Annotated in this window: 790 protein-coding genes, 7 tRNA genes and 13 pseudogenes (1 of these 810 only partly in view); 329 read left to right on the top strand and 481 right to left on the bottom strand. The window is 69.2% G+C overall.

The window, feature by feature from the left end:
* Positions 1-5 precede the first annotated feature (5 nt).
* From rpmB to ACQY4O_RS04600, 3 genes are all read right to left on the bottom strand, one after another.
* Positions 6-311: a 50S ribosomal protein L28 gene (gene rpmB, locus ACQY4O_RS04610; protein ID WP_428375042.1), complete on the bottom strand. Its 306-nt coding sequence runs from the start codon at positions 309-311 to the stop codon at positions 6-8.
* 97 nt (positions 312-408) lie between these two features.
* The gene (locus tag ACQY4O_RS04605) at positions 409-711 is read right to left on the bottom strand and encodes a hypothetical protein (protein ID WP_428375041.1); all 303 of its coding nucleotides are present in this window, start codon (positions 709-711) and stop codon (positions 409-411) included.
* A gap of 30 nt (positions 712-741) precedes the next feature.
* Entirely contained in the window at positions 742-2,631 is a 1,890-nt protein-coding gene (locus tag ACQY4O_RS04600; RefSeq protein ID WP_428375040.1) for an ABCB family ABC transporter ATP-binding protein/permease, read from the bottom strand.
* Between the two features lie 55 nt (positions 2,632-2,686).
* Between ACQY4O_RS04600 and ACQY4O_RS04595 the strand changes: the two genes are divergently transcribed.
* Together ACQY4O_RS04595 and ACQY4O_RS04590 are read left to right on the top strand one after the other, a co-directional pair.
* Positions 2,687-3,532: an NUDIX domain-containing protein gene (locus tag ACQY4O_RS04595; protein WP_428375039.1), complete on the top strand. Its 846-nt coding sequence runs from the start codon at positions 2,687-2,689 to the stop codon at positions 3,530-3,532.
* Entirely contained in the window at positions 3,529-3,972 is a 444-nt protein-coding gene (locus ACQY4O_RS04590; protein ID WP_428375038.1) for a DUF3574 domain-containing protein, read from the top strand. The genes ACQY4O_RS04595 and ACQY4O_RS04590 overlap by 4 nt, the downstream gene beginning before the upstream one ends.
* A gap of 106 nt (positions 3,973-4,078) precedes the next feature.
* Here ACQY4O_RS04590 and ACQY4O_RS04585 read toward each other — a convergent pair.
* Positions 4,079-4,153 (bottom strand) — tRNA-Met (locus ACQY4O_RS04585).
* Between the two features lie 253 nt (positions 4,154-4,406).
* Between ACQY4O_RS04585 and ACQY4O_RS04580 the strand changes: the two genes are divergently transcribed.
* A complete protein-coding gene (locus ACQY4O_RS04580) occupies positions 4,407-5,567 on the top strand; it encodes a mechanosensitive ion channel family protein (RefSeq protein WP_428375037.1) in 1,161 nt (386 codons plus the stop codon).
* Between the two features lie 26 nt (positions 5,568-5,593).
* Here ACQY4O_RS04580 and ACQY4O_RS04575 read toward each other — a convergent pair whose 3' ends face one another.
* Entirely contained in the window at positions 5,594-6,538 is a 945-nt protein-coding gene (locus tag ACQY4O_RS04575) for a DUF4167 domain-containing protein (RefSeq protein WP_428375036.1), read from the bottom strand.
* A gap of 311 nt (positions 6,539-6,849) precedes the next feature.
* Positions 6,850-7,707: a peptide chain release factor N(5)-glutamine methyltransferase gene (gene prmC / locus ACQY4O_RS04570; protein ID WP_428375035.1), complete on the bottom strand. Its 858-nt coding sequence runs from the start codon at positions 7,705-7,707 to the stop codon at positions 6,850-6,852.
* Between the two features lie 21 nt (positions 7,708-7,728).
* Between prmC and ACQY4O_RS04565 the strand changes: the two genes are divergently transcribed.
* Positions 7,729-8,217: a hypothetical protein gene (locus ACQY4O_RS04565; protein WP_428375034.1), complete on the top strand. Its 489-nt coding sequence runs from the start codon at positions 7,729-7,731 to the stop codon at positions 8,215-8,217.
* On the opposite strand, the gene prfA is transcribed toward ACQY4O_RS04565, so the two are convergent.
* From prfA to msrA, 5 genes are all read right to left on the bottom strand, one after another.
* Positions 8,218-9,276, bottom strand: coding sequence for a peptide chain release factor 1 (gene prfA / locus ACQY4O_RS04560; RefSeq protein WP_428375033.1), 1,059 nt, complete (start codon positions 9,274-9,276; stop codon positions 8,218-8,220). It abuts the gene before it with no gap.
* Positions 9,273-10,520 carry a histidine--tRNA ligase gene (hisS, locus tag ACQY4O_RS04555; RefSeq protein ID WP_428375032.1) on the bottom strand — a complete coding sequence of 416 codons (1,248 nt, stop codon included), beginning with the start codon at positions 10,518-10,520 and terminating at the stop codon, positions 9,273-9,275. Before hisS ends, prfA begins: the two co-directional genes overlap by 4 nt.
* Before the next feature lie 18 nt (positions 10,521-10,538).
* Entirely contained in the window at positions 10,539-11,693 is a 1,155-nt protein-coding gene (gene ispG / locus ACQY4O_RS04550; RefSeq protein WP_428375031.1) for a flavodoxin-dependent (E)-4-hydroxy-3-methylbut-2-enyl-diphosphate synthase, read from the bottom strand.
* Positions 11,694-11,850: 157 nt separating this feature from the next.
* The gene (locus ACQY4O_RS04545; protein ID WP_428378106.1) at positions 11,851-12,882 is read right to left on the bottom strand and encodes a helix-turn-helix domain-containing protein; all 1,032 of its coding nucleotides are present in this window, start codon (positions 12,880-12,882) and stop codon (positions 11,851-11,853) included.
* Positions 12,883-12,958: 76 nt separating this feature from the next.
* Positions 12,959-13,498, bottom strand: a complete 540-nt coding sequence (gene msrA, locus ACQY4O_RS04540) for a peptide-methionine (S)-S-oxide reductase MsrA (protein WP_428375030.1) — start codon at positions 13,496-13,498, stop codon at positions 12,959-12,961.
* Between the two features lie 173 nt (positions 13,499-13,671).
* On the opposite strand from msrA, the gene ACQY4O_RS04535 reads away from it, so the two are divergent.
* Positions 13,672-14,100 carry a DUF2934 domain-containing protein gene (locus ACQY4O_RS04535; RefSeq protein WP_428375029.1) on the top strand — a complete coding sequence of 143 codons (429 nt, stop codon included), beginning with the start codon at positions 13,672-13,674 and terminating at the stop codon, positions 14,098-14,100.
* 13 nt (positions 14,101-14,113) lie between these two features.
* On the opposite strand, the gene ACQY4O_RS04530 is transcribed toward ACQY4O_RS04535, so the two are convergent.
* Together ACQY4O_RS04530 and ACQY4O_RS04525 are read right to left on the bottom strand one after the other, a co-directional pair.
* Entirely contained in the window at positions 14,114-14,368 is a 255-nt protein-coding gene (locus ACQY4O_RS04530; RefSeq protein WP_428375028.1) for a hypothetical protein, read from the bottom strand.
* An 80-nt stretch (positions 14,369-14,448) separates the two neighbouring features.
* Entirely contained in the window at positions 14,449-15,339 is an 891-nt protein-coding gene (locus tag ACQY4O_RS04525) for a glycosyltransferase family 2 protein (protein WP_428375027.1), read from the bottom strand.
* A 108-nt stretch (positions 15,340-15,447) separates the two neighbouring features.
* Here ACQY4O_RS04525 and ACQY4O_RS04520 point away from each other — a divergent pair, with 108 nt between their 5' ends.
* Positions 15,448-17,004: an amino acid permease gene (locus ACQY4O_RS04520; protein WP_428375026.1), complete on the top strand. Its 1,557-nt coding sequence runs from the start codon at positions 15,448-15,450 to the stop codon at positions 17,002-17,004.
* 29 nt (positions 17,005-17,033) lie between these two features.
* Here the strand turns inward: ACQY4O_RS04520 and ACQY4O_RS04515 are convergent, their stop codons facing one another.
* Positions 17,034-18,005, bottom strand: a complete 972-nt coding sequence (locus ACQY4O_RS04515) for an alpha/beta hydrolase (RefSeq protein WP_428375025.1) — start codon at positions 18,003-18,005, stop codon at positions 17,034-17,036.
* 167 nt (positions 18,006-18,172) lie between these two features.
* Here ACQY4O_RS04515 and amaB point away from each other — a divergent pair, with 167 nt between their 5' ends.
* On the top strand, positions 18,173-19,714 hold the full coding sequence (amaB, locus tag ACQY4O_RS04510) for an L-piperidine-6-carboxylate dehydrogenase (RefSeq protein WP_428375024.1): 1,542 nt from the start codon (positions 18,173-18,175) through the stop codon (positions 19,712-19,714).
* On the opposite strand, the gene hglS is transcribed toward amaB, so the two are convergent.
* Genes hglS through ACQY4O_RS04495 form a run of 3 tightly spaced genes read right to left on the bottom strand, consistent with a single transcriptional unit; the run spans position 19,715 to position 22,846 of the window.
* The gene (gene hglS / locus ACQY4O_RS04505; protein ID WP_428375023.1) at positions 19,715-20,992 is read right to left on the bottom strand and encodes a 2-oxoadipate dioxygenase/decarboxylase HglS; all 1,278 of its coding nucleotides are present in this window, start codon (positions 20,990-20,992) and stop codon (positions 19,715-19,717) included.
* A 4-nt stretch (positions 20,993-20,996) separates the two neighbouring features.
* Entirely contained in the window at positions 20,997-21,638 is a 642-nt protein-coding gene (locus ACQY4O_RS04500) for a CoA pyrophosphatase (protein ID WP_428375022.1), read from the bottom strand.
* Complete coding sequence (locus ACQY4O_RS04495) at positions 21,635-22,846, bottom strand: acyltransferase family protein (protein ID WP_428375021.1); 1,212 nt, start codon at positions 22,844-22,846, stop codon at positions 21,635-21,637. Before ACQY4O_RS04495 ends, ACQY4O_RS04500 begins: the two co-directional genes overlap by 4 nt.
* Positions 22,847-23,103: 257 nt before the next feature.
* Here ACQY4O_RS04495 and ACQY4O_RS04490 point away from each other — a divergent pair, with 257 nt between their 5' ends.
* From ACQY4O_RS04490 to ACQY4O_RS04480, 3 genes are all read left to right on the top strand, one after another.
* A complete protein-coding gene (locus tag ACQY4O_RS04490) occupies positions 23,104-23,733 on the top strand; it encodes an ankyrin repeat domain-containing protein (protein ID WP_428375020.1) in 630 nt (209 codons plus the stop codon).
* 206 nt (positions 23,734-23,939) lie between these two features.
* The gene (locus tag ACQY4O_RS04485; protein WP_428375019.1) at positions 23,940-24,827 is read left to right on the top strand and encodes an SPFH domain-containing protein; all 888 of its coding nucleotides are present in this window, start codon (positions 23,940-23,942) and stop codon (positions 24,825-24,827) included.
* Positions 24,824-25,843 carry an NADP-dependent oxidoreductase gene (locus tag ACQY4O_RS04480; protein WP_428375018.1) on the top strand — a complete coding sequence of 340 codons (1,020 nt, stop codon included), beginning with the start codon at positions 24,824-24,826 and terminating at the stop codon, positions 25,841-25,843. Before ACQY4O_RS04485 ends, ACQY4O_RS04480 begins: the two co-directional genes overlap by 4 nt.
* Positions 25,844-25,848: 5 nt before the next feature.
* Here the strand turns inward: ACQY4O_RS04480 and ACQY4O_RS04475 are convergent, their stop codons facing one another.
* Positions 25,849-26,157, bottom strand: a complete 309-nt coding sequence (locus tag ACQY4O_RS04475; protein WP_428375017.1) for a BolA family protein — start codon at positions 26,155-26,157, stop codon at positions 25,849-25,851.
* A 49-nt stretch (positions 26,158-26,206) separates the two neighbouring features.
* Here ACQY4O_RS04475 and ACQY4O_RS04470 point away from each other — a divergent pair, with 49 nt between their 5' ends.
* The 5 genes from ACQY4O_RS04470 (at position 26,207) to ACQY4O_RS04450 (ending at position 32,813) form a co-directional block, all read left to right on the top strand.
* A complete protein-coding gene (locus ACQY4O_RS04470; RefSeq protein ID WP_428378105.1) occupies positions 26,207-26,818 on the top strand; it encodes a J domain-containing protein in 612 nt (203 codons plus the stop codon).
* Positions 26,819-26,938: 120 nt separating this feature from the next.
* Positions 26,939-28,009, top strand: coding sequence for a cobaltochelatase subunit CobS (gene cobS / locus ACQY4O_RS04465; protein ID WP_428378104.1), 1,071 nt, complete (start codon positions 26,939-26,941; stop codon positions 28,007-28,009).
* A gap of 146 nt (positions 28,010-28,155) precedes the next feature.
* Positions 28,156-30,036 (top strand): cobaltochelatase subunit CobT, encoded by a 1,881-nt coding sequence (gene cobT, locus ACQY4O_RS04460; protein ID WP_428375016.1) that lies wholly within the window; start codon positions 28,156-28,158, stop codon positions 30,034-30,036.
* 3 nt (positions 30,037-30,039) lie between these two features.
* Positions 30,040-32,064 (top strand): OPT family oligopeptide transporter, encoded by a 2,025-nt coding sequence (locus tag ACQY4O_RS04455; RefSeq protein ID WP_428375015.1) that lies wholly within the window; start codon positions 30,040-30,042, stop codon positions 32,062-32,064.
* Positions 32,061-32,813: a COG4280 domain-containing protein gene (locus tag ACQY4O_RS04450; RefSeq protein WP_428375014.1), complete on the top strand. Its 753-nt coding sequence runs from the start codon at positions 32,061-32,063 to the stop codon at positions 32,811-32,813. Before ACQY4O_RS04455 ends, ACQY4O_RS04450 begins: the two co-directional genes overlap by 4 nt.
* 533 nt (positions 32,814-33,346) lie before the next feature.
* On the opposite strand, the gene ACQY4O_RS04445 is transcribed toward ACQY4O_RS04450, so the two are convergent.
* From ACQY4O_RS04445 to ACQY4O_RS04420, 6 genes are all read right to left on the bottom strand, one after another.
* Positions 33,347-34,795 carry a TonB-dependent receptor domain-containing protein gene (locus ACQY4O_RS04445; protein WP_428375013.1) on the bottom strand — a complete coding sequence of 483 codons (1,449 nt, stop codon included), beginning with the start codon at positions 34,793-34,795 and terminating at the stop codon, positions 33,347-33,349.
* An 84-nt stretch (positions 34,796-34,879) separates the two neighbouring features.
* On the bottom strand, positions 34,880-35,053 hold the full coding sequence (locus ACQY4O_RS04440) for a hypothetical protein (protein ID WP_428375012.1): 174 nt from the start codon (positions 35,051-35,053) through the stop codon (positions 34,880-34,882).
* A 225-nt stretch (positions 35,054-35,278) separates the two neighbouring features.
* Complete coding sequence (locus ACQY4O_RS04435) at positions 35,279-36,007, bottom strand: SDR family oxidoreductase (RefSeq protein ID WP_428375011.1); 729 nt, start codon at positions 36,005-36,007, stop codon at positions 35,279-35,281.
* A gap of 72 nt (positions 36,008-36,079) precedes the next feature.
* Positions 36,080-36,787, bottom strand: coding sequence for a hypothetical protein (locus ACQY4O_RS04430; protein WP_428375010.1), 708 nt, complete (start codon positions 36,785-36,787; stop codon positions 36,080-36,082).
* Positions 36,747-37,061, bottom strand: coding sequence for an alpha/beta fold hydrolase (locus ACQY4O_RS04425; RefSeq protein ID WP_428375009.1), 315 nt, complete (start codon positions 37,059-37,061; stop codon positions 36,747-36,749). Before ACQY4O_RS04425 ends, ACQY4O_RS04430 begins: the two co-directional genes overlap by 41 nt.
* A 195-nt stretch (positions 37,062-37,256) precedes the next feature.
* Positions 37,257-37,787: an NAD(P)H-dependent oxidoreductase gene (locus ACQY4O_RS04420; protein ID WP_428375008.1), complete on the bottom strand. Its 531-nt coding sequence runs from the start codon at positions 37,785-37,787 to the stop codon at positions 37,257-37,259.
* Between the two features lie 85 nt (positions 37,788-37,872).
* Between ACQY4O_RS04420 and ACQY4O_RS04415 the strand changes: the two genes are divergently transcribed.
* From ACQY4O_RS04415 to ACQY4O_RS04405, 3 genes and pseudogenes are all read left to right on the top strand, one after another.
* Positions 37,873-38,796 (top strand): LysR substrate-binding domain-containing protein, encoded by a 924-nt coding sequence (locus ACQY4O_RS04415; protein ID WP_428375007.1) that lies wholly within the window; start codon positions 37,873-37,875, stop codon positions 38,794-38,796.
* Between the two features lie 265 nt (positions 38,797-39,061).
* Positions 39,062-39,682: a recombinase family protein gene (locus ACQY4O_RS04410; protein ID WP_428375006.1), complete on the top strand. Its 621-nt coding sequence runs from the start codon at positions 39,062-39,064 to the stop codon at positions 39,680-39,682.
* Positions 39,664-42,668, top strand: a pseudogene (locus tag ACQY4O_RS04405) (Tn3 family transposase). The gene ACQY4O_RS04410 and the pseudogene ACQY4O_RS04405 overlap by 19 nt, the downstream one beginning before the upstream one ends.
* Here ACQY4O_RS04405 and ACQY4O_RS04400 read toward each other — a convergent pair.
* From ACQY4O_RS04400 to ACQY4O_RS04390, 3 genes are all read right to left on the bottom strand, one after another.
* On the bottom strand, positions 42,566-43,237 hold the full coding sequence (locus ACQY4O_RS04400) for a TonB-dependent receptor plug domain-containing protein (protein ID WP_428375005.1): 672 nt from the start codon (positions 43,235-43,237) through the stop codon (positions 42,566-42,568). The pseudogene ACQY4O_RS04405 and the gene ACQY4O_RS04400 overlap by 103 nt on opposite strands.
* A gap of 181 nt (positions 43,238-43,418) precedes the next feature.
* Complete coding sequence (locus ACQY4O_RS04395; RefSeq protein ID WP_428378103.1) at positions 43,419-44,447, bottom strand: sensor histidine kinase; 1,029 nt, start codon at positions 44,445-44,447, stop codon at positions 43,419-43,421.
* Positions 44,447-45,145, bottom strand: coding sequence for a response regulator transcription factor (locus tag ACQY4O_RS04390; RefSeq protein ID WP_428375004.1), 699 nt, complete (start codon positions 45,143-45,145; stop codon positions 44,447-44,449). Before ACQY4O_RS04390 ends, ACQY4O_RS04395 begins: the two co-directional genes overlap by 1 nt.
* A gap of 226 nt (positions 45,146-45,371) precedes the next feature.
* Between ACQY4O_RS04390 and ACQY4O_RS04385 the strand changes: the two genes are divergently transcribed.
* The gene (locus ACQY4O_RS04385; protein ID WP_428378102.1) at positions 45,372-48,170 is read left to right on the top strand and encodes a bifunctional YncE family protein/alkaline phosphatase family protein; all 2,799 of its coding nucleotides are present in this window, start codon (positions 45,372-45,374) and stop codon (positions 48,168-48,170) included.
* A gap of 9 nt (positions 48,171-48,179) precedes the next feature.
* Complete coding sequence (locus ACQY4O_RS04380; RefSeq protein WP_428378101.1) at positions 48,180-49,802, top strand: tetratricopeptide repeat-containing sulfotransferase family protein; 1,623 nt, start codon at positions 48,180-48,182, stop codon at positions 49,800-49,802.
* Here ACQY4O_RS04380 and ACQY4O_RS04375 read toward each other — a convergent pair.
* The 3 genes from ACQY4O_RS04375 to ACQY4O_RS04365 all read right to left on the bottom strand — a co-directional run bounded on the left by ACQY4O_RS04375 (position 49,795) and on the right by ACQY4O_RS04365 (position 53,906).
* Positions 49,795-52,056: a TonB-dependent receptor gene (locus ACQY4O_RS04375; RefSeq protein ID WP_428375003.1), complete on the bottom strand. Its 2,262-nt coding sequence runs from the start codon at positions 52,054-52,056 to the stop codon at positions 49,795-49,797. The two genes, ACQY4O_RS04380 and ACQY4O_RS04375, sit on opposite strands and share 8 nt — an antisense overlap.
* Positions 52,057-52,494: 438 nt before the next feature.
* Positions 52,495-53,550, bottom strand: a complete 1,056-nt coding sequence (locus ACQY4O_RS04370) for an alpha/beta hydrolase (protein WP_428375002.1) — start codon at positions 53,548-53,550, stop codon at positions 52,495-52,497.
* 83 nt (positions 53,551-53,633) lie between these two features.
* Positions 53,634-53,906: a transposase domain-containing protein gene (locus ACQY4O_RS04365; RefSeq protein ID WP_428375001.1), complete on the bottom strand. Its 273-nt coding sequence runs from the start codon at positions 53,904-53,906 to the stop codon at positions 53,634-53,636.
* 155 nt (positions 53,907-54,061) lie between these two features.
* On the opposite strand from ACQY4O_RS04365, the gene ACQY4O_RS04360 reads away from it, so the two are divergent.
* Positions 54,062-55,603, top strand: a complete 1,542-nt coding sequence (locus ACQY4O_RS04360) for an alpha/beta hydrolase domain-containing protein (protein ID WP_428375000.1) — start codon at positions 54,062-54,064, stop codon at positions 55,601-55,603.
* A gap of 120 nt (positions 55,604-55,723) precedes the next feature.
* On the opposite strand, the gene ACQY4O_RS04355 is transcribed toward ACQY4O_RS04360, so the two are convergent.
* The 4 genes from ACQY4O_RS04355 to ACQY4O_RS04340 form a co-directional block, all read right to left on the bottom strand.
* Entirely contained in the window at positions 55,724-56,983 is a 1,260-nt protein-coding gene (locus tag ACQY4O_RS04355) for a c-type cytochrome (protein ID WP_428374999.1), read from the bottom strand.
* A complete protein-coding gene (locus ACQY4O_RS04350; protein ID WP_428374998.1) occupies positions 56,980-59,157 on the bottom strand; it encodes a molybdopterin cofactor-binding domain-containing protein in 2,178 nt (725 codons plus the stop codon). Before ACQY4O_RS04350 ends, ACQY4O_RS04355 begins: the two co-directional genes overlap by 4 nt.
* A 10-nt stretch (positions 59,158-59,167) precedes the next feature.
* Positions 59,168-59,620 (bottom strand): (2Fe-2S)-binding protein, encoded by a 453-nt coding sequence (locus ACQY4O_RS04345; RefSeq protein ID WP_428374997.1) that lies wholly within the window; start codon positions 59,618-59,620, stop codon positions 59,168-59,170.
* Positions 59,621-59,756: 136 nt separating this feature from the next.
* Positions 59,757-61,244, bottom strand: coding sequence for a pyridoxal phosphate-dependent decarboxylase family protein (locus tag ACQY4O_RS04340; RefSeq protein WP_428374996.1), 1,488 nt, complete (start codon positions 61,242-61,244; stop codon positions 59,757-59,759).
* A gap of 113 nt (positions 61,245-61,357) precedes the next feature.
* On the opposite strand from ACQY4O_RS04340, the gene ACQY4O_RS04335 reads away from it, so the two are divergent.
* The 3 genes from ACQY4O_RS04335 (at position 61,358) to ACQY4O_RS04325 (ending at position 65,346) form a co-directional block, all read left to right on the top strand.
* Positions 61,358-62,218 carry an alpha/beta fold hydrolase gene (locus ACQY4O_RS04335; protein WP_428374995.1) on the top strand — a complete coding sequence of 287 codons (861 nt, stop codon included), beginning with the start codon at positions 61,358-61,360 and terminating at the stop codon, positions 62,216-62,218.
* Positions 62,219-62,267: 49 nt separating this feature from the next.
* The gene (locus ACQY4O_RS04330) at positions 62,268-63,062 is read left to right on the top strand and encodes an acid phosphatase (protein ID WP_428374994.1); all 795 of its coding nucleotides are present in this window, start codon (positions 62,268-62,270) and stop codon (positions 63,060-63,062) included.
* 139 nt (positions 63,063-63,201) lie between these two features.
* Positions 63,202-65,346, top strand: a complete 2,145-nt coding sequence (locus ACQY4O_RS04325) for a carbohydrate-binding domain-containing protein (RefSeq protein WP_428374993.1) — start codon at positions 63,202-63,204, stop codon at positions 65,344-65,346.
* 312 nt (positions 65,347-65,658) lie between these two features.
* On the opposite strand, the gene tkt is transcribed toward ACQY4O_RS04325, so the two are convergent.
* The 3 genes from tkt to ACQY4O_RS04310 form a co-directional block, all read right to left on the bottom strand.
* Positions 65,659-67,719: a transketolase gene (gene tkt, locus ACQY4O_RS04320; RefSeq protein ID WP_428374992.1), complete on the bottom strand. Its 2,061-nt coding sequence runs from the start codon at positions 67,717-67,719 to the stop codon at positions 65,659-65,661.
* 122 nt (positions 67,720-67,841) lie between these two features.
* On the bottom strand, positions 67,842-68,990 hold the full coding sequence (locus tag ACQY4O_RS04315) for a pyridoxal phosphate-dependent aminotransferase (protein WP_428378100.1): 1,149 nt from the start codon (positions 68,988-68,990) through the stop codon (positions 67,842-67,844).
* A 64-nt stretch (positions 68,991-69,054) separates the two neighbouring features.
* The gene (locus ACQY4O_RS04310; RefSeq protein WP_428374991.1) at positions 69,055-70,257 is read right to left on the bottom strand and encodes a pyridoxal phosphate-dependent aminotransferase; all 1,203 of its coding nucleotides are present in this window, start codon (positions 70,255-70,257) and stop codon (positions 69,055-69,057) included.
* Between the two features lie 110 nt (positions 70,258-70,367).
* Here ACQY4O_RS04310 and ACQY4O_RS04305 point away from each other — a divergent pair, with 110 nt between their 5' ends.
* The gene (locus tag ACQY4O_RS04305; RefSeq protein WP_428374990.1) at positions 70,368-71,633 is read left to right on the top strand and encodes an MFS transporter; all 1,266 of its coding nucleotides are present in this window, start codon (positions 70,368-70,370) and stop codon (positions 71,631-71,633) included.
* Here ACQY4O_RS04305 and ACQY4O_RS04300 read toward each other — a convergent pair.
* Together ACQY4O_RS04300 and gluQRS are read right to left on the bottom strand one after the other, a co-directional pair.
* Positions 71,609-73,129 carry an alpha-amylase family glycosyl hydrolase gene (locus tag ACQY4O_RS04300; RefSeq protein ID WP_428374989.1) on the bottom strand — a complete coding sequence of 507 codons (1,521 nt, stop codon included), beginning with the start codon at positions 73,127-73,129 and terminating at the stop codon, positions 71,609-71,611. The genes ACQY4O_RS04305 and ACQY4O_RS04300 overlap by 25 nt on opposite strands.
* 22 nt (positions 73,130-73,151) lie before the next feature.
* On the bottom strand, positions 73,152-74,033 hold the full coding sequence (gene gluQRS, locus ACQY4O_RS04295; protein WP_428378099.1) for a tRNA glutamyl-Q(34) synthetase GluQRS: 882 nt from the start codon (positions 74,031-74,033) through the stop codon (positions 73,152-73,154).
* A gap of 207 nt (positions 74,034-74,240) precedes the next feature.
* Between gluQRS and ACQY4O_RS04290 the strand changes: the two genes are divergently transcribed.
* Together ACQY4O_RS04290 and ACQY4O_RS04285 are read left to right on the top strand one after the other, a co-directional pair.
* Positions 74,241-74,801, top strand: coding sequence for an HNH endonuclease (locus ACQY4O_RS04290; protein ID WP_428374988.1), 561 nt, complete (start codon positions 74,241-74,243; stop codon positions 74,799-74,801).
* A gap of 57 nt (positions 74,802-74,858) precedes the next feature.
* The gene (locus ACQY4O_RS04285) at positions 74,859-75,386 is read left to right on the top strand and encodes a hypothetical protein (protein ID WP_428374987.1); all 528 of its coding nucleotides are present in this window, start codon (positions 74,859-74,861) and stop codon (positions 75,384-75,386) included.
* 42 nt (positions 75,387-75,428) lie between these two features.
* Here ACQY4O_RS04285 and ACQY4O_RS04280 read toward each other — a convergent pair whose 3' ends face one another.
* Positions 75,429-76,565, bottom strand: coding sequence for an HD-GYP domain-containing protein (locus ACQY4O_RS04280; RefSeq protein WP_428374986.1), 1,137 nt, complete (start codon positions 76,563-76,565; stop codon positions 75,429-75,431).
* Between the two features lie 120 nt (positions 76,566-76,685).
* Positions 76,686-78,167, bottom strand: a complete 1,482-nt coding sequence (locus ACQY4O_RS04275; RefSeq protein ID WP_428374985.1) for a mechanosensitive ion channel family protein — start codon at positions 78,165-78,167, stop codon at positions 76,686-76,688.
* An 88-nt stretch (positions 78,168-78,255) separates the two neighbouring features.
* Between ACQY4O_RS04275 and ACQY4O_RS04270 the strand changes: the two genes are divergently transcribed.
* Together ACQY4O_RS04270 and ACQY4O_RS04265 are read left to right on the top strand one after the other, a co-directional pair.
* A complete protein-coding gene (locus ACQY4O_RS04270) occupies positions 78,256-78,624 on the top strand; it encodes a DUF427 domain-containing protein (RefSeq protein ID WP_428374984.1) in 369 nt (122 codons plus the stop codon).
* A 42-nt stretch (positions 78,625-78,666) separates the two neighbouring features.
* On the top strand, positions 78,667-78,936 hold the full coding sequence (locus ACQY4O_RS04265; protein ID WP_428374983.1) for a hypothetical protein: 270 nt from the start codon (positions 78,667-78,669) through the stop codon (positions 78,934-78,936).
* Between the two features lie 15 nt (positions 78,937-78,951).
* Here the strand turns inward: ACQY4O_RS04265 and ACQY4O_RS04260 are convergent, their stop codons facing one another.
* Complete coding sequence (locus ACQY4O_RS04260) at positions 78,952-79,296, bottom strand: hypothetical protein (RefSeq protein ID WP_428374982.1); 345 nt, start codon at positions 79,294-79,296, stop codon at positions 78,952-78,954.
* A gap of 132 nt (positions 79,297-79,428) precedes the next feature.
* Here ACQY4O_RS04260 and ACQY4O_RS04255 point away from each other — a divergent pair, with 132 nt between their 5' ends.
* The 6 genes from ACQY4O_RS04255 (at position 79,429) to ACQY4O_RS04230 (ending at position 85,871) form a co-directional block, all read left to right on the top strand.
* Positions 79,429-80,190: a DUF3891 family protein gene (locus tag ACQY4O_RS04255; protein ID WP_428374981.1), complete on the top strand. Its 762-nt coding sequence runs from the start codon at positions 79,429-79,431 to the stop codon at positions 80,188-80,190.
* A 50-nt stretch (positions 80,191-80,240) separates the two neighbouring features.
* On the top strand, positions 80,241-81,263 hold the full coding sequence (locus ACQY4O_RS04250; protein WP_428374980.1) for a BMP family protein: 1,023 nt from the start codon (positions 80,241-80,243) through the stop codon (positions 81,261-81,263).
* A 32-nt stretch (positions 81,264-81,295) separates the two neighbouring features.
* Entirely contained in the window at positions 81,296-82,792 is a 1,497-nt protein-coding gene (locus ACQY4O_RS04245) for an ABC transporter ATP-binding protein (RefSeq protein WP_428374979.1), read from the top strand.
* The gene (locus ACQY4O_RS04240) at positions 82,789-83,811 is read left to right on the top strand and encodes an ABC transporter permease (RefSeq protein ID WP_428374978.1); all 1,023 of its coding nucleotides are present in this window, start codon (positions 82,789-82,791) and stop codon (positions 83,809-83,811) included. Before ACQY4O_RS04245 ends, ACQY4O_RS04240 begins: the two co-directional genes overlap by 4 nt.
* A 9-nt stretch (positions 83,812-83,820) precedes the next feature.
* Entirely contained in the window at positions 83,821-84,732 is a 912-nt protein-coding gene (locus tag ACQY4O_RS04235) for an ABC transporter permease (RefSeq protein WP_428374977.1), read from the top strand.
* A gap of 68 nt (positions 84,733-84,800) precedes the next feature.
* Entirely contained in the window at positions 84,801-85,871 is a 1,071-nt protein-coding gene (locus tag ACQY4O_RS04230; RefSeq protein ID WP_428374976.1) for a glycosyltransferase family 2 protein, read from the top strand.
* On the opposite strand, the gene ACQY4O_RS04225 is transcribed toward ACQY4O_RS04230, so the two are convergent.
* From ACQY4O_RS04225 to ACQY4O_RS04205, 5 genes and pseudogenes are all read right to left on the bottom strand, one after another.
* Positions 85,868-87,367: an oligosaccharide flippase family protein gene (locus ACQY4O_RS04225; RefSeq protein ID WP_428374975.1), complete on the bottom strand. Its 1,500-nt coding sequence runs from the start codon at positions 87,365-87,367 to the stop codon at positions 85,868-85,870. The genes ACQY4O_RS04230 and ACQY4O_RS04225 overlap by 4 nt on opposite strands.
* A gap of 44 nt (positions 87,368-87,411) precedes the next feature.
* Positions 87,412-88,827 (bottom strand): hypothetical protein, encoded by a 1,416-nt coding sequence (locus ACQY4O_RS04220; protein WP_428374974.1) that lies wholly within the window; start codon positions 88,825-88,827, stop codon positions 87,412-87,414.
* Between the two features lie 26 nt (positions 88,828-88,853).
* The gene (locus ACQY4O_RS04215; protein WP_428378250.1) at positions 88,854-89,294 is read right to left on the bottom strand and encodes a glycosyltransferase family 2 protein; all 441 of its coding nucleotides are present in this window, start codon (positions 89,292-89,294) and stop codon (positions 88,854-88,856) included.
* 153 nt (positions 89,295-89,447) lie between these two features.
* Positions 89,448-89,738: pseudogene (locus tag ACQY4O_RS04210) on the bottom strand (glycosyltransferase family 2 protein); the annotation flags it as partial.
* Positions 89,739-89,892: 154 nt separating this feature from the next.
* Positions 89,893-90,549: a sugar transferase gene (locus ACQY4O_RS04205; protein WP_428374973.1), complete on the bottom strand. Its 657-nt coding sequence runs from the start codon at positions 90,547-90,549 to the stop codon at positions 89,893-89,895.
* 581 nt (positions 90,550-91,130) lie between these two features.
* Between ACQY4O_RS04205 and ACQY4O_RS04200 the strand changes: the two genes are divergently transcribed.
* From ACQY4O_RS04200 to ACQY4O_RS04175, 6 genes are all read left to right on the top strand, one after another.
* A complete protein-coding gene (locus ACQY4O_RS04200) occupies positions 91,131-93,302 on the top strand; it encodes a GumC family protein (protein ID WP_428374972.1) in 2,172 nt (723 codons plus the stop codon).
* The gene (locus tag ACQY4O_RS04195) at positions 93,299-94,411 is read left to right on the top strand and encodes a glycosyltransferase family 4 protein (RefSeq protein ID WP_428374971.1); all 1,113 of its coding nucleotides are present in this window, start codon (positions 93,299-93,301) and stop codon (positions 94,409-94,411) included. The genes ACQY4O_RS04200 and ACQY4O_RS04195 overlap by 4 nt, the downstream gene beginning before the upstream one ends.
* Before the next feature lie 43 nt (positions 94,412-94,454).
* Positions 94,455-95,639 carry a glycosyltransferase gene (locus tag ACQY4O_RS04190; RefSeq protein WP_428374970.1) on the top strand — a complete coding sequence of 395 codons (1,185 nt, stop codon included), beginning with the start codon at positions 94,455-94,457 and terminating at the stop codon, positions 95,637-95,639.
* Positions 95,640-95,659: 20 nt separating this feature from the next.
* Positions 95,660-96,742: a glycosyltransferase family 2 protein gene (locus tag ACQY4O_RS04185; protein ID WP_428374969.1), complete on the top strand. Its 1,083-nt coding sequence runs from the start codon at positions 95,660-95,662 to the stop codon at positions 96,740-96,742.
* An 88-nt stretch (positions 96,743-96,830) separates the two neighbouring features.
* A complete protein-coding gene (locus tag ACQY4O_RS04180) occupies positions 96,831-97,688 on the top strand; it encodes a hypothetical protein (RefSeq protein WP_428374968.1) in 858 nt (285 codons plus the stop codon).
* An 18-nt stretch (positions 97,689-97,706) separates the two neighbouring features.
* Positions 97,707-98,774 carry a glycosyltransferase family 2 protein gene (locus ACQY4O_RS04175; protein ID WP_428374967.1) on the top strand — a complete coding sequence of 356 codons (1,068 nt, stop codon included), beginning with the start codon at positions 97,707-97,709 and terminating at the stop codon, positions 98,772-98,774.
* 171 nt (positions 98,775-98,945) lie between these two features.
* Here the strand turns inward: ACQY4O_RS04175 and ACQY4O_RS04170 are convergent, their stop codons facing one another.
* Both ACQY4O_RS04170 and ACQY4O_RS04165 read right to left on the bottom strand, forming a co-directional pair.
* Positions 98,946-100,022, bottom strand: a complete 1,077-nt coding sequence (locus ACQY4O_RS04170; RefSeq protein WP_428374966.1) for a glycosyltransferase family 4 protein — start codon at positions 100,020-100,022, stop codon at positions 98,946-98,948.
* Complete coding sequence (locus ACQY4O_RS04165; RefSeq protein WP_428374965.1) at positions 100,019-101,482, bottom strand: oligosaccharide flippase family protein; 1,464 nt, start codon at positions 101,480-101,482, stop codon at positions 100,019-100,021. The genes ACQY4O_RS04170 and ACQY4O_RS04165 overlap by 4 nt, the downstream gene beginning before the upstream one ends.
* A gap of 282 nt (positions 101,483-101,764) precedes the next feature.
* Between ACQY4O_RS04165 and ACQY4O_RS04160 the strand changes: the two are divergent.
* Together ACQY4O_RS04160 and ACQY4O_RS04155 are read left to right on the top strand one after the other, a co-directional pair.
* Positions 101,765-101,971: pseudogene (locus tag ACQY4O_RS04160) on the top strand (helix-turn-helix domain-containing protein); the annotation flags it as partial.
* Between the two features lie 106 nt (positions 101,972-102,077).
* Positions 102,078-102,950, top strand: coding sequence for an integrase core domain-containing protein (locus ACQY4O_RS04155; RefSeq protein ID WP_428374964.1), 873 nt, complete (start codon positions 102,078-102,080; stop codon positions 102,948-102,950).
* Positions 102,951-102,993: 43 nt separating this feature from the next.
* Here ACQY4O_RS04155 and ACQY4O_RS04150 read toward each other — a convergent pair.
* A tRNA-Ser gene (locus ACQY4O_RS04150) sits at positions 102,994-103,083 on the bottom strand.
* 206 nt (positions 103,084-103,289) lie between these two features.
* On the opposite strand from ACQY4O_RS04150, the gene ACQY4O_RS04145 reads away from it, so the two are divergent.
* On the top strand, positions 103,290-104,741 hold the full coding sequence (locus ACQY4O_RS04145) for a circularly permuted type 2 ATP-grasp protein (protein ID WP_428374963.1): 1,452 nt from the start codon (positions 103,290-103,292) through the stop codon (positions 104,739-104,741).
* Complete coding sequence (locus ACQY4O_RS04140; protein WP_428374962.1) at positions 104,738-105,973, top strand: alpha-E domain-containing protein; 1,236 nt, start codon at positions 104,738-104,740, stop codon at positions 105,971-105,973. Before ACQY4O_RS04145 ends, ACQY4O_RS04140 begins: the two co-directional genes overlap by 4 nt.
* Positions 105,974-106,043: 70 nt before the next feature.
* Here the strand turns inward: ACQY4O_RS04140 and ACQY4O_RS04135 are convergent, their stop codons facing one another.
* Both ACQY4O_RS04135 and ACQY4O_RS04130 read right to left on the bottom strand, forming a co-directional pair.
* Positions 106,044-106,268: a hypothetical protein gene (locus ACQY4O_RS04135; protein ID WP_428374961.1), complete on the bottom strand. Its 225-nt coding sequence runs from the start codon at positions 106,266-106,268 to the stop codon at positions 106,044-106,046.
* A gap of 74 nt (positions 106,269-106,342) precedes the next feature.
* The gene (locus ACQY4O_RS04130; RefSeq protein ID WP_428374960.1) at positions 106,343-107,386 is read right to left on the bottom strand and encodes a glycosyl transferase family protein; all 1,044 of its coding nucleotides are present in this window, start codon (positions 107,384-107,386) and stop codon (positions 106,343-106,345) included.
* A gap of 125 nt (positions 107,387-107,511) precedes the next feature.
* On the opposite strand from ACQY4O_RS04130, the gene ACQY4O_RS04125 reads away from it, so the two are divergent.
* A complete protein-coding gene (locus tag ACQY4O_RS04125; RefSeq protein WP_428374959.1) occupies positions 107,512-108,189 on the top strand; it encodes a DsbA family oxidoreductase in 678 nt (225 codons plus the stop codon).
* Here the strand turns inward: ACQY4O_RS04125 and ACQY4O_RS04120 are convergent.
* Complete coding sequence (locus ACQY4O_RS04120) at positions 108,174-109,160, bottom strand: bile acid:sodium symporter family protein (RefSeq protein ID WP_428374958.1); 987 nt, start codon at positions 109,158-109,160, stop codon at positions 108,174-108,176. The two genes, ACQY4O_RS04125 and ACQY4O_RS04120, sit on opposite strands and share 16 nt — an antisense overlap.
* A gap of 69 nt (positions 109,161-109,229) precedes the next feature.
* Here ACQY4O_RS04120 and ACQY4O_RS04115 point away from each other — a divergent pair, with 69 nt between their 5' ends.
* The gene (locus ACQY4O_RS04115; protein ID WP_428374957.1) at positions 109,230-110,249 is read left to right on the top strand and encodes a hypothetical protein; all 1,020 of its coding nucleotides are present in this window, start codon (positions 109,230-109,232) and stop codon (positions 110,247-110,249) included.
* Positions 110,250-110,337: 88 nt separating this feature from the next.
* Here the strand turns inward: ACQY4O_RS04115 and ACQY4O_RS04110 are convergent, their stop codons facing one another.
* On the bottom strand, positions 110,338-113,163 hold the full coding sequence (locus ACQY4O_RS04110) for a glycoside hydrolase family 3 C-terminal domain-containing protein (protein ID WP_428374956.1): 2,826 nt from the start codon (positions 113,161-113,163) through the stop codon (positions 110,338-110,340).
* Between the two features lie 676 nt (positions 113,164-113,839).
* On the opposite strand from ACQY4O_RS04110, the gene ACQY4O_RS04105 reads away from it, so the two are divergent.
* Positions 113,840-114,880: a hypothetical protein gene (locus ACQY4O_RS04105; RefSeq protein WP_428374955.1), complete on the top strand. Its 1,041-nt coding sequence runs from the start codon at positions 113,840-113,842 to the stop codon at positions 114,878-114,880.
* 114 nt (positions 114,881-114,994) lie between these two features.
* Here ACQY4O_RS04105 and mfd read toward each other — a convergent pair whose 3' ends face one another.
* Positions 114,995-118,444, bottom strand: a complete 3,450-nt coding sequence (gene mfd / locus ACQY4O_RS04100; protein WP_428378098.1) for a transcription-repair coupling factor — start codon at positions 118,442-118,444, stop codon at positions 114,995-114,997.
* 56 nt (positions 118,445-118,500) lie between these two features.
* On the bottom strand, positions 118,501-118,794 hold the full coding sequence (locus ACQY4O_RS04095; protein ID WP_428378097.1) for a succinate dehydrogenase assembly factor 2: 294 nt from the start codon (positions 118,792-118,794) through the stop codon (positions 118,501-118,503).
* Between the two features lie 212 nt (positions 118,795-119,006).
* On the opposite strand from ACQY4O_RS04095, the gene recG reads away from it, so the two are divergent.
* Both recG and ACQY4O_RS04085 read left to right on the top strand, forming a co-directional pair.
* Complete coding sequence (gene recG, locus ACQY4O_RS04090) at positions 119,007-121,133, top strand: ATP-dependent DNA helicase RecG (RefSeq protein ID WP_428378096.1); 2,127 nt, start codon at positions 119,007-119,009, stop codon at positions 121,131-121,133.
* 22 nt (positions 121,134-121,155) lie between these two features.
* On the top strand, positions 121,156-123,267 hold the full coding sequence (locus tag ACQY4O_RS04085; RefSeq protein ID WP_428374954.1) for a S9 family peptidase: 2,112 nt from the start codon (positions 121,156-121,158) through the stop codon (positions 123,265-123,267).
* Positions 123,268-123,278: 11 nt separating this feature from the next.
* Here ACQY4O_RS04085 and ACQY4O_RS04080 read toward each other — a convergent pair whose 3' ends face one another.
* From ACQY4O_RS04080 to ACQY4O_RS04070, 3 genes are all read right to left on the bottom strand, one after another.
* A complete protein-coding gene (locus tag ACQY4O_RS04080; RefSeq protein WP_428374953.1) occupies positions 123,279-123,713 on the bottom strand; it encodes a GFA family protein in 435 nt (144 codons plus the stop codon).
* Positions 123,714-123,787: 74 nt separating this feature from the next.
* Complete coding sequence (locus ACQY4O_RS04075; RefSeq protein ID WP_428378095.1) at positions 123,788-124,252, bottom strand: GFA family protein; 465 nt, start codon at positions 124,250-124,252, stop codon at positions 123,788-123,790.
* Between the two features lie 35 nt (positions 124,253-124,287).
* Positions 124,288-125,247: an acetamidase/formamidase family protein gene (locus tag ACQY4O_RS04070; protein ID WP_428374952.1), complete on the bottom strand. Its 960-nt coding sequence runs from the start codon at positions 125,245-125,247 to the stop codon at positions 124,288-124,290.
* Positions 125,248-125,601: 354 nt separating this feature from the next.
* Between ACQY4O_RS04070 and ACQY4O_RS04065 the strand changes: the two genes are divergently transcribed.
* Positions 125,602-126,699, top strand: coding sequence for an AI-2E family transporter (locus ACQY4O_RS04065; RefSeq protein WP_428374951.1), 1,098 nt, complete (start codon positions 125,602-125,604; stop codon positions 126,697-126,699).
* Positions 126,700-126,759: 60 nt separating this feature from the next.
* Here the strand turns inward: ACQY4O_RS04065 and ACQY4O_RS04060 are convergent, their stop codons facing one another.
* Positions 126,760-127,239 carry a DUF3429 domain-containing protein gene (locus ACQY4O_RS04060; RefSeq protein WP_428374950.1) on the bottom strand — a complete coding sequence of 160 codons (480 nt, stop codon included), beginning with the start codon at positions 127,237-127,239 and terminating at the stop codon, positions 126,760-126,762.
* Between the two features lie 129 nt (positions 127,240-127,368).
* On the opposite strand from ACQY4O_RS04060, the gene eno reads away from it, so the two are divergent.
* Positions 127,369-128,646 (top strand): phosphopyruvate hydratase, encoded by a 1,278-nt coding sequence (gene eno, locus ACQY4O_RS04055; RefSeq protein WP_428374949.1) that lies wholly within the window; start codon positions 127,369-127,371, stop codon positions 128,644-128,646.
* Positions 128,647-128,671: 25 nt separating this feature from the next.
* On the opposite strand, the gene ACQY4O_RS04050 is transcribed toward eno, so the two are convergent.
* On the bottom strand, positions 128,672-129,532 hold the full coding sequence (locus ACQY4O_RS04050) for a dimethylarginine dimethylaminohydrolase family protein (protein WP_428374948.1): 861 nt from the start codon (positions 129,530-129,532) through the stop codon (positions 128,672-128,674).
* Between the two features lie 173 nt (positions 129,533-129,705).
* Between ACQY4O_RS04050 and ACQY4O_RS04045 the strand changes: the two genes are divergently transcribed.
* Entirely contained in the window at positions 129,706-130,035 is a 330-nt protein-coding gene (locus ACQY4O_RS04045; protein ID WP_428374947.1) for an FtsB family cell division protein, read from the top strand.
* 41 nt (positions 130,036-130,076) lie between these two features.
* On the opposite strand, the gene rpmG is transcribed toward ACQY4O_RS04045, so the two are convergent.
* Positions 130,077-130,244 carry a 50S ribosomal protein L33 gene (gene rpmG / locus ACQY4O_RS04040; RefSeq protein WP_138324871.1) on the bottom strand — a complete coding sequence of 56 codons (168 nt, stop codon included), beginning with the start codon at positions 130,242-130,244 and terminating at the stop codon, positions 130,077-130,079.
* Between the two features lie 186 nt (positions 130,245-130,430).
* On the opposite strand from rpmG, the gene ACQY4O_RS04035 reads away from it, so the two are divergent.
* Both ACQY4O_RS04035 and lexA read left to right on the top strand, forming a co-directional pair.
* The gene (locus tag ACQY4O_RS04035; protein ID WP_428374946.1) at positions 130,431-131,633 is read left to right on the top strand and encodes a molybdopterin molybdotransferase MoeA; all 1,203 of its coding nucleotides are present in this window, start codon (positions 130,431-130,433) and stop codon (positions 131,631-131,633) included.
* 157 nt (positions 131,634-131,790) lie between these two features.
* Entirely contained in the window at positions 131,791-132,561 is a 771-nt protein-coding gene (gene lexA / locus ACQY4O_RS04030; protein WP_428374945.1) for a transcriptional repressor LexA, read from the top strand.
* A 443-nt stretch (positions 132,562-133,004) separates the two neighbouring features.
* On the opposite strand, the gene ACQY4O_RS04025 is transcribed toward lexA, so the two are convergent.
* The 14 genes from ACQY4O_RS04025 to ACQY4O_RS03960 form a co-directional block, all read right to left on the bottom strand.
* A complete protein-coding gene (locus ACQY4O_RS04025; RefSeq protein ID WP_428374944.1) occupies positions 133,005-133,322 on the bottom strand; it encodes a helix-turn-helix domain-containing protein in 318 nt (105 codons plus the stop codon).
* Complete coding sequence (locus ACQY4O_RS04020) at positions 133,319-133,654, bottom strand: type II toxin-antitoxin system RelE/ParE family toxin (protein WP_428374943.1); 336 nt, start codon at positions 133,652-133,654, stop codon at positions 133,319-133,321. Before ACQY4O_RS04020 ends, ACQY4O_RS04025 begins: the two co-directional genes overlap by 4 nt.
* A 278-nt stretch (positions 133,655-133,932) precedes the next feature.
* Positions 133,933-135,381 carry a dethiobiotin synthase gene (gene bioD / locus ACQY4O_RS04015; protein WP_428374942.1) on the bottom strand — a complete coding sequence of 483 codons (1,449 nt, stop codon included), beginning with the start codon at positions 135,379-135,381 and terminating at the stop codon, positions 133,933-133,935.
* The gene (locus ACQY4O_RS04010; RefSeq protein ID WP_428374941.1) at positions 135,378-136,016 is read right to left on the bottom strand and encodes an alpha/beta fold hydrolase; all 639 of its coding nucleotides are present in this window, start codon (positions 136,014-136,016) and stop codon (positions 135,378-135,380) included. Before ACQY4O_RS04010 ends, bioD begins: the two co-directional genes overlap by 4 nt.
* The gene (locus ACQY4O_RS04005) at positions 136,013-137,197 is read right to left on the bottom strand and encodes an aminotransferase class I/II-fold pyridoxal phosphate-dependent enzyme (RefSeq protein ID WP_428374940.1); all 1,185 of its coding nucleotides are present in this window, start codon (positions 137,195-137,197) and stop codon (positions 136,013-136,015) included. Before ACQY4O_RS04005 ends, ACQY4O_RS04010 begins: the two co-directional genes overlap by 4 nt.
* An 11-nt stretch (positions 137,198-137,208) precedes the next feature.
* Complete coding sequence (locus ACQY4O_RS04000; protein ID WP_428378094.1) at positions 137,209-137,661, bottom strand: molybdenum cofactor biosynthesis protein MoaE; 453 nt, start codon at positions 137,659-137,661, stop codon at positions 137,209-137,211.
* Entirely contained in the window at positions 137,658-137,930 is a 273-nt protein-coding gene (moaD, locus tag ACQY4O_RS03995; RefSeq protein WP_428374939.1) for a molybdopterin converting factor subunit 1, read from the bottom strand. Before moaD ends, ACQY4O_RS04000 begins: the two co-directional genes overlap by 4 nt.
* A gap of 26 nt (positions 137,931-137,956) precedes the next feature.
* Positions 137,957-138,604 (bottom strand): hypothetical protein, encoded by a 648-nt coding sequence (locus ACQY4O_RS03990; RefSeq protein WP_428374938.1) that lies wholly within the window; start codon positions 138,602-138,604, stop codon positions 137,957-137,959.
* Between the two features lie 95 nt (positions 138,605-138,699).
* Positions 138,700-139,269, bottom strand: coding sequence for a molybdopterin-guanine dinucleotide biosynthesis protein B (gene mobB, locus ACQY4O_RS03985; protein ID WP_428374937.1), 570 nt, complete (start codon positions 139,267-139,269; stop codon positions 138,700-138,702).
* A gap of 46 nt (positions 139,270-139,315) precedes the next feature.
* Positions 139,316-139,906 carry a CDP-diacylglycerol--glycerol-3-phosphate 3-phosphatidyltransferase gene (gene pgsA / locus ACQY4O_RS03980; protein WP_428374936.1) on the bottom strand — a complete coding sequence of 197 codons (591 nt, stop codon included), beginning with the start codon at positions 139,904-139,906 and terminating at the stop codon, positions 139,316-139,318.
* Between the two features lie 170 nt (positions 139,907-140,076).
* The gene (uvrC, locus tag ACQY4O_RS03975) at positions 140,077-141,954 is read right to left on the bottom strand and encodes an excinuclease ABC subunit UvrC (RefSeq protein ID WP_428378093.1); all 1,878 of its coding nucleotides are present in this window, start codon (positions 141,952-141,954) and stop codon (positions 140,077-140,079) included.
* A gap of 825 nt (positions 141,955-142,779) precedes the next feature.
* Complete coding sequence (locus ACQY4O_RS03970) at positions 142,780-144,039, bottom strand: glycosyltransferase family 4 protein (RefSeq protein ID WP_428374935.1); 1,260 nt, start codon at positions 144,037-144,039, stop codon at positions 142,780-142,782.
* A 26-nt stretch (positions 144,040-144,065) separates the two neighbouring features.
* Positions 144,066-145,019, bottom strand: coding sequence for a 2OG-Fe(II) oxygenase (locus ACQY4O_RS03965; RefSeq protein WP_428374934.1), 954 nt, complete (start codon positions 145,017-145,019; stop codon positions 144,066-144,068).
* Positions 145,020-145,292: 273 nt separating this feature from the next.
* Positions 145,293-146,375: a dipeptidase gene (locus ACQY4O_RS03960; protein WP_428374933.1), complete on the bottom strand. Its 1,083-nt coding sequence runs from the start codon at positions 146,373-146,375 to the stop codon at positions 145,293-145,295.
* Between the two features lie 77 nt (positions 146,376-146,452).
* Between ACQY4O_RS03960 and ACQY4O_RS03955 the strand changes: the two genes are divergently transcribed.
* Together ACQY4O_RS03955 and ACQY4O_RS03950 are read left to right on the top strand one after the other, a co-directional pair.
* Complete coding sequence (locus ACQY4O_RS03955; RefSeq protein WP_428374932.1) at positions 146,453-147,247, top strand: exodeoxyribonuclease III; 795 nt, start codon at positions 146,453-146,455, stop codon at positions 147,245-147,247.
* 22 nt (positions 147,248-147,269) lie between these two features.
* Complete coding sequence (locus ACQY4O_RS03950; protein WP_428374931.1) at positions 147,270-148,073, top strand: MOSC domain-containing protein; 804 nt, start codon at positions 147,270-147,272, stop codon at positions 148,071-148,073.
* Positions 148,074-148,093: 20 nt separating this feature from the next.
* Here ACQY4O_RS03950 and ACQY4O_RS03945 read toward each other — a convergent pair whose 3' ends face one another.
* Both ACQY4O_RS03945 and ACQY4O_RS03940 read right to left on the bottom strand, forming a co-directional pair.
* On the bottom strand, positions 148,094-148,822 hold the full coding sequence (locus tag ACQY4O_RS03945; protein WP_428374930.1) for an MgtC/SapB family protein: 729 nt from the start codon (positions 148,820-148,822) through the stop codon (positions 148,094-148,096).
* Positions 148,823-148,835: 13 nt separating this feature from the next.
* Complete coding sequence (locus ACQY4O_RS03940; protein WP_428374929.1) at positions 148,836-150,077, bottom strand: phospholipase D-like domain-containing protein; 1,242 nt, start codon at positions 150,075-150,077, stop codon at positions 148,836-148,838.
* A gap of 123 nt (positions 150,078-150,200) precedes the next feature.
* On the opposite strand from ACQY4O_RS03940, the gene lptF reads away from it, so the two are divergent.
* From lptF to ACQY4O_RS03910, 6 genes are all read left to right on the top strand, one after another.
* Positions 150,201-151,364 (top strand): LPS export ABC transporter permease LptF, encoded by a 1,164-nt coding sequence (lptF, locus tag ACQY4O_RS03935; protein WP_428374928.1) that lies wholly within the window; start codon positions 150,201-150,203, stop codon positions 151,362-151,364.
* A gap of 3 nt (positions 151,365-151,367) precedes the next feature.
* Positions 151,368-152,486, top strand: coding sequence for an LPS export ABC transporter permease LptG (gene lptG / locus ACQY4O_RS03930; RefSeq protein ID WP_428374927.1), 1,119 nt, complete (start codon positions 151,368-151,370; stop codon positions 152,484-152,486).
* Positions 152,486-154,810 (top strand): LPS-assembly protein LptD, encoded by a 2,325-nt coding sequence (locus ACQY4O_RS03925; protein ID WP_428374926.1) that lies wholly within the window; start codon positions 152,486-152,488, stop codon positions 154,808-154,810. Before lptG ends, ACQY4O_RS03925 begins: the two co-directional genes overlap by 1 nt.
* Before the next feature lie 34 nt (positions 154,811-154,844).
* Complete coding sequence (locus ACQY4O_RS03920; protein WP_428374925.1) at positions 154,845-156,188, top strand: peptidylprolyl isomerase; 1,344 nt, start codon at positions 154,845-154,847, stop codon at positions 156,186-156,188.
* Positions 156,189-156,440: 252 nt separating this feature from the next.
* Positions 156,441-157,205 (top strand): 16S rRNA (adenine(1518)-N(6)/adenine(1519)-N(6))-dimethyltransferase RsmA, encoded by a 765-nt coding sequence (gene rsmA, locus ACQY4O_RS03915; protein ID WP_428378092.1) that lies wholly within the window; start codon positions 156,441-156,443, stop codon positions 157,203-157,205.
* A 97-nt stretch (positions 157,206-157,302) separates the two neighbouring features.
* Complete coding sequence (locus ACQY4O_RS03910) at positions 157,303-157,659, top strand: hypothetical protein (protein ID WP_428374924.1); 357 nt, start codon at positions 157,303-157,305, stop codon at positions 157,657-157,659.
* A 14-nt stretch (positions 157,660-157,673) separates the two neighbouring features.
* Here the strand turns inward: ACQY4O_RS03910 and ACQY4O_RS03905 are convergent, their stop codons facing one another.
* The 3 genes from ACQY4O_RS03905 to ACQY4O_RS03895 are packed head-to-tail and all read right to left on the bottom strand — an operon-like array spanning position 157,674 to position 161,242.
* Positions 157,674-158,912: an MFS transporter gene (locus ACQY4O_RS03905; RefSeq protein WP_428374923.1), complete on the bottom strand. Its 1,239-nt coding sequence runs from the start codon at positions 158,910-158,912 to the stop codon at positions 157,674-157,676.
* 40 nt (positions 158,913-158,952) lie between these two features.
* Positions 158,953-160,011 (bottom strand): NAD(P)H-dependent flavin oxidoreductase, encoded by a 1,059-nt coding sequence (locus ACQY4O_RS03900; protein WP_428374922.1) that lies wholly within the window; start codon positions 160,009-160,011, stop codon positions 158,953-158,955.
* Positions 160,001-161,242: an aspartate kinase gene (locus ACQY4O_RS03895; protein WP_428374921.1), complete on the bottom strand. Its 1,242-nt coding sequence runs from the start codon at positions 161,240-161,242 to the stop codon at positions 160,001-160,003. The genes ACQY4O_RS03900 and ACQY4O_RS03895 overlap by 11 nt, the downstream gene beginning before the upstream one ends.
* A gap of 184 nt (positions 161,243-161,426) precedes the next feature.
* On the opposite strand from ACQY4O_RS03895, the gene ubiG reads away from it, so the two are divergent.
* Positions 161,427-162,200 carry a bifunctional 2-polyprenyl-6-hydroxyphenol methylase/3-demethylubiquinol 3-O-methyltransferase UbiG gene (ubiG, locus tag ACQY4O_RS03890; RefSeq protein ID WP_428374920.1) on the top strand — a complete coding sequence of 258 codons (774 nt, stop codon included), beginning with the start codon at positions 161,427-161,429 and terminating at the stop codon, positions 162,198-162,200.
* A gap of 7 nt (positions 162,201-162,207) precedes the next feature.
* Here ubiG and ACQY4O_RS03885 read toward each other — a convergent pair whose 3' ends face one another.
* The 4 genes from ACQY4O_RS03885 to ACQY4O_RS03870 all read right to left on the bottom strand — a co-directional run bounded on the left by ACQY4O_RS03885 (position 162,208) and on the right by ACQY4O_RS03870 (position 164,443).
* A complete protein-coding gene (locus ACQY4O_RS03885) occupies positions 162,208-162,654 on the bottom strand; it encodes a DUF2147 domain-containing protein (RefSeq protein ID WP_428374919.1) in 447 nt (148 codons plus the stop codon).
* Position 162,655: 1 nt separating this feature from the next.
* Positions 162,656-163,237, bottom strand: coding sequence for a DUF1178 family protein (locus tag ACQY4O_RS03880; RefSeq protein WP_428374918.1), 582 nt, complete (start codon positions 163,235-163,237; stop codon positions 162,656-162,658).
* 10 nt (positions 163,238-163,247) lie between these two features.
* Positions 163,248-163,508, bottom strand: coding sequence for a glutaredoxin 3 (gene grxC / locus ACQY4O_RS03875; RefSeq protein WP_428374917.1), 261 nt, complete (start codon positions 163,506-163,508; stop codon positions 163,248-163,250).
* A 188-nt stretch (positions 163,509-163,696) separates the two neighbouring features.
* Entirely contained in the window at positions 163,697-164,443 is a 747-nt protein-coding gene (locus tag ACQY4O_RS03870) for a ComF family protein (RefSeq protein WP_428374916.1), read from the bottom strand.
* Positions 164,444-164,570: 127 nt separating this feature from the next.
* On the opposite strand from ACQY4O_RS03870, the gene ACQY4O_RS03865 reads away from it, so the two are divergent.
* Positions 164,571-165,530: a methyltransferase domain-containing protein gene (locus ACQY4O_RS03865; RefSeq protein WP_428374915.1), complete on the top strand. Its 960-nt coding sequence runs from the start codon at positions 164,571-164,573 to the stop codon at positions 165,528-165,530.
* 32 nt (positions 165,531-165,562) lie between these two features.
* Entirely contained in the window at positions 165,563-165,712 is a 150-nt protein-coding gene (locus ACQY4O_RS03860; protein WP_428374914.1) for a hypothetical protein, read from the top strand.
* An 8-nt stretch (positions 165,713-165,720) separates the two neighbouring features.
* On the opposite strand, the gene moaA is transcribed toward ACQY4O_RS03860, so the two are convergent.
* Positions 165,721-166,764 carry a GTP 3',8-cyclase MoaA gene (gene moaA, locus ACQY4O_RS03855; RefSeq protein ID WP_428374913.1) on the bottom strand — a complete coding sequence of 348 codons (1,044 nt, stop codon included), beginning with the start codon at positions 166,762-166,764 and terminating at the stop codon, positions 165,721-165,723.
* 23 nt (positions 166,765-166,787) lie between these two features.
* Positions 166,788-166,982: a DUF3553 domain-containing protein gene (locus ACQY4O_RS03850; RefSeq protein WP_428374912.1), complete on the bottom strand. Its 195-nt coding sequence runs from the start codon at positions 166,980-166,982 to the stop codon at positions 166,788-166,790.
* Between the two features lie 98 nt (positions 166,983-167,080).
* Between ACQY4O_RS03850 and ACQY4O_RS03845 the strand changes: the two genes are divergently transcribed.
* From ACQY4O_RS03845 to ACQY4O_RS03825, 5 genes are read left to right on the top strand one after another with little or no spacing between them, the layout of a single operon-like run.
* Positions 167,081-169,693: a chemotaxis protein CheW gene (locus ACQY4O_RS03845; protein ID WP_428374911.1), complete on the top strand. Its 2,613-nt coding sequence runs from the start codon at positions 167,081-167,083 to the stop codon at positions 169,691-169,693.
* Between the two features lie 15 nt (positions 169,694-169,708).
* Positions 169,709-170,218 carry a chemotaxis protein CheW gene (locus ACQY4O_RS03840; RefSeq protein WP_428374910.1) on the top strand — a complete coding sequence of 170 codons (510 nt, stop codon included), beginning with the start codon at positions 169,709-169,711 and terminating at the stop codon, positions 170,216-170,218.
* A complete protein-coding gene (locus ACQY4O_RS03835; protein ID WP_428374909.1) occupies positions 170,218-170,646 on the top strand; it encodes a response regulator in 429 nt (142 codons plus the stop codon). The genes ACQY4O_RS03840 and ACQY4O_RS03835 overlap by 1 nt, the downstream gene beginning before the upstream one ends.
* Positions 170,643-171,773, top strand: a complete 1,131-nt coding sequence (locus ACQY4O_RS03830) for a protein-glutamate methylesterase/protein-glutamine glutaminase (RefSeq protein WP_428374908.1) — start codon at positions 170,643-170,645, stop codon at positions 171,771-171,773. Before ACQY4O_RS03835 ends, ACQY4O_RS03830 begins: the two co-directional genes overlap by 4 nt.
* A complete protein-coding gene (locus ACQY4O_RS03825; RefSeq protein ID WP_428374907.1) occupies positions 171,770-172,639 on the top strand; it encodes a CheR family methyltransferase in 870 nt (289 codons plus the stop codon). The genes ACQY4O_RS03830 and ACQY4O_RS03825 overlap by 4 nt, the downstream gene beginning before the upstream one ends.
* 23 nt (positions 172,640-172,662) lie before the next feature.
* Here the strand turns inward: ACQY4O_RS03825 and pgmG are convergent, their stop codons facing one another.
* The 4 genes from pgmG to ACQY4O_RS03805 form a co-directional block, all read right to left on the bottom strand.
* Complete coding sequence (pgmG, locus tag ACQY4O_RS03820; RefSeq protein WP_428374906.1) at positions 172,663-174,072, bottom strand: phosphoglucomutase/phosphomannomutase PgmG; 1,410 nt, start codon at positions 174,070-174,072, stop codon at positions 172,663-172,665.
* Entirely contained in the window at positions 174,072-174,950 is an 879-nt protein-coding gene (gene galU, locus ACQY4O_RS03815) for a UTP--glucose-1-phosphate uridylyltransferase GalU (RefSeq protein ID WP_428374905.1), read from the bottom strand. Before galU ends, pgmG begins: the two co-directional genes overlap by 1 nt.
* Positions 174,951-175,102: 152 nt before the next feature.
* The gene (locus ACQY4O_RS03810; RefSeq protein ID WP_428374904.1) at positions 175,103-177,379 is read right to left on the bottom strand and encodes an NADP-dependent malic enzyme; all 2,277 of its coding nucleotides are present in this window, start codon (positions 177,377-177,379) and stop codon (positions 175,103-175,105) included.
* A gap of 106 nt (positions 177,380-177,485) precedes the next feature.
* Positions 177,486-177,571 (bottom strand) — tRNA-Leu (locus tag ACQY4O_RS03805).
* Between the two features lie 74 nt (positions 177,572-177,645).
* On the opposite strand from ACQY4O_RS03805, the gene lipB reads away from it, so the two are divergent.
* Positions 177,646-178,371 carry a lipoyl(octanoyl) transferase LipB gene (gene lipB / locus ACQY4O_RS03800; RefSeq protein ID WP_428374903.1) on the top strand — a complete coding sequence of 242 codons (726 nt, stop codon included), beginning with the start codon at positions 177,646-177,648 and terminating at the stop codon, positions 178,369-178,371.
* On the opposite strand, the gene ACQY4O_RS03795 is transcribed toward lipB, so the two are convergent.
* Positions 178,364-178,945 carry a LolA family protein gene (locus ACQY4O_RS03795; protein WP_428374902.1) on the bottom strand — a complete coding sequence of 194 codons (582 nt, stop codon included), beginning with the start codon at positions 178,943-178,945 and terminating at the stop codon, positions 178,364-178,366. The genes lipB and ACQY4O_RS03795 overlap by 8 nt on opposite strands.
* Before the next feature lie 35 nt (positions 178,946-178,980).
* Positions 178,981-181,545 (bottom strand): glycosyltransferase family 2 protein, encoded by a 2,565-nt coding sequence (locus ACQY4O_RS03790; RefSeq protein ID WP_428374901.1) that lies wholly within the window; start codon positions 181,543-181,545, stop codon positions 178,981-178,983.
* Between the two features lie 111 nt (positions 181,546-181,656).
* Here ACQY4O_RS03790 and ACQY4O_RS03785 point away from each other — a divergent pair, with 111 nt between their 5' ends.
* A complete protein-coding gene (locus tag ACQY4O_RS03785; protein WP_428374900.1) occupies positions 181,657-182,001 on the top strand; it encodes a hypothetical protein in 345 nt (114 codons plus the stop codon).
* 462 nt (positions 182,002-182,463) lie between these two features.
* The gene (locus tag ACQY4O_RS03780; RefSeq protein ID WP_428374899.1) at positions 182,464-191,013 is read left to right on the top strand and encodes an Ig-like domain-containing protein; all 8,550 of its coding nucleotides are present in this window, start codon (positions 182,464-182,466) and stop codon (positions 191,011-191,013) included.
* An 88-nt stretch (positions 191,014-191,101) separates the two neighbouring features.
* On the opposite strand, the gene ACQY4O_RS03775 is transcribed toward ACQY4O_RS03780, so the two are convergent.
* From ACQY4O_RS03775 to mutM, 12 genes are all read right to left on the bottom strand, one after another.
* The gene (locus ACQY4O_RS03775) at positions 191,102-191,398 is read right to left on the bottom strand and encodes a type II toxin-antitoxin system RelE/ParE family toxin (RefSeq protein WP_428374898.1); all 297 of its coding nucleotides are present in this window, start codon (positions 191,396-191,398) and stop codon (positions 191,102-191,104) included.
* Entirely contained in the window at positions 191,388-191,645 is a 258-nt protein-coding gene (locus ACQY4O_RS03770; protein ID WP_428374897.1) for a type II toxin-antitoxin system ParD family antitoxin, read from the bottom strand. The genes ACQY4O_RS03775 and ACQY4O_RS03770 overlap by 11 nt, the downstream gene beginning before the upstream one ends.
* Positions 191,646-191,836: 191 nt before the next feature.
* Positions 191,837-193,093 carry an MFS transporter gene (locus ACQY4O_RS03765; protein ID WP_428374896.1) on the bottom strand — a complete coding sequence of 419 codons (1,257 nt, stop codon included), beginning with the start codon at positions 193,091-193,093 and terminating at the stop codon, positions 191,837-191,839.
* A 1-nt stretch (position 193,094) separates the two neighbouring features.
* Positions 193,095-193,550: a DMT family transporter gene (locus tag ACQY4O_RS03760; RefSeq protein ID WP_428374895.1), complete on the bottom strand. Its 456-nt coding sequence runs from the start codon at positions 193,548-193,550 to the stop codon at positions 193,095-193,097.
* A 21-nt stretch (positions 193,551-193,571) separates the two neighbouring features.
* Positions 193,572-194,840 (bottom strand): arsenic transporter, encoded by a 1,269-nt coding sequence (locus ACQY4O_RS03755; RefSeq protein WP_428374894.1) that lies wholly within the window; start codon positions 194,838-194,840, stop codon positions 193,572-193,574.
* Complete coding sequence (locus ACQY4O_RS03750; RefSeq protein ID WP_428374893.1) at positions 194,837-195,949, bottom strand: metallophosphoesterase family protein; 1,113 nt, start codon at positions 195,947-195,949, stop codon at positions 194,837-194,839. Before ACQY4O_RS03750 ends, ACQY4O_RS03755 begins: the two co-directional genes overlap by 4 nt.
* Positions 195,950-196,197: 248 nt before the next feature.
* Positions 196,198-198,630, bottom strand: coding sequence for a DNA topoisomerase (ATP-hydrolyzing) subunit B (gene gyrB / locus ACQY4O_RS03745; protein WP_428374892.1), 2,433 nt, complete (start codon positions 198,628-198,630; stop codon positions 196,198-196,200).
* A gap of 129 nt (positions 198,631-198,759) precedes the next feature.
* Complete coding sequence (gene recF / locus ACQY4O_RS03740; protein WP_428374891.1) at positions 198,760-199,968, bottom strand: DNA replication/repair protein RecF; 1,209 nt, start codon at positions 199,966-199,968, stop codon at positions 198,760-198,762.
* A 181-nt stretch (positions 199,969-200,149) separates the two neighbouring features.
* The gene (gene dnaN / locus ACQY4O_RS03735) at positions 200,150-201,298 is read right to left on the bottom strand and encodes a DNA polymerase III subunit beta (RefSeq protein WP_428374890.1); all 1,149 of its coding nucleotides are present in this window, start codon (positions 201,296-201,298) and stop codon (positions 200,150-200,152) included.
* Positions 201,299-201,417: 119 nt separating this feature from the next.
* Positions 201,418-203,016: a chromosomal replication initiator protein DnaA gene (gene dnaA, locus ACQY4O_RS03730; RefSeq protein ID WP_428374889.1), complete on the bottom strand. Its 1,599-nt coding sequence runs from the start codon at positions 203,014-203,016 to the stop codon at positions 201,418-201,420.
* A gap of 453 nt (positions 203,017-203,469) precedes the next feature.
* Positions 203,470-203,739: a 30S ribosomal protein S20 gene (gene rpsT, locus ACQY4O_RS03725; protein WP_428374888.1), complete on the bottom strand. Its 270-nt coding sequence runs from the start codon at positions 203,737-203,739 to the stop codon at positions 203,470-203,472.
* A gap of 121 nt (positions 203,740-203,860) precedes the next feature.
* The gene (mutM, locus tag ACQY4O_RS03720; protein WP_428374887.1) at positions 203,861-204,724 is read right to left on the bottom strand and encodes a bifunctional DNA-formamidopyrimidine glycosylase/DNA-(apurinic or apyrimidinic site) lyase; all 864 of its coding nucleotides are present in this window, start codon (positions 204,722-204,724) and stop codon (positions 203,861-203,863) included.
* Positions 204,725-204,753: 29 nt separating this feature from the next.
* Here mutM and ACQY4O_RS03715 point away from each other — a divergent pair, with 29 nt between their 5' ends.
* From ACQY4O_RS03715 to ACQY4O_RS03695, 5 genes are all read left to right on the top strand, one after another.
* Positions 204,754-205,524 carry a class I SAM-dependent methyltransferase gene (locus tag ACQY4O_RS03715; RefSeq protein WP_428374886.1) on the top strand — a complete coding sequence of 257 codons (771 nt, stop codon included), beginning with the start codon at positions 204,754-204,756 and terminating at the stop codon, positions 205,522-205,524.
* 2 nt (positions 205,525-205,526) lie between these two features.
* Entirely contained in the window at positions 205,527-206,783 is a 1,257-nt protein-coding gene (coaBC, locus tag ACQY4O_RS03710; RefSeq protein ID WP_428374885.1) for a bifunctional phosphopantothenoylcysteine decarboxylase/phosphopantothenate--cysteine ligase CoaBC, read from the top strand.
* Entirely contained in the window at positions 206,780-207,238 is a 459-nt protein-coding gene (gene dut / locus ACQY4O_RS03705) for a dUTP diphosphatase (RefSeq protein WP_428374884.1), read from the top strand. The genes coaBC and dut overlap by 4 nt, the downstream gene beginning before the upstream one ends.
* 180 nt (positions 207,239-207,418) lie before the next feature.
* Positions 207,419-209,143, top strand: a complete 1,725-nt coding sequence (locus ACQY4O_RS03700) for an ABC transporter permease (RefSeq protein ID WP_428374883.1) — start codon at positions 207,419-207,421, stop codon at positions 209,141-209,143.
* 50 nt (positions 209,144-209,193) lie between these two features.
* Positions 209,194-210,555, top strand: coding sequence for an AAA-associated domain-containing protein (locus ACQY4O_RS03695; protein ID WP_428374882.1), 1,362 nt, complete (start codon positions 209,194-209,196; stop codon positions 210,553-210,555).
* 673 nt (positions 210,556-211,228) lie between these two features.
* On the opposite strand, the pseudogene ACQY4O_RS03690 reads toward ACQY4O_RS03695, so the two are convergent.
* Positions 211,229-211,561: pseudogene (locus ACQY4O_RS03690) on the bottom strand (glycosyltransferase family 2 protein); the annotation flags it as partial.
* 592 nt (positions 211,562-212,153) lie between these two features.
* On the opposite strand from ACQY4O_RS03690, the gene ACQY4O_RS03685 reads away from it, so the two are divergent.
* A complete protein-coding gene (locus ACQY4O_RS03685; RefSeq protein ID WP_428374881.1) occupies positions 212,154-213,011 on the top strand; it encodes an oxidoreductase in 858 nt (285 codons plus the stop codon).
* A gap of 219 nt (positions 213,012-213,230) precedes the next feature.
* Here the strand turns inward: ACQY4O_RS03685 and ACQY4O_RS03680 are convergent, their stop codons facing one another.
* The 19 genes from ACQY4O_RS03680 to ACQY4O_RS03590 all read right to left on the bottom strand — a co-directional run bounded on the left by ACQY4O_RS03680 (position 213,231) and on the right by ACQY4O_RS03590 (position 235,862).
* Positions 213,231-213,935 (bottom strand): response regulator, encoded by a 705-nt coding sequence (locus ACQY4O_RS03680; protein WP_428374880.1) that lies wholly within the window; start codon positions 213,933-213,935, stop codon positions 213,231-213,233.
* A gap of 16 nt (positions 213,936-213,951) precedes the next feature.
* The gene (locus ACQY4O_RS03675; RefSeq protein ID WP_428374879.1) at positions 213,952-216,648 is read right to left on the bottom strand and encodes an ATP-binding protein; all 2,697 of its coding nucleotides are present in this window, start codon (positions 216,646-216,648) and stop codon (positions 213,952-213,954) included.
* A 27-nt stretch (positions 216,649-216,675) separates the two neighbouring features.
* Complete coding sequence (gene kdpC, locus ACQY4O_RS03670; RefSeq protein WP_428374878.1) at positions 216,676-217,317, bottom strand: K(+)-transporting ATPase subunit C; 642 nt, start codon at positions 217,315-217,317, stop codon at positions 216,676-216,678.
* A gap of 10 nt (positions 217,318-217,327) precedes the next feature.
* Positions 217,328-219,418: a potassium-transporting ATPase subunit KdpB gene (kdpB, locus tag ACQY4O_RS03665; RefSeq protein ID WP_428374877.1), complete on the bottom strand. Its 2,091-nt coding sequence runs from the start codon at positions 219,416-219,418 to the stop codon at positions 217,328-217,330.
* A gap of 11 nt (positions 219,419-219,429) precedes the next feature.
* Positions 219,430-221,139 carry a potassium-transporting ATPase subunit KdpA gene (gene kdpA, locus ACQY4O_RS03660; RefSeq protein ID WP_428374876.1) on the bottom strand — a complete coding sequence of 570 codons (1,710 nt, stop codon included), beginning with the start codon at positions 221,137-221,139 and terminating at the stop codon, positions 219,430-219,432.
* Between the two features lie 34 nt (positions 221,140-221,173).
* Positions 221,174-221,263, bottom strand: a complete 90-nt coding sequence (gene kdpF, locus ACQY4O_RS03655; protein WP_138324221.1) for a K(+)-transporting ATPase subunit F — start codon at positions 221,261-221,263, stop codon at positions 221,174-221,176.
* Between the two features lie 425 nt (positions 221,264-221,688).
* Positions 221,689-222,933, bottom strand: coding sequence for a class I SAM-dependent methyltransferase (locus ACQY4O_RS03650; RefSeq protein ID WP_428374875.1), 1,245 nt, complete (start codon positions 222,931-222,933; stop codon positions 221,689-221,691).
* A gap of 338 nt (positions 222,934-223,271) precedes the next feature.
* Positions 223,272-223,841 carry a 50S ribosomal protein L9 gene (gene rplI / locus ACQY4O_RS03645; protein ID WP_428374874.1) on the bottom strand — a complete coding sequence of 190 codons (570 nt, stop codon included), beginning with the start codon at positions 223,839-223,841 and terminating at the stop codon, positions 223,272-223,274.
* Between the two features lie 12 nt (positions 223,842-223,853).
* On the bottom strand, positions 223,854-224,129 hold the full coding sequence (gene rpsR, locus ACQY4O_RS03640; protein WP_428374873.1) for a 30S ribosomal protein S18: 276 nt from the start codon (positions 224,127-224,129) through the stop codon (positions 223,854-223,856).
* A gap of 5 nt (positions 224,130-224,134) precedes the next feature.
* Positions 224,135-224,623: a 30S ribosomal protein S6 gene (gene rpsF, locus ACQY4O_RS03635; RefSeq protein WP_428374872.1), complete on the bottom strand. Its 489-nt coding sequence runs from the start codon at positions 224,621-224,623 to the stop codon at positions 224,135-224,137.
* A 186-nt stretch (positions 224,624-224,809) separates the two neighbouring features.
* Positions 224,810-225,643 (bottom strand): sugar phosphate isomerase/epimerase family protein, encoded by an 834-nt coding sequence (locus ACQY4O_RS03630; RefSeq protein ID WP_428374871.1) that lies wholly within the window; start codon positions 225,641-225,643, stop codon positions 224,810-224,812.
* Positions 225,631-226,422 (bottom strand): hypothetical protein, encoded by a 792-nt coding sequence (locus ACQY4O_RS03625; RefSeq protein WP_428374870.1) that lies wholly within the window; start codon positions 226,420-226,422, stop codon positions 225,631-225,633. Before ACQY4O_RS03625 ends, ACQY4O_RS03630 begins: the two co-directional genes overlap by 13 nt.
* On the bottom strand, positions 226,412-227,539 hold the full coding sequence (locus ACQY4O_RS03620) for an FAD-dependent oxidoreductase (protein WP_428374869.1): 1,128 nt from the start codon (positions 227,537-227,539) through the stop codon (positions 226,412-226,414). Before ACQY4O_RS03620 ends, ACQY4O_RS03625 begins: the two co-directional genes overlap by 11 nt.
* Positions 227,540-227,574: 35 nt before the next feature.
* Entirely contained in the window at positions 227,575-229,626 is a 2,052-nt protein-coding gene (locus ACQY4O_RS03615) for a hypothetical protein (protein ID WP_428374868.1), read from the bottom strand.
* Between the two features lie 92 nt (positions 229,627-229,718).
* Positions 229,719-230,612, bottom strand: coding sequence for an energy transducer TonB (locus tag ACQY4O_RS03610; RefSeq protein WP_428374867.1), 894 nt, complete (start codon positions 230,610-230,612; stop codon positions 229,719-229,721).
* Between the two features lie 76 nt (positions 230,613-230,688).
* Positions 230,689-231,318, bottom strand: a complete 630-nt coding sequence (locus tag ACQY4O_RS03605; RefSeq protein ID WP_428374866.1) for a GNAT family N-acetyltransferase — start codon at positions 231,316-231,318, stop codon at positions 230,689-230,691.
* Between the two features lie 69 nt (positions 231,319-231,387).
* Complete coding sequence (gene rpoD, locus ACQY4O_RS03600) at positions 231,388-233,340, bottom strand: RNA polymerase sigma factor RpoD (protein ID WP_428374865.1); 1,953 nt, start codon at positions 233,338-233,340, stop codon at positions 231,388-231,390.
* Between the two features lie 98 nt (positions 233,341-233,438).
* Entirely contained in the window at positions 233,439-235,382 is a 1,944-nt protein-coding gene (gene dnaG / locus ACQY4O_RS03595) for a DNA primase (RefSeq protein ID WP_428374864.1), read from the bottom strand.
* Positions 235,383-235,406: 24 nt separating this feature from the next.
* Positions 235,407-235,862 carry a GatB/YqeY domain-containing protein gene (locus ACQY4O_RS03590; protein ID WP_428374863.1) on the bottom strand — a complete coding sequence of 152 codons (456 nt, stop codon included), beginning with the start codon at positions 235,860-235,862 and terminating at the stop codon, positions 235,407-235,409.
* Positions 235,863-236,022: 160 nt separating this feature from the next.
* On the opposite strand from ACQY4O_RS03590, the gene carA reads away from it, so the two are divergent.
* The 5 genes from carA to ACQY4O_RS03565 all read left to right on the top strand — a co-directional run bounded on the left by carA (position 236,023) and on the right by ACQY4O_RS03565 (position 243,700).
* On the top strand, positions 236,023-237,420 hold the full coding sequence (gene carA, locus ACQY4O_RS03585) for a glutamine-hydrolyzing carbamoyl-phosphate synthase small subunit (RefSeq protein WP_428374862.1): 1,398 nt from the start codon (positions 236,023-236,025) through the stop codon (positions 237,418-237,420).
* Between the two features lie 53 nt (positions 237,421-237,473).
* Positions 237,474-238,676, top strand: a complete 1,203-nt coding sequence (locus ACQY4O_RS03580) for an AAA family ATPase (RefSeq protein ID WP_428374861.1) — start codon at positions 237,474-237,476, stop codon at positions 238,674-238,676.
* Positions 238,677-238,688: 12 nt separating this feature from the next.
* Positions 238,689-241,946, top strand: coding sequence for a carbamoyl-phosphate synthase large subunit (gene carB / locus ACQY4O_RS03575; protein WP_428374860.1), 3,258 nt, complete (start codon positions 238,689-238,691; stop codon positions 241,944-241,946).
* An 84-nt stretch (positions 241,947-242,030) separates the two neighbouring features.
* The gene (gene greA / locus ACQY4O_RS03570; RefSeq protein WP_321985739.1) at positions 242,031-242,504 is read left to right on the top strand and encodes a transcription elongation factor GreA; all 474 of its coding nucleotides are present in this window, start codon (positions 242,031-242,033) and stop codon (positions 242,502-242,504) included.
* Entirely contained in the window at positions 242,504-243,700 is a 1,197-nt protein-coding gene (locus ACQY4O_RS03565; protein ID WP_428374859.1) for a threonine ammonia-lyase, read from the top strand. The genes greA and ACQY4O_RS03565 overlap by 1 nt, the downstream gene beginning before the upstream one ends.
* 195 nt (positions 243,701-243,895) lie before the next feature.
* Here ACQY4O_RS03565 and ACQY4O_RS03560 read toward each other — a convergent pair whose 3' ends face one another.
* The 3 genes from ACQY4O_RS03560 to msrB all read right to left on the bottom strand — a co-directional run bounded on the left by ACQY4O_RS03560 (position 243,896) and on the right by msrB (position 245,376).
* Entirely contained in the window at positions 243,896-244,126 is a 231-nt protein-coding gene (locus ACQY4O_RS03560) for a dodecin (RefSeq protein ID WP_428374858.1), read from the bottom strand.
* A 57-nt stretch (positions 244,127-244,183) separates the two neighbouring features.
* On the bottom strand, positions 244,184-244,834 hold the full coding sequence (gene upp / locus ACQY4O_RS03555) for a uracil phosphoribosyltransferase (protein ID WP_428374857.1): 651 nt from the start codon (positions 244,832-244,834) through the stop codon (positions 244,184-244,186).
* A gap of 128 nt (positions 244,835-244,962) precedes the next feature.
* Positions 244,963-245,376, bottom strand: a complete 414-nt coding sequence (gene msrB, locus ACQY4O_RS03550; RefSeq protein WP_428374856.1) for a peptide-methionine (R)-S-oxide reductase MsrB — start codon at positions 245,374-245,376, stop codon at positions 244,963-244,965.
* A 103-nt stretch (positions 245,377-245,479) separates the two neighbouring features.
* Between msrB and ACQY4O_RS03545 the strand changes: the two genes are divergently transcribed.
* From ACQY4O_RS03545 to ACQY4O_RS03520, 6 genes are all read left to right on the top strand, one after another.
* Positions 245,480-245,638: a hypothetical protein gene (locus ACQY4O_RS03545; protein ID WP_428374855.1), complete on the top strand. Its 159-nt coding sequence runs from the start codon at positions 245,480-245,482 to the stop codon at positions 245,636-245,638.
* A gap of 84 nt (positions 245,639-245,722) precedes the next feature.
* Positions 245,723-247,270 carry a 2,3-bisphosphoglycerate-independent phosphoglycerate mutase gene (gene gpmI / locus ACQY4O_RS03540; protein WP_428374854.1) on the top strand — a complete coding sequence of 516 codons (1,548 nt, stop codon included), beginning with the start codon at positions 245,723-245,725 and terminating at the stop codon, positions 247,268-247,270.
* Positions 247,271-247,476: 206 nt separating this feature from the next.
* Positions 247,477-248,577, top strand: coding sequence for a murein hydrolase activator EnvC family protein (locus tag ACQY4O_RS03535; RefSeq protein ID WP_428374853.1), 1,101 nt, complete (start codon positions 247,477-247,479; stop codon positions 248,575-248,577).
* Positions 248,578-248,859: 282 nt separating this feature from the next.
* Positions 248,860-250,290 carry a S41 family peptidase gene (locus ACQY4O_RS03530; protein WP_428374852.1) on the top strand — a complete coding sequence of 477 codons (1,431 nt, stop codon included), beginning with the start codon at positions 248,860-248,862 and terminating at the stop codon, positions 250,288-250,290.
* A 24-nt stretch (positions 250,291-250,314) separates the two neighbouring features.
* Entirely contained in the window at positions 250,315-251,430 is a 1,116-nt protein-coding gene (locus ACQY4O_RS03525) for a divergent polysaccharide deacetylase family protein (protein ID WP_428374851.1), read from the top strand.
* Positions 251,427-251,927 carry an RNA pyrophosphohydrolase gene (locus ACQY4O_RS03520; protein ID WP_428374850.1) on the top strand — a complete coding sequence of 167 codons (501 nt, stop codon included), beginning with the start codon at positions 251,427-251,429 and terminating at the stop codon, positions 251,925-251,927. The genes ACQY4O_RS03525 and ACQY4O_RS03520 overlap by 4 nt, the downstream gene beginning before the upstream one ends.
* Before the next feature lie 21 nt (positions 251,928-251,948).
* On the opposite strand, the gene mntR is transcribed toward ACQY4O_RS03520, so the two are convergent.
* Complete coding sequence (gene mntR / locus ACQY4O_RS03515) at positions 251,949-252,419, bottom strand: manganese-binding transcriptional regulator MntR (RefSeq protein WP_428374849.1); 471 nt, start codon at positions 252,417-252,419, stop codon at positions 251,949-251,951.
* A 226-nt stretch (positions 252,420-252,645) separates the two neighbouring features.
* Between mntR and ACQY4O_RS03510 the strand changes: the two genes are divergently transcribed.
* Positions 252,646-253,956: an Nramp family divalent metal transporter gene (locus ACQY4O_RS03510; RefSeq protein WP_428374848.1), complete on the top strand. Its 1,311-nt coding sequence runs from the start codon at positions 252,646-252,648 to the stop codon at positions 253,954-253,956.
* Between the two features lie 151 nt (positions 253,957-254,107).
* Here the strand turns inward: ACQY4O_RS03510 and ACQY4O_RS03505 are convergent, their stop codons facing one another.
* The 3 genes from ACQY4O_RS03505 to ACQY4O_RS03495 form a co-directional block, all read right to left on the bottom strand.
* Entirely contained in the window at positions 254,108-255,916 is a 1,809-nt protein-coding gene (locus ACQY4O_RS03505) for an ABC transporter ATP-binding protein (RefSeq protein ID WP_428374847.1), read from the bottom strand.
* Between the two features lie 596 nt (positions 255,917-256,512).
* Positions 256,513-257,538 (bottom strand): HD-GYP domain-containing protein, encoded by a 1,026-nt coding sequence (locus ACQY4O_RS03500; RefSeq protein WP_428374846.1) that lies wholly within the window; start codon positions 257,536-257,538, stop codon positions 256,513-256,515.
* 115 nt (positions 257,539-257,653) lie between these two features.
* Positions 257,654-258,214 (bottom strand): DUF2244 domain-containing protein, encoded by a 561-nt coding sequence (locus tag ACQY4O_RS03495; RefSeq protein WP_428374845.1) that lies wholly within the window; start codon positions 258,212-258,214, stop codon positions 257,654-257,656.
* 134 nt (positions 258,215-258,348) lie between these two features.
* On the opposite strand from ACQY4O_RS03495, the gene nth reads away from it, so the two are divergent.
* The gene (gene nth / locus ACQY4O_RS03490) at positions 258,349-259,026 is read left to right on the top strand and encodes an endonuclease III (RefSeq protein ID WP_428378091.1); all 678 of its coding nucleotides are present in this window, start codon (positions 258,349-258,351) and stop codon (positions 259,024-259,026) included.
* Positions 259,027-259,221: 195 nt separating this feature from the next.
* Here the strand turns inward: nth and ACQY4O_RS03485 are convergent, their stop codons facing one another.
* Complete coding sequence (locus ACQY4O_RS03485; RefSeq protein ID WP_428374844.1) at positions 259,222-261,453, bottom strand: ComEC/Rec2 family competence protein; 2,232 nt, start codon at positions 261,451-261,453, stop codon at positions 259,222-259,224.
* 169 nt (positions 261,454-261,622) lie between these two features.
* Between ACQY4O_RS03485 and gltX the strand changes: the two genes are divergently transcribed.
* The 9 genes from gltX to ACQY4O_RS03440 all read left to right on the top strand — a co-directional run bounded on the left by gltX (position 261,623) and on the right by ACQY4O_RS03440 (position 274,224).
* Entirely contained in the window at positions 261,623-263,044 is a 1,422-nt protein-coding gene (gene gltX / locus ACQY4O_RS03480) for a glutamate--tRNA ligase (protein WP_428374843.1), read from the top strand.
* The gene (locus ACQY4O_RS03475) at positions 263,037-264,002 is read left to right on the top strand and encodes an aspartate carbamoyltransferase catalytic subunit (protein ID WP_428374842.1); all 966 of its coding nucleotides are present in this window, start codon (positions 263,037-263,039) and stop codon (positions 264,000-264,002) included. Before gltX ends, ACQY4O_RS03475 begins: the two co-directional genes overlap by 8 nt.
* On the top strand, positions 264,002-265,282 hold the full coding sequence (locus ACQY4O_RS03470) for a dihydroorotase (RefSeq protein WP_428374841.1): 1,281 nt from the start codon (positions 264,002-264,004) through the stop codon (positions 265,280-265,282). Before ACQY4O_RS03475 ends, ACQY4O_RS03470 begins: the two co-directional genes overlap by 1 nt.
* Positions 265,279-265,893 (top strand): glycerol-3-phosphate 1-O-acyltransferase PlsY, encoded by a 615-nt coding sequence (plsY, locus tag ACQY4O_RS03465; protein WP_428374840.1) that lies wholly within the window; start codon positions 265,279-265,281, stop codon positions 265,891-265,893. Before ACQY4O_RS03470 ends, plsY begins: the two co-directional genes overlap by 4 nt.
* Complete coding sequence (gene dprA / locus ACQY4O_RS03460) at positions 265,890-267,035, top strand: DNA-processing protein DprA (protein WP_428374839.1); 1,146 nt, start codon at positions 265,890-265,892, stop codon at positions 267,033-267,035. Before plsY ends, dprA begins: the two co-directional genes overlap by 4 nt.
* An 87-nt stretch (positions 267,036-267,122) precedes the next feature.
* Positions 267,123-269,843: a type I DNA topoisomerase gene (gene topA / locus ACQY4O_RS03455; protein WP_428374838.1), complete on the top strand. Its 2,721-nt coding sequence runs from the start codon at positions 267,123-267,125 to the stop codon at positions 269,841-269,843.
* A gap of 18 nt (positions 269,844-269,861) precedes the next feature.
* Complete coding sequence (rnr, locus tag ACQY4O_RS03450) at positions 269,862-272,186, top strand: ribonuclease R (protein ID WP_428374837.1); 2,325 nt, start codon at positions 269,862-269,864, stop codon at positions 272,184-272,186.
* Positions 272,183-273,847 carry a S41 family peptidase gene (locus ACQY4O_RS03445; RefSeq protein WP_428374836.1) on the top strand — a complete coding sequence of 555 codons (1,665 nt, stop codon included), beginning with the start codon at positions 272,183-272,185 and terminating at the stop codon, positions 273,845-273,847. Before rnr ends, ACQY4O_RS03445 begins: the two co-directional genes overlap by 4 nt.
* 38 nt (positions 273,848-273,885) lie before the next feature.
* Entirely contained in the window at positions 273,886-274,224 is a 339-nt protein-coding gene (locus ACQY4O_RS03440; protein ID WP_428374835.1) for a DUF1491 family protein, read from the top strand.
* A gap of 4 nt (positions 274,225-274,228) precedes the next feature.
* On the opposite strand, the gene ACQY4O_RS03435 is transcribed toward ACQY4O_RS03440, so the two are convergent.
* Both ACQY4O_RS03435 and ACQY4O_RS03430 read right to left on the bottom strand, forming a co-directional pair.
* Positions 274,229-275,095: a DMT family transporter gene (locus ACQY4O_RS03435; RefSeq protein WP_428378090.1), complete on the bottom strand. Its 867-nt coding sequence runs from the start codon at positions 275,093-275,095 to the stop codon at positions 274,229-274,231.
* 65 nt (positions 275,096-275,160) lie between these two features.
* Positions 275,161-275,373 (bottom strand): hypothetical protein, encoded by a 213-nt coding sequence (locus tag ACQY4O_RS03430; RefSeq protein ID WP_428374834.1) that lies wholly within the window; start codon positions 275,371-275,373, stop codon positions 275,161-275,163.
* Between the two features lie 56 nt (positions 275,374-275,429).
* Here ACQY4O_RS03430 and ACQY4O_RS03425 point away from each other — a divergent pair, with 56 nt between their 5' ends.
* Positions 275,430-277,433, top strand: coding sequence for a tetratricopeptide repeat-containing sulfotransferase family protein (locus tag ACQY4O_RS03425; RefSeq protein ID WP_428374833.1), 2,004 nt, complete (start codon positions 275,430-275,432; stop codon positions 277,431-277,433).
* A 180-nt stretch (positions 277,434-277,613) separates the two neighbouring features.
* On the opposite strand, the gene ACQY4O_RS03420 is transcribed toward ACQY4O_RS03425, so the two are convergent.
* Positions 277,614-280,484 (bottom strand): TonB-dependent receptor domain-containing protein, encoded by a 2,871-nt coding sequence (locus tag ACQY4O_RS03420; RefSeq protein WP_428374832.1) that lies wholly within the window; start codon positions 280,482-280,484, stop codon positions 277,614-277,616.
* A 611-nt stretch (positions 280,485-281,095) separates the two neighbouring features.
* Between ACQY4O_RS03420 and ACQY4O_RS03415 the strand changes: the two genes are divergently transcribed.
* Positions 281,096-282,202: an OmpA family protein gene (locus tag ACQY4O_RS03415; RefSeq protein WP_428378089.1), complete on the top strand. Its 1,107-nt coding sequence runs from the start codon at positions 281,096-281,098 to the stop codon at positions 282,200-282,202.
* Positions 282,203-282,242: 40 nt separating this feature from the next.
* On the opposite strand, the gene cysK is transcribed toward ACQY4O_RS03415, so the two are convergent.
* Positions 282,243-283,343: a cysteine synthase A gene (cysK, locus tag ACQY4O_RS03410; RefSeq protein WP_428374831.1), complete on the bottom strand. Its 1,101-nt coding sequence runs from the start codon at positions 283,341-283,343 to the stop codon at positions 282,243-282,245.
* 167 nt (positions 283,344-283,510) lie between these two features.
* Here cysK and ACQY4O_RS03405 point away from each other — a divergent pair, with 167 nt between their 5' ends.
* The 3 genes from ACQY4O_RS03405 to ACQY4O_RS03395 all read left to right on the top strand — a co-directional run bounded on the left by ACQY4O_RS03405 (position 283,511) and on the right by ACQY4O_RS03395 (position 286,548).
* Positions 283,511-283,960 carry an RrF2 family transcriptional regulator gene (locus ACQY4O_RS03405; protein ID WP_428374830.1) on the top strand — a complete coding sequence of 150 codons (450 nt, stop codon included), beginning with the start codon at positions 283,511-283,513 and terminating at the stop codon, positions 283,958-283,960.
* Between the two features lie 146 nt (positions 283,961-284,106).
* Positions 284,107-284,742, top strand: a complete 636-nt coding sequence (locus tag ACQY4O_RS03400) for a peroxiredoxin (RefSeq protein WP_428374829.1) — start codon at positions 284,107-284,109, stop codon at positions 284,740-284,742.
* A 39-nt stretch (positions 284,743-284,781) separates the two neighbouring features.
* On the top strand, positions 284,782-286,548 hold the full coding sequence (locus tag ACQY4O_RS03395; protein ID WP_428374828.1) for an NADPH-dependent assimilatory sulfite reductase hemoprotein subunit: 1,767 nt from the start codon (positions 284,782-284,784) through the stop codon (positions 286,546-286,548).
* A 99-nt stretch (positions 286,549-286,647) separates the two neighbouring features.
* Here ACQY4O_RS03395 and ACQY4O_RS03390 read toward each other — a convergent pair whose 3' ends face one another.
* Positions 286,648-287,169 carry a hypothetical protein gene (locus ACQY4O_RS03390; RefSeq protein WP_428374827.1) on the bottom strand — a complete coding sequence of 174 codons (522 nt, stop codon included), beginning with the start codon at positions 287,167-287,169 and terminating at the stop codon, positions 286,648-286,650.
* A gap of 371 nt (positions 287,170-287,540) precedes the next feature.
* On the opposite strand from ACQY4O_RS03390, the gene ACQY4O_RS03385 reads away from it, so the two are divergent.
* The gene (locus ACQY4O_RS03385; RefSeq protein WP_428374826.1) at positions 287,541-288,110 is read left to right on the top strand and encodes a hypothetical protein; all 570 of its coding nucleotides are present in this window, start codon (positions 287,541-287,543) and stop codon (positions 288,108-288,110) included.
* Positions 288,111-288,119: 9 nt separating this feature from the next.
* Here the strand turns inward: ACQY4O_RS03385 and ACQY4O_RS03380 are convergent, their stop codons facing one another.
* From ACQY4O_RS03380 to ACQY4O_RS03360, 5 genes are all read right to left on the bottom strand, one after another.
* The gene (locus ACQY4O_RS03380; protein ID WP_428374825.1) at positions 288,120-288,998 is read right to left on the bottom strand and encodes a hypothetical protein; all 879 of its coding nucleotides are present in this window, start codon (positions 288,996-288,998) and stop codon (positions 288,120-288,122) included.
* A gap of 111 nt (positions 288,999-289,109) precedes the next feature.
* A complete protein-coding gene (locus tag ACQY4O_RS03375) occupies positions 289,110-290,393 on the bottom strand; it encodes an AAA family ATPase (RefSeq protein ID WP_428374824.1) in 1,284 nt (427 codons plus the stop codon).
* Positions 290,390-291,004, bottom strand: a complete 615-nt coding sequence (locus tag ACQY4O_RS03370) for a hypothetical protein (protein ID WP_428374823.1) — start codon at positions 291,002-291,004, stop codon at positions 290,390-290,392. The genes ACQY4O_RS03375 and ACQY4O_RS03370 overlap by 4 nt, the downstream gene beginning before the upstream one ends.
* Positions 291,005-291,128: 124 nt before the next feature.
* Complete coding sequence (locus ACQY4O_RS03365; RefSeq protein ID WP_428374822.1) at positions 291,129-292,376, bottom strand: efflux RND transporter periplasmic adaptor subunit; 1,248 nt, start codon at positions 292,374-292,376, stop codon at positions 291,129-291,131.
* Positions 292,376-295,582 (bottom strand): efflux RND transporter permease subunit, encoded by a 3,207-nt coding sequence (locus ACQY4O_RS03360; protein ID WP_428374821.1) that lies wholly within the window; start codon positions 295,580-295,582, stop codon positions 292,376-292,378. The genes ACQY4O_RS03365 and ACQY4O_RS03360 overlap by 1 nt, the downstream gene beginning before the upstream one ends.
* Positions 295,583-295,855: 273 nt before the next feature.
* On the opposite strand from ACQY4O_RS03360, the gene parE reads away from it, so the two are divergent.
* From parE to arsH, 10 genes are all read left to right on the top strand, one after another.
* Positions 295,856-297,973, top strand: a complete 2,118-nt coding sequence (gene parE, locus ACQY4O_RS03355) for a DNA topoisomerase IV subunit B (protein ID WP_428374820.1) — start codon at positions 295,856-295,858, stop codon at positions 297,971-297,973.
* A 116-nt stretch (positions 297,974-298,089) separates the two neighbouring features.
* Positions 298,090-298,944 (top strand): DUF3034 family protein, encoded by an 855-nt coding sequence (locus ACQY4O_RS03350; RefSeq protein ID WP_428374819.1) that lies wholly within the window; start codon positions 298,090-298,092, stop codon positions 298,942-298,944.
* Positions 298,944-299,369: a group I truncated hemoglobin gene (locus tag ACQY4O_RS03345; RefSeq protein WP_428374818.1), complete on the top strand. Its 426-nt coding sequence runs from the start codon at positions 298,944-298,946 to the stop codon at positions 299,367-299,369. Before ACQY4O_RS03350 ends, ACQY4O_RS03345 begins: the two co-directional genes overlap by 1 nt.
* Positions 299,350-299,742: a cupredoxin domain-containing protein gene (locus tag ACQY4O_RS03340; RefSeq protein WP_428374817.1), complete on the top strand. Its 393-nt coding sequence runs from the start codon at positions 299,350-299,352 to the stop codon at positions 299,740-299,742. The genes ACQY4O_RS03345 and ACQY4O_RS03340 overlap by 20 nt, the downstream gene beginning before the upstream one ends.
* Positions 299,743-302,226 carry a putative bifunctional diguanylate cyclase/phosphodiesterase gene (locus ACQY4O_RS03335; RefSeq protein ID WP_428374816.1) on the top strand — a complete coding sequence of 828 codons (2,484 nt, stop codon included), beginning with the start codon at positions 299,743-299,745 and terminating at the stop codon, positions 302,224-302,226. It abuts the gene before it with no gap.
* A 41-nt stretch (positions 302,227-302,267) separates the two neighbouring features.
* Positions 302,268-302,648, top strand: coding sequence for an ArsR/SmtB family transcription factor (locus ACQY4O_RS03330; RefSeq protein WP_428374815.1), 381 nt, complete (start codon positions 302,268-302,270; stop codon positions 302,646-302,648).
* Positions 302,614-303,039, top strand: coding sequence for an ArsI/CadI family heavy metal resistance metalloenzyme (locus ACQY4O_RS03325; protein ID WP_428374814.1), 426 nt, complete (start codon positions 302,614-302,616; stop codon positions 303,037-303,039). The genes ACQY4O_RS03330 and ACQY4O_RS03325 overlap by 35 nt, the downstream gene beginning before the upstream one ends.
* Positions 303,036-303,386 carry an arsenate reductase (glutaredoxin) gene (gene arsC, locus ACQY4O_RS03320; protein ID WP_428374813.1) on the top strand — a complete coding sequence of 117 codons (351 nt, stop codon included), beginning with the start codon at positions 303,036-303,038 and terminating at the stop codon, positions 303,384-303,386. The genes ACQY4O_RS03325 and arsC overlap by 4 nt, the downstream gene beginning before the upstream one ends.
* On the top strand, positions 303,383-304,456 hold the full coding sequence (gene arsB / locus ACQY4O_RS03315) for an ACR3 family arsenite efflux transporter (protein ID WP_428374812.1): 1,074 nt from the start codon (positions 303,383-303,385) through the stop codon (positions 304,454-304,456). Before arsC ends, arsB begins: the two co-directional genes overlap by 4 nt.
* Positions 304,453-305,157, top strand: coding sequence for an arsenical resistance protein ArsH (arsH, locus tag ACQY4O_RS03310; protein WP_428374811.1), 705 nt, complete (start codon positions 304,453-304,455; stop codon positions 305,155-305,157). Before arsB ends, arsH begins: the two co-directional genes overlap by 4 nt.
* Here the strand turns inward: arsH and ACQY4O_RS03305 are convergent.
* The 6 genes from ACQY4O_RS03305 to ACQY4O_RS03280 form a co-directional block, all read right to left on the bottom strand.
* The gene (locus tag ACQY4O_RS03305; protein WP_428374810.1) at positions 305,154-306,494 is read right to left on the bottom strand and encodes a deoxyguanosinetriphosphate triphosphohydrolase; all 1,341 of its coding nucleotides are present in this window, start codon (positions 306,492-306,494) and stop codon (positions 305,154-305,156) included. The genes arsH and ACQY4O_RS03305 overlap by 4 nt on opposite strands.
* An 83-nt stretch (positions 306,495-306,577) precedes the next feature.
* Positions 306,578-307,660, bottom strand: a complete 1,083-nt coding sequence (locus tag ACQY4O_RS03300) for an alkene reductase (protein WP_428374809.1) — start codon at positions 307,658-307,660, stop codon at positions 306,578-306,580.
* Between the two features lie 280 nt (positions 307,661-307,940).
* A complete protein-coding gene (locus ACQY4O_RS03295; RefSeq protein ID WP_428374808.1) occupies positions 307,941-309,299 on the bottom strand; it encodes a cytochrome P450 in 1,359 nt (452 codons plus the stop codon).
* 2 nt (positions 309,300-309,301) lie between these two features.
* Complete coding sequence (locus tag ACQY4O_RS03290; protein ID WP_428374807.1) at positions 309,302-310,825, bottom strand: complex I subunit 4 family protein; 1,524 nt, start codon at positions 310,823-310,825, stop codon at positions 309,302-309,304.
* A gap of 100 nt (positions 310,826-310,925) precedes the next feature.
* Positions 310,926-312,749 (bottom strand): DNA mismatch repair endonuclease MutL, encoded by a 1,824-nt coding sequence (gene mutL, locus ACQY4O_RS03285; protein WP_428374806.1) that lies wholly within the window; start codon positions 312,747-312,749, stop codon positions 310,926-310,928.
* A gap of 170 nt (positions 312,750-312,919) precedes the next feature.
* Positions 312,920-313,522 carry a DUF3035 domain-containing protein gene (locus ACQY4O_RS03280; protein WP_428374805.1) on the bottom strand — a complete coding sequence of 201 codons (603 nt, stop codon included), beginning with the start codon at positions 313,520-313,522 and terminating at the stop codon, positions 312,920-312,922.
* Positions 313,523-313,620: 98 nt separating this feature from the next.
* Between ACQY4O_RS03280 and ACQY4O_RS03275 the strand changes: the two genes are divergently transcribed.
* Entirely contained in the window at positions 313,621-314,265 is a 645-nt protein-coding gene (locus tag ACQY4O_RS03275; protein ID WP_428374804.1) for a cytochrome b561 domain-containing protein, read from the top strand.
* On the opposite strand, the gene ACQY4O_RS03270 is transcribed toward ACQY4O_RS03275, so the two are convergent.
* Positions 314,262-315,143: an aldo/keto reductase family oxidoreductase gene (locus ACQY4O_RS03270; protein ID WP_428374803.1), complete on the bottom strand. Its 882-nt coding sequence runs from the start codon at positions 315,141-315,143 to the stop codon at positions 314,262-314,264. The two genes, ACQY4O_RS03275 and ACQY4O_RS03270, sit on opposite strands and share 4 nt — an antisense overlap.
* Positions 315,144-315,510: 367 nt before the next feature.
* Between ACQY4O_RS03270 and ACQY4O_RS03265 the strand changes: the two genes are divergently transcribed.
* From ACQY4O_RS03265 to ACQY4O_RS03250, 4 genes are read left to right on the top strand one after another with little or no spacing between them, the layout of a single operon-like run.
* Positions 315,511-316,572: a ubiquinol oxidase subunit II gene (locus tag ACQY4O_RS03265; protein ID WP_428374802.1), complete on the top strand. Its 1,062-nt coding sequence runs from the start codon at positions 315,511-315,513 to the stop codon at positions 316,570-316,572.
* Positions 316,573-316,598: 26 nt separating this feature from the next.
* Positions 316,599-318,650 carry a cbb3-type cytochrome c oxidase subunit I gene (locus ACQY4O_RS03260; protein ID WP_428378088.1) on the top strand — a complete coding sequence of 684 codons (2,052 nt, stop codon included), beginning with the start codon at positions 316,599-316,601 and terminating at the stop codon, positions 318,648-318,650.
* Entirely contained in the window at positions 318,647-319,294 is a 648-nt protein-coding gene (locus ACQY4O_RS03255) for a cytochrome c oxidase subunit 3 (RefSeq protein WP_428374801.1), read from the top strand. The genes ACQY4O_RS03260 and ACQY4O_RS03255 overlap by 4 nt, the downstream gene beginning before the upstream one ends.
* A 5-nt stretch (positions 319,295-319,299) precedes the next feature.
* Positions 319,300-319,635: a cytochrome o ubiquinol oxidase subunit IV gene (locus ACQY4O_RS03250; protein WP_428374800.1), complete on the top strand. Its 336-nt coding sequence runs from the start codon at positions 319,300-319,302 to the stop codon at positions 319,633-319,635.
* Between the two features lie 72 nt (positions 319,636-319,707).
* Here ACQY4O_RS03250 and ACQY4O_RS03245 read toward each other — a convergent pair whose 3' ends face one another.
* From ACQY4O_RS03245 to ileS, 4 genes are all read right to left on the bottom strand, one after another.
* Positions 319,708-321,891, bottom strand: a complete 2,184-nt coding sequence (locus ACQY4O_RS03245; RefSeq protein ID WP_428374799.1) for an amylo-alpha-1,6-glucosidase — start codon at positions 321,889-321,891, stop codon at positions 319,708-319,710.
* 60 nt (positions 321,892-321,951) lie between these two features.
* A complete protein-coding gene (locus ACQY4O_RS03240) occupies positions 321,952-323,328 on the bottom strand; it encodes a sugar porter family MFS transporter (protein ID WP_428374798.1) in 1,377 nt (458 codons plus the stop codon).
* A gap of 133 nt (positions 323,329-323,461) precedes the next feature.
* Complete coding sequence (gene lspA / locus ACQY4O_RS03235) at positions 323,462-323,947, bottom strand: signal peptidase II (protein ID WP_428374797.1); 486 nt, start codon at positions 323,945-323,947, stop codon at positions 323,462-323,464.
* Entirely contained in the window at positions 323,944-326,775 is a 2,832-nt protein-coding gene (ileS, locus tag ACQY4O_RS03230; RefSeq protein ID WP_428374796.1) for an isoleucine--tRNA ligase, read from the bottom strand. Before ileS ends, lspA begins: the two co-directional genes overlap by 4 nt.
* A gap of 173 nt (positions 326,776-326,948) precedes the next feature.
* Here ileS and ACQY4O_RS03225 point away from each other — a divergent pair, with 173 nt between their 5' ends.
* Positions 326,949-327,266, top strand: a complete 318-nt coding sequence (locus ACQY4O_RS03225; protein ID WP_428374795.1) for a hypothetical protein — start codon at positions 326,949-326,951, stop codon at positions 327,264-327,266.
* Here ACQY4O_RS03225 and ACQY4O_RS03220 read toward each other — a convergent pair.
* The 8 genes and pseudogenes from ACQY4O_RS03220 to ACQY4O_RS03185 form a co-directional block, all read right to left on the bottom strand.
* The gene (locus ACQY4O_RS03220) at positions 327,233-328,177 is read right to left on the bottom strand and encodes a bifunctional riboflavin kinase/FAD synthetase (RefSeq protein ID WP_428374794.1); all 945 of its coding nucleotides are present in this window, start codon (positions 328,175-328,177) and stop codon (positions 327,233-327,235) included. The genes ACQY4O_RS03225 and ACQY4O_RS03220 overlap by 34 nt on opposite strands.
* On the bottom strand, positions 328,174-328,842 hold the full coding sequence (gene mtnC, locus ACQY4O_RS03215) for an acireductone synthase (protein ID WP_428374793.1): 669 nt from the start codon (positions 328,840-328,842) through the stop codon (positions 328,174-328,176). The genes ACQY4O_RS03220 and mtnC overlap by 4 nt, the downstream gene beginning before the upstream one ends.
* A gap of 28 nt (positions 328,843-328,870) precedes the next feature.
* Positions 328,871-329,410 carry a 1,2-dihydroxy-3-keto-5-methylthiopentene dioxygenase gene (locus tag ACQY4O_RS03210; RefSeq protein WP_428374792.1) on the bottom strand — a complete coding sequence of 180 codons (540 nt, stop codon included), beginning with the start codon at positions 329,408-329,410 and terminating at the stop codon, positions 328,871-328,873.
* The gene (locus ACQY4O_RS03205; protein ID WP_428374791.1) at positions 329,407-330,066 is read right to left on the bottom strand and encodes a methylthioribulose 1-phosphate dehydratase; all 660 of its coding nucleotides are present in this window, start codon (positions 330,064-330,066) and stop codon (positions 329,407-329,409) included. The genes ACQY4O_RS03210 and ACQY4O_RS03205 overlap by 4 nt, the downstream gene beginning before the upstream one ends.
* A gap of 6 nt (positions 330,067-330,072) precedes the next feature.
* A complete protein-coding gene (locus tag ACQY4O_RS03200) occupies positions 330,073-330,360 on the bottom strand; it encodes a twin-arginine translocase TatA/TatE family subunit (protein ID WP_428374790.1) in 288 nt (95 codons plus the stop codon).
* 137 nt (positions 330,361-330,497) lie between these two features.
* Positions 330,498-330,944, bottom strand: a pseudogene (locus ACQY4O_RS03195) (CHAP domain-containing protein); the annotation flags it as partial.
* A 2-nt stretch (positions 330,945-330,946) separates the two neighbouring features.
* Positions 330,947-331,669 carry a RecX family transcriptional regulator gene (locus ACQY4O_RS03190; protein ID WP_428374789.1) on the bottom strand — a complete coding sequence of 241 codons (723 nt, stop codon included), beginning with the start codon at positions 331,667-331,669 and terminating at the stop codon, positions 330,947-330,949.
* Complete coding sequence (locus ACQY4O_RS03185) at positions 331,644-331,943, bottom strand: DUF6481 family protein (protein WP_428378087.1); 300 nt, start codon at positions 331,941-331,943, stop codon at positions 331,644-331,646. The genes ACQY4O_RS03190 and ACQY4O_RS03185 overlap by 26 nt, the downstream gene beginning before the upstream one ends.
* A 371-nt stretch (positions 331,944-332,314) precedes the next feature.
* Between ACQY4O_RS03185 and ACQY4O_RS03180 the strand changes: the two genes are divergently transcribed.
* Positions 332,315-332,899, top strand: coding sequence for a CarD family transcriptional regulator (locus ACQY4O_RS03180; RefSeq protein ID WP_428374788.1), 585 nt, complete (start codon positions 332,315-332,317; stop codon positions 332,897-332,899).
* 109 nt (positions 332,900-333,008) lie between these two features.
* Here the strand turns inward: ACQY4O_RS03180 and ACQY4O_RS03175 are convergent, their stop codons facing one another.
* Positions 333,009-333,215 (bottom strand): hypothetical protein, encoded by a 207-nt coding sequence (locus tag ACQY4O_RS03175; protein ID WP_428374787.1) that lies wholly within the window; start codon positions 333,213-333,215, stop codon positions 333,009-333,011.
* Between the two features lie 319 nt (positions 333,216-333,534).
* Between ACQY4O_RS03175 and ACQY4O_RS03170 the strand changes: the two genes are divergently transcribed.
* From ACQY4O_RS03170 to ACQY4O_RS03150, 5 genes are all read left to right on the top strand, one after another.
* Positions 333,535-334,728: an aspartate aminotransferase family protein gene (locus ACQY4O_RS03170; RefSeq protein WP_428378086.1), complete on the top strand. Its 1,194-nt coding sequence runs from the start codon at positions 333,535-333,537 to the stop codon at positions 334,726-334,728.
* Between the two features lie 31 nt (positions 334,729-334,759).
* Positions 334,760-335,779 (top strand): ornithine carbamoyltransferase, encoded by a 1,020-nt coding sequence (argF, locus tag ACQY4O_RS03165; RefSeq protein WP_428374786.1) that lies wholly within the window; start codon positions 334,760-334,762, stop codon positions 335,777-335,779.
* Positions 335,776-336,114, top strand: coding sequence for a hypothetical protein (locus tag ACQY4O_RS03160; RefSeq protein WP_428374785.1), 339 nt, complete (start codon positions 335,776-335,778; stop codon positions 336,112-336,114). Before argF ends, ACQY4O_RS03160 begins: the two co-directional genes overlap by 4 nt.
* Before the next feature lie 189 nt (positions 336,115-336,303).
* Positions 336,304-337,359, top strand: coding sequence for an Hsp33 family molecular chaperone HslO (locus ACQY4O_RS03155; RefSeq protein WP_428374784.1), 1,056 nt, complete (start codon positions 336,304-336,306; stop codon positions 337,357-337,359).
* Between the two features lie 39 nt (positions 337,360-337,398).
* Positions 337,399-338,406 (top strand): hypothetical protein, encoded by a 1,008-nt coding sequence (locus tag ACQY4O_RS03150; protein WP_428374783.1) that lies wholly within the window; start codon positions 337,399-337,401, stop codon positions 338,404-338,406.
* 99 nt (positions 338,407-338,505) lie between these two features.
* Here the strand turns inward: ACQY4O_RS03150 and ACQY4O_RS03145 are convergent.
* Both ACQY4O_RS03145 and ACQY4O_RS03140 read right to left on the bottom strand, forming a co-directional pair.
* Positions 338,506-338,925 (bottom strand): annotated as a pseudogene (locus ACQY4O_RS03145) (transposase); the annotation flags it as partial.
* Complete coding sequence (locus ACQY4O_RS03140) at positions 338,859-339,275, bottom strand: transposase (RefSeq protein ID WP_428374508.1); 417 nt, start codon at positions 339,273-339,275, stop codon at positions 338,859-338,861. The gene ACQY4O_RS03140 and the pseudogene ACQY4O_RS03145, both read right to left, overlap by 67 nt.
* 252 nt (positions 339,276-339,527) lie before the next feature.
* Here ACQY4O_RS03140 and ACQY4O_RS03135 point away from each other — a divergent pair, with 252 nt between their 5' ends.
* Entirely contained in the window at positions 339,528-339,902 is a 375-nt protein-coding gene (locus ACQY4O_RS03135) for an XRE family transcriptional regulator (protein WP_428374782.1), read from the top strand.
* Positions 339,899-340,405, top strand: coding sequence for an RES family NAD+ phosphorylase (locus tag ACQY4O_RS03130; protein ID WP_428374781.1), 507 nt, complete (start codon positions 339,899-339,901; stop codon positions 340,403-340,405). The genes ACQY4O_RS03135 and ACQY4O_RS03130 overlap by 4 nt, the downstream gene beginning before the upstream one ends.
* 39 nt (positions 340,406-340,444) lie before the next feature.
* Here ACQY4O_RS03130 and ACQY4O_RS03125 read toward each other — a convergent pair whose 3' ends face one another.
* Positions 340,445-342,559, bottom strand: a complete 2,115-nt coding sequence (locus ACQY4O_RS03125) for a protein-disulfide reductase DsbD family protein (protein ID WP_428374780.1) — start codon at positions 342,557-342,559, stop codon at positions 340,445-340,447.
* A gap of 81 nt (positions 342,560-342,640) precedes the next feature.
* Here ACQY4O_RS03125 and hrpB point away from each other — a divergent pair, with 81 nt between their 5' ends.
* The 5 genes from hrpB (at position 342,641) to ACQY4O_RS03100 (ending at position 349,101) form a co-directional block, all read left to right on the top strand.
* Positions 342,641-345,196 (top strand): ATP-dependent helicase HrpB, encoded by a 2,556-nt coding sequence (hrpB, locus tag ACQY4O_RS03120; RefSeq protein WP_428378085.1) that lies wholly within the window; start codon positions 342,641-342,643, stop codon positions 345,194-345,196.
* 65 nt (positions 345,197-345,261) lie between these two features.
* Complete coding sequence (locus ACQY4O_RS03115; RefSeq protein WP_428374779.1) at positions 345,262-346,446, top strand: S1C family serine protease; 1,185 nt, start codon at positions 345,262-345,264, stop codon at positions 346,444-346,446.
* Positions 346,447-346,548: 102 nt separating this feature from the next.
* Positions 346,549-347,229, top strand: a complete 681-nt coding sequence (locus tag ACQY4O_RS03110) for a response regulator transcription factor (protein WP_428374778.1) — start codon at positions 346,549-346,551, stop codon at positions 347,227-347,229.
* A 34-nt stretch (positions 347,230-347,263) separates the two neighbouring features.
* Positions 347,264-348,751: a sensor histidine kinase gene (locus ACQY4O_RS03105; protein WP_428374777.1), complete on the top strand. Its 1,488-nt coding sequence runs from the start codon at positions 347,264-347,266 to the stop codon at positions 348,749-348,751.
* Between the two features lie 65 nt (positions 348,752-348,816).
* The gene (locus tag ACQY4O_RS03100) at positions 348,817-349,101 is read left to right on the top strand and encodes a hypothetical protein (protein WP_428374776.1); all 285 of its coding nucleotides are present in this window, start codon (positions 348,817-348,819) and stop codon (positions 349,099-349,101) included.
* A 33-nt stretch (positions 349,102-349,134) separates the two neighbouring features.
* Here ACQY4O_RS03100 and ACQY4O_RS03095 read toward each other — a convergent pair whose 3' ends face one another.
* The 7 genes from ACQY4O_RS03095 to ACQY4O_RS03065 all read right to left on the bottom strand — a co-directional run bounded on the left by ACQY4O_RS03095 (position 349,135) and on the right by ACQY4O_RS03065 (position 357,866).
* Positions 349,135-349,539, bottom strand: a complete 405-nt coding sequence (locus tag ACQY4O_RS03095; protein WP_428374775.1) for a DUF3293 domain-containing protein — start codon at positions 349,537-349,539, stop codon at positions 349,135-349,137.
* Between the two features lie 55 nt (positions 349,540-349,594).
* Positions 349,595-350,749, bottom strand: a complete 1,155-nt coding sequence (gene rodA / locus ACQY4O_RS03090) for a rod shape-determining protein RodA (protein WP_428374774.1) — start codon at positions 350,747-350,749, stop codon at positions 349,595-349,597.
* 119 nt (positions 350,750-350,868) lie between these two features.
* Positions 350,869-353,085, bottom strand: a complete 2,217-nt coding sequence (locus ACQY4O_RS03085) for a beta strand repeat-containing protein (RefSeq protein WP_428374773.1) — start codon at positions 353,083-353,085, stop codon at positions 350,869-350,871.
* Between the two features lie 71 nt (positions 353,086-353,156).
* Positions 353,157-355,022, bottom strand: a complete 1,866-nt coding sequence (mrdA, locus tag ACQY4O_RS03080; RefSeq protein WP_428374772.1) for a penicillin-binding protein 2 — start codon at positions 355,020-355,022, stop codon at positions 353,157-353,159.
* A 208-nt stretch (positions 355,023-355,230) separates the two neighbouring features.
* On the bottom strand, positions 355,231-355,794 hold the full coding sequence (locus ACQY4O_RS03075; protein ID WP_428374771.1) for a hypothetical protein: 564 nt from the start codon (positions 355,792-355,794) through the stop codon (positions 355,231-355,233).
* Positions 355,795-355,806: 12 nt separating this feature from the next.
* Positions 355,807-356,775: a rod shape-determining protein MreC gene (gene mreC, locus ACQY4O_RS03070; protein WP_428374770.1), complete on the bottom strand. Its 969-nt coding sequence runs from the start codon at positions 356,773-356,775 to the stop codon at positions 355,807-355,809.
* Between the two features lie 50 nt (positions 356,776-356,825).
* Positions 356,826-357,866, bottom strand: coding sequence for a rod shape-determining protein (locus ACQY4O_RS03065; RefSeq protein WP_428374769.1), 1,041 nt, complete (start codon positions 357,864-357,866; stop codon positions 356,826-356,828).
* A 268-nt stretch (positions 357,867-358,134) separates the two neighbouring features.
* Between ACQY4O_RS03065 and ACQY4O_RS03060 the strand changes: the two genes are divergently transcribed.
* Together ACQY4O_RS03060 and ACQY4O_RS03055 are read left to right on the top strand one after the other, a co-directional pair.
* On the top strand, positions 358,135-358,365 hold the full coding sequence (locus tag ACQY4O_RS03060) for a hypothetical protein (protein ID WP_428374768.1): 231 nt from the start codon (positions 358,135-358,137) through the stop codon (positions 358,363-358,365).
* Complete coding sequence (locus ACQY4O_RS03055; RefSeq protein ID WP_428374767.1) at positions 358,365-358,736, top strand: hypothetical protein; 372 nt, start codon at positions 358,365-358,367, stop codon at positions 358,734-358,736. Before ACQY4O_RS03060 ends, ACQY4O_RS03055 begins: the two co-directional genes overlap by 1 nt.
* Before the next feature lie 66 nt (positions 358,737-358,802).
* On the opposite strand, the gene ACQY4O_RS03050 is transcribed toward ACQY4O_RS03055, so the two are convergent.
* Entirely contained in the window at positions 358,803-360,377 is a 1,575-nt protein-coding gene (locus tag ACQY4O_RS03050; RefSeq protein WP_428374766.1) for a 2-isopropylmalate synthase, read from the bottom strand.
* 594 nt (positions 360,378-360,971) lie between these two features.
* On the opposite strand from ACQY4O_RS03050, the gene ACQY4O_RS03045 reads away from it, so the two are divergent.
* Complete coding sequence (locus tag ACQY4O_RS03045) at positions 360,972-361,598, top strand: glycine zipper family protein (RefSeq protein ID WP_428374765.1); 627 nt, start codon at positions 360,972-360,974, stop codon at positions 361,596-361,598.
* Positions 361,599-361,631: 33 nt separating this feature from the next.
* Here the strand turns inward: ACQY4O_RS03045 and ACQY4O_RS03040 are convergent, their stop codons facing one another.
* The gene (locus ACQY4O_RS03040) at positions 361,632-362,489 is read right to left on the bottom strand and encodes an N-acetylmuramoyl-L-alanine amidase family protein (protein ID WP_428378084.1); all 858 of its coding nucleotides are present in this window, start codon (positions 362,487-362,489) and stop codon (positions 361,632-361,634) included.
* A 676-nt stretch (positions 362,490-363,165) separates the two neighbouring features.
* Here ACQY4O_RS03040 and ACQY4O_RS03035 point away from each other — a divergent pair.
* The 4 genes from ACQY4O_RS03035 to ACQY4O_RS03020 all read left to right on the top strand — a co-directional run bounded on the left by ACQY4O_RS03035 (position 363,166) and on the right by ACQY4O_RS03020 (position 370,262).
* Positions 363,166-366,027 (top strand): Rne/Rng family ribonuclease, encoded by a 2,862-nt coding sequence (locus ACQY4O_RS03035; RefSeq protein WP_428374764.1) that lies wholly within the window; start codon positions 363,166-363,168, stop codon positions 366,025-366,027.
* 81 nt (positions 366,028-366,108) lie between these two features.
* Entirely contained in the window at positions 366,109-367,626 is a 1,518-nt protein-coding gene (locus ACQY4O_RS03030; RefSeq protein WP_428374763.1) for an adenosine deaminase family protein, read from the top strand.
* A 98-nt stretch (positions 367,627-367,724) separates the two neighbouring features.
* Positions 367,725-368,780 (top strand): IS110 family transposase, encoded by a 1,056-nt coding sequence (locus ACQY4O_RS03025; RefSeq protein ID WP_428374762.1) that lies wholly within the window; start codon positions 367,725-367,727, stop codon positions 368,778-368,780.
* Between the two features lie 342 nt (positions 368,781-369,122).
* Entirely contained in the window at positions 369,123-370,262 is a 1,140-nt protein-coding gene (locus tag ACQY4O_RS03020) for a sulfotransferase family protein (protein WP_428374761.1), read from the top strand.
* A gap of 3 nt (positions 370,263-370,265) precedes the next feature.
* On the opposite strand, the gene ACQY4O_RS03015 is transcribed toward ACQY4O_RS03020, so the two are convergent.
* Both ACQY4O_RS03015 and ACQY4O_RS03010 read right to left on the bottom strand, forming a co-directional pair.
* Complete coding sequence (locus ACQY4O_RS03015; RefSeq protein ID WP_428374760.1) at positions 370,266-373,541, bottom strand: Hint domain-containing protein; 3,276 nt, start codon at positions 373,539-373,541, stop codon at positions 370,266-370,268.
* Positions 373,542-373,757: 216 nt separating this feature from the next.
* Positions 373,758-374,990, bottom strand: a complete 1,233-nt coding sequence (locus tag ACQY4O_RS03010) for a TIGR03862 family flavoprotein (RefSeq protein WP_428374759.1) — start codon at positions 374,988-374,990, stop codon at positions 373,758-373,760.
* Positions 374,991-375,159: 169 nt separating this feature from the next.
* On the opposite strand from ACQY4O_RS03010, the gene ACQY4O_RS03005 reads away from it, so the two are divergent.
* On the top strand, positions 375,160-376,059 hold the full coding sequence (locus tag ACQY4O_RS03005) for an SDR family oxidoreductase (protein ID WP_428374758.1): 900 nt from the start codon (positions 375,160-375,162) through the stop codon (positions 376,057-376,059).
* A gap of 24 nt (positions 376,060-376,083) precedes the next feature.
* On the opposite strand, the gene ACQY4O_RS03000 is transcribed toward ACQY4O_RS03005, so the two are convergent.
* A complete protein-coding gene (locus ACQY4O_RS03000; RefSeq protein ID WP_428374757.1) occupies positions 376,084-377,256 on the bottom strand; it encodes a pyridoxal phosphate-dependent aminotransferase in 1,173 nt (390 codons plus the stop codon).
* 5 nt (positions 377,257-377,261) lie between these two features.
* On the bottom strand, positions 377,262-378,710 hold the full coding sequence (locus ACQY4O_RS02995; RefSeq protein ID WP_428374756.1) for a gamma-glutamyltransferase: 1,449 nt from the start codon (positions 378,708-378,710) through the stop codon (positions 377,262-377,264).
* Between the two features lie 158 nt (positions 378,711-378,868).
* On the opposite strand from ACQY4O_RS02995, the gene ACQY4O_RS02990 reads away from it, so the two are divergent.
* Positions 378,869-379,654, top strand: a complete 786-nt coding sequence (locus ACQY4O_RS02990; protein WP_428374755.1) for a DsbA family protein — start codon at positions 378,869-378,871, stop codon at positions 379,652-379,654.
* A gap of 189 nt (positions 379,655-379,843) precedes the next feature.
* Here ACQY4O_RS02990 and ACQY4O_RS02985 read toward each other — a convergent pair whose 3' ends face one another.
* On the bottom strand, positions 379,844-380,551 hold the full coding sequence (locus ACQY4O_RS02985; protein ID WP_428374754.1) for a response regulator transcription factor: 708 nt from the start codon (positions 380,549-380,551) through the stop codon (positions 379,844-379,846).
* 273 nt (positions 380,552-380,824) lie between these two features.
* Here ACQY4O_RS02985 and ACQY4O_RS02980 point away from each other — a divergent pair, with 273 nt between their 5' ends.
* Positions 380,825-381,316, top strand: a complete 492-nt coding sequence (locus ACQY4O_RS02980) for a L,D-transpeptidase family protein (RefSeq protein WP_428378083.1) — start codon at positions 380,825-380,827, stop codon at positions 381,314-381,316.
* Positions 381,317-381,365: 49 nt separating this feature from the next.
* Here ACQY4O_RS02980 and ACQY4O_RS02975 read toward each other — a convergent pair whose 3' ends face one another.
* The 3 genes from ACQY4O_RS02975 to guaB all read right to left on the bottom strand — a co-directional run bounded on the left by ACQY4O_RS02975 (position 381,366) and on the right by guaB (position 384,931).
* The gene (locus ACQY4O_RS02975; protein WP_428374753.1) at positions 381,366-381,854 is read right to left on the bottom strand and encodes a hypothetical protein; all 489 of its coding nucleotides are present in this window, start codon (positions 381,852-381,854) and stop codon (positions 381,366-381,368) included.
* A gap of 129 nt (positions 381,855-381,983) precedes the next feature.
* The gene (locus ACQY4O_RS02970; protein WP_428374752.1) at positions 381,984-383,261 is read right to left on the bottom strand and encodes an RsmB/NOP family class I SAM-dependent RNA methyltransferase; all 1,278 of its coding nucleotides are present in this window, start codon (positions 383,259-383,261) and stop codon (positions 381,984-381,986) included.
* A gap of 137 nt (positions 383,262-383,398) precedes the next feature.
* The gene (gene guaB / locus ACQY4O_RS02965; RefSeq protein WP_428374751.1) at positions 383,399-384,931 is read right to left on the bottom strand and encodes an IMP dehydrogenase; all 1,533 of its coding nucleotides are present in this window, start codon (positions 384,929-384,931) and stop codon (positions 383,399-383,401) included.
* Between the two features lie 170 nt (positions 384,932-385,101).
* On the opposite strand from guaB, the gene ACQY4O_RS02960 reads away from it, so the two are divergent.
* Complete coding sequence (locus ACQY4O_RS02960) at positions 385,102-386,421, top strand: NCS2 family permease (protein ID WP_428374750.1); 1,320 nt, start codon at positions 385,102-385,104, stop codon at positions 386,419-386,421.
* 3 nt (positions 386,422-386,424) lie between these two features.
* Here ACQY4O_RS02960 and ACQY4O_RS02955 read toward each other — a convergent pair whose 3' ends face one another.
* Together ACQY4O_RS02955 and ACQY4O_RS02950 are read right to left on the bottom strand one after the other, a co-directional pair.
* Positions 386,425-387,618, bottom strand: coding sequence for an ATP-binding protein (locus ACQY4O_RS02955; RefSeq protein WP_428374749.1), 1,194 nt, complete (start codon positions 387,616-387,618; stop codon positions 386,425-386,427).
* A gap of 75 nt (positions 387,619-387,693) precedes the next feature.
* Positions 387,694-389,523: an EAL domain-containing protein gene (locus ACQY4O_RS02950; protein WP_428374748.1), complete on the bottom strand. Its 1,830-nt coding sequence runs from the start codon at positions 389,521-389,523 to the stop codon at positions 387,694-387,696.
* 483 nt (positions 389,524-390,006) lie between these two features.
* Here ACQY4O_RS02950 and ACQY4O_RS02945 point away from each other — a divergent pair, with 483 nt between their 5' ends.
* Both ACQY4O_RS02945 and ACQY4O_RS02940 read left to right on the top strand, forming a co-directional pair.
* Positions 390,007-390,738, top strand: a complete 732-nt coding sequence (locus ACQY4O_RS02945; RefSeq protein ID WP_428374747.1) for an SDR family oxidoreductase — start codon at positions 390,007-390,009, stop codon at positions 390,736-390,738.
* 3 nt (positions 390,739-390,741) lie between these two features.
* On the top strand, positions 390,742-391,128 hold the full coding sequence (locus ACQY4O_RS02940; RefSeq protein WP_428374746.1) for a thiol-disulfide oxidoreductase DCC family protein: 387 nt from the start codon (positions 390,742-390,744) through the stop codon (positions 391,126-391,128).
* 55 nt (positions 391,129-391,183) lie between these two features.
* On the opposite strand, the gene ACQY4O_RS02935 is transcribed toward ACQY4O_RS02940, so the two are convergent.
* Positions 391,184-394,063 (bottom strand): EAL domain-containing protein, encoded by a 2,880-nt coding sequence (locus tag ACQY4O_RS02935; RefSeq protein WP_428374745.1) that lies wholly within the window; start codon positions 394,061-394,063, stop codon positions 391,184-391,186.
* A 146-nt stretch (positions 394,064-394,209) separates the two neighbouring features.
* Positions 394,210-395,568: an MFS transporter gene (locus ACQY4O_RS02930; RefSeq protein ID WP_428374744.1), complete on the bottom strand. Its 1,359-nt coding sequence runs from the start codon at positions 395,566-395,568 to the stop codon at positions 394,210-394,212.
* 154 nt (positions 395,569-395,722) lie between these two features.
* Between ACQY4O_RS02930 and ACQY4O_RS02925 the strand changes: the two genes are divergently transcribed.
* The gene (locus ACQY4O_RS02925) at positions 395,723-396,370 is read left to right on the top strand and encodes a flavin reductase family protein (RefSeq protein WP_428374743.1); all 648 of its coding nucleotides are present in this window, start codon (positions 395,723-395,725) and stop codon (positions 396,368-396,370) included.
* Between the two features lie 87 nt (positions 396,371-396,457).
* On the opposite strand, the gene ACQY4O_RS02920 is transcribed toward ACQY4O_RS02925, so the two are convergent.
* Positions 396,458-396,649, bottom strand: coding sequence for a hypothetical protein (locus ACQY4O_RS02920; protein ID WP_428374742.1), 192 nt, complete (start codon positions 396,647-396,649; stop codon positions 396,458-396,460).
* Between the two features lie 78 nt (positions 396,650-396,727).
* Here ACQY4O_RS02920 and ACQY4O_RS02915 point away from each other — a divergent pair, with 78 nt between their 5' ends.
* Positions 396,728-397,456 carry a RibD family protein gene (locus ACQY4O_RS02915; protein ID WP_428374741.1) on the top strand — a complete coding sequence of 243 codons (729 nt, stop codon included), beginning with the start codon at positions 396,728-396,730 and terminating at the stop codon, positions 397,454-397,456.
* On the opposite strand, the gene ACQY4O_RS02910 is transcribed toward ACQY4O_RS02915, so the two are convergent.
* The 3 genes from ACQY4O_RS02910 to ACQY4O_RS02900 are packed head-to-tail and all read right to left on the bottom strand — an operon-like array spanning position 397,388 to position 399,803.
* Positions 397,388-398,437, bottom strand: coding sequence for a glycosyltransferase family 4 protein (locus ACQY4O_RS02910; RefSeq protein ID WP_428374740.1), 1,050 nt, complete (start codon positions 398,435-398,437; stop codon positions 397,388-397,390). The genes ACQY4O_RS02915 and ACQY4O_RS02910 overlap by 69 nt on opposite strands.
* Positions 398,418-398,819: a gas vesicle protein GvpC gene (gene gvpC, locus ACQY4O_RS02905; protein WP_428374739.1), complete on the bottom strand. Its 402-nt coding sequence runs from the start codon at positions 398,817-398,819 to the stop codon at positions 398,418-398,420. Before gvpC ends, ACQY4O_RS02910 begins: the two co-directional genes overlap by 20 nt.
* Positions 398,820-398,825: 6 nt before the next feature.
* Positions 398,826-399,803: a zinc-dependent alcohol dehydrogenase gene (locus tag ACQY4O_RS02900; RefSeq protein WP_428374738.1), complete on the bottom strand. Its 978-nt coding sequence runs from the start codon at positions 399,801-399,803 to the stop codon at positions 398,826-398,828.
* A 49-nt stretch (positions 399,804-399,852) separates the two neighbouring features.
* On the opposite strand from ACQY4O_RS02900, the gene ACQY4O_RS02895 reads away from it, so the two are divergent.
* Positions 399,853-400,884: an alpha/beta fold hydrolase gene (locus ACQY4O_RS02895; RefSeq protein WP_428374737.1), complete on the top strand. Its 1,032-nt coding sequence runs from the start codon at positions 399,853-399,855 to the stop codon at positions 400,882-400,884.
* Here ACQY4O_RS02895 and ACQY4O_RS02890 read toward each other — a convergent pair.
* From ACQY4O_RS02890 to ACQY4O_RS02880, 3 genes are read right to left on the bottom strand one after another with little or no spacing between them, the layout of a single operon-like run.
* Positions 400,876-401,796 (bottom strand): ribokinase, encoded by a 921-nt coding sequence (locus ACQY4O_RS02890; RefSeq protein ID WP_428374736.1) that lies wholly within the window; start codon positions 401,794-401,796, stop codon positions 400,876-400,878. The two genes, ACQY4O_RS02895 and ACQY4O_RS02890, sit on opposite strands and share 9 nt — an antisense overlap.
* A 2-nt stretch (positions 401,797-401,798) precedes the next feature.
* Entirely contained in the window at positions 401,799-402,659 is an 861-nt protein-coding gene (locus ACQY4O_RS02885; RefSeq protein WP_428374735.1) for a MurR/RpiR family transcriptional regulator, read from the bottom strand.
* The gene (locus ACQY4O_RS02880; protein ID WP_428374734.1) at positions 402,652-403,569 is read right to left on the bottom strand and encodes a sugar phosphate isomerase/epimerase family protein; all 918 of its coding nucleotides are present in this window, start codon (positions 403,567-403,569) and stop codon (positions 402,652-402,654) included. The genes ACQY4O_RS02885 and ACQY4O_RS02880 overlap by 8 nt, the downstream gene beginning before the upstream one ends.
* A 319-nt stretch (positions 403,570-403,888) precedes the next feature.
* On the opposite strand from ACQY4O_RS02880, the gene mdoH reads away from it, so the two are divergent.
* A complete protein-coding gene (gene mdoH / locus ACQY4O_RS02875; RefSeq protein WP_428374733.1) occupies positions 403,889-405,604 on the top strand; it encodes a glucans biosynthesis glucosyltransferase MdoH in 1,716 nt (571 codons plus the stop codon).
* Between the two features lie 27 nt (positions 405,605-405,631).
* Here mdoH and ACQY4O_RS02870 read toward each other — a convergent pair whose 3' ends face one another.
* The 9 genes from ACQY4O_RS02870 to ACQY4O_RS02830 all read right to left on the bottom strand — a co-directional run bounded on the left by ACQY4O_RS02870 (position 405,632) and on the right by ACQY4O_RS02830 (position 415,591).
* Positions 405,632-406,120, bottom strand: coding sequence for a hypothetical protein (locus ACQY4O_RS02870; RefSeq protein ID WP_428374732.1), 489 nt, complete (start codon positions 406,118-406,120; stop codon positions 405,632-405,634).
* A 65-nt stretch (positions 406,121-406,185) separates the two neighbouring features.
* Complete coding sequence (locus ACQY4O_RS02865; protein ID WP_428374731.1) at positions 406,186-406,644, bottom strand: hypothetical protein; 459 nt, start codon at positions 406,642-406,644, stop codon at positions 406,186-406,188.
* A 64-nt stretch (positions 406,645-406,708) separates the two neighbouring features.
* Positions 406,709-407,623, bottom strand: a complete 915-nt coding sequence (locus ACQY4O_RS02860) for a ketopantoate reductase family protein (RefSeq protein WP_428374730.1) — start codon at positions 407,621-407,623, stop codon at positions 406,709-406,711.
* 20 nt (positions 407,624-407,643) lie between these two features.
* Positions 407,644-409,842 carry a malate synthase G gene (locus ACQY4O_RS02855; RefSeq protein ID WP_428374729.1) on the bottom strand — a complete coding sequence of 733 codons (2,199 nt, stop codon included), beginning with the start codon at positions 409,840-409,842 and terminating at the stop codon, positions 407,644-407,646.
* 45 nt (positions 409,843-409,887) lie between these two features.
* Positions 409,888-411,168: a glycolate oxidase subunit GlcF gene (gene glcF, locus ACQY4O_RS02850; protein WP_428374728.1), complete on the bottom strand. Its 1,281-nt coding sequence runs from the start codon at positions 411,166-411,168 to the stop codon at positions 409,888-409,890.
* 2 nt (positions 411,169-411,170) lie between these two features.
* A complete protein-coding gene (locus tag ACQY4O_RS02845; RefSeq protein WP_428374727.1) occupies positions 411,171-412,388 on the bottom strand; it encodes an FAD-binding protein in 1,218 nt (405 codons plus the stop codon).
* A 14-nt stretch (positions 412,389-412,402) separates the two neighbouring features.
* The gene (locus ACQY4O_RS02840) at positions 412,403-413,893 is read right to left on the bottom strand and encodes an FAD-linked oxidase C-terminal domain-containing protein (RefSeq protein ID WP_428374726.1); all 1,491 of its coding nucleotides are present in this window, start codon (positions 413,891-413,893) and stop codon (positions 412,403-412,405) included.
* Between the two features lie 23 nt (positions 413,894-413,916).
* Positions 413,917-414,231 carry a c-type cytochrome gene (locus tag ACQY4O_RS02835; protein ID WP_428374725.1) on the bottom strand — a complete coding sequence of 105 codons (315 nt, stop codon included), beginning with the start codon at positions 414,229-414,231 and terminating at the stop codon, positions 413,917-413,919.
* Positions 414,232-414,301: 70 nt separating this feature from the next.
* The gene (locus ACQY4O_RS02830; RefSeq protein ID WP_428374724.1) at positions 414,302-415,591 is read right to left on the bottom strand and encodes a PQQ-dependent sugar dehydrogenase; all 1,290 of its coding nucleotides are present in this window, start codon (positions 415,589-415,591) and stop codon (positions 414,302-414,304) included.
* Positions 415,592-415,740: 149 nt separating this feature from the next.
* Between ACQY4O_RS02830 and ACQY4O_RS02825 the strand changes: the two genes are divergently transcribed.
* Together ACQY4O_RS02825 and gcl are read left to right on the top strand one after the other, a co-directional pair.
* Positions 415,741-416,592: an IclR family transcriptional regulator domain-containing protein gene (locus tag ACQY4O_RS02825; RefSeq protein WP_428374723.1), complete on the top strand. Its 852-nt coding sequence runs from the start codon at positions 415,741-415,743 to the stop codon at positions 416,590-416,592.
* 94 nt (positions 416,593-416,686) lie between these two features.
* Entirely contained in the window at positions 416,687-418,447 is a 1,761-nt protein-coding gene (gene gcl / locus ACQY4O_RS02820) for a glyoxylate carboligase (RefSeq protein WP_428374722.1), read from the top strand.
* Between the two features lie 48 nt (positions 418,448-418,495).
* On the opposite strand, the gene maiA is transcribed toward gcl, so the two are convergent.
* The 4 genes from maiA to ACQY4O_RS02800 all read right to left on the bottom strand — a co-directional run bounded on the left by maiA (position 418,496) and on the right by ACQY4O_RS02800 (position 423,992).
* Positions 418,496-419,173 (bottom strand): maleylacetoacetate isomerase, encoded by a 678-nt coding sequence (gene maiA / locus ACQY4O_RS02815; RefSeq protein ID WP_428374721.1) that lies wholly within the window; start codon positions 419,171-419,173, stop codon positions 418,496-418,498.
* A gap of 63 nt (positions 419,174-419,236) precedes the next feature.
* Positions 419,237-420,526 (bottom strand): NRAMP family divalent metal transporter, encoded by a 1,290-nt coding sequence (locus tag ACQY4O_RS02810; protein ID WP_428374720.1) that lies wholly within the window; start codon positions 420,524-420,526, stop codon positions 419,237-419,239.
* The gene (locus ACQY4O_RS02805) at positions 420,519-423,203 is read right to left on the bottom strand and encodes an MGH1-like glycoside hydrolase domain-containing protein (RefSeq protein WP_428374719.1); all 2,685 of its coding nucleotides are present in this window, start codon (positions 423,201-423,203) and stop codon (positions 420,519-420,521) included. Before ACQY4O_RS02805 ends, ACQY4O_RS02810 begins: the two co-directional genes overlap by 8 nt.
* A gap of 42 nt (positions 423,204-423,245) precedes the next feature.
* On the bottom strand, positions 423,246-423,992 hold the full coding sequence (locus ACQY4O_RS02800) for an RlmE family RNA methyltransferase (RefSeq protein ID WP_428374718.1): 747 nt from the start codon (positions 423,990-423,992) through the stop codon (positions 423,246-423,248).
* 281 nt (positions 423,993-424,273) lie between these two features.
* Here ACQY4O_RS02800 and ACQY4O_RS02795 point away from each other — a divergent pair.
* Positions 424,274-424,347 (top strand) — tRNA-Gln (locus tag ACQY4O_RS02795).
* Positions 424,348-424,360: 13 nt separating this feature from the next.
* Here ACQY4O_RS02795 and ACQY4O_RS02790 read toward each other — a convergent pair.
* From ACQY4O_RS02790 to ACQY4O_RS02745, 10 genes and pseudogenes are all read right to left on the bottom strand, one after another.
* The gene (locus tag ACQY4O_RS02790; protein ID WP_428374717.1) at positions 424,361-424,807 is read right to left on the bottom strand and encodes a PIN domain-containing protein; all 447 of its coding nucleotides are present in this window, start codon (positions 424,805-424,807) and stop codon (positions 424,361-424,363) included.
* Positions 424,808-425,367: 560 nt separating this feature from the next.
* Positions 425,368-425,916 (bottom strand): annotated as a pseudogene (locus ACQY4O_RS02785) (SDR family NAD(P)-dependent oxidoreductase); the annotation flags it as partial.
* Positions 425,913-426,872, bottom strand: coding sequence for a sugar-binding transcriptional regulator (locus tag ACQY4O_RS02780; protein ID WP_428374716.1), 960 nt, complete (start codon positions 426,870-426,872; stop codon positions 425,913-425,915). The gene ACQY4O_RS02780 and the pseudogene ACQY4O_RS02785, both read right to left, overlap by 4 nt.
* 11 nt (positions 426,873-426,883) lie before the next feature.
* Positions 426,884-427,648, bottom strand: a complete 765-nt coding sequence (locus ACQY4O_RS02775) for an SDR family oxidoreductase (RefSeq protein ID WP_428374715.1) — start codon at positions 427,646-427,648, stop codon at positions 426,884-426,886.
* A gap of 173 nt (positions 427,649-427,821) precedes the next feature.
* Positions 427,822-429,336: a sugar ABC transporter ATP-binding protein gene (locus ACQY4O_RS02770; protein WP_428374714.1), complete on the bottom strand. Its 1,515-nt coding sequence runs from the start codon at positions 429,334-429,336 to the stop codon at positions 427,822-427,824.
* Positions 429,337-429,560: 224 nt separating this feature from the next.
* Positions 429,561-430,496, bottom strand: coding sequence for a sugar ABC transporter substrate-binding protein (locus tag ACQY4O_RS02765; RefSeq protein ID WP_428374713.1), 936 nt, complete (start codon positions 430,494-430,496; stop codon positions 429,561-429,563).
* Between the two features lie 69 nt (positions 430,497-430,565).
* On the bottom strand, positions 430,566-431,585 hold the full coding sequence (locus ACQY4O_RS02760) for an ABC transporter permease (RefSeq protein WP_428374712.1): 1,020 nt from the start codon (positions 431,583-431,585) through the stop codon (positions 430,566-430,568).
* Positions 431,582-433,099, bottom strand: a complete 1,518-nt coding sequence (locus ACQY4O_RS02755; RefSeq protein WP_428374711.1) for an FGGY-family carbohydrate kinase — start codon at positions 433,097-433,099, stop codon at positions 431,582-431,584. Before ACQY4O_RS02755 ends, ACQY4O_RS02760 begins: the two co-directional genes overlap by 4 nt.
* Before the next feature lie 8 nt (positions 433,100-433,107).
* Positions 433,108-434,067, bottom strand: coding sequence for a transketolase family protein (locus ACQY4O_RS02750; RefSeq protein ID WP_428374710.1), 960 nt, complete (start codon positions 434,065-434,067; stop codon positions 433,108-433,110).
* A complete protein-coding gene (locus tag ACQY4O_RS02745) occupies positions 434,064-434,915 on the bottom strand; it encodes a transketolase (protein WP_428374709.1) in 852 nt (283 codons plus the stop codon). The genes ACQY4O_RS02750 and ACQY4O_RS02745 overlap by 4 nt, the downstream gene beginning before the upstream one ends.
* Before the next feature lie 285 nt (positions 434,916-435,200).
* Here ACQY4O_RS02745 and ACQY4O_RS02740 point away from each other — a divergent pair, with 285 nt between their 5' ends.
* On the top strand, positions 435,201-437,459 hold the full coding sequence (locus ACQY4O_RS02740; RefSeq protein ID WP_428374708.1) for a putative bifunctional diguanylate cyclase/phosphodiesterase: 2,259 nt from the start codon (positions 435,201-435,203) through the stop codon (positions 437,457-437,459).
* 11 nt (positions 437,460-437,470) lie between these two features.
* Here ACQY4O_RS02740 and uraD read toward each other — a convergent pair whose 3' ends face one another.
* Together uraD and pucL are read right to left on the bottom strand one after the other, a co-directional pair.
* Complete coding sequence (gene uraD / locus ACQY4O_RS02735; protein WP_428374707.1) at positions 437,471-438,355, bottom strand: 2-oxo-4-hydroxy-4-carboxy-5-ureidoimidazoline decarboxylase; 885 nt, start codon at positions 438,353-438,355, stop codon at positions 437,471-437,473.
* Positions 438,356-438,392: 37 nt separating this feature from the next.
* Positions 438,393-439,232: a factor-independent urate hydroxylase gene (pucL, locus tag ACQY4O_RS02730; protein ID WP_428374706.1), complete on the bottom strand. Its 840-nt coding sequence runs from the start codon at positions 439,230-439,232 to the stop codon at positions 438,393-438,395.
* A gap of 164 nt (positions 439,233-439,396) precedes the next feature.
* On the opposite strand from pucL, the pseudogene ACQY4O_RS02725 reads away from it, so the two are divergent.
* The 3 genes and pseudogenes from ACQY4O_RS02725 to ACQY4O_RS02715 all read left to right on the top strand — a co-directional run.
* Positions 439,397-440,737, top strand: a pseudogene (locus tag ACQY4O_RS02725) (nucleobase:cation symporter-2 family protein); the annotation flags it as partial.
* On the top strand, positions 440,723-441,334 hold the full coding sequence (locus ACQY4O_RS02720) for a 2-oxo-4-hydroxy-4-carboxy-5-ureidoimidazoline decarboxylase (RefSeq protein WP_428378082.1): 612 nt from the start codon (positions 440,723-440,725) through the stop codon (positions 441,332-441,334). The pseudogene ACQY4O_RS02725 and the gene ACQY4O_RS02720, both read left to right, overlap by 15 nt.
* Entirely contained in the window at positions 441,334-442,740 is a 1,407-nt protein-coding gene (locus ACQY4O_RS02715) for an 8-oxoguanine deaminase (RefSeq protein ID WP_428374705.1), read from the top strand. The genes ACQY4O_RS02720 and ACQY4O_RS02715 overlap by 1 nt, the downstream gene beginning before the upstream one ends.
* 117 nt (positions 442,741-442,857) lie before the next feature.
* Here the strand turns inward: ACQY4O_RS02715 and cax are convergent, their stop codons facing one another.
* Genes cax through ACQY4O_RS02700 form a run of 3 tightly spaced genes read right to left on the bottom strand, consistent with a single transcriptional unit; the run spans position 442,858 to position 445,134 of the window.
* Positions 442,858-443,925 (bottom strand): calcium/proton exchanger, encoded by a 1,068-nt coding sequence (gene cax / locus ACQY4O_RS02710; protein ID WP_428374704.1) that lies wholly within the window; start codon positions 443,923-443,925, stop codon positions 442,858-442,860.
* Positions 443,926-443,962: 37 nt separating this feature from the next.
* Positions 443,963-444,388, bottom strand: a complete 426-nt coding sequence (locus tag ACQY4O_RS02705) for a hypothetical protein (protein WP_428374703.1) — start codon at positions 444,386-444,388, stop codon at positions 443,963-443,965.
* 11 nt (positions 444,389-444,399) lie between these two features.
* Positions 444,400-445,134, bottom strand: a complete 735-nt coding sequence (locus ACQY4O_RS02700) for a hypothetical protein (protein ID WP_428374702.1) — start codon at positions 445,132-445,134, stop codon at positions 444,400-444,402.
* A gap of 231 nt (positions 445,135-445,365) precedes the next feature.
* Here ACQY4O_RS02700 and ACQY4O_RS02695 point away from each other — a divergent pair, with 231 nt between their 5' ends.
* On the top strand, positions 445,366-446,499 hold the full coding sequence (locus tag ACQY4O_RS02695; RefSeq protein WP_428374701.1) for a hypothetical protein: 1,134 nt from the start codon (positions 445,366-445,368) through the stop codon (positions 446,497-446,499).
* A gap of 157 nt (positions 446,500-446,656) precedes the next feature.
* Here the strand turns inward: ACQY4O_RS02695 and ACQY4O_RS02690 are convergent, their stop codons facing one another.
* From ACQY4O_RS02690 to ACQY4O_RS02680, 3 genes are all read right to left on the bottom strand, one after another.
* Positions 446,657-448,435 (bottom strand): hypothetical protein, encoded by a 1,779-nt coding sequence (locus tag ACQY4O_RS02690; RefSeq protein WP_428374700.1) that lies wholly within the window; start codon positions 448,433-448,435, stop codon positions 446,657-446,659.
* Positions 448,436-448,666: 231 nt separating this feature from the next.
* Positions 448,667-450,433 (bottom strand): hypothetical protein, encoded by a 1,767-nt coding sequence (locus ACQY4O_RS02685; RefSeq protein WP_428374699.1) that lies wholly within the window; start codon positions 450,431-450,433, stop codon positions 448,667-448,669.
* Positions 450,433-450,855: a hypothetical protein gene (locus ACQY4O_RS02680; RefSeq protein ID WP_428374698.1), complete on the bottom strand. Its 423-nt coding sequence runs from the start codon at positions 450,853-450,855 to the stop codon at positions 450,433-450,435. The genes ACQY4O_RS02685 and ACQY4O_RS02680 overlap by 1 nt, the downstream gene beginning before the upstream one ends.
* Before the next feature lie 361 nt (positions 450,856-451,216).
* Here ACQY4O_RS02680 and ACQY4O_RS02675 point away from each other — a divergent pair, with 361 nt between their 5' ends.
* A complete protein-coding gene (locus ACQY4O_RS02675; RefSeq protein WP_428374697.1) occupies positions 451,217-451,501 on the top strand; it encodes a toxin-antitoxin system TumE family protein in 285 nt (94 codons plus the stop codon).
* Between the two features lie 2 nt (positions 451,502-451,503).
* Complete coding sequence (locus tag ACQY4O_RS02670) at positions 451,504-451,875, top strand: hypothetical protein (RefSeq protein ID WP_428374696.1); 372 nt, start codon at positions 451,504-451,506, stop codon at positions 451,873-451,875.
* Positions 451,876-451,949: 74 nt separating this feature from the next.
* On the opposite strand, the gene ACQY4O_RS02665 is transcribed toward ACQY4O_RS02670, so the two are convergent.
* Positions 451,950-452,129 carry a hypothetical protein gene (locus ACQY4O_RS02665; RefSeq protein ID WP_428374695.1) on the bottom strand — a complete coding sequence of 60 codons (180 nt, stop codon included), beginning with the start codon at positions 452,127-452,129 and terminating at the stop codon, positions 451,950-451,952.
* A gap of 36 nt (positions 452,130-452,165) precedes the next feature.
* On the bottom strand, positions 452,166-453,380 hold the full coding sequence (gene crcB / locus ACQY4O_RS02660) for a fluoride efflux transporter CrcB (protein WP_428374694.1): 1,215 nt from the start codon (positions 453,378-453,380) through the stop codon (positions 452,166-452,168).
* Positions 453,381-453,497: 117 nt separating this feature from the next.
* Between crcB and ACQY4O_RS02655 the strand changes: the two genes are divergently transcribed.
* From ACQY4O_RS02655 to ACQY4O_RS02630, 6 genes are all read left to right on the top strand, one after another.
* A complete protein-coding gene (locus ACQY4O_RS02655; protein WP_428374693.1) occupies positions 453,498-457,148 on the top strand; it encodes a hydantoinase B/oxoprolinase family protein in 3,651 nt (1,216 codons plus the stop codon).
* Complete coding sequence (gene arfB / locus ACQY4O_RS02650; protein ID WP_428374692.1) at positions 457,145-457,567, top strand: alternative ribosome rescue aminoacyl-tRNA hydrolase ArfB; 423 nt, start codon at positions 457,145-457,147, stop codon at positions 457,565-457,567. Before ACQY4O_RS02655 ends, arfB begins: the two co-directional genes overlap by 4 nt.
* Before the next feature lie 109 nt (positions 457,568-457,676).
* Positions 457,677-458,753 (top strand): HlyD family secretion protein, encoded by a 1,077-nt coding sequence (locus ACQY4O_RS02645; RefSeq protein ID WP_428374691.1) that lies wholly within the window; start codon positions 457,677-457,679, stop codon positions 458,751-458,753.
* A complete protein-coding gene (locus ACQY4O_RS02640; protein ID WP_428374690.1) occupies positions 458,750-459,808 on the top strand; it encodes an HlyD family secretion protein in 1,059 nt (352 codons plus the stop codon). The genes ACQY4O_RS02645 and ACQY4O_RS02640 overlap by 4 nt, the downstream gene beginning before the upstream one ends.
* Positions 459,805-461,349 carry an MFS transporter gene (locus ACQY4O_RS02635; RefSeq protein ID WP_428374689.1) on the top strand — a complete coding sequence of 515 codons (1,545 nt, stop codon included), beginning with the start codon at positions 459,805-459,807 and terminating at the stop codon, positions 461,347-461,349. The genes ACQY4O_RS02640 and ACQY4O_RS02635 overlap by 4 nt, the downstream gene beginning before the upstream one ends.
* Entirely contained in the window at positions 461,346-462,731 is a 1,386-nt protein-coding gene (locus ACQY4O_RS02630) for a TolC family protein (protein ID WP_428374688.1), read from the top strand. Before ACQY4O_RS02635 ends, ACQY4O_RS02630 begins: the two co-directional genes overlap by 4 nt.
* Positions 462,732-462,737: 6 nt before the next feature.
* Here the strand turns inward: ACQY4O_RS02630 and ACQY4O_RS02625 are convergent, their stop codons facing one another.
* The 4 genes from ACQY4O_RS02625 to ACQY4O_RS02610 all read right to left on the bottom strand — a co-directional run bounded on the left by ACQY4O_RS02625 (position 462,738) and on the right by ACQY4O_RS02610 (position 467,088).
* Positions 462,738-464,009, bottom strand: a complete 1,272-nt coding sequence (locus ACQY4O_RS02625; RefSeq protein WP_428374687.1) for a sugar ABC transporter permease — start codon at positions 464,007-464,009, stop codon at positions 462,738-462,740.
* Positions 464,006-464,824: an ATP-binding cassette domain-containing protein gene (locus tag ACQY4O_RS02620; RefSeq protein ID WP_428374686.1), complete on the bottom strand. Its 819-nt coding sequence runs from the start codon at positions 464,822-464,824 to the stop codon at positions 464,006-464,008. The genes ACQY4O_RS02625 and ACQY4O_RS02620 overlap by 4 nt, the downstream gene beginning before the upstream one ends.
* A gap of 61 nt (positions 464,825-464,885) precedes the next feature.
* Positions 464,886-465,995, bottom strand: a complete 1,110-nt coding sequence (locus ACQY4O_RS02615; protein ID WP_428374685.1) for an ABC transporter substrate-binding protein — start codon at positions 465,993-465,995, stop codon at positions 464,886-464,888.
* A 271-nt stretch (positions 465,996-466,266) separates the two neighbouring features.
* A complete protein-coding gene (locus ACQY4O_RS02610) occupies positions 466,267-467,088 on the bottom strand; it encodes a universal stress protein (protein WP_428374684.1) in 822 nt (273 codons plus the stop codon).
* A 160-nt stretch (positions 467,089-467,248) separates the two neighbouring features.
* On the opposite strand from ACQY4O_RS02610, the gene ACQY4O_RS02605 reads away from it, so the two are divergent.
* The 5 genes from ACQY4O_RS02605 to ACQY4O_RS02585 all read left to right on the top strand — a co-directional run bounded on the left by ACQY4O_RS02605 (position 467,249) and on the right by ACQY4O_RS02585 (position 474,914).
* The gene (locus tag ACQY4O_RS02605) at positions 467,249-469,354 is read left to right on the top strand and encodes an FUSC family protein (protein WP_428374683.1); all 2,106 of its coding nucleotides are present in this window, start codon (positions 467,249-467,251) and stop codon (positions 469,352-469,354) included.
* The gene (locus ACQY4O_RS02600; protein WP_428374682.1) at positions 469,348-469,542 is read left to right on the top strand and encodes a DUF1656 domain-containing protein; all 195 of its coding nucleotides are present in this window, start codon (positions 469,348-469,350) and stop codon (positions 469,540-469,542) included. The genes ACQY4O_RS02605 and ACQY4O_RS02600 overlap by 7 nt, the downstream gene beginning before the upstream one ends.
* Before the next feature lie 189 nt (positions 469,543-469,731).
* Positions 469,732-470,655: an efflux RND transporter periplasmic adaptor subunit gene (locus ACQY4O_RS02595; RefSeq protein ID WP_428374681.1), complete on the top strand. Its 924-nt coding sequence runs from the start codon at positions 469,732-469,734 to the stop codon at positions 470,653-470,655.
* A gap of 131 nt (positions 470,656-470,786) precedes the next feature.
* Positions 470,787-472,262, top strand: coding sequence for an efflux transporter outer membrane subunit (locus ACQY4O_RS02590; protein ID WP_428374680.1), 1,476 nt, complete (start codon positions 470,787-470,789; stop codon positions 472,260-472,262).
* 303 nt (positions 472,263-472,565) lie between these two features.
* A complete protein-coding gene (locus ACQY4O_RS02585; RefSeq protein WP_428374679.1) occupies positions 472,566-474,914 on the top strand; it encodes a TonB-dependent receptor in 2,349 nt (782 codons plus the stop codon).
* On the opposite strand, the gene ACQY4O_RS02580 is transcribed toward ACQY4O_RS02585, so the two are convergent.
* Positions 474,898-475,062 carry a DUF2256 domain-containing protein gene (locus ACQY4O_RS02580; RefSeq protein ID WP_428374678.1) on the bottom strand — a complete coding sequence of 55 codons (165 nt, stop codon included), beginning with the start codon at positions 475,060-475,062 and terminating at the stop codon, positions 474,898-474,900. The genes ACQY4O_RS02585 and ACQY4O_RS02580 overlap by 17 nt on opposite strands.
* A gap of 11 nt (positions 475,063-475,073) precedes the next feature.
* Positions 475,074-475,898 carry a phosphate/phosphite/phosphonate ABC transporter substrate-binding protein gene (locus tag ACQY4O_RS02575; RefSeq protein WP_428374677.1) on the bottom strand — a complete coding sequence of 275 codons (825 nt, stop codon included), beginning with the start codon at positions 475,896-475,898 and terminating at the stop codon, positions 475,074-475,076.
* A 106-nt stretch (positions 475,899-476,004) separates the two neighbouring features.
* Here ACQY4O_RS02575 and ACQY4O_RS02570 point away from each other — a divergent pair, with 106 nt between their 5' ends.
* Positions 476,005-476,946 (top strand): fatty acid desaturase, encoded by a 942-nt coding sequence (locus ACQY4O_RS02570; RefSeq protein ID WP_428374676.1) that lies wholly within the window; start codon positions 476,005-476,007, stop codon positions 476,944-476,946.
* A gap of 24 nt (positions 476,947-476,970) precedes the next feature.
* Here ACQY4O_RS02570 and ACQY4O_RS02565 read toward each other — a convergent pair whose 3' ends face one another.
* Positions 476,971-477,279, bottom strand: coding sequence for a putative quinol monooxygenase (locus tag ACQY4O_RS02565; RefSeq protein WP_428374675.1), 309 nt, complete (start codon positions 477,277-477,279; stop codon positions 476,971-476,973).
* A gap of 158 nt (positions 477,280-477,437) precedes the next feature.
* Here ACQY4O_RS02565 and ACQY4O_RS02560 point away from each other — a divergent pair, with 158 nt between their 5' ends.
* A complete protein-coding gene (locus ACQY4O_RS02560; RefSeq protein WP_428374674.1) occupies positions 477,438-478,274 on the top strand; it encodes a phosphatase PAP2 family protein in 837 nt (278 codons plus the stop codon).
* Positions 478,275-478,387: 113 nt separating this feature from the next.
* Positions 478,388-478,549 (top strand): DUF1674 domain-containing protein, encoded by a 162-nt coding sequence (locus tag ACQY4O_RS02555; protein WP_428374673.1) that lies wholly within the window; start codon positions 478,388-478,390, stop codon positions 478,547-478,549.
* 16 nt (positions 478,550-478,565) lie between these two features.
* On the opposite strand, the gene ACQY4O_RS02550 is transcribed toward ACQY4O_RS02555, so the two are convergent.
* The 3 genes from ACQY4O_RS02550 to cmk form a co-directional block, all read right to left on the bottom strand.
* Complete coding sequence (locus tag ACQY4O_RS02550) at positions 478,566-479,081, bottom strand: hypothetical protein (RefSeq protein WP_428374672.1); 516 nt, start codon at positions 479,079-479,081, stop codon at positions 478,566-478,568.
* 102 nt (positions 479,082-479,183) lie between these two features.
* Positions 479,184-480,905, bottom strand: a complete 1,722-nt coding sequence (gene rpsA / locus ACQY4O_RS02545) for a 30S ribosomal protein S1 (protein WP_428374671.1) — start codon at positions 480,903-480,905, stop codon at positions 479,184-479,186.
* Positions 480,906-481,068: 163 nt separating this feature from the next.
* Positions 481,069-481,815, bottom strand: coding sequence for a (d)CMP kinase (gene cmk / locus ACQY4O_RS02540; protein ID WP_428374670.1), 747 nt, complete (start codon positions 481,813-481,815; stop codon positions 481,069-481,071).
* Positions 481,816-481,951: 136 nt separating this feature from the next.
* Between cmk and ACQY4O_RS02535 the strand changes: the two genes are divergently transcribed.
* A complete protein-coding gene (locus ACQY4O_RS02535; RefSeq protein ID WP_428378081.1) occupies positions 481,952-482,287 on the top strand; it encodes a TIGR02300 family protein in 336 nt (111 codons plus the stop codon).
* 213 nt (positions 482,288-482,500) lie between these two features.
* Positions 482,501-482,959 (top strand): GFA family protein, encoded by a 459-nt coding sequence (locus tag ACQY4O_RS02530; RefSeq protein WP_428374669.1) that lies wholly within the window; start codon positions 482,501-482,503, stop codon positions 482,957-482,959.
* A 167-nt stretch (positions 482,960-483,126) separates the two neighbouring features.
* Here the strand turns inward: ACQY4O_RS02530 and glgX are convergent, their stop codons facing one another.
* A complete protein-coding gene (gene glgX / locus ACQY4O_RS02525) occupies positions 483,127-485,226 on the bottom strand; it encodes a glycogen debranching protein GlgX (RefSeq protein ID WP_428374668.1) in 2,100 nt (699 codons plus the stop codon).
* A gap of 209 nt (positions 485,227-485,435) precedes the next feature.
* Positions 485,436-488,651: an AsmA-like C-terminal region-containing protein gene (locus ACQY4O_RS02520; RefSeq protein ID WP_428374667.1), complete on the bottom strand. Its 3,216-nt coding sequence runs from the start codon at positions 488,649-488,651 to the stop codon at positions 485,436-485,438.
* 65 nt (positions 488,652-488,716) lie between these two features.
* Here ACQY4O_RS02520 and ACQY4O_RS02515 point away from each other — a divergent pair.
* Together ACQY4O_RS02515 and ACQY4O_RS02510 are read left to right on the top strand one after the other, a co-directional pair.
* Positions 488,717-491,584, top strand: a pseudogene (locus tag ACQY4O_RS02515) (bifunctional [glutamine synthetase] adenylyltransferase/[glutamine synthetase]-adenylyl-L-tyrosine phosphorylase); the annotation flags it as partial.
* A gap of 333 nt (positions 491,585-491,917) precedes the next feature.
* On the top strand, positions 491,918-492,442 hold the full coding sequence (locus ACQY4O_RS02510) for a peroxiredoxin (RefSeq protein ID WP_428378080.1): 525 nt from the start codon (positions 491,918-491,920) through the stop codon (positions 492,440-492,442).
* Between the two features lie 237 nt (positions 492,443-492,679).
* Here the strand turns inward: ACQY4O_RS02510 and ACQY4O_RS02505 are convergent, their stop codons facing one another.
* The 4 genes from ACQY4O_RS02505 to aat form a co-directional block, all read right to left on the bottom strand.
* Positions 492,680-492,997: a hypothetical protein gene (locus ACQY4O_RS02505; protein WP_428374666.1), complete on the bottom strand. Its 318-nt coding sequence runs from the start codon at positions 492,995-492,997 to the stop codon at positions 492,680-492,682.
* 187 nt (positions 492,998-493,184) lie between these two features.
* Positions 493,185-493,805 (bottom strand): hypothetical protein, encoded by a 621-nt coding sequence (locus ACQY4O_RS02500; RefSeq protein WP_428374665.1) that lies wholly within the window; start codon positions 493,803-493,805, stop codon positions 493,185-493,187.
* Positions 493,802-494,506, bottom strand: coding sequence for a DUF4412 domain-containing protein (locus ACQY4O_RS02495; protein ID WP_428374664.1), 705 nt, complete (start codon positions 494,504-494,506; stop codon positions 493,802-493,804). The genes ACQY4O_RS02500 and ACQY4O_RS02495 overlap by 4 nt, the downstream gene beginning before the upstream one ends.
* Before the next feature lie 74 nt (positions 494,507-494,580).
* Positions 494,581-495,282 (bottom strand): leucyl/phenylalanyl-tRNA--protein transferase, encoded by a 702-nt coding sequence (gene aat, locus ACQY4O_RS02490; protein WP_428374663.1) that lies wholly within the window; start codon positions 495,280-495,282, stop codon positions 494,581-494,583.
* Between the two features lie 121 nt (positions 495,283-495,403).
* On the opposite strand from aat, the gene ACQY4O_RS02485 reads away from it, so the two are divergent.
* The gene (locus tag ACQY4O_RS02485; RefSeq protein ID WP_428374662.1) at positions 495,404-495,577 is read left to right on the top strand and encodes a hypothetical protein; all 174 of its coding nucleotides are present in this window, start codon (positions 495,404-495,406) and stop codon (positions 495,575-495,577) included.
* A gap of 180 nt (positions 495,578-495,757) precedes the next feature.
* Here the strand turns inward: ACQY4O_RS02485 and ACQY4O_RS02480 are convergent, their stop codons facing one another.
* A complete protein-coding gene (locus tag ACQY4O_RS02480; protein WP_428374661.1) occupies positions 495,758-496,615 on the bottom strand; it encodes an EcsC family protein in 858 nt (285 codons plus the stop codon).
* A gap of 141 nt (positions 496,616-496,756) precedes the next feature.
* The gene (locus ACQY4O_RS02475) at positions 496,757-497,254 is read right to left on the bottom strand and encodes a helix-turn-helix domain-containing protein (protein ID WP_428374660.1); all 498 of its coding nucleotides are present in this window, start codon (positions 497,252-497,254) and stop codon (positions 496,757-496,759) included.
* A 310-nt stretch (positions 497,255-497,564) separates the two neighbouring features.
* Here ACQY4O_RS02475 and ACQY4O_RS02470 point away from each other — a divergent pair, with 310 nt between their 5' ends.
* Entirely contained in the window at positions 497,565-497,945 is a 381-nt protein-coding gene (locus ACQY4O_RS02470; protein WP_428374659.1) for a hypothetical protein, read from the top strand.
* A gap of 23 nt (positions 497,946-497,968) precedes the next feature.
* Here the strand turns inward: ACQY4O_RS02470 and ACQY4O_RS02465 are convergent, their stop codons facing one another.
* Both ACQY4O_RS02465 and ACQY4O_RS02460 read right to left on the bottom strand, forming a co-directional pair.
* Positions 497,969-498,382 carry an EVE domain-containing protein gene (locus tag ACQY4O_RS02465; protein WP_428378079.1) on the bottom strand — a complete coding sequence of 138 codons (414 nt, stop codon included), beginning with the start codon at positions 498,380-498,382 and terminating at the stop codon, positions 497,969-497,971.
* Positions 498,383-498,393: 11 nt separating this feature from the next.
* Complete coding sequence (locus ACQY4O_RS02460; RefSeq protein ID WP_428374658.1) at positions 498,394-498,687, bottom strand: YciI family protein; 294 nt, start codon at positions 498,685-498,687, stop codon at positions 498,394-498,396.
* A 261-nt stretch (positions 498,688-498,948) separates the two neighbouring features.
* On the opposite strand from ACQY4O_RS02460, the gene ACQY4O_RS02455 reads away from it, so the two are divergent.
* From ACQY4O_RS02455 to ccmI, 7 genes are all read left to right on the top strand, one after another.
* A complete protein-coding gene (locus tag ACQY4O_RS02455) occupies positions 498,949-499,713 on the top strand; it encodes a heme ABC transporter permease (protein WP_428378078.1) in 765 nt (254 codons plus the stop codon).
* Positions 499,710-499,871, top strand: a complete 162-nt coding sequence (locus ACQY4O_RS02450; RefSeq protein WP_428374657.1) for a hypothetical protein — start codon at positions 499,710-499,712, stop codon at positions 499,869-499,871. The genes ACQY4O_RS02455 and ACQY4O_RS02450 overlap by 4 nt, the downstream gene beginning before the upstream one ends.
* Positions 499,868-500,377 (top strand): cytochrome c maturation protein CcmE, encoded by a 510-nt coding sequence (gene ccmE, locus ACQY4O_RS02445; protein WP_428374656.1) that lies wholly within the window; start codon positions 499,868-499,870, stop codon positions 500,375-500,377. The genes ACQY4O_RS02450 and ccmE overlap by 4 nt, the downstream gene beginning before the upstream one ends.
* A gap of 7 nt (positions 500,378-500,384) precedes the next feature.
* Positions 500,385-502,379 (top strand): heme lyase CcmF/NrfE family subunit, encoded by a 1,995-nt coding sequence (locus tag ACQY4O_RS02440; protein ID WP_428378077.1) that lies wholly within the window; start codon positions 500,385-500,387, stop codon positions 502,377-502,379.
* 28 nt (positions 502,380-502,407) lie between these two features.
* The gene (locus ACQY4O_RS02435; protein WP_428378076.1) at positions 502,408-502,938 is read left to right on the top strand and encodes a redoxin domain-containing protein; all 531 of its coding nucleotides are present in this window, start codon (positions 502,408-502,410) and stop codon (positions 502,936-502,938) included.
* Positions 502,935-503,411, top strand: coding sequence for a cytochrome c-type biogenesis protein (locus tag ACQY4O_RS02430; RefSeq protein WP_428374655.1), 477 nt, complete (start codon positions 502,935-502,937; stop codon positions 503,409-503,411). Before ACQY4O_RS02435 ends, ACQY4O_RS02430 begins: the two co-directional genes overlap by 4 nt.
* A gap of 95 nt (positions 503,412-503,506) precedes the next feature.
* Positions 503,507-504,226, top strand: coding sequence for a c-type cytochrome biogenesis protein CcmI (ccmI, locus tag ACQY4O_RS02425; RefSeq protein WP_428374654.1), 720 nt, complete (start codon positions 503,507-503,509; stop codon positions 504,224-504,226).
* Positions 504,227-504,418: 192 nt separating this feature from the next.
* Here the strand turns inward: ccmI and ACQY4O_RS02420 are convergent, their stop codons facing one another.
* The 17 genes from ACQY4O_RS02420 to ACQY4O_RS02340 form a co-directional block, all read right to left on the bottom strand.
* Positions 504,419-504,862 (bottom strand): hypothetical protein, encoded by a 444-nt coding sequence (locus tag ACQY4O_RS02420; protein WP_428374653.1) that lies wholly within the window; start codon positions 504,860-504,862, stop codon positions 504,419-504,421.
* A 312-nt stretch (positions 504,863-505,174) separates the two neighbouring features.
* The gene (locus ACQY4O_RS02415) at positions 505,175-506,620 is read right to left on the bottom strand and encodes an NAD(P)(+) transhydrogenase (Re/Si-specific) subunit beta (RefSeq protein ID WP_428374652.1); all 1,446 of its coding nucleotides are present in this window, start codon (positions 506,618-506,620) and stop codon (positions 505,175-505,177) included.
* 9 nt (positions 506,621-506,629) lie between these two features.
* Entirely contained in the window at positions 506,630-508,204 is a 1,575-nt protein-coding gene (locus tag ACQY4O_RS02410) for a Re/Si-specific NAD(P)(+) transhydrogenase subunit alpha (RefSeq protein WP_428374651.1), read from the bottom strand.
* A 168-nt stretch (positions 508,205-508,372) separates the two neighbouring features.
* A complete protein-coding gene (locus ACQY4O_RS02405) occupies positions 508,373-509,323 on the bottom strand; it encodes an alpha/beta fold hydrolase (protein WP_428374650.1) in 951 nt (316 codons plus the stop codon).
* A 10-nt stretch (positions 509,324-509,333) separates the two neighbouring features.
* Entirely contained in the window at positions 509,334-509,537 is a 204-nt protein-coding gene (locus ACQY4O_RS02400) for a hypothetical protein (protein ID WP_428374649.1), read from the bottom strand.
* A gap of 191 nt (positions 509,538-509,728) precedes the next feature.
* On the bottom strand, positions 509,729-511,291 hold the full coding sequence (locus ACQY4O_RS02395; protein ID WP_428374648.1) for a c-type cytochrome: 1,563 nt from the start codon (positions 511,289-511,291) through the stop codon (positions 509,729-509,731).
* Positions 511,288-512,382 (bottom strand): photosynthetic reaction center cytochrome PufC, encoded by a 1,095-nt coding sequence (gene pufC / locus ACQY4O_RS02390; protein WP_428374647.1) that lies wholly within the window; start codon positions 512,380-512,382, stop codon positions 511,288-511,290. The genes ACQY4O_RS02395 and pufC overlap by 4 nt, the downstream gene beginning before the upstream one ends.
* Positions 512,382-513,383, bottom strand: coding sequence for a photosynthetic reaction center subunit M (gene pufM / locus ACQY4O_RS02385; RefSeq protein ID WP_428374646.1), 1,002 nt, complete (start codon positions 513,381-513,383; stop codon positions 512,382-512,384). Before pufM ends, pufC begins: the two co-directional genes overlap by 1 nt.
* A gap of 4 nt (positions 513,384-513,387) precedes the next feature.
* Positions 513,388-514,212 (bottom strand): photosynthetic reaction center subunit L, encoded by an 825-nt coding sequence (gene pufL, locus ACQY4O_RS02380; RefSeq protein WP_428374645.1) that lies wholly within the window; start codon positions 514,210-514,212, stop codon positions 513,388-513,390.
* Between the two features lie 66 nt (positions 514,213-514,278).
* Positions 514,279-514,479: a light-harvesting antenna LH1, alpha subunit gene (gene pufA, locus ACQY4O_RS02375; RefSeq protein ID WP_428374644.1), complete on the bottom strand. Its 201-nt coding sequence runs from the start codon at positions 514,477-514,479 to the stop codon at positions 514,279-514,281.
* A 12-nt stretch (positions 514,480-514,491) separates the two neighbouring features.
* Positions 514,492-514,752: a light-harvesting antenna LH1, beta subunit gene (gene pufB / locus ACQY4O_RS02370; RefSeq protein ID WP_428374643.1), complete on the bottom strand. Its 261-nt coding sequence runs from the start codon at positions 514,750-514,752 to the stop codon at positions 514,492-514,494.
* A 39-nt stretch (positions 514,753-514,791) separates the two neighbouring features.
* Positions 514,792-516,300, bottom strand: a complete 1,509-nt coding sequence (gene bchZ, locus ACQY4O_RS02365) for a chlorophyllide a reductase subunit Z (protein ID WP_428374642.1) — start codon at positions 516,298-516,300, stop codon at positions 514,792-514,794.
* Positions 516,301-516,302: 2 nt separating this feature from the next.
* On the bottom strand, positions 516,303-517,748 hold the full coding sequence (gene bchY, locus ACQY4O_RS02360; protein WP_428374641.1) for a chlorophyllide a reductase subunit Y: 1,446 nt from the start codon (positions 517,746-517,748) through the stop codon (positions 516,303-516,305).
* A 2-nt stretch (positions 517,749-517,750) separates the two neighbouring features.
* Positions 517,751-518,713: a chlorophyllide a reductase iron protein subunit X gene (locus tag ACQY4O_RS02355; protein ID WP_428374640.1), complete on the bottom strand. Its 963-nt coding sequence runs from the start codon at positions 518,711-518,713 to the stop codon at positions 517,751-517,753.
* The gene (gene bchC, locus ACQY4O_RS02350) at positions 518,710-519,642 is read right to left on the bottom strand and encodes a chlorophyll synthesis pathway protein BchC (protein WP_428374639.1); all 933 of its coding nucleotides are present in this window, start codon (positions 519,640-519,642) and stop codon (positions 518,710-518,712) included. The genes ACQY4O_RS02355 and bchC overlap by 4 nt, the downstream gene beginning before the upstream one ends.
* An 89-nt stretch (positions 519,643-519,731) precedes the next feature.
* Positions 519,732-520,823, bottom strand: coding sequence for a methyltransferase (locus ACQY4O_RS02345; RefSeq protein WP_428374638.1), 1,092 nt, complete (start codon positions 520,821-520,823; stop codon positions 519,732-519,734).
* A 26-nt stretch (positions 520,824-520,849) separates the two neighbouring features.
* Positions 520,850-521,725, bottom strand: a complete 876-nt coding sequence (locus ACQY4O_RS02340; protein WP_428374637.1) for a polyprenyl synthetase family protein — start codon at positions 521,723-521,725, stop codon at positions 520,850-520,852.
* Positions 521,726-521,825: 100 nt separating this feature from the next.
* Here ACQY4O_RS02340 and crtD point away from each other — a divergent pair, with 100 nt between their 5' ends.
* Together crtD and ACQY4O_RS02330 are read left to right on the top strand one after the other, a co-directional pair.
* Positions 521,826-523,406 carry a 1-hydroxycarotenoid 3,4-desaturase CrtD gene (gene crtD, locus ACQY4O_RS02335; RefSeq protein ID WP_428374636.1) on the top strand — a complete coding sequence of 527 codons (1,581 nt, stop codon included), beginning with the start codon at positions 521,826-521,828 and terminating at the stop codon, positions 523,404-523,406.
* A 1,556-nt stretch (positions 523,407-524,962) separates the two neighbouring features.
* Positions 524,963-525,409, top strand: a complete 447-nt coding sequence (locus ACQY4O_RS02330; protein ID WP_428374635.1) for a hypothetical protein — start codon at positions 524,963-524,965, stop codon at positions 525,407-525,409.
* 41 nt (positions 525,410-525,450) lie between these two features.
* On the opposite strand, the gene ACQY4O_RS02325 is transcribed toward ACQY4O_RS02330, so the two are convergent.
* From ACQY4O_RS02325 to bchF, 18 genes are read right to left on the bottom strand one after another with little or no spacing between them, the layout of a single operon-like run.
* Positions 525,451-525,753, bottom strand: a complete 303-nt coding sequence (locus ACQY4O_RS02325) for a hypothetical protein (RefSeq protein ID WP_428374634.1) — start codon at positions 525,751-525,753, stop codon at positions 525,451-525,453.
* Positions 525,747-526,643: an alpha/beta fold hydrolase BchO gene (bchO, locus tag ACQY4O_RS02320; RefSeq protein ID WP_428374633.1), complete on the bottom strand. Its 897-nt coding sequence runs from the start codon at positions 526,641-526,643 to the stop codon at positions 525,747-525,749. Before bchO ends, ACQY4O_RS02325 begins: the two co-directional genes overlap by 7 nt.
* 30 nt (positions 526,644-526,673) lie before the next feature.
* Positions 526,674-528,497, bottom strand: coding sequence for a VWA domain-containing protein (locus tag ACQY4O_RS02315; protein ID WP_428374632.1), 1,824 nt, complete (start codon positions 528,495-528,497; stop codon positions 526,674-526,676).
* Entirely contained in the window at positions 528,494-529,585 is a 1,092-nt protein-coding gene (gene bchI, locus ACQY4O_RS02310) for a magnesium chelatase ATPase subunit I (protein ID WP_428374631.1), read from the bottom strand. Before bchI ends, ACQY4O_RS02315 begins: the two co-directional genes overlap by 4 nt.
* Before the next feature lie 7 nt (positions 529,586-529,592).
* The gene (gene hemA / locus ACQY4O_RS02305; protein ID WP_428374630.1) at positions 529,593-530,828 is read right to left on the bottom strand and encodes a 5-aminolevulinate synthase; all 1,236 of its coding nucleotides are present in this window, start codon (positions 530,826-530,828) and stop codon (positions 529,593-529,595) included.
* A gap of 12 nt (positions 530,829-530,840) precedes the next feature.
* A complete protein-coding gene (gene puhE / locus ACQY4O_RS02300; RefSeq protein WP_428374629.1) occupies positions 530,841-532,685 on the bottom strand; it encodes a putative photosynthetic complex assembly protein PuhE in 1,845 nt (614 codons plus the stop codon).
* A gap of 11 nt (positions 532,686-532,696) precedes the next feature.
* A complete protein-coding gene (gene acsF / locus ACQY4O_RS02295) occupies positions 532,697-533,821 on the bottom strand; it encodes a magnesium-protoporphyrin IX monomethyl ester (oxidative) cyclase (protein ID WP_428374628.1) in 1,125 nt (374 codons plus the stop codon).
* A complete protein-coding gene (locus ACQY4O_RS02290; protein WP_428374627.1) occupies positions 533,818-534,123 on the bottom strand; it encodes a hypothetical protein in 306 nt (101 codons plus the stop codon). Before ACQY4O_RS02290 ends, acsF begins: the two co-directional genes overlap by 4 nt.
* Complete coding sequence (gene puhC, locus ACQY4O_RS02285) at positions 534,120-534,575, bottom strand: photosynthetic complex assembly protein PuhC (protein ID WP_428374626.1); 456 nt, start codon at positions 534,573-534,575, stop codon at positions 534,120-534,122. The genes ACQY4O_RS02290 and puhC overlap by 4 nt, the downstream gene beginning before the upstream one ends.
* Complete coding sequence (gene puhB / locus ACQY4O_RS02280) at positions 534,572-535,291, bottom strand: photosynthetic complex putative assembly protein PuhB (RefSeq protein WP_428374625.1); 720 nt, start codon at positions 535,289-535,291, stop codon at positions 534,572-534,574. The genes puhC and puhB overlap by 4 nt, the downstream gene beginning before the upstream one ends.
* Entirely contained in the window at positions 535,288-536,121 is an 834-nt protein-coding gene (puhA, locus tag ACQY4O_RS02275) for a photosynthetic reaction center subunit H (RefSeq protein ID WP_428374624.1), read from the bottom strand. Before puhA ends, puhB begins: the two co-directional genes overlap by 4 nt.
* Positions 536,115-537,548, bottom strand: a complete 1,434-nt coding sequence (locus ACQY4O_RS02270) for a BCD family MFS transporter (protein WP_428374623.1) — start codon at positions 537,546-537,548, stop codon at positions 536,115-536,117. The genes puhA and ACQY4O_RS02270 overlap by 7 nt, the downstream gene beginning before the upstream one ends.
* Complete coding sequence (bchM, locus tag ACQY4O_RS02265) at positions 537,545-538,240, bottom strand: magnesium protoporphyrin IX methyltransferase (protein ID WP_428374622.1); 696 nt, start codon at positions 538,238-538,240, stop codon at positions 537,545-537,547. Before bchM ends, ACQY4O_RS02270 begins: the two co-directional genes overlap by 4 nt.
* A gap of 17 nt (positions 538,241-538,257) precedes the next feature.
* Positions 538,258-539,202 (bottom strand): ferredoxin:protochlorophyllide reductase (ATP-dependent) iron-sulfur ATP-binding protein, encoded by a 945-nt coding sequence (gene bchL, locus ACQY4O_RS02260; RefSeq protein ID WP_428374621.1) that lies wholly within the window; start codon positions 539,200-539,202, stop codon positions 538,258-538,260.
* 2 nt (positions 539,203-539,204) lie between these two features.
* Positions 539,205-542,792: a magnesium chelatase subunit H gene (locus tag ACQY4O_RS02255; RefSeq protein WP_428374620.1), complete on the bottom strand. Its 3,588-nt coding sequence runs from the start codon at positions 542,790-542,792 to the stop codon at positions 539,205-539,207.
* Positions 542,793-542,826: 34 nt separating this feature from the next.
* The gene (bchB, locus tag ACQY4O_RS02250) at positions 542,827-544,380 is read right to left on the bottom strand and encodes a ferredoxin:protochlorophyllide reductase (ATP-dependent) subunit B (protein ID WP_428374619.1); all 1,554 of its coding nucleotides are present in this window, start codon (positions 544,378-544,380) and stop codon (positions 542,827-542,829) included.
* 23 nt (positions 544,381-544,403) lie between these two features.
* Positions 544,404-545,678: a ferredoxin:protochlorophyllide reductase (ATP-dependent) subunit N gene (locus ACQY4O_RS02245; protein WP_428374618.1), complete on the bottom strand. Its 1,275-nt coding sequence runs from the start codon at positions 545,676-545,678 to the stop codon at positions 544,404-544,406.
* Positions 545,675-546,208 carry a 2-vinyl bacteriochlorophyllide hydratase gene (gene bchF, locus ACQY4O_RS02240; RefSeq protein ID WP_428374617.1) on the bottom strand — a complete coding sequence of 178 codons (534 nt, stop codon included), beginning with the start codon at positions 546,206-546,208 and terminating at the stop codon, positions 545,675-545,677. The genes ACQY4O_RS02245 and bchF overlap by 4 nt, the downstream gene beginning before the upstream one ends.
* Positions 546,209-546,408: 200 nt before the next feature.
* Here bchF and ACQY4O_RS02235 point away from each other — a divergent pair, with 200 nt between their 5' ends.
* The 6 genes from ACQY4O_RS02235 to hemC all read left to right on the top strand — a co-directional run bounded on the left by ACQY4O_RS02235 (position 546,409) and on the right by hemC (position 552,763).
* Positions 546,409-547,422: a cobalamin-dependent protein gene (locus tag ACQY4O_RS02235; protein WP_428374616.1), complete on the top strand. Its 1,014-nt coding sequence runs from the start codon at positions 546,409-546,411 to the stop codon at positions 547,420-547,422.
* The gene (gene ppsR / locus ACQY4O_RS02230) at positions 547,410-548,846 is read left to right on the top strand and encodes a transcriptional regulator PpsR (protein WP_428374615.1); all 1,437 of its coding nucleotides are present in this window, start codon (positions 547,410-547,412) and stop codon (positions 548,844-548,846) included. Before ACQY4O_RS02235 ends, ppsR begins: the two co-directional genes overlap by 13 nt.
* A gap of 16 nt (positions 548,847-548,862) precedes the next feature.
* Complete coding sequence (gene chlG, locus ACQY4O_RS02225; protein ID WP_428374614.1) at positions 548,863-549,777, top strand: chlorophyll synthase ChlG; 915 nt, start codon at positions 548,863-548,865, stop codon at positions 549,775-549,777.
* A 202-nt stretch (positions 549,778-549,979) separates the two neighbouring features.
* Complete coding sequence (locus tag ACQY4O_RS02220; RefSeq protein WP_428374613.1) at positions 549,980-551,188, top strand: geranylgeranyl diphosphate reductase; 1,209 nt, start codon at positions 549,980-549,982, stop codon at positions 551,186-551,188.
* Positions 551,189-551,198: 10 nt separating this feature from the next.
* The gene (locus tag ACQY4O_RS02215; RefSeq protein WP_428374612.1) at positions 551,199-551,741 is read left to right on the top strand and encodes a TspO/MBR family protein; all 543 of its coding nucleotides are present in this window, start codon (positions 551,199-551,201) and stop codon (positions 551,739-551,741) included.
* A complete protein-coding gene (gene hemC / locus ACQY4O_RS02210) occupies positions 551,738-552,763 on the top strand; it encodes a hydroxymethylbilane synthase (RefSeq protein WP_428374611.1) in 1,026 nt (341 codons plus the stop codon). Before ACQY4O_RS02215 ends, hemC begins: the two co-directional genes overlap by 4 nt.
* A 120-nt stretch (positions 552,764-552,883) precedes the next feature.
* Here hemC and ACQY4O_RS02205 read toward each other — a convergent pair whose 3' ends face one another.
* From ACQY4O_RS02205 to ACQY4O_RS02190, 4 genes are all read right to left on the bottom strand, one after another.
* Positions 552,884-553,249 carry a hypothetical protein gene (locus tag ACQY4O_RS02205; RefSeq protein WP_428374610.1) on the bottom strand — a complete coding sequence of 122 codons (366 nt, stop codon included), beginning with the start codon at positions 553,247-553,249 and terminating at the stop codon, positions 552,884-552,886.
* Positions 553,250-553,582: 333 nt separating this feature from the next.
* A complete protein-coding gene (crtI, locus tag ACQY4O_RS02200) occupies positions 553,583-556,060 on the bottom strand; it encodes a phytoene desaturase family protein (RefSeq protein ID WP_428374609.1) in 2,478 nt (825 codons plus the stop codon).
* An 88-nt stretch (positions 556,061-556,148) separates the two neighbouring features.
* Entirely contained in the window at positions 556,149-556,373 is a 225-nt protein-coding gene (locus tag ACQY4O_RS02195; protein WP_428374608.1) for a hypothetical protein, read from the bottom strand.
* Positions 556,367-556,996 (bottom strand): formate/nitrite transporter family protein, encoded by a 630-nt coding sequence (locus tag ACQY4O_RS02190; RefSeq protein ID WP_428374607.1) that lies wholly within the window; start codon positions 556,994-556,996, stop codon positions 556,367-556,369. The genes ACQY4O_RS02195 and ACQY4O_RS02190 overlap by 7 nt, the downstream gene beginning before the upstream one ends.
* A gap of 112 nt (positions 556,997-557,108) precedes the next feature.
* Here ACQY4O_RS02190 and ACQY4O_RS02185 point away from each other — a divergent pair, with 112 nt between their 5' ends.
* Together ACQY4O_RS02185 and ACQY4O_RS02180 are read left to right on the top strand one after the other, a co-directional pair.
* Positions 557,109-558,092: an aldo/keto reductase gene (locus tag ACQY4O_RS02185; RefSeq protein WP_428374606.1), complete on the top strand. Its 984-nt coding sequence runs from the start codon at positions 557,109-557,111 to the stop codon at positions 558,090-558,092.
* Between the two features lie 96 nt (positions 558,093-558,188).
* Positions 558,189-558,896 (top strand): TetR/AcrR family transcriptional regulator, encoded by a 708-nt coding sequence (locus ACQY4O_RS02180; RefSeq protein ID WP_428374605.1) that lies wholly within the window; start codon positions 558,189-558,191, stop codon positions 558,894-558,896.
* On the opposite strand, the gene ACQY4O_RS02175 is transcribed toward ACQY4O_RS02180, so the two are convergent.
* On the bottom strand, positions 558,861-560,189 hold the full coding sequence (locus ACQY4O_RS02175) for an LLM class flavin-dependent oxidoreductase (protein ID WP_428374604.1): 1,329 nt from the start codon (positions 560,187-560,189) through the stop codon (positions 558,861-558,863). The two genes, ACQY4O_RS02180 and ACQY4O_RS02175, sit on opposite strands and share 36 nt — an antisense overlap.
* Before the next feature lie 125 nt (positions 560,190-560,314).
* Here ACQY4O_RS02175 and ACQY4O_RS02170 point away from each other — a divergent pair, with 125 nt between their 5' ends.
* Genes ACQY4O_RS02170 through ACQY4O_RS02160 form a run of 3 tightly spaced genes read left to right on the top strand, consistent with a single transcriptional unit; the run spans position 560,315 to position 562,184 of the window.
* On the top strand, positions 560,315-561,013 hold the full coding sequence (locus tag ACQY4O_RS02170) for a glutathione S-transferase N-terminal domain-containing protein (RefSeq protein ID WP_428374603.1): 699 nt from the start codon (positions 560,315-560,317) through the stop codon (positions 561,011-561,013).
* The gene (locus ACQY4O_RS02165; RefSeq protein ID WP_428374602.1) at positions 561,010-561,711 is read left to right on the top strand and encodes an SDR family NAD(P)-dependent oxidoreductase; all 702 of its coding nucleotides are present in this window, start codon (positions 561,010-561,012) and stop codon (positions 561,709-561,711) included. Before ACQY4O_RS02170 ends, ACQY4O_RS02165 begins: the two co-directional genes overlap by 4 nt.
* Complete coding sequence (locus tag ACQY4O_RS02160) at positions 561,711-562,184, top strand: DUF1348 family protein (protein ID WP_428374601.1); 474 nt, start codon at positions 561,711-561,713, stop codon at positions 562,182-562,184. Before ACQY4O_RS02165 ends, ACQY4O_RS02160 begins: the two co-directional genes overlap by 1 nt.
* Here ACQY4O_RS02160 and ACQY4O_RS02155 read toward each other — a convergent pair.
* From ACQY4O_RS02155 to putA, 7 genes are all read right to left on the bottom strand, one after another.
* On the bottom strand, positions 562,154-563,257 hold the full coding sequence (locus ACQY4O_RS02155; protein WP_428374600.1) for a CgeB family protein: 1,104 nt from the start codon (positions 563,255-563,257) through the stop codon (positions 562,154-562,156). The genes ACQY4O_RS02160 and ACQY4O_RS02155 overlap by 31 nt on opposite strands.
* The gene (locus tag ACQY4O_RS02150; protein ID WP_428374599.1) at positions 563,254-564,348 is read right to left on the bottom strand and encodes a CgeB family protein; all 1,095 of its coding nucleotides are present in this window, start codon (positions 564,346-564,348) and stop codon (positions 563,254-563,256) included. Before ACQY4O_RS02150 ends, ACQY4O_RS02155 begins: the two co-directional genes overlap by 4 nt.
* Entirely contained in the window at positions 564,345-565,475 is a 1,131-nt protein-coding gene (locus ACQY4O_RS02145; protein ID WP_428374598.1) for a CgeB family protein, read from the bottom strand. Before ACQY4O_RS02145 ends, ACQY4O_RS02150 begins: the two co-directional genes overlap by 4 nt.
* Position 565,476: 1 nt before the next feature.
* On the bottom strand, positions 565,477-566,586 hold the full coding sequence (locus ACQY4O_RS02140; protein WP_428374597.1) for a glycosyltransferase family 4 protein: 1,110 nt from the start codon (positions 566,584-566,586) through the stop codon (positions 565,477-565,479).
* A gap of 56 nt (positions 566,587-566,642) precedes the next feature.
* Entirely contained in the window at positions 566,643-568,688 is a 2,046-nt protein-coding gene (locus tag ACQY4O_RS02135) for an NAD-dependent epimerase/dehydratase family protein (RefSeq protein WP_428374596.1), read from the bottom strand.
* The gene (locus tag ACQY4O_RS02130) at positions 568,685-569,791 is read right to left on the bottom strand and encodes an NAD-dependent epimerase/dehydratase family protein (protein ID WP_428374595.1); all 1,107 of its coding nucleotides are present in this window, start codon (positions 569,789-569,791) and stop codon (positions 568,685-568,687) included. The genes ACQY4O_RS02135 and ACQY4O_RS02130 overlap by 4 nt, the downstream gene beginning before the upstream one ends.
* A gap of 310 nt (positions 569,792-570,101) precedes the next feature.
* On the bottom strand, positions 570,102-573,974 hold the full coding sequence (gene putA, locus ACQY4O_RS02125) for a trifunctional transcriptional regulator/proline dehydrogenase/L-glutamate gamma-semialdehyde dehydrogenase (RefSeq protein ID WP_428374594.1): 3,873 nt from the start codon (positions 573,972-573,974) through the stop codon (positions 570,102-570,104).
* Between the two features lie 167 nt (positions 573,975-574,141).
* Between putA and ACQY4O_RS02120 the strand changes: the two genes are divergently transcribed.
* Positions 574,142-575,524: an amino acid permease gene (locus tag ACQY4O_RS02120; protein WP_428374593.1), complete on the top strand. Its 1,383-nt coding sequence runs from the start codon at positions 574,142-574,144 to the stop codon at positions 575,522-575,524.
* Here the strand turns inward: ACQY4O_RS02120 and ACQY4O_RS02115 are convergent.
* From ACQY4O_RS02115 to ACQY4O_RS02060, 12 genes are all read right to left on the bottom strand, one after another.
* On the bottom strand, positions 575,514-577,388 hold the full coding sequence (locus tag ACQY4O_RS02115) for a hypothetical protein (RefSeq protein WP_428374592.1): 1,875 nt from the start codon (positions 577,386-577,388) through the stop codon (positions 575,514-575,516). The genes ACQY4O_RS02120 and ACQY4O_RS02115 overlap by 11 nt on opposite strands.
* Positions 577,385-578,686, bottom strand: coding sequence for an NAD(P)/FAD-dependent oxidoreductase (locus tag ACQY4O_RS02110; RefSeq protein ID WP_428374591.1), 1,302 nt, complete (start codon positions 578,684-578,686; stop codon positions 577,385-577,387). The genes ACQY4O_RS02115 and ACQY4O_RS02110 overlap by 4 nt, the downstream gene beginning before the upstream one ends.
* 1 nt (position 578,687) lies before the next feature.
* Positions 578,688-579,410 (bottom strand): 3-oxoacyl-ACP reductase FabG, encoded by a 723-nt coding sequence (gene fabG, locus ACQY4O_RS02105; RefSeq protein ID WP_428374590.1) that lies wholly within the window; start codon positions 579,408-579,410, stop codon positions 578,688-578,690.
* Positions 579,407-579,856: a phosphotransferase gene (locus tag ACQY4O_RS02100; protein WP_428374589.1), complete on the bottom strand. Its 450-nt coding sequence runs from the start codon at positions 579,854-579,856 to the stop codon at positions 579,407-579,409. The genes fabG and ACQY4O_RS02100 overlap by 4 nt, the downstream gene beginning before the upstream one ends.
* Positions 579,853-580,647 carry a beta-ketoacyl synthase chain length factor gene (locus tag ACQY4O_RS02095; protein WP_428374588.1) on the bottom strand — a complete coding sequence of 265 codons (795 nt, stop codon included), beginning with the start codon at positions 580,645-580,647 and terminating at the stop codon, positions 579,853-579,855. The genes ACQY4O_RS02100 and ACQY4O_RS02095 overlap by 4 nt, the downstream gene beginning before the upstream one ends.
* A gap of 8 nt (positions 580,648-580,655) precedes the next feature.
* On the bottom strand, positions 580,656-581,843 hold the full coding sequence (locus tag ACQY4O_RS02090) for a beta-ketoacyl-[acyl-carrier-protein] synthase family protein (protein ID WP_428374587.1): 1,188 nt from the start codon (positions 581,841-581,843) through the stop codon (positions 580,656-580,658).
* Positions 581,840-584,197 carry an MMPL family transporter gene (locus tag ACQY4O_RS02085; protein WP_428374586.1) on the bottom strand — a complete coding sequence of 786 codons (2,358 nt, stop codon included), beginning with the start codon at positions 584,195-584,197 and terminating at the stop codon, positions 581,840-581,842. Before ACQY4O_RS02085 ends, ACQY4O_RS02090 begins: the two co-directional genes overlap by 4 nt.
* On the bottom strand, positions 584,194-584,766 hold the full coding sequence (locus tag ACQY4O_RS02080) for a LolA family protein (RefSeq protein ID WP_428374585.1): 573 nt from the start codon (positions 584,764-584,766) through the stop codon (positions 584,194-584,196). Before ACQY4O_RS02080 ends, ACQY4O_RS02085 begins: the two co-directional genes overlap by 4 nt.
* A complete protein-coding gene (locus ACQY4O_RS02075; protein ID WP_428374584.1) occupies positions 584,759-585,679 on the bottom strand; it encodes an acyltransferase in 921 nt (306 codons plus the stop codon). The genes ACQY4O_RS02080 and ACQY4O_RS02075 overlap by 8 nt, the downstream gene beginning before the upstream one ends.
* Positions 585,676-585,993: a hypothetical protein gene (locus tag ACQY4O_RS02070; RefSeq protein ID WP_428374583.1), complete on the bottom strand. Its 318-nt coding sequence runs from the start codon at positions 585,991-585,993 to the stop codon at positions 585,676-585,678. Before ACQY4O_RS02070 ends, ACQY4O_RS02075 begins: the two co-directional genes overlap by 4 nt.
* Positions 585,986-587,263 (bottom strand): AMP-binding protein, encoded by a 1,278-nt coding sequence (locus ACQY4O_RS02065; RefSeq protein WP_428374582.1) that lies wholly within the window; start codon positions 587,261-587,263, stop codon positions 585,986-585,988. Before ACQY4O_RS02065 ends, ACQY4O_RS02070 begins: the two co-directional genes overlap by 8 nt.
* Before the next feature lie 235 nt (positions 587,264-587,498).
* The gene (locus tag ACQY4O_RS02060) at positions 587,499-587,822 is read right to left on the bottom strand and encodes a phosphopantetheine-binding protein (protein WP_428374581.1); all 324 of its coding nucleotides are present in this window, start codon (positions 587,820-587,822) and stop codon (positions 587,499-587,501) included.
* 100 nt (positions 587,823-587,922) lie between these two features.
* Here ACQY4O_RS02060 and ACQY4O_RS02055 point away from each other — a divergent pair, with 100 nt between their 5' ends.
* Positions 587,923-588,564 (top strand): hypothetical protein, encoded by a 642-nt coding sequence (locus ACQY4O_RS02055; RefSeq protein WP_428374580.1) that lies wholly within the window; start codon positions 587,923-587,925, stop codon positions 588,562-588,564.
* Positions 588,561-589,346, top strand: coding sequence for a polysaccharide deacetylase family protein (locus tag ACQY4O_RS02050; protein ID WP_428374579.1), 786 nt, complete (start codon positions 588,561-588,563; stop codon positions 589,344-589,346). Before ACQY4O_RS02055 ends, ACQY4O_RS02050 begins: the two co-directional genes overlap by 4 nt.
* On the opposite strand, the gene ACQY4O_RS02045 is transcribed toward ACQY4O_RS02050, so the two are convergent.
* Complete coding sequence (locus ACQY4O_RS02045; protein WP_428374578.1) at positions 589,338-590,198, bottom strand: glycosyltransferase family 2 protein; 861 nt, start codon at positions 590,196-590,198, stop codon at positions 589,338-589,340. The genes ACQY4O_RS02050 and ACQY4O_RS02045 overlap by 9 nt on opposite strands.
* A gap of 10 nt (positions 590,199-590,208) precedes the next feature.
* Positions 590,209-591,003: a lysophospholipid acyltransferase family protein gene (locus ACQY4O_RS02040; protein ID WP_428374577.1), complete on the bottom strand. Its 795-nt coding sequence runs from the start codon at positions 591,001-591,003 to the stop codon at positions 590,209-590,211.
* Positions 591,004-591,253: 250 nt separating this feature from the next.
* On the opposite strand from ACQY4O_RS02040, the gene ACQY4O_RS02035 reads away from it, so the two are divergent.
* The 5 genes from ACQY4O_RS02035 (at position 591,254) to ACQY4O_RS02015 (ending at position 595,351) form a co-directional block, all read left to right on the top strand.
* On the top strand, positions 591,254-592,060 hold the full coding sequence (locus tag ACQY4O_RS02035) for a class I SAM-dependent methyltransferase (protein ID WP_428374576.1): 807 nt from the start codon (positions 591,254-591,256) through the stop codon (positions 592,058-592,060).
* Complete coding sequence (locus ACQY4O_RS02030) at positions 592,060-592,731, top strand: MlaC/ttg2D family ABC transporter substrate-binding protein (protein WP_428374575.1); 672 nt, start codon at positions 592,060-592,062, stop codon at positions 592,729-592,731. The genes ACQY4O_RS02035 and ACQY4O_RS02030 overlap by 1 nt, the downstream gene beginning before the upstream one ends.
* A gap of 126 nt (positions 592,732-592,857) precedes the next feature.
* On the top strand, positions 592,858-593,805 hold the full coding sequence (locus tag ACQY4O_RS02025) for a hypothetical protein (protein WP_428374574.1): 948 nt from the start codon (positions 592,858-592,860) through the stop codon (positions 593,803-593,805).
* A 3-nt stretch (positions 593,806-593,808) separates the two neighbouring features.
* A complete protein-coding gene (locus tag ACQY4O_RS02020) occupies positions 593,809-594,870 on the top strand; it encodes an enoyl-CoA hydratase/isomerase family protein (RefSeq protein ID WP_428374573.1) in 1,062 nt (353 codons plus the stop codon).
* 100 nt (positions 594,871-594,970) lie between these two features.
* The gene (locus ACQY4O_RS02015; RefSeq protein WP_428374572.1) at positions 594,971-595,351 is read left to right on the top strand and encodes an SWIB/MDM2 domain-containing protein; all 381 of its coding nucleotides are present in this window, start codon (positions 594,971-594,973) and stop codon (positions 595,349-595,351) included.
* A gap of 171 nt (positions 595,352-595,522) precedes the next feature.
* Here ACQY4O_RS02015 and ACQY4O_RS02010 read toward each other — a convergent pair whose 3' ends face one another.
* The 3 genes from ACQY4O_RS02010 to ACQY4O_RS02000 form a co-directional block, all read right to left on the bottom strand.
* Positions 595,523-596,545: a site-specific DNA-methyltransferase gene (locus tag ACQY4O_RS02010; RefSeq protein ID WP_428378075.1), complete on the bottom strand. Its 1,023-nt coding sequence runs from the start codon at positions 596,543-596,545 to the stop codon at positions 595,523-595,525.
* 58 nt (positions 596,546-596,603) lie between these two features.
* Positions 596,604-597,239, bottom strand: coding sequence for a ribonuclease HII (locus ACQY4O_RS02005; protein WP_428374571.1), 636 nt, complete (start codon positions 597,237-597,239; stop codon positions 596,604-596,606).
* 132 nt (positions 597,240-597,371) lie between these two features.
* The gene (locus ACQY4O_RS02000; protein ID WP_428374570.1) at positions 597,372-597,656 is read right to left on the bottom strand and encodes a CsbD family protein; all 285 of its coding nucleotides are present in this window, start codon (positions 597,654-597,656) and stop codon (positions 597,372-597,374) included.
* Between the two features lie 195 nt (positions 597,657-597,851).
* Between ACQY4O_RS02000 and ACQY4O_RS01995 the strand changes: the two genes are divergently transcribed.
* On the top strand, positions 597,852-599,327 hold the full coding sequence (locus ACQY4O_RS01995) for an MFS transporter (RefSeq protein WP_428374569.1): 1,476 nt from the start codon (positions 597,852-597,854) through the stop codon (positions 599,325-599,327).
* A gap of 89 nt (positions 599,328-599,416) precedes the next feature.
* On the opposite strand, the gene ACQY4O_RS01990 is transcribed toward ACQY4O_RS01995, so the two are convergent.
* Positions 599,417-599,584, bottom strand: coding sequence for a hypothetical protein (locus ACQY4O_RS01990; RefSeq protein WP_428374568.1), 168 nt, complete (start codon positions 599,582-599,584; stop codon positions 599,417-599,419).
* A 404-nt stretch (positions 599,585-599,988) separates the two neighbouring features.
* Here ACQY4O_RS01990 and ACQY4O_RS01985 point away from each other — a divergent pair, with 404 nt between their 5' ends.
* The 4 genes from ACQY4O_RS01985 (at position 599,989) to ACQY4O_RS01970 (ending at position 609,803) form a co-directional block, all read left to right on the top strand.
* Positions 599,989-601,428 carry an efflux RND transporter periplasmic adaptor subunit gene (locus ACQY4O_RS01985; RefSeq protein WP_428374567.1) on the top strand — a complete coding sequence of 480 codons (1,440 nt, stop codon included), beginning with the start codon at positions 599,989-599,991 and terminating at the stop codon, positions 601,426-601,428.
* Between the two features lie 118 nt (positions 601,429-601,546).
* The gene (locus tag ACQY4O_RS01980) at positions 601,547-604,753 is read left to right on the top strand and encodes an efflux RND transporter permease subunit (RefSeq protein ID WP_428374566.1); all 3,207 of its coding nucleotides are present in this window, start codon (positions 601,547-601,549) and stop codon (positions 604,751-604,753) included.
* Positions 604,750-608,229 (top strand): efflux RND transporter permease subunit, encoded by a 3,480-nt coding sequence (locus tag ACQY4O_RS01975; protein ID WP_428374565.1) that lies wholly within the window; start codon positions 604,750-604,752, stop codon positions 608,227-608,229. The genes ACQY4O_RS01980 and ACQY4O_RS01975 overlap by 4 nt, the downstream gene beginning before the upstream one ends.
* Before the next feature lie 11 nt (positions 608,230-608,240).
* Positions 608,241-609,803, top strand: coding sequence for an efflux transporter outer membrane subunit (locus ACQY4O_RS01970; protein ID WP_428374564.1), 1,563 nt, complete (start codon positions 608,241-608,243; stop codon positions 609,801-609,803).
* Positions 609,804-609,814: 11 nt separating this feature from the next.
* Here the strand turns inward: ACQY4O_RS01970 and ACQY4O_RS01965 are convergent, their stop codons facing one another.
* From ACQY4O_RS01965 to ACQY4O_RS01955, 3 genes are all read right to left on the bottom strand, one after another.
* The gene (locus ACQY4O_RS01965) at positions 609,815-610,108 is read right to left on the bottom strand and encodes a type II toxin-antitoxin system RelE/ParE family toxin (RefSeq protein WP_428374563.1); all 294 of its coding nucleotides are present in this window, start codon (positions 610,106-610,108) and stop codon (positions 609,815-609,817) included.
* Positions 610,096-610,368: a CopG family ribbon-helix-helix protein gene (locus tag ACQY4O_RS01960; protein ID WP_428374562.1), complete on the bottom strand. Its 273-nt coding sequence runs from the start codon at positions 610,366-610,368 to the stop codon at positions 610,096-610,098. Before ACQY4O_RS01960 ends, ACQY4O_RS01965 begins: the two co-directional genes overlap by 13 nt.
* A 247-nt stretch (positions 610,369-610,615) precedes the next feature.
* Entirely contained in the window at positions 610,616-612,055 is a 1,440-nt protein-coding gene (locus ACQY4O_RS01955; RefSeq protein ID WP_428374561.1) for an undecaprenyl-phosphate glucose phosphotransferase, read from the bottom strand.
* Positions 612,056-612,241: 186 nt separating this feature from the next.
* Here ACQY4O_RS01955 and ACQY4O_RS01950 point away from each other — a divergent pair, with 186 nt between their 5' ends.
* Positions 612,242-612,550 carry an acyl carrier protein gene (locus ACQY4O_RS01950; protein ID WP_428374560.1) on the top strand — a complete coding sequence of 103 codons (309 nt, stop codon included), beginning with the start codon at positions 612,242-612,244 and terminating at the stop codon, positions 612,548-612,550.
* A gap of 32 nt (positions 612,551-612,582) precedes the next feature.
* On the opposite strand, the gene ACQY4O_RS01945 is transcribed toward ACQY4O_RS01950, so the two are convergent.
* The 3 genes from ACQY4O_RS01945 to ACQY4O_RS01935 form a co-directional block, all read right to left on the bottom strand.
* Positions 612,583-613,233 (bottom strand): SGNH/GDSL hydrolase family protein, encoded by a 651-nt coding sequence (locus tag ACQY4O_RS01945; RefSeq protein WP_428374559.1) that lies wholly within the window; start codon positions 613,231-613,233, stop codon positions 612,583-612,585.
* Positions 613,234-613,244: 11 nt separating this feature from the next.
* On the bottom strand, positions 613,245-614,183 hold the full coding sequence (locus ACQY4O_RS01940; RefSeq protein ID WP_428374558.1) for a 2-hydroxyacid dehydrogenase: 939 nt from the start codon (positions 614,181-614,183) through the stop codon (positions 613,245-613,247).
* Positions 614,184-614,371: 188 nt separating this feature from the next.
* Positions 614,372-615,145, bottom strand: a complete 774-nt coding sequence (locus tag ACQY4O_RS01935) for an SDR family oxidoreductase (protein WP_428378074.1) — start codon at positions 615,143-615,145, stop codon at positions 614,372-614,374.
* A gap of 173 nt (positions 615,146-615,318) precedes the next feature.
* On the opposite strand from ACQY4O_RS01935, the gene ACQY4O_RS01930 reads away from it, so the two are divergent.
* From ACQY4O_RS01930 to ACQY4O_RS01900, 7 genes are all read left to right on the top strand, one after another.
* A complete protein-coding gene (locus tag ACQY4O_RS01930; RefSeq protein WP_428374557.1) occupies positions 615,319-616,374 on the top strand; it encodes an L-idonate 5-dehydrogenase in 1,056 nt (351 codons plus the stop codon).
* Between the two features lie 25 nt (positions 616,375-616,399).
* Entirely contained in the window at positions 616,400-617,968 is a 1,569-nt protein-coding gene (locus ACQY4O_RS01925) for a sugar ABC transporter ATP-binding protein (protein WP_428374556.1), read from the top strand.
* A complete protein-coding gene (locus ACQY4O_RS01920; protein WP_428374555.1) occupies positions 617,965-619,005 on the top strand; it encodes an ABC transporter permease in 1,041 nt (346 codons plus the stop codon). Before ACQY4O_RS01925 ends, ACQY4O_RS01920 begins: the two co-directional genes overlap by 4 nt.
* An 80-nt stretch (positions 619,006-619,085) precedes the next feature.
* Positions 619,086-620,180: a substrate-binding domain-containing protein gene (locus tag ACQY4O_RS01915; protein WP_428374554.1), complete on the top strand. Its 1,095-nt coding sequence runs from the start codon at positions 619,086-619,088 to the stop codon at positions 620,178-620,180.
* A gap of 3 nt (positions 620,181-620,183) precedes the next feature.
* Positions 620,184-621,110 carry an SMP-30/gluconolactonase/LRE family protein gene (locus ACQY4O_RS01910; RefSeq protein ID WP_428374553.1) on the top strand — a complete coding sequence of 309 codons (927 nt, stop codon included), beginning with the start codon at positions 620,184-620,186 and terminating at the stop codon, positions 621,108-621,110.
* A 3-nt stretch (positions 621,111-621,113) separates the two neighbouring features.
* Positions 621,114-622,187 carry a LacI family DNA-binding transcriptional regulator gene (locus ACQY4O_RS01905; RefSeq protein ID WP_428374552.1) on the top strand — a complete coding sequence of 358 codons (1,074 nt, stop codon included), beginning with the start codon at positions 621,114-621,116 and terminating at the stop codon, positions 622,185-622,187.
* Positions 622,180-622,953: an SDR family oxidoreductase gene (locus tag ACQY4O_RS01900; protein WP_428374551.1), complete on the top strand. Its 774-nt coding sequence runs from the start codon at positions 622,180-622,182 to the stop codon at positions 622,951-622,953. The genes ACQY4O_RS01905 and ACQY4O_RS01900 overlap by 8 nt, the downstream gene beginning before the upstream one ends.
* Before the next feature lie 203 nt (positions 622,954-623,156).
* Here ACQY4O_RS01900 and ACQY4O_RS01895 read toward each other — a convergent pair whose 3' ends face one another.
* Positions 623,157-623,330 carry a DUF1328 domain-containing protein gene (locus tag ACQY4O_RS01895; RefSeq protein ID WP_321986381.1) on the bottom strand — a complete coding sequence of 58 codons (174 nt, stop codon included), beginning with the start codon at positions 623,328-623,330 and terminating at the stop codon, positions 623,157-623,159.
* A gap of 152 nt (positions 623,331-623,482) precedes the next feature.
* Positions 623,483-623,737, bottom strand: coding sequence for a CsbD family protein (locus ACQY4O_RS01890; protein ID WP_428374550.1), 255 nt, complete (start codon positions 623,735-623,737; stop codon positions 623,483-623,485).
* A 216-nt stretch (positions 623,738-623,953) separates the two neighbouring features.
* On the opposite strand from ACQY4O_RS01890, the gene ACQY4O_RS01885 reads away from it, so the two are divergent.
* The gene (locus ACQY4O_RS01885) at positions 623,954-625,051 is read left to right on the top strand and encodes a zinc-binding metallopeptidase family protein (RefSeq protein ID WP_428374549.1); all 1,098 of its coding nucleotides are present in this window, start codon (positions 623,954-623,956) and stop codon (positions 625,049-625,051) included.
* Here ACQY4O_RS01885 and ACQY4O_RS01880 read toward each other — a convergent pair whose 3' ends face one another.
* Entirely contained in the window at positions 625,052-628,609 is a 3,558-nt protein-coding gene (locus tag ACQY4O_RS01880) for a DUF2126 domain-containing protein (protein WP_428374548.1), read from the bottom strand. It lies immediately after the preceding gene.
* Positions 628,610-628,923: 314 nt separating this feature from the next.
* Between ACQY4O_RS01880 and ACQY4O_RS01875 the strand changes: the two genes are divergently transcribed.
* The 3 genes from ACQY4O_RS01875 to ACQY4O_RS01865 all read left to right on the top strand — a co-directional run bounded on the left by ACQY4O_RS01875 (position 628,924) and on the right by ACQY4O_RS01865 (position 632,700).
* Positions 628,924-629,097, top strand: coding sequence for a hypothetical protein (locus ACQY4O_RS01875; protein WP_428374547.1), 174 nt, complete (start codon positions 628,924-628,926; stop codon positions 629,095-629,097).
* Between the two features lie 211 nt (positions 629,098-629,308).
* A complete protein-coding gene (locus ACQY4O_RS01870; RefSeq protein WP_428374546.1) occupies positions 629,309-630,565 on the top strand; it encodes an HlyD family efflux transporter periplasmic adaptor subunit in 1,257 nt (418 codons plus the stop codon).
* Positions 630,562-632,700 (top strand): peptidase domain-containing ABC transporter, encoded by a 2,139-nt coding sequence (locus ACQY4O_RS01865; RefSeq protein ID WP_428374545.1) that lies wholly within the window; start codon positions 630,562-630,564, stop codon positions 632,698-632,700. Before ACQY4O_RS01870 ends, ACQY4O_RS01865 begins: the two co-directional genes overlap by 4 nt.
* Positions 632,701-632,765: 65 nt before the next feature.
* Here ACQY4O_RS01865 and rplQ read toward each other — a convergent pair whose 3' ends face one another.
* From rplQ to rplK, 36 genes are all read right to left on the bottom strand, one after another.
* Positions 632,766-633,194: a 50S ribosomal protein L17 gene (rplQ, locus tag ACQY4O_RS01860; protein ID WP_428374544.1), complete on the bottom strand. Its 429-nt coding sequence runs from the start codon at positions 633,192-633,194 to the stop codon at positions 632,766-632,768.
* A 197-nt stretch (positions 633,195-633,391) separates the two neighbouring features.
* Positions 633,392-634,411, bottom strand: a complete 1,020-nt coding sequence (locus ACQY4O_RS01855; RefSeq protein ID WP_428374543.1) for a DNA-directed RNA polymerase subunit alpha — start codon at positions 634,409-634,411, stop codon at positions 633,392-633,394.
* 120 nt (positions 634,412-634,531) lie between these two features.
* The gene (gene rpsK / locus ACQY4O_RS01850; protein WP_321986372.1) at positions 634,532-634,924 is read right to left on the bottom strand and encodes a 30S ribosomal protein S11; all 393 of its coding nucleotides are present in this window, start codon (positions 634,922-634,924) and stop codon (positions 634,532-634,534) included.
* Between the two features lie 140 nt (positions 634,925-635,064).
* Positions 635,065-635,442 (bottom strand): 30S ribosomal protein S13, encoded by a 378-nt coding sequence (gene rpsM, locus ACQY4O_RS01845; RefSeq protein WP_321986371.1) that lies wholly within the window; start codon positions 635,440-635,442, stop codon positions 635,065-635,067.
* Positions 635,443-635,678: 236 nt separating this feature from the next.
* Positions 635,679-636,341 (bottom strand): adenylate kinase, encoded by a 663-nt coding sequence (locus tag ACQY4O_RS01840; RefSeq protein WP_428374542.1) that lies wholly within the window; start codon positions 636,339-636,341, stop codon positions 635,679-635,681.
* Positions 636,338-637,687 (bottom strand): preprotein translocase subunit SecY, encoded by a 1,350-nt coding sequence (gene secY, locus ACQY4O_RS01835; protein WP_428374541.1) that lies wholly within the window; start codon positions 637,685-637,687, stop codon positions 636,338-636,340. Before secY ends, ACQY4O_RS01840 begins: the two co-directional genes overlap by 4 nt.
* Positions 637,688-637,855: 168 nt before the next feature.
* Positions 637,856-638,341 (bottom strand): 50S ribosomal protein L15, encoded by a 486-nt coding sequence (gene rplO, locus ACQY4O_RS01830; RefSeq protein WP_428374540.1) that lies wholly within the window; start codon positions 638,339-638,341, stop codon positions 637,856-637,858.
* Between the two features lie 3 nt (positions 638,342-638,344).
* Entirely contained in the window at positions 638,345-638,536 is a 192-nt protein-coding gene (rpmD, locus tag ACQY4O_RS01825) for a 50S ribosomal protein L30 (protein WP_428378073.1), read from the bottom strand.
* A 67-nt stretch (positions 638,537-638,603) separates the two neighbouring features.
* Positions 638,604-639,179 (bottom strand): 30S ribosomal protein S5, encoded by a 576-nt coding sequence (gene rpsE, locus ACQY4O_RS01820; protein WP_428374539.1) that lies wholly within the window; start codon positions 639,177-639,179, stop codon positions 638,604-638,606.
* 14 nt (positions 639,180-639,193) lie between these two features.
* A complete protein-coding gene (rplR, locus tag ACQY4O_RS01815) occupies positions 639,194-639,556 on the bottom strand; it encodes a 50S ribosomal protein L18 (protein ID WP_428374538.1) in 363 nt (120 codons plus the stop codon).
* Positions 639,556-640,089, bottom strand: coding sequence for a 50S ribosomal protein L6 (gene rplF / locus ACQY4O_RS01810; protein WP_428374537.1), 534 nt, complete (start codon positions 640,087-640,089; stop codon positions 639,556-639,558). Before rplF ends, rplR begins: the two co-directional genes overlap by 1 nt.
* A gap of 10 nt (positions 640,090-640,099) precedes the next feature.
* Positions 640,100-640,498: a 30S ribosomal protein S8 gene (rpsH, locus tag ACQY4O_RS01805; RefSeq protein WP_428374536.1), complete on the bottom strand. Its 399-nt coding sequence runs from the start codon at positions 640,496-640,498 to the stop codon at positions 640,100-640,102.
* Between the two features lie 12 nt (positions 640,499-640,510).
* A complete protein-coding gene (gene rpsN, locus ACQY4O_RS01800; protein ID WP_428374535.1) occupies positions 640,511-640,816 on the bottom strand; it encodes a 30S ribosomal protein S14 in 306 nt (101 codons plus the stop codon).
* Positions 640,817-640,913: 97 nt separating this feature from the next.
* Positions 640,914-641,480, bottom strand: a complete 567-nt coding sequence (rplE, locus tag ACQY4O_RS01795; protein ID WP_428374534.1) for a 50S ribosomal protein L5 — start codon at positions 641,478-641,480, stop codon at positions 640,914-640,916.
* Between the two features lie 10 nt (positions 641,481-641,490).
* Positions 641,491-641,811, bottom strand: coding sequence for a 50S ribosomal protein L24 (gene rplX / locus ACQY4O_RS01790; RefSeq protein WP_428374533.1), 321 nt, complete (start codon positions 641,809-641,811; stop codon positions 641,491-641,493).
* Positions 641,811-642,179, bottom strand: a complete 369-nt coding sequence (gene rplN, locus ACQY4O_RS01785) for a 50S ribosomal protein L14 (RefSeq protein WP_428374532.1) — start codon at positions 642,177-642,179, stop codon at positions 641,811-641,813. The genes rplX and rplN overlap by 1 nt, the downstream gene beginning before the upstream one ends.
* A 3-nt stretch (positions 642,180-642,182) precedes the next feature.
* Complete coding sequence (gene rpsQ, locus ACQY4O_RS01780; RefSeq protein WP_428374531.1) at positions 642,183-642,485, bottom strand: 30S ribosomal protein S17; 303 nt, start codon at positions 642,483-642,485, stop codon at positions 642,183-642,185.
* A 13-nt stretch (positions 642,486-642,498) separates the two neighbouring features.
* Entirely contained in the window at positions 642,499-642,729 is a 231-nt protein-coding gene (gene rpmC, locus ACQY4O_RS01775; RefSeq protein WP_428374530.1) for a 50S ribosomal protein L29, read from the bottom strand.
* A gap of 1 nt (position 642,730) precedes the next feature.
* A complete protein-coding gene (gene rplP / locus ACQY4O_RS01770) occupies positions 642,731-643,147 on the bottom strand; it encodes a 50S ribosomal protein L16 (RefSeq protein WP_428374529.1) in 417 nt (138 codons plus the stop codon).
* Between the two features lie 25 nt (positions 643,148-643,172).
* The gene (gene rpsC / locus ACQY4O_RS01765) at positions 643,173-643,850 is read right to left on the bottom strand and encodes a 30S ribosomal protein S3 (RefSeq protein WP_428374528.1); all 678 of its coding nucleotides are present in this window, start codon (positions 643,848-643,850) and stop codon (positions 643,173-643,175) included.
* A gap of 3 nt (positions 643,851-643,853) precedes the next feature.
* A complete protein-coding gene (gene rplV / locus ACQY4O_RS01760) occupies positions 643,854-644,303 on the bottom strand; it encodes a 50S ribosomal protein L22 (protein WP_428374527.1) in 450 nt (149 codons plus the stop codon).
* Position 644,304: 1 nt separating this feature from the next.
* A complete protein-coding gene (gene rpsS / locus ACQY4O_RS01755) occupies positions 644,305-644,583 on the bottom strand; it encodes a 30S ribosomal protein S19 (RefSeq protein ID WP_138324416.1) in 279 nt (92 codons plus the stop codon).
* Positions 644,584-644,595: 12 nt separating this feature from the next.
* Entirely contained in the window at positions 644,596-645,426 is an 831-nt protein-coding gene (rplB, locus tag ACQY4O_RS01750; RefSeq protein ID WP_428374526.1) for a 50S ribosomal protein L2, read from the bottom strand.
* Positions 645,427-645,443: 17 nt separating this feature from the next.
* A complete protein-coding gene (locus ACQY4O_RS01745) occupies positions 645,444-645,740 on the bottom strand; it encodes a 50S ribosomal protein L23 (protein WP_428378072.1) in 297 nt (98 codons plus the stop codon).
* 35 nt (positions 645,741-645,775) lie between these two features.
* Positions 645,776-646,435, bottom strand: a complete 660-nt coding sequence (gene rplD / locus ACQY4O_RS01740) for a 50S ribosomal protein L4 (RefSeq protein WP_428374525.1) — start codon at positions 646,433-646,435, stop codon at positions 645,776-645,778.
* An 11-nt stretch (positions 646,436-646,446) separates the two neighbouring features.
* Positions 646,447-647,148 carry a 50S ribosomal protein L3 gene (gene rplC, locus ACQY4O_RS01735; RefSeq protein WP_428374524.1) on the bottom strand — a complete coding sequence of 234 codons (702 nt, stop codon included), beginning with the start codon at positions 647,146-647,148 and terminating at the stop codon, positions 646,447-646,449.
* Positions 647,149-647,158: 10 nt separating this feature from the next.
* The gene (rpsJ, locus tag ACQY4O_RS01730) at positions 647,159-647,467 is read right to left on the bottom strand and encodes a 30S ribosomal protein S10 (protein WP_138324421.1); all 309 of its coding nucleotides are present in this window, start codon (positions 647,465-647,467) and stop codon (positions 647,159-647,161) included.
* 59 nt (positions 647,468-647,526) lie between these two features.
* The gene (tuf, locus tag ACQY4O_RS01725) at positions 647,527-648,717 is read right to left on the bottom strand and encodes an elongation factor Tu (RefSeq protein WP_428374523.1); all 1,191 of its coding nucleotides are present in this window, start codon (positions 648,715-648,717) and stop codon (positions 647,527-647,529) included.
* 76 nt (positions 648,718-648,793) lie between these two features.
* Positions 648,794-649,270, bottom strand: a complete 477-nt coding sequence (gene rpsG, locus ACQY4O_RS01720; RefSeq protein ID WP_138324423.1) for a 30S ribosomal protein S7 — start codon at positions 649,268-649,270, stop codon at positions 648,794-648,796.
* Between the two features lie 14 nt (positions 649,271-649,284).
* Entirely contained in the window at positions 649,285-649,656 is a 372-nt protein-coding gene (rpsL, locus tag ACQY4O_RS01715) for a 30S ribosomal protein S12 (RefSeq protein ID WP_003621118.1), read from the bottom strand.
* Positions 649,657-650,328: 672 nt separating this feature from the next.
* Positions 650,329-654,522 carry a DNA-directed RNA polymerase subunit beta' gene (rpoC, locus tag ACQY4O_RS01710; protein WP_428374522.1) on the bottom strand — a complete coding sequence of 1,398 codons (4,194 nt, stop codon included), beginning with the start codon at positions 654,520-654,522 and terminating at the stop codon, positions 650,329-650,331.
* A 225-nt stretch (positions 654,523-654,747) separates the two neighbouring features.
* On the bottom strand, positions 654,748-658,947 hold the full coding sequence (gene rpoB / locus ACQY4O_RS01705) for a DNA-directed RNA polymerase subunit beta (RefSeq protein ID WP_428374521.1): 4,200 nt from the start codon (positions 658,945-658,947) through the stop codon (positions 654,748-654,750).
* Between the two features lie 312 nt (positions 658,948-659,259).
* A complete protein-coding gene (gene rplL / locus ACQY4O_RS01700; protein WP_428374520.1) occupies positions 659,260-659,640 on the bottom strand; it encodes a 50S ribosomal protein L7/L12 in 381 nt (126 codons plus the stop codon).
* A gap of 100 nt (positions 659,641-659,740) precedes the next feature.
* On the bottom strand, positions 659,741-660,271 hold the full coding sequence (gene rplJ / locus ACQY4O_RS01695) for a 50S ribosomal protein L10 (RefSeq protein WP_428374519.1): 531 nt from the start codon (positions 660,269-660,271) through the stop codon (positions 659,741-659,743).
* Between the two features lie 355 nt (positions 660,272-660,626).
* Positions 660,627-661,319, bottom strand: a complete 693-nt coding sequence (rplA, locus tag ACQY4O_RS01690) for a 50S ribosomal protein L1 (protein ID WP_428374518.1) — start codon at positions 661,317-661,319, stop codon at positions 660,627-660,629.
* 4 nt (positions 661,320-661,323) lie between these two features.
* A complete protein-coding gene (gene rplK, locus ACQY4O_RS01685; RefSeq protein ID WP_428374517.1) occupies positions 661,324-661,758 on the bottom strand; it encodes a 50S ribosomal protein L11 in 435 nt (144 codons plus the stop codon).
* Positions 661,759-661,984: 226 nt separating this feature from the next.
* On the opposite strand from rplK, the gene ACQY4O_RS01680 reads away from it, so the two are divergent.
* On the top strand, positions 661,985-662,608 hold the full coding sequence (locus ACQY4O_RS01680) for a PadR family transcriptional regulator (RefSeq protein WP_428374516.1): 624 nt from the start codon (positions 661,985-661,987) through the stop codon (positions 662,606-662,608).
* A gap of 47 nt (positions 662,609-662,655) precedes the next feature.
* Here the strand turns inward: ACQY4O_RS01680 and ACQY4O_RS01675 are convergent, their stop codons facing one another.
* From ACQY4O_RS01675 to ACQY4O_RS01645, 7 genes are all read right to left on the bottom strand, one after another.
* Positions 662,656-663,990: a chloride channel protein gene (locus ACQY4O_RS01675; RefSeq protein ID WP_428374515.1), complete on the bottom strand. Its 1,335-nt coding sequence runs from the start codon at positions 663,988-663,990 to the stop codon at positions 662,656-662,658.
* Between the two features lie 422 nt (positions 663,991-664,412).
* Complete coding sequence (locus ACQY4O_RS01670; RefSeq protein ID WP_428374514.1) at positions 664,413-665,762, bottom strand: carbohydrate porin; 1,350 nt, start codon at positions 665,760-665,762, stop codon at positions 664,413-664,415.
* A 1,221-nt stretch (positions 665,763-666,983) separates the two neighbouring features.
* The gene (locus ACQY4O_RS01665; RefSeq protein WP_428374513.1) at positions 666,984-668,492 is read right to left on the bottom strand and encodes an efflux transporter outer membrane subunit; all 1,509 of its coding nucleotides are present in this window, start codon (positions 668,490-668,492) and stop codon (positions 666,984-666,986) included.
* Positions 668,493-668,497: 5 nt separating this feature from the next.
* Positions 668,498-669,820: an efflux RND transporter periplasmic adaptor subunit gene (locus ACQY4O_RS01660; protein WP_428374512.1), complete on the bottom strand. Its 1,323-nt coding sequence runs from the start codon at positions 669,818-669,820 to the stop codon at positions 668,498-668,500.
* On the bottom strand, positions 669,817-673,011 hold the full coding sequence (locus tag ACQY4O_RS01655) for an efflux RND transporter permease subunit (protein WP_428374511.1): 3,195 nt from the start codon (positions 673,009-673,011) through the stop codon (positions 669,817-669,819). Before ACQY4O_RS01655 ends, ACQY4O_RS01660 begins: the two co-directional genes overlap by 4 nt.
* Positions 673,012-673,354: 343 nt before the next feature.
* Positions 673,355-674,755 (bottom strand): sensor histidine kinase, encoded by a 1,401-nt coding sequence (locus ACQY4O_RS01650; protein WP_428374510.1) that lies wholly within the window; start codon positions 674,753-674,755, stop codon positions 673,355-673,357.
* 7 nt (positions 674,756-674,762) lie between these two features.
* On the bottom strand, positions 674,763-675,488 hold the full coding sequence (locus ACQY4O_RS01645) for a response regulator transcription factor (protein ID WP_428374509.1): 726 nt from the start codon (positions 675,486-675,488) through the stop codon (positions 674,763-674,765).
* A 184-nt stretch (positions 675,489-675,672) separates the two neighbouring features.
* Between ACQY4O_RS01645 and ACQY4O_RS01640 the strand changes: the two genes are divergently transcribed.
* Complete coding sequence (locus ACQY4O_RS01640) at positions 675,673-676,089, top strand: transposase (RefSeq protein WP_428374508.1); 417 nt, start codon at positions 675,673-675,675, stop codon at positions 676,087-676,089.
* Positions 676,023-676,442, top strand: a pseudogene (locus tag ACQY4O_RS01635) (transposase); the annotation flags it as partial. The gene ACQY4O_RS01640 and the pseudogene ACQY4O_RS01635, both read left to right, overlap by 67 nt.
* On the opposite strand, the gene ACQY4O_RS01630 reads toward ACQY4O_RS01635, so the two are convergent.
* Positions 676,439-676,600: a hypothetical protein gene (locus ACQY4O_RS01630; RefSeq protein ID WP_428374507.1), complete on the bottom strand. Its 162-nt coding sequence runs from the start codon at positions 676,598-676,600 to the stop codon at positions 676,439-676,441. The pseudogene ACQY4O_RS01635 and the gene ACQY4O_RS01630 sit on opposite strands and share 4 nt — an antisense overlap.
* 159 nt (positions 676,601-676,759) lie before the next feature.
* Here ACQY4O_RS01630 and ACQY4O_RS01625 point away from each other — a divergent pair, with 159 nt between their 5' ends.
* From ACQY4O_RS01625 to ACQY4O_RS01605, 5 genes are all read left to right on the top strand, one after another.
* Positions 676,760-679,144 (top strand): cache domain-containing protein, encoded by a 2,385-nt coding sequence (locus ACQY4O_RS01625; RefSeq protein ID WP_428374506.1) that lies wholly within the window; start codon positions 676,760-676,762, stop codon positions 679,142-679,144.
* Positions 679,145-679,210: 66 nt separating this feature from the next.
* Positions 679,211-680,092, top strand: a complete 882-nt coding sequence (locus ACQY4O_RS01620) for an MlaE family ABC transporter permease (RefSeq protein ID WP_428374505.1) — start codon at positions 679,211-679,213, stop codon at positions 680,090-680,092.
* A gap of 8 nt (positions 680,093-680,100) precedes the next feature.
* The gene (locus tag ACQY4O_RS01615) at positions 680,101-680,796 is read left to right on the top strand and encodes an ABC transporter ATP-binding protein (protein WP_428374504.1); all 696 of its coding nucleotides are present in this window, start codon (positions 680,101-680,103) and stop codon (positions 680,794-680,796) included.
* A gap of 48 nt (positions 680,797-680,844) precedes the next feature.
* Positions 680,845-681,807, top strand: coding sequence for an MlaD family protein (locus ACQY4O_RS01610; RefSeq protein WP_428374503.1), 963 nt, complete (start codon positions 680,845-680,847; stop codon positions 681,805-681,807).
* Between the two features lie 245 nt (positions 681,808-682,052).
* Positions 682,053-682,880, top strand: a complete 828-nt coding sequence (locus ACQY4O_RS01605; protein ID WP_428374502.1) for a hypothetical protein — start codon at positions 682,053-682,055, stop codon at positions 682,878-682,880.
* A gap of 4 nt (positions 682,881-682,884) precedes the next feature.
* On the opposite strand, the gene ACQY4O_RS01600 is transcribed toward ACQY4O_RS01605, so the two are convergent.
* The 3 genes from ACQY4O_RS01600 to ACQY4O_RS01590 all read right to left on the bottom strand — a co-directional run bounded on the left by ACQY4O_RS01600 (position 682,885) and on the right by ACQY4O_RS01590 (position 686,891).
* Complete coding sequence (locus tag ACQY4O_RS01600; RefSeq protein ID WP_428374501.1) at positions 682,885-683,196, bottom strand: hypothetical protein; 312 nt, start codon at positions 683,194-683,196, stop codon at positions 682,885-682,887.
* A gap of 13 nt (positions 683,197-683,209) precedes the next feature.
* The gene (locus ACQY4O_RS01595; protein ID WP_428374500.1) at positions 683,210-684,637 is read right to left on the bottom strand and encodes a carbohydrate porin; all 1,428 of its coding nucleotides are present in this window, start codon (positions 684,635-684,637) and stop codon (positions 683,210-683,212) included.
* A 187-nt stretch (positions 684,638-684,824) separates the two neighbouring features.
* Entirely contained in the window at positions 684,825-686,891 is a 2,067-nt protein-coding gene (locus tag ACQY4O_RS01590) for a M3 family metallopeptidase (RefSeq protein WP_428374499.1), read from the bottom strand.
* Between ACQY4O_RS01590 and ACQY4O_RS01585 the strand changes: the two genes are divergently transcribed.
* The 9 genes from ACQY4O_RS01585 to ACQY4O_RS01545 all read left to right on the top strand — a co-directional run bounded on the left by ACQY4O_RS01585 (position 686,890) and on the right by ACQY4O_RS01545 (position 698,282).
* Entirely contained in the window at positions 686,890-687,012 is a 123-nt protein-coding gene (locus ACQY4O_RS01585; protein ID WP_428374498.1) for a hypothetical protein, read from the top strand. The two genes, ACQY4O_RS01590 and ACQY4O_RS01585, sit on opposite strands and share 2 nt — an antisense overlap.
* A 126-nt stretch (positions 687,013-687,138) precedes the next feature.
* Positions 687,139-688,152 (top strand): substrate-binding domain-containing protein, encoded by a 1,014-nt coding sequence (locus ACQY4O_RS01580; protein ID WP_428374497.1) that lies wholly within the window; start codon positions 687,139-687,141, stop codon positions 688,150-688,152.
* Positions 688,149-689,720: an L-arabinose ABC transporter ATP-binding protein AraG gene (araG, locus tag ACQY4O_RS01575; RefSeq protein WP_428374496.1), complete on the top strand. Its 1,572-nt coding sequence runs from the start codon at positions 688,149-688,151 to the stop codon at positions 689,718-689,720. Before ACQY4O_RS01580 ends, araG begins: the two co-directional genes overlap by 4 nt.
* Before the next feature lie 58 nt (positions 689,721-689,778).
* The gene (araH, locus tag ACQY4O_RS01570; RefSeq protein ID WP_428374495.1) at positions 689,779-690,792 is read left to right on the top strand and encodes an L-arabinose ABC transporter permease AraH; all 1,014 of its coding nucleotides are present in this window, start codon (positions 689,779-689,781) and stop codon (positions 690,790-690,792) included.
* A gap of 198 nt (positions 690,793-690,990) precedes the next feature.
* A complete protein-coding gene (locus ACQY4O_RS01565; RefSeq protein ID WP_428374494.1) occupies positions 690,991-692,337 on the top strand; it encodes a hypothetical protein in 1,347 nt (448 codons plus the stop codon).
* 159 nt (positions 692,338-692,496) lie between these two features.
* A complete protein-coding gene (locus tag ACQY4O_RS01560; protein WP_428374493.1) occupies positions 692,497-693,012 on the top strand; it encodes an OmpA family protein in 516 nt (171 codons plus the stop codon).
* Between the two features lie 23 nt (positions 693,013-693,035).
* On the top strand, positions 693,036-693,914 hold the full coding sequence (locus tag ACQY4O_RS01555; protein ID WP_428374492.1) for a tetratricopeptide repeat protein: 879 nt from the start codon (positions 693,036-693,038) through the stop codon (positions 693,912-693,914).
* A 117-nt stretch (positions 693,915-694,031) separates the two neighbouring features.
* Positions 694,032-695,273 (top strand): ornithine--oxo-acid transaminase, encoded by a 1,242-nt coding sequence (rocD, locus tag ACQY4O_RS01550; RefSeq protein WP_428374491.1) that lies wholly within the window; start codon positions 694,032-694,034, stop codon positions 695,271-695,273.
* Positions 695,274-695,519: 246 nt separating this feature from the next.
* Positions 695,520-698,282 carry a patatin-like phospholipase family protein gene (locus ACQY4O_RS01545; protein ID WP_428374490.1) on the top strand — a complete coding sequence of 921 codons (2,763 nt, stop codon included), beginning with the start codon at positions 695,520-695,522 and terminating at the stop codon, positions 698,280-698,282.
* A gap of 152 nt (positions 698,283-698,434) precedes the next feature.
* On the opposite strand, the gene ACQY4O_RS01540 is transcribed toward ACQY4O_RS01545, so the two are convergent.
* Together ACQY4O_RS01540 and purB are read right to left on the bottom strand one after the other, a co-directional pair.
* Positions 698,435-698,797, bottom strand: coding sequence for a DOPA 4,5-dioxygenase family protein (locus ACQY4O_RS01540; RefSeq protein WP_428374489.1), 363 nt, complete (start codon positions 698,795-698,797; stop codon positions 698,435-698,437).
* Positions 698,794-700,203, bottom strand: a complete 1,410-nt coding sequence (gene purB, locus ACQY4O_RS01535) for an adenylosuccinate lyase (protein WP_428374488.1) — start codon at positions 700,201-700,203, stop codon at positions 698,794-698,796. Before purB ends, ACQY4O_RS01540 begins: the two co-directional genes overlap by 4 nt.
* A gap of 154 nt (positions 700,204-700,357) precedes the next feature.
* On the opposite strand from purB, the gene ACQY4O_RS01530 reads away from it, so the two are divergent.
* From ACQY4O_RS01530 to ACQY4O_RS01520, 3 genes are read left to right on the top strand one after another with little or no spacing between them, the layout of a single operon-like run.
* Complete coding sequence (locus ACQY4O_RS01530) at positions 700,358-700,627, top strand: hypothetical protein (protein WP_428374487.1); 270 nt, start codon at positions 700,358-700,360, stop codon at positions 700,625-700,627.
* Between the two features lie 60 nt (positions 700,628-700,687).
* Positions 700,688-701,623, top strand: a complete 936-nt coding sequence (locus ACQY4O_RS01525; protein WP_428374486.1) for a hypothetical protein — start codon at positions 700,688-700,690, stop codon at positions 701,621-701,623.
* Positions 701,624-701,679: 56 nt separating this feature from the next.
* Positions 701,680-702,555, top strand: a complete 876-nt coding sequence (locus ACQY4O_RS01520; RefSeq protein ID WP_428374485.1) for a dienelactone hydrolase family protein — start codon at positions 701,680-701,682, stop codon at positions 702,553-702,555.
* Positions 702,556-702,592: 37 nt separating this feature from the next.
* Here the strand turns inward: ACQY4O_RS01520 and ACQY4O_RS01515 are convergent, their stop codons facing one another.
* From ACQY4O_RS01515 to ACQY4O_RS01480, 8 genes are all read right to left on the bottom strand, one after another.
* Complete coding sequence (locus tag ACQY4O_RS01515; RefSeq protein ID WP_428374484.1) at positions 702,593-703,078, bottom strand: DUF2501 domain-containing protein; 486 nt, start codon at positions 703,076-703,078, stop codon at positions 702,593-702,595.
* 149 nt (positions 703,079-703,227) lie between these two features.
* On the bottom strand, positions 703,228-703,458 hold the full coding sequence (locus ACQY4O_RS01510; protein ID WP_428374483.1) for a hypothetical protein: 231 nt from the start codon (positions 703,456-703,458) through the stop codon (positions 703,228-703,230).
* Positions 703,459-703,609: 151 nt separating this feature from the next.
* Entirely contained in the window at positions 703,610-704,713 is a 1,104-nt protein-coding gene (gene nagA, locus ACQY4O_RS01505; RefSeq protein ID WP_428374482.1) for an N-acetylglucosamine-6-phosphate deacetylase, read from the bottom strand.
* A gap of 48 nt (positions 704,714-704,761) precedes the next feature.
* Positions 704,762-705,490 (bottom strand): glucosamine-6-phosphate deaminase, encoded by a 729-nt coding sequence (locus ACQY4O_RS01500; RefSeq protein ID WP_428374481.1) that lies wholly within the window; start codon positions 705,488-705,490, stop codon positions 704,762-704,764.
* Positions 705,491-705,697: 207 nt separating this feature from the next.
* The gene (locus ACQY4O_RS01495) at positions 705,698-705,934 is read right to left on the bottom strand and encodes a hypothetical protein (protein WP_428374480.1); all 237 of its coding nucleotides are present in this window, start codon (positions 705,932-705,934) and stop codon (positions 705,698-705,700) included.
* Positions 705,935-706,017: 83 nt separating this feature from the next.
* Positions 706,018-706,926, bottom strand: coding sequence for a methylisocitrate lyase (prpB, locus tag ACQY4O_RS01490; RefSeq protein WP_428374479.1), 909 nt, complete (start codon positions 706,924-706,926; stop codon positions 706,018-706,020).
* Between the two features lie 21 nt (positions 706,927-706,947).
* Positions 706,948-708,108 carry a bifunctional 2-methylcitrate synthase/citrate synthase gene (prpC, locus tag ACQY4O_RS01485; protein ID WP_428374478.1) on the bottom strand — a complete coding sequence of 387 codons (1,161 nt, stop codon included), beginning with the start codon at positions 708,106-708,108 and terminating at the stop codon, positions 706,948-706,950.
* A gap of 28 nt (positions 708,109-708,136) precedes the next feature.
* Complete coding sequence (locus tag ACQY4O_RS01480; RefSeq protein WP_428374477.1) at positions 708,137-709,657, bottom strand: MmgE/PrpD family protein; 1,521 nt, start codon at positions 709,655-709,657, stop codon at positions 708,137-708,139.
* A gap of 168 nt (positions 709,658-709,825) precedes the next feature.
* Here ACQY4O_RS01480 and ACQY4O_RS01475 point away from each other — a divergent pair, with 168 nt between their 5' ends.
* Complete coding sequence (locus ACQY4O_RS01475) at positions 709,826-710,254, top strand: CBS domain-containing protein (RefSeq protein ID WP_428374476.1); 429 nt, start codon at positions 709,826-709,828, stop codon at positions 710,252-710,254.
* Between the two features lie 166 nt (positions 710,255-710,420).
* Here the strand turns inward: ACQY4O_RS01475 and ACQY4O_RS01470 are convergent, their stop codons facing one another.
* The 10 genes from ACQY4O_RS01470 to ACQY4O_RS01425 all read right to left on the bottom strand — a co-directional run bounded on the left by ACQY4O_RS01470 (position 710,421) and on the right by ACQY4O_RS01425 (position 723,317).
* Positions 710,421-711,941 (bottom strand): flavin-containing monooxygenase, encoded by a 1,521-nt coding sequence (locus ACQY4O_RS01470; protein WP_428374475.1) that lies wholly within the window; start codon positions 711,939-711,941, stop codon positions 710,421-710,423.
* Positions 711,938-712,897, bottom strand: coding sequence for an alpha/beta fold hydrolase (locus ACQY4O_RS01465; protein WP_428374474.1), 960 nt, complete (start codon positions 712,895-712,897; stop codon positions 711,938-711,940). The genes ACQY4O_RS01470 and ACQY4O_RS01465 overlap by 4 nt, the downstream gene beginning before the upstream one ends.
* 9 nt (positions 712,898-712,906) lie before the next feature.
* Positions 712,907-713,770: an SDR family NAD(P)-dependent oxidoreductase gene (locus tag ACQY4O_RS01460; protein WP_428374473.1), complete on the bottom strand. Its 864-nt coding sequence runs from the start codon at positions 713,768-713,770 to the stop codon at positions 712,907-712,909.
* 4 nt (positions 713,771-713,774) lie between these two features.
* Complete coding sequence (locus tag ACQY4O_RS01455) at positions 713,775-714,902, bottom strand: acyl-CoA dehydrogenase family protein (protein WP_428374472.1); 1,128 nt, start codon at positions 714,900-714,902, stop codon at positions 713,775-713,777.
* 4 nt (positions 714,903-714,906) lie between these two features.
* Positions 714,907-716,106, bottom strand: a complete 1,200-nt coding sequence (locus ACQY4O_RS01450) for an acyl-CoA dehydrogenase family protein (protein WP_428374471.1) — start codon at positions 716,104-716,106, stop codon at positions 714,907-714,909.
* Between the two features lie 49 nt (positions 716,107-716,155).
* The gene (locus ACQY4O_RS01445) at positions 716,156-717,835 is read right to left on the bottom strand and encodes a long-chain-fatty-acid--CoA ligase (protein WP_428374470.1); all 1,680 of its coding nucleotides are present in this window, start codon (positions 717,833-717,835) and stop codon (positions 716,156-716,158) included.
* 160 nt (positions 717,836-717,995) lie between these two features.
* Positions 717,996-720,035, bottom strand: a complete 2,040-nt coding sequence (locus ACQY4O_RS01440) for a 3-hydroxyacyl-CoA dehydrogenase NAD-binding domain-containing protein (protein WP_428374469.1) — start codon at positions 720,033-720,035, stop codon at positions 717,996-717,998.
* Positions 720,036-720,216: 181 nt separating this feature from the next.
* Positions 720,217-720,996 (bottom strand): SDR family NAD(P)-dependent oxidoreductase, encoded by a 780-nt coding sequence (locus ACQY4O_RS01435; RefSeq protein ID WP_428378071.1) that lies wholly within the window; start codon positions 720,994-720,996, stop codon positions 720,217-720,219.
* Between the two features lie 123 nt (positions 720,997-721,119).
* Positions 721,120-722,061 carry a phosphotransferase family protein gene (locus ACQY4O_RS01430; RefSeq protein WP_428374468.1) on the bottom strand — a complete coding sequence of 314 codons (942 nt, stop codon included), beginning with the start codon at positions 722,059-722,061 and terminating at the stop codon, positions 721,120-721,122.
* Complete coding sequence (locus ACQY4O_RS01425; protein ID WP_428374467.1) at positions 722,058-723,317, bottom strand: acyl-CoA dehydrogenase family protein; 1,260 nt, start codon at positions 723,315-723,317, stop codon at positions 722,058-722,060. The genes ACQY4O_RS01430 and ACQY4O_RS01425 overlap by 4 nt, the downstream gene beginning before the upstream one ends.
* Positions 723,318-723,403: 86 nt before the next feature.
* On the opposite strand from ACQY4O_RS01425, the gene ACQY4O_RS01420 reads away from it, so the two are divergent.
* Positions 723,404-724,672: a TetR/AcrR family transcriptional regulator gene (locus ACQY4O_RS01420; protein WP_428374466.1), complete on the top strand. Its 1,269-nt coding sequence runs from the start codon at positions 723,404-723,406 to the stop codon at positions 724,670-724,672.
* Positions 724,673-724,819: 147 nt separating this feature from the next.
* On the opposite strand, the gene ACQY4O_RS01415 is transcribed toward ACQY4O_RS01420, so the two are convergent.
* Complete coding sequence (locus tag ACQY4O_RS01415; RefSeq protein WP_428374465.1) at positions 724,820-724,951, bottom strand: hypothetical protein; 132 nt, start codon at positions 724,949-724,951, stop codon at positions 724,820-724,822.
* A gap of 21 nt (positions 724,952-724,972) precedes the next feature.
* On the opposite strand from ACQY4O_RS01415, the gene ACQY4O_RS01410 reads away from it, so the two are divergent.
* Positions 724,973-725,998, top strand: a complete 1,026-nt coding sequence (locus ACQY4O_RS01410; RefSeq protein ID WP_428378070.1) for a SphA family protein — start codon at positions 724,973-724,975, stop codon at positions 725,996-725,998.
* Between the two features lie 8 nt (positions 725,999-726,006).
* On the opposite strand, the gene ACQY4O_RS01405 is transcribed toward ACQY4O_RS01410, so the two are convergent.
* The 13 genes from ACQY4O_RS01405 to rfaD all read right to left on the bottom strand — a co-directional run bounded on the left by ACQY4O_RS01405 (position 726,007) and on the right by rfaD (position 739,310).
* Complete coding sequence (locus tag ACQY4O_RS01405) at positions 726,007-726,252, bottom strand: hypothetical protein (protein WP_428374464.1); 246 nt, start codon at positions 726,250-726,252, stop codon at positions 726,007-726,009.
* An 85-nt stretch (positions 726,253-726,337) separates the two neighbouring features.
* Positions 726,338-727,216 carry an alpha/beta fold hydrolase gene (locus ACQY4O_RS01400; RefSeq protein ID WP_428374463.1) on the bottom strand — a complete coding sequence of 293 codons (879 nt, stop codon included), beginning with the start codon at positions 727,214-727,216 and terminating at the stop codon, positions 726,338-726,340.
* Between the two features lie 37 nt (positions 727,217-727,253).
* Positions 727,254-730,277 carry a diguanylate cyclase domain-containing protein gene (locus tag ACQY4O_RS01395; RefSeq protein ID WP_428374462.1) on the bottom strand — a complete coding sequence of 1,008 codons (3,024 nt, stop codon included), beginning with the start codon at positions 730,275-730,277 and terminating at the stop codon, positions 727,254-727,256.
* 258 nt (positions 730,278-730,535) lie between these two features.
* Positions 730,536-731,627, bottom strand: a complete 1,092-nt coding sequence (gene ychF, locus ACQY4O_RS01390; RefSeq protein ID WP_428374461.1) for a redox-regulated ATPase YchF — start codon at positions 731,625-731,627, stop codon at positions 730,536-730,538.
* Complete coding sequence (pth, locus tag ACQY4O_RS01385) at positions 731,627-732,268, bottom strand: aminoacyl-tRNA hydrolase (protein ID WP_428374460.1); 642 nt, start codon at positions 732,266-732,268, stop codon at positions 731,627-731,629. Before pth ends, ychF begins: the two co-directional genes overlap by 1 nt.
* Before the next feature lie 40 nt (positions 732,269-732,308).
* The gene (locus ACQY4O_RS01380; RefSeq protein ID WP_428374459.1) at positions 732,309-733,007 is read right to left on the bottom strand and encodes a 50S ribosomal protein L25/general stress protein Ctc; all 699 of its coding nucleotides are present in this window, start codon (positions 733,005-733,007) and stop codon (positions 732,309-732,311) included.
* A 118-nt stretch (positions 733,008-733,125) separates the two neighbouring features.
* On the bottom strand, positions 733,126-733,746 hold the full coding sequence (locus ACQY4O_RS01375; RefSeq protein ID WP_428374458.1) for a histidine phosphatase family protein: 621 nt from the start codon (positions 733,744-733,746) through the stop codon (positions 733,126-733,128).
* A gap of 13 nt (positions 733,747-733,759) precedes the next feature.
* The gene (locus tag ACQY4O_RS01370) at positions 733,760-734,692 is read right to left on the bottom strand and encodes a ribose-phosphate pyrophosphokinase (protein WP_428374457.1); all 933 of its coding nucleotides are present in this window, start codon (positions 734,690-734,692) and stop codon (positions 733,760-733,762) included.
* A gap of 49 nt (positions 734,693-734,741) precedes the next feature.
* Positions 734,742-735,671, bottom strand: coding sequence for a hypothetical protein (locus ACQY4O_RS01365; protein WP_428374456.1), 930 nt, complete (start codon positions 735,669-735,671; stop codon positions 734,742-734,744).
* Positions 735,668-736,456, bottom strand: coding sequence for a peptidoglycan editing factor PgeF (gene pgeF / locus ACQY4O_RS01360; protein ID WP_428374455.1), 789 nt, complete (start codon positions 736,454-736,456; stop codon positions 735,668-735,670). The genes ACQY4O_RS01365 and pgeF overlap by 4 nt, the downstream gene beginning before the upstream one ends.
* A gap of 22 nt (positions 736,457-736,478) precedes the next feature.
* Positions 736,479-737,447, bottom strand: a complete 969-nt coding sequence (locus ACQY4O_RS01355; protein WP_428378069.1) for a class I SAM-dependent methyltransferase — start codon at positions 737,445-737,447, stop codon at positions 736,479-736,481.
* Positions 737,448-737,479: 32 nt separating this feature from the next.
* On the bottom strand, positions 737,480-738,292 hold the full coding sequence (gene lgt / locus ACQY4O_RS01350; RefSeq protein WP_428374454.1) for a prolipoprotein diacylglyceryl transferase: 813 nt from the start codon (positions 738,290-738,292) through the stop codon (positions 737,480-737,482).
* Positions 738,293-738,329: 37 nt separating this feature from the next.
* Entirely contained in the window at positions 738,330-739,310 is a 981-nt protein-coding gene (gene rfaD / locus ACQY4O_RS01345) for an ADP-glyceromanno-heptose 6-epimerase (protein ID WP_428374453.1), read from the bottom strand.
* Between the two features lie 145 nt (positions 739,311-739,455).
* Between rfaD and ACQY4O_RS01340 the strand changes: the two genes are divergently transcribed.
* From ACQY4O_RS01340 to ACQY4O_RS01320, 5 genes are all read left to right on the top strand, one after another.
* Positions 739,456-739,863 carry an accessory factor UbiK family protein gene (locus ACQY4O_RS01340; RefSeq protein ID WP_428374452.1) on the top strand — a complete coding sequence of 136 codons (408 nt, stop codon included), beginning with the start codon at positions 739,456-739,458 and terminating at the stop codon, positions 739,861-739,863.
* A gap of 189 nt (positions 739,864-740,052) precedes the next feature.
* The gene (locus tag ACQY4O_RS01335; protein WP_428374451.1) at positions 740,053-740,556 is read left to right on the top strand and encodes a YbjN domain-containing protein; all 504 of its coding nucleotides are present in this window, start codon (positions 740,053-740,055) and stop codon (positions 740,554-740,556) included.
* 167 nt (positions 740,557-740,723) lie between these two features.
* Positions 740,724-741,521, top strand: coding sequence for a pyrroline-5-carboxylate reductase (gene proC / locus ACQY4O_RS01330; RefSeq protein WP_428374450.1), 798 nt, complete (start codon positions 740,724-740,726; stop codon positions 741,519-741,521).
* A 23-nt stretch (positions 741,522-741,544) separates the two neighbouring features.
* Entirely contained in the window at positions 741,545-742,195 is a 651-nt protein-coding gene (locus ACQY4O_RS01325) for a TetR family transcriptional regulator (RefSeq protein WP_428374449.1), read from the top strand.
* A 190-nt stretch (positions 742,196-742,385) separates the two neighbouring features.
* A tRNA-Gln gene (locus ACQY4O_RS01320) sits at positions 742,386-742,460 on the top strand.
* A 14-nt stretch (positions 742,461-742,474) separates the two neighbouring features.
* On the opposite strand, the gene ACQY4O_RS01315 is transcribed toward ACQY4O_RS01320, so the two are convergent.
* Positions 742,475-742,744 carry an HU family DNA-binding protein gene (locus ACQY4O_RS01315; RefSeq protein ID WP_428374448.1) on the bottom strand — a complete coding sequence of 90 codons (270 nt, stop codon included), beginning with the start codon at positions 742,742-742,744 and terminating at the stop codon, positions 742,475-742,477.
* 21 nt (positions 742,745-742,765) lie between these two features.
* On the opposite strand from ACQY4O_RS01315, the gene ACQY4O_RS01310 reads away from it, so the two are divergent.
* A complete protein-coding gene (locus ACQY4O_RS01310; RefSeq protein WP_428374447.1) occupies positions 742,766-742,924 on the top strand; it encodes a hypothetical protein in 159 nt (52 codons plus the stop codon).
* Between the two features lie 56 nt (positions 742,925-742,980).
* The gene (locus tag ACQY4O_RS01305; protein WP_428374446.1) at positions 742,981-743,892 is read left to right on the top strand and encodes a rhamnan synthesis F family protein; all 912 of its coding nucleotides are present in this window, start codon (positions 742,981-742,983) and stop codon (positions 743,890-743,892) included.
* Here ACQY4O_RS01305 and ACQY4O_RS01300 read toward each other — a convergent pair.
* Positions 743,805-746,534 (bottom strand): glycosyltransferase, encoded by a 2,730-nt coding sequence (locus tag ACQY4O_RS01300; RefSeq protein ID WP_428374445.1) that lies wholly within the window; start codon positions 746,532-746,534, stop codon positions 743,805-743,807. The genes ACQY4O_RS01305 and ACQY4O_RS01300 overlap by 88 nt on opposite strands.
* A 217-nt stretch (positions 746,535-746,751) precedes the next feature.
* Positions 746,752-748,110 (bottom strand): beta strand repeat-containing protein, encoded by a 1,359-nt coding sequence (locus ACQY4O_RS01295; RefSeq protein WP_428374444.1) that lies wholly within the window; start codon positions 748,108-748,110, stop codon positions 746,752-746,754.
* A gap of 287 nt (positions 748,111-748,397) precedes the next feature.
* On the opposite strand from ACQY4O_RS01295, the gene ACQY4O_RS01290 reads away from it, so the two are divergent.
* Complete coding sequence (locus ACQY4O_RS01290) at positions 748,398-751,736, top strand: glycosyltransferase (RefSeq protein ID WP_428374443.1); 3,339 nt, start codon at positions 748,398-748,400, stop codon at positions 751,734-751,736.
* Positions 751,733-752,653 (top strand): NAD-dependent epimerase/dehydratase family protein, encoded by a 921-nt coding sequence (locus tag ACQY4O_RS01285; protein WP_428374442.1) that lies wholly within the window; start codon positions 751,733-751,735, stop codon positions 752,651-752,653. The genes ACQY4O_RS01290 and ACQY4O_RS01285 overlap by 4 nt, the downstream gene beginning before the upstream one ends.
* Positions 752,654-752,657: 4 nt before the next feature.
* Here ACQY4O_RS01285 and ACQY4O_RS01280 read toward each other — a convergent pair whose 3' ends face one another.
* From ACQY4O_RS01280 to ACQY4O_RS01220, 13 genes are all read right to left on the bottom strand, one after another.
* A complete protein-coding gene (locus ACQY4O_RS01280) occupies positions 752,658-753,584 on the bottom strand; it encodes a sugar ABC transporter substrate-binding protein (RefSeq protein WP_428374441.1) in 927 nt (308 codons plus the stop codon).
* 193 nt (positions 753,585-753,777) lie between these two features.
* The gene (locus ACQY4O_RS01275) at positions 753,778-754,788 is read right to left on the bottom strand and encodes an ABC transporter permease (RefSeq protein ID WP_428374440.1); all 1,011 of its coding nucleotides are present in this window, start codon (positions 754,786-754,788) and stop codon (positions 753,778-753,780) included.
* 207 nt (positions 754,789-754,995) lie between these two features.
* A complete protein-coding gene (locus ACQY4O_RS01270; protein ID WP_428374439.1) occupies positions 754,996-756,513 on the bottom strand; it encodes a sugar ABC transporter ATP-binding protein in 1,518 nt (505 codons plus the stop codon).
* An 11-nt stretch (positions 756,514-756,524) separates the two neighbouring features.
* Entirely contained in the window at positions 756,525-757,343 is an 819-nt protein-coding gene (locus ACQY4O_RS01265; protein WP_428374438.1) for a TIM barrel protein, read from the bottom strand.
* A gap of 101 nt (positions 757,344-757,444) precedes the next feature.
* Positions 757,445-758,674 (bottom strand): adenosylmethionine--8-amino-7-oxononanoate transaminase, encoded by a 1,230-nt coding sequence (locus ACQY4O_RS01260; RefSeq protein WP_428378068.1) that lies wholly within the window; start codon positions 758,672-758,674, stop codon positions 757,445-757,447.
* Positions 758,675-758,750: 76 nt separating this feature from the next.
* Positions 758,751-759,992 carry a hypothetical protein gene (locus ACQY4O_RS01255; protein ID WP_428374437.1) on the bottom strand — a complete coding sequence of 414 codons (1,242 nt, stop codon included), beginning with the start codon at positions 759,990-759,992 and terminating at the stop codon, positions 758,751-758,753.
* A gap of 2 nt (positions 759,993-759,994) precedes the next feature.
* Positions 759,995-760,438 carry an ExbD/TolR family protein gene (locus ACQY4O_RS01250; protein WP_428374436.1) on the bottom strand — a complete coding sequence of 148 codons (444 nt, stop codon included), beginning with the start codon at positions 760,436-760,438 and terminating at the stop codon, positions 759,995-759,997.
* A gap of 6 nt (positions 760,439-760,444) precedes the next feature.
* Positions 760,445-760,879, bottom strand: coding sequence for an ExbD/TolR family protein (locus tag ACQY4O_RS01245; protein ID WP_428374435.1), 435 nt, complete (start codon positions 760,877-760,879; stop codon positions 760,445-760,447).
* 3 nt (positions 760,880-760,882) lie between these two features.
* Entirely contained in the window at positions 760,883-762,082 is a 1,200-nt protein-coding gene (locus ACQY4O_RS01240) for a MotA/TolQ/ExbB proton channel family protein (protein WP_428374434.1), read from the bottom strand.
* 84 nt (positions 762,083-762,166) lie between these two features.
* Positions 762,167-762,823: a TonB family protein gene (locus ACQY4O_RS01235; RefSeq protein WP_428374433.1), complete on the bottom strand. Its 657-nt coding sequence runs from the start codon at positions 762,821-762,823 to the stop codon at positions 762,167-762,169.
* 430 nt (positions 762,824-763,253) lie between these two features.
* Positions 763,254-763,877, bottom strand: coding sequence for a YceI family protein (locus ACQY4O_RS01230; RefSeq protein WP_428374432.1), 624 nt, complete (start codon positions 763,875-763,877; stop codon positions 763,254-763,256).
* Between the two features lies 1 nt (position 763,878).
* Positions 763,879-765,010 (bottom strand): peptide chain release factor 2 gene (prfB, locus tag ACQY4O_RS01225; protein WP_428374431.1). Its coding sequence is split into 2 segments (ribosomal slippage): positions 763,879-764,940 and positions 764,942-765,010, totalling 1,131 coding nucleotides; the frame shifts between segments, so codons are not numbered across the junction.
* Positions 765,011-765,211: 201 nt separating this feature from the next.
* Entirely contained in the window at positions 765,212-767,992 is a 2,781-nt protein-coding gene (locus tag ACQY4O_RS01220) for a penicillin-binding protein 1A (RefSeq protein ID WP_428374430.1), read from the bottom strand.
* Positions 767,993-768,075: 83 nt separating this feature from the next.
* Here ACQY4O_RS01220 and ACQY4O_RS01215 point away from each other — a divergent pair, with 83 nt between their 5' ends.
* Positions 768,076-768,873: a glucose 1-dehydrogenase gene (locus ACQY4O_RS01215; RefSeq protein WP_428374429.1), complete on the top strand. Its 798-nt coding sequence runs from the start codon at positions 768,076-768,078 to the stop codon at positions 768,871-768,873.
* Between the two features lie 160 nt (positions 768,874-769,033).
* On the opposite strand, the gene ACQY4O_RS01210 is transcribed toward ACQY4O_RS01215, so the two are convergent.
* Positions 769,034-769,255, bottom strand: coding sequence for a hypothetical protein (locus ACQY4O_RS01210; protein WP_428374428.1), 222 nt, complete (start codon positions 769,253-769,255; stop codon positions 769,034-769,036).
* 88 nt (positions 769,256-769,343) lie between these two features.
* On the opposite strand from ACQY4O_RS01210, the gene ACQY4O_RS01205 reads away from it, so the two are divergent.
* The 3 genes from ACQY4O_RS01205 (at position 769,344) to ACQY4O_RS01195 (ending at position 772,419) form a co-directional block, all read left to right on the top strand.
* Positions 769,344-770,438 (top strand): hypothetical protein, encoded by a 1,095-nt coding sequence (locus ACQY4O_RS01205; RefSeq protein ID WP_428374427.1) that lies wholly within the window; start codon positions 769,344-769,346, stop codon positions 770,436-770,438.
* 8 nt (positions 770,439-770,446) lie between these two features.
* The gene (locus ACQY4O_RS01200) at positions 770,447-771,241 is read left to right on the top strand and encodes an SDR family oxidoreductase (RefSeq protein ID WP_428374426.1); all 795 of its coding nucleotides are present in this window, start codon (positions 770,447-770,449) and stop codon (positions 771,239-771,241) included.
* A gap of 110 nt (positions 771,242-771,351) precedes the next feature.
* Positions 771,352-772,419 carry an alpha/beta hydrolase fold domain-containing protein gene (locus ACQY4O_RS01195; RefSeq protein ID WP_428374425.1) on the top strand — a complete coding sequence of 356 codons (1,068 nt, stop codon included), beginning with the start codon at positions 771,352-771,354 and terminating at the stop codon, positions 772,417-772,419.
* A gap of 18 nt (positions 772,420-772,437) precedes the next feature.
* On the opposite strand, the gene hrcA is transcribed toward ACQY4O_RS01195, so the two are convergent.
* Entirely contained in the window at positions 772,438-773,508 is a 1,071-nt protein-coding gene (gene hrcA / locus ACQY4O_RS01190; protein WP_428374424.1) for a heat-inducible transcriptional repressor HrcA, read from the bottom strand.
* Positions 773,509-773,653: 145 nt separating this feature from the next.
* Here hrcA and rph point away from each other — a divergent pair, with 145 nt between their 5' ends.
* Together rph and rdgB are read left to right on the top strand one after the other, a co-directional pair.
* On the top strand, positions 773,654-774,448 hold the full coding sequence (rph, locus tag ACQY4O_RS01185; protein WP_428374423.1) for a ribonuclease PH: 795 nt from the start codon (positions 773,654-773,656) through the stop codon (positions 774,446-774,448).
* On the top strand, positions 774,445-775,059 hold the full coding sequence (gene rdgB / locus ACQY4O_RS01180) for an RdgB/HAM1 family non-canonical purine NTP pyrophosphatase (protein WP_428374422.1): 615 nt from the start codon (positions 774,445-774,447) through the stop codon (positions 775,057-775,059). The genes rph and rdgB overlap by 4 nt, the downstream gene beginning before the upstream one ends.
* Here rdgB and ACQY4O_RS01175 read toward each other — a convergent pair.
* Complete coding sequence (locus tag ACQY4O_RS01175; protein WP_428374421.1) at positions 775,056-775,322, bottom strand: DUF3126 family protein; 267 nt, start codon at positions 775,320-775,322, stop codon at positions 775,056-775,058. The two genes, rdgB and ACQY4O_RS01175, sit on opposite strands and share 4 nt — an antisense overlap.
* A 154-nt stretch (positions 775,323-775,476) precedes the next feature.
* Between ACQY4O_RS01175 and ACQY4O_RS01170 the strand changes: the two genes are divergently transcribed.
* Entirely contained in the window at positions 775,477-775,773 is a 297-nt protein-coding gene (locus ACQY4O_RS01170; RefSeq protein WP_428374420.1) for a putative quinol monooxygenase, read from the top strand.
* Between the two features lie 12 nt (positions 775,774-775,785).
* Entirely contained in the window at positions 775,786-776,784 is a 999-nt protein-coding gene (locus ACQY4O_RS01165) for an asparaginase (protein WP_428374419.1), read from the top strand.
* A 229-nt stretch (positions 776,785-777,013) separates the two neighbouring features.
* Here the strand turns inward: ACQY4O_RS01165 and ACQY4O_RS01160 are convergent, their stop codons facing one another.
* The 5 genes from ACQY4O_RS01160 to truB all read right to left on the bottom strand — a co-directional run bounded on the left by ACQY4O_RS01160 (position 777,014) and on the right by truB (position 784,611).
* On the bottom strand, positions 777,014-779,182 hold the full coding sequence (locus tag ACQY4O_RS01160; RefSeq protein WP_428374418.1) for a TonB-dependent receptor: 2,169 nt from the start codon (positions 779,180-779,182) through the stop codon (positions 777,014-777,016).
* Between the two features lie 195 nt (positions 779,183-779,377).
* A complete protein-coding gene (locus ACQY4O_RS01155; protein ID WP_428374417.1) occupies positions 779,378-780,793 on the bottom strand; it encodes an NAD(P)H-dependent flavin oxidoreductase in 1,416 nt (471 codons plus the stop codon).
* Positions 780,794-781,000: 207 nt separating this feature from the next.
* Positions 781,001-783,151 (bottom strand): polyribonucleotide nucleotidyltransferase, encoded by a 2,151-nt coding sequence (gene pnp / locus ACQY4O_RS01150; RefSeq protein WP_428374416.1) that lies wholly within the window; start codon positions 783,149-783,151, stop codon positions 781,001-781,003.
* A gap of 232 nt (positions 783,152-783,383) precedes the next feature.
* Entirely contained in the window at positions 783,384-783,653 is a 270-nt protein-coding gene (rpsO, locus tag ACQY4O_RS01145; RefSeq protein WP_428374415.1) for a 30S ribosomal protein S15, read from the bottom strand.
* 37 nt (positions 783,654-783,690) lie between these two features.
* Positions 783,691-784,611: a tRNA pseudouridine(55) synthase TruB gene (gene truB / locus ACQY4O_RS01140; protein WP_428374414.1), complete on the bottom strand. Its 921-nt coding sequence runs from the start codon at positions 784,609-784,611 to the stop codon at positions 783,691-783,693.
* 153 nt (positions 784,612-784,764) lie between these two features.
* Between truB and ACQY4O_RS01135 the strand changes: the two genes are divergently transcribed.
* Positions 784,765-785,784 carry a dihydroxyacetone kinase subunit DhaK gene (locus ACQY4O_RS01135; RefSeq protein WP_428374413.1) on the top strand — a complete coding sequence of 340 codons (1,020 nt, stop codon included), beginning with the start codon at positions 784,765-784,767 and terminating at the stop codon, positions 785,782-785,784.
* Between the two features lie 4 nt (positions 785,785-785,788).
* Positions 785,789-786,454, top strand: a complete 666-nt coding sequence (gene dhaL / locus ACQY4O_RS01130; RefSeq protein ID WP_428374412.1) for a dihydroxyacetone kinase subunit DhaL — start codon at positions 785,789-785,791, stop codon at positions 786,452-786,454.
* A 65-nt stretch (positions 786,455-786,519) separates the two neighbouring features.
* On the opposite strand, the gene ACQY4O_RS01125 is transcribed toward dhaL, so the two are convergent.
* From ACQY4O_RS01125 to ACQY4O_RS01100, 6 genes are read right to left on the bottom strand one after another with little or no spacing between them, the layout of a single operon-like run.
* Complete coding sequence (locus ACQY4O_RS01125) at positions 786,520-786,843, bottom strand: YnfA family protein (RefSeq protein WP_428378067.1); 324 nt, start codon at positions 786,841-786,843, stop codon at positions 786,520-786,522.
* Between the two features lie 18 nt (positions 786,844-786,861).
* Positions 786,862-787,866: an L-histidine N(alpha)-methyltransferase gene (egtD, locus tag ACQY4O_RS01120; protein WP_428374411.1), complete on the bottom strand. Its 1,005-nt coding sequence runs from the start codon at positions 787,864-787,866 to the stop codon at positions 786,862-786,864.
* Between the two features lie 8 nt (positions 787,867-787,874).
* Positions 787,875-789,083 (bottom strand): ergothioneine biosynthesis protein EgtB, encoded by a 1,209-nt coding sequence (gene egtB / locus ACQY4O_RS01115; RefSeq protein WP_428374410.1) that lies wholly within the window; start codon positions 789,081-789,083, stop codon positions 787,875-787,877.
* A 32-nt stretch (positions 789,084-789,115) separates the two neighbouring features.
* Entirely contained in the window at positions 789,116-790,735 is a 1,620-nt protein-coding gene (locus tag ACQY4O_RS01110) for a cisplatin damage response ATP-dependent DNA ligase (RefSeq protein ID WP_428374409.1), read from the bottom strand.
* Positions 790,732-791,784, bottom strand: coding sequence for a ligase-associated DNA damage response exonuclease (locus ACQY4O_RS01105; RefSeq protein ID WP_428374408.1), 1,053 nt, complete (start codon positions 791,782-791,784; stop codon positions 790,732-790,734). Before ACQY4O_RS01105 ends, ACQY4O_RS01110 begins: the two co-directional genes overlap by 4 nt.
* Positions 791,785-791,819: 35 nt before the next feature.
* Entirely contained in the window at positions 791,820-792,800 is a 981-nt protein-coding gene (locus tag ACQY4O_RS01100) for a sterol desaturase family protein (RefSeq protein ID WP_428374407.1), read from the bottom strand.
* A gap of 126 nt (positions 792,801-792,926) precedes the next feature.
* On the opposite strand from ACQY4O_RS01100, the gene ACQY4O_RS01095 reads away from it, so the two are divergent.
* Both ACQY4O_RS01095 and ACQY4O_RS01090 read left to right on the top strand, forming a co-directional pair.
* Positions 792,927-793,289: a response regulator gene (locus tag ACQY4O_RS01095; protein ID WP_428374406.1), complete on the top strand. Its 363-nt coding sequence runs from the start codon at positions 792,927-792,929 to the stop codon at positions 793,287-793,289.
* A gap of 7 nt (positions 793,290-793,296) precedes the next feature.
* On the top strand, positions 793,297-794,988 hold the full coding sequence (locus ACQY4O_RS01090; RefSeq protein WP_428374405.1) for a tetratricopeptide repeat protein: 1,692 nt from the start codon (positions 793,297-793,299) through the stop codon (positions 794,986-794,988).
* A 129-nt stretch (positions 794,989-795,117) separates the two neighbouring features.
* On the opposite strand, the gene ACQY4O_RS01085 is transcribed toward ACQY4O_RS01090, so the two are convergent.
* The 3 genes from ACQY4O_RS01085 to mbfA form a co-directional block, all read right to left on the bottom strand.
* Positions 795,118-795,327 (bottom strand): hypothetical protein, encoded by a 210-nt coding sequence (locus ACQY4O_RS01085; RefSeq protein WP_428374404.1) that lies wholly within the window; start codon positions 795,325-795,327, stop codon positions 795,118-795,120.
* 238 nt (positions 795,328-795,565) lie between these two features.
* On the bottom strand, positions 795,566-796,660 hold the full coding sequence (locus ACQY4O_RS01080; RefSeq protein WP_428374403.1) for a catalase family protein: 1,095 nt from the start codon (positions 796,658-796,660) through the stop codon (positions 795,566-795,568).
* 44 nt (positions 796,661-796,704) lie between these two features.
* Positions 796,705-797,661 (bottom strand): iron exporter MbfA, encoded by a 957-nt coding sequence (gene mbfA / locus ACQY4O_RS01075; RefSeq protein WP_428374402.1) that lies wholly within the window; start codon positions 797,659-797,661, stop codon positions 796,705-796,707.
* A 170-nt stretch (positions 797,662-797,831) separates the two neighbouring features.
* On the opposite strand from mbfA, the gene ACQY4O_RS01070 reads away from it, so the two are divergent.
* From ACQY4O_RS01070 to ACQY4O_RS01060, 3 genes are read left to right on the top strand one after another with little or no spacing between them, the layout of a single operon-like run.
* Entirely contained in the window at positions 797,832-799,844 is a 2,013-nt protein-coding gene (locus ACQY4O_RS01070; protein WP_428374401.1) for a M1 family metallopeptidase, read from the top strand.
* 2 nt (positions 799,845-799,846) lie between these two features.
* Positions 799,847-800,608: a TIGR00266 family protein gene (locus ACQY4O_RS01065; RefSeq protein ID WP_428374400.1), complete on the top strand. Its 762-nt coding sequence runs from the start codon at positions 799,847-799,849 to the stop codon at positions 800,606-800,608.
* Positions 800,609-800,631: 23 nt separating this feature from the next.
* The gene (locus ACQY4O_RS01060; protein WP_428374399.1) at positions 800,632-801,081 is read left to right on the top strand and encodes a CreA family protein; all 450 of its coding nucleotides are present in this window, start codon (positions 800,632-800,634) and stop codon (positions 801,079-801,081) included.
* Between the two features lie 181 nt (positions 801,082-801,262).
* Here the strand turns inward: ACQY4O_RS01060 and ACQY4O_RS01055 are convergent, their stop codons facing one another.
* Positions 801,263-805,441: a translocation/assembly module TamB domain-containing protein gene (locus ACQY4O_RS01055; RefSeq protein WP_428374398.1), complete on the bottom strand. Its 4,179-nt coding sequence runs from the start codon at positions 805,439-805,441 to the stop codon at positions 801,263-801,265.
* Positions 805,441-807,285: an autotransporter assembly complex protein TamA gene (locus tag ACQY4O_RS01050; protein ID WP_428374397.1), complete on the bottom strand. Its 1,845-nt coding sequence runs from the start codon at positions 807,283-807,285 to the stop codon at positions 805,441-805,443. The genes ACQY4O_RS01055 and ACQY4O_RS01050 overlap by 1 nt, the downstream gene beginning before the upstream one ends.
* Positions 807,286-807,451: 166 nt before the next feature.
* Between ACQY4O_RS01050 and ACQY4O_RS01045 the strand changes: the two genes are divergently transcribed.
* From ACQY4O_RS01045 to ACQY4O_RS01015, 7 genes are all read left to right on the top strand, one after another.
* Positions 807,452-808,621 (top strand): lysophospholipid acyltransferase family protein, encoded by a 1,170-nt coding sequence (locus ACQY4O_RS01045; RefSeq protein ID WP_428374396.1) that lies wholly within the window; start codon positions 807,452-807,454, stop codon positions 808,619-808,621.
* A 200-nt stretch (positions 808,622-808,821) separates the two neighbouring features.
* Positions 808,822-810,213, top strand: coding sequence for a tRNA (N6-isopentenyl adenosine(37)-C2)-methylthiotransferase MiaB (gene miaB / locus ACQY4O_RS01040; protein ID WP_428374395.1), 1,392 nt, complete (start codon positions 808,822-808,824; stop codon positions 810,211-810,213).
* Positions 810,214-810,317: 104 nt separating this feature from the next.
* Positions 810,318-811,385, top strand: coding sequence for a PhoH family protein (locus ACQY4O_RS01035; RefSeq protein WP_428378066.1), 1,068 nt, complete (start codon positions 810,318-810,320; stop codon positions 811,383-811,385).
* A complete protein-coding gene (ybeY, locus tag ACQY4O_RS01030) occupies positions 811,369-811,893 on the top strand; it encodes an rRNA maturation RNase YbeY (protein ID WP_428374394.1) in 525 nt (174 codons plus the stop codon). Before ACQY4O_RS01035 ends, ybeY begins: the two co-directional genes overlap by 17 nt.
* Positions 811,894-811,898: 5 nt before the next feature.
* Positions 811,899-812,834: a hemolysin family protein gene (locus tag ACQY4O_RS01025; protein ID WP_428378065.1), complete on the top strand. Its 936-nt coding sequence runs from the start codon at positions 811,899-811,901 to the stop codon at positions 812,832-812,834.
* A gap of 94 nt (positions 812,835-812,928) precedes the next feature.
* Positions 812,929-814,479 carry a class I SAM-dependent methyltransferase gene (locus tag ACQY4O_RS01020; protein WP_428374393.1) on the top strand — a complete coding sequence of 517 codons (1,551 nt, stop codon included), beginning with the start codon at positions 812,929-812,931 and terminating at the stop codon, positions 814,477-814,479.
* Between the two features lie 60 nt (positions 814,480-814,539).
* Entirely contained in the window at positions 814,540-815,025 is a 486-nt protein-coding gene (locus ACQY4O_RS01015; RefSeq protein WP_428374392.1) for a hypothetical protein, read from the top strand.
* A gap of 294 nt (positions 815,026-815,319) precedes the next feature.
* On the opposite strand, the gene ACQY4O_RS01010 is transcribed toward ACQY4O_RS01015, so the two are convergent.
* Positions 815,320-815,787 carry a hypothetical protein gene (locus tag ACQY4O_RS01010; RefSeq protein ID WP_428374391.1) on the bottom strand — a complete coding sequence of 156 codons (468 nt, stop codon included), beginning with the start codon at positions 815,785-815,787 and terminating at the stop codon, positions 815,320-815,322.
* 141 nt (positions 815,788-815,928) lie between these two features.
* Between ACQY4O_RS01010 and ACQY4O_RS01005 the strand changes: the two genes are divergently transcribed.
* The 7 genes from ACQY4O_RS01005 (at position 815,929) to gltA (ending at position 824,027) form a co-directional block, all read left to right on the top strand.
* Positions 815,929-818,538: a ligase-associated DNA damage response DEXH box helicase gene (locus ACQY4O_RS01005; protein WP_428374390.1), complete on the top strand. Its 2,610-nt coding sequence runs from the start codon at positions 815,929-815,931 to the stop codon at positions 818,536-818,538.
* Positions 818,535-819,257 carry a ligase-associated DNA damage response endonuclease PdeM gene (gene pdeM, locus ACQY4O_RS01000; protein WP_428374389.1) on the top strand — a complete coding sequence of 241 codons (723 nt, stop codon included), beginning with the start codon at positions 818,535-818,537 and terminating at the stop codon, positions 819,255-819,257. Before ACQY4O_RS01005 ends, pdeM begins: the two co-directional genes overlap by 4 nt.
* A 46-nt stretch (positions 819,258-819,303) precedes the next feature.
* Positions 819,304-820,806, top strand: coding sequence for a cryptochrome/photolyase family protein (locus tag ACQY4O_RS00995; RefSeq protein WP_428374388.1), 1,503 nt, complete (start codon positions 819,304-819,306; stop codon positions 820,804-820,806).
* The gene (locus ACQY4O_RS00990; RefSeq protein ID WP_428374387.1) at positions 820,803-821,504 is read left to right on the top strand and encodes a metallophosphoesterase; all 702 of its coding nucleotides are present in this window, start codon (positions 820,803-820,805) and stop codon (positions 821,502-821,504) included. Before ACQY4O_RS00995 ends, ACQY4O_RS00990 begins: the two co-directional genes overlap by 4 nt.
* Positions 821,505-821,750: 246 nt before the next feature.
* On the top strand, positions 821,751-822,086 hold the full coding sequence (locus ACQY4O_RS00985) for a chorismate mutase (RefSeq protein WP_428374386.1): 336 nt from the start codon (positions 821,751-821,753) through the stop codon (positions 822,084-822,086).
* Positions 822,083-822,592, top strand: a complete 510-nt coding sequence (locus ACQY4O_RS00980) for a SixA phosphatase family protein (protein ID WP_428374385.1) — start codon at positions 822,083-822,085, stop codon at positions 822,590-822,592. The genes ACQY4O_RS00985 and ACQY4O_RS00980 overlap by 4 nt, the downstream gene beginning before the upstream one ends.
* A gap of 127 nt (positions 822,593-822,719) precedes the next feature.
* A complete protein-coding gene (gltA, locus tag ACQY4O_RS00975; RefSeq protein WP_428374384.1) occupies positions 822,720-824,027 on the top strand; it encodes a citrate synthase in 1,308 nt (435 codons plus the stop codon).
* A gap of 342 nt (positions 824,028-824,369) precedes the next feature.
* Here the strand turns inward: gltA and ACQY4O_RS00970 are convergent, their stop codons facing one another.
* Both ACQY4O_RS00970 and ACQY4O_RS00965 read right to left on the bottom strand, forming a co-directional pair.
* Positions 824,370-824,630, bottom strand: a complete 261-nt coding sequence (locus ACQY4O_RS00970) for a hypothetical protein (protein WP_428374383.1) — start codon at positions 824,628-824,630, stop codon at positions 824,370-824,372.
* 68 nt (positions 824,631-824,698) lie between these two features.
* Positions 824,699-825,649 carry an ELM1/GtrOC1 family putative glycosyltransferase gene (locus tag ACQY4O_RS00965; RefSeq protein ID WP_428374382.1) on the bottom strand — a complete coding sequence of 317 codons (951 nt, stop codon included), beginning with the start codon at positions 825,647-825,649 and terminating at the stop codon, positions 824,699-824,701.
* A 155-nt stretch (positions 825,650-825,804) separates the two neighbouring features.
* Here ACQY4O_RS00965 and ACQY4O_RS00960 point away from each other — a divergent pair, with 155 nt between their 5' ends.
* Positions 825,805-826,539, top strand: coding sequence for an orotate phosphoribosyltransferase (locus tag ACQY4O_RS00960; RefSeq protein WP_428378064.1), 735 nt, complete (start codon positions 825,805-825,807; stop codon positions 826,537-826,539).
* Between the two features lie 9 nt (positions 826,540-826,548).
* Positions 826,549-827,397, top strand: a complete 849-nt coding sequence (locus ACQY4O_RS00955) for a glutamate racemase (protein WP_428374381.1) — start codon at positions 826,549-826,551, stop codon at positions 827,395-827,397.
* Here the strand turns inward: ACQY4O_RS00955 and ACQY4O_RS00950 are convergent.
* Positions 827,373-828,326: a polyprenyl synthetase family protein gene (locus ACQY4O_RS00950; protein WP_428378063.1), complete on the bottom strand. Its 954-nt coding sequence runs from the start codon at positions 828,324-828,326 to the stop codon at positions 827,373-827,375. The two genes, ACQY4O_RS00955 and ACQY4O_RS00950, sit on opposite strands and share 25 nt — an antisense overlap.
* A 227-nt stretch (positions 828,327-828,553) precedes the next feature.
* Here ACQY4O_RS00950 and ACQY4O_RS00945 point away from each other — a divergent pair, with 227 nt between their 5' ends.
* Positions 828,554-829,336, top strand: coding sequence for a tRNA1(Val) (adenine(37)-N6)-methyltransferase (locus ACQY4O_RS00945; protein ID WP_428374380.1), 783 nt, complete (start codon positions 828,554-828,556; stop codon positions 829,334-829,336).
* Between the two features lie 226 nt (positions 829,337-829,562).
* On the opposite strand, the gene ACQY4O_RS00940 is transcribed toward ACQY4O_RS00945, so the two are convergent.
* The 3 genes from ACQY4O_RS00940 to ACQY4O_RS00930 form a co-directional block, all read right to left on the bottom strand.
* Positions 829,563-829,973 (bottom strand): hypothetical protein, encoded by a 411-nt coding sequence (locus ACQY4O_RS00940; RefSeq protein WP_428374379.1) that lies wholly within the window; start codon positions 829,971-829,973, stop codon positions 829,563-829,565.
* Positions 829,974-830,239: 266 nt separating this feature from the next.
* On the bottom strand, positions 830,240-831,280 hold the full coding sequence (locus ACQY4O_RS00935; RefSeq protein WP_428374378.1) for a ribonucleotide-diphosphate reductase subunit beta: 1,041 nt from the start codon (positions 831,278-831,280) through the stop codon (positions 830,240-830,242).
* A gap of 77 nt (positions 831,281-831,357) precedes the next feature.
* Positions 831,358-832,620 carry an MFS transporter gene (locus ACQY4O_RS00930; protein WP_428378062.1) on the bottom strand — a complete coding sequence of 421 codons (1,263 nt, stop codon included), beginning with the start codon at positions 832,618-832,620 and terminating at the stop codon, positions 831,358-831,360.
* A 157-nt stretch (positions 832,621-832,777) separates the two neighbouring features.
* Here ACQY4O_RS00930 and ACQY4O_RS00925 point away from each other — a divergent pair, with 157 nt between their 5' ends.
* Both ACQY4O_RS00925 and ACQY4O_RS00920 read left to right on the top strand, forming a co-directional pair.
* Positions 832,778-833,845: a sugar phosphate isomerase/epimerase family protein gene (locus tag ACQY4O_RS00925; protein ID WP_428374377.1), complete on the top strand. Its 1,068-nt coding sequence runs from the start codon at positions 832,778-832,780 to the stop codon at positions 833,843-833,845.
* Entirely contained in the window at positions 833,842-834,981 is a 1,140-nt protein-coding gene (locus tag ACQY4O_RS00920) for a Gfo/Idh/MocA family protein (RefSeq protein WP_428374376.1), read from the top strand. The genes ACQY4O_RS00925 and ACQY4O_RS00920 overlap by 4 nt, the downstream gene beginning before the upstream one ends.
* Positions 834,982-835,138: 157 nt before the next feature.
* Here the strand turns inward: ACQY4O_RS00920 and ACQY4O_RS00915 are convergent, their stop codons facing one another.
* From ACQY4O_RS00915 to ilvD, 3 genes are all read right to left on the bottom strand, one after another.
* Complete coding sequence (locus ACQY4O_RS00915; RefSeq protein WP_428374375.1) at positions 835,139-836,299, bottom strand: AAA family ATPase; 1,161 nt, start codon at positions 836,297-836,299, stop codon at positions 835,139-835,141.
* 42 nt (positions 836,300-836,341) lie between these two features.
* Positions 836,342-838,228: a ribonucleoside-diphosphate reductase subunit alpha gene (locus tag ACQY4O_RS00910; RefSeq protein WP_428378061.1), complete on the bottom strand. Its 1,887-nt coding sequence runs from the start codon at positions 838,226-838,228 to the stop codon at positions 836,342-836,344.
* 240 nt (positions 838,229-838,468) lie between these two features.
* The gene (gene ilvD / locus ACQY4O_RS00905; protein WP_428374374.1) at positions 838,469-840,334 is read right to left on the bottom strand and encodes a dihydroxy-acid dehydratase; all 1,866 of its coding nucleotides are present in this window, start codon (positions 840,332-840,334) and stop codon (positions 838,469-838,471) included.
* A gap of 270 nt (positions 840,335-840,604) precedes the next feature.
* Here ilvD and ACQY4O_RS00900 point away from each other — a divergent pair.
* Positions 840,605-842,044: pseudogene (locus ACQY4O_RS00900) on the top strand (TIGR02677 family protein).
* Positions 842,041-842,253: pseudogene (locus ACQY4O_RS00895) on the top strand (DUF2398 family protein); the annotation flags it as partial. The pseudogenes ACQY4O_RS00900 and ACQY4O_RS00895, both read left to right, overlap by 4 nt.
* Before the next feature lie 326 nt (positions 842,254-842,579).
* Here the strand turns inward: ACQY4O_RS00895 and ACQY4O_RS00890 are convergent.
* Together ACQY4O_RS00890 and ACQY4O_RS00885 are read right to left on the bottom strand one after the other, a co-directional pair.
* Positions 842,580-842,996 (bottom strand): helicase-related protein, encoded by a 417-nt coding sequence (locus ACQY4O_RS00890; RefSeq protein ID WP_428374373.1) that lies wholly within the window; start codon positions 842,994-842,996, stop codon positions 842,580-842,582.
* Positions 842,997-843,162: 166 nt separating this feature from the next.
* The gene (locus ACQY4O_RS00885; protein ID WP_428374372.1) at positions 843,163-844,068 is read right to left on the bottom strand and encodes a LysR family transcriptional regulator; all 906 of its coding nucleotides are present in this window, start codon (positions 844,066-844,068) and stop codon (positions 843,163-843,165) included.
* Between the two features lie 102 nt (positions 844,069-844,170).
* On the opposite strand from ACQY4O_RS00885, the gene kdgD reads away from it, so the two are divergent.
* The 7 genes from kdgD (at position 844,171) to ACQY4O_RS00850 (ending at position 853,054) form a co-directional block, all read left to right on the top strand.
* Positions 844,171-845,085 (top strand): 5-dehydro-4-deoxyglucarate dehydratase, encoded by a 915-nt coding sequence (kdgD, locus tag ACQY4O_RS00880; RefSeq protein WP_428374371.1) that lies wholly within the window; start codon positions 844,171-844,173, stop codon positions 845,083-845,085.
* A gap of 114 nt (positions 845,086-845,199) precedes the next feature.
* On the top strand, positions 845,200-846,543 hold the full coding sequence (locus tag ACQY4O_RS00875) for an MFS transporter (protein WP_428374370.1): 1,344 nt from the start codon (positions 845,200-845,202) through the stop codon (positions 846,541-846,543).
* Positions 846,543-848,090, top strand: coding sequence for a galactarate dehydratase (gene garD / locus ACQY4O_RS00870; protein WP_428374369.1), 1,548 nt, complete (start codon positions 846,543-846,545; stop codon positions 848,088-848,090). The genes ACQY4O_RS00875 and garD overlap by 1 nt, the downstream gene beginning before the upstream one ends.
* Positions 848,091-848,101: 11 nt before the next feature.
* A complete protein-coding gene (locus ACQY4O_RS00865) occupies positions 848,102-849,436 on the top strand; it encodes an enolase C-terminal domain-like protein (RefSeq protein ID WP_428374368.1) in 1,335 nt (444 codons plus the stop codon).
* A gap of 18 nt (positions 849,437-849,454) precedes the next feature.
* Positions 849,455-850,795 carry a glucarate dehydratase gene (gene gudD / locus ACQY4O_RS00860; protein WP_428374367.1) on the top strand — a complete coding sequence of 447 codons (1,341 nt, stop codon included), beginning with the start codon at positions 849,455-849,457 and terminating at the stop codon, positions 850,793-850,795.
* 70 nt (positions 850,796-850,865) lie between these two features.
* The gene (locus ACQY4O_RS00855) at positions 850,866-852,119 is read left to right on the top strand and encodes an MFS transporter (RefSeq protein WP_428374366.1); all 1,254 of its coding nucleotides are present in this window, start codon (positions 850,866-850,868) and stop codon (positions 852,117-852,119) included.
* The gene (locus ACQY4O_RS00850; protein ID WP_428374365.1) at positions 852,116-853,054 is read left to right on the top strand and encodes an SMP-30/gluconolactonase/LRE family protein; all 939 of its coding nucleotides are present in this window, start codon (positions 852,116-852,118) and stop codon (positions 853,052-853,054) included. The genes ACQY4O_RS00855 and ACQY4O_RS00850 overlap by 4 nt, the downstream gene beginning before the upstream one ends.
* A 162-nt stretch (positions 853,055-853,216) precedes the next feature.
* Here the strand turns inward: ACQY4O_RS00850 and ACQY4O_RS00845 are convergent, their stop codons facing one another.
* Both ACQY4O_RS00845 and ACQY4O_RS00840 read right to left on the bottom strand, forming a co-directional pair.
* On the bottom strand, positions 853,217-854,878 hold the full coding sequence (locus ACQY4O_RS00845; RefSeq protein WP_428374364.1) for a methyl-accepting chemotaxis protein: 1,662 nt from the start codon (positions 854,876-854,878) through the stop codon (positions 853,217-853,219).
* A gap of 209 nt (positions 854,879-855,087) precedes the next feature.
* Entirely contained in the window at positions 855,088-855,306 is a 219-nt protein-coding gene (locus tag ACQY4O_RS00840; RefSeq protein ID WP_428374363.1) for a hypothetical protein, read from the bottom strand.
* Positions 855,307-855,385: 79 nt separating this feature from the next.
* Between ACQY4O_RS00840 and ACQY4O_RS00835 the strand changes: the two are divergent.
* A pseudogene (locus ACQY4O_RS00835) lies at positions 855,386-855,550 on the top strand (ester cyclase); the annotation flags it as partial.
* A 78-nt stretch (positions 855,551-855,628) separates the two neighbouring features.
* A complete protein-coding gene (locus tag ACQY4O_RS00830) occupies positions 855,629-855,928 on the top strand; it encodes a DoxX family protein (protein WP_428374362.1) in 300 nt (99 codons plus the stop codon).
* Between the two features lie 540 nt (positions 855,929-856,468).
* Here ACQY4O_RS00830 and ACQY4O_RS00825 read toward each other — a convergent pair.
* A complete protein-coding gene (locus tag ACQY4O_RS00825) occupies positions 856,469-857,365 on the bottom strand; it encodes a LysR family transcriptional regulator (RefSeq protein ID WP_428374361.1) in 897 nt (298 codons plus the stop codon).
* Between the two features lie 81 nt (positions 857,366-857,446).
* Between ACQY4O_RS00825 and ACQY4O_RS00820 the strand changes: the two genes are divergently transcribed.
* The 3 genes from ACQY4O_RS00820 (at position 857,447) to ACQY4O_RS00810 (ending at position 859,178) form a co-directional block, all read left to right on the top strand.
* The gene (locus tag ACQY4O_RS00820) at positions 857,447-857,569 is read left to right on the top strand and encodes a hypothetical protein (RefSeq protein WP_428374360.1); all 123 of its coding nucleotides are present in this window, start codon (positions 857,447-857,449) and stop codon (positions 857,567-857,569) included.
* 71 nt (positions 857,570-857,640) lie between these two features.
* A complete protein-coding gene (locus ACQY4O_RS00815) occupies positions 857,641-858,375 on the top strand; it encodes an SDR family NAD(P)-dependent oxidoreductase (RefSeq protein WP_428374359.1) in 735 nt (244 codons plus the stop codon).
* A gap of 203 nt (positions 858,376-858,578) precedes the next feature.
* Entirely contained in the window at positions 858,579-859,178 is a 600-nt protein-coding gene (locus tag ACQY4O_RS00810) for an NADPH-dependent F420 reductase (RefSeq protein WP_428374358.1), read from the top strand.
* Positions 859,179-859,247: 69 nt separating this feature from the next.
* Here ACQY4O_RS00810 and guaA read toward each other — a convergent pair whose 3' ends face one another.
* The gene (gene guaA, locus ACQY4O_RS00805; protein ID WP_428374357.1) at positions 859,248-860,822 is read right to left on the bottom strand and encodes a glutamine-hydrolyzing GMP synthase; all 1,575 of its coding nucleotides are present in this window, start codon (positions 860,820-860,822) and stop codon (positions 859,248-859,250) included.
* 127 nt (positions 860,823-860,949) lie between these two features.
* Between guaA and ACQY4O_RS00800 the strand changes: the two genes are divergently transcribed.
* The 3 genes from ACQY4O_RS00800 (at position 860,950) to ACQY4O_RS00790 (ending at position 861,846) form a co-directional block, all read left to right on the top strand.
* Positions 860,950-861,357: a hypothetical protein gene (locus ACQY4O_RS00800; RefSeq protein ID WP_428374356.1), complete on the top strand. Its 408-nt coding sequence runs from the start codon at positions 860,950-860,952 to the stop codon at positions 861,355-861,357.
* Positions 861,358-861,411: 54 nt separating this feature from the next.
* Positions 861,412-861,488, top strand: a tRNA-Arg gene (locus tag ACQY4O_RS00795).
* A 127-nt stretch (positions 861,489-861,615) separates the two neighbouring features.
* Positions 861,616-861,846 carry a hypothetical protein gene (locus ACQY4O_RS00790; RefSeq protein ID WP_428374355.1) on the top strand — a complete coding sequence of 77 codons (231 nt, stop codon included), beginning with the start codon at positions 861,616-861,618 and terminating at the stop codon, positions 861,844-861,846.
* A gap of 520 nt (positions 861,847-862,366) precedes the next feature.
* On the opposite strand, the gene ACQY4O_RS00785 is transcribed toward ACQY4O_RS00790, so the two are convergent.
* From ACQY4O_RS00785 to ACQY4O_RS00770, 4 genes are read right to left on the bottom strand one after another with little or no spacing between them, the layout of a single operon-like run.
* Entirely contained in the window at positions 862,367-863,365 is a 999-nt protein-coding gene (locus ACQY4O_RS00785; RefSeq protein WP_428374354.1) for an ABC transporter permease, read from the bottom strand.
* On the bottom strand, positions 863,358-864,329 hold the full coding sequence (locus tag ACQY4O_RS00780) for an ABC transporter permease (protein ID WP_428374353.1): 972 nt from the start codon (positions 864,327-864,329) through the stop codon (positions 863,358-863,360). Before ACQY4O_RS00780 ends, ACQY4O_RS00785 begins: the two co-directional genes overlap by 8 nt.
* Positions 864,326-865,858 carry a sugar ABC transporter ATP-binding protein gene (locus ACQY4O_RS00775; protein WP_428374352.1) on the bottom strand — a complete coding sequence of 511 codons (1,533 nt, stop codon included), beginning with the start codon at positions 865,856-865,858 and terminating at the stop codon, positions 864,326-864,328. The genes ACQY4O_RS00780 and ACQY4O_RS00775 overlap by 4 nt, the downstream gene beginning before the upstream one ends.
* Positions 865,859-865,903: 45 nt before the next feature.
* On the bottom strand, positions 865,904-866,890 hold the full coding sequence (locus tag ACQY4O_RS00770; protein WP_428374351.1) for an ABC transporter substrate-binding protein: 987 nt from the start codon (positions 866,888-866,890) through the stop codon (positions 865,904-865,906).
* A gap of 169 nt (positions 866,891-867,059) precedes the next feature.
* Between ACQY4O_RS00770 and ACQY4O_RS00765 the strand changes: the two genes are divergently transcribed.
* Together ACQY4O_RS00765 and ACQY4O_RS00760 are read left to right on the top strand one after the other, a co-directional pair.
* On the top strand, positions 867,060-867,890 hold the full coding sequence (locus ACQY4O_RS00765) for a FadR/GntR family transcriptional regulator (protein WP_428374350.1): 831 nt from the start codon (positions 867,060-867,062) through the stop codon (positions 867,888-867,890).
* 14 nt (positions 867,891-867,904) lie between these two features.
* Positions 867,905-868,738 carry a phytanoyl-CoA dioxygenase family protein gene (locus tag ACQY4O_RS00760; protein ID WP_428374349.1) on the top strand — a complete coding sequence of 278 codons (834 nt, stop codon included), beginning with the start codon at positions 867,905-867,907 and terminating at the stop codon, positions 868,736-868,738.
* Between the two features lie 6 nt (positions 868,739-868,744).
* On the opposite strand, the gene selD is transcribed toward ACQY4O_RS00760, so the two are convergent.
* Positions 868,745-869,791: a selenide, water dikinase SelD gene (selD, locus tag ACQY4O_RS00755; RefSeq protein ID WP_428374348.1), complete on the bottom strand. Its 1,047-nt coding sequence runs from the start codon at positions 869,789-869,791 to the stop codon at positions 868,745-868,747.
* 34 nt (positions 869,792-869,825) lie between these two features.
* Between selD and selA the strand changes: the two genes are divergently transcribed.
* From selA to ACQY4O_RS00740, 3 genes are all read left to right on the top strand, one after another.
* On the top strand, positions 869,826-871,328 hold the full coding sequence (gene selA, locus ACQY4O_RS00750; protein ID WP_428378060.1) for an L-seryl-tRNA(Sec) selenium transferase: 1,503 nt from the start codon (positions 869,826-869,828) through the stop codon (positions 871,326-871,328).
* Entirely contained in the window at positions 871,325-873,232 is a 1,908-nt protein-coding gene (gene selB, locus ACQY4O_RS00745; RefSeq protein WP_428374347.1) for a selenocysteine-specific translation elongation factor, read from the top strand. The genes selA and selB overlap by 4 nt, the downstream gene beginning before the upstream one ends.
* Positions 873,233-873,244: 12 nt before the next feature.
* Positions 873,245-873,337: transfer RNA gene (locus ACQY4O_RS00740), tRNA-Sec, on the top strand.
* A gap of 6 nt (positions 873,338-873,343) precedes the next feature.
* On the opposite strand, the gene nrfD is transcribed toward ACQY4O_RS00740, so the two are convergent.
* From nrfD to ACQY4O_RS00725, 3 genes are read right to left on the bottom strand one after another with little or no spacing between them, the layout of a single operon-like run.
* Complete coding sequence (gene nrfD, locus ACQY4O_RS00735; protein WP_428374346.1) at positions 873,344-874,429, bottom strand: NrfD/PsrC family molybdoenzyme membrane anchor subunit; 1,086 nt, start codon at positions 874,427-874,429, stop codon at positions 873,344-873,346.
* Positions 874,429-875,370: a 4Fe-4S dicluster domain-containing protein gene (locus ACQY4O_RS00730; RefSeq protein ID WP_428378059.1), complete on the bottom strand. Its 942-nt coding sequence runs from the start codon at positions 875,368-875,370 to the stop codon at positions 874,429-874,431. The genes nrfD and ACQY4O_RS00730 overlap by 1 nt, the downstream gene beginning before the upstream one ends.
* A gap of 17 nt (positions 875,371-875,387) precedes the next feature.
* A complete protein-coding gene (locus ACQY4O_RS00725; protein ID WP_428374345.1) occupies positions 875,388-875,621 on the bottom strand; it encodes a hypothetical protein in 234 nt (77 codons plus the stop codon).
* Between the two features lie 93 nt (positions 875,622-875,714).
* On the opposite strand from ACQY4O_RS00725, the gene fdh reads away from it, so the two are divergent.
* The gene (gene fdh, locus ACQY4O_RS00720; RefSeq protein ID WP_428374344.1) at positions 875,715-878,915 is read left to right on the top strand and encodes a formate dehydrogenase; all 3,201 of its coding nucleotides are present in this window, start codon (positions 875,715-875,717) and stop codon (positions 878,913-878,915) included.
* Complete coding sequence (locus ACQY4O_RS00715) at positions 878,905-879,255, top strand: hypothetical protein (RefSeq protein WP_428374343.1); 351 nt, start codon at positions 878,905-878,907, stop codon at positions 879,253-879,255. The genes fdh and ACQY4O_RS00715 overlap by 11 nt, the downstream gene beginning before the upstream one ends.
* A gap of 63 nt (positions 879,256-879,318) precedes the next feature.
* On the opposite strand, the gene ACQY4O_RS00710 is transcribed toward ACQY4O_RS00715, so the two are convergent.
* Both ACQY4O_RS00710 and ACQY4O_RS00705 read right to left on the bottom strand, forming a co-directional pair.
* Positions 879,319-880,101, bottom strand: coding sequence for an ABC transporter permease (locus tag ACQY4O_RS00710; protein WP_428374342.1), 783 nt, complete (start codon positions 880,099-880,101; stop codon positions 879,319-879,321).
* Positions 880,098-880,892 (bottom strand): ABC transporter ATP-binding protein, encoded by a 795-nt coding sequence (locus tag ACQY4O_RS00705; protein ID WP_428374341.1) that lies wholly within the window; start codon positions 880,890-880,892, stop codon positions 880,098-880,100. The genes ACQY4O_RS00710 and ACQY4O_RS00705 overlap by 4 nt, the downstream gene beginning before the upstream one ends.
* 62 nt (positions 880,893-880,954) lie before the next feature.
* Here ACQY4O_RS00705 and ACQY4O_RS00700 point away from each other — a divergent pair, with 62 nt between their 5' ends.
* Complete coding sequence (locus ACQY4O_RS00700) at positions 880,955-882,256, top strand: cytosine deaminase (RefSeq protein WP_428374340.1); 1,302 nt, start codon at positions 880,955-880,957, stop codon at positions 882,254-882,256.
* Here ACQY4O_RS00700 and ACQY4O_RS00695 read toward each other — a convergent pair.
* From ACQY4O_RS00695 to ACQY4O_RS00660, 8 genes are read right to left on the bottom strand one after another with little or no spacing between them, the layout of a single operon-like run.
* Positions 882,241-882,735, bottom strand: a complete 495-nt coding sequence (locus ACQY4O_RS00695) for a DUF2165 family protein (RefSeq protein ID WP_428374339.1) — start codon at positions 882,733-882,735, stop codon at positions 882,241-882,243. The two genes, ACQY4O_RS00700 and ACQY4O_RS00695, sit on opposite strands and share 16 nt — an antisense overlap.
* Positions 882,732-883,499 carry a cysteine hydrolase family protein gene (locus ACQY4O_RS00690; RefSeq protein ID WP_428374338.1) on the bottom strand — a complete coding sequence of 256 codons (768 nt, stop codon included), beginning with the start codon at positions 883,497-883,499 and terminating at the stop codon, positions 882,732-882,734. Before ACQY4O_RS00690 ends, ACQY4O_RS00695 begins: the two co-directional genes overlap by 4 nt.
* Before the next feature lie 13 nt (positions 883,500-883,512).
* Positions 883,513-883,953, bottom strand: a complete 441-nt coding sequence (locus ACQY4O_RS00685; RefSeq protein WP_428374337.1) for a cupin domain-containing protein — start codon at positions 883,951-883,953, stop codon at positions 883,513-883,515.
* Positions 883,950-885,623 carry a CocE/NonD family hydrolase gene (locus ACQY4O_RS00680; protein WP_428374336.1) on the bottom strand — a complete coding sequence of 558 codons (1,674 nt, stop codon included), beginning with the start codon at positions 885,621-885,623 and terminating at the stop codon, positions 883,950-883,952. The genes ACQY4O_RS00685 and ACQY4O_RS00680 overlap by 4 nt, the downstream gene beginning before the upstream one ends.
* Entirely contained in the window at positions 885,620-887,020 is a 1,401-nt protein-coding gene (locus ACQY4O_RS00675; RefSeq protein WP_428374335.1) for an FAD-binding oxidoreductase, read from the bottom strand. Before ACQY4O_RS00675 ends, ACQY4O_RS00680 begins: the two co-directional genes overlap by 4 nt.
* The gene (locus tag ACQY4O_RS00670; protein WP_428374334.1) at positions 887,017-887,814 is read right to left on the bottom strand and encodes a creatininase family protein; all 798 of its coding nucleotides are present in this window, start codon (positions 887,812-887,814) and stop codon (positions 887,017-887,019) included. Before ACQY4O_RS00670 ends, ACQY4O_RS00675 begins: the two co-directional genes overlap by 4 nt.
* A gap of 47 nt (positions 887,815-887,861) precedes the next feature.
* Complete coding sequence (locus ACQY4O_RS00665) at positions 887,862-888,851, bottom strand: ABC transporter substrate-binding protein (protein WP_428374333.1); 990 nt, start codon at positions 888,849-888,851, stop codon at positions 887,862-887,864.
* 22 nt (positions 888,852-888,873) lie between these two features.
* The gene (locus ACQY4O_RS00660) at positions 888,874-890,748 is read right to left on the bottom strand and encodes an adenine deaminase (protein WP_428374332.1); all 1,875 of its coding nucleotides are present in this window, start codon (positions 890,746-890,748) and stop codon (positions 888,874-888,876) included.
* Between the two features lie 117 nt (positions 890,749-890,865).
* Here ACQY4O_RS00660 and ACQY4O_RS00655 point away from each other — a divergent pair, with 117 nt between their 5' ends.
* Complete coding sequence (locus ACQY4O_RS00655; protein WP_428374331.1) at positions 890,866-892,221, top strand: NCS2 family permease; 1,356 nt, start codon at positions 890,866-890,868, stop codon at positions 892,219-892,221.
* On the opposite strand, the gene ACQY4O_RS00650 is transcribed toward ACQY4O_RS00655, so the two are convergent.
* The 5 genes from ACQY4O_RS00650 to ACQY4O_RS00630 all read right to left on the bottom strand — a co-directional run bounded on the left by ACQY4O_RS00650 (position 892,196) and on the right by ACQY4O_RS00630 (position 898,410).
* A complete protein-coding gene (locus ACQY4O_RS00650; protein WP_428374330.1) occupies positions 892,196-894,004 on the bottom strand; it encodes an adenine deaminase in 1,809 nt (602 codons plus the stop codon). The two genes, ACQY4O_RS00655 and ACQY4O_RS00650, sit on opposite strands and share 26 nt — an antisense overlap.
* 144 nt (positions 894,005-894,148) lie before the next feature.
* Positions 894,149-894,619, bottom strand: coding sequence for a DUF1203 domain-containing protein (locus tag ACQY4O_RS00645; RefSeq protein ID WP_428374329.1), 471 nt, complete (start codon positions 894,617-894,619; stop codon positions 894,149-894,151).
* 222 nt (positions 894,620-894,841) lie between these two features.
* Positions 894,842-895,837, bottom strand: coding sequence for an ABC transporter permease (locus ACQY4O_RS00640; RefSeq protein WP_428374328.1), 996 nt, complete (start codon positions 895,835-895,837; stop codon positions 894,842-894,844).
* The gene (locus ACQY4O_RS00635) at positions 895,838-897,418 is read right to left on the bottom strand and encodes a sugar ABC transporter ATP-binding protein (protein ID WP_428374327.1); all 1,581 of its coding nucleotides are present in this window, start codon (positions 897,416-897,418) and stop codon (positions 895,838-895,840) included.
* Positions 897,419-897,432: 14 nt separating this feature from the next.
* Positions 897,433-898,410 (bottom strand): substrate-binding domain-containing protein, encoded by a 978-nt coding sequence (locus tag ACQY4O_RS00630; RefSeq protein WP_428374326.1) that lies wholly within the window; start codon positions 898,408-898,410, stop codon positions 897,433-897,435.
* Between the two features lie 209 nt (positions 898,411-898,619).
* Between ACQY4O_RS00630 and ACQY4O_RS00625 the strand changes: the two genes are divergently transcribed.
* The 5 genes from ACQY4O_RS00625 to ACQY4O_RS00605 all read left to right on the top strand — a co-directional run bounded on the left by ACQY4O_RS00625 (position 898,620) and on the right by ACQY4O_RS00605 (position 903,013).
* Entirely contained in the window at positions 898,620-899,225 is a 606-nt protein-coding gene (locus ACQY4O_RS00625) for a glucose-6-phosphate isomerase (RefSeq protein ID WP_428374325.1), read from the top strand.
* A complete protein-coding gene (locus ACQY4O_RS00620) occupies positions 899,225-900,187 on the top strand; it encodes a shikimate dehydrogenase family protein (protein WP_428374324.1) in 963 nt (320 codons plus the stop codon). Before ACQY4O_RS00625 ends, ACQY4O_RS00620 begins: the two co-directional genes overlap by 1 nt.
* Entirely contained in the window at positions 900,184-901,125 is a 942-nt protein-coding gene (locus ACQY4O_RS00615) for a phosphoglycerate dehydrogenase (RefSeq protein WP_428374323.1), read from the top strand. Before ACQY4O_RS00620 ends, ACQY4O_RS00615 begins: the two co-directional genes overlap by 4 nt.
* The gene (locus ACQY4O_RS00610; RefSeq protein ID WP_428374322.1) at positions 901,122-902,009 is read left to right on the top strand and encodes an MBL fold metallo-hydrolase; all 888 of its coding nucleotides are present in this window, start codon (positions 901,122-901,124) and stop codon (positions 902,007-902,009) included. Before ACQY4O_RS00615 ends, ACQY4O_RS00610 begins: the two co-directional genes overlap by 4 nt.
* Before the next feature lie 80 nt (positions 902,010-902,089).
* Complete coding sequence (locus ACQY4O_RS00605; RefSeq protein WP_428374321.1) at positions 902,090-903,013, top strand: SIS domain-containing protein; 924 nt, start codon at positions 902,090-902,092, stop codon at positions 903,011-903,013.
* On the opposite strand, the gene ACQY4O_RS00600 is transcribed toward ACQY4O_RS00605, so the two are convergent.
* Genes ACQY4O_RS00600 through ACQY4O_RS00585 form a run of 4 tightly spaced genes read right to left on the bottom strand, consistent with a single transcriptional unit; the run spans position 902,986 to position 907,158 of the window.
* Positions 902,986-904,476 (bottom strand): peptide MFS transporter, encoded by a 1,491-nt coding sequence (locus ACQY4O_RS00600; protein ID WP_428374320.1) that lies wholly within the window; start codon positions 904,474-904,476, stop codon positions 902,986-902,988. The two genes, ACQY4O_RS00605 and ACQY4O_RS00600, sit on opposite strands and share 28 nt — an antisense overlap.
* 53 nt (positions 904,477-904,529) lie before the next feature.
* Entirely contained in the window at positions 904,530-905,234 is a 705-nt protein-coding gene (locus ACQY4O_RS00595) for a GntR family transcriptional regulator (protein ID WP_428374319.1), read from the bottom strand.
* Complete coding sequence (locus tag ACQY4O_RS00590; protein ID WP_428374318.1) at positions 905,231-906,226, bottom strand: 4-hydroxyproline epimerase; 996 nt, start codon at positions 906,224-906,226, stop codon at positions 905,231-905,233. The genes ACQY4O_RS00595 and ACQY4O_RS00590 overlap by 4 nt, the downstream gene beginning before the upstream one ends.
* 32 nt (positions 906,227-906,258) lie before the next feature.
* Positions 906,259-907,158 (bottom strand): dihydrodipicolinate synthase family protein, encoded by a 900-nt coding sequence (locus ACQY4O_RS00585; protein WP_428374317.1) that lies wholly within the window; start codon positions 907,156-907,158, stop codon positions 906,259-906,261.
* Positions 907,159-907,265: 107 nt separating this feature from the next.
* On the opposite strand from ACQY4O_RS00585, the gene ACQY4O_RS00580 reads away from it, so the two are divergent.
* The 3 genes from ACQY4O_RS00580 to ACQY4O_RS00570 are packed head-to-tail and all read left to right on the top strand — an operon-like array spanning position 907,266 to position 912,837.
* The gene (locus ACQY4O_RS00580; RefSeq protein ID WP_428374316.1) at positions 907,266-908,675 is read left to right on the top strand and encodes an NAD(P)/FAD-dependent oxidoreductase; all 1,410 of its coding nucleotides are present in this window, start codon (positions 907,266-907,268) and stop codon (positions 908,673-908,675) included.
* 59 nt (positions 908,676-908,734) lie between these two features.
* A complete protein-coding gene (locus tag ACQY4O_RS00575) occupies positions 908,735-911,062 on the top strand; it encodes a glycoside hydrolase family 127 protein (RefSeq protein WP_428374315.1) in 2,328 nt (775 codons plus the stop codon).
* Entirely contained in the window at positions 911,062-912,837 is a 1,776-nt protein-coding gene (locus ACQY4O_RS00570; RefSeq protein WP_428374314.1) for an aminopeptidase P family protein, read from the top strand. Before ACQY4O_RS00575 ends, ACQY4O_RS00570 begins: the two co-directional genes overlap by 1 nt.
* 108 nt (positions 912,838-912,945) lie before the next feature.
* Here ACQY4O_RS00570 and ACQY4O_RS00565 read toward each other — a convergent pair whose 3' ends face one another.
* On the bottom strand, positions 912,946-913,366 hold the 3' end of the coding sequence (locus tag ACQY4O_RS00565) for a TauD/TfdA dioxygenase family protein (RefSeq protein ID WP_428374313.1). 443 nt of this gene lie beyond the right edge of the window; only the last 421 of its 864 coding nucleotides appear in the window; its start codon lies beyond the right edge, outside the window — the gene reads right to left on this strand; the stop codon is at positions 912,946-912,948.

Raw genomic sequence — 913,366 nt, 5'->3', positions numbered from 1 at the left:
GGCCGTCAGGCAGCCGGAGCGGCGGCCTTCTTGTCCTGGGCGCGCTTGATGCGGCGCTTGATCACCTGCGCCTCGACCGGCAGCCGCCGGTCCGGCGTCGATAGCAGGAAGGCATCCAGGCCGCCATTATGCTCGATGGTGCGCAGGCCGTTGGTGGTGACGCGCATCCGGATCGTGCCGCCGAGGATGTCGGACAACACCGACGTCTCCTGCAGGTTGGGCAGGAAGCGGCGACGGGTCTTGTTGTTGGCATGGCTGACGTTGTTGCCCGTCAGCACGCCCTTGCCGGTTATCTGGCAGCGGCGAGACATTCTCTTACCCTCGATACGACAGCGGCCGGGCAGGCATGGCGGCCCCGACATCGGCTTGCATTGGAGCGGCGGCTTATGGCCTCCGGACCGGCCTGCGTCAAGCGCCGCGCCCGGATTCCTGAGCCTCCGGTACTTCCGGCGCCCCATTTGCCTGCGGCGCTGGACGCAGCTCCCCTGCGCGCACGCTGCGGCTCGCATTGTCCAGCATGCGCAGCATGGCGCCCTCGTCCATCGTGCGCGCCAGCAGGGCCAGCGAGCCACCGAGCAGGGCGGACGCGATCGCCAGCGGCGGCAGCTCCTGGCCCAGCATGTACTCGATCGCCTTGTCCACCACCGCACCGGCATGGCTCAGCTCGGCCGGGACGGTGCCATCCTGTCCAATGGTCGGGTCGCTGCTCATCGCCACATCTCCATCAGATCCCTAGCTTTTTCAGCCGACAGCGATCGCCGACCGCTCCTCTTCGGCCTGCACCGCCCACATGCCGGCATAGAGGCCGCCCACCGCCAGCAGGCCACGATGCGTGCCGCGCTCGACGATATGGCCCTCGTCCAGCACCAGGATCTCGTCGGCATCGACCACCGTGGACAGCCGGTGCGCGATCACCAGCGTGGTGCGGTGCGCCGAGACCTGGCGCAGGGCCGTCTGGATCTCCTGCTCGGTATGGGTGTCGAGCGAGCTCGTTGCCTCGTCGAGCACCAGGATGCGCGGGTTCTTGAGAATAGTGCGGGCAATCGCCACCCGCTGCTTCTCACCGCCGGACAGCTTGAGGCCGCGCTCGCCGACCCTGGTGTCGTAGCCGTCCGGCAGCCTGATGACGAACTCATGCACCTGCGCCAGGCGGGCGGCATGCTCGATCTCGTCCTGGCTGGCGCCGATGCGGCCATAGGCGATGTTGTAGCGGATGGTGTCGTTGAACAGCACGGTGTCCTGCGGCACCACCCCGATCGCCGCCCGCAGGCTCGCCTGGGTGTACCCGCCGACATCGCGGCCATCGACCATCACGCTGCCGTCCCAGGCGTCGTAGAACCGAAACAGCAGCCGACTGATGGTGGACTTGCCGGCGCCGGTCGGGCCGACGATGGCGCTGCGGCCGCCGGCCGGCACCCAAAAGCTGATCCCGTGCAGGATCTCGCGGTCGTCACGGTAGCCGAACCGCACGTCGCGGAACTCGAGCGCCGCTGCCGGCGCGTCCTCGAGCCGCGCCGGGAGGCTGCGCGCGCCCGGACGGTCCGAGACATCCTGCGCCTGGCCCAGCAGGCGGAACATCTGCTCCAGGTCGACCACGCCCTGGCGCAGCGAGGCATAGACGAAGCCGAGGAAGTTCAGCGGCTGATAGAGCTGCATCAGATAGGTATTGACCAGCACGAACTTGCCGACCGTCAGCCGGCCGCTCGCCACCTCCCGCGCCGCCATGAGCATGATGATCGCCATCGCCACCGCGATGATCGTCGCCTGGCCGATATTGAGCACGTTCAGCGAGACCTGGGTGCGCACCGCGGCGCGCTCGTAGCGCGCCTGCGCCTCGTCGTAGCGCCCGGCCTCGTGGCCCTCGTTGCCGAAATACTTGACCGTCTCGTAGTTCAGCAGGCTGTCAAGCGCCTTGCCGCTGGCCTCGCTGTCGATGTCGTTCATCCGCCGCCGGATGCCGATCCGCCAGCTGGTGAACAGCACGGTGAAGCCGACATAGGTCACCACCGTCAGCAGGGTCGCCAGCGCGAACCGCCAGTCGAACAGGCGCCAGATGATCGCCGTCACCATCAGCGTCTCGAGCAGGGTCGGCACGATGTTGAACACGCCGAGCCGCAGGATCAGCTCGATGGCGACCGTGCCGCGCTCGATCGCGCGGGTGACCCCGCCGGTCTGCCGGTCGAGATGAAAGCGCAGCGACAGCGCGTGCAGATGCCGGAAGGTCTGCATCGCGACCACCCGGATCACCCGCTGCTTGACCGGTGCGAAGACCGCGTCGCGCAGCTCCCCGAAGCCGCCCGAGGCGATCCGCAGCAGCCCATAGGCCACGATCAGTGCCACCGGCACGACAATCATGTGCGCCGCGGGCCCCACGATCACGTGGCTGGGATCGTACCGGGAGAGCCGGTCGATGGCGCGGCTATAGACGATCGGCACATAGACCGTGGCGACCTTGGCTGCCACAAGCAGCAGCACCGCTCCGGCGACCAGCAGCCGGGTACGCACGTCGCCGCGCGGCCACAGATAGGGCAGCAGGCCGCTGATGGTGGTGAGTGCGGTCGGGCGGGCGGCCACCGGTCGTGCCGAGGCAGTCTTTTGGTCTGGAGAGGTCCCGGATGCCGACGAAATCATATGTGCCGATGTGGCACGCACCGGCAGGAATGCAAACGGACATCGGGCTCCGCAGATGAGCGAGGCCGCCGGACCGTTCCTGCGCCACCTGGCCGCCTGCAACAACACGACGTTGCCCGGCGGCCGCGCGCCGCTGCTGCTGGATGGCTTTCGGCAGCCGCTGGGCTGGATCGATGCCGCCATCGCCGGCGCGCTGCCCCGGCACGGGCTGCCGGCTGATCCGGCCGGGGCCTTTCGCATCGCCGACGTGGCGAGCCTCGCCCGGCTCGGCCGGGTGCTGGCGGATGCCGGGCTCTTTCGCACCCGGAACGAAGCCTTCGACGTCCGGATGACGCCGCGCGGGCCCAGCCTCGGCACCATCGATCGCGGCGCGCTGCCCGCCTTCGGCCTGATCGCGGCCGGCGTGCATGTGAACGGCATCGTCGAGCGTCCGCGGGGGGCTACCCTGTGGATCGGCCGGCGCGCGGCCGACAAGGCGCTGGACCCGGACAAGCTCGACCATTTGGTGGCCGGCGGCATCCCCGCCGGCTACGACGCCGCCGCCGCCCTGCGCAAGGAGGGCGAGGAGGAATGCAGCCTGCCCGCTGCACTCGCGGCCAACGCGGTGCCGGTCGGGCACATAACCTATGCCATGCAGCGGCCGGAAGGCCTGCGCCGCGACCTGCTCGACTGCTTCGACCTGGTGCTGCCGGCGGATTTCCAGCCGGTGCCCAATGACGACGAGGTGGCGGAGTTCCGGCTTCTGCCACTGGCCGAGGTCGTGGCACTGGTCCGCGATACCGACGAGTTCAAGTTCAACGTCAACCTGGTGCTGATCGACCTGTTCCTGCGGCGCGGCCTGATCGACAGCGCCAGCGCGGATGGCAAGGCGTTGCGGGACGGGCTGCGGTCACCGCTATGAGACCGAGGCTGCTCGCGCTGCTGGCGGTGACGCCGGCGCTGGCAGGATGTGCGGCAACCAAGCCGGCCGCTCCCGCGGCCGCGGCTCCCTTGCTGGCCGCCTGCCCCGCCGGCGAGACGGCGCAGGTCAGGACCGAGCTGTATTTCGGGTTGACGCGGCCGCATGGCCCAGCCATCGCCCGATCGGAGTGGCGCGAGTTCGTCTCGCGCGAGATCACGCCACGCTTCCCGGACGGCGTCACCGAAATCGAGGCCAACGGCCAATGGCGCGACCGGGTCAGCAACCGCATCGGCCGCGAGCCGTCGCGCATCCTGCTTGTGGTGGCGCCCGCGACACCCGACCTCGCGGCCCGCATCGCCGAGATCGGCGCGCTCTACCGACGCCTGTTCGACCAGCAGGCCGTCGGCGTCGTCAGCATGCCGGTCTGTGCCGACTTCTAGCAGGGGCGGACTGCTCCCAGGGAGTGCAGGCCAGAGGCTCTGCCCCCTCGATCCGGACCTCAGGATCGTCCCACAACCTCCTGAAACTCCAGCAATCCCGGCGCGATGGTAGCGGCGGACGGATTTGAACCGCCGACCAAGGGATTATGATTCCCCTGCTCTACCGCTGAGCTACGCCGCCTCAGGATCAGGGCCGGTCACGCGCAAGCCGGACCGGTCCACCGCGCCGGGAGGCGGTCAGATATCGTCCGGTCCTGGGCAAGTCAACCGTAACCGGGTTTGCCCTCATGCCCCCGGTTTGCGTTCATAACCAGAGCAGCATGCCGTGAGTTGGAATCGCTTCGCGATGCCAACTAACTCATAAAGCTGCTCTATTTCACTCTCAAGCGGAGCATGATGCATGCATCATGCTCTGCGGAGTGGTCCGATCCGCCATGCCTGACCAGCTGCTGATCTACATCGTCAACATGCGCGAGTGGCTGGACTGGGCGCCGGCGCCGCTCGCGTCGGCCATCGTGCTGATGCTGGTGGCGCTGCTGGCGCTCGTTGCCTCGCGCCTGGTCACCGACCTGCTGCTGCGCATCCCCGGCGAGCGTGGCGCGTTCGTGCGCTCCTTCACGCGGGCGATCCGACGGCCGATGCGCGGCTTCGTGGTGGTGGTGGCGGTCGGCTCCTCGCTGCCGGCGGCAGGGTTGCCCTACGAGTGGTTCGCCGCCATCGGCCAGGGGCTGCTGGTCGTGCTGGTGCTGCTGATCGGCTGGGGGGCGGCGATCGCCGTGCGCATCCTGTGCGACGTCTATCTCGCCCGCTTCAAGACCGGCGAGGAGGACAACCTCCTGGCGCGCAAGCACTTCACCCAGGTCGGCATCCTGCGGCGCGCCGGTGACATCCTGATCTTCATGGTCACGATCGCGGCGGCGCTGATGACCTTCGAGCCGGTGCGCCAGTACGGCGTCAGCCTGTTCGCCTCCGCCGGCGCCGCCTCGCTGGTGGTCGGCCTCGCCGCCCGCCCGCTGCTGACCAACCTGATCGCCGGCGTGCAGATCGCCATGACGCAGCCGATCCGGATGGAGGATGCGGTCATTGTCGAGGGCGAGTGGGGCTGGATCGAGGAGATCACCTCCACCTATGTCGTGGTGCGGCTCTGGGACTGGCGCCGGATGATCCTGCCGATCTCGTATTTCCTGGAGAAGCCGTTCCAGAACTGGACCCACCAATCCGCATCGTTGATCGGCTCGGTGTTCTTCTTCCTGGATTACCGGGTGCCGCTCGAAGCCCTCCGCGCCAGGCTGTTCGAGATCGTCAAGGAGAGCCCGCTCTGGGACGGCAAGGTGGTCAACATGCAGGTGAGCGACGTCACCGAGCACACCGTCCAGGTCCGCATGCTGATGAGTGCGCGCAATGCGCCGCAGACCTGGGATTTGCGGTGCGAAGTCCGCGAGAAGGTCCTGGTCTATCTCCAGCATGAGTGCCCGGACGCCTTGCCGCGCACCCGGATCGAGTTCGGCCCGCCCCCATTCGCGCAAAGTGGGGCGCCGCAAAGTGCGCCGCCGCAGCAGGGACCACAGCATGGGCCGCCACCGCAGGCGCCCTGAAGCGCCGCGGCGGCGGCCGGGCCCGGTCAGGCGTCGGAAAACTCGGCCTGCGAATTCGGCTCCTCGGGCTGCGGGCGCTCCGCCTTGGGCTGGCGTTCACGCCTGGGTTGCCGCTCTCGGCGCTCGCGGACCGGCACCGGCGCCAAGGGGTCGACGTCCACCTGGCCACCCGTCTCGCCATACACCTGCCCATGCGCTTCTGAGAGCGGGGCCGGTTGCTCGCCGGCGGTCCCGCCATAGCCCTCGATACCGGGCAGACGCGGCTCGGCCGGCGCGAAGTCGCGCCCACGCTGGGCCGGGCCTTCAGCGGCAGCATCGTTGGCCTGACCCTGGCGCTGCGTGTCCTGGCCGGCCTGGGACCGATCACCGAAGTAGCGCTCGCCCCGGCTCTCGTTGCGGTTGCCCTCGGCCTGATACCGCTCCGCGCGCTGCGGCTCGAACTGGCGTTCGCTCTGCCGATCCGGCTGCCGCTCCTGGTAGCGATCTTGATTACGCTCCTGGTTGCGCTCCTGGTTGCGCTCCTGGTTGCGCTCTGGGGGCTGCGGCGTCGAGCCGGTGATCAACGGATCCTCGCCACGATCGTCCTGGTCGGGATCCATCGTCTGGCGACGCTGCTGGTTCGGCTGGCCATACTGGCCGTTACCCGGGCCCGGCTGGCCTTGTCCCTGTCCCTGTCCCTGCTGGGCGGCCTGGGCGATGGCATTGAGAATACGGAAATAATGCTCGGCGTGCTGGAAGTAGCCTTCCGCCATGACACGGTCGCCGGAGCTGGTCGCATCGCGGCCAAGCTGCAGGTATTTCTCGAAAAGCTGCTGGGCGGTGCCGCGTATGCGCAGGTCCGGCCCGTTGCTGTCGAAGACATGGTTGCGGTTGAGCGGGATCTGGCCGTTATGATGACGGATCGGGCTGCCGCCGCCGCCCCCGCCACCACCGCCGCCCGGACGATGGTTGCGGCCTCGCATGCGTTTCATGTTCATCAGTCTGTCACAGCGCTTTCCTGATTGCCAAAGCCCGGCACGATCCGGCTGTCCCGGAAGCCACCTGCCCTGGATGTCGCCCGGTCGGGGCGCCATCATGTTCGGAGTTCCCGGCTACGAGCGACGGGCCAGCCCTCCGGTCAAGACCTGCTGCTGCCCAATCCGGGCGGCGCGACGATCAACATGGCCGGTTGCCGACTGTTTACGTGGAGGCGTACCTGTCTCAGGGCGACCACGACACAACACTATCTAGCCATCCAAGGCTGGTATGCCAAATAATTTCTGGCCGCCTCAGGTCAACCCGGTCAGGCCTGAGCCAGCGCCAGCGCGCGGGCGACGCCGCCGAGATCCTGCCGGACCTCCAGCAGCCTGAAGCCGGCCGCACTGCCCAGGGCGGTCACCGCCGCCGCCTGGCCCTGGCCGATCTCGAGCAGGACGATCCCTCCGGGCGCCAGCCGGCGACCGAGATCGCGCAGGATGGAACGGTAGGCCTCGAGCCCGTCCGGCCCGCCATCGAGCGCCAGATGCGGTTCGTGCCGGGCCACCTCGGGCATCAGCAGCGGGATCTCGCCGGTCGGGATGTAGGGAGGGTTGCTCAGGATGATATCGAAGCGCGGACCGGCGAGGGCATCGTGCCAGCGGCCGCAGACGAGCATGGCCCGCTCCGCCAGGCCGGTCCGCCGGGCGTTGCGGGCCGCCACGCGACATGCCGCCGGCGACAGGTCGACGCCGAGCCCTGTCGCCTGCCGGTATTCATGCAAGGCTGCCAGCAACAGGCAGCCGGTGCCGGTGCCCAGGTCGAGCACGCGCCAGGCCCGGCTCCGGTCGGGACGCAGCCGCAGCAGGCTCTCGATCACCGTCTCGCTGTCGCCGCGCGGGATCAGCGTATGGGCGCTCACGTCGAGATCGAGCGTCCAGAAGCCCTGGCTGCCGGTGATATAGGCGAACGGCTCATGCGCCGCGCGTCGCCGCAGTAGGCCCTCGAAGCGGAGGCGCGCGTCCGCGCCGATCCGATGCCGGCTCGGCAGCCCGTCGAGGGACACGCCGAGCGCATGCGCCAGCAGGCGCCGCGACTCGCGTCGCGCATCCTCGATGGATGCGGACAGCAACAGGCGCTGGCCGAGTACGAGCAGGGCAGACAAACTCTCGTCGTCCGGGTCCATCGCGTCCTATCCTGCCGCCACATGATCGAAGCGGTTCGCCTGCCGAGTTTCGCCCTGTCACTGGCCGTGCTGTCACTGGCCGTGCTGGTCGCCCTCGCGCCGGGTCCGGCGCGCGGCGCCACCTTCACCGTGCACGACAAGCGGGCTGATCGCGAACTCTCGGAGACCACCGAGCTCTATGTCGACGGCCAGCGCGTGGCGGCGTTCGCGCTCGATGCGGCCCACGACCAGATCAGCCTGCCGGTCACCGTCGCGCCGCTGCCCGGGCAGAGCCTGTCGAAGCGGCACAGCTACGTGCTCTGCGGCCTGGTCACCGTGCGCAGCGGCAACGGCGCTCCGGAGGTGCACGAGGTCAACGGCACCGGCGTGCTGCTCGATCCGGCGGGCCACAGCTTCGAGGCGCTGGCGGCGGACGACTTCACCCTGTTCTACCTGGCCGACCCGACCAATACCGGCGCCGCCACCCATGCCCCGTGGCGCTCCGGCCTGTGCCACGCGGCGGTGTCATGATCAGGCCTGGGTCTCCGCCAGCAGGGCCGCCTGCTCCTCGGAGGTCAGCGCGTCGATGAACTCGTCGAGGTCGCCCTGCATGACGCGGTCGATCTTGTAGAGCGTGAGGTTGATGCGGTGGTCCGACACGCGGCCCTGCGGAAAGTTGTAGGTGCGTATGCGCTCGCTGCGATCCCCGGTGCCAACCTGCGACTTGCGGTCGGCGGCCCGGGTCGCATGGCTCTGCGAGCGCTGCTGCTCGTAGAGCCGGGCGCGCAGGATTTTCATCGCCTTGGCGCGGTTCTTGTGCTGGCTGCGCTCCTCCTGCATCGCCACCACGATGCCGCTCGGCAGGTGGGTGATGCGCACCGCGCTCTCGGTCTTGTTGACATGCTGGCCGCCGGCGCCGGATGCCCGATAGACATCGATGCGCAGGTCGGTGTCGTTCACCACCACATCGACCGCCTCGGCCTCCGGCAGCACCGCCACCGTCACCGTCGAGGTATGGATGCGGCCCTGGCTCTCGGTGGCCGGCACGCGCTGCACCCGGTGCACGCCGCTCTCGAACTTCAGCCGGGCGAACACGTTGCGCCCGGTGACCTCGGCGATGCCCTCGCGCAAGCCGCCCAGCTCGCTCTCGCTGTATTCCAGCAGCTCGAACCGCCAGCCGCGCGCCTCGGCATATTTCCGGTAGGCCGCGAACAGCTCGGCGGCGAACAGCCCGGCCTCGTCGCCGCCCGCCGCCGGCCGCAGCTCCAGGATGGCGCTGCGCGCGTCGGCCTCGTCACGCGGCAGCATGGCGAGGCGGATTTCGTGCCGCAGCCCGGGCAGGCGCTCGTGCAGCGACTGCAACTCGGCCTGCGCCAGCTCGCGCATCTCCGGATCGACCAGCAAGGCGGCGGCGCTGCGCTCCTCGGCCTCGGCGTCGCGCAGTTCGCTGATGCGCGCCACGACGGCCTCGAGTTCGGCATACTCGCGCGACGCGCGATTGAACGCCTCGCCGCTCAGCGCGCCGGACAAGGCGTCGCGCAGTTCGTCGGACCGCGCCACGATGCGGTCCAGCCGCTGTTCGAAAGTCATCGCCGCGCGGCGATATGGGCGGCGATGCGATCGAGCGCCACCTCGTCCTGCGCGCCGGTGGCCAGCCGCTTCACCTGGGCAGCCCCTCGCGCCACCTCGTCCTCGCCCAGGATCACCGCCCAGCCGGCGCCGATCCGGTTGGCGCGCTCCATGCGGCGCTTGAGGGTGCCGCGCCAGGACTGCTCGGCCCGGAGGCCCGCGGCACGCAGGGACTGCAGCACGGTGATCGCCGCCTGCTGCGTCGCCTCGCCGGTCGGCAGCACCGCGACCGGCACCGGCGCGGCGGGCGCCGACGCCAGCAGCAGCGCCAGCCGCTCGATGCCGCCGGCCCAGCCGATCGCGGGCGTCGGCGGACCGCCCATCTCGGCCACCAGCCCGTCATAGCGGCCGCCGGCGAGCACGGTGCCCTGCGCGCCGAGGCTGTCGGTGGTAAATTCGAACGCGGTATGGCTGTAATAGTCCAGCCCGCGGACAATGCGCGGGTTCTCGCGGAACACCACGCCGAACTGGTCGAGCCCGCGCCGCAGCCCGTCCCAGAACACCTGCGCGGTGGGGCTGAGATGGCCGTCGATGCGCGGCGCATCCGCCAGCAGCGCCTGGTCGGACGGCGACTTGCTGTCGAGGATGCGCAGCGGATTGCGCTCCAGCCGGGCCTGGCTCTCGTCGGAGAGCCCGCTCGCCACGTCGCGGAAGTATCCGATCAGCGCGTCCCGCCAGGCGGCCCGGCTTTCGGCATCCCCGAGCGTGTTCAGCTCAAGCACGGTCGCCTCCGCGATGCCCAGCGCAGCCAGGATGTCGCGCCCTAGCGCGATCACCTCGGCGTCGGCCAGCGGCTCGGCCGCCCCGATCAGCTCGGCGCCGATCTGGTGGAACTGCCGGTAGCGCCCCTTCTGTGGCCGCTCGTAGCGGAACATCGGCCCGGCATAGAAGATCTTCTGCGGCAGCGACTGGGTCAGGCCGTTGCTGACCAGCGCGCGGCAGATCGCCGCCGTGCCCTCCGGACGCAGCGTGAGGCTGTCGCCGCCACGATCGGCGAAGCTGTACATCTCCTTGGTGACGACATCGGAGGTCTCGCCCAGCGTGCGCGAGAATACCCGGGTCTCCTCGAAGATCGGCGTCGCCCACTCGTCGAAGCCGTACAGGCCGCTCACCCGGCGCGCGGTCTCCACCACATGCGCGAACCGCCGCTGGTCCTCGCCGATCAGATCGCGGGTGCCGCGTACCGGCTGCAGTGCCTCTGCCACGGTTCCGGGGCGCCTGCCCTATTCCGCCGCGACAGCGGAAGTTTTTGCCGCAAGTTCGGCGGCTTTTGCCGTGTCCATCTCGGCCTGGATCAGCTTCGCCTTGGCTTCCACCAGGTCCACGATATGCTCGACCATCGCCTCGGCCGGCATGGTGTGGTCCTGCCTGCCCGCCGCATAGACCATGTGCCGGCCGGAGCCGCCGCCGGTGACGCCGATATCGGTCATCAGCGCCTCGCCGGGCCCGTTCACCACGCAGCCGATGATCGACAGCGAGAGCGGCGTCTCGATATGCGCCAGCCGCTCCTCCAGGGTCGCCACCGTCTGGATGACGTTGAAGCCCTGCCGCGCGCAGGACGGGCAGGAGATGATCTTCACGCCGCGATGCCGTAGGCCGAGCGACTTCAGGATGTCCCAGCCGACAAGCACCTCCTCTTCGGGCTCCGCCGAGAGCGACACTCGTACGGTATCGCCGATGCCGGCCCAGAGCAGCGAGCCGAGCCCGATTGCGGACTTCACGGTGCCGGCGCGCTTCCCGCCCGCCTCGGTGATGCCGATATGCAGCGGATGGTCGCAGGCGTCGGCGAGCTGCTGGTAGGCGGCGACGGCCAGGAACACGTCGGATGCCTTCACGCTGATCTTGAACTCGTGAAAGTCGTGGTCCTGCAGGATCTTGGCGTGCTCGAGCGCGCTCTCGACCAGTGCCTCGGGGTTCGGCTCGCCGTACTTCTCCAGCAGGTGGCGTTCCAGCGAGCCGGCATTGACCCCGATGCGTATCGAGCAGCCATGCTCGCGCGCCGCCCGCACCACTTCGCGCACCCGCTCCGGGCTGCCGATATTGCCGGGATTGATGCGCAGGCACGCGGCCCCCGCCTGCGCCGCCTCGATGGCGCGCTTGTAGTGGAAATGGATGTCGGCGACGATCGGCACATTCACCTCGCGCACGATCTCGGCCAGTGCCGCGGTGCTCGCCTCGTCCGGACACGACACGCGCACGATGTCGACGCCGGCGACCTCGGCCCGACGGATCTGCGCGATGGTCGCCTGGGCGTCGTGGGTCAGCGTGTTGGTCATGGTCTGCACGGTGACCGGCGCATCGCCACCCACGGGCACGCGGCCGACATGGATCTGGCGTGACTTGCGACGCTCGATCTGCTGGTACGGACGGTAGCTCATAGCGCGATGCTCCGGATGCGACGGAGACCGCCGGTCCTGACGACCAGCCCGGACTCCGGATGGGACCGCCCGGGAGAGGCCCGAGAGGCAAATGGTCCTGCGCGGCTTCCTGCCAGGAACCGCCTGCTTTGGCCAGGGGTGCGTGCGGCCGTCGCCGTCACGGCGCCGGCGTGTGGCCGGATGGCGACGCCGCGGCCGGTGTGCCGGAGCGGCCCGCATTCAGCGCCTGCACCGCAGCAGGATCGAGCGAGAGGTTGCGCCGCACCGCGCCCGAGCGTCCCAGCAACGGCCCGGTGGCGTCGCCCACGGCCAGCGCGAGGCCGCCCGCATTGCCGGTCGTCAGCACGAGCGGCGGCGTCGCCGCGGGCACCGTCCAGCTTTCGCCCGGAGCCAGCACATGGTCATAGACCACGCCTCCGTCGGGCCGGCGGACCTGCACCCAGGTTGCCGCCAGCGCCTTGAGCGTGACCGTACCGGCAGCAGCCGGTGCGACAGCGGGGCCGGCAGGAGCCGGTGGGACAGCGGGGGATGACGGTGCTGCGGGCACCGACGGCGCGCGGTCCGGCACCGCGGGCGCCAGAGCCGATGGCGTTGCCGATGGCGTTCGAGCCGCGGCTGCCGGCACCGGCACCGGCACCGGCGCTGGCGCTGGCAGGGCAGCCGGCCGCGGCGGCGCTGATGATGAAGCAGGCGGCGAAGGGGCGGGCGGCGACGGGGCGGCCGGCGACAGCATGGCGTCCGGCACCGGGGGCACCGCCGCTACGGTGACCGCATCGCGCGCGCTGAACACATACCAGCCGGCATAGGCGCCGATCAGCAGCACGACTCCCAGCAGGATCGCGGCCCCCGCCGGAACGCCGCGCTCGGGCACCGGCGACGGGAAGCTGAGGTCGGGATGGCCGAGATACCCACGGCTTTCCTGCCGGAACCGCTCGATCGCCGCCTGCGGATCCAGGCCCAGCGCCACCGCGTAGCTGCGCAGGAACCCGATCGTGTAGGTGCCGGTGGGCAGCCCGTCCGGCCGGCCGTCCTCGAGCGCCTGCAGGTAGGACCGCCGGATGCGCAGCCAATCCGCCACCTCGCCGAGGTCCCAGCCGAGCTGCTCACGCCGCTGGCGCAGGCTGTCGCCCACATGCGGCGGTTGCCCAGCGGGGGTCGGCGCGGACTGCTCCGCCTGCCGCCTGATCATTGCCAAGTCACCCCCGGTCAGGTCCGGCGATGATCCTAGTCCGGCGTCGCGCCACATGGGTATCGTCCGGCAAGGTTCAGGCCGCGCCCTGCTTCAGGCGGTCGTGGAAGGTGCTGCGGAACTTGGCGACCTTGGGCGCGATCACGACCCGGCAGTAGCCGGCGCCCGGATGCCGCGCGAAATAGTCGTGATGCTCTGGCTCGGCCGGATAGAAGGCCAGCAGTGGCGCGATCTCGGTCACGATCGGCGCATCCCACACGCTCGCCGCCGCGATCTCGTCGCGCACGGCGTTCGCGGTGCGGCGCTCCTCGTCCCCGTCCACAAAGATCACGGAGCGATACTGGGTGCCGACATCGTTGCCCTGCCGGTTCAGCGTGGTCGGGTCGTGGATCGTGAAGAAGATCCGCAACAGGTCGGCATAGCGCAACACCGACGGATCGTAGGTGACGCGCACGACCTCCGCATGGCCGGTGGTGCCGGTGCACACCGCCTCGTAGCTCGGAGTCTCGGTCCGGCCGCCGGCATAGCCCGACAGCACGGCGCTGACACCCTCGAGGTCCTTGTAAACCGCTTCGACGCACCAGAAGCAGCCGCCGCCCAATACCGCGATGGCCATGATGACCCCCTTCTTGTAACCGCGGCTCTACATGGCGATCCTGCAGGAGCGCGAAAAGTGCCCGACCGACGACGGAGGCGGTCCGGGACAGGCAGAGCGGGGTGCCTTCGCAGGCGGCGCCGGAACTGCCCGGATGGATCGGACGCTGAGGCGATATGACAGGAGACTGGACGATGGCCGCCAATCCACTTGAAGAAGACCACGAGCGCGATCACCGGATCCGCGAGCGCGCCTACCACCTGTGGGAGGCCGACGGCCGGCCGCACGGGCGAGAGGCGGACTACTGGGAGCGCGCGCGCGAACTCGATGGCATGCAATCCGCGGGCGAAACCGGCCAGTTGCCGAACCCGATCGCGACCGGCGCGGATCCGCGGCTCGAGGATCCGATCGAGGAGGCGTTCCTGCAGGACAATCTCGGCGAGTTCCCCGACCGCTTCGCCGATCAGGGCGAAAGCCACCCGGTCCCGAAAGGCCGGGCGCCCGGCCACAAGGCGAAGTCCGAGCCGGTCAAGGCACCCGAACCCAAAACCAAGAAGAAGGCCAAGCGTGCAACGGCCGAGCCCCCGGCGGCGGCGAAGAAGGCGAAGGGTAAGCCGAAGTAAAGCCCGCCCGCGTTCAGCGCGGGACCACCACGGTCCCGTCCTTGGTCGTCGTTTTCGGACGGATCACCGGCATGCTCTGCGCCGGCATCCTCGGCGCCGGGCGCGACATCTTCGGGTCGAGGTGACGCGGCGGCCGCAGCACGCCCGACCCTTGCGTGCCGTTCGGATTCGGCACCGTCTGCGCCGCCGCCGCATCCCAGCAGAGACTGGTGAGGGCATACGCTACCAGCATCCACACGGCGCATCGGCCCGGTTGTGAAGTCGCCATGACATCCTCCCGCCCTGGGCCTCCCGCGCTGACCTGAGCCTGTTTGCCAACGGCGCCCTGCTCCGGCGGTTGCTCTGGCTTCAATAGCTGCCGACGAAGCGGTGCGGCAGGCGCCACAGCTCGTCGCCGCTCAGATGCAGGTCGATGCGGAACAGCGCATCGCGGCGGCTCGCGGCACTCGCGATCACCAGCGCCAGCCAATGGCACAACGCCGCATCGTCTGGCGCCAGGGTCACGTCGCCGCGCTGCGGCAGGGCGGCGATGCTGCGCAGCATGCCGGTCCAGTCGGCATCGTCGACCCGCTGGTGCGAGCCCGCCTCCGGCCGGCTCCAGGCCTGTGCGCGGGTGCGCGCGAGCCGCGACAGCCCCGAGAGCATGTCCGCATAGCGCAGGTGGAACAGGAACAGCGAGCCGAACGCCGGTGCCGCGTCGATATTGTGGAACCCGGGCGCCCAGGCGACCGCGCGGCGGATCAGCACCGGCTTGCACATCGACGAGCTGAAGCGCAGCCATTGCCGCTGCAGGCTGAGCGGCCTGCTCCAGTCCAGCGCCGGTTCGTCGTCCGGCCGGTGCACCACATCCAGGCCGATCGCGGTGACCACGGCATCCGCGGCCAGATCGGCGGCGAACGCGCCCAGCGAGGCGTGCGAGGCCGGATCCGCCACCAGCAGCTCGTCCACGTCGACATAGATGACGCTGTCGTACCAGGTCAGCAGGGCGGCGCAGAGCCGCGAGATGAAGCCGGATCGACGGTCGTCATCCTGCGGCGAGCGCGGGATGCGCAGCAGGTTCAGGCCAGGGGGCAGCCGGTCCGCCGCCGTACTGCCGTCGTCGCTGCCGTGATCGACCACGTAGCACCGGCCGGGATCCGCCTGGGCGCAGTAATGCCGGAGCCAGACCGGCAGGAAGTCGGCCTCGTTATAGACCATGGTGACGATGGCGAGCGGCGCGCGAACCACATCCTCGATCATCGGCCGACCCTCACGCCGGGCCCCAGGCCGGACATGCGCCGCGATCCGACGGGCTGGCAGCCTTGACCCATATTGTCCGCCTGTTCATACGCTCTTAGCATGGGTCCCATGCAAAAGCTTCAGACCACCGACGTTGGCGGCGCGTCCCGGGGCGGCCGCATGATGCTGCGCAAGCCGACGGCGCATATCGAGGCCGAGATCGCCTCGCACGGCCTGAAGCGCACGCTGGGCCCGATCAACCTCACCATGCTCGGCGTCGGCTCCACCATCGGCGCCGGCATCTATGTCATGACCGGCAGTGCCGCCGCCAACTATGCCGGGCCCGCGGTGCTGATCTCGTTCCTGATCGCGGGGCTGGCCTGCGTGTTCACCGCCCTCTCCTACGGCGAGCTCGCCTCGGTGATGCCGGTCAGCGGCTCGGCGTACACCTATGCCTATGCCGCCGTCGGCGAGGTGTTCGCCTGGACCACCGGCTGGCTGCTGCTGCTCGAATACGGCATCTCGACCGCGGCGGTGGCGGCCGGGTTCTCCGGCTATGCCACCAGCCTGCTGCATGATTTCGGCCTCGACGTGCCGCCCTGGCTGCACACGCCGCTGCTGCTGACCAGCCATGACGGGCCGCTGACCACGCTGGTGATCGGCGGCGGGCTGGATCTGGTGGCCGCCTTCGCCAGCCTGCTGGTCACCGCGATCCTGGTGATCGGCGTCACTGAAAGCGCCACCGTCAACACCGTCATCGTGTTCATCAAGGTCTCGGTGCTGGTGATCTTCGTGGCGCTGGGCATCTCGGCGGTGCATCCATCCAACTGGGTGCCGTTCATCCCGCCCAGCCAGGGCGGCTTTCGCTTCGGCATTCCGGGCGTGTTCCGCGCCGCCTCGGTGATCTTCTTTGCCTATGTCGGCTTCGAGGCGGTGTCGTGCGCCGCCGCCGAGGCGCGCAACCCCAGGCGCGACGTGCCGATCGGCATCCTCACCTCGCTCGCCATCTGCACCGTCACCTATCTCTGTGTCGCCGCCGTGCTGACCGGCATCGTGCCGTACCGCCAGCTCGGCGTCGCGGACCCGCTGGCGATCGCGGTGGACGCCATGCACGAACCCTGGCTGGCGCTGCTGATCAAGGTCGGCGCCGTCACCGGGCTCTGCTCGGTGATGCTGGTGCTGCTCTACGGCCAGTCGCGCATCTTCTACACGATGTCGCGCGACGGCCTGCTGCCGCGCGCCTTCCACACCCTGCACCCGCGCTTCCGCACGCCCTGGATCGGCACCATCATCGTCGGCGTGGCGAGTGCCACCGCCGCCGCCACCCTGCCGATCGACATCATCAGCGACCTGGTGAGCCTCGGCACCACGGTCGCCTTCGGCATCGTCAGCTTCACCGTGATCTGGCAGCGCAACGCCCGCCCCGACCTGGTGCCGCCGTTCCGGGTGCCGCTCGGGGCGTTGCGGATACGCGGCGTATGGATCGGCATCGTGCCGTCCCTGGGCATCCTGTTCTGCGTGGTGATGGCAGCCCCGCTCCTGATCGACTTGGTGACCGAGCTCTTCACCGGCAACCCGGTGCCGGCCCTGCTGCTGTTCGGCTACGCCGCCCTTGGGGCGATCTGCTACCTCTGCTACGGCATGCGGCACTCGACGCTCGGACGCGAGCTCCGGCCCGGGCGCTGAAGGCAACCGGCTCGACACAAAAGAATCGCTCAGAAGCGGCTTGACCACGCCCTGACGATCGCCGCGGTTCCGGCCGGTGTCGTTGTGAGGCCGATATGTCCGACGCTCGGCACGATATCGACGCGTATGCCCGGCTTGCCGGCGGCCAGCGCGCCTTGCAGCTTGTCGGCCAGGAACAACTCGTCATCCGCGCCATCCATCGCCATGATCGGACGCGCGGTGCGGCGCAGGTCCCCCAGATAGTCGTCGTCCGGCTGGAAATTCATCAGCAACCGATACGAGTAGGTCGGGACGAGGTGATCGGGGTTGCCGGCCGGCAGGCCGAAGGCGAGCACCGGCAGGCCGTCGAAGGCGGTGACGCCGAGCCGGTTGACCAGCAAGAGCGCCACGATGCGCGGAACCGCCACCGAGACCCAGCCGCCCGAACCGGTCCCGACGCGGGCGTTGGGCGCGTCGTGGCGCAGGTAGGGTGCCAACAGGATGTAGCGACTGAAGCGCTGACCGAGGCGGCCGCCGGCGATCCGAAGCGCAAAGCCGCCGCCGGACGAAAAGCCGACGAGCGTCGTCTCGCGGGCCCGATGGGTCCGCTCGAGGCTGCTCATCAGGTCATCGAGATCGTCCTCCAGCTGGCCGATATACGCAATGTCGCCCTGCGGGCCCGACCGGCCGTGCCCGCGGACATCCGGGACGATGACAGTTGCTCCCGCCGCCGCCAGCGCCTTCGCCACGGCGTGCATGCTGCTGGCCGACCCCGCCGATCCGTGGATCAGAACGGCCACCCGATCCGGATTGCCTGCGTAGCGTCGATAGGCGAGGTCGGCGCCATCGCGGGCGGTGTCGTGCAGGAGCGGTGGCAGGTCCGAGAAATCGACCGCCTGGAAGGGCGCGCTGACGCTCGCCAGCGGCGGCGGTGGCTTCGGGCTGTCGAACGCGATCGTGCCCGCGATGGCGGCCACGGCAAGCAGCACGACCCCGGCGAAGATCCCGACCATGGTGCGCATGGAGCTTCCTCTCGGCCCGGCCTGCCTGAAACGGATCTCGCCGAAACTCCCAGCGCGAGCCGACCGGGTCAACCGGCGGCAGCATGGAAATGCTCGGGGGGAGTTGGCCGCCTTCCCCGCTGCACGGGCTCGGCCTATGCATCGGCCGCAACCTGACGAGAGCCGTGATGAGCGCTTCGACACTCGACCTGCCGTACGAGACCGGCGCCATCCTTGCCGCCCTGGACGTGCCGCGCGCGCGCATCGCCCGCGGCACGCACAAGGTGCGTTCGCCGCTGACCGGCGAAGTGATCGCGCATGTCGACCATCTCGATGCCGACGGCGTGCGCGCCGTGGTCGGAGAGGCGCACGCGGCCTTCCTGCACTGGCGGCGGGTGCCGGCGCCGCGCCGCGGCGAGCTGGTGCGGCTGTTCGGCGAGGAGCTGCGCGCGGCCAAGCCGGCACTCGGGCGGCTGGTTTCGATCGAGGCCGGCAAGATCCCGTCCGAAGGCGCCGGCGAGGTGCAGGAGATGATCGATATCTGCGACTTCGCGGTCGGTCTGTCGCGTCAGCTCTATGGCCTGACCATCACCAGCGAGCGCCCCGAGCACCGGATGATGGAGCAGTGGCACCCCGCGGGCGTCGTCGGCGTGATCTCGGCCTTCAACTTCCCGGTCGCGGTGTGGGCGTGGAACGCCGCCCTTGCCCTGGTCTGCGGCGACGCCGTGGTCTGGAAGCCCTCGGAGAAGACGCCGCTGGTCGCACTCGCCACCGTCGCGCTGTTCGAGCGCGCGGCGGCGCGGTTCGGCGAGACCCCGCTCGGCCTGTGCGGGCTGGTGCTCGGCGACGCCGAGGCCGGGAGCGCCCTGGTGGCGGATCGCCGGGTGCCGGTCGTGTCGGCGACCGGCTCCACCGCGATGGGCCGCGTCGTCGGCCGGGCGGTCGCCGAGCGCTTCGGCCGCGCCATCCTCGAGCTCGGCGGCAACAACGCCTCGATCGTCTGCCCGTCGGCGGACCAGGAGCTGGCGCTGCGCGCGGTCGCCTTCGCCGCCATGGGCACCGCGGGCCAGCGCTGCACGACGCTGCGCCGGCTGATCGTGCATGAGAGCATCCATGACGGCTTCGTCGCCCGGCTGCGGTCGGTGTACGACCAGGTCAGCGTCGGCAATCCGCTGGTGGACGAGGCGCTGGTCGGCCCGCTGATCGACCAGGCCGCCTACAAGGGCATGCAGGCGGCGCTGCAGCGGGCGCGCAAGGCGGGCGGCAGCGTGCATGGCGGCGAGCGCCATCCGGTCGAGGGCTGCGAGGACGCGTACTATGTGCGCCCGGCGCTGGTGCTGATGCCGGAGCAGGCCGGCCCGGTGGTCGAGGAGACCTTCGCGCCGATCCTCTATGTGTTGCAGTACAACGAGTTCGAGCAGGCGCTGGCGCTGCAGAACGGCGTGCCGCAGGGGCTGTCGTCCTCGATCTTCACCCGCGACCTGCGCGAGAGCGAGCTGTTCCTGTCCGCGGTGGGCTCGGATTGCGGCATCGCCAACGTCAATATGGGGCCGTCCGGGGCGGAGATCGGCGGCGCCTTCGGCGGCGAAAAGGAGACCGGCGGCGGCCGCGAGTCGGGCTCGGATTCGTGGAAGGCGTACATGCGACGCAGCACCAGCGCGATCAATTACGGCCTGACGATGCCGCTGGCGCAGGGGGTGAAGTTCGATATCGACGCCGGCGCGCCCTGATCAGCCAAGACACGCCGCCGCGGAGGCCTGGGACTGGTGGCGGTAGAGTGCCACCTCGTCGACGATCGCGCAGCCGAGCGCCGCTTCGAGCGCCTCGCGTCGCGGCGCTGGCTGGTCAGCTTCCCTGGCGCTGTCGCCCAGATTGGACCGGAAGATGCCGGCAGCGCTCACCGGCAGGAAATCCTCGTACAGGATCGGCTCGGCCGCCACGGCGCCGTGGGCCAGTGCGGTCTCGAGGTCTGCGCCCCGCGGCGCGGGTCGGCCCGTACGGCGGTAGCGATAGAAGGCCAGGTCCTGCTCACGCAGTGCGGCATGATTGTCCGGCAAGCTGCTCATAATGTGGCTCTTGTCTGATGCCAGCCACGAATCGTAGCGGGCTCGGCCGGCCTCGGTCAGCGCCACGCCGCGCTGCTCGATCTCCCCGAAGCGCGCCGTATGGGTGCCCACGCTGCCGCCGAAGCGCACCGGCTCGGACAGCGCCTTGAAGCTGGTCTGCCGCAGCAGCACCGGACAGCTTCGTGGCGGCGGCCCCTCGATCTGCTCCTTCGCCGGCAGCCCGCGCGCCAGCATGGCCGCCTGCGCCGCATCGATGTCGAGCACCCGTGGCGTCAGGTGGTTGATGTGCGGCCCGCCGAACCACACCACGTCGGCGAGCAGCGGATGCGCCTGGCGCAGCGCGTCGTAGGTCGCGGCATCGACGGTGGCGGTTGCGTGCCAGCGAAAGGTCTCCAGCGCCTCGCGGACGAACTCCTGGGACTCCGGCGCGTCCAGGCCACCTGCATGCTCGAACCGCTCGATGAGTGCCAGCGCCCGCGGGGTCACGATCCGGCGCCGCGCCAGGATTTCCTGCGCGGCCTGTCGCAGGGCCGCATCCGCGATCAGCTCCAGACGCAGCAGCGACGTGAACACCCGGAACGGGCTGGCTGCCAGCGACGACGGTTCGGTCGCGCGGAACGCCGTCGCGTGCACCGGCACCCCGGCCGCCGCAAGGTCATAATATCCCACCGGCACCATGCCGAGTACCGCAAACATTCGGCGCAGCAGGCCGAGCTCTTCCGGCGTGCCGACCCGGATCGCCCCGTGCCGCTCCTGGTCGAGCCGGGCGCGCTCCGCCTCGTCGAACGAGTCTGCGAGCGCGGGGTCGCCATCCAGCACCCGGCTGTTGATCGCCGAGACCAGCTCGATCAGGTCGCCGTAGCGCGGCACCTCGCGGCGGTACATCGCCGACATCGCCTGCGAGAATCGTTGACGCCTGAAGTCCGGATCCACCACCGCCATCTCCTCAGAACTCCCGCAGGATCCTGGCGAGCCTGAGCAGGATCGCCGCGGTGGCGCCCCAGATATCATGGTCGGGATGCGGCCACGACCAGGAGCCGTGCCGCAATCCGCCCTCGATCAGCCGCGGCGCGTCCGGGTCGAGCAACTGCTGCAACGGCATGCCGAAGATGATGTCGACCTCGGCGGGTGCTGCCAGCCAGCGTGCCTCGGCCGACAGCACGCCGACCACCGGCGTGATCAGGAAATTGCTGGCATGCGTCCATTGCACCGGCAGCCGGCCGAGCAGGCCGACGGTCGCGGGATCCAGCCCGATTTCCTCTCGCGCCTCGCGCAGCGCGGTCTCGGCCGGGTCACGGTCCATCGGATCTAGGCCGCCGCCCGGGAAGCTGACCTGCCCGGAATGGTGGCGCAGCAGTGCCGAACGGCGGGTCAGCAGCACGACCGGCTCGGGCGCGGGCACGATCGGCACCAGCACCGCGGCGTGGCGCGGCAGGCGCGCGTGCGGTCGCGAAGACCCGGGCGTGCGCTGCAGCAGCGTGTCCCAGTCGGGCACGGCAGCCGGCGGCAGCGCGGCGAGGCGCTGCCGCAGCCACGCCTCGTCGAGCGGCGCCGGCGGCGCGGTGCCGGTCTCGCAGGCCGGCCTCATGCGGGACGCCGGAGCGCCTCGCCGGCGGTCGTCGCCGCCTGGCTCCGCGCCTGCGTCCAGGCCCGGAAGCGCCGCCGGATGCCGCGTTGCGCCGGCAACTCGACCAGATGATGCAGCAGGCTCGCGCAGCCCTGGATCGCCGCGACCAGCAGCAGCGCCGCAGGCAGCGCGTGCGACACCAGCGCGGGGAACTTGTGCGCGATGTCGCCGCCCCACAGCATCAGGATGAAGGCGTGGCACATGTAAACGGCAAACGAGGTCTCCCCGAGATACAGGCCGATGCGCTCGACATGCCGCAGGCCACCGGTGGCGCGGCGGGTGCGCAGCGAGAGCAGCAGCAGCAGCCAGATCATCGCCGCCAGGAACAGCCCGGCATGGGTGGTGAACGCCAATCCCAGCGCAGCCAGCCACCCGGCCGCGAGCCCGGCAGTCCGGGTGCGGTCGAGCCCGGCATGGCCGTGCCGCAGCGCCGTCCGCAGCAGCGCCCCGAGGCAGAACTCCGTCAGCACCCGCGGCAGCGCCATCGCGCCCTCGAACAGCAGGTGCGCCTCGGCGAGGCCGGTGATGCACGCGGCCAGCAGCCCCGCCGCGAGCCAGGCGAAGGCGGGGCGCAGCCGTCGCAGCGACAGGAACAGCAGCGGCGCCAGCAGGTAGGCGGCCCATTCGCTGCTGATCGACCAGGATGGCACGTTCCAGGCGGTCTCGTGCCCCCAGCGGAACCAGCCATGCAGCAGCACCAGTTGCCGCAGCAGACCCGGCAGCCGGTCCGCCGCGAACGGAGCCGCTGCACCGCCGTCGTACGGATGGCTCAGCCTGAAGGCCGCCACCACCAGGGCGAAGGCAGCCAGCATCGCCAGGTGCAGCGGATAGATGCGGGCGAGCCGGCTGACCAGGAAGTCGGCCGTGCCGAAGGCGCGGTCGCGGTCGATGATCACCGGGTGGACGTGGCAGAGCACGAAGCCGGACAGCACGAAGAAGCAGTCGACCGCGACGATGCCCTTCTCGATGAACGGATCGCCGCGGCCGACATGGAACGGCGCGGTCGGCGCGAAATGGAACAGCACCACCCACCAGGCGAGCAGGCCACGGATCGAGGTCAGGGCCGGCAGCTCGTGCCGCCCCAGGCGATCGACGGCCGGCCGCCCCTGCGGAAAGGATTGCCCCGGGCCGTCGTGGCCGGAGGATGTCGTCGCGGTGTCTGCCGGCAAAGGGCATCGGCCTTCTGTCGTGATCGGGACGGCGCAGCGGCGCGCCAGACGACTATCGACGCTGGCACGCCGCGCAGGCAACCGCGAAGCCTGTCCTAATTTTGCGCGGGCTTGCGCGCGTCCCGCCAGGGTTGCGGTGGGGCGGGTTCGGTTGCACTGTCGCGCAGCTTATTTGACGGGTCCGGCGCCACTCTGCGCCGACGGCCCGCGCGACCGAGCCGCCGCCGACACAATCGATCCGAACCACCGGAATGCCCATGATGCGCCAGATCCGCCGCCCGACCCGCCAGCTTCGGCCGCTCCTGCTCGTCGGCGCCGTGGCCTGCCTCTGCGGGCTACCGCTGGCGGCCGCGCACGCCCAGATGAGCATGGGCAGTGGTGGTGGTGGCGGTGGCGCCGACGATGCCGCCGCCGAGGAGGCCAAGGCGGCGGCGGCCGCCGCGGCCCCGCCGCCGGCGCTGCCGGGGGCAGTGCCGAGCGACGAGGCGGCGCCGCGCGGGCATGTGCCGCTCGACGTCAATCCCAATGCCGCGCTGTTCGACGCGATCAATCGCGGCGATCTCACCGCCGCCAAGGATGCGCTGTCGCGCGGCGCCGACCTGCAGGCGGTCAACATCCTGGGGCAGAAGCCGCTCGACATGGCGATAGACCTGAACCGCAACGACATCACCTTCGTGCTGCTGTCGATGCGCACCCAGGGCGCCGACGGGGGCACCCAGATCGCCTCCGCCCAGGGCGGCAATGCCGGCGGGGTGGCGGTCGAGGCCAGCGCCGCCCGGCGCCGCTCGCCCGTGCAGGAGGCGGCCGACCTGCGCGCCCGCCGCCTGGCCGAGGACGGCGGCGCCGCCAGGCCCGACATCGGCTTTCTCGGCTTTGGCGGCAGCTAATAACGGGATGTTTGGAAATACCTGATGCTGGATGAGAGCGGCACGGAGGGCTGCGGCCGGCGTGACTTTTCGAGCCCCGGAGCGGAGCGGCCTCGTGGCCGTGAGCACCGGTGCACAGGGAAGGCGCGCCGGATCGCCAGCAGCAGGTATTTCCAAACATCCCCCAGGCCGGTCGCGGCAGATCCAGGGCGCCGGTGCCGACCAGCATGAACCCGATCGCGACCGGCATCGCGCTCGTCCTGCTGGCCGCCGCGGCGGCCAGTTTCGCCCTGCTGCACCAGCCGTTGCTGGCCGCACCGCTCGCCCTGATCGCCTTCCTGACGCCCTCCAGCCTGCGCATGGCGCGCCAGTGGGAGCGCGCGGTGGTGCTGCGGGCCGGTCGCCTGCAGGGCGCGCGCGGGCCCGGCCTGTTCATGATCATCCCGGTGGTGGACAGCGTCGCCGGCATGGTCGACCTGCGTATCCAGACCACGCCGATCGCCACCGAGCAGACGCTCACGCGCGACACCACGCCGGTGGATGTGGATGCGATCGTGTTTTGGAAGGTGGCCGACCCCGAGCGGGCGATCACCGTGCTGATGGACTATGTCGGCTCGGTGTCCCTGGTGGCGCAGACCAGCCTGCGCGAGATGATCGGCGCCACCGACCTCGCCACCCTGCTGGAGGACCGCAAGCATATCGACACCGTGCTGCGCGACAGCATCGCCGCCAAGATCGCCGACTGGGGCATCACCGTGCAGGGCGTCGAGATACGCGACGTCATGCTGCCGCGCAGCCTGCAGGATGCGATGAGCCGGCAGGCGCAGGCCGGGCGCGAGCGCATGGCGCGGGTGACGCTGGCAGCCGCCGAGCGCGAGGTGGCGATCGAGCTCGAGGAGGCCGCGCGCGCCTATGACCGCTCGCCGACGGCGCTGCAGATCCTGCAGATCAACCGCATCTACGAGATGAACAAGGATCGCGGCGCCACCATCCTGCTCCCGACCTCGATGGCCGACAGCATGGCGCGCATGCTGGCACCGGCGGTGGCGATGGCGGCGGCGCAGGCACCCGCCTCGCCGGCGACCACGCCGCCGCCGCTCGCGCCGCCGGCATGAGCGGCGCGTCTCGCACCCGCATCCTGCTGGCCCGGCGTCCCGTGGGCGCGCCGGTGGCGGCGGATTTCCGGATCGAGACCGCGGCGCTGCCGCAGCCCGGACCCGGCGAGGTGCTGGTGCGGGTGCTGTATCTCTCGCTCGACCCGTACATGCGCGGCCGCATGAGCGAGGCGAAGAGTTATGCGCCTCCGGTGGCGCTCGGCGACGTGATGGTCGGCGAGACGGTGGCCGAGATCGTGCAGAGCAACGTCCCCGGTTTTCCGCCCGGCGACATCGTGCGCTGCCATGCCGGCTGGCAGTCGCACGCCGCACTCCCGGCGGACCGGCTGCAGCGGGTCGATGCGACGGTGGCGCCGGTCAGCACCGCCCTCGGCGTGCTCGGCATGCCCGGCTTCAGCGCCTGGGTCGGTCTCGACGCCATTGGCCGGCCGCAGCAAGGCGAGACGCTGGTGGTGGCCGCGGCGACCGGTCCGGTCGGCGCCACCGTCGGCCAGGTCGCCAGGCTGCGTGGCGCGCGTTGTGTCGGCATCGCCGGGGGCGCCCGTAAATGTGCGGCCCTGATCGAGGAGTTCGGCTTCGCTGCCGCCATCGACCATCGTGCGCCGGACTTCGCGCCAGCGCTGGCGCGGGCCTGCCCGGACGGCATCGACGTCTATTTCGAGAATGTCGGCGGCGCCGTGTTCGATGCCGTGCTGCCGCTGCTGAACCGCTTCGCGCGGGTGCCGGTGTGCGGCGTGGTCGCGACCTACAACGATCGCGAAGCGGACCGGGCCGGTCCGGACCGGCTGCCGGCGCTGATGGGTGCGGTCCTGCGGCGCAGCCTGACGGTCCAGGGCTTCATCAACAACAGCTTCATCGAACGCTACGAGGCGTTCCACGCCGAGATGTCGGCCTGGGTGAGGAACGGCGACGTGCGCACGCGTGAGGACATCATCGACGGATTGGCCAACGCTCCGGGCGCCTTCATCGGCATGCTGGAAGGCCGCAATTTCGGCAAGCTGCTGATCCGGCCCTGAGAGTGTCACCCGACCGGGTTCGCTTCCTGGGGCGTACGTAACGTCAGCGTCAGCGCGTGCAGGCCGCTACGGAACTCCGCGTCCAGCGCCTCGTGCACCAGCCGCGAGCGCTGCACCCGGCTGAGCCCGGCGAACGCCTCGCTCACCAGCAGCATCGCATAATGCGTCTCGCCGCCGCCCCCGGTCTCCCGCACGCCGGCATGGCCCGCATGGCGCGCGCTCTCGTCCTCGATCACCAGTGTCTGCGGCCTAAAACGCCGATCGATCGCAGCCCGCAGGCGCTGCTCGCGCGTCCATCCTGTCAAGCCCATCATCGTCCCCGTTGCCTCTTGCACCCCATGCCGACGGGCGCACATAAACGCCCTGATGATCCGCAGGACCACGCGACACCGGGCCTTCGACCCCGACCCGGATGCTCCGGGCCGGCTCTGCGACATGCCGGACTGCACCGCGCCCGCAGGCTACCGCGCGCCGCGTTCCCGGGACAGCCTGCACGAATACTGGTGGTTTTGCCTCGCGCATGTCCGCGAGTACAACGCACGCTGGGACTTCTACAAGGGCATGAACCCGGGCCAGATCGAGGCGCACCTGCGCGCCGACGTCTCGTGGAACCGGCCATCCTGGCGGCTCGGCCATCTCGGCGGTGCGCAGGCGGCGCGCGCCTTCGAGGAGGATGCGGTGCTCGACCCGCTCGGCCTGCTGAACGGGGCGGCCGCGCGGCGCAGCAGTGCCCGCAAGGCGGACCAGCGTCCGGCCGACCTGCGCCAGCCGCTCGACACGCTCGGCCTGCCCTGGCCGGTCTCGATGCAGGAACTCAAGACCCGCTACAAGACGCTGGCCCGGCGACATCATCCGGACGCCAACGGCGGCGACCGCGCGGCCGAGGAACGGCTCAAGACCATCAACGTGGCGTACACCGCGCTGCGCAGCCATCTTCAGGGCCAGCGGCAAGCGGGTCTCGCCGAGGCGGGTTGAACCGCCGCCGGCTGCCCCGGCGCGGGCATGTGTGCCCATATGTGTGCATAGCTACAGGACAGCTTCATGGATGAGATCGCCGACCTGTCAGGAACCGGCAACGAGGCGAGAGCCGGAGGAATGGGGGCGCCAGGACTGGGGGCGCCAGGACTGGGGGCCCCAGGACCGGGCGAGCCCGGCCTGGCCTCGACCTCCTCGCTCGGCCTGCCGGACATCCGGCTGCAGGCCCGCGAGACCTTCGGCATCGACAGCGACATCGATGTTGCGGCCTTCTCGACGCGCACCGAGCATGTGCCGGAGATCGATACGGCCTACCGCTTCGATCGCGAGACCACGCTGGCGATCCTGGCGGGCTTCGCCTTCAACCGCCGCGTCATGATCCAGGGCTATCACGGCACCGGCAAATCCAGCCATATCGAGCAGGTGGCGGCGCGGCTGAACTGGCCGTGCATACGCATCAACCTGGACAGCCATATCAGCCGCATCGACCTGGTCGGCAAGGACGCCATCGTGCTCAAGGATGGCAAGCAGGTCACCGAGTTCCGCGAGGGACTGCTGCCCTGGGCGCTGCAGCATGCCTGTGCGCTGGTGTTCGACGAGTATGATGCCGGGCGCCCGGACGTGATGTTCGTGATCCAGCGCGTGCTGGAGGTCGAGGGCAGGCTGACGCTGCTCGACCAGAACCGGGTGATACGGCCGCATCCGGCGTTCCGGCTGTTCGCCACCGCCAACACGGTCGGTCTTGGTGATACGACCGGCCTGTATCACGGCACCCAGCAGATCAACCAGGGCCAGATGGACCGCTGGAACATCGTCACCACGCTGAACTACCTGCCGCACGCGCAGGAGACCGCAATCGTGCTGTCCAAGATGGGCTGGGACGCACGCAACGGCGCGATCAAGCGGCGCGTCGAGAGCATGGTGGCGCTGGCCGACCTCACACGCGCCGGGTTCATCAACGGCGACATCTCGACGGTGATGTCGCCGCGTACCGTCATCACCTGGGCGGAGAACACGCAGATCTTCGACGATCTCGGCTTCGCGTTCCGGCTCACCTTCCTCAACAAGTGCGACGAGGCGGAACGGCCGACGGTGGCGGAATACTACCAGCGCTGCTTCAACGAGGAGCTGACGACATCGCTGCCGTCGCCTGCCAGCGTGCAGGAGCGCAGCCAGGCGCGCGCCCGCTAGCAGGCTGCGCAAACGAAACCAGGCCAGGGGCTTTGCCCCTGGACCCCATCAAAGGCAAGCCTCTGAAATCCTTTAATTTAAGAATGGGGGTCTGGGGCCTCAGGCCCCAGCGGGTCGAGGGCGGAGCCCTTGCGCTTGGTTGCTAGATGAGCGGCCGCAACGACCCGAACGGCCGCGCGGAGACGTTCAAGCGGGCCACCGCGGGCGCGTTGCGCGCGATCGGCGGCAAGCCGGACGTGCAGGTCACCTTTCAGGCCGGCCCCGGCACCGTCGTCGGCAACCGAGTGCGCCTGCCTGCGCCGACACGCAGCCTGCCCGCACCTGACGTCGCCCGGCTGCGCGGTGCCGCGGACGCGGCCGGCCTGCGCCTGCGCCACCATGACAGCCGGGTGCATGCCGCCCGCACGCCTGCCCCGCGCGAGGCACGCGAGGTCTATGACGCGCTCGAGCAGGCGCGCATCGAGGTGGTCGGCGCGCGCCACATGTCGGGCGTCGCCGCCAACCTGCACGAGCGGCTGGCGCAGGAATGCGAGCAGGGCGGCTATGACCGCATGACCCGCAAGGAGCAGTTGCCGGTGGCGGCCGCCCTCGGCCTGCTGGCCCGCGAGCGCATGTCGGGCACACCGTCGCCGCGCTCGGCGCACGCGGTGCTGGCGCAATGGCGCGACGCGATGGGCGGCAGCGCCGATGCGGCGCTCGACGAGATGGCCCGCGCGCAGGACGACCAGGGCGCCTTCACCCGCGCCGCACGCCGGCTGCTCGCCGCCTACGACCTCGCCGAGGCGGAGATCGAGGCCGAGGCGGAGGAGCAGGACGACACCGCGCAATCCGACGCGGACAGCGAGGAGCAGGGCGGCGAGAAGCCGCCGACGCCCGAGGACGGGGCCGGCGACGACGGCAGCGACATGCAGCCCCAGCCGACGCCGGAATTCGCCCGCTCGGGTGCGGCCGAGGAGGACGAGGAGCCCGGCGAGGAGCAGGACGGCTCGGCGGAGGGCGAGGACCGGCCCGGCGGACCGCTTCCGTCGCGCGAGCAGCGCGAGATCGAGGCGGGTCCCTCCTACAAGGCGTTCATCCGGCAGTTCGACGAGGAGGTCGCGGCCGAGGATCTTTGCGATGCCGAGGAACTCGCCCGCCTGCGCCAGCAGCTCGACCAGCAGCTGCTCAACCTGTCCGGCGTGGTCTCGAAGCTTGCCAACCGGCTGCAGCGCCGGCTGATGGCGCAGCAGATGCGGGCCTGGGAGTTCGATCTCGAGGAGGGCATCCTCGATGCCGGGCGGCTCGCCCGCGTGGTGGTGAACCCGACGCTGTCGCTCTCGTACAAGCAGGAGCGCGACACGGATTTCCGCGACACCGTGGTAACGCTGCTGATCGACAATTCGGGCTCGATGCGCGGCCGTCCGATCACGGTCGCGGCAATGTGCGGCGACATCCTGGCGCGCACGCTCGAGCGCTGTGCGGTCAAGGTCGAAGTGCTCGGCTTCACAACGCGCGCCTGGAAGGGTGGCCAGAGCCGCGAGCGCTGGGTCGCCGAGGGCAAGCCGCGCGAGCCCGGCCGGCTGAACGATTTGCGCCACATCATCTACAAGTCCGCCGACATGCCGTGGCGGCGCGCGCGCCGCAATCTCGGGCTGATGCTGCGCGAGGGGCTGCTCAAGGAGAACATCGACGGCGAGGCGCTGCTGTGGGCCTACAGGCGGCTGCTCGGCAGGCGGGAGAGCCGGCGCATCCTGATGGTGATCAGCGACGGCGCGCCGGTCGATGACAGCACGCTGTCGGTGAATTCGGGATCGTACCTGGAGCGGCACCTGCGCGAGGTGATCCTGGACATCGAGAGCCGGCAGGCGGTCGAGCTGATCGCGATCGGCATCGGCCACGACGTCACCCGCTACTACCGCCGCGCGGTCACCATCACCGATGCCGAGGAGCTCGGGGGCACCATGATGCAGAAATTGTCCGAGCTGTTCGACGAGGATGCGGCGCGGATTTGGCTGCGTCAGGGGCGCGGCAGCACGCTGGTTGCCTGACCGGTGAGCGAGGCCGCTTCTGTTCGTGACCGGGCGGTCCGGGAGCTCACGCTCCGCGGGCTGGTGCTCGGCGCGCTGATCACCGTCGTGTTCACGGCGTCGAACGTCTATCTCGGCCTCAAGGTCGGCCTCACCTTCGCCTCCTCGATCCCGGCGGCGGTGATCTCGATGGCGGTGCTGCGCGCGGCCGGCGGCGGCGGCATCCTGGAGAACAACATGGTGCAGACGCAGGCGTCGGCGGCCGGCACCCTGAGTTCGGTGATCTTCGTGCTGCCCGGGCTGCTGATGGTCGGGCACTGGCACGGCTTCCCGTATGTCCAGGTGATGGCGATCTGCGCCGCCGGCGGCATCCTCGGCGTGCTGTTCACCATTCCGCTGCGCCGTGCCCTGGTCACCGGCAGCGCCCTGCCGTACCCGGAAGGCACCGCGGCGGCCGAGATCCTGCGTGCGGGCGAGGTCGCGAGTGCAGCCGGGAACAACGTGGCCGGCGCCGGCAGCGGGTTGCGCGAACTGCTCGCCGGCGGCGTGATCGCGGCGGCCTTCAGCCTCGCCAGCGGCGGCCTCGGATTGCTCGCCGACAGCGTCAGCGTGACGCTCGCCGCAGGGCCGGCCCTGTTCCGGCTCTCCACCGGCCTCTCGCTCGCCCTGGTCGGCGCCGGCTACCTGGTCGGCATCGGCGGGGGTCTCGCGATCCTGCTCGGGGCGGTCATCGGCTGGGGCATCGCGGTGCCCGTGCTCACCGCGGTCACGCCGCATCCGGCCGGCGTGGGTGCTGCCGCGTTCGCGACCGCGATCTGGTCGCACAAGGTGCGATTCATCGGCGCCGGCACGATTGCGGTGGCCGCGATCTGGACCCTGCTCGGCCTGATCGGCCCGGTCGCCAGCGGGCTGCGCGCGGCCCTCTCCAGCCGCAGCGGCGGCAGCGGCGAGCGCACCGAAGACGAACGCACAGACCGGGACCTCGCACCGCCGGTGATCATCGGGCTCGGCGTGCTGATGCTGCTCTGCCTGCTGGCCTGCTTCTGCAGCTTCTTCCTGGCGGGTTCGCCGCATCTCGGCGCCGCCCTCGGGCTCGGTGTGGCCTGCACGCTGGTCTGCCTGCTGTTCGGCTTCCTGGTGGCGGCGGCCTGCGGCTACATGGCCGGCATCGTCGGCTCCTCGTCGAGCCCGATCTCGGGCATCGCCATCCTCGCCGTGGTGCTGGTGTCGCTGCTGCTGCTGGGGCTGGACGCGATCGGCGCGTTGCCGGCGGAGTTCGCCGCCCACCATCGCGGCCTGGCCATCGCCTCGGTGCTGTTCGTGACGTCGGCGATCCTGGCCGCCGCCACCATCTCCAACGACAACCTGCAGGACCTCAAGACCGGCCAGCTCGTCGGCGCCACCCCCTGGCGGCAGCAGCTCGTGCTGATGGTGGGCGTTGTCGTGGGCGCCGCGGTGATCCCGCCGGTGCTCAACCTGCTCTACGCCGCGTACGGCTTCACCGGCGCGATGCCGCGTCCCGGCATGGACCCGGCGCTGGCACTCGCCGCCCCGCAGGCGACCCTGATGGCGACGATCGCGCGCGGCATCTTCCTGCACCAGCTTGACTGGAGCATGATCCTGATCGGCATCGGCCTCGGCGTGCTGCTGGTGATCGGTGACGCCGTGCTGAAGCGGCGCGGCCCCGGCCTGCCGGTGCTGGCGGTGGGCCTCGGGCTCTACCTGCCGCCGACGGTGACGGTGACGCTGGTGATCGGCGCCCTGCTGTCCTGGCTGACCGGCCGGCTGCGGCGGGGCGATGCAGCGGCCGGCACCGACAGCATGCTCGACGCGCATCGCCGGCGCGGCGTGATGCTGGCGTCGGGCTTCATCGCCGGCGAGAGCCTGATGGGGGTCGCACTCGCCGCGGTGATCGGCGCCAGCGGCCGCGAGGACATGCTGTCGCTGACCGGCCCGGGCTATGCCGGCATCGCCGCCTGGGTCGGGCTTGCGACGTTCGTCGCGGTCTGCGCCGGCTTCGTCCGCCACGTGGTCGGCACCGCCCGATGAGCCCGCACGCGATCTCGGCGCTGCTGGCATCCGGTGCGGCCTCGCTAGTCGAGTGCATCGAGGCGCTGACCGTGGTGCTGGCGGTCGGTTCCACCCGCGGCTGGCGCGCCGCCCTCGCCGGTGCCGCGACCGCGATCGGCGTCCTGGTGCTGCTGGTGGCTCTGCTGTGGCCGGCGCTGCGCCAGGTGCCGCTGGCGCCGCTGCGCGTGGTGCTCGGTACGCTGCTGCTGCTGTTCGGCGCGCGCTGGCTGCGCAAGGCGACGCGGCGCGCGGCCGGGATCATCCCGCTGCGCGACGAGGCCGCCGCGTTCCAGCGTCAGCGCCAGCATGCCGCGTCTGCTCCGATACGCTCCGGGCGCTGGGATGGCGCGGCGTTCGCCACGACGTTTCAGGCGACGGTGGTGGAAGGGCTGGAGGTGGTGTTCATCGTGGTGGCGGTCGGGTCCGGGCGGGCGGGGCTCTGGCTCCCGGCGGGTGCCGGCGCGGCGCTGGCCCTGGTGCTCGTGGCGCTGCTCGGGGTGGCGCTGCACCGCCCGATCACCCGCGTTCCCGAGAACACCCTCAAGCAGATCGCGGGTGCCCTGCTGTGCGGTTTCGGCACCTTCTGGATCGGCGAAGGCGCCGGTCTCGCCTGGCCCGGCGGCGACCTCGCGATGCCGGTGCTGGCGGCTGCCTATCTGCTGGCCTCGGTGATCGCGGCCCGCATCCTGCGTCGCCGGCTTGCGATCGGCTTCTCCGGTCCCGGCTGAACCCAGCTACCGGCTTGCCGCCCAATTCGCCATCTCCCGCAGTCAGGAAGCTGATCTTCGCGGCGATCCGGCAGACGTATTTCCTAACTGTGCGGTTCGCGACTTCACCGGTGAATTCAGCAATCCCCGCTACCGCCGGAGTAGAGCGTCGGACGTAAGCCTCGCAGCGGTAGTTCTATCAAATTTCCGCTCCGCATGATGGTTATCGTTCCAATCACCGAGACCTTGCCAACGGGTGTGCTTGTGACCGTGGCTGGAGCAGGCGCGAGCACGACCATTTGTTAGAGCGTGTGTGCGTCGAGTGCAGCCGCCCCTACAGTAGCATGAGCGTGTATCGTGGCGTGCCACGCAGCATCATTATCGACCTCAAGCTGCCAACCGGGGGGACAGTCACGCAGGGCAGCCACGCGACCGGAGGCGACCGTCAGATCAAGACCCATAAGTCGGGCGTCTCGGGCCAGGGAAGCCTTTTAACCGGGGGTCTGGGGCCTCAGGCCCCGGCGGGTCAAGGGCGGAGCCCTTGCCTTTACTTGTTAAAGATAGGCTGCCACCGAGAAGAAGATGCCGCGGCCGGCCTGCACCCAGTAGAGCGCCTGCCCTTCGAGGGTCTGCCCGTCATAGCCGGTCAAGGACCGGTGGTCGAACAGGTTGGTGACGTTGACGTTGGTGCGGATGCGGCTGCCGAACAGCGGCAGCAGGTAGCCGGCATTGAGATCGACCTCGTTGTACGACTTGATCGGAAACTGGTCGGCCTGTCCGGCGAAGGCCGTGTCCAGCCCGTATTGCGGGCCGAGCGATTTCAGCACGATGTTGCCGAACACTTCGTCCCTGTCCCGCACGACATTGCCCTTGTCGTACAGCAACGCCAATGTTGCCGTGCGGCGCGGCGTCTGCGCCAGGTTGTTGTCGTTGTTGCCATAGTTGCTGTCGTTCAGTGAGCCGTTCGCATAGGCGGCGAAGCCGTGGCCGAGGGTGATGGTGCCTTCGACCTCGACGCCCTTGAAGGCGGCGCCGCCCTGGTTGAAGTAGGTCGTGATGCCGCCGACGCTGTTGCTCGAGATATAGTTGTGGAACTCCACGTCGTAGGCATCGACGCCGAGCTTGAGCCAGCGTCGCTGGAACACCGTACCGACCTGGTAGCTCCAGGTGGAGGAGGGCTGCACCGAAGCGGGTGCGGTGGTCGAGAACAGGTTTAGCTGCGGCGTCAGGAAGCCCTCCGCCGCCTGCGCGAACAGCGACCAGTCCGGCTGTACGTGCCAGTTGGCATCGAATGACGGCAGCGGCTTGTTGTAGGTCGCATGGTCATCGGCCGGTGCGCCGGTCAGGGTGACCGGGCCGTTCAGGTAGCGCGTGACCGAGCTGTATTTGACACCGCCGGTGATCGTCACGTTGCTGGCCGGTTTCCAGACATATTCGGCATACGGCTGCGCCGTGGTGAGGGAGGCAAAATACTTTGCGATGAATTGAGCGGGTCTCGACATGAGCGAGTATGGCTGCAGGTTGCGGGTGAAGTCGACCAGCACCTCGTTGGTGGTGAAGCCTTCCCTTTCGACCCAGAAGCCGAGATTGAGGTCGCCGTCCGCGGTGGTCTTGGTCAGCCGGAACACGTCGCCCCAGTTGCGGTAGTCGAGCTGGGTCGCCGTGCCCGGCACGTCGTTGGTGACGTTGGCGGCGGTCCCGTCGATATAGATCGTGCCGGACAGGTTTGGCGCGGTCCCGCCGGGATCGTCGGACAGGAAATGGCGCTGGTAGTACGCCGTCGTGTAGGCTTGGTTGTCCAGGCTCCAGCCTCCGCCGAGGTCCGAATTCACCTCGATATATTCGAAGTCGGTGGTGTAGTTGTCGCGGTCGTAGCCGTTGAAGGACTGCGAGGTCGGATCCGAGTTCAGGCTGTAGTTGCGGCCGTAGCGGTCCATGTTGGCGAGCGTGGCACCGAACGGGGTCTTGGTGAGGTCGTTGTCGAGGTTGACGACGGCGGTCACCGTCGTGGTGGCCCCGATCGGCTGCTCGTATTTCCCGAACAGGTTGCGGCGCTCGGTGGCGGAGCCCGATTGCGCGCCGCCGCTTTACTCGCGCGTGAGATCGAGCAGGATTTTCGCGCCGCCAAGGTCGGCCAGCGATCCCGACGAGCCCTCGGCGCCGAACAGCTTGGTGCCGAAGCTGCCGAACGTGCCGTAGGTCTCGAGCCCCGGGGAGGCGGACAGGTCCGGGGACCGCAGATCGAGGGGTCCAGGGAGCAAGGGAACGGAAAACCTATGTAAGAGCCGACGTAACTCCTATGGCCGAGATTGGCGGTTAGCATCCGGGCGGGTTCAGGAGCCGCGATTACGTTAGCTGCTGTTGCCAAGCCATCCGCGTTACGAGGTCGTTGCCGAACGGCGTGCCGAATACACTGTCTGCCCTACAAATCAGCTCTTCGCTAACATCGACGCTTGTGTCTGAATCGCATGGCCGGCGCCTCGATTTCATCCAGGCGAAGCACCTCGCATTCCGCCGTCGACGTCGAGGATCACGCCCGTGACGTAACCGTTGCCGGCGAGGAAAACGATTGCGTCGGCCACCTCCTCCGCGCGCCCGATCCGCCGCACAGGCACGGAAGCGATGATCTGCCCGAAGATGCGGTGCTTCAGCGCCTCGGGGTGCTTGTCCCACCAGGGCGTGTCGATCACGCCTGGAGAGACCGCGTTGACCCGAATGGGGCCAAGCTCGTGCGCGAGCGGCAGGACCATCGCGGCGAGCGACCCGTTGATCGCGGCCAACCCCGAGGTGCCTGGATTGGCCATACGCGCCGAGTTGGCGATGACAAAGGTGATCGAACCTTGTTCGCGCAAGTACGGCAGCGCCGCCTGTGCGCATTGCCACTGGACCCAGAACTTGGCGTCGAACCCACGTATCAGGTCGTCTCGGGCGAGCGTGGCGAAAGGACCCGCACCCACGCCACCAGATGCGGCGATCACCAGGTGGTCGATATGATCCGTGCGCGCGAAGAAGGCATCGAGCGCATCGCGATCGGAGGCGTCGATCGACTCTCCACGCCCTGTGTCGCCGAGCCCGGCGACCGCCAGCGCGAGCTTGTCCTTGCGTCGTCCCGCGACGATCACATGCGCACCGGCCTCAACGGCGGCATGGGCCGTCGCGAGACCGATGCCGGACGTTCCGCCCATGACGACGAGCGTTTGGTCGGTCAACTTCATGGCGTCTCCTCCATCATTACTTAGTGTTCCTGGCGCTTGCTCTCGGCTCTCGTCGGCCTGAGATCGTCGACCTCAGCGGAGCGGTCTGAAGAACGTGCGAATGTCCTCCGCCAGCAGACCGGGTTCCTCCCATGCCGCGAAGTGACCGCCGGAGGGCATCTCCGACCAGTGCCGAACGTCGTAGAAGCGTTCCGCCCACCCCCGTGGTGCGTTGGCGATATCCTTGGGGAACATGGCGAAGCCCACGACCGCACCTCGTGACCGGTTTTCATCGGTGGCGTTAAGCGGCAAGCCGTGCCGTGGCTTGGCGAGGTCGCGATAGCCCAGGAACGAGATACCGATCGACTGGGTGATCCAGTAGAGCATCACGTTCGTGAGGATCTCGTCCTTGGTGAAGCGTCGTTCGATATGGCCGCCACAATCGCTCCATGCCTGGATCTTCTCGACTATCCAGGCCGCCAGCCCGGCGGGGGAGTCGTTGAGGGCGACGGCGGGCGTCCAGGGTTTCGTGCCCTGGATGTGTATATAGCCGCCCCCCAGCTTCAGAAACTCCTGCCTTCGAGTCAGATAGTCCTCCTCGGCGGCGGTAAGACCTTCAAAGCCCGGGACGCCCCTTGTCGCGGGCACGTTGGTGAAATGAACGCCCGCCGATGCGGTTTCATGATCTCGGCAGAGCTGGTCGCACACCATCGCGCCGACGTCGCCTCCATGTGCGCCGTAGCGGCCATACCCCAGCACGTCACTCATCAGGCTGTGGAGCACCGCGCCGAACTCGTTCAAAGACGAGCCATCCGAACCCCGGGGGGGAGAACCCGCAGCCGGGCAGGCTCGGGACGACGACGTCGAACGCGTCGACGGCATTGCCACCATGCGCGCCCGGATCGGTCAACAGCGGGATGAGCTTGTCGAAGCGCTGGAACCCGTCCGGCCATCCGTGAACGAGAACCAGCGGAAGCGGCGCCGGTCCGAGACCTCGCTCGTGAACGAAGTGAAGTTTCGTGCCACAAACTTCGGCGATGGAATGTGCATACCGGTTGAGCGCCGCTTCCTGCACCCGCTAGTCAAACTGATGGAGCCAGTAATCGACCAGCTCGGCCAGGTATCGCAGGTTCACTCCATCGTCCCAGCCCCGATCCTCAAGGAAGGGAGGACTACGGAACGCTCTCAATCGTTGGCGAAGATCATCGAGCACATCCGGATCAACGCTGATTTCAAATGGCTGTATCATAGCTGTCATCGCCTCGTCGGCTCAACGCTGTAGCATCGGTGCTGAAAGCACGACGGACTTGTAATCCTCGCCCGCCCGAGACAGGGCCGCGTCATCAAGATTGCGGACGTCGTGCACGGCAAGCGGCGCTTGCCATAGCCAGCTACATTTGCGCGCAGTGGCCTTGAGTGGCGCGAACAGCTCGTCGATCGTCATTCCACTCGGCTGGTAGCTTGCCGACGGGCCGCCCGTCGTCGTCGCCGCGAGGATCGGCAGACCAGCCGTGGCTGCGGCGATGTCCGGCTCCATGTAGAATAGCGGTGTCAGCACCGCATCCTGCCAATATTTGAGCAGTGGCGGAGTCGAGTACCACTGCAGCGGGAATTGCAGCACCAGTCTGTCGGCGCGCAGCAGCCGCTCACGCTCGACTGCGGCGTCGATCTTGCCATCGGGATAGAGCGCATAGAGTTCGGCCACTTCGAGTTTGGGCAGGTCTCTCAGCCCGGCGAGCAGCGCGCGGTTCGCACGGGAGGCAACGAAATCGGGGTGGGCGAGCAGCAGGACGGTGGTCAAGTGCGAGGCCTCCTTGAACGCTCCTAGATGGCGGGTAGCAATACATTGGTCAAAGTGATGTTTGTTATGCTATCTCATTCACGCGATGAAGCTGCGCGGGATCGACCTTAACCTGCTTGTGACCGTGGATGCGCTGCTGGACGAAGCGCATGTGGGCCGGGCTGCCGAGCGCCTCGGACTATCCCAGCCGGCTACCTCAAACGCGCTCGCTCGCGCGCGGGCGCTGTTCAGCGATCCGCTGCTGGTACGAGCGCCGCCGAACGGGCTTCGCCGAACATCGCGCGCCGAGGCGATACGCGAGCCTCTGCGGACCGCGCTCGCCGATCTGGCCAGGATCGTCACGACCGGTCCTCCGGATTTGGCCACCCTTCGTGGGGCGGTCCGGCTCGTCGCATCCGACGTTCCAGCCGCCGCGCTCGGCACCGCGTTGACTGCGGCGTTGGCGAAGCGAGCACCAGGTATCGACCTGATCTTCCACCCTTGGCACGCCGGTGATGAAGTCCGGCGACTTGAACGCGGCGAGGTGGACCTCGTTATTACCGTCGCGTCCGCCTCACACGGATCGTTGCGGACCGAACTTCTGGGCACATACCCCTACGCCATCGTAATGCAACGCGACCACCCGGCGGCAGCGATTGAGACGTTCGACCTCGATTGCTGGTTAGCCTTTCCCCACATCGTCGTTTCCGGCCGCGGGGATCGGCAAGGCTCGGTCGATGAGGCGCTGGCCCGGATCGGGCGACATAGGCGCGTCGCCGTTGTTGCACCCACCTTTCTGCACGCGCTCGAGTTGCTGTGCGACACGGACCTGCTGGCCGCATTTCCGATAGGCGTCATGGAAAGCAACGCCGCCGCTCGGCTGACTTCCCGTCCCGTGCCCCTCACCCTTGCGCCGGTTTCGCTGCACCTCGTCCGGCATCATCGCACCGACATGGATCCAGCAGTAACGCTTGTCGCCAAGCTGGTGCGCGAGGTCGCACCACGACTGCGTGGCGAGGAAGCTGGATAGCTGGCGTCACCGCCCTGATGCACACGCTTCTTGAACGAGCGGCAGGTTTGAGGAGGTCGGTATCGCGTCGCGAAGGCGAACTATGGGGCGTAACCAGCCATCCCCCTCTACGCCGCCGTTCTGCTCCGGTAGCGGGAAACATGTGTTTGGCGTCACCTGGGCATGGGACTGCTCAGGACCCCAACCAAATCTCTGCTTTGGTGTGCGACAAACGGTGTCGGATTGGCGCAGTGTGCGGGAATCCTGGATAGGAGGTTTCCCGCATATGCTGGTGGGCTACATGCGCGTCTCATCAGACGGCGACCGCCAGAGCACCGCCTTGCAGCGCGACGCCTTGCTCGCGGCGGGCGTGGATGACCGACATCTTTACGAGGACAAGGCAAGCGGCGCGCGAGCCGACCGGATCGGCCTGGCCCGTGCCCTCGCGTTTGCCCGGTCTGGCGATTGCCTGGTCGTCTGGAAGCTGGATCGGCTCGGCCGGTCGCTGCCGCACCTGCTGAGTATCGTCACCGGCCTGCGCGAGCGCGGCGTCGCGTTCCGCAGCCTGACCGAGCAGATGGACACCACGACGCCGCATGGCGAACTGCTCTTCTCCATCTTCGGCGCACTTGCCCAATACGAGCGTGCGCTGACCCAGGAGCGGGTGCGCGCCGGACTGGCCGCTGCCAAGCGGCGCGGTCGCCTGGGTGGCCGTCCACCTGAGATCAATGCCGAGAAGCTGGACGCGATCATCGCGGCACTCAACGGAGGCGCGACCAACGCCGCGGTCTGCCGGACGTTCGGCGCCAAGCGCACGACGCTGATCGAAACCCTTGCCCGCGCTGGCTGGTCGGGTCCCGGCACGGTGGCGATCGGCAAGGAGCTGGAGTGCCCGTCTCCTTCCTGAACGAGGAACAGGAACGGCGTTACGGCCGCTATGCTGGCGAACCTGATGCCGAGCAACTGGCGCGATACTTCCATCTTGATGACGCGGACCGCGCCTTCGTGGCCGGACGCCGCGGCGCCCACATGCGGCTGGGCTTTGCGGTCCAACTCGGCACCGTCCGGTTCCTGGGGACCTTCCTGGAGCAGCCCGATGACGTGCCTGTATCGGCCGTCGCCTTCGTGGCCGTCCAACTTGGCATCCAAGTAGGCGGTCTCCTGGCGGAGTATGCAGCTTCACGTTGGCGGGAACGGCACCCGATCGAAATCCGCGACCGTTACGGATACCGTCCCTTCTCCGAACCATTCGTGCAATTCCGGCTCAACCGCTGGCTTTACGCCCTGTGCTGGACAGGGTCCGACCGCCCCAGTGCCTTGTTCGACCGCGCCACAGCCTGGCTGTTCGCGCAGAAGGTGCTGCTGCCGGGCGTGACCACGCTGGAGCGCAACATCGCCCGCGTGCGCGCCCGCGCCGCACAGCGGCTCTGGCGCCAGATGCTGACAGGCATGACGTTCAATCAGCAGGAACGTTTGGAAGCCCTGCTCGTGCCGCCCGAAGGTGCACGGCAGAGTCCTCTCGATCGCTTGCACGACGCCCCGGTGCTTCAGAGCACGGCTGAGCTGTCGCGTGCCGTGACGCGCCTCGATGAAGTGCGGCTGCTCGCCGGGGGCCTGCCCCACACTGACCGGCTCCCCCGCACGCGGGTGCTGGCAATGGCGCGGTTCGCCACGGCAGCGAAAGCGTCCGCGGTCGCCCGCCTGCCGCAGGACCGCCGCCTAGCCACCTTGACCGCCTTCATCAGGACGTTGGAGGCGACGGCGCAGGACGACGTGCTGGACCTGTTCGACATCGTGGTCACCCGCATCTTTGTCGATGCCCAGAATGTCGGCCGCGAGGCCCGGATGAGGGGTCTGCGCGATCTCGATGCCGCTGCCCTGACGTTGCGACAGGGGTGGTGTCTGTTGCTGGAACACGGTGATGGCGATCCGCGCGAGGCAGTGTTCGCCAGCGTGGCGCGCGATGTGATCGAGTCGGCCATGGCCCGGGTGGATGCGCTCGCCCGACCGCCTGACGATCCCTATTTCGATGAACTGCTGGCCCAACATCGCCGGGTCCGCCGCTTCCTGCCTGATTTGGTACGCGCGGCCCATCTTGGCGCCACGCCGGCCGCTAGGCCGCTTCTGGCAGCTGTGCAGCACCTGGGCAAAATCGATAGCAGCGGGAGCAAGCTGCCTGTCGAGTTCGTCCCGACTGGCTGGCAGACACGCGTCGTGGTCGATGGTGTCGTGGACCTGAAAGCCTGGACGCTGTGCCTGGTGGACCGCATGCGTGCGGCCCTGCGCCGGCGCGATCTCTTCGCGACGCCAAGCCTGCGCTATGCCGATCCGCGGCTCGGTTTGCTGGATGGCGCGGCCTGGGACGCGGCCCGTCCAGCCGTGTGCCGGTCCCTCGGCGTATCGGCGTCCGGCCCCGAGGAGGTTGCACGCATGGCCGCTCGCCTCGACGCTGCCTATCGCGATACAGCCGCCCGGCTGCCGGAAAATGCGAGCGTGCGGATCGAGACGGCCATCGATGGCACGGCGACGCTGTCGCTCTCCGCGCTCGATAAGCTGGAAGAGCCGTCCAGCCTGATCGCGCTTCGGGCGGCAGTCGCCGCGCGCATGCCCCGGGTGGGCCTGCCTGAGCTGCTGCTGGAGATGCATGCCCGGACCGGGTTCGCGTCGGAGTTCACGCACGCAAGCGAACGCAGCGCCCGCGCTGGCGATCGGCCTACCAGCATCTGCGCCGTGCTGCTGGCGGAAGCCTGCAATACCGGGTTGGAGCCACTGATCCAGTTGGACACCCCGGCGCTCCGCCGCTCCCGCCTGAGTTGGGTCAGGCAGAACTATCTCCGTGCCGAGACCCTCACCCGTGCCAACGCGGCACTGGTCGCGGCGCAGGCCACTATCCCTCTCGCCCGCGCCTGGGGCGGCGGCGACGTGGCATCGGCCGATGGCCTTCGCTTCGTCGTCCCAGTCCGCACGATCCACTCGGGTCCAAACCCGCGCTACTTCGGCCAGGAGCGTGGCGTCACCTACTACAACCTGATCTGGGATCAGTTCACCGGCCTGGGCGGCATCGTCGTGCCCGGCACGTTGCGTGACAGCCTGGTCCCGCTCAGCGTGCTGCTGGAACAGGAAACCGCACTTCAGCCCACGGAGGTGATGACCGATACCGGTGCCTACACCGACGTCATGTTTGGCATCTTCCACCTGCTCGGCTTCCAGTTCAGCCCGAGGTTGGCCGACATCGGCGGCGCCCGCTTCTGGCGAGTGGATTCCAAAGCGGACTACGGCGTGCTCAACGGGCTGGCGAGGCACAGGGTGAAGATGCCGCTTGTCGTCGACAACTGGAACGATCTGTTGCGGTTGGCCGGCTCGCTCAAGCTCGGCCTGGTGCAGGCGGTGGCCTGATCCGGACCCTGCAAACCAATGACCGGCCAACCAAGTTGGCCCGCGCCCTGGAAGAGTGGGGTCGCGTGGTGAAAAGCCTCTGCCTGCTTGCTTACATCGATAACGAAAGCTATCGCCGCCGCATTCTGGTTCAGCTCAATCGCGGCGAGGGACGCCACCAGCTCGCCCGCGCCGTGTTTCACGGCAAGCGGGGCGAATTACGACAGCGCTACCGGGAAGGCCAGGAGGACCGACTCGGTGCGCTCGGCCTCGTGGTCAACGTCATCGTGCTCTGGAACAAGCTGTACATGGACGCGGCCTCGGCTAAGCTTCGCGCCGACGGCCATCAGGTCCGGGATGAGGACGTTGCCCGCCTATCCCCACTCGGCTTCGAGCACATCAACATGCTTGGCCGCTACGCCTTTATCCTGCCGGACACCATCGCCCGTGACGAACTCCGGCCCCTACGCGATCCAGCCTCAGACAGCTCCGAAAGCGAGGAGCCGGTCCTTACATAGGTTTTCCGTTCCACTGCTCCCCAGACCCCATCGACCGATCCGCCGAAGGTCGCGGCACCGATCGCGGAAGCCGGACCGGGGCCCCGATTGACCGTCACGCTGCCGAAATCACGCGAGAAGAAATAGCCTCCGGGCTGCGGCGCGAGGTTGAAGGGGAAACCGGGGATCGGAACGCCGTCGAACAGGACACTGAACTCGGTATATTGCAGGCCGCGTATGCTCTGGCCGAAATCATGCTGCAGCCCGGGGCCGACCGGGTTGATGTTCATCGCACTCGGCGTCAGCGCCACCACGTCGTCGTAGTCGGCACTCGGCACCAGGATCTTCTTCAGGGTCTCCGCATTGACGGTGCTTTGCGGCTCCGTCTCTTCGATACTGGGCTGGCTCGGGGCGAATTCGGAAGCGGTTGTCGGCACAGGATTGATCCTCGCACCGGTCACCTCGATCTGTTCGGCGGCCGGCGGAGCGGATACCCCGGTGGCCTCGGCGGTCCGCGCGTCAACGCGCATGGCGGGCAGCGTTGCGCAGAACACCACACCGCCAAGCCGCGCCGCGCGTCCGCCGCCCATCCAGTCCGTCATCATCGCCGTCGCCGCTCCATCCATGCCCGTCAGCGGCAGCAGGAGTGGCTCCGGCGCTCGCCCCCGGTGCGATCCTGTCTGTCAGGAACTCGTCAGGTCGCGGCCTTATGCCGCGCCCGAGCGGGTTTGTTTGGAGACGATTCGATGAAAAGCGGCCCACCCGGGGTGATCACGCTCCGGGCAGCGTCACCCGCACGAGCGATCCCGGTCCCGGCGGGATCGTGATCTGGCCGCTGTGCGCGACCGCCACGGCGCGCGCGATGGCCAGGCCGAGGCCACTGCCCGAGCCGGCATTCGAGCCCTTGCGGAAGCGCTCGAACATTGCGTCGCGGTCCGCAACCGGGATGCCCTGCCCCTCGTCGGCGACGTCGAGGACGACGCGGCCGTCGGCGCCATGCGAAAGCCGCAGCGCGATCCGACCGCTGCCATGCCGCAGTGCGTTCTGTACCAGGTTGCGCGCCAGGTCGCGCAGGTCGTTCGCCTCGCCGCGGACCAGGACGGTGCCGGGAAGCTCGACCAGCAGCTCACGCCCGGCTTCCTCGATCAGCGGATGCACACCGGCGGCAGCCTCCCGAACGATCCGCGAGAAGTTCAGGACGGCAGCGGTGCGTCCTCTTACCTCCTTGCGCGCGAGATCAAGCAGGCTTTCGACCAGCTGTCGCATGGCGGCGAGGTCCGTTTCCACATCCAGCCAGTCGATCGGCACGTTCGACCGGCGGCTGCGCTGCAGGCGCAGGCCGAGGGCCGCGAGCGGCGTACGCAACTCATGCGCCGCATCGGCGGTAAAGCGGCGCTCGGTCTCATAGGCGGCGGTCAGCCGGTCGAGCGCCGCATTGACCGCATCGGCCAGCGGCCGCAGCTCGCTCGGCAGCCCGCGCGTCGAGATGCGCGCGCCCGGATTGCCCGGCCCGGCGGCTTTCGCCTCCTCGGAGGCCAGGCGCAGCGGCCGCAGGCTCCAGCGTGTCACCCCGCCGATCAACCCCAATACCACCAGGCTGAACGGCAGCAGGATCGCGAGATCCTGCCACGGCTCGGGCAGCTCGTCGCCGAGCAGCAGGCGGCCCACTCTCGCGGCAAGGTCGCGGCCACGCTCGAGCGAGTGCAGGCCGGAGACCAGCGCGAGGCCGCCGAACAGCAGGACCGACATCGATCCGACCAGGCGGTTGCCCAGGCTGTTGAATATCGGCCGGCCGAGCATCAAGCGAGGGGTACCGCCGGCGTGCGCACGACCAGCCGGTAGCCGATGCCGCGGATCGTCTCGACGGCGATGTCGTCGCCGCCGGCCCGCAAGAGGTGACGGCGCAGGCGCGACACCGCCGCTTCCAGGGCGTTGCCGCTGACCACGTCGCTGAGGCCATAGAGCCGGTCCTCCAGCGTGTCGCGCACCACGGTACGCCCGACGCCGCGCGCAAGCTCTTCCAGCAGCGACAGCTCGCGTCGGGAAAGGTCGAGCAGGACGCCGCGGATCCTGGCCTCGCGCGCCTCGGTATCGAAGGTCAGAATCCCGAGATCGAGCACCGGTGTCCGGCGCAGGCCGGGCCGGCGCAACACCGAGCGCAGCCTGGCATCGAACTCGTTCAGGTCGAACGGCTTGAGCAGATAGTCGTCGGCGCCCGCGTCGAGTCCCTGAACCCGGTCGTCGATGGCATCGCGCGCCGTCAGGACCAGCACCGGCACGTCCGCAGCAGGTCCCGAACGCAGGGCACGCAGGACGGTGATCCCGTCGAGATCCGGCAGCCCGAGATCGAGGATGATCGCGTCATAGGCGCTGGTCGATGCCGCGGCCAGCGCCTCGTCGCCACGCGCCACCGCATCCGTCACGAAGCCGCCGCCGCGCAGATGCGCGGCCATCATCTCGCGCAACGCGCGATGATCCTCGACAAGCAAGACACGCATAGGTTGATCTCCGGGAACAACATGCTCTTGAGGGTTATCAGAGCCCTGCGGCAAGGCACGACGCAAGGCGATGATTTTATGACAATGCGCCGGCGGCGGCTGCGAGGAGAGAGACGGTCAGGTTTTTGTCAGTCTGCTGCTCCAGAACATTCCGCAGCAGGTCCAGACGCCATCGGCCAGCACCGGCTGGATGCCCGGGACCGTGTTCAGGAGTCTTAAGGTGACGATGTCATTGAGGAAACACCCGCTCGTCGGCGTGATGGCGCTCTCCCTCGCCGCCCCGGGCCTTGCGCACGGCGGCCTGGCGCAGGCACAGACCGACCAGACCACGCGCACCGTCGGGCCGCAGACCAACGGCTCCATCGTCGCCTCCGACAACCAGCTGCTGACGCCGGCCGGCAAGGTCGTGCAGCTCGGCTCGCCGGTGGTCGCCAAGGCGGTCGCGGTCAACCCGAACCCCTCGACCCGGAGCGGCGCGGTGCTGCTGATGGATGCCGCCCAGCCGGTCATCGTGTTCGACACCAAGACCGGCGCGGTGCTGCAGCGCTACATCCCGAGTGCTGTCAGCGGCACCACCTTCACCAACAACACCACCGGCTCGTTCACCGGCATCAGCTATTCGCCGGACGGCTCGAAGCTGCTGTTCAGCCAGGACAACAATTTCGTCGCCGTCGCGAACGTCAATCCGGCCAATGGCGAGCTGACACCTGCGATGAGCGTGCCGCTGCCGCCGCCGCCGGCCAACCCGAACCTGTACAATGCGACCTCGGCCAACCCCGGCGGCGTGGTCGCCGCGGGCGGTGCGCTGGGCCTCGTCGTGCTGAACGCGAACAACACCGTCGGCGTGATGAACCTGTCGACCGGCACACTGGAGTCGCAGATCCCGGTCGGCAATGCGCCGAACAGCATCGTGGTCAGCGGCGACTACGCCTATGTCAGCAACGAAGGTGGCCGTCCCGCAACCTCGTCGGACTTCACCAACCTCTCCGACGGCACCCCGATCGTTGTCGATCCGACCAACGCCTTTGCCACCACCGGCACGGTCTCGGTCATCAACATGCGCACCGGCACGGTGACCAAGACCATCAATGTCGGCCTGCATCCCGCCGGCATGGCGGTCTCGGGCTCGAAGCTCTATGTCGCCAACTCCTATGACGACACCATCTCGGTCATCGATACCGGCCTGCAGCAGGTCGTGCGCACGATCAGCGTTGGCGTGCCGATCAAGGGCGGCGCATTCGGCGCCGGCGTCAACGGGATCGCGATCGCCGGCAACCACGCCTATGTGACCCTCGGGCAGTCCAATGCCATCGCGGTTGTCGACCTCACCAACAACGCGGCCAACCCGGTGATCGGCTATATCCCGACGCTGTATTTCCCGACCACCATCGCCTATGACGCCGCCAACAGCCAGCTGGTCGTCTCGGATGACAAGGGCCTCGGCGCCCAGGGTTCGCTCGGCACGGCGCACGGCGTCACCGCCTTCAACACCCACCAGGAAACCGGCACGGTCAACCTGATCCCGCTGCCGAGCCCCACGCAACTCGTCAAGATGACCGCGCACGTCATCCGCAACAACCACTGGGATTCCAGGAACATCCAGGTCGGTTCCGAATACGCCAATCCCAATGCCGATCCGGTCGCGATCCCGGCGCATATCGGCGAGCCGTCGCTGATCAAGCACGTCTTCCTGGTCATCAAGGAGAACCGCACCTACGACCAGATGCTCGGCGACGTGGCGCAGGGCAACGGCGATCCGAGCCTTGCGGTGTTCGCCGCCAACGTGCCGAACCAGCACGCTTTGGTGAAGCGCTTCCCGCTGCTAGACAACATGTATGCGCCGAGCCGGCAGTCGGCCGACGGCCATCCCTGGATCGTCGAAAGCGGCTCGTTCTACTCCAACGACATCCTCTCGCCGGACTGGATACGCAGCTACCCGGGCGGCAACAGCAACGATGCGCTGACCTACACCCAGAAGGGCTTCCTCTGGTCGGCCGCGGAGCAGAAGGGCCTGAACGTCAAGATGTATGGCGAGTGGAGCAACCACTACACCATCGCCGCCAAGCCGGGCGGCGGCACCTACAGCTGGGCCGATTTCTACAACACCTCGTTGTTCAAGGAGACCGGCGGCAAAGCCGGCAGCATGATCGTGCCGGATGGCGCCGACACCGAGATCGCCTACATCCCGTCTGTCACCCGGATCCTCGATCCGCACTATCCGTCCTTCAACCTCGGCATCCCGGACCAGTACCGGATGGACTACTACCTGCCGATCCTCGCAGCCCAGGACGCCGCGAACCAGGTGCCGACGCTCACCATCCTGTGGCTGCCGAACGACCATACCAACGGCACCACCACCGGTGACCCGCTGCCAAACAACTACCAGGCCGACAACGACCTCGCCCTCGGCCGCATGGTGGAGGCGATCAGCAACACCAAGGCGTGGCCGACCAGTGCGATCTTCGTCGAGGAGGACGACAGCCAGGACGGCGTCGACCATATCGACGGCCATCGCCAGCCGGCCTACGTCATCAGCCCGTATGCGGCAGCGCCGCAATCGTCGGGTGTCGGAAAGGTCATCCACACCACCTACACCCAGGAGAACATCAACCGCACCATCGAGAACATCCTCGACCTGCCGCCGCTAACCCAGTTCGACCTGACAGCGTCGCCGATGTTCGACTGCTTCCAGAATACGCCCGACACCGCGCCGTTCACCCACGTGCCCGCGACCACGCCGCTCAATATCGGACCCGGCGGCACGCCGATCCCCGGCACCGGGCCCGCGAACTACGCCATGCTGCACATGACGCCGATGCAGAAGGCGTGGAACGTCGCGTCCAACAGGATGACGAAAGGCAAGCAGGGGAAAGCGGACTCAGTGGACGAGAATTTCCTCAACCACGTGATCTGGTACTCCGCCACCGACTGGAAGCGGGCCTATCCTGGCGAGGCGCAGATCCAGTGGCCCGCCAAGCTGGTCGCTGCCGCGCTGCGCCATCCGGTCGTCGACAACGACGACTGATCTCCCCTCCTGGTCAACCTCCAGCCCACCCGGGCCGATCCCCGCCTGAGACGCGCCGGCCAGTTCCTGCAGGCCGGGCGTCCGGCCGAGGCGCTGCCGCTGCTCTACGAAGCAGCGGCCGACGCGCCGAGCGATGCCGGCATCCGGCATGATCTCGGCCAGGTCTGCCTGCAGGCCGGGCGTGGCCGGGAGGCGGTGGAGGCCTTCGAGGCCGCCCTGGCCCGCAACCCCCGCTTCGCGCTCGCAAGGCTGCATCTCGGGATCGCGCTGCAGAGCCTCGGCGACGACCCGGCGGCGCTCGCTTCCTATCAGGCGGCGTCACAGCTGCAACCGTCCCTGGTCGAGGCGCGCTATCATGCCGGCGCCCTGCTGGAAACGCTCGGACGCCGGTCCGACGCCATCGCCGCCTTCCGGCGGGCAGCCGCCGCCACACCGAGGACCAGCCTCAGCCGCCTGGCCGGCGCCCGCGCCCTGCTCGCCGAGGGCCGCGATGCCGAGGCCGAGCGGGCGCTGCGCCAGCTGCTGACGCTTGACCCCGCGGCGCTCTCTGCCACCGAACTGCTCGGCATGATCGCGTCCAGCGCCGGCCGCTTCGAGGAAGCCTTCGCCCTGCTCGACCAGGCGACGCGCAACGCACCGCAACTGGCGGGCAGCTACTACGAGCTCGTACGCTGCCGCCGCGTGACACGAGACGACTTTGACCTGATCGCGCGCATGCAGGCGGCACTGGCAGCTGCGAACCTGCAGACGGAGGCGCGCCTGAAGCTCCATTTGGCACTCGGGAAGGCCTTCGACGATCTCGACGACCCCGCCACGGCGATGCGGCATTACGATGCGGCGGACGCGTGGCGCAGTACCCTCTGCCGCTTCGATCCGGTCGCGTTCGAGGCCCGCATCGAGGGCCTGATCGCACGGTTCACGCCGGAGACTGTCGCGCGGCTGGCCGGGTCCGGGCGGCGCGATCCGACGCCGATCCTGATCATGGGATTGCCGCGCACCGGCACCACCCTGGTCGAACACATCCTGTCGGCGCATCCGGACGTGCATGCCGGCGGCGAGCTGCCGTTCTGGACCGAGCACGCGGCAACGCCCGATCCGGCGGCGGCCGCCGCCGACTACACACGGCTACTGCGCAGCCTTGCCGCCGGGGCCGAGCGGGTCACCGACAAGAGCCCGTTCAATATCCTCCAGGCCGGCCTGATCCACACCGCGCTGCCGGACGCGATCATCGTCCTGTGCAGCCGCCATGCGATCGACACCGCGCTGTCGATCCACCGCACCTATTTCAACCAGCATGTGGCCTTCCCGACCGGCGGCGAGGCGCTGGTGGCCGCACTTTGCGCGGTCGAGCGGCTGGCGGCGCACTGGCGGTCGGTGCTGCCGGCAGACCGCCTGCACGAGGTGGTGTACGACGATCTGGTCGCAGCGCCGGAGCCGGTGATCCGGCGCCTGGTGGCGGCGTGCAGACTGCCCTGGTCGGACGCCTGCCTGCGGCCCGAGCAGAACCCGCGCACGGTGCACACGCCCAGCCGGTGGCGGGTGCGGCAGCCGATCTCGAAGGCGGCTGCAGGGTCCTGGCGCCGCTACGAGGCCTGGCTCGGACCTCTAGCGGCGCTCGAACCCCTCAGATGACAGCCGCGATGTTGAAGAACAGGCCGCGGCCGGGATTGACCCAGTACAGCGGTTCGCCGTTGCCCGCCGCCGCCGCGGCATAGCCGATCAGGCTGAGATTGTTCAGCAGGTTGGTGACCTGCATGCCGAGTTCGACATCGCGTCCGTGCAGCACCGGCAGCACGTAATGCACCGAGAGGTCGAGCGTGTCGTACGACTTGATCGGGTATTTGTTCTTGAAGCCGGTATCCACGCCCCATTGCGGCCCGACATCCTTGTCGAGCAGCGAGAAATCGACGCGATCGCCGTCGAGCGCCACGTTCGCGCGGTCAAACAGCAGGCCGGCGACGCCGGTGCGACGCGGCGCCTGCGCGACCGACGCGCCGTTGAGGTAGTTCGCATCGTTGAGCGAGCCGTTTGCGTAAAGCGCAAAGCCATAGCCGAGCTGGGCCGTCGCCTCGACCTCGACGCCCTTGAAGTGCGCCGAGCCTTGGTTGGTATAGAGCGTGTTGGTGCCGAGCGTGGTGGCCGCGATGTAGTTCTGGTAACGGATGTAGTAAAGATCGGCGTCGGCCGAAAGCCAGCGATGCTGATAGACGGTGCCGACCTGGTAGTTGTCGGTCGTCGAGGGCTGCACGCTATTCACGATCGAGGCGTAGAACACGTTCAGCGGTGGCGTCAGGAAGCCCTTCGCGGCCTGTGCATAGACCGACAGCCCGGTTGCCACGCGGTAGTTCAGGTCGATCGACGGCAACGCCTTGTTGTAGGTCGCATGGTCATCCGCCGAACGCTTGACCGTGCGCACCAGCGGGCCGTCCAGCGCGCGCGTCACCGAGCTGTACTTCATGCCGAGGGTCACCGTCAGCCGTGGCGTCGGCTTCCAGGCGAACTCGATATAGGGCTGAGCCGTCGTCAGCCGGTCGAAGTAATGATACTGGTATGGGGATCCGGTCCGCGACGTCGTATAGGGCAAGTCGTTGCGTGTCAGCACGACATTCGTCTTGTAGAGCGTGTTGTCCTCGCTCTCGAACCAGGCGCCGGTGCGCAACTGGCCGAAGGAAGTATCGCAGGTCAGCCGGAGGATGTCACCCCAGGCCCGGTAGTCGTTCTGATACGCGGCACCCGGGACGTCGTTGTCCAGCACGGTGGGCGCGCCATTGAGGTAGTAGGTCTGCTTCGCCGTGGTGGTGAGGTTCGGCGTGGTGAGCGAGGTGTCCGAGGTCTGCGTGCCGCGGTGGTAGAAGGCGGTGGTGTAAGCCTGGTCCGAGATCTTGAGCCCGCTGCCGAAATCATGGTCCAGCTTGATGTACTCGAAATCCGTCGTGTAATTGTCCCGGTTGTAGGGACCGTAGGCCTGCGAGCGCGGATCGTCGTTGAGCGAGAAATTGCGACCGTAATCCTCGATCAGGCCGAGCGGCGTGCCGTAGGGCGTATCGGTCACGGCGTTGTCGAGGTTGACGGCCGCGGTCAAAATGGTGTCGGCGCCGATCGGCTGGACATACTTGATGAACAGGTTGCGCCGCTCGTCGCTGGTGCCGGTCGAGGCGCCGCGGCTCTCGTTGCGCTGGATGTCGACTAGCAGCCGGCCGTCGCCGAGCACACCGCCGAGCCTCCCGGTGTCGGCCTGCAGGCCGTAGAGCTTGGTCCCGAAGCTGCCGAAGGTCGCATACGGGTTGAAGCGCATGGAGGTGGACGGATCGCGCGATGTCAGTTCGACATCGCCGCCGAACGTCGCCGAACCCACGGTCGAGGCTGGCCCGGGGCCGCGATTGACGACGATGCCGCTGAGATCGTGCGCCACGAAGTAGGCGGCCGGCTGCGGGGAAAGATTGCTCGGCGAGCCCGGCAACTGCACGCCGTCGAACAACACGCTGAACTGGGTGTACTGCAGGCCGCGGATGCTCTGGCCGAAATCCTGCTGCAGACCGGGACCGTTCGGATCGATGTCCATGGCACTCGGTGTGAGCCGGATGATGTCGTCGTAGTTCGAGGTCGCGGGCACATTCTCCTGGATGTAGCGCTGGCCGATCGCCGCCGTCGGCTGGATCTGCGTGAGCGATCCCTGCGACGGCGCCTGCGCCGATGCGGCGCCCGGGAAGCTGTGGCCGTTGACCTGCAGGTGTTCGACCGGCGCGGCGGGAGGCGACGAGGCGCCGTCGGTCGTGGGCTGACCAGGATCGGATTGCGCAAGCGACCGGCTCGAGGTGGGAAGCAACAAGGCCACGAAGGCAAGCGCCGTCGTCTTGATGGACGTAGAACAGTTGAGCTTAGGCATGCGAAACCTGACCAATCCCTGACGGGCAGTCTTAGTTTCTGGAACCGTTCAATGTTGTGAAGTTCCGATGAAAGCTCGGCCTCCAGGCACAGCTTGTCGATGCGCGCGGCACGATACGGTGCCGGCAGCCGATCTCCGGCGATGCCGCGGAAGCCTGGCGCCGCCCCGAGCCATGGCTCGGGGCGCTCGCGGCATTGCGTCCGGACGGAGGACACGCCGGTTTGAAGCCTGCCGGCGACCTACCGGGAGCTGGATGCCGGGCCGTTGCCGGACTGTTGCCTAATAATCGCGGGTCAAGCCATCGAGCACATTGAGTAAACTACACGCAACCACGACAGCCTGCCAGTTGATGGGCGCAGCAGATTAACTCAAGGCCGCCCCTGATGCTGCATTGCGTTCGGAGATGACAGGCCTACCCGGCCGGGACTGGTGCGGCGGCTACCAGGGTGGCAGCTCGTCGCCAAGTGCAAAGGGGACCGCCTGACCAAGGGCGGCCGGCACAACGGAGAAGTGGTCCTCGTCCGGGAACTCCACGAATTTGGTCGTGATGTGCCCAGTAAGCAGAGCCGCCATCTGCCGCGCATTGGTAACCATCGTCCTACGGTCCATTGACGCATAGCCGACGGCCACGTCCGCATCGGCCTGCGCGTCCGTCTTGCCGTCGGCTTCGAACGCCTTGCGATCGTCGTATCGGTCATGAGCGACATAAGTGGGCGACCGAAATTGTTCGAGGTCGCCGACGGACAAGAACACCCGCAATTTGGCGGGACGGCCGCCCTTGGCAAGGAAGTCCTGCGCCTGTCGCAGCGGGGTGCGGTTGTTCCACCAGATCGACGGACTAAGGGCAACATAGGTCTGGAACGACCCCGGCCGGGCGAACAGGGCTTCGAGCGTGAACAGGCCGCCCAGCGAGTGGCCGATCAAGGTCTGGCGGGTGCGGTCCACCGGGAAGCGCGCCTCGATCACCGGCTTCACCGTGTTGTCGATGAAGTTCATCAGTGTGACGTCGCCGCCGTTGGGGCCGGGGAGGACATCCGGATCTGGATGCCCGGGCGTGGCGGCCGAAGTAAAGTCCAGGCTGCGCCTCTTGAGATCGAAGGCCTCCGCGACGGGATAGCCGATGCCGACGACAACCGCTGGCTCGACCCGGCTCTGGATGCCGGTCTCGAGGTTGGTGCGGATGATCTCCGACACGAGGCCGGTCCAGGCGTTGCCGTCCACGACGTAGATTACCGGATAGCCGGCAGCCGGGGGCTTGCTGGCGGGGGTCGCGACGACGATCCGGTAGGGCGCCCCCGCGGCCGAGCGGAGGGTGGTCTGCTGCAGCTTCGGCAGGTCGAACGGCGCCCAGCTCACGGCCTGGGCGGCATGCGCGTTGAGGGGCATGACAATGTAGCCGACGACCAAGGCGAGACAGGCACCACAGTTGCGTGCGGCGAGAACAGCCAGCCTCATCAAAAGTTTGCTGGCAAAAGCCTTTGGGTGCATGTCCATTACAATCCGGGTAGCGTCCCGAGCTGAGACCCTCAAGCATCAGGGACCGGATGCCAACTGACACCAGATGTCTACCTCGGACATCAGCGTGCCGCCAACCACGACATAAGCTCGCCGAGCCGGTAGCTCGGATATCCATCCGCCATGCTGGCGAGGCTATCTCGCAGCCATGCGTAGGGCTCGAGGCCGTTAAGCTCGGCGGTCTCGATCAGCGAGGCGACGATCGCCCAGCGCCGGGCCCCGCCCTCGCTGCCCGCGAACAGGCTGTTCTTGCGGCCAACCGCCACGGGACCGATTGCCCGCTTCACCGGGTTGTTGTCCAGCTCGATCTGAGCTGCTGCCGGTTTGGTGGACACCTGGTTTTAGGGTGTTTCACAGGATCGGAGGGTGCGGATGGAACGGCGACAGTTCAGCCGGGAGTTCAATCTGGAGGCGATCCGGCTGGTGTGTCTGGAAGCGGTGGCCTACGCTCATACCCAACCTCTCGGCAAAGAGAGGAAGGGGAAACATCATGACCAACCGGATGGCGTCACTGCGCCTTGCGACGCTGTTGGCACTCGCCGTCACGATATCCACCACCGCCCAGGCAAGCGGGGCTCGCGAGATACCGTCCGTGACCGGGCCGATCGCCGGCAACAGCCCAGCCAATCATGCCTTCGATGCCGCCGCCTATCAGGCGGTGCCGATCGATCTCGGGTCTCGCGGCTACCGTGAGGACGAGTATTTCCTCAGTGGCACCGCAAATGTCTACCAATACGAAGACGCGGCCGATCCGTCCGACACGACGGTCACAGTACTGCGCCGCGGCCCTTATACAAACCGCATCCTGGTCCGCCGGCCAACTGATCCAGGACGCTTCAGCGGCAACGTGATCGTCGAGCTGCTGAACGCCACCAACAACTACGATCTGCCCGTCCTATGGTCCTACGATCATGACTATTTCTTGAGCCGCGGCGACATCTGGATCGGGATCACCAGCAAGCCGGTGACGATCGCCGGGCTGAAGACGTTCAATCCGGTCCGGTACGCTCCACTCTCGTGGGATAATCCCAACAAGGACGAGACCGCCGCCACCTGCCCGGTCCTGCAGACGGTAGTTGGCGGCGCGTCGCACGCCACCGAGGACGGGCTGCTATGGGACGTGCTCAGCCAGACCGGCGCTCTGGTCCGCAGCCATGATGCGAGCAACCCATTGCAGCAGTACCGCGTCCGTGCCGTCTATGCGGCCGGATACTCCCAGAGCGCAATCGATCTTGTCGCCTACATCGATGCCATCACCCCCGGCATCTCCGGAGCGCCGCCGTTCGACGGCTACCTGGTCGGATCGGGCTTCGGCATCCAGGCGCCGCTCGACCAATGCAGCCCGGCGCCGCTCGCCGGGGATCCGCGCAATGTGCTGCGTTCGCGCAACGCCGCGATCATCGCCACCCAGTCGCAAACCGACTATCGCGATGGGCGCGTGGCTTATCGCAACGACAGCGACGCTGCCGACGACCGCTTCCGTCTCTACGAGGCTGCGGGCCCGTCCCACGTTGTCGTCGAGCAAACGACATCCGCCGCCAACGCCACCGATACCCACGCCGCCGGCGGCACAACATTGGTCGAAGATTACGCAACCTGCCAGGCCGGTGCCATGCTCAGCACCTTCCCGGGCCGCTATCTGCTCGACGCCAGCTTCGCCTTTCTCGAGAGCTGGGTTACCCAAGGCCGCATCCCGCCACACGCGTCGCTGATCCAGTCAACCGGAACAGCACCGGCTTTGATCACGCTCCTGGATCAGAACGGCAATGGCCTCGGCGGCGTCCGCGCCCCGGAACTCGACGTTCCGGTCGCCACCTATACCGAGAGTACCGGCGCCAGCAGCCTGAACTGCGGGCTCTCCGGTCAGGTGATCGCCTTCGACAAGGCGAAGCTGCAGGCATTGTATCCGAGCCGGGTGGACTATCTGGCGCCTTTCGTCGGCGACACTCTGTCGATAGCGAGACCCGGTTTCCTCACCCCGGACGATGCCGCCGAAGCGATCTCAGCCGCAGCTGCCAGATCAATTCGCTGAACCCAGCCTGATTGGGCGATCGCCGGACAGAACGCCGCGGCATCGAGAGATGGCTGCGGGTTCTGCCCGACGAGGACCACTGGGTTTGCTAAAGCCGGCCAACATCGTCGAGGGGCGCCCTCAGGACCCCGAGCCGATCTTCTGCGTCTTCTCGGCAGCCTCGCGCGCGGCCTTGACCTGCTGTGCGGTGACCTCGCCCTGGCGGCCGCCGAACTGGCCGATCGCGTAGTTCGCTACCGCCGCCAGTTCCGGATCGGTATAGGCGCGGGTGAAGGCGTGCATGAACATCAGGCCCTGGTCGGTCTGGATCTGCGAGCCGTGTGCCAGCACCTGCACCATGTTGGTGGCGGTCGGATCGCCCAGGCTGTGGTCGCCGCGCAGCGCCGCCCATTGCGACTGCCGCCCGTCGCCGCCGGGCAGGTGGCAGCCGGCGCAGGCCTCGGCGAACACCTGCCGGCCCAGGGGGACCGCTGGCCGGCTGGCCGGCGTGGCCTGCGGTGCCTCCGGTCCGTCCGGCTGCGCCGGGATGCCGCGCAGATAGACCACGATGGCATGGATGTCGGCGGCGCTCAGGTAGCGCAGGCTGTATTGCACCGCCTCGGCCATCGGACCGGAGGCCGGCCCGTGCCCGTCGGCATGGCCGGTGGACAGGTACTGCTCCAGCGCCGCGTCGCTCCAGCCCTTCAGCCCGTGCGTGGCGTCGCTGGTCAGGTTGTAGGCGTCCCAGCCCTGCTGCACGGCGCCGGCATAGGCGCGCGCGGTGTCGAGACCCTGGGTCGCGGTGCGCGGCGTGTGGCACTGCGCGCAATGGCCGAGCGCCTCGACGAGGTAGGCGCCGCGGTTCCAGTCGGCCGGCTTGCCAGCGTCCGGAGTGAAGCGATGGTCGGGGTTGTTGAGCAGGTTCCAGCCGATCATCACGGCGCGGATGTTGTAGGGAAAATCCATCCGGTTCGCGGGCGCGGTCGCATGCACCGCCGGCAGGCTGAACAGGTAGGCCTTGATGGCGAGCGCATCGTCGCGCGTCATCAGCGTGTAGGAATTGTACGGCATCGCCGGGTAGAGATGCTTGCCGCCGCGGGCAACTCCCGTGTGCAGCACGCGCACGAACTCGTCGTCGGTGTAGCGGCCGATGCCGGTCTGCGCATCCGGCGTGATGTTCGGAGAATACAGCACGCCCATCGGCAGCGTGAAGGCGCGTCCGCCGGCATAGGCGCCGCCGCCGGCCGCGCTATGGCACGCCTGGCAGTCGGCGGCGCGGGCGAGATACTCGCCGCGCTTGACCAGGTCGGTGGTCTGGCTCCGCGCCGCCGGGCCGCTCGCCAGGGCACACAGTAGCGCCCCCGCGAGTGCCGGTCCCGGAGTTCGCAGGTGGCGCCTCATGCCGAACTCAGCTGGCCGGTGGCGAACGGGATCCGTCGCAAACGTCGCCCGCTGGCGGCGAAGATGGCGTTCGCCAGCGCGGGGGCGGCAATCGCGGTGCCGGTCTCGCCGATGCCGCCGATCGAGCCGGCCGGGTTGTCGACGACATGCACCTCGATCACCGGCGCCTCGTTGATGCGCATCATGCGGTAGTCATGGAAGTTGCTCTGGTCGACGCGACCGCGGCTGAGCGTGATCTCGCTGTACAGCGCCATCGTCAGCCCGAAGATGAGCCCGCCCTCGATCTGCGCCCGGATCGTGTCCGGATTGACCACCGGCCCGCAATCCACGGCGACGTCGGCGCGATGGATGCGCACCGAACCCTCCGCAGTGACCTCGGCGTCCAGCACGGCGGCAAGGTAGCTCCCGAAGGCGAATTGCAGTGCGACACCGCGACCGCGCCCGCTCGGTGAAGGCTGGCCCCACCCGGATTTCGACGCCGCGAGATTGAGCACAGCCAGTGCGCGTGGGTTCTTGGAGAGCATGCCACGCCGGAACGCCACCGGATCCCGCCCGGCCGCCGCGGCCAGTTCGTCGATGACGCTCTCGACGACGAAGACGTTGTGCGTGGGACCGACGCCGCGCCACCAGAGGGTGGTGACGCCCGGCGGCTCGGCGCGTACATACTCCACATGATGCGCCGGCAGGTCGTACGGCGTCTCGGCGGCGCCTTCGACCGCGTCCGGATCGAGCCTGCCGCCCTGCTTCATGCCGGGAGGCGCCCAGCGTGCCATCACCGACGAGCCGGTGACCCGGTGCGACCAGCCGACGATGGCACCCTTGGCGTCGAGGCCCGCGGAGATACGGTCGTAGTAGAACGGCCGGTACAAGTCGTGCTGGATGTCCTCCTCGCGGGTCCAGATCAGCTTCACCGGATAGTCGAGGTGCCTCGCGATCCGCGCCGCCTGGGTGATGCTGTCGACGTCGAGCCGGCGGCCGAAGGCACCGCCCATGATCTGGTTGTGCACCTGGATTTTCTCCGGCGGCAGCCCGGTCTCGGCTGCCACCGCCATCTGCGCGCGCACCGGCACCTGGGTGCCGACCCAGAGCTCCGCGCCGTCCGGCCGCACATGGATCGTGGTGTTGATCGGCTCCATCGGCGCATGCGACAGGAACGGCAGTTCATAGACCACGTCGATGCTCTTCGCCGCCGACTTGATCGCCGCCGCCGCATCGCCCGCATGCGTGGCGACCACGCCCTCGGTCCGCGACGCCGCATCCAGCGCGTGGGTCAGGCTCGCCGACGACACGCCCGCATTCGGGCCGTCATCCCAGACGGGGGCTGCCGCCTGCAGCCCCTGCTTGGCCGCCCACATATGGTCGCCGATCACCGCATAGACGTCGTCGAGCTTCACCACGTCGCGCACGCCGGGGACGGCGCGCGCCGCCGCCTCGTTGATGGAGACGAGCCGGCCGCCGCGCACCGGGCAGGCGGAGACGGTGCCGATCTTCAGGCCCGGCAGCTTTACGTCGATGCCGTAGATCGCGCGGCCGTTGACCTTGGCCGGGGTGTCGAGCCGCTTCTGCGGCGTGCCGATCAGCCTGAACGCGCCGGCGTCCTTGAGCTTGACGTCGCTCGGCACCGGCAGCAGCGCCGCATCGTCCACCAGTGCGCCATAGGCGAGGCTGCGGCCGCTGGCGGCGTGCGTCACCACGGCGTGCGCGGCCACGCAACCGGCGGGATCGACGCTCCAGCGCGTAGCTGCGGCCTGCACCAGCATGGTCCGCGCCGCGGCGCCCGCCTCGCGCAGCGGCTTCCAGTCGGCCCGGGTCGAGGCGGAACCGCCGGTGGCCTGCTCGCCGAGCAACGGGCTGGCGTAAAGCTTGTTGTCGGGGGGTGCCGCCTGCAGCCGGACCTGGTCCATGCCGACCTCGAGTTCCTCGGCCAGCAGCATGGCCGTCGAGGTCCAGATGCCCTGGCCGCACTCGGTATCGGGCATGATCAGCGTGACCGTGCCCGCCTGGTCGATGCGGATGTAGGCGTTGGGCGCGAACATGCCGGTGGCCGGAGCGCCGGCCGCCTCGGCCGCCCTGGCGAGGCGGGGCAGGTGCAGCCCGAGCAGCAGGCCACCTCCGGCGACAGCGGCGCCCTTCAGCAGGCTGCGGCGGCTGGCGAGCGGGGCGACCGCGTTCATCACCCCGGCCTCAGGCTTGCGACGCAGTGTGGATCGCCTTGCGTATGCGCACATAGGTGCCGCAGCGGCAGATATTGCCGGCCATCGCGGCATCGATGTCGGCGTCGGTCGGCTGCGGCACCTTGTTCAGCAGCGCGGTCGCCGACATGATCTGGCCGGACTGGCAGTAGCCGCACTGCACCACCTCGGTGTCGAGCCACGCCTTCTGCACGCGGGCCCCGTTCGGGGTCGCGCCGACCGCCTCGATCGTGGTGACCGGACGCCCCGCGACACCGGCCAGCGGCAGCAGGCAGGAGCGCACCGCCTCGCCGCCGAGATGCACGGTGCAGGCGCCGCACTGGGCGATGCCGCAGCCGAACTTGGTCCCGGTCAGTCCCAGCACGTCGCGCAGCGCCCAGAGCAGCGGCATGTCGGGCGGCAGGTCGACCTGGTGGCTCTCGCCATTGACAAGCAGGGTGATCATCGCGCGCCTCCTCCGCTCCGACAGAGGGGCGGACACTCCGGATTGCTGTCCCGGCCGGCGGACCGAGACCGCCTTTTCTACCGGCGCCGCAATGGCGCGTCCAGATCCGGGACCTGCCGCGGCCGGCGTGCGGCGCTCACGGCGCGCAGGCACCCCGCGCCGCCGCCAGGCGCAGCAGCGCATCGACCATCATGTCGATGTCGGCGGTCTCGGTGCGATGGTTGACGATCGCCGCCCGGATCGCCCGGCGGCCGCCGATCATCGTCGTCGAGGGGACCGCGATGCCGGACTCCTGCAGGTCCTTGACCAGCTCGGCGTTGAACCGGTCCCAATCTACCCCGTCCGCGGCCACCGTGTCCGCGCCGGACCGGTCGGCTCCGGGCCGGTTCGTAGTCAGGTGGCGCACGCAAAAGCACACGATATTGAGCGAGACCGGCGCCAGCAGCTCCAGCTCGGGCGCCGCCAGCACGCGCGCCTCAAGATGCGCCGCGACCGCGCAGCAGCGCTCGACCATGCGGCCGATCTCGGCGCTGCCATAGGTCCGCAGCGTCATCCACACCTTCAACGCGCGGAACCCACGGGACAAATCCGGGCCGAGATCGGCCGGCCACGGCGCATTGCCGGCGGTGCCGCGATCCTCGCGTGCCAGGTACGCCAGGCTCTGGGCAAAGGTCTGCGCCTGCAGCGCCGGATCGCGCACCACGATGCAGCCGGCGTCATACGGCACCTGCGCCCATTTGTGGAAATCGAACGCCAGGCTGTCGGCGCGCTCGATGCCGGCGAGCCGATGGCGCAGCCTCGGCGACAACGCCGCAAGCGCCCCGAACGCGCCGTCCACATGGAACCACAGCCCCTCGGCGGCGCAGAAATCGGCGAGCCCCGCGAGATCGTCGATGGCGCCGGTATCCACCGTGCCCGCGCTGCCGACGACCAGGAACGGCCGCAGTCCTGCTGCACGGTCGCGCTGCACGGCAGACCGCAACGCCCCGAGGTCGAGCTGCCGCCGCGGGTCGCAGCCGATCGTGCGGAGCGCCGCAGTGCCGAGACCGGCCAGGTCGAAGGCGCGCGGGATGCAGCCATGCGCACTGGATGCGGCGTAGCCGACCAGGCCCCTGCCCGCGACACCATGCGTGCGTACATCCGGGCCGGCGGCGTGTCGGCGGGCGACCAGGACCGCGATCATGTTGGCCATCGACGAGCCGGTGACCAGCAGGCCGGAGCTGTCGGCGGGCATGCCCACCATCTCGGCGGCCCAGCGCACCACCTGTCGCTCCACCTCGATGGGCGCGTGGTCGCGGCCGCCGAGATTGGCGTTCAGGCCGCCCGCAAGGAGTTCGGCCAGCATGCCGATGCCGGTGCCGCCGCCATGCACCCAGCCCATGAAGCGCGGATGCGTGTTGCCGACGCTGTACGGCGCCACCAGCCGCTGGAAATCCTCGTAGATCGCCTCCGGCGCAGCCCCCGCCTCGGGCAGCGGCAGGCGCAGCTCCGCCCGCAGCGCCTCGGGCATGGGCTGCCAGACCGGCTGCGCGCGCAGATCGGCGAGGCGGTCGATCATGTCGTCCAGCATCCGGTGCCCGAGGGCGCGCAGACCGCTCCAATCCTCCGGGTCAAGACCCGACATCAAAACCCCTCGCCCCGGATCGCTGGTGCATCAATGGTGCTCTGCCACAAATGGCCATGGCTTGCACGCGGTCCGTCTCGACCGGGCGGGGGCGCGCGGGATATGCAGGCAGCATGTTCTTCAATGGCTTCACCCTGCACGAGAACCTGCGCGAGACCCTGCACCAGACCGGGGGCATCCGGCTGCGCACTGGAGGCACCGGGCCTGCCCTGCTGCTGCTGCATGGCCAGCCGCAGAGCCATGCGATGTGGCATGGCGTGGCCGGCCTGCTCGCCGACCGCTTCAGTCTGGTCTGCCCGGACCTGCCGGCAGGCCGCAGCGAACGACAGCTTGCCTCCGACATGCTGGCGCTGATGCAGCGCCTCGGCCATCGCAGCTTCGGCGTCGCCGGCCACGATGTCGGCGGCCACGTGGCCTGCCGGATGGCGCTGGATGCGCCGGACCGGGTGCAGCGGCTGGCGGCGCTGGAGATCGTGCCGATCCCCGAGCAGCTCGACCGCAACGACATGGCCTACGCGCTCGCCGGCTACCAGAGCTGCTGGTTCGGGCAGCTGCATCCCAAGCCGGAGGCGCTGGTGACGCGGGCGCCGGATGCCTGGTTCCGCAGCCCGGCCACGCGCGAGGATGCGCCGTATTTCCACCCCGAGGCGGTCGCGGATTATCTGCGTCTCGGCGGCGGTGTCGGCGAGGCGGCGCCGCACGCCCTGCCGCCCGACCACCGGGCCGGTCCGCCGCCCGAGGCCGTCGGCCGGCGCACCCGGATCGACTGCCCGACCCTGGTGATCTGGGGCACCGGGGGCCGGATCGGCGGCTGGTACGATCCGCTTGCCCTGTGGCGCGAGTGCGTCGATGGCGAGGTGAGCGGCGGCCCGCTGCCGGCGGGTCATTTCCTGGCCGAGGAAGCCCCCGACGCGGTCGCCGCCGCATTCCGCAGCTTCTTCGGCGTGATGCCGCGGGCGCAAATCCTTTCCTGAGGGCGAAACCTGCATGCCAATCCAGTCGCCGTCCCGCCTGCCGGGCCTCATGGCTGCCCTCCTCCTGGCAAGCTGCACGCAACCGGCGGCCCCGCCGGTGGTGCCGGCGCAGGGGACCCCCTATCTGGGCGCCGCCGCCCGCCCGGATGGTCTGCGGGTGCTGCCGCCGCCGCCGGCTCCGGGCTCGCCGGCCCAGCGGCTCGACCAGGTGGTGTTCAGCCACAGCAGGACGACACGCGAGCGGGATCCGCAGCGCTGGGCGCTCGCCAGCAATGACGCACAGCTCGATCTCGACCACCTGATGGCCGATTTCGCCTGCGCGCTCGGGGTGCGGCTGGACCGGCACAGCGCACCCGCGCTGTACCGGCTGCTCGCGCGCGTTTCGCTCGACAGCCGGCCGGAGACCGACGCGGTGAAGGACCATTACGGACGCCGCCGCCCCTATATCGGCAACGACGCACCGATCTGCGTGGCGCGCGGGACCAGCCTCGACACCAGCGCATCCTATCCGTCCGGCCATACCACGGTGGGCTGGACGCTGGCGCTGCTGCTCGCCGAACTGGCACCCGACCGGTCCGGCGAGATCCTGGCGCGTGGCCGCGCGTTCGGCGAAAGCCGCATCATCTGCGGCGTGCACTGGCTGAGCGACGTGCAGGCCGGCTACCTCAATGCCGCAGCTCTGGTCGCCGCCCTGCATTCCAGCGTTGTGTTCCGCGCCGACATGCTGCAGGCGGGCCGCGAGATCGCGCTCGCCAGGAGCCGTGGATGGCAGGGAGATCCTGCGATGTGCACGGCGGAAGCTGCGGCCGAGATCCACTCGCCGCTGTTCGCGTTGCAGCCGTGAGGCGGGTGCCGGTTCTGCGGGCCGGATGACCCTGCATCTGCGGCCGGCCCGATTGCGTTACGTTGCAACAATCATTTTTTGTTGTCTGTCTGTAACGAATAATTTACGAGGTGAGGCTCGCGGCAGGCAGGTCTTACCCATGGCGACAGATGCAAGCGTGAACGGCCTCTCCGGCCACACGATCACGGCGAGCGGCTTCCTGAACACGCTCGGCGTCGACACGCACATCCCGTACACGGATGGTGGCTACGCCAACCTGGCGAACGACGCCGCCGACCTCGCCTATCTCGGCATCACCAACGTGCGCGACGGCATCAGCAACGGCGCCAACGGCTCGGCGCCGCTCAGCAGCTTCATCACGCTGGCAAAGCAGGGTATCAAGTTCACCTTCGTCATCGCCGGCGGCGGCGCGGTGACGACGGCCAGCCTGCGAGCCCAGCTTGCGCTGATCGACCAGGTCAACGAGGCCGTGCCGGGGAGTGTCGTCGCCGTCGAGGGCGCCAACGAGATCAACAACTTCCCGATCACCTTCAACGGCGTCGGCGGCGAGCAGGGGGCCCTGAACCTGCAGTCGGCGCTGTACAGCGCCGTTCATTCGGATCCGAATTTGTCCGGCGTGGCGGTCGATTATTTCACCGGCTACGGCGCGGGCAGCGACGCCACCGGTCCGAACCCGACGACAACCGCCGGGCTCGCCGACTACGACACCCAGCATCCATACCCGAACGGCGGCCAGGCGCCGGAGAAGTGGGTGACGCCCACGCAGGCGCTCGGCAACGAGAGCGCCGCCACCGGCTTCGGTCCGGCGGTGTTCACCGAGACCGGCTACACCACCAACGGCGGCACCAGCGGCGGGGTGAATGCCGACGTGCAGGCGAAATATACGCTGGACCTGCTGCTGGACGACGCCGCCAACGGCATCTCGCGCACCTACCTGTATCAGCTGATGGACGCCTACAAGCCGGGCTCGCCGCAGGGCGATGACGGCTACGGGCTGTTCGACCCGAGCAATGCCCCCAAGGAAGCCGCCACCGCGATCCACGACCTGGTCTCGGTCCTGGCCGATCCCGGTGCCGCGGCCGCCAGCTTCACGCCGACGCCGCTCGCCTACTCCGTCACCGGGCTGCCCGCGACCGGCAACAGCGTCGCGCTCGAGAAGTCCAACGGCGCCTACGACATCGCGGTCTGGAACGAGCCGCGGATCTGGAACGAGGCGCTCGGCACGGAGATCACCGCCGCCAGCACCCCGGTGACGGTGCAGCTCGGCCGCACCTACGGCACCGTCGAGATCTTCGATCCGCTGGTCTCGGCGACCGCCATCTCGACGCTGACCGATGCGAGCTCGGTCAAGATTTCCGTGACCGACCACCCGCTCATCATCCAGGTGGCAAACCCGACCGGCATCAAGTCCGGGCCGATCCCGGCTCCGGTGGTTCCGGCGCCCGCCAGCGTCACCGTCGGCAGCGGACCCGACACCATCGGCCTCGAGATCGCCGAGGACGCCTATCTCGGCAATGCGCGGTTCACCATCAGCATCGACGGCAAGCAGGTCGGCGGCACGCAGACCGCGCAGGCGTCGCACGCTGCCGGACAGTCCCAGGATTTCCGCGTCGAGGGCCGCTTCGGTGCGGGCCAGCACACGGTCACCGTCGACTTCCTGAACGATCTGTATGCCGGGACGTCCAGCACGGACCGCAACCTGTACGTCACCGGCGCCAGCTTCGACGGCGCGGCGCAGCCTGGCGCGCAACTGTCGCTGTATTCGGACGGGACGCAGTCGTTCAAGGTGGTCTCGTCCACCACCTACAGCGAAGGTGCCGCGGGAGGCACCGTCACGACGCTGGGCCGCGACACGGTCGATATCGGCACCGGCAGCGTCACCATCCATGCGGATGGGCCGTCCACCAAGGTGGTCGGTGGCGCCGGCGCGATGAAGTTCATCGCCAGCAGCGGCAACGACTTGATCCTGGCCGGCAGCGGCGCCTCGACCGTCACCGGCGGCAGCGGCACGCTCAGCTTCACCGCGGCCAAGGACGCCGCGGCAAGCATCACCGCCGGATCCGGCCGCGAGGTGTTCGACCTGGTCCAGGGCCAGGCCGGCGGCACGCTGGCGATCAGCGGCTTCAAGTCCGGCACCGACAGCATCCACCTGCAGGGCTATGCGGGCACCGGCCTGCAGAGCGAGGTGAGCTATGCGGGCGGCACCCTGATCACGCTGACCGACCATACACGCATCGCCCTGGCCGGCTTGTCCGCCAGCAGCAGCCACACGGTCTTCGGATAGGCCGGCGACGGCGGCGGGAGGGCGTGCTCCGCCGTCGCCAGGAGGAGCGATTTAGCAAGGCCAAGGGCGTTGCCCCTGGACCCCATCAAAGGCTCGCCTTTGAAATCCTTGAATTTAAGAATCGGGGACTGGGGCCCCCACTGCTCCAAGACGGGGCCCCAGCGGGATCAGGGCAGCGCCCTGACCTTGCCTGCTTCAGCACCCTGTTAGGTAGAGCGGCACCCGATCAATTGGAATCGCTTCGCGATGCCAAGCGTCGGATAAAGCTGCTCTATCAAACGACAAGCTGAACATGATCGATCGGATCATGCTCTACGCCGCGACCTCGGCCAGCGTCTCGCGCGCGGCCCGCACCACCGCATCGGTCGAGATGTCGAACTTCTTGTAGACGTCGCCGATCTTGCCGGACGCGCCGAAGCCGTGCATGCCGACGAAGCGGCCCGTAAAGCCGATATACCGGTCCCAGCCGAGCTCGACCGCCGCCTCGACCGCGACACGCGCATGGGTCGCACCCAGCACCGACTTCCTGTAGGCCGCGTCCTGCTCCTCGAACAGCAGCCGGCTGGGCATCGAGACGACGGCGGTGGGGATGCCCTCCTGCTGCAGGATGGCGCGCGCCTCGACCGCGAGATGCAGCTCGGACCCGGTGCCGATGATCGTCAGCTTGCGCTCGCCACCCTCGGCCTCCAGCAAGACATAGGCGCCCCGCGCGGACTTGTTCTCGTCGCCGGGCTCGCGGCGCAGCAGCGGCATCGGCTGGCGCGACAGCGCGATGAGGGCCGCGCGACGCGGCGCCTCGAGGATCAGCTCCCAGCACTCCGCGGTCTCCACCGGGTCGCCCGGACGGAACACCGCGAGGCCGGGGATGGCGCGCAGCGCCGCCAGCTGCTCGACCGGCTGATGCGTCGGGCCGTCCTCGCCGAGGCCGATCGAGTCATGCGTCATGACGAAGATCGTGCGGATCCGCATCAGCGCCGCGAGCCGGATGGCGGGCCGACAATAGTCGGAGAAGCACAGGAAGGTGCCGCCATAGGGGATCAGGCCGCCATGCAGCGCGATGCCGTTCATCGCCGCCGCCATGCCATGCTCGCGCACGCCGTAATGCATGTAGGTGCCGCTATAGTCGCCGGGCTTGATCTCGACCATGCCCTTCGCGCGGGTGTTGTTCGAGGGCGTCAGGTCGGCCGAACCGCCCAGCAATTCCGGGATGGCGGCCGCGAGATGATCGAGCACGGCGCCGCTGGCCGAGCGGGTGGCCATCTCCTTGCCGCTGGCGATGAACTCGGCACGCGCCGCCGCGATCGCCTGCTTCCAGTCCGCCGGCAGCTCGCCATTGTTGCGACGCTCGAACTCGCGCTTCAGCGCCTCCGGCGCCGCCGTGACGCGGTCGGCCCAGGCCAGCCGGGCGGCCCGCCCCTTGGCGCCGATCTCGCGCCAGGCGGCCAGCAGGTCCTCGGGGATGACGAACGGCGGCGCATCCCAGCCGAGGATCTTGCGCGCGCCGGCGATCTCCTCCTCGCCCGGCGCATCGCTGTGCGCCTTCTGGGTGCCGGCCTTGGTGGGGAAGCCGAAGCCGATGATGGTCTTGCAGGCGATCATCGAGGGCTTGTCGGTCACCGCGCGCGCGGCGGCGATCGCGTCGCGGATCGCGTCCGTGTCGTGGCCGTCGATCTCCTGGACATGCCAGCCGGAGGCGCGGAACCGCTCGACCTCGTTGTCCGAGACCGACAGGCTGGTCGCGCCGTCGATCGAGATGGAGTTGTTGTCCCAGAAGGCGATCAGGTGGCCGAGCTTGAAGTGGCCCGCCATCGAGATCGCCTCCTGGCTGATGCCTTCCATCAGGCAGCCATCACCCAGGAAGACATAGGTCCAGTGGCGGCAGAGGTCGTCGCCGAACTTCGCGTTCAGGATGCGCTCGGACAGCGCGAAGCCGACCGAGTTCGCGACGCCCTGGCCGAGCGGGCCGGTCGTCGTCTCGATGCCGTCGGCATGCTTGTATTCCGGGTGGCCTGCGGTCTTGCTGTCGATCTGGCGGAAGCGCTTGAGCTCGTCGAGGGTCATGTCCTGCGAGCCGGTCAGGTACAGCAGGCTGTAGAGCAGCATCGAGGCGTGGCCGTTCGACAGCAGGAACCGGTCGCGGTCGAACCAGTGCGGGTCGGCCGCGTCGAACTGCATGAAATCCTTGTAGAGAACGGTCGCGATGTCGGCCATGCCCATCGGCGCACCGGGATGCCCGCTCTTGGCCTGCTGCACCGCATCCATCGACAGGAAGCGGATGCAGTCGGCGAGGTCGCGCAGGTGCTGGTCGCGCGGCTTGGGCACCGTCTTGAACTGCGTGGGCGCGGGTGCCGGGGGGGCAGCAGTGTCGGCCATGGGTCGAGGCTCCTTGTTCGCACGATCCTTCGATAGGACCGGGTATGGCATGGCTGCGCGGGCGCCGAAACCTCGCGCGGGCCTGATGCGGCCGGTTCACGCGGACGGGAAGCGGCTCGAATTTAGCGCAATCCGTCGCAGAAGACGCTCATCCGGGCGCAGGCCTCCAGCAGCGTGTCGTCGTCCGATGCGACGCTGAGGCGCAGGTAGGGGCTCATCCCGAAGGCAGCGCCCTGCACCACGGCGACATGCTGCTCCTCGATCAGGGCCAGCGCAAAATCCTCGTCGGTCGCGATCAGCGTGCCGCCGGCGCTGGTGCGGCCGATGCAGCCGGCGATTCCCGGATAGGCGTAGAACGCGCCGTGCGGCATCGCGCAGGTGACGCCGCGCATGGCCCGCAAGGCCGAGACCACCAGGTTGCGCCGGCGCCGGTAGGTGACCCGCATGACCTGCACCAGCTCGGGACCGCCCTCGAGCGCTGCGACCGCGGCCGCCTGGCTGATCGTGCTGGCCCCGGAGGTCGCGTTGCCCTGGATCGTCGTCATGGCGCGGATCAGCGGCGCCGGGCCGCCGCCATAGCCGATGCGCCAGCCGGTCATCGCGTAGGTCTTCGACACCCCGCCGATGGTCAGGATGCGGTCGCGCAAGGCGGGCGCCACCGCGGCCAGCGAGGCGTGCGGCGGCCCGTCATAGATAAGATGCTCGTAGATCTCGTCGCACAGCACCCAGACCTGCGGATGCCGCTCCAGCACCGCCGCATAGGCGCGCAACTGCTCCGCCGAGCAGGTGGCACCCGTCGGGTTGTTCGGGAAGTTCAGGATCACCCACTTGGTGCGCGGCGCAATCGCCGCCTCCAGCGCCTCCGGGGTGAGCCCGAATTCCAGCGCCTCGGGGCATTGCGGATGCACCGGCACGCCGCCCAGCAGCTGGGTGATCAGCGGGTAGCTGGCCCAGTACGGCGCCGGGATCACCACCTCGTCGCCGGGCTCGAGGGTGGCCATCAAGGCATTGAACAGCATCTGCTTGCCGCCATTGCCGACCATCACCTCGGCGTCCTCGAAAGGCAGCCGGTTCTCGCGCGCGAACTTGGCCCGTACCGCGGCCTTCAGGGCCGGGGTGCCATCCACCGGCGGATACTTGGTGTGGCCGGCCAGCGCCGCGTCGTGCGCCGCCTCGACGGCCTCAGGCGGGGTCGCGAAATCCGGCTCCCCGAGTGCGAGCGAGATCACCCGGGTGCCATGCGCCCGCAGCGCACGGGCGCGGATCGCCATGCCGATGGTGGCCGGCACCTGCAGCGAGGCCAGCCGCGACGCCAGCTCCGGCACCGGGCCGTTCCTAGCGCAGGCCGGCGCAGAAGCGCTGGATGCGGGTGCACGCCTCGCGCAGGCTCTCGGTGTCGGTGGCGTAGCTGACCCGAAAATGCCCGGGGAACATGAAGGCGGCGCCATGCACGGTGGCGACGCCCTCCTCCTCCAGCAGCGCGGTGACGAAGCGCTCGTCATCGTCGATCGCGATCCCGGTGCGGCTGGTCAACCCGATGCAGCCCTGCATCGACGGATACACGTAGAACGCACCCTCGGGCTTGTGGCAGGTGATCCCGGCCGCCTGGTTCAGCATCTCGACCACGAGGTCGCGCCGTCCCTGGTAGGTCTCGACCATGTCGCCGATGAAGTCCTGCGGGCCGGTCAGCGCCTCGAGCGCCGCGGCCTGGCTGATCGAGCTGGCGTTCGAGGTCGACTGGCTCTGCAGCTTGTCCATCGCCCGGATCAGCGCCAGCGGGGCGCCGGCAAAGCCGATGCGCCAGCCGGTCATCGCGTAGGCCTTCGAGCAGCCGTTCATCGTCACCGTGCGGTCGCGCAGACGCGGCTCGACCTGAACGATGGTCGCCGCCTTGAAGTCGCCGTAGATCAGCTTGTCGTAAATGTCGTCGGTGAAGATCCAGACATCCGGGTGGCGCAGCAGCACGTCGCAGATTGGCCGCAGCTCCGCTGCCGAATAGGCAGCACCCGTCGGGTTGTTCGGGCTGTTGAGGAAGAACCACTTGGTGCGCGGGGTGATCGCCGCCTCGAGATCCTCGGCGCGCAGCTTGAACCCGGAATTCGGGCCGCACGGGATGATCACCGGGGTGCCGTCGGCCAGCGCCACGATGTCGGGATAGGAGACCCAGCAGGGCGACGGGATGATGGCCTCGTCGCCGGCCTCCAGCGTCGCCACCATGGCGTTGTAGATCACCTGCTTGCCGCCGGTGGAGACGATGATCTCCTCGGGCCGGTAGTCGAGCCCGGAATCCAGCCGGAACCGCTCGGCGATCGCCTGCCTCAAAGCCGGCGTCCCGGAGACGTCGGTGTATTTGGTCTGGCCGGCCTCGATCGCCCGGATCGCCGCCTGCTTGACATTGTCGGGGGTATCGAAATCCGGCTCGCCGGCCGACAGGCTGATGATGTCGCGTCCGCCCGCCTTGAGCGCCCGCGCCTTGGTCGAGATGGCGATGGTCTGGCTCGGGCTGATCTTGTTCAGGCGGGCGGCGATGCGGTCCATGGAGCCTGTCCGGTGATGCACGGGAGGCGGCAGGCTAGATCATAACAGGCGGATGCGAAACCGACCCGGACCGCCTGCGGCGGCGATTGCACGGTGCTGCACGATTATGGATGCTGTGCCTGGTTTCGAGGGAGAACGCCGATGCGCGGTCCGGCATGGTGGATGGCGCACTGCTGGTGATCAGAGCTCCCCGCGACAAGCCGGCGACATCCGCCGCCTCGGGCGTGCTGCCCGCCGGCGCCGAGCAGCGCGCCACCCGCCTGGTCTTCTTCATCGCCGGCTTCGGCAGTGCGGCATGGGCGGCGCTGGTGCCGTTCGCCCGCGCGCGCGCCGGCCTCAGCGACGGCACGCTGGGTCTGCTGCTGCTGTGCCTGGGCATCGGCTCGATCGTCACCATGCCGCTCTCCGGGGCGCTCGCGGCAAGGTTCGGCTGCCGTCGCGTCATCATCGCCGCCGGGACCGCCGCCGCCATCGCCCTGCCCCTGCTCGCGTCGATCTCGTCGCGCGCGGCCCTGGCGGTGACCCTGATGCTGTTCGGCGCCGGCATCGGCGGCCTCGACGTGGCGATGAACATCCAGGCGATCATCGTGGAGCGCGCCAGCGAACGCGCGATGATGTCCGGCTTCCACGGCCTGTTCAGCCTTGGCGGCATCGCCGGCGCCGGCGGGATGGCGCTACTGCTGGGCCGCGGCGCCTCGCCGTTGCAGGCGACGTGCTGCGTCTCGCTCGGCATGCTCGCCGCCCTGGCGGCCTCGGCCGCACATCTGCTGCCTTATGGCGCCCGCGCCGACGGGCCGGCCTTTGCCATCCCGCACGGCATCGTGCTGTTCATCGGCCTGCTCTGCTTCGTGCTGTTCCTGGCCGAAGGCGCGGTGCTGGACTGGAGCGCGGTGTTCCTGACCGCGGTGCGGCACATGGCGCGCTCCTATGCCGGCCTCGGCTACGCGGCGTTCGCGGCCACGATGACGGCGGGACGGCTCTCCGGCGACCGCATCGTGGATGCGCTCGGGCCACGGCGCGTGGTGCTGGCCGGCGGCCTGTGCGCCGCGGCCGGCTTCGTCCTGACCCTCGTTGCGGGCGGATGGCCGATGGCCTTGCTGGGCTTCGCGCTGGTCGGCGTCGGCTGCGCCAACATCGTGCCGGTGCTGTTCAGTGCCGTCGGACGGCAGAGCGTCATGCCGGAACCGGTCGCGGTGCCCGCGATCACCACGCTCGGCTATGCCGGCATCCTCGCGGGCCCCGCAGGGATCGGCCTGATTGCGCACCTGTCCAGCCTGCAGGTCGCCTTCATGGTCCTGGCCGCCATGCTGGTGGGGGTCTCGCTCAGCAGCCGCCTGCTGGAAACCGCCGCTCAGCCGATCGCGAACAGGTTGTAGCCCCAGCCGGGCAGGTCGAGATACAGCCCCTCGCCGGCCAGGGCGTCGCCGTCGCGGGCGTAGTGCTCCGGCCCAAGCCGGTCCGACAGCGAGACCAGCTGCCCGGCCAGTCCCGGATGCGCGAGGCGGATACGGCACTGGCCCCGGCTGTCGCCGTAATTGACCACGCAGAGCAGCCGCGGCCCGGCCTCGTCGGTCCAGCTCGCGGCGCTGAACGCAAGGTGGCTGGGATTGCCCTCCCAGGCCGCATCCACCGGCAGCGGCCGATAGGTCCCGTGCCGCAGCACCGGATCGCGCAGCACCGAGAGCAGGTCCAGGTAGAACTCGTGCACCGCGACGTCGATCTCCTCGACCGGCCCGCGCCGAAGATGGATCGGGATGTGCCTGCGCGCGCCTTCCAGCTGGCCCTGATGGAACAGGCGCAGGCCGGGTGCGGTGAAGGCGAGCACCGCGGCGGCCTTGTGCTGCGGCAGCGCCAGCGTCGCCGCTGCCCGCCTCTCGTCATGGTTCTCCAGGAAGCGGACGAGATGCGCCTGCCAAGGCGGATCGGCGGCGAGCAGGTCGCGCACGCGCTCGCCATCGCCGGCGACCAGCGCGTCGTACAGCGCCTTGTCGTAGGCGAAATCGAAGCCCTGCGCGATCATCTCGCGGTCGCGACCCCAGTACACCTCCGCCATGAGGCAGAAATCCGGCTGCGCCGCCCGCAGGCGCGCAATGGTGTCCTGCCAGAAACTCCCGACCGCTCGGCCCTGCAGGCTGTGACGCCAGGTCTGCCGGAACACCTCTGGCAGCAGCAGCATCGCCATGTCGCAGCGCAGCCCGTCGCAGCGCCCGGCGATATCGAGCAGCACGTCGCCCATCGCGGCCTGCGTCTCGGGATTGGCATAGTCGAGTTGCACCGTGTCGACCCAGCCCGGGAAATACGGATCGCGGCCATGCGCGAGCACCACTGGAGCACTGCTATCCGGGGTATCGATCCGCAGCCAGTCCTGCGGTTGCGACGCCAGGTCCGCCTCGGTGCCGTGCACGAACAAGGCGGGCCGGGCGGCAACCCAGGGATGATCGGGTGCGAGATGGTTCGGCACGAAATCCAGCATCAGCCGCAGGCCGGCGGCGTTCGCCCGGCGGCGCAGCCGATCCAGCGCCGCATTGCCGCCGAACTCCGCTTGCGCGCTGTAGTCCGAGACGGCATACGGCGATCCGCTGATATCCTCCGGACGCAGATCGGGCAGTGCGCGCCGGTAGCCGTCCTGCCAGGCCGGATTGCTGCGCGAGATCGACCGTCCAGCGGCTCCGGTCTGCCAGACGCCGAGGAACCAGACCCAGTCGAAGCCGAGATCCGCCACCGCGCGCAGCGCCTCGTCCGGGATATCGTCGAACCCGGCCTGCCGCCCGTAGCGGGCGCCGATTTCGGCCAGCAGCACCCTGGTATTGATCTGGTAGAGCACCGGATGCGCTGGCGCCGGCGGAGCGGCGGTGGTTTGCTGACCTGGCAAGACATGCTCCGTTTGCCGCACCTCACGCGAACCCTGCCAGCGTGCGAACCTCGGACGCAGTCATCCCGTCCGCGCGCATGGCGCGCAAGGTCCGGGCGCCATCACGCTTGGCCAGCCGCCTGCCGTGCCGATCCCGCAGCAGATGATGGTGCAGCCAGGCCGGTGGCGTCCAGCCCATCAGGGCCTGCAGCAGCCGGTGCACGTCGGTGGCCGGACGCAAATCCTCCCCGCGCACGACCAGGGTGACACCCTGCCGCCAGTCATCGTGGGTCACGCAGAGATGGTAGCTCGCCGGCACATCGCGGCGCGCCAGCACGACGTCGCCGAACCGCTCCGGACGGCACCTCCAGTGCAGCCCGGTCGCCGCGTCCTGCGCCTGCAACTGCCGGTCGGCATCGGCCAGGCTGTCGAGTGCGGCGCGCATGTCGAGGCGCAGCATGTAGGGCTCGCCGGCCGCGATCCGCTGCCGTCGCCGACCGGGCGCGAGGCCGCGGCAGGTCCCGGCATAGAGCGGCGCTTCGTCGGGCGTGCAATGCGGGGCGGACGCGGCGGCTTTTGCCTCGCGGGCGATGTCCGCCCTGCTGCAGAAGCACTCGTACAGCAGTCCACGCCGGCGCAGCACATCGAGCACCGCGCGATATTCCGCAAGGTGCGCGGATTGCACGCGGACCGCGCCGTCCCAGTCGAGGCCGAGCCAGGCGAGGTCCACCAGGATCGCCTGGGCATGGTCGGGCCGGCAGCGCTGCGGGTCGATATCCTCGAGTCGCAGCACGAAGCGGCCGCCGGCGGCCCGGGCGGCATGCCAGCCGGCCAGTGCGGAGGCGGCATGGCCCAGATGCAGCAGCCCGGTCGGGCTAGGCGCGAAGCGCGTCGTCAACGGTGGATCCGCGAAGCGCGTCGTCAGCGGTCGCTTCGCGAAGCGCGCCAGCACGGGTGGATTGTTGCCGTTCGGGGACAAGATGGTCACGGATTGTGCAGCCTGCTTGCCGGCACCCGGCTTGTAGGGTCATTTAGCGTCTGCGATAGATTATGATGGTAATCGACGGCGCAGCGTGATCGCCCGTGCGACTGAACGCCATGCTGCCAGCCGCGATCCGAGAAAGGATGCGCTTTGCTTCACGGCGGCCAGCACTATCCGGCTCTGGTCCTGAATGCGGACTTCCGGCCGCTCTCCTACTTCCCGCTCTCGCTCTGGTCCTGGCAGGATGCCGTCAAGGCGGTCTTCCTGGACCGTGTCTCGGTGCTGAACGAATACGACACCGTCGTGCACTCGCCGAGCCAGGCGATCCGGCTGCCGAGCGTGATCGCGCTGAAGGACTACATCCCGACGGCGCGGCGTCCTGCCTTCACGCGGTTCAACGTCTTCCTGCGCGACAACTTCTCCTGCCAGTACTGCCTCGACCGGCTGCCCACGCACGACCTCACCTTCGACCATGTCGTTCCCCGCTCCCGCGGCGGCCGCACCACCTGGGAGAACGTCGTCACCGCCTGCGGCACCTGCAACCTGCTCAAGGGCTCGCGGCTGCCGCGGGAGTGCCGCATGCACCCTCGCCGGACCCCGGCGCAGCCGACCACGTGGGAGCTGCAGGATAACGGTCGGGCGTTCCCGCCGAACTACCTGCATGAAAGCTGGCGCGACTACCTGTACTGGGACAGCGTGCTGGAAAGCTGAGCCGGGGCCTCCCGCCTCGCGCCCCATGCGCATCATGCGCCGGCGGCCGGTATCCTGATGTTCGTTGTCTATGGCCTGCTGGGCTATCTCGTCGTCACGCTGGCGGCCGCCGCGGTCATCCTTCGGCCGGGCGCACGGCGCGGTGAGCAGCAGCCTGCCGACCGGCACGCGGCTCCGCCCCAAGCTTGCATGGCGCCGCTGCTGCACGGCACCTCGTTGCGCGGCCGGCCGATCCGCTTCTATCGCTCGCCGCTGGCCGGCCCGGACTTCCCCTGGGTCGTGCTGCGCGACCTGTTCGAGATGGCGACCGACGGCGCGGCCTATTCGGTCTCGTCGGAATGGATCTATGCCGCCCGGCCGGAGACCGCCCAGGCGGTCATGACCGAACGTGGCGTCGAGCTGATGCTGTGCTTCGGGGCCGCCTGCGCGCTGCTGGCGACGCTTGCGACCGGGCCGGGTGGCCCGGCGGCCCTCCGTAGCTTCGGCGAGTCGATGGCGGAAGCCTACGTCCTGCAATGCGCCGGCCTCGACCGTCGGCAGTTCCTCGACCTCTGCGCCGCCGCCGCCGCGCGCGGCCCCGCCTGATGATGGCCTCGGCCTCGCAATCCGGGCTGCTCCAAAAGCCTCTCAGGGCGGCGGCCAGGGCGGCGCGCGGTCGAAGACGCGGCTGAACAGGGCCAGCAGGTGGGTGTCGAGCTTGCCCTGCATCTCCTGCATGATCCTGAAGGCGTCGTGGCCGGCCAGCCCCGATTGAGACGGACGGCACCCGATCAGGGTCGTGAAGACGTCGCAGATCGCAACGATGCGAACCGGGTCCGAAATGGCGCCGCCGGCCAGCCCGTCCGGGTAGCCCATGCCATCGAGCGTTTCGTGATGATGCCGCACCACGTCAAGCGTCATGGCCTCATGCTGGGCGTCATGCGCCCCCTGCGCGACAAGCAGGTCATGGCCGACGGACGCGTGGCCGCGCATGATCGCAAGCTCCTGCGCGTCGAGCGGGGCGGCCTTGTTCAGGATCTCGAGCGCGATGGTGCCCTTGCCGATATCGTGCATCAGCGCGGCACGCGTCAGCCGGTCGCAGTCGGTGTGGCTGAAGCCCAGCGCCAGGGCAAAGGCGGCGACCAAGCCGGACACCGTCATGCAGTGCCGGTAGGTGCGATCGTCGACATTGGACACCAGGCGGAGCCAGGCATGGATGCCGTCTTCCGCAATGGCTTCCAGCATGATGTCGGAGGCCTCGACGACCGCCTGCATGGTGATGCAGCTGCCCTGCATCGCCGCGGCGAGCATGTCGGCGATCGCCAGCCCGACGTCGGCGGCGGCGGCCGAGGTTGCGCCGGTATTGCTGCTGCCGCCGGCGTCGCGCAGCCAGGGCCGCAATGCCGCCGCGAGGTCACGGCAGGAGCTGTCGGCACCGAGGACGGCGGCAGCGCCGAGGGCTCTCGCCTGCACCTCGTCGCGCTGGGTCGGCGCCGCGATGAGGCACAGGATCGGCGTGTGCTGCAGGCGGAACGGCTCGAAGGCGCTGCGCAGCTGCCGGATCCTGCCCTCGCCGCGCGGCGCAACCAGGCTCACGATGGCCGCGATGTCTCCGTCCGGCACCATCGCATGACCGGCCGCCTCGTCCTGACCCACGCCGTCCAGGGACAGCGGCTCTGCCAGGCAGAGCGTACGCACCGGCTGCAGCAAGGCCAGGCTGCGGCGCAGCGACGGCATGCGTTCCGGGTCGGCGGTCACCAGGAGGATGCTCTTGGGCTGCGTCACGTCACCGGGGCCTTTGCGGATCGCGTCCGGCCGGATGGCTTTGCCGGGCGCATCACGAGTGTGACCGGCAAACCTTAAGCAAAAGCTTCCAGAGCTTCCGGTCTCGCCCCAGCGTCCGGCTCAGGTGCCGAGCAGGTGCAGGAAGCCGCGCAGCTTGCCGAGGAACATGTCGGGATGGGCGAGCTGGGCGTCGTCGGGGGTGGCCACGCTGCGGCGCAGCGCCGCCTGGCCGCGCTGCGCGACAGCATCGAGCGAAACCGCGAGCGCCGGGTCCGCCTTGATCGCCGTCGCGATGTCCGCCTTGTCGAGGCGATAGGCCTTCATCGTGGTCAGCGCGGTGGCCGAGGCCGAGAACGGCGCGTTGGTGATCACGCCGATGGCGCCGAGGCTCTCGCCCGGGCTCATCCGATAGACGACACGCGGCCCGGACGGCCCGTCGATGGTGATCTCGGCGACGCCGGACGCAATCATATACAGCCCCTGCGGTGCGTCGCCCTGGTGGATCAGCCGGTCGCCGGACTGCAGCCAGACCGGCCGGAAGTGCTGCACCAGCAGGTCGCGCTGCTTCGCCTCGAGGGCGCCGAACAGGTCGGATTGCTCGAGCAGTTGCGCGAGCGAGGGAACCGTCACCTGCGGCGGCGTGGCGGCGCCGGCCAGGGCCAGCGCAATGCCGGCATGATGCAGGTGGCGGTGGATCTGGGAGAACAGCTCGGTGCGGGCGTTCGCCAGACCCTCGCTGCTCTCCACCGAGAAGCTGACCTCGTAGATCGCCCCGTCGCCCTGCAGGCCGGTGCAGGCCACGCTCGGCGCCGGGTTGGCGCGCAGCAGCCGGCAGGCGCGGGTCGCCGACAGCAGCGCGTTCTGGCACTGCTCCGGAATGGCGTTGGCGTCGAGCCGCACCTCGATGCTGTCGCCGCGCATCGGCGTCGGCGCGCTGCGGTTCACCAGCCGCGCCTTGGCGATGATGCTGTTCGGCACCACGGCGATGTTGCTCTGGCCGGTGGCGATCTGCGTCGAGCGCCAATTGACCTGCACCACGTGCCCCTCGATGCCGCCTTCCACCCACAGCAGGTCGCCGGCCTTGTAGGGCTTCTCCAGGCCGACCGCGATGCCCGAGAACACGTCCGACAGGGTGCTCTGCAAGGCCAGGCCGAGCACGATGGCGATGACGCCGGAGGTGGCGAGCAGGCCGCGTATCGGCACGGTGAAGGCGAAGTTCACGATCGCCAGGACGGTGGCGACATAGATCGCGCCGGCCAGCAGGTCCGAGATGATCCGCGTCTCGCGCGGGCGCCCTTCGAGCACCACCAGCAGGCGCGCCAGCCCGATGGCGATCCGCGCTCCGATCAGCCACCAGCCGGCCTCGACGATCTGCTGCCAGAACTGCTCGCCCGATCGTCCGATGCGGTAGTGCGGCTGCAGCGGCGAGCCGAGCACCTGCTGCAGCAGGATGGTGAGCAAGGCAAAGGCGGTGACCTGCCAGGCCACGCGCAGCCAGAGCGGCCAGCGCAGCCCGAGCAAATGTGCCAGCCGCGGCACCAGGGGGGTCACCACGAGCAGCAGGGTCGACAGCAGCAGGGGCGACAGGCCGCCCGCGGCCACGTTGCGCGTCCAGTTCAGTGTCCCGCCCCTCGCCTGCGCGGCGATCAGCTTTCCATGAAGGGCGGCAGGATGCCAGACGCGCCGCCGGATGCGCCCGGATGCACGGCCGGACGAGGCGGCCGCAACGGCTCGGCGCGCGTCGCGTTATGCCACCATCAGCACGGAGAGCAGGATCATGCAGGCAGTCTGGAACGGACAGGTCATCGCCGAGAGCGAGGACGTCGTCAGCGTCGAGGGCAACGCGTACTTCCCGCGCAGCGCGCTGCGCGAGGAGGTGCTGGTTCCAAGCGCGCATACCAGCGTCTGTCCGTGGAAGGGCACGGCGCGATACCTCTCGCTCGACGTCGGCGGCAAGCGCAACGAGAACGCGGCCTGGTACTACGACGCGCCGAAGCCGGCGGCCGCCGAGATCCGCGACCGGGTGGCCTTCTGGAAGGGTGTGCAGGTCAAGCCCTGAGCCCGGTTTGCGCGCACCGCCCATCCTGGCTACGACCCTCTGATGCCTCACCCGCGGCCGGTGCGCCCGCGCAGCCATGACGCGGCGGCGCAAGCGGCCTCCTTCAACGACCTCCTCGATGCCGAACAGGACCGCTTCAAGGCCCGGGAGCGTCGGCACGCCCGCCGCGTGGCGTTCTATGCGGTGCTCGGCGCCATCCTCGTCGTCGGCATCGGTGTCTGGGGCTTCGGCGTGGAGACCAACACCCGCAATGCACCGATCCGCTGGGAGAAGCTGGCGCCGTCAATCTCCGTGGTGATCAGGCCGCACTGACCACCACCCTCGCAGCTATGACGTGGCGAGCAGACTTTCGAGCACGTCGTGGGCCGCCGCCTTCACGCCCTGGAAGATCGCATCCTCGGTGGGCAGCGCCAGGCCGAGCACGGTGGCGATCTGGTGGAAGGCCACGATCGAGCTGACGACAAGCGGGCTGCCGGTCTCGATTGTGTCGAGGGCCACCTGCAGCTTGACCAGCTCGGCCACGACGGAGACGTCGACGCTGCCGATCTCCTTCTGGATCGTGACCGAGACCGGCGCGAGCTTGCCGGCAAAGGCGATGCCGATGAGGCCGGGCAGCGACGTCAGCACGCCGCTCTCGATGATCGAGATGTTGGTGGGCATCGTGGCAGACATGCAAGTCTCCGTCTGTGGTTGGGAGCAGCATGATGCGCTGTCCCAACCTCCGGGCCGCGCGTTTTGTCTGTTATCGTAACGATACCGGCCGGCGGTTTTGCAGCGGCGACGGCACGGTCTAGGCTCGCCCGCATGCTGTTCCGTCAAGCCCCCTCTCCCGCGCTGGCCATCAGCCAGCCCGCGCATGCCTGGATCTCGGGCCAGTTGCTGCGGGCCTGGGCAGGCGATGTCGACGAGGCCCTGCAGCTCGCGGCGGAGCAGCACGATATCGGCTGGCTGGACTGGGAGGCCGACCCCGGTTTCGACCCGCGGACCGGCCGGCCTTACCTGTTCCGCGATGTCGGGGCTGCGATCCACGCGCCGATGTGGAGGCGCGGCGTCGAGCGCGCGCTCGCGGCCTGGGGCACGCGGGTCGCGCTGCTGATCTCGCGGCATGGCGGCGTGATCTACCGCCGCTTCACCGATCGCCACCGTCTGTCGCAGGCGGATGCGGACGCCGCAACCCGCTACCTGGAGACACAGGCGCCGGTCGAGGCGGCCTGGACGCAGGCCCTGGGGCTTGAGCCGGCGGCGTTGCAGCGCGACACGCTCCTGCTGGCCTGCGTCGACAGCTTGTCGCTCGGCTTGTGCGGCGAGCTGGCAGTGCCGCTCGATGTCGCGGCGCCGGACCCCGACGGCGGGATACGGCAGCTGCGGTTGCAGGCCCAGAGCGCGGACGGATCGAGGTTCACCCTGTCGCCCTGGCCGTTCCGCGCGGCGGAGATCGTCGTCGTCGCCGAGGCGCGGCCATTGCCGGCAGCCGGCCGCTTCGAGGACGCGGACGCGATGCGAAGCTGGCTCGCCGTGCCGGGGCGCGTGCCGCTCCGGATCAGGCTGACCCGGCCCGAAACGTAATCGCGGCACGGCTCTTGCTCGGATGCTCCCGGCTACGGGAAGACGACGAGATGATGCTGGATTTGAGGCGGACGCTGGGCGGTGTCCTGATCGCGCTCCTCGTATGTGTCACCCCCATGGGCAGCGGTGGTGCCAGGGCGGCTCCGGCCGCGAAGGCGGCCATCCTGCTGCCGGGCAGCATCAACGACCATAGCTGGAACGCGCTCGGCTACGCGATCCTGCAGAGCCTGAAGACGCACGGCTATGCCATCGCCTACTCCGAGAATGTCGCGGACGCCGACGAGGAACAGGCGCTGCGCGACTATGCCGGACGCGGCACCTCGATCGTCATCGGTCACTCCGGACGGTTCATGTCCTCGATGGAGGATATCGCCGCCGACTTCCCGCACACGCAGTTCATCGTGACGTCGGGCAACGAAGGCGCTCCGCCGAACGTGATGTCGATCGACTGGAACAATGCGCAATTCGGCTGCGAGCTCGGCATCCTGGCCGCGCGCATGAGCCGGAGCGGCAAGGTCGCCGGCGTGTACGGATTGGAAGGGGTTCCGAACATCACAGCCCAGGCCGGGGGGTTCCGCATCTGCGCCACGCGCGCCGGCGCCCGCGTCAGCATCCTCTACGTCCGCGACATGGAGGATGCGGCCTCGGCAAAGGAGGCGGCGCTCGCGCTGATCAACACCGGCGTCGACGTGCTGACCGGCAAGCTGAACGCGGCACAATCCGGCCTGGTGGAAGCCGCCAGAGAAAAAGGCGTCTATGTCACCGGGCGATCGCTGGACGATGCGAAATCGGCGCCGCGCGCTGTCCTGACCAGCATCATCGAGGACTGGCCGGCGATGTTCGGCACCGTCGCCGATGACGTGCGGGCGGGCAGGCTCTCCGGCCGCTTCGTGCAATACGGCTACGACACGAAGCCGGTCGCCGGCGCCTCTCTGCAGTACGCATCCGGTCAGGAATTCAATCCCGTGGTGCCGGCCTCCGTGGTGGCGGAGCTGCGCCATGCCGAGCAGCAGTTCGCGTCCGGCGCGCTGTCGGTGCGGCCGACGCGCAGCGATGCCCGCGCCGGAGGCTGACGGCGCCCGGGTGTGATCAAGCCGGTGCAAGCATGACGACTGCCACGCCGATGCTGCAGATGCGCGGCATCGTGCGGCGCTTCGGCACGCTGACCGCGCTCGACGCTGTCGACCTCGACGTGCGCGCCGGGCAGATCGTCGGCCTGCTCGGCGAGAACGGCTCCGGCAAGAGCACGCTCATGCGTATCCTGTTCGGCATGCTGCGGCCGGATGCGGGCGGCATCGTCTTCAAGGGCGGCGAGCTGTCCGGCCATACGCCGGCGCTGGCGATGCAGGCCGGGCTGGGCATGATCCACCAGCATTTCACCCTGGTCGAGGCGATGACCGTGCTGGAGAATGTCATGCTCGGCTGGCCGCGCGCCGGACGGGTGCTGCGGCGGCGCGAAATCGGCCGCATGATCGTCGAGACCGGTGCGCGCTACGGCCTGGACGTCGATCCCGGCGCCCGGGTGCGCGACCTGCCGCTGGGCCGGCGGCAGCGCGTGGAGATCCTCAAGGCGATCCTGCGCGGCGCCGATCTGCTGATCCTCGACGAGCCGACCTCGAACCTCGCGCCGGCCGAGGTGGAGGGCCTGCTCGGCGTGCTGCGCCGGCTGCGACGGGACGGCACCGGCATCGTGCTGATCAGCCACAAGCTGCCGGAAGTGCTGGCGGTGTGCGACGACGTCGTGGTGCTGCGCGCCGGTCGCGTGGTGGCGCAACTGCCGGTGGCGGCCGCGACCCGGGCCAGCCTCGCCGCCGCCATGCTCGGGCCCGGGAGACCGGAAGCAACCGTTCCGGCCGGTCCGGCATCCCCCGGCGCCGTGCGGTTGTCGGTGCAGGACCTGCATGGTGGCGCGCGCGGCGGCATCGCCTTGCGGGGCCTGACCTTCGACATACGCGCCGGCGAGGTGCTCGGGGTCGCCGGCGTCGACGGCAACGGCCAGATCGAGCTGGTGGACAGCCTGGCCGGACTGCAGCGTCCGGCGGCGGGCCGGATCACGCTGGACGGGCGCGACGTGACACTCGCCTCGGTCACCGCGCGGCTTCGCGCCGGCCTCGCGTTTTGCCCGGCCGACCGCGCGCACACGGCGCTCGTCCGCGCCATGAGCATCGCCGAGAACCTGGCGCTGCGGCAGGACGGCCGCACGCAGCGGCAGGGCGGCCGGCTGGCCCGGCATGCCACGCGGTTGATGCGCGACTACGACATACGCGCCCCAGGACCGCAGGTCGCGGCGGCGACGCTCTCCGGCGGCAACCAGCAGAAGATCGTGCTGGCGCGGGAGATCGAGCGCGCGCCCGGCGTGCTGGTCGCGCACCAGCCGACCTGGGGACTGGATCCGGGAGCCGCCGGCTTCGTCCTGCAGCAGGTCGCGCGCCTGCGCGACGCCGGCGCCGCGATCCTCTACGTGGCCTCCGACCTCGACGAGGTCCTGTCGGTGTCCGACCGCATCGCGGTGCTGTTCGCAGGCGGCATCGCCGGCATCACCAGCCGCGCCGACGCCCGCCTGGACCAGCTCGGGCTGTGGATGGCGGGCGGCTCGGCGTGAGCGCGCCGGGCAGTGCGCTGCAGACGCTGGGGGCACGGCTGGGCCTGGCGGCGCTGCTGACGGGCCTGAGTGCGGCGCTGCTGGTGGTGCTGTCGGGCCATGATCCGGTCGCGGCCCTGCAGGCGCTGGCGTCGGGCGCGTTCGGCTCGCGCAGCCGCATCGGCGCGGGGCTCGATCGCAGCACGCCGTATCTGCTGGCGGGCGTCGGCGTCGCGCTGTGCTTTCGCGCCGGCATCATCAATATCGGTGCCGAAGGGCAGATCGCCGCCGGCGGCCTGGGGGCGACCGCCGCGGCGCTGGGGGCGCCGGCCAGCGGGCCGATCGCGGCGATCACGCTGGCACTGCTCGCGGGCGCGCTGGCCGGCGCACTGTGGTCCGGGCTGGCGGCGCTGCTGCATCTGGTCCGCGGCGTGCACGAGGTGCTGGCGACCCTGCTGCTGAATTTCGTGGCGCTGCTGCTGGTGCAGTTCCTGCTGGCCGGCCCGCTCGGACAGGCCGGCGCCGGCTTCCTGCAGTCCCCGCCGATCCCGCTCACGGCACGCCTGCCCCGGCTGCCGCTGCTGGGCGTGCATCTGGGCTTTCCGCTGGCCCTGCTGGCGGCGGCGGGCGGGACCGCCCTGCTGTGGCGCACCCGGTTCGGCTTCGGATTGCGGGTGCTCGGCGCCTCGCGCTCCGCCGCCCGCTATGCCGGCTTCCGGCTGCCGGTGCTGACGATGCTGGCGATGCTGCTGGCAGGTGCCCTCGCCGGGCTCGCGGGTGCGACCGAGATCCTCGGGCTGCACCGGCGGCTGGTCGAGGGCTTTTCCAACGGCTTCGGCTTTCGCGCGGTGACGGTGGCGCTGCTCGGCCTGCTCGAACCGGTGCTGGTGGTGCCGGCGGCGCTGTTCGTGGGCTTCATGGAGGCAGGCGCGCAGTCCATGCAACGCGAGGTCGGGGTGCCGACCTCAATGGTGACGGTGCTGGAGGGACTGACCGTGCTCTATGTCCTGGCCGCGACCGCGCATCGCGCCAGGCGCTGAGGCCGCCGGATGGACCTGCTCGCGGCTTCGATCCGGATCGGCACGCCGCTGCTGCTGGCAGCGCTCGGCGGCTTGCTGTCGGAACGTGCCGGCGTGTTCGCGGTCGGACTCGAGGGCATGATGCTGGCGGGCGCGTTCGCCGGCCTGTTCGGGGCGTGCGCGACCGGCAGCGCTGCGATCGGCCTGCTCTGCGCCATGCTCGGCGGCGGGTTGATCGGGGTGATGGTGGCATGGGTCGCGGTGCGATGCCGCGCCGACAACATGGTGACCGGGCTGTCCGCCAACATCGTGGCCCTCGGCGCCACCGGCATGCTGCTGCGCCTGATGTCGCAGGCTGGTGGCGAGGCGATGCACTGGGTGCCGCTCGCGGCCTGGACGGTGCCCGGCTTGGGCCGGCTGCCGTTGCTGGGACCGCTGTTCGTGCAGCCGCCGCTGACCTGGCTCGGGCTGGCCGGCTGCATCGCGCTGACCTGGTTCCTGCGTCACAGCGCGATCGGGCTGACGCTGCGCGCCACCGGGGAGAACCCTGTGGCCGCGAGAGCCGCCGGCGCCGATCCGCGCCGGGTGCGCGAGCGGGCGGTGGTGGCGGGCGCGATGATCGCCGGCCTCGGCGGCGCGGTGCTGTCGCTGCAGCAGGTCGGCAGCTTCACCGAGGGGATGACCGGCGGCCGCGGCTACCTGGCGCTCGCAGCACTGATCGTCGGCCGCTGGACCCCGTTCGGGGCCGCGCTGGCCTGCCTGATGTTCGGCGGCGCCGAGGCGCTGGAGTTGCATCTTGAGGCGGCGGGGGCGGGATTGAACCCCTACCTGCTGCAGATGACGCCGTACCTTGCGGCGCTGGCGGTGCTGGCGCTGGTGGGCCGCTCGGCGCAGCTGCCGGCGGCGATCGGGCGGCCGTATAGCGATGGCGACGTCGGATGATCGGCACTTGGAGCCAGGGACGAGCCGCGGTATTTCCAACAGTGATGGAAGTCGGCAACGTTCGGGACATGGGTGATCGACAGGCAGGCGTTCTCGTCACTGTCGTCATCATCAACCACAATTACGGGCAATTCCTGCGCACCTGCATCGAGAGCATCCTCGCGCAGTCGCATCTTCCGGTCGAAATCATTGCCGTCGATGACGGCTCGACCGATGGCTCCGCGGATATCCTGACGTCCTACGGTGACCGGATCATAACTGTCCAACAGGACAACCTTGGCCACGTGAAGGCCTTCAACGCGGGCTTCGCGGCGAGCCGCGGTGACCTCGTGCTGTTCGTGGACGCCGACGACGTGTTGTATCCTGAATGCCTGGCCTCGGTGCTGTCGGCCTGGCGGCCCGGCTTGTCGAAGGTGCAGTTCCGGCTCGACACCATCGATGCAGCGGGCCTCGACCTGAACATGCCGTTTCCGGCCTACTCGTCCGCGCTGGACGCCAGCGAGATCCGCCGCAGGTCGATTGCCAGCGGCTACTATCCGTGGCCGGTCTCGACCGGAAACGCCTACGCACGCGACTATCTGCTCTCGGTCATGCCGGTGCCGCACCCGCGTATCTGGAAAGCGCCGGACGGCTACGTGAACAAGCTGGCGCCGTTGTTCGGCGACGTCGAGACATTGCCGCGGCGGCTTGGCGCCTACCGGGTGCATGGCAGCAATCTCTGGGCCTCCTCCTCGAAGCAGGTCAACCTCGCCGGCTACACGCGCAACGTGCGGTTCGATTGCGACCTGCACACAAAGTTTGCCGAGGTGGCGGCAAGCCGGGGCCTGCAAGTCGGGTCGTACAACGACCGGCTGGTGCCGCAATGGATCGAGGTCAGGCTGCTGTCGTTCCGGCTGCGCCGCGAGGAGCATCCGATCGAGGATGACACAGCGGGGCGCTTGCTTTGGCTCGGTCTGCGGGCGGCGGCGCGGGCGGACGGGCTGACGCCGAGCGGGCGGCTGCTGTGGGCGCTCTGGTTCCTTGCCGTCGCAACGGCGCCGAAAGCTCTGCTGCTGCGCCTGGTGCAGCTTGGACGCATCCAGAGCAGCCGGGCGCTGCTGGCGCGGCTTGTCGTGCGGGCGTCGCGGTCGTCTGCCTAAAGGGCTCGTTCGGGCTGGCGGAGGGGCTTGTCCCGGGTGATGCGGTTGAAAATGCCGTTCAGGACCAGGGCCTCGAGACCGGCGGGGCGGCCCGAGGCGAGCCAGAGGAGGGCCAGGGCAGCGGCGTAGGCGATGGCGCCGAGTGCCGCCGCGATGACCAGGTTCGAGCCGGCCTGCCAGACGCCACCTCCGAACCGCAGCAGGTGGGCGGACAGCAGGACCACCGGCGTCATGATCGCGACACTCGCGACGCTGCGCCAGATGTTCAGGATCTGGCTCAGGATGGAGAGACCGAAGTTCCGGCGCACGATGGTGACGGCGTAGCTGGCGGCGGCAAGCTCGGCGACGACACGAGCACCGATCAAACCCATGAAGCCGAACTCCAAGGCACCGGCTACGACAAGCGGCAGTTTCACCACGAGTTCGATCGCGTTCTTCTTCACGAAGAACCTAGTGTCACCGAAGGACATCATCAGCGGTCCGGAACCGATGGCCAACAGGGCCGGGATCGCGCTGAGTGACAGGCCGCGCAGCAGAGGGATGGCGCCGAGCCACTTGGCGCCAAAGACGAAACGCACGATGGGGTCGGCGAGCAGGCACTCCCCGACCAGGACCGGCAGGCCGAGAGTCATCACCGCCGCGGAGGCGTTCTGGTAGATCCTCAGAAGCCGCGGCCGATCTTCGCGCACGGCGCTGAATGCCGAGAGCAACGGGCCGATGATCGGACCGACAAAGGCATTCAGCGGGATGCTGGTGAGGTCGCTGGCGGTCGTGAAGAGCCCGAGCCGGGCGAAGGAGACCAGCCTGCCCATCAACAAGCGCTCGAACTGCCAGTTGACCGCGGTGATGGCCTGGGACGCGGTCAGCCAGCCGAGAAACCCGAGGAATGCCGGCATTTCGGCGAGGCTCAGCCGGGGACGATAGGGCGCCAGCGCGTAGGATATGGCGACCATCGCGATAGGAAAGGCGACCGTGCCCGCCGCGAGCGCCCAATAGTCATGCGCGTACATGCCCACGCTGATCGCCACTGCGAACGCGATCAGCTTCCCGCCGACCTGGATTACCGTGTCGCGCCAGAAACTCATCTGTCTTTGGAATTCGACCAGCCGCGGGCTGTTGAGGCCGCGCAGGACCGAAGAGACGCTCAGGACGCAGACCAGCAGGACCAGTCGCCGGTCGGAGTAGAAGCTCGCGAGGGGCCACGCCGACGAGAGGATGACGGCGCCCAGGGCGAGGCCGCGGATGACGCTCAGCGTGAAGGCGGTATCGAGCTGGGTCCGCGTGAGGACCGGCAACCGCATCAGAACCGTGCCAACGTTGAGGTCCAGAACGACTTCCGCGATCGAGATCACGGTCATCGCGATGGCAACCAGGCCGAAATCTCGGGGCCGCAGGAGGCGTGCCAGGATCAGCATCGTGGTGAGATCGAGCATGCGCGAAAGCAGGCGCGCTCCGATCAGCAGCACACCACTCTGTGCGGTTCTACGACCCAGCACGTGGCACTTTCACGATCCCTGAGCGCATCACGAGGCGGGCATGGTCACGCCGGCACCGCAACCCGGCGCACGGCGTCGGGAAGGACCGGTCTTGCATCAAGTTCCGTGCGAACGGCGCAGCCGATCAGCAGGGACAACAGAAAGTAGAAGGTAACCGAGCTGATCGTAGGTCCGGAGATCAAGGCGGTCAGGATGAAGGCGAACAAACCGCCGCAGCAGCCGTCGAGCACGATCATCTGCTCGGACGAGGCCGAGCAGCGCCTTGCACGTCGAACCGCGCGCGTGACGCCCGCGCCGAACCAGAGCAGGCCGAGCAGGCCGGGGATGCCGATACTGGCCAGGATGCCTGGGACCAAGCTCGAGGACCGGTTGCTGCCCCATCCCGTTCCGAGACCATAAGTCTCCACGGCGGCAGTCAGGCTGTCGGCATCGGTATCGGTCCGATCATTGTAGGAGGTGCTGTGCTGCTTATCGAGCGAGGCGTTGACCACCTGGCTGACGCTGCTGTTAAAGCGCGGCACCAAGGTGTCGCCGGCGAAGAAGGCCAGGCCGAGCAGGACGAAGACCGGGACTCCGACCTTCAGCACCATCGCGACCATGCGGGCCGAGCCGCTCAGCAGCGCATAGATCGGCACGCCGACGGCAATGATAGCGAGCGTGGCGAAGCCGGTGGTCGAGGTCGACAGCGCAATGGTGCCCAGTCCCGCGATGAAGGCCAGCCGGACCAGGGTGTCGCGGTGCCCCTGCAGCATGACCCAGCCGCTGGCGCAGACGATCGAGGCCATGTAGCCGGCCAGGGCGGCGGGCTCGGAGAAGGTAGCATTGATCCTGGGCACGGAGCCGAAGCTTTGCGTGGTCAGGATCGCCCAGCCCGGGTTGGAATAGAACAGGTCATTGGGATACGGGACGCCGGCGACCTTGCTGGCGAACTGCCAGACGGCAATCGCGGCGACAACCAGCCCGCTCAAGAAGTAGATTCGCAGGAACGGAAGCAGCCGCAGCCGCGACTTCGTGAAGAAGCACGCGCCGAGCACCACCAGGCCGCAGTCCAGGGCGAGATAGATGTCCTGGTTGATGTTGGACGAGGTGGGTCGCAGCGGCTCGGTCACGAAGGGCGGGATTTCCTTCTGCGGCCAGACATAGGCCTGGCCCTCGAACAGCCTGGGCATCAGGTAGGATGTGGCCAGAGCCCAGACTGCGACGCAGACGAAGGGGCGCACCAGCCTCCAGGTCTGCCGGTCGCCGGGAAACCGGGCACCGAGCAGCAGTTGCATCAGAACAAAGCCCATGAAGGTCAAGGCCGGCAGCAGGCCGGGCTGGACGCCCAGGGTCCCGATGGTGAGCGCCGCCGCGGCCTCGAAGACCTGCGCGATGATCATCAGCTTCAGCAACCGGTCCGGCCGCATCGCCCAGAGCAGGCAGAGCGGTACGAGGAGGAAGGTGAACGCCGTGACACCCATGCTGAAGACCCGGTCCGGCCGAGGCGCTAGAAGTCCAGGATCCGCTCCGGACGCAGGCGTCCCCGGAGCAGGTCCCTGAGTGCACGCGCATTGCCCCGCAAGCGACCGCGTCGGTCGATATAGCGTTCCGGACGGATGGACTTGACGCAATTCACCAGCAGGTGACGGCTGAGGTCACGCAGCACGCGGAACCAGGGATAGACACCCTTGCGCGCAAGATAGATCGGATTGGCGACCTGGGAATAGCCCAGCCTGGTTCCGGAGGTGCGGCCGAGCTTGATCCCGAGATGGACACCCCGTGCCGATGGCAGCTTGACGATGCGGCCATGGCGCCCGAGGCGGCGGGTGAGATCGACATCCTCGAACCAGGCATACAGGGGCAGTCGCTCGTCGAAACGCAGCCGGTGGCGGATCAGCGGCTCCAGACGCAGCGCCATGTTGCAGCCATAGCCGTTGAAAATCGGCACGACCGCAGACGGACCGGCATGCGCATCATCGTCGCGCAACGCCTGCAGCGCCTCGTCGACGGAGAGACCAGGACCCACCGCCCCGTCTGCGACAACGTGACCCGTCGTCACGACGATGTCGGGCTGGTGCCGGAAGACGGCAACAGTTTCGGCGATATAATGCGGCGCCGGGAAGAAGTCGTCGTCGATGAAGAGCAGGATGTCATAATCGACCGCGCAGTCTATGATCCTGTTGCGCTGTGTGCAGCAGCCTGGCCGCTCGAGGCAGACTTCCAGATCGGCCGCGTGATCGAGGCCTGACACGTCAGCCTCAACAGTACCGCAGATGACGATACGATCGGCGGGTCGGGTCTGGTTGCGCAGCCGGCTGAGCGTCTGGCAGAGAACAGTGGCGCGTCCCCGGGTGGCGATGCCGACCGCAACCCGAAGCCGGTCATCATCCATCGCAACCGCCGGCTTCGGCACACCTTCGCTCAAATCAATCCGGCTCATGCTGTGGCAACCGCGTCAGGACCAGAAAGGCGGTCGCCTCCTGCCGCGCGAACCTAGCTGGCCGGCAGGTTCAGATCACGCAAAATGTCCGGCCAAGGGAGCAGGTTCAGTAGGCGCCCTTCTGCGAGAAGACCACCGCAACCGTCCGCAGCAGGATCATGGCGTCGCTCATGGCGGACATTTTGCGGACGTAGTGCGTGTCCAGGGCAACGCGCCGTTCGTAGTCGGTCCCGCTCCGGCCGGTGACCTGCCACAGGCCAGTCAGACCGGGCCGCACCGACAGATAGCAAACCTTGCCTTCCGGGCCATAGAACTCGTCCAGTTCCGACTGCACGACCGGCCGCGGGCCGACCAGGCTCATCTCGCCGCGCAGCACATTCACCAGCTGCGGGAGTTCATCGAGGCTGTAGCCGCGCAGGACGCGCCCGATGCCGGTCACACGCGGATCGTGGCGCAGCTTGCGGGATTCCGCCCACTCCACCTGAGCCTGTGGGTTCTCGCTCAGGTGCCGCAGCAGCACCGCATCCGACCGCAAGGTCATGGACCGGAACTTCAGGCAGGCGAAGCGGGCCCCACCCTGCCCGATGCGTTCGTGGCGGAACAAAGCCGGGCCGCCATCTGCACGCACTACGATCCAGATGGCGAGCAGGACCGGACTCACGATGACGATGAGCAGAATTGCGACGACGATGTCGGTCGCACGCTTGGCGATGGCGGCCGCGCCGCTTCGCTCGCTCTCGCCTCTGGCCGCCAGCATTGTCATGGGTACCTCAAGACATGGCAACCGGAAATGCGGTCTATATTGTGTTGAAAAAGCCGATCATTTCGCATCCTGACTTCCTGCAAGAAGAACAGTGCTTCGCAAGAGTGGCAGAATTAGAGCCTCACCCCTCATCGAAACAGAGACATCCAGATGCTCAACGTTCCGTGAGGGTAGACATCCTCTATATAAATGAACCGTCTGACACAAATTGAAATTGAGGAATTAATGTTAATTTAACTAATGCAGCCTGAGGTTGCGTCGCACCATTCGGTGTCTGATGGCGAACACCCAGCCCGACGAGCCCGAGAGGGTGGCCCTGCCGCAGCCGATTTCCAACGCGAAATCCGCAGTTGCAGGCCGATCCGGCGTCGGGCCACGCTGATCATGCAAGGATGCAGCCCCAGAACGGTTCCCGCCTGTTCATTCCACCCTGCGCTCGTTCTTCAGGTAACTCTTCGTCAAAAACTACCATTTTGTTGTTTTTGGTATCGTCCGCTGTCAACTTCACGTCAGCGTCATTTTGGTAACGATACATGTCAGCCCTTATTCAGCATCGTTCCGAGGAGCGCGCGCCAGCGGCGATGGCTGGGCTGGGAGCACCGGACTATGTCTCCCCGGTCCGCGCCCTGAGTATCTTCCGCCGGCGCAAGCTGCTGGTCGCCTGCGTGGTCATTCTCGTCAGCGTGCCGGTCACGGCCTACATCACGACCATTCCGCCCTATTTCGACTCCGAAGCCACCCTCGCGCTCGATATGCGCAAATCCGCCTTCAGCGACCTGCAGGCGAGCGACCTGAACGCACAGGGCGATACGCTGACGGTGCGGACCCAGACTGATATCCTGGATTCCACCGAGATGGCCGGGCGGGTGGTCGATGCGCTCGATCTGGTGCAGAGCGCGCCGGTGCAGCGTCTGCTGCACACGCCGGAGCCGCGCTACAGGGTCCTGCTCGACAGCCTGCTGGGTCCGAAGCAGCCGGACCAGGCGGCCGAGCGGCTGCCGCGCCGGGTGGTCGAGCGCGAGGTCGCAATCGGCTGGCTGCGCGACCGGGTCACGATCGCCAATGACGGCCGCTCCTACACCTTGACGATCAAGGCGCGCACCGGCAATGGCCTGCTCAGTGCGCGGATCGCGAATGCCTATGCGGCGCAGTATCTCGCCTTCAACCGCGAGCTGAAGACGACGACCGTGGCGCGCGGCAATGCCCTGCTGGACCAGCAGATCGCGCCGCTGCAGCGTCGGGTGACCGCCGCCGAGCAGGCGGCCGAGCAGTTCCGCGAGAGGAACGGCCTGGTGGTCAGCCAGCGCGGCGACGGCGATGGTTCCGAAGGCCACACCATCGCCGAGCAACAGCTCGACGAGGCCAACAGCCAGTTGCTGGTGGCGCAGGGTGACCTGGCGCGCAAGCAGAGCGAGCTGGCGCAGGCCGCGGTCGCGTTCAAGAGCGGCCGGCTCGACGAGATCCCGACGGTCGATACGTCCCCGCTGATCCAGCGGCTGCGCGACGAGGCGGTCGAAGCGCAGAGCCGGGAGACGATGATCGGGCAGAGTGCGGGCAGCGCCAACCCGGCGCTGGTCGCGGCCCGGGCGACCAACGCCTCGGTCCGGCGCGCCCTCGGCGAGACGGTGCAGAAGACGCTGACCACGCTGCAGAGCGACGTCAACGGCACCAAGCTGCGGGTGACGTCGCTGCAAGACAATCTGGCCGGCATACGCGAGTCGGTGTTCAAGCAGAGCCGGGCACGGGTCGAGCTGCAGCAGCTCGAGAGCGAGGCGGCGGCGGCGCGCGCGGTGTATCGCGAGTTCCTGGCGCGCTTCGAGCAGACCTCGTCCGAGGCGACGCTGCAGGAGCCGGATGCCAACCTGGTGACCACGGCGCAGCCGCCGGTGGGCGTGACCGGTCCGATGCGGCTCAGGCTGATCGCACTGGCCGGGATCGCGGGCCTGGTGTCGGGATGTGGGATCGCACTGGGCCTGGAGCGCTCGCGCAAGGGAGTGCGGACGCTCGAGCAGCTCGAGGCCGAGACCGGGCTGTTCCCGCTTGGCTTCGTGCCGGTGGCGGACAAGGCGAAGACGATATCGGGCCGCAAGAGCACGCTCTATACGGAGTCGATCACCGGGGTGCGCCGGATGCTGCGCTTCGGCAGTGCCAGCAAGCGGGCCAAGGTGGTGCTGGTGACCTCGGCCGCGCGCGGCGAGGGCAAGACCTTCTTTGCGGTCTCGCTGGCGGCCAGCCTCGGACGCGAGGGCGGCAGGGCGCTGCTCATCGACGGCGACCTGCGCGACCCCGGCGTGCACAAGTCGCTCGACATGCCGCAGCCGCAGCACGGCGCGGACACCGGCACCGGCACCGCGGTGCGGCTGGTGATGCAGGAGGACGCGCTGACCGGGGTCGACGTCGTCAGCTTCCGGCCTCCGGCGGATGGCGGTCCGGCCCAGCTCGACACCGGCGAGCTGCAGGACCTGGTGGACCGGGCGCGCGACCGCTACGACCTGATCGTGCTCGATGCGCCGCCGGTGCTGGCGGTCTCCAATGCCGCGGTGATGGCGCAGATCGCGGACGGCACGATCTTCGTGGTGCGCTGGAGCGAGACCCCGCCGGTGGCGATCCGGAGTGCGCTGCGCACACTGCAGGCGTTCGGCGTGCGGGTGCTGGGCGGGGTGCTGACCCAGGTCCGGGTCGAGGAGCTCAGCGGCGCCGAGGGCGGCTACGGCCACGTATTCAAGAACATCTCCGGCTATTTCCGGGCATGAGCCGGACCCGCGAGCGCGCCGCCGCCCTGCAGGCCGGACCGCAGGATGCGCTGTTCATCAACGGGCGGTTCCTGACGCAGCCGCTCAGCGGCGTGCAGCGCTTCGCCACCGAGATCACGGCGGCGCTGCAGCGCCGGCATCCGGACCGCGTCGTGGTGCTGGGCCCGCCGGGGGTCGAACAGGCCGGCCTGCCCGGCACCCGCGCGGTGGGACGCAGGCGGGGGCAGGCCTGGGAACAGCTCGACCTGCCGGCGCCGGCCCGGCGCGGCGTGCTGATCAACCTCGGCAACACCGCGCCGCTGCGCGGTGGCCCGCAGGTGGTGGTGATCCACGATGCCGGCGTGTTCGCAACGCCGGAAGCCTATTCGTGGCAGTTCCGGGCCTGGTACAAGTTCGCGCACAAACGCCTGGCACGCGGTCGCAGCCGGATCGTGACGGTCTCGGAGTTCGCCCGCGGCGAGATCTGCCGATACCTGGGCGCCAACCGCGACGAGATCGCTGTGATCTCCGAGGGGGCGGACCACATGCACGCGATCGAGGCGGAGCCCGCGATCCTGCGGACGCTGCCGCCGGGACGCTTCGTGCTGGTGGTCGGCAACCTCGCGGCGCACAAGAACCTCGCGGCGTTGTCACGGCTGGCGCAGGCGCTGGCCGAGCGGCGCGTCAGCCTGGTGATCACCGGCGGCCTGGCGATGGGCGCCTTCCGGCAGGCGTCGCTTCGGTCGCTGCCGCAGCCGGCCTGCTATCTCGGCCGGGTCAGCGACGGCGAACTGAAGGCGCTGTACCAGGCCGCCGCCTGCCTGGTCTTCCCATCGCGCTACGAGGGCTTTGGGTTGCCCGCGATCGAGGCGATGGCGGCGGGCTGTCCGGTGGCGGTCTCGCGGGTTCCAGCGTTGCGGGAAGCCTGCGGCGAGGCGGCGCTGTATTTCGATCCGGCCTCGCCCGACGACATCGCACGCGAGGTCGGCCGCCTGCTCGATGACGATGCCCTGGAACAGCGGCTGCGACGGGCGACGCTGCAGCAGGCACAGCGCTTCACCTGGGCGCGCGCTGCGGGGCAATTAGCCGCGATCGCCGATGGGATGCGTTCGCACGGGGCTTCCGTCTGACGTCGAACCTTTATCTTGATGGTGTTGGAAAGCGATAGGTCCGATGAGGGTCGCACTGGTCCATGACTGGCTCGAACATTATGCCGGCTCCGAGCGGGTGTTCGAGCAACTGCTGCTGATGTACCCCGAGGCGGACCTGTTCGCCGTGGTCGATTTCGTGCCAAAGGAGGAGCGTGGGTTCCTGCAGGGGCGCCCGGTGAAGACCACCTTCATCCAGCGCCTGCCCTTCGCACGCAGGTATTTCCGGCATTTCATCGGGCTGATGCCACTGGCGATCGAGCAGCTCGACATGTCCGGCTATGACCTGATCATTTCCAGCAGCCACTCCGTCGCCAAGGGCGTCATCACAGGGCCGAACCAGGTGCATGTCAGCTACGTGCATTCGCCGATGCGCTATGCCTGGGACCTGCAGGCGCAATACTTGCGCGAGGGCAATCTGGAGCGTGGCTTGAAGGGGCTGTATGCGCGGCTGCTGCTGCACAGGCTGCGCGGCTGGGACGCTCGCACCGCACTCGGCGTCGATGTGTTCGTGGCGAATTCCAACTACATCGCCGATCGCGTCCGCAAGGTGTATCGCCGCGAGGCGGTGACGGTGCCTCCCCCTGTGGCGGTGAATGAATTCGTGCCCGGGTATGGTCTACGCGAGGCGTATCTCGTTGCCAGCCGATTCGTGCCCTACAAGCGTGTCGAGTTGATCGTCGAGGCGTTCGCCCAGATGCCGAAGCGCCACCTGATCGTCGTTGGGTCCGGGCCGGGGCTGCAACGCGTGCTCAATGCCGCACGACGCTGCGCGAACATCGAAATTCGGCCGCCGGTGCCGAAGGCTGAACTTGTGCGTTTGATGCAGTCGGCGCGGGCGTTCGTGTTCGCTGCCGAGGAGGATTTCGGCATCACCCTGGTCGAGGCGCAGGCCTGCGGCACTCCGGTGATCACGTTTGGCGCCGGGGGCGCGCGGGACATCGTGATCGACGACACCGAGGCCGCGACAGCACCGACCGGCATTCTGTTCCGGCACCAGACGGCGGCCTCGGTCACGGAGGCGGTCGAGCGTTTCGAGGCACACCAGGAGAGATTCGGTGCGGCAAGCTGTCAGCAGAACGCCGCCCGGTTTTCGACCATGGCGTTTCGCGCCAGCATCGAGCGCGTCGTACGCAATGCGACGGCGCATCACGAAAACCGGCGCGCGGGTGCGCGCCCGGGCGCCCTTCAGAAACCGATTGCTGCCTGACCGATGGGAGCCGCCTGAGCATGCCGACACTGCCGACCGAAAAACCCGACACCGTTCCGGTCTCAGTAATTATCGCCAACTACAACTATGCGGACTTCATCGCAGCGGCGATCGACAGCGCGCTGGCGCTTCGGTGGCCGGATGTCGAGGTGATCGTCGTCGATGACGGCTCAACAGATCGCTCGCGGCAGGTCATCGCGTCCTATGGCGACAGAGTATCCGCTTTGTTCCAGAGCAATCAGGGGCAGGTGGGCGCGTGCAACAATGGCTACGCCGCTTCGCGTGGGGAGTGGATCATCTTTCTCGACTCCGACGACATGCTGCATCCCGACCTGCTGCAGGAAGCCGCCAAGAAGTGGGGGCCTGGAGTCAGCAAAATCCAGAGCCAAATGCTCAGGGTAGATGCCAAGGGCAACTCCCTGGGGACGGTCTTTCCGCAATACAAGGTCCCGCCAACGCCGGTGCTCATCAGGCGCTGGGCGACGCGTACGAGCGCCTATCCTACCCCACCCGGTTCCGGCAACATCTACGCTCGCTGCTTTCTGGACAATATTTTTCCACTGGAAGAAGGTCGGTGGGACTTCGTGGATTCTCCGTGCCTCGCAACAGCAGCCTATTTCGGCGACGTCGAAACCCTGGCGCTACCGCTGGTGTATTACCGGATGCACGGCAAGAACGATTCCCAGATGGTGGAGTTCAACGTCGACCTGACCGTTCGGGACATAGAACGCGCCAGGAAGCGCTTCACCTTTGCACAGCAGATCGCGCGTTCTCGTGGCATGAGGATTGACAGCAAGGCGATCTTCCGAAGTCTGTCCTTCGCCGCCTATCGGATCGTCTCCTTCAGGTTTGCAGCCAAGCGGCATCCGATTACCTCTGACAGTCGCGGGCGGATTATCTATGATGCCATTCGGGCCGGTTGTTCTCCCCAAGGTCTGGCGTTGACCGCAAGCGCGGTCCTGGTGTTCTGGATCTTGCTGGTTGCGGTCGCTCCCGCGCGCCTCGCAAAGCTTCTTATCTCCTGGCGCTATATTCCGAGCAGCCGGCCGGTGCGGATAGCCAAAACCTTGCGAATACTCGATGCTTCCCTTCGGCCGGCATGAAGAGCTTGCCTGCAGGTGCATCACCCCTGGTAGGCTCCAGACGTCTCACCCATTATCCTCCCACCGGCTATGCCTAGGAACATGAGACATGCGCTTTGCTACGTTCTGGAAGGGCGCTCTTAGCCCGATGGAGGCAGCTTGCCTGCTTTCCTATACAAAGCGCGGCTATCCGCTAACGCTTTTTAGCCACGCCACGGTTGACGTCCCCGAGGGTGTGATTCTGAGAGACGCCGGCGAGATTGTCGATGAGAGCTATACACGTCGCTTCATCTATGACGGCAAGCCGAACCTCAGTCATTTCACGGACTACTTCCGCTATAACCTGTTCAAGAAGACGGACCAGATCTGGGTCGATGCCGATATGGTCCTTCTGCGGAGCTTCAGCGAGGTTCTTCCCCCGTTGGTTCTGGCGAAAGAGAGAAGGTCGAGTGTCTGCGGAGCGATCATGCGGCTGCCACGCGGCGCAAAGCTGGACCTCCTAATTGAGCGGGCCGAAGCCGCCATGGATCGTAACCTCATTTGGGGGGAAACCGGCCCGATCCTGCTGACAAAGGTCTTTGGCCGGGGCCTCATGAACGAGGCCTATTCGCCGGGACGCTTCTTCGCCATCCCGCATGATGACTTCTGGAAGGCTTTCCTCCCAGAGTATGCGAACGAATGCGCTGCCGTCACAGAGGATGCCTGGGGCTTGCATCTCTGGAACAACATCGTCGACAGACTAGGCATCTGGAAGAAGCATGCACCGCCGGTAGGTTCTTTCCTGCACGTCCATTTCCAGTCCGACGGGGTTCTTGAGTTGTTCGACGAGCCCTACCCGGTTGCAATCATGCGGCAGATGATAGAGAATTTTCGCCTCCGCAAGTCGGGCGGCGACCTAGGTATCAAGGGTCTGTTGAAACAGGCTGTACCGAGCGTTGAGCGGACCATCAGGCACTATAAAAAATGACCCTATCAGAGTTTGACAATGGCTCAAGCAATAGAGACGTCGGTCGCTCTCGCCACCTACAACGGAGAGAAGTTCCTGCGACCTCTGCTCGAAAGCTTGGGTGCACAGTCGATACTGCCGGATGAAGTTGTAATTAGTGATGATTGCTCCACAGACGGAACCGTGGATATTGTTAGAGAGTTTGCTTCGAGAGCACCCTTTACGGTTCTTCTAATAAACAATCAGGCGCGATTAGGCTATCGCGATAATTTCATCAAAGCTGCTTCATCTTGCTCTTCAGAGGTGATTCTGTTCTGTGACCAAGACGACATTTGGCATCCCGAGAAAATAGAGCGCCTTCGGGACGGGTTTACCGGAGCCGGAGTTTTATTGTGCTATCACAAAGCCTTTCTAATCGACGAAAACGGCTCTAAAGTAGGGAAATTTACTTGCGCGAAATTGAGAAACCCATGGCAAACTCCTGCCGGCTTCCTTACTGCTTTCCGAAAGGATTTACTAATTCATGAAGAGCTTCGGCAATTATCTATTGACTTCAACAAGCCCTCCGCAAGATACGCGCATGACCAATGGGTTGCACTTCTAGCGCGAGAGCTTGGCGAGGTTGTTTTCATCGACAGAGATTTAGCTGGCTACCGCCAGCATGCGACCAACATCTACGGAGCCGAGCAGGCGCGTCTCCCACTTCTAAAGCGGCTTCGGAAACGTTTGAAAAACCGCTCTGAAGCGTTCGTCATCCTCGCCTCAGTCTGCCGATCGAATGCGACCGTTTTCTCGTCTCTAGCAGAACGGCTGAACAAAGCTGACGTCTGGAAAGCACGCGCATTAAAAGGTCAGCAGGCTTATAAAGAATTAGCCGAACTTTATGATTTAAGAGCGAAAGCCTACAAGGACATCAGGTTTCTGAACCGATTGCGAGCGCTTTTAAGGCTTCTACAAATCGGCACATATAGAGATCGAGGGAGATGGAGCTTCGGCAGCAGGGGTCTGGTCAGAGATGTCGTTTTAGGTGTGCTTCTAGGCAGAGTGATTTCGCGTTTGACTACAAGTACAAGTTTTGGTGACGCCAATTGCCAACGCATTGCTTAAAACTTGAAAGAAATGACTTGAGTCAGGCTGGGCGTTCGGAGCGAGCCAGTTTACCGCAGTATCTTGCCGCGTCCTCCGTTCAAATACTGCCGGGCCCATGGCTCCACGGAGCCTCCTCCAGTAGAGGGTCTGGAATCACAACCGGTATCCATTTTAGGTCCGCGCCGTGTTTCAGGCGCCGAGTTGCTGTGCCAACCGCTCGACCGCATCGTCCCAGGTGAAGCGCTGAACGAACTCATGTCCGGCCTGCGCTAACCGCAGCCGGTAGGTAGTATCAGTTAGCAATCGGATGACACCATCGGCCAGAGCCGGCGGATTGCGAGGTGGTACTACGATAGCAGTCTGGCCATCGCGAGCGTAATCCATGCAGCCCCCATTATCTGTGGTCACGAGCGCTGCCCCGCACGCCAGTGCTTCGACGCCCGGAAGCCCCCAGCCTTCGAAATGCGACGGCACCATGAATACGGCTTGCTGGTTGTAGAACCGGCGGAGCTCGACCTGATTGGGATAGTCCACCCAGGCAATCCAATCGGGCAATGCCCCGCGCTTAGCTCCGAACGCGGTCACGCGTAGTGTTTCGCCGAGGCGCTCGCGCAGGATGACTGAAGCCGCAAACGCGTCATCCGCGCCCTTGAACGACTGCGGGCGAAGTGGAAACCCAACAGTGAGCGGTTCGCGTTGATCGGAAGGCCGGTCGACCCCGAACTCGGTGAAATCGAGTCCACACGGAATTGTCGCAATCGGTTTGCCGCCACAGCGCCGCACCATCTCAGCAACGATTGTCGACGTCGCGATGATATGGAACGGCATACGGTAGGTTGCCTCGATCCGGTCCCGGATCGTGGACTCGCTGGTCATGACGAATTCATAATCGTAGACGATGTAGTATTTCCGTCCGTACCTCGCAGCCACAGCAGCCAGAGCCTCCGCTGTGTGCCATGATGTCGCGATCAACAAGTCGGCGTCAGGCAACTGGCTGGGCGAGAAGCTGCGAATGAGCCGTGTTCGGACGCGTCCTGCTGAAACCAGGGCCGGCACCAACGGCCGGTTCTTGAGGCGCGCGCGGAAAGCCCAGACGGGGGCTTTCAATCGGGCAGTCAGATCGTCGGCATCGCTTTCGAGGCTTCTAGGGAAGATCACGGTGACATCGTGGCCCCTGTCGGCGAGAAGCCTGGCGTATGTATAATGCACCGTATAGCCGCCGCTCGGATGGTTGAAATAGGCCGGCAGCGCAATGGTGATCTTCATGCCGCATTACTAGCCGCGCCCGGCATGCGCGACCTTGCTTTGCGGGCCAGCAGCTTGATCTCCGCCAGCACCGGGTGATCCTGAACCCAAAGCAGGGATGCCCAGAGGGCGATTCCCAGCAGAATGGTCCCGGCGATGGCCAATGGTGGCGTGCGCGGCGACCATCCGCTCTCGATCATCAGGAGCACGGAAGGCGCCACCGCGACGCAGGTCAGCGCCGCGCTGCGCAGGTAGATCCGGGTCAGTTCGCCGGGCTCCGTTCCGGCAATGCGAGTCATGTGTGGAAGAAACAATGCCAGCCCGAACAAACTTTCGGCAACGCGTCCCACGGCCGCGCAGGAGATGCTGACGAGGCAGCCAATCGAGAAGGCCCCAACGCCGACCACAGCGCGCGCCAGCTCGAAGCGCGCCATCCGTGAGGTCTCGTTGCGTAAAACGAACAACTCCCAATTCATGCCGAAGCAGACGACGACGAACTGCGCGCACATCAACAGCGAGAGCGGCAAGGCGGCGCTGAGCCATTTCTGGCCGTAGAGAATAGAGATGGCCGGACCCGCCAAGACTGCCAGGCCGATCTGCATCGGCCAGATCAGCGCGGTGATCATCTCAAAACCGCGTAGGAAAACGTCACGCAGAACGCCGCGCCCGCGATATTCGGCCGAGAGCTGGACGAACAGCACGCGTGTGATGGCGCCGTAGACATTATCGAAGATCTGCGACGACAGGTTGCTGGCGCGCGAATAGAGGCCGAGAGCAGCAAGGCCCAGGAGATTACCGAGAATGATGTCAGAGAGGCGTGCAGCTAGTGTGTTGATGCCGCCGACTGACATCATCTTGATGCCGAAGCCCGTCATCTGGCGCGCCTCGGCCAGAGATAATGCGAATCCGATGTGCCGTCGTCCTACTAGGCAGGCGGCGGCCGCACTGAAAAGGCTCGACGCCAGCGACCCGTAGGCCAGGCTCATGTAACTGAAGCCGTCCAGTGCCAGCGCGATGACAAACACGTTGGCGCAGAGCGCTTTGCCGCCGCTGATCAGGCCCAACATCCGGAAGTTCATGTCTCGCTGCAGCATGACGGACGGCCGGAACTCGAAGATCGCAATGAGCGGGACCAGTGCCAATGGCGCGAGCACCCGAGCGATCGCATCGGCCCGGAACAGATCCCGCTGGGCCACGCTGACGCCGAAGATCAGCAGGGCTACAGCTGAGGCCAAGATGCCATTGAGCGTGAACGCCGAGCTCAGCGTAGTTGGGAGCAGCTCCTTCGCACGGATCACGTAGGTCGATACGCCGAAGGCCGCCGTTGTGTTGATCACGGTGATGATCGCAGCGGCGACTGCATACACGCCGAGATCGCGCGGCGACAGGAGGCGTGCCACCACGACGGACCCGCCGAAGGTGATGGCTGCTGCCGAGAATTGCCCGGAAACTGACCAAGCTAAGGCCTTGCGAAGCGTCATCGCCTCTCGGGCTCCCATTATACAGGACAGTTTCTAGGCTGGCCGAAAAGGTGGTCGCAAGTATGCCGGAGGTCAGCCTAACATCTCGTCGGACAATAGACATTGAGGCGGCTCTCTACCACCTGGATATCGTCAACCGGATCGTTTAGTTCTGGCAAATGCCAACTTAGGTACATCTGTAAAAACCTGCCGGTCCGCAAGCAGCTGTACGACCCGAGACATAGGTGACATCGCGTTCCGGACACATGGGTAACACTTTCCGACCTTGGGCGGGAGGTGTGAATGCCGTGGAAAGCGTGTTCGGCCATGGAAGAACGCCTCCGCTTCGTCGGCCGCCTCCTTGAAGGAGAGGCGGTGACCGACGTCTGCCGCGAGTTCGGTATCTCGCGCAAAACCGGCTACAAGCTGCTCGGCCGCTACAAGGACGCGGGCGCCGACGCCCTCGCCGACCGGTACCGCCGCCCGGTTCGCTACCCCAACCAGCTCCCGCCGCAGATCGAGGGTCTCATCGTCAGCCTCAAGCGCGGCAAGCCGCACTGGGGGTGGGCGCAAGATCCGCGAACTGCTGGTCCGCCGCCTGCCCGGGGACCTCCGGTTGCCCGCACAAAGCACCATCCACGCCGTGCTCGATCGCCACGGTCTGGTCGCTCGCCTCGGCCGACGCCGCAACCGCGCCCAGGGCACCCCCTTGTCCGCCGGCAATCGCCCCAACGACCTCTGGTGCGCTGACTTCAAAGGCGAGTTCCGCCTCGGCAACAGCCGCTACTGCTACCCGCTCACCGTTACCGACCACGCCTGGCACTTCCTGCTGCTCTGCGAAGCGCTCGACTCCGTGCGCGAGGAAGGCGCCATCGCCGCCTTCCAGCGCCTGTTCGCCGAGCGCGGCCTGCCGGACGCCATCCGCCCCGAAAACGGCGTGCCCTTCGCCAGCCCCAATGCGCTGCTCAACCTCTCCAAGCTCTCCGTCTGGTGGCTGCGCCTCGGCATCGCCATCAAACGCATCAAGCCGGGCAACCCGCAGCAAAACGGCCGCCACGAGCGCATGCATCTGACGCTGAAGAAGGAGACAACCCGACCGCCCGGCATGAACAGACTGCAGCAGCAGGCCCGGTTCGACGCCTTCGTTCAGGACTTCAATGCCGAGCGGCCGCACGAAGCTCTCGAGATGCAGCTACCCGCCGACCGATACCGGCCATCAACACGCCCGTATGGCGGCCTACCCGAACTAAGCTACCCGCTGCACGACAAGCAGCACACGGTCACCGCCTGCGGCCGCGTCTGCATGCTGTGCAAGAAGATCAACATCTCAACCGTGCTCGCGGGCCAGCTCGTCGGGCTCAAGGAGGTCGACGACGCCATTTGGCTCGTCAGCTTCATGCACTACGATCTGGGCTATATCGACCTCGAGCAGAGAACCCTGCAACCCATCGACAACCCGTTCGGCACGAGGTTGTCACCCATGTCTTAGGAACACAGTGTCACCCATCTCTCCGGGCTGGACCAGCCAAACTTGGCGGATGAGGTGGGATTCGAACCCACGGTACGCTCACACGCACGGCGGTTTTCAAGACCGCTGCCTTAAACCACTCGGCCACCCATCCCGGCCCCCCACATAAGGCCACACCCCCCTCCCCGGCAACGCCCCCCACAACCGCCCCGCCCCAGATGGGGCTTGGCTTGCGGTGCGTTTCTTGCTTCCGTAGAGCCCGGCCTCACAGCAGGTGGACGGAATGCTCTCCTTACGCCTGATCCCCGGCCCGCGCCGGCCTGACCCCCCCAAGCGCCGGCACCCGAGACCGAGCCCGGCATGACCGGCCAGGCTCCCACCGGCGGCCTGCTCGAGGGCTATGACTCCAGCTTCTTCTGCGAGCTGATGAACGGGCTCGAGCCGGACAACCCCGACCTCGCGCTGATCCGCGAGCGGCTGTCCCGGATGGACCTCGCCGAGCTCGGCCGCCGGGCCGCCACCGCCGAGGTGGAGCTGTACAATCTCGGGATCACGTTCACGGTCTATTCCGACCGGGACGCGATCGACCGCATCCTGCCGTTCGACCTGATCCCGCGCGTGCTGACCGCAAAGGAGTGGGACATCATCGAACGCGGCGTGATCCAGCGCGTCACCGCCATCAACCACTTCCTGTGGGACATCTACCACGACCAGAAGATCCTGGCCGACGGCATCCTGCCGCGCGCCCTGGTGGTCGGCAACAGCAACTTCCGCCCCGAGATGATCGGCCTCGACGTGCCGCTCGGCGTCTATGTCCACGTCAACGGCACCGACATCGTGCGCGACGGCGAGGGCCGCTTCCTGGTGCTGGAGGATAACGCGCGCACCCCCTCGGGCGTGTCCTACGTCATCGAGAACCGCCACATGACGCTGCGCGTGCTGCCCGACCTCGCGGCCGGCTTCAGGCTGCGCGGCGTCGAGGAATACGGCATGCGGCTGCGCCAGGCGCTGGTGGACGCCGCGCCCGCCGGCGTGCTCGACCCGCAGGTGGTGCTGCTGTCGCCCGGCATCTACAACTCGGCCTATTTCGAGCACGTGTTCCTGGCCCGCGAGATGGGCGTGCCGCTGGTCGAGGGCCGCGACCTCATCGTCGAGAACCGGCGGGTGTACATGCGCACCATCGCCGGCCTGCGCCCGGTGCACGCGATCTACCGCCGCCTGAACGACGACTTCCTGGACCCGGACGTGTTCCGCCCCGACAGCCAGCTCGGCGTGCGCGGCCTGATCGATGCGTGGCGCGCCGGCAATGTCGCGATCGCCAATGCCGTCGGCACGGGTGTGGCCGACGACAAGGCGATCTACGCCTACATGCCGCGCATCATCCGCTACTATCTCGACCAGGATCCGATCCTGCACAATGTCGACACCCGGATCTGCGCCGAGCCGGACGGGCTGCACTACACGCTCGACCATCTGGCCGAACTGGTGGTCAAGCCGGTCGGCGAGAGCGGCGGCTACGGGCTGATCATCGGGCCGCACGCGTCGAAGGCCGAGCTCGAGGAGTTCCGCGCCAAGCTGGTCGCCGACCCCGCCAACTATATCAGCCAGCCGGTGATCAGCCTGTCCACCTCGCCGACCCTGTGCGAGACCGCGATCGAGCCGCGCCATGTCGACCTGCGGCCGTTCGCGGTCACCGGGCGCTCGACCTGGGTGCTGCCCGGCGGCCTGTCGCGGGTGGCGCTCCGCCGGAACTCGCTGGTGGTGAACTCCTCGCAGGGCGGCGGCTCCAAGGACACGTGGGTGCTCGCATGAGTGCCGCCAACGGCGGCGGGGGTGTTGGAGTGAGCATCGGCAACGGCGGCAGCGGGCGCTATCCCGACGAGATGGAGCCGATCCGCTCGTCCGACCTGCTGTCGCGCTACGCCGAGAGCACCGTCTGGCTGGCGCGCTACATGGAGCGCATCGAGAACCTCGCCCGCGTGCTGGACGTCACCGAGACCTTCGTGCGCACCGGCCAGGGCCGCGACGGCTGGGCCTCCGTGGTGCAGATCAACGCCGACGACGAGCCGTTCACCGGGCGCCACGCCCAGCCGGACGCCGCCAGCGTCACCGACTTCTACGTGCTCGATACCAGCCACGGCAACTCGATCTCGTCGATCGTCAACATGGCGCGGGAGAACGCACGCACCCTGCGGCCGCTGATCTCGACCGAGATGTGGACGCATATCAACGTGTTCCACAACTGGATCCGCCGGCTCGGCCCGAACGACGTGCGGCCATCGCACCTGTCGGCGCTGTGCGCCCGGGTGAAGCAGGAATGCCAGACCCATTACGGCATCACCGAGGGCACCTTCTACCGGGACCAGGGCTGGTGCTTCTACATGATCGGCAAATACCTGGAGCGCGCCGACCAGATCACTCGCCTGGTGGACATCAAGTACCACACCCTGCTGCCCGGCGAGGCGGGGATCGGCTCGGAGGTGGATGTCAGCCAGTGGAGCGCGGTGCTGCGCGCCGCCGCCGGCTACCATGCCTTCCGCCGCACCATGCCGCGGGTGCTGCAGCCCAAGGATGTCGCCGGCTTCCTGCTGCTCAACAACGCCTTCCCGCGCTCGCTGGCGCTCACGCTGCGGCAGGTTTACTGGGCGCTCGGCCAGTTGCGCACCGATTACGGCCTGCGCCGCAGCGGCATCATCCTGGAGCGGCTCGACGAGTTGCGGGCGTCGCTGGTCGACCAGACCATCGAGCAGATCATCGTGCGCGGCCTGCACGAATTCCTCGACTGGGTGCAGCTCGAGCTGCGGCAGATCCAGGAGGGCGTCGCCAGCGCCTTCTGGCCGCCGCCGCCGGAACTGCTGGTGCCGCAACAGGCCCTCGATGGCGGCGCCAGCACCATGGCGCAGACGCAGGGCGAAGGCGGCATGAGCCAGACCATGGGCACCATGAAGCAGAGCATGGGCAGCATGACCCAGACCCTCGGCGACATGAGCCAGACCTTCGGCAACCCCAGCAAGCCCGGCGACGACCCGAACCAGCAATCGTGATCACGACGCAGTCGCCGTGACCCGCCCCGCGGGCGCGATGCCTGCGGAGCGCGGGTTCAAGCGAGCCGCATCAGCTCGGCGGGTTGGCGGCTTCCTTGGCCTTCTTGTTGGCCATGTGGTGGCCCACCGCACAGCCGACGCCGGCGCCGACCAGGCCGTGATGGCCGGCCATGTGGCCGCCGACGCCGCCGACCGCGGCACCCTTGAGGCAGCCCTTGGCCTCGGCCGGAGCCTGGGACGCGACAGCCGACAGCATCAGCATCGCGGCCCCGGTGGAAAGCAGAATGGTCTTCATCGCGAGGAACTCCTGTTCGTGATTATGTAACGCTGTTTGAACGTCCCGCACAGCGGCGGTTCCCGAAATCGCGATCAGCCGGCCCCTGGGCCGGGCTCCGGACGGCGCCCGGACCAGATCGCCCGGGCCGCCGCATCGGCCGCCTCCGGCGTCGCATGGCGCCGCAACGCCAGCAGCGCCATGGCGATGGTGCCCACGACGGTGCAGACGGCGACTGCGGTGTCCGCATCCTGGGTGCTTCGCTCGTGCCAGACCCGCAGCATCAGCGCCGTCGTGTCGGATGCCGCATCGCCGCGTGGCCCCGGCGCCAGCAGGGGCGGCAGTAGCAGTTCCCGTGCGCTCGCGCCGGCGACTTGCAGATGCACCGCGGTCGCCTTGCCCGGTGGCCGCTCCGCCTCGCCGCCGCCGCCCTTGAGCACCAGCAGCGCCGGGCGCCCCAGTAGCGCGGCGACGCCCAGATGCAGCGCGATGTAGGGCGGGTGGAACACCCCGTCGACCGAGGCGCCGGCATCGGCCGGATCGAGCAGCCGTGCCACCGTGTTCACCGGCGAACGCAGCCCGAACAGCCGGCGCATGCCCAGCAGGCGCGCCACCCCCGGGGCCATCGCCGCGACCGGCCAGTAGGCAAAGCCGGTGCGCTCCAGGCCGGCCGCCACCGCGCCCGGATCCAGGCAGGCCGCAAGCCCCAGCGCCGGCAGCACGCCCTCGACGCCGAGCCCGCCGGAGAACTCGTTCGAGCCGTGCATCAGGATGCGCAGGCCGGACTGCGCCAGCGCCAGGGCCGCGAGCAGGAACCACGGGGCGCCGCGCGTGCGGCCGGCGCCATAGCTTGGCCAGTCCAGCGCGACCGGCGGCAGACCCGCGGCGATGCCGCCACGTCCGAGGCCCGCCTCGTCGCGTGCCGCCTCGATCAGCCCGGCGATCTCCGCCGGATCCTCGCCGCGATAGCGCAGCAGCATCAGGAACGCCCCGACCTGCGCCGGGTCGGCGTCGCCGCGCAGCGCCATCGCGAAGGCCTCCCGCGCCTCCTCCCGGGTCAGGGCACGCGACCGCCCGGGCCCGCGCCCGAGAGTCGCGACAAACCCCGCGAAGCGATCGTGCAAGGCGGCCTGGTGCATCGTCGGCTCCTCGGGGCGGACAGCGTGTCATCGCAGCCCCTTTCAAGATCGGGCAACCCCTACGAACGCTGGCTTTTGCGCGGGCTTTCAACGATGATCGCCGAAATCGGACCCGTAGTTGCCCCGTGAACGCTCTCGTCCCACCGCGCCCGCGCATTGCGCTCGAGATCGTCCACGATTTCGTCTGCCCCTGGTGCTATCTCGGCGTGCGTCGGCTGATGCGGGCGCTGTCGGAGCGCACCGGCTACGGCTACGACATCACCTGGCGGCCCTTCCTGCTCAATCCGGACATGCCGCGGCTCGGCATGTCGCGCTTCGACTATGTGGTGCGCAAGTTCGGCGGCGAGGAACGGGCGCGCCGCCTCTATGCCGCCGTCACCCATCTCGGCGCCGCCGAGGGGCTGGATTTCCGCTTCGACCGCATCGTGCACATTCCGTCCAGCGTCGATGCGCACCGGCTGGTCGGCTTCGCCCAGCGGCATGGCATCGCGGGCGTACTCGTCGAGGCGCTGTTCGTCGCCCACTTCGCAGAGGGACGCAACATCGGCGACCTCGCCACCCTGGCGGCGATCGCGCAGGAGGCCGGGCTCGACGGCGCGCAGGCCGGGCAGTTCCTGCGCTCGCGCGAGGGTGCGGACATCGTGCATGGCGAGAACCTGCGGGCACACCGGCTCGGCATCAGCGGCGTGCCCTGCTTCGTGATCGGCGACCGCATGGCGGTGTCCGGGGCGCAGGAGCCGGAAGTCTTCCACCGGCTGCTCGACATCGCCGCCGTCGAGGCGTTCGACTATGTGCGCGGCTGAACCTGCTCGATGCCTCCGACCGACGCGGGTTCGGCCGCGTAGCGACGCGCCATCACCGCACAGACGAACAGCTGCAACTGGTGGAAGATCATCAGCGGCAGCACCACCATGCCGACGGTCGCCGGCGGGAACAGCACGCCTGCCATCGGCACGCCGGAGGCCAGCGTCTTCTTCGAGCCGCAGAACACGATTGCGATCTCGTCCGCGCGGGCAAAGCCCAGCGCCCGCGCGCCGTAGCGGGTGATCAGCAGGATGCCGGCCAGCAGCACCGCGTCGATCAGCAGCACCAAAGCCAGCATCGAAGGCGGCAGCTTGTGCCACAGCCCGTGCACCACCGCCTCGCTGAACGCGGTATAGACCACGATCAGGATCGAGCCGCGGTCGGTGAAGCTGAGCAGCCGCTTGTGGCGCAGCGCCCAGCCGCCGATCCGGGGCTGCAGCACCTGCCCGAGGGCGAACGGCAGCAGCAGTTGCAGGACGATGTCGAGCACGGCATGCGCCGAGATGCCGGCGCCGTTGCGGCTGAGCAGCAGCCCGACCAGGACCGGCGTGATCGCGATGCCGAGCAGGTTGGACGCGGTGGCGGCGCAGACCGCGGCCGGCACGTTGCCGCGCCCGATCGAGGTGAAGGCGATCGAGGACTGCACCGTGGACGGCAGCGCGCAGACGAACAGCACCCCGAGCCACAGCGTCGGCGTCAGCAGACCGGGCAGGAGCGCGTGCAGCGCCAGCCCCATCAGCGGGAACACCGCGAAGGTGCAGCCGAGGATCGCCAGGTGCAGCCGCCAGTGGCCGAGCCCCGCCAGCATCGCCTGGCGCGACAGCCGCGCGCCCTGCAGGAAGAACATCACCGCGATCACCAGAACGGTGAGCACCGAGAAGACCGGCACCGCGGCACCCCGGCAAGGCAGCACGCTGGCCAGCGCCACGGTCGCGATCAGGGACAGCAGGAACGGGTCTGGCTTCGGCATGCCGGCATCCAGGGGGGCGTGTGCGGGCCATTTGCCAGGCCGCACGAGGTGCGCCACCCTTAATCCCGGATGCAAAGCAAGACCATCACCCACCCGTCGAGCCGGGCCGTCGCAAGCCTGGTCGCTCAGGTCGGCTTCGCGTCCTGGATGCTCTGCGTGCCGCCGGCGGTAGCCAGCCCCGCCGGCGCCGCCGCGGCAGCGCTGGCGTTGCCCGCAGGCTGCGGCAGTGCCACCGCAACCTCCGCGCGCCGCATCGCGGCCGCCGCCGGCAAGGGCGCCGCGTTCGAGGCCAGCGCGCTGCGCATCCAGCTGCCGCTCGATGCGACCGGCCATCCGCCCTCGTTCGCCGCGGCCGCGCTGCATGTCGCAAGCCACGGCGCCGAGACCGGGCCGGAAGCGCTCGAACGCGCCTCCACCGCGGCCGGCGCCTCGCTGCTGATCGCCCTCACCGGCACCGGCCGGAGCAAATGCCCCGCCGATGCGCTGCAGGCAGCGTCCTACCCAGTCGTCGACGGCCTGCTGCGCGGCGGCGGCTACCTCGCCACCTGGCAGGACGTGGCACTGCGCGGCACCGCCGGCCATGTCCTCGCGCGGCGCATGCAGCTTCGGCTGGATGGTGCCGGCGGCGCCGCGGCCGATGCCCCCGTGCACATGACGCTCAGCCTGGACGGGATCACCGGCACCCTGACGCCGCCGACCCTGCTGCCCGAGCACCTGTCGGTCAGCGCCACCTTGCCGGCCTCCAGCCTGCCGACGCTGCTCTCGGCAGCCGGGGGAGCCGCACCCGACGCGCGCATCCCGGTCACCATCGACGACATCAGCATGAGCCGCGGCAGCGCCACGCTGCACGGCACCGGCACCGCGAACGCCGCCGCCACCCCGCAGGACAGTTCCGCCGAGATCCACCTGGTCGCGCACGCGTTCGATGCGCTGGTCAACGAGGCCGCGCTGCAGGACATGACGCGCGTCCACGCTGCGCTGTTCCTGTCCCGGCTGATGGCGCGCCAGGCCGGCGCGAACCTCGAGTGGCAACTGAAATACGGCGCTGGCCTGCTCAGCGTGAACGACGTGCCGATCCCGTTGCGCTAAAGTGGGCCCGCTGCACTGAGTATCCGGATCGACGCACGGGCCCGCGGTCGGCCGATCCGGATGGCGCACACCAGATCGGCGCGAGCAGCTAGTTCAGCAGGCGCGCCTGCACGCCGCCGTGACGGGCCGCCGGGATGCACGGCTCGCGACCCCTCGCCGCATCCTGCACGAGTTGCACCGGATTGGCCGCCTGTGCATCGACCACCTGGCGGCAGGCGCCCGGCGCAAAGTCGGCGCTGCCGAACAGCGTGACGTCGCGTGTGACCGCGCCGGCCGGGGGTGTCACCGAGTACGCGACGCTGAGGGCCTGACCCGGCAGCACGTCCCTGAACTCGCTGACCGTCGTCGGCTGCACCTTCCACCCGCCGGGTGCTGCGAGCGAGAGGTTGACGTCGGACAATGTCTGGCTGCCGCCGGCGCTGAGCGTGACGATCACAGAACCGGCGGCGCCCACGGTGAAGCTGCGCGGCGCCGAGACAGTGACCTGGCGGTGGCCGATGCCGCCCTGCATCGAATAGCTTCCGGTCGCCGTGAGATTGACCAGGGCGGAGCTGTCACCCACCCAGACCTTGTACTCGCCGGTCGTCTCGTCCCAGCCATTGTCGTTCCACCACCACTCGTCGCTCGGACGGATGGTGAAGGTCAGCCGCCTCGACTCGCCGGGAGCCAAGGTCACGCGCCGGAAATCGACCAGCTTGCGCGGCGGCTCGCCGGCGGCCGCAGGATAGCCGAGATAGAGTTGCGCCGCGTCGCTGCCCGCGATCGTGCCGGTGTTGGTGACAACGGCACTTACGCGCACCGGCGTCACGCCGTCGACCGACGCGTTCTCGACCTGGAGGCCGCTATACTTGAAGGTCGTGTAGGAAAGCCCGTAGCCGAAAGGGAAGAGCGGGGTCACGTTGTTCTGGTCATACCAGCGGTAGCCGACCAGCAACCCTTCCGAATAGTCGACCGTGTTGTTCTGCCCCGGGAATTGTGCGGGCGATGCGGTCGGAATCGCGCTGAGGCTGGTCGGGAAGGTGATCGGCAGGTGTCCGCCGGGGTTCGTCCTGCCGTAGAGCAGGTCGGCGACAGCGGTGCCATCGGTCTGGCCGGGGTACCAGGTGTCGAGCACGGCGCCGACATTGCCGAGCCAGGGCATGGTGATCGGCGCGCCGGCCTGCACTACGACGACGGTGTGCGGATTGGCGGCGGCGACTGCCTCGATCAGCGCATCCTGCGCCGAAGACAGCGACAGGTCCGGACGGTCGGCCGCCTCCGATTCCGTGTCGTCGGCCACCACCACGATGGCCGTCCCGGCTGCCTGGGCCGCGGCGATGGCGGGGGCGACATAGCTCTGGATCGTCGACGGGGTCGCCCAGACGAGGCCGCTGGTCGGACCGGCGCCGCCGAGCGTCAGGCTGTATTTCTGGCCGCCCGTGAGCTGGATCGAGGCCGAATAGACGGACACCGGCGGTGTGCCCGGGTTGTTGATGATCGTCGTGCCGTTGATGGCCAGCGACGCGACGTTGTAGCTGCCGGGATTGCTGAAGCCCAGGATGTAGGTGCCGGTCTCGGGGGCGGTCAGCGTCGCGCTGTAGGAACCGCCGTAGTTGGTCGGGGCGTACGGCGTGGACAAGTCGCCTGCGGGGATCGCCGTGAGTTGCGCGTCGGTCGGCAGGCCTTGCTGGTAGGTGACGCTGCCGCTCGACGCGGCCTCGATGCCCGCGAGCGGCGAGGTGACCGGACCCGGAACGACATGGGCGCTGCCGCCGCCGCTGGTGGTCACCTGCGCCGAGGCGGCAGGGCCGATGACGGCAAGCGTGGCGCCGGCCTTGAGCGGCAGCAGGCCGCCCTGGTTCTTCAGCAACACGCTGCCGTCCTCCGCGAGCGCGTTGCTGGTGGCGATGTGCTCGGGCGAGGTCGCCACGGCCGAGGTGGTGACCGGCGGCGGATTGTTGAAGAATCCAAAGCGGAACATCTCGTACAGGATCGGCTCGACCTCGGAATTGAGCACCGCGCGGGAGAGCGTGCCGTTCTGCACCGCAGCCTGCAGCGGTGCGCCGAAATAGGTGTTCTCCGGCTGCTCGGAATCGGTGCCGGCGGTGGCGGCGCTGAGATCGTGGATCGCGCCGTAGTCCGACATGATGAGGCCCTTGAAGTTGACCTCGTTACGCAGCACGCCGGTCAGCAGCGGCCGGCTCTCGCAGGAGTAGAAACCGTTCACGGAGGAATAGGCACACATGAGCGAGCCGGAGCCGGCCTCGTTGATCGCGGTCCGGAAGGCGGGCTGGTAGATCTCGTGCAGGGTGCGGTCGGCAACGATGACGTCGTCCGCCTGGGTGTTGCGGTTGGTCTCCTGGTTGTAGGCGTCGAAATGCTTGACCTGCGCCAACACGCGCTGACTCTGGATCCCCTTGATCTCGGCGCTCCCGATACCGGCGGTGAGAGCCGGATCCTCCGACAGGCTCTCGAAGGTGCGGCCCCAGCGCGGATCGCGATCGATATTGACGGTCGGCCCGAGATCGGCGCCGGAACCCTTGGCGGCCTGCTCTGCACCGAGCGTCGCGCCGTAGAGCAGGGCGTCCATCTTGGAAAAGCTCGCGGCGACGGCGATCCCGGCGGGAAACTGCGTCACGTTGGTGAGCGTGTCCGCGACGCCGGCCGGTCCGTCCTCGTAGCCGATACCCGGAATGCATAACCTGGGATTGGCCGCGGTAAAGAACACGTAAGGCACCGCAGGCGGCGTACTCTCGCTGGTGCCATTACCCTGCACGAGTGCCACCTCGTCGGCAACGGTCATGTTCGCGAGCACCATGTCGACGCGCGTCGCGATTGGCAGGCTGGTATTGAGCCAGGGACAGGCGGCGGGATTGCCGACCGGTCCGGCGACCGCCTGGTGCAACGGCACGAGACCGGCCAGCAGCGCCGGCACGGCTGCACCGGCCCAGCGGAAATGCCGCCTGCTCAAGGAAACCCAGGCGCGCGCCCCAGGTCGTGGCACTCCTGTCGTCCAAGCGGCCTTCCGGCAGCCATAGATGCTGATCATTCCCGCGTCTCCCCAATTTTTTTATTTGCATCGACGGTCACAGGATCGGAGAAGCCGAACCGTTGCCTGTGCCGGACCATACCTGGTCGTCTCCGAGACTTCCTATTGCAAGGCTTCTCCGTATGACTCGCGACACCGACAATCCTAGAAGTTCATCTTGTTCTCGGCAATTTAGGCAGGCGCGGAAATCACCACAGCGTTCGGCCAGACCTTCAAGATCTCGCGACCTCGGCACGATCCGAGACGGTCACGAGAATTCCGCTTTCGGTTCTGGAGCGTGACGAGTCCTGTGCTGCTCCGAAAATCCTGTCCTGCTCCGAAAATAAGCCAGACGGCTCCGGGAGATGCCGAAGCCGCGACAGGCGGGCGGGGTCGGACACCCGGCGGGTCGGCATCGAGAAACAGGCTCTCGAAGTGCCGCGTCGAAACCAAGTCTTAAGGTCCTTGATGTAAGGTCTGTTCAACAGGAACCAGGCGCCGGCCTCGGGCTTGGCGCGCAGTTCAAGTAACGCTCAAGACGAAACTGGGCGCTGTTGGCACAGAGCCGGGGCAATCCTTCAACATGGTCCGCGATCCCATGCTTTGCGGCCGCTGTCGCAATCCCCGACGGCGCCTGCTGATCGGCGCCGCGGCGGCCCTGGCTCTGCTGCCGGCGCGACGGGTGCTTGCACAGGACCCGCCGGCGCTGCCGACACCGCCGGCCCTGCGCGGCGTCGGGATCAACTACTCGCTCTGGCACCGGTCCGACCAGTGGCCGACCGGAGCGCAAGCGGGATGGGGCACGCCCAGCATCGGCGACTACGCCTCGAACAGCCCCGCCGTGCTGGCCACCCATGCCGCATGGCTGGCGTCGGCCGGCGTCGACTTCATCGTGATCGACTGGTCGAACGATCTCGGCATGGATATCCGCCTGCCGGGTGGCCCGGGGACCCAGCGCTTCATCGAGACGGCGACGCTCGCGCTGTTCCAGGTCTGGCGTACGCTCGCGGCCCGGCCGCAGGTCGCGCTGATGATCGGCTGCCCGGGCGATCCGGCCGCGATCTCGAACGGCGCCCTGACCGCCAAGGCGAGCGAGGTGCATGACCTGTTCGCGGCCAACCCGGTCTATGCCGGCCTGCTGCAGACCTATCTCGGCAAGCCGCTGCTGCTGGTCTATGTCAACACGCCATCGCCATGGGCAGAGTCACTGCCGCCCTGGAGCGATCCGCGTTTCACCGTGCGCTTCGTGACCGGCTTCATCACCCAGCAGCAGACCCTGCTGGGGGCGGGCGGCCTGAGCCGGTTCGGCTACTGGTCCTGGGAGGACCGCGAGGTGCCGACCTATGCGGCCGCCGGCGGCTATGCCGAGTGCATGACAGTGGTCGCCGCCTGGCGTGGCGCCGGCACGCCGGGCCGGGCCAATGGGGCGACCTATCTCGGGCAGTGGGCGCATGCGCGCGCGATCGGACCGCGTTTCGTCATCGCGGGGACGTTCAACGAGTGGTGGATCAGCGAGCAGATCGATGTGCAGCACAGCAAGGACGTCGAGCCGTCGCGCCAGCTCGGCTGGAGCAGCATGACGATCCTCCAGCAGCAGGCGGCCTTGTTCAAGGCGGGACGGTAGCGGCCCAGGCTGCTTCAGCGCAGCGGGCCCGCTTTACTGCCGCGGGATCGGCACGTCGTTCACGCTGAGCAGGCCACCAGCCGGCGCGGCGCGACCCGCCCCTGCAGGTCTATGTCAGGCCGCCCGTCCCTGACGGGCCAGCTCGTCGAGGCTCGCCACCACCGTGCGCGCCAGCCCGATGCGCTGCGCCGTGGTCATCTCGCGCGCCACCGCCAGCTTGTGGTCCGGGCGCAGCCGCACGCCCTCCTGCTGCTTGCCGCCGATCCAGGACACCAGCCCGGCCGGGTTGCCGAACGCATTGCCGCGGAACTGCACCACCATGCCCTTCGGGCCGGCCTCCAGCTTCTCCACCCCGGCACTGCGGCACAGCCGTTTCAGCGACACCACCTGCAGCAGGTTCTCCACCTCGTCCGGCAGCGGACCGAACCGGTCCACCAGCTCGGCGGCCATCGCCTCGCTCTCGGCATCCGCGCCGAGCGCGCCGATGCGCCGGTACAGCCCAAGGCGCACCGGCAGGTCGGGCACGTAGCTCTCCGGGATCAGCACCGGCAGGCCGAGCACGATGTTCGGCGTCCAGTCGCGATCCTCGGCGCGGCGTCTCCCCTTCTCGACACGCAGGTCCGCGACCGCATCCTCCAGCATCTGCTGGTACAGCTCGATGCCGACCTCGCGGATATGCCCGGACTGCTCGTCGCCGAGCAGGTTGCCCGCACCGCGCAGATCGAGGTCGTGCGAGGCCAGCGTGAAGCCGGCGCCGAGCGCGTCCAGGGTCTGCATCACCTCGAGCCGCTTCTCGGCGGCGGCCGACAGGCGGTGGCTCTGCGGCCAGGTGAGGTAGGCGTAGCCGCGCTGCTTGCTGCGCCCGACCCGGCCGCGCAGCTGGTAGAGCTGGCCCAGCCCGAACATGTCGGCCCGGTGGATCAGCAGCGTGTTGACCGCCGGCATGTCGAGCCCGCTCTCGACGATGTTGGTCGACAGCAGGATGTCGTACTTGCCGTCACCGAACTCGGTCATCACCCGCTCGAGCTCGGTCGGCGTCAGCCGCCCATGTGCCTCGACCAGCCGCGCCTCCGGCACGATCTCGCGCAGCCGCTCGGCCATGCGCGGCAGGTCCTCGATGCGCGGCACCACGCAGAACACCTGGCCGCCGCGAAAGCGCTCGCGCTGCAGCGCCTCGCGTATCACCACCCCGTCGAACGGCATGATGAAGGTCCGCACCGCCAGCCGGTCGGCCGGCGGGGTCGCGATCAGGCTCATCTCGCGCACGCCGGTCAGCGCCAGCTGCAGCGTGCGCGGGATCGGCGTGGCACTCAGCGTCAGCACGTGCACGTCCTCGCGCAGCGCCTTCAGCTTCTCCTTGTGGGCGACACCGAAATGCTGCTCCTCGTCGATGATCAGCAGCCCGAGATCGGCGAACTCGATGCCGCGGGCGAGCAGCGCGTGGGTGCCGACGATGATGTTCACCGACCCGTCGGCGACGCCCTTCTTGACCAGCCCCGCGTCCTTGGCATTCACCATGCGCGAGAGCTGCTCGACCCGCACCGGCAGCCCTTCGAAACGCGCGACAAAGGTCCGGTGGTGCTGGCGCGCCAGCAGCGTCGTCGGCACCACGACGGCCACCTGCGAGCCCGACATCGCGGCGACGAAGGCGGCCCGCAGCGCCACCTCGGTCTTGCCGAAGCCGACATCGCCGCAGATCAGCCGGTCCATCGGCCTGCCTGCCGCCATATCTTCCAATACATCCGCGATGGCGCGCGCCTGGTCCTCGGTCTCCAGGAACGGGAAGCGGGCGCAGAACTCGTCCCAGCTCCCCTCCGCCGGCGCCAGCGACGGCGCCTCGCGCAGCTGCCGCATCGCGGCGATGCGGATCAGCTCGCCCGCCATGTCGCGAATGCGTTGCTTCATGCGCGCCTTGCGGGTCTGCCAGGAGGCGCCCCCGAGCCGGTCCAGCGCGACACCGTTCTGCTCGCTGCCGAACCGGCTCAGCAGTTCGATATTCTCCACCGGCAGGAACAGCTTCTCGCTGCCGTCATAGATCAGCCGCAGGCAGTCATGCGGTGCCGCGCCGACCCCGATGGTCTCCAGCCCGTCATAGCGGCCGATGCCGTAATCCTGGTGCACCACGAGGTCGCCCTCGGCGATCTCGGTCGCCTCCGCGATGAACTGGTCGGCGCGCTTGCGCCGGCGCGGCGGCCGCGAGATGCGCTCGCCCAGCAGGTCCTGCTCGGACACCAGGGCATAGTCGTCGGCCGCGAAGCCGCGCTCGAGCTGCAGCGTCAGCAGGCCGATGATGCCGGGCTTCAGCCGGCGCGCGTCGCGCCAGGTCTCCACCAATTCGACCGGCAGCTTGTGGTCGCGCAGCAGCGCGCCGATCCGCTCGCGCGAGCCTCGGGTCCAGGCGGTGACCAGCGTGCGCCGCTTGGCATCCGCCCACGCCTTCGCCTGGTCGCCCAGCACCGAGAACACCGTCTCGCGCGAACCGGGTGGCAGCGAGCGCGCGAACATGATCCCCGGCCGCCCCCCCGCGTCGTAACCGTCGGCGCCGTCAGGCCTGCCAAAGGGACTGAAGGCGAGCATCGGCAGCCCACCCAGCATCGCGTTCCATGCCTCGCGGTCGAGATAGAGCAGCCCGGGCGGCAGCGGCCGGTACGGCACGTCGCCCTCGCGCGACGGCAGGCGCCTAGCCTCGGCATGGTCGGCGATCATTTCGAGGCGCGCCGTCAGCACCTCGTCCGCCTGGTGGTCGAGGCTGACCGAGACCCCGGGCAGGTAGTCGACCAGGGTCTCGAGCCGCTCGTGGAACAGCGGCAGCCAGTGCTCGATGCCGGTATGGCGGCGCTGGTCGGAGACGCTCAGATAGATCGGGTCGCTGGTCGCCCCCTGGCCGAAATGCGCGCGCCAGCCGGTGCGGAACTGCCGCACGCTGTCGGCGTCGAACGACAACTCGGCCACCGGGCGCAGCACGAATTCGTTGCGTTTCCCGGTTGAGCGCTGCGTGGTCGCCTCGAAGCCGCGTATGTTGTCGACCTCGTCGCCGAACAGGTCGAGCCGCACCGGCTCGGTCTCGCCGGACGGATAGACGTCGAAGATGCCGCCACGGGTCGCGAACTCGCCGGGCTCCATCACCGTATCGACGCGATGGTAGCCGTTCGCCACCAGCAGCTCGGACAGGAACCCGGAATCGAGCGACTCCCCCACCCTTACCGACAGCGAGGTGCCCTCGAAGGTGCGGCGCGGCGGTACCCGCTGCACCAGCGCATTTACCGTGGTGAGCACGATGCGGCGGGGCGCATCGTGGGCCGGCTTCTCGACCAGCCGCGCCAGCGTCGCCACCCGCTCGGACACGATCACCGGGTTCGGCGAGACCCGGTCGTAGGGAAGGCAGTCCCAGGCGGGAAACCGCAGGATTTCGGTCTGCGGCGAGACATACGCCAGCAGGTCGGCAAGCCGGGCGAGGCCGGCATCGTCGCGTGCCACATGCAGCAGCGGGCCGTCATGCTCCGCCAGCCGCGACGTCAGCAGCAGCGCGTCGAAGCCCTCGGGAACGCCCCAGACCTGGGTCACGCCGGCCTGCCTGCCGTGGGGGGCCTTCGCCGGACGGCTCGCCGTGATGCCGAGGCTCAAGGTCGCACCACTCCGGGGGCCGCCAATCCGAGGCGGGCGCTTTCCAGGCGGGCGCTGCGGGCGGTCTCCAGCGACGCCTGCTCGATACGTCGCAGCATCGGGCTGTCGGCGTCCGGCGGGATCAAACGACGTCCGGTCAGCCAGTCGGCCAGATCGACGTCGGGCAATTCCATGATCTCCTCGAGCGCATCGAGCTCCTCGCCGCTGAAGCCCGCGAGTCCCGCCTGCACGAAGCCACCGATCAGGATGTCGGTTTCGTGGGTGCCGCGATGCGTCGCGCGAAACAGCATGCGCCGGCGACGCGATGCATCGTCCGGGGCGGGGGCCGGAGCAAGCGGAGACGGATCGGGGATGGCGGTTTGTTCCATGGCGCGCGCTGTCATATAGCGGCGCACCCCCTGCCTGTCAGCCCACCCGCGACCAAGAGGCACCCCGCAACCGCGTGACCAAGCAGATCGCCCGATTTTCGACAGACCCCCGATCTTCGCCAGACCCGCGTCCGATCGACCCGGCACCGCTCGCGGGCGCCGCCGCGCTGCTGGCTCCCTTGCGCGCGCCGATCACCTCCCTGCCGTCGCTTGGCCCGGGCCTCGCGGGCCTGCTGGTCCGCGCCATCGGCGGTCCGACCCTGCTCGACCTGCTGTTCCACCTGCCCGAGGGCCTGATCGACCGGCGTTACCGGCCCCGCCTCGTCGACGCTCGGCCGGGGCACATCGCGACGCTCGCCGTCACCGTGCAGCGCCTCGATCGCCCGCAACGGCCACGGCAGCCCTGGCGCGTGTTGGTCGGTGACGGCACCGGCACCGCCGACCTCGTGTTCTTCAGCCCGCACCAGGCGCGCGGGCTGATCCCGGGCACCGAACTGCTGGTTTCGGGTCGACTCGAGCGGTACGGCAACCGGCTCAGCATGGCGCATCCCGACCACCTGCTGCCACGCGCCCGGGCCGGTGAGCTGCCGCCGCTGGAAGCCGCCTGGCCGCTCACCACGGGCCTGCTGCCGCGGGTGGTCGCACGCAGCCTGCGCGCGGCGCTCGACCGGTTGCCGGACCTGCCGGAATGGCTGGAACCCTCGGTGGTTGCCCGCGAAGGCTGGCCCGGCTTTGCGCAGGCCTTGCACCTGCTGCATTTCCCCGGCGACAGCCTGGCCGGCAGCGACGATGGCCACCTCGCCGGGCGCCTGGAGGCCGCACGCGAGCGGCTCGGGTGCGACGAGCTGCTGGCGAGCCAGGTCGCCATGGTGCGTGCCCGCCGCCGCTCGCGCGAGCGTCCCGGTCGCAGCCTCGCCGGCGACGGCAGCCTGCGGCGCCTCGCACTGGCGAGCTTCGGCCACCAGCCGACGCCGGCCCAGCGCCATGTGCTTGCCGAGATCGATGCCGACCTCGCCGCACCCACCCGCATGCTGCGCCTGCTGCAGGGCGATGTCGGCGCCGGCAAGACGCTGGTGGCGCTGCTCGCCATGCTGCGGGCGGCGGAATGCGGCCTGCAGTCGGCGCTGATGGTGCCGACCGAGATCCTGGCCCGCCAGCACCATGCGACCCTGGAGCGCCTGTCGCCGGTGCCGGTCGCCCTGCTCACCGGCAGCATCAAGGGCCGCGCCCGCAGGCAGGCGCTGGACGACCTCGCCACCGGCCGGGTGCAGCTCGCGGTCGGCACCCACGCGCTGTTCCAGCACGGCGTCGCCTTTGCCGACCTGGCGCTGGCGGTGATCGACGAGCAGCACCGCTTCGGCGTCGAGCAGCGGCTGATGCTGGGCGACAAGGGAGAACAGACCGACATCCTGGCGATGACGGCGACGCCGATCCCGCGCACCCTGCTGCTGACCCAGTGGGGCGAGATGCAGGTCAGCCGGCTCGACGGCAAGCCGCCCGGCCGCAAGCCGATCCGAACCAGCCTGCACCCGATTGGCGCCATAGAGGAGGTCTGCGCCGGCATCGCGCGCGCGCTGGCCGGCGGCGCCCAGGCTGGGGGCGCCCAGGCCTTCTGGGTCTGCCCGCTGGTCAGCGAGAGCGAGCTGCTCGACGTGGCGGCGGCCGAGGCGCGCCATGCGGCACTGACCGCGCGTTTCGGCGTCGGCCGCGTCGGGCTCGCGCATGGCCGCCAGGATGTCGCCCTGCGCGAGGCGGCGCTAGCCGATTTCGCCGCCGGCCGCACCCGCATCCTGGTTGCCACCACGGTGATCGAGGTCGGCGTCGACGTGCGCGGTGCCACCATCATGGTGATCGAGCATGCCGAGCGGTTCGGTCTGGCGCAGCTGCACCAGTTGCGCGGCCGGGTCGGGCGTGGCGGCGATGTCAGCTACTGCCTGCTGCTGCATGACGACGCGCTCGCCGGCAACGCGCGCCAGCGCCTGTCGCTGCTGCGCGAGACCGAGGACGGCTTCCTGATCGCCGACGAGGACCACCGCCTGCGCGGCGGCGGCGACCTGATGGGGCGGCGGCAATCCGGCCTGCCCGGCTTCCGGCTCGCCGCCGGTCCGCGCTTCGACGAATTGCTGCGCCTCGCCTGGCAGGATGCCGAGATGCTGCTGGACCGCGACGCGACGCTGAGTTCGGCCCGTGGCCGCGCGGTCGGGCTGCTGCTCGACCTGTTCGGACGCGCCGACGCCTTGCGCACCCTGCATTCGGGGTAAGCCGGATCTGACGGAGATTGCCATGAACCAGACACAAACCCGCGCGCCGGTGGCCGAACGCCGGCCGATCCGCATCGAGCAGCTCGGCAGGATACGCACCGACGATTATGCCTGGATGAAGGACGAGAACTGGCAGCGCGTGCTGCGCGACCCCTCGGTACTGCGCGAGGACATAGCACTTCACCTGCGGGCCGAGAACGCCTACGAGGCGTCGCTGCTGGCGCCGACCGAGGCGCTGCAGGCCACGCTGCTCGCCGAGATGAAGGGCCGCCTCAAGCCGGACGAGATGTCGCCGCCGCTGCCCGACGGGGCATGGGACTATTATGCGCGCTACGCCGGCGGCGCCGAGCAGCCGGTCTATGCGCGGCGTCCGAGAGGCGGCGGCGACGAGCAGGTGCTGCTCGATGTCGACGCGCTGGCCAAGCCACATGACTACTTCGTCGTTGCCGACGCGCAGCACAGCCCGGACCACCGCCTGTTCGCCTATGCCGAGGACGCCCAGGGGTCGGAGGTCTATCGCATACGCGTGCTCGATCTCCAGAGCGGCAAGCTGCTCGACGATTCTCCTGGAAACACGGGGCCAGTGGAGAGCAGCACCGGCGATTTCACCTTTTCGCCATGCAGCGCCTACCTGTTGTGGACGTTCCGGGACGATAACGGTCGCCCGACGCGCATCTTCCGCCGCCCGGCACGCGGTGGCCCGGACGAGCTGGTGTACGAGGAGCACGATCCCGGTTTCTTCATCGGCGTCGGCACCACCGCATCGCGCGCCTGGATCACCATCGAGTGCGGCGACCAGGAGACCACCGAGACCTGGCTGATCCCGGCCGGCGACCCCACCGCCGCGCCCAGGCTGGTCGCGGCGCGCGACAAGGGCGTGCGCTACTCGCTCTCGCACTGGCGCGACCGTTTCATCATCCGCACCAACCTCGACGGCGCCACCGACTTCAAGCTGATGCAGGCGTCCGACGCCGCTCCGGCGCGCGAGCACTGGCAGGACTTCGTGCCGCACCGCCCGGGGCACTACATCGTGCGGGCCAGCGCGTTCCGCGATCATCTGGTGTATGTCGAGCGCCACGAGGCCAACAACAGCATCGTGATCATGCGTCACCCAGACGACAAGGATGGGGGCGACACCCACAGCATCGCCATCGACGAGCCGGCATACCTGCTGTCCTTCGATGGCGGCTACGAGTACGAAACGGCCCTGCTGCGCACCGGCTACCAGTCGCCGACGACGCCGCGACAATGGTTCGAATACGACATGGACACCCGCGAGCGGCGCCTGCTCAAGACGCAGGAGATCCCCTCCGGACATGATCCCGCCCACTATCGCACGCGACGGCTGCAGGCGCAGGCGCCGGATGGCGCACTGGTGCCGATCACCGTGCTGATGCGCCACGATTCGCCGACGGACGGCACCGCGCCGCTGCTGCTGTACGGCTACGGTGCTTACGGCCACGCCATCGAACCCGGCTTCTCCATCACCACGCTCAACCTGGTGGATCGCGGCTGGGTCTATGCCATCGCCCATGTCCGCGGCGGCTCGGAGAAAGGCTGGGGCTGGTTCCTGGACGGACGCGGGGCGCAGAAGCCGAACAGCTTCACCGATTTCATCGCCTGCGCCGAACATCTCGTTGAACACGGGCTTGCCGACCCGACGCGGATCGTGGCGCAGGGCGGTTCGGCCGGTGGGCTGCTGATGGGGGCGGTCGCCAACCTGCGGCCGGAGCTGTTCGCCGGCATCATCGCCCAGGTGCCGTTCGTGGACATGCTCAACACCATGTCGGATCTCTCGCTGCCGCTGACCCCGCCGGAATGGCCGGAATGGGGCAACCCGATCACCGATCCCGAGGCCTACGACCTGATCGCCGGCTACTCGCCCTACGACAACATCCGGCCGGTCGCCTATCCGGCGATCCTGGCACTGGGCGGCCTGTCGGATCCGCGCGTCACCTACTGGGAACCCGCCAAGTGGGCGGCAAAGTTGCGCGCCGTCACCACCGGCGACCGCCCGATCCTGCTGCGGACCAACATGGAGGCCGGCCATGGGGGCGCCTCCGGACGCTACGAGAGGCTGAAGGAGACGGCGCTGGTGCAGGCCTTCGCGCTATGGTGCACACGCGGGGCCTGACCCGGCGGCGCCTACTCCGGCAGCATCTCGCCGGAGCCGCCCAGTTCGGCCGGAAAATCCCTGAACTTGGGCAGCCCGTCATGCATCGGCAGCACGCTATCGGCATAGTTCACATGCAGGCCGGCGGCGAACGGCAGCGTCGGGATCGTGCTCGCGAACACGTCCACCAGGCCGACCGTCGGGTGGCTGGACATCAGGTGGCCGCCGCAGCGGGTGCAGTATTTCCGCCCGGTGAACGCCGTCTTGTGGAACGTCGCGACATGCTCGGCGCCGGAGGTGACCCGCACCGCCTCGGGCTGCCAAAGCGTGAACGCGTTCACCGGGCCGCCCGACCAGGACTGGCACGACCGGCAGTGGCAGTAGCCCATCCCCTCCGGCGCGCCGGTCACCTCCAGCGCCACCGCGCCGCAGAAGCAACCGCCGGTGTGGGTCCCGGTCTCGCTCATCGTCATCTCCCCCGTTGTTGCTTTATTGCGGCTTTCCGGCCGGAACCCTTAACGACGACGTGGCAGCCAAGCCGTCAATCACCACCTGCAGCCGGTCCGGGCTCCTTCTGGGGCGCCTCCTGGGGCGCCGTCTGGGACGCCGGCATGTGGTGCTCGAAGTGCGGCACCGTCGGGTCGGTCAGGCCCCAATCGGGCGCCGACGCCGTCCAGATGAAGCTGGCGGGACGGGCCGGCGCCGGATCGTCCAGCGCGCCGGCCCGCACCACCACCGCGTCCGGGCGGCAGGTCGCCGCGCTGAACAGCGACGTGCCACAGGCCGGGCAGAAGCGGCGGCGCATCTCGTTGCCGCTGTCGGCCAGGCTGACGAACTCGGTGGTCGGGCCCGACACCTTCAGGCTGGCGCTGGCAAAGAACAGGTTCATCGCGGCATTGCCGCAGGCCAGGTACTGGCAGTCCCGGCACCAGCACGCCCGCGTTGCCAGCGGCGCGCTGTCGATCTCGAAACGCACGGCGCCACAAAGGCACCCGCCGGTAATCATGTCTGCCAAACCTGCCTCCTCCGCCGACCAGGACGCTACGCGAACAGCATCCCTTTGCGCAGCATGCCGTGCACGCCCTTCTCGCCATTTACCGTCTGCGTCACCCGGAAGTCGACCGCGAGCGAGCAGCTCACATAGGCCTGGTCGCGCGACAGGCTGCTGCGCGCGGTGATCAGCTCGATCATCTCGCGCAGCGCCTGTTTCATTGCGAGATCCAGATCCTCGTTCAGCCCCATGGTGATGAAATGCGTCGGCGTCTCGGCGCGGGGCTGCCGCAGCACGGGGTCGGCCGCGCCGCCGCCCGTGTGCAGCACCAGGGTGAAGCGGCCGTCCAGGCACAGCTCCAGCGCGTTCACGCAGACCTCGCCGTCGCCCTGCAGGCCGTGCCCGTCGCCGGCCGAGAAGCTCGCACCCTCGACCAGAACCGGCAGATACAGCGTGCTGCCGGCGACCAGCTCGCGATTGTCCAGGTTGCCGCCATGCCGCCGCGGCTCGCGCGACGAGATGCGGCCCCAGTCCGCGGGCGGCGCCACCCCCATGATGCCGAAGAATGGCCGCAGCGCCAGTTCCGGCCCCCAGGGCAGCCGACAGGTGCGCCGCACCCGGTCCACCGGGATATGGCTCATGAACCGGGTGGGGAAGTCCTCCGGCAAGGTGCCCGCCAGCGGCCGGAACCCGCAATAGCCCCAGTCCGCCGCCGGTTCGACCGCCTCGATGCGGACCTCGAGCATGTCGCCGGGCATGGCGCCTGCCACCGCGACCGGCCCGGTCAGCATGTGGGTGCCCAGGCGCGGCAGGTTGGCCGCGTGGATCGCGGCCAAACTCGGCGGCACGACCAGGTCGCTGCCCGCCGCCGGCATCACCTCGGGGCCGCCGGACAGGCATTCGAGGGCGACGGTGTCGCCCGATGCGATCGTGAGGACCGGTGCCACCGTGGCGTCGAAGAAGCCGAGCCGCACCGTCTCCGGCGTCGCTGCAACATGATGCACGCTCATCCCTGCCCCCTTCCCCTGCCCCCTGCTCCGGCATCCGATCCGGGACGTCGCGGATATAGTCCCGGGCGGATATAGTCCCGGGCGGATATAGTCCCGGGCGGATATTGCCCCCGATGGCGGCGTCCGGCGAGCCGCTCCATGCGGCGGCACCCGGCGGCTTCCGACGCGCGCCCGCAGGCGGGTCAATCATCGTTCGTCAGGCCTCGCCGACACGCGGTAGAAGCGGCAACCACCATGCCGAAGCGGCACCAGAACCTTGCCCGCCCCGGCCCGTTGCAGCGCGGTGACGCCGCAGGCGCCAAGATTGTGCCGAGATTGCGCCGCCTGGGCGCGAGGCGGCACGAGAGGATCAGAATGTCGTTCGAAGCTACTCCCGACCGGTCCGGGCCAATCGACCCGACGCGCTCGCAGCAGGTCGCGCGCGGCGTGCTGGTGCTGATCCTGGTGCTGCTCGGCCTGTTCACCCTGCATGACTTCCTGATCTCGCTGGCCTGGGCGGCGGTCTTCGCCATTGCCATCTGGCCGCTGTTCCGCCGGGCGAAGCAGCGCTGGCCGCCGGGCAGGCACAACCTCCTGCTGCCGCTGTCGTTCACCGGCGCGGTGGCGCTGATCTTCGTGGTGCCGCTGCTGCTGATCGGGCTGGAGGCGGCACGCGAGGCGCAGGGCGTGCTGGTCTGGATGGACCATGCCCGCCAGAACGGCGTGCCGGTGCCCCCCGCCGTCGAGCACCTGCCCTTGGGAAGCCAGGCCGCCACCAGCTGGTGGCGGCAGCACCTGACCGATCCGGGGGACGCCAACACCCTGTTCAAGCAGCTCAAGCCGGTGCGCAGCGCCGCGATGACGCGCCAGGTCGGCAGTCAGGTCGCCCACCGCATCACCCTGTTCGCCTTCACCATCATCACGCTGTTCTTCCTGTTCCGCGAGGGCGAGGACGTGACCGCGCAGATGCTGGTGGCCAGCCGCCGCGCCTTCGGCGCGCGTGGTGAGCGGATCGGCCGGCAGATGATCGCCTCCGTGCACGGGACCGTGGACGGTCTGGTGCTGGTCGGCCTGGGCGAAGGGGTGATCCTGGGCGGCGCCTACGCCATCGCCGGCGCGCCGCATCCGACCCTGTTCGGCGTGCTGACCGCGGTTGCCGCGATGATCCCGTTCTGCGCCGTCATCGCGGTGGCACTCGCCGCCCTTCTGGTCGTCGCCAACGGCAGTGCCGGTTTCGGTATCGCGCTGTTTGTCTTCGGGATGGTGGTGATCTTCGTCTCCGATCATTTCGTGCGCCCGGTGCTGATCGGCGGCGCCACGAAGCTGCCGTTCCTGTGGGTGCTGCTCGGCATCCTGGGCGGCGTGGAGAGCTGGGGCCTGCTCGGCCTGTTCCTCGGGCCTGCCATCATGGCGGCGTTGATCCTGCTCTGGCGCGAATGGACCTCGGCTCCGGCGGTCCAGGGCGCCCCGTGATGGCGGCTGTCCGAACCGACGACGTGTCGGTCAGCGATCTCGGCATGACCAGACGGCGTTTCAGAAGAGGCGGGCGAGCAGGACGGCGACCAGGCACAGCAGCACGACGGCGGTAAGCACCCAGCGCAGCGCCATGTAGCCGGCCGGGATGCTGCCCCGGCGCTGCGCCTGCTGCTCGACCAGCGTGGTCACCGCAAAGCCCACGATCAGCAGGGCGACCGCGACCAGCGGCGAAGCCACCAGGGGGATGAGCAGGGCCGCCCAGCCGATCAGCGCCGGCACCACGCCGAGTGCGAGGCGCTTGCGATCGGTGGCGGCCCGCGTCGGCGCAACGAGGGCCGGCGCCGGCTCCAGTGCAAACCCCCAATGCACGCCGCCCAGGAAGGCCAGGATGACACCGCCATAGGCGATCAGGGCACGGACCAGGTTCGGCACCGGGACCTCGCTCGGGAACAGCAGGATGCCGATCGTGCAGCCGAGGAACGGCAGCAGCCCGGCGACGCCGAGCGCCACTGCCGCGATGGGAAGTCGCCTGATCACCTTGGTCCTCCTGCCAATCGAGCCCAGCCAACGCCAGCCAGGCTGCGCGGGATGCGGTGCCGGGGCACCCCGCCTTGCGAACCACGCAAGATGGTGCAAGTTGGCCGCAACAGCACGGATGACCGGACCATGAGCGCGATCACCGACATCACCGCCCGCGAGATCCTCGACAGCCGCGGCAATCCGACCGTCGAGGTCGACATCGCGCTGTCCTCCGGCGCCACCGGCCGCGCGGCGGTGCCGTCTGGCGCCTCGACCGGCGCGCACGAGGCGGCCGAGCTGCGCGACGGTGATGCGGCCCGCTACGGCGGCAAGGGCGTCCTGAAGGCGGCGGCCTTTGCCGAGGGCGAGATCCTCGATGCGCTGCAGGGGGCGGAATCCACCGACCAGATCGCCATCGACAATGCGATGATCGATCTCGACGGCACGCCGAACAAGTCGCGCCTGGGCGCCAACGCCATCCTCGCGGTCTCGCTGGCGGTCGCCAAGGCGAGCGCCAACGAGCTCGGCGTGCCATTGTATCGCTATGTCGGCGGCGTATTTGCCCGCACCCTGCCGGTGCCGATGATGAACATCGTCAATGGCGGCCAGCACGCCGACAACCCGATCGACATCCAGGAATTCATGGTGCAGCCGGTCGGCGCGCCGACGCTCGCCGACGCCGTGCGCATGGGCTCGGAGATCTTCGCCCAGCTCAAGAAGGGGCTCAGCGCCGCCGGCCACAACACCAATGTCGGCGACGAGGGCGGCTTTGCGCCCGGCCTGAAATCGGCCGACGAGGCGCTGTCCTTCATCAGCACGGCGGTGGAAAAGGCCGGCTACCGGGCCGGCGACAACGTCACCTTCGCGCTCGATTGCGCCGCCACCGAGTTCTACAGGAACGGCCGCTACGAGATGGAAGGCGAAGGCAAGTCGCTGGACTCCGCCGGCATGGTGGCCTATCTCGCCGACCTCGCCGCGCGCTACCCGATCGTCTCGATCGAGGACGGCCTCGCCGAGGATGACTGGGAGGGCTGGGCCCACCTGACCACGGTCCTGGGCAACAAGCTGCAGCTGGTCGGCGACGACCTGTTCGTGACCAACCCGGAGCGGCTGCGTCGCGGCATCGCGGCAGGAACCGCCAACGCGATCCTGGTCAAGGTGAACCAGATCGGCACGCTGTCGGAGACGCTGGAAGCCGTCGAGCTGGCGCACAAGGCAGGCTACAGCGCGGTGATGAGCCACCGCTCCGGCGAGACCGAGGACGCCACCATCGCCGATCTCGCGGTGGCCACCAATTGCGGCCAGATTAAGACCGGCTCGCTGTCCCGCTCGGACCGCACCGCCAAGTACAACCAGCTCATCCGCATCGAGCAGGAACTCGGCTCGGCAGCCCGCTACGCCGGCCGCACCATTCTTAGGCATTAGTCAGCAGGGGTTTGCGGATGGGCCTTCAATGGGTTCGTAGATCGAGGCGCAGGGTCATGCAATAGGCGCCGCCGCCGGACAGGATGAACGGCTCGAGCGGCACCGGGCTGACGGCATAGCCGCGCTCACGCAGCACGCGGGTCAGGCGGTCCGCCGGCGTCGCCATGACGATGGTATGACCCACGGCCACCGCATTGACGCAGAAGCGCGCCGCATCCTCATCGCTCGCCTCGATCAGCAGGTCCGCCTGCACGGTGTCGCGGATCAGCGCGTTGCCCTCCTTCGAGAAGGCCTGCGGGTAGAACAGCACTTCGCCGCCCGGCAGCACGCAGAAGCAGGTATCGAGGTGGTAGAAGCGCTCGGTGGCCAGCTCGAGCCGCCTGACCTCGATATCGAAGGTCTCGGCGATGAAGGCGGGCGCCGCCGGCGACGAGCGGGGTCCGAAACCGGTCCAGGCCAGCCTGCGCGTGCGGTCCCAGATGCAGTCGCCGGCACCCTCCTGGGTCAGGCCGTCTGGCAGGATGATCACCTCGTCGAGCCGGCCGCGCGCCTTGAGGCCGTCGAACACCGCCCGGAACGCCGCCTCCTCGCCCTGCCGTTGCGGGTAGCGGAAGCGTGCCAGCAGCGCACGACCATCGAGCACGATCCCGCCATTCGCCGGGAACACCATGTCGGGCAGCCGGGTTACGCCGTCGGCAATCTCGACGGTCCCGCCCGCGTCGCGCAGGGACGCGGTCAACGACGCGAACGCCGCCTGTGCCTCGCGCCGGTGGCCGGCAGGATCCTCGGCCCAGATACCCGGCTGCATCCAGGGGTTGATCGTGTACGACACCTCATAGTGCGAGGGTTCGACGAGCAGGTAGGCGGGTCCGGAAGCGGCATCCATGCGCTGGGCGACTCCTGATGGCGCTGCCGACGCAGCCTTGTTGATCCCGTAGCAGGGTTTTCTTCACGCACGCGTGAAATTGCGCTTGCGGAGCCGGCTCGGGATCGTGAAAACTGCAGCTTCGGGGCGGTCGCAGGCCGGGCCAGAGTCCCGCTTGCTCAAGGATGTACAGCATGAGCTTCAAACGAACCGTGAAGCGCAAGCTGAAGGCGGGATTTCCGCCGGTGTTCTTCCTGAGCCTGGTTGCCTATTTCTCGTGGAATGCCACCCAGGGTGACCACGGGCTACGCAGCTACTCGGCACAGTTGCAGCTGCTGGCCAAGGCGCAGGATGGCAAGGCGGCGGCGATCGCCGAGCAGGCCGCCTGGACGCAGCGCGTGTCGGGGCTGCGCGATCATGCCCTGGACGCCGACACGCTCGACGAGCGCGCGCGCGCCATGCTCAACCTGGCCGACCCGAACGACATCGTGGTGCCATACGGGCCGAACAACCGGCTGTACTAGGCCAGCACTCCCCCGACAGAGCCGGCGTCAGGCCACCGGGATCACTTGATCTTGGCTTCCTTGAACGCGACGTGCTTGCGCGCGACCGGATCATACTTGCGCAGTTCCATCTTGCCGGTCTGTGCCCGTGCATTCTTCTTGGTCACGTAGAAATAGCCGGTGTCCGCGGTGGACACGAGCCTGATCTGGATGGTGTTGGACTTGGCCATGGCAAACCTCGCAACTGCGGCCCCGCTGCACCATGCCGGCGACAGAGGCTCAGGGAGCGCGAAATGGCGCGGAGTGGCCGCCGCGGTCAAGAGCAAACCTGATCGCCCCAGCCTTCTATTAGATAGCCGCCTTCCATCCGGTCTCCGCCTGCTGTCCGGTATCCGCCTCGTGTCCGGCGCCGACGCATGCTGAGCGTCGACGAGGCGCGGGCGCGCATCCTGGCCGGGTTGCAGCCGACCGGCCTCGAGCAGCTCATGCTGGATGCCGCGGTCGGCCGGGTCACGGCGCGGCCGGTGCCGGCACGGCTGTCCAATCCGCCGGCCGACATCTCCGCGATGGACGGCTATGCGGTGCGCGCCGTCGATACCGCGATCGGCGCGCGCCTCGCGGTCGCCGGCACAGCGCCAGCGGGGCATCCGTTCACCGGCCGGGTCGAGGCCGGCACCTGCGTGCGGCTGTTCACCGGCAGCCTGATGCCGGACGGTGCCGACACGGTGCTGATCCAGGAGAACGCCACACGCGACGGCGACCGCGTGACGGTGCACGAGAGCGTCGCTGCCGGGCGCCATATCAGGCGCATGGGCCAGGATTTTGCCGCCGGCGACGCGGTGCTGCCAGCCGGACGCCGGCTTGGCGCGCGCGATATCGGTGTCGCGGCGGCCGCCAATCATCCGTGGATTGCCTGTCATCGCCGTCCGGTGATCGCCCTGCTCGCCACCGGCGACGAGATCGCGCTGCCCGGCGAGCCGATCCCGCCGGGCGGCATCGCCAACTCGAACAGCCCGATGCTGGCCGCGGTGGTCCGCGCCGCGGGCGGCGAGCCGCTGGTGCTGCCGCCGGCGCGCGACCGTATCGAGGCGATCGCCGCGAGCCTCGACGGCCTGCGCTGCGACATGCTGGTCACCATCGGCGGCGCCAGCGTCGGCGACTACGACCTGGTGCAGGCGGGGCTCGGTGCGCGCGGCTTCGCGATGGATTTCTGGAAGATCGCCATGCGCCCGGGCAAGCCGCTGATGCATGGCAGGATCGGCGACACGCCGGTGCTGGGACTGCCGGGCAACCCGGTCTCCGCCCTGGTCTGCGCGGTGCTGTTCCTGCTGCCGGCGATCGCGCGCCTGTCCGGCGACAGCATCGCGCAGCCGGAGATCGAGGCGGCCCGCCTCGGCGCGCCGGTGCCCCGCAACGACCATCGCGCCGATCATCTGCGCGCCTCGCTGTCACGCGACGCCGATGGCATGCATCTGGTGGTGCCGTTTGAGCGGCAGGATTCCGGCATGCTGCGCCGGCTGGCGCTTTCGGAAGCCCTGGTCCTACGGGCGCCGCAGGCGCCGGCGTTGGAGCCGGGAGACCAGGTCGGGATCATCCGACTGGACCGGCTCGGACTCTGAGGACGGGCGCGGACCCGCCTTGCTCCTGAACAGGAACCGCCGCTTGACGCCATCCCGGGAACCTATGTAGAACGACATTGTCAGGTTTCCTGTTTGTTCAGGTCGCCGGCGACGGATTGGCCAAGAGCAATGGGCCAACTGGCGATGGGATGTTTCGATGCTCACGCGCAAGCAGCACGAATTGCTGGGCTTCATCGATCGTCACCTGAAGGAGACCGGCTTCTCCCCGAGTTTCGACGAGATGAAGGACGCGCTGCACCTGCGCTCCAAATCCGGCATCCATCGCCTGATCTCGGCCCTGGAGGAGCGCGGCTTCCTGAGCCGGCGGCATCATCGCGCGCGCGCGTTGGAGGTGTTGCGGCTGCCCGACAGGCCCGGCGCAGGTGCCGGAGCCGAGGCAGCAGCGGCGGATGCGGCCGAGGCCCCCGAGTCCGGCATGTCGCCCGAGTCCGGCATCTCGCCCGAGTCCGGCACCTTCTCCCCGAACGTAATCCGTGGCGATTTCAGCCAGCGCCTGCCCGGGGTGCGGGCGGCAGCCGATGCCGGCGCAGTGCAGCTGCCGCTCTATGGCCGCATTGCCGCCGGCCTGCCGATCGAGGCGCTGCGTGACACCGGCGTGCATGTGCAGGTGCCGATGTCGCTGCTCGGCAGCGGCGAGCATTATGCGCTGGAGGTTGCCGGCGACTCGATGATCGAGGCCGGCATTTTCGACGGCGACACGGTGATCATCCGCAAGGCGGAGACGGCCGAGAACGGGCAGATCATCGTGGCGCTGATCGACGACCAGGAAGTGACCCTCAAGCGGCTACGCCGGCGCGGCAATGCGATCGCGCTGGAGCCCGCCAACGCCCGCTACGAGACCCGGATCGTCCCGGTCGACCGGGTGCGCGTGCAGGGCCGCCTGGTCGGCCTGCTGAGGCGCTACTAGAGCCTGATCGTCTCAGGCTGAACCAGCCTGAGACGTGAATCAGTCTCTAGATCAATCTGGTAGAGCAAGACCGGCTCAACTTGAGCCGGTCTTGCTCTAGGGCCGGTGCATCAGTGTCGGGCAAACGGCCGTTTGACGAAGTGATAGGCATAGGCCGAGAGGGCGGGAGCGAACTTTCTCTACCCATCGGGGCCGCTGCCGCTCGCCCGCACGCCGGTACGAGCACCCGGCGCAGTTGAGATCACGCCGATTGCTGATTAAGAAGTACGGCCTTGTAGCGGGTGGGGGTAGCGACTGTCCCGCGTCAATCATTGCCTTGAGCTGCTGTTTCTCGCGATCCGACAGCACCATCCGTTTCTTGGCTTTTTCGCCGAGGGTGCTTTGAGAGCTCGCGATTCGTTTGCCAGCCCAGGCCTGAAATTCGGACCGACGCAATCCCTTCACTATGCCGCTTGGACCTCGGCAACCACCTCAGCAACCGTCTCCGGGCTGCGTGCAATGACCATCAGGAGCACGCGTGCCGCGGGATCGGGCCGGCGGAGTCCCTGCTCCCAATCGCGCACTGCGGCGATGGCCAATCCAAATCGCTGCGCGAAAGCTGATCGTGTCAGGCCCAATCGCTCTCGGATAGCGCGCACGTCTACCTCACCGGGCGGAAGGTGCACGCGCGCCGCGTCCTTCTCGCCCCGCATGATGGCGGTGGCCTCTTGCATCGAGGCGATCAGCTCGCGCCCGAAATCAGTGTCATCGGCCTCGGTCATGATCCTGCTCCCTGTTTCATCCCTGCCGCCAAGGCGGCCACGACCTTGCGCTGTGCCGAGCTGAGGTCGCCCTGCTCATTCTTGCCGTAGATCAGCAGGGCAAGGATGGGCTGGCTCTCAGTCAGCGCGTAGTAGATCACTCGGAACCCGCCGCTCTTGCCTCGGCCCTTCGGCGCGAAGCGCAGCTTTCGCACCCCGCCAAGACCGGGCATCACGTCACCAGCCTGCGGATCGTGGGCAAGCGTATCAATCAGGTCAGCCCGATCCTCTGCCGACAGCAGCGCATCGGCACGACGACTGAAGATCGACGTTTCCAACACTGCATGCAGCATGATGCCTATTACAGCATTGCTGTATAAAGATCAACAGCGGTGCTGTAGCTGAGCCCGGTGGCTACCTGCCCGGCCCTAACCCGCGCGACTGTCTCTCTCGCTCGCGGTCATGCTCCGGTTCCAGCGTCAGTCCTTGCCGCTCCCGTTCCTTGGCCCGCGCACGCTGGCGCTCGACCTCCTTCGCCTTCCGTTCTACCCGCTGCTCCCAAGCGGCGCTCTTCCCGGCCCCTTCCCCTTCCTCGTGCCCAAGCGGCTTGGTTGGTGTTTCGCCCGGCTGCTCAAAGGCGGGTCCCCGGCGGGTCGAGGGCGGCGCCCTCGCCTTCCTCAAGGCGACGCAACGAAGGCATCCACCCGGCCGCCTGGTCGATCGCCGCGGCATCGACGCGGTCGAACATCGGCAGTTCCGCCAGAACCCGCACCCGCCCGTAGCGTCGGATCGCGTCCCGGTTGCCGTCCGAGGGCGGCCCGTTGAGAACGACCCCCGCAACGGGAATGCCGCGGGCGCGCAGCGCTTCGAGACTGAGCAGCGTGTGGTTGATGGTGCCGAGCATGCTGGATGCGACCAGCACCACGGGCAAGGCAAGCCGCGCCATCAGGTCGATCATCATGGCGCCGTCGGCGATCGGCACCATCAGGCCGCCGGCGCCCTCGACGACGACCGGCCGGTCGCCGTGCGGCGGCAGCCGGATGCCGTCGAAGTCGATCGCAACCCCTTCCAGGGCAGCAGCAGCCTCCGGCGAGAGCGGCGCGCGCAGGACGCAGGCGGGCGGCAGCACCTGCTCCGGCGGCAGGCGTGCGAGCCGGCCGACGGTCTCGCTGTCGCCGGCTTCGGTGTCGATCCCGGTCTGCAGCGGCTTCCAGTAGGCGGCATTCCAGGCGCGGGCGAGGCAGGCGGCGACCAGGGTCTTGCCGATCCCGGTGCCGGTGCCGGTCACGAACACACCGCTTCCGACGCTGCGGCGGAACAGCCCGGTGCCGATCCGGTATTCCGCCGTGGCGGCGTGCTCGCGCTCGAAGCGGCGCAGTGCGCGACGCAAAGCAAGCGGCTCCGCCGGACGCACATCCGCGCGCGAAAGGTCGGCGCCGACCGCCCGCAGACCGCGCAGGAAGCCGATGCCGCTCTGGTGCGCCTGCAGCACGGTCTCGCAGGACCACGCGCCAACGCCGCCACCGGGCCATTCGGCTTGCAGAACCGCCGCCCCGGGGAGATCGGGCGCCGCGGGCTGCAGGCCCTCGGCGCGCAGGGCGGCGTGCCAGGCGGCGAAGCTGCCGCTGCACAGGGTGGAGACGGCGAGCAGGCCGCCCGGCGCGAGCAGGCCGGCCAGGCGGCGCAGGGTCGCAGGGCGGTCGGAGAACCACTGCATCGCGAGGCTGCCGCAGATCAGGTCGTAGCCGCCACGCACCGACGGCCGCTCGGCGTCCATCGAGAGGAAGCGCGTGGCGGCGTGGCCGGCGCGAGTCGCGCGGCTGCGTGCCACCATGGCCGGCGAGACGTCGGTCACCGTCCAGTCCGGTGCATGGCCGCTGCCGGCAAGGCGGCTGTGCAGGGCGTCGGTGAGCAGGCCGGTGCCGGCGCCGAATTCCAGGATACGCGGGGCGGCGGGCAAGCCGGCGGCAAGAATTCGGTCGGCCAGGCGCGCGGCCACCGTCCGCTGCACCGCCGCATGGTGATCGTAACGATCCGCGGCGGCGCCGAACCGGGCGCCGACCGCTTGCGCCCGGCTCATCCGAGGACCGCCAGCAGGTCGAGGATGCCGGCAACGCAGGCCTGCGGATGGCTGAGCGGCAGGATATGGCCGCCCTGCTCCACCCATCGCAGCCCCGGCTGCCCGTCCGCCAGCGGGCGGAGGCCGGCAAAGCAGGCCCGGCTGAGCGCCGGGGTCGCAACCGCATCCCCGGTGCCGGCCAGCGCCAGCACCGGGCAGGTCAGAGCGGCGAGCGCGGCCCGGCTGTCCGCCTCCTGCAGCAGGCGAAGTCCCGCGGCGAGCGTTGCGAGGTCGCATGGCGGCTCCTCGCGCTCCGTCATCGCGAGGCCGCACCGCGTGCGGAACTCGGCGACGGTGGCAGCCGGGTGCCGCTGCAGCCGCTGCGCCAAACGCTGCAGGATGCGCGGGTCGATCCCGTCCGGATGGTCGGGCCCGCGTACAAACCGGCTGAAGCCGTTGATGGCGATCAGCCCGGCCAGCGGATGCGGGGCTACGGCCAGCAGCTGCATCAGGCCGAGCGAATGGCCCACGGCCAGCACCGACCGCGCGGTCGCTCCTTTCTCCACCAGGAGCTCCGGCGGCAGCAGCGCCCGCACCGGGTCCCAGAACGAGGGCGGCATCGCCCAGCCGCGCGCGAAGCACAGCGACGGCGTCACGCCGCCTCGCGCAGGCAGTCGGGCAGCAGGTCGATCAGCTGTCCGATGGCCGCCTCGTCATGCGTCGCGGCAAGCGCGAAGCGGATCCGGGCGGTGTTGGCCGGCACCGTCGGCGGCCGGATCGCGGCCGCCAGCACGCCGCGGCGCTCGAGGGCCGCGCTGACCGCCAGCGCACGCTCCGGGCTGCCCAGCAGCGCCGGCACGATCTGGGTGGACGCGCCGGCGGTCTCGATGCCGAGCTCCAGCAGGGCGGCGCGCAGCCGGGCGGACTGGCCGTCCAGATGGCGGCGCTCGGCATCCATCGCCGGCACCAGGTCGAGCGCCGCATCGATGGCGCCGAGCACCGGCGGCGGCAGGGCGGTGGTGTGGATGAAGCCCGAGCAGGTGTTGACGAGCAGGTCGCACAGCCCGTGCGAGCCGGCGACATACGCGCCGAAGCTGCCGAACGCCTTGCTCAGCGTGCCCATGACGCAGTCGATGCCGGCGATGCCGGCGCTGAGCCCGCGTCCCTGCGGCCCGAGCACGCCGGTCGCGTGCGCCTCGTCGACATAGAGGAACGCCTCGTGCGCCTGCGCGATGGCGGCCAGCCGGGGCAGGTCGGCCCGGTCGCCATCCATGCTGAAGACGCTTTCGGTGAGGATGAAGCACAGGCCGGCGTGCCCGCGCCGGGCCGCGAGCAGACGCTGCAGATGATCGAGGTCGTTGTGCCGGTAGCGCACCTGGCGGATGCCGGCCGCGGCGCAGCCCTGGTGCAGGCTGGCATGGTTGAGCCGGTCGGCGAACACCAGCGGCTCGCCCAGCCGCGCCGCCGCCCGCAGCAGCGCCGGCAGCACCGACGCGTTGGCCTGCCAGCCGGACGCGAACAGCAAGGCGGCCTCGCAGCCCTTGAAGGCGGCCAGCCGCGTCTCGATACGGGCGTGCGCCTCCAGGGTGCCGCTGACCAGCCGCGAGGCGCCGGCGCCGGTGCCGAGCTCCCGCGTCCAGGCGACGGCACGCGCGACCACCAGCGGATGCCGGGACAGGCCGAGATAGTCGTTGCCGGAGAGGTTGAGCAGCGTCCGGCCATCGCGGCACAGCTGCCCTGGGGCGCCGGGCTGCACCGGCCGCAGGATGCGCCGCAGCCGGCGCTCCGCCAGCGCATCCAGCGCCTCGCCAAACAGTCTGTCGGTGCGCGTACCCATGACTGTCTCGTCTAGCCTGCCCCATCCCAGCGAGCGGCTGCCGTTTCATCCGCCTCGCGCGCCTCGACCCAGGCCGTCCTGCCATCGGCGAACAGCTCCTGCTTCCAGAATGGGGCGCCGGTCTTCAGCCAGTCGATCATGTAGCCGGTCGCATCCAGCGCCGAATGGCGGTGCCGGGACGCCGCCAGCACCAGGACGATCTGCGCCGCGACCTCCAGGTCGCCGATGCGGTGGATCACGGTGCAGCCGAGCAGGTCGAAGCGCCGCGCCGCTTCCTGGGCGACCCTGGCGATGGCCCGCTCGGTCATGCCGGGATAATGCTCCAGCCGCAGGGCCTGCAGGCCGCCGCCGCCGCGGACGAGGCCGATGAAGCTGGCCAGGCCGCCGGCGCCGGAGGCCGCCAGGGCCGCGATCTCGGCCCCGGCATCGAACGGCTCGGCCTGGACGGCGACGCGGAGCATCAGCCGCCGGTCACCGGGGGGAAGAACGCGATCTCGTCGCCGCCGCGCACCGGGGTGGCATCGCCGGCGAATTCCTGGTTGACCGCCGCGCGCACCCTGCCGCCGGCGCTGAAGATGCCGTGGAACACCGGATCGCGCGCCTGCAGCCAGGCACGCAGGGACGCCACGTCGGCGACACCGGGCGGCAGGTCGAGCCGGTCCTCGGCGCGGCCGAGCCGGTCCTTGAGCCAGGCGAAGTAGAGGATGCGCAGGGGCGCCGATTGCGCTGACATGGAAGTCGACCGGACAGTTGCGGACCCTATTTGGGGGTACCGGTGACCGTCTGCACGCTGCCGTCGGGTCCGATCACGGTGCTCGTGCCATCTCCGTTGGGGATGACGATCGCGTGCGCCTTGCCGTTGCCGCCGCCATCGCCGTTGCCCGGCTTCGTCCGGGGCGGCGTTTCGCCGACATGGTCGGCAAGACTGCCGCCGGCACCGCCGAAGCCGTCACTCCCCAGGCTGTTGCCCCCCAGGCTGTTGCCCCCAGCACTGTCCCCGGCGCTGCCATGCGCTCCCGGCGATCCGGACCCGCTGATCGTATCCGTGGGTGCGCCGTGCTCGATGGCATCGTTCTCGCCGATGCCCATGCTGTTGCCGTCGCGCAGCGACGGGCCGCCGGACGCGCTGCCGCCGAGCGGCGTGCGGGTGCTGGAGTCGCCGCCGAGCCCGTTGCCCTGCTCCCGCGACACGTCGCCGAGCGTCGGCAACGGCTGCGGCGGACCGGGCCAGACATTGCCGGGCTCCGGCAGCAGCGGCACCTCACCGACGCCGTGGCCCTCCGAGCGGGTCTGGTTTTCGCTCAGTCCCGACGGCAGGTTCGGGTTCATTCCCGGCAGCGTGACGGTATCGTGGAAGAATTTATCAAGGCCAGAGCAGCCGCCGAGAAACAGAACCGACGGAAGCACCAACGTGCCGATCAAGGCAGAACGCCGCATTTCAAGATCCCCTCGCGGTGTCGCCACCGCTCCCGGCTGCAAATTGCATGTCCGGGCTGCAATGCTCAAGAGATGTTGTCCGTACACGCCGAAGGGTCGATATCGTTGCAGAGCTGGAACCGTTGCCTGATCCACCCGCAGATCGCCGCATGGTCGTCCAGCTGCAGCCAGTGGCGGTCGCAGCCGGGCGGCCGGATATCGCTGGCCACCGCCTCCACGCCGGCATCGCCGGGCCAGAGCGGGCGCCTGCCGGGCTGTGCCGCCACCTGCTGCCGCAAGACCTCCAGCCGCGGGCCGGGAGTGCGGGCGAAGCCTTCGACCAGCACCAGGTCGACCGGCGCCAGGCGCGGCAGCAGCTCTGCGAGGCCGCCTTCGTCCGGCGGCGTCGCGCGGCGCTCATGCAGCAGCGCCCACCGCTGGTCCCCGACCAGCAGGACCTCGTGCGCGCCGGCCTCGCGATGCCGCCAGCTATCCTTTCCCGGCCGGTCCAGGTCGACCGCATGATGGGTATGCTTCACCGTCGAGACCAGCAGGCCCAGGCGCGCCAGGCGTGGCAGCAGCGCCGTCAGCAGGGTGGTCTTGCCGCTGCCGGACCGCCCGATGATGCCCAAGACATTCAGGACCGGTGGGTTCATGACAGGTCGCGTGGCGCGGGCGCGCGAATCGACGGCAATCCGGGACTCAGGGCACCGCCTTCGTCGCGGGCGGCCGGACATGGCGAAAACCGGTGGACAGGTAATCCCAGCCGGTCACCAGGGTCAGCAGGGCGGCGATCCAGAGCAGCACCGAACCGATCAGCCCGACCGGCAGCCAGGCAATGTGCAGCAGCCGTGCCGTGCTGTCGCCGGCCAGCAGGGTGCCGATCGACGCCATCTGCGCCGTGGTCTTCCACTTTGCCAGCCGGGTCACCGGCAGGCTGACCCGCGAGGCCGCGAGATGCTCGCGCAGGCCGCTGACCAGGATCTCGCGCAGCAGGATCACGATGGCCGGATACAGGCCACCGAAGGGCAGCCGCCCGAGCCCGGCCATCACCATCAGCGACGCGCCGACCAGCAGCTTGTCCGCGATCGGGTCCAGCATGCGCCCGAGGTCGGAGAACTGCTGGCGCGAGCGCGCGATATGGCCGTCGAGATAGTCGGTGATGCCGGCGGCGATGAACACCAGGCAGGCGACCAGGTCGGTCGCCTCGCCCCGCGCCGCAACCAGCCCCACGAGCACCGGGATCGCCGCGATCCGCGACAAGGTCAGCAGGTTGGGCAGGTCCGTGAGCATCGCGAGCGACCCTAGAACAAGCGTTGCCGACACAACACTCACTATGTCGCCCCCAGAGGCTGTTTGCAGGCGCCTGATGCTGAATGAGAGCCGCCGTCTGGCCGCGAGCACCGGCGCACAGGAAGCCGTGCCGGATCGCCGGCAGCAGGTGCCTGCAAGCAGCCTCTCTTTCAGGTGCGGTGGAAGTGGCCGTAGATGGCCCGGGCCGTCTCGTGGCTGATCCCGGGTGCCGCTTCCAGGTCGGCGAGGCCCGCCTGCTTGACGCCCCGCGCCGAGCCGAAATGGTTCAGCAGGGCGCGCTTGCGGGCGCTGCCGATGCCGGGGATCTCGTCCAGCTCGGAGCGCGAGATGGCCTTGGAGCGGCCGGCGCGATGCGTGGTGATGGCAAAGCGGTGCGCCTCGTCGCGCAGGCGCTGCAGGTAGTAGAGCACCGCATCGCGCGGCGGCAGCTGGAACGGCGGCGCATCGCCGGTGTGGAACCATTCCCGCCCGGCATCGCGGTCCGGCCCCTTGGCGATGGCGACGAGTTTCACGTCGTTGACGCCGAGATCGTCTAGCACCGAGCGCACCGCCGAATACTGCCCGGCGCCGCCATCGATCAGCAGCAGGTCGGGCCAGTCGGTGCGGCCGCCGCCGGCGCCGGCCTGTTCATTGAGCGCCTGCTCCTTCAGGGCGCGGCCGAAGCGTCGCTCGAGCACCTCGCGCATCATGGCGAAGTCGTCCCCCGGCGCGATCGGACCGCGGATCGAATATTTGCGGTAGGCGTTCTTCATGAACCCATCGGCGCCCGCCACCACCATCACCCCGTAGGCACTGGTGCCCATGATGTGGCTGTTGTCGTAGGTCTCGATGCGGTCCGGCGGCGCCTCCAGGCCGAACAGCGCCGCCACCCCGTCCAGCAGCTTCGCCTGCCCCGCCCCCTCCGCCAGCCGCCGCTCCAGCGCCTCGCGCGCATTGGTCAGCGCATGCTTCAGCACCTGGCGCTTCTCGCCCCGCTGCGGCACCGCCAGCTCGACCTTGCGCGATGCACGGCCGCCATCGCCGGCCATGCCGGGAGCGCCCAGGCCGGGAGCGCGCACGCCGGGAGCGCGCAGGCCGAGGGCCTCGCCGATCAGCTCGGCCTCGGGCAGCTCGTGGCTCAGCAGCAGCAGCGGCGGCGGCGGCTTGTCGTCATAGAACTGGGCGATGAAGGCGCCGAGGATGTCGGCGGCGTCGGCGTCGCGTGCATTGGCCGGGAAGAAGGCCCGGTTGCCGTTGTTGCGGCCGCCGCGGATGAAGAACACCTGCACGCAGCACTGCCCCGCCGCCTGCCACAGCGCGATCACGTCGGCATCCTCGATCGAGGCCGGGTTGATGACGCCGCTGCCCTGCACGTGGGTGAGCCCGCGGATGCGGTCGCGCAGCGCCGCGGCGCGCTCGAACTCCAGCGCTTCCGCGGCCTGCTCCATCTCGATGGCCAGCTCGCGCTGCACCGTGCCCGCCTTGCCCGACAGGAACGCGCGCGCCTGCGCCACCAGGCGGTCATAGCCAGCCTTGTCGATCCGACCCGTGCATGGCGCCGAACAGCGCTTGATCTGGTGCAGCAGGCAGGGCCGGGTGCGCGACGAGAACACCGTGTCGGCGCAGGAGCGCAGCAGGAACACCCGCTGCATTGCCGTCACGGTCTGGTTCACCGCCCAGGCCGAGGCGAACGGGCCCCAGTAGCTCGCACCCGGAGTCGGCTTGCCGCGATGCTTGGCGATCTGCGGGAAGGCATGGTTCTCCGACAGCATGAGCCACGGATAGCTCTTGTCGTCGCGCAGCATGATGTTGAAGCGCGGCTTCAGGCGCTTGATCAGGTTGGCCTCGAGCAGCAGCGCCTCGGCCTCTGTATGGGTGGTGACGATCTCCATCGTGGCGGTCTCGGAGACCATGCGCCGCAGCCGCTCGGGGAGCCGCGCGACCTGGGTGTACGACGCCACGCGCTTCCTGAGCGCCCGGGCCTTGCCGACATAGAGCGCCTCGCCGCGCGCATCGAGCATCCGGTACACGCCGGGCGAGAGCGGCATGGTCAGCAGCGCCCGCTCGATCGCCGCCACGCCACGCCCAAGCGTGTCGGCAGCCGGGAGAATTGCGTCATGTTCCGTCGGGGGCGTCTCGTGCATGCGGCACATCTAATGCGGAGAGCGGCGCCGCGGGAGCCCCGATCGCCCCGGAGCGCCACGGGGGCGCCAGCGCTGGAGGCGGCCAACCGTTATGCAGGGCTGGCGCGTTAATCCACCGTTTCTGTGGAGAACCCTGTGGAGCGGTGGCGCATAACCGGCGCAGCGCGTGGCATCCTCCCGGCTTCTTGATGATTGCCTAGATAAGCGGCAGCAGGCTGCGGTCGGAGGCGACACGACCCCGCCATGCCGGCCGCCAACGGACACACGCATGACGTGCAATCGAAACCCGGGCTTCGCTCGAAAGCATCCACCGTTTCGGTGGATAAGTCTGTGGAAGAGTGGCAGACAGAATCGTCTGTGCCGCGACATTCCTGGCCCCAACGGCTTTGCTCACTAAGCAGGCATAGCTTCTTAAGTGTCTGATTTCACTGTATTCTTATCCAAGCGCCCCGTCATAACAATGACTTAAATCGGCTGTGCTCGGAAAATAACGGGTGTCAATGGCCGTGGTGGACAAAATGCCAAGCCGGCGACTCAGGGATAGCCGCCAAGAGTCCTGTTTCGTTCTCGCCGGGAGACGTCTCACGGTTATGTGAGCCTGTGTATCGGAAAAGAGAACGGGCGAAAAACTTGATCAGGCCCTGGCGCGGGCGCGCCGGAGGATCGGCCTGCCGCGCTCCCGACAGCGCGTCGCGCCGCCTGCCTCTTGCGCGAACGACAGCCCGACGCTCAGATCATCGCCTCGATGACCGCGGCGATGGTCGCGGTGCATGGTGCGGAAGCAAAGCGCCTCGCCTTGGCGCGGATCATGGTGCGGTCGAAGCTGTGGCGGCGGTCGTGGAAGGCGCGCAGCGACTCCGCGATCCCGGCGACCGAGATGTCGCGCAGCAGCACCCCGGTGACGCCATCCTCGATGACCTCGGGAATGCCGCCCATCGTGGTCGCGATCGACGGCAGGCCGGTCGCCGCGGCTTCCGCATAGACCATGCCGAAGCCCTCCACATCGCCGCCGCTCGGCTTCACCGCCATGATGAAGGCGTCGCTGCGGCCGAACTCCTCGATGACCGTCTCGGTGCTCACGCTGCCCAGGAAGCGGACACGGCCGGACAGGCCCAGGCGATCGGCTATGCAGATCAGCCGGGCCAGGTCGTCGCCATCGCCGATCACGGTATAGTGGCAGTCGATCTCGCCCCTGAGCAGGGCGATCGCCTCCAGCACGCCCTCGATGTTCTTGCGCCTGGCGCTGGAGTCCAGGCGCGCCACCGTGACCAGCCGCAGGCGGTCGCTGCGGCCGGGATCGCCGTCGCGGAAGAAATCCTGGCGCATGCCCGGCGGCACCACGGTGAAGCGCGAGGCCGGCACGCCGTATAGGCTGGCGCACAGGTCGCGCGAAAACGCGCTGTTGGCGAACATCCAGCGGGCGGCCCGCAGCCCGGCGCCGATCTGCCGGCTGCGCCAGCGCTGCACGATCGCCGGCCCGGCCAGGCGGCCGGCATTGCGCACCGCCCGGCCCGGCATCGGATACCAGGGCCGGGTGAAGTCGTTGCCGTGCACGTAGGCGAACAGCGGTGCCTTCAGGACACAGCTGTACGGCGCCAGCCCGGCATTGAGGGTGATCCAGGCATCGACCGGCTCGTGCGCCAGCTGCAGCACGTCATCAGCCACGCTCCAGCGCATGACCGGGCGCACGGTGACGTTCCGGCCGGCGATATCGGACACCGGCGCCTGGCCGGTAAAGACGACGATCTCGTGGTCCTGCGAGAGGTTGTCCACCAGTCCCCGCGCATGCTCCTGCATGCCGCCATGCCCGGGCGGGATCTCGGAGGCGATGATGCCGAGCCTGAGGGCGCGCCGGGCAGGCCCGCGGTGCCCACACCCCGGCTCGGGCTCGGACCGCTTCGGCACGTCGCACGCTCGAGACGCCAGCGCCACATCGGTGTCGGCGTGGGCCGCGTGATCCTGGAAGCGATCGGCTTCGAGCAACACCATGTCTGCGGTCCTGGAACGTCGTGTGACTATGTCTTCGAGGGCTTCGCGGTCTTCGAGCCGGGCCGCATCGCACGCCGAGCCAGGCGCAGGCCGTCGAGCAGCATCGGCGGCAGCGCGTAGCGCACCGCCTTCGCCGCGGTGTCGCGGAGCGACACGGGTGCGACCGCCGCATCGAGGAACTGGGTGGTGATCCGCTCCGGCGGGGTCGGGTCGGGGCGGCCGTTGGTGTAGAAATAGGCCGCGACCGAGCGGCGGGTGCGGCCGTCCGGCGTGTTCACCGGCACCGGATGGCCATGCAGGCTGTTGGCCGAGTGCATGAACAGGATGGAGCGCCCGAACACCGGAACCACCTCGCGGACGCACGCGTCGCGGGTCCAGAGCTCGAGCGCGCCGCCCCAGTCCGCCTGCCAGCCCTTGTTGAGGTAGGTGATGAAGACCAGGCGGTTGTCCAGCTTGGTGTCCACGTGCCGGGTGAAGTCCACATGCACCTTGAACTTGCCGCCGACCGGGATCTCGTGCAGCCCGCCGCCGCGCAGCATCGGGTCGGTCACCAGCGCCTGGATGCCGGTCACGCTGCTCAGGAACTGGGTGAACTTGGCGCGGTGGATGGTGTCGAAATAGCCCTGGCTGCCCGGACCGAGGCGGACGTTCGGCCGGGTGCCGAACTTCACCTCGTTGGCCGTCTCGTACTTGATCCAGTCCTCGCTGCGCACCCGGTCGTAGTCGGCCGCCACCCGCTCCAGCATCTGCGGATCGAACAGGCCGTCGATCACCAGGTGCGGAAAGGGTGCTGCCGCGTCGAAGCGGTCACGCAGCGCCAGCACGGTGGCCTCGGAGAGCATCGCCTCGTTCAGCCCGTCCGAGGCGTAGGCCGGCTGCAGCTGCACCGCCGCCGCGTCCTGCCGGGGAGCGACCTCCTGCAGGGCAGTCTGGCGCGGCGCGGCCGGTTCGAACGAAGCCAGGGTAGCCGAAGCAGACATGTGTTCCTCCGTAAGGCTGACAGCAAGACGATTTCAGCGCTGCGCGCGTCGGGGCTTGCTCAGGTCAAGAAAGTCCCGGTGGCAATTGGTTATGATGAATATCCGAGCCAGGGCAATGCCCCACAGACCCGGCATCCGTTACGACAAAGTTCCGGTCTGACAAATTGTTCCGAGGACGATGTGCCCTTCCGGCCACCGTTTTTGCAAGGAAAGCGTAACCTTCTACGCGTTAATACTTCGTTCTACCTTTGGCACCTTGTGTAACACGGCAGTTCAGGACGGTTCCGCTGCACGCTCTGCGCGTCGCAACAGCCGCAGGAAGTTGCCGCCCCAGAAGGCCGCGATCTCGGCATGGCCATAGCCACGCCGCACCAGTTCCGCGGTCACCGCCTCGCTCTCGCCGGCATTGCTCCAGCCGGCGACCGCACCGCCGCCGTCGAAGTCCGAACTGATGCCGGCATGCGCCACGCCGATGCGCTGCACCACGTAGTCCAGATGGTCGACGAAATCCCCGATCGAGGCCTGCTGCTTCGCCGAAGCCTGATGCTTTCCCGCAGCCTGGGTCTTTCCTGAAGCGGGGGCGCTGTCCGGCTTGGGGCGCAGGAAGGACGGCATCGCGGTGATCTGGATCAGGCCCTCGGTGTCGCGCAGCGCATCAAGCTGGGTGTCGTCGAGGTTGCGCGGATGGTCGCACAGCGCCCGCACGCAGGAATGCGTCGCCACCACCGGCGTCGTCGAGTGCATCGCCGCCTGCAGCATCGACTGGCGCGACAGGTGCGAGACATCGACCAGCATGCCGAGCCGGTTCATCTCGGTGATCGCCTCGCGACCGAACGGGCTCAGGCCGCCATGCAGGGTCTCGCCGTCCCCGAGATCGCGGCGCGGGACCGCGGAGTCCGCCAGCGCATTATGCCCGTTATGGGTCATCGTCATGTAGCGGGCGCCCTTGGCCCGCAGCTGCGCCAGCATCCCGAGATCCGCACCGATGGCATGGCCGTTCTCCACCGCCGGCACGATCGCGATCACCCCCGCGGCGAAGGCGGCCTGGATCTGCGCGCTGCTCGTGCACAGCCGCGCGGCGATGCCGCCCCGGCTGGCTCCCATCGCCGCGATCGCGTCCAGCATGGCGAGCGCCCGGTCCGAGGCGGCGGCATAGCCCGCGGCATCGCGGCTGCCCTGCGGAATATAGGCGGCAAAGCAGCCGGCCCGCAGCCCGCCGCGCAGCATCTTGGGCAGGTCGACGCGGCGCCTGGCGCTCTCGGTAAAGGGATCGTCCGCCTCGCTGGCCGGCCACGGGATGTCGATATGGCTGTCCAGCGTGAGGATGGAGCGGTGCAGGGCGGCGATGTCGGTCATGCGGCCGCAACCCAACGACAACCGCGTCGGTTGCGCAAGCTTGCGCCGGGCGCCGGTTTGCGCGACCTCGCCTGCGCATGCGCATCGTCACCTGGAACATCAACTCGCTGCGGCTCCGCCTGCCGCTGCTCGAACGCCTGGTGGCGCAGCTGTCACCGGATGTCATCTGCCTGCAGGAGACCAAGGTCCCGGACGAGCTGTTTCCGCACGCGGCGGGACCGGCGCTGGGCTACCCGCATGTCGCCTTTTGCGGCATGAAATCCTATAACGGGGTTGCGATCTTCTCCCGGCTGCCGCTCGCGCCGGCCATCGCCGCGCCCGACTGGTGCCTGAGGAACGACCGCCGCCATCTCGCGGTCACGCTGCAGGCCAGTTCCGGGCCGATCGAGCTGCACGACTTCTATGTCCCGGCCGGCGGCGACATCCCGGACCCGGAGGCGAACCCGAAATTCGCCCACAAGCTCGCCTTCGTGGAGGAGGCGGCCCGCCATTTCACCCGCATGCCGCCGCAGCGGCGGATCCTGGTCGGCGACCTCAACATCGCCCCCGGCGAGCACGACGTGTGGAGCCACAGGCAGCTGCTGGGCATCGTCAGCCACACCCCGCCCGAGGTGGAGCGCCTGCTCGCCTGGCAGCACACCGGCTTCGTGGACGCGATGCGGCACTTCGTGCCAGCCGACCGGAAGCTCTATACCTGGTGGTCGTATCGCAACCGCGACTGGCGCCTGTCGGACCGGGGCCGCCGCCTCGACCATGTCTGGGTCACCCCCGACCTGGTCCCTGCCCTGCGCCGGCTCAGCGTCCACAAGGAGGCCCGCGATTGGCCGACACCCTCCGACCATGTCCCGGTGATGCTCGAACTGGATGCCTGAGCGGCATTCCCGGCCGGCCGGCATGCGGCTGACCGGCCTGCGACGCTATCCGGTCAAGGGCTTGCGCGGCGAGGATCACGCGGCGCTGGATGTCGATGCCTGGGGCCCGTCGGGCGACCGGCGCTGGATGGTGGTGCAACCGGATGGCGGCTTCATGAGCCAGCGCCGCTGGCCGGGCCTGGCCCGGATCGGGGCGACGCTGCAGGGCGACGGCAGCCTGCTGCTGCAGTCGCGAGAGGCCTCGATCCGGGTGCCGCGACCGGACGGCGCGGCGCGGCTGCGGGTGACGGTCTGGCTGCGCGAACTGGATGCCGCCCTGGCCGGGGCCGCCGCCGATGCCTGGCTCGCCGCGCGGCTCGGGCAGGCGTGCCGGCTGGTCTATCTCGACGACCCGTCGGCGCGCCCGGTCGAGCGCATCCCCGGCGTGCGGGAGGACGACACGGTCTCGTTCGCGGACGCCTACCCGATCCTGCTGACCAGCACCGCCTCGCTCAGCGCCCTGAACGCGGAACTGGAAGCTCCGGTCGGCATGGACCGGTTCCGGCCGAACCTGGTGATCGACGGCGCCGCACCCTGGCAGGAGGATGGCTGGCAGCGGCTGCGGATCGGCGGGATGGTGTTCCGCGCCCCGAAGGCCTGCACCCGCTGCATCGTCACCACCCTCGACCAGGCCACCGGCCTGGCACCGGTGCCGGGCGAACCGCTGCGCACGCTGGGCCGGCTGAACCGCAACGCCGCGGGCATCGTGTTCGGCCGCAACCTGATCCCCGACGCCCCCGGGCGGCTCCAGGTGGGCGATCCGGTCGAAGTCCTGAGCGAAACCTGAGACCCGTCGCCGGCAGAGGCTCAGTCCACGATCGCGTTCACGTCCGTCGAGCGCACCGACACCACGCCGTCGATCTCCGACAAGCTGGCGCTCAGATGCGTCACCGGCCGGCCGCCGCGAACCTCCAGCGACAGGGTGACGATCCGGGCCGTGCCTTCGATCGCCTCCTGGTCGTGCTCGATCTGCACCCGGTCGATGACGAAGCGCTGGGCACCGCAGGCGACCAGCACATGGCGCAGGATGCCGCGCCCGTCCCAGTAGGCGACCGTCAGGTGCGAGGGCGCCCAGCGCGACCGCGGCAGGCGGCGCACCATCAGCGGGAAGATGAACATGATGATGAGGTGGCCGATGGTCACTGCCACCGCCAGGATCGGCAGGCCGGCGCCGCACGCCATGCCGAGTGCCGCGGTGAGCCAGACCGAGGCGGCGGTGGTCAGCCCGCGCACGAAGTCGCGTCGCATAAAGATGACGCCGCCGCCGATGAAGCCGATGCCGGACACCACCTGTGCTGCGACCCGCGAGGGGTCGAGCACCACCCGGTTGTTCACCAGCACGTCCATGAAGCCGTACTTGGAGATCAGCATGATCAGCGCGGAGGCGAGGCCGACCAGCGTGTAGGTGCGCAGCCCGGCGCTCTTCTGGCGGAATTCGCGCTCCAGCCCGACGAGGGCGGACAGGACGAAGGCGAGTCCGAGTTCGAAAAGCTGCAGGGCGCCCTGCCCGGTCGGGTCGAGCAACTGACCTGTCAAGGCAGCCGGCCAATCACATCAGTTGCTTCCACACCCGCGCCGCCTGCTCGGCAATGTGCTCCCTGAGCGAGCGCCCGGTCCAGTCGCGCAGGCGAATTTGCACCGCGCGCGCGATCTCGGCCCGCAGCATCGCCTCGACGGCGCCGGCGGTCGGGCGTCCGAGCACGATCGCGTCGATCTCGTTGTTGTAATAGACGCTGCGTCGGTCGAGGTTGGACGAGCCGATCGCGGTCCAGACCCCGTCGATGGTCCCGACCTTGGCGTGCAGCATGGCCCGGCGCACCTCGTGGATGCGGATGCCGGCCGCCAGCAGCCGGCCATACAGGGCGCGGGCCGCATGCACCGCCGGCGGCACGTCGCTGTAGCCGGGCAGCAGCAGGTCCACCGAAACGCCGCGCCGCGCCGTCGCCGCCAGCAGGCGCCACTCGCGGTTGGTCGGCACGAAATAGCCGGTCGCCAGCACGACCCGGTGGCGCGCCCCGTTGAGCGCCGCCCGCAGCGCGTGGTTGTAGAGCGGCCGCCGTTCGCCCGGCGCGCTGCCGTCGATACGCAGCGTCTCGCCAATCGCTGTCGCACCACTCTTGGTCGCCGGCGCCGGGCCAGCGACATCCGAGCCGGTGCCGGCTTCCCCGCGCAGCGGCGCGCGCTCGCCCTCCTGCCCGTGCCAGGTGTGGAAGAACAGCTTCTGGATCTCGGCCACCGCCGGCCCGTCGATACGCACCGCGCTGTCGATCCAGAAGGCATGGTCCGGGTCGGGACCGCGCCCGACGCTCTCCGGGGTCTCATAGACGCGGGACATGTTGGCGCCGCCGAGGAAGCCGACCCGGCCGTCGATCACCGTCAGCTTGCGATGGTCGCGGTCGTTGAGGTGCAGGTTGAACCGCCGTCGCAGCGGGTTGACCGAATGATATTCGAGCACCTGGGCGCCGGCCTGCCGCAGCCGCTCGAACCGCCGGTCGGGCGTCTTGCCGGACCCCACGGCGTCCCAGATCACCGCGACCTCGACCCCCGAGCGCGCCCGCTCCTCGAGGAGTGCGAACAGCGACAGGCCGTCCAGGCGGACATCGTCGAGCGTGTAGTACTCCATGTGGATATGGTCGCGAGCCGCCTCGATCGCCCGCATGATCGCGCGCACCGCGTCGGCCCCGCTGGGCAGCAGCGCGACCCGGTTGCCGTCGATCAGCGGGCAGTCCGAGACCGGGTCGTGCAGCCGGACCTGGTGCTCGAGATCGTCCGTCGCGGACCAGCTGGTCATGTGGGCCTCCCCGACTGCGTTCTGGCGCGCCGCCCGGGGCCGGCGCACCAGCGGACAGCACGCGTGCGCAACTCCGTGGCCTTGCTCCCTTTTGCGCGACGCGGCGTGCAGGTAGAGAGGGGCATGATCGCGCTGCAAGCCACCCGGCTCGACCGATATGTCCTGCGCCAGCTGCTGGCCGCCCTGCTGGCCAGCACCGGCGGGCTGGCGGCGTTGATCTGGCTGACGCAGTCGCTGCGCTTCGTCGCCATGGTTGTTGATCGCGGCCTGTCGCTGCGTGTGTTCCTGCAGCTCACCGGGCTGCTGATCCCGTCCTTCGTCGCCGTCATCCTGCCCATCACGACCTTCGTCGTCGTCCAGTTCATCTACCAGCGCCTCGCCGGCGACCGCGAGCTGACGGTGATGCGCGCCGCCGGGCTATCGTCGACGGCGATCGCGCGCCCGGCGATCGCCTGCGCCGGCATCTCGGTCGTGCTCTCCTACGTGCTCAACCTGTGGATCGTTCCGGCGAGCTACCACGCCTTCCGCGAATACGAGTTCGAGATACGCAATAAGATGGCGGCCTTCCTGCTGCAGGAGGGCGTGTTCACCCAGGTCTCCGACACCATGACCGTCTATATCCGCGCCCGCGACCATGATGGCACGCTGCGCGGCATCCTGGTCGAGGACGACCGCCAGAAGAACAGCCGGGCCACCATCCTGGCCGAGCACGGCACCCTGCTGGCCGGCGACGGACCGCCCCGGGTGGTGCTGTTCAACGGCTCGCGCGAGGAGATCGACCGCCGCACCGGCCGGCTCGACGTGCTGACATTCGCGCGCAACACCATCGACCTCGCCTCCTCCAACAAGGACGAGCAGCGCTACCGCGACTCCACCGAGATGTCGCTCGCCGAGCTGCTCGCTCCCGATCCGCACGTCGTCGCCGTTCGCGACCGCGGCAAGTTCCTGGTCGAGGCGCACCGGCGGCTGTCCGCGCCGCTCACGGCGTTCTCGTTCGCCATGGTGGCGCTGGTCGCGGTGCTGATGGGCGCCTTCAGCCGGCATGGTGGCATGATCCGGCCGATGGTCGCGATCCTGGTGGTGGTCGGCCTGCTCGCACTCGGACTGGTGGTGCAGAACATCGCCGCCCGCGACCCGGTGCTGATCCCGCTGATCTGGCTGGTCTCGATCCTGCCGGGGGTCATGGCAGCGGCGATGCTGTTCGGACCGGAATGGCGCGCGCGGCGCGAGATCGACCGCCGCGACACGGCCGCCCGTGTCCCCGCCATCCGCGCCAGCTCCGCCTGACCGATGTTCACGCGGCTTGCGGTCACGCTCTCGTTCTACATCGCCAGGCAGTTCACCTACGCGGTGCTGGCGATGGTGGCCGCCCTGACCGGGCTGGTCTCGCTGTTCGACTTCATCGACCTGCTGCGGCGCGCGGCGACGCGCCCGGATGTCGGCGCGTCCATCCCGGTGCAGATCGCAGCCCTGAGGCTGCCGTACTACTGCATCGAGATCCTGCCGTTCGCGGTGCTGCTCGGCGGCATCGTCTGCTTCTGGCGGCTGACGCGCTCCTCGGAGCTGATCGTGGCGCGTGCGTCCGGCATCTCGGCGTGGCAGTTCCTGGCGGCGCCGCTGACCTGCGCACTGCTCATCGGCGGACTTGCCACCACCGTGCTGAGCCCGCTCTCCTCGGTGATGTTTGCGCAGGCCGAGGCGCTCGACGGGCTCTACCTGCAGAACGGCGGCGGCACGCTCGACCTCGAAGGCGGCCAGCTCTGGCTGCGGCAGGCCGACCGCCAGCTGACGCCGCAGGGGGTGGCGATGCTGCATGCGCGCGCGGTGCACATGCACGACCGCGACCTGGAGCTTGCCGGCGTCAGCGTGTTCCGCCTGGACGATGCCGACCACCTGCTGGTGCGCATCGAGGCGCCGTCGGCGCGGCTGGGCCAGAAGCGCTGGCTGCTGGCCGACGCGCACAGCATCACGCCCGACCACCTGCCGGTCGCCGTCGGCACCATGAGCCTGCCGACCGACCTCACCGTGCACCGGGTGCAGGAGAGCTTCGCCTCGCCCGACACCTTCTCGGTCTGGACGCTGCCGGGCTTCATCGCCCTGCTCGAGCGCTCCGGCTTCTCGGCGATCCGGCACCGCCTGCACTTCCAGTCGCTGCTGGCGCTGCCGCTGCTCGCCGGCACCATGTCGTTGGTCTCGGCCGGCTTCTCCATGCGACCGGCCCGGCGCGGCGGCGTGGCCCGGATGATCGGCAGCGGCGTCGCCGCCGGCTTCGCGCTGTTCACTATTTCCAAGATCGCCGAACAGTTCGGCGAGTCTGGCGCGCTGCCGCCGGTTATGGCGGCCTGGGCGCCGACCGGCGCCGGGCTGCTGCTGGCCATCACCCTGCTGCTTCACCTGGAGGATGGCTGATGCCCCGCTTGTGTTCGGCCGTCCCGTCTCGCAAGCCCGGCGCGCCGCGCCGCGACCGGCTCGCGGGCGCCATGCTGGCCGGCGGCGTGTGCCTGCCGGTGTGCCTGCCGGTGTGCCTGCCGGGGGGCCCGGCGCTGGCGCAGGTCGGCACGCATGCCGGCCACGCCGCGCCGGTGACACGCGACGAGCCGGTCACCTTCCAGGCCGACAACGTCTCGTACGACACCCACCATGCCCTGGTGACCTGGACCGGCCACGTCACGATCTGGCAGAACGGCCACATCCTGCTCGCCGACCGCGTCACCTACGACCGCAATACCGGCGTGGCGGCCGCCACCGGCCATGTCGCGATCATCGAGCCGGACGGCCAGGTGCTGTTCGCGCAGTACATGGAGCTGACACAGGGCATGCGGCAGGCGGTGATGACCGACATGCGCGGCATCCTGGCGATGAACGGCAAGCTCGCCGCCAACGGCGCGCGTCGCACCGACGGCAAGCTCAACGACATGTCGCGCGCGGTCTATACCGCGTGCAAGATCTGCGCACAGCATCCGGAGCGGGCGCCGTTCTGGCAGCTGCGGTCATATTCGGCGACGCAGGATCTCGAGCACAAGCGCATCGAGTACGAGGACACCTACCTCGACATGTTCGGCATCCCATTGGGCTACCTGCCGTACTTCTCGACGCCGGATCCGTCGGTGAAGCGCCAGAGCGGGCTCCTGCTCAGCGACTTCTCGCTCGACGACAAGAATCTCGGAACCTACGTGACGCTGCCCTACTACTGGGTGATCGACGGCCAGTCGGATGCGACCCTGGTGCCGTTGATCGCGTCGAGCACCGGACCGCAATTCACCGGACAGTATCGCAACCGCTTCAATGACGGCCGCTTCACCTTCACCGGCGCGGTCGCCTACGACACCCATACGCCGTCGCTGATCGCCGGCCAGGCACCGGACTATTCCGCGATCGGGCTGTCGGGCTACGGCTTCGCCAAAGCCGACTTCGACTGGAACGAGAACTGGCACTACGGTGCCAACATCAACCTTGCCAGCTCGTCCGACTACATGCGCGACTACCGGGTCACCGGCTACGGCCAGGATGTGCTGACCAGCAACGCCTTCGTCGAGGGCTTCGGCATCGGCGCCTATTCGCGCCTCGAGGCGATCGCGTTCCAGGGGCTGAATACCGGCGTCATCAACCAGAGCGAGCTGCCCTACGTGCTGCCGCGCTACAAGTACAGCTACTACGGCGAGCCGGACCTGTTCGGCGGCCGGCTGTCGGTGGACAGCAACGACTTCAACGTCTATCGGCCGGACGGCGTATCGGACGAGCGCGCCAGCCTCAGCCTGAACTACGACCGGCCGTTCCGTGGCCCGCTCGGAACCATGTGGCTGTTCACGCTGCATCTCGATTCCGAGGTTTACAACGCGCACAAGCTCGACCTGACGCCGACCTACGGCAACGTCAACGCGGCCACCACCGCGCAGGCGCTGCCGACGGCGGCCCTGAAGCTGAACTGGCCGTTCCTGCGCACCCTGCACGGCGGCAGCACGCAGATCGTCGAGCCGATCGCCCAGCTCGTCGCGGCGCCGAACTCCGGCAACAGCATCAACGACCATATCCCGAACGAGGACAGCCTCGACTACGAGTTCACCGACACCTCGCTGTTCGCGCTCAACCGGCACGAAGGCATCGACCGGCTCGACGGCGGCATGCGCGCGAATGTCGGACTGCACGCGAACTGGTCCTGGGGCACCAGGCAGATCGACGCGCTGGTCGGCCAGAGCTACCAGGAGCATGTCGACCAGAACCAGATCATCGATTCCGGTCTGCAGACGCACGTGTCCGACATCGTCAGCCGGATCAGCTTCGTGCCGGAGAGCTGGCTCGACCTCACGGCACGCGGCCGGTTCGACCACGAGACGGGACAGGTGCATTTCGCCGACGGGCTGATCAGCGTCGGCACCAACCTGTTCCGCGTGACCGGCGGCTACATCTACAACCAGCACGACCTGTACTACTATTACGACAGCACGACCCGCACGAGCGATCCGCAGCTCGCCTTCTTCGAGCCGCAGAACGAGGCGACGCTCGGGCTCTCCAGCCGCTGGAAGGAATTCCGCGCCTCGGTGTTCGGCCGACGCGACCTCGCCACCAACCAGAACGTCGCCGTCGGCGCCGACGGCGCCTACGAGAACGACTGCTTCATCTTCGACGTATCGTTCGTCAAGCGCTACACCACGATCAGCGGCGAGACCGGTGACACCTCGATCCTGTTCAGCGTCACCTTCAAGACGATCGGCACCTTCCCGGTGAACGGATGACATGCAAGCTGCCATGCTCGGAAAGAAACGCCTCATGACCAGACTCGCCCGCTTCGCAATCCCGGTCCTGTCGGCACTGGCATGGCTGGCGACGCCGTGCCTTGCGACGGCCGTCCAGCGGCACGCGCACCAAACTCCGGCTGCGGATGCAAATGCCGCCACCAGCGAAGACGGCCAGAGCCAGGATGCAATCGTCGCGGTGGTCAATGGCGGCATCATCACGCATCGCGACGTCGATAATCGCGGCCGGTTGTTCGCGCTCTCCACCGGGTTGCCGATGAACGACGAGGTGCTGTCGCACCTGCGTCCGCAGATCACCCGGCAGCTGATCGACGAGAAGCTGCGCATGCAGGAGATCCAGTCGCGCCGCATCGTGATCGCCCCCGAGCAGATCGCCGCCGCCATCGCCGATATCGAGAAGCGCAACAGCATGAAGCCGAACGCGCTGCGCGATCATCTCGCCCAGGACGGCGTCTCGCTCAACACGCTGATCGACCAGATCCGCGTGCAGCTCGGCTGGACCCATGTGCTGCGCGAGCAGCTCGGCGAGCGCGCGCGCATCGGCAATGCCGACATCAAGCAGCGCGAGGCGGCGCTCAAGCGCGAGGTCGGGCAACCCGAATACAGCATCAGCGAGATCTTCATCCCGGTGGATGATCCGACCCACAACCAGGAGGCGCTGGCCTTCGCGCAGACCGTCATCAAGCAGCTGCACGAGGGCGCGCCGTTCGCGATCGTGGCCGCACAGTTCAGCCAGGCACAGACCGCGCTGGAGGGCGGCTCGCTCGGCTGGGTGCAGGCGGACGAGCTCGATCCGCAGGTGCTCGGCATCGTGCAGCAGATGCCGATCGGCGCGGTCAGCAACCCGATCCGGGTCGCCGGCGGCTACGACGTCGTGACGCTGGCCGGCAAGCGCGAGATCGGCCGCGAGATCGCCACCGTGCTGGGCCTGCGCCAGGCCTTCATCCCGTTCACCAGCACGCTCAATCCGCAGGCGCCGACGCCGCAGCAGCAACAGGCGCTGGCGCGCGCCGAGGCGCTGTCGAAATCCGCGCATGATTGCGGCGCGATCGAGGCCGCCAACAAGGCCGCCGGGGAGACCCGGCCGGCCAATCCCGGCGATGTGGAGCTCGACCACCTGAACCCGCAGATGCGCAACGTGCTCGACCCGCTCAAGGCCGGCCAGGCCACGCGACCGCTGGTATCGACCGACGGCATCGCGGTGATCATGGTCTGCTCGCGGGAAACCAAGAACCTCTCCGACCGCTCGGCCGACGAGATCGCCGACCAGCTGCTGAACGAACGCGTCGAGCAGGTGTCGCGACAGGTGAACCGCGATCTCCATCGGCGTGCCTCCATAGAAATGCGCTCCACCTGAGGGAGGCTGCTTGCAAACGCCTGCTGCTGGCGATCCGACGCGGCTTTCCTGCGCTCCGCTGCTCACGGCCAAGGAGGCCGCTGCGCTGCGGTGCTCGGAAAGCCACGCCGGCCGCGGCCCTGCGGGCCGCTCTCATCCAGCATCAGGCGTTTTCAAACAGCCTCCGGCTCTACAAAGAGGCTGAATTCCAGGGTTGGGACCTGTGGTCCCTTGGCTGAAGAAAGCCTGCGCGACGTCATCGCGCGTCATGGAATGCAGGCGCGCAAGTCGCTGGGGCAGCATTTCCTGCTCGATTTGAACCTGACCGCGCGTATCGCTTCGATGGCCGGCGACCTTGCCGGGCGGCATGTGGTCGAGGTCGGGCCAGGCCCCGGTGGCCTCACCCGGGCGCTGCTGAGTGGCCACGCCACCGCCATCACCGCGGTCGAGGTCGATCCGCGCGCGATCGCGGCCACCCTTGAACTGGCGGCGGCGCATCCGGGGCGGCTTGCGGTCGTGGCTGCGGATGCGATGGCGCTCGACCTGACGACACTGTGCCCGGCGCCGCGCCAGATCGTGGCGAACCTGCCGTACAATGTCGGCACGCCGCTGCTGATCGGCTGGCTGCGGCAGGCGGCGCAGTGGGAGCGCCTGACGCTGATGTTCCAGCTCGAGGTGGCGGAGCGGATCTGTGCCGCACCCGATACGAGTGCCTACGGCCGACTCTCGGTGCTGGCGCAATGGTGCTGTACCGCCGACGTGCTGATGCATGTGCCGCCGGGCGCCTTCACGCCGCCGCCGCAGGTGACCTCCGCGGTGATCGGCCTGGTGCCGCGCGCGGTGCAGCCGGATCCATCCCTGTTCGCCGCGATGGAGCGGCTGACCGCCGCGGCGTTCGGCCAGCGCCGCAAGATGCTGCGCGGCGCCTTGCGCGGGCTCGGCGGCGAGGCGTTCCTGAGGCGCGCCGGCATCGAGCCGAGCCGGCGCGCCGAGACGCTCGACGTCGCGGAGTTCGACCGGCTGGCGCGGCTGCTCTGAACCGGCCGGTCCGGCTGCAGGGCCAGAAAGGCCGCCTGACGGTGCGAGCCGGATAGCGGTATCATGGCGATCATCTCACCGCCCGGAGCAGACCGACATGCCCACACCACTCGCGATGGACGCCGTACTCTCCGATGTCGTGCCGCTGCTCAGGCAGCCCGAGGAGGACGTCCGGCGCATCCTGGAGACGCTCGGCAAGCTGCGCGAAGGCAGCCGGGATGTCGTCGTGCGCATCGGCGTGACCGGAACTGGCAAGCCGCCGAACTACCGGATCGATCTCGCGGACACGCCGCTGATGGCCTTCGACGGCGCGACGCACCGAGCGTTGACCGGCGTCAAGCGGATCGAGACCGAGGCCTGGAGCACCGCCAGCATGACCTACCTGGAGGTCAGGACCATGCTGGGCCGGTTGCGCGGCTTCGTGAAGAAGGGCCCGGCGCCACGTCACCGCTGACGAAAGGCGGTCTCTCAGTCGAGCGGCTGTCCGGCGGTCTCGCGGAAGGCCAGCACGGCCGGCAGCGAGACGACCGCGCCCAGGATGACGTAGTAGGTCACCGAGATGGCAGCCCCGGTTGCCGCGATCAGGCCGGTGGCGATGAACGGCGCGAACCCGCCGAACACCATCGAGGCCAGGTTGTACGAGGTGCTCAGCCCGGTGAGCCGGCTGCGGGTGGGGAACATCTCCACCAGGGCGGCCGTCATGCTGCCGATGAACAGGCCGCAATTGGCACCTAGCGCGCACTGGACCAGCACCGCGAGCGCGTGCGTGGCCCCGTGCAGGATCAGCCAGACCAGCGGGTAGGACAGCAGCAGGAAGACCAGGCAGCTGAACAGCAGCACCGGCTTGCGGCCGATCCGGTCCGACAGCGCGCCCGAGCCCACCACCGCGCATCCGGTGGCGATGGTGGCGAGCACCGTCGAGGTCAGCGCCTCGCGCGCGGTCCAGCCGGCGTCGTGCTGCAGGAAGGTCGGGAAGTACGAGAGGTAGATATAGATCGCGACCGACTGGACCGAGACGAAGCAGAACGCGAACAGCAGCTTCCCGGCACTCAGGCGCCGCGCAGGGGCGGTGTCGGTGCGGGCCGCGATGAACACCGGCGTCTCGCCGATCCTGCGGCGTGCCAGCAGGCCGAGCGGACCGATCAGCGCGCCGAGCAGGAACGGGACACGCCAGCCCCAGGCCTCCATGTCCGCGCGACCCAGCAGGACGACGAGCAGGTCGGCGACCGCGGTGCCGATCAGCTGGCCCAGGAAGATGCTGCCGGGGTGGAAGCTACCGTAGAGTCCCCGCCGGCGGGCGGGCGCCCACTCGACCAGGAAAGAGGCCGAGCCGCCCCACTCGCCGCCGGCCGAGAAGCCCTGCAGGGCGCGCGCGACCACCAGCAGCAGCGGCGCCCAGACGCCGATCGTCGCGTAGTCCGGGAGTGCGCCGATCAGCCCGGTACCCGCCGCCATCAGGCCGATGGTCAGCAGCAGCGCCGGCTTGCGTCCCTTGCGATCGCCGAACAGGCCGATCGCGAGGCCGCCGAGCGGACGCGCCACGAAGCCGACGCCGAACACCGCGAAGGTCTGCAGCAGCGCCACCGTCGGGCCGGAATGCGGGAAGAACCGGTGCCCGATGATCGTGGCGAGGAAGGCATAGACGGTGAAATCGTACCATTCCAGCGCGTTGCCGATCACCGATGCGACGACGACGCGAACGCCCATGTGTGGGGAAGTCGGCTGGACCGAGGACACCGCCCGTGCCTCAGGCGGCGGTGCGTCGCAGCAGCGCCTGCACGGCCTGCTCTACGAGTTCCGCAATGATCGTGGCCGTCGGCTGGATCTGCGTCACCATGCCCACCGACTGCCCGGCCATCACCGAGCCGGCCTCGATGTCGCCGTCGATCACCGCGCGACGCAGGGCGCCGGCCCAGAAATGCTCGATCTCGAGCTGCGCCGCCTCGCGGGTCAGTTCGCCGGACTGGAACCGGTGCAGCGTCTCGGCCTGGTGCACCAGGAACCGCTTCGTGCCCTCATTGACCAGGCCGCGCACCGGGATCACCGGGAACCGCTCGTCGAGCTGCACCGAGGGCAACGCATCCCGCGCCGAGGCGCGGATGAAGGCGGCCTTGTAGCGCGCGTGCGCGATGCTCTCAGTGGAGGCCGCGAACCGGGTGCCGAGCTGCGCGCCGGCGGCTCCCATCTCCAGCATGCCGAGGATCGCATCGCCGCGCCCGAGGCCGCCGGCCACGAACACCGGCACGTCGCGTATCTGCGGCAGGATCTCCTGCGCCAGCACGGTCAGCGACACCGGACCGATATGGCCGCCCGCCTCCGAGCCCTCGATCACCAGCGCGTCGGCGCCGGTGCGCGCCAGCCGCTTGGCCAGCACCAAAGCGGGTGCGAAGGCGATCAGCTTGGCGCCGCCATCCTTGACCGCGCGCACCGCCGCCCCGGACGGTATGCCGCCTGCCAGCACGACATGGCCGACCTTGGCCTCGATGCAGACCCGGATCAGGTCATTGAGCTCGGGGTGCATGGTGATCAGGTTGACGCCGAACGGGTAGCCGGTCAGCGCCTGGGTGGCGGCGATCTCGCGCGCCAGCAGGTCAGGCCCCATCGCGCCGCAGGCGATCACGCCGAAGCCGCCGGCATTGGAGATGGCGGAGACCAGGTGGCGTTCGGACACCCAGCTCATCGCACCGCCCAGGATCGCGACCTCGGTGCCGAGGAACGCGCGGCCGCGCGCCCACAGCCGGTCGAGCTGCGCGCGTGCCGCGCGCGCCGGATCGGTGCGCATCGCCGGGTCGATGTCAGGCGACATCGAGACGATACGCGCTGTGCAGGGCGCGGACGGCAAGCTCGGTATATTCGGCCGCAATCAGCACGCTCACCTTGATCTCGCTGGTCGAGATGACCTGGATATTGATCGACCGGTCCGACAGGGTCCGGAACATGGTACTGGCGACGCCGGCATGGCTGCGCATGCCGACGCCGACCACGCTGATCTTGGCGACGTCGGCGTCGGTCAGCATCTCGCCGTACTGGATCACGCCGCGTGCCGCGTCGAGCACCTGGATGGCGCGCGCGAGGTCGCTCTTCGACGTGGTGAAGGTCATGTCGGTGCTGCCGTCGGCCCCGGTGCTCTGCACGATCATGTCGACATTGACATGGGCTTCGGCGAGCGGCCCGAACACCGCGGCCGCGACCCCGGGCCGGTCCGGCACCCGGCGCACGGTGATCTTGGCCTCGTCGCGCGAATAGGCGATGCCGGCGACAATTTCCTGTTCCACGATCTCGTCCTCGTCAACGACCAGCGTGCCGGGGAGCCGGCCCTCCTCGGGCGGCGCGGGGTCACCGAAGCTCGAAAGCACCTGGACCCGCACCCGTTCCTTCATCGCCAGCTCGACGCTGCGCGTCTGCAGCACCTTGGCGCCGACGGAGGCCAGCTCCAGCATCTCCTCGTAGGCGATCCGGTCCAGCTTGCGCGCCCGCGGCACGATGCGCGGGTCGGTCGTGTAGATGCCGTCCACGTCGGTATAGATGTCGCAGCGATCCGCGCGGATGGCGGCCGCCAGCGCCACCGCCGAGGTATCCGAGCCGCCGCGGCCCAGCGTGGTCACCCGGTGGTCCGGCCCCAGCCCCTGGAACCCTGCCACCACCGGCACCTGGCCCGCCTGCATGCGCGCCACCAGGGTGTCGCCCTCGATGCTGCGTATGCGCGCGCGGCCGTGCGCATCGTCGGTCAGGAGCGGGATCTGCCAGCCCTGCCAGGAGCGCGCCTCGACGCCGATCGCCTGCAACGCCAGGGCGACAAGGCCGCTGGTCACCTGCTCGCCGGTGGCCACCACCGTATCGTATTCGCGGGCGTCGTGCAGCGGCGACAGGGCCTGGCAGAAGCCGATCAGCTCGTTGGTCACCCCGGACATCGCCGAGACCACGACCGCCACCTCGTCACCAAGGCCGACCTGGCGCGCAACGCGGGCGGCGACGCTGCGGATCCGGTCGAGGTCGGCGACAGAGGTCCCGCCGAACTTCATCACGATGCGGGCCATGGGCAGCGACAGCCTTCCAGTTCACCGGGCGCCCAGAGCATGATCCGATCGATCATGCTCCGCTGGTCGTTCGACAGGGCAGGCACCGGGGCGCCGACACATGCGGCGGCACGATTGCAGGCCGACGACAGGCGGGTCACATAGCTTCGTCTCGGCGGCACGGCAACACGGGCAAGGCGGCAACATGCAGGGGAACGAATCCGGTGCGACGGCAAGCTCGGTCTCGACCTCGTCTGTCAGGACCGGGGAGATCGAGCGCTTCGACGCCCTTGCGGCGCAATGGTGGGATCCGGACGGGCCGATGCGCATGCTGCACCGGATGAACCCGCTGCGCATCGGCTGGATCGACCGCCGGCTGCGGCGCCGGCCGGACACGCGCCTGCGGCTGCTCGATCTCGGCTGCGGCGCCGGGCTCGCCAGCGAGGCCCTGGCAGCGCTCGGCCACGATGTGCTCGGGGTGGACGCGTCGCCGGAAGCCATCCTGGCGGCCCGGGAACACCACGCAGCGCCCCGGCTGACGGCTCCGGGGCAGGGGCCTGCGGGCCATGCCGGCGCCTTGTCCTATCGCGACGGAAGCGCCGAGGCGCTGCTGCGGGAGGGCCTGCGTTTCGACGCCGTGATCGCCCTCGAGGTGATCGAGCATGTGACCGATCCGGCCGGCTTCCTGCGCCTGCTGGCCGGGCTGCTGCAGCCCGGCGGCGTGATCGTCATCTCCACGCTGAACCGCACCCTGCGATCGCTCGCCACCGCCAAGATCGGCGCCGAGTACGTCTTGCGCCTGTTGCCGGCCGGCACGCATGACTGGCGCCGCTTCGTCACCCCGGCCGAACTCGGACGGCACGCGGCACGGGCCGGCCTGCGCGTCGCCGACCTCTCCGGCATGGTTCCCGGCCTTAATGGCTGGCGCGAGAGCCACGATACCGCGGTGAACTACATCGCGCTGCTCGAAAGCCGGTGATCAAACACTAACGCAGGTGACAGGCGGCGCCGATGGTGCCGGTGAACCGGCTCCAGCGCTGCGTCTCGCCGAAGATCGGCAGCAACAGGTAGCCGCGCAGGTTGAGCATGCCGGGACTGGGGGACCAGATCTCGGCGTGATAGGTGCGCCCGCTCTCGGGATCGAGGATCATGCCGTCCCAGCGCCCGGGCCGCCCGGGATCTGGGCGGAAGTCGGTCAGCATCATCAGGTTGCATTGCGGCTGGCCGTGCTTGTCGGTCGGCATCCTGGTGTCGTAGCGGATGCCGACCAGCCGCCCGCACAGCACCGGCCCGCATTGCCGGATGCTGAACACGCCGTCATGGTCCTGGCTGAGCCACAGCCCCAGCGGCGCCGCCGGTTGCTGCGCCCGCGCGCCCGGCGCCACGAGTGCCAGACACGCGCCCAGGACTGCGAGCCAACCCGGCCGCGGCATTTTAGCCGTCGGCACGCGGCAGCCAGGGAATGCGGTTCACCGCGATCCCGTCATCGGCGAGCGCCTCGACCTCGTCGGCGGTGGCCTGACCGTAGATGCCGCGCCGCGCTTGGTCCGGCGCTTCGGCGGCCTTGCGATGCTCGGCACGCGCCACCTGCGCGAAGCGCTCACCGACATCGTCGCAGTTCCGCTCGATCTCGGCGCGCATGCGCTGCAGCACCGCGCGCACCTGGTCCGGCAGCACCGCCACGCCACCTGCCGCCGCGCCGGGCGCCGCCACAGATGTCTGGCCAGGGTTGGGCCCAGTCCTGGGCCCAGTCCTTGGCTCAGTCCTTGGCTCAGCCCTTGGCTCAGTCCTTGGCTCAGTCCTTGGCTCCGGTCCCGCTCCAGGCGCCGGCGGCGCGGCACGCAGCCGGCGCGAGGCACGCACGGCCGGCGCCATCATCGCGCGCGTCACGGCGCTGGTCGCACATTCGGGGCAGCTCAGCAGGCCACGTGCCGACTGCTCGTCGAAGCCGGCGGCATCGCGAAACCAGCCCTCGAAGCCGTGGCCCGCCGAACAGCGCAGTTGGTAGTGGATCATGCCGGCTGGATCAGGCGGCCTTGAGCAGCGGATCGAGCTCGCCGCGCCCGTCCAGCGCCACCAGGTCGTCGCAGCCACCGATATGGCGCCCGTCGATGAAGATCTGCGGCACGCTGGTGCGTCCGCCGGCGCGCTCGGCCGACAGCTGGCGCTGGGGCGTGCCGTGCGGCGCTTCGATCTGCTGAAACTCCACGCCCTTGGCCTGCAGGAGCGCCACGGCCCGGGCGCAAAACGGGCAGTACGGCTGGGTGTAGATCTCGATCTGCGCCATCGTCACATCCGTTGTCGTTATCCAGGCCTAATGGTCGTATCGCGCGGGCTCCGGGACAAGAGGCCCCGGACTACATGCCCGGGAGTAGATGCCCGGAACGCGATGCCCGGAACGCCATGCAACCTGCCGCCGTGGCCGATGATCGTCAAAACCCGCACCCTGGATGCCGGTGTCGGCAGCCGGGGCGCTCATGTCGCCCGTGGTGCGGTGCGGGCCGCCACCAGCAGGTCCACCGCGGCCGCGCCCGCCTGCAGCAGCACCTCCGAGCAGGCCTGTGCCGTCGAGCCGGTGGTCAGCACGTCGTCCACCAGCAGGATGCGCTTGCCCTGGAGCGCCGCCAGCCGGTCGGGCCGGCATGCGATCGCGCCCCGGATCAGCGCCGCGCGCTCGGCCGCCGGGCAGGAGGCGAGGCTCTTGGTGGCGCGCGTGCGGATCAGGCCGTCGACGAGCAAAGGACGCTTGGCGATTCTCGCCACATGGCGCGCCAGCAGCGCCGACTGGTTGTAGCGGCGGCCGAACAGGCGCCCGCGATGCAGCGGCACCGGCAGCAGCAGGTCGCATGCAGCCAGCAGGGCGGCCCCGGCGCGGGCCATGTGCGGCGCCAGGAACCGGGCATTCTCGGTGCGGTCGGCATATTTCAGGGGCAGGATGATCTGGCGCGAGAACTCGTCATAGCCGAAGGCCGCCCGCGCCCGCTGCCATGTCGGTGGCCGCTCGATGCACGGGGCGCAGGTCCGGGTCAGGCCGCCCTCCGCGGCTGCCGCGAACGCGATGCCGCAGCGGCGGCAACACGGCTCGAGGATGAAGTCGGCGCGCCTGAAGCACGCTGCGCAGAACTGGCCCGGGCTCGCCACGACCCGGTCGCAGGTCGGGCACTGCGGCGGCAGCACCAGGTCGAGCGCGATCCGGCCGCCATACCGGATCCAGCCCCGCACGGACTGCAAAGACGTTCGTGCGGCAGCCTGTTCTCGCGTGAGTTGCATCCCACACCCATGACGTGCAAAACGCCCGGAAGCAAGCCTGCTCTGGGCCGGGACGGCTGCGTCGGTCGCTCTTGGCAAAGTGCTGACGCATCCGCACATCCCGCGCGTGCAGGACGCCATCATCTTCGACCGTCGGGCCGTCCGGCTGCATCGCGACCGCGCCGCCGGCACGGTGCGAGCGGTCGGCGACATTCTGGATGAGGCGGCCGACCGCCTGCTCGACCGGCTGGACGATGTCAATCGCCGCTTCGTGCGCGCGCTCGATATCGGCGGCCGCGGCGTGCTCGCGAGCCGCCTGCGGGCGCGCGGCATCGAGACTGTCAGCATCGATCTCTCCCCGGCGATGCTGCAGCGCTCCGGGGCGCCGAAGTGCTCCGAGACGCCGAAGTGCTCCGAGACGCCGAAGTCCGGGGCGCTGCAGGTCGTCGCCGACGAGGAGTGGCTGCCGTTCGGTCCGGGCAGCTTCGACCTCGTGGTCGCCAGCCTGTCGCTGCACTGGGTCAACGACCTGCCCGGGGCGCTGGTGCAGATCCGCCACGCCATGCGTCCGGACGGGTTGTTCCTGGCCAGCATGCCGGTGCTGCCGACCCTGGCCGGCTTGCGCGCCGCCCTGCTGCAGGCCGAGATGGAGCTCTCCGGCGGGGTGTCGCCGCGCGTGTCGCCGTTCCCGGAGCTGCGCGACTGCGCGAGCCTGCTGCAACGGGCCGGGTTCGCGCTGCCGGTCGCCGATGCCGACGAGATCAGCCTCGCCTACCGCGACCCGCTTTCGCTGCTGCGCGACCTGCGTGCCGCCGGCGAGGCCAATGCGGTCGCGCTGCGCGACCGTCGGGTGCTACCGCGCGACGTGGTCCCGCTGGCTTTGAGCCATCTCGCGGCGGTGCTGCCGTACCAGACCACCCTGCGCATGGCGATGATGACCGGCTGGTCCCCCTCGCCCGACCAGCCGAAGCCGCTGCGGCCCGGGCAGTTCACCGTGCCGCTGGCGGATGCCGTCGGCGACCGATCCGACGCCCTGCTCGGGGGACCGGAACCCAAGTGACTGCCGACGCGCTATCACCGCGGGAGGCCCTGATGCGATATTCCATACCGGCCATGCTCGCTTCCCTCTGCGTCCTCGCCGCCTGCACGACGACACCGATGCCCTCCGCCGGACCGGCACCGGCGGCCAAGCCGGCGCTCGCGACCCCGCCCGCCTCGGTGATGACGCCGCAAGGCTACTGAAGCGGGCTTCAACCGCCGGTGGCGCTCATGTGACGCGCAACGCCCGCGGTCCGGTCGCGGCGTCCGATGATGAAATCATGCCCCTTCGGCTTGCGCGCGATGGCCTGGCGGATCGCGTGCAACAGCTCGTCCTCCGTGGCGCCGTCGCGCAACGGCGCCCGCAGGTCGGCCGCATCGTCCTGCCCGAGGCACATGAACAGCATCCCGGTGCAGCTCAGCCGCACACGGTTGCAGCTCTCGCAGAAATTGTGCGTCATCGGCGTAATGAACCCGAGCCGCCGTCCGGTCTCGGCGACCCTGACATAGCGGGCCGGACCGCCGGTCCGGTGGCCGGTCTCCTGCAGCCTCCAGCGCGCCGCGAGCCGTGCGCGAACGAGCGACAGCGGCAGGTAGCGGTCGCTGCGATCCTCCCCGGTATCGCCCATCGGCATCGTCTCGATCAGGCACAAATCGGCGCCGATCCGGCCGCACCAGGCGATCAGCTTGTCGAACTCGTCCTCGTTGACGCCGCGCATCGCCACCGTGTTGATCCGGACCGCCAGCCCCGCCTCGCACGCCGCCGCGATGCCGTCGAGCGTCCGCGCCAGGCTGCCGACGCGGGTGATCTCCCGGAAGCGCTGCGCATCGAGCGTATCGAGGCTGACATTGATCCGGCGCACCCCTGCCTTGTGCAGGCCCTCGGCATGCTGCGCCAGCCGGCTGCCGTTGGTGGTCAGCGTCAGCTCGTCGAGCCCGGCCTGCCCGTCGCCGCGCCCGAGCCAGCCGCCGAGTTCGCTCATGAACTCGATGACGCCGCGACGGACCAGTGGCTCGCCACCGGTGATGCGCAGGCGGCGCACCCCGGAGCGGATGAACGCGCCGCACAGGCGCTGCATCTCCTCGAAGCTCAGCACGTCGGCGCGCGGCAGGAAGATCATGTCCTCCGCCATGCAGTACACGCACCGCATGTCGCAACGGTCGGTGACCGAGACCCGCAGATAGCTGATGGAACGGCCGAACGGATCGACGACCGGAGCGGGCCCCGAGGCGGCCACGTCAGCGGACACAGGCATGGTCATGGTCATTCACGACATATCTAGTACTGGATCTGCAGATCGACCAGGGCGGCGTTGATCAGCACCTTCCCGCGATGCTCGAAATTGACCGTGATCCGCGGCCCGACCGCCGACTGCACCTGGCCGAGACCCCATTCCTGGTGGTCCGGATGCAGGACCCACTGGCCCGGCTCGATCGCAGTGCGCAATTCGGGACGTGACCCAGGCTCGACCACTCTCATCCTCCGAATTTACCAAATCTTCAGGTCGCAGGATCACTCTTAGGGCTCGAACCGCATTCGCAAGCCTTAGTTGTAACGTATTGGAGTCTCGGGTGGACGATCTGCTCGCCGATTTTGTGACCGAGACCCTGGAGAGCCTCTCCGAGCTCGATCTCGCCCTCGTGCGGCTGGAAAAGGCGCCCGACGATCAGCAGACCATCTCGCTGATCTTCCGCCTGATCCACACGATCAAGGGCACCTGCGGCTTCCTCGGCCTGCCGCGGCTGGAGAAGGTCGCCCATGCCGGCGAGACGGTGCTCGACAAGCTCCGCACCAAGGCGCTGCGGGTGAACTCGGACGGGATCGGGCTGATCCTGAGTGCCGCCGACCGGATACGCATGATCATCGATACGCTCGCGCGCGGTCTCGACGAGCCCGCGGGCGATGACAGCGTCCTGATCCACGCCTTGAACGAGCTGGCGGAAGGCCGGGTGGTCGCAGCCGAGCCGCAGGCCCGTGCGCCTGCGCGCGCCGCACCCGAGCAGCCCGCGTCCCCCGCGCCTGTTGCCCCGGGGCCGCGTTCGGGCGAGCCTGCGACTGCGCCGCCGGCGGCGAACCCGGAGCCCGCTGCCGAGGTGCATGGCGAGCAGCAGAGTCGCGGCCAGACCACGATCCGCGTCGGCGTCGAGGTGCTTGAGAACCTGATGGGGCTGGTCAGCGAGCTGGTGCTGACCCGCAACCAGTTGCTGCAGATCCTGCGCACCACCGGCCGGCCGGAACCGGGTGCCGGGGATGCCGGCGGCGAAGGCAGCCTGGCGACCCCGATGCAGCGTCTGTCCCAGCTCACCACGGACCTGCAGGAAGGCGTCATGAAGACGCGCATGCAGCCGATCGGGATCGCCTGGAACACCGTGCCGCGGCTGGTGCGCGACCTCGCGCATGATCTCGGCAAGAAGATCGAGCTGGTCACCATCGGCGCCGACACCGAGCTCGATCGCCAGGTGCTGGAGCTGATCAAGGACCCGCTCACCCACATGATACGCAACAGCGCAGATCATGGGCTGGAGACGCCTCCCGAGCGACGCCGGGCCGGCAAGCCGGAGACCGGACAGATCACGCTCGCAGCCCGCCACGAAGGCGGCCACGTGGTGATCGAGATACGCGATGACGGGCGCGGGCTCGACCCGGTGCGCATCGGTGCCAAGGCGGTCGCGCAAGGCATCGTCACCGAGGAGCGGCTGCGCCGGATGAGCGAGGACGAAATCCGCCGCTTCATCTTCCATGCCGGCTTCTCGACGGCGGCCGCGATCACCTCGGTGTCCGGCCGCGGCGTCGGCATGGATGTCGTGCGCAACAATATCGAGCAGATCAACGGCACCGTCGACATCGAGAGCAAGGTCGGTCAGGGATCGCAGTTCCTGATCAAGATCCCGCTGACGCTGGCGATCGTCTCCGCCCTGGTGATCGGCTCCGCCGGCGAGCGCTTCGCCATCCCGCAGATCAGCGTGGTCGAGATCGTGCTGCCCGGTGCGCAGCCCGACATGGTGCTCGATACCATTGATGGTGCGCCGGTGCTGCGGCTGCGCAACCGGCTGCTGCCGCTGGTCTCGCTCACGCGCACGCTGCGGCTTGACACCGAGACCGATCCATCCGGCGAGGCCGCCCGCCTCGCCGAGAAGGTGGTCGTGGTGCTGGCCGTGGGCAGCCAGCGTCTGGGGCTGATCGTCGAGCACGTCTTCGACACCGAGGAGATCGTGGTCAAGCCGGTGGCACCGGTCATACGCAGCATCCCGCTGTTCTGCGGCAACACCATCCTCGGCGACGGCTCGGTCATCATGATCCTCGACCCGCTCGGGATCGCGCGTGCCAGCGGCCTGGGTGCCACCACCGAGGCGCGTGGCCGCTCCGCCGACAGCAATGCCGTGGTCGGCGACGGCCGCAGCGACCTGCTGCTGGTCCGTGCCGGACCCGGCGCGCAGAAGGCGCTGCCGCTGGCGCTGATCGCCCGGCTCGAGATGGTGCCGCGCGGCAGGATCGAGGCGACCGGCACCCGGCTGGTAACGCAGTATCGCGGCGGCCTGATGCCCCTGGTGCCGCTCGATGCAGCAGTGGGGCTTGGCGGCGAGCATCAGGCGGTGCTGGTGCTGAGTGACGGCGACCAGCATATCGGTCTGATGGTCGACGAGATCCTCGACGTGGTCCGCGACCGGATGGACGTCGAGATCAGCAGCGAGGAGCCGGGCCTGTTCGGGACCGCCATCATCGGCGGCCAGGCAACCGAAGTCGTGGATGCGGGCCACTTCCTGACACGTGCATCGCAGAACTGGTTCCGCCAGGCGGCAGCCGCGGGCCCGAGCCGACGCAAGCTGCTGGTGGTCGAGGACAGCGACTTCTTCCGCCACCTGCTGGTGCCGAGCCTTTCCGCGGCCGGCTACGACGTCACCACCGCGAACGATGCCGAGAATGCGCTCGCGATGCGCGATGCGGGCCAGCTCTTCGACGCCATCATCTCGGATATCGAGATGCCGGGCATGGACGGCAACAGCTTTGCCCGCAAGGTGCGCGAAGGCGGCGCATGGTCGAAGCTGCCGATGGTGGCGCTGAGCGGACGCGACGACGCCAAGGCCGGGCGTGACGCCGGCTTTACCGACTACATACGCAAGTTCGAACGCGAGACCCTGTTGACGAGCCTGGAGCAATGCCTTGCCCAGTCCTTCGCCGCCTGATCCGGACGCAGCATCATGAACGCTTCAAGCAGCAACGTTGCAGCCGGGACCAAGGCCGAGCAGAGCGTTCTCACCGGCAAGAAGGAACGCGAACAGGGCTTCCTTACCCTGCTGGTCGACGGCCAGTTGTGCGGCGTGCCGGTTCTTGCCGTGCGCGATGTCATCGCAGACACGATGGTGACGCGCATTCCGCTCGCACCCTCAGAGATCGCCGGCAACATCAACCTGCGCGGCAAGATCGTGACCGCGATCGATCTCAGGCGCCGGCTCTCGCTCAAGCCGGCGGCCGCCGGATCGCGGCCGGTCGCGGTGGTCGCCGAGGAAGGTGCGGGCAGCTACGCCCTGCTGGTCGACCAGGCGCTCGAGGTGCTGACGCTCGATCCCGCCGATATCGAGGCGCCGCCGCCGACGCTCGGCGCGGTCTGGATCGAATTCGGGGCCGGGATCTTCCGCCTGCCCGAGCGGCTGATGGTGGTGCTCGATATCAGCCGCCTGCTCTTCCTCGACCAGGAAGCGAGGGTGTGATGAGCGACGCAGTGGCGAGCGGCGCCTTGACCGGGGCGGAGCGCGCCGGTGCGACGCGGATCCTGGTCGTGGACGACAGCCGGGTGGTCCGCAAGGTGGCGCGGCGCATCCTGGAGCATGCCGGCTTCGATGTGGCCGAGGCCGGCGACGGCGAACAGGCGCTGGCAGCTTGCCATGTCGCCCTGCCGGATGTCGTGCTGCTCGACTGGAACATGCCGGTGATGAACGGCATCGACTGCCTGCGCGGGCTGCGGCGCGATTTCGGCCCGGACGAGCCGAGCGTCATCCTCTGCACCACAGAGAACGGCGCCGATTTCATCGTCTGCGCGATCGAGGCCGGCGCGCAGGAATACATCATGAAGCCGTTCGACGACGCCATCCTGATCGGCAAGCTGGAGCAGCTCGGCCTGACCCGGCACCGGCAGTGAGTGGTTCGCGGCAGGGGCTCCCAGCAGGCACGTCCGCAAGCCCGGGCAAGTCCGGCCAGACCGGCATCGGCCCGATCCGGGTGCTGATCTGCGACGACAGCTTCACCGTACGCTCCGTCATTGCCCGTATCCTGCGCGCCGAGCCGGACATCGAGATCGCGGGCCTTGCGGCCGACGGCGAAAAGGCCGCCGAGGCCTTGCGCCAGGGTGGCATCGACGTGGTGGTGCTCGATGTCGAGATGCCGGTGATGGACGGCCTGACCGCGCTGCCGCACCTGCTGAAGATCGACCCCAGCGTCCGGGTGATCATGGCATCCGCGCTGACCACGACCGGCGGCGCCATCGCCATGCAGGCCCTGCAGGCGGGTGCTGCCGACTATGTGCCGAAGCCTGCCGCGCACCAGACCGACGAGTTCGTCCGCGAGATCCTCGCCAAGATCCGGGGCCAGGCGCGCCTGCGTCGCCAGCGCAGCATCCCCGAGCGTGCCCGGGCGCCGGCAACCGTGCGTGCCGCACCCGGCGCAGCGCCTGCCGTGCGCGCGGGCAAGGCGCCGTTGCTGCTGGCGGTCGGCAGCTCGACCGGCGGCCCGCAGGCCTTGTTCAGCCTGTTCCGGGCGCTGGGTCGTCCGTTGCGGGTTCCGATCATCGTCACCCAGCACATGCCACCGGTGTTCACGCGCAGCCTTGCCGAGCATATCGACCGCCTCGGAGCGCGCGGCTGCAGCGAGGCGGTCGATGACGAGGTGCTGCGCCCGGACCGGATCTATGTCGCACCTGGCGACCGGCACCTCACGGTGCAGGCGCGTGGCCAGGCCCTGCACGTCAAGCTGACCAGCGAGCCGCCGGAGAATTCCTGCAGGCCGGCGGTCGATCCGATGCTGCGCTCGGCCTCGGCCGCCTGCGGCGGCCGCGTGCTGGCGGTGATCCTGACCGGAATGGGCCAGGACGGGCTGCGCGGCGCGCAGGGGCTGGTCGAGGCCGGTGGCACCGTGCTGGCGCAGGACGAGGCGAGCAGCGTGGTGTGGGGAATGCCCGGTGCGGTGGCGAAGGCCGGCCTCTGCCATGCCGTGCTGGGCATCGACGAGCTTGCCGAGAAGGTCACCCAGATCGTGAATTCAGCACCATGACCAGCTTCGACGAGATCACCGCCCTGGTGAAGAGCCGCTCCGGGCTGACGCTGGGCGCGGACAAGACCTATCTGCTCGAGACCCGCCTCGCGCCGATCGCACGCCGCCTCGGCGTCAGCGACTTCCACGCCCTGGCGCCACGCCTGCGTCACGATCGCGCCCTGCAGGACGAGGTGGTCGAGGCGCTGACCACCAACGAGACGCTGTTCTTTCGCGACAGCCGTCCGTTCGACCATGTCCGCGACGTGGCCATCCCACGCCTGCTCGCCGGACGTCCGGCCGGCGCGTCGTTGCGGGTATGGTCGGCGGCCGCCGCGACCGGGCAGGAGGCCTACTCGCTCGCCATGCTGTTCAGCGAGATGGGCCCGAAGCTCGGCGCGTGCATGGTGCAGATCCTGGGCACCGACATCGCCCGCATCCCGCTGGCGCGCGCCCGCGAAGGCCTCTACAGCCAGTTCGAGGTGCAGCGTGGCCTGCCGGCCCGGATGCTGGTCAAGTATTTCAGGAAGGAGGACGAAGGCTGGCGGCTGATCAAGCCGATCCGCGACATGGTCGAGTTCCGCGAGTGGAACCTGCTCTCGGATGCGAGCACGCTCGGACGCTTCGACATCATCTTCTGCCGCAACGTGCTGATCTACTTCGATCCCCCGACCAAGGCGCGGGTGCTGGAGATGCTCGCCTCGCGGCTCGGGCCGGGCGGCCTGCTGTTCCTCGGCGCAGCCGAGTCCGTCACCGGCCTGACCAGCGCGGTGCGGCCGGTCGCCGGCGAGCATTTCGTGTTCGAAGTCCCCGCCGCCGCGGTCAGGACGCCGTTGAAGGACGCAGCACCTAGCGTCAGGACGCCGCTGAGGGCGTCCCTTGGCTGAGGCCGCGAGAACAGGGCAACCGATCAGTGTCCGGCATTCTCTCCCGAGAAATCCGGCGCCTCGAGGCCGGATTGTGCCAGCTGCTCGGTCAGCGCGCCCTTCAGGCGGTCGAGCCCGGCGTCGCTGAGCGCCTCGGCGCGCGCCACCAGCACCGCCTGGGTGTTGGAGGCACGCAGCAGCCACCAGCCATCGTCGGTACGCACGCGCACGCCGTCGATCGAGGAGACCTGGGCGCCGGACGCCTTCAACCTCGCGGCGACCTCCTCGATCACCGCGAACTTGCGGGTATCGTCGCAGTCAAAGCGCAGTTCCGGCGTGCTGGCGGTGTGCGGCAGCGCGTCCTTCACGTCCGAGAGCGGGCCATCCATGCGGGCCACGATGCCGAGCAGGCGGACGGCGGCATAGAGCGCGTCGTCGAACCCGTACCACTTGTCGGCAAAGAACACGTGCCCCGACATCTCGCCGGCCAGGGGTGAACCGGTCTCCGCCATCTTCGCCTTGATCAGCGAGTGGCCGGTCTTCCACATCAGCGGGTGACCGCCGGCGCGGGTGATCTCGTCAAACAGCACCTGGCTCGCCTTGACGTCGGCGATGATGGTCGCACCCGGATGGTCGCGCAGCACGTCGCGCCCGAGCACCACCAGGATCTGGTCGCCCCAGAGGATCTGGCCCTTGTTGTCGACCACGCCGATGCGATCCGCATCGCCATCAAAGGCGATGCCGATATCGGCCTGCTTCTCGTGCACGGCCGCGATCAGCTGCTCGAGGTTCTTGGCGACCGTCGGGTCGGGATGGTGCGCGGGGAAGCGCCCGTCGATCTCGCCGTTCAGCACCGTGTGCTCGCCGGGGAGCGACTGCACCAGCCGCTGCAGCACTTCGCCGGCCGAGCTGTTGGCGTTGTCCCAGACCACCTTGAGCAGCCGGTCGCCGCCGTCCCAGTCGGAGATCACGCGCGCCACGTAGTCGTGCGCGATGTCGATGCGGCGATCGCTGCCTGCCGCCTCCGGCACGACATCGGGTGCGGCCGCCATGCGGCCGATCTCCTTGATCTGGGCGCCGAAGAACGGCTTGCGGCCCAGCATCATCTTGAAGCCGTTATAGTCCGGCGGGTTGTGGCTGCCGGTCACCATGATCGCGCCGTCGGTCGCAAGCGTGGTGGCGGCGTAGTACAGCATCGGCGTCGGGCAGCGGCCGACCCTGAGCACCTCGATGCCGCTCGCCTTCAGGCCGAGAACGAGCGACTGCTCGAGCTCCGGCGAGGACAGCCTGCCATCGTAGCCGACCGCAACCACCTGACCGCCATTACGGATGACGATGCTGCCGAAGGCGCGACCGATCGCGAACGCGTCTGCCGCATGCAGCGATTTACCGACAATGCCGCGAATGTCGTACTCGCGCAGGCTGGTCGCATCGAAGTCGTGGCGGAACTGCATCAGAGGCGCTCGCAATAGTATTTGAGGAATTCGCGAACCTGCGGCCCGAGATCCGCGCGCTCCAGCGCAAACGCGATCTGCGCCTCCAGGAAGCCGACCTTGTCACCGCAATCGAAGCGCTTGCCCTCGTAGCGCAGGCCATGGAACGGCACCGTGCCGATCATCTTGGCCATCGCGTCGGTGAGCTGCACCTCGTTGCCGGCGCCGCGCTCGAGCTTGGACAGGTGCACCATCACGTCGGCGGTCAGCACGTAGCGCCCGATGATCGAGAGGTTGGAGGGCGCATCCTCGGGCTTCGGCTTCTCGACCAGCCCGGTCACCTCGACCATGCGGCCGTCATCCTCGCCGATCTTGAGGATGCCGTAGCGGTTGGTGTGCTCGTGCGGCACCTCGGTGACGGCGACGACGTTGCCACCGGTCTGGTGGTAGGCATCGGCGAGCTGCTTCAGGCACGGCGTCTGGCTGAGGATGATGTCGTCGGGCAGCAGGATCGCGAACGGGTCGTCGCCGATGAACGAGCGCGCGCACCAGATCGCATGGCCAAGACCGAGCGGCTCCTGCTGGCGCACCGACACGATCGAGCCGGGCTCCATCTCGGAGGCGCGCAAAGCCTCCAGCGCCTCCGGCTTGTCCCGCTCCTTGAGCGTCGCCTCGAGTTCATAGGCCTTGTCGAAATACTCCACCAGGGCGGTCTTGCCGCGCCCGGTAATCATGCAGAACTGCTCGATCCCGGCCGCCCGCGCCTCGTCGATGGAATACTGGATCAATGGTCGGTCGACCACCGGGAGCATCTCCTTGGCCATCGCCTTGGTGGCCGGCAGGAACCGTGTCCCGAGGCCCGCAACCGGCAGGACCGCCTTACGCAGAGGCTTGATCACGTCATGAAACCCTTATCAGCACGGACCCGCTGGCCCAGATCGCCGCACGAGCGTAGCAGATCACGGCGCAGGCCTGGGTAGCCCTTCGGTAACAGTTTGCCAAGAACCGCAGCCGGGCGCGTCCTCTGTAGGCTGTTTGCAAGCCGCCTCTCTCAGCCGGTGTGCTGCTCTGCTTGCAGGGCCGCCAGCGCCGTGAGGTTGACGATCGCCCGCGCCGTGGCGCTGCCGGCCAGCGTGTGGATCGGCTTGCAGGCGCCGAGCGTGATCGGTCCGATCTGCAGGCCCTCGCCCGCCGCCTTGAGCAGGTTGAAGCTGATATTGGCGGCATCCAGCGTCGGCATGATCAGCAGGTTGGCGGTGCCCCCCAGCCGGCCCGAGGTCATCACCCGGTCGCGCAACGTCTCGCTCAATGCCGCATCGCCCTGCATCTCGCCGTCCACCTCGAGGTTCGGCGCATGCTCGTGCAGCAACGCCAGCGCCCGTCGCATCTTGCGCGCGGACTCCGAGTTGCTGGCGCCGAACGAGGAATGCGACAGCAGCGCCGCGCGCGGGGTGATGCCGAACATCCGCACCGCGTCGGACGCCAGCATGGTCATCTCCATGATCTGCTCGGCGGTCGGGTCGAGATTGAAATGCGTGTCACAGAAGAACAGCACGCCGTTCGACTGGATCAGGCCGGACAACGCATACAGCCGGGTCACCGACGGCCGACGCGGGATCACCGGATGCCAGTAGTGCATGTGGCGCCACCAGTCGCCATGGCCGCCGACCAGCGCCGCATCCACCAGGCCGGCATGCAGCAGCATGGCGGCGGCCACCGTCGGGCGGCGCTGCAGCTGCCGTTCGGCCATCATCGGCGGCACGCCACGCCGCTCCACCATCTTGCGATACGGATCGACCAGCGGTCCGAACACGTCGGTGTCCTCCTCGGGATCGAGCACCTCGACATCACGGCCTGGCGTCATCCGCAGCCCGAGGCTCTGGAGGCGGCCCGCGATCACGTTGTGGCGGCCGATGAGCACCGGCTGCGCCAGCCGGTCGTCGATCACCGTCTGCACCGCGCGCAGCACCCGGTCATCCTCGCCCTCGGCATAGGCGATACGCTTGTTGGCCCGCCGCGCCACCTCGAAGATCGGCCGCATCACCTGGCCGGAGCGGAACACGAAGACCTCGAGATCGTCCTTGTACTCGTCGAAATCGGTGATCGGGCGCGTCGCCACCCCGGTACGCATCGCCGCCCGCGCGACCGCCGGCGCCACATGCAGGATCAGCCGCGGATCGAACGGCTTGGGGATGATGTATTCCGGCCCGAACGCCGGCGCCTCGCCGCCATAGGCCGCGGTCACCACCTCGCTCGCCTCGACCCGGGCCAGGGCTGCGATCGCCTCGACGGCGGCGACCTTCATCGCCTCGTTGATCTCGGTGGCGCCGACATCAAGCGCGCCCCGGAAGATGAACGGAAAGCACAGCACGTTGTTGACCTGGTTCGGATAGTCCGACCGCCCGGTGGCGATGATCGCGTCCGGCCGCACCGCGCGCGCCAGATCGGGCAGGATCTCGGGCTCGGGATTGGCGAGTGCGAGGATGAACGGCCTGGCCGCCATCCGCGCCAGCCATTCCGGCTTCAGCACCCGCGGCGCCGACAGGCCCAGGAACACGTCGGCATCGACCAGCACCTCGGACAGGTGGCGGGCGTCGGTGCGTCGGGCATAGTGCGCCATGTTCGGCTGCATGTCGTCGCCGCGGCCGTCATAGACTACCCCCTTGATGTCGGTGAGCGTCACGTTCTCGATGCGCAGCCCCATCTGCACCAGCAGGTCGACGCAGGCGAGTGCCGCCGCACCGGCGCCCGATGTCACCAGCTTCACGTCCGACAGCAACTTGCCCTGCACCTCGAGGCCGTTGCGCACCGCGGCGGCGGCGACGATCGCGGTGCCGTGCTGGTCGTCGTGGAACACCGGGATGCCCATGCGGGCGCGCAGCTCGGCCTCGATGCGGAAACATTCCGGCGCCTTGATGTCCTCGAGGTTGATCGCGCCGAAGGTCGGCTCGAGGGCTGCCACCACGTCGATGAAGCGGTCCGGGTCGGAGGCGTCCACCTCGATGTCGAACACGTCGATGCCGGCGAACTTCTTGAACAGGACCGCCTTGCCCTCCATCACCGGCTTGCCGGCGAGCGGGCCGATATTGCCCAGGCCCAGCACCGCGGTGCCGTTGGAGATCACGCCGACGAGGTTGCCGCGCGCGGTGTAGTCGCGCGCCTTGGCGGGATCGGCCTGGATCTCCTCGCAGGCGGCGGCGACGCCAGGCGAGTAGGCCAAAGCCAGGTCGCGCTGCGTCGCCATGCGCTTGGTCGGCGTGACGGAAAGCTTACCGGGGGTCGGCAGCCGGTGGTAATCGAGCGCCGCCTTCCTGAAATCGTCGTCCATCCGCCTGAACCCTTCCTCGCCCGTTGGCGGGACAGGAACACTCCCGGCGGCGAGCGGCAAGAGGGGTGCGAGACTGCCGGGAGCGGCCCCGGGGGACAAAGGACCTTGGTGCGGTCGAGAAGACTCGAACTTCCACGGGGTTTCCCCCACAAGCACCTCAAGCTTGCGCGTCTACCATTCCGCCACGACCGCACCGTGACACCTGGCGTCGCTTGCGCGATACCGGCTGACGGAGGCGCGTATAACCGATGGCCGATCAGACGGCAATGAGCGAGACAGCCCTTGGGAGCGAGACAGCCCCTGGGAGCGAGACAGCCCTTGGGAGCGAGGCAGCCCTTGCGACCGCAGCCGCCCTGGAGTGGCAGCCCGCGGGCCGGCCGGTGCCGTATCCACAGGCGATCCGCGCCATGCAGGACCGGGTGGCGGCGATACGCGCCGGCACGCGGCCGGAGGCGGTCTGGCTGCTGGAGCATCCGCCGCTGTTCACCGCGGGAACCTCGGCGCGTCCGCAAGACCTGTTCAACCCGCTGGGCTTTCCCACCTACGCCGCCGGACGCGGCGGCCAGTGGACCTACCACGGGCCGGGACAACGGGTGGCCTACGTCATGCTCGACCTGCAGCGCCGGCACGGCACGGTGCCGCCGCGCGATATCCGCGCCTTCGTGCAGGCCCTGGAGGCCTGGCTCATCGACACCCTCGCCGGCTTCGGCGTGCCGGCCGGCACCCGCGAGGGCCGGATCGGGGTCTGGGTGCGCGACCCCGTGACCGGCGGCGACAGCAAGATCGCGGCCCTCGGGGTGCGTGTCAGCCGCTGGGTGAGCTGGCACGGCGTCTCGCTCAATGTCGCACCCGCGCTCGCGCATTTCGACGGCATCGTGCCGTGCGGCCTGCGCGAGCACGGGGTGACCAGCCTGCGCGCGCTCGGCCTCGATGCCGGCCTGGCGGAGGTCGATGCCGCGCTCAGGGCAAACTGGGACGCCCGGTTCAGCTGAGCGGCCGGAACAGGCGCGGGTCCAGCGCCAGCCCGGCCTCGGGATCGATCAGGTGGAAGCTGGTGCGCTGCCCCCTCGCATCGACCGCTTCGAGCCCGACAAGCGTGAGGCCATGATCGGACGGTCGCGCCGTATCCGAGAGGATCAGGGTCAGCAGGCCCTGCGCCGGATTGGCGGTGCGCGCCAGCGACGCCTGCAGCAGCCCCGCCCGACGCTGGATGTTAGTCACGGTGATGCCGCCCGACAGCCGCAGTCCCGGCGCCAGCAGCAGCCCGAGCGGGTTGCTGGCGAGGGCGATGCGCGTGGTGCTGTCATCGGAATCGCGATGCGCCACCAGGTGCGTGCCGGTCGCCACCACCTCCATGCGCCCCGGCTGGTCATAGTCGAGCCGCAGCCGCCCCGGATCGTACCAGGCCACCCCGCTGCTGGTGCCGCCATCGGCGCCGATCTGCAGGAAGCGCGCGCGCAGCCCGTGCAGGCCGTCCAGGTAGGCCTGGATGCGGTCGATGTCGGCCTGGTCCTGCGCCGAGAGCACCGGCCGCGCCGCGCAGCCGGCCAGCACAGCCAGCGTCATGAGCGCCAGCCCGCGTCGGCCCAATTCTCTCGTTGTCAGATCGGCGCCCTCCCGGCTGGATCGGCGAGCGTGTAGAACAGCCGCGCGCTGCTGGAAAGATTGGGATTGTAGAACGGATCGTTCCGGAAGAAGGCCTGGGCACCCCAGCGTTCGAGCATCACCTGGCGTTCGCGCAGGAAGCGCGCCTCCTGGTCCGGCCGCAGGTCGCTGCCGCGCGACAGGCTCTCCAGGTGCTCGGCGGCGACCTCGGCGCACCAGACCACCCGCCAGCCGCGCTCGTGCGCCCTGAGGCACAGGTCGACATCGTTGTACGCCACCTTCAGCCCGACCTCGTCGAAACCGCCGATCTCGTGGAACAGGGCCGCACGCACCATCATGCAGGCCCCGGTCACCGCCATCAGCTCCTGGCTCAGCCTGGCGCGGCCACTATAGCCGTACTCGTCGACCGACGCACCGAGATGCGGATGCGCCGCGACACCGTGCAGCCCGACCAGGACGCCCGCATGCTGCACGGTGCGGTCGGGATAGAGCAGCTTCGCGCCGACGATGCCGATATCGGCCGCGGCGGTGATCTCGCCCAGCATGCGATGCAGCCATTGCGGATCGCCGATCACCACGTCGTTGTTGAGGAACACGAAACAGCCGGCGTCGCTGCTGGCGGCGGCAAGGTTGTTCAGCCGCGAGTAGTTGAACGCCTCCTCGACGCGCAGTACCCGCACGCGCGGCTCGCGCCGCATCTCGGCGAGGAAGCCAGGCAGGTCGGGCGCGGTCGACCAGTTATCGACCAGCACGATCTCGTACGACGCGTAGTCCGTATGACGCAGCAGCGAGGCGACGCCCGCCCGGGTGATCCCGATCTGGTCGCGGAACGGAATGATCACGCTGACCGCGATCTCGGGCGACGCCGGACGCGCCATCCAGTCGACCTTGTAGATGCTCAGCCGGTCGATCGCCGACACCTGCGCCGGATGCCCGGTGCGCGCCAGGTGATCGGCCACGCAGCGTACGCCGGCCTCGACCGCATACTGCTTGTTGGACACGCTGTCGGCCGTCGAGTTCGGCGTGATGCGCCAATGGTAGAGCAGCTCGGGCACATGATGGATGCGGCCGGGTTCGAGCAGCTCGGCGCAACGCAGGATGAAGTCGTGGTCCTGGGCGCCGTCGTACTCGCGCCTCAGCGGACCGACCGCGCGCATGGTGGCGCTGTCCACCATGGTCAGGTGGCAGACATAGTTGCAGCCCAGCAGGTAGCGGTAGTTCCAGTCCGGCTTGAAGTTGGGCTCACGGAAATAGCCGCCGCGGTCGATCTTGTCCTCGTCGGAATAGAGCAGCAGGGCGCCGGTGCGACGGGCCTCGCGCAGCATCACCTCGAGGGCGACTTCGACGAGCAGGTCGTCATGATCGAAGAAGGCGGTCCAGGCTCCGCGCGCCGCCTGCATCGCCAGCGAGGTGGCGCGCGCGATGCCGGCATTGCGGCTGCGGCGGATGCTGCGGATACGCCGGTCGCGCGCGCAGAACGCATCGATGCAGGTGGTCACCTCGGCGGACCGGCTGCCGTCATCGACGATGATCAGCTCCCAGTTGCCATGGGTCTGCGCCAGGACACTCTCGACCGCGGCGACGAAGTCCGGCAGATGCGGCTTGTAGGTCGGCATCAGCACGCTCACCAGGCTTGCGGCCAGGCTTGCGGGCGTGTCGCTAGCGCCCTGCGCCTCGGCGATCCGGCGTCCGGCCGTGACGCGCTGGCGCAGCGTCTCGTAGTAGCGCCGCGCCCAGCGGTCGAAATCCTCGATATGGTAGCCCTCCGAGGGCAGCAGGAGATCGAGCTCGCGACCCATGCGGCAGAGCTCGGCCTGCAGGCGCTGCATGCCGGCGGACAGCGCCAGCAGCCGCCCTTCGAGCAGATCGGTGACGGTCGCGGTGACCAGCGGGCTGCCGGCCAGCTCGCGCATCTCCGGCAGCGCGAACGCGCGGTATCGGCGCGGCTGGCTGCTGCGCAGATCCTGCGGCAACGCGAACTCGAAGCCACAATAAGGGTCGCTTGCGTTGGCGCTGCCGACATCGCGGCGCAGCCGGTCGGCGTGCGCGAGGCCGATACGCACGTCGTCGCAGGTGATGAGCACGTCACCGCCCGCGACCATGGCGCCCGCGTGGCCGATCTGCCGCAGCACCCAGCCACGTAGCGTGTTGTGCACCATGCCGTCCAGGTTGCCGTGCAGGGCGACATGCGGCAGCCCGGCAAACTCCAGCGACGGCGACAGGCTGCCGACGCCGCCCACGCCCATGTAGGACAGCACGCCGCCATCGGGCAGCCGGAAGCTCAGGACATGCGGCGTATTCTCGAGATAGCGGCCCGGGATGTCGTAGCGGAAGCCGACCCGGGCGGAGACCAGGTTGAGCGCCTCGCGCACGTCCTCGCGCAGTCCGTCGCACAGGATCTGGTCCACCGCCTCGCCATCGATGAGCGCGGTGAGAACCACGATGCTCTGCGGGTCGGCGAGGTTGGCGACCCAGCCCGAGGCGCGGCCGGTCTCGTAGCGGTCGAAGTAGCCACTGAAGCCGCCCTGGTCGATCTCAGACGTGCCAGCACTGTCCGCCACCTGCATTCTCCCGCGTGGCGCAGCCTACACCGTATCGTGCGCCCGGTGGGCGATGACGCAACGCGCGGCCCCGGCGTGTATCGTAGGCGTCGGCATCAAACGGAGGACGGGATGGGCCACGAACACGCAGTCGGCGCGCGCGGAGCAGCGGCGCACGCGCCGCGCACCGTGGCCCTCGCGCTGGCCCTGCTGCCGGTGGCGGCCTGTTCCGCACCTCCGGCGCCCCCGCATACCGACCCGTTCTACCTGGCCCCCGCGGTGCCGCGCGACAACACCGCCTCGCCGCCGACCAACCCCGGCGGCCATGGCGGCGGCGGCGCGCATGGCGGCGGCGGCCTTGGTGCCGGTGCGGCGGGCATTGGTGCAGGCGGCCAGTATCCGGGGCTGGATGCGCCAGAGGACGGCGCGCCCGCCGCCTCCGGTTCAATGTCGATGGGCAGCGGTCGCGGCCTCTGAGCAGCGTCCGCGGCCCGTTCCGACAAGTAAACATCCGTTTGCTTTCTTGCGACAGACTCCAGCGGCAGGGTCGATTATTATAACACGCCTGGCGAAGATTCCCGCTTTACATGTTCAATACGGGACCATTATGTTTACTTAGAGCGTTAACCCTTATTTAACGTCTAAGTCGATGGCGGCCGTAATGCCTTCCTGGTCGGTCAAATCCGTGCCTTTCCGGCAGACCCTGCCGCCGTGGTCCTGCAAGCCAGGCCGCCCGCATCGCCTCGCCCCGATCCCGGCCGCCCCCCGGCCCGGCCGCCCTAGCCCAGTGAGCATGCGCAGCCTCAGGTAGCGGGCAGCCAGCAGTTCCCATCCGGAAGTGCCCGGCGGGCTCGCCACACGCCGCCAGACGTTTCTGGCTCCATCCCAGTGCACCGACATAACCCGGCACCGCACCAGCGGCGCCGCAAGGGGCCCGCCATGTCCACGTCTAAGCTGCCCCAGCCGGGGGATACTGTCCCAGGCGTCTATGTGTATTCCCTGCAGCTCGATGTCAGTGTCCTCGGGCTTGGCGTCGCCGACATCGTCACTCCGGTCGCCAGTGCCAGTCAGGTCACGTTCGGCACCGATGCCGGCGGCAACGAGACCATCTCCTACACCGCCGACAACGGCAGTGTCGTCAGCCAGTCGATCTCGGACGTCGGCGCCCTGCAGGACAGCAGTGCCTTCACGTTCGAAGCGGGCGGCAAAGTCTATCTGCTTTCGAATACTGCACTGGCCGGCCTGCTCAACGTGACCCTCGCTGGCATCCAGGTCAATGTCCTGCCGGCCGCAACCTTCGGCACGGCGCAGGGCCAGTACATCTATCCGGTCGGCGGCACCGTCGTGGCCCCGTCCGGCCTCACGCTCGATCCCGGCAGCGACAGCGGTGTTAAGGGCGACGACATCACCAGCGTCGCCACGCCGGTCATCGATGGCACCGGGGAAGCCGGCGCAACGGTGACGCTGCAGGACGGGTCGACCACGATCGGCACCGCCGTCGTCGCCAGCAACGGGACCTGGAGCATCAGGAGCACGGCGCTCGCCGCCGGCACCCACATGCTGACCGCGTTGGACACCGACGGCTCGGGCAATGTGTCGTCGCGATCCGCCGCCCTGAGCCTGACCATCGACACCGCCGCCCCGGCCGCGCCTGGAACCCCGACACTCGCCGCCGCCAGCGACAGCGGTGTCGCGGGCGACGACATCACCAACGTCACCAACCCCGTCATCACCGGAACCGGCACCGCCGGCGATACCGTCACCCTGTTCGACGGCACCGCCACCGTCGGCAGCGGCACCGTCGCTTCGAACGGCACCTGGTCGATCGCCACCGGGACGCTGGCCGCCGGCGCGCACAGCATCACCGCCGAGCAGACCGACGCTGCCGGCAACGTCTCGACTGCGTCCGCGGCACTCGGCCTGACCATCGACACCGCGGTACCGGCCGCGCCATCGGCCCCGGTGCTCGCCGCGTCCAGCGACAGCGGGGTGCAGGGCGACGACATCACCAGCGTCACCACGCCCACCCTCACCGGCACCGGCGCCGCCGGCGACACCGTCACGCTGTATGACGGCACCACCCTCGTCGGCACCGCGACGGTCGCCGGCAACGGCACCTGGTCGGTCACCAGCAGCACGCTGCCCGCCGGCACGAACAGCCTGACCGCCACCCAGACCGATGTCGCCGGCAACGTCTCCGCCGCGTCAGCGGCGCTGAGCCTGACCATCGACAGCGCGGTCCCCGTCGCTCCCTCCACGCCGGTGCTCGCCGCGTCCAGCGACAGCGGTGTCGCGGGCGACGACATCACCAATGTCACCACGCCCACCATCACCGGTACCGGCAGCGCCGGCGACACCGTCACGCTTCATGACGGCACCACCCTCGTCGGCACGACAACCGTCACCAGCAACGATACCTGGTCGATCACCAGCAGCGCGCTGGCCGCCGGCACCCACAGCCTGACCGCGACGCAGAGCGATGTCGCCGGCAACGTCTCCTCGGTCTCCGCCGCCCTCGGCCTGACCATCGACACCACGGCACCGTCGGCACCCGGATCCTTGACGCTCGCCGCGTCCAGCGACAGCGGTGTCGCGGGCGACGACATCACCAATATCGCGACACCCGCCATCACCGGCACCGGCACCGCCGGCGACACCGTCAGCCTGTATGACGGCACCACCCTCGTCGGCACGACGACCGTCGCCGGCAACGGCACCTGGTCGGTCACCAGCAGCACGCTGCCCACCGGTGCGAACAGCCTCACCGCGACGCAGACCGATGCCGCCGGCAACGTCTCGGGAGCCGGCACGGCGCTCAGCCTGACCATCGACACCATGGCACCGGCGGCGCCATCGGCCCCGGGGCTCGCCGCGTCCAGCGACAGCGGTGTTGCAGGCGACGACATCACCAATGTCAGCACGCCTACCATCACCGGCCTCGGCACCGCCGGCGACACCGTCACGCTGTATGACGGCGCCACCATCGTCGGCACCGCGATAGTCGCCGGCAACGGCACCTGGTCGGTCAGCAGCAGCACGCTGCCCGCCGGCGCGAACAGCCTGACCGCAACCCAGACCGATATCGCCGGCAATGTCTCCGCCGCGTCCGCGGCGCTGAGCCTGAGCATCGACACCGCAACGCCCCCGGCGCCATCGGCGCCGGTGCTCGCCGCATCCAGCGACAGCGGTGTTGCAGGCGACGACATCACCAATGTCAGCACGCCCACCATCACCGGCACCGGCACCGCCGGCGACACGGTCGAACTGCTCGACGGCAGCAATGTTGTCGGCACCGCGACCGTCGCCGCCAACGGCACCTGGTCGGTCACCAGCGGCACGCTCGCCGCCGGCACGCACAGCCTCACCGCGACGCAGACCGATGTCGCCGGCAACAACTCGCCGATGTCCCCGGTGCTGAGCCTGACGATCGACACCGGAGCACCGTTTGCGCCGTCCACTCCGGTGCTGGCGGCAGCCAGCGACACCGGCGTGCAGGGCGACGACATCACCAGCGTCACCACGCCGGTCATCACCGGCACCGCGACGGCCGGCGACATCGTCACCCTGCGCGACGGCACCACCGTCATCGGCACGGGAACGGTGGCCGGCAACGGAACCTGGTCGGTCACCAGCAGCACGCTGGTTGCCGGCATGCATGGCCTCACCGCGACCGAGAGCGATGTCGCCGGCAACGTCTCGGCCGTATCCGGCACGCTCGACCTGACCATCGACACCACGACACCCACCGCACCCTCCGCTCCGGTGCTCGCCAGCACCAGCGACAGCGGCGTGCAGGGCGACGACATCACCAATGTCACGACGCCCGTGCTCAACGGCAGCGGACCGGTCGGCGATACCGTCAGCCTCTATGACGGCACCACGCTCATCGGCACCGGCACGGTGGCGGCGGACAATGTCTGGTCGATCACCAGCAGTGCGCTCGTTCCGGGCCAGCATCAGCTGACCGCGACCTATACCGACACCACCGGCACCGTCTCGCTCCCCTCCGTCGCACTCACCCTCACCATCGACACCACCGCGCCGGCGGCCCCATCCACACCGGCGCTCGCCGCCGCGAGCGACAGTGGCGTGCCGGGCGACGACATCACCAACGTCACCACGCCCACCCTCACCGGCGCCGGCATCGCCGGCGATACCGTCACCGTGTTCGACGGCAACACCACCATCGGCACCGGAACCGTCGCCGCCGACGGCATCTGGTCGATCGCCACCGCCTCCCTCGTCGCGGGCACGCACAGCCTCACCGCGACCCAGACCGATGCCGCCGGGAACATCTCCGGCGCCTCCACGGCACTGAGCCTCAGCATCGACACCGCGGCGCCGGCGGCGCCGTCCGCACCAATCCTGTCGGCCCTCAGCGACAGCGGTGTTGCGGGCGACGACATCACCAACGTCACCACGCCGGTCATCACCGGCACCGGCATCGCCGGCGACACGGTCGCGCTTTACGACGGCACCACGATCGTCGGCAGCGGCATGGTCGCCGCGAACGGTACCTGGTCGATCACCACCACGACCCTCGCGGCCGGCCCACAGAGCCTCACCGCAATGCAGACCGATCCGGCCGGCAACGCCTCCGCGGCCTCGGCGCCCCTGGGCCTGACCATCGACACCGCGTTGCCGGGGGCACCCACGGCCCCGGTGCTGGCGGCCGCCAGCGACAGCGGCACTCAGGGCGACGACGTCACCAACGTCACAACGCCCACCCTCACCGGTACGGGCGCCGCCGGCGACACCATTACCCTGCTCGACGGCACCACCGAAATCGGCACCACGACGGTTGCCGCCAACGGCAGCTGGTCGGTCACCAGCAGCACGCTTGTGGCCGGCCCGCACAGCCTGACCGCCACCGAAACCGATCCCGCCGGCAACGTCTCCGCAGCCTCGCCTGCACTCGGCCTGACCATCGACACCGCGGCGCCCATTGCACCGTCCGCGCCGGTGCTGGCGGTCGCCAGCGACAGCGGCGTGCAGGGCGACGACATCACCGACGTCACCACACCCACCCTCACCGGAACCGGCATTGCCGGCGACACGATCACGCTCTACGACGGCGGTAGCACCGACGTCGGCACCGCGACCGTCGCCGCCGACGGCACCTGGTCGATCACCAGCGCCACCTTGCCGGCAGGCGTGCACAGCCTGACCGCGACCCAAAGCGACGCCGCCGGCACCGTCTCTGCGGTCTCCGCGGCACTCGGCCTGACCATCGACACCGCGACACCGGCCGCGCCATCGGCGCCGGTGCTCGCCGCCGCCAGCGACAGCGGTGTGCAGGGCGACGACATCACCAATGTCGCGACACCCACCGTCACCGGCAGCGGCACCGCCGGCGACACGATCACGCTCTACGATGGCGGCGCCACCGACGTCGGCACCGCGACCGTCGCCGCCAACGGCACCTGGTCGGTCACCAGCAGCATGCTCGCCGCCGGCGCGCACAGCCTGACCGCGACCCAGAGCGATGTCGCCGGCAACATCTCGGCCGCCTCCGGCCCGCTCGGCCTGACCATCGACACCGCCGCACCGGCCGCCCCATCGGCCCCGATGCTCGCCACCGCCAGCGACAGCGGCGTTGCGGGTGACGACATCACCAATGTCACCACGCCGGTCATCACCGGCAACGGCATCGGTGGCGACACCGTCAGCCTCTATGACGGCACCACGCTCATCGGCACCGCGACCGTCGCCGCCGCCGGCACCTGGTCGGTCAACGCCAGCGCGCTGACCGCCGGCACGCATAGCCTGACCGCGACCCAGACCGATGTCGCCGGCAACATGTCCGCCGCCTCCACGACGCTGACCCTGGCAATCGACACCGCAGCGCCGTCGGCGCCATCCACTCCGGTGCTGGCGGCCGCCAGCGACACCGGCGTGCAGGGCGACGACATCACCAATGTCACCACCCCCATCATCACCGGCACCGGCACCGCCGGCGATACCGTCACCTTGCTCGATGGCAGTGCCACCGTCGGCCGCGACACGGTCGCGGCCGACGGGAGCTGGTCGATCACCACCGCGACCCTCGCCGCGGGCACACAGAGCCTCGCCGCGGTGCAGACCGACGTCGCCGGCAACGTCTCGGCCGCCTCCACGCCGCTGAGCCTGACCATCGACACCGCGCCGCCCTCGGCGCCCACGGATCTCGTGCTGGCGCCGGCCAGCGACAGCGGCGTGCCGGGCGACGACATCACCAATATCGCGACACCCGCCATCACCGGAACCGGTACCGCCGGCGACACCGTCACCCTGCTCGATGGCACTGCGGCGGTCGGCACCGGCATCGTGGCCGCCAACGGGACCTGGTCGATCACCAGCAGCACGCTGGCCGCCGGCACGCACGGCCTGACCGCGACCCAGACCGATGTCGCGGGCAACGTCTCCGCCGCCTCCGGCCCGCTCGGCGTGACCATCGACACCGCGGCACCGTCGGCGCCGGTGGCCCTGACGCTCGCCGCCGCCAGCGACAGCGGTGTTGCGGGCGACGACATCACCAATGTCACCACCCCCACCATCACCGGCACCGGCACCGTCGGCGACACGGTCGAACTGCTCGACGGCACCAACGCGGTCGGCACCGCCACCGTGGCCGCCGGCGGCACCTGGTCGATCACCAGCAGCACGCTCGCCCCCGGCATGCACAGCCTCACCGCCGTGCAGACCGATGCTGCCGGCAACGTCTCGGCCGCCTCCACCGCGCTCGGACTGACCATCGACACCGCGCGGCCTGCCGCGCCATCGGCGCCGGTGCTCGCCGCGGCCAGCGACAGCGGGGTGCCGGGCGACGACATCACCAACGTCACCACGCCCACCGTCACCGGCACCGGCACCGCCGGCGACACCGTCACCGTGCTCGACGGCAGCACGGTCGTCGGCTCCGCCGTCGTGGGCGCCAACGGCACCTGGTCGGTCACCAGCAGCACGCTTACCCCCGGCAGCAGCAGCCTCGCCGCGAGCGAGACCGACGTCGCCGGCAACCAGTCCGCGGCATCGGCGCCGCTGGTGCTGACGATCGACACCGCATCCCCGGCAGCTCCGACGGACCTCGTCCTGTCCGGCGCGACGATCGAGGGCACCGCAGCGTCCGGCGACACCGTGACGATCCGCGAGGACGGCCAGACCCTGGGCACGACCCAGACAGCCGGCAACGGCAGCTTCAGCTTCGGCCTCACCCCGGCCGAGACCACAGGGCTGCAGACCGTGACGGCCACCGCGACCGATGTCGCCGGCAACAGCTCCGCCGCCGCCAGCCTCGTCATCGGCGCCTTCCACTGGGCAGCGCCGGCGAGCGCCGCCTTCGGCCAGAGCGGGCGATGGCTGGTCGATGGTGCCGAGACCGCCGCGGTGCCCACGGCTCCCGCCGCTCTCGCCTATTTCGACACCGGCAGCCCTGACGCCTACATTGTCACCGGCGCCGGTGCCGCCGGCGAGGTGCGGGTGGATGGCGATCACGTCACCTATTCCGGCACCCTCTCGCTATCGGGGCTGCAGGACAGCGCCACCGGTGGCGACACGTCCCTGGTGGTCGACCAAGGCGGCAGTCTCACCGTGGGGACCGGCACGTCGGTCATGGACGGCGCGGCCGTGCTGGTCGGCGGCGCATCCGCGGGCACGCTGACCCTCAGCGGGGTCCTGTCGGATGCCAGCGCCGTCATCGGCCGGGGGGGCAGCGTGGTTGCCGGCAGCGGCGCCACCTGGACCACCACCGGCGACCTCGCGCTCGGCAGCGGCGGCAGCCTGATCCTCGACGACACCGCGCACCTCACCGGCACCCTGGTGCTCGATGGCGGCGTGCTGACGGCGCAGCCGGACACCAGCAGGGGCGACAATGTCGTGCTGTCGGACACTCTGCAGGGTGTCGCCGGCACCACGAGCTATGTCGGCAGCATCGGGGGCGCCACGCTGACCCTGAGCGGGTCGCGCACGCTTGCGGCCGGCGAGCTGATCTACCGCGGCGGCACGATCATTCTCGATGGCGCACTGCCGACGCAGGCAGTCCCCGCCGTGGTCGACGGCGCGACCTTCGAACTCGGCGGCGCGGCCGAGGCCGGCACCGCTGCCATCACGACGCTGGCCGGCACCACCAACACCCTGGTGCTGAACGCCGATGCCGCCAGTGTCGCCAGCAACGGCACCGACACCATCGACGTGGGCTCCGGCAACCTTGCCGCCACCGTGACCGGCGCCGCCGCGATCATCGGTGGCAGCGGGTCTGCCACCATCGATGCCACCGGGAGCCCGGTCACCGTCAGCGGCGGCACCGGCAACATCGTCGTCGACGGCACCGCCAATGCGATCATCGATGCCGGCAGCAGCAGGAACGTGACCTATTCGGGCACCGGGCGGGTCAGCTTCACCGGCGTCTCGGACGGCGCCGGCGTCACCCTGAACGTCACCACCGGCGGCACGATCACGACCGCGACCGATGGCGACACCACCGTCAATCTCGGCACCGGAACCGCCGAGGTGAACTCGTTGGGCAGCGATACCGTCGATGCCGCGAGCGGCGCCGCCACCATCGACAGCGCGGGCCCGAGCTTGCTGGTGCATGGCGGCTCGGGCAGCCTGGTGGTCAGTGGGGGCACCGGCCCGCTCACCTTCCTCGGCGGCTCGGGCAGCACGACGGTTTCGGGGGGCGCCGCATCGGCGGTCATCGTCGGCGGCTCGGCGGGCGGCGTGCTCACCGGCGGCGCCGCCGGCGACAACGTGCTGGTGTCGAACGGCAGCGCCGGTGCCGCGACGACGATCCAGGGCGAAGGCGGCGGCGACCGGATCTTCGGATCCGCCGCGGGCACCGATGTGCTGGCTCTCGGCGCGGGCCGCTCTTCGGTGCTGGGCGGCGGCGGCGCCACCACCATCGAGGGGGGCGCCACCGGCAGCGTCATCTTCACCGGGTCCGGCCCCACCCTGGTCGTCGCCGGCGCAGGCGGCCAGGACACCATCGTCGGCGGTGCCGGCGGCCTCGATGTCGACGCCGACCATGGCGAGGCGGTGTTCGGCGGCAGCGGCGCGCTCGCTGTCTCCGGCAGCACGACCGGAGCAGACTCGATCATCGGCGGCAGCGGCGCGCTCGCCGTCGCCGGCCGTGGCGGCAACATGCTGGTGGCGGGAGGCACCGGCGCCTCGACCATCCAGACCGGCAGCGGCGCGAGCCTGATCTTCGCAGGTGCGGGCAACATGACCCTGAACGGCGGCGTCGGCTCGATGCAGGTGGTCGTCGGCAGCGGCAACGCCATGGTCGCCGAGGGCAGCGGGCCGACCAGCTACGACGTGGTCAGCGGCGCCGCCGGCGGCATCGAGATCGTGTCCGGCTTCAAGCTCGGAACCGACACGATCAACCTGTTCGGCTACCAGCCCTCGCAGATCAGCATTCTCTCGGGTGGCGGCAACAGCATCGTGCAGCTTTCCGACGGCACCAAGATCGAACTGCTCGGCGTGCCGAACCCGCGCGAGGCGATCATTAGCTAACTACAGCGACCATAACGAAGCGAATGGGAGTCTGAGGCGTTGCTCCGGTTCCAACGCGAGCGGCAGTGGTGGAACAGTCGGCATGGCTTCAGCCCGGGCTCATATGCCGTTCCCAGTCCTGACGACCGTGGAGGACGCGCACGATGAGCACGCCCGCATCGTCCAGCACATAGACGATCATGTGCGACCGGTAGGGATGCAGCCGCGCCGGCGGCGTGAACTCAACCCGGTCACGGGCGATGAGCGGATTGCCGTCGATCAGCTCGAACGTGGCGGCAAGGCCTTCGTGGTAGCGTTCGGCGTGGTCTCGGCCGAACTGGCGAATGCCGTCGATATAGAGGTCGATAATGTCCTGATCGGCTCTGACCGTGGTCCTATAGGTCATGGCTCCGGCCTGCGTCCGCACTGTCGCGGGCCGCTTTCAGAATGTCCGTCATCGAGCGCGTGCTGATGCCGCTGTCGATACCGTTCGCGATCAGCCGCTGCATCTGGGCGAGCTTGCCTGCCCGTTCCTGGTCGCGGCGGATCAGGTCGCGCACATAGTCGCTGGCGTTGCTGTAACGCCCCGTCTGCGCCTGCGCCTCGACCCAGTCTTTCATCGGCTCGGGCAGAGATACGTTCATCGTCGCCATGGTCACCCTCAGCGTGGAATATGGCAAAGGTTAGCAACCTTTGTCAAAATACCATCTGGTCTTTGAGTAGTCCACTGGTCCACGAGCCAACTGCGGGCTGAAGGCCCGCGGCCGACGCGACTTTTCCAGCACCGGAGCGGAGCGGCCGTCTGGCGGCTCCACCCCAACGGACGAACCTGTTGTAGAGGGTCTTAAGCCCGGCGGCCATCCTCCCGGCCGGCGGTCTCGGGCATTCCCGTGACCAGGGCCGCAAGCGCGACGCAGGCCGCGGCGCCGAAGGTCAGGAACGCCGTCGTGTATCCGAGATGGTCGATGATGACGCCCGCGGCCAGGCCGCTCAGGGACGCCCCGATGCCCTGCACCGTGGCCACCGCGCCTTGCGCCAGGTTGTACCGGCCGGTGCCTCGCATCAGGTCGGCGATCACCAGCGGCGTGATCGCGCCGAAGATGCCCGCACCCACGCCGTCGAGCAGCTGTACCGCGATCAGCCACGGTGCGCTGTCCGAAAAGGTATAGAGCGCGGCACGAACCGGCAGCACCGCGAAGCCGATCAGCAGGATGGGCTTGCGGCCGACGCTGTCGGCGGTGCGGCCGACCACGAGGGCCACGGGGAGCATGATGAGCTGGGCCGCGATGATGCAGGACGACAGCATCGCGCTCGCCCAGGCCGGATGGGATTGCGCCAGCTTCTGCCCCACGAGCGGCAGCAGCGGCGCGTTCGCGAAATGGAACAGCATCGCGCACAGCGCGAACACGATGAGCGGCCTGCTGCGCAGCAGGGAGCGCAAGCCGGACGGCACCTGTCGCCCCTGCGTCGCCTGCTCCTCGTCGAGGCCCCTCGCACGGTCCCGGTCGATGGCGCGATGCGGGATCGACAGCATCGCGATCGCGGCGAGCACCGCAAAGGCCGGCACCATCAGGAACACGGCCCGCTGCGTGAACAGGTATCCGACCAGGCCGGCAGCGGCAGCGATGGCGACGTTGCCGGCATGGTCGAACGCCGAGTTCCGGCCGATGCGACGCGCGAGCTGCCGGCGCGCGTACAGCCCGAGGGTGACGGCCGAGACCGCCGGCCCGAACACATCGCCCACGACCGCCATGCCGGTATTGGCGACCAGCACCGGCCAGAAGGTGGGTGCGGCGAAGATGACGGCCGCGCCGATCGCGAGCACGATCAAGGCGAGCACGACGGCACCACGCTTGCGGGACGTGGCGTCGATGGCCGCACCCGCCGGCGTCTGCGCCGCCAGCCCGATCAGGCCGGCGATCGTCGTGACCCAGCCGACCTCGGTCTGGCTCCAGTGCCGTTGCGTGATCAGGAAGACATTCAGGTACGGGCCGAGCGCGCCCCGCACGTCCGCCAGCAGGAAGTTCACCGCATCCAGCGACCGGGGATGAAAGCCCGCGGCCCGTGCGCGTTCCGTGACGCCATCGTCGGCCGTCGCCACCTCAGAACAGCGCAATCAGGACGATGCCGGCCGTCATCAGCGCGCCGCCCAGGATGCGCCAGATGCTGAGGCTGTGCTGCTCGATCCCGAACAGCCCGAACTGGTCGACCGCGAGCGACATCAGGATATTGGCGGTGATCGTCAGGCCGGCGAACGGGCCCGCGCCGATCTTGTCCACGAACAGCAGGCCCATGATGACGGCGAAGGCGCCCATCAGGCCGCCCAGCGGCGCCCACCACGGCATAGATGCCAGGCCCCTGGCCGATGGCAGCGGGTGCGGCAGGCAGAAGAACAGCACCATCAGGAAGGCGACGATCGGCAGGAAGGAGACGGTGCTGGCGAGCCAGGGATTCTCCAGGGACTTGCGCAGCGCGCCGTTCATCGGCGGTCCGAAGGCCTGCAGCGCGCCCGCGATCAGGATGAGCGGGTAGAGCCAGGCCGAGCTGATATTCTGCATGCGGGGGTCTCCAGGACGGGTTCAGCCGGACACGAAGGCGGCGGCGATCGCGAGCAGAAGTGCGGGCGGCATGACCAGGGCGCCGAGCTTGAGGAACGCCCAGGCGCTGACGCTGTGGCCTTCGCGCCGCAGCGCGGTCAGCCACAGGATCGTCGCCAGCGATCCGGTGACCGACAGGTTCGGACCGAGATCGACGCCGATCAGCACCGCGCTGCGCACCGGGTCCGGCACATGCGCCAGCTCGACGACGCGGCCGGCGACCAGGCCGGCCGGCAGGTTGTTGACCAGGTTGCAACCGACACCGAGCACCACCCCGGATGCCCAGGCCGCCCCTGTTGCGGAGGTGTGCACGAGGTCCTGCAGCAGGATCGACAGCTCGCGGGTGACGCCGGTCTGCTGCAGCGACTCCACCAGCACGAACAGCCCCGCGACCAGCGGCAGCACGCCCCAGGAGATGTTCTTGATGATATCGGCGACACCGCACTCGGACCGGGTGAGAACCAGCAGGGCCGTGCCCAGGCCGGCGAGAAAGGTGGGCAGGCCGAGCTGGATCCCGAACCCCGAGGAGGCCAGCAGCACGATTGCGGTCGCGACGATCCCGAGCGCCGCCATCCTGCCGGCGACCGACAGCGTCGGGACCTCGATCTCGGCGGAGATCTCCTGCTGCAGATCGCGGCCCTGGCTCCAGCGCAGAACGACATACGTCGCCAGGATCGACGCGACCGACGGCAACGCGTAGCGCGGCAGCCATTGCAGCAGCGGCGGCATGTGGCTGCCGTAGATGACGAGGTTGGCCGGGTTGGAGATCGGCAGCACGAAGCTGGCCGCGTTGGCGATCAGCGCGCAGATGAACAAGAAGGGCAGCGGCTTGTCCGCCTTGACCGTCTTCACGACGGCGGCCACCGCCGGCGTCAGCACGACCGCGGTTGCGTCGTTCGACAGGAACGCGGTGACCACCGTGCCGACGATGAACACCAGCGTGAACAGCCGCGTGGCGGAGCCCTTCGCCAGCCTCGCAGCCCGTGCCGCCAGCCAGTCGAACAGGCCTTCCTGACGGGCGAGTTCGGACAGCAGCATCATGCCGGTCAGGAACAGATAGACATCCATCCCCTTGCCGACGCCGGACAGTGCATCGGCAGCGCTCAGCAGTCCGAGCAGCACCAGCAGGACGGCGCCCGCCACCGCCCAGATGAACTCCGGCCAATCGAACGGGCGGACGATCACGGCAGCGGTCGCCGCCCCCGCGATGGTCCAGCTGGCCCAGGGCGAGGCAAGCAGTGCCGCGCTCACCAGTGCCGTCCGTTCCGGTTCGGTCCGAGCTGGGTGTCGTGGATGCCGCGCTCGGGCCAGGCGCCGATGCGGTCGGCATCGCTGCCGCGCGCCACGCGTTGCGGCGCAACCCACCCGGGTCCCGCCGGCTCGACCCGATCCTCGTCCTGATTGCCACCCACGTCGCGGGCACGCACCGCCAGGCGGCGCGCGTCGGCCGGAGCGGGAGCTTGCCACATCGCGGCGGCGCCCGGCACCGGGTGCATCGGCGCCCAGGCCTCGTCGTCGGCCCGGCATTCGACGGCGGCGATCGGCGTGTCGCTCAGCACCTTGGCCCGCACCACGCGGGCGGCGTCGTGTGCCGGGCCTGTGCCGGTCGCCAGGCGTCGATCCGCGGGACTGGTGATGAGGACGAACGGCCACGCCGCATCGAGCGGCTTGAAGCGCCAGCTCACCGTGCGGCCGTCGACGGCGGCGATCGAGAACCCGGGCGGTCCTTCCTCGATCTGGCCGGTCGAGCGGGTCGCCATGAAGATCGTGGCGCCGTCATTGGCGAGTTCGTTGTAGTGGGTGTGCCCCATGTCCACGCAGGCGACATGCGGCTGGGCCAGCAGGCGGCACAGGTGCTCGGCACCTTGCCGCAGGTCGGCCGGATAGGTGTGCATGAAGACCACGACGTCCTGGCCTTGCGCCTCGGCGAGGGCGAGTTCACGCTCGGCCCAGGCGAGCTGATCCTCCCCCAGCCGGAAATCGGGGCCACCGCCGCCGGCCGACACCACGTCGAGGAACAGGCAGCGATACCCGCGCACCGTGACCGCTTTCGGCAGCCGCTCGGCGCCGAGCACCGCGTGGAAGCCCTCCAGCGTGCCGGGCTTGAAGTCGTGGTCGCCCGGGAGGATGTGCAACGGCATCGGCAGCGGCCTCAGCGCGTCGCGCACCAGGCGGAACTGTTCCGGCGTGCCGTCATCCGCATTGTCGCCGGGCAGCACCGCGAAATCGACGCTGCCGGTCGGCAGGCCACGCACCAGAGCGACGATGCGCTGCAGGTCGCGGTAGTTCGGTTCGGCCGCGCGCGTGATATGCAGGTCGCCGATATGCAACCAGCTGAGCACGGCCTGTCCGTCCGGCATCGGCCGTCCTCCATACGATGGCATGCCGCCGCCTTCCTTTCGGGTCCGCGTCAAAGCGTATCCGCGGCACAAAGTTGCGGTAGCGGAGAAACGGTGCGTGCCGGGAAAGAAACCAGGCCAGGGGCGTTGCCCCTGGACCCCATCAAAGGCTAGCCTTTGAAATCCTTGAATTTAAGAATTGGGGCCTGGGGCCTCAGGCCCCAGCGGGTCAAGGGCAGCGCCCTTGCTTTCCCCCGAGACGCCTACGCCTACACGTCCAGGTTCGCCACCTTCAGCGCATTGCCGACGATGAAGTCGCGGCGGGGCTCGACCACGTCGCCCATCAGCGTCGAGAACACCTGGCCGGCAGTCTCGATGTCGCCGACCTTGACCTGCAGCAGCGTGCGCACCGACGGGTCCAGCGTGGTGCGCCAAAGCTGCTCGGCATTCATCTCGCCCAGGCCCTTGAAGCGCTGGATCGCCAGGCCCTTGCGGCCCTGCGCCAGGATGCGGTCATAGGCGCTCGACGGGCCGGCCAGCGGCGCCTCGTTGCTGTCCAGTGCGAGCGTCGCCGCATGCTCGCCGGCGAAATCGCGTCCCAGCAGTTCGGCCCGCTCGGCGAGCCACAGCACGTCCGCCGACCGCAGCGTCGCCGCATCGACATGGTAGCGCTCGCCGACGCCGCGCACCTCGCGCGCCATGGTCAGGCCGTGCTCGTCGACCAGCACCTTCCAGCTGCGCTCGTTCGGCAGCGACGCGCCGTTCAGGCGCGCCACCAGCGGCTGGGAGTGCCGCTGGCCCCGATCCATGTCCGGCGTCAGCGCGCCGGCGATCGCCGCCTGCTCCAGCAGCCAAGTCGGCGCCGCCACCGCGAGGCGACGCAAGGCGCGGGTCGCCTCTCGCAGCCAGCCCATCTCGACGCCCAGCTCCGGGCCTTCCAGCACACGTCCGTCGGCGTAGGTCAGCTTTGCGTGCGACAGCGCCTTGTCGAGCAGATACTGCTCCAGCGCCGGATCGTCCTTGAGGTAGCGCTCCTCGTTGCCGCGCTTGGCGCGATAGAGCGGCGGCTGCGCGATGTACAGGTGCCCGCGCTCGATCAGCTCCGGCATCTGCCGGAAAAAGAACGTCAGCAGCAGCGTGCGGATATGCGAGCCGTCCACGTCGGCGTCCGTCATGATGACGATGCGGTGGTAGCGCAGCTTGTTGATCGCAAACCCGCCCTGCTCCGGCTCGGCATGGCCGATGCCGGTGCCGAGTGCGGTGATCAGCGTGCCGATCTCGGCCGATCCGAGCATGCGGTCGAAGCGCGCGCGTTCGACATTCAGGATCTTGCCTTTCAGCGGCAGGATCGCCTGGAACTTACGATCGCGTCCCTGCTTGGCGGTGCCGCCGGCACTGTCGCCCTCGACCAGGAAGATTTCCGCCTTCGAGGCGTCGCGCTCCTGGCAGTCCGCAAGCTTGCCAGGCAGCGTCGAGATGTCGAGCACGCCCTTGCGCCGCGTCAGCTCGCGCGCCTTGCGGGCCGCCTCGCGGGCGGACGCCGCATCGATCACCTTGCCGATGATCGAGCGCGCCTCTTTCGGATGCGTCTCGAACCAGTGCGCGATCGCATCGGCGGCCGCCGCCTGCACCACCGGCTGCACCTCCGAGCTGACCAGCTTGTCCTTGGTCTGCGACGAGAATTTCGGATCCGGCACCTTGACCGACAGCACCGCGGTCAGCCCTTCGCGCATGTCCTCGCCGGACAGGTTCAGCGCCTCCTTCTTGCCCATCCCTTCTGCATACTTGCCGACCACGCGGGTCAGCGCCTGGCGGAACCCGGCGAGATGCGAGCCGCCGTCGCGCTGCGAGATGTTGTTGGTGAAGCACAGCATGGTCTCGTGGAAGCTGTCGTTCCAGGACAGCGCGAACTCGACCCTGATGCCCTGCGCGGGGTCCTGCCCGAGGGCGGTGATCGGCGGCGCCATCACCGGGATCTTGCCGCGGTCGAGCCACTCGACGAAGGCGATCAGGCCGCCCTCGTAGCAGAAGCGCTGCTCCTGCGCCGGCGCATGGCGCTCGTCGCGCAGGATGATCTCCATTCCCGAATTCAGAAAGGCCAGCTCCCGCAGCCGGCGCTCGAGGATCGCGAACTCGAAATCGACACGCCCGAACGTCCCCGAGCTGGGCTTGAAGCTCACCTCGGTGCCGCGCGCCTGGTGGCTCGGTCCGACGATCCGCAGCGGCGCGTCCGCCTCGCCGTGCCTGAAGCTGATCAGGTGCTCCTGGCCCTCGCGCCAGATGCGCACCCGCATCCACTCGGACAAGGCGTTGACCACCGCGGCGCCGACGCCATGCAGGCCGCCGGACACCTTGTACGAGTTCTGGTTGAACTTGCCGCCTGCATGCAGCCGGGTCAGCACGACCTCGGCGGCGCTGATGCCCTCCTCGATATGCATGTCGGTCGGGATGCCGCGGCCATTGTCGCGCACGGTGACGGAGCCGTCGCCGTTCAGCACCAGCGAGCAGCTGGTGGCATAGCCGGCCTGCGCCTCGTCCACCGCGTTGTCGATGATCTCGAAGGCCATGTGGTGCAGCCCGGAGCCGTCATCGGTGTCGCCGATATACATGCCCGGTCGCTTGCGCACCGCGTCCAGCCCCTTGAGGACCGAGATCGAGGCCGCGTCATAGATGCCGTCCGCCCCGGCAGCGCCCTCCGGCATGTTTTCCGCGGCACCGGCGGAGGTAGGGTCGGGTGCGCCCGGGCTGTGGGGTGCAGACGTGCCAGTGGGCTCGGCTTTATCGGACATGCCGGCTAGTCGCTCCGTGACGCTGTTCTGAGTGTCTCTAGACTATACGCGCGCTGCACCGGCCGGACCAGAACGCACATCGGCCAGACCCGGCTCGGGCAGCAGTTTTCCCGCCCCGGCGCGCCAGAATCCGGCCTGGCCGCGCAGGCTCGCGAACGGCTCTGCATCGGTGCCGGTCAGCAGGGACGGCGCCGGCAGCAGCACCAAGGCTGCGAACAGGGCCGCGCGACGGGCCGCGTCCAGATGCACCAGCGGCTCGTCGAGCAGCAGCAGCGGTGCCTCGCCCCTAACTCCGGCGATCAGCGCCGCGTGGGCCAGCACGATGCCGACCAGCAGGGCCTTCTGCTGGCCCGTGCTGCCCAGGGAGGCCGGCCTGCCGGTCTCGCGGTCGCTGAGAAGCAGATCGGCCCGGTGCGCCCCCAGCGCGGCTCCCCCCGATGCGGCGTCGGCTGCGCGGCCCGTCCGCCACTGCCCGCGCAGCCAGTCCTCGACCACCAGCGCGGGATGCTGTTCGAGTTGCGCGGTGATGCCGCAATCCAGCGCCAGGCTGGCGGCAGGAAAGCCCTGCGCCAGGTCCTCGCCTTCGCCGCCCACTTCGCCCGGGGCGTTCAGGCGGCCGACCAGGCTGCGCCGCGCGGCACAGACCGCAACCGCGTGGCGCGCCATCGCGTGCTCCTGGGCCGCGAGCCACGCCGGATCGGTGCGCGGGTTCTGCAGCAGCCGGTTGCGGCCCTGCATGGCCTCGTCATGCGCCGCCACCTCGCGCGCATGCTCGGGCTCCAGCGCCAGCACCAGCCGGTCGAGGAAACGGCGACGTCCGGACGGCCCCTCGATGAACAGCCGGTCCATCTGCGGTGTCAGCCAGACCGCACACAGGCGCTCGGCGATGGCGGCCCGGTTGCGCGCCGGCTCGCCATCGAGCCGGAACACCCGCCGCCCGCTGCCCGTGGCCTGGCCCGCACCGTCGGAGGCGATCCCGGTGCCGATCTCGAACGCCTCGCCGCCCTGCGCCAGGCGCGCGGCCACCGCCCAGCTGGATGCGCCCAGCCGCGGCAGATCGGCCAGCCGCGCGCCGCGCAGCCCGCGCCCCGGCACCAGCAGCGACAACGCCTCCAGCAGGTTGGTCTTGCCGCTCCCGTTAGGCCCGGTCAGCACGCTGATCCGCCCATCCGCCCCGGCCCCAGCCGGCCGCCAGACCATGTGCTCATAGTTCCGGTAATCGGTGAGCGTCAGCCGAGAAAGGCTGAGCATAGTGCCGCCGTCGATTGGCTCAAAGATTGCTCGGAAACACCTGATGCTGGATGAGAGCGGCCCGCAGGGTCGCGGCCGGCGTGACTTCGGGAGCACCGGAGCGGAGCGGCCGTCCGGCCGTGAGCACCGGAGCGCAGCGAAGGCGCGTCGGATCGCCAGCAGCAGGCGTTTACGAACAATCTCAGACGCGCATGGGCATTAGGACATACAACGCGGACGGGCTGTCCACATCGCGCACCACGGTCGGTGCCGCGCTGTCGGAAAAGGCGAACTCGACATCCTTGTCGATCTGGTCGGTGATGTCGTTGAGGTAGCGCGCCTGGAAGCCGATCTCCAGCGGCGTCGAATCGTAGCTGACCCGGCCCTCGTCGAGCTCCTCCTTGGCGGTGCCCTGGTCGGGGCTCGCCGCCGACAGGACCAGCAGGTTGCGGTCGATCGACAGCTTGACCGGGCGCGAGCGCTCCTGGCTGATGGCGGCCACGCGCGCCACCGCATCGGAGAAGTCCTTTTTGCCGACACGCAGGATCTTGTCGTTGTCGCGCGGGATCACCCGCTCGTATTCCGGGAAGGTGCCGTCGATCAGCTTGCTGGTCAGCATCACCGAGCCGACGGTGAACTGGATGCGGGTCTCGGACAACGCCACCTCGACATCGTCCGCCGCCTCGTCGAGCAGCTTGCGCAGCTCGTTGATGGTCTTGCGCGGCACGATCACGCCCGGCATGCCGGCCGCTCCCGCCGGCAGCTCGGTCTGCACGCGCGCCAGGCGGTGCCCGTCGGTTGCCACCGCGCGCAGCATCCGGGCCGCCTCGCCGGCCGCCGCCTCTGCGACATGCAGATAGATGCCGTTCAGGTAGTAGCGCGTCTCCTCGGTGGAGATCGCAAACCGCGTGCGGTCGATCAGGCCGCGCAGCACCGGGGCCGGGATGGAGAAGGCGTGCGGCAGGCTGCCGGTGGTCATCGACGGGAAATCGTCGACGGCGAGCACATTCAGGCTGGTCGCATACCGCCCCGCCCGCAGTGCCAGCGGCGCATCGCCGCCGGAATGGTCGAGCTCGATTTCGGCCCCGTCGGGCAGCTTGCGCACGATCTCGTACAGCACCGCCGCCGGCGCCGTGGTCGCGCCGTCGCGCACCGCTCCGTCACGCACCGAGGATGGGGCGATCTGCTCGACGACGGCGATCTCCATGTCGGTCGCCGTCAGGCTCAGCCGGCCGTCCTTCACCACGATCAGCACGTTGGCCAGGATCGGAATGGTGTTGCGCTTCTCGGCCACGCTCTGGATATGGGCGAGCGCCTTGAGCAGCGTCGCGCGGTCGGCCTTCAGCTTCATCTCGATCGGGTCCTCATGCGCCGGATACCGATCCGGGGCGATAGCCTAGCAGCAGCAAAGCAGGTCGCAAATGGGTGGCGGACCGCCTGGACGGCGCGCCGCCTTGCCCGGCTCCCGGATCAGCTTTCGAGCATGCGGCGGAGCAGCTCCACGTCCTCGGCGAAGGCGGTGTCGCGCTCCATCAGTTCCGCGACCCGGCTGACCGCGTGCATCACCGTGGTGTGGTCGCGATTGCCGAACTTGCGGCCGATCTCGGGCAGCGAGCGGCTGGTGAGCTGCTTGGCGAGGAACATCGCCACCTGCCGCGGCCGCGCGACCGCGCGCGCACGACGGGCCGAGGACATGTCGGTCAGCCTGATGTTCCAGTGCTCGGCGACCTTGCGCTGGATCTCCTCGATGGTGACGCGGCGATCATGCGCCTTGAGGATGTCGTGCAGGACCTCCTGAGTGGCTTCCAGCGTCACCGGGCGGCCGAACAGGTTCGCATGCGCGATCAGGCGGTTCAGCGCGCCCTCGAGTTCGCGCACGTTGGTGGTGATCTTGTGTGCCAGGAACTCGAGCACCTTCGGCGGCACCGCGACGCCGGACGCCGCCGCCTTGGCTTCCAGGATAGAGATGCGCAATTCGAACGTGGTCGCATGCAGGTCGGCCACCATGCCGCAGCCGAGACGGGTGCGCAGGCGATCCTCGAGCCCGGACAGATCCGACGGCGACTTGTCGGCGCTCACCACGATCTGCTTGCCGGCGTCGACCAGCGCATTGAAGGTGTGGAAGAACTCCTCCTGCGTGTTGTCCTTGCCGATCAGGAACTGCAGGTCGTCGATCATCAGCACATCGACGGAGCGCAGCTGCTCCTTGAACTCCATCGTCGATTGCGAACGGATCGCCGCGATGAAGCGGTACATGAATTTCTCGGCCGACATGTACGCAACCGTCGTGGTGCGCTCGCCGCGCGCCAGCTCAAGGCCGATCGCGTGCATCAGGTGGGTCTTGCCGAGGCCGACGCCGCCGTACAGGAACAGCGGATTGAATCCCGGGCTGGAGGGTCGCTCGGCGACGCGGCGCGCGCAGGCGTGCGCAAACTCGTTCGGCTTGCCGACCACGAAGCTGTCGAAGCTGAAGCGCGGATCGAGTGGCGCCGCGAGCTCGCCGCGGGCGCTTCCGGGCTCGGCCCCGGCCGCCGCCTGTGCATGCGCGGCACTTGCTTTCGCGGCGGCGCCTGGCGCGATGGCCACGTCACCGGAAGCGGCGGGGCCGGAAGCAGCGGCGGCAGCGGCGTGAGGCGCGCCCGCTTCCGGCTTGTCCCGGGCCTCCTCTGCCGCAAGCTGCAGTTCCACACGGCGTATTTGCGGAACCTCGGCGTGCCACAGCGCGCTCAGCCGGTCGCCGTACTGGCTGCGCACCCAGTCGCGCAGGAAACGCGTCGGCAGCAGCAGGGTGATCTCGTCGGCCTCGACCTCGCCCAGCCTGATCTGGCGCAGCCAGGTGCGATACTCGACCTCGCCGACCTCGACCTGCAGACGGGCGCGTATCCTGCCCCATTGACCCTCGAGCGGATGGTGGCCCGCGCACGCCGGCGTGTCGGATCTCCCGCCCGGGCCTCCTGATCTCCCGCCAGGGCCGGTCGTGATGTCGGTGACTTCGTCAACGGCGAGATCGGAGGCTGCCCCGACCTCCTGGCTGCGCTGATCCACTCTCACCAAACCTGCTCCCGACATCACACTCGCCGTCTTGCCGGCTCGCCGAGCGTCTGCTCCGCGGACCGCCAGCCGGCACAACGATCTCTTCCCGCCCCGGACGCCGAAACAGCCCCCGCACAGGCAGGGTGGCAAAGCGCATGCCGGATGGGGAACTTCGTCTGTTACATTTTGCGGTCAGGGTTGCGACCGTGCCGGAGAGTAAGGCAGCGGCGCGGAGGGTCGCAACGGGAATCTAGCCCAACGGGCCGCAAGACAAAAATGAGCAGCTGTCAAGTAACGAGCCGGATATTGGAACGAAACAAAACAGGAACGTATCGTCTGTTTACCGGAGGCAAGTATCAATAAAGCGCCAAGGCCGCCACAACCGCGCCCTGAACAGAAAAACGGCCGCGCCACAGGGCGGGCCGTCGGTCTTGTCGGGCTGGCTGCTTCCCCTGGCGCTTCTATACCAGGCGGTCAGTCAAACACTATTCAGGTGGCCGCGATCGCCTTGATGCGGGCCGACAGACGCGAGATCTTGCGCGAAACCGTGTTGGCGTGGGCGACGCCCTTGCCGACGGCACGCTGCATCTCGGGCTGCGCCGCGCGCAGGGCGCTCGCCGCCTGCTCCTTGTCCCCGCTCGCGATGGCCGTCTCGACCTTCTTCACGAAGGTCCTGACGCGCGAGCGACGCGCGACATTGCGCGCTGTGCGGACTTCGGTCTGCCGGATGCGCTTGCGCGCCGATGCGGTGTTCGCCATGGATCTGTGTTCAACCAGTCTTCAAACGTGCAACCCAGGCACCGCCGCCTGCTGCGGCTGACACCCGACGAGGGAGCGGGTTCTAGAGCACGCGTTGTCGCAAAGTCAAGACGGCTCCGGCTCAACGCTGCAGGCGCGCGCAGAAGAAGCTGCTGCGTCCGGACTGCACGATGCGGCTGATGCCGGCGCAGCGGGGCGCCCCGGGACAGCCTGGGCACGCCTCGCCCGCGCGGCCGTAGACCTTCCAGGCATGCTGGAAATAACCCAGCGCGCCGTCCGGCTGGACATAGTCGCGCAGGCTCGATCCGCCGGCGGCGATCGCCTCCGTCAGCACCGCCCTGATCGCCGCCACCAGGCGGCGGACCCCAGGCATCCGCACGGTGCCGCTCTGGCACTCCGGCGACAGCCGCGCCCGGAACAGCGCCTCGCAGACATAGATGTTGCCGAGGCCGGCCACGACGCGCTGGTCGAGCAGGGCCGCCTTCAGCGGCGTCCGCCGCCCGTGCAGGGCGGCCGCCAGCATCCCGGCATCGAAGGCCGCCTCCAGCGGTTCCGGCCCGAGATCCGCGAGCAGCCGGTGCGCCGCCTCGTCCGCGGTCGGCATCAGGTCGACGAACCCGAACCGCCGCGGGTCGACCAGGCCGAACCGGCAACCCTGCTCGCTCTCGATCACCAGGTGCTCGTGCGGGGTAACCGTCACCGGCACCGCCGGCCCGGCAAGTGCTGGATCGAGCCGGGTCAGGGTGACGCGCCCCGACATGCCCAGATGCAGCAGCATGGTGACGCCGCCGGCGAGCCGCATCAGGATGTACTTGCCGCGTCGCGCGAAGCCCGCGACGCGCGCCCCGCGCAGCCGTTCGGCCAGGTCCGGCGGCATCGCCCAGCGCAGGTCCGCGCGGCGCATCTCGGCGCGCACGATGGTGTGACCCTCAAGATGCACGCGCATGCCGCGCATCACGGTCTCGACTTCAGGCAGTTCCGGCATGCAGGGCGGACACGCTATACCTGCGTTGCATGAGCGACAACATCGACCGCCGATCCGCCGATCCAGGGACCAGTGCCGACTTCGGCTACCGGAGCATCCCGCGCGAGGCCAAGAAGCCGATGGTGCGCGCGGTGTTCGACCGCGTGGCGCCGCAATACGACCTGATGAACGACCTCATGTCGCTCGGCATCCACCGCGCCTGGAAACGCATCTTCGTGGCCGCCCTCGGACCGCGCCCGCAGCTCTCCCTGCTCGATCTCGCCGGTGGCACCGGTGACATCAGCTTCGGCTGGCTGCGCGGCGGCGGCGGCCCTGCGATCCTGTCCGACATCAACGAGAGCATGCTCGGCGTCGGACGCGAACGCTCGCTATCGGCCGGACTTGCCGCGGATCTCGGCTTCGTCGTGGCCGACGCCGAGCGCCTGCCGCTGCCGGACCGCAGCGTGGAGCGCGTCTCGATCGCCTTCGGCCTGCGCAACTGCACCGACAAGGACGCCGTGCTGGCCGAGGCGCGCCGGGTGCTGCGTCCCGGCGGCCGCTTCCTGTGCCTGGAATTCTCCCGCGTCCAGGTGGCGGCGCTGACGCCGCTCTACGATGCCTGGTCGTTCCGGGTGCTGCCGAGGCTCGGCCGCATGATCGCGGGCGATGCGGCGAGCTACCAGTACCTCGCCGAGAGCATACGCACCTTCCCCGACCAGGACCGCCTCGCCGGCATGCTGCGCGGCGCGGGCTTCGCGCGGGTAGGCGTTCGCAACCTGTCCGGCGGCATCGCCGCGATCCATTCCGGCTGGCGCCTCTGAGCATGGCCACCGTTGCGGGCCACGACCTGGCCGGCCGGCGCGTCCTGCTGGTCGTCAGCGGCGGCATCGCCGCCTACAAGGCGCTGGAGCTGATCCGGCTGCTGACCGGGCAGGGCTGCGCCGTCTCCTGCGTACTGACCGCGGGCGGTGCGCAGTTCGTCACCCCGCTCAGCCTCCAGGCGCTGACCGGCGAGGCGGTGCACGGCGCGCTGTTCTCACTGACCGAGGAGAGCGAGATGGGGCACATCGCGCTGTCCCGCTCCGCCGACCTGATCGTGGTCTGCCCGGCCTCGGCCAACATCCTCGCGACGATGGCGGCGGGCCTCTCGCACGACCTCGCCAGCACGATCCTGCTCGCCACCGACACGCCGGTGCTGGTGGCGCCGGCCATGAACGTCCGCATGTGGGAGCATGCCGCGACCCGCGCGAACATCGCACTCCTGCGCGCGCGCGGCATCCACATGGTCGGCCCCGAGGAGGGCGTCATGGCCTGCAACGAATACGGCCTTGGCCGGCTCGCCGAGCCGCCGGCGATCCTGGCCGCCATCGCCGCCCTGCTGGCCCCGCCCGGCACGCACCTGCCGCTCGCCGGCCGTCATGCGCTGATCACCGCGGGGCCGACGCACGAGCCGATCGATCCGGTGCGCTACATCGCCAACCAGTCGAGCGGCAAGCAGGGCTATGCGATCGCGTCGGCCCTGGCGGCGCTCGGCGCCCGCGTCACGCTGGTCAGCGGACCAGTAGCGCTCTTGGTCCCGCGCGCCTTGCACCGGGTCACGGTGAGGACGGCCGACGAGATGCTCGCCGCCTGCCGGGCCGCCCTGCCCGCCGATGTCGCGGTGCTGGCGGCGGCCGTCGGCGACTGGCGCGTCGAGACCGTCTCGCCGTCCAAGCTCAAGAAGCGACCCGGCGGCGCGGCGCCCAGCCTCGGCCTGCTCGCCAACCCGGACATCCTGGCGCTGCTGTCGCGCCCGGGCCCGCTGCGGCCGCATCTGGTAGTTGGGTTCGCCGCCGAGACCCAGGAGGTGGTGGCCGAGGCGCGTGCCAAGCGGCAGCGCAAGGGCTGCGACTGGATGCTTGCCAACGACGTCTCGGCGGCCTCCGGCATCATGGGTGGCGACGAGAACGAGATCCACCTGATCACCGATGATGGGGTCGAGCACTGGCCGCGCCTGCCGAAGCTGGCGGTGGCGCAGCGACTGGCGCAACGCATCGCCTCCGCCTTGCCCCAAAGCCCGACACTGGAGCCGCACCCATGACCGCACCCGCGCGCGACATCCTGGTCCGGCGCCTGCCGCACGGCGAAGGCCTCAAGCTGCCCGCCTATGCGACATCCGGCGCTGCCGGGATGGACCTGCTCGCCGCCGTGGCGGGCGCAGTCACGATCGCGCCGGGCGGTAGGGCGCTGATCCCGACCGGGCTCGCCGTCGCCCTGCCGCCGGGCCACGAGCTGCAGATACGGCCGCGCTCGGGCCTCGCGCTGCGCCACGGCATCGTGCTGGCGAACAGCCCCGGCACCATCGACGAGGATTATCGCGGCGAGATCGGCGTGATCGTGCTCAATGCCGGCAGCGAGCCGTTCGTCGTCGAGCGCGGCATGCGCATCGCCCAGGCGGTGCTCGCCCCGGTGCTGCGCGCGGTCTGGCAGGAGACCGACACGCTCGACGAGACCGCGCGCGCCGCGGGCGGCTTCGGCAGCACCGGGCGCATCTGACGCCGCACCGCCGGCGTTCGCGCAGGAACAGGCTGGCCCGCAGGAACAGGCTGGCCCGCAGGAACAGGCTGGCTCAGGGGCGGCCCCTGGGCTAAAGCAGCAACGCCCGCGGGCCTCCCGCGGAATGTTGCACATTTGTGAGCATAGTCATTGCGTTAGCTTAGAGGACGGGGTGCATCGGTGCTGAGAGATCGCCTCCCCGTCAATATTGCTGCCCGGACTGCGCCGAACCTGTTCGATATTGCCGCCATCGTGTGCATGCTGGGCGCGGCGGTCGCGGTCGGCAGCGTCGCACGCCATACGCTGGGTCCGCTTACGGCACCCAATGCGGCCACCATTCATCTCGATCCGAGCTGGCTGCCCGGCTACGCCCTGCGCACCACGCTGCGCATGTTCGCGGCCCTGATGTTCTCGCTGCTGTTCACCTTCACCTATCCGGTCTGGGCGGCGAAGTCGCGCCGCGCCGGCGCCATCCTGGTGCCGATCCTGGACATCCTGCAGTCGATCCCGATCCTGGGGTTCCTGACCTTCACCGTCACCTTCTTCATGAACCTGTTCCCTGGCCGCGTGCTCGGCGCGGAACTGGCCGCGATCTTCGTGATCTTCACGAGCCAGGCCTGGAACATGGCGTTCAGCATGTACCAGTCGCTGAAGACTGTGCCGAGCGACCTCGAGGAGGTCACGCGCTCGTTCGGCCTGTCCTCGTGGCAGAAGTTCTGGCGCCTCGAGGTGCCGTTCGCCATGCCGGGCCTGGTCTGGAACACGATGATGTCGATGTCGGGCGGCTGGTTCATGGTGGTGGCCGCTGAGACCGTGTCCGTCGGACGCACCAATGTCGTGCTGCCGGGCGTCGGCTCCTATGTCGGCGTCGCGGTCGCGCACCGGGACATCCTGGCGGTGGTGTACGCGATCATCACCATGCTGGTGGTCATCCTGCTCTACGACCAGCTGCTGTTCCGCCCGCTGGTGGCCTGGTCGGCGCGGTTCCGCTTCGAGACGACTCCGGGCGCGGTCGCGGAGGACCCCTGGATGCTGGCGCTGCTGCGCCGCACCCACCTGCTCAACCAGACCAGCCGCATCTTCGGCAACTTCCTGACACGCATCGGCGGCCTGCAGATCGGCCGGCGGCCGGACGCGCCGCGCCAGCCGGTGATCCCGCGCCGCGTGCTGGACGGGCTCTGGATCACGATCCTTGTCGCACTCGTGGGCGTGGCGCTGTGGCAGGTGGTCGTTTATGCCGCCGCCAGCCTCTCGCTGCACGAGGTCGGCCACGTGGCGCTGCTGGGCTGCTACACCATGGTCCGGGTGGTGGTGATGATCGCGCTCGCCTCGATGGTGTGGGTGCCGGTGGGGGTCTGGCTGGGACTGCGACCGGCCTGGGCACGCCGGGCGCAGCCGGTGGCGCAGTTCCTCGCGGCATTCCCGGCGAACCTGTTCTTTCCGATCTTCGTCATCGTGATCGTGCACTACTCGCTGAACGTGAATATCTGGCTGACGCCGCTGATGATCCTCGGCACCCAGTGGTACATCCTGTTCAACGTCATTGCCGGCGCTGCTGCCTTCCCGGCCGACCTGCTGGAAGTGGCGGACACCTTCCGCCTCGGCGGCTGGCGCTGGTGGGTGCGGGTGATCCTGCCGGGCATCTTCCCGTACTACGTGACCGGCGGCCTGACCGCCTCCGGGGGCGCCTGGAATGCCTCGATCCTCTCGGAGGTCGCCTCCTGGGGCAGCACCACCCTGACCGCGCAAGGTCTGGGCAGCTACATCGCCAAGGCGACCGCGGCAGGGGCCACCGCGCAGGTGGCGCTCGGCATTGCGATGATGGCGGGCTTCGTGATCGCCTTCAACCGCATCCTGTGGCGCCCGCTCTACTCCTTCGCTCAGCGCCGCCTCACGTTCGCCTGACGCCGGCCCGCTTCGTAACGCCTCAGACCGCATTGCCGGAGGATCGCCGCATGGACAACCTGCAGGACGCCCAGGCACGCGCGGTGGGGAGCAGTCCGGAAGAACTGGTCCGTATCCGTAACTGCCGGCAGGCCTACCACAAGGACAGCAACGCCGATCTCGTGGTGCTGGACGGCGTCGAGCTGACCCTGCATTCGGGCGAGATCGTCGGCCTGCTCGGCCGCTCCGGGTCTGGCAAGTCGACGCTGCTGCGTATCGTGTCCGGCCTGCTGGTGCCGACCGCGGGCGAGGTGAACTGGCGTGGCAAGCCGCTGCGCGGGCCGGCGCCGGGTGTCGCCATGGTGTTCCAGTCGTTCGCGCTGTTCCCGTGGCTGACCGTGCAGGCGAACGTGGAGCTCGGCCTGGAGGCGAAGGGCGTCGGCCGTGCCGAGCGCGAGAAGCTCGCCGAGGAAGCCATCGACCTGATCGGCCTCGGCGGCTACGAGAACGCCTATCCCAAGGAACTGTCCGGCGGCATGCGCCAGCGGGTGGGGCTCGCCCGCGGGCTGGTCGTGCATCCCGACCTGCTGCTGATGGACGAGCCGTTCTCGGCGCTGGACGTGTTGACCGCGGAGAACCTGCGCACCGACCTGATCGAGCTGTGGTCGGAGCACAGGCTGCCGGTGAAGTCATTGCTGATCGTGACCCACAACATCGAGGAGGCGGTGCTGATGTGCGACCGCATCCTGGTGTTCTCCTCCAACCCGGGCCGGGTGCAGCACGAGCTGAAGGTGCCGTTCGCGCATCCGCGCAACCGGCACGATTTCGCCTTCCGGCAGTTCGTGGACCGCATCTACGGGCTGATGACCAAGCGGGCGCCGGAGCCGACCACACCCGATCTCGCACCCGACAGCGCCGCCGCTCAGATCGCCAAGAAGTTCCAGGCGCTGCCGATGCTGCCGACCAACCTGATGGCCGGCCTGATGGAGACGGTAATGGCCGAACCCTATCGCGGCCGTGCCGACCTGCCGCTGCTGGCGACCTCGCTGCAGCTCGAGCTCGACGAGCTGCTGCCGCTGGGCGAGACCATGCAGCTGCTGCGCTTCGCCGAACTCGAGGAAGGCGACATAAGGCTGACCGAGGCCGGCACCGCCTTCGTGCAGGCCGATCTGGACCAGCGCAAGCTGATCCTGCGCGACACGCTGCGGATCAATATTCCCCTCGTGGCCGACATCCGCGCCGTGCTCGACGATCGCTGGAACCACCGCGCCCGCGCCGAGCGCTTCCGCGACGAGCTCGAGGATCACATGTCGCCGGACTATGCCAGGGAGACGCTGCAGACGATCATCGGCTGGGGCCGCTATGCCGAGCTCTTCGACTATGACGAGGAAGCCGACCAGTTCTTCCTCGACGAGGACGACGAGCCCAGTTAGAGCATGATCCATCGGATCAGGTCTCGACGGTTGCCACCTTGCCGGATGCGATGCGCACGTCGCCCTGCTTGCGCGAGACGGGTGCCGAGCTTTTCGAGCCGCGCTCCCACCAGGCGCCCCTGCGCAGGATGGTGTAGCAGCGCCACAGCCGGCGCGGCCACCAGACGGCGCTGCGCAGCGCCATCAGCGCGTAGCGCCTGGCTTCCTCGTGCGACGGCTCCGGCTTGCTCAGGAATTCGAGCTTGATCAGGTCCTCCGTGGCGGCGTCCATCGCCATCTCGCGCGCGTAGTAGTTGATCAGGCTGCGGGCGCGGAAGCGGCGCAGGAATCGCTGCTCGCGTTCCTTGGAATGCCACCAGCCGTTGGTCCCGTGCACCCGGTAGTTCACCATGCCGGTCGGCAGGTAGTATTTGTGCGCACCCTGCAGGCTGCTGCCGAACACCAGGCACGCATCGGCGGAGAGCTTCCAGGTCTGCAGGAAGCCGGCCGGCAGATCGAGTGCCCGGTCCGCCCAGTCCCGGCGCATCGAGAGGGCACTGGTCGCCTCGCCGTACCACCAGCCCGTCATCCAGGTGCTGAGCGCGGTATAGCCGACATCGACGGCGCGGTCGGAATAGGCCTCGCGGCCCTGCTCGTTGCCGAACAAGGCGAGATCGCTGAAGATGAAATCGACATCGGCCTGCGTGTCGTACACATGGCTGATCTGCTCGAGATAGCCGGCTTGCCAGAAATCGTCGGCATCGAGGAAAGCGACCACCTGGCCGGTGGCGAGCACCAGGCCCTGCCGGAAGGCGGCGAGCTGGCCGTGGTTCGAACCGAGATGCAGGGTGACACGCGCATCACCGGCGTAGCGCGCCCGCAGCCGCTCGACCGACCCGTCGGTCGAGCCATCATCGATCACGATGACCTCGGCCGGCGCCCGTGTCTGCGAGAGCGCGCTCTCGACCGCATCGATGACGTAGGACGCGTAGTTGTAGTTCGTGATGATGACACTGATCGTTGTCATCTGCAGCACTTCCCCCGCACCCGTCCCCCAGTCCCTAGCACCCAGTCCCTAGCACCCAGTCCGTGGTCCCGATTCGCGCACAACACGCCATCGCCGCGTCGGTAGAACAGTTTCCGACGGTGCTCTACTGCTAACGCGACGGTTCAAGAAAAGTTAAACCCGGCTGCGGGGCAATATCGGCGATGCGCTGGTCTGCGCCCCCGCCAAGATGAACTTTCGTCCAGTCTCAAAATACGAAGATGCGCCATCACGAGGTGAGCCAGGGGCTTCACCCCCTCGATCCGCCTCGCGGCTCAAGCCCATCAAAGGCGAGCCCCTGAAATCCTAGAGCCTGATCGTCTCAGGCTGAACCAGCCTGAGACGTGAAGCAGTCTCTAGATCAATCTGGTAGAGCAAGTTTACCGGCTCAACTTGAGCCGATCTTGCTCTAGACGTTAAGAACCGGGGTCTGGGGCCCCCGGCCCCAGCGGGTCAAGGGCAGAGCCCTTGCGCTTGCTTTTTCAGCCCCCGTCAGAGTGCAGGAGAGCAGCGCGGCCGAACTCCGGACTTCGACCTAGCGTTGAGGCGCCGACATCAAGCGCAGGAGGCCCAGATGGCCCAGAACGACAATCCGGTCTGGCTGATCACCGGATGCTCCACCGGCTTCGGGCGCGAACTGGCAAAACTGGTGCTGGCGCGGGGCTGGCGGGCGGTGGTGACCGCGCGCGACGCCTCCAAGGTGACCGGCCTGGTCCAGGGAAACGAGGATCGTGGCCTGGCCCTGGCGCTGGATGTCGACCAGCCGAACCAGGTCCGGAGCGTCGTGCAGCAGGCCGAAGCCCGCTTCGGCGCCGTCGACGTGCTGGTCAACAATGCCGGCTACGGCTACCTGGCCGCGATCGAGGAAGGCGAGGACGCCGAGATACGTGCCATGTTCGAGACCAACGTGTTCGGCCTGATCGCGGCGACGCAGGCGGTGCTGCCCGGCATGCGCGCCCGCCATCGCGGCCACATCGTCAACATCTCCTCGATCGGCGGCCTGGTCAGCTTCGCCGCCACCGGCTTCTACCACGCGACCAAGTATGCGGTTGAAGGCCTGTCGGAATCGCTGGCGCTTGAAGTGGCGCCGCTCGGCATCAAGGTGACCATCGTCGAGCCGGGCGCGTTCCGCACCGACTGGGCCGGCCGCTCGATCAGGCAGTCGGCGACCCGTATCGGCGATTACGAGCAGACCGCCGGCGAGCGTCGCCGCCAGACAGAGGCCCGCAGCGGCAACCAGCCGGGCGACCCGGTGCGTGCCGCCGAGGCGATCATCGCGGCATACGAGGCCCCGCACCCGCCCCTGCATCTGGTCCTCGGCAAGCCGGCACTGGGCCTGGCGCGCGGCAAGCTCGAGACGCTGAAGGCGGAGCTCGACAGCTGGGAAAAGACCACGCTCGGCGCCGACTATCCCGAGTTCCAGGACGGCTGAGGGCCTGTTTGAAAACGCCTGATGCTGGATGAGAGCGGTCCCCACTCCCAAGCATTGGAGGACCGCGGCCGGCGCGGCTTTCTGAGCACCGGAGCGGAGCGGCCGCCCGTGCTTGAACAGTGGGGCCGTGAGCAACGGAGCGGAGGAAAGGCGCCCAACCTTGAAAGGAGGGGATCGCCAGTAGCAGGGGTTTGCAAACAGGCTCCAAGGCCCGCGTGATCAGCCCGGCTCGGCCACCAGCCGGTAGCCGATGCCGGGTTCCGTGGTGATCATCGGGGCGATGCCGACCCCCAGCTTCTGCCGCAGGTGCCCGATATAGACGCGCAGATACTGCACGTCGTCGGCATGCGCCGGCCCCCATACGGTGGTCAGCAGCTGGCGGTGGGTGACCAGCCGGCCGGCATGGCGCATCAGCAATGCCAGCAACTGGAACTCGCGCGGGCTCAGCGTGACCGTCTCGCCCGCCACCAGCAGGCGGTGCGCCGGGATGTCGAGCGATAGCGGTCCAACCTCCAGCAGCCCGTCCGCCGGCGCCGCCGGGGCATCGCGGTCACGGCGTCGCAGCGCGGTACGCGTGCGTGCGAGCAGCTCGCCCAGCGAGAACGGCTTCTCCACGTAGTCGTCGGCGCCGCCGTCGAGGGCCGCGATCTTCTCGGCCTCCCGGTCGCGCGCCGACAGCACGATCACCGGCACCGAGGAGAAGCCGCGCAGGCGCACCAGCGCCTCCTTGCCGTCCATGTCGGGCAGCCCGAGATCGAGCAGCACCATGTCCGGCGGCCGTTGCACCGCGAGCCGGAGCCCCTCGGCCGCGGTGGCGGCGGTGGCGACCGCATAGCCCGCGGCCTCCAGCGCCGGCCGCAGGAAGCGGTGGATCTGCGTCTCGTCGTCGATGACCAGCACCAGCAGGCTGCCGTCCGCGGTCATGCTTGCAAGCTCATGCTCACCGGGTCATCGGCAGGGTCAACGCCATGCGGGTGCCGGGATGGCCGGGACGCGCCCCGGGCCGTGGACTGACGGCCTCGATGCGGCCACCCATCACCTCGATCAGGCCGCGGGCGATGGCGAGCCCGAGCCCGGTGCCGACGCCTCCCGTCACCCGGTCGCCGGCCGCGTTCGAGCGGTAGAAGCTCTCGAAGACATGCGGCAGGTCGACGCTCGCAATCCCCGGCCCGTCATCGTCCACCTGCAGCACGACATCCGCGCCACGCAGCGAGATGCCGACCTGGACCGGCGAGCCGGGCGCGTATCTGAGCGCGTTGTCGAGCACGTTGAACACCACCTGCTCGAGCAGCAGCGGATCGGCCAGCACCATCGGCAGCCGGTCCGCTGCCGCGACCGTGACGCGGTCGTCATGCGGCAGCCGTGCCAGGGCCGCCGAGACCAGATCGACCGGCTGCACCCGCGCCATGCGCGGGGCGACCGCGCCGCTTTCGAGCCTGGTGATCTCGGTGATGTTGGCAAGGAAGCGGGTCATGCGCCCGGTATCCTCCTCGATCGACGCCAGCAGGTCGGCGCGGACCGCAACGCTGAGCCGGTCCCAGGCCGAGCGCAGCGTCTCGGCGCTGCCGCGTATGCCGGTCAGCGGCGTGCGCAAGTCGTGCGACAGCGAATTCAGCAGCGTCGTCAGCAGCTTCTGGGTCTCGTCACGCGCCGCCTCGCGCGCCATGCTGCCGGTCAGGATCACCCGTTCGAGGGCCACCGCCGCCTGGCCGGCGAGCGTCTCCAGCGTCTGCAAGGTCGGCGCATCGAGCGGTGCCGCGGGCTGCACGCCGAGCAGGCCCAGCACGTGCGTCTCGCCCTTGTCGTGCTCCTGGCGGGAAATGCGCAGCGGCAGGAACCGCCAGGCCGCGAACGGCAGCGTGGCGGTGCCGCGCCCGGTCGGCTCACCGCGGCTGAACGCACGATGCGCCGCCGCCCAGCTGCCCTCGTCCATGGTGTCCGCCGGCGGATAGGCGCTGCGTATGTTGAGCAGGTCCTGCGCCTCTGCGGCCGTCCCCGAGAGCACGGACGATCTCGCGTCGCCGGCCGACAGGAAGATCGCGGCCCCCGCGATGAGCGCCCCCTGGCGCACGATCTCCTCGCGCAGGTCCGCCTCGGTACGCGCCATGCCGAAGGCACGGCTGAACGCCCCGATCCGGCGCAGGCCCTCGATCCGGCTCTGGGCAGCGTGGGCTGCGGCACGCAGCCGGCTGGCCAGGATGCCGGTGGTGGAGGCGACGCCGGCAAACACCACGATGGCGATCGCATCGCGCGGCTCGTTGATGGTGAGCTTGTACAGAGGCGGGATGAACAGGAAATTCCAGGACAGGAACGAGATCGCCGCGGTGAACAGCGCGATCCGCAAGCCGTATAGGCTGGCCGCCGCCACCACGGCGGCCAGGAACAGCATGCCGAGCGCCTCATGCTCCAGCCACATGCTGAACAGCTCGCCGAGGCCGATCACCATGCCGACCAGCCCGGTCGAGACTGCCCAGGGCAGCCAGCCGAGCTTGCGTGCCGCCAGACGCCGGGGACGGCCCGGCGCGGTCGGCACCACGTGCAGCGTGTAGTCGGGCGCCAGCCGCAGCAGCGCGGTGGCGAGGTCGCGCCGCAGCAGCCGCGCCAGCGCTGCCCTCGGCGCCGGCGAGCGGCCGGTGACGATCTGGCTGACATTGCGTGACCGGCTGACCTCGAGCGCCGCGCGGGCCACCCCCTCGCCGCCCCGGCTCTCGATCTCGGCGCCGAGTTCGGCCGCCAGCACCAGCGCCTGCTGTTCCTCGCCGGAGGCGCCCGCACCCTCGACATGCAACGCGATCCAGGGGGCCCGCAGCGCGTCGGCGAGGCGCTTGGCGTGCCGCACCACCGCCTTGCCGCCGTTCGGGCCGACGAGTGCCAGGATGCGCTCGCCGGCCGGCCAGGGCCCGGCGATGGCGTTCAGGCGCATGTAGTCGAGCAGGCCGGCATCGACATGCTGGGCGGCGCGGCGCAGCGCGATCTCGCGCAGCGCCTGCAGGTTGCCCTCGCGGAAGAAGCCGTCCAGCGCGCGCTTGGCCATGTCCGGGCGATAGACCTGGCCGCCGGCGAGGCGGGCGCGCAGATCGCCCGGGGAGAGATCCACCAGCTCGATCTCGTCGGCGAGTTCCAGCACGTGGTCGGGCAGCGTCTCGCTCACCCGCACGCCGGTGATGCGGGCGACGCTGTCGTTCAGGCTCTCGAGATGCTGGATGTTGAGCGTGGTCCAGACCGGGATGCCGGCGGCGAGCAGTTCGGCGACATCCTCCCAGCGCCTGGCGTGCCGGCTGCCCGGGGCGTTGCGGTGCGCCAGTTCGTCGACCAGCAGCAGCGCCGGCTGCCGGGCCAGCGCCGCGTCGAGGTCGAACTCCTCGAGCGACTGGCCGCGATACGGCATGTGGCGGCGGGGCAGCAGGGGCAGCGTGCCGATCTGGGCGGCGGTCTCCGCGCGCCCGTGCGTTTCGATATAGCCTGCGACGACATCGACGCCCTCGGCCTGCCGGCGCCGCGCCTGCACCAGCATCTCGTAGGTCTTGCCGACGCCGGGCGCCGCGCCGAGGAAGATCTTCAGCCGGGCGCGGGCCTCGCGCAGCGAGGCCTGGGCCAAGCTATCCGGGTCCGGCCGGTCATCCGTGGCGAGAGGCATCCCGGCAGCATAGCCCGGAGCAGGAAACTAGTGCACCACGCCTGCGACCTGTCCGGGTGTTGCGTGACGCGCGCCGGGCGGCAGGCGGTCCAGCGCCAGGTTCACCCGAAGCACGTTGACGCGCGGCTCGCCGAACAGGCCGACGATCCGCGGCCGGATTTCGGCCGCGATGACGCTGCGGACGCTTGCCTCCGGCAGGCCACGCGCGGCCGCCACCGGGCGCGCCTGCATGAGCGCATAGGCCGGCGAGATGTCCGCATCGAGACCCGAACCGGACGCGGTGATGGCGTCCACCGGGACGGCGCCGGGTGCGATGCCGCGCTTGCCGAGTGCTGCGAGATCGCCGGCGATCCGGTCATGCAGCGCCTTGGAGGTCGGCGCCAGGTTGGACGCGAGCGAGGTGCTGGCGTCGTATGGCGCCGGGATCGTGTTGCCCTTGGCATCGGTGCCGGTGATCGCCGACGGGCGGCCGTGCACATAGCGCGGGCTCGTGAAGTTCTGGCCGATCAGCGCGGAGCCGACCGGATGGCCGTCACGCATGACCAGGCTGCCTTCCGCGAGGTTCGGCGCCACATGTCCGGCCGCGACGAAGGCGAGCGGACAGGCGAGCCCGAAGAACACCGTGGAGAGCGCCACCAGCGAGACGGCGGGACGCAGATGCTCAAGCATGTCGGATACCTCAAGCAAAAATATGAAGGGCGGTGAGCAGCAGGTCGATCGCCTTGATGCCGACGAACGGCACCACCAGGCCGCCGAGCCCGTAGATCAGCAGGTTGCGCCGCAGCAGTTGCGTGGCACTCACAGGACGGAACTTCACCCCGCGGAGTGCGAGCGGCACGAGTGCCACGATCACCACCGCATTGAAGATCACCGCCGACATGATCGCACTCTGCGGCGTCGACAGGCGCATGATGTTGAGCACCGCGAGCCCGGGATAGGTTGCGACGAAGATCGCAGGCAGGATCGCGAAGTATTTCGAGATGTCGTTGGCGATCGAGAAGGTGGTGAGCGAGCCGCGCGTGATCAGCAACTGCTTGCCGATCTCCACCACCTCGATCAGCTTGGTGGGATCGCTGTCGAGATCGACCATGTTGGCCGCCTCGCGCGCCGCCTGAGTGCCGGTCTGCATCGCGACACCGACATCCGCCTGCGCCAGCGCCGGCGCGTCGTTGGTGCCGTCGCCGCACATCGCCACCATGCGGCCCTCGGCCTGGGCGCTGCGTATGTAGCCGAGCTTGTCCTGCGGGGTGGCCTCGGCGATGAAATCGTCCACGCCCGCCTCGCCCGCGATCGCGGCGGCCGTCACCCGGTTGTCGCCGGTCACCATGACGGTGCGGATGCCCATCTGGCGCAGCTGCGCGAAACGCTCGCGTATGGCTGGCTTGACCACGTCCTTGAGCTCGACGACGCCGAGCAAGGCGCCATCCTCGGTCACCGCGAGCGGCGTGCCGCCGGCCCGCGCGATGCGGTCCACCGCGGCGGTGAAGGCCGGCGGCGGTGCAATATCCCCGATCATGCGCAGCACGCTGTCCACCGCCCCCTTGCGCCAGGCATGCCCGTCCGCATCCAGGCCGGACAGCCGGGTGTTGGCCGAGAACGGCACCGTCACCGCTTCGTTCGGCGCGATAGGACGGATGCCGTGCCGGTCGGCGACATAGGCGTGGATGGAGCGGCCTTCCGGCGTGTCGTCGCCGAGCGATGCCATCACCGCCGCTTCCGCCAGCCGGCGCTCGTCGATTCCGGGCACCGGATACAGCCCGGCCGCCATGCGGTTGCCGAAGGTGATGGTGCCGGTCTTGTCGAGCAGCAGCGTATCGACATCGCCCGCCGCCTCGACCGCGCGTCCGGAGGTCGCGATCACGTTGAAGCGGATCAGCCGGTCCATGCCAGCGATGCCGATTGCCGACAGCAGGCCACCGATGGTGGTGGGGATCAGCGTCACCAGCAGTGCCGCCAGGATCGGCACCGGCAGCAGGGTCGCGGAATAATGCCCGAAGCCGACCAGCGTGGTGACCGCGAACAGGAACACGATGGTCAGCCCGGCGAGCAGGATATCGAGCGCGATCTCGTTCGGCGTCTTGCGCCGCTCGGCCCCCTCGACGAGGCGGATCATGCGGTCGATGAAGGTCTGGCCGGGATCGGCGGTGACGCGCACCACCAGAAAGTCGGACACCACCTGGGTGCCCCCGGTCACCGCCGAGCGGTCGCCGCCCGCCTCGCGTATCACCGGCGCGCTCTCGCCGGTGATGGCGCTCTCGTTCACCGAGGCGATGCCCTGGATGATCTCGCCATCGAGCGGCACCAGGTCGTTGGTCTCGACCAGGACCACGTCGCCGCGCCGCAGGTCGGACGCCGGAACCCGCTTGAACAGGGCAGGATCATCCGGGTTCGGCAGCTGCTTGGCCACCATCTCGGTCCGTGAGCGGCGCAGGCTTTCGGCACGCGCCCGGCCGCGGCCTTCGGCGACCGCCTCCGCGAAGGTCGCGAACAGCACGGTCAGCCACAGCCAGGCCGCGATCGCGAGCGCGAACGAGGCCGGGTTGCCCGGGATATGCACGAACAGGTCGCGTACCCCGAGCACGGTGGTCAGGATCGCCACCATCTCAGTAACGAAGATGACCGGATTGCGCATCAGCTGGCGCGGATTGAGCTTGCCGAAGGCGTCGCGCGCCGCGCGGCCGATGATCGCGCCGTCGAACAGGTTGATGGCGCCGTTCGGGTTTGTCCCGGTCTGGGTTGTGCCAGTCTGGGTTGTCGTAGTGGTGGACATGGTATCAGTCCTTAATAGGTCGCGCCGGCACGCATCGCGAAATGTTCCGCGAGCGGCCCGAGCGCATCGGCCGGCATGTATTGCAGGCCGCCCAGGATGATGATGACGCCGATCAGGATGCCGATGAACAGCGGCCCGGTGGTCGGGAACGTGCCAGACGTGGCCTGCAGCTTCGGCTTGGCGGCAAGCGACCCCGCAATCGCCAGCACCGGCACCAGCACCCCGAAGCGGCCGAACAGCATCGCGAAGGCCTGCCCGTAGCCGAGTAGCGGACCGCTCGCGGTGATGCCCGCCATCGCCGAGCCGTTGTTCTGCGTGGCCGACGTCCAGGCATACAGCATCTCGGTCAGTCCGTGCGGCCCGGCATTGGCAAGTGCTGCAACACCCGCCGGCAGCAGCAGCGACACCGCGGCGCCAGACAGGATCCAGGCCGTCAGGATCAGGAATGCCAGCATCGCCAGCTTGACTTCGCGCGCCTGCACCTTCTTTCCGAGATATTCCGGCGTGCGGCCCGCCATCAGCCCGGCGACGAACACCGAGAGCAGCGCGAACACCACCATGAAGTAGAGCCCGGAGCCGATGCCGCCGGGCGTGACCTCGCCGAGCTGCATCAGGAACAGCGGGATCAGGCCGCCGAGCGGCGTGAAGCTGTCGGTGAAGCCGGCGACGGCGCCGGTGGAGGTTCCGGTGGCGCCGCAGTTCAGCAGCGTGGTCAGCGCGTTGCCGAACCGCATCTCGCGGCCTTCCATGTTGCCCAGCGCCTGGTTCACGCCGAACCCATGCAGCATCGTCGTGCCGGACATCTCGGCGGCGTAGCAGCCCAGCGCGCCGAAGCCGAGGATCAGCCCCATCGCCCAAAGCAGCGCGCGGCCCTGCGCCGGCTGGCCGACCATGCGGCCGAAGGCGGCCGTGAGCGCGAACGGGATCAGCAGCAGCATGATGGTCTCGATCGCGCAGGTCAGCGCGGTCGGGTTCTCGAACGGATGCGCGCTGTTGGCATTGAAGAAGCCGCCACCGTTGGTGCCGAGCAGCTTGATCGCCTCCTGGAAGGCGACGGGCCCGCGCGCGATGGTCTGCGTGGCGCCCTCGAGCGTGGTCACCTGCGCGTAGCCGAGCAGCGTCTGCGGCACGCCGCTCGCCATCAGGATGATCGTGAACACGATTGTCAGCGGCAACAGCAGGTAGAGCATCGCGCGCGTCGTGTCGGCCCAGGCGTTGCCGAGCGTCTTCACGCCGCCGGCCGCAAAAGCCCGTATCACCGCCGCCGCAACCGCAACACCGGTCGCCGCCGAGACGAACATGTGCACGGTGAGGCCCAGCATCTGCGCGCCGTTCGAGATGCCGCTCTCCGGCGTATAGGCCTGCCAGTTGGTGTTGGTCACGAACGAGGCCGCGGTGTTGAAGGCAAGCCCGGGTGGCATGCCGGCGATCGCCTGCGGGTTGAACGGCAGGTAGAATTGCAGCCGCAAGATCACGTACAGCAGCGCAAAATGCACCGCGTTCAGCAGCAGCAATGCCGAGACATAGCTGCGCCAGCCCATGCCACGCGCAGGGTCGATGCCGAGAATGGCGTAGGTGCCGCGCTCGACCGGGGCGAGCACCGGAGACAGGAAGGTTCGCTCGCCCTCGAGAATGGCGGCGATATACCGGCCGACCGGGCCCGCGAGTGCGAGCACGACCGCCAGCACCAGCGCCATTTGCACCAGGCCGTTGATCGTCATGGGAATGTCCTTAAAAAGACCCGCCCAGGGGTCCTCAGAAATCTTCGGGACGGATCAGCGCCCAGACCAGGTAGCCGAGCAGGCCGAGCGAGGTGACGGCGCCGAGCAGCAGATCGAGTGTCATGGCCTCAACTCCAGGGGGCTCAGATCCGCGCGCAGAGGGACGCGTAGCCGTCCATCAGCAGGATGCAGCCGGCCCCGAGGAGCAGCAGCAGAATGTCGAACATGGTGCTGTCTTTCCAGCAGTGGAACGCTAGCAGCAACTAGGCGCGCCTCGCGTAAAGGCGCCATACGGACCATGCGCGGTCCGCGTAAAGGTCACATAAAGGCCGAACCGTCGAAGACGAGCAGGGTGCTGAAAATCCAAGCGCAAGGGCTCCGCCCTTGACCCGCTGGGGCCGAAGGCCCCAGACCCCAATTCTTTTAAACAAGGATTTCAGAGGCTCGCCTTTGATGGGCTTGAGCCGCGAAGCGGATCAAGGGGGCAAAGCCCTTGGCCTGGACTCGTTGCGCTAAGGAGGATTCGTTTCCGGGTTCTTCAGCAGTCTTCTAAACCTGGATCGTATCCGTCACGACATCCGCCGCGGCAGGCAGCCGCCGTTCCGCATCGATCATGTAGTCGCGGGTCAACGGCACCGCGGTCGGATCCCGCGTGAGCTGGATCTGGAAGTTCATCTGCATCTGGCGGCGGAAGGCGAGTTCCGACGAGACCAGATAGAGCTCGAACATGCGGCAGAAGCGCTCGTCATAGAGCGAGGCGATCGCGGCGCGATTGGCGGCGAAGCGCCGGCGCCAGTGCGCGATGGTCTTGGCATAGTGCAGCCGCAGCACCTCGATATCGGTGATCCAGAGGCCCGTCTGCTCGATCGCGGCGGTGGTCTCGCTCAGCGCCGGCGCATAGCCGCCGGGAAAGATGTATTTCTCGATCCATGCATTGGTGGCGCGTGGCCCGTCGGCGCGGCCGATCGCGTGGATCAGCGCCACCCCGTCCTCGGTCAGGCAGTCGCGCAGGTGGCCGAAGAACTCGCGGTAGTGGGTGATCCCGACATGCTCGAACATGCCGACCGAGACGATGCGGTCGTAGCGCTGGCGCACATCGCGGTAGTCGGTCAGCTCGAACTGCACACGCGCCGCGAGCCCGTCGGCCACCGCCCGCGCCCGTGCCGCGTCGAGCTGCTCCGTCGAGAGCGTGATACCGGTGACCTGCGCGCCATAGTCCCGCGCCAGCGTCAGGGCCATGCCGCCCCAGCCGCAGCCGATATCCAGCACCCGCAGCCCGGGCCGGTCGAGCTTCAGCTTGGCGGCGATGTGGTGCTTCTTGGCCTCCTGCGCCTCGTCGAGCGCCTCGTCGCCCTGCGCGAAGTAGGCGCAGGAATATTGCAGGTCGCGATCCAGGAACAGCGAATAGAGCCGGCCGTTGAGGTCGTAATGGTGGGCCACGTTGCGGCGCGACCGCGGCGCCGGATTGAACTGCGACCAGGCGCGGCGCAGGCGGCGCAGCCAGGAGACCACCTGCATCGCCGGATGCGCCGCGTTGCGCACGTTCATCATCAGCACTTCCATCAGCGCATACAGGCTGCAGCCCATCGGACGCAGGCCGCCATCCATGTAGGCTTCCGGCATCAGCAGCCCGGGATTGACGATCAGCCCGAACTCGGCCTTGCGGGTGTCGATCCACAGGCCGGCATGCGGGCCGTGCGTGCCATAGCGGCGGGTGCTGCCGTCGGGATAGCGGACATCGAGCACGCCGTGCCGAATGAAGCGTCGCATGACCGCGTCAAGCGTGACCGACATCGCATCCGCCTCCGTTCCGAATCTCCCGATGCAGCATGAAAGGCAGGCAAGCCGCTGTCCGATAAAGATTTGCTGATCGAACGATGCCGGCCATGAAAAAGGCCCCGGAGCATCGCTCCGGGGCCTTGCGCCTCGGCAGGCAAGGGGGCTCTCAGGCAGGCAGGGGGTGACCGCTCAGAGGCTGTTTGAAAATGCCTGATGCTGGATGAGAGCGGTCCGCAGGGCCGCGGCCGGCGTGGCTTTTCGAGCACCGCAGCGCAGCGGCCTTCTGGCCGTGAGCAGCGGAGCGGAGAAAAGACGTGTCGGATCGCCAGCAGCAGGCATTTGCAAACAGCCTCTCAGGCGATCGGGTCAAAGCCCCCGGGCTCCGGGGTCTCGATCTCCTCGATCTCGTCCTCGTCACCGTCCTGGTCGCGACCGACCTGCTCGCCGCGCGCCTGGCGCTCGGCCTCCTCGGGGGAACGGGCAACGTTGACCGTGACCCGGATCACCACCTCCGGATGCAGCACCACCCGCACCTCGGACAGCCCGAGCGTCTTGATCGGGTTGTCGAGCTGCACCTGCTGGCGATCGACGCCGAGGCCGCCTTCGGTGGTGGCCACCGCGATGTCGCGCGGCGTCACCGAGCCGTACAGGCTGCCGCTGTCGCCGGCCTGCCGGATGATGACGACGGACATGCCGCCGACGCGCTCGGCCAGCCGTTCGGCCTCCTCGCGGCGCTTGATGTTCTGCGCCTCGAGCTGCACCCGCTCGCGCTCGAAGCGCTCGCGGTTATGGGCGTTGGCGCGAATCGCGCGGCCCTCGGGCAGCAGGTAGTTGCGGGCGAAGCCGGGCTTCACGCGCACGATCTCGCCCATCTGGCCCAGCTTGTCGACGCGCTGGAGCAGGATGACTTCGGTTGCGGCCATATGCCTTCTCCCTCAGCTCAGGATGTACGGCAGCAGCGCCAGGAAACGGGCGCGCTTGATCGCCTGCGCCAGCTCGCGCTGCTTCTTGGCCGAGACGGCGGTGATGCGGCTCGGCACGATCTTGCCGCGCTCCGACAGGAAGCGCGACAGCAGCCGCACGTCCTTGTAGTCGATCTTCGGCGCGTTCGGGCCGGAGAACGGGCAGGACTTGCGGCGGCGGTAGAACGGCCGGCGGGCGCCGACGGCGGTGCGCCGCTGCGACGGGTTGACGTCTGTGCTCTCGGACATCGCGCTCACTCCGTTTCCGCCATCTCGGAGCGCCCACCGCCCCCGCCGCGTGGTCCCTCCTCGCGCTCGCCGCGCGCGCGGAACTCCTCGCGGTCGTCATAGCCGCGCTTGCGGCCGCTATCGAAGCGTCCGGCAGGCTTGGGTCCGCGGAAGCCACGCTCGCGGTCGTCGCTCTTGCGGCTCAGGATCGCCGACGGCGCCTCGTCGATCGCCTCGATGCGTATCGTCATGAAGCGCAGCACGTCCTCGTTGAGGTTGAGCTGGCGCTCCATCTCGTTGATCGAGGCCGGCTGCGCATCGAGACCGAGGAGCATGTAGTGCCCCTTGCGGTTCTTCTTGATGCGATAGGCGAGGCTGCGCAGCCCCCAATATTCGCGCTTCTGGATGCTGCCACCCTCGCCTTCGAGCTGGGTTGCGATGGTGTCGGCGACACCCTCGACCTGCTGCTGCGTCACGTCGTTGCGTGCAATCAGCACGCACTCGTAGAATGGCATGGCTGCTCCCTTCGGATGTGTTCAACCCGAGCCGGCAGCGGACGTCCGCGACCTGCCGCCCGCAGGCGGCTCGCAGCTGCCGCGGACATGGGTATAGCCGGAGCGATGCCACGCTCCGGCAGGGAAGCCGCGGCTTAGAGCATAAGCGGGCCGCCCGTGCAACCGGGCCTGCTTGTGGGAACGGATCTATGCTCCGGCACTTCGGGCACAGGCGAGCGCCGCGGCGATGGCGCCCAGTTCGGCCTCGTCGTCCCCGGCCTCAGAAGCCGGCGCCAGCATCTCGAGCACCACCCATCCGGCATAGCCGACCGCATCCAGCGCCCGCGCGGCACCTGCATGGTCGAGGGCCGGCTCCAAGAAGCCACCCAGCCGCGGCTCGGCCATGTGGTAGTGCGCCAGCAGCGAACCCGCCGCCATGATCGCGCGGGCGGGATCGTCGCCCGCCAGGGTGATGCAGGCGGTATCGAGATGCACACGCACCGCGGGATGATCCACCCGGCGCACGAGATCGATCACCTCGTGCGCATGGTTGAGGAAATCCGCGCCATAGGAAGCGGGTACCGGCTCGATGCCGAGCACCACGCCGCCGGAATAGGCCAGCTCGGCAAGCAGGCGTAGCCGGTCGGCCGCAAGCTGCATCGCCAGCGGCGGCGCCATCGCGCCACGCAGGCGGCGCTGCGGCGCGCCGAACACCGCGACCCCGGCGCCCAGACTGGCGGCGATCCCGGCGATGCGCCGCACCTGCTCCTGCATGGCGGCGAACGCCGCGGCGCTGCCGAGCAAGGCGGCCTCCGGACAGAGATGGAAGATCGCCTGCAGGGAACTCACCGCCAGCCCCTCGGCGCGGCACGCCGCGCGGAATGCGACGAGGTGCTGCGGCGTGATCGCGTCCCAGTCGGCGATCCGGGTCGGTGCGACCTCCACCCCCGCGGCACCCTGACGCGCCAGGGACGCGAGCGCCCGTGCCTGCATCGCCGGCCCGGCGCGCCAGGCCAGGTTGGAGACCGCTAGGCGCCGCATGGGATGCCCCCCGCGGCGAACTGCGCGAGCGCATCCAGCACCGCCGCCGCATCCATGATCACCCCGTCCGCGCCGCCGAACGCCGCGTCGTGCCGGGTCCGCATGTCGTAGGCGATGGCCGCCGCCGCGTCCGCCCCGATCGCGGCCCCCTGGAACACGCACTCGCACAGCGTCGCCATGGCGAGCGGCGCGGTCGCCAGGTTGAGCCGGGCGAGCCCGAGACGCCGCGCGCGCGCCAGGTCGGCCGCGAGACGGTCGAGCGGATACCACTGGAACGTCGAGGCCGGATTGATCGCGGCCAGCCGCTCGCCCTGCATCAGGTCATGGATGACATTCTTCTTCAGGCCGGTGCCGAACAGGCCCGGCAGCCGCACCACGAGCGAACGATCGAAGCGCTGCGCGACGTATGTCTCCAGCATCAGGCGGTTGCGGCCATAGGCGTGCAGGCGCGCCGGTGTCGGATCGTCATCCTCGTCGACCATGACGGGGCTGTCATAGACATCGACCGTCGAGATCAGGGTGAAATGTCCGGCCTCGACCGTATCGAGATGACGCATCAGCGCCGCGATGCGGGCGCGATCCTGCCCGGGGTTCTGGTTCGCCCACCATTTCACGCCGGAGGCACCCGCGCAGACCACCGCATCGAAACGCGCCCCGGCGATGCCGCCGATGCTCGACGAGTTGAACGTTGCCGCGAACCTGCGCTGGCGCAGCAGGTTCGAGCCCACGAACCCGGTATGCCCGATCAGGGCGTCGCAGGATCCGCCATCAGAGCGCATGCGTGATCATGCCGCGATCGATGATATCCTGCCGCAGCGGGCTTTGCAGCGGCACCACCGCATCGGTCTGCGACGCCTCGATGAAGGACAGGATACGTTCCATCGCAAAGAAGATGGTGTCGATCTTGCCCGACATGACCTGGAACACCCGGCCGCGCCGGATCACCGAGCACGAACGGTCGTCGAAGCTGCCGACCGGCTTGGTCTTGATCGCCAGCTGCGGCCCGACGAAACGAAAACTCTGCCTGAAGCCCGGCAGGTAGCGCGAGATCTGCGCCTCCATCGCGAGCCGCTTGGCCTGAACAAGGTCCGACGACACGCTGTCGCGGACGCGGCGTGCGCGGGCCGGATCGGTGGCAACGCCGAGCGGCGTGTGCGGCACCGAGGAGAGCGTGTAGATGCTCGGATCCTCCGTCGGATACACCGAGCAAAGCGGGCCATCGACCAGGGTGATCGCCGGGAACGGTTGGTCGGTCGCCCCGCTGGTCTCCCCCCTGGTCTCATAGTACAGCAAGATGGTCGGCTCGTAGAAGAAGCCGGCGGGCAGAGCGGATTGCTGGCCCCAGCTCGCATCGACCAGAAGGTCGAACGGCATGCCCTCGACACGCACGCAGCCCGGCTCGTGCTCGATGCTGCCGACATGGTGGCCGAGCACCAGGCTGCCCGCCAGCTGGCCGGCGAAGTAGCGGCGTGCCTGCTCGATCAGCAGTACGCGCTCGCCGGTCTGGATCAGTCCCATCACCTCGATGACCGGCACCGAGGCCGCCAGGACTTCGCGATAGTCGATCCCGGACGAGGTCATGATCAGGCGATAGGTCGGAAAATCGATCAGGCTCTCGACGCTCGGGACTGCATAGATGTTCTCCGCGACCTCGCGGCTGAGATAAGGGTAGCGCTCCATGAACCGCATGAACCCGTCACGCGACTGCACCCGGGTCTGGTGATGGCGCGGATAGTGGAATCCCAGATGCAGGCGGAACTGGTTGTTGCCGGAGGCTTCATGCAACGGACGCGCATGCTGCTCGAAGATGGTGACGTCGAAACCGAGCAGCTTGAGCGACAGGCCGATATGGCAGCCGTACCAGCCCGCGCCGATGATCGCGATACGCGAAACCATGGAACGCTTGTACCCGGCCTTGCCTGGACACGGTTCTAGCCTATCGCGACGACCGATGCACAGCGTAACGTTGCATCGGCGACCGATGCACAGCGTAACGTTGCGAGCTGCTGCTCGATCAGCCCGGCGAACTGGGCCAGCACAAGGCCGTGGTCGGCACGGAAGTTCGCGAACAGCGGCTCGTCCTCGGCGACCGGCACCAGCCTTGCGGCCTGTGCGTCGTCCTCGATGGCGGCGGGGTCGGCGAACAGGAGCGGCGTCGGCAGCTCCATGTATCGCGGCGCGTCGTAGATGTGCAGGTCATCGCGATGCAGCAGGTTGGCGCGGCTGCTCACGACGAGGCCGGGCTTGTTGCAGACCCAGCGGAACTTCGCAAGGCTGGCCCCCCAGATCGAGAGAAAGCCGTCGCAGAGCTGGGCCCAGGCGAGGCTGTGCGACAGCGGCGCGCCCAGCGTATCGACGATGCACACGTCGAGCCTGCAGGCAGCCGCACGCAACTCCGCTGCGATCGCGCGCTCGACCTGCAACGGCGGCGTCGCCGCCATCCATTCCCCGTGGCTCTGGATAGATTGGCTCTGGATAGGGTGGCTCCGGATCGTCTGGCCGACACCCGCGCCTTGTGCCGCATCGGCATGCCAGGAATTGTGCCCGTCGATGACCACGGTCGAACCCGGCCAGCGCTGCGCGATCATCGCGATTGCATCGGCGAAGAACTGCGTGATGTCCACCATCGTGCGGTTCTCGACGCGCAGGCCGAGCACGATCACCGCGGCCGCGTTGCGGTGCGACGCCTCGGCCAGCCGTTCCGCCGCCGCAAAGGCCGCACCGGAGCGCGTGATCCGCTGCAGCCGGCGGCGCAGCCTGGCCGACACGCGCTCGCGCGTCATCCGAACCGCGCAGACGCCTTCGCTGTAGAGGTAGGGCAGCACATCACCGCCGCAGGCGAACGCACGGTTGACCCGATGCCGCAGCTCCGGGAACACCAGGTCGGTGGCACCCCAGAGTTCGATGGCGTGGCGCGGGCCGGGTACGATCCATTCCGGGATCAGCGCGCCGGGCCTGGAGCCCAGCAGGTATTCGATGCCGGAGAGCTCGTTCCAGAGCTGATGGCCGAGATGCGTGCCCGGCGCGCCACGCAGCACGCTGGCGAGGCGCGCGGCACCGCGCACGAGGTAGGGCACCAGCCTTGCGCCGAAGCTCAGCGCATGGCGGACCAGCCGGCGCTCGACCCCGGGCGAGAAATACACGCCGAGCAGATGCCGGCTCCAGCTGTCGGGCACCACCAGCAGGTCGATGGCCGGCACATAGAGCGCCACCGCCTTGACGTAGTGGTCCGACGCGATGACGTAGAAGGCGAGCCCGGCGGCGATGTCGGCGAAGCGGTAGGCGATGCGAAAGTCATCGAGGTAGAGGCTGCCCTGGCAGCGCAGCCGGCGCCCATCGACCGGGCTCGGGAACGACAGCATCCCGTCATGCGTCGCGGCCAGGATGCGGTCCTCGAACGCGGCCGCCAGGCCCTCGGCGATATGCGCGCGCTGCAGCTGCACCTCGGACGCAACGGCGACATCGGCGTGCTGCATCGCGCCATCGAAGGGCATCCGGTCCGGCATCTCGTTGACCAGAAGGATCTGCGGCGCGCGCAGCACGTCGTCGGCTGCGAGATCGGCGAGCCCCTCGCGGAAGGCGTCGTTGAGTTGGGCGAAGGCCCGCGCCTCGCGCGAGAAGATCGGCACCGGCCGCAGCAGGATGTCGGTGGCCATGCGACGCAGCACCGGCAGGATGGCGTGGCGGAGGCTGGCCAGATGATCCGCTTGCAGCTCGTCGAGGCGGTCGCCGAGGCGACACAACCCGGCATCGAGCAGCCACGCCGCGCGCGCGCCGCCCGGGCCGTGGAATTCCAGGATCAGGAACGGCGCCGCGCCGCCAAACAGCACTCCGGGCGTCCAGCCGGGGACGAAGTGCTCGACCGGCAGTCCCGGCCCGTTGAGCAGGGGCTGCAGCGAGCCATCACGCCGACGCAGATGCTGGTGGCCCGCATGCGCGACCACCGGATCGGCGAGCAGGATCGGGTACGCCATCTCGGTCATGCCGGAACCGTGACCCATGCGCGCAGAAGCCGCCCGGCGGCGCAAGAAGTCAAACACGCAATGAACGCGGGGATCGGCAGCGAGGCGGTGGGCTACCTGTCGATCTTGAAATGGTAGGCCTCGCGCATTTCGGAGGCGACCGCCTGGCCGCCGCGGATCGCCGGCTTGAAATGCCAGGCAGCGACCGCGTTGCGCGCCGCGCGATCGAGGTCCGGGTAGCCCGAGCTCCCCACGATCTGCACGCTCGACGCATGGCCGTCCGGCGCGATCTCGGTCACCATGTAGACTGTGCCCTCCTCGCCGCGCAGCCCGGCGGCACGCGGATAGGCGGCAGGCTTGTTGATGTAGCGGTCGTCGGGCGAGGCTGCGAGGGTACGCTGATCCACCAGCCCCCACCCGGGTTGACCGTCGAGGTCGAGATTGACCTGCATGGTCTGCGCCGGCGGCGATGGCGGCGGATGCGCCTGGTCGGCCGTGCCGGCCTTGTCTGCCCCCTGCCGGAGGTCCGGAGCCTTGGCGGGTGGCGGCACCGGCGGGCCGTCCGGGGCAGCCATCGCCGGCGCGCCGCCGCCCTGCCTTGGCGGCTCGGGCGCCGCCTTGGGCGCCGGCGGGGGCGCCTTCTGCGGCGGCGGCGTGCCGCCGACGGTCGGCGTGTCCTGCTTGACCATCACGATCTCAGCTTCAGGCGGCGGCGGCGGCGGCACCAGCGGTGCCGGCCGCATGAAGCGGGGCATCAGGCCCGGCGCCTCGACGATGGCGCCCACCATCATCACGTGGAACAGCACCGCGATCACGCCGGCCCCGGCCAGCATCTCGCGCCGGCGCCGGCCACCCCAGGCCGCGGACGGCACGAACAGGCGGACGCGCCGACGATCCGCCCCCGACGCCGCCGACTGGGGCGACGCCGACGTCGACACCAAGCCCGCCGACTCGGGCGGCACCATCAGCGGCTCGATGCGCGCCACGTCCGCCCTGGGTTGCGACATCGCCGCCACCCGGTCAGGACGACGGCCGATCCGGCATCCCCACGCCTGCCGGACGCATGATCGACCGGATCATGCGCTACACGCGCAGGCGGGCCGGGATCGGCAGGCCGAGCCGATCGGGGATGTCCCAGACTTCGCGCACGGTGCGCACCGGGCAGAAGCCGGCGCGCACATAGGCGCCCAGCGCACGCGGATGATCCGCGGTGCAGGTATTGACCCGGATCGCCGCCCCCGGGCGCATTCCGGTCCGCCGCCACGCCTCGGCGATCGCGGCCTGCAGGAAGGCGGACCCGATCCCCTGCCCGACCAGATGCGGCATCAGCCCGAAATAGCCGATATTGACCTCGTTGCCATGCCGGCCATCGAGCTCGAAGAAGCCACCCGGCTCGCCCTGGTGATACAGCACGTGCAGCGACAGGCGCGGGTCGGCCAGGAGCGCCGCGATCTCGGCGTCCGGCGTCATCCGGCGCAGCCACCAGCAATAGTCCCGGCCCACCGTCGCATAGAGATAGCGGTAGAACCCGACCGTCGGCCTGGCCACGGTGAGGAGGTCATAGGCTCCTGGCAGCCTCGGCGTCTCGCCCGACGGCGGCCGCATCATGCGCAGGAAGGTCACGTCGACGCCGATGCGGGTGGAGCTGCCCGGACGCGAGGTGCCCGAGCCGGATGGCGGCTTTGACGGCGTGGCGTGGGTCTGCTGGACCATGACAGGCTTATCCCAAGAGCGGTATGGGCGGCACGGCCGGACTGGATGGCGCAGTCAGCCGTCGCCTGCTCAATCGTCCAGGAACGACCGGAGTTTGCGGCTGCGGCTCGGGTGCTTCAGCTTGCGCAGCGCCTTGGCCTCGATCTGGCGTATGCGCTCGCGCGTCACGTTGAACTGCTGGCCGACCTCCTCGAGGGTGTGGTCGGTGTTCATGCCGATGCCGAAACGCATTCGCAGCACCCGCTCCTCGCGCGGCGTCAGCGACGACAGCACCCGCGTGGTGGCCTCGCGCAGGTTGGTCTGGATGGCCGCGTCGAGCGGGATCACCGCGGTCTTGTCCTCGATGAAATCGCCGAGATGGCTGTCCTCCTCGTCGCCGATCGGGGTCTCGAGGCTGATCGGCTCCTTGGCGATCTTGAGCACCTTGCGCACCTTCTCGAGCGGCATGCCGAGCTTCTCGGCAAGCTCCTCGGGCGCCGGCTCGCGGCCGATCTCGTGCAGCATCTGGCGCGAGGTGCGGACCAGCTTGTTGATGGTCTCGATCATGTGCACGGGGATGCGGATGGTGCGCGCCTGATCCGCGATCGAGCGGGTGATCGCCTGGCGGATCCACCACGTCGCGTAGGTGCTGAACTTGTAGCCGCGGCGGTATTCGAACTTATCCACCGCCTTCATCAGGCCGATATTGCCCTCCTGGATCAGGTCCAGGAACTGCAGGCCACGGTTGGTGTATTTCTTGGCGATCGAGATCACCAGGCGCAGGTTGGCCTCGATCATCTCCTTCTTGGCACGCGCGCTATCGCGCTCGCCGCGCGAGACGGTGGCATAGACACGGCGGAATTCGATGATCGGCAGTCCGGCATCCTGCGCCACGGCCGCCACCTTGCCACGCAGCTCGATGATGTCGGCGCCGTGCTTGGCGACGAAGTTCTTCCAGGCCTTGCCCGGCAGCGCCGCCGCCATGTCCATCCAGCTCGGATCGAGCTCGTGGTTGCGGTACTTCACTAGGAAGTCGTCGCGCGACACCTTGGTGCTTTCCGCGCAGCGCAGCATGCGCCCCTCGAGGCCGTTCAGGCGCTGGCTGATCTGCTTGAGCTGCAGCACCAGCTCCTCGATGCGGTTGTTGTGCAGCCGGACCTGCTCGACCTTGCCGACCAGCTCCTCGCGCAGCTTCTCGTAGCTCTTCTCGCTCTTCTCGTTGACGACTTCGCCGGACGTGATGCTGTCCAGGCGGCGGGTCTGCATCTTGTGCAGCTTCTTGTAGAGCGCCTCGATCTCCTCGAACTGCGCCAGCACCTCGGGCTTGAGCTTCTCCTCCAGCGCGGAGAGCGACAGGTTGGCGCCCTCGGCCTCGCCCTCCTCATCGATCTCGGGTGCGGCGTCGAACGCCTCGGGCACGACCGATCCGGCGGGCGCCTGGCCCGGCACGCCGGCAGGGCCGGCCTCCTCGGCGACGTTGCCGGACTGGGTCGCCTCGAGATCGATGATGTCGCGCAGCAGCATCTGCCCGATCTTGAGCCGGTCGTGCCACGAGATGATGGCGCGGAAGGTCAGCGGGCTCTCGCACAGGCCGCCGATCATCTCGTCGCGGCCGGCCTCGATGCGCTTGGCGATCGCGATCTCGCCCTCGCGCGACAGCAGCTCGACCGAGCCCATCTCGCGCAGGTACATGCGTACCGGGTCGTCGGTGCGGCCGAGGCTCTCCTCGTCGACATTGCCGGTCGGCTCCTCCTCGGCGTCCTCCTTCTTTTCCTCGCGCGGGGCCTCGGCCTCCTCGGTGTCCTCGTTCTCGACCACCTGGATGCCCATCTCGCTGAGCACCGCCATCACGTCCTCGATCTGCTCCGACGACATCTGGTCGGGCGGCAGCACCGCGTTGAGCTCGTCGAAGGTGATGTAGCCGCGCTCACGACCGCGCGCGATCAGCCGCTTGACGGCAGCCGACTGCGTGTCGAGCAGGGTCGCGTCGGCGTCCTGATCGCCACTGGTGGCTTCCGTGCTCGCGGCTGTCTTTGTCGCCATCGCCTAACCAACTCCATACACTAGCCCGCCGCCCAGGAGCGGGCGGCGGGCCGTTGACGGTTCATGCAGCATCCGCTCGCACGCGATCGCTGCGTGGCCTACCCATCCTGGTCGGCCTGCTCGCCGCCACGCAGCGCGGAGCAGGCCTCGGACAAGGCGCGCAGCCGACGATGGGACGGCTCGTCGTGGCACTCGACCCATTGGCGGAGCGACGCCTGCATCTCCTGTTCCAGCCGCTCGAAGTTGAGCAGCCCGAAATAATGCCACCAGCGCGCCTCGACCTCGGCAGGCATGTCACCCGGGCCGACCTGCTCCGCGAGAGGCAAGGGCTGAGCATCGAGAACCGCGTCGAGCTGCGCCGACAATCCGGCTAGCGTCAGGTGGTCGATCAGGGCTTGCGAGTCAAGAGCCGGTGCGGCACCGTCCGGCGCAGGACCGTGGGCGAGATTGTACGCAGGATTGGGCAAAATCTGGTCGTCTGCCGGTAGCGCGCTTGCCCAGGCGACCATGTGCTCGCGCAGGCGGCGCAGTCCGTCCGGCAGTTCGAGGCCGCAATACGCCTCCTCGACGTCGTGCAGCAACTCCGGATGGCGCAGCAGGATCGCGGTGAGGATGCGCGTGCGCTCGCTCCGCACGCCCGATGCATCGACCCGGCGGTGCGCGGCGGCCGCGTTCGCCTGCGGACCGGTCCGGCCCGACATCGCTCGCGGCGCCCCGGCCGGCGTGGCACGACCGGGCTCCGGCCGGCGCCGGCGGAAGGTCTCGAAGAACCGGTCCAGTAGGGTGCGCCGGTATTCGGCCGCCAGCGTCTTGTTGCCGATGCGGGCCGCCGCCTCGACCAGCCGCGTATGCAGGGCCGCGCGCTGCTCCGGCCCCGGGTCGTGCACGCCCTCGCAGAGCAGCTCGAACAGCACGTCCCCGATCGGGCGCGCCGCCTCCAGGACCGCGCGCATCACGCCGGGCCCGCGCGCGCGCAGCAGGCTGTCGGGATCCTCGCCGTCCGGCAGCCGGCAGAAGCGCAGCGTGCGTTCCATGTCCAGCAGCGGCAGCGCGATCTCGGCGGCGCGGATGGCGGCGCGACGGCCCGCGGCGTCGCCGTCGAAACACAGCACCGGTTCCGGCGAGGCCCGCCACAGCGCTTCCAGCTGCTCGGTGGTGAGCGCGGTGCCGAGCGGCGCCACCGCGCCCGCGATGCCCGCCTGGTGCAGGGCGATCACGTCCATGTAGCCCTCGACCACCACCAGCGGCGCAGGCGGGCGCGCGGCGCCGGTCGCCGGGGCCGGCGCGGCCCGGATCGCAAGCTGGGCGCGGTCGAGCCCGAACAGCGTGCGGCGCTTGACGAACAGGGCGGTCTCCGGCCCGTTGAGGTATTTCGGCTGGCCGTCGCCGAGAGTGCGGCCGCCGAAGCTCACCAGCGCGCCGCGGCGGTCGCGGATCGGAAAGGTGACGCGGTTGAAGAACAGCTCGCCCTTCGGACCGCCAGCCTCGTCGAGGCGCATCAGCCCGGCCTCGGCCATCAGGGCGGCCTCGATGCCCTGCTCGCGCAACTCGGCGGCGAGGCTGCCGCGACCGTCGCCGGACCAGCCCAGGCCGCACGCCGCGATGGTCGCGTCGGTGAGGCCGCGCGCGCGGAGATAGGCCAGGCCCGCTTTGCCGTCCGGCGCGGCAAGCCGGCGCACGTAGCTGCGCTGCGCCGCCTCCAGCGCCTCTGCCAGCGTTTTCGCACGGGCCGCCGCACCACGCGCCGCCTCGGTCTGTCTCGGCACCTCGAGGCCGGCCTCGGCGGCCAGCGCGCTCACCGTCTCCAGGAAGGACTGGCCGCCGCTCTGCATGGCGAACGAGATCACGTCGCCATGCGCGCCACAGCCGAAGCAGTGGAAATGGTCGTCATACACATAAAACGAGGGCGTCTTCTCGCCGTGGAAGGGGCAGCAGGCCTTCCAGTTGCGACCCGAGCGGGTCAGCCGGGTGCGGCGGCCGACCACGGCGGCGATCGGGGTGCGCGCCCGCAATTCGTCGAGAAAGGCCGGATCAAACGCCATCTCTGGTCCTGCAACGCACCGGTTTCAGGCGAGCCGCGCCTGCACCAGCGCCTTGGCGCGCGCCATGTCGAGGGCCGGCCCGTGCGCCGCCTTCAGCGCCGCCATGACCCGGCCCATGTCGCGCAGGCCCGACGCGCCGGTTTCCGCCACCGCCGACTCCACGGCCGCTTGCAGGGCCGCGCTGTCCATCGGCGCCGGCAGGTAGCCCTCGATGATGACGATCTCGGCGGCTTCCTTGGCGGCCAGTTCGCCCCGCCCACCCTGGAGATACAGCGAAGCCGACTCGGACCGCTGCTTGACCATGTTGCGCAGTGCCGGGACGATCTCGTCGTCACTGATCTGCTCCACGCCCTTCGGCCGCGCGGCGATGTCGAGATCCTTCACCCGCGCGAGGATCATGCGCAGCGTCGAGACGCGCGCGGTGTCGCCTGCCTTCATCGCCAGCTTCGTGTCATCGGTGAAACGCGCGCGCAGCGTCATCGCTGGAACCCTTCAAAGCCGGGTGAGAACTTTATTCCCAAAAGGGGCCGAGTTTCACAAATCAAGGAAAATAATTCCCAGCCATGCTGCCACATCGCTTCCCTTCCTCGGGCTTGCCTTGTTAGGACATAGCCTCCGTCACCACCGCCGGGGAAGCAGCATGGCGATCAGCGTCGAGACCATCATCGAGCGGCTGGGCGGTACGCAGAACGCGGCGCGGTTGACCGGTGTCGGACTCGAGGCGGTGCGCAAGTGGCGGCAGGCGCGCGCGATCCCGCCGAAGCACTGGAGCGCAGTCAGCCGCGCGACCGGGCTCGGCCTGGACGACCTGCAGGTGCAGGCAGCAACCGCCGACGCGACCGCTGCCGCCGACGCGCCACCCGAGGGTGCCGACGCGCTCCTGGTGCTGTCCGACGGCAGCGTGCTGTGGGGACGCGGCTTCGGCGCCCATACCGGCCCGGGCGCCGGAGGGATCGGCGAGGTCTGCTTCTCGACCGGCATGACCGGCTACCAGGAGACCCTCACCGATCCCTCCTTTGCCGGGCAGATCATCACCTTCACCTTTCCGCATATCGGCAATGTCGGCACCACCGCAGAGGACGAGGAGGCGACCGGCATCGCGGCGCGCGGGCTGGTGGTGAAGCAGGACCTCACCGAGCCGTCGAACTGGCGCGCCACCCGCACCCTGGATAGCTGGCTCAGGTCGCGCGGCATCCCCGGCATCAGCGGCGTCGATACCAGGGCGCTCACCGTGCGGATACGCGAGCAGGGTCCGCAGACCGGCGTGCTGGCGTACCCGCAAGACGGGCGGTTCGACCTCGCCGCCCTGCTGGAGCAGGCCCGCGCCTGGCCGGGGCTCGAGGGCATGGACCTCGCCCGCGAGGTGTCCTGCACGCAGAGCTACGAATGGAGCGAAGGGGTCTGGAACTGGGGCGACGGGACCATAGAAGCGGCACCCGGAACGCGCCCATCCGGCAAGCACCGGGTGGTCGCGGTCGATTACGGCGCCAAGCGCAACATCCTGCGCTGTCTGGTCACCGCCGGCTGCCAGGTCATCGTGGTGCCGGCGACCGCAACCGCGAACGAGATCCTGGCGCATCGCCCGGACGGCGTGTTCCTCTCCAACGGCCCTGGCGACCCGCAGGCAAGCGCCGCCTACGCCGTGCCGGCGATCCGCGGCGTGCTCGATGCCGGCAGGCCGGTGTTCGGCATCTGTCTGGGCCACCAACTGCTGGCGCTCGCACTAGGTGCGAGAACCTACAAACTCGACCAGGGCCATCGCGGCGCCAACCAGCCGGTGCGTGACCTCGCCACCGGCCGCGTCGAGATCACCAGCCAGAACCACGGCTTCGCGGTCGACGACAGGAGCCTGCCGGGCGACGTGCGGGTCACGCATCTCAGCCTGTTCGACGGCAGCAACGAGGGCATCGCCAGCGACCGGCTGCCGGCCTTCTCGGTGCAGTACCATCCGGAAGCCAGCCCCGGACCCTCGGACAGTTTCTACCTGTTCGAGCGCTTCGTGGCGCTGATGGATGGCCGGCATCCAGGCACAGGTTGAAGGAGATTAGAAATGTATAGACGCTAGAAGATATACAACGATAAACTCTCTATATGGACCCGATCCGCAACCCGTTTGCGCCAGGCGCCGGCGCTCCGCCGCCGGAACTGGTCGGCCGCGAGGCCCTGCTCGAACAGGCCGGGATCCTGTTCCAGCGTGCCATCGCCGGGCGATCGGCCAAGAGCTTCATCGCCATCGGCCTGCGCGGCGTCGGCAAGACGGTGATCCTGAACAAGGTGGGCGACATCGCGAAAGGCCTGCACTACCGGGTCTGCCAGATCGAGGCGCACGAGAAGAAGCCGCTGCCGCTGCTGCTGGTGCCGCACCTGCGCCGCCTGCTGCTCGATCTCGATCGGCTCGACGCGCTCAGCGAGCAGGTCAAGCGCGGCCTGCGTGTGCTCAAAAGTTTCGCCTCCGGCCTGACGCTGCGCTATGGCGATGCCGAGCTGCAGCTCGATGTCGATCCGGAAGTGGGCGCCGCCGACAGCGGCGACCTGGAAGCCGACCTGCCCGAGCTGATCGTGGCCCTTGGCCGGGCGGCCGCGTCGCGCAAGGTCGCGATCGCACTCATCGTCGACGAGATCCAGTACCTGCGGGAGCGCGACATGAGCGCCCTGATCATGAGCCTGCACCGGGTGATGCAGGAGGCGTTGCCGGTGGTGCTCGTCGCCGCCGGGCTGCCGCAGGTGGTGGCGCTCAGCGGTCGCTCGAAATCCTACGCGGAGCGGTTGTTCGACTTCATCGCGGTGGGGGCGCTGTCGCCGGCCGATGCGCGCCGGGCGCTGCTCGAGCCGGCCCGCGCGGAGGGCGTCATCTTCACCGATGCGGCGCTGGATGCAATCGTCGCGACCACCGAGGGCTATCCCTATTTTCTACAGGAATGGGGCTACCAGAGCTGGAACGCCGCTTCTGACAACCGGATCGAGCTGGCGGACGTCGAGGCCGCAACCGGTCGCGCGATCGCCATGCTCGACAGCGGCTTCTTCCGCATGCGCTACGACCGGCTGACGCCGCGCGAGCGCGACTACTGCCAGGCAATGGCGGCGAGCGGCACCGGCATCCACCGGTCCGGCAACATCGCCCAGCGGCTGGGCGCCCGCGTGCAGGCGGTCGGGCCGCTGCGCGACGGGCTGATACGCAAGGGCGTGATCTACAGCCCCGCGCATGGTGATACCGCCTTCACCGTCCCGCTGTTCGAGCAGTTCCTGGCGCGTATCCAGGCTGTCCCCCCCGCCACCCCCCGCTCCACCTCCTGAAGGCCCTCCCCGATGCCGAAGCGCACCGACATCAGCTCGATCATGATCATCGGCGCCGGTCCGATCGTGATCGGCCAGGCCTGCGAGTTCGACTATTCCGGCGCCCAGGCCTGCAAGGCGCTGCGCGAGGAGGGCTACCGGGTGATCCTGGTGAACTCCAACCCGGCCACCATCATGACCGATCCGGGCCTTGCGGATGCGACTTACGTGGAGCCGATCACACCGGAGTTCGTCGAGCGCATCATCCTGCGCGAGCGTCCGGACGCGATCCTGCCGACCATGGGTGGCCAGACCGCGCTCAACACCGCGATGGCGCTCGATGCCAGCGGAGTTCTCGCTGCAAACAACGTGGAGCTGATCGGCGCGAAGGCGGCGGTGATCGACCGCGCCGAAGACCGGCTGAAGTTCCGCGACGCGATGACCGCGATCGGCATCGAGAGCCCGCGCAGCATGATCGCGCACTCGATGGCCGAGGCGCGCGAGGCGCTGGCCGCGGTGGGCTTGCCCGCGGTGATCCGGCCCTCCTTCACGCTCGGGGGCACCGGCGGCGGCATCGCCTATAACCGCGAGGAATTCGAGCACATCGTCGGCACCGGCCTGGAGGCGTCGCCCACCACCGAGGTGCTGATCGAGGAGAGCGTGCTCGGCTGGAAGGAGTACGAGATGGAGGTCGTGCGCGACAGCGCCGACAACTGCATCATCGTCTGCTCGATCGAGAACATCGACGCCATGGGGGTGCATACCGGCGATTCCGTGACGGTGGCTCCCGCGCTGACGCTGACCGACAAGGAGTTCCAGCGCATGCGGGACGCCTCGATTGCGTGCCTGCGCGCGATCGGCGTCGATACCGGCGGCTCCAACGTGCAGTTCGGCGTCAACCCCGCCGACGGCCGCATGGTGGTGATCGAGATGAACCCGCGAGTGTCGCGCTCGTCCGCTTTGGCCTCCAAGGCGACCGGCTTTCCGATCGCCAAGATCGCCGCCAAGCTCGCGGTCGGCTACACGCTGGACGAGCTCGCCAACGACATCACCGGCACCACGCCGGCAGCCTTCGAGCCGACCCTCGACTATGTGGTGGTGAAGATCCCGCGCTTCACCTTCGAGAAGTTCCCGGGCAGCCCGGCGCTGCTGTCGACCAGCATGAAGTCGGTCGGCGAGGCGATGTCGATCGGCCGCTCGTTCGCGGAAGCCCTGCAGAAGGGCCTGCGCTCGATGGAGACCGGCTATACGGGCCTCGATCCGGTCGAGCCGCCCGGCGATGGCGGTCCCGATGCGTTTCGCGCGGCACTCTCCTCGCCGCGCCCGGACCGGCTGCTGATGGCAGGCCAGGCGCTGCGGGCCGGGCTGTCGGTCGAAGACATCCACGAGGCCTGCCATTTCGATCCGTGGTTCCTGCGCGAGCTGGCCCGCATCGTCGACGCCGAACGCGCGGTGACCGCCGCAGGCGGCCTGCCGAAGGATGCCACCGGCCTACGCCGGCTCAAGGCGCTCGGCTTCTCCGACCAGCGGCTCGCGATGCTCGCGAACACGACCCCCGAGGCGGTGCAGGCCTTGCGCCAGCAACTCGGGGTGCATGCCGTGTACAAGCGCATCGACACCTGTGCCGGCGAGTTCGCCTCCATTACCCCCTACATGTATTCCACCTACGAGGGCGGCTTCGGCACGCCCGCCTGCGAGGCCGATCCGACCGACCGGCAGAAGATCATCATCCTCGGCGGCGGCCCGAACCGCATCGGCCAGGGCATCGAGTTCGACTATTGCTGCGTGCACGCCGCCTACGCGCTGCGCGAGGCCGGCTTCGAGACCATCATGGTCAACTGCAATCCCGAGACCGTCAGCACCGACTACGACACCTCCGACCGGCTGTATTTCGAGCCGCTCACCGCCGAGGACGTGATCGCGCTGATCCGGCGCGAGCAGCAGGTGGGCACCGTGCTCGGCTGCATCGTGCAGTATGGCGGCCAGACCCCGCTCAAGCTGTCACAGGCGCTGGAGCGCGCCGGCATCCCGATCCTGGGCACGCCCGCGGACGCCATCGACCGCGCCGAGGATCGCGAGCGGTTCCAGGCGATGCTGCACAAGCTGGGCCTGCGCCAGCCGGAGAACGGCATCGCGCGCTCGGCAGGCGAAGCCGAGACGGTGGCCGAGCGCATCGGCTACCCGGTGGTGATCCGGCCCTCCTATGTGCTCGGCGGCCGGGCGATGGAGATCGTGCACGACCGCAGCGGCCTCGCCCGCTACATGCGCGTGGCCCTGCAGCTTGCCGGCACCGATGTCGCCAACGGCCCAGTCCTGATCGACCGCTACCTCAACGACGCCATCGAGACCGACGTCGACTGCATCTGCGACGGCAGCGAGGTCTATGTCGCCGGCGTCATGGAGCATATCGAGGAGGCCGGGATCCATTCCGGCGACAGCGCCTGCTCGCTGCCGCCGTACACCCTGTCGCCGGCCACCGTCAGCGAGCTGCGCGCGCAGACCGAGGCGATGGCGCGCGAGCTCGGCATCGTCGGCCTGATGAACGTGCAGTTCGCGATCAAGGGCGACGACATCTACGTGCTCGAAGTCAATCCGCGCGCCTCGCGCACGGTGCCGTTCGTCGCCAAGGCGACCGGGGTTCCGGTCGCCAAGATCGGCGCGCGGGTGATGGCCGGCGCCAAGCTCTGCGAGTTCCGGCTCGACGACCGCGCGATCAGCCCGCACGTCGCGGTCAAGGAGGCGGTGTTCCCGTTCGCCCGCTTCCCCGATGTCGACATCATCCTCGGCCCGGAGATGCGCTCGACCGGCGAGGTGATGGGGCTCGATGCGAGCTTCGAGCGGGCGTTCGCGAAGTCCCAGCTCGGCGCCGGGGTCAAGCTGCCGCAATCGGGCGTGGTGTTCCTCTCGGTGCGCGAAGGCGACAAGCAGACCGCCTTGCCGCTGGCCCGCCGGCTGTCCGAGATGGGCTTCTCGATCCTGGCGACCCGCGGCACCGCGACCCGGCTGCGGGCAGCGGGGATCGCCGTCGAGGTGGTCAACAAGGTGCTCGAAGGACGCCCGCACTGCGTGGATGCCATCCGCAACGGCGCGGTGCAGATGGTGATCAACACCGCCTCCGGCGCCCAGTCGGTGGCCGACAGCTACACCATCAGGCGCTCGGCGCTGACCCACGGCGTGCCGCACTACACCACCACGGCGGGTGCGAGGGCCGCGGTGCACGCCATCGCGGCGATGCGGGCGGGTCCGCTTGATGTCGCGCCGCTTCAGTCCTACTTTCGCGGATCGTTCTAGGCGGAGCCGCCGGGACCGGGACCCTGGATGGATCCGGTCCCGGGGTTGCTGCTGTGATGAGATCGCATTCCTTGGGGACCGGCTTTGCAGAAATTTCCGATGACGGGCCGCGGCCTGCAGCGGCTGGAAGATGAGTTGCGGCGCCTGAAGGGCGAGGAGCGCCCGTCGATCATCCGCGCCATCGCCGAGGCGCGCAGCCACGGCGACCTGTCGGAGAATGCCGAATACCACGCAGCGCGCGAGCGGCAGTCCTTCGTCGAGGGTCGGATCCAGGAACTCGAGGAGATCATGTCCTCGGTCGAGGTGATCGAGCCGCACACGCTGTCCGGCGACCACGTCAAGTTCGGCGCCCATGTCAGCCTGGTGGACGAGGAGACCGACAAGGAGGCAACCTACCAGATCGTCGGCGTCTATGAGGCCGACATCAAGTCGGGGCTGCTGTCGGTGTCGTCGCCGCTGGCCAAGTCGCTCATCGGCAAGAAGAAGGGCGACAGCATCTCGGTCCCGGCCCCCGGCGGTGACCGCAGCTACGAGATCCTGAGCATCAGCTACGGCTGATGATCGAACTTGCCGACGTCGTCGCGGCCGCGGGACGGATCGGCGGCAACATCCTGCGCACGCCGACCATCGTCTCCGAGGCCCTGTCGCGGGCGACCGGCGCGCACGTCACCCTCAAGCTCGACAACCTGCAGGCGATCGGCTCGTTCAAGGAGCGCGGGGCGGCCAACAAGCTGGCGCTGCTCACCGCGGATGAGCGCCGCCGCGGGGTGATCGCGGTCTCGGCCGGCAACCATGCCCAGGGCGTGGCCCGGCATGCGAGCCTGCTCGGCATCGACGCGGTGATCGTGATGCCGCGCTTCACGCCGGCGGCGAAGGTGACGCGCACGGCCCAGTGGGGCGCGCGCGTCGTGCTGCATGGCAACGACTTCACCGAGGCGATGGCGCATGCGGACGCCCTGTGCGCCACCGAAGGCCGGGTTTTTGTGCATCCCTATGACGATCCGGCGGTGATGGCCGGCCAGGGCACGCTCGGGCTTGAGATGCTGGAGGACGCTGGACCGCTCGACTGCCTGGTGATCCCCGTGGGCGGCGGCGGCCTGATCTCGGGCTGTGCCACGGTGGCGAACGCCATGCGGCCCGGCCTCGAGGTGATCGGCGTGCAGGTCGAGAGCCACGCCTCGCTGAGCCAGCATCCTGGCGACGAGATCGCCTCCGCCGGCGGCTCGACCATCGCCGAGGGCATCGCCGTGATGATGGTCGGGCGGCATCCGCTCGAGGTGATCCGCGCGCGCGTGGACGGCATGCTGGTCGTTCCGGAGCGCGCCGTGGAGGACGCCATCACGCTGCTGGCGGAAAGCGCCAAGCTGGTCGCGGAGGGCGCCGGCGCAGCCGCGGTTGCAGCCGTGCTGACCTATCCGGAGCGGTTCCGCGGCCGACGCCTCGGCATCCCGATCTGCGGCGGCAACATCGACAGCCGCATCCTCGCCAACACGCTGCTGCGCTCGCTGCTGCGGGACGGGCGGCTGCTGCGCCTGCTGATGGAAATCCCGGACCGTCCCGGCGTTCTGGCCGACATCGCCACGCGCATCGGCGAGATCGGCGGCAACATCATCGAGGTGTCGCACCAGCGGCTGTTCGCGGCCCCCAGCGTGCAGGCGGCGGAGCTCGAGGTCATGGTCGAGGCGCGCGACCCGCAGCATGCCGAGCAGATCGCGACCGCTCTGCGCACCACCTACACGGTGCGCAGAGTTTGACACTGGGAGGCTGTTCAAGACGCCTGATGCTGGATGAGAGCGACCTCCCGACTTTCAAGCATGGGGGTCGCGGCCGGCGTGACTTTCCGAGCACCGGAGCGAAGCAGCCTTTTCGGCTGTGAACACCGGAGCGGAAGAAAGGCGCCCATCCTTAAAAAGAGGGGGATCGCCAGCAGCAGGTGTTTTCAACAGCCTCTACGGTGCCAGGTGGACGTTGTCGTCCTCGACCGCGAAGCCGACCTTGAGCGTCACCTGGTAGTGGCTGAGCTTGTTGTTCTCGATATGGCCACGCGTCTCGGTGACCTCGAACCAGCGCATGTGCCGCACGGTGTTGGCGGCCTTGCTGATCGCAGCCTGGATGGCGGCCTCGATGCTGGTTTCCGACGAGCCGACCAGTTCGGTCACGCGATAGACATGGTCCGCCATTAGGAAATCTCCCCGTTGCTGTCGGCAGACAACGGAGGCGGCACGGGGTGGTTTCGGCTACTTGGTCCCGAACAGGCGGTCGCCGGCATCGCCCAGCCCGGGGCGGATGTAGCCGTTGGCGTCCAGTTCGCGGTCGATCGCCGCGGTGATCAGCTTCACGTCCGGGTGCGCGGCATGGAAGCGCTGCACGCCCTCGGGGGCGGCCAGCAGGCAGACGAAGCTGATCTGCCGCGCGCCGGCCGACTTCAGGCGATCGACGGCGGCGATCGCGCTGTGCCCGGTGGCCAGCATCGGATCGACGACGATGCAGAGCCGCTCGGCCATGTCGTCGGGCAGCTTGAGGTAGTACTCGACCGGCTCCAGGGTGACATGGTCGCGATACAGCCCGACATGGCCGACCCGGGCCGCCGGCACCAGGTCGAGCATGCCGTCCAGGATGCCATTGCCGGCGCGCAGGATCGAGACGAAGCAGAGCTTCTTGCCCGACAGCAGGTGCCCGGTGGTGCGCTCCAGCGGGGTCTCGATCTCGACCGCCTCGAGCGGCAGGTCGCGGGTCGCCTCGTACGCCATCAGCAGGCTGATCTCGCGCGTCAGCCGCCGGAAGCCGGCGGTCGAGGTGCCGGCCTGGCGCAGCCGCGTCAGCTTGTGCCGGACCAGTGGATGATCCAGCACCAGCAGCTTTCCCGGGAGCCTGTCCGATGGGATCATGCGGCAGAGGCTAATGCACCAACCCAGACAAAGCGAGCAGCTTTGTCTGGGTTAAAAGGTGCCCTAGGACATTGATATAGAGCGGTTTTAACCCAAACAGACCGGCCCGGTCTGTTTGGGTTGCTGCACTATGGGCCGGCCGGATCGAAATCCAGTGCCAGCCCGTTCATGCAGTAGCGCTCGCCGGTCGGCTGCGGGCCGTCCGGGAAGACGTGGCCCAGATGGCTCTTGCACTGCGCGCACTGCACCTCGATGCGTCGCATGAACAGGCTGTTGTCGGCCAGGGTCTGCACCGCACCCTCGATCGGCGCGTAGAAGGAGGGCCAGCCGCTGCCGCTCTCGTACTTGGCGTCGGACTTGAACAACGCGTTGCCGCAGGCGGCGCAGTGGTAGAGCCCGTCGCGCTTCTCGTAGTTCAGCGGGCTGGTGCCGGCGCGCTCGGTGCCATGCTCGCGCAGGATGCGGAACTGCTCGGAGGTCAGCTTTTCGCGGAACAGCTCCTCGCCCGCCTTGCCGATCTCTTCTCCAGTCTGGCTGCCCATGCGCGTTCTCCTGTCCAGGACGTTGTCCTGAGATGGGGTCGGGGCCGCCGAAACCCACCCCGTCCCGGCCGCTTATGATGCCGGCATCCGGGAGACCAGCAGCATGTCCGAGACCAACAGCAATCCCGACCAGATCGACCCCGGCCCGATCGACCCCGAGCCGATCGATGCGGAAGAGAAGATCGACGAGGGCGTCGACGAGACCTTCCCCGCCAGCGACCCACCCTCGACGGGCGGCAGCACCGGGCCGAACGATCCCTGAGCCGCATCGCGGCCGGGGCGGCAGCCTGACAAGCCGCCCGGTTGATGGCATGCTTCGCCGCCTCGAGCCGCACAGGAGCATGCCATGCCAGCACAGCAACGCCGTCCGGTCATGCTGGTGATCCTGGACGGTTTCGGCTGGCGCGAGGATGCCAGCAACAATGCGGTCGCACTGGCACGCACGCCGGCGTTCGACCGGCTCTGGGCGACAGGCCCGACCGCCTTCCTGCGCACCTGCGGCCGCGATGTCGGGCTTCCGGATGGCCAGATGGGCAACTCCGAGGTCGGCCACCTGAATATCGGCGCCGGACGCGTGGTGATGCAGGAACTCCCGCGGGTGTTCGCCGCCATCGCGGATGGCAGCCTCGCCGCCAGCCCCGCCATGCAGCGCCTAGTCGCCGCGCTGCGCCAGAGCGGCGGCACCTGCCACCTGCTCGGGCTGGTCTCCCCGGGCGGCGTGCACGCCCACCAGGACCATGCGGCGGCGATCGCGCACATCCTGACCGACGCCGGCATTCCGGTCGCCGTGCACGCCTTCACCGACGGACGCGACACGCCGCCGCGCTCCGGCCGCGCCGACCTCGCCAGGCTGCGCGAGGCGCTGCCTGCTTCGGCGCCAATCGTCACCGTCTGCGGGCGCTACTATGCGATGGACCGCGACAAGCGCTGGGAGCGGGTGCAAAAGGCGTACGACGCCATTGTGTCGGGCATCGGCCCGCATGCCGACGACCCGGATACGGTGCTGGCGCATGCCTATGCCGGCGAGATCACCGACGAGTTCGTCGCGCCGACGGTGATCGGCGCCTATGCCGGCATGCAAGACGGCGATGCGCTGCTGTCGTTCAACTTCCGCGCCGATCGCATCCGCCAGCTCTACGATGCCCTGCTCGACCCGGAGTTCGCGGGCTTCCCCCGCAGCCGGCGACCCGACTTTGCGCTCGCGGTCGGCATGACCCGCTACAGCGACCACCTCGCCGGCCGGATCGAGGTGCTGTTCCCGCCGCAGAGCCTGGACGACCTGCTCGGCGATGTGGTCGCGGCCAGCGGGAGGCGGCAGCTCCGCATGGCGGAGACCGAGAAATACCCGCACGTGACCTACTTCCTCAATGGCGGCCGCGAGGCGGCGCTGGCCGGCGAGGACCGCATCATGGTGCCGTCGCCGAAGGTCGCCACCTACGACCTGCAGCCGGAGATGTCGGCCCCGGAGCTCACCGACCGCGCCGTCGCGGCGATCGGCTCGGGCGCATACGACCTGATCGTGCTGAACTTCGCCAACCCGGACATGGTCGGCCATACCGGCGACCTCACCGCCGCGATCAGCGCGGTGGAGACCGTCGATACCGGGCTCGGCCGCATCGCGGAGGCCATCGCGGGGGCAGGCGGGGTGCTGCTCGCGACCGCCGACCACGGCAATTGCGAGATGATGCGCGATCCGCAGACCGGCGGCCCGCACACCGCCCACACGCTGAACAAGGTGCCGCTGGTGGCAACCGGCGTGCCGGCCGGGCGACGGCTGGTGGATGGACGACTGGCCGACCTGGCGCCGACGCTGCTGGCGCTGATGGGGATCGAGCAGCCGGCGCTGATGACCGGGCACTCGCTGCTGGCGCCGGCGCAGACGACGACGGCCTGAACCGGATCACGCCGATCGCCCCGGCCGGCGGCTGCCGGGTCCTCATCACCGCGGGCTGCCTGCTCGCAGCGGCGCCGGTCCTGGCCGCCGCCCCCCGGCACGGGCGCCACGCCCATCACGCGGATGCGACCCGGCTTGCGGCCCAGGCAGCGGCGGCGACCGCGCGCCTCAAGGCCGCCGAGACCGAGCGCCGTGCCTCGCAGGCCTTGCAGCAGGCGGCCGCACGGCAGGCGCAGGCCGACCAGGCGCGCGCCATCGCCCTGTCGGCGCAATCGCGCGACGTCTCGGGACGGCTGCGGCAGACCGAACAGCAGGTGGTCCAGACGCAGGCGCGGATCGACGCGCTGGGCGTGCAGCGTCGGCAGCTCGAGGCGGCGCTGGCGCAGCAGGCGGCGGCGCTGGCACCGCTGCTGCCGCTGATCGAGCGGCTGTCGCTGTATCCCGCCGAGACCCTGCTCGCCTCACCGGCCCGGCCGAACGACGCGCTGAGCGGTCTGCTGGTGCTGCGCGGCCTCGGCGCGGAGCTGGAACGCAAGGCGGCGTCGATCCGGGCCGGACAGGCGGACCTGGTGCGGCTGGGCAACGCACTCGGCAGCCAGAACGCCGACCTCGCCGGCCTGCGTCGCGAGCAGCTGGCGCGCGACGCCGACGTGAGCGCGCAGGCGGCGCAGGCGCTGGCCGCGCAGCGCGCGTCGGCGCAGGCCGCCGACATCGCGGCCCGGCAGGCCGCGACCAACGCCGCGCGGGCCGCCAGCCTGCAGGACGCGGTGGCCAGCATCGATGCGGCGCAAAAGGCGGCCGCCGAGCGGTTCCGGCGCGAGGCGGCGGCGGCCGAGCGCCAGCGCCGGCCAATTGCCGCTCGCCGCGCGCGGGACAGCGCCGCCTCGGTCACCGTCGAGGCCGGTCCGGGGCTGGCGCCTGGGGCCGGCGGCCCGGCGCCGGTGGCCGGGCGTATCGTGCAGGCGTGGGGGGCGCCGACCGACGCGGGACCCGCGACCGGGGTCAGCTATGCCCCGCCGCCGCTCGCCTCGGTCAGCGCGCCATGCGACGGCCGCGTCGATTTCGCCGGGCCGTTCCGGTCGTACGGGCAGATGCTGATCGTCGATTGCGGACAGGGCTACCGCTTCGTGCTGGCCGGCCTGCAGCGGCTCGACGTGGCGGTCGGCCAGAAGCTGGCCCGCGGCGTCGCCCTCGGCAGCATGCCGGACTTCGGCAGCGGCAGCCGCACACGACCAACGCTCTACCTGCAGCTCCGCCACGGCGCGGCGGCGATCGATCCGGCCGGCTTCCTGCACGGCCGCTCCTGACGGGCTGCGAAAAAAGCAAGAGCAAGGGCTCCGCCCTTGACCCGCTGGGACCTGAGGCCCCAGACCCGCTCTCTTAAAAGAAGGGATTTCAAAGGCTTGCCTTTGATGGGGTCCAGGGGCAAAGCCCCTGGCATCGCAAGGGGCCCCAGGTGCCCGATGCTGCTCTAGAAACGTTCACACTGCCTCTCTTGCGTGTAATCTCCAGGAGATGCGCCGGCGCCACGGTTTATGGCATGCTGCAGCAGTGTCGCCGGTGCAGGCGGCGATCAGGAGACGATACGCATGAAGTTGCGCACTGGCCTGCTGCTCGGGTCCGCATTCCTCGCGGGCGTCGTGGCCGGTCCCGATCTCGGGAGGCTGGTGACGCATCACGGCCTCGGCATGACCATAGGCAGCCTGATACCCGCGGGGGGCCTGATGCCGGCAGCGCTGGCCGACGAGGCCCCGACGCAGAACCATGCCGAGACCTACCGGCTGCTGACCCTGTTCGGCGACGTGTTCGAGCGGGTGCGGGCGGACTATGTCGAGCCGGTCACCGATCGCGACCTGATCACCAACTCGCTGAACGGCATGCTGTCCGGGCTCGACCCGCACAGCGCCTACATGACCGAGAAGCAGTTCGCCGACATGCAGGTGCAGACCAAGGGCGAGTTCGGCGGCCTCGGGCTCGAGGTCACCGGCGAGGATGGCCTGGTCAAGGTGATCTCGCCGATGGACGGCACCCCGGCCTCGCGCGCCGGCATGAAATCGGGCGACCTGATCCTGTCGATCAATTCCAAGAGCATGGACGGCATCTCGCTCAACGACGCGGTCGAGCGCATGCGCGGCGAGCCCGGCTCGAAGATCACGCTGGGCATCAAGCGGCCCGGCATCGACAAGCCGTACGACGTCACCATGACGCGTGAGATCATCCACATCCAGGTGATCAAGTCGGCCCTCTACGGCCGCGTCGGCTACATCCGGGTGTCGCAGTTCAACGAGGAGACCGATCCCGGGCTGCGCGCCGCCTACGAGAAGCTGAGCCACCAGGCCGGCGGGCACCTGTCCGGGCTGGTCCTCGACCTGCGCAACAATCCCGGTGGCCTGCTCGAGCAGGCCGTCGATGTCTGCGACGATTTCATCAGTTCAGGCGAAGTGGTTTCCACGCGGGCGCGGCATCCCGAGGACAGCCAGCGCATGAACGCGCACGGCACCGACATCACCGACGGCGCGCCGCTGCTGGTGCTGATCAACCAGGGGTCCGCCTCGGCCAGCGAGATCGTCGCCGGCGCGCTGCAGGACCACCAGCGTTCGATCACGCTGGGCGAGCGCTCGTTCGGCAAGGGCTCGGTGCAGACCGTGATCCCGATCCCGGGCAACGGCGCCATCCGGCTGACCACGGCGCGCTACTACACGCCGTCCGGGCGCTCGATCCAGGGCCTGGGCATTGCGCCGGATGTCAGCGTGCAGGAGGATCGCGAGGACTTGTCGCGGTTCATGCCGCGCGAGGCCGACCTCGACCACATCATCAAGAACCAGGGCGGCAGCCAGGCCAAGGCGCCGCCTAGAGGCGACCTGCCGCAGATCGTGAAGACCATCCCGGACAAGCCGCCGGCGAACTGGCCGAAGTTCGACCTCACCAAGCCCTCCACCGACTTCCAGCTGCAGCAGGGGCTCAAGGTCATCCAGGCGATGATCACCGACCGGCCGACGCAGCACGCCGGCACGCCGTAAGCGGCGGCCGGGCCGGGGTGCGGGATGCGGCCGATCCTCAGGATCCCCGGCCTCAGGACCCCGGCCCAGGCCAGGGCCTGGCTGGCGCGGCCGAGGCTTCCTGCATCGCGCAGCGGACGCGCCCTGCTCGGGTTCTGGTCGGCGCTGCTGCTGGCCGCTTGCGTGGGCGGCGCGACGCTGCAATGGCTCGGGCCGGTCAGGCCTTCGCCCGACAAGGTCCGGGCGGCCGCCCGGCCCGTGCTGGTCGCGACGTTGATTGCCAAACCCGCGCATGCCGCGGCGGCGGTCCCGCATCCCCGCACGGCCATCGCCGCACCTGATCCGGCTCTGCTCGAGCCGGCACCCGACTATCACGGCGCCGCGGTCCCGCGCATCGCCGCCGACGGGCGGCAGGCGCGGGTCGTCTATGCCGGCTGGTCGCCGCCCGAGGGGGCGCTGCCGCCGCCACCACGCATCGGCATCCTGCTGGACGGCCTCGGCCTGTCGGCCGCCGACAGCACGTCCGCCATCGAGAGCCTGCCGGCGGCGGTCAGCCTGGCGGTGTCGCCGTATGCGCCGGATCTCGAGCCGCTGCTGGCCGAGGCGCGCCTGCGTGGCCACGAACTGCTGCTCTCCCTGCCGATGGAGCCGCTGCACGCCCCGAACGACGACGAGGGACCGCAGGCGATGAACGACGACCTTGCCGCGCAGCAGAACCAGCGCCGGCTGGAGTGGGCCTTGTCGCGGCTGCAGGGCTATGCCGGGGTGACCAACGCGCTCTCCGGCCTCGCCGGCGAAGGCTTCACCGGCCTGCCGGCATTCGGCGTGGTGGCGCACGGTCTCGGGGCGCGGGGCCTGTTCTACCTCAATGCCAGTCCGGGCACCGACCGGCCGCTCGGCATCTGGGGTGCGAACGCCGACCTGCGCCTCGACGACACCCAGGATGCCGCCGCGATCGATGCGCGCCTGCTGCAGCTCGAGCAGATCGCGTCGCATAACGGCCACGCGATCGGGGTCGCCGGCCCGCTGTATCCTGTCACCGTGGCGCGGATCGCCGCGTGGAGTCGCAGCCTGGCGGCGCGCGGGATGATTTTGGTGCCGGTCAGCAGCCTCTCGGGGGCGCCGGCGGATGCGGTCGAAGCCAGGCGGAGCGACGAGTGAGCGCACCGGACTATGCCGCCCTGCCCTACCGCCCGAACGTCGGCGCGGTGCTGTTCAACCGTGACGGGCTGGTGCTGGTCGCGCGGCGCGCCGACCTGCCGAATGCCGAAGGACGCGTAGGCGTTTGGCAGCTGCCGCAGGGCGGCATCGACGGCGACGAGGACCCGCGCGCGGCGGTGCTGCGCGAACTGCGCGAGGAGGTCGGCACCGACCGGGCCGAGATCATCGCCGAGCACCCGGACTGGCTGTCCTACGACCTGCCGGCGAGCCTGCTCGGCGTCGCCCTAGGCGGCAAGTTCCGCGGCCAGCGGCAGCGCTGGTTCGCGCTGCGGTTCCTGGGCGAGGATGCCGACATCCGGCTCGACCGCGATCCGCATCCCGAGTTCGACGCCTGGAAGTGGCTGAAGCTCGCGGAGCTGCCGCTGCAGGAGGTCGGCTTCAAGCGCGCGACCTACGCCATTCTGGCCGTCGCCTTCGCCCGGTTCGCCAGAGCATGATCCAGGGCGCGCGGGAGGGCGTCATGATCGTTCAGCCAGGAAATGCGCGAAGGCCTCCAGCGACGCCGCGGAGGCGTGGTGCTCCATGCCTTCGGCGTCGGCCTCCGCGACCTCCTCCGGAACCCCGACCGCCAGCAACAGCTCGACCATGAGCCGGTGTCTCGCACGGACCCGGGTAGCCAGTTCCAGACCGGCGTCGGTCAGGAAAACGCCGCGATAGGGGCGAGCTGTCGCCAGCCCTTCGCGCTTGAGGCGATCGATGCTCTTCAGCGCAGTCGGGTGGGTCACGCCCAGCCGCTTGGCGATCTCGCTGGCGCGGGCTTCGCCGTGTGCCGCATGGAGGTCGGCGATCAGCTCCACATAATCTTCCAGCAAGGCGGCAGAGCGGGCAGCGCGGGCCTTGCCGAAGCGCAGCGCCTGCGTGGGCTCTTCGGGCATGTCGTCGGCCATGACCTCGGGCGCGGTGGCGACGCTCCGGGTCACCTGGCCCATCCCTTCGGGGTCGGCGTTCCGGGAGGTGGTTGCGCCTGTGCGCGCTCGAGCATCCGCAGCCCTTGTTCCGCCTTGATCCAGTTTAGGCGGCTTAGCACAGGATTGCGCCGTCGCACTCTTGTGAGGCTCCTGGCACAAAACTCGAACCATAGCCATATGGTTTTGCCTGGCGCCACATGTGTAGCATCGGCTATACTAGCTATGTTGCAGTGCGGGATTGAGATTGATGAGCGAACTCGCGGCAAGACAGACCCTCACTGAACGGACCGACGCCGCCATTCGGGACGTCCTGGCTGGCCGGCGCAGCGGCGGGCGTTCCGCCCTGCTATTCGCGGGACCGGCGGTGATCGCCTCGATCGCCTACGTGGATCCCGGAAACTTCGCGACCAACATCCAGGCTGGTGCGGCCTTCGGCTACACGCTGCTCTGGGTGGTGCTCGTGGCGAACCTGATCGCCATGCTGTTCCAGGCCTTGTCGGCAAAGCTCGGCATCGTCACCGGCCGCAACCTGGCGGAGCTTTGCCGCGAGCAGTTCTCGCCGCCCGTGGTCTATGCCATGTGGGCCGCCAGCGAGGTGGCCGCGATGGCCACCGATCTCGCCGAGTTTCTCGGTGGCGCGATCGGACTGTCGCTGCTGTTCCACCTGCCGCTCCTGGCCGGCATGGTGGCGACCGGCGCCGTCACCTTCGGCATCCTGATGGTCCAGGGGCGCGGCTTCCGGCCCATGGAGATGATCATCGGCGGCCTCGTGGTTGTGATCGGTCTTTGTTATGTCGTCGAGATGTTCGTGGCGCCTGTCGCCTGGGGTCAGGCCGGCCTGCACTCGATCATCCCGGAGATGCCCGACGCTGCGGCGCTGACGATCTCGGTCGGCATCATCGGCGCGACCGTGATGCCGCACGCCCTCTACCTGCACTCGGGCCTGACACAGGACCGCGCGCCGGGCGCCGATACGCCCGGGCGCCGGATGTTGCTGCGCTTCTCGAACCGCGAATGCATCGTCGCCCTTGCCCTGGCCGGTGCCGTCAACATGGCGATGGTGATGATGGCCTCCGCCGCGTTCCACGCCGGCCACAGCGACGTCTCGGAGATCCAGACCGCCTACCACACCCTGACACCGCTGCTCGGCATCGGCGCCGCCGGCGTGTTCCTGGTCTCACTCATGGCGTCGGGCATTTCGAGTTCGGTCGTCGGCACCATGGCCGGGCAGATGATCATGCAGGGCTTCGTCGGTTTCCGCATCCCGATCTGGGTGCGCCGGCTCGTCACCATGGTGCCCGCCTTCCTGGTGATCGCCTTCGGTATGAACGCGACCTACGCGCTCGTCATCAGCCAGGTCGTACTGTCCTTCGCCTTGCCGATCCCCATGCTTGCCCTCGTCGTGTTCACCCGAAATCGCGCCATCATGGGCGAGTTCGCCAATAACCGGCTCACCGACGTGGCCGCGATCGTCGGCTCTGTCATCATCCTGTTCCTGAACGCCGTGCTTCTGCTGCAGACGTTCGGCGTTCCGATCCCGGGGCTGCCGTCTGCCTGAAGCGGCCGGGCTGCCGAACGACGCAATCGGCTTCTATCTGGTCCGAAGCCGGAATGCGTCCGTGGCGCCGGGACCGCGGCCGACGGTCTGCATGAGGCACGCGCTCGCCACGTTTCCGTCGGCGATCCGATATCGGCTCCGAAGCCAGCCCCTACTCGGCCGCCAGCCCCAGCGCCTGACGCTCGAACAGCCGGCGATACAGCCCGTCCGGACGTGTCAGCAGCCGTGCGTGGCTGCCGTCTTCGAGGATGCGGCCGTTCGCGAACACCAGGATGCGGTCGAGCGACACCACCGTCGACAGCCGGTGCGCGATCACGATCACCGTGCGGCCCTGCATCAGGCGCTGCATCGCGTCCTGCACCAGCGCCTCGGTGTCGCTGTCGAGACTCGAGGTCGCCTCGTCCAGGATCAGCACCCGGCTGTCGGCGAGGAAGGCGCGCGCGATCGCGATGCGCTGGCGCTCGCCCCCCGAGAGCTTGACGCCACGCTCGCCGACCAGGGTCGCATAGCCGTCCGGCAGCTTCGCGATGAAGCCGTCCGCATTGGCGAGCAGCGCCGCCCGGGCGATCTCGGCATCGCTCGCCCCCGGCCGCCCGTACGAGATGTTCTCGGCCAGCGAGCGATGGAACAGCACCGGCTCCTGCGGCACGATGGCGATCTGCGCACGCAGGCTCTCCTGCTGCACGCCGGCGATATCCTGGCCGTCGATCAGGATGCGGCCCTGCTGCACGTCGTACAGCCGCTGCAGCAGCTTGGTCAGCGTGGTCTTGCCGGACCCTGACGGCCCGACCAGGCCAAGGCGGGTGCCGGCCGGGATCTCCAGCGACAGGTCCTCGAACAACCCCGTCGCGTGGCTGCCGTAATGGAACCAGACATGCGCGAAGCGGATCGCGCCACGCCCGATGAGGATCGGCGCCGCACCCGGCTGGTCGCGCACGGAGGCGGGCTGGGCAAACAGCGCGACCAGCTCCTCCATCTCGTTGACCGCGCGCTGCATCTGGCTGACCTGCTGGCCGATGTCGCGCAGGTAGCCCTGCACCAGGAACACCAGGGTCAGCACGTAGGCGATGTCGCCGGGGCCGGCGTCGCCGCGCTGCCACAGCAGCAGGGCGGCGCCGACCATGACGATGCGTAAGCCCAGCAGGCAGAGCCCCTGGAGGTTGCCGCTGTTGGTGCCGCGTATCCAGGTGCGCGCGGTGCGGCCGGACCAGCGGCGCAGCACGCGCGCCAGCCTGGCATCCTCGCGGCTCTCGGCGCCGAATGCCTTGACCACCGCATTGCAGGTGACGGCATCGGCCAGCGCCGCCCCCATGCGGGTGTCCCAGCGGTTCGAGACACTCGCGGTCGGCGCCACGTAGCGCAGCGTCATCAGGCAGGAGAGCAGGGCGAACAGCAGCGCGCAGACGCCAAGCAGCAGACCCATCAGCGGCCAGCGCAGCGCCAGCACCAGGGTGGTGCCGACCAGCACCACCAGTTCCGGCAGCAGCAGCAGCAGCAGCGTGTCGTCGAGCGTGTCGATCGCCCACATGCCGCGGGTCAGGCGACGCACGGTGGAGCCGGCGAAGGTGTTGGCGTGCCAGTCGGTGGAGAAGCGCTGCACCCGGTGGAAGGCGTCCGACGCCACCTCGCTCATGACGCGCAGGGTCAGGCGGGTGATGCCGACATAGCCCAGGCGTCGCCCGAGGACGGCGATGCAGCCGAGGACGCTGAGGCCACCCAGCAGCAGCAGCGCCGCGCGCAGGTCCTGCCCGCGATGCTGGCCCGCCCCATGCGTCACCACATCGACGAGACGCCCGGCCAGCACCGGCGTCACCACGTCGGTGGCGGTCGCCAGAGTCATGCCGAACGCCACGGTCGCCAGCATGCGCGGATGCCGGCGCCAGCGCGCGAACAGGAAGCCGAGCACCGCGCCGAAGCTGCTGCTCCGCGCACGACGCGAGGATGGGGTCGTCGTGGTCAATGCGGTCCGTCCCGAACCGCGGATCAGCCGCCGGTCCCTGGCCTGAGAGAGGGGCCAGGGTTTCTACAGGAAACCCGGCCGGCCGGCCAAGGGCGTCGGGCCGTCGTCCTCAAAGCCCGTCCGAGAATGCGCTACGCTGAGCAAGAGTGCCGCTTCGCGGCACGCCCGGCGTGGCCTGCGAGAACCGGAGCGGAGCGGCCTTTTCGGCCGTGAGCACCGGAAGCGCAGAAAGGCGCCCAACCTTGAAAAGTGGGGGATCGCCAGCGTATTCGCAGAGCCCGTCCGAGAATGCGCTACGCTGAGTGAGAGTGCCGCCTCGCGGCACGCCCGGCGTGGCCTGCGAGAACCGGAGCGGACCGGCCTTTTCGGCCGTGAGCACCGGAAGCGCAGAAAGGCGCCCAACCTTGAAAAGTGGGGGATCGCCAGCGTACTCGCAGAGCCCGTCCGAGAATGCGCTACGCTGAGCGAGAGTGCCGCCTCGCGGCACGCCCGGCGTGGCCTGCGAGAACCGGAGCGGAGCGGCCTTTTCGGCCGTGAGCACCGGAAGCGCAGCAGGCCGCGTCGGATCGCCAGCGTAGTAGCATTATCGGACGGGCTCAGATGGGCAGGTGGATCAGGCCGGGGGCCGCTTCGGACACCGGGATGATGCTGGCGGTGCTGCCCCAGGCGAACAGCGGCGCGGTCTCCAGCTCCCGCTCGGACAGGCGCTCTTCGAGAACGCGCTCGCCGGGCGCCGTGGCACTGTCGCGCGCCGTGATCATGCCGGGCAGGTCGGCCAAGAACAGCTGCATCAGGGCCGGGTCGAACTGCGTCCCGGCGTGAGCCTCGAGGAAGCCGCCGACCTCCTCCAGCTGCCAGGCCGCCTTGTAGCAGCGCTCGCTGAGCAGCATGTCGAAGGCTTCGGCGATCGCCACCACCCGGCTGGTCAGCGGAATGCTGTCGCCCGCGAGACCCATCGGGTAGCCGGTGCCGTCCCAGCGCTCGTGATGGTGCAGCGCGATGCTGGCCGCAAGGTCGAGCATCGGCTCGCCGCTGCGCGCCAGCATGCGATGGCCGATCCTGGTGTGGCTCTGCACCAGGCGGCGCTCGTCCACGTCGAGCTCGGCCGGCTTGCAGAGCAGGGACGCGGGCAGTCCGACCTTGCCGACATCGTGCAGCGTCGCCGCCACAAGCAGATCCGACGCCTGCGCGGGATCGAAACCGGCGGCCAGCGCGAGGCGCACCGAGACCCGCGCGGTCGCGTCCTCGTGGGTGTCGCCGGCGACGCACAGGCGGCGCACCAGCTCCGCCTGGTCGAGCGGCGCGCGGCCCCGACGCGGCCGCGCGTTCCAGGCGCCGATGCAGGCCCCGGCGAGCGCCACCGCGACCAGCACCGACAGCACGGTGGCGCTCCGCGGCGCGTGCTGCGGCACGTCGCCGAGCCGCACGATGAGCAGGACCAGGCCGAGCAGCATGCCGCCGGCGATCGGCTTGACGAGATCGCCGAGCCCGACGGTCGGGCGCAGCAGGTCCTCGGCGAGGCGGCGTATCGAGGCGAAGGCGAACAGATAGCCGGTGAGGCAGAGCAGGCCGCTCAGCGAGACGGCCAGGACCAGGACGGCATTGGGCTGCAAACCGGACATGGGAGCATAGCCTTGGGATCCCCCGCATAGGCGCGGGGAATGTCACGAGTATTTACAGTTATGGTTCGGCTCCGTAAAGACAATTCGGCCCCTAAGTTGCTGTTATTATACCGATTTAATCCGGGAAGTTCTCATAGCGCGGATTACGGCAGGAATGCAGCGCAACCCTCAGTTCCTGCGCTAAAACCCGGCGCCCGACCTCGTCCAGAAACCGCCCGATCTCCTCCTGCACGCCGTGTCCGTGCAGGCGCACGCGCACGATCGAGCCGGGGCGGTCATGCAGGTCCACACGCAGCCAGTACGGCGACAGCCGGCGCTCCAGCTTGCCTTGGTTCGAGTCGATGCGGGTCAGAAGGAGGCTCTGCTCGCGCAGCTCGATCCACTCGGCGCGACGCAGGTCACGCGCGTTGCGATACAGCAGCATGCAGGCCAGCAGCACCTCGAGACCGCAGAAGCCCGGGACCGGCCAGGCGCCGAGCACCCAGAACAAGGTGCCGATGGCAACGCTGGCCCCGGTCAGCAGCAGGATCACGACCGTCCGCGCTTGCGCGGACAGGCTGGAATTCGGCGTCATGCGGGCCTCGAACAGCACCGGACCCCACAGCGCCTCGTCGTCGGGCAGACGGTCCGGCATCGCGCCGAGGCGCTCTTCGCGGGTGTTCTCGCTGCAGCCCATGCCGCCAGCATGGAACCATGGCTCTTGCGCCGCCATAGAGCAGGCGACACGCCAGCAGGACAAACATGGCCACGCCGATCACGAAGCTTGCGGCCGCGTCGCGCAAGCCTGCAAAACCCAGGATCGGGCGTCCGATGCCGCGGGCCGATGCGCGGCACTTCGTCGAGGCGCTGGCGCTGGCCAACCCGAACGCCGAAAGCGAGCTCACCTACACCGATCCGTTCACCCTGCTGGTCGCGGTCGTGCTGTCGGCGCAGGCGACCGACGCCTCGGTCAACAAGGCGACCGTGCGGTTGTTCGCGGATGCCCCCGACCCGGCGGCGATGGCAGCGCTCGGCGAGGCCGGGATTGCCGCCCATATCCGCACCATCGGGCTGTGGCGGGCCAAGGCGCGCAACGTGCTGGCGCTGAGCCGGACGCTGCTGGAGACGCATGGCGGCGCGGTGCCCGACGATCGGCAAGCGCTCGAGGCGTTGCCCGGAGTCGGCCGCAAGACCGCCAACGTGGTGCTGAACGTCGCCTTCGGGCACAGCACGATGGCGGTGGACACGCACATCTTCCGCATCGGCAACCGCACCGGCCTCGCCCCCGGTGCCACGCCGCGCGCCGTCGAGGACCTGCTGGTCGCGCGGATCCCGGCCGCCATGCTGCGCCCGGCGCACCACTGGCTCATCCTGCACGGGCGCTACGTCTGTCGCGCGCGGGCACCGGAATGCTGGCGCTGCGCCGCCCGCGCATGGTGCCGCTACAAGGCGAAGCGCGCCTCGCCGGCGAGTGCGGCCGACGCCGACCCGCTGCCGCCGCCGGACTGAGCTAACAGGGTGCTCAAAAACCCGAGAACGATGCAGTCGCTATGAAACCAAAGCAGGCCAAGGGCTTTGCCCCTGGACCCCATCAAAGGCTAGCCTTTGAAATCCTTGTATTTTTAGAATCGGGGTCTGGGGCCTTCGGCCCCAGCGGGACCAGGGCAGCGCCCTGGCCTTGCTTTCTCAGCAGCCTGCTAAAACTCAGTCCGCCAGCGCCATCGGCAGCTTCGGCAGCGCCCGGTGGCCCGGCATCGGGATCCACGGCCTGAGGCCGCGGCTGTCCTGGACCGACACGATACGCAGCTCGCCGCGCTCGAACCAGATCGCCTGCGCGCCCTGCCGCCAGACCGTGAACCGGTCGATCGACGGCACCGAGGCGCAGCTGCCGGGTGCAGAGCTTTGACCCGGGTGCAGCCTGGGCAGCGGGATCGGCGCGGGCGAGAGCAGCAGCGCGATGCCGCTGCAATCCGCCGGCAGCGGCAACTTCTTCCGGTGGCCGGGGTCGCGCAGCAGCAGGATGGTCTGGCCGCGCCGGACCAGCCGGCATGCCAGGGCATCGCAGGCCACCGGGCCGAGCGTGCCGGAAGGCGGCATCGGCAGCGGCGGCGTCTCGATCGCCCAGGCAGCCCGCCAGTCCGACAGCACCAGCGGACTGCCGCCGGAGCCCTGCTCCAGCATCATCCGGCTACCGCCACGCGTCGGCACGAGCAGGACACCGGCCGGCACGCGCAGGGCGATCAGCCGTGCGTCGCTGGAGACCAGCAGGTCGGGCGGCCGGCACAGCACCGGGCTCATGATCCCGGCCAGCAGCGGCAGCAGCCCGAGCAGGCGCCACCGGCCGCGACGCAGGCACAGCCAGCACAGACCGGCGGAGATCAGGCCGAGGCCGGCGAGCGGCATCGCGGTGACCGCGATGCTGGCCGCCGGCAGGCGCGCCACCGTGCGCGCCAGCCACAGGATGACGTCCACCCCCCAGCCCATCGGGACGAGGGCCAGCCATTCCAGGTGGCACGGCATCAGCGCCAGCGACAACAGCCCGACCGGCAGCACCCACAGCGCGGTCAGCGGCACCGCGACGAGGTTGGCCAGCACGAAATAGAACTGCACATGGCCGAAATGGAACGCCGCGTAGGGCAGCGAGGCGGCGCCGGCGAGCAGGCTGGTCATGAACAGCGCCGCCACGTGCAAGCCGAGGCGCCGCTGCCAGCTCCCGGCCCCGTACAGCCGGGTCATGATCGGCCGCAGCGTCTCGTAGCCGGCGATCAGCGCCAGCACCGCGGCGAAGCTCATCTGGAACGACACCTCCAGCAGGCTCTCGGGAGCGATCAGCAGCATCAGCAGGGCGGCAATCGCCAAACCGCGCAGCGAGACCGCGCGCCGTCCCAGCATCAGGGCGAGCACGCCGAGGGCGGCCATCGTCAGGCTGCGCAGGGTCGGCAGGTGCATGCCCGTCAACGCCATGTAGAAGGCGCCGGCGAGCAGCGCCGCGACCGCTGCGATCTGCCGCGTCGGCAGGCGGAGCGCCGCGAACTCCCAGGCCGCCAGCGCCATGCGGACGCTGCCCATCGCGAGCCCCATCACGATGCCCAGATGCAGCCCGGCCACCGCGAGGAGATGCGCCAGCCCGGAGACCGCGAACGCGTTGCGGTCCGGCGCGCTGATGCCGCTGCTGATGCCGGTGACCAGGGTAGCGGCGATCGCGCCGGGCGCCCCCGGCAGCGCCAGCATGATCCGGCCGGCAATGGTCTCGCGCAGCGCCTGCCAGCGCATCGCGATCCCCGAAGCCGCATGCTGTGACTGCATCTCTGCTGGATCGAGTGCGAAGCCGCTGCCGCCGAGGCCGCCGAAGAAGGCCTCGCGCTGCAGGTCGCGGCCGCCAGGCAGCGACGGCGGCGCCGGCGCCCGGAGCATGCCGCGCAGGACGATGTCGTCTCCCACTCCGAGCACCTGCCGGTCATCGGCACGCAGGCGCATGTGCAGGCGCCGGTCGAGCGGCGGATCGAGGTCGAGCGCGGGATGCGCAAACGTGATGCGCCGGCCGCCATCGGCGAACACGTCGATCGCGGCGATGTGCCCCGAGACCACGGTGGCCCGCTTCGGCAGGTCCGGCATCGCCGGCATCCGGGCGGTTGCGAGATGGGCCGCGATGAAGCCCGCCGCCACCGCCAGCGTCGCCGCTCCCGCGTAGCGCAGCCAGTCGAGCCGGCGGGCGCCCAGCATTATCGTGAGGCCGATCAGCGCGACCACCAGCGCCGGCCAGACCGGCGGCTCGGACCGCAGCGCGAAATACTGCGCGTCGCCACAGCCGACGCAGACCGGCACCCAGAGCGCCAACCGGTCGCGCTCCGGCACCAGCGCGTCATGCAGAACCTTGCGCAGCCGCTTTGCCGGCGGCCGGAACCCGTCAGGCAGGGCCAGACGCCGGTGGGACATCGAGGTCGTCGCGCGCGCTGCAGGCAACGGTCCGGCCAGGAGGTCCATGCGGCGCATAATGCGTTATCGAAACGAAATACACGACGCCATTCCGCTCCCGTCCTACCACCTCCCTGGTTTTCCGACGCCTCTCTCGTTTTCCGATGAACGGCATGCTAGCACCCGCCCGATGAGTGTCCGCACCCGCTTCGCGCCGAGCCCGACCGGCCTGCTGCACATCGGCAACGCCCGCGCCGCGCTCTTCAATTTCCTGTTCGCCCGCCACCATGGCGGCGCCTTCCTGCTCCGCATCGAGGACACCGACCGCGAGCGCTCGACACGGCATGCGGTGGACGTGATCCTCGACGGCCTGGCCTGGATGGGCCTCGATTGGGACGAGCCGCCGGTGTACCAATCAGGACGGCAGTCGCGGCATGCCGAGGTGGCGCGTGCGCTGCTCGATGCCGGGCACGCCTATCGCTGCTACTGCACCGCGGACGAACTGCGGCAAATGCGCGAGCAGGCGCAGGCCGAAGGTCGGGCGCCGCGCTATAACGGCCTGTGGCGCGACCGCGATGCGTCCGAGGCGCCGCCGGATGCCGCGTACACGATCCGCATCCGCGCGCCGCAGGAGGGCGAGACCGTGGTCGACGACCTGGTGCAGGGCGAGGTCCGGGTCGCCAATGTCGAGCTCGACGACATGATCATCCTGCGCGCCGACGGCACGCCCACCTACCAGCATGCGGTGGTGGTGGACGACCACGACATGGCGATCACCCACGTGATCCGCGGCGACGACCACCTCACCAACAGCTTTAGGCAGTCGCAGATCTACGCCCTGATGGGCTGGGAGCGGCCGCGCTTCGCGCACCTGCCGCTGATCCACGGCCCGGACGGCGGCAAGCTGTCCAAGCGGCACGGCGCGCAGAGCGTCGTCGAGTTCCGCGAGCAGGGCTACCTGCCCGAGGCGCTCGACAACTACCTGCTGCGGCTGGGCTGGGGGCACGGCGATGCCGAGGTGCTGTCGCGCGACGAGCAGATCCGGCTGTTCGACCTCGACGGCGTCGGACGCTCGGCGAGCCGGATGGACTACGTCAAGCTGACCCACCTCAACGGCGTCTGGATGCGGGTGGCCGACGACGGCCGCCTGACCGCCGACGTGCTGGAGCGCCTGGCCGGACGGGAGGACCTCACGCTCGACGACACCGCTGCCGCGCGCATCCGCCTGCTGATGCCGGGCCTCAAGGAGCGCGCCAGGACGCTGGTCGAGCTCGCCGCCAGCGCCGCGTTCCTGGCCCGCTCGGTGCCGCTGCCTTTCGAGCCGAAGGCGCAGGCGCTGCTGACCGATGCCGCGCGCGCGATGCTGCGCGACGTTGCCCGCGAACTGTCACCCCTGGAGCCGTTCACCGCGCCGGAGATCGACGCTGCGCTGCGCCGGTTCGCCGACCGCGCCGGGCTCAAGCTCGGCCAGGTGGCGCAGCCGTTGCGGGCCGCGCTGACCGGCAGCACGTCCAGCCCCGGCATCGATGCCACCGTGGCAGCGCTCGGCCGCGACGAGTCCCTGGCGCGGATCGGGGCCATGGCCCCGGCCGAGACGACAAGCCATGGCTGAGGGCGGCCGGTTCTTCGCGGGCCAGGAGGGCAGCGCCAGTCAGCGCCACCTGCTCGGGCTGCAGGGCATGCATCCCGTCCGGATCGAGCCGTTCCTGGACCTCGCGGAGAGCTACGTGCTGCTCAACCGCAGCCGCAAGACCCAGCGCGACCTGCTGCGCGGCCGCACGCTGATCAACCTGTTCTTCGAGGACTCCACCCGCACCCGCACCAGCTTCGAGATCGCCGGCAAGCGGCTCGGCGCCGATGTCATCAACATGTCGGTCTCGACCTCGTCGGTGAACAAGGGCGAGACCCTGCTCGACACCGCCGCCACGCTGAACGCCATGCGCACCGACCTGCTGGTGGTGCGGCACGCCCAATCCGGGGCGCCAGCTTTGCTGGCCCGCAAAGTCGATGCCAGCGTGATCAATGCCGGCGACGGCACCCACGAGCATCCGACCCAGGCGCTGCTCGACGCGCTCACCATACGCAGGCGCTGCGGCCGCCTTGCCGGTCTGACGGTGGCGATCTGCGGCGATGTCGCGCACAGCCGGGTGGCGCGCTCGAACATCCATTTGCTGACCGCGATGGGCAGCCGGGTGCGCGTCATCGGACCGCCGACGCTGATCCCGGCCGAGATCGAGGCGCTCGGCGTCGCGGTGTTCCACGACATGGAGACCGGACTGCGCGACGTCGATGCGGTGATGATGCTGCGGCTGCAGCGCGAGCGCATGGCCTCTGGCCTGGTGCCCAGCGAGCGCGAGTATTTCCGCTTCTTCGGGCTCGACAGCGCCCGCCTCGCGCTGGCGAAGCCCGGCGCGCTGGTGATGCATCCGGGGCCGATGAACCGCGGCGTCGAGATCGACAGCGCGGTCGCCGACCATCCCGAGCAGAGCGTGATCCAGGAACAGGTCGAGATGGGGGTCGCGGTCCGCATGGCGGTGCTGGACCGCCTCTCGCGCGGGGCGCGATCCTGATGGGCACCCTGCTGTTCGACAACGTACGGCTGCTCGATCCCGCATCCGGGCTCGACCGGCCCGGACGGCTGCTGGTCGTCGATGGCCTGATCGACGATCTCGACCTGCCCTCGGATGCCGCCGCCCCGGAGGGTGCAGAGACCTTCGATGGCGGTGGCGCGGTGCTCTGCCCAGGCCTGGTGGACATGCGCGCCAGCGTCGGCGAGCCCGGCCACGAATATCGCGAGACCGTCGCCTCGGCCGCGGAGGCGGCGAGCTTCGGCGGCATCACCACGCTCGCCGTGCTGCCCAACACCACCCCTGTGATCGACGATCCCGCCCTGGTGCGGCTGCTGCGCGCACGCGGCGAGGAGACCGGCCGGGTCTCGATCCTGCCGTACGGCGCGGTCAGCAAGGGCTGCCGCGGCGAGGAACTGGCGGAACTCGGGCTGCTGCGCGAAGCCGGTGCGGCGGCGTTCACCGACGGCACCCGCGCCGTCGCCGACACCCGCCTGATGCGTCTCGCGCTGTCTTATGCGCGCGGCTTCGGCGCCACGGTGATCCAGCATCCCGAGGACCCGTCGCTGGCCCGCGACGGCAGCGCCACCGAGGGCGAACTCGCAACCCGGCTCGGCCTGCCCGGCATTCCCCGCGAGGCGGAGGCGATCCTGGTGGCGCGCGACCTGATGCTGGCGCGCCTCACCGGCGGCTCGCTGCATCTGGGGCATGTCTCGACCGCAGCGGCGCTGGAGCTGATCCGCCGCGCCAAGGCGGACGGGCTGGCGGTGACCTGCGACACCGCCCCCCCTTACTTCGACCTCAACGAGACCGCGATCGGGGATTTCCGCACATTCTCGAAACTGTCGCCGCCGCTGCGGCCGGAGGCGGACCGGCTCGCGGTCTGCGCGGCCCTCGCCGACGGCACCATCGATGCGATCGGCTCCGACCACATGCCGCGCGACGCCGACGACAAGCGGCTGCCATTCGCGCAGGCGGCAGCCGGCGGCGTCGGCCTGACCACCCTGCTCGGCGTCACCCTGGCCCGGGTGCATGACGGCACGCTGAGCCTGCTCGCGGCCGTCGACCTGCTGACCGCACGGCCGGCTTGCATCCTCGGCGTCGCGGCCGGGTGGCTGACGCGCGGCCGGGCCGCCGACCTGTGCCTGTTCGATCCCGAGCGGAGCTGGCGGGTGCAGTCGGGCCTGATGCCCGGACGCGCGCAGAACAGCCCGTTCGACGGCCGCGCGCTGGATGGCCGCGTGCTGGGCACCTGGAAGGCCGGCCGGCAGGTGTTCGGATGATCTCCCCGATCCCGGTCTGGGTTGCACTCGGAGTGGCAGCCGGCTCCTACCTGCTGGGCAGCGTGCCGTTCGGCCTGCTGCTGACCCGCGCCGCCGGGCTGGGCGACATACGCCGCGTCGGCTCGGGCAATATCGGCGCCACCAACGTGCTGCGCACCGGCCGGCGCGGTCTCGCCGCCGCGACCCTGCTGCTCGACGGCCTCAAGGGCGCGGTCGCGATCTGGCTGGCTATCGGCGTCTGGCCGGCAGCTCTGGCAGCATCCGTCGCCGCGGTCTGCGTGGTGCTCGGCCACTGCTTCCCGGTCTGGCTGCGCTTCGCCGGCGGCAAGGGGGTCGCGACCCTGCTCGGCGTGGCGCTGGCGCTGGACTGGCGCGTCGGCCTGGTCTGCTGCCTGCTCTGGGTGATTACTGCCCGGTGGACCCGTATCTCGTCCGCGGGCGGCATCGCCGCGGTGAACGCCCTGCCGGCCATGCTGTTTCTGCTGATGCACGGCCGTGGCCCGGTGCCTTACGCTGCCCTGCTGGCGACGCTTGTGGTCCTCGCGCGCCATCATGCCAACATTGCCCGCCTGCTTGCCGGCACCGAGCCCCGGATCGGTCGGACCCCGTGACCGACGCCCAACTCGCGGCGCGGCTTCGGCTCATACGCAGCGAGAATGTGGGGCCGGTCACCTATCGACGCCTGATGCAGCGCTACGGTGACGCCGAGGCGGCGATCGCGGCGCTGCCGGAACTGGCCCGCAACGGCGGCGGCCTGCAGGCGCCGAAGGTCCCGACTATGCAGGCGATCGCCGACGAGATCGGCGCGGTGCAGGCCATCGGCGCGCGCCTGCTGGTGCTGGGCGAGCCGTCCTACCCGCCGCTGCTGGCGCAGCTTGCCGACGCACCGCCGGTGATCATGGTGCTGGGCGATGTCGGCGTGCTGCATCGCCGCCTGGTCGCCATCGTCGGCTCGCGCAACGCCTCCTCGAACGGCATGCGGATCGCCGAGGCGCTTGCCGCCGAGCTGGGCGATCAGGGGCTTGTCGTCGTGTCCGGGCTGGCGCGTGGCATCGATGCGGCGGCGCATCGCGGGGCGCTGTTCGTGGGCCCCACGGTCGCCTGCATCGCCGGCGGCCTCGACCATCCCTACCCGCCCGAGCATGCGGTGCTGCAGGCGCAGATCGCCCAGCGCGGCGCGGTGGTCGCCGAGGCGCCGCTCGGCACCATGCCGCAGAGCCGGCACTTCCCGCGCCGCAACCGCATCATCGCGGGTCTCTCGCTGGGCTGCGTGGTGGTCGAGGCGGCGGCGCGCTCGGGCAGCCTGATCACCGCCGATCTCGCCCACACCTACGGGCGCGAGCTGTTCGCGGTGCCGGGCTCGCCGCTCGATCCGCGCTGCCGGGGCGCCAACAACCTGATACGCCAGGGCCACGCCCACCTGACCGAGAGCGCCGCCGACGTGCTGGCGCAGCTGCCCGAGCTGTCGGCGCTGCAGCTTTCGACGCTGGGTCCGGACGGGTTTGCCGAGCGGCCGCAACCGGCCTTCTCGGGGTGGGACGACCAGGCACCGGGACACTGGCCGGAGCTCGATGGCGTGCGTCCGGAGGTGCTCGGGCTGCTCGGTCCGGACCCGGTGGCGGTTGACGATCTGCTGCGCCGCTGCCAGTTCTCCGTCGGCGCCGTGCTGGCGGTCCTGACGGAACTGGAGCTCGGCGGCCGTGTCGAGAGCCTTCCAGGCAACCGGGTCAGCCTGCTCGGGTCGCCTCCCTGAGCGGACACAAGGGACTTGCGGCGCCGGTTGAACTCGTCCAACACCGGAGCGCTCGAGATTTGGGCGCTGAAGAGTTCGGGGATCGCAATGACCGACGTCGTCGTGGTCGAATCGCCCGCCAAGGCGAGAACGATCAACAAGTACCTGGGCGACGGCTACACCGTGCTGGCCTCGTTCGGCCATGTCCGCGACCTGCCGCCCAAGGACGGCAGCGTGCGCCCGGACGAGAACTTCGCCATGGACTGGCAGAGCGACGAGCGCGGCAATCGCCAGGTCGCCGCCATCATCAAGGCGCTCAAGGGCGCCAAGCGGCTCTACCTCGCCACCGACCCGGACCGCGAGGGCGAGGCGATCTCCTGGCATGTCCGCGCCATGCTGGAGGAGAAGAAGGCGCTGCGCGGCATCGACGTGCAGCGCGTCACCTTCAACGAGATCACCAAGAGCGCGATCAAGACAGCGATGGGCCGCCCGCGCGAGCTCGACCAGCCGCTGATCGAGGCCTACCTCGCCCGCCGCGCGCTCGACTACCTGGTCGGCTTCACGCTGTCGCCGGTGCTGTGGCGCAAGCTGCCCGGCAGCCGCTCGGCCGGGCGGGTGCAGTCGGTGGCGCTGCGGCTGATCTGCGAGCGCGAAGCCGAGATCGAGGTGTTCAGGCCGCGCGAGTACTGGACCGTGCTGGCGCATCTCGCCACACCGGCCGGCGCCCCCTTCACCGCCCGCCTCACCCATCTCGACGGCCGCAAGCTCGACCAGTTCGACATCAACGATGCAGTCAAGGCGGCGACGGCGAAGGCGGCGGTCGAGGCCGGCCAGTTCAGCGTCGCCTCGGTCGAACGTCGAAAAGTCAAGCGCCACCCGCCGGCACCGTTCACCACCTCGACGCTGCAGCAGGAGGCCAGCCGCAAGCTCGGCATGGGCGCGCAGGCGACGATGCGCGCCGCCCAGCAGCTCTACGAGGGCATCGAGCTCGGCGGCGAGACCGTCGGCCTGATCACCTACATGCGCACCGACGGCGTGCAGATGGCGCGCGAGGCGATCGACGCCATACGCGGCCATATCGACGGCAAGTTCGGCCGCGACTACCTGCCGGCGACGGCGCGGGAATATGCCACCAAGGCCAAGAACGCCCAGGAGGCGCACGAGGCGGTGCGCCCGACGGATGTCGAGCGCCGGCCGGAGGATGTCGGGCGCTACCTGTCCGACGAGCAGCGCCGGCTCTACGAGCTGGTCTGGAAGCGCGCGGTGGCGAGCCAGATGCAGTCCGCCGAGCTCGACCAGGTGATCGTCGAGATCGACGAGCAGAATGCGGGCGCTTCCGGGCGGGCGAGGCTGCGCGCCACCGGCTCGATCATCGCCTTCGACGGCTTCCTCAAGCTCTATTCCGAGAGCCGCGACGATGCGCGCGCCGAGGCCGAGGCGGCCGAGGAGGACAGCCGGATGCTGCCGCCGATGCGCGAGCACGATCCGCTGAAGACCGGCGCGGTGGATGCCGACCAGCATTTCACCCAGCCGCCGCCGCGCTTCTCGGAAGCGTCGCTCGTCAAGAAGATGGAGGAGATCGGCATCGGCCGGCCCTCGACCTATGCCTCGATCCTGTCGGTGCTGCGCGACCGCGACTATGTCCGCCTGGAGAACAAGCGATTCATTCCTGAAGATCGAGGAAGGCTGGTGACGGCGTTCCTGACCAGCTTCTTCGAGCGCTATGTCGACACCCAGTTCACCGCCGGCCTGGAGGAGCAGCTCGACGACATCTCGGACGGCCGCGCCGACTGGCACGACGTGATGGCGAAGTTCTGGGAGGCGTTCTCGAACTCGGTCGCGCAGACCCGCGACCTCAAGATCTCCGACGTGATCGACGCGCTGGACGCCGACCTGGGCGCGCACTTCTTCCCCGAGCCTGCCGACGGCTCGGACCCGCGCCGCTGCACCGCCTGCGGCAACGGCCGGCTCGGCCTCAAGCTCGGCCGTTACGGCTCCTTCATCGGCTGCTCGAACTACCCGGCCTGCCAGTTCACCCGCAGGCTGGTGGTCGATGCCAGGGAGGGCGAAGGCGGCGGCGGCACGCTGAGCGAAGGGCGTCGCTCGCTCGGCATGCATCCCGAGACCGGCGATGAGATCACGGTGCGTCGCGGCCCGTACGGGCTCTATGTCCAGCAGGGCGAGCCCAACCCCGAGGACAAGAAGGCCAAGCCGCGCCGCTCGACGCTGCCCAACGGGATCGAGGGCGACAGCATCACGCTGGAGCAGGCGGTCGGGCTGCTGTCGCTGCCGCGCATCGTGGGCCTCCATCCGGAGTTCGGCGAGCCGATGGAGGCCGGCATCGGCCGCTTCGGGCCGTACGTGAAGATGGGCGCGATCTTCGCCTCGCTGGAGAAGGACGACGACGTGCTGGCGATCGGCGTCAACCGGGCGGTGGACGTGATCGGCAAGAAGCTGGCCTCCGTGCGCAGCCTCGGCGACCACCCGAAGGACCGCGCCCCGGTCATGGTCCGCAAGGGCCGCTTCGGGCCGTATTTCCAGCACGGGATGATGATCGCCAACATCCCGCGCGACAAGACGATGGAGGACGTCACCCTCGACGAGGCGGTGGCGCTGCTGGCCGAGAAGGGTCGCGCGATGAAGCCACGCGGCGGTAGGAAGGGCGCCAAGGCCAAGCCTGCTCCGAAGCCGCGCGCGGCGCGTCCCGCGGCGTCCGCGGCCGTGCGTCCGGCAGCGGTCGCAAAGAAGCCGGCTGGAAAGGCTGCAAGACCCAAGGCTGCCGCCCAGGCGTCGCGCCCGGCCCGCAAGACGGCCGCCAAAACGTCCTGACGTGCCAAGCCTGCCGACGTGACACAGCGGCGCCCGGGTCCGGTGACGCCGGACCCGGCCGACGGTGCTCCGGACGAGGCGGCTGGCAGGACGCTGCCGAGCATCGAGGAGGTGCGCCGCTTCGTGGCGGCGTCCCCCGGCCGCGTCGGCAAGCGGGAGATCGCCCGCGCCTTTGGTCTCGGCCCCGACCAGCGCCCGGCGCTGCGCGATCTGCTGCGGGCGCTCGGCCATGACGGGACGCTGGCTCCGGCCGGAGCGAAGCGCTACCTGACGCCGGGCCGGCTCGCGGACGAGATGCTGGTGGTGGTCACCGGCACCGATCCGGACGGCGATGCCGTCGCGCGGCCGGTCGGCTGGCAGGGCGACGGGCCACCACCCGTGGTGTGGATGCATCGCGAGCCCCGTGGCCAGCCGGCGCTCGCGCCCGGCGAGCGCGTGATCGCGCGGCTGAAGCGTATTCCGGCTGGCAAGGGTGCCGGAAAATACGAGGGCCGCACGGTCAGGCGTATCTCGCAGGCGCCGGGCCGGGTGCTGGGGGTGTTCCGGCCGAGCCCGGACGCGGCTCCGCGCGGCGGCCTGCTTCAGCCCGAGGCCGGGCGCCTGGTGCCGACCGACCGGCGCCAGAAGGCGGAGTGGAGCATCCCGCACGGCGAGAGCCTGGACGCCGAACCCGACGAGATCGTGCTGGCCGAGCCGCTGCCCCAGAGTGGCTACGGATTGAAGCCGGCCCGCGTGGTCGAGCGGCTCGGCCGGCTGGGGGATGCGCGCGCGATCAGCCTGATCAGCATCCACACGCACGGCATCCCGGACGAGTTCCCCCCCGAGGCACTGGCGGAGGCGGAGGCGGCCCAGGAGGCGCCCGAGCAGGTCGGGCTGCGCGGCCGCACCGATCTCCGCCACCTGCCGCTCATCACCATCGACGGCGAGGACGCGCGCGACTTCGACGATGCGGTGTTCGCCGAGCCGGCGCCGGGTGGCGGCTGGCGGCTGGTGGTGGCGATCGCCGATGTCGCGCACTACGTGCCGGCCGGCTCCGCACTCGACCGCGAGGCGGGGCGGCGCGGCAACTCGGTCTATTTCCCCGACCGGGTGGTGCCGATGCTGCCCGAGGCGCTGTCCAACGGCTGGTGCTCGCTGCGGCCGCACGAGAATCGCGGCTGCCTGTTCGTCGAGATGACCGTCGGCGCGGATGGCGCGAAGCACGCATATCGCTTCGGCCGGGGGCTGATGCGGTCGGCGGCCCGCCTCACCTACGAGCAGGTGCAGGCGGCGCAGGATGCCGACACCGCGCCCGAGGGCGTGCCCGACGGCCTGCTTGCCGCCCTGTATGGCGCGTGGCGCGCGCTGCACGCGGCCCGGTCGCGTCGCGGCACACTCGATCTCGATCTGCCGGAGCGCCAAATCCGGCTGGACGACGCGGGTCGCATCACCGCGATCACCCCGCGGCGGCGCCTGGACAGCCACCGGCTGATCGAGGAGTTCATGGTGCTGGCCAATGTCGCCGCCGCCGAGGAGTTGCGCCGGCTGCGGATGCCCTGCCTGTTCCGCGTGCATGCGCCGCCCTCCCCCGAGAAGCTCGACGCGCTGCGCGACTTCCTCGCCGCCCTCGGCCTCAGCCTGAAGCCCGTGGGGGAAGTGCGTGCAACCGACCTGGACAGCGTGCTGCAGCAGGTCGCCGGCACCGCGATGGCGCCGCAGGTCAACGAGATGGTGCTGCGCAGCCAGAGTCAGGCCGAATACAGCCCGGAAAACATCGGCCATTTCGGGCTGGCGCTGCCGGAATACGCCCACTTCACCTCGCCGATCCGGCGCTATGCCGACCTGCTGGTGCATCGCGGCCTGATTGCCGGACTCGGGCTGGGCCGCGACGGGCTCCGACCCGACGCCGGGGGCCAGTTCGAGGCGCTGGGCGAGCAGGTGACGCAGACCGAGCGCCGCGCCGCGCTGGCCGAACGCGACTCCGCCGAGCGTTACATCGCTGCACACATGGCGGATAAAATTGGCGCAATATTCACGGCCCGCATTTCCGGCGTGACCCGTTTCGGGCTTTTCGTCACACTGCCGGAATCAGGTGCCACCGGTCTGGTGCCTGTCTCCACGTTGCCAGACGACCTGTGGACCCATGATGAAACGGCACAAGCCCTCACCGGCCGGCAATCCCGAATGTCCTACCACCTGACCCAGCCGGTCGAGGTGCGGCTGCTCGAGGCAACGCCGGTCACCGGCGGCCTGCTGTTCGCCATCGCCGGCAACGACGCCACGCAGGCCCGCGGTGGTGCGCAAAGCTCGGGGCGGCGGCCTGCAGGTGCTGTACGCGGGGCGTCCAGCCAGCGCCGTCCGTGAGCGTCCCCGGCTGCCGCCTGTGCCTGGGCCGGCTGGGCATCGCGATGCTGGCGCTGGTGCTGCTGTTCGCGCCGGCCCCGGGCTTCGCCGACACCCAGATCTCCGGCGGGCAGCCTCCCGGTGCGTTCGATCCGGCGATGCTGGGCAGCGTGATCGGCGCCGCGCTCAACTTCCTGCGGCCGCGCACCTTGGAGGCCTATAGCTGCCGGCAGTTCACCCTGTGGGGCCTGAACGGGCTGACCGCGATCGACCCGGCTCTGACGCCCGAGGCCACTGAAAAGACCCTTCGGCTGGTGACGCCGAACGGCGTGCTGTACGCGCAGAAGCCACCGCAGGAGACCGACGCCGCCGGCTGGACGCGGGCTGCCGTGGCGATGGCCGGCGCCGCCTGGTCGCAGTCGGAGCCGCTGCGCGCGGCCGGTCAGCAGGCGCTGGTGCAGAGCTTCTTCGACGAGCTGTTCAACCACCTCGACCCGTATTCGCGCTACATCGCGCCTGCCCCCGCCGCCACCGACCGCGATGCCCGCAACGGCGCGCAGGCGAGCGCCGGGCTGACCGTGCTGCGCGAAGGCCGGGCGATCGCGATCGCCGCGGTCAATGCCAATGGTCCGGCCTGGGCCGCCGGCATCTCGGCCGGCATGCGCCTGCTCGCCATCGACGGGCAACCGGTGCGCGGTCTCGACGAGGCGGCAGTCACCGCGCTGCTGAACGGCGATCCCGGCAGCAGCGTCAGCCTCACGCTGGGGCCGGATCCGCATGCCGGCCATCGCATGTCCAGGACGGACAGCAGGCGGCACGCGCCGGAGCAGACCGTGGTGCTGACCCGGGCCGCGGTGCCACCGGAGACGGTGTTCGCCTTTTCCAGTGGCGACATCGTGGTGTTGCGGGTGACCGGCTTCTCCGCCGACACCGCTCAGGAGATGAGCCTGTTCCTCGACCAGGCGATGCAGCCGGCGGCACTCGGCGACGGGGCTGCGTCCGGCGCGGTGAAGGGGCTGGTGTTCGACCTGCGTGGCAATCGCGGCGGGGTGCTGCAGCAGGCGGTGACCTCGGTGGCGCTGGTGCTCGACCACGGGGTCGCGGTGGTGACCCGCGGCCGCATGCCGCAGGCCAACCATGTCTGGAGCGTGCAGGGCGGCGACCTCATCGGCGGTCTGCCGATCGTGGTGATGGTCGATGGGCGCACCGCGAGCGCCGCCGAGATCATGGCGGCCGCGCTGGCCGACCACCGCCGCGCGGTGGTGATCGGGAGTGCCACCCTGGGCAAGGGCCTGGTGCAGACGATCGCGCAACTGCCGGACGGCGGCGAGCTGTTCGTCACCTGGAGCCGGGTGCTGGCGCCGCTCGGCTGGCCGCTGCAGGGCCTGGGCGTCATGCCGCAGGTCTGCACCAGCCTGGGCCACACGGCGCTGGACCAGGCGATGCGGGATCTCGCCGATGGGGTGCAGGACATGAACGACGCCCTGCGCCAGGAGCGGCAGGCCAGGCCGCCCTTGCCGGTGGCGCGCATCCTGGAGATCCGCAGCGCCTGCCCGGCGGCGATCGGCACCGACGCCGACCTCGACACCGCGCGCACGCTGATCGACGATCCGGTGCGCTACCATGCCGCCCTGGTGCCGGAGGATATCGGCACCGTGTCGGGTGCCGGCGCCTCGGATTGAGCGCAGGGCCAGGGCGGGAGACCCGGGGGCAGAAGACAATGAGCGAGCCGCGACTGAAGACCGGCTTCTGGGTCAGCATGGCGATCCGTCGCGCCGACCAGGAAGGGCGCTCGGGCATGGTGCTCCGCCGCGGCGACGCGGATGCCGGCGGGGTACTCGCGGTGCTGCGCGACCGCACCGGCGGCGTGCTGGTGCTGAGCCAGGTGCGCGGCATGGATGGCGAGGCCGCCTGGATGCGCGGCACGGGTGCGACGCCGGTGGACGATGCGACCGCCGACGCCTACGTGCAGCGCCAGGTTGGGCGCGACCCGGATCTCTGGGTGCTGGAATTCGACGCCCCCGACCTGATGCCGCCATTCGAGGCGAAACTGGTCTGAGACGTCACTGCGGATGCACCGGCGGCGTCGTGCGCCACCAGCGCGTCTTCTTCTTCTCACGCGAGAAGGTGAACAGGCCGGACGCCACGATAATGGCGGCGCCCACATACATCCAGCCGTCCGGCCGGTCGTGAAACACCGCATACCCCAGCAGGATCGCCCACAGCATCTGGCTGTACTGGGTCGGCGCCACCAAGCTGGCGGGGGCGTTGCGGGAGGCGAGCTGGATCATGATGTTGCCGCAGGTGCCCATCAGCCCGCAGCCGGCGAGCCAGAGCCATTGCCGCCCGTTCGGCATGATGACATGCGGCAGCATCATCACGAAGCTGACCACGAGCGGCCCCGCGAGGCCGGCTCCGTACAGCGAGATGCGCTTCTCGCCGCCGCCCAGCGCCCGCAGGATGACGATGGTCACGGCCCCCGACATGCCGCTCAGGAACGCCGCCAGATGGCCGATGCCGAGCGCGCGGAAGCCCGGCCGCAGCACCACCAGCACGCCGATGAAGCCGACCGCCACCGCGCTCCAGCGCCGCCAGCCGATTGTCTCGCCGAGGAAGAGTACCGACAGCACCGTGACCAGCGCCGGCAGCAGAAAAATGATCGCAAACGCTTCCGCCATCGGCAGCCGGGTGAAGGCGACGATGCTGGCGAGCGCGCCGCTGGCCGCGGCCGCGGCACGCATCAGCCACAGCGCGCGGCGCCGCGAGCGGAACAGGTCCCGCCACTCGTCGGTGCGCTGCTTGAGCGCCGGGATGGCGAGCGTGCCCATGGCGGCTGCGATGAACATGACCTCGAACGGGTCGAGCGTGCCGTGCAGCAGCTTGATCGAGGCGTCGCTGAGCGCGTAGGTCGCATAGGCGACGAACGCCATCAGCACGCCCAGGCCGGTCGTGCTGCGCCCGGCGCTGGCCGGGTTCCCGGCCGCGTTGGATGGCGTCAGTGGCCGGTGTTTCCGCTACCGAAATTCGATTTGAGCGACGGGTCGTTCATGGTGCCGTTCGGATTGGCACCGGTATCCGTGCCGGACAGCAAGCTTCCGGTTGAAGCAGCGTCCTGATGATGCGCAGATGGGGTATAGGTATTGTCGCACGCGGCGACACTGAGCAGGCAGGCGATGCTCGCCACCCCGGCAATGACCTTGTTCATCATGTGCATTTCTTCCTCACGTTGAACCAAGCAAGGCGTCATGCGACCGCTGCACTCAGATGACAAGTGAAACGTCGCAATCGCACGCGCGCGCGCAGGCGCTGCAGACCTTCCAGAATGGCAGCTACCTGCTGGCGGCCAGGCTGCTCGCGTCACTGCTGGCGCGAGACCCGGACGACACCATCCTGCTCCGGCTTTGTGGCATGGCCCTGGTGCGAACCGACGCCGCTTCGGACGCCCTGCCCTATCTGGCGAGGGCGGTCGCGGTGGCGCCGGGCGACGCGATTGCCGCAACCTGGTATGGGATCGGCCTGCATGCGGCTGGACGCCATGCGGACGCGGCCAGTGCCCTGCACGCCGCAGCCTCGCTGACACCTGACGATCCGGCGCCGTTGATCCATCTGTCGCGCGCGCTCCTCAAGCAGGACCGGCCGCAGGACGCGTTCGCGGCCGCGCAGCGCGCGGTGTCTCTGGCACCCGCACTGCTCGACGCCATGTACGCAGAACGCCTGTGCGCCCTGGCGGTGCTGCAGGCGTCAGCCGCCAGCCCGCCCACCGATCTCGCGGGAGCCTGGCTGGCACTCGGCAGGATCTGCATGCGGCTGGACAAGGTGATGGACGCGCGCGCGGCCTTCCTGGAAGCGCTCGGCCTGCAGCCGCTGCTTCTGGAGGCGGAATGCGAACTGGCCCTGGTGGAGCATCTTTGCGGCCAGCCGCTGGCGGCGACGGCACGCCTGCAGGCGGTGCTGGCTCGCGATCCCGGCTGCCTGCTCGGCCGCATTGCCCTGGCGAGCCGCCTCCTGCTCGATGACGACGCTGCCACGGCACTGGCCGTGCTGAACGAGGGCCCGACGCCACCGTCGTCGTCGTCGTCGTCGTCGTCGTCGCGTGATCCGCTCTGGTCGCGATGGCATGCGGAACGGGCGCAGGCCCTGATCGCCCTGGGCCGAAACGCCGCCGCACTTCGCGAAATTGCCCAAGCGGAACAGGGTCCGGTCCGGGAACTGGAACTGCTGCTGACATGGCAGCGCCTCATATTGGCGCGCCGGGCTGCACGGCCGGAGGCAGCAGCCCTGGCGGACCGGGTGACGCGCCTGACCATGATACGCGAGGCGGGCACGCTGGAGCACCGGATCGATGCGCATTTCGACCTGGCGGACCTGCGCCGCGCCGAGCGCAATCCGGCGGCGGCCTTCGGGCACTGGCACCGCGGCCATGCGCTTCTCGGCAGAGCACAGCCCTTCTCGCGACAGCAGCACGAACTCACTCTCGAGGCGATCGTCCGCAGCTTCGACGCGAACCGCCTCGCCCGCGGTCCGTGCGCCGATAACCGCGATACATCGCCGGTGTTCATCGTCGGGCTGCCGCGCACCGGCACCACCCTGCTCGAACAGATCCTCAGCGCCCACCACTCGGTACACGGTGCCGGCGAGCGGCTGGCGGTGCGCGAAACGCTGGCGCGGCTGACCGGGACCATGGCCGCCGGCACTGCGATGACCCGCGCGGCCTGCCTCGATGCGGCAACCCTGACCGCCGCATCGGTCGGCTATCTGGCGGACCTGCATGCGGTGGCACCGCGCGCCGCGCGCGTGCTGGACAAGATGCCGGACAATGTCTTCCAGCTCGGGTTTCTTGCAACCCTGCTGCCGGGAGCACGGGTCATCTGCTGCACACGCGACCTGCGCGACGTCGGCGCCTCGATCTTCCAGCACCGCTTCATCGGGTATCATCCGTACGCACACGAGCTCGCCGACCTCGGCTGGTACATTGCGAAACATCAGGAACTCCTGCAACACTGGCGCGCGAGCCTGCCATCGCCGATGCTGATGCTCGATCATGGCGAGTGGATCGCCGATTTCGGCGCCACGCTGCGACGCGTGCTGACGTTCCTCGACCTGCCATACGATGCGGCGTGCGAGCGCTTCTTCGAGCAGGACCGGCGTATCGGCACCGCCAGCCGCACACAGGTCCGCCGCCCGATCAATGCCGCCGGCGTGGGACGGTGGCGCGCGTATGCCGAACAGCTTGCACCAATGCTGCGCGAACTGCCCCCGGCCTGCTAATCGCAACGAGTGAAGGCCAAGGGCTTTGCCCCTGGACCCCATCAAAGGCTAGCCTTTGAAATCCTTAAATTTGAGAATCGGGGTCTGGGGACCCCACTGCTCCAAGACGGGGCCCCAGCGGGACCAGGGCAGCGCCCTGGCCTTGCTTTTTCAGTAGCCCGCTAGTGCTAGCTTGCCGGGTCAGAACTTGACCTGCAACCTCGCATAGAAGGTACGGCCGAACACGTCGTAGATATTGGCCGACGTGTTCTCGTTTGTATCCAGCGCGAAGGGCGGCGTCCGGTCGAACAGATTGTCGATGCCGGCAATCAGCTGGATCCGCTTGAAGTTATAGGCCGCCACGATGTCGTGGTAGAAGACCTCGTTGGTCTTGTAGAACCGGTCCGCCGCGGTGAAGTTGGCGCCGCCTGTGTTGTACGTCATGCCGTCGATGTAGCGGACGGTCCAGCTGAAGCTGAACGGGCCGTGCAGCCAGGTGGCGGTGAAGTTGTCGCGGATGACCGGAACGCCGACCGGATACAGGCCGCCGCCAAGAACGGTGTTGAGCGTGCCCTTCAGGTTGACGAACGCGCCGCCACTGACAAGCTGCTGGGTGTAGCCGATGGTGTCGACCAGCTCGTTGCTGAAGCTCAACGCGTTGTGGTCGCGCAGCTTGAGCAGGTAGTTCATGTCGAAGTCGATGCCGTTGGTCCGCACCACCCCCTCGTTCTGGTAGGGCGCGCTGGCAAGCGCGATGTTGCCGGAGCCGTTGCGCACGCCGGCGTCGGCGCAGAACGGGCTGGAGAAATTCGCACTCGTGTAGCACTGGTCCTCGACATACTGCACCGGCACCTCGCCGATCGAGTTGTTGATCGAGGTATGGTAGTAGTCGATGGTTGCCGAGAAATTCGGCAGGAAGCGCGGCGTCAGGACCGAGCCGATCGTATAGGTGCGGGACGTCTCGGGCCGCAGCTGCGGATTGCCGCCGATCAATGTCGCGATCTGGGTGCCGGTCTGCTGGAAGCCGAGCGGCACCCCTTGCCGCGCGCAGTTGGCACCGACATTGCCGGCCAGGCCGCCGTAGCTGGCGATCTGCGCGCACGGATCGGTGCCCTGCTCGAAGCTGAGCGTATCGCCACCGAAGGCCTCGGCGATCGCCGGCTGGCGCGTCGAGGTGCCGATATTGGCCCGGAAGCGGATATCCTGCGTCGGCGACCAGTTCAGGCCGGCCTTGAAGTTCTGCACGCCGCCGAAGGTGTTGTAGTCGGACCAGCGGCCGGAGACGTCGGCGGACAGATCCTTGGCGGCGATCAGATCCTTCAGGAGCGGGATGTTCAGCTCGCCGAACACCTCGCCCACATCGAAGCCGCCGCCGGTCGGGAATTCCTCCGCCGCGGTGGAATTGCCGGATTCGATGGTCGGGTCGGGGTGATACGCTCCGTTCTCCTGCCGGTATTCGAAGCCGACGGCCAGCGCAAGCGGGCCGTACGGCAGCTGCAGCAGATGGTTATTGGTGACCGTGGCGCCATAATCGCGGAATTGGTAGAACGCGTTGGCATTGGCCTCGAACGACGCATACCTGGAGGCAGCCGGGCTGATGTTGCCGGCGCCGAACGGGTTCAGCAGCGCGCAGCCGGCGGCCGCGCTGCAGAGCCCCGCATTGAACGGGTCGCCGACAACGCCATCCGAGCCCAGCGCGTTCTCGAAGTTGGCGAAATTGATCTGGTTGGTGAGCGTGATCGTGGTGTCCGAGTAGCCGTAGGTGAAGTAGGCGTCGTAGTCCCAGTTGCCGGTTATGTTGCCCTTCGCGCCGATGGTCGCCTGCCAGGTATCGGTTCCGGTCTTCGTCTCACGCGGACCGATGTCGGTGGTGCGGCGAAACCCGGTCAGGGGCTCGTTGACGCCGAGCGCCTCGGCGAAAGGGTTGCCCTGTGGGATGACGAGCGAGGATGCGGTGTTGGGGTTGCCGGTGACCGGCTGGCCGGACAGCTGCTCCTCCGTGTTCTTGTGGGTATAGAACGCCGAGGCGTAGGCGGTGAAATGGTCGTTGACGTCGTAGTGCGTCTGTGCCGCGACATTCCCCTGGGTCTCGCGATCCGACAGGTAGGAGTCGTAGCCGTAGTCGTAGCGGCCATTGATGTTCGGCTGCCCGCCGTTGGCGCCGTTATAGGTGTTGGAGAACGGAACGATCCTGTTGTTGATGGTGGTGATGTCGTCGCCCGAATTGGCGCCGAAATATCGACCCGCCACAGGAATGCTCGAGCCGATCGTGTACGGGTTGCCGGGCCCGTTATCGCCGGCGACCACCGGATCGGCCCAGTCGCGATCCTTCTGCAGGACAGGACCGCGGTCGAGGTAGTGGCCGGTGACGGTGAAGTTGCCGCGACCCTGCGCGAAGTCGAAGCCGGTGATGCCGGAGATGTCGCCCTGCAGGTTGTCGCCGGACGCGGTGATGTTGCCGTTCGTGTTGATCTGCGTGCCCGAGAAGTTCTTCTTGGTGATGATGTTGACGACGCCCGCCACCGCGTCGGCGCCGTAGATGGTGGAGGCACCATCCTTGAGGATCTCGATGCGGTCGATCATCTGGATCGGGATGGTGTCGAGGTCGACGCAGTCATCGCCGACGCCGTAGGCGGAATGGACGAAGCGGCGTCCGTCGACCAGCACCAGCGTGCGGGTGATGCCGAGATTGAGCAGGTCGATGCAGGACGATCCGTTGGCGCCGTTGTTGGTGGTGGAGAAGTTCCCCGAGTTGCCCACCGAGGGGATCTTGCGCAGCACGTCCTCGACCGTCTGGGCACTCGACTGCTCGATCTGCTTGGACGTCACCACGGTGATCGGCGCCTCGCTGGTCACGTTGCTGGTGCGCAGGCGCGAGCCGGTGACCAGCACATCCTCGGCGGACCCGGCGGCCGGCGCGCCCGCTGTCGCGTTGCCGACGCCCGCCGTCGGTGCGGCGATGGAGTTGGCGCCACTGACCTGCGCGCCTGCAGGATGCGCCGCCAGCAGCGCCACGGCGGCCACCGATCCGGCAAGGCTCAGTCGAAGGGTCAAGGCTGGGGCACCGTTCATCGGCCATGCACTCCGTATCAGGGCACGCTCCGGCCGGACGCCTGAGGCATGCGGCTCAAAAAAGAGCCAACTGGATCTGACCAGATTTAAACGGGATGTCACGAAACGATACGGCATTTGTGTCCGCAACGACGCTTCCCGGACACCTGTGATGAATATGCAACTCAGCTAAGCATGCGGCGCATGGAAATGAGATTGCGCGATGACCGCCGAAATAAACTTTATATGACTTCGAGGGCTTGTTTCTCGCAACTAGTGACACTCTGAAGGGTGTTTTAGTGGCTGTGCCGCGGTGACACAGGATTGGTTGCAACGCTCCGGCGGAAGTGTTTCGCAACCACACTGGTTGCATTCGAGCCGATCGGTGGCGTGGGCCAGGAGGCCGGACGCCCCGGCCCGCCGAGGTGTGCGTGCCGGCCACGACACACTCCGCCGAATAGTGGCTGGCGGCGTGGGCTCTTCTATGCGCGCGGAAAACCCGGTAGGACCGGAACGGTTGGTGGAGGCGCACGAGGATCCTGAGGAGGGTCGTGCGTGGCGAAGTGCGGGGGTACTGGATGATGCGGCGCGTATCGAGATTGCTGGGCGGCAGCGCGCTCGCCGGGCCGGTCATGCTGACGGTGCCGCTGCTCGCGGCTCTCCTGGGCGGCCACGCCCGCGCGCAGCCGGTGAGCGGCCTCTATGTCGGGCTCGGCGGCGGCGCCAATTTCCTGCAGGACGAGACCGTCCGCCTGAGCCCGGAATTCCCGTCCGGCAAGGATCGCTGGGATGTCGGCTATACCGGCGTCGGCAGCGTCGGCTGGGGTTTCGGCAACGGCGTGCGGGTCGAACTCGAAGGCAACTACCGCGACAACACGCTGCAGCATTTCCTCGGCACCAGCTTCCCGACCGAGGCCGGCGGCCACCAGGAGAACTACGGCGGCATGGCGAACGTGCTGTTCGACATGGATATCGGCAAGAGCTGGATCTACCCGTATCTCGGCGTCGGAGCCGGCTATAGCTGGACCCATCTCGATACGCAGTTCGCCGGCACCAACTATCCCTATGCCGAGCATGTCGGCGGCACGTCGGACAATTTCGCCTACCAGGCGATGTTCGGCGTCTCGCTGCCGGTGCCCTGGATCGTCGGGCTGTCGATGACCGCGGAGTATCGCTTCTTCTCCGTGCTCGGCCCGGAACGTTTCGACGGCAGCAGCATCGGCACCGCCGGCGCCTTCGGGCCCAAGCCGTACGGCGTCGCGCGCGGCAACGAGGACATCACGTCGGACTACAACCACTCCCTGCTGCTTGGCCTGCGCTACGAGTTCAACCCGGCGCCGCCACCGCCGCCGCCCGGACCGCCGGCCGAGACCGCCCCGGCTCCGGCGCCGTCGCGCACCTACCTCGTCTTCTTCGACTGGGACCGCGCGACGCTGAGCGATCGCGCGCGCCAGATCATCGCCGAGGCCGCGCAGGCCTCGACCCGGGTGCAGACCACGCGCCTGGAGGTCAATGGCTATACCGACAACTCGGCCGCCCAGCCCGGCGAGCGCGGCGAGGCCTACAACCAGGCGCTGTCGGTGCGCCGGGCGACCGCGGTGCGCACCGAGCTGGTGCGCGATGGCGTGCCGGAGACCGCCATCGACATCCACGGCTACGGCGAGACGCATCCGCTGGTGCAGACCGCGCCCAACACCCGCGAGCCGCAGAACCGGCGCGTCGAGATCATCATGCAGTGACGGGCCCGGGCCCGGACGGCAACGTCCGGGTTACGCAGGCCTATCCGAGGCCCGCGAACAGCGACGTCGAGAGATAACGCTCCGCGAACGACGGCACGATCGCCACGATCTGCTTGCCCGCATTCGATGGATTGCGCGCCAGGCCGAGGGCCGCGTGCAAGGCCGCACCCGACGAGATGCCGATCGGCAGCCCTTCCATGCGGGCGCAGCGCCGGGCGGCGGCAATGGCCTCGCGCTCCGACACCGTCAGCACCCCGTCCAGGATGCCCAGATCCAGCACGCCCGGGCAGAAGCCGGGGCCGATGCCCTGGATGCCGTGCGGCCCCGGCTCGTCGCCGTTCAGGACGGCGCTCTCCGACGGCTCGATGCCATAGACACGCAAGGACTCGCGCCGCGGCTTGAGCGCACGCGCAATGCCGGTGGCGGTGCCCCCGGTGCCGATGCCGGCGACGACGATGTCGACGCGACCCCCGGTATCGGTCCAGATCTCCTCGGCCGTGGTCTCGGCATGGATGTCCGGATTGGCGGGGTTGTCGAACTGGCGCGGCATCCAGGAGTTCGGGGTCGCGTCCAGGATGTCCCGGGCGCGCGCGATCGCCCCCGCCATGCCGAGTCGCGACGGCGTGAGCTCGAGCTGCACGTCCATCAGCCGCAGCATCTTGCGGCGCTCGACGGACGCGCCCTCCGGCATCGTGACGATCAGCCGGTAGCCGCGCGACGCCGCGACGAAGGCCAGCGCAATGCCGGTATTGCCCGAGGTCGGCTCGACCAGCACGGTGCGGCCGGGCGCGATCAGCCCCTCACGCTCGGCGCGCAGCACCATCGCGGCGCCGATGCGATCCTTGACCGAGCCGAGCGGATTGAAGAATTCAAGCTTCAGCGCGACATCGGCGAGCAGCCCGTCCTCCTGCGACAGGCGCGGCAGGGCGACCAGCGGGGTGCCGCCGACGGTCTCGACGATGCTGCCGTAGATCCGCCCGCGCGGTGCCGCGAACTCCGGCTGCTCGCGATTGAGCTCCGCCACGCCGGCGATCGGCCCCGGCGCCACCGCCGCCGCTGCGTGGCCGCTGCCGCGTGCGGCGTCGCGGTTGGCCGGGCGGTCGTCGGATGCCGTCGCCAGGGCGGTCGGTTGCTTCTTCATGGGCGAGACGTTTCCTGTTCATGACGCAAGGACGATGCGGCGGCGGACCGCCAAGCGCCCGCCGCTATAGCACCGATCTGGAGCGTGGATCATGGTGCCATGCTCTGATATAGGTGTCTGCGGCGTCCGGCGGAAGCGTTCCCCGGCCCTTTCAGGGACATCAGGCAATGCTGCTGAGGCGTGACCGGGCCATGATAGCGGTGCTCATCATGCTGGATGTGGCGTTCCATGCCGGCCGCGCGGGCACCGTCAGCGCCGCCGACATCGCCGAGCGCGCGGGACTGGCACGGCGCGGGATCGAGCCGCTGCTGCAGACCCTGTCGCGGTCCGCCCTGCTGGAGAGCGTGCGCGGCCCGCGCGGCGGCTACCGGCTCGGGCGGCCCCGTCGCGACATCCGCCTGTCGGATATCGTCGCGATCGCGGTGTCCGAGGAGGCCGGAGGCGACGATGGCCCGGTCGGCGACCTGTTCGGCCGCGTGGTCGAGCCGACCTGGAAGGAGCTCGACGACACGCTGCGCGCCCGGCTGCAGGAGCTGACCCTGGACGACATGGTGCGGCGCGCCGAGAGCGCCGGCCTGCGCCGCCCCCTGGCGGAACCGATCAGCTTTTCCATATAGGGGCCATACAGGGGGCGATACGCCGCCGCCGCCCCGAGGAAGGCAGTAAAGCACGCACTGGCCTTGTGGTCCGGTTGACCCGCGATTGCGCTTTGCGTTTTATCCACGGTCACCGCACCCCAGTGCCGCAATCCAGGGATCAACACATGACCGTCCAGCTTGGCCAGATCGCGCCGGACTTCGAACAGGACACGACCCAGGGCCGCATCCGCTTCCACCAGTGGCTCGGGGACAGCTGGGGCGTGCTGTTCAGCCATCCGAAGGACTTCACCCCGGTCTGCACCACCGAGCTCGGCGCCGTCGCCAGGCTGCAGCCGGAGTGGCGCCGGCGTAACGTCAAGGTGATCGGGCTCTCGGTCGACCCGCTGGAGAGCCACCATCGCTGGGAAGGCGACATTGCCGAGACCCAGGGGGCGGCGGTCAACTTTCCGATGATCGCCGATCCGGACCGCAAGGTCTCGGCACTCTACGGAATGGTGCATCCCGAGGCCGATCCGACGATCACCGTGCGCTCGGTGTTCGTGATCGATCCCGCCAAGAAGGTGCGCCTCAGCCTCACCTATCCGCCCTCCGCCGGCCGCAACTTCCAGGAGGTGCTGCGCGTCATCGACAGCCTGCAGCTCACCGACGGCTACAAGGTCACCACGCCCGCCGACTGGCAGCAGGGCGGCGACGTGATCATCGCCCCCTCGGTCAATGACGAGTCTGCCCGCGCGCTGTTCCCCGCCGGCTGGACGACGCTCAAGCCTTACCTGCGGATGGTAAAGCAGCCGGGACTTTGACCCGACTCTCCTCAACATTCCGAAACGGATCAACCAGACGTGGCTGACAAGACCGGGGCCGACAAGACCGGGGCTAACGACATCCGGGCCGACAAGAAGCTCTCCGGCGTCGAGACCCTCAAGCGGGAGAGCCGGGGGCTGCGCGGGCGGCTTGCCGAGGAACTGGCGGAAGGCGGCATCCAGGTCAGCGAGGATGCCTACAACCTGCTGAAATTCCACGGCAGCTACGAACAGTTCGACCGAGACACCGCGACCGTCCGCAAGCAGGCCAGGTTGGAAAAGCAGTACCAGTTCATGGTGCGCGTCCGCATGCCGGGCGGCGTCACCACGGCGGCACAATATCTGGCGCTGGATGCCCTGGCCGACCGGTTCGCCAATGGCAGCCTGCGCATCACCACGCGCCAGGGCATCCAGTTCCACGGCATCCTCAAGGGCGACCTGAAGGCCTCGATCGCCGCGATCAACCACGGCCTGCTGACCACGATCTCGGCCTGCGGCGACGTGGTGCGCAACCTGATGACCACGCCGGCGCCGCGTCGCGATGCGCGCCATGCCCGCGTCCTGGCCGACGTGCAGGCCCTGGCGCAGGCGCTGCTGCCGAGGAGCCGGGCGTACTACCAGATCTTCCTCGACGAGGAGCCGGTCGCCGGTGCCTCCGAGGACGAGCCGCTGTACGGCCCGACCTACCTGCCGCGGAAGTTCAAGATCGGCATCGCCCTGCCGGACGACAACAGCGCCGACGTGCTGTCCAACGACATCGGCGTGATCGCGCATTTCGACGCGGCCGGGCAGCTTGAGGGCTACACGATCGCCCTCGGCGGCGGCCTCGGCATGACGCACAACAACGCCCGCACCTTTCCTCGCCTCGCGACCCCGGTCTGCTTCGTGCCGCCCGACCGGTTGATCGCGATCTGCGAGGCGGTGATCCGCCTGCAACGCGACCACGGCGACCGCGGCGACCGCCGCCGTGCCCGTCTGAAATACGTCGTCGAGGATCGCGGCATCGCCTGGATCGCCGAAACCCTCGCCGGCTATTACGGCGCGCCGCTGATCCCGCCGCGGCCGTTGCCGGCGCTGGACGTGCCCGAACTGCTCGGCTGGCACGAGCAGGGCGACGGGCTGCTCTGGCTCGGCGTGCCGGTGCCTTCCGGCCGCATCGTCGATGCCGGCTCCGGGGCCATGGCTGGGGCCGGGGCCGTGCGCCTGCGCAGCGCGCTGCGCGACATCGTCACCCGCTTCGCCGCCGACCCGGTGTTCACGGCGCAGCAGGACGTGCTGCTGTCCAACATCCGCCCGGCCGACGTTGCTGCGATCGATGCGGTGCTGGCGGCGCACGGGGTGGTGCCGGCGTCGGCGATGACGCCGTTCGCCCGCTTCGCCCTGGCCTGCCCGGCGCTGCCCACCTGCGGGCTGGCGCTGACCGAGGCCGAGCGCATCCAGCCGCAGTTCGTCGCCATGTTCGAGCGGCTGCTGGCCCGCCACAGTCTCTCCGGCGAGCGTATCAGCCTGCGCACCACCGGCTGCCCGAACGGCTGCGCACGCTCCTATGCCGGCGATATCGGCCTGGTGGGCCGGGTGCCCGGATACTACGCGATCTATGTCGGCGGCGACTTCAACGGGACGCGGCTGTCGTTCCGGCTGCTCGACCGGGTGGCGGTCGCCGGGCTCGAGGCCAGGTTCGACGCGTTGTTCGCGGCGTTCGCGCGCGACCGCCAGGGCACCGAGGGCTTCGGCGACTTCTGCAACCGGCTCGGCCGCGACGCTCTGCTCGGTTTGACCGGCGACGGCAATAGCCAGGCGGCTTAGCCGGGTATTGAAAAGCCAAGCGCCAGGGCGCTGCCCTTGAGCCGCTGGGGCCGCCTCTTGGAGCAGTGGGGGCTCCAGACCCCGATTCTGAGCGAGCCGTCAGCTTGCCGAATGCTGCGTCGGGGTCGCGTGGTGACGACGACGAACCACGCGGCGCTTCGTCTTGGGATGCTCGACCGGGGCTGCCACCGGCGGCGGCGGCAACGCAACCCCGGTGGCGTCCGCACTCACCTCCACCTGCAGCGTGCTGCGCGGCTGGCCGCCGCCCGGCACCAGGCCGACCGCAAAGCTGTCCGGTCCGGCATAGGCGGTGTCCGCGGTGTAGGTCACGTAGGTCTTATTGTTGTAGTTGTAGATGAAGCTCTTGCCGTGCGTCGGCAGCGTGGTGAGCACGAACGAGGCGTATGCGCCGCCGCCGGGCTGGTCGATCGCGACGTCGCACAGCCCGTCATCGCTGCGCGCCTTGACCGCGACCGCGCGGCCGCCGGCAGTCTTGCTGATCGGCCCGATGCTGCACAGCGCGGACCGCTTGAGATAGCCGAACGGATTGGGCGGGATCACCGGCGGGGTTGGCGGCTTCTGCACGCAACCGGCCAGCAGGCCGGCCGTCGTCAGGCTCAATACAGCGACACGCACACGCACTCGACAGCTCCGCTTCTGGTCCATCCGCCATCCGACGAGAGGCCTGCGAGATTCGCGCGCGGACCGGCGGATTGAGCCGCTCCTGTAGATCAAGCGATGCGCCGGCGGAAGCCTTGGCGCGCATTGGCGCCAACCAAGCGCAAGGGCTCCGCCCTTGACCCGCTGGGGCCTGAAGCCCCAGACCCCGATTTTTAAATAGAAGGTTTGCAAAGGCGAGCCTTTGCTGGGGTTCCTGGGGCAAAGCCCCTGGCCTGCCTCTCAGGCTTTCCGCCTGCCGCTGTCCCTGGCGGCGCCCGGGGTGCGCCTGTATAACGCCCGCACCTTTGTCCCGCCCTGGTCTGGAACCCTGCATGTCCCTTCGCATCGGCCGCCGCCGCTCGCCCGCCAGCCTCGCAATCGGCGTTGCCGCCTGGTCGCTGCTGGCGGCGCCCGGGCTGACCGGGAGCGCCGCGTTCGCGGTGACGCAATGCGGCATGTCGCCGGCGCGCGAGGCCTTCGACGTGCAGGGGCTGAAGAGCGAGCTGATGGTGACGGCGCTCTCGTGCGGCGAGCAGGACCGCTACAACGCCTTCGTGGCGAAGTTCAAGCCGGGCCTGAATGACGAGGAGGCCGCCCTGAAGCGCTACTTCGCCACCTCGTACGGCCGCTCGGCGCAGCGCGAGCATGACGACTACATCACCCAGCTCGCCAACGTGCAGTCCGAGCGCGGCCTCGCCGCCGGCACGTCGTTCTGCCAGCAGCGGGTCAGCATGTTCGACGAGGTGCTGGCCCTCGACACCCCGGCCGACCTGGGCGGCTACGCCGAGGGGAAGGATATCGTGCAGCCGGCGACCTACGAGACCTGTGCCGCGCCGGAGCCTGTATCGCATCCCGGCCGGGTCCGCCATATCCGCAGCAGCCGGTCGCGCCACAAGGCCTGAGGGCGTCCTTCAACCGGCGGTCGGGTCGGCCGGGACGGTCCCGCTCGCGGCGTTGTCGTAGCCGCGATGCAGCAGGCGCCCCCAGCGCTGCATCCAGCCTGACTGCGCCCGGCTGCCGCCGTCCGGCTGCGGCCTGACCAGCAGCGTCGCCCCCATCCAGCCGCCGGCGTCGGATCGGAACCAGCGCAGCTCGACCAAAGCCGGCGGCACGGTCACGTCCATGCCCTGCAGGCGGGCGACCGCGCGTCGCTGGATGATGAACTCGCGCTTCGGATCGATGATCTCCGAGGTTCGCACCGGCCGCATCACCCAGCATTCGCGCGACAGCGGATCGGGGCCCGGATCGGCATGCTGGCTCGCCAGCGCCGCCGGATCGTAGCAGGCGCCGCTCGGGCGCACGCCGTCCTCGACGCTGGCGAGCGGCGGCGGCGCGGTCAGGCTCAGGATGCCGGTCACCTGTCCGGCGCTGGTGCGCCCGAGCACGATGGACTGCAGCGGATGCGCGCCGCCGTCGCGCACCAGCACGAGCTCGATCCAGTCACCGGCCGGCAGCGGCACCTGGCGTCCGGCGAAGCTGATGGTGCCGTGGCGCGTGGCCCCGAGCGGGGGTGCCGCCAGCGTGCCGTAGTCCGGGGCGGCGGCATCCGGCATTGCCGCGAAATGCGGCGCGGCGCTCGCCGACGCCGCCCCGGCGCCGAAATGCGGCAGATGCGGATGCAGCAGCCCAGAGCTGCCCAGAGAGCCGCCCAGAGAGCCGCCCAGGACGCCGGACAGGCGCGCCGGCAAGGCAGGCGGGAACAAAGCCGCCATCGCACTGCAGCCGACGGCACTGAACAGCGCCAGGCGCCAGGACGGCGCCCGTCGCCAGAGGCGTCCGAACGCCGACACGCGCGCCGCCTAGAGCAGAATCCGATCAATTGGAATCGCTTCGCGATGCCAAGTGTCGGATAAAGCTGCTCTCTCGAACGACAAGCAGAGCATGATCGATCGGATCATGCTCTAGCCCAGACGCTCGACGGGCGCGCGCAGGTCGGCGCCGACGGCGCGCACGCCGTCCGCGCCCTGCACCAGCTTGACCCGGGTCGCCCCCTGCTGGCGCGCCTCGATCAGGCCGTCGCTGACCATCTCCTCGATCGAGCGTACCAGGTCGCGCGCACTGGCGCCGTCGCCGAGGCGCTGCTGCTTCTGCATGACCTCGAACAGCAACTCGGCGTCGATGCCGCCGGCGGCGATGTCGAGGCCGTAGCCGGCGATCATCGCCTCGATCTCCAGCGCCGCCACGCGCGCGACGTCGAGGCCTTCGAGCGAGCGGAACACGAAGATGCGGTCGATGCGGTTCAGCACTTCCGGCGCAAAGCCCGCCTGGCGCAGCGCCACCACCGAGGCGCCGCGCAGCGCCTCCGCATCGCCGGCGTGGCGTATCGCGATCTCGCTCAGCACGTCGGTGGCGATGTTCGAGGTCAGCATGAAGATCGCCCGCGTGGTCGAGACCAGCGCGCCGTTCGAGGCCTCGGTGACATGGCCGTCGTTCCAGGCGCTGAGGAACTTCTTGAACACGTCCGGATGCGCCTTCTCGATCTCGTCGAGCAGCACCACGCTCTCCGGCGTCTCCTTCAGCCCGCCGGTCAGCTTGCCGTAGCTGTCGGAGCCGACATAGCCCTTCGGCGAGCCGAACAGCTGCGTCGCCGCATGCGGGGCGCTGAACTGGGTCATGTCGAAATGCAGCAGCTTGCGGTTCAACGCGAGTGCGAGCCGCTTGCTCAGGTAGGTCTTGCCGGTGCCGGGCGGCCCGGCCAGCAGGAACACGCCGACCGGCTTGCCGCGGGTCTGCAGGGCCAACCGGCGGCGCAGCGTCTGGGCGATATCCTCGCAGACCTGGTCCTGGCCGATCACCTGCCCGCGCAGCGTCTCGGCCAGCGCTCCTGCATCGATGAAGGTCGCCTTTTCCTGCTTGGACAGCAGTTGCTCGAGCGCCTCGCGATTGGTCAGCCGTGCCAGGACATCCATGATCCACCCTTGCCGCTTGCCGGACTTGGCATCCGCCTGCGATCGCAAGCTGCGCGGACGCTCGCCGGCGCGCCATTCATACACCAGCCCGGCCAGCACCAGCGTCCAGCAGGACGCGGCGATCCCGGTATAGAGCCAGCCGATCCGGCCCAGCCAGGCCAGCATAGCACCGGGCGAGAGGTGCAGCTGCATGGCGATCTGCACGGTCGCCAGCGTCAGGAACGCCAGCATCATCAGCGGCATCAGCCGGGTGGCGGCAGGCAGCAGGCCCTTCATTGCACCACCACCCCGATCCTGAGCACCTGGCCGGGCGCCACCGGCTGCAGTTCGAGCGGACCGGTCATGGTCACCGCGCCCATATGCACGTCGGCGTCGGCCGACGCGCCGACCGGCTGCAGCGACACGATGCCGGCGCGGTCGATCGGCAGCGTCACCAGCACCGGCACATGGCCCAGCGCCACCGTCTGGGTGAGGCCCCCTGCACTCACCTGCACCGTCGAGCCGGCGCCGACATCGAACAGCGGCAGCCGCACCAGCCGCAGCCGCCGGCGCTGTGCCGCCTGCACCAGCGCATCCTGCTGCACCGCCGGCAGCCCGATCGCCTGCACCGCAGCCTGGATGCCCGCCATCGGCAAGGCCGGCGCCTCGACCAGCCCGTGGATGGTGTCCGGGCCGTTCGGATCGGGGCCGGACCGCGCACCCGCGGCGGAGCCCAGGCCCAGCGCCGGCACCAGGGCTGCGATCGTTGGCTCGTAGCGAAGCGTCAGCCCGGCGGCGACGACCAGGGCCAGCAGGCCATAGAGGAAGCGCTGGCCGCCGCCCGCGGCCTGCGCCGGCATCAGGCTCGGCTCCAGGCGTCGCGTTCCGGGCGCATCGGGTCTCGGCATGCCGGAATGATCGCAAAGCCGGCGCGGCACCGCAATCGGTGCAGGCGCCGTAATCATCATGGTTACCGGATCTTACAGAGCGAGCAGCCGGGACGTGCGCCCGGGACGTGCGCCCCGGCCGTCATCAACCCGCCGCCGTCTTGGCGGTGGCCCCGCCGCCGCCGCCCGTCTTGCCGGACAAGGCGTGCACATGCTGGCCGTCCTCGAGTTCCGACGGCGGATTGATCACCAGCCTCTCGCCGCCCGACAGGCCGTGCGCGACCTCGGCCTGCTCGCCGAGATCACGCGCCAGGGTGATCGGGGTGAGCTTCACGGTGCCGTCGGCCTGCAGCACCGCGACGCGCAGGCTGGCGGTGTCGAAGATCAGGGCGGAGTCCGGGATCATCACCACCGGCTCCGGACGCTCCAGCTGGAACAGCATGTCTACATAGAGGCCGGCGGTCAGGGTCTCGTCCGGGTTGGGGATGTCGACCTCGACCAGCAGCGACCGCGAATTCTGCGCCAGCGACGTCGAGGTGCGGGTGATGGTGCCGCTGAAGACGCGGTTGGGCAGTTCCGGCACCCGGATCTCGGCGCGCACCCCGTCATGCATGCCGGGGAACTGGCTCTGCGGCACATAGACTTGGCAGCGCAGGATGTCGTCGCGGTCGATATGCAGCAACGCGGTGCCCGAGCTGGAGTCGCTCTGCACCAGATCGCCGATATCCACCTGGCGCGCGGTGATGACGCCGTCGAACGGCGCCACCACGCGCTCGAACCCGGTGAGCGCCACCAGCCGGTCGATGGTCGCCTGCTGGGCGCGTATGTTGGCCGCCGCGACCCCGATGCCGGCCTGCGCGCTGGCGACGCTCTTCTCCTGCACGCTGCTGTTGGTGGTCTGCGTGTCGGCGTCCTGCCGCGTGCCCCAGCCCTGGCTCGCCAGCGTGGTGGCACGGTACTTGTTCAGCTTTCCAAGCTTGTCGTTGGACCGCGCCTCGTCGAGCGTCGCCTGCGCCTGCAGCAGCGCCGCCTCCATCTGGCCGAGCTGCGCGCGGGCCTGGCTGAGCTGCGCGTCGAGATCGGGGGCGGCGATGCGCAGCAGCAGGTCGCCCTTGTGCACCTTGCTGCCGATATCGACCCGGCGCTCGGCGATGTAGCCGGTGGCACGGGCATAGAGGTCGGCGGCATCGAAGGCGACGGTCTGCCCGGGCAGGGTGATCGGATGGTTGTCGAGCGAGCGCTTCGCGGTGGCGACATGCACGTCGGGGATGAAGCTGGCCTCGGCGTGCTGGGTGTCGTCGGCGGCGCGGGACTGCTGCCAGTGGTTGAAGCCGCCCCAGCCGATCAGCAGGGCCAGCGGCACCGCGACCCAGAGAGCCTGCACGGGACGCATCAGATGTAATCCTCCGGGTCCCGGACGGGGTGGCTGCGCAGCAACGTGTAGAGGAACGGCACGAACAGCAGCGTCGACACCGTGCCGACCGAGATGCCGCCGATCACCGCGCGGGCGAGGGCCGCATTCTGCTCGCCGCCCTGGCCGAGATCGAGCGCCATCGGGATCAGGCCCACCACCATCGCTCCTGCCGTCATCAGCACCGGCCGCAGCCGCGTCTCGCCGGCCATCTGGGCCGCCTCGGCCGCCGAACAGCCGGTCTCGATGCGGTGTTCCCGTGCGAACGTCACCAGCAGGATCGAGTTCGCGGACGCGACGCCGACGCTCATGATGGCCCCCATCATCGAGGCGATCGAGAGGGTCGTATGGGTGATGAACAGGCTCAGGATGATGCCGCAGAACACCAGCGGCAGCGCGCACAGCACCACGAACGGGTCGCCCCAGTCCTGGTAGTTCAGCACCATCAGCAGATAGACCGCGATCACCGCGACCAGCAGCCCGACCTCGATGTGCGAGAAGGCGCTGTCCATGCTCTGGATCTGCCCACGGATCAGGATGCGGTCCGGCGGCTTCAGGTGGGTCTCCTCGTCGGCCACCACGCGCCGGATCGCCGCCGCAGCACTGCCGAGGTCGCGGTCCTGCACCGCCGCATAGACGTCGTAGCTGGGCTCGGTATTGACATGGCTCAGCACCGACTGCTCGGTCTGGCGATGGAAGCTGGCGACGTTGGTCATCAGGCTGACCGGCTGCGCGGTCTGCGTGTTGTTGCTCGAGGAGCCCAGGATCGGCAGCGCCTCCACCGCATCCAGCGAGGACTGCCGGTATTCCGGCGCCTGCACCCAGAGCTGCCAGGGGATGCCGGTCTTCGGATCGGTCCAGAAGTTCGGCGCCACCTGGAACGAGCCGGACAGGGTGATGTTGACCTGGTTGGCGACGTCCTGCTCGGTCAGGCCGAGTTCGGAGGCGCGCTGGCGGTTGATGTCGGCGAAAAACTCCGGCGCGTCGGTGATCTGCTGGATATGCACGTCGACCAGCCCGGGCAACGATGCGAGGCGACGCGCGATGCGCTTGGCCGCGGCGAGGTCGGCCACGTCGTGCCGGCCATGCACCTGCACGTCGATCTGCGACGGCACGCCGAAATCCAGGATCTGGGTGATCATGTCGGCCGGCTGGAAATAGAACAGCGCATCCGGGAATCGGTGACGCAGTTCCTGCCGCAACTTGCGTGTCACCGCGGTCGCCGAGACGCCGTTCTTGAGCGTCGCCAGGATCTGGCCATCGTAGTAGGCGACGAAGGTGCCGTCGTCGAAGGCGAGGTTATAGTTCAGCGACGGCAGGCCGATATTGTCGACCACGACCGCGACGTTGTTTTGGCCGGCCACGTCGCGGATGGTCTGCTCGGTTCCGGCAAACAGCTTGGCGGTGTCCTCGATGCGCAGGCCGGGCCGCGCGCGGACGTGCAGCGCGAGCTGTCCCGAATTGATCTGCGGGAAGTAGTCCTGGCCGATGAACGGGAACAGGCAGCCACCGAGCAGCAGCACCAGGCCGGCCACCAGTGCGGTCGCCAGGCGGCGGCGCAGCGCGATTTCGAGCAGCGATGCATAGCCCTTGTGGAAACGGTCGAAGCGCCGCTCGAAGCCGGCATGGATGCGGCCGAACAGGCCGGGCTGCTTGCCACCCTCGCCTCCCCCCTTGGCGTCCTCCTTCGCCTTTTCCTTCCGGCCATGCTCAGGCGCGACCAGCACGTCGATCAGGATCGGCACCAGGGTGCGCGACAACAGGTACGAGGCCAGCATGGCGAACACCACGGCCAGCGCCTGCGGGGTGAAGATGTATTTCGGAGCGCCCACCAGGAACAGCACCGAAACGAACGCCGAGCAGATCGACAGCGTCGAGATCAGCGTCGGCTTGGCGATGCTGGCACCGCCCTCGACCACGCTCTCGCGGAACGGCTTGCCGCTTTCCAGCACCCGGTAGGTGTTCTCGATCGCCACCGTCGCATCGTCGACCAGGATGCCGACGGCCAGCGCCAGGCCGCCCAGGGTCATCACGTTCATGGTCTCGCCGATGGCGGCGCAGACCGCGAGCGAGGTCAGGATCGCCAGCGGGATCGATACCAGCACCACCAGGGTGGCGCGCCAGGAGCCGAGGAACAGCAGGATCATCAGGCCGGTCAGGCCGGCGGCGATGCAGCCCTCCTGCACCACTTCGCTGATCGCGTCCGAGACGAACACCGACTGGTCGAACAGCGAGACGATATGGATGTCCTTGGGCGCCGAGGCGAGGATGCCCGGCATCATCGATTTGACCGCGTTCACCACGTTGAGCGTCGAGCTGGTGCCGTTCTTGAGCACCGGCAGCAGCAGGCCGAGCGCGCCGTTCACATGCACCATGTTCTGCTGCGGCGGGCCCCCGGCGCGGGCGTAGCCGACGTCACGCAACAAGATCGGCGTGCCGTTGACCAGCTTGAGCGGCATGTTGTTGAGCCGGTCGAGCACGTTCGGCAGCGTGTTCATGCGCACGATGAACTGGGTCTGGCCGAACTTGGCGAGGCCCGACGGCAGCGTCAGGCTCTGCGCGTTGATCGCGGTCACCACCTGCATCGGCGTCATGCCGCGGGCGGCCAGCGCATGCGGGTCGATGTCGATCTGCACCTGCTGCGGCACGCCGCCATAGGGCGGCGGCAGCGTCGAGCCCGGCGTGGTCTGCAGCGTCGAGCGCAGCCTGAAGCGCATGTAGTTGTACACCTGCGCCTGGCTCTCGACGTCCGAGGTCGCCGCGATCTGGATCACCGGCACCGAGGAGGCGGAGAATTGCAGGATGATCGGCGGCTGGATGCCGTTCGGCAGCTGGCCGCGTATCGAGTTCATCGCCGCGGTGACCTGGGTGAGTGCCAGGCTGATATCGGTGCCGGGCTGGAAATAGACCTTGGTCAGGGTGGTGCCCTGCAGGGTCGTGCTCTCCATGTCCTGGATGCCGGTGACGTTGTTGCTCAGCGCCAGCTCGGAGTAGCTGGTGACCTGGTTCTGCATGTCGGGCGTGTCGAGCCCGGTATAGGTCCAGATGATACTGACCACCGGGATGTTGACGCTGGGCAGCACGTCCTTCGGCATCAGCACGGCGGCACCGCCGCCGGCCAGCAGGATCAGGATCGACATCACATAGAAGGTCACCCGGAACTTCAGGGCGAACTTGACCAGGTACACGGGGCAATCTCTCCGACGGGCGGAAGCTGTAGCGCTTGTCCGACAAAGTGGTTCGGGCGGCGCGCCGATCCCAGAGACCGGATATGTTTCAAAACGATACGGGTTGGCCTGCTTGACGGCCTTGTCACGCCCGCATTGACAGGACGGGCCGATCCGGGGCCTTGGAGTCCGGGGCCTTGGAGCCAGGGGCCTTGGAGCCAGGGGCCTTGGAGCCAGGGGCCTTGGAGCAGGAGGCGCTTGACGATCCCGGTGATGGCGAAGCAAGAACACAGCATGAACGACCTCTTCTCGCGCCAGGCTCCCTCGCGCCAGGCTCCCTCGCGCCAGGCTCCCTCGCCCAAGACGCCCTCGCCCAAGACTCCGGAGGCGCCCCGGCGATCGGCGGCCAGTCCGGCGGCCAGCCAGCCTGCGGCGTCGGCCGGCGGCGCAGGCGGCTACGACGCGCGCGACATCGAGGTGCTGGAGGGGCTGGAGCCGGTGCGGCGACGGCCCGGCATGTATATCGGCGGCACCGACGAGACCGCCCTGCACCACCTGGCCGCCGAGATCCTCGACAATGCGATGGACGAGGCGGTGGCGGGCCATGCCAGCCTGATCGAGTTCACGCTTGAAGCCGATGGCCGGGTCACGGTGCGCGATAACGGGCGGGGGATCCCGGTCGACCGGCATCCCAAGTTCAAGGAGCTGTCGGCGCTGGAGGTGATCTTCACCACGCTGCATTCGGGCGGCAAGTTCTCCGGCCGCGCCTACGAGACCTCGGGCGGACTGCACGGAGTCGGCTCCTCTGTGGTCAATGCGCTGTCCGCGTCGCTCGAGGTCGAGGTGGCGCGTGACCGCGCGGTGTGGCGGCAGGCCTACGAGCGCGGCCGGCCACTCGGGCGGCTGGAAAAGCTCGGCGCCACGCAGAACCGGCGCGGCACCCAGGTCCGCTTCCTGCCGGACCCGGAGATCTTCGGACCGCTGCGGTTCAACCCGAAGCTGCTGTACCGGCTATGCCGCTCCAAGGCGTTCCTGTTCCGCGGCGTCACCCTGCAATGGCGTTGCGACGCCTCGCTCCTCCAAGCCGGGGGCCTGAAGGGCGGCAGCGGCGACGTGCCGGAGGCGGCGCTGCTGCATTTCCCGGGTGGCCTGGCCGACAGCCTGCGCGACGAGCTCGGCGAGCCGCAGCGCCTGCTGGCCGAGCTGTGGTCCGGCGAGGCCGCGCTGCCCGCCGCTGCCGACGGCAAGTCCACCGGCCGGCTGGAATGGGCGATCGCCTGGCTGGAGAGCGGCGAGGTGCCGCTCGCCTCGTTCTGCAACACCATCCCGACGCCGCAGGGGGGCACCCACGAGACCGGCTTCCGCAACGCGCTGCTGCGCGGCCTGCGCGCCTGGGGCGAGCACCGGCACAACAAGCGCGCGCTGCAGGTCACCGCCGAGGACCTGCTCGGCGCGGTCGCGGCCAAGCTGTCGGTGTTCATCCGCGAGCCGCACTTCCAGGGCCAGACGAAGGAGCGCCTGACCAACACCGAGGCGACCCGGCTGGTCGAGACCGCGCTGCGCGACCGCTTCGACCACTGGCTGTCGGGGCACCCGGCGCAGGCCGACACCCTGCTCGCCTGCATCATCGAGCGCGCCGAGGAGCGGCTGCGCCGGCGCGAGTTGAAGGAGACGCCGCGCAAGTCGCCCACGCGTCGGCAACCGCTGCCCGGCAAGCTCACCGACTGCACCCGTGGAAATGCCGCCGAGACCGAGATCTTCCTGGTCGAGGGCGACAGCGCCGGCGGCTCGGCGCGGCAGGCACGCAACCGGGAGACCCAGGCGGTGCTGCCGCTGAAGGGCAAGATCCTCAACGTCGCCAGCGCCTCGATCGAGAAGCTGCGCCAGAACCAGGAGCTGCGCGACCTGGTTGAGGCGCTCGGCTGCGGCGTCGGCGAAAAGGCCGATATGGCCCGGCTGCGCTACGGCCGCGTCATCATCATGACGGACGCCGATGTCGACGGCGCGCACATCGCCTCGCTGCTGATGACCTTCTTCTACCGCGAGCTGCCGGCGCTGATACGCGGCGGGCATCTGTACCTGGCGCAGCCGCCGCTGTACCGGCTCACCCAGGGGGCCAGGACGATCTACGCGATGGATGACCGCGACCGCGAGCGCAAGCTGAAATCTGGCTTCAAGCCGAACGCCAAGGTGGAAGTCAGCCGCTTCAAGGGCCTCGGCGAGATGCCGGTCGCCGACCTCAAGGCGACCACGATGGACCCGGCGCGGCGCACCCTGCTCAAGGTGGTGGCAGCGCCCGAGGATCGCGCCGCGACCAGCACCATGGTCGAGAGCCTGATGGGCCGGCGCCCCGAGCTGCGCTTCCAGTTCATCCAGGAGCACGCACGCGGGGTCGAACTGCTGGACGTCTAGCGGATGCGCTAGTTAGTTCTTGAGTGTAACGATCTTCTATCGCTACACCACGCGTCACGGTTGTGTTTTGCGCGGGTGCGACGATGAGGTTTTGGCATGCCGGGTCTCGGCCGGGCATGATCGTGGTGTGCGCCATCGCGCTGGCGGCACTCGGCAGGCCTGCCCTCGCCCAGGATAGCGGACGGCTGCTCGCCACCTCCGGCGTGACCGAAATCGAGGGCGCCGGCGGCGGCGGCCTGGTGCCCTGGGCGCTGATCACCGGCTACGGCACCCGGGACGCCATCGGCGCCACGGCGCATGGCAGCTTCGTCGGGCTGTCGGATTTCGGCCTGTCCTCGGTCGGCGCCAGCATCGGGCTCTATGACCGGGTCGAGCTGTCCTACAGCCATGACTGGTTCGACACCGCGGCGGCCGGCGGCCGGCTCGGCCTGGGCCGCGGCTACCAGTTCAACCTCGATGTCGTGGGCGCCAAGCTGCGGCTGGTCGGCGATGCGGTCTATGACCAGGATAGCTGGCTGCCGGAGATCTCGGCCGGCACCGAGTTCAAGGCGGCGGACGAGCACGCGGTGCTGCAGGACGTGGGCGCTTCCAGCCCGGACGGCGTCGATTTCTACCTGGCCGCCACCAAGCTGTTCCTGGCGGAAAGCCTGCTGGTGGATGCGACCGTGCGCGCGACCAGGGCCAACCAGTTCGGCCTGCTCGGCTTCGGCGGCGACCGCGACAATGCCTACAGCGCCGAGTTCGAAGGCTCGGCGGCGCTGCTGCTGACCCGCCGGCTGGCGGTCGGCGCCGAGTTCCGCAGCAAGCCGGACAATTTGCGCTTCGCGGCGGAGGGCGATGCATACGACATCTTCGCCGCGTTCTTCCTGAACAAGCATCTCGCCGCGACCCTCGCCTGGCTGGATCTCGGCCGCATCGCCCGGCAGGGCGACCAGACGGGCTACTACCTCTCCCTGCAGGCCGGTTTCTGATGCAGAAATCCATGCGCATCCTGCTGCTGGCAGCCTGGCTGGGCTGCACCACCGGGCCGGCTCTGTGTGCGAACTCGCTGTACGAGCAGCTCGGCGCCGCAGCCGGGGTACACCGCATCGTCGGCGCGGCACTCAGGCGCTACTACACCGACCCGCGGCTTCACGACGATTTCGACAATGTCAACCAGGTCTGGCTGCAGCCCCGGTTCGAGACCTTCATCTGCCACGTCACCGACGGGCCGTGTCTCTACAAGGGCCGTTCCATGGCCGCCTCGCATCGCGGCCTGCATATCGACCAGGCGCGCTTCAATGCCGCGGTCGAGGATCTGCAGGACGGCATGGACGAGGCCGGCGTGCCGTTCCGCCTGCAGAACCGGCTGCTGGCGCGCCTGGCGCCGATGGAGCGTGACATTGTTACGCGATGAACGATCGCGGCGGCATTGGGCTTCGCTGCTGCTGCTCGCCGCCGCCGCCGCCGGACAGCCTGGCCGGGCGGCCGAGGCCCCCGCCCCAAGCCAGGCTCCGGCGCCGCCCGGTTTGCCGAAGGAGGTGGTGGTCTCGCAGCACGATCGCGCCTTTTCCACCCACCTGGTGCAGATCAGGCCGGGCGGTTCGATCCGGTTCGACAATGACGACGACTTCACCCACCAGGTCTTCGTGCAGTCGCCTTGGATGTCGTACGAGTCCGACGAGCAGGAACCCGGACACGCGATCAGGGTGACGTTCCCGAAGGCCGGCAGCTACGACGTGCAGTGCCACATCCATCCGAAGATGCACCTGCAGGTCGTTGTGAAATAGATGCCGATCCGCGGCAAGATCCTCTCGGGTTGCCTGGCGCTGACCCTGCTGACGGCGCTCCTCGGCGTGTTTGCCGAGCGCGCCGAGCGCCGGCTGGGGTTCCTCGCCTTCGACATCTACGACAACGCCTTCATGTCGGTGAGCTATCTGCGCGAGGCGCAGATGGATTTCGGGCAGATGGCACGGGGCAGCGCCCCCGGCAGCCCCCCCGGCAGCACAGCCTCGCGGCCGGCTGCCGCGGTCGCGCAGGAGATCCTCGACGATCTCGACGTGGTGCGCGCGCGCGCGATGTCCCCGTCGGGCCGCGAGCAGGCCGAAGCGCTGCGCCGCAATGTCGCCGCCCTGCTGCCGGGCATCGCCGCCGATCCGGCGGGCGTCGTCATGACGCAGCAGGCCTTCGACCGTCTGGTCGAGACGTTCGCCGGCGACGGCTTCACGTATCGGCGCACTGTCGGCCGGATGGTGGCCCTGCAGCGCCGCCAGACCTGGGGCGCGCTGATCGTCAGCGTGGCCGCGGCGATGACGATCACCGCGCTGATCACTCGCCTGATCGCACCGCCGGTGCGCCGCGCCGTCCGTATCGCGCAGTCCATCGCGGCCGGCCGGCTGGACAACCCGATCGCGGCAACCGGCCGCGGCGAGACCGCCGACCTGATGCGGGCGCTGTCGGTGATGCAGTCCAGCATCGCGTCCGGCATGCGCCGCATCCAGGCGCTGATGGACCAGCAGGCGCAGAGCCACGCCGGCGAGATCGCCGCCCAGCATGCGCAGATGCAGGCGGCGCTCGCCAACATGAACCAGGGCCTGTGCCTGTTCGGCGCCGACGGCAGCCTCAGGGTCGCCAACACCCGGTTCGCCGAGATGTTCGGGGCGCCCGTGCTCGGCCGCAGCGCCGACGAGGTCCTGCGGGCGGCCGGGCTCGCGTCGCTGATCGACATCTCGCGCGACGGGCTGCTGGAGACGTTCTCCTGCGAACTCGAGGACGGCCGCATCATGGCGGTGTCGCAGCAGCCGATCGCGGGCGGCGGCTGGGTCGCCACCTACGAGGATGTCAGCGAGCGGCGCGCGGCCGAGCGACGCCTCGCCCACATGGCGCGGCACGACCTGCTGACCGGGCTGCCGAACCGGCTGCTGTTCGAGGAGCATATGCGCGAGGCTCTCGCGAGCCTGGCGCCGAACGACGGGCTGGCGGTGCTCTGCCTGGACCTCGACCGCTTCAAGCTGGTCAACGACACGCTCGGGCACGGCATCGGTGACGATCTGCTTCGCCTGGTGGCGGCCCGTCTGCGCGGCTGCGTGCGCGAGGAGGACCTGGTGGTCCGGCTCGGTGGCGACGAGTTCGCCATCATCCAGCTCTCGCGCGGCCAGGACAGCAGGGGGCCCGCCCTGCTCGCTGCCAAAATCCCCGCCTTCCTTGCTCCGAAGGTCATGGAGCAGCCGCAGGAAGTGACGATGCTGGCACAGCGGGTGATCGAGCGGTTGTCGGCGCCGTTCGAGGTCGACCAGCACCAGATCGGGATCGGCGCCAGCGTCGGCATCGCGCTGTCGAGCGACCCCAGCCTGTCCGAGGACGACCAGCGCAGCCCGCAGGCCCTGCTGAAATGCGCCGATCTCGCGCTGTATCGCGCCAAGGCGGCCGGACGCGGCAACTTCCATTTCTTCGAGCCGGACATGGACACCCGCATGCAGGCGCGCCGTCGCCTGGAGCAGGACCTTCGCCTGGCGGTCAGCGCGCAGCAGTTCGAGCTCTACTACCAGCCGCTGATGGAGAGCGGCGCCGGCCTCTCCGGCTTCGAGGCGTTGCTGCGCTGGAACCATCCCGAGCGTGGCCTGGTGAGCCCGGTGGAGTTCATCCCGCTCGCCGAGGAGGTCGGCCTGATCCCGGTGATCGGCCGCTGGGCCCTGCAGCGGGCCTGCGCGGACGCCGCCGCGTGGCCCGCGACCCTCAAGGTGGCGGTCAATCTCTCGCCGCTGCAGTTCCGGCCGGGGCTGGCGGCCGAGGTCGCCGATGCGCTGGCGGCCAGCGGCCTGTCGGCGCGTCGTCTCGAGCTGGAGATCACCGAGAGCCTGCTGCTGCAGGATGACGCGGCGGTGCTGGCGACCCTGCACCGGATCCGGGCGCTGGGCGTGCGGATCGCGATGGACGATTTCGGCACCGGCTACTCCTCGCTCGGCTATCTGCGGCGCTTCCCGTTCGACAAGATCAAGATCGACCAGTCCTTCGTGCGCGGCATGATCGACCAGGCCGACTGCCTGGCGATCGTGCGCGCCGTGATCGGGCTCGGCCGCTCACTCGGGATCGCGATCAATGCGGAGGGGGTCGAGACCACGGCCCAGCACCAGGCCCTGCTGCGCGAGGGCTGCGACGAGCTGCAGGGCTTCCTGTTCAGCCGCCCACGCCCGGCCAGCGAGGTCGCGAGCATGGTGCAGCAGCTCGGCCCCGCATCGTCCCGCGAGCCCACGCTGGCCCGCGAGCAGGTGTAGTCGTCACTTGACGTAGCCGACGTTTCCATTATTTTGGAGATATGGAAAAGCTATACGCCATCGCGGCGCTGGCGGCGCTGGCCCAGGACTCCCGCCTCGACATCTTCCGCCTGCTCGTGCAGGCCGGGGCCGAGGGCCTGGCGGTGGGACAGATCGCCGACCGGCTCGGACTGCCGAGCCCCACGCTGTCGTTCCATCTCAACCAGCTCAGGCACGCCAACCTCGTCACCTTCCGACGCGACGGGCGGTCGCTGATCTATTCGGCGGCCTATCCCGTCATGAACGACCTGCTGGCCTACCTGACCGAGAACTGCTGCCAGGGCGACGCCTCGGCGTGCGGCCGCGGTCAGTGTGTTCCCGAACCCGAAGCCCAGGGAGTAGCCCGCCATGAAGCGCCTGCACGTTCACATCTCCGTCGCTGACCTCGCGCCGTCGATCAGCTTCTACAGCACGCTGTTCGCCGCCAGTCCCTCGGTGACGAAGCCGGACAACGCCAAATGGATGCTCGATGACCCGCTGGTGAACTTCGCGATCTCCACCCGCAGCGGGACGTCCGGGATCGACCATCTGGGCATACAGGTCGAGACACCGGTCGAACTGCAGGAGGTGTTCGGGCGGCTGCGGGAGGCGGATGGGCCCGTGCGCGACGAAGGCAGCACGACATGCTGCTACGCGCGGTCGGAGAAGTCGTGGATCACGGACCCGGAGGGGATTTCGTGGGAGACCTTCCTCACCTCGGGCGAAAGCACCGTGTACGGAAACAGCGTTGATCCCGGCAGGTCTTCATGCTGCAGCGGGGATACGTCTGAATGAAGATCACGATTTATCACAACCCGGCCTGCGGGACGTCGCGCAACGTGCTCGCCCTGATACGCGACAGAGGCCTGGAACCGCATGTCGTCGAATACCTCGTCACGCCGCCGTCGCGGGCTGAACTGGTCGGCCTGATCGATCGCATGGGCCTGCCGGTGCGCGATGTGTTGCGGCGGAAGGGAACACCCTACGATGAACTGAAGCTGGATGATCCGGCGCTAACCGACGGCGCGCTGATCGATGCGATGATGGCGCACCCGATCCTGATCAATCGCCCGATCGTCGTGACGCTGGACGCGGTGAAGCTCTGCCGGCCATCCGAGACGGTGCTGGAGATCCTGCCGTGAGCGAAGCGGCACTCGTGGCGTCCCGCAGAGCGCCGTCCCTTGGCGCGTTCGAGCGCTATCTGACGCTGTGGGTGGCGCTCTGCATCGTCGCCGGCGTCGGCCTCGGCCAGTGGCTGCCGGGCCTGTTCCACGCGCTCGGCACGGCGACGGTGGCGCAGATCAACCTGCCGGTCGCCCTCCTGGTTTGGCTGATGGTCATTCCCATGCTGCTGAAGATCGATCTGGCGGCGCTCGGCCAGGTGCGCAACCACTGGCGCGGCATCATGGCGACCGTCGGCATCAACTGGCTGGTCAAGCCGTTCTCGATGGCGCTGCTGGGCTGGCTGTTCATCGGCGTCGTCTTCCGGCCGTATCTGCCCGCCGGCATGATCGACGGCTACAGGGCAGGCTTGATCCTGCTGGCGGCGGCGCCCTGCACGGCGATGGTGTTCGTCTGGTCGAACCTCGTGGACGGCGAGCCGCATTTCACGCTGTCACAGGTGGCGCTCAACGATGCCATCATGATCGTGGCCTTCGCGCCGCTCGTGGCGCTGCTGCTCGGCCTGTCCTCGATCACCGTGCCCTGGGACACGCTGCTTCTGTCGGTGCTCCTGTACATCGTTGTGCCGGTGATCGCAGCTCAGCTCTGGCGGCGCGGGCTGCTGGCGAAGAGTGGTCCGGCGGCGCTCGGCCGGACCCTGCGCATCCTGGCTCCGCTGTCGCTTGCGGCGCTGCTGCTGACGCTCGTGCTGCTGTTCGGCATGCAAGGTGCGCAGATCGTGCGCCAGCCGCTTGTCATAGCGATGCTGGCGGTGCCGATCCTGGTGCAGGTCTATTTCAATGCGGGGCTCGCCTACCTGGTCAACCGCCGGCTCGGCGTCGCCTGGTGCGTGGCCGGTCCGTCCGCGCTGATCGGCGCCAGCAATTTCTTCGAGCTGGCCGTGGCGACCGCCATTGCGTTGTTCGGCTTCCAGTCCGGGGCGGCGCTTTCCACCGTCGTGGGCGTGCTGGTGGAGGTGCCCGTCATGCTGTCGGTCGTCGCCCTCGTCCGCCGGTCGCGTGGCTGGTACGAGCGGGGCCAGGCGACATGAGGCTGCGCGAGCTTCCGAACCCGGACACCCTGCCCGCCCTCGATCGCAATGTCGCGCAGACCGGCCCGCAGCCAACGCTTGCGGTCAATGATCCCCCGCGCATCCTGCTGCTGTACGGCTCGCTGCGGGAGCGGTCGTATTCCCGACTGGCGGTGGAGGAAGCGGCGCGCCTGCTGCAGGTCTTCGGCGCAGAGACACGCATCTTTGATCCGTCCGAACTGCCGCTCCCGGATCAGGTGAAGGCCGACGACCATCCCGCCGTGCGCGAGCTGCGCGAGCTTTCCATCTGGTCGGACGGACAGGTCTGGTGCAGCCCGGAACGGCACGGGCAGATGACCGCGGTGATGAAGGCGCAGATCGACCACCTGCCGCTCGAACTGGGCAGCGTCCGGCCGACCCAGGGACGCACGCTCGCGGTCATGCAGGTGTCGGCCGGCTCGCAATCCTTCAACACGGTGAACGCGCTGCGCGTCCTCGGCCGGTGGATGCGCATGGTCGTAATTCCCAACCAGTCCAGCATCGCCAGGCCGTACGAGGAATTCGACGCAGCCGGGCGCATGCGACCGTCCGCCTACTACGACCGTATCGTCGATGTCATGGAGGAGCTGGTGCGCTTCACCATCCTGCTGCAGCCGCATACCGCGATGCTGACGGACCGCTATTCGGAGCGTCGCGCCAGCGTCGGGCTGCCACCGCTTTAGCCGTCGAGCGGGTTGCCGCGCGCGAACTGCGCCAGCCGCGTGACCTGGTTGTCGGTCAGCGCGGAGACGAAATCGTTGATCCGGCGGTAGTGCTCCTCGATTGCGAACCCGTGGCCGGGCGAATGGTCTTCCATCAGCTGCAGGATCCGGTTCGAGCGGTAGGACAGCGCGGACGGGCTGCTGCTGCGAAACAGCTCGCGCGCCGCCTCCGAGCAGGTGGCGAGCAGGGTCGCCACCGCCGAGTAGGCGCCGATCTCGACCTCGGTCTTGCGCGAGTGCCGGAAGATCTCGTCGCGCGCGAGCTGCTTGGCCCGGGCGATGCCGTCGCGCAGACGCACCGGACCGGCCTCGACGATGGTGCCGGAAAACGCGCCGGCCAGGATCGCGTCGTACTGCGCAAAGAAGATCGTGGTGCAGTCGGCCACCAGCCCGTCGATCGCGCGGCCGCGCAGCCAGCGTATGCGCTGCCGCTCGCCGTGGCCGGTGCGGCCGGCCAGGAACTCGGCGCGCATGGCGTCGTCGAGCAGGCCGGTGAAGACCTCGATCACCTCGGCGCCGCGCAGGATCTCCATCTCCATGCCGTCCTCGATATCGACGATGGCGTAGCAGATGTCGTCGGCCGCCTCGACCAGATAGGCCAGCGGATGCCGCGCATAGACGCCCGGCGCGATCTGGGGGATCTGCATGGCGTCGAAGATGCAGCACATGGTCTGGAATTCGCTGCCATAGCAGCTGTACTTGCCGTGGCGGCCGGCGGCGGCCGGCGAATTCGAGCACCAGGGATATTTCACGAAGGTGGCGAGCGTGGCGGAGGTCAGCCGGATGCCGACGATGTCGTGCAGGCTGGTCAGCATGCGAAAACCCTGGGCGTTGCCCTCGAAGGTCCGCAGGTCCTGCACGCAATGGGCGCTGAAGCCGTCGAAAAAACTGTCCGGCTGGCGGCTGTACCAGTCGCGGATCGCATATTCGCCGGCGTGCCCGAACGGCGGGTTGCCGATATCGTGCGCGAGGCAGGCGGCCTGCACGATGGCGCCGATATCGGCCGACTGCACGCCTTCGGGCAGCACGCCACGCCGCTCCAGCTCGCGCCCGACCAGCTCGCCGAGGCTGCGGCCGACGCAGGAGACCTCCAGGCTGTGGGTGAGCCGGTTATGCACCTTGTCGTTGCGCGGCAGCGGATGCACCTGGGTCTTGCGCCCGAGCATGCGGAACGGCTCGGAGAAGATCAGCCGGTCGTGGTCCTTCTGGAACTCCGAACGCCCGCGCCGGGCCCGGACGCTGACCGGCTTGGCCGGCCGGCTGTCATCGAGCAGGCGCGACCAATCCATCATCGCCATGCCGCTCCTGCCGCTCCGGGCCCGCACAGTGTCGCACGGCACAGGCCCGGGCAAGCGAACCCGTCAGAGCCCACCCCCGAGCCTTACAGCGCATCCATGGTGACGTAGTCGGTGTAGCCCTCGTCGCCCTGGCTGTACCAGGTCGCCTGCACATCCTTGTTCAGCGGCGCGTCGAGGCGCAGGCGCGCCGGCAGGTCGGGGTTCGCCAGGAAGGTGCGGCCGAACGCAATCGCGTCGGCGCGGCCCTCGTCCAGCGTGGCCTGGGCGCTGTCGCCCTCGTAGTCGGCATTGAGGATCAGCGGGCCCGCGAACGCGCGCTGCATGGCGGGCGCCACCGGCGGGTGCGCGGCGCGTCCGAAGGTGCCGTGCGGGCCGGGCTCGCGCAGCTCCAGGAAGGCGAGGCCGAACCGGCCGAGCTCGGTCGCCGCCGCGGTGAACAAGGCCTCCGGGTCGCTGTCCTCGACGCCCTGGATCGGCTCGTTCGGCGACAGCCGCACGCCGGTGCGGTCCGCGCCCACGACGCCCGCCACCGCCTCGGTGACCTCGCGCAGCAGCCGCACCCGGTTCGCGATCGGGCCGCCATAGGCGTCGCTGCGGCGGTTGGCGTTGTCGCGCAGGAACTGGTCGATCAGGTAGCCATTCGCGGCATGGATCTCGACGCCGTCGAAGCCCGCCGCGACCGCATTGCGCGCCGCGCTGCGATAGTCCTCGAGCAGGCGCGGGATCTCGTCGAGCCTGAGCGCGCGGGCCTCGCCGTATGGCTGCTTGCCCGCATAGGTGTGCGCCGTCCCGGGCGCCGTGGTCGCCGAGGACGAGACCCCCGGCTCGCCGCCGAGAAAGTCCGGATGCACCAGACGCCCCATGTGCCAGAGCTGGCAGGCAATCCGGCCGCCGGCGTCATGCACCGCCTGGACCACCGGACGCCAGGCGGCTGTCTGCTCTTCGGACCAGATCCCCGGCGCGAACGCCCAGCCCAGCCCCTCGCGCGAAATGCCGGTCGCCTCGGTGATGATCAGCCCGGCACTGGCGCGCTGCGCATAGTACTCGGCCATGCGTGGCGTCGGCACATGCCGCGCGCTCGCGCGGCCGCGGGTCAGCGGCGCCATCAGGATGCGGTTGGGCGCTGCGATGGCGCCGAGGCGGATCGGGTCGAACAAGGAGGGCATGCGGCTCTCATCTGCTGTTGAGGTTCGAGTTCTGTCTGGGACAGCCTCTCGAATCGCTTGAAAAGCTTGGCGTGGTCTGTCTAGGGTTCAACCATCAACAACCGAAAGGAGGTGATCCAGTGTCTCATTGTTTGACGAAGGTTTCGCACGGATCGACCTGGGCCCTCGCTGTTTCCATCGAGACCGCGGCCTAGCCCTTAGCGGTTCGGCATCAACCCTCAGACAATGGAAGGCCTCGGGGAGCCCAGCTCCCCGGGGCCTTCGTTGCATTTGGGAGGGATTACCGCGCCGTCAGCAGGAACGGCACCCGCCGGTCCGGCTGTGTGGTGATCAACCCCCGCGGTCGCACCTCCGGTTGCCCGATCAAAGCGAGACGGTAGCGGCGCAGCAGCCGTGCCAGCACCAGTACGCCCTCGCTGAGTGCGAACTGCGCGCCGACGCAGATGCGCGGGCCGGCGCCGAACGGCAGATACACCAGGCGATCGGGCGGCGTCGCCCCGGGCAGGAAGCGCTGCGGGTCGAACCGCTCCGGGTCGCGCCAGTGCGCGTGATGCCGGTGCAGCACCCAGGGCGAGATGCTGACGATGGTCCCGGGGGCGATCGCATGGCCGGCGATCTCGTCCCGCCCCTGCGCCTCGCGCACGATCAGGTAGGCCGGCGGATACAGCCGCAGCGTCTCGTCGAGGAAGGCGCGGGTGAACGGCAGCCGCGACACCGCGTCCGGCGCCTCGAGATCGGCCGCCGCGGCCTCGGCGGCCAGGCGCTCCTGGTGCTCGGGCAGCCGGGCCGCGATGAAGCAGGCCCAGAACAGCGAGACCGCCGTGGTCTCGTGCCCGGCCAGGATGAGCGTGGAGACCTCGTCGCGCAGCTGCGCGTGGTTGAAGCCCTCGCCGGTCTCCGGATCGCGCGCGGCCCGCAGCAGGTCGAGCAGGTCGCGCGGGGCGTCGTCCTCACGCGCCACCGCGTCGCGCGCGGCGATGATGCGGTCCATCAGCGCCAGCCAGTCGGCGCGGAACTGCTCGCGGCCGCGATCCAGCGGCGAGCGCACATGGCCCGGCAGCATCAGGTCGAGCACGCCGACGCGGGCGTAGTTCAGCGCGTAGCGCAGCATCAGCGCCCGCATGTCGGGCCCGAACCGGCCCATCTCCAGCGAGAACATCGACTGCCCGGCGATGTCCAGCGTGAGCCGCTGCAGCACCGACAGCAGCTCGACCGGATGGCCGATGCGCCGCCGCAGCTCGGCCTCGAACACGTCGCTGACGCGCAGGATGTGGCGCACCAGGATCGGCATCACCCGCGGCGCCAGGCTCGGCGCGATCACCCGGCGCTGGTGCCGCCAGGCCTCGCCCTCGGCCAGGAACAGCCCCTCGCCCAGCACCGGCCGCAGCACCCTGCGGGTCGGCGCGCTGCGCTGGTAGTTCTCGTGGTTGCCGAGCAGGACATGGCGGATCGCGGCGGGATCGTTCAGCAGCAGCTGCTGGCGCCCGAGGAAGCGGCCCGGCAGGACCAGGCGCCGGTAGGCGTCCGGCCCCCACAGCTCCAGCGGGTTGCGACGCAGCACCAGGAACGCCTCGACCTGCGAGCGCCGTCCCGGCTTGCGGCGCGGCGCCGGCAGCACCGCGTCGCGCAACGCGCTCATGCTCACCGCGTCGCGACCGCAACGGCGCCCGGCGCCATCGCCTGCCGGCTGGCCTGGCTGTCATGCTCCATCTGCGCCAGCACCCGCACGCCGGGGTCGAACACGCGGGTGAACGAGGACGGGTAGATGCCCATCCACAGCGTGATCAGGGCGAGCGGCGCCAGCACCGCCATCTCCGGCCCGGTCAGGTCGCGCAGCGCGCCGATCACGCCGCGGGCAGCGCCGAACATGACGCGGCGGTACAGCACCAGCATGTACACGGCGCCCAGAATCATGCTCATGCCGGACAACAAGGCGACCCAGAAGCCGACCTGGATCGCGCCGATCATCACCAGCAGCTCGCCGACGAAGGCGCCGGTGCCCGGCAGGCCGATATTGGCCATCGCGAACAGCATCGCCAGGGCTGCGAGTTTGGGCATCCGGTCGGCGACCCCGCCGAAGCCCAGGATCTCGCCGGTGCCGACCCGGCTCGACAGCATGGCGATGGCCAGGAACAGGCCCGAGATGATGATGCCGTGGCTGAGCATCTGGAACACCGCGCCGGCGACACCCGGTGCGTTAAGGGTGAACAGACCGACCAGCACCAGCCCCATATGCGAGAACGACGAGTACGCGATCATGCGCTTCATGTCGGTCTGCGCCAGGGCGACCGCTGCGGCATAGATGACGGCAACGATGCCGAGCCCGATCATCCAGGGCGCCGCCCGGTGCGCCGCATCCGGCAGCATCGAGATGGCGAAGCGCAGGAAGCCGTAGGCGCCGGCCTTGGACAGCACGCCGGCGATCAGCGCGGTGGCGGGGGCGGGTGCCTCGGCGTAGGCATCCGGCAGCCAGCCATGCAGCGGGAAGACCGGCAGCTTGACCCCGAAGGCGAGCAGGAAGCACAGGAACATCCAGCCCTGCGCATGCGGCGTGAAGTGCGTCGCCAGCAGCGTGGGCATGTCGGTGGTGCCGGTGATCTGCCACATCGCGAGCAGCGCGATCAGCATGAACAGCGAGCCGCCGAAGGTGAACAGGAAGAATTTGAGCGAGGCGAACACCCGCCTGGGTCCGCCCCAGATGCCGATCAGCAGGCTCGCCGGGATCAGGGTGGCTTCGTAGAACACGTAGAACACGACGAAATCGAGCGCCGCGAACACCCCGATCAGGGTGGTCTCCAGCAGCAGGATCGCCAGCATGTAGTCGCGCACCCGGACCTCGATCAGCCGCCAGGAGGCGAGGATGGCGATCGGGGTCAGCGTGGTGGCCAGCAGCACGAACAACAGGCTGATGCCGTCGAGGCCGAGATGGAACGAGATGCCCAGGGCCGGCATCCAGTCGGCACGCTGCTGGAACTGGAACCCGGCGATAGCGGGATCGTAGCCGATCCAGAGCACCACGGAGAGGGCGAACACCACCAGGCTGGTCCACAGCGCGATCCAGCGCGAGGCGTCGTCGTCATCGCCCGCGGTGCTGCGCATCAGCAGCAGCACGAGGGCCCCGAGCAGGGGCAGGAAGGTGACCAGGGACAGCAGCGGCAGATGCAAAGTGGGCCTCGATCATCCGTGGACAAGCAGCAGGCAACCTAGCCGGCTTGCGCCATGCTGCACAGCGCACGCCGGATGCCCAAGCTGCGTGGTGGTTGCGTCAAGCCCGTCCGAACAGGCGCTCGATCTCGTTTCGGCTGAGCTTGAGCCAGGTCGGACGGCCGTGCGAGCAGGTATCGGCGTGCGGCGTCGTCTCCATGCGCCGCAGCAGCGCGTCCATCTCGTCGCGCGAGAGACGGCGGCCGGCCCGTATGCTGCCGTGGCAGGCCATGCGCGCGATCACGCCAAGCGTCCGCCGTCCGAGCGTGGCGCTCTCGCCGGCCTCGGCGATGCCGTCGGGTTCCGCCAGCTCGTCGGCGAGGTCGCGCAGCAGGGCGGCGGGATCGGGACTGCCGAGCAGCGCCGGTAGCGTACGCACCAGCACGCTGGCGCCGCCGAAGGCCTCGATCTCGATGCCGAGGGCGGCGAGCCGGGCGGCCTGCTCCAGCAGGGCGGCGGCAGCGCCGCGCGGCAGATCGACCACTTCGGGCAGCAGCAGCCGCTGCGCCGCGACGGCGCCGCCGAGAACCTGCGCCTGCAGCGCCTCCTGGGTCAGGCGCTCATGCGCCGCATGCTGGTCGACCAGCACCAGGCCGCCATCGCTTGCCACCGCGATTACGTAGGTATCGAGCACCTGCGCCACCGCCGCGCCCAGCGGATGATCGGTGGGCGGCATCGCTGTGCCGTCCGGCGTCGCCGGCGCCTCCAGCACCCGCGCCCGCGGGGCTGCCCCGAAGGCCAGCGTCGCCTCGGCGAAACCCGGACCGGTGCGTCGCTCCGGGGGCGCCCAGATCATCCCCGGCCCGCGCGGCCGCGACTGCAGCGCCTGCATCCCGGACCCCGCGCCTCCAGACCCCGCGCCTCCAGACAGGGCACGGCCCAGGCTGCCGATCACCAGCGCGCGCACCGTCTCGGCATCGGCGAAGCGCAGCTCGGTCTTGGCCGGATGCACGTTCACGTCGATCCGCTCGGGGGCGATGTCCAGGAACAGCGCCACCACCGGATGCCGGCCATGCGTGATGACGTGCCGGTAGGCCACCCGGACCGCGGTACGCAGCACCGGATCGGCGACCGGCCGGCCATTGACCACCAGATACTGCCCGGCAGCGGTGGCCCGGTGCAGCGCCGGGCCGCAGGCATGGCCGCTCAGCACGATGCCGTCCCGCTCGCCCGCGACGCTGAGCAGGCCGAGCGCCGCGGCGCTGCCTCCGGCCTCGGCCAGCAGGGCGCAGACCCGGGCGAGCCGGTCCTGCGCCGGCAGCTCCAGCACCATGCGGCCGTCGATCTCGAGGCTGAACGCCACCCTGGGTGCGGCCAGCGCCAGCCGCCGCACCACGGTCTCGGCATGGCCGGCCTCGATACGCGGCGTCTTGAGGAACTTGCGTCGCGCCGGGGTGGCGAAGAACAGCTCCTCGACCAGCACGCGGGTGCCGGGCGGTCCGGCGCATGGACGCGGTCCGCTGACCGCGCCGCCATCGACACGTATCTGCCAAGCCTCGGCGGCGGCGCGCGGACGCGAGGCGACGCACAGCCGGGCGGCGGCGCCGATCGACGGCAGCGCCTCGCCGCGGAAACCCAGCGTCGCGATCCGCACCAGCGTGTCGTCGGAGAGCTTGGAGGTGCAGTGCCGCTCGACCGCGAGGGCAAGCTGGTCCGGCGCCATGCCACAGCCGTCGTCGGTGACGCTGATACGCGCGATGCCGCCGCCATCCAGACCGACCGCGATTCGCCCGGCGCCGGCGTCGATCGCGTTCTCGACCAGCTCCTTGACCACCGCCGCCGGCCGCTCGATCACCTCGCCCGCCGCGATCCGGTTGACCAGATCACTGCTCAACCGCCGGATCACCGGAGCAGTTTCACCGACCACTGCCGCCGGTTGCGTCACGGGCGCCTAAAGACCGTCTGACAATGTGCTACGGCGAGTCAGAGGCGCCAGCTTGGCGCCGCCCGTCGTGACTTTTCGAGCACCGGAGCGGAGCGGCCTCCTGGCCGTGAGCAACGGAGCGGAGAAAAGGCGCGCCGGATGACCGCCGTAGCGCATTGTCAGGCGGTCTTTCAGAAGAGGTTTTGGAAGAAGCCGGGCTTGCTCTCCTTGACCGTGGGGGTGGCCCCATCGGTCGGCGACCGGCCGAGGGCCGCGTTCTCCTGCAACCGCCGCTTCTCCGCATCGGTATCGACCAGCGATCCGGGCTGGCCGCCGCCGCGCCAGAACATCAGCTCGTTGACGAAGCCGGTGCCGGGATGGTCGAGCTCGCCGCGGCCGGTGCCGGCTGGCGCCCCCGAAGCGCTGGACGCGTCCTGCACCAGCGCCGCCTGGCCCGGCGACGGGCCGCCGTTTTCGCCCTGCAGCGCCACGTCGGGCGCCAGCGTCTCCAGGGCCTGGGTGCGGGTGCTCTGTTCCTGGGGCCGGTCGGCGCCCGGTGTCGGCGTCGCCAGCCTGGTATCCGGCGGCATCGACAGCGGCGCGCGGGTGGTCACGGTGTATTCGTCGGGCGCATCGCGCACCAGGCCGAAATCCCGCTCGACCTCGCGCGAGGAGCACGCGCAAAGGGACAGGCCGGACGCCATCAGGACCGTGAAGGCCAGCGACGCCGGGCGGCGCGAGCGGGCCCGCGACGCAGAGCGGCGCAAACCGAGGTTTTTGGGTGCGGACGACATGGCGCTTCTCTAGCGCCAAACCGAGTTTTCCGGCAAGCGGACGCAGGCCGTCTCGCACGCCGTCGCATCGTCTCGCCGCACTCGTCCTGGATATTTGCATGCGCGACCCGTTCCTGCTCCATGGCGCCCTGATGCTGGTCGCCTGGCTGGTGCTGCTGCCGCTCGGGGCCCTGGTCGCGCGCACCCGCAAGGTCACGCCGCGGCAGGACTGGCCGCGCGTGGTCGAGAACCTCACCTGGTGGTGGCTGCACCGGGTGCTGCAATATGCCGGGGTCGCGGTCGCGCTGGCCGCGGCCGCGGTGGCCTGGCGCGCGACGCGAGGCCTCGCCTTGGGCGTGCTGCATGTCCAGGCCGGGCTGCTGGTGCTGACCCTGGCCGTGCTCCAGATCGCCAGCACCTGGTTTCGTGGCGACAAGGGCGGTCCGACCGGTACCCACGCCGATCCGGAGCGCCCGGAAACCTGGCGCGGCGACCATTACGACATGACGCCGCGCCGGCGCGCTTTCGAGGCCTGGCACAAGAAAGCGGGCTGGGTCTCGATCCTGCTCGCGCTCGCAACAATGCTGCTCGGGTTGCGACTCTATGGCTGGCCGATGACCCTGGTCCGGATGGCGGCGGGCCTGGCGCTGCTGCAGGCCGCATCCGCGGCGTGGCTGCTGCGGACCTCGCGCGGCATCGGCACCTACCAGGCGCTGTGGGGGCCGGATTCGCGGCATCCGGGCAACCGTCCGCCGCCGGGCTAACTCGCGGGGCGGGTGCCGGACACGCGGTCCAGTTCGCCGAGCGCGTCGGCCGACAGGGTCAGGGCCGCCGCCGCACAGTTCTCGTGCAGATGCGCCAGCGAGGCGGTGCCGGGGATCAGCAGGATGTTGGGCGAGCGGTGCAGCAGCCAGGCCAGCGCCACCTGCATCGGCGTCGCGTCCAGGCGGGCGGCGACGTCGGACAGGATGGAGGATTGCAGCGGGGTGAAGCCGCCCAGCGGGAAGAACGGCACATAGGCGATGCCGTCGCGCGCAAGAGCCTCGATCAGCGCGTCATCCGCGCGATGCGCCAGATTGTAGTGGTTCTGCACGCAGACGATCTCGCAGATCCCGCGCCCCTGCGCGATCTGCGCCGGCGTTGCGTTGCTCAGCCCGATCCGGCGCACCAGCCCCTGGCGCTGCAGCTCCGCCAACGCCGTGAGCGGCGCCTCGAGCGAGCCCTCGGCCGGGCCGTGCACGCTGAACATCAGCCGCAGATTGACCACGTCCAGGGTGTCGAGCCCGAGATGGCGCAGGTTGTCGTGCACCGCGCGGGTCAGGCCCTCGGGCGAGAAGTCCGGGTGCCACGCGGCATCCTCGCCGCGCCGGGCGCCGACCTTGGTGACGATGACGAGGCGGTCCGGATAGGGCGCCAGGGCCTCGCATATCAGCCGGTTGGTCACGTGCGGGCCGTAGAAGTCGCTGGTGTCGATGTGATCGACGCCGCCGGCGACCGCCGCGCGGAGCACCGCCAGCGCCGCCGCATGATCCCGCGGCGGCCCGAAGACACCCGGACCGGCCAGCTGCATGGCGCCGTAGCCGAGCCGGCACACCGTCCGGTCGCCCAGGCGGAAGCTCGTCGATGGATCGCTCCTGGACATGGTCGGGTTCCTCCGTGGATAGCCTCCAGATGGCCTGGATGGCCTCTATCTGGGCGTTGCCGATCGGCACCCGAACAGGACGATATCGACACGGGCGCTGCTCGGCCATGCCTGCCTGCGTCGGACGCCTGATGCGGCGCCGCTGCGGGCGTTCGTCGATTGCATCAGGCTTTCGCGGACTTGCGCCGCACGCGCATCACGATCGCACGCCGCCGGCGACCCTGCGGCCGAAGGGCTTGCGCGCGACACCCACCGAACTGTGATGCAGCTTCGTGGTCGCCCGCCAGTAGAGGCCATCCATGACCATGCCACGAACCGACGAAACCCGCTTGCGTGTGCGAGCGCGCGCCGCCGTCGCTGTCGCCCGATGACCGCCGCGCCGCCGGCACCCTCCGAGCGAGCGACCGGCGGGCGACCGGGCCTGTCGCCTCGCCCAGGCCTGTCGCCTCACCTGTGTCGCGGTCTCGCCCGCGCGGCGGTGCTGGCGCTTGCGGCCCTCTGCGCCGGCTGCTCGACCGCAGGCTTCTGGCTGATCCACCCCGCCGGCCCGGTTGCCGCGGCCGAGCTGCAATCCTGGATCGTCGATACCGGGGCCACCTTCCTGGTGATCGGTCCGGCCACCCTGCTGGTGCTGTGGGCGATCTGGCGCTACCACCGCCGCTACGGCCGCGGCGCCTACGTTCCGGGCTGGTCGCATTCGGTGCCGCTGGAAGCCACCTTCTGGGGCGCGCCGCTGCTCGTCGTCATCGGGCTCGGCGTCTATGCCACGCACGCCTCGTTCCAGACCGATCCGTCCGGGCCCGGAGTCCTGGCCGCCGCCAGCAACCCCGACGCGGCCAAGCAAGCTGTCACGATCGACGTCATCACCACCGACTGGCAGTGGCTGTTCATCTATCCCGACCGGCACATCGCGCTGGCCAACGAGCTCGTCATTCCGGTGCATACGCCGGTTCGCTTCCGCCTGACCTCGGCCACGGTCGCCACCGATTTCTTCATTCCGCAGCTCGCCGGGCAGATCGACGTGATGCCCGGGATGCGCACCTGGCAGGGCCTGATCGCCAACCGCATCGGCAGCTACCAGGGCTTCGCGTCGGACTATAACGGGCCAGGCTTCTCCTGGATGCGCTTCCAAACCCGGGTGCTCTCGGCGGCGGACTTCGCAAGCTGGGCGGCCGGCATGACGCGAGCCCCCGCGCATCTCGACGATGCCGCGTTCCTCAGGTTCGCGGCACCCACCATCAACACCCACGACACCACCATGCGCTTCTCCGACGTGCAGGACGGCCTGTTCGACCGCGTTATGGACAATGTCATGATGGGCCGGATCTACGAGACGCCCAGCGGCATGACCGAAAAGAAGTCCCACGACATCAATGGCGGCCGGCAGCCGGGCAAAGCCGCCGCCGCAGGACAGGACCACATCCGATGATCGACGTGCAGGACCATTGGGACTGGTTGTTCGGCCGGCTGACCCTGTCGCAGGTGCCGTACGACAACCTCATCGTCGGCAGCGCCTTCATCTTCGCCGCCACCCTCGGGCTGCTGATCGTGGGCGCGCTGACCTACTACCGGGCCTGGGGCTGGCTGTATCGCGACTGGCTCACCACCATCGACCACAAGCGCATCGGCATCATGTACGGCCTCGTCGGCACCGTGATGCTGTTCCGTGGCTTCGTCGACGCCATCATGATGCGCACGCAGCAGGTGCTGGCGGCCGGACCCCTGTCGCACGGCTATCTCGGTGCCGAGCACGGCTATCTGCCGCCCTATCATTACGACCAGATCTACGGATCGCACGGGACGATCATGCTGATCTTCGCGGCGACCCCGATCCTGGCCGGCTTCATGAACTACCTGGTGCCGCTGCAGATCGGCGCGCGCGACATGGCGTTCCCGTACCTCAACGCGCTCGCCTTCTGGATGACCGCGGTGGGCGCCGGCCTGACCATGATCTCGCTGTTCGTCGGCGATTTCAGCCAAGCCGGCTGGGTCGGGCTGGCGCCGCTGACCGAGCTGCCGTACAGCCCGGATGTCGGCGTCGACTATTGGAGCTGGGCGCTGCAGATCGGCAGCGTCGGCACCACCATCGGCGCGGTGAACATCATCGCCACCATCATCAAGATGCGCGCGCCGGGCATGACCTGGATGCGCCTGTCGCTGTTCACCTGGACCTCGCTCACCACCAACGTGATCGGGCTCACGGCCTTTCCGGTGCTCGGCGTCGCCATCGGCCTGCTCAGCCTGGACCGCTATCTCGGCACCCACTTCTATACCACCGGCGTCGGCGGCAACTTCATGCTGTACACCGACCTGTTCTGGATCTGGGGGCATCCGGAGGTGTATTTCATCATCCTGCCCTCCTGGGGCATGATGTCCGAGATCATCCCGACCTTCTCGCAGAAGAAGCTGTTCGGCTACCCGGTGATGGTGGCCGCCACGCTGAGCATCGGCTGCATCTCCTGGACCGTCTGGCTGCACCATTTCTTCACCATGGGTGCCGGCCCGATCGTCAACAGCTTCTACAGCATCGCCACCATGCTGGTGGCGATCCCCACAGGGGTGAAGGTGTTCGACTGGGCGCTGACCATGGTGCGCGGCCGGCTCACCTTCACCACGCCGATGCTCTGGGCGGTGTCCGCCATCTTCATGCAGATCATCGGCGGCTGGACCGGCATGATGCTGGCGATCCCGGCGATCAACTACATGACGCATAACAGCGTCTTCGTGATCGCGCATTTCCACTGCGTGGTAATGGTGACGGTGTTCGCCGCCGTCGGCGGCGCCACCTTCTGGTTCCCCAAGATGTTCGGCTTCACGCTCGACGAGCGCAGCGGCCAGTGGGTGTTCTGGCTGCTGGTCGCGGGGTCGTTCTTCGTCTTCACCGCCATGTTCATGCTCGGCCTCACCGGCATGCCGCGTCGCCTCGCCTACGTCCCGTACGCGACCTGGTGGCCGCTGCTCGTGATCGAGGAATTCGGCGTCTTCATCGACATCGCCGCCCTGCTCGCCTTCATCTGGCAGATCACCGTGAGCATACGCGACCGCAACCTCAATCGTGCGGCGCGCGATCCGTGGGGCACCGCGCGCAGCCTCGAATGGCTCACCCACTCCCCGGTGCCGGCCTACAACTTCGCCGTCATCCCGCAGGTCAATGCGCGCGACGAGTGGGCCTGGCGCCGCGAGCATCATCTCGAGCACATCATGCCGGAGCAGTACGAGGCTATCGAGCTGCCGCTCAACACGCCGGTTCCGATGTTGATCGGCCTCTGCACCGCGGCCTTCGGCTTCGCCATGGTCTGGCGGATCTGGTGGCTCGCCATCGCAGCACTGGTCGGCATCTTCGCCATCGTCATCATCCGCTCGTTCGGCGGCGGCACCGGCACGACGATCACGGCTGACGAGGTCCGGCGGATGGAAGAGCTCGCGATGCGCGCGCCGCGTCGCCAGGCCGAGGGGCAACTGGTTCCGGGCAGCGTGCCCGTGTTCAACACCGGGGCCGTGAAATGAGCGCCGGGTTCGATTGGGGCCTGTACGACCCCACCCCCGGCCCGCAGACCAGGCTCTGGGCGGAGCCGCATCACGAGCACGACATGATGAGCACGCGCCTGCTCGGCTTCTGGCTCTACATGCTCAGCGACTCCCTGGTGTTCGCCGGCCTGTTCACCGCCTACGAGGTGCTGAGCTTCCCGATGAGCTTTGCCGGTGGTCCGACGCCGCGCGACGTCGCCTCGCCGATCTACGGCTACGCCGAGACCGTCGTCCTGTTCACCAGCGTGCTCGCCTACGGCATGGTCATGGTCAGCCTCAAGCACGAGCGGACCCGACCGGCGATGGCGTGGCTCGCCGTCTCGCTGGCAATCGGGCTCGGCTTCATCGGCATGGAGGTCCATGAACTCCAGGGCGTAGCACTGGCCGGCGGCCCGCCACAGCGCAGTGGCTTCCTGTCGATCTTCTGGGCCGTCGTCGTGGTGCACGGTGTCCATCTCGCCATCGGCCTGCTCTGGATGGCGGTCATGCTCGCCCAGATCGCGACCAAGGGCTTCACCCAGCTGGTCACCTACCGGCTCGCCAATCTGAAGGTCTATTGGCTCTACCAGGGCCTGATCTGGACCTTCGTTTACACCTTCATCTACCTGCGGGGATCGATCTGATGCTGGTGGACAACGACAGGCCGGCCGACCATCCGGAAATCGCCTACTCCAGCGGCCGCAGCTACGTCATCGGCTTCGTGATCACCGTCGCCCTGCTCGGGATCTCGCTGCTGCTGGTGCAGTACCACGCCATGTCGGCGTTCAACCTGCTGGCGTCGATCTCGGTGCTCGCCTTTCTCACGACGGTCGCCAAGCTGGTGTTCCTGTTCCACCTCGACTTCTCCGAGACGCAGCGCTGGAACACCCTCACCCTGATGCTGAACGTCCCGCTGCTGATCCTCTCGATCGGCCTGACCGCTTGGATGTTCCGCACCCTCTACGACCGCGTGATGATGCACTGACGGTGGCGGGGGCAGCTGTCGCGCTGGCGGGATCGCACGCCCCGGGAAGACCGATCCGGTTTTCCGCTTCCCTCAGTCGAACACGACATCCACCGCGCCGCTCTTGGCGAGCACTTCCACGGCTGCGAACCCTGCTTGCCGCGTGAACCGAAGCGATAGGCTGGCAGCTCCGACGCAAAAGCGGTGCAGCGCCAGGACATCGACGCCATCCGGCAGCAGCGGGCGGCGGATATGGACACGCGAGGCAAACCCGTCGACGGTCAACCCGAGCAGTTCGCTGACCATGAACGGCACCGCGGCCGCCGACCAGGCCTGCATCGGGTCGGCGCGCGGCGTGTGGGTCGGCGCATCGCCCGACAGGCGCTGCGTCCCGGCGATGAACTCCGGCAGCCGCGCGTTGCGAAACCCGCGCGCCGCATCCAGGGTGGCCGCCGTGATGCGCAGCGCCGCCGCATCCTCGCCGTGGCGGCGCAGGCCTGAGACGATCAGCGCATTGTCGAACGGCCAGACGCTCCCCTGCTGGTAGGCCAGCGGATCGAAGGCGGCGTGATCCGCCGACAGCGTCCGGATGCCCCAGCCCGAGAACATGTCCGGCCGCATGATGCGCTCGGCCGTCCGGCGTGCATGATCCGGCGTCGCGATGCCGGTCCACAGCACCTGGGCCGCGTTCGAGGTGACCGAGGTGATCTGGCGGCCATCCCGCTCAAGACCCAGGCAGTAGCAGCCCTCGCCGTCCATCCAGAACTCGCGCAGGAAGCGCTCCTGCAGTCGCGCTGCCGCGGCCTCCAGCGTGTCGGCCTCGCGGTCCTCACCGGCCCGCCGCAGCACGGCGGCAACCAGCCGGCGGGCCTGGTAGGCGTAGCCCTGCACCTCGACCAGGGCAAGGGGCGGCGCAGGGTAGCGCCCGTCCGCACGCAGCACGCCGGTCCCGGAATCCCGCCAGCTCTGGTTGATGGGCTGGCCGCCATCGGCAAGGCCGTCATAGGTGACATATCCCGACGCATCCTCGGCTGACTTGCGGTCCAGCCAGGCCAGGGCGCGATCGATGTTGAAGCGCAGCGACTTGAAGACCTGCAGGTCGCCCGTCCAGAGCACGTGCCGGGCGATGGCGATCAGGAACAGCAGCGTTGCATCGACCGAGGCATAGCTCGGCGTCTGCGGAACCTCGTGCAGATGCGACAGCTCGCCCACACGCAGTTCGTGCAGGATCTTGCCCGGCTGCTCCCCGGTGACCGGGTCGTCGCGGGTGCCTTGCCAGTGCGCCAGCGCCGCCGCCGTCCGGGCCCCCAGGGCGGAATTGTAGGCGAGGCACTGGATTGTCGGCAGCAGGCTGTCGCGGCCGAACAGGCCGACGAACCACGGGATGCCGGCCGTGGTGAACCGGTGCTCGCCGCGCCTGACCTCGAGGAGGGCGACGTCCGAGAGCGAACGCGCCAGCACTTCGCCCAGGCCCTGGCTTGCGGTCTCGATCCCGGCATAGCCGTCCAGCAGCGCAGCGGAGGCCTTGGCCTGCGCCTGGCGCATCGCGGGCACGCTCAGCGGCGCGCCGGCGGACAACAGGACCTTGCTGCCGACCGGCCGTTCATCGACCCTGCAGGTCACCATCAGCTCCTCTGTCGCCATCGGGGCGAGCGTCAGCTGGAAGTGGGCGATGCTCTGCTCGCTCGTCATCGGCGCCACCACCGGCGTCAGCGAGAACTCGACCAGCAGCGTGCGCAGGACCTTGTCCGCGCCGCGATAGGCGAACCGCAACGCCGTCCCGTCCCATTGCGGGGTCTGCAGCTGGCCGCGCCTGCCCGCGGGCGAGCCGCGGAGTGCGAACATGCTCTCGAAGGTGGTCGCGAACTCCAGCGACAAGGGAAGCGTGACGGTGTCGTCCGAGAAATTGCGCAGGCTGATCGTATCGATGAGGATCGGCCCGCTGTCCGGAATCGGGCCATCGTCGAGCACCAGGAAGGTGCGCCGCAGGCTGAGCTTGTGATCGGCGATGGCATGTCCGTTCGCCGTGGCAAGCCTGCTGTTGGTGAGGTTCATCTGCGCCGCCATGCCCTCGCCATCCGACGACATGAGCAGCAGGGGCGCCGTCCCGTGCAGGCGCAGCGCATAGCAGGCGAGATAGCAGGTGTCCCGGTAGAACAGGCCGAACCCTGGGATCGGCTGCGGGATCTCGCCATCCTCCCGCGTCAGCAGAACGAGGTCGTTCGCCTTCAGCATGAGCGGGTGGCGGATATCGATCGAGAGTGGGCGATCAGCCATCGGATTGCCTATCGAGGCGGCCGGATGCCCGGCCGGATCATGTCCGTTGCAACGCCGATCTCATGGCATGGCGGCCGTGTGCCGGACCGCGGGATGCGGCTCGCCTTTTGCGCGTCTGGCCCAGAGTGCCTGGACCGCCTCGAGGCTGAGCCCCTTGGTTTCCGGCACCAGGACGTATGCGAAGACCAGCCCTGCGAAGGTGAGCGCCGCGTAGAGCAGGAATACGCCGGCATGACCCATCAGGTCGGCCAGATCGAGGAAGGTCAGCGCGACCACCAGGTTGGCGAGCCAGTTGGCGATGGTGGCGGCCGACATCCCGCGCGCCCGGATCGCCATCGGGAAGATCTCGGAGATCAGCAGCCAGAACACCGGTCCGAGCCCGATCGCGAAGCAGCCGATATAGGCGGCCAGGCTGGCGGCGGTGAGATATCCCCTGGCCGGGCCGGTGCCGAGCAGGAAGCCCGCCGCCAGCAGGCAGAGGCTGATCCCCATCCCGCCGAGGCCGCTCAGCAGCAGCGCGCGGCGGCCAAGCCGGTCCACCAGCCAGATCGCGACCATCGTCATGATGACGTTGATGACGCCGATGCCGGCGGTGGCAAGGATGGCAGCCGAGGCGGAGGACAGGCCGGCGGCCTGGAAGATCGTCGGGGCGAAATAGATGACGGTGTTGATGCCGGTGACCTGCTGGAAGATGGCAAGCCCGATGCCCACGATCATCGGCAGCCGGGCGGCCGCGTGACCGAGATGGCTTTCCGGCCTGACCTGCGCCTTCGGGGTCAGGTCGTCGCGCAGCAGAGCCATCTCGGCTTCGATATCGACGCCATGCCCGCGCAGCTGCAGCAGGGCGGCCCGGGCCTGGGTCGTGCGTCCGTGTCCGGCCAGCCAGCGCGGTGTCTCCGGCAGGAACAGCATGCCGATGGCCAGCACGATGCCGGGCACGCCGCCCAGCCCCAGCATCCACCGCCAGGCGCCAGCCGACGCCAGGGCGTATCCGATCAGGTAGGACCCGAGGATGCCCAGCGTCACCGCGAGCTGGTTGAAGGACACGAGCGCCCCGCGCTCCCGGGCAGGGGCGATCTCGGCGAGATACAGCGGCGTCAGCATGGACGCACCGCCGATGCCGACGCCGACGAGCAGACGTCCGGCCAGCAGCGCCGCGAGCTCCGGCGCCAGGGCCGAGACGGCGGCGCCGGCCACGAAGATCATCGAGGTCACCAGCAGGATGGGGCGGCGCCCGAAGCGATCGGCAAGACGCCCGGCAAAGGCGGCCCCGAACGCCGCGCCGCCGAGTGCGACACTCGTGACGACGCCCAGCATGAGGGGGGAAAGATGGAATGCGGTCCGCAGGAACAGCAGCGCGCCCGAGATAACGCCGGTGTCGTACCCGAACAGCAGGCCACCGAGGGCGGCGGTCGCGGCGATGAAGGCGATATGCATGCACCCACTCCCGCAAGTGCGCTCGCTGCCTCAGGCAGAGTCGGCGCACGGACGCCGCCAGCAGTCCCGGGTCGGGAGCGACACCAGGTGGAGCTACACGGCGTCCGGGTGCAAACGCAGGATCGGAATCTACCTATTGCGATTCCACGCCCGCGCTCGCCCTGCGATCCAGCAGGCTGTCCAGCAGCAGGACGCCGACGCCGCAGACGATCGCGGCGTCGGCCACGTTGAACACGTACCAGGACCAGCCAAAGGCATGCGCGTGGATGAAATCGACCACCGCACCGAAGCGCAGCCGGTCGATGACGTTGCCGATCGCGCCGCCGGCGATCGAGCCGAGTGCTGCCGCCACCAGCCGCGTACGCGCGCGGCGCATCCACGCCAGCAGCAGCCCTACCACGACCGCCGCCACCAGCGTCAGCAGCAGCGGCCCGCTGCGTCCGAGGCCGTTGAACAGGCCGAAAGTGACGCCGTGGTTCCAGACCATGGTGAGGTTCAGCACCGGCAGCAGCGCGATCGAGCCCAGCGCCGGCAGGTCCAGGCCGTTCAGGATCCAGTATTTGCTGGCCTGATCGGCGGCCAGCACGACCAGGCCGCACAGCAAGCCGGTCCGCATCATGCGGTCATGCCGTCCACTACGGCGGCGCAGCGCAGGCACAGCGCCGGATGCGAGGCATGCGTGCCGACCTCGTCCAGCACCTTCCAGCAGCGCGCGCACTTGCTGCCCGCTGCCACCGCTACCCGCGGGGCGCGATGCGTGGGCGCGCCGTCGCCGGGCTGGGGCTCGAGATAGATCGAGGCCGCGTCGGGCTGCACCTCGATTGCGGCGCGCGAGACGATGGCGAGCTCTGCCCAGTCGATGCCGGCAAACGCCGCCGCCTCGCGTTCGGAGAACGGCAGTTCGATCTCGGCCTGCAGCGACGAGCCGATGGTCCCGACGCGCCGCGCCGCCTCGATCTCGGTGGTGACCAGGCGCCGCACCGCGCGCAGGCTGGCCCAGCGATCGGCGAGTGCCGGATCGTGCCAGTGCGCCGGGATCGCCGGGAAACTCTGCAGATGCACGCTGGCGGTCTCGCCGAACCGCGCCGTCCAGGCCTCCTCGGCGGTGAAGCACAGCACCGGGGCGAGCCAGGTGCACAGGCAGCGATGCAGATGGTCGAGCACGGTGCGCGCGGCACGGCGCCTAAGCGAAGTCAGCGCGTCGCAGTACAGCGTGTCCTTGCGGATATCGAAATAGAACGCCGACAGGTCGCTGGCGCAGAACCCGTGCAGCGCCGGAACCAGACCGACCCATTCGTGCGTCTCGACCGCGCGCGCGATCTGGCCGCCGAATTCGGCAAGCCGGTGCAGCACCCAGCGCTCGAGTTCGGGCAACTCCGAAAAATCCACCCGCTCGCTGTCGTCGAAGCCGTCCAGCGCGCCGAGCAGCCAGCGCAGCGTGTTGCGCAGCCGGCGGTACAGTTCGCCCTGCTGCTTGAGGATGTCGCGGCCGATGCGCAGATCCTCGTTGGTGTCGGAATTCATCACCCAAAGGCGCAGGATGTCGGCGCCGAGCGTGTCGTTGACCTCCTGCGGCGCGATGACGTTGCCGAGCGACTTGCTCATCTTGCGGCCCTGCTCGTCGAGCACGAAGCCGTTGGTCACCAGCGCACGGTATGGCGCCGCACCGCGCGCGCCGACCGCCTCCAGCAGGCTCGACTGGAACCAGCCGCGATGCTGGTCGGAACCCTCGAGATAGAGATCGGCGGGAAACGGCAGCGCGTCGCTGCCGAGCACGATATTATGCGTCGAGCCGCTCTCGAACCAGACATCGACGATGTCGAACACCTGTTCGTAGTCGGCCGGATCGCGATCGCGGCCGAGGAAGCGCTGCGGGCCAGACGCATACCAGGCATCGGCGCCCTCCGCGCGGAACGCCTCGACCACGCGCTGCATCACCTGCGGATCGCGCAGCACCTCGCCCGTGCGGCGCTCGACGAACACCGCGATCGGCACCCCCCAGGCACGCTGGCGCGAGATGCACCAGTCCGGTCGCCCGGCGACCATCGAGGTCAGCCGGCGCCGGGCCTGCGCGGGGACGAAGCTGACCGTCTCCAGTGCCGCCAGCGCGCGGCCACGGATGTCGGTCTCGCCGTCCATGCGGATGAACCATTGCGGCGTCGCGCGGTAGATCACCGGTGCGCGCGAGCGCCAGGAATGCGGGTACGAGTGCACCAGGGTGCCGCGATGCACCAGGCCGCCCGCCGCGATCAGCGCCTCGGAGACCGGATCGGCGGCCTTGAACACATGCAGTCCCGCGAACAGCGGCACGTGATCGGCGTACCGGCCGTCCCCCTGCACGGTCTCCGGCACCGCGATGCCATGCGCCACGCCGAGCGCGAAGTCCTCCTCGCCATGCGCCGGCGCCATGTGCACCAGCCCGGTGCCCTGCTCGGTGGTGACGAAGGAGCCCGCCAGCATCGGCACCTCGTGCTCGTAGCCGCGGCCGCGCAGCGGATGCGCGCACAGCACGCCCTCGAGCGCGGTGCCGGGCAGCGTGTGCAGCACGTCATAGGCGGTGATGCCGACCGTGCTCGCGAAGCTCGCGGCGAGGTCGGCTGCGACCAGGAGCCGGTTGCCTGGTCCGACCAGGCACGCCTCGCCGCCCTCGCGCACCGCGATCACCGCGTAGGTAATGTCGGGGCCGTAGGCGATGGCGCGGTTGCCCGGCATGGTCCAGGGCGTGGTGGTCCAGATCACCGCGCGCGCCTGGTCCAGCAGATGCCCAGCCGTGGTGTCGTGGATCACCGGGAACGCCACCCAGATCGTGGTGCTGGTATGGTCGTGATATTCGATCTCGGCCTCGGCCAGCGCGGTCTTCTCGACCGGGCTCCACATCACCGGCCTCAGGCCGCGATAGAGCGAGCCGTTGAGCAGGAACTTGCCGATCTCGCCGGCAATGATCGCCTCGGACGCGAAATCCATCGTGGCGTAGCGGTGGGCCCAGTCGCCCTGCACACCCAGCCTGCGGAACTCGCCGGCCTGGATGTCGAGCCAGTGCTGCGCATAGGCGCGGCATTCGGCGCGGAACTGCAGCACCGGCACCTGGTCCTTGTCGCGCCCGGCCTTGCGATATTGCTCCTCGATGCGCCATTCGATCGGCAGGCCGTGGCAGTCCCAGCCCGGCACGTAGCGCACCGCATAGCCCGCCATCCGATGCGCGCGGTTGACGACATCCTTGAGGATCTTGTTCAGCGCGTGGCCGATATGCAGGTGGCCATTGGCATAGGGCGGCCCGTCATGCAGGGTGAAGTGCGAGCGCCCGGCCGCCGCCGCCTGCAGCATCGCGTCCAGGCCCATCGCCTCCCAGCGCGCCAGCAGCGTCGGTTCCCGGTGCGGCAGATCGCCGCGCATCGGGAATGTCGTGTTGGGCAGGAAGACGGTATCGCGGTAATCGGTCTTGGTCATCGGAGCCACTCGCAAGGTTGAACCGCGGAGGGTTCAGGCACAGTTCCAGGCGTCCCGGACGCGTTCAGGACGCGTCCGGGTTCGCAATTCGCCGAGCGGATGCGGGTGCGAGCATGGCGGTTTATGCTCATCCCCCCATCTGATGGTCAAGCACGGCAGGGGGAGTATCGCGGATGGACATCGAGGCATTCCGGAACAGCCTGGCTCAGGAGGCACCTGCGGACGGGCTCAGCCTGGCGCTGCAGGCGCTGTGGTGGGGGGCGAAGCCGGACTGGGAGCGTGCGCATGCGGCCGCCCAGCAGGACGAGGGCAACAGCGCCTGTGACTGGGTGCACGCGTACCTGCACCGCATCGAAGGCGATGAGGGCAATGCCCGCACCTGGTATCGACGCGCCCGCCAGCCCTGGCCCGTGCAGCCGCCGGAGCAGGAATGGACCGCGATCGTCGAGGTTCTGCTTCAGGATGGTCCGGTTGCACCCGCCTCGAAATAGCGCCGGGCCTGCTCGGCATCGCGCGCGATCTGCGCCCGCAGCGCGTCGAGACCCTCGAAGCGACGCTCGGCGCGCAGCAGGGTGTGCAGCGCCACCGACAGCTCCCGGCCATACAGGTCGCCGTCGAAATCGAACAGGTTGACCTCGAGCCGGCTCTCGCTGGTGCTGCTCACGGTGGGCCTGCGGCCGATATTGGCAACGCCCGGGCGCTCGCTGCCATCCGGCAGCCGCACACGCACCGCATACACCCCGCGTGCCGGCTCGAGATGCAGGCCGAGAGACACGTTCGCGGTTGGAAACCCGAGCAGGCGCCCGCGCGCATCGCCGTGGATGACGATCCCGCGCACCGCCCAGGGACGGCCCAGCTCCTCGGTGGCGCGTTCCGGATAGCCGTCCTGCAGCGCCCGGCGGATGCGCGTCGAGGAATACGGCCCCTCCGCGTCGGACAGCGCCGGCACGATGGTGAGCCCGATGCCGAGCGCCTCCGCCTGCGCCGCCAGGCTCGCGACATCGCCGCCGCGTCGGTGCCCGTAGGCGAAGTCGCGGCCGCAGGCGAGGTGCCGCACCCCGAGGGCCGCGTGCAGCACCTCGCGCACGAAGCGCTCGGCGGTGATGTGCGAGAACGCCTCGTCGAAGTCGATCTCGTAGATGTTGGCGACCGCGAGGGCTGCCAGCGCCGCCTGCCGCTCGCCCGACAGGGTCAGGCGGAACGGCGGGTCCTGCGGCCGGAACAGCTGCCGCGGATGCGGCTCGAAGGTCAGCACGCTCAACACGCCGTCGGGACGGGCCGCATGCAGGGTGCGCAGCAGGTGGGCATGACCGAGATGCACGCCGTCGAAATTGCCCAGCGCCACGATGCCGCCGCGCGCGGTCTCCGGCAGCGCCCGCCAGTCGTTGTAGAGCTTACTCATGCCTGCGGCAGGCCGAACCGCAGCGCCACCGCGCCGAAATCCGCCGCGACCGGATGCCGGGTGCCCGCGACGGTGGCGTCGGCCGCCCGCACGAGCTGGCAGGTCAGCAGCCCCGCCCCGGCGGCGGCATCGAGCTCTGCCTCGACATCCGACAGGAACAGCATGCGGGTCGGCACCGTTTCGAGGGACGATGCAGCGGTTGCGTAGCTGGAGACCTCGCGCTTGCCGCCGATCCTGGTGTCGAGAAAGGCCGAGAACAGCACGCACAGATCGCCGTCCGGCGTATGGCCGAAGATCAGTCGCTGCGCCGCCTGCGAACCGGAGGAATAGACCGCGAGGCGCACGCCTGCGGCATGCCAGGCCCGCAAGGCGGCGGCCACGTCCGGGTAGAGCTCCCCCTGCAGGCTGCCGTCCGCGTAGCCGTCCGCCCAGGCGATGCCCTGCAACGCCTTCAGCGGGGTGACCTTGGCGTCCTGGTCCATCCAGGTGAGGCATTGCGCCAGCGGGTCGCATCCCGGCGCCACGTCCGCAATCGCCGCGATCGCAGCGGCGATCGCCGGCTCGTGCGCGCGATCGCGCAGCAGGCCGGGCAATGCGGCGCGCGCATACGCGAACAGGGCCCGGTGCACGAACGCGATCGGCGTCGTGGTGCCTTCGATGTCCATCAGGACCAGGTCAGGCGGGAGGACCAGCTCAGGCGGCAGGGAAGCGCTCGCTGAGGGTGTCGCCGGTATAATGCGCGACCCAGCCGCTGGTGTCAGTGAACACGCGCAGCGCGGTCACGAACGGCGCCTCGCCGGCATCGAACCAGTGCTTGATGCCGTTCGGCACCGCGATCAGGTCGCCCTGGGTGCAGTGCGCGTCGTACACCCGGTCGCCGACATGCAGGATGAAGCTGCCCTGGCCGTGCACGAAGAAACGGACCTCGTCCTCGGTATGGGTGTGCTCGGAGAGGAACTTGTGGCGGATGGCCGCGAGGTCCGGCGTTGCGCGGTTGAGCTTGATGACGTCGGCGGTGCCCGCGCCGAGGTCGCCCATCAGCCGGTCGAGATGCGGACGGTAGGCTTCCAGGATCAGCTCCGGACTGTCGTCCGGCGACAGGTCCACCGGACTGTCCCAGCGCTCGAACCGCACCCCGATCGCGGCCAGCTCGCCTGCGATCACAGCAGCTTCCTCGGTGCGCAGCAGCGGCGTGCCGGGCGTGTCGTCCCGAAACACGGTCAGACGGCTCATGCTCGCAATCTCCTCTGTTCCAGGGCGCAGGCCAGCAGGAACTCCAGGCCTTCCAGCCGCGCCAGTGCCGTCTCCATGCAGGGTCCCCAGACATACACGCCGTGCCCGCGTATCAGGTATCCCATCGTCATGCCTGGCAGCAGCGGCCCGACGCGGGTGCACAGACGGGCGATGTCCTGGTCGTTGTCCAAAATCGGCAGGGTCAGCGTGGTGGCGTGGCTCTGCTGGCCCTCGAACACCTTCAGCAACTCGAAGCCGGCGAACTCGAGCGCCGCGGTCTCGGTCGCCATCGAGAGCACCGTGGCCGGCACCGAATGGCCGTGCAGCACCGCGTTGGCCTGCGGCAGCTCGGCATAGATCTGCAGGTGCAGCAGGGCCTCGGCGCTCGGCCGCCCGGCGCCGCGCACGACGTGGCCGTCCGGGTCGACGGCGATGACAGAGCCTGGGTCGAGGAAGCCCTTGTGGCCGCCGCTGCGGGTCAGCGCGACCTCACCGCCAGGCAGGCGATGGCTGAGATTGCCCGCGGTGCCCGGCACCCAGCCATGCCGGTCCATGCGCTGGCCGGCGCGGATGATCTCGCCGACTGCACGATCCCATGCCACACGATCGAGGTCCGGACGGCCGTCCCCGGTCGCGCGCGACCCTGCGTCCGGCATCGGGCCTCAGTTGTGGCGCACCGGCTCCTGGGTCGAGCCGACCGGGGGCGCCGGAGTATGCAAGGAGGTCTGGGTGATGCCGGGCGAGGCGATGCTGTTCGGCTGCACCGGATGGGACTGGGCCCCCGGCGACGACTGCGCTTCCATCGACTCGTCGTCGTTCATGTTCTTCTTGAACGACTTGATGCCCTTGGCGAAGTCGCCCATCAGCGAGCTCACTTTGCTGCTGCCGCCGAACAGCAGCAGGACCACCGCCAGCACGATCAGCCAGTGCCAGATGCTCAGACTACCCATCACACCCTCTTGCCGCCCAAAGGCGGACCCATTCTTTCCGTGTCTGGAGCACATGGCTCCCCCGGCGCGGCCATGCAAGCGCTGATTGCCGGAGGCAGCCCCCCGCCCCCGGAAGCAACCGGGATCGCCATCGACGCCGGACGCGTCGGCAGGATGAAGCCGTAGGTCGGATGCACCTGGGTTCCCAGCCGTCCGAGGGCGCGCCACCAGACCCGCACTGCGCTCCAGTCATTGTCGCGCGAGACGTCGCGGACCGGTGCGGCATGGTCGATCCGCCCGGGCTCCCAGTTCGCATGGTCGACCAGGATGGTACGGGCATCGACCACCTGCCGGACCACCGAGACATGCCCTGCCGGCATGCGGCGGGTGGGCCGGAACACCAGGATCGCGCCGGGCTCGGGCCAGTCGCTGCGGGCGTAGCGGCCGGCGGCCTGCGTCCACCAGCCGCCGGCATTGCCGGCCAGGGCAACCCCGGTCAACCGCCTGGCATACGGCGCGCATTGCGGTCCACCCGCGCAACCGGACAGCAGGCAGGCGAGCGCCAGCACCGCCAGGGCGAGCCAGCGCCGCTCGCCACCGGCCACCTTCAGGAATTCCGCAACCGGGCGATCAGCGCCTCGGCGGTCGCGAGGTCGGCGTCGAGCGCGCGGCTGGCGACATCGTGGGCAAAGCCCGCCCGGCCCAGTGCCGCGAGGGCCCGCATTCGCGCCGCCCGCCGCCGCTGCCGCGCGTCCTGGCTGTCGCCGGAGAGGCTGTCGCCAGAGATGCTGTCGCCGGAGACGCTGTCATCGGAGATTGGGCCGGCGGCGCGCTGGAACGGGCCGATCCGGCGGCGGCGGGCCTGCAGCAGGGCGGCGGCGAACTCGGCGTCATCGGGGCTGCCCAGTCCGGCGGCGGCAGCCAGGGCCGCCTCTGCCGCCGCCTGTGTGGCGACGCCGCGCTGTGCCAGATGCGCACCGATGGCCCGGCGCGAGCGGCCCGCCCGGGCCAGGGCGCGGGCCCGCGACTGTGCGAAGATCTCGTCGTCGACCGCCCCGGTCCGGCTCAGCTCGGCGACGGTCGCGGCCACGCAAGCGGATGCCTGCGCGCGCTGCGCGCCGACAGCCTCGGGATCGGCGCCGGCCGCGATCGACCGCTGCGCCCAGCGCTGCAGCCGGCGCGACAGCACCCGGGCGAGACCGGCCTCGGTGGTGGAGAATCGGGCGATATGGGCGAGCGCCGCCTCGCGCAGCGCCCCGGCATCCGGGACGGCGCCGGGGTGGACGGCGCCGGTTGCGCCGGGCCTAGCGCCGCGCCTTGCGGGCGGCATAGCGCTTGTCGCGGGCGGCCTTCTGCTCGAGCTTCAGCAGCGCCTCCTGGCGCGCGGCCTCCTTGGCTGCGAGCTCGTCCTCGGCGAGACGGGCGGCGTCGGCGGCGGCGGTGGCGGCGCGCTCGGCGGCGTCACGCGCGGCTTCCTGCTCGCGCTCCACCCGACGCTCGGCCATGCGGGCCTCGCGGGCCTCGACGATGGCGCGGCGCTCGGCCTGGCGCTCCAGCACGGCCGGGTCGTCGGGCGCGGGGCGGGCGTTGAACTTGGCGAGCAGGGTCGCCTTGGCGGTCGCGGACGTCTGCTGACGCTCGCTGAACTTGTTCTGCTTGAAAATGGTCGGATCCTTTTATCCGTTTGCCCGGATCGTCAGCTCCCCGGTTCGGGCATCAACCGGCGTGAGCAAGTCGGGCATCTGGTTCTGGTGGAACGCGGTTTCTAGCCATTGGTGCGCTGCGGTGTCACCACCATATCCGCGAACGCCGGTTTATGGCATGATGCTTGGCGCGGGAAGCAGGCTGCATTGCCGGCTGCCTCGCGAGGATGATGTAAGTGGCCGCCCGGATCATCGGTCCGTGCCCCACACTAGCAGGGGATGACGATGCGGCAACGCTTTCCACGTCAAACCACGATGGCGGGAGGCCACTCATGAACGTTTTCAAGCCGGCGACACGGACCGCCATGACCGAGGCCCAGGTCCGCAAGGCCGCCGCCAATACCGCCGGCCATGAGAAGACTCTCGACAACGATCCGTTCAAGGAAGGGGATGCCGTCGTCTATGCGGCGCACGGCGTCGGCCATATCGACCGCATCGGCACCGAGGAGATCGCTGGCCACTCCCTTGAGGTGATCCAGGTCTCGTTCTCCGACAACCAGATGACCCTGCGCATCCCGCTGGCCCGCGCCCGCGCGTCGGGGCTGCGCAAGATCGCGAGCCGGGACGTCGTCGACAAGGCGATGGCGGTGATCAAGGGCAAGCCGCGGATCAGCAAGGCGCTCTGGGCGCGCCGCGCCGTCGAGATCCAGGCCCGGATCAATTCCGGCGACCTGCTGCAGGTGGCCGAGGTGGTTCGCGACCTGCAGCGCCACGTCGACAACCTCGAAGGCAGCTTCAGCGAGCGCAAGCTGTTCGAACTGGCGCTGGACCGGTTCGGCGCCGAGATCGCGGTGGTCGAGGGCGTCGAGAAGACGGCAGTGCTGGACCGCCTGACCACGACCATGAAGGCAGCCTGAACACCCGGCCCTCAGCCTGGCGCCACTCCGCGGGCGGCACTCTGAAGGGGGCGGCACTCTGAAGGCGGCAGGCTGCGATTGCCTGCCGCCGGGCAACGTCACACGCGGTTCAGGACGGGCTGCCCTCTTCCTCGCCGCCGCTCTTGGGATCGAGTGTCGCATCGGCCGCGTGCGCCGAACCGCCGGCGGGGCCACCGGCCGAGCTGGCCTCCTGCTGATCCTGGCCTTCCTTCTCGCGCCGTTTCGCTTCCTTCTTCGCCTGCTTGGCACGGTCGCGCTCGGCCTTCTGGAAGGCATAATTGACCTTGAACGCCATCGATTCTCCTTCTGACGGACCCGAACGCGCAGCATCGCGCGGACCGGGCTTCATAGCACTGCGCCGACCGTATTGGCCGCCGACAGAGGCGTAGTATGGTCCCCTTCCCGGCTGATTCCCACCCCTGCGGCAGCCGTTCGCCGGCCCCGGCCGAAGTTTGACGAGACCGGCCGGTGCACTGCATCATCCGGCGCGCCGGGCGGCGCGTGAGCAACGCGCCGTCTCGTTTAGAGCAGCTCCCAGGCAGGGCATGATGGCTGGCATCATGCCCTGGGCGGCACGGTGCGAGACCCGTGCCGATCCGTGCAGGACCAAGCCGATGATCGCCTCCCTGATGCCGACCTACAACCGTGCCGACCTCGCCTTCGAGCGGGGCGAAGGCGTCTGGCTGTACGGCGCGGACCAGCGACGCTATCTCGATTTCGGCGCCGGCATCGCGACCTCCTCGCTCGGCCACGGCCACCCGCACCTGGTCGCCGCGATCAGCGAGCAGGCCGCGCGCGTCATGCATGTCTCGAACCTGTATCGCATCCCGCAGGCCGAGCGGCTGGCGCAACGCCTGGTCGATGCCTCGTTCGCCGACAGCGTGTTCTTCTGCAATTCCGGCGCCGAAGCCAACGAGGGCATGGTCAAGCTGATGCGGCGCGCGATGCATGCCACCGGGCAGCCCGAGCGGACCCGCATGATCTGCTTTTCCGGCGCCTTCCACGGGCGGACGCTCGCGATGCTGTCGGCGACCGGCAACGAGAAGTACCTGCAGGGCTTCGGCGCCCCGGTCGACGGCTTCGACCATGTCCCGATCAACAACCTCAACGCCTTGCGCGACGCGATCACGCCGCAGACCGCCGGCATCATCATCGAGCCGATCCAGGGCGAGGGCGGCGTGCGGTCGGCGGATGCGCGCTTCCTGCGCGACCTGCGCACCGCCTGCGACGAGTTCGGGCTGCTGCTAGGCTTCGACGAGGTGCAATGCGGCATGGGCCGCACCGGAAGGCTGTTTGCCCATGAGTGGGCCGGGGTGCGCCCGGACGTGGTGTCGAGCGCCAAGGGCATCGGCGGCGGCTTCCCGCTCGGCGCGATCCTGGCCACCGAGGCGGTGGCGCGCCATCTGACCGCGGGATCGCATGGCACCACCTTCGGCGGCAGCCCGCTGGCCTGCGCCGCCGGCAACGCGGTGCTGGACGTGGTGCTGGCACCGGGCTTCCTGGACCAGGTCGTGCATACCGGCAGCGTGCTGCGCGAGGCGCTGGAGGCGCTGGTCGCGGCTCATCCCGAGGCGTTCTGCGGCGTCCGCGGCCTCGGGCTGATGCAGGGCCTGCAATGCGTGCTGCCGAACAGCGCCCTGCAGGCCGCCTGCATGCAGGAGGGGCTGCTGGTGGTGGCGGCCGGCGAGAACGTGCTGCGGCTGGTGCCGCCGCTGGTGGTGACGCCGGAGGAATGCCTGGACGCGGTGCGGCGTCTTGCCGCCGCCGCCGCGCGCGTGCGGCAGTCCGAGCCGGCCTTGTCGGCGTGACCCCGACAGCGGCTCGCCGCTTGCGCCGAAAATGACCCCCGTGCGGCACTATCTCGAGCTGCGCGACCTCGACATCGCCACCCTGCGCGCCATCCTCGACGCGGCCTCGGTCATGAAGCGCGCGCAGCAGGGACGGCAATATCCGCTGCATCCCGGCCGTCCGCTCGCCGGTCGCACCCTCGGGCTGATGATGGAAAAGCCGTCGACCCGGACGCGGGTTTCGTTCGAGGTGGCGATGCGCCAGCTCGGCGGCGAGGTCATCGTGCTGTCGCCGCGCGACACCCAGCTCGGCCGCGGCGAAAGCATCCCGGACACCGCGCGGGTGCTGTCGCGCTTCCTCGACGCGCTGGTGCTGCGCACCGACGATCCCGGCAAGCTGCAGGAGCTGGTGGCGCACAGCACGATCCCGGTCATCAACGGGCTGACCTCGCGCTCGCATCCGGTGCAGATCCTGGCCGACATCCTCACCTTCGAGGAACATCGCGGGCCGATCGCGGGCCAGACCGTGGCCTGGTGCGGCGCCGGCAACAATGTCGCGGTGTCCTGGGTGGAGGCAGCGGTGCGGTTCGGATTCGCGCTGCGCATCGCCACCCCCGCCGAGCTCGCGCCAGAGGCCGAGGTGCTGGATTGGGCGGCGTCCCAGGGCGGCGCGATCACCCTCACCCGCAGCGCCACCGAGGCGGTGGCGGGTGCCGGCTGCGTGGTCACCGACACCTGGATGTCGATGTCCGACGACCCGGCCGAGGACTGGTCGCATGCGCTCGAGCCCTACCGCGTCGATGCAAGGTTGATGCGCCAGGCCGCGCCGGATGCGCTGTTCATGCACTGCCTGCCGGCGCATCGCGGCGAGGAGGTCACCGACGAGGTGATCGACGGTCCCTGGTCGGTGGTGTTCGACGAGGCCGAGAACCGTCTGCACGCCCAGAAGGCGCTGCTGCTCTGGGCGCTGGGCGGCGTGCACTGGAGCGAGCTTGCCCGGCAGGCCGCCGGGGAGCGGCCTGAAGCCGCCCAGCAGGCCGTAGCCGCGCAGCCGGTCAGGAACGCATCATGAGCGACCCCGGCGACACCGATCGGCCGCCATCCGGCCCGATCGCCACACCCTCCGCCACCGAGGACGTGCCGGCAACGCCGGGCTGGGTCGAGCAGGGCGTGGACGAGATCCTGGCGACCCTGCCGCAGCGGCCGGCGCTGCGCGCGCTGCGCAACAGCTACCTCGATTGCCTGGCCGCGGCGGGCCGTACCCGCGACCTCGACGAGACCCATGACCGCTGCCGCAGACGGCTGCTGACCGCGCTGCTCGAGGAGGAGCACCTGTCGCGGGCGACGGTGGATGCGCTGGAACGGAAGCTGGAAGCGCTGGAAGCCGACATCAGCGACAACCTCTGAGAGGCTGCCTGCAAACGCCTGCTGCTGGCGATCCAACGCGACTTTCCTGCGCTCCACTGCTCACGGCCAGACGGCCGCTGCGCTGCGGTGCTCGGAAAGTCACGCCGGCCGCGACCGTTCCGGCCGCTCTCATCCAGCATCAGGCGTTTTCAGACAGCCTGTAAGCTGAATGGGGGCTCCCTGGCGATCATGGTGCGCGCTCCCTATCTTGGCGGCATGGTCGAAACCCCCGCCTTTCTCGATAGCAGCCGCCCCGACGTGCCCGACATCGTCGTGCCGCGCGGCATCACCCCGTTCTACATGCCGGATCGACCGGTGCGCGGCCGCCTGGTGCGGCTCGGCGCACTCGCCGATGCGCTGATCTCCCGGCACGACAATCCCGAGCCGGTGAACCGCCTGGCCGGCGAGGCGCTCGCCCTGGTCGCCGGGCTCGCCTCGGCACTCAAGTTCCAGGGCTCATTCAGCCTGCAGGCCAAGGGCGACGGCCCGGTCTCGATCCTGCTGGCCGACTGCACCGAAGCCGGCGCCCTGCGGTTCTATGCGCGCACCGACCCTGAGCGCTTCGCGCTTCTGCTGGCAAAGCACCCGGAGCCGAACGCTGCGGCCCTGCTCGGCAGCGGCTACCTCGCCTTCACCGTCGACCAGGGGGGCGAGGCAGAGCGCCACCAGGGGATCGTCGCCATCGCGGGCGACAGCCTCGCCGAGATGGCGCAGTACTACTTCGAGACCTCCGAGCAGCATGATTGCAGCGTGCGGCTGTCGGCGCGTCATACCGATGCCGGCTGGCGCGCCGCCGCCCTCGTGCTGGAGCGCATCGCGCATGGCGGCGGCCATGCCGACGGCGCCGGCACCGCCTCGGGATTGGTGCTGCAGGACGGCGTCGAACGCGACCGCGCGCGTGTCGATGCCGCCGCCGGCTCTCGCGATGCGGCGGTCGAGAGCTGGCGCACCGCGCTGCTGCTGGCGGCGACGCTGACCGATGACGAGCTGCTCGACGACCGGCTGTCGGCCGAGGAGCTGCTATACCGCCTGTTCCACAGCGAAGGCGTCGCCGCCGACCGGCCGCGCGCGCTGGCCTATGGCTGCCGCTGCTCGCGCGCCCGGCTGGCGGGGATCCTGGAGGGCTTCCCGAGCGAGGACCTCGACCACATGACCGTCGGCGGCGACATCGTCATGACCTGCGAGTTCTGCGCGGTGGATTTCCGGTTTCCGCGCGAGAGCGTTAAGGGAAATGCGGCCGGCTGAACGAGCCTCCTGCAGACCGCCCGGACCTGGAGTATCCCGATGTCTCTTGCCGCGTTGCGCACTCCGTCCTGGGCCTGGCTGCGTCCGACGCCCGCTTTTGCGTGTTGGCTGGTGCTGTGCGGCTGCCTGGCGCTGGCGGCGTGCGGCGGCTCCGAGGACACCGCCGACGCGACCTTCCCGCCGGCGGACTACAGCTATTTGTCGAAGCTGCGGCTGAACGTCGGCACCCTGTCCATCGTGGATCATGTCCAGGACGGCGGCGCCGGTCCGGGCGATATCGGCCAAACGGCGCCGGTGCCGCCGGACCAGGCGCTGCAGCGCATGGCGCAGGACCGGCTGGTAGCCGCCGGCAACTCCGGGAGCGCCGTGTTCACCATCGATCGCGCCGCGATCATCGAGGAGCCCGGCGGCACCCTCGATGGCCGCATGGCGGTACATCTCGACATCGTCACCACCAATGGCGGCCATGCGGGCTACGCCGAGGCGCATGTCTCGCGCCAGCTGGTGCCCGGCGATCCCGATGCCGCGGCCGGCACGCGCCGGCAGCTCTACGACCTGAACCGGCAGATGATGCAGGACATGAATGTCGAACTGGAGTTCCAGCTGCGCCGCTCGCTGCGCGACTGGCTGGTGGATGCCGGGGGCGCGCCGTTGGCCGGCAGCGTGGAGCAGCAGAACCTGTCGCCGCCGGGCAACCCCGGCTACGCCGCCGGGCCGCCCGGCAGCGCACCGGTCGGCACCACCCCGGTCGGCGCGGTGCCGGTCGGACCCGGGCCGGACACCACCGGCGCGCCCTCCGGCGGTCCCCTCATGCTGGCGCCCCCCGGCGGCGAGGCTCCGCCTGCAGCACCCGCTCCCGCGCCGGTCGAGGCACCGTCGCAGGACCCCGCCGCGGCCGCAAATCCCGATCCGGTGTTTCCGGACGGCGCCCCTCCCGGCGACGCCGCCACGCCCGCTCCGGCCCCGCAGCGGTCAGCGCCGCCGAGCTATCTGCAGGCGCCAGCCGGGGTCTCTCCGACGCCGGGAGCGACACCTCCGGGCTACTAGAGCCTGATCGTCTCAGGCTGAACCAGCCTGAGACGTGAAGCAGTCTCTAGATCAATCTGGTAGAGCAAGTTTACCGGCTCAACTTGAGCCGGTCTTGCTCTAGGTCATGTGGACGGATTTGGACAAGATGAGGCCGCAGGCGAAGGCCACGATTGACTCGTAGTTCTGCCGGGTTTTCTCGCATCGCAATGTTACTCGCTTGAAGCGCTTGAGCTTGCCGACTGCCTGCTCGATACGGGCGCGAGTTTTGTAGAGCAGCCTCGGGAAGTGCCTGGGGCTGTGGACGGTGATCTTGCGGACCGGAATCAGTGGGACGATGCCAAGCTCTCGTGCTGCGCTTCGGTTGCTCTTGGCGTCGTAGCCTTTGTCAGTCAGCACGGCACGCGGCTTGATGTCGGGACCGATGCCGAGCAACAGGGGGAACTGCGGGCTGTCGTTGGCCTCGCCGCCGGTCAGATGGAAGGCGAGTGGCTGCCCATCGAAGTCGGTCTTGAGGTGGATTTTGGTCGAGAAGCCGCCGCGCGACCGGCCAAGCGCCTGATTTTGCTGCCCCCTTTTGCACCTGCGGCCGAGACATGAGCGCGAACCGTAGTGCTGTCGAACATCTGCACGAGGTGCGCTCTGGGGCTGAGTTCGGCCAGCGACTGAAAGAATGCCTCGAAGATACCGCTGTTGCTCAGCCGCGAGAACCGCTTCCAGACCGTGTTCCAGAGCCCGTATTCGGCTGGCAGCGCCCGCCACGAGACGTTCTGCAGCGTGAAGAAATGCAGCGCCTCGAGAAAGCGTCTGTCATCACGAGCCTTGTCGCCCCGCCTCGGAAGACAGCCCCGGAAGACCTCCAGAACGATCTCCCAATCCTCCTCGCTCATCCGCGTCAGCATCAAACAGGTCCACTTCTGCCGACCCGCTATGAATCACTGATCGACCGTCTTGTGAATCCCTGGCCGATTCCGTCCACATGACCTAGAGCCTGGTCGGTTCACGCTGGATCACAGGGAGCTGCGCGCGCCGGCTTTGCCTCGGCTCGGCCTGCGCGGCGAGTATGGCGTTGCGATAGGGCTTGCACCCCACTCTCAGCCAGCGCATGTTTTGTCCCATGGATGGGGCAAAAGGCGAGGCAAATGTCAGCGGCGACACAACCCGGCTTTCTCGATGCCGTCATCGACGCCGATGGCGTCGTGGCGCCCGATCGGCTCAGTCGCATCCTTCGCGTGACCCGGGGCGAACTGGCGACCGCCTCCGGACTGGCGCGGGATTCCGTGTCCAAGACAACCCGGCTGCGGACGCCGGCGACACAGGTCCGCCTGCGGGAGGTGACCGAGATCATCAACCGCATCCTGCCCTGGTGCGGCTCGGTGCAGCAGGCTTTCGCCTGGTATCGCTCGCAGCCGATTCCCGCCTTCGGGGACCAGACGGCGGAAGACCTCGTCCGGGCCGGCCGCGCCCGGCACGTCATGAGCTACCTGTCCGGGATCGCGCTCGGCGGCTATGCGTGAGGCTGAGCCGCATCGTCTATCGGGCCCATAATCCTCGCTGGTCTTTCGGCCCTGGCTCGGGAGAGGGCGCTGCCGGCACCGGTGGGCGCTTCAACCGGACCGGTCTTCGGGCTCTCTATACCGCCCTGCGCTTCGAGACCGCCTGGCTCGAGGCGCAACAGGGGTTCGCGTTCAAGGCGCAGCCGATGACGCTGTGCGCCTATGACGTCGATTGCGACGATGTGTTGGACTTGACCGATCCGGCGACGCGATCGGCGCACGGGGTCGGCGGGGCCGACCTTGCCGGTCCCTGTAAGGACCTGTCGACGCGCGGAGAGGTCCCGCCCAGCTGGGTGCTCGCCGACCGCCTGATTGCCCAAGGTTGTGCCGGCATCATCGTGCCGAGCTTCGCGTCCGGCGCCACGACCACCGATGTCAACGTCGTGTTCTGGAATTGGGGGGAACGCCCGCACCAGGTTCGCGTGATCGACGACTTCGGCCGGCTGGCTCGCCCGGCTACCTAGACCGTGAGCCGCTCCGCGCCACCGGATGCGGCTACCCGCTCAGGCGCCATCGACCTCCTGCAGCACCCGGCCGGCGGTCAGGATCTGCGGCAGCACGTGCCCCTCCCGGCCCGCCGGGTAGAAAATGTAGAACGGCACCCCGTCGCGGCCGTGGTCGCGCAGGTAGCTGCCGATCCGCTCGTCGCGGCGGGTCCAGTCGCCGCGCAGGGTGACGACGTGGTGCGACGCGAAGGCCCGCTGGACGGCTGGCGGTGTCAGCGCCAGCCGCTCGTTGACCAGGCAGGTTACGCACCAGGCCGCGGTCATGTCGACCAGCACCGGCCGGCCCTGCCGCCGCAGTTCGGCAAGCCGGGCCTCGCTGAACGGCTCGCTCCCGGTCACGACAGGCAGGGCGGATGCGCCGGCCTCCTGCCTTCCGGCCAGGGCGGGGAGCAGGACCAAGGCTGCGACGGTGCTCAGGGCGGCCGCCAGCAGGCATGAACGCGCGCGCCAGGTGGCGGAGACACCGATGCGCTGCGACAGGCCGACCAGCCAGCCTGCGAAGGCCAGCAGCACCAGGCCTGCCGCCAGCACCAGGATGCCGCGGTCGCCGGCTTCGATCGACAGCACCCAGGCAAGCCAGGCGCAGGCGGCGAAGAGCGGGAACGACAGCGCCTGCCGCAGCACCAGCATCCAGGTGCCCGGGCGCGGCAGCCTTCTCGCGAGCCCGGGCAGCTGGGTGAACACCGCATACGGCAAGGCGAGGCCGAGCCCCATGGTCAGGAACACCGCCATGCCGACGGCGGCGGGGGCGGCCAGCGCCCCCACGATGGCGACACCCATGAACGGCGCGGTGCACGGCGTCGCCACCAGCACGGCGAGCAGGCCGGTGGCGAAGTCGCCGGCGTGGCCACGCCGCGCCGCCAGGCCCTGGCCGAAGCCCGCGAAGCTGCCGCCGATCTCGAACAGCCCGGCGAGGTTGAGGCCGACCGCGAACAGCAGCCAGCAGATGGCGGCCACGAACAACGGCGACTGGAACTGGAACCCCCAGCCCGCCGCCGAGCCCGCCGCCCGGAGGCCCAGCATCAGGGCGCCGAGGGCGGCGAAGGCGGCCAGCACGCCGGCCGTGTAGAAGGCGGCGCTCAGCCTCTGCTCCGCATGGTGGGAGCCGGCGATGCGGCTGAACGCCAGCGCCTTCATCGCCAGCACCGGGAACACGCACGGCATCAGGTTGAGCACGATGCCGCCGAGCAGGGCCAGCAGCAGCAGGCGCGGCAAGGCGGCGAGCGAGAAGCCGCCGGCATCGCCGGGGCTGGCGGCGGTGCCCTTAGTGCCTGTTGCAGCATGGGGGGCCGACACGCTCAGCATGCTCTCGTTGCCGGCCGCATCGCGCAGCACCACCAGCCCGTCGATCGCGTGCGCGCGGGCGAGATCGGGCAGCGGCTTGAGGCCGATCCGGACCAGGCCGGGCGTGACCGTCACCCGCTGCGCTGCGATCTGGTCGATCAGGCCGGGTGCTGCCGGGAAGAACCAGGCGTCATGCACCACCGCCGGACCCAGCCCGCTGCCGGACAGTTCCAGGCCGTCCGGCGTCAGCGTGGCCTTGAAGGGCGACGGCAGCGGCTGGCGCGCGGCCGCCTGCGCGAACAGCGGCGCCTGGGCGGACGGACCGGACAGCGTGCCCTGCGGCAGTCGCAGGCTGAAGCTGCCATGCTCCGGCACGCAGACGCTGGCGCAGGCGAGCCATTCGGCGCTGGCGCTCAGCAGCAGCGGTCCGCCGCCGGCCGTGCCGGTCGTTGCCGGCGACAGCCGCACCGGCAGCACCACGTCGCCGACATAGCCGTAGCTCATCAGCGGGCCGTCCGGCAGCCGCAGCGGCGCCGGCCAGTCGATGCGCGTGGCATGGCCCGAGGAGGCGCCCGAGGCGACGATGTCGACGGTCGGCGCCTCGCCGGCATCGCCCGGGTTGGACCAGTAGGTGTGCCACCCGGGCGCCAGCCGCAGCCGCAGCCCGACCGTCAGCTCCCGGCCCGGCGTGAAGCCATCGGTCTCGCTGACCAGGCTGACGCTGTCATGGTCGGTGGCGACGATGTTGCTTTCCGCGGCGCGGCCCGGATGCAGGGGCAGCGCGAGGAGCAGGACCAGCGCGAGCAGGATTCTGAGGCAAAGCAGCATGACCGGCACATAGCATGGCATGGCGTGAACGGCGCGCGCGCCATACACAGGCCCGCACTGGTAGGAGCGACGTCCGTTTCGATCACCCTCTCCGACGCCCTGCTGCAGTCGCTGCCGGTCGCGGACGCGCTCCCGGCGCTGCTCGCGGCGCTGGCGCGCACCACGCCCGCCTCGAATGCGGTGCTGATCGCGCCACCCGGCGCCGGCAAGACCACGCTGGTGCCGCTGGCCCTGCTGGGCGCCCCCTGGCCTGGTGCAGCATGGCTCGGCGACCAGAAGATCGTGATGCTGGAGCCGCGGCGCCTCGCCACGCGTGCGGCGGCCCATCGCATGGCGTCGCTCATCGGACAGCGGGCCGGCGAGCTGGTCGGCTACCGCACCCGGATCGACCACGCGGTCTCGGCGCAGACGCGGATCGAGGTCGTCACCGAGGGCCTGCTGGTACGGCGGCTGCTCTCCGATCCGCTCCTGGACGGCATCGGCTGCGTCATCCTCGACGAGGTGCACGAGCGCAGCCTGGACGGCGATCTCGCTTTGGCGTTCTGCCTGGACCTGCAGCGCAGCCTGCGACCGGAGCTGCGCCTGCTGGCGATGTCGGCGACCGCGGATGGCGCTTCGCTGTCGGCGCGGCTGCAGGCACCGGTGATCGAGAGCGCGGGCCGGCTGTTCCCGGTCGAGATACGCCACGCCGCGCGCGATCCGGCCGCGCTGCGCGACCTGCCCGACGCGATGGCGCGCGCGCTGCGCGGCCTGCTCGCCGACCCCGCCACACCTGTCGGCGACATCCTCGCCTTCCTGCCCGGTGTCGGCGAGATCCGGCGGGTGGCCACCGCCCTGGCCGGGCTGCCGGCCGAGATCCTGCCTTTGCACGGGGAACTGCCGCCGGCCCAGCAGGACCTGGTGCTGCAGGCGCCCGCCGGGGACCAGCTGCGCCGACCTTCCGGGGACCGGCTCCGCAGGATCGTGCTGGCGACCTCGATCGCCGAGACCTCGCTGACCGTGCCGGGCGTGCGCATCGTCGTCGATGGCGGCTGGCGGCGGGCGCCACGGCTCGATGTCGGCAGCGGCCTGTCGCGGCTGGAGACGCTGCGCATCAGCCGGGCGGCGGCGGACCAGCGCGCGGGACGCGCCGGACGCGAGGCGCCGGGGCTGGCGCTGCGGCTCTGGACCGCGACCACCCAGCGCGGCCTCGCCGTGCACGACCGTCCGGAGATCCTGGATGCCGAACTCTCCGGCCTGCGTCTGGACGTGGCCGCCTGGACCGAGGCGATGGGCACCACGCTGGCGGCACTGCCGCTGCCCGACCCGCCGCCGCACGGCGCCAGCGAGGCCGCGCGCGCCCTGCTCACCGATCTCGGCGCGCTGGACGAGGCCGGCGCGATCACCGCATCCGGTCGGCGCATGGCGGCGTTCGGCGCGCACCCGCGGCTGGCGGCGATGATGCTGGCGGCGCGCAACGCCGCCGAGCGCGCGCTCGCCGCCGATCTCGCGGCGCTGCTCGAGGAACGCGATCCGCTACGACCGCGTCCGGGCAGCGGCGTGGCCGATCCGCCGGTCGATATCGCGCTGCGGCTGGCGCTGCTGGCCGGAGCAGAATCCTGCCACGCCGACCGGGGTGCGCTCGCACGCATCCGCCAGTCGGCCAACCAGTTCCGCCGCCGGCTCGACACCACCGCACCGGCGCATGGCGATGTCGCCGGACTGCTGGCCGCCGCCTTTCCCGACCGCATCGCGCAGCGGCGGGGCGAGCCCGGCGCGTTCCGGCTGTCCGGCGGCGGCAGCGCCCGGCTCGGCCGCGACGATGCGCTGGCCAGTGCCGGCCTGCTGGTGGCAGCAAGCCTGCAGGTGCGCGACGCGGCGCAGATCCGGCTGGCGGCGGCGCTCGATCCCGACGACCTGCCGCAGCAACTGCTGGCGCGCACCACGGAGCAGGTGGAGAGCGCGATCGATCCGGTCAGTGGCGCGGTGCTGAGCCGGCGGCGCACCCGGCTCGGCGCCCTTATCCTGCGCGACCGCACTCGCGCCGCCAACCCGGCCGAGGTGGCGACGCTGCTGGCCGCTGCCGCGTCGCGCAACCTGCGCGGAGTGCTGGACTGGAGCGAGGCCGCCTGCCAGTTCCAGGCGCGGGTCGCTGTCGCCCGGACCGCGCCACTCGACGATCTCGGGCTGGGTGCTGCGTTGCCGGACCTGTCCGACGCGGCCCTCGCAGCCGCAATGCAACAGTGGCTCGTCCCGCACCTCGCGGGCTGCACGCGCGTCGCCGATCTCAGGACACTGGACCTGCATGCACTGCTGCGTGGGCAGCTCGATCACCGCCAGGCGGCGGCCTTGGACCGGGCCCTGCCGACGCACCTCTCGCTTCAGACCCTGCGCGCCCCCATCGACTATACCGGCGCCGAGCCGCTTGCCTCGGCGCGCGCGCAGGCCTTCTACGGCCTGACCGAAACGCCCAGGCTGGCGCAGGGCCGGGTGAAGCTGCGACTCGCGCTGCTCTCCCCGGCCGGTCGGCCGGCGGCGATCACCGGCGATCTCGCCAGCTTCTGGACCGGCGCCTGGATCGAGACCAGGCGGGACCTGCGCGGCCGCTATCCGAAGCACGACTGGCCGGAAAACCCTGCTACGGCGCCGCAACGCTGATGCTTCCTGCGCATTATTTTGCCGTTCTCCTCGTTTTGGTACTAAGATGATCACAGGATGAGACGATGACGACCTGCTCGACGCGCGTAGCCGGCAAAGCGAAGCGGGTCCACCGGCTGGCACGGCTGGTTCCGGTCGCGATCTTGCTGACGGCGGCCGCCGGCGCGCCGGCCCGGGCGCAGGACGCGGCTGCGTCGGACATGCTCGCCACCCTGCCGACGGTGCCGGCACTGGTGCGCTCCGGTCCGCTCAGCTTCGCGCCGCTGGTGCGCCATGTGGTGCCGGCGGTCGTCAACATCGCGGTGACGCAGGATGTCGACGACGAGAACGCGGCTGTCGGCGATGCGTCCGGCGACGCCAGGATCAAGGTGCCGCAGGCCCTGCGCGGCACGCCCTTCGAGAAGCAGTTCCGCGAGCGCATGCGCCGGCGGCGCGAGCAGATGCTGGGCGCCGGCTCCGGGTTCGTGATCGACCCCGCCGGCATCATCGTGACCAACAACCATGTGGTCGGCTCGGCCAACAAGATCACGGTGTCGTTCTCTGATGGCACAGAACTGCCGGCGCGCCTGCTCGGGACCGACGAGTTGACCGATATCGCGGTGATCGCGGTCAAGCCGGGCAAGCCGCTGGCCTGGGTGAGCTGGGGCGACAGCCGCCGGGTCGAGGTCGGCGACTGGATCCTGGCCGCCGGCAACCCGTTCGGGCTGGGGTCCTCGGTGACCGCGGGCATCGTCTCGGCGCGCGGACGCGATATCGGCGCGGGACCCTTCGACGACTTCCTCCAGCTCGACGCGCCGATCAACCCCGGCAACTCCGGCGGCCCGACCTTCAACATGAGCGGCCAGGTGGTGGCGCTCAACACCGCCATCGTCTCGCCGACCGGCGGCTCGGTCGGCATCGGCTTCGGCATTCCGTCGGAGATCGTGGCACCGATCGTGGCGCAGCTGCGCGAGAAGGGGCATATCGACCGCGGCTGGCTCGGCGTGACGCTGGAGGAGCGGCCGGACCAGGGTCCCGGCGTCACCATCGTGGCGATCGACCGGGCGGGCCCCGCGATGCGCGCCGGCCTGAAGGCGGGCGACACGGTCGATACGGTGAACGGCGACAAGGTCGACAACGCGCGCAGCCTGATCCGCGCGATCGCCGCCGCGGCACCCGGCAGCTCGATCCGCCTCTCGGTAGTACGCGCCGGCCGCAGCTTCGAGGTGCCGATGCTGGTCGGGCGGCGCCCGGCGGAGAATGCCGGATGACCCAAGCCTGGATCATGGCGGATTTGTCAGACACGTGCGCTGTCGCCTCGGATACAAACCTCCTATGTCGAACGCGGTGTGCGACGGATGGAGGTTCAGGCGGTGCGTATCCTGCTGGTCGAGGACGATCCCACGGTGCGCGGCTTCGTCGCCAAGGGCCTGAAGGAAGCCGGGCACCTGGTCGAGCAGGCCGACAACGGCAAGGACGGCCTGTTCCTCGCCGTCAGCGAAACCTTCGATACCATCATCCTGGACCGCATGCTGCCGGGCGGCATCGACGGGCTGCGGCTGCTGGAGACCTTGCGCGCGCAGAGCAACGCGACGCCGGTGCTGCTGCTCTCCGCCCTCGCCCAGGTCGATGAGCGGGTCGCCGGCCTGAAGGCCGGTGGCGACGACTACCTGACCAAGCCGTTCGCCTTTTCCGAATTGCTGGCGCGGGTGGAAGCGCTCAGCCGGCGCGGGCGCGGCGAGAGCGGGCCGCAGACCAAGCTCGTCGTCGCCGACCTGGAGATGGACCTGCTGTCGCGCGCGGTGAAGCGGGCCGGCCAGAAGATCGACCTGCAGCCGCGCGAGTTCCGCCTGCTCGAATACCTGATGCGGCACGCCAGCCAGGTCGTCACCCGCACCATGCTGCTCGAGGGCGTGTGGGACTATCATTTCGACCCGCAGACCAACGTCATCGACGTGCACGTCTCGCGCCTGCGGCACAAGATCGACAAGCCGTTCCCCACCGCGCTGATCCAAACCATACGCAATGCCGGCTACATGCTGCGCCCGGAATGAACCCGGTCGGGCCGGCCGGGTGTCCCGATCCGGCATGATGGCGCGCCCAAGCCTGGGAGGTTTCCGGCTGGGACGAACGGTGCGTTCGGCCAGCCTGCGTCTCGCCATCGTCTATGCCGCGCTGTTCGCGATCAGCGCCACTTTGTTCCTCTCCTTTATATGGTGGGCCACCATCGGGCTGCTCGAGCGGCAGGTCGAGGCGGCGATCAATGCCGATGCGCAGGCGCTGTCCGAGCGCTGGCAGGAGGGCGGCCTGCCGACGCTGGCGCTGACCATCCAGGACCGGCTCGAGCAAAATGTCGATGACGATGCGATCTACCTGATGGTCGATGGCAGCGGCCTGCGCGTCGCCGGCAACCTGCGCGCCTGGCCCCGCGACGTGACCCGGGTCGATGCCTGGTACCAGCTGCCGATCGCGCGCGCCGGCACCCGCGGCCTGGCCGAGGTGCACGCCTTCGCGCTGCCCGGCAATTACCGGCTGCTGGTCGGACGCGACGTGCGGGCGCGGGTGATCCTCAAGCGCCTGCTCACCGATACGCTGCTGTGGGCGCTGGTGATGGTGGCAGCACTCGGCACCACCGGCGGCTTCCTGCTGCGCGGGCTGTTCCGGCGCATGGTGCGCGACATCGCGCGGACCACCGCCGCGATCTCGCAGGGCGACCTCAGCCGGCGCGTTCCGCTGTCGGGCAGCGGCGACGAGTTCGACCGCGTCGCCGAGACGATCAATGCCATGCTCGATCGCATCGGCCGGCTGATGGATGGGGTGAAGCAGGTCTCGAACGCGATCGCGCACGACCTGCGCACGCCGATCACCCGCGCCCGCAGCCGGCTCGAGGATGCGGCGCTGCATGCAAGCACCACCGAGGAGTTGCGCCACGCGGTCGAGCGCGCCGTGGTGGATCTCGACGGCATCACGACGGTGTTCGAGGCGCTGCTGCGGATTTCCGAGATCGAGGCGGGTTCGCGACGCTCGGCCTTCGCCAGGATCGACCTCGCCCCGCTGCTCTCCGACCTCGCCGAGCTGTACGGGGCGCTCGCGGAGGATGCCCAGCTGGCCCTGTCGCTCTCGGTGCCGGCGCCGCTCATGCTCTGGGGGGACCGGCTGCTGATCCAGCAGGCGGTCGCGAACCTGCTGGACAATGCGGTGAAGTTCTCGCGTCCGGGCGGCACGGTGCGGCTGCAGGCCGGCATCGACGCGGAGCAGGTCCACATCGCGGTCGCCGACCAGGGGATCGGCATGGCGCAGACCGATCGCGCCCGTGCGCCGGACCGCTTCTTCCGCGCCGAGGCGGCGCGCAGCACCCCGGGCTCCGGCCTGGGCCTGTCGCTGGTGCAGGCGGTGGCGCACCTGCATGGCGGCACGCTGCTGCTCGAGGACGCGGCCCCCGGCCTGCGGGCGATCCTCGCTTTGCCGACCATGCCGCGCGACACGCAGCCGCGGCTTGCCGCCCCCCATGCGGACAGGGTGACGGCTGCTTCATCCGGCGACCACGATCCGGTCAAGTCGGCGGCTCTAAGCTGAGCCGGATGCCGCATCGCGCACGACCCGCCGCCCGCGCTGTCCTGCTTGCAGCGGGGTCACTCTGCGTGGCCGGGAACGGGCATGGCGCCGGGCAGCCGGTGGGCAACGTGCCCGCGGCGGCGTCCCCGGCAGGCGCGCTGGTGATCACCACGGACAGCGACGCCTATTGCCGGACATTGTCGAAGGCGATCGATGCGCATGGCGCCCTGCCTCGCGAGGTCAGCGACCTCGAACGGCAGGGCGAAGGGCTGTGCGGCGCAGGCAAGATACGCAGCGGCATCGTCCGGCTGCGCCGCGCCCTGCTGGTGCTGCGCAAGCAACTGCCCCGGGACGATACCGGGGCACCTTGACCGGAAAATACCGCGCTCAGCGTTTCGTCATGATTACGCAACGAGAAGATGCAGTTTGACCCGGCGATCGCGTGCGACCAGAATCACCGCATTCTGCCGGAACCGGCGCGCCAGGGCGATGCCGCGGCGCCGGTCCAACGCCGCCAGCACCAGCGCCTCCGACCAGATCCCGAGCCTGCCGTGCCCCGGCGCATGCGGCACGCGCCCGAGCGCCTCGGCCAGGCGACGCATCATGCGGTCGTTCCAGCCATCGGGTTGCCGGCGGCCGCCCGGATTGCAGGCGCTCAGCAGCACCAGCCCGCCGCCCGCCAGCCGTGCTGCCCAGTCTGCGTCGAGACCGGTCGCGATGCGGCCAACGTGCAGGACGGCGCCCCCCGCCTCGTAGCGGCTCAGGCGGTAGGAGCGCAGGATGGCGGGCGTCGGCGCCAGCACGGCCATGCCGGTCAGAGCGACAAGCGGAGCATGATCGATCGGATCAGGCTCCGGGCGCCCGTCAGAGCCCGTCCGGGTCGCGCGGCTCGAGCCGCTCGTCGCGATGCACGTACACCGAGAGCAGCAGCCCGAAGCCGAACATCACCGTCAGCATCGCCGAGCTGCCGTACGAGACCAGCGGCAGCGGCACGCCGCCGACCGGGATCACCCCCATCACCATCGACAGGTTGACCGCACAGTACAGGAAGAAGTTCATCGAGATGCCGAGTGCGAGCAGCCGGCCGAACTGGCTGCGCGCGCGGATCGCCATCAGCATGCCGCCCAGCACGAGGGCCAGCAGCAGCGCGATCACCGACAGGCCGCCGACCAGGCCGAACTCCTCGGCGATCATGGTGAAGATGAAGTCGGTCTGCTTCTCGGGCAGGAAGTTGAGCTGGCCCTGGGTGCCGTGCAGGTAGCCCTGCCCCCAGAGGCCGCCGGAGCCGAGCGCGATCTTGGACTGGATGATGTTGTAGCCGGCCCCGAGCGGGTCCTGCTCGGGATGCAGGAAGGTGGTGATGCGGGCGCGCTGGTAGTCGTGCAGGTGGGCGAACGCCAGCCGTCCGAGCACCGGCAGAGGCAGCAGCAGCACCGCGATCTGCCACAGCCGCATGCCGGCGGCGACGAACAGGCTGAGCCCGACCAGCCCCGTGATCGCCCCGGTGCCGAGATTGGGCTCCCTCAGCACCAGCGCCACCGGCACCAGCACGAGTGCCGCCGGCGGCAGCAGGAACAGCGGGTTGCCCAGCCGCTCCCAGCCGATGCGGTGGAAATAGCTGGCCAGCGCCAGCACCAGCGCGATCTTGGCGAATTCGGACGGCTGCAGCTGCACGCCGGCGATGACGATCCAGCGCTCTGCCCCCTTGCCGACATGGCCCATGTGCAGGACCAGCACCAGCAGGCCTAGCGCGATGCCGTAGAGCGGCCAGGCCAGCCGCATCAGCAGGCGTGGCGGGATCATCGCCAGCGTCAGCATCAGCAGCACGCCGACCCCGAAGCGGATCGTCTGCGGGCCGGCATACGGTGCCGGCGAACCGCCGCCGGCCGAGAATAGCGCCCCGTAGCCGACGCCGCCGAGCAGGCAGATCAGCAGGACGTACAGCCAGTTGATGCGGCCGAGCCGGGCCAGCAGCCCGAACCGCGCCGGGCCGGGACGCAGGCGTCGCTCGGTGATCATGCAGATTAGCGTGCCTTTGCTCGCATCGACTTGTCCAGGAAGCAAGGCCAGGGCTCTTGCCCTGGACCCGCTGGGGCCCCGTCTTGGAGCAGTGGGGGCCCCAGACCCCGATTCGACATTTACCCGATCCGGTCGATCGCGGACGCCGCGTTCCCGACGCCGAGCAGGGTGATGGTGGTGCCGTCGGATACGCTGAGCGTGCTGTTGCCGCCCTGCGCATGCAGATGCAGGTCTGACGCCTGGTAGCCGAACAGCGCGATCCGGTTGATGGCGGGATTGAAGCCGCGGACGACGTCGCTGCCGCCCGCCGCCCCCTTCACCACGTCGATGGAGACGCCGCTGCTGCCGGCACCGATGGTGGCAGCCCCCGGGCCTGCCACGACCTCGAACCAGCCGCTGCCGGCACTGGCCGCCATCGGTCCGCTGCCCTGGAACAGCAGGGCCGCCGCATTGCCGACGGCAATCGACGCGGCCCCGCTGCCGCCGACCACCAGCATGTTGCCGCCGCGGCCCTGCACCACCAGGCCGCCGCTGCCGCCGATGATCGAATCCGCCCCGCCGAGGCTGCCGGTGACGGTGGTGGGGCCACTGCCGCCGAACACCGCTTCGCCGTTCCGGCTGGTCACCTGCAGCGCGCCGCTGCCGCCGACGATGGTGTCGCCGCCCTCGGCCTGTCCCAGCACGGCGGCGGTGCCGGCACCGGTGAAGATCACGGCACCGGCTGTCGCACCGCCCCAGAAGACGCTGTTGCCGCCGCCGCCGATCAGGCTCTCGCGACCCGTTGGTGCGACCATCGTGGTGTCGCCGGCCGGGGCTCCGAACAGCCGGTCGAGGGCGCCCCCGCCGGTGAGCGTGGTGTTGCCGCCGCTCGCCACCAGCACGCTGCCGCCGGCGCTGCCGGCACTGAACAGGCCGCCGCCGGCGCCGCCGAACAGGGTGCAGGCGCCGCTGCCCCCGGTGACGGTGCAACTGCCGCTGCCGCCGGTGAAGCTCAGCGCGCCGCTGCCTCCCTGGACCGAGACGTCGCCGGCCGGGGCCAGGATGGCGCCACCGGATGCCCCGCCGAGCACGGTATCCCCGTCGAGCGCTGCGAACGGGCCGGAATGCGCGACGCCCGCGAGCGACACCAGGCGGCCGCTGCCGGCGAGCGCCTCGGTGCCGGTCTGGAAACTGGTGGCGGTTGCCGCGGCGACCTCGGTGGTGCCGGCGGCGGTGCCGTCGCCGAGCCACAGGCTGGTCCGGCCGGCGCTGTCGGTCCCCGTGCACCCGATCATGCCGAAATAGGCGAACAGCCCGACCGGATCGAGCCCGTTCGCCGAAGCGCCTTGCGGCAGCACCATGCGGGTGCCGGCCGCGGTTCCGTCGCTGATCCAGAGTTGCGGATGACCGCTCGCATCCAGTGCCGAGAAGGCAACCTCGCCGCCGAACGCGGTCAGGTCCTGGGCATCGGCGAAGCGCCCGACCAGCGTGCTGGCCGCCCCGTTGGTGCGCCACAGGCCGGTCGCGCCATTGCTGTCGGTGGCGGTGAACAGGGCGACGCCGCCGAGGGCTACCAGGTCGCCGATGCTGTCGAACACGGTGCCCCCGCTCGGCACCGGTTGCGTGCCGGCGCCGGTCCCGGTCGAGCGCCACAGCGCCATGCTGCCGGTGGCGTCGGTGAAGCTGAACAGCAAGGCGCCGTCCAGCGCCAGGAAGCCGCCCGGCCCGGCGACGGTGCCGAGGCCAGAGGGCGCGATCGGCGCCGCGGCGGTGCCGGTCGTGGTCCAGAGGGTGCCGCTGGCGGCGTTCTCGAGCAGGAGGCCGCCGCCGGGCAGCGCCGCGATGGCGTCGGCTGCCAGCGGGACGCCTTGGGAGGTGATCCGGTGCGTTCCCGCGACGGTGCCGTCGCTGCTGTACAGCCGCTTGCTGCCGACATCGGACGCCACCGACTGGCCGGTGAAATATAGCAGGCCGCCGACCGTCTGCATGGCGCTGACGACCAGGCCGGTGCTGATGCAAAGCGACGTGGTGCCGTTCGAGATCCAGAGCGAGCCGGCGCCGTCCGCTCCGGTCGTCGCGACCGCGGCCAGGCCATCGAACGCCGCCATCGCGGTGATCGATCCCGCACTGGACGGCAACCCGACGAGGCTGGTTCCCGCCGCGGTGCCGTCGGTCCTGAAGAGCCGGGGCACCCCGCCGGCGCCGCCGATGAACAGGGTCTCGGTGCCGATACGAACCGGATCGAAATCCGCCGTGATCGGCACGCCGAGGTTCACGGCGCCGGGGCTGCTGCCGAGCGTCGCCCACAGGGAGAGCCCGGACGCCGAGGTGGCGCCGAACAGGATATGCGCCGTCATGACCGGGCCCCCAACGAGAAGCCCCTGTTAAGCAAGGAAATGGTTAAGAAAGCCTTCAGGCAGCGGCGGCTTTACCCCGCCGCGGCGACCCGCTGTCCCGGTGCCAGCGCCAGGTTGGCCGGATCGCGCCGCAGGGTGTCCATCATGATGTCGCGCGCCACCGGGGCGGCGACCTCGGCGGCGGCATTGCCGTGCTCGATCACCACCGAGACCGCGTATTGCGGGGCGTCATAGGGCGCAAAGCAGATGAACAGCGCGTGCGGCCGGTATTCCCAGGGCAGCTTGGAGCTGTCGAAGTGGCCGCCTTCGCGCGCCGCGCGCGACACCCGGCGCACCTGCGCGGATCCGGTCTTGCCGGCCATCTGCACGCCCGCGAGCGGCAGCCGTGCCTTGGGCGCGGTGCCGCCGGCATCATTCACCACCGAGAACATGCCGGCCCGGATCGCCGCCAGCGGCCCATACGGGATGCCGAGCTCCGGCCAGTCCGACGCCACCCGGCCAGGCGTCGCGGTGCCGCCCAGGCGGCGTGCCAGATGCGGCTGCACCGCACGCCCGGTCGCCATGCGCGCGGCATAGGTCGCCAGCTGCAGCGGCGTGACCTGGATGTAGCCCTGGCCGATGCCCGACACGATGGTGTCGCCACCGTTCCAGTGGTGCCCGTGCTGGCGCCGCCAGGACGGCGTCGGGATCAGCCCGTCCCGCGCATGCGGCAGCTCGATGGCGAGCGGCGCCCCCAGTCCGAGCCGCCGGGCGTGCAGCGCGATCACCTCCATGCCGGTCCGCCGCGCCACCTCGTAGAAGAACACGTCGCAGGAGTTCTTGATGCCGCCATGCAGGTCGAGCGAGCCGTGCCCGTGCTTGCGCCAGCAATGGAAGCGGCTGCCGCCGACATCGAGCCAGCCGGGACAGTCGATGCGGTCGTGCGGCGACAGCGTGCCGGCCGCCAGCGCCGCCAGCGCCACCGCCGGCTTGAAGGTGGAGCCGGGCGGATAGAGGCCCGCCACCGCCTTGTTGAGCAGCGGCGTGCGCGGATCGCTCGACCAGGCCTGCCACTGCGCCTCGCTGACGCCGCTGTCGAACAGCGAGGGATCGAAGGACGGGTTGCTGACCATCGCCAGCACCTCGCCGTTGCGGCAATCCATTACCACGGCGCTCGCCGACTGGCCGTCCAGGCGGCGCAGCACCGATTGCTGCAGGTCGAGATCGAGTGCGAGCTGCAGCTCCTCGCCGGGCACGCCCTCCTGCCGGTCGGTCTCGCCCAGCACCCTGCCGACCGAGTTCACCTCCATGCGCACCGAGCCCGCATGACCCTGCAGCTTCGTGTCGAACCAGGCCTCCAGCCCCGCCCGGCCGACCCGCATGCCGGGCAGCGCCAGCAGCGGGTTGGCGGCCAGGTCCGCTTCGCCGGCGGGTGCCACGTAGCCCACCACATGCGCCAGCAGGCCGCCCTGCGGATACAGCCGGGTGGTGCCGACATCGATCAGCACGCCGGGCAGATCCGCAGCGGCGACCGCGATCCGCGCCATGTCGTCCCAGGTCAGGAAGTCGTGCAGCACCACCGGGATGAAGCGCCGCTGCCGGGCCATGTCGCGCTCGATGCGGGCGTGGTCGCGGGCCTCGAGCGGCATGATGGCGGAGAAGCGGGCGAGGGTGAGCGCGAGGTCGCTGGTCTCCTCCGGCAGCAGCAGCGCCCGCCAGTTGACCTTGTTGCCGGCGAGCGTGGCACCGGTGCGATCGACGATGCGGCCCCGCGCCGGCGCCAGCTGCCGGGTGCTGATCCGGTTGGCCAGCGCCATCTGCGCGTATTTGTGGCCATCCCTGACCTGCAGGCTCCACAGCCGCTGCCCGAGCACGCCGAGCACGCCGGTCTGCGCCGCCATCATCAGCAGCGCCCGGCGCGTAAACACCCCCCGCTGCGGACCCTCGGGCCGTCTCATGGGAGCGGCGCCGCTTGCTTACGGGCCTTGGTCCAAACAGGACCCAAGAGGCTGGTTGCAGACGTCTGATGCTGGATGAGAGCGGCCCAAAGGGCCGCGGCCGACGTGGCTTTCCGAGCACCGGAGCGGAGCAGCCTGCTTGGCTGTGAGCACCGGAGCACAGGAAAGGCGTATCGGATCGCCAGCAGCAGGCGTCTGCAACCAGCCTCTAAGGGTTGGCTATGGTGCGATGCGCCCAGGTGCAGGCGGCCGACAGCAGCGGATAGAGCCCGAGTGCGAGCACCCAGGCGAATACCGGCGCCAGCAGCGGCATCGGCTGCAGCCGGATGGCCGAGACCAGCAGCCATTCCAGCCCGAGTGCCGCTGCCGCGACGGCGGCGAACACCAGCCACATGGCAACGAAGCCGAGCCGCGCCAGCTTGCCGCGCCAGGTCCGGCCGCATGCCAGGGCCAGCAGCAGCATCAGGGCGGTGACCCCGACCGGCTGGCTGCCGAGCAGGTCGCACAGCACGCCGAGCCCGAACACCGGCACCGCCTGCATCGAGGCCGGCCGGAACACCGACCAGAAGAACACGCAGCCGAGCAGGATGCCGGGCTGCATCTCGGCCTGCCCGGGCAGGCCGAGCGGGGTGTTCAGCAGCAGCAGCGCGAGGGCGGCGCCCGCCAGCGGCACCGACCGGCGCGCCGCGGCGTCGAGCATCCGCGCCACCGGCTGGCTGCCCCCTGGCCCGGGCCTGCGACGTCCTGCGCTGCCGGGCCCGGGCTCTGCCATCGCCGCCGTCTCTCATCCACGTCCGATCGATACCGGGCGCTGGCCGGCACCCGACGCCGACCCTGAGGCAGCCCCTGACGCAGCCCCTGACGCAGCCCTGGGGCCGATATGCGGTTCACCCGGCCGGTTGCCCGGCGCCACGTGGCCGGGCGCGTCCGGCGGCACGATCCCCGACAGACCGAAATCGATGATGCGAACCAGATCCAGGTGATCGAGGCCGGCTGCCGGCAGCACCACCGGGTCGCCGGGTCCGCGATAATGCACGATTCCGACCGGCAGGCCGGCCGGGAAGGCGCCTGCCTCGCTGCTGGTCAGCACCCGCTCGCCTTCCTCGGGACGGACGTCGTCGGGGTAGTACAGCAGCCTGGGCGCCGGCCGGTTGGCGCCGGCCAGCATCGCGCTCGCGTGCGACGTCTCCAGCATGACGGGCACGCGGCTCGTCATGTCGGTCACCAGAAGCACACGCGCCGAGCGCGGCCCGGTCTCGGTGACGCGACCCACCAGGCCCTGCGCGTCCATCACCACCTCGCCCTTGTGCAGGCCCTGCAGGCTGCCGGCATTGACCAGGAAGGCGCGCGCATAGATGCCGCCGGTCTCGGCCACCACGCGGGCGGTCGCGACATGCGCGGCGGGGTCGGGCAGCCAGTGCAGGGTCGCCTTGAGCCCCGCATTCTCCGCCGTCGCCGCCAGCGCCACCTCGCGCCATTGCAGCAGCCGCCGGTTGTCGGCGCGCAGGCGATGGTTCTCGGCGGCGAGATCGAACAGGCCCAGCGCCTCGCCCGCCGTCGAGCGCAGCCCGGACACCGGCACGCGCAGCACGGCATAAGCGGGCGCCAGCGCATCGGCCACGGCCGCGCGCGCCTGCTGGGCCAGCCGGCGATCGGCCTGTCCGAGCAGCATCAGGGCCAGTGACCAGACGACCAGCACCGGCAGCGTCGTGCGCGACAGCGCGTGGCGCGTCTGGATGGAGAGGCGGATCATCGCAGGCTCCCGCCAAGGCAGTGGGGATCGCGCATGCTAGCCGGTCGGGGTCAGTACATGGTGGTCAATACGTTTCGCAGTCGCTTTATTTCCTCCAACGCCCGGCCGGTGCCGAGCACCACGCAGGAGAGCGGGTTCTCCGCCACCATGACCGGCAGTCCGGTCTCGGCGCGCAGCACCTCGTCGAGACCGTGCAGCAGCGCGCCGCCGCCGGTCAGCACGATGCCCTTGTCGACGATGTCGGCGGCGAGTTCCGGCGGCGTGTTCTCCAGCGCCACCTTGACCGCCTCGAGGATCTGGCTCACCGGCTCGGCCAGCGCGTCGGCGATCTGGCGCTGGCTGACCACCACCTCGCGCGGCACCCCGTTCATCATGCCGCGGCCCTTGACCTCGCGCATCGGCCCGTTGGTGCCATCGAGTGGCGCGTGCGCCGAGCCGAGCTCCATCTTGATGCGCTCGGCGGTGCTCTCGCCGATCAGCAGGTTCTGGGTGCGGCGGATGTAGGAGATGATCGCCTCGTCCATCTTGTCGCCACCGACGCGCACCGACCGCGCATAGACGATGCCGCCGAGCGAGATCACCGCGACCTCGGTGGTGCCGCCGCCGATATCGACGATCATGCTGCCCGACGGCTCGGTCACCGGCAGCCCGGCGCCGATGGCGGCCGCCATCGGTTCCTCGATCAGCAGCACCCGGCGGGCGCCGGCACTCTCGGCACTCTCCTGGATGGCGCGGCGCTCGACCGGGGTGGAGCCGGATGGCACGCAGACGATGATCATCGGGCTGGCGCCGCGGCGGTTATGCACCTTGCGGATGAAATGCTTGATCATCTCCTCCGCGACCTCGAAATCCGCGATCACCCCGTCGCGCAGCGGCCGGATGGCGGAGATGTTGCCCGGCGTGCGGCCGACCATCTGCTTGGCCTCCTCGCCGACCGCCAGCACCTGCTTCTTGCCGCGGATGTCGGCGATCGCCACCACCGAGGGCTCGTTCAGCACGACGCCGCGGCCCTTGACATAGACCAGCGTGTTGGCGGTGCCGAGATCGATCGCCATGTCGCGGGAAACGAAGCCGAGCAGGCGAGAGAACATCGAGCCACTCCGGAAGAGACCCGTCCCGCGGCGTAACCCTTACGCAGTCGAGACAAAAGCAGTAGTCCGAACCGCTTAGCGATCACGCCGGGATCGGGCAAGCACGCTGTGCGTCGCATCCGCCGATTGCACACGCGACGTGTCCCCTGCGGGCAGGGCGGGTCGGCAAGGAAAGCCGGCCGGAGCGGGAACCGGACGGGTCTCGGAATGTCTATAGCCTCAGGAGAGGCGCCCTCTCGCGGCGCCGAGGCAAGCGGGAGTTCGTTCGATGTCGCGTGTGACGTTGCTTGCCGCCGCAGCCGGCCTGGCGCTGGCCCTGGCGGCTTGCGATCCTTCCGATCCAGGGCAGCGCGCCGTGGGTGGCGGCCTGATCGGTGCCGGTGCCGGTGCCGGCATCGCCGGGATCGCTGGCGGCAATGCCGGGGTCGGCGCCTTGGCGGGCGGCGCCGTCGGTGCCGTCGGTGGCGCCGCCACAACACCGAACCGGGGAGGCTACTGATGAACCCAACAGCCGCGCGGCGCATGACCGGAACCGGTCTTCAGCCTGTCGCAGGTATCGGGCTGCGGCCGGCGCTGCTGGTCACGGCCCTCGCTGCGGCGCTGGCGCTCGGCGGCTGCACCGACCCGTATGATCCGGGCCAGCGGGCGGTCGGCGGTGGCCTGCTCGGCGCCGGCGGCGGCGCGCTGCTCGGCGGCCTGGCAGGCGGCGGACGCGGGGCGGCGATCGGTGCCCTGGCCGGAGGCACGATCGGCGCCGTCGGTGGTGCGGCGACGACCCCGAGGCCGCCACCGCCACCACCGCCGCCGGGCTACTACAACCAGCCGCCGCCGGGATACTACAGCCAGAGCCCGGGCTATTATAACTACTGACAGGGCTCTCCCGGCCAGTCGGCGCCGCCGATCTGGTGGCCCCCGCCAGCGGCCCCCACTATTGGCTCATGCCGGGATCGCTTCCGGCTCATGCCGCGCCCGCTTCACCAGCAACTTGTTGAGGGCGTGCAAATAGGCGCGCGTGGCGGACACCACGGTATCGGCGTCCGCACCCTGCCCGTCCACCATCTTGCCGTGTTCCTCGAGGCGCACCGTGGTCCGGGCCTGGGCGTCGGAGCCTTCGGTGATCGCCCCCACCGAATACAGCATCAGCGTCGCCTCGTGCGGGAACAGCTCCCGGATCGCGTTGAAGGCGGCATCGACCGCGCCGTTGCCGCTGCTGCTGACACTGACCCGGCGTCCGTCGATCTCGAGTTCCAGCTCGGCCTGCGCCGGACGCTTCGAACCCGCACGCAGGTCGAGCGATACGAAGCGCAGATGCGCGTGGTCGCGCCCCTCGTCATCGACCAGCGCCACGATATCCTCGTCATAGACCGTCTTCTTGTGGTCGGCGAGGGTCTTGAACCGCGCGAAGGCGTCGTTGAGCTGGTTGTCGCCGAGTTCCCCGTAGCCCAGCGCGTGCAGCTTGTCGCGGAAGGCGGCGCGGCCCGAATGCTTGCCCAGCACCAGGGACGACTTGGTCCAGCCGACGCTCTCCGGGGTCATGATCTCGTAGGTCGCGGCGTTCTTGAGCATGCCGTCCTGGTGGATGCCGCTCTCATGGGCGAAGGCGTTGCGCCCGACGATCGCCTTGTTCGGCTGCACGTCGAAACCGGTGATGGTCGCCAGCATGCGCGATACCCGCAGCAGGTTGGGCGTTTTGATGTTGTTGGAATACGGCAGCACATCCTGGCGCGTGCGCAGCGCCATGACGATTTCCTCCAGTGCCGCGTTGCCGGCCCGCTCGCCGATGCCGTTGATCGTGCACTCGATCTGGCGCACCCCGGCGGTGAGCGAGGCGATGGTGTTGGCGACCGCCAGCCCCAGGTCGTTATGGTTGTGCGCGGACAGGATCACGGTGTCGGCGCCCGGCACCCGCTCGCGCAGCATGGTGAAGATCGCAGCCATGTCCTCCGGCGTCGCGTAACCGACGGTATCGGGGATGTTGATCGTGGTCGCACCCGCGACGATCGCCGCTTCGACGCAGCGGCACAGGAAGTCGGGCTCGGTGCGGCTGCCATCCTCGGCCGACCATTCGACGTCGTCGGTGTGATTGCGTGCCGCCAGGTTGCCGCGCGTCACCCACTCCAGCACCGTCTCCGGCGCCATGCGCAGCTTGTATTTCATGTGCAGCGGCGAGGTGGAGATGAAGTTGTGGATGCGCGGGCGTGCCGCCGGACGCACCGCCTCGGCGGCGCGCGCGATGTCGTCGCGGCCGCCGGTGCGGGCCAGGCCGCAGATCACCGGGCCACGCACCGTGCGCGCGATCTCGCGGACGCTGTCGAAATCGCCCCCCGATGCGACCGGGAAGCCGGCCTCGATCACGTCGACGCCGAGCTCGGCCAGCGCCTCGGCCATCCGCACCTTCTCGGTGAGGTTCATCGAGAAGCCGGGCGACTGCTCGCCGTCGCGCAGCGTGGTGTCGAACAGGATGACGCGGTCGTCGGCGATGCGGCCGAAACTCGGATGGTCGATGCTCATGCTGGAGATCCCTGGTCACGCCGGCCCTGTCGTCCGGATCGTGATGAAGTGCTTCGCGTGGCGGCCGCTGAAAAACTCGGAAACGAGTCACCCGTAGCTCAAGGAGTAAGGGCCAGGGGCTTTGCCCCTGGACCCCATCAAAGGCAAGCCTTTGAAATCCTTTCTTTTAAAAACGGGTCTGGGGCCCCCACTGCTCCAAAACGGGGCCCCAGCGGGTCAAGGGCGGAGCCTTGCGCTTGGTTTTTCCGCAGCCTGCTAGATCAATCTGGTGGAGCAAGTTTACCGGCTCATGGTGAGCCGGTCTCGCTCTAGTCGTCCCCTGGGCGCAGCCGTGTCTGACGGCGGGTGCGCTCAGGGGCGGGTAAGTCGAAGCAGATCGCGGCCGAGCACCGTCATGGCGCAGTCCTGCGCACGAGGCGGCTGACCGGCGGAACGCAAACGCTCGGACCCGCAAACATCGGAGACATTCCGACACTTTACCATTGCCCTGCGCACGTGCAAACCCGCTTCCATTGCGAGATCGCGCTCTCGCCCCAATTCCTGGTCGCGCCAGATCCCTGATCATCCGGGAGCTGGCTTTCATGGAGCAAATCGATGCGTTCGGTTCTGGGTTCGGTTCTGGGTCCGCTGCCGCCCCTGGCCGCCACTGCCGCGCTGGGGGTGTCGCTTGCCGCCTGCACCGTGGCGCCGCCGCCCGGTCCCACCGTCATGGCGGCGCCCGGGCAGGGCAAGAGCTTCGACACCTTCCGGGCCGATGACGGGCGCTGCCGCCAGGATGCGACGGCGGCCAATAACGGTGTCACCCCGCAGCAGGGCGCCAACAGCAGCGCGATCGGCAGTGCCGCCGTCGGCACCGTGGTCGGCGCGGGCATCGGCGCGCTGCTCGGCGCTGCGGCGCATAATCCCGGGCTCGGTGCCGCCGCCGGCGCCGGCGGCGGCCTGCTGGTCGGCTCGTCGGTCGGCGGCGAGAACGCCGCTGCCTCGGCCAACTCGCTGCAGGGCAACTACGACCGGGTCTATGCCCAGTGCATGGTCGCCTCGGGCGAGAGCGTCGCACAACCGCAGATGGCCGCCGGCTACGGCGCGCCGCCGGTCGGGGCGGGGGCGCCCCCGCCGGTCATGGTGGCGCCGCCCTATCCCTACGCCTATCCGCCGCCGCCCTACGCCTACGGCCCCTATTACGGCGGCGGCTATGGCTATGGCTGGCACGGTGGCTGGTAGAGGACGGCTGGTAGAAGGGCGGCTGGCAGTCGTTCATCCCGGTAGGGCCGCACCGCCGCTGCTGAGGCGGGTAAAGCCGGCCTCGGCGAAGTAGCGGTCGATGGCGCGCGCCATGGCGCCGGCGACGCTTGCCCGGTGGCTGGCCTGGCGCAGCGCGGTCTCGTCAAGGCGGTTCGACATGAACCCCATCTCGACCAGCACGCTGGGGATGTCCGCCGCCTTGAGCACGACAAAGGCCGCATGACGGTCCGGATTGGTGAGCAGCCCGATATGCGGGCGGAAGGCGCTGACCACGCTGCGCGCCATCTGCGCCGATCCCACCCGGGTTTCCTGTCGCACCAGGCTGGCCAGGATGCGCTGCACCTCCGGCGAGGTGGTGTGGACATGCGGCCCGGCATAGCGGTCGGCGCTGTTCTCGGTCCGGGCCAGCGCCGCGGTCTGCGCGTCCGAGGCATTCTCGGACAGGGTATAGACGCTGGCGCCGCGAACCGCCGGGTCGTGCAGCGCATCGGCGTGCATGGAGACGAACAGCGCCGCCTGCCGCCCCTGGGCGATGGCGACACGGTCTTCCAGCGGAATGAAGATGTCGGTCTCGCGGCTCAGGGCCACCCGGTAGCGGCCGGTCGCCAGCAACTGCCGGCGCAGCTCGCCGGCGGCTGCCACCGCGATGTGCTTCTCGTAGGTGCCGGACACGCCGATGGCGCCGGGATCCTTGCCGCCATGGCCGGGATCGAGCATCACCAGCGGCTTCGGCGGCAACGCCCGGCCGATCACGGCCGGCCCTGCGTGAGCCGCGCCATGCGCGCGGCGATGCGCCGCGGCATGGCGCGGCGGCGCCTGGGCAGCGGCCGCTGGCGCGATCAGCGCGCCGGCCGCGGCAAGCCATCCCAGTCTCCTGCGCCCAAGTCTCCTGCGCCCAAGTCTCCTGCGCCCAAGTCTCCTGCGTCCAAGCCTTAAATACTCCACGACCTGCTCCACCGGCCTGACCTTGCGGCATTATGCGCTTTTGCAGGTCGCGTTGATAGCATTTCGCAGGCGTATCGTCCGCGGCGCCCTGGGCTGCGCCGGCAGCCTGCCACGCGATCCAGGATTGCGCCGCTTGCAGTAGCCAGGCGATTGCGTCATGCTCCTCGCTTGCGGTGGCGCGTCAAGTGCTGCCCGGCACGCTGGCCACACGCAGCGCACGCCGCCTTTCCATCGGGAACGGTCCGGCTGGCGAGACTTTGCGGCCGCGGCCGCGTCTTGCGATCCTTCCCGATGAACGGAGCGGCGCAGGGCGGCACGAGACGCCTACCCGGGCGTCGCGGCCCGCATCCCGGTGGCCCGCGCCGCGCTTCGCACAGGACCTGCATGCAAGCCGGACTTCGCCTTCACGCCGAAAAGCAGTCGCGAGCAGCGTCGGATCGCAATCCGCTGCCTGCCCCGCTCTCGGCATGGCGCCTCCACCGGCCCGATGCAGGTCATCCACCGCAATATCCTGCCGCCCCATATCCTGCTGCATCGTGCGGTCTCGCCCGGCCTCGGCCCGGCAGAGGCGCTGGTGCGGTGCATCGGAGTCCCTGCTTTAATGACCAAACGTATGCTGATCGACACGACCCACGCGGAAGAAACCCGCGTGGTCGTGCTGGACGGTAACCGCCTCGAAGATTACGACGTCGAGACATCCGCGAAGAAACAACTCAAGGGCAATATCTACCTCGCCAAGGTGATCCGGGTCGAACCGAGCCTGCAGGCGGCGTTCGTCGAATATGGCGGCAACCGCCACGGCTTCCTCGCCTTCGGCGAGATCCACCCGGACTACTACCAGATCCCGGTCGCCGACCGCGAACGCCTGCTGGCCTTGCAGGAGGAGGAGGCCCGCGCCGAGGAGGCCCGCGAGGATGCGAGCGACAGCGCCGGCGCTGACGCCGCGGATGACGGCAGAGCGGGACCAGCGTCCGACGCCTCCGGCGATGACGGCACCGACGAGGGCGCGAACGAAGCCGGCAGCCAGGCTGGCGACGCGGTCGACGCGGCGCCGTCGCGTCCGGACGAGCCGGCGCCGGAATCCATGGGCGGCGAGGAGGATGGCGGCGACGACAACCGCACCTCGCGCCAGGCGGCCCGGTTCCTGCGCCAGTACAAGATCCAGGAGGTCATCCGGCGCCGGCAGATCCTGCTGATCCAGGTCGTCAAGGAGGAGCGCGGCAACAAGGGCGCGGCGCTGACCACCTACATCTCGCTCGCGGGACGCTTCTGCGTGCTGATGCCGAACTCGCTGCGCGGCGGCGGCGTGTCGCGCAAGATCACCTCGGCGGCCGACCGCAAGCGGCTCAAGGAGATCACCAACGAGCTCGAGATCCCGCGCGGCATGGCGATGATCGTGCGCACCGCGGGCGCGCAGCGGCCACGACCCGAGATCAAGCGCGACTGCGAGTATCTGCTGCGGTTGTGGGACGACATACGCGACCAGACCCTGCGCTCGGTGGCGCCGGCGCTGATCTACGAGGAAGCCAGCCTGATCAAGCGGGCGATCCGCGACGTCTATACCCGCGACGTCGAGGAGATCGCGGTCGATGGCGAGCCGGGCTGGAAGGCGGCGCGCGAGTTCATGCGCATGCTGATGCCGGCGAACGCGCAGAAGGTGAATCTCTGGCGCGACCACGGCCAGCCGCTGTTCTCGCACTACCAGGTCGAGCACCATCTGGACGCGATGCTGCAGCCGACCGTGCAGCTCAAATCCGGCGGCTACCTGGTGATCAACCAGACCGAGGCGCTGGTCGCCATCGACGTGAACTCCGGCCGCTCGACGCGCGAGCGCGGCATCGAGGAGACGGCGCTGCGCACCAACCTGGAGGCCGCCGACGAGCTCGGCCGCCAGCTGCGCCTGCGCGACCTAGCCGGCCTGATCGTGGTCGATTTCATCGACATGGAGAGCCGCAAGCACAACGCCATGGTCGAGCGGCGGCTCAAGGATGCGCTGCGCAGCGACCGCGCCCGCATCCAGATCGGCCAGATCAGCCATTTCGGCCTGCTCGAGATGTCGCGCCAGCGGCTGCGCCCGTCCCTGGTGGAGAGCACCTTCGTGCCGTGTCCGCATTGCGCCGGGTCCGGCTTCATGCGCGGCACCGACAGCGCGGCGCTGCATGTGCTGCGCGCCATCGAGGAGGAGGGCGGGAAGCAGCGGCACGCCGAGATCCTGGTCAAGGTCGCGAGTGCCGTGGCACTCTACGTGCTGAACCACAAGCGCGTCTGGCTCGGCGAGATCGAGCGCCGGCACCGCATGGTGATCCATTTCGCGTCCGACGACAGCCTGATCCCGCCGGCGTTGAAGATCGAGGGCATGCGTCCCCAGGTGGCAGCGGCCCCGGTGCCGGCCATCGCGGTCGCCGCCGAGCGCCGGCTGCCGGCGAACGGCGTCATCTCGCACGGCACCGCCGACGACTTCGAGAGCGTCGCGGCCTTCGATGGCGAGACCGACGACGTCGCGGCCGAGCCGGACGATCTCGAGGACACTCCGGGTGCCGCCGGCGAGGCCCCAGGTTTCTCCGGCGAGGGTGGCGACAAGGAGCGCCGGCGCAAGCGCCGCCGTCGCAGCCGGCGTGGCGGCCGTCGCGACGACGCAGCCGAGCCATCGCCCCCGGTCGCGACGCAGGATGCGGAACAGCCGGACCTGCGGGGCGACGTCCCGGAGTTCGTGCCCGACCTGTTGCCGGCACAGGATGGCGAGATTGCTGCTACCGCCGGAACCGGCCCGGATGCCGGCGCGCAGGCGCATGGCGGCGAGCCGGCACCGCGCAAGCGCAGCCGCCGCGGTGGCCGCAATCGCCGGCCCGCCGGCCCGTCGAATGCGGATGCGGGCAATGCAGCCCAGTCGGGCGCAATACAGTCGGGCGCAACACAGTCGGGCCGGGTCGGTGCCGGTGGCTTGCTGCCCTATGGGGGAGCCACCCCGGCCGATCCGTTCGGCGGCGCATACGACATCTTCGACGTGATCGACCAGGATGTGGCGCAGCCGGCGCCGCGCGCAGCCGCCGAGCCGGAGCCGTTGGCACCGGAACCGGCCCCACTGCCGGCAGTCACGGCTCGGACGGTGCCGGACGCCGGGATGGTCCTGATCGCAGCCGAGCCGGAGGTCGCGGCCGATGCGGCGCCCGATGCCGCTCCGGCGAAGCCGAAGCGCAAGCGGGCCACGAAGGCCGCGACAGCCGAGGCTACCGAGGCGAAGACGAAGCCGGCGCCGCGCGCGCGGGCCGCGGCCAAGTCGAGTGCCACACCGCGGGCAAGACCGAGCAAGGCGAAACCGGCCACGGGCGCGGTGCCGGGGAGTGTCGCCGATCCCCCGGCCGACGCGCCGGAACCGGAGCGTCCGGCCAATCTCATCCAGCCGATCCTGGTCGGCGCGACCGACGCCCCGGTCATGCGCCGCACCGGCTGGTGGAAGCGCTGACTTCCTGATCCGGCCCCCTCCGGTGCGATCGCCGGAGGGGAGCTGGTTGCGACGCGCGAACGGCTCCTCCACCATCGCCCGATGATCCGTGCCGTCGTCGTCTGTCTGCTGCTGCTCACCGGCCGGCCTGCCGCCGCCGCCGAGGATGCCGGGCCGCATGCGAGCCGCCTGTTCGACAGCCTGGCCCGCCAGCCGGCGCGCCTGCGCATGCTGCTGCGCGAGATGCCGAAAGGGGCGGACCTGCACAACCATCTTGCAGGGGCGATCTATGCCGAGAGCTATCTCGGCTGGGCGCGCCAGGGCGGCCTCTGCCTCGATCCGGCGACACATGCCCTGGGCGGCGCCCCCTGCCGGCCGCCGATGGTGCCGGCCGCCGATGCGCTGGCGCAGGTGCCGGGCCTGAACGACAGCGAGATCGATGCGCTGTCCATGCGCGACTTCGCGGCGAGCCCCTCGGACCGGTCCGGGCACGACCATTTCTTCAGCACGTTCGGCAAGTTCGACGCCGCCGGCCGCGGGCGCGCCGGCGAGATGCTGGCCGAGGCGGCGAACCGTGCGGCCGCCGACCATGTGCTGTATCTCGAGATCATGCACTATCCGCTGATGCGCGAATCCGCGGCGCTCGGCCTCGCGCATCCCTGGCACGGCGAGGATTTCGCGCACGACCTGGACGAGATCCGGCCCGGCCTGCCGACCCTGGTGCGCGAGGCGCGCATCCGCACCGGCGAGGCCGAGGCGCGCATGCGCGCGGTGCTGCATTGTGGCACGCGGCAGGCGCAACCCGGCTGCACCGTGCGCATCCGCTACCTGACCCAGGTGCTGCGCGCCATGCCGCCACCGGCGGTGTTCGCGCAGATGGCCTACAGCTACGCGCTGGTGACAGGCGATCCGCGCTTCCTCGGCGTCAACATCGTCGAGCCCGAGGACGACCCGGTGGCGCTGCGCGACTACGACCTGCACATGCGCGCCTTCCGCTATCTCAGCTCGGTGTATCCGTCGGTGCCGCTGACCCTGCATGCGGGCGAACTCACCGAAGGGCTGGTGCCGACCGCCGACCTGCAGTTCCACATCCGCCACGCCGTCGAGATCGCGGGAGCGAAGCGCATCGGCCACGGCGTCGACATCACCTACGAGGACGACGCGCCCGGCCTGCTCGCCGAGATGGCGCAACGGCATGTCGCCGTCGAGATCAACCTGACCAGCAACGCGCAGATCCTCGGCGTCAGCGGCGACGAGCATCCGTTCGAGGCCTATCGCGCCGCCGGCGTGCCCATGGCGCTGTCCACCGACGACGAGGGGGTCGAGCGGATCGACCTCACGCACGAATATCTGCGCGCCGCGACCACGTACCATCTGCACTACGGGGACCTGAAGCAGCTCTCGCGCAATTCGCTGACGTACTCGTTCCTGCCTGGGGCCAGCCTGTGGAACATTGCGGACGGTCGCCTGAACGGCGCCTGCGCCGGCACCGTGCCGGGCATGGCGGCCAAGGGAGGCTGCGCCGACTTCCTGGCGCATGACGAAAAGGCGCGGGTGCAATGGCAGCTCGAGGCCGCCTTCACCCACTTCGAGCAGACTCTGCTGCGGCAGCGGTTCTGAGGGCCTGTTTGCAAACTGATGCGGTGGACGGCTCCTGTGCGGCATCGATGTGCCAGGCTCGTAGCTGTTGAGGCAACGGGCAAAAGGAGCCGTCCACCATGGAGATTACCACGATCGGTCTGGACATCGCCAAGCGCGTGTTCCAGGCACACGGCGTTGACGCGTCCGGCCAGGCGGTGCTGCGCCGCAAGCTACAGCGGGCGGAAGTGCTGGCGTTCTTCAAGAGCCTGAAGCCGTGCCTGGTCGGCATCGAGGCGTGCGGCACGGCGCATTATTGGGCACGGGAGATCAAGGCGCTGGGCCACGAGGTGCGGCTGATGCCGGCGAGCTACGTCAAGCCCCCAAGCTACGTCAAGCCCTACGTCAAGCGCGGCAAGACGGACGCAGCCGACGCGGAAGCAATCTGCGAGGCCGTCACCCGGCCGACCATGCGTTTCGTGCCGGTCAAATCGGCCGAACAACAGGCCGTGCTGATGCTGCACCGGACGCGCGAGCTGCTGGTGCGGCAGCGAACCATGCTGGTGAACGCGTTGCGCGGGCATATGGCCGAGCTCGGCGTGATCGCTCCCCAAGGGATCAGCCGCGTGGCGGACCTGGTCGCCGTGCTCATGGGGGAGAACACGGCGAGCGTGCCGACGCTGGCCCGCCACGCCCTGCGTGGGCTGGCCGCGGAGTTGGAAGCAGTGGGCATCCGGGTAAAGGAAATCGAGGCGGCAATCCTGGCCTGGCACAAAGACAACGAGGTCAGCCGCCGGCTTGCGACCATTCCCGGCGTGGGGCCGATCACCGCTTCCGCCATCGTGGCCACCGTCACCGATCCCACCCAGTTCCACTCCGCCCGTCAGTTTGCCGCCTGGATCGGGCTGGTGCCCAAGCAGAACAGCAGTGGCGGCAAGCAACGCCAAGGCGGCATTTCCAAGCAGGGCGATCGAACCCTGCGGCGGTTGCTTGTGCTCGGTGCAACGGCGGTAATCCGCCACGCCCGAACCAAGAGCACACCGGAGGTGGCCTGGCTGAAGGGTGTGCTGGAGCGTCGCCCGGCACGGCTCGCATCCGTGGCGCAGGCTAACAAAACGGCGCGCATCGTTTGGGCGCTGCTGGCCCGGGGCGGAAGCTATTGCACGCCGGCAGCAGCTACACCGGCCGTGGTTTGACGGCGTAACAGGATCCCTGCCGGCCAACGCCGCGGCTGGCAGGGTGTGAGGGCAGCAACGACGTGATGGCAAACCGGTCGAACCCGGGGCTTGGCAGAACCCGTTTAGAGTCTTGCGCCTCCGAGCGCGCGAAACTGATTGGGAGCCAGGCCGCGAACTGCATCAAGGCCAGCGGTCATGGGCCGCGCAAACAGGCCGGACACATGACCGCACCCGACCGCGGCGCCGAAGTCAAATTGCCCTTGCGTCAAGGGAGCCGTCCACACAAGGCTCTGAGCTCCCCGCGGAACACTCAAAGATGAGGCTTTAGAACTGGATGCAGCCGCCGGCGTAGAGCTGGCCATGCAGCTTCCGAAACACTCGTCGCGTGGCCGCGGTCGGGCGCACCGCGTGTTCCACCCGCTCTGCGGCGCCACCCTGCCCACCCTGGCGCGGCTGCTGGTGCGCGGCGGCGTTGCACCGCAACGCCTGCATGTGGCGGCGCTCGCGGTGGCGATGGCCGGGCTGCGGCTGCCCTTCACCGTCGGTGAAGCGGCAGTCACGGCGTTGCACCACCAGGACGACGGCCTGCCGGCGCCGGTGTTCATCGTCGGCCACTGGCGCTCCGGCACCACCCATCTCGCCAACCTGCTCAGCCGCTCGCCGGCCTTCGGCATCCTGTCGCCGATGGCAGTCGGCCTGCCGGCGGAGGCGCTCGGGCTGGCCCGCATCGCACGCCCGTTCGTCGAGCAGTTCTTTCCGCGCAACCGGCTGATCGACGCGGTGGCGCTCGCCGCGGACCTGCCGCAGGAGGACGAGCTGGCGATGGCCAACCTCTCCACCCTGTCCTGCAACCACGGGATCTATTTTCCGCATCGCCTGCGCGAGGCGTTCGATCGCGGCGTGTTCCTCGACGCGGTGGGCGCGCCGGAACTGCGACGCTGGATCGCCAGCCTGCGCGGCTATGTCGGCAAGATGACACGCGCCGCCGGGCGGCCGCTGCTGATACGCAATCCCGCCAACAGCGCCCGCATCCCGCTGCTGCGGGCGATCTGGCCGGAGGCGCGCTTCATCCATATCCACCGCCATCCGGCCGAGGTGTACGCGTCCTCGGTGCGCATGTTCTCGACGCTGGTGCGCGAGCTGTCACTCGGCAGACCCGACGCCAACATCGAGGCCCTGGTGCGGCACGTCTATCCGCGGCTGATGACCCGGCTGCTGCGCGATACGGCGGCGCTGCCGGCCGGCCGGTTCGCCGAGGTCGGCTACGACGCGCTGCGCCGGCAGCCGCTCGCGGTGCTCGAACGCATCCACGCCGTCCTGGAGCTGCCCGGCTACGACGCAGCCCGCATCGGCTTCTCCGACTATCTCGACGAGGTCAGGGACTATGCGCCGCGCACGCGGCGACCCGACCCGACTTCCTGGCCCGCCGGCGAGCATGCCGAGATCTTCCGCAGCCTGGGCTACGCGCTGCCCGACGACGCCCCGGCGCTCGCGGCCTGACTTCTATCCGAAGCGCTGCAGGGGCAGCGTCGTGGTCTCCCCGGTGATCGCCGCGTGCAGGGCCCGGGCCACGCTCTCCGCGCCATGGCTGGACCGGATCAGCGACACGCCGGCCGCCGCGATGGCGCGGTTGGCGCCGGCGTTCTCATGCAGCCGCACGATGCGGTCGGCCAGGGCCTCCGGCGAGCCGGCGACCAGCGGCTGCAGATCCGATCCCAGCTCGATCCCTTCGGCCGCCACCGGCGTCATGACGCAGGGCAGCCCGGCGGCGAAGCTCTCCAGCACCTTGCTCTTCACCCCCGCCCCGAAACGCAAGGGCGCCACGGTCAGGCGGACCCTGTCATAGACGATCCGCAGATCCGCCACCTCGCCGAGCACCGCGACACCCGGGCGCGCCAGCGCGCGCACGGCATCGGGCATCGCCCGGCCGGCGAGCAGGCATTCCAGCCCCGGGCAACGCTGCCAGACCAGTTGCATCACGGTGCCGACAAGCCAGATCGCCGCATCCACGTTGGGCGCGTGGTCGAAACAGCCGATGAACGCCACGCCGCTGCGCCTGCCGAAGGCTGGGCGCGAGGGTTGCGCCGTCATCGACCAGGGGATGCGATGCACCGCGGCACCCGGCACCAGGCGACGCAGCATGGCCGCTTCCACATGCGAATGGGTGAGCACCGCGTCGGCCGCCGCCGCGGCGGCGGCTTCCATCGAGCGCACCCTGGCGCTGGCGGCGCGCAGCGCCTGGTCGTCCTGCAGCTCGGCCTGGCGCGCCAGCCGCAGATGGTGCAGGTCGGCCACGCTGTAGAGCAGCCTGGCCTGCGGGGCGTAGCGCCGTACCAGGTGGCTGTAGCGCGCCGCCGTCTCGCCGCGGTGCAGATACACCACGTCGAAGCAGCCCGACTGGCGGCGCAGCACCTCCTCGACGGAGGCGTAGAATGGCAGCCTGAGCAGCGTGACGCCGGCCGCGTCGAGCGCGGACGCGCCTGCCGCCATCGCATCCGCCGCCGCGAAGCTCACCGCATGGCCGAGACGCTGCAGCGCCGCGATATGCGACAGGATGGCGTTGTCTCCCCCGCTATGGCCCGTCTGCGGCAGCGCGCTGTCCACGACCAGGGTCCTGCAGGGCGCATCGGCGGCCGCGCGGCCCCATCGCCGGCGATGCCGCCGGGCCGCCTCGCGCGGGCCCCGGTCGGCATCACGGTCGGCCCGGTCCTGCTGCAGGCGTTCGGCCTGGCAACGGAGGAAGGCGAGTGCCTGCTCCTGCTGCTCGCCGGGGGCCAGCGCCGCCACCGCGGCGGCCACCGCCGCTTCCAGCCCGGCCCCGAAGGCTCCGGCCGGCTCGATCAGCAGCGGCGCGCCCGGCAGCCGGGCGCCGTCGCTGTCGCGCCGGATGTCGAGCACATGGCGCAGCAAGGGCGACAGGCCGCCGGGGATCAGCAGGTCGAAGCCGTGCCGCCCGGTGCCGATGCCCGCCATCGCGAGGTCGCCGCGCGGCTCGTTCGCCAATACGCACGCCAGCGGGATGCCGTTATCCAGGACCTGCAGCGCGACCGGGGCGTCGCTGCCCGGCGCATACGCCCAGCCGGTCAGCCGCTCCCGCGTGCACAGGTCCAGCATGCCGCGCATCTCCGCCGCCCCGCAGGCCGGCACGGCGCGAAGCTCAGGCATGATCTGCGCCTCGCGCACCCATCCGTTGCCGTCCAGCGGCATCCCGTCGGAGGCACGTTCCACCGTGATCACATGCCGCAGCGCTGCGGACAGCCCTCCCGATACCGGCAGGCTGAAGCCATACCGGCCGTCGCCGCCGCGCGCCTCGAGCAGGTCGAGCCGGAAGCTGTCGGCGATGATCTCGCCCAGGATCGCGCCGTTGTCGCGCACCCGCAGCCGGATCCGCCGCCCCGGCGCCGCAAGGTTGCGCGCCCAGCCGGTGATCCGGTCCGCGTCCACCGCATCCAGCCGGCCCTCCATCGCCTCGGCGGGCATGGTCTGGCCGGCCAGCCGGCGGCGCAACGCGTCGAGCCCCGGCCCCTGCTCCAGCCGCGGCAAGCAGGCGCCGCCTCGCCCAACCGGCGCGTCGGGATAGCGCGCGGCGTAGTCGGCCGCGTTGCGGAACATGCCGCGGCTGTCGTCGTCGACGAAGCTCTCCGACGCCGCACCCTCGGCCAGGATCACGTCGTGGCTGTCCAGCTCGACATGCACATAGTCGACCCGCGGCAAGCGGCGTTCCTGCACGATCGTGCTGTCGTCGATGAGGCAGCGCGCCGGCACCAGCACGCCGTCGAGGCCCATCGCGTGCTCGGGCGAGACCAGCAGGTCGCGGCGCGGCAGGCCGCAGCCGAGCGAGCCGGCACGCAGGCGGATCGGCTGCACGCCCGGATTGGCGGCCAGGAACCGCCCGGCATAGGCACGCCGGCCGATCCACTTGACCGGGCGATGCGCGCCGGACGCGGTGACAAGCAGGTCGCCGATCGCCAGCTGCTCGACCGGCCGCTCGCCAACGGCAGTCAGGATCAGCGTGCCGGTGACGTAGCAGGCAATATCGGGCGAGATCACCAGGCTGCCGTCGCCGCTCCGCGCGCCCGCTGTCGTTTTGCCGGCGTCCGCGGTGCCGGCATCGAACGACGTGCCGCCGGTGCCGCCGGTCTGATACCCCCCAACGCCGCCGGTATAGCCGCCGCCGCCGCCGCCGCCGCCATAGTAGCCGCCGCCGCCGTAGTAGCCGCCGCCGCCGGTGTTGACGTAGCCGCCGCCGCCGCCGCCGCCGAAGCCGCCCGAGCTGGCACCCGCACCTCCGGCGAAACGGCCCGTCAGGCTCGCGCCGCCGTAGCCTTCGCCGGGACCGGCCCCTGTGCTGCCGGCGCCCCTGACCCCCGCGCCACTGCCGCCGGAACCTTGACCCGGCGGGAAAGCGCCTCCGGCGCCAGTACCGTCAGCGCCGACCATGCCTGGGCCGCCAGATCTGCCTTTGCCGTAGCCGCCGCCGCCGCCGCCTGCGACCAGTAGCGGTGCGTAGGCACTGCCACCTGTGCTCGCGAACACGAAGGTGCCCCCACCGCCGCCACCACCGGCATACTCCGCGTTGGCACGCGCACCGCGGCCGCCGATGACGATCTCCAGCGTCTCGCCCGCGGTCAGGCTGAAGGTCCCATCCGCCTCGGCGCCGAGACCGCCGGCGCCGTGCTCATTCTGGCCTCCCTGCGCGCCGAAGGCGGCGATGTCGTAGAGGCCCGTCGCCGCCACCGTCACGAAGACCGGCGCGCCTGAAAAGCTGTAGGTGCCCACCTGGAAATCCTTTGCGCGCCGGAGAAGCCGAGATCACGTACCCTCACCTGCTCGCACGCGACGGAGCTGCTGATCGGGTCGAACTCACGCAACCACTATACGTTTTGATCCCGAAACGCTCCTGTCATGCAGCGTCGGCGCACGGGAACCGTCTTCGATCACCCCTATCGAACGCCGCCGCATCGGCGCCGGCCGCGCCGATCGCTGTGGCCACCGTCATGGCGGGCGTGGTGACGGGCCGGCCGGAAACGCCCGCAGCCAGCGCAGCACGCCGTCGGCCGCCGCGCGTCCGGTGGCGAGGCTGGCCTGCAGCAGGTAGCCGCCGGTCGGCGCCTCCCAGTCCAGCATCTCGCCGCAGGCGAACAGGCCGGGCAGCGCGCGCAGCATGCACTGCGCGTCCAGCGCCTCCCGCCTTACCCCGCCGGCGGTCGAGATCGCGCGGTCGAGCGCCTCGGCGCCGACGAGACGCAGCGGCACCGCCTTCACCAGGGCCGCCAGGGCGCCCGGCTCGCGCGGGAGCGGACCCTGCAGCGCCGCTTCGCGCAGCAGCCCGATGGCCTGCGGCGGCAGGCTGAGCGCGCGGCGCAGGCTGTTCGACAGGCTCTCGCGCCGCCGCACGCGGGCGAGCCTGGCGGCCAGGGCGTCCGCGGACTGCTCCGGGCGCAGATCGACCCGCAGCAGCACCTCGCCGTCGCGTTCGATGGCATCGCGCAGCGGCGCCGACAGCGCATAGACCGCGCCACCTTCGATCCCGCGCCTGGTCAGCATGAGGTCGCCCGCGGCGGCAACCGGACCGCAGCGCAGCCCGACATGCTGCAGCGGCAGGCCGGCATGGCGAGTGGCGAACGGCTCGGACCAGTTCGCCAGGAACCCGCAATTGGCCGGCCGGAACGGCGCGATCTCGACCCCGCGCGCCGCCAGCAGCGGGGCCCAGGATCCGTCCGAGCCGAGCCGGGACCAGCTGGCACCGCCGAGCGCCAGCACGACCCCATCCGCCTCGATCGCAGCCCCGTCCTCGAGCTGCAGGCCCCCCGCCTCGGTCCAGCCGGTCCAGCGTGAGCCGGTGCGCAAGACCACCCCTTGCGACTGCAGCCTTGCCAGCCAGGCGCGCAGCAACCCGGAGGATTTCATCGCACGCGGGAACACCCGGCCGCTGCTGCCGGTGAACACCGGTTGCCCGAGCGCTTCGGCCCAGGCGCGCAGGGCATCCGGCGGGAAGTCGTGGATTGCCGGCGCCAGCCAGTCCCGCGCGCTGCCATAGCGATCGAGGACCTGCGGCAGCGGTTCCGAGTGGGTCAGGTTGAGGCCGCCGCGCCCGGCGATCAGCAGCTTGCGGCCGGGGGTGCGCATGCGCTCGTACAGGGTGACCGCAATGCCCTGCCCGGACAGTCGCTCGGCCGCCGCCAGCCCCGCCGGGCCGGCGCCGACGATCGCCACGCGCTGCTGCAATGGCTGCCTCCCCGCAAGCGACCGCCGCTTCTGGTCGCAATCCGGCCGCCGCGCAAGCGGACCTGCACGCCGCAAGCCTGTGCGCCACGCGCGCCGAAGTGAGCGAACCGCGTCCGGACGCTTCCGTTGGCGGCGCACCACCGGACGCAGCAGAAGGCACAGCGACGCAATGACCACCACGAACCAGTATGCGATGCAGGACCCGCGCACGCAGTATCCGCAACCCGAGTTCGACAGGCAGCCGCAATCCGCACCCGGCCTCGCCCGGGAGATGTCGCCCAAGCCCGACCATGGCGAGGCGAGCTACCAGGGTTTCGGCCGGCTCGCCGGCCGCAAGGCGCTGATCACCGGTGCCGATTCCGGGATCGGCCGGGCCGCCGCCATCGCGTTCGCCCGTGAAGGCGCCGACGTGGCCCTGAGCTATCTGCCGTCCGAGGAAAAGGACGCGCAGGAGGTGGTGGCCCTGGTCCGCGCCGCCGGCGTCAAGGCGGTGGCCCTGCCGGGCGACATCGGCGACGAGGCCTTCAGCAAGGCGCTCGTCCGTGAGGCCCATGCGACGCTCGGCGGCCTCGATGTCCTGGTCAACGTCGCCGGCAAGCAGACGGCGGTGAAGCAGATCGCCGACCTCACCACCGAGCAGTTCGAGGCCACCTTCCGCATCAACGTGACGGCGATGTTCTGGCTGTGCCAGGCGGCCGTCGCGCTGATGCCGCCCGGCTCGACGATCGTCAACACCACCTCGATCCAGGGCTACCAGCCTTCTTCGACGCTGCTCGAGTACGCCTCGACCAAGGCCGCCATCACCGCCTTCACCAAGGCGCTCGCCAAGCAGGTGATCGAGCAGGGGATACGCGTCAACGCGGTCGCCCCCGGGCCGGTCTGGACGCCGTTGCAGCCCAGCGGCGGGCAGCCCGCCGATGCGATCCCGGACCTGGGCTCGAAGACCCCGATCGGGCGCCCGGGCCAGCCGGCGGAACTGGCCTCGGTCTATGTGCTGCTGGCGTCGCAGGAATCCAGCTACGTGACCGGCGAGATCTACGGCGTGACCGGTGGCAACCATCTTCCCTGAAGGCGGTCGCCGGCGACCCGGCCCTCAGGCTCCGAGCAGCGCCAGCCTCGACGGGGCCTCGCGCATGTCGGCCTCGGGCCCGCAATAGGAGAAACGCAGGAACTCGTGGCCCCGCTCGGCATCGAAATCGATGCCCGGGGTGACGGCGACACCGGCCGTCTCCAGGATGCGATCGGCGAAGCTCAGGCTGTCGCTGCCGTGCTGCGAGATATCCGCATAGAGGTAGAAGGCGCCCTGCGCCGGCGACAGCGCAGGAAAGCCCACCTGCGGCAGCTCGTGGAGCAGGAAATCGCGGCTGCGGCGGTAGCGCGCCAGGTTGGCGGTGATCTCGTCGGTGCAGGCGAACGCCGCCTCGGCCGCCACCTGCGAGATATGCGGCGCGCTGATGAACATGTTCTGCTTCAGCCGCTCGGCGGCGCCGAGCAGGTCGTGCGGCAGCACCATCCAGCCCACGCGCCAGCCGGTCATGCTCCAGTATTTCGAAAAGCTGTTGATGACGATCGCGCTGTCGCTGAACGACGCGGCGGTAGCGGCCGGAAAGTCCCAGGTCAGGCCGTGATAGATCTCGTCGCTGACCAGCCGCACGCCGTGCGTGTCGCACCATTGCGCGAGGGCTGCGAGGTCCACGGCTTGCAGCATGGTGCCGGCCGGATTGCACGGCGAGGCCACGATCAGCCCGTCCGGCAGGCCTTCGCGCGCCGCGAGCCGTTCCAGCATCGCAATCGTCGGCTGGAACCGCGTCGATGCCGCAGTGGGCAGCACCACCGGCACCATGCCGAGCGCATGCAGGATGTTGAGGTAGGGCGGATAGTACGGCGCCGCCATGGCGATGCGGTCGCCGATGTCGAACGCCGACAGGAAGGCGAGCAGGAAGCCGCCGGACGCGCCGGTGGTGACCGCGATCCGGTCCGGTGCCAACGCGAGGCCGTCATAGAACCGGCCGTAATGCCGGCTGATCGCCTCGCGCAGCGACCGCAGCCCGAAGGCCTCGGTGTAGCCGAGCGGCTCGCCGGCCAGCAGTGCCCGCGAGGCCGCCTGCACCGCGCCGCGCGGTGCGCCGGTACCGGGCTGGCCGACCTCCATGCGGATGATGCCCGGCGCCCCGGGCGCCAGCGCCGCCTGCCGGGCATTGGCGCGGGCGATCACGTCCATCACCAGGAAGGGCGCGATCGCGGCGGCCGCGCCCCGCTTGAGCATTCTGCCTACTCGCTGCCGATCGCGAGGCCCGCGCCGCGTGGATCGGTGGTGCCGGCGCAGCTGTTGCTGTCGCCGGGCAGACCCTGCGGGCAGGAGATGGTGTTGACCCGGCCGGTCTCGGTCACCGGATGCGAGAGCGGCACGCCGGCGAGCGCATTGTGCATGGCCGCGGCCACCGCGCCCGCGGCCTGGTTCTGGCCGGAGCCCGCCACCGCCGCGCGGAAGCTGTTCCCGGACGGGTTGTACGCGATCGCCGCCGGGAGCAGGGGCGCCGGGACGCGGGCCGGCGAGGCGGCGAGCAGGATGCCGGTGTCGCCCGCCACCCGCCCGGTGCCGAACAGGTTGTTCATGCTGACGGCACAGGACACCGCATTGCCGCTGCGATCGAGCACCACGAAGCTGGTGGACGCCGGCAGCCGGCTCAGGGGCGCACCGGACGCACCTGCATGCAGCGCTTCGTCCAGCACCAATTGCGCCGCCTCGGCCAGATGATCGCCGTTGCCCTGCTGCGGGTGACGAGCCCGCCAGGCGGCGGCGGCGGCCTGAGACACGCCCACGGCATCCCCCTGGCCCTGTTCCAGCGCCGCGAAGCCGGCCGCAGCGGCGAGACCGCCATCCGCCGGCGGGGGCAGGAAGCCGACCTCGTAGCGGCCGCTCTGCAGGTGCAGCGCGGCGCGGCTGGTCGGCAGCGCCGAGCGCATGCTGTCCGCATCGAGGCCGCCGCCGGCCGCATCGGCGCCGGCGACGAAATCGCGCGACAGCGCGCCGGTATAGAGTTCGCCCACCCCGGACAGGGCGATGCGGCTCAGGGTCTCCGACAAAGTCGGCTGCACGAGCTGGTCGCCGGCGACCGGGACACCGCCTCCGGTCCCGCCGCCAACGGCGCCGAAGATCGCGCGCGTGCCGGGGTCGGCGAGCAGCGGCTGGCTGACCTGCGCAAGATCGTCGGCGAAGGCGCGGGACACGGTGATGCCATCGCGCGCCAGCCCGGCCGCCGGACGGGTCAGCTCGTCGAAGCCGACATGGCCGTGCCGCGCCTGCAGCAGGAACAGGCCGCGCGCCAGCATCGGCACCGCGGCCGGGCGGTCGGCGTCGAGCCCGGGCGCGCCGGCGACCGAGGTGAACAGGATCGCATCCGGCGCGGCGCCGGACGCGTCGTAGGCCAGGCAGGCGCCGCCGGCGCCGAGCGAGGCGCGCGAGGGCAGCGTCACTGACAGGGCCAGGCCGAGGGCCGCGGCCGCGTCCGCCGCATTGCCGCCGCGAGCCAGGATGTCGCGCCCGACCAGGGCGGCCCGCGGTTCGTCGGCGGCGACCTCGCCGATATAGCCGGTGAGGTAGGGCGAGGACGGGCCGGTCACCAGCGCCTTGACCTTCTGCACTCCGGAGCATCCGGCCAGGAGCGCCAGGCCGATGCAAGCGGCCAGGCTGTTCAGGTGCCGCGTCGAAATCCGCAAGGATCAGCTCTCCGTGGAGTGGCAACATCGCGGCGCGCGGCCACGATCCCGGCAGGCATTAGACGGCTTCGCGGATGACGGCAACTTGAGGGCAGGCTGCTTGGGGGCTTGAGGGCAGGCTACTTGGGGGCGCGTCCGGGCCATGCTAGAGGCGCGCCATGAGGTTCCCCGCCCGATCCGCCATCCTGACCGCCGCCCTGCTGCTCGCGGCGCCACTCCTGCCGGGCATCGCCCGCGCCCAGGCCGGATCGCCTGTCGCGCCCGGATCGCAGGCAGAGCCTGGCCAGTTCACCCCGGCCCAGCGCCAGGAGATCATCGCCATCATCCGCGGGGCGCTGAAGTCCGACCCCTCGATCCTGAACGACGCGATCCTGTCGCTGCGCGCCGAGGCCGACCGCTCGCAGGCGGTCGATGCCCAAGCGGCACTGGCCCGCAACCGCGCCGCCCTCGCGCCGACGGATGCCGACCTGGTGGTGGGCTCGGGGGGTGTCACGCTGGTCGAGTTCTACGACCCGCGCTGCCCGTACTGCCGCAAGGTGCTGCCCGATCTCGACCGGCTGGCCGCGTCCGACGGACGGGTGCGGCTGGTCGAGAAGCTGATCCCGATCCTGGGCCCCGCCAGCGTCCTGCAAGCCAGGGCGATCGTCGCCGCCGGCCGGCAGCGCCGCGCGTCGGCCTTGCAGCACATCCTGATGACCGACACGGGACAGCCCGACGGCGTGCGCCTGCGCAGCCTCGCGCAGCAGGCCGGCCTGAACGCCGACCGCCTGGAGCGCGATATGGCGGACCCGGCGATCGCCTCCGACCTGCAGCGAAATATCGCCCTCGCGCAAGCGCTCGGCATCACCGGCACGCCAAGCTTCGTGGTCGCCGACCGCATCATCCCCGGCGCGCTCGACCTAGCCGCCCTACGCCAAGCCGTCGCCGCCGCCAGGACCAACTGAGAGGCAGCGAGGGTTCGCCTTCAGAATAAAGGCTGTTCGAAAACGCCTGATGCTGGATGAGAGCGGCCCGCAGGGCCGCGCCCGGCGTGGCTTTCCGAGCACCGCAGCGCAGCGGCCGTCTGGCCGTGAGCAGCGGAGCGCAGGAAAGCCGCGTCGGATCGCCAGCAGCAGGTGTTTGCGAACAGCCTTTCAGGCGCTGCCTTCGGGGTCTAGGCGGTAGCCGCCGCCTTCCGTCACCAGCAGGCAGGCATTGGCGGGATCGGGCTCGATCTTCTGCCGCAGCCGGTAGATATGCGTCTCGAGCGTATGCGTCGTGACCGCGGCGTTGTAGCCCCAGACCTCGTTGAGCAGCACTTGGCGCGGCACCGGGCGGGTGCCGGCGCGATACAGGAACTTCAGGATCGCGGCCTCCTTTTCGGTCAGCCGGATGCGGCGGTTGCGTGCGGTCTCCTGCAGCAGCTTGGCGGACGGCCGGAACGTGTACGGTCCGATGCTGAAGACCGCATCCTCGCTGTTCTCGAAGATGCGCATCTGCGCCCGCAGGCGCGCCAGCAGCTCGGCAATCCGGAACGGTTTGGCAACGTAGTCGTTGGCGCCGGCATCGAGCCCGCGCACCACGTCGCTCTCATCGTCCGAGCCGGTGAGCATGATGATCGGCATCCGGCGACCCTGGCGGCGCAGATCCGAGCAGAAGTCGCGCCCGTCACCGTCTGGCAGCGTCACGTCGAGGATCAGCGCGTCGAACCGCGCACTCATGCCGGCGAGTTTCTCGGTGGCGTCGGCAAGCGACGCGGCCTGGTCCACCGTGAATTCGGCATCGAGATGGAGCTGCTCGACGAGGGTCGTGCGCAGGGCATCGTCATCGTCAATAATCAGGATGGGGCGTTCACCCGCCATCGAAACCTCTTTCCCATCGACCCGAACTGGGCACATGTATCTCAGCGCCGGGCGACCGCAGCCTCGGTATCGTCCGGCTGCCTCCGGAGCATCCGGCGCTCCGGCTGCGGCTCACAACGCGGTGAATGTGACTTCGACGGCATCCTTGTTCGCGCACACACAATGTCGTGATGAAAGGGTGCTGTGCAAGGCCTGCGTTCAGCACATAGACGACTCAAAGCCGATTTCGTTCCGCCGACGGGGGTCCGTTCCATGCAGATAGGCGGCATCCTGATGCTCGGGCGCAGCATCGGCGCGTTGTCCTTCGGGCCGCGCCGGGTGCCCTGCGTGCTGGGAGCCGGTGGCATCAGCCTGCACAAGCAGGAAGGCGACGAGACCACGCCCGCCGGGCTGCACCGGCTGCGGCGGGTGCTCTATCGCGCCGACCGTCTCGGCGCCCCGCCCGACTGCAGCCTGCCGCGCGAACCGATCGCGCCCGGGGATGGCTGGTGCGATGACGTCACCCACCGCGACTACAACCGCCCGGTGCGGCTGCCGCATGACGGGCGGCACGAGCGCCTGTGGCGCAATGACGGCCTCTACGACCTGATGGCGGTGCTCGCCTACAACGACGATCCGCCGCAGCGCGGGCTGGGATCGGCGATCTTCCTGCATGTCGCGCAAGCCGACGAGGCGCCCACCGCGGGCTGCGTGGCGGTCTCCCTTCCCGACCTGCGCTGGCTGCTGCAGACCGGCCTGGAGGCGATCGAAGTCCCCCCTGGCTGAAATACGGGGGCTGAACTACGGGGGCTGAACTTTGGCCTAGTGACTTAGTTCAGTGCCGAATGTCGGTCGGGCCGTCGCCGTGCCAAATGCGCAGCGCCTCGTCATCGACCGGCCAGGCAACGAGGCGCGTGGCCCGGCGAACCGCCGAGGGCAACCGCTCGACCATCTGCGCATGCGACACGGTCTCGTCGACCACGGCGGCGAGGTAGATCGCGCTGCGCGGATCGATCCCGCTCGGCATGACGCCGAGCAGTGGCACCTGCGCGGCATCGACGGCAACGCGCAGCTGCGCCACCAGCGCCAGCACCGAGGCCACCGAGCCCGACAGGTCGACCACCACCACGTCGGCGGCGCCGTCATTGCCGAGCGAGGCCGGCGCAAGGCCGGCAGGCTCCGGCAGCACGTCGTGCTCCGCGCCGATCAGGGCCTCGATGAGGGTCCGGTCCAGGCAGCCGGGACGCGCGAACTGACCTGCCAGCAGCACCCTGGCCGGCAGGTCGGCCGCACCGGGCGAGAAACCATCGTCCCTGCTGAGCATCGAAGCGTCTCCAGCCCGGCGCCCCGACCCGCACGGCAATGCCTGCGGCAGGGCGTGGATCATGATAGCGGCTCCCTTGCTGCGGCGACCCGCGGGATTGCCCTTCACAGTGTAACGAATCCGTGTGCTTCAGCCGGCATGATTTGGTCCGGTGGTGAGGGCGGCGGCAAAGAAGCCGTCGGTGCCGTCGCGACGCGGCGTGAGGCTGATGACGTCGCGACCCAGCAATGCCGGAACCTGCACGAAGCCCGGCTGGACGGCCAGGAAGCGGGCGATCTGCGCTTCGTTCTCCTGCGGCAGCACCGAGCAGGTCGCATAGACCAGCCGGCCGCCCGGACGCAGCAGGCGGGCGGCATCCCGCAGGATCGTCGCCTGCTTCTCCACCAGCTCCTCGAGATCGCGCCGCCGCAGCCGCAGCCGGGCGTCGGGATTGCGACGCCACGTGCCGGTGCCGGTGCACGGCGCATCCACCAGCACGCAGTCGAAGCTGGCCGCGCGCCGCTTGGCCCATTTATCGCCGGCCACCAGCAGGTGCCGCTCGACATTATGCACCCCGGCCCGGCGCAGGCGGCGCACCGCGCCATCGAGCCGCGGCTCGGACACGTCGCAGGCCACGATGTGGCCGCGGTTGCCCATGCTCATCGCGATCGCCAGCGTCTTGCCGCCGGCGCCGGCGCAGTAGTCCGCCACCCGCATCTCGGGCGCCGCCTGCAGCGCCGCCACCACCAGCTGGCTGCCCTCATCCTGGATCTCGACCAGCCCGTCGCGAAAGGCGGCCGCGGCGGTGACGTTCTGCCGCCCGCGCGCGCGCAGGCCCCAAGGCGACAGCGTCATCGGCTCGGTCTCGATCCCGGCCTCCGCCAGGGCCCGGGCCGCCTGCTCCCGGGTTCCTTTCAGCAGGTTCACGCGCAGGTCCAGCGGCGCCTGGCCGGTCATCGCCGCCAGCTCGGCCTCGAGCTCCGGCCCGAACCGCTCGGCGAGCAGCGGCAGCAGCCAGTCCGGCACCTCGTGTCGCACCGCATCCGGCATCTCCGGATGCTCGATCGTGTGCCCTTCCAGCGCGCGCAGCACCCGCAGCTCGGCCGGCTGCAGCGGGTCGGGCGCGTAGCGGCCACCGGAATAGGCGCGCTGCAGGCTCTCGACCGGCCGGCCCGACAGGATCGCGGCAGCGGCCGGCAGCAGCCGCGCAGTGGCGTGGCCCTCGCCACGCTGCAGCCACCATTCCAGACGGCGCCAGTGGCGCAGCGCGAACCAGACCTGGTCGGATATGTCGCGCCGGTCGCCGCCACCGATGTAGCGCCGCTCGCGGAAGAAGCTGTGGGCGACGGCGTCCGCCGGGCGGCGTGGCGCCGCTTCGATGGCGGCCAGGAGGTCTATGACCGCGGCTAGCCGGGCGGGGGGAGTCATGGATGAAGCGCGAGGGCGCTGCCCTGGACCCGTTGGGGCCGCGCCGTTGAGGAGAGGGGGCCCCAAACCCCGATTCGAATGGATTTCAAAGGCTAGCCTTTGATGGGTCGAGGGGTAAAACCCCTCGCCTTCCTGCTCTAGTCCTGCCGATAGTTCGGCGCCTCGCGGGTGATCGCCACGTCGTGCACATGGCTTTCGCGTAGTCCCGCTCCGGTGATACGCCTGAATATGGCGCCGGTTTGCAGGGCCGCGATATCCTCGCTGCCGGTATAGCCCATGCCGGCGCGCAGGCCGCCGACGAGCTGGTGCACCACCGCCGCCATGCCGCCCTTGAAGGCGACGCGCCCCTCGATCCCCTCGGGCACCATCTTGAGCGTGTCCTTGATCTCCTGCTGGAAGTAGCGGTCGGCCGAGCCGCGCGCCATCGCGCCGAGGCTGCCCATGCCGCGATAGGATTTGTACGACCGCCCCTGGTAGAGGAACACCTCGCCGGGCGCCTCCTCGGTGCCGGCGAGCAGGCTGCCCACCATCACCACATCGGCACCCGCCGCGATCGCCTTGACCAGGTCGCCGGAGGTGCGGATGCCGCCATCGGCGATCGCCGGCACGTCGTGCTCGTGGCACGCCGCCGCGGTTTCCATCACCGCGCTGAACTGCGGCACGCCGACGCCCGCCACCACGCGGGTGGTGCAGATCGAACCGGGGCCGATGCCGATCTTGACGCTGTCGGCGCCGGCCTCGATCAGCGCCTTTGCCCCTTCCGGCGTGGCGACGTTGCCGGCCACCAGCTGCACGTCGTTCGACGCCGACTTGATGCGGCCGATTGCCGCCAGCACCCCGGCGGAATGGCCGTGCGCGGTATCCACCACGATGACATCGACCCCGGCCTCGATCAGCGCGCGCGCGCGCAGGTAGCCGTCCTCGCCGACCCCGGTCGCCGCCCCGCAGCGCAGCCGGCCCATCTCGTCCTTGTTGGCGAGCGGATAGGCGACCGCCTTGTCCATGTCCTTCACCGTGATGATGCCGGTGCAGCGGCCCTGGCGGTCCACCACCAGCAGCTTCTCCAGCCGGTGCTTGTGCAGCAGGTGCCTCGCCTCCTCCGGGTCGGCGCCGTCGGTGACGGTGACCAGGTTGTCGCGGGTCATCAGCTCATAGACGCGACGCTCCGGATCGGTCTCGAAGCGCATGTCGCGATTGGTCAGGATGCCGACCAGCTTCTGGTCGGAGCGCTCGATCACCGGCAGCCCGCTGATGCGGTTGCGCTGCATGATCGCATGCACCTCGGCCAGCGTCTGGTCGGGGAACACCGTCACCGGGTTCACCACCATGCCGCTCTCGTAGCGCTTGACGCGCCGCACCTGCTGCGCCTGCTCGGCGATGTCCAGATTCTTGTGGATCACCCCGAGGCCGCCCTGCTGCGCCATCGCGATCGCCATGCCGTCCTCGGTGACGGTGTCCATCGCCGAGCTGACCAGCGGGATGTTGAGCGCGATGCGGCGCGTCAGGCGGGTGCGGGTGTCGGTGGCGGTGGGCAGCACCTGAGAGTAGCCGGGGACCACCAGCACGTCGTCGAAGGCGAGCGCCTCGCGTATGCGGTCCTGTACCGGCGCCCGCGAACCGGCGGAGGCTGCCCTAGGACCCGGGGCTGCCGTGTGAAAGGGCGCTGACATGGCGGGGCTCTCCTGACAGGGGGCGATCCCGACCTGCCGCAGGCGTTTGACCCCGGCCTGCCGCAGGCAAATGGCCCCGGCTGCCGCAGGCAATTGGCTCTTGGCGGCTCCCCTTACCTTTCCGCGCTGCGGCATGCAAGCTCGCGACAACGACATGGAGGGAGGGTCACATGCTCGAACGGCTGTTCTCGCTCAGGGCGCACGGCACCACGCCGCGCACCGAGGTGCTGGCGGGGCTCACCACCTTCCTGACCATGGCCTATATCATGTTCATCAACCCGAGCATCCTCGGCGATGCTGGCATGCCGAAGGGCGCGGTGTTCGTCGCCACCTGCCTGGTGGCCGCGATCGGCTCGCTGGTGATGGCGCTGCATGCGAACTACCCGATCGCGCTCGCCCCCGGCATGGGCCTGAACGCCTACTTCGCCTACGTCGTGGTGCTCGGCATGGGCTATCGCTGGCAGGAGGCGCTGGGCGCGGTGTTCATCTCCGGCGTGCTGTTCCTGCTGATCACGCTGCTGCGGTGGCGCAGCATCATCGTGGAGGGCATCCCCGGCTCGCTGCGCATCGCGATCACCGTCGGCATCGGCCTGTTCCTGGCGATGATCGCGCTGCGCAATGCCGGTATCGTCGTCTCCAGCCCGGCCACCTCGGTGACCCTGGGCGACCTGCGCCGCCCGGGCGCGCTGCTCGCAATACTCGGCTTCATCATCGTGGCCGCCTTGTCCGCCCGACGCGTGCGCGGCGCCCTGCTGATCGGCATCCTGGTGGTGACCGCGGCGAGCTTCCTGGTGGCCGGCAACCGGTTCGCGGGCATCGTCTCGCTGCCGCCTTCGATCGCGCCGACCCTGTTCGCGCTGGACGTGCGCGGCGCGCTGGGCAAGGGCGTGCTCAATGTCGTGCTGGTGTTCTTCCTGGTCGAGCTGTTCGATGCCACCGGCACGCTGATGGGCATCGCGCATCGGGCCGGACTGCTGGACAGCCGGCAGGTCGAGCGCGGCAATGTGCGCACCGAGCGCTTCAACCGCGCGTTGCTCGCCGACAGCAGCGCGATCTTCCTGGGCTCGCTGCTCGGCACCTCGAGCACCACCGCCTACCTGGAGAGTGCGGCCGGCGTCGAGGCCGGCGGCCGCACCGGACTGACCGCGGCGACCGTGGCTGGGCTGTTCCTGGCCTGCCTGTTCATCTCGCCGCTGGCGGGCTCGGTGCCGCCTTATGCGACCGCGCCCGCCTTGTTCTACGTTGGCTGCCTGATGCTGCGCGACCTCGCTTCGCTGGACTGGGACGACGTGACAGAGATCGTCCCCGCAATCGTCACCGCGCTGCTGATGCCGTTCACCTATTCGATCTCGAACGGCATCTCGTTCGGCTTCATCACCTACGCCGCCCTCAAGCTGCTGACCGGACGTGGCGGCGAGGTGAAGCCGGTCGCCTGGATCATCGCCGCCCTGTTCGTGTTCAAGTTCGTCCATGCCGGCGCCGCCGGGTAACGATCAGGCTCTGGCTGGTATTTCCAGGGTGAAGATGGTTGCCTGCCGGTCCGAGGTCACGCGCAGCATGCCGCCGTGCGAGCGGGCGATCTCGGATGCGATGTAGAGCCCGAGGCCGAGGCCGGCGGACCGGTTCTCGCTGCCGGACAGGCTGAACGGCCGGAACAGCCCGGCCATGACCTCGGCGGACACCGGCTCGCCTTCGTTCTCGACGCTGAGGATGAACCGGTCGTCGTGGCTCGCGGCCCTGACCCGCACCGGCCTCGCATGATCCCCGTGCGTCAGCGCGTTCGCCAGCAGGTTCGACAGGATCTGCGCGATGCGCGCGCTGTCGCACTCGACCGCGATACGCAGGTCGAACTCGGTGACGATGACGCGCTGCGGATGGATGCTCTGCAATTCATCGACGACCTGGAGCAGCGTCATCGCCAGGCTCTCGCACGGGCGCACGACGATCGGGATGCCGTCGCCGAGCTCGCCGCGCGCGAAATCCAGCACGTTGTCGACCAGCTCGGTCATCCGCCGCACGCTCGATTTCATCCGCTGCGTGATCATGCCGATCTTCTGGTCGGTGGAATGCCGCCCCAGCAGCTCCAGCCCGCTCGACAGGGCGGCGATCGGATTGCGCAGGTCATGTCCCAACACGGCCACGAAACGGTCACGCAGGCCGGCAAGCTCGGTGGCCCGGCCGAGTGCCGAGCGGCTTCGGTCCAGCCGCTCCTCGGCGTCGATCTGCATGGTCAGCAATTGCGCGAACAATTCCAGGGTCGGCAGCACCTGGCTTGTCGACAAGGCGAACGCAGCCGGGTCGAGGCCGCAGATCGTGCCGAACACCGACCCGTCGCGACGCAAGACCGGCACCGCGATGTAGCTCTCGAACCCGTAGAGCTTCGGCGTCGGGTGGTCGCGATAGATCGGGTCCGTGCTTGCCTGGTCGATGACGATGGGCGCCGCGAACGCGGTGACCTTATGGCAAAGCGTCGTCGTGAGGTCGAGCTGGCTGCCGACGTGAAGGCCGAACCCGATCCGGTCGAGCACCGCGCACGCGGTCCAGGTCGAGCCGCCGACGCGGCCGAGTGCTGCGAAACCGAGGCCGGTGGCGTCGCACAGGATGCGCAGGATGAGGGGGACCGAGCCTATCCGCTGGATAAGCGCCAGATCGGCTTCGATCGAGGGTACTAGATCTTCGCTATGCACAGCAGTGTCGTGCGACAGAGCCATTCCGATCGGATGCCGCGAAATGATACTGCGAACCGATCCTGAGGGCCAGGGTTACTCTTGAGATTGCGGCACTCGTTGAGAAGCGCCGCTTCCGGCTATGGTGCGGGCCGATGCCAGCAACCCCTCGAAAGCCTCCGCGGCGCGGGGACGCCCGAACAGGTAGCCCTGCCCCTCGTCACAGCCCATCGCGCGCAGCATGGCCACCTGCGCCTCGGTCTCGATGCCCTCGGCACAGACCAGCATGTTGAGACGCTGGCCGAGTGTCGCCACCGCCTCCACGATCGCGGTTGCCCCGACATCGGCCGACATGTTGGCAACGAAGCTGCGATCCACCTTGATCTTGCTGAACGGAAATCGTCGCAGGTAGCTCAGGCTGGAATAGCCGGTCCCGAAATCGTCGAGCACGATGCCGACGCCCAGCGCACGCAGACGAGACAGCGTCGACAGCGTCCCGGCGCTGTCATGCAGCAGCAGCCCTTCGGTGATCTCCAGTTCCAGCCGGTGCGGCGGCAGGCCGGTGGCCGCCAGCACCGCGGTCACCTGCTCAACGAGGCCGGGCTGGCGCACCTGCACCGGCGAGAGGTTGACCGCGAGGCACAGTCCCGGCCAGCGCGCCGCCGCCGCACAGCCGGTGCGCAGCACCCAGGCGCCGATCTCGCCGATCAGGCCGGCGCTTTCCGCGAGTGCCACGAATTCCGCCGGCGGCAGCAGGCCACGTTCAGGATGGCGCCAGCGCAGCAGCGCCTCGGCGCCGACGATGCGATGCCGGTCCAGGGCCACGATCGACTGGAAATGCAGCTCGAAATCGTCGTTGGCCAGCGCCCGGCGCAGTGCGCACTCCGCCTCGTGGTGACGGTGCAGGGCCGCATGCATGCCCTCCTGGAAGAACCGGTAGGTGCCCTGGCCCTCGCTCTTGGCCTGGTACAGCGCCACGTCCGCCTGCCGCAGCAGCAAGGCCGGCTCTTCTTCGGCATCCTCGCATGCACAGAGCGTGATGCCGACGCTGACACCGACGCCGGTCTGGCTGGCCTCCAGCATGATCGGCTCTGAGACGATGTCGATGACCCGGCGCGCGACATCGGAGGCCTGCCCGGGCGAACGCAGGCCTTCGAGCAGGATGGCGAACTCGTCTCCGCCGAGCCGGGCCACAATGTCCTGGCCGCGGACGCAGTGCGCGATCCGGCGTGCCACCTGCCGCAGGATCTCGTCGCCGCCGGCATGGCCCAGCGTGTCGTTGACCGCCTTGAAGCCGTCGAGATCGAGGAACATCACCGCGACCAGCGGCTCGTCCTGCGGCTCCGCCGGCGCGCGCTCGTCGGAGACCGCGCCGGGATCGGCCGGAGCGCAAGCGCGGTCGTGCAGATGTGCCAGCGCGCGCTCCAGCCGCTCGCTGAACAGGTTGCGGTTCGGCAGGCCGGTGAGCGCGTCGTGGTGCGCCATGTGGCGTACACGGGCCTCGGCCCAGCAGCGCTCGGTGATGTCCTCGACGGTTGCCACCCAGCCGCCGTCGCTGGTCGGCTCGTTATGGATGACATGCACGCGGCCGTTGCTCAGCGTCACCTCGGTGTCCGAGGCCTGCCGCGCGCTGCCGATCTGCTCGAGCCAGCAGGCGTATGGCTCGGCGGCCATGGTCGTCCCGGTGCCGGCGACACAGCGCAGATCCACGATCTCGCGGACCGTCATGCCGGTCCGCAGCCCGCTATCCTGCAGCTCATACAGCGTGATGAATTGCCGGTTGAACATGGCCAGTCGGTGCTCCCCGTCGAAGACGCACAGGCCCAGCCGGATATGATCGAGCGCCATGTCGCGCGGATCCCGCGGCGAGGCAGCCCGTCCGGCGCCGGACTGCCACTCGGGCGGGACCGGTTCGGCGTGAAGCACGGAGATTGCTGATAGCGCCACTAGGGATGTCATCAGGCGACCCGGGTTGCGTTCCGAAAATCATCTCGATTTAGTGAGAGACGTCAGTCGTTTCGCGAAATATATCGGTGGCTCAATATTTGAGCCCAGGCTTTCAGTTAATGTCAAGCATGATGATCAGGTCATCGATGGACGCCGCAAGAATTCGGCGCGAGCGGGACCGGCCCGACTGCGCGAAAACCCAGACGCGCAAGAGAAAGCGGGGGCGCGCAAGAGAAAGCGGGGGCGCGCAAGAGAAAGCGGGGGCGCGCAAGAGAAAGCGGGGGCGCGCAAGAAACGATATGGCAGCGTCGGCAGCGTCCGCACCCCGCCGGCTGACCAGGCGCCGGCCGAGCCGCACGATGATGCTCGAACCCGCTTTACCGCGGCCTGCGGCCGGTCGAGACTGATCCACACAGCCCGCCGCGCGTCCTTTGGCGCGAGCGGGGCCCGCGGGAAGACAGCATGAACCAGGAACTGGCCGGCAAGGTCGTCCTTGTCACCGGCGCAAGCTCGGGGATCGGCCGGGCCATGGCCCGTTCGATCGCCTCGCTCGGCGCCCATGTGGCACTTTCCGCCCGGTCGCTGACGCGGCTCGAGGCGCTGCAGGCCGAGATCGGGGCCGCGGCCGGACTGGTGGTGCAGGCCGACCTCGCGGTTCCGGCCGATGTCGAGCACATGGTCGCGGCGACGCTGGCGCATTACGGCCGCATCGACGTGCTGCTGGCCAATGCCGGGCTGTTCTATCCGGGGCTCGCCGTCGAGGCCGACCCCGACCGGTGGGACCAGATGCTGTCGGTGAACGTGAACAGCGTGTTCCGCGCGGTCCGCGCCGTGCTGCCCGGCATGATCGAGCGGCGCCGCGGCGACATCGTGGTGACCAGCTCGATCTCCGGCCACCAGGCGCTGCACACGGAGCCGGTTTACAGCGCCAGCAAGCATGCGGTGCAGGCCTTCGTGCACGGCGTGCGCCGGCAGGTCGCGGACAGCGGCGTACGCGTAGGCTCGATCGCACCCGGCATCGTGCTGAACGAGCTCTGGGGCTACCACGACGCGGACGCCATCGACGCCAAGGTCGCCGCTCGCGAGGGCCTGCGCTCGGAGGATGTCGCGGACGCGGTCATCTTCATGCTGACCCGGCCGCGGCACGTGACCATACGCGACCTCGTGCTCCTGCCCCAGAACCAGGATATCTGAGAGGTGCGGCCGCACGCCGTGATCGTCTGGTTCGATGGCGGCTGCCCGCTCTGCCGGCGCGAGGTCGCGCTGATGCGCAGGCTCGACCGCGCGCGGGCGATCGAGTTTCGTGACGTGTCGCCGCGCGGCGGGGACGTCTCGCAACCAGGCCTCGGGCCGGCCGCGGATGGCTGCCCGCTCGACCGGGGCGCCCTGCTGGCGCGCTTCCATGCCGAGGAGGATGGCCACCTGCTCTCCGGCGCCGCCGCCTTCGCCGCCATGTGGCGACAGATCCCGCTGCTGCGGCCGTTCGGGCTCGCGGCGCGCAACCGCCATGTGATGGCGGTGCTGGAGCGGCTGTATCTCCGCTTTCTCCGGGTCCGGCCGCGGCTTGCGGCCTGGCTCGCCTGAGCCGACCCGGAAGCCGGTATGGGCCGGGGTCGGGCCTGGGCTCGCGCAGCCCCGATCAGGCGCGCGGCTCGCTTGCCGGCCGGGCGGCCCAGCCCTGCGCGCGTTCCAGCTGGACGCCGATCGTGGCCGCATCCATCGCGTGCGCCACCAGCCAGCCCTGCACCGCGTCGCAGCCGGCCTCGGCAATGACCTGCCACTGGGCCTGCGTCTCGCACCCCTCGGCGATGGTGCGCAGCTCGATGGTCTGCGCGAGTGCCACGATGGCGCAAAAGAAACGGTCGGCCCTGGCGCTCGAACCGAGCGGGACGACGAAGCTGCGGTCGATCTTGACCGTATCGACGGGCAGGCTCTGCAGGTAGGACAGCGAAGAGTAGCCGGTGCCGAAATCATCGACCGCCACGCGCGCGCCGAGATCGCGCAGCAGTTGCAGCTCGCGCACCGAGGCCTCGTGCATCAGGGCGCTCTCGGTGACCTCGATGCAGATCGCGCAGCCCGGAACGTCCTCTGCCGCCAGTATGGCCGCCAGCAGCGTCGTCAGCGCGCCTTCGGTCAGTTGCCGGGCCGACACGTTGATCGAGATCGTGAGCCCGGGCCGCAGCCGCCGCCAGACGCCGATCTGGCGGATCGCCTCGGCCAGTACCCGGGCGCCGATCCGCGCGATCAGCCCGGCCTCCTCGGCGCGCGGGATGAACTCGTCGGGCGACACCCAGCCACGGTCGGGATGGCGCCACCGCAGCAGGGCCTCGAAGCCGCAGACCTGCCGGTCGGGCAGCGTCACCTGCGGCTGGTAATGGATCTCGAGCTCGTTGCTCGCCACCGCCCGGAACAGGTCCTGCTCGGTCTGCATGTTGGTCAGCACCGCGGCATGCAGGGCGGCCTGGAACATCACCGGCCGACCGCCGCCTGCCCGCTTGGCCGCATACATCGCCGCGTCGGCCTGCCGCATCAGGACGTCGGGGCCAGCCGCCGCGGCACTCGCGACGCCGATGCTTGTATTCACATGCCGTCCCTGGCCCTGCAGCACGATCGGCTGCGCGAGTTCCTGCACCAGCGCCAGCGCCAGGCGCTCGGCCTCCTGCGGCCCCGCGCCCTCCCACAGGATGACGAACTCGTCGCCGCCGAGCCGCCCGACGATGCTCCCGGCGGGTGCGGCATGCCGCAGCCGCGCCGCCGTCTGGATCAGAATCTCGTCGCCGCCGGCATGGCCGAACGTGTCGTTGATCGTCTTGAAGCGGTCGATATCGACAGACAGCAGAGCAGCGACCGGATGCAGCGCCTCCACGCGCCAGCGCTCGAGATGCGCCTCTATGGTGCGCCGGTTGGCGAGCCCGGTCAGCGGATCGTAGGCGGAGAGCCTTGCGAGCCGCGTTTCCGCCTGCCGCAGCAGCGCGCCGGTGACCGTGCGGCGCAGGTCGCGCGCCGCCTGCAGGTCGATCGCGGTCCACGGATCGCTACGGCCCATCACCTGCTCGCGCCAGATCACGAAGGAAGCGGCCGGCGATAGCGGGCCGGTGGTGCCGTCGTCGCGGAGCGGCGCCTCGTGCGGGTCGCGGAGCGGCGCCTCGTGCGGGTCGCGGAGCGGCGCCTCGTGCGGGTCCCGGGTCGCCGGGTCGCGCGGGTCGCCGCCCCACTGCACCGAGCGCACCCGCTCCGGCCGGAACCAGGCGATGGCGTCCTCGGGGCTGTCGGTCATCGGCATCAGCAGGATGCCGCTGGCGATGGCGGGGCAGGACGCCGCGAGGCCGCCGGCGATGCCGGCATCGTCGATGGCCACGATGTCCTCCTGATGCCGCCGCCGCAGCGCGCCCAGCATCGAAGCCGCGGTCTCGAGGTCCGGCGTCTCGCCGATCAGGCTGGTGCTGCCGCCGCAGCGGATCAGCGCGCCGGTGGCCTGCATCAGGTCGAGCACCGCGGCCGACCGATGCCGCAGCCCCTCCGTCACCCCGCCGACCGCCTCGATATCGGGGCCCAGGCTGGCGATCGTGTAGTGGCGCCGCAGCCGGCCGGCGAGTTCCTCGGTTTCCGACACACGCAGCAGCAGCACCGAGATCAGCTGCCCGATCACGTCGCACAGCCCGCGCATCTCGGCGGCCACCGCGAACGGGGCCAGGTGCTGGCAGACGATCATGCCCCACAGCACGTTCTCGCGCAGCAGCGAGATCGCCAGCGTGGCACTCACGCCCATGTGGCGCAGATAGTCGAGATGCACCCGGGCGACACCGCGCAGCGCGCAGAAGGTCATGTCCAGCGCATCGGCGGGTTCGGCGCCTTCGGCCGCGAGCAGGACCGCCGGCCGGTAGCCCGCATCCGGGATGCCGCGCACGCGCTGCAGCAGGGAGAGCCGCCTCGCCTGCGGCGGAATGTCCGAGCCCGGGAAGCGCAGTTGCAGGTAGCTGCCGAGCCCCGGCGCGCGATCCTCGGCCACCACGGTGCCATGGCCGTCGCTGTCGAAGCGGTACACCAGAACCCGGTGGAAGCCGACCAGCTGCCGGATCTGGCGCGCCGCGCTGTCGCAGAGCTGCTCGAGCGTCTCGGCGCGTCGCAGCGTGGCGATGATCGCCGACGCCTGGGACAGCGAGCCGCCATGATCGTCGACCAGCGGCGCATCCTCCAGCTCGACGATCAGCCGGCCCGCGTGCCGGTGCGCCACGATCTTGCGACGCGGTCGGCGGGGAATTGGCAGCGTCAGGGTCAGCACGTTCGACGGGGCGTAGGTCTCGCTGCCGAGCGACAGGTCGAGGGCGGCGACGGCGACGGCACCGAAGAGCTGGTCGATCCCGCGACCCAGCACCGCCGCCGCGGCGAGGCCGAGCGAAGCGTCGATATTGGCGCTGACATGGCTGATGCGCCGGCTGCCCGGATAGGTCGCCACCAGCACGCCGTGCGGCTGCACATGGCCAGGCGCGTGGATCGGCTCGCGCGCGCAATCGACCACGTCGCTTCCTCGCGATCGAGGGTCGGGCTCGGGCAGTCCGGGCGTGGCGGTCGGTGATATGGCAGACCAACCTGTCTGGAGTGCGCGGTCGGCGGCACGGGCTCGGACCGTAACCGGCAGGATATCGTCGACGGCAGCCTCGGAAACTACCTACCGGACTGCGCAACCAGGCCAGGGGCCTTGATGACGGGCAGCGGCGCGATCGGGCCGACCACGAACAGGTAGGTGGCCGCCCCCACCAGGCACAGTCCGCCGGCGGTGGCGAGCGGGATCACGAACGAGCCATGCGTGATGGTGAGCATCACCCCGGTGAAGCTGGTGGTCACCACGCCCGCGAGGTTGGAGGCGAAGTTCTGGATGCCGCCGATCGAGGCCACCTGCGACCGCGTCGGTGCCACGTCCCCCGGCAGCGACCAGATGCTGGCCGCCGTGAAGGCGAGCGAGGCATACGCGACCCCGAACAGCACCAGCGCCATCCAGGCTGCCGGCACCACGGCGGCCAGCGTGATCACCGACGAGAGCAGCATGCCGCCGACCAGGCAGGTCTTGCGCGCCGCGGTCAGGCTCCAGCCGCGCCGGTACAGCCAGTCCGAGGTGAAGCCGCCGAGCCAGCCGCCCGGCACCGCGATCAGGCCGGGGATCAGCCCCAGCGTGCCGAACTGCCTGAGCGAGAAGTGCCGTGTCGTCATCAGGTAGGTCGGGAACCAGGTGATGAAGAAATAGATCACGAAGTTCAGGCAGAAGAAGCCGATCATCATCCCCCAGATGGTGCGGTAGCGAAACAGCGAGATCCAGCGCATCGGCGGCTCGTCGCCCGTCTGTTCGCTCGACGCAGGCGTCGCACGGCTCTCTTCCATCTCGCGCAGCGCCTCCGGCGTCACGTCCGGATGCTGCTCGGGCTTGCGGTAGATCAGCAGCCAGGCGGCGGCCCAGACGAAGCCGAGCAGCCCGGTCACCACGAACGAGGCGCGCCAGCCGAACGAGCCGATCAGCCAGGCGCAGAGCGGGATCGCCGCCAGGTTGCCGACCCGCGAGCCGGAATCGAAGATCGAGGACGCGACCCCGCGTTCGTGCGGCGGGAACCAGCGCGAGACCACGCGCGCCGAGGCCGGGTAGCCACCCGCCTCGCCGGCGCCGAGCAGCAGCCGGAAGCCGAACAGGGTGGCCGCCGAGTTGGCGACCGCGGTGAGCGCGGTGAACAGCGACCACCAGCACACCGCGATCGGGAACATCAGGCGTGCGCCGTAGCGGTCGACCAGCCAGCCGGCCGGCAACTGCATCAGCGCGTAGGTCCAGAAGAACGAGCCGAGCAGCAGGCCCATCGTGGTGTTGTCGACACCGAGCGCCTGCTTGATGCTCGGGGCCGCGACCGCGAGGTTGGCGCGGTCGGTGTAGTTCACCGCAAGGGCGAGGAAGCACAGCCAGACCATGACCCAGCGTGCCGCCGGCATGCGCGTGCGCATCGGCTGGCGTGTCCGTGCTGCTGCCTGCACCGTTCCGGCCATGGTGGCGCCCTCCCTCTTGTTTTCGTTGCCGCAAGTTTAGAGCATCATCCGATCAGACGGAACCGGCTGATCGGATTGAGATGCGCGGCTCAGGCAGCCGATCTGGGAGTGGCGGCGTTCAGGCCCCGCACAACGAGGCTGGAACACCGCAATCATGGACAGCACGATACGACGCATCTTCGAGACCGCGGCGATGCACAGCTATGAACCCGCAGACGGGCACGGGCTGCGCCACGACCCGTTCAACGCCATCGTCGGGCCACGGCCGATCGGCTGGATCGCCAGCCGCAGCGGCACCGGGATTCTCAACCTGGCGCCGTACAGCTTCTTCAACGCGTTCAACTACACGCCGCCGATCATCGGTTTCGCCTCCACCGGCTGGAAGCACAGCGCCGCCAACATCGCGGCCACCGGCGAGTTCGTCTGGAACCTCGCCACCCGCTCGCTGGCCGAGGCGATGAACGCCAGCGCCGCCAGCGTGCCGCCGGAGAGCGACGAGTTCGCCCTGGCCGGCCTCACGCCGGTGCCGAGCCGGCTCGTCGACGTGCCGCGCGTCGGCGAAAGCCCGGTCGCCTTCGAGTGCCGGCTGCTGCAGCAGTTCCAGCTGCACGACCTCAAGGGGGAGGCGGTGCAGACCTGGCTGACCCTGGGGCAGGTGGTCGCGGTGCATATCAACCGCAGCCTGATACGCGACGGCATCTATGACACGGCGGCCGCACACCCGATCCTGCGCGGCGGCGGCCCTACCGCCTATATCGAGGTCGAGCCTGGGGCGTTCTTCCATATGACGCGGCCACAGTAGGGCGAGGCTCTGCCCTCGACCCGCCGGGGCGCCGCTTTGGAGAAAGACGGGCCCCCGGACGCCGATTAGCGGCCCCCGACCAGCGGCTCAGGGGGCCGGGCCGACCGTGCCGGTGTGGTCGAACAGCAGGAACAGCACCACGATGATCAGGATGATCGGCACCAGCCCGAGGCCGTTGAAGCCGGTGCCACGGGAGCCGCCATACCAGCCGGACCGGAAGCCGTAGCCGCCGCCACCGAGGGCGAGGATGATGAGAACGACGATGAGGATGGTCAGCATGCGGCGGCTCCGGGGCGAGGGAACGATGGAAGCACCCCTGCCAACGCCAGCGCGAGCATTTCGTTCGGCCGCGGAATAGTGGCACCCGGCAACGACCTGCCCGGCGATCCGATCGAGCACGCGCGCGGCGTGTGCGTGCTCGGCCAGCTCGGCCAGTCGCTGGACGGCCGCATCGCGACGCCGACCGGCCACTCGCGCACCATCGGCGGCAGGCAGGCGATCCTGCACCTGCACCGGCTGCGCGCCTGGGCCGACGCGGTGGTGGTCGGCATCGGCACCGTGCTCGCCGACGACCCGCTTCTCACGGTCCGCCTGGTGGCGGGCCCCTGCCCGGCCCGGGTGGTGATCGACCCCAACTTCCGCCTGCCGCCCGGCGCCCGGGTGCTGGCCGAAGACGATGTGCCCTGCTTCGCCATCCAGGCCGGGGCCGGCACGCGACCATCCCGCATTGAGCCCTGCGTGCTGCCGGCGCGCGACGGCCGGATCGATCCGAACGACCTGGTCGCCAGCCTCGCCCGGCGCGGCTTGCGGCGCCTGCTGGTCGAGGGCGGCAGCCACACGGTCTCGGCGTTCCTCGCCGCCGGCGCGCTGCACCGGCTGCATGTCTGCGTCAGCCCGGTGCTGATCGGCTCCGGCCCGACCGGCCTGTGCCTGCCGCCGATCGCGCGCATGGAGCAGGCCATGCGGCCACCCTGCACCACCCACCGCCTCGGTGACGACGTGCTGTTCGATTTCGAGCTACGACCATGCCTTCAGCCGACGCAGCAGGGCCTCGATCCGGTCGGCGGCCACATCCCATCCCGGTAGCGCCTGCCCCGCCGCGCGCGCCATGCAGGCGCCCCGCCGCCTTGCCTCCGGATCGGCGAGCAGCCACCGCAGCGCCTGCGCGAGCGCCGCGGGATCGTCGGGTGGCACCAGCGCCCCGGCCGCTTCCGGCACCAGCGCGGGGATCGCCCCCGCTCGGGTGCCGATCACCGGCAGCCCGTGCGCCAGCGCCTCGGCGAACGCCATGCCGTAGCCCTCGTGCCGGCTGGCGAGCACGAACAGGTCGGCGCGCCGGTAGAGCAAACCGACATCCGGCACCTCGCCCGCAAGGCGGATGCGCCCCGCCAGGCCCGCGGCGGCGATCTGCGCCTCGACCGCACGCACGAACGCCGGGGCGCGCGCCAGGTCGCCTGCGACGGTGCAGCGCCATGCGAGATCGGCAACCGCGGCCAGCGCCGCGACCAGCACATCGTGCCCCTTGCGCGGCGTGACCGCCCCGACGCAGAGCAGCTCCGGTGGCCGCCCGGAGGCGGGCGCGGCCGGTGCCGGATCGGTGCCGGGCGGCGCCACCAGCAGGCGATCCGCCGGCACGCCATAGTCGCGGCCCAAGGTCTCGGCGGTGGTGGCGCTGGTGGCGATCACCGCGCGCGCGCGCGACAGCGCCGCACGCTCCGAAGCCCGCAGCCCGGCGGGGGCACCGGTCTCCAGCGCCAGCGGATGATGCACCAGCGCCACCAGCCGCAGCCGCAGCGCCTCGGCGGCCGCCTGCTCCGGCATGGCCCCGAACGCCAGCCCGTCGACGAGCACGACGGAACCGTCCGGCCACGCTGCCAGCGAGCGCGCGACGCTTGCGAGAGCCCGCGCATCCGGGGCGGGAAATGCGGACGGCCATTGCAGATGCCGCACCGGCAGGCCGCGCTGGCGCAGTGCCGCGATCAGGCGCCGGTCGTAGCCGTAGCCGCCGGTGCGGGTCGCGAGCGGCCCCGGGACCGCGAAGCCGATCTCACCGCAGGTCGGCTTCATACCAGGCCCGTGCGAGGTGGCTTTCGCTCAGGGTGACACGCATCCGGGTGACGCCCCCGGCGTGCGGCCCGAGCCGCCCGTCGCTGCGTGCCTGCGCCATGCGCTCGAAGATCGTGCGGGCCAGGAACTCGGTGGTGGTGAGCTGGCCGGCGAGCGCCGGGTCGGCATCGAGATTGGCATAGTTCAGCGGCGCCAGCACCGCGCGCAGGGCGTCGAGGGCGCGGCCGATATCGACCACGATGTTGTCGGGCGGCAGCGTCTCGCAAAAGAAGGCGACGTCGATCACGAAGGTGGCGCCGTGCAGCCGCTGCGCCGGCCCGAAGATCTCGGCCGGCAGGCTGTGGGCGATCATGATGTGGTCGCGCACCTCGACGGCGAACATGGCGGCTCACTCCCCGTACAGCACACGATGCATCAGCGCGCCCGGCCGTCCAAGGATCCGGCCCAGCTCGGCGGGCAGGCCCTCGAACCGGCTCGCGTCGCGCACCAGCACGTCCAGCCTGGGATCGGCGGCCAGGGCAAGCGCCAGCGTCAGCCGGGCGCTGCGGCTGCGGCGGCTCCGACGGGCGGGTGCGACCGTGCCGACCTGCGAGGCGCGCAGCGTCAGGCGCTGGCTGTGGAACGCGCCGCCGAGCGGCACCGTCACCGGCACGTCACCGTACCAGCTCAGCTCGATCAGCTCCGCCTCGAAGCCGGCGCAGTCGATCGCGCTCGCGAGGCCGGCGCCGGTGCCCGAGGCGTGGAACACCAGGTCGCAGCCACGCGGCGCGCCTGCGGCCAGCGCAAACCCGCAGCCGAGCGCGTCCGCTACCGGCGCACGCGCGGGATCGATGTCAACCAGGGTGATTTCTGTCGCCGGCAGGCACGCGCACAGCCAGGCCACCAGGCAGCCGATGCTGCCCCCGCCGACCACGGCGATGCGATCGCCGATGCGCGGCGCCGCATCCCAGGTCGCATTCAGCGCGGTCTCGATCTGGCTGGCCAGCACGGCGCGCGCGGTCGGCACGTCGTCGGGCACCGGCAGCGCCGCATCCTCCGGCACGGTGAAGCGGTCCTGGTGTGGATGCAGGCAGAACACGCGCTGGCCGAGCCTTTCGCGCGGGCCGGTCTCGATGCTGCCGACCATGGCGTAGCCGTATTTCACCGGAAAGGAGAACGCGCCCTCCTGGAACGGGCAGGCCATACGCTGCCACTCGCCGGCCGGCACGCGGCCGGCATGGACCAGCGCCTCGGTGCCGCGGCTGATCCCGCTCTGCAGCGCCCGCACGCCGACTTCGCCGGGTGCGGGGTTCGGGGCCGCCGCCGGCCGGATCTCGGCGCGGCCGGGCCCGACGATCCACAGGGCGCGGGCTGTCTCAGGATGCAACCGGGACCTTCCTCCTGCGTGTCCGGAACGCAGCATAGGACGGCACCGCATGCCCACACCTCCGACCTGGCCCACCGAGACCGGCATCTTCGACCTCGGCGACCTGCCGCTGCAAGGCGGCGGCGTCCTGTCCGGCGCGCGCCTCGCCTGGAAGAGCTACGGCAGCCTCTCGCCCGCCCGGGACAACGTGATCCTGTATCCGACCAGCTACAGCGCCACGCACGACGACCAGGACTGGCTGATCGGGCCGGATCGAATCCTCGACCCGCAATGCTGGTTCATCGTGACACCGGACATGTTCGGCAACGGCCTGTCCTCCAGCCCGTCGAACCACGACGACTACCCGGCACTGGTGACCACCGCCGACAACATCGCCGCCCAGCGCCGGTTGCTGCGCGAGCGGCTCGGCGTCGAGCGGCTGGCCTGCGTGTACGGCTTCTCGATGGGTGCGCAGCAGGCCTACCACTGGGCGGCGCTGCACCCGCGCGAGGTCGAGCGCGCCATCGTGGTCTGCGGCAGCGCGCGCACGGCGACCCACAACCGGGTGTTCCTGCAGGCGCTGCTGGCAACGCTGGAGGCGGCGCCGGAGCATCTCGGTGGCGGCCGTTTCGCAGCCGTTCCGCATGCGGCGCTGCGCGCGTTCGCCCGGCTCTATGCCGGCTGGGCGATGAGCCAGGACTGGTATCGCGCCGGGCTGCATCTGCAGAACGCCGCCAGCCTGGATGATTTCCTGGACCGCGAGTGGGAGCCGGGCTTCACCTCGTGTCGCGCCGCCGATCTCTACGCCCAGGCACGCACCTGGGAGGCGGCGGACATCAGCGCCAATCCGCTCTACGGCTGCGACCTCGAAGGGGCGCTGGCGGCGATCGAGGCCCGGATCTTGCTGATGCCCGCGACCACCGACCTGTATTTCCGGGTGGCCGACAATGCGGCCGAACTGCCGCATCTGCGCCACGCCGAGTTGCGGCCGATCCCGTCGATCTGGGGCCACCGGGCCGGCAGCCCGAGCCGCAATCCCGACGACGAACGCTTCCTGCGCGAGGCCGTGACGGACTGGCTCGGGGGGGCGCAGTCAGGCTGACGCGCGATCCAGCAGCCGATGCACGCCCTCGACGGTCAGACCCGGCCGCTGCTCCTCGCGGGTGGAGACGATCAGCGCCGCCGCCGCATTCGCATAGGCGACGGCGTGTTCGAGACCTTCGCCGGCGGCAAGACGGGCGCCGAGTGCGCCGATGAAGGCGTCCCCTGCCCCGTGCGTGCTGACCAGTTGCACCGCATGCGGCGACACGGCGCCGGTATAGGCGACGCTCTGCACCGCGACCCCAGCGCCGCCGGCGGTGACGATCACGACGGGCACCAGATCGGACAGATGGGACGCCGCGCGCGCCGCCGAAGTCGGGTCGGTCACCGGCGCGGCACCCAGCATCTGCGCCTCGATGGCGTTGACCACCAAAATGTCGAGGCACGCGGCCAGCTCGTCGCAGAGCACACGCGCCGGGGCGGCGTTCAGGATCACCAGCGCGCCGGCCTGCCGCGCCCGGCGCGCGGCGGCGAGGTTGGTCGCGTCCGGGATCTCGTTCTGCAGGATCACCACGGACGCCTCGCCGATCAGCGCCTGCGCACCGGCCACGTCGTGCTCGCCGAGGCTCTCGTTGCTGCCGGAGACGATGACCGCGGCATAATCCCCGGCTGCCTCGGACACCACCACGCTGAGGCCGGAACCGGCGGCGACAACACGGACATGCCCGCGATCGACGCCGGCGGCGACGAGGTTGTCCAGCAGCCGCCTGCCGAAATCGTCGTCGCCGACGCAGGCGATCATCGACGTGGCTGCCCCGTGCCGCGCGGCTTCCACCGCCTGGTTGCCGCCCTTGCCGCCGCATTTCGCGCGCCAGGATTCCCCCGGCAGCGTCTCGCCGATACGCGGCAGCCGCGAGCTCGACACGATGATGTCGTAATGCAGGCTGCCGACGACGACGACGGAGGCACCCATGGCTATCTCCGGCGTTTCGCGCTGATCGCCATCGTGGTGCGCTGCAGGCTGTGCTCGGCGCCGTCGTAGTCCTTCTGAGCCACCGCGGCGAACACCGCATCCATGATGTTGAGCTGCGCCACCCGTGCTGCCGCGTTCTCGCCGAGCAGCGGCGAGCCGCGGGCCGTCGAGCACAGCACGAGATCGGCGAGATCGGCCAGCGGCGAGTGCGCGAAGTTGGTGATGGCGATCGTGGCGGCACCACAGTCGCGCGCCTGCCTGGCGGCGTCGATCACCGCGCTGGTGCGGCCGGAATGGGAAAACACGATCGCAACGTCCCCGGGCCCGAGCAGCGACGCGGACATCAGCATCATGTGGCAGTCATCGTGGATGGCACAGCGCAGGCCGATGCGCAGGAACTTGTGCGCGACGTCGCGGGCGATCTGTGCCGATCCGCCGATGCCGTAGAGGTCGCGCTGCCGCGCCCGGGTGATGACGTCCACGACCGTCTCGAAGGTCGGAATATCGATGATTGCCAGCGTCTCCTGCAGCGCCTGGATCGCGGTGTTGAAGACCTTGGACAGGACGTCCGACGCTCTGTCGTGGGGCGCGATCTCCTGATGCAGCGCCGCACTGGGCAATCCGTTGTACTGGCTGATCTGCTCGCGGAAGTCGCGGAACCCGTCGAAGCCGAGCTTCTTGGCGGTCTTCACCACCATGGCCTGCGAGACGCTGGCATCCTGCGACACCTGCCGGAGCGAGGTGCCGCGGTCGAACGGCTGGTTGATGACGGCGTCGATGATGCGCGTCTCGAGCGGGGTCAGGGTCGGGCGTATCATCCGTATGCGGGCCCCGACGGCGTAGGCATGTGCTGCGTCAGCCACCCAGCATGGCTTCCTGCAGCATGGACTGCGAGGCCACGGCGTCCTGGCGCTCGATCGCGTCGTTGAAGCCGTTATGCGCATCGAGCCGGTCCACGACCTCGATCATGCGCCGCACGGTGCGGATGTTCGTCTCGCATTCCTTGACCGGATCCAGACCGGTCAAATCCGGGAAGGTGTCGAAATAGAGCGCGCCGGCATAGCCGTCCCGCTTGATCTGGCGCAGCAGCTCGATGGTCTGCACGGTATGCACCGCGCCCACCATCAGGCCGTCGTCACGCTTGGCGTAGCCGTCATTGAGGTGGATGCCGAGCAGCCTGCTGTGCCTGGCCACCATGGCGGCGGCGAAAGCCGGCTGCTCGTCCGCATACAGCACATGCGCCATGTCGAGGGTGACGCCGAGGTTCGGCATGTCCACCTGCTTGATGGCGAGCAGCACCGCCGCAGCATTCGGCAGCAGACTCCAGGACCGGGGCTCGTTGGGCTTGTATTCGATGCTGATCAGGATGTCGGGATTGTGCGCCGCGATTGCCCGGATGCCCGCGATCTCCATGTCCCAGGCGCGCGCGTAGTCGAGCTGGAAGGCGTAGTCGAAGCCGTCCTGGCCGAGCCACAGGGTCAGCATCGGCGCGCCGCAGGCAGACGCGGCATCCACGCCGTGCCTGGTCAGGTCCAGCGCACGGCGGCGCACCGCCGGGTCCGGGTTGGTGAAGGCGCCGAGGCGCATCTCGGGGATGCCGTGATAGCGCATCGCCAGGCCGCTGATCTGAAGTCCCTGGTCGCGGATCCGGGCCGCGAGGTCGGTCGGGGCGATACCGGCGAGATGATCGGGATAGTTGAGGTCGAGCACCGTGAGGCCCTCGACCGTCGCCGCGCGCTGGACCATCTGGAGGATGGCTGGTTTACTGGCCATGCCAGGCCAGAAAAGCTGTGGGTTCGAGGCGAACGAGTTCAGCCGGGTCGCAAAAGGCAATGACTGAAGCGGAGTGTCCATTCGATGTGCTCCATGCGCCAACAACTTCACCAATATACATCGGTAAGTAAAGTGACAAGCGGCAGAATCGGGCTTTCGGGAGCCGGGCGGGAGCTGGCCGGTCCGCGAAGCCGGAACCTGGCAAGGCTCCGGCCCATTAGCAGGCAGCGCGCCGGACGCCGGATGTGGACGACCGCGGCAGCCATGGTGACCGGAGGAACGACGCTTGGATGCCGAGGCTGAACCGGTCGTTTATGCCATGCCCGAGGAGCAGCTCGGGACGCGGCGCGCGCTGGTGCTCGGGCTGAACCTCGCGAGCTGGCTCGGGCTCGGGCTGCTCATGGCGCGGATCATCGCCGCCGTCGGCTGGTCCTGGCCGGGCGTGATCGTGCTGGCGCTGTTCCTGTTCGGCCTGCCCTGGACGCTGCTGGCGTTCTGGAACGCGGTGATCGGCTTCGTGATCCTGCGCACAGTGCGCGATCCGGCCGGCTACACCAACCCGGCGCTACGCAGGACCCCGCCCGACGCGCCGATCGTGGCGCGCACCGCGATCTGCATCGCCATCAGGCACGAGGACGTCGCACGCGTGGCGTCCCGGATCGCCGCGATGCGCGCCAGCCTGCAGGCACGCCCTGGCGCCGGGCTTTGCGAGTTGCACGTGCTGAGCGACAGCAGCCGGCCGGAGTTCGTGGCCGCCGAATGGGCCGCGTTTGCCGGCGACCCCGCGCTGCACTACCGCAGGCGTCCGGCCAATACCGGCTTCAAGGCCGGCAATCTGCGCGACTTCGCCGTCTCGCATCACCGCCGCTACGACCTCATGCTGGCGCTGGACGCCGACAGCCTGATGTCGGGCGCCGCCATGCTGCGGCTGGTGCGGGTGATGCAGGCCAACCCGCGACTCGGCATCCTGCAGACGCTGGTGGTCGGGCGTCCCGCCACCACTGCGTTCGCCCGCATCTTCCAGTTCGGCATGCGGCACGGCATGCGCACGCACACCACCGGGATCACCTGGTGGCAGGGCTCGAGCGGGCCGTACTGGGGCCACAACGCGATCCTGCGGCTGCAGCCTTTCGTGGACCATTGCGCGCTGCCGGTGCTGCCCGGCCGCTCGCCGCTGTCCGGCCACGTGCTGAGCCACGACCAGGTCGAGGCGGCGCTGATGCGGGCGGCGGGCTGGGAGGTGCGGGTGATCGCCGACGAGTTCGCCTCCTGGGAGGAGAACCCGCCGCGCCTGCCCGACTTCATCCGCCGCGACCTGCGCTGGTGCCAGGGCAACATGCAGTACCTGCGCCTGATCGGCCGGCTGCGGCTGCGGCCGATGGGACGCTTCCAGCTCGTCAACGCGATGGCGATGTATCTCGGCGCGCCCTCGATGTTGCTGATGCTGGCGGCCGGCATCGCGCACGGTGTAGAGCCGGCGCGCGGCCAGCTGCCCGACCGCCTCGCCTTCGGGCTCTATTTCGGCCTGCTTGGGCTTGGTTTCGCGCCGCGCCTGCTCGGCGTGCTCGACGTGCTGCTGCGGCCTGCCGAACGACGTCGCTGGGGGGGCGCCGGCCGGCTGCTGGCAGGGGCGGCCGCGGACGGCGCCTTCACGGTGCTGATCGGGCCGGTGATGATGGTGGCGCAGGCCCGCTTCATCGCCGGGCTGCTGCTCGGACGGCGGGTGATCTGGGAGGCGCAGCAACGCGACGGCCAGGCGCTGCCGGTGCGCGAGGCGCTGCGCGGGCTGTGGCCGCAACTGCTGTTCGGGATCGGCTTCGGGCTGGTTCTGCTGCGCGTGGCGCCGGGTGCCCTGCCCTGGGCGGCGCCGACACTGGCCGGCTGCCTGCTCTGCGTGCCGTTCGCCTGCGTCACCGCCGGACCCCGCCTCGGCGGCTGGATGATCCGCACCGGCCTGTGCGCAGTACCCGACGAAGCCTCCGAGCCTTCCCCGCGCGCGGCGGGACTGCGAGGCGATGGGCTCGAACGATATTGACGCGAGGCGCGCCGCGATCCACACGGCTCAGCGGAAGAAGTCGATGAAGTGTCCATCATCGTCTGTCGCCTGGTCCGGTGGTTTATCGTGATAACCCAGCTTGGCACGGAGCGCGTCATAGCGGATGTCATCAAAGGAGAAGCCTCGATCCAGCAGGCTGCCATTCAGAGCGACATATCGCAGCCATTCTCTGGTGAAACTGCAAAGCGCCGCCGGCACGTCTTCGCGAAGGTCTTGAGGGCAATAATAGTACAATACCAGAACGTGCCCTGTCGGAGTTTTTTTGCACTGCCAACCCGACACGACCGAAGCCAGCCCCTTGGCAGATCCCAGTTCAAACGGGTACGGTATTTTAACTTGTCTAAGATCTATAGATACTGTCATTCCAGGTTCTGCGCGCGCTGTAATCACCTGTGACACAGGCACCGACACCGGCACCGAATTGACGACCTTCGTTTCTTCGGAGAAGCGTGTTCCGCCGCAGATCAGACTTGCTTTGTATATTTCTACACGCAAGCTGTGCGCACAAAGGACCTGCGGCCAGCAAAACCCCGTCAGGCAGGTGAACGTCAACGCCCACTTTATGGAGCGGTTTCTCCCAGACGGTTCCAGAAGTACTGCTTGGCCTCGTCAGACGTCAGCTCCTCGCCGGCCCCGCCGGGCAATGAAGACCATGTCTGGTTAAGCTTCATGAAGGCGGCATCCAGTTTCCCGTCCCAGATATCCCATTGCGCACCTACTCTGTTAGCGATGCGCCATTGTGCGATCGCATCCTGAAAACGTTCAGAGAAATCGTGGACAACATGCGCCTTCACGGCATCGTCATATAGACCCTTTACAATTCCATATGCGCCAGACGCTGACGATCTATGGTTCCACTTTGATACATCCAGTCTTGGATGCTTGCTGAGGTCACTAAAGTATCCACCGCCGTATAGTGAATTATTGGCGTCGGGCCGGTCCTGCTTGCCGTGTTCAGCATATCGAATGAGAGCGAGGAAAGCGTCCATTCGTTTCTGACGCTCGTCTGATGCTGGCACGGCCACCTCTATCCGTCAGGATGGATTGGCTCTGTCATGTCTCAACTCTCTGGAGCAAGCGACGTCAGTGCCGGTTCATGTAGATCGAGAGCTGGGTGAAGGCGGCGTTCAGCAGCGGCGCATCGACACCCGCACCCTGCCCGCGTGCCAGCAGGTCGCCCAGGATCTGGTCGGCCTCGACCGGCGCACCCTTCTGCAGGTCGCGATACATCGAGGAGGTCTGCACCCCACCCGGCTGGGTGAACATGCGGCGTGCGAACGCCTCGAAGGCGGCATCCGCGGCGTGGCCGAGGGCCGCCACGATGGCCAGGACCTCATCAAGGAACCGGCCGATGAAGTCCCGGCCGCCGGGCTGGGCGAGGATATCGCCGAGGGTGCCGCGCATCAGGCAGCCGATCCCGCCCAGAGTCGCCAGCACCAGCCATTTCTCCCACATCTCGCGCTCGATCGCCTCGGACAGGCGGGCGTCGAAACCGGCACCCTGCAGCAGCGCGTCCAGCCGCTCGATGCGGACTGATCGCGAGCCGCTGCGTTCGCCGTAGCTGACATCGTGCATCGGGGTCATCTGCACGATGCGTCCGTCGGCCGCGAGGTCCCCGGCGATCCTGCAGACGCCGCCAAGGACCGGTGCCGCACCGAACCGCGCCACCAGGCCGTCGATATGGCGCATGCCATTCAGCAGCGGCACGATCATGCTCTGCGGGCCGACCGCCGGTGCCAGATCCTCCACCGCGGCCGCGAAGGCAAAGCTCTTCACCGCCAGCAGCACGACATCGAACGGGTCGCGCACTTCGCTCGCGAGCAGCAGCCTGGGCTGCAGCGTGACGTCGCCATGCGGACTGACGATCTGCAACCCGTGTGCGCGCAGATGCGCCGCCCGCGCGGCACGCACCAGGAAGCTGACGTCACGCCCCGCCTGCGCCAGCCTGCCGCCGAAATAGCCGCCGGTCGCGCCGGCGCCCACGACCAGTACTCGCATTCGCCACCCCTGCCGTGCGTTCAGCCAACTGTCTGCAGCCGCTTCGCCTCCCGACGCCAGCGGTGCAGCGTCGCCTCGGTATAGCCGTTCGGCTGCGCGGCACCCTTGAACACCAGGTCGCACGCCGCCTGGAAGGCCGGCCCGTCATAGTCGGGCGCCATCGGCCGGTACAGCGCATCGTCCGCATTCTGCCGGTCAACGAGACCCGCCATCCGGCGCAGCGACGCATCCACCTGCGCCGCATCGACCAGGCCGTGCTGCAGCCAGTTGGCGATGTGCTGGCTGGAGATGCGCAGCGTGGCGCGGTCCTCCATCAGCCCGACATCGTCCAGGTCCGGCACCTTGGAGCAGCCGACGCCCTGGTCCACCCAGCGCACCACGTAGCCGAGGATCGACTGCACATTGTTGTCGAGTTCCTGCGCGATCGACGCCGCATCCGGCCGGTCGTTGCCGAGCAGCGGCTCGGTGAGCAGCGTCGCCAGCGGCGCCGGCTCGTCGTTCGCCAAGGCATCCTGCCGGGCCGCCACATCGACCTCGTGATAGTGTAGCGCGTGCAGCGTGGCGGCCGTCGGCGACGGCACCCAGGCGGTGCTGGCGCCGGCCTTCGGATGCCCCGACTTCGCGCTCAGCATCTCGGCCATGCGGTCCGGTGCGGCCCACATGCCCTTGCCGATCTGCGCCCGGCCGCGCAGCCCCGAGGCCAGCCCGATGGCGACGTTGCGCTGCTCGTAGGCCGTGATCCACGGCGTTGATTTGATCGCCGCCTTGCGCACCACCGGCCCCGCCTGCATGGCGGTATGGATCTCGTCGCCGGTGCGGTCGAGGAAGCCGGTATTGATGAACACCACCCGGTGCCGCGCGCGCTCGATGCAGGCGGCGAGGTTGGCGCTGGTGCGGCGCTCCTCGTCCATGATGCCGAGCTTGAGCGTGTACCGTGCGAGCCCGAGCAGGCGCTCGACGCAAGCGAACAGCGCATCGGTCAGCGCGACCTCGTCGGGACCATGCAGCTTCGGCTTGACGATATAGACCGAACCCTTGCGGCTGTTGCGTGTGCGCGCTTCGGATTTGAGGTCGTGCAGCGCGCACAGGCTGGTCAGCGCCGCGTCGAGAAACCCTTCCGGCGTCGGCCTGCCGTCCGCGTCCAGCACCGCGTCGGTGAACATGTGGTGGCCGACATTGCGTATCAGCATCAGGCTGCGGCCGGGCAGCGTCATGCTTGCGCCCTCGGGTGTTGCGTAGCGGCGATCCTCGGCCAGCCGGCGCTGCAGCGTCTCGCCGCCCTTCTCGAAGGACGCCGACAGCGTGCCCTGCATCAGGCCGAGCCAGTTGCGATAGACCAGCACCTTGTCCTCGGCATCGACGGCGGCGACACTGTCCTCGCAATCGATGATGGTGCTCAGCGCCGCCTCGAGCATGACATCCGCAAGCCCGGACGCGCTGTTGCGGCCGATCGGGTGGGTGCGGTCGAGCAGCAGTTCGACATGCAGCCCGTGATGACGCAGCAGCACCGCACGCGGCTCGGATTGCGTTCCGTCGAAGCCCGCGAACTGCGCCGGGTCCGCAAGCCGGGTGGCGCTCCCATCCGCGAGCTGCACGGCGAGCGCACCACCGTCGCAGGCATAGCGGGTGACATCGGCGTGCGAGCCCGCTGCCAGCGGCGCGGTCTGGTCGAGCAGCACAGCCGCCCGGCGCACCACTTCCGCCGCGCGCTCAGGGTTGAAGCCACGCCCGCGCGCGCATGCGCCGTCGTCGGCGATCGCGTCGGTGCCATACAGCGCGTCGTACAGGCTGCCCCAGCGCGCGTTCGCGGCATTCAGCGCATAGCGTGCGTTGGTGACCGGAACGACGAGCTGCGGGCCGGCCAGGATCGCGATCTCGTCGTCGACATCGGCGGTGTCGATGGTGAACGGCGCCGGCTCGTCCAGCAGGTAGCCGATCCGGCGCAGCAGCACCATCTCCGCGTCCGGATCGGGTAACGCCCCGGCCCGCGCCGCATGGTAGCGGTCGAGCTCGGCCTGCATCCGGTCCCGCTCCGCCAGCAGGTGGTGCAGCCGAGGCGACAACTCCGCCAGCAGCGCGGCATACCCGCTCCAGAACGCGGCAGGCTCGATGCCGGTCCCGGCAAGTGCTTCGTTCGCCACGAATTCGGCCAGCGCGGGTGCCACCGAGAGCCCGGCCTGCTTGCTGCGATCGGCGGATCGTTCCGTCGCTCCGGTCATAAGCTTCTCCTAACAAAATACGTGCGAGAGCGGCTGCTTGTTTGCTTATGGCAACGTGGCTGGCCGGGGCCCGCCCGTCGCCCAGTCCAGCAGCTCGGCGGTATGCAGCACCGGCAGCGCGGTGCCGGCCGCGATCTGCGTGATGCAGCCGATATTGCCGGCGGCGACCAGGACCGGCCGCATGCGCTCGATAGTCTGCACCTTGCGATCGCGCAGCTGCGTGGCGATCTCCGGCTGCAGCAGGTTGTAGGTGCCGGCCGAGCCGCAGCAGAGATGGCCGTCGGGCACATCCACCACCTCGAAGCCCGCCGCCGCCAGCAGCCTTCGGGGCTCGGCGTGCACCCGCTGGCCATGCTGCAGCGAGCAGGCACCGTGATAGGCCACGCGCTGCCCGGTCGCGATCGCGGGCGTGCGCAGGCCGATCTCGCTGATGATCTCGGTGATGTCGCGCGCGAGGGCGGATACGGTCCGCGCCTGGTCGGCAAGCGCCGGATCGTTGCGGAACATGTAGCCGTAATCCTTGATCATGGTGCCGCAGCCCGACGCGTTGATGACGATGGCGTCCAGGCCGCGCTGCTCGATCTCGCGGGTCCAGGCGAGGATGTTGGCGCGCGCCGGCGCATGCGCATCCTGGCCGAGATGATGGGTGAGCGCACCGCAGCAGCCGGCTCCGCGGCTGACCACCACCTCGCAGCCATGCCGGGTCAGCAACCGGATCGTGGCCTCGTTGATCTGCGGCGCCAGCACGCGCTGCGCGCAGCCGACCAGCAGCGCCACCCGTTTGACCCGCGCGCCCTCGGCGGCGAACACCTGCGGACGGTCCATCGCCGACGCGCGCGGCACACGCTTCGGCGCCAGGGACGCCAGCACGCCGAGCTGCGCAGGCATCCAGCGCAGGAAAGGCCGGCCAAGCCGCTGCGCCAGCAGGGCCGCCCGGAACAGGCCGGTACGCGGCAGCACCAGCGCCAGCAGCCGACGCAGCGCGCGATCCCGCCAGGGGCGCTTGTAGGTCTGCTCGATATGCCGCCGCGCATGGTCGACCAGGTGCATGTAGTTCACGCCGGACGGGCAGGTGGTCATGCAGGACAGGCAGGACAGGCACCGGTCGATGTGCTTGACCACCTTCTCGGTCGCCGGCCGGTCATGCTCCAGCATGTCCTTGATCAGGGAGATGCGGCCGCGCGGACTGTCGAGTTCGTCGCCGAGCAGCGCGTAGGTCGGGCAGGTCGCGGTGCAGAAGCCGCAATGCACGCAGGAGCGCAGGATGCCGGCCGAGGCGGCGGTATCCGGATCGGCGAGCTGCGCCTCGGTGAAACTGGTCTGCACGGTCAGATGCCTTCCTGCATGCGCCCGGGATTGAGCACGCCCACGGGATCGAAGCCGGCCTTGACGCGTCGTGCCAGCGCCTCGAGGGCACCGGCCTGGGGCTGGAACACCGGCACCATGGCACGGGCTGCCTCCGGTGCGCGCAGCAGCGTGGCAAAGCCGCCGGCATGCGCCAGGGTTCCACGCACCAGCGACGCCCCGCAATCCGCGCCGGCTTCGTGCGCGTCGAGGCTGATCCAGAGCAGGCCGCCGCCCCAGTCATAGAAGGCATCGGCCGAAGGGCACGCGGCGCGCACCGCGCGCAGCACCGCCGGCGCCGAGGACGGCGTCGGGCACACGCGCCAGACCAGGCTGTCATGGTCCGCGAGCAGCGGCTGCACCGCGCCGATCTCGGCCCACAGCGCCGTGCTCGACTCGTGGCCGAGGCGCAAGCTGCCGCGACCAGCCCGCAGCGCGTCGGCCCTGAACGCCACCGACGGGGCCGGCCCTTCGAGCCGCAGCACCGTGACACTGTCGCCCGCGCCCGCCACCTCGGCCACGCCCGACCGCGCCGCCACCAACGCCGGCAGATGCGCCGCCGACGAGACCTCGTGCGGCGTGTTCAGCGCATCGGCGAGGGCCGGGATCGCCGCGTCATCGGACAGCCCCACCAGCAGCACGCTGCATTCCTGCTCCGGGCGCGGCAGCACCCGCACCGACAGCTCGGTGAGCACCGACAGCGTGCCGTGAGCGCCCGCCTGCAGCTTGCACAGATCATAGCCGGTGACGTTCTTCACCACCTTGCCGCCGGCCTTCCAGGTTTCGCCGCGGCCATTCACCGCCGCAAAACCCAGGAAATGATCCCGCGCGGCACCCGCCCGCACGCGCCTGGGCCCGGCCAGGTTGGTCGCCAGCACCCCGCCCAGGGTCGGCTCGCCGGTGCTCCCGAGCAGGTGGCGGAAATCGGGCGGCTCGAACGCCAGCATCTGCCGTTCGGCGTCGAGCCGGGCCGCGATCACATGCATGGGCGTTGCCGCCTGCACGGTCAGCACCAGTTCGGACGGTTCGTAGTCGAGGATGCCGCTGAGTGCTGCGACATCCAGCATATCCTCCACCCGCATGGCGCGGCCGAGGCTCCGCTTGCTGCCGCCGCCGACGATCTCCAGCGGCTGCGCCTCGGCTGCCGCCCAGGCCACGATCTCGGCAGCCTCGGCGGCATCGGCTGGCCGGTACCTGGTCATCCCACGAGCCGCCGTCAGAACCGCGGCAGCTCGGGAAACCGGGTCCGCCCCGCATGCACGTGCACGCGTCCCAGCTCGGCGCACCGGCAGAGCTGCGGAAACACCTTGCCCGGGTTCAGCAGGCTGTCCGGGTCGAACGCGCATTTCAGCCGCTGCTGCTGCTCGAGATCGGTCTCGTCGAACATCGTGCCCATCAGGTCGCGCTTCTCGACACCGACCCCATGCTCGCCGGTCAGCACGCCGCCGACCTCGACGCACAGCCGCAGGATGTCGTTGCCGAATGCCTCGGCGCGCTCGAGCTCGCCCGGGTTGTTGGCGTCGTACATGATCAGCGGATGCAGGTTGCCGTCACCGGCATGGAACACGTTGGCGACGCGCAGGCCGTACTGGCCCTGCATCTGCTTCATGCGCGCCAGCACATCGCCGAGGCGGCGGCGCGGGATAGTGCCATCCATGCAGTAATAGTCGGGCGAGAGGCGCCCCACCGCGGGGAACGCCGCCTTGCGCCCGGCCCAGAAGTTCAGCCGCTCCGCCTCGTTGCGGCTGACCCGGCAACTGGTCGCGCCATGCTGCCCTGCGATATCCTCGACGGCGGCCACGAGATGGTCGATCTCGGCGGCACAGCCGTCGAGCTCGACGATCAGCAGCGCCTCGGCGTCCAGCGGGTAGCCGGCATGCACGAACGCCTCCGCCGCCTGCACCGCGAGCCGGTCCATCATTTCCATGCCGCCCGGGATGATCCCGGCGCCGATGATCGCGGCCACGCATTCGCCGGCGCCGACGACGCTCGGAAAGCCGATTAGCAGCGCCCGCGCGCCCGGCGGCTTCGGCAGCAGGCGCACCGTCACCTCGGTCACCACGCCCAGCAGCCCCTCGGAGCCGACCATCACGCCGAGCAGGTCGTAGCCGGCGGCGTCGAAATGCTTGCCGCCGAGGCGCACCACCTCGCCCGAGATGGTGACCATCTCGATGCCGATCACGTTGTTCGTGGTCAGGCCGTATTTCAGGCAGTGCACCCCGCCGGAATTCTCGCCGACATTGCCGCCGATGGTGCAGGCGATCTGGCTCGACGGATCGGGTGCGTAATAGAAGCCCTGGTCCTGCACCGCTTGGGTGATGGCGAGATTGGTGACCCCCGGCTGCACCACCGCGCAGCGGTTGGGAATGTCGATCTCCAGGATGCGCCTGAACTTGCCCATGCCGAGCAGGACGCCGTCGGCCAGCGGCAACGCGCCGCCCGACAGCGACGTGCCGGCGCCACGCGGCACCACCTTGATGCCGTGCTCGCCGCAATAGCGCATCACTTGTCGCACCTGCTGCACGGTCTGGGGCAGCACCACCACCATCGGCAGCGTCCGGTACGCGGTCAGGCCGTCGCTCTCATAGACCCGCCGCTCCTCCTCGGCGTCGATCACGCCCTCCCCGGGCACGATGCGGCGCAGTGCCGCGACGATCTCGGACCGGCGCGCGAGCACGGCGCCGTCCGGAACTGGCATTGAGAGCAAAGGCGTCCTCCGAGCCGGCCCCCCTACTTCGCCGGCAGGCTGTGGTAGTACGCGGCGAGATCCGCGATCTGGGCGTCGGTCAGGGGCTTCGCCATCATCGACATCATTTCGTTCTGGCGCTGCCCGGTGTGGAAGGCGGTCAGCTGCGCCGACAGATAGGCCTCGTTCTGGCCGGCGAGGTTGGGCGCATCCGGCGTCACGGCAATGCCGGCCGGTCCGTGACAGGCGGAGCATCGTGTGGCCATGGCCTTGCCCGCCGCGATATCGGCGGCACCAGCCTGCATGCCGAAGACCAGCATGGCGGCAGCGGCCACCAGGATTGTCGTCGCTCTGATCAAGTCGCGTTTCCTTCCTCTGCTGCTCCGCGTGGTCCCATGCCGGACGGGCATCGGACCGCGCGGGTGCAGCCTACTTCGCGCCGTAGGTGATGCGGTAGACCGCGCCGGCGAAATCGTCGGACACCAGCAGCGATCCGTCACGCATCGGCTCGACATCGACCGGACGGCCGTCATAGGCACCATCCGCGTTGAGCCAGCCTTCCGCGAACGGCTTGGAGCCGGACGCGGTGCCATCCGGCCGGATGAAGGTCACCATCACCCGTGCCCCCACCGGCTGCGTGCGGTTCCAGGAGCCGTGCTGGGCCGAGAAGATGGCGCCCTGGTACTCCTTGGGGAACATCCTGCCATGATAGAACGACATGCCGAGATCGGCCGCGTGTGCCACCTCCTCGACGACCGGGAACACGAGCCCGGTGGGCGGGGTCTGGCTCTTGTACTCGACGGTCCGCGTGTGACCGCCGCCATACCAGGGAAAGCCGAAATTCTGGCCCATCCTGGTGGCGTGGTTGAGCTCGCCAGGCGGGATGTCGTCGCCCATGCCGTCGACCTGGTTGTCGGTGAACCAGAGCGTGTGGTCCTTGGAGTCGAAATCCAGGCCGACCGAGTTGCGTATGCCGTGGGCATAGACCTCGCGGCCGGTGCCGTCCTGGTTCATGCGGATGATGGCACCCATCCCCGCCTTGTAGAACTTGTCGTACTTCGCCGGCGCATAGACATTGTACGGCTGGCCCACGGCGATGTAGAGCTTGTTGTCGGATCCGATCCGGCAGACGCGCGCCGAATGGTTGAAGCTTTCCTCGTCGGCCGGGATGAGATCGCCCTGCTTGACGATCGGCGTCACCGCCACGTCCGCGTTCTCGTAGAAGAACTCGGCGGCCGGGAACTGCAGCACCCGGTTCTGCTCGACGGTGTACAGCATGCCGTCACGCGAAAAGCAGATCCCGTTCGGGTTCTTGAATTCGATGGTGCTGGCGAACTCCTTCACCTCGGTCGCGTGCCCCGAGCGGGTGCGGTCGGTCAGCGCATAGATCTTGTCCTTGCGGGTGCTGACGAAGGTCACGACGCCCTGCGGCCCGACCGCGATCATGCGTGCGTCCGGCACCTGCGCATACAGGCTGATCCTGAACCCGGGCGGCAGCTTGATGTTGGCGAGGGTTTTGCGGATCGCCGCCGCCTGGTCCGGATCCTGCGGGATCAGCGGGATGCGCTTGGCACCCGTCGAGTGGAAATCCTCCAGCTTGTTCATGGCGGCCGGGGTATTGCCGGGTGCGGGCGACGCCGCGTCCTGCGCGCGCGCGAGACCGCCGGCAGCCAGCACCACCCCAGCGGCGGCCGTCGCCACCTTCCAGGTCATGGTCATCGTTTCCTCCTTGCCCCGGAAGTCATTGACACGCTCCAGGTAAACTTATCCGATCACGGCAACCAGCATCGTGGGACATTTTCCCGTATGTTGAGAGCAGGCCCTAAAACAGCTTTCCCCTCAGTGCCTTGACCGCCACGGAGCGCATCATGCGGAACGCCGCGTTCAAAACCAGACCCGCCGGCCCGGCAGCCGCCCTGGCCAAGCTTTCCCGTCCCGGCACCGACCAGGTGCAGTCCCTGGTCCGGGCGCTGTCGCTGCTCAACCGCATCTCGGAGTCCCGGGAAGGCGGCATGAGCCTGACCGAGCTTGCCCAGCAGGCGGGGCTGCCGTCGTCCACGACCCATCGCCTGCTCACCACCCTGGAGCAGGAGCGCTATGTGCGCTTCGATGCGGAGAGCCGGCTGTGGTCGATCGGCGTGCAGGCTTTCGCCACCGGTTGCACCTTCGCCAAGACCCGCAGCCTGGTCGGGCTGGCGCGGCCGCACATGCGCGCGCTGATGGAGGAAAGCGGCGAGACCGTGAACCTCGCCGTCGAGGATGACGGCATGGCGGTCTATCTCGCGCAGGTCGAGTGCCGGCAGATGATGCGGGCCTTCGCACGGCCGGGATCGCGGGTGCCGCTGCATTGCTCGGCGGTCGGCAAGACCATCCTGATGTCGTGCTCGGACAAGGCGCTATCCAGGATCCTGCATCGCCATGGCATGCCGCGGCTCACGGTCAAGACCATCATCACGCCGGCGCTGCTGCGCGCCGACCTCGAGCGCACGCGGGCGGCCGGGCACGCGTTCGATGACGAGGAGCATGCCATCGGCCTGCGCTGCCTCGGGGCCCCGATCACCGACGAGAATGGCGAGGTCATCGCCGCGGTGTCCGCCTCCGGCCCGATGGCGCGCATGACCGACGAGCGCCTGGCCTCGCTCGCCGGCCTGGTGGTGGGCGCCGCCCAGTCGATCTCGCACGACCTGGGCGCTGCGGGAAATGCCAAACCGCTTCGCTGAAACGCTTTATTGCTGCCTGTTCCGTCATACGGGAAGCATTCCCACAAGGCCGGAGCACGCGCCAGATTAGCGAGATTAGAAACGGGAGGCGGCAATGGCGCGGATGCAGGCGATCGAGGCGGCGGTGCTGGTGCTCGAGCGCGAAGGCACGACCACGGCGTTCGGCGTGCCGGGGGCCGCGATCAATCCGCTCTATGCGGCACTGCGCCGGCGCGGCTCGATCCGGCACATCCTCGCCCGCCATGTCGAGGGCGCGTCGCACATGGCGGATGGCTACACCCGGGCACGCGCCGGCAATATCGGCGTCTGCATCGGCACCTCCGGGCCGGCCGGCACCGACATGATCACCGGCCTCTATACCGCGTCGGCCGATTCCGTGCCGATCCTGTGCATCACCGGGCAGGCGCCGCGCGCGAAGTTGCACAAGGAGGATTTCCAGGCCGTCGACATCGAGACGATCGCGCGCCCGGTGACGAAATGGGCGGTCTGCGTGCGCGAGCCGGCGCTGCTGCCGATGGTGTTCCAGCAGGCCTTCCACGTCATGCGCTCGGGGCGCCCCGGCCCGGTGCTGATCGACATGCCCATCGACGTGCAGCTCGGCGAGATCGAGTTCGACATCGACACCTACGAGCCGTTGCCGGTGTATCGTCCCGCCGCGTCGCGCCGGCAGGCCGAGCGCGCGATGGCGATGCTGAACCGAGCCGAGCGGCCGCTGCTGGTGGCCGGCGGCGGCATCATCAACGCGGATGCCAGCGCGCTGCTGGTGGAGTTCGCCGAGCTTACCGGGGTGCCGGTGATCCCGACCCTGATGGGCTGGGGCTGCATCCCGGACGACCACGCGCTGATGGCCGGCATGGCCGGGCTGCAGACCAGCCACCGCTACGGCAATGCGACGCTGCTGGAGAGCGACTTCGTGCTGGGCATCGGCAATCGCTGGGCCAATCGGCATACCGGCTCGATCGAGACCTACATGCGAGGCCGGACCTTCATCCATGTCGATATCGAGCCGACGCAGATCGGCCGGGTGTTCGGCCCGGATCTCGGCATCGTCTCCGATGCCGGGGCGGCGTTGCGCGCCTTCATCGCGGTCGCGCGCGAGATGCGCGAGAACGGCACCCTGCCCGACCGCAGCGCCTGGGCGGCGGCCTGCCTGCACCGCAAGCAGACCATGCTGCGACGGACACATTTCGACGCGGTGCCGCTGAAGCCGCAGCGTGTCTATGAGGAGATGAACGAGGTGCTCGGCCGCGACACCTGCTATGTCAGCACGATCGGCCTGTCGCAGATCGCCGGCGCGCAGTTCCTGCACGTCTATGCGCCGCGCAACTGGATCAATTGCGGCCAGGCCGGCCCGCTCGGCTGGACCCTGCCGGCGGCACTCGGCGTGCGCGCCGCCGATCCCGCGCGCCGGATCGTGGCGCTGTCCGGCGACTATGATTTCCAGTTCATGATCGAGGAGCTGGCGGTGGGCGCGCAACACAAGCTGCCGTACCTGCATGTGGTGGTGAACAACTCCTATCTCGGACTGATCCGGCAGTCGCAGCGCGGCTACGAGATGGATTTCGAGGTCAGCCTCGCCTTCGACAACATCAACAGCGCCGCCGAGGACCAGGCCGTGCGCGGCTACGGCGTCGACCATGTCGCGGTGGCGATCGGGCTCGGCTGCAAGGCGATCCGGGTCACCAGCCCGAACGAGTTCAAGGATGCCTTCGCGCGCGCGCACGCGCTGATGCAGGAGCACCAGGTGCCGGTGGTGCTCGAGTTCATCCTCGAGCGCGTCACCAATATCGCGATGGGTACCGAACTGGACAACGTGCGCGAGTTCGAGGAGGTGCTGGACCTCGCCGCGGACTGAGGCCCGGGCGGCGGCTCAGGCGACGTGCGGCGCGTGTTCTGTCACAAGTCAGGCGCGCGGCGCGCCGGTTTGGACCATCGGGTCGGCATTGCTGAAGGCGTCGAGCGCGTTGCACGCGGCCACGATCCGATCCACCGTCGGGATGCCGTCGACCTTGATCTTGAACACGCGTGCGACCGCCTCGACGCTGGCGAGACAGATGTCGGCCATCGTCGGCGTGCCGCCGTGGCAGAACGTCCCGGTCGCGGGATCATCGCGCAACCGTGCCTCGATGTCGGTGAGGCCGCGGGTGAACCACGCGGTCTGCCAGGCGCGCCACGCCGCATCGTCGAAGCCGGCTGCTTCCTTCAGATACTTCCTGACCCGCGGCACGATCAACGGGTGGGTGTCGCTGGCCATGGTGGCGGCAAGCGAACGCACCCGCGCGCGGCCAAAGGGGTCATCCGGCAGCAGCGCCGGCTGCGGATAAAGCTCGTCGAGGAATTCCAAGATCGCCACCGATTGCGTCAGCGGCGGATGCCCGTGCACCACCAGCGCCGGCAGCGCGCCCTGCGGGTTGATCGCGAGGAATTCCGGCCGGAGATGCTCGCCGGCGTCGATGTCGATCAGGCGCTCCTGCGCGGTCAGCCCCTTCAGCGCCAGCGCCACCCGCACGCGGTAGGTCGCGGACGTCCGCCAGTACGCATAGAGGGTAAGGCCCGGTCCGGTGGCAGTCTGGTCGGTCATGCTCTGTCTCCTCGCCCCGCGTGGACGCTCCGCCCGATCATGTGGGCCGCGGCCGCCCGCGATCTACAGCACGAAGAAGCCGATGCTGGCGGCGGCCATGACGACGGTCGCGATCCAGCCGAAGGCCAGCATCGGGCGCGACAGGGTCAGGCGTCCCATGATCCGCCCGTTCGCCCCGATCAGCATCATCACCGCCATCACCGGCGCCGACAGCACGCCGTTGACCACCGCACTCCAGTACAGCGCGCGCACGGGATCCAGGGTGCTGAAGTTCAGGCCGACACCCACCATCGTGGAGACGGCAATCGTGGCATAGAACGATTTGGCCTGCAGCAGCCGGCGATCCAGTCCCTCGCGCCACCGGAACGCCTCCGACAACGCGTAGGCGCTCGAGCCTGCCAGCACCGGCACCGCCAGCAGGCCGGTGCCGACGATGCCGGCCGCGAACACCGCAAAGGTGGCAACGCCGGCGATCGGCCGCAGCGCTTCGGCGGCCTGCGACGAAGTCTGGATTTCGGTAATGCCGCTCTTGTGCAGTGTCGCCGCGGTGGCGAAGATGATGAACAGCGCGACCAGGTTCGAGACGCTCATGCCGATGGCCGTGTCGAAGCGGATGCGGGAGAACTGCGCCGGTGCGGCGCGCGGGGTGACGCAGAGCGGCGGCAGCTTGCGGCGGCCGCGTTCCTCGACCTCCAGCGCCGCCTGCCAGAAGAACAGGTAGGGGCTGATCGTCGTGCCGAGCACCGCCACCAGGGCGGTGGCGCTGGCGGCATCGAAGCTCAGGTGCGGCAGCAGCGTCGCGGCCAGCGCCGATCCCCAGGGCACATGCACGGTGAACACCACCGCCACGTACGAGAACAGCGACAGGGTCAGCCATTTGAGCACGCCGGAATACACCGCATAGCTGATGAAGATCTCGGCGACGACGCAGAGGATGCCGAAGCCGGTGGTGTAGAGCCTGGAGCTGCCGCCAAGCAGCAGGCGCAGCGCCGCCCCCATCGCGCCCAGGTCGGCCCCGAGATTGATGGTGTTGGCGACCAGCAGCAGCAGCACCACGCCGCGCACCAGCCAGGACGGGTAGTGCCGGCGCAGGTTCTCGGCGATGCCGCGCCCGGTGACGCAGCCGATGCGGCCGCTGATCTCCTGGATCACGATCATGAATGGCAGGCTGAACAGCATGGTCCAGGCGAGGCCGTAGCCGAACTGCGCGCCGACCTGGCTGTAGGTGGCAATCCCGCTCGGATCGTCGTCGGCGGCGCCGGTGATCAGGCCCGGGCCGAGCCGGCGGATCATGCTCGACGGCGGCGGCGGCTGCGCCGTTCCAGGCAATCCGGCCGACGGACGATCAGGCACGGCTGGCCGGGCGCTTCTGGGTGGCCTTGCGGGCCAGCAGGTTGGCGACCAGTCCGGTCCAGCCGGTCTGGTGCGAGGCGCCGAGGCCGCGGCCGCTGTCGCCGTGGAAATATTCGTGGAACAGCACCAGGCCGGCGAAATTCGCATCGCCCTGCAGCAGCGCGTCCTCGCCCAGTGCGGGGCGGCGTCCCTGCTCGTCCTTGAGGAACAGCCGGGTCAGGCGGAGCGCGATCTCGTCGGCGATCTCGCGCAGCGTGCGGAAGCGCCCCGACGACGTCGGACATTCCACCAGGAAATCGCGTCCGTAATAGTGGTAGAAGCGGTCGAGCGCCTCGACGATCAGGAAATTGACCGGAAACCAGATCGGGCCACGCCAGTTCGAGTTGCCGCCGAACATCTCGGTGCGGCTCTCGCCCGGCTCGTAGCCGACATGGATGCGCGCCCCATCACTCTCGAACACGTACGGGTTGTCGGCGTGGTAGCGCGACAGCGACCGGATGCCGTAATCCGACAGAAACTCCTCGGGATCGAGCAAACGCAGCAGCAGCCGCTTCATGCGGTGGCCGCGCAGCAACGACAGCAGCCGGCGCTCGCCCAGGCCGGGTTCGTCCCAGCGCGCCACCAGCCCGGCCAAGTCCGGACGACGGCTGAGGAACAGATGCAGCCGGCGCGAAAAGCGCGGCAGGCGGCGCAGCAGGTCCGGCTCCAGCGTCTCGACCGCGAACAGCGGGGTGAGGCCTACCATCGACCGCAGCTTGAGTTCCTGCATGCGCCCGTCCGGCAGGTTGAGCACATCGTGGAAGAACTTGTCGGTCTCGCTCCACAGCCCGACGCCGCGTTCGCCGATATCGTTCAGAGCCTGGGCGATATACAGGAAATGCTCGAAGAACTTGCTAGCGATAGCCTCGAAGGCGTTGTCCTCGAGCGACAGTTCGAGCGCGATGCGCATCATGTTGAGCGCGAACATCGCCATCCAGGCGGTGCCGTCGGTCTGGTCGAGGAAGCCGCCCATCGGCAGCGGCCGCGAGCGGTCGAACACGCCGATATTGTCGAGCCCGAGGAAGCCGCCCTGGAACACGTTGCGGCCCTGGTTGTCCTTGCGGTTGACCCACCAGGCAAAGTTCAGCAGCAGCTTGTGGAAGATCTGCTCCAGGAAACCGCGATCGCCCTGGCCGCCATTGGCCTCGCATTCTATCTGGTACACCCGCCAGGCCGCCCAGGCCTGCACCGGCGGATTGCTATCGCTGAAGTTCCACTCGTAGGCCGGGATCTGGCCGTTCGGATGCATGTAGCTCTCGGACGCCAGCAGCAGCAGCTGCTCTTTGGCGAAATCCGGATCGATCAGCGACAGCGTCAGGCAGTGGAAGGCGAGATCCCAGGCGGCGAACCAGGGATACTCCCACTTGTCCGGCATCGAGATGATGTCCTCGGCGTTCAGGTGCCGCCAGTCATGGTTGCGGCCACGCCGGCGGCTCTCCGGGGGCGCCGGCAGGGTCGGATCGCCGCGCAGCCAGCGATACACGTCCATGCTGTAGAACTGCTTGTTCCAGATCATGCCGGATAGCGCCTGGCGCTGCACCAGCCGCGCGTCCGGATCGGGAATATCCTTCTGCAGCGAGGCGTAGAACCGGTCCGCCTCGGCGCGCCGGGTCTCGACCAGGCTGTCGAAGCCGGCGAACGGTGGGATGATCGGCTCGCCGCGCACCAGCCGCACACGCACCGTCCAGGCTTCGCCGGGAGCCAGTTCGCGCTGGTGCCACGCCGCACATTTGGTGGCAGGCCCCTCGCGGCGGATCGCCTGCTCGTCGCCGTTCACGATGAACTCGTGGAACCCGTCCTTATAGACGCCGTCCCCCTTCGGCAGCCCGATCACCGTCGGATTGGTCTCGTTCTCGCAGAACAGCACCTCGGTGCCGGGCTCCACATGGAACGTGTAGTGGCCGAGCATGCGGTGCTCGGCGACGATGCAGAAGCGCCCGTAGCTGCGCATGGTCGGCTTCGGATGGTTCTCGCGCCACGACCAGTGGTTGGCAAAGAACATCTGCGGCAGCACATGCAGCCGCGCCGGATCCGGACCGCGATTGGTCGCGGTGACGCGCATCAGCAGGTCGGCCTCGTCGGCCTTGGCGTACTCGATGACCACGTCGAAATACCGGCTCTCGTCGAAGATGCCGGTCTCGATCAGCTCGAACTCGTCCTCGTGGCGCGACCGCCGCCGGCTCTCCTCGACCAGCCGCTCATACGGGAAGGGTGCTTGCGGGTATTTGTAGAGCATACGCAGGTAGGTGTGCGAGGGCAGCGCGTCGAGCTGCCAGTACAGCTCCTTCACGTCCTCGCCATGGGTGCCCTGCGGTCCGGTCAGCCCGAACAGCCGTTCCTTGAGCATGCGGTCGCGGCCGTTCCAGAGTGCCAGCGACAGGCACAGGCGCTGGGTGTCGTCGCACACGCCGGCGAGCCCGTCCTCGCCCCAGCGATAGACCCGCGAGCGCGCCTGCTCGTGCGGCAGGTAGCCCCAGGCATCGCCGCTGTCGCTGTAGTCCTCGCGCACCGTACCCCATTGCCGGTCGCTCAGATACGGCCCCCACAGGCGCCAGTTGCGCATGCCGTGCCGGTATTCATCCAGTCGCCGTCGTTCGGCGTCACGCGGACGGTGGTCGGGAGAACGTGATCCGCTCATCCCCGCATGAGGCGGGTACTGGGCCGTCCGGTCAATCTCGTATCAACGCTGCGAGAGCAATGCCCGCAGCGCCTCGGCGCGTTCCGGCCTAAAACCGGTGGCGACCACGTAGAGCTCGCTGGACTCCCTGCGGCTCGCCGGCGGCTTGGCGTGGCGCACCTGGGCGAAGGCCTGCTTCATCGGCAGCAGCATGTGCTTCTCGGAGCCGCCCTGAAACACCTTGGCGACGAAGCCGCCGCCCTCGGCCAGCACCTGGAGCGCGAACTCCAGCGCCAGCTCGGCGAGCGCGATGATGCGCAGGTGGTCGGTCGCGGCGTGGCCGGTGGTGTTGGGCGCCATGTCCGACAGCACCAGGTCGGCCGGGCCTCCGAGCAGGGCACGCAGCCGGTCCGGCAGCCCGGGGTCGTTGAAGTCGCCCTGCATGATGGTCGCCCCGGCCACCGGCTCGACCGGCAGCAGGTCCACCCCCACCACCTCGCGCGCACCTCGCTGCACGGCGACCTGCGCCCAGCCGCCCGGAGCGGCGCCGAGATCGACGATGCGCTGGCCCGGGCGGATCAGCGCGAAGCGGTCATCGAGTTCGATCAGCTTGAAGGCTGCGCGCGACCGGAAACCTTGTTTGCGGGCGGCGACCACGTAGGGGTCGTTGAGCTGCCGCTGCAGCCATTTCTGCTGGGCGGTGGTACGGCCGCGCGCGGTGCGCAGCGAGACGCTCTTGCTGCGGGCGGCGCCGATGCCGTCGATCGCGGCGCCGTTGCCGCCGCCTCCCTTGCCGCCTTTGCGGTTCATCAAGCAGCTCCCGTGCGCAGGCCGGAGCGCGGAGTGCGCGTGACGGCTGGTGCCGCGAGCCCTAGAGCAGCATGAGTTAGTTGGCATCGCTTCGCGATGCCAACTAACTCATAAAGCTGCTCTATTTCACTCTCAAGCGGAGCATGATGCATGCATCATGCTCTAGCACCCCAGGGCGCCGGGCGCATCATGGATGGCAACTCCAGCCGGCGGGAGTTGCCAGAACCAGGCCCGGATGCTAGATGCCGCCCCCCGCGCGGGGCGACGCCGCGCGGGCCGCTTGGGGGATAGTTTAGCGGTAGAACTACCGGCTCTGACCCGGTCAGCCCTGGTTCGAATCCAGGTCCCCCAGCCAGCTTGGTCGGCAATCAGTCAAAGAGCGCCTGCGGTTCATGCAGGTGCATCGGTTGGTCGTCATTGCGGAACGGGTTGATGATCCGCAGTCCATCCTGGACGAACAGACCGTGCTGCATGTCCTCCGACCAGAGGGTGTGGCAATCGGCGTGTACGGCCGAGGCAACGATCATCGCGTCGTAGACGGAAAAGCCGTGGCGTTCGGCAAGCGCCAGCCCGTTATCGTGGATCTCCACCGTAAGCGGATGGACAGTCAGCAGACCACGCAGTGTCGTCAGGAAGGCATTCGTTTCGGACCAAGACATCCGCATCTTGCGACGCGCGACGTTCGTGAACTCGTTCAGGACCTGGACGCTGATCGCGCCGCCGGCGGCCACGACCGCCTCCGCCCCGTCCGCCTTCTCGGCATCTCCCGACGCGAGATAGACAAGAACGTTGGTGTCGAAAAAGCTACCGGGCATTGGCCTCGTCGCGGTCGAACCTGAAGTCGGCGGGAAGCCGGCCGCGGAACGCCCGAAGACGTTCCAGCAGCTCCTCGCGCCCAGGCTTGCGCGCGATGCCGAACTGCCTGGCATCTGCGACATGCACCTCGACCTCGTCGCCTTCCCGCAACTCCAGCGCCTCGACGACAGCGGCGGGAAGGCGAACCGCCAGGCTGTTGCCCCACTTCGCGACGTGCATTAGAGCCCCATTGGATATACGAAACACTCTGAGTATATCCTCGACGGCAATCGGTCAAGGCAATGCGTGCCCAGAGGCTGTTTGCAAACGCCTGATGCTGGATGAGAGCGGCCCGCAGGGACGCGCCCGGCGTGACTTTCCGAGCACCGCAGCGCAGCGGCCTCCCCATACTTGAAAGACGGGGCCGTGAGCAGCGGAGCGGAGGAAAGGCGCGTCGGATCGCCAGTAGCAGGCGTTTGCAAACAGCCGCTACGAGCAGCCTGCCCCAGGCGGCGTCGTTGTAGGCCCACATGTCGGTCTCGATGATGCCGGGGCAGAACGCGTTCACCGTGATCGCTTCGCGGGCGACCTCCTTGGCGAGGCTCTGGGTGATGCCGACGACGCCGAACTTGCTGTCGGCGTAGGGCGGCGTGAAGATGAAGCCCTGCCGCGCCTGTCCCGACGCCGTGTTGATCAGCCGACCACCCTGCTTGTGCCGGCGTATGCGCGCGATCGCCTCGCGGCAGCACAGGAACACGCCCTTGATGTTGACCGCCAGCACCCGGTCCCACTCCGCCTCGGTCATCGCCTCGATGCGTGCGATGGTAATGATGCCGGCATTCTGGATCGAGATATCGACCCGGCCGAACGCCGCCTCCGCGGCGTCGTAGAGCCGGCCCACATCGTCCGCCGACGTCACGTCCGCCTCGCAGGCCACCGCACGGCCGCCATCACGCGCGATGCCGGCTGCCACGTCGTGCACCGCCGCCTCGTTGGCGCTCAGCACCACCGACGCGCCGTCACGCGCCAGCCGCGTGGCGATGGCGGCCCCGATGCCACGGCTGGCGCCGGTGATCACGGCAACTTTTCCCTCCAGGACAGCGGTTCCCGGAATGCTCTGCTCCCTCATGATGGGGCGGCGTCGAGACGCGCCGCCGTGAACTGGTCCGTCACCAGCACGTCGATGAAGCGGCCGCGCAGCGCACCCAGCAGCGCCCGCACCTTGCGCGCCCCGCCGGCGACGCCGATCACGCGCGGCACCCGTTGCAACTGCTCCAGCGTGATGCCGATGACGCGCCCCTCGACCGGCGAACGGATCGGCGCTCCCTCGCTGTCGAAGAAATGCAGGCAGATATCACCCGCCGCACGCAGCCGGGTCAATTCACGCAGTTCGGCGTCGGTGAAGATGTTGCCGCTGTCGGCCAGCAGCTTCGACGGCTCAACCGCGCCGATGCCGATCAGCGCCATGGTCAGCGACCCGAATTCCGCCATCGTGCTTGCAACGTAAGGGTCAGCCACCAGCGCATCACGCGCGCTGACGCTGCCGGCGACGCCCTGGGTTGCCAGCAGCATCGGCGCGGCGCCGGTCAAGCGCGCCAGGCGCGTCGTGAGCGTCGTGGCATGCGCCTGCACCGCCGGATTGCCCATGCCGCCCAGGATCTGCACGACGCGGGCGGCGCTGTGGCGGCCGGGATCGAGATTGTCGACCGTCCGCCGCAGGCTTTCGCTCCATGACGAGATCCCGATCACCTCGCCCGGCTGGAAGGTCATTCCCAGGTATTGTGCCGCCGCCTCGCCGATGCGGGCCAGGATCTGCTCCTCCCGGTCCTCGGCGCATTCCGCGATGACCATCTCGGTGAGCCCGAAGCGCGACCGCAGCCGCTCCTCGAGTTCGGGGAACGTGCCGGACGGCGCCTCGACGGAGATGCGCACGACGCCCTCGTCGCGGGCGCGTTTCAGCAGGCGCGACACGCCGGCCTGCGAGATGCGCAGCCGTTTTGCGATGTCGCTCTGCTTGATGTCATCGAGATGGTACATGCGCGCAACCCGCGCGATCAGTCGCAACTCGTCGGAGCGCGCCGCCATCCGGGATCAGCCTACCAGCAGCAGAAACCGCCATCCACCAGCAGATCGACCCCGGTCACGAAGGACGCCGCCTTCGACGACAGGAACACCGCCGGCCCGACCAGCTCATCGACCTGCGCCATCCGCCCGAGCGGGGTGTCGGCCTCGAACTGCTTGACCTGGTCGGCAACCTCCGAGCGGATGTTCATCGCGGTCGCGGTATAACCCGGGCTGATCGAGTTGACCCGCAGCCCACGCTCCGCCCACTCCATCGCCAGGCTCTTGGACAGATGGATCACCGCAGCCTTGGCCGAATTGTAGTGCGCCTGCAGCAGGCCGCGATTGACGATGATGCCGGACATGGAGGCAATGTTGACGATCGAGCCGCCGCCGTGCCGCAGCATCGCACGCGCCTCCGCCTGGCAGGACAGGAACACGCCCGTCACGTTGATGTCGTACATGCGCTGCCATTGCGTGCGCTGCATCTCCTCCGCCGGCGCCGCATTGGCAATCCCGGCGCAGTTCAACGCCACCGACAGCGGCCCCAGTCCCGCCTCCAGCGTCGCCACCGCCTGTTCAACCGTTTCGCCATCGGTGACATCGCCCACCAGTGCGAGACTGCGCCGGCCAATCGCAGCGATACACGCGACGGTCTCCTGCAGGCCGGCGCTGGACGCGAGATCGAAGCAGCCGACATCGGCCCCCGCCTCGGCGAGCCCGACCGCAACCCGCTGCCCGATCCCGCTACCGGCACCGGTCACAAGAGCAACGCGCCCGGCAAGGCTGAACAGTTCCATTGATCCTCTCCCCAAGAGACCGTTTGAGAATGTGCTACGGCGAGTCAGAGGTGCCAAAGGCGCCGCCCGTCGTGGCTGTCGAGAACCGGAGCGGAGCGGCCTGATTGGCCGTGAGCACCGGAAGCGCAGAAAGCCGCGTCGGATGACCGCCGTAGTGCATTCTCAGACGGTCTCTATGCTGTTGCCAGTTCCATGACACGTATGTTGCTTGCCTCGCTCCGGTCCAGCACGCCCATCTGCCGGCCGCGCGCCAGCACCATGACCCGGTGCGCGAGGCCGAGCACTTCCTCAAGATCGGACGACACCACGATCACCGCCATGCCCTCGGCCGCCAGTGCTGCGATCACGTCATAGATTGCGGCGCGTGCGCCCATGTCGATGCCGCGCGTCGGCTCGTCGAGGATGAACACGCGCGGGCTGCGCGCGACCCAGCGCGCGATCACCAGCTTCTGCTGGTTGCCGCCGGACAGCGACCCGGCAGTCTGCTCCGGCCGCCCCTTGACGCCGAGCCGGCGCACCAGTCCCGCCGCGAACTCCCGCGCCCGGCGCGGCGACAGCCAGCCGGCCCGCGCCAGCCGGTCCATGTTGCCAAGCGCGAGGTTGTCGGTGATCGAATGGTCGAGCACCACGCCCTGCCCCTTGCGATCCTCGGGCACCAGCACGATGCCGGCGCGGATCGCGTCGTCCGGATGGCCGGTGCGCAGCCGGCGACCGTCCAGCGTGATGGTCCCCGACGCCACCGGATCGGCGCCGGCGATCGCGCGCACCAGCTCCGTGCGACCGGCGCCGACGATGCCGGCGATGCCGAACACCTCGCCGGAATGCACGGTGAAATCGACGTCGCGGAACGCGCCGGCGGCCGAGGTCAGCCCCTCGACACGCAGCACCTCCGCTGTTCCGGGCACGCGGCGTTCGGGAAAGATCCGATCGATCGAGCGGCCCACCATCTCGCGCAGCAGCACCGGAACCGGCACCTGGGCGGTGTCGTGCGTCGCCACCAGCTGGCCATCGCGCAGCACCGCGATGCCGTCGGCGATCTGCGCGATCTCCTCCAGCCGGTGGCTCACATAGAGGAACGAGAAGCCCTCCTGCTTCAGCCGCCGCACCTGCTCGAACAGGCGCTCGGTCTCGGCGAGCCCGAGGGCTGCGGTCGGCTCGTCGAGGATCAGCAACCGTGCCCGCAGGGTCAGCGCCTTGGCGATCTCGACCTGCTGCTGGGCGGCGACGCTGAGGCCGCGCACCTTGCGCGTCGGCGACACGTCGAGACCGAGCCGCAAGAGCTGCGCCGACGCGCGGCGGTTCATGCTGTCGCGATCGATGCGGCCGCCGCGCATCGGCAGCCTTCCGACAAACACGTTCTCGGCGATGCTGAGATCCGGCAGCAGCCGCATCTCCTGGTGGATCAGGCCGATGCCGGCCGCCATCGCATCGGCGGGACAATGCGGCACGTATGCAGCGCCCTCCCAGAGCATGCGGCCGGCATCGGGTGCGGTGAGGCCCGCGATGATCGCGGACAGCGTCGACTTGCCGGCGCCGTTCTCGCCGAGCAGCGCCAGCATGCGGCCTTCGTGCACCTCGAGGTCGATGCCATGCAGCACCCGCACCGTGCCGTAGCTCTTGGTGATCCCCTGCAGCGACAGCCGCACCGCCGCCTGGCGGGGATCGGGTTCCAAACACGGTGACAACATGTCGGTGTTCCTTGCAGAAGCCGCCTTGATCTCAGAGCTTGTTTGAAAACCCCTGATGCTGGATGAGAGCGGGCCGCAGGACCGCGGCCGGCGCGACTTTCCGAGCACCGGAGCGGAGCGGCCGCCCATGCTTGAACAGTGGGGCCGTGAGCAACGGAGCGGAGGAAAGGCGCCCAACCTTGAAAGCCGGGGATCGCCAGCAGCAGGCGTTTGCAAACAAGCTCTCAGGGGTGCTGGGCGATGAACGGTGCCACGTTGGCCTTGGTGGTCAGCACCGCCGCCTGCAGCTGCAGCGGAGGCACGGTCTTGCCGGCGATCAGGTCGAGCGCCGTATCGAGTGCCAGCTTGCCCATATAGCGCGTCTTCTGCGTCATCGTGGCGGCGAGCGTGCCCTTCTGCACCGCCTTCAACCCGGCGACATCGCCGTCGAAGCCGACGATCGTCACCGGATGGTCGAGGTTGCCGACCTTCACCGCCTGTGCCGAGCCAAGCGCCAGCCCGTCGGCGCGGCCGAAGAACACGGTGATGTCGGGATGACGCTGCAGCATGTCCTGCGCGATCGAGAAGCCCTCGCTCTGCGACCATTCCTGGCTCGGCTGCTGCGCCACGATCTTCAGGCCGGGGCAGGCCTGCACCGCTGCGTTGAACCCCTTGGCACGGTCCTGTTCCGGCGTGGTGCCGATCTGGCCCTGGATGATCGCGACGCGGCCGCGGCCCTGCACCGTCTTGCAGACGAAGTCGCCGAGGATGCGCGCGGCATGCACGCTGTCGGTGGCGATGAAGCTGTTGGCGGGCGCGTCCGGCGCGTTGCGGTCGACCGCGATCACCGGGATATGCGCCGCCTGCGCCGCGCGCACCGGCACGCCGGCGGCGGTGGCGCCGGCCGGGATGTAGATGATCGCCTTGACGCCGCGGGTGATCAGATCCTGGATCTGGTTGACCTGGGTTGCGGAATCGCCGTGCGCATCCACCACGACCAGCTGCACGCCGCGCGCGCGCGCCTCGGCGGATACCGACTGCTTGATCTGGTTGAAGAAGTCCGCCTGCAGGTTGGCGACCGCGAGGCCGACGGTGGTCTGCGCCTGGGCGGTAGCGGGCAGTGCAGCGGCGAGACTTCCCGCAGCCAGGATGGTGCAGGCGAGCGATGCGAGCTTGGACATGTCGTTTCCTTGTTTGATTGAAGCCGCCGGGGAAGTTCTAGATCGTCAAGCGGAGCATGATCGATTGGATCATGCTTGGCGCCGGCGCATGGTGTCGAAGGTTACCGCGACCGCGATCACGCAGCCGATCACCACCTGCTGGATGAAGGGGGAGATGCCGAGAAGATTGAGGCCGTTATGCAGGACGCCGATGATGAAGACGCCGACGACGGTCCCGGCGATGCTGCCGATGCCGCCCGAGAGGCTCGCGCCGCCGATCACCACCGCGGCGATGGCGTCGAGTTCGTAGCCGAGGCCGGCCGAAGGCTGCGAGCTGTCGAGGCGGGCCGCCATCACCGCGGCGGCGACGCCGGCGAGCAGGCCCGATGCGACATAGACCGCGACCGTGAGCCTGGCGACCTTGATCCCGGCGAGACGCGCCACTTCCACGCTGCCGCCGATCGCATACAGGTTGCGGCCGGTGGTGCGATACCGCAGAAAGATCCAGCCGGCGATGGACAGCGCCACGAACAGCCCGACCGTCGCCGACAGCACCCCGAGATGCCGCTCGGTGGCAAGCCCGGTGAACCAGTCCGGGTAGCCGACGATCTGCTGCCCGTCGGTGGTGATGTTGGCAAGCCCGCGCGCCACCGACATCATCGTCAGCGTCGCGATGAAGGCCGGCAGCCGCGCCCGTGTCACCAGCAGGCCGTTCACCAGGCCGCACAGGCCACCGGCGGCGATGCACAGCACCAGCCCGAGCCAGAACGGAATGCCGTAATCCTGCGGCAGCCAGCCGAGCACCATGATCGACAGGGCGAGGATCGATCCGACCGACAGGTCGATGCCGCCGATGATGATGACGCCGGTCATGCCGAGTGCCAGGATGCCGAGCGTGGTGATCTGATCGACCACGTTCAGCGCATTGCGCAGCGACAGGAACACGTTGCTGCTCAGCGCGAACACCACGCAGAGCAGCACCAGCCCGATCAGCGGCCCCTGCGCGCCGCCGACGAGGCGCCACAGCCGACTGTGGCCGGCCTGCCGCGGCTCCTCCTGGCCGGGAGCCGGGATCGGCCGCATGGCAGCCGGCTTGTCCTGGACGCTCATCGCGCGATCTCCTTGGGGCCAATCTCCCTGACGGCGCGGCTTCCGGCCCGCGCGACCGCATCGTACCATTGCCGGACTCGTTCGCGGCTCGCGGGGCTCTCCGATCCGGGCTCGAAACGGTCACGTGGCCTGGGCAACGCCTCGAGGTCTTCGCGCGACCACAGGCCGCCGGCGAGACCGGCCAGATGCGCCACCCCCAGCGCCGACAATTCCGGTTCCGAGGCGCGCAGCACCGGGCGGCCGATGCGGTCGGCCTGCATCTGCACCAGCCCATCCGAGCGCATCGGACCGCCATCGACAAACAAGGTGCTGACCTCGCCGACCGAGTGCGCGATCGCCTCGACCAGGTCGCCGACCTGATTCACCACGGACTCCAGCGCGGCGCGCGCGAGCGCTGCCCGCGACGTGCCGAGGGTGAGGTTGCTGAGCAGGCCGACCGCGTTGCGATCCCACCAGGGTGCGCCCAGGCCGCCGAACCCCGGCACCAGCACGACGCCGTCGCTGGCCGCCGCCAGGCCCATCGCGACCAGCGCCGGCACCTCGACATCGAGGATCGAGGCCAGCCAGCGCAGTGTCGCACCCGACGACCGGATATTGCCTTCCGCCGCGTAGGCCGGCCGGTCGGTCATCCAGCCGATGGTCAGGCACAGGCCGGCCTGCAGCTCGGAGGGATGCGCCAGCAGCCCCATCACCGAGGAGCCGGTGCCATAGGTCGCCTTGACCTGGCCGGGTGCCAGGGCGCCGTGGCCGAACAGGGCGGCGTGGCTGTCGCCCATCACCGCATGCAGTGGCGTGCCGTCCGGCAGCGGTCCGAGGCCACGCGTCGCCGGGAACGGCCCGGTGGAGGCAACGATCCGCGGCAGGCAGGCGCGCGGAATACCGAACAGGGCCGGCAGGTCATCGTCCCAGTCCACCCTGGCCACGTTGAGCAGCTGGGTACGCGAGGCATTGCCGGCCTCGATCAGATGCTCGCCCGACAGGCAGGCCAGCAGCCAGCTATCGATGGTGCCGAGGCGGATCGCACCCGCCTTCGACCGCACCCGGTCCGGATCATGCGCGTCGAGCAGCCAGCTTGCCTTGACCGCGGAAAACATCGGATCGAGCGGCAGGCCGGTGCGCAGGCGCACCAGCTGCTCGGTCGCGTCCGAGCGCAGGGCATCGCAGAGTTCGGTGCCGCGCTGGTCCTGCCAGGAGATCACCGGGGACACCGGCTCGCCGGTCGCGGCATCCCAGAGCAGCACGCTCTCGCGCTGCGTGCTCAGGCCGACCGCCACGATCGCCCCGGCCTGCACGGCCCTTGCATCGACGCCGTCGAGGCAGCGCCGGACCGCCTCGCGGACACTCGCCCAGATCTCCCGCCCGTCCTGCTCGACCCAGCCCGGCTTCGGATGCCGCTCGGTCAAGGGTGCCGAACCGCGTGCGACGAACCGGCCGGCCGCGTCGATCAGCGCGCTCTTGGTGGCACTGGTGCCCTGGTCGATCGCCAGGATGAACGGGCCTTGGCGCGAGGGCACCGGCATGATCAGGCCAGCAGCCCGCGTGCGGCATCGGCGATCCCGGCCGCGTTCAGGCCGAAATGATCGAGCAGGAAGCCGGCACTCCCGGTCGGCGCGAAGTGCGGCACGCCGAGGATGCGCATGCGCACCGGATGCTGCTGCACCACCAGTTCCGCCACCGCGGCGCCCAGGCCGCCGGTCGCGATCGCCTCCTCCGCGGTCACGATCCCCCGGGTCTCGCGGGCCGCCGCCAGCACCGCCTCGTCGTCGAGCGGCGCGATCGTCGCCATGTTGAGCACACGGGCCGAGATGCCCGAAGCCGCCAGGCGTTCGGCGGCCTCCAGCGCACGCGAGACCAGCACGCCGGTCGCGATCAGCGTCACATCCGTGCCCTGCCGCAGCGTCAGGGCACGCCCCGGAACGAAGGCGGCGTCCTCGGGCGTCACCGCCGGCACCTTGAAGCGCCCGATGCGCATATAGACTGGCCGCTGCGCGCCGGCGGCCCAGCGCAGCGCATCGGCCGTCTGCTTCGGATCGGCCGGGTTCAGGATGGTGAGGTCGGTCAGCGCCCGCATCCAGGAAAAATCCTCGATGGAGTGGTGCGTCGGGCCGAGCTCGCCGTACGACAGGCCCGGGCTCTGGCCGCACAGCACGACATGGTAGTTGTTGTAGGCGATGTCGGCCTTGATCTGCTCGAGCGCGCGCGCGGTCAGGAACGGTCCGGCGCAGGACACGAACGGGATCAACCCGGCATTGGCGAGGCCGGCGGCGACGCCGACCATGTTCTGCTCGGCGATCCCGACATTGACCAGGCGGTCGGGAAACTCCCTCTGGAATGCCACGAGGTTCGAGGATCCGACAGAGTCGTTGCAGACAGCGACGATGCGGCGATCCGCGCGCGCCAGCTCGGCGAGCGTCTCGGCGAACGCGACGCGGCAGTCGAAGGTCGGCGTGGCCCCACCCGTTGCCGTGCTTATCTCGTTCATCGGGCCGCGAGCTCCGCGAGCGCCTGCTTCGTCTGCTCGACCGAAGGCACCTTGTGGTGCCACTCGACGCGGTTCTCGATGAACGAGACCCCCTTGCCCTTGATCGTGTTGGCGATCACGCAGCGCGGCTTGCCGGCAGGGGGGGCCTCGAAGGCGGCCAGCAGGGCCGCGTGGTCGTGGCCATCCACCTCGAGCACCTCCCAGCCGAAGGCGCGCCACTTCGCGTCGAGCGGATCGAGCGTATTGGTGGCCTCGGTGCCGGCGCCCTGCTGCAGGCGGTTGCGGTCGACGATGGCGGTCAGCGAGGACAGGCCGCGGTGGCCGGCATACATCGCGGCCTCCCAGTTGCTGCCTTCCTGCAGCTCGCCGTCGCCGAGCACGACATAGGTGCGCCAGTCGGCGCCGGCGATCCGCGCGCCGGTGGCGCAGCCGACGCCGATCGGCAGTCCATGGCCGAGCGGGCCGGTATTGGCTTCGACGCCGCGCACCTTGCGCCGGTTCGGATGGCCGTTCAGCGGCGAGAGCGGCGCCATGAACCGGCCGAGCAGATCCGGCTCGAAATAGCCGGCGCGCGCCAGCACCGAATAGAGCGCCGCCGAGCAATGTCCCTTGCTGAGGATGAAGCGGTCGCGCGCGTCCCAGTCCGGCTCCGTGGCCCGGTAGCGCATCACCCCGAAGAACAGCGTGACCAGGATGTCGGTGACCGAGAAGTCGCCCCCGATATGCCCCATGCGCGGACCGGTGATGGTGTTGACGATGGCAATGCGTGTCTCGGCGGAGAGCTCCCGCAACCGCGCCAGGCGCTCCTGGGACGCGGTTGCAGCCGAAATGGCGGCGGGCGCTGTCATGGCTGGCTGTTCCTGATCCGATGGCGCGGGCGGTCCGCCCATCCCGGTGACCCTACCCGTCTCATGAATATCTATTCATGGTGAATTTCCTATTCAGGTTGCGGGGAGATCGAGCCGGCGTCAAGCGGGAATCGGAGCGAGGCCATCCCCTCGTCTTCCAGGGGCCGCGGCACCCGGGCTTGAAGCAACCGGGATTTAAGATCGCGACGGCGCGACGGCGCCATTAAGCAGATCGTAACGCTCGCGGCCTCAATCTGCCTTCCGGCGAAGGGGGATCACGCTGACATGTCGCGCCCGTTCGACCTCAGGGCCATCAAGACGCTGGCCGCGGCCGCGGTCTCGGCCATCCTCCTCATCATCATCAGCCTGCCGGTGCTGTCCGCACGGATCGACGACCAGGCACGCGAGCGGGAACGCACGTTCGTCGCGGCCAGCATCGCCCGGGAGACGGACGTGCTGCGCAACCAGGTCGGATCGACCGCGAACTGGGATCCCTCGGTCAGAAATATCGACTACCGGTTCGACCCTGCCTGGGCACAGAGTGAACTGACCTCGCTGAACGACCGCGACATCACCAGCCGCCTGGTTGTCGTCTTCGATGCCGAGGATTCGATCCTGTTCGCCCGCGAACGCGCCGTGGCACTCCCCGGCAGCAGGGCGCAGGCCGTGCGGCAGGCGACACAGGGCCTGATCCGGACGATCCGGCAGCGCGATGCGGCGCGACGGGCGGCGTCTCGCGCGCCTGGCGGCGCGGCCGGCGAGGCCCGGAACGCCGCCGGCTGGATCGACGACAGCGGCACCGTGCTCATCCTCGGGCGTCCGTTTCTCGTCGTCGCGAGCCTGGTCGGCTCCGATTCCGGGACGCTCGCGCTCTCGCATCGTCGCGCGCCGATCCTGCTGCTTGCATCGGACCTGCAGAGCGCCATCATCCCGCAGGTCAATCGCCGGCTGCACCTGAACGGTGCCGAGCTGGCAACGGCGGTCCCCGGCGTCGGCCGCGCGTCGTACCCGTTCCTGGACGGGAACGGACATTTCGCCGCCGTCTTCTCGTGGCGGCCGGATCATCCCGGCACGACGCTGCTCCACGAAGCGCTGCCGCCGATCTGCATCGTCGTCGGCGCGCTGCTCGGCGCGGTGCTTCTCGCCTACCGGCAAGGGCTGCAAGGCACCCGCATCCTGATGGCCAGCGAGGCCCGCGCCACCCGGCTGTCGCTGCATGACGGCCTGACCGGGCTGCCGAACCGCAGGCACCTGACCGACCGCCTCGACCTCGCACTTGCGCAGACCGGGCAGGCGGACGGCGCCGTCTGCCTCCTGCTGCTCAATCTCGATCGCTTCAAGCCGATCAACGACACCTACGGATATCAGTGCGGTGACGAATTGATCCAGGAGGTCTGCCGCCGGCTCGTGCAGTCCTGCCGGGCCGGCGAGATCTGCGGACGCTTCGGCGGCAACGAGTTTCTGATCATCGTGCAGGACAGCCGGACGAACCCGGTCGGAGCATCGGCGCGCAAACTCGCCGAGCGTGTGCTGCGGCGTCTCGCGGAACCGATGACCCTGTCGGCCGCCACCCTGCGCGCCACGGCGTCCATCGGGATCAGCGTCAGCCGGCCGGATTGCCGCGGGTCGGGCGACCTGCTGCGGCAGGCGGACCTCGCGCTGCTGAAAGCCAAGTCGTCGGGCGGCGGCGGCCTGCAACTGTTCGATATCGACATGGATGCGGCGCTCGAGCGCCGGCACATGCTGGAGCGCGACCTGCGCGAGGCGCTGGCCACCGGCGCCATCACGGTCGCCTACCAGCCGCAGTTCGACCGCGAGCAGATGGTCGGCGTGGAGGCCCTGGCGCGCTGGACGCACCACACGCTCGGGCCGGTCTCGCCGGCGGTGTTTGCGCCGCTTGCCGAAGAATGCGGCCTGATCGCCACCCTCGGCCTGCATGTCATGCGCCAGGCCTTCATCGACAGCCGCCGCTGGCCGCATCTGCGGGTCGCCATCAACGTCTCTGCTCGACAGCTCCAGCTGCCGGGCTTCGTCGCCTCCGTCGATGACGCGGTGACCCAGGCCGGGATCGATCCGCGCCAGTTCGAGCTCGAGATCACCGAGGGCGTGCTGGTCGCCAACAATGCCGAGGTGCGCCACACCCTGCAGACCCTGCACGGCATGGGCTTCACCATCGCGCTCGACGATTTCGGCACCGGCTATTCGAGCCTGAGCTACCTGGCGCGTCTGCCGATCGACAAGATCAAGGTCGATCGCAGCTTCGTCTGCAGGCTGCCGGATGACCGGCAGGCCGACCTGATCATCCGGGCCATCGTGCAGCTGGCGCGAGCCCTCGAGATCGACGTGATCGCCGAAGGCGTCGAGACACTGGCCCAGCAGGAGATGCTGTCGCTCGCCGGCTGCACGCTGACCCAGGGATTCCTCAAGGGCCGCCCGATGCATGCGGACCTGATCGCGCCGGTCTTGAACGCGCCAGTCTTGAACGCGCCGGTCCTGATCGCGCCGGTCGCAGCACTCGTGCGGACGACCGCGACCGCAGCCTGACCGTCACCGCCTCAGCTGCCGCGATAGGTGCTGTAGCCGTAGGGCGACAGCAGCAGCGGAATATGCAGATGGCCGCAGCTCGGCGTCACCCGGAAGCGGATCGTGATGCGGTCGTAGAAGCCCGCATCGGCCTGGCCGGCGCGCCAGCCCTCGATATCGAAGCCGATCTCGTAGATGCCGGGTCGCAAGGCGTGGCCGGCGAGCAGCGGCGCATCGCAACGGCCATCCGTATTGGTGACGTGGCTGCACAGCAGCTGACCGTCGCGGCTCAGCGCCAGCGCCAGCCCGACCGCCGGCAAGCCTCGGGCCACATCCAGGACATGCACCGTCAGGAAATCACCCGCCTCGATGCCGGGATTGCCCGGAGCCACGCTATCGTCATCGTCCGGCGCCACGATGTCGTCGAGCCGGTAGCGGGCGATACGCGCCACCTCGCCGAACGCCGTCTCGTATTCCTGGTCGGGTGCATTCGCCAGCCGCCGCTGCATGGCGGCGAGGATCGCCGACGGATCGCGCTGGCCGCGCACGGCGATGATGAAGGGAAACCCGAAGCGTTCGCGATAGCGCCGGTTGGTGTCCTCGAACGCGACCACCGCCATGCTGTCGAGGTCGGTCAGTCCGATGCCGCCCTGCTCGGCCGCCGAGGCCGCCGTCAGGCGGCCAGGCGCCGCCAGCTCGGGATGCCGCCGCAGGAGCGCCAACACGGCGTCCGGCCCGGCTTCGCGGACCGCCTGCACCATCGCCGCATGCAGGGCCTCCACACTGGCGAACGGCCTCGCCGCCCAGGCGTGGTCGGCAACCCAGGCGGAGCGCTCGAAGACGTGGCCGAGCCGGGCGCTGAATGACTGCGGGTCGAGCCCGGACAACGCCGCCAGGCCGATGCGCTGGGGGGTCATCGCGCGCCATCCGGGAGCTCAAGACCGGCCGGGAGGCTCAAGACCTGCCGACGATGCATTCGATCTGTCCATACGGTTCGTCGGTCGGGATGAAGACCATGTTGTCGGACGACAGGCCGAACGGCGCCAGGTTCACCGGCAGGTAGTGCTTGTTCGGGCACGCCAGTCTGACCTCCTCGAGCGCCGGGCAGGCTGCCAGGGCCGCCTCGCCCATGCGCCACAGGCTGTCCTGCACGCTGTGGCTGTAGGTGGTGGCGAACACCTCCAGCATGGTGCCGAGGATGGCGGCGTTGGTGGCCGGGCAGTCGGCCGGAACCCTGGACCAGCGCCAGGTCGCATCCATCGCCGTGGCGGCAATACGGTCGCTGGTGTCGGGCAGCGTGGTGTACTCGTCGCGGACAAAATTCTCCCAGCCGGAGCCGGTGGATTTCATGAAGGTATAGCCGGTGATGCCGGACGTGACCGACACCGCCTCCCGCGTTGCCTCGACCCGGGCATAGCAACGGCCGTTATTGTCCAGGACGAAGCCGTGCGGATGCGGCCGGCCGCCGAAGCTCGCGCGCAGCCATTTCGTCTCGTGCATCGTGACGGTCGCCCGCTCGACCTGCGCATAGCGCTCCAGGAAACCCCGGGCCAGCCGTTCGCCGTACTGCTCCGCGGAGTCCGTCATCGCCTCGCGGGCAATGACGTAGGACATGTTCTTGATAGTGTCGGTGGCGATCACCTGGCGGTTGTCGGCTTCGGTATAGGCGGCCGCGAAGTCGCCCTCGAGCATGGTGTGCACGGTGAGCTCGCGCACCTCGTTATAATCGCCGTCACGATGCACGCGCATGACGCGGACGCGTCCCTTGCCGTAGCTGTTGCGGACCAGTGGCATCGGGATGCTCCTTGCAGGCCGCCATTCTAGACCCTCGCCTCGCAATCGTCATGCCAGAGCCTCGCCCCCGCCCCCACGCGGCCGCCCCTGGCGTGGATCTTGCCTGCCCACCCAGCAGCGCCTCTCCGGGCGTCATCGAGAAGGGCATCGCGATGCGTGCCATCATGCAAGGCGTCGGCATCGCCACGGCCGCCCCGACCCGGCGGGCCGCCATCCATCCGGTCGACGAGGTCCTGCCCGCGGGCAAGCTCGTCCTCTATGGCCTGCAGCACGTGCTCGCCTTCTATGCCGGCGCGGTGCTGGTGCCGATCATCCTGGCCGGCGCGCTGAAGCTCGAGACCGGCCAGCTCATCCATCTGATCAACGCCGACCTGTTCACCTGCGGCATCGCCTCGCTGCTGCAGTCGGTCGGCGTCTGGAAGATCGGCGTCCGGTTGCCGCTGCTGCAGGGCGTGACCTTCGTCGCCGTCAGCCCGATGATCGCCATCGGGCTGGCCGCGGGTGGCGGCACCTCGGGCCTGCTCGCGATCTACGGCTCGGTCATCGTGGCCGGGCTGTTCACCTGCGCCGTGGCGGGCTCGTTCGCGCGGCTGGTCAGGTTCTTCCCGCCCGTCGTCACCGGCAGCGTCATCCTGATCATCGGCGTGGCGCTGCTGCCGGTGGCAGCCAACGACATCGTGCTCGGCCGCAGCCCGAGCGCGATGCAGAACCCGGTGGCGCTGCGCCACCTGCTGTACGCGTTCGGCACGCTCGGCCTGATCATCGCAATCCAGCGCCTGTTCCGCGGCTTCATGGCCACCCTCGCGGTCCTGGTCGGGCTGGTGGGGGGCACCCTGGTGGCGTGGGTGCTGGGCGACGCGCGGTTCGGCGCGGCGGTCGCCGCCCCCTGGGCCGGCGCCACGACGCCGTTCTATTTCGGCATGCCGAGCTTCAGCGTGACGGCCGTCATCTCGATGCTGCTGGTCATGGTGATCACCATGGTGGAGACCACCGGCGACGTGTACGCAACCGGCGAGATCGTCCGCAAGCGCATCGACCCCGAGGACATCGCGCGCGCGATACGCGCCGACGGGGTGGCGACCGTCATCGGCGGCGTGCTGAACTCGTTCCCCTATACCTGCTTTGCCGAGAATGTCGGGCTGGTGCGCTTAACCCAGGTCAAGAGCCGCTGGGTGGTGGCGGCCGCCGCGGTGATCATGCTCATCCTGGGCTCCTTGCCCAAGGCCGCTGCGATTGTCGCCGGCATCCCGCTCCCGGTGCTCGGGGGCGCGGCGCTGGCGATGTTCGCCGCCGTCGCCGTGGTCGGCGTGCAGACCCTGGGCCGCGTCGATTTCAACAGCCACGCCAACATCGTCATCGTCAGCACCAGCATCGGCCTCGGCATGCTGGTGACCGCGCAGCCGTTCGTGGCCGATGCGTTCCCGGCCTGGACGCACATCATCCTCGGCAGCGGCATCACGCTCGGCGCGTCGTCCGCGATCCTTCTCAACATGGTGTTCAACCATCTCGGTGGCGGCAGCGAGGCGGTGGCGGGGCGCCCCAACGACCAGCTGGTGACGCTCGCCGATGTGAACGCCATGGACCGCGCCCGCTTCGATGCGACCTTCGGCGTGCTCGTCGAGAACACGCCCTGGGTGCTGGAACGCACCTACGCGATGCTGCCGTTTGCCGATACGAGCGCGCTGCGGGCCGCGTTCCACGATGTGCTGCTGACCGGCTCGCCGGCCCAGCAGATGCAGCTGATGACCTCGTTTGCCGATCTCGGGCACGAGGACCCCGCGGAGGATCCCTACCGGTCCGACCACGCCCGCGCCGGCCTCGGCGGACTGGCGCCGGCCGAGCGCGAGGAGGTCCAGGCGCTGGCGGCGGCCTACCGCAAGCAGTTCGGCTTTCCGCTGATCATCTGCGCCCGCGAGGTCGAACGCTACGGCCGGGTGCTGGCGAACGGGTGGTATCGCATGGCCAATGCGCCGAGCGTCGAGCATGCGGCCGCCCTGATCGAGATCGCCAAGATCGCGAACCACCGGCTCGACGAGCTGGTCGCCAACGCCAACCCGATCACCTCGGCGCAGCGCGACCGCTTCACCAGGATGACGGCCTGATGCAGGCTGCGGCGCCGACCCTGCTGGCCCGCGGCGCCACCATGCTGGTGAGCATGGATGCGCAGCGGCGCGAGCTGCGCCACGCCGGGCTGTTCGCGCGGAACGGGATCATCGAGCAGGTCGGACCGGACGAAACCCTTCCCGCCACCGCCGACATCGTGCTCGACCTGAGCCACCAGATCCTGCTGCCCGGGCTGGTGAACTGCCATCATCATCTGGACCAGGTGCTGACCCGCAACCTGCCGGCCGGGCAGAACGCCGCTCTGTTCGCCTGGCTCGCCGCGCACTACCGGGTCTGGGCGCGGCGCACGCCGGAGGCGTCGCGTACCGCCACCCTGGTCGGGCTGGCCGAACTGGCGCTGTCCGGCTGCACCACGGTGTTCGACCACGCCTACCTGTTTCGCAACGGCTGCCGCATCGACGACCAGATCGCCGCCGCCGCCGAGATCGGCATGCGCTTCGCGGCCTCGCGTGGCGCGATGTCGCGCGGACAGAGCCGGGGCGGCACGCCGCCCGACGAATGCGTCGAGGACGAGGATGCCATCCTGGCGGACAGCGAACGGGTGATCGCGCGCTATCACGACCCGCGCCCCGGCGCGATGCTGCAGGTGGTGCTCGCACCCTGCTCGCCGTTCTCGGTCACCGAGCGGCTGCTGCGCGACAGCGCGACCCTGGCGCGCAGCCGCGGCGTGCGGCTGCACACCCATCTGTGCGAGACCATGGACGAGGAGCGCTACACGCTGGGCCGGTTCGGCAAGCGGCCGGTCGAGTACATGCAGGATCTCGGCTGGGTCGATGCCGATGTCTGGTACGCGCACGCGGTGCACGTGAACGACCGCGAGATCGCGACTCTGGCGGCGCACGGCACCGGGGTGTGCCACTGCCCGACCTCGAACATGCGCCTGGGCTCCGGCATCGCGCCGGTGATGCGCGCCCTGCAGGCGGGCGTTGCGATCGGCCTCGGCGTCGATGGCAGCGCGTCCAACGACGGCTCGAACATGCTGGCCGAGACCCGGCAGGCGATGCTTCTGGCGCGTCTGGCCCTCGGCCTGGAGACCAACATCGCCCCTGGCCGCGAGCGTCAAGCGGCGGCCTGGATGTCGGCGCGCCAGGCCCTGGAACTCGCCACCCGCGGCGGGGCCGCGGTGCTAGGCCGCGATGATATCGGCGCACTGGAAGTCGGGCGGCGCTGCGACTTCTTCACCCTCGACCTGCAGACCATCGGCTATGCCGGCGGCCTCGCCGATCCGGTCGCCGCCGTGGTGTTCTGCGCCCCGCAGCCGGCGCGCATGACGGTGGTCGATCAGCGCATCGTCGTGCAGGACGGCCGCATCGTGACGGTGGCCATGCAGGCGGTCGTCGCCGAACACAACCGGCATGCCCAGCTGCTTGCCGCTAGAGCATGATCCGATCGATCATGCTCCGCTTGTCGTTTGAGAGAGCAGCTTTATCCGACACTTGGCATCGCGAAGCGATTCCAAGTGATCGGATGCTGCTCTAGCGGCGGCTGACCCGGGCACCGCTCAGACGAAGAAGAAGGCGATCCCGAGCGCCAGATAGACCCCGATCAGCAGCACGCCCTCGAACCAGGTCGTCTCGCCGTCGCCGGCGATCACGTTGACGATGAAGGCAGCGCCGGCGATGGCGAACAGGTCGAGCGGATTGCTGAACACCAGCGTCATCGGGCTGCCGATCAGCCAGGACAGGAGCACCAGCAGCGGCGTCACCACCAGCGCGATCTGGATGGCCGAGCCGATGCAGATGCTCATCACCAGCCCCATGCGGTCCCGGCGGGCGAACCAGACGGCGGAAAACAGGTCGGCGATGGTGCCGACCAGCGCCAGCACGATGACGCCGAGGAACACCGGCGACAAATGCAGGCTGGCGGCGGCCGCGACCAGGGCCGCCGAGATCAGCTCGCTCTCCAGCGCCGCAGCGGCGGTCGCCCCTGCCAGCACGACAAAGCACAGCCAGAGCGGCCACGGCCGGGCCGAGGCCGGCTCGCTCTCCTCGCCGCGTCCGAACAGGTCGCGGTGCGTCACCAGCGTATAGACCAGGTTGCCGCCATAGATCAGCAGCAGCAGCACCGAGATGGCGAGGCTCAGCGCCTCGTCCCGGGCCGCGACATTGCCGGCATGGGCGACCGAGCGGCTGGTGAAATCGAACACCGCCGGCAGCAGCAGGGCGATCACGATGAGGACCAGCATGCTCGAAAGCTGGCCGGCGCGCGCGCGGTTGAAGGTCTGGCGCTCGCGCGAGATGCCGCCGGCGACGATGGCCAGACCCAGGCCGAGCAGGCTGGTGCCGATGATCGAGCCGGTGATCTGGGCGTGCACGACCTCGGCCTCGCCGCGCGCCAGCACGAACAGCGCCAGCAGCAGCTCGGCCAGGCTGCCCAGGCTGATGGTCAGCAGGCCGCCGATTGCGGGCCCGGTATGTCCGGCCAGCTGCTCGGTGGCATCGCGTATCCAGTCGGCCAGGATGCCGACGCCCGCGATGCCGGCCACGAACACCCAGATCGGCGACAGGGCGAGCGCGTAGTGCAGCACCGGTGCGATCGGCACCAGTGCCAGCAGCGCGAGCCGGATCATCGGCGCCTCGCCGCCGCGAGGCTCATCGGCCGCAGGCTCAACGGTTCCAGGCCGGCTTGCGTTTGGACCAGGCCTCCTGGAAGTCGGCGCCCTCGCCGATGGTGTGGGTGCCGGCCTCCGGCAGCTTGACCGACACGGTCCAGCGATCGCCGGAGCAGATGATCGAGAAGTCGAAGCCGCCGGCGTCGGCATTGTCGATCAGGGCCAGCAGCTCGGCATGCGCGCGGTCCGGCAGCGGCTCGATATCCACCACCTTGCGCGCCCGGACCGGCGGCGGCGGCAGCGCCACCAGACGCTGCGGATCGCACCGGCGCAGCGCCTGCTCCGGGAACGTGGCGCGACGCGCGGTGCCGTTGACCTGCCAGACGCAGAGCCAGCCCTCGAAGCCGCGATCCGCGTTGCGCTGCAGGATCGTCATCGGCGGGCCGCCGCGGACCAGCTCGACCAGGTCACCCGGCTTCATCGTCTCCGCCCTCAAAGCCAGCGCCGCAACCAGCTCGGCAGGTGCGAGCGATGCCGGTTGAGCACCACGCCGATGACCTGGCCGCCCAGCCGGTCGATGAGCGTCCTGGCCTGCATGACGGCGGCGCGTGGCGTGGTCTCGGCGCGCACCACCAGGGCGGTGCCGTCGCAGGAGCGCGCCAGCCCGACGGCGCCCGGGTTCGACAGGGCGGCGGGACAGTCCAGCACGACCATCGCGAACCGCTTGCGCAGGGCGTCGAACATGAGCTGGAGGTCCTGCGGCGACATGCCCAGCACCCCGCTCGCTGCGTTCGACAAGCGCGCCAGCAGCAGGTTCGGCCCGAGGCTGCGCAGCGCCGCTTCCGAGGATGCCGAGTCGCGGAACGCGTCGATCAGGGAGGGCGACTTCACCATCTCGGCCGCCGGCGATGCGGCAGGCGCGGAGCAATCGAGCAGCAGAACCGGCAGGCCGATCTCGCGGGCGGCCGCGTCGGCGAGTGCTGAGGCGACGCGGCTGGTGCCCTCGCCCTGCAGGGCTGCGATGACCTGCAGCACGAACGGCCGGTGCTGCTCGTTGAGCGAGGTGATGGCGTGCAGCAGGAGCAGGATCTGCGGGTCCGGCGGCTCGCCGGCCTCGGCCCGGACCTCGGTGGACACCGACATTTTCGCCTTGCCCGGGGAGTTCGGCCCCGTGGCCTCCAGTCCCGTGGCGCCATCAGCCCGGGGCCGGTCGTGGCCATCAGCCATCGTGTGTTCCCGCACCGGTCATGCCAGACACAGCGGGTAGCCGACACCGGGAAGCGATGGCAATGCCTGCCGGCCGAGTGCCACCCCTTGCAGCACGCCCGATCAGGCGATACCGGGTCCGGGGAACGAGCGGGCGGACGAATGGATCGAGCGGTCGAGCGCGCTGAGCTCCAGTACCAAGCGGCCAGGCAGCGCCAATCGCCGGGCCTCGCCGGTGGCCGGCCGACGGCCATGCTGGAAGCGGCCACCCGGGATCGGTGGCAGATCCTGGTCGCCATGGCCGTGGTCCTGCTCGCAACCGGCATGGCCGAGCTGCTGGTGGCGCCGACGGTCACCGCGGACGCCGAGCTGATGGTGCTGCCGCAACCCGGCGCGTCGCCGGGTGCGACACTCAGGAACGAGACCGACATCCTGCAGAGCCGGCCGCTCGCCGAGGCGGTGGTCGCGGCGATCGGGCCGCAGCGCCTGTATCCCGGCATCGGCGCGCCTGAAAGCGTGCAGCATGCCGCCCGGCGTTTCGCGGCCAGTTTCGGCGCGACCGCGGATGCGGCGGGCGTCATCGTCGTGCGCTTCAGCCATCGCGACCCGGCCGTTGCCGCACAGGCCGTCAACCAGGCGGTGGCGAGCTACGGCGCGATGCGCGGCAGGCTCTACGACAACGACCGCCAGCGCCTGCTGGCCGCCCAGGTCGCGGCCTCGCGCCGCCAGCTCGATGCGGCGGAGCAGGCCTACGCCGCCTTCACCGTCGCGCACGGATCGCGCTACGACACCCGGATCGATATCCTGCTGCACCGCAAGGACAGCCTCGAGCAGGAACTCGACCAGGCCGATATTGACCTTGACCAGGCGCAGGCGCGACTTGCCTCGGACCAGCCGGGTGCCCGGCAGGACGTGCAGGGGGTCGAGACGCGGCGCACGATCGTGACCGCGCGCCTCGCCCAGGTCCGGGACGGCATCGCCGGCCTCGAGGCGCAGGAGCCGGAGTTCCTCAGCCTGCGGCGCCAGCGCGACCTGGCCGCTGCGAGCTACCAGCTGGCCGCACAGGCGCTCGACCAGAGTCGCATCGCCGGCCCCACCGGCCCGGCTGCGGCCACCGTCCGGGTGATCCAGCCGGCGGAGATTCCGCAGCTTTCCGCCAGGCGGCACCTGCTGATCCTGGCGGCCGGCACCGGGCTGAGCCTGCTCGCCGGCCTCGCGACCGCCATCCTGTCGGCGACCTTGCGGCGCGGGTTCATCGATCCGGGCCGGATCGAACGGGATCTGGGACTGCCGGTGCTGACCAGCATCGCCGAGTGGCCGGCGGGCGCACCTAGTGCACCAACCCAGACAAAGCGAGCAGCTTTGTCTGGGTTAAAGGTGCCCTAGAACATTGATATAGTGCAGGTTTAACTCAAACAGACCGATTCGGTCTGTTTGGGTTGCTGCACTCGGCTCGCCCTCGAAAAGCGGGCCGGAAGGCCGCCCTGACCAGAAGCCCTGTAGGCGAACAGCACCCCCCAAACCGCCCAGAGTGCCGCTGCGATCAGGTAAGTTCCAGCACGAGCACCTCGCCGCCATAGGTCGGCACCAGCACCCGGCCGTCGGCGATGATCGGCCGGTTGAACTTCGGATGCAGCATGGTCCAGTTCCATTGCTGCGAGTCCCAGAGCGGCACGATCTCGTCGCCGCCGGCCGCGAAGCCCGCAAAATCCTCCGCGTCGTAGGCAAGCAGCCGCGAGCCGGTGATCTCCATGTTGGCATCGCCGTACGGGATCATGCCCCAGACGATGCCGCCGGCGCCGCCATCGGCGGAGAGTGCGAGGCTCCAGCCGGGCATCCCGCCGCCGCGTGCCATCGGCGATGCGAAGGCGGTGCTGCAGGCGAGATAGGTCGAGGCTTTGTCCGGTTCGATCCGCCAGGCGCGCAGGTTGCCGTTCTCGCCGCCGCAGAAATGCATCCAGCCGCGTTTGTCGCTCTTCCAGAGCAGCGGCGTGCCGTGCAGGTGGTGGGTGACGTTGCCGGACAGGGTGTTCAGGCCGGTCGGCCGCGCGGGTGCCGGCGACACGGCCGGATCGAAGAAGGTGTAGAGGATCGGTGGCGCTGCCAGCGTGGCATAGTTCGCCGGCGTCGATGCCGGCGTGAGGTCGGCGGCCTTCGTCTCGCCCGGTTTCTCCAGGCTGACGGTGTAGAGGATGCCGTCCTTGGACGAGACCAGGCCGATGCCGAGTTCCTCCGCCAGCACGATGCCGGAGGCGCCGAGATCCTGGTCGCCCCAGGCCGAACCCATGTCGGACGGCATGATCCCCGCGCGCGCGAGATGCGCGACCGGCCTGAAATTGGACGGCACCGGCCCGCGTGGCAGCAGCGCAGTGGCGGTGGCGGTGGCGACGGTGGCAGCGCCCTGGCCGGTGCGCGCAGCGTCGGTCCAGGGCGACCAGCAGCCGGTGACGGCCAGCATCGCCGCGTGGCCGGCTTCGGGCGCCGTGTAGCGCAGCCGCACCACGCTCTCGCCGAAATCATGCACGCCGTCGAAATCGCCGTTGCCGGTGACCACCCAAATCGATCCGTCACTGTGGATCGCGGGCGCCGCGCCGCTCATCCAGATGCCGCCGCCGCTGCCGCGCGCCGTCGAGCACCAGGTGGCGGCGATGCTCCACGTGTCGGTAGCGATGGCGATGATCCAGCCGCGGGCGCTGGTTGCGGTCTCGGCGATGGTCCCGAACGGGATCAGCACGACGCCGCCGGCAAGGCAGAGCCCGGCACGCTGCTTGCGCTGCATCGACCTGAAGCGCTGCACCGGAAGGCCGTCGCCGGGATCGAAGCCGGCACCCTCCAGCGACAGCGCCGGACGCACCGGCTCCCCGGTGGCCACGTCGAGCACGGCGGCGAAATGCTGGCCGGCGTCGGCGGCGCCGTCGGCGCTGGACCAGTAGCAGAGATACAGCCTTCCGGCCGCGGCATCGATCACCGGCGTCGAGAGGATACCCCAGGCGATGTTGATGTCGTGCGCGTCGATCGCGCCCGAGCCGCGGATCGGCGGCCCGAGGCAGCGCGACCACAGCGCGGCGCCGCTCTGGACATCGAAGGCGTGCACCCAGTTGCCCATGGTCGCCTGGAACAGGACGTCGCGCCGGACCCCCGCGATCGCGAGACCGGGCAGATAGAGCGGCTGCGCCTCGAGCCGCGGATCGTCCGCGATCCGCAGGATGCGCGCCTGCCTGATACCGCGTGTGCGCACCGCCTGCGGCGACAGCATCGTCTCGCCGGTGTTGGCGCCGGAGCGGGCCGCATCGAAGGAGCGCGTGGTCACGCTGACCGCCATGGACTAGAGTCTGATCGTCTCAGGCTGAATCAGCCTGAGACGTGAATCAGTCTCTGGATCAATCTGGTAGAGCAAGGGCTCCGCCCTTGACCCGCTGGGGCCTGAGGCCCCAGACCCACTCTTTAAAAGAAGGGATTTCAAAGGCTTGCCTTTGATGGGGTCCAGGGGCGAAGCCCCTGGCCTGATTTCGTTTCGTAGCGAGCGCATCATTCTAGGGTTTTTCGCACCCTGCTAGACCTTTTCGAGGCGCTGCGGGGCCTCGTAGGTGACGGTGGCGATGAACGGCACGGCCCCCGCGAGGCCGACGCCGGCAGCCCGGATCGTGCACCAGCCGGTGCCGTGCGGCCGCACCGCGAGTGCCGGCGCCGCCTCGCCGTGACGGATGAGCTGGCTGCCGAGCGCCATGCCGTCGGGACCGTCGATCTCGAGGACGACGCTCGCCCCGGCTGCCCATCCGGCGCCCAGGCGCAGTTCCACGCGCACCGGCCGGCCGGCATCGCCATAGACGCGTCCGACCGCAAGGCTCGCGTTCCTCAGCGCGGGGATATCCAGGTCGTCGGCGCCGAAGAAGCTCTGCGTCGTCGCGCGCCGCAGCAGCGCGGGCGCCGAGCCCTGGCCGCTGCGCGAAAAGCACAGATAGCTCTGCCCGGATCGATAGGCATTGGCCGGGATGGTGAACGTCGCGGTGCCGTCGGCCGCGGTATGGATATCGCCGTGCCGCCCGGTATAGTCGTGCAGTTCGCACTCGGCGCCGAAGCCGGTCTGGCAGGTCAGTGTGCGCGCGTTCCAGGTGTCGAAGTTGAGCGCGCTCAGCAGCCCCGCGCCGCCGGTGCGCTCACGCACGATCACGCTGTCATCGAGCCATCGCGTCACGGTGCCCCCGGCCGCCAGCGTCTCGTGGATCCAGACCAGGTTGTCGATCCAGGGCTTCAGCCCATAGGCGCCGTCCCACACGTCGCCGCCGAAGTAATCCTTGCCGTACACGAACGGATACCCCTCCGCGGTCAGCAGATAGGCGTAGGCCAGCAGCTTGCTGGCCACGATCTGCTCGCCCGGCGAGGTGTCGGTATCCGGATTATCCACGAAGGTGCAGGCCAGGAACGGATTGTGCGCGATATAGCCGGCCTGTGCGAGACCGCGCGGATTGCCGCTCTCGCAGGCCGCCTGCAGCGCCCAATGCAGGGTGAAATCCTCGACCAGCGCGCGCGACGAGATCGCGGCACCCATCGCCCACTCCTGCAGGGCCCCGGGGTTGCCGTCGAAATATTCGGCATAGGCGAAGCGCGACGCCATCGCCCGGCTGCGCATGAACTCGCCGACGAACGGCGCCCAGGTGCCTTTCGCGTCATCGAAGCGCATGCCGTCGGCGCCGGTGCTGCGAAACAGCCAGTCGCCGTAATCGAGTGCATCCTCGGTGGTGAACCGGGGCGGCTGGCAGTTCTGATAGACCTTCTCTCGCCCGAACGGAAAATCGTCGCCGGGCGCCGGCACCGCGTCCTCGGGCCGGAATGGCGGCACCGGATCCTGGTTGCCCGTGTCGCCGCGAAAACATCCCGGATGCATCGCACCGCGTCCGTTCAGGGTCTCCCCGTCGGCGCCGAGGTAGCGAAAGACGCCGGGTCCGCCGTTCTCCCCGATCAGCTGATGCAGCACCATGTCGAGATACACATCCAGGCCCACGGCGTGGCAGCACCCGACCATGCGACGCAACTGCTCCGCGGTTCCGTATCGCGTCGGTGTGCTGCCCTGCTGCGGCTTGCTGCCGAGATCGCGCGGATCGAACACGCCATAGCCGTCGCAGCCGCGGCCGGCGCCGCCCTGCGCCTTGCCGGCCGGGGGTATCTGGATCGCGGTGAAGCCAGCCTGCCGCAGGCTCGCCGCCTGTCCGGCGATGAAGTCCCAGAGCCAGGGCTTGCCCGGATCGGTGCTCGGCGCCGGAACCGTGACCCGCTGCCCGTCGATGATGAAGCGGCCCCAGGCGATCAGGGCAACGCCCATCAGCCGGTCTTCCCGAGCGCCGGCCGAAGCCGATTGCAGGCCCGGCGCAGCATGACGGAAACTCCAAAGCCGGCCAGCGCCATTACGAAGCTTGTGGCGCCATGCAGCAACGCGGTGCCGAGCGGATCGGCTTCGACGGGTGCCAGGAAATCGTCGAGGCCGAGCAGCACGGGCAAGGCGTACAGCACCGACCGGCTGCGCCGTGCGGCCAGCCCGAGCAGGACCGCGCAGCCGAGATAGGTTGCGGAGTCTGGGAGCAGCAGCACCCGGTGCGGGATGGCGTCACCGAGCAGCGTGGCGCCGGCATCGCAGCAGCCAAACAGCGCGGGCAGGCGGAAGCCCACGCGCCGCTCGGCGGGAAGCAGGCCCGCCGCCAGGCAGGCCGCAAAACTGTCCAGGCCGAGGGAGATGTCGACGACCATTCACAATGCCTCGATGCCGGCCTGCATCCAACAATGGTTCACGGCCCGTGTGGAACGGATAAATCAGGCTGCCTGTGCCTTCATTTGGGGCGGGAACCAGGATGCAGTGGGTTCACCGGCCGTTAATCATTGCACGCTTATTCCGGACCAGTGTCCGGATTGATACGTCGCGCTCAAGCTGCTCAATCCGTGGGGGGCGGACCAGCCGACCGCGATCCTGCTGTCGCAGTTCTCGAAGAACTTCGCCGAGGTAGCGATCGGGCATCTCGGCCGGGCGCCCGGTTGAGGACTACGGTCGGCAAGTGTGTTGCCCGCGGCATATGTTCTTGACGCCATATGTCCACAGGGCTAGATCAGGGCTGTGCGGGCGAGGCTGATCCAGTCGGACAAAACCAGGTTCGAGAACGGAGCAATTCGTGAGGTCAGGATTTGGCTGGTGCCGGAGCCGGTTCCTCCTGCGACACATCACTTCAAATACAGCCTCGTCTATGTGGTCGAGGGTGTCCGGGTCATCGGCTTCGACAATGAGCGCGGCAAGGGGGATCACTGTCACCTGCACGGTTTGCAGTCGCCCTACGACTTTCAGGGTATCGCGAGGCTACTGGCCGACTTCCGGAAGCTTGTCGAGCAAGAGAGAGGAGACTGAGAATGGCTGGCAGACTGGTCTTCCGTATTGGCATGAGCCTTGAGGAGATTGACCGCGAGATCGCGGCCAATGTCGAAGCGGCCGTTGCGGCTGCTGGGAAGGGAGAGAGCTTCGAGGTAACGCGCACCATCAGCTTTGAGAACTGGACAACCTTCTTTCGCTGCATGACGCCGAACCGGATCGCAATCCTTGAGCACGTTGCCGCGCACGAGATGGTTGCGAGCACGCGCGCCCTTTCGCTTGCGTTGGGTCGGGACTATTCCGGGGTTCATGCCGACGTTGCGGAGCTGGTCAAGCTCGGACTTCTGGAACGCGACGGCAACGCCCTGCGCTGCGAAATCGAGCCGGACGCTGCCGAGTTGGCGGCCGCGTAGCCCCAGAGGCAGGTCAAGGCGTGCGCCCGGGGAGATACGTGCGCCGCAAGCCCGGTGGGAGCCGAATTGCCCGATCAGCTTTCGGTCCGTCGAGCGTCCGTGCCAGGGACCTCCGGCATCGAATAGAGGCAAAAGATGGTCACGCCTGGAAACAGGATGAACACCGAGATAGTCGCGAGGATCACGCATACCTCCCCGTAGCTGCTGCCCGGGCCGTCATCACCGAAGAAGTTGAAATACAGGTAGCGCGTCATGATGACGCAGAATGTGTCCGCGACCGGACCGCGGGCTCAGTGCCGCATGAGCACTGGCAAGCTCGCCTGCTCCAGCATGCTGCGGGTCACGCCGCCCAGCAGGCGCTCGCGTATCTCGCCATGCGCGTAGGCGCCCATGACGAGAAGATCCGCGTGGCAGGCTTCGGCGGCCCGCAGCAGGGCCGCGCCCGTATCGTGTCCGCCCCCCGGCCCCGCAAGACTCGCCGCGATGTCGGGGCTGTCGAACGACAGGCCCGCGGATGCCAGCGGCTCGCACGCGTCCGGCGCCCCGGCGCCGGCCTGGAGCACGCAGCGGCGTGTGGCCTCGCGCAGCAGCGGCATCGCGTCCTGCACAGCCTTGCGGGCGTGCTCGTCCGGCTTCCAGGCGAGCGCGACCGTGCGGAACCGGACCTTGCCGCTGCCCGGCGGCAGCACCAGCACCGGCCGGCCGCATTCGAACAAGGCGGCATGCACCACGCGCTGCGAACGCCCGCCATGCGGTCGCCCGACCAGTACCATGTCGGCCTGCCTGCCGAGGTCGGCGACGATGCCGCCGGCATCGCCACGCGGGGACAGCCACTCGGCGCGGATCGCGGGGTCGGCCGCCTGCATGGCGTCGAACGTCTGTCGCAGCGCCCGCATGCGCACGGCCTCGTCCGCCGGCGCGGCCTCGTACACCTCTTCGGTCGGCGCTCCCGGTGCCGGCGCCCGGGCGGGCAGCGCCAGCACGCGGAGGGTCCCCTGGCCGGCCCGCTGCAACAGCCCGACGGCAGTCGCCAGCTGCGCGCTCGCGTCCTCGGGCCGATCCAGCACGACGAGGATGACCTCTCCCGTGGCGGCCGCGTGACCCTGGCCGGACACGCTCTGCGCGGGGCGCCTCTCGCCGATCTGATACCCGGCCAGCACGGCGGCGAGGCACAGCAAGACCGAGAGCGCCACGTTCAGCAGGGCGAGGCTCGTGCGCCCGCCGCGCACGAGTTCGAGTGTCTGCAGGCTGAACGAGGAGAAGGTGGTGAAGCCGCCGCAGAGGCCGACCATGACGAACGCACGCAGCGCCGGGCTCGCCGGCAGCATGCCGCCTTCGAGGGTGGCGGCGCCGACCAGCCCGATCACGAAGCTGCCGGCGATGTTGATAAGGATGGTGCCCCAGGGGAACGCGCTGCCCCAGGCCGCGACCGTCGCCAGCCCGATCAGGTAGCGCAGCACGCTGCCGACGGCACCACCGACCGCCACGAGCATGATCATCGACATCGCGCCATCCATCTCCGCCGGGCCATGTTTTCGACAGCCAGTGGACAGGCTTAGCGTGCCAGCCTACGGCAGGCCATCAGCGGCGCAGGGCCAAGGAGCACGAGCAGAGGAGACCGCATGACCCGGCAGACTTCGCCTGCCCCGGAGCGACAAGCGGCCGGGCCGTGGCGGTTCTGGATCGATCGCGGCGGCACCTTTACCGATATCGTCGGCCGCGATCCTGCCGGCGCGCTGCGTACCGCCAAGCTGCTGAGCGAGGATCCGGCACGCCATGTCGACGCCGCCCTGGCCGGGATCGCCGGCATGCTGGGTCTCGCGGAGACCGACCCGATCCCGCCCGGACTGGTCGCCGAGGTCAGGCTCGGCACCACGGTCGCGACAAACGCCCTGCTGCAGCGCCGGACCGCACCGGTGCTGCTGCTGGTCGATACCGGCTACGCCGACCTGCTGCGCATCGGCGACCAGAGCCGCCCGGACCTGTTCGAGCTCGCGATCCGGCTGCCCGAGCCGCTGGCCGGACCGGTCGTAGAGATCATCGGGCGCACCGCCGCCGATGGCAGCATCGCAACGCCACTGGACGAGGCGCAGGCCCGCGCGGCGCTGTCGGCGGCACGCGCCGACGGCATCGAGAGCTGCGCCATCGCCCTGATCCACGCCTGGGCGCATCCGGCCCTGGAGCAGCGCCTGGCGGCCCTGGCCCTTGCGGCGGGCTTCACCCAGGTCTCGACCGGGCACGCGGTGAGCCCGCTGCTGCGGCTGATCCCGCGCGCCCAGACGGCGCTGGTGGATGCGGCCCTGTCGCCGATCCTGCGCCGGCATACCGCGCATCTCGCGGCAGCCCTCCCCGGCACCAGGCTGCTGTTCATGCAATCGAGCGGCGGGCTGGCGGACGCGGCCCACTTCACCGGCTGCCAGGCGATCCTGTCCGGGCCGGCCGGGGGCATCGTCGGCGCCGCGCGCACCGCGGAGGCCGCCGGGCTGCCGCGCATCATCAGCTTCGACATGGGGGGCACCTCGACCGATGTCGCGCTGTACGACGGAAGCTTCGAGCGCAGCTACGAGACCCGGATCGCGGGGCTCGGCCTGCGCATCCCGGTGCGGGTGCCGATGCTGGCGATCAACACGGTCGCGGCCGGCGGCGGCTCGATCCTGCGCTTCGACGGCACCCGGCTGCGCGTGGGTCCCGCCAGCGCCGGCGCCGATCCCGGACCCTGCTCCTACGGCCGCGGCGGCCCGCTGACCATGACCGACGCCAACCTGCAGCTTGGCCGGCTAGTACCGTCACAGTTCCCGCGCCTGTTCGGTGCCGACGGCGACGCGCCGCTCGACGACCGGGCAGCCCGCGAGGGTTTCGAGAGCCTGGCCCGCGAGGTCGCTGCCGCGACCGGAGCGCCGTTTGATCCGCACGCGCTGGCCGAGGGCTTCCTGCGCGTCGCGGTCGACAACATGGCCAACGCGATCCGCGAGATCTCGGTGCGCCGGGGACAGGACCCAGGCGGCTTCGCCCTGCACTGCTTCGGCGGCGCCGGCGGCCAGCACGCCTGCCTGGTGGCGGCGGCACTCGGCATGCGCACGGTGCTGGTGCATCCGATGGCCGGCGTGCTGTCCGCCTTCGGCATGGCGCTGGCGGCACGGGTGGTGCTGCGCGAGCAGGCGGTGGAAAGGACGCTGGACGACGACGCGCTGCCCGGCCTGCGGGAGCTCGCGGACGAGCTGGCGCGCCAGGCACGCGACGCGCTCGCCGAGCAGGGCGTCGCCGAGGCGGCCGTCACCCGGCGCCTGCATCTGCGTCGCGCCGGATCGGATGCGGTGCTGGTGGTCGCGTTCGAGACGATGCAGCAGGTCCGGACATCGTTCCTGCAACAGCACCACGACAGGTTCGGCTTTGCGCCGCAGACCGACGCGATCATCGTGGATGCGGTCGCCGTCGAGGCGGCCGAGCCCGGCGCGCCGCCGCCGTTCATCGCCCCGCCGGCGCGACCGCCCGGCACCGCGCCGGCCCCGGTGCAGGCCGTCACGTTCCGCAGCGCCGGCCGGTGGTGGCAGGCCGGCCTGTTCGACCGGGCCCGACTGCGCGAGGGCGATGTCGTGCACGGGCCGGCGCTGGTGAGCGAGGCCAACGCCATGACGGTGATCGAGCCCGGCTGGCGTGCCGCGATCACCGGACGCGGCGACCTCGCGCTGACCCGCGGCGAAGTCCCGCACGACGCCGCTGCGGGACCGGCACCCGACGATCTCGATCCGTTGCGCATCGCGCTGTTCAGCAACCTGTTCATGACGATCGCCCAGCAGGCCGGCAGCGTGCTGCAGAACACCGCGCAGAGCGTCAACATCCGCGAGCGGCTGGATTTCTCGGTGGCGCTGTTCGACGCCGAAGGCCGCCTGGTCGCCAATGCGCCGCACGTGCCGGTGCATCTGGGCGCCATGGGCGAGAGCGTGCGCACGGTGCTGCGCCGGCGGGCGGGCACGCTGCGGCCCGGCGACGCCATCGCGCTCAACAATCCCTTCGATGGCGGCACGCATCTTCCGGACATCACCGTCGTCACGCCGGTGTTCGACGATCCGGAGGCCGCGCCGCTGTTCTTCGTCGGCTCGCGCGGCCATCATGCCGACATCGGCGGCATCAGCCCCGGATCGACCCCCGCCTTCTCGCGCCGGCTCGACGAGGAGGGCATCGTGATCGACGATTTCCTGCTGGTCTCCGATGGCGTTCTGCGCGAACGGCAATTCCGCGATCTGCTGGCCCTGGGACCGCATCCGGCCCGCAGCCCTGACGTCAATGTCGCCGACATCGCGGCCCAGGTTGCCGCCAACGCGTATGCGGCGCGCGCGCTGCTTGCCGCCGTCCGCCAGCACGGCCGCTGCACCATGCTGCGCGCGATGCGCGACGTGATGGCCAATGCCGAGGAAAGCGTGCGGCGGGCGATCGCGCGTCTCGAGGACGGGCAGTTCCGCTATCGCATGGATGGCGGCGCGAGCCTGCAGGTTGCGGTGCGCATCGACCGCGCGCGACGCAGCGCGGTGATCGACTTCACCGGCACCGCCGCCCAGCATCCGGGCAACTTCAATGCGCCGCCGGCCGTGGTGCGCGCGGTGGTGCTGTACGTGTTCCGCTGCCTGGCCGGCGACGACATCCCGCTCAATGACGGCTGCCTGGTGCCGCTCGCGATCGTGGTGCCGCCGGGCACGTTCCTGTCGCCGGCGCCGGGGGCCGCGGTGGTGGCGGGCAACACCGAGGTCTCGCAGGCGGTATGCGTCGCGCTGTTCGGCGCCCTCGGGCGCATGGCGTGCAGCCAGGGCACGATGAACAACCTGCTGTTCGGCGACGCCACCCGGCAATACTACGAGACGATCTGCGGCGGCGCCGGCGCCGGCCCGGATTTCGACGGGGCGAGCGGGGTGCAGAGCCACATGACCAACACCCGCATGACCGACCCGGAGGTGCTCGAACTGCGCTATCCGGTGCGGCTGGAGGCCTTTGCCATCCGGCGTGGATCCGGCGGTAGCGGCGCCCGGCGCGGCGGCGACGGGGTGGTGCGGCGGCTGCGTTTCCTGCAGCCGATGACCGCCGTGCTGGTCTCGTCGCGACGCGAGCAGGGCCCGTTCGGCCTTGCGGGCGGCGGGGCCGGTGCGACCGGCGCGCAGCACATCGAGCGCGCCGATGGCAACATCGAGACCATCGGGGGCATCGCCCAGATGGCGCTCCAGGCCGGTGACCTGCTCTGCGTGCAGACACCCGGCGGCGGCGGCTACGGCAGGCCGGAATGAGGCTGGACGTCGCCCGCGGATTGTCGATCGACGAGGCGGAGATCGAGATCAGCTACATCCAGGCCGGCGGCCCGGGCGGCCAGAACGTCAACAAGGTCGCAACCGCGGCCCAGCTCCGCTTCGATGCCCGCACCACCCTGTCGCTGCCCAACCCGGTCAAGGCGAGGCTGCAGGCGCTCGCCGGGCAGCGGGTGACACGCGACGGCGTCATCGTCATCACCGCCCGGCAGTATCGTTCGCAGGAGCGCAACCGGCAGGATGCGATCGCGCGCCTGCTGGCTCTGATACGCGAGGCCGCGCAGCCGCCGGTCATCCGCCGCGCCACCCGCCCCTCTTTCGGCGAGCGGCAGCGCCGGCTGGAAACCAAGAACCATCGTGCCACGACCAAGCGCAACCGCACGCTCCGGGATGCGGACTGAGGCCTGACTTCGATCACTGTCGGCAAACTGGCGAAGCCTGAGACCGAGAACGGAATCGGCCACGCCCCACCGACTTGCTGTCGGATCGTTACGTAAATACTGTTTTCGGATGGATCTGGCCCGGTCGATCCGGAATGCGCGAACGCGATGGACCAGGCCGGTCGGCCTCGGGGTCGCCCTCTGCCTGCTCGTTGCCATCGCCATCCTGGTGCTGTCGTTCGACAACCCGCAGACCGGCGCCCGCGATCCGCAGACCGCCAACGCCTATGTCGGCGGCGACACGACGCCGCTTTCGGCACGCGTCACCGGCTATCTCCGGGAGTTTCCCGTGGCCGACAACCAGGTCGTCCAGGCCGGCCAGCTTGTGGCAGGCATCGAGGATGACGACTACCGCGCCCAGGCGGCGGGGGCCGCGGCAGCGCTCGATGCCGCCGAGGCCAGGCTGACGGCGCTCGATGCGCAGCTCCGGCAGCTCGCCGAGCAGACCGCCGAGGCCCGCACCGGCGAGGTCGCCGCCTCCGCAGATGCCGGCCGGGCCGCGCCCGAGCTGCGCCGCCAGGTCCGGCTGCTGCACACCGATCTCGGACAGCAGCGCAACCTCGACCAGGCACAGGCCGACCAGCGCCGATACGAGGCCGGCATCGCGCAGGCGCGTGCGCTGACCGGCGTGGCGCAGCGCCAGACCGACGAACTGGCGGCGCAGCGCGACGAGCAGGCGGCCACGGTGCTGGGCCGCCGCGCCGACCTGCGCCTGGCCCGCATCACCCTGGGCTGGACCAGGCTGTCGGCGCCGGTCGCAGGCACGCTCGGCCCGCGGCTGGTGCGCCAGGGCGATCTGCTGGCACCGGGCACCAGACTGGTCGTGCTCACGCCGCTCGACAGCGTCTGGGTGGACGCGAATTTCACCGAGCGGCAGATCCCGGACATACGCATCGGCCAGCGGGCCCGGCTGGTGCTCGACGCCTTCCCGCGCCAGCCGCTGGAGGGACGCGTCACCGGCCTCTCGCCGACCACCGGATCTGCGCTTAGCGCCATCCCGGCCGACAACACCACCGGGAACTTCACCAAGGTGGCGCAGCGGGTCCCGGTGCGCATCGCCATCCTGTGGAATGGCAGCCCCCTGCGCGGCCTGGTGCGGCCCGGCATGTCGGTGACCGCGACCGTGTTCACGCGGGAGGGATCATGACCAAGAACATGGTCTCGCACGCGATTGTTGCCGTGCTGGTCGTGCTGGCGGCCTCGGCGTTCCTGATCGACTGGAACGTCCTGCTCGCGCCGGTCGGCGGCCGCTGGACCAACGATGCCACGCTGCAGGGGGATCCGATCGCGCTCGCCAGCCGCGCCACCGGGTATCTCGTCGCGGTCCCGGTGCGGGACTATGCGCGCGTGCATGCAGGCGACCTGCTGTTCGCCATCGACGACAGCGGCGCCCGTGCCCGCGTGGCGCGTGCCAATGCCGAGGTCGCGGCCGCCTCGGCCGGCATCGTGGAAGCGCGAACGGCCATCGCCCTGCAGCAGGCCCGGATCGTGGCGGACGCGGCCGTGGTCGAGGGCGGCGAGGCGGAGCTGGAGCGGGCACGCCTGGAACGCGTCCGGCAGAGCCGGCTGCTGCACACCGAGAGCTTCCTGGCCCGTGACTGGGAGGATGCGGTCGCGGTCGAACGGCGCGCAGCCGCGACCGTCGAGGGAGACCGGCGCGCACTGGCTGCGGCCCAGGCGGCACTCGGAACCCTACAGGCGCAGGTGCTGGCCAGCCAGGCCAACCTCGCGGCACAGCGGGCGGCGCTGCGTCTCGCGCAGGTGCAGCTCGGCTATACCCGCATCACCGCACCGCTCGACGGCGTGGTGACCAGCCGGCTGGCCCGGCTCGGGGAATATGTCTCGCCCGGGCGCGCGCTCATCACCCTGGTGCCGCTGCGTGACGTCTGGGTGGTGGCGAACTATCGCGAGGTGCAGCTTACCCGGATCCGGATCGGGCAGCGCGCCCGCGTGCTGGTGGACGCCCTGCCCGGCGTGCGCCTTTCCGGCCATGTCGGCAGCTTCGAGCCGGCGAGCCAGGCGGTGGGCTCCAGCCTGCCGCCGGACCGTGCCACCGGCAACTTCACCAAGGTGGTGCAGCGCGTGCCGGTGAAGATCGTGCTCGATCCGCGCCCGGACCTGCTCGAACGGCTGCGTCCGGGACTGTCCGCCGAGGTGCGCATCCTGACCGGCTCATCCGGACCGGCATCGAAGTCGCCGTGATCCTCGCCCTCCTCGCTCCCCGGCCGCTGCTCCCCGGGCCCGACGGCAAGGTCCCCGCCGGGCCGCCGCCGCTGACCTGGGGAATTCTGCTCGGCCTCTCCGGCACCGTGCTGGCCGCCTTTGCCTCGTACCTCGCGACCCGGCTGACCAGCTTCGCGCTGGCCGACCTCACCGGCGGCTTCGGCGTCGGCGCGGATGAGGCGGCCTGGGTCGCCAATGCCTACAACGTCGCCGAGATCGCCGTGGTGCCGCTGGCCCCCTGGCTCGCCAGCATCGTCTCGCCGCGCCGCGCGATCGCATTCTCGATCGCGCTGCTGACCGTCGCCAGCGCCGCCTGCCCCGGTGCAGGCGACTATCGCGGGCTGATCGCGCTGCGCTTCCTGCAGGGACTGGGCGGCGGCGCGCTGATCCCGCTGCTGCTCGGCACCGTGCTGCGCTTCACGCCGCTGCACCAGCGCGTGGTCGGGTTCGCCTTCTACGCACTGGTCACCACGGCGACGCCGCTGCTCTCGGAGACCCTGTCCGGCATCGTCACCGAGACCCTCGGCTGGCAGCCGGTGTACTATCTCAACCTGCTGATCTCGCCGCTCGCCCTGGTGCTGGTGCTGGTCGGCCTGCCGGTCGAACCGCTGAAGCCGGAGGGCCTGCCCGGCGCCGACTATCTCGGCATGCTGCTGCTGGCGGTATGCGCGTCCACGCTGACCACGGCGGTGGATCTCGGCCAGCGGCTCGACTGGTTCGACAGCTCGCTGATCATCGCGCTGTTCGTGGCCTCGGCGCTGCTGCTGGCAGCCTTCGTGGTCTGGGAACTCAGCATCGAGAAACCGCTGATCCAGCTCAATCTGCTGCGTCGGCGCAACCTGGCCTGCGGCCTGCTGCTGATCATCCCGTTCAGCTTCTCGCTCCTGGTGACCTCCAACGTGGTGGCCCAGTACGGCATCCAGGTGCGCGGCTACCGGCAGTTGCAGGTCGGCGAGATCCTGCTCTGGGCGGCGCTGTTCCAGGTCGCGATGTGCGCCTCGACGCCGTTCCTGATGCGCCGGATCGACACCCGCGTGGTGCTGGGCTGCGGGCTTGCCCTGGTCGCACTCGGGTGCCGGCTCGCGACCTTCATCGACAGCGACTGGACCGTGCCGGACCTGCTGCCCTCCTCGATCCTGGTCGCCTGCGGCCAGCCGCTGATCATGGTGGGACTGCTGCTGACCGCGACCTCGACGCTGCAGCCGCAGGACGCGCTGGCCGGCTCGACGCTGTTCAACGTCATACGCACCCTCGCCGGCAGCGTCGGCGGCGCCATCGTGGGCGCGGTGCTGACGGTGCGCGAGCGGGTGCATTCCACGACCCTGGCCGACCATCTGGTGCGAGGCGCCGAAATCACTCTCAGAGGCGGCAGCCCGGCGACGCTGGCCGCGCACCTGCGCACGCAGTCCACCGTCATGGCGACCGCGGACGCCTACGGCATGCTGGGCACGATCGCGACCGTGGGCCTGCTGATCTCGCTGGCGATCGCCGAGATCCGTCTCGCCCGGAGGCCGGCGTGAGCCGGATCGCCGGTCGATACGGTCTGGCGCTGCTGGCAGCCTGCGGCCTGGCTCTGTCGGTGCCAACACGCGCCACGCCGCTCGATGCGCCGTTCGCCGATGCGCTGGCCGAGGCCTACCTCACCAATCCGCAGCTTGCCACCGAGCGCCAACGGCTGCGCGAGATCGACGAGGGGGTGCCGCGCGCCTTGTCCGGCTGGCGCCCGCAGGTCGCCATCACCGCGCAGGCCGGCGCGTCTGCGCAGTTCGACAACATCGACGTGCAGCACAACCCGGAACGCCGGCTGCCGCAGGCGGCGGTCGGCTCGATCACCCAGCCGCTCTATACCGGCGGCCAGGTGCGGGCCCAGGTGACGCAATCCGAGGCCCTGGTGCGGGCGCAGCGCGCGGCCTTGCAGGCCAGCGAGACCGCGGTGCTGCTTGCCGCGGCAACCGCCTATCTCGACGTCGCGCGCGACGAGATGATCGTCAGCCTCAACCGGCACCAGGACACCGTGCTAGGACGCTCGCTGCACGCGAGCGAACTCGCCGCCGCAGCCGGCGCCGTGACTGAGGCGGACGTTGCCCAGGGCCGGGCCCGGCTCGCCGACCAGCGCTCGGCGACCGCCAAGGTGGAGGGCGGACTGGGCCAGTCGCGCGCGGTGTTCGAGCAGCAGGTCGGCCACCCGCCGGGCGTGCTCGCGATCCCGGTGCTGCTGCCGGCGGTGCCGGACGAGCGCGACCGCATCCTCGAACTGGCCTCGACGACAAATTTCGACGTGGCCGAGGCGCGTCTCGCGTTGCAGGCGAGCCAGGCCGGCATCGACATCGCGCGCGCGGGACTGATGCCGAAAATCTCGATCGTCATCGAGGGCGAGCGGTTCAGGGAGATCGACGTCCAGCAGCTCCACCAGCGCGACAACATCGCCGAAAGCCTGCTCGAACTGACGCTGCCGCTGTACCAGGGCGGCGCGGTCGCCGCCGACACCAGGCGGGCCAAGGAGGCGGCTTTGCGCAGTGGCCTGCAGGTCGACACGATCCTGCGCATGACCCGCCAGCAGGCGATGACCGCGATCGACCTGCTCGCGGCGGCCGAGCGGCAGGTGGCGCAGCAGCAGGTCTCGATCGATGCCAACGTGGTGGCCGAGCGCGGCATCGCGCGCCAGCAATCGGTCGGCGCGCGCACCGTGATCGAGGTGCTGAACGCACAGCAGGAACTGCTCTCCGCCCGGGTCAACCTGGTGAGCGCGCTGCGCGACCGCTACGTGGCGCGCCTGCAGTTGCTCGCGGTCACCGGCGGCCTCAGTGCGGCCGCACTGGACCTGCCGGTGCCGCTCTACGATCCCGAGGCGCACTACCGGCGGACCCGGGATCGCTGGTATGGAACCGAGCCGGCAAAATAGAAGTTCTCAGGCGCGACCATGCGAAACGCGAGAGCGGCGTGCGAGGCTGTCCACGATCACGGCCACCGCGAGCACGCCGCCGGTGATCATGTAGCGCAGCGACGACGACAGATCGAGCAGCGTCAGGCCGCTGGCGATCGACTCGATGACGATGATGCCGAGCAGCGCCGAGTACGCGCTGCCCCGGCCGCCGAACAGCGACGTGCCGCCGATCACCGCGGCGGCGATCGCGTTGAGGTTGACGTCGCCGGTGCCGGCCTGCTGGCTCGCCGAGGCCAGACGCGCCGAGGACAGCACCCCGCCGATGGCCGCCAGCACCGAGCAGAGCACGAAGGCACTCGTATAGATCAGCCGCACGTTGATGCCGGCGCGCCGCGCCGCCTCGCGGTTGCCGCCGACCGCGGTGATCCAGCGGCCCCATTTCGTCCGGGTCAACGCGTAGTTCAGGCCGACCACCAGGGCCACGAACAGGCCGAACATCCACGGCACGCCGCGATCCTGGTTCAGGTAGAAGGCGAGCAGCTCCAGCACCACGGTGATCACCACCGCCTGCACCAGTAGCCGGCCGAGCGATTGCGGCGACAGGCCGGCCGCCTCGCGACGGGCGGCGGTCCTGAAGCCGGTGGTGAACGTGGCGATGCCGGCAAGTGCCGCCGCCGCGTAGGCCAGGACATGCGGCATGAACAGGGACTGGCCGAAATTCACCATCGCCGAGCCGTACGGCAGGTTGATCGAACCGCTCTGGCCAAGGATGTAGAGCTGCAGGCCCAGGATGGCGAGCAGGCCGGCCAGCGTGGAGACGAAGCTTGGCATGCCGAACCGGTTGAACAGCAGGGCGTAGAGCGCACCGATCACGCCCCCGGCCAGCATCGCCGCCGGCACCGCGAGCCAGACCGGCCAGCCCATGTTGACCCACAGCACGCCGACCAGCGCCGAGGCGAAGCCGCTCACCGAGCCGACCGACAGGTCGATCTCGCCGACCATCAGGATGCAGACGATGCCGAGCGAGATCACGCCGACGGTGGAACTGTCGAACAGCAGGTTGACCAGGTTGTTGCTGGAGAGGAAGACCGGGTTCAGGCTCTCGAACACCGTCCAGATGATCGCAAGCCCCACCACCACCGGCAGCGCGCCGAGCTCGCCCGAGCGCACGCTGTCGGCAAAGGCGCGCAGCGCGCCACCGAGGCCGGTGGCGTGCCGCACGCGCTCGTCACTGCGGTCGAGCCGGGGTGCGGCCGGCGCCGCCTCCTTGATGGTCCCCTCCTTGATATCGGTCACGGCCGGTCTTCCTGCGCGAGATCTTGTTGCGCCCGACGCCGGCCGGACCGGCGCGAGACCGAGTTGTCCGACGCGCCGGTGATGGCGCTGACCAGTTCCTGGTTCGACGTGTCGGGATAGAACACCCCGTTATTGCGTCCGAGCCGCAGCACCACGATGCGGTCGGCGACGGCGCGCACATCCTCCATGTTGTGGCTGATCATGACGACGCCGAGCCCGCGGTCGCGAACCCGCTCGATCAGGTCGAGCACCTCGGCGGTCTGCGCCACCCCGAGTGCGGCGGTCGGTTCGTCGAGCAGGATCAGCTTGGGGTCGAGCAGCAGCGAGCGCGCGATCGCCACCGTCTGACGCTGGCCGCCGGACAGCGAGCTGACCGTCTCGCGCACGCTCGGGATGCGTGCGGACAACTCGCGCAGGAGGGTCCAGGCGCGGGTCTCCATCGAGACCTCGTCCAGTTGCAGCGGATGCAGCTCCTTGCCGAGAAAGATGTTGGCGACCACGTCGAGATTCTCGCACAGCGCCAGATCCTGGAACACGGTGGCGATGCCAAGTGCGAGCGACGCGCTCGGATCGGCCAGCGTCACCGGCTTGCCGCGGAAATGCATCGTCCCGGCGCTCGGCTGATGCACGCCGGCCAGGATCTTGATCAGGGTCGACTTGCCGGCGCCGTTATCGCCGACGAGCGCCACCACCTCGCCCGCATGGACATCGAGGTCGATTGCGGTCAGCGCGGAGACCGCTCCGAAATGCTTCGAGATGCCGCGCAGGCTGAGCACCAGCTCGCCTGCGTCCGGCTCCTGCCGTGAAGTCTGCATTCTGCCCACCTTGCCTTTTCTGGCCGCCCTGCCTTTCGGAATTCCGCGACGACGCCAGCGATCAGGGCGTGATGCCGAGCTTCTTGCAGCCCTCGGCATAGCGGTCGGTGCAGAGCACGGCGGCGGTCTCGATCGGCTTGCCGTTGACCTGCCGGTCGATGATCTCGGCCTTGAGGTTTTCCGCGGTGACCAGGGTCGGCGTGAAGAGCTGCGTGGGCGTGCCGAACAGGGTATGGTCGGATTTGGGCTTGCGGCCCTCGAGCAGGGCGACCGCGACCTTCGCCGCCGCTGCGGCCACGATCTCGCTCGGCTTGTTGATGGTGTTGTACTGGTCGCCCGCGATGATGAGCTGCAGTCCGGCGATGGTGGCGTCGTTGCCGGTGACCGGCGGCACCGGATCGACGCCCGCCGCCTTGAACGCCGCGACCGCGCCGCCGCCGGTGCCGTCATTGGCGGCCACCACGCCCACGATCTTCTTGCCGAACCGCGAGATCTGCCCGCTCACCCATTGCTGCGCCTTGGTGGGAGTCCAGTCCGGGGTGTCGTATTCGGCCAGCGTGCGATAGCCGCCGGCGGCCAGTCCCTCGTGCACGCCCTTCTTGATCAGGCCGGCCGCGGCATCCGTCGGCGAGCCGTTGACCTCCAGCAGCCCGTTGCCGGAGGTCGGCACGCCGGCCGCCTTGAGGCGGCGCACCAGCGACTGCGCGATCACGCGGCCGATCTGCTCGTTGTTGAACGAGACATAGTAGTCGGCCGGCGCCTGCGGGATCGGCCGGTCATAGGCGATGATCTTGATGCCCTGGCTCTGCGCCTGGTGCACCAGGGAGGCCGCCGCGGTGGAATCCACCGGGTCGATCACGATCGCCTTGGCGCCCTGCGAGACCACTGAATTGAACTGCTGCTGCTGGCGCGAGGCATCGGCGTCGGCGTTCTGGTATAGCACCGTGCAGGTCGGGCAGAGCGTCTTCATTTCCAGGATGAAGCCCGGCCGGTCATGCTCCTCGTAGCGGGTCGAGCCCTCGTCGGGCATGAGGAAGGCGATCTTCGCGTTGGAGACGGGTGCGGCAAGCGTGGCGCCGCTCGCGAGCAGTCCGAGCACGAAGGTCGCGGAGCCGATCAGGCCGCCCGCGATCGCGAGGCCGCGTGCCGTCCCGGCTTGAGTCTTTTTCATTGTTGTCCTCCCAGATGCAGCCTGAGTGCTGCAGATCGTTTTTCTTGTTATCGGGCCGCTCGAAATCGGGGCTTGGCGAACGCCGGGTCCGCAATGGCGTGTATGGTTTCCTCCGACGTCTCCGGCAAGCGTTTGGGGCAAGCATTTTGGGCAAGCGTGCGGGGGCACGCGCCCGGACCTGTCCCATGGTCGCCATCATAGCGCGTCGAGCGCGCCCGGCTACCACGATCGAAGCCGGCGACTGATACTCCCATGCCCGATTATCCGCCCATCAGGTCGCGGTCAGGATCGGGATGCGGCCGTCCTCGATCACCTTGAGCAGGGTGCCCCCCAGGGCGGTGCCGGTGCTGCCCGGCGGATGCGAGCGGCCGCAGACCCCCATCACCACCAGGCTCGCCTGCTCGCGACGGATGGTGTCGAGCAAAGCGCGGCCGGTCTGGCGGTGCGCGTTGTCCAACACCCGCAGCGCGGCATCGTCGTTCCAGAGCTTGGCGTAGGCTGATACCGCCTCGCGCGCCTGCTCGCCGACGGTGTTGCGGCCGATGATGACCACCCGCAGCCGCCGCGCCCGCGCCAGCAGCGGCAGCGCCTGCGCCAGCGCGTGCGAGGCGCCGGCGCTGCCGTCCCAGGCCAGCACCACGGTCTCCAGCAGCCCGCCCGGGTCGACACGCGCCAGCGGCGCCAGCAGCACCGCGCGGCCCGAGGCCAGCAGTGCGTCGCGGAAGCCGCGCTCGCCACGCGTCGCAGCACGGATGCCGTCCTCGCTGACCAGCCGCCCGGCCGAACGCGCCACGATCAGGTCGCAGGCCCGCCCCAGGGACGCGCTCGCATAGACCACGCCGTCCGGGATCTCGTGCCAGAGGGTCGCAAGCCGGTGGCGCCCGGCCGCAGCCTGCGCCCAGCGCTCGTAGATGCGCGGCAGCTCCAGCTCGGTCTCGTCGAGGCCGTCCTCCGCCTCGGCAGCCTCGTCCAGGGGGTCGGGGACGTAGGCGACATCGATCTGTGCGCCGGAGGGCGCGGCGAGGTGCAACGCGATGTCAAGCAGGGTCCCGGCCTCCTCGGGCCCGGGCAGCGGCACAAGGATCCTGCGCATCGTCGGCTCCGTCAGGTATGGAAGCTGTGATAGGCCCGAGCGGCCAAAGATCAAGCGCCGGCGTCGCGATCGCGTGATGACGAGCCTCGGGATGGCATGGATGCCACCGGGTTGCCGCGATAGGGCTGACACAGAGCGACCGGCAAGGTAGCACCGAAGCATGACGCTGCCCCGCGCCACACCGGCCGGCCGATCCTTGCGCATCGCACTCGGCGACATCGTGCCGTTCCGCCGCCACGGGCCGACGGTGATCTATTGCCTGCGCACCGTGACCGCCATCGGCGTCGCGTTGTACGTGGCCTTCTCGCTGCAGCTGCAGGCGCCGCTGTCTTCGGTCATCACCGTGCTGATCGTCGCCAACCCGGTCAGCGGCGCGCTGGTCTCGAAAAGCGTCTGGCGGCTGTTCGGCACCTTCATCGGCGCCTCGGCGGCGATCCTGCTGATGGCCGCCTTCGCGCAATCGCCGATCCTGTTCTATCTCGCGCTGTCGCTGTGGATCGGCGCGGCCTGCGTGTTCTCGACCCTGCTGCGCTTCTTCAAGGCATACGGCGCGGTGCTGGCCGGCTACACCATCATCATCGTCTGCGCGTCCGCCTTCGCGCATCCCGAGACCGTGTTCCTCAGCGCACTGTCGCGGCTGTCGGCGGTCTCGGTCGGCATCGCCTCGGCCGCCCTGGTGTTCCTGCTGACCTCGGTGCGGCCGCCGCAGCGCCTCGCCGACGCCACCCAGGCGACGATACGCGGCACCGCGGCCTCGCTCGCCGACGCGGGCGGCTGCTTCAGGCAACAAGCCCCGCCCGCGGACGCGACCGAATCGGCGGCCGCCGCCATGCCGCGTCCCGGCGCGCTGCCCGAGGCCTTCTATGACAGTCGTGGCGCGCTGCTCGCACAGGCGAGCGGGCTGGTCGAGATCATCGAATATGCCGCCGCCGACAGCTACGACGTCGCCCGGCGGGCCGGGCGGCTGCGCGCGGGGGCCGCCAGCCTGCTCGGCACGCTGGCCGCGCTGCATCCGCTGCATCGCCGGCTGCACCGCTCCGTGCAGGACACGGCGCAGGCCGAGCAGGCGATCGCCGCCCTGGGCCGCTACACCGCAGCCGAGGCGCCGCGGCACCTGGCCGCCCTGGCGGCCGCGCATGACCGCCTGGCGGAGAGCGTCGAGCGGGGCCACGTCGCGGGTCTCGCCGAGCTCGGCGCCGTCGAGCGCGCGCGCGACCTGCTCAACCGGCTGCACGAGGCGGTCGCGCGCCTGTCCGGGCAGCCGTCGCGCACCGCCACCCCACGCCACGTCCGGCTGCGCCCGTACCTGGACTGGCCGACGGCGCTGCGCAACGGCCTGCGCGGCTGCATCGTGACCATGCTCGGCTGCCTGTTCTGGTACGTGACGCAATGGCCGTCCGGGCCGACCCTGCTGTCCTACCTGGTCCCGGCCGCCTGCCTGCTGGCGACCAACCCGAGCGCATCCCGCGCCAGCATCGATTTCTCGCTCGGCACGCTGCTGGCGATCCCGGCGAGCTATGTCTGCGAGACGCTGATGCTGCCGCAGATCACCGGCTTTCCGTTGCTGCTCGGTTGCCTCGTGGTGGTGCTGCTGCCCGGCATCTGGCTGCAGTTCCACCCGCGCCACGGCCTGCGGGCCTTCGGCTACGTGGTGTTTTTCAATGCGATGATCAGCGTCAACAACCCGATCCGCTTCGACGACATCGCCCTGGTCAATGGCTGGCTCGCCTTCATCCTGGGCACCGCGGCGCTGGTCGTGGTGTTCCGCGCCGTGCTGCCGCCGAACCCCGCGCGCGATACCGAACGCCTGGTCGCATCCCTCGGCCGCGCCACAGCGAGGCTCGGCGGCACGCGCCGGCCGCCGCCGCACGAGGTCTGGGAAAACCTGCAGCTGCAAAAGACGCTGCGGCTGACCCAGCGCGTCCAGGCGATGGCCGGTCCGGTGCGCCGCGACCTCATCGACAGCGCCTTCATCAGTGTCGAGATCGGCCGCGACGTGCTGCGCCTGCGGCTGCTGTTGCACGAGGCGGCGCTCGCGTCCGGCGAACGCGCAGCCGTGCAGGAGGCGCTCGACGCGATCGGCCGGATACGGCGTGATCCGCGCGCCGCCGCCCGGGCGACGGCAACCGCCGCGACGGCGCTGTCGGGGGGCACCGGTCCGACGGCGCGCCGCATCGCCGGACTGCTGCACGAGGTGTCGATCCTGATCGACGCGGTGCCGGATTTCCTGGCCGGCGAGGCCGTCACGGGCCTGCGGCGATGCTGAGCGAGGCGAGCCTGGACGGCGTGCTGTTCGCGCCCATCGTGGTCTATGCGCTGGCGGCGCTGCCGATCACGCTGCTGCTGCGCGCGCTGATGTGGCGAATCGGCTTCATGCGCCTGGTCTGGCACCTCGCCCTGTTCGAGGTGGCGCTCTATCTGAGCGTGCTGTCGCTGCTCGTCCTGCTGGCCTGAGAGACCGTTTGCAGATGCTACTCCGCCGGCAATCCGACCCGACTTTCTGCGCTTCCGGTGCTCACAGCCAAAAAGGCTGCTCCGCTCCGGTTCTCGAATGCCGCGCCGGGCGTGCCGTGACGCTGTCGCGTCCCGGCACTCTTGCTCGGCGCAGCGCACCTGCAAACGGTCTCTGAGAGGTTGCGATCAATGCCCGTTGCCCTCTCCCTGCTGCGCAGCGCGATACGCGTCGCAATCACCCTGGCCGTGGTGGCACTCGCCATCTGGCTCGGGACCGCGCTCTGGCGCACCTACATGATCGCGCCCTGGACCCGCGACGGCCGCGTGCGCGCCTATGTCGTGGACGTGGCGCCGGAAGTCTCCGGCACGGTCACCGACGTGCTGGTGCACGACAACCAGTTCGTGCATCGCGGCGATGCGCTGTTCGTGATCGACCCGGTGCGGTTCCGCATCGCCATCGCCCAGGCGCAGGCACAGCTCGAAACCGCGCGAGAGGAGCTTCGCCTGCGGCAGTCGGACGCGCGGCGCCGACAGGGCCTCAGCGGCATCGTGTCGGCCGAGGAGCGCGAGCGCTTCACCAGCGTCGCCGCCACCGCGCAGGCCGCGGTCGACGCGGCGCAGGCCTCGGTGGACCTGGCAGGGCTCAACCTGACCCGGGCCACGCTGTACGCGCCGGTCAACGGCTACGTCACCAACCTGCTGCTGCGTACCGGCGACTACGTCAATGCCGGGCAGCCGCGCGTCGCCGTGCTCGATTCGGACAGCTTCTGGATCTACGGCTATTTCGAGGAGACCAAGCTGCACGGCGTGCATGTCGGCGAGCCCGCGCGCATGAAGCTGATGGGCTACGACGCGCTGCTGTCCGGCCATGTCGAGAGCATCACCCGTGGCATCAACGACCAGAACGGCAATCCCGACCGGATCGGGCTGCAGGATGTGAGCCCGGTCTTCACCTGGGTGCGGCTGGCGCAGCGGATCCCGGTGCGCATCCATATCGACCAGGTGCCCAAGGGGGTGACTCTGGCGGCCGGCATGACCTGCTCGATCAGCATCGGCCGCGAAGCCGAGCGCCGGCGGATCCGTCTTGCCTCCTGGCTTGAGGACCATCTCTAGCAAGGCCAGGGGCGTTGCCCCTGGACCCCATCAAAGGCAAGCCTTTGAAATCAAATAATTCAAGAATCGGGGTCTGGGGCCGCCGCTGCTCCAAGACGGGGCCCCAGCGGGTCCAGGGCGGCGCCCTGGCCTTGGCCCTGTTGCTGTCGGGCTGCATGGTCGGTCCCGACTACGTGCCGCCGCGCACCGAGATCCCCGGCAACTGGACCGAGCATGCGGCGACGGCGGCCGAGCTGGCGCGCACGAGCGCGCAGATGCAAACCTGGTGGGCGACGTTCCACGACCCGGTGCTCGACCGGCTGGTGCAGCTTGCCATCGCTAGCAATCTCGACCTGCAGATCGCCGGCCAGCGCCTGCTGGCGGCGCACGATGTGCGCGACGAGGTCGCCGCCCAACTCGCGCCGCAAGTCGATACCGTGGACCAGGCCGGCATCCAGCGCTTCTCGACGACCCTGCAATATCCGCCGCTGCCCGGTATCTCGTCGAGCAGCCGGTACTGGGCGCCGGGTTTCAGCGCCAGCTGGGAGCTCGACGTGTTCGGCCGCATACGGCGCGGGATCCAGGCGCAGGACGACGAGCTCGGCGCCGACATCGAGGCGCGTCGCGGCATGCTGGTCGCCATCCTGGGCGAGCTCGCCGACGACTACGTCACCCTGCGCGCGACGCAGCGCCAGCTGGTGCTCGCACGCCAGAACATCGAGGCGGCGCGGCAGGCGCTGGCGCTGACTGGTCGCGTTTTCACCCAGGGGCTCGGCACCAACCTGCAGGTGGCGCAGGCGCGGGCGGAGCTGGAGACCGAGCAATCCTCTGTGCCCCCGCTGCAGACCCGCATCGCGCAGCTCACGCATGCGATCGCGGTGCTGGTGGGACAGCTGCCGGGCAGCCTGGAGACGATGCTGGAGCGCCCCGCGCCGTATCCAAAGGTGCCGGCACTGCCGGTGGCGCTGCCCTCGATGGTGATCGCCAACCGGCCCGATATCCGGCGCGCCGAGCGGCAATATGCCGAGGCGAGTGCCCGCATCGGCGTCGCGGTGGCGCAGCTCTACCCGGATTTCTCGCTGCCTTTGTCGCTGGGCGTACAGTCCAGCATGATCCACGAGCTGTTCGCCGCCGACAGCCTCGCCTTCCAGCTCGTGCTCAGCGCGGCCCAGCCGCTCTACCATGGCGGCCGGCTGAGCGCGCAGGTGCGGCAGGCGCGGGCCGAGGCCGAGGCGGCCCGGCTCGCCTACCGGCAGACGGTGCTCACCGGCTTTCGCGAGGTCGAGGACCGGCTGGTCGCCTACCGCAACGATAGCCTGCGCGATGCGACGCTGCGGGCAGCCGCCGCCGACAACGCGCTGGCGCTGGATCGCGCGCGCCGGCTGTACGAAGCGGGGCTGGTGGGCTTCCTCGACGTGCTGACCGCGGAACGGGCGACCTACCAGTCGCAGGATCTCGCGGCCCTCGGCGACCTTGCCGAACTGACGGACGCGGTCGGTCTGTACACGGCGCTCGGCGCCGGGTGGCGGGGCGTGTGGTTGACCGACACGCAGCTGCCGGTCGACGAGAGGACGCAGCACGGCCTGGCGCACCGGCTCGATCACCTGCGGCGCCAGCTGTTCCCCTGAGAGCCCGTCCGATAATGCTACTACGCTGGCGATCCCCCGCTTTCCAAGGATTGGGCGGCTTTTCCGCTCCGGTGCTCACAGCCGAAAAGGCTGCTCCGCTCCGGTGCTCGAAAAGCCACGCCGGCCGGCGCCTTTGGCGCCTCTCACTCAGCGTAGCGCATTCTCGAACGGGCTCTGAGGAATAGTCACTTATCCGCAACAAGATGTGCTTGTTTGCGCGCCGCACCATTCCGGACACGTTCCTGGCATCTTGCTTGCTTCGCGGCTGTGGTCGTCCGCCACCGTAGCCAGGAGTTCCAGGCCATGCATCCACGCCTCGCGATCGCAGCACTCCTGGCAAGCACCACCCTGTCGGGTCTCGGGCCGGTTGCGATGGCGCAGACAGCCGGCACCGGCGCCGAGTCCATCGTGGTCGAGGCGAGCAAGGGCCACCACACCGCGGACGGCGTCACCGGGCTGCAGCCGGGCGGCGGGCTGATCAAGAAGGAGGTGGCGCCGAAGTCGCGCAGCTCGGTCACCAAGGACTACATCGCCAAGCAGGCGCCGGCGCAGAGCCCGTTCATGCTGGTCCAGCTGCTGCCCGGCGTGGTGGTGTCGGAAGTCGATCCCTGGGGCCTGTCCGGCGGTTCGCTGTCGATGCGCGGCCTCGACAACACCGAGATGGCGTTCATCTGGGAAGGCTCGCCGATCTCCGATGTCGGCGTCTATACCACCTACCCATCGGAGTTCGCCGACAACGAGAACCTGGAAGAACTCACACTGCAGCAGGGATCGTCCAATATCGACACGCCGACGATCAACGGCTCCGGCGGCCTGTTCACGTTCCACGACAGCGAGCCCACGGACAAGTTCGGCGGCCTCGCCGATTACGGCTATGGCACCTACAAATACAACCGCGAATTCATCCGGCTCAATTCCGGCGAGATCGGCAACACCGGGATCAAGGCGTTCATCTCGTACTCGCACCAGCATGACATTTCCTGGCGCGGTTCCGGCACCGACGAGAAGGATCATCTCGACTTCAAGGCAGTGAAGGACTGGGGCCAGGGCAACCACGTCTCGTTCGTCGGCGCCTATCAGTGGTCGACGCAGAACAGCTACACCAATCCGACGCTGGCGCAGTGGGGACAACTTGGAACGTCCTACAACTACAACGGCACGTATTACCCCGGTGACAGCAACTACTGGAAGCTGAACCGCAATCCGTACAGGAACGTCGATCTCAGTGCGCCGGCGCACTTCACCCTGACAGACCACTGGAGTGCGGATTTCACCCCATACCTGTGGCGCGGCTACGGCAATGCCATCATCGGCACCGGGCTGTACGAGACCGGCAACTACCAGGGCGCGCAGCTGATAACCAGTCCGGTCGTGCTGCCCTATCCGATCACGCCGACGGCGGCGAACAGCTATGCCAACGCCGAGGGCATCCTCGCCTTTGAGGACTCGCAGTATCGCGGCGGCTTCACCGCCAAGACGAACTATCGTCTCGGCATCAACAATTTCTTTGCCGGCTGGTGGTTCGACTACTCGAACGATCATGACACGGAGCCCTACAGCCCGGTTAGCTACGCGGGCGAGCCGAGCAACGTCTATGGCGAGGTCGAGAATATCAAGACACTCAGCGGCCTGCGCCTGCTCGGCCAGGACATCGACACCAAGACCACTGTGCACGCGCTGTTCCTGGGCGACGATATCAGCCTGCTGAACGACCGCCTGACCTTCGAGGCCGGCTTCAAGGAAGCCATCGTCAACCGCGACGGCACCAATATGCTGCCCGGTTCGCAATACAAGTCGGTCCTCAACGACGCGCAGCCGCTGCCTGCGATCTCGGCCCGTTACCAGATCAATACGAAGAACCAGGTCTTCGCCAGCGTCACCACCAACTTCCGCTCGCCGGTGAATACCACCCTCTATAACACGTACAGCTACCTCAACGGCGCGACGACGTTCCTCGGCGGCAACAACGTCCACGACGAATATTCGATCTCCGAAGAACTCGGCTATCGCTATGCGGGCGACATCCTGGTCGCGTCGGCGACCTACTTCCACTACAACTTCACCAACCGGCAGCTGCAGAGCGTGGTGCCCGGCACCAACGGGGGGGTCACCACCGACATCAATGCCGGCGGCCAGACCTCGGACGGCGTCGACATGGAGGCCGGCACGCGACCGATCGGACATTTCCGCCCCTACGTCTCGGCGCAGTATCTGCACGCCACCATCAACAACAACATCGAGGCCGGCGGCGACTATCTGCCGACGACCGGCAAGACCGCGGTGCGCAGCCCGGCCTGGGTGTTCTCGGCCGCACTCGACTATGACGATGGCCGCTTCTTCGGCAACTACACCGTCCGCTACGTCGGCAGGCAGTTCGCGACCTTCATGAATGACGAGGTGTTGCCCGCCTATTACGAAATGGGCGGCACCGTTGGAATGCGCTTCCACGATATCGGACCTGCCAAGGCGCCGACGATCCAGCTCAACCTGATCAACCTGACCAACAACCGCTTCCTGTCCGGCATCGATTCGCTTACGAGCAACGCCAAGACCACCACCGGCGTCTTCGGGACCACGATCCTTGGCTCGGCGCCGCTGTACAATATCGGCGAGGGCTTCGCCGCCATCGCCACCGTCAAGTCGGCGTTCTGACCGGCGGACGAAGCGGCTTCGCGGCTGCGCGGCAGCCGTCGGAGCAGTAGCGCACGTCGTTCCACACCCGGGCCCATTTGCGGCGCCATTCGAACGGGCGCCCGCACTGCACGCAAAGCTTGCTCGGCAGGTCGCCCTTGCGTCGCATCGGGCCGCGGGTCAGCGCAGCACCGGGTAGCCGAGGGCGCCCGCCTCGCGTTCCATCTCTGCGATGATCGCGTACTCCTCCTCGTCTAGGAACGCGAAGCGCTCGATCAGCAGGGCGTCACGCGCGCCCGCCAGTGCCGGATCCAGCAGCAGCCCGTCGAGCGCCGCCCGCAGCGCGGCCCGGTCGGCGGCGTCACGGCCGCGCGCCATCACCAGCGGCAGGCCGGGGGATGACGGCGTCCAGTCCAGCACGCGCAGCCCGGCCAGCGCCGCGGGCCGGACCCGCCGCAGCAGCTCCAGCGTCACGCAATCGATGGCGGCGATATCGGCCTGTCCGGCCTGCACCGCGCCAAGGCTGGCCGCATGCGAGCCGGTGACGACGATGTCGCGAAAGAACCGCTCGCCGCCTGCCAGCGGCGCGACGGCGGCGCGCAGCAGGTTCATCCCGGAATTGCTGTCATGACCGTTGAGCGCGCAGACCGCCCGGCCGCGCAGCCCGGCGAGGTCGCGCGCGGGATCGTCGGCACGCACGACGATGGCCGAGCACATTTGGGGGCCGTCGCAGCCGGGCGCGGTGTAGCAGGGCGTTGCCACCAGACGCACCTGTCCGCGCAGCGTGGTCGCCAGCGGGTAGCCGCAGGTCTGCGCCAGCAGCAAGGACGGGTCACGCCAGAGCGCCGGCAGGTCGTCCGGCTGCTCACGCGCCTGCGGCAAGCCACCGAGCCCGGCATTCGAGAGACCTGCCAGCAGGGAAGCGGCCAGCGCCCCGGTGGCCCATTCCAGTTCTGGCAGGTCGTACATCGGCAGCGCCAGCCGCCGCGGGCCTGAATTACGCATTGGAAGGTGGACTTCTAAAATAGGACGGACTAGGCAGGTGCAATTAGGGTCTTGCTAACACATAGGTCAGATTATTCTCCGCCACTGAGGGAGACAAGCCGACACCATGAGCGGACTGCCCAGAGAACCCGTGCTGCCGCAGCGTGTGGAGTGGCCGACCGTGGCCCTCGCCGCGGCGATCTATGGCGGCTGGATGCTGCTGACGGCGATGCAGGCGGCGGTGCCATGGTGGCTGCTGCTGCCGGCCGGCGCCTGGCTCACGGCCTGGCACATGTCGCTGCAGCACGAGGTCCTGCACGGTCATCCGACCGCCTCAAGACGTCTCAACGATCTGATCGGCTTCGTGCCGCTCAGCCTGTGGCTGCCTTATGCCCGTTACCGGGAGGACCATCTCGGCCATCATCGCGACGGCAACCTCACCGACCCGGTCGACGACCCGGAAAGCTACTACGTGACGCAGGCCGCGTTCTCGCGCCGCGGACCCCTCGGCCGGGCCCTGCTGGCGACCTGCAACACGCTGGCCGGGCGGGTGCTGCTCGGCCCGGCGCGCGGCATCGCCGGCTTCCTGGCGCGCGAGGCCAGGGCGCTATGCCGGCGTCCGGCCGCGACCCTGCGTGTCTGGCTGCCGCACCTGGCGGCAGGGCTCGCGATCACGCTGTGGCTGCACGCCGCCTGCGGGATGTCGCTGCTGCGCTACGTCGCCTGCTTCGTCTATCCCGGCTATGCGCTAGCGCTGGTGCGCTCGTTCGCCGAGCATCGCGCCGCCGAGGAGCATCGCCACCGCACCGCCATCGTCGAGAATGCGCCGGTGCTCGGCCTGCTGTTCCTGCACAACAACCTGCACGTCGTGCACCATCTGCGGCCAGCTCTGGCCTGGTATTGCATCCCGGCCTTCTATCGGGCCAGGCGCAAGCAGCTCGTGCGGATGAATGGCGGACTGCTCTATGACGGCTATGCCGATGTCGTGCGCCGCTTCCTGCTGCGCAGGCACCATGATCCGGCGCATCCGTCGCCGGATGCGCCGGCTATCGGCCTCGAACGCGGCTAGAGCAGGCCTGGCCGGTCGGGGGTTTCAGGCCGCCGCCAGGACGTGGATGACCCGGCTGGCGATCATGTCCTTGGTGCGGGCGCCGTAGGCCAGCATGTGCGGCGAGCCGGCATGCGCGCGCAGCGCGTCGGCGCTGGCCCATTTCTCGATCACCATGAAGGTGTCCTCGCCGAGCGGGGTCTGGATCGGCCCGGCATCGGGGACATCGATCACCGGCCCGTATTCGATGCACCCGTCCTCGGCATGCACCGCCGGGACGTTGGCGTGGAACGCCGCCAGGAGTGCCACCCGCTGGCCGGCCCTCGCTGTGACAACCGCAACGACGTGGATCATGGAAATGCCCTCGCAAGATTGGTCCAGCGACAGGATCTACCCCACGCCGCCCGCTTTGTCGGCCCGCTTTGTAGGTAAGTCTGACAACGCATCGAACTGCCGCTATAGGAACCCGCGAGCGGCCGGAATCGTGCCGGCGCCGCAGACCGAGGGACGACGTGACAGACCCCGCCATCCTGCACGCGCCGAGCGTGATCGGCGAGCCGGAGAGCCGCCTGCGCCCGGTCGCGCTGGCTGCCGCCACCGGCCTGCTGGTCCTCGGCATCGTGCTGTCGCAGCCCGGCACGCACGGCTTCGACATGACGGTGATGCACGTCCTCAACCGGCTGACCGGCCGCTGGCCGCTGCTGGACCATGTCGCGCACGACATGACCAAGGAGAGCTTCTCCACCCTGCCGATGACCGCCCTGGTCTGCTTTGCCTGGAGCGGTGGCACCCGCGGCGGGACGCGCGGACAGGACGATCGGGCGCGCCTCATCGCCGGCACCCTCGCCTGCATCGTCTCGATCGGGCTGTGCTTTGTCCTGCAGGCGGTCTTCCCGGACCATCCGCGGCCGCTGCACGATCCGCGGCTGCGGTTCCACGCGCCGGCCTCGATCGACCCGGGCGTGTTCAGCCCGGGCATGGCCTTTCCGGCCGAGCACGCGGCCCTGCTGTTCGGGCTGGCCGCGACGGTCGCCGGCGTCGATCTGCCGCTCGGCTTGGCCTGCCTCGTGCTGGCATTCCTGCTGAGCCTGGTGCGGGTCTATCTCGGCTTCATCTACCCGTCCGACATCATCACCGGTGCCATGATCGGCGTGCTGCTGACGGGCCTCGCCCAGGCGAGGTTGCCGCTGGCCGCGGTGCGGCCGCTGGAAGCCTGGGGCCGGCGACATCCGGCATCGTTCTGCGCGGTCTCGTTCTATGTCTGCTTCGGAATCGTCCGCCTGTTCGAGGATGAACGCTATATCGCGACCGGCCTCTCGCGCGCCATCAAGGCGCATCTCGGCCACTGACCCGCCCGAAGGCGACGGCTGCGTTCGACCGCGCATGCGAAGGCGGGCGCGGCACCGCAGGCGTGTCCGGCCGCCGCCTTGGCGTACGCCGGGCTCGCTCCCATCTGGGATGCATGGCCGATAGCAAAACCCCCGACGCCGCGCGCCCGCCGGATGACGCAGGCACTGGCGCTCGTCCTGCACCGGAGGCGCCGAAGGAAGTCGGCGGTCCGAAGGAGAAGGACCCGACCCGCTACGGCGACTGGACCGTCAAGGGTCGCTGCATCGACTTCTGATTGGGTCCGAGGCGCGTCATGGCGCGCCCTGTTCCTGGCGCCGGCCCGACCAGACGGTCTGGCGCTGCCGCGGCGGCTTCGGCTGCGTCGAGACCAGATAGATCCCGACCACGAACACCAGGTTGGCCAGCCCGTTGAAGCCCATCGCCAGCACGAAGGGCGGCCTCGCTGCGATCGACTGATACAGGCTGTACAGCATGAACGGGATCGAGAGCGGCCTGAACCCCTGCAGCATCATGCGCAGCGGGTTGGCGTGGCCCGGCCGCATCAGCGGGCGCATGCGGTTGATCGACAGGTAGAACGCGAATCCCAGCGCCCAGGTCAGGCCGTTCCACAACGCGCTGTCGATGCTCAGCCCGCCGACCATGAAGATCGCGACCACGGCGGCGGCATCCAGCACGATGGCGCCGAGCTGCATGCTCATGCCGATATCGAACGCCGTCGGCTTCTCGCCGAGCCGGTCGGCGAACGGCTGGAACACCCGGTCCAGCAGCCAGACATCGGCCTTGGTGATGGCGTCGGCGACGTTCATGGCCTGCCTCTCGCGCGCCCTGCCGTCGGCGTCAATGCGGAAAGGGCGGCGCCATCGCTGGCGCCGCCCTCCTGCATCAGGCCCGAAGCCGGATGTTGGGGATCAGTCCGAGGTCTGGTTGCGACGACGGATCGCGGCACCCAGGATGTCGCCGAGCGAGGCACCGCTGTCGGACGAGCCGTACTCGTTGATCGCCGCCTTGTCCTCCTCGACCTCGCGACCCTTGATGGTCAGCGAGAGCTTGCGCGAGGCGCGATCGACCGAGATCACCTTCGCATCGACGCGCTCGCCGACGGCGAAACGCTCCGGACGCTGCTCGGCCTTGTCGCGGGCCAGCTCGGCGCGGCGGATGAAGCCGCTCAGCACCTCGTCGACCTTCACCTCGATGCCGTTCGCCTGCACCGCGGTCACCACGCAGGTCACCACCGCGCCCTTGTTGACGCGCGACAGCGTGTCGGCGGCCGGGTCGTCATGCAGCTGCTTGATGCCGAGCGAGATGCGCTCCTTTTCGACGTCGACGTCGAGCACGCGGGCCTGCACCACCTGGCCCTTCTCGAAGCCGGCCATCGCCGCCTCGCCGGCCTCGTCCCAGGACAGGTCGGACATGTGCACCATGCCGTCGATGTCGGCGGACAGGCCGATGAACAGGCCGAACTCGGTGATGTTGCGTATCTCGCCCTCGACCGTGGCGCCGACGCGGTGATCCTCGGCGAACTGCTCCCAGGGATTGCGCTGGACCTGCTTGAGGCCGAGCGAGATGCGGCGCTTGGAGCTGTCCACGTCGAGCACCATGACGTCGACCTCCTGCGAGGTGGCGACGATCTTGCCCGGATGGACGTTCTTCTTGGTCCAGGACATCTCGGAGACGTGCACCAGGCCCTCGACGCCCGGCTCCAGCTCGACGAAGGCGCCGTAGTCGGTGATGTTGGTGACGCGGCCGCTGTAGCGGGCCCCCGGCGGATACTTGATCGCGACCCCTTCCCACGGATCGGCCTCGAGCTGCTTCATGCCCAGGCTGATGCGCTGCGTGTCCGGGTTGAAGCGGATCACCTGCACGCGGACCTGCTGGCCGATCTGCAGCGCCTCGGACGGGTGGTTGATGCGCTTCCAGGCGATGTCGGTGACATGCAGCAGGCCGTCGACGCCGCCGAGATCGACGAAGGCGCCATAGTCGGTGATGTTCTTCACCACGCCGTCGAGGATCATGCCCTCCTTGAGGCCCTGGATCAGCTCGCTGCGCTGCTCGGCCCGGGTCTCCTCCAGCACGGCGCGGCGCGAGACCACGATGTTGCCGCGGGCGCGGTCCATCTTGAGGATCTGGAACGGCTGCGGCGTGCCCATCAGCGGGCCGACGTCGCGCACCGGACGGATATCGACCTGGCTGCCCGGCAGGAACGCCATGGCGCCGCCGAGATCGACGGTGAAGCCGCCCTTGACCCGGCCGTAGATGGTGCCGTTGACGCGCTGGTTGCCCTCGAAGGCGCGCTCGAGATTGGTCCAGGCCTCCTCGCGGCGCGCCTTCTCGCGCGACAGCACGATGGCGCCGTCGCGGTCCTCGTAGCGCTCGACATAGAGCTCGATGACGTCGCCGGGCTTCACGTCGGTGGGCGCGCCGGGCACGCCGAATTCCTTCAGTGCGACGCGGCCCTCGCTCTTGAGGCCGACATCGACGATGGCGAATTCCTCGGTCAGGCGGACGACGCGGCCGGTGACGACGGAGCCGTCGAAGCCGGTGTCGCGGCCCAGCGTCTCATCGAGCAGGGTCGCAAAATCCTCGCCACCGAAATGATCATCGGGGACGCGTGCAAGGGCGGCTGATGCCATGTGTCTCTGGTGTTCCTGTGTCGAATGCCGGCGTTTTCTGCCGGCTGACGGTCATGCGCCCTGCCCTGATGGCAGCACGGCTTGCTCTCGTCGCAGGCCCGGACCCATGCCCGGCGCGCTGGAGGCCTGTTTGCGGCGGAGAAACACCGTTCCCCCGCAATTGTCAAGATGTTGGCACGTCACCGCCCGTCACCGGGGGGGGCGCCGCGATGCGCTGCCTGACGATCTCGAGCGCCCGTGCCAGCACCGCCTCGGCGTCGAGATTGTCGGTATCGATATGGATCGCGTCGTCCGCCGGCCGCAACGGTGCCGCGGCTCGCGCCGCATCGGCGGCGTCGCGCGCCACCAGTTCCGCCTCGACGCGGGCGAGCGCCTCGGCCCGGGCAGGCGCCGGCAAGGCCGGATCGCCGCCGGCCTGGAGCCAGCGGCGCTCCGCGCGTCGTGGCACCGAGGCGGTGACGAACAGCTTCACCGCCGCCGCCGGGAAGATCACGGTGCCGATGTCGCGCCCGTCCAGCACGGCGCCGTGCGCATGGCCGAACGTGCGCTGGAAGGCCAGCAGCGCGGTGCGCACCGCCGGCTGCGCCGCCACCCGGCTGGCGCCGCGATCCACCTCCGGGCTGCGCAGGTCGCGCCGCTCGAGGTCGGGAGCGGTCAGCGCGGCGGCGGCAGCGCTTGCGTCGGCTGCCGGATCGAGCCCGGCATCGAGCATGCGTCGGGCGACCGCGCGGTAGAGCAGTCCGGTATCGAGATACGGCAGGCCAAGAGCGGCCGCGAGTGCCGCGGCCAGCGTTCCCTTGCCCGCGGCCGCCGGACCATCGACGGCGATTACCAGCCGCGGAGCGGCAAGCTTGGGCGTCAGCCGCGGAGCGGCAAGCTCGGGGCCGTCTGCGGGAGCGTTGCTTTGCATGGCGGTTCCTGTGCTTGCTGGGCGGCGACGAGTCAATCGGCGAGACGCTGCGCGGACGACCGATGTTTGACAGCCGCGCGCCGGGGTGGCATGGGGCGCGCCCGGCGCCGCAATCCACCACAAAACAGGGTCACTGATGGCCAAGCCAGAACTCGGCATGAAGCGCGTGTGCGTCTCCTGCAGTGCGCGCTTCTATGATTTGACCAAGGTGCCGGCCGTCTGCCCGAAATGCGGCACCGAGCAGCCGCTGGACCAGCCGCGTCCGCGTCGCGCCGCCGGCAATGTCACCGAGGACCGGCGCCCGAAGAAGCCGGCGCCCGAGCTGGACGAGGCCGACGCCGAGACGGAGACCGCCGAGGAGGAGACCGAGGACGACGACGTCATCGAGGACACCGCCGACCTGGACGACGATGCCGACGCCATTGGCAGCGACATTGAAGTAGAAACAGACCGAGACGAACACGAAACCTGAAAGGCTGCCTGTAGACGCCTGCTGCTGGCGATCCGGCGCGGCTTTCCTGCGCGCCGGTGCTCACGGCCATTGAGGCCGCTCCGCTCCGGTGCTCGGAAAGTCACGCCGGCCGTGGCCTTTTAGGCCACTCTCATCCAGCATCAGGCGTTCTCAGACAGCCTTTTGGGGGACTGCATGCCGCAAACTCTAACAGGAAGCTGCCGCTGCGGGGCCGTGCACTTCGGCATGCACAGTCATACGCCGCAGCCGTATCAGCGCTGCTACTGCACGATCTGCCGCAAGACCGCGGGCGGCGGCGGCTATGCCATCAACCTCGGCGCGCTGACCAAAGGCATGCACGTCGAAGATCCGCATAAGGCAATCCGGGTGTTCCACGCGGAGATTATGCAGGAAGACGGCGCCTGCGAGCGCTCCACCGCCGAGCGCAATTTCTGCTCGCGCTGCGCCACCGCGTTGTGGCTGTTCTCGCCGGAGTGGCCAGAGCTGATCCACCCGTTCGCATCGGCCATCGACAGCGACCTCCCGGTGCCCCCCTCGTCCGTGCACCTGATGCTGAAGTACAAGCCCAGCTGGGTGGTGCCGCAGGTCGGTCCGAAGGACCAGACCTTCGACCTCTACCCGGAGCAGTCCATCGACGACTGGCACCGCAGCCGCGGCCTCTGGCTGAAATAGCACCCAGAGCCTGTTTCAAAACGGCTGATGCTGGATGAGAGCGACCCGCAGGGTCGCGCCCGGCGCGACTTTCCGAGCACCGCAGCGCAGCGGCCTACTGGCCGTGAGCAGCGGAGCGGAGGAAAGGCGTGTCGGATCGCCAGCAGCAGGCGTTTTCAAACAGGCTCTCATGCAGTCAGCCGGAAGAGCATGAGCGACCGCCCCGTGACCGCGCAGGCGCTGCCAATTGCGTACGAGCGCCCCGACAGCATGGTCGGACGGTTGGTGTCGAGCAGCAGCTGCCACTGCACGCCCCCGGCACAGGGCGGCATCACGAACTCCAGCATGTCGTGGTAGGCGTTCAGGATCATCAGCAGGGTGGCGTCGGTGCCGGGGCGGCGGATGCCGCTGACCTTGGCGCGGCCATCCATCAGCATGCCCAGGCAGTGCAGCGGACCGGACTGCCAGTCCGACTGCCGCATCTCGCAGCCGGTCGCCTTCACCCAGGTGACGTCGCGCACCTGCAGGTCCTCGTCCCAGTCGCCGGTCATGAAGCGCTGCCGGCGCAGGATCGGATATTCGTTGCGGAGCTGGATCAGCCGCCGGGTGAACTGGAACATCGCCTGGTGGTCGTCGAGGCGGCTCCAGTCGACCCACGAGATCTCGTTGTCCTGGCAGTAGGCATTGTTGTTGCCGTTCTGGGTGCGGGCGAACTCGTCGCCGGCCAGGATCATCGGCGTGCCCTGGCTCATCAGCAGGGTCGCCATCATGTTGCGCATCTGCCGCTCGCGCAGCGCGATCACCGTGCTGTCCTCGGTCTCGCCCTCGGCGCCGCAATTCCACGAGCCGTTATTGTCGGTGCCGTCGCGGTTGCCCTCGCCGTTCGCCTCGTTGTGCTTGTCGTTGTACGAGACGATGTCGTGCAACGTGAAGCCGTCATGCGCGGTGACGAAGTTGACGCTCGACCAGGTCCGGCGGCCGCGCCGGTTGAACTTGTCGGCGGACGCGCACAGTCGCTGCGCCAGCTCGGCGCCGGAACTGTCGCCCTTCCAGAAGGCGCGCACGGTGTCGCGGTAGCGGTCGTTCCACTCCGCCCAGCCCGGCGGGAAGCCGCCCACCTGGTAGCCGCCGGGTCCGCAATCCCAGGGCTCGGCGATCAGCTTCACGTCCGACAGCACCGGGTCCTGCCGGCAGCTGTCGAGGAAGCCGCCGCCCTCGTCGAAGCCGTAGCTTTCGCGGCCGAGGATGGTGGCGAGATCGAAGCGGAAGCCATCCACATGCATCTCGGTCACCCAGTAGCGCAGGCTGTCGGTGACCATCTGCAGCACCCGCGGGTGCGACAGGTTGAGTGTGTTCCCGGTGCCGGTATCGTTGATGTAGTAGCGCTCCTGGCCCGGAATCAGCCGGTAGTAGGAGGCGTTGTCGATGCCCTTGAACGACAGCGTCGAGCCGAGCTCGTTGCCCTCCGCGGTGTGGTTGTACACCACGTCGAGGATGACCTCGATGCCGGCATCGTGCAGGCGGGCTACCATCGTCTTGAACTCCGCCACCACCGATGAATTGCCGGTGGCGTAGCGCTGGTCCGGCGCGAAGAAGCCGACCGTGTTGTAGCCCCAGTAGTTGGTGAGGTCGTGCTTGATCAGGTGGTCCTCGTCGGCGAAATAATGGATCGGCAGCAGCTCGACCGACGTCACTCCGAGGGTCTTGATGTGCGCCACGATCTCGTCGGCGGCGAGCCCGGCAAAGGTGCCCCCCAGGCCGAACGGCAGCGACGGGTGGCGGATCGTGTAGCCGCGCACATGCGTCTCGTAGAAGATCGTGCGGTCCCAGGGGATGCGCGGGCGCTGGTCGCGGCCCCAGGTGAAGGCCGGGTCGATGACCCGGCATTTCGGCATGCAGGCGGCGCTGTCGCGCGTGTCGAACGAGAGGTCGGCATCCGGATGGCCGATCGTGTAGCTGAAGATTTGCGGGGCATGCCGCACCTGGCCGACATGCGCGCGCGCATACGGGTCCAGCAGCAGCTTGTTCGGGTTGAAGCGGTGGCCGGCATCCGGCGCGTACGGGCCGTGCACCCGGTAGCCATAGACGGTGCCGGGGCGGGCATCGGGCAGATAGCCGTGCCAGACCTCGTCGGTGTATTCGGGCAGCTCGATGCGGTCGAGCTCGGTGCCCCCCGAAGGGTCGAACAGGCAGAGCTCGACCTTGGTGGCGTGGGCCGAGAACAGGGCGAAGTTCACCCCCAGCCCGTCCCAGGTGGCGCCGAGCGGATGCGGCAGGCCCTCAGTCAATCTCGAGGCCCGGTGGCGGCGTATCACGAAAGCGTCTCCTGGAAAGCTTCAGAACGGGGAGCAAGCCGGCATCTTGCCGATACGGCCCTTTGGGCGCCGGCTGTGGGCATGGGCTTTGGGCACTAGCTCTTGCGGAGTGATCGGGTTCCGGGCGCAGCCCTGCCGCCCGAGCCCTGGGTTAGGGCCTGGCGCGCGGCGCAGCCTCGGGTTCAGTCGAACAGCAGCCGGCGCAGGATGCCCGGCGCCAGCAACGCCAGGGGGTTGACCCGGAGTTGCGGCCGGTCGATCGGACCCTTGATGGTCAGCGTCGCCGCCAGCAGGCCGCCGCCTTTCTCGGGGCTGAACACCGCGCCGACGCCCGGCAGCTTACCCGGAAGCGCATTGAACAGATAGGACGGCACGATGGTGCCCTTGAGGTCGAGCGTCTCGCGCGCCAGGTGGATCGGGCCGCGCAGGGTGGCGCCCAGCGCGGCATTGGAGGCGTGCGCATCGGTCAGCATCAGCGTGTCGCCGTTCAGCACGAACGGGGCCTCGAATTTCGTCACCACGAGCTGCCGGCTCGGCACGCCCAACAGGAAGCCATAGCCGGACAGGTCGCGCGCCATGCGGGCGGCGAGCGGCGCGTCATGCACGGTGAACTGGCCGATGGTGGCTGTCGCCTTCAGCCGGGTGCCGCGGGAGGCCGGCTCCAGGGTGCCGTCGAGACGCAGCACGCCCCCCTCGATGGTGTCCACCACCCCGAGGGCCCTGAGCAGGGCGCCGGTATCGTCCGCCTGCAGCCGCAGCCGCCGGACCCCATGGTCGGGCTGCAGGGTCGCGGTGACCGGCGTCGGTCCGGCCACACGCAGGCGGCCCGCCGAGACCACGCTGCCCCGCGCCACGGCCTGCAGGGTCACCCCGCTGAACGAGCGGGTCGGGCTGAACAGGACCTTCTGGAAGGCGAGATCGGCCTGCCAGGGTGAATCCGGCACCGGTCCGGCCTGCCCGGTCGGCCGCGCGGCCGACCGAGCAGCCGGCCGGGCAGGTGCGGCCTCGCTGAGATAGGGGAGTATGTCCAGCACCGGCCCGTGCAGGCTGAGACGCAGCGGTGTTGGCGCCTGCCCGACCTTCTGCTGGCCTCCCTTCTGCTGGCCTCCCTGCGGACCCGGGGACGGGCTCGACGGCAGCGCGATGCGGCCGCTGCCCTGAGTGCGCCCGAGCATGAAGCGGTCGATCACCACGGTCCTGGCATGGCCGCCCGCGACCTCGGCTCGGCCATCGAAGGCGAGGCCGTCGCCGGTCGCATGCAGCATGTCGATGGAGACCAGATGCTGGTCCTGCAGCCCGAACACGCCCGACGCCACCGCCCGCGCCCCCGGCCGCTTGCGCCAGAGCGGCGTGTCCAGCCCGGCCTGGGTCAGGTCCAGATCCAGCGCCACCCGGGCGGCGCCGTCGCGCCGGTGCTCGTAGCTGACATCGAGCAGCGCCTCGCCGGTGAACCGGTGCGCCTCGTCCAGCCCCTCCTGCTGCACCGCCGCGTCGGTGACATGCGACGTCACGTGCGCGCTCTCGGTGCGCTGGTCCGGCGGCCCGGCGCGGAAGTCGGTGTCGAAGGACAACGTCGACGGCATGCCGCCGAGCAGCCCGCTGCCATGCGCCGACAGGCCATCCTGGCTCGCCTGCAGCGCCAGCGAGGCCTGGTCGAGGTCACGCCCGACCGTCACATCGCCGAGATGCACCCCGGTGAGGGTGACCGCGGTGCGCACCGCGACGGCATCGACGCTGACCTTGTCGAGCAGCGGCAGGTCCACCTGCAGCCTTGCCTCGAACCGTCCGGCGGCATCCTTGAACGGCGGCGGGTGCTGCGACAGCAGCCGCAGGCGCGGATGCGCCAGCAGTGCCAGCAGGTCGGCGAGGCCGCCGGACAGGCTGGTCTCGATATGGGCGTCCTGCCGCGGCACCGAGAGGCCGGTGATGCGGATCAAGGACGCCGCCACGGACAGCGGCGCATGGCCCGGGACCTCCTGCACGCCGTGGCGCACGGTGATGTGCAGCGCATCGGGCCCGTCGAACACGAGGTGGCCGTCCAGCGCCCGCAACGGCGGCATCGGGCGCAGCCAGTGCAGCACCATGCCGTCCGCATCCACGCCGCCTTGCAGCCGGTCGAGGCGCAACCCGTCCGGTCCGGTGGTGGACGCCATGCCGATGTCGAGCCGGAAATCGTGCGCCGTGCCGTCGGTGATGTTGCCGGCGACCCATTTCTGCGCGCCGCGCGCCAGCAGCGGCGGCCAGTAGGATTGCAGCCCGGCAAAGCCGATCTGCCGCGCCTCGGCGACCAGGCCGAAGCGGATCGCCGGCCCGCGCAGCTGCCCCTGACCCGACAGCAGGAAGCTCGGCGCGTCCGTGCCGGCCAGCGTCAGCCGGGACGGCGCCAGCAGAACGCGCAGCGGCCCGGTTGCGTCATCCGGCAGCGCCAGGTTCAGCGCGATCTGGCCGGATGCCACCGGCAGGGCGTCGGATTGCGCGCGATCCGGCAGCAGCACGCGGCCGGCCCCCAGCCGCGCCGCGATCCGCACCGCGCGCGGGGTCATGTAGGCGCCGAAACCGCCGGTCAACACGCTGTCCAGGGTCAGCGCGACCGGCAGGCGCAAATCGTCGAGCCCGGCCAGCGCCGGCACCGATCGGGCCAGGGCAGGCGGCACCAGGTCGGCGGGCACCACCGGGTCGGTCTCGATGCGCCAGGCGATGCTGCCGTCGGGCGCCTCGTGGCCACCGCCGCGCAGGCGCAGGGGGGCGCCCCCGCAAGACAGGCTGGCATCGAGTTGCCCGGCGGCGCCGACCGCGGCCGGGCGCCGCAGCGGCGCTAGGCCGAGATCCGTAATGTCGAGGCGACAGGTCCGGCCGCTGGCGGCGTCGTTCAGCAGGACGGCGGAGTGTGCCACCAGCAGCGACCGCACCGCGTCGACGTCGAACGGCGTGCCGGCCTGCCCGTCGGGCGGCGAGCCGGACTGCAGGCCGAGCCGGCCGTCGCGACCGCGCCAGATCCGAAGCTCCGCACCGGTCGCCTCGGCCTGCAGCAGCACGACATGCCGGCGCAGCAGCGGCCAGGGCCGCACCGCCAGCGCGACATGGGCGGCATGGCTGCCGCCGGCGAGGCGGACCTCGTCGAGCAGCACCCCAACCTCGTAGTCCCGCCATGCCAGCCGGACCCGGCCGAAGGCAAGGCCGTGCAGAGCTCCAGACTGCTGCGCCATCGGCGTGGTCAGATGCCGTGCCAGGGTGGTCACGTCGATCGGGCCGCCGCAGAGCCGGAGCGCGAGCGCCGAGGTCAGCAGCAGCGGCAGCACGCACAGGGTCAGCGCCGCCACCGCGAGCGCGTGCCCCAGCCGGTAGCGCAGCCGGATGACGGGCGGCATGCCGGCCTCGACTTGACGCGGCCGGCTCACGCTCCGCACCGTGCCCGGCATGCCCCGACGGCTGCCCTGACCTGACTGCGAAGCGATGGCCCGCGATGCGATGCTTCCGCCTGCCTTCCACCTGGCCGGCACCGGCCGATCCGGCGCGCGCCGCCCTGCTGGCCGAGTGGTGGCTCGGCGAACCGGCTGGGCGCGGCGCGGGCCGCCGGCGTGATGCCGCCGAGGCGGCGCTGATCGCCTGCCTGGGCGGCAACAGCCGCTACCTCGCCGATCTGGTACGGCGCGAACCGGCCTGTTTCGCCAGGCTGTGCGCCGCCGGACCGGATGCCTTGCTGGCCGAGATCCTGCGCGGCCTCGCGGCGCTGCCGGCGCAGCAGCCGCGCGACGCGGTCGCGCGCGCGCTGCGACAGGCCAAGCGCCAGGTCGCACTGGTCAGCGCGGTGGCGGATATCGGCGGCATCTGGAGCCTGGAGCAGGTGACCGCCAGCCTCAGCCTGCTGGCCGAGGCCGCCCTGGGGGCCGCGGTCCGCCATCTGCTGCTGGAGGCCGCGCGCCGGGGCGAGCTCACGCTGGCTTCGACGGAGGGCCCGCAAGACAGCCCGGCCGGATGCGGCTTCGTCGTGCTGGCCTTGGGCAAGCTCGGGGCACGCGAGCTGAACTACTCCAGCGACATCGACCTGGTGCTGCTCTACGACCCGGACGCGCATCCCGACCGTGACGACCTGCAGCGCACCTTCACGCGGATGAGCGCCGATCTCGTGCGCCTGATGGAGACGCGCGACGCCGACGGCTACGTGTTCCGCATGGATCTGCGGCTGCGGCCGGATCCCGGGTCCACCCCGCCCGCCGTCTCGCTGCCGGCGGCGATCACCTACTACGAAAGCCTGGGCCAGACCTGGGAGCGCGCGGCGCTGACCAAGGCGCGTCCGGTCGCCGGCGACCTCGCTTTGGGTCGGGAGTTCCTGGCGACGATCCGGCCGTTCATCTGGCGCCGGCACCTCGATTTCGCCGCCATCGAGGACATCGTCGCGATGAAGCGCCGCATCGACCGGCATCGCGGTACCGTCGGCCGCCCCCCGCTTGGCGTGCCGGCGGCCGGAGTCTCGGGGCGCAGGGTGCCCCCGGACCCGGTCTCGATCCTGCTCGGCCACGACCTCAAGCTCGGCCATGGCGGCATACGCGAGATCGAGTTCCTGGCCCAGACCATGCTGCTGGTCTGGGGCGGCCGGTCGCCCGAACTGCGCGACGCCACCACCCTCGGCGCGCTGGCCCGGCTGGCGTTGGGCAGCTACATGCCGGCCGGACTTGCGGCCGACCTCGCGCGGACCTACCGGCTGCTGCGCGGCGTCGAGCACCGGCTGCAGATGCGCGACGATTGCCAGACCCACAGCCTGCCGGATGACAGAGCCGGGCTTGACCGCCTCGCGCTGTTCATGGGCTGTGCCGCTGGTGACGAAGGCGCCGGGGCGGCGCTGGCCGGCATGCTGCTCGAGCCGATGCGGCGCGCGCATGCGGCGTTCGGCGACCTGTTCGCAACCGGACCGGCCGGCCGCGAGCCGGAACCGTTCTGCCACCTCGATGCGCCGGACCTCGCGAGCCTGCTCGGCCACGCCGGCTTTGCGCAGCCGGCGCGCGCCGCCGCCATCCTGGGCCGCTGGCGCGACCGCCATTTGCGGGCTTTGCGCTCGGATCGCGCCCAGGGGCTGCTGCGCGACATCCTGCCCGCGCTGCTCGCCGCCCTGCTCGAGCAGCAGGACCCGATGCTGGCGCTGGTCCGCTTCGACAGCCTGCTGGCGCGGCAGAGCGCCGGGGTGCAGCTGCTGTCGCTGCTCGCCCATAATCCGCCGCTGCTCGGACGCATCGCCGTCGTGCTCGGAGCCGCGCCGTTCCTGGCAGACCACCTGGCCGCGGTGCCCTCCGCGCTGGAAGGGCTGCTGGTGCCCGAGGACGCGGCGGGGCGGCGGCCGGGCCGGCAGATCCGCGCGGCCTCCGGCGTCGAGGAGGCGATCGCGCGGGCACGAACCCTGGTGCGCGGCGAGGAGTTCCGGCTGTCGCTGGCCCAGCTCGACGCCCGGATCGGCGCGGACGAGGCCGGCCTGGCCCGTTCCGACCTCGCCGACCACGTCATCTCCAGCCTGCTGGCCGTGGTGCAACGCGCGCATCGGGCGCGTCATGGGTGGGTGCCCGGCGGCGGCATGGTGGTCGTGGCGCTCGGCAAGCTCGGTTCGCGCGAGATGATGGCGGGCTCCGACCTCGACCTGATGCTGGTGTACGACCATCCGGAGGACGTCACCGACAGCACGCTGCCGCTCCGGACAGCGTCCGGCATGGCGCCCCGCTCGGCGCACGACCTGCACAGCCGTCCGCTGCCGGTCAGCCAGTATTTCATCCGGCTGGCGCATGCGCTGATCGCAGCCCTGTCGGCACCGGGCCTGGAGGGGCCGCTCTATGCCCTGGACATGCGGCTGCGCCCGTCCGGCAGCAAGGGGCCGGTCGCGGTGTCGCGCGGCGCCTTCCGGCGCTATCACGCGGAGCAGGCCTGGAGCTGGGAGCGGATGGCCCTCACCCGCGCCCGGATCGTCGGCGGACCGCGCAAGCTGGGCCGCGCCATGGTCCAGGAGATCGGCGCGGCCATCGATGGCGCGCAGCGCCCGACGCCGAGCGGGCGCCGCCGGACGCTGCGGGCGGCCTGCGAGATGCGCGCCAGGATCGCCCGCGACCACCCGGCGCACGGTCCGTGGGACGTCAAGCTGCTGGCCGGCGGCCTGCTCGAGGTCGAGTTCATCGCGCAGGTCCTGCGACTCGTCTGTGACGACCTGTCTCTGCGTCATCACGTCACCCGGACCGCAACCCGGGATGCGCTGCGGGCGTTGGGCCGCGCGCACTGCCTGACGCCGGCGCAGGAAGCGGGCCTCATCGCCGCCGATCGGTTCTGGCGCTCGCTGCAGAGCAGGCTGCGGCTCCTGTTCGGCACCGCGATCCCGGCGGCCGACGAGACCTGGACACCGCCCGTGCGCGACGCGCTGCTGGCCGGCCTCCGGCCGGTTGGGCGCGACGCGCTGCTGGCCGGCCTCGGGCCGGTCGGGATCGGCAGCCTCGGCAGCCTCGACGACCTGCGTCTCCGGATGCAGGCGGTGGCGCGCGCGGTGCGACAGAGCTTTTGTGAGCTGGTGGGCGATCCAGCCGCGACATTCCCCGCGGGCGCGCCTGCCCGCCGAGCGATCAGGCCCGGCCGGGCTGGTGTTTCGCGCGGGGGAGCGGCACATGACATGCGACCAAGCATAAGGACGAACCGCATGGCGAACACCCCGACTCCAGCCGAAGCCGGCGCCAAATCCGGTGCAGCCTCCGGGCTCTCGGTCGGCGATGCGGCACCCGGCTTCGACCTGCCGGCGAGCTTCGATCGACGGGTGCGCTCATCGGATCTCTCGGGCTCACCCTATGTGCTGTATTTCTACCCGAAGGCCGATACCAGCGGCTGCACCAAGGAGGCCTGCGACTTCCAGGAAGCGCTGGGCGCGCTGGCCGGTGCGGCCGGATCCCTGCCGGTGATCGGCGTGTCGCGGGATCCCATGCCGGCCATCGAGGCGTTCGCACAGAAGTTCAGCCTGCAATTCCCGCTTGCCACCGATGACGCCGGCGCGACCCTGGAGGCCTATGGCGTCTGGGTGGAGAAATCCATGTATGGCCGCCGCTACATGGGGATCGAGCGCACGACCCTGCTGGTCGATGCCGAAGGCAGCATCGCGCGCATCTGGACCAAGGTGAAGGTCCCCGGACACGCCGCCGAGGTCGTCAAGGCGGCCGGCAGCCTCACCTGAACAGGAGGCGGCCGGCCGATATCCCGCCGGCCGATTTCAGACGGCCGATTTCACAGCCTGTCTGGAAACGCCTGATGCTGGATGAGAGCGGCCCCCACTCCCAAGCATTGGAGGGCCGCGCCCGGCGTGGCTTTCCGATCACCGGAGCGGAGCGGCCTCAATGGCCGTGAGCACCGGAGCGCCGGAAAGCCGCGTCGGATCGCCAGCAGCAGGCGTTTGCAAACAGGCCCTCACACGTCAGTAGCCGTACGGCTGGCCGTAATAGCCCGGGGGGGGCGCCGCATAGACCACCGGCGGGGGCGCATAGACTACGGTCGGCGGCGCGTAATAGCGGGGCGCCGCCAGGGCGCCGATCAGGGCACCCGCGGCCAGGCCACCAACCAGCGGCCCGACGAAGCCGCCACGATACCCATAGCCGCGGTAGCCGTAGCCGCCGTGGTAGCCGTAGCCGCCGTGATAGCCGCCATAGCCGTGGCGCCACTGGGCCTGCGCCGCCGGCGCGGTGGTCACGGCAAGGCCGGTGGCCAGCAGTGGCACGGCCAGGATTAGACGCATCGAACTACGCATGGAATGAATGCCTCTCTCTGCTCGGACCGATCCCGGCATTGTCTGCCAGCTCGGCCCGGCAACGATATGGGGATCGCTGCCTTCCATGCATAGAACGCAGGAAGCGTGGCAATTTGCAGGCGGCAAAGCGGCAGAATGTTTTCAAAGTGTCTGCGGGCCCGGTGCAGCGGTCACGTCATTGCGAGGGCGGCTGTTCGACCCGGGTGCCGGACGGCGCCGCGAACAGCGCCGGGTCCTGTGCGGCGTAGCTGACGCGCGACGCCAGCAGCAGCACCTGCCCGGCATGCCGGGCCCGCAGCAGCACGCCGTCCGGGGTCAGGCAGATGACGCTGTCGGCGCCGCCGTCGTCGATGGTGCGCCACTCGGTGCAGGGCAGGCCGGCCACCGCGTCCTCGCCGAGACGATCGTAGCGGCCGGTGGCCCGCAGGCCGGGCGACTGGACGCCGCCGCCGGGCGGTGTCGCCGGCAACGGCAGCAGCGTGGCGGTGGCACGGCGCGGATCGACCACGAGAATGCGGCGGGCGCGGTAGTCGGTGATCATGTAGGCGTTGCCGGCCGGATCGAGACGCTGGCTCCAGAGTGCCGCCGACCAACGCATGCGCTGTGTCATCACCGAAGGCGGCGGCAAGGCGGACCCGGGGTCGACAGCAGCCGACCGGGGCCCGGCGATGAGATAGGTCACGTCCACGTCGCGCTGCGGGGTCACGAACGGATTGGGGGCGCCTTGCGGCCAGGCCGGAACGCCCAGGACGAGTGCGGCCGTGGCGAGCAGCCAGCCGAGCCCGGCCTTCGTCACGGATGCGCGGGATCGCCCATCGCCGGGGCTCCCGATCCTGCGTCACCCGGTCCAGCATCACTGGGCCCGGCATTGCCGGGCCCCGGCGCACCGCCGCGCTCGTAGGAAGCCGGTCCCTCGGGATGGGCGACGCGGGTGAAGCCCGGGGGTGGCTGGAACGCGGCCGCCGCGATCGGGCCGTAGCTGACGCTGCGCGCGATGAGGTGGCCGCGCGCGCCCTGGCTGTCGACGCCATCCTCGCTGAGCACCACGCCATCAGGCGTGACGCAGGCATGCGCGCTGCCGGACGCGGTGGTGATCGACCAGGTCGTGCATGGCAGGCCGGCCACATCGGCGGTGCCGGTCGCGGTGTACTGCATGGTCGGATCGAGCAGGAACGGGCTGCGCTGCTCCTCGCGCTCGGGCACGTCCATGTACACCTTTGCCGCACCGATCACGACCTGCATCAGCCGCCGGTCACGGTCCATGATCGTGCTGCCCTGCCCGTCCGGTGCATCGATCCGCATCAGCCGCCCGTGCGCACTGAACAGCACGCGCACCTGTTGCGGCGCCGGCGCGCCGTCCGGCTCGACATCGTAGGTCACGGTGACGTCCCGGCTCGGCATGGTGAGCGGATGCGCCGGCTGCTGCGCCTGGCCGCCGGTGGTCATCGCAACCAGCCCGAGCACCGGAATGGCCGAGGAGAGCAGGCTTGGGCGCATCAGCGGATCCCGAAAAAGATTGCCCGGCTCCAGCCTGGAGCCGCCCTCGAAGTGGTGCCGCGCCAAGCTCGCTGTCAACCACCCGCCTCGCCTTCAGACATCGGCCGCACGCCCCGATCCTCGCACGCCGCCCCCAGCCGGCGTATCGCGCCGACGAGGTCGGCCGGCTCCTGCTGCCACTGCGCGTCCACGGCGGTCGCATCCGCGAGCATCCCGCGATAGCGCGCGCGCGACACCTCGACGGCGCCGAACTGCGACAGGTGGGAGGTGATGAACTGGGTATCGAGCAGCCGGAAGCCGCCCAGCCGCAGCCGGGCCACCAGGAACGCCAGGGCCACCTTGGAGGCGTCGCGCTGCCGGCTGAACATGCTCTCGCCGAAGAAGGCGCCGCCGATGGCAATCCCGTACAGCCCGCCGCAGAGCGTGCCCTCGCGCCAGCACTCGATGCTGTGCGCGCTTCCCATCCGGTGCACGGCCAGGAACAGCGACCGGATCTGCGGATTGATCCAGCTCTCCTCGCGTCCCGGCGCCGGCCCGGCGCAACCGTCGATCACCGCCTCGAAGGCCCGATCGGTGGTGGTCTCGAAGGTCCCGGCAAGCGCGGTTCGCCGCAGCCGGCGCGGCAGGTGGAACCTATCGAGCGGCAGGATCCCGCGCGGCTCGGGGTCGAGCCAGAACAGCTCGGTGGCGTCCCGCGTCTCGGCCATCGGGAACAGCCCGTCGCGGTAGCGGCGCAGCAGCAGCTCCGGTGTCACCTCGACGCGGCGTCTGAACATCGGGAGATAGTGCCGGCCGGGAGGCCGCCGAAGCAATTGCGGATGCTCGGACTGCACCGGCTTGCACAGGGACTGGGCCGGCTTGCGTCGGATGCATTTATCCTGCTCTAGGTGCGTGCCAATGCGCATGATGCTGGTCTTCACGGTGTTCGCGGCGATCTCGGCAGTCCTGTGGGCGCTGATGCCGCACATCGCCGGCGCCGTCGCCCTCGACATGATGCTGATCTACCTGCTCCTGGCGGTGATCTCGGCACTCCTAGCCCTGCTCCCGCAAGGCAGCAGCAGCGACGGCTGACTTTGCCCTTGGTCCTACAGAGGCTGCCTGAAAACGCCTGATGCTGGATGAGAGCGGCCCAGCGGGCCGCGGCCGGCGTGACTTTCCGAGCACCGCAGCGCAGCGGCCTGCTGGCCGTGAGCAGCGGGGCACAGGAAAGCCGCGTCGGATCGCCAGCAGCAGGTGTTTGCAGGCAGCCTCTCAGGCAGCCGCGGGGCGGTGGGCCAGGTTTGCGCGGATACCGTCAACCGCCTCACGCACATGCATCGCGCCATACGTCCGTTCGAGGCGCCGGATGGTGAAGTGCGCGCGGGCCAGGGCGCGGTAGTGCGCCAGGAAGGCCGCGTTCAGCGATGCGCCGCAGAGGGCGCCGGCCACCGGCATCATCTGCAGCGCCACCTTGCGCGACAGCGCCAGGCCATAGTGCGACGAGACCTCCGACAGCAGCATGACCACCGGCCGGCCACGCAGCACAACGCGGGCCGAGAAGAAGCCGAGTTCGCTCTGCTCCTCGGTGCCCTCGTGCGCCTGCAGGGCGAACACCTCGAGGCAGGCGCGCTGGCCTTCGGCGGTCGACAGGTCCTCGCCCTCCTCGCGGGCGATGCGGGCGATCTCGCGCATGATGGTCAGCGTGGTGAAGCCGATATCGGGGATCAGTCCGCTCAGCCCCGCAAACCCGCCGACCGCGCCGGAGACCGCGACCGCGGCCTGGGTGGCATGGTCGCGCCAGCCGCGCTCCGGCGGCACCATGTCGCCGGTCGAGATCAACGGCGCCGAATGCCGCAGGCCGAGCACCGCCAGGTTGAAGGCGCGCACGACGGCGGCCTCGCCGAGACCGCGCAGCTTGGCCTGCAGCCCGGGCGCGAGGCCGATCCCGCGCATGCCGAGGCGGGTCGCCTGGCCGACGGCACCGCCCATCAGGTCCGCCAGGCGGACCAGCAAGCCGCGTCCGGTCTCGACCTGGTGCAGCGCCTGCTCCAGCGCGCCGAGCGAGGCGGCACTGAGCGCATGCGGATCGGAAGCCAGAGGTGTCAGTTCGCCGCCCGGGGTCGCGCTCATCGCCGTCTCCATCAATGCCGCGCGGTCAACGCGTGGACGACGGCCGGGCTTCACCCCTTGATGCGAAAGCTCTCAGCGAGGCGACGGCAGCTCTTAGCGAGGCGACGGCTCGGGCCAATACCCCAGCCCCAGCCGATGCGATCAGGCGGAGCGGCGAGCCTCTGCATCCGACTCCGCGCCCGGATCCGAGGACAGCTTCTGCGCCACGTGCATCAGGACGCTGCGATCCTCGGCGCTGCAGGCCCGGAACAGGCGCAGCAGCGACATCTCGTCGGACGACAACACGCTGTCGGTGGCGAGACCTTCCCAGCCCTCCTTGAGCATGCTGACCGACACGCCGAGCGCTTCGGCGATGCGCCGCAGCTTGCTGCCCATCTGCCCGGCCCGCCCGGTTTCCCACTGCGCGACGGCGCTGCGCGACACGCCGGTCGACATGGCCAGGGTATCCTGGGTGAGGCCACGCGCCCGCCGCAGGATCCGGATGCGGCTGCCGATCGCAAGCCCCGTCTGCGCCGCGGGGGCGGGCTCTGCGGGAAGCTCGGGAACCGCCAGCGCCGGCAACACCGTCTCAGCGGACGGCGCCGGGGTGCCCGGGAGGGTCGTGCCCGGGAGAGTCAGGGCCGGTGAAGACGAAGGCATGTCGCTTGTCACAAATCCGCGAGGCTGCATCAAAACCGCCAGTCGTATCGTTTCCGAACCAGCCATCCAGCCTGCCTCAACCTCGATCGAATTTCTGAGTCAAAGTCCCGAAAAAGAGTTCACGGAGACTTTACCACCACGCGACTTGGACGGGCGAGTGCAAGTTTGCACCGGCAGAGGTGGCGTTGGCAAAGCCGAACATAAAAATTAACGCATTGTTCTCGCGTGAGATTGATTACGCGCGTAAATCATCCTGCCGGGTCGGTGCGTTGCAGCATCAGCACAAACCCTCTCGCCGGAGTCCCCCACGATGACGCTGTTCTCTCGCCTTGCGACTCCGCTCGTTTTCGGCGCCGCCCTGAGCCTGGCGCCGACCTTGATCGGCAGTCTCCCCGCGCAAGCCCAGGCGCTGCGGGCGAGCTCGGCCAATTCCACCGCAGCCGGCATGACCGCCAACCGCAACTCGTTGCCGACCCCCAACACGACCGGCCTGCCCGGTGCCACGGCCTCGCAGAGCATCTCGACCGGCACCGGCTCGCCGTCCGCGGTCTCCATCCTGGGCATGCCGTTGCGTGTCTCCGCCCCGGTCACGGCGCCCTATAACGGCGCCGGCAGCTACAGTACCTTCGCCGGACAGCCGCAGCGCGGCCAGGACGACGTGCTGCAGCAGAGCATCGACGGCGCGCCCTGAGGTCCGGGCGCCGCTTCCGGCAATCAGGGCTTCCAGCCGCCCATGCGGCAGAGCAGGCGCCAGTGCTCGGCGCCGACCGGCACCACCGATAGTCGCGACTGACGGACCAGGGCGATGTCGGCGAGGGCAGACTCGGCCTTGATCTGCGCCAGGGTCACCGGCTTCGGGAAAGCCGAGATCGCCTGCATGTCCACGCACACCCAGTCACCAGCCTCGCGCGTCGGGTCCGGGTAGGCCTCGCGCACCACCTCGACCACGCCGACGATCTCGCGGCCGAGGTTGGAGTGGTAGAAGAACGCCCGGTCGTTCCGGCGCATCGCCAGAAGATTGTTCTTTGCCTGGTGGCTGCGCACGCCGGTCCAGGGCTCGATGCCGCGCTCCACCTGCTGCGCCCAGGAAAACGCGTCCGGTTCCGACTTCACCAGCCAGGTGTTCATCCGGGGTGCGATCATTCGATCAGGGCGCCGTCGCGGAACACGCTGCGGTAGCCGCGGATGACGGTGCTTTCGAACAGCCCGGCCTCGGCGTAGGGGTCGCCGGCCGCCAGCGCCTCCGCCTCGGCGCGCCCGGCCAGGTTGACCAGCAGCAGGCTGCCGGATGGCTTGCCGTCCAGGTCGAGCGATGGGCCGGCCTGCACCAGGCAGCCGGCGTGGTCCTGCAGGTAGGCCAGATGCGCGCCGCGCGTGGCCAGGCGCAGATCGCGGGATCCGGGCTTGTCGGTGCAGTGGATTGTGAACAACATGCGGCTCTCCTTTGCCATCGGGCCGGAAGCGGGCCCCGGAAGCGGGCCATCAGGGATGGCGCGGAGCATAGGATGGCGGTATTCCGCTTGACAGTGCAGCGGGCGAGGCCCCCCGCAAACCGGGCCGGTCGATCTGCAGGAAGCCGGGGCAGAGACGCCTCAATTGCTGGAACAGGGTCCACGCGCTTGGATGCCACCACGACCGTTGCCCCAGAAGACGCAACCGAGGGCGCAACCGGGATTGCCGGTCCGGGCCACGAAGTGCTGCGCAGACGCACCGGCGGGCGGTTGCATCGCTTCGGCAATCCGGGGCGGTTCCTGCGACTGGCCGCGCGGCTGCAGCCCTGGCTCAACGCAATCGCCATCCTGCTGACCGGCTGTGGCCTGATCTGGGGCCTGTGCTTCGCTCCTGCCGACTGGCAGCAGGGCGACGCCGTCCGCATCATGTATGTGCATGTCCCGGCGGCGTGGCTGGCGTCCGTCGGCTATGTCGCACTGGCGGTCTGCTCGGTGCTGTCGCTGGTCTGGCGGCATCCGCTCGCCGACCTCGCCGCCGCCGAGATCGGGCCGGTGGGCGCCACCGTGACCGCCGTCTGCCTTGCCTCCGGCTCGCTGTGGGGCAAGCCGATGTGGGGCGCCTGGTGGGTCTGGGACGCGCGCCTGACCTCGGTGCTGGTGCTGTTTTTTCTCTATCTCGGGCACATCGCGCTGCTGCGCGCCTTCGACGAGCCGCAGCGCGGCTACCGGGCCGGCGCCATCCTGGCCCTGGTCGGCGCGATCGACCTGCCGATCATCAAGTTCAGCGTGCAATGGTGGAACACCCTGCACCAGCCGGACAGCATCACCCTGACCGGGGCGCCCACCATGTCGACCTCGATGTTGTGGCCGCTGCTGATCAGCGCGCTCGGCTTCAGCTTCGGCTTCGCCGCCATCGTCACGGCCCGGCTGCGTGCCGCGGTGATGGAGCAGCGCCTGCGCGTGCTGCTGCTGGCGCGCGGCAACCAGGGGACGCCTGGCGCCGCATGACCCACCTGCCCTACATCGCCGGTGCCTACGGCCTGACGCTCGGGCTCGCCGCCTGGCTCAGCCTGTCGGCTGCGGTGCGGCTGTCCCGGGCCCGGGCGCGGCTGCGCGCGGTCGAGCAGCAGGTCGGCAGGACCCGTTCAGGAAGGCGGCAGGGATGACCCGCAAGTCGCGCCGGCTCTGGCTGCTGGTCGCCTGCGGGATCGGGCTCGGCTCGGCGAGCGCGCTGGCGCTGGACGCGTTCAGCGCCAACATCGTGTTCTTCGTCGCACCCTCGCAGTTGCTGGCGACCCCGGCCACCGGCCGCACCGTGCGTCTCGGCGGCATGGTGGTGGCGGGATCGCTGCACGAGGCGCATCAGGGCGGCGAGCCGGTGGCGCAGTTCCTGGTCACCGACGGCCAGAAGGCGGTGCCGGTGCGCTATGCCGGCATCCTGCCCGACCTGTTCCGCGAGGGGCAGAGCGTGGTGGCGCTCGGCGAGCTCGGCGCCGATGGCAGTTTCAGCGCCTCCGAGGTGCTGGCCAAGCACGACGAGACCTATATGCCGAAAGAGGTCGCCGAGGCGCTGCGCCGCTCCGGCAAGTGGGACCCGAAGTTCGGCCCGGCGCCGTCGGCTGCGAGCTGGAACCGGATGAGCGTCAAGACCGATCCGACGAGGGGCAGCTGAGATCGTGCTGAACGGTCCGGAACTCGGCCATTTCGCCCTGGCGCTGGCCTGCTGCCTGGCGCTGGCGCAGACGGTGCTGCCGCTGGTGGGCGCGCATCGCCGCGAGATCCGCCTGATGGCGGCAGCACCCGCGCTGGCGCTGGGGCAGCTCGCTGCCCTCGCGGTCAGTTTCCTGTGCCTTGCCGGCGCTGCGGTGACCGACGATTTCTCGGTGCAGAACATCGCCGAGAACAGCGCCATCGCGAAGCCGCTGCTCTACAAGATCACCGGAATCTGGGGCAACCACGAGGGCTCCATCCTGCTCTGGTCGCTGATCCTGGGCCTGTGCGGCGGCGCGGTCGCGGTGTTCGGGCGCAACCTGCCGGCGGCACTCCGCGCCAGGGTGATCGCGGTGCTGGGGGGGACCGCCGCCGGCTTCGAGCTGTTCTGCCTGACCACCTCGAACCCGTTCGACCGCGTCTGGCCGGCGCCGGCGGATGGCAATGGCATGAATCCGCTGCTGCAGGATCCGGGCCTCGCCTTCCATCCGCCGATCCTCTACGCCGGCTATGTCGGCTTTGCGGTGCCGTTCGCCTTTGCCGTTGCCGCCCTGCTCGAAGGCCGCGTCGATGCCGCCTGGGGGCGCTGGGTCAGGCCGTGGGCGGTCGCCGCCTGGTGCTTCCTGACCTGCGGCATCGCGCTCGGCTCCTGGTGGTCGTACTACGTGCTCGGCTGGGGCGGCTACTGGTTCTGGGACCCGGTGGAGAATGCCTCGCTGCTGCCGTGGCTGACCGGCACCGCGCTGGTGCATTCCGCGATCGTGGTCGAGAAGCGCGAAGCGCTGAAGATCTGGACCGTGCTGCTGGCGATCGGCACCTTCTCGCTGTCGCTTTCCGGCACCTTCCTGGTGCGCTCAGGCATCCTCAACTCGGTGCATGCCTTTGCCAACGATCCGGCGCGCGGCGTGTTCATCCTCGGCCTGCTCGGCCTGGTGATCGGCGGCTCGCTGCTGCTGTTCGCCCTCAGGGCGCCGCTCCTCGCGGCCGGCGGCATCTTCGCGCCGCTCTCCCGGGAGGGAGCACTGGTCCTGAACAACATCCTGCTCTGCTCGATCTGCGCCGTGGTGCTGACCGGCACCATGTATCCGCCGTTCGCGAGCCTGCTGTTTGGCGCCACCATCTCGGTCGGCAAGCCGTTCTTCGATGCGACCGCGGTGCCGATGGCGATCCCGCTCTTCGCCGCGATGGCGATCGGCCCGATGATGCCCTGGAAGCGCGCCCGCATGGCGCCGGTGCTGATGCGGCTGTGGTGGGCAGCGCTCGGCGGCCTGGCAGCAGGGCTGTGGGCGGCCTTCGGGCTGCGCGGCCTGTTGCCGGTGCTGGCCTTCGGCTTCGCGGTCTGGGTGATCCTGGCGGCCTTTGCCGACCTCGCCCAGCGCATCCAGCTGTTCCAGCTGCCGCCCGCGCAGAGCTGGCGGCGGGCGCGCCTGCTGCCGCGTGCGGCGCTGGGGGCCGCCATCGCGCATGCCGGCGCCGGCGTCACCGTGATCGGGCTGGCCGGCATGTCGCAGGCCGCGCACCGCATCGTCGAGGTGCATGCCGGCGACAGCGTGGACATGGCCGGCTACCAATGGCGCCTGGTCGGCATCGCCGATGCGCCCGGCCCGAACTACACCGCGCGTGTCGCCACCCTGGTGGTGAGCCGGCATGGCCGGACGGTGACGGTGCTGCATCCGTCGAAGCGCAATTTCGCCACCCAGAGCACCACCACCAGCGAGGTCGCGATCCACACCAACCTGATCACCGATCTGTATGCCGTGCTGGGCGACGAGCATCGCGGCGTGGCCGGTCAGCCGGATACCGCGGTGCTGCGCCTGCACGACAACTGGCTGGCGCCGTGGATGTGGCTCGGCGCGCTGGTGATGGCGATCGGCGGCGCGCTGTCGCTGAGCGACCGGCGGGTCCGGGTCGGCGCGCCGCGGCGCGCGGCCTCCGTCGGTGTCGTGGGTGGCAAGGTTGCCTGAGGCGGGCCTCTCGCGCCGGCAGGTCCTGATGCTGGCGCCGCTCGGGGTGGCGGCGGCCGCCGGCGTCGGCTTCTGGTCGATGCTGTCGGGCATGGGCAGCGGCCGCTTCGATCCGCACGACATCCATGCCCCGGCGGTGAACCGGCACGTGCCCGACTTCGCGTTGCCGGCGCAGGCGCCCGGGACCGGCTTCTCGTCGCAGATCCTTGCGGCCCAGACGGCGCCGGTGCTGGTGAACTTCTTCGCCTCCTGGTGCATCCCGTGCGTGCTGGAGGCGCAGACGCTGGCCGGGCTCGGCCGCGTGCTGCCGATCTGGGGCATCGCCTACAAGGACCACGCCGACAACGCCGCCGGCTTCGTGACCCGCACCGGCAACCCCTATGCCCGCCTCGCCGCCGACAGCAGCGGCCTGTCGGCGATCGACTGGGGCGTGTCCGGGGTGCCGGAGAGCTTCCTGGTGCTGCCCGGCGGCCTGATACGCTGGCACGTCGCGGGCCCGCTGACCCCGGAGATCATCGATGGCGGCCTGCTGCCGGCGCTACGCGGGTCGTCGCGATGAAGGCCCTGCGCCGCCTTGCCGGCGTGCTCTGGCTCGCTTTGGCCCTGGTCGCGATGCCGCTGGCGAGTCTCGCGGTGGACGATCCGCAGGAGATGCTGGCCAACCCGGCGCAGGAGGCGCGCGCCGAGGCGATCGGTGCGCAACTGAGGTGCCTGGTCTGCCAGAACGAGAGCATCGAGGATAGCGGTGCCGACCTGGCGCGTGACCTGCGCCATGTGGTGCGCGTGCATGTCGCGGCCGGCGAGAGCAACCGGCAGATCATCGCCTGGATGGTGCAGCGCTACGGCAATTTCATTCGTTTGCGGCCGCCGCTGAACAAGGTGACGCTGCTGCTCTGGGCGATGCCGTTGCTGGCTCTTGGTGTCGGTGCGTTCGCCGCCACCGCCTCCTGGCGCGCCCGTCGTACTGCGGCGGCGCCATTGTCGGAGGCGGAGCAGAAACGCCTCGCCGACCTCCTAGAGCCAAGTCGTTGAAGTTCGTCGTTTTCAGAATCGGGGTCTGGGGCCTTGAGGCCCCAGTGGGTCAAAGGCAAAGCCCTTGCCTCGCTTTGCCAGGCTAAATCCCAAGCATGATCTGGCTCCCGATCATCCTGCTCACCGCCCTGGTGCTGCTGCCCTGCGCCGTCGCCCTGCGGCGGCGCCCGGGCCTGCAAGACCGCCACGAGGCGGCGCTGCTGCTGCATCGGGCACAGTTACAGGAGCTAGACCGCGACCGGGGAGACGGGTTGATCGCGGACGGCGAGCATGCCTCGGCGCGGCTGGAGATCCAGCGCCGGCTGCTAGCCGAGGCCGACCGCGGCGATGATGCGACGCAGGCCGGTGGCCGGGCGCCGGTGCTGGTCATGCTGGCGCTGGTGCCGGTTGCGGCGGTGGTGCTGTATCTGAGCGAGGGGCATCCGGGGATGCCGGCGCAGCCGGCGGCGCTGCGCATGAGCGAGGCGGATGCCCGCCTGCGCGAGGACGCCCAGCTGATCGGCATGCTGAAGGCGCAGCTCGCGAAGCTGCCGCCTGGTGCGGCGAGCGCGCGCCAGGGCTATATCCTGCTCGGGCAGGCGGAGGCGACGCAGGGCGACTGGGCGAGTGCGGCGGTGGCCTGGCGGCAGGCGCTGCGGGACGGACCGTTCGAGCCGACGCTGGCGGCGCAGACCGCCGAGGCGCAGGCGCGCGGTGACGGCGTTGTCAGCGCGGAGACCGCGGCCTTGTTCCGGCAGGCGCTGGATGCGGCGCCGAAGGATGCGTCGTGGCGGCTGCTGGCCGAGCAGCGCATCGCGCAGTCCGAGCATCACTGAGGCAGAATTTCATTAACTGCGGTCGTCGGCGAGGTCTTGTCATTTCGGGACGGGTTTACGCAACGCTAAATCCCGTGGAGAAAACCGTCTTCTATCTTGTCCCGAAAATGGAGGTTTGCGGAACAGTCAGTGCCGAGGCACTGCCTATCACCCGCCCTATGTCCTGAGGTGCCATTAAAGTGGAGGAAGTAGCTAGTAATTAGTGACGGGTGCAGAGAAGGTAATCTCGAAGTTGCACCCGTCTGCTTTATCCGCAGCCTCGACGAAAATCCTAGCAGAGTTGTCGAAATATCTGCCGAATGCTGCCGGAAATGTTCCCGTTCCGCCTAAGCTCTCTTCGCTGTCGACAACATTAAGCTGGCCATACGTCTGGCTTAGATAGCGACGTAGCTCGTTCATTATTGTACAAGGCTCACGAATGGTTCCGGAATCCATAACTATTATCGAAAGCTTTCCCCCTGTACAGCCCTGTATCGTCCTGGGCATGCTGCTGAAGTTGAGTTGAAGCTCAACCGGATAACCGTCGATATCCGTGGAAACCGAGTAGACCATTACTGCCTCATGAAGGCGACGGTGTAGGGGTGCTACGCATTTGAGCGGTAACTTGGTTGCTGCTCGGACCTCTTCTGCAGACATGCCGAACTGCATGTTCTGCCAACCCGTTAAACGTCTGACTTCTTCAGCAGTGCTCGCTGAGCTCGAAAAGAGGGCCAGGATGGCTGCAAGATGCACAATGTACGCTCGTGCCATATTTCGCTTCTCTGCGCCTATATAGATTATGAATTACCAGGCTACTGCTACCAGGGAAGAGGCGTTACAGTGGCCCCGTCCCAAGATAGCTCATCGTCGACTTTGTACCGCAAACCGGGGTTTTGGGAACGAGCATGAATGCGACCAACCCAGGTCCTGCTCCACTCATACAGGCGGGTCGCCAGGGTATCGACCGGGTCAGTTGACCTGACCAAGCAGCTCTCCCAGCGACTGCTTCGCGTCTCCATAGAACATCCGCGTGTTCTCCTTGTAGAACAGCGGATTCTCGATTCCCGAGTAGCCCGTCCCCTGGCCACGCTTCAGGACGATCACGGTCTTGGCCTTCCACACCTCCAGCACCGGCATGCCGGCGATGGGCGAGTTGGGATCGTCCTGTGCCGCGGGGTTCACGATGTCATTCGAGCCGATGACGATGGAAACATCCGTGGCGGGAAAATCCTGGTTGATCTCGTCCATCTCGAGAACGATGTCGTAGGGCACCCTGGCCTCGGCCAGCAGCACGTTCATGTGGCCGGGCAGCCGGCCGGCAACCGGGTGGATGCCGAAGCGGACCTCCTTGCCCTGGGCGCGAAGCTTGCGCACCAGCTCGCTGACCGCCTGCTGCGCCTGGGCCACGGCCATGCCGTAGCCGGGTACGATGATGACGCTGCCGGCATCGTTGAGGGCGGCTGCCACCCCGTCGACGTCGATGGCCACCATTTCGCCCTCGATCTCCTGCGCCGGGCCGGTGGGGGAGCCGAAACCGCCAAGGATGACCGAGACGAAGCTGCGGTTCATCGCCTGGCACATGATGTAGGACAGGATCGCACCCGACGAGCCAACCAGCGCACCGGTCACGATCAGCAGGTCGTTGCCGAGGGTGAAGCCGATCGCGGCCGCCGCCCAGCCGGAATAGGAGTTGAGCATCGAGACCACCACCGGCATGTCGGCGCCGCCGATCCCCATGATCAGGTGCCATCCGATGAACAGGGCGACGAGCGTCATCAGGATGACCGACCAGATGCCGGCACCGCTCAGAAAGGCGACGAGGAGTGCCACGGACAGGATGGCTGCGCTGGCATTGAGGACATGGCCGCCGGGGAGTTTCTTCGCCTTCCCGGTGATCTTCCCGGCGAGCTTGCCGAACGCGACGATCGATCCCGTGAAGGTGACGGCGCCGATGAAGATGCCGAGGAATTCCTCGACCTTCAGGATGGCGACCTCGGCCGGCGTCTTGCTGGCCAGCACGGACGCGAAGCCGGTGAGTGCCCTGAGGCCATCGGTATCCGCCGCATGCTGCAGCGCCTCGACATGGCCGTACTCGATCTCGGCGTTGTAGCCGATGAGGACGGCGGCCAGCCCGACGAAGGAGTGCAGTGCCGCCACCAGCTGCGGCATCTCCGTCATCCCGACCCTTCTCGCGAGAGTGGAGCCGATCAGTCCGCCGATCAGCACCATGACGACGAGCAGGGCGTAGCCCCCGGAGCCCGGTCCGATGACAGTGGCCAGCACCGCGAGCGCCATGCCGACGATGCCATACCAGACGGCGCGTTTGGCACTCTCCTGTCCCGACAGGCCACCGAGCGAAAGGATGAAGAGAATTGCCGCCGCAATGTATGCGGCCGACACAATGCCGAAGGACATGGTCGCCCCCTACGACTTCTGGAACATGGCGAGCATCCGGCGCGTGACCAGGAAGCCGCCTGCGATGTTGATGGAGGCGATCAGCACCGCGACCGCCCCGAGTCCCAGCACGAGCCGATTGCCCGATCCGAGTTGCAGGAGCGCACCGAGGATGATGATTCCGGAGATTGCGTTGGTCACCGCCATGAGCGGGGTGTGTAGCGCGTGGCTGACTTTCCAGATCACCTGGAAGCCGACGAAGCAGGCGAGCGCGAAGACGATGAGGTGGCTCATGAAACTGGGCGGCGCGACCGAGCCGAGCAGCAGCGTCAGCACCGTGCCCACCAGCAGCAGCGCGACCTGATATCGGGTCGTCCGGCGGAACGCGCCCGTCTCGGCGGCCCTCCTCTCCTCCGGCGTCGGCTGCTTCTCCTTCGCCCTCGGCTTCTGCGCGGCGATCGCCTTCACCTTCGGCGGCGGCGGCGGGAAGGTGATCTCGCCTGCGAAGGCGACCGTTGCGCCACGGATCACGTCGTCCTCCATGTCGTGAAAGACGATGCCGTCCTTTTTCGGCGTGAGATCCGCGATCATGTGGCGGATGTTGTTGCTGTACAGGGTGGAGGCCTGGGTGGCCATGCGGCTCGGGAAATCGGTGTAGCCGATGATGGTCACGCCATTGTCGGTGACGATCCTCTCGTCTGGCACGGTGAGGTCGCAGTTGCCGCCGCGCTCGGCGGCCAGGTCGATGATCACCGAGCCGGGCTTCATCGCCTCCACCATGTCCTTCAGCCAGAGCTTCGGCGCCGGCCGGCCCGGGATGAGCGCGGTGGTGATGACGATGTCGAGCTCTGGCGCCAGCTCGCGGAACTTCTCGAGCTGCTTGTCCCGGAACTCGGGACTCGAGGGCGCGGCATAGCCGCCGCTCGCCGCGCCGTCATGCTGGGCTTGTGCGAAATCGAGGAAGACAAACTGCGCGCCCATGCTCTCGATCTGCTCGGCAACCTCGGGACGCACGTCGAAGGCATAGGTGATGGCGCCGAGGCTGGTGGCAGCACCAATCGCGGCCAGGCCGGCGACACCGGCGCCGATGATCAGGATTTTTGCCGGGGGCACCTTGCCCGCGGCCGTCACCTGGCCGGTAAAGAACCGGCCGAAATTGTTGGCGGCCTCGATCACGGCGCGATAGCCGGCGATGTTCGCCATGGACGACAGCGCGTCCATCTTCTGAGCGCGGCTGATGCGGGGCACCATGTCCATGGCGACGACATTGACGCCGATCTGCTTCGCTTCTTCGAGAAGCGCCTCGTTCTGCGCCGGATAGAAGAACGAGACGAGGGTCTGTCCCTTGCGCAGCAGGGCAAGCTCGGGGGGTTCCGGTGGACGCACCTTGACCACGAAGTCGACGGCTTGCACGAGCGCGCGCGCATCCGGCATCACCGCGACACAAGCAGCCTGGAAGGCCGCATCCGGGAAGCCCGCCGCGACGCCCCCGCCCGCTTCCACGAAACAGCTATGCCCCAGTTTCTGGAGCTGGGCCGCGCTTTCGGGCGTCATCGCGATACGCGATTCGCCTCTGAATGTCTCTCGGGGAGCGCCGATCTTCACCTGTTCAATCCTTTGAAACTCTGTCTCTACGCCGACGAGTGGCACCCCATGCACAAACGCCACGACGCCGGAGGTCCGGGCAGGGCAACAGACCAGTGCGCGCGCCGCACCGAAGAAGCGGTCCCACTCGTCTGCAATCCATCGGTGGCAGTCTCTGACCCGGCAGCACTAGCTACGGGGACTGGCCAGGAACTCCAGCACCGGTGCGAGCGACCGGTCCGGTGCTTCCTCGAACGGCACGTGGCCGAGGCCGGGCAGGGTCACCAGCCGCGCGTTCGGCATCGCATCGGCATAATCTCGGGCGTTGGCTACGGGGATCATGCCGTCGCGGTCGCCCCAGAGCAGCAGCGTCGGCGCCCGGATGCGGCGCAGCAGCGGCACCGGGTCCTGCAGCATCACCTGCTGCATCCTGGCCAGCATGGCGACGCGCACGCCGGGGGCCAGCATCAGGTCGCGGTAGCGCGTGACGATCGCCTCGGTCAGGTGGCTCGGATCGCCATAGGCGGGCACCAGGCTGGAGCGCAGCATGGCACGCGGCATGACATAGGGCAGCAGCCGCACCATCAGCGGCAGCTTCGCGCGGCGGCCGTATTCGAAGCCCGGGCTGGCGAAGCCGTCCGGCGAGATCAGCACCAGGCGGTCGACCCGCTCCGGATGGTCGAGGGCGAAATTCCAGGCGATCTTGCCGCCTAGCGAGTTGCCGATCAGCGTGCCCCGGGCGATGGCGAGCTGGTCCATCAAAGCGAGCAGCACGTCGACGCTGCGCGCATCGGTGTAGTCGCCGGTCGGATCCTGCCCGGTCAGGCCGAAGCCCGGCAGGTCGAACCGGATGACGCGGTAGCGTGCCTCGAGGCGGGCGGCCCAGGGTTCCCAGGTCTGCAGGCTGGCACCGAAGCCGTGCAGCAGGATCAGGACCGGGGCATCGCGTGGCCCGGTATCCCGGACATGCAGATGCAGTCCGGCGACATCGCGGATATCCGACGGCGCCCGCAGATAGAGCTCATCGAGTTCGGCTGCCGGCTTGTCGGGCGTGTAGAGCCAGCCGGCGGCGCCGAGCAGCGCCATCACCGGCAGGGCGACGGCAAGCGCCACCCAGCGCCGCGCCCGCGGATTGATCAAGTCGGCGTCTTCAGCCCGGCTGCAGCAGCACCCAGTAGATGACTTGCCAGTACGGTCCGACAAAGAGCAGCACCGCTGCTGCAGCACCCGTCCAGACCAGGATCGACAGGCTCGAGAGCCAGCCGCCGATGGTGCCCCTGCGCCAGCCAAAGAAACTGCCGCCGGCGAGCCAGAGCCAGACCACGATCACCGCGACAAACAACCAGAAATACATCGCCGCCCCTCTGTCCTTCGTCCGAAAGAGCCCGTCCGAGAATGCGCTACGCTGAGCGAGAGTGCCGCGCTGCGGCACGGCCGTCGTGGCTGTCGAGAACCGGAGCGGAGCGGCCTTTATGGCCGTGAGCACCGGAAGCGCAGAAAGCCGCGTCGGATCGCCAGCGTAGTAGCATTATCGGACGGGCGCTCTCAGTAGGCGCCGTTGGTGATTAGTTGCACATAAACCCGCTCGGCAAAGTGCGTGAGCTGCCACACGCGCTGGTCCGGCTGCAGGCCGGGCATCTTCTCGACGACCGGGCAATAGGCGACGGTCAGCCCATTCACCAGGTCGTCGCGCTTGATCTGCGGCGCCACCGATTTGACGCGGCTGATGATCGCATTCGAGCTCTGCAGCAGATTCGCCTCCGTGGTCTGCTGCAGCAGCGCGCCGATGCCGTTCGAGCTGTCGTCCAGCACTTTCGCCAGGTCGTCCTGCGCCAGCGCCGGGCATCCGTTCGGCCGGCTGCCGTTGAGGATGGTGCGGGTGTCGCGGCGCAGCAGCGACACGAGCAGCGTGGTGGCGTTCGCCGGCGCCCGGTTCGACCAGGCCTGGCGGACATAGTTGGTGGCGGCGACGATCTCCTTGTCGCTCATCGCGGCACCCACGCCTGGCATCAGGCCGTACGGGCCGCGCGCCTGCAGGCCGCCGAGCACGATGCGGATCACGTCCTGCGGTCCGCCGGCCAGCACCATGCCGTTGCCGTCCAGCGCCGGGATGCGCTCGCTGACACCCTGGCCGTTATCCTGGTGGCAGGAGGCGCAATGGCTGAGATAGGCGGCGCGCCCGGCTGCCATCGCATCCTGGCGGAAGCGGGAATCGACCGGGCTGTAGACCGCCTCCGCAGGCAGCGACTTGAGATAGACCGACAGCGCATGCAGGTCGCTGTCGGTCAGGTGTGCCGTGCTATAGTCGACCGTCTCCGACATCGGGCCGGCCACGGTACCCATCGACTTCGAGTGCCCGTATTTGAAGAACGAGACCAGGTCGTCGACGCTGTAGCGCCCGATGCCGGTCATGTTGTCCGGGCGCAGGTTCGGGGCGTACCAGCGGGTGATCGGCGCACCCAGCACGTTGCCGGCGATGGCGGTGTTGCCGAGGAAGTTGCGTTTGTTGTGGCACTCGCCGCAATGCTCGAGGCCGCCGAAGATATAGGCGCCGCGATTGAGCTCCGCCGACTTTGACGGATCCGGCTTGAACTCCTCGGTCGGCACGAAGACCGCATCCCACAGCGCGATGCCGGCCCGGAAGGTGAACGGAAACCAGATTTTGTTCTCCAGCCGCGGTGCGTGCACCGGCTTGAGCGAGAACAGGTAGGCCTTGATCGCCAGCAGGTCGGCTTTCGGCACCGTCGCGTACCATGGATACGGCATCGCCGGATAGATACGCTGGCCGTTCGGGCGGATGCCGCGCTGCATCAGACGGATGAAGTCGTCATCGGTATAGTAGCCGATGCCGGTTTCGCGGTCGGGCGTGATGTTCGGGGTCGAGATGTCGCCAAACGGCATCTGCATGTACTGGCCGCCGGCGAATTTCGGATAGCCGGGGGCGGCGTGGCAGCCCACGCAGTCGCCCATGTCGGTGAGGTATTTGCCCTTGGCGATCAGGTCCGCGGAGGCCGGCTGGGTCTGGGCCATCGCCCGGCCAGGCAGGCAGGCCAGCAGGGCCAGCGCCGCCAGCCCGGAAAAGCTTGCTACCCGATCGCTGCGAGTCACGGCGCGTTCCTCTGGGCAAGGAGTGGATAGGCAGCCAGGTCGCTGGCTCCGTAGAACGGCTTGTAGGCGCCCTGGTGGCAGGTGGCGCAGTTGATCTTGGCGACGTCCCCGGTGGGACCGCGGCGTCCGGCCGGGAACACGTCGGTCAGGGGTAACATGTAGTTCCGGTTCAGGTTGCGAACCATCTCGATGCCATACCAGGCCGGAACACGGTTCGGTGTGCCCTGGTCCCATGACGCGAAGTTGTTGGTGTTGTGGCAGTAGGTGCATCCCACGCCCAGCGATGTCGCGAAATGCACCATCAGCCCGTAGGTCCACTCGGCCTGCTTGGTCGAGGCGTTGTTGCCGATATTGAGGTCGCTGGTCCCGGTGACGCGGATCGGCATGGCGTTGAGCAGGAACGGCGTGAACGGGTCGCTGGCCAGCGTGGTCAAGCCGGATGCCTTGGACACCCCGCCCTGGCCGGTGCCGGCATCGGCGATGTTGTGTCCGGCTCCGGGCGGCGGCTCGGTGAACCAGACCTCCTGCGGGATCGAGTGGCCGCGATGGCAGGTGTAGCAGGTGACGCCGACCCCGCCGACATGGCTCTTCCAGTTGGTGTTGATCTCGCGCGTCATCTGGATCATGCGGCGCGTGACGGTCTTGGTGTAGAGGCTGTCGCTGGCCATGTTGTTCAGCGAGTGGCAGTAGGCGCAGCCGGCGGCCGGATTGATCCAGGTCGCGAACGCGCCCATCTGGCGCAGGAACTGGTTGGCATCCGCCGCCCCCAGCACCTTGATGTTGTGATAGGCCTGGGCCGAGGAGCGTCCGGCATCCGGCACCGCGGGCAGCGTCGGACGCAGCCGGTTGGCTTCGAACTGCGGCTTCAGCAGGCGCGGATTATATTCCGCCTCCATCGCGGTGCCGCGATAGCCGAGCTGCACCGAGGTGACCGGCAGTCGCTCCAGGGTCGCGCCGAAGGCGAACACCAGGGCCGCGGCAAGCAGCCCGACGATCCAGGCCCGGGTTCGCCAGGGATGCAGCGCCATGCCGGTGATGCTGCGGCGCAGGACCAGCGCCACCAGTTCCAGCGGAGCCGTCAGGGCGCGCATCACTGCAGCACTCCACGCAGATGGCCGGGATCGGGGATCATCGGATAGACGCGCGGATACATCGGCGCGATGCCGTGCTTGACGCCCCACAGATACCAGTTATCCACCACGGTGCCGGTGAGCAGGATGCCGATGCCGCCGGTCAGCGTGCACAGCACCGCGAACCACCAGGCCCAGCGATGGATGGATTCGAAGGAGGCGTTGAACCCCATGATCCAGCGCCAGAACAGCGCGGCACGCTCCGCCGCGGTGCCGCGGTCGGTGGTGAGCTCGATCTCGCGCTCCGCCCAGTAGCGGCTGGTCGCCAGGATGGTGCCGCCATGCATCGCGAACAGCAGCGTCGAGCCATACAGGAACACGATCGAGAGCATGTGGAACGGGTCGTAATAGAGATTGCCGTAGCGGACCGAGAGCGCCGCGGTCCAGTCCAGGTGCGGGAAGATCCCGAACGGCACCGCCTCGCCCCAGGAGCCCATCAGCACCGGACGGATGAAGCCGTCCACCAGGTAGAGCCAGATCGCGGATGCGAAGGCCCAGGCAACATGGGTGCCCATGCCCAGCGCCCTGGCCCGCTGGTACACCCGCACCCACCACAGCAGGATCGCGAGCGTCAGGAAGAAGCCCGCCATCAGCCACCAGCCACCCTGCGCCAGCGGCGGGATGTGCAAGCCGTAGGCGGGTGCCGGCGGCTCGAGCGCCAGCCAGGGCAACTGCCGGATGAACTGCACCGGATCCCAGTTCACCGAGGCCAGCATGTTGAGCCCGATGATCTCGAAGGCGATGAAGCCGCAGATGATCGAGGCGAGCCCGACGGCACCGAGATAGAACGGGCCGACCTGCGCCGATCCGATGAAGCCGAGCAGGATGGAGGTGCGGGGCCGGCCGCGCCGGAACTCGTTGCCCGACTTGAGCAGCGGCCCGGGATCGAACGGACCGTCCACATGGGTGCGGTTGAACAAGTTCTGATATTCGAGGCCGAAGGCCGCGCGATAATCGAACATGACCTTACCTCCAGAACGGCAGGTTGAGCCACCAGTTCCACCATTCCGGCCAGCCACGGGTCCAGAGCGGGCCGCTGATGACGATGCAGATCGCACTCCACACCCCGGCATTGATCGCGCAGAACCAGCCGAGCCGGTGGATGCCGAGCGGGCCGATGGAATAGACGATCAGGTCACGAAAGAAGCCGTCCTCGTGCGCCGAGGTCTTGACCGGCTCGTCGCCCGGTGGATTGAGCGACGACAGCACCGCGCCGCCGTGCATCGCGAGGATGAAAGTGGTAGTGAAGAAGAACGTCACGGCGATCATGTGCGCCGGATTGTAGTGGAACTGCAGGTGCTGGTAGCCGACATTGGAGACCCAGTCGAGATGACTGAGGATCCCATACGGGAAGCCGTGTCCCCATCCGCCCATCAGCACCGGCCGGATCACCTCGAGGGTGAAGTAGGCCAGGATCGCGCCGCTGAAGGCGATCGGGACATGCAGCCCCATGCCGAGCTTGCGGGCGATCTCGACCATCCGCAGGGCCCAGGAACAGAAGGCGCCAAGGGCGCAGAAGGTGATCCATTGCCACAGTCCGCCCTCGCGCAGCGGGGCGAAGCCGAGCCCGTAGCTGAGGTCGGGAGGGGCAATGTTGATGCGCCAGACATTCCAGGTCGGGCCGATCGCCGCACCCCAGATGATCAGCAATGTTCCCACCAGCGAGAAGAACGCCGTGGTGACGCCGAAGAACCCGACATAGAACGGGCCCACCCAGAAATCGAAGAGATCGCCGCCCACGAGCGTTCCACCGCGAACGCGATACTTGTACTCGAAATTCAACATCGCCATAGTTGCGGTCTCCTGCCCGAGGGGGGCGGTCTCCTGCCGGGGCGGTCCTCTATCGTGCGGTCGTCGTCACGGCTTTGCCGGCTCCGGCAGCGGCGTCATCTGCTGGACCTGCGAACCGCCGAAGCGGTCATGGCTCGGGCCGTCCAGCCAGTTGAAGCGGTCCGTGCTGAGCAGGATGAAGTGGATGATGAGCGCCAGCGTCAGCAGGAAGACGAACAGGCCGACCAGCGCCCGGCGCGGGTCGAACAGAACCCAGATTCGCCACATGGCATGTCCTCCCTAGGCAAAGGCGGCGAGCAGATGCCCGGCCGCGTGCATGATGGCCGGATGCATCTGGAGCGCGCTGGCCAGGTGCGTATGATCCAGCATTGCGGTGTGGTAGCTGCCGCCCCAGGGACGCCACAGCCAGGCTAGGATGTGTGCCACCACGGCGATCGCCACGAAGACGATGAAGCTGAGCACGAAGAGCCGGTTGAACTCCTTCGCCTCGCCATCCGTCAGGCCGGACAGGGTTGTCCGACGGTCCGGTTCAAGTGCCATCCGTTTGTTCCTCCATGATACGATGAAACCCCTGTTGCCTCATGACACGGCGACCGTCGCCTCGGCGTGCCGAGCGAGCGCTTCGGCGGCGCCGAGCGAGCGTTGTGCGCGCTCCAGCGTCACCCGTGTCTCCTGCGCCTCGTGTGCATCACGCTCGATGCGCTCACGCAGCTTCTTTGCCGCCGAGATGCGAACCAGGAACGGCTCGCGCTCGAGGTGCCGGTCGAGCAGCTGCGCCGCGGACGCATCCCACAGCAGTTCGACCTCACCGCGCGCGTGCGTCGCCTCGATCGCGTCGAGGTCGCCGGCGAGCGGCAGCATGTTGAACAACGCGTCGAACAGGGCGTTGCAATATTCCTGGACGAGATAGGTGGCCCCGGCATAGCCCATGAACGGGGTGCCGGTGCTGCGCCGGATGATCGCGCCGGGGAACGAGGCCGGCACGAAGATGCAGCGCGCCTTCTGCTCGACGGCGTAGATGCGCTCGTTGTTCGAGCCGAACAGCACCAGCGGCGGCGACGTCTTGAGCGAGGCGCGCACGGCCTGGTTGTCGGGTTTGACCCCCGGGCGTCGCGCGACCGAGAAGCTGCACGGAATGCCGAGCTCGTCGGCCAGGAAATGCCGCACCCCGCGTTCGTAGGTCTCGGTGGCGACGATGGCGAAGCTGCCGGTGGCGAAGAAGTCCTGCGTCACCGAGCGCCAGAGATCCCAGATCGCCTTGATGGTGGTGTGCTTCTCGCGCTCGATGAACGGCTCCGGATCGACACCGGCGAGTTCCCCGAGGCGGCGCAGAAAGGCGGTGGTGGCGAACACCCCGATCGGCGCCTGCAGATAGGGCTTGCCTAGCTCCTCGCACAGCTTGCGGCCGAACTCGCGATACAGGCAGACATTGACCGAGGCGTCCGCCAGCCGCGGCGTGTCGTTGATGTGCGCCTCGATCGGATAGACCAGGTTCACCTCGCAACCGATGCCTTCGATCAGCCGGCGGATCTCGTGCACGTCGGACGGCATGTTGAAGGTGCCGTGGATGGCACCGATGATGTTGACCTTCGGCCGCGCCGCGACCGCCGCCGGCGCCACCTCCTTGCCGCCCTTGCGGATCGCCGGACGCGGACCTCCGGACTTCTTCTGGCCGAACTGCGTCCACAGCCAGAACAAGGCGCGGTCGGCGCACTGCCACTGGTCGTCGTCGATAGTGCGCGGAATGAAGCGCAGCAGGTTGGAGCCTTCCGGCGTCACGCCGCCGCCGATCATCTCGGCGATGCTGCCGGTCACCACGACGCCCGGCATTTTCTGCTCGCCGACGCTGTTGGCGCGGCTCAGCGCCGCCTCGGTGCCGTGCATCGACAACGCGTCTTCCGACAGGCCGGTGACGCTGACCGGCAATTCATGCGGCGGCAGCGCGTCGGTGTAGTGCAGCACCGCGGTGACCGGCAGGTTCTCGCAGCCGACCGGACCGTCGATGATGACGCGCAGTCCGCTGATGGCGGAGAACACATACACCGCGCCCCAGTAGCCGCCGGCGCGATCATGGTCGATCACCAGCATCGTCAGGCCCCCGTCTTCGCGATGGGTATTGCCGCGGACGGTGGTGTGCCGAAGAACGAGACCATGCGCGCGAACCGCTCGCGGCCGCCGGTCTGCGCGCGCACGATCTGCGCCATCGCGCCGATGCCGGGCAGGCCGAGCAGCGGCCGGCCCGACACCATGTTGGTGTAGTAGATCGCGGGGATGCCCTGCTCCTTGGCCTTCTGCACCACCGGCGTGGTGCCGATCGCGAGATCCGGCCGAACCACGCGCATCGCCTGCAGGTCCTGCTCCAGCGAGGCCCGGAACTGCACGTGCACGCCGCGCGCCTCGAGCCAGATCCGGTCCGCCTCGGTCCAGTCGGTGGCGGGGCAGGCGGTGCCGACATAGGGCAGTTCGGCGCCGGCCTCGACAAGCAGGCGGGCTACCAGCAGCTCCGACCCCTCGTAGCCGGACAGCGTGATGCGGGCGTTGACCGGGTTGGCCGCGAGTGTCGCGCGCAGCGCCGGCAGGGACGCATCGAGGGCTGCATCCAGGCGCGCTTGCGGCACTCCTGCGGCGGCGGCGAGAGAGCCCAGCCAGGCTTCGGTGGCAACGGCGCCGACCGGGCCGGAGGCCACGATCGGCCGGCCGGCGGCGGCGAATTCGCGGAACGCGGCGGTGTAGAACGGATGCACCGCGGCCACCACGGCACAGTCCAACGCGCCATACAGGTCGCGCCACTCGCGCGCCGGCGTCGGCGGGGCGATGCCGAGACCCAGCGGCGCCAACAGGCCGGCCGCCACCATCGGGTCGGCGGGAAACATCTCGCCGACCATCGCTACGGTGGGCTGGTCGCCCTGCTGGCCGCGCGGCCGCTGCACCGGCCCCGCCTCGATCTCGGAGCGCGCCGCGCGCAGCATGGCGCCGGCCAGCACGTCCTTGGCCTCGGCATGCGTCGGCACGCCGAAACCGGGCACGTCGATGCCGATCACGCGCACGCCGTTGATCTGTTTCGGCAGCAGGTCGAGCGGCACGCCGGAGGCGGTCGGCACGCAGAGATTGATCACCACCACCGCATCGTAGTTCGCCGGATCGGCGGTCTCGATGACGGCGTCGCGGATGTCCTCGAACAGCTGGCCGCGCACCAGGCTTTCCGAATTGAACGGCACGTAGCCGACGCTGCGGCGCGCGCCGTAGAAGCGCGAGGTGAAGCTGAGGCCATAGACGCAGCAGGCCGAGCCGCTCAGGATGGTGGCGACGCGGCGCATGCGCAGGCCGACGCGCAACGATCCGAAAGCCGGGCACATGGATTGCGGCTGGTCGTGCGGCCCGCGCGGATAATCCGCCAGCAGCCGATCCACCGACGCGGCGCTGCCGGCCGCGCGTGCTGCCGCCAGCAGGGTCTCGCGACCGCCATGGCAGCCGGCATCAGACGCCGCCGGTACCGAGGTTGCGGGAACCGAGAGGCCGGGATCGTAGTCATCCATGCCTACACGCCCTCGTAGATGACTTCGAGCGAGGGCTGCTCGATCGCCGCGATGCCGGCGCACATGTCGGACATGCTGGCCGGCTCGAGCACGACGCCGCGCCCGACCGCATCGCCCTTGAACAGGTCGAGCAGGTTGTCGTGGCTGAGCGGACTCGGACGCAGCGGCGGGGCGTCCGCCACCTGCGTCGCCAGCGACATGAACAGCGGCTCCCACGGGCTGCCCGGCCGGCCGATGATCTCGTAGTTGGCACTCTTGCGGCGGATGTCGTCATCGGCGGGAATCGCGGCGAGCACCGGAATGCCGACCGCCTGCGCGAAGGCCTGCGCCTCGCCGGTGCCGTCATCCTTGTTGATCACCAGGCCGGCGACACCTACATGGCCGCCGAGCTTGTTGAAATACTCGACCGCGGAGCAGACATTGTTGGCGACGTAGAGCGACTGCAGGTCGTTCGAGCCGACCACGATCACCTTCTGGCACATGTCGCGCGCGATCGGCAGGCCGAAGCCGCCGCAGACCACGTCGCCGAGGAAGTCGAGCAGCACGTAGTCGAAACCCCAGTCGTGGAAACCGAGCTTCTCCAGCAGCTCGAAGCCGTGGATGATCCCCCGCCCGCCGCAGCCGCGGCCGACTTCGGGTCCGCCGAGTTCCATCGCGAACACGCCGTCGCGCTTGAAGCAGACATCGCCGATCTCGACCTTCTCGCCGGCGAGCTTCCTGCGCGACGAGGTCTCGATGATGGTCGGGCAGGAGCGGCCGCCGAACAGCAGCGAGGTGGTATCGCTCTTCGGATCGCAGCCGATCAGCAGCACGCGCTTGCCGTGCTGCGCCATCGTGTAGGACAGGTTCGCCAGCGTGAAGCTCTTGCCGATGCCGCCCTTGCCGTAGATCGCGATGATCTGGGTCTCCGGCTTTGCCGGCACATCGGCGCCTGCCTCAGGCACGATCTGGGTGTGTGCGTTCATGCCGAGGCGCTCCAGTCGAGGATCATCTTGAGGCAGCCGATATCGTTGAAGGCGGTGTGGTAGGCGTCCTGGGCGGCGGCGGCCGGCCGGCGATGCGTGATCAGGCCGTCCAGCGACAGAAGCCGCTCCGCGATCAGACGCTGCACGACCGCAAGATCGTCCGGCTTCCACTCGGCCGCACAACGCAGGCGCGCCTCGCGCATGAAGGCCGGCGGAAAGCTGAACGACAGCGCGCCGGCATAGAAGCCGGCAAGCACGACCTCGCCGCCAGGGGCGAGACGCGCGATCAGGCCGTCCAGCAAGCCGGCATCGCCGCTCGCATCGACGATGCAGCGATAGGAGCGGCCGGCATCCTGGGCCGCGGTGGTGACGACGTAGCCGTCGGCGCCGGCACTGCGGTCGGCGAGCGCCTCCCAGACCACCGGCGCCGGATGGCCCAGTGCGATCGTGATGCGTGCGATCAGCCGTCCGAGCACGCCATGCCCGACCACGAGATCGGGCGCCTGCTGGCCAACGGCGTGATGCGCGGTCGCGGCCAGGGCCAGCAAGGTGCCGCGGTCGCCGAGATCGTTCGCGATGGGCGCCACGCGCGCGCCGCCGGTCACCAGCCGCGCCGCCGCACCCCCGAACAGGCCACGCACGGCACCGAAGCAGCGCGCGCCTGGGACGAACACCATCTCGCCCGCGGTACGACCGGATGCGGCGCCGGCCTGCACGATGCGGCCGACGGATTCGTAGCCGGGCACCAGCGGATATCCCATGCCGGGGAAGTCGGGCATGCGCCCGGACCAGAGCAGCCGCTCGGTGCCGGCGCTGATGCCGCTCCAGGCGACGTCGACCACCACGTCCGCGTCGCCGGGTGCCGTCAGGTCGAGCGGCTCGAGGGCGGCATGCCCGGGGGCGCTCATCACGACAGCCAATGTGCGCATGGAATCCCCTCCAAGGCTGTCAGGCTAGCGCTACAGGAAATTGTGTCAACCATCTTTGACAGGTTGTGGCGACAAATCAGGCTGACAGGTCAGCTCGCGGCGATCATCTGCGTGACCAGCGGCAGGCGTGTGGCGAGCAGCCTGGACTTCGAAAAGCCGGCTGCGCGCAGCATCGCCTGCAGGCGCCGGGCGCTGCGCGGCGTGCCGCTGCCCATCGCCAGCAGGTAGAAGCCGAAGTAGGCATCCCCCATCGCCTGCGCGCCAGGTGTTTCGGCCATCGGCTCGATCACCAGCAGGGTGCCCCCGGGGGCCAGCGCCGCGCGGGCGGCGCGCAGCAGGCCGCGCACGGTTTCATCCTCGTGGTCGTGCAGCACACGCACGAGCGAGATCAGGTCGGCGCCCGCCGGCAGCGGATCGTGGCAGAAATTGCCGGCTTGGACGGTCGCGCGCGCGGACAGACCGTCCCGCGCGAACCGCGCCTGCGCCAGCGCCGCGACCGCCGGCAGATCGAACAGGACGAGCCGCAACCCGGCGGCGCGCCGCCCTGCCGCCACCAGGAAGCTGCCATCGCCGCCACCCACATCGAGCAGCACCCGATGCCGGCGAACATCGTAGGCGGCCAGCGCCTGCTCGGCGACCATCGCCTGCGATGCGCCCATCAGCGCCGAATAGGCGGCAGCCTCGGCCGCATCGGGTGGTGCCGCGTTCGCGGCATAGGGCCAGTGGCGGGCGAGACGGGTCGGACCGCTCTCGCCGCGCAGCAGCGCCACCGGATCGCGCAGATCGTCGTACAGCAGCCGGTGGTGCGCGATCATCGCCGTCACGCCCGGATTGTCGATGAGTGCCGCGCCGGCACGCCCCAGTCCGAAGCGGCCGCCACGCCGGCGTCTGGCGATGCGGAGCGAGGCCGCCGCGTTCAACAGCCGTGTCGCGGCCGCGGGGGACAGAGCCAGGCGGATCGCCAGCGCGTCGGTCGTGGCGGCGCCCTGCAGCAGGATGCGCGGCAGGTCGAGCTGCACGCAGGCCAGCAGGACCTGCGAATAGACGAAGCCCGCGGTGAGGTCGAACACCGCGCGCGCCCGGCGCCGCGCGATCGGCCGCGACGGCGGAAAGGCGCCGGCGATGGCGCGAAACCGCGGACTGCTCTGCAGCCGGTCGGACAGCGACCACCAGAAGTCCAAGCCGGCAGTCTCGCAAGAGGAGCCGGTCAGGCGGCCTGGGACGCGGCGACGGCCGGCAGCAGCAGGCGCCGCAGTTCGCGCCGGATCAGCGCGGTCAGCAGCGACGCGCCGGGGCAGTCCGGGATCGAGGCGACGGAGGCCGCGACCAGCCGGTCGAGATGATCATGCGCGCCGTCGAGCCCATGCCGGAGCACAGCGCTCGGCCGCCCGAGGGCGAGATCCTGGCCGCACGGCTTGCCCAGCATCGCCGCGTCGCCGACGCTGTCATTGATGTCGTCGGCAACCTGGTAGGCCTCGCCGAGACAATCACCGAGGGCGCGCCATTGCGCCGGATCGGCCCCGGCGGCGATCGCGCCGGCCTGGGTGGCGCAGGCGAACAGCGAGGCGGTCTTGGCGCGCTGGTAGGTTTCCAGCACCACCTGGCTCTCGCACTCCCAGGCCTGCCCGGCGACCAGGCCATGCGGCGAACCCGCGGCGCGCGCGACCAGGGCGGTCAGCGGCGCCAACAGCGCCGGACGCTTGATGCCGAGTGCCAGCGTCTCGAAGGCGAGCACGATCAGCGCATCCCCCGCCAGCACCGCAAGCGGCTCGCCGAAGGCACGATGCACCGAGGGCAGCCCGCGCCGGGTTGGAGCGTTGTCGAAGCAGGGGAGATCGTCATGCACCAGGGAGGCGCAATGCAGCAGCTCGATCGCCGCACCCGCGACCTCGGCGATTGCGGCCGCCCGCGCGTCGGCACCGCAGGCCAGCGCCACCGAGAGGCAGAGCCGCGGACGGACACGCGCGCCACCCGGGAACACCGCGTGGCGGACCGCCTCGGCCAGCAGGGGCGGGCCGTCCGGCTGGTCGCTGCGGGAGAGCGCCGCTTCCAGCACACGCTTGATCCGGATCAGGATGTCCATCGGACGCCACCCCTCGAAGCGGCAGGCTTCATGTCAGGTTTGCCTGTCGTCCGACACTGTCAATCATGTTAGACACTCTCGTCAACAACTGGATGGGCTGGTGACGGCACTTCGGCAGCATCGGGTGACGATCGTGGGGGCCGGCATGGCTGGCCTCGCCGCGGCGATCGACCTGGCGTGGCGCGGCATCGCGGTCACCCTGCTGGAACGCGGGCGCGGGCCCGGCGGCAAGATGCGCACCGTCGCCCTGTCGGATCCGCTCTCCGGCAGCGCCGCGGTGCTGGATGCGGGGCCTACCGTGCTGACCATGCGCGACGTGTTCGAGGCGCTGTTCGCCCAGAGCGGCAGCGCGCTCGAGGACCATGTCGTGCTGCATCCGGCCGAGCGGCTCGCCCGGCATGCGTGGAGCCACGGTCCGGCGCTCGACCTGTTCGCCGATCCGGCGCGGTCGCGTGATGCGATCGGCGCGTTCGCGGGTGCCCAGGAGGCGCGCCGCTACGATCAGTTCCGCCTGCGGAGCGCAGAGATCTATCGCACGCTCGATACATCCTTCATGCGCGCGGCCCGGCCGAGCGTGGTCGAGCTGACCCGCCGGGCCGGTCCCGCCGCGCTGTTCGGCATCGGCCCGTTCACCCGCATGGCGAGCGCCCTCGCCCGGCATTTCCACGATCCGCGCCTGCGCCAGCTGTTCGGCCGCTATGCGACCTATTGCGGCTCGTCGCCCTACGAGGCGCCGGCCACGCTGATGCTGATCGCCCATGCCGAGCAGAACGGCGTCTGGTTCGTCGAAGGCGGCATGCACCGGCTGGCCCTGGCGATGGCCGCGCGTGCGGCAGAGCTCGGCACCGAGATCCGCTACAATACCGACGTACGCGAGATCGCCGTCCGGCATGGCCGCGCCGGCGGCGTCGTGCTGGGCAGCGGCGAGACGATCGCGGCCGACGCGGTGCTGTGCAACGGCGATACCGCGGCCATCGCAAGCGGCCTGCTCGGCGCGGCCTGCGCCGGCGCGGTGCCGCCCACGCCAGCGCACGCGCGCTCGCTGTCCGCGGTGACGTGGGCGGTGCTGGCGTCCGCCACCGGGTTCGAGCTGATCCGGCACAACGTGTTCTTCGGCAGCGATGCGCGCGGCGAATTCGACGACCTGTTCGCACAAGGCCGCCTGCCGGTGTCGCCGACGGTCTATGTGTGCGCGCAGGATCGCGAGACCGGCCAGCCGCCGCCGGATGGGCCGGAGCGGCTGCTCTGCCTGGTGAACGCGCCCGCGACCGACGACACCACGCCGCTCGACAGCACGGAGCTCGATGAATGCACGCAACGGATGATCGCGCGGCTGGCACGCGGCGGCCTGCACCTGAGGATGCAGGCCTCGCTGCGGACCAGCCCCGCGGACTTCGCGGCTTTGTTCCCGGGGACGGGGGGCGCGCTGTACGGCCCGGCATCGCACGGATGGGCGGCATCGTTCCGCAGGCCGGGCAGCCGGTCGGCGCTGCCGGGCCTGTACCTGGCGGGCGGCAGCGTGCATCCGGGTCCGGGGGTGCCGATGGCGACGCTGTCCGGGCGACTGGCGGCGGCGCGGATGCTGGCGGACCTCGCTTCGATGCGCTCGTCGCACCCGGCGGCTACGTCTGGTGGTACATCGATGCGCTCGCACCGGACGGCGAGACCGGCCTCACGCTGATCGCCTTCATCGGCAGCGTGTTCTCGCCGTACTATGCCTGGATGCGCAGGCTTGGTGCCCAAGCCGCCGAGTCGCATTGCGCGCTCAACGTGTCGCTGTACGGGCGCCAGAGGCGCTGGGCGATGACCGAGCGGGGCGCAAGGCGGCTGCAGCGTGACGCGCAGCATCTGGCGATCGGCCCGAGTCTTCTGCGCTGGCATGACGGCGTCCTCGACATCGAAATACGCGAGCGCTGCTGCCCGCTGCCGCGCGGCATACGTGGGCACGTGCGCGTGCGTCCGCAGGCGCTGACCGGCCAGCGTCTGGCGCTGGATGCGGCCGGGCTGCATCGCTGGTCGCCGATCGCGCCGCGCGCCCCCCCCCCCCCCCCCCCCCCCCCCCCCCCCCCCCCCCCCCCCCCACCCCCCCCCCCCCCCACCCCCCCCCCCCCCCCCCCCCCCCCCCCCCCCCCCCCCCCCCCCCCCCCCCCCCCCCCCCCCCCCCCACCCCCCCCCCCCCCCCCCCCCCCACCCCCCCCCCCCCCCCCCCCCCCCCCCCCCCCCCCCCCCCCCCCCCCCCCCCCCACCCCCCCCCCCCCCCCCCCCCCCCCACCCCCCCCCCCCCCCCCCCCCCCCCCCACCCCCCCCCCCCCCCCCCCCCCCCCCCCCCCCCCCCCCCCACCCCCCCCCCCCCCCCCCCCCCCACCACCCCCCCCCCCCCCCCCCCCCCCCCCCCCCCCCCCCCCCCCCCCCCCCCCCCCCCCCCCCCCCCACCCCCCCCCCCCCCCCCCCCCCCCCACCCCCCCCCCCCCCCCCCCCCCCCCCCCCCCCCCCCCCCCCCCCCCCCCCCCCCCCCCCCCCCCCCCCCCCCCCCCCCCCCCCCCCCCCCCCCCCCCCCCCCCCCCCCACCCCCCCCCCCCCCCCCCCCCCCCCCCCCCCCCCACCCCCCCCCCCCCCCCCCCCCCCCCCCCCCCCCCACCCCCCCCCCCCCCCCCCCCCCCCCCACCCCCCCCCCCCCCCCCCCCCCCCCCCCCCCCCCCCCCCCCCCCCCCCCCCCCCCCCCCCACCCCCCCCCCCCCCCCCCCCCCCCCCCCCCCCCCCCCCCCCCCCCCCCCCCCCTCCCCCCCCCCCCCCCCCCACCCCCCCCCCCCCCCCCCCCCACCCCCCCCCCCCCCCCCCCCCCCCCCCCCCCCCCCCCCCCCCCCACCCCCCCCCCCCCCCCCCCCCCCCCCCCCCCCCCACCCCCCCCCCCCCCCCCCCCCCCCCCCCCCCCCCCCCCCCCCCCCCCCCCACCCCCCCCCCCCCCCCCCCCCCCCCCCCCCCCCCCCCCCCCCCCCCCCCCCCCCCCCCCCCCCCCCCCCCCCCCCCCCCCCACCCCCCCCCCCCCCCCCCCCCCCACCCCCCCCCCCCCCCCCCCCCCCCCCCCCCCCCACCCCCCCCCCCCCCCCCCCACCCCCCCCCCCCCCCACCCCCCCCCCCCCCCCCCCCCCCCCCCCCCCCCCCCCCCCCCCCCCCCCCCCCCCCACCCCCCCCCCCCCCCCCCCCCCCCGGGTCGAGGTCGCGCTGGAGACGCCCGATTTGCACTGGACCGGCGACGGCTATCTCGACAGCAACGACGGCGACGGGCCGCTGGGGGCGACATTCCGGCGCTGGGACTGGTGCCGGGCGCCGCTGTCGCAGGACCGCACCGCCATCCTCTACGATGCGACCGACCGCAGCGGCGAGACCCGGGAGCTGGCGTTGCAGGTCGACCGCAGCGGCCGCGCAACGCCGTTCGAGGCAGCCGCGCAGGTGCGGCTGCCGCGCACGCGGTGGCGGCTGCCGCGGCATACCCGCTCGGATGCGACCGGCGCTCACATCGCACGCACGCTGCAGGACAGTCCGTTCTACGCGCGCTCGGTGCTGCACACCAACCTGCTCGGCGAACCGACCTCTGCCATGCACGAGAGCCTGGATCTGGATCGTTTCGCAGCACCCCTCACCCAGGCGATGCTGCCATTCAGGATTCCGCGCGCCTTCTTCTGATGACTTTGTGAAGCGGGTCTGGGGCCTCAGGCCCCAGCGGGTCAAGGGCAGAGCCGTTGCCTTGTCTTCCTGGGCTCCGGACCAATCCTCAGCCAAAGATCGACCAAATGCGCGCAAAGCGACAGCAGCAGGCACAGCGCCAGCCAGACCGGTGCGGCGCCACCGAGTGCCAGGCGCAGCGCCAGCATCAGCAGGAAGCCGGCGGACAAGGTTGCGGCCCATTTGCCGATGCCGCCGCTCCAGCCGAGCCGGCGATGCAGCAGCGTGAGCAGCAGCCCTTCCAGCACGACGAACACCAGGATCGCGTCGATGATGGCGCCGCCGGCGAACAGCCGGTTCAGCACGCCGGCTGCAGCGCCGCTTCGGGCGGCGCCGGGAGCATCGGCCGCAGGCGCATGACCAGGTCCGCGACCAGGTCCGGCCGCTCCTCATGCGCGAGATGCCCGAGTTCCGGCAGGCTGACGAGCGTGGCATCCGGCAGCATGCGAGCCAGCCTGGCGGCGTCGTCGGGCGGGATCATCCGGTCGGCCTCGCCGCAGACCAGCACCACCCGGCAGGCGAGATCCGGCAACGCGGCCGCGAGCGGCCGCAGGTCCCAGTGCGCCATCATGCGCAGGCCGCTCGCCACGTGGCCCGGATCGCGCAGCAGCTCCTGGTAGTGGCGCAGGCCGGCGGCGTCGATCCGCGAGCCGGTATTGTCGAGAAAGCGCGACAGCCAGGCGCGGTTGGTCGCGTGCAGCGAGAACAGCCGTGGCACCAGCCGTGTCGCCGAGAGCAGCTTCGCCGCCGCCGGGAACAGATGCGAGGCGTGGCCCTGCAGAGGCAGCAGCGCGCCATTCAGGCTGACCAGCAAGTCCGGTGCGATCCGCTCGTCCAGCGCCATGCGGGCCAGGATCGCTGCACCCGCCGAATGCCCGACGCCGATCGCGGGCGTGACGCCGAGCCGTTCGAGCAGCTGTCCGAGCAGTCGTGCCTGGCTCGGCAGCGACATGAAGTCGGGCAACGGCGCCTGGGTGAAACCGTGCCCGGGCAGGTCGGGTGCGACCACGGTGAACTGTCGCGCGAGCCGCGGCGCCAGGTCGCGCCAGGAATGCGTCGCGGCCCCGGTGCCATGCAGCAGCAGCAGCGACGGACCTGACCCCATCACCTGCACGTGCCAGAGCAGGCCGCCGGCGCGCACGAAGCGGCTGCTGTCGCGGTTCGGCCAGTCCCGGCCCTGCACGTCCCACTTCATCGGCTTCTCTCGTTCATGCAGCAGGGGCGTTCATGCCGCCAGCGCACGCACCGCCCGCGACAGCCGCTCGGGCTCGCCCTGCATCAGCCGCAGGTAGCGCGCGCCCATCGACGCGGCCAGCGCCTCGGCATGCGGCTGCACCCGCGGCGCGATATCGACCAGCAGCGCCGGCAGTCCGGCGGCACGCAGCCTGGTGGCGCTGGCCCGCGCGTCCTGCTCGGCGCGGGCGCGGCCCGGTGTGCCGTCGCGGGCGATGTTGGCGCGGCCATCGGTCAGCATCACGATCAGCGCGGTCTCGCCAAGCCGGCGCAGCTGGCTGGCCAGCGCCAGCGCCGCATCGAGGCCGCTCGCCACCGGGGTGCCACCGCCGCCAGGCAGCGCCGCAAGGCTGCGCCGCGCGCGCGCCAGCGCCCCGGTCGGCGGCAGCAGCAGCTCGGCACCGCTGCCGCGGAACGCCAGCAGGGCGACGCGGTCGCGGCGGACATAGCATTCGCCGAGCAGCAGCTCGATCGCGCCCTTGGCTTCGGCAAGGCGATGCATCGCCGCCGAGCCGGACGCATCGACCAGGAAGATCGCGGTGCTGCGCGGCCGCCGGCTGCAGCGGCTGACATGCAGGTCGGACAGCTGCACCAGCAGACGCCTCGGCGCCTCGGCTTCGGACATTCCGGTGCGACGCGATGCGGCGGCGCGACGCGGCTTCTGCCACGGCGCTGCATGGCGCAGGGTCTCGACCAGGGCGAGCCGGTTGCCCTGGCCCGGGCGCCCGGGGCGCGGCGTGAGCGGGCGTCCACGCGTGCCGAGCACCGCACCCGCGCCGGCGCGCCCCTGCGCCCCCGATGCGCTGCCTCGGGCGGCGAGCGGCGGAGCATCCAGCAGGTGCGGCGGCAACATCGCGGCGGCGGCGGCCAGCACGGTCTCGCGCATGTCGTCGGGCGCCGCTTTCCGGTCCTCGCTGTCGTCGCGGCTGCCGCTGTCCGGTGGGTCCGGCGGCTGGGTCTCGGCCTCCTGCGGACCGGAATCGGGCGGCGCGTCGGAAGCTGCCGGCGACGTCGCATCCGGCGGCTCGGCGGGCTGGGGTTCAGCAGCCTGGGGCGGGTCCTGGGCGGGTGCCTCGGGCGGCATCGGGATGGTCGTGGCCCGTGGCGCCAGCACCAGTGCTGCGGCCAGGGCCGCATCGTCCGCCTCAACCTGCGCGTGCCCGGCCAGGGCCGCCGCCAGGCGCGCAATCCCGGCTGCGAGCATCGTCGCCCGCATCGGGAACACGCCGAGAGCCAGGGCAGCGCTGCACAGCGCATCGGCGACCGGCACCGGCGTCACCAGGCCTTGCAGACGGCGCCGGGCCTCCGACAGCAGCGCACGCTCGCCAGGCGCCTGCAGCGGCCCCGGTCGCAACGCATCGAGTTCCACCCGCAAGGCGACGCGATCGAGCAGCACGCCAGGCAGGTCCTCGTCCGGTTCGCCCTCGTCGAGTGCGACCAGCCCGGGAGCATTCTCCCGATCAAGCGACGCACACAGCAGCGACGCGGTCTCGCCCGGCAGACGCTCGGCGGAGGCCATCAGCAGGACGCCGCCGGCGGCGCGCGCGATCAGGCCCTGGCGCTGCACCGGCCGACCGGCGGCGAGGGTCGCGGACAGGTCCAGGCCGCCGAGCAGCGCCTCGGAGGTTGGGTGCGCAGGGCAACGCAGAATCGGCGCCGTCTCGGGCAGCAGCGCCCGGAGCGCCGCCAGGAACGCGTCGCGGGTGACGCCGACGCCGGCCCGGATACGCAGCACCAGTCCGGAGGGCTGCAGCGCGAACAGGCGCGCGACCAGGATCGCGTCGTCCCAGCTTTGCGGGGTGCCCCCCTGGCTCACGCGTCGGTGAGCTCCGCCAGCGCCCGTTCGACACGCGGCGTGGCGCTGCCCTCGTCGAGCGGATTGCGGCGCATGCGGTGGCGCAGCGCCGGCACCGCGATCGCACGCAGGTGACGCGGCAGTACGACGCGCTCGCCTTCCAGGCAGGCCAGCGCGCGCGCCGCCCGCAGCAGCGACAATTCGCCACGCAGCCCGTCGGTGCCGAGTGCGAGGCACAGCCGCGCCGTGCTCCGCAGCAGCGCATCGGGCGTCGCCACATGCCGCAGCAGCGCGCGCGCCGACTGGATGCGCTGGCGCAGCGCCAGCTCCGGCTGCGACCACGCCTGCATGAACGCCTCGGGATCCGCCTCGAAGGCCTCGCGCCGGCGCAGGACCTCGATGCGCTCCTCGAGATCGGTGGTGGTCGTCACCTCGACCGCGAGGCCGAAGCGGTCGAGCAATTGCGGGCGCAGGTCGCCTTCTTCCGGGTTGCCGCTGCCGACGAGGACGAAGCGGGCCGGATGACGGATGCTCAGGCCCTCGCGCTCGACGAGGTTCTCGCCGGACGCCGCGACGTCGAGCAGCAGGTCGACGAGATGGTCCTCGAGCAGGTTGACCTCGTCGATATAGAGGAAGCCGCGATGTGCGCGCGCCAGCAGGCCGGGCTCGAACCGCTTGGTGCCGTCGGCCAGCGCGCGCTCGAGGTCGAGTGCACCGACCACGCGATCCTCGGTGGCGCCGAGCGGCAGGTCGATGGCCGGCACCGTGATGCTGCGCACGCGCGGCGAGGCGGTCGCAGCACCGCGCGCGTTGCAGTGCGGGCAGTTCGGCGAGATGCCGGACGGATCGCAGTTGTACGGGCAGTCCGCCACCACGCGTATCGTCGGCAGCAGGGCGGCCAGCGCCCGGATCGCGGTCGACTTGCCGGTGCCGCGATCGCCCAGCACCAGCACGCCGCCGATGCGCGGATCGACCGCCGCCAGCAGTAGCGCCCGCGTCATGTCCTGCTGGCCGACCATGGCGGTGAAGGGAAATACCCGACGCGGCGCCGGCGCGCGTCGGCGCCGGGTGGTTGTGTGCAGGCGCTTGTCGAGCAGGGCGACGTTCATGACGGGGTCAGGCGCTCCTGGCGAAATGCAGTTCCGCCCATTCCGCGCCGAGTGCCGACGCGAGATGCGCGATGTCGGCATCGGAATGCAGCGGTGTCGGCGTCAGGCGCAGGCGCTCGGTGCCACGCGGCACGGTCGGATAGTTGATCGGCTGCACGTAGATGCCATGCCGGGTCAGCAGCCGGTCCGACAGCAGCCTTGTCGCCACCGGATCGCCGACGATCACCGGCACGATGTGCGACGGATTGTCCTGGTGCGGCACGCCGGCCGCACCGAGCGCCTGGCGCACGGCGCGCACCCGGTCGGCGTGCCGTGCCCGCAGCGCGTCGGCGGCGCGCACGGTGCGTATGCTGGCGCACGCGCCGGCGGCGATCGCCGGCGGCAGTGCGGTGGAGAAGATGTAGCCCGACGCGAACGAGCGCACGAAGTCGCACAGCGCATCGGACGCCGCGATGTAGCCGCCGACCACCCCGAAACCCTTGCCGAGCGTGCCCTCGATGATGGTGAGCCGGTCGGCGACGCCGTCGCGCGCGGCAATCCCCGCACCCTGCGGCCCGTACAGCCCGACCGCGTGCACCTCGTCGAGATAGGTCATCGCGCGATGCTTCTCGGCAACATCGCACAGGGCGGCGACCGGCGCGATGTCGCCATCCATCGAATAGACGCTCTCGAAGGCGACGATCTTGGGAGCGTCGGGCGGCAGCGTCGACAGGATGCGGTCGAGGTCCGCGGGATCGTTGTGCGCGAAGATGTGCCGCTCGGCGCGGCTGTGCCGGATCCCCTCGATCATGGAGGCGTGGTTGCCCGCATCCGACAGCACGATGCAGCCGGGCAGGCGGGACGCGATGGTGCCGAGCGTCGCCCAGTTCGACATGTAGCCGGACGCGAACAGCAGCGCGCTCTCCTTGCCGTGCAGCGAGGCGAGTTCACGCTCCAGCGCCACATGCGCGATGCTGGTGCCGGAGATGTTGCGGGTGCCGCCGGCGCCGGCGCCGAGCCGGTCGATCGCCTCGTGCATCGCCGCCAGCACGTCGGGATGCTGGCCCATGCCGAGATAGTCGTTCGAGCACCAGATGGTGATCTCGCGCGGTGCGCCGTTCTCGCCCGGACGCGAGGCGGGCGGGTTGTGCAGCACCGCGCGCGGAAAATGCCCGGCCTGGCGCTCGATCTCGGCAAAGATGCGATAGTTGCCATCGGCGCGCAGGCGGTCGATCTGGCGGCGGAAGAACGCCTCGTATTCCATCGTCTGGCTCCTTCAGGCGGCGTCGGAGAGCAGGGCGGCGCAGTCGTCGAAGGCGGGTTGCAGCCTCGCCTCGTCGAGACGGCGGCCGATCGCAATCACGCGCGCGGTCTCCGCCTCGGGTGCCGCGAACGCCATCATGCTGACCCGGCCGCCGGCGATGTCGAACCGCACCCAGCCGCCACCGGCCTGCGCGATGCCCTTCAGCCGCTCGACCTCGCCGAACTGCCCGGCATTGAGCCGGACCAGCAGGTCGTGCAGGCGCTGCGGATTGCACGGCAGCGCCAGCACGCCGCTCCAGCTCTCGAAGTCCATCACGTGCGCGTGGTCGTGCTCGTGGTCATGGTCATGGTCATGGTCATGGTCATGGTCATGGTGCTCATGCGGGTGCTCATGCGCATGCGCGTTGCCATGATCGTGGTCATGGCCGTGAACATGGTCGGCATGCGCATGCGGCGCCGGTTGCGCGGCCGCGACCACCGCGTCGGTGCCTCCGACCAGCCTCGGCAGCGCGCTCGCCTCCTGCACCACGCCGTAGGTCGCCGGCAGGATTTTCGCCTGGCGGTTCTGCATACGCAGGGTGGTCTCGATCAACGCCCGCTCGGCATTCGAGGCAAGGTCGATCTTGTTCAGGATCAGCTCGTCGGCGAGTTTCGCCTGCGCCTCGATATGCTCCGGCATGCGGCCGAAATCGCGCAGGAAGCTGCCGGCATCCAGCACCGTCATGACGTGCAGCCGGTGCACCATCGACTTGATGTCCGGCTGCGACAGCACCGCGATCAGCGAGGCGAGATCGGCGACACCGGAGGGCTCGATCAGCACCCGCTCGGGAGCATGATCGGCGACCACGGTACGGAGCTGCTTTGCGAGGTCCTGCTTGAGGGAGCAGCAGATGCAGCCGTTCGGCAATTCCACGACATCGGCACCCTGGCCGCTGAGCAGGCTGCCGTCGATGCCGGCGGCTGCGAAGTCGTTCACCAGCACCACGGTTCTCGGTCCGCCGCCACCCGCCTTTTGCTGCGCGATGCGCTCGCGCAGTACCGTGGTCTTGCCGGCGCCGAGGAAGCCGGCGACCACCTCGATCTCGACCGTGGTGACCGGCTTGCGCGAGGTCAGGCTCCAGCCCCACAGCGCCGCCGCCGGCAACGGCAGCATCAGCAGCCAGTGCTCGAGGATCGCCAGGAACATCAGGGTCGAGAGGAAGCAGTAGCCGGCGGCATCGAACGCGGTCGCGTGCGGCGCGAAGGCCGCCTGCACCAGCTTGACCTGGATCACCATCGAGACGGTGATCGAGATCGGGAACAGCAGGTTCATCGATTTCTTGGTCAGGAAGCTGCGCAGGAACTGCAGGTGGTCCGGCAGGAACTCCTCGTTGAGGTTGCGCACGCCCAGGAACACGTTGAGCTTGGCACTCTGGTGCATCCACCAAAGCACCATGAAGGTCCAGGTGCCGATCTGGTTGTGGCCGCCCCAGGTCAGCGCCACCACGATCGCACCCGACGCGATGATCGCGAGTTCGTGCCACAGGCTGGTCTGGATCGCGTGGCCGAAATGCTTCCAGCCGCTGCAGCCTTCGGGACACGGCGCCCGGCGCGGACCGGTCACGAAGCCCATATAGAACGAGATCTCCTGCCAGCCCCAGGCCAGCAGACCGCAGGAAAACGCGCAATACGCGCCCTTCAGGGTGGAATCGTGGCTGCTGGCCTGCAGGCCCCAGAACGAGGCGAACAGCAGCACGGTGGCGCCGAGCATGCTGAGGCGGAAGGTTTTGCGCGGCAGCCCGTCGAGATACATGATCAGGCCGGTGCTGAACCACCAGACGAAGAGCGCGAACAGCGCCGGCAGGACATAGAGATGCATGGGGCGCGATCCTACCAGGAGGGCTGCAGGCGGACGGTGGCGGGCAAGGCGTCACGCTTTGCGGGCAGCAGATACAGCCGGGCGAAATTGGCGGCGGCGGCGGCGGTCAGGCCGAGCCGCTTCACCCGCCCGACGACGCCGCCACGGGCGCGGGCCGCATCGATGCCGAGCGAGACGCGGCGCAGGCGCTCGAGGCCGGACAGGAACTTCGGGTTGTCGAGATCGAGCGTCACCGGGAACACCTGCTGGCAGATCTCCTGGGTGATGCGGAACACCTGCATGTCGTATTCGGTGGGATCCAGGCCGAGAGCGGCGTGGAACACCGGCCGGGCGTGGTCGCGCACATACATGGTCGCGAACACCGCAAGCAGGAAGAACCGGATCCAGAGCAGGTTGCGGCCGCGCAGCAAGGCCGGGTCCGAGCGCATCAGCAGCGCGAACGCCTCGCCATGGCGGAACTCGTCGCCGCACCATTTGTCGAACCAGGCAAAGATCGGATGGATGCGCCGCTCCGGATGGCGCTCGAGCTGCCGGAAGATGCTGATATAGCGCGCGTAGCCGATCTTCTCCGACAGGTATGTCGCGTAGAACACGAATTTCGGCTTGAAATAGGTGTATTTCTTGGCCTTCGCGAGGAAGCCCAGATCCACGCCGACGCCGAAATCCTGCAGCGTGTCGTTGATGAAGCCGGCATGCCGTGCCTCGTCGCGCGCCATGCAGCTGAACAGCGCGTGGATGTCGGGATTGCTGATGCGCTTGCGTATTTCGGCGTAGAGCACGCAGCCGGAGAATTCCGCGGTCACCGAGCTGACCAGGAAATCGAGCAGCTCGCGCCTGAGCTCGGGCGCCATCGACGAGAAATCCGCATCCATGCGTTCGTCGCGCACGAAGTGCCCGCGATTCGGGTCGGACTTCATCTCGGCGATCAGCGCGTCCCATTCGGGGCGCACCAGTTCGACATCCAGTCTGTCCATGTAGGCGAAGTCGGTGGTGTAGAAACGCGGGCTGAGCACGGTGTCCTGCTGCGCGAGCCGGGTGGAGGCGCTCGGCTGGGCCGATCGCTTGACCTTCCGCGCGGGCTCGACCAGGTCCCGCAGGTCGCGGTCGATGACGGAATTCATCGCAGCGGTGCTCATGGGATTTCCTTTGCCTCGAAACCGACCTCGTAGAGGCTGGTGAGAAAGAATACCGAGATCGCCCGGGTCCAGGCCTGCATGATCGGCCCGGCCCGTTGCACGGTGATCCGGCACTCGCCGGTCATGTGCTCGCCCGGGCCGACCGGCGCCGGCGCCTGCTGCAGGCGGACCACGTCACCCGGGTTGATCTCGACATCCACCGGAACCGCGTAGGCGTGGAAGCTGTCGAAGCTGCGCTCGATATCGAGCGCGCAGGTCGCCTCGATGCGGCGTGGCGCCGTCCAGCGCGCAAGCACGCTCATGGTGCAGGCCTTTCGCCGAGATATAAGCTGAAAATTGCCTCGTTGCTGGTGCCGAAACTTTCCAGGTCGAGATGCATCGGCGACAGCGGATCGTTCAGCACGAGGCGCCCGTCAGCAAGACGCTGCAACTGGTAGGGCGGATCGAGCGGTTGGCCGTAGCGTCGGCGCATGACCTCAAGCGTGTGGATCAGAGCGCGACCGAAGCCCTCGTCGTTGGCTGGAATGACAATGATCGTCCGCCGCGTGGCGGCGTCGCGCACCACGATGCCGCCATCCGCGGTATCGAGGAACTGCACCTTGCGCTGCATCACGATGCCCGGCGGCGGCGAGGGCTTCACTGGCATCAGCCCCACGATCCCGATCATCGAGGCCAGACCGAGAGCGATCAGAGGCGGGATCGGAATGCGCCGCCTCGATCCTGTCTGACGCCGTGCGGAGGATACGCCGCTCATGCCGCCACCTGCCTGCCTGCGAGAGGAACCGTCTCCGGTGCGCGCTGCGTGGCCGGGACCGGCTGCACCGCCTGGTTGGTGCTGGCCGCAAGCGCCGCCGCCAGCAGTTGCGCGACCCGGCGGGCGTCCGGGATCGCGCGCAGCATCGGCTGCACCCGGTTCATCCGCCACGGCCGCACATGCGGCCAGAGCTGGGTGAAGCCGATCCGGGTCAGGCCTTCGAGCAGCACCGGGATATCGCCGCTGCCATCCGGGTTGAGCCGCAGGCTGGCGGCTTCTATCGCCTTGAACGGCAGGTTGATGCTCATCGAGAGCGCCACCCCGAGCTTGAGCACGATCCGCTTGTCGGTCAGCGTGTACACGGTGGTGCGCGCGACCAGATAGGCGAACAACGCCTGGATGCCGATGACCAGCGGTGCGAGGCCGGCCAGCGTCGCCAGCGAGAACCACATCAGGTAGGAGCCATGCGACACGGCCTCGAACAGGCAGCACCCCATCAGGATCGCGAAATACCCGATCACCAGCCGCACATGCAGGGCGCGGCGCAGCAGCACGCGCCAGTCCGGGCACCCCTGCCAGAGCAGCGTCTCGCCGGCGGGCAACGGCCCCGGCAGGCCGCCGAACGTCCGCTCCGGTGCCGTACCGCCCGCACCCTGTGCCCGCTTGCGGGCATACAGCGCGGGGTCGTCACGGACGACGCGGATGCGGCGGTTCACAGCACGGCTCCCGGGGCGGATCCGAGTGCTGTTCCCGGCAACGATCCAGGCGCCCGTCCCGGGCGACGCGGCAGGCCGTAGAAGGCGCCGCCGCCGAAATAGCCGAGGATCTTGTCCTCCTCGAGCCGGGTGATGCGGCCGTCCATGCGCGGCTGCGGGATGCCGGCGAACCGTTCCGCGGCCAACGCCCGTACCGACGCGGTGTTGGTCTTCGGGCGGTAGCGCACGAAACCCTGCGGCACCAGGACGCGCCCGGCGAACGGCTCCGGCAGCGCCACCTCGAGAAACACCACCTCGTTCTCGACGATGTCGAACCAGACATCGATGCAGGTGCCGGCCCGCACGCCGTCCACGCCGACCACGTGCATGCCGATCGGGTTCGGCAGCCGCCCATCGACATTGTAGCCCGGCGCGCTGCGCAGCGGCATGTATCTGGGATGGCCCTCGATGGTGAGATCGGGCTGGTCGGCGCGGAACGCGTACGAGGCCGGTCCGAGCCCGTCGATGAGCGCGTCACCGGTCGCATCCAGCGGCGCACCGGGGAACAAAGCCGCCGGGATCGCGCCCTCGGGTCCGCGCGGCGGCGAGGTATCGGGCGTGTAGGTGTAGCCGCCATGGAACAGCTTGAACCGCTTCACCGGCGCCGTCGGCGGCACCACGTCTGATTCCGAGATATCGCCGGTCTTGCCCGGCACCGCGGACACCAGCGGATAGCCTTCACGATGGCTTTCGCGCTGCAGGTAGAAAATCAGGCCGGCAAAGAACGCCCAGAACACGTAGAGCGTGACCTGCGCGATATCGACATATCCGGTCAGCGAGCCTCTCAGCATCGGCTGATCTCCTGTTGCGTGGGGAACCCGGTCGACCCGGACGGGAGCCGGAACCGGACCAGCGGTCCGAGGGCCGCCAGGGTGAGGAACAGCAAGGCGATCTCGAAGACATAGACGGCATCGTAGCCGGCGGAGTCCGGCGCGAGACCGCTGCCGAACATGCCGGTGCCGGCGAGCGCACTCACGATGTCGCGCAAGCCGGCGCCGAGCGCGATCGCGGCACCGGCCGCAAAGGATTGCACCGCGCCCCAGGTGCCCAGCGCCAGGCCGTGGCTGCCGTCCTGCGCGGCATCCATCGCACCCGACAGCGTGCCGGCCAGGAACAAGGCGGCGCCGAAGCCGACGCAGGTGGTGCCCAGGGCGAACAAGGCGGCGGACTCCAGTGGCGCGGACAGGATGACCGCGGCGAACGCCGGCAGCCCGGCGAGGGCGCCGATGGCCGCGACACGATAGCGATCCATGCCACGCAGCAGCAGCCGGGCGGCCAGCCCGAAGCCGCACAGGCCGCCGACCGCGAGCAGCGCGGTGAGCGCGGTGGTGGCGCCGACACGCAGATGCAGCACCTGGCCGCCATAGGGTTCGAGCAGCACGTCCTGCAGGCTGAAGGCGACGGTGCCAAGACCGACCGCCACCAGGCGGCGGCGCAGGTCGGGCTCGCGACGCATCGTGCGCCACGCGTCACCCAGCCGCGGCCGTTCGGCCCGTGCGATCCTCACCGAAGCCGTGCGCGGCTCCTGCTTCCACAATGCGACGATATTGAACCCCATGGTGACCGTGGCGGCGCCCTGCACCACCTGGATCAGTCGCTTCTCGCTGAAGTTCGCCAGCAGCGCCCCGAACACCAGCGCGCTCACCAGAACGCCGACGAGCAGCATGACGCAGAGCAGCGCCACCACCAGCGGCCGTGACCTGGGCGGAACAATATCCGTCGCCAGCGCGAGCCCGACGGTCTGGGTGGTGTGGAGCCCGGCGCCGACCAGCAGGAAGGCAAAGCCGGCGCCCATTTCCCCTACCACCGCCGTCGACGGCGTACCCTGCGACAGCAGCAGCAGCGCGAACGGCATGATCGCGAGGCCGCCGAACTGCAGCAGGGCGCCGATCCACAGGAACGGCACCCGCCGCCAGCCCAGCACCGAAATGTGCATGTCGGAGCGAAACCCGATGACAGCGCGGAACGGCGCGAACAGCAGCGGCAGTGCGACCATCAATCCGACCAGGCGGGCCGGAACGCCGAGTTCGACGATCATCACCCGGTTCAGCGTGCCGATGACCAGCGCCAGCACCATGCCGACCGAAACCTGGAACATCGACAGCCGCAGCAGCCGCCGCAGCGTGATGCCGACATGCGCCTCTGCAATCGGCAGGTTGCGCAGGCCGACCCAGTTCCAGCCCCGGACGACGCGGCTGCGGCTTTCGGCGTGGCTCATCGCACCACGATCTCCATGGCCTCGGAGATGTAGAAGCTGCTCTTGACCCGCAGGCTGCGCCCGGTGCGCCAGGCGGCGGCCTCCGGCGTTCCGGCCAGCAGGTGCGCGATACGCCGCGGCGACACCGGCTCGATCGCCGGCGCACGGTCCGCGCGCGGAAACAGCCGGCCGGCGGCATGCATCGCACTGAGCATCGGCGTGCGTGGCGCGAAGGTGAAGGCGAGCGAGTGGCGGGTGCGGCCAGCGAGTTCGGCGACCGCGCGCGCCATCTCCGGCGCCGGATAATGGATCAGGCTGTCCATGGCCACGACATGGTCGAAGCGGCCGAGCGACGGATCGAGCATGTCACCGGGCTGGAAGGTGATGCGTCCCGGCAGTCCCGCCGGCACCCGGCTGCGGGCGAGGTCGAGCAGCTTCGGCGACAGGTCGACCGCGACGATCTCGGCCCCCCGGCGCGCCGCCTCGACCGACAGGCTGCCGGTGCCGCAGCCGGCATCGAGCAGGCGGCAGCCGGTAAGATCGGCCGGCAGCCAATCCAGCAAGGTTGCGCGCATGCGGTCGCGGCCGGCGCGGACGGTGGCACGTATGCTGCCGACCGGCGCATCGGAGGTGAGCTTCGCCCACGCCTCGAGCGCGGTGCGGTCGAAATAGGTTTCCAGCTCGCCGCGTCGCTGGATGTACGGCTCATGCATGAGAGCGGGGGCCAGCATCATTCGAAGCCCAGCAGTTCGAAGATGTCGCGGTCCTTCATCGGCTGCGCCACCAGCGGCGATACGCCGTCCCAGAGCGATTTCGCCAGCCGCAGATATTCCACCTGCACGGCGGCGACCTCCGGCGTCGCCTCCATCTCGAACAGGGTGGATTTCTTCAGCCGCGAGCGCCGGATCACGTCGAGGTCGGGGAAGTGCGCCAGGGTGCGCATGCCGACCGCCTGGTTGTACAGCTCGATCTGGTCGGTGGCGGCGCTCCGGTTGACGATCACGCCGCCGAGCCGCACGTCATAGTTTCGGGCCTTGGCGGCGATCGCCGCCACGATGCGGTTCATCGCAAAGATCGAGTCGAAATCGTTGGCGGCCACCACCAGCGCCTGGTCGGCATGCTGCAGGGGGGCGGCGAACCCGCCGCACACCACGTCGCCCAGCACGTCGAAGATCACCACGTCGGTATCCTCGAGCAGGTGATGCTCCTTGAGCAGCTTCACGGTCTGGCCGACCACGTAGCCGCCGCAGCCGGTGCCGGCCGGCGGGCCGCCGGCCTCGACGCACATCACCCCGCCGGTGCCTTCGAAGACGAAATCCTCCGGCCGCAATTCCTCCGGATGGAAATCCACGGATTCCAGCACATCGATCACCGTCGGGATCAGCCGCTTGGTGAGCGTGAAGGTGGAATCGTGCTTCGGATCGCAGCCGATCTGCAGCACCCGGTGGCCGAGCCTGGCAAATGCCAGCGACAGATTGGAAGACGTCGTGCTCTTGCCGATGCCGCCCTTGCCGTAGATCGCGAATGTTCGCGCGGCCCTGGCCCCTCGCCCGACATCGAGCTTGACCTGCACGCTGCCATCACCGTCGCCGCCAAGCTTGGCGCCAGGCGGCAGGCTCTCGCAGGAGGAGCAGCCGGTGACGGCGCTCCGAAGAAGTTCCCGTGCATCATCCATGTTCAAGCTGCCACTTCCGCAACGACGCCCTCGAGACGATCCTCCAGCTCCTCGCTGGCATGGTGCAGGTCATCCAGCATCGCCGGATCCGGTGACCAGTAGTTCCGCTCGCTCGCCTCGATCAGGCGGTTGATGATCTGCGCCGAGGCGGTCGGGTTGAGTGATGACAGCCGGTCGCGCATCTGCTTTTCCTGCACGAAGGTCTCCGTCATCTGCCGGTAGACCCAGGGTGCCACCTGGCCGGTCGTGGCCGACCAGCCGAGCGTGTTGGTGACCTGTGCTTCGAGGTTGCGGACCCCTTCGCTGCCGTGCGCGAGCAGCGCCTCGTAGTAGGCCGGGTTCAGCGTGCGGGTGCGCGTCTCCAGCGAGATCTGCTCGCCCAGCGTGCGCACGCTGCCGGCGCCGCGGGTCTGGTCGCCGATGTAGATCTGCGCCTGGGTGCCACGCGCCCGCTGCACCGCGCGGCCGATGCCGCCGAGCGTATCGAAATAATGGTCGATCGTCGTCACCCCGACCTCGACCGATTCCAGGTTCTGGTAGGCGACGTCGACACGTCCGAGGATATGCGACAGCAGCGCATCTTGCCGGCGAGCGCGGCCGTCGATGCCGTAGGCGTGGCCCTTGCGCTTGACGAACACGTCGGCCAGCTCGTTCTCGTCGCTCCAGCCGCCCTGCCCGATGAGCAGATTCACGTTGGACCCGTAGGCGTCGCTGGAGTTGCCGAACACCCGCAGCGCCGCATCCTCGATCGAGCCGCCATTGGCCGACACGAATGCAAGCACGTGCTTACGAATAAAATTCTGCTCCGGGTCCTCGTCCTCGTTGGCGGCGAGGTGGGCGGCCTCGGCGAGCAGGCGCATCTGCAGCGGCAGCAGGTCACGGAAGATGCCCGACAGCGTCAGCACCACGTCGATACGCGGCCGGCCGAGCCGTTCGAGCGGCACCAGCTGCGCGCCGGTCAGGCGGCCATAGCTGTCGTGCCGCGGCTCGGCGCCCATCAGCCACAGCGCCTGCGACAGCGGGCCGCCCTCGGTCTTGAGGTTGTCGGTGCCCCACAGCACCATCGCGATGGTCTCGGGGAGCGCATGGCCCTCCTGGCGATGCCGCTCCAGCAGCCGCTCGGCCTGCAGCGCGCCGTCCTGTACCGCGAAGGCGCTGGGGATGCGGAACGGATCGAGCCCGTGCAGATTACGCCCGGTCGGCAGCATGTCCGGGCTGCGCACGAAGTCGCCGCCGACCACCGGACGGATGTAGCGGGCATCGAGCGCGTGCAGGATCGCCGGTGTCTCGTGGTCCTGTGCCAGCAGCGCATCGATCGAGGCGCGGCGCTCCGGATCGGCCAGCCCCGCCGCGTCCAGCATCGAGCTCCTGGCGTCGGCAGCCATCGGCCGGCCGACCACATGCAGGCCATGCGGGATCAAGGTCTGCTCGAGATCGTGCAGATCGGCGCGCAGGGTGTCGATGCGCAGAGCGATATCATGGGCGGCCCAGGCCGGCTCGGCCGCGCACAGATCGACCGCGGCGGCCTGGCCCTGCAGCAACGACACCAGGGAGGCGCGCTGCTCGGCGTCCGCATCCGGCTCCAGCGTGCGCCAGCGATCGATGCTGGATTTCAGGTCGAGCAGGCCGCGATACAGGCCGGCGGTGCCGAGCGGCGGCGTCATGTAGCTGATCATGGTCGCCCCGGTACGGCGCTTGGCGAGCGCGCCCTCGGACGGGTTGTTGGCGGCATACAGGTAGAAGTTCGGCAGGTCGCCGATCAGCCGGTCCGGCCAGCAGGCGCCCGACATGCCGGCATGCTTGCCGGGCATGAACTCCAGCGCGCCATGGGTGCCGAAATGCAGCACCGCGTGCGCCGCGAAATCCTCGCGCAGGTAGCGGTAGAAGGCCGAGAAGGCGTGCGTCGGCGCGGAGCCGTGCTCGAACAGCATGCGCATCGGGTCGCCCTCGTAGCCGAAGGCCGGCTGGATGCCGACGAACACGTTGCCGAACTGCGCGCCCAGCACCTGGATCGCGCTGCCGTCGCTGCTCTGCCGCCCCGGTGCCGGGCCCCACTGCCGCTCGATATCGGCGAGCCAGCGCTCGCGCCGGACGTGCTCCGCGGCCGGGATGCGGTGCGCGACGTTGGCATCGGTGCCGAGCAGCCGCGCATTGCCGTCGAGCACGCGGGCGCGGAGTGCATCGACATCCGCGGGCACGTCGACCGCATAGCCGCCGGCGGCCAGCGCCTCCAAGGTGTGCTGCAGGCTCTCGAACACCGAGAGGTAGGCGGCTGTCCCGGCAGCCCCCGCATTGGGCGGGAAATTGAACAGCACGATGGCAAGGCGGCGCTCGGCGCGCTTGCTGCGGCGCAGGGCGGCGAGCTTGGCAACCCTGGAGGCGAGCATCGAGGCCCGCTCGGGATGCACCTCCATCTGCCGCTGCTGCCCTTCCTCGGCCTCCGACGAGCGGCCGCCATAGGTCATCGGCCAGATCGCGCCGTCGAGCTCCGGGATCGCCACCATCATCGCCGCCTCGACCGGCAGCAGGCCGCGCGGGTCCTGCTGCCATTGCTGCAGCGTCTGGAACTCGGCCGGATGGGCCGCGACATAGGGCACGTCGAGCTGCGCCAGCACCGCCTCGGCGGCCTTGGCGTCGTTATAGGCCGGTCCGCCGACAAGCGAGAATCCGGTCAGCGACAGCAGGGCGTCGATGGTGCTGACACCATTGCGCAGGAAATACGCCTCGATCGCCGGACGATTGTCGAGACCCGAGGCGAAGGCCGGGATCACACGCAGGCCACGCGCCTCGAGCGAGGCGATGACGCCATCATAGTGCGCGGCATTGCCGGCCAGCACGTAGGAGCGCATCAGCAGCAGCCCGACAGTTCCCGCCTCGCCGACGCGTGCCGGAAGCTGCTCGATGCGCTCGACGATGGGTCCCTTGCCGGCCCCGCCTTTGGCGCCAGGGTGATACAGCCCGACATCGGGATACTCGACGGGCGGGGCTGCCGGCAGCGTGCCACGCAGCGCCTGGCGCGGCCCGTCGGCGTAGCGATCGACCAGCAGGCGCATCATGCCGACGAGGTTGATCTCCGATCCCGCCAGCCAGTATTGCAGGCAGAGGAAATAGGCGCGCACGTCCTGCGCCGGTCCCGGAATGAAGCGCAGCAGCTTCGGCAGCCGCCGCAGCATCGCCATCTGGTCGCGGCCGCTGGACGAACTGCCCTTGCCGCGCGAGCCGCGCAGGCGCTTGAGCATGCCCATCATGCCGGTCGCCTCGGCGGACATGTTGAAGCGCCCGACCCGGGTCAGCCGCACGATCTCGCCGGCACTCAGGCAGCACAGCATCGCATCGCACCGCTCGCGCCGCGCCTGCAGCGCCGGCAGCACCGCCTGGATATGGTCCTCCATGAACAGCATGGTGGCGATCACGATGTCGCCGCGGGCGATGTCCTCGTGGCAGGCGGCGAGCACCGCCGGATCGTGGCCCCATTCATCCGCCGCATGCACCACCAGCTGCAGTCCGGGCAGGTCGCGCCGCAGGATCTGCTCCGCGGCCTGCGCCGCCTGCGCCAGATGGCTGTCCATCGTGACGACGACGATACGCACCGGAGGCGTCGGCGTCGGCGCCGCGGCCGTCGCATCAGCGCGCGAAATGGGCTTTTGCATCATACAGCGTCTCGACTGTGATCAGGGAAAGCCCGCGCTCACGGGCGAACGATTCGGTGTTGCGGCGGGCCTTGCCGCGCACGAAGATCGGAATACGACGCAGCTCGCGCTCGGCCTCCAGCGCCCAACCGGTTTCGGCCGGCGTCGGTTCCGGCTGCGCGGCGACCACGGCCACCGGGGCTGCCGCACCCAGATGCGACGGCTGCGCGTCGGGATGAAACTCGAAATCCTCGCGGAACATCGCCAGCAGATGCTCCTCGAGTCCCATCATCAACGGGTGCACCCAGGTATCGAACAGCACGTTCGCGCCTTCGAAGCCCATCTGCGGCGAGTAGCGCGCCGGGAAGTCCTGCACATGTACCGGTGCTGAGATCACCGCGCAGCCGATGCCCTGCCGTTTCGCGATATGGCGCTCCATCTGGGTGCCGAGCACCAGTTCCGGCTGCAGCGCCTCGATGGCGGACTCGACATCGAGATGATCGTCGGTGATCAGGGCGGTCAGGCCGTAGGAGGATGCCGCCTCGCGCACGTCGCGGGCCTGCTCGCGGGAATACGACCCGAGCCCGACGACGGTGAAGCCGAATTCGCGGCTCGCGACACGCGCGGCGGCGATGGCGTGCGTCGCATCGCCGAAGATGAAGACGCGCTTGCCGGTGAGGTAGGTGGAGTCCACCGAGCGCGAGTACCAGGGCAGCCGCAGGCCGCAGGCGCGTCCGAGGGCCTCGGCATCGATCGCCGGCAGCCCGGCCACCTGCAGCACCTCCTCGATGAAGGCACGCGTCCCGGTGACGCCGACGGGGATGCTGTGCACCGACTTCTGGCCGAAGCGCTTCTCCAGGTAGCGGGCGGCCGGACCCGCGATCTCGGGATACAGCACGATGTTGAAGTCGGCATTGCCGAGCCGCGAGAGGTCGGCCGGCGACGCGCCGAGCGGTGCCGTCACGTTGACCCGCACACCGAGCCGCGTGAGCAGGTCGGTGATTTCGCGGACATCGTCGCGATGGCGGAAGCCGAGGCTCGCGGGGCCAAGCAGGTTGCAGCTCGGAGGATTCTCCGGGGTCCGATTCTCCGGGGTCGCTTTGCTCGCCTCTACCGCGAAGGTGCGGACCAGCTGGTAGAAGGTCTCGGCTGCGCCCCAGTTCTCCTTGCGCTGGTAGGAGGGCAGCTCGAGGGCGATCACGGGGACGTCGAGACCCAGCGCGCGCGCGAGGCCACCCGGATCGTCCTGGATCAGTTCGGCGGTGCAGCTCGCACCCACCAGCAGCGCCTGCGGCTTGAAGCGGGCGCAGGCCTCGCGTGCGGCCTCCTTGAACAGGCTGGCGGTGTCGCCGCCGAGGTCGCGTGCCTGGAAGGTGGTGTAGGTCACCGGCGGCCGCGTGTTGCGGCGCTCGATCATGGTGAACAGCAGGTCGGCATAGGTGTCGCCCTGTGGCGCATGCAGCACGTAGTGCACGTCGCGCATCGCGGATGCGATGCGCATCGCGCCCACATGCGGCGGTCCTTCGTAGGTCCAGAGCGACAGCTCCATGGGCTAGGCCTCCAGCATGGGGCTCAGACCTCCAGCATGGCGCGGCGCGCCAGCGGACGAACGAACAAATTGGCAAGGTCGGCCGCCTGCTCGAAGCCGTGGATTGGGCTGAACAGCAGCTCGATCGACCATTTGGTGGCGATGCCGGCCGCTTCGAGAGGATTGGCGAGACCCAGGCCGCAGATCACCAGATCGGGCCGTGCCGCATGGCAGCGATCGAGCTGCAGGTCGACATCCTGGCCTTCGCTGATCTGCACCGGCGGCAGCATCGCCAGTTCCTCGGCCAGGTGCTGGCGGTGCAGGTACGGCGTGCCGACCTCGACCAGCCGCATCGACATCTCGCGGGCGAGGAAACGCGCCAGCGGGATCTCGAGCTGGCTGTCCGGAAAGAAGAACACGCTGCGTCCGGCGAGCGCGCGTCGCGCCCGCTGCATGGCCGCCATGGCGCGCGCGCGCGGTGCCTCGGAGAGTTTGCCGATGGCCGCGGGTGCGATCCCGAATGCGCGGCACGCGGCTTCGAGCCACAGCGTGGTGCCCTCGATGCCGATCGGGAACGGGGCCGGGATGCGGCGTGCGCCGCGGGCCTCGAGCGCCTTGGCGGTGACCGCCAGGAACGGCTGCGCCAGCAGGTACCGCGTCCGCGGGCCGATCGCGGCGAGCTCCGCTAGCCGGCGCTGCGGCAGGAAGTCGATATGCTCGATGCCGGCCTGGTTCAGCAGGCTCCTGAACTGCGCCTCCACGGTGTCGGGCAGCGCCCCCACCACCAGCAGTCGGCCCGCTGCATCAGCGTCGGCGCCGGCGTCGGGCATCTCCGGCACCAGGGCTGCGAGGCAGGCATCCTCGCCCTCGGTGAAGGTGGTCTCGATGCCGCTGCCGGAATAGGCCAGCACGCGGACGCCGGCCTCGTTCACCCGCGACAGCCGCGCGGCGGCGCGCGACAGGTCGAGCTTGATCACCTCGGACGGGCAGGAGCCGACCAGGAACAGCAGCTTGATCTCGGGCCGGCGCGCCAGCAGGCGCCCCACCACGCGGTCGAGCTCGTCATCGAGGTCGGCGCGCCCGGCGAGATCGCGTTCGCCGATGATCGCGGTCGCGAAGCGCGGCTCGGCAAAGATCATGACGCCGGCAGCCGATTGCAGCAGATGGGCGCAGGTGCGCGAGCCAACCACCAGGAAGAAGGCGTCCTGCATGCGCCGGTGCAGCCAGATGATCCCGGTGAGCCCGCAGAACACCTCGCGCTGCCCTCTTTCTTTCAGGATCGGAGCGGCGCAGGCGGCTGGGTTGACGCTGATATTCATGCGCTAGCCGCCAGCCGCGCAGAACGCAGCTTGAGCAGGAACTGCAGCGCGTTGCCGAGATAGGCGGCGTAGGCCGCAAGGGCCAGCAGCAGCATGCCGGTCTCGTCCAGCCACGATCCGAACAGCGCCACCACATAGGCCGCATGCAGCGCGATCACGCCGAAGCTTGCGACATCCTCCCAGAAGAAGGCCGGTGCCAGCAGGTAGCATCCGAACACGCGATGTTCCCAGATGGCGCCGGTGACCATGATGGCGCAGAGCATCGCGGCCTTGACCAGCACCGAGACATTGGCCGCCTGCGCGCCGCGGCCGGTGACCAGGGCATGCAGGACCAGGCCGAGGCTGACCAGGAACACCAGGAATTGCAGGGGTGCCAGGATCCCCTGCACGAGGGTCCAGACGGAGGCGTCACGACGGCGGCGCTGCTCGGCGGTGTAGAGCGGCCGGCACGCCGGCGGCGAGCCGGTCCGGGCCTTCAGCGCCGCGAGACCGCCTGCGGATCCCAGACTTGTCGTTGTCGTGCTGCCCACGGTCCGCTCCCCGCACCACTGGGGACGACGCTAGGAGCCGTCGGGAGAAAGTGTCAAGCGGATTAGACACAAATCTAGGTTGACACTTTTGCACCGCAGAGGCTTCAGTGTGGCAGGTCGGAAGGAACGGACCCGTGCAGCACGGCTTGCGGATGCAGCAGCGAAGCAGGCCGGGCGCCGTCGACGGTCGGAGTAGCAGCATGGGTCAGCCTGCACCTGCCACCCGGGAGGCCGTGCTGAGGCTGATCGAGAGCGCCATCGTTCCCCGTCTGGCCGATGCCTACCGCGACCGCCAGCAGCGTCGCGTGACAGGCAGGCGCAAGGGCATGCCGGCGGCTCGCCCGGTGACGGACCCGGCGAGCCCGGAGCCGCACCCGGTGCTGCCGACGGTGGACGGCCCGGTCCTGACGTACCCCGACGCCCCTGGCCCCGACGCCCCTGGCCCCGACGCCCCTGGCCCCGACGCCCCTGGCGCCAACGCCCCTGGCCCCGAGGCGATCGCAGCACTCGCCGAGGACGCGATGCGGCTGGACGACGCCGCGATCGGCCGTCATGTCGAGGCCGCCCTGGCTTTTGGCCTGAGCACGGAGAATATCCTGCTCGACCTGCTGGCGCCGGCGGCACGACATCTCGGCGGGCTCTGGATGGAGGACCGCTGCACGATCTGCGACGTGACCCTGGGGGTCATGCGCCTGCAGGCCAGGATGCAGATCCTGCTCGCGACGCTGGCACCCGGCGCCGCGCGGCCGCACCGCTCCGAGCGCAGCATCGCGCTGTGGGCTGTCCCGGGCAGCACGCACCGGTTCGGCGTCGCCATGCTCGCCGAGGTGTTCCGGCTGCGCGGATGGCATGTCGCGCATGGACAGATCGATGATCCGTTCCAGATCGCCGCCGTCCTCAGGGCGCGGGCCTACGATGTCGTCGGTCTGTCGCTGGGCTGCGGCGAGCAGCGCCATGTGCTCGAAGAGTGCATCCGCGCGGCCCGGTTGACCTCACGCAACCGCGAGGTGATCGTGATGGCCGGCGGCCCGGCCTTCATGGCGCAGGAAGGGCTCGCCGGAAGCCTGGACGTGGACGCCGTCGCCGACAATGCGGAAGACGCGCTGCTGCAAGCGGAGACGCTGCTGGACCGCCGTTCGATGCTGCCGGCACCGGCGGCGCGGCACCTGGGGAGCCTCGCTGCGTCGCCCGGAGTTGCTGGATGGTCTGGTTGAACTCGTTCTCCTACGCGGACGCCCTGCTCGGTGATGTGTCCGAGACCGGGGCGTCCGAGATCGGACGCCTGGTCGGGGCGGCGGCCGATCTCGCGTTGCTGATCGACGAGCAGGGCCTGATCCGCGACATCTCGTTCCGCAGCGAGCGCCTGCAGAAGGATCTGCGCGGCGCCTCCGACTGGCTGGGGCGCAGCTGGGCCGAGACCGTCACCAACGACAGCCGCGGCAAGGTCGCAGCCCTGCTGGACGCATCGCAGCGTGATGACGAGGTGCGGCTGCGACACATCAACCATCCGGCGACCAGTGGCGCCGACGTCGCGGTACAATATTCCACTATCCGGTTGCGCGAGGGCAAGGTCACCGCCGCTTTCGGTCAGGATCTGCGCCTGTTCTCGGATCTGCAGCAGAAGCTGATCGACGCCCAGGAGGCGCTGGATCGCGACTACGCGGCCTTGCGCGAGGCGCAGGCCCGCTCGCGGCTGTTGTTCGACGGTGCGAGCGACGCGCTGGTCGCGGTCAACGTCGCCACGCTGAAGATCGCCGAGTTCAATCCGGCTGCGAGCCGCCTGTTCCGCACCGAGATACGCAAGGGCCGCGCCTTTCTCGAGCTGTTCCGCGAGGCGAGCCACCCCAAGGTGCAGCGCTTCGTCACCGCGCTGCAGAACAAGGGGACCGCCGATGCCGCCACCGTGGCGCTCGGCGAGACCGGCGCTCCGGTCAGCATGACCGGCGGCATGCTGCAGAGCGGGGGCACCCTGCTGCTGCTGGCGCGCATCACCGGTCTCGCAACACGCGACGGCACCTCGCTCGAGGCGCTGAACGGGCGGCTGCTCGAGGCACTCGAACAGTCGCCGGACGGCTTCGTGTTCACCGACGCCGACGGCCTGATCCTGGCGGCGAACGCCGCCTATCTCGACATGGTGCAGCTCGCCAATGTCGACCAGGTGCGCGGCCGCTCGCTCGGCGACTGGCTCGGCCAGTCGACCGGCAGCGTCGAGATCGACGTGCTGCTGGCCAACCTTCGCCAGCGTGGCACCGTGCGGCTGTTCAGCACGCTGTTGCGCGGCCAGCACGGCGCCGAACGCCAGGTCGAGATCTCCGCTGTCATCGTCGATGGCGGCGAGCATGCGCGGCTCGGCTTTTCGATCCGCGACGTGGCCCGCCGGCTGACGCAGGTGTCGCCCGAGACCGTCGGCGAGGCACCCGCATCGAACGAGCATCTGGTGGACCTGATCGGGCGCGTCCCGCTCAAGGACCTGGTGCGCGACGCCACCGACGTGATCGAGCGGCTTTGCATCGAGGCCGCCCTGAAGCTGACCGGCAACAACCGCGCCTCCGCCTCCGAGATGCTCGGGCTGAGCCGGCAGAGCCTGTACGTCAAGATGCGCCGGTTCGGCATCGGCAACCTGGACGACAACGAATGAGCCTGAAGGTGCGCCAGTGAGCGACGCGCGCGCGCTCCTCTCGTCGAGGCCGGCGGGAGCACGCTTTGCGTGGCCGCAGCCTCGCGCCATCCTGACCCTGCTCAAGCCGATCACCTGGTTTGCGCCGATCTGGGCGTTCGGCTGCGGCATCGCCTGTTCGGGCCAGCCGCTCGGCACGCGCTGGCCGCTCGCGCTGGGCGGCGCCCTGCTGGCCGGTCCGATGATCTGCGGCACCAGCCAGGCGGTGAATGACTGGTTCGACCGGCATGTCGACGCCATCAACGAACCCGATCGTCCGATCCCGTCCGGACGCATTCCGGGCCGCTGGGGCCTCGCGATCGCGATCGTCTGGACCGGCCTGTCGATGGGGCTGGCCGCGGCACTCGGACCGTGGGTCTCGGTCGCCGCCGGCCTCGGCATGCTCCTCGCCTGGGCGTACAGCGCACCACCCGCGCGGCTGAAGCGCGATGGCTGGGTCGGCAATCTTGCCGTCGCCGTCAGCTACGAAGGCCTGCCGTGGTTCGCCGGCGCTGCCGTCATGCGCGGCGCGTTTCCCGACGGACACGTACTTGTATCGCTGGCGCTCTACAGCCTCGGCGCGCATGGCATCATGACACTGAACGACTTCAAGTCGATCGAGGGTGACCGCCGGATGGGCATTGCCTCGCTGCCGGCACGCCTGGGTGCGGACCGCGCCTGCCGCGTCGCCTGCCTGGTGATGGCAGCGCCGCAACTGGTGGTGGCGGCGCTGCTCGTCGCCTGGGGACGCCCGGTGCATGCGGCGATCGTGATCGCACTCCTGCTCGCGCAGCTGGTGCTGATGCGCCGGCTGCTGCAGGCGCCGCAGGCCCGTGCGCCCTGGTACAACGGCACCGGCACCACGCTGTATGTGATCGGCATGCTGGTCACCGCACTCGCAATCCGGCCATGAGAGGCTGTCTGGAAACACCTGCTGCTGGCGATCCGACGCGGCTTACCTGTGCTCCGGTGCTCACGGCCAGACGGCCGCTCCGCTCCGGTGCTCGCCAAGCCACGCCGGCCGCGACCCTGCGGGCCGCTCTCATCCAGCATCAGGTGTTTCCAGACAACCTCTTACCGCCGCTTCCGTTTCCCGCTGATGGGGCGTTGACAACATGACCGACGAGATGGTGTTCGACTGCGTCGTGGTCGGCGGCGGCCCGGCGGGGGCGACCGCCGCGGCCGACCTCGCCCGTCTTGGCCGCAGCGTCGTGCTGCTGGATCGCGATGGCCGCATCAAGCCCTGCGGCGGCGCCATCCCGCCGCGCCTGATGAGCGAGTTCGAGATCCCCGAGGAGCTGCTGGTGGCGCGCGCGACCGGCGCGCGCGTGTTCTCGCCGTCGTCGCGCGTGGCCGACATGCCGATCGCCGACGGCTATGTCGGCATGGTGGATCGTGACGGCTTCGACGAGTGGCTGCGGCAACGCGCGGCCGCCGCAGGCGCGGTGCGACGGCACGGGGCCTTTGACCGTATCGCGCGCGAGCCGGGCGGCGTGGTGCGTGTGCACTGTCTCGCCGCGGCCGGACGCGATGCGCAGGCACACCCCGCCGCGGATGCCTTCGTGATACGCGCGCGCTGCGTGATCGGCGCCGACGGCGCGCGCTCCGTGGTGGCCAGGCAGGCGATTCGCGGTGCGTCGCGCATGCGCTACGTCTTTGCCTATCACGAGATCATCGCGTCGCCGCCGGCGGAGGATTTCGACGGCTCGAGTTGCGAGGTGCATTATCGCGGCTCGCTCTCGCCGGATTTCTACGGCTGGGTGTTTCCGCACGGCAAGACCACCAGTGTCGGCCTCGGCAGTGCCCGCAAGGGGTTCCGGCTGCGGCCTGCGGTGCAGGCGCTGCGTCTTGCCACCGGCCTGCAGCATGCCCGCACCATCCGGCGCGAGGGCGCGCCGATTCCCCTGCGTCCGCTGCGCCGCTGGGACAATGGCCGCGATGTCGTGCTCGCAGGCGACGCCGCCGGCGTGGTGGCGCCGGCATCCGGCGAGGGCATCTACTACGCAATGACCGGCGGCCGGCTCGCAGCCGACGCGGTCGAGCGATTCTGCCGGACCGGCAACCCGAAGGCGCTCCGCCACGCGCGGCGGCGCTTCATGCGCTCGCACGGCCAGGTGTTCTGGATCCTCGGCATCATGCAGCGCTTCTGGTATGCCTCCGACGCCAGGCGGGAGCGGTTCGTGGCCATCTGCCGCGACACCGACGTGCAGCAGCTGACCTGGGCCGCCTACATGACCAAGGAGCTGGTGCGCGCCAAGCCGCTCGTGCATCTGCGCATCTTTGCCAAGAACATGGCGCACCTCACCGGCCTCGCACCGACATGAGGCGTCGGGCATGAAACGCGACGTGCTCACCGCCGCGGCGTGCGTCACCGCCGTGCTGGGCGCGGGCGGGGCGCTGACCACGATCGGGCCCTGGTACGAGAGCCTGGAGGTGCCGCGCTGGCAGCCGCCGGGATGGGCCTTCGGACCGGTCTGGACGGTGATCGGAACCCTGACCGGAATCGCCGCGGTGCGGTCCTGGAGGCAGGCGCTCAATCGCTCCGAGCGACGCCGCCTGCTGGCCCTGTTCGCGCTGAACGGCGGATTGAACATCCTGTGGAGCGCGCTGTTCTTCAAGCTGCGCCGGCCGGATCTGGCGATGATCGAGACCGTCCCGCTCTGGCTCTCGGTCCTCGCCCTGATCCTGGGGCTGCCACGCGGACGCATCCCGCTTGCCGCCAGCCGCACGACCTGGCTGCTGCTGCCCTACCTGGTCTGGGTGGCGACCGCGGCGATGCTCAACCGGGCGGTCGTGCTGCTCAACCCACCCTTCTCCGGCGCCGCTTATACCGGGACCGCCACGCCCGGGATCGAATTGCAAGGTTCACCGTCATGAGTCTCGAGAGCCCGCTCGCCGTACAGCGCCAAAAGGCTCTCCCGGCACGTCGGCGCCCGGTGACGCCACACGCGCCGACGCTGCCACTCAAGGTCGGCACCCGCGCCTCGCCGCTCGCCCTGACGCAAACACGTGGCTTCCTCGCCATGCTGAGCAACGCCTGTCCGGCGCTGCGCGGGATGGATGTGTTTCGCGAGCAGGTGATGAGCACCACCGGCGACGCAGTACAGCATTGCCGGCTGGCGGAGATCGGCGGCAAGGGCCTGTTCGCCAAGGAGATCCACGAGGCGCTGCTCGACGGGCGCATCGACCTCGCCGTGCACAGCATGAAGGACCTGGAAACCAATCTGCCGCCCGGCATCGTGCTGGCCTGCGTGCTGCCGCGCGAGGATCCTCGCGACGCGCTGATCCTGTCCGATGCGGCCGCCTGCGCGAGCGCCGCCGATCCGTTGTCGGCGCTGCCGCATGGCGCGCTGATCGGCACGTCATCGGTGCGGCGGCAGGCGCAGTTGCTGCACGCGCGGCCGGACCTGAGGATCACCCTGATGCGCGGCAACGTGCAATCGCGGCTCGACAAGGTGGCGTCCGGCCGCTGCGACGCCAGCCTGCTCGCATTGGCCGGGCTGAAGCGTCTCGGCCTCGAGAACGAGGCCTCCATCGTGCTGCCCATCGATGTGATGCTGCCGTCCGCGGCGCAAGGCATCGTTGCCATCACCGCGCGCGCGGACGACATCGTTCTGCGCAACCTGATGCTCGCCTGCGACGACCGCGACAGCCGGATCGCCGCCGATGCGGAGCGGGCGATGCTGCGGGTGCTGGACGGGTCGTGTCGCTCGCCGATCGGCGCGGTCACCACCCGGACAGCGCCGGGGCGCATCAGGCTGACCGGCCTGGTTGCGCGCGAGGACGGCTCGTTCCTGTTGCGTGACAGCATCGAGGCTGCGGATGCAGAGGCACGAGCAGCCGGCGAGGCACTCGGACGCAGCCTCAAGCTGCGCGCGCCGTCGGATATCTTTCTATGAGTTCCGCTCTTTTTCTGAGTTCCACGGACCCTGAGCTCCCCGGACCCTGAGCTCCACGGGCGATGATCCGGCGGCGGGGAGACCGGCAGAGCATGATGCAGGCATCATGCTCTGCCGGTCTCAGTCGATGACGGACCTGATCAGGTCGACCATGGAGTAGCTCATCTTGACGGTCTCGGACGAGAGCCGCGTCTTGTCCGAGATCATTTTCCGCTTGCCCCAGAGATCGTCGAGCGCGCTGACCGCCGGGGCGTGCATGTCGCTCAGCGGAAGCGCCGGCGCCGATGACATCAGGACCAGCAGGAGGATCGATGGCAGATTGGCGCCGTCGCGGTCGATGACTTCCTCGAAGCCGGATTGCTGGTGTTCTTCTCCCGCGACCAGCTTCGTGCGCGGTTTGGCGGGCTTGCTGCGGCCGCGACTGCCGGGAGACGTTCGCAGCTTCGCTGCCATCCGCTTCTCGCCGGTAACCTCACCCATCCGCATGCCCATTCTCCTCGCGCCGGCGCTGGAGCTAGTCGAGAAACATCGCGATCAAGTTCTGCAACGATGGACAGCCTTCGCGTATCCCGCAAGTCATTGCGATCTGGCGACCTGGTCGGGATCCGAGACCATCGGGAAATCCACGCGTTGCCACAACCCGCTGCGTTTGAAAAATAAATCGCCGACAAGTCCGACGTGACGGAGAATTAGTTATGACGCCGATCGCGCAAGCGCATGTGTCACAACCACGTGATAGGGCCTCGCAATAACGGACATCTCACAACTTTCGGCCGCGTGAGAATCGTTGCGCCGCACAATTACGGTTCGCCGCGGCCATTACTGTAATTCATGCACTGCAACATAAGTATCGATGAGCGCATCCGCCGCTTTGCCGGCTGGCTGCGGTCCGCACACGACACGTGCCAGGAGCAACAGCCGCCGGCTGGTCGGAACCCGGACGCGTCCCGCTGCGAGGTAGCCCGCGCCCGCATCGACGATCATCCGGCCGATCTCCTCGTAGAGGCGAGCCGCCACGCGTATGGCGGCACGCGGCCGCGACGGCAGGAATTTCATCCCGGCTTCGGCGCTGCGGTAATGCCGGTCGGCGAGTGCCAGCAGCCGCTGCACCGCCCGGTACACCGCGGCCGCATTTTGGGTCAGCGCGATGCCCTGCACCGATAGATCTGCAGGCAGCCACGCCGCCGGCAGATACAGGCGTCCGCGTGCCGCATCCTCGACCACGTCGCGCGCGATATTGGTGAGCTGCATGGCGATGCCCAGATCGACCGCGTAGCGCCGGCCGGCCGCATCGCGGAGTCCCAGCATGTCGTACATCATCAGCCCGACCGTGCCGGCCGCACCGTAGGCGTAGCGCAGCAGCGCCGCCTCGTCCGCCACCGCAAGCGGCGCCAGATCCAGGATCATGGTGTCGATCAAGGCCAGCGCCGGGTGCAGGTCGATGTCGCGCCGGCCTGCGATTTCCAGCAGCGGGGCGGCCCGCACGTGCCGCGCATCCGACGCCGCGACCGCGTGGCGGAGATCCAGCAAGGCGCCCCGCGCCACGTCCGGGTCATCCGCAAGGTCGGCCAGATCGTCGACCTGGCGGCAGAAGGCGTAGAGCGTCGCTGCATCCTCGAGGTCGCGGCGACGCAGCAGCGTGCCGGCCAGCCGGAAGCTTCGCCCATGCCGCGCCAGCGTGCTCAGCGCCGAACCGCCCGGCTGGCGCGCCGAGCGTCGCGGCCGGGCTCCGGGCCGTGCGCGCCGGTTTCGCAGCGATCCGGCCCGCTCGGCTTCAAGCAACGATTGCACAACCTTCGCTGAGCACAGGACGCCTGGCACGCCGGCCCCGGGATGGGTTCCGGCGCCGACAAGATACAGCCCTTCGGCCCGCCTGACACGGTTATGGAACCGGAAACCTGCCGATTGCAGCAGGCTCGGCGCGACCGAGAAGCCGGCCCCGTGGGTGCTGAGCAGATCGCGGGCAAAATCCCGCGGCGTGATGCAGCGCAGGGTGGTGATGTGGGCGCGCAGCCCGGGCAGCTCCCTCGCCTCGAGGATCGAGAGGATACGCTCGCGGAAGGCCGGCTCCATCCGCTCCCAGTCGATCGACGATTGCAGGTTGGGAACCGGTGCCAGCACGTAGAACCCATCGCATCCGGGCGGCGCCAGGGACGGATCGGTCGCTCCGGGGCGGTGCAGGTAGAGCGAAGGGTCGTCCGGAAGCCCCGCGCTGCCGTCGAAGATCTCGTCGAGCAGCGCCTTGTAGTCCTCGCCGAGGATGATCGTATGATGCGCGGTCGCCGGCCATTGCCGGTCGGTGCCGAAATACAGCACATAGAGCCCCATCGAATAGCGCCAGCGCCGCCATCCTTCCCGGCGGCCGAGCAGATGGCGGTGCACGTAGGGCGCGTCGGCATTCGCCACGACGACGGACGCGGCGAGCATGCTGCCATCGTCGAGCACGACGCCGCGCACCGTGCCGCGCTCCACGACGATGCGCGACACCGTGGTTGCGGTGCGCAGCGCAACCCCGTGCCGCGCCGCGAGTGCCAGGAGCGCTGCCACCAGGGCGCCGGTGCCACCACGCGCGAACCACACGCCCCAGCGCTGCTCGAGATGCTGGATCAGCGCATAGATCGCGCTGGTACGATAGGGATGGCCGCCGATCAGCAGGGTCTGCAACGTGAACGCACGCTGCAGTTCGGGGCTGCGTATATGACGCCGCACCAGTGCGTGCAGCGAGCGCAGGCCGCCCAGACGGATGATCGCCGGAAACGCCCGCAGCATGGTCTGCCAGCGATCGAACGAGGTGCCCCCGTAGCGCTCGTAGCCGACCTCGAACAGCTGCCGCGCACGCCGCGCCAGTCGTCGGTAGCCGGCGCCGTTGCCCGGGGCGAACGCCTCGACCTCCGCCTCCATGCCGCGCCCGGTGCCGCCATAGTCGAAATGCCGCCGATCGGGAAAGGTGATCCGATACCACGGACGCACGGCCAGCAGATCGACATGGTCGGCAAGCCGTTCGCCGAACAATTCGAACAGTTCCTCGAACAGGTATGGCGCGGTGATGACTGTCGGGCCGGCATCGAAGATGTAGCCGTCCTGCGAGAACACCCGGGCGCGGCCGCCGGGCTGTCGGCATCGCTCCAGGATGGTGACGCGGTAGCCGAGGGCGCGCAACCGCAGCGCCACGGCGATGCCCCCCAGGCCGGCGCCGACAACCAGGGCATCCTCGACTGCGTCAGGCGCTGCGCCAGGCCATGCGTCTGGCAGTGGGGGGACCGACTGCAGGACGGCTGGATGGGTACGCCACCTCATGCCCGATGGAACCTCCTGTACGCCGGACGGATCGTGCCCCACCATGCAAGAGGCGTCCAGCCTGCGCATGCAAGCTGACGCGTGCTAGCTAGACCTCCGCGTCGGAGCGCAACGGCGCGTGGTTCAGGATCGCGACCAGGGAGACGCCGCCGAGCGTATTGCCGATGAGCGTCGGCAGCGCGAAACGTAGCAGATAATCGAGCGGTGTCGCGTGGCCGCTGAACACCGCGAAGGCCGCTTCGACGGAACCTGCCACCATGTGCGAGAATTGCCCGATCGCGACCACGTAGGTCAGGATCATGATGATCAGCACCTGCGCCGGCCCGGCGCCGGCAGCAGCCAGACCATCAACGCGATCAGCCATCCGGCCAGCAGGGACTTCACCGCCATCGGCCAGAAGCCGCTATCGAGCGATGCGGTGCTGATCTCGTTCAACGCGGCCCAGGTCTGCGGCTTGAACAAACCCTGGTGGCCGATGAGCCAGGCAAAGATGATCGTTCCGATGAGGTTCGTGATCAGCACGATCAGCCACAGGCGCAGCAATTTCGCGATCGTTCCGGACGAGCTGCGACTGAGCACCGGCAGCACCGCGGTCAGCGTGCTCTCGGTGAAAAGCTGCTGGCGTCCGAGGACGGCGATCAGGAAGCCCACCGTGTAGCCGGCGCCGTCGACCAGGATCGCCCAGGGCTGGTCGGGCAACGCCCCGCGCATGATGCCCATGACCAGGAACGAGAAACCCATCGAGAGCCCGGCGGCGAGACCCGACCAGGCCAGCGAGCCGAAGCCGCGTTCGAGGTCGGCTTCGCCTTCCTCGAGCACGAGGTCGTGGATCTCCTTGGCATCCGGCAGTGCGGGGACGTGCGGCAGCGCGGGCTCGCTGTTCTTCCGCGCCTTCTGGCCGTCCTCGCCGCTCCCGTCATCGGTCTTGCCGGTCAACGGACCCTCCACCGCCGGGCGGCCCGGGCATGGCGCCGCCATCGCGCGCAAGGATGGCACGCGGCCGCGTTCGCGGCCATGATCGCCTCGGACCGTTCTCGGAGGCACCGGCATGACCCGCTATCGACCACCCGGACCGCTCGGCTGCGGCGGCGCTCCCCTGGGCAACCTGTTCGGCCGGGTGGAGGACGCCGAGGCGCTGGCGGTGCTGGATACGGCCTGGCAGGCCGGCGTGCGCCATTACGACACCGCGCCGTTCTACGGCTTCGGCCTGTCGGAGCACCGCGTCGGGCAGGCCCTGCGGCCGCGGCCTCGCGATGCGTTCATGTTGTCCACCAAGGTCGGACGCATGCTGGTGCCGGCGCCGGGCCCCGGCCTGCCGGAGGAGCGCTCGTCCTTCGTCGGCGGGCTGCCGTTCGGCATCCGCTACGATTATTCCGCCGACGGCGCCCGGCGCTCGGTGGAGGACAGCCTGCAACGGCTCGGCCTGGCGCGCATCGACGTGGTCTATATCCACGATGTCGGCGAGGACACGCACGGGGCGGACTGGCAGGAGCGCTGCGACCAGGCGATGGCCGGGGCGGCGCCGGCCCTGACGCGGCTGCGCGAGGAAGGGGTGATCAAGGCCTGGGGCCTCGGCGTGAACCGCATCGAGCCGTGCCTGCGCGCGCTGCAGCAGGCCGACCCGGACATTTTTCTTGCCGCCGGGCGCTACACGCTGCTCGACACCGGTGCGCTCGGGACGCTGCTGCCTCGCTGTGCCGGGCGCGATGTGAGCGTGGTGATGGGCGGCCCGTACAATTCGGGCCTGCTCACCGGCGGCAACACCTACGACTATGTGCAGGCGCCCGCCGCCCTGGTGGCGCGGCGGGACGCAATCGCCGCCCTGTGCCGGCGCCACGATGTCGACCTGCGTGCCGCTGCCTTGCAGTTCTGTACCGCGCATCCTGTGGTCGCCGCCGCCATCCCCGGCGCCCGCAGCGTCGCCGAGATGCGGCAGAACGCGGCGCTGATGACGGCGCCGATCCCGGCCGCTTTGTGGGCCGACCTGAAACAGGCCGGCCTGATCCCGGAGCATGCCCCGGTGCCCGCGTAGGACGAGGCGGCGGCCGCCGGCTTTGGTGATTGGACCGGCCGGCGCCCCGGCCGTATCACTCCACCTACAGATTTCTGGTAGTGTCCGATCCGGACGGTGCAACCTGAACGGGACGACGAGACGATGGGACGCCCGCGCGAATTCGATCCCGACGAGGCGCTGGCCGCAGCACTCGACGTGTTCTGGCGCAAGGGATTCGAGGGTGCCTCGATGACCGACCTGACCGACGCCATGCGGATCACCCGGCCCAGCCTGTATGCCGCCTTCGGCAACAAGGAGGCGCTGTTCCGCCGCGCCCTCGACAGCTACCAGTCGACCTGCATGGCCTTCACCCTGGAGGCCCTGTCGCAGCCGACCGCGCGCCTGGTCGCCGAGCGGATGCTGTATGGCTGCGCCGACGCGCAGACCGATGCCCGGCATCCGCCCGGCTGCCTCGGCACCAATGGCGCGCTCGCCTGCTCGACGGCCACCGAGCCGATCCGCCTGGAACTGGTGGCCCGCCGCAATGCCGGCGAGATGGCCCTGCGGCAGCGCCTGGAGCGGGCACGCCTGGAGGGCGACCTGCCGCCGGAAGCCGACCCCGCCGCCCTCGCCAGCTATGTGATGACGATGATGCAGGGCATGGCCGTGCAGGCCGCGTCCGGCGCGAGCCGAGCCACGCTCTACCGGGCCGTGGAAACCGCGCTCGGGGCATGGCCCGCGGCGGAGGCCGCTCTGGTCGGGCCCGCGGCGAACGCCGCCTCAGTCGCGCCCGCAACGGAGGCAGCCCTAATCAGGAAAGAAGCGGTTTGCCGGACGGGGTAGGCCGAGATGCTCGCGTAGCGTCGTGCCCTCGTACGCGCGCCTGAACAGGCCGCGCCGCTGCAGTTCCGGCACCACCTCGGCCACGAACTCGTCGAGGCCGCCGGGCACCCAGGGGAACATGATGTTGAAGCCGTCCGAGCCCTCGCCAAGCAGCCACGCCTCCATCTCGTCGGCGATGCCGTGCGCGGTGCCGACAAAGGCGAGCCCGGCATAGCTGCCCGCCCGCTGCGCCAGGGCGCGAATGCTGAGCCCGTCACGGGCGGCCATCTCGACGATGCGGGCCCGCGCACTCTTGCCGGCATTGGTCTGCGGGATCTCCGGCAGCGGACCGTCCGGGTCGTAGCCGGAGACATCGTGGCCCAGCATGCCGTTCAGCGACGCGATGCCGCTGTCGTAGTGCACCAGGCTGTCAAGATGCGCGCGCTTGGCCTGCGCCTCGGCCAGAGTCTCGCCGACGACGACGAAGGCGGCCGGCAGGATCTTCAGGTGGTCGGGGTTGCGTCCGAGCCGTCGCATGCGGCCCTTGATGTCGGCATACAGCCGCTGTCCCGCGGCAAGGTCCGGCTCGGCGGCGAACACCACCTCCGCGGTCTCGGCCGCCAGCTGGCGGCCCGGCTCGGAGGACCCCGCCTGCACCACCACCGGCCAGCCTTGTATCGGCCGCGCGATGTTGAGCGGACCACGCACGTTCAAGGCCGGCCCCTTGTGGTCGAGCACGTGCATGCGGCCGGGATCGAAGTAGATGCCGCTCTCGACGTCGCGCACGAAGGCGTCGTCGGCGAAGCTGTCCCAGAGCCCGGTGACGACGTCGTAGAACTCGCGGGCCCGCACGTAGCGGGCATCGTGGTCGATCTGGTCCTCGTAGCCAAAATTCAGCGCGGCGTTCGGATTGGCGGTGGTCACGATGTTCCAGCCGGCGCGTCCGCCGCTCAGATGGTCCAGCGACGCGAACCGACGGGCGACGTGGTACGGCTCGTCGAAGGTGGTGGACGCGGTCGCCACCAGGCCGATGCGCCCGGTCACCGCGGCCAGCGCCGCGAGCAGGGTGAACGGCTCGAACGAGGTGACGGTGTGGCTGCGCTTCAGCGCGCGCAGAGGCATGTTCAGCACCGCGAGGTGGTCGGCCATGAAGAAGGCATCGAAGCAGGCCCGCTCCAATGTCTGCGCGAAATGCTTCTGCTGGGCAAAATTGAAGTTCGCGTCGGGGATGGCGCCGGGATAGCGCCAGGCGCCGGTATGGATGCTCACCGGCCGTATGAAGGCGCCCAAGTGCATCTTGCGTGCAGCGCTCATGCGCGTCTTGCCTCCGCTCTCATTGGGTGCTCCGATCCAAAGCCCGTCCGGGCGACAGTGCGCCGGCGCCAGCGCACTTCCCAGCGGACGTTGATGACGGGACGCGGCATGACCAGGAGCCCTGCATGATCGACCTCTACTACTGGACGACGCCGAACGGCCACAAGGTGACGCTGTTCCTCGAGGAGACCGGGCTCGAGTACAAGATCTTTCCGATCAATATCGGCAAGGGTGAGCAGTTCCGGCCGGACTTCCTGGCGATCGCGCCGAACAACCGCATCCCGGCCATCGTCGACCAGGCGCCGACCGGTGGCGGCGCGCCGATCTCGCTGTTCGAGAGCGGCGCGATCCTGCTGTACCTCGCGGAAAAGACCGGACGGTTCATCCCGTCCGGGCTGCATGCGCGCGCCGAAATCCTGCAATGGCTGTTCTGGCAGATGGGCGGCCTCGGACCGATGGCCGGCCAGAACCACCATTTCCGCAACTACGCCCCGGAGAAGATCCCGTATGCGATCGACCGCTATGTCAAGGAGACCAACCGACTCTATGGCGTGCTGAACCACCGGCTGGCCGACCGCGCCTTCGTGGCCGGTCCGGACTACACGATCGCGGACATGGCGTCCTATCCGTGGATCCTGCCGGATGCCCAGGGCCAGACGCTGGACGACTTTCCGCACCTTGCCCGCTGGCACGCCGCCATCAAGGCGCGCCCGGCGACGACGCGCGCCTACGATCTGGTCCAGCAGATCAATCCGGGCGCCGGCGGCATACGCACCGAGGAGGAGCGCAAGATCCTGTTCGGCCAAAGCTCAGCCAAGGCATGAGCGCGGTTCCGTATCGGACGGCGCTGATCGTCGGCGCCGGACCGGGGATCAGCGCCTCGGTCGCGCGCCAGCTTGCACAAGCGGGCCTGAAGGTCGGCCTGGCGGCACGCAGCATCGACAGGCTGGCGCCGCTGGCATCCGAACTCGGCGCGGCGCGCTACAGCGTCGATGCCCGCGATCCGGCCGCGGTTGCGACCCTGTTCGAGCGCATGGACGCCGAGGTCGGCGTGCCGGATCTCGTGCTCTACAATGCGAGCGGGCGGGTGCGCGGACCGATCGCCGAACTCGATCCCGACGCGGTGCGCCACGCCATCGAGGTGTCGGCGTTCGGCGGCTTCCTGGTCGTGCAGCAGGCCGTGCGTCGCATGCTGCCGCGCCGGCACGGGGCGATCCTGCTCACCGGGGCGTCGGCCAGCGTCAAGGGGTATCCGAACTCGTCGGCGTTCGCGATGGGCAAGTTCGCGCTGCGCGGGCTGGCGCAGAGTGCGGCTAGGGAACTGGCGCCCGCCGGCATCCATGTGGCGCATTTCGTGATCGATGGCGGCGTGCGCAGCGACAGCCGCGCCGATCCCGCGGACCAGCCGGACAGCACCCTCGATCCCGACGCGATCGCCCAGAGCTATCTCGACATGCTGCGGCAGCCGCGCAATGCTTGGAGCTGGGAGCTCGCGCTGCGGCCGTGGGTGGAGCATTTCTGATGGGCGATACCCGGCCGCCATTGCCTCCCTTCACCCGGGACACCGCCTTGCAGAAGGTGCGTGCCGCCGAGGATGGCTGGAACGGCTGCAACCCCGAAAAGGTGGCACTCGCCTACAGCCCGGACAGCCGTTGGCGCAACAGATCCGAATTCTTCACCGGACGGCCGGCGATCATCGCCTTCCTGACGCGCAAATGGGCGGACGAGCGGGAGTACCGGCTGATCAAGGAGCTCTGGGCGTTCACGGATAACCGCATCGCGGTGCGTTTCGCATACGAGTTCCATGATGCGGGTGGAAGCTGGTTCCGCGCCTATGGCAACGAGAACTGGGAGTTCGACAAGCACGGCCTGATGCGTGCGCGACATGCCAGCATCAACGACCTGCCGATCACGCCGGGCGAGCGCAAGTTCCAGTGGGATCGGTCTTCGCCGCGTCCAGCCGATCATCCCGGATTGAGTGATCTCGGGCTCTGAGCGGCCACCCGGTCCAGGGCGTCGTTCAGCATCGCGGCCCTGGCGGTTCCGGTATGCGATGCCAGCACGATGTCGCGCGCCGCGGCGGCGAATTTGCTCCTCTGTTCCTCGGGCATCTCCTGAAGGGCCCACACGACATCCCCGGATGAATGCGCGACCAGCACGGCCTCGCCCACCGGCAGCAGGTCGGCGAGGCCGTCCCAGTCGTCGCTGATGATCGGCGTGCCGCAGGCGGCCGCCTCGAACAGCCGCACGCTCGGGGAGTGGCCGGCCGCGATCATGTCGGCACGGGTGACGTTCAGCGTGTATCTCTGCGCGGCATAGAAGCCGGGATGCTCGGACGGCGGCAGATGCTCGATGCGCTCGACATTGCCGGGCCAGTCGATGTCGGACGGATATTGCGGTCCCGCCACGACGAAGCGTTGCTGCGGCAGTCGCCGGGCCGGCTCGATCAGCAGCCGCAGCAAGGCCGGCTGGCGGTCCTCGCTGTAGGTGCCGAGATAGCCGAGATCCCAGCGCCGGGTGGCACCGGCGCCGGGCCGGTAGCGCGTCTCGTCGACCGCGCAATAGAACGCCACCGGATGCCGCGCGCGATAATCCCGGGCCAGCCGGTCGAGCATGCGACCGCCGGAAAACGACAGGTACAGATCCAGCAGCGGGATCTGAAGCGGCGCGATATAGGCGCAGTCGCCACGATCCAGGCTGGCCAGCGTCACCGGCGTGTCGATGTCGTAGAACACGCGCGTGCCGCGGGCGATACGCAGCACCAGGTCGAGCACGTCGATGCCGTCCGGGACATAGGAGCCGACGATGACCGCATCCGCCGAGGCGATGGCGGCGGCATGATGTCCACGTAACGCTTCGAGGTCATCGTAGAAGGCGAGACGGCAGAAATCCGGTGCTGGCAGATCACGGTTCGATGCATACCAGGGCACGTCGCGCTCGAGGAACAGGACATCGTGGCCCAGTCCGCGCAGTCCGCGCAGCAATGCGCGGAACGTCGTCGCATGGCCGTTGCCCCAGGAGGAGCTGAGCGACAGGCCGAGCACGACGATCCGCAAACTCTCCCTCATGCGGGGAGGCCGGCGCGTTTGGCAGCAAGGGTATCGACCAGCAGGCGATCGAGCTGCACCGCGCGCCGATCGTAGGTGTGCTCGCGCAGGATACGCGCGAGGCCGGCTTGGCCGATGCGTGCCGCATCCCGCGGATCGAGGCTACGCAACGCTTCGACCACGTCCGCGCCGTCACGCACCACCAGCACCTCCCGGCCCGGCTCGAGGAACACCGCCAGTCCGTCCCAATGATCGGTCATCAGGCAGGCGCCGCTGCCCGCCACCTCGAACACCCGGGTCGCCGGCGAGAACCCCATCCGCGCCATGCTGTCACGGCTGATATTGAGCACGACGCCGGCGCTGGCATTGAGCGCGTTGTGCGTGCCGGTCGCGACATGCCCGAGCTTGACCACGTTGCCGGAACAGGGCTTGTCGGCCCATCCGGAACCGCCGAGCAGGAAGCGGCGGTCCGCCAGTTGGGCTGCCGGGCGCAGCAGGAATGCCTCGACGCGCGCCTCCCGGTCCGGCAGCCGGTTGCCGAGAAAGCTGAGGTCGGAGACATAGCGCGCATCGGGCGGTACCGGATGGTGCGTCGCGGGATCGAGTGCGTTGTAGATCGGGATGCAGTCGCGGGCTCCGAAGCCGCGATACGCGTCCGTCACCGGAGCGCCGCCGCCATAGGTGAGCACGAGATCGAGCGAGCCCAGTGCCCGGCGCAGCGGATGCTCCGGATCGTTGCGGATGTCGGCGAGCGTCGCCGGCGCATCGACGTCCCAGAACAGGCAGAGCGACTGCGCTTGCCTGGCCGCCAGAACGCCCGCCAGCAGCGCGTCGTCCGCATAGCCGACCCCGCTCGCCTTGACGACGACGTCCGCGCCGCGCATCCCGTCCAGGGCGCGGCGCACACCCTCCGGCGAGGCCTCATACACCACGACGCGGCACCAGGATGGCGGCTCGATGTCGCGATGCGACTGCCGGTCGAAGGCGTCGGGTTCGTAGAAGCAGATCTCGTGTCCGTGCGCCGCGAGCGCGCGCAGGATACCGCGATAATAGGTTGCGGCGCCGTTCCAGTATGAGGAAAGCAGGCTGGAACCATAGAATGCGATCTTCAAGGCACGGCCTCGAGCTGTACTACCTGCCGCATCACCCTCGTGCTGCCTCGGGCCGCAAGGATGTGCAACAATTCGTCGACGCGATGCGCGCAGGTATGCCGCGCCAGGATCGCCGCCCGGCCGTTGCGGGCAATTTCCGCACGCATCGCCGCGTCGTTGTCCAGCGCGCGCAACTGCGCCGTCATCCCGGCGCCATCCCGGACCGACAGGAAATCACGGCCGGGCGCGAACAGCTGCTCGTTATCGTTCCACGGCGCGCTGACCAGTGGAATTCCGCAGGCCAGCACTTCGAAGACGCGTATGGTGGGGATGCCCGGCAGCGCCTCGACATAGGGCCGCCGTGGCACATGCACCGTCATCCGGTGTCGCGCGAACGCAGCCGGCGCGTCTGCATTCGCAATCCAGCCGCCATAGGCGAGCGACGTCGTGGCCAAGGCCTGCAGCGCATGCGCGGGATAGCGGACCCCGTGCACGACACCCGGCAGATCCAGGGTCCGTGCGGGCTCGATCAGGAACTCCTGCAGTTCGCGCTCGCGCTCGCCGTCGCCCCAGTTGCCGATCCAGATCAGGCCGGTTCGCGCGCACTCTGCCGCCGGAGGCCGGAACAGCCGGACGTCCGCCGCCTCATGCCAGGTGAACACATGCCGTCCCCAGCCCTGCAGCAGGTAGCGCTCGCGCAGACTCTCGCCGAATGCCAGCACCGCATCGTAGCCGTCCAGCGCCATGGCATCGATGGCCTGCCGGTCGGACACGCCGCGATGGTGGGTGTCGTGGAACAGCAGGGTGAAGTCGGCGCCGGCCCGTCGCATGGCGCCGAGCCTGGCCACCAGCGCGGGATCAGTCCACTCATGCACCAGCACCACGTCGGCATCGTCGAGCGCCGCCTCGTGGTCGAAGCTCGCATCGTAGGTGAGGCTCGTCAGCTCGGGAAAATCCGCCGTAAAGCGCGCCGCCGCCGCGCATCCCTGCGCGGCCAACAGATTGCTCCGGCTCCAGCTGTCGGCAGGCTCCAGGGCGAGAGTTGGATGGCCCCTCGCCTGCAACTCGCGCAGCACGCCGCGCAGGAAATGCGCGTTGCCGTGGTTCCAGTCCGAAACCAGCGAGTGCGTGTAGAGCACGAAGCGCATGTCAGTAAATCCGGTCCGGCCGGCGCATGCCGCGCTGCATCGCGGCCTCGTAGATTCCGAGCAGACCGTCGAGCTGCCTCACCGCGGTGAAGCCGGCGGCGCGCTCGCGTGCAGCGCCTGCGAACGTGCGACGGCGGTCCGCATCATGCGCCAGCAGCGCGATGGCTTCTGTCCAGGCCTCGGGCCGTTCCGGCGGCACGAACAAGGCGGCGTCGGACCAGAGCTCGCGGAAGGTCGGAATATCGGCGAGCATCAGGGCCGCGCCGCTCGCCGCCGCCTCCAGCACCGCGAGCCCGAACGGCTCGTAGAGCGACGGGGAGGCGAAGATGGCGGCCTCTTGCATTCGGGCTCGCAAGGCGGCCGGCGGCAGCGCACCCAGCGCGGTCGCGTGCGCGAGATCGACGCGCATGCCGTCCGGGCCTGTCAGCGGGCCGGCCAGTTCGATCGGCCAGCATGCCCGCGCCGCGGCGCGATCGAGGATTGCGGCGTTCTTTGCCTCGTCCCACCAGCGGCCGGCAGCCAGCACGACCGGCCGCCGGCCTCCCCCGCCGGAAGAGTCGTCGGCGTCGGACCGGGCGTTGTAGAGCACCGTCAGGCCATCCACCGGCCCATACACGCGCTCCAGCGCCTCGGCATGGCTGCGGCTCGGCGCCATGACCGCAGAGGCACGGTCCATCCCCAGGCGGGTCGCCGCCTGCTGCCAGCGATAGGCGGGCGGCAGCGCCTCGCCGCGGACCGCCGCCCACCAGGTCGGAATGCAGGAATGCGACATCGCCACGACAGGCACGCCATCCGGCACCCCGGCCGCCTGCGACGGGAGGTTCAGGTGCAGCAGATCGACGCCGCCCTGGCGCCCGATCTGCGCCAGTTCCGCGCCGATGCCGGCCACCGCGTCGGCATCGGGCTGCATCCAGTCGAGCCCCATCGTGGTCCAGACCAGAGCGGTGCCGGGGGCCAGCGCCTCGGCCTCCGACCGGTCCGGCGGCGGTGGCCCCAACCCGGCCAGCAGGCAGCCGATGCCGGCGCCATTCAGCGACCGCGCGAGGTCGATGGCATGCCGCCAGACACCGCCGACCGCATCGGTGCTGATCAGCACGCGTTCCGGCAGCATCGCGTCAGGACGCGTCTAGAGAGCATCGCGTCAGGACGCGTCTAGACAGCATTGCGTCAGGCGACCGCCCGGCTGGCTGGCTGCCCCAGCCGCTCGCCCTGCAGCCAGCCGGCGAGATCGCGCAATCCGTCCCGCCAGCCGACCTCGAGCTGCCATCCGGTCGCAGCAGTAAGCCGGCGCGTGTCGGCCACGAACCAGGGCTGGTCGCCGGTGCGCCACACCTGGCGATGCGTGGGGCTGCGTCGCCCGGTGATCATCGCGATCTCGTCGAGCACCTCGACCAGGCTCACCGCATTCGCCGGGCCGCCGCCAAGATTGAAGGCGGACCCGCGAACTTCATCGATTGCGTTCATGACGCGGCGGTAGGCCGACACCGCGTCGTTGACGTGCAGGATGTCGCGTACCTGCTTGCCGTCGCCATAGAGCGTGATCGGCTCGCCGGCCAACGCGCGGATCAGGAAATGCGCGACCCAGCCCTGATCCTCGGTGCCGAACTGGCGCGGGCCGTAGATGCAGCTCATCCGCAGCACCGCGGTGCGCAGGCCGAAGCTGTGCGCATAGTCCAGCACATACTGGTCGGCAACTCCCTTGGAGCAGCCGTAGGGCGTGCAGAAATCGAGCGGGCGTTGTTCCGCGATGCCGTGCCCACGCAGCACCGGATCGCTGGGCTGGTGGCGGCGGCCGGCCTCCATCATGTCCAGGTCGGCAAGCTGCCCGTACACCTTGTTGGTGCTGGCGAACACCAGGGGCGTCCTTGGGGAGCGCTCGCGCAGCACCTCCAGCACGTTCAGGGTGCCTTCGGCATTCACCGCGAAGTCGTGACGCGGATCCGTCAGGCTGGATGTCACCGCGACCTGCGCCGCAAGGTGAAACACCGCCCTGGCACCCACCACCGCTGCCGCGACAGCGCCGGCGTCGCGCAGATCGGCCAGCAGCGGCTGCACCGCAAAGCCGTGCCGGTCCTGCAGCCATGCCAGGTTCCGCTCGACCCCCGGCCGCGCGAGGCTGTCGAGTACCACCACCTGCTCGCCGTCGCGCAGCAGCGCATCGGCGAGATTGCTGCCGATGAAGCCGGCGCCCCCGATGATGGCAACATGGCCACGCGACGCGTGCAGCGCCGGCGCCGCAAGCGATGATGCGACCGGCGATGATGCGGGCGACGACGAGGGGCGGCTCGGTGTCACGAGGCCTGCCTCCAGCAACCGGCGCAGCAGCTTTGGCCGCCCCTGCGCGTCGTTCACGCCGAGATGATAATGGCGCGGATCGAAATACAGCCCTTCCTGCACGGCCACGTCGCGCGGAATATCCTGCCAGCCATACCAGTACAGCCGCTCAGCGGGTGCGGCGAGCGCCGCGCGAAAGCGCTCGACCTGTTCAGCCTCGTCGTTGCGCCACGTGGAGTAGCCTGTCTCGGTCAGCCAGATCTGCAGGCCGGGCCGGTAGCGGTCGAGGATCGACCGCATCGCCTGCAGGTGCACATCGAAGCCGCGCCAGGTGCTGGCTTCGCTGTCCCAGGTTCCCGGAAAGCCGTGGAAGCCGACCGCGGAAACCTTGCCGAGCACGCCACGCTCGCCCATCAGTTCGAGCCAGTTCGGATCGAACGGGCACGGGCCGCCGAGCACCGCCCTGAAGCCACGCTGCTCGACCCAGTGCGCGGCGTCGCCGATCATTTCACAAAACAGCAGCCAGTCGTGATCCTCGCGCCAGTCCCAGTCGAGCAGGTTGTTCGGCTCGTTCCACAGCTCGACATGCCGGAAACTGTTGCCGTAGCGGGTCAGGACATGATCGACGAAATCGGCGTAGTCGCGCAGCCGCCGGGGCGCGCCGGTGCATAAACCGGTACGCGACAGCGAAGGCGGCGTGTAGTGGATGCAGGGCAGCAGGTCGAAAGCCTGTCCGAGCGTCGGGATCAGCCAGTCGTACCAGTCCTGGCCACCCGGCGCCTGGTAGTCGGCCCAGGACAGGTGCGTGCGCAGGCTGGTGGCGCCGACCCGGCGCATGCCCTCGATGGCAGCGAGGACACGCCGATGCTCTCCCGGGCGGAACCACTCGACGAAGCCGAACGGACGCAAGCCGGCGTTGGCTGCCGCCACGCTGTTCATGCCATCAACCCGCGCGCCTCTAGCTGACGCCACGCGTCCTCGCCGCGGTCGGTCGCCTGCGCGCCGCGTATCCAGGCCGCGGCCTCGCCGATGGTCTGTTCGAGCGGGTATTCCGGCGCATAGCCGAGCACAGCCCGCGCGCGGCCGATATCGGCGAAGTTGTGGCGGATATCGCCGGCCCGCGCCTTGCCGAGCAGCTGCGGCGCGAGGTGCGGAACGTCCATGGCATCGGCTAGCATGTTGGCGATCTGCGCTATTTCGTAGGAGCGGCCGCTGCCGATATTGATCACCTGCCCGGCTGCCTGCGGCACGTCCATCGCGAGGCGGAAAGCGCGTGCGACGTCGCGGACGTGAACGAAGTCTCGCTTCTGCCTGCCGTCCTCGAAGACCAAGGGCGGCTGTCCATGCAGCAGGCGGGCGCCGAAATTCGCCAGCACGCCGGTATATGGATTGGACAATGCCTGGCCCGGGCCGAACACGTTGAACAGACGCAACGCCACCGCCTCGATGCCGTACGCGCGACCGACGATGAGGCAGTTGCGCTCCTGCACGAACTTGGTGACGGCATAGACCGAGGCAAGATCGACCGGCTTGCTCTCATCCGTCGGCACCGGATGCAAGGCGCCGCAGTCGGGCGCCACCGGGTCCCACTGGCTCGAACCCTCCCGCACGATGCGCTGCACGTTGTCATGGCGCCGGCCGGCCGCGTCGGCATACAGGCCCTCGCCATAGACACTCATGGATGATGCCACGACGAGCCGGCGCACCGGCGTCGAGGCCAGCCGCTCCAGCAGCACCGCGGTGCCGAGATCGTTCGCGCCGACATAGCGGGCGATCTCGTACATGCTCTGCCCGACACCGACCTCGGCCGCCAGGTGGAACACGCCGGCGACGCCGGCGAGCGCGCGATCGACCGATGCGATGTCGCGAACGTCGCCGTGCAGCACCTCGACATCCGGCGGCAGCCTCGGCGGCGCGTCGCCATGCACCTGATCGATCAGGCTGTCGAGAACGCGAACCCTGTGACCCTGCTCCAGCAACTCGGTGCAGAGATGGCGACCAATAAACCCGGCACCCCCGGTCACAAGATAGTGTGCGGCCATACCGAGCGGGTCTCTCATCAACAAGTGATTGGCCAAACTCCCGCTGAACCGATCACGAGCCCCATGGTTCCAGCAGCACCAGAAGAAGATGCCATCAACTTGCGTTCAGAACAACCGCCGCTCCAGCATGGGCCGCTTCAAGCGTCGGGGGACGGTTCGAGAATGCGCTAGGGCTCTGTCAGAGGCGCCAGAGGCGGCGGTCCGGCGTGACTTTTCGAGCACCGGAGCGGAGCGGCCGTCTGGCCGTGAGCACCGGAGCGCAGAAAAGGCGCGCCGGATGACCGCCATAGTAGCATTATCGAGCCGTCTCTCAGCCGATTGACATTAGGCTGGCATTGCCTCCCGCCGCCGCCGTATTGACGCTGACGCACTGCTCGGTCAGCAGGAACTCCAGTGGATAGATGCGTCCGCTCCGGATCTCTCGTGACGAGAACGCAAAGATCGTGACCAGCGGACCGTGGCGATGTGCCATCCTGATCGAGAACTCGGCCAGTTCGTCGCCATCGCCTTCGAACAGGGCAGCGGCGAAGGGTGCTGCGTCCAGGCCTGGCCCATCCTGGCCAAGCAGATCCGCCGGCAGGCGCTCCAGCAGTACGGCGAACCGCTCCGGCCTGTCGATCAGCGGGCGGTTGCCGGTTGCCAGCACACAGGCGAGCTGCACCGCCGCACCCTGCAGGGTCTCGGCAACGCACAGCACCACCCCACGCGGCCGCAGGGCATAGACGTTGCGCTCGCCGACCGGTCCGGGCAGCACCAGTTCGGCGCCGAGCGGACTGCGCGTGGCGATCGAGCGGACCGTGGCAGCGGTGCCGGCCTCCAGGCCGCAGCCGGGACACTCCGCCACCGCGGCGGCCAGGTGCTCGGCATAGCGGATGGCGGCGTCGGTCGGCTGGCCTGCCGGCAGTGTCGTCGCCGCCGGCGCGTGCGCCAGGAGACGGCGCAGCAGCAGCGGGCCGCCGGCTTTCGGACCGGTGCCGGACAGGCCGTGGCCGCCGAACGGCTGCACGCCGACGACGGCGCCGACGATGTTGCGGTTGACGTAGATGTTGCCGGCCGGTGCGCGTGCCGCGATGTGGGCGATGGTTTCGTCGAGCCGGGTATGCACGCCGAACGTCAGCGCGTAGCCGGTGGCTGCGATATCCTCCAGCAGGGCGTCCAGGTCGTTGCGGGCATAGCGCAGCACGTGCAGCACCGGGCCGAACACCTCGCGCTCGATGTCGGCCACGTCATCGATCTCGATCAGCGTCGGCGCCACGAAGCTGCCGTGCGCGCACGCCGCGTCCAGCACCAGTTCATGCACCGCATGGCCGGCCGCGCGCATCCGCGCCACATGCGCGAGCAGCAGCTCGCGCGCCGCGTCGCTGATCACTGGCCCGACATCGGTCTGCAGCCGGTCCGGATTGCCGATGCACAGCTCGGCCATCGCACCACGCAGCATGCGCAGCGTACGGTCCGCCACATCCTCCTGCAGGCACAGCAGCCGCAGGGCGGAGCAGCGCTGGCCGGCCGAGTTGAACGCCGACAGCAGCACGTCGGCCACCACCTGTTCGGTCAGCGCCGAGCTGTCCACGATCATCGCGTTCTGGCCGCCGGTCTCGGCGATCAGCGGCACCAGCTGACCGTTCGGGCTGAGCCGTCCGGCGATGCCGAGCTGGATGGCGGCTGCCACATCGAGCGAGCCGGTGAACATGACCCCGCGTACATCGGCGTGGGCCACGAGGGCCGCCCCGACCTCGCCGGCGCCCGGCACCAGTTGCAGCGCCGGTGCGGGGATGCCCGCTTCATGCAGCAGGGCAACCGCCTGGGCCGCGATCAGCGGCGTTTCCTCCGCGGGCTTTGCCAGCACCGCGTTGCCGGCCGCGAGTGCGGCTGCGACCTGGCCGATGAAGATGGCGAGCGGGAAGTTCCACGGGCTGATGCATGCCACCACGCCGAGCGGCCGGTGCGTCTCGTTGTCGAAGCAGCACCGCACCTCCGCCGCATAGTAGCGCAGGAAATCCACCGCCTCGCGAACCTCGCCGACCGCGTCCGCCAGGATCTTGCCGGCCTCGCGCACGATCAGCCCGGCGAGCGGCTGCATCGCGCCCTCCAGCATCACCGCGGCCCGGCACAGGATCGCGGCACGCTCCTCGGGCGGTGTCGTGCGCCAGAGCTCGGCACCCGCCGCCGCGCGGCCGACCAGGGCCGGTATCGCCGAGTCCGGGGTTGCGTGCAGCAGCCCGATCCGGTCCTGCCGCTGTGCTGGGCTGGTGATCACCAGCGTGTCGCAGGCTTGCGCATCGAGTCCGGGGGCGACGGCCGTCCAGGGGCCGCCGGAGGAGGCGAGCAGCGACGCCGACAGCGAGGCCAGGCGCTGCTCGCTGTTGAGGTCGAGGCCTTCCGCATTCAGCCGCTCGGGTCCGAACAGCGCCCGCGGCAGCGCAATGCGCGGCTCGGGACTGCCGACCGGATCCCCTGCTGCCACCCGCACCGCCGGATCGGCGACCAGTTCCTCGACCGGCACCTCGGCGTCGCCGATGCGGTTCACGAACGAGGTGTTGGCGCCATTTTCCAGCAGCCTGCGGACCAGATAGGCCAGCAGCGTCTCGTGGGTGCCCACCGGTGCATAGATCCGGCACGGCCGGTTGAGCTTGTCGTGCCCGACCACCTCCTCGTACAGCGGCTCGCCCATGCCGTGCAGGCACTGGAACTCGTACTGGCCGACATAGAAACCGGCACCCGCCATGGCGTGGATGCTGGCGAGGGTGCGCGCATTGTGGGTGGCGAATTGCGGGAACACCGCGTCCGGCGCCGCCAGCAGACGGCGCGCGCAGGCGATGTAGCTGATGTCGGTATGCGCCTTGCGGGTGAACACCGGATAGCCTTCGAGGCCGTCCTGCTGCGCGCGCTTGATCTCGCTGTCCCAGTAGGCACCCTTGACCAGGCGCAGCATGATGCGGCGGCGGGTCGCGCGTCCGAGTGCGATGATCCAGTCGATCACGAAGGGCGCGCGCTTCTGGTAGGCCTGCACCACGAAGCCGATGCCGTTCCAGCCCGCCAGCTCGGGATCGAGGCAGAGCGCTTCGAGCAGGTCCAGCGACAGCTCCAGGCGATCGGATTCCTCGGCGTCGATGTTCATGCCGATATCGTAGCTGCGCGAGAGCAACGCCAGCGCGCGCAGACGGGGCAGCAGTTCGTCCATGACGCGGTCGCGCTGCGAGCGGCTGTAGCGCGGATGCAGCGCCGACAGCTTGATCGAGATCCCCGCCCCTTCGTAGATGCCGCGCCGCGCCGAGGCCCGGCCGATCGCATGGATCGCGCGCTCGTAGTCGGCGGTGTAGTGCTGCGCATCCTCGGCGGTCATCGCCGCCTCGCCGAGCATGTCGTACGAATGTCGAAAACCCTGCTTCTCGAGGCGGCGGCTGTTGGCGAGCGCCTCGGCGATGGTCTGGCCGGTGACGAACTGCTCGCCCATCATGCGCATCGCCATGTCGACGCCGCGGCGGATGACCGGCTCGCCGCCGCGCCCGATCAACCGCGTCAGCGCCGATGACAGGCCGAGCTCGCTGCTGGTCGCGGTCAGCCGCCCGGTCACCACCAGCCCCCAGGTGGCGGCATTGACGAACAGCGACGGCGAGCGCCCGAGATGCGCCTGCCAGTTGCCGGTGCTGATCTTGTCGCGGATCAGCGCGTCCCGGGTGGCGCGATCCGGGATGCGCAGCAGCGCTTCCGCCAGGCACATCAGCGCGATGCCCTCCTGGCTGGAGAGGTCGTACTCCTTGATCAGGCCCTCGACGCCGCCGCGGGCGGATTTCTGCCGCAGCGCCGTCACCAGCGCGCGCGCCAGCGCATCGGCGGCCTCGGCCTGCGCCGAGGGCAGCGTGGCGGCGGGCAGCAGCATCGGCACCGCCTCCTCCTCTGGAATGCGGCAGGCGGCGGTGATGCGCGCACGCAGCACGCTCTGCGGCTGCACGCCCTGGGCGAATTCCAGGAACGGCTGTGGCGGGCGCACGGCCGGGTCCGGGTCCGGTGCCGCCGGCGGCGCGTCCACGGCGATGGCACCGCCGCCTTCGGCCTGCTCGATCGCGGTCAGGATCGCCTGCTTGACGAACCAGTGCGGGGTGCGGCCCTGCGCCTGGGCGGCCTCGCGCAGGCGGCCACGCAGCAGGTCGTCGAGCTTCACCCCGATGGTGGTGCTGGGCATGACGAACTCCCGGATGCCGGTATGGCGGTTGCGCCTAAATGTCCATGGTTGACCGGCAAGGTGCAACCACGTTTGCGATGGGGGCGGGATCGGTGCAACCGCCTGCGGCCTGGATCTTCGGCAACGGCTCTGGCAAGCGAAGGGCCAGCACCGGAAAAGGCTGCGGGATGACCGACCAGGGGCTGCTGCGCCCGCGCCACGTGGCGATGATCTCGCTCGGCGGCATCATCGGCGCCGGACTGTTCGTCGGCAGCTCGACCGCGATCGGCATCGCCGGGCCTGGGGTCCTGCTCGCCTACCTGCTGGCCGGCATGATCTCGTTCCTGATGATGCGCATGCTGGGCGAGATGGCGCTGGCCCGACCCGGGGCCGGGTCGTTCAACGCCTATGTCCGCCTGTCCCTGGGCCCGCAGGTCAGCTTCGTGACCGGCTGGCTGTACTGGTATTTCTGGGTGATCGTGGTGGGTGCCGAGACCGTGGCGGGTGCCTCGCTGATCCATGACTGGCTGCCCCCGGACTGGATACCCCATGCGCCGGTCTGGCTGATCGGCCTGCTGCTGATCGCCGTGATGACCTCGAGCAACCTGATGTCGGTGCGCGCCTATGGCGAGTTCGAGTTCTGGTTCTCCCTGCTCAAGGTCGGCGCCATCGTGCTGTTCATCCTGGTGGGTAGCGCCTGGCTCGGCCACGCCGGCGTGGCCGGCCACGATCCCCTGTCGAGCCTGTTCGGCGGACGCGGCGCACTTCGCGGACCGTTGCCGAATGGCGGCCTGGCGGTGCTGGCGGCTGTGCCGAGCGTGATGTTCTCATTGACCGGGGCCGAGATCGCCAGCATCGCGGCGACGGATTCGCGCGATCCGGCCGCCAACGTGGCCCGCGCGGCCCGCACCGTGGCGCTGCGCATCCTGCTGTTCTACCTGGCCTCGATCCTGGTCATCCTGTGCATCGTGCCCTGGGGCGCGATCCGGTCCGGCCACTCGCCCTACGTCACCGCGATGGATGTCATGGGCATCCCGGGCGGCGCCACGCTGATGGCGGCGGTGGTGCTGGTGGCGGTGCTGTCCTGCCTCAATTCCGGGCTCTACGTGACCTCGCGCATCCTCAACGAGCTCGCCCTGCAGGGCGACGCGCCGCAGGCGATGGTGGTGCGAAACCGACGCGGCGTGCCGACCCGGGCGATCCTCGCCGGCAGCGTGACCGGGTTCCTGGCCGCCATCGCCTCGGTGGTGTCACCGGACCTGGTGTTCGCCTTCCTGCTGAATGCCTCCGGCGCGGTGATCCTGGCGATCTACGCGGTGATCGCCACCGCCCAGTTGCGCGCCCGGTCGGCGATGGCGGCCTCCGGCGCGACCCCGGCCTATCGCATGTGGGGACATCCGTGGCTGAGCGGCGCGGTGATTGCGGCGATCGCGTGCGTGCTGCTCAGTATGGTGCTGCAACCGGCGCAGCGATCGCAGGTGGTGGCGAGCCTGTTCAGCGTCATCGTTGTGATCATTGCCGCCCGGCTGCACGGGCGCCGCCGGCCGATCCGATCCGGCGTCAGCCCATGACATGATCCGCGAGCATCGCGTCCAGCTCGCGCATGAGCGGCTCTCGCGCCACGTGAAAATTGCTGTAGCTCGGCACCGGGTCGATCGGCGCGAACAGCACCAGAGCCGCCGCATCGTCGGTGATGCAGCCAGCGTCGATGAAGCGCAGGTCGGTGCCGCCCTCCTGGTAGCGCGGCTGGTCGTAGATGCCGAGGTCCTGGCGGTGGCGCAGGTTCCATCCATTGCTCAGCACCAGGCCGGGACGGTTGCAGACCCAGCGATACTTGGCCAAACCCGCGCCCCAGAAGCCCACAAAGAACGCGCAGCGTCCGGCCCAGAACAGGCTGCGCGGCATCGCGCTTCCGAACAGATTGACGAGGAGCACCTCCGGGCCCGGATACCGCCGCCGCAGCGCCTGCGCCAGTCGCAGCTCGACGAATACCGGATGCTCGTGCCCGGGCTGCTGGCCGAAACTGTCGAAGCTGCTGACCGGATCGTGGCCGATGCGCGCATTGTGGCCGTCCAGCACGATCGCCACGCGGCCAAGCCGGTCGTGCAGATGCGCGATGATGTCGCCGAGCAGTGCCTCCAGATCCACCGCGGTGCGGTTCTCGACGCGCACGCCGAGCAGGATCACCGGTATGTGCTCCTGTGCCAGCCGGGCCGCCAGCGACAGATCCCAGGCGGTCGGTCCATCAACCGCCGCCGCGGCCCGGATGCGCGCCGCCAGTGCGAGGCTGACATGGTCGTCCAGTGCACGGACCATGCAGGTGCCGCTGCGATAGACGAAGTCGGCCAGGGTACGCGGCCCGGCCAGGGTACGATCGACATGGCCGGAAAGTTCGGGAAAGATGCGATCGATCGGCGCGAACACTTCCGAACCCTGGTCGGCATCCGGCACGATGACCACCGGCAGATGCTCCGGCGGCACGCGGGCCACGAGGCGGTCGAGTCCGGTCAGCTCGTTCCAGAGCTGATGGCCCATGTGCAGGTTGCCGACACCCCTGAAGGCGGCCGCGAAGGTTCGCGACGGGCTTTCGAGATAGGCCAGCAGCGCGTCCGCCTCGTGCACCGCGTGCCCGACGAACTTCCGCAGCAACCGTCGCAGCATCGCGCCGTCGCCGGCATGCTGCGTGACGGCGAGGTTGGCGGACGGGATGAACAGGTCGGACCATGCGTGGTGATATCGCGTGGTGCCGAGATAGAATACCAGATCGTGCCGCTCGTCGAAAAACCGGTAGGCGTTGCGGTGCTCGCCGATCACCAGGCTGTCGCGCGACTGCAGGATGCGTCCGTCGACCGGCGATACGCAGGCGATGGCGCCGGACGACATGGCATCGATGAAGGCGTCCTGCACGTTGCCTGACAGCGCCTGCGATATTGCCTGCAACAGCAGGCAGCGACCGTCCGGGAGCCTGATGGCGATGCCCTCGGAGGCGGGACCGGACGGTGCGATTTCGACGATCTCGGTGTCCTCGACGGCAAGATCGAGCAGTGCCTCGATCATGCCGGCATTCAACCCGCGCAGCCGGTCGAGCGCCTCCGGACGCGTCGGCTGCGTGGTGCACAGGATGGACCGGCAGACCGCGTGGGCGACCGGCCGCACGCCCTGCGCGATGGCGGCGACGGCATCGCCGGACAGTTGCGCCAGGCTGCTGCCACGATGCTCGTACTGCGCATCGAGCAACCAGGTCGCCTGTCGCCCGTCCGCGTGGCGCAGATCGAGGAACAAAGTGGGGCCGAAGGCGAGGTTGGCGCGACGCGGACTCCAGCCCGGCTCGAAGGCCGCGACCGGCTCGCCGGCCAGCAGGATGCGGTCATGTCCGCCCTCGGTGCGGACAAGATGCCAGGCGCCGTCCCGATACGCGACCTCACAGGTGGTCAAGCAACCCTGTCCTGGAGATCGGACTGTCGGGCCACGGTCCGTGGCAGACGGCGCCAGGCGCGGCGCAGCCGGTCGGCCCCGCGTGCCACGCGATACACACTCTTGAACGCCAGCACCGGCAGCATCGAGCGCAGGTCGCGATCGAGATTGCCGGCGAGCAGCGAGACCAGCCCGTCGCGCATGCGCAGCGTGTTGCGCGGCGACATGAACAGCGCGCGCAGCACTGGATCGTTGATGCGGTAGATCAGCCAGCTGATCCGATCGATCGCGGCCACCAGGCGGCGCTCGGCCCGCGCCGCCAGAATCCGGCCGCGCGCGGGGTCGTCGAGCCAGGCATCCGCGGTCTGGGCGCCGAGTTCGCCCGCGGTCATCGCCATCAGCACGCCCGACGAGAACATCGGGTCGACGAAGGCGAACGCGTCGCCGATCATGCAGACATTGCCGTCCCAGGACCTGGCGGCGCGGTACGAGTAGTTGCCGGTGGCGGTCACCTCGGAGCAGCGCGTGGCGCCGGCGAGGCGCGCGCGCAAGGTCGGGCTGGCGGCGATGCGCGCATCGAGGAAGCCGGCATTGTCGCCATGGCGCGCGCGGAACGCCGCCTGCGTGCCGACGAAGCCGACGCTGGTGACGCCATCCGGCAGCGGGATCACCCAGAACCAGCCATCCTGTGCGAGATGGATCGAGATGTAGCCCGTCATCGCGGCATCGCGCGGCGCCACGTCGCGGTAGTGCGCGTACACCGAGGCGGTGTTGTTGCGCTTGTCGGCCTGCCGGTTGCCGCGGCGGGCAGCCAGGAAGCTGTCGCGGCCGGATGCATCGAGCACGTAGCGGGCGGTGATCCGGCTGTTCGTGCCGGACTCGGAGCGCACGGTGACGATGCTGTGCCCGGCATGGCGCTCGATGTCGGTCGCACGCACGCGCTCGAAGCCGCGCGCACCGGAGGATGTCGCGTTGTCGAACAGGATCTTGTCGAAATCCGAGCGCCGCACCTGGTAGGAATGCGCAGCACCGCCGGCCAGCGCCAGCCGGAACGGGAACGCCACGCTGCGCCCGCACGTGTCGGAGACGAACTCGGCACCGGGCTTGAACACGCCGATCGCGTGCACCGCTTCGGCGACGCCGAGGCGCTCGAGCAAGGCGAGGTTGCGCGGCAGCAGGCTCTCGCCGATATGGAAGCGCGGATGCGCCGACTTCTCGATCAGCACCACGTCGCGCCCGCGCCGCGCGAGCAGGGCCGCCGCCGTGCTGCCGGCCGGACCACCGCCGATCACCAGGACGTCACAGTCGAGATCGCGCATGTCAGGCCATCCCGCCATTGATGTGGATCACCTGGCCGGTGATGTAGGCCGCCGCGTCGGAGGCGAGAAAACCGACCAGCCCGGCGACGTCCTCGGGTGTTCCGGCCCGTTTCATCGGCACCATGGCGGCGATCGCCTCTGCATCCATGACCGCATCCACTGCCGGCGAGGCGATGATGCCGGGTGCCACCGCATTGGCGGTGATGCCGCGGCTGGCCAACTCGCGCGACAGCGAGCGCACAGCACCTTCGAGACCGGCCTTGGCGGCACCGTAATTGGCCTGCCCGCGATTGCCCAGGGTCGCGGTGATCGAGGACAGCGCGATGACCCGGCCCCAGCGTGTCGCCAGCATCGGCAGCAGCAGCGGCTGTGTCAACGCGAAGAAGCCGTCCAGCGACACCGCCAGCACCTCGCGCCATTGCGCCGACGACATGCCGGCCAGCGGTACGTCGTCATGCGTGCCGGCATTATGCACCAGCACCTGCGGCACGCCGTGCGCGATCAGCGGCGCCAGCGCGCGCGCGGTGGCCTCGCAATCGGTCAGGTCGCAGACCAGCGTGCTGGCCGGATGCCCCGCCGCCCACAGCTCGCGCGCCAGCTGCTCGGCCGCCGCCGCGTTGCGATGCGCATGGATGGTGACGTGCAGGCCGTCGCGCGCCAGCCTGCGGCAGATCGCGGCCCCGATCGGCGAGGCGCCGCCGGTCACCAGCGCCCTGCGGCTCATGCCGGAGCCGCCATGCAGCCCGGGAACGCAATCGTGCCGCGCCCCTGCAGCAGCGCGGGACCATCCTGGCCGCGCAGCGCGAAGCCGTAGATCAGGCCGCCCGGATCATTCAGTTCCAGCATCGAACAGATGTTGAGCAGCCCATGCCGAGGATCGTCAAGGCGATCGGCGCCGACCAGCGACAGCCGCAGCGCCGCGACGTAGCCCGGGCGCTGCGGCACGCCGCCGGCCAGCAGCGCGCCGTGCAGGGCCGCCGCCTGGAACGCGAACTCGGCGCCGCAGACGATGCCGAGGCGGCCGTCGCGGCGCAGCGGGTTGCGCTCCGACAGGTGCAAGCTGCTCTCGCACGTGATCCGGTCCGCGGACCAGCCGACGACGCGGTCCAGCAGGCACATCGCGCCCTGCTGCGGGATCAGCGCCATGATCCGGTCGCGCTCGATCATCATGCGAGGCTTACCGCGAGGTGGCCTGCATTGTACGGAAATGCAAGCGTCGCGGGCCGGCGCCGGGCGATCGCCTCCAGCAGCACCAGCGCGCGTCCGACCGGGTTCTGCCGCCACAGGGCCTGCAGGCCCGGCGCCATCGGCACCGGCTCGGGAACGTTGGCGGCCGCGACGAAGTCGATGGCAAGGCTGGCCAGCGCCCCGGGAGCGGCGCCGGGAGCCAGCACGAAGGCGGCGGCCAGGGCGATCGTCGTCGTGCGCAGCGCCCCGAGCGGCAGCTGCATCGGCGCATCGTAGAGGCAGAGCAGCACCGGCACCCCGTCCGCAACGCATTCGCAGGCGGCCTTGAGCAGGGCGGCGGCGAAGGTCGCGTCGTGGCAGCCCAGCACGGTGACCGGCGCCGACGAGCCGGTGGCGATCGACCAGTAGCCGGCCACCGCATTATGCACCGAGTTGTGGAACCGGGTCGGCGAGAGCAGCGGGTCGGGACCGGCGAGCGTCTCGAGCAGGTGGTGCACCACCGCGCCGTCGCCGTTCGAGCTGCCGAAGATGCCCGGCAGCGCGCCGGGTTGGTGGCCCGCCATGCGCGAGGCCTCCTCGCAGACCGCAAGGGCGAGACGCACCGGCAGTCCGCTGCGGCGGCGCTCGTTGGGCGACAGCAGCGCCGGCGGCGGCAGGTCGAGAGCGGCTTCGGGATCGGCCGCGACCTCGCCCGCCAGCACCGGGAGCGCCTGCTCCCAGGCGCCGAGGCCCGGCGCGCGCACCGCGCTCCCGATCAGCGACACGCGCATCATCTGTCGCATCAGGCCGGTCGTCCGAGCACCAGGCTGACATTGATCCCGCCGAAACCGAATGAGTTGCTCATCACCCGGTCGAGGCGGGCGCTGCGGTTATGCAGCGGCAGGTCGAGCGCGATCTCCGGATCCGGTGTCGCAAGCCCCAGGCAGCCGGGCAGCAGGTCGTGGGTGATGCAGAGCCCGGCGATCAGCGCCTCGACGATCCCGGACGAGCCCATGCAGTGCCCGGTCCAGCCCTTGGTGGACGCGCAGGGCGTGGCGGTTCCGAACACCCGGCCGACCGCACGCGCCTCCATCAGGTCATTGGCGCGGGTGCCGGTGCCGTGCAGGTTGATATGGTCGATCTGCCCAGGCTCCAGCCCGGCGCTGCACAGCGCGCGGCGCATCGCCTGCTCGGCGCCGATCCCGTCCGGCTGCGGCGAGGACATGTGGTAGCCGTCGCTGGACGCCCCGATCCCGAGCAGCGCCACGCCGCCCGGCTGGCGCGGCTCGCGTTCCAGCAGGGCGAAGCCGGCGGCCTCGCCGATCGAGATCCCCCGTCGGGCGGCATCGAACGGGCGGCAGCGCGCCGGCGAGACCAGCTCGAGCGAGTTGAAGCCGTGCAGGGTCAGGCGGCACAGGCTGTCGGCGCCCCCCACCAGGGCGGCATCGACCACACCGCTCGCAATCAAGTGCGAGGCGTCCAGGCAGGCGCGCGCACTGGAGGCACAGGCGGTGGACACCGTCATCGCCGGACCGGTCAGCCCGAGCAGGTCGGCGACGAAGCGCGACAGCGAGAACAGGTCGTAGCTGCCATCATAGCGGAACCAGTCCGGCAGCAGCCCGGTCGCCGGATCGCGGGCCCGGTAGGCGTTCTCCGCCGACAGGATGCCCGAGGTGCTGGTGCCGAGCACCACGGCGATGCGTCCGGCACCGTGCCGGCCGACAGCACCCTGCACCGCCTCGATGAAGCCGTCCTGCTGCAAGGCGAGCCAGGCCAGCCGGTTGTTGCGGCAGTCATACTGCGCGAGGCCCGGCGGCAGCGCCGCCTGCTCCAGGCCGGCGACGCGGCCGACATGGCCGCCGATCCCGACCTGCTCGAAGTCGCAAGGTGCCAGGCCGGAGCGCTCGCCGCGCAGCGCATCCAGGGTGGCTCCCGCGCCGGCTCCGAGCGCGCTGGCGAGCGTCGTCGCGGTGAGGTGCAACGGGGTCATGCAGGGCTGTCTGTGTCCGGGGATGATGCACCATAGTCCGGCCGCTCGCCCGCGAACAGGAATCCGAACACCATGGCGAGCACGACGCCGATGCAGACGGTGCCCCCGATCTCGCGCAGCAATGGCGTGCGGCACAGGCAGAGCAGCGAGAAGGTGAGCAGCGCCATGACGTTGCAGGTGACCAGGGTGCGCAGGGTGCGGGCGCGCTCCTCGGCGTCGAGTTGCGGGCGTGCAAAGAACAGCGCGTAGTCGAGCCCGATCCCGGCCACGAACTGCAGCGAGACCAGGTGGATCAGCGTGAGGCGGGTGCCGGACAGCACCAGGGCCGCGAGCGTCACCAGCAGCGTGGCCGCGATTGCGGCCAGCACGCGCAGCGAGCGGACGGGATCGCGCTGCCCGAGCAGCAGCACAAGCACCCCGAGGCCGGCGCCGCCTGCGAGATACGGCCAGGCCTGGCTTGTATAGCCGCGCACCACCGCCTCGGTGGTGCGGCGCACGTCGATGAACGTCCAGCCGGCGCGCGCGAAGATCGCCGCCATTGCCACCGGGTCGGCGATTCCGGCCGGGATCACCGGCCCGAACCAGGCGCCGTCGCGCCGGAACAGCAGGGCCTCGAGCCGGGTCCGCAGCAGGCCGGGCGGCAGCTCGTCCACCGTCAGCGGCGACTGGCCGCGCGCCTGCGCGACGCCGGCGGCGAAAGCCTCGAAGGCCCGCGGCGTGAAGCCGAGGCCGGCGGCCGCCTGGGCGATGGCACGGCGCAGGGTCGCGTCGTCGGGCAAGGCGCTCTGCCGGTCGCGCTGGATCGCCACGCTGGGCAGCAGCCGCGCCGCGTCCTCGACCCCGGCCATGGCATGACGCGCCACCAGGGCGGCAAGGCCGGGTGCGACGGCCTCCTGCGCCCGCAGCACGCCGTCCGGCGTCGCCGCCCGCACCAGCCCGAGCTGGCCGATATCGGGACCACCCAGCTGCGCCCGCAGGCTGGCATCGAGTGCCAGCAGCGACGGCGGCACCGGCGTCAGGCTGGCGAGATCGGTCGCGAGGCGCGGACCGCCGGCGAGCCCGATGCCGAGCACCGCCAGCAGCGGCGGCAACGCCCCCCACAGCCGCCAGCGACGCCAGCGCTCGATGCCGTCGAGCCGTCCCGGATCGCCGGCATAGGAAGGGGCGAGGCCGGCGCGCCCGATGAGGGCCGGCAGCAGCCAGCGCGTCGCCGCCGCCGAGGCCAGGATCCCGGTGGCGGCGAACAGGCCGAGTTGCGCGACACCCGGGAAACCCGAGCCGGCCATGCCGGACAGGCCGAGGCTCGCGGTCAGCACCGACAGCGTGAACGGCCGGGCGATGCGCCGGATGGTGGCGGCCGGCGGCTCGCCCTGCTTGCGATGGCCAACCAGCAGCACCGGGTAGTCGATGGTGATGCCCAGCATGGTCATGCCGAAGCCCAGCGTGATGCCGTGCACGAAGCCGAAGGCCAGCTGCACCGCGAGTGCTGCGGCCGACAGGCCGAGGGCGACGCTGATCGCGATCGCCGCCAGCACCCAGGGCGAGCGGAAACGCCAGCTCAGCCAGCCCGCCACCAGCAGCGCCGAGACGATCGACAGCAGGCGCACGTCGCGCCGCACCGCTGCCTCCGCCGCCTGGGCGAAGACCGGCGCCCCGGTTACCAGCAGGCGGGCGCCCCGCCGGTCCGGGATGTGGTTGAACGCCGCCTGCAGGCGATGCAGCGCGCGGGCCTGCGCCGGCAGGTCGGTGCCGGACGCCGCGAGCCGGGCGAGCAGCAGGGCGCGATCGCCACCCGGTCCGGACGCGGGCGCGAACCAGACACCGTCGCGCAGGACCGCGCTGCCGCCGCCGTGCCACGCTGCGAGCAGCGCCGGCAGCGCCCCGGTCGGGTCGGGCAGGCCGTACTGCTGCACCAGCGGCGACGCGGAGGAGGCCAGCCCGTCGCGCAGCCGGATGAAGTCGGCGCGCAGGGCGGGGACGGAAAAGGCGTCGGCAGCCTGGGGCGCCAGCAGGTAGCGCCAGGCGAACAGGGTGCGCGCCGCATCGGGATCGAGCAGCCGGTGGCCGTTCTGCACGAACAGCAGGCCGGGGTCGTGCGACAGCCGCTCCGACAGTTGGTTGCTGACCGCGGCCAAGGTGGCGGCCGGCGCGCCCTCGATGCCGATCAGCAGCAGGCTCGCGGCGGTGCCGGTGCGCAGCTCCTCGTCGACCAGCCGGGCCGCCGGGTCACTGGCATGCGGCAGCAGTTCGCCGAGATCGCCGCGCACGGTGATGTGGGTGAAGACGAGCCCCGCCACGGCCAGCGCCGCCAGCATGGCGAGCGCAAGCGGCCAGCGTTTGGCGCCGCTGATCACGGGGTAATCGTCATCCGCTGCTCGTCGCCGTTGGCCTGCACGATGTCGATCTGGCGCACGTCGCTGCCGGCGCCGTCGATAGTGGCCAGCTTGACCACCTGGGCCGCCACGTTGCCGGCCGGGTGCAGCACGATGCGCCAGCGATCGATGCCACCGGACTCGTCCAGGGTGAAATGCCGACGCAGCGTGCCGAGATCGCCGGCCAGCGTGCCGCGCAAGGTATCGGTCAGGATACGCAGCGCCGGGCTCTCGTCGAGCGGCAGCGTCCGGGTCGGCTGGCCGGGGCTGCTGATCGAGACGCTGTCGCCCTCGATCAGCAGCCGCTCCGGCTGCGGCACGGTGGTGTCCTGCTCCAGGTGATCCGGCCGGCGATACGCCAGCGTGCCCTGGCTGAGCACCGGCGCCGTCAGGCTGGACAGGTGTTTCTGCATGCTGAAATGCGCCTGCCTGGAGGGCTGCGCGGCCAGTCCCTGCATGATCTGCATGAGCACGCTGTCGGACGCACGGGACGGCACGCCGGAGATGGCACAGCAGAGGGCGAACGACAGCAGCAGAGGGCGATCAATCATAGCTGTTCCCGGCACGGCCGGCCGCATAGTCGGTGTTTGACCAGAACAGGTAGAAATTGAACCAGTTGTACGGCGTCGCCCGGCAGCTTCGCTCCAGGCTGGCGGCATAGCGCTCGATCCACAGCCGCAGGTCGGCCTGGCGTTCCCGGCGACGCAGCACGATCCGCTCGGCGAACGGCTCGAAGCGCACCGTGTAGCGGCACGGCCCGGTGCGCACGCCGTAGAACAGCATGACCGGCGCCTCGATCACCGAGGCGATGATCAGCGGGCCGCAGGCGAACTCGGCCGCATCGCCGAGGAAGCGCACCGGCATGGTGCGGCCGCCGTCTGGGTCGCGGTCGGCGAGGAAGCCCACCATCTCGCCGGCAGCGACGCTCTCCTGCACGCGCAGCATCGCATCGGTGCGGCCGATCTCGATGACGGAGGCCGCCATCTCCGGGTCGAGGCGCTCGAGCAGTCCGGTCAACGGTCCCTGCTTGCGCCGGAACATCACCGGCTTGACCTTGACCGGCGCGCCCCGCCCGAACGCGCGCAGCACGTCGAAGCTGCCCATGTGCGAGCCGAGCAGGATGCAGCCGCGGCCGCTATCGAGGATCGCATCCAGCTCGGCCAGGCCCTGCACCTCGACATGGTAGTCCGTGCTTCGACCAGTCAGGAAGAACACCCGGTCGAGGATGACGCAGGCGAAGGTAAAGACATGACGCAGCACGTCGGCCTCGCGCGCCCGGCGGCCGAATGCGCGAGTCAGGTAGTCGCGCGATGCGACGCGCGTGCTGCGCGAGCGCAGGTAGAAATACAGCGTCACCGGGTAGAGCAGCGCGGTGCAGACGCGCCGCCCGAGCCGGAGCGCGATCCACAGCATGACGCGCAGCATCAACGCGCTGCCCAGTTCGCGGTCGGCGGCCCAGGTCACGCCAGCAGCACGGTTGCCGTCAGCACGGTCTCGCTGCCGCGCACGCAGGTCAGCGCCACCGCCCCATCGCGCCCGGGACGCTGCCGGACGTCGAGACGCTGGCCGGGCAGCACCGGCATGCGGAACCGCACCGCGCGCAGACTGGAGAGCCGGCGGTCGGGAACGGCGTCGAACAGCAGCGCCAGCGCCTGGTCGAGCAGCACGACGCCGGGCACCACCGGGTTGCCGGGGAAGTGGCCGGGCAGGCAGGGGTGGGTGTCCGGGATCAGGAAGCTGCCGCAGGCGGTGCCGGCAGCCGGCGCTGCGTCATCCATCGGCGTCCGCCCCGAGCAGCTCCAGCAGGGCGCCGCGCGCCAGCTTGCCGGTGGCGTTGCGCGGCAAGGCCTCGCACAGGATCAACCGGCGCGGCAGGAATACCGGGTCGATCACGCGCCTGAGGTCCGCGAGCAGATCCGGGGCCGCGCGTCCGGGCGCCACCGCGAAGGCGAGCAGGCGTGCGCCGGGCCGGCATTCGAGGTCGTCGGGGGCCACGAAGATGCCGTCGCTGACCCCGTCGATCCGGTTCAGGATGCGGCTGAGACCGGACAGCGAGGCGCGCCGTCCGCCCAGCTTCACCAGGTCGCCGGCGCGGCCGAGCAGGCGGAAGCCCTGGCCGTCCTCGGCGCACGCGATGCTGTCGGACAGGCGGGTGGCATCGGCGAAGGGAGCCTGCACCGAAGCGGTCTCCCCGTCCGGGACCATCGTGACGCCGGGATACAGGCGCCATGCTGGCTCGGTCACGGTGCGCCGGCTGGCGATCGAGCCGACCTCGGTGGCGCCGAAGATCTCCAGCACCTGCGTGCCCCACTCCCGCTCGATACGGCCGGCCAGCCCGGCATCGAGCGGCGCGGTCGCCGAGATCACCTGGTGCACAGGCTTGCCCGGCGCAGGCGCCAGCAATGTGCGCAGATGCACCGGCGTGGTCACCAGGGTGCTGCGGCCGGCTGCCGCCTGCAGCGCCAGGCGCAGATCGGCGGGATAGAAGAACGGTCCGCACCAGCTGGCGACGGCCGCGTGCAGCGGCAGCAGCACGGTGGTCTCGAAGCCGTACATGTGATGCGGCGGGACGCTGCCGACCAGGTCGTGCGCCGGCTCGCCGACGAACCCGAAGCGCCGGGCAGCGGCCCGGCTGCGCGCGACCAGCTCGCCCCAGCGCTTGCGGCTCGCGGTCGGCTCGCCGGTGCTGCCGGAGGTGAGCACGATGGCGACCACGCGGTCGCTGTCGATGGCGGGGATCGCCGCCGCCGCCGCCGCCGGCTCGGCGCCCGCGGGCGCGATCTCCAGCCAGTCGTCGCCAAGCGGGCGTGCCTGTCCGTAGCGGGCGGCGAGTGCTGCCACCGCGCGCGGGCTCTGGTCGCCGCTCAAGAGGCTGGTCCGGCCGGCGGCGACGCAGGCACCGAACAGGACGGCGAACCGGTATCGGTCGTGGCACAGGTTGACGACGTGCGGGGCATCGGGATCCCAAAGCAGCCGCGCCGCATTACGCTCCACGTCGGCAACGAAGGCCGCCGCGGTGACCGTGCGCAAGCTGTCCCGGAACAGCACCGCCCCAGGCTCGCGGTCCAGCAGCGGTTCCTGAACACTCAGCGGAGGAATATCCAGTACCGGCGCCTACCCAAGAGACTGCTTGCAAACGCCTGATGCTGGATGAGAGCGAGCCGCAGGCTCGCGGCCGGCGTGACTTTCCGAGCAACGCAGCGCAGCGGCCGTCCGGCCGTGAGCAGCGGAGCGCAGGAAAGCCGCGTCGGATCTCCAGCAGCAGGCGTTTGCAAGCAGTCTCTCAGCGGGTGCGGGTTTGGGTGACGTGTCGGGCCAAGCTCCGCAGGTTCGCGAAGATCTCGCCGTTGCGGTCGTCATCCGACTTGAGCTCAATGCCATACCGTTTCGACAGCGCCAGGGCCAGCTCGAGGGCATCGATCGAATCCAGCCCCAGCCCCTGGTTGAACAGCGGCCGCTCCGGGGCGATCGACCCCGGCGGATCCTCGAGCTGTAACGTCTCGGCGATCAGGCTTGCAACCTCGGCCTCGATCGGCGATTGCGGCTGCGAAGCCTGGAGCTGCTCCGAGGTGCGGGCCGTCTTGAGTGGGTCGGTCGAGGCGTTCATGGAACCTTCTAGCTCAGCACAATCCCGGACGTCGCCTCGCTTTATCGCAAGGTCCGGAACGCAGCAACCACAACGCGCAACGATTGCCGGCGTTGCCACGATGGCGCGCGCCGGTCTGATCGTAACAACCGCCTTGCTGCTGCATCTCGCTCTCGCCCATGCCGGCGCGCCGGTCCGGCTCGTCGCCGCCCTCGCAGTCCTGCAGGCCGGTTGCGCGGCGGCGCTGGCCCGCGGCGCCCGTCGACGCGGCGGCGGCGTCCTGCGGGGGGGCCTGCTGCTGCTGCCTTGCCTCGTCTGGCCGGCCTGTCTTGCGGTTCCGCGCCTGGATTTGGTGGCGACGCTGCTCGCCTCGCACACTGTCCTGTATGTCGCCCTCACCGCCCTGTTCGGCCTCTCGCTGCTGCCCGGGCGTACTCCGCTGGTGACCGCGATGGCGCGCGAGGTCGAGCCGCGGCTCACCCCGCGCATGCTCACCTATACGCGGCGGGTGACCTGGGTGTGGACGCTGTACGGCCCGGCGCAGGTCGCGATCTCGATGCTGCTGCTTGCGCTGGCGCCGCTGCGGGTCTGGTCGCTGTTCGTCAACCTGCTCGACCTGCCGCTGCTGGCCGGGATGTTTCTCGGCGAGTTCGCCGTCCGACGCTGGTGGCTGCGTGGCGAAAGCCAGGCCAGCCTCGCGGATGGCTGGCACGCCGCGCGGCGGCGCTGGCTGAGCGGCGCCCCGAGGGGTCACGCCGGGTGAACCGCCTGCTCTCGGCGTCAATCGGCCTGCATGGCGCGGCCCTGGGCGCCGCGATCCTGGCGCCCGGGCCGCGGCGCGGCGCGGCGCGGCGCTGGGCGCTGGCGACGGTCGCGGCAAACCAGGCGGTGCTGACCGCCGCCGGGATGTGCCCACGCAGCCGGCTGCTCGGGCCGAACCTCGCGCGACTGCCGGCGGACCTGCGCGGACTGGTCCTGAGTTTCGATGACGGCCCCGATCCCGACGTGACGCCACGGGTGCTCGACCTGCTCGACGCAGCCGGGGCCAAGGCCAGCTTCTTCTGCCTCGGACAGCGCGCACGCGCCTTCGAGGACCTGGTGCGCGAGATCGCGCGTCGCGGCCACTCGGTGGAAAACCATACCGAGCACCACTACCGGCATTTCGCCGCCCTCGGCCGGGCCGCAATGCGGCGCGAGATCGCGGGCGCGCAGGAGGTGCTGACACGGCTGGCCGGGCGGCCACCGCGCTTCTTCCGGGCGCCGATGGGCCTGCGCAATCCGCTGCTGCAGCCGGTGCTCGACGAGAGCGGATTGCGGCTCGCGAGCTGGACCCGGCGCGCCCTGGATGGCGCGCGACACTGCCAGCCGGAAGCGGCGCTGCGCCGCCTGACCCGGGACCTGGCACCCGGCGACCTGCTGCTGATGCATGACGGGAACTGCGCCCGGGATGCCGCCGGCCGCCCCGTGGTGCTCGACATCCTGCCGCCGCTGCTGGAGCGCATGCGGGCACTCGACCTGCCCGGCCTCAGCCTGGTGTCAGCCTGAGCCGGGTGCCCGCTGCGGCCGGGACGGCAGAGGCTGCCGGCCGGATGGCGCGGCGGGCGAGGCGTGGCACGTCCGCAGGCGCAGCATGACCGGCAGATGCATGACCAGGCCGGTCACCGCCAGGCGCAGGTGCATCCAGCCCAGCCGCAGGTTGTCGCGCCCGTAGCGGAAGTGCGAGACGCCGCCCTCGGCGGCGCTCAGGTAGCGCACCGGGGCGGACAATCGCTGCGGCCGGATGCCGGCCCAGCACAGCCGCACCGCCGCCTCGGTATCGAAATCGTAGCGGCGCATCCAGCGCGTGCGGTGCATGACCGTGCGCAGCGGCGCCACCGGATAGACGCGAAAGCCGAACAGCGTGTCGCCGATGCCCGCACCGCCGGTCTCGATGTCGGCGCAGACGTTGGACACCCGCCGTCCCTGCACCCGCAGCGCGGGCGCCTCGGCGCCGAACACCGGCTGACCCAGGATCATCGCATCCGGGGCGAGCATCGAGGCCTGCATGAAGCGGCCGATCTCGTCGGCGGGATGCTGGCCGTCCGCGTCCATGGTCAGCACGTGGGTGAAGCCGGCCGCCGCCGCCCGGTCGAGCCCGGCCAGGATCGCGGCCCCCTTGCCGCGATTGCGGTCCAGCACGATGACGTGCAGGTCCGGATCCTGCCGGGCCAGCACCTGCATCGCATCGCCGGTGCCGTCGGTGCTGCCATCGACCACCACCCAGACCGGCGACCAGGCGGCGCGGGCGGCGCGCACGGTCTCGAACAGGCGGGCACCTGTATTGTAGCTCGGGATCAGCAGCAGGTGGGTCGCAGAGTGCCGCGGCCCGGCATCCGGGCCGCCGGTCGGGCGCCTCATCGCGGGCCGCTCACGCAGTGTGTCTGGCCAATGGCCGCCTCGCCTGTCCGGCCCCGGCGCCGTCGCCGAGTTCCTGCTCGAAATACCGGTGCAGCGTGTCCACGAACAGCCTGACGTCTCGATCCACCCGGAACTGCCGTCCCACACGCACCCTGATGACGATCGGGAAGGCCGGCATGCGCTGCAGCGGCCAACCCTTGCGCAGGTAGGGGGTGTCGGTCTCGATCAGGATGGCCTGCACCGGCACGCCGGCCGTGCTGGCCATCAGCGCGAAGCCGGCCCGGAAGTCCCCCACGGCCGCGTCCCGCGGGGTCCGCGTGCCTTCCGGGAACACCAGCAGGCGCTTGCCGGCTGCCAGCGACGCCACACCGGCACGTACCAGGGCGATGGGGGAATCGTTGCGGATGTAGCCGGCGAGCCGGATGCCGCCGCCCAGGAACGGGTTGTCCCAGAGCGACGCCTTGGTGATGCAGACGACGCCGCGCAGGCGGCTGGTGACCACCACGGCATCGAGCAGGCCCGGATGGTTGCAGGCAATCACCATCGGCTGGTCGGGCGGCAGCAGATCGAGCGATGCGAGGTCGAGGCGCGCCAGGCCGAGGCGCTGCATCAGGCCGAGCATGTTGCGGAACCCGGCCTGGATGCCCCACTGGCCGACCGCTTCCCGGCGCGACGCCGGCAGCAGCAGGCGCAGCACGGGCGCGGCGAGGCTCCAGCCCAGGCACCCCGCACCCCACAGCGCCAGCACGACGACGAAGCAGACGCGGTGCGCGATCGTCGCGCCGGAGGACTGCCGCGCAGCCAAGGGAAACGCGGCCCGCCCAGGTACGACCCGAGTAGCTGCGACCGGGTTCCGCACGGCTGTCGACGGCTGTGCCGGTTGGGACACCGCGCTCCCCTGATCCACCGAGGCCGGGTCGGCCGACATTGTTCTCGAACGTGATTGTTCTCGAACGTTTATGTAACGCGCGGCCTAGCACGAATCGCGCTTCGGTTGTAGGGCCGCTGCAGACAAGTTGTGCAGCACGGGTTGTGCAGCACGGGCGGGGAATGTGATGCCGGCGGAGCGTCCGGAAGACGAAACAGGTCCGGCGAGCCTCCTGTCGGGCGCACCGCATCCGGTGCTGGCCGGCTGGTATGGCAAGGCCGACGCGCGGGCCGGCTTCGTGCGTCGCCTGTTCGACGCCGGCGCGCCCGACTATGACCGCCTCAACAGGTTGTTTTCGTTCAATTCCGGCGCCGGCTACCGGGCCCGGACGCTGCGCGGCGCCGGACTGCGGCCGGGCGACCGGGTGCTCGACGTCGCCACCGGCACCGGGCTGGTGGCGCGCGAGGCGCTGCGCATCGTGCAGTCGCAGGGCCTGGTCGTCGGCCTCGATCTCAGCGCCGGCATGCTCGCTGTCGCCGCCGGCCGCGAGGGCCTCGCGCTGGTGATGGGCGACGCCGGCCAGCTGCCGATTTGCGATGCCGGCTTCGACATGGTCACGATGGGCTATGCGCTGCGCCATGTCGCCGATCTCCGTGCCGCCTTTGCCGGCTTCCGCCGCGTGCTGCGGCCGGGCGGCACGCTGGTGCTGATGGAGATCGCCTCTCCCCCCGGACGCATCCGGCGCCGCCTCGCCCGGCTCTATCTGAGCCGCCTGGTGCCCTTGCTGGGCCGGCTGACCGGCGGGGGTGCGGCCGCCGACCGCATGATGCGCTACTACTGGGACACCATCGAGCATTGCGTGCCGGAGGCGGTGATCCTCGCGTCGCTCGCCGCCAGCGGCTTCGCTGAGGCCCGATGCGACACCCAGTTCGGACTGCTCAAGACCTACACCGCACGCCGGGCGTTGCCGGTGCGCGCCGCACGAGGACCGTGATGCGCCGAGCCCGCCTGCTGGCCGCTGTCCTGCTCGTCGGGTTGCAGCCGGGGGCCGTCCTTGCCGCCACGGATCGCCCGGCGCTGGCGGGCCAGCCGGATCCGGCGCCGAACTTCCGCATCGAGACGCAGGACCCGGTCGCGCTGTTCATCCGCGATGTCGGACGGCAGTTCCCGCAGGTGCTCGACGGCGCCACGACGCTCGCCGACAAGCGCCGCCGGCTGACCCCGTTCATCGCGCGCATGGTCGATGTCGAGGCGGTGGCGCGCTTCGCCCTGGGGCGGCACTGGGCGGCCGCGACGCCGGCGCAGCGGCAGCGCTACGTGGCCCTGTTCCTGAAATCGCTGGTCAACAACATCGCCAATCGGATGGCGAGCTACCAGGGCGGCCTCGGCCGGATCGCGATCCTGCCGCCGGTCGTGCATCCGGACGGCACCACCTGGGTGCCGACCCTGGTCAAGGGGGCGGGAACGCCCGAGGCGCGGGTGTCGTGGGTGGTGGAGACCACGCCGCAAGCTGGGCCTGCGGGGCCGATGCGCATCGTCGATGTGGTGGCCGAGGGCATGAGCCTGCGGCTCGCCAAGCGCAGCGACTTCGACGCCTACCTGTCGCGGCACGGCAACGACATCGCGGCATTCCTCGACGCCCTGCAGCGACAGACCGACCGCTAGAGCATGATCCGATCGATCATGCTCTGCTTGTCGTTTGATAGAGCAGCTTTATCCGACACTTGGCATCGCGAAGCGATTCCAGTCGATCGGATGCTGCTCTAGATGGGGGATCAACCTGGTTCCGCCGTGTCTGTCGCCTATCTCGATGATGCCGCGCCCCTGCACGATCCGGACCATGTGCTCGGCGTGGTGGCGCTGGCGGGGCATGCAGCTGCCGATCTCGCCGTCGGCCTGCCGGGGCTGGATCGCCCCGGCGTCCGCGAGGTCTGGCGCAGCGAGACCGTGGTGCGGCGCGAGAGCCGGCCGGACATGCGGCTCGCCACCACCGAAGGATACTGCTTCGGCATGATCCGGCAGCCGGTTCCCGCCCCCGGCGCGGCACGCAAGCCGCTCTCGGACGCGGCGCAGGCGGCGTACGCGCGCATGCTGGCAGCATCCCGGGAGGCCGGCTGCCCGAACCTGCTGCGCATCGCCAACTTCGTGCCGCACATCACCCGCATCGAGGCCGGCGAGGAGCGCTATCGCAGCTTTAATGCCGGACGCCAGCAGGCGTTCGCCTCGTTCGGCTACGACGCGGTGCAGGCACCGGCGGCCTGTGGCCTCGGCTGCACCGGCGACGCGTTGCTGGTCTGGTTCCTGGCCGGACGCGAGCCCGGACGCAACATCGACAATCCGAGGCAGGTCAGCCCGCGCCTCTATCCCGAACGCTACGGCGTGCGCCGGCCGGCCTTCGCGCGGGCGACGATCGCCGCCGGCCTGCTGATGGTGTCCGGCACCGCGAGCATCGTGGGCCATGCGAGCCTGCATGCGGGCGACGTGCTGCGGCAGACCGACGAGACCATACGCAACCTCGATGCCCTGCTGGCGGGCGCCGGTGGCGGCCTGGGACGGGACGCCCTCGCCCTCAAGGTCTATCTGCGGCATGCCTCGGATCGCGATGCGGTCGCCCGGCGCCTCGCCGGGGCCGGCTTCGCGCCGCCGGCGGCAATCCTGCAATCCGAGATCTGCCGACCGGAACTCGATATCGAGATCGAGGCGCACGCGACCTTCGCGGGGCAGATCGATGAGCGGTGAGCGATGAAGCGGGCCGATCCGCCCATCATCCTGCGCGAGACCGGGTCGCTCGGCCGCATCACGCTGAACCGGCCGCGCGCGATCAATGCGCTGACCCTCGACATGGTGCAGACGATGCGGGCGGCGCTGCAAGACTGGCGGGCGGACTCCGGCATCGGCAGCGTGCTCATCGATGGCGCCGGGGAGCGCGGCCTGTGCGCCGGCGGCGACATCCGGGCCGCCTGGGACAGCATACGCGACGGCGCCGGGGCCGACCTGTTCTGGGACGAGGAATACCGGCTGCTGGACACCATCGCCTGCTACCCGAAGCCGGTGGTGGCCTGGATGGACGGCCTGGTGATGGGTGGCGGCGTCGGCATCTCGGCGCATGCGAGCCACCGCATCGTCACCGAGCGCAGCGCGGTGGCGATGCCGGAGACCATCATCGGCTTCACCCCCGATGTCGGTGGCAGCTACCTGCTCTCGCGGGCTCCCGGGCAGCTCGGCCTGCGCCTGGGCCTCACCGGCGGCCGGATGAGCGCGGGCGACGCCATCCATTGCGGCTTCGCGGACCACTGCATGGCGAGCGACCGGCTGACGGACCTGGCCGCGGCCCTGCGCGCAACCGGCGCCGATGCGGCGATCGCGGCACTGGCGGCACCGCCGCCGGCGAGCCCGCTCGCGACGCACCGCAGCTGGGTCGACGCGGCCTATGCGGCGCCCTCGATGCTGGACATCGTGACCGCGCTGCGCGCGCGCCCGGAGCCCGAGGCCGCGGACGATGTCGCGGCACTGGCGCGGCGCTCGCCGACGGCGCTCGCGGTCACGCTGCGATCGATCCGCGCCGCACGCGCACTTCCCGGCCTCGCCGCCTGCCTTGCGCAGGAGCGCCGGCTGGTGCGCCACATGCTGCGCCAGCCGGACTTCGCCGAGGGGGTGCGGGCCCAGGTGATCGACAAGGATCGCAACCCGTGCTGGCGACCGGCACGGCTCGAGGATGTCGATGCGGGCCGCCTGGAAGCCTGGTTCGGGGCCGCCGACGTGGCTTCGGACACACAGGGCGGGCACAGATCGCCCGGATCGTGATAACCGGGCTCAGAAACCTATGGTTGCGGCGACGAATATCAGGCGAGAGTCTGTCCCGAGCCCGAGTCGCCCGACTGCCAAACGCCCACTGGAGGACACCATGACCGAAGTCACGAAGAAGACCGCGCCAAAGAGCGCCCCCGCCAAGAGCCCGGCCGCCAAGCCCGCTGTCGCCAAGGCGTCCCCCGGCAAGTCCGCGGTGAAGAGCGGCGGCGTCGACAAGCCGAAGCCCGGCAGCAAGCCGAACGCCCTGCAGCAGCCGCTGCAGCCGTCGGAGGCGCTGGCGGCGGTGGTCGGCGAGGGCAAGCTGGCACGTGGCGAGGTGGTGAAGCGGGTCTGGGACTACATCAAGTCGCACAAGCTGCAGAACCCGAGCGACGGCCGCGAGATCCTGGCCGACGACAAGCTGAAGAAGGTGTTCGGCAAGGACAAGGTGACCATGTTCGAAATGAACAAGCTGCTCGCCCAGAACGTGAAGTAGTCAGCGCCTTTGATTGCCGGGCGGAGACTGTCTGAGAATGCGCTACGGCTCTGTCAGAGGCGCCGCAGGCGCCGGCCGGGGCGGCTGTCGAGAACCGGAGCGGAGCGGCCTTCTGGCCGTGAGCACCGGAAGCGCAGACAGCCGCCTCGGATGACCGCCGTAGTAGCATCATCAGGCGGTCTCCACGGAGCGGGTGCGTAGGACGTCTAGCGGCTGCAGGACCCCCGCCTCCTCGAAATGCCAGAACGTCCAGCCGTTGCAGGACGGCGCGTTGGTCAGCGCCGCGCCGACCTTGTGGATCGAGCCGCGCACGCTGCCCGACACCAGGCTGCCGTCGGGCGACACGGTCGCCGCCACCCGCCGCTGGCGGTCGGTGAGCACCGTGCCGGCTGCCAGCAGGCCGCGCTCGACCAGGCTGCCGAACGGCACCCGCGGCACCTCCCGGCGTGTCGCGGTGGTCATCACGCTGTCCATCGGCAGCGGGCGTTCGCGCCGCACCCGGCCGATCGCCGCCTCCGCATAGTCCGGATGCCGCTCGATGCCGATGAACCGCCGCCGCAGCCGCCGCGCCACCGCCGGCGTGGTGCCGGTGCCGGCGAACGGGTCGAGCACGATGTCGTCCACGCCGGTGCTGGCCAGCAACACGCGGTGCAGCAGGCCCTCGGGCTTCTGCGTCGGATGCAGCTTCAGGCCATGCTGGTTGCGTAGCCGCTCCGGCCCGGTGCAGAGCGGCAGCAGCCAGTCGCTGCGCATCTGCACGTCGTCGTTCAGGGCCTTCATCGCCTGGTAGTTGAAGCGGTAGCGGCTGTCGCGGCCGCGCGCGGCCCAGATCATCGTCTCGTGCGCGTTGGTGAAGCGGCGGCCGCGGAAGTTCGGCATCGGGTTGGACTTGCGCCAGATCACGTCGTTCAGGATCCAGTAGCCGAGATCCTGCAGGATGCTGCCGATGCGGAAGATGTTGTGATACGAGCCGATCACCCACAGCGTGCCGTCCTTGCGCAGCAGGCGGCGCACCTCGACCAGCCACGCCCGCGTGAAGCGGTCATACTCGGCAAAGTCGCCGAACCGGTCCCAGTCGTCGTCCACCCCGTCCACCACGCTGTCGTCCGGACGGCGCAGCTCGCCCCGCAATTGCAGGTTGTACGGCGGATCGGCGAACACGCAGTCGATCGAGGCAGCCGGCAGCAGCCGCATCAACTGCACGCAGTCGCCTACCAGGATCTGGTCGAGCGGCAGTTCCAAGGGCTGTCCCTCAGAATCCGGCCGGTATTGTGCCCGCGGCCTGCACAGCCAGTTCGCGCACCAGTCCGAAGCCCGCGCGATGGTGACGGCTCGGCCCACGATCGATCAGGGCGCTCCGATGCAGGCTGGTGGCGTAGCCGGCATTGCGATCCCAGCCGTAATGCGGCAGCCGCGCTGCAAGCCGCGACATCAGCCGGTCGCGCAGCACCTTGGCCACGATGGAGGCCGCCGCGATCGACAGGCAGGCCGCATCGCCGCCGATGACGCATTGCCCGGGGCAGTCGAGCAAGGGCAGCCGGTTGCCGTCGACCAGGACCAGGTCAGGCGCTGCCGGCAGACGCAGCACTGCCCGGCGCATCGCCAGCAGGCTGGCATGCAGGATGTTGAGGCGGGCGATCTCGTTGACCGAAGCGGCACCGACGCCGATCTCGATCCCCGGGCAGCGCCGCAGGACGGCCAGCGTCGCTTCTCGCTCGGCCGCGGTCAGTTTCTTGGAATCATCGATCAGCCGGGACAGGCGGCGTGGCACGCCATGGCCGAACAGGACGCACGCGGCAACGACGGGCCCGGCCAGTGGCCCGCGACCCACTTCGTCGACGCCGGCGACACGGCCGCCATGCTGGCGCTCACGCGCATAGTCAGGCATCCGGCCCCCACCCTGCCGGCCGGCCGCGAATCGGACCGGCGCATCATGGGGTCATGGAAACCACCAACCCGGCCCCGGGTGCAAGCGACGTGCACGCCGCGGCGTGGGGTGGGTCCGGTTCAGCGCTTCCGGTCAGCGCTTCCGGGCGGGGATCAGCAGGTAGCCGAGCAGGAAACCGATGCCGGTGGCGATACCGAGTGCAGCCAGCGGCTGGTCCGCCACATAGCCGGCGAAGCCTTCGATCTGGTCCTGCGCCTCGTCGAGCGTGTCGCCGAACTGCCGTTGCGCCTTGCCGGTAAGCTGGTCGAACTTGCCTTCCGCCTGCAGGGAGCTGTCACCGGTCAGGCCGCCCGCCGCGTCCTTGAGCTTTCCGGCGCCCTGGGTGACCAGGCCCTCGACGCTGTTCTCGTCTGCCATGGTATATCGTCCTCGCCGGTATGGGTGCTGTTCGACCCGGAACGAGCACCCGGTCCGCAAGTTCCCCACCTGCCGGGCTCTGGTCCCGGCACGGATGGCCCTGGAAGTGGATGGCCCCGGAAGCGCATGGCCCAGAAAGCGCATGGCCCAGAAAGCGCATGGCTTGGGGGCGGGTGACGGGATGCGAGCGCCGAGATGAAATTGCCTGCGATCCTCCCGCCGCGCGCGCCCGGCACCGGGCGAGGCGTCCCGCTGGGCGGCCGCGAGCGCACCACTGCGCTCATCGTCGCCAGCGCGCTGCTGATGGAACAGCTCGACTCGACGGTGCTCACCACGGCCCTGCCCGCGATGTCGCGCAGCTTCCGGGTCGACCCGCTGCACATGAGCGTGGCGCTGACCTCCTACCTGGTGGGGCTCGCGGTGTTCATCCCGGCCAGCGGCCGCATCGCCGACCGGCTCGGCAGCCGTACCGTGTTCCGCGGCGCGATCGCGCTGTTCGTCATCGGCTCGCTGCTGTGCGCGCAGGCGCCGAGCCTGCCGTTCCTGGCGGCCGCGCGGCTGCTGCAGGGCATGGGCGGGGCGATGATGGTGCCGGTCGGCCGGCTGGTGCTGCTGCGCACGGTGCCCAAGGCGCAGATCGTCGCGGCCATGTTCTGGATGCTGCTGCCCGCCTCCCTGGGCCCGCTGCTGGGTCCGGTGGTCGGTGGGGTCCTGACCACCTACCTGTCATGGCGCTGGATCTTCTACATCAACCTGCCGATCGGCGTGCTCGGCATGGCGCTGACCACCCGCTTCATTCCGCAGCTGCGAGAGTGCCCCGGCGGCGGCTTCGACCTGCCGGGCATGGCGCTGTCGGGCGTCTCGCTTGCCTGCCTGATCTTCGGTCTCGAATCGGCCAGCCGCGGCGCCGGCAACCTCGCCATCACCCTGGTGATCCTGGCGGTGGGGCTGACCGCGGCGCTGCTCTATGCGCGCCATGCCGCGCGCACGCCGAACCCGATCCTGGATTTCCGGCTGATGCGCGTGGCCACCTTCCGGCTCTCGGTGCTCGGCGGCTCGGCCACCCGGCTGGCCGCCGGCGCGTCGCCGTTCCTGATCCCGTCGATGCTGCAGCTCGGCTTCGGCCTGAATGCGGCGCAGAGCGGCCTGATCACCTTCACCGGCCCGATGGGCGCGCTCTGCATGCGCCTGTTCACCAGGCGGCTGCTACGTCGCCACGGCTTTAGGACGCTGATGACCGCGAACGGATTGTCGGCCGGGCTGCTGCTGTTCGCCTGCGCGCTGTTCCGGCCGGGATGGCCGTTCTGGACGCTGTCACTGATCTTGTTCCTGAGCGGCGTCGCGCAGTCGCTGCAGTTCATCTCGTACAACACCATCGCCTATGCCGACATCGAGGGCGGCCGGATGAGTGCGGCGACGAGCTTCTACACAACGTTCCAGCAGATGACGCTGACGCTCGGCATCTGCATCGCCGCCGGCAGCATGGCACTCTCCAGGGGTATCGCGGGACGCGCCACCCTGACGCTCGACGACTTCAGTGTCGCCTTCTGCGTGGTCGGCGCCCTGGCCCTGCTGGCGGCCCCGGTCTCGGCGCGCCTGCGCCCGGATGCCGGCAACGAGATCAGCGGCCACCGGGCGGGTGGCGGTTGTGCCCTGCGCACCGGCACCTGATCCTGCAATAAGGCGCAGACATGGAAACGCCCGGAGCCTGGTGGCTCCGGGCGCTCCCGAAATGGAAAATCGTGCGTCTGGACTAGCGCTCAGTTGAAGGAGCGCGCGTTCCACATGCTGCCATAGCTCCCGGTGCGGGCGGAAACCACGTCGCGAAGGCTCACCACCTTCTCGCCGTCACCACGGTCGGTTCGGCCGGAGAACTCGTCGCTGGACATCAGGGCTGCGGTCTCGAGAGCGAAAAGCTTGCGGAACATTGGCGTTGTCCTGGGCTAATTTCGATGGGCGGTTTCCCGTCCCGATGCCGACTGACATAGCACCGCCGCACCGGCGCCACAATCTTGCCGCGATGTTTTCACGCAGCCGTGTTCTGTTCGTTGTATGTTCCTGATTGCCGAATAGTGCGGATTTTTCTGCCGGGCTGCCTGCCGGGTTGCGGCCCAACTGTCTGTTCTGGCCCGGCTGTTTCGACAAATAGGGCGGCGAGCATGGCACCTCCTGCGCGTCCTCTCGTCACAATTCGGAACGGCGGGCCGGTTACACAGGCCTCGCCGCCGCCGGCAATTCTGATAGTCTCGGCCCCCATGACGAAGCCGACGACTGCCACGGCCTGGTCCCGCGCGCCGGCGTGGCACCGGTTGCCGCACGATCCGGGCCACCGATGAGCGAGGCGCCGGTCCGCACCCGCCCTACGACACCTGGTCCGACGCCGGGGACACCTGGTCCGACGCCGGGCGCGCTCCCCGGGCAGACGCCTCCCGGCGGTCCGCCGCGGGACGCCCCGCGGCGCAGGCGCCCGATCCTGCCGTGGATCATCCTGCTGGTCGTGGTGGGCGCCATCACGTTCGCGCTGCTGCGGCCGCATGCCAAGACCGAAGGCGGCCAGCGCGCCGGCGGCCATCGCGGCCAGCACGGCGCCGCCGGCGAGGCACCGCAACCCGTCACCGAGCAGGCGGCGCGCACCGGCGACATGCCGGTCACGCTCACCGAGCTCGGCACCGTCACCCCGCTCGCGACCGTGACGGTGCAGTCGCAGATCTCGGGCTACCTGATGCAGGTCAACTTCCAGGAAGGGCAGGAGGTGCATCGCGGCGACCAGCTGGCGCTGATCGACCCGCGGCCGTATATCGCGACCCGCGACCAGTATGTCGGCCAGCTGGCCCGGGACAATGCGCTGCTCGGCCAGGCGCGCATCGACCTCGCGCGCTACCAGTTGCTGCTGCGCCAGCACAGCATCGCGTCCCAGCAGGCCGACGACCAGGTATACCTGGTGAACCAGTATGTGGGCACGGTCCGCTCGGACCAGGCACAGATCGACAGCGCCAGCCTCAACATCGGCTACTGCCACATCACCGCGCCGGTCGACGGACGGGTCGGGCTGCGGCAGGTGGATGCCGGCAACTACGTGACGCCTGGCCTCGCCAACGGCCTCGTGGTGCTGACCGAGCTGCATCCGATCTCGGTGATCTTCTCCGTACCCGAGGACAATCTCGAGACCCTGATGACCCGGCTGCGCGCCGGCGCGGTGCTGCCGGTCGAGGCCTATGACCGGACCGACACCGCGCACGTCGCCAGCGGCCGCGTCGCGGTCGTCGACAACCAGGTCGACGTCAATACCGGCACCGTGAAGCTGCGCGCGGTGTTCGACAACAAGGACGAGCGGCTGTTCCCGAGCCAGTTCGTCAATGCGCGCCTGCTGCTCGACACCGTGCATGACGCGGTGCTGGTGCCGACGAACGCGGTGCAGACCGGGCCGGAGGGGCAGTTCGTCTATGTGGTCAGGCGGGGCACCGCCGCGTCGGAGGCCGCGCCCGCTCCGCCGAACCCTAAACCTGATGCCGCGAAACCTGAAGCCGCGAAGCCCGAAGCCGCGAAACCGGCCGGTCGTGCGTCCGATACGGTCACGGTGCGCAACATCACCGCCGGCGTGAGCTCGTCGGCCGAGACGGTGATCACGTCCGGACTGCAGGCCGGCGAGGTGGTGGTCACCGACGGCACCGAGCATCTGCGCGAGGGTTCGCGGGTCGTCGTGCCGCCGCCGCCGGGTGCTGCCGCGGCACCCGGTCAGCACCGCCACCACCACCGGCAGGCCGCCCAGTAGCGATGCGCTTCCCACAGCTGACCCCGTCCTCGGGCGGGGCGTCGCGCACCGGCGGCCGTTGCGGCGTCGGGAACCGTTGCGGCCTCGGGAACCGTTGCGGCCTCGGGAACCGTTGCGGGTGAACCCGTCGCGCCTGTTCATCGAGCGGCCGGTCGCCACCACGCTGCTCATGCTGGCCCTGCTGATGGGCGGCCTGCTCGGCTACCATTTCCTGCCGATCTCGGCGCTGCCGCAGGTCGAGTATCCGACCATCGAGGTGCAGACCTTCTATCCGGGCGCCGGCCCGGACGTGATGGCGACGTCGGTCACGGCGCCGCTCGAGACCCAGCTCGGCCAGATGCCGGGGCTCGACCAGATGTCCTCGCGTTCGTCGGGTGGCGCCTCGGTCATCACGCTGCGTTTCGGACTGACGGAGAGCATGGATGTCGCCGAGCAGGAGGTGCAGGCGGCGCTGAACCAGGCCAACTCGCTGCTGCCCTCGGACCTGCCGGCGCCGCCGATCTATGCCAAGGTCAACCCGGCCGACAGCCCGATCCTGACGCTCGGCATTACCTCGCGCACGCTGCCGCTGACCGAGGTCGAGGACTATGTCGATACCAGGCTGGCGCAGAAGCTCAGCCAGGTCAGCGGCGTCGGGCTGGTAACGCTGACCGGCGGCAACCGCCGCGCGATCCGGGTCCGCGTCAACACCCGCGCGCTGACCGCGCGCGGGCTTGCCATCGACGACCTGCGCACCACGATTGCCAACGTCAACGTCAACTCGCCGACCGGCACCTTCGACGGGCCGCTGCGGTCCTCGCAGCTCAAGATCGACGGCCAGATCGCCGCCCCCGAGACGCTCGCCAACCAGGTGATCGCCTACCAGGACGGCGCGCCGATCCGGTTGCGCGATGTCGCCACCGTGGTCGAGGGGCCGGAGAACAGCCAGCTTGCGGCCTGGTCGAACACCACGCCCGCCATCATCCTGAACGTGCAGCGCCAGCCGGGTGCCAACGTGATCGCGGTGGTGGACGACATCAAGGCGGTGCTGCCGGAACTCGAGAGCACGATGCCGGCCGGCATCAGCATCACGCCGCTGACCGACCGCACCACCACCATCAGGGCGTCGATCGCCGACGTCGAGTTCGAGCTGATGCTGGCGGTGGCGCTGGTGGTGCTGGTGATCTTCATCTTCCTGCGCAACCTGCCGGCGACGCTGATCCCGAGCCTGTCGGTGCCGCTGTCGCTCGTCGGCACGCTGGCGGCGATGTACCTGATGGGGTTCTCGCTCGACAACCTCTCGCTGATGTCGCTCACCATCGCCACCGGCTTCGTGGTCGACGACGCCATCGTCATGATCGAGAACATCGCCCGCTACATCGAGATGGGCGAGAGCCGCATGCAGGCGGCGCTGAAGGGGGCCGGCCAGATCGGCTTCACCATCGTCTCGCTGACGGTCTCGCTGATCGCGGTGCTGATCCCGCTGCTGTTCATGGGCGACGTGGTCGGACGGCTGTTCCACGAGTTCGCCATCACGCTCGCGGTCACCATCGTGATCTCGGCGGTGGTCTCGCTGACGCTCGTGCCGATGCTGTGCGCGCGGATGCTGCGCGAGGAGCCGCACGGCTCGGGCAATGCAATCTCGCGGCGCCTGGAATACATGCTCGACCGGTTGATCGCGGCCTACGGGCGGGCGCTGGCGGTGGTGCTGCGGCACCAGCCCATCACCCTGGTGGTCGCGCTGCTGACGCTGGCGCTGACCCTCGCACTCGCCGTGGTGATCCCCAAGGGCTTCTTCCCGGTGCAGGATACCGGCGTAATCCAGGGCATCTCGGTGTCCGACCAGACCACCTCGCTGGCCGCGATGTCGGTGCACCAGCAGGCGCTCGGGCGCGCCATCCTCTCGGATCCCGACGTGGTGAGCCTGTCCTCGTTCATCGGCGTCGACGGCCAGAACATGACGCTCAATTCCGGGCGCTTCCTGATCAACCTCAAGCCGCACGACGACCGGGCGGACACCGCCCAGGGCGTCATTGCGCGCCTGCAGCAGGAGGTGGCGGGGACCACCGGGGTGCGGCTCTACATGCAGCCGGTGCAGGACCTGTCGCTCGACACCGCCACCTCGGCGACGCAGTACCAGTTCGCGCTCGAGAACCCCGACGCGCAGACCTTCCGCGAGTGGGTGCCGAAGATGATGGACCGGCTGCGCCAGGAGCCGTCGCTGGCCGATGTCGCGTCCGACCTGCAGGCGGCGGGGCTGACCGCCTTCATCGACCTCGACCGCTCGACCGGCGCGCGCTTCTCGATCACCCCGCAGACCATCGACAACGCGCTCTACGACAGCTTCGGCCAGCGCCAGGTCTCGACCATCTACACGCAGTCGAACCAGTACCGGGTGATCCTGGAGGCCGATCCGCGCTTCCAGGCCAGCCTCGCCAACCTCAACCAGATCTATCTGCCCGGCACCACGGCCACCGGCGCCACCGCGGCCAGCACCAGCGTCACCAGCACCACCGGCACCACGGCGGCGCGCTCGCCGACCGGCGGCCTGGTCCCGCTGCCGGCGGTGGCCTCGGTGCGCCTGGCGACGGCGCCGCTGCTGATCAGCCATCTCGGCCAGTTCCCGTCCACCACGATCTCGTTCAACCTCGCACCCGGGGCCTCGCTCGGCGAGGCGGTCGACGCCATCGAGCGGGTGGAGGGCGCGATCGGCCTGCCGGCGAGCTTCCAGACCTCGTTCCAGGGCACTGCGGCGGCATTCCAGGCCAGCCTGGGCAACGAGGCGTTCCTGGTGCTGGCGGCTCTGGCGGCGGTCTATATCGTGCTCGGCGTGCTGTACGAGAGCTTCATCCATCCGGTCACCATCCTGTCCACCCTGCCCTCGGCCGGCATCGGCGCGCTGCTGTCGCTGATGCTGTTCGGCATGGATCTCGACGTGATGGGGATCATCGGCATCGTGCTGCTGATCGGCATCGTGAAGAAGAACGCGATCATGATGATCGACTTCGCGCTGTCCGCCGAGCGCGAGCACGGGCTGGCGCCGCGCGAGGCGATCGCCCAGGCGGCGACGCTGCGCTTCCGGCCGATCCTGATGACCACGCTGGCCGCCATGCTGGGCGCGCTGCCGCTGATGCTGGGCACCGGCACCGGCTCCGAGCTGCGCCGGCCGCTGGGTGTGGCGATCGTCGGCGGGCTCGCACTCAGCCAGTTGCTGACCCTGTTCACCACGCCGGTGATCTATCTCTACATGGACCGGCTCGGGCAGCGTGGACGCCGCTGGTTCGCGCGCCATGACGCCGCGCGGCCGGAGCCGGACGCACCGCCATATGGCCGTCCCGCCGAATGAACATCTCGCGCCCGTTCGTGCTGCGCCCGGTGGCGACCACGCTGCTGACGCTGGCACTGCTGCTCGCCGGCGCCTTCGCCTATGTGAAGCTGCCGGTGGCGCCGCTGCCGCAGGTGGATTTCCCGACCATCCTGGTGCGCGCGCAGCAGCCGGGCGGCTCGCCGGACGAAGTGGCGACGTCGGTGGCCGCCCCGCTGGAGCGCCATCTCGGGCAGATCGCCGGCGTCACCGAGATGACCTCGCAGAGCGTGCAGGGCCAGGTCCAGATCGTCGTGCAGTTCGACTTCTCGCGCGACATCAACGGCGCCGCCGGCGACGTGGAGGCCGCGATCCAGGCGGCGCGGGTCGACCTGCCGACCTCGCTGCGGCAGAATCCGAGCTACTTCAAGTTCAATCCGGCGAACTCGCCGATCATGATCCTGACGTTGACCTCGGCAACAAGGACCATGCCGGAGCTGTTCGACTACGCCACCAACGTGCTGCAGCAGAGCCTGTCTTCGATCCGTGGCGTCGGGCGCACCGAGCCGGGCGGTTCCTCGCTGCCGGCGGTGCGCGTCGAGATGAATCCGCTGCCGCTGTTCAAGTACGGGATCGGCTTCGAGGACGTGCGCGCGGCACTGGCGTCCGCCAATGCGGACAGTCCGAAGGGCTTCATCGACCAGGGTCCGCGGCGCTACCAGCTCGACACCAACGACCAGGCGCGCCGCGCCGCCGACTATCGCGACCTGATCATCGCGTATCGCAACAACTCCCCGGTGCGCCTGAAGGACGTATCGGAGATCACCGACAGCGTCGAGGATTTGCGCAATCTCGGGCTGTATAACGGCATCCCCGCGGTGATCGTGCTGATCTATCCGCAGGCGGACGCCAACGTCGTCAAGACCACCGACCAGATCAAGGCGATGCTGCCGACGCTGCGCGCGGCGCTGCCCGGCGGCGTCGAGCTGCATCTGGCCATCGACCGCTCGGCCACCATCCGCGCCTCGCTCGCCGACACCCAGTTCACGCTCGCGGTCTCAGTGGCGCTGGTGATCATGGTGGTGCTGGTGTTCTTGCGCACGTGGCGCTCGACGCTGATCCCGGCGGTGGCGGTGCCGACCTCGATCATTTCGACCTTCGCCGCGATGTACCTGCTCGGCTTCTCGCTCGACAACCTCTCGCTGATGGCGCTCACGATCGCCACCGGCTTCGTGGTCGACGACGCCATCGTCGTGCTGGAGAACATCGCGCGGCACATGGAGGCCGGCATGCCCCGCCGCGAAGCGGCGCTGCTGGGCGCGCGCGAAGTGGGCTTCACGGTGCTGTCCATCACCGTCTCGCTGGTCGCGGTGTTCACCCCGATCCTGCTGCTCGGCGGCATCGCCGGACGGCTGTTCTTCGAGTTCGCGATGACGCTGACGCTGACCATCCTGGTCTCGTTCGTGCTCTCGCTCACCACGGTCCCCATGCTCTGCGCGCTCGTGCTGCAGGTGCGCCCGCACGGGGCCTTGCCGCAACCGCGCGCGGTGGGACGGCTCGGGCGGTTCTTTGCCGGCCTGTCCTCGCGGGTCGAGATCGCGCTCGGGGCGATGCAGGAGGGCTACGAGCGCAGCCTGTCCTGGGCGCTGCGACATCGCAGGCTGGTGGTGCTGACGCTGCCGCTGACCATCGGGCTCACCGTGCTGCTGTTCAACCGGATGCCGAAGGGGTTCTTCCCGAACGAGGATGTCGGTCTGCTGATCGGCACCGTGCGCGGCGAGCAGTCGATCTCGTTCCAGAACATCAGCGGCAAGCTCCGCGAGGTCGAGCAGGTCATCATGGCCGATCCGGACATCGACAGCGTGTCCGGCTATACCGGCGGCGGCGACCACGGCGCCAATACCGGCATGGTGTTCATCCAGCTCAAGGACATCGCGCGGCGGTTCGACAGCACCGATGCCACCATCGCGCGGCTGACCGCCAAGCTGTCGCACATGACCGGCGCCGACTTCTTCCTGCGCTCGGCGGCCGATGTGCGGGCCGGCGGCCGGCAGAGCAACGCCAACTACCAATACACGCTGCAGGCGGATAATTCCGACCTGCTCTATGAGTGGATGCCGAAGCTGGAACGCGCGCTGCAACGGCGGCCGGAGCTGACCGATGTCAGTTCGGACGTGCAGCAGGGCGGTCCGGCGACGGAGGTGCAGATCGACCGCGACACCGCGGCCAAGCTGCAGATCACGCCGCAGCTGATCACCAACACGCTGTACGACGCCTTCGGGCAGCGCAGCGCCTCGGTGATCTACAACGCGCTCAACCAGTATCACGTCGTGATGGAGGTGGCGCCGCGCTACTGGCAGAGCTCGGCCATCCTGTCGCAGATCTGGGTCAGCACGGCGGGGGGCACCGCCAACGGCAGCACGTCGAGCAACACCATCCGGGTGGCGACACCGGCCAGCGGAACCGGGGGCACGGGCACCGGCAGCACCACCGCCGGCGGCGCGGCCGCCGCCAGCGGCACGAACACCGCGAGCACCGGCACTTCGAGCACCGGCACTTCGAGCACGGGCACCTCGAGTGCGGGGTCAACGACGGCGGGTACCGCCTCGGGCAGCACGCCCACCACCGGCACGCAATCGACCAGCGCCCAGTCGCTGGCCAACAGCATCAGCAACAGCCTCGCCAACGGGCGTGGCACCTCGAACGGCTCGGCGGTGTCGTCGTCGGCGGAAACCATGGTGCCGCTGTCGGCGGTGACCCGGATCGTGCAGTCGACCACGCCGCTGCAGGTCAACCACCAGGGCAACTTCGTGGCCGCCACGGTCTCGTTCAACCTCGCCGAAGGCAAGTCGCTGTCGGATGCCGCCAGCATCATCCAGGACACGATGGTGGCGATCCGCATGCCGGCGGCGATCCACGGCAGCTTCGCCGGCACCGCGGCGCAGTTCCAGAAAACCGTCAGCAACGAGCCGCTGCTGATCCTGGCGGCGCTGGTCGCGGTCTATGTCACCCTCGGGGTGCTGTACGAGAGCTATATCCACCCGATCACCATCCTCTCGACGCTGCCGTCGGCCGGTGTCGGCGCGATCCTCGCGCTGCAATTGTTCGGCGAGGAGTTCTCGCTGATCGCGATGATCGGCGTGATCCTGCTGATCGGCATCGTGAAGAAGAACGCCATCCTGCTGGTGGATTTCGCGCTGAATGCCGAGCGCACCGAAGGCCTGTCGCCGTTCGACGCCATTCACAAGGCGTGCCTGCTGCGCTTCCGGCCGATCATGATGACCAGCTTCGCGGCAGCGCTCGGGGCCTTGCCGCTGGTGTTCGGCCATGGCTACGGCAACGAGCTGCGACGGCCGCTCGGCCTCTCCGTGGTCGGCGGCCTCATCGTCAGCCAGGCGCTGACGCTCTACACAACCCCGGTCGTGTATCTGTATCTCGACCGGATGCGACACTGGTGGAACGCACGGCGCTGGCGCCGTGGCGGCCACCGGCCACTGCAGGACGCTCCCGCCGAATGATCTCCCGCCCGATGATGCGCACCTCCAATCGCGCCAGGCTGATGCTTGGCTGCACCCTCGGGCTGGGCCTTTGCGTCGGCGGCTGCATGGTCGGGCCGGACTATGACCGCAGGCCGGCGATCGTCTCGCAGCGCTTCAAGGAGCTGCAGCCGGCGCCGGGCTGGCAACGCGCCATGCCGCAGGCGGCAGCGTTCCCCAAGGGCGAGTGGTGGCGCCTCTACAACGACCCGGTGCTCTCGGCGCTCGAGGCGCAGGTCAGCATCTCGAACCAGAACGTCAAGGTGTCGGAGGCGGACTACCGGCAGGCGCGCGCGATCGTCGACGAGGCGCGCGCCAGCCTGTTCCCGACCGTCACCGGCACCCCGGCGATCACGCGCCAATCATCCGGCGGCAGCAGCAGCGGCTTCTCGAGCGGCACGACCGGGGCGAGTACGACTGGGGCGAGCACCACCGGCAGCACCGGCTTCGGCGGCAGCACGATCACCAACTACCAGCTCGAGGCCAGCGTGAGCTGGGACCTCGATGTCTGGGGACGCATACGCCGCCAGATCGAGAGCGACGTTGCCAGCGCGCAGGCGTCCGCCGCCGATCTCGCCAACGCGACGCTGTCCTACCAGGCGACGCTGGCGACGGATTATTTCGACCTGCGCACCGAGGACAGCCTGCAGATGCTGCTCGACCGCACCGTCGCCAGCTACGAGCGCTCGCTGCAGGTCACCCAGAACCAGTACAATGCGGGACTGACGGCGGCGACGCCCTCGGCGCTGCTGCAGGCCGCGACGCTGCTGGAGCAGACCCGGGCGGAGGCGGTCAATGTCGGTGTGCTGCGCACCCAGTACGAGCATGCGATCGCGGTGCTGACCGGCCGGCCGCCGGCGGAATTGACCATCGCTCCGGCGCCGCTGACCACCGTGATCCCGGCGATCCCGGTGAGCCTGCCGGCGACCCTGCTGCAGCGCCGTCCGGACATCTCGGCCGCGGAACGGACGATGGAGGAGGAGAACGCGCTGATCGGGGTCGAGGTGGCGGCGTTCTATCCCGACATCAGCCTGTCGGCGCTGTATGGCTGGAGCGGCAACCCGATCGGCTCGCTGATCCAGGCGTCGAACCGCGTCTGGTCGCTCGGCGCCAGCGCCAGCCAGATTTTGTTCGAGGGCGGCCTGCGCACCGCGAGCGTGCAGGCGGCGCAGGCGGCGTATGATGCCCAGGTCGCCACCTACCGGCAGACGGTGCTCGGCGCTTTTCAGACCACCGAGGACGACCTGTCGGCGTTGCGCATCTATGAGCGCCAGGCGGTGGCGCAGGCGCGCGCGGTGTCGCTGTCCGAGCAGGCGGTGACGGTCGCGTTCAACGAGTACAATGCCGGCACGGTCGACTACACCACCGTGGTGACCAGCGAAGCCACCGCGCTCAGCAACGAACAGACCCTGCTCACCATCCAGCAGGACCGCATGGTCGACAGCGTCAGCCTGATCGAACAGATGGGTGGCGGCTGGAACATACGCGACCTGCCGAGCAAGGGCTCGCTGCAGACGAGCGATCCGCTGGTGCCGGCGTTCCTGGAAAAGAATTGATCAAGCCAGGGTCAGTAGCCGGCTGCTTTCTGATGCCGGAATGCCAGCACGAAGACAGCTTCCTCATCAGGCACATACCGATAGAGCGCCACGTAGCCGGCTTCGCCGAAGCCGATCACCAACTCGCGCAGGTCCGGTTGATCGTCGACCGGGCGGCCTATGTCGGGTGCACTCTCCAGCAGCAGGAATTGGCGCTCGATCAGCGCGCCGGCCCGTTTGGCCGCACGCAGGTCCTTCTCCAGTAGGAATGCCCGACATTTCTCAAGCCCCGCAATCGCCCCGGCTGTGACGACTACTCGTGGCACGCCGGCGCTTCGGAACCCTCTTCGCTACCCCAACGACGCAACCAGTCTCGCGTCTCGTCGCCGGTCAGGTGCTGGCCCGTCTGCCGGTATCCCACCCAGGATGCCAAGGCCTCATGGCGGAAGCTTTCGCGCGCCTCCTCGCGCTCGACAAACTGCTGGATGGCCTCGCGCATGATCCAGTGCGCGGATCGGCGCCGGCTGGCGGCCAGATGTTGCACCCGCCCCTTCAAGGCGTCGTCCAGCTTGATGGATACCGCCATGACCCCATCTCCAAGGTAGTACCTTTAGATACCTAGCAGAGGGCCACTCCTCGTGTCCAGAATCACTCTAACGTTGTTGTCCCAGAGAGGCTGTTTGAAAACGCCTGCTGCTGGATGAGAGCGGCCCGCAGGGACGCGCCCGGCGTGGCTTTCCGAGCACCGCAGCGCAGCGGCCGTCTGGCCGTGAGCAGTGGAGCGGAGGAAAGCCGCGTCGGATCGCCAGCAGCAGGCGTTTGCAAGCGGCCTCTCAGAACGCGGTCCGGCTGCGCACCTCTCCGAGCAGCGTGCGGATCATGATCTCGATGTCGAAACGGATCGACCAGTTCTCGATATAGAACAGGTCGCACGCCACGCGCTGCTCGATCTGGTCGACGGTCTTGGTCTCGCCGCGCCAGCCATTGACCTGCGCCCAGCCGGTGATGCCGGGCTTGACCCGGTGGCGCAGGGCGTACTGCTGCACCACCTCGGTGAACAGGCGGTCGGCGGCCTTGGTGTTCGGCGCGTGCGGCCGCGGGCCGACCAGCGACATGGTGCCGTTCAGCACGTTGAAGATCTGCGGCAGCTCGTCGATCGACAGCTTGCGGATGATGCGGCCGACGCGGGTGATACGCGGGTCGTCACGGGTGGTCTGCCGGTCGGCGAGCAGGTCCGTCATCGCGGTGTGCATCGAGCGGAACTTGTAGCAAAGGAACGGACGGTTGTTGAAGCCCATGCGCGGCTGCCGGAACAGCACCGGCCCGGGGCTGTCGAGCTTGATCGCGATCACGGTGAGCAGCAGCAGCGGCGACAGCAGCAGCAGCGCCAGCAGCGCGATGCTGCGGTCGAGCAGCGCCTTCTCGATCGCCTGCCAGTCCTTCAGCGGCGCCTCGCGCACGGCCACCACCGGGTTGCGTCCGACCACGTCGAACTGGGTGTAGTCCAGGCCCAGGCGCGGCAGCTCGGTGGTCAGCACGATGTCGGCGACGGTGGAGCTGAGCTGCTCCATGATCGTCTTGATGCGCTCGGCGGCGGTCAATGGCAGGGCGACCACGATGACGTCCACCCGCTCCTCGCGCGAATGCTGCACGAGGTCGCTGACGGTGCCACGCAGCGGCACGTCGAGCGGCATCTCCGGCATGCGCGACATCCGGTCGTCATAGAGGCCGATCACCCGGTAGGCGCCCGGCTCCTCGCGCAGCCGCTCCATGAACACCCGGCTGTGTTCGCCGGCGCCGACGATGGCGACCTTGCGCGCCAGCCTGCCACCGCGGCTCCAGCGCCGCAGCAGGCGCACCAGCGGCAGGCGGCTGGCACCGGTCAGCACGGCCGCCACCGCGCCCCAGACGAACGGCCAGCTCCGGAACGGCAGGTTGCCGTGATACAGCACGAACAGGCAGGCGATCAGGCAGAATGCCCCGAAGGCCAGCGGCCGGACGAGACGCCGGATCTGCGCGATCCCGGACATCAGCACCGACTGGGAATAGCCGCCGGCTCGCGCCAGGCTGAGGCTCGCAGCCAGTGCCGCCGCCCAGGCGGCGGGCTCGATCGGGCCCTTGGGGTAGCTGCCATAGACCGCGGTCTCGATCCTGATCGAGAGATAGCCAGCCACGATCAGCAGGACCAGGTCGAAGACGCGGACCAGGCTGGCAATCACCGGAAACGAGATGGTCTGCGAACGGGCGCAGGCGGGGTCTGGAATGGCCAACATTATCCTGGGCTACCGGCGGCTTGCGTTGCGGGATGTCGTTTCGTTATAGCTACAACGATGGCCGCACGGCGCTAAGATTTAAATTCAGGGTTGTAACGAAAAATCGGTGGCGGAGACGGATGGGGCCTTGCACACGGTTTCGTGATCTGGCACTATAACGAAGTTGTGACGATAAGGCATCCGCCCATGACCGAACTTCTGGAAAGCTCGATACTCAGCAAGGTGATCGGCGCCATCGATCGAACCTGCTTCCTGCGCGACGTGCAGATCACCGCCCAATCGCGGTTCGAGGAGGACCTCGAGCTCGACAGCATCGACCTCATGGAGGTCGTGCTGCATCTGGAGGACCTGTTCGCAACGGTGATCAAGGCCGAGGCGATCGCCGGCTTCTACGGCGTCCAGGACGTGGTGCGCCATCTCAGCGGCCGCTTCTTCGCCGATGCCGATGTCGGGGACGAGGACGAGGACGCCGTCATGATCCCGGTCGCCGCCTGAAGGCTACCGCCTCCGCCGGCTAGCCAGCCGCGTCAGTCGCGGAACATCGTTCCGATCCTGCTCGCCAGCGCCGCCGCCAGGGCCGCATGCTGGTCTGCCTCGAAATGGATGCCGTCGACCGCGCTGACCTGGGCAATCGCGCCGGCATCGAGGAAGTCGGCGCCGCAGCGCTCGGCGATGGTCCGGGTGAGCGGCGCCAGGCGCCGGGATTTCGCCGCCCCGCCGCTGAACATCGCGCCGAGACAGCCGGTCTCCTTGATCGGCACCGGCGAGACCACGAGCAGAAGCGGCCCCTGCCCGTCCTGCCCCGCGGTGCCGACGCGCACCTCGGCGAGCAGGACGCCGACCGAGGCGGCGATGTCCTCCGGCGTCATCGCGAAGCGCGCCTTGAGATCGTTGGTGCCCAGCATGATCACCACCAGGTCGAGCGGCAGATGGCTCTCCAGGCAGGCGCGCAGGGTACGCAGGCCGTTGCGGTGCCGCCCCTCGATCGGATCGTCATGCAGCGTGGTGCGCCCCGGCAACCCTTCCTCGATCACCCGCCATCGCTCGCCGAGCGAGGCCCGCAGCCGGCCCGGCCAGCGTTCGGTCTCGCCGTAGCGGCCGAACAGGCCCGGTGTGTGCAGCGGCTTGGTGCCGTGGGTGTTGGAATCGCCGTAGCAGAGGATCGTGCGAACCGGCATCCCTGCGCTCCTCAGACGACCGGCGTCGGCAGCGGGCGCCCGGCGAAATAGGCGTCCAGGTTGTCCAGCATCAGGTTGCCCATCGCCTCGCGGGTCTCGCGCGTGGCGCTGCCGACATGCGGCGCGAGTGCGACGTTCTCCAGCCCCAGCAGCGCCTGCGGGACATGCGGCTCGTCGGCGAACACGTCCAGCCCGGCGCCGCCCAGGCGGCCTTCCAACAGGGCGGCGACCAGCGCGTCCTCGTCGACCACCGAGCCGCGGGCCACATTGACCAGCACGCCCTCGGGGCCGAGTGCCGCGAGCACCGCGCCGTCGATCAGGGCGCGGGTCGCGGCCGACGCCGCGGTGGCGACGAACAGCACGTCGGAGGCCGCGGCGAGAGCCGTGACGTCGGCATGGTAGTCATGCGGCACCTGCTTGCGGTTCGGCCCGCTATAGGCGATCCGGCCGCCGAAGCCGGCCAGCCGGGCTGCGATCGCGTGGCCGATCCGGCCGAGGCCCACGATGCCGTAGCGCAGGCCGGACGCCCTGCGCGCGAGCGCCTGCGGGCCGCTCGGCCACAATCCGTCGCGCACATGCCGGTCGGCGGCCGGCAGCCGGCGCATCACGTTGAGCATCAGGGCCACGGCAAGGTCGGCGACGTCGTCGGTCAGCACGTCGGGCGTGTTGGTCACGCGGACCCCCGCCGTCCTGGCATGATCGAGATCGACCCGGTCGTAGCCGACGCCATTGATCGCGACGATGCCGAGATCGGGCAGCCGATCGACCAGATCGTTGGTGATGCCGAGATGGCCCCCGGTGACCACTGCGCGCACGCCGGCGGCATGCTCACGCAGCCAGTCCTCCCGCGCCGGCTCGGCAGGCCACTGGTGCACCTCGTAGCGCGCGGCCAGCGTGTCATGCGTGGACGGCAGCAACGTGCAGAGCTGCAGCAACTTCGGACCCATCATGGTCTCCCTGAAAGTAGTTGTTATCGCAGAGGCTGTTTGAAAACGCCTGATGCTGGATGAGAGCGGCCCGCAGGGCCGCGGCCGGCGTGCCTTTCCGAGCACCGGAGCGGAGCGGCCTCAGGCCGTGAGCACCGGAGCACAGGAAAGGCGCGTCGGATCGCCAGCAGCAGGCGTTTGCAAGCAGCCTTTCACAGGACGGACAGGACGCCGCCATCGACATAAATCACCTGGCCGTTGACGAAATCCGACGCGCGCGAGGCGAGAAACACCGCAGCCCCGCACAGTTCCTCGACCCGTCCCCAGCGCCCGGCCGGCGTGCGGCCGCGCAGCCAGGCGTCGAAGGCCGGATCGTCGCGCAACGGCCGGTTCAGCTCGGTCTCGAAATAGCCGGGGCCGATCGCGTTGATCTGCAGCCCGTGCTTCGCCCAGTCTGCGCACATGCCGCGGGTCAGCATCTTCACCGCCCCCTTGGACGCGGTGTAGGGCGCAATCGTCGGGCGCGCCGCCTCGCTCTGCAGGCTGGCGATGTTGATGATCTTGCCGCGGCCGCGCGGGATCATCCGGCGCGCCACCGCCTGGCCCACGAAGAACACGCTGTCGAGGTTGGTACGCATCACCTCGCGCCAGGTCTCGACCGGGAAGTCCTCCAGCGTGGTGCGACGCTGGATCCCGGCATTGTTGACCAGGATGTCGATGGCGCCGCATTCGGCCTCGATGCGGGCGATGCCGGCCGCCACCGCATCCGGATCGGTGACGTCGAAGCCCCCGATGCCGTGGTCCGCGCCGATCGCTGCCTCGCCCAGGGCCGCAGCCGCGGCTGCGCGCCGGCCCGGGTCGCGGCCGTTCAGCACCACGCGTGCCCCGGCCTCGATCAGGCCGCGCGCCAGCGCCAGCCCGATGCCCTGGCTCGAGCCGGTCACCAGGGCAAGGCGTCCGCTCAGGTCGAACAGGTCGGAGGTCATGTTCACCAGCCCTTGTCCATGCGGGCCGCATCATTGCCGCTTTAGAATCCTCCGCAAGTGGGGCGCCGCACGGGGGACTTCCGCGTTTCGCGAAACGGTGGCATAGCGATGTGCACGGTCACATCCAACCCGCAGCATAGGCGGGACGGCCAGAGCCTACCGGGAGGCTATCGATGCTTGCAGCCAGGCTGCATGGCGCGCATGACCTGCGCGTCGAGGAGGTCGCGGACCGTGCGCTTGCCTCCGGGGAGGCTCGCGTGCGGGTCGCCATGGGCGGCATCTGCGGCTCCGACCTCTCCTATTACAACAAGGGCGGCGTCGGCGACTTCAGCGTGCGCGAGCCGCTCACCCTCGGCCACGAGGTGTCCGGCACCGTTGCCGAGCTGGCCGCGGACCCGCTCGGTCTGGCCGAACCCGGGCTGGCCGTGGGCTCGCGTGTCGCGATCAATCCGAGCCGGCCCTGCCTGCACTGCCAGGCCTGCCGCGCCGGCCGGTCGAACCTGTGCCGCAGCATGCGGTTCCTCGGCAGTGCCGCGCTGATGCCGCATGTGCAGGGCGCGTTCAGCGAGAGCGTGGTGGTGCGCGCCGACCAGTGCGTGCCGGTGCCCGACAGCATGACGCTGACGCTCGCCGCCTGTGCCGAGCCGCTCGCCGTGGCCCTGCACGCGGTGCGCCGGGCCGGCGAACTCGCCGGACGCCATGTGCTGGTCGCAGGCTGCGGGCCGATCGGGCTGCTCTGCCTTGCCGCCGCGTTGTTCGCAGGCGCGGCCAGCGTGCATGTCACCGACCTGTTCGAGGCGCCGCTGCGGATCGCGCGCCAGATGGGCGCGTTGCGCACGATCGACGTCCGCGCCGATCCGGCCGCGCTGGAGCAGGCGGCCGCGGATCGCGGCGGGTTCGACGCCGCCTTCGAGGCGACCGGGGCCAGTGCCTCGCTGGTCGGCATGCCGGCGCTGATGCGCCCCGGCGGCCGCATCGTCCAGCTCGGCATGCTGCCCAAGGGCGGCGTGCCGCTGCCGGCCAACCTGCTGATGGCGCGCGAGATCGACCTGGTCGGCTCGTTCCGGTTCCATGAGGAGTTCGCCATCGCGGTGGCCGCACTCGCCAGCGGGCGCATCGACATCGCCCCGATCCTGTCCGGCACGATGCCGCTGCGCCGCGCCGACGAGGCGTTCCGGCTCGCGGGCGACCGGCAGCGCGCCATCAAGGTGCATCTGGACCTCGCCTGACCGGCGGACGCAGGGAACCACGTCGATGAGTGCCGCACTCGCCGAGACCAGCCGGACCGTGCCCGCCCTGCTGGCCTTCGAGCAGGTCAGCAAGCGCTTCGGCGGCACGCTCGCCGTCGACGACGTCTCGCTCACCCTGCACGAGGGGCAGATCCTGGCGCTGCTGGGCGAGAACGGCGCCGGCAAGTCCACCCTGATCAAGGCGCTGGCCGGCATCCACACGCCCGACCAGGGCCGCATCCTGTTCCGCGGCGAGCCGTACCGGCATCTTGCGAGACGCCGTGGACGCGCCGCGGCGGGAGACGGCCGGCAGGTCGCCTTCATCCACCAGGATCTCGGGCTGATCGACTGGATGACGGCGGCCGAGAACGTGGCGCTGGGGGTCGGCTACCGGCGCCGGTTCGGGCTGATCTCCTGGTCGCAGAGCCGGGAGCAGGCGCTCCACGCGCTGCGCACGATGAGTGCCGACATCGATCCGGACGCGCGCATCATGCATCTCAGCCGCACCGAGCGCTCGCTGGTGGCGATCGGCCGGGCGCTGGCGGCGCAGGCGCAGGTGCTGGTGCTGGACGAGCCGACCGCCAGCCTGCCCGCCGACGACGCCCTGCGCCTGCTCGCCGTGCTGCGTGATCTGGCAGCCACCGGGATCGGCATGATCTACGTGTCGCACCGGCTGGACGAGGTGTTCCGGGTCGCAGACAGGGTCGCCGTGCTGCGCGACGGGCGGCTGGTGGCGGCCCACGGGATCGCCGACACCAGCCCGTCCGACCTGGTGACAATGATCGTCGGCCGACCGCCCGAGCAGGTGTTCGCCAGGCCCGGCACCGCCGGCACCGAAGCCTGCCTGACGCTGCACGGGCTGGTCGCGGGCGACGCCGGACCGGTCGATCTCACATTGCGGCGTGGCGAGATCGTCGGCCTGGTCGGGCTGCGCGGCGCCGGCCAGGACCATATCGGCCGCGCGCTGTTCGGCTGCCGGCCGATCGAGGCCGGCACGGCGACGCTGGCCGGCGCTCCGTACCATCCAGGCTCGCCCTCGGACGCCATGCAGGGGGGCGTCGGGCTGGTCGCCGGCGACCGTGTCGCCGAGAGCCTGGGCATGAAGCTGAGCGTGCGCGAGAACCTGTTCCTCAACCCGGGTGCGAGCGGCCATGCCCTGCTGGGCCTGCTGTCGCCGGCGCGCGAACGGACCGACACCATCCAGGCCGGCGCGCGCATGAGCCTGCGGCCGAACGACCCGCGCTTGCCGGTGGAAACGCTCTCGGGGGGCAACCAGCAGAAGGTGGTCCTCGCCCGCTGGCTCGGGCTCGCCACCCGGCTGCTGATCCTCGAGGAGCCGACCGCGGGCGTCGATGTCGGCGCCAAGGCGGAGATCTACGCCCTGCTGCAGACCGCCCTCGAACAGGGGCTCGCGATCCTGGTGGTGGCGACCGACTTCGAGGAGGTCGCCAATATCTGCCACCGCGCGCTGGTGTTCAGCCAGGGCCGGGTGTGCGCCGAGATCGCCGGCGCCGACCTGTCCGTCGCCAGCCTGCTGCAGGCCGCCTCGGCCGGCGGCCAGGCGCCCCCGCCTCTCCAGGAATCTCCGACATGAACTCGCTCCGATCGACAGCGCTGGAACCGCAGCCGGGTGCGCTGCGAGGTGCGAGCCTCGGCCGCCGTATCGCTGTGCTGCTGCCGGTGTACGGCCTGGTGGTGCTGGCGGTGCTGCTGGCGATCGCCTTTTCGCTGATCCTGCCGGACTCGTTTCCGACCTGGCTGAACCTGCGCTCGATGCTGAGCGACAAGGCGGTGGTGGCGATGCTGTCGCTGGCGGCGACGGTGCCGATGATGACCGGCAAGATCGACCTCACCGTCGGCTACGGCGTGGTGCTCTGGCACATCCTGGCGATCTCGCTGCAGATCAACGGCGTGCCCTGGCCGCTGGCGGTGCTGATCGTGCTCGCACTCGGCGTGGGGTTCGGACTGCTGAACGGGCTGCTGGTCGAGGTGGCCCAGATCGACAGCTTCATCGCAACACTCGGCACCGGCACCGTCACCTATGCGGTGGCGCTCTGGTGGACCGGCGGCCGGCAGGTCATCGGCCGCCTGTCGCCGGACTTCTTCCTGATCGACACCGCCAGCATCGCCGGCATCCCGGTGCCCGCCTTCTACGTCATCGGGCTCGCCTTCCTGCTCTGGCTGGTCTCGGCCTACACGCCGCTCGGCCGCTATCTCTACGCGATCGGCGCCAATCCGCGCGCCGCCGAACTCAACGGCATCCCGACCCGGCGCTACGTGATGCTGGCCTTCATGGCGTCGGGCCTGATCACTGCGATCGCCGGCGTCGTGCTGGCCTCGCGGCTACGCGTCGGGCAGGCCAGCGTCGGGCTCGACTACCTGCTGCCCGCCCTGGTCGGCGCCTTTCTCGGCTCGACCACGATCAATCCGGGCCGGGTCAATATCTGGGGCACCATCGTCGGCGTGGTGATCCTGGCGATCGGCATCTCCGGCATCGAACAGCTCGGCGGCGCCTTCTGGGTGGAGCCGGCCTTCAACGGCGCCACCCTGCTGTTCGCCATCGGGCTGGCCGGCTGGACCGGGCGCCGCCGGCTGCAGGTGCGCGTCAAGGCCGCCGGCAAGCAGGCATAACAGGCACCGCCGCGGGCGGGTCACGACAAGGGGGGACAAACCATATGAGCATCCAGGGCACGCGAAGACGCCAGGGGTTGGTGGGCACGACAGTCGCGATCGCGGTCGGGCTCTGCCTCGCCGCGCCGCCTGCCGCCCGCGCCCAGGACGCGGTGGCGCAGGCGCGCGCGACCGTCCAGGCGGCCACCGCACCGGCGGCGAGTTGGGATGGTCCGACCAGCGGCCCGAAGGCGGCGGCCGGCAAGACGGTGGTGTATATCGCCGGCGACATGCGCAACGGCGGCATCCAGGAAGCCGGCGACGGCGTCAAGCAGGCCGGCCAGCGCATCGGCTGGACCATCCGGGTGCTGGACGGCCAGGGGAGCGTGTCGGGCGTGCATTCGGTGTTCAGCCAGGCGATCGCGCTGAAGCCGGACGGCATCGTCATCGGCGGTTTCGACATCGTGCAGAACGCCGAGAGCATCCGCCAGGCCGAGGCGCAGGGCATCAAGGTGGTGGCCTGGCATGGCGCCGCACATCCCGGTCCGGTCGCGGCGCAGCACGTGTTCACCAACATCGGCAGCGACAGCGCGCGCGTCGCCGAGGTGGCGGCGGACTACGCGATCGCGCAGAGCAACGGCCATGCCGGCGTCATCATCTTCACCGACAGCGCCTATGCGATCGCGCTGTCCAAGGCGCGCATGATGGAGACGGCGATCAAGCGCTGCCCGGGCTGCCGCGTGCTGTCGTTCGAGGACACGCCGCTGGCCGAGACCTCGACCCGCATGTCGCAGCTCACCACCTCGCTGCTGCAGCGCTTCGGCAAGACATGGACCTACACGCTGGCGATCAACGACCTCTATTACGACTTCATCGGGCCGCCCTTGATCTCGGCGGGTGCGGACGCCGCCGGACCGCCGGTCAACATCAGCGCCGGCGACGGCAGCAACTCCGCCTACGAGCGTATTCGCAGCGTGCAGTACCAGGCCGCGACCGTGCCGGAGCCGCTGCTGCTGCAGGGCTGGCAGGCGGTCGACGAGCTCAACCGCGCCTTCGCGGGAAAGCCGCCCTCGGGCTACGTCGCGCCGGTGCATCTGGTGGTGGCGAAGAACGTCGATGCCGACGGCGGCAAGCATGATTTCTACGATCCGGCGAACGGCTACCGTGACGCCTACGCCAAGATATGGGGAAAATGACGGATGGCTGAAGCAGAGGTGTCGGACTGCGAGATCATCGATCCGCGCTTCAGGCGCTACCTGGTGCACAGCGTGCGCATGCAGCGCCTTGGCGACGGGTTTCGCTGGACCGAGGGCCCGGTCTGGATCGCCGACGCCGACTGCCTGCTGTTCAGCGACATCCCGAACAACCGCATCATGCGCTGGATCGAGGGCGTCGGCATGTCGGTGTATCGGCAGCCGAGCCGCTACTCGAACGGCCACACGCGCGACCGCGAGGGCAGGCTGATCTCCTGCCTGCACGGCCAGCGTGCGGTGGTGCGCACCGAGCATGACGGCAGCGTCACGGTGCTGGCCGACCGGTTCGAGGGACACCGGTTGAACTCGCCGAACGACGTGGTGGTGAAGTCGGACGGCTCGATCTGGTTCACCGACCCGCATTACGGCATCGTCATGGACTACGAGGGCGAGGGTCGCGCCGAAGAGGAGCTGTCCACCAACGTCTATCGGCTCGACCCGCGCACCGGGGCGCTGCGGGTGGTCAGCGATGCGTTCGCCGGCCCCAACGGCCTGTGCTTCTCGCCCGACGAGCGCAAGCTCTACATCGCCAATACCGGACGCATGAACGAGGAGGGCGGCGCCCGCGAGATACGCGTCTTCGACGTGCTGGACAGCGATGCCGGACGGCTCTCGGAGGCGCGATTCTTCTACAAGCCGGACATCGGGATCGCGGACGGCTTTCGCGCCGACGAGGACGGCAACATCTGGACCAGCGCCGGCGACGGCGTGCATTGCGTCACCCCGCAGGGCGAGCTGCTCGGCAAGCTCAGGACGCCGCAGACGGTGTCGAACGTGGTGTTCGGCGGCCGCGCCCGCTCGCGGCTGTTCATCTGCGCCACCTCCGAGGTGCATGCGATCTATCTGAACACACGCGGCGCCGTCCCGACGTAGGAGATGATCACGCGCAAGGCCACCCTGCGCGACGTCTCCCTGCTCGCGGGAGTGTCGCGGATGACGGTCGCGCGCGTGCTCAACCGGTCCGATCTCGTGCGGCCGGCGACAAGGGCTCGGGTCGAGCAGGCGGTATCGGCGCTCGGCTACGTGCCGGACCGCGCCGCCGGCAGCTTGTCCACGCGGCGCAGCGGGTTCGTCGGACTGGTGCTGCCGACCCTGAACAACGGCAACTTTGCATCGCTGGCGGAAGGACTGACCGAGGCGCTGCGTCCGGCCGGCTATGAGGTGCTGATCGGCTACACGACCTACAGCGTCGCCGAGGAGGAACGCCAGATCCGCACCATGCTGGCCCGGCGTCCGGAGGCCCTGGTGCTTGCCGCGACCAACCACAGCCCGGCGACACGCCGGCTGCTGGATCACCAGCGTCTGCCGGTGATCGAGATCGCCGAACTGCCTTCGCGGCCGCTGGCGCATGCGATCGGCATCTCCAACGAGGCGGTGGGCCGCGCCGCCGCCGGCTACCTGCTCGGCCTCGGCCATCGCAGGCTCGGCGCCATCGGCCCGGGACGCGCAGGCGATCGCATCGATACGAGGGGGGAGGCCAGGTTGCGCGGGTTCGTGGCCGCGGTGCGCGAGGCCGAGATGCCGACCGCGGTCGCTCTCGCCGAAGGCGGCCTGCCGAACTCGTACAGCCAGGGTGCGAGTGCGATGGCGGCGCTGCTGTTGCAGGCGCCGGAGGTGGAGGCGGTGTTCGCGATCTCGGACCTGTCCGCGGTCGGCGCCCTGATGGAGTGCCAGCGGCGGGGCATCGCGGTACCGGACCGCATCTCCCTGCTCGGCTTTGGCGATTTCGAGGTCGGCCAGCAGCTGGTGCCGCCGCTGAGCACCATCGCGACCGACTTCCCCGGGATGGGCCACAGCGCCGGCCGGATGATCATCGACCTGCTCGCGGCGGCCGCCGCGGTGCCCGCTCTCGACCAACGCCTCGACATCGGCTTCAACCTGCTGGCACGCGGCACCACGCGCACCACGGCCGCGACATCGCATGAGCACAGGGGAGTTCTCCATGCCTGACGCAACCGCATCCCCGGCAGCCGCCAGGATCGCCCTGGTGACCGGCGCCGGCAGCGGCATCGGTCGCGCCGTCGCCCTGGCCCTGCTGGCGGATGGATGGTCCGTGGCACTCTCCGGCCGCACGCCCGCGACCCTGACCGAGACCGCGGAGCAGGCGAGCGACGCACGCGACCGGATCCTGGTGCATGCGACCGACGTCGCGGACCCCGCTTCGGTGGATGCGCTCTATGCCGCGCTGCGCGCGCGCTTCGGCCGGCTCGACCTGCTGTTCAACAATGCCGGCATCAGCCTGGCCGCAGCACCGGACGAGCTCTCGTTCGCGGACTGGTCGCGTGTGGTCTCGATCAACCTGACCGGCTCGTTCCTGTGCGCCCAGGGCGCCTTCCGGCTGATGCGCGAGCAGGCGCCGCAGGGTGGCCGGATCATCAATAACGGCTCGATCTCGGCGCACGCCCCGCGCCCCAACTCGATCGCCTACACCGCGACCAAGCACGCCGTGACCGGGCTGACCAGGTCGCTGTCGCTCGACGGTCGCCGCCACGGCATCGCCTGCGGGCAGATCGACATCGGCAATGCGCTGACGCCGATGGCGGCCCGGATGAAGGGCGGCGTGCCGCAGGCGAATGGCGAGATGATGCCGGAGCCGGTGATGGATGTCGCCGAGGTGGCACGGTCGGTGCTGTTCATGGCCTCGCTGCCGCCGGATGCCAACGTGCAGACGATGACGGTGATGGCGACCAACATGCCGTTCGTCGGCCGCGGCTGAGAGGCTATTTGCAAACGCCTGTTGCTGGCGATCCGACGCGGCTCTCCTCCGCTCCGGTGCTCACGGCCAAGAAGGCCGCTCCGCTCCGGTGCTCGGAGAGCCACGCCGGCCGCGGTCCTGCGGACCGCTCTCATCCAGCAGCAGGCGTTTGCAAGCAGCCTCTCACGAGAAAGCCCGGGGTGAAGGGGGCCGGGCGGCGCCGGTTAGAAGATCGCCTTGCCGGCCATGACGCCGAGCACCAGGAAGATCACGAACACCACGATGCAGATGAAGAACAGGATCTTCGCGATGCCGGCACTCGCGGCGGAGACGCCGCCGAAGCCGAAGATGCCGGCGATGATCGAGATGACCAGGAACAGCAGGGCGAGCTTGAGCATTGAGCGGAACTCCGAGGCGATGGACGGGCGGGCTTTGACCTAGAACCTTGTCCGTTCACACTAGTTCACAGACAAGGCTCTAGCTCTTTGTTTTGGCGAGCATCTCAATCTGATCAGCCGGTCCGTCTGATCGGGCGATGCTCTAGCGGACTTCAGCGGCGCGCGAGGATCGCGCCGAGGATGAAGCCCAGCCCGGTGGCCACGCCGAGTGCCAGCAGCGGCTGGTCGGCGGCCAGGTCGCGCACGGTGTCCAGCGCCTCGCCATAGGCGCCCTGCGCCTGGCCGGCCGCCGCGCGCGCCTTGCCCTGCACCTGGGACGCCGTGTCGCCCAGCAAGCCGCCGGCGCCGTCCTGCACCCGGCCGATGGCTTCCTCGGCGGCGCCCTGAATGCGGTTGGTATCGACCATTGCTGCTTGCTCCTGTGACTGTCTTCGCTGCGTGCGCTCCGACCGGGACGCGCCGCACGGGCCTGACAACGCGCCACGGTTGCGGTGGATGCGCCATGCTGCACGTCAAAACGCTGTAGAAACGTGCAGCGCCCCCGGGCTGCCGCCAGGGACGCCGATTCGAGGAATGTCGGGGCCGGTTTGGGCATTGCGGCGGAGCATGTCAGGTAACGCGTCATGAAGCTGTTCAACTGCCAGCATTGCAGCGCGCTGCTCTTCTTCGAGAACCACACCTGCGAGACCTGCCGGTCGCCGCTCGGATACCGGCCGGACCGTGGCGCGCTGGAAGCGCTGGCACCCGACGGGGACGCTTTCACCCTGGTCTCCGACCCCTCGCTGCGCGTGCGCCGCTGCCGCAACGCGCGGCACGATGTCTGCAACTGGCTGGTCGATGACGCGAGCGACGAGACGTTCTGCGCGGCCTGCCGGCACAACCGCACCATTCCGAACCTTGCCGACCCGAACGACCTGCTGCTCTGGCGCAAGCTCGAGATCGCCAAGCACCGGCTGTTCTACTCGCTGATCCGGCTCGGGGTGCGGCTCGCCAACCGGATCGACGACCCCGGCGAGGGGCTGGTGTTCGACTTCCTCGACGAACGGTCCGGCAAGCCCAAGGTGCTGACCGGGCACAATAACGGCGTCATCACGATCGCCACCCAGGAGGCGGACGACGCGCATCGCGAGGAGATGCGCAACCAGATGCACGAGACCTACCGCACCCTGCTCGGGCATTTCCGGCACGAGGTCGGGCACTGGGTGTGGGACCGGCTGGTGCGCGACGGCGACCGGCTGGCGGCCTGCCGGGCGGTGTTCGGCGACGACACCGAGAACTACGCCGCCGCCCTGCAGCGGCACTACCGGGAGGGGCCGCCGCCCGACTGGCAGCAGGGCTATATCAGCTCGTACGCCACCAGCCATGCCTGGGAGGATTTCGCCGAGACCTGGGCGCACTACCTGCACATCATGGATACGCTGGAGACCGCCAACGCCTTCGGCATGGGCGTGCATCCGAAGGTCAGCCAGTCCGAGGACCTCACGGTGGACGTGGCGATCGACCCCTACCGCTCGGCGACGATGGAGCCGATCGTCGATCAGTGGCTGCCGCTGACCTTCGCGATGAACAACCTGAACCGCTCGATGGGCCTGTCGGACCTGTATCCCTTCATCATCACCGATCCGGTCCGCGCCAAGCTCGGCTTCATCCACCGGATGCTGCAGGAAACCCGGCAGGACCTGCCCGGCACCGCGGCCCTGGCGGATCAAGCGGCACCCTGATCAGCCGGCGCCGAGCGCCACCCGCCGCAGGTCGAGCGTGCGCGGCAGTTCCGGCGCGCGCTCCGGCTTCGGCGCCGCCATCGGACCGGGGGTGTGGCCGAACGGCTGGTAGCGCGCCCGCCGCCGCGCCTCGGCCTCCGCCGCATTCACCGGCCGTGTCTCGTAGTTGCGGCCGCCCGGATGCGCGGTGTGGTGGGTGAGGCCGCCGATCGAGCGGCCGGACCAGCGGTCGTAGAGGTCGAACACCAGCGGCGTCTGCGCCGGCAGCACCGGATGCAGGCCGAACACCGGCTGCCACGCCTTGAAGCGCACGCCGGCCACATACGTGCCGGCCTCCGCCGTCGCCGACAGCGGCACCTCGGAGCCGTTGCAGGCCAGCACGTAGCGCTCCGGCGAGAAGCCGGTGACCGTCGCCTGCACGCGCTCGACCGAGTTGTCGACATGCCGCACGGTGCCGCTGACGCCGGGGGTCTCGCCCAGCACCGGCCAGGGTTCCAGCGCCTGGTGCAGGGCGAGCGTCATGCCGCCTACCTGCACGTCGCCGATCAGCGGGAAGCGGAAGGCGTGGTGCGGCGCGAAGAAGGCCGCATCAAGCCGCAGCCCGAAGCCGGCGAGATCCTCCAGCGCGTCGCGCAGGTCCTCGGACACGAAGTGCGGCAGCATAAACTCGTCATGCAGCCGGGTGCCCCAGCGTATCAGCCGGCGCTCGTACGGATGCTGCCAGAAGGCGGCGATCGCGGCGCGCAGCAGCAGCGACTGCGCCACCGCCATGCGCGGGTGCGGCGGCATCTCGAGCGCGCGCAGTTCGATCAGGCCGAGCCGGCCCGAGCTGGTCTCCGGGGCATACAGCTTGTCGATGCAGAATTCGGTGCGATGGGTGTTGCCGGTCATGTCGGCCAGCAGGTTGCGCAGCAGCCGGTCGACCAGCCAGGGCGGCACATGCGCGCCCGGCCTGATCTGGGCCAACGCGACCTCCAGCTCGGGCACGCTGTCCTGGCGCGCCTCGTCGATGCGCGGGTGCTGGCTGGTCGGGCCGATGAACAGGCCGGAGAACAGGTAGGACAGGCTCGGATGGTTGTGCCAGTAGCCGAGCAGCGACTTCAGCAGGTCGGGCCGGCGCAGGAACGGCGAGTCGGACGCGGCAGTTCCCCCCATCACCACATGGTTGCCGCCGCCGGTGCCGACATGGCGGCCGTCGAGCAGGAACTTCTCGGTGCCGAGGCCGATCGCCCTCGCCTCGTCATAGAGCTGCTGGTTGCGCTCCACATAGTCGGCCCAGCTCGTCGCCGGATGGACGTTGACCTCGATCACGCCGGGATCCGGCGTCACCGAGAAGCTCTGCAGGCGCGGATCGTGCGGCGGCGCGTAGCCCTCGATGATGATCTTCCGTCCGGTCTCCGCCGCCGTCGCTTCCAGCGCCGCCACCAGGTCGAGCCAGTCCTCGACGACGTACAGCGGTGGCAGGAAGACATGCAGCAGGCCGCCGCGGCTCTGCACCGTCAGCGCGGTGCGCACCATGCGGGCCGCGTCGTCCGGTGCCGCCTCCGCCTCCGGATAGTCCGCCTCGGCGGCCGGCTGCGGGCGCATGGCGTCGAGCGACTGCCCGGCGAAGTCGGCGCTGGCCAGCGGTTCGGGCGGTCGCGGCGGCAGCTGGCCGCCGTCGATCTGGTCCGGACTGGTCAGGGCATCCGGCGGCTGGTCCGGGCTGGTCAGGGCATCCGGCGGCTGCTCGGGCTGGAAGCTGCCGCCTGCGACATGGGTGCGCCCGAGCGTCGGGCTGACATGAACGGCGCTCCCCGTGGAGGCATCCGGCAGCAGGCCGCGCGGCGCGAACGGGTCGGTCTCGACCTCTTGTTCGATCGTGGCGGGATCGGCCCAGGGCAGGCTCTGCAGCGGCAGCCGGAAGCCGATCGAACTGTCGCCCGGCACCAGGAACAGCAGGTCCGAGCGCAGCAGCCAGCGCCCGGTCTGCCAGACGCGCCCCGTGCTCGCGTCACCGGTCTCGCTGCCGCGCCGCACCCGGCGCAGCGGCAGCACGCTGCCGACGGGCGCCGCGAGGCCGGCACCGAACACCCGCGCCAGCCGCGCGCGCTCCAGCGGATCGGCCAGGCTGGCCGCCTCGGTGATGACGTTCGCGGGCAGCCGGTATTCGCGCCACAGATAGTAGTGGATATCCTCGTATGCCGGCAGCACCCGGTCGGGATCGACCTGCAGCCGGCTGGCGAGCGCGCGCGCGAAGGCGTCCGCGTCGACCCCGCCCCCGCCCCGGCCATCGTCCGCGTCATCGTTTGCGTCATCGTTTGCGTCATCGTCCGACGCCAGCAGCGCCGGATCATGCCAGACCGGCACGCCGTCGCGGCGCCAGTGCGCCTGCAGCGCCCATCGCGGCAGCTGCTCGCCGGGATAGTGCTTGCCGACGGTGTATTGCAGGGCGGCACCCGGCGCCCAGAGCGGCACCAGGCGGCGCAGCAGGCGCCCGGCCAGCCGCCGCTTCGAGGGGCCCAGCGCGGCGCTGTTCCACTCCTCGGCATCCAGGTCGTCCGCCGCGATGAAGGTCGGCTCGCCGCCCATTGTCAGGCGCACGTCGCCGCTCGCCAGCACGCGATCCACCGCCTGGCCGGAGCTCAGGATCGCCTGCCAGGTTGCCTCGTCGTAGGGCGCGGTGGTGCGCGGCGTCTCGATCACGCGGCGCACGCTCATCTCGAAGCCGAACTCGGTCTCAACCGGCTCGACCAGGCCGCTGATCGGCGCGGCCGAGGCCGGCTCCGGGCTCGCGGCAAGCGGGATGTGCCCCTCGCCGGTCAGCAGGCCGGAGGTGACATCGAAGCCGACCCAGCCGGCACCCGGGAGATACACCTCGGCCCAGGCATGCAGGTCGGTGAAATCCGCCGACGCCCCCTGCGGGCCGCTGCCCTGGGTGTCCGGGTCGGGCTTGAGCTGGATCAGGTAGCCGGAGACGAACCGCGCGGCGAGCCCGAGATGGCGCGCCACCTGCACGAACAGCCAGGCGGAATCCCGGCACGACCCGCGCCCCTCGGCCAGCGTCTGCTCGGGGGTCCAGACCCCGGCTTCCATGCGCACGATATAGTCGACGCGATCGCGCAGCGCGGCGTTCAGCGCAATCAGCATCGGCACGGTGCGCTGGCTGTCGCGCGCAATGCCGGCCAGCAGCGCGACCAGAAGCGGGCCGGGCGGCAGCGGCGTGCGGAACGGCAGCAGTTCGGCATCGAGCACATGGTCGTAGGCGAACGGCCAGATTTCCGCCTCGGGCTCGAGGAAGAAGTCGAACGGATTGATCGTCGCCATGTCGGCGAGCAGATCCACGGTGACGTCGAAATGCGTGACCCGCTCGGGGAACACCACGCGTGCCAGGAAATTGCCCTGCGGGTCCTGCAGCCAGTTCAGGAAATGCTGAGCCGGCTCGATCTTCAGCGCGTAGGCCAGGATCGGCGTGCGCGCATGCGGCGCCGGACGCAGACGAATTGTCTGCGGCCCGAGGCTTATTGCGCGATTATATCGATAGCTGGTGCGATGGGTCAGGCTAACATGGAGCGTCACGAGGCGGCATCTCCCGGAAGGCGGCGCTGACAGTACTGATCCCACGCCATCGCAGTGCCGCCAATGCCTCGTGCACGACAAGCCCTCGCAACGTGCAGCGCTTCGCATGCCCTGCAAAAAAAACGCTCTCGATCCGCCTGTGTCCAAAAAGCTAAGATAGACCACAAACCTTATACACGGCTCCGAAACGGTCTGTCCTTGCCTGCTAAACCTGTGTTATCCGCTCTCCCGAGATCACGACCGGGCATTCCCGAAGCGGGCTGTCGTGCCGTGGGCTCATTTCAACTGAACGACATGTCAGTCAAAAGGACCTCATGATGTCTGAGAACAACGCTAAGGCCGCGCAGCCGCAGATCCGCGTGCTTGATCTGAACGAGATCGAGCACGTCGTCGGCGGGATCCACCATCCGGACGGCTACGTCACCCCGGCCATCCATCATCCCGACGGCTACCTGACGCCGGCGATCCACCACCCCGACGGGTACTAATGCCCCTGATCTGAAGTCCTTCAGACTTCAGATTCTGAGTGGACACTAGCCTCATCAACAAGCTAGTGGCCTGCTCAACTCCGAAATACGCACGCGTATTTCGGAGGCAGGACACGAACACCGTCCCGGTTTCCGTGGTGCTGTCGACCGCTCTTTCCGGCAGCCCACGGGGCTTTGGCCAGACCGACCGGATCGCGGCCGGCTTTGCCGCATGAATGAGATGCTGTTTCGCACCGAGGCGCTCGATGCCAGGCGGGATGCCTGGCTCGGCCGCGTACAGGTCGTGCAGCCGATCCCGATTAGGGTCGCGGGCTTCATCGTGGCCGGCTTCCTGGCCGCAACCATGCTGTTCGGGTTCACCGGAACCTATACCCGCCGCGTGCATGCCACGGGCGAGATGCTGCCGCCGACCGGCCTCATTACCGTCCAGTCCCCCGCCTCCGGCATCCTCGAACGCCAGATCGCCGTTGAAGGCCACCGGGTCCGACGCGGCGAGGCGCTGTTCGTGCTGGACATGGAGGCGACGTCGGCGAGCGGCCCGACCCAGCTGCATATCCTGGGCGACCTTGCCAACCAGCGCAGGCTGCTCCTGCAGCAGCGCAGCCTGCGAATCGGTGCCGCCGCCATCGAGAAGCAGGCGCTGGCGGGCGCGATGCAGAACCTGGCGCAGGAGCGCCGGCAGCTCAGGCTGCAGATCGACCTCGACAACCAGACGCTGCCCGCGGTGCAGCGCTCGCTCGGCCGCCTGCAGGACGCGGCGCAGCAGCACATCGCCACCGACGCCCAGCTGCAGAGCCAGATCTACACCTATACGGAGCTGCTCTCGACGCATGCGCAGTTCATGCAGTCCTCCATCGAGGTCGATGGCAGGCTGTCCGATGCCGCCGCGCGGTATCGCCGGTTCGACAGCGATCTCGCCCGCGAGCTGGCCGAGCTGGACCGGCAGGTCGCCAGCCTCGACCAGCAGGTGGCCGAAAATGAGGCGAAGCGGACGGTCAGCATCCTCGCGCCGGACGATGGCACCCTCACCGCCATCCGCGCCCATATCGGCCAGCATGTCGAGGCCGGCAGCACGCTGCTGACCCTGCTGCCGCGCTCGCAGACGCTGGAGGCCGACCTCTATGTCACCAGCGCCGCCATCGGCTTCATCCGCGAGGGCGCGCCGGTGCTGCTGCGCTACGCCGCCTTTCCCTACCAGCGCTTCGGCCTCTACCGTGGCGGGGTCACCCAGATCACCCGCGCGCCGATGTCGGTCGACGGGGACGGCAGCAGGGAATTCTACCGCATCGTGGTGATGCCGGAGCTGCCCTACGTCCTGACCTATGGCGAACACCGGCCGCTCGAGGCGGGCATGCAGGTCGAGGCGGACATCGCGCTCGACCATCGCCGCCTCTACCAGTGGCTGTTCGACCCACTCGCCTCGCTGGGCCGCAGCGTCGGCGCGGTCGCGGGCCCTGCCGGGCGATGAACGCCACCGCGCTGCGCTTCGGCTTCGGCCGGCGGCTGCCGATCGTGCTGCAGGCGGAGGCAGCCGAATGCGGCCTGGCCTGTCTCGCCATGGTGCTGGGCTATCACGGGCGGCCGATCGACCTTGCCACCTTTCGCCAGCGCCACGCGGTGTCGCTCAAGGGCACCACGCTGCGCACGCTGATCCAGATCGGCGAGACCGTCGGCCTGACCGCGCGGCCGCTCCGGCTCGATATCGAGGCGCTCGGGCAGTTGCAGCGGCCGTGCATCCTGCATTGGGGGATGAACCATTTCGTCGTGCTGGCCGAGGTCGGCAGAAGCGGCATCGTGATCCACGATCCGGCCCGCGGCCGGCGGTCGGTGGCGCTCGACGAGGTCTCGCGCGAGTTCACCGGCGTCGCCCTGGAGACGATCCCGACCCGCGACTTCACCCGCCGCGACGAGCGCAGCGGACTCCGCCTGCGCGACCTGTTCCGGCACATCGCAGGCCTGCGCCCGGCGCTGCTGCGGATCGGCCTGCTGTCGCTCGGCGTCGAGGTCGCGGCCCTGATGCTGCCGGTCGGCTCGCAGGTGATCATCGACGAGGCGATCGTGTCCGCCGACCACGACCTGCTGCTGACGGTCACGATGGGGCTCGGGCTGCTGCTGCTGCTGCAGCTGCTGATCAACACCGCACGCAGCTGGGCGATCATGCTGATCGGCACCACGGTCAGCCTGCAATGGTACAGCAGCCTGTTCGACCATCTCAGCCGGCTGTCGCTCGAATATTTCGAGAAGCGCAATGTCGGCGACATCCTGTCGCGCTTCGGCTCGCTCGCCATCATCCAGAAGACGCTGACGACCGGCTTCGTGCAGGCCCTGCTCGACGGCGTGATGTCTATCGGCATGGTCGGGATGCTGTTCCTGTACGGCGGCTGGCTCGGCTGGATCGCGCTGATCGCGACCGCTCTCGACCTCGGCCTGCGGCTGGTCATGTTCCGCTCGTATCGCGAGAGCAGCGAGGAGGCGATCATCCATGACGCCCGCCAGCAGACCCATCTGATCGAGACCATTCGCGGCGCCGCCAGCGTCCGCCTGCTCGGGCTGCGCGAGCGCCGGCGCGCCGCCTGGCTCAACCACCTGGTCGACAGCCTCAACGCCAGGCTCCGGCTGCAGCGGCTGGACATCGTGTTCTCGCGCGCCAACGAGCTGATCTTCGGGCTGGACCGCATCGTCATGCTCGCACTCGGCGCACGCGCGGTGATGCACGATCAGATGAGCGTCGGCATGCTGGTCGCCTTCCTGACCTACAAGGACCAGCTCTCGATCCGGGCCGGCAGCCTGATCAACGGCTGGTTCGAGCTGCGCATGCTCGACGTGCAGACCAGCCGCCTCTCCGACATCACCCAGGCGGAGCCGGAGCCGCGCGCCACCGTCGCGTCGGCGTTACGCCCGCCGGGGGGACGCCACCCGGAGGGACGCGAGCCGGACGGGTTGCGCGGCGAGGAGCTCGCCTTGCGCTACGGGGCCCAGGACCCCTGGGTCTGGCGCGGCCTCAGCCTGCACATCACACCGGGCCAGAGTGTCGCCATCGTCGGGCCGTCGGGGTGCGGCAAGACTACCCTGCTCAAGGTCCTGATGGGCCTGATCCCGCCGCAGGAGGGCAGCATACGGCTCGACGGCGTCGACATACGCAGCCTCGGGCTCGACGCCTATCGCAGCCGCATCTCCGGCGTGCTGCAGGATGACGGCCTGTTCGCCGGATCGATCTCGGAGAACATCGCGGGCTTCGACGAGCATCCCGACCAAGCCTGGATCGAGGATTGCGCCTTCCGCGCCGCCATCATCGACGACATCGTTCGCATGCCGATGCGCTTCGAGACCCTGGTCGGCGACATGGGCAGCGCGCTCTCCGGCGGCCAGAAGCAGCGCATCGTGCTGGCGCGCGCCCTCTACCGGCGTCCGGAGATCCTGTTCCTCGACGAGGCGACCAGCCACCTCGACGACGCCAACGAGGCGCTGGTCGCCGGTGCCCTGCAGGACCTCAACATCACCCGGATCATCGTGGCGCACCGCCCCGCCACGATCGCACGTGCCGACATGGTGCTGCAGATGGAGCCGAACGCCCCGGTGCCGCTGCGTAGTCTCGCTGGCTAAGCCAGGGGCTTTGCCCCTGGAACCCCATCAAAGGCGGCGCCTTTGAAAACCATTACTTAAAGAATTTAGCTCGGGAAACCCGCTTCGGCCTCGACCGTCTCGGGCTTCGGGCCGCTATCGAGGCCCTTGGCCGCCAAGTCGCGATCGATCAGCTCGATCACCGCCATGTCTGCGGCATCGCCGTGCCGCATGCCGGCCTTGAGCACGCGGGTGTAGCCGCCCTGGCGGGTCTTGTAGCGATCGGCGATCGTGGAGAACAACTTGGCGACGATGACGTCGTCGCGAAGCTGCGCGTAGGCCTGCCGGCGCGCATGCAGGCCGCCGCGCTTGCCCAGCGTGATCAGCTTCTCGGCGACCGGCCGCAGTTCCTTGGCCTTCGGCAGGGTGGTAGTGATCTGCTCGTGCTTGATCAAGGCCACGGCCATGTTGCGGAACATGGCGAGCCGGTGGGACGAGGTAACGCCGAGCTTCCGGCCGGCAACTCCGTGACGCATAATACTTCTTCCTGTTGTCGGCTAATCGCGAAAGCACAGAGATCGTCCGAGAATGCGCTACGGCGAGTCAGAGGCGCCAAAGGCGCCGTCCGGCGTGACTTTTGGAGCACCGAAGCGGAGCGGCCTCCTCGGCCGTGAGCATCGGAGCGCAGGAAAGCCGCGTCGGATGACCGCCGTAGTAGCATTATCGGGCGATCTCAGAAGGGTTCGTCCAGGCGTTTGGCTAGATCCTCGATGTTTTCGGGCGGCCAGGTCGGCACGTTCATGCCGAGTGCGAGACCCATCGAGGTCAGCACCTCCTTGATCTCGTTGAGCGACTTGCGCCCGAAGTTCGGGGTGCGCAGCATCTCCTGCTCGGTCTTCTGCACGAGATCGCCGATATAGACGATGTTGTCGTTCTTCAGGCAGTTCGCCGACCGCACCGACAGCTCGAGCTCGTCCACCTTGCGCAGCAGGTTGCGGTTGAACGGCAGGTCGTCCTGCGGCTCCTCCGTCCGCACCGGGCGCGGCTCGTCGAAATTGATGAACAGCTGCAGCTGGTCCTGCAGGATGCGCGCGGCGAGTGCGACCGCATCCTCGGGACTGACGGCGCCGTTGGTCTCCACCGTCAGCAGCAGCTTGTCGTAGTCGGTGACCTGGCCGACGCGGGTCGGCTCGACCTTGTACGAGACGCGCCGGACCGGCGAGTAGATCGCATCGATCGGGATCAGGCCGATCGGCGCATCCTCCGGACGGTTCGCCGCCGCCGGCACATAGCCCTTGCCGAGATTGACGGTGAACTCCATGCCGAGCTTCACCCCGTCATCGAGCGTGCAGATCACCAGGTCCGGATTCATCACTTCGATATCGTGGCCGACCTGGATCTGTCCGGCACGAACCTCACCCGGGCCGGTCGCGGTCAGCGTCATGCGCTTCGGGCCCTCGCCATGCAGGCGGAGCGCCAGTTGCTTGATGTTCAGCACGATGTCGGTGACGTCCTCGCGGACGCCGGCGATCGAGGAGAACTCGTGCAGCACGCCGTCGATCTGGACCGCGGTGACGGCGGCGCCCTGCAAAGAGGACAGCAGGATGCGGCGGATCGCATTGCCGAGCGTCATGCCGAAGCCGCGCTCCAGCGGCTCCGCCACGACGGTCGCGGTGCGCGTGGGCTCCGCGCCGGGCTCGACTTCCAGCTTTTCCGGCTTGATCAGGGATTGCCAGTTCTTCTGGAGGACCAAGGTGGTGGCCTTTCGTAACAGAAGGTCGCGGCTCGGGAGCAACTGCGACCGGAACCCCTGCCAGACGGCAGGAGCGGCATCGAATTCAATCCGCCGCCGGCTGGTTACCGGCGGTCCCGCTCAGACGCGGCGGCGCTTGCGCGGGCGGCAGCCGTTATGCGGGATCGGGGTCATGTCGCGAATCGCCGTGATCGAGAAACCGACCGCCTGCAACGCCCGCAACGCGCTCTCGCGACCGGAACCCGGCCCGGAGACCTCGATCTCCAGCGTCTCCATGCCGTGCTCGCGCGCCTTCTTGCCGGCATCCTCGGCCGCGACCTGCGCGGCATACGGGGTCGACTTGCGTGAGCCCTTGAAGCCCTGGCTGCCGGAGGACGACCAGGCGATCGCGTTGCCCTGCGCGTCGGCAATGGTGATCATCGTGTTGTTGAACGTGGAGAGCACATGCGCCACGCCGGAGATGATGTTCTTGCGTTCTTTCTTGCGTACGCGCGGTGCGGCGGCTTTCGCCATGTGTGTTCGTCCTGCCTGTTCTTGATGCGCCAGAGTCTTGATGCGCCAGAGTCTTGATGCGCCAGAGTCTTGCTGCGCGGTAGTCTTGCTGCGCCTGGGTCTTGCTGCGCCGAGCCTTACGGAGGGAAGTGGGACGAGCCCTACTTCGTGACCTTCTTCTTGCCGGCGATCGCAACCGCCTTGCCCTTGCGGGTGCGTGCGTTGGTGTGGGTGCGCTGGCCGCGCACCGGCAGGCCGCGACGATGGCGCAGGCCGCGGTAGCAGCCGAGATCCATCAGCCGCTTGACGTTCATCGCCACCTCGCGGCGGAGGTCGCCTTCGACGCGGAAGTCACGGTCGATGAGCTCGCGGATGCGCAGCACCTCGTCGTCGGACAGCTCGTTCACCCTGCGCTCAGCCGGAATGCCGAGCGAGGAGACAATCTTGTCTGCCTTTGCCGGGCCGATTCCGTAGATGTAACGCAGGCCGATCACGACCCGCTTGTTGGTCGGGATGTTCACGCCGGCAATACGCGCCACGCCAGTCACTCCTCGTACGCCCGGCCGCAGCCGGGCATGAAAACCTCGCCCACCCTGGAAATGAAGCCAGTAGGGCGCCTCGTCGCGTTCCGCGAGAAGGCCCTTTACAGGCCCCGCTTGCGCATGATCCGATTGGTCCGGCAGTTGAGCCAGCCTGTCGAAACAGGCGCCCCGACACGCGCCGGTCTGAGGGCGCGCACTATACGTCGACAGACTGCCGAGTCAATCTCGGTAGATCAACTTGTCGTGACCGCACGCTGCAACGCGGCATCGATCTGGCGACTGACCGCGTCGATTGTCGCCATGCCATCGATATGGAACAGCAGGCCCTGCCGATCGTAATGCGGCAGGATCGGTGCCGTCTCGCGGCGGTAGGCTTCGAGCCGCGCCGTCACCGTCTCGCGCCGGTCGTCGGCCCGACGGATGAAGTCGTGGCTGCCGCAGACGTCGCACACACCCACGACGGATGGCTGCCTGAAGCTGTCGTGGTAGCCGGCGCCGCACTGCGCGCAGGTGTAGCGGCCGGCGATGCGATCGGCGAGCATCGCCTCGTCCACGTCCAGCGCCAGCGCCGCATCGACCTTCAGGCCGAGCTCGTGCAACATCGCATCCAGCGCCGCCGCCTGCCCGACGGTGCGCGGAAACCCGTCCAGGATGAAGCCGTTCGCGCAGTCGTCCTGGCGGACGCGTCTGCCGAGCATGGCGACCAGCACATGGTCGGGCACCAGCTCGCCGCTGGTCATCATTGCCTTGGCTTGCTGCCCGATCTCGCTGCCTGCCGCCACCTCTGCGCGGAGCATGTCGCCGGTCGAGATCTGCACGATCCGATGCAGCCGTTCCAGCCGCTTCGCCTGCGTGCCCTTGCCCGCGCCGGGCGGCCCCAGAAAGATCAGGTTCACCGCATTCTCATCCTGCCGCGCGACTTGCGTATCAGCCCCTCGTACTGGTGCGCCAGCAGGTGCGAGGTGATCTGGGCCCGCGTGTCCATCGCCACCGACACGATGATGATCAGGCTGGTTCCGCCGAAATAGAACGGCACGTTGTAGCGGCTGATCAGGAACTCAGGAAGCAGGCACACCACCACCAGGTAGAGCGCGCCGATGGTGGTGAGCCGGGTCAGGATCCGGTCGAGATAGGTCGCGGTGTTGGCCCCGGGCCGGATGCCCGGCAGGAAGCCGCCCTGCTTGCGCAGGTTGTCGGCGGTCTCCTGCGGATTGAAGGTCACCGCGGCATAGAAATACGAGAAGAAGATGATCATCGCGGCATAGAGCAGCATGTAGACCGGCTGCCCGTGCGCGATCAGCCGGCCGACGGTCGCCAGCCATCCATTGCCGCCGCCGCTGGCGGCGAACCCCGAGATCGTCGCCGGGATCAGCAGCACCGAGGAGGCGAAGATCGGCGGGATCACCCCGGAGGTGTTCACCTTGAGCGGCATGTGCGTGCTGTCGCCGCCATACATGCGGTTGCCGACCTGGCGCTTGGGATACTGGATCGTCACACGACGCTGCGCGGACTCCATGAAGGTGATGAAGCCGATCACGCCGACCGCGATCAGCAGGAAGATCGCGACGAACACCGGTGACAGCGCGCCGGTATAGCCGAGCTGCAGCATGGTCGCGAGCGCGTGCGGCAGGTTGGCGACGATGCCCGCGAAGATGATCAGGCTGATGCCGTTGCCGACGCCGCGCGCGGTGATCTGCTCGCCGAGCCACATCAGGAACATGGTGCCGCCGACCAGCGTGATCACGCAGGACAGCCGGAAGAACAGGCCCGGATCGATCACCGCGGCGGCGCCGTTGCGGCCGTGCATCGCCTCGAGCCCGACCGAGAAGCCGTACGCCTGGAACAGCGCGATGAACAGGGTCAGGTAGCGCGTGTACTGGTTGAGCTTCTTGCGCCCCTGCTCGCCCTCCTTCTTGAGGGCCTCGAGCGACGGGATCGCCGACGACATCAGCTGCACGATGATCGAGGCACTGATGTACGGCATGATGTTGAGCGCGAACACCGTGGCGCGCCCGAGCGCCCCGCCGGTGAACATGTCGAACATGCCCAGGATGCCGCCCTGGTGCTGCGCCAGCAACTGACCCATCACGGTCGCATCGATGCCGGGCACCGGGATGTAGGTCCCGATCCGGTACACGACGAGCGCGCCCAGGGTGAACCAGATCCGCTTCCACAATTCGGTCGCCTTGGAGAGCGCGCCGAAATTCAGATTTGCTGCAAGCTGCTCGGCCCCGGAGGCCATGCGCCGGTTCCCCAATGTTTGTTGCCAGGCAACCCTAGCGTAGAAAGCCAAGCCAAGGGCTCTGCCCTCGACCCGCCGGGGCCCCGTCTTGGAGCAGTGGGGGCCCCAGACCCCGATAGGATTTCAAAGGCTAGCCTTTGATGGGGTCCAGGGGCAAAGCCCCTGGCCTTAACCTGGAGCGACTTCAGCTTTGGGTGCTGCCACCTTGACGCTGCCGCCGGCCTTTTCGACCGCCGCGATCGCCGCCGCCGAGGCACCCGCAACATCGACCGTCACCGCGCGGGTGATCTCGCCGCCGGCCAGCAGCCGCACGCCGGACCACTTGCCGCTGCCGATCAGGCCGGCCGCACGCAGGCTCGCCTCGGTCACCGTCTGGCCGCCGTCGAGCTTGCCGTCGGCGATCGCGCGGTCGAGCGTCCCGAGATTGATCGGCGCATACACCCTGCGGAAGATGTTGCAAAAGCCGCGCTTCGGCAGCCGCCGGTAGATCGGCAGCTGACCGCCCTCGAAGCCGTTCAGCGACACGCCCTCGCGCGCCTTCTGGCCCTTCACCCCCTTGCCCGACGTCTTGCCCTTGCCGGACCCGATGCCGCGCCCGAGACGCTTCTTGCGGTAACGCGAGCCTTCGTTGTCGCGCAGTTGATTGAGGTCCATCTCTCAGCCCTCCACCGTCACGAGGTGGGACACCTTGCGGATCATGCCGCGCACCGATGCGGTATTCTCCAGCTCGCGGGTCTTGCCCAGCTTGTTGAGGCCGAGCCCGATCAGCGTCGCCTGCTGACCCGGCTTCTGGCCATTGCCCGATCCAACCTGGGTGATGCGGATGCGCTCGCCCTTGGCCTCGATCAGTCCGATCAGGGTCCTGGTCGAAACCGGGGTCTTGGAAGAGTGGGGGGTCTTGGAAGAATGCGGCGTCTCAGACATCGGCCGTCTCCAGCATCGGCGCGCCGTCGCGCTTGCCCAGGATGTCCGACACCTTCTTGCCGCGGCGGCTCGCCACCGAGCGCGGGCTGGCGCAGCGCTCGAGCGCGTTGAAGGTCGCCTTGACCATGTTGTGCGGATTGCGGCTGCCGAGCGACTTCGCCACTACGTCACCGATGCCGAGGCTCTCGAACACCGCGCGCATCGGGCCGCCGGCGATGATGCCGGTGCCGGCCTCCGCCGACCGCAGCACCACATTGCCGGCGCCGTAATGGCCGGTGACATCGTGATGCAGGGTGCGGCCTTCCTTCATCGGCACCCGGATCATGGTGCGCTTGGCTCGCTCGGTCGCCTTGCGGATCGCCTCGGGCACCTCGCGCGCCTTGCCGGCGCCGAAGCCGACCCGGCCCTTCTGGTCGCCGACCACCACCAGGGCAGCGAAGGCGAACCGACGCCCACCCTTCACCACTTTGGCCACGCGGTTGATGGTGACCAGCTTGTCGATCAGGTCGTCGCCATCGCGATCGCGCTCACGCCCGCCGCGGCCGCTCTCTCTGGGTTGATGTGCCATGCGAGAGACCTCCTTCAGAACGCGAGGCCGCCCTCGCGGGCCGCCTCCGCCAACGCCTTTACGCGTCCGTGATACAGATAGGCGCCGCGGTCGAACACGACGCGGCCGACGCCGGCGGCGATCGCCCGCTCGGCGACCAGCTTGCCGACTGCCGCGGCCGCATCCGAATCCGCACCGGTCTTGAGCTGCTCGCGCAGCGCCTTGTCCAGCGAGGAGGCGGCGGCCAGGGTGCGGCCGGCGAGGTCGTCGATCACCTGCGCATAGATGTTCTTGCCCGAGCGGAACACCGACAGGCGCGGCCGTCCGCCGGCCTTGCGGCGAAGCTGGTAGCGCAGGCGAATCCGCCGACGCTCCCGCAGATCCTGTTGCGTGCTCATTACTTCTTCTTGCCTTCCTTGCGACGGATGACTTCCGTGCTGTACCGCACGCCCTTGCCCTTGTAGGGCTCCGGCGCCCGGAAATTCCGGATGTCCAGCGCCACCTGACCGACGCGCTGCTTGTCGACGCCCTCGATGGTCACCGCCGTCGGACGCGGCGTGGTGATCTTGATGCCGGCCGGGATCGCATAGACGATGTCATGCGAGTAGCCGAGATTCATCACCAGGTTCGAGCCCTGCACCGACGCGCGGTAGCCGGTGCCGGTGATCTCCAGCGTCTTGCTGTAGCCGGCCGAGACGCCCTGCACCATGGCTGCGACCAGCGAGCGGGTGGTGCCCCACATCATCCGCGACGGCGCCGCCTTGCTGCGCGGCACCACGGTGACGCGACCACCCTCGACCGTGGTCTCGACATGCTCGGACAATGGCAGCTTGAGCTCGCCGAGCTTGCCCTTGGCGGTCAGGATGCCGTCCACGATCGCGACCTGCACGCCCTGCGGGATCTCGACGGGGTATTTGCCTACACGTGACATGATGCCCCCCTCAGAACACGCGGCACAGGACCTCGCCGCCAACATTGGCGGCGCGAGCCTCTGCATCGCTCAGGACGCCGCGTGGCGTCGACAGGATGGAAACGCCCAGGCCGGCATAGACCCGCGGCAGCTCCTTGATTTTCGAATAGACGCGGCGGCCCGGCTTGGAGACCCGGTGGATCTCCTTGATGACCGGCTCGCCATCCGTGTATTTCAGCTCGATGCGCAGCTGGGCAATGCCCGGCCGCAGCTCCTCGGCCTTGAAACCGCGGATATAGCCCTCGCGCTTCAGCGCCTCGAGCACGTTGGCGCGCAGCTTGGACGCCGGCGCCACGCAGGCGGCATGACGCGCGTGCTGCGCATTGCGGATGCGGGTGAGCATGTCACCCAGGGGATCGGACATCGACATCGGTCTTCTCCCTTACCAGCTCGACTTGACCATGCCGGGGATCTGCCCGCTGCTGGCAAGGTCGCGCAAGGCGATGCGGCACAGCTCAAACTTGCGGTAGTTCGCACGCGACCGGCCGGTCAGCTTGCAGCGCAGCTTGACGCGCACGCGCGCTCCGTTGCGCGGCAGCTCGGCCAGCTTCATCGACGCCTCGAAGCGGTCCTCGACCGGCAGCGTGCGGTCCATGATGATGCTCTTCAGTGCGAGGCGCTTGGGCTTGTCGCGCACCGACATTTGCGTCCGCTTCAGGTTGCGGTTGATGGCGGATGTCTTGGCCATGCCTTGTTCTATCCTCCGGAACCTGCCGGGCCCGTCCCGGTGGTCTTCCTAAACAGTTTAACGTTCCGTGCCACGAAGCAGTCCGACGCGCCCGGCCTTACGGCACGAACGGCAGGTCGAACCCCTTGAGCAGTGCCTTCGCCTCGGCGTCGGTCGCGGCACTGGTCACGAAGATGATGTCCATGCCGCGCACCTGGTCGACCTTGTCGTAGTTGATCTCCGGGAACACGATCTGCTCCTTCATGCCCATGGCGAAGTTGCCGCGGCCGTCGAAGCCCTTGTTCGCCGGCAGGCCGCGGAAGTCGCGCACGCGCGGCATCGCGATCGTCACCAGCCGGTCGAGGAACTCGTACATCCGGTTGCGGCGCAGGGTCACCTTGCAGCCGATCGGCAGGCCCTCGCGTATCTTGAAGCCGGCGATCGCCTTCTTGGCCACCGTCTTCACCGGCTTCTGGCCGGCGATCAGCATCATCTCGGAGACCGCCGCATCGAGCTTCTTCTGGTCGCCGGCGGCCTCGCCGACACCCATGTTGATGACGATCTTCTCGAGACGCGGAACCTGCATCACGTTCTTGTAGCCGAACTGCTCGCGCAGTGCTGCGCGCAGCTCGCTCTCGTAGCGCTGCTGCATGCGCGGCTTGGCGCGGGGGGTCGCGTCAGACATGTCCGCCTCCTCAGCCTTCGATGATCTGGCCGGTCGCGCGAGCGACCCGGACCTTGCGGCCATCGTCCAGCACCCGGTAGCCGACCTTGGTCGGCTTGCCGCTCTTGGGATCGACCAGTTTCAGGTTCGACAGGTCCACCGAGGCCTCGCGCTCGATGATCCCGCCCTGCTCGCCGGCGCCACGCGGCTTGGTGTGGCGCTTGGCGATGGCAACGCCGCGCACGACCGCGCGCCGGGCCGTGGTCAGCACGCTGAGCACCTCGCCCTGCTTGCCGCGATCGGAACCGGTGATGACGACCACCTGGTCACCCTTGCGAATACGGGCGGCCATCAGATCACCTCCGGCGCCAGCGAGATGATCTTCATGAATTTCCGCGCGCGCAGTTCGCGGACGACCGGCCCGAAGATGCGGGTGCCGATCGGCTCGGACTGCTTGTTGATCAGCACGGCGGCGTTGCGGTCGAAGCGGATCGCGCTGCCGTCGGCGCGGCGCACCGGGAACGAGGTGCGCACGATCACCGCCTGGTGCACGTCGCCCTTCTTCACCTTGCCGCGCGGGATCGCCTCCTTGATGGAGACGACGATCACGTCGCCGACCGAGGCGGACCTCCGCTTGGAGCCGCCCAGCACCTTGATGCACTGCACCCGACGCGCGCCGGAATTATCGGCGACATCCAGGTTGGTCTCGGGAATGATCATGTCTCAGAGCCCCAGATGCTGCGCGTTGTCGACGACCGCCACCGCGTCCGGCGGCGCCTCGCCCAGCGTCTCGCCGTTGCGCATCACCACCGTCCAGGTCTTGCGCTTGGAGATCGGCGGGCACTCGACGATGCGGACCGTGTCGCCGGTCTTGCACAGGTTCTCCTCGTCATGCGCCGCATACTTCTTCGAGCGGCGGATGAACTTCTTGTACAGCGGGTGCATGATGCGACGATCGACCAGGACCGTAATGGTCTTGTCCATCTTGTCGCTCGTCACACGGCCCGTCAGGACGCGCCTCGGCATCGCCCTTCTCCTCTCAGGAATGCGCCGCAGGAGCAGTGGCTCCCGCGAGTTTCTTGGAATGCTGGACCGTCTTGATGCGCGCGATCTCGCGACGCACCTCGCGCACCCGGCCGGCACCTTCGTTCTGGCCGGTCGCACGCTGGAAGCGCAGGTTGAACTGCTCGCGCTTCAGGTCCAGGAGCTGCGTCTGCAGCTCGTCCGCTGTCTTCGCCCGCAGGTCCGCGGGCTTGCTTGCCTTCGCCATCTCAGGCCTCCCCGAGCCGGGTCACGACCTTGGTCTTGATCGGCAGCTTGGCGGCGCCGAGCGCCAAGGCCTGCCTGGCGATCTCCGGCGACACGCCGTCGATCTCGAACACGATGCGGCCCGGCTTCACCCGCGCCACCCAGAACTCGGGCGACCCCTTGCCGGAGCCCATGCGGACCTCGGCCGGCTTGGTCGAGACCGGGACATCCGGAAAGATGCGTATCCAGACGCGGCCGGCACGCTTCATCGCACGCGTGATGGCACGGCGCGACGCCTCGATCTGGCGGGCAGTGATGCGCTCGGGCTCCAGCGCCTTGAGGCCGAACGCGCCGAAGTTCAGCGCCGTGCCGCCCTTGGCCAGCCCGTGGATGCGCCCCTTGTGGGCCTTGCGGTACTTGGTCCGCTTCGGAGAAAGCATGATCTAAATTCCTAAAGCCGGACTTCTAACGCTGCGGCGCCTGCTCGGCGGCACGCCGGTCCTGGGCCGATGGGTCGTGTGCCAGGACCTCGCCCTTGAAGATCCACACCTTCACGCCGCACGTGCCGTACGTCGTCTTGGCGGTGGCGACCCCGTAATCCATATCGGCGCGCAGCGTGTGCAGCGGCACCCGGCCTTCCTTGTACCATTCCACCCGGGCGATCTCGGCGCCGCCGAGACGGCCGCCGCAATTGATCCGGATGCCCTGCGCGCCGAGACGCATCGCCGACTGCACGGCGCGCTTCATCGCGCGGCGGAACGCCACCCGGCGCTCGAGCTGCTGGGCGATGTTCTCGGCGACCAGCTGCGCCTCGATCTCCGGCTTGCGTATCTCGACGATGTTCAGCGTCACGTCCGACTTCGCCATGCGCGCGAGGTCGCGGCGCAGCACATCGATGTCCTGCCCCTTCTTGCCGATCACCACGCCCGGCCGCGCCGCATAGATCGTCACGCGCGGCTTCTTGGCCGGGCGCTCGATCACCACGCGCGAGATGCCGGCGCCGGACAGCCGGCGCTTCAGGTGCGCGCGCAGCTTGAGGTCCTCGTGCAGCAGCTTCGAGTAGTCGGCGCCGGCATACCAGCGGCTGTCCCAGGTGCGGTTGATGCCGAGCCGCAGACCGATTGGATTGACCTTGTGACCCATGGTTCAGGCCGCCTTCTGTGCTTCTGCGTTTCCTGGATTCGCGTCGGGAGCCGGCTTGCGGGTGCGCGGCACCACCGGCTCCGGCGTGCGCTCCGCCACCACGATCTTCAGATGGCTGAAGAACTTCTCGACCCGCGCCGACCGGCCGCGGCCGCGCGCATGGAAGCGGCGCATGACGATGGATTTGCCCACTTCGGCGGTGGTCACGACCAGCTGGTCGACATCGAGCTGGTGGTTGTTCTCGGCGTTGGCAATCGCGCTCTGCAGCGTCTTCTTCACCTGCAGCGCGATACGACGCTTGCTGAAGGTCAGCGTCGCGACCGCCTGCGAGGCCGGCTTGTTGCGTATCAGGCCGGCGACCAGGTTCAGCTTGCGCGGGCTGATGCGGATGTTGCGCGTCACGGCCTGGGCTTCGGTATCGCCCAGGATGCGCGGATGCTTCGGCTTGCTCATGTCAGCCCCGCTTCGCCTTCTTGTCGGAGGAATGCCCCGTGAAGGTCCGGGTCGGCGAGAACTCGCCGAACTTGTGCCCGACCATGTTCTCGTTGACCTGCACCGGCAGGAACTTGTGGCCGTTATAGACACCGAAGGTCAGCCCGACGAAGTTCGGCAGGATCGTCGAACGGCGCGACCAGATCTTGATCACCTCGTTGCGGCCCGAGGCGCGCGATGTCTCGGCCTTGTTCAGCAGATACCCGTCCACGAACGGGCCCTTCCAGACGGAACGTGCCATCTCTGTTGCCCCTTACTTGCCGGTCTTGCGGCGGCGGATGATCAGGCTGTCGGTGCGCTTGTTGACGCGCGTCTTGTAGCCCTTGGTCGGCTTGCCCCACGGCGTCACCGGATGACGGCCGCCCGAAGTACGGCCCTCGCCGCCGCCGTGCGGATGGTCGACCGGGTTCATCACCACGCCGCGCTGATGCGGCCGGCGTCCGAGCCAGCGGCTGCGACCGGCCTTGCCGATCGACTGGTTCATGTTGTCCGGGTTCGACACCGCGCCCACGGTCGCCATGCATTCCGAGCGCACCAGGCGCAACTCGCCGGACTGCAGCTTGATCTGCGCGTAGCCGGAATCCTTGCCGACCAGCTGCGCATAGGTCCCCGCGGACCGCACCATCTTGCCGCCGGCGCCCGCCTTGAGCTCGACATTGTGCACGATGGTGCCGACCGGGATCGCCGACAGCGGCATCGCGTTGCCCGGCTTGATGTCGACACGCGCGCCGGCCACCACCGGGTCGCCGGCCTTCAGGCGCTGCGGCGCCAGGATGTAGGCCAGCTCGCCATCGGCATACTTGACCAGCGCAATGAACGCGGTGCGGTTCGGATCGTATTCGAGCCGCTCGACCACCCCCGGCACATCGAACTTGCGGCGCTTGAAATCGACGAAGCGGTAGGTCTGCTTGTGGCCACCGCCGCGGAAGCGCGATGTCGTGTGGCCATGGTTGTTGCGGCCACCGGACTTGTTCTTGCCCTCGGTGAGCAGCTTGACCGGCTTGCCCTTCCACAGCTCGCTACGGTCGATGAGGACCGTGCCACGAAGGCTGGGAGTGACCGGGTTGAAATGCCTGAGTGCCATCTGATGCTACCTCGCGTTCAGGCCAGCTTCGCGGACAGGTCGATCGACTGTCCCTCGGCAAGCTGCACGAACGCCTTCTTCACGTCGGACCTGACGCCCGGACGACCACGGAACCGCTTGGTCTTGCCCTTCTGGATGAGCGTGTTGACGCCCAGCACCTTGACGCCGAACAGCCCCTCGATCGCCGCCTTGATCTGCGGCTTGCTGGCCGACAGGGCCACGCTGAACACGACCTGGTTCTTCTCGGATAGCGCCGTCGCCTTCTCGGTGATCACCGGGGCGCGAACGATGTCGAACATCGCCTCGCGGGACAGACGCTCCGCCTTGCGGCGAATAGCCAGGATGTTGGTCATGCCGCGTGCTCCTCGTGCGCATCGCCATGAGCCGTATGCTCATGAGAGAGGCGGGCCTTCAGGGCATCGACGCCTGCGCGCGTGATCACCAGCACGTCGTGGTTGAGGATGTCATAGACGTTGGCGCCGACGCCCGGCAGCACGTCGATACGCGGCAGGTTGCGGGCGGCGCGCAGGAAGGTCTCGTTCACCACGCTGTCCACGATCAGCGCCGAGTTCCAGCCGAGCACCTTGAGCTTCTTCGCAAGCTCGGCGGTCTTGCCGCCGGCGCCGGTCTCGTCGAGCACCACCAGCCGACCCTCGGAGGCCTTCTGCGACAGCGCCGAGATCAGGCCGAGGCGGCGCACCTTCTTCGGCAGCGAATAGCCGTGGTCGCGCACGACCGGGCCGTGCACGGCGCCGCCGGTGCGGAACTGCGGCGCGCGCAGGCTGCCCTGGCGGGCGTTGCCGGTGCCCTTCTGCTTGTACGGCTTGCGCGTGGTGCCGGACACCTCGCCCATACCCTTGACCTTGTGGTTGCCGCTGCGGCGGCGCGCCAGCTGCCAGTGCACCACACGCGCCATGATGTCGGTGCGCGGGGTGGTGGCAAAGATCTCGTCGGGCAGGCCGATGGTGCCGGCGCTGCCGTTATCGAGGGTCTTGATGTCGAAATCCATGGCCCTCTTCCTCACTCGGCCGCGGCCGGAGCGACTTCGGCCCCGTGCAAGCCGGCCGGATACGGCGCATCCGCATGCCGGACCTTCTTGATCGCATCGCGCACGAGAACAAAATCGTTCTTCGCACCCGGGATCGCGCCGCGGATCATCAGCAGGTTGCGCTCGACATCGACCAGGGCGACCTCGAGGTTCAGCGTGGTGATCCGCTCGTGCCCGAGATGCCCCGCCATCTTCTTGTTCTTGAAGGTCTTGCCGGGATCCTGCCGGTTGCCGGTCGAACCCAGCGAACGATGGCTCACCGACACGCCGTGGCTCGCCTCGAGACCCGAGAAGTTCCAGCGCTTCATGCCGCCGGCGAAGCCCTTGCCCTTGCTGGTGCCGGTGACGTCCACTTTCTGCCCGACCACGAAATGCGCCGCCGACAGGCTCGCACCCGGCTCCAGCACCGCATCGGCGGCCACGCGGAACTCGACCAGCTTCTTCTTCGGCTCGACCTTGGTGCGAGCGAAATGGCCGCGGTTCGGCTTGCTGACGTTCTTCACCTTGGCATTGCCGCTGCCGAGCTGCACGGCGGTGTAGCCGTCGCGTTCCTCGGTGCGGGTATCCACCACCTGGAGGTTGTCCAGGTGCAGGACGGTGACCGGCACGTGCGTGCCGTCGTCCTTGAACAACCGGGACATGCCCAGCTTCTTTGCGATCAATCCGGTGCGCATCGTCTGGACCTTACAGCTTTATCTCGACGTCCACGCCGGAGGCGAGGTCGAGCTTCATCAGGGCGTCCACGGTCTGCGGGGTCGGCTCGACGATGTCGAGCAGCCGGCGATGCGTCCGGATCTCGAACTGCTCGCGGCTTTTCTTGTCCACGTGGGGGGAGCGGTTCACGGTGAACCGCTCGATATGCGTCGGCAGCGGGATGGGGCCCCGAACCCGCGCACCCGTACGCTTCGCCGTGTTCACGATCTCCTTCGTGCTGTTGTCCAGCACGCGGTGATCATACGCCTTCAGGCGAATGCGGATGTTCTGGTTGTCCATCTTGCGGTCAGTCCAACTTCATCAATACGGGGCGGGGTCCGGGACGCCTGGCGCCGGCTTCAGGCGGTGATCGAAGCCACCACGCCGGCGCCGACGGTGCGGCCACCCTCGCGGATCGCAAAACGCAGGCCCTCATCCATGGCGATCGGCGCGATCAGCTCGACATCCATCGACACGTTGTCGCCCGGCATCACCATCTCGGTGCCTTCCGGCAGCTGCACCACACCCGTCACGTCGGTCGTGCGGAAGTAGAACTGCGGACGGTAGTTGGTGAAGAACGGCGTATGGCGGCCACCCTCCTCCTTGGTGAGGATGTAGGCCTCGGCCTTGAACTTGGTGTGCGGGGTGATCGAGCCGGGCTTCGCCAGCACCTGGCCGCGCTCGACATCCTCGCGCTTGGTGCCGCGCAGCAGCGCGCCGATATTGTCGCCGGCCTGGCCACGGTCCAGCAGCTTGCGGAACATCTCGACGCCGGTGACGATGGTCTTCACCGTGTTCTTCAGGCCGACGATCTCGATCTCGTCGCCCACGTTCACGATGCCACGCTCGACGCGGCCGGTGACCACGGTGCCGCGGCCGGAGATCGAGAACACGTCCTCGATCGGCATCAGGAACGGACGGTCGATCGGCCGCTCGGGCTGCGGGATGTAGGTGTCGACCGCATTCATCAGCTCCATCACGGCATCTTCGCCGAGCACCGGGTCGCCATTTTCCAGCGTCACCAGGGCAGAGCCCTTGATCACCGGGATGTCGTCGCCGGGGAACTGGTAGGAGGAGAGCAGCTCGCGCACCTCCATCTCGACCAGCTCGAGCAGCTCGGGATCGTCGACCATGTCGACCTTGTTCAGGAACACCACCAGGGCCGGCACGCCGACCTGGCGGGCCAGCAGGATGTGCTCGCGGGTCTGCGGCATCGGGCCGTCGGCGGCAGACACCACCAGGATCGCGCCATCCATCTGGGCGGCGCCGGTGATCATGTTCTTCACATAGTCGGCGTGGCCGGGGCAGTCGACATGGGCGTAGTGGCGCGCCTTGGTCTCGTACTCGACATGCGCGGTCGAGATCGTGATGCCACGGGCGCGCTCTTCCGGTGCCTTGTCGATCTGGTCATACGCCGTGTAGACGGCGCCGCCGACCTTCGCCAGGGTCTTGGTGATCGCAGCCGTCAGCGACGTCTTGCCATGATCCACGTGGCCGATCGTGCCGATGTTGCAGTGCGGCTTGTTCCGCTCGAATTTCGCCTTAGCCATCGTCGTCTCTCCGTTACCGCAGCCTGTGACCGGGCGCAGGGTTGAAGGGTGTGAAAGCCTGTAGTCGCCTTGAGCCTTACCAGCGGTAATGGCTGAAGGCCTTGTTCGCCTCCGCCATCCGGTGCGTATCTTCGCGCTTCTTCACGGCGGTGCCGCGGTTGTTCACCGCGTCGAGCAGCTCGTTGGAGAGACGCTCCTGCATGGTGTGCTCGCCGCGCTTGCGCGAGCTGTCGATCAGCCAGCGGATCGCCAGCGCCTGGCGACGCTCGGTGCGCACCTCGACCGGCACCTGGTAGGTGGCGCCACCGACACGGCGCGAGCGCACCTCGACGGCCGGCTTCACGTTCTCCAGCGCCTCGTGGAACATCCGCACCGGATCGGCCGCGGCACCCCCGCGGCGACGCATCGACTCGAACGCACCATAGACGATGCCCTCGGCGGTGGATTTCTTGCCGTCATACATCAGCGCGTTCATGAAGCGCGTGACGACGACGTCACCGAACTTGGGGTCCGGCAGGATCTCGCGCTTGACGGCGCGGCGGCGGCGACTCATCCCTCGATATCCTCTTACTTCGGGCGCTTGGCGCCGTAGAGCGAACGACGCTGGCGGCGCTTGGCGATCCCCTGCGTGTCGAGCACGCCGCGCAGGATGTGGTAGCGCACGCCCGGAAGATCCTTCACGCGGCCGCCACGGATCAGGACCACGCTGTGCTCCTGCAGGTTGTGGCCCTCGCCCGGAATGTAGCTCACCACCTCGTAGCCGTTCGTCAGGCGCACCTTGGCAACCTTGCGAAGCGCCGAGTTCGGCTTCTTCGGGGTCGTCGTATAGACGCGCGTGCATACCCCACGCTTCTGCGGGCAGCCCTGCAGGGCCGGCACCTTGTTGCGCTTGGCAGCGGGCTCGCGCCCCTTGGCGATCAGCTGGTTGATGGTGGGCATACGCCTCTGTCCCGATCCTCTTTGTGCCGTCCCCGGCCCGTGCTTGCGCCGACCTTCGCCTGCACCCGCCGATCGCAACACAAAAACCGCATCGGACGGGCTAGCCCTCCGCGCGGCGTCCTGATCACGTTCGGCCTGAGCACCCTGGTAGCCAGAGGAGCGGCGCCGCACGCTAATCGGTGCTGCATTCGACGGCTTCCAAACGACCTTGGTGAAGGTCAGCCGAGGGCGCGGAACCTACGAAGCGGTTGGTGCTGAGTCAAGCCGCGTTGGGCGCAGGAGCGAAGCTCAGTCATGCGGTCGTTGCAACACAAGCAGCCAGGGCTCTGCCCTGGACCCGCTAGGGCCTGAGGCCCCAGACCCCCACTAATATAAGTATATCGCAGAGGGCCGGCTTTTGGCGGGGTCCTGGGCAGCGTTCCTGATCTTCTGCAAGCCTTCCAGGGCGAGCCCGGCCGAGAATGCGCTACGCTGAGCGAGAGTGCTGCGCAGCGGCACGCCCGGCGTGACTTTCCGAGCACCGGAGCGGAGCGGCCTCCTGTGGCCGTGAGCACCGGAGCGCAGGAAAGGCGCGTCGGATCGCCAGCGTAGTAGCATTGTCGGACGGGCTCAAAAGAAATGGGCCGCCGAGGGGATCCCCTCAGCGGCCCAGTCTTGGAGCAGGTCTGCGGCTTATTCTGCCGCGCGACCCGTCACCGCTGGCGTGGTCTGGCCCAGCTTGTGCTGGGCGTCACGGCCGGCGGCTACGGCGCGGAGCTTGTTCATCACGCTGCCGGTGCCGGCAGGGATCAGACGACCCACGATGACGTTCTCCTTGAGGCCATTCAACGTATCCACCTTGCCGGCAGTCGCCGCCTCCGTCAACACCCGCGTGGTCTCCTGGAAGGAGGCCGCCGAGATGAAGGAGTGCGTCTGCAGGCTGGCCTTGGTGATGCCCTGCAGCACCGGCATCGCGTTGGCCGGCCGCTCGTTGGCCTGCAGGCGCTTGGCGTTCTCGCCCTCGTACTCGATACGGTCCACCGTCTCGCCGATCAGGTAGGTCGTGTCACCGGGCTCGAGGATCTCCACCTTCTGCAGCATCTGCCGGACGATGACCTCGATGTGCTTGTCGTTGATCTTCACGCCCTGCAGCCGGTACACGTCCTGGATCTCGTTCACCAGGTAGTCCGACAGCGCTTCCACGCCGAGGACCTTCAGGATGTCGTGCGGCACGCGCGGCCCGTCGACCAGCGGATCGCCACGCCGCACGAAGTCGCCTTCCTGCACCGAGACGTGCTTGCCCTTCGGGATCAGGTAGTCGGTCTCCTCGCTGGTCTCGTCGTTCTTGACGATGACCCGGCGCTTGGCCTTGTAGTCCTTGCCGAACTCGATGCGGCCATCGGTCTCGGCGATGATCGCATGGTCCTTGGGGCGGCGTGCCTCGAACAGCTCGGCCACCCTTGGCAGGCCGCCGGTGATGTCGCGCGTCTTGCTGCCCTCGCGCGGGATGCGGGCCAGCACGTCACCGGCATGCACCACGGCGCCGTTCTCGACCGAGAGGATCGAGTCCGAGGTCAGGAAGTAGCGGGCCTCGCCGCCGTTGGACATCTTGAGCACTTCGCCCTTGCTGTCCTTGAGCTGCAGCCGTGGCCGCAGGTCGATGCCCTTGGCCGCCTGCTTGTAGTCCACCACCACCTTCGAGGTGAGGCCGGTCACCTCGTCCATGCGCTCGACCAGCGTGATGCTGTCGATCAGGTCGAGATACTCGACGCGGCCGGCCTGCTCGGTGATGATCGGCAGGGTGTACGGGTCCCACTCGGCCAGCTTCTGCTGCCTGGTGACCGTCGCCCCCTCGTCCACCAGCAGCCGGGCGCCGTACGGCACCCGGAAGCGGGCGCGCTCGGTGCCCTTCTCGTCGGTCAGCACGATCTCGCAGTTGCGCGACATCACCACCGGCACGTTCATGCTGTTCTGCACGACGTTGCGGTTCTTGATGGTGACCACGCCGTCATGCGACGCCTCGACCATCGACTGCTCGGCGCCGCGCTGCGCCGCGCCGCCGATATGGAAGGTGCGCATGGTGAGCTGCGTGCCCGGCTCGCCGATCGACTGCGCCGCGATCACGCCGACCGCCTCGCCGATATTGACCGGCGTGCCGCGGGCGAGGTCGCGCCCGTAGCAGCAGCCGCAGACGCCGACCCGGCTGTCGCAGGTCAGCACCGAGCGGATCAGCATGCTCTCGACGCCGGCGGTCTCGACGCGTTCCGCCTCCGCCTCGCCGATCAGCGTGTTGCGCGGCAGCAGCACCCCCCCGGTCGCCGGGTCCAGCACGTCGATGGCGGTCGAACGGCCCAGGATGCGCTCGGCCAGGCTGGAGACCACCTCGCCGCCATCCATCACCGCGCGCACGGTCAGGCCGCGCTCGGTGCCGCAATCGTTCTCGACGATGATGCAGTCCTGCGCCACGTCGACCAGGCGGCGGGTCAGGTAGCCGGAGTTGGCCGTCTTCAGCGCCGTGTCCGCGAGGCCCTTGCGGGCGCCGTGAGTGGAGGTGAAGTAGTCGAGGACCGACAGCCCCTCCTTGAAGTTGGCGATGATCGGCTGCTCGATGATCTCGCCCGAGGGCTTGGCCATCAGGCCACGCATGCCGGCCAGCTGCTTCATCTGCGCCGGCGACCCGCGCGCACCGGAATGGCTCATCATCCAGACCGAGTTGGTCTGCTTGCCGGGTTCCTGCCTGGAGATCTCCTTCATCATCGCGGCCTGCACCTCGTCGGTGCAGCGCGACCAGGCATCGACCACCTTGTTGTAGCGCTCGCCGGCGGTGATCAGCCCGTCCTGGTACTGCTGCTCGAACTCCTTGACCTCGGCCTGGGTCTTCTCGACCAGCGGCTTCTTCTCGGCCGGGATGATCATGTCGTCCTTGCCGAACGAGATGCCCGCCTTCGCCGCCTGGCCGAAGCCGAGGCCCATCAGCCGGTCGGCGAAGATCACGCACTCCTTCTGGCCGCAATGGCGGTACACCGCGTCGATCACGTCCGAGACGTTCTTCTTGGTGAGCTGCTTGTTGAGCAGCTCGAACGGCACCATCGGGTGCTTGGGCAGGATCTGGGCGATCAGCATGCGGCCCGGCGTGGTGACCACGGTCCGGCGCACCGGGCGGCCCTCGGCATCGACGGTGTCGTAGCGCGCCCGGATCTTGTCGTGCAGCTCGATCGCCTTGGCGGTCAGCGCGAACTCGATCTCGCCGATCGAGCCGAACGCCGAGGCGCCGGTGACGGTGACGTGGCCGTCCTTGTCGTATTCGTTCTGATCCGGCGTGGTGCGGAAGTCGGCGGTCTCGAGCGACAGGTAGTACAGCCCGAGCACGATGTCCTGGCTCGGCACGATGATCGGCTTGCCGTTCGCCGGGCTGAGGATGTTGTTGGTCGACATCATCAGCACGCGCGCCTCGAGCTGCGCCTCCAGGCTGAGCGGCACGTGCACCGCCATCTGGTCGCCGTCGAAGTCGGCGTTGAACGCCGTGCAGACCAGCGGGTGCAGCTGGATCGCCTTGCCCTCGATCAGCACCGGCTCGAAGGCCTGGATGCCGAGCCGGTGCAGCGTGGGCGCCCGGTTCAGCATCACCGGATGCTCGCGGATCACCTCCTCGAGGATGTCCCAGACCTCGGGACGCTCCTTCTCCACCATCCGCTTGGCGGCCTTGATCGTGGTGGCGTGGCCGTATTTCTCCAGCTTGGAGTAGATGAACGGCTTGAACAGCTCGAGCGCCATCTTCTTGGGCAGGCCGCACTGGTGCAGCTTCAGCTCCGGACCGACCACGATCACCGAGCGGCCGGAATAGTCGACCCGCTTGCCGAGCAGGTTCTGCCTAAAGCGGCCCTGCTTGCCCTTGAGCATGTCGGACAGCGACTTCAGCGGACGCTTGTTGGCCCCCGTGATGGCGCGGCCGCGACGGCCGTTATCGAACAGCGCGTCCACGCTCTCCTGCAGCATGCGCTTCTCGTTGCGCACGATGATGTCGGGCGCGCGCAGCTCGATCAGCCGCTTGAGGCGGTTGTTGCGGTTGATGACGCGGCGATACAGGTCGTTCAGGTCGGACGTCGCGAACCGGCCGCCATCGAGCGGCACCAGCGGACGCAGCTCGGGCGGGATCACCGGCACCACGTCCAGGATCATCCAGTCCGGATGCGAGCCGCTCTCGGCGAACGCCTCGACCAGCTTCAGCCGTTTCACCAGCTTCTTGCGCTTGGCCTCGGAGGTGGTGTCCTTGAGGTCGGCGCGCAGCTTCACCTTCTCGGCGTCGCAGTCGATCTCCTTGAGGATCGACTTCACCGCCTCGGCGCCGATGCCGTAGCGGAAGTCGTCGCCGAACTCGTCCTGCTTGTTGAGCAGCTGGTCCTCGGTCAGCAGCTGGTGCAGCTTGAGGTCGGTCGAGCCCGGCTCGAGAACCACGTAGTTCTCGAAATACAGGATCTTCTCCAGCTCCTTGAGCGTGAGGTCGACCATCAGCCCGATGCGGCTCGGCAGCGATTTGAGGAACCAGATATGCGCCACCGGCGAGGCCAGCTCGATATGGCCCATGCGCTCGCGGCGCACCTTGGCCAGCGTCACCTCGACGCCGCACTTCTCGCAGATGATGCCGCGGAACTTCATCCGCTTGTACTTGCCGCACAGGCACTCGTAGTCCTTGATCGGCCCGAAGATGCGCGCGCAGAACAGCCCGTCCCGCTCCGGCTTGAACGTGCGGTAGTTGATCGTCTCCGGCTTCTTGATCTCGCCATACGACCAGGAGCGGATCTGCTCGGACGAGGCGAGCTGGATCTTGATCTGGTCGAACGTCTGCGCCTGGCCGGTCTGGCCAAGGATCTTCATCAGTTCATTCATGCGTCGTGACCCCTGAGAGGGTGAAAATCGAAACCGGGTGGCAGACGGCCAAGGCAGTTACCTCAAAGCCGGTTGAGAATGCGCTACGGCGAGTCAGAGGCGCCCTTTGGCGCCCCCCGGGGCGGCCTGTCGAGAACCGGAGCGGAGCGGCCGTCTGGCCGTGAGCACCGGAAGCGCAGACAGCCGCCTCGGATGACCGCCGTAGTAGCATTATCAACCGAGCTCTCAGTCGCCGCCCTGCTCCAGTTCTACGTTGAGGCCGAGCGACTTGAGCTCCTTGACGAGCACGTTGAAGCTCTCCGGGATGCCGGCCTCGAAGTCGTCCTGCTCGCGCACGATCGCCTCATAGACCTTGGTGCGGCCGGACACGTCGTCCGACTTCACCGTCAGCATTTCCTGCAGCGTGTAGGCGGCGCCATACGCCTCGAGCGCCCACACCTCCATCTCGCCGAAGCGCTGGCCACCGAACTGCGCCTTGCCGCCCAGCGGCTGCTGGGTGACCAGGCTGTACGGCCCGATCGACCGCGCATGGATCTTGTCGTCGACCAGATGGTGCAGCTTCAGCATGTAGATGTAGCCCACCGTCACCTTGCGCTCGAACGGCTCGCCCGAACGCCCGTCGGTGAGCTGAACCTGACCAGACGTGTCCAGCCCGGCCCGGGTCAGCATGTCCTCGATGTCGGACATGCGGGCACCATCGAACACCGGGGTCGCGATCGGCACGCCCTTGCGCAAATTATGCGCCAGCTCGACCAGCTGCTCGTTCGGCAGCGTGGCGATATCCTCGGCATAGACCTGCTCGCCATAGACCTCGCGCAGCGTGTCGAGCAGCTCCTGCTTGGCATGGCCGGTGCGCTGGTACTCGTCGACCAGCTCGCCGATACCGCGGCCGATATTGGCGCAGGCCCAGCCCAGATGCGTCTCCAGGATCTGTCCGACATTCATCCGCGACGGCACGCCGAGCGGGTTGAGCACAATGTCGACCGAGCTGCCATCCTCGAGGAACGGCATGTCCTCGACCGGCACCACGCGCGACACCACGCCCTTGTTGCCGTGCCGTCCGGCCATCTTGTCGCCCGGCTGCAGCTTGCGCTTCACCGCCACGAACACCTTGACCATCTTCATGACGCCGGGCGGCAGCTCGTCGCCGCGCTGCAGCTTCTCGACCTTGCTCTCGAAGCGCGCCTGGATGCGGCCGACGGCGGCATCGAACTCGCGCTTCAGCACCTCGATCTCGGCCACCGCCGCGTCGGCGGACAGCACGATGTTGCGCCACGCGCCGCGCGGATGCTCGGCCAGCAGCTCCTCGGTGATCTCGGTGCCGGACTTGATGCCCTTGAACCCGGCGCCCGCCTTCTGCCCGAGCAGACGCTCGCGCAGGCGGTTGTAGAAGCTGCGCTCCTGGATCGCGCGCTCGTCGTCGCGGTCCTTGGCCAGGCGCTCGATCTCGGCGCGCTCGATCGCCATCGCGCGCTCGTCCTTGTCGACGCCGCGGCGCGAGAACACCCGAACGTCGACGATCGTCCCGGTGGTGCCGGGCGGCAGCTTGAGCGAGGTGTCGCGCACGTCCGACGCCTTCTCGCCGAAGATGGCGCGGAGCAGCTTCTCCTCCGGCGTCATCGGGCTTTCACCCTTAGGGGTGACTTTTCCGACCAGGATGTCGCCCGGGTTCACCTCGGCGCCGACATAGACGATGCCGGCCTCGTCAAGGTTGCGCAGCGCCTCCTCGCCGACATTGGGGATGTCGCGGGTGATCTCCTCCTGGCCGAGCTTGGTGTCGCGCGCCATGACCTCGAACTCCTCGATATGGATCGAGGTGAAGACGTCGTCGCGCGCGATGCGCTCGGAGATGAGGATGCTGTCCTCGAAATTGTAGCCGTTCCAGGGCATGAACGCGACCAGCACGTTGCGCCCCAGCGCCAGCTCGCCGAGATCCGTCGACGGGCCGTCGGCGATGATGTCGCCGGCATGCACCTTATCACCGACGCGCACCAGCGGACGCTGGTTGATGCAGGTCGACTGGTTCGAGCGCATGTACTTGCGCAGCCGGTAGATATCGACGCCCTGGGTCGAGCCGCTCTCGTCGGTGGCCCGCACCACGATGCGCGCGCCGTCGATCTGGTCGATGGTCCCGGGACGGCGCGCGACGATGGTCGCACCCGAGTCGCGGGCGACCGCGGCCTCCATGCCGGTGCCGACCAGCGGCGCATCCGAGCGGATCAGCGGCACCGCCTGGCGCTGCATGTTCGAGCCCATCAGCGCCCGGTTGGCGTCGTCGTTCTCGAGGAACGGGATCAGGGCGGCCGCCACCGACACCAGCTGGCGCGGCGACACGTCGCAGGCGGTGACGTCCTCGGGCTTGACCAGCCGGAAATCGCCGCCGCGGCGCACCGAGACCAGCTCGTCGGTCAGGTTGCCGTCGGTGTCCTGCGCGCAGTCGGCCTGCGCCACCACCAGCTTCTCCTCCTCCATGGCGGAGAGATACTTCCAGCCGCTCTGCAGCGCGCCGTCCTTCACCAGGCGATACGGCGTCTCGATGAAGCCGTACTTGTTCACCTTGGCGTAGGTGGCGAGGCTGTTGATCAGGCCGATATTCGGCCCTTCCGGCGTCTCGATCGGGCAGATGCGGCCGTAATGCGTCGGATGCACGTCGCGCACCTCGAAGCCGGCGCGCTCGCGGGTCAGGCCCCCCGGGCCAAGTGCGGAGAGACGACGCTTGTGCGTCACCTCGGAGAGCGGGTTGGTCTGGTCCATGAACTGGCTGAGCTGCGACGAGCCGAAGAACTCGCGCACGGCCGCCGCCGCGGGCTTGGCGTTGATCAGGTCGTGCGGCATCACCGTGTCGATATCGACCGAGCCCATGCGCTCGCGGATCGCGCGCTCCATGCGCAGCAGGCCGACCCGGTACTGGTTCTCCATCAGCTCGCCGACCGAACGCACCCGCCGATTGCCGAGATTGTCGATGTCGTCGATGGTGCCGCGGCCGTCCTTGAGCTCGCACAGGATCTTGACGGTGCGCAGGATGTCGACCTTGCGCAGCACCCGGATGGTGTCTTCGGCGTCGACGCCGAGACGCATGTTCATCTTCACGCGACCGACGGCCGAAAGATCGTAACGATCGGCATCGAAGAACAGGCCGCGGAACAAAGCTTCCGCGGTGTCCGGGGTCGGCGGCTCGCCTGGGCGCATCACCCGGTAGATGTCGATCAGCGCATCGTCGCGCGAGGTGTTCTTGTCCACCGCCAGGGTGTTGCGTATCCACGGCCCGGTGCCGCTATCGACCGCCAGCGTCGGCAGCCGGCCGATGCCGAGCTCCTCGATCGCCGCCAGCCGCGGCTCGGTCAGCTCCTCGCCGGCCTCGGCGTAGAGCTCGCCGGTCGCCTCGTCGACGAGGTCGTACGCCACGTAGCGCCCCAGCAGGTCGGCGCGGCCGACCAGCACCTCACGGGTCCGTTCGGCGATCTTCTTCACCGCGCGCGCGGTCAGCTTCGCATCCGCATCGGCCACGACTTCACCCGTCTCGGCATCGACCAGCGGCTCCAGCAGCTTCATGCCGCGGAACGCATCGGGGTCGAACGGGCGCGCCCAGCCCTTGGCGCTGCGCACGAAGATCACCTGGCCGTAGAAGGTGCCGAGGATCTCGTCGGCATCCATGCCGCGTACGTCCAGCTGATCGACATCGCCGCCCTCGGCGATCTTGGCGGCGCGCGCCGCCTCGGAAGCGGCGCCCTCGAGCGCGTACAGCAGCGTGGTGACCGGCAGCTTGCGCTTCCGGTCGATGCGGACATAGACCATGTCCTTGCTGTCGAACTCGAAATCGAGCCAGGACCCGCGATACGGGATCACGCGGGCGGCGAACAGGAACTTGCCGGACGAGTGCGTCTTGCCCTTGTCGTGGTCGAAGAACACGCCGGGCGAGCGGTGCATCTGGCTGACGATGACGCGCTCGGTGCCGTTGATGATGAAGGTGCCGTTCTCCGTCATCAGCGGCATGTCGCCCATATAGACGGGCTGCTCCTTGATATCGCGGATCGAGCGGCTGCCGGTATCCTCGTCCACGTCCCATACGATGAGACGCAGGATCACCTTCAGCGGTGCCGCGAAGGTCATGCCGCGCTGGATGCATTCCTCGACGTCGTATTTCGGCTCCTCGAGCTCGTAATGCACGAACTCCAGACGGCCGCGGCCGGCGAAATCATTGATCGGGAACACCGAACGGAACACTTCCTGCAGCCCGGTCTGGGTGCGGCTGTCCGGCGCCACGTTCATCTGCAGGAAGCCCTCGTAGCTGGACCGCTGCACGTCGATCAGGTTCGGCATCGGCGCGACTTCGGGGATGCGCCCGAAGCTCTTGCGGATGCGCTTGCGCCCCGTGAACGACTTTGCCCCAGAAAACGCCCCAGCATTCCCGATAATTGCGTTCATCGCCTGCCCTGTCCTGCCCTGCTCGACCCGGGAACCGTCGCCGCGCGACCTGGGACACGCCGTCATCCGGCGCCCCGGCACTGCGGCCCGCTCCTGGGCGCCACCGAAATCGGTTGCAAAATCACCCTCTGTCCGTATCAGCATCCGGATGCCGCACGGCCAACGGGGCGGGCACCGAACCTCGGCACCCGCCCCCCATCGCGCTAGTCGCCGGCCCTTTGTCTCATCTGCAGAGACCGGCTCTTCTGCAGAAACCGGTTCTCCTGAGAAACCGGCTGCCTCTCCCGAGAAGCAGCAGGCGTGTCAGGATGCTTACTTGATCTCGACAGTGGCGCCCTGCTCTTCCAGCTGCTTCTTGAACTTGGCGGCGTCTTCCTTGTTGACGCCTTCCTTCACCGTCTTCGGCGCACCCTCGACCAGATCCTTGGCTTCCTTCAGCCCGAGGCCGGTGATGGTGCGGATCTCCTTGATGACGTTGATCTTCTTGTCACCGATGGTAGCGAGGATGACGGTGAATTCGGTCTGCTCCTCGACCGGAGCCGCAGCCGCGCCGCCGCCCGCCGGAGCGGCTGCCGCGGCAACCGGCGCCGCCGCGGACACGCCCCACTTCTCCTCGAGGAGCTTCGACAGCTCAGCCGCCTCGAGAACCGTCAGGGTGGACAGCTCGTCAACAAGTTTCGACAGATCGGCCATGATTGGTCTTCCTAATCTAGACACTGGTGGTTGGAAAGCAAGTCTGGGGTGGGTTCGAAGCAAGCCCGGTTCCCGAGCTCACCAAATCGTGTGCAACAGCCTAAGCTGCCTCGGCTTGCGCCTCGTCCTTCTTGGCGTAGGCGCCAAAGACCCGCGCGAGCTGCGCCGCCGGTGCCTGGAGCACGCCCGCGATACGCGTGGCCGGCGTGGCAATGAGGCCCACCAGCTGCGCGCGCAGGGTATCCAGGGATGGCAGCTCGGCCAGCGCCTTGATCCCGTCCGCATTCAGCGTCTGGGCTCCGAGCGCTCCACCGAGCACGACAAGCTTCTCGTTGGTCTTGGCGAACTCGACGGCCACCTTCGCCACCGCCACCGGGTCGGTCGCCCACGCGAGCGCGGTCGGTCCCTTCAGCAGCGGCGCGATGCCGTCGAACTTGGTCCCATCCAGGGCGAGGATGGCCAGCCGGTTCTTCGCGACCTTGAAGGTCGCACCCGCCTCGCGCATCCGGGCCCGCAGCTTCGTCACCTCCGCCACCGTCAACCCGTCATTGCGGGTGACGACGACCATCGACGTCTCTGCGAACACGGCGCCGAGAAGGGATACGAACTCCCGCTTCTCCGTACGGTCCAAATCCCGTCTCCGTCGTGGCCCACCGGATCAGACCGGCGGGCCGGGTTGCCCAAGGACCGTCACGCGCACCTTGCCCTCTTTTGCGAAGGGGGGCGCGCGCACGATCCGGTTCGCCTGTCCTGTTGCAGCCGGAACCACCAGTGCGTGGACCCGTGCCGGACCCTGTTCCTCCTTGAAGAGGGGGGCCCCGGCGCATGGCCGATCGCATCCGGATCTCCCGTCTTGCGCGCGCGGTGCCGGAAGGCACCATTACGGCCGAAGCCACGTGCGGTCTTGGACAGGTTCGGGAACGCCGGCCGAACCGCCGGCGCCCCTGCTCAGGCCCGTCCGGGAGGACGGGCTCGCATTGCGTCAGTCAGCCGGTGAACGAAGCCAGGTCCACCTTCACGCCCGGCCCCATCGTGGACGACAGCGCCACCCGCTGCAGATACACGCCCTTCGCACCCGTGGGCTTGGCCTTCTGGATCGCATCCACCAGCGCGCGGATGTTCTCGGCGAGCTTGGCCTCGTCGAACGAGGCCTTGCCGATGCCGGCATGGATGATCCCCGCCTTCTCGGCGCGGAACTCGACCTGGCCGGACTTGGCGGCGGTGACCGCGCCCTTCACGTCCATCGTGACCGTGCCGAGCTTCGGGTTCGGCATCAGGCCGCGTGGGCCGAGGATCTTACCCAGGCGGCCGACCAGGGCCATCATGTCAGGGGTGGCGATGCAGCGGTCGAAGCCGAGCTCGCCGGCCTGCACCTTCTCGGCGAGGTCGTCGGCGCCCACCACGTCGGCGCCGGCGGCGAGCGCCTCCTCGGCCTTCGCGCCGCGCGCGAACACGGCGACGCGCAGGGTCTTGCCGGTGCCGTTCGGCAGGCTCAACAGGCCGCGCACCATCTGGTCGGCATGACGCGGGTCGATGCCCAGGCCGAGCGAGATCTCGACGGTCTCGTCGAACTTGGCGGTGGCGTTGCCCTTCACCAGGCGGATGGCATCATCGAGGCCATACGCCTTGTTGTGGGTCAGCTTGGCGCGGGCGGCATGCAGGCGCTTGTCACGGGCCATGATCTCAGCCCTCCACGACGGTCAGGCCCATCGAGCGGGCCGAGCCTGCGAGCATGCGGATCGCACCGTCGACATCGTTGGCGTTCATGTCCTTCATCTTCTCGAGCGCGATCTCGCGCAGCTGCGCGGTTGTTACACGCCCTGCTGCGGCCCCCTTACCAACCGTCGGGCTGCCCTTGCTGATCTTGGCGGCCTTGAGCAGGAAATAGGTGTTCGGCGGCGTCTTGGTGATGAAGGTGAAGGTACGGTCGGCGAATGCGGTGATCACCACCGGGATCGGCATGCCGACCTCGAGGCCCTGCGTCAGCGCGTTGAATTCCTTGCAGAACGCCATGATGTTCAGGCCGCGCTGGCCGAGCGCCGGACCCACCGGCGGCGACGGGTTCGCCTTGCCGGCCGGGATCTGCAACTTGATGTAGCCGGTGATCTTCTTCGCCATATCCTTGGCTCCTTCCAGCCAGGACCGCGGTCCGTACGACCCTTAGCCGCCGCGCCGGAATGATCCGGTGTCGACAGGACAGGTCTCCCGCGTTCCATGAGAGGCGCGCTCCTAGCCTTCCCTCGGCCAGCTTGTCAAGACGACGCCCGCACGCTCTCCGCCAGTCAAGGCATCTCCCTCCGGATCATGTCTTGACCTCTAGAGATCACAAGATATATCGTAAGACATGTCATACAGAACAAACTCTATCCCCCACCACATCCAGCACTGGCTGTACGCAATCGGCCCGCATCGCGGCCGCGGCGGCTTCGGCCATCGCCGCGGCGGCGGCTTCATGGGCGGCGACGGCTTCCCCGGCCGCCGCAGGCTCGGCGCGTCGGAGCTGCAGCTGGTGCTGCTCGCCCTCCTCGCCGAGCAGCCGGCGCACGGCTACGAACTCATCCGCCTGCTCGAGGAGCGTTCCGGTGGCTTCTATGCGCCCAGCCCCGGCATGGTCTATCCGGCGCTGACCTATCTCGAGGAGATCGGCCACGCCGCGGTCGCGCCGGACGGCAACCGCAAGCTCTATTCCCTGACCGATCCGGGACGCGCGCATCTGGACGCCAACCGCGACCAGGCCACGCTGATCCTGCAGACGCTGGCGCGCATCGGCGGCCGCATGGCGCAGGTGCGCGAGGCCTTCGCCGGCGTCGAGGATTCGGACCCGCAGGCCGCCGACGAGCTGCACCAGGCGCGGCACGCCATCAAGCACGCGCTGATGCGCAAGCGCGGCTGCTCGCCGGAGGAGGCCCGCCGCATCGCCGGCATCCTGACCCGCGCCACCGCCGAAATCCTCGGCAAGGAGAGCTGAGCCGCACGGCGTTCGTCTTGCAGGGCCGGTCGTCTCTTCCCCTGGAATCAGTCTTCAGGCCGCCTGCGACGGGTGATTGATGGGGGATCGCGTTCGCGTTGCCGCTTGAGCACCTCGGCATCGGTCAGCCGGGCATCGTAGATTGAACGTGGCTCGATGGTGCGGGCGACAAGGGTCGCGATCGCGACGATGAGCAGTAGCGGCACGATGAAGGCGCGAGCATGGCCGGTCAGTTCCATCATCAGCACGATCGCCGAGAGCGGGCCTTGCGTGGTCGCCGCCAGCAGGGCGGCGGCACCAAGCACTGCGCACAACCCGGGTGCGGTCCCGGGCCAGATATGCGACCACGGGACGCCCAGCACACCGCCCAGCAATGCGCCGATCGCCAGAGTTGGGGTGAACAGGCCGCCTGGGGTGCCGCTGCCGAGACAGAGCAGTGTCGCGGCCGGCTTGAGAAGCAGCAGGGCTAGCAGCAACAACGGGGCGGCCTGATTGGTGAACGCCAGCTGCGCGATGTCACGGCCGTTCCCGAGCAACTGCGGAAAGGCAATGGACACCATCCCAAGCACGGTCAGGGCGACAGCCGGTGCCGCGAGACGCCATGGCCCTTGCGGCCGGTGACGGTCGGCCCAAGCAACCGCGCGGACATAGCCGACCGACACAACGGCGATGGCCGGACCGGCCAGCAGCGCCCATAGGACACTGCCGGCAGAGCCGGCATAGGACGGGATCTGGTAGGTCGGCGCGTCGGGCAGGAAGGCCCAGGACACCCCGGTCGCGATCAGCGAGGTCAGCAGTGCCGGCAGCACAAAGCGCAGCGCCAGCTCGCCACGCAGCACCTCCAGCGCGAACAGGGCGCCTCCGAGCGGCACGCCATACGCCGCCGCCATCCCGGCGCCGGCGCCGCAGGCGACCAGCAGCCGGCGCTGGTCGTCGGAGAGCCGCACCCGGTCCGACAGCACGTTCGCGACGACGGCACCCGCCTGCTTCGGCGCGCCCTCCCGGCCAAGCGATGCACCCATCCCAACGACAAGGATGGAGAGCACGGCGCTGCCGAGCGTGCGCAGCGCCGGAAGGCGTCCGGCGTGGAACCAGATCGCCGCGGTGATATCGATGCTGTTGGCCGCCGACAGCCTGACAAGCAGAAGCTGTCCCGCGCCGGTCAGCAGGCCGGCGCCGAGCAGTATGACGATGTGCTTCCAGGCGGCGGTCCGGGCCGCGGCGTCGAGCAGGTCGACCCCGTTCCCGGACCAGAGCGTGTGCTGGACCAGCTCCAACAGCTCCGTCAAGGCGGCGGCGCTCAGGCCGGTGCCGATCCCGGTCAGCAGGACGGCCATCCAGAAACCGGCGGCGTCGCGCCGCGCCAGGATTGGTGAGATCAAGGACGCGGGGATCCGGTTCGGTTGATAGAGGCGCCGAGCAGTCTGCGCATCTCCCCGGCAGGAGTCACTGCACGAAGCTTACATCATTCCGCAACAACTGTTTTTCCGAATTCAGAGCGAGAACAGGGCGGCGGTAGCCGGCATTTTTCTGCTCAAGGCGCAAAGCCATTCGTCAGCAACGGTGGTCCCTCTTGCCCGGCGGGAGGCGGTGCGTTGGTGATCTGGCCGCTATATCCCGAACAGGCGGAAAGCTGCAGGCACAACGCGATTGCGCTTGCCGCGCGCAGACAAAGACTGAAGCCGCGAACGTAAGCAGGCACTGTAACCCTCCTCCCCGAGCCTGGTGGTCCGATCCTGACGCTCGCTCCCCGAGCGGCAGGTTCAATTATGTAACTGCCTTCCGGCGCCGACGAGAGCAAACGTTAAAACAGCTCGATGTGTGTCTTGAACCCGATCAGCGCGGCGTTCGGAAGCTGTGCCTCGGCATTCGGGCGGATGAAGTATTGGAAGTCCGGTGCAAGCGTGACGCCACGAAAGACATGGATCTGATAGTCGACCTCGAGGTTGATCGCGTGGGTCTGGATACCCGCGGCATTCGGGACGCCGCCAAAGCTGCCCGTGATCGGTAATCCGAGCTCCTCCTCCTCTCCCTGGACTTTTCCGAGCTGTCCGGACACCGTCTGGTAGGCGAACAGCACGCCGATGGTGTCGAGCGGTCGCGCCTTCCAGAAGTCGCGATCGATACCAGCCAGGATGAACTGGTCCGCCCTCGTCGAATAGCGGACGTCGTTATGCACGTAGTCGCCGGTCACGATGATGCCATCGGTGGCGCCAGGTCCCTGCCGGACGAGCATCTGGTCGAACTGCGCCCAGGCTTGCGTGCCGCCCTTGCGCGACTGGACCGGCTGCGTCGGGAGTTCCCAGGTATCGTGACTGGTGTTCTCGTACATGGCGCCGAGCTTGTAGTGGCCCGGCAGCTTGTCCGGTCCGAAGGTCGGCTCGTAACCCGCCTCGATCGGGAACGCCTCGCCGTCGATGTGCGAGCTGTCGAGATGGAACCCGGACCGGTAGCCGTCCGTGGCACTGTAGGTGTTGTTCTCGGTGAAATAGATCCCAGACTGGATATATACCGGAGAAATCGGGCGGACACGCAGGCGGGTGAACCATTGCGCGTCCGGATATGAGGCATTTGCGTTATTGTCGGTCACGCCCTTCGGGTTCCCGCAGAGCGAGTTGTTCATGAAGTTGCAGTTCAGCGGATTGGAGTCGAAATCGTTCTCCATCGGCGCTCGCCCGGCCGCGATGTTGAACCGGCCGTGCGCCATGGTTTCTTCAGCATAGAAGAATACCAGGTGGACGGCGACATTGCCTCCGGCGCCATAGATCTCCTGGCTTTGATTGAACCCGTTATCGCCGAACAGATTTCCCGCCAGGCTGCCGTAGCGCCCGACCGCGATTGCATGCGTCTGCAAGCCCGGGATACCCGCGAGGATATTCCAGTCCTGGTCCCATTCGAGCGCATACTGACCCGCGTTCGTCGAGCCCTGATGAGGCCCGCTCACCACCCCGAGAAACTCGTTGGTGTTATCAAGCAGCAGAGCGGTTCCGTACTGCTGCAGGGTGGCATTCACCTCTGGCACGAGCGCTTCAGGTTTTGGCAGCGGAGGTGCTCCGAAATCCGCACCCGGCGTGATGTTTATCTTCGAGCTGGCGAAAGTCCCTGTGCCAGTATCAAGCTGAGCGAACGCCGGAACCGCGGCGAGGGACAGCATGGCGCTGCTTACTAGCAGGACCTGACCCTCTCGCCACCGGCCGCGAGTTTGAGACTTCAGCATCAACATATCCCCCCAGAGAGCCTATTGTTGCTTCTTCCTTTGGGCCGCGCTCCGCCGCTTGCGCCGACCGGCGCAGCACCGGACGATCAGGCCGAACCCTGACGTCGAGAGGTCGATTTAGTCCGTCTCGAAGCCGACAGATCAGTGCGTTGACCCGAAGTGTCCGTCACATGAACTCTTGTCGTCGTCAATTAAAATCCCTCTTAGGGAACGACTGCCTCTGCAGACACCGAGCGGCGAGGACACGGAACTTCATCACCAGCGAGCGGGGGCGGCACAAACTAAAAGCGATTTTAGTGATCGGTTACAATCGCAAGGCCGCGAACGACGTTATACTGATCACGCACGGAGACGTTGCCCCATCACCCCCGACAAGACAATGGCTTGCTTCGGCAGGCCACAGAATGCGGCGGGAGACGATGAAGTGGTTTACGATCTCGACGAGATTGCCAGACAATAAGAACAGCAGGTTGCCCGGCTACCGTTCGATGCTGTTGAGAAATCCACCAGCCTGAGCAACGCGTCGGCAAGCTTCGACGTCAAACTCAAATCTCAAAGCGGAGTATAGTATCATGCGTAACAGTAATGCCCTCATTGGCCGAGTTGCGGCCGCGTTTATGCTGATCGCCGGCGGGGCATCGATGCCTGCCGCGTCACACGCTCAGACCCTGGACCATGGGGTCGGCGAGCAACCGAGCCGGGATCTCTCGGTCCCGCCGGGCGCTCCTCGCATCAACCGCCTTGGCGCGATGCGCAAGGCCTACAGTCCGCGGGACCAGCATGCGCAGGCGAGCCAGACCCAGGGCGGCAGCCAGCCATCCACGGCAGGCCGGCCGCAATAGATCCCACAGCCCGCCTCGGGCACCTGAGATCAAGCAGTTGTCGTCGCCGGCGTCGTCGTAGTCTGAAAGTGGTGCCGTGCCATGAAGACCTTACTGGCGCTCGCAGCAACCATGTCGTTGAACGGACTGGCTGGTTGCGATGCCAGCTATCAGCCGCAAGAGATTTCCAGGTCGCGGCTGGAGGATGGAATGCCACCTCTTACAGGCGTTCTTCCGAACGGTGTCATGGCCGACTCCGCAACCAAATAAGGAGCCCGGTCAGACGGAGCTCTGGGCTCGCCGGGTGCAGGCTCCAGGTATGGGAAAGCTGGCGATGTCAGCCTGGCGTATGCACGTCGCCCGGCGAGCGCCCCGGGGTCAGCGGATTGAACGGCAGGGTCTGGTCGGGCGTCGGCAGCTCGTTCGTACTCCAGCCGCCGCCCAGCGCGCCGATCAGGTTCACCGCCGCCTGCAGCCGCGCGGTCTCGACCTGCACGGCGGCGATCTGCGCGGTGAGCGCATAGACCTGGCTCACGGTGACGTCGAGATAGTTGTCGAGGCCGCCGGTATAGAGTGCGAGCGTCATGTTCTGCGCCTTCACCGCCGACTGCACGGCGGCGATCTGCTGCGTGGACTGCGTCGCCAGGATATCAGTCAGCGACAACCCGTCCTCAACCTGCTGGAACGCGGTCAGCACGGTGGCGCGGTAGTTGTCCGCGGTCTGCGCGTACTGCGACCAGCTCCGCTGCAGCTCCGCGCGGCGCAGGCCGCCCTCGAACAAGGGCAGCACCGCGGAGGCGCCGACCGCCCACAGGCTGTTCGGCAGGCTGGCCAGCGACCAGCCATAATCCTCGAAGCCGGATTGCAGGCTGATGGTGACGTCCGGATAGAACGCCGCGCGCGCCACCCCGATCGAGGTGCTGGCCGACGCCATGCTGCGCTCGGCCTGGGCGATATCGGGGCGGCGCTGCAGCAGCGTCGACGGCACCCCCGCCGGGATCACCGGCACCGCGAGACGCGGCTCCGCGACCGGGCCGATGACGAAGCTGCTCGGGTTGGTGCCGGTCAGCACGGCGATCGCATGCTGCAGGGTGGCGCGGCTGGCCAGCGTCGCGGTGTCCTCGGCCTCGGCGGCGGACAGCTGGTTCTGCGCACGCGCCACATCCAGGCCGGAGGAGATCTTGCCGGCCAGACGCATCGCGGTGATGCCGACCGCGCGGCGATACAGTGCGATCGACTGGCTATAGACCCCATGCTGCGCATCCAGGCCGCGCAGCGCCATGTAGTCCGACGCCAGCTCGACCTCGAGGCTGAGCCGGGCGTTGGCGAGATCCGCCGCCGTTGCCTGCGCCTGTTGCTTGTAGAGCTTGGTTTCGTTGCGGATGCGGCTCCAGAAGTCCGGATCCCACGCCACCGTGGCGCCGATGGCGTTGGACGACTGCTCGTTCGCGCCGACGCTGCTGTTGCGGAACAGCCGGTGCTCGGACTGCTTGTTGTCGCTGGTCCCGGCCTGCGCGTTCAGCTGCGGATACAGCCCCGCGCGGGCCTCGCCGGCCAGGTCGCGCGCCTGGGTATAGGCCTCGTAGGCGGCTTGGAGGTTCGGGTTGTCGAGTTCGAGCTGGGCTTCCAGGGTGTCGAGCACCGGATCGCCGAAGGCCTGCCACCAGGGCCCGCGTGGCAGCTGGTCGAGCGGCCGCGCCACGGTGAACGGGCCGGAACCCTGGTAGCTCGCGGGCAGGATCGGATGCGGCGGCCGGTAGGCCGGCGCCAGGTCGCAGCCCGCGAGGTCGCAGCAGGTCAGCGCCGCCAGCCCGGTGAGGCAGGCGACCCGCGCCATTCCCTTCATCTGCCTCATTGATCGGGCGCGCCCCCGCGTGCGGCCTCGATGCGCTCGCGCTGCGCCGTACTCATGCGCGCGCTGCGCGACGTCGCCGGATCGGGCGTCGGCGGCGGAGCCTTCGGCGACGCCACCCCGGGCACCCCGGTCACCACATGCACATGCTGGCCTTCGAGCAGGCCTGCGGACGGATCGTTGATGAAGCGGTCGGTCGGCTTCAGCCCGGCCACCACCTGCACGGTCTGGCCGAGATTGAGGCCGAGCGTCACGTTCTGCAGATGCACGCTGCCGTCCGGCCGCACCAGCGCCACCTGCATGCCCTGGTCACGGAACAGCAGCGCCTGCTCGGGCACGATCAGGATGTCGGGGTCGGACGGGATGACGAAGCGGACGTCGGTGTAGGTGCCCGGCCAGATCAGATGGTCGGGATTGTCCACCGTGAGTTCGGTGACCACGGTGCGGGTCTGCGGGTTGAAGGCATTCGCGGTGGTCAGAAACGCGGCGCGGAAGCTGCGGCCCGGAAACTGCGACAGCGACAAGCTCGCGGTGAGTCCGGGCTTGAGCACCGCCGAATAATCCTGCGGCACCGAGACATAGATGCGCAGCTTGTGGATGTCCGACACGCTGAACAGCTCGCTCGAGCCGCCGGTCGAATGCAGGTCGCCGCCGGCCGCACTGACATAGCTGCCGACATCGGTGTTGCGCGCGGTGACCACGCCGTCGAACGGCGCCACCACCTTCTTGAAGGCTTCCATCGCCTGGTAGCGCGCCACCTCGTGCTGCGCCGCATCCACCTCGGCCTTCTGGGCCGTGGCGTTGGCGACCTGCACGTCGACTTCCTGCTGCGAGACGGCCTGGGTGCCGGCCAGGGCCGACCAGCGATGCGCGGTGACGCGGGCGAGGTTGTAGCGCGCCTGCGCCACCGCGAGGTTCGCCTTCGCGGTCTCGAACTGCTCGTCGAGGCTGGGCGCATCGATCGTCGCCAGCAGCGCGTTCTTCTGCACACTCGCGCCGTAGTCCTTGAACCACATCTGCACGTAGCCGGAGACCTGGGCGTAGATCGGCGCCGCATACCAGGCGTTGATCGTGCCGGGCAGGTCGAGCGTGCGCGAGGCGGGGCCCCTGGTGGCCGAGATGAGCTGCACGTCGTCGACGGCATTCTCGTCGGCCGAGCTGCGCAGGTCGGCGAGATGGCTGTGCCGGTCCCACAGACCCCAGGCCGCCAGGATGATCGCCAGGAACATGGCGACCAGGGCGATCAGGCCGATCCGGCTCTTCGGCTTGCGAGAGGAGCGGCCCTCAAATGGGCCCTGGCGAACCTGTTGCTGGATCGTCATGTGTGCAGCGCCCCTTCCGGGTGTACTTCTGTCTTCTCGCGGTCGGAAGCCTTTGCCTCACCCCGGTGCAGCAGCGCGAACACGCAGGGCACGAACAGCAGGGTCGCGAACGTCGCCACCAGCAGGCCGCCGATCACCGCCTTGCCGAGCGGCGCGTTCTGGGTGTTGCTGAACGACATCGGCAGCATGCCGATCATCATCGCCAGCGCCGTCATCAGCACCGGGCGGATGCGGCCGTAGCCGGCCTCGACCGCGGCGCGCACCGCGTCGCCGTGCTCGGCGAGGCGCTCGCGGGCGAACGCCACCACCAGGATCGAGTTCGCGGTGGCCGTACCCATGCACATGATCGCGCCGGTCAGCGCCGGCACCGACAGGGTGGTGTGGGTCAGGAACAGGCTCCAGACAATGCCGGCCAGCGCCGCCGGCAGGGCGGAGATGATGATGAACGGGTCCAGCCAGGACTGGAAGTTCACCACGATCACCAGATAGACCAGCAGGATCGACAGCGCGAGGCCCTCGATCAGCTGTACGTAGGCGGTGCCCATCGTGGTCGCCTGGCCGCGCAGATTGACGCTGGCGCCGTGCGGGACGCTGCCGTTCATCTGGCTCACCACCACGGCCACCGCATCGTTGACCGCGCCGAGATCGCGCGCCTGGTTGGTGGCGAAGATGTCGATCACCGGCAGGATGCTGTAGTGCGAGTTCAGCAGCGCGCTGCCGGTCTGGCTGATGTGGCTGAGGCCGCCCAGCAGCTGGGTGCCGTTGCCGCCCGGATCGCCGTCGCCCTTGTCGATCGGGATCGTCTCCAGGTCGTTCATGCTGGTGAGCTGGTTCTGCGGCGTCTGCGTGTTGACCAGGTGCGAGATGCCGTTGCTCGGATCGAGCCAGTAGGTCGGCGCGGTCTGGCCGCTGCCCGACAGGGTGGCCAGCGCATTGTTGGCGACATCCGCCTCGGTGAGGCCGGTGCCCAGCGCATAGGAGCGCGAGGAGGCGACCCGCACGGTGGGCTCGTTGAAGGCCTGCTGGATGTGCACGTCGGCGATGCCCGGGATCCGGCGCAGGCGTGCCACCATCTGGTTGGCGTAGGCGAGGTTGGCGTCGAGATTGCGGCCGGAGACCTGCACGTCGATCGGCGCCGGCAGGCCGAAATTCAGGATCTTGGCGGTGATGTCGCCGGGCAGGAAGGTGAACACGGTGCCCGGGAAGCGGGCCGGCAGCTGCCGGCGCAGCACGGCGCGATAGGCGTCCACCGGCGCCGCGTCGTTCCTGAGGCTGATGGTGATGTCGCAATCCTGCGGCCCGATGGTGCCGGTCGAGTTGTACGCCTCGTTGATGCCGCTGGCCGGCAGGCCGCAATTATCGACCAGGTTGCTGACCTTCCCGGGCAGCAACTCGCGCACCGACTTGTTCACCAGCACCGAGATCATCGAGGCGTCCTCGAGGCGGGTGCCGATCGGCGCGCGCATGTGCATGTCGATCTCGCCCGACCGGATGCTCGGGAAGAAGTCGCGGCCGAGCGACGGGATCAGCAGCAGCGAGGCCAGCGCCGCCCCCAGGAAGCCCAGGATGAAACGGCCGCGTATGGCGACGATGCCGGCGAGCACGCGCTGGTAGCCTTCGCGGAAACTGGTGAAGCGCCGCTCGAAGCCGCGGTGGAAGCGGGTGAACGGACCCGGGTTGGCGGACGGCCCCTTCGCGTGATTGGCGACCTGGGCGCGCAGCAGCCAGGCGGCCATCGTCGGCACCAGCGTGCGCGACAAGATGAAGGAGGCGATCATTGCGAAGATGATGGCCTCGGCCAGCGGCATGAACAGCCAGCCGCCGATGCCAGACAGCTGGAACAGCGGCAGCCAGACGATGCAGATGCACAAGGTGGCGACGAAGGTCGGCACCACGATCTGGTTCGCCGCCTCGATGATGCCCGGCTCCAGCTCGGCGCCGTGCTCGAGATGGGCGTCGATGTTCTCGATCATCACGGTGGCGTCGTCGACCAGGATGCCGACCGCGAGTGCCAGGCCGCCCAGCGTCATCACGTTGATGGTCTGGCCGAGCCACGACAGCGCCAGCACCGAGCACAGGATGGAGAGCGGGATCGAGGTCGCCACGATCAGCGTCGAGCGCCAGCTGCCGAGGAACAGCAGCACGGTCATGCCGGTCAGGAAGGCGGCGGTGACCATCTCCTGCACCACCTCGCGCACGCTGTCGCGCACGAAGCCCGAGGCGTCGTTCAGCGGCGTGATGGTGGTGCCCGGCGGCAGCGTCTTGAGGATGCCGGGCAGCATCGCCTTGATGCCGCTGACCACAGCGAGCGTGGAGGCGTCGCCGCTCTTGAGCACCTCGATCAGCACCGCCTGCTTGCCGTGCACCAGAACCGCGTTCTGCTGCGGCGGCGAGCCGCGATAGACGTGCGCCACGTCGCGCAGATAGATGACGGCATTGCCGACCTGCTTGATCGGCAGGTTGTTGAAGCTCTCCACCTTGAGCGGCGTCGAGTTGGTCTCGACCATGTAGTCGATGGCGCCGATCTTCTGGTCGCCGGCCGGCAGCACGACATTCTGGGTGGCGAGCGCGCGGCCCACATCGACCGCGGTCAGGCCATGCGCCAGCAGCTTGCGCTGGTCGAGGTCGATCTCGACATTCAGCGAGGCGCCACCATAGGGGGTGGGGATGGCCGCCCCCGGCACCGAGATCAGCTGCGGCCGGATCAGGTTCGACGCCATGTCGTAGACCTGCGACGAGGTCAGGCCGGGTGCGGAGACCTGCAGGTCCAGCACCGGCACCGAGGAGGCGTTGTACGACAGCACCTGCGGCGGGGTGATGCCGGCCGGCATCTGCTTGAGCACCGTCTGCGAGATCGAGGTGATCTGCGCCTGGGCGGCTGCGATGTCGGTGCCCGGCTGGAAGAAGATCTTGACGATGCCGCGGCCGTACAGCGACTGGCTTTCGATGTGCTCGATGTTTTCGACGGTCGCGGTCAGCGACCGCTCGTAATAGTAGATGACCCGTCCGGACATGTCCTGCGGCAGCAGGCCGGTATAGGTCCAGACCACGGCGACCACCGGGATCTTGATGTTGGGGAAGATGTCGGTCGGGGTCTTGAACACCGCGATGATCCCGAACAGCAGGATCAGGATGCTCATCACCACGAAGGTCAGCGGCCGCCGCAGGGCGACCACGACAATGGCATTCATCGGGCTGATTTCATGCGGTGATGTCGCTCTCGGGCAGGACGCGGATCGTGGCAGGCATGGGCTTTTTCCGACGCGGACGCCAGATAGCCGACGCCCCCCGGGCCGCCAATGAAATTAACTTTTAGGCGATGCCCGGCAGGCGGCGGCGGCGCCGGCGGTCACGCCACCGGCCGCCACGAGGCGCGGCCGGTAAAACCGATTGTATGAAACGGCGCTGGCGAATACTCCCGGCTGTGCCCGGATCCAATACTGATCGATACGCCACCGCATGAACCACAGTTCCGGCTGTCGGTGGATACTTCCGAACGCTTACCTGGCACACCACCATCAAGGGTGATGGGCCTCAGGGTGCCGCCAGCGTCACCTCGATCAGGCACCCCGGCCGCGGTGACGCCCCGGCGTCGGAGATGGCGATGCGGGCGCCATGCAGGTGGCCGATGGCTCCGACCAGGCTGAGGCCGAGACCGCTGCCGGCGATGTGGCGGCTCTTGTCGGAGCGGTAGAAGCGCCCGAGCACCGCCTCGCGCTCCGCGGGCGCGATGCCGGGCCCGGTATCGCCGACACGCAGCACCGCCTCGCCCGGGCGCGCCGACGCGCCGATTGCCACCCGGCCGCCTTCCGGCGTGAACTTGATGGCGTTGTCGATCAGGTTGGCGAGCAGCTCGATCAGCAGGTCGCGGTCGCCGGGCACGCGCACCGGCTCGCAGCCTTCCACCACCAGGGCGATCTGCCGCGCTTCCGCGATCGGCTCGTAGAGGTCGACTATGTCGGCCACGAGTTCGTCCAGCGCCACGCTGGTGAAGGCGGCGCGCCGGCGTCCGTTCTCGATCTCGCCGATGCGCAGCAGCGCGGTGATCACGGCGAAGCACTGGTCGAGATCGACGATGGCGCGATCGACCGCCTCGTTTAGGAGTTCGGCGCTGGCCGGCATCGGCTCGGCGCCGGGTGACGCGTTGCGCGCCCGCTCCAGCCGGGTGCGGACCCGGGCCAGCGGGGTGCGCAGGTCGTGCGCGATGTCGTCGCCGACGCCCTTGATCTCGTCGAGCAGGTGCTCGAGCCGATCCAGCATGCGATTCACGCTGCCGGCCAGGCGGTCGAGATCGTCGCGCTCGCGCCCGGCCGGCAGCCGCTCGTGCAGGTCGCCGGCCATGATCCGGTCGATGGCACGATGCATGATGCCCACCCGCAGCAGAGCGCGGTGGCTGAGCCAGGCGCCCCCGGCGACGGCCAGCACGACGGACGGCACCGCGCACAGCAGCAGTGCCCGCAGCACCACCTGGCGGACCTCCTCGAGGTCGCGCAAGCCGCGCGCCAGGACCAGGATATCGCCGTTGCGCAGCCGCAAGGCCTGCGCCCGCACGGCGCGCGGGCCCTGCCCGGTCGGATGCACGACGAGCTGGCGAACCGGGCCGTCCGGTTGCAGGCCCTCGGGCCATGTCGGCAGGTTGCCGTTGAGCACCCGGTGCTGCGCGTCGAACAGGCCGGCGCCGGCGATCAGCAGGTGCAGATCGTCCGAGGCCCGCATGCGAAGCTGCTGGTCGAGGACCGGACGGGTCTGCGCGGTGATCAGCGCCGCCTCGCGGGCCAGCAGCAGGTCGGTGCGCATGATCTGGTAGCTGGTCGTCTGCCAGAAGATCAGCGCCGACTGCAGCAGCAGCGCGGCCGCGAGGAACGCCGTCGCGCCGATCGAGAGCCGGAACGTGCCGGTGCTGAAGATCGAGCCGGCTGCACGAGGCCGCTGCACCTGAACTTCAGCCGCCGATGCGCAGCATGAAGCCGGCGCCCCGGATGCTGTGGATCAGCGGCGTCTCCCCCGGTGCGTCCACCTTGCGGCGCAGCTTGCCGATATGGACGTCCACCAGGTTGGTCTGCGGAATGAAGCGGTAGCGCCAGACATCCTCCAGCAGCATGTCGCGGGTCAGCACACGATCCGGACGGCGCAGCAGGTATTCCAGCAGCCGGAACTCGCGCGGCAGCAGCTCGACTGGCCGGCCGTCGCGCAGCACGGTGCGCTCGATCAGATCCATCACCAGGGGGCCGACATGCAGCACGCTCTCGCGCGTCTCGATCGGCCGCCGCAGCAGGGCCTCCAGCCGGGCCGCCAGCTCCGCCATCGCGAACGGCTTGGTGAGGTAGTCGTCGCCGCCGGCCTTCAGGCCGCTCACCCGGTCGTCCACCGCGGAGAGCGCACTGAGCACCAGGACCGGCGTGCGGTTGCCCTGCCGCCGCAACTGCTCGATCAGCGCCAGCCCGTCGAGCCCGGGCAGCAGCCGATCCACCACCAGCACGTCGAAGCCGCCGCCGCCGGCGCGATCCAGGCCGTCCGGGCCGGTCTCGGCCATGCTGACCGCGAACCCGCGCGCCGCCAGTTCCTCGGCGATATCCTGCGCCAGCTTGCCGTCATCCTCGATCAGCAGGAGGCGCGGGCTCGAGGCCGGAAGCATGTCGGGCACGATCACGATGGCCACGGCTGTCATGCTCAAGCATTGCCCGTGCAGACACGCCGCCGGCCAGTAAAAAGCGGTTTAAGCGGAAGCCGCCGCGTCCGGCATCCAGGGCTGCACTAGGTCATGTGGACGGAATCGGCCAGGGATTCACAAGACGGTCGATCAGTGATTCATAGCGGGTCGGCAGAAGTGGACCTGTTTGATGCTGACGCGGATGAGCGAGGAGGATTGGGAGATCGTTCTGGAGGTCTTCCGGGGCTGTCTTCCGAGGCGGGGCGACAAGGCTCGTGATGACAGACGCTTTCTCGAGGCGCTGCATTTCTTCACGCTGCAGAACGTCTCGTGGCGGGCGCTGCCAGCCGAATACGGGCTCTGGAACACGGTCTGGAAGCGGTTCTCGCGGCTGAGCAACAGCGGTATCTTCGAGGCATTCTTTCAGTCGCTGGCCGAACTCAGCCCCAGAGCGCACCTCGTGCAGATGTTCGACAGCACTACGGTTCGCGCTCATGTCTCGGCCGCAGGTGCAAAAGGGGGCAGCAAAATCAGGCGCTTGGCCGGTCGCGCGGCGGCTTCTCGACCAAAATCCACCTCAAGACCGACTTCGATGGGCAGCCACTCGCCTTCCATCTGACCGGCGGCGAGGCCAACGACAGCCCGCAGTTCCCCCTGTTGCTCGGCATCGGTCCCGACATCAAGCCGCGTGCCGTGCTGACTGACAAAGGCTACGACGCCAAGAGCAACCGAAGCGCAGCACGAGAGCTTGGCATCGTCCCACTGATTCCGGTCCGCAAGATCACCGTCCACAGCCCCAGGCACTTCCCGAGGCTGCTCTACAAAACTCGCGCCCGTATCGAGCAGGCAGTCGGCAAGCTCAAGCGCTTCAAGCGAGTAACATTGCGATGCGAGAAAACCCGGCAGAACTACGAGTCAATCGTGGCCTTCGCCTGCGGCCTCATCTTGTCCAAATCCGTCCACATGACCTAGTCGCGCCGCATGCCCGCGCCGCGCCGCGCTGGCGTTGCCCGCACCGGAGCCAGGACAGGACGCATGTCAAGGTTGCGCCGCAGCATGACCCAGTACGAGAGCACCAGGAGCGGCAGCAGGGACATCTCTATCAGCGGGACGATCATGGCGCGTGACACCTCTTGCTTCATAGAGAGGGGCGCGGCGGACCCGCATTACAAGGCCCGCTGCCGGCGCCGGTTCGGTAACAGCCGGTCACATTGGTAAAACCGGCGGCGTGTGGCAGCCTGCTCGTGGCGTCTTAAATCCGAGACGGCCGTGACCGGGGAGAGTGCGGGGTGCCGATCGACGAAATCGTCGACATCAGCCAGACCCGGCTGAAGCGCCGTCGCCAGTTGCGGGCGTCCGTCGGCGTGCCTCTGCTTGGCGTGGTGCTGGTCATCCTCTCCATCCTCGGCGTGACGCTCTACACCTACGAGGCCAGCCGGCAGTCGGCGCTCGACCTGACCCACGATGTGCTGAACACGTTGCAGGCGCGCATCGCGCACGAGGTCGACAACTATCTCGCGCCCGCCACCCGGGCGGCGCTGATCGCCCGCGACATGGTCGCCCGCAACGCGATTCCGGACGGGCGCGCCGCGATGGAGGCGTACGCGTCGAGCATGCTGCGGCAGGTGCCCAACCTCGCCGGCTTCTTCATCGGCACTTCGGACGGCGACTTCATGATGGTGCGCCGCGATCCGCAGCGCGGCACCGACACCAAGCTGATCTGGCACGATACTGGCGGCCGGCACGTGGCCTCGGTGCATCTCGACGAGGCCGGCAACCCGATCGACCACACCCTGGTGCCCGGCGACGATTTCGACCCGCGCACGCGCGACTGGTACACGGGCGCGCTGCGCACCCGCGGCGTGTACTGGTCGCAGCCTTACGTCTTCTTCACGACGCAGACGCCGGGCATCACCGCGTCCATCCATTATGGCGAACCCGGCGCCGCCGCCCCCGGATCCGGGCCGGAGCAGCGCGTGTTCGGGGTCGACATCACCCTCGAGGAGCTGTCGAAGTTCCTGACGTCGCTGCATATCGGCCAGACCGGCCGGGCGGCGATCGTCGGGCGCGACGGGCAGGTGATCGCGGCGCCGGAGATGGCAAGGCCGGCGCGCGCCAAGGCAAGGAGCGCGAACAAGGCCACCCAGGGCGCGCTCGCGGATCCGGCCCTGCAGGCTGCCTACGACCGGTTCCGCGTCCAGGGCTACGGCAACCGCACGCTCACCATCCACGGCAAGCGCTACGTCACCATCGCCTCCCGCCTGCCCGCGGCGGGCGAGGACTGGGTGCTGCTGATCGCAGCCCCCGAGCGTGACTTCACCCGCTTCGCCGGGACCAACGGGCGCCGCCACCTGCTGCTGTCGCTGATCACGATCGCGCTCGCCAGCCTGCTCGGCGTCATGCTGATCCGGCAGAACCGCCGCGCCGACCGGATGGCGCGACGCCTCCGGCGCCAGCAGGAGATCGGCGTCAACGAAGGCCGCGCGCTGTCGGCGCTGGCGGTGCAGCCGGGCCTGTTCGACCCGGGACGGCCGCTGCCGGCCCTGAGCGAGACGCTCGCCGAAATGAACGGCGCGCAGCGGGTCAGCGTCTGGCGGCTGGCCGGCGACGGGCTGATCCTGCATTGCGAGGACCTGTTCGACCGCCGGCAGGGGTCGCATACCGGCGGCCTCGAGCTGGCGCGGTCGGAAGCGCCGGGCTTCTTCGACAGCCTCGGCGCGGGCAAGCCGATCACGGTCGCGGATGCCGGCCGCGACGCGCGCACCGCCGACGTGCACCGGCTGCTGATGCGCAGCTTCGGCAGCCGCTCGCTGTCGGTGTTGCCTGTGCGCGGACAGGAGGGCGTCAACGGAGCCTTGCTGCTGGAGGACGCGGATGTCGGCGAGCCGGCGCGCAACTTCAACGCCGCGGTGACCGGGATCGCGGCGATCCGGATGCGCGACCCGGAGGAGGTCGAGGAGCGGCATGTCGGTCGCCGGGCCCGGACGCAGGCCGGGGATCCGGATGCCGAGGACCCGGAGGCACCGGGCCCCGCCGCCGGGGCGAGGCACGCGCCCGAGGATGCGCCGGGCCGGTTCAGTCCGGTGCTGGCGCACGGCGACGGCGAGCGCCGCGACCTTGCCGCCAGCGTCTATCCGCGCGTGGCCGCGATGGTGCTCCGCTTCGACGATGCGGTCGTGCTCAACACCCGCGATGCCGATGCCATGGGCGGCGTCGCCGACGAGATCGCGCGCGCCATGCAGGAGCTCGCGACGCGGTTCGAGCTGCCCTACATGAAGCTGACCGGCCACCACCTGGTCGCTGCCGCCGGCTGCACCGAGAGCCCGGACCCGACCGCAGCACTGCGTCTCGCCGATGCGGCGCTGGCGGCGCGCGAGGCGTGCCTGGCGCTGCTGTCGCGCAGCGACCTCGACCCGGTCTTCAGGATCGGCATGGATTTCGGTGCGGCCCTCGGCAGCGCGCTCGGCCAGCAGCCGCGCCTGTTCAACCTGTGGGGCGACGTGATCCATACCGCCGAGCTCATGGCGCAGAGTGCCACCGAACCCGGCAGCATCCAGGTCAGCGAAGGCGCCTACGAGGCGTTGAACCGGCAGTTCCTGTTCCGGCCGCGCGGCATGTTCTACGTGCCGCGCATCGGCACCGCGCGGACCTTCATCCTGGCCGGCCGACGGTGAGCGGCGGCCTCTTCCCGGTAGCGGGCCGCCGATGAGCGGCGGCCTCTTCCCGGTAGCGGGCCGCCGATGAGCGGCGGCCTGGCCCAGGGCGCCCAGCCGCGCGAGGCGCCTGCGGTCGCACCGCCGCCGGCGGCCCCCGGACGCCGCGACGACGCACCACCCCCGTGGCGGCGGGGGCTGGCCGCCACCGGCCGCTTCGCCAAGCGCCGGATCAGCTTCCTGTGCGTGCTCGCGGCGGCATCCTGGGGGGTGCTGCGCGAGGCGGTGCGGCCGCTCTCATGGCGCCGCACGGTGCGCCACGAGTTCCGCATCACGATGCGGCAGGCCACCATCGGCGGCCTCGCCACCACCTTCGTCACCGCCTCGCTGACCGGCTTCGCGATGGTGAGCCAGGCGCTGTACTGGCTCGGCGTCGCCGGCCAGGCGGGGCTGGCGGGCTCGCTGCTGGTCACCGTGCTGGTGCGCGAACTGACCCCGCTGCTGGTCGGGCTCATCCTGCTCGGGCGCAGCGGCATGCTGACATTGACCGAGTTCGGCATGCTGAAGGTCGGCGGCCAGGTGCGCACCATGATCTCGCAGGGCATCGACCCGTTCCTGCTGCTGGTGCTGCCGCGCACGCTGGCGATGTCGCTCAGCGGCTTCACGCTCGGCATCCTGTTCGCGACCGTGGCGCTGGTGATGGGCTTCATCGTCAGCGCCGCCCTCGGCACCACCCAGGACAGCCTGTGGACCTTCCTCGACAAGGTGGTCTCGGCGATGACGGTGCAGGACTACATGGTGATCCCGGCCAAGCTGTTCGCCATCGGCTACCTGGTCGGGCTCAGCTCCTGCCTGACCGGCCTCACCGCAAAGCCGGAGGACGACCTCGCGAGCCTGATGCCACGCGGCTTCGTGCGCGGCATCCTCGTCATCATGGTCACCAGCATCCTGCTGACCCTGGCCGTGTGAGCGCAACGATGAAGGCAACCGACCCGGTCCTGGAGCTCGACGCGGCGCGGCCGTATTTCGACCAGAGCGCGCTGCCGAACACCAGCTTCGACCTGCGGCTGATGGCGGGCGAATGCGCGCTGGTGGTAACGCACGATGCCGACCGCGCCACGGCGCTTTCGGACCTGTGCAGCGGCATGCTCGACCTCCGCCGCGGCAGCGCGCGCTTCATGGGCTTCGACTGGAGCACGCTCGGCCATGAGCGCGTGTTCGCCCTGCGCGGCCGGATCGGCCGCCTGCCGCAGCGCGGCGCCTGGATCGGCATGCTGCGCACGCACGTCAACATCATGCTGCCGCAACTGCACCACACGCGCGAGCCGCTGGGTGCTCTCGTCGGCCAGGCGGTCGAGCTGGCGCGCCAGGTCGGGCTGCCGGGGCTGCCGGTCAGCCGGCCTGAGACGATGCCGGACGCCGACCTGATGCGGGCGGCCTGCGTGCGCGCCTTCATGGGCGAGCCGCGCCTGCTGCTGCTCGAGCACAGCATCAGCAGCGACAGCGACGAGCTCATCACGCCGCTGCTCAACCTGCTGGCCCGAGCGCTCGATCGCGGCGCGGCGGCGATCTGCTTCACCCGCGACAGCAGGCTGTGGCGGACACAGGCGTTTCCGGTCGCGCACCGCCTGCACCTGCTCGAGGACGGCCTCAGGTCCGTGCGGAGCCCCTGAATGCCCCCGATGCGGAGCAGCAACGTGCAAACCATGCGGAGCCTCTAGATGTTGCAGACACGCCGCCCGGACAATCGCAGCCGCCTGCTCGACCTGCGCCACACCGACGAATGGGTCGGCGCGCTGGTGCTGCTGGCCGCCGCCTTGTTCTTCGGCGCGGTCTTCGAGGCCGGCATTCTCAAGAAGTGGCTGCGGCCGGACTCCACGCTGCGCATCGTGCTGCCGCAGGGCGGCGTCGCCGGGCTGGTGGTGGGCGACGATGTCGACGTGCTCGGCACCCATGCCGGCACCGTCCGCCGGCTGGTGCTGAACCCGAGCGGCCAGGGCGAGATGTATGCGGTGGCCAGCATCGAGCACGATGCCGACCCATACATCCGGCGCGACAGCAAGGCGGTGATCAAGCGCCAGTACGGCGTCGCCGGCGCCTCGTTCGTGGACATCTCGCGCGGCACCGGAACCAAGATGGACTGGGATTTCGCGGTGATCGACGCCACCGCGGAGCCGAACCCGGTCGACACGCTGATCGCCACCCTTGCCCAGGTGCGCGCCCTGCTGCTGCCGACGCTGGCGAACGCCAATGCCGCCATGGCGACCATGAATGCGATCGTCGCCGGCATCCACCAGGGCAAGGGCAGCGCCGGGCGCCTGCTCAGCGACGACACGCTGATCCGGCAGGCCGAGGCGACGGTCACCACGCTGAAGGGTGTCGTGGCGCAGCTCGATCCGATCGTCGGCCGGGTGCCGGGGCTGGAGCAGCGCACCGGACAGATCCTCGCCAACGTGCAGTCGGCGACCGGCGACCTGAAGCAGGCGACGCCGCAACTGCCGGCGATCACGCACAACCTGGCCGACACCACCGCCAACCTGCCGGCGCTGCTGACCCAGGCACAGGCCTCGACCGAACAGCTTGAGAAGCTGCTGGTGCAGTTGCGCGGCAACTGGCTGCTCGGCGGCAGCGGCACCCCACCCCCCGATCCCTTGCGGCTGCCGCCGCGCGAGGTGCACCCGTGAGAGACTGTGTGCAAACGCCTGCTGCTGGCGATCCGACGCGCCTTTTCTCCGCTCCGGTGCTCACAGCCAAGGAGGCTGCTCCGCTCCGGTGCTCGAAAATTCACGCCGGGCGCGACCCTTCGGGTCGCTCTCATCCAGCATCAGGCGTTTTCACACAGTCTCTTGGACTGGGGATCGTCCTGATGACGTTCTGTTTGACGAGTTGCGGTGGCCATCCGCCAGCCTTGCCGCCTGAGGATACCGCTTTGCAGCAGGCCGCACACTCGGGTCAGCAGTCACTCGCGTTCGGCAGGCCGCAGCAGGCAGTGCAGCAGTATCGGCGCGCCTTCGACCTCGCCTTGGCGCGCAGTGATGCCGACGCGGTCGGCGACATCGGCTATGATCTCGCGACCGCGCAACTGGCGGCCGGCGATCCGGCGGCAGCGCTCGCGACCATCCAGCGCACCCGGGTCGAGCTTGCAGCCCGCAGCGCGCCCGACTTCGCCGAGCTCGACCTGGCGCAGGCGGCGTCGCTGCACCGGCTGGGCGACGAGGTGCTGGCGGACGGCTGGGCCGCGCGCGCGCAGGCCACCGCGCCGGATCAGGCGACGATTGCACGCGCCAGCTACGTACGCGGCGTGATCGCGGATGCCCGTGGCGACACGGCGGCCCTCGCGGCCGCCCTCTCCATGTTCCGGCAACCCGCGGCAGGCAAGGCCCTGCCATCGGCGGACTGGCGGGCGGATCGCGACGAACTCGCGGCGCGGCTCGCGCTTCGCCAGGACAGGGCCGCCGATGCCGGGTCGAGCGCGCTCGCCGCCGCCGCCCTGCGGCGCCAGACGCTGGACTATGCCGATATGGAACAGGCCCTAGAGCTTACCGCCCGCGCTCGTCTGCAGCAGGGCGACGCGCGGCAAGCGGCCGACCTTTCCCTGCAGGCGGGCGAGAGTGCGGCCGCCCGCGCCGACACGGCCGATGCGCGCGCGTGGCTGGCGCAGGCGATGATGCCGGGTGCCGACATGTCCACCGTGCAGGCGGCCCGGCAGGCGCTGGATCGGCTGCGGCCGGCCAACAACGTGCACCGCAGACGGTGATTTCTCAGCTGCCGAAGCCCTTGAACACCTGTCGGTCGCGGTTGTCGCGCATCAGCATCGAGAAGCTCGGGATGCGGTCGAAGCCGAGCCCCTGCGGTTGTCCGTCCTCGTCGGGCAGCACCTTCGCATAGGCCTCGCCCGCGATCTTCTCCCACTTGCCGGCCGGCTTCTTGACCTCGAGATTGACCACCGTCGCCTTGAACACCATACGCACGATCGCCTCCTTTGGCGATGACGGCTTGGTCAGGCTCGGGCATCCGCCGAGGATCTGCCAGCCATTCGACAACGCCCAGGCAGTCAGTTCCTCGCGGCCCATGCCGGCGCTCCCGTCAGAAGAGTTCGATGTGGCTCTTGAAGCCTAGCAATGCCGCGTCGTGCAGGTTGGTCTGCGCGTTCGGGCGGATGAAGTACTGAAAATCCGGCGCGAAGGTGACGCCGCGGAACACGTGGATCTGGTAGTTGGCCTCGATGTTCATCGTGTGGCTCTGGATGCCCGGTGTGCTGGAATCATAGAATGTCGTCCCGGTGCCGGTGATCGGCAGCCCGAGCTCCTGCTGCAATTCCTCGGCACGGGTCAGCGAGCCGGCCACCTGGATATAGCTGAAGGCGACGCCGATGGTGTCGAACGGCCGCGCATGCCAGAAATCGCGGTCCAGCGCCGCGATCTCGTACTGGTCGGCGCGCGTCGCGGATGCCGGGTCGTTATGGTAGTAGCCGCCGAACGCGATGATGCCATCGGTGGCGCCGGCGCCGTTGCGGACCAGCATCTGGTCGAACTCGGCCCACTCGGCGGTGGTTCCGTGCAGCTGTCGCGCCGCCAGCCCCGACTGCGCAATCGCGCTGCCATCGACCGCCACATAGTTGTCGGCGTGGTTGATGTTGTCGTAGGCGAAGCCGAGCTTGTAGTGCCCCGGCAGCTTGCGAGCCCCGAAGCTCGGCTCCCAGCCCAGCTCGACCGGGAAGGTCTCGCCCTCGATCTGCGCGCCGTCGAAGCGCAAGCCTGTGCGCTGGAAGGTGTTGGTGTAGATCCCGCTCTCGTCGAAATAGATGCCGCTCTCGATATAGGTCGCAGCCGTCGGGCGACCACGCACGCGGATCGCCCAGCCGGCATCCGGATAGGACGAATGCGCGATGTTGTCCGACGAGGATTTCGGGTTTCCGCAGAAGGCGTTGTTCTGGAAGTTGCAATAGAGCGGCGAGGACGAGAAGTCGTTGAGGAACGGGATGCGACCGGCGGCCACGTCGAAGCGTCCGTGCGCCACCGTCTCCTCGGCGTAGGCATACACCAGATGCACCACCACGTTGCCGCCGGCGCCGTAGATCTCCTGGCTGGGATCGATGTTGTCGCCGAAGATGCGGCTGGCCGGAATGCCGTAGCGGCCGACGACGACGCTGTGCGTCGAGAAGCCGCGCAGGCCGGCCAGGCGCTCCCAGTCGATGTCGGTCTCGAGGGCATACTGGCCGGAATTGGTGGTGCCCTTCTGCGGCCCCGAGATGATGCCGTCGAACTCATTGGTGTTGTCGAGCAGGATCGCGATGCCATTGTCGCGCAGCGTCGGCCCCAGGCCGAACAGGTCGGGAAACAACGCCTCCGGCTGCGGCAGCGCCGGCACCGAGCTGGCGCCGTTCAATTGACCCAGCGGCGTGGCAACACGCGTGCTCGGGTTGAGCGAGGTCTGCGCCAGAGCGGGCACAGCAAGACAACCCAGCGACAGCGTGGCTGCCGCGAGGCGAAGCGATCGGATGCGAGTAATCATGGTCCGGTCTTCCAGCTTCCTGCGGCCGCCGGAACTCTTTTGTCGGAAGAGCGGCGCACAGCCAACCAGACAAGTGTGGCAGGTCGGAACACAGGCGTCAGCACCGCGCGGTTCCGCCAGCCGGTTACAGTCCTGACCTGTTGCCGGAATGCCGCAAGGGAAAGACGGGCTTAAATTGCATCGCACCCTAAGCGACATTGTCCTCCACCAGATCACGCGCGCGCAGCAGCGCCGCGGTGCTGGGCGCGCGGCCACGGAAGCCGACATACAGCGCCATCGGATCCTCGGTGTCGCCGGCACTCAGCACGGCGTGCAGCCGGGCGGCAATCGCCGGATCGAACGGATCGCCCGCTTCCGTGAAGGCCTCGAACCCGTCCGCATCGAGCACCTCCGACCACATGTAGGAGTAGTAGCCCGCGGCATAGCCGCCGCCCGCGAACAGATGCTGGAAATGCGCCGGCCGGTGCCGGATGCCGATCTCCTCCGGCATGCCGATCCGGGCGCAGAACTGGCGCTCGAACGCCTCGATGTCGATCGTCTCCGGCGCCGGGTGGCTGTGCAGCTCCATGTCGATCAGGGCCGCTGCGGTGTACTCGATGGTGCCGAAGCCCTGGTTGAAGCCGCGCGCCGCCAGTAGCCGGGCCACCAGCGCCTCGGAGATCGGCTCGCCGGTGGCATGGTGGCGCGCATAGGTCTGCAGCGTCTCGGGCAGCGAGAACCAGTGCTCATAGACCTGCGAGGGGAACTCCACGAAGTCGCGCCGGACCGAGGTGCCGGACTGGCCGGGATAGCGCACCTGGCTCAACAGCCCGTGCAGCGCATGGCCGAACTCGTGGAACAACGTGCGCGCATCGTCGAAGCTGAGCAGGGTCGGATCGGATTTGGCAAAGTTGTTGTTGTTGACGATGATCGGCGATACCGGTGCATCGAGGCGTTCCTGGTCACGGTAGCTGCTCATCCAGGCGCCGGAGCGCTTGTCCGGACGCGCGAAATGGTCGACCAGGAACAGGCCGACATGCTCGCCGCCGCCATGCTCCGTGCTCCGGGTCACCTCGTAGGCACGCACGTCCGGATGATAGACCGGCACCTCGGGACGCGGCGTGAAGGCGATCCCGAACAGCTTCGTCGCGGTATCGAAGGCCGCCCGCTGCATGTTTTCCAGCAGGAAGTATGGCTTCATCTCGGTCTCGTCGAGCGCATAGTCGGCGCGGCGCACGCGCTCGGCATAGTAGCGCCAGTCCCACGCGGCGAGCGCGTCGTTGAAGCCTTCCGCGCGCGCCGCCGTCAGCAACCGGTCGCGTTCGGCCGCGGCCTTTGCCCGCGCCGGCTCCCAAACCTTCCCCAGCAGCCCGGCCACCGCATCCGGCGTGCCGGCCATGGTGTCGGCGAGGCCATAATCCGCGTAGGTCGCGTAGCCGAGCAGCCGGGCGCGCTCGGCCCGCAGGCCCAGGATCTCCGGGATCAAGGGCCGGTTGTCGTGCGGCCCGGCATGCATGCCGCGCGCGATCCAGGCCTGGTGGGCCACCTGGCGCAGGTCGCGCCGGGCGGAGAAGCTGAGGAACGGCTCGATCAGCGAGCGCGACAGGGTGACCACATGGCCACGGGCGCCGCGCTCGGCTGCGGTCTGTGCGGCACTCTGCACCAGGAAATCGGGCAGGCCGTCGAGGTCGTCGGGTCCGAGTTCGAGTTGCCAGGCCTTCTCGTCATGCAGCACGTTCTGGCCGAACTGCGTATGCAGCACGGCAAGACGCTCGGAGATCGCGGTCATGCGGGCGCGCCCCGCGGCGTCCAGCGCCGCGCCGCTGCGCACGAACCCCAGATGCACGCGATCGAGCAGCCGCCTCTGGTCGGTGGCGAGCGCCAGCGCGTCGCGCGCCGCATGCAGGGCCGCGACACGCGCGAACAGCGCCGGGTCGAGCGAGACCCGCATGCCATGCTGGGCGAGCCGGGGCGACATCGTCACCTCCACCGCCTCCAGCGCCGCGCCGCCCAGGCTCGCGACCAGGTTGGAGAACACCATGCCGATGCGCTCGAGGTCGCGGCCGCTGCGCTGCATCGCCTCGATGGTGTTGGCGAAGCTGGGCGGACGGGGATCGGCGCCGATGGCGGCGATCTCGGCCAGATGCGTCCGCATGGCCTGCGCGAAGGCCGGCTCGAAATGCTCCGGGCGGATGCGGTCGAACGGAGGGGCGCCGAACGGCGTGGTCCCAGCTTCGAGGAGAGCGGCGGCGAGGAGCGGATTGCTGTCGGTCATGACGGAAATCGGCGCAGAACGGGTGCTGCCGGTCAAGACCGTGCGCCCGGACGACGCGTACGTATGCCCCGAGGCAGGCCAGTTCCGGAGGCAGGCCACCGATCCCGGGATTTTGGCATAGCCCTGCGAATTTGATTTGTCGCACAAATCCGATTGGACGTATATCGGCGCCACGACTAGTGTTTGTCGCGTTCATTCTGGCACCAGACTAGAGCCCAGGCCCAAAGCGGGCACAGGAGGAAACCTCATGCAGATCACCAAGCGCCAGCTCGCCAAGCTGGGCATTGCCGGCGCCGCGGCGTCGCTCGTCGGCGCGCCGGGGGCTTTCGGCCGCGCCTTTGCCGCCGATGCACCGCTCAAGATCGGCTTCATCGTCAAGATGCCGGAGCAGGCCTGGTTCATCAACGAGCAGACCGCGTCGGCCGCCTGGGGTGCCGCGCATGGCGTGACCGTGGTCAAGCTGGCCGGCTCGGACGGCGAGATGGTGATGACCGCCATCGACAACCTCTCGGCGCAGGGCGCCAAGGGCTTCGTGATCTGCCCGCCCGACGTCAAGCTCGGTCCGGCGATCCTGGCCCGCGCCACCGCGCAGAACATGAAGGTGGTCAGCGTCGATGACCGCTTCCTCGGCCCGGACGGCCAGCCGATGGCCGAGGTGCCGCATCTGGGCATGTCGGGCTACAAGATCGGCCAGCAGGTCGGCGAGGCGCTTGCCGCCGAGATGCAGCATCGCGGCTGGAGCCCGGCCGATGTCGCCGCCTGCCGGATCACCGACGCCGAGCTGCCGACCGCGCGCGAGCGCGTGCAGGGCGCCACCGACGCGCTGCTCAAGCATGGCTTCCTCGCCGCCAACATCTTCGACGCGCCGCAGCGCACCACCGACACCGAGGGCGGCTCGAACGCTGCCTCGCCGGTGTTCGCGCGGCACGGCAACTTCAAGAAGTGGCTGATCTACGCTCTGAACGAGGAGACCGTGCTCGGCGGCGTGCGCGCCAGCGAGGCGTTCCACCTGCCGGCCGAGAGCGTCATCGGCATCGGCATCAACGGCACCGGCGCCGCCTTCGCGGAGTTCTCCAAGCCGCAGCAGACCGGCTTCTTCGGCACGGTTGGCGTGTCGAGCTTCCTCCATGGACGGCAGAGCACCATCAACCTGGTGAACTGGATCCGCACCGGCACCAGGCCGCCGGCCAACACCGAGACCACCGGCGTTCTGATGACGCACGACAACTGGCAGGCGGTGAAGGCCAAGCTGGAGGCATGAGCGCCGCGCTGGCGACGAGTTCGGGCGCCGCGCATCAAGGCGAGCACGCGGCGCGGCCCCAGGAGGGACTGCCGCAGGAGGGTGAGGCCTTCCTGCGGTTGCGCGGCATCACGGTCGAGTTCCCGGGCGTCAAGGCGCTCAAGGGGGTCGACCTGTCGGTGCATCGCGGCTCCGTGCATGCGCTGATGGGCGAGAACGGTGCCGGCAAGTCCACCCTGCTCAAGGTGCTGAGCGGGGTGAACACGCCGTCGTCCGGCAGCATCGCGGTCGGCGGCGAGCAGCTGCAGTTCCGCAACGCCGCCGCGGCACTCGATGCCGGGATCGCGGTGATCTACCAGGAACTCAACCTGGTGCCGGAGTTGTCGGTCGCCGAGAACCTGATGCTGGGGCAGCTGCCGCGCCGCGCCGGCTTCGTCGACCGCGCCCGGCTGCTTGAGCGCGCGTGGGGCGTGCTGCGCGACCTTGGCGAGGACATCCGGCCCGACACGCTGGTCGCGCGGCTGTCGATCGGCCAGCGGCAGATGGTCGAGATCGGCAAGGCGCTGCTGCGCGACGCCCGGGTGATCGCCTTCGACGAGCCGACCAGCAGCCTGTCGGTGCGCGAGACTGCCAACCTCAAGCGCATCGTGCACCGGCTGCGCGACGACGGCCGCGCCATCATCTACGTGACCCACCGCATGGCCGAGGTGTTCGAGCTGTGCGACGCGGTCACGGTGTTTCGCGACGGCGCCTGCATTGCGCAGCACGCCGACATGGCCGGCGTCACCAACGACCGCATCGTCTCCGAGATGGTCGGGCGCTCGATCGAGGATATCTACGGCTACCGGACGCGCGAGCCCGGCGCGGTGCTGATGCAGGCGCAGGCGCTGGTCGGGCCCGGCGTGGTGGAGCCGGTCAGCTTCGAAGTGCGTCGCGGCGAGATCCTGGGCTTCTTCGGCCTGGTCGGCGCCGGGCGCACCGAGCTGATGCGCCTGGTCTGCGGCAGCGTGATGCCGACCGCGGGCGAGGTGATGCTGGAAGGCAAGCGGCTGCGGCCGGGCTCGACCCGCGAGGCGATACGCCAGGGCGTGGCCCTCTGCCCGGAGGACCGCAAGGCGGAGGGCATCTTCCCGATCGCGGGTGTCGGCGAGAACATCAATGTCAGCCTGCGCCGCCGGATCGCGCGCGGCGGCGTGTTCGTGAACCGCGCCATCGAGGCCTCGAACACCGCCGACATCATCAAGCGTCTGCGCGTGCGCACGCGCGACGGCAACACGCCGATCGCGACCTTGTCGGGCGGCAACCAGCAGAAGGTGATCCTGGGCCGCTGGCTGTCGGAGAATATCGAGCTGCTGGTGCTGGACGAGCCGACACGCGGCATCGATGTGGGAGCGCGCGCGCAGATCTACGGGATACTCTACGACCTCGCCGATGCCGGCAAGGGCGTGATCGTGGTGTCGTCCGATCTCGCCGAGGTGATGTCGGTCTGCGACCGGGTCATCGTCATGCGCGAGGGTCGAATGGTGGGCTCGGTGGCGCGACGCGACATCACCGCCGAGCTGCTGCTGCAGATGGCGCTCCCGCAATGATCCTGGCCGCGCGCGTGGCCGCTTCTGCACCAGACGCCCCTTACGAGAGAAGACTTCCATGTCGCAGGCGACCTTGAACGCCAACCCGCCCCCGGCGGGCACCACGGCACAGCCGAACCGGGGGGTCACGATGATCCGCCGCGCGATGAGCCAGTCGGGCATCGTGCTGGTGTTCCTGATCCTGTTCGCGGCGCTGGCGGCCTCGGTGCCGGACTTCCTGACCCCTGGCAACATCACCGGCCTGCTGCTGTCGGTGACGCTGACCGGCACGCTGGCTTCCACTATGATGATGGTGCTGGCACTCGGCGAGGTGGATCTGTCGATCGCCTCCATCGTCGCCTTCGCCGGCGTGGTCGCGTCGGTCGCGACCGACGCGCTGGGACTGCCGCTCGGCATCCTGGCGGGCGTGCTGGCTGGTGGCGCGGTGGGCGTCTGCAACGGCATCGTGGTCGCCAAGGCCGGCGTCAATTCACTGATCGCGACGCTGGCCGCGATGGAGATCGTGCGCGGCCTCGCCTACATCACGGCACATGGCGATGCGGTGATGATCTCCTCGCCCGGCTTCTTCCGGCTGGCCAGCGCCGCCTTGTTCGGCCTGACCGCGCCGATCTGGATCATGGCGGCGATGTTCGTGGTCTTCGGGGTGATCCTCAACCGCACCGTGTTCGGACGCGACGTGCTCGCCACCGGCGGCAACACCGAGGCGGCCCGTCTTGCCGGCCTGAACGTGGACCGCATCAAGATCACCGTGTTTACCCTGCAGGGGCTGGTTGCCGGCTTCTGCGGCGTGCTGCTGTCGTCACGCATGGGGCTGGGCGATCCGAAGACGTCGATCGGGCTGGAGCTTGCGGTGATCTCGGCCTGCGTGTTGGGCGGCGTGTCGCTCACCGGCGGCATCGCCAGCATCTCCGGGGTGATCGTCGGCGTGCTGATCCTGGGTTGCGTGCAGGATGCCATGGGCCTGCTCAACGTGCCGACCTTCTACCAGTATCTGGTCCGCGGCGGCATCCTGCTGCTGGCGGTGCTGTTCGACCGCTGGAAGAATGGCCGCCGTCCGGGCGTCAAACACTAAACTCCGGCGGCTCGCACGGTCAGGACTGTGACCGATTCGTTACTCTAGTCGAACTTTTGACGTTGATTTCACAGGGGCTTGCTTGCAACCACTCCTGCCGCTGGTCAGTAGTAACACTCAATGACAAGCGACGTGCAAGAGCGCGGAGGGCCCTCCGGGGCCGCCCGCGACGGTTGGCTGGCCGGTACCGGAACCCGCGTGGACGTCCCCGGACGCGCGCTCGGGTCGATCCAGGCCGGCCACGCCTTCACGGTCGTCACCGGGGCGCAGGGCATCGCCGGCGACCTGGTGATGGCGACCGTGGATCGCCTGCATGCGGCGCAGATCGAGACCACCACCATTGAGGCGCCGCTCCCCAGCCTGGCGGCCCTGACCCGCGCGATCAGCACAGCGCTGTCGGTGGTGGTCGATACCGAGCGCCCGCTGGTGGTGATCGTCCGGCAGGCGGACGCTCTCAAGCCGGACGCGATGCTGCGCCTGCCGGCCCTGGCCGGGCTGCAGCGCGGCGGCCGGCCGGTGCTGTGCTTCCTGTTGCTCGGCAAGCCGGCGCTGTGGTCAGGCCTCGCCACGATCGGCCTCGGCGCGCTGGAGCAGGACGACGCGGCGCATATCCGGCTGGCGCCGTCCGCGATGTTCCAGCCGGACGTGCTGCACCCCGAGCCGCCGCCGCCGCGCAGGCCATTTCCCCAGGCACCCTCGCCCCAGGCGCCCTCGCCCGAAGCACCCGCTCCGCGGGCGGCCTTCCCTCACGCGCCCGCTTCCCAGCCGACGGCCCCCGCGGTGCGGCCGCGCCGGCCGCGCCGGGCACGGGTGGTCATCCCTGCGGGGATCGCCATCGGCGGCGCGGCGGTGCTGGCCGCGCTCTTCGCCACCCACCGGGCGCCTCCCGCCGTGCCGATGTCCGCGCGCCTCACCCCGCCGGTCGCCGCCCCGATCCCGTCGCTGCCGGCAGCCCCCGCCGCACCCTTGCGGCCGCTGCCGGATCTGTCCGCCGCCACCCCGCCGCCCCCGGTCGCGGTGGCGCCCATGCCGCTCCCGCTGCCGGACCTGCCGCAACCGGCACCGGAGCCGCCCGCCCTGGTGCCGCCGGCCCCCGCCCTGGCGCCGCCGGCCCCCGCCCTGACGCCGCCCGCCACGAGCGTGCCGGCCGCCGTGAGCGTGCCGCCACCGGTGACGGCGCTCCCGGCTCCGGCACCAGGCGCCCCCGAGGCGGCTTTCGTCCTGCCGGAAGCCGGCATGCTGCACATCATCCTGCGCTACAGCCAGGGCAGCGATGCGGCGCAGGCCCATGCGCAGCGGGTGGCGGTGATGCTGCGAGCCGCAGGAGCGACCGTCGATGGCCCGGCGGCTGCCGCCGATGCCAGCGGGCCATCGAACATCGGCTACTTCTTCAATGCCGATCGCGGCGCCGCCGACCGGCTGGCACACCGACTTCCGGCGCATTTCGTGCATATCCGCTCGCCATTCGGCGCTGAAGCGGGTCCGATGATGCGGCCGGGCGAGCTGATCGTGACGATCGGGTCGGACAGTGCCGCCGCCCACTAACCGTCGTCCGGACGATCCGGCGTCGGGGACTAGAGCAGCATCCGATCAATTGGAATCGCTTCGCGATGCCAAGTGTCGGATAAAGCTGCTCTCTCTCAAACGACAAGCTGAGCCTGATCGATCGGATCAGGCTCTAGCACGACCACCAGGAGAACCTCGATGAGCCGACGGATGCCCCGACCCGCACTGCTGCGACCCGCGCTGCTGCGAACAATGCCCGCCTTCATGATGCTCTCGGCGCTGGCCGCCTGCGCCCAGAGCCAGGCGCCGGCCACGCCGGTGGCGACCAGCGCGCCCCCGGCCCCGGTGGTGGCGCAGGCCTCCGAGCCCGCCAAGCCGAAGGCGCCCGACTCGCTCGACTTCTATTTCGCGCCCGGCAGCAGCACGATACGCGGCGAGGATGTCGCCCTGCTCGACAAGGCGTCCCGGCTCTATCGTGACGGCAAGCCGATCGTCATGATCGTGGCCGGTTCCAGCGATACGGTCGGCTCGCCCGATAGCAACCTGAAGCTGTCGCAGGCGCGCGCGAACAGCGTGCTGCAGGGACTGGTCGCACGCGGCATCCCGCCGGAGCGGTTCCAGGTGCTGGCCAAGGGCGTCTCCGACCTCCCGGTGCAGACCGACAGCGGCGTCGCCAATCCCGACAACCGGCGCGTCGATCTCACCTGGCGCTGACCGCCCGGCCTTGGGACTTGCGCGTGCCGGTGCCTGGACGGACACGGGTCGGACGCACCGCGGTTGCGGTGCTCGGCCTGCTGGCCGTCCAGGCCGGAGCCGGCCGTGCGGCCCTTGCGAGCCCGCGTGCCGATGCCGCCCATGCCTACGCGAACGGCGACTATGCGCAGGCCCGGGGCGTCTGGTCGTCACTCGCCGCCGCCGGCGACGCCGACGCTGCCTACCGGCTCGGGTTGATGTCGGATCTGGGCCAGGGCACCCGGGAGAACGCCGCCGACGCCTTCCGCTGGTACCGCCGGGCCGCCGAGGCGGGCTATGCACCGGCAGAATTCAATGTCGCCGTGATGTCCGACAGCGCCCGTGGCGTGCCGCACAACACGGCGCTCGCTGCCGAGTGGTACGCCCGCGCCGCGACACACGGCAACCATCGCGCGCAGTACAATCTCGGCCTGCTGTACAGCACCGGCGATGGCGTGCCCCGGAACAAGCCGGTCGCGCGGGCCTGGTTCCACCTGGCGGCGATCGGCGGCCTGCCCGCGGCCGCAGACCATGTCGAGGCGCTGTCCTCGCATCCCGGCACCAGCGGCGCGCCGAGCGCCAGCCTGCGCCCGGTGCATCCGGTGGCGCCGAGGCCGGGTGCGACGCTGGCGCCGAACGCGGTCGAGATCGTCTGGACCGCGCCGTCCCAGGCGGTGCCGGTCCGCTTCTTCCTGCAGGTGGTGGCGCGCGACGGCAGCAAGAGCCGCGAGATCTACGCCGCCTATACCGACGCGACGGCGGCCCTGGTGCATGTCGCGCCGGGGCATCGAAGCTACGCCTGGCGCGTCTATACCGTCTCGCCGACCACCGCCGACTACAGTATCGGGGCCTGGACCGCCTTCACGCTGCGCAGGGCAGGCTGAGCTGCACCGGCGTGCCGGCTGCTTGGATGGCAAATCAGTCCTCGCCCCGGGGTGCCGGCTGCCGCTAGGCTAACGCCCCCGTTTCAAGCGGCAGCCGGCAGCAACGGATCGTCCTCCATGAGCTACGCCGACCTCGTGCCTGATCTCGTTCCTGGCAGCGCGGGTCTCGCAACCTCCCTGCTCGCGACCGAGGCTCGCCTCGGTGCGCACAACTACAAGCCGCTCGACGTCGTGCTGACACGCGGCCTCGGGGTGTGGGTGTGGGATGTCGACGCCAACCGCTACCTCGACTGCCTGTCGGCCTATTCCGCGGTCAACCAGGGCCACTGCCACCCGCGCATCCTGGCCGCGCTGACCGCGCAGGCTGGTCGCCTGACACTGACCTCGCGCGCCTTCCACAACGACCAGCTCGCACCCTTCTACGAAGAGCTCTGCAAGCTGACCGGCTCGCACAAGGTTCTGCCGATGAACTCCGGCGCCGAGGCGGTGGAGAGCGCGCTGAAGGTGGCGCGCAAATGGGCCTACCAGGTGAAGGGCGTCGCCGCCGACGAGGCCGAGATCATCGTCTGCGACGGCAATTTCCACGGCCGCACCCTCTCGGTGATCTCGTTCAGCACCGATGATGCGTCCCGACACGGCTTCGGACCCTTCACGCCGGGCTTCAAGGTGATCCCGTACGGCGACGCCGATGCGCTCGAGCGTGCCATCACCCCGCGCACCGCCGCCTTCCTCGTCGAGCCGATCCAGGGCGAGGCCGGCGTGGTGATCCCGCCGGCCGGCTTCCTGAAGCGCGCCCGTGATCTGTGCACCGGGCATGACGTGCTGCTGATCCTCGACGAGATCCAGACCGGGCTCGGACGCACCGGGACGCTGCTGGCCGAGGAGCATGACGGCATCGAGGCCGACCTGACGCTGATCGGCAAGGCGCTCTCGGGGGGCTTTTATCCGGTATCGGCGGTGCTGTCGCACGAGGCGGCGCTGGGCGTGCTGAAGCCGGGCGAACACGGCTCGACCTTCGGGGGCAACCCGCTCGCCTGCGCAGTGGCGCGAATGGCGCTCAGGGTGCTGGTCGAGGAAGACATGATCGGCAATTCCGCCCGCATGGGCGAGCGGCTGCTGCGCGGCCTGCGCGAGACCAGTGCGGACCGCGCGCGCGCGATACGCGGCCGCGGCCTGATGATCGCCCTCGAACTCGACCCCGATCGCGGCGGCGCGCGCCGGTTCTGCGAAGCGCTGCGCCGTAGAGGCGTGCTGTGCAAGGAGACGCACACCGACACCATCCGGATCGCGCCGCCGCTGGTGATCAAGGAGGCGGAGGTCGACTGGCTGGTCGAGCAGTTCGCCGCGGTGCTGCGGTAGCAGGCTGGACGGTTCAGGATTATCACGCCTGCAAACAACCGTCGGGGCCGCTGATTCGGGGCTCCGCCTCGATGTCGGAACCCCGCGAACGATTATGCGACGCCCCGCAGAAATGCTGTTGCCGTCCCCATACTCTCGCGATAGTCGAAACGGATTGGCTGCGGCTGCCTGGCCTGTGGTCGTCCGGCTTTACCCACATCCGGCGTGTTCCCGCGTCTGTCTTGATCGTTCGAAAGCGAGAAGGTCATGGACGGAACGAAGCCAGGTGATCCGACCGGCCTGCCGAATGATCCCGCAGGAAACCCGCCCGAGCCAGTTTTCGCCCAGCTGGCCTGGGAAGACGTTCTTAAGGAGGAACGCAAGGCGATAGGCCTGGAAGACCCTGAACAGGCAAATGCGTTGTGCCTGTCCGGAGGGGGCATTCGCAGCGCGGCGTTCTGCCTAGGGGTCCTGCAGTCGCTTGAAGCTCAGGGCCTGCTGGACAAATTCCACTACCTGTCCACCGTCTCCGGCGGCGGCTTCATTGGCAGCTGGCTTACGCGCAGCCGCGCGTATCGGCGCTGGGCCGGAAAGACCCCTCCACCCGAGCCGCTGCTCATCGGGCCGTCGTCGATACGCCCCCTCCGGCGCTACACGAACTTCCTGACCCCCACTCCCGGACTGTTCAGCCTCGACACGTGGGAGAGCGCTCTGATCTGGTGCCGGAACACTCTGATCAACCTGTCGGCGATCGCGCCGCTCATGCTCCTGCTCGTCTGCTTTCCGATTTTCTACGCCTGGACGATCGGCATGCTTGCCTTGCAGCCAGGTTCCGGAATCCTGCAGATCGTGCTGCTGATCGCGGCCTTCGCCAGCCTGACCTGCGCGATCGATGCCGGTGCCTGCCACCTGCCGAGCCACCGGCATCCGGACGAGGGGGCGCAACCCGCTAGCGCACCGTCATCCGGCACCAAAGGATATGGGCCGACGGAAGCGGAGGTCACCGAGCGCGTCGTGCTCCCTGCCCTTGCATGGGTGCTGCTCGCACCGCTGGCCGGGGTTCCCGCCATCGCCCACGGGAGTTTCGATGTCCCGTTTCTGCACGGCCGCCCGGGAGTGTCCCTCCTCGTCCTGCCTGGCATTGCGCTGATGGCGAGCGTGTGCGGCTACCTGATCGCATGGCGCAGAGTCTTGAAACGCGAGCGGGGCTTGCCCCTGGCTCGCGAGCACCGCCAGACGTTCTACAGCAACCTGATCGGATGGCCTGTGGCATCGGCCCTGTCTGCAGGCCTGCTGTATGGCAGCCTTTGCCTCGCCAGCATGACCGGAGCCGTTTGGGTTGCGGTCCTTGGTCCGGCCTGTGTCATGATCTCGGATATCCTGCGCACGACGTTCTATGTCGCCATACGCTCTGGTGGCATCCGAGCCGATCTCGATCGGGAATGGCTCGCCAGACTGAACGCGAATAAGCTGCTCTACGTCATGATGTACACGTTCATTGCCGTGTCCAGCCTGAAGTTCTCCGAGTGGGCTTTCCCACGGGATGCGTACACCGCGCTCATCTCGGTGGCCGGGTTTGCCACCGGCCCAGTCGTGGCCTTCGTTGCCAGCAGTGCCAAGCTCCTGCCGGAGGCGACGGCGCGCCGCCCAGGCGGAACAGGCATTGCACGATCGGGCAAGGGCTGGCTCCGGTTGAATGTCTTCATCACGGCGATCGGGTTGATCTTCCTGACGACAACCCTGATGCTGTGCGGTCGGCTCGCGATGGGGATTGCTATGCGCTTGCCGGCACTATTCGGATCACGCTACTGGACGCAGGCATTCTACGGCCCTGCCATCTTAGAGATAGCCATCTTGCTGGGCTTTTGCTTGTTTCTCCTGAACCTGTATCTAAAGGTCAACCGGTTTTCGTTGCATGCCTACTACCGTAACCGCCTGATCCGCGGCTTTCTCGGCACGGCTGTCAAGACCACAGATCGGCGGCCGGACAGCTACACCGGGTTTGATCCGAGTGATAACCTGCGCATGTGGGACTGCATCGACCGCACGGGGGTCGACAGGTTGTTCCCGGTCATCAACGTCACCATGAACCTGACCGCGAGCCCTGATACCGCCCATCTGGATCGCAAGGGGGCGCCGTTCACAATCACGCCGCAGCACTGCGGATCGTACTGGCTTTTAAAGCCCGGCCGCAAGCTGGACCCGGATGGCAAAAGATCAGGGTGCTACGTCCACTCCTGCTACTATGCGGGTGGCACGGAGATGGAGACCGGCCCGGAGGACAAGATGCTGGGCATTTCGCTCGGAACCGCCATGACCATTTCGGGAGCCGCTGTCAGCCCGAACATGGGTTACTACAGCTCGCCGCTCGCTGCCTTTATCATGACCTTGTTCAACCTTCGGCTCGGCGCATGGCTGCCGAACCCCGCCATGGCCGGCGCGGACGAACTCAAAATGAAGAAGACAAACCCGGTCTCGGCTCTGGCCTCGCTTCTCGGAGATCTCACCGGCCGTAGCGATGATTCCGGCAATTCGCTCTATCTGTCGGATGGAGGCCATTTTGATAATCTCGGGCTCTACGAAATGCTGAGGCGCAAATGCAGACGCATCGTGGTCATCGATGCCGGAGCCGATGCCGAGTTCGAGTGTTCGGACCTCTGCCGGACCATCGCATATGCCGAGATCGACGGCGTTGCGACGGTGAAGTTCGACGGTCTGGTTGAAATTCCATCCAGGCGATTCTGGAACAAGGCCAGGCGGGCGGCTATCAAGTATAAAGATGCGCCAGACGGGGAACTCATCTGCATCAAGCCGTGCCTGTCCTATTTCGCCTCCGCGCAGCTACAGGCCTACAAGGCAAGCCATCCGGATTTTCCGCACGTCAGCACGACCGACCAGTTCTTCACCGAGCTCACCTTCGAGAGCTACCGTGAGCTTGGCATGGAGCAGGCAGCGGCGGCATCGGCCGAGTTGGCAGAACTGCTCAATGCGCCCACTATGGCTGCCGCGAACATGAACACGGCGGCTTGAAATGAAGCGGCACCTATCTCACCGCAGACAAGACCTGCGGTTCAGAAGCTTCCACCGACGATGGAGGCGCGACCTCGTCAATCGTCCGATGACGTCCGCTTGGCAATGGCGGCTGGTGAAACGGCTCACGCCGGCGCTGCGGTAGCAGAGCCTTACTTCCTGCCCTGCAATGCCTCGATGTGCAGCGGCAGCTTCTCGCCGAGCCATGCCGCGTGCGTCGTGTGGTCGGCTGGATCGTCGCCGGTTTCCGGGTGCAGCAGGATGTCCAGCCCGTCCCGGTTGAGCAGCAGCCAGGGCACCAGGCTGGCAAACAAGGCAGCGGGAAACGCGATCTGGAACATCGCCCTGGTGTGCGGTCCGACCGGTACCGCGTGCCACCGGCCTAGCAACGCGCCTGGAAACGCCTCGGCGACCCGGTCGCGCAGCCGGGCGGCCGCGTCCTCGGTCACGCCAGGATCGTAATAGATGTGGGCGTGGTAGTTCCTGATCGTGGCGGTCGGGACCGGCGCCGTCATGTCACGTTGTCCACCAGGGCGGAGGCGCGACCGGTATAGTCCGCTGGTGTCACCGCCGACAGGCGCCGCTTCTCGGCCGCGTCCAGATCCGATGCGGCGATGAAGGCAAGGTAGCTCTCGCGTGTCAGGGTGCCCCCGCGGGTGAGCTGCTTCATCTGGTCGTAGGGGTCGTCGCCGCCGGCCTTGCGCATGACGGTCTGCACGCCCTCGCCGAGGATCTCCCAGGCGCCATCGAGAACCCTGGCGATGTGTGTCGCGTCCAGCTCCAGCTTGCCCAGGCCGCGCAACAACGCCGTCAGCGCGACGCAGCCATGGCCGATCGCCGAGCCGATGCTGCGCAGCGTCGCGCTGTCGCTGAGGTCGCGTTGCAGGCGCGAGACCGGTAGCTTCGTCGCAAGATGCTGCAGCGTGGCGTTCGCCAGCCCGAAATTAGCTTCGGCGTTCTCGAAGTCGATCGGGTTCACCTTGTGCGGCATGGTCGAGGAGCCGACCTCGCCGGCCACCAGGCGCTGCCGGAAATAGCCGATGCTGATATAGAGCCAGGCATCGACGCACAGGTCGGTGCAGATGGTGTGCACGCGCTGCATGGCGTGGAACGCCTCGGCCATGAAGTCGTGCGGCTCGATCTGGGTGGTCAGCGGATTATGCACCAGACCGAAGCTCTCGACGAACGCCCGCGAGAGCGTCTCCCAGTCCAGTCCGGGATAGGCCAGCACGTGCGCACTGAAGGTGCCGGTGGCGCCGTTGATCTTGCCCAGGAACTCGAGCTGGTCCACCGCCCGGAGCTGGCGCTGCAGGCGAAAGGCAAACACCGCGATCTCCTTGCCCAGTGTCGAAGGCGTGGCCGGCTGCCCATGCGTCCGGGTCAGGATCGCAACGTCGCGCCACTGCAGCGCCATGCCGGCAAGCCGCTCGCGCACCGCCTGCACCTGCGGCCGCCAGACCTCGCGCACCGCGTCGCGCAGCATGAGCGCGTACGAGATGTTGTTGATGTCTTCGGAAGTACAGGCGAAATGCACGAATTCGCGGTACGGCTGCAAGGGCGTGCCGTCGAGCTGTTCCTTGACGTAGTATTCGACCGCCTTCATGTCGTGGTTGGTGCGTCGCTCGATGGCCTTGATCCGCGCGAATGCGGCATCGTCGAAGCCGACATGCAGAGCCCGCAACCGCGCGGCGGTCGCGGCATCGGTCGGCGGCAGTTCCGCGATGGCCTCGATGCCCGACAGGAACACGAACCATTCGACCTCGACGCGCACACGGTTGCGCATCAGCGCGAATTCTGAGATCCGTTCGGCGAGTGGCCGGGTGGCGGCGCGATAGCGGCCGTCGAGCGAGGTGAGCGCGGTGGCGGCAAAATCGGCCTGCGGGTCGGCGACGCGCCCATCCGGCGACGGCGTTTCAGACACTGCGCAACCCTCCGGATCGTCCGTTCTCAGCCGGGGCAGCAGTAGCGCATCGCCGCCACGCGACCAAGCCGGCGCCAAAGCTCCGAGCGATCTTGCATCCAGAACGAAAAGAGAACATGGTCCTGCTCGTAAGCCGGTGCGGGAGGATCAGGCCGTGGACGACAACGTCATTGCATTCCCGGCGCCGGTGGTGCCGCTGCGGGTCGAGCCGGCCGGGAACACGCGCCGGGCGCAGGCCGGGACCTCGCTGCTCGCCGTCGAGCATGACGGGCGGATCTATTCGCTGGCCACCCTGCTGGCACGTCTGCCCGATGCGCTGCTCGACGAGCTCGACGAGCTGGTGCCGCAGTCGGCGCAGCAGGCCTGGGACCTGGTGGTGCGACGCTGGCCGCGTGTCGCGCGGGCCGCGGTGGATCGGCAATAAGCTCACGGCCGCCGCGGGGACAGCGCATGATCGTCAACTCGGTGAGCGGGGGCGCAACGCATGTTCGGCAGTACCATCCTCGACGTGCTGCTTGCCGTGGTGTTCACGTTCCTCGGCGTCAGCCTCGCCGCCAGCGCGATCACGGAAGCCATCGCCGCGCTCCTGGGACTGCGCCAGACCACGCTGCTGTGCGGCATCTCGCGGCTGTTGAGCGATCCGGACTTCGACGGCATGGCGCGTGCCGTGTACGAGCATGCCCTGGTCGATCCGCTCGCCTGCGTGCGGCCGCCGCACGGCGGCCGCACCGCCAATCGCCCCGCCTTCATCCACCCGCGCGACTTCGCACTGGCGCTCACCGACGTGCTGCAGGCCCGGCACACCGAGCATGACCTGGCCGGCAGCATCGCAGCACTTCCCGACGACAGGCTGCGCCGCGTGCTGCAGACCCTGCTGCGACAGGCCTCCGGCGATCTCGGGCTGTTCCAGGGTGCGATGGCTGCCTGGTTCGACGGCTCGATGCTCCGGCTCAGCGGCTGGTACCGGCGCCGCGCCCAGCTGATCGCGTTCGTCGCCGCCTTCGCCGTCGCGGCCATCCTCAATGCCGACGTGCTGCACGTCACCGCCGAGGTGTGGCAGCGGCCGGCCTTGGTCAACCTGCTCGGCGCCAGCCTGGGGGACGCCAGCCTGGGGGGCGACGCCGTGACGCTGCAGAATGCGCTCGCCCGACTCGAGCGCAGCAGCCTGATCGGCTGGACCGACTGGGCCACCGATCCGCGCAACGGCTGGCCGGGTGTGCTGACGATGCTGTCCGGCTGGGGCGTCGCGGCGGCGGCGGCCCTGGTCGGCGCGCCGTTCTGGTTCGACACGCTGCAGCGCCTGGCCTGGGTACGCGGCGGCTATCCGGCGCCGGCTCGCCTGGACACCCTGCCCAATACCACGAGCGGCACGCCGCACGAGGCGCGTCTGCTCGATACCGGCGCCGCGCGACCCGGTTGATCGGACGGCCGGGCGGGATCAAGCTCCCGCCCATCGGATAGACAGGGAGGACACGCATGGTGGCACGCTTCGGACTGGATGGGCTGCGCGCGCCGGCCGGCGCGCCCCTGGCCCGGCGCGGCTTCGTGATGACGTCGCTGATGACCGGGCTCACGCTGGCGGCCCGGCATGCCGACGCGGCGCCGATCCATACCGACGGTGCGGGGCTGGTGGCCGGCGAGGTGCAGGTGCCGGTCGCCGACGGCACGCTGCCCGCCTATGCGGCCCGTCCCGCAGGCGCCGGACCGTTCCCGATCGTCCTGGTGATCGAGGAGATCTTCGGGGTGCACGACTACATCAAGGATGTCTGCCGGCGGCTGGCCAAGGCCGGCTACCTGGCAGTGGCACCCGAGCTGTATGCTCGCCTGGGCGATCTTTCCAAGATGACCGACCCGCATCTGATCGTCCGCGACGTCATCAGCCGGGCGCCCGACGCGACCATCCTGAGCGATCTCGACGCGACCGCCGCCTGGGCGTCGGGCAACGGCGACGGCGACCCCCGGCATCTCGCGGTGACCGGCTTCTGCCGCGGCGGCCGCGACGTCTGGCTCTATGCCGCGCACAACCCGAGCCTGAAGGCGGCGATCGCCTGGTATGGCCCGCTGGGGGGAGAGACCAGTGCGATCCAGCCGCACAATGCCGGCGAGATGGCGGGGAAGTTGAAATGCCCGTTGCTCGGTCTGTATGGCGGTGCCGACCCGAGCACCACCCCGGACCAGATCCGCGCCGCCGAAGCGGCAGCACGGGCCGCCGGACGGACGGTCGAGATCGTCGTCTATCCGGACACGCCGCACGGCTTCCATGCCGACTACCGGTCAAGCTACCGGCAGGGACCCGCGGAGGATGGCTGGCACCGGATGCTGGCCTGGCTGCACCGCAACGGCGTCGGCTGAGACGATCCCCAGGCAGGCCCAGCCGGGCCCAGCCGGGTCAGATGAGCGATTTGGCGTGCTGCAGGACCATGCCGCAGACCTTGTCAGTGACGCGGCCCTTGATGCCGCCGCCGCCGCCGAGGCCGTAGCTCTGCCCTGGCCCGGTCTCGAGCTGGCCGCGATTGCCGGCGGCGAACTGGCGGTCCCCGGTCTGGCTGCCGAGCTTGCTCATCAACCCGCTCTTGACCGAGCCGGCCTTGCCGCCGCCCAGGTATTTGTTGCGGATGCAATATTGCAACACCCCGCCGATGTTGCTGCTGCTCGCGGAATTCACCGAAGGCATCGACAGGCCGCCCATTCCGCCGGAGGACATGCCCACACCGGAGGACATGCCCCCCTCGGAAGACAGGCCCGATGTCCGGCCGCCGTAGTTGCCCGCGGCCCCCTTGAGGTTGTCGAGAAGCTGGGCCCGTGCCGGTCCCGCGATGCTGCCCGCGGCCCCTGCAGCGACCAGTACGAGAGCCGCCAGTGTCTTGATCTTCATCGAGCCCGCCCTTGTGCAGACGGTCCCGGACCGATCACGGCCGATTGCCACTCGCGCTCCGCGGACCTGTTCGTACACGACTGGCGCAGCATCGGCCGGTCGGCTCAAGCACTCTTATTTCACGCTGCCGACAACGCCGACCGAAGCGGTCAGCGCAGGTCGCAGCACTCGGCGATCGAGCGGATGTCGGCGCGGCCGATGCCGAGATCGGCCAGTTGGCGGTCGCTGGAGCGTTCCAGCTCCATCCAGATGCGGTTCCGCTCGGCCATCTGGTGGCGATAGGAGCGCACCCGCTCCAGCAGCGAGACGACCAGTCCGGTGCTGCGGCCGCCGCTGCGGCTGACAGTGACATCCAGGGTGGTGACAGAGGCGCGGGCCATCGGTGCATGCTCCGTTAGCGTGTTTATGCACCGCAATATAACCCGCGAATGACGATCGGCAAGGCATATTGTGCGGCGCACAAGATCATTCCGGACGCGGTTGTAGTCGCGCAACGGGCGACGATGCGACCGCGGTCCGGCCCGCTGATCGTCAGGCCACGCGGCGTCCCGCGACCCAGACTTCCTGCACGCGCAGCGCCGCATCCAGCACCACGATATCGGCGCGCAGGCCGGGCCGCAGCGCGCCGCGGTCCTGCAGGCCGAGATAGGCCGCCGCGTTGCCGCTCACCAGCCGGGATGCCTGCGCCAGGCCGGTCGATGCCGCGCAGGCGTTGCGCAAGGCGGCGTCCATCGTCAGCACGCTGCCGGCGAGCGCGCCGCCATCCAGCCGGGCGATGCCGTCGCGGACCGTGACCGGCTGGCCGCCGAGTTCGCTCGGCCCCTCGCCCTGGCCGGCAGCGCGCATCGCGTCGGTGATCAGCAGCAGCCGGTCGCCGAGGATGTCGCGGGCGATGGCGAAATTCATCGGATGCACGTGATGGGTGTCCAGGATCAGTTCCGCATAGGCATGGCCGTCATGCAGCACGGCCCCGGCCAGGCCGGGCGCGCGGCCTTCGATGCCACCCATGGCGTTGAACAGGTGCGTGGCGCCGGCGGTGCCCCCGGCGGCGCGCACCGACGCGAAGGCGTGCAGGGCCTGCTCGCAGCCGCAGCGCGTATGGCCGGCACTGACCCGCACGCCGGCCCGCGCGAACAGCCGCATGGCTGCTGCGGCGCCGGCCAGTTCCGGCGCGATGGTCACCACCCGGACCACGTCGAGCGCCAGCGCCTCGCGCACCAGCGCCGGCTCCGGCTCGATGGCGAAGGGCGGCTGCGCTCCGAGCCGGTGCGGGCTGATGAACGGGCCCTCCAGATGCGCCCCCGGCAGGTCGGGACCGCCATACAGGCCGCTGCCTCGCACTTCGCCGACGGCACGCAGCGCATCCAGCACATCGGGCCACGGCGCCGTCATGGTCGTCGGCAGCAGCGTGGTGGTGCCGTGCCGGAGGTGGTAGCGGGCAGCTGCGGCGATGCCCGCCACCCCGTCCATGGTGTCGCCGCCTTCGCCGCCATGCACGTGCGTGTCGATGAAGCCCGGCAGGATGACGCTCTCGCCCGCAGCGTCGCCCGGCTCGATGCCGGTGATCACCGCGCCGAAGCTGATGGTGCCGTCGATGACCCGGTCCGTCAGCACAATCCGCCCGCTCAACTGCATCGTTTTGTCACCTGCATCGTTCCGGCATCCCCAATCCCCGCCCGGATGCTACAGGCGCGCGGCGGCCTCGGCATCCGCGATGACGATGCTGTCCGGATGACGCTGCAGGGCCGATGCCGGCACCTGCCGGTCGAGCGGGCCGGCGATCGCCCTGGCAAGGGCCGCGGCCTTGGCCGCGCCGGTGGCGACCAGCAGGATCCCGCGCGCCTCCAGGATGGTGCCGATCCCCATGGTGATGGCCCGTCGCGGCACGCGGTCGAGCGCGCCGCCGAACAGCGCCTGGTTCTGCCTGCGCGTTGCCGGCGTCAGCGTCACCGCGCGGGTGCGGCTGTCATGCGCGGAGCCCGGTTCGTTGAAGCCGATATGGCCGTTCTCGCCGAGGCCCAGCACCTGCAGCCCGATGCCGCCGCTGGCCGCGATCAGCGCCTCGTAGCGCCGCCCCTCCGCGTCGAGGTCGGGCGCCATGCCGTCCGGGACATGGGTGTCGGGCAACGCGATATCGACCAGGTCGAACAGGCCGGCATTCATCGTTCGCCGGTAGGCGTTGGCGTCGTCGGGCGGCAGGCCGGCATACTCGTCCAGGTTGAAACTGCGGCACCGCGCGAAGCTCAGGCCTGCGTCGCGATGCAGCCTCGCCAGCCCGGCATGGACGCGTTCCATGGTGCGCCCGGTGGCCAGGCCGAGCACCAGCGCCGGCTCGGCCCGCAGCCGCGCCGCGATATGCAGCGCCGCGGCCTCTGCGACCGATGCCGCGTCTGCCAGGACGGTCAACCGCATCGCGTCTCCGCCGCCGGGCAACCGCATCGCGTCTCCGCCGCCGGGCAACCGCATCGCGTCTCCGCCGCCGGGCGGCAGGCAAGGCTGCCCCGGGCGGCCTTTTGTCGTATCACGCGGCGCGCACGGTGGCGACGAAGCCGTTGGCCTGCAGATGACATCCCGCGCCGCCCCGCCGTCTGGTGCACTGCCGCGCGGCGCGGTTGATCGTCAGATGCGCCCACCCTCGAGCAGCACGCGCTCCAGCGCGAGATAGGCCGTCTTGGCGCGGTCGTAGAAATCCGCCTCGCTGCCGCGCCGCGAGGCCTCGGCTGCCAGTTCCACGAGGCTGGCAGCCACCGCGAGCAGGTCGCCGTGGTCGAGCTGCCAGACCACCCGGCGCAGAACGTCCATGGTCTTCTCGGCGACCGGAAAAGGAATGATCTCGCACGTCATGGCGTCCAACATTGCACCGCCTCCTGGAGCGCCATTAGACGCGGCTTTGGTTGATCGCCGGTTAAGGCGGCCGCAACTCCGTCTCTGGGGTAGCGTCAGCCGTCCGGCAGCATGGTCCGCACGATGGAGGCGTCCAGCGCCTCGTAGTCGTGCAGCCCGATGCTGTCGTAGAGTTCCTGCCGGGTCTGCATGCGGTCCAGCATCGCCTGGGTGCCGCCATGCTCGCGGATCGACGCATACAGCTCCGCCTGCGCCTTGTTGGCGACGCGCAGCGAGGACACCGGCCAGATCACCATGCCGTAGCCCATCGCCTCGAACTCGGACGCGGTGAAGAACGGCGTGCGCCCGAACTCGGTCATGTTGGCGAGCAGCATCACGCCGGGCATGCCTTGGGCGAAGGCCCGGAACATCTCGGCGGTGTTCAGCGCCTCCGGGAAGATCGCATCCGCACCGGCTTCCACGTACAGCCTGGCCCGGGCCAGCGCGCCGTCGAGGCCCTCCGAGGCGGCCGCGTCGGTGCGCGCGACGATCACCAGGTCCCGCCGCGCGCGGGCCGCGGCGGCGACCTTGGCCGCCATGTCGCGCGCATCGGCAAGTCTCTTATCATTGAGATGGCCGCATTTCTTCGGCAGCAGCTGGTCCTCCAGATGCACCGCCGCAGCACCCGCCTCCTCGAACGTGCGCACCATGTGCATGACGTTGAGCGCCTCGCCATAGCCGGTATCGCCATCGACCAGCACCGGCAAGCCCGAGGCGCGTGCCACCTGGCGTATGAAGAACGCGACCTCGTCGACCGTGATGATGCCCAGATCGGGCAGTCCCATCGAGGCGGTCATCGCGGCACCCGACAGGTAGCAGGCCGTAAAGCCGGCCGCCCTCGCCTGCAGCGCCGCCATGCCGTTATGCGCGCCCGGGATCTGCAGGATGCCACCGCGTTCAAGCAGATGCCGGAACCTGCGGCCCGGAGTTTCCGCAGGCGTGTCCGATCCGAGCAGGTAGGGCATGGGGTGCGGCTTTCCGGATGTTCAGGGGCGCTGGTCGAGCGGTACGAAGGCAAGGTTCTCCGGCCCGACATAGTTGGCCGAGGGACGGATGATCTTGCCGTCCTCGCGCTGCTCGATGACGTGCGCGGCCCACCCCGCGGTGCGCGCGATGACGAACAGCGGCGTGAACATCGCGGTCGGCACGCCCATCTGCTGGTACGAGACCGCGGAGAACCAGTCGAGGTTCGCAAACATCCGCTTGGCATCAGCCATGACAGTCTCGATGCGCTCGGCAACGTCATAGCGCGCGAGCGAGCCGCGCTCCTCCGACAGCGCGCGGGCCACCTGCTTGATCACCACGTTGCGCGGATCGGCAACGGTATAGACCGGATGGCCGAACCCGATCACCACCTCGCGGGCCGCGATCCGGCGAAGGATATCGGCCTGGGCCGCATCCGGGGTGGCGTAGCGCTGCTGGATCTCGAGCGCCGCCTCGTTGGCGCCGCCATGCTTGGGGCCGCGCAAGGCGCCGATGCCGCCGCCGATTGCGGAATACATGTCCGAGCCGGTGCCTGCGATCACCCTTGCCGCGAAGGTCGATGCATTGAATTCATGTTCCGCATACAGGTTCAGCGACGTGTGCATCGCGCGCACCCAGCTCTCGCGCGGCTCCTCGCCGTGCAGCAGGCTGAGAAAATGGCCGCCAATGCTGTCGTCGTCGGTTTCCACGCCGATGCTGATGCCGCTGTGCGAGTGGTGATACCAGGCCAGCAGCATCGAGCCGAGCGAGGCGATCAGCCGGTCGGCGATCTCGCGCGCCCCAACCGCGGAGTGGTCGTCCTTTTCCGGCAGCACGCAGCCCAGGGCCGAGACACCGGTGCGCATCACGTCCATCGGGTGCGCCGCCGCCGGCAAGGCCTCCAGCACGCTGCGCACCGCGGCCGGCAGCCCGCGCAGGCGCCTCAGGCGAAGCTTGTAGGCGGCAAGCTCGGCGCGGTTCGGCAACCGGCCGTGCACCAGCAGATGCGCGATCTCCTCGAACTCGCAGCCGGTCGCGATGTCGATGATATCGTAGCCGCGATAATGCAGGTCGTTGCCGGTACGGCCGACGCTGCACAAGGCGGTGTTGCCGGCGGCGACGCCGGACAGCGCCACGGATTTCTTCGGCTTTGGCAGTGGCTGCGGATTGTCTGTGGGACTCATCGGCAAACTCCTTCGCGAAGCGCGTTCTTCAGCCGAACAGCCCGGGCAGGCCCACCGCGAGATCGGCTGCGGGGATCGCCACGTTGAGCCGCAGCAACTCCTCGGCGTCGAGCGTCGGCAGGCGCTGGGCGATGTCAAGGAAGCGACGCGACTCCGGGCTTTCGACGATGCCCTCTGTCAGGATCTCGAACTTGCGTATGTAGTCGGCCCGCTGCCACGGCGTCGCACCCAGCGTGTGCGCATTGCCCACGGCAAGCTCGTCCGCGATCACGCGGCCGTCGCGCAGCGTGATGATGATCCGGCCGCCGAACGCCTTGATGGCGGGATCGGTGGCGTGATAGCGCTCGGTCCATCTCGAATCCTCGACCGTGCGTATCCTGCGCCACAACGCCACCGTATCCGCACGCAGCACCCGCTCCGGCGCATAGGACCGGACATGGTGCCAGGCACCGTCCTGCAGGGCGACCGCGACGATGTACATGATCGAGTGGTCCAGCGTCTCGCGCGACGCGGTGGGATCGAACTTCTGCGGATCGTTCGAACCGGTGCCGATGACGGTGTGCGTGTGGTGCGAGGTCTCGATCAGCACGTCCCGCACCGCATCCCAATCCTGTATTCCGTCCCGGCTGGGCACCTGCCGGCCGAGCCGGAAGCACAGGTCGATCAGCGCCTGGCTCTGGTACTCGGCGGAATGCTCCTTGGTGTAGGTGTCGAGGATCGCCCGCTTGGCCTCACCCTCGGCCGGCAGCGGCACCTTGTAGTGGGCGTCGCGGCCGTCGAGCATCCAGGCGATGACGCTGTCCTCGCCCTCGTAAATCGGGCTCGGCGCCCCCTCGCCGCGCATGGCGCGATCCACCGCCTCGATCGCCAGCTTGCCGGCATGCGACGGCGCGAACGCCTTCCACGACGAGATCTCGCCCTTGCGCGACTGCCGTGTCGCGGTGGTGACATGCAGCGCCTGCTGCACCGCCTGGAAGATGAGCTCCGGCGCGAGGGCGAGCAGCGTGCCGACTCCGGCCGCCGCCGACGGGCCGAGATGCGCCACATGGTCGATCTTGTGCCGGTGCAGGCAGATCGCGCGCGCCAGGTCGACCTGGATCTCGTAGCCGGTCGCGATCCCCCGGATCAGGTCGGCGCCGCTGCGGCCGGTCTGCTGGGCAGCGGCCAGGATCGGCGGGATATTGTCGCCGGGATGCGAATATTCCGCAGCCAGGAAGGTGTCGTGGTAGTCGAGCTCGCGCACCGCCGTGCCGTTCGCCCAGGCGGCCCATTCCGCATGCACCCGCACCCTTGGATCGCAGCCGAAGACGGCGGCACCGCCGGGGCGCGCATGCGCCAGCGCCTGGTCCCGCGCGGTGACCACCGGATGCCGGTTCACCGCGGCGATCGCCACCGCGGCGTTGTCGATGATGCGGTTGATGATCATCTCGGCCGCCGCCGGCTCGACCGCGACCGGGTCGGCAGCGACCCGGGCGATCTTCCAGGCCAGCTGGTCCGCGCGCGGCAGGCGGTCGCTCTCGGGATGCACGCGGATGTCGTGGATGATCATGACCGGCTGGAATCCTGCCTGGTGGCTGCGCGGGCGGCATGATCGCGCAGTGGCGCGCCGGCGTTAAGGGACAGTTTGTCGGCGGCCCGGCCCATGCTAGCGTCGCTCCCCACCCTTCGCCCCGGGGACAGGGGCGTTTCGCAGATCAGCAAGGTGATAGGCTTGGCCATGACGATCGCGTCCATAATCCGGAACAAGACCGCCGGCATCATCAAGGTGGCGCCGCAAACCACAATATCAGAGGTCGTGCTGGTGCTTGCACAGCACAAGATCGGCGCCGTCCTGGTCATGGATGGCCCCGAACTGCACGGCGTGCTGTCCGAGCGCGACATCGTGCGCGCCATGGCCAGGCAGCCCAGCGGCGTGCGTCCGCTCACCGCCGAGAGCCTGATGACGCCGGCGCGCGCGCTCACGTCGGTGGACGCCACGATCAGCGACGCGATGCAGATGATGACCGACAAGCGGGTGCGCCATCTGCCCGTGCTCGAGGACGGCGCGGTGATCGGGGTCGTCAGCATCGGCGACGTGGTCAAGGCGCTGCTGGACCAGCAGACCCTTGAGGTGGAGAACATGCGCGCCTACGTCGGCGCCAGCTAAAGCCTGTCCGATAATGCTACTACGCTGGCGATCCGACGCGGCTTTCCTGCGCTCCGGTGCTAACGGCCATCGAGGCCGCTCCGCTCCGGTGCTCGGAAAGTCACGCCGGCCGGCGCCGTTGGCGCTTCTCGCTCAGCGTAGCGCATTCTCGAACCGGCTTTCGGGGCTAGGCCCTCCGCCTGCGCTTGAAAGCCAGCCTGCCGTCGTTGATGCGGCGGAAGCGGAAGTCGAGGCGGTCTAGCAGGTAGTTCTGACGCAGGCGCCACGGGCGGCGGGCGCCCTGGGTCGGGAACAGGCCGATGCCGCGCTGGATGTAGCCCGAGGTGAAGTCCACCAGCGGGTGCACGCCCTGGTCGCTTGGTCCGAGGCGTGGCGTGGCGGACACGTAGCCGCGCCGCCGCATGGTGTTGAGCAGACGGCAGACATACGCGCAGGTCAGGTCGCATTTCAGGGTCCAGGACGCATTGGTGTAGCCGAACGAGGTCGCGAGGTTCGGGACGTCGCTGTACATCACACCGCGATAGGCGGTGGTCCGCCCGAGATCCACCGGCACGCCGTCGACGCTGACCCGCATGCCGCCCAGCATCTGCAGGCGCAGCCCGGTCGCGGTCACGACCACGTCCGCCTGCAGCTCGCGGCCGGAGCGGAGCCGGATGCCGGTCCTGGTGAAGCCCGCGACATGGTCGGTCACGACATCCGCCTGCCCCGTCCTGAGCACCCGGAACAGGTCGGCGTCGGGCACCAGGCAGAGGCGCTGGTCCCATGGGTTGTAGGTCGGGGTGAAGTGCGTCTCGACATCAAAAGCGGGCCCGAGCTGGCGCCGGACCATGCCGATGAGCCGCGCCTTCGCCTGCGCCGGCTTGTTTCGCATCTGGGTGTAGAAGAAGGTCCCGACGAGCACGTTGCGCCAGCGGATCAGGCTGTAGGCGAGCGAGGCCGGAAGCCGTCGGCGCAGCCGGTTGGCCAGCGCATCCTCCGAGGGCAGCGAGACGACATAGGTCGGCGAGCGCTGCAGCATCGTGACGTGCCCGGCCGCCGCCGCCAGCGCCGGCACCAGCGTGACCGCGGTGGCACCGCTGCCGATCACCACCACCCGGCGGCCGGCACAGTCCAGATCCTGTGGCCACGCCTGGGGATGCACGATGGTGCCGGCGAACTGGTCCAGCCCGGGAAAATCCGGCGTGTAGCCGCCGGAATAGTCGTAGTAGCCGCTGCAGGTGAGCAGGAAATTGCAGGTATAGCGCACCGGCGCGCACGCAGCACCTGCCTCGACGTCCGCCGCACTTATCTCGACGTCTAATGTCCAGCACGCCTCAGTCGACGACCAGGCGGCGCGCACCGCCCGCTGCCGGGTGCGGATGCGGCGGTCGATCCCGAACGCCTCCGCCGTCTCGCGCACGTAGGCCAGGATCGAGGCGCCGTCGGCGATCGACTTCGGCTCGCGCCACGGGCGGAAGCTGTAGCCGAGCGTGTACATGTCGGAATCCGAGCGCACGCCCGGATAGCGGAACAGGTCCCAGGTGCCCCCCAGCCTGTCGCGCGCCTCCAGGATGATGAAGCGCCGGTCCGGGCAGCGATGCTGCAGGTGCCACGCCGCCCCGATGCCGGACAACCCGGCTCCGATGATGATGACGTCGAAATGCTCGACGCTGCCGGCGGCGGGGGTCCCGGTCGATGCAGCGCTCATCGGCCTGCGGACGCCACGCGCTTCGCCATCCGCCGGATGAAGGCCAGGGTACGATCTGGTGCGGTGACCGGGATCATGTGGCCGGCGCCCTCGATCAGCTCCAGGTCGAGATCGGGCAGCACATCGCGCATGGCGATGCCGTTGGCGGCGTGGTCGAGCACCCGGTCGGCGGTGCCGAACAGGATGCCGACCGGCACCTTGATCGAGCCGAACCTGGCGACGAGCCCGGGCAGGTCACGGTTGATCGCGACAAGGTCGGTCGAGGCGCCGAAGAACGCCGACGGCCGCAGGCTCAGCAGACCGCCATTGCCCATCGGGAAGTCGCGCGGCACCCGGTCCGGACCGAAGACCGTGTCCAGCGCCTCCTCGCGATGGCGGATCGCGAGCGGAGTCGCGATCGTCCAGGCCATGATCAGCCGGAGGATACGCGAGCGCACCACCAGCCGGCGGAACGGCGCCGGCACCCGATCCTGCACGCGGGTCAGCGGCGCCAGCAGGGCAAGACCGCCGACGCTGTCCGGGTGGTCCAGCGCCAGCGCGAGTGCCAGCGCACCGCCTAGCGAGTGGCCGACGACCAGTGGCCGCTGCAGCCCGAGGGCGCGGATGAAGCCCGCCACGGTCGCCGCCTGCGCGCCGAGCGCCGCCGAGGCCGTGAACGGTCGCGTCGAGTAGCCGCTGCCCGGCCGGTCCAGGGCGATGACGCGATGGTCGCGGCCGAGCGGTGCGAGGCCGTCGCCGGCAAAGTTCAGCAGCTGGCCGCCCAGACCGTGGATCAGCAGGATCGGCGGCCCCTCGCCGGCCTCGACATAATGCAGCCGCGTCCCGGCGATATCGAGGAACCGCCCGTGCGGCGGGAGCGCCACCTCGACCTTGCGCGCGGTGCGCCAGGTGAACGCGACCAGGCCGCCGGTCGCCAGCGCGAGCGCGCCCAGAAGCCACTTCACCAGCCTGATCATGCGCCGTTCCTAGTTCTGTTCAAAAGCGGGGGCACGTTTCGGCCGGCGCGCCTGCGACTTCGAGATCCGTTCGAGCAGGCCCCAGTACGAGACCGGCGCGAGACGCTCCAGTGCCGCGGCGATCCGTGCGTCGCGGCCGACAATGATCCGCGACCGTCGCCTTTGCACCGCGCGCACGATGATCTCGCCGGCCACCTGGGGTGGCAAGGTCAGGGCACGCTGGAACAGCGCGCGAGAACGCTCGATCTCCACGGCGGAGGCAGCGGCATGGATACGCGCGTTGCGGGCAATCGACGTGTTGACGCCGCCGGGATGCACAACCGTCACGCCGACATTGGAGCCGGCCAGCTCGTGCCGCAGCGCCTCGGAGAAGCCGCGCACCGCGAACTTGCTGGCGGCATAGGCACTCTGCCCGGGCGGCGCGATCAGCCCGAACAGGCTCGAGACGTTGACCAGCCGCGCCTCGCCCGACTGCCGGAGCAGCGGCAGGAAGGCGCGTGTCATGCGCACGACACCCTGCAGGTTGACCGCAAGCAGCCAGTCGAAATCGCGCTCCGCCAGTTCCTCGAAGCGTCCGCCGAGGGCCACGCCGGCATTGTTGAACAGCAGCTCGAGGCCGGGATGCGACGCCAGCACCAGGGGCGGCAAGGCTGCGATCGCCGCCGCATCGGCCACGTCCAGCACATGCGTGCTGACCCGCACGCCGGTGGCCGCCAGCGCGCGCGCGGTCTCGGCGAGGCTGGCCGCGTCGATGTCCGCGAGGGCCAGATTGCAGCGGCGTTGCGCCAGGCTCTGGGCGATCGCGCGGCCGATGCCACCCGCGCCGCCGGTGATCAGGGCGGTGCGGCCTTCGAGGGTCATCGGGGCGGTCATGGCGTCAGGCCGCCAGGCCGAGGCCGATATAGCGCGCGAGGTGGTAGTCCTCGTCGCCGAGCTGATGGTCGATCATCGTCAGCCGCTTGGCGTAGTGCGGCAGCGGCAGCTCCCAGGTCATGCCGATGCCGCCATGCATCTGTATCGCCTCCTCGGCGACCAGCGTGCCGACCCGGCCGATGGTGAACTTGGCGGCCGATGCCGCGCGCTCGCGCGCCAGCCGGTCGCCGTCCAGGCAGGCCGCCGCATTGATGGTGGCGGAACGGGCCTGTTCGATCTCGATCAGCAGCGTCGCCATGCGGTGCTGCAGCGCCTGGAACTTGCCGATCGGCACGCCGAACTGGGTGCGCGTACGCAGGTAGTCGAGCGTCGCGTCGCGGGCGAACTCCATGATCCCGACCGCCTCGGAGGCCAGCGCCACCACCCCCGCAGCAACCGCGTGCTCGACCAGGGCGTACGCCGGGCGGCCGCCCCCGACCAGCGCCCCGGCGCCGAGTGCCACCTCGTGCAGCAGCAGTTCGCCGCTCCGGCCGCCCTCGATCAGCCCGTAATCGCGGATCGCGACACCCGGGGCCGAGCGCGGGACCAGGAACAGCGAGATCCCTTCCGCATCGCCGGGGCCGCCGGACCGGCGCGCGCTCACCAGGATGAAGTCGGACGCAGCCAGGTGCGGCACCACCGCCTTGGCGCCGTCGAGGACGAAGCCGCCATCATGCGCGGTGGCACGCATGGTGACCTCCGAGGGATCGTAGCGGCCGTGTGGTTCATAGAACGCCGCGGTGATGAGGCGCGTGCCGGCGATCACCTCGTCGAGCAGCGCCTGGTGGCCGCCCGCCGCCTGCAGCACGCGTCCCGCCAGCAGGGTGCCAAGGAAGGGCTCCACCACCAGGAAGCGGCCAAGCGGCTGGAACACCGTGTTGATGTCGAAGCCGCCGCCGCCATAGCCGCCGGCCGCCTCGCCGAACAGGGCGCCGATCATGCCCAGTCCGGCCAATTGCGACCAGACCTCGCGGCTGAAGCCGTCGTCGGAGGCGGCGATGCGGTCGCGCTGGCCGAAGCCGTAGCGGTCGCCCAGGAAGCGGACGAGCGTGTCGGCGAGCATCCGGCGATCGTCGCTGAGGTCGAAGTCCATTTCGTTACAGCCCCAGCATGGTCTTGGCGATGATGCTGCGCTGGATCTCGTTCGAGCCGCCGAAGATCGAGAGCTTGCGGTTGTTGAAATACTCCACGGCCACCGACGCTGCGTAGTCGGGCCCGATCGGCTCGCCGTTATAGTCGGCGTCGAGCGCTTCCGAAACGAAGGGCTGGGCGTACGGGCCAAGCGCGCGCCGCGTCAGGCTGGTGATCTCCTGGCGGATCTCGGTGCCGCGTATCTTGAGCATGGAGCTCTCCGCCTGGGGCGCGCCACCGTGCGCCGCCGCCGCCAGCACGCGCAGATTGGTGGTCTTCATGTTCTCGAGGTCGATCTCGACCCTGGCGAGGCGGGCGGCGAAATACGGATCCTGTGCAAGCGGCCGGCCGCCCTGCAGCTGCTGCGCCGCCACCTGGCGCAGCCAGTCCAGTGCGGCCACCGAACCGCCGATGCCCGCGATATTGGTGCGCTCGTAGGTCAGCAGGTATTTGGCGTAGGTCCAGCCCTGGTTCTCCTCGCCGACCCGGTTGGCCACCGGAACCCGCACATCGGTGAAGAACACCTCGTTGACCTCATGCTCGCCGTCGAGCGTGATGATCGGCCGGATCTCGATGCCGGGCGAGTGCATGTCCACGAGGATGAACGAGATGCCCTGCTGCTGCTTCGCGGCCGCGGGATCGGTACGCACCAGGCAGAAGATCATGTTGGCAAAGTGGCCGAGCGTGGTCCAGGTCTTCTGGCCGTTCAGCACATAGTGGTCGCCCTCGCGCACCGCGCTCATACGCAGGCTGGCGAGGTCGGAACCCGCACCCGGTTCGGAATAGCCCTGGCACCACCAGTGGGTGCCGTCGAGAATGCGTGGCAGATAGGTTCGCCGCTGCGCCTCGGTGCCGTACTTGATCAGCACCGGGCCGAGCATGTTGACACCGAACGCAACGATGCGCGGCGCGTGCGCCCGGGCGGTCTCGTAGTCGAAGATGTAGCGCTGGGCGACGTTCCAGCCCGGACCGCCATGCTCGGCCGGCCAATGTCCCGCCAGCCAGCCGCGTTCGTTGAGGATGCCGTGCCAGCCTGCAAGATCGTCACGGCTCAGCCGCTTGCTGGTGCGAACCTTCTCCGCCGTACGCGGTGGCAGCTTCTCGGCCAGGAAGTGCTGCACCTCCGCGCGGAACGCTTCCTCCTGGGGGGTGAAATTCAGGTCCATGCGGCACTCTCCTGTGCGACCGGAACCTCCGACCGGAATGCGGGCCGGCTCACGCAGGCGCGCCGGTCGCGGCGGCGAAGCGTGCGCGCAAAGCCTTCTTGTCGATCTTGCCGACGCTGGTCTTGGGCATGGTCTCGACAAGCTCCAGCGCATCGAGGCGGCCATACCGGCTGATCTCGCCGCCCGCGATGGCCGTCTCCAGACGGTGGTTGACCTGCTCCAGCGTCACCGCATGGCCCGGTGCCGGCACCACCACCCCAAGCGGGCGCTCCCCCCATCGCGGGTGCGGCACGGCGATGACGGCGACGGATTCGATCCCCGGGAGATCGGCGATCAGGTCCTCCAGCGTCACCGAACACAGCCATTCGCCACCGGTCTTGATGACGTCCTTGAGCCGGTCGCGTATCTGCACATAGCCCTCGGCATTCAGGGTCGCGACATCCTGCGTGTGCAGCCAGCCGCCGCGCCACAACGCGTCCGAGGCGCGGGCGTCGCCGACATAGCAGCCGGTCAGCCAGGGCGCGCGCACCACGAGCTCGCCGCGGGTGACGCCATCCGCCGGCACGTCGCGCATGGCCTCGTCGACGACACGCACCGAGACCAGCGGCAGCGGCACCCCGGCCATGGTCAGCGCCTCCACCTCGTCGGCCTCGCGATCCTTGGGGCCGTTCGTGCCGCGAGTCCGGCGCGGCCGCGAGACCGCCAGCGTCGGCGCGGTTTCCGACATGCCATAGCCGGCGATCAGGTCCATGCCCCGGCGGCGTCCGTCCCGGCACAACGCCTGGGTCAAGGCCGAGCCGCCGATGGTCATCAGCCAGCCGGTGAGATCGTCGCCGCGCCGGTCGGCGGCGCTCAGGATCATCTGCAGGATGGTCGGCACGCAATGCGAAAAGGTGACGCCCTCGCGGGCGCGCAGGTCCAGGATGGTGTCGGGGTCGTAGCGTCCGGCATAGACCTGCTTCACGCCGAGCATGGTGGCGATGTACGGCACGCCCCAGGCATGCACATGGAACATCGGGGTGAGCGGCATGTACACGTCGTCGGCGCCGAAGCCGCGGCTCCTCAGCACGCCGAACGCCCCGTTTGCCGCAAGCGTGTGCAGGACGATCTGGCGGTGGGTGAAGCAGACCGCCTTCGGGCTGCCGGTGGTGCCTGTCGTGAAAAAGATCGTCGCCATCGCGTTCTCGTCGAAGTCCCGGAACGCGAAGCCCGGATCGGCATCCTGCAGCAGCCGCTCGTATTCGCCCGCGGCATAGTCGGGTGCCCCCACCTCTCCATTTATCGCCTCACCGTCCATCAGCGCCACGATGACACGCACCTTCGGCAGCGCGCCACGCAGCGCCTCGACCAGCGGCAGGAAGTCGCGATGCACCAGCAGGATTTCGGCACCGGCCCGGTTGATGGTGTCGGCGACCTGCGCCGGCGGCAGGCGCACATTCACCGTCTGCAACACCGCGCCGAGCATCGGCACCGCGAAATAGCATTCGAGGTAGCGGTGGCTGTCCCAGTCGAGCACGCCGATGGTCATGCCCTCGGTGGCTCCCAGCGCAGTGAGCGCATTGGCGAGGCGGCCCAGCCGCGCGCGGAACTCGCGATAGGTGATGCGGACATCGCCGCGATAGACAATCTCCTGGTCGGCCGACGTGACCAGCGCGGTGTCGAGCAGGTGCCGGATTGTCAGCGGGACGTCGTGCGCCGCCTCGGCCTTTTCAGCGAAACGCAGCGCCATCAGGCGTCTCCCGCTGGAGCACTGGACGCGATGCAGACCTCGCCGCGACCTGGCGCATGGCAAACCCTCCCTGTTGATCGCCGGTGTTGCCCCGGGCTTGTTCGCAAATTAGAATAACCGGTATGCCGACGTTCGACCAGACCGGATCGCCATAACTTGACTACCTACCTACCTGCGGGATGAATGTCTCGCCGGCGGCGGCCCGGTCGGCAAGCGCCTTCGACACCGCGGTATCTCCACCGTGGCGCCTGAGCCCGGCGGCGATCGTCGCCAGGCCGATCCCGTCGGCCCAGAACATCGGCCCCCCGGTGGCGGCGGGCCAGCCATAGCCGTTCACCCAGACGACATCGATATCCGACGCTCGCTGCGCCACGCCCTCGTCGAGGATGCGGGCCGCCTCGTCCACCATCGGATAGAGCAGGCACTCGCGTATCTCGTCGTCGCCGACCTGCCGCTGCGCGACGCCGGACCGCTCGGCAAACCCCCTGATCAGCGCCTCCACCGCGACCGAGGGGGAACGCCTGCGGTCGGAATCGTAGTCGTAATAGCCCTGCCCGCTCTTCTGGCCGCGCCGGCCGTGCTCGCACAGGATTTCGCGCAAGGTCGAGCCCGAGGAGCGGCCGGCCTCCCAACCGAGATCGAGCCCGGCCAGGTCGGCCATCTGGAACGGTCCCATCGGCATGCCGAACTCTAAAAGCACCCGGTCGACATCCTGCGGCCGGGCCCCTTCCAGCACCAGCCGTTCGGCCTGGCGCTGGCGCGGCTCCAGCATGCGGTTGCCGATGAAGCCGTGGCAGACCCTGGAGACCACCGCCACCTTGCCGATCCTTCTCGCCAGCGCCATCGCGGTGGCCAGCACCGCGGGCGACGTCGCGGCCCCGCGCACCACCTCCAGCAGACGCATGACGTTGGCCGGCGAAAAGAAATGCAGCCCCAGCACCTGCGCCGGCCGGCGGGTCACCGCGGCGATCGCATCGACGTCTAGATAGCTGGTGTTGCTGGCCAGGATCGCACCGTGCTTCGCAATGCCGTCCAGGCGGCGGAACACCTCCTGCTTGGCCGCCATGGTTTCGAACACCACCTCGATGACGAGATCGCAGCCGGCCAGCGCGTCCAGCGCAAGTCCGGGCGACAGCAGCGCCATCGCGGCCTCGACCTGCGCCTGCGTCAGGCTCCCCCGCGCGGCGCGGCGCTCGTAGTTCCGGCGGATGGTGGCGACGCCGCGATCGAGCGGAGCCTGCTCGCGTTCGACCAGGATCACCGGAATGCCGGCGGACAGGAAGGTCATCGCAATGCCGCCGCCCATGGTGCCGGCGCCGACAATGCCGACGCTGGCGACCGGTAGCGGCTGCACGTCGCCCGGCAGCCCGTCGACCTTGCCGCAGGCGCGCTCGGCAAAGAAAATATGCCGCAGCGCCTTGGACTGTCGTCCCGCGGCAAGCTGGTCGAACAGTGCGCGCTCGCGCGCGAGGCCCTCGCGGAACGGCAATTCGGTGGCGTACCGGATCGCCTGGATGCAGGCGGCCGGCGCATCGAGGCGCTGCAGCCGATCGCCCTGGCTGGCGATGCACCGCTCGACCGCGCCTTCCTCCACGCGCACCGCCCGCGCGCTGGTGCGACGCGCGCCGCCCGGCGCTGCCACCTCCAGGGCAAAGGCGACGGCGTCCTCGGTCAGCAGCACCTCGGCGGCCACGCGATCGACCAGCCCGAGGGCGGCGGCCCGCTCGGCGGTGACCGGATCGCCGCTCAGGATCATCGACAGCGCCGCCTCGATGCCGACCAGACGTGGCAGGCGCTGGGTGCCGCCGGCTCCCGGCAGCAGCCCGATCTTGACCTCCGGCAGACCCAGTCTCGCCGAGGGCGCCGCCACACGGTAGTGGCAGCTCAGCGCCAGCTCGAGGCCACCGCCGAACACGGTGCCGTGCAGGGCGGCGACCACCGGCTTGGCGCCCCCTTCGATCACGTCGAGCATCTCCGGCAGGTGCGGCTCGATCGAGGGCCGCGTGAACTCGCGTATGTCGGCACCGCCCGAGAACAGGCGACCGGCGCCGCGGATCACGGTCGCATCGACCCCCGCAGCGGCCTGGGCCTCCGCGACCGCGCGCGCAAGCCCCTTGCGCACAACTGCCCCGAGCGCATTCACCGGCGGATTCTCGATCACGATGACACGGACTGCGCCGTGCTGTTCGATTCGAATCATTGAAGATTCCATCTGCTTTAGAGCCGGTTCGAGAATGCGCTACGCTGAGCGAGAGGCGCCAACGGCGCCGGCCGGCGTGACTTTGCGAGCACCGGAGCGGAGCGGCCTTCATGGCCGTGAGCACCGGAGCGCAGGAAAGCCGCCCATCCTTGGAAAGCGGGGGATCGCCAGCATAGTAGCATTATCGAACCGGCTCTCGGATTGTGCCGCCGCCATCGATTACTATGACCTGGCCATTGACATAGCCGCCGGCGCGCGAGGCCAGGAACACCGCGGCGCCGGCCACGTCGTCCGGCTCGCCGATCCGGCGCATCGGGTTGGTGCGGTTCAGGGCCGCCTCGGCTGCGGGATCGGCCCAGAGCGCACGCGCGAACTCGGTACGTATGACGCCGGGTGCGATCGCATTGATGCGGATATTGTGCTGGCCGTATTCGACGGCGAGGTTGCGCACGAGCTGGAAATCGGCGGCCTTCGAGATGCCATACGCGCCGATGGTGGCCGAACCGGCCAGGCCGGCGATCGAGGAGATCTGCACGATCGCACCATCGCGGCGCGCGATCATGCCGCCCGCCACCATGCCGATCAGCCAGTGGTTCGAGAGCACGTTGTTGTCGAGGATCTTGCGGAACTGCTCGTCCGAGATGCCCGCCATCGGGCCGTGATAGGGGTTCGACGCCGCGTTGCAGACCAGCACGTCGATCCGCCCGAAGCCTGCGATGGTACGCTCGACCAGACCCTGCAGCGCCGCCTTCGACGAGATGCTCGCCGCCACTGCCAGCGCGGTGCCTGCGCCATGCCGCTCGTTGATCGCGCCGGCAACGCTGTCGCACGCCTCCTGCCTGCGGCTGGAGACCACCACCCGCGCCCCGCAGGCGGCCAGCGCGTCCGCGATCGCCCGCCCGATCCCGCGCGTCGAGCCAGTGACGATGGCGACCTTCCCGGTGAGATCGAACAGTTCCATGCTCACTCTCGCGCTCCGGTCAATGCGCCCCCGCAAGGCGCGCCTCGCGCCACGCCGCCTCCGCCAGCGGCACCACGCGCGCGGCGGACGCCTCGGCTTCGGCACTGGACGCGTTGCCGTCGATCATGCGCCTGCGTATGCCCTGCACGATGCCGACCAGGCGGAACAGGTTGTAGGCGAAATACCAGTGCAGGTCGGGCAGGCCGTCCCGGCCGGTCTCGGCGCAATAGAGCGCCACCGCCTCGTCGAGATCAGGAATGCCGCTCGCCTGGAAATCCAGCCCGCCAGGCCGGACCGGCCATCCGCCGGCAGCGTCCAGTTCATCGCCAGATAGGCGAAGTCGGCAAGCGGGTCGCCGATGGTCGACAACTCCCAGTCCAGCATGGCGCGCAGCACCGGCCTCGCGGGATCGAAGATCAGGTTGTCGAGCCGGTAGTCGCCATGGATGATCGCCTGGCCGGTCTGCGCCGGCACGGTGCGCGGCAGCCACTCGATCAGCCGCTCGACCGGCTCGATGGACGTGGTCTGCGCGGCGCGATACTGGCGCGTCCAGCGCTCCACCTGGCGTGCGAAATAATTGCCCGGCCGGCCGAAATCCTGCAGCCCCAACGCCCGCGGATCCAGCCGGTGCAGCGACGCCAGCGCGCGGATCGCCTCAAAGTAGATGGCACGCCGATCGAAAGCGTCCAGGCCCGGCAGCGTGCCGTCCCAGAAGCTGCGTCCCTCGACATGGTCCATGACATAGAACATCGCCCCGATGACGCCGTCGTCGGTGCACAGGGCAAGCGGCCGCGCCACCGGCAGCCCGGCCGGGTGCAGGCTCGAGATCAGCCGGTATTCGCGATCGACCGCGTGGGCGGAGGGCAGGATCGGCCCGAACGGCTTGCGCCGCAGCACGATCGTGCCGCCCGCGGTCTCGATGCGATAGGTCGGGTTCGACTGGCCGCCCGGGAACTTCGCGATCCGGATCGGGCCGGCGACGCCGTCGAGGTTTGCGGCCAGCCATCGCGTCAGCGCCGCCTCGTCGAGATCGTGCATGCCGTCGCTGGTGCCGGGGGCTGTCATGCCGGCAGCACCGGCGCAGGCCCGGCATGGCGCGCGAATTCCGAGCGCGCGATCGCCCGCAGATGCACCTCGTCCGGGCCATCCGCGAGACGCAGCGTACGCACCGCGGCGTAGGCCGCCGCGAGTGCGAAATCCTCCGAGACGCCGGCGCCGCCATGCGCCTGGATGGCGTCGTCGATGATGCGCAGCGCCATGCTCGGGGCTGCCACCTTGATCATCGCGATCTCATTGCGCGCGGCCTTGTTGCCGAGCCGGTCCATCATGTCGGCCGCCTTCAGGCAGAGCAGGCGGCACATCTCGATGTCGATGCGGGCGCGCGCCACCCGGTCCTCCCAGATGGAGTGGTCGGCGATGCGCTTGCCGAACGCGACCCGCGAGACCAGCCGCCGTCCCATGGCGTCGAGCGCCTCCTCGGCGACCCCGATGGTGCGCATGCAATGGTGGATGCGGCCCGGACCGAGCCGCCCCTGCGCGATCTCGAAGCCGCGTCCCTCGCCGAGCACCATATTGCCGGCCGGAATGTGCACGTCGTCGAGCACGATCTCGGCGTGGCCATGCGGGGCGTCGTCATAGCCGAACACCGGCAGCAGCCGCTCGATGCGTACTCCCGGGGAGGCGAGGTCGAGCAGGATCATGCTCTGCCGGCGATGGCGCTCGGCCTCGGGGTCGCTCTTGGCCATCACGATGGCGAGCCGGCAGCGCGGATCGCCGGCACCCGTCGACCACCATTTGCGGCCGCTGAGGCGGTAGCCGGAGCCGTCGCGCAGCAGCCGCGCCTGGATGTTGGTGGCGTCGGAGGACGCGACATCGGGCTCCGTCATCAGGAACGCCGAGCGGATCTCGCCGCGCATCAGCGGCCCGAGCCAGGCCCGCTTCTGCTCCAGCGTGCCGTAGCGGTGCAGCACCTCCATGTTGCCGGTGTCGGGCGCCGAACAGTTGAACACCTCGGAGGCCCAGTGCACCCGCCCCATCTCCTCGGCGCACAGGGCGTATTCCAGGTTGCCGAGCGGCTCGCCCTCGAAGGTGAAGCCGTCCGCCGCCGCGACATGCAGGCCGGCCGGCGGCATGAACAGGTTCCACAGCCCGGCCGCCCGTGCCTCCGCCTTGAGTTCCTCGACGACCGGCAGCACCTTCCAGCGCTCGCCGGACGCCACCTGCGCGCGATATTCAGGCTGCCGCGGCCGGATGCGCGCGATCACGAATTGCCGTACCCGGTCTCTGAAATGGCTCTGGCGTTCGCTTGGCGCGAAGTCCACGTTGTAGCCTCCCTTTACGGCCTTATCGTGCTTTGCCCCATGCGTGACCATACCGGACCAAGAAAAAAACGCCTAATGACACCAGCATGAGTACCGGCTCACTGCCGAAGGCCGCGCCCCAGCCGGCTGCCACCACGCGCTTCGTCGCCAGGCGCGGCATGATCATCGACGCCGCCTCGATGCTGATCAACGAGCATGGCGTGAAGGGGCTGTCGCTGGCCGAGGTGGCGGCGGCGATCGGTCTCAGCAACACCAGCATCACCTATTATTTCCGGCGCAAGGACGAGCTGGCAGCGGCCTGCTTCGACCGCGCCCTGGACCAACTGGCGCAGCAGGTGGCCGAGGCCGGACGGGAGGCCGATCTATCCGCGCGCATCAGGCGCCTCGTGCAGTTGAGCTTCGACGCGGCATGGCCCCTCGCCCGGCAGGCGGTGCAGACCGCGGTGCATCCGGTGGTGCGCCTGAGCGACCTGCGGGCCACCGAGGATCCGGTGCGCGCTGCCCTGGTCGGCCGCTATTTCAGCATCTTCCGCCGGGCACGCGGCTTCTTCGGCGAGGGCGGCGACGAGGAGCAGCAATTGCTGCGCCTGATGCGCACGCATGTGCTGCTGGACAGCCTCTATGTGCTGCCATCCTGGCTCGACCAGTACGGTCCGGAGGAGCACCCTCGTGTGCAGGAGCGGCTGGTGCAGCTGCTCGAGCACGGCATGGCGCCGCATGGCATGGCGGCGCAGGGCATGGCGGCGCCGCCTCCCCTGGCGCTCGCGCTGCCGCCGGCGGACGATCCGGGCGAGCGGTTCCTCGGCGCGGCCACGCGGCTGATCAACGAGCGCGGCTATCGCGGCACCTCGGTCGACCAGATCTCCTCGCGGCTGAACGTGACCAAGGGCAGCTTCTACCATCATCTCGACGGCAAGGACGGGCTGGTGCTGGAATGTTTCCGCCGCAGCCTCGACACCGTCTCGCAGGCGCTCGATGCGGCGCTGCAACGGCCGGGCACCTGCCTGTCGCAGCTTGCCGCGACGCTTACCGCGCTGCTCGGCATCCAGCTCTCCGACCGCACGCCGCTGCTGCGTACCACGGCGTTGCTGGCGCTGCCGGCCGAGCTGCGCGCCGAGGTCGTCGACCGCTCCGAACGCATCACCCGCCGCTGGACCGGCCTGCTGATCGATGCGATCACCGAACGCTCGATCCCGCCGGTCGATCCGCTGATCGCCGGTCGGGTCCTGATGTCGACGATCAACGCCGCCTACGAACTGCGCGGACGGGCCACCCGGGTGCCCGAGGGCCGCGCCGTCATCCTGTACAGCTCGACGCTGTTCGATGGATTGCTGCCGGCCGTACCTGATGCATGAAGCACACACAACCTGGCCATGCAGCCCCGAACAACGGTTGACATATGAACGCCGTTTGACGCGGACCTGCAACATACCTAAAGTTCGAACAAGGGGTGATCCGGAAGGAGCGTGGTTCGGCAGCCATCTGTTGCATCGGGCATCTGGTCAGATCAGGCCGGCATGACGGCTGCCAACGGTCCATGCTGCGCCGCGGAAATCCAGGTCGGCCCACCATACGTGGTGCGCAAATAGCCGCTTCTCATCCAAAAAAATCGATCGGCTGAACGGTCCGATCACCAGAAGAAAGACGTGCGTTTCATGGGAACCAGCAAATGGTGGCCGGCTGTCGGTGCGGCGGCCATGCTCATGTCGGCTTCAGGCATTGCACAGGCAACCGAGAACGACCAGACGCATGTCGATCTGGCGTTCATCGACAATCTCGGCGGCTATCCGCTTCCGAGCGGGTTCTATCTCCGCGGCGATGTGAACTACATCTATTCTGACCAGCTGAACGATCGCAACGGCAACCCGGTGACGGTGAATGCCGGGATTCTCGGCAAGTATCCTCTCAAATACTACCAGAGCACGACAGCCGAGGTGCTGACAGCGCTCTACGTGCCGCCCTTCAAGATCCCTGTCATCAATGCGACCGTCGGCACCGGCTTCTATCTGCCATATGCGTCGTCACGCGCCGAGGCGCAGGACACGATCTTCGGGCAGACCTCCGGCAGCGGCGAGACGCGGCGCGGCTTCGGCGACATGACCGTCGTGCCGATCTTCCTGCAGGCGGCGATCCCGCACACCGATCTCTATGTGACCCTCTCGCCGCTCGAGTTCACCGCGCCCACCGGCCAGTACAACCCGAATGATGCGATCGGCAACAGCATCGGCACCAACTACTGGAGCTATCGGCCGGCCGTGGTCGTCACCTACCTGAACCGCTGGGGGCAGGAAGCGACGATCAACTACAACATGTCGTTCAATTCGCAGAACGACGCCACCAAATACAAGTCCGGCGACGAGCTGTCGTTCACCTACCTGCTGCAGCAGCATTTCTCGCCCACCTTCGCGATCGGCGCGGAGGGATATTTCTACGACCAGTTCACCAACGATACCCAGAACGGCGTGGTCGTGAACACCGTCCGTTCACCCGATCCCCTGGTTCCGTTCGATCCGCTGAACGAGGGGCCCGGCAACCGCGGACAGGTCTTCGCCATCGGACCCGCGGTCAACTACGCGCCAACGCAGCGCTTCGTGTTCAATTTCCACTACGAGCACGAGGTGTTCGCCTATGACCGCCGGGAGGGCGAGGTGTTCTGGCTGCGCGGCGTTGTGAAGTTCTGAGAGCCTGTTCAGTCGGAGTTGGCGCGCCCGCACACCGTGCCGGGGCCCTCGAGGTGGCAGATGAGCGGATCCTGGATGTTGTTGTCGGCCGGCGGCCCCGAGGCCCGGATGCCCGCCGGCCCGACATAGGGGTGTCCCGACTGGTTGAGTTCGTCGGCAGCGGCCCGGCGCTGATCCGCCGTCGGGCCTGGGCCCGCGCAGGCACCGAGCGAGGCGACGGCGGTCACTGTCAGAACGATGAACACGACACGCATGATGGTCTCCAAAGTTGGGCGGGCGCTCGAGATCAGGCTAGAGCAGCATCGGATGCTGCTCAGCTTGTCGTTTGAGAGAGCAGCTTTATCCGTCACTTGGCATCGCGAAGCGATTCCAATTGGTCGGATGCTGCTCTAGAAAGCGCCGCAGCAGAGCATTGACCGCATCGGGCGCATCCTGCTGCACCCAATGCGAGACGCCCCGCAATCGTTCCAGCGCCAGGTGCCGCACGTAGCGTTCGGTGCCGCGCAGGCAGATCGGGTCGAGCGCCACGTCCTGTTCTCCCCAGACCACCAGCACCGGTGTCTCGATGATCCGTGACAGGTCGGGCCTCGGCGTATCGCGCAGGCGCATGGCGCGGTACCAGTTCAGCATCGCGGTGGCAGCCCCGGGCTCGGCGATCTGGTCAGCATAGATCGCAAGGATGTCCGGCGGCAGCGCGAGGCGTGCGAACATCCGGCGCACCGCGGCGCCACCGTTCGCGGCAAGCAGCCGGTCCGGCAGGCGGGGGATCTGGAAGAACGCGATGTACCAGGACCGGCGCAGCTGCCGCCAGTGCCGCAGGGCGGCGCGAAAGCACAGCGGATGCGGCACGTTCATGACCACCAGGCGTTCGAGCGGCCGCACCTGTCCGGCCGCGAAGCACCAGGCGACCATCGCGCCCCAGTCATGGCCGATGAGGGTGACGCGCACCGCCCCGGAGGCATCGATCAGCGCCGCGACGTCGGCGACCAGTTCCCCCAGCGCATAGGCCGCGAGGGCCCGGGGCCGGGAGGTGCGGCCGTAGCCGCGCTGGTTCACCGCCCAGACCCGGTAGCCCATCCGCGCCAGTTCCGGCATCTGGTGGCGCCACGACACGGCATGCTCCGGGAAGCCGTGCAGGCAGAGCGCCAGCCGGTCGCCGCTGCCCGCCTGCAGCACCTCGAAGCGCAGGCCACGGGCGTTTACGAAGATGGTCTGCATGCAGCGCCTGCCGATCCGTGGATTCTGTACTCCTGCTTCAGGCGGTCCAATCCAGCAACGGCGGGTCGAAGACCATGCGGTCGCGGCCGCGATGCTTGGCTTCGTAGAGTGCGGCATCGGCGCGGCGGATCATCGAGGTGACGTCGTCGCCGTCGCGCAGCCAGGTCATGCCGATGCTGCAGGTGAGCGCGATGGCGCCGTTCTCGATCGGACACGGCTCCTTGAACACCTGCTTGCGCAGCGCCTGCACCCGGCCGAAGGCGCCGACGCGCAGGCCGGGCAGCACGACGAGGAGCTCCTCGCCGCCATAGCGTCCGGCAAAGTCGGTCTCGCGTATGCAGACCGACAGCCGGTGGCCGATCTCCTTGAGCACCGCATCGCCGGACAGGTGGCCATAGCGGTCGTTCACCTGCTTGAAATGATCGAGGTCGACCAGGGCGATCGCCAGCGGCGAGCCCGTCGTGCCGGCATGGGCGATGGCCTGCCGCAGGCTCTCCAGGCACGCGGCCCGGTTGAGCAGCCCGGTCAGGCCGTCATAGGTCGCCTGGTTGAACAGGATCAGCCTGGCCTGCTCGATCTCGCGCGTACGCTCGGCGACCAGCGCCTCGAGATGGCGTTGCCGCGCCAGCAGGTAGCTGACGCGCAGGCGCCAGATCACCGCCACGGCCAGCAGCGAGAGCAGCACGGCCGCACTATAGAACGGCCAGCTGCGCCACCACGGCGCCCGCACCTGGAACCGCAAGGCGATCGGCTCCGAGGTCAGGCCATGCAGCGGGTCGAAGGCGGCAACCTCGAAGGTCAGCGCGCCCGGCGGCAGGTCAGGATAGCGTGCCTCGTGCGCGCTGGTTTCCACCCAGCCGGCATCGACGCCGCTCAGCCGGTAGCGGAACCGCAGCGAGCGGGAATAGCGGAAGTCCAGGGTCGAGAAGTCGATCACCAGCGGTGCCCGTGACCAGTTCAGGCGAATGGTCGCGCCGATATCGTTCACGCCGCTGGTGACCCGGCTGCCCACGGTGGATTGCAGAATGACCGGGTGCAGCAGCATCGGCCTGAACAGGTTGCTGCTGTCGATCAGGTGCGAGAGGCCGGCGGCGGTGCCGAACCACTGCGAGCCGTCGCGGTCGGTTATCGTCGCCATCTCGGCGATATCGTTCGAGGCGAGCCCGTCATCGGTGTCGATGTGGCGCCAGGACACTCCGTCGGTGACATCCAGCCCGCGATCGGTGCCGACCCAGATGCGGCCGGTCGGATCACGCATCAGCAGTTCGACATCAAGGCCCGCGATATGCGTCGAGGGCAGGCTGTCCCTCCCGGTCACCGTGTTGCCGGCGAGGTGCAGGCGGGTGATGCCGGTGATGAAGCTGCCGAGCCAGAGCGTCCCGTCCGGGGCGAAGGCCATGCAGCGGACCTGGTAGCCGCCATCGGAGTCGGTCGGCATCACCACGTGCCAGGACCCGTCGGCGCTGCGATGCTGCAAGGCGTGGCTGGTCAGCGCCCACAGCGTGCCGGCCTGGTCGAACACCAGCGCGAAGACACGCCCGGCGGGTTGCGGCACGATCGAGAAGATCGCGGGGCCGGGCCGGTCCGGCTGCGGGACCGACAGGACGCCCTCCGCGGTGCCGATCCAGAGCGCCCCGTCGGGAGCGGTCGCGAGGGTCCGGATCTGCGGCAGCCTCGCGAAGAGCTGGCTCTGACCGGTGGCCACATCGCGCCGCAGCAATTCCCCGGAGATGAAGCCGATGAACAGGCTGCCGTTCGCCGAGCGGGCGAGCGCATAGGCGCGCCCGGGATAGCGTCCGGCCGCGGCACCGGCTTCCGGCACCGGGCCGCCCGGCACCGGCGCGGCTGGCACCGGCGCGGCTGGCACCGGCGCGCCCAGCCTGGGCGAGGCCTCGGCCCTTCCGGGTCGCCTATGCTCGTCCAGCGGGTCGACGGACAGGTCGGTGGCCACCCACATCGTGCCGGCGCCGTCGCGTATCATGTTCCAGACCAGGTCGTCCTCGAGCCCCTCCTCGCGGGTCCAGTTCTCGAACATGCCGAAGCCGAGCGCCTGTGCCAGCCCACGGCCGTGGCTGCCCACCCAGAGCGAGCCCTCCCGGTCGAGCAGCATGCTGCTCGGCGCCCCGTACAGCATCCCCGCGGCATGGCCATAGACCAGCCAGCTTGCGTTCTCGTGCACCAGCAGGCCGGAGGCGCTCTGCGTGACCAGCCGGTGCGCGGCATCCTCCACCAGTTGCAGCCGGCCCGGGTCGGTACCGAAACGGCCGGAACCTCCCGGGATGTCGCTCACCGCGAAGCGGGTCGCACCGGCCGCCAGGCTCGCGATCCGCTCCGGGCTGCGCAGCCACAACGTGCCCCGGTCGTCGCGCAGCAGCCCGGTCCAGCGGTCGGCCGGCAGGCCGGCCTGATCCCCGGTCATCGTAAGGAGGCCATTCTGCAGGCGGCAGATCGTGTCGCCGCATTGCAGCCAGATCGCGCCTTGATCGACATGGACCGACAGGAACCCGGCCTTGATCGCAGCCTGTAGCGCCGCCTGCCCCGCGCCGCCGGCGCGTCGGCCTGCGCCGCCCACCGGCTGGCTGTCGAAATACGGCCGGACCAGGATGGTGTCGTCCGCCTTCACCTGCGCGCGCAACAGGCGGCCGTTGCGGAGCACCAGCATGTCGTGCCCGGATGGTGCGAGGTGATGGTAGATATCGTCATTATTGGCCAGGTCGAGGGCGACCGAGGTAAATCCGGCGCCGCGCGACATGTAGAGCCGGTCGGCGAACAGCACCCAGACGCGGCCGTCCGGGTCGGCCTCGACATCGGTGACCGTGCCCCCCACCGGAAGCCCCAGCGACTTGCCGAGCAGGGTGAAGCGCGATCCGTCATAGCGAAACAGGCCGTTCTCGGTGCCGGCATAGATGAAGCCCGCCTGGTCCTGTGCCAGGGCGTTGATCGCCAGGTCGGACAGGCCGCTATCCTCGTCGAACAGGCGGAAATCGAGATGCTGGGCAGCGGCCGGCCGGCCGGAGAACAAGGCGACGAGGAGCGCGAAACAGGCCACCAGCCACCGCACGCGGGTGGTAGTCTCAGGTCGTATCCGGTCGTATAAAGGACCCATCAGCAGTCACGGCTCATCCATCGCCACCAACGACCGTCTTGTAGCGTAAATTCGGCAACATTTGGTAAAATCGACGGCGCCGTCTTGGCCCGGGCCAAGTCATTGCGAAACTGCAACACTCAGGGTTGCCACGGCGGGCGAGAGCAGCGGATAAGGCTGCTCTATGAAACGACAAGCAGAGCATGATCGATCAGATCATGCTCTAGCATGAGGTCACACGTTGAAGCGGAACAGCAGCACGTCTCCGTCATGCACGAGGTAGTCGCGCCCCTCGATGCGCATGCGTCCGACCTCCTTGGCGCCGTGCTCGCCGCGATAGCGGACATAGTCGTCGTAGGCGATGGTCTCGCAGGCGATGAACCCGCGCTCGAAGTCGTTATGGATTACGCCGGCCGCCTGCGGCGCGCGCATGCCCCTGGTGATGGTCCAGGCTCGCGTCTCCTTCGGGCCGCAGGTGAAGTAGGTCAGCAGCCCGAGCAGCCGGTAGCCGGCCGCGATGACCCGGTCGAGGCCGCTATCCGACAAGCCGAGGCCGTCGAGGAACTCGCCACGGTCGGCCTCGGGCAACTGGCTGACCTCGGCCTCGATCGCCGCCGAGACGATGACGACCCCCGCACCTTCCGCGCGGGCCTGCTCCGCCAGGCGTGCCGAGAACGCATTGCCGGACGCCGCCTGCGCCTCCGCCACGTTGCACACATAGAGCACCGGCTTGGATGTCATCAGCTGCAGCCGCCGGACCGCCTCGTCCTGGCCCGGCGGGATCGCGCTGCGCGCCGGCCGGCCCTCGCGGAGTGCCGCCAGCAGCGGCTCCATCAGCGCCACCTGCGCCGCCGCCTCGCGGTCGGTGCGCGCCCGCTTCTGCGCCGGCAGCAGGCGCTTCTCCAGGCTGTCCAGGTCGGCCAGCATCAGCTCGGTCTCGACGGTCTCGGCGTCGCGCACCGGGTCGATCGAACCCTCGACATGCGCCACGTCGTCATCCTCGAAGCAGCGCAGCACGTGGATGATGGCATCCACCTCGCGGATGTTGGCCAGGAACTGGTTGCCGAGCCCCTCGCCGCGCGAGGCGCCGCGCACCAGGCCGGCGATATCGACGAACTCCAGGCTGGTCGGCACGATCTTCTGCGACCTGGCGATCGCCGCCAGCGGCGCCAGCCGGGGATCGGGCACCGCGACCCGCCCGACATTCGGTTCGATCGTACAGAACGGGTAGTTTGCCGCCTGCGCCGCCGCCGTCGCCGTGAGCGCGTTGAACAGGGTGGACTTGCCGACGTTCGGCAACCCGACGATGCCGCAGTTGAAACCCATCAGCCGTTCCTTTCCGCACCGCCACCTGGCGCGTTGCTGCCGGTCTTTGCCGGGCTGCCGCCGGCCTGCAGCGCCATCCTGCTCATGAAGGCCTCCGGCTCGCCGGCCGCCAGCAGACCGGCATTGGCGGCCAGCTCGTCCAGCATCACCTGCAGCCAGCCCTGGTCGGTCTTGGCGAAGTCCCCCAGCACGTGGCCCAGCACCCGCTGCCTGCTGCCCGGATGGCCGATCCCGAGGCGAACCCGCCAGTAGTCCGGCGTGCCAAGCATGCGGTCCATGCTGCGCAGCCCGTTATGCCCGGCCGCACCGCCGCCGAGCTTGACCCGCAGCTTGCCGGGCGCGAGATCGAGTTCGTCGTGGAAGGCGGTGATCGACGATGGCGCGAGTTTATAGAAGGCGGCTGCCGGTTGCACGGACACGCCGCTCTCGTTCATGTAGGTCAGCGGCTTGAGCGCCAGCACCCTGACGCCGTCGACGCTGCCTTCCGCGAAAGCGCCCTTGAAGCGCCGGCGCCACGGCGGAAACCCGTGCCGCCGGACGATCCGGTCCAGCGCCATGAAGCCGACATTGTGACGCTGGCCGAGCATGCCGGGCTCGGGGTTGCCGAGCCCGACCCAGAGCAGCGTCGCCCCCTGCGTCAAAGCCGGGCCAGCCGATCCGGAGCCCGCCGGTCCGGATCGACTACTTCTTGGCGGCGGGCTTGGCCGGGGCCTTTGCCGGGGCCGGAGCGCCCTTGGCGGGTGCCGCACCCTTGGCCGGGACGGCAACCGGGGCAGGCGCTGCTTCGGCCTCGGGCTCTTCGGTCACCGTCGGCGCCGCCACGGTCGCGATCACGAAGTCACGGTCGGCGATCACCGGGGTTGCGTGCTCGGCGCCCTTGATGTCGGACCAGCGCACGTTGTCGTTGATGTCGAGCTCGGACAGGTCGACCGCGAAGCTCTCCGGGATGTGGTCCGGATCGACATTCACCTCGACCGCATGCCGCACCACGTTCAGCACGCCGCCGCGCTTGAGGCCGACCGAGTTCTCCTCGCCGGAGAACACCACCTGCACCGCGACCTTGATCTTCTCGCCCGGCGCCAGGCGCTGGAAGTCGACATGGATCGGACGGTCGCTGACCGGATGCAGCTGCACCTCGCGCATCAGCGCGCGCGTGCCGCCGCTGTTGGCGCCATCCGTCGCGATCTCGTACAGCCGGGAACGCCAGCCGGCCCTGACCAGCTCGCGCATGACAAGGCGGGGGTCGAGCGCGATCAGGCTGGGCTCCTGCTTGGCGCCATAGATGACGGCCGGAACCAGACCGTCACGCCTCGTCGCACGCGCTGCCCCCTTACCAGCCTTCGCGCGCGCCGATGCTTCGATCGTCGTGAAATTCGTCACAAAACTCTCCCGAGGATTAGCGCACGCCGGCCTCCAGGGGTGCCAGCGCGGTGCGGCGGTGTAGCGAAATCCCCCGGCAGGGGCAAGGCTCGGGTGTCAGGAGCAGGGTTGCCCAGGCTTAGGCGACCTGGCTCAGCTCGGTCAGTGACCATGGCGCTTCCGGGTCCGGCCCGGGCTCCAGCCAGAGCGGCACGGCGTTCGGCAGCCGCACGTTCGCCGGCAGGTGCATCGCCGCGCGCAACGCCCGGAACAGCGCGCCATGCGCCACGATCATGACCACGCCCCCGCCATCGTCGGTCGTCCGGGCGGTGGCCCGATTGACCGAAGCTGCCGCGCGCGCCTTGAGCTCGGCGAAAGGCTCGGCCCCTTCGGGCGTGTACTCTCCGGCGATCCAGCTGTCGTACCAGTCGCCCATCGGCTGCCCTTCCTGGACCCCGAAGCAGACCTCCTGCAGGTCTGGGTCGATGCTCACCGACACCTCCGGATGCCCGGTGAGAGCCATGTCGCGCGCCGCGATCTCGGCGGTGCGCAGCGCCCGCTGCAGCGGCGAGGAGACGATGCGCGCGATGCGGCCGTAGCGGTCCGAACGCTCGGCCAGGATGCGCCCGGCCTGTTCGCCCTGCGCCAGTCCAGTGGCGTTGAGCGCAATGTCGGAGCGGCCCTGCGACAGGCCGCGCGCGTTCCAGTCGGTCTCGCCATGGCGCAGATACCAGAATTTCCGGGGCTCGAGCATCGCCATCAGTCGGCCCCCTTTAGTCAAACAGAGAGCTTACGGAGCTCTCGTCGGAGATCGCCCGCATGGCGTTGGCGAGCAGCTGCGCGATGCTGATCTGGCGGACATTGGCGGAGACGCGCACCGCCTCGCTGCCCAGGATGCTGTCGGTGATGGTCATCATCTCGATCGGCGAGGCGGCGACGCGGGCGACCGCGCCGCCGGTCAGCACGCCGTGGGTGACATAGGCGCTGACCGAACTGGCACCCGCGCCGATCAGGGCGCTCGCCGCATTGCACAGCGAGCCGCCGCTGTCGATGATGTCGTCGACCAGGATGCAGTGCCGCTTGGACACGTCGCCGATCACGTTCATCACCTCGGACACCCCGGCGCGCTCGCGCCGCTTGTCGATGATGGCAAGATCGGTGTTCAGCCGTTTCGCGAGCTGGCGCGCCCGCACCACGCCGCCGACGTCGGGCGAGACGATCATCAGGTCTCGCGCGGGGTAGCGTTCGCGGATGTCGCGGGTGAACAGGGGTGCTGCAAACAGGTTGTCCACCGGGATGTCGAAGAAGCCCTGGATCTGACCGGCATGCAGGTCCATCGTGAGCACGCGGTTGGCGCCGGCCTCGACGATCAGGTTGGCCACCAGCTTGGCGCTGATCGGGGTGCGCGGGCCGGACTTGCGGTCCTGCCTGGCATAGCCGAAATACGGCATCACCGCGGTGATCCGCCGGGCCGAGCCGCGCCGCAGCGCGTCCAGCATGATCAGCAGTTCCATCAGGTTGTCGTTGGTCGGGTAGCAGGTGCTCTGCACCACGAACACGTCCTCGCCGCGGACGTTCTCCTGGATCTCGACGAAGATCTCCATGTCGGCAAATCGGCGGACCAGGGCGCGGCAGAGCGGCAGGTTGAGCGCCGCGGCGACCGCTTCCGCCAGCGGCCGGTTGCTGTTGCAGGCAACGATCTTCATCTCGGCGGCTCCGGAACGCCGCGCCTTTTAGCAACACGTCATGGGACTGTCACGCCTTCGGCAGCGTCCCAGGCCTCGGCGTCCCGGCCTTGGGTGGCGGGATCGGCTTGTGCGCGCGGCCGGAATTGTTGGTGATCACCTGGCGCACGCCACCGGCGGCCTCGCGCGCCACCACCACGGCGACATCGCCCCAGTAGGCGTCCAGCGTATGCGCCGGGATGTCGTTCAGTTGCGCCACCTTGCCGGCCTCCGCTCCGGTGGCCCCGGTCACCGTCCAGACGATCTCGACATGGTCGGTCCTCGCATCGAGATGCTTCACCGTGACGACGCCGCGCAGGGTGAAGTCGGCCCCCCTGGCGGTGTTCTGGATGACGTTGCCGCCATCGGGCAGCGAGACCGCCATCTGCCGCGCGAGCGAGAGGTCGCCGTCCCCCGGGGCTCCGGTGACGCCGGTGAAATACACCTTGGCCGGCCGGTTCATCAGGCTGTGCGGGTCGGACTGCATCTGCGCCGCCTGGATGCCGGTCAGCAGGTCGGCGAGCTTCGGGCCGGCTTCCGACGCCGCCGCCGCCAGCGCCTGCGCGTTCCCCGCCGCCCAGGCGGCCGTCGTGACCGGCGCGCCCTGCACCGTGCCGCGCAGGTCGTTGCCGGGTCCGAACACGCTGTAGCTCGGCACCACGCCCCCCGGCTGCCGGCTGGCCGCGATCTGCAGCCGCCAGTCGCCGGGCCTGGCGGGCTGCTGCACCGCGGGCACCTCCTGCGCCAGCAGCGACTGCGCGATATCGGCCGCGAACAGGGTGGCGCCGCTGGCCGGCAGCATGGCCGCATCGGGCGACGGCACCGCGAGGCGCGTCGGCGGGGGCACCGCGAGCCGCGGCCCGATCCCGCCCGGATCGCCGGCGAACGGATGCGGCAGGTCGCCGCACGCCGCGAGCAGCAGCAGGCCGGCCATGCCCAGGCAAGTCGCGAGCGGCCTCATGCCGGGCCTGCCGAGACGATGACCGAGATCTGGTGGCCGATCGCGCCGCCGCCGGCGAGCGTCCGGCGCCGATGGCTGAAGAACCGCGCCGTGTCCGGCAGGGTGTCGCAGCCGAGCCAGCCGGCCGCCGCAATGCCGCACGCGAGCAGCCGCGCCACGCAGTAGCCCGGCAGGTCGAACTGCAGATGGCCCGGGCGCCGGCCCGGGGAGAAGAAGCGGCCGGCTTCGAAGCCGGCCGCTTCGACGGTGTCGCTCAGGTCTTCGCCGACCTCGTAGGAAGCGGCGCCGATGCACGGTCCCACCGCCGCCACGATCGCTTCCCGGCTCGCGCCGAGATCCAGCATCGCCCGCACCGCCGCCTCCAGCACGCCCGCGGCCGCGCCGCGCCAGCCGGCATGCACCGCCGCCACCACGCCATGCCCGCGGTCGGCCAGCAGAACCGGCGCGCAATCGGCAGTGATGATGCCCAGCGCCAGGCCGGGCTGCCGGGTCGCCATCGCATCGGCGCGCGGTCCGGCCCCGGGGGGCCACGGCTCCGCGACGTTCACGCAGTCCGTGCCGTGCACCTGGGTCAGGCCGAGCAGCCGCTCCGGTGCCACGCCCATGGCCGCGGCGACGCGGGCCCGGTTTTCCGCCAGCGCGGCCGGGTCGTCGCCGGAGTTGATGCTGCAGTTCAGGCTCGCGAACGAACCCTGCGAGACGCCGCCCGCACGCGTGAAGAAGCCGTGCGGCACGCCGTCCAGCAGGGGGCTGGCGAGAACGGGGACCGGCAGGCTTGCAGTCATGCTGGAAGCTCCCATGCTGGAACTAGGCAAAGCCGGGGGGCACCGGCAGCGCGGGATGACAGAAGGCGATCGCCTTGAACAGGCTGCCCATGCGCGCCGGATCCACCAGCCGGTGCGCCGCCTCGACCAGGCCGCCTGCCTGGACCGGCGGCTGCGCCTGGGCCAGCCGCTCGATCCGCGCGAACAGGCCCAGGCTCGAGAGGAACCTTCCCTGCGGCAACGGACCATAGGCCGCGGCGTCGCCGGCCACGCCAAGCAGCGCCGGGAAGTCGACATGGGCGGTGAGATCCGCCTCCCCCGGCGCATGCCGCGGATCGGTCGGCGCGCCGTCCCTGAGCGCCTGCAACGTATCGCCGTGGCCTGCCACCCCGGGCCCGTAATCGAGGAACAGCGCGGCACCCCCCTGCCGGGACAGCCTGCCGCAGAGCCGCGCCGTCAGCTGCAAGGCCGGCGCGCAGACCTCAATCACGCCGCCGTCCGGTACCAAATCGAGACGCCCGCGCGGCAGCGGCGGCTCGGCGCAGGCGAGCAGTTCGAAGCCCCGCGGCGAGACATGGCGTTCGCACCACCCGGCCGCCACCCGCACGAACTGCCGGATCGGCAGGGCGTCGAGGAACTCGTTGGCGAGCAGGATGAGCGGACCGTCCGGCAGCGCCTCAATCGTCTCGTGCCAGACCGGCGCGGCATGAGCCGCCAGGCTCCGGGCCTGCACCGCGCGCAGCCGCGGCGAGGTCTCGACCAGGTGCAGCCGCAGGGCGGCGGCGAAATCCGGCGCCAGTCGCGCGACCAGGCGCAGGGCATCCGCCATCAGCGTGCCGCGCCCAGGCCCGGCTTCCGCGAGGATCACCGGATCCGGCCGCCCCATCGACCGCCAGACCACTGTGGCCCAGGCGCCGAGGATCTCGCCGAAGGCCTGGCTGATCTCGGGCGCGGTGGTGAAGTCGGCGAATGGGTCGTGCCTGGCATAGTAGGCGGTGTTGGCACGCGCCATGAACCGGTCGAGCCGTTCGGGAACCGCTTCGTTCAAGCCGGCACCGGCGTTCGGAGCCGGGCGTTCAGCATCAAGGCGAGCCCGACCAGCAGCATCGGCACCGACAGCACCTGCCCCATGGTCACGCCGAACGGGAGAAATCCGAGGAACGCATCCGGCTGCCGGAACAGTTCGCCGACCATCCGCGCCACCGCATAGCCGGCCAGAAATGCGCCGGACAGAAAGCCGGGCCGCGTCCGCACCGACGCCCGGGTGGCCAGCGCCAGCAGGATGCAGAACAGCAGCACGCCTTCGAGCAGCGCCTCATAGAGTTCCGACGGATGCCGGGGGATGGTGTCCACATCCGGGAAGATCATCGCCCAGGGCAGCGACGGCGATGCCGGCCGGCCCCACAGCTCGCCGTTGATGAAGTTGGCGACGCGGCCGAAGCCGAGCCCGATCGGCACCACCGTGCACAGCCGGTCGGCGAACGGCAGCAGGGGGATGCGCCGCCGCCAGGTGAACAGCAGCAGCGCGATGATCACCCCCAGCGCCCCGCCATGGAAGCTCATGCCGCCATGCCACAGCTCCAGCATCGCCGACGGGTGGGTGAAGTAGAGGCCGGGCTGGTAGAACAGCACGTAGCCGAGCCGGCCGCCCAGCACGACGCCGAGGGTCGCCCAAGTCAGGAAGTCGTCGACCTCCAGCGGGGTCGCCGCGACCGGCGTCCAGGCCGCCAGCCGGCGCATCACCCGCCAGCCGATGACCAGGCTGACGATGTAGGCCAGCGCATACCAGCGTATGGCGAATGGCCCCAGATGCACCAGCACCGGGTCGAACTGCGGAAATATCAGGACAGGCAGCATCGCGCGGTCCGGCTGGAGGATGGTTCAGGAGGATCGCTCAAAGATAGGGATCAGCGCGCTGGAGATGATCCTGCACATAGCGCGCGACGCCGGCTTCCAGCGAGGTGAACTGGTGGTCGTAGCCGGCCGCCCGCAACCGGCCCATGTCGGCCTGGGTGAAGGACTGGTACTGGCCGTGCAGGGCCTGCGGTATGTCGATGAATTCGATGCGCGCAGGCTGGCCGGCCGCGGTGCAGACGGCGGTGGCGAGGTCGACATAGCTGCGCGCGACGCCGGTGCCGCAGTTGAACAGGCCGCTGACCGCGGGATGCTCCAGCAGCCAGAGGATGATCTCCACGATGTCGCCGACCCAGATGAAGTCGCGGCTCTGCGCGCCGTCGGCGAGGCCGGGCTGGTCCGAGCGGAACAGCCGGGCTGGCCCGCCGGCGGCGATCTCGTCGTACTTGAGCTTCACCACCGAGATCATGCTGCCCTTGTGCAGCTCGTTCGGGCCATAGACGTTGAAGAACTTCAGCCCGGCCCATTGCGGCGGGTGCGGCTCGCCGCGCGCGAGCCGGGCCATCACCAACCGGTCGAAGGCATGCTTGGTGAAGCCGTACAGGTTGAGCGGCCGCAGCCGGTCGAGTCGTGCCGGATCGTCATCGAAGGCGCCAGCCCCCGCGGCCGCGCCATAGGTCGCTGCCGACGAGGCATAGAGGAACGGCACCTGGCGCTCGGTGCACCAGTCCCAGAGCCGGCGCGACAGCTCGACATTGGTCTGCCAGGCGAGGTCGCCGTCCCGCGCCGTGGTCTCGCTGATCGCGCCCAGATGCACCACTGCCTGCAGCCCCATCGGCTCGGCCAGGAAGCGGTCGAGCGCCTCGGGAGGGACGATGCGCTCGGGCGGATGCCGGGCCAGGTTGCGCCACTTGCCGGCGGAGCCCAGCCAGTCCGAGACGATGGCGGGCACGCCGCGCGCCGCCAGCGCCGCGTGCAGGCAGGAACCGATGAAGCCGGCACCGCCGGTGATGAGGATCATCGCCGGGCTTATAGGGGGTCGCGGCGGGGCCGGCAAAACCGCGCCCGGAATCACGCCCGAAAGCGCATCCAAAAGCGCACGACAGCGATTGGCAGAGCGTCGGGGCCGCACGATATGACCTGGGTTCAGGCAGGGAAGCCCGGTCATGGTCGAGCGCAGCAAATTCTTCGATGACATCGCAGGGGTCGCAGGTGGCGCCTTCTCCGCCATCGCCGGGATCGGCGAGGAGCTCGGCGCGCTGGTGCGCACCCGGGTCGACGAGGCGCTGGCCTCGCTCTCGCTGGTGCGCCGGGAGGAGTTCGAGGTGGTGGGCGAGCTTGCCGCCCAGGCGCGCGCCGGCCAGGAAGCCGCCGACCTGCGGATCGCTACCCTCGAGGCTCGCCTGGACGCGCATCTCGCGGCCCTGCGAGCGACTCCGCAGGCCGACCTGGACGCGACTCCGGCACCGGAGCCGTCGGCGGCGCCTGATGATGCGGCCGACGGCGACGCGCTGCCTCCCGCCGCGCATGACCCGCACGCCAGCCACGGTGCCCCGGGCGGACCGCCCGGCTAGCCTGCACCGGTTTTCCGGTAGAGCCTTGATGCGGCTTGCAGTGCGCGCAGCGCATCCATAGGCTGAACTTGGGGGTCATCCTCCCAGGTAGGGCAGCGGCGCGAGCGTCGGAGTCGCGTCCATCCGCCTGACACGCAGACGTAGGGGCCCGGATCGCGCCGGGCCTTCCTCCACATTGGGGAGCCCCGCATGCCTGCTCTGACAATCGAGAGCCAGCCCACCGCCGCCAACCCGCTCGACCTGATGGAACAGATCGTGGGCGGCTACGACTGGACCTTCGACCGCCGGACCGATACCGAGATGGCCGTCGAGGCGCCGGGGAAATGGTGCGACTACGGGCTGTATTTTTCCTGGTCGCGCGAGATCAGCGCCATGCACTTCACCTGCGCGTTCGACCTGAAGGTCCCAGCCTCGCAGCGCCGCGCCCTGTTCGAGCTGCTCGCACTGGCCAACGAGCGGCTCTGGATCGGGCATTTCGGCATGGATCCGGAGGACGGCATGCCGCTGTTCCGCCACTCCGTGCTGCTGCGCGGCGCCCCGGGTGCCTCGGCGGAGAGCCTCGAGGACATGGTGGATATCGCCATCACCGAGTGCGAGCGGTTCTATCCGGCCTTCCAGTTCGTGCTCTGGGGCGGCAAGTCGCCGACCGACGCCTTAGAAGCCGCCATGCTAGAATGCGCCGGCGAAGCCTAGAGCCCGTCCGAGAATGCACTACGGCGGTCATCCGACGCGCCTTTCCTGCGCTCCGGTGCTCACGGCCAGACGGCCGCTCCGCTCCGGTGCTCGGGAAGTCACGACGGGCGGCGCCATGGGGGCGCCTCTGACTCGCCGTAGCACATTCTCGAACGGGCTCTGAGCTGGTGGCGATCCCGCCGCTGCTGCTGATTGGTTGTGGGCGTATGGGGACGGCGCTGCTGCGCGGTTGGGACGCTCAGGGTTTATCCCAATCGGTAGTGGTTGATCCGGGAGCGGCCGAGGTGCCGGCGCCGCATCTTTGGGTCAAGGATGCGAGCCTGGTGGCCGCCTCCTTCAAGCCGGAGATCGTCATCCTGGCGGTCAAGCCGCAGGCGGTGGATGCCATCTTGCCTTCGGTGGTGCCGTTCGCGCGTGACGCGGTGGTGCTGTCGATCATGGCGGGGCGGTCGATTTCGGGCTTGGCCAGCGCCCTCGGCCCGGCGGCCGCCATCGTGCGGGCGATGCCGAATACGCCGGCGGCCATCGGGCGCGGGATCACGGTGGCCTGTGCCGGGCCTGACGTGCGCGCGTCCCAGCGCGAGCTGTGCGAGCGGCTGCTGGCGGCGGTGGGTGCTACCGCCTGGGTCGAGGACGAGGCGCTGCTGGACCCGGTCACCGCGCTCTCCGGCAGTGGTCCCGCCTATGTCTTCCTGCTGGCCGAGCTGCTGGAGGCTGCCGGCATCGAACAAGGCCTGCCGCCGCCGCTCGCCCGACAGCTGGCCCGGCTGACCGTCAGCGGCGCCGGCGCGCTGCTCGATGCCGCACCGCACGAGGACGCCGCCTCCCTGCGGCGCGCGGTCACCAGCCCGGGGGGCACCACCGCGAGCGCGCTGGACATCCTGATGGGCCCGTCGGCGTGGCCGGCCTCGATCCCGGCGGCGATCGAAGCGGCGACGCAGCGATCCCGGGTGCTGGCGCGTTAGGCGGCGAAAGGCCGGAACCCAAGATGACAGACGAGCAGTTCGATACCGCCCTGATACGCGCTGCGATGGCCCAGGCCGAGTTGCATGGGTGGCGACGGGTCTCGGTCGCCGAGGCGGCCCGCGAGGCCGGGCTGCCGCTCGACCGGGCGCGCGTGCGCTACCCATCCGCCGGCTGCATGCTGCTGCGGCTCGGCGTGCTCGCCGACCAGGCGGCGCTGATCGATGACGGCTCCGAGGGCACCGCGCGCGAGCGGCTGTTCGACATGCTGATGCGCCGCTTCGACGTGCTGCAGCAATATCGCGAAGGCGTGCGCGCGGTGCTGCGCGCAGCACCCCTCGACCTGGGCCTGGCCGTGCTGCTGGTCGCCGCGACGCGTTCGAGCATGGCCTGGATGGCGCAGGCGGCGGGGCTCGAGACGCAGGGACTGGCGGGCGCGCTGCGTGTCGGCGGCCTGGTCGGGATCTGGCTGCAGGCGGTGCGGGCTTGGGAACGCGACGAGAGCCCGGACCTGGCGGGGACGATGGCCGCCCTCGACCGCAGCTTCGACCGGGCCGGATGGGCGGCTCGGATGCTCGGCGAGACGAGTGCCACGCCGACCTCCGGCATACAGACATCCGGCGACGATGCGCCCTTCAGCCCGCCGGGCCCGGTCACGGAACCGCCCCCGGTCTGAGCACACGTCTTGGGCCCTCCGCAGGCCCGTCGGGGTTTACGAAGGGCGGCGCACAGCCCTATCTAGTGCCCCGAACCAGAAGTTCGTAGGACTTCTGGTTCGGGGCACTAGGCTTCTCAACAAGATAGTGACCTGCTTATCGCCAAAATTCGCGTGCGAATTTCACAGGCAGGACAGTGGGCGCGGCCGGTGGGGCGTAGCCAAGCGGTAAGGCAGCGGATTTTGATTCCGCCACGCGGAGGTTCGAATCCTCCCGCCCCAGCCACGCCGCGCGCTTGATCAGATCGCCTTCTTGAGGTTCGGGCTGGCCTTGAAGCGCACGGTCTTGCCGGCCTTGACCTTGACCGGCTCGCCGGTCCGCGGGTTGAGCGCCTTGCGGGCCTTCGTCTTGCGCACCGTGAAGGTGCCGAAGGACGGCAGCGTGAAGCCGCCCTCCTTCTTGAGCTCGCGCACGATCGAAGCAATCAGGTCGCTCGCTGCCTGGTTGGCGGCAACCCCGGTGCAATCGATGGAGTCCTGCAGGACGCCGGCAATGAAAGCCTTGCTCATGAAATCTTCTCAATCCCACTGATGGCGATGGAACTCGGCAGCCTCGAGTCGGATGACACGGCCCGCCCGTCGCTGGAAGCGGGTATTACAGCCGCAGGATGCGATGCACCAGACGTAACTCGCCAGGCGAGCAAAACACCAGACATGCTCTGCAAGAGCGCGGCCAATCGGCAACAGTGATTGCCTGAGCATGATCCGATCGATCAGGCTCTGGTTCAACACAGGAGGACCATGCGTTGGGACAAGCCGTGTGCCTGTTTGCGATGCATTCCGCCGACGGACGCCTGCCCGCCTGCGTCCTGCACTATCTCAGGGAACTCGGCGGCTGCGGCCTTGCGGTCCACGTCGCCCTCTCCGGCATGGCAGCCCTGCATCCCGAGGATCGGGCGGCGCTGGATGACGCCGGCGCGGTGGGTCATTTCCGTGCGAACCGCGGCCTGGATTTCGCGGCCTGGCAGCATCTGGTCGAGCTCGGCTGCGTCGCGGATGCGGACTTCGTCGTGCTGGCCAATGACAGCGTGATCGGCCCGCTACAGCCGCTGGCCCCGATCTTCGCGCGCATGCAGCGCCTCGGATGCGATGTCTGGGGCATGGTCGAGTCGCACGAGATGGCCTGGCACCTGCAATCCTGGTTCCTCTGCTTCACGCAACGCGCCTGGCACACGCCGCAGATCGCCCGCATCCTGGCCTTGCCGTTCCGGGATATGGATCGCGCGGAGATCATCCTGCACGGCGAGGTCGGGCTGGGGGCTGCCATCACGGCCGCCGGCCTGAGCTGGGCGGCCTGCTGGCCGGATCACAGACGCGGGCTGCGCAGGCTGCTGGCGATCAATCCCATGCATCTGGACTGGATGTCGATCCTCGGCTCCGGCGCGGTGCCCTTCATCAAGGTGGCCTTGCTGCGCGAGAACCCGATGCGGGTGCCGTGGCTGCACCGCTGGCCGGAACTGGCATTGCGCTCGTCCGCCGTGCGGTCGGGACAGTTCCCGATGGCGTGGATCTGCGCGCGGATCGGGCCGGTCTCCGACGGACCTCGTGCCAGCCTGACCATGTGCCTGCTCTACGTCTTGTTGACCCGCGACAGGATGTCGGCACTGCGCGCCATGGGTCCCGGTTCCAGGCGGGCTGCCCGCGCCAGGACCGCATGAAGCTCGCGGGCCTGGCTGGCATGATCGGCAAGCGCGTCCCGGTGCGGGTTGGCATAGTCGTCCAGGCGGTCCGCTCCTGCGAGTATCTCCTCGATCGCGGCGATGAGCCCATGCGGTCTTGCGTCCAGCGGGATCAGACGGCCATTGATGCCGTCGACCACATCCTCGGACTGGCCGCCCGGCGCCGTCGCGATCACCCAGACGTCGCGGGCCAGGGCTTCGCGCACCGACAGGCCGTAGCTTTCCTTCCATTGCGACGGGAACAGCAGGACATCGAGACGGTCGAAGAAATCGTCCAGCCCGTCCTGGCGGTAGGCCGGAATGATGGTGATGCGGCCACGCACGTCCCAGTCTTCGACATCGATCGAGCTGAAGCCGAGATTGAGCGTGTTGTCGACCAGGATCAGTTCCCACTCGCCGCTCGCTAGGCTTTCGAACGCCTGCCGCACCAGGTGGAAGCCCTTGATGCGCTCGTTGCCGCCGACGAAGCCGAAGCGCGGCGCGCAGCCGCGCGGACGTCGCAGGCGCGCACGGTCCGGCGCCCGCAGGCCGTTGCGGTTGACGCTGATGCGGTCCGGCTCGACACCGTTCGCCAGGAACAGCGCCCGGTGCGAGGCGCTCGGGCTGAGCAGGTGGCGCGCATCGCGCAACACCTGCTGCATGATCGCGCGCCTCGCCTCGAGATGGCGCGCGTGCGGCAGGCAGGCCTGGCAGATCTTGAGGTCGATCCGGGTCTGGAAGCAGTAGCGCCCATCGCCGCGCACCATGAACTGGCGGTCGCAGAGAAACCAGGCATCGTGCAGCGTCACCACGTAGGGAATGCCGCGCTCGAGGCACAGGCGCAGGATGGTGGCGCCGAAACCCTGGATCGAGTGGACATGCACGATGTCCGGACGCACCGCGTCCAGTGCCGCGGCGAAATGCGCGACCGCCGCGGGATTGTCGAAGCTCGCCACGTGATCATCCGGCGGCGGCAGGCCGGTCGCGAATACCGGGATTGCGTCCCAGTCGTAACGAAGCAGGGCGCCCGGGTAATCGGCGACATCGCCGTGCGAGGTGAAGATCGCCAGTGTCGTGTCATCGCGGGCGTGCAGGCGGCGCGCCATCTCCTCGGCCACGATGGTGGCGCCACCGAAGCTGCGCGGCCACAGGAACACGTTGGCCATCAGCACGCGCAGCGGACGCGCCGGGCGTGCCGGCAAGTCCGCGTCCGGCGCCCCGAACAGCGGCAGCACCTGGGTGCGCGCGACCGCTTCGGGTGCATAACGCCGCGAGACGTCGAGCAGGGCTGCCTCGCCGATGCGCCGCCTGAGGTCCGGATCGCGGACCAGCGCGTCCAGCGCCTGCTCCCAGTCCCGCTCGGTTTCGGCCAGCATGCCGTTGCGGCCATGCTCGATCACGCCCGCGAACGCCGCCCTTGGCGAGCAGACACAGGGCAGGCCCAGGATCGACGCCTCCTGGAACTTGATGTTGCTCTTCGCGTCGTTGAACCGGGTCGCTTCAAGCGGCGCGATGGCGATGTCGCTTTCGCTCAGCAAGCCGAGATAGGCCCGGTAGTCGGTGCCGGGCAGGTCCTCGATCCGGCTGCCGAAGCGGCGCAGGCTCTCCGGCAGGGTCAACTCGCCGACGATACGCAGCCGCAGGTCCGGATGGCGCGCGAGCAGCCGGCCGAGCGCTGCCGCGACCAGCAGGAAATCCGCATCGTGCGTGCGGGTGCCGGAGCCATAGACGATCATCGGGCAAGAGGCAGGCCGCTTCCTGGCACGCAGGGCGCAGGCCGTCGCGATCGTCTCGTCGTCCAGGGCATTCTCTATGCAGTGCACCTCGGCGACGCCGGCTTCGCGCATGGCCTGCGCCAGCACCGGGGTGGAGGCGATGGCGCGGTTGCATTCGAGCATCGCGCGCCGGTACAGCCGCACGCCCGCAAGCAGCTCCTCGCGCAAAGCGGGCTCGAGCCGGGCCAGGTTGGTGTTGCGGCGGTAGAGCGGCTCGTCGAAGATCAGGTCGTCGACCTCCCAGAACGGCTGCAGGCCCAGGCGGCGTGCCGCGCGGATCAGGCCCAGGACCTCCGGTGTCGCCGGCACGCGATAGAAGATCACCTCGGTCGCGCAGGACAGCGCCGACATCGCGTCCTGCGTCGCATGCCAGTCGACGACCAAGCAGGGCCAGCCGAGCCGCTGCAGATGCGAGCACTTCTGCCAGACCCGGTATTTCGCGCATTGCGGCACGCTGAGCTCGGCCACGATCAAAGCCGAGCGGCGCATCATCGCGGGGATTGCCGATGCAGCCGGGGGCATCGGCACGATGGCTGGCTTGCGAGCGGGATGCAGGGGCCGGCCGACGATCCGGCGTGCCAGCGCCGCGATCCCGTCATGCGTGACGATGTCGTGCACGCGTCGTGCGGCGGCCGTGATCGGCATGCCGTTCGGCAGCCGCCCCGCTGCCAGGCCGCCTGCCAGGCGCAGCGGCATGGTCAGCCGCCAGGAGGTGGATCGCTCGAGACCCGAAACCCGAAGCTGCCGCTCCTCGAGCGCCGTCTGCAGCGCCGCGATCCGCATCTGCTGCAGCCGCAGGGAGTTGCGATAGCTGTCAAGCAGGACGTCCTCGTCCCTATCGGGTAACGGCTGCCCAACCTCGGTCATGCCGAAGGTCATACAAGGCAAACGCCGCCCTCAGCAATTCGCGACGTATGCCTCCAAGAGACCGTCCGAGAATGCGCTACGGCGAGTCAGAGGCGCCAAAGGCGCCGCCCGGCGTGCCTTTCGAGAACCGGACCGGAGCGGCCTTCATGGCCGTGAGGACCGGACGCGCAGAAAGGCGCGTCGGATGACCGCCGTAGTAGCCTTATCGGACGGTCTCTCAGGTGGAGAAGATTTGGGTGGCGTGCGCCTTGAGCTGGTCGGCCGTGAGGTTGTTGAAGGTAATGACCGTGTTGTCCGAGAGCGTGATGCTGGAGCCGCCGCTGCCGTTATTGACCGCCGCCGCCAGCACGGCCTGGGCCTCGTTGGCGCCGTAGCCGAACAGGCCGACCAGGTTTCCGGCCGAGCTGCCGAAGTCGGTGATGACGTCGCTGCCGCCGGCGCTGCTGTCGGAGAAGACGAAGGTGTTGTTGCCCTGCCCGCCGGTGAGGCTATTGGAGCCGGAGCCGGCGACCAGCGTGTCGTTGCCGGCGCCGCCATCGAGTTCGGTGGCGGCCCCGTTGCCGAACAGCACCAGCGGGCCGGACGCGAGCGAGCCGTTGAGGGTTTCGTTGCCGGTGCTGGCGATCAGGTAGCTCAGCCCGGACGAGCCGTTATAGGTGACGCTGGCATCGCTGGCGCCGAAGACCGTCGCGTTGCCGCCGCCATTGACGGTGGAGGACGTGCCCGAATTGGCGATGAAGGCAAGCGAGACGCTGGCGCTCTCATAGACCGTGGTGCCGCTGCCGCTGAAGATGGTGGCGTTGCCGGATGCGCTGATGGTGTCGTTGACACCGCCGATCACCGTGCTCGGGCCGTTCAGGTAGTAGGTACCGTCCGTCCCGTCGAACAGCAGGGTCGATCCGGTTCCACCCGCGTACAGGTTGTCGGTGCCGACATCGACCAGCGTCGTGGCTCCGGTGCTGCCGAACACCGTGCTGCTGTCGCCGATCAATGCGATGGTGCTGTCGCCGGCGCCGGCGATGATGCTGTCGGTGCCCGCTGAATAGATCGTGTCGTTGCCAGTGCCGGCGAACACCAGGTTGTGGCCGACATCGGTATAGATCGTGTCGTTGCCGCTGTTGCCGAAGACGCTGTCGTTGCCGGGGCTGGTGGAGATCACATAGTTGCCGCCGCCGGTGCTGAGGCCCTCGAAGACGTTGTTGCCGCCGCCGGCGATAAATTCGCCGCCGCCGGCACCGCCGAACAGGGTGGTGCCGCCCAAGCCGGCCAGCACGCTGACCGACGAGCCGATCGCCGAGCCATTGAGCACCACGCCGGAGGCCGCGTTGTCGACGACGTAGCTGTAGCCGCCGGGGAAGGTGTAGCTGCCGCTGGTGCCGATCACCCCCTCCCCGACCTTGCCGCCGGGGACGCTGGCCGGGGTGACGCCAGCGGCGAGGTTCTGCGCGAACAGGGTGGCGCCCAGCTGGCTGACCGCGGTCTGGTAGGCCTGGGCCAGAGTAAAGGCTACGCTGCCATTGACCGTAACCGGGACCTGATGCTGGGCCGCGCCCATAACCGTTACTACATTGGCCATGACTGTCACCTTACACTGCTAAGCAATAGTCATGCGGAAGACCATTACCGGCACCCACTCGGAACCGGGGCCAGACCGCTGAATATCAGGAGGGCTTTCTGAAGCGCAATGAAAAACAGCCCCTCGATTAACGATGTATTTATTGAGACGTATAGGTTGATATTCGGTTAATATCCTGAGTTATGCGCTGGATGTTGCTATGAAGCTTAAGTTTTCTACCTGTATTCAGGTTTCTTTACTTAACCATAACGGATTCCGGGCAGCCGGATCCTGCGAGGTGATCGCGCATGGCACAGCCTGATCAGGGACCGCTGGCGGACCTCGTCGCACCGGGCCTGGCGCCGTGGTTCCGCCGCCCGACGCGCCTCGATGCCGACAGTGCCTGGTATGGCCATCTGCCGTTCGCGCACTGGATCGTGCGGGCGCTGCGGCCGCTCCTGCTGGTCGAGCTCGGCACCCATGCGGGGGTGTCCTATGCCGGCTTCTGCGACGCCGTCCTGGCGGAAGGACTGCCGACGCGCTGCTTTGCCATCGACGGCTGGACCGGCGACGAGCATGCCGGCTTCTACGGCGAGGACGTGTTCACCGATCTCGCCCGCTTCCATGCGCAGCATTATGGCGGCTTCTCCCGACTGCTGCGCTGCCTGTTCGACGAGGCGCGCGACGACTTCCCCGACGGCAGCATCGACCTGCTGCACATCGACGGCCGGCACCGGCTGGAGGATGTCGCACATGACTTCGCTCACTGGCGGCCCAAGCTGTCCGACCGCGCCGTCGTGCTGCTGCACGACACCAATGTCCGGGAAGGCGATTTCGGGGTCTGGCGGTTCTGGGAGCAGCAGCGCCGGCAGCATCCGTCCTTCGAGTTCCTGCACGCGCACGGCCTGGGCGTGCTGGCGGTGGGCGCGCAGGTGCCGGCTGCGGTGCTCGACCTCTGCGCCGCGTCCGGCAGCCATGACGCCGCCCTGCTGCGCGAGCGTTTCGCCTTGCTCGGCGAGCGCTGGGAGGTCGAGTACGCGCTCGCGATGTGCGAGCGGCGGCATGCGACGACGCTGCGCGAGGTCGCCGCCGCGCATGACGCAGCCCTCGGCGCGCTGGGCGAGCGACTGCAGCAAGCGGACCAGTTTCTCAGGAGCCAGTCCGTCGCGTTCGGGCTGCAGCGCAGCGCTCTGGCCGATGCGAAAGCCGCGCGGCATGCGGCGGAGCTGGCGGCCGGGCGCGAGAGGGAGGCGGCCGCGGAGCGGCTCGAGATGGTGCGCCGCGAGCTCGCTGCGGAGCGCGACGAGGCATTGGCCGAGTGGGACGTGGCAGTGGCCGAGAGGGACGTGGCGCGCTTCGCCCTCGAGGCGGCACAGGTCGAGCGGGACGCCGCGCGCAGGGAGTGCCACGCGGCGCTGCAGGCCGCCGAGCAGCATCGCGGCGAGGTCGGGATCATCCGGGGCTCGTTGTCCTGGCGGCTGACCGGCCCCGTGCGCCGTGTCCTCGACGCGATACGGCCGCAGGGTCCGGGGCCGGCACTCGCCGGCCCCGCGGCGGCTCCGGACGACCTGCCGGCAGCGTTCGAAGATGGCCTGCCGCCGGAAGCGCCGCCGGATCTTCCCGTCCCGGAGCCGCAGGACCGGGAGCCGCAGGAAACCACCCTGGCCGAGCCGGCGCGACCGCCATTCCGCGTCATCGGGCACGTGCTGTTCGTGGTCGGCGAACCCGGCACGCCGGGAGCGACCTATCGCTGCCGGCGCAACGCCGCCGCCATGCGCGATGCCGGCTACACCGCGGACGTGGTGGACCTGTTCGACGTCGATCCCGCGATCCTCGCTCGCGCCGACCTGCTGGTGGTGTGGCGCGCGGCGATGAGCCCGCACATCGAGACCATGTTCCGCCTCGCGCGCGCCGCCGGCACCCGCATCGCCTTCGACGTCGACGACCTGATGACCCGGCCGGAACTCGCACGCATCGAGATCATCGACGGCATACGCACCATCGGCACCACCGAGGTCGCGACCCAGAGCTATTTCGAGGGCATGCTGCGCACGATGCAGGCGGCGGATCTCTGCCTCACCACCACCGCTGAGCTGGCGGTCGAGCTGCGCCGGCAATGCGACGTCGTGCACGTGCTGCCGAACGTGTTCGAGGCCGCCACCGAGCGGCGCGCCCGCTATGCGCTGCGGCGGCGCCAGGAAGCGGGCGACGATGGCCATGTGCGGCTGGGCTATGCCGGGGGCACCCGCACGCACCAGCGCGACTTCGCGCAGGTGGCGCCGGCGCTGGCGCGGGTGCTCGCGGCAAGGCCGCACGCCGTGCTGGTGCTGTTCCGCGAGGCGGCCAACCGGCGCGGCCTGCTGCAGATGGAGGAGTTTCCCGAGCTTGCCGGGCTCGCCGACCGGATCGAGTGGCGCGACATGGTGGCACTCGACAGCCTGCCGGACGAGCTGGTCCGCTTCGACATCTCGCTCTGCCCGCTGGAGACCGGCAACGTGTTCTGCGAGGCGAAGAGCGAGCTGAAATATTTCGAGGCGGCATTGGCGGGGGCCTGCACGGTGGCCAGCCCGACCGGGCCCTATCGCCGGGCGATCGAGGACGGCGTCACCGGCTTTCTGGCATCCGACGACGCGGCCTGGGAAGCCGCCCTGCTGCGCCTGGTCGACGATCCGGTGCTGCGCCGTGCCACCGCGCGGCGCGCCTATCACGACGTGCTCTGGCGCTTCGGCCCGTGGCGGCAGGCAGCGCTGGCAGCCACCCTGATCGGCGGATTCTCTCCAGCCGGCGCGGGCGATGCCGAGGTCGCCCGCTGCATCGAGCTCGGCCTGCGCCGTGGCGACTACCTGGCGCGGGGCGTGCCGGAGGTGCCCGAGAGCGAACTGCTGTTCGCACACGACACGCTCGGCGAGGCCGAGGTCACCGTGGTGATGACCTCGTACAACTATGAGGCGCATGTCCTGGCGGCGCTGGATTCAGTCAGGGCGCAGACACTCGGGATCCTCGATCTCGCGGTCGTCGATGACGGATCCACCGACCAATCGGTGCCGCTGGTGCTCGAATGGGCGAGACGGCATCGCGATCGCTTCAACCGCATCCGCATCCTGCGCACCGTGCACAATGCCGGCCTCGGCGGCGCCCGCAATGTCGTGTGCGATGCGGCCGAGACGCCGTGGCTGATGGCGCTCGATTCCGACAACCGCCTGCTGCCCGAGGCCTGCGCCACGCTGCTGGCGGCGGTGCGGGGTTCGCCACGCGCCGCCTTCGCCTATCCGCGCATCCGCCAGTTCGGCGACAGCGACGCCATCATGGGCGAGCATGCGTTCGAGCCGCGGCGGCTGCAGATCGGCAACTACATAGACGCCATGGCGCTGGTCGCGAAGTGGGCCTGGGCGGCGGCGGGCGGCTACTATGTGCGGCGCGACGCGATGGGCTGGGAGGATTACGACCTCTGGCTCAACCTGGTCGAGCTGGGACAGTTCGGCGTCGCCGTGCCGGAGGTCCTCGCCGAATATCGCGTGCATGGCAGCTCGATGGTCAATGCGATCACCGAGCAGTCCGCCAACAAGCAGGCGATGGTCGCCTTCGTCGAGGCCCGGCATCCCTGGCTGCGGCTGCGGATGCGCGCCGCCCGGAAGCGGGTGGCGTGAGCGTTGGCGACCGAAGCCTGGTGCTCGGCGCCGGCGGCTTCATCGGCACCAACCTGTGCCTGAAGCTGCGCGGGCTCGGCGTTGCGGTCACCGGCTTCGGGCGTGGCGCGCCGCCGGCCGCACTCGTTGGCATCGACTGGATCAGCGGCAGGCTCGACGAGGGTCGGCCGGAGCGGCTGGTGGCGGGTCATGCCCACGTCTTCGACCTGATCGGCGCCGGGCTGCCGAACAGCTCGAACGACAATCCGGCGCAGATCGTCGCCGACGCGGTGCCGGCCAAGGTGCGTCTGCTGGAAGCCTGCCGATCCGAGGGCGTACGGCGCTACGTGTTCGCCTCCTCGGGGGGCACCGTGTACGGCATCACCGGAACCGCGCCGGTCAGCGAGGACGCGCCGACCGAGCCGATCTCGGCCTATGGCATCGGCAAGCTGGTGGTGGAGAAATACCTCGCACTCTACCGCCACCTGTACGGCCTGGAGGCGCGCGCGCTGCGCATCGCCAATGCCTATGGCCCGCACCAGGATGCACGCCACGGCCAGGGGCTGGTGGCGGCGCTGCTGCGGCGCCTGCTGGCGGGCGAGCCGGTGGAGATCTGGGGCGACGGGCGCATCGTGCGCGACTACATCCACATCGACGACGTCGTCGCCGCCATGCTCGCCTGCCTCGACCATGACGGACCCGGCCGCGTGTTCAATGTCGGCAGCGGCATCGGCCGCAGCGTCGGCGAGGTGCTGGCCGACGCCGCCCGCATCACCGGCCGCACGCCCCGGCTGGTCCGCCGCGAAGCCCGCGGCGCCGATGTTCCGGTCAACATCCTTGACAGCAGCCGGCTTGCCCGCGAGACCGGCTGGGCGCCCCTGGTGGAATGGGAAGCCGGCCTCGCCGCCACCGCGGAGTGGATCGTACGATCCGGCTGATCTCCTACCGGTTGAGGAAGCTCTTGTAGTTCTGCGGCGTGACCAGCTCGTACGGGATGGTGTCGTACTGCGTCACCTTCTGGCCGTTCGCGAGCTTCACCGCGTCGTCCACCGCCTCCGCACCCTGGCCCTTGGCGTTCTGGAACACCGTCACCGTGAGTGCGCCCTTGCGCAGCGCGTCCAGCCCGTCGGCGGTGGCATCGACACCGCCGATCGCCAGCGTCTTCGGATCGACGCCGTTGGAGTGCAGCGCGATGATCGCGCCCAGCGCCATCTCGTCGTTGTTGGACGCAATCCCGGTGATCTTGTCGCCCTTGGTGATCCAGTTGTTCATCAGGTCGATCGCCTTGGTGCGCTCCCAGTTCGCGGTCTGCTCCTCGACGATCTTGATCCCCGGATATTTTGCCACCACCTCTTTCACGCCGGCGGTGCGGCCCTGGGTCGAGTTGTTGGCAAGGTCGCCGAGCATGATCACGAGGTTGCCCTTGCCGCCCATCTTCTTCGCCAGCACGGTCATCTGCAGCCGGCCGGCGAGCTTGTCGTCGGACGCCACGACGGCGACTCCCGGCGGCAGGCCGGTCTCGTCGGGACGACGATTGACATAGACGATCGGGATGTGCGCGGCGCTCGCCGCCGAGGTCATGCGCTTGGTGGTGGCGGTATCGACCGGGTTCACGATGATTGCGTCGACTTTCTGCGAGATGAAGTTCTGCACCTCGCTCAACTGCTTGCCGACATCGCCCTGCGCGTCCTGGAACTGCACCTGCAGCCCCGGCACCGACTGCGCATGCGTCGCCATCGCCTGCCGCACCGCGGTGAGGAAGTTGTCGTCGAACAGCGCCATCGACACGCCGATATTGAGCGGCTTGGCCAGCGCCGGCGACGCGGTCAAAGCGAGCGCACAGGCGGCTGCCAGCATGGACTTCTTCATTGGTATGTTTCCCCGTTTGCTTCTTTGGATTGAAGAGACCGTTCGAGAATGTGCTACGGCGAGTCAGAGGCGCCCCTAGGCGCCGCCCGTCGTGACTTTTCGAGCACCGAAGCGGAGCGGCCTTTTCGGCCGTGAGCATCGGAGCACAGAAAAGCCGCGTCGGATGACCGCCGTAGCGCATTATCGAGCGGTCTCACCGGCGTTTGCGGCGGAACTGGTCCGCCATCACCGCCGCGATAATAATAAGGCCCTTCACGATGTCCTGGATGTAGGCATCGACACCCAGGAAGGTGAAGCCGCTGGTCATGACACCGAGGATCAGGGTGCCGATCACGGTGCCGGTGATGCGGCCGATGCCACCCGACAGGCTGGTGCCGCCGATCACCGCGGCCGCGATCGCATCGAGCTCGTAGGAGACGCCCATGCCGGCCTGTCCGCTGGTCGCGCGCGCCGCCATGATGATGCCGGCGAGGCCCGAGAGCGCGCCCGCGATGGTATAGACCAGCATCAGGTGACGGGTGACGTTGATGCCCGAGACCCGCGCCGCCTGGATGTTGCCGCCGATCGCGTAGGTGTACTTGCCGTAGCGCGTGTAGCGCAGCGCGACATGGAAGATCGCCGCCACCACCAGGAAGATCAGCACCGGGTTGGCGCCGCCGCCGATGGCGGTGAACTTGTCGGTCAGCATGCTGACCGGCTGGCCGTGCGTGTAGTAGCGCGCCAGCCCGCGCGCGGTGACCATCATGCCCAGGGTCGCGATGAACGGCGGCAACCGCCCCAGCGTGATCAGGGTGCCGTTGCACAGGCCGGCGACGGCGCCCACCAGAAGGCCGGCGGCGATCGGGATGATGATCGGCAGGTCGCCCAGGCTCGGATAGACCGCGCGCGCATAGTCGCCTTCCTGCGCCAGGCTGGCCGCCACCATGGCGCTCAGCGCCAGCACCGATCCGGAGGAGAGGTCGATGCCGGTGGTGATGATGACCTGGGTGACGCCGACCGCCAGCAGCCCGACGATCGAGACCTGCAGGATGATGATCAGCAGACGGCTCGGATTGCCGAGAAAGCTCTGGCCGCGCAGGGTCCAGCCGAGCAGTTCGAAGATCAGCGCGATCCCCACCAGCACACCGAGGATGCTGGCCTCGACCGGCAGCTTGCGCGGCCGGCGCCGTGTGGCTGGCAGAGCGGTATCGGCGACAGTGGCCATGATGTCTCTCCCTCGCTGCCTAGTTGCGTAGAGGCTGCTTGAGAACGCCTGATGCTGGATGAGAGCGGTCCGCAGGACCGCGGCCGGCATGACTTTCCGAGCACCGCAGCGCAGCGGCCTCCCATCCTTGAAAAGTGGGGGCCGTGAGCAGCGGAGCGCAGGAAAGGCGTGTCGGATCGCCAGCAGCAGGTGTTCTCATGCAGCCTCTCAGCGCGCGGCCAGTTCCATGATGCGTTCCTGGGTTGCCTCGCTTCGGTCGAGGATGCCGGCGACCCGGCCCTCCTGCATCACCACCACGCGGTCACTCATGCCCAGGATCTCCGGCAGTTCGGACGACACCATGATGATCGAGAGCCCCTTCAGGACCAGTTCCGACATCAGCCGGTGGATCTCCGCTTTGGCGCCGACATCGATGCCGCGGGTCGGCTCGTCGAGGATCAGGATGCGTGGCCCGGTCATCAGCCAGCGCGCGATCAGCACCTTCTGCTGGTTGCCGCCGCTGAGGTTCTCGATCATCGTATCCATGTCGGGCGTCTTGACCTGCAGCGCCCGGCGCATGCCCTCGGACGCCTCGCGCAAGGCATCCTGGCGCACGAAGCCGCCACGGCAGTAGTCCGCCACCGAGGCGATCTGCATGTTCTCCAGCACCGAGAGCATCATGAACAGGCCACTGGCCTTGCGATCCTCGGTCAGAAACGCCATGCCGTGTTGCTTGGCGTCGGTCGGCGAGCGGATGCGGGCCGGCTTCCCGTCGATCTCGATGGTGCCGGAGGATGCCGGCGTCACGCCATAGATCGCCTCGGCGACATTGGTGCGGCCGGCGCCGATCAGGCCGGCAAAGCCGAGGATCTCGCCCCGGCGCAGCTCGAACGACACGTCCCGGAACACGCCGGGCAGCGTGAGCCCGGTGGCGCGCAGCACGACCTCGCCGATCGCGACATCGGCCTTCGGAAACATGTGCGTCAGCTCGCGGCCGACCATCAGCCCGATCAGCGATTTCTGGGTGAACTCGGAGGCGTTGCCGGTCGCGACGTGGGTGCCGTCGCGGAACACCGAGACCTCGTCGGCGATCGCGAAGATCTCGTTCATCTTGTGCGAGATATAGACGATGGCGCGGCCCTGGTCGCGCAGCCGGCGGATGATGGTGAACAGATGCTGCACCTCCTGCTCGGTCAGCGAGGAGGTGGGCTCGTCCATGATCAGGATATCGGGCTCGTAGGACACCGCCTTGGCAATCTCCACCATCTGCTGGTTGGCGACCGCGAGGCTCGCGACCTCGACGTCCGGATCGAGCGCGATGCCGAAACGGGCAAGCAGCGCGACGGTCTGCCTGCGCAGTGCGCCGTGGTCCACGAAGCCGAAGCGGCGCGGTTCGCGCCCGACCCAGATATTTTCCGACACCGTCATGTGCGGCACCAGGTTCAGTTCCTGGTGGATCATCGCAATGCCGCATCGCATCGCGTCGGCCGGCGCCTGGAACTCCCGGGCCACGCCCTTGACGCGGATTTCGCCCGAGGTGGGCCGGATGCCGCCGGCGATGATCTTCATCAGCGTCGACTTGCCGGCGCCGTTCTCGCCCATCAGCGCATGCACGCTGCCCGGACGCAGGCGCAGGGTGATACGGTCCAGTGCCTGCACGCCGGGAAACTGCTTGGACACGTCGAGCACTTCCAGGACGAAGGGATCGTCCCGTCCCGGCGCATCGAGCGGCCTTGCTGCCGACATGGGCTGGCTTCCTAGCGGATTGCTGCGCAGAGATAGGCGAGGCTGCGTTCGAGTGCCGCCGGTGCGTCGTCGGCGTCGTGCACTTCGGACGAGAACGCCTCGAACGAGATCGCGCCGGCATAGCCGCCCGCGATCAGGGCGCGAAGTTGCCCGGCATTGTCCAGGCGGTCCGCCGGGCCGACCAGGAGACGGTGCGTATCGCGCATGGCTTCGACGGCAACCGCCGCATCTTCGACGCCCGATACGTGCACCAGGCCGATGCGGCCCGGGAAGATTTCCTGCTCGCCGGAGATTGCGTGGTGGAAGGTGTCGTGCAGCAACCTGAAATGACCTTCGGTGCCGGTCTCGTCGATCGCGTCCAGGGCGCAGCGCTTGCGCCGCAGCGCGCACTCGGCAAAGCCCAGCGGCTCGACCAGGCCGACCAGGCCGTGGTCGGCCAACACTGGCGCCAGCCCGGCCAGGGCGCGGCGCAGATCCCGGCGCCGCTCGCCTGCATCCCGCTCGTCATCGACGCTGTTGGTCGGGCACAACACCAGGGCGCCAACGCCGGCGTCGCGCGCGTAACCGGCGAGAGCCACCGCCTCCGCCTCGCGCGCCCGGTTCCACTGCTCGAAGCGCTGCAAAGCGTTGATCGACAGGATGGAAATGCCCGCCTCGGCCGCCTGCTCGCGCAGTTCGGTGGCTGGAGTACCGTCTGCGATCGGCACGCCGTCGAGGTCGTTGCGTATCTCCACGGCGCGCAGCCCAAGCGTTCCGGCCAGCTCGAGCAGGCCCGGAAAATCCTCGTACGGCGCGGTGATGTGGTTGAGCGCGAACGTCGGTGACGGCACGAGGCACTCCCTGAACGCCTGCCCGCCCGCTTCCTTGGTGGAATTCGCTCCTTCATGGAGCATACGTGCCAGACAGTCTCCTTAATGGAATATATTTTCCATTATGCGGGAGTTGTCAACATGACGCTGCTGTCCGCGAGCACGGCATGGATCGCGCGCGTGAGGTGCGACAGGTCGCGCGCCGCGATGGTGAAGGCCGGCGTCAGGTAGATGATGTCGCGGAACGGCCGCACCCAGACGCCCTGCTGCACCAGCCGGCGCTTGAGCCCGTTCATGTCGGCGGGCGCCCGGTCGAGCTGCACCACGCCGATCGCGCCACGCACCCGCACGTCCCGCACCCCGGGCAGCGCCGCGCAAGGCTCGAGCTCGAGCGCCAGCTGGCGCTCGATGCCGGCCACCTGCCCCAGCCGGTCCTCGGTCGCGAACAGCTCCAGCGAGGCCAGCGCCGCCGAACAGGCCAGCGGGTTGGCCATGAAGGTCGGGCCGTGCATCAGGGCGCACAGCGGATCGTCGGACCAGAACGCCTCGAACACATGCCGGCGCGCCACCGTCGCGGCCAGTCCCATGGTGCCGCCGGTGAGCGCCTTGGAGAGCGTGATGATGTCGGGCACGATGCCGGCCTGTTCGCAGGCGAACATCGTGCCGGTGCGGCCGAAGCCGGTGAACACCTCGTCGAGGATGAGCAGCAGGCCGTGCCGGTCGGCCGCCTGCCGGAGATGGCGCAGCACGCCGGGGTCGTGGAACACCATGCCGCCGGCGCCCTGCACCAGCGGCTCGACCAGGATCGCGGCGAGGCCCCCGGCCTGTTCCGACAGAAACCGGTCGAAGGCCGCGCGCTCGTCGGCGTCGCGCGGCAGCGCCACCACGTGATGCTGCGGCAGCACGCCGGCGAACAGGCTGTGCATCCCCTCCTCGGGGTCGCACACCGCCATGGTGGCGATGGTGTCGCCATGATAGCCGCCGCGGAACGCCAGCAGCCGGTGCCGCGTGCGCACGCCGCGATTGAGCCAGTACTGCATCGCCATCTTGATGGCGACCTCGACCGAGACCGAACCGGAATCCGAGAAGAACACCCGCTCCAGGTCGCCCGGCAGCAGCGCCGCCAGCCGGTCGGCCAGCAGGAGGGCCGGCTCGTGCACCAGGCCGCCGAACATCACATGCGGCATGGCGGCGAGCTGCCGCCGCACCGCGTCGGCGATGTGCGGGTGGTTGTAGCCATGGCAGGCGGTCCACCAGGAGGCGATGCCGTCGATCAGCACCCGGCCGTCGGCGAGTTCGATGCGGCTGCCGCCGGTGGCCGCCGCCTGCAACGGCGCAGCAGCGGTCTTCATCTGCGTATAGGGAAGCCAGAGCCTGCCGGCCAATGCGGCGCCCAGACCCTGGCTCACGCGAGGCGTCCCCGCTGGATCAGCCCCTGATCCGCAGCTGCCAGAGCTGTGCGAGGTCTCCCGCGCCGTCGGTGCCGTGCACGTTCTGCAGGGTGGCCGTGGCAGCGGCCTTGTCGCCGGATGCAAGTTCGGCAAGGCCCAGGTGCAGTTGCGCATCCTCGGGATTGAGCAGGCCCCCCTTGGCGACGGCCTCCTTCATCACTGCGATCCCTTTCGGATACTGACCGAGATCGACATAGCTGTAGCCCACCGCGAGCAGCGCGTTGCCGTTCGGTTGCGAACGCGCCGAGGCCTCGTCGGTGGCGATGCTGGCTCGCTTTTCGGCGACGGTCTTTTCGACGAGTGCCTTCAGCCTGGTCTCGCGGGCCGCCTGCGGATCACGCCCGAGCGCGCCGCTGGCATAGCCCTTGTCCATCACCACAAGGCCCTGGTGCGGGAGACCGTTCTGGACCGCCATCTCGGTCATGTCCATGAAGTCCTGGGTGCTGGTCAGCAGCCCGACCTCGAGACGCAGCCGGTCGATGTCGAATTGCAGCCGGTCGGGAACGTTCGGGTTGGCGCGCAGCCCCTGCATGAGCTGGGCCCAGTATTCGGGCTTCGGATAATAGGTGACGAGCAGGGTCATGGTATGCGTCAGGCCGGCATTGTCGCGCGACTGCAACTGGCAGTTCGCCAGCAGCTGCAACTGCCCTTCGGGCGGCGTCTGCCGCGCGCGCAGCTCGGCCTGGATCTGCGCGCTCTGCACCGCGGCGGCGCGCACATAGTCCTTCTGCAGGTAGTAGCACTGGATCAGCAGCGTCTCGAGCGCCGGCGAGGCGCCACCCGCCTTGTGGTAGCGGTCGATGGCGGCAATGGTGCCGGCATAGTCACGCAGCTGGTAGTACGACGACGCCTCCGCCATCAGCAGCCGCTGCTGTTCCGCCGCCGGAACCCGGCCCGACTTCAGCAGCACGTCATCGGCGCCGATCGCCGACTTGAAGTCGCCGGATTGCTGCGCCACCGCGGCGCGCATCTCGTCGATCACGAAGCTCTCGTTGGCGGTCTTGTCGCGGGCCGCCTCGGCGATGTTGATCTGCGCCAGGGCGCCCGGAAAGTTCCCCTGGTGCGCCAGCGCCTGCGCCTTCTGCAGCGGCTTGCCGACGACCGGACGCAAGGCCTCCTGCGCCTGCGCCGGGGGGCTGAGCAGGCCCAAGGCACCGACCGGCACGCACGCAAAGAAAACGCCGGCCAACAGGCCGGCGCGAGACACCCTAGACAGCATCGTCAGTTGTTTCCCATGTACTGCTCTTGCCCGACCAGACCGAGCTTGGTCATGCCGAGCCGCTGCGCGTCCGCCATCACGTGCGCCACCGCGCTGTACGGCGCCAGCCGGTTCGGACGCAGGTGGATCTCCGGCTGGTCGGGGATCAGCGACGCATTCACGAAACGCGCCTGGAGCTGCTGCTCGTTCGGCACGGCGTCGCCGTTCCAGGAGATCGTGCCGTCGAAATCGACATCGATGGTCACCACCTGCGGCGGCACCGGCGGCGGCGGCGGGTTGCCCTGCGGCAGGTCCAGCTTCACCGCGTGCGTCTGCATCGGGATGGTGATGATCAGCATGATCAGCAGCACCAGCATGACGTCGATCAGCGGCGTCGTGTTGATGTCGACGACGACCTCCGGATCACCGCTGGCGTCGCCGCCGCCCGACCCAACATTCATGGACATGCGCGCTCAACCTCCCTTGGGTGGCGGTTCGGTGATGAAGCCGACCTTGAAGATGCCGGCGCGCTGGCAGTCGGTGACCACGCGGCCGACGAACTCGTAGCGCCCGCGCGCGTCGCCGCGGATATGCACCTCGGGCTGCGGCTTGAGCACGGCGAACTTCTCGAGCCGCGCCAGCAGGTCGGCGTTGCTCTTCACCGGGATCGCGTTCCAGTATGTCGAGCCGTCATCGGTGACCGCGATGATGACGTTCTCCGGCTTGGTCTGCGTCGGCTGGTTGACGTCTTTCGGGAGCTGCACCTTCACCGTGTGGGTCACGACCGGGATCGTGATCAGGAAGATGATGAGCAGCACCAGCATCACGTCGACGAGCGGGGTGGTGTTGATCGTCGACACCACCTCGTCCTCTTCGTCGCCCTCGGCAGGGCCGACATTCATCGCCATCGGTCAGGCAACCCGCGTCACGCCGGCGGAGGCGGTCGACGGCGCTGCCGACATCGCGGGCGTCGCGAGGCCGGGCTGGCCGACGCGGCTGCCACCGATCAGCACCGAGTGCAGGTCGGACGAGAAGTAGCGCACCTTCTCCATCGCGGACTTGTTGCGGCGGACCAGCCAGTTGTAGCCGAGCACCGCCGGCACCGCGGTGGCGAGGCCGATCGCGGTCATGATCAGCGCCTCGCCCACCGGTCCTGCCACCTTGTCGATCGAGGCCTGGCCGGCGATGCCGATGGCGGTCAGCGCGTGATAGATGCCCCAGACGGTGCCGAACAGGCCGACGAACGGCGCGGTGGAACCGACGGTGGCGAGGAAGGCGAGGCCGCCCTGCAGGCGCGACTGGATGGTCTCGACCGCGCGCTGGATCGACATCGTGACCCAGGTGGTGAGGTCGATGCTCTCGGTCAGCGAGCCCTCATGGTGGTCGGTCGCCGAGATGCCGGTGTCGGCGATGTAGCGAAACGGCGAGCTCGGCTTCAGGCTCGACGCGCCGTCACGCACCGTCGGCTTGGTCCAGAACGCCTTGCCGGTGGCCCTGGCGGCGCTGAGCAGGCGGGCCTGCTCGATATACTTGGTGATCATGATGTACCAGGTGCCGAGCGACATGATCACCAGGATGATCAGAACGCCGCGCGCGATGAAGTCGCCGCCATTCCACAACGCATCCAGGCCGTAGGGATTGTCGACCGCCGCGGTCTTCGGCGCTTCGGCGGCCGGCGCAGCCGGGGCGGCAGCGGCCATGGCATTGGGGGCCGGAGCGCCCGGTGCTGGAGCGCCCGGTGCCGGGGCGCCCGGTGCTGGAGCGCCCGGTGCCGGGGCGCCGGCTGCGGGAGCGCCCGCACCCGCGGTAGGCGCCGCACCGGGTGCCGGCGCGCCGGGAGCGCTCGGGGTCGCGGAGGCATCCGGTGCGGGAGCGCCGCCGGCGGGAGCACCGGCAGCCGGGGCGCCGGCTGCAGGGGCAGGAGCGCCGGCAGCCGGCCCAGGTGCCGAAGCAGCCGGGGCCGGAGCGGCAGGTGCCGGACTGGCCGGCCCCTGGGCGGGGGCCGGCGCGGCCTGGGCCAATGCCAGCACCGGCGTCATTGCCGGTCCGGCAAAGCCGAGCATGACGGCGACGGCCGGCGCTAGAACGGGGTGACGGTGCATTGCGGTCATGCCTTGATCCTTTGAAATCGTCCCGTTGCCGGAGGGCCGCCCCGGCTTGGTCTCATCCTGCGACGGGTAACTGGCCGTGACGGACTACTGGTCGTCGTCGTTGTTGAGCTTGAAGGTGATGTTGAAGGCGTGGTGCGGCTCGGCCACCGGCACGCCGTTATGCACCGCGGGCCGGTAGCGGGCCCGCTGCACCCAGCGCAGCGCGGCATCCCCGAAGGCCGCTCCTCCGGCCACGCTCTGGATGGCGCAGTTGCTGGTGGTTCCAGTGGTCTCGACGTCGCAGGTCACGACCACCCGGCCCTCGCGCTGCGCATCCTGCATGGCGGGCGGATACTCGAGTGCCGGACCCGCGATCGGACGCGCCGACACCGAGCTGTCCGGCACGACCGGCCCGGGAGTCGGCGGCTTCGCCTGAAACGGCACCGGGCTCGGCGGGTGCGGCGTGCGCGTCACCTGCTGGATCGCGTGCGGCTGCGGCGGCGGCTGGATCTGGATTTCCGGCGGCGGAATGTAGGGCGGCGGCGGGTTGGTCAGCTGCGGCGGCGGCGGCGGCGGTGGCGGCGGCGGCGGCGGCTTGGTTTCCTTGATGATCTTGGTCTCGATCGGCGCCTTGATGATCTCGACGATGTTCTTGCCGAGACCCTCCACCAGCGCCCAGATCAGCAGGACATGCAGCGCGACAACGACCGCAAAACCAACGATGTGTCGCGTCGGACTGCGTTGCTGTTGCGCGTAATCCATCCAAGAGCCTCCTTGCTCGCGTCCTGCCCCACTCGATACCAAACCGGGCACCGGTGCAGCAGGCCAACATGCGATCCGCGTGCCGCGGACCGTATGGTTGACCCGCATGACCACGTGTCCGGTCAATCGGCCGATGCGGCGTCTCTGTTCGCGGTGCCCCTCACCTGCCGAATGTCAGCGATGATGCAGGCACGTGCCTCGAATTGAGGGTTTTCGCTGTGTTGCTGTCAAGAAGCATATCGAAATTGATTTCAAGCGCACCGAAGAACAGCAAAGGCCTAAAATTGCGCCAGTCATCGCGGGCTCACACAAGTTTGCGTGACCGCAGCAATATCAACCACTCCCGTCGCGATCTTTACAAGCACACGCGCTTCGGCCCCCTCGTGCGCTTATTTGCGCGTCAGATGCCGTGCAGGAAAAAATTGTTGCATCACGGCATTTTTTGTTCCGGCTTCGGCTTGACCTCCGCTTCCAGGATGAGTGTCACGTCGTCGCCGACCACAGGCACGTAGGCCACCACCCCGAACGCCGACCGCCGCACGATCGCGCTGGCTTCGAACCCGACGGTCAGCCGGCCATCCACCGGATCGATCCCGGCGCCGCCGAACACGACGTTCATCGTCACCGGATGCGTCACCCCGCACAGCGTCAGCAGGCCGTCCAGGCGCGCATGCCCCGGCGCCGTGATGACCAGGCCCTGCGCCTGGTACGAGGCGCTCGGGTAGCGATCGACCGCGAAGAACTGTCCGCCATGCAGCCGCGCATCGAGCGCCGGGTCGAGCGAGGTGATGCCCGCCATCGGGATCTCGGCGTCCAGCCGTGTCGCCCCGGGATGCGACGGGTCGAGCAGCAGCGTGCCATGCACAAACGGGATCAGCCCGGTATAGGTCGAGTATCCGAGATGGCTGACCGACCAGGCGATGCGCGTGTGCTGCGGGTCGAGCACGTAGCTCCCGGGCGGCACGGCGGACGGATCCATGCCGTAAGCCGGCCGTGCACAGAGCGCCGCCACTGCGAGCAACCCGGCCAGCCGGATGTAGCGCCGATGCGTCATGTCAGTTCGCCGTGGCGCTGGCTTCGGAGCGCGTGGCCCCGACCCGCGCCGCGAGCGAGGCCGCCATGAAGTCGTCCAGGCTGCCATCGAGCACCGCGTCCGGGTTGCCCGTCTCGACCCCGGTGCGCAGGTCCTTGACCATCTGGTACGGCGCCAGGACGTACGAGCGGATCTGGTGGCCCCAGCCGATATCCGTCTTCGCCGCCTCGGTGGCGGCCGAGGCCGCCTCGCGCCGCTGCAGTTCCGCTTCGTACATACGGGCCTTCAGCATGCCCATCGCGGTGGCCCGGTTGCGATGCTGCGAGCGGTCGGTCTGGCAGGCGACGATGATCCCGGTCGGGACATGGGTGATGCGGATGGCGCTCTCGGTCTTGTTGACGTGCTGTCCACCCGCGCCGGAGGCACGAAACGTGTCCACCTTGAGATCGGCCTCGTTGATCTCGATCTCGATGGTGTCGTCCACCACCGGATACACCCAGACCGAGGCGAAGCTGGTCTGCCGGCGCGCGGCGGAATCGAACGGGCTGATCCGCACCAGCCGATGCACGCCCGCCTCGGTCTTCAGCCAGCCATAGGCGTTCGGCCCGCTCACCTGCACGGTGGCCGACTTCAGGCCGGCCTGCTCGCCCTGGCTCTCCTCGATCAGCGTCAGCTTGTAGCCGTGCTGCTCGGCCCAGCGGGAATACATGCGCAGCAGCATCTCGGCCCAGTCCTGCGCCTCGGTGCCACCGGCGCCGGCATTCACCTCCAGGAAGGCGTCGTTGCCGTCCGCCTCGCCGGACAGCAGGCTCTCGATCTCGCGCCGCTTGCTCTCGTCGGCCATCGCCCGCAGGCTGCGCACGGCATCGGCGACCATGGACGCGTCATTCTCGGCCTCGGCCAGCTCCGCCAGCTCCATCGCATCGGCGACCTCGCGCTCCAGACGCTGCACGCCCTCGATGCCGCCGGCAAGCCGGGTGCGTTCGCGCATCAGCTTCTGCGCGGCGGCGGCATCGTTCCAGAGCGCCGGGTCCTCGACCTGGTTGTTCAGCTCCGCGAGGCGGCCGATGGCGGCATCCCAGTCAAAGATGCCTCCTCAGCAGCGCCACCGACTGCCTGATCTGCTCGTTAAGCGCTTCAGTCTCGGCGGACATCGTCTTTATCCATCAGGAAAGGCAGTTTATGGCTCTCGAAGGCGGTCTGCCAACGCCTGATGCTGGATGAGAGCGACCCGCGGGGTCGCGGCCGGCGTGACTTTTCGAGCACCGAGCGGAGCAGCCTTTTCGGCTGTGAGCACCGGAGCGCAGAAAAGGCGCGTCGGATCGCCAGCAGCAGGCGTTGGCAGACCGTCTCTCTCAGTAGAGGCCGCCCATGCCTATGTCACCACCACTCGCACGCGGCGGCGCCACCGGACGCGGCGTGGTGCCGGCCAGCACCGCAGGGGGCGCGCCGGCGGGTGCGGCCCCAGGCTGGATCGCGCTGGCCGGCGAGGCGAGCGCCGGGTTCGAGGGATCGATCGAGGTGGTGCTGCGCGATCCGGAAGCACCGGGCAATGCCGCCATCTGGTCCTCCTGGTCCGGCACGTTCTCGGCGCCGGTATCTTGCGCGCCGAGCTGGTCGGAGCCGGTGCCGCTGGCGATCATGCTGCCCAGGCCCGGCTCCTGGCCCGGCTTGAAGCCGTCGATCGCACTGCCCAGGCCCGCATTGTAGCGCACCAGCGTGATGCCGTCGGGCACCCGGAAATCCAGCTTCGGCGTATCGCCCAGCGCCTGCTTCATGAACCGGTTCCAGACCGGGCCCGCGACGTGGCCACCATCCTCCTTCTCGCCGAGGCTGTCCGGGTTGTCGAACCCGATCCAGACCACCGTCAGCAGATCGGGCGAGAAGCCCGCGAACCAGGCATCGTTGAAGTCCTGGCTGGTGCCGGTCTTGCCGGCCAGCGGCCGGTCGATCCCTTCGCCGGCCGGCACGCCGGTGCCCCGCGCGATCACGTCCTGCATCATCCGCACCACCTGGTAGGTGCTGTCGGGATCGGTCACCTGGCGGCGGCTGTCCACCATGACCGGCGGCAGCGACGGATCCACCGCCGACGGCTGCAAAGCGAGGCCCTGCGGCCGCCACACCACATGGCCGTCGCGATCCTGCACGTCGTCGATCAGGCTCGGCAGCACCTCGCGGCCACCCGACGCCATGCAGGCATAGGCGCCGGCTTCGCGCAGCACCGTCGTCTCGACCGCGCCGAGTGCCGCCGGCAGCACCTTCGGCATGGCATCGACCTCGTGCGTATCGATGGCGACCTTGGCCACCGCCGCCATGCCGATATGCGCTGCGAGCCGCACCGTCACCAGGTTGAGGCTCTCCCGCAGCGCGTCATGCAGCGAGGTCGGGCCGCCAAAGGTGAGCTCGTAGTTGTTCGGCCGCCAGTTGCCCTGCACGAACGGCGCGTCCAGGAACTTGTCGGCCGGCGAGATGCCCTGCTCCATCGCGGCGAGATAGACCAGCGGCTTGAACGAGGAGCCGGGCTGGCGCAGCGCCTGGGTGGCGCGGTTGAACTGCGAAGTGTCGAACGACCAGCCGCCGACCATGGCCAGCACGCGGCCGGTCAGCGGGTTCATCGACACCATCGCGCCCTCGACCTCGGGGATTTGCCGGAGCTGGACCCCGGTGGTGCCTTGCACGCCGGTGGCACCGGACACGCCGGTGGCACTTGATACGCCTGTGGCACTTGATACGCCTGTGGCACTGGCCGGCTCGACCATCATCACGTCGCCGTTCCGCGGCAGCCGCTTCTGGCGCATGAAGGCGATGTCGGCCCAGCCGAGCACTCCGGTATGGGTCGCACCCGGCTGGTCGGCGCCGGTCTGGTCGCCGGCGCCCGGCTCGATCCAGCCGACGGTGCCGGTCGCGGCCGACAGCATGACGCCCAGCCGCCATTCCGGCAGCATCCCCGGCGGACGCGGCACCGCGGCCAGCATGGACTGCCAGTCCACCGGCGGCGGCGCGGTCTCGCCACGGCGCACCCGGCGCGGACGCAGTCCGATGCCATCGATGCGGGTGATCGGACCGCGCCAGCTGCCATGCTTGCGGTCGTACCGCATCAGCCCCTCGCGCAGCTCGCGGGTGGCGACGTCCTGCAGGTGCGCATCCAGGCTGGTCTGCACCACCAGGCCGCCCTGCTGGGTCTGGTCGGCGCCGTAGCGGTCGATGAGCTCGCGCCTGACCTCCTCGGAGAACCATTCCGAGCCGGGCACCGGCCCGGGGCGGCGGAAGGATTTCGGGATCAGCGGCTCGGCGCGCGCCGCGTCCGCCGCCGCCCGGGTGATCGCGCCGGTCTCGGCCATGCGCCCCAGCACCCAGTCCCGCCGCGCGGTGGCGGCAGCCGGGTAGCGGTACGGGTTGTAGTTGGTCGGCGATTTCGGCAGCGCGCCGAGAAACGCCGCCTCGGCATCGTCGAGCTGGTCGAGCGGCTTGTTGAAGTAGGTCTGGGCTGCCGAAGCGATGCCGTAGGCGCCGGCGCCGAGATAGATCTCGTTGAGGTAGATCTCGAGGATACGCTCCTTGGTCAGCGTCTGCTCGATGCGCATCGCCAGCAGCGCCTCCTTGGCCTTGCGCTCGAAGCTCACCGTGTTCGAGCCCAGCAGCATGATGCGCGCCACCTGCTGGGTGATGGTCGAGGCGCCGATCGGCCGCCTGTGCGAGTGCATGGTCTGCACGTCGGTGACCGCGGCGCGCAGCATCGCCAGCGGATCGACACCGGCATGGCTCCAGAAATTCTGGTCCTCGGCCGAGATGAAGGCGGACTTCACATTGTCCGGGATCGCCGAGTAGGGCGCAAAGATGCGCCGCTCGGAGGCGAGCTCCGCGATCACCCGGCCATCGCCGGAATAGATCCGGCTCATCACCGGCGGCTGGTAGTCGCGCAGGCCGTCGACGGTGGGCATGTCCGACGAGATGCTCTCGTACTTGCGCCAGATCATGAACGAGCCGGTGCTGACGGCGAGCAGCCCGACCGCCAGGCTGGCGCCCGCCAGCCGACGCACGAAGCGGTAGCGCGGCCGGCGCACCGCCACCCCAGCCGCACGCGGGTTCTCGCCGTGTCGGCGCGGCTCCTGACCAGCTTTGCTCGGATCGTTCATGGCAGGCTCTCTAGCACCGGCGCCGCGTAACGCGAACCCGCCAGCGGAGCCGGCGTTTTGACATAATATCTGGAGTCAATGCCATGGAATGCCGCCTCGACCGGCAGGTCGCCATCGTCACCGGAGCAAGTTCCGGGATCGGCCAGGGTGTGGGCAAGGCGCTGGCCGAGGCCGGCGCCGCGGTCGCCGTCAACTACAATTCGCGGCGCGACCCTGCCGAGGCCCTGGTCCGCGAGATCGAGCAGGGGGGTGGCCGGGCGTTCGCGATCGGCGCCGACGTATCCGACGAGGCCGACGTGACCCGGCTGTTCCGGGAGACCGCGAGCCGCTACGGCGGCATCGATATCGTGGTGGCGAATTCGGGCATGCAGAAGGACGCGCCCAGCGCCTCGATGAGCCTCGCCGACTGGAAGCGCGTGATCGACGTCAACCTGACCGGCCAGTTCCTCACCGCGCGCGAGGCGATCCGCCATTTCGAGGCGCAAGGCGACCGTGGCGTCTCCAGGTCGATCGGCAAGATCCTGTGCATGAGTTCGGTGCATGAGGTGATCCCGTGGGCCGGGCATGTGAACTATGCCGCCTCCAAGGGCGGCATCGCGCTGATGATGCGCACCCTGGCGCAGGAGGTGGCGCCGAAGCGCATCCGGGTGAATGCGATCGCGCCCGGGGCGATCCGGACCGCCATCAACCGGGCGGCGACCGAGGGCGATGCCGGGCGCAAGCTGCTCGACCTGATCCCGTACAAGCGCATCGGGGCGGCCGAGGACATCGCCAACGCGGCGGTCTTCCTTGCCTCGGACCTCTCCGACTACATCGTCGGCGCCACCTTGTTCGTCGATGGCGGCATGACCCTCTACCCGGGCTTCGCGGACAACGGCTGAGAGGCCTGCCGAGGTTGCGCCAGGCTGGGCATCCGACGCGGCTGTCTGCGCCTCCGGTGCTCACGGCCAGATGGCCGCTCCGCTCCGGTTCTCGACATCCACCCCGGGCGGCGCTGCAGGCTGCCTCAGCCTGACACAACCTCGGCAGGCCTCTCCGGATTTACGAAGGGGGCTTGGTCTTCTGCGGTTTCTTCGTGTGGTCGGTGGTGCTGCCGGGGGCGGCGGGGGTGGGGGAGATCTGGTCGTTCTGTATGCCCTTGCTGGTCTTCAGGCGCTGCGACGGGGGGATCTTCGGCGCGGTGGCGGGCGCGCCCTGGGCGAAGGCGGCGGTGCTTACGAGGAGCGACATCAGGGCGGCGGGCAGGCGGCGGTTCGTCTTCATGCCGGGTTAAACCTGAGCCGGCGCCGGAAGTTCTCCGGCTGATCGGGCGCCACTGGTGGCGCCTCTGGCGGCTTGATATGACGCAACCATGAGCCTCCTGCGCAGCACCATCCTCGCCGTTCCCCCGATGCGGCGGCTGCGCGAGGCGCGTGACACCCTGCTCAGGGAGCGCAACGAGCTGGGTGCGAGGCTGGCTGCGCGCGAGCGGCAGCTGCTCGACACGCAGAACATCCTGGCCGCGCAGCGCCATGGCGCCGGTGACGAGCGAGCGCCGCCGGCCTTGCCGCCGCTGCCGGCCGGCAGCCCGTTCGACCACTACAACCACCTGTTCGACCCGCTGGAAGTCATCGCCCGGCATGCGGCGCCGGACCTGCGGCCCTCGCCGCGGCATCTGACCAACTTCCTCGGCGTGCGGATCGACCCGGGCTTTCTCCCATCCGCGCTGGCCGGCCGCGCCGGACAGGTCGAGGGCCTGCCGATCCCGGCCAACTGGCACGCCGACATCGCCGAGTGGGGTGCGGCGCTGCGCGCCGTCGACCTGGCGCGCGACCGGTTCACCATGATCGAGCTTGGCTGCGGCTGGGGCTGCTGGATGAACAATACCGGCGTCGCCGCGCGCCGCGCCGGGCTCGCGGTGCATCTGGTCGGCGCGGAGGGCGACGCGGGCCATATCGGCTTCGCCCGGGCGGCGCTCGCCGAGAACGGCTTCACGCCGGAGCAGATCACCCTGCAGCGCGGCATTGCCGCCCCCGACGCGGGTGTGGCGCTGTTTCCGAGGCAACCGGATGCGGGCCGGCACTGGGGACTGGAGCCGGTGTTCGGCGCGACCGCGCGCCAGCGCCAGGAGGCGGCGCGTTCGGGAAGCCACGACGAGCTGCCGATGGTGGCACTTTCGGACCTGGTGGCGCCGCACGCCCGCATCGACCTGCTGCATATCGACATCCAGGGCGGCGAGGCGGATTTCATCGCCGGCTGCCTGCCGGTGATGCAGCAGAAGATCGCCTATGTTCTAGTCGGCACCCATTCGCGGCAGATCGAGGGCCGCATCATGGACACCCTGCTGCGGGCCGGCTGGCTGCTGGAGATCGAGCGCCCGGCGATCTTCGCGCTGCACGGCGGACAGCCGCGGGTGACCGTCGATGGCGTCCAGGGCTGGCGCAACCCGTCGCTGCTGCCACTCTGACCCCCCCGATGCGCCGCCCCCCAGATGCGCTGCCCCCCTTGATGCGCCGCAGCCCCAACACCGTCCTGATTACCGGTGGCGCAAGCGGCATCGGGCTGGCACTTGCGACACGCCTGGTGCAGTCAGGCAACGTCGTCATTGCCTGCGGGCGCGACCAGGGCAGGCTGGATGCAGCGCGGGCGACCTGTCCCGGACTGCGCACCATCCAGGCAGATGTCGCCACCGATGCCGGGTGCCGCAGCCTGGTCGCTTGCGTCACGCAGGATTTCCCGAAGCTCGACATCCTGGTCAACAATGCCGGCCTGCTGCATCTCAACGATCTGCGCGGAGCGACGCTGACCCGCGAGCTCGAGGCCGAGTTCGCCGTCAACCTGCTGGCACCAGTGGCCCTCGCCAACCTGCTGCTGCCCACGCTGCTGCGGCAGCCCGAGGCCGCGATCGTGAATGTCACCACCGGCTACGTGTTCCTCCCGAGTGCCCGGGCTGCGACCTACAGCGCGACCAAGGCGGGGCTGCACGCGATGACGCAGGCGCTGCGCTTCGACCTCAGGGGGACCCGGGTCCGCGTTATCGAGGTGATGCCGCCTGCCGTCGATACGGCGATGGCGCGTCACTATGGCGGCGCGAAGCTGGCGCCGGCGCAGGTTGCAGACCGGATCGTGCGCGCACTGCAGCGCGGCGACGAGGAGGTGGTGATCGGCGTGTCCCGACTGGGCCGCCTGCTGGCACGCGTCGCCCCTGCCACCGGCTTCGGCCTCATGAACCGCAGCGAGGCGAAGGCGGCGCGACCAGGTCAGCCGTAGCCTGTCATGCCCCCCGGAACATAATCGAGTACGACTGCGAAAGGCTGATGACAGCGCTACCATCCTGGCCTACGGTGCCTGCAACCTCAGCAAGAAGGTTCGGAACATCCATGGATCGTACGAGAAGAAGAGCGGCGCCATTCGTGCTGCTTGGCGCAATGATGCTGCTGCCGCCTGCGGCCCACGCCGACGGCGCGGCGCAGGCCCCGCGCGCGGTGCCTGCGAAGACCTTGCAGGTGCCGACCGCCGACGTGAGCCCCGGGATGCAGAAATTCATCGCCGCCCCGCTTAATCCGGCCTGGAACGACCAGTTCAATACCGGAGCGGCGTGGCGCAAGTTTGCCGACCACCAGGCCATCAAGATCAATGCGACCATCCCGGCCATGATGCAGCGGATGCATGTCACGATGGCACGCTCGACGATCGACGGTGTCCGTGTATACACGGTCACCCCCGACGAGATCGCGCCTGAGAACCGCAACCGGGTGCTCGTGCACGAGCATGGCGGATGCTACGTCCTGTTTCCCGGCGAGACCGGCGCCACCGAGGCGATCATGATGGCCGGGTTCGGCCACATCAAGGTCGTCATGCCCGACTACCGGATGCCGCCGGAGGCGTATTTCCCCGCAGCCCTCGACGACTCCATGACCGTGTACAAGTCGCTGCTGAAAACGATGCGCCCGGCGAATATCGGCATCTTCGGCACCTCGGCCGGTGGCGCCCTGACGCTGGAGATGGTGCTGCGCGCCAAGCAGCTCGGGCTTCCGCTGCCGGGCGCGATTGCGCCGGGCACGCCGATGTCGGATGCGACGATGGTCGGAGACAGCTTCTATACCAACAAGCTTGTCGACAACGTCCTGGTCTCGCCCTCGGGTTTCTGCCAGGCGGCGACGGTCGTGTACGCAAAGGGCCATGACCTGAAGGATCCGCTGCTATCGCCGGTCAATGGCGACATGCACGGCTTCCCGCCGGCGATCCTGACCACCGGAACCCGCGACCTGCTGCTCAGCAACACCGTCAGGGTGCACCGCGCGCTGCATCGCGCCGGGGTCCAGGCGGATCTGGAAGTCTATGAAGGCGAGTCGCACGCGCAGTACCAGTTCGACGACCGCCTGCCCGAGGCCCGCGAAGCCTTCACAGAAATCGCCGCGTTCTTCGACCGGCATCTCGCTAAGTAGCGTGGCAAGTGCCGGCTCTCAGCCAAGCAGACGCCCGATCACCCGGGCGGTGTAGTCCACCACCGGGATGATTCGGCCATAGTTGATCCGAGTCGGCCCGATCACCCCGATCGCGCCGACGATGCGATTGGCCTCGTTGCGCGCCGGCGCCACCACCATCGACACGCCGGACACGCCGAACAGGCCGCTCTCAGCGCCGATGAAGATACGCACCCCGTCGGACTGCTCGGCGAGGTCGAGCAGGCGCAGCATCGTCTCCTGCGTCTCGAGCCGGTCGAACAGCATCTGGATGGTGGAGATACGCGCGATCTGGGTCACGTCCGCCAGCAGGCGCGACTGGCCGCGCACGATCAGCGAGCCGCCCCTGCCTTCGCCGGTCCAGGTGGCGAGTCCGGTCTCGACGACGCCCGCCGAGAGATGGTCGAGCTCGGTGCGGTTGGCGGCCATCTCCTCGGTGACGTGCCGGCGCAGCTCGCCCAGCGAGCGTCCGGTCAGCCGCGCGTTGAGGTAGTTGCCGGCCTCGACCAGGGCGGAGGGCGGCAGCCCGGGCGGCGTCTCGATGACGCGGTTCTCGACCTGGCCGTCCGCGCCGACCAGGACCACCAGCGCCCGGTCATGGCCGAGGGCCACGAACTCGATATGCTTGATCAGGCCGTCGCTCTTGGGCGCCAGCACCAGGCCGGCGGCGGCGGACAGCCCGGACAGCATCGCCGACGCATCGGCCAGCGTGTCCTGCAGCGACCGGCCCCGGCTGTCCAGCGAGCGCATGATGGTGACCCGCTCGTCGTCCGAGAGGCTGCCGAACTGCAGCAGCCCGTCCACGAACAGCCGCAGCCCCTTCTCGGTCGGCAGCCGGCCCGCCGAGGTGTGCGGCGCGAACAGCAGCCCGGCATCGGTCAGGTCGGCCATCACGTTGCGTATGGTGGCGGGCGACAGCGGCAGCGGCAGCCGGCGCGACAAGGTGCGGCTGCCGACCGGATCGCCGGTCTCGACATATTGCTCGACGATCTCGCGCAGGATCGCGGCCGAGCGCGCATCCAGGCTAGGCGGCAAGGTCGGGCGCTGCGGCAGGCTCTTGATCTCCATCATTATCTCTCTACACCGCCCGGGCCCGTCCAGGGACGCAAAGCAAGCGATCTGCCGCCAGCCCTGCATAGAACCGGACATGATCTGGCACGGCAGACCGCCGCGGGCTATGCGATGGCGCACCCGCCAACCTCCGGAGCCATGCCAGATGTCCCGCCTTATGCCCGCTTCCGGGTCTGCCTCCGGCCACGCCGGGCGTCCCTCCGGCCGTGCTCCCGACCAGATCCGCAAAGTCTCGATCGAACCCGGCTTCGCGCATCATGCCGAAGGCTCGGTGCTGATACGCATGGGCGGCACGGAGGTGCTGTGCGCCGCCAGCGTCGAGCCGCGGGTGCCCCCGTTCCTGCGCAACCAGGGCCTGGGCTGGGTCACCGCGGAGTATGGGATGTTGCCGCGCGCGACCCACACGCGCGGGTCGCGCGAGGCAGCAAAGGGCAAGCAGTCCGGCCGCACGCAGGAGATCCAGCGCCTGATCGGCCGGTCGCTGCGCGCCGTGGTGGATCGCAAGGCGCTCGGCGAGATGACCATCACGCTCGATTGCGACGTGCTCAACGCCGATGGCGGCACAAGATGCGCCTCGATCACCGGCGCGTGGGTGGCGCTCAACCTCGCCCTCGCCCGGCTGGTCCGGCAGAAGGTGATCGCCGCGGTGCCGCTGACCGGGCAGGTCGCGGCCATCTCCTGCGGCCTGGTCGGCTCCTGGGGGGCGGCGACCGCGGTCGCCGACCTCGACTATGACGAGGACAGCGCCGCCATCGCCGATGCCAACTTCGTGCTGACCCAGGGCGGCGGCATCGTCGAGATCCAGGCCACCGCCGAGCAGGCGCCGTTCAACGACGTGCAGTTCGGCGACCTGATGCGGCTCGCGCGCCTCGGCACCGAGACCCTGTTCGCCGCCCAGCGCGAGGCGGTCGCGCGCGCCCTGGAGGCGCCTGCCACATGAGCCGACGCCTCGAACGCGGCGACCGCCTGGTGCTGGCGAGCCACAATGCCGGCAAGCTCGCGGAATTCGAGCAGCTGCTGGCCGGCACCGGGGTGGAACTGGTCAGCGCGGCGCGGCTCGGGTTGCCGGAACCCGAGGAGACCGCCGACAGCTTCGCCGGCAATGCCGCACTGAAGGCACACGCCGCCGCCGCCGCGTCCGGCCTGCCGGCGCTGTCCGACGATAGCGGCTTCTGCGTGCGGGCCCTCGTGGGCGCCCCGGGGCTGTACTCGGCGCGCTGGGCCGGCCCCGGACGCGATTTCAGCGTGGCCATGCAGCGTGTGCGTGACGCGGTGGCGGCGAGCGCCGACCCCGCGGACACCCGCGCCTGGTTCATCTCGGTGCTCTGCCTCGCCTGGCCGGACGCCGAGGCACGCAGCTTCGAAGGCCGCATCGACGGCAGCTTTGCGTGGCCGCCACGAGGCGGCAACGGCCATGGCTACGACCCGGTCTTCGTCCCGGACGGCGACACCAGGCGCTTCGCCGAGATGGACGACGCGGAGAAGAACGCCATCAGCCACCGCGCCCGCTCGTTCGCGCTGTTCGCCGCAGGATGCCTGCCGGAGCGCTAGCGCCGGGTCGGCTTCGTCGGCTGGCCCGGGACCGGGGCGGCGGCTGGCAGGTCCTCCTCCAGGATCGTCACATGCATCGCATAGGACACCTCGCCCTCGTCCTCGTCGCGGTGCAGCGTGCCGATGGTCTCCTCCTCGACCGCGACCTCGACCGACATGCCGGCCCGTACGGGCTTGACAACACGGATGCGGTCCGACCCGAGCAGCTTGCGCAGGTAGGCCTGGACACGGGCGATCTCTGAAGCGTTCACGACGGCGGGCACTCCGGGGGTGGGCAGTCACGGGCAGGAGGCGCGGTGTAGGGGGCATCCGGCCTCGCCGCAACAGGCATCCGGCGCTACTCTGTCGCCTCAGGCGACAAGTAGGGCGTGATCGACCTGATCATGCCCTGGCCCTGCACAAGAAAGGATCAGGAACATGTCCGAGGAAGTCGAAGTGGTGGCCATCATTCAAGCCAAGCCCGGACACGAGGGGGCGCTCGAAGCGGCCGGGAAGGCCTGCATCACGCCGACCCGCGCGGAGGCCGGCTGCATCTCCTACGTGCTGACCACCGACCCGACCAAGGCGGGCAAGCTGGTCTTCATCGAGACCTGGCAGAGCAAAGCGGCGCTCGACGCGCACATGCAGACGCCGCACCTGCAGGCGTTCGTCGCGGCGGTCGAGGAGAATGCGGACGGCGGCATTGACCTGAACGTACTGAAGAAGATCGCCTGAGCCTTTTCCGGCATGGCTGACGCGGCGCTCGCCGAGGTGATGCGGGGTGGCCGTATCGAATCCCGGCACGGCGGCGCCGCCGTGGTCACCGACGCCGGCGGCCGGGTCATCCACGCCGCCGGTGACATCGAGGCCGCCGAGTTTCCGCGCTCGGCGGTCAAGGCGATCCTGGCGCTGCCGCTGGTGGAGAACGGCGCCGCTGACCGTCTCGGGCTCGATGATGCTGAACTGGCGCTGTCCTGCGCGTCGCACACCGGCGAGGCACATCATGTCGCCGTCGCGGCCTCGATGCTCCGCAAGGCCGGCCGCACCGACGCCTGCCTGGAGTGCGGCGCGCACTGGCCGACCTCGCGCAGCGCCGCGCAGGCGCTGGCGGCTGCCGGCCGGTTCCCCGGGCCGCTGCACAACAACTGCTCCGGCAAGCATGCCGGCTTCATCTGCGCGGCCGTCGAGGCCGGCGATGATCCTGCCGGCTATGTCGGCCCCGACCATCCGACGATGCGTGCCGCCACGGCGGCACTCGCGGACCTCGTCGGAACGGTGCTCGACGACCGCAACCGGGGGATCGATGGCTGCGGGATCCCGACCTACGCCATCCCCCTGCATGCGCTGGCGACCGGCTTTGCCCGCGTCGGTTGCGGCGCCGGCCTGTCGCCGGACCGCGCCCGGGCCGCGGCCCGGTTGCGGGCGGCGGTGGCATCCGATCCCTTCCTGGTCGCGGGCCGCAACCGGTACGACACCACGATCATGACGCTGCTCGGCGCGCGACTGTTCAGCAAGATCGGCGCGGAAGGCATCGTGGCGGCGGCGATGCCGGAGCTCGGCCTTGGGTTCGCGGTGAAGTGCCGTGACGGCGCCGCGCGCGCCGCCGAGGTGGCGATGACGGCCCTGATCGCGCCGTATCTGGCTCCGGAGGAGCGGGCGGGCGCCGCGTTCCAGGCGCTGCTCAACCCGGTGCTGACCAACTGGAGCGGCACCCGTGTCGGCGAGATCCGGCCGGCTGCGGCCTAGCAGGGTATTGAAAAACCAAGCGCAAGGGCTCTCCCCTTGACCCGCTGGGGGCCCGTCTTGGAGCAGTGGGGGCCCCAAACCCCGATTCTTAACTTAAAGGATTTCAAAGGCTCGCCTTTGATGGGGTCCAGGGGCAACGCCCCTGGCCTTCACTCGTCGCGCAAGGCGTGATGAGTTTCTGGGTTTTTCAGCGGCCTGCTAGAGCAACGTGTCGGCCATCGGAACCGGCTCAGAATCGTTCCGCAATCCCGACCAGGAGTGTCCGGCGCAAGCCGAACTGCGGCGCGCCGACCCCGACGCCGGTTCCGTTGCGGATTTCATAGACGCGGTCGAGCAGGTTGATCACGTCGAGGCGAAATTGCGTTGCGCGCAGCGGCGCCGAATTGAAGGTCTGCACGGCCGCGAGGTTGATCGTGGCGTAGCCCGGCAGCGCCTGGCCGTTCGGGATCGTGCCGTCAGCGCGCAGGCCGCTGCCGACGATCAAGTCTGCCGACAACCTGGCCGGATGGTCGGTCCTGGAGAACGCGGTGTAGGCAGCGCCGCCGGATCCGGTCCAGGTCTGGTTGTGGTCGAGATAGATGAAGTGCTGCGAGATGTAGGCGAGTTCATCGGCCGAGAAGCTGAACTGCGACGAGACGATGTCGCGGCCCACCGCGCGCGACAGCGCGACGTTGGCATAGAGCGAAAGCGGGCCCCGGTCGTAGGTGACGCTCGCCTCGTAGCCATGAACGTCGCCATGCGCGTAGTTGAAGGCGGACAGGATGATCGGCGCCCCGAACTGGCCTTCGTCGATCAGGTTCTGCGCCTCCTTGTAGTAGGCGTCGAGACCGACCTGCAGGCCGGGCACGATGATCTGGGTAATGCCGGCATCGTAGTAGTTGTCGCGTTCCGCCTTGACGATGCTGTCCTGCGTGACCGCTGCCGCGGCGGACGTGCCGTTGAACAGCGCGATGTCCTTGCCGCCGACCAACTCGAATGGCGGCGGGATGAAGTAGCGCGAGTAGCCCGCGTGGATGGTCGTGGTCTGCCACGGCTGCCAGACCACGTTGACGCGCGGGCTGAGCTGGTTCTCGTGGGTGTATTCGTCGACGACGTCAAAGCGGGTCCCGTAGTTGAGGGTCACGTGCGGCAGGATGTGCCACTCGTCCTGCACATAGACGCCGTACAGGCCGCCGGTCTTGCCCTGCCCGTCGAAGATCTGGAACGGCGTGTCGCCGCCGCTGCCGCCGGCCGGCAGCACCGTCGATACCGTGTTCGAGACCAGCCGCTCGCCGGTGATCTGGAGCCCCGCGCGGATCGTGTGCTGGTCGCTCACGCGCCAGCTGGCATCGGTCTGGATCCCGGTGGACAGGACCGACTTCGAGGCGGTCTGCGACACCCCGTCGAACAGCAGATCGCCGAGCGGATCGGGCGTGTAGGAGAGGCTGCTGTAGCGGGTGAACACGGAGCTCTGCAGGTCGAGCGCGCCGATCTCCTTCTGCAGCGAGAGGATGGCGAAATCGGTGATCTCGCGCTGATGCTCGGTGAGGTCGCTGCTGTTGACATGGCTGACGGTGCCGTCGGTGAGGCCGAGGGACGGCGTCTGGCCGGGATTGTTCGGGATCTCGAAGAACTCGTTCGACGCGCCGGCGAGCAGGCTGACCCGGGTATCGGCATCGACCGTCCACGCGATGTGGGCGATGCCATGCGTCTGGTTGCTCAAGTCGTGGATGGGATCGAGGGTGCCGGCCGGGTTCTCGATGCCGACGCGGTCATGCAGGGCATCACCGGTGACGAAGTAGTCGACGTTGCCGACATGGCCGCCATAGGAAAAGGACGGCTGGAAGTCATCGCGCTGGCCGCCATAGAGCGAGATCTCGCCGCCGGGATCGGTGATGCCGCTCTTGGTCGTGATGTCGATGACGGCCGCGGTGTCGAAGCCGTACTGCGCCGGCAGGGCTCCGGTGATCAGCGACAGCGAATGGGCGAAGCGCGTCTGCAGCGCCTGGCCGAACACCGAGAGGCCCTCGGGAAGCTGCACCCCGTCGAGCCGGAACTGCACCTCGTTATGGTCGCCGCGAATATGGATCTGGCCGTAGGAATCCTGTGCCACGCCAGGCGCCTGCAGCAGCACCTGGTTGAGCGGGGTATTGTCACCCTGCGGCAGGGTCTGGAGGCTGGCCCGGCTGAGGCGATAGACGGTCGCTCCCAGATCGGGTTCGAGAGCGCTGCGCGCGCGATCCAGACGCACGGTCACCTGTTCCATGCCCGAAGCCGGGTCGATGGTGTCCGTAGATCGGCTCCGCGACGCTGGAGGCGTGTGGGGCTGGCCACTCTGGGCGGCGGCGCTGGCCGGCACTCCGGCGACGAAGAGCGAACCCAGCATCAGTGCGGACAGCAGGCTCGACCAGCGTGACATGCAAGGTCCTTCCAAGGCGACAGCGGAAGCCAAAAGCAACCGTATAACGTAGCAAAGCTATGTTATACGATATCACTTAAGGCCGTCTGTCCATGCGGCAGGAAGAAAGATTTCAAAGAATCGGGGCCTGGGGCCTCCGGCCCCAGCGGGTCCAGGGCAGAGCCCTGGCCCTTGCCTGACACAAGATCCGCCCGGTCAGCGTCCGGTCAGGATGCGCTCGAACAGCTGCTTCACCGTCGGCACGAAGCCGTTCGAGTAGAACGGATCGCTTGCGAACCGGGTCGCGCTCTGGCCGCCGAACATCAGGTTGTTCTCGGTCGCCTCGACATCCTCGGGGGCTGCATGGCTGATCGATTGCAGGGTCTTCTGGATGCAGAACGAGCGCGGGTCGGCCTTGCGGCCGTTGCTGTAATCGGGCCCGTGCTGGCTCCAGTTCGAGAACCGGCATTCCGACAGGCAGCCCATGCAGGCCACCTGGTCGGCCATGATCTCGGCGGCATGCTCGCGGGTCTCGAACACCAGCGTCGAGTCCGGCGTGCGCAGGGCCTCGGTGAAGCCCTCCGCTTCCCAGGCCTGCACGCGCGCCAGATCGGCCGGTGCCAGATAGACCAGCCGCTTGCGGGCGCCGACCCCGTAGGCCGCCACGTGCGCGCCAAGCGGCTCGCTAGAGAACGCGACCTGACGCTCGGACCGCTCGCGCAGGCCGCGCATGAAGCTGTTGTTCACCGCGGAGGAGTAGAAGCCGGTCGGGCTGAACTTGTTGAGATAGACATCGCCCGGCTTCAGGTGCAGCAGGGTCTGCTTCCAGCTGTCCGGGATCGGACTCTCGCGGGTCAGCAGCGGTCGGGTGCCGAACTGGAACGCGACCGGCCCGAGATCGGGGTTGTCGATCCAGTCCTCCCACTCGTCGAGCCACCAGACGCCGCCCGCCATGATGATCGGGGTGTCGCCGAGACCGAAGGTGCGCATCAGGCGGCGCAGCTCCAGCACGCGCTCATAGGGAGCCTGCGGCCGGGTCGGGTCCTCGCCGTTGGACAGGCCGTTATGGCCGCCGGCGAGCCACGGATCCTCATAGACCACCCCGCCGAGCAGGTCGGCCGCCTTGGAATAGGCCCGCTTCCACAACGCGTTGAAGGCACGCGCCGAGGAGACGATCGGATAGTAGGGCACGCCGAAGCGGGCCGCGATGTCCGACAGCCGGTATGGCATGCCGGCGCCGCAGGTCAGGCCGTTGATCAGCCCCTTCGCCCCCTCGAGCACGCCGGTGATGATGCGTTCGGCAGCACCCATCTCCCACAGGATGTTGGCATGGATGCGTCCCTGGCCGCCGGCGAGCTCGTGCGCCGCCTGCGCCTGGGTGATGCCGCCCGCGATCGCGTAGCTGATGAGCTCCTCGTGACGCTCGCGGCGAGTGCGGCCGTGATAGACCTGCGGGATCACCCGGCCCTGCTCGTCATAGCTGTCGGCGTTGACCACGCTGACGGTGCCGACGCCGCCCGAGGCCGCCCAGTGTCCGGATGAGACTCCGGTCGAGACCGAGACCCCCTTGCCGCCCTCGATCAGCGGCAGGATCTCCTGACCCGCCATCCTGATCGCATTGATCGTCTTCATCACGGCGTGCGCGCTCCGTTCCGGCCCTGCTTCCGGATACTCCGGAAGATTTGTCTTATTCGGTTACAGATCGTGAGGATGGCATAATCTTGCAAGGGAAGGCCAGGGCGCTGCCCTGGACCCGTTGGGGCCCCGCCGCTCAGGAGAGGGGGCCCCAAACCCCGCTCCTTAGCAATGGATTTCAGAGGCGGCGGCGCGCCTGGCCTCTTACGCCGCGTCCTCTGGACGGCGTTCGCGTCCCTTCGAGCCGACGCTTTCGCTGATGTCGGCGCCGGTGGCCTGGTCGACCACGCGCATGGACAGCTTCACCTTGCCGCGGTCGTCGAAGCCCAGCACCTTGACCTTCACCGCGTCGCCCATCGCCACCACGTCGGCGGTCTTGGCGACCCGGCCCTGCGCCAGCTCGCTGATATGCACCAGCCCGTCGCGCGCCCCGAGGAAGTTCACGAAGGCGCCGAAATCGGCCACCTTCACGACCTTGCCATTATAGATCACGCCGACCTCCGGTTCCGCCACGATGCCGCGTATGCGGTCGATCGCCTTCTGCGCCTGCTCGTCGGAGCTGGCCGCGATCTTCACCGTGCCGTCATCGTTGATGTCGATCTTGCAGCCGGTGGTCTCGACGATCTCGCGGATCACCTTGCCGCCGGTGCCGATGATGTCGCGCAGCTTCTCCTTCGGCACATTGATCACGGTGATCTTCGGCGCCGTCGCCGACACGCCGGCGCGGCCCTCGGTCAGCGCTTTGGCCATCTCGCCGAGGATGTGGATGCGACCCTCGCGGGCCTGCTCCAGCGCCACCTGCATGATCTCCGGCGTGATCGAGGTGATCTTGATGTCCATCTGCAGCGAGGTGATGCCAGCCTCGGTGCCGGCCACCTTGAAGTCCATGTCGCCGAGATGATCCTCGTCGCCCAGGATGTCGGAGAGCACCGAATAGCCGCGAGCCTCCTTGATCAGCCCCATCGCGATGCCGGCCACCGGCTGCTTCAGCGGCACGCCGGCATCCATCAGCGCCAGCGAGGTGCCGCAGACCGTCGCCATCGAGGACGAGCCGTTGCTCTCGGTGATCTCGCTGACCACGCGCACGGTGTAGGGGAACGCCTCCTTGCCGGGCAGCAGCGGATGGATGGCGCGCCAGGCCAGCTTGCCATGACCGATCTCGCGTCGGCCGGGCGAGCCCATGCGGCCGGCCTCGCCCACCGAATAGGGCGGGAAGTTGTAGTGCAGCATGAAGTTCGAGCGGTACTCGCCCTCCAGCGCGTCGATCAGCTGCTCGTCCTGGCCGGTGCCGAGCGTGGTGACCACCAGCGCCTGGGTCTCGCCGCGGGTGAACAGCGCGGAGCCGTGCGCGCGCGGCAGGATGCCGACCTCGGCCACGATCGGACGCACCGTGCGCAGGTCACGCCCGTCGATGCGCAGGCCGGTCTCGAGCACGGCACCGCGCACGATGTCGGCCTCCAGCTCCTTGAGCAGCGGCTTGGCCTTGTCGACGTCGAGCCCGGCTTGCTTCAGCGCCTCGTTCACCTGCTTCTTGGCGGCGCCCACGCGCTCGTAGCGGGCCTGCTTGACCCGCTCCTTGTAGGCCTCGCCGATCGAGGCGCGGCCCAGCGTGTCGACGCGGTGGCGGAGCGCCACCAGCTCGGCGTCCGGCTCGGCCAGTGTCCAGGGCGCCTTGGCGGCATGCTCGGCGAGCGCGATGATCGCCTGGATCACCGGCTGGAAGGCAGCGTGGCCGAAGGTGACGGCCCCCAGCATCACCGCCTCGGTGAGTTCGGACGCCTCGCTCTCCACCATCAGCACGCCCTCGGTGGTGCCGGCGAGCACCAGGTCGAGCTGGCCGGCCTTGGTCTCGGCCAGCGTCGGGTTCAGCACGTACTGGCCATCGACATAGCCGACCCGGCAGCCGGCGATCGGACCGAAGAACGGGATGCCCGACAGGGTCAGCGCCGCCGAGCAGCCGATCATCGCCACGATCGCGGGATCGTTCTCGAGGTCATGGCTGAGGACCGTGGCGACCACCTGGACCTCATTCCGAAAATTGTCCGGGAACAGCGGCCGGATCGGGCGGTCGATCAGGCGCGAGTTCAGGATCTCGGCCTCGGACGGCCGACCCTCGCGCTTGAAGAAGCCGCCCGGGATCTTGCCGGCGGCGAACGCCTTTTCCTGGTAGTTCACGGTCAGCGGGAAGAAATCCTGCCCCGGCTTGACGCTCCTGGCGCCGACCGCGGTGCACAGCACGATGGTGTCGCCATACGAGACCATCACCGCGCCGTCGGCCTGACGGGCGATCTTGCCGGTCTCCAGGACCAGCGCGCGGCCGCCCCAGTCAATTTCCTTGCGATAGAAGTCGAACATTGCGTTCCCCTTTCAGTTGTGGCGGGGGACGAAGGACATCAGGCGGAGCGACTGCGGCGTCTCGGACGGCATGGAGCAGCACCCCATGTGGCCTGAAACGCCGGGCGACCCCTGGTCCTTGCTCCCGTGCCGGTAAAATGCCTCCAGGGATGATGACGACATGCAGGGGATGAACCCCGCCTGCCGAAATCATCCCTGGTTGCGGGTTCAAGCGGCGCCTATCGGGCCAGACTCAGCGCCGCAGTCCGAGGCGCCCGATCAGGGTCTCGTAGCGGCCCTGGTTCTTGCGCTTGAGATAGTCGAGCAGGCGCCGCCGGCGGCCGACCAGCATCAGCAGGCCACGACGCGAATGGAAGTCCTTCGCGTGCGTCTTGAGGTGCTCGGTCAGGTTGACGATGCGCTCGCTGAGGATGGCCACCTGCACTTCCGGCGAACCGGTATCGTTGGCGGCATTGGCGTAATCGCCGACAAGCGCCGTCCGGCGCTCGGCTGTAATCGACATCGTGATGCTCCGTGATGCCTGGGTTTTACGCAGGGGGTTAAAGCAGGCGCTCCGGACGCAGCCACCCGTCTTCGAGTCGGCAGAGTCCGATCACGCGCCCCCCGTCCATGGCCCGCGCGATGCCCCCTGCGGGGTTTGCGCTGTCAGGGATCCGGCCCATCATCGTGACCAGACTGATCGCCTGGCCGTGTGAGAGGCTTTCCGCTTCGATCTCGGTCAGGGCCAGCGCCGGGATGTCGGCCAGCGCGGTCGCGACCGGACGCAGAAGCGCCGGTGAGGTGGGCGCGTTGTCCGCTCCCTCGATGATTTTGTCCAGGGAAATCGCGTCCTCGACCAGGAACGGCCCGACCCGCAGCCGGCGCAGCGCCGAGACATGCCCGACGCTGCCGCAGACCCGGGCCAGGTCGCGCGCCAGGCTGCGCATATAGACCCCCTTGCCGGACTGCACCGCGAACACCGCGCGGTCGGCATCCGGCCGCTCGATCAGCTCGAAACGGTCGATCCTGGCCGGGCGCGGCTCCAGCACCGGCGGCCGGCCCTCGCGCGCCATGTCGTAGGCGCGCTCGCCGGCCACCTTGATCGCCGAGAAGATCGGCGGCACCTGCATGATGTCGCCCTGGAAGGAGGCGAGCCCGGCCCGGATCCGCGCATCGTCCGGCCGCAGCTCCGAGGTCTCGATCACCTCCCCGTCGGCATCGTCGGTGTCCCGCGCCTCGCCGAACCGAAGGGTGAAGTGGTACAGCTTGGTGCCGTCCATGATGTACGGCACCGTCTTTGTCGCCGCCCCGAACGCCACCGGCAGCAGTCCGGTCGCCAGCGGGTCAAGCGTGCCGCCATGCCCCGCCTTCTGCGCATCGAAAGCCCGTCGCACGCGGTTCACGACGTCGGTGCTGGTCGGGCCGGACGGCTTGTCGACCAGCAGCCAGCCATCCAGGGCGCGTCCGCGCTTGCGTCGCATGATGTCGGTCAGCCTCGTGCCATGTGCCGCCGCGTTTAGACGAGGCCGCCGCGCGCGGCAAACGAGCGGGTGCTTTACCCCGACCCCGCGCGCGATATGCTGGCCTGCGAGAGAGATCCAGGCGACAGCAGAGCGCCGGAACGGGGGTAGCGGATGAAACGCGTCAAGAAGATCCTGAACGACACCGCCGACATCGTCGCCGAGACCATCGCCGGCCTGGTGCTCGCCTCCGACGGCACCACGCGACTGCTGGACGGGCATGCCGTGCTGCTGCGGCAGCCCTCCGCCAAGCAGAGCGGCCGCCAGGGCAAGGTCGCCCTCCTGGTCGGCGGCGGCAGCGGCCACGAGCCGCTATTCTCCGGTCTGGTCGGCCAGGGCCTCGCGGACGCCGCGGTCTGCGGCAACGTGTTTGCAGCACCCAGCCCGGATGCCATCGCGGCCGCGACCCAGGCCATCGATGACGGCGCCGGCGTGCTCTATGTCTATGGCAACTACGCCGGCGACGTCATGAACTTCGACATGGGGGCCGAGCTTGCCGACGACGCGGCGATCACCGTGCGCACGGTGCGGGTGCGAGACGACGTCGCAGCCGCCCCGCCCGAGCGCCACCACGACCGCCGCGGCATCGCCGGCGACCTGTTCGTGGTCAAGATCGCCGGCAGTGCCTGCGAGAGCAGCGAGACGCTCGACGAGGCCTGGCGCATCGCCGCCAAGGCGGAGGCCAATACCCGCTCGATCGGCGTCGCGGTGTCGGCGGGCTCGATCCCGGAGACCGGCCGGCCGACCTTCGAACTCGGCGACGACGAGATCGAGATCGGCATGGGCGCGCATGGCGAACCCGGGGTGAGCCGGCAGAAGATCGGACCGGCGGATGCCGTCGTCGACCAGATGATGGCAGCCCTCCTTCCCGACCTGCCGTTCAACCGCGGCGACGAGGTGGCGCTGCTGATCAACAATCTCGGCTCCTCGACCATGATGGAGCTGCTGATCGCCAACCGTCGCATACGCCACTGCCTGGACGCGGCCGGGATCGGCGTGCACCGTACCGAGATCGGGCACTTCCTGACCACCCAGGAAATGGCCGGCTACTCGATCACGCTGCTGAAGCTGGACGACGAGCTCAAGCGGCATCTCGACGCCCCGGCCCGCTCGGTCGCCTACAGCAGAGGCTAGCAGCATGGCCGAGGAACTCATGGTTCAGGAACTCATGGCTCAAGAACTCGGGACCGCCGCCGTCCGCGCGATGCTGGTGCTCGTCTGCACGCGCATGATCGAGAACACCGACCGGCTGACCTCGGCCGACCAGGCGGTGGGCGACGGCGACCATGGCATCGGCATGCGGCGCGGCTTCACCGCCGCCCGCGACAAGCTCGCCGAGACCGAACCGGCCACCGCGGCGGATGCGTTCAAGGCAGTCGGCACCGCGGTGATGTCGCAGACCGGTGGGGCTTCGGGCGCGGTGTTCGGCACCCTCTACCGCAGCGGCGCCACCGCCTGTAGCGGCACTGCGCTCGATGCAGCCGCATTCCTCGCGTTCCTCGACCAGGGGCTGGCGGCGGTGCAGAAACGCGGCGGCGCGATGCCGGGCGCCAAGACGATGATCGACGCCCTGGCCCCGGCGGCCGAAGCGGCGCGGGCCGCTCAGGCGGACGGGCTGGCGGCGATGATGCAGGCCGCTTCCGCGGCGGCCCAGGATGGCGTCGAGGCCAGCCGCGCCATGATCGCCACCACCGGCAAGGCGCGCGCGCTCGGCGAGCGCTCGCTCGGTCACCCGGATCCGGGGGCGATCTCGATGCAGATCCAGCTCGCGGCGATGCGCGAGTTCATCTCGACGCAAGGGTAGGACGCAAGGCGAGGCCACGGGCTTTGCCCTTGGAACCCATCAAAGGCACGCCTTTGAAATCCTTTTTATCGTGGTCCTGCGATGATGACGAGCACGCCTAGCAGGCACAGGGCGGCGCCGGCCAGGTCCCATCGATCGGGCCTGACCTGCTCGACGACCCGCAGCCAGGCCAGCGAGGCCGCGATGTAGATGCCGCCATAGGCAGCATACGCCCGCCCCGCCGCCGCGGCGTCGATCAGCGTCAGCAGGCAGGCGAACCCCAGCAGCGCGGCAAGGCCCGGGATGCCCCACAGGATGCTTTGGCCCAGCCGCAACCACATCCAGAAAGCAAAGCAGCCGGAGATTTCCGCCACCGCGGCGCAGGCATAGACCAGGCCATCACGCAGCAGGTGCGGCACCGCCCGTGGTCAGGCCGCAAGCAGCCCGTGCAGGCCGAAAAATCCGTCCGGATCGGTCCAGAATCGCTCCGCCCGCCAGCCGGCCTGGTTGGCCAGCGCCGTGAAGCCCTCGCGCGTGTGCTTGTAGCTGCTCTCGGTATGGATCGTCTCGCCGCGGGCAAAGGCGACGCCATGTCCCGCCACCTCCACCACCTGGGCCACCGTGCTGACCAGATGCATCTCGATACGGCCAGCCTGCTGGTTCCAGACCGCGCGGTGGTTGAACCGCGCCGTGTCGAAAGCAGCCCCGGTGATGCGGTTGACATGCCGCAGGATGTTCTTGTTGAACTGCGCGGTCACGCCGGCCGCGTCGTCATAGGCGGGGATGAGTTCCGAACGGTCTCTAAACAGGTCTGTGCCAATCAGGAAACGTACTGGCGCGTCGCGCACTCCATCCGCGAGGTCAGAACGGGCCTGCTCCAGGAATCGCCGCACCAGAGGCGGATCGAAATTTCCGATCGTCGAGCCCGGGAAGAAGCCGAGCCGTCCGCCGCCACCAGCCGCCGGCAAGCTCACCGGGCCGGTGAAGTCCGCTTCTACCGGCTGCACACGCAGCGTCGGATGGCTGGTCTCCAGCCGTGCCGCCAGGGCGGCAAGGGCCGGTCCGGCAATATCTATCGGCACATAGGTCGTGATCGCGTCGGGGGCGGCGTCGATCAACGCGACACCCTTGCGCTCGTCGCTGGCGCCGTACTCGACCAGGCTCGTGTCGTGGGCGACGTCGGCGGTGATCTCGTCCCTATGCAGATCGAGCAGTGCCGTCTCTGCCCGCGTCACGTGATATTCAGGCAGCATCGTGATGCGCCTGAACAGTTCGCAACCGGCCTCGTCATAGAACAGCCGCGTCGGCAGCGTTTTCTGGCGCGCTTTCAGACCTGAAACGATATCCATGAGGTCGGCGTCGCGCTGCGACGGCGCACCGTTGAGAAGATCGAGGTCGCGCTGCGACCCCGAAACAGCCATCTGATCGGGCATGACTTGTCCTAGCGATCCTGCGCCAGGCGCAAGCCGGTGACCTGCCAGCGCTTGTCGGGCTGGAAGAAATTGCGATAGCTCGCCCGCGCATGGCCCGGCGAGGTCGCATGCGAGCTGCCGCGCAGCACCATCTGGTTGATCATGAACTTGCCGTTGTACTCGCCGATGGCGCCGGCGACCGGCTTGAAGCGCGGATAGGCCAGGTAGGCGCTGCTGGTCCATTGCCAGGCATGGCCGAAGAAGTCGGGCAGCTCCGGCTGCGCCGCCTCCAGCTCCGCCTCGGTCGGCAGCCTGGCACCCGCCCAGCGTGCGAAGGCATCGGCCTCGTACCAGCTGACATGCGTGACCGGCGCATCGGGATCGACCGCGCCGCAGCCGCCCGGCGTGACCTGCCGCCAGCCACCCGCCCCGTCGGGACGCCAGTGCAGCGGTGCGCTCCAGCCTTCCCGCGACACCTCGGCCCACCCGTCGGACATCCAGAGGTCCGGCCGCGCATAGCCGTCGTCGCGCATGAACTCGAGCCACGCAGCGTTGCGCACCAGCCGGTTCGCCAGCGCATGCGGCAGCAGGATCTCCTGGTGCCGGGGATACTCGTTGTCGAAGCCGAAGCCGCTGCCGGCATGGCCGATGCCCGCCAGGCCGCCGGGACGCTCGATGAACCGGGCCGGACCCGGAGGCGCCGGCGGCGCGGTCCAGCCCGGGATCACCGCGATCCCTGCGTCCAGCCAGGCGAGCGGGTTCTGCGCCAGGGCATGCAACGCGTCCGTCACCAGCAGCTCCTGGTGCTGCTGCTCGTGATGCAGGCCGAGTGTCACCAGGTCTGCGAGCCCATCCGCGTCCGACGCCTGCAGCAGCCGGTCCAGCGCCGCATCGACATGGGCCCGATAGGAGGTGACATGGGCCGCATCCGGACGGGTCAGCAGGCCGCGCATCGGGCGCGGATGCCGGGGTCCGACAGCCTCGTAGTACGAATTGAACAGGAACGAGAAGGCGGGATCGAACGGCGCATAGCCGGCGAGGTTGGGCCCCAGCACGAACTGCTCGAAGAACCAGGTGGTATGGGCGCGGTGCCACTTCGCCGGGCTGGCGTCGGGCATCGACTGCACGCACTGATCCTCGGGCGAGAGGCCACTCGCGAGATGTTCCGTGTAGGCCCGGACCGCTCGGCAGTGCTCCTGCACTGCGGGACGGTGGGCGGTCGGCTTAAGCTCGGACATGCCATGCTCGCGAATGAGGGCTCACAACACGATCAAGTCGCGATGGTTGCTTCACCGTCAAGCAGGCGCATCAGAATGTCCAGCCGGTCGGCGTCGCGCGGCGGCTTGTCCGTACGCAGCCGGGACACCCTCGGAAACCGCAGCGCCACGCCGGATTTGTGCCGGGTGGAACGCTGCGCCGCGTCGAAGGCGATCTCGAGCACGATCCCGCTATCGTGGCCATGCGCCACCTCTCGCACCGGACCGAAGCGGGCCGTGGTGTGGTTGCGTATCCAGCGGTCCAGCATCACGAGCTCGGCATCGGTGAAGCCGGAATACGCCTTGCCGACCGGAACCAGCTCCTCGCCGCCGCCATCACCGATGCGCCAGAGACCAAACGTGTAGTCCGAATAGAACGAGCTGCGCTTGCCGTGGCCACGCTGGGCATACATCAGCACGGCGTCGATGGTCAGCGGGTCGCGCTTCCACTTCCACCACAGCCCTTTCGGGCGTCCCGGCAGATAGGGGCTGTCGCGCCGCTTGAGCATCAGACCCTCGATGCAGGCGGCCCGCGCCGCATCGCGCAGCGCCGACAGCGCGGGCAGGTCGGGCACGTCGATCAGCTCGGAGAGGTCCATCCGGGCCGGCGCCGTGCGGGCATACCAGTCCTCCAGCCGCCGCCGCCTGGCGTCGAACGGCAGCGGCCGCACATCCTCGCCGGTCTCGAACAGCATGTCGTAGAGCCGGATGCCGACCGGGAACTGCTGCATCATGCGCGCCGTCGGCGCCTTGCGGTTCAGCCGCTGCTGCAGGTCGGCGAAGGGTGCCACTTCGCCGTGGCGGAGCACCAGCAGCTCGCCATCCAGCACCGCGTCGAAATCCATCGCCTCGACGATTTCGGGAAAGGCCGCCGAGATGTCCTCGGAGCCGCGCGAATAGAGCCGCCGGCCGCCGGGCGTTGCGACGAGCTGCACGCGTATGCCATCCCATTTCCATTCGGCGGCAAAACCGGGGTAGTCCAGCGCCGCGAGGTCCTGCACCTCCAGCGGATGCGCCAGCATCGGCGGGCGGAACACCGGCGCACCCGCCGGGTCCGGTCTCTCGCCGCGCCCCTCGAGCCAGGCGAACAACCCCGTGTACGGCGGTGACAGCCCGTGCCAGACCTCCTCGATGTCGTCGGCCGCGATGCGACCGCCGCTCAGCTCGGCCAGCGCGATCTTGGCGATGCGCACCGAGGCGCCGACCCGCAGGCCGCCGGTGATCAGCTTGAGGATGGCAAGCCGCACGGTGCTGGGCGAGGCATCGAGCCAGCCCGCGACCAGTGCCGGCAGCTCGGCCTTCGGCGTCGTCGCCAGCGACCGCACGACCTCGACAAGCAGCGGCGGCGGCGCGTCGGCACTGCGCTCGGGCCACATCAGGGCGACGGTTTCCGCAAGGTCGCCGACATAGTCATACGACCAGGCGAACAGCACCGGGTCGGTGCGGCTCTCGGCGAGCTGCCGGATCAGCGCCGGCTTGGCGGCATCGAAGGCAAGCTCCCCGGTCAGCGCCGCCAGCCCGATGCCGCGGTCCGGATCCGGCTCGGTCTCGAAGAACCGGCGCAGCAGCGCGATCTTGGCAAGCCGCCCGGGTGTCAGCGTCAGCCGTTCGAGCAGTTCGGCAAACGCGATCATGCCCCCGCCTTGTCGCCTGCGTTAGCCTCGACTCCCGCCTCGTCCTCGTCGCCGTAGCCGACCAGCCGCAGCGCCCGGCCGCGCCGGCCCTGCTGCTCGGCGGCGTGGATCAACGCCTCCTCGCGGCCATGCGTCACCCAGATCTCCGGCGCATCGACCTCGGCGAGCGTCGCGCACAGCTCGTCCCAGTCGGCATGATCGGAGATCACCAGCGGCAGCTCGATCCCCTTCGCGCGCGCGCGCTGGCGCACCCGCATCCAGCCCGACGCGAGGCACACCACCGGGTCGGACAGCCGGCGCGCCCAGCGATCGGCGATGGCGGACGGCGGCGCCAGCACGATCGCACCGCGCAGCTCGGCCTTGGCCGCGACCGTGGCCGGGCGCAATTCGCCGAGCGCCACACCCATGCGCGCGTAAGCCTGGCATAGCGGGATCAGCGCGCCGTGCAGGTGGATCGGCCCGTCCCAGCCGGCCTCGCGCAGCAGGGCGATCAGGCGCTGGCACTTGCCGAGCGCGTAGCAGCCGATGACATGGGTGCGCTCGGGGAACAGCCGCACGCTGTCCAGCAGCCTGAGCGCCTCGCCGAGCGGCGGCGGATGCCGGAACACCGGCAGCCCGAAGGTCGCCTCGGTCACGAACACGTCGCAGGCGATCGGCTCGAAACCGCGGCAGGTCGGGTCCGGCACGCGCTTGTAGTCGCCCGACACCACCGCCCGGCTGCCCTGCCACTCCATCGCCACCTGGGCGCTGCCGAGCACGTGACCGGCCGGCTGCAACCACACCCGCACCCCGTCCAGCAGGAGCGGCTCGCCATAGTCCAGCACCTGCCGCACTGCCCCGGAGCGCCCCTCGCCCATGCGCACATCCATCAGCGCCATGGTCTGCGGGCTGGCCAGCACCGCGCCGTGGCCCGGGCGGGCATGGTCGGCATGCGCGTGGGTGATGATGGCCCGCTCGACGGGACCGGGAGGATCGATGAAGAACCCGCCGGGCTCGCAGAACAGCCCCTCGGGGAGCACCTTGAGCCAGGTTTCGGGATGCGGCGCCATCCGGCTGCAGACGCGCAACGGACCGGCGCGGTTGCCTACTCGGCCGCGACCCGCTGCGGTCGGCGACGCCGTGCCAGTCGCCAGGCGAGAACAAGTCCGGCGCTCTGCTGCGCCCACCAGCCGCCGGTCGCCATCGCCTCGCCCGCCTGCAGGTCGCCGGTCTGCACGACATCGTGCCTGAAGTCGGCGGTGCCGAGCATCATGTCCCACCACGGGAACACGCCGCCAAAGTTGCAGGAGTTGCGACCCGCGGCCCGAAGCCCATGATGCGCGCGATGGAACTGCGGCGAGATCAGCAGCCGCTCGCCCAACCAGCCGAAGCCGATCCGGGTGTTGGCGTGCGACAGGCTCTCGACCAGCCGCAGGCTCAGCACCAGCAGCGGGAACTGCATCGGCGGCACGCCGATCAGCAGGCCGGCGGCAATGAACCAGACATAGGAGATGGCGTCGTCCAGCACATGGTTGCGGTCGTCCGACCAGAAGGTCATCTGCCGCTGCGCATGGTGCACGGCATGCAGTCCGTACCACCAGCCGAAGCTGTGCGAGAAGCGGTGCCGCCAGTAGTCGGCGAAATCCAGCAGGACAGCGTAGATGAAGAAGCTCAGCACCGGCATGCCCATCAGCGCCGGCACCAGCGTCTCCAGCGTCGGCGGCACGATGCCGTGGTCGGCGAGGCTGCCGTTGATCCAGGTCTGCACCTGGTAGAAGGCGAAGAAGCTGACCAGCGGGAAGATGCCGATCCGCGCCAGCACGGTGTAGAGTATGTCCATCGTCACCGCCCGATATCGGCCGAGACCGTGGCGCCCGGGATCGCGCGGGAAGCGCTGCAACGGCCACCATGCCTCCAGCGGCATGCAGATGGCGCAGTTGATCGCCACCTGCAGCACGCCATAGACGGCGAACAGCGCCCACATGAAGGAGACGTCCTCCCACTGCATCCAGCCCAGCCGCCACAGGACCGGGATCAGGAAGGTCTCGTGGATCCAGCCGGCGATCCAGGCAAACGGGTCGATCATGCCGGCCTGGTTAGCACGATCGCGTGCGCGTCGCAGCCCGGTTGCGATCCTGGCTTGACCGCTTTCACGATTGGCATTGGAACATCGCGAGTTGCATGGCACTCGGATCGGACTCGCAGGGACTTCATGGCCGCCCATCGCCTGCTGCTCGTCGAGGACGAGTTCCTGATACGCATGACGCTCGCCGAGGTCCTGACCGATGATGGCTTCGAGGTCGTCGAGGCCGAGGATGGCGACAGCGCGCTGGCGCTGCTGGCCTCGGAGGCGGGGATCGCCCTGATGCTGACCGACATCCAGCTGCCCGGCGGCATCGACGGCAAGACGCTGGCAGGCAAGGTGCGCGAGCAGAAGCCCGGCCTGCCGGTGATCTTCATGAGCGGACAGTCCCAGAGCCGGCCGGACCCGGATCCGCTCAACATCTACGTCAACAAGCCATACTCGCCGATCGCGCTGTCGGCCCGGGTGCGCCAGATCCTTGATGGCGCCTGAAGCGGGGATGGCGCCTGAAGCGGGGGCGTCGGCAGCCGGGTCGTCGAACGACCGGCGACCCTTGGTCGATGGCGACCGGCGCGACATCCTGCTCGCCGCCCTCGAGGCGCTGCATGCCGGGCGCTTCGCGAATGCTGCGGCGCTGACCGGCCCGTTCGCGATCGAGGCGGACATCGAAGGCCGGTTGCTGCACGGGCTGGCGCGTGCCGGCGCGGGCGACACCGAGGCGGCCGCCCTGCTGCTGTGCCGGATCGCGGGCGAGACGCCGCAGGCCCTGCATCCGGTGCAGGATTTCGCCACCCTGCTGTCCGGCCAGCAGCGCGGCCGGGAGGCGGAGCCGCTGTTTCGCGCCGCCCTGCGGCTGACGCCGGACGAGCCACGCCTGCTGCTGGCCTTCGGCGCGTTCGTCGCCGCCTGGCACCGGCCGGAGGAGGCCGAGGCGGTGCTGCTCCAGTGCCTGCAGGTGCGGCCCCGCGACCTCTCCACGATGAACCAGCTCGGCATCGTCAAGGCGGCACTCGGACAGACCCAGCAAGCGCTCGGCCTGTTCCGCGACGTGGTCGCGACCAATCCGGCGAACCATACCGCCTGGGCCAATCTCGGCTGCGCGCTCGCCAACGAAGGCCTGTTCGGGGACGCGCTCTCGAGCTACCACCGCGCCATCCGGCTGCGGCCGAACGAGGCGCAGATCCGGCTCAACCACTCGATCTGCCTGCTCAAGGCCGGGCGCATGACGCAGGGCTGGGCGGAGCATGAATGGCGCCTGGCGCTGCCGGGCCACACCGACCTGCCGCGCGAGCGGATGCTGCCGAACCTGTCATCCCTGCGCGACCTCTCCGGCCGCACGGTGCTGGTGACGCAGGAGGAGGGTCTCGGTGACAGCCTGATGTACCTGCGCTACGTGCCGCTGCTGGCCCGGCGCGGCGCGAAAATGGTGCTCTGGGTTCCGGAGGCGCTGCGCCGGCTGGCGGCCCGCGTGGAGGGGGTCGCCGAGGTCCTGAGCGGCGACGTCCCGCGGATCGGCTTCGACTGGCACTGCCCGTTCATCAGCCTGCCGCGCGCGTTCTCCGGCACGCCGGAGGCGTTCGGCCAGCCGGCGCCCTACCTGCAGGCCGATCCGGACCGGGTGGCGGCGATGCGCGCCCTGCTGCCACCCCCCGTCTCGCCCGCCGCCTCGCTTGCACCGCGCCGGATCGGTCTGGCCTGGGGCGGGGCGCCGCGCTCGCACGATCCGGTGGCAGCCGGCATCGACCGCCGCCGCAGCATCGGCCTTGCGGCGCTGGCGCCGCTCGCAGCACTCGGCGGCGTCGAGTGGGTCAGCCTGCAGAAGGGACCGTATGAGGCGGAGCTCGATGCGCCGCCGCCCGGGCTCGCTATCCGCAACCCGATGCCGCAGGTCCGCGATCTCGACGACACCGCCGGGCTGATGATGGGCCTCGATCTCATCGTGACGGTCGATACCGCCGTCGTGCATCTCGCCGGCGCGCTGGGGCGGCCCACGATCCTGCTGGACCGCTGGGACAATTGCTGGCGCTGGCTGCATGGCCGCGAGGACAGCCCCTGGTATCCGACGGTTCGGATCATCCGGCAGAGCCGTCCAGGCGACTGGAGCGGCGTCGTCGAGCGGCTGCTGCCGATGCTCGCGGCGCGCAACGCCGAGGCTCGTAGAGCCTGTTTGAAAACGCCGGATGCTGGATGAGAGCGGCCTGCAAGGCCGCGCCCGGCGTGACTTTCCGAGCACCGCAGCGCAGCGGCCGTCTGGCCGTGAGCAGTGGAGCGCAGGAAAGACGCGTCGGATCGCCAGCAGCAGGCGTTTGCAAACAGGCTCTCAGCGCGTGATGAACATCCAGGCCAGGAACGAGACCGGCAGGAGGGCCAGCGACAGGCCGCCGGCGGCGTCCAGCAGATGGTCGAGCGCCCAGTCGTTGACGCGCCCGGTTGCACGGTCGATCGCGGACGCGAAAACGCTCGGCAACGCCGCGAGCGACGGTGGCACCATGGCACGGACATCGTCGCTGACGCTGGTGCGGGACGTCATGCTGGCGGAAGTCATGCTGAGTATGGTCATGGCCGGGTTCCTCTGCTGCCCGGAAGCCCCGTTGGCCTCCATGCCACCAGCGTTGCAGAGGTCATGCCAGCCTTCCTGGCACGCTTAACCTATTGTGATTGCTAAACATTCCAGATCAAGCCGATCCGACCGGGACAGTTGGTTGGTCAGCGGTCGCGATAAGTGGCCGCTGGCGCCGCGTGATGGCGGTTTCGACCACATGGCGCGGTCAGAGTGATTTCGGCTCGTGGATCGGGCAGCCGTTATGGCGCGAGCGGAACTCCGCGGAACTGACATAGGTGCTGTTGCGTGCCCGCATCACCCCGCCCAGGGGCCGGTGCGCGGCCAGCCCGTGCCACGGGCTGAAAGACAACCCCTCGTCATAGGCGGCAACGGCTTCGGGGCTCCAGGATTCCTGCGCCGCGGTTCGCAGGGTAGCGACCGTGACATACGGGCTCTGATCCTCGGGCCAGACCACCGAGGCGTCCTCGATCGGCATCGTCTCGAGGTCGGTGCAGAGCTGCACGCGGAACTCCCACTCGCCGCCACTGGTGGCGTAATGCTGCGAGACCGCGGTGCGCAGGGCGTTCGGATCGTCAGCGGTATGGATCGGCGCGCCCGTAAGTGTCGCAAGGTCGCCGACCGGGACGAGCGAGACCTTGGCGATGTGATCGCCGTACAGGATCGGCACCTGGGAATAGAAGGTCTCGCCGAGGATGTGGGTCTGCTTCTGTCCACCCATCGTGGTGATGGTCGCACTCTTCCCCCCGAACGCCTCGATCACCGCCTCGGCGCCGCGCGCCACCGCGGAGACCACCTTCTTCAGGCCCTCCGCATGGTCGGTGGTCGCGGCCAGCGTCTTGAGGCTGCCGAGGAATTTCTCCGGCGTCGGCGCGGTGAAGGCCGGCCCGTTGACCATGATGAAGTCCTGCGTGCTGTCCGCCTCGCTGCCCGTCAGGCGGGCTCCCGGCACGCCGACGAGCTTCACCGCCAGGCCGCGCGGCGTGGAGACACTGTCGTCGAGGATGTCGCCCGGTATCGTCGAGAACCGCAGGATGGCGTCATAGCGGCCGGGCGACGCGAACAGACCCTGGGCCAGGGCCGGCGGGAGTGCGTCCAGCACGGTGAACTCGCCGCGCAGCACGCCATGGCTCTTGGCATGGACGCTGCGTGTGGCATGGCCGGAATGCTCCAGCGTGGTCTGGCTGATCTTGCCCATGGTGTCGATCAGGGCCCGGTTGATCTCCGCCTCGTTCCCCGCCGGCACTTCCATCGCGGGCGCGAAGCGCACGGGGGGGTTTGGCAGCGGCATCTGTCCGGACATGGGACCTCCTGTCGGTGAACTCCCGACGTCAACGCCGGCCGGCCTCAGCCGTTGCCGATCGCGACCCCGGCAGCCAGCACCAGCGCGCCGCCCAGCATCACCTTGGCAGCCGCCGAGAAGGGCGGCGTCTCCATGAAGCGGAACTGGATCCAGGCGATGATCGCAAGCTCGATCACCACGACGACGCCGGCGATCGCGGTGGCGGTCCAGAATCGCGGGATCAGGTACGGCAGCGTGTGGCCGATGCCGCCGGCGACGGTCATCAATCCGCAGACCACGCCGCGCACCATCGGCGTGCCGCGCCCGGACAGCTTGCCGTCATCGGCGAGCGCCTCGGCGAACCCCATGCTGATGCCGGCGCCGACGCTGGCGGCGAGGCCGACCAGGAAGGCCTTGTGCGGATCGTGGGTGGCAAAGGCGGCGGCGAACACCGGGGCCAGGGTGGAGACCGAGCCGTCCATCAGCCCGACCAGTCCGGGCTGGATCACCTGCAGGACGAAGCGCTTGCGGGCATCCTCGTCCTCGCGTTCGCGCACCTCGCCGGGCAGGCGGGTCTCCTCGATGTGGCCGGCGGTCTGCACGTGCTCCGCCTCGGCCGCCGCCAGGTCGCCGAGCAGGCGACGGATCGCCGGATCCGAGGAGCGCGCCGCCGCCTGCAGATAGAACCGGCTCGCATCGGCCTCCATCTGCCGGGCCTGGCGCCTGATGACCGCAATGCCCTTGGGCACGATCTGCCAGGCCGGCTTGGGCAACGGCGCTCCCTTGATGTCGCGCCGGCGTATGTCGGGGATGTGGTCGCCGAAGCGTGTCTCGAACAGGTCGATCAGCGCGCGCCGGTGACCGTTTTCCTCGGCGGCCATGTCGTCGAACAGGCGGGCGCTGTCGGGATACGTCTCGCGCAGGCTTTTGGCGAAATCGACATAAGTGCGGCCGTCCTCCTCCTCGTTGGAGATGGCAAGTGCGAGCACTTCCCGCTCGGACAGATCTTTGAACATTCGCATGGGTCGCTTTGAGCGCAGTTCAGCAACAAAGTCAAAGGAGGCAGTCGATCTATACTGATTGTTGATTGGCCACTACTTGCTGCGAGCCGTTTGCATTCTCAAGTCCACAAGAACGAGGCGTGCCGTCCGCGCCTGCTTGCCGCCTGGCGCAAACGCGTCAACCATGCCGCATGATCAAGACCCGGCGCATCCCCCGCTGCCCCGCCGTTCCGGTGGCAGGCCTTCTCGTCCTGGCCACGGCCGCCGGCGCGGCCGCGCCGCCTCCGGCTTCGAGCATCTTCGCGCCCTACCAGCAGCTCTACCCGGCCAACGCCTATCGCTCTGCCAGCGGCGCGCCGGGGCCGGCCTACTGGCAGAACCGCGCCGACTACCGGATCGCCGCTGCAATCGACACGACGACGAAGAGCCTCTCGGGCGACGAGGTGATCCGCTACACCAACAACAGCCCCGATGCGCTCGACGCCCTGTGGGTGCAACTCGACCAGAACATCTATCGCGCCGATGCGCGCGCCGCCTTCGTGTCGCGCTACTTCGGCCGCCAGCACACCGCGGGTGACGTCATCGAGGCGGTCTCGATCGAGCAGGGCGGCCGCGACAGCCCGCTCGCGTTCCTCGTCGACGATACGCGCATGCGGGTCACCCTGCACCAAGCGCTCAGGCCGCACGGCGGCACGATCGCCCTGCACATACGCTGGCACTACACGATCCCGGGCCCGTGGGGCGGCCGCACCGCGGTCACGCCGACGCGCAACGGCGACATCTACGAGATCGCGCAATGGTTCCCGCGCATGGCGGTGTACGACGACCTGCGCGGCTGGGACACGCTGCCCTATCTCGGCAACGAGTTCTATCTCGAATACGGCGACATCGACTACCGCTTGACCGTGCCTGCGAACTTCATCGTCGTCGGGTCCGGCGCGCTGCAGAACCCGGGCGAGGTGCTGTCGTCGCTGCAGCGGCAACGGCTCGCCCGCGCCGGGCACAGCGACCGGACGCTGATGATCCGCACACCCCAGGAGGCGAACGCCGGATCCGGCAAGCCGGCAGCATCCGGCACCCGCATCTGGCATTTCCTCATGCACAACACACGCGATGTCGCGTTCGCCGCATCCGCCGCCTTCGTGTGGGACGCGGCGCATCTCGACCTGCCCGACATCGCCGGCCAGCCGCGTCTCGCCATGTCGGTCTATCCGGTGGAGGCAGCGGGAGACGGGCACTGGGCCCGCTCCACCGAATATGTGCGCAACGCGATCGACTACTTCTCGTCCAAGTGGTTCCCCTATCCCTGGCCGAACGCCATCAACATGGCCGGCCACGGCGCCAACATGGAGTATCCCGGCATCGTCTTCGACGGCATCGCGGATGCCGGCAAGAAGCTGTTCTGGGTCACCACGCACGAGATCGGGCACAGCTGGTTCCCGATGCTCGTCGGCTCGAACGAGCGTCGCGCGGCCTTCATGGACGAGGGGTTCAACACCTTCATCGACACCTACGCGTCGGACGACTTCAACCACGGCGAGTTCGCGCCGAAACGCGATTCCGAATATGCGCCGGGCGGCGGCAATCCGGTGGACGAGATCGTGCCGCTGCTGCTGCGACCGGACGCACCGACCATCCTCGACGAGGCGGACCTGGTACCGTACCGGTGGAGCCACACCGTGCAGTATTTCAAGGCGGCGCTCGGGCTGCGGCTGCTGCGCGAGCAGATCCTGGGCGCGCCGCGTTTCGATGCCGCGTTCCGGCGCTACATCGCCTTGTGGGCCTACAAGCATCCGTCGCCGTCGGATTTCTTTCGCACGATGGACAGCGAGGGCGGCGAGGATCTGTCCTGGTTCTGGCGCGGCTGGTTTGCCCGCAATTGGCCGCTGGATCTGGGCGTGGCCGCGATCGACGCGCAGAGTGGCAGCGTCACCCTGGTCAGCAAAGGCGGCCTGGTGCTGCCCGCCACGCTGCAGGTGACTTACGCCGACGGCAGCAGCCGGCGGGTGCGCATCCCGGCCGAGATCTGGCAGCAGGGGCCGCAGGCGACCGTCAGTGTCGCCGGCGCGGCGCGTATCGTCGGCGCCGTGATCGATCCCGACCATGTGCTGCCCGACATCGACCGGTCCAACAACGCCCTGAACCGGCCGATCCAGCCGGTTTCGTCCTCGCCTGCCGCCCACACACAAGAAACGGGGCACTGATCATGCAGTCCAGCATCATCGGCACGATCCTGCCCGTGCTGAATGTCAGTCTCGATCCAGGCGAGGTGCTGCTGTCGGAGACCGGCGAGCTGTCCTGGAAAAGCCCGAATGTGAGCCTGCGCACCGGCATCGGCGGCGGCGGGGCCGGTGGCTTCCTTGGTGCCATAAAGCGCTCGCTCGGCGGCGGCGGCCTGTTCATGACCGAGTATGTCGCCGAGGGCGGTCCCGGCTTCGTCGCCCTCGCCGCGAAAATCCCCGGCCATATCGAGGAACATGCGGTGCAGCCCGGCCGCTCCTATCTGGTGCACCGGCACGGCTTCCTGTGCGGCACGGCGGGCATCGCGCTGTCGGTGGCGCTGCAGCGTTCGCTGGGTGCGGGCATCTTCGGCGGCGACGGCTTCCTGCTGCAGCAGGTCGCGGGCCAGGGCCGCTTCTGGGTGGAACTCGGCGGCGAGATCGTCAGCCACACGCTGGGCTCCGGCGAACAGATCGACGTGCATCCCGGCCATATCGGCATGTTCGAGGACAGCGTGCGGTTCGAGATCACCATGCTGCCCGGAATACGCAACAAGCTGTTCGGCGGCGACGGCTTCTTCCTGGCCCGGCTGACCGGACCGGGCCGGATCTGGCTGCAGACCCTGACCCTGCCCAACCTCGCGCACGCGCTGTCGCCCTACCTCGGCGGCGCCGGTCCCGTGGCAGGTGCCGAGGCCGGTGCGGCTGCGGGCATCGCCGGCCAACTCATACGCAAGGTGTTCGAATGATGCGTTACCGGCTTCTCGCAACGATGCTAGTCCTGGCGGGCGGGATCGCCAGTCCGCCGGCGCAGGCCGACCAGACCCGGATCGGCGCGGTCAGCACCACCTTCCGCCTGCTCGGCCGCAACGACCAGATCGTGGTCGACCGCTATGACGATCCGCGTGTCGAGGGCGTGTCGTGCTACATGTCGCATGCCGAGACCGGTGGCGTGCGCGGCTCGCTCGGCCTCGCCACCGACCCGAGCCGGTTCTCGATCGCCTGCCGGTCGACCGGCCACCCGGTGGTGCATGGCGAGCTGCCGCCCAGCGAGGTCGTCTTCGACGAGCGCAGCAGTTTCTTCTTCAAGGTGATCCGGGTGACCCGCCTCTATGACGCGCAGAAGCGGGTCCTGCTGTACCTGGTCTGGTCCACCAAGGCGATGACCACCGGCGGCAGCCCGTACAACAGCATCACGGCGGTGCCGCTCGACGCGCCATGAGGGCGGCCTGCTGAAAAACTCGGACCTGAGTTTTCTGGAGCGCAACGAGTGAAGGCCAAGGGCTTCGCCCCTGGACCCCAGCAAAGGCTCGCCTTTGCAATTCCTTAATAAGGATCGGGGTCTGGGGCCTAAGGCCCCAGCGGGACCAGGGCAGCGCCCTGGCCTTGGTGTTTCAGCAACTTCAATACTGGAACTGGTACTTCAACCCCACACTGCTGCCCGGATCGTTCTCCGGCGTGGTGGTGCCGGTGACCTGGCCGCCGGTGCCGACCACCGTGTCGAGCTTGAGGCGCCGGGTCAGGTCGATCTGCACCTGCGCCTGGGTGCCCGAGCCGGACGTGGCCTGCCGCGCGCCGACATAGACGCCCTTTGCCACATACTTGCCGGCCTCCACGCTCGCACCGGAGGTGTTGGCGCCGCCGCTGCCGATCGACAGCCGGTCCAGCCCGAGGGTGCCGCGCACGGTATCCAGCACGCCGCCGCCGCTGCCGCCGCCGCTCAGTTCGGCCAGCGCCGCGGCCAGGCTCGCAAGCTGCGTCGTGCTCAGCTTGGTCGTGGTCTGCTGGAACAGGATCAGCGCCAGCACCTGGTCCTGCGGCAAGGGCGGGTTCGAGGACAGCGTGATCTTCGGCGCCGACGCATAGCCGCCGATGTTGAGCTTTGCCACATCGGCGTCCACGAAGCTCTCCGCGGTGAAGTCCAGCGACGGGTCGATCGCGTTGGTCACCCCGGCGCCGTTGAAGCCGACGCGCCCCCGGGTGAAGGTGAGCGTCACGCCGGCCAGGCTGAAGGTGCCGCGCCGCATGTCGAAGCCGCCGCTGACCTGCGGCGCCGTGGTGGTGCCGCCGACATGCAGGCGGCCGGCCATCTCCGCGTCCAGCCCGTGCCCGCGCACGAAGATCTGGCCGGGCGAGTTCACCGCCATGTCGAGCCCGATGACCCGGCTGCCGGCGGCACTCGCCGGCGGCGGCGGGGTCTCGCCGGGCCGGATCACGTCGAGCGTCGCCACCGAGGCCGGCAGGCTGTTCGGGATGTTGATGGACGCGCTGTCGATGGTCACCGTGCCGGCGATGTCCAGGCGAGACTGCGCCTGCCCCTTGGCGGTGATGTCCATATCCAGCACCGCGGTCAGCAGGTCGCTCGCCAGCGGACGCGCGTGATGCGCAGTCAGGTGCAGGTCGACCGGCAGCCCGGGCAGCAGCGCGCCGACGGTGCCCGAGGCCTCCAGCGTGCCGTCGCCGGCATGCGCCACGAAACGCTCGATGCTGATGCTCTGGCCGCGTGCGGCGATCAGCGCCGCGATGTCGGTCAGCCGCACGCCCTGTGCGAAATCCTGGATCTGGCCGTGGTCCAGCCGGATGGTGCCATCCAGCCGCGGCGCCTGCACGGTGCCGCTGACGCCCAAATCGAGGGCCAGCTCGCCGCCGGCCTGGCGTCCCTCCGCCCCCAGCACCGCGTTGGCCACCGCCAGGTCGATATTGCCGCGGGCACGCAGGCCGAGCGCGCCGGCGGCGCTGACCGGCGCGGTGCCGTCCAGCGCCAGCGCGATCTGCCGGCCGGCATCGAGCCTTGCTGCGATCCGGGCGGCTCCGGCGGCGAGCACCGCCCTGGCATCGAGTGTGCCCGGCGGCAGCGAGGCGCCGGGACCGGTGCGCAGATGCAGGTTGCGAGCGGTGAGCGTGACGGTGCCGCTCGGCCTGGCGGTGCTACCGGTCAGCCGCGCCTGCAGCGCGATCACGCCGGTCGCATCCAGGCTCGGGGCGAACGGCTTTGCCAGGGCGGGCGTGACATTAGCCAGCGAGGCGGTGAGATCGAGCCGCGGGCTGACCTGGCCGGCAATGTCGAGCAGGGCCGGCGCCCCCATGCCGCCGGCGGCCGCCAGCGAAGCGCGCAGATGGTCGACCGCGATCGGCGCCCCGAAGCCGATCCGCGCCGGTCCGAGCAGCCGCAGCGCCTCGCCCTTCGCCGTCGCGGCCAGGCGCGTCACCTGCACATGCTTTCCGGGCAGGTCCAGGATGAGTGCGGTATCGATGCTGGCGGGGGCACCCGCGACATGCTCGAAGGCGCCCCCGAGCACCACGCCCAGCGCCGTCTGCGGCCCCTTCGCGGTCATCCGGGCATGGCCGGTGATGCCGCTGGCCGCGATCTGGTCGGCGCGCAGCGCAAGGTCGATGTCCGGGCTGCCGGCCGGATCGACCACCGTGCCGCGCAGCGCCAGTTGCCCGACATGCGCCGCCTTGGCGCCGAGCGAACCCGACAGATCGACGCGCGCCACAGGATGCGGCTGGCCGGGCGGCTGTTGCGTCTGGATGAGCGCCTTGAGGCTGCCGCTGATCGCCTGGCCGGCGATCCGGCTGAGATCGGCCAGGCGGGTCATGCGTATGTCGAGCGTGCCGAGCGGCAGCCTCGCACCCGCCGGCAGCGTCATGTCGGCGCGGCCGGTGGCACTCTTCCAGCCGAGCCGGTCCAGCGTCACGTGGGTGGCGCCCGCCGCCGACCGCGCCACGTTGGCCGCCAGCGTCAGCGGCGCGCTGTCGAGCGTGCCGTCCAGGGTGATCCGGCCCTCGGGCGCCTTCGGCAGGTGGGTGGCATCGAGCGCCAGCCGCAGCGGCCCTTGCGGGATGATGTTGGAGCCGACATCGCCGTCGGCGCGCACCGAGGCCGCGAGATCGTCGAGCGGACCATGCACGCCGGCTTGCAGCCCGAGCGTGCCGCGCAGGGTCGGCAGCGCCGCCTGCAGGTCGGGCAGGCGCAGGCTGGCGTGCAGGTCGAGGATGCTGGCGAGGTCGGAGCCGGATGCGTCCAGATGCAGCGCGCTTCCATCCACGGTGAGGCCGTACACGCGCACGGTCTGGCCGGCGAGCGAGGCGGTGAGCGCGATCCGGCCGGCCTGGCCGATCAGCCCGACCGCCTGCGGCTGGCCGCCGGTGATGGCCACCGTGCCGCCCAGGCCCAGGATCTCGGCGCCGGCCCGCTGCTCGAAATCGGCGCCGATCGCGGCATGGCCGTCGAGTGCGACGCCGCCCATCTCGGCCAGGGGTGCGAGCTGCGGCAGGGTGATGCCGAGATGGCCGTGCAGCGCGGGGGCCAGGAAGACGCGGCCCCGGATCTGCGCGAGGTCGTGGAAGATGGTCAAATCGACCGGACGCCCCGGCTGCTCGTCATGCAGGGTGGCATCGAGGATCACCGGCGACTGCGCCAGCAGGGCCGGACGCGGGCCGGGGATGCGCAGCCCGTCCAGCACCGCATGCAGCGTGGCGGGTCCGATGGCCGCACCACCCCCCTTCTCGGCGTTCGGGGCCTCGCCGGTGAAGTCCGCGGTGAGGCGGCTCAGCCCGACGCGGGGTGCCGTCAGGTTGTCGAGCACCAGCCGGCCGCTTCCCGCCGGCGCGGTCGGCGTGCCGGACACATGCGCATCCAGCGACAGCCCGTTCCAGGCGATCCCCGGACGCGGCGCCATCGCCGGCGCCCGCCCGGTGGTGCGCAGGTCGAAATGCCGGGTCAGCAGGTCGGCGGTGCCGCGCGCTGCCAGCGTGACCGGCCCGGCATGCAGCGCAAGATCGACCGCGCTGGCGTTGCGCGGGCCGTCGAGATCGAGCGACAGGGTCAGCGGATCGAGCATCGGCAAGGCCGCGAGTGCCGCCACCATGCCACCCTGCGGGTCGTCGGCGCGCAGGTGCAGCCCGAGCCGGTCGGCCGTCGTCACGGTGGTGAGCGAGACCGCGCCCGGATGATCCAGGCGCCGCACGTCGAGTGCGATGTCGCTGTCCGGCAACGTCGCCACCGAGACGCCTGACAGCAGCGGCGCGATCCCGGCCACCTGCACATGCCCGTCTATGCCCACATCGGCCGCGAACCCGGTCACCGGAGCCGCCACCTCCAGCGCGCCGACATGCAGGGCGCGCAGGTCGATGGCGAAGTTCGGGACCGAGCTGCCGCCGGACTTCGCGGGCGGTGCTGGCTTCGCGTTCGGGTCCGGCACCGGTTTGCGCGCCACCGCGATGCGGTCGATCGAGGCGAGGTCGATGCGGGCGCTGCGGCCGAGCAGCGCCAGCGGATGCCAGTCGAGCCGGATGCCGTCCAGCGTGAGCCAGGTGCCGAGATGGTCGTGCACCTCGACATGGGCGACGCGGAGCTCGTCCGGGAAGCGGCCACCGAGGCCGGTCAGCGTCACCAGGCCGCCGCTCAGCGACGCCGCCTGCTGCTCGATCAGGCGACGGCCGGGGCCGGTATTGGCACCGACCAGCAGCACCGCGAGGGCGAGCGCGATGAGCGCCAGCGGTGCCGCGACCAGCAGCCCGGCGAGCCAGAGCACGATGCGGCGCAGGCGGCGGCCGCTCGCGGGGTTTGCGTCGGCCATCAAAACGTCTCTCCGAGGCCGATATAGAGCTCGAAGCTGTCGCCGCCGGGCGGCTTGTTCAGCGGCACCGCGACATCGAGCCGGATCGGCCCGATCGGGGTGTAGTAGCGGGCGCCGACGCCGGCACCCACCCGCAGCGTGCCCTCGAACGGCGCCGAGTTGCTGGCGACCTGCCCGGCATCCACGAACGCCGCCGCCCCGAAGCTCTTGAACAGGCGCTGGCGGAACTCGAAGCTCGCCGCATCGAGCGCGGTGCCGCCGACCGGATTGCCGTCCGGGAACTGCGGTCCGACCCCCTGGTACTTGAAGCCGCGGACGGTGGAGCTGCCGCCCGCATAGAGGCGCTGGTCCGGCGGCAGCTCAAAGGTCGAGGCGCCCTGCACGCTGCCGACGGTGGCGCGCACCGCAATCACGCTGCGGCCGGGACTGGTCAGTCCGAGGTGGGCGAGGTCGTAGTAGGTGGCGCCGGTGGCCTGCAGGATGGTGAAGAAGGCGCTGCCGTTCACGAACGATTCCGTGGGCGCCGCGCCGAGCGAGGCGCGTATGCCGTGCGTCGCGGGATCGAGCGGATTGGCGAGATCGGTACTGTCGAAGCTGGCGCTCAGCGGGATCGAGGCCAGCGTGTAGTCGCGGGTGACCCCCTCCTGGATGATCTGCTCCTGCTCGGCGCCGATGCCGGCGGCGACACTCCAGTGCGTCGACAGCTTGCGGTTGAGACCCACGCGCACCAGCAGGGCGGTCTGGTCGTAGGCCTCCAGGTCCTGCTTGAGGCCCTCGACGCGCACCACCAGGCTCTGGTCGCGATGCCAGAAGTCCGGCTTGTTGAGGTTGGCATAGACATCGTAGCCGAGCCCCTGCTCCGCCGAGCCGCCGAGGCCGGTGACGAGCGCCGTGAGGTCGAGCTGCTCGGCATTGCCGAACAGGTTGTGGTGCGTCCAGGTGACACCGGCGCTGCCACCGAGATCGGTCGAATAGCCGACCTGCGCCGAGACGGTGTGGCGCGCACCCTCGGTGAAGTCGAACACCAGCGGGATGCGGCCGTCCGGCTGCAGCTGCTTCCCGTCAGGACCCAGACCGGTGCGCACCGCGACATCCGAGAACACGCCCACCGAAGCGAGGTCCTGCCGCGCCGCCTCGATGGCGCTGGGCTGGTAGAGCTGCCCCGGATGCAGCAGCAGCCGACGGCGGATGAACTCCTCGTTGACCCGTTTCAGCCCGTCCAGGCTGATGGTGCCGATATCGACCCGCGGCCCTTCATGCACGCTGTAGGCGACGTCGATGGTCCGCTCGTGCTGCCGCAGGATGGTGACCGGCGGCGCGACTTCGGCGAGCGCATGCCCGTCCTCGCGCAGCGCGCCGAGCAGCCGCCCCTGCGCCGCCAGCACGTCGGCGGCGATGGCCGGCTGCCCGGATGCGAGGCCGAACGCCTTGCGGGCGGCCGGCGCCAGCGCCTCGTGGTCCGGATCGTCGAGGGTCACGCGGCCGAGGGTGAATTGCGCACCCAGCGTGAAGGAGAGCCGGATCGGGGCGGTCTGCCCCTTGGGGATTGCGGCCAGCGCGTCGGGCAACCCCGGATCGTCGCCCGGATGGCCGGCGACGCTGATCGTGACGGTGCCGGCATAGTAGCCGAAGCTCTCCAGGGCGGTGCGCAGGCGCGCGTAGTCGGCACGTGCCCGACCGGACAGGGCGAAGGGTCCCACCGGATGCAGCTTCTGCAGCGCGAGCAGGCTCGAGGAGGCCGACAGCGCCGCATCGAGCGCCGCATTGCCGGTCTTGGCGATGGTGGTCTTGTAGGGTTGCGGATCGGCGGCCAGGGCCGGCTGCAGGCACAGCGAGCCTGCCATCGGCAGCAGGGCGATCCTTGCGAGGTCTCGGAAGCGGCAGGCAGGCAGGATCGTATCTCGACTGCAGAGGAAGCCGGAACCTGCCGGTTCCGGATGACCCGGCGCAAGCGATACCAGCAGTCATCCTAGACGATATCGCAGGCGGGCGCGCCCGGCCCGGCAGATTGTGGCCCTCCGGGCTTCGGGCTATGTCGAGCCGATGCAGGCCATTCCACGCCGGCTCGGCCGGCGATCCGGGCAGAACGGTGTCCCCGACCTCCTGGCGCCCCAGCTCCTGGCGCCCCAACTCCGGACACCCCGACTCCCGGCGCCCCAGCTCGGGGTAGCGGGACCGGGCACGCGGATCGGCACGCCGCCGAGCTTCGACCATCCGGGCGATCATCCGGCCCGGCTGCCGCCCGCCCGGCGCATCCTGCGGCGCATCCGGGTCATCCGGCGCGGGATCGTCATCATCGCCTGGACCGGGTTCTGCGGCGTGGTGCAGTCGGCGCTGCTCGGCATGCCGGGACGCGGCAAGGCCGGCTTCGCGCGGACCTACTGGAGCGTCGTGTGCCGCCTGCTCGGACTGCAGGTGCGGGTGCTGGGCGAGGCGGCCGGCAAGGTCGGCGAGCGGCCTGTCGTCTATGCCTCCAACCATTCCTCCTGGCTCGACGTGCCGGTGCTGGGCGGCCGGCTGCTGGCCTGCTTCGTCTCCAAGGACGATGTCAGCCACTGGCCGGTGGTGGGCCAGGTCGCCCGCCTGGGCCGCACCATCTTCGTCAGCCGCCAGCGCGGCACCACCGGACGTGAGCGCGACGCGATGCGCCACCGGCTCGGCGCCGGCGACGACCTGATCCTGTTCCCCGAGGGCACCAGTTCGGACGGCGCACGGGTGCTCGCCTTCCATTCCTCGTTCTTCGCCGCCGCCAAGCCCTCCGGCCTGCAGGCCGCGAACGCGATCCGTCCGCTCGTGCAGCCGGTCTCTGTGGTCTATGACCGCCTGGCGGGGTTGCCGGTCAACCATGCCCGCCGGCCGGTGTTCTCCTGGTATGGCGACATGGATCTGGCGTCGCATTTCTGGCAGCTGGCGCAGTGGCGGACGATGCGCGCGACCATCCTGCTGCATGCCCCGCTCGATCCGGCGGACTTCCCGACGCGCAAGGCACTGGCCCAGGCAACCTGGAACGCGGTGGCCGCCGGCGCCGCGGAGCTGCGCCAGAATCGCCCGGTGCCGGTTTCGGTGCCGGCACCCGGGGCCTCGCCCCGCCCGGTCGCCGCCGCGGCGGACCGGCAGGCCGGCCGATCCCTCCGCCCCGGGCATTCCGTGCTTGACAAACCCACGGCTTCCTTTGCCTGATCGTTCCGAACCCGGGCCCAGGAAACCAGCCATCGCATGACCTGCCGTCGGATGCCGCCGTGCGTTGGTTTGCCCGCGACCGCTTCGCCAGCATGACGCCCCGCATGACGAAATGAGCCGCCCTTGACCTCTGAGCGGTCAACCCGGATTGCTCCGGCAGAGAACGGGATTGACCCGTCCGCTGCCGGACCGCTGCTCAGATGAATGCCACTTCCCTGCCCGCTCCCGCCGCCGCACCGAAGCTGCTCCACATCATCACGTGGGGCTGCCAGATGAACGTCTATGACAGCGCGCGCATGGCCGACGTGCTGCGCCCGCTCGGCTATGCGCCGGCCGAGAGCGCCGCGACGGCGGACATGGTGATCCTCAATACCTGCCATATCCGCGACCGCGCGGCCGAGAAGGTGTTTTCCGAACTCGGGCGCCTGCGCGCAATCAAGCAGGCGCGCGCCGAGGCCGGGCAGGACACCATCCTCGCCGTCGCCGGCTGCGTGGCGCAGGCGGAGGGGCGCGAGATCCTGGCCCGCGCGCCCTATGTCGACATCGTGCTCGGCCCGCAGACCTACCACCGGCTGCCCGAGATGGTGGCGCGCGCGGCGCGTGCCGCAGGCGCCGTGATCGAGACCGATTTCCCCGCCGAGCAGAAATTCGACTTCCTGCCCGACGCGACCGGCCCGCAGCTCCCAGGCGGCGTCACCGCCTTCCTCACCGTGCAGGAAGGCTGCGACAAGTTCTGCTCGTTCTGCGTGGTGCCGTACACGCGCGGCGCCGAAGCCAGCCGCCCGGCGGTCTCGGTGCTGGCGGAAGCCCGCCTGATGGCACGACAGGGCGTGCGCGAGATCACGCTGCTCGGCCAGAACGTGAATGCCTATCACGGCGAGGGTCCGGACGGGCGCATCTGGAGCCTCGCCCGGCTGCTGCGCGCGCTCTCGGACATCCCCGGCCTCGCCCGCCTGCGCTACACGACCTCGCACCCGCGCGACATGGACGAGGCGCTGATCGCGGCGCATGGCAGCCTGCCGGCGCTGATGCCGTTCCTGCACCTGCCGGTCCAGTCCGGCTCCGACCGCATGCTGGCGGCGATGCGTCGCGGCCATGACGCCGCGTCGTATCGCGCCCTGGTGGACCGGCTGCGCCGGGCGCGCGCCGACCTCGCGCTGTCGTCGGATTTCATCGTGGGCCATCCCGGCGAGACCGAGGCGGATTTCGACGCGACGCTCGCCCTGGTGCGCGATATCGGCTTCGCGCAGGCCTTCTCCTTCAAATACTCGCCCAGGCCGGGCACGCCGGCCGCGGGCGCCGGCCATGCGGCGCCGGAGGCCATCAAGGACGAACGCCTGCAGCGGCTGCAGGCGCTCATCCGCGAGCAGCAGGACGGCTTCAATGCGGCCAGCGTCGGGACGCGCGTCCCGGTGCTGTTCACCGGCCGCGGCCGCTACCCGGGCCAGATCGGCGGCCGCTCGCCCTGGCTGCAGGCCGTGCACGCCGCCGGCCCCGAAACCCTGATCGGCACCCAGGCCATGGTGACGATCGAGGCGATGCGCACCAATTCACTGACCGGAACACTCTTACGGGAGAGAGCCTGCGCTTGAGCGATCTGTCAGCTGCACCCCTGCACACCCAATCCGAGCCGGCCGCCCTGGCCCCCGGCGCCCGGAATGCCACCCTGCAATTCAGCGACAATGCCCGATTGGCCATGCTGCTCGGCGACCATGACCGGCATCTGGTCCGGCTCGAGCAGGGGCTGGGCGTGCGGCTGTCATGCCGCGGCAACCGCATCGCCATCTCCGGCGACCCGGGACGCGTGGCGCTGGCGCGCTCGGCCATCACCACGCTGTACCGGCGGATCGAGGAGGGCGGCAGCGTCGACAGTGCCGAGGTGGACGCCGCGATCCGCATGTCCGGCCGGCACGGCGACGTGCTCGACCTGCGCCGGGCGCCCGCTGGGAGTGGTCCCCCTGGAAGTGGCAACGAGCGCGCAACGTCGCTACGCAGCGCCTCGGGCCTGTTCGCGCCGGCCGCCGACAACGACCCGCGGCTGCCGTTCAGCGACCTGCCGGCGATACGCACCAAGCGCGGCGCGATCAGCCCGCGCTCGCCGGGCCAGGCCGGCTACATGGAAATGCTGACCGGCCACGAGATGGTGTTCGGCATCGGGCCGGCCGGCACCGGCAAGACCTACCTCGCGGTGGCGCAGGCGGTGGCGATGCTGCTGGCCGGGCAGGTCGACCGCATCGTGCTCTCCAGGCCGGCGGTCGAGGCGGGTGAGCGGCTCGGCTTCCTGCCGGGCGACCTCAAGGAGAAGATCGACCCGTACCTGCGACCTCTGTATGACGCGCTGCACGACATGATGCCGGGCGACCAGGTGGTGCGACGCATGACCGCCGGCGAGATCGAGGTGGCGCCGCTCGCCTTCATGCGCGGGCGCACGCTGGCACATGCCTTTGTCATCCTAGACGAGGCGCAGAACACCACGGCCGCCCAGATGAAGATGTTCCTGACGCGGCTCGGCTCGGGCAGCCGCATGGTGATCACCGGCGACCTGAGCCAGATCGACCTGCCGCACGGGGTGACCAGCGGCCTGCGCGAGGCGGTGGAGACGCTGGAAGGGCTGCCCGGGATCGGCATTGCGCGCTTCGAGAGCAGAGATGTGGTGCGGCATCCGCTGGTGGCGCGTATTGTGGATGCCTATGACCAGCGGGCGGCGGCCGAGCGGGATTCCCGCAGCAGGACGCGCCGGGAGCACAATGGAACCTCGAAGTAGATCCTCCCTCGCGGGAGCGAAATCAGCAGACTGCGAGGCCGCCGAGATCCCGGCGGGCGCCCCCGAGATTATCGTCATCGATGCGCGCTGGCGCAGGCTGGTGCCGGGCGCCGAGCGGATCGCGCGCCGGGCCGCCGCCGCCGCGGGAGGCGCCGGATCGGTCGTGCTGGACCGCGACCTGCGCGTCCGCCACCTGAACGCGCGCCATCGCGGCCGCAACAGGCCCACCAACGTGCTGACCTTCGAGACGCCTGCGGGCATGCCGGGAGGCGATATCGTGCTGGCGCTGGAGACGGTCCGGCGCGAGGCGTTGTCCGCGACGCGGCGCCCGGCGCACCATCTGGCGCACCTTGTCGTGCATGGGGCGCTGCACCTACGCGGCCACGACCATCATCTGGCGGGCGAGGCGCGTCGCATGGAGATGCGCGAAGCCCGCATCCTGCACCGGCTCCGCGTCCCGAACCCCTGGAAGCCGAGGCCGGTACCCGGCGGGACGGGGCCGCGGTGAGCCAGATGCCGGACGGCGTGCCCGAGCAGGCGCCGCCATCGCCACGGCGCGGACTGATCTCGTTCTTCGGGCGCCGGCGGGTCGAGCAGGGGCGGCTGCGCTCCTCGATCGCCGCCCTGGTGCAGGAGGCGGCCGAGGCGCCGCAATCCGGCGGCGAGCCGCCGGAGCTCGACCGGCAGGAGCGCGCGCTGATCGCCAACGTGCTGCGCCTGCGCGGCATCACCGCGGACGACGTCATGGTGCCGCGCGCCGATATCGTCGCGATGGCCGCCGCGACCACCCTGGACGAGGCGCTGACCTTCCTGCGGCGCGAGAACCACTCGCGCCTGCCGGTCTATGGCGAGCAGCTCGACGACATCCTCGGCATGGTGCACATCAAGGACCTGCTGGCGTTTTCCGGTGATCCGGCCAGCTTCCAGCTGCGATTGATCCTGCGCCAGCCGCTGATGATCGCGCCGCAGATGCCGGTGCTCGACCTGTTGCTGCAGATGCGCCAGCGACGCATCCATCTTGCCCTGGTGGTCGACGAATATGGCGGCATCGACGGCCTGCTGACCATCGAGGACCTGGTCGAGACCATCGTCGGCGACATCGCCGACGAGCATGACGAGCCGGCCGTGGTGATGCTGGTCGAGCGGCATGACGGCACCTTCGACGTCGATGCGCGCCTCGAGATCGACGAGTTCGAGGCGCGTCTCGGACCGGTGCTGACCGAGGACGAGCGCGACAGCGACATCGAGACGGTTGGCGGCCTGGTCTTCATGCTGGCCGGCCACGTGCCGACGCGTGGCGAGATCCTGACCCATGCGGGCGGCATCGAGTTCCGGGTGCTCGATGCGGACGCCCGGCACATCAGGCGGGTCAGGGTGCGGCTGCCGGAGGCGCCGTCGCCGCACGCGGATGCGGCCGGCGCCGATGCAGCCGGCGCACGGCAGGTCTGACGGCCGCCGAAGGATCGCGCGCGACAAGCGCTGGCCATCTGTTTATCGTCACTTTCTGGAAACGATTGCGTACGATCAAGGTCGAGAGGCCGCGATGAGCCTATTCACCCAACCGGGTCATGCCAGCACGGCCGACCTGCTGATGGACGATCCGCGTGTCGCCGGGGCGGCCAGCATCGAGACCTCCGGGCACCGGCACAGCGTCCGCGTGCTGCCCGATCCGCGCTGGCTCGAGGCGCAGACCCGGCACGCCTCGGTGGCGGCGAGCCGTTCGCTGCTCGGCTGGCAGAGCACCCATGACCTCGCCGACCGGGTGCCGCAACGGGCGCCGCAGCCGGGCCTCGACGGCTGGGCCGACAGCTTCACCGGGCGGCCGCCTTCGGACGGCGCCATGCGCGTGTGGCTCGACGCGATCGCGTCCCGGCTGCTCGCCCTGCCGCACGCGCGGGTGCGCGAGATCGGCTGCGGCACCGGTCTGCTGGTGCGCGAACTGGCCACGCATTGCCGCGTTTACGAGGCCTCCGACGTCTCGGCGGTGGCGGTGTCGCAGCTCCGGGCCTGGCTCGCGACCCGGGACGACCTGCGGCACGTGCGCACCCGGCGCCAGCCGGCGCACGAAGGCGGCGGTGCCGCGGCCGGCTTCGACCTGGTGGTGATCAACGCGGTCGCGCAGCACTTCCCCGATGCGGACTACCTGCGCACCGTCCTGGACGCCGCCTGGCGCGACGTGGCGCCCGGCGGCCACCTGGTCGTGGGCGACGTCCGGCTGCTCGGGCTGCAATCCACCCTGGTCGCGGCCAGCACACTGGCACGGGCGCCGGGCGGTACGCCGGTGCACGCGCTGCGCCAGTCGATCCACGCCACCTGGCTCGCGCAGTCCGACCTGGCCCTGGACCCGGCCTTCTTCCATCGCTTCGCAAGCGCCTGCGGGGCCAGCGTGGCGGTTCGTCTCAAGCCGGGCGACGACGCCCTGGAGATGATGCGCTACCGCTGCGACGTCGTGCTCGGCAAGCCGGCGTCGGCGCAGGCGGTATCGCTGCCGGCCGCATCGCTCGACAGCGTCGAGGCGCTGCGCGGGTGGCTGGCCGCCGGACGGCCCGGCCGGGTCCTGTTGCGGGCGCAGCCGGACGCGCGCCTTGCCGCCGACATCGCCGCGCACCGCCTGATCGCCAGCGCCGTCGACTCCATGCTGGTGCGCGAGGTGCGCCGGCTGGTGGCCCTGCAGGTCGTGGCGGACCGGCCGGCCTCGGGTCCCGAATTCTTCCATAACATACCGCTCCCTTATCAAGTACCGCGCGGCGCCGGCGGCTCCGATCCGGCGGCAATCGCCGCGCTCTGCGCGGCGCAGGGCTGCTCGACGATGCTCCTGGCCACGCCGTATGCGCAGGACGCCCGGTTCGACCTGCTGGTCGAGCGCCACGCGGCAGGGGCCGGCACCGGGCAGGTACCGGACCTGCAGCCGGCGCCGGACTCCGGGCCGCTCGACGATCCGGCGTTGGCCAGCCATCCGCTGCTGCTGCAGTCGCTGCGGCGGCTGTCGGCCTCGCTGTACAACGAACTGGCCCGCCTGCTGCCGGAAGCCGACATGCCGGCGCGCATCCTGCCGGTGGTGCGCCGGGACCAGCTCATCCACGGCGCACCCTGAGAACCGCCGCGCGTTAACCCTTGGGTGATGCTCCGGGCGCAGGATGCCCGGATGGCGGACATGGCACCCACCGGAACGGTCCAGCAGGCGGGGGTGCAACAGGCGGGCGCGCGCCCGGCGCCGGCCGCCGGGGCCGGCCATGGCGGCCTGTTCCACGAAATCCTGTCCGACCTCAACCCGCTGCAATACATCCCGGTCGTCGGCACGATCTACCGGGCGGTGACCGGCGACCAGGGCAACGCGACGCTGCGCTTCGTGGCCTCGATCGGCACCAGCTTCGCCCTCGGCGGCCCGGTCGGCGTCGCGGTCACGGCGGCCGAGGAGATCACCGGTATCGACCCGGCCCGCATGGCGGTGAATGCGGCCCTGCACCTGCTGCATCTCGGACATGGCAAGGCAGCGGCGGCCACGCCGGGGGTCAGCGGCCCGGCTGCCGACATGGACACGGCGCTCGCCCAGGTGCAGCCGTTCCCGCAGCGTCCCGCCGGACAGGCCTACGACGCCGAGACCCTCAACATGATGGAGCTACAGCGGCTGCACGGCTAGAGCAGCATCCGATCAATTGGAATCGCTTCGCGATGCCAAGTATCGGATAAAGCTGCTCTCTCAAGCGACAAGCTGAGCCTGATCGATCGGATCAGGCTCTAGCAGGGTGCTGAAAAACCCGAGAACGATGCAGTCGCTATGAAACCAAAGCAGGCCAAGGGCTTCGCCCCTGGACCCCATCAAAGGCTAGCCTTTGAAATCCCTGTATTTTTAGAATCGGGGTCCGGGGCCTTCGGCCCCAGCGGGACCAGGGCAGCGCCCTGACGTTGCTTTTTCAGCAGCCTGCTAGAGCAGCTACTTGACCGAGAGCTGGAAGTCGGTGGTCCAGGACTGGCCAGTCGGGGTGATCACCTGGATGGTCAGCAGGTCCGGACCGACATAGCCGGGCTGCGGCTGATAGGAGGCCGACACACCATCCTGTGGATGCAGGTTGCAGGCGGCGCGCTGGTTCTGGGGCGCATAGTTCGGATAGAAGCGGCCCTTTTCGATGCTCGCGGTGCCGTGCTGCGGCAGCGTCAGCAGCTGGACCGTCCAGTACTGATGCAGGCTGCAGTCGGCATGCAGGCTGAACCAGCTGTTGATCTGGCTGCGCGTGTTGGCGGCGACCGCGAACGGGATCACAAAATGGTGGCCATTCGCCCGGTCCGCATTCGGGTTGAACAGGTCGCGCTCCCCTCCCTGCAGCTGCGCGCCCGGTCCCGGTTCGGCGGCGCATCCGGCGAGAAGAAGGGTAGCCGCAAGCAGTCCTCTGATCCGCATCATCCGCCCTCTATCTGACGATCGAGATAGTGTCAGGCGATGTCCGGCTTCGCATCCGCAAATTAAAGCCCAGGCGCTCTTGTTCCTCTGTCGCGTAGCACAGCGCCTTGCGGAGCCCACGCTGCGGGCTATTGTGAACAGAGTATGAACGCGCTCCTTCCGACTGCCTTCGAGGCCTGGTTCGCCCGGCGCGGATGGGCGCCACGGGACCATCAGCTTGCCGTGCTGGACGCGGCAGCACAGGGCCAGGATGTGCTGCTGATCGCGCCGACCGGCGGCGGCAAGACGCTCGCCGGGTTCCTGCCCAGCCTCGTCGCCCTCGCCGGGACCGCCTGCGATGGGTTGCACACCCTCTATGTCAGTCCACTGAAGGCGCTGGCCACCGACATCGCCCGCAACCTCATCGTGCCCGCCAGCGAGATGGGGCTCGGCATCGGCATCGAGACCCGCACCGGCGACACCCCCGCAGACCGCCGCGCGCGGCAGCGCGAGCGGCCGCCGCAGATCCTGCTGACCACGCCGGAAAGCCTGGCGCTGCTGCTGTCGCGGCATGATGCAGCGGGCTTTTTCGCCGGCCTCCGACGGATCGTGATCGACGAGGCGCACGCGCTCGCCGGCACCAAGCGCGGCGACCAGCTGGCGCTGTGCCTGGCCCGGCTGTCGAAGCTCGCACCGGCGGCGCGGCGCATCGGCTTGTCCGCCACCGTGGCCGATCCCGACCTGCTGCGTCGCTATGTCGGGCTCGACCGCCCGGCCCGGTTGATCGAGGCCGCGGCGGGTGCGGCACCCCGGATCGGCCTGATGCTGCCGCAGGAGCGGGTGCCATGGTCCGGCCGGATGGGGCTCGCCGGGGCGTCCGCGATCCTCGAGCGGATCGGCCAGGCCGGCATGACCATCGTGTTCGTCAACACCCGCGCCCAGGCCGAGCTGCTGTTCCAGGCGATCTGGCGCATCAACGAGGCGACCCTGCCGATCGCGCTGCATCACGGCTCGCTCGACATCAACCAGCGCCGCCGGGTCGAGGCGGCGATGGCGCGTGGGATCGGCACGAAGGACGGGGGGACGAAGGACGGGGGGACGAAGGACGGCCTGCGCGCGGTCATCGCCACCTCGTCGCTCGATCTCGGCATCGACTGGGGCGGCATCGACCAGGTGATCCAGGTCGGCGCCCCGAAGGGGGTGTCGCGCCTGCTGCAGCGGGTCGGCCGCGCCAACCACCGCATGGACGAGAGCTCCGTCGCCCTGCTGGTGCCGGCGAACCGCTTCGAGGTGCTGGAGTGCGAGGCGGCGATCCAGGGCGTCGCCGCCGGCGAGCTGGATGGCGACCCGCCGGTGCCGGGCGGCCTCGACGTGCTGGCGCAGCACCTGCTGCTGATGGCGGCCTCGGGGCCGTTCGCGATCGAGCCGATGTACGACGAGGTGCGGCTGGCGCAACCCTATGCCGGCCTGTCGCGACGCGACTTCGACGACGTGCTCGGCTTCGTCGCGGATGGCGGCTACGCGCTCGCCGCCTACGACCGCTACCGCAAGCTGTTCCGTGACGCCGAGGGGATGGTGCACATCCGTGGCGAGCGCGTGGCGCGGCAGGCGCGCATGAATGCCGGCACCATCGTGGAGGCGCCGGTGCTGAAGGTGCGGCTCGGCGGCCCGCGCGGCCTGGTGCTGGGCGAGATCGAGGAGAGCTTCGCCAGCCATCTGCGCGCAGGCGACGCGTTCATGTTCGCCGGCCGCAAGCTGCGCTTCCTGCGGCTGCGCGAGGTCAATGTGGAGGTCGCCGAGGGCGGCAGCGTCGATCCGCTGGTGCCGACCTGGGCCGGCTCGAGGAACCCGCTGACTTCCGGCCTGGCAGCGCGGGTGCGGCGCATGCTGCACGACCCGGACGCGAGGCGGCTGTATCCCGAGCCGGTGCAGGAATGGCTGCGCCTGCAGCTCGCGCATTCGGTGCTGCCGGGGCCGGACGACCTGCTGGTGGAGATCTTCCCTCGCCACGGGCGGATGTTCCTGGTGGCGTACTGCTTCGAGGGGCGGCTCGCGCACCAGACGCTCGGCATGCTGCTGACCCGCCGGCTGGCGCGTGCGGGTGCCGCGCCGCTCGGCTTCGTCGCCAGCGACTATGCCATCGCGATCTGGTGCGCCGAAGCGCCGCCCGCCGATATCGGCGCGCTGTTCGCCCAGGAGATGCTGGGCGACGACCTGGAGGCCTGGATGGCGGAGAGCTCGATGCTGCGCCGGACGTTTCGGAATGTGGCCGTCGTCGCCGGCCTGATCGAGCGGCAGCATCCGGGCGTGAGTGCCAGCCGCCGCCAGGTCACGGTGAATACCGACCTGATCTACGATGTGCTGCGCCGGCACCAGCCCGACCATGTGCTGCTGCGCGCGACCCGCCAGGAGGCGGCCGGCGGGTTGACCGATATCGGCCGGCTGGGCGACCTGCTGGCGCGCGTCGAGGGCCGGGTGCGGGTGATGCGGCTGGACCGGGTGTCGCCGCTGGCGGTGCCGGTGATGCTCGATATCGGCCGCGAGCATGTGCGCGACGAGGATGCCGAGGACAGCCTGCTGGCGGAAACCGAGGCGCTGATCGCGGAGGCGACCGGGCAGGCCGAGCCCTCGACGGAGGAGATGCGTATCGCACCCGGCCATGCGCAGGACTTGCGGCGGCTGACCCGCCAACCCCTCTCCCAGAAGGGGGGACGCCGGCCCCGGCCCTACCGGAGTGGCGCAGGCCGACCGGCGCGGAGCGCGGAGCGCTCGTGAACGCTGCCCCTCTGCATCTGGCCGGCGAGCGGCTGATGCTCGATCCGGCGGGCGTGCTGTACTGGCCGTCGGCGAAGCTCCTCGTCGTCGCCGACCTGCATCTGGAGAAGGGCACGGCGGCCGCCGGACGCGGCGCGCTGCTGCCACCCTGGGACACGGGCATCACGCTCGACCGGCTGCTGCTGCGCGTTAAGCACTGGCGCCCGGAGATCGTGGTCGCACTCGGCGACAGCTTCCACGACCGGCGTGCGTCGCGCCGGCTGGCGGCCACGGATGCCGAGCGGGTGCGCCGGCTGGGCAGCCTCGCCCGGCTGGTCTGGGTGCTGGGCAACCACGACCCGGAGCCGCCGGATGGCCTGCCGGGCGAAAGCGCGCAGGATTGGGCACTCGGTCCGCTGCGCTTCCGCCACCAGGCGCTCGACGGCCTGGCGTCCGGGGAAGCGGAACTCTGCGGCCATCACCATCCCAAGGCATCCATCGCGACGCGCGGCGGCGCCGTCTCCCGGCCCTGCTTCGTGGCCGACAGCCGGCGGATGATCCTGCCCGCCTTCGGCGCCTACACCGGCGGCCTCGACGTCGCCAGCGCCCCGATCGCCCGGCTGTTCCCGCGCGGCGGCCGCGCCTTCCTGCTCGGCTCGAAACGCTTGTTCAGTTTCGCCCTGGGCGGCACACCACCGGGGCCCCGGGAGGCCAGAACCGACGCCCGTCTCAACTGTTGACCTCACCGTCGAGATCAGGAAGTGCCGGATGCCACGTGGCGAAACGATGACAGCGAGGCGCGCAGACCCCGCCGCTGACGACACCGCCGCCATCGTCTGGTTCCGCAACGACCTCCGGCTCTCCGACCACCGGCCGCTGACCGAGGCGCGGCGCGAGGCGGCACGCGTGCTCGCGGTGTTCGTGCTCGACCGCAGCGCCGGCGGGGCCTGGGCGGTCGGGGGGGCCGCGCTATGGTGGCTGCACCACAGCCTGGCGGCGCTCTCCGAGGCGATCCGCAAGGCGGGCGGAACCCTGGTGCTGCGCGAAGGCGACGCGGCGACTATCATCCCGGCCCTGGCCGAGCAGGCCGGCGCTGCCAGCGTGCATTGCGGGCGGTCGCACGAGCCCGCGCTGCAGGAGCTGGACCGCAGGGTGGAGCAGGCGCTCGCACGGCGCGCCATCGCGTTGAGGTCGCATCGCGTCTCGACCCTGTTCGATCTCGACGCGATCCGCACCCAGTCCGGCAAGATCTACGGCGTGTACACGCCGTTCGCGCGCACCTGCCGCAGCCTGCCGGACCCGGACCCACCCTTGCCGACGGTGACGCGGCTGCAGGCGCCCCGCGGCGCCTTTGCCTCCGACCGGCTGGAGCAGTGGCACCTGCCGCCGACGCGCCCCGACTGGGCGGGCGGCCTACGCGACACCTGGACGCCCGGGGAGGCCGGCGCGCACGACCGCATGCGACGCTTCCTGGCTGACCACCTGGAGGGATACGGCAGCAGCCGTGACATCCCCGGCGACGAGCGCGGCACCTCGATGCTGTCGCCGCACCTGCGCTGGGGCGAGCTGTCGCCGGTGCAGGTCTGGCACGCCGCGCGCGCGGCGCATGCGGCCGCACCTGGCCGCAAGCCCGATGCCGGGGGCGCAAGGTCCGGCTTCGAGACGTTCCAGAACGAGATCCTCTGGCACGAATTTGCCGCCTACCTGCTGCACAACAATCCGGCGATGCCCGATGAGCCCCTGCGCGCGGCCTATGCCCGGCTGCGCTGGCGGCGCGATCCGCGCGGGCTGCAGGCCTGGCAGCGCGGGCTGACCGGCGTGCCGATTGTCGATGCCGGCATGCGGCAGCTCTGGCATATCGGCTGGATGCACAACCGCGTGCGGATGATCACCGCCTCCCTGCTGACGAAGCACCTGCTGGTGTCCTGGCAGGAGGGCGAGGCCTGGTTCTGGGACACGCTGGTCGATGGCGACCTCGCCACCAACAGCGCCAGCTGGCAGTGGGTCGCAGGCACCGGCACCGACAGCCAGCCATTCTTCAGGATCTTCAACCCGGTCACCCAGGGCCGGAAGTTCGATCCCGAGGGGACCTATGTCCGGCGCTGGGTGCCGGAACTGGGCAACCTCGCGCCGCGCTGGCTGCATGCCCCATGGGAGGCGCCGGCGGCCGAGCTGGACCGCGCCGGCATCAGGCTCGGCCAAGACTATCCGAAGCCGGTGATCTCGCTCGAGGCCGGCCGCGACCGTGCGCTCAGCGCCTTCCGCAACGAGGTCCGTGCCGCCTCATGAGCGGGTCCGGCCCAGTTCCGCCCGATCCGGTCCTTCCCGATCTCGGCGGGCGCAAGCTGCGCGTGGTCGGCGACGTGCACGGCGACACCCGCGCCTTCACCCATGCGGTCGCGACCGACCGCTTCATCATCCAGCTCGGCGACCTGGTCGATCACGGCCCGGACAGCGCCGGCACGCTGCGCATCATGTTCCGCCTGATCGACGAGGGCCGGGGCATGTTCATCCTGGGCAACCACGACCGCAAGCTGGGACGCGCCCTGGGCGGCCGGCGGATGCGGCCGGACCCGCCGCTGGAGGCGACCCTGGCGCAGCTCGACGAGACGCTGCAAACGCGCGCACTGGCCGAGATCGGCCGGGCGCCGGCCTGGATGGTGCTGGGCCAGCGCGCCTTCGTGCATGGCGGCTTCCATACCGGCATGCTGGAGCAGGACCCGCCGCCCGGGCTCGAAGCGGTCTCGCACCTGCTGTCGCGCGCGCTGTTCGGCGAGACCACCGGCCGGATGCAGGAGGATGGCTATCCGGAACGGCGGCTGAGCTGGGTCGACCACATCCCGCGCGGGTTCACCGTCTATTGCGGCCACGACCGACGCAGCCCGGATGGCCGGCCCTGGATCAAGCATGGCCGCAACGGCGGCACCGCGATCTTCACCGATACGGGTGCGGGCAAGGGCGGCCACCTAGCCTGGATCGACCTTTAGCCCGCCTGAGAATGCCCTACGCTGGCGATCCGTCGCGCCTTCCTGCGCTTCCGGTGCTCACGGCCATCAAGGCCGCTCCGCTCCGGTTCTCGGAAGACGCGACGGCCGGCGCCGTTGGCGCCTCTCACTCAGCGTAGGGCATTCTCAGGCGGGCTCCGCAGGCTCACTTGTCGCTGCATACGCGATCCTACACACTTGGCTGCCGGGCCCGTTCCGGCTTGTTCCCTCGATGCAATAGGAGCGGCTTTGGACGACCAGGCGGCCGGCCTTGCTCAGCTGCAGGCACTGCGCAACAGCATCGACAATATCGACGCGGCGCTGATCCATATGCTCGCCGAGCGGTTCCGCTGTACTAAGGAGGTCGGCGAGCTGAAGGCGCGGCAGGCGATGCCGCCCGCCGACCCGGCCCGCGAGGCGACCCAGGTGGCCCGGCTGCGGCAGCTCGCGCAGCAGGCCCGCCTCGATCCGGATTTTGCCGAGAAGTTCCTTGCCTTCGTCATCCGCGAGGTGATCCGCCATCACGAGGCGGCAGCGCTCGATGCGTCGCCCCGGACTGCCGGGCGGACCAGGCGGGAGGCATGACCGCCGCCCGGCGCAGGCTGCTGCTGCTGCGCCACGCCAAGGCGCTGGCGGCAGCACCCGGCGCGCCGGATGACTGGGACCATCCGCGCCCCCTCGCCGATCGCGGCATCTCCGAGGCGGCGTCGATGGGCCGGCTGCTGCGCGAACGCCGGCTGCAGCCGCAGCGGGCCCTGGTCAGCACCGCGACGCGGGCGCGCCAGACCTTCACCCGGCTTGGCCTGCAGCCGCCCGCGGGTGAGACGGTGGTGGTGTATTCCGACCGGCTCTATCTTGCAGACCCAGCGAGCCTGCTCGACGCGCTGCGCGAGACACCGACGGAGGCCGACAGCATGCTGCTGGTCGGGCACAATCCGGGCCTGCACGAGCTGGCCTTCCGGCTGTCCGGCGAGGCTGCCGCGTTGCGGGGCGGCTTCGTCACCTGCATGCTGGCGCTGTTCGACATCGATGGCGCCTGGACGGACCTGCAGGCGCGTCATGCCCGCCTGAGCGACCTGCTTGTACCGTGAGCCGGGCACGTGTTGCCATACCACACGCTTGACCATAAATCTGCCAGGATCATTTGAACCCCCAGATCCTTTACCCCCAGATCCTTCAACCAACGGCCGACGGGTCCGGTCAGGACAGGAACATTGCATGAGCGGGACAGCAACTTCCTCGGTCACGATCAGCCTCGACGAGACCGGACAATCCGCCAAGCTACCGTTGCTGAGCGGCTCCCTGGGGCCGGCGGTCGCGGACATACGCAAGCTGCACGCCGACCTCGGCATCTTCACCTACGATCCGGGCTATGGCGGCACGGCCGCGTGCGAGAGCAAGATCACCTACATCGACGGTGACGAGGGCGTGCTGCTGCATCGCGGGTATCCGATCGCCCAGCTCGCCGAGCAGTCGACGTTCCTGGAGGTCGGCTACCTGCTGCTGCATGGCGAGCTGCCGGACGCGGTCCAGAGCCGGGATTTCGTGGCCCAGATCACCAACCACACGCTGCTGCACGAGCAGCTCCGGCATTTCTACAACGGCTTTAGGCGTGACGCGCACCCGATGGCGATCATCTGCGGCGTGGTCGGCGCGCTGTCGGCGTTCTACCATGACAGCCTGGATATCAACGACCCGGCGCACCGCGAGCTCTCGGCGCTGCGCCTGATCGCCAAGATGCCGACGATTGCCGGCTGGGCGTTCAAGTATGCCCAGGGCATGCCGTTCGTCTATCCGCGCAACGATCTCGGCTATGCCGAGAACTTCCTGCACATGATGTTCGCAATGCCGAGCGAGCCGTACAAGGTGAGTCCGGTGCTGGCGCGCGCGATGGACCGCATCCTGATCCTGCACGCCGACCACGAGCAGAACGCCTCGACCAGCACGGTGCGCCTGGCCGGCTCGACCGGCGCCAACCCGTTCGCCTGTATCGCCGCCGGCATCGCCTCGCTCTGGGGCCCCTCGCATGGCGGCGCCAACGAGGCGGTGCTGAAGATGCTGAACGAGATCGGCAGCAAGGACCACATCCCGGACTTCATCCGCCGCGTGAAGGACAAGACCAGCGGCGTGAAGCTGATGGGCTTCGGCCACCGGGTCTATAAGAACTTCGACCCGCGCGCGAAGATCATGCAGGCGACCTGCCACGAAGTGCTGGGCGAACTCGGCATCAAGGATGAGCCGCTGCTTGAACTCGCCGTCGAGCTCGAGAAGATCGCCATCGAGGACGAGTATTTCGTCAGCCGCAAGCTGTATCCGAACGTCGATTTCTATTCGGGCATCATTCTCAAGGCGATGGGCATCCCGACCAGCATGTTCACCGTGCTGTTCGCCGTCGCCCGCACGGTCGGCTGGATCAGCCAGTGGAAGGAGATGATCGAGGAACCCGGCCAGCGCATCGGCCGCCCCCGCCAGATTTACACCGGCTCCAGGCAGCGAGACTTTGTCCCCCTACACCAGCGCGGCTGAGAGGCTGCTTGCAAACGCCTGCTGCTGGCGATCCGACGCGCCTCTCCTGCGCTCCTGTGCTCACGGCCAAGGAGGCCGCTCCGCTCCGGTGCTCGGAAAGCCACGCCGGCCGCGGGCCTATGGCCCGCTCTCATCCAGCATCAGGCGTTTTCAAACAGCCTCTAACGTCATCCAAATGGTTCGGGGGAGCCGGTTCGAGAACGTGCTACGGCGAGTCAGAGGCGCCCCTGGCGCCGCCCGGCGTGGCCGTCGAGAACCGGAGCGGAGCGGCCGTTTGGCCGTGAGCACCGGAAGCGCAGACGGCCGCGTCGGATGACCGCCGTAGTGCGTTATCGAGCCGGCTCAGCAGTCGCAGCCTCTGGTGGGGCCGTTGTCTTCCCTCACCACATGATGGTCGATCCACTCGGAGACCAGCCGCCGCGCCTCGTCGATCGAGGCTTCCGGATGGTGGATGCGATACAGCGTGGTGCAGGACCGGAAGGCGCGCAGGTCAGCCGTGCCGCAGCCGCGCAACTCGCGATAAGCCGTCACAACGGCGCGTTCACAATTGCGAGCGATCTGGCTCGTCTTGATGACCACAGGCGACCCCTTTCTGCAAATCATTCTCAACAATGCGGCACAGGCTAGACGTTACGGTCCAGGCCGCGCAAGCCATACCGGCTCGCTGCTGATCACGACTTCAGAATGGTCTGCGGCACCGCCACGATGGTCGGCCGGGCGTGGCCAAAGCGCGACTGGATCATCAGGGCGATCCGGCCGGCCTCGTCGAGCGGCTGCCGCGACCAGCGCGACAGGTCGTGTTGCAGCGGGCGCACCTGCCCGGCCGCCTGCAGATCCGCAAGGAAACGCCCGGCCGCCCCCGTCTCGCCATCCGCGTGCGCCGCGAATACCGGTGCCTGACCGGCGCAGGCCTCCGACAGGGTGAGCGCACCGACGCGCACGGTCACCACCGCATCAGCGTGGCTCAGGAAGCCCAGCGTCGGGTTCTCGCCGGGCTCGCCGGCGCGGTAGAGCAGGTGCAGGCAATTGGACAGGGCCGCCGAGAGTGCGTCCGCGGCCACCAGGCCCGGTGCCAGCACCGAGACCAGCACGCAGCCGCCGCGCTCCCGGGCGAGGCTTGCGACATGGCGGCCAACCTGCAGCGCGAGCTTGCCGTCGGCGCTGCCGAAGATCAGCAGCAGCCTTGGATGCGGCATGTGCGACAGCCGCTCGGTCCAGAGTTCGCGGGCCCGTCCGAGCAGCGCCGGGGACACCACGTGCGGAGGGCCGAGGACCGGCACCAGGCGGCCCGCCTCGCGGATCTCGGCAGGGCGGCAGGCCTGCTGCGGCAGCACGACGAGGTCATAGGACAGCATGGCGGACAGCCGCGTCGGGCTGCAATGCACCACCCGGCAGGCGTGCCGCGAGCGCAGCAGCAGGGCGCGCAGGCCGGCACGCCGACCGGCCGAGATCACCAGGCCGGGGCCCGGTCCGCCCGGCCGGTGCGGCTGACCCGGGGTCGCGTTCAGGCGGCGGAACGGCATGCCGAGCCTTCCCGCGATGGCGCTCGCCTGTCCGGCGACGGCCGAACCCGGATCATCCAGCACCCAGACCGGCGGCTGCGGCAGCAGGGCCAGGCTCATTGCCTGCAGATCCGGGCTAGCAGATCCGGGCGTTCAGATCCCGGCTTGGCCGTGAGCATGATGGATTTCCTGGTGTCATGCAGCTATCGCTGCCCGAACAGATGAGGGATGGCGAGATGGCAAGCAAGGCGGCTGGTCCGGAATCCGGCACCGACATGGCGGCGGGGAATTCCACCGACTGGGACCGCGATGCGGCCCTGACGACGGCGCGGCTGCTGCTGGAAATCAAGGCGGTCAACTTCCGTCCCGAGGAGCCCTACACGCTGACCTCCGGCTGGAGGTCGCCTGTCTATATCGATTGCCGGCGCATCATCTTCTTTCCGCGCGCCCGCGCCAAGATCGTCGAGCTCGGGGTCGAGAAGATCGGCCGCCATGTCGGCTACGAGAGCATCGACGTGGTCGCCGGCGGCGAGACCGCGGGTATTCCGTTCGCAGCCTGGATCGCCGATCGCATGCTCGCTCCGATGGCCTATGTCAGGAAGAAGCCCAAGGGCTTCGGGCGCAACGCGCTGATCGAGGGCGACGTTCCGGAGGGAAAGCGCACGCTGCTGGTCGAGGACCTGACCACCGACGGGGCCTCGAAGATCAAGTTCGCCACGGCGCTGCGCGATGCCGGCGCCATCGTCAACCACGCCTTCGTGGTGTTCTTCTACGGCGTCTTCCCGGGCGCGCATCGCACGCTCGCCGACATGGACATCGCGCTGCATTCGCTGTGCACCTGGTGGGATGTGCTCGAGGCCTGCGCCGGGCGGCCGTATTTTTCGGAGGGCGCCGCCTCCGAGGTGCGCCGCTTCCTCGACGACCCCTGTGCCTGGTCGGCCCGGCATGGCGGCGTCGGCTCGGCGGAGGAGGCCATGGCGCGCAAGGCGGCCAGGGACGCCGAGGGCTGATCCTCGGCGATGGCGAGCCTGCTCGCTTTCGACTCCGGCATCGGCGGCTACGGAATCGTGGGCGCCCTGCGCACTCGCCTGCCGCTTGCAACCGTCACCATGCTGTCCGACAACGCGGTCTATCCCTACGGCGAGGTGCCCGACGCGGCGTTGCTGGCGCGCATCGAGCAGGTGATCGGCACGGCCATCGCCGAGATGGCCCCCGACGCTGTCGTGATCGCCTGCAACACCGCCAGCACGGTGGCGCTAGCCTCCCTGCGGCAGCGCTTCGCGGTGCCGTTCGTCGGCACCGTGCCGCCGATCAAGTGGGCGGCCTCGCTGAGCCGCACCCGGCACATCGGATTGCTGGCGACGGCGGCCACGGTCCGGCGGCCCTATCTGCGCGACCTCGCGGCCCGCTTCGCGCCGGACTGCACGCTGGTGGCGCACGGCGCGCGGGGCCTCGCCGATCTTGCCGAAGCGGCGTTCCGTGGCGCGCCCGTGCCGCGCGACGCAATCCGGCGCGAACTCGATGCACTGTTCGAGCAACCGGGCGGAGCGCTGGTGGATGTCGTCTGCATTGGCTGCACCCACTACAGCTTCCTGCTGGACGCGCTGCGCGCCGGATCGCCACCCGGCATACTCTGGCTGGACCCGGCGGAGGCGGTCGCCAGGCGAACCGCAGAGGTGCTGGCGGAACGCGATGTCGCGGCCGCGGTCGCGGCTGGTGGCGGCCGCGCGCTGTTCACCGCGCCACCAGGCGATCCGGAGCGGCTGCTTCGCCGCATCGGCGAGTTCGGCTACGGCGGCTTCTCGTTGCTGGAGGTCAGCGACCTGCCGGCAGCGCCGGAAGGCTACCGCCCGCGGCTGACGGTGTAGAGGGCGATGTCGCCCATCAGCCGGCGCAGCCGGCTCTCGGGGAACACGCACAGCGCATCGCGCGCCGCTGTGGCGTAGTGGCGCGCGCGCTCCAGCGTGGTCTCGATGGCGCCGCGCCGCGCGATCAGGGCCATGGCGTGGTCGAGATCGGTGTGGTCCTGGCGGCTAAGCTCGATGACCCGACGCCAGAAGGCCCGTTCCGTCTCATCGCCGGCGCCATAGGCGGCGAGCACCGGCAGCGTGATCTTGCCCTCGCGAAAATCATCGCCGACGGTCTTGCCGAGTTCGGCCTGGTCGGCGGCGTAGTCGAGCGCGTCATCGACCAGCTGGAAGGCCATGCCGAGATTGTCGCCATAGGCCTCCAGCGCCAGCTCCTCGCGTTCCGGCCGCCCGGCCACCACCGCGCCGACCTGGCAGGCGGCGGCGAACAACGCCGCGGTCTTGCCGTGGATCACGTCGAGGTAGCGGTCCATCGGGGTCGAGAGGTCGTTCTGCGTCGCCATCTGCAGCACCTCGCCCTCGGCGATGGTGGCCGAGGCGGCGGACAGGATCGCCATCACCCGCAGCGAGCCGTCCTCGGTCATCAACTGGAACGCGCGCGCGAACAGGAAGTCGCCGACCAGCACCGAGGCCTTGTTGCCGAACACGGCGTTGGCACTGGCCAGGCCGCGACGGAGCAGGCTCTCGTCGACGACGTCGTCGTGCAGCAGGGTGGCGGTGTGGATGAATTCGACGCACGCGGCGAGTGCCACATGACGCGCGGTGGCACTCGCGGGGTCCTTCTCATAGCCGCACAGCCGCGCCGCGGCCAGCGTCAGCAACGGACGCAGCCGCTTGCCGCCGGCGGCTACCAGATGGGCGGCCAGCTGCGGGATCAGCGCGACCGGGCTGTCCATGCGCGCCACGATGGTGCGGTTGCAGGCCGCCATGTCGTCGGCAAGCAGGTGGGACAGGTCGCGCAGCGCATCCTGGCCGGTGCTGGGGCTATCCGGCAGGATGTCAGCAGGCCTGACAGCCGGAGCGGCAGCGAGGTTGGCGGCAAGACGCAAGCACGATCCTCCCCCTTCTGCTGCCTCCTCGCCGGCAGGGAGCGCGTGGCACATATGAGCGGCGGCGGTGGGGTGGTCAAGCCGATGGCCCCCCGGCGGCGGGCGGCATGAGGCAGGCAACGTCCGAAGACGCCCTGCTCGGCGGACGGCTGACCTACCGGCAATTCCGCACCGGCTACCGGACCGGGATCGAGCCGGTGCTGCTGGCGGCCGCGATCCCGGCGCGGGCCGGCGAGAGGATCCTCGACGCGGGCTGCGGCGCAGGAGCCGCCCTGCTCTGCCTGTGCCACCGGGTCCCGGCGCTGGCGGCGCACGGCATCGAGGCGGACCCGGAGACGCTCGCGCTGGCGCGCTGCAACCTGGCGCTGAACGGGCTCGACGCGCGGCTGCACCAGGCGATCCTGCCCGCCTTGCCGGGGCCTGGACCGGCGGCGGATGCGCTGCCGGTCGGGCCTGACCCAAGACAGCCGCGACGCGGCAGCTTCGACCACATCCTGGCCAACCCGCCCTGGCATCGCGCGGACGCCACCGCCTCGTTGGTGCCTCGGCGCGACCTGGCACGGCGGGCGGATCGTGGCCTGCTGACGGAGTGGACCGAGCTGTTGTCGTCGATGCTGGTTCCGGGGGGGACGCTCAGCCTGATCCTGCCGGCGTCGCTGCATGCCCAGGCCTGCGCTGCGCTGCACCGGTCCGGGATGATCGGCGGTCTGACCCTGATGCCGTTCTGGCCCAAGGCCGGCCGCCCGGCAAAGATCGTGCTGCTGCGCGGGCGCCGGGGGTCACGCGCCGCCGCCGCCATCCTGCCGGGCCTGATCCTGCACCGCGACGATGGCGGCTATACGCCAGACGCCGAACGGGTCCTGCGGGACGGGGCACCACTGGACCTGTAAGCCGCCTGGAAGCCCCAGTCTCTTAAAGCCCCAGTCTCTTAAAGCCCCAGTCTTTCAGCGCCTTGGAGGCTGTTTGAAAATGCCTGATGCTGGATGAGAGCGGTCCGCAGGACCGCGGCCGGCGTGGCTTTCCGAGCACCGCAGCGCAGCGGCCGTCTGGCCGTGAGCAGCGGAGCACAGGAAAGACGCGTCGGATCGCCAGCAACAGGCATTTGCAAACAGCCTCTCAGTAGCGGCCGGTATCGAAGGTGAAGTCCGCCGGCTCCGGGCTCTCATGCAGGCCGTGCGGGTGCAGCGGCTGCTTGGCGCGGGTGGCGACGTCCTCGCCGGCTGCCTCGGCATGGCGAAGATGCCAGAGCCGCTGATGGGCGGCGATCAGGCTTTCCATGACGCGGCGCCGCCCGGGATCCATCACGGCGCTGCGCTGGCCGATCACCGTCTCCAGGATCGAAAGCAGCTGCAGCGCGATGTCGAGATCACCGAGGTCGCAGGCCTGGTGCGCCGCGACCAGGATGCGCTCCGGCAGGCGCCGGCTCTGCCGGGGCGCCGCTCCGGCGTGGACGCCGAGGGTGCGGGTGACCGCCGCCGGCAATCCGTTCATGATCTCGGCAAGAGCAAGGGCTTCAGAAGCCCGCATGTCCGTCTGCATAGTGCGCCTCGTCTCGCGCTGTTGCGTGGCCAGATCACCCGTCGCTAGCGGGCTGGACGGTATATAATCATTAAACTTGAATAAAGAAATTGCTCTCGCTTCCGTGATAGCACTTTTTTTCGATGTGATGCAGGAAAACCGCCACCGGGTCTCACCTTATTAGGCTCGAACCCGCAATGACCAGCAACGTCAAGGCGCTCCAGGCGGACGCTCTGGTCCGACCGCGGCCAACCCCCGGAGCCGTGTCTGCAGGATCAGGCGCCTGCGAAGACGCTGCTCTCGAACGCCTCTTCCCAGGTGCCGGCGGTGGAGGCACGGCTGTATTCGGTCGAGCGGTTCTCGAAGAAGTTCGCATGCTCGACCGCGTTCAGCATGTCGTCGAGCCAGGGCAGCGGGTTGCTCTCGATGTGATAGAGCGGATCCAGCCCGAGCTGGGTCAGCCGGCGGTCGGCGATGAAGCGGATGTAGGTCTTGACCTGCTGCGCCTCGAGCCCCTCGACCGAGCCCAGCTCGAAGGCGAGGTCGATGAAGGCATCCTCGTGCTCGACGATGGTGGCGCAGACCTGGGTCAACTCGGCGCGCAACGCGTCGGTCCATATCTCCGGGTTCTCCTGGATGAAGACGCGGAACAGCCGGATCACCGACAGGCAGTGCAGCGTCTCGTCGCGCACCGACCAGGAGACGATCTGGCCCATGCCCTTGAGCTTGTTGAACCGCGGGAAGTTCAGCAGGATCGCGAACGAGGCGAACAGCTGCAGCCCCTCGGTGAAGGCGCCGAAGGCCGCCAGCGTCTTGGCGATCTCGTGCTTGGACGAGACCGTGAAGCTCTGCATGTAGTCGTACTTGTCCTTCATCTGCTTGTATTTGAGGAAGGCCGAGTATTCGAGCTCCGGCATGCCGATGGTGTCGAGCAGGTGGCTGTACGCCGCGATATGGATGGTCTCGATGTTGGAGAACGCCGACAGCATCATCAGCACCTCGGTGGGCTTGAACACCTGGCTGTAGTGCTTCATGTAACAATTGTTTACTTCCACGTCGGACTGCGTGAAGAAGCGGAAGATCTGCGTCACCAGGTTCTGCTCGCCGGCCGACAGGCTGCGGTGCCAGTCCTTCACGTCGTCGGCGAGCGGCACCTCCTCGGGCAGCCAATGCACGCGCTGCTGGGTCAGCCAGGCCTCGTACGCCCACGGATAGCGGAACGGTTTATAGACCGGGTTCGAAGTTAGCAGGTCGAAGCGCTGCTCCGGCTGGGAGGCAGGCGGGTTGCTCAGTGGGAGGTTGTCGGCAATGTCCATGCCGCATCCTAGGCCGCGACCCGTGCCGCCTCCAACGATTCGACCCGCCTCCGCACGCCGGCTTGAACGGACCGCGATCACGCTCCGGCGGTCGCCTCGAGTTCCTGGCCGGGCGGAATGCGGCGCAGGCACAGCGTCGCCCACATGCCAAGCGAGGCCGCCGTCGCCACGACCAGCCAGGTCAGCGTCGGCTGGCCGTAGTGCGACATCACCGTCCACAGGATGCTGCCGACCACGAAGCCCGCGACCTGCATCGCCGACAGGAAGCCCACCGCCGTGCCGCGCACCCGTGTCGGAAAACTCTCGCCCTGATAGGCGTAGCCGGCACCCGACCAGGTGCCGTTGGTGGCCTGGTAGAGCAGGAAATACACCAGCACGACGGCAACATGGTCCTGCACGTACAGGAACAGCACAGTGAGCGGGGCGACCAGGATCCCGGAGACGATGATCACCTCGCGTCGGCCGAGCTTCTCGCCGAGCCAGCCGCCGATGATGTAGAAAAAGAAGCCGATGCCGCCGCAGGCGAGCAGCAGCTCGCTGGCCTGCGACGAGGTGAAGCCCTTGTACTGGGTGAGCCAGTAGGTGATGTAGAAATTGGTGGCGACGTAGCTGGCGCCGTAGAACACCCAGGTGAAGGCAAGCCAGACCAGCTGGCGGCGCACCGGTCCGGGCGACATCAGCATCTCGCTGACCGGCACATGGTCGGGATCGGCGGTGGTGCCGCGGGCATGCTCGAAACGCTCGGACTCGCGAATGAAGATCCGGCCGAGGATGACCGCCAGCACCGGCAGCACGCCAAGCAGGAACACGAAGCGCCAGCCGTACTGGCCGAACACCAGATACACGCCGGAGGCCAGGAACACGCCCAGCGGCCAGCCGCCCTGCACGATCGAATACAGGAAGCCGCGATTGCGCGCCGGCACCTGCTCGTTGACGATGGTGATGGACACGGCAAGCTCCGAATAGGCGAGCCCCGCGGCCAGCGCCCGCACCAGCACCAGCTCCCAGAAGCCCTGCACCAGGCAGGTGAGGCCGGTGAAGATAGCCGTGCCGGTCAGGCAGAACATCCAGACCCGCCGGCGGCCGAGCCGGTCCATCGCGTAGCCCGCGAAGATCGTGATCATGAACTGCGCGCCGAACACGAAGAAGCCCAGGACGCCGAGGCCGGTGCTGGAGATATGCAGGTCGCGCGCGATGTCGGGCAGCGCCAGCACCAGCAAATTCACGTCGTAGGAGGCGAGACTCCAGCCGGCCAGCGCGATCGCGATCAGATAGACCAGGTACCGGCGGTCCTGGCTCTGCGCCACCCGGACAGGCACCGCCCGCACCGGTTCATTCATCGTGGCCACGGCAGCTCTCCCCTGCTTGTCATCACCAGGATCAACCGGATCTGCGTCCGGCTCCGGAGGTAGGCTAAGCATACCAGTTGGCACTTGACCATCCGGAGCGGCGGCGTTGGACTGCTGCACCCGCATCGCCTGCGGGCGGAGGCACACCATGAAGACCCTGAAGGGTCCGGGACTTTTCCTCGCCCAGTTCGCCGGCGACCAGGCGCCGTTCGACAGCCTTGCCGGCATCGCGCGCTGGGCCCGCGGCAGCGGCTTCGACGGGGTGCAGGTGCCGAGCTGGGATGCCCGCCTGTTCGACCTGGGGCGCGCCGCCGATAGCGATACCTATTGCGACGAGGTCCGCGGCACGCTCTCCGACGCGGGCGTGGCCCTCACCGAACTCTCGACCCACCTGCAGGGGCAGCTGGTCGCGGCACACCCGGCCTACGACGCCAGCCTCGACGGCTTCGCCCCGCCGCAGGTGCATGGCAATCCAGCCGCCCGGCAGGCCTGGGCGGTGCAGCAGCTCCACCTTGCCGCCCGCGCCTCCCGCCGGCTCGGCCTGACCGCGCATGCGACCTTCTCCGGCGCCCTGCTCTGGCCGTACCTCTATCCGTTCCCGCAGCGCGCTCCGGGCCTGGTGCAAACCGGCTTCGAGGAGCTCGGCCGGCGCTGGCGGCCGATCCTGGATGCGTTCGACGCCGCCGGCTGCGACCTCTGCTACGAGCTGCATCCGTCCGAGGACCTGCATGACGGCGTCACCTTCGAGATGTTCCTCGATGCGGTCGGGCAGCATCCGCGCGCCAACATCCTGTACGACCCGAGCCACTTCGTGCTGCAGGTGATGGACTATCTCGGCTTCATCGACATCTACCACCAGCGCATACGCATGTTCCACGCCAAGGATGCCGAGTACAACCCGAGCCCGCGCCAGGGTGTGTATGGCGGCTACCAGCCCTGGCTGCAGCGCGCCGGGCGGTTTCGCTCGCTCGGCGACGGACAGGTCGATTTCGGCGCCATCTTCTCCAGGCTCGCCGCCTGCGACTTCGACGGCTGGGCGGTGCTGGAATGGGAATGCTGCCTGAAAGCGCCGGACGTCGGCGCGCGCGAAGGTGCGGACTTCATCCGCCGCCACATCATTCCGGTCACCGGCCGCGCCTTTGATGATTTTGCCGACAGCGGCACCGATCTTGCCGCCAACCGCCGCATGCTTGGCCTTGCGGAGACATCACCATGACCGCACGCCGCTTGCGTCTCGGCATGGTCGGCGGCGGCGAAGGCAGCTTCATCGGCGCCGTGCACCGCCTCGCCGCCCGCATGGACGACCAGTACGAGCTGGTCGCCGGCGCCTTTTCCTCCGACCCGCAGCGCAGCGCCCGCTCCGGCGAGGCGCTGCATGTGCCGGCAGACCGCATCTATGCGGATTTCGAAACGATGGCCCGGGCAGAGGGGGCTCGCGCCGATCGCATCGATGTGGTCAGCGTGGTGACGCCGAACGACAGCCACTACGTCATCTGCAGCGCCTTCCTGCGAGCCGGCATCGGCGTGATCTGCGACAAGCCGCTGACCACCACGATCGAGGATGCACGCGCGCTCCGCAGCCTGGTGCAGCAGACCGGGTTGCCATTCGTGGTGACGCACACCTATGCCGGCTACCCGATGGTGCGCGAAGCGCGCGCGATGGTCGCCGGCGGCGTGCTGGGGAAAATCCGGCTGGTGCAGGTCGAATATCCGCAGGACTGGCTCAGCGAGCCGGTGCGCAGCAAGCAGGCGGACTGGCGGCTCGATCCGGCGAAATCCGGTCCCACCGGCTGCACCGGCGATATCGGCACGCACGCCCACCACCTTGCCTGCTACGTCAGCGGCCTCGCGGTCGAGACCCTGCTGGCAGAGCTGAGCAGCATGGTGCCGGGGCGTGTGCTCGACGACAATGCCGGCATGCTGCTGCGGTTCAGGGGCGGCGCACGCGGCATGCTCTGGGCCAGCCAGGTGGCACCCGGCGATCCCAACGGCCTGCGCGCGCGCGTCTATGGCGAACGCGGCTCACTGGCCTGGGTGCAGCAGGCCCCGAACCAGTTGCTGCACACGCCGCTCGGCGACGCCACGCGCACGCTGTTCCTCGGCATGAAGGGCCTGTCCCCGGTTGCCGGCGCGCGCGTGCCGGCCGGCCATCCCGAAGGCTACCTGGAAGCCTTCGCCCAGCTCTACACCGACGCGGCCGCGGTCATCCGGGCGCACGCCGAGAGCGGCCGGGCAGAGAGCGAACTGGACCTGCTGCCGGGCATCGACGCCGGCGTGCGCGGCGTCGCCTTCATCATGGCGGCATTGCGATCCAGCCAGGCCGGTGGGGTCTGGACGGCGATCGAGGAGTGATCGCGAGCAAAGATGCAAGGGCTTTGCCCCTGCACCCCATCAAAGGCAAGCCTTTGAAATCCCTTCTTTTGAAAGAATGAGGTCTGGGGCCCCCACTGCTCCAAGACGGGGCCCCAGCGGGTCAAGGGCGGAGCCCTTGCGCTTGGTTTTGCGAGGTTCAGCGAGACGGCCAGATCCAGGCCGGAGCATCCTGCTCCGCGACGACCGTTTCCCCCAGCTCCTTTGCCAGCGCAACCGCCACCGCGTCGCCCTCGACCAGCGCGGACACCAGATCCTGGGAATGCGAGATGACCAGGATCTGCGACCGCGTGGCGGCACGAACCAGGAGACGGGCGAGGGGCAGCACCAGATCGGGGTGCAGGCTGGTCTCCGGTTCGTTGAAGACCATCAACGGCGGCGGCCGGGGCGTCAGCAGTGCTGCGATCAGCAGCAGGTAGCGCAGCGTCCCGTCCGACAGCTCGGCGGTGTGCAACGGTCGCAGCAGGCCGTGCTGCCGGATCTCGATCTCGAAGGCCCCATGGCCGACCGACACATCGATGGACGTGCCGGGAAACGCGTCTTCCACCGCGTCGGCGAGGTCGGCGTCCGCACCCACCTCCATGATCGTGGCGATCGCCGCCGCGATGTCGGCGCCGTCGGAGGCGAGTGCCGCCGTCCTGGTGCCGACCTGGCGTTGGCGGGCCGGTGCCGCGGCGTCGGTCCGGAAATGATCGTAGAAGCGCCAGGCGCGCAGGCTCTCGCGGAACTGCAGCAGCTCGATGGCGTCGCTGCTGTTCGCGCAGTGGGTCAGCATGCTGTCGTACGGCGCCAGCGCCTGCGCGGCCTCCCGCCATGCCCCGCGCCCGTCGCGGATCTGGACCGACGGGCCGTGGCGCTCGGCAAACGCGGCGCCGCGTCGCCATGTCCGCCCGGTCCACAGGCTTTCCATCTTGATCTCCGGATCGCGGTCGAACCGGGACGGAGGCACCGGCGGCGGCAGGCCGAGATCGATCGCGTAGCCCTGGTCGTCGGACGAGACGCCGAGCCGGAGGCTGACCGGGTTGCGGCGCATCGTGCCATGGACGGGTTCGATGCCCTGCCGCATGGCGCGAGAGAACGTCTCCGGGCCGGCCCAGAGCGCCGAGGACAGACCACCTTCCTGCGCGAGCGACGGGATGACACGCCCCTGTGCAACGTCGGCCAGCAGTCGGACGGCGCGATAGAGGCTGGACTTGCCGCTGCCGTTCGGCCCTGTCACGACGGTGAGCGGTCCGAGCTCGAGCCGTACGTCGCGTAGCGAGCGGTATCCCGAGATACCGAGTGTCGTGATCGGGCTCATCCCGGGGGCGGGTTTGTCTCTAAACAGGCCCCCGCCCCACCCCTACTGGCAGGCCAGGCATTCCTCGTAATCCGTGCTCGACGGCCGCGGCGCTGCGACCACCGGCGGCAGCGCTGCCTCCTTCTGCAGGATGTCGGTCTTGACCGCCATCTCGCTGACCGTGTCGGCGCGCTGGATCGACAGCGACCGGCAATAGTACAGCGACTTCAGGCCGCGCGACCAGGCCAGCATGTGGATCTGGTGCAGGTCGCGCTTGTGGATGTCGGCCGGCAGGAACAGGTTCACCGACTGGCTCTGGCAGATGTAGGGCGTGCGATCCGCGGCATGCTCAATCACCCAGCGCTGGTCGAGCTCGAAGGCGGTCTTGAACACGTCCTTCTCCTGCTGGGTCAGGAAGTCCAGATGCTGCACGCTGCCCTTGGTCAGCGTGATCGACGACCAGACCTCGTCGCGATCCTGGCCTTTCAGGGCCAGCAGCTTCTGCAGATGCCGGTTGCGCACGGTGAACGAACCAGACAGCGTCTTCTGCAGGAACACGTTGGCGGCGATCGGCTCGATGCCCGGACTGGTGGCGCCGGTGATGATCGAGATCGACGCGGTGGGCGCGATGGCGATCTTGTGCGAGAACCGCTCCATCACGCCGTACTCGGCGGCATCCGGGCAGGCGCCCTTCTCCTCGGCGAGCATGCGCGATGCCGCGTCGGCCTGGCTGCGCAGATGCTGGAACATGCGCTTGTTCCAGACCTTGGCGATCACGCTCTCGAACGGGATGTTGTTGGCCTGCAGGAACGAGTGGAAGCCCATCACCCCGAGCCCGACCGAACGCTCGCGCGCGGCCGCGTATTTGGCGCGCGCCATCTCGTCCGGGGCGCGGTCGATGAAATCCTGCAGCACGTTGTCGAGGAAGCGCATCACGTCCTCGACGAACAGCGGATGGTCCTTCCACTCGAACCAGGTCTCGAAATTCACCGACGACAGGCAGCACACCGCGGTGCGCTGCTGGCCATGCTGGTCTATCCCCGTCGGCAGGGTGATCTCGGAACACAGGTTGGAGGTCTTGACCTCGAGGCCGGCGAGCTTGTGGTGCTCCGGGCGCGCATTGTTCACGTGATCCGAATAGATGATGTACGGCTCGCCCTGCTCCATCCGCGCGGTCAGGATGCGTATCCACAGGCTGCGCGCCGACACGTGGCGGATGTGCCCGCCATCCTTGGGCGACACCAGCGCCCACTCCTCGTCGGCCGCCACCGCGCGCATGAAGCCGTCCGGGATCAGCACGCCGTGATGCAGGTTGAGCGCCTTGCGGTTCGGGTCGCCGCCGGTCGGGCGGCGCATCTCGATGAACTCCTCGATCTCGGGATGCCAGACCGGCAGGTACACCGCCGCCGAGCCGCGCCGCAGCGAGCCCTGCGAGATCGCCAGCGTCAGGCTGTCCATCACCCGGATGAACGGGATCACGCCCGAGGTCTTGCCGTTGCGGCCGACATTCTCGCCGATCGAGCGCAGGTTGCCCCAATAGGAGCCGATGCCGCCGCCCTTCGAGGCCAGCCAGACATTCTCGTTCCACAGCCCGACGATGCCCTCGAGGCTGTCGCTGGCCTCGTTCAGGAAGCACGAGATCGGCAGGCCCCGCGTGGTGCCGCCGTTCGACAGCACCGGGGTCGCCGGCATGAACCAGTGCCGCGACATGTAGTCGTAGAGGCGCTGAGCGTGCGGCTGGTCGTCGCCGTAGAAGCTCGCAACGCGGGCGAACAGGTCCTGGTAGCTCTCGCCGGGCAGCAGGTAGCGGTTGTCCAGCGTCGCCCGGCCGAAATCGGTCAGCAGCGCATCCCGCGCGCGATCCACCCGCACCTGGTGGCGGCCCGGCATCTGCACGGCGTCGACCAGCATGTCTGGATTGGCCGCCGCGAGGGTGCGGGTGTCCGGCATGGTCCCGGCTTCGTGCAAGGTCATCGGCTTCTCCGTGAGGCCCACCGACACCCCTCTCAGAAATGAGAGAAAACGCTAGATGATGGGCCCGGTTACGACGCGAACCACTAGATAAGGTTCAAGCCGTCGGTGCAAGCAGTTGATGACCGCGCAGGTTGCCGCTGTTGCAGGCGCAACACGCTGGCCGTTCGATCCCCTCTATCCACAGCCTGTGGATGGACCCGCGAATCGCGACGCGCTTCAAAGTCTGCGCCGCTGCACCTGTGTCACGTCCCGGACAGCGCCGCGGCTGGCGCTGGTGGTGAGCGCCGCATAGGCCTGCAGTGCCGGCGAGACGGTGCGATTTCGATCTGGTTGCCATCCGGCCGCACCGCGCTCGTCCATCGCGGCTCGTCGCGCCGCAAGCGCCTGATCCGACAGCGCCACCGCCAGGCGGCGCGCCGGGATGTCGATCTCGATGCGGTCGCCCTCCTCGATCAGGCCGATGGCGCCGCCCTCGGCCGCTTCCGGCGACATGTGGCCGATCGACAGCCCGGCGGTGCCCCCGGAGAAACGCCCGTCGGTGATCAGGGCGCACGACGTCCCGAGCCCCTTCGACTTCAGGTAGCTGGTCGGATACAGCATCTCCTGCATGCCCGGGCCGCCCTTGGGGCCCTCGTAGCGGATCACCACCACGTCGCCTGCCACCACCCGGTTGCCCAGGATGGCGGAAACCGCGTCGTCCTGGCTCTCGAAGATGCGCGCCGGGCCGCTGAACACCAGGGAGGCCGGATCGACGCCGGCGGTCTTCACGATCGCCCCCTCGGGCGCGATATTGCCGAACAGCACCGCGAGGCCGCCGTCGCGGCTGAAGGCATGCTCGAGGTCGCGTATCACCCCGGTGGCGCGGTCGGTATCCAGCGCGACATAGCGGCAGTCCTGGCTGAACGCCTCGGTCGTGCGCACGCCGCCCGGAGCCGCGCTGAACAGCGTGCTTGCGGTGTCGTCCGGCTCGCGGCCGGGTGCGCGGACATCCCAGCGTGCCAGCGCCTCGGCCATGCTGGCGGCATGCACGGTGGCGGTGGTGGTGTCGATCAGCCCGGCACGGTCGAGCTCGCCCAGGATCGCCATGATGCCGCCGGCGCGGTGGATGTCCTCCATGTGCACGTCGGCCTTGGACGGCGCCACCTTGCACAGGTTCGGCACCCGCCGCGACAGCCGGTCGACATCGGCCATCATGAACCCCACCTCGCCCTCGTGGGCGGCGGCCAGCAGGTGCAGCACCGTGTTGGTCGAGCCGCCCATGGCGATATCGAGCGACATCGCGTTCTCGAACGCCGCCATGGTGGCGATCCCGCGCGGCAGGGCCGCGGGGTCCTCCTGCTCGTACCAGCGCCTGGCGAGGTCGACGATGGTCCAGCCGGCCTCGACGAACAGGCGCTTTCGGTCGGCGTGGGTGGCGAGCAGGCTGCCATTGCCGGGGAGGGCCAGACCCAGCGCCTCGGTCAGGCAGTTCATCGAGTTCGCCGTGAACATGCCCGAGCAGGAGCCGCAGGTCGGGCAGGCCGACCGCTCCATGACGTCGCTCTCGGCGTCGGTCACGTTCGGGTCGGCGCCGGCAACCATGGCGGTGATCAGGTCGGCGCGGCGGATGCTGCCCTCGGCCATGATCTTGCCGGCCTCCATCGGCCCCCCGGAGACGAACACCGCCGGGATGTTGAGCCGCATCGCCGCCATCAGCATGCCGGGCGTGATCTTGTCGCAGTTGCTGATGCAGACCAGCGCGTCGGCGCAGTGCGCGTTCACCATGTATTCGACGGCATCGGCGATCAGCTCGCGCGACGGCAGGCTGTACAGCATGCCGGAATGGCCCATGGCGATGCCGTCATCGACCGCGATGGTGTTGAACTCCTTGGCAACCCCGCCGGCCGCCGCGATCTCGCCGGCCACCAGCTGGCCGAGATCCTTGAGGTGGACGTGGCCGGGCACGAACTGGGTGAAGGAGTTGGCGATGGCGATGATCGGCTTGCCGAAATCCCCGTCCTGCATGCCGGTCGCCCGCCACAGGCTGCGGGCGCCGGCCATGTTGCGTCCGTGCGTGGTGGTGCGGGAGCGGTATGCGGGCATCGGTCGGGTCCTGGCCTGGTCGCGCCCGGAAAGCAGGGGCGCTGAGACCGGTAGTGTTAGGCCAACCCGGCGCGAGGGTGAACCGCTTTCCGGGGATGCCTGCTGCACGCCCCGGAGTCGGCTTCTGCCCGATCGACGTAGGATCGACCTCCGGGTTCTTGACCCGGCGAAAGAACAAAGTGAAAACGACTGATGTCGCAAGTCGCCAATGACCCGGCCGATCTGTTCCGGCACGTGAGCGCGGAAAAGGCTAAGTTCTACCGCTGAATCATGGACGTCTTCGCCGCGGCCAAGCGGCAATATCGGTTGCAGTTGCGGCTGGACGAAGTGCTCGCCGGAGGCGACTGGCCGAACCGACCGCGCATCGAGGAAGTGAACGCAGCGCTCGGACAGCTGGCGGAATGGGGAAATCTCGAATCCCAACACGACACGGCGCGGGTCTCCAGCCTCGGCGATTTCTACCGCGCCCGCTTCCTCTACCGCCTGTCTCAGGGAGGCGAGGCGGTGGAATCGGCCTTGGCCGTGTTCGCGCGCACCTTGCAACGCCGCGCCGAACTGCAGACGGTGGCGCTCGAAGACATCGCGAGCCAGTTGCAGGCCCTGCACGCGCTGGCCAGCGCAGCCGAAACCGACATCGCCAAGATCCACGAGACGCTGCGTGATCTGGTGCGCGTCTTCGAAGGCCTCGCCGAGAACGCGCAGGCGTTCATGGCGGGCGTCGTCCGCAGCATCGAGCTGCAGCAGGCCGAAGCCGGCGCCATCGCCACATACAAGACGCGGCTGATCGAGTATCTGGAGCGATTCATGGGAGACCTGGTGCGCCGCTTCGACACCATCGCCCGTCTGATCCTGGCCCTGGAGCCCGGCATCGACGCCTTGCTGGGCCATGTGGCCGAACGCGAGGCGCGCGACGCGGCGCCCGGTGACGCGCGAACCCAGGCCGCTTAGCAAAGCCGCACCCTGCAGGCGTGGCGAGAGCGCTGGCGGGGCCTGCGCGGCTGGTTCCTCCCCACAGGCCACGAGCCGCCGCAAGCGGAGCTTCTGCGGGCCCGGGCACGGTCCGCGATCCCGCAATTGCTGGCTACGATCGCCGCTCTCAATGAGCGGCGCAGCGGCCGCAGCGATCGGTCGGCGGATTTTCGCGTGCTCGCTGGCTGGTTTGCCGCTTGCGGCGATGACGGCGAGGCGCACCGGCTTGCGCGTGCCGCCTTCGCCCTCAATCCGGCGAGGCACTTCTCGCTCAACACCGATGCCGAAGCAGACCCGCCGGCAAGCACGGCGTGGGCGGACGCCCGGCCGCTGAGGATCCACCCCCGTCTGCGTGAATACGGCGAAGCCGCTCCGCGCGGACCGCTGCCCCGGGTGCGGGATCGCGCCGACGATCGCGCGACCCTAGCCCGACAGTTCGCGGAGGAAGCGGCTCAGGTGGAAGCGGCGCGCAGGCGTCTTGCCACTGGTCGGCCGGCGCGACTGTCGGACCTGGAGGACCTCGACCTGCATGCCTTCGGCCTGTTCCTGAGCCTGCTCGGAGAAGCGCTGAGTGAACAGACCCGGCCGGAGGCGACTGTGCAACGGCAGACCAGCGACGGCCTGGTGCACATTCACCTGCAGCCGCTTGCCCCGGACAGTCACGCCAGGATCGCCACGCCGCGCGGAGTCTTCGCCGGACGTGATCATATGATCACCATCACGCCCTTGGACGGCCGATGACGGAAGCGGACGGCTATGGCGACGAGAGCGGCCTCAGCCGACAGCAGCAACGCGTCCAGCGCGAGGAATTCCGTGCCTGCGTGCGCGCCCTGTTGATGACCCCGTTGATGAGCCCGTCCAATGATGATTTCGCCGCAATACGCCGCCAGAGCGAGGCGTTGCGCGAGTGGTTCCTGCGCGAGACAGGCTGGATCTTGCAGGTGGAGCGCGAGGGCGCGCGGCTGTACAAGCGCCCCGGCAAGCAGTCGCATGGTCTCCGGCGGCGGCAGCTGCATCTTGAGGTTCCGCGCGCCGGTCACCGGATCGCGTTCGATCCATGGGGGCGCCGGCGCCTTGGGATCGTTGGCGGTCGCGAGAGCGGCGACGAACTGCGCGCCGACCTGCACCAGGGCCTGCAAGGGATCCGGGGCCTGCAAGGGATCGGAACTTTGCTTGAGCGACGGTTCGACCGATGCGACGTCGGCAAGTGTCCCCGCCGCATCCATCGTGGTGGCAGCTTCGTCGTTGGCGACACCGGCCGCTTCCTCGACGGCCGTCACGGCCTCGCCCTCGCCCAGCTCTGGCCGGTGACGCTTTCCACGTCCTTCACGAAGCGGTTGAGGCGCGAGCCGCCAAGCGAAATCTCGCCGTTGCCACCGTCGAGAATGCCCGCCGACAACGAGCGTTTGAACGCCAGCACCGACAGCATGCCTTCCTCGATGGTGCCCTTCGCCACGAAATTGCTGACCCGGACCGGGCGTTTCTGGCCCAAGCGATGGATGCGCGCGATACGCTGCTCGAGAACCGCCGGATTCCACGGGAGGTCCATGTTCACCAGCGTCGAGGCATGCTGCAGATTGAGGCCGGTGCTGCCGGCATCGGTCGACAGGAAGCGGGTCCTGCGCCAGCGAACGACGATCCTCCTGACACTCTCGGCATTGTCCTCGTGGTGCACCATCTGCATCTCGGTCATCGGCATCAGCAAGTTCTGGTCGGTCCGGCTGGGGAGTTGCCGCAAGACCTACGACCTGCGGCGGCGGATCATGATCGGCGACAGCGTCTGGCCGGCTTTTTCGAGCCCGGTATAGCCGGTGACGCGGCCGGCTTCGTCCTTTACCGAGGCTCATATCGGAATTCGCCTACAGCACCTTGTCAGACTCCGGACCCATCTCGATCAGCGCGAGGGCTTGGGTCAGCGCGGGGTTGTCGTGGTCTTCCCGCCAAACCATGCAGAGCTCGACAGGATCGACCGGCACGAGATCAACGATCGGGCGCAGCACGATCCCCTCGTAGCGCAGGCTCGACGCTCCCTGTGGCACGAGAGCGATTCCAAGACCTGCCCGCACGAGAGCGAGGACGGAATGGATCTGGCTGATGTGCTGGACGAATCGAGGGCTGACCCGGGCGCGGCTGAAAATACCCACAAGAAGGTCGTAGAAATACCGCGCCTCATCGGGCGAATACATCACGAAGTCTTCGTGGTTCAAGTCCTGCAGCGTCAGCTGCGACCGCATGGCCAGCCGATGCTGGGCCGGAAGAGCCGCGTGCAGCGGTTCGGCTTCCACAACCCGCCAGAGCAACCCGTCGCGCGCTACCGGTGGCCGCAGCAGACCGAGATCAAGCCGCCCGGCGATGAGGGCGTCGATCTGCACACTCGTCACCATCTCCTTGAGGCGCAGCTCGATCTTGGGCAGGCTGCTGCGACAGAGGCCGACGATTTTCGGCAGGGTGCCGTAGCCGGCGGCAGCGGTAAAGCCGATCGCGACGTCGCCGAGCGAGCCCTGGGCGACCGCACGCACCGAAAGCGCAGCATTCTCGGCCAGCCGCAGAATGGTGCGCGCTTCCGGCAGCAGTGATCGCCCCGCCGGTGTGAGCCGCACCACTCGGCTGCTGCGGCTGAAGAGAGCCGCTCCCACAGCATGCTCCAGCAACTGGATCTGCCGGCTGAGCGGCGGCTGCGTCATGTTCAGCCGGGCCGCTGCACGGCCAAAGTGGAGTTCTTCTGCCAGCACGAGGAAGCCACGAAGCTGCGGAAGGTCGAGCATCAATCCAATTCCCGCATCGATCAATACCGATTTAGTCTTAGACCTATGTCGATCGGCCGCCTAGGGTTTCCCTCAGGACGCGAACCAAGGGAGGCCAGAGCCATGAGCACCTACAACCCGCAGGAGATGGCGGCCGCGATCGGCAGCGGCCTCCTGTCCTTCCCGGTAAGCCACTTCGACGACAGGCTCGCGCTCGATCTGTCGCGGTTCCGCGAGCACCTCGGCGTCCTGCTCGAGCATCGGGCGGCGGGCCTGTTCGCCGCCGGAGGAACCGGCGAATTCTTCTCGCTGACCCCCGGTGAGGTGGCGCTCCTGGTGAAAGCCACCGTCGAAGAGGTGGGCGGCAAGATCCCGGTGATCGCGCCGGCAGGGTATGGGACGGTGATGGCAAGCGAACTCGCCCGGTCGGCTGAGGAAGCCGGGGCCGATGGCATCTTGCTCCTCCCACCCTACCTCACCGACTGCGATGCAAGCGGTCTTGCGGACCACGTCGCGCGTGTCTGCGCGGCAACCAGGCTGGGCGTCATCTTCTATAGCCGGGCCAATGCCAAGCTCGACGACACGACCTTGGCCCGCCTCGCAGACCGTTGCCCGAACCTGGTCGGCTTCAAGGACGGTGTCGGCGACATCGAGATGATGACGCGGATCTATGCCCGGCTCGGGGACAGGTTCACCTATGTCGGTGGACTGCCGACGGCCGAGACATTCGCGCTGCCCTACTTGGAAATGGGCGTGACAACCTATTCCTCGGCAATCTTCAATTTCATGCCGGTTTGGGCACAGGATTTCTACGCAGCGGTACGCCGACGCGACCACGCGACCGTCTATCAGGAACTGCGGGATTTTGTCCTGCCATACATCGCCTTGCGTAATCGCCGGAAGGGCTATGCGGTCTCAATCGTGAAGGCCGGAATGCGTGTGATCGGACGGCCTGCCGGCCCGGTGAGGTCTCCCCTCACGGATCTCACCTCCGAGGAGTTCGAAACCCTGTCAGGTCTCATCGGGTCCCGTTCCTGATCGAGCGGCCACCGCAGAGCGGTTGCGTCGGACGAGACGTCCGTGAGGGACATGACAGCAGGGAGTGCCGCAGGCCGTCCGCCGATCGACGAAAAGGTCCGAGGGATAAAAAGAATGGCGAGCTACATAGTGGCCGCAGGCTCCACAAGGCGCAGCAACATCCGATATACGATCGTCGCCATGCTCTTCCTGGTGACGGCGATCAACTATGGTGACCGCGCCACCATGTCCATGGTCGGCGCACCGATGTCCAAGCAGCTCGGCCTGGGTTCGGTCGGGCTCGGCTACATCTTTGCATCATTCTCCTGGGCCTATGTCATCGGCCAGATCCCCGGCGGTTGGCTGCTCGACCGGTTCGGATCGCGGCGGGTCTATTTCTGGAGCATCCTGACCTGGTCCGGCGTCACCCTCCTGCAGGGTTTTGTCGGCCTGCTGCACGGCATCGGGCTGGTGGTCACCACGCTCGTCCTGCTGCGCTTCCTGGTGGGCCTCGCCGAGGCGCCGAGCTTCCCGGGCAACAGCCGGATCGTCGCCGCGTGGTTTCCCGCCAACGAGCGCGGCACCGCGTCGGCGATCTTCAACTCGGCGCAGTATTTCGCGACCGTGCTGTTCGCGCCGATCATGGGCTGGATCATCCACGCCATCAACTGGCAGTCGGTCTTCTTCGTGATGGGGGGAGCCGGCATCCTCGCGTCAATCGTCTGGCTGCGGGTGATCTACGATCCTGACAAGCATCCATCGGTCAACAAGGCGGAATTCGCCTATATCGAGCAGGGCGGCGCCCTTGTGCGCATCGATGCGGCGCAGGGAGCGACAGCCGCCGGCCGGCCGCGGGCCTTCCGATGGAGCACGGTCCGGCAACTCTTCGCCTCGCGCATGATGGTCGGCGTCTTCATCGGCCAGTACTGCATCAACGCGCTCACCTATTTCTTCATCTCCTGGTTCCCGGTCTATCTCGTCCAGGTTCGCCATATGTCGATCCTCAAGGTGGGCGTCGTCGCGGCGATCCCGGCAATGTGCGGCTTTCTTGGTGGCATCCTCGGCGGCCTGGTCTCGGACGGCCTGCAGCGCCGGGGGTACTCCCTCACCGTTTCGCGCAAGCTGCCGATCGTGGCCGGCATGTTGCTCTCGACCAGCATCGTGGTCGCGAACTACGTGGCGCTCGACGCCGTGGTCATCGCGGTGATGGCGCTCGCCTTTTTCGGCAAGGGGGTCGGCGCCCTCGGCTGGGCGGTCATGGCCGATATCGCACCGAAGGAAATGACCGGCGTCTGCGCCGGTGTCTTCAACATGATCGGCAATCTCTCGGGGGTCGTGACGCCGATCGCGATCGGCTACATCGTCCAGGGAACCGGGTCCTTCGATGGCGGCCTCGCGTTTGTCGGCGCCCATGCGGTCCTTGCCGTCATGAGCTATCTCGTGATCGTCGGTCCCATCAGGCGGCTGGAGCTGCGCTGATGGCGGAGAGATCTGCCATGGTCGAGCCACGCAACCCGATCGTCCTCCGCCTCGATGCGTCCGACAACGTGGCTGCCATCGGCAACAGCGGCGGCCTTCCCGCCGGCACCCATCTTTCGGGCGGGCAGATCCTGCGCCGCCCGGTGCCGCAGGGCCACAAGGTGGCGCTCTGCGACATTGCCGAAGGCGAGCCGATCCGGCGCTATGGCGCGGTGATCGGCCATGCCGCCCGGCCGATCGCCTGCGGCGACTGGGTCGATGGCGCGGCCCTGCTGATGCCCGCCCCGCCCTCGCTGGACCGGCTTGCGCCGCCTTCCGGGAAGCCGGGTCTGCCGCCGCTGGACGGCTATTGGTTCGACGGCTACCGCAACCTGGACGGCACGGTCGGCACCCGCAACCTGCTGGCGATCGGCACCACGGTGCAGTGCGTGGCCGGCGTGGTGGACCATGCGGCCCGGCGCATCCGCGAGGAGCTGCTGCCGCGCTACAGGAACGTCGACGGCGTGGTGGCGCTGGATCACGTCTATGGTTGCGGCGTTGCGATCGATGCGCCCGGCGCCGACATCCCCATCCGCACGCTTCGCAATATCCTGCGCAATCCGAACTTCGGCGGCAGGCCGATGCTGGTCGGCCTGGGTTGCGAGAAGCTGCAGCCCGAGCGGCTGATCGGCGCGCCGTTGCAGGACCTGCCGCTCGTCCGGTTGCAGGACGAGACGCATGTCGGTTTCGACTCGATGATCGGCGCGATCCTGCAAGCAGCCGACGGCCGTCTAGCGGAACTCGATGAACGGCGCAGGGAGCCCTGTCCGGTGTCGGACCTCGTCGTCGGCGTGCAATGCGGCGGCAGCGATGCGCTCTCCGGGATGACGGCCAATCCCGCGGTCGGCGTCGCCGTCGATCGTCTGGTTCGGGCGGGTGCCACGGTCATGTTCTCCGAGGTGACCGAAGTACGCGACGGCATCGGCCAACTGACCGCGCGCGCCGCTACCCCCGCGGTCGCCGAAGCCCTGGTTCGCGAGATGCGCTGGTATGACGCCTATCTTGCGCGCGGCGGCGTCGATCGATCGGCCAACACGACGCCGGGGAACAAGGCCGGGGGTCTCGCCAATATCGTCGAAAAGGCGATGGGATCGATCGTGAAATCCGGCACGATGCCGATCTCCGGGGTGGTGCCGCCAGGCGAGCGCGCCGAGTGCCACGGGCTGCTCTTCGCGGCGACCCCGGCGAGCGACTTCATCTGCGGAACGCTGCAGCTCGCCGCCGGCATGACCCTGCATGTCTTCACGACCGGCCGCGGCACGCCCTACGGCCTCGCCGCCGCACCCGTGATCAAGGTCGCAACCCGCAACGCGCTCGCCGAGCGTTGGCACGATCTCATCGATCTCAATGCCGGGCGCATCGCCACCGGCGAGGCGAGCATCGACGAGGTGGGGCTGGAGCTCTTCGAACTGATCCTCGACGTGGCAAGCGGTCGCAAGCAAAGCTGGGCGGAGCGCTGGAAGCTCCACAACGCGCTCGCCCTGTTCAACCCCGCCCCGGTAACCTGACCCTCCCGATCATGAGCACCCCGGACACCCCCATCGTCACCGGTATGCGGGTCATCCCGGTGGCCGGCCATGACAGCATGCTGCTCAATATCGGCGGCGCGCACAGCCCCTGCTTCACGCGCAACCTCGTCGTACTGGAGGACAGCGCAGGCCATGTCGGCGTACGCGAAGCGCCGGGCGGCGAGGTGATCCTGCGAACGCTGGAGATGGCGGCCCAGCAAGTGGTCGGCCAGTCGATCGGAAGGCTGCACCGCCTGATCTCGACCCTGCAGAGCGCGGCGCAGGGCTCCGATGTCGAGACATTCGGGCGCGGCGCCTGGACCTTCGAACTCCGTGTCAATGCCGTGGCGGCAGTCGAGGCCGCCCTGCTCGACCTGCTGGGCCAGTTCCTGGGCGTGCCGGTGGCGGAGCTGCTGGGCCCCGGCAAGCAGCGCGATGCCGTCACGGTGCTTGGCTACCTGTTCTATGTCGGCGACCACCGTCGTACCGGCCTGCCCTATGCGGAGGCCGAAGCCGGCAGCCATGACTGGTATCGGCTGCGCCGTGCCCCCGCGCTGCATACCGAGGCGGTGCTTCGTCTCGCGCAGGCCGCCCAGGACCGCTATGGCTTCAGGGATTTCAAGCTCAAGGGCGGCGTCTTTAGAGGTGAGACAGAGATCGAGACGGTCACCGCACTTGCCCGCCAGTTCCCTCGGGCCCGCGTCGCCCTCGATCCGAACGGCGCCTGGTCGCTCGACGAAGCCATCCGACTCTGTCGCGGCCTGTCCGGCGTGCTGGCCTATGCCGAGGACCCCTGCGGCCCCGAGCCCGGCTACTCGGGACGCGAGATCATGGCGGAGTTCCGTCGCGCGACAGGTCTTCCGGTGGCGACCAACATGATCGCGACCAACTGGCGCGAGCTCGTCCATGCGGTGCAACTCGGCGCCATCGACATCCCGCTGGCGGACCCGCATTTCTGGACGCTCACGGGGGCTGTGCGCGTGGCCCAGCTCTGCGATGACCTTGGCCTCAGGTGGGGCTGTCATTCCAACAACCACTTCGATATCTCGCTGGCCATGTCCACCCATGTCGCCGCGGCGGCGCCCGGTCGCCCGACGGCGATCGACACGCACTGGATCTGGCAGGAAGGCCAAGGCCTCACGCGCGATCCCCTGACAATCGTCGGTGGCGCGATCGCCGTCCCGGCTGCCCCGGGGCTCGGCATCGAGCTCGACATGGCGAAAGTCGATGCGGCGAACCGGCTCTATCGCAGCCTGCCTGGAGGCAATCGGGACGACGCGATCGCCATGCAACACCTGATCCCGGGCTGGCGCTTCGACCGCAGGCGTCCCGCCTTGGACCGCTGAACGGCAAAGGGGGTTCTCATGCACGCGACGGATCGCGGTACGCCCATCGTTACCGCCATGCGGGTGGTCCCCGTGGCAGGACAAGACAGCATGCTACTCAATCTGAGCGGCGCGCACGCCCCTTGGTTTACGCGCAATGTCGTGGTTCTTGAGGACAGCGCAGGCCGGACCGGGCTCGGCGAGGTGCCCGGCGGAGAAGCGATCCGCCTGACACTCGAGGAAGCGCGTCCGCTGGTCGTGGGCCAGCCGACCGGCACCTACAACCGTGTGCTTGCCGCCATCCGTGCCGCGTTCGCCGATCGTGACGGATCCGGCCGCGGGCTGCAGACCTTCGATCTGCGCACGACCATCCACGCCGTGACCGCCGTGGAAGCAGCACTGCTCGATCTGCTCGGCCAGTTCCTGGACGTACCGGTGGCGGCCCTGCTGGGTGAAGGCCAGCAGCGCGACAAGGTCGAGATGCTGGGCTACCTGTTCTTTGTCGGCGACCGCCGCAGGACCACCCTCGGCTATCGAGCAGCGCCGGACGCGGCGAACGCCTGGTTCGCCCTGCGTGACGAGGAGGCGCTCACGCCGGACGCGATCGTTCGTCTCGCGGCGGCGTCCGAGGCGCGATACGGCTTCAACGATTTCAAGCTGAAGGGCGGGGTGCTGGCGGGCGATGCGGAGATGGAGGCAGTCATCGCCCTGCACGAGCGTTTCCCCAATGCTCGCATCACGCTCGACCCCAACGGGGCCTGGTCGCTGGCCGAGGCAACCCGCCTGTGTCGCGACAAGCAGGACGTGCTCGCCTATGCGGAAGATCCCTGCGGCGCCGAGCACGGGTTCTCCGGGCGCGAGGTCATGGCGGAGTTCCGCCGCGCGACGGGGCTGCCGACCGCGACCAACATGATTGCGACCGACTGGAGGCAGATGGCGCATGCCATCCAGCTGCAGGCAGTGGACATTCCGCTGGCCGATCCGCATTTCTGGACGATGCAGGGGTCGGTGCGCGTCGCGCAGCTGTGCCAGATGTTCGGCCTCACCTGGGGTTCGCACTCCAACAGCCATTTCGACATCTCGCTGGCGATGTTTACCCATGTCGGCGCCGCGGCGCCGGGCAACGTCACGGCCATCGACACGCACTGGATCTGGCAGGACGGGACAGGGCTCACGCGTGAGCCGCTGAAGATCGAGCACGGCATGGTGCATGTACCGCCGAAGCCGGGTCTCGGAATCGAGCTTGACACGGAGGCGCTGGAGGCAGCGCACCGCGCCTATCTCTCGATGGGGCTTGGTGCCCGGGACGATGCAGCCGCCATGCAGTTCCTGATCCCGGGCTGGGTGTTCGACAACAAGCGGCCCTGCCTGGTGCGGTAGAGAGGCGACAGCCGCGCATCGAAAAATCGGCGTGCGACGGACCTCAAAGTGAAATCGGGAGGATGGCGGCGTGAACGAATCGAGGTGGCTCAGTATCGGCGGAACGCTGATGCTGGGGTTGTTCGTCGCCTACCTGGACAGGACCAACCTCTCCGTGGGCCTGCCGCAGATCGCGCGCGACACGGGCTTTGCCAGAGCCCGCTTCGCCGTCACGTCGAGCTGGGTTCTGACGACCTTCCTGATCGGCTATGCCGCGGCGAACGTCGTCGGCGGCGTCGCGACCCGCGGGTTTGATCCGAAACACGGTGTCATCGCCTGCATCTCGATCTGGGCGGTCGCAACGCTCGCCATCGGCCTCGCATCCTCCGTCGCCGTGCTCGTGACATGCCGACTTGTCCTCGGTGTCGCGGAGGGCATCTACTGGCCGCAGCAGTCCGGCTTCGCCCAGAACTGGTTCGCACCGCACGAGCGCACCAGGGCGAACGGCCTGATCCAGTACTACGGGCAATTCCTGGCGCTGGCCCTGGGCTTCATCGCACTGACCCCGATCTATAACGCGTTCGGTTGGCGTATCCTGTTCCTTGCCACCGGCGCCACCGGGCTCGTCGTGATCGTCCCGCTCTACAGCATCGCACTTCGGCCGGCGTCGCAGGCACCCTACCGGATGCAGGCGACACGGCCGTATCGCGAGCCGCTGAGCCTGCGGTTGCTTGGTGGTCCCGCCTTCGGCCTGCTGGTCTTCAGCTATGTCACCCAGGGCATGTTGTTCTGGGGCATCACGCTCTGGCTACCGCTGGTCGTCCGCTCGCTCGGCTTTACAGGGTCGGGCCAGGGACTAGCGACCGCGCTGCCTTACCTCCTTGCCATCATGCTGGCCATCCCCATGGCGATCCTGAGCGACCGGACCGGGCAACGCGTGCTGATCGCGGCCCTCGGCCTGCTGCTTCCCGGTGTCGTGCTGCTCCTGCTTCCGCTGGTCGATGCCGCCTATCCGAAGCTCGTGCTGATCACGCTTGCCCTGGGATTCTACGCCAGCAGCTACACGCCGAATATCTGGACGATCCTGCAGGACAGTGTGGCGCCTTCGGCCGTCGGACCTGCATCGGGGATCATGAACGGGCTGGGTGCAGGAGCCGGTGGGACGATCGCCGGTTTCCTGGTCGGGCTCCTGAGGAGCAGCACGGGTTCCTACACCGTGGGCTTCATGGTCCTCGGCGCGCTCGTCCTGCTGGGTGGCATCTCGCTTCTGCTGTATGGCAGGGTCACCCGATCCCGGCGACCTGCAGGTCCTGCCCTCGGCGTTCCCGTCGGGAGGCAGTCATGACACGATGGCTTCCGAGCGAGATCTATCCGGATCCCGCCATCGAGATCCTCGACAAGCGCTTCGCGAGCTATCGCCTGATGAATGCCGGCATCGAGCGCCTCGCGTCAGGAACGCGCTGGGGTGAGGGGCCGGTCTGGTTCGGTGATTGCCGGTCGTTGTTCTGGAGCGACATTCCCAACAACCGTATCCTCAGATGGGACGAGGCGAGTGGCCGGACCAGCGTATTCCGCAGCCCGTCCGGATTCGCCAACGGAAATACCCGCGACCGGAGCGGGCGCCTCGTCACCTGCGAGCACGGTGGCCGGCGCGTGACCCGGACCGAGTATGACGGCTCGATCACCGTTCTGCTCGATCGCTGGAATGGCAAACGCCTCAATTCGCCAAACGACGTGGTGGTCAAGTCCGATGGGAGCATCTGGTTCACGGATCCGCCCTTTGGCCTGCAGACGCATTACGAGGGAGCCGTGGAGGCCCAGGAGCTGCCGGCTTGCGTCTATCGGATCGACCCGCACTCCGGACAAGCGAGCGTCGTCGCCGACGACGTGCTCGGGCCGAACGGGCTGTGCTTCTCGCCCGACGAGCGCGTCCTGCACGTCGTCGAGTCTCGTGGCGAGCCCTCCCGGAAGATCCGGTCCTTCGATGTGGTCGGCGATGTCAGGCTCGGAGGCAGCCGGGTGCTGATCGACGCAGGGCCAGGAACGCCGGACGGGATGCGGTGCGACGTCGACGGCAACCTCTGGGTCGGCTGGGGCATGGGCGATCCGGCACTGGACGGTGTCATGGTCTTCGAGCCGGGCGGCTCTCCGATCGGACGGATCGGCCTGCCGGAACGTTGCGCCAACCTGTGCTTTGGCGGCCGCCACCGCAACCGCCTCTTCATGGCGTGCGGACACGGCCTCTACGCCGTGTTCGTCAACAGCCAAGGGGCGACGTGAGCATGGCCTCCGAGCTCGACAATCGGGATCGGAGGTGCTGACGGCTGATCGACCAGGCCTTCGAGCGGTCGGCATTCCGCCGGTTTTCACTGCCCGCGATCGGCTGCTCTGAGGATCAGGTTGGCGATCACCTGCGGCTGGGAGACCATGGTTGACGCCTCGCTACGCGACCTGCTTGAGCTCCTGATCGCCTCGTTCCAGCAACATCGCCATCCTGCTGCGCTGGGCTTCGAGCAGGGTGAAGCCGACGCTGAGCCGATCCGACCCCTGAACGGCGAGCACGCTGACCGCGAAATCCATCCCGCTCACCGACAGCCTGCCGCATGCGCCGCGAACCGCTCCGGCGTTGCCGCACAGCAAGGCACCGGTCTCGGACAAGTCGCGCACGCGGACGTCCGCAGGTGGCCGGCCATCGAGCGACAGCCGCGCCGGCAGATCCACCTGGACCCGCGCCGCCTTCCGGCGATCGACGATGCTGGTGGATGTGCGCACGGCGCGTATCACCGTCTGACGCAGCTGCTGGACGGCCGCTTCCAGCACGCCGGCGGTCGTGCGAACGGTCGCGGCCTGCTTGTCGGTCTCCCCTGCGGCGTTACGCACATCCTCGACACGACCGGCCATGCGATTCGCGGCAGCCGCGGTTTCGCCGATGCTGCGCGCGATCTCCGCGGTCGCAGCACTCTGCTCCTCGACCGCGGCCGCGACCGACGCGCTGATGCTGTCGATCTCGCCGATCATGCTCACCATGTGCGTGACCTCTTCCGACGCAAGTCCGGTCGCCTTGCGCACGGCGCTGATCTGGCGGCCGATATCCTCGGTGGAGCGGGCGGTCTGGTTGGCGAGCTGCTTGACCTCGCTGGCAACCACGGCAAATCCCTTGCCGGCATCTCCCGCGCGCGCCGCCTCGATGGTGGCATTCAGGGCCAGCAGGTTGGTGCGCGACGCGATGTCGGCGATCATGTCGGCGACCTGACCGATCTGCTCGGCCTGATGCGACAGCGCCTCGATGCTCGCACGCGCCCCCCGGCCCGCCGCGACCGCCTTCTGCGCCGCCATGCTGGAACTGGTCACCTGCTGCATGATCTCGCGGATGGAGGCCGTCAGCTGTTCCGCGGCACTCGCCACGGTCTGCGCCGTGAGCAGGGTCTGGCCGGCTTCCAGCGCCGCCTCAGAGGCGTTCTGGCCGGTATGGGTCGCGGTGCTCGACATCGCCCGTGCGATGGCCGACATCTCGCCGGTCAGCGCGCTCAGCCTCTCGACCGCGACCCCGGCCTCGTGCTCGATCTTTTCGGCCATGCCGGTCAGCGCCAGCTCCCGGCTCTGCCGTTCCGCCTCCGTATAGGTCTCGAGCAGAACCTCCAGGTCGAGCCAGGCCACCTTGTTCAAGCTGGCACGGAGCAGCGCCTGCTCGGCCGAGCGCCGCCTCGTGCCCCACCATGCGCCGAAGCCGGTGCGACCGCCCTCGGCCAGTCCGAGATCCTTGATGATCCCGTTCATCACGCTGGCGTGGCAGATCGCCGCGGCGTAGCCGGGGACCTTGTTGTTGTAGAACGCCGAGGCGAGCGCCTGCGCGGATTCGAGGAAGCCCTCCTCGAGCGCGCCGCTGGCGACGCGTGTCCAGTGCTTCACGCGGATCGCGTGCACCACGGGATCCATCAACGCGGTCTGCATCTCCGGCCAGCTCGCGAAGGCGACGTGCAGCTCCTCGAGCAAGCGAGGCAGTCGCGAGGTCGCGAACCCGGCCTGGCCTTTCAGCCGCTGGATATCGGCGGGCACGATGCCGAAGGCCTTGAACCGTTTTTCCTGCTCGGCATCGATCGTCATGGCCTGTTCATTCGCTGGTCGCGCTCCGCGCGGTGAAGGATGCAGCCTCTGATTGATACGAGACCAAGATGAACGATTGGTGAATCGGGTCACTCCCACTCGATTGTTCCTGAGTCTCGCAAGGGGCTGTTTTCCTTGGAAAACCAGCCTATCCATACCGCATCGATCACCCCCCGGGACCCTGGCAGCCATCGGGTCGTGACCGACGCTTAATCTTCATCGTCCGGTCGCGGCCGACGCCGACGAGAACTCGGCTCAAAGAGACTGAGTGCCGCGTCAATCTGCCGCTCAAAGATCTCGGGCGCAGGCGATCCGGTTCCCAGGACCAGCTCCTGATAGGCGTCGCCCAGCGCGAGCTGGACGAGTTGCTCGGCGATGCTGGGCGCTGTTGCGGCATCATGATTTTCCGCCCAGAGCTGCGCGATCACGGCCCGGACCTGACGCGGCCCTGCCTCCCAAAACAGGCGCCCCCGTGGTGGGCCGCTACCGCTATGAGGGAACGCACACGGGAACTTCCTCGGCTATCCCGCGACGGGCAACGCCTTTGCGATGCGCTCGATCGATATCTGGCGGGTCGAGAACGGACGCTTCGTCGGGCACTGGGACGAGCTCAATACGCTCGACATGTTCGCCCAAGTCGGCGCCGTGCCGCCACTTCGCCAGCCATCGTAGCGCAGTCGATGCAGCGGCCAACGAGACGAGGAGCAAGCATCCATGCATGCGAGCCAACTTATCACTGTCTGGCTTCCAATGGCGCTCGGCGTCGCGATGGTCGGGGCCGAGGCGATCAACTTCGTCGGCCCCGGATCGGTCCGCGAGTCCTTCGGGCGCTGGGGTTACCCGGCCGGTTTTCATCGGGTGACCGGCGCGCTTGAGATAACCGCAGGATTGCTGCTGCTGATCCCGGCAACATCGCGTGCCGGCGCGGTCGGCAGCACCGCGATCCTTCTGGCCGCGCTGATGACGCTGGTCCGTCATCGCGACTGGACGCACCTACCGGGCGCCATCGTGCTGACGGCGGCGTCGGTGGCAATCGTCCTTCATGGATAGGACAGGCAATGAGGCTCGCCGAGAGCCAATGCCTCGGTGGCGTTGTTCGTCAGGCAGATGCGGCCGTCGACCAACGCCGGGCCCACTTTAGTTCATAGGCGCTGAGACGGAGCGGAAGGACCGAGCGGAGGCCACTAGCGGCCAGGTGACAGGCGGAGGAAATCCCGCCGAACCTGAGCTGTCGCTGCCTATGGTATCCCAGCACTCCCACTCGATGGTTCACAGCTATGGTAACTCGCTGATTAGCAGCGCAAGTCTTTTCGGTGCACGATGAAGAACCGTCTTGCCGATCCGTCAGCAAGTTGCGCTCTTGATTTCAAACACCGGTTTTGAGGGTCCACGATTTGCTCGGTTTCAGCGACTATCTGTATCAACCGGTCGATTTCTTTCTGACGGCCGCCGACCGAGCCGTGCCGGCAGTTCCCAAAAAAGACGGTCGCGAGGCTGTCTACCACCAGACTCCGTCGCGAGATCTACATCGGGCTGCGTAATTGATACAGCCTTACGCCCGAGACAGCGCCATCGGTGACCTGCCGCGCGTCAGTCGGGCGATATGGACAGCCCCGCGAGAAGCGGCGCGTACGCGGCGAGCCTGCGGGATACGAACTCCGTGAAGAGCCGCACGCGCTTCGTCTTGCGTGTCTCCCCCTGTGTGACAAGCCAGAGCGTTCCGTACATGTGCAGGTCGGTGCCCGGCACCCGCACCAGGTGGGGGTCGGCATCTCCGACGAAGCACGGCAGTGTCGTGATCCCGAGCCCTTGCCGTACAGCAACGATCTGCCCCTCGGCGTCCGTGGTCCTGAATGGAACCCCCGTGGTGCGAACCTCACCCTCGCTGGACCAATCTGGAATACCATGAATGCTTATGACGATCCACCGGATGGGATCAGGCGCGCCCGCACGCCATGCGGCTAGTTGATCGCAGGACATGTAGACGCCGCCGAACAGCTCCGGTCCCTTCAGGCCGTGAAGATTGAGCGGCAGGGTTTTGCGGTCGTAAACGACGCGGATCGCCACGTCGGCCTCTCGGTTGGTCAGATTTGCCAGCTCGCCGGACGACAAGATCTCCATCTCGATGTCCGGATGCAGACGCACGAAATCGGCGAAGTCCGGCATGAGCAGGTGTGTCGCGAGGGTCGGAGCCAACGTCACCCGCAGAAGCCCGCGCACGCTCTGGTCGCGCCCAAAGACGCGCGTCTCCAGCTGGTGCGACGACGCTTCCATCTGGTTCGCGAGCTCGAGGACCTCCTCGCCCGCTTCCGTCAGGCGGTAGCCCGCCGGCCGCTTTTCGAACATCTTCGCCCCGAGGCGTTCCTCGAGCTGTGCGATGCGTCGCAGCACGGTCGAGTGATACACCCCGAGGCCCTCGGCGGCAGCCCGCACCGAGCCTCCGCGCGCAACGGCAAGAAAGTAGCGAACGTCATCCCAGTCGATCATGGTGCAGTCTGGCACCGCGCGGTGCGGTGCGCCTTCCAAAGCCCGTATCTAGCACATCGAACAGCAGTACGGGCGGCCATCATGGCCTATGTCGACCGACGCGGCCCAATTCCGAACGGCGAACCGATCGTCGCGGCTGGCGCGAGCGTCCAGCCGGATCGATTTCGCACCACCGATGTGCGCGCTTCCGCACTCAACGCCTGACGCCGGCAGACCCATTTCGGGGTTCTCGGGGCCTCCCCGAACAACCAAGGACGGAGCCTGAAAGGGAAGTTATGGGAAAGCTAGACGGTAAGGTTGCAGTCATCACGGGTGGATCGAGCGGCATGGCGCTGGCAAGCGCCAGGCGGTTCGTTGAGGAAGGCGCCTATGTGTTCATCACGGGCCGGAGACAGGAGGCGCTCGACGAGGCCGTCAAGCTGATCGGCCGGAACGTGACCGGCGTGCGCGGCGACGTGGCCAATCTCGACGACCTCGACCGCCTGTTCGACACGGTCAAGCGGGAGAAGGGCAGTATCGACGTTCTCTACGCGAGCGCCGGCATGGGCGAGGCCGTCCCACTGGGCGAGATCACCGAGCGGCATTTCGATGTGACCTTCGGCCTGAATACGCGCGGCACGCTGTTTACGATTCAGAAGGCGTTGCCGCTGTTCAACGATGGCGGATCGATCTTCATGACCGGGTCAGTTGCTTCGGTGAAAGGTTTTCCTGGTTACGGCGTGTATGCGGCGAGCAAGGCGGCGTTGCGCTCATTCGCACGCACCTGGCTCAACGAACTGAAGGGCAGGAATATCCGGGTGAACGTGCTTAGCCCGGGGCCGATCGCCACGCCGATGCAGGACCAAGTGCTCACCGAGGAGGCGAAGCGGATGTTCGAATCCCTGATCCCGCGGGGAAAGATGGGGCGCCCTGAGGAAATTGCGGCGGTCGCGCTGTTTCTTGCCTCGGACGATTCGAGCTTCGTGAATGGGGTGGAGTTGTCTGTCGACGGCGGCTTCTCGGCCATCTGAATTCGCGCCGGATCGCGGCAAGCAGCTGACCGGCGGGAACCAGCAGGTCCATCGTGGAACGACTTCCTGCTGAACGGTCAGTCCGGCCGCGTGGAAGTCGTTCACGGCAGGACGACGACGCGAAGGTCGCCACACGGCGGAACGGAAAACCCAACGCCGTTGCAGGCCGGGGGACCAATACCAACACGGATCGGAGAAGCATCATGAGCTATGCGATTGTCGGATTCGGCAAGATAGGCCAGGCCCTCGCCCACGCTTTCGCCCGTAAAAACATCGACGTGACCGTCGCGAGCCACCGGCCGCCCGAGGCGTTGGCGCCACGGGCTCAGGCGATTGGACCCACGGTCGTCGCCAAGTCGCTGCGGGATGCACTCGAGGCCGACACGATCATCCTGGCGGTCCCGTTTGGGGAGCATCTTGAGGTTGCCAACGCCCTGCCGAGCTGGAAAGGCAAGACGGTCATCGACGCGATGAACGCTTTAGTTCCGCTCGACGAGATGGACGGCCTCCTGTCGTCCGCCTTCGTCGCGAAGGCGTTCACCGGCGCCAAGCTCGTGAAAGGTTTCAATCACCTGATTGCGGCCACCCTGGCTGCCGATCCGATCGTCGAGGGCGGCCACCGGGTCGTCTTTCTGTCGAGCGACGACGAGGACGCGACCGCTTCCGTGGCGGCCCTGGCCAAACAACTCGGGTTCGCACCCGTCAAGCTGGGAAAGCTCAACGAGGGCGGCGCGCTGGTGCACGCACGCGGCCGCACTTGGGGCCCGCTCATCTTCCAGGATTTGTTCAAGAAGGAGCAATAATCAATCCATGGCCTAGGGATTCGCCCGCGTGTCCTCTGCGATCCGGCACTACTCCGTGGTACGCCCCCTTCACTCCCACTCGATCGTTCCCGGCGGCTTGGACGTGATGTCGTACGTCACCCGGTTGATGCCGCGCACCTCGTTGACGATCCTCCCGGCCACCCGGTTCAGGAACCCCATGTCGAACGGATAGACGTCCGCCGTCATGCCGTCGGTACTGGTCACAGCGCGCAGCGCGCAAGCCTGGTCGTAGGTGCGGCCGTCGCCCATGACGCCCACGGTGCGCACCGGCAGCAGCACCGCGAAGGCCTGCCAGATCGCATCGTACAGCCCGGCGGCGCGGATCTCCTCCAGGAAGATGCTGTCCGCCTTGCGCAGCAAGGCGAGACCGTCCCGGGTGATCGCCCCGGGAATGCGTATGGCCAGGCCGGGGCCCGGGAACGGGTGCCGGCCGACGATGCTCTCGGGGATGCCGAGCTCGCGTCCGAGGGCGCGCACCTCGTCCTTGAACAGCTCGCGCAACGGCTCGACCAGCTGCATGCGCATGCGCTCGGGCAGACCGCCGACATTGTGGTGCGACTTGATGGTGACCGAGGCGCCACCGGTGAAGCTGACGCTCTCGATCACGTCCGGATACAGCGTGCCCTGGGCCAGGAAATCGGCGCCGCCGAGGGTCTTGGCCTCCTGCTCGAACACCTCGATGAACAGGCGGCCGATGGTCTTGCGCTTGGTCTCCGGGTCGGTGACGCTTTCGAGCGCATCGAGGAACAGCGCGCTCGCGTCGCGATGCACCAGCTTGATGTTGAAGCGGCCGCGAAAGGTGCGCACCACCTCCTCCGCCTCGCCGGCGCGCAGCAGGCCGTGATCGACAAAGATGCAGGTGAGCTGCTCGCCGATCGCCTCGTGGATCAGCACCGCCGCCACCGAAGAGTCCACCCCACCGGAAAGCCCGCAGATCACCTGGCCGCTGCCGACCTGCGCGCGGATGCGGTCGATCTCCATGTCCCGGAACCCGGCCATGCTCCACTTGCCCCGGCAGCCGGCGACGTCGTGGGTGAAGTTGCGCAGCAGTGCCGCGCCATGCGGGGTGTGCACCACTTCGGGATGGAACTGCACGCCATAGAGCCGCCGCCCCTCGTCGGCGATGATCGCATAGGGCGCGCCCTCGCTGACCGCGACCGCCCGGAAGCCCGGCGGCAGGCGGCTGACCCGATCGCCATGGCTCATCCAGACCTGCTCGCGGCCGCCGCGCTGCCAGACGCCGCGCAACAGCGCGCAGTCCTCGAGGATGTCGACATGGGCGCGGCCGAACTCGCGGTGGTCCGACGGCAACACCTCGCCGCCCAGCTGCTGGCACATCGTCTGCTGGCCGTAGCAGATCCCCAGCACCGGCACGCCGAGTGCCCACACCTGCTCCGGCGCGCGCGGCGAGCCGGCCTCGGGCACGCTGGAGGGCCCCCCCGACAGAATGACGCCGCGCGGTCCGAAGCCGCGGATGCGCTCGATACTGGCGCTGTACGGCCAGATCTCGCAGTACACGCCGCTCTCGCGCACCCTGCGGGCGATCAGCTGCGTGACCTGGCTGCCGAAATCCAGGATCAGCACCCGATCCTCGTGCAGGACGGCTTCCAGCGGAAGGCTCATGGCGGATACCCCATCGAGGTCAGGAACCGGTGAGCGGCCCAGGGTGTGGCTTGCAGCACGACACTCCGACCCGGCGCAAGCCTTGCCGGCCCTGGCGGTCGCCGAGCCGCCGAATTAGCCTGGCGCCATGCGCTCAGTCCTGCTTGCGTTCGTCGCCGTTGCCACCGTGGTCGCCACCCCGGCCGAGGCCGTCCCCGCTGAGGTGTTGCACGGCTCCTGGTCGGGAACGCTCCGCACCCTGCAGGGCACCTGCCCCACCTTGCGTCCCTCCACCCTGGTCATCCATGCCGGCGAGGTCAGCTTTGCGCCGGCAGACGGGGTGCTGGTGCTGGAGGGCAAGGTGAAGCCGGACGGCCAGCACCTGTACGCCCAGCTGCAGCTGCCGGGCGTCGACCACAAGCCGGTGCCGATGGTGTTCGATGGCCATTCGCAGGACAAGACCATCGTCGGGCTTTACGGGACGCCGAGCTGCAGGGCGGAGGTGCTGTTGCTGCGGGCCCGCGACCGGCCGCTGCAGCGCGCCCTCGGGCGTTAGACTGCAAGGGTTGCGGCCCTCAACCTTTCGGGCTAAGTCCCCCGCCCAAGGCAGGCACCCGTAGCTCAATTGGATAGAGCACCAGACTACGAATCTGGGGGTTGGAAGTTCGAGTCTTTCCGGGTGCGCCAGATTCCAACGGGTCAGCGAGAATAAAAGCCCGGATCGTCGACGCGAGGGGTCGCCCCGTTCCACAGCTTCTTCCATCATTCGCGGGTGCTCCCCACGCGAGCCACCGGTTTACGGGATGAGGGCAGAATGTCAGGCAGACCAGATGTCGGGCTCGGCCCGCGACTTTTAGCGATCGAGACGGCGATACGCGCGCTGATCGAGCAGGCAAGCTCGACCGATCCGGCATTGCGCGACCGCATCAAGGGAGCGGCCGAGCTCTATCTCGCAGCCATTCCCCCGTCGGGAGACATTGAACGCGAGTTCATTGAGCGAGCGAGAACTTGCGTCGCATCCATAACGCGCCTTCCGAGCGCCTGACCTTCATCCGGCGGGCGCCGAAAGCTTCGAGACGCCGTGCCCCCAACGTCCCCGCCCCAGCCAGGGGGTGAGCCATACCCACCCCCAAAGCCGAGACATGCGCGAATTTGCGTCAGCGAACGAGCATCCACAGGCCACTAGAAACAATGGCCACGACCGCGACAGTCGCGACGTTGGTGATGACTGACACTCGATCACGACGAAGCTCAGGCATCTTGGTGTAGTTCGACATAGTGAAGTCCCAACCTGCTCCGAACAAGGAATATCGTTCGAAGCGAGCGGAGACTTGGTGGGCAGCTACCCGCAGCGCCACAGACAAATGCGCATGCCTAACTTGCACGCGCACCTGCTATGCGCACGCCGGTTATGCATGGGCGGTTCAAACTGCCCTGCTCGGGTTGCGGGGCGCCCGGTGCCTGGCGACCGGCCTGCGCGCAAGGCGGCTCATGAGGGTATCAGTTCAGTTGAGGCCCTTCGGTCCGGCGGCGCCGACCTGATCGGCACCGCCGGAAGCGCTGCCTCAGGATCGGCGCCCGCGGCTCAGGCCAGACTGGATGATCACCGCGAGCAGCAGGAACACGCCGCCGGCCAGGCCCTGGTAGGCGGCACTCAGGCTGCCGATCTGGTTGATGATATTGTTGATCAGCCCCAGCAGCAGCACGCCCGCGAGGGCTCCGGCCATGGTGCCGACACCACCGGTGAGCAGCACGCCGCCGATCACGGCGGCTGCGATCGATTGCAGCTCGTAGCCGTTGCCGGCGGCCGAGAGACCGCTGCTGAGATGGGCCGCCAGCAACGCCCCGGCCAGGCCGCTCAGGCCGCCGCTGAGGCAGTAGGTGAGGATCTTCACACGCTCGACCCGGATGCCGAGCATGCGGGCCGCCTCCTCGTTGCCGCCGATGGCGAACACCGCGGCGCCGAACGAGGTGCGGTTGAGCACGATGGCGGCGATCCCGAACGCGCCCAGCAGGATCAGGATCAAGGTGTTGATGCCCGCGATCTGTCCGTTGGCGATGCGGCCGAAGAAGCCCGAATGGGCGATGACCATGCTCTCGCCGGCCAGCGCCACGGCGACGCCCTTCAGCGCCAGCAGCGCCGACAGGGTGACGATGAACGGCGCCATCCGGGCCCGCGCGATGAGCAGCCCGTCGATCAGGCCGACCAGGACGCCCGCGACGGCCGGCAGCAGCAGGGCGGCGGCCCAGCCGTACGGAAGCGCATAGGCGGCCAGCACGGTGCCGACGCTGACCATCGATCCCACGGCGAGATCGAAGCCGCCCAGGATGATGACGAAGGTCTGCCCGATGCCGACGAGGCCCAGGAAGGTCGCCGCCGTCACGATGTCCTGCAGGTTGCCGGCGTGCAGGAAGTCGGGAAACGCAACTCCCGCGACCAGCACGACCGCCGCCAGCACCACGATCGCGCCACGCGCCTGGATCAGCGCGATCAGCTGCGCGCCGCCGAAGCGGCGGCGGTCGAGGGTGGCCTGCCCGAGCCCGTCCGCCACCGGCCTAGCCACCTGCCCGCTGCAGGTAGAGTGCTGCGATGATGAACCCCGCCTTGAGGATCTGGGCGTAGGTCGAGTTCACGTTGTTCATGATGAAGCTCGCATCGAGCACCTCCAGCAGCAGGACGCCGAACACCGTGCCGATGGTCGAGACGCGGCCGCCGGACAGCGGCGTGCCGCCGATCACCGAGGCGGCAATCGCGTCGAGCTCGAACTGCACGCCGATATAGTTGGGGTCGGCGGCGCCGAGACGCGCGGTTGCGAACAGGCCCGCGATGCCGGCGAGCAGGCCGCTCAGGCCATAGACGAACACCAGCGTCGCCCGCACCGGCTGGCCGGCCAGGAACGAAGCGGTGCGGCTGGCGCCGGCGAAGATCGCGTAGTGGCCGAAGGTCGTGCGGCGCACGATGAACGAGAACAATACGGCGATGGCGAGTGCCAGCAGCGCGGTCACCGGCAGCACCGAGACGGTGGCGGCACCCAGCCAGGGGATCGCGCCGTCGAACGGCAGGTCGGCGCGCGCGCCGCCGAGCAGCGCCTGGGCCAGGCCGCGGGCTGCCACCAGCAGCGACAGGCTGGAGATCAGCGGATCGATGCGCAGGAATGCGATCAGCAGCCCGTTGAGCAGCCCGCAGCACAGGCCGGCGCCGATGCCGAGTGCCATCGAGGTCGCCTGGCCACCGACAGGATCCCACGCCAGCGTGACTCCGATCACCGCCGAGCTCAGCGCCATCACCGAGCCGACCGAAAGATCGATGCCGCGCGTGCCGATCGCCAGGCTCTGGCCGAGGCCGATCAGGATGACGGGTGCGGATTCGAACAGCAGGCTGCGTATAACCGCCGGATTGCGAAAGCCGGGCGTCACCGCGAGATCGAACAGCACCAGGGCGACGAAGGCGAGATAGACGCTCCACAGCCGCACCCAGCCGGCCGGAAGCCGGGACGTGCCCGCGGATGTCACTCCGGTACCGCTCACGCCGAGACGAGGCCCGTCTTGCCGCCTGTCGTGCCGTCGGCGCCCGCCAGCAGCGCCAGCACGTCCTCGGACTCGCGTCCGGCGGTCTCGAGCTCGCCGGTCACCGCGCCCTCGGTCAGCACCACCAGCCGGTCGGCAAGTTCCATGAGTTCCTCGACTTCGGAAGAGGTGACGAGCACGCCGAGACCGTCGCCGGCGAGTGCCCGCACCGTGCGATGCACCTCGGCCTTGGCGCCGACATCGATGCCGCGCGTCGGATCGTCCAGCATCAGCACCGCGGGCTCGGTGCAGAGCGCGCGCGCGATCAGCACCTTCTGCTGATTGCCGCCCGAGAGTTCGGAAATCAGCGCCGACGGCCCCGAGGTCTTGATGCCGAGCGAGCGGACATAGCGCGCAACCAGTTCATCCTGCCGGCGACGTGAGACCACCCCGAGGCGGGAGATGCGCGGCAGCACCGCCGCGGTCAGGTTCTCGCGTACCGACAGACGCGGGAAGATGCCTTCCGAGCGGCGATCCTCCGAGAGGAAGGCCAGTCCCTGGCGGATGCTGCGCGTCGGTGTAGGCGACGCGAGAGCGTTTTCGCCGAGCCGGACCTCGCCCTTCTCCGGCGTCTCGGCGCCGTAGATCGCCTTGAGGGTCTCGGTACGGCCGGAGCCGAGCAGGCCGGCGAGACCGAGGATCTCGCCGCGCCGCACCGAGAGCGACACGTCCAGCACCCGGCGCCGCCACGACAGCCCGCGCACGCTGAGCGCCTTCGCCCCGACATCGCCTTGTGCGCGGACGGTCTGCGCGCGCGCCGCACGTTCGCCGGCCGACGGTCCGGCGGCCATCGCCTCGCGGCCGAGCATGGCTGCGATCAGGCGGGCTCGCGGCAGGTCCGCCACCTTGGCGGTCTCGACCATGCGCCCGTCGCGCAGCACCGTCAGCCGGTCGCACAGACGGTAGCATTCGGACAGACGGTGGCTGACATAGACGATGCCCTTGCCCTCGCGCCGCAACTGCTCGACCACGGTGTAGAGCAGATCCACCTCGGCGCCGCTGAGTGCCGATGTCGGCTCGTCCATGATGACGACGCGTGCGCCGAGCGAGACCACGCGGACGATCGAGACCATCTGCTGGATCCCTAAGCCCAGGCTGCGCAGCGGCTGGCGCGGATCGATGTCGAGGCCGTAGCGCCGGAGCAGTGCGCCGGACTGCCGCCACATGGCCGCCTGGTCGGTCAGCACGCCGAAGCGGCGCGGTTCGCGGCCGAGGAATATGTTGGCGGCGACGCTGCGCTCCGGGATCAGGTTGATTTCCTGATACACCGCGGCGACCCCCGCGCGCTGCGCCGCACGCGGGCTGTCGAACGCGACCGGCTTGTCGTCGAGCCACATCTCGCCGCTGCTCGGCTGATGCAAGCCGGTCAGGATCTTGATGAGCGTGGATTTCCCCGCACCGTTCTCGCCCATCAGCCCGTGCACCTCGCCGGCCTCGACGGTGAACGTCACGTCGCGCAACGCGGGCACGTTGCCGAAGCTCTTGCCCACGTCACGCGTTCTCAGAAGCATAGAATCGTCTCGGGAACGTGGTGGCTAGTACGGCGCGCCGTGCTTGAGTGCCGACGCGGCATTTGCCTTGTCGTACAATGCGTCTTTCATGATCAACTTCTGCGAGACCGGCTTGCCGGCGAACCAGTCGCCCAGCGCCTTGAAGGAAAGCGGCCCGAAGCGCGGGTTGGTCTCGACGTCGGCCTGCGCGCGTCCTGCCGTGATGGCCTGGACGAGTGCCTTGGTGCCGTCGATCGAGACGATGGCGATGTCGTGCCCGGGCTGCTTGCCGCTCTGCTGGATCGCGCGCATCGCCCCCAGCGTCATCACGTCGGCATGCGAATACATCGCCGTGGCGGTCGCGTGCGCCAGCAGCATCTGCTCCATCACGCGCTGTGCGTCGGTGGCCGACCAGTTGCCGGTCTGCGCCGCCAGCAGGTGCATGTCGGGATGCTGCTTCAGCGCATCGGCGAATCCCGCCGTGCGCTGCGTCTCGACCGCGTTGCCGTAAGCGCCCTGGATCTCGACGATCTCGGCCTTTCCCCCGGTCGCCGCCGCCAGCGCATCGGCCGAGCGCTGTCCCTGGACATAGAAGTCCGAGCCGATATTGGTGATGAAGTTGCGGCAAGGCGTGCCGGCGGTGGCGCGGTCGATGGTCACCACCGGGATGTTCTTCGACGCCGCCTGTTCCAGTGCGGGCTGCAGGCCGGTCGCGTTCAGCGGTGCCACGATGATCGCCTTCGCACCCTGGCTGATCATGCTTTCGATGTCGGCGACCTGCTTGGCCTGGTCGTCATTGGCGTTGGTGTAGAGCAGGCGCGCCACGCCGGCCTTCTTCGCCGCCGCCTTGACCGAGTTGGTCTCCGCCGCGCGGAACGGGTTCTGCTCGTTCTCCGACTGGGAGAAGCCGACCACCATGCCGGCCAGCGACGCGTGGGTGCCGGCCGAGTTGGTGCACACCGCCGAGGACGTGCTGCCGACAACCTGCTCGCCCGCCTGGGCAAACGCCGGGCCCGCAAGTGCGCACGTCAATGCTGTGGCAGCCATCAGGGCGGTGGCAGCCATCAGGCTGCCGAACCGGAACCGGGGTTGGAAAAAAATCATGATCGTCGAGCTCCCTGGGCGGCTTGCCTTGATCCGGCGTGTCCGCATGTCGTCGAGGCCCTGGTGAACCATCGCCTCTTCAATGTTAATCTACCTTATGTCAGACAAAAGACCAGCCCCGGCATCGCGTCCAATCTGGAAGGGAGAACAGGCCCGCAGGCGCGATGTCAGCGAGCATGTCGCCCACGCGATCGGGCTGCGGATCGTGGCAGGCCGCTTCCCGCCGGGCGCCCTGCTGCCGACGGAGCACGAGCTTTGCGCGGAGCTCGGCGTCTCGCGCCCGGCGCTGCGCGAGGGCTTCCGGCTGCTGGGCGCCCGCGGCATGATCGTCGGGCGACGCAAGGTCGGCACCCAGGTGCGCCCGCGGGCCGGCTGGAACATGCTCGATGCGCAGGTGCTGGCCTGGCATCTCGAGCAGGAGCCGAGCGACGCCTATATCGGCCGGCTGTTCGAGGCCCGCATGGTGGTCGAACCCGCTGCCGCAGCACTGGCCGCCCGGCGCGGCGGCGAAGGTGAGATCGCCGCCATCGCCTCGGCCTTCCTGCAGATGTGCCAGGCCCAGGCGGCGGCGCGCCCGGACGGCGCGGCGGATCCGGACGAGGTGGCGGATCCGGACGAGGTGACGGAGACGGTGGCGGCGGACCTGCGCTTCCATGTCGCGGTGCTCGCAGCGGCGGACAATGCCTTCCTCTCCTCCTTCGGCGCGGTGATCGGCTCCTCGCTCATGGCCGCCTTCCGCCTGAACTGGCGCTCGCATGCCTCAGCGCCGGAGCTGTCGCTGGCCCAGCACGAGGCCGTGCTGGCCGCTATACGCGATGGCGATGCGGACCGGGCCGGATCGAGCATGCGCGCGTTGCTTGAGAGCGCCGGCGAGGATGCGCGCCAGGCCCTGGCGCGAGTCGTCCAGGCGAGCGACAAGCTCGACTGACGAGGAGAGACGGCATGCCAACCACCGCATCGGAACAGGTTTTGGAGTTCGATCTCAGCCAGGATGCGGCGACGCTGCAGCGCGACGGCGTCGTCGGGCTGAAGGGCGGCCTGTCCCGCGCGTGGGTGGATCGGCTGCACGACGACATGATGACGGCGTTCTGGGATTCCATTCAGCGGCCCGGCGGGGCGGTCGGACGCGGGCCGCGACGCTGGTATGTCGAGCTGCATCCCGAGGCGCTGAGCGGCTTCGTCGATTTCGCCACCCACCCGTGGATCACGGCAATGGCCGAGGCGGTGCTAGGACAGGACTGGCAGATCGTCGAGGTCGGCTTCGACACCCCGTTCCAGGGAGCCAGGAACCAGCCCTGGCATCGCGACTTCCCCTCGCCGCCCGACAGCTATGCCGACCACCGGATCACGTCGCTCGCCTTCAACATCACCGGCGTCGATGTGACCCCGGATATGGGTCCGTTCGAGATCGCAACGGGGACCCATTGGGACGATGGCCGCGAGTGGGCGCACGAGATGTTTCCGGCGCAAGCCGCGTGCGAGCGCTTTGCCGAGCGCGGCGTGCGCAAGTTTCCGCAGCGCGGCGACATCTCCTGCCGCTCGGCGCTCACCGTGCATCGCGGCACGGCGCACCCGTCGCCGATCGCCCGCCCGGTGCTGGTGCTCGGCTTCGACGCACCCGGCGCCGGCCACGCGGCGCTGCACGACATGATGGTCACCCGCGGCTTCTACGAGGCGCTGCCGGCCACCCTGCGCGAGCACCTCGTCTGCCGCGTCGTCGAGCAGCTGGTGCCGATCACCCAGAAGCACGACATCGAGGGACTGGTGATGGGCTGACGGCCGCTACCCGACAATGACGGAAGGTGAACCCACGGCCACTTCGCCGATCACGCTCGCGAATCGGTAGTTGCGCGCGCGCAGCAGGGCCAGCACGCCGTCCACCGCACTGGCGGCAACCGCGAGCAGGAGGCCGCCACTGGTCTGCGGGTCGCACAGCAGGTCCTTCTGCCACTCCCCGATGTCGGGCTCGAGCCGCACGTCTTCGCCATAGCTCGCCCAGTTGCGCGACCCGGCCCCGGTCCTGACCCCGTCCCGCGCCAGCCCTGCCGCGCCGTGCAGCAGCCGGACGTCCGTCATCCGCAGCGTCGCGGCGAGCCCCGAGCCCCGGCACAGCTCCAGCGCATGGCCAAGCAGCCCGAAGCCGGTGACATCGGTCATCGCGTGCATGCCGGGCATGCCGGCCAGAGCGATGCCGACATCGTTGCGCTGCGTCGTGGACGCGATCATCGCCTGGTAGCCGGCGGGATCGAGCCGGCCCTGCTTCAGGGCCGCGCTGTAGATGCCGATCCCGAGGCCCTTGGTCAGGATCAGCCTGTCGCCGGCTTGTGCGCTGCTGTTGCGCATCAGCCGCTCCGGATGCACCAGGCCGAGTGCCACCAGGCCGTAGATCGGCTCCGGACTGTCGATCGAGTGACCGCCGGCGACCGGAATGCCGGCCTCGGCGCAGGTGGCCATACCCCCCGCGACGATGCGGCGGATGGCCGCGATGCTGATCCTGCCGAGCGGCATGCCGAGGATGGCGAGTGCGAGGATCGGTGTTGCGCCCATGGCGTAGATGTCGGACAGCGCATTGGTCGCGGCAATCCGGCCGAACAGCTCCGGATCGTCGACCACCGGCATGAAGAAATCGGTGGTGGCGACGAGCGCCTGGGTGTCGTTCAGGCGATACACCGCGGCATCGTCGCCGGTCTCGGTGCCGACCAGCAGGTTGGCGAACGGACCGGCGAGCGGCATGTCGGCGAGGATCTGCTGCAGCACCGAGGGGGCGAGCTTGCAGCCGCAGCCGCCGCCGTGCGCCAGCGCGGTCAGCCGAACGTCGGTTTCGGTCATTCGGCGTTCCTCGCGTTGACGCGCTCAAGGGCTCATTTACGACTTCGGGGGCTCATTTACGACTTCGGGGGCTCATCTACGACTGGAGTCCCGCGCAAGCCAGGAGGATGCAAGGCTGGACAGGATCACCGATGCGCGCGCGGGACTGCGCGCCCTGCCCCAGCTGCAGCGGCTGCTGGAGCTGGGGCAGTCGCAGGGGCTGGAGCGGCAGGCCGGCCGTTCGGCCCTGGTGACGGCGCTGCGCCTCGTGCTGGAGCAGGCGCGGGCGGATCTGCTCGGCGGCAGCCCGCATCCGCCGCCCTCCTCGGAGGAGCTAATCGCGCGCGCGGCCGGCCTCCTGGCGGAGCAGGGACGCCCGCGGCTGCGTCCCGCGATCAACGCCACCGGGATCGTGCTGCACACCAACCTGGGACGCGCGCCGCTGGCCGAGGCGGCGGTGGAAGCGGTGGTCGCGGTCGCGCGCGGCTACTCGAACCTGGAGTTCGACCTGTCCGCAGGCATACGCGGGTCGCGCACGCAGGGGATCGAGCCGTGGCTGACGGCGCTGACCGGCGCCGAAGCGGGGCTCGCGGTGAACAACGCGGCGGCGGCGGTGCTGCTGGCGCTGAGTGCGCTTGCAGGGGGGGCGCTCGCCGGCGGGTCCGAGGGTGGAGACGTGATCGTCTCGCGCGGCGAGCTGGTGGAGATCGGTGGCGGCTTCCGCATCCCGGACGTGATCCGGCAGGGTGGCGCGCGCCTGGTCGAGGTCGGCACCACCAACAAGACGCGGATCGCCGACTATGCCGACGCCATCACGCCACGCACGCGCATGCTGCTCAAGGTGCACCAGAGCAACTACCGCATCGTCGGCTTCACCGCCGCGGCGTCGATGGCCGAGCTCTCGGCGCTGGCGCGCACGCACGGCCTGGTGCTGATGCAGGATCTCGGCAGCGGCGCGCTGGTGGATCTGCGCCGGTTCGGCTTGCCGCATGAGCCGACCGTGCAGGAAGCGCTGGCGGCGGGTGCGGACATCGTCGCCTTCAGCGGCGACAAGCTGCTGGGTGGCCCGCAGGCGGGACTGCTGGTCGGGCGTGCCGCCACGCTGGCGCCGCTGCGCCGGCATCCGCTGCTGCGTGCAGTGCGGCTGGACAAGATGTCTTTGGCGGCGTTGGAGGCCACGCTCCGCCTGTATGGGAACATTGACGCGGCGGTGACGCAGATCCCGGTGCTGCGCATGCTCGGCCAGGAGGAGGCGACGCTGCAGGCGCGGGCACAAAAACTCTGCGATTGGCTCGGTGACGCGATCGCCGCTACCAGCGAGGCGAGCACCGGCTATGCCGGCGGCGGCACGCTGCCCGACACCGTCATCCCAAGCCAGGCCGTGGCGCTGCTTCCCGAGGCCCTTACCGCTGAGACGCTGGCCGCGCGGCTCCGCCTGCGCCATCCGGCCGTGGTCGGACGGCTGTCCGGCGGCCGGCTGCTGCTCGACATGCTGACGGTCACCGACGACGAGATCCCGGTGGTCGCCACCGCAGTCCGGGCCAGCCTGAACCCATGAGACGGCTGCTGCTGGGCGTGATCGGCCATGTCGATCACGGCAAGACCGCCCTGGTGCGGGCGCTCACCGGCATGCAGACCGACCGTCTGCCGGAGGAGCAGCGGCGTGGCATCTCGATCGCGCTGGGCTTCGCGCACATGCGCCTCGGCACCGACGAGATCGACCTCATCGACATGCCGGGCCACGAACGGTTCGTACGCACCATGGTGTCGGGCGCCACCGGGATCGATGCGGTCCTGCTGGTGGTGGCGGCGAACGAGGGGGTCAAGCCGCAGACGGTCGAGCATGTCGACATCGCCGTGCTGCTCGGGCTCAGGCGCGCCGTGATCGTGCTGACCAAAACCGATCTGGTGTCGCCGGACCAGGCGGCGTCGGTTGCGAACGCGGTTGCCGCCTTCGCGGCGGAGGCGGGGCTGCGGAGCGCCATGCCGCCGATCCTGACCTCGACGGTGACCGGGACCGGACTCGATGCGGTCCGGCAGGCGATCGGCGCGGCGCTGGTGGACGGGCGACATCATCTGGCATGCGGCTTCGCCTGGCTGCCGGTCGACCGCGCCTTCACGATGCCCGGCCACGGCACGGTGGTGACCGGAACGCTGCGGCGCGGGTCGCTGCAGGCGAGCACCGCCCTGGACGTGGTGCCGGAGGGTCGGCGTGTGCGCATCCGGTCGCTGCAGGTGCATGGCCATGCGGTGCAGTCGGCCGAGCCGGGGCAGCGCGTCGCCCTCAACCTGCGCGGCGTGGAAGCGAGCGAGGTGCCGCGCGGCGTGGCCCTCTGCGAGCCGGCACTGCTGCTTCCCGCAGACTGGCTCTCGGTGCAGCTCAACAGCGTCGCCGGCGCACCGCCGATCCGGACCACGATGCGCCTGCACCTGTTGTTCGGCACCGAGGAGGTGGAGGCCCGGGTGCGCCTGCTCGACCGCGAGGTGCTGGAGCCCGGCGCAATCGCCCTGGCGCAGCTGCACTGTTCGCGCATGGTTGCGGTGCCGGCGCGCGAGCGCTTCATCCTGCGCACCGCCTCCCCGGCGGCGACGGTCGCCGGCGGCCCGGTGCTCGATCCGGCGGCGCGTCGGCTGCGTCGTCATACGCCGCGCGGCCTCGAACGCCTCCAGGCGCTGGCCGATGCCACCGGCGACGGCATCCTGCTCGAGGCGGTCGAGGGCGCGGGCGGCGCGGGCCTGTCGCTGGCGGCGCTGTCGCGGCTGGCCGGCAGCAGCCCGGCGCTGGTGGCCCCGGCGTTGGCGAGCCTCGACGTGATCCGCACGCGCGGCGAAGGGGTAGTCGGACGCGCCGTGTTCGAGAAGCTGATGGGCGCCCTGCCTCGCCTGCTGAGCGCGCGCGCGCCAGAGCATGCGACGACGCATCCGCAGGGGATGTCGCGCGAACGGCTCGGCGCGCTGGTTCCGGCGGCGGGCGCCGCGGTGCTGGACGAGGCGGTGGCGCGGCTGGTGGCGGCCGGAGCGCTGCGCCAGGAGGGTGGCCTGGTGCGCGTGGCGCAGCCGGCGCAAGAGCGCGCGCAGGCGCAGCGCGAGGACCAGCAGATGCTGCGGCTGGCGGAGGCGCTGCGGCGCGGCGGTCTCACGCCGCCGGACATGCCGGAGGCCACCGACCTCCAGCTGCGCCGCATGCTCGACCGGCTGGTGCGCGCCGGGGTGGTGGTGCGCGCCCGCGACCGCGTGCAGAAGCGCGACGTGCTGTTCCATCGCGACGCCATCGAGCTGGCGCGCCGTATGCTGGCGCCGCTGCTGGCAGCGGGGGACGGAGTGCTGGTGAAGGAGGCCGGCACGGCGCTCGGCATCTCGCGCAAGTTCAGCGTGCCGCTGCTGGAACATCTCGATGCGATCCAGGTCACCCGCCGGGTCGGCGACCGACGCGTGCTTGGTGGGCCCGGACAAAACTGTTAGGGCAGAGCCCAGGGAGGCGATCGGGGTCTGGTGGCCCTCCTGGTCTTCAAAACCAGCGGCCCGTCAAGAACGGGCGGTGGGTTCGATTCCCATCCGCCTCCGCCACGTGTCCTATCGTTTGTTCCTTGCGTAGGCCAGCTTGCGCAGCTTTTCGCGGATCGCGTAGCCCTGCCGCTTGTCGGGCAGGTTCTCCGGCTGGCTGAAGCGGAAGCTGATCTCCGGGCGGCGGGCAGACTCGTCGCCGATGCCGATCTGCGAGACCCGGAACAGCAGGCTGCCGGCGAGCGTCGCCCCCGACGCGATCGCACCGAGCTGGCGTGCGGTGCGACGGTCGGTGAACCGGCTGGCCAGGTGCAGCCCGATCGGGAGGGCGCAGCCGAAGGCTGTCACGCCGATGCGCTCCATGCGCCCGTAAAAGCTCTGGCGGGCGTCGGCGACGCCGGTGCGCTCGTAGGTGCGGTCCGCCACGGCGCCGGCGACCAGTTCGGTGGCGAGTGCCACGGTGGCGATGGCGCCGAGCCGGCGGCGCATGGCGTGGTCGGGCTCAAGCAGGGCCAGGGCGGCGGCGCCACTCGCGATCGAACTCGAGGCGAAGCGCACCGCCAGCATGCGTGGTGCCGCGGCCCAGAACGGCGTGCTGGTGGCCGAGAGAAGGGTCGCGGTGTAGGAGCCCAGCCCCGCTCCGGTCAGCGCCCCCGGGACCTGCGCCGCCTTTGCAGCAAAGCGCAGCCACGGCAGCCGGGTCGACAGCAATTCCGCGACCGCGCTCGCCCCGGCAAAGCCCGAGAACCCCATCAGGATCCAGGTGCCGATCGACATCGGTGAGGTGTGCTTGGCGATGCGCAGCATGTTGTAGAACCGCTGCGGCGTGTGCAGGTCCCAGATCAGCAACGGCGAGCCCAGCACCGGCGCCAGCAACGACAGATAGCGGCCGTTGCGCACCGTGGCGCGGCCGCGCCCGGGCTGCACCAGGTCGGTGAGCGTGGACAGCAGCATCGAGGCACCGGACAGCCCGGCCAGGAAGATGTAGCCGCCGACGACCCACTCGTTAAACGGCGACGCCTTGAGCTGCGAACGCCCATAATAGGTCGGGCCGCTCCAGCCTGGACGTGCGGGCATGTCGCGCTCGGCGGTGCTGGCCGGGACTTCGGTCCTGTCCTCGGCGCCGAGGCTGGCCGCCTGGTACGACGTCGACATCAGCGTGCGTCCCAGCTGCCACCCAGGAACACCGCCGCGGCGACGGCGAGGCCGGTCATGGCGGCAAAGCCCGACAGCAGGCCGGGCAGCACGCGACGCGCGGCCCGCGTCGGTGCCACCGGCAGGTTGTAGACCTCCGGACGATCGGTCAGCAGGAAGAACGCGTTGAGATATTCGAGGCCGCCGGTGGCGCCTGGCTCGTCCGGGGCGCCGTAGAGATAGGCGCTCTCCACGCCCCGCTCATGCAGCTGGGCGACGCGGTTGCGGGCGCGCACGGTGAGGTCGCCGATCTCGCCGAACATGATCGAATCGGTCGGGCAGGACTTCGCGCAGGCCGGCTCCAGTCCGCCTTTCAGCCGGTCGTAGCAGAGGGTGCATTTATGCGCCTTGCCGTCCAGCGCGCTGAGATCCACCACCCCGAACGGACAGGCCGGGACGCAGTAGCCGCAGCCGTTGCAGATGTCCTGCTGCACCACCACGGTGTCGAACTCGGTCTTGAACAGGGCGCCGGTCGGGCAGGCCTCCATGCAGGGCGGGTTGTGGCAGTGCTTGCAGACGTCGCTCATCATCAGCCAGCCGCTCTGGAACGCCGGCTGGTCGTTGTCGCGCACGCCGCCATTGCTGCTGCCGCACCCGCCACCTTCCTTGGTGCCGCAGCCGTCGCCGGTCTTCTCGATGAAGTTGACGTGGCGCCAGGTGTTGGCCGACAGGGCGCCGGTGTTGTCATAGCTCTGCCCGGTCAGGCCGATATTGTCGGCCGGCAGGTTGTTCCATTCCTTGCAGGCGACCTCGCACGCCTTGCAGCCGATGCACACCGTGGTGTCGGTGAAGAAGCCGTACGACTTGCCCGGCTCGATCAACGCGCCCGATGTCAGCTCGGACTCGTTGGGGATCACCCGGTCCAGGCTCGACTGGGTGTAGTCCTGCAGGCGGGGATGCATGTCCAAGATCGTGCTTCCTAGTGGCCGGACGCGTCTGCGACCTCGACGGATCTGGCGACCATACCGATGATGTTGCGGGGCTGGAAATACGTCACCCGGACACGCGCCTGTGTGTGCTGCAACGGTGCCAGCTGCCCGGGTTCCGCCATCGAGGCGTGGCCGAGCAGGAACAGGTGGGAGACGCCCGCGTCATCGGTCAGCTGGAAGCGGCTCTCCTGCACGATCGTCACGGTCCCCGTCATCGTCGGCATCGCCCCACATCCTCACGCAGCCGTGCGCTCACGCGGTTCAACTCCCGATGATAGGCTGGGTTCGAAGATCGTGGACGGTCTCGGGAGACGGTGATGAAGAAGCTCAACAAGGGGGTGGCCGCCCGGGCCCGAGACTTCCTGCGCGACTGGAGCCTGCCGCGTCAGCTCGCCGGCCAGAAGCTGTTCACCGATGCCTCCCGCAGCCACGGCTCCGAGACGCTGCGTCCGCGGCTCGAGGACGCCGACCGCGTCGGCACCAGCGTCTGCCCGTTCTGCGCGGTCGGCTGCGGCCAGCTGATCTACGCCAAGAACGGCAAGCCGATCCATATCGAGGGCGATCCGCGCAGCCCGGTGAACCAGGGCACGCTCTGCCCGAAGGGCGCCGGCACGCTCGGCATGCTGCTGTCGCCGGAGCGTATCTCGACCGCCCTCTACCGTGCGCCCCATTCGGACAAGTGGGAGCAAAAGCCGCTCGACTGGTGCATGGAGCGGATCGCCCAGCTCACCAAGCAGACACGCGACGACACCTTCGCCGAGACGCTGCCGGACGGCCGCGCGATCAACCACACGCTCGGCATCGCATCGCTCGGCGGCGCCACCATGGACAACGAGGAAAACTACCTCATCAAGAAGTTGTTCGCCGGTGGCCTGGGCATCGCCAGTATCGAGAACCAAGCCCGAATCTGACACTCCTCATCGGTGCCCAGTCTGGGCACCTCCTTCGGCCGGGGCGCCGCCACCATGTCCCTGTGGGACCTGGAAAGTGCCGACTGCGTGGTCATCATGGGCTCCAACATGGCGGAGAACCATCCGATCGCGTTCCGCTTCGTGGTCGAAGCGCAGCGTCGGGGTGCCACCGTCATCCATGTCGATCCGCGTTTCACCAGGACCTCGGCGCTCGCCGACATCCACGCGCCGATCCGCGCCGGGAGCGACATCGCGTTCCTGGGCGGGATAATCCGCTACATTCTCGAGAACGATCTGTGGTTCAGGGACTATGCCCTGAACTACACGAACATCGCCCACATCATCGAGGATGGCTATCTCGGGCCGGACGACAATGACGGCGTGTTCTCGGGGTTCGACGAGGCGACCGGGTCGTACAGCCACGACACCTGGCAGTACAAGGGCAAAATCGTGCCCTCCTCGGTCTCCGAACATCGTGCCACGATGCAGGAGCAGGACCGGGACGGCGATTTCGAGTCGATGACCGAAAGCCGGCCGCCGGTCGACATGACGCTCGAACATCCCTTGTGCGTCTATCAGATCATGAAGCGGCACTTCGCGCGCTACACCCCGGAAATGGTCGAGGCGATCACCGGCTGCCCGGCCGCGACGTTCCTGCGCGTGGCCGACGCGCTGGCGCGCAATTCCGGCCGCGATCGCACCGGCGCGTTCTGCTACGCGGTGGGCTGGACGCATCATTCCGTCGGCGTGCAGATCATCCGGGCGTCCACGATCATCCAGGGCCTGCTGGGCAATGTCGGCCGACCCGGCGGCGGCATCATGGCGCTGCGCGGCCATGTCAGCATCCAGGGCTCGACCGACATCCCGACGCTCTACAACATGCTGCCCACCTACCTGCCGCAGCCGAACGTGTTCAGCCAGCACGGCTCGCTGGAGGACTATCTGCACACCGAGACGCCCACCACCGGCTGGTGGGCCAACATGCCCAAATACGTGGTCAGCCTGCTCAAGGCGTGGTACGGCGACGGCGCCACCGCCGACAACCAGTACGGCTACCACTATCTGCCGAAGCTGACCGGCGACGTGTCCTACGAGCCGATGACGCTGGCAATGGCGGACGGCCTGGTGCGCGGCCAGTTCATCCTGGGCCAGAACCCGGTGGTGGGCGCGGTCAATTCCGACATGGTGGTGCGCGGCTTCTCGAAGCTGAAATGGATGGTCGTTCGCGACTTCGCGATGACGGAAACCGGCAATTTCTGGAAGAACAGCCGCCTCGTGCAGCGTGGCGAACTGACCTCGGCGCAGATCGGCACCGAAATCTTCTTCCTGCCGGCGGCGATGCCGGGCGAAAAGGACGGCACCGTCACCAACACCAGCCGTCTGGTACAGTGGCACGACATGGTATGCGAGGCACCGGGCGACAGCCGGTCCGATCTCTGGTTCATCACTCATCTCGGGCGCCGATTGAAAGAACTGTACGCCAACAGCACCGAGCCGCGCGACCGCGGATTGCAGGCCCTGACCTGGACCTACACGCTGCGTGGCGAGCGACAGGAGCCCGATCCGGAAGACGTGCTGCGCGAGATCAACGGCTATACCGTGAGCGATCGCAAACAGGTCGCGACGTTCAAGGACCTCAAGGACGACGGCAGCACCGCATGCGGCGGCTGGATGTATTGCGGCGTCTTCCCGCGCGAGGGGCACAACGTCGCGCGATCGCGCCGGCCGGACCTGCCCGGCGGCCCGAACAGCCATGCCGGCTGGGCGTTCTCCTGGCCCGCGAACCGGCGCACGCTCTACAACCGGGCCTCGGCGGATCCCGAAGGCAGGCCCTGGTCGGAGCGCAAGAAGTCGATCTGGTGGGACGCAGGCAAGCAGCTCTGGACCGGCAACGACGTGCCGGATTTCCAGGAGGAGAAGCCACCAGGCTATCGCCCGGACTGGAGCACCCGCCCGCACGGCATGGACGCGCATAGTGGTGCCGACCCGTTCATCATGCAAGCCGACGGCCGCGCGATGCTGTTCGTGCCGACGGGCCTGAAGGACGGCCCGCTTCCGGCGCATTACGAGCCGGTCGAAAGCCCGGTGAGGAACCTGATGTACAGCTCGCGGTCCTACAATCCGGTGGCCAAGCTGTGGACGCGGCCGGGCAACGAGATGCATCCGCCCGAGGACCCGCGGTTCCCCTACATCTTCACCACCTACCGGCTGACCGAGATGCATTGCGGCGGCATTCCGAGCCGGGTGATGCCGCATACCGCGGAACTGCAGCCCGAGGGCTTCGTCGAGATCTCGACCGAGCTTGCGGCCGAGCACGGGCTGAAAAGCCTCGACTGGACGGTGCTCTCGACACTGCGCGGCGAGATCGAGGTGCGCGCCCTGGTCACCGAACGCATGCGGGCGTTCAAGCTGGGCGGTCGCACGGTGCACCAGATCGGCATGCCCTGGATATTCGGGCACGAGGGCTACGCCACCGGCGACATCGCCAACGTGCTGTTCGCCATCAGCGGCGATCCGAATGTCAGCATCCACACCACCAAGGCGATCACCTGCAACCTGAGGCCGGGACGACTGGCGCGTCCGGGAGGCCAGCGCCTTGCCGGATGAGCGGCCGGAAGAGCGCATCGGCCGGGCGCTGGCGTCGCTGGACCAGGCGATCGCGGCGGCCCCGGAACGCGACGGCGCTGCCTTTTCCGACGCTCTGGTGCAGGTGAGTGCCTTGCGCGACGAGGTGGCCGCCCGCGACATCGCGCAGAGACGTCAGCGCCTGGACGGGTTGAATGCCATCCTGAGCATGATCATGGCCGGCCAATTTCCGCTCGGCACGCCGCCCTGGGACGCAATCAGGCAGGCGCGCGGCTGGTTGGCCGATATCCAGGCAGAGCAAGGTCAGGGCTCTGCCCTGGACCCGCTGGGGCCTGAGACCCCAGACCCGCATTTAAAATAGAGGTTTGCAAAGGCGAGCCTTTGCTGGGGTTCCAGGGGCAAAGCCCCTGGCCGTCACGTCCTGTCAGTCCGGCTGGCGATCGCGCAGCAGCCAGCGGCTGATCGCCGCGGTGGCCAGCGTCAGGGCGATGCCGGCCAGCGTGATCAGGAACAGGGCGGCGAACATGCGCGGGATGTCGAGCTGGAACGAGGCCTGCAGGATCTCGTAGGCGAGGCCTGCGCTGCGGCCGCCGGTGCCGGCCACGAACTCCGCCACCACGGCTCCCACCAGCGAAAGGCCAGCGGACACCCGCAAACCCGCGAGGAAGAACGGCAGCGCGCTCGGCACCCGCAGGCGCCACAGCGTCTGCAGCCGGCTCGCCTGGTTCATGCGGAAGAAGGCGAGCAATCCCGGATCGACACTGCGCAATCCGAGCGTGGTGTTGGAGATGACCGGGAACAGGGCAATCACCGTGGCGCACAGCACCAGCGACCAGAAGATGTTCTTCACCAGGATGATGATCAGTGGCGCCACCGCGACGATCGGAGTGACCTGCAGCATGATCGCATACGGCATCAGGCTGAGCTCGATCGCCCGGCTCTGCACGAACAAAAAGGCGATCAGCGTGCCGGCCAGGACCGCCATCGCCAGGGCGACCAGCGTCACCTCCATGGTGGCAAGCAGGGCGTGCAGCAGGGCCGGCAGGTTCGCGCGCAGGCTGCCGGCGATGGCGGTGGGGGCCGGGAAGATATAGGACGGCACCTGCCAGGCAGTGCAGCAGGCCTGCCACAGGCCGAGCAACAGCAGGCCGACCAGGGCCGGCGCCAGCACGCGCGACACCGCCGGCCGGTGCAGCAGCGGCGTCATGCCCGGCCTCCCACCCCGCCGGAGGCTTCGTGCAACAAGCGCGACAGGCACCGGCAATGCTCGGCGTAGCGCTCATCGAGCCTGGTAGCGGCGTCGTGCGGCGGCTGCTCGATCCGGTACTCGGCGACGATCCGGCCCGGAGCGGCCGCCATCACCAGCACGCGCGAGGACAGGAACGCGGCCTCGCCGATCGAATGGGTGACGAACAGGGTGGTGAGCTGCCGATCCGCCGCCAGCGCCAGCAGGTCCTCGTCCAGCCGGTTGCGGGTGAACTCGTCCAGCGCGCCGAACGGCTCGTCCATCAGCAGCAGGTCCGGGTCGGTGACCAGCGCGCGCGCGATCGAGACACGCATGCGCATGCCGCCCGACAGGCGGTGCGGCCGTTCGGCGTGGCGGTCCGCCAGTCCGACCTGGCGCAGCGCCGCCACGACGCGCTCGGATGCCTCCCCGCGCGGGACGCGCGCGAGATCGAGCGGCAGCCGCACGTTGGTGGCGACGTCCGCCCACGGCATCAGCGTCGGGTCCTGGAACACGAAGGCGAGCCGCCGCCCGGCCTCGCCGACGCGGCGCACATCGCGGCCCCACCACGCGATGCGCCCGTCGGTCGGCTCGTGCAGCTGCGCCACCAGCTTGAGCAGCGTGCTCTTGCCGCAACCGGACGGCCCGATCAGGCTGACGAACTCGCCGGCGCCAATCGCAAGGTCGGTCGGCGCCAGCGCGCGCACCCCGTTGCCGAACACCATCCCGGCCGCGCGCAGTGCCACCACCGGCGGCGGCTCCGAGTGGTTCATGCGGCCCCGGCTTTGGCGACGCCCGCTTGCATCGCCGGTTTCGGCTTGGTCTGCTCGCACGGATGATCACGCCGTTCCTCGACCTCCCGGACAGCGACACCTACATCCTGCGTGACGCGCGGGTGCCGGCCTGCCTTGTTCAGGCGAGGGGAACCGAGGACCTGGTGCGGGTCGATCTGCTGGTGCAAGGCGGTCGGCTGGCGGCTCTTGGCGCAGGCCTCGAGAGACCCGGCGTGCCAGCCGTCGAACTGGACGGCGCCCTGGTCTGGCCGACCTTCCAGGACATCCACACCCATCTCGATAAGGGCCAGATCTGGCAGCGCGCGCCGAATCCGGACGGCACGTTCGCGCAGGCGCTGACGGCGACCGCGACCGACCGGGAGGCGCACTGGACGCGCGACGATATCGCGGTGCGCATGGAGTTCGCGCTGCGCTCGGCGTACGCGCACGGCACCTCGGCGATCCGCACCCATCTCGACAGCTTCGCGCCGCATCTCGACATCGTCTGGGCGCTGTTCCGCGAACTGCAGGCGCGCTGGCGCGGACGCATCGATCTGCAGGCGGCCTCGCTCTGTCTGCTGGGGCAGCTTGCCGGCGACGTCGGACGGGCAATCGCGCGCCAGGTGGCGGCGACCGAGGGCGGCATGCTCGGCGGCCTGGTGGTGCACGAGCCCGGTCTCGCGGACGCGCTCGACCGGCTGTTCGGCTTGGCGAGCGAGCACGGCCTCGATCTCGACCTGCATGTCGACGAGAACGGCGTCGAGACCGGCACCGGGCTCGAGCAGGTGGCGCGCGCGGCCCTCCGGCACCGGTATCGCGGTCGCGTGCTGTGCGGGCATTGCTGCAGCCTTGCGGTGCAGCCGGAGCCGCGCCGGCGAGAGACCATCGCGCTGGTCGCCGAGGCCGGGCTCGGCATCGTCAGCCTGCCGCTGTGCAACCTCTATTTGCAGGACCGCCAGCCGGGTGCCACGCCGCGCTGGCGCGGCATCACGCTGCTGCACGAACTCGCCGCCGCCGGCGTGCCGGTCATGCTGGCGAGCGACAACACGCGCGACCCGTTCTTCGCCTACGGCGATCTCGACATGCTGGAGGTGTTCAGCCAGTCGGTCCGCATCGGCCATCTGGATCACCCGTTCCTGGACTGGCCGCGCGCGATCACGACGCGGCCGGCCGAATGGATGGGGCGCCCGGCACCGTTGGCCATCGGCGGCCCGGCAGATCTCGTGGTGTTCGACGCACGCAGCCTCAACGAGCTGCTCTCGCGTCCGCAGGCGGACCGTCTGGTGATCCGAAGCGGGCGCCCCACCGCCACAACGCCGCCACGCTATCGCGAGCTGGACGGGCTGTTTCATTCTGGCTGCTGAACATAGAGCCCGACCGCCAGCATCGTGATGAAGAAGCGGAAGGCGGGCTCCTGGCCGTTCCAGCTTTGCGACTGCCACATCGCGAACCATTCGCCGCCGACCACGCTGAAGCCGGTGAACCAGACCAGGAAGCCGGCCAGCGTCGCATAATGCACGAGCCGGCTGGCACCTGCGAACATTTCGGATGTGGCCGCGCGGGAACGCAGCATCCGGACGCCGGCGACGGCGAACAACAGGCCGGTGGCAAATTCGCCAAGAATGATCGCGAGGTAGGCCGCGTGCCATTCGAGGGGCAGCCGGAGCGCGCGCCACCGCAAAGCACTGCCGGGGAACGTTGTGTCCATGTCGAGCACATGCTGCACGAACAGGAAGTTCGATCGGGTGTCGGTGACGTTGTTGAACGCGACCAGAAGCGCAAAGGCGGCGAGGCTGAACACCATGCCGATCTTGGCGGTGCGGGCGGAACGGTTCGGCGTCATTCGGACGCGTCTGCCGCCTTGATCAGCGCGTCCGCGTCGGTGGTGAAGCCGTAGCACTGCCGGACATTGTAGCGCGTCGCCTCCAGGCAGAAGGCGGGCGAAGTGGTGGCGGCGCAGTCATCGACCAGCAGGCAATCATAGCCGAGGCAGCCGGCATCCTGCAGCGTCGCCATCACGCACTGGTCGACATTGACGCCGGCGAACAGCAGCGTGTCGATGCGCAGGTTGCGCAGGATGCTGTCGAGCGGCGTGTCCCAGAAGCCCGACATGCGATACTTGGCGACATGCACGTCCTCAGGCGCGGGCTGCAACTCGTCGATGATGGCAGCACCCCAGCTGCCCGCTTCCAGCACGCCCGATCCGTCCTCCGCGAGCGGTGCGCCCAGCCCTGCCCCGTCGCCACACGGATCGTACACGTTGTGCAGCGACGGACTCAGGTTCAGCCGGTCGGGCCGGTTGCCCCAGTTCACCCACAGCACCGGCACCGACTGTGCCCGCAGCGCCGGCAGCAGGCGGCGCAGCGGCTTGACCGGTGCCCGCGTCAGCGTCACGTCGACTCCGATGCCGGCGAGCCAGCCGCCCGGGTGGCAGAAATCGTTCTGCATGTCGATCACGATCATCGCGCAGGCAGCAAGATCGATCCGCACCGGACGCGGCAGGGCAGCGACCAGGCGCGGCACCGGCGCGCGTCGCCGGCGCGCCATGTCGACCTGATCCGGAGAGACGTGCCAGGCATTATGCCCGACGCTGCCCAGGCGCTTCATGAGTGACGTTGCTTCATTCCTCGCACAGCACCGCGAGATCCTCGGCATCGAGATGCACGCGCTCGCCGCCGCGGATCAGTTCGGCAAAGCCCTCGTTCGGCGTCATCACCGTCAGCGTGTAGAGCTTCGCGTCGCCGGTATTCTCCACCACGTGCTCGGCACCCGGCTTGACCAGCAGCGCGTCGCCCTTGCGCAAGGGCACCTCGCTGCCGTCGCAGCGGGCGATGCCGGTGCCGCTCAGCACATAGAAGAACTCGTCGGCAGCGGCATGGGTGTTGGGCGGCGTACGGCCGCCCACGGTGAAGATCTCGACGACGCAGACCGCATTCGTCCCCCCGGCCGTCTTGTCCAGCAGCAGCGCGAAATAGTTGCTGTCGCCAGGCGCGATGCGGAACGCCTCGACCTCCGAGACGGGACGCCTGGTGACGGGGTGCTCGCTGAAGACGGGCATCATGGCGAAACCTCGCTGGAACTCGACGTGGTCGATGCAAATGCCGGGCCGAGCGGCAGCCGGAGCACGGAACTGGCGCCGGTCCGGAGGGTCAGCGTCACCACACGGAGCGATGCGAGGGAGGCATCCCACGGCCGCTCGCCGGACCCTGGATTGACCGCAAAGGCCGGGAAGCAGGCGGCGGCGACCGACAGCCGCAGCCGTTCGCCGGCCGCAAGCGTGATGCAGGTGGCGCGGAGCGGCAGACAACACGGCTCCCGGTTCGCATCGGGGCGGTCGAAGCTGCCATAGCCCTCCGCCAGCGCCCAGCTGGCGCCGCCGGTGGCGACCACCGACACGGTGGCATGCAGGTCGAAGGCGCCGTCGGCCGCGACGTCGAGCTCCAGCGCGAGCGCGCCGCACAGCAGGTGCTGCTGCGTGAACGCCTCGGTGGTGAAGGTCAGCACGTCGGCACGCGCGTCGGTGGCGTGGCGGTCGATCGGACCGGGCGGCTGGCCGAAGCGGCCGCCGCACGGCGCCGGCGGCCGCCACGGATCGTGCACCAGGTATTCCTCCGACGGCGCCCCCGGCTCCGCCTCGAGCCGGCCGTCGCGCATGTCGATCGCGGCGCGCCCGCTGGCTGTCGGCCACAGTGCCCTCGACGGGTCCGGGAGTGCCGGCATTTCGCGCCAGCACAGCGCGCCCATGTCGAACAGCCGGACGACAGTTTCCGGATCCGGGAGATCGTCGCCCTTGAGCCAGCGATCGAACCAGGCGACCTGCTGCTGGTCGATGTCGGTGATCGAGGCAGGCCCGAAATCGCGGTCGCCGATCCGGCGGTCCCACGGGAAATGCGCCCACGGCCCGACCACAAGGCGCAGCGGCAGCCGCTCGTGCAGCGCGCGCCAGGCGGCCAGCGTGCCGGGCAGATGGCTGTCGTACCAGCCGCCGATCAGGAACACCGCCGGGCGGTTGGCGACGATGGCGTCCACATGCGCCGCCGGCGAGATCGCGCGCCAGTCCGCATCGTCCTCCGGGCGGTCGGCCCAGCCAGCATAGTGCCCCCAATGGCCGAGCCGCTGCATGATGTCCGGCCGTCCGGGCCGCTCGCCGTGCAGCGGCAGGGCGCGGCTGGCAGCGAACAGCTCGGCCTGCGCCGCATCATCGCCGGCCCGGCGCGCGGTCTCCGCCATCAGTTGCATGGCCCAGCCCAGGTTGGCGCGCAGCGCGAACGCGCCGTTCTCGTACGCCCAGTCGGTGCGCAGGTCCCAGCCGATCATCGCCGGCGCCACCGCGCGCAGCGCCGGGCACGGCTCGCTGAGCGCCAGCAGCTGGTTGGTGCCCTGGAACGAGAAGCCGAACATGCCGACCCGGCCAGTGGCGTTCGGCAAGGCTGCCGCCCAGGCCACGCTGTCGGCGCCATCCTGCGCCTCGAACCGGAACAGCTCGAACGCGCCGCCGCTGTCGCCGCGACCGCGCGCATCCTGCAGCACGACGATGAAGCCGTGCGACGCGTACCAGGCCGGCGGCGCGTAGCACAACGAGGTGCCGATGCGGCGGCCGTACGCCTGGCGCATCAGCAGCACCGGGTAAGGACCGCCGTCCTCCGGCTCCCAGATGTCGGCGACCAGGGTGATGCCGTCGCGCGCGGTCATCAGATCCGTGCGCGGCGGCCGCACGGCAAGACGGCTCATGCTGCGGCGGCGCCAGGCCTTGCCGGCGCGCCGCGCAGCTTGCCCGGGTTGAGCAGCCCGAGCGGATCGAACCGTGCCTTGGCCGCCGCGAGGTCGGGTGAGGCAACGCGGTGGATGCCGCCATCCTCGACGGTGTACACGTGCGGGTTGGCGATCATCACCCCATCCGCCTCGTGCAGCCGGATGATCTCGTCGAGCCGCGCCTCGCTGGTGTAGCGCAGCACCGGCAGCGCCGAGCAGGTCATGCGCCCGGCCGCACTGCCAGACGGCATGAATTCGAGATGCATCATCAGCTCGTCGCCGAACCGGGCACGGATGCGCTCGATCCGCTCCAGCAGCCGGTCCGGCTGATACAGGCATTGCAGGTAGGTGAAGCCGCGGTCGCGCTTGAGCACCTGCAGCGTGGTGTGGTTCCAGGTCAGCTCGTACAGCGGCGTGCGGGCCGGATCGTCCTCCGCCTCGGCGAGATCGCCCTCGTGGCGCAACGTGCCGCCGAACTGCTGCGCGAGGGCGCGTGCCGGCGGCATCCCGCCCGGCGCCACCAGCGTGATGGCAAGCGAATGGTCCTGCGGCACGGTCTCGCGCAGCGGCGCGAAGAACGGCGTCAGCGGCGCGTCGGTGACGGTGACCAGCTTCGTCTCGATGCCGGCCTGGGCTGCCAGCGCCAGCCCGAAGCCGGCGGCGGTGGGGAACTCCGGAAAACTCCAGGCCGCCTCGCGCCAGCGCACGGCCGGCTGCACCGGGATCTCGAGCTCGGTGACGACGGCGGTGGTGCCGTAGGCGTGGTTGATCGCATCGGTCTCGTCCCCGGCCAGCTCGATCGCCCGCGGCGGGTCCTGCAGCGTCACCACCCGCACTGCCAGCAGGTTGCCGCGGTCGCGCAGCCCGCCCCAGGTGACCGAGCCGATGCCGCCGGAGCCGCCGCAGACGAAGCCGCCGATCGAGGCGGTGCGCTTGGTCGAGGGATACAGGCGGATCTCCTGGCCCTGGGCGCGCAGCGCGCGGTCCAGCGCCAGCAGGTTCATGCCGGCCTGCACCCGGGCGACGCCGCCCTGCACCCAGAGCAGGCGGTCGAAACTTGCCATGTCGAGTACCGCGCCGCCCTGCAGCGGCACCGCCTGGCCGTAATTGCCGGTGCCGCCGCCGCGCGCGGTGAGCGGCACGCCGTGCAACCGGGCCAACGCCGCCACATGCAGCAGCTCGGCCTCGTCGCGCGGCTGCACCACGAGGTCGGCCACCAGCCCGTCGAGCTGCCGCTTCAGCACCGGGCTGTACCAGAAGAAGTCGCGGCTCTTGCGACGTACCAGCACCGGGTCGGTGTGCGCCGGCACCCCGCCCAGCGCCGCCAGGAAGGCGTCGATGTTGCCCCCGGTCCTGGTGCAGGCACTCTCGGTCATGGTGCGCCCTCTCCTGCATCGATCGCGTCGTCCGGACGCAGCCGCCGGAGGTCGTAGGCGGCCATCTCGCCGACCAGGCGCAGGAAGTGCCCGACCTGGTGTTCGGCGACCAGGCGTCCTTTCTCGGCGGTGGCCGCCAGCGCGTTGCCGCAAGCGCCTGCAACGTGCAGGTCCTGGGTGAGCCAACCGAAGCCGATCCGGCCCTCCGCTTCCAGCACCGCGCCCTCGGTCGCGAGGTCCATCGCCGCCGAACGGAAATCCTGCGCGCGGTCCATGCGCACCAGGTCCGGGCGCAGATGCAGCATCAGCGACGTCTCGATCTCGCCGCCATGGATGCCGAACCGGCGCTCCCCGGCGCTGAACAATCCATCCGGCATGCCGAGCGCGCCCCAGCTCGCATTGACCACGAACAGCGCGTGCGTCCGGCGCAGCGTACGGGCGACGATGTCGAGCACCTGCGGCTGGCCGCCATGCGAGTTCAGCAGCAGCAGCCGGCGCACCCCGGCCCGGGCGACGCTCTCGCCCAGCTCGACCAGCACGCGGGTCAGGGTCTCGGCTGAGAGAAGCAGGGTGCCCGGGTAGGCGATGTGCTCCTCGCTCTTGCCGACGCTCTGGATCGGCAGGGCGGTGACCGGCAGGTCGTCCGGCGCTGCCGCCAGTGCCCGGGCCAGCAGCGCGGCATTGATGCAGCTATCGACAGTGACCGGCAGATGCGGCCCGTGCTGCTCGATGGCGCCGACCGGCAGCACCGCCACGGTGTCGGCCGGCAGCCGCCGGAACTCCGGCCAGCTCATCTCCTGCCAAAGCCGTGCAGGCAGGCGTTTTGCGACTCCTTGGGCCGTCACAGCGTCACATCCATCGCGCTGTCGAACTCCGTCGTGAAGGCCGAGCGCCAGTCGAGCGAGGCCGGTATCAGCCCGGTGACGATGTCGCGGTCCCGGATGCGCTGCCAGGCCGCCGGATCGAAGCGGCCGATATACTGGCCGGGGGCGGCGACCGCCTGCAGCCGGCGCAGCTCGGCGAACGACCAGTCGATCTGGTCGGCGGTCATCTGCGGGTTCGCCGCCATGATGGCGCGGCGGGCCGGCGCGGCATCGCCGGTCAGCACGTCCTTCCAGCCGGTCATGCTGGCGTGCAGGAAGGCCGCCAGCGCCGCGCCGCGTGCCGCGAGCGTGGCCCGCGTGGTGACCAGCATGTTGCCGAACCCGGGATAGCCGGCGTCGGCGAGCAGGAAGAAACGATAGGGCACATGCCGCTGCTGCACCGCATACGGCTCCGAGGTCGCAAACGCCTGCATCGCCAGCCGCGGATTGAACAGGAACGGCTGGATGTTGAAGGTGTACGGCGCCGCCTGGTCGTCGGTGAACCCGTAGCGGGCCCGCAGCCAGGGCCAGTAGGTGATGCGCCCCTCCGGGCTGATCAGGATCGGGTGTCCGCGCAGCTGCGCGAGGTCGGTGATGTCCGGATGCGCGAGCAGGCCGCCGATGCCCTTCTGGAAGGTGGTCGCGACGGCGACCAGGGGCAGCCCGTGCGCGATCCCATCCAGCACCTGCTCGGGCTGTGCGAGTGCGACGTCGCATTGCCCGGCCAGCAGCAGCTGCACCGTATTCACCTGCGCGCCGCCCATGCCGATGACGGCGTCAATACCGGCCTTGTCGTACAGCCCCAGCGCCTGCGCCTGGTAGAAGCCGCCATGCTCGGCCTGGGCGAACCAGTTGGTGAGCAGCCGCAGCGGCTTGCCGCGGTCGGCCGCGCGACACCAGGGCACCGGCGAGGCAAGCGTCGTGGCGGCCGCAAGCAGGGAGCGCCTGCCGAGAGTGATCCCGTTCATGCCAACAGGCACCTTCCCATTCCTACCAGACGACCGGATGCGTCGCTCCGGTCTGCACATTGACGAAGCCTTCGGGCGCTCGTGAGTGCGGCGCCACCAGCACCCAGCGCCACGGCGCGCAGGTCAGCGTGGCAAAGATCAGTCGTTCCGGGAAGCCGGGCGGCCAATTGTCCTGGAACGTCGGCTCGTACATCCAGTCGATGCCGTCCGCGGCCCTGTACAGCGCCTGCATTTCCGCATCCAGCGCCTCGGCGGGGCGGGCGGTCATCAGGCCGCCGATCTCGAAGGTGACGCTGGCCACCAGCCGGCCGCCACGCACCAGCGCCCAGCCACCCTGCTGCACCGCGATCTGGTTGACCACCTGCGCCATCGCCGCGTCGGACGATCCGACCACCCAGATATTGTGCGCATCATGCGCGACCGAGCAGCCCAAGGCGGTGTCCGGATCACGCGGGCCGCAGCCACGCCAGAACATCCGCGACACCTGGCCCTGGCCCGAGAACCGGTCGACCAGCGCGAACTTGGTGATGTTGCGCGCCTCGTCACGCTGCACCTCGCCGTTCGCGACAGCGAGCGTCTCGGTCAGGAAATCGTCGGCCCAATGGAACGGACGCAGCACGGCCGCCTGCATCGTCTCGCGACCCGGCTCGGCCCTGATCGCGAAATCCGCAGTCTGCAGCGTGCGACCGATATGGATCGTCTGCCGGGCCCAACCCGGCCAGTCGATCGACGGGGTCGCGCCGACATACTGCTTGCCGCGCGAGACCTGCGCGCCGTCGGCCCAGACTTCCGCGATATCGACGCGGGCCAGATCGGACAGCAGGACGACGTCCGCATACCGTCCGGGCGAGAGGCTGCCGACCCAGGGCGTCAGCCGCATGTGCCGCGCCGGATTGATCGTCACGCACTGGATCGCGATCTCGGGCGGCAGGCCGGCGGCGATCGCCACGCGCACATTATGGTCGCTGGCGCCGTCCCGCAGCGTATCCGTCGCCGACCGGTCGTCGGTGGTGAGCGCGACTTGCGAAAAATCGGTGAGACCCGCTGCCAGCAACGCCGGGATCACCGTGCCCATCGCCCTCGGGCGCAGCTCGACGAAGATGCCGGCGGCGAGCTTCTCCAGCACCTCCTGGACGGTCGCGACCTCGTGATCGGAGGCGAGGCCGGCGGCCGCGAACGCGTTGATCACCGACCGGTCGCGCAACCCCGCGCCGTGCCCCTCGACCACGCCGCGCTGCTCGAAGGTTGCCCGGATCATGCCCCAGAGCCGCCCGTAGGACGGATTGTCCGGGTTCCAGACCGACGGCCAGTCCATCACCTCGTCGAGACCGGCGACCATCAGGCTGTCGCGGAGGAAACCCGACTGCTCGGCATAGCCGAAATGGCCGCCGCTCTTCTCGTATGCCGTGGGCGGCACCGCCGATCCCGGCAGCGGGAAGATCTTGAGCGGCGAGCCCTGCCGCCGCGCCTGCAGCCAGAAATCGAGGTTGTTCGGACCATCGACGTTGGACATTTCGTGGCTGGCCTCGCACGTCCATGTATTGCCGCGCGGCAGCACCAGCGCCGCCTCGTGCTCCGGCGTCAGATGCGTGCTCTCGATATGCTTGTGCACCTCGCCGAAGCCCGGGACCGCCGACAGGTCGGGGCGCTCATGCCGAGCCCGCACCTCGCAGGGATAGTAGCCGGCCGGGCCGACCCAGGCGATGCGTCGGCCCTTGATGACGATGTCCTGGTCGAGCAGCCAGCGGCGCGTATGCACATCGAGCAGCCGGCCGACCCGCAGCGCCACATCGGCAGGGCGCTTGCCGAGTGCCGTCAGCACGAGATCCTGTCGGATGCGGACCTCGTCGGCGGCGTCGATGATCAGGTCACCGATAATCAGGTCATTGGGCAGCATCTACGCTCACCTGCCGGCTGCAACGCGGGTCGAGCAGCGATCCGCTCCGGCGCGGATCTTGCACGAACCGGGCCAGCACAGGCCGGCGAATGCGGAGTTGATGGATTGACCAAGGTTATGCGACCTCGGGCACGCGGCGCCGCATTGAGTTTCGGGATTTCCGCCAGCGGCAGCACGATCTCCCGTGAGGTCATCGCGGGGTTCACCACCTTCGGCGCGATGAGCTACATCGTCGTCGTCAACCCTGCGATCCTGTCGGCAACCGGCGCCAACGTGCATGACCTGATCACGGTCACCGCCCTCGCTGCGATGGTCGGCACCCTCATCATGGCGCTGTTCGCGCGGCTGCCGATCGCGCTCGCGCCCGGCATGGGCTCGAACATCGTGTTCGCGCAGGTCGTCGTGGTGCGCATGGGACTGTCCTACGGCACCGCGCTCACGATGGTGCTGATCGGCGCGCTGATCTTCGTCTGCCTGTCGCTGACGCGGTTCCGCGACCGGCTCGTGCAGGGCTTTCCCGAAGCCATCCGGTTGGGACTGCAATGTGGTATCGGCCTGTTCATCGCCTATCTCGGGCTAAAGAATGGCGGCATCGTCATGCATGACGCCCATGGCGGCGTCTCGTTCGCCAGCCTGCGGCACCCCGCGATCCTGGTCGTGTTCCTGGGCATGCTGTTCACCCCTGTATTGCTGGCGCTGCGCATTCCTGGCGCGCTGCTGCTGTCGATCGTGGCGGTCAGCATCATTGGCCTGTTCGTGCCCGCGGGCGCCGGCCGGATGATGACGCCTTACCCGACCCATATCGTCAGCCTGCCCAGCATCCCGCGCAGCCTGCTGTTCGCCTTCGACGTCCGCCAGTTCACGTCGCACGTCTTCCTGGTCCTGCCGATCACGCTGTATTTCTTCCTGTCGGATTTCTTCTCGGCCACCGCGACCCTGATCGGCGTGACCCGGCGCGGCGGCATGATGGATGCCGACGGACGCATCCCGAACGCGCGCCGCGCCTATCTCGCGGATGGCATCGCCTCCGTCATCGGCGCGATGCTCGGCAGCCCGACGGTCGTCGCCTACGTCGAGTCCGCGGCCGGAGTGGAGAGCGGCGGCCGCACCGGACTCACAGCCGTGGTGGTGGCCGCCTTGTTCGGCGCCAGCCTGTTCTTCTGGCCGTTGATCGCGATCGTTCCGGCCCAGGCGACGGCACCCGCCCTGGTGATCGTCGGCGTGCTGATGATGGAGGGCATCCGTGACCTCGGGCGCGAGCGTCCGGAGGATGCGATCGCCACGATCCTGATCCTGCTCGTCACGGTGACCACGACCGACCTGATGATGGGTCTGTCCACCGGCTGCCTGGCCTATACCCTGATCGTCCTGGCGACACGCGCCTGGGACCGGATCACGCCGATGCTGCTCTGCATCGATATCATCCTGATCGGCTATGTCGTCCTGGTCACCGAGACGTTTCGAAGCGGATGATGCTGCCCGGATACACTGCGCCGGTGCTGCCGTCGGTGATGCCAAGGTCGGTGACATGCGGACCCGGATTGCACGCGAGGCTGGCGCCGGTGCAGGCCCGGAATACCAGCGGCGGCGGCCCCCAGTCGGCGATTTGCATCGCGCTCTCTCGCACGCAGGCGAAGGCGGCTGCCACCTGCTCCGCCGGCGCCTCCGAGAGCAGGCCACAGACTTCCAGCTCCACCACCGCGAGCAGCCGTCCGCCCGCCGCGACCGCCATGCCGCCGCCGCAGGCGATGAGCACGTTGGCGGCGAGCGCCATGTCGTTTGCGTCGCGGCCGAACACCGTCAGGTTGTGGCTGTCATGCGAGATCGTGGTCGCGAGCGCCCCGGTCCAATGGCCCCAGTTACCGAGCACGCCAAGCACCGGTGTCGCGGCCGCCCGCCCATGCCGGTGCGACACCGCCATGAGGGTGAGGTCGTCCGGCAGCACGACGACCCCATCGGCAACGGCTGCCTCCCGCTCCGCCCAGCGGGTGAAACGCGGCTGATCCACCACGCGTAGCCACGCCCTGCCCGATGCAGCCGGAGCCCGAATGCAAAAATCACCGGCGCTGAGGGATGACATCCGCATCGTGCCCGTGGGCGCGGTTGCGGTGTCCGGCCGCAGCGCCTCGGTTAGCCGGCCGGCCGCCGCCACAAGCCGGCCGGATGCGATCACCTGATCGACACGCATCGCCTCCAGGTCCGACAGCACCACCAGGTCGGCGCGCCGGCCCGGTGCCACCAGCCCCAGGTCGCGCCGCCCCAGACGCATGGCGGCATTCAGCGTGGCGGCCCGCAACGCCTGCACCGGATCGAGCCCGTAGCGCACCAGGCGGCGCAGCAGGTCGACCATGCCGCCTTTTTCCACCAGATCGTCGGGCAGGATGTCGTCGGTGCACAAAGTGAGGGTCTGCGGAATGACCGGCAGCCGGTTCAGCGCCGCCACCGCGCCGGGCAGCACGTCGTCGTGCGAGCCGCGCAGCTCGACGGTGTAGCCGGCCTGCAGCTTGGCCAGCAGGTCCTCGCCCGAGGTGATCTCATGGTCGCTCTGGATGCCGGCCGCGGCAAAGGCCACGAGCTCGGCGCCCTCGAGGCCGCGAGCGTGCCCGCACACCAGCTTGCCGCTCGCCAGCCCGGCATCGAGGATGCCGCGCATGCGCCGGCTGCGGCCGAGCACGCCGCGCATGTCCATCACCTCGGCGACGCCCGCCACCTCCGGCCAGGACAGCATGGCGCGCATCTCGTCCTCGAGAAATGCCGCCCCCGCTCGTTCCAGTCCCGGCGCAGACGGCACCGAGGACGGCCCCAGCACCAGGATCCGCAGCGGCAGCGCGCGCGAGGCCTCCAAGGCCCAGCGGACGCCCGCCAGCCCGGCGACGTTGCCGACCTCGTGCGGATCCCAGCAGATCGTCGTGGTGCCTTGCGGCACGACCACCTCCGCATAGCCGCGCGGCGTCACCATCGAGCTCTCGACATGCAGGTGGGTGTCGATCAGGCCGGGGGCGACCAGCGCGCCGCGCAGCGCGCTCGTGGTCTGCGCGTCGGAGCGCGTGCCTGGGGGATGGACGCTGGCGATCAACGGTCCGACCAGGCCGACATCGGCGGCACGCACCGTGCAGGTCGCGACATCGACGACCCGGCCGCCGGTCAGCAGGATATCGAACGGTGCGTGTCCGAGGGCGGCGGCCACCGCGCGGTCACGCAGCGTCGCATCGTCGAGGTCGTGCTTCTCCTGGGCAGGCGCGTCGGAATGGACCATGGGTGGGACTCCGATGCGGCGCCGCGGTCGGCGATCCGGCGCACTGCAATGGCGCCCCCTTGCGAAAACTGCGCCACGCCATCCCCAGCGTCGGCAAGAGCCGCAGGCCATTCTCGATCAACAGACCGATGATTCGCCCTTGGGCTACGGTGCCCGGTCAATCCGGCTCGAGTAACAGCCCCGCTTGGCATTGTGGACGTGGATGTAACTCGTGGCAGCGTTGGCAAACATACGGTCGATCAACGCCTCGACCGCGACGCCATCTACAACGTCAGCATCGATCATCATACCAAGGACATCGTACGCCCGCAGCGATAGTAACCGAATTCGCATAACGTCTGGGACCTCGCCCACCGCGTCATAAGTGTTGAACGCTCCCTCTCGGACGAAGATGGCGTGGGTGGCACGGTAGGGCGTATCGGCGGGTTGGCAGGTGTGGTTGAGCAGCAGCAATGTCTCGCCCGGCTCGGCATCGCGCATTTCGATCCGGTCGGGAAAACCCGGCCTCTTGTCGGCCGTGCAACGCGTCACGCCGTGCTTGGCTAACGCGACGTCGGGTAGGCCGAACAGATGTTGGAACGGCTGCGATGACAGGCCGGAGATGCGGAAGGTCATGGGGTTCTCCTGCGCTGGTGTCTGACTGGAGCAGCCCGGTGTGAGATCGGCATCCCGTTTCTTGCTGTCGAATTCGAATCCCGGCCATGAAGCCTCGGGTCCGTGCGGTGCGGCCTTCGGATCAGCAGGGCCTGTGCCCCGATGCCCGCGGCAACCGCCAGGCCGAGCAGCCGATCGCGCGTCATCGCTCCAAACCGGCAGCGGCGCGCGCTGCGATGAACATCAGGCCCGGCGCGGCCACACCGAGGATTGCAGCAGCACCGCGATCAGGATGATGACGCCCTTCACCACCTCCTGGTGATAGCCCGGCACATTCAGCAGGTTCATGATGTTGCCGATCACGCCGAGTGTCAGCACGCCGATCAGCGTGTTGAGCGCGGTGCCGCGGCCGCCCATCAGGCTGGCGCCGCCGATCACCACGGCCGCGATCACATCGAGTTCCGTGCCGATGCCCACCACCGGGGAGCCGACGCCGGAACGGGCGGTGATGATGATCCCCGCCAGCGCCGACAGCACGCCGGAGATGACATAGACCGAGAACACCCGCGGCGTGACCCTGACGCCGGACAGACGCACCGCCTCGCTGTTGGACCCGATCGCCACGATCAGCCGCCCGTAGGCGGTCAGGCGCAACACGAAGGCGGTGGCGCCGAACACCAGCAGCATCAGCAGCACCGGCAGGGGAATGCCGAGGAGGCTGCCGCGGTTGAAGCCGTCGCCGAGCCAGGCGCCGTTGTCGCTCATGAAGATCGGCCGTCCTTCCGACACGATCAGCGCGATGCCGCGCGCGATCGTCATGCCGGCGAGGGTGACGACGAAGGACGGCATCCGGCGCACCGCCACGAAATAGCCGGAGATGACGCCGATCGCGCCACCGGCCGCGAGGCTGAGCGGCACCGCTTCCCACAGCGACATCGAGGTCAGCAGCGAGGCGCAGGTGATGCTGCCGAGGGCGGCCACCGAGCCCACCGACAGGTCGATCCCGCCGGTCAGGATCACCAGCAGCATGCCCATCGAGATCACGCCGGTGCTGGCCACCTGGCGCAGCACGTTCTCGATGTTGCGGCTGCTCAGGAAGCTGGTCGAGATGAAGCTTGCGACCAGGACCAGCACCACGAAGATCGCAATGGTGCTGTAGCTGGCCGCGAACGAGCGCAGGTCGATACGGCGCTTGCGGCTGGCACTGCTGGCCGCCTCGGCAATCCGGGTCGTGGCCATTCAGGCCTCCCTGGACACGGGTTGGGCGGGATCGGCGCCGACATGCGCGGCGCTGCGCAGTGCCAGCTGCATGATGCGCGCCTCGGTGCAGTCCTCGTGCGACAAGGCGCCGCTGATGCGGCCGCCGCTCATCACCAGCACCCGGTCGGTGGCGCCGATCACCTCGAGCAGGTCCGACGAGATGACGATCACGCCGAGGCCGCTCGCCGCCATGGTCTCGATCAGCTGGTAGATCTCGGCCCGCGCCCCGACATCGACGCCGCGTGTCGGTTCATCCAGAATGATGATCCTGCAGCCGGCATCGAGCCATTTCGCCAGCACCACCTTCTGCTGGTTGCCGCCGGACAGGCTGCTCGCCGGCAGGTCGAGATCGCCGGCGCGGATCGTGGTCCGGCGCGCGACATCCTCGGCGGCGCGCCGTTCGGCGCTGCCGCGGAGCAGCCCGAGCCTGCTGGTGTACCGGGCCAGGGTGGTGAAGGTCATGTTCTGTCGGATCGGCAGGGCCAGCACCAGACCCTGGCCCTTGCGATCTTCCGGCACCAGCCCGATGCCCGCCGCCACACCCTGCCGCGGGTTGCGAATGCTGACACGCTTGCCGGCGACGCTGACCGTGCCGCTGTCCGGGCGATCGGCGCCGAAGATCGCGCGCGCGAGTTCGGTGCGGCCGCTGCCGATCAGGCCGGCGATGCCCAGCACCTCGCCGGCATACAGGGTGAAGGAGACGTCCTTGACCAGTCCGGAGGCGCACAATTTCTCGACACGAAGCAGCGCCTCGCCCGTCCGGCGCGCAACCTTGGGAAACAGCTGGGAGGCTTCGCGGCCGACCATGAGCGAGATCAGCCGGCGCTCGTTCATCTCGTGGGCGGGATAGGTGCCGACGGTGCGGCCGTCCTTGAGCACGGTGATCTGGTCGGCGATCCGGAAGATCTCGTCGAGGCGGTGCGAGATATAGACCACGCTGACCCCGCGCCGCGACAGCCCCTTCACCACGTCGAGCAGCCGCTCCACCTCCGGCGGTGCGAGCACCGCGGTCGGTTCGTCGAGGATCAGGATACGCACCTGCCGGGACATCGCCTTGGCGATCTCCACCGCCTGCTGGAAGGCGAGCGGCAGGCTGGACACCATGGCGCCCGGATCGATGGCGAAGCCGAGATCGTCAAGCAGCGCCTTCGCCCGCGCGCGCAGGGCACGCGGGTTCACCAGGCCGGGCAGCTCTCCCAGGAAGATGTTCTCGGCGACCGTCAGGTCCGACGCCAGCGCCAGCTCTTGATAGATGATACCGATGCCGAGCGCGCGCGAGACATGCGGCGAGGTGATCGCGACCCGTTCGCCGCCGATGCGGATCTCGCCGCCGGTCGCCTGATGCGCGCCGGCCAGGATCTTCATCAGCGTCGACTTGCCGGCTCCGTTCTCGCCAAGCAGCGCGTGCACCTCGCCCGGCCTGGCATAAAACGACACCTCGTCCAGGGCGCGGACGCCACCGAACAGCTTGGAGATCCCGGTCATCTCGACGCCCACGCCAGAAGCGGGGGCGGGGGCACCGGCCGCATCGGCAACAACCAGGAGCTGCTCGGTCGACATCCCGGCGCCCCGCGTCAGAACAGCGCGTCGGGCTTGTAGTACGCCGCGGCGTTGGCCTTGGTGATGGCGACCGGCGGCGTATAGGTGATCTTCGGATAGCCGGCGGGCACCTGCTTGTCGGCGGCCTTCACCGCGAGGTCGGCCGCCATCTTGCCGATCACGGCTGGATCGTTCAGTCCGGTGGCGCCGTACTTGCCGTCCTCGATCAGCTTCACGGCCTCCTTCTGGCCGTCGGCGGCGGCGAAGATGAGGATATTCTTGTCGGCCTTGCCGGCATCCTGGATCGCGCGCATGGCCCCGAGCGCCATGCTGTCGTTCTCGGCCAGCACGGCATTGATGTCGGGATGCGCGGTCAGCAGATCCTCCATCGCCTTCACGCCGCCCTCCTGGGTCCAGCCGCCCCAGCCCTGTCCGACAACGGTGAAGCCGGCATGGCCGATCTGGCGCAGCTGCGCCTCGAGGATGCCCTCCATGACGCCATCGCGACGCGCCTCGCCGACCACGTTGCCCTGGTCGCCGCTGAGCAGCGCGATATGCAGCGCCTCGCCCTTGACGTGGCCGACCAGCCAGTCGCCGATCAGGCGGCCGTTCTCGGCATTGCTGGACTGGATCGTGGTCAGCACCGGCGCCGACGGATCGATCGAGCTGTCGACGATGATCACCGGAACATGCGCGCCGGCGGCCTCCTTGGTGACCCCGACCAGGCCCTTGGCATCCTTGGGATCCATCACCAGCACGTCGATGTTCTGCGACAGCATGTCCTCGACGCCGGAGATCTGCTTGAGCATGTCGCCGTTGGCATCCGCGGTGATCACCTGCGCGCCGAGCAGCTTGGCCTCTTTCAGCACCGCGGCCTGCAGCGCCGCGTAGTAGGGCGCATCCTGGGTGAGCATGGACAGGCCGAGCTTGATCGTCCTGGCCTGCGCGGGTGCGGCCTGGACCGCAACAGCCACGCCGCCGACGAGGGCGGCGGCCGCGAGCATCGTCTTCATGGACCCTGTTCTCCCTGAGGCACGGCCGGAAACAGCTTCCGTAGCTTCGCCCCCTTATAAGGGAGCAATACAACATCTTGCCGACTGGCCGGCAAGGCCAAATCCGGGTTTTGCGGTGCAAAAGACGGCAATCTGGTTGCCTTGCCGCACCTGCACGTAATAGGACTACGTAATTGCGTAGCGTATGTCATGCGCTGGAAGGTCTGCCAATGTCATCTCCTCTCCCCGCGTCCCTGCTCGTCGCGCCCGGCGGCGAGATGACCGGGCGCACCCGTCGCTACGAGAAGCGCTACAGCGACCTCGATGGCCTGTTCCTGGACGAGGCCGCCTTCGCGTCGATCGCGCGAGCGCGCGGCAGCGACGTCGCCTACCGGGTCGACGAGTTCCGCCCCTCCGATCGGGCGGGCGACCTCATCTTCGGCACCAGCACGCTGTATCCGGGCAGGATCGGCCACGAGTTCATCTTTACCCGCGGCCACATCCATGCCGTGAGCGATCGACCGGAGATCTATTTCTGCCAGTCCGGCCATGGCGTCATGCTGATGGAGCTCGCCGACGGCAGCACCCGCGCCGAGGCGATGACGCCGAACGGCGTGGTCTATGTGGCGCCGCACTGGATCCATCGCAGCATCAATGTCGGCGACGAACCGCTCATCACCTTGTTCTGCTATCCGGCGGATGCCGGCCAGGACTACGAGATCATCGCCCGTGCCGGCGGCATGCGCGACCTGATCGTGGTGGACGGCGCCGGCGGCTGGAAGCAGGTGCCGAACCCGCGCTACCGACCGCGCACCACCGCCCCGGGGGCGGCGTGATGCAGCGTCCACTTCCGGCCACGGTGCCGACCCTGCATTTCATCGGCGTGAGCACCGGGCAGTCGTCGATCATGACGATCTTTCCGCGCTGGGCGGACGCACTCGGGCTCGGGACCTGCGCCATCAACGGCATCGACCTGCCGCTGCATGCGTCGCCGGAGGCGTATCGGGAGGTGGTGTCGTTCGTCCGCCGCGACCCGCGATCGGCGGGCGCGCTGGTCACGGCGCACAAGATCGACCTGCTGCATGCCGCGGCCGACCTGTTCGACGCACTCGACCCGCACGCCTTGTCCCTGCACGAGGTGAGCTGCCTGTCCAAGCGCGACGGACGGCTGATCGGCCATGCCAAGGACCCGATCTCGGCACGGCTTGCGCTCGATGCGATCGTGCCGCCCGGCCACTGGCGCGGTGCCGATGCCTTCCTGATCGGCGCGGGCGGTGCCACCACCGCCATCAGCTGGAACCTGATGCAGCGGCGCCACGGCGAGCGCCGGCCGCGCCGCATGATCGTGTCCGATGTCGACGAAGCGCGTCTGGACGGTCTGCGCCGGTTCCATGCCGGTCTCGGCAGCGACCTCGCGGTCGAGTACGTGCTGAGCCGGTCCAGCGTCCGGAACGACGAGATCCTGCATGACCTGCCGCCCGGCTCGCTGACGGTGAATGCGACCGGACTGGGCAAGGACCGGCCGGGATCGCCGCTCGGTCCGAACGCCCGGTTCCCGTCCGGCGGCCTGGTCTGGGAGCTCAACTATCGCGGCAACCTGCTGTTCCTTGATCAGGCCGAGGCGCAAGCGGCGGCGTCCGGGCTCGCGACCTTCGATGGCTGGAACTACTTCCTGCATGGCTGGACGCAGGTCATCGGAGAGGTCTTCGCGATCGACATCCCGTCGTCGGGTCGGGCGTTCGACGCCTTGTCGGCGCTCGCCGGCGGCGCGCCGCGCCGGCCGCGGACGAGATCGTGAACCGCATCCTGATCACGCCGCGCTCGCTGACCCGCAATCCGGATCCGGCGCTGCAGGCGCTGGAGGAGGACGGCTACGAACTGGTCTTCAGCCGGGCCGGCGAGACCCCGGACGAGGCGGCCCTGCTGGCGCTGCTGCCCGGCTGCGTCGGCTGGCTCGCCGGGGTCGAGCCGGTCAGCCCGCGCGTGCTGGAGGCAGCGCCCGGCTTGCGGGCGATCAGCCGCAACGGCACCGGCTCGGACAACCTGCCGGTGGAGGCGGCGCGGCGGCTCGGCATCAAGGTGCTACGGGCGGAGGGTGCCAACGCACGCGGCGTCGCGGAACTCGCCTTTGGGCTGGTGATGGCATCGCTGCGGCATATCCCGCAACAGAGCATGGCGCTGAAGCGTGGCCTCTGGGAGAGGCGGCCCGGGCTGGAGATCGAGGGCCGTACTCTCGGCCTGATCGGTTGCGGCGCCGTCGGGCGGCTGGTCGCGCGGTTCGCGCTGGCGCTCGATGCACGCGTGCGCGTGTACGATCCCTATCCGGACCAGGGCTTCACCCCGGGCGGCGATTTCGGCTGGGCGCCCTTCGAACAGGTGCTGGCGGAGGCGGAGATGTTGTCGCTGCACTGCCCGATGCCGACAGGCGGGACGGCGGTGCTCGACGCGGCCGCGATCCGGCGGATGCGTCAGGGTTGTGTTGTCGTGAACACGGCGCGGGCGGCGCTGGTGGACGAGGTGGCGATGCTGGCGGCGCTCGAGCGCGGCCGGATCGGCTTCTACTCGACGGACGTCTTCGTGGCCGAGCCGCCGATGCAATCGCCCCTGCTTGCGCATCCGCGGGTCATCGCGACGCCACATATCGGCGCGCTGACGGCCGAAAGCGTGCGGCGCGCGACCATCGCAGCGGTCACCAATCTGCGGCGCGCGCTGCGCGAGCCGCATCCGCCGTCATGAGGATCGACCGGCAGGCGTTGCCGGACGGGCTCGCCGGCTGGCTGGCCGAACCGAATGAAGGCGTGGCGCTGGCTTGGCTGGGGCAGGCGGGATTCGTGCTGCGCATCGGTGCGGCGGTGGTTCTGGTGGATCCGTACCTGTCCGACTCATTGGCCACGAAATACCGCGACACGCGGTTCCCGCATACGCGGATGATGCCGGCGCCGATCGCAGCGGACGCCGTCCCGCGTGTCGATCTCGTCGTCTGCACGCACCGCCACGGCGACCACATGGATCCGGATACCCTGCTTGTGCTGGCAGAGCGCCATCCGGACTGCCGCTTCGTGATCCCGGCGCCCGAGCAGCACCACGCCGTGGCGCTGGGGCTGAAGGCCCGGCGGCTGGTGTTGGCCGAGGCCGGGCAGGCACTGCGGCCGCTCCCGCAGACCGACCTGGTGCTGCGCCCGGTGCCGGCGGCGCACGAGCGGCTGCAGCAGGATGCGCGCGGACGGCACCATTTCCTCGGCTACGGCATCGAGGCACACGGCAGGCGGCTCTATCACAGTGGCGACTGCATCCCGTTTGCCGGGCTCGCCGCCCTGGTTCGAGCCTTGACTCCGGAGCTCGCGCTGTTGCCGGTGAACGGGCGCGACAGTGAGCGCGCGGCGGCGGGCGTGCCCGGCAACTTCACCCTGCACGAAGCGGTGGCGCTCTGTGGCGAGACCGGGATCGCGACGTTGATCGCGCATCATTTCGGGCTGTTTGCCTTCAATACCGCCGATCCCGCGGCAATCGACGCAATGGCGGCGCGCCAGGCCGAAGCCGGGTTGCGGCCTGGACTTCTGCGGCCCGACACGCGACATGCATTCCTGCTTGGCCGCGAAACGCCGGATGCCGGACGGTAGAGCAGCATGATGTATGCATCATGCTCTAGCGTGGCTCCCCGTCGCCCGAGGCGGAGCATCCACAGGTCAGCAGGAGCGCGATGTCGAGCGGAGAGGACAGGAGCGTTGCCGTCGCGGAGCGGCCGGCACCCTCGGGGCGCAACGTTCTCGAACTGATCCTGGTGCGGCTGCCGGAGCTCAGGAAGTCGGACCGACGGGTCGCCGAGCATATCCTGTCCGATCCGCAGGCGGCGCTGGTGGCGACCGTCGCCGAGACCGCGCGCCGCGCCGGGGTGAGCGAGCCGACGGTGATGCGGTTCTGCGCGGCGCTCGGGTTCGAGGGCTTCCAGGATTTCAAGATCAAGCTGGCGCACAGCGTAGCACTCGGCGTCCCGGCCACGCAGTCGGTGCTGGATGCGACCGACACGCCGCAGAAGCTGACCGACAAGGTGTTCGACTACACCATGACCAGTCTCGACTGGGCCCGCAGCCAGCTCGACCATGAGGCAGTGGCGCAGGCGATCGACCTGCTGGCTGCGGCGCGGCGCATCGAGTTCTTCGGCTTCGGCGCGTCATGGATCGTGGCAGCGGACGCGCAGCAGAAGTTCCCGCTGTTCGGCGTGCCGTGCGGCGTGCACTCCGACTCGCACCAGCAGTTCATCGCGGCCTCGATGATGCAGCCAGGCGACGTGGCGGTCGCGATCTCCAATACCGGCCAGACCTCGGCCCTGCTCGAAACCATGCGGGCCGCGCACGAGACGGGTGCGCGCGTGCTCGGCATTTCCGGGCGCGCCGGTCGCCGGATGAGCCGGTTGTGCGACCTGCTCCTGGTCATCGAGACGCTCGAGAACACCGACGTCTATACACCGACCATCTCCCGGCTGGCGGCGCTGGTGCTGGTCGACATCCTGGCGGTCGGGGTCGCGATGCGACGCGGCAGCGATCATCAGCAGCGTCTCGCCGCCATGAAGAAGAAATTGAGCGTCATGCGGTCACGTCACGCCGGACCAAGCGACGAGGAATGATCGCTTCCGGGCGAGTCCGGCGATGCGGGCGACGTCGCCGGCTTCGTGCAGGCCGGTTCACTGGCCCTCCACTCGGCTGCTTGACCCGGCCGTACAAGGAGGGCCGAGAACGACCTGAACACGGTGAACAGCATCAGTGCGCCTACGGCGATCAGGGCGGCATGCAGTAACCAGAAATGCGCACCGGATAGATCGGGCAGCAGTCCTCCCAGCGAGCCCGCAAGCAGGTTCGAGAGAAACAGGTTCAAGCCGTAGGCGTTCACGATCGTTGCCCCAAGGGCGCTGGGCGCGACGCGGGAGAACAGCGCCAGCCCGATCGGATAGATGTTGGCAAAACCAAACGAGTTGACCAGATGGAAGGCGAGCCCCCATTCCAGACCGATCGCGTGTCGGCCGCCATCCTGCCAGGCCGCAAGGGCAAGGATCAGGGGAGCGGTCGCCATTATCCCGGCTCCCATCGCCATTTTCGCGAGCTCGTGCGGTGCCGCGTGATGTCGCTCCCACCACCGCCAGAAGACCACCGAGACCAGTATGGTGACAACGCTGATCGCGGCGTCGATCGACAGGAGCCAGCTTGTCGGCATCCTGTGGCCGAAGAAGACGAGTTGGTAATTCTCTCTCGCCCAGATGAGATAGGCGTTGAAGAGCTGCGTGTTGCCGAGCAGGACCAGCGCCACGATCGGCAGCAGCAGCAGGAGCAGCAGCAAGACCTGGCGATCACCTGGTTTTAACTCGGAGGACCGACCGCTCTGCGGCAGGCGTCTGACAGGCGCCTCGGGCGGCAGGGTATGCCGGCCGGCAAGATAGACGATCAGGCCGATCAGCATGCCGCATCCTGCGGCGGCAAAGCCCCAGTGCCAGGCATAGGCCTCGCCGAGAGTGCCACAGATCAGCGGGGCCAGTATGACGGCCAGGCAGACCGCCATCGAGTAGATCTGGAAGGCGTCCGTGCGGCGGGGATCCGACGTCGCGTAGAGCGATCCGAGCTGTGCCTGGACGCATGCGCCGCAGCCCACGCCGCCGATCAGAAACAGCAGGGCCAGGAGAAAGCTCGCCTCGAAGGCAAGCAGGAAATGTCCGACCGTCATCAGCAAACAGCCCAGCAGGATCGTCCGGGTCCGTCCGATGCAGCGGTCGGACAGAATCCCGCCTGCAATCGGTGTGGCCCAGATCAGGGCGATGTAGAGCCCCATGATTGCGGAGGCGAGCGGCTCGCCTTGCAGATTCCCGTAAACCGGCCTGAGGAGCGCGAGCAGCGTGCTGAAGCCGATGATGTGTGCCGAATGGCCCGGGCGCAGCAGGTCACTCGTCATGTAGAGGATCAGGCACGCCTGGGTGCCGTACAGCGAGAAGCCGATCCAGCCTTCCGTGAAGGCGATGACCGCCAGGCCGCGTGGATGGCCGAAGAAGGCCGTGTCGGCGGCCGGGGCCTGAGGCGGTGCGGCAAGCTCGGCAGACATCATGGTGTGCAAGCGGTGCTCCCTGGATCCGGCTCCCCCGGGCCGCGCAGCCGGTTCTAACCGAGCTGCCGGCGCAGATCGTTGAGCGTGTTGCGAATGTGGCTCTGCACCAGCGCGTCGAGCCGACGCAGGTCGCGGCCGATCCAGCAGGCCAGGATCTCGCGATGTTCGGCATTGGCGCGGCTCTTGCGGCCATCGGGCTTGAGGTGAAGCCGGACATAGCGATCGGCGATGATGTTCAGCCGCTCGATCAGGGAAACCGTGAGGCGGCCGGCCCTGGGCTGGATCAGCGTCATGTGGAACAGACGGTTGTAGGTACCCTGTTCGAGGCTGCCTGCGCGAATCCTGGCTTCGAGTTCGAGTAGCGCCGCTTCCGCCATCTTGTGATCCGCCGACACAGCATGTCGGCTGCCGCGCACGACCGCATCAGGCTCGAGCTTCAGTCGCAACGCGAAGACCTCCTCCGCCTCCTCGGCCGACAGGAGCGAGACGACGTAGCCGCGATTGGCATGCGAACTGACGAGGCCATTCTGCTCCAGCCGGGTCAGCGCCTCGCGAAGCGGAATTTTGCTGATGCCGAGTTCAGCGGCTATCGTATCCTGCCGGATCGGTTCGCCGCCGACGAGGTTACCCGACAGGATCCGGTCGCGCATCAGGTCATGGATACGGTCACCGAGGGTCCGCACCTGCATGCGATTGAGGGCGGCGGTGGCGGCTAGCATGGAATATTGGTGTCCCTGGCGTGGCCCGAGGCCGGTCATAGCACCTGAAAACCTCTCCAGAACATGTCGTTCCGGTCGATCCAGATCGTATTGAAGCCGGTCGAGATCGCGGATCCCTCGATCAGCGGGACAATCGCGGGCATACCGGCAAGATCGGTTTCCTCGGCAATGATGCCGGTGAAGCGGCTATGAATGTAGCTCTGATGCAGGAACGGCTGACCGACCTTCAGTCGACCTCTGCTCCACAGATGCGCGAGGCGGGCCGAGGTTCCGGTTCCGCATGGGCTGCGATCAAGCGCCTTGTCGCCATAGAACACCGCATTGCGGCCATGCCCCGCATCGCCACCTGCATCCGCCCATAGCACGTGGCTGACCCCGGATATGGTCGGATCGAGCGGATGCACCGGCACGATTTTTTCCTGTACTCGCGCGCGCACCAGCGGGCTTAGCGCAAGCAGCCGGGGGGCGCCCATCGCATCGAGGCCGGCATAGCCCTCCTGGGGCTCCACGATCACGTAGAAATTCCCGCCATAGGCCACGTCGACGACCAGCGGCCCAAGACCGGGCACGTCGACCTCGATACCCGTAGCGGCGACGTAGGACGGCACATTGCGGACCGACACGGACGTCACCCGGCTCTCATCCTCCTGATAGGAGACCGAGATCAAGCCGGCCGGAACCTCCAGCCTGGCTCGACCCCGCTCGCGTGGCTGCAGCAGGCCGTGCTCGAGCGCGAACGTGACCAGACCGATGGTGCCGTGGCCGCACATCGGCAGGCAGCCGCTGGTCTCTATGAACAGGATGCCGGCATCCGTATCCTGCCGGGTTGGCGGATACAGGAAGCCGCCAGACATCATGTCGTGCCCGCGTGGCTCGAAGCAAAGGCCCGTGCGGATCCAGTCGAACCGGTCGATAAAGTCCTGTCGCCGCTCGCTCATGGAGCCGCCGCGTAGCAACGGCGCGCCGCCCGCCACCAGCCGCACCGGATTGCCTGCGGTATGACCGTCGATGCAGAAAAAGGTTTGCTTCATGGTCTTGCGAAGCCTCTGCGTGCGGAAGGCCCTCAGGGCGCCGAGAGCTCTGGCCGCGAGCTTGCAGCGGCTTGAACCATGGCGATCACTTCCGCCCGTCGCGCGCCTTCGAGCGGGTAACGAGGCGCACGCACCCGCTCGCTGCCCCGTTGCATCACCTGCTCGGCAAGCTTGATCGACTGGACCAGATCATGGTCCGCATCGAGGTGCAGCAGGGGCATGAACCAGCGATAGATGCGAAGCGCTCTGGGGAAATTGCCGCCTTGCACCGCCTGCAGCAACGCGACTGATTCTCGCGGAAAGGCACTGGTCAGCCCGGAGACCCAGCCCGCGGCCCCCAGCATCAGCGCCTCCAACGCCACGTCGTCGAGGCCTGCCATCAGGGTGAAGCGGTCGCCGAAGGCGTTGTGCAGGTCGGTGAAGCGGCGGGTATCCGCGGCACTCTCTTTCACCGCAACGATTGTTTCGACATCGGTGAGCCGCGCCAGCACGTCGATGGTGATATTTACCCGGTATGCGGTCGGGTTGTTGTAGAGCATGATCGGCAGGGAGGACGCCGCCGCCACATGTCGAAAATGCGCCTCCAGCTCATGCGGCTTCGGCACATAGACCATGGCCGGCAGCACCATGAGAGCGTCGGCGCCGATCCGCTCCGCGTTGCGCGCAAAAGCCGCGGCGCGCGGCGTCGTCAACTCCGATACGCCAACCACGATCGGGACACGCTTTGCTACCGCTTCGCACGCAGCGGCGATGACGCTCAGCTTCTCGTCCGGCTCCAGTGAGTTGTTCTCTCCGCAGGTGCCAAGAACGACGAGGCCATGTACCCCGTCTCGAACCAGCGCATCGAGAACGCCCTGGGTGGCTTCGAGATCGATCGAAAGATCCTGCCTGAACTGTGTGGTCGCGGCAGGGAACACGCCGAGCCAATGCATGGAAGATCGAACCTCGCTTGCACGTTGCGCTTTTTCGTTTACCGTATACGAAATTTTCCGGCAAGGGACAAACGCTGTCTGCCGGGCGTCATTCGGAACGGATCGTGATGGACACGCAACCCTCCCGCGCGCCGGCGCCCGTCATCGTCGTCGGCGGCGGGATCATCGGCAGGGTGTCGGCGTTGCGGCTGCGCGAGGCGGGTCTCGACGTGGTGCTGCTCGATCCTGACGTGGCGTCCTGCCCGGTCCCCGCCTCGACCGGCCTCGGTTCAGCCGATCCGGGCCTGGCGACCTCCGGCCCCGCGTCCTTCGGGAATGCCGGCCATATCGCCGTCGAGCAGGTGCGGCCGCTGACCAATCCGGCTTTTCTCCTCACCCTGCCGCGCCGTCTGTTCCTTGCCGGCGGGGCGCTCGACTTCGGCTGGCGACGTCCGGCAGCATGGCTGCCCTGGGCCGGTCGCGCTGCCGCCGCCTGCTTCAGAGCCAAGTCGGGTCAGCGCGCCCTGACCAGCCTCCTCGCCGACGCCATGCCCGCGTGGCAGCGGCTAGCTGCCGATCTCGGCGCGCCCGCGCTTGTCAGCAACGCCGGCCATCTCATGCTCTGGCACAAGGCGAGGCCGGGGGCAGCGGCGGCCGCGGGTTGGCAGCGAGCCGACACCGGTACGGCGCTCGCGGTATCGATGCGCGCACCCGAACTGGACCGCGTGGCGTCGCATCTGTCGGTCCGTCCGCCGATCGGGCTGCGCTTCGAGCACACCGGCCAGGTGCGGGATGTGGCCGAGACGATGCGGCGCCTGGGGGCGGCTCTTTGCTGCGCGGGCGTCCGGCGGATGCGCGTACGGGTCCGGCGTGTCGTGATGCGCGATGGGCGGCTCGGCGTCGAGCTGTCCGGACCCGCCGCCGGGGAGATCCTCTGGGCCGACAAGATCCTGATCGCTGCCGGCGTCGAGTCGAACCGGCTGCTGCGCGGGATCGGCATCCGGATGCCGGTGGTGGCGGAGCGAGGCTACCATGTCGAGTGGAGCCATGGCAGCGACTACGAGCTGCCACCGCTGGTGTTCGAGGAGCGCTCGCTCATCGTGACCCGCTTCGGCGCACGCCTGCGCGCCTCCTCCTTCGTCGAGTTCGACGCCGAGGACGCCCCTCCGGATCGTCGGAAGTGGGCCCGGCTGGAAGCGCACGTGCGCGCCCTTGGGCTGCCGGTCGCCTCCCCCTTCAGTCGCTGGGTCGGTGCCCGTCCGACGCTTCCCGACTACCTGCCGGCACTGGGTCACCTGCCGGGACTGGGGCGATGCCCTTCAGCAGCCGGCCTATTCGTCGCCTGCGGACACCAGCATCTCGGCCTGACCCTGGCGCCGCGCACCGCGGAGATCATCGCGGCCTTGATGACCGGGCAACACTCGCCCGTCGCGCTGACGCCGTTCCGTCCGGATCGCTTTGGACGAAGTCGGCTTCCCGGGCGAGCCGTCGGATTGCCCTATTCCGGGCGACCGCCGCGAAACTCAAGCCGATGCTGAGCGACCGGCCAGGGGCGCCGGACCCGCTTGCGCTGACGCGGCGGGCCTTGCTCAGGAGCGTGCCCACGACCGTGCTGGCGCCCGGCCTCGGGGCGGCAGCATCCGTGCCGCCCTGCGTCGCGCCGGTTCCGATGCAGGCCGTGCGGCTGTCGCCTTCGCCCTATCACGACGCGATGCTCGCCAACCGCGCCTACATGATGCGCCTGGAACCCGACCGCCTGTTGCACAACTATCGAGCGCAAGCCGGCCTGCCGCCCAAGGGCGCCGTCTATGGCGGGTGGGAGTCGGAAACGATCGCCGGGCACACGCTCGGTCACTACCTGAGCGCGCTTTCGCTGCTGCATGCGCAGACCGGCGACGCGCAGGCGCAGAGACGCGTCATCTACATCGTCTCCGAACTCGTCCTTTGCCAGCAGCAAACCCGGGGCCAGCAGCAAACCCCGGACGGCTATGTCGCCGGGTTCACGCGCAGCCGCGAGGGCCAGGTCGAGCCCGGGCGCGCGGTGTTCGCCGAGATTGCCAGCGGCCACATCCATTCCACCGGCTTCGGCCTGAACGGCGCCTGGTCGCCGCTCTACAACTGGCACAAGCTGCTCGCCGGTTTGCTCGACGCGCACCGCTTCTGCGGCAGCGGCGCTGCAATTGGCGTCTGCACCGGAATCGCGGGCTATCTCGGCGGCGTCTTCGACAGGCTCGACGTCGCGCAGATGCAGCAGGTGCTTGCCTGCGAGTACGGCGGCCTCAACGAGAGCCTGGCGGAGCTGTACCTGCGCACCGGAGACCGGCGCTGGCTGCGACTGGCCGAGCGCATCTACGACAGGGGCACGCTGGATCCGCTCGCTCGCGGCGAGGACAATCTCGGCAACCTGCACGCCAACACCCAGATCCCCAAGGTGATCGGCCTGGCCCACCTGCACGAGATCACCGGGCGTGCGGATTATGCGGTGGCGAGCCGGACATTCTGGTCGGCAGTGACGGAACACCACAGCTACGTCATCGGTGGCACCGGCGACCGCGAATACTTCACCGAAGCTGACACGGTGGCCAATTACGTCACCGAGCAGACGTGCGAGACCTGTGCCACCTACAACATGCTCAAGCTGACGCGCCAGCTCTATGCGGCAACGCCCCGCTCGTCGTTCTTCGACTATTACGAGCGCGCGCACCTCAACCACATCCTGGCGCAGCAGAACCCGCGCACCGGCATGTTCGCCTATATGACGCCGCTGATGTCCGGGTCCAGCCGTATCTACTCGTCGCCATTCGACGACTTCTGGTGCTGCGTCGGTACCGGAATGGAGAGCCACGGCAAGCATGGCGACTCGATCTACTGGCATGCCGGGCGCGATACGCTGCTGGTCAATCTCTTCATTCCCAGTCGGCTGGACTGGGAGGGGATCAAGCTGTCTCTCGAGACCGACTACCCGAACTCGGGCCTGATCACGCTCGGTGTGGCAGAGTGCGCCCGCCTGCTTCCCTGGACGCTGCGACTGCGCATACCGGCCTGGTCGAACCGCACGACAGCCCGCCTGAACGGCGAGTTCATCCCGATCAGACCGGATGCGGATGGCTATCTCACGCTCCGGCGCGCGTGGCGGCCCGGCGACTGGGTCGTGCTGGTCCTCGATATGCGGCTGCGTCTCGAATATGCGCCGGGTTCCGACGCGCTGGTGTCCATCCTGCGCGGACCGTCGGTGCTGGCCGCGGATCTGGGACCGGCGGCGACAGCTTTCGAGGGTGCGACGCCGGCGCTGGTTGGCATGGACGTACTGGCGCACGTGCGCCCTGTGCAGGATGGCACCGGCGGCTGGGCCGTCATGTGTCGTCCACAAGGCCTACCGCTGCGCGCCTTCACCCGGCAGCACGACCGGCGCAGCGCCGTCTATTTCCCGGTTCTGACCGAGGCGGCGTGGGCGGCCGAGCAGACGCTCCTGAAGGCTCGGAAGGCGCAGCTTCTGGCGATCGCGGCCGATGCGACGGACGTCTTCCGGGCCGGCGAGAAGCACTCCGAGCAGAGCCATGGGCTTCTGGCGGAAAGCTCCTATCCGGTTATGTATCGCGGCCGGAGCGGGCGGGATGCCAGATCGGGCGGGTTCTTCTCGTTTCGGATGCACACGCGGTCCATCCCGATCAAGCTGCTGGCGACATATTGGGGGGAAGAGCGCGACCACAGATTCCGCATCCTGGTGGAAGGCACCGAGATCGCGCTCGAACAGCTCGACGCGAGCCGGCCTGGCATCTTCTTCGATCGCGCATACGATGTTCCGCCGGCACTGACTGCAAGCAAGAACAGCATCCTGGTCCGCTTCGAGCCCCTGGCCGATCATTCCGCCGGGCCGGTGTTCGGCGTGACCTGCCTGCCGGCAAATACGGAGACGACGTTGTAATGGCCAGTGCTCACGCTCGACTGGACGCCCTTCGCGCGCACATGGCAGAACTCGGCCTGGATGGCTACGTCGTGCCTCGGAACGATGCGTTTCTTGGCGAGTACATTGCGCCCTCCGCCGAACGGCTGGCCTGGCTCACCGGCTTCACCGGCAGCGCCGGGACGGCAATCGTGCTGGCTGATCGCGCCGCACTCTTCACCGACGGCCGCTACATGCTGCAGATCGCCGAAGAGACGGATGGCGCGCTATGGGAGCATTGGCATCTTCACGAGCATCCGCCCGGACGCTGGCTGGATGCACTTGACCGCGCCGGGCTGCGGATCGGCTACGACCCGATGCTGCTGAGTGCCGCGCGGCTCGAGACGCTGACCGGAACATGGGGATGTCCGGTGCCGGTCGCCGGCAACCTTGTCGATGGCATCTGGACCGACCGACCGGCTCCCCCGACAGGCCCGGCCGTGGCGCAGCCGGAAGCCTGGACCGGACGCTCGGCCGACGCGAAGCGCGTGGCCCTTGCAGAGACGCTCCGGCGCGACGGGCAGGATGCCGTGATCCTGGCGGACCCGAGTTCGATCTGCTGGCTTTTCAACCTCCGCGGTACCGATCTGGCCCATACGCCCGTCTTGTTGGCGTATGCCCTGGTGCGTGCGGATGCGACCGCCACCCTCTTCGTCGATCCTGCCCGGATTGCCCCTGCGGTCCGGTCCGGACTCGGGCCGCAGGTGGATGTGGTGGAGGCCGCCCGCATGCAGGAGATGCTCGCTGCGCTGAGCGGCCAGCAGGTGCGGGTCGATCCGGAGCGCACGCCGCTCTGGTTCACGCAGACTCTCGAGCAGCACGGCGCCCGGCCAGTCAGGGCCCCGGACCCCTGCCTTCTGCCGCGCGCTTGCAAGACGCAGGCGGAACGGGACGGAATGCGTACCGCCCACCGGCTCGACGGCGCCGCCCTGTGCCGTTTCCTGCGCTGGGTCGAGACCGAGGGGATCGGCCGGACCGAGCTTGAGGTAGCCGATCAACTGCTGGCGCTGCGGATGCAATCGAGCGAGTGCGTCATGGCGTCGTTCGAAGCGATCTCGGCGACCGGTCCGAATGCGGCCCTGATGCACTATCACCCGAAAGCCGCAACCGCCGCCCGCCTTCAGGCGGGACAGCTCTACCTCATCGACAGCGGTGGGCAATATCCCGGCGGCACGACCGACGTCACGCGAACCGTCTGGCTTGGCGATGCCGTGCCGCCCGTATATCTGCGCGAACAGTTCACACGCGTGTTGCAGGGTCACATCCAGCTTGCAGAGGCAGTCTTTCCCGACGGGACCAGCGGACATCGTCTCGACAGTCTGGCACGGCTCGCCCTGTGGCGATCCGGCCTGGATTTCGATCACGGGGCGGGACATGGCCTGGGCAGTTTCCTGTCGGTGCATGAATGGCCGCTGGCCTTCACATCCAGACCGAGCGCGGAGCCGGTGCATGCCGGCATGGTCCTGACCAACGAGCCCGGCTACTACGAACCGGGCTCGCACGGTATCCGCCTGGAGAACGCGATGGAGGTCGTGCCCGCTTCGGTCGGTGCCAGGAACCGGCCGTTCCTGCGTTTCGAGCCGCTCACCCTGGTGCCGTTCCAGCGCCGGATGATCCTGCCGGCACTGCTGGACGACGCGGAGCGGCGCTGGATCGACAGCTATCACTCCCTGATCCAGACCCGCCTCTCGCCCATGCTGGATACAGGCATGACCGCCTGGCTGGAGGCGGCATGCTGCCCGCTCGCCGTCGTCTGAGGGAGAAGCCCTAGAACGCGCCCGGCTGCCGCCGGATCGTCGGATGCAAGATCGACGAAGCTGAGAGCATTCGGATAGGGCAATGCGCTCGGCTCCGTCATTCGCGTCTCAGACCGGCCGGTCGCCCTTGACCCAGAGCCGATGCATGGTGCGGATATACCGCGTGTCGTCGAACAACGTGCCGGTATGCAGGGTGCAGCGATTGTCCCACATCAGGATATCGCCGGCGTGCCATTTGTGGCGGTGCACGAAGCGCTCCTGCGTCAGGAACTCGACCAGCTCGTCCAGCAGAGCCAGATCCGACGGCTCGTCCTGTCCGAGGATCTCGACGACCGTTCCGGTGGACGGCCAGAGCGCCAGGCGGCCATCGGCGGGATGGGTGCGAACGAGCGGATGCACCACGTCCGGGTTCTCCCGCTTCTGCGCCTCGGTGAGTGTCGCACGGCCATGTTCACGGGTTGCCATGAAGTGGGCGTAGCTGTGATGCAGTTGCAGGTGTCCCAGTTCCGCCTTGCGCTGTTCGGCAAGC

Origin of the sequence: Lichenicoccus sp., assembly GCF_965277665.1 — a bacterium.
Classification (GTDB): Bacteria; Pseudomonadota; Alphaproteobacteria; order Acetobacterales; family Acetobacteraceae; genus Lichenicoccus.
The sequence above is the reverse complement of the archived record's forward strand: the minus strand, read 5'-3'. Positions and strand labels throughout refer to the sequence as shown.

What these genes read in the sequence shown, in the direction of transcription:
- rpmB (WP_428375042.1), bottom strand. Translation starts at nt 311, where the DNA reads ATGTCTCGCCGCTGCCAGATAACCGGCAAGGGCGTGCTGACGGGCAAC.
- ACQY4O_RS04605 (WP_428375041.1), bottom strand. Translation starts at nt 711, where the DNA reads ATGAGCAGCGACCCGACCATTGGACAGGATGGCACCGTCCCGGCCGAG.
- ACQY4O_RS04600 (WP_428375040.1), bottom strand. Translation starts at nt 2,631, where the DNA reads ATGATTTCGTCGGCATCCGGGACCTCTCCAGACCAAAAGACTGCCTCG.
- ACQY4O_RS04595 (WP_428375039.1), top strand. Translation starts at nt 2,687, where the DNA reads ATGAGCGAGGCCGCCGGACCGTTCCTGCGCCACCTGGCCGCCTGCAAC.
- ACQY4O_RS04590 (WP_428375038.1), top strand. Translation starts at nt 3,529, where the DNA reads ATGAGACCGAGGCTGCTCGCGCTGCTGGCGGTGACGCCGGCGCTGGCA.
- ACQY4O_RS04580 (WP_428375037.1), top strand. Translation starts at nt 4,407, where the DNA reads ATGCCTGACCAGCTGCTGATCTACATCGTCAACATGCGCGAGTGGCTG.
- ACQY4O_RS04575 (WP_428375036.1), bottom strand. Translation starts at nt 6,538, where the DNA reads ATGAAACGCATGCGAGGCCGCAACCATCGTCCGGGCGGCGGTGGTGGC.
- prmC (WP_428375035.1), bottom strand. Translation starts at nt 7,707, where the DNA reads ATGGACCCGGACGACGAGAGTTTGTCTGCCCTGCTCGTACTCGGCCAG.
- ACQY4O_RS04565 (WP_428375034.1), top strand. Translation starts at nt 7,729, where the DNA reads ATGATCGAAGCGGTTCGCCTGCCGAGTTTCGCCCTGTCACTGGCCGTG.
- prfA (WP_428375033.1), bottom strand. Translation starts at nt 9,276, where the DNA reads ATGACTTTCGAACAGCGGCTGGACCGCATCGTGGCGCGGTCCGACGAA.
- ispG (WP_428375031.1), bottom strand. Translation starts at nt 11,693, where the DNA reads ATGAGCTACCGTCCGTACCAGCAGATCGAGCGTCGCAAGTCACGCCAG.
- ACQY4O_RS04545 (WP_428378106.1), bottom strand. Translation starts at nt 12,882, where the DNA reads ATGATCAGGCGGCAGGCGGAGCAGTCCGCGCCGACCCCCGCTGGGCAA.
- msrA (WP_428375030.1), bottom strand. Translation starts at nt 13,498, where the DNA reads ATGGCCATCGCGGTATTGGGCGGCGGCTGCTTCTGGTGCGTCGAAGCG.
- ACQY4O_RS04535 (WP_428375029.1), top strand. Translation starts at nt 13,672, where the DNA reads ATGGCCGCCAATCCACTTGAAGAAGACCACGAGCGCGATCACCGGATC.
- ACQY4O_RS04530 (WP_428375028.1), bottom strand. Translation starts at nt 14,368, where the DNA reads ATGGCGACTTCACAACCGGGCCGATGCGCCGTGTGGATGCTGGTAGCG.
- ACQY4O_RS04525 (WP_428375027.1), bottom strand. Translation starts at nt 15,339, where the DNA reads ATGATCGAGGATGTGGTTCGCGCGCCGCTCGCCATCGTCACCATGGTC.
- ACQY4O_RS04520 (WP_428375026.1), top strand. Translation starts at nt 15,448, where the DNA reads ATGCAAAAGCTTCAGACCACCGACGTTGGCGGCGCGTCCCGGGGCGGC.
- ACQY4O_RS04515 (WP_428375025.1), bottom strand. Translation starts at nt 18,005, where the DNA reads ATGCGCACCATGGTCGGGATCTTCGCCGGGGTCGTGCTGCTTGCCGTG.
- amaB (WP_428375024.1), top strand. Translation starts at nt 18,173, where the DNA reads ATGAGCGCTTCGACACTCGACCTGCCGTACGAGACCGGCGCCATCCTT.
- hglS (WP_428375023.1), bottom strand. Translation starts at nt 20,992, where the DNA reads ATGGCGGTGGTGGATCCGGACTTCAGGCGTCAACGATTCTCGCAGGCG.
- ACQY4O_RS04500 (WP_428375022.1), bottom strand. Translation starts at nt 21,638, where the DNA reads ATGAGGCCGGCCTGCGAGACCGGCACCGCGCCGCCGGCGCCGCTCGAC.
- ACQY4O_RS04490 (WP_428375020.1), top strand. Translation starts at nt 23,104, where the DNA reads ATGATGCGCCAGATCCGCCGCCCGACCCGCCAGCTTCGGCCGCTCCTG.
- ACQY4O_RS04485 (WP_428375019.1), top strand. Translation starts at nt 23,940, where the DNA reads ATGAACCCGATCGCGACCGGCATCGCGCTCGTCCTGCTGGCCGCCGCG.
- ACQY4O_RS04480 (WP_428375018.1), top strand. Translation starts at nt 24,824, where the DNA reads ATGAGCGGCGCGTCTCGCACCCGCATCCTGCTGGCCCGGCGTCCCGTG.
- ACQY4O_RS04475 (WP_428375017.1), bottom strand. Translation starts at nt 26,157, where the DNA reads ATGATGGGCTTGACAGGATGGACGCGCGAGCAGCGCCTGCGGGCTGCG.
- cobS (WP_428378104.1), top strand. Translation starts at nt 26,939, where the DNA reads ATGGGGGCGCCAGGACTGGGGGCGCCAGGACTGGGGGCCCCAGGACCG.
- cobT (WP_428375016.1), top strand. Translation starts at nt 28,156, where the DNA reads ATGAGCGGCCGCAACGACCCGAACGGCCGCGCGGAGACGTTCAAGCGG.
- ACQY4O_RS04450 (WP_428375014.1), top strand. Translation starts at nt 32,061, where the DNA reads ATGAGCCCGCACGCGATCTCGGCGCTGCTGGCATCCGGTGCGGCCTCG.
- ACQY4O_RS04435 (WP_428375011.1), bottom strand. Translation starts at nt 36,007, where the DNA reads ATGAAGTTGACCGACCAAACGCTCGTCGTCATGGGCGGAACGTCCGGC.
- ACQY4O_RS04415 (WP_428375007.1), top strand. Translation starts at nt 37,873, where the DNA reads ATGAAGCTGCGCGGGATCGACCTTAACCTGCTTGTGACCGTGGATGCG.
- ACQY4O_RS04410 (WP_428375006.1), top strand. Translation starts at nt 39,062, where the DNA reads ATGCTGGTGGGCTACATGCGCGTCTCATCAGACGGCGACCGCCAGAGC.
- ACQY4O_RS04400 (WP_428375005.1), bottom strand. Translation starts at nt 43,237, where the DNA reads ATGGGCGGCGGACGCGCGGCGCGGCTTGGCGGTGTGGTGTTCTGCGCA.
- ACQY4O_RS04395 (WP_428378103.1), bottom strand. Translation starts at nt 44,447, where the DNA reads ATGCTCGGCCGGCCGATATTCAACAGCCTGGGCAACCGCCTGGTCGGA.
- ACQY4O_RS04390 (WP_428375004.1), bottom strand. Translation starts at nt 45,145, where the DNA reads ATGCGTGTCTTGCTTGTCGAGGATCATCGCGCGTTGCGCGAGATGATG.
- ACQY4O_RS04385 (WP_428378102.1), top strand. Translation starts at nt 45,372, where the DNA reads ATGTCATTGAGGAAACACCCGCTCGTCGGCGTGATGGCGCTCTCCCTC.
- ACQY4O_RS04375 (WP_428375003.1), bottom strand. Translation starts at nt 52,056, where the DNA reads ATGCCTAAGCTCAACTGTTCTACGTCCATCAAGACGACGGCGCTTGCC.
- ACQY4O_RS04370 (WP_428375002.1), bottom strand. Translation starts at nt 53,550, where the DNA reads ATGGACATGCACCCAAAGGCTTTTGCCAGCAAACTTTTGATGAGGCTG.
- ACQY4O_RS04360 (WP_428375000.1), top strand. Translation starts at nt 54,062, where the DNA reads ATGACCAACCGGATGGCGTCACTGCGCCTTGCGACGCTGTTGGCACTC.
- ACQY4O_RS04355 (WP_428374999.1), bottom strand. Translation starts at nt 56,983, where the DNA reads ATGAGGCGCCACCTGCGAACTCCGGGACCGGCACTCGCGGGGGCGCTA.
- ACQY4O_RS04350 (WP_428374998.1), bottom strand. Translation starts at nt 59,157, where the DNA reads ATGAACGCGGTCGCCCCGCTCGCCAGCCGCCGCAGCCTGCTGAAGGGC.
- ACQY4O_RS04345 (WP_428374997.1), bottom strand. Translation starts at nt 59,620, where the DNA reads ATGATCACCCTGCTTGTCAATGGCGAGAGCCACCAGGTCGACCTGCCG.
- ACQY4O_RS04340 (WP_428374996.1), bottom strand. Translation starts at nt 61,244, where the DNA reads ATGTCGGGTCTTGACCCGGAGGATTGGAGCGGTCTGCGCGCCCTCGGG.
- ACQY4O_RS04335 (WP_428374995.1), top strand. Translation starts at nt 61,358, where the DNA reads ATGTTCTTCAATGGCTTCACCCTGCACGAGAACCTGCGCGAGACCCTG.
- ACQY4O_RS04330 (WP_428374994.1), top strand. Translation starts at nt 62,268, where the DNA reads ATGGCTGCCCTCCTCCTGGCAAGCTGCACGCAACCGGCGGCCCCGCCG.
- ACQY4O_RS04325 (WP_428374993.1), top strand. Translation starts at nt 63,202, where the DNA reads ATGGCGACAGATGCAAGCGTGAACGGCCTCTCCGGCCACACGATCACG.
- tkt (WP_428374992.1), bottom strand. Translation starts at nt 67,719, where the DNA reads ATGGCCGACACTGCTGCCCCCCCGGCACCCGCGCCCACGCAGTTCAAG.
- ACQY4O_RS04315 (WP_428378100.1), bottom strand. Translation starts at nt 68,990, where the DNA reads ATGGCGATCCGCGCCCGTGCGCTGCGGGCGCATGGCACCCGGGTGATC.
- ACQY4O_RS04310 (WP_428374991.1), bottom strand. Translation starts at nt 70,257, where the DNA reads ATGGACCGCATCGCCGCCCGCCTGAACAAGATCAGCCCGAGCCAGACC.
- ACQY4O_RS04305 (WP_428374990.1), top strand. Translation starts at nt 70,368, where the DNA reads ATGCTGTGCCTGGTTTCGAGGGAGAACGCCGATGCGCGGTCCGGCATG.
- ACQY4O_RS04285 (WP_428374987.1), top strand. Translation starts at nt 74,859, where the DNA reads ATGTTCGTTGTCTATGGCCTGCTGGGCTATCTCGTCGTCACGCTGGCG.
- ACQY4O_RS04270 (WP_428374984.1), top strand. Translation starts at nt 78,256, where the DNA reads ATGCGCCCGGATGCACGGCCGGACGAGGCGGCCGCAACGGCTCGGCGC.
- ACQY4O_RS04265 (WP_428374983.1), top strand. Translation starts at nt 78,667, where the DNA reads ATGCCTCACCCGCGGCCGGTGCGCCCGCGCAGCCATGACGCGGCGGCG.
- ACQY4O_RS04260 (WP_428374982.1), bottom strand. Translation starts at nt 79,296, where the DNA reads ATGTCTGCCACGATGCCCACCAACATCTCGATCATCGAGAGCGGCGTG.
- ACQY4O_RS04255 (WP_428374981.1), top strand. Translation starts at nt 79,429, where the DNA reads ATGCTGTTCCGTCAAGCCCCCTCTCCCGCGCTGGCCATCAGCCAGCCC.
- ACQY4O_RS04250 (WP_428374980.1), top strand. Translation starts at nt 80,241, where the DNA reads ATGATGCTGGATTTGAGGCGGACGCTGGGCGGTGTCCTGATCGCGCTC.
- ACQY4O_RS04245 (WP_428374979.1), top strand. Translation starts at nt 81,296, where the DNA reads ATGACGACTGCCACGCCGATGCTGCAGATGCGCGGCATCGTGCGGCGC.
- ACQY4O_RS04235 (WP_428374977.1), top strand. Translation starts at nt 83,821, where the DNA reads ATGGACCTGCTCGCGGCTTCGATCCGGATCGGCACGCCGCTGCTGCTG.
- ACQY4O_RS04230 (WP_428374976.1), top strand. Translation starts at nt 84,801, where the DNA reads ATGGGTGATCGACAGGCAGGCGTTCTCGTCACTGTCGTCATCATCAAC.
- ACQY4O_RS04220 (WP_428374974.1), bottom strand. Translation starts at nt 88,827, where the DNA reads ATGGGTGTCACGGCGTTCACCTTCCTCCTCGTACCGCTCTGCCTGCTC.
- ACQY4O_RS04205 (WP_428374973.1), bottom strand. Translation starts at nt 90,549, where the DNA reads ATGACAATGCTGGCGGCCAGAGGCGAGAGCGAGCGAAGCGGCGCGGCC.
- ACQY4O_RS04200 (WP_428374972.1), top strand. Translation starts at nt 91,131, where the DNA reads ATGGCTGGGCTGGGAGCACCGGACTATGTCTCCCCGGTCCGCGCCCTG.
- ACQY4O_RS04195 (WP_428374971.1), top strand. Translation starts at nt 93,299, where the DNA reads ATGAGCCGGACCCGCGAGCGCGCCGCCGCCCTGCAGGCCGGACCGCAG.
- ACQY4O_RS04190 (WP_428374970.1), top strand. Translation starts at nt 94,455, where the DNA reads ATGAGGGTCGCACTGGTCCATGACTGGCTCGAACATTATGCCGGCTCC.
- ACQY4O_RS04185 (WP_428374969.1), top strand. Translation starts at nt 95,660, where the DNA reads ATGCCGACACTGCCGACCGAAAAACCCGACACCGTTCCGGTCTCAGTA.
- ACQY4O_RS04180 (WP_428374968.1), top strand. Translation starts at nt 96,831, where the DNA reads ATGCGCTTTGCTACGTTCTGGAAGGGCGCTCTTAGCCCGATGGAGGCA.
- ACQY4O_RS04175 (WP_428374967.1), top strand. Translation starts at nt 97,707, where the DNA reads ATGGCTCAAGCAATAGAGACGTCGGTCGCTCTCGCCACCTACAACGGA.
- ACQY4O_RS04170 (WP_428374966.1), bottom strand. Translation starts at nt 100,022, where the DNA reads ATGAAGATCACCATTGCGCTGCCGGCCTATTTCAACCATCCGAGCGGC.
- ACQY4O_RS04165 (WP_428374965.1), bottom strand. Translation starts at nt 101,482, where the DNA reads ATGACGCTTCGCAAGGCCTTAGCTTGGTCAGTTTCCGGGCAATTCTCG.
- ACQY4O_RS04145 (WP_428374963.1), top strand. Translation starts at nt 103,290, where the DNA reads ATGACCGGCCAGGCTCCCACCGGCGGCCTGCTCGAGGGCTATGACTCC.
- ACQY4O_RS04140 (WP_428374962.1), top strand. Translation starts at nt 104,738, where the DNA reads ATGAGTGCCGCCAACGGCGGCGGGGGTGTTGGAGTGAGCATCGGCAAC.
- ACQY4O_RS04135 (WP_428374961.1), bottom strand. Translation starts at nt 106,268, where the DNA reads ATGAAGACCATTCTGCTTTCCACCGGGGCCGCGATGCTGATGCTGTCG.
- ACQY4O_RS04130 (WP_428374960.1), bottom strand. Translation starts at nt 107,386, where the DNA reads ATGCACCAGGCCGCCTTGCACGATCGCTTCGCGGGGTTTGTCGCGACT.
- ACQY4O_RS04120 (WP_428374958.1), bottom strand. Translation starts at nt 109,160, where the DNA reads ATGCCGAAGCCAGACCCGTTCCTGCTGTCCCTGATCGCGACCGTGGCG.
- ACQY4O_RS04115 (WP_428374957.1), top strand. Translation starts at nt 109,230, where the DNA reads ATGCAAAGCAAGACCATCACCCACCCGTCGAGCCGGGCCGTCGCAAGC.
- ACQY4O_RS04105 (WP_428374955.1), top strand. Translation starts at nt 113,840, where the DNA reads ATGGTCCGCGATCCCATGCTTTGCGGCCGCTGTCGCAATCCCCGACGG.
- ACQY4O_RS04095 (WP_428378097.1), bottom strand. Translation starts at nt 118,794, where the DNA reads ATGCTGTTTCGCGCGACGCATCGCGGCACCCACGAAACCGACATCCTG.
- ACQY4O_RS04085 (WP_428374954.1), top strand. Translation starts at nt 121,156, where the DNA reads ATGAACCAGACACAAACCCGCGCGCCGGTGGCCGAACGCCGGCCGATC.
- ACQY4O_RS04080 (WP_428374953.1), bottom strand. Translation starts at nt 123,713, where the DNA reads ATGAGCGAGACCGGGACCCACACCGGCGGTTGCTTCTGCGGCGCGGTG.
- ACQY4O_RS04075 (WP_428378095.1), bottom strand. Translation starts at nt 124,252, where the DNA reads ATGATTACCGGCGGGTGCCTTTGTGGCGCCGTGCGTTTCGAGATCGAC.
- ACQY4O_RS04070 (WP_428374952.1), bottom strand. Translation starts at nt 125,247, where the DNA reads ATGAGCGTGCATCATGTTGCAGCGACGCCGGAGACGGTGCGGCTCGGC.
- ACQY4O_RS04065 (WP_428374951.1), top strand. Translation starts at nt 125,602, where the DNA reads ATGTCGTTCGAAGCTACTCCCGACCGGTCCGGGCCAATCGACCCGACG.
- eno (WP_428374949.1), top strand. Translation starts at nt 127,369, where the DNA reads ATGAGCGCGATCACCGACATCACCGCCCGCGAGATCCTCGACAGCCGC.
- ACQY4O_RS04050 (WP_428374948.1), bottom strand. Translation starts at nt 129,532, where the DNA reads ATGGATGCCGCTTCCGGACCCGCCTACCTGCTCGTCGAACCCTCGCAC.
- ACQY4O_RS04045 (WP_428374947.1), top strand. Translation starts at nt 129,706, where the DNA reads ATGAGCTTCAAACGAACCGTGAAGCGCAAGCTGAAGGCGGGATTTCCG.
- rpmG (WP_138324871.1), bottom strand. Translation starts at nt 130,244, where the DNA reads ATGGCCAAGTCCAACACCATCCAGATCAGGCTCGTGTCCACCGCGGAC.
- ACQY4O_RS04035 (WP_428374946.1), top strand. Translation starts at nt 130,431, where the DNA reads ATGCTGAGCGTCGACGAGGCGCGGGCGCGCATCCTGGCCGGGTTGCAG.
- lexA (WP_428374945.1), top strand. Translation starts at nt 131,791, where the DNA reads ATGCTCACGCGCAAGCAGCACGAATTGCTGGGCTTCATCGATCGTCAC.
- ACQY4O_RS04025 (WP_428374944.1), bottom strand. Translation starts at nt 133,322, where the DNA reads ATGACCGAGGCCGATGACACTGATTTCGGGCGCGAGCTGATCGCCTCG.
- ACQY4O_RS04020 (WP_428374943.1), bottom strand. Translation starts at nt 133,654, where the DNA reads ATGCTGCATGCAGTGTTGGAAACGTCGATCTTCAGTCGTCGTGCCGAT.
- bioD (WP_428374942.1), bottom strand. Translation starts at nt 135,381, where the DNA reads ATGAGCCGGGCGCAAGCGGTCGGCGCCCGGTTCGGCGCCGCCGCGGAT.
- ACQY4O_RS04005 (WP_428374940.1), bottom strand. Translation starts at nt 137,197, where the DNA reads ATGGGTACGCGCACCGACAGACTGTTTGGCGAGGCGCTGGATGCGCTG.
- moaD (WP_428374939.1), bottom strand. Translation starts at nt 137,930, where the DNA reads ATGTCAGCGCAATCGGCGCCCCTGCGCATCCTCTACTTCGCCTGGCTC.
- mobB (WP_428374937.1), bottom strand. Translation starts at nt 139,269, where the DNA reads ATGAACCCACCGGTCCTGAATGTCTTGGGCATCATCGGGCGGTCCGGC.
- pgsA (WP_428374936.1), bottom strand. Translation starts at nt 139,906, where the DNA reads ATGCTCACGGACCTGCCCAACCTGCTGACCTTGTCGCGGATCGCGGCG.
- uvrC (WP_428378093.1), bottom strand. Translation starts at nt 141,954, where the DNA reads ATGCCGCTCTCGCCCGGCGTGTACCGGATGCTCGATGCGCGCGGCGAG.
- ACQY4O_RS03970 (WP_428374935.1), bottom strand. Translation starts at nt 144,039, where the DNA reads ATGGTGTTGCTCGAAGCCGATCGCTTCCAGGATCACGCGGCCCACGCC.
- ACQY4O_RS03965 (WP_428374934.1), bottom strand. Translation starts at nt 145,019, where the DNA reads ATGTCTGCTTCGGCTACCCTGGCTTCGTTCGAACCGGCCGCGCCGCGC.
- ACQY4O_RS03960 (WP_428374933.1), bottom strand. Translation starts at nt 146,375, where the DNA reads ATGACCGACATCGCCGCCCTGCACCGCTCCATCCTCACGCTGGACAGC.
- ACQY4O_RS03955 (WP_428374932.1), top strand. Translation starts at nt 146,453, where the DNA reads ATGCGCATCGTCACCTGGAACATCAACTCGCTGCGGCTCCGCCTGCCG.
- ACQY4O_RS03950 (WP_428374931.1), top strand. Translation starts at nt 147,270, where the DNA reads ATGCGGCTGACCGGCCTGCGACGCTATCCGGTCAAGGGCTTGCGCGGC.
- ACQY4O_RS03940 (WP_428374929.1), bottom strand. Translation starts at nt 150,077, where the DNA reads ATGACCAGCTGGTCCGCGACGGACGATCTCGAGCACCAGGTCCGGCTG.
- lptF (WP_428374928.1), top strand. Translation starts at nt 150,201, where the DNA reads ATGATCGCGCTGCAAGCCACCCGGCTCGACCGATATGTCCTGCGCCAG.
- lptG (WP_428374927.1), top strand. Translation starts at nt 151,368, where the DNA reads ATGTTCACGCGGCTTGCGGTCACGCTCTCGTTCTACATCGCCAGGCAG.
- ACQY4O_RS03925 (WP_428374926.1), top strand. Translation starts at nt 152,486, where the DNA reads ATGCCCCGCTTGTGTTCGGCCGTCCCGTCTCGCAAGCCCGGCGCGCCG.
- ACQY4O_RS03920 (WP_428374925.1), top strand. Translation starts at nt 154,845, where the DNA reads ATGACCAGACTCGCCCGCTTCGCAATCCCGGTCCTGTCGGCACTGGCA.
- rsmA (WP_428378092.1), top strand. Translation starts at nt 156,441, where the DNA reads ATGCAGGCGCGCAAGTCGCTGGGGCAGCATTTCCTGCTCGATTTGAAC.
- ACQY4O_RS03910 (WP_428374924.1), top strand. Translation starts at nt 157,303, where the DNA reads ATGCCCACACCACTCGCGATGGACGCCGTACTCTCCGATGTCGTGCCG.
- ACQY4O_RS03905 (WP_428374923.1), bottom strand. Translation starts at nt 158,912, where the DNA reads ATGGGCGTTCGCGTCGTCGTCGCATCGGTGATCGGCAACGCGCTGGAA.
- ACQY4O_RS03900 (WP_428374922.1), bottom strand. Translation starts at nt 160,011, where the DNA reads ATGTCGCCTGACATCGACCCGGCGATGCGCACCGATCCGGCGCGCGCG.
- ACQY4O_RS03895 (WP_428374921.1), bottom strand. Translation starts at nt 161,242, where the DNA reads ATGGCCCGCATCGTGATGAAGTTCGGCGGGACCTCTGTCGCCGACCTC.
- ubiG (WP_428374920.1), top strand. Translation starts at nt 161,427, where the DNA reads ATGCAGGGGAACGAATCCGGTGCGACGGCAAGCTCGGTCTCGACCTCG.
- ACQY4O_RS03885 (WP_428374919.1), bottom strand. Translation starts at nt 162,654, where the DNA reads ATGCCGCGGCCGGGTTGGCTCGCAGTCCTGGGCGCGTGTCTGGCACTC.
- ACQY4O_RS03880 (WP_428374918.1), bottom strand. Translation starts at nt 163,237, where the DNA reads ATGATCCACTACCAACTGCGCTGTTCGGCGGGCCACGGCTTCGAGGGC.
- grxC (WP_428374917.1), bottom strand. Translation starts at nt 163,508, where the DNA reads ATGGCGCAGATCGAGATCTACACCCAGCCGTACTGCCCGTTTTGCGCC.
- ACQY4O_RS03860 (WP_428374914.1), top strand. Translation starts at nt 165,563, where the DNA reads ATGCGATATTCCATACCGGCCATGCTCGCTTCCCTCTGCGTCCTCGCC.
- moaA (WP_428374913.1), bottom strand. Translation starts at nt 166,764, where the DNA reads ATGCCTGTGTCCGCTGACGTGGCCGCCTCGGGGCCCGCTCCGGTCGTC.
- ACQY4O_RS03840 (WP_428374910.1), top strand. Translation starts at nt 169,709, where the DNA reads ATGAACGCTTCAAGCAGCAACGTTGCAGCCGGGACCAAGGCCGAGCAG.
- ACQY4O_RS03835 (WP_428374909.1), top strand. Translation starts at nt 170,218, where the DNA reads ATGAGCGACGCAGTGGCGAGCGGCGCCTTGACCGGGGCGGAGCGCGCC.
- ACQY4O_RS03825 (WP_428374907.1), top strand. Translation starts at nt 171,770, where the DNA reads ATGACCAGCTTCGACGAGATCACCGCCCTGGTGAAGAGCCGCTCCGGG.
- pgmG (WP_428374906.1), bottom strand. Translation starts at nt 174,072, where the DNA reads ATGCAGTTCCGCCACGACTTCGATGCGACCAGCCTGCGCGAGTACGAC.
- ACQY4O_RS03810 (WP_428374904.1), bottom strand. Translation starts at nt 177,379, where the DNA reads ATGGACGACGATTTCAGGAAGGCGGCGCTCGATTACCACCGGCTGCCG.
- lipB (WP_428374903.1), top strand. Translation starts at nt 177,646, where the DNA reads ATGAGCGAGACAGCCCTTGGGAGCGAGACAGCCCCTGGGAGCGAGACA.
- ACQY4O_RS03795 (WP_428374902.1), bottom strand. Translation starts at nt 178,945, where the DNA reads ATGACGCTGGCTGTGCTGGCCGGCTGCGCGGCGCGGCCGGTGCTCTCG.
- ACQY4O_RS03785 (WP_428374900.1), top strand. Translation starts at nt 181,657, where the DNA reads ATGGGCCACGAACACGCAGTCGGCGCGCGCGGAGCAGCGGCGCACGCG.
- ACQY4O_RS03780 (WP_428374899.1), top strand. Translation starts at nt 182,464, where the DNA reads ATGTCCACGTCTAAGCTGCCCCAGCCGGGGGATACTGTCCCAGGCGTC.
- ACQY4O_RS03775 (WP_428374898.1), bottom strand. Translation starts at nt 191,398, where the DNA reads ATGACCTATAGGACCACGGTCAGAGCCGATCAGGACATTATCGACCTC.
- ACQY4O_RS03770 (WP_428374897.1), bottom strand. Translation starts at nt 191,645, where the DNA reads ATGGCGACGATGAACGTATCTCTGCCCGAGCCGATGAAAGACTGGGTC.
- ACQY4O_RS03760 (WP_428374895.1), bottom strand. Translation starts at nt 193,550, where the DNA reads ATGCAGAATATCAGCTCGGCCTGGCTCTACCCGCTCATCCTGATCGCG.
- ACQY4O_RS03750 (WP_428374893.1), bottom strand. Translation starts at nt 195,949, where the DNA reads ATGCCGGACGGACAGGCCGTGCTCAGCTGGTTGCATATCGGCGACCTG.
- gyrB (WP_428374892.1), bottom strand. Translation starts at nt 198,630, where the DNA reads ATGCCGGAGGGCGCTGCCGGGGCGGACGGCATCTATGACGCGGCCTCG.
- recF (WP_428374891.1), bottom strand. Translation starts at nt 199,968, where the DNA reads ATGCTCAGCCTTTCTCGGCTGACGCTCACCGATTACCGGAACTATGAG.
- dnaN (WP_428374890.1), bottom strand. Translation starts at nt 201,298, where the DNA reads ATGAAGCTGAAGGCCGACCGCGCGACGCTGCTCAAGGCGCTCGCCCAT.
- dnaA (WP_428374889.1), bottom strand. Translation starts at nt 203,016, where the DNA reads ATGTCGGGAGCAGGTTTGGTGAGAGTGGATCAGCGCAGCCAGGAGGTC.
- rpsT (WP_428374888.1), bottom strand. Translation starts at nt 203,739, where the DNA reads ATGGCGAACACCGCATCGGCGCGCAAGCGCATCCGGCAGACCGAAGTC.
- mutM (WP_428374887.1), bottom strand. Translation starts at nt 204,724, where the DNA reads ATGCCGGAACTGCCTGAAGTCGAGACCGTGATGCGCGGCATGCGCGTG.
- ACQY4O_RS03715 (WP_428374886.1), top strand. Translation starts at nt 204,754, where the DNA reads ATGAGCGACAACATCGACCGCCGATCCGCCGATCCAGGGACCAGTGCC.
- coaBC (WP_428374885.1), top strand. Translation starts at nt 205,527, where the DNA reads ATGGCCACCGTTGCGGGCCACGACCTGGCCGGCCGGCGCGTCCTGCTG.
- dut (WP_428374884.1), top strand. Translation starts at nt 206,780, where the DNA reads ATGACCGCACCCGCGCGCGACATCCTGGTCCGGCGCCTGCCGCACGGC.
- ACQY4O_RS03695 (WP_428374882.1), top strand. Translation starts at nt 209,194, where the DNA reads ATGGACAACCTGCAGGACGCCCAGGCACGCGCGGTGGGGAGCAGTCCG.
- ACQY4O_RS03685 (WP_428374881.1), top strand. Translation starts at nt 212,154, where the DNA reads ATGGCCCAGAACGACAATCCGGTCTGGCTGATCACCGGATGCTCCACC.
- ACQY4O_RS03680 (WP_428374880.1), bottom strand. Translation starts at nt 213,935, where the DNA reads ATGACCGCGGACGGCAGCCTGCTGGTGCTGGTCATCGACGACGAGACG.
- ACQY4O_RS03675 (WP_428374879.1), bottom strand. Translation starts at nt 216,648, where the DNA reads ATGCCTCTCGCCACGGATGACCGGCCGGACCCGGATAGCTTGGCCCAG.
- kdpC (WP_428374878.1), bottom strand. Translation starts at nt 217,317, where the DNA reads ATGCTTGAGCATCTGCGTCCCGCCGTCTCGCTGGTGGCGCTCTCCACG.
- kdpB (WP_428374877.1), bottom strand. Translation starts at nt 219,418, where the DNA reads ATGTCCACCACTACGACAACCCAGACTGGCACAACCCAGACCGGGACA.
- kdpA (WP_428374876.1), bottom strand. Translation starts at nt 221,139, where the DNA reads ATGACGATCAACGGCCTGGTGCAAATGGCGCTGGTGCTGGCGGTCGTG.
- kdpF (WP_138324221.1), bottom strand. Translation starts at nt 221,263, where the DNA reads ATGACACTCGATCTGCTGCTCGGCGCCGTCACCTCGCTCGGCCTGCTC.
- ACQY4O_RS03650 (WP_428374875.1), bottom strand. Translation starts at nt 222,933, where the DNA reads ATGTCGGTCACGCTTGACGCGGTCATGCGACGCTTCATTCGGCACGGC.
- rplI (WP_428374874.1), bottom strand. Translation starts at nt 223,841, where the DNA reads ATGGCCGCAACCGAAGTCATCCTGCTCCAGCGCGTCGACAAGCTGGGC.
- rpsR (WP_428374873.1), bottom strand. Translation starts at nt 224,129, where the DNA reads ATGTCCGAGAGCACAGACGTCAACCCGTCGCAGCGGCGCACCGCCGTC.
- rpsF (WP_428374872.1), bottom strand. Translation starts at nt 224,623, where the DNA reads ATGCCATTCTACGAGTGCGTGCTGATTGCACGCAACGACGTGACGCAG.
- ACQY4O_RS03630 (WP_428374871.1), bottom strand. Translation starts at nt 225,643, where the DNA reads ATGCGGCGCCTAGCGGTCTCCAACCTGGCCTGGCGCGCCGGGCCGGCG.
- ACQY4O_RS03625 (WP_428374870.1), bottom strand. Translation starts at nt 226,422, where the DNA reads ATGCGCTCTGATGGCGGATCCTGCGACGCCCTGATCGGGCATACCGGG.
- ACQY4O_RS03620 (WP_428374869.1), bottom strand. Translation starts at nt 227,539, where the DNA reads ATGGTTTCGCGTATCGCGATCATCGGCGCGGGCTGGTACGGCTGCCAT.
- ACQY4O_RS03615 (WP_428374868.1), bottom strand. Translation starts at nt 229,626, where the DNA reads ATGACCGAGATGGCGTACCCGATCCTGCTCGCCGATCCGGTGGTCGCG.
- ACQY4O_RS03610 (WP_428374867.1), bottom strand. Translation starts at nt 230,612, where the DNA reads ATGTCGCAACCCAGGGCGGACGTGGCGCGCATCGAGCCGCTGATGGTG.
- ACQY4O_RS03605 (WP_428374866.1), bottom strand. Translation starts at nt 231,318, where the DNA reads ATGGTCCAGCAGACCCACGCCACGCCGTCAAAGCCGCCATCCGGCTCG.
- rpoD (WP_428374865.1), bottom strand. Translation starts at nt 233,340, where the DNA reads ATGGCGACAAAGACAGCCGCGAGCACGGAAGCCACCAGTGGCGATCAG.
- dnaG (WP_428374864.1), bottom strand. Translation starts at nt 235,382, where the DNA reads ATGGCGTTTGATCCGGCCTTTCTCGACGAATTGCGGGCGCGCACCCCG.
- ACQY4O_RS03590 (WP_428374863.1), bottom strand. Translation starts at nt 235,862, where the DNA reads ATGACGCTGCGCGCGCGTTTCACCGATGACACGAAGCTGGCGATGAAG.
- carA (WP_428374862.1), top strand. Translation starts at nt 236,023, where the DNA reads ATGGCGATCAGCGTCGAGACCATCATCGAGCGGCTGGGCGGTACGCAG.
- ACQY4O_RS03580 (WP_428374861.1), top strand. Translation starts at nt 237,474, where the DNA reads ATGGACCCGATCCGCAACCCGTTTGCGCCAGGCGCCGGCGCTCCGCCG.
- carB (WP_428374860.1), top strand. Translation starts at nt 238,689, where the DNA reads ATGCCGAAGCGCACCGACATCAGCTCGATCATGATCATCGGCGCCGGT.
- ACQY4O_RS03565 (WP_428374859.1), top strand. Translation starts at nt 242,504, where the DNA reads ATGATCGAACTTGCCGACGTCGTCGCGGCCGCGGGACGGATCGGCGGC.
- ACQY4O_RS03560 (WP_428374858.1), bottom strand. Translation starts at nt 244,126, where the DNA reads ATGGCGGACCATGTCTATCGCGTGACCGAACTGGTCGGCTCGTCGGAA.
- upp (WP_428374857.1), bottom strand. Translation starts at nt 244,834, where the DNA reads ATGATCCCATCGGACAGGCTCCCGGGAAAGCTGCTGGTGCTGGATCAT.
- msrB (WP_428374856.1), bottom strand. Translation starts at nt 245,376, where the DNA reads ATGGGCAGCCAGACTGGAGAAGAGATCGGCAAGGCGGGCGAGGAGCTG.
- ACQY4O_RS03545 (WP_428374855.1), top strand. Translation starts at nt 245,480, where the DNA reads ATGTCCGAGACCAACAGCAATCCCGACCAGATCGACCCCGGCCCGATC.
- gpmI (WP_428374854.1), top strand. Translation starts at nt 245,723, where the DNA reads ATGCCAGCACAGCAACGCCGTCCGGTCATGCTGGTGATCCTGGACGGT.
- ACQY4O_RS03530 (WP_428374852.1), top strand. Translation starts at nt 248,860, where the DNA reads ATGAAGTTGCGCACTGGCCTGCTGCTCGGGTCCGCATTCCTCGCGGGC.
- ACQY4O_RS03525 (WP_428374851.1), top strand. Translation starts at nt 250,315, where the DNA reads ATGCGGCCGATCCTCAGGATCCCCGGCCTCAGGACCCCGGCCCAGGCC.
- mntR (WP_428374849.1), bottom strand. Translation starts at nt 252,419, where the DNA reads ATGGGCCAGGTGACCCGGAGCGTCGCCACCGCGCCCGAGGTCATGGCC.
- ACQY4O_RS03510 (WP_428374848.1), top strand. Translation starts at nt 252,646, where the DNA reads ATGAGCGAACTCGCGGCAAGACAGACCCTCACTGAACGGACCGACGCC.
- ACQY4O_RS03500 (WP_428374846.1), bottom strand. Translation starts at nt 257,538, where the DNA reads ATGTCCGGTTTGCAGCCCAATGCCGTCCTGGTCCTGGCCGTCTCGCTG.
- ACQY4O_RS03495 (WP_428374845.1), bottom strand. Translation starts at nt 258,214, where the DNA reads ATGGGCTGCAGCGAGAACACCCGCGAAGAGCGCCTCGGCGCGATGCCG.
- nth (WP_428378091.1), top strand. Translation starts at nt 258,349, where the DNA reads ATGCCGCGGGCCGATGCGCGGCACTTCGTCGAGGCGCTGGCGCTGGCC.
- ACQY4O_RS03485 (WP_428374844.1), bottom strand. Translation starts at nt 261,453, where the DNA reads ATGTCCCACCGGCGTCTGGCCCTGCCTGACGGGTTCCGGCCGCCGGCA.
- gltX (WP_428374843.1), top strand. Translation starts at nt 261,623, where the DNA reads ATGAGTGTCCGCACCCGCTTCGCGCCGAGCCCGACCGGCCTGCTGCAC.
- ACQY4O_RS03475 (WP_428374842.1), top strand. Translation starts at nt 263,037, where the DNA reads ATGGCTGAGGGCGGCCGGTTCTTCGCGGGCCAGGAGGGCAGCGCCAGT.
- ACQY4O_RS03470 (WP_428374841.1), top strand. Translation starts at nt 264,002, where the DNA reads ATGGGCACCCTGCTGTTCGACAACGTACGGCTGCTCGATCCCGCATCC.
- plsY (WP_428374840.1), top strand. Translation starts at nt 265,279, where the DNA reads ATGATCTCCCCGATCCCGGTCTGGGTTGCACTCGGAGTGGCAGCCGGC.
- topA (WP_428374838.1), top strand. Translation starts at nt 267,123, where the DNA reads ATGACCGACGTCGTCGTGGTCGAATCGCCCGCCAAGGCGAGAACGATC.
- ACQY4O_RS03440 (WP_428374835.1), top strand. Translation starts at nt 273,886, where the DNA reads ATGAGCGAGCCGCGACTGAAGACCGGCTTCTGGGTCAGCATGGCGATC.
- ACQY4O_RS03435 (WP_428378090.1), bottom strand. Translation starts at nt 275,095, where the DNA reads ATGGCGTTCGTCGCCTATGCGACCTACGCGCTCAGCGACGCCTCGATC.
- ACQY4O_RS03430 (WP_428374834.1), bottom strand. Translation starts at nt 275,373, where the DNA reads ATGATGAACAAGGTCATTGCCGGGGTGGCGAGCATCGCCTGCCTGCTC.
- ACQY4O_RS03425 (WP_428374833.1), top strand. Translation starts at nt 275,430, where the DNA reads ATGACAAGTGAAACGTCGCAATCGCACGCGCGCGCGCAGGCGCTGCAG.
- ACQY4O_RS03420 (WP_428374832.1), bottom strand. Translation starts at nt 280,484, where the DNA reads ATGAACGGTGCCCCAGCCTTGACCCTTCGACTGAGCCTTGCCGGATCG.
- ACQY4O_RS03415 (WP_428378089.1), top strand. Translation starts at nt 281,096, where the DNA reads ATGCTGACGGTGCCGCTGCTCGCGGCTCTCCTGGGCGGCCACGCCCGC.
- cysK (WP_428374831.1), bottom strand. Translation starts at nt 283,343, where the DNA reads ATGAAGAAGCAACCGACCGCCCTGGCGACGGCATCCGACGACCGCCCG.
- ACQY4O_RS03405 (WP_428374830.1), top strand. Translation starts at nt 283,511, where the DNA reads ATGCTGCTGAGGCGTGACCGGGCCATGATAGCGGTGCTCATCATGCTG.
- ACQY4O_RS03400 (WP_428374829.1), top strand. Translation starts at nt 284,107, where the DNA reads ATGACCGTCCAGCTTGGCCAGATCGCGCCGGACTTCGAACAGGACACG.
- ACQY4O_RS03385 (WP_428374826.1), top strand. Translation starts at nt 287,541, where the DNA reads ATGTCCCTTCGCATCGGCCGCCGCCGCTCGCCCGCCAGCCTCGCAATC.
- ACQY4O_RS03375 (WP_428374824.1), bottom strand. Translation starts at nt 290,393, where the DNA reads ATGAAGGGCCTGCTGCCTGCCGCCACCCGGCTGATGCCGCTGATGATG.
- ACQY4O_RS03370 (WP_428374823.1), bottom strand. Translation starts at nt 291,004, where the DNA reads ATGCCGAGACCCGATGCGCCCGGAACGCGACGCCTGGAGCCGAGCCTG.
- ACQY4O_RS03365 (WP_428374822.1), bottom strand. Translation starts at nt 292,376, where the DNA reads ATGCGTCCCGTGCAGGCTCTCTGGGTCGCGGTGCCGCTGGCCCTGCTG.
- parE (WP_428374820.1), top strand. Translation starts at nt 295,856, where the DNA reads ATGAACGACCTCTTCTCGCGCCAGGCTCCCTCGCGCCAGGCTCCCTCG.
- ACQY4O_RS03350 (WP_428374819.1), top strand. Translation starts at nt 298,090, where the DNA reads ATGATCGTGGTGTGCGCCATCGCGCTGGCGGCACTCGGCAGGCCTGCC.
- ACQY4O_RS03345 (WP_428374818.1), top strand. Translation starts at nt 298,944, where the DNA reads ATGCAGAAATCCATGCGCATCCTGCTGCTGGCAGCCTGGCTGGGCTGC.
- ACQY4O_RS03335 (WP_428374816.1), top strand. Translation starts at nt 299,743, where the DNA reads ATGCCGATCCGCGGCAAGATCCTCTCGGGTTGCCTGGCGCTGACCCTG.
- ACQY4O_RS03330 (WP_428374815.1), top strand. Translation starts at nt 302,268, where the DNA reads ATGGAAAAGCTATACGCCATCGCGGCGCTGGCGGCGCTGGCCCAGGAC.
- ACQY4O_RS03325 (WP_428374814.1), top strand. Translation starts at nt 302,614, where the DNA reads ATGAAGCGCCTGCACGTTCACATCTCCGTCGCTGACCTCGCGCCGTCG.
- arsC (WP_428374813.1), top strand. Translation starts at nt 303,036, where the DNA reads ATGAAGATCACGATTTATCACAACCCGGCCTGCGGGACGTCGCGCAAC.
- arsH (WP_428374811.1), top strand. Translation starts at nt 304,453, where the DNA reads ATGAGGCTGCGCGAGCTTCCGAACCCGGACACCCTGCCCGCCCTCGAT.
- ACQY4O_RS03305 (WP_428374810.1), bottom strand. Translation starts at nt 306,494, where the DNA reads ATGGCGATGATGGATTGGTCGCGCCTGCTCGATGACAGCCGGCCGGCC.
- ACQY4O_RS03300 (WP_428374809.1), bottom strand. Translation starts at nt 307,660, where the DNA reads ATGCCCTCCTTGTTCGACCCGATCCGCCTCGGCGCCATCGCAGCGCCC.
- ACQY4O_RS03295 (WP_428374808.1), bottom strand. Translation starts at nt 309,299, where the DNA reads ATGAGCGCGTTGCGCGACGCGGTGCTGCCGGCGCCGCGCCGCAAGCCG.
- ACQY4O_RS03280 (WP_428374805.1), bottom strand. Translation starts at nt 313,522, where the DNA reads ATGTCGTCCGCACCCAAAAACCTCGGTTTGCGCCGCTCTGCGTCGCGG.
- ACQY4O_RS03275 (WP_428374804.1), top strand. Translation starts at nt 313,621, where the DNA reads ATGCGCGACCCGTTCCTGCTCCATGGCGCCCTGATGCTGGTCGCCTGG.
- ACQY4O_RS03270 (WP_428374803.1), bottom strand. Translation starts at nt 315,143, where the DNA reads ATGTCCAGGAGCGATCCATCGACGAGCTTCCGCCTGGGCGACCGGACG.
- ACQY4O_RS03265 (WP_428374802.1), top strand. Translation starts at nt 315,511, where the DNA reads ATGACCGCCGCGCCGCCGGCACCCTCCGAGCGAGCGACCGGCGGGCGA.
- ACQY4O_RS03255 (WP_428374801.1), top strand. Translation starts at nt 318,647, where the DNA reads ATGAGCGCCGGGTTCGATTGGGGCCTGTACGACCCCACCCCCGGCCCG.
- ACQY4O_RS03245 (WP_428374799.1), bottom strand. Translation starts at nt 321,891, where the DNA reads ATGGCTGATCGCCCACTCTCGATCGATATCCGCCACCCGCTCATGCTG.
- ACQY4O_RS03240 (WP_428374798.1), bottom strand. Translation starts at nt 323,328, where the DNA reads ATGCATATCGCCTTCATCGCCGCGACCGCCGCCCTCGGTGGCCTGCTG.
- lspA (WP_428374797.1), bottom strand. Translation starts at nt 323,947, where the DNA reads ATGATGCGGACCGGCTTGCTGTGCGGCCTGGTCGTGCTGGCCGCCGAT.
- ileS (WP_428374796.1), bottom strand. Translation starts at nt 326,775, where the DNA reads ATGACCAAGACCGATTACCGCGATACCGTCTTCCTGCCCAACACGACA.
- ACQY4O_RS03225 (WP_428374795.1), top strand. Translation starts at nt 326,949, where the DNA reads ATGGACATCGAGGCATTCCGGAACAGCCTGGCTCAGGAGGCACCTGCG.
- ACQY4O_RS03220 (WP_428374794.1), bottom strand. Translation starts at nt 328,177, where the DNA reads ATGAGTAAGCTCTACAACGACTGGCGGGCGCTGCCGGAGACCGCGCGC.
- mtnC (WP_428374793.1), bottom strand. Translation starts at nt 328,842, where the DNA reads ATGGACATCGAAGGCACCACGACGCCGATCGCGTTCGTGCACCGGGCC.
- ACQY4O_RS03210 (WP_428374792.1), bottom strand. Translation starts at nt 329,410, where the DNA reads ATGAGCCGTCTGACCGTGTTTCGGGACGACACGCCCGGCACGCCGCTG.
- ACQY4O_RS03205 (WP_428374791.1), bottom strand. Translation starts at nt 330,066, where the DNA reads ATGCCGGACGCAGGGTCGCGCGCGACCGGGGACGGCCGTCCGGACCTC.
- ACQY4O_RS03200 (WP_428374790.1), bottom strand. Translation starts at nt 330,360, where the DNA reads ATGGGTAGTCTGAGCATCTGGCACTGGCTGATCGTGCTGGCGGTGGTC.
- ACQY4O_RS03190 (WP_428374789.1), bottom strand. Translation starts at nt 331,669, where the DNA reads ATGCCGCCCGCAAGGCGCGGCGCTAGGCCCGGCGCAACCGGCGCCGTC.
- ACQY4O_RS03180 (WP_428374788.1), top strand. Translation starts at nt 332,315, where the DNA reads ATGAACGTTTTCAAGCCGGCGACACGGACCGCCATGACCGAGGCCCAG.
- ACQY4O_RS03175 (WP_428374787.1), bottom strand. Translation starts at nt 333,215, where the DNA reads ATGGCGTTCAAGGTCAATTATGCCTTCCAGAAGGCCGAGCGCGACCGT.
- ACQY4O_RS03170 (WP_428378086.1), top strand. Translation starts at nt 333,535, where the DNA reads ATGATCGCCTCCCTGATGCCGACCTACAACCGTGCCGACCTCGCCTTC.
- argF (WP_428374786.1), top strand. Translation starts at nt 334,760, where the DNA reads ATGACCCCCGTGCGGCACTATCTCGAGCTGCGCGACCTCGACATCGCC.
- ACQY4O_RS03160 (WP_428374785.1), top strand. Translation starts at nt 335,776, where the DNA reads ATGAGCGACCCCGGCGACACCGATCGGCCGCCATCCGGCCCGATCGCC.
- ACQY4O_RS03155 (WP_428374784.1), top strand. Translation starts at nt 336,304, where the DNA reads ATGGTGCGCGCTCCCTATCTTGGCGGCATGGTCGAAACCCCCGCCTTT.
- ACQY4O_RS03150 (WP_428374783.1), top strand. Translation starts at nt 337,399, where the DNA reads ATGTCTCTTGCCGCGTTGCGCACTCCGTCCTGGGCCTGGCTGCGTCCG.
- ACQY4O_RS03140 (WP_428374508.1), bottom strand. Translation starts at nt 339,275, where the DNA reads ATGAGCGAGGAGGATTGGGAGATCGTTCTGGAGGTCTTCCGGGGCTGT.
- ACQY4O_RS03135 (WP_428374782.1), top strand. Translation starts at nt 339,528, where the DNA reads ATGTCAGCGGCGACACAACCCGGCTTTCTCGATGCCGTCATCGACGCC.
- ACQY4O_RS03125 (WP_428374780.1), bottom strand. Translation starts at nt 342,559, where the DNA reads ATGCTGCTTTGCCTCAGAATCCTGCTCGCGCTGGTCCTGCTCCTCGCG.
- ACQY4O_RS03115 (WP_428374779.1), top strand. Translation starts at nt 345,262, where the DNA reads ATGACGACCTGCTCGACGCGCGTAGCCGGCAAAGCGAAGCGGGTCCAC.
- ACQY4O_RS03105 (WP_428374777.1), top strand. Translation starts at nt 347,264, where the DNA reads ATGATGGCGCGCCCAAGCCTGGGAGGTTTCCGGCTGGGACGAACGGTG.
- ACQY4O_RS03095 (WP_428374775.1), bottom strand. Translation starts at nt 349,539, where the DNA reads ATGGCCGTGCTGGCGCCGACGCCCGCCATCCTGCGCTCCTACCGCCTG.
- rodA (WP_428374774.1), bottom strand. Translation starts at nt 350,749, where the DNA reads ATGATCACCGAGCGACGCCTGCGTCCCGGCCCGGCGCGGTTCGGGCTG.
- ACQY4O_RS03085 (WP_428374773.1), bottom strand. Translation starts at nt 353,085, where the DNA reads ATGACGGCGCATATCCTGTTCGGCGCCACCTCGGCGTCCGGGCTCTCC.
- mrdA (WP_428374772.1), bottom strand. Translation starts at nt 355,022, where the DNA reads ATGAGACGGCCCGAGGGTCCGCAGCGGGGGGTGTTTACGCGCCGGGCG.
- ACQY4O_RS03075 (WP_428374771.1), bottom strand. Translation starts at nt 355,794, where the DNA reads ATGGCAGAGCCCGGGCCCGGCAGCGCAGGACGTCGCAGGCCCGGGCCA.
- mreC (WP_428374770.1), bottom strand. Translation starts at nt 356,775, where the DNA reads ATGATCCGCCTCTCCATCCAGACGCGCCACGCGCTGTCGCGCACGACG.
- ACQY4O_RS03065 (WP_428374769.1), bottom strand. Translation starts at nt 357,866, where the DNA reads ATGTTCTCTCGCCTGCTCGGCTTCGTTTCCCGCGACATGGCGATCGAT.
- ACQY4O_RS03060 (WP_428374768.1), top strand. Translation starts at nt 358,135, where the DNA reads ATGTCGCGTGTGACGTTGCTTGCCGCCGCAGCCGGCCTGGCGCTGGCC.
- ACQY4O_RS03055 (WP_428374767.1), top strand. Translation starts at nt 358,365, where the DNA reads ATGAACCCAACAGCCGCGCGGCGCATGACCGGAACCGGTCTTCAGCCT.
- ACQY4O_RS03050 (WP_428374766.1), bottom strand. Translation starts at nt 360,377, where the DNA reads ATGAGCATCGACCATCCGAGTTTCGGCCGCATCGCCGACGACCGCGTC.
- ACQY4O_RS03045 (WP_428374765.1), top strand. Translation starts at nt 360,972, where the DNA reads ATGCGTTCGGTTCTGGGTTCGGTTCTGGGTCCGCTGCCGCCCCTGGCC.
- ACQY4O_RS03035 (WP_428374764.1), top strand. Translation starts at nt 363,166, where the DNA reads ATGACCAAACGTATGCTGATCGACACGACCCACGCGGAAGAAACCCGC.
- ACQY4O_RS03030 (WP_428374763.1), top strand. Translation starts at nt 366,109, where the DNA reads ATGATCCGTGCCGTCGTCGTCTGTCTGCTGCTGCTCACCGGCCGGCCT.
- ACQY4O_RS03025 (WP_428374762.1), top strand. Translation starts at nt 367,725, where the DNA reads ATGGAGATTACCACGATCGGTCTGGACATCGCCAAGCGCGTGTTCCAG.
- ACQY4O_RS03020 (WP_428374761.1), top strand. Translation starts at nt 369,123, where the DNA reads ATGCAGCTTCCGAAACACTCGTCGCGTGGCCGCGGTCGGGCGCACCGC.
- ACQY4O_RS03005 (WP_428374758.1), top strand. Translation starts at nt 375,160, where the DNA reads ATGACCACCACGAACCAGTATGCGATGCAGGACCCGCGCACGCAGTAT.
- ACQY4O_RS03000 (WP_428374757.1), bottom strand. Translation starts at nt 377,256, where the DNA reads ATGCTCAAGCGGGGCGCGGCCGCCGCGATCGCGCCCTTCCTGGTGATG.
- ACQY4O_RS02990 (WP_428374755.1), top strand. Translation starts at nt 378,869, where the DNA reads ATGAGGTTCCCCGCCCGATCCGCCATCCTGACCGCCGCCCTGCTGCTC.
- ACQY4O_RS02985 (WP_428374754.1), bottom strand. Translation starts at nt 380,551, where the DNA reads ATGGCGGGTGAACGCCCCATCCTGATTATTGACGATGACGATGCCCTG.
- ACQY4O_RS02980 (WP_428378083.1), top strand. Translation starts at nt 380,825, where the DNA reads ATGCTCGGGCGCAGCATCGGCGCGTTGTCCTTCGGGCCGCGCCGGGTG.
- ACQY4O_RS02975 (WP_428374753.1), bottom strand. Translation starts at nt 381,854, where the DNA reads ATGCTCAGCAGGGACGATGGTTTCTCGCCCGGTGCGGCCGACCTGCCG.
- ACQY4O_RS02970 (WP_428374752.1), bottom strand. Translation starts at nt 383,261, where the DNA reads ATGACTCCCCCCGCCCGGCTAGCCGCGGTCATAGACCTCCTGGCCGCC.
- guaB (WP_428374751.1), bottom strand. Translation starts at nt 384,931, where the DNA reads ATGTCAGCGCCCTTTCACACGGCAGCCCCGGGTCCTAGGGCAGCCTCC.
- ACQY4O_RS02960 (WP_428374750.1), top strand. Translation starts at nt 385,102, where the DNA reads ATGCTCGAACGGCTGTTCTCGCTCAGGGCGCACGGCACCACGCCGCGC.
- ACQY4O_RS02945 (WP_428374747.1), top strand. Translation starts at nt 390,007, where the DNA reads ATGAACCAGGAACTGGCCGGCAAGGTCGTCCTTGTCACCGGCGCAAGC.
- ACQY4O_RS02930 (WP_428374744.1), bottom strand. Translation starts at nt 395,568, where the DNA reads ATGGCCGGAACGGTGCAGGCAGCAGCACGGACACGCCAGCCGATGCGC.
- ACQY4O_RS02925 (WP_428374743.1), top strand. Translation starts at nt 395,723, where the DNA reads ATGGACAGCACGATACGACGCATCTTCGAGACCGCGGCGATGCACAGC.
- ACQY4O_RS02920 (WP_428374742.1), bottom strand. Translation starts at nt 396,649, where the DNA reads ATGCTGACCATCCTCATCGTCGTTCTCATCATCCTCGCCCTCGGTGGC.
- ACQY4O_RS02910 (WP_428374740.1), bottom strand. Translation starts at nt 398,437, where the DNA reads ATGAAGCCGACCTGCGGTGAGATCGGCTTCGCGGTCCCGGGGCCGCTC.
- gvpC (WP_428374739.1), bottom strand. Translation starts at nt 398,819, where the DNA reads ATGTTCGCCGTCGAGGTGCGCGACCACATCATGATCGCCCACAGCCTG.
- ACQY4O_RS02895 (WP_428374737.1), top strand. Translation starts at nt 399,853, where the DNA reads ATGCCCACACCTCCGACCTGGCCCACCGAGACCGGCATCTTCGACCTC.
- ACQY4O_RS02890 (WP_428374736.1), bottom strand. Translation starts at nt 401,796, where the DNA reads ATGGGTGCCTCCGTCGTCGTCGTCGGCAGCCTGCATTACGACATCATC.
- ACQY4O_RS02880 (WP_428374734.1), bottom strand. Translation starts at nt 403,569, where the DNA reads ATGGCCAGTAAACCAGCCATCCTCCAGATGGTCCAGCGCGCGGCGACG.
- mdoH (WP_428374733.1), top strand. Translation starts at nt 403,889, where the DNA reads ATGCCCGAGGAGCAGCTCGGGACGCGGCGCGCGCTGGTGCTCGGGCTG.
- ACQY4O_RS02860 (WP_428374730.1), bottom strand. Translation starts at nt 407,623, where the DNA reads ATGCGAGTACTGGTCGTGGGCGCCGGCGCGACCGGCGGCTATTTCGGC.
- ACQY4O_RS02855 (WP_428374729.1), bottom strand. Translation starts at nt 409,842, where the DNA reads ATGACCGGAGCGACGGAACGATCCGCCGATCGCAGCAAGCAGGCCGGG.
- ACQY4O_RS02845 (WP_428374727.1), bottom strand. Translation starts at nt 412,388, where the DNA reads ATGACCAGGTACCGGCCAGCCGATGCCGCCGAGGCTGCCGAGATCGTG.
- ACQY4O_RS02830 (WP_428374724.1), bottom strand. Translation starts at nt 415,591, where the DNA reads ATGACCATGACCTGGAAGGTGGCGACGGCCGCCGCTGGGGTGGTGCTG.
- ACQY4O_RS02825 (WP_428374723.1), top strand. Translation starts at nt 415,741, where the DNA reads ATGCGGAACGCCGCGTTCAAAACCAGACCCGCCGGCCCGGCAGCCGCC.
- gcl (WP_428374722.1), top strand. Translation starts at nt 416,687, where the DNA reads ATGGCGCGGATGCAGGCGATCGAGGCGGCGGTGCTGGTGCTCGAGCGC.
- maiA (WP_428374721.1), bottom strand. Translation starts at nt 419,173, where the DNA reads ATGACCGACCAGACTGCCACCGGACCGGGCCTTACCCTCTATGCGTAC.
- ACQY4O_RS02805 (WP_428374719.1), bottom strand. Translation starts at nt 423,203, where the DNA reads ATGAGCGGATCACGTTCTCCCGACCACCGTCCGCGTGACGCCGAACGA.
- ACQY4O_RS02800 (WP_428374718.1), bottom strand. Translation starts at nt 423,992, where the DNA reads ATGAACCGCAAAGGCGGCAAGGGAGGCGGCGGCAACGGCGCCGCGATC.
- ACQY4O_RS02790 (WP_428374717.1), bottom strand. Translation starts at nt 424,807, where the DNA reads ATGCCCGGTAGCTTTTTCGACACCAACGTTCTTGTCTATCTCGCGTCG.
- ACQY4O_RS02780 (WP_428374716.1), bottom strand. Translation starts at nt 426,872, where the DNA reads ATGGCGGCGCGCTCCGACGAGTTGCGACTGATCGCGCGGGTTGCGCGC.
- ACQY4O_RS02775 (WP_428374715.1), bottom strand. Translation starts at nt 427,648, where the DNA reads ATGGAACTGTTCAGCCTTGCCGGGCGCGTTGCTCTTGTGACCGGTGCC.
- ACQY4O_RS02770 (WP_428374714.1), bottom strand. Translation starts at nt 429,336, where the DNA reads ATGTTGTCACCGTGTTTGGAACCCGATCCCCGCCAGGCGGCGGTGCGG.
- ACQY4O_RS02765 (WP_428374713.1), bottom strand. Translation starts at nt 430,496, where the DNA reads ATGTCCAAGCTCGCATCGCTCGCCTGCACCATCCTGGCTGCGGGAAGT.
- ACQY4O_RS02760 (WP_428374712.1), bottom strand. Translation starts at nt 431,585, where the DNA reads ATGAGCGTCCAGGACAAGCCGGCTGCCATGCGGCCGATCCCGGCTCCC.
- ACQY4O_RS02750 (WP_428374710.1), bottom strand. Translation starts at nt 434,067, where the DNA reads ATGAACGAGATAAGCACGGCAACGGGTGGGGCCACGCCGACCTTCGAC.
- ACQY4O_RS02745 (WP_428374709.1), bottom strand. Translation starts at nt 434,915, where the DNA reads ATGACAGCGCCCGCCGCCATTTCGGCTGCAACCGCGTCCCAGGAGCGC.
- ACQY4O_RS02740 (WP_428374708.1), top strand. Translation starts at nt 435,201, where the DNA reads ATGTCGCGCCCGTTCGACCTCAGGGCCATCAAGACGCTGGCCGCGGCC.
- uraD (WP_428374707.1), bottom strand. Translation starts at nt 438,355, where the DNA reads ATGACCCCCCAGCGCATCGGCCTGGCGGCGTTGTCCGGGCTCGACCCG.
- pucL (WP_428374706.1), bottom strand. Translation starts at nt 439,232, where the DNA reads ATGCCACTGGTCCGCAACAGCTACGGCAAGGGACGCGTCCGCGTCATG.
- ACQY4O_RS02720 (WP_428378082.1), top strand. Translation starts at nt 440,723, where the DNA reads ATGGTGTTCAACCATCTCGGTGGCGGCAGCGAGGCGGTGGCGGGGCGC.
- ACQY4O_RS02715 (WP_428374705.1), top strand. Translation starts at nt 441,334, where the DNA reads ATGCAGGCTGCGGCGCCGACCCTGCTGGCCCGCGGCGCCACCATGCTG.
- cax (WP_428374704.1), bottom strand. Translation starts at nt 443,925, where the DNA reads ATGATCCGGCTCGCGCTGCTGGCACTGGTGCCGATCGCACCGGTGCTG.
- ACQY4O_RS02705 (WP_428374703.1), bottom strand. Translation starts at nt 444,388, where the DNA reads ATGAAGCCGGGTGACCTGGTCGAGCTGGTCCGCGGCGGCCCGCCGATG.
- ACQY4O_RS02700 (WP_428374702.1), bottom strand. Translation starts at nt 445,134, where the DNA reads ATGGCTGATGGCCACGACCGGCCCCGGGCTGATGGCGCCACGGGACTG.
- ACQY4O_RS02695 (WP_428374701.1), top strand. Translation starts at nt 445,366, where the DNA reads ATGCTGGAAGCGGCCACCCGGGATCGGTGGCAGATCCTGGTCGCCATG.
- ACQY4O_RS02690 (WP_428374700.1), bottom strand. Translation starts at nt 448,435, where the DNA reads ATGGCGGTCAGCGTGACCACGCGCTCCTTCGATGCGGCCCGCTCCGGC.
- ACQY4O_RS02685 (WP_428374699.1), bottom strand. Translation starts at nt 450,433, where the DNA reads ATGGGCGTTGCCCTGATCGCCTGGGGCCGCTTCATCATCGACGGGCAG.
- ACQY4O_RS02680 (WP_428374698.1), bottom strand. Translation starts at nt 450,855, where the DNA reads ATGGTCGTCGACATCTCCCTCGGCCTGGACAGTTTTGCGGCCTGCCTG.
- ACQY4O_RS02670 (WP_428374696.1), top strand. Translation starts at nt 451,504, where the DNA reads ATGGCTGGCAGACTGGTCTTCCGTATTGGCATGAGCCTTGAGGAGATT.
- ACQY4O_RS02665 (WP_428374695.1), bottom strand. Translation starts at nt 452,129, where the DNA reads ATGACGCGCTACCTGTATTTCAACTTCTTCGGTGATGACGGCCCGGGC.
- crcB (WP_428374694.1), bottom strand. Translation starts at nt 453,380, where the DNA reads ATGTCGATGATCATGCTCGTGGCGGTCGGTGGTGCCGTCGGCAGCGTG.
- ACQY4O_RS02655 (WP_428374693.1), top strand. Translation starts at nt 453,498, where the DNA reads ATGACCCGGCAGACTTCGCCTGCCCCGGAGCGACAAGCGGCCGGGCCG.
- arfB (WP_428374692.1), top strand. Translation starts at nt 457,145, where the DNA reads ATGAGGCTGGACGTCGCCCGCGGATTGTCGATCGACGAGGCGGAGATC.
- ACQY4O_RS02645 (WP_428374691.1), top strand. Translation starts at nt 457,677, where the DNA reads ATGGATCTGGCCCGGTCGATCCGGAATGCGCGAACGCGATGGACCAGG.
- ACQY4O_RS02640 (WP_428374690.1), top strand. Translation starts at nt 458,750, where the DNA reads ATGACCAAGAACATGGTCTCGCACGCGATTGTTGCCGTGCTGGTCGTG.
- ACQY4O_RS02620 (WP_428374686.1), bottom strand. Translation starts at nt 464,824, where the DNA reads ATGCAGACTTCACGGCAGGAGCCGGACGCAGGCGAGCTGGTGCTCAGC.
- ACQY4O_RS02615 (WP_428374685.1), bottom strand. Translation starts at nt 465,995, where the DNA reads ATGAAAAAGACTCAAGCCGGGACGGCACGCGGCCTCGCGATCGCGGGC.
- ACQY4O_RS02610 (WP_428374684.1), bottom strand. Translation starts at nt 467,088, where the DNA reads ATGCGCAGGATCCTTGTGCCGCTGCCCGGGCCCGAGGAGGCCGGGACC.
- ACQY4O_RS02605 (WP_428374683.1), top strand. Translation starts at nt 467,249, where the DNA reads ATGACGCTGCCCCGCGCCACACCGGCCGGCCGATCCTTGCGCATCGCA.
- ACQY4O_RS02600 (WP_428374682.1), top strand. Translation starts at nt 469,348, where the DNA reads ATGCTGAGCGAGGCGAGCCTGGACGGCGTGCTGTTCGCGCCCATCGTG.
- ACQY4O_RS02595 (WP_428374681.1), top strand. Translation starts at nt 469,732, where the DNA reads ATGCCCGTTGCCCTCTCCCTGCTGCGCAGCGCGATACGCGTCGCAATC.
- ACQY4O_RS02585 (WP_428374679.1), top strand. Translation starts at nt 472,566, where the DNA reads ATGCATCCACGCCTCGCGATCGCAGCACTCCTGGCAAGCACCACCCTG.
- ACQY4O_RS02580 (WP_428374678.1), bottom strand. Translation starts at nt 475,062, where the DNA reads ATGCGACGCAAGGGCGACCTGCCGAGCAAGCTTTGCGTGCAGTGCGGG.
- ACQY4O_RS02575 (WP_428374677.1), bottom strand. Translation starts at nt 475,898, where the DNA reads ATGCGTAATTCAGGCCCGCGGCGGCTGGCGCTGCCGATGTACGACCTG.
- ACQY4O_RS02570 (WP_428374676.1), top strand. Translation starts at nt 476,005, where the DNA reads ATGAGCGGACTGCCCAGAGAACCCGTGCTGCCGCAGCGTGTGGAGTGG.
- ACQY4O_RS02565 (WP_428374675.1), bottom strand. Translation starts at nt 477,279, where the DNA reads ATGATCCACGTCGTTGCGGTTGTCACAGCGAGGGCCGGCCAGCGGGTG.
- ACQY4O_RS02555 (WP_428374673.1), top strand. Translation starts at nt 478,388, where the DNA reads ATGGCCGATAGCAAAACCCCCGACGCCGCGCGCCCGCCGGATGACGCA.
- ACQY4O_RS02550 (WP_428374672.1), bottom strand. Translation starts at nt 479,081, where the DNA reads ATGAACGTCGCCGACGCCATCACCAAGGCCGATGTCTGGCTGCTGGAC.
- rpsA (WP_428374671.1), bottom strand. Translation starts at nt 480,905, where the DNA reads ATGGCATCAGCCGCCCTTGCACGCGTCCCCGATGATCATTTCGGTGGC.
- cmk (WP_428374670.1), bottom strand. Translation starts at nt 481,815, where the DNA reads ATGCAAAGCAACGCTCCCGCAGACGGCCCCGAGCTTGCCGCTCCGCGG.
- ACQY4O_RS02535 (WP_428378081.1), top strand. Translation starts at nt 481,952, where the DNA reads ATGGCCAAGCCAGAACTCGGCATGAAGCGCGTGTGCGTCTCCTGCAGT.
- ACQY4O_RS02510 (WP_428378080.1), top strand. Translation starts at nt 491,918, where the DNA reads ATGGCGAACACCCCGACTCCAGCCGAAGCCGGCGCCAAATCCGGTGCA.
- ACQY4O_RS02505 (WP_428374666.1), bottom strand. Translation starts at nt 492,997, where the DNA reads ATGCGTCTAATCCTGGCCGTGCCACTGCTGGCCACCGGCCTTGCCGTG.
- ACQY4O_RS02495 (WP_428374664.1), bottom strand. Translation starts at nt 494,506, where the DNA reads ATGCGCCCAAGCCTGCTCTCCTCGGCCATTCCGGTGCTCGGGCTGGTT.
- aat (WP_428374663.1), bottom strand. Translation starts at nt 495,282, where the DNA reads ATGTTCAGACGCCGCGTCGAGGTGACACCGGAGCTGCTGCTGCGCCGC.
- ACQY4O_RS02485 (WP_428374662.1), top strand. Translation starts at nt 495,404, where the DNA reads ATGCGCATGATGCTGGTCTTCACGGTGTTCGCGGCGATCTCGGCAGTC.
- ACQY4O_RS02480 (WP_428374661.1), bottom strand. Translation starts at nt 496,615, where the DNA reads ATGAGCGCGACCCCGGGCGGCGAACTGACACCTCTGGCTTCCGATCCG.
- ACQY4O_RS02475 (WP_428374660.1), bottom strand. Translation starts at nt 497,254, where the DNA reads ATGCCTTCGTCTTCACCGGCCCTGACTCTCCCGGGCACGACCCTCCCG.
- ACQY4O_RS02470 (WP_428374659.1), top strand. Translation starts at nt 497,565, where the DNA reads ATGACGCTGTTCTCTCGCCTTGCGACTCCGCTCGTTTTCGGCGCCGCC.
- ACQY4O_RS02465 (WP_428378079.1), bottom strand. Translation starts at nt 498,382, where the DNA reads ATGAACACCTGGCTGGTGAAGTCGGAACCGGACGCGTTTTCCTGGGCG.
- ACQY4O_RS02460 (WP_428374658.1), bottom strand. Translation starts at nt 498,687, where the DNA reads ATGTTGTTCACAATCCACTGCACCGACAAGCCCGGATCCCGCGATCTG.
- ACQY4O_RS02450 (WP_428374657.1), top strand. Translation starts at nt 499,710, where the DNA reads ATGACCCACCTGCCCTACATCGCCGGTGCCTACGGCCTGACGCTCGGG.
- ccmE (WP_428374656.1), top strand. Translation starts at nt 499,868, where the DNA reads ATGACCCGCAAGTCGCGCCGGCTCTGGCTGCTGGTCGCCTGCGGGATC.
- ACQY4O_RS02435 (WP_428378076.1), top strand. Translation starts at nt 502,408, where the DNA reads ATGCTGGCGCCGCTCGGGGTGGCGGCGGCCGCCGGCGTCGGCTTCTGG.
- ACQY4O_RS02430 (WP_428374655.1), top strand. Translation starts at nt 502,935, where the DNA reads ATGAAGGCCCTGCGCCGCCTTGCCGGCGTGCTCTGGCTCGCTTTGGCC.
- ccmI (WP_428374654.1), top strand. Translation starts at nt 503,507, where the DNA reads ATGATCTGGCTCCCGATCATCCTGCTCACCGCCCTGGTGCTGCTGCCC.
- ACQY4O_RS02420 (WP_428374653.1), bottom strand. Translation starts at nt 504,862, where the DNA reads ATGTCTGCAGAAGAGGTCCGAGCAGCAACCAAGTTACCGCTCAAATGC.
- ACQY4O_RS02415 (WP_428374652.1), bottom strand. Translation starts at nt 506,620, where the DNA reads ATGTCCTTCGGCATTGTGTCGGCCGCATACATTGCGGCGGCAATTCTC.
- ACQY4O_RS02400 (WP_428374649.1), bottom strand. Translation starts at nt 509,537, where the DNA reads ATGTATTTCTGGTTGTTTGTCGCGGTGATCGTGGTCTGGCTCTGGCTC.
- pufC (WP_428374647.1), bottom strand. Translation starts at nt 512,382, where the DNA reads ATGCGCGCCCTGACGGCTCCGCTGGAACTGGTGGCGCTGGTCCTGCGC.
- pufM (WP_428374646.1), bottom strand. Translation starts at nt 513,383, where the DNA reads ATGTTCGATTATCGCGCGGCCTTCGGCCTCGAATATCAGAACTTGTTC.
- pufL (WP_428374645.1), bottom strand. Translation starts at nt 514,212, where the DNA reads ATGGCGATGTTGAATTTCGAGTACAAGTATCGCGTTCGCGGTGGAACG.
- pufA (WP_428374644.1), bottom strand. Translation starts at nt 514,479, where the DNA reads ATGTGGCGAATCTGGGTTCTGTTCGACCCGCGCCGGGCGCTGGTCGGC.
- pufB (WP_428374643.1), bottom strand. Translation starts at nt 514,752, where the DNA reads ATGGCACTTGAACCGGACCGTCGGACAACCCTGTCCGGCCTGACGGAT.
- bchZ (WP_428374642.1), bottom strand. Translation starts at nt 516,300, where the DNA reads ATGCTGGTGATCGACCATGATCGCGCCGGCGGCTACTGGGGCGCGGTG.
- bchY (WP_428374641.1), bottom strand. Translation starts at nt 517,748, where the DNA reads ATGGATGACTACGATCCCGGCCTCTCGGTTCCCGCAACCTCGGTACCG.
- ACQY4O_RS02355 (WP_428374640.1), bottom strand. Translation starts at nt 518,713, where the DNA reads ATGAACGCACACACCCAGATCGTGCCTGAGGCAGGCGCCGATGTGCCG.
- bchC (WP_428374639.1), bottom strand. Translation starts at nt 519,642, where the DNA reads ATGCGCACATTGGCTGTCGTGATGAGCGCCCCCGGGCATGCCGCCCTC.
- ACQY4O_RS02340 (WP_428374637.1), bottom strand. Translation starts at nt 521,725, where the DNA reads ATGGACATCCTGATCCGGATCAAGCGTGTGCTGGAAGCGGCGCTCTCC.
- bchO (WP_428374633.1), bottom strand. Translation starts at nt 526,643, where the DNA reads ATGAAGTGGGACGTGCAGGGCCGGGACTGGCCGAACCGCGACAGCAGC.
- bchI (WP_428374631.1), bottom strand. Translation starts at nt 529,585, where the DNA reads ATGAACGTCGCCCTGCTCGACAAGCGCCTGCACACAACCACCCGGCGC.
- hemA (WP_428374630.1), bottom strand. Translation starts at nt 530,828, where the DNA reads ATGGAATACGAGGCGTTCTTCCGCCGCCAGATCGACCGCCTGCGCGCC.
- puhE (WP_428374629.1), bottom strand. Translation starts at nt 532,685, where the DNA reads ATGCATCTCTATGTCCTGCCGGCGCTGTTCGCGCTCTTCGTCTGGTGG.
- acsF (WP_428374628.1), bottom strand. Translation starts at nt 533,821, where the DNA reads ATGAGCACCGCTGCGATGAATTCCGTCATCGACCGCGACCTGCGGGAC.
- ACQY4O_RS02290 (WP_428374627.1), bottom strand. Translation starts at nt 534,123, where the DNA reads ATGAGCGTGCTTGCGCGCTGGACGGCGCCACGCCGCATCGAGGCGACC.
- puhC (WP_428374626.1), bottom strand. Translation starts at nt 534,575, where the DNA reads ATGAGCGGCGTATCCTCCGCACGGCGTCAGACAGGATCGAGGCGGCGC.
- puhA (WP_428374624.1), bottom strand. Translation starts at nt 536,121, where the DNA reads ATGCTGAGAGGCTCGCTGACCGGATATGTCGATATCGCGCAGGTCACG.
- ACQY4O_RS02270 (WP_428374623.1), bottom strand. Translation starts at nt 537,548, where the DNA reads ATGAGCCACGCCGAAAGCCGCAGCCGCGTCGTCCGGGGCTGGAACTGG.
- bchM (WP_428374622.1), bottom strand. Translation starts at nt 538,240, where the DNA reads ATGCATGAGCCGTACATCCAGCGACGCGGCGAGCTGGAAACCTATTTC.
- bchL (WP_428374621.1), bottom strand. Translation starts at nt 539,202, where the DNA reads ATGGATGATGCACGGGAACTTCTTCGGAGCGCCGTCACCGGCTGCTCC.
- bchB (WP_428374619.1), bottom strand. Translation starts at nt 544,380, where the DNA reads ATGGAGCTGTCGCTCTGGACCTACGAAGGACCGCCGCATGTGGGCGCG.
- ACQY4O_RS02245 (WP_428374618.1), bottom strand. Translation starts at nt 545,678, where the DNA reads ATGAATATCAGCGTCAACCCAGCCGCCTGCGCCGCTCCGATCCTGAAA.
- ACQY4O_RS02235 (WP_428374616.1), top strand. Translation starts at nt 546,409, where the DNA reads ATGGGTCAGCCTGCACCTGCCACCCGGGAGGCCGTGCTGAGGCTGATC.
- ppsR (WP_428374615.1), top strand. Translation starts at nt 547,410, where the DNA reads ATGGTCTGGTTGAACTCGTTCTCCTACGCGGACGCCCTGCTCGGTGAT.
- ACQY4O_RS02220 (WP_428374613.1), top strand. Translation starts at nt 549,980, where the DNA reads ATGACCGACGAGATGGTGTTCGACTGCGTCGTGGTCGGCGGCGGCCCG.
- ACQY4O_RS02215 (WP_428374612.1), top strand. Translation starts at nt 551,199, where the DNA reads ATGAAACGCGACGTGCTCACCGCCGCGGCGTGCGTCACCGCCGTGCTG.
- hemC (WP_428374611.1), top strand. Translation starts at nt 551,738, where the DNA reads ATGAGTCTCGAGAGCCCGCTCGCCGTACAGCGCCAAAAGGCTCTCCCG.
- ACQY4O_RS02205 (WP_428374610.1), bottom strand. Translation starts at nt 553,249, where the DNA reads ATGCGGATGGGTGAGGTTACCGGCGAGAAGCGGATGGCAGCGAAGCTG.
- crtI (WP_428374609.1), bottom strand. Translation starts at nt 556,060, where the DNA reads ATGAGGTGGCGTACCCATCCAGCCGTCCTGCAGTCGGTCCCCCCACTG.
- ACQY4O_RS02185 (WP_428374606.1), top strand. Translation starts at nt 557,109, where the DNA reads ATGACCCGCTATCGACCACCCGGACCGCTCGGCTGCGGCGGCGCTCCC.
- ACQY4O_RS02175 (WP_428374604.1), bottom strand. Translation starts at nt 560,189, where the DNA reads ATGAGCGCTGCACGCAAGATGCACTTGGGCGCCTTCATACGGCCGGTG.
- ACQY4O_RS02170 (WP_428374603.1), top strand. Translation starts at nt 560,315, where the DNA reads ATGATCGACCTCTACTACTGGACGACGCCGAACGGCCACAAGGTGACG.
- ACQY4O_RS02165 (WP_428374602.1), top strand. Translation starts at nt 561,010, where the DNA reads ATGAGCGCGGTTCCGTATCGGACGGCGCTGATCGTCGGCGCCGGACCG.
- ACQY4O_RS02160 (WP_428374601.1), top strand. Translation starts at nt 561,711, where the DNA reads ATGGGCGATACCCGGCCGCCATTGCCTCCCTTCACCCGGGACACCGCC.
- ACQY4O_RS02155 (WP_428374600.1), bottom strand. Translation starts at nt 563,257, where the DNA reads ATGAGGGAGAGTTTGCGGATCGTCGTGCTCGGCCTGTCGCTCAGCTCC.
- ACQY4O_RS02145 (WP_428374598.1), bottom strand. Translation starts at nt 565,475, where the DNA reads ATGCGCTTCGTGCTCTACACGCACTCGCTGGTTTCGGACTGGAACCAC.
- ACQY4O_RS02140 (WP_428374597.1), bottom strand. Translation starts at nt 566,586, where the DNA reads ATGCTGCCGGAACGCGTGCTGATCAGCACCGATGCGGTCGGCGGTGTC.
- ACQY4O_RS02135 (WP_428374596.1), bottom strand. Translation starts at nt 568,688, where the DNA reads ATGAACAGCGTGGCGGCAGCCAACGCCGGCTTGCGTCCGTTCGGCTTC.
- ACQY4O_RS02130 (WP_428374595.1), bottom strand. Translation starts at nt 569,791, where the DNA reads ATGGCCGCACACTATCTTGTGACCGGGGGTGCCGGGTTTATTGGTCGC.
- putA (WP_428374594.1), bottom strand. Translation starts at nt 573,974, where the DNA reads ATGCCCAGCACCACCATCGGGGTGAAGCTCGACGACCTGCTGCGTGGC.
- ACQY4O_RS02120 (WP_428374593.1), top strand. Translation starts at nt 574,142, where the DNA reads ATGACCGACCAGGGGCTGCTGCGCCCGCGCCACGTGGCGATGATCTCG.
- ACQY4O_RS02110 (WP_428374591.1), bottom strand. Translation starts at nt 578,686, where the DNA reads ATGCGCGATCTCGACTGTGACGTCCTGGTGATCGGCGGTGGTCCGGCC.
- fabG (WP_428374590.1), bottom strand. Translation starts at nt 579,410, where the DNA reads ATGAGCCGCAGGGCGCTGGTGACCGGCGGCGCCTCGCCGATCGGGGCC.
- ACQY4O_RS02100 (WP_428374589.1), bottom strand. Translation starts at nt 579,856, where the DNA reads ATGATGATCGAGCGCGACCGGATCATGGCGCTGATCCCGCAGCAGGGC.
- ACQY4O_RS02095 (WP_428374588.1), bottom strand. Translation starts at nt 580,647, where the DNA reads ATGATGCGCGTGTCGCTGATCGGGAGCGCGGTGCGCGCGCCGGGCCTC.
- ACQY4O_RS02090 (WP_428374587.1), bottom strand. Translation starts at nt 581,843, where the DNA reads ATGACCCCGTTGCACCTCACCGCGACGACGCTCGCCAGCGCGCTCGGA.
- ACQY4O_RS02080 (WP_428374585.1), bottom strand. Translation starts at nt 584,766, where the DNA reads ATGATTGATCGCCCTCTGCTGCTGTCGTTCGCCCTCTGCTGTGCCATC.
- ACQY4O_RS02070 (WP_428374583.1), bottom strand. Translation starts at nt 585,993, where the DNA reads ATGGATGACGCAGCGCCGGCTGCCGGCACCGCCTGCGGCAGCTTCCTG.
- ACQY4O_RS02060 (WP_428374581.1), bottom strand. Translation starts at nt 587,822, where the DNA reads ATGAACGCCTCGACCGACCCACTCAAGACGGCCCGCACCTCGGAGCAG.
- ACQY4O_RS02055 (WP_428374580.1), top strand. Translation starts at nt 587,923, where the DNA reads ATGGCGCGCGCCGGTCTGATCGTAACAACCGCCTTGCTGCTGCATCTC.
- ACQY4O_RS02045 (WP_428374578.1), bottom strand. Translation starts at nt 590,198, where the DNA reads ATGAGGCGCCCGACCGGCGGCCCGGATGCCGGGCCGCGGCACTCTGCG.
- ACQY4O_RS02035 (WP_428374576.1), top strand. Translation starts at nt 591,254, where the DNA reads ATGCCGGCGGAGCGTCCGGAAGACGAAACAGGTCCGGCGAGCCTCCTG.
- ACQY4O_RS02030 (WP_428374575.1), top strand. Translation starts at nt 592,060, where the DNA reads ATGCGCCGAGCCCGCCTGCTGGCCGCTGTCCTGCTCGTCGGGTTGCAG.
- ACQY4O_RS02020 (WP_428374573.1), top strand. Translation starts at nt 593,809, where the DNA reads ATGAAGCGGGCCGATCCGCCCATCATCCTGCGCGAGACCGGGTCGCTC.
- ACQY4O_RS02015 (WP_428374572.1), top strand. Translation starts at nt 594,971, where the DNA reads ATGACCGAAGTCACGAAGAAGACCGCGCCAAAGAGCGCCCCCGCCAAG.
- ACQY4O_RS02010 (WP_428378075.1), bottom strand. Translation starts at nt 596,545, where the DNA reads ATGCGGCTGCTGCCGGCTGCCTCGATCGACTGCGTGTTCGCCGATCCG.
- ACQY4O_RS02005 (WP_428374571.1), bottom strand. Translation starts at nt 597,239, where the DNA reads ATGCCTGACTATGCGCGTGAGCGCCAGCATGGCGGCCGTGTCGCCGGC.
- ACQY4O_RS02000 (WP_428374570.1), bottom strand. Translation starts at nt 597,656, where the DNA reads ATGGCAGACGAGAACAGCGTCGAGGGCCTGGTCACCCAGGGCGCCGGA.
- ACQY4O_RS01995 (WP_428374569.1), top strand. Translation starts at nt 597,852, where the DNA reads ATGAAATTGCCTGCGATCCTCCCGCCGCGCGCGCCCGGCACCGGGCGA.
- ACQY4O_RS01990 (WP_428374568.1), bottom strand. Translation starts at nt 599,584, where the DNA reads ATGTTCCGCAAGCTTTTCGCTCTCGAGACCGCAGCCCTGATGTCCAGC.
- ACQY4O_RS01985 (WP_428374567.1), top strand. Translation starts at nt 599,989, where the DNA reads ATGAGCGAGGCGCCGGTCCGCACCCGCCCTACGACACCTGGTCCGACG.
- ACQY4O_RS01975 (WP_428374565.1), top strand. Translation starts at nt 604,750, where the DNA reads ATGAACATCTCGCGCCCGTTCGTGCTGCGCCCGGTGGCGACCACGCTG.
- ACQY4O_RS01970 (WP_428374564.1), top strand. Translation starts at nt 608,241, where the DNA reads ATGATGCGCACCTCCAATCGCGCCAGGCTGATGCTTGGCTGCACCCTC.
- ACQY4O_RS01960 (WP_428374562.1), bottom strand. Translation starts at nt 610,368, where the DNA reads ATGGCGGTATCCATCAAGCTGGACGACGCCTTGAAGGGGCGGGTGCAA.
- ACQY4O_RS01955 (WP_428374561.1), bottom strand. Translation starts at nt 612,055, where the DNA reads ATGTTGGCCATTCCAGACCCCGCCTGCGCCCGTTCGCAGACCATCTCG.
- ACQY4O_RS01950 (WP_428374560.1), top strand. Translation starts at nt 612,242, where the DNA reads ATGACCGAACTTCTGGAAAGCTCGATACTCAGCAAGGTGATCGGCGCC.
- ACQY4O_RS01945 (WP_428374559.1), bottom strand. Translation starts at nt 613,233, where the DNA reads ATGCCGGTTCGCACGATCCTCTGCTACGGCGATTCCAACACCCACGGC.
- ACQY4O_RS01940 (WP_428374558.1), bottom strand. Translation starts at nt 614,183, where the DNA reads ATGATGGGTCCGAAGTTGCTGCAGCTCTGCACGTTGCTGCCGTCCACG.
- ACQY4O_RS01935 (WP_428378074.1), bottom strand. Translation starts at nt 615,145, where the DNA reads ATGACCTCCGACCTGTTCGACCTGAGCGGACGCCTTGCCCTGGTGACC.
- ACQY4O_RS01930 (WP_428374557.1), top strand. Translation starts at nt 615,319, where the DNA reads ATGCTTGCAGCCAGGCTGCATGGCGCGCATGACCTGCGCGTCGAGGAG.
- ACQY4O_RS01925 (WP_428374556.1), top strand. Translation starts at nt 616,400, where the DNA reads ATGAGTGCCGCACTCGCCGAGACCAGCCGGACCGTGCCCGCCCTGCTG.
- ACQY4O_RS01920 (WP_428374555.1), top strand. Translation starts at nt 617,965, where the DNA reads ATGAACTCGCTCCGATCGACAGCGCTGGAACCGCAGCCGGGTGCGCTG.
- ACQY4O_RS01910 (WP_428374553.1), top strand. Translation starts at nt 620,184, where the DNA reads ATGGCTGAAGCAGAGGTGTCGGACTGCGAGATCATCGATCCGCGCTTC.
- ACQY4O_RS01905 (WP_428374552.1), top strand. Translation starts at nt 621,114, where the DNA reads ATGATCACGCGCAAGGCCACCCTGCGCGACGTCTCCCTGCTCGCGGGA.
- ACQY4O_RS01900 (WP_428374551.1), top strand. Translation starts at nt 622,180, where the DNA reads ATGCCTGACGCAACCGCATCCCCGGCAGCCGCCAGGATCGCCCTGGTG.
- ACQY4O_RS01895 (WP_321986381.1), bottom strand. Translation starts at nt 623,330, where the DNA reads ATGCTCAAGCTCGCCCTGCTGTTCCTGGTCATCTCGATCATCGCCGGC.
- ACQY4O_RS01890 (WP_428374550.1), bottom strand. Translation starts at nt 623,737, where the DNA reads ATGGTCGATACCAACCGCATTCAGGGCGCCGCCGAGGAAGCCATCGGC.
- ACQY4O_RS01885 (WP_428374549.1), top strand. Translation starts at nt 623,954, where the DNA reads ATGAAGCTGTTCAACTGCCAGCATTGCAGCGCGCTGCTCTTCTTCGAG.
- ACQY4O_RS01875 (WP_428374547.1), top strand. Translation starts at nt 628,924, where the DNA reads ATGATGTCTGAGAACAACGCTAAGGCCGCGCAGCCGCAGATCCGCGTG.
- ACQY4O_RS01870 (WP_428374546.1), top strand. Translation starts at nt 629,309, where the DNA reads ATGAATGAGATGCTGTTTCGCACCGAGGCGCTCGATGCCAGGCGGGAT.
- ACQY4O_RS01865 (WP_428374545.1), top strand. Translation starts at nt 630,562, where the DNA reads ATGAACGCCACCGCGCTGCGCTTCGGCTTCGGCCGGCGGCTGCCGATC.
- rplQ (WP_428374544.1), bottom strand. Translation starts at nt 633,194, where the DNA reads ATGCGTCACGGAGTTGCCGGCCGGAAGCTCGGCGTTACCTCGTCCCAC.
- rpsK (WP_321986372.1), bottom strand. Translation starts at nt 634,924, where the DNA reads ATGGCGAAAGCCGCCGCACCGCGCGTACGCAAGAAAGAACGCAAGAAC.
- secY (WP_428374541.1), bottom strand. Translation starts at nt 637,687, where the DNA reads ATGGCCTCCGGGGCCGAGCAGCTTGCAGCAAATCTGAATTTCGGCGCG.
- rplO (WP_428374540.1), bottom strand. Translation starts at nt 638,341, where the DNA reads ATGGACCTCAATCAACTGCGCGACAACGAAGGCTCGCGTTACCGCAAG.
- rpsE (WP_428374539.1), bottom strand. Translation starts at nt 639,179, where the DNA reads ATGGCACATCAACCCAGAGAGAGCGGCCGCGGCGGGCGTGAGCGCGAT.
- rplR (WP_428374538.1), bottom strand. Translation starts at nt 639,556, where the DNA reads ATGAGCACGCAACAGGATCTGCGGGAGCGTCGGCGGATTCGCCTGCGC.
- rplF (WP_428374537.1), bottom strand. Translation starts at nt 640,089, where the DNA reads ATGTCACGTGTAGGCAAATACCCCGTCGAGATCCCGCAGGGCGTGCAG.
- rpsH (WP_428374536.1), bottom strand. Translation starts at nt 640,498, where the DNA reads ATGTCGATGTCCGATCCCCTGGGTGACATGCTCACCCGCATCCGCAAT.
- rpsN (WP_428374535.1), bottom strand. Translation starts at nt 640,816, where the DNA reads ATGGCCAAGACATCCGCCATCAACCGCAACCTGAAGCGGACGCAAATG.
- rplE (WP_428374534.1), bottom strand. Translation starts at nt 641,480, where the DNA reads ATGTCTGACGCGACCCCCCGCGCCAAGCCGCGCATGCAGCAGCGCTAC.
- rplX (WP_428374533.1), bottom strand. Translation starts at nt 641,811, where the DNA reads ATGGCCGCCCGTATTCGCAAGGGTGACCAGGTGGTCGTCATCACCGGT.
- rplN (WP_428374532.1), bottom strand. Translation starts at nt 642,179, where the DNA reads ATGATCATTCCCGAGACCAACCTGGATGTCGCCGATAATTCCGGCGCG.
- rpsQ (WP_428374531.1), bottom strand. Translation starts at nt 642,485, where the DNA reads ATGCCGAGGCGCGTCCTGACGGGCCGTGTGACGAGCGACAAGATGGAC.
- rpmC (WP_428374530.1), bottom strand. Translation starts at nt 642,729, where the DNA reads ATGGCGAAGGCAAGCAAGCCCGCGGACCTGCGGGCGAAGACAGCGGAC.
- rplP (WP_428374529.1), bottom strand. Translation starts at nt 643,147, where the DNA reads ATGCTTTCTCCGAAGCGGACCAAGTACCGCAAGGCCCACAAGGGGCGC.
- rpsC (WP_428374528.1), bottom strand. Translation starts at nt 643,850, where the DNA reads ATGGGTCACAAGGTCAATCCAATCGGTCTGCGGCTCGGCATCAACCGC.
- rplV (WP_428374527.1), bottom strand. Translation starts at nt 644,303, where the DNA reads ATGAGCAAGCCGAAGCATCCGCGCATCCTGGGCGATACCGAAGCCCAG.
- rpsS (WP_138324416.1), bottom strand. Translation starts at nt 644,583, where the DNA reads ATGGCACGTTCCGTCTGGAAGGGCCCGTTCGTGGACGGGTATCTGCTG.
- rplB (WP_428374526.1), bottom strand. Translation starts at nt 645,426, where the DNA reads ATGGCACTCAGGCATTTCAACCCGGTCACTCCCAGCCTTCGTGGCACG.
- rplD (WP_428374525.1), bottom strand. Translation starts at nt 646,435, where the DNA reads ATGGATTTCGACATCAAGACCCTCGATAACGGCAGCGCCGGCACCATC.
- rplC (WP_428374524.1), bottom strand. Translation starts at nt 647,148, where the DNA reads ATGCGCACCGGATTGATCGCAAAGAAGCTGGGCATGTCCCGGTTGTTC.
- rpsJ (WP_138324421.1), bottom strand. Translation starts at nt 647,467, where the DNA reads ATGGACAACCAGAACATCCGCATTCGCCTGAAGGCGTATGATCACCGC.
- tuf (WP_428374523.1), bottom strand. Translation starts at nt 648,717, where the DNA reads ATGGCTAAGGCGAAATTCGAGCGGAACAAGCCGCACTGCAACATCGGC.
- rpsG (WP_138324423.1), bottom strand. Translation starts at nt 649,270, where the DNA reads ATGAGTCGCCGCCGCCGCGCCGTCAAGCGCGAGATCCTGCCGGACCCC.
- rpsL (WP_003621118.1), bottom strand. Translation starts at nt 649,656, where the DNA reads ATGCCCACCATCAACCAGCTGATCGCCAAGGGGCGCGAGCCCGCTGCC.
- rpoC (WP_428374522.1), bottom strand. Translation starts at nt 654,522, where the DNA reads ATGAATGAACTGATGAAGATCCTTGGCCAGACCGGCCAGGCGCAGACG.
- rpoB (WP_428374521.1), bottom strand. Translation starts at nt 658,947, where the DNA reads ATGAACGCAATTATCGGGAATGCTGGGGCGTTTTCTGGGGCAAAGTCG.
- rplL (WP_428374520.1), bottom strand. Translation starts at nt 659,640, where the DNA reads ATGGCCGATCTGTCGAAACTTGTTGACGAGCTGTCCACCCTGACGGTT.
- rplA (WP_428374518.1), bottom strand. Translation starts at nt 661,319, where the DNA reads ATGGCCCGTGACAAGCGCCTGCATGCCGCCCGCGCCAAGCTGACCCAC.
- rplK (WP_428374517.1), bottom strand. Translation starts at nt 661,758, where the DNA reads ATGGCGAAGAAGATCACCGGCTACATCAAGTTGCAGATCCCGGCCGGC.
- ACQY4O_RS01680 (WP_428374516.1), top strand. Translation starts at nt 661,985, where the DNA reads ATGTCATACAGAACAAACTCTATCCCCCACCACATCCAGCACTGGCTG.
- ACQY4O_RS01670 (WP_428374514.1), bottom strand. Translation starts at nt 665,762, where the DNA reads ATGCTGTCCCTCGCCGCGGTTCCGGCGTTCGCTCAGCTTGATACTGGC.
- ACQY4O_RS01665 (WP_428374513.1), bottom strand. Translation starts at nt 668,492, where the DNA reads ATGAAGGGAATGGCGCGGGTCGCCTGCCTCACCGGGCTGGCGGCGCTG.
- ACQY4O_RS01660 (WP_428374512.1), bottom strand. Translation starts at nt 669,820, where the DNA reads ATGACGATCCAGCAACAGGTTCGCCAGGGCCCATTTGAGGGCCGCTCC.
- ACQY4O_RS01655 (WP_428374511.1), bottom strand. Translation starts at nt 673,011, where the DNA reads ATGAATGCCATTGTCGTGGTCGCCCTGCGGCGGCCGCTGACCTTCGTG.
- ACQY4O_RS01645 (WP_428374509.1), bottom strand. Translation starts at nt 675,488, where the DNA reads ATGACAGCCGTGGCCATCGTGATCGTGCCCGACATGCTTCCGGCCTCG.
- ACQY4O_RS01640 (WP_428374508.1), top strand. Translation starts at nt 675,673, where the DNA reads ATGAGCGAGGAGGATTGGGAGATCGTTCTGGAGGTCTTCCGGGGCTGT.
- ACQY4O_RS01620 (WP_428374505.1), top strand. Translation starts at nt 679,211, where the DNA reads ATGAGCGGCGGCCTGGCCCAGGGCGCCCAGCCGCGCGAGGCGCCTGCG.
- ACQY4O_RS01615 (WP_428374504.1), top strand. Translation starts at nt 680,101, where the DNA reads ATGAAGGCAACCGACCCGGTCCTGGAGCTCGACGCGGCGCGGCCGTAT.
- ACQY4O_RS01610 (WP_428374503.1), top strand. Translation starts at nt 680,845, where the DNA reads ATGTTGCAGACACGCCGCCCGGACAATCGCAGCCGCCTGCTCGACCTG.
- ACQY4O_RS01600 (WP_428374501.1), bottom strand. Translation starts at nt 683,196, where the DNA reads ATGGGCCGCGAGGAACTGACTGCCTGGGCGTTGTCGAATGGCTGGCAG.
- ACQY4O_RS01595 (WP_428374500.1), bottom strand. Translation starts at nt 684,637, where the DNA reads ATGATTACTCGCATCCGATCGCTTCGCCTCGCGGCAGCCACGCTGTCG.
- ACQY4O_RS01585 (WP_428374498.1), top strand. Translation starts at nt 686,890, where the DNA reads ATGACGGAAATCGGCGCAGAACGGGTGCTGCCGGTCAAGACCGTGCGC.
- ACQY4O_RS01590 (WP_428374499.1), bottom strand. Translation starts at nt 686,891, where the DNA reads ATGACCGACAGCAATCCGCTCCTCGCCGCCGCTCTCCTCGAAGCTGGG.
- ACQY4O_RS01580 (WP_428374497.1), top strand. Translation starts at nt 687,139, where the DNA reads ATGCAGATCACCAAGCGCCAGCTCGCCAAGCTGGGCATTGCCGGCGCC.
- araG (WP_428374496.1), top strand. Translation starts at nt 688,149, where the DNA reads ATGAGCGCCGCGCTGGCGACGAGTTCGGGCGCCGCGCATCAAGGCGAG.
- araH (WP_428374495.1), top strand. Translation starts at nt 689,779, where the DNA reads ATGTCGCAGGCGACCTTGAACGCCAACCCGCCCCCGGCGGGCACCACG.
- ACQY4O_RS01560 (WP_428374493.1), top strand. Translation starts at nt 692,497, where the DNA reads ATGAGCCGACGGATGCCCCGACCCGCACTGCTGCGACCCGCGCTGCTG.
- rocD (WP_428374491.1), top strand. Translation starts at nt 694,032, where the DNA reads ATGAGCTACGCCGACCTCGTGCCTGATCTCGTTCCTGGCAGCGCGGGT.
- ACQY4O_RS01545 (WP_428374490.1), top strand. Translation starts at nt 695,520, where the DNA reads ATGGACGGAACGAAGCCAGGTGATCCGACCGGCCTGCCGAATGATCCC.
- ACQY4O_RS01540 (WP_428374489.1), bottom strand. Translation starts at nt 698,797, where the DNA reads ATGACGGCGCCGGTCCCGACCGCCACGATCAGGAACTACCACGCCCAC.
- ACQY4O_RS01525 (WP_428374486.1), top strand. Translation starts at nt 700,688, where the DNA reads ATGTTCGGCAGTACCATCCTCGACGTGCTGCTTGCCGTGGTGTTCACG.
- ACQY4O_RS01520 (WP_428374485.1), top strand. Translation starts at nt 701,680, where the DNA reads ATGGTGGCACGCTTCGGACTGGATGGGCTGCGCGCGCCGGCCGGCGCG.
- ACQY4O_RS01515 (WP_428374484.1), bottom strand. Translation starts at nt 703,078, where the DNA reads ATGAAGATCAAGACACTGGCGGCTCTCGTACTGGTCGCTGCAGGGGCC.
- ACQY4O_RS01510 (WP_428374483.1), bottom strand. Translation starts at nt 703,458, where the DNA reads ATGGCCCGCGCCTCTGTCACCACCCTGGATGTCACTGTCAGCCGCAGC.
- nagA (WP_428374482.1), bottom strand. Translation starts at nt 704,713, where the DNA reads ATGCAGTTGAGCGGGCGGATTGTGCTGACGGACCGGGTCATCGACGGC.
- ACQY4O_RS01500 (WP_428374481.1), bottom strand. Translation starts at nt 705,490, where the DNA reads ATGCGGTTGACCGTCCTGGCAGACGCGGCATCGGTCGCAGAGGCCGCG.
- ACQY4O_RS01495 (WP_428374480.1), bottom strand. Translation starts at nt 705,934, where the DNA reads ATGTTGGACGCCATGACGTGCGAGATCATTCCTTTTCCGGTCGCCGAG.
- prpB (WP_428374479.1), bottom strand. Translation starts at nt 706,926, where the DNA reads ATGCCCTACCTGCTCGGATCGGACACGCCTGCGGAAACTCCGGGCCGC.
- prpC (WP_428374478.1), bottom strand. Translation starts at nt 708,108, where the DNA reads ATGAGTCCCACAGACAATCCGCAGCCACTGCCAAAGCCGAAGAAATCC.
- ACQY4O_RS01480 (WP_428374477.1), bottom strand. Translation starts at nt 709,657, where the DNA reads ATGATCATCCACGACATCCGCGTGCATCCCGAGAGCGACCGCCTGCCG.
- ACQY4O_RS01475 (WP_428374476.1), top strand. Translation starts at nt 709,826, where the DNA reads ATGACGATCGCGTCCATAATCCGGAACAAGACCGCCGGCATCATCAAG.
- ACQY4O_RS01470 (WP_428374475.1), bottom strand. Translation starts at nt 711,941, where the DNA reads ATGAGCGCTGCATCGACCGGGACCCCCGCCGCCGGCAGCGTCGAGCAT.
- ACQY4O_RS01465 (WP_428374474.1), bottom strand. Translation starts at nt 712,897, where the DNA reads ATGATCAGGCTGGTGAAGTGGCTTCTGGGCGCGCTCGCGCTGGCGACC.
- ACQY4O_RS01460 (WP_428374473.1), bottom strand. Translation starts at nt 713,770, where the DNA reads ATGACCGCCCCGATGACCCTCGAAGGCCGCACCGCCCTGATCACCGGC.
- ACQY4O_RS01455 (WP_428374472.1), bottom strand. Translation starts at nt 714,902, where the DNA reads ATGGACTTCGACCTCAGCGACGATCGCCGGATGCTCGCCGACACGCTC.
- ACQY4O_RS01450 (WP_428374471.1), bottom strand. Translation starts at nt 716,106, where the DNA reads ATGGACCTGAATTTCACCCCCCAGGAGGAAGCGTTCCGCGCGGAGGTG.
- ACQY4O_RS01445 (WP_428374470.1), bottom strand. Translation starts at nt 717,835, where the DNA reads ATGGCGCTGCGTTTCGCTGAAAAGGCCGAGGCGGCGCACGACGTCCCG.
- ACQY4O_RS01440 (WP_428374469.1), bottom strand. Translation starts at nt 720,035, where the DNA reads ATGATTCGAATCGAACAGCACGGCGCAGTCCGTGTCATCGTGATCGAG.
- ACQY4O_RS01435 (WP_428378071.1), bottom strand. Translation starts at nt 720,996, where the DNA reads ATGGAACTGTTCGATCTCACCGGGAAGGTCGCCATCGTCACTGGCTCG.
- ACQY4O_RS01430 (WP_428374468.1), bottom strand. Translation starts at nt 722,061, where the DNA reads ATGACAGCCCCCGGCACCAGCGACGGCATGCACGATCTCGACGAGGCG.
- ACQY4O_RS01420 (WP_428374466.1), top strand. Translation starts at nt 723,404, where the DNA reads ATGAGTACCGGCTCACTGCCGAAGGCCGCGCCCCAGCCGGCTGCCACC.
- ACQY4O_RS01410 (WP_428378070.1), top strand. Translation starts at nt 724,973, where the DNA reads ATGGGAACCAGCAAATGGTGGCCGGCTGTCGGTGCGGCGGCCATGCTC.
- ACQY4O_RS01405 (WP_428374464.1), bottom strand. Translation starts at nt 726,252, where the DNA reads ATGCGTGTCGTGTTCATCGTTCTGACAGTGACCGCCGTCGCCTCGCTC.
- ACQY4O_RS01400 (WP_428374463.1), bottom strand. Translation starts at nt 727,216, where the DNA reads ATGCAGACCATCTTCGTAAACGCCCGTGGCCTGCGCTTCGAGGTGCTG.
- ychF (WP_428374461.1), bottom strand. Translation starts at nt 731,627, where the DNA reads ATGGGTTTCAACTGCGGCATCGTCGGGTTGCCGAACGTCGGCAAGTCC.
- ACQY4O_RS01375 (WP_428374458.1), bottom strand. Translation starts at nt 733,746, where the DNA reads ATGGCGATGCTCGAGCCCCGGAAATTCTGGTATCTGCGCCATGGCGAG.
- ACQY4O_RS01370 (WP_428374457.1), bottom strand. Translation starts at nt 734,692, where the DNA reads ATGAAGATCGTTGCCTGCAACAGCAACCGGCCGCTGGCGGAAGCGGTC.
- ACQY4O_RS01365 (WP_428374456.1), bottom strand. Translation starts at nt 735,671, where the DNA reads ATGAGGCCGCTCGCGACTTGCCTGGGCATGGCCGGCCTGCTGCTGCTC.
- pgeF (WP_428374455.1), bottom strand. Translation starts at nt 736,456, where the DNA reads ATGACTGCAAGCCTGCCGGTCCCCGTTCTCGCCAGCCCCCTGCTGGAC.
- ACQY4O_RS01355 (WP_428378069.1), bottom strand. Translation starts at nt 737,447, where the DNA reads ATGGCGCGTGCCAACACCGCCTACTATGCCAGGCACGACCCATTCGCC.
- lgt (WP_428374454.1), bottom strand. Translation starts at nt 738,292, where the DNA reads ATGCTGCCTGTCCTGATATTTCCGCAGTTCGACCCGGTGCTGGTGCAT.
- rfaD (WP_428374453.1), bottom strand. Translation starts at nt 739,310, where the DNA reads ATGATCCTCATCACCGGCGGTGCCGGCTTCATCGGTTCCTGCCTGCAC.
- ACQY4O_RS01340 (WP_428374452.1), top strand. Translation starts at nt 739,456, where the DNA reads ATGGTCGAGCGCAGCAAATTCTTCGATGACATCGCAGGGGTCGCAGGT.
- ACQY4O_RS01335 (WP_428374451.1), top strand. Translation starts at nt 740,053, where the DNA reads ATGCCTGCTCTGACAATCGAGAGCCAGCCCACCGCCGCCAACCCGCTC.
- ACQY4O_RS01325 (WP_428374449.1), top strand. Translation starts at nt 741,545, where the DNA reads ATGACAGACGAGCAGTTCGATACCGCCCTGATACGCGCTGCGATGGCC.
- ACQY4O_RS01315 (WP_428374448.1), bottom strand. Translation starts at nt 742,744, where the DNA reads ATGAGCAAGGCTTTCATTGCCGGCGTCCTGCAGGACTCCATCGATTGC.
- ACQY4O_RS01310 (WP_428374447.1), top strand. Translation starts at nt 742,766, where the DNA reads ATGGCGATGGAACTCGGCAGCCTCGAGTCGGATGACACGGCCCGCCCG.
- ACQY4O_RS01300 (WP_428374445.1), bottom strand. Translation starts at nt 746,534, where the DNA reads ATGACCGAGGTTGGGCAGCCGTTACCCGATAGGGACGAGGACGTCCTG.
- ACQY4O_RS01295 (WP_428374444.1), bottom strand. Translation starts at nt 748,110, where the DNA reads ATGGCCAATGTAGTAACGGTTATGGGCGCGGCCCAGCATCAGGTCCCG.
- ACQY4O_RS01290 (WP_428374443.1), top strand. Translation starts at nt 748,398, where the DNA reads ATGGCACAGCCTGATCAGGGACCGCTGGCGGACCTCGTCGCACCGGGC.
- ACQY4O_RS01280 (WP_428374441.1), bottom strand. Translation starts at nt 753,584, where the DNA reads ATGAAGAAGTCCATGCTGGCAGCCGCCTGTGCGCTCGCTTTGACCGCG.
- ACQY4O_RS01275 (WP_428374440.1), bottom strand. Translation starts at nt 754,788, where the DNA reads ATGGCCACTGTCGCCGATACCGCTCTGCCAGCCACACGGCGCCGGCCG.
- ACQY4O_RS01270 (WP_428374439.1), bottom strand. Translation starts at nt 756,513, where the DNA reads ATGTCGGCAGCAAGGCCGCTCGATGCGCCGGGACGGGACGATCCCTTC.
- ACQY4O_RS01260 (WP_428378068.1), bottom strand. Translation starts at nt 758,674, where the DNA reads ATGAAGACCGCTGCTGCGCCGTTGCAGGCGGCGGCCACCGGCGGCAGC.
- ACQY4O_RS01255 (WP_428374437.1), bottom strand. Translation starts at nt 759,992, where the DNA reads ATGCTGTCTAGGGTGTCTCGCGCCGGCCTGTTGGCCGGCGTTTTCTTT.
- ACQY4O_RS01250 (WP_428374436.1), bottom strand. Translation starts at nt 760,438, where the DNA reads ATGTCCATGAATGTTGGGTCGGGCGGCGGCGACGCCAGCGGTGATCCG.
- ACQY4O_RS01245 (WP_428374435.1), bottom strand. Translation starts at nt 760,879, where the DNA reads ATGGCGATGAATGTCGGCCCTGCCGAGGGCGACGAAGAGGACGAGGTG.
- ACQY4O_RS01240 (WP_428374434.1), bottom strand. Translation starts at nt 762,082, where the DNA reads ATGACCGCAATGCACCGTCACCCCGTTCTAGCGCCGGCCGTCGCCGTC.
- ACQY4O_RS01235 (WP_428374433.1), bottom strand. Translation starts at nt 762,823, where the DNA reads ATGGATTACGCGCAACAGCAACGCAGTCCGACGCGACACATCGTTGGT.
- ACQY4O_RS01230 (WP_428374432.1), bottom strand. Translation starts at nt 763,877, where the DNA reads ATGACGCATCGGCGCTACATCCGGCTGGCCGGGTTGCTCGCAGTGGCG.
- ACQY4O_RS01220 (WP_428374430.1), bottom strand. Translation starts at nt 767,992, where the DNA reads ATGAACGATCCGAGCAAAGCTGGTCAGGAGCCGCGCCGACACGGCGAG.
- ACQY4O_RS01215 (WP_428374429.1), top strand. Translation starts at nt 768,076, where the DNA reads ATGGAATGCCGCCTCGACCGGCAGGTCGCCATCGTCACCGGAGCAAGT.
- ACQY4O_RS01210 (WP_428374428.1), bottom strand. Translation starts at nt 769,255, where the DNA reads ATGAAGACGAACCGCCGCCTGCCCGCCGCCCTGATGTCGCTCCTCGTA.
- ACQY4O_RS01205 (WP_428374427.1), top strand. Translation starts at nt 769,344, where the DNA reads ATGAGCCTCCTGCGCAGCACCATCCTCGCCGTTCCCCCGATGCGGCGG.
- ACQY4O_RS01200 (WP_428374426.1), top strand. Translation starts at nt 770,447, where the DNA reads ATGCGCCGCCCCCCAGATGCGCTGCCCCCCTTGATGCGCCGCAGCCCC.
- ACQY4O_RS01195 (WP_428374425.1), top strand. Translation starts at nt 771,352, where the DNA reads ATGGATCGTACGAGAAGAAGAGCGGCGCCATTCGTGCTGCTTGGCGCA.
- hrcA (WP_428374424.1), bottom strand. Translation starts at nt 773,508, where the DNA reads ATGATGGAGATCAAGAGCCTGCCGCAGCGCCCGACCTTGCCGCCTAGC.
- rph (WP_428374423.1), top strand. Translation starts at nt 773,654, where the DNA reads ATGTCCCGCCTTATGCCCGCTTCCGGGTCTGCCTCCGGCCACGCCGGG.
- rdgB (WP_428374422.1), top strand. Translation starts at nt 774,445, where the DNA reads ATGAGCCGACGCCTCGAACGCGGCGACCGCCTGGTGCTGGCGAGCCAC.
- ACQY4O_RS01170 (WP_428374420.1), top strand. Translation starts at nt 775,477, where the DNA reads ATGTCCGAGGAAGTCGAAGTGGTGGCCATCATTCAAGCCAAGCCCGGA.
- ACQY4O_RS01165 (WP_428374419.1), top strand. Translation starts at nt 775,786, where the DNA reads ATGGCTGACGCGGCGCTCGCCGAGGTGATGCGGGGTGGCCGTATCGAA.
- ACQY4O_RS01160 (WP_428374418.1), bottom strand. Translation starts at nt 779,182, where the DNA reads ATGTCACGCTGGTCGAGCCTGCTGTCCGCACTGATGCTGGGTTCGCTC.
- ACQY4O_RS01155 (WP_428374417.1), bottom strand. Translation starts at nt 780,793, where the DNA reads ATGAAGACGATCAATGCGATCAGGATGGCGGGTCAGGAGATCCTGCCG.
- pnp (WP_428374416.1), bottom strand. Translation starts at nt 783,151, where the DNA reads ATGTTCGACTTCTATCGCAAGGAAATTGACTGGGGCGGCCGCGCGCTG.
- rpsO (WP_428374415.1), bottom strand. Translation starts at nt 783,653, where the DNA reads ATGTCGATTACAGCCGAGCGCCGGACGGCGCTTGTCGGCGATTACGCC.
- truB (WP_428374414.1), bottom strand. Translation starts at nt 784,611, where the DNA reads ATGCGACGCAAGCGCGGACGCGCCCTGGATGGCTGGCTGCTGGTCGAC.
- ACQY4O_RS01135 (WP_428374413.1), top strand. Translation starts at nt 784,765, where the DNA reads ATGAAACGCGTCAAGAAGATCCTGAACGACACCGCCGACATCGTCGCC.
- dhaL (WP_428374412.1), top strand. Translation starts at nt 785,789, where the DNA reads ATGGCCGAGGAACTCATGGTTCAGGAACTCATGGCTCAAGAACTCGGG.
- egtD (WP_428374411.1), bottom strand. Translation starts at nt 787,866, where the DNA reads ATGCCCGATCAGATGGCTGTTTCGGGGTCGCAGCGCGACCTCGATCTT.
- egtB (WP_428374410.1), bottom strand. Translation starts at nt 789,083, where the DNA reads ATGTCCGAGCTTAAGCCGACCGCCCACCGTCCCGCAGTGCAGGAGCAC.
- ACQY4O_RS01110 (WP_428374409.1), bottom strand. Translation starts at nt 790,735, where the DNA reads ATGATCGCGTTTGCCGAACTGCTCGAACGGCTGACGCTGACACCCGGG.
- ACQY4O_RS01105 (WP_428374408.1), bottom strand. Translation starts at nt 791,784, where the DNA reads ATGGCGCCGCATCCCGAAACCTGGCTCAAGGTGCTCCCCGAGGGGCTG.
- ACQY4O_RS01100 (WP_428374407.1), bottom strand. Translation starts at nt 792,800, where the DNA reads ATGATCGACCCGTTTGCCTGGATCGCCGGCTGGATCCACGAGACCTTC.
- ACQY4O_RS01095 (WP_428374406.1), top strand. Translation starts at nt 792,927, where the DNA reads ATGGCCGCCCATCGCCTGCTGCTCGTCGAGGACGAGTTCCTGATACGC.
- ACQY4O_RS01090 (WP_428374405.1), top strand. Translation starts at nt 793,297, where the DNA reads ATGGCGCCTGAAGCGGGGGCGTCGGCAGCCGGGTCGTCGAACGACCGG.
- ACQY4O_RS01085 (WP_428374404.1), bottom strand. Translation starts at nt 795,327, where the DNA reads ATGACGTCCCGCACCAGCGTCAGCGACGATGTCCGTGCCATGGTGCCA.
- ACQY4O_RS01080 (WP_428374403.1), bottom strand. Translation starts at nt 796,660, where the DNA reads ATGTCCGGACAGATGCCGCTGCCAAACCCCCCCGTGCGCTTCGCGCCC.
- mbfA (WP_428374402.1), bottom strand. Translation starts at nt 797,661, where the DNA reads ATGCGAATGTTCAAAGATCTGTCCGAGCGGGAAGTGCTCGCACTTGCC.
- ACQY4O_RS01070 (WP_428374401.1), top strand. Translation starts at nt 797,832, where the DNA reads ATGATCAAGACCCGGCGCATCCCCCGCTGCCCCGCCGTTCCGGTGGCA.
- ACQY4O_RS01065 (WP_428374400.1), top strand. Translation starts at nt 799,847, where the DNA reads ATGCAGTCCAGCATCATCGGCACGATCCTGCCCGTGCTGAATGTCAGT.
- ACQY4O_RS01060 (WP_428374399.1), top strand. Translation starts at nt 800,632, where the DNA reads ATGCTAGTCCTGGCGGGCGGGATCGCCAGTCCGCCGGCGCAGGCCGAC.
- ACQY4O_RS01055 (WP_428374398.1), bottom strand. Translation starts at nt 805,441, where the DNA reads ATGGCCGACGCAAACCCCGCGAGCGGCCGCCGCCTGCGCCGCATCGTG.
- ACQY4O_RS01050 (WP_428374397.1), bottom strand. Translation starts at nt 807,285, where the DNA reads ATGGCAGGCTCGCTGTGCCTGCAGCCGGCCCTGGCCGCCGATCCGCAA.
- miaB (WP_428374395.1), top strand. Translation starts at nt 808,822, where the DNA reads ATGAATGCCACTTCCCTGCCCGCTCCCGCCGCCGCACCGAAGCTGCTC.
- ACQY4O_RS01035 (WP_428378066.1), top strand. Translation starts at nt 810,318, where the DNA reads ATGCTGCTCGGCGACCATGACCGGCATCTGGTCCGGCTCGAGCAGGGG.
- ybeY (WP_428374394.1), top strand. Translation starts at nt 811,369, where the DNA reads ATGGAACCTCGAAGTAGATCCTCCCTCGCGGGAGCGAAATCAGCAGAC.
- ACQY4O_RS01025 (WP_428378065.1), top strand. Translation starts at nt 811,899, where the DNA reads ATGCCGGACGGCGTGCCCGAGCAGGCGCCGCCATCGCCACGGCGCGGA.
- ACQY4O_RS01020 (WP_428374393.1), top strand. Translation starts at nt 812,929, where the DNA reads ATGAGCCTATTCACCCAACCGGGTCATGCCAGCACGGCCGACCTGCTG.
- ACQY4O_RS01015 (WP_428374392.1), top strand. Translation starts at nt 814,540, where the DNA reads ATGGCACCCACCGGAACGGTCCAGCAGGCGGGGGTGCAACAGGCGGGC.
- ACQY4O_RS01010 (WP_428374391.1), bottom strand. Translation starts at nt 815,787, where the DNA reads ATGATGCGGATCAGAGGACTGCTTGCGGCTACCCTTCTTCTCGCCGGA.
- ACQY4O_RS01005 (WP_428374390.1), top strand. Translation starts at nt 815,929, where the DNA reads ATGAACGCGCTCCTTCCGACTGCCTTCGAGGCCTGGTTCGCCCGGCGC.
- ACQY4O_RS00995 (WP_428374388.1), top strand. Translation starts at nt 819,304, where the DNA reads ATGACAGCGAGGCGCGCAGACCCCGCCGCTGACGACACCGCCGCCATC.
- ACQY4O_RS00990 (WP_428374387.1), top strand. Translation starts at nt 820,803, where the DNA reads ATGAGCGGGTCCGGCCCAGTTCCGCCCGATCCGGTCCTTCCCGATCTC.
- ACQY4O_RS00980 (WP_428374385.1), top strand. Translation starts at nt 822,083, where the DNA reads ATGACCGCCGCCCGGCGCAGGCTGCTGCTGCTGCGCCACGCCAAGGCG.
- gltA (WP_428374384.1), top strand. Translation starts at nt 822,720, where the DNA reads ATGAGCGGGACAGCAACTTCCTCGGTCACGATCAGCCTCGACGAGACC.
- ACQY4O_RS00970 (WP_428374383.1), bottom strand. Translation starts at nt 824,630, where the DNA reads ATGATTTGCAGAAAGGGGTCGCCTGTGGTCATCAAGACGAGCCAGATC.
- ACQY4O_RS00965 (WP_428374382.1), bottom strand. Translation starts at nt 825,649, where the DNA reads ATGAGCCTGGCCCTGCTGCCGCAGCCGCCGGTCTGGGTGCTGGATGAT.
- ACQY4O_RS00960 (WP_428378064.1), top strand. Translation starts at nt 825,805, where the DNA reads ATGGCGGCGGGGAATTCCACCGACTGGGACCGCGATGCGGCCCTGACG.
- ACQY4O_RS00955 (WP_428374381.1), top strand. Translation starts at nt 826,549, where the DNA reads ATGGCGAGCCTGCTCGCTTTCGACTCCGGCATCGGCGGCTACGGAATC.
- ACQY4O_RS00950 (WP_428378063.1), bottom strand. Translation starts at nt 828,326, where the DNA reads ATGGCGGCCTGCAACCGCACCATCGTGGCGCGCATGGACAGCCCGGTC.
- ACQY4O_RS00945 (WP_428374380.1), top strand. Translation starts at nt 828,554, where the DNA reads ATGAGGCAGGCAACGTCCGAAGACGCCCTGCTCGGCGGACGGCTGACC.
- ACQY4O_RS00940 (WP_428374379.1), bottom strand. Translation starts at nt 829,973, where the DNA reads ATGCGGGCTTCTGAAGCCCTTGCTCTTGCCGAGATCATGAACGGATTG.
- ACQY4O_RS00935 (WP_428374378.1), bottom strand. Translation starts at nt 831,280, where the DNA reads ATGGACATTGCCGACAACCTCCCACTGAGCAACCCGCCTGCCTCCCAG.
- ACQY4O_RS00930 (WP_428378062.1), bottom strand. Translation starts at nt 832,620, where the DNA reads ATGAATGAACCGGTGCGGGCGGTGCCTGTCCGGGTGGCGCAGAGCCAG.
- ACQY4O_RS00925 (WP_428374377.1), top strand. Translation starts at nt 832,778, where the DNA reads ATGAAGACCCTGAAGGGTCCGGGACTTTTCCTCGCCCAGTTCGCCGGC.
- ACQY4O_RS00920 (WP_428374376.1), top strand. Translation starts at nt 833,842, where the DNA reads ATGACCGCACGCCGCTTGCGTCTCGGCATGGTCGGCGGCGGCGAAGGC.
- ACQY4O_RS00915 (WP_428374375.1), bottom strand. Translation starts at nt 836,299, where the DNA reads ATGAGCCCGATCACGACACTCGGTATCTCGGGATACCGCTCGCTACGC.
- ACQY4O_RS00910 (WP_428378061.1), bottom strand. Translation starts at nt 838,228, where the DNA reads ATGCCGGACACCCGCACCCTCGCGGCGGCCAATCCAGACATGCTGGTC.
- ilvD (WP_428374374.1), bottom strand. Translation starts at nt 840,334, where the DNA reads ATGCCCGCATACCGCTCCCGCACCACCACGCACGGACGCAACATGGCC.
- ACQY4O_RS00890 (WP_428374373.1), bottom strand. Translation starts at nt 842,996, where the DNA reads ATGACCGAGATGCAGATGGTGCACCACGAGGACAATGCCGAGAGTGTC.
- ACQY4O_RS00885 (WP_428374372.1), bottom strand. Translation starts at nt 844,068, where the DNA reads ATGCTCGACCTTCCGCAGCTTCGTGGCTTCCTCGTGCTGGCAGAAGAA.
- kdgD (WP_428374371.1), top strand. Translation starts at nt 844,171, where the DNA reads ATGAGCACCTACAACCCGCAGGAGATGGCGGCCGCGATCGGCAGCGGC.
- ACQY4O_RS00875 (WP_428374370.1), top strand. Translation starts at nt 845,200, where the DNA reads ATGGCGAGCTACATAGTGGCCGCAGGCTCCACAAGGCGCAGCAACATC.
- garD (WP_428374369.1), top strand. Translation starts at nt 846,543, where the DNA reads ATGGCGGAGAGATCTGCCATGGTCGAGCCACGCAACCCGATCGTCCTC.
- ACQY4O_RS00865 (WP_428374368.1), top strand. Translation starts at nt 848,102, where the DNA reads ATGAGCACCCCGGACACCCCCATCGTCACCGGTATGCGGGTCATCCCG.
- gudD (WP_428374367.1), top strand. Translation starts at nt 849,455, where the DNA reads ATGCACGCGACGGATCGCGGTACGCCCATCGTTACCGCCATGCGGGTG.
- ACQY4O_RS00850 (WP_428374365.1), top strand. Translation starts at nt 852,116, where the DNA reads ATGACACGATGGCTTCCGAGCGAGATCTATCCGGATCCCGCCATCGAG.
- ACQY4O_RS00845 (WP_428374364.1), bottom strand. Translation starts at nt 854,878, where the DNA reads ATGACGATCGATGCCGAGCAGGAAAAACGGTTCAAGGCCTTCGGCATC.
- ACQY4O_RS00830 (WP_428374362.1), top strand. Translation starts at nt 855,629, where the DNA reads ATGGCGCTCGGCGTCGCGATGGTCGGGGCCGAGGCGATCAACTTCGTC.
- ACQY4O_RS00825 (WP_428374361.1), bottom strand. Translation starts at nt 857,365, where the DNA reads ATGATCGACTGGGATGACGTTCGCTACTTTCTTGCCGTTGCGCGCGGA.
- ACQY4O_RS00820 (WP_428374360.1), top strand. Translation starts at nt 857,447, where the DNA reads ATGGCCTATGTCGACCGACGCGGCCCAATTCCGAACGGCGAACCGATC.
- ACQY4O_RS00815 (WP_428374359.1), top strand. Translation starts at nt 857,641, where the DNA reads ATGGGAAAGCTAGACGGTAAGGTTGCAGTCATCACGGGTGGATCGAGC.
- ACQY4O_RS00810 (WP_428374358.1), top strand. Translation starts at nt 858,579, where the DNA reads ATGAGCTATGCGATTGTCGGATTCGGCAAGATAGGCCAGGCCCTCGCC.
- guaA (WP_428374357.1), bottom strand. Translation starts at nt 860,822, where the DNA reads ATGAGCCTTCCGCTGGAAGCCGTCCTGCACGAGGATCGGGTGCTGATC.
- ACQY4O_RS00800 (WP_428374356.1), top strand. Translation starts at nt 860,950, where the DNA reads ATGCGCTCAGTCCTGCTTGCGTTCGTCGCCGTTGCCACCGTGGTCGCC.
- ACQY4O_RS00790 (WP_428374355.1), top strand. Translation starts at nt 861,616, where the DNA reads ATGTCAGGCAGACCAGATGTCGGGCTCGGCCCGCGACTTTTAGCGATC.
- ACQY4O_RS00765 (WP_428374350.1), top strand. Translation starts at nt 867,060, where the DNA reads ATGTCAGACAAAAGACCAGCCCCGGCATCGCGTCCAATCTGGAAGGGA.
- ACQY4O_RS00760 (WP_428374349.1), top strand. Translation starts at nt 867,905, where the DNA reads ATGCCAACCACCGCATCGGAACAGGTTTTGGAGTTCGATCTCAGCCAG.
- selD (WP_428374348.1), bottom strand. Translation starts at nt 869,791, where the DNA reads ATGACCGAAACCGACGTTCGGCTGACCGCGCTGGCGCACGGCGGCGGC.
- selB (WP_428374347.1), top strand. Translation starts at nt 871,325, where the DNA reads ATGAGACGGCTGCTGCTGGGCGTGATCGGCCATGTCGATCACGGCAAG.
- nrfD (WP_428374346.1), bottom strand. Translation starts at nt 874,429, where the DNA reads ATGTCGACGTCGTACCAGGCGGCCAGCCTCGGCGCCGAGGACAGGACC.
- ACQY4O_RS00730 (WP_428378059.1), bottom strand. Translation starts at nt 875,370, where the DNA reads ATGCATCCCCGCCTGCAGGACTACACCCAGTCGAGCCTGGACCGGGTG.
- ACQY4O_RS00725 (WP_428374345.1), bottom strand. Translation starts at nt 875,621, where the DNA reads ATGCCGACGATGACGGGGACCGTGACGATCGTGCAGGAGAGCCGCTTC.
- ACQY4O_RS00710 (WP_428374342.1), bottom strand. Translation starts at nt 880,101, where the DNA reads ATGACGCCGCTGCTGCACCGGCCGGCGGTGTCGCGCGTGCTGGCGCCG.
- ACQY4O_RS00705 (WP_428374341.1), bottom strand. Translation starts at nt 880,892, where the DNA reads ATGAACCACTCGGAGCCGCCGCCGGTGGTGGCACTGCGCGCGGCCGGG.
- ACQY4O_RS00700 (WP_428374340.1), top strand. Translation starts at nt 880,955, where the DNA reads ATGATCACGCCGTTCCTCGACCTCCCGGACAGCGACACCTACATCCTG.
- ACQY4O_RS00695 (WP_428374339.1), bottom strand. Translation starts at nt 882,735, where the DNA reads ATGACGCCGAACCGTTCCGCCCGCACCGCCAAGATCGGCATGGTGTTC.
- ACQY4O_RS00690 (WP_428374338.1), bottom strand. Translation starts at nt 883,499, where the DNA reads ATGAAGCGCCTGGGCAGCGTCGGGCATAATGCCTGGCACGTCTCTCCG.
- ACQY4O_RS00685 (WP_428374337.1), bottom strand. Translation starts at nt 883,953, where the DNA reads ATGATGCCCGTCTTCAGCGAGCACCCCGTCACCAGGCGTCCCGTCTCG.
- ACQY4O_RS00680 (WP_428374336.1), bottom strand. Translation starts at nt 885,623, where the DNA reads ATGAGCCGTCTTGCCGTGCGGCCGCCGCGCACGGATCTGATGACCGCG.
- ACQY4O_RS00675 (WP_428374335.1), bottom strand. Translation starts at nt 887,020, where the DNA reads ATGACCGAGAGTGCCTGCACCAGGACCGGGGGCAACATCGACGCCTTC.
- ACQY4O_RS00670 (WP_428374334.1), bottom strand. Translation starts at nt 887,814, where the DNA reads ATGAGCTGGCCGGAGTTCCGGCGGCTGCCGGCCGACACCGTGGCGGTG.
- ACQY4O_RS00665 (WP_428374333.1), bottom strand. Translation starts at nt 888,851, where the DNA reads ATGAACGGGATCACTCTCGGCAGGCGCTCCCTGCTTGCGGCCGCCACG.
- ACQY4O_RS00660 (WP_428374332.1), bottom strand. Translation starts at nt 890,748, where the DNA reads ATGCTGCCCAATGACCTGATTATCGGTGACCTGATCATCGACGCCGCC.
- ACQY4O_RS00655 (WP_428374331.1), top strand. Translation starts at nt 890,866, where the DNA reads ATGCGACCTCGGGCACGCGGCGCCGCATTGAGTTTCGGGATTTCCGCC.
- ACQY4O_RS00650 (WP_428374330.1), bottom strand. Translation starts at nt 894,004, where the DNA reads ATGGTCCATTCCGACGCGCCTGCCCAGGAGAAGCACGACCTCGACGAT.
- ACQY4O_RS00645 (WP_428374329.1), bottom strand. Translation starts at nt 894,619, where the DNA reads ATGACCTTCCGCATCTCCGGCCTGTCATCGCAGCCGTTCCAACATCTG.
- ACQY4O_RS00640 (WP_428374328.1), bottom strand. Translation starts at nt 895,837, where the DNA reads ATGGCCACGACCCGGATTGCCGAGGCGGCCAGCAGTGCCAGCCGCAAG.
- ACQY4O_RS00635 (WP_428374327.1), bottom strand. Translation starts at nt 897,418, where the DNA reads ATGTCGACCGAGCAGCTCCTGGTTGTTGCCGATGCGGCCGGTGCCCCC.
- ACQY4O_RS00630 (WP_428374326.1), bottom strand. Translation starts at nt 898,410, where the DNA reads ATGAAGACGATGCTCGCGGCCGCCGCCCTCGTCGGCGGCGTGGCTGTT.
- ACQY4O_RS00625 (WP_428374325.1), top strand. Translation starts at nt 898,620, where the DNA reads ATGTCATCTCCTCTCCCCGCGTCCCTGCTCGTCGCGCCCGGCGGCGAG.
- ACQY4O_RS00620 (WP_428374324.1), top strand. Translation starts at nt 899,225, where the DNA reads ATGCAGCGTCCACTTCCGGCCACGGTGCCGACCCTGCATTTCATCGGC.
- ACQY4O_RS00610 (WP_428374322.1), top strand. Translation starts at nt 901,122, where the DNA reads ATGAGGATCGACCGGCAGGCGTTGCCGGACGGGCTCGCCGGCTGGCTG.
- ACQY4O_RS00605 (WP_428374321.1), top strand. Translation starts at nt 902,090, where the DNA reads ATGTCGAGCGGAGAGGACAGGAGCGTTGCCGTCGCGGAGCGGCCGGCA.
- ACQY4O_RS00600 (WP_428374320.1), bottom strand. Translation starts at nt 904,476, where the DNA reads ATGATGTCTGCCGAGCTTGCCGCACCGCCTCAGGCCCCGGCCGCCGAC.
- ACQY4O_RS00595 (WP_428374319.1), bottom strand. Translation starts at nt 905,234, where the DNA reads ATGACCGGCCTCGGGCCACGCCAGGGACACCAATATTCCATGCTAGCC.
- ACQY4O_RS00590 (WP_428374318.1), bottom strand. Translation starts at nt 906,226, where the DNA reads ATGAAGCAAACCTTTTTCTGCATCGACGGTCATACCGCAGGCAATCCG.
- ACQY4O_RS00585 (WP_428374317.1), bottom strand. Translation starts at nt 907,158, where the DNA reads ATGCATTGGCTCGGCGTGTTCCCTGCCGCGACCACACAGTTCAGGCAG.
- ACQY4O_RS00580 (WP_428374316.1), top strand. Translation starts at nt 907,266, where the DNA reads ATGGACACGCAACCCTCCCGCGCGCCGGCGCCCGTCATCGTCGTCGGC.
- ACQY4O_RS00570 (WP_428374314.1), top strand. Translation starts at nt 911,062, where the DNA reads ATGGCCAGTGCTCACGCTCGACTGGACGCCCTTCGCGCGCACATGGCA.